Origin of the sequence: Priestia sp. AB, from assembly GCF_028369225.1 — a bacterium.
Taxonomy (GTDB): Bacteria; Bacillota; Bacilli; order Bacillales; family Bacillaceae_H; genus Priestia; species Priestia megaterium.
The window spans coordinates 1-650373 of the sequence record NZ_JAQMYN010000003.1 but is presented as its reverse complement, the minus strand read 5'-3'; the positions used below and the strand labels follow the sequence as shown (position 1 = coordinate 650373).

The window sequence follows — 650373 nt, the reverse complement described above, 5'->3', positions numbered from 1 at the left end:
AAATTAAAAATCTGACATGATTAAAGAAAAACCTACCTCCATCTTGCAAAGGTAGGTTTTTCTTTTTTTAGCTGTATACTCTGTACAAAGATAGTTTACATAATACCTCTTCAAGGAACCAAGCAAAAAAATGAACCCATGCAGGACAAGGGTTCGGAGTAGGATGATGTTTATCGGATATGCAGCTTTTTATACATCCTTGATACATCAGCTTTTCCTCTTGAGGTGATTGAAGCTACGATGTATAAAAAGCGAACCTTTTATACATATGCAGCATCAAGAAAAATATAAATAAATTGGAAAAATATGATATAATTTAATGGTTATGGCATTCATTCTTCAACGAGTGTGAATCCTAAAAAGCAACCTTACTCCTATGACAAAAATGAGGTTGCTTTTTATTTTGCTCTTGTACATAAAGGAATTTACTACTCCCCCAGATGTTATTTGCACGGCTATTTTAGACAACAAATTTGAACCTTAACTTTTTTTCTATACAATATGCAACAAATCTTTAAAGCCAAATAAGAAAAATTATTAGCTTCTGCAGGTCTTTTATATGTGAAGGAGGTTTTATATGAGTGAGATTTGGATTCAAGAAGAACAGTTAAATGCGGAGTTTGATGAAATGGTGGCACCACTACTCCGTTCGCTATAAGGGGAGAATTAATCGATACAAACAAAACTTTCAATAAAAGAAAAAATATCTATTGGAACTATCCTCAAGAAACAGCCACAGTAAAGTGGATAAATAACGAAATAATTAAAATTAGTGGTCATACATTAAACGTTAAAAAGGATACATTTAATGCTACTGATATAGATAATTAAAATCTATTTTCAAACAATTAAGCGCAATGAGAAGGGGGGAGAAGATGATGATTGATAAATAGGATCTTGAAGATAAAAAATCATGAAATAGACGTTTCTTTATCTGAGCTTACAGATACAAAAATTTTGTTGAATTTTCAGCAAGCAATTACAAGCTTATACCCCCATCTAATACCTATACATGCCCATGCTTATTATGCTTGGGACGATATTGTCATGCCCTTGTTTTATGAAATGGTTTATAAGACTTTCACTTATAAATACGGCATTGAGATTGAGCCAGATGAAACACATCCCTATATGTTTAGTTTAAGATATTATCAAGGTATTCATCATATTGAATGTTTTCCGAAAACATCATCTTTTAAAGGCTTATTGGACAATGAGTATTTTGAAGTTAACGAAGAGGAATTAAAAGGAAAAAGACTTATTTTCAAGTCTTTTGGAGATAGTATTCACTGTTTAACAACTGGTTTGGATGTTGAAAATACTGATGCTGTCAATTTTGAGTTAGTTGAAATAGATGTTGTATGCTCTCAATCCAATAGGGTTACAGATATTGATGGATGTACTACTTTTTTTATTCATAAAGACGATATAGAGTTTGTATTTATTGCTGAGACCTTCAACCAAAAGTTACAAAAATAAAAAGAAGTGTAAAACTTTTTTTGAATATCATAGTAAATTGGAAAAGAATTAAATGTACCGTCCGTAAAAGTATACCTTTACGAACAAGTTGTGTATATAAAAAATCTATTATTTTTATCGTTTATGTAAGTTTAAAGAGAATTTACGAACGTCCTCTTGAAGATACAGACTTTTACGAACTAGTTTTATGAATAATATAATTATTCATTTAAATTAATTATAAAAAATGCACAAGAAGAGGCATCGTCTAAATATATTAGAAAACTCACAAAAAGAGTCTTTGCCTCATAAGAAGTAAAGACTCTTTTTGTATTTGTTTTATTTAAGATAATTAAAGTTAACTTATTATTTATTTAACCTCGTTGATCTAGAAGTAATTTGCTCTTTGTTTTTAAATAAGTTAACTCCATAACCCAAAAGGCCTCCAATGATTGCTGGGAATATCCAGCCTAATCCGATATGGTAAAGAGGGAGGTAGTAAGTAAATAATTGATCGATACCAGAGATGTGTAAGCCAAAATCATTTAATCCGTCTACTAAACTTACAACAAACGTTAAGAATAGGCTACCTTGGTATACCTCAGCACATCCTTTAAATAAAGAATGAAGGAATGTCAAAAAGATTAGAACAATTGCTAATGGATAGAGAACTGTTAAAACAGGTACTGAAAAAGAAATTAATTGATTTAATCCGACATTTGCGATGATTGCGCTAAATATGGATAGGCTAATCGCAATTTTCTTATAAGAAATAGATGGTAATAATTTATGGAAATAAGAAGAGCATGCAGTAATAAGTCCTACGCTAGTTGTCAGACAAGCTACTGTAATCATTAAGCCTAATAGTAATCCTCCATATTCTCCAAAATAATAATCAGAAACTTTCGCTAGCACCGCACCACCATTATCTAAATGCCCAAGCTTTTCTACACTTGAAGCACCCATATATGAAAGGGCAGAATAGATAGTTGCAAGAATAATAGCAGCAATTCCCGTAGCTTTTAGGCAAACAGTTATAATTTGCTTCTTTGTTTTAGCGCCTTTCTCTTTAATTGCATTGATAATAATGATTCCGAAAACGAAAGATGCAAGAGTATCCATTGTTAGATATCCTTCTTGGAATCCATTAAAAAAAGAGTTTGTTACATATTTTTCTGTAGGTGCTTGAAATTTTCCAATAGGATGAATAAAAGCTACTAGAACTAGAATTCCAATGAATGTTAATTTAATTGGCGTTAAGAATTTTCCGACAATATCGACAATTTTCGCCGGATTGAGAGAAAAAAAGCATGTAATACTGAAAAATATAATAGTAAATATGAGTAAAGCTATAGAACTAGAGCCTTCAGAAATGAAAGGTTTAAGTCCAATTTCAAAAGAGACATTACCTGTTCGTGGGATAGCAAATAAAGGTCCAATAGCTAGATAAAGAACAGTTGTAAATACTAAACCAAAGATAGGATGTACGCGACTTGCTAAAGATTGTAAATCTTCCTTTCCAGAGAATCCAAAAGCTAGTACACCAAGTAAAGGCAAGCCTACTCCAGTAACTAAAAAACCCGCATTTGCTGACCAGATATTTGCTCCCGCTGACTGACCAAGCATGGCAGGGAATATTAAATTTCCAGCTCCAAAAAATAATGCAAATAACATTAAACCAATGATTACTATAAAGGAAAACGGTACTTTGTTTGACACGGTGAAACCCCCAGTAATAATATTCTTCATAAAAAATTAAATTTTCAGACAACTCAAACTGCAAATAACTTATCTTTTTTGTATTATAAACAGTCAAATTACATATTTCAATATAAAAAATAAACTTTTTTGATAAAATTTAAAAAATTATCAATTTTCCGTTCATTATGCATTGTTAAAATAAAAATAATATTAAAAACCAAAATCTTTATTCAAATCGCGTACATTAAGTAGTTTAATATGGTTATTATCTTTTGAGAAGACCGTAAATAATATTCAAAACGCGTATATTATTCTGTTAATTAATGAGATTTAATTACATGCAAGAAAATTTATAAATATAGTACTACGAAACTTATAAAGCTTTTGAAAATGGGCTAAACATCCAAAAGTAAAATCAATTATTTAATATCTATAAAATACATAATAAATTTTATAGATACTGAAAAGACCTTATTAACATATTAATTAAGGTCTTTTTATCATTATTTCTTATTCCGATTAAAGTCAACGATATATATTACTTTCAAAGCACTTGATTTGACCTTATCTTTTTCTTTTGAATCCAAAACTCACTATATAAGCTATTGCTAATGAGATAAAAGCAGCAATACTAAACTTTATGTAAGAAATCTCTAAAGCCCAAAGGCCGTATTTGTCTGCATTTAAACGATACATAGACCACCACTGTCCATTTTCACCTTTAAAAAATGAGAAGATAATCCATAAAAGAATTAAAAACAAAAACCATGAAAAAAAGATAATATAATTAGTCATTTTCTTATTCATTTCCCATCTCCTTTATCTTCCAAATTTACTCGTAATATTCTTGTCTCCTATTATATTAACAATAATCGGGAAAAATTTAGAGTTTTTATTGAATAAAGAACATTTGTTCGTATACAATAAAGAACAAACGTTCTTTATTTGAGGAGTTATTCCAATGGATTATGAATATCTACCAAACAGAGTCATTATTTGTATTGATATGAAAGCATTCTTTGCTTCTGTTTCATGCGTGATACGTAGGCTAGATCCATTAAAAACAAAGTTGGCAGTTGTAGGAGATACAAAGCGGTCGGGATCAGTTGTGTTAGCTGCCACACCCTTATTAAAGAAAGAAGGGATCAAAACAGGCAGCCGTCTTTTCGACATTCCTAGAAGGAAAGATATCCATGTCGTAAATCCATCCATGGAGAGGTATGTCAAGGCTTCGAACTATGTTTCTAGTTTGGTATTACAGTATGTGGCTCCTGAGGATTTTCATGCGTATAGCATTGATGAGTTGTTTATTGATGCCACAGCTTCTTTGCATTTATTCGCTCGCACACCAAAAGAATTAGCCTGTAAAATCATCAACGAGATTTACCGCAAAACACGGCTGACAGCTACTGCAGGCATAGGTCCGAATCTCTTACTGGCTAAGGTGAGCTTAGATCATGAGGCCAAGAATAGCACAACAGGAGTAGCTCATTGGCGATACGAAGATATTCCTTTCAAATTATGGTCGATTCACCCAATGAAGGATTTCTGGGGAATCTCGTCCGCTACGGAAAGACGCTTAAATCGTTTGGGCATTCACTCCATAAAAGAACTCGCTCTTTCTTCTGTAGAGATGATACGTAAAGAATTTGGTGTCTTAGGAGAGGAAATCCACCAACATGCAAATGGAATTGATTTTAGTCGCATTTCTGAGGTGTATATTCCGAGCTCTCGATCATTCGGGAAGAGTCAAATTCTGTTTCGAGACTATACAAATCGAAAAGAAGTAGAATTGCTGCTATTAGAACTATTAGACGATGTGTGCTTTCGTTTACGTATGCATCAAGTCGTGGCACAAACTATTCATTTATCCATTGGCTACAGCAAACAAACAGGTGGCGGCTTCTCAAGACAAAAGAAGATGGGGCGGGCTTCGAATCTAAGTCAAGATATTTTTCCTTATTGTTTAACCATCCTACACACATTTGATAGCGGAATGCCCATTCGTTCGATTGGAATTTCTTTATCGAACACTAGTATTCAAGAAGAAGAGCAAATGAGCTTATTTGAAGATATTGGCCAGCGTGAAAGAGCCTATGCCCTTGCTAAAACAATTGATGAAATTCGTATGCGTTATGGGAAGAATAGCGTTCTGCGAGCTTCAAGCCATCTCGAGCATTCAACAGCTCGTTATCGAAACGGCCTTTTAGGAGGTCATAAAGCATAAAGGAGGAAGATGACATGCAAAACAGAGGAATGAAAAAATGGCGACCGTTTGCCACTATGCCCGAGCAATACAGAGGATTACAGGAAATGATAAAAAAACAAGCAGAGGTACCTCAACCTTTTTTAACAGAAGATCAAATGGAACAGATTAATTTCATCTTGATTGAAGCCTTACATACAAACAAACAAGTCTACCTTACATATTACAAGAGAGGTCAATGCATAACAGAGACAGGATTCATTCAGTTTATTGACTCCCAAGGGAAACTAATTGTCTTCATTGATGATGCATTTGAGTTAAAGAATAAAATGAGATTGAACGTACTTATCGATGTTCGGTTCGTATAGGTTAGATGCATGAAGGCAGTAAATTACAAACGATTATTAGAAGCCAGCTTTCTCTTTGAGCGTACCCAACTATGCTGTTACCTTATTGAGAAGAAATCAAATTCATAAGCGTTCTTTCTTAACAAACATAAGATTTACGTATTAGTGTTTTTATGAAAAATTAGGCCTAAACTTTTACTAATCATTAATTTATAACAAAGGGGAAAAACCGTTTTTTCTTTTATTGGAGCATACAGGAAATATAATGCATGCATAATCTAAAATTAGTTTTTTAGGGGAGAAACAACAATGAGTTCTACATACAACCACGAAAATGTTACCTCCTTCATCTGTTATAGCTCGCCTAATAAGGGGATCAACTTGGTACTGATTTTGATAAAGAGGGTTATATTGATTTAGAATTGTTACAATCCGTTGTTCCTTCAAAAGACGCTGTCTTTTATTTCTGCGGATCGATTCCGTTTATGGAAGCTATTCTTAAAGCATTACGTAGATGGAATATACCAAACGAACGTATTCATTACGAGGTATTTAGCCCTGTAGCCATTTTAGGAGAAAAATAAAGAAGTAATTGTCATCAGTAAACAGAAAATGGTTGATTAAAACACACGTCCTGTTTAAATAAATATGCTGTAAAGAAGCACTCCTGTGAGTGCTTTTTTAATTTGCCTTAAGGAGCAATTCTAGATACTTTCTATGTACAAAAAACTGGAAAAAATTCTCTTCGGTAATTTATAATAATAGAGAACTATGTCGAATCCTAAATATTGGAGAGATTACTATATGAGAAGACTACTTCCTTTTATAATTTTTACCATTTACTGCATTCCATATGTTTATTTATCTATGCGAAAAGATTTTGAAGATGATTCAAAGGTAAACTATATAATCATGGCCATAGTTACACTAGCACTGGCTTATCTAAGTGGGCTTATTAGAGCGGATTTATCACTTGTTTTAGGAAATATCATTTCTTTTAGTACGTCATACTTTTATAACGCATTAAGGCTTCCTGATTCTAAATGGGAGAAATATTTTTCGCCCTTTAATTCTGTCGAACAAGTAGTACTGATAAGCCTTGCGGTGCTTGTGCTGCAGGTGATTATTTATGCACTTGCTCGAAAACGAGCGAAGAGATACCTTCGTAATACTATGGTTTCGGAATAGTTCAAACAAAGAGAGTTAATCATCTAATGAGCTAGACTCTTCAGGTGACCAAATGAAAGAAGGGTTAAAATGAGGAGAGATGTTGAAATTTTATTCTCTAAAAAGAAAGTGTTAAATGAGGAAGAACAACAAATCCTTCAAATGTGTACTTACCTGCTTTAAAAAGGATACGAATCAATTAGATAAGTTAGTTATACAACTTTTAAATATGTAACCGCAAACAAAAAGGTATGTATTTCTCTTCCTACTTTAATTATACCACATAAAAAAACGCCGATATAGACTGTTTATTCTCATTTACTGCTGGTAAAATCAATAAAACATTACCGGTTAGGAGAGATGTTGAATGAACTCTTTAGTTCTTAGCTTTCAAGAAATAAAAGATACACAGCTTTCACTTGTTGGAGGAAAAGCCTTAAATTTAGGCGCGTTATCAAAAATTCAAGGAATACAAGTACCGGAAGGATTTTGTGTGACAGCGGCCGGGTATCAAAAAGCCTTTGAACAAAATGAAACGTTTCAAGCGTTACTGAATCAGCTGACGATGCTAAAAGCTGATGACCGAGATCAAATTGATGAAATTAGCGAAAAAATTCGCCAAATCATTCTGGAAATAAAAATTCCTTCTGACGTTGTAAAAGCGGTTATTCATTCTCTCTCTCAGTTTGGGGAAGAGCATGCTTATGCCGTTCGTTCAAGTGCGACTGCTGAAGATTTGCCACATGCTTCTTTTGCTGGTCAGCATGACACCTATTTAAACATTAGAGGCAAAGAAGCTATTCTGCAGCACATTAGCAAATGCTGGGCTTCCCTGTTTACAAATCGTGCGGTAACCTACCGTATTAAAAATGGATTTGACCATAGTCAAGTGCACGTATCGGTTATTGTTCAACGAATGGTTTTCCCGCAGGCTTCAGGTATTTTATTTACCGCTGACCCAATTACTTCTAACCGAAAGCTGTTATCAATCGATGCGGGATTTGGACTTGGGGAAGCGCTAGTGTCAGGTTTGGTCTCTGCCGATTGCTATAAAGTAAAAGAAGGCGAAATCGTCGATAAAAAAATAGCAGCTAAAAAGGTAGCTATTTGCGGATTAAAAGAAGGCGGAACAGAAACGAAGGAAGTTCATTTTGATCTACAAAAAACGCAAGCGCTCACTGACTCTCAAATTTTACAGCTAGAACGCGTTGGAAGACAGCTTGAAGCTTACTTTGGTTGTCCTCAAGATATTGAATGGTGCTTGGCTGATGATACATTTTATATTGTCCAAAGTCGTCCAATCACTACTTTATATCCAATTCCTGAAGCACATGATCAGGAAAATCGCGTTTATATATCTGTTGGACATCAACAAATGATGACCGATGCCATGAAACCACTCGGATTGTCTTTTTTTCTGTTAACAACTAATGCACCGATGCGTACAGCCGGTGGAAGGCTGTTTGTTGATGTCACCCCTATGCTGGCTTCACCTGACAGCAGAAAAATGATGTTAGGCGCCATGGGACAACATGATCCGCTCATGAAAGACGCACTTACAAGCATAATAGAGCGAGGAGACTTTATAAAACCTTTACCAAATGATCAAAGTTCTGGTAAAAGCAAAAAAAGCATGCCGCCTACGAAGCCTAAGACACAAATCGAAAACGACTCGACCATAGTTTCTGACTTGATCAAGAAAAATCAAGCATCAATAGAAGAGCTAAGGCAAACCATCCAAACGAAATCTGGTTCGGAATTAGTCGATTTTATTTCAGAAGATATCGGGACATTAAAGAAGATTTTATTTGACCCACAAAGTACAGCTGTGTTTATGGCCGCTATGGATGCTTCATCATGGATCAATGAAAAAATGGAGACGTGGCTAGGTGAAAAAAACGCAGCAGACGTGATTTCTCAATCTGTACCAAACAATATTACATCAGAAATGGGTCTGGCGCTATTGGATGTCGCGGATGTGATTCGTCCTTATCCAGAAGTAATTCATTATTTAAAACATGTAAAAGATGATAACTTTTTGGAGAACCTGGTCAAGTTGGAAGGCGGACAGGAAACTCAAGACGCTATCTATGATTATCTCAGCAAATACGGAATGCGATGTCCCGGCGAAATCGATATTACGAAAACTCGCTGGAGCGAAAAGCCGGCTGCACTTATTCCTGTAATTATTGGTAATATTAAAAACTTTGAGGCTAATGCTAGCAAGCAAAAATTTGAAAAAGGCCTACAGGAAGCCTTGGAAAAAGAGCAAGAGCTATTAAACCGCTTGAAGCAATTGCCGGATGGTGAACAAAAAGCAAAAGAAACAAAAGAAAAGATTAATCTCATCCGAAATTTTATCGGTTATCGTGAATATCCCAAATATGGCATGATTAATCGTTATTTTGTTTATAAGCAGGCTCTGCTGAAAGAAGCCGCTCAGCTTGTAAAAGCCGGTGTTATTTCTGAAACAGAAGATATATACTATCTGACGTTTGAAGAACTTCAAGAAGTCGTGCGCACACATAAAATGAATGACCAAATCATCATCAAACGAAAAGAAGAGTACAAATTATATGAAAAGCTAACGCCGCCGCGTGTAATCACGTCTCATGGCGAAATTGTTACAGGTGCGTACAAACGAGAAAATCTTCCGTCCAAAGCAATTGTAGGTTTACCGGTTTCTTCAGGAGTGATAGAAGGGCGAGCGCGCGTCATTTTAAACATGGAAAATGCTAATCTATCAGATGGAGATATATTAGTCACTTCCTTTACTGACCCTAGCTGGACCCCGTTATTCGTAGGGATAAAAGGGCTTGTTACGGAAGTTGGCGGACTGATGACTCACGGCGCAGTCATTGCACGTGAATACGGATTGCCAGCGGTTGTCGGAGTAGAGAATGCTACTCGGCTGATAAAAGACGGTCAGCGAATTCGCGTACATGGAACAGAAGGGTATATTGAAATATTGTAAAAGCTAAAGATGCTTGCGCTGTTTTTCTTCTTTATTAATAGATGAAAATTTGTGTAGATTCCTATACGTATCTTCAGTCAATACCAAAAGGCAGGCCATTATAACGGCCTGCCTTTTGGTATTGGTGACGCAGTAGATTAAAACGTCAAATGCTGACTTTTTTTACAGCCGACTGCTGTACATGCTCGATAAACAATTTGAACAAGTTTAGCATTGAAGTATGTTCTTTTGCCATCTAGGCAGATTAGTAGAAGAAGGACCAACAGATGAGATTTTTTCAAATCCTCGTCACCCTTACACAAAACTTCTTTTATCATCTGTCCCAGCGATTCACGAACATGAAAAACGCGAAAAAATTGAGGTTAAAGGTGAAATTCCTTCTCCTCTTAATCCGCCTTCAGGCTGTGCGTTTCATAAAAGATGCCCGTTCGCATTTGACCGCTGCATGAAAGAAACACCTGACGACACAGTGATTGACAGCAAGCATAAAGTAGTAAAATGTCATCTTTATAGTTAAGGTGAAAATCTGTAGCGATAGAGAAAACAAACGTATTGATGTAACAGCATAATTGAATAAATAGAAATGAAAAAGTCACTAGTACCTCTAGTGGCTTTTTCTCTGTGAAAAAAGCGGGTTCAATGGGTTGAGAAAAGTCATTATTCAGCATATTAGATTCATTGTCATATAAAGGATATGAATAACCCTTACTAACCTACCTATCCTAATACATGGAGATATGAAAACAAAACGTGTTATGATGGTATCGGTGATAATTATGGGTAAAAAAGCAGATAAAACGAATGTCATGCGAATTTTAGATCAGAAAAAAATTGAGTACAATTATTATTCTTATGAAACTAAAAATCTGAGTGGGGTACAGGTAGCTACTTCGCTCGGGGAGGATCTTGCTAAAGTCTTCAAGACACTGGTGACCGTAGGGAAATCAAAAGAACATTATGTCTTCATGGTACCGGTTGAAAAGGAGCTTGACTTAAAGAAAGCGGCAAAAGCGGCTGGTGAAAAGTCCTTAGAAATGATTCCTCAAAGAGAGCTGTTGCCTCTTACAGGATATGTTCACGGCGGGTGTTCTCCTATCGGAATGAAAAAGCAGTTCACAACCTTCATTGACTCTACAGCAGAAGACTGCGAAACGATTTACTTTTCAGGCGGGCGTGTAGGTCACCAGATACAGTTAACATTAAGTGACTTATCAAAAGTAATTCGTATATGTCCGGCAGATATCACAAAAGATAGTTAAAATGTATTTCCCTTGAGCGAAACGCTTTTAGACATAAGCGTTTCGCTTTTTTTAAATGGCTTTAATTGCTGTCTTTTTATCGGTTGGGATAACAGAAATAAAAGTAAAAATATAGAAAAAATGATATTATATAGTTAATGTGTGGAAACTTTATAAAAAGGCTAGGAGGAAAGCAAAAATGATTAAATCAATTATTGGAGGGTTCATCTTATCTTTTATTCTTTTATTAGGATGTACAATAGCAAACGTAAATTCAGAAACAGTATTTTTTGCCGTTTTCATTCTATTAGTAGGGCTAGCCATCATTATATCTGGAGTAGCTGTAAGCGGTGATCGAATGAGAGCTAATCTGGCCACGGAATCAAAAACAGACAAGAAGTGCAGAATTACAAATTCTATAAACCTTATGTTAGCTGCTGCTCCAGTTCTCGGGGTATTTCTTTTCATTCATTCCTTCGTATAGTTAATTCTTTGTCATCTAAGAGTCAGCAATAAGATCTCCAAGAAATAAACCAATTATTGAAAAGGGGGCCTAGGATGAAAGAAATCACTTCTGCTTTGGCGAATCCTACAATAAAAAAACTGTTATCTTATGCAACGTTAGAAGAGAAAGTTAATGAGGAGTATAAAAAATACGCTTGTTTGCCAAGTCGGAAATTGTATAGTATTGAAGTAAACGGAGAAACCATTAGCTGTATAGGAGTTGAATTTCTTAACTCAAAGAGAGCTGTTATAAAACATATAGCTGTTTTACCAAGAGAGCGAGGAAAAGGAATAGGAAGCAGCATGATTCGCTTTCTTTGTAAGAACTATGATATACATTCTATTTTTGCTGAGACAGATAAAGAAGCAGTAAACTTCTATTCTAAGTTTGGCTTCCAAATAACAAGTTTAGGTGAAGAATGTCACGGAGTGGAACGCTTTTTGTGTAAATTTAAAGTTAAATGAGGCAAATTAGAGGCAGTTAAAATATGATATAATGAATTTAAAAGATCTTTATATTTGCAGGTGATTGGAAATTACATATAACTTAACATCAAAGAAACTAAAGGCCGAGCGTAAAAGAATACGAACTATCAAACAAATACGTTTTGTTTACGATTATAAAAAGCCTCTTTCTAGAGGCTTTTCTTTATAAAAATGATTGACAGAATATTTCAATATCATTTTGTTTTAGTTCTTGAAAATTGAACACTTTACTCAATACATAATAATAAAAGAAATTTTTCATCTACTTAACGAAAGGTTTTTAAAAAGGAGACAGCTATATCTTATGCATGTTACACTCCGTCCATTTTGTTTTATTTTATCTATTATCTTACTTCTAGCTTATCTTCCGCCTTCTGTAAAAGCCGAAACTGTACCCGGTGAAAAAGCGAATTACGCAGGCGAAAAGAAAATATACCGCATTGCTGGAGAAAAGCATCTTGCGCCTTTTTCTTACGTGAATGATGAAGGAGTGTTTACTGGTTTTAGTATTGATATGCTCAATCAAATAGCGAAAGAAGAGAATGTGAAATTTACATATATTCCAATGGACCTTTATCAAGCAACAAAAGCACTGCAAGAAGGCAAAATTGATGCCATTATGGGCTTGGAGTATTCAGCTAACCAAAATCAAGTGTTTAAATTTTCCGATCCATATTTTACGATGGCAGATGCCGTAGTTATTCCGAACTCCTTGAAATCTTCGGTTACATCTTTAACCGATTTACGGGGTAAAACCGTTGCCATGCGAGAAGACAAAATTTCCTTTGAGCTGCTGATGAATGTAAGAAACATAGAGTTTCAGATGGCTTTGAATCCAGAAGATGCGCTCAATCTCCTGTTTTTAAATCGGGCTGATGCGTTTTTTTCAAACAAGTGGACCGCGGAGTTTTATCTTGAGAAATCAAAGAAAAAGGGACAGTACACTATACTCGATAATGTAGGAATACCTTCAGAGTTTGCGGTTGCAACCCGGCCTGAAAATACAAAACTTTTATCGGTCATTAACCTTTCGATTTCACATATGCAAGCGGATGGAACATATCAAGAATTATATAGAAAATGGTTTGTTTCTTCTTCAGAAGAACGCTTAAAAGAATTGCGTAATTGGATTATCGTGCTTCTTGTTATAGTTGTATTAACACTAGGTAGTTTATTTATCATATATCTTTGGAACAAGCGATTAAAAAAAGAAGTGAAAAAGCGTACATCCGCGCTTGCTGGTGCGAATCAAAAGCTGCAGGTTCAGCAAAAAGCAATTTCACAGGCTCATGCATTTCAGACACAAGTTATTAACCATATGTATTATGGAATTCTTACATTTGATCAATCGCTAAATCTTACAACTATCAATCAACGGGCAAAAGAAATTCTTCTTATAAAGGATGAAACATTTCAATCTAGTCATATTCATAAACATCCGCTTATCCAGCAAATTTTTAAAACGTATAAAACGATAAAGCAATCGCAAATAGCATTGCCATTTACAAAAGAAATTCAGCATAAACAAAATGGAGAAATCTATTTTGTATTGTATCGAGTGATTCCACTTTATGAAGATACAAATAAAATGAACGGTTATTTACTTACACTAGCCGATCGTTCTGAAGAAAGATTGCTTGAGAAGAAGTTAGCTACTCAAGAGAAAATGCGTGCTCTAGGTCAGCTCGTAGCAGGCGTAGCGCATGAAATTCGCAATCCGCTTACATCCGTAAAAACATTTATTGATTTGCTGCCAAATAAATATGAAAATCCAGAGTTTCGAAAAGAGCTGTCTAAGCATGTTCCAGAAGCACTAAGAAGAATGAATCGTATTGTTGAAAGTTTAGTCGATTATGCCCGGCCTAAATACCCTCAGAAAGCAGCTTTTGATGTAGAAACGTTTATAAACTCTGTAGCTGTTATTATTAGTCCTACGTTAAAAAAGAAAGCGGTTCACTTATCCCTTGATATCGAATCAGGTATGCAGCTTTACAGTGATCCTGATCAAATCAAACAAATTATGCTAAATCTTATGTTAAATGCGCTGGACGCGATGGAAAACAGTCCTCGCAAGCAGCTCTCTATCAGAGCTGTAACAGAAAATGAGTTAGGTTTTATTGATGTTAGTGATACAGGAAAAGGCATAGATGAAAAAGACGTACCGCATATTATGGAACCTTTCTATACAACAAAAAAGCAGGGAGTAGGCCTTGGTTTATCGCTATGCTATCAATGGATAGAAGAGAATAACGGAGAAATTACGATGCAAACAAAACAAGGAAATGGTACCACATTTACAATTATCTTGCCTGTTACGAAAGAAAAAGGAGGACATTCATATGAAACCGACCGTTCTCATACTCGATGACGAACCTGCCATTGGTTCATCTCTTCGTTTCGCTCTAGAAACGAACTATGAAGTGACCAATCTTACAGAAGTACCGGAAGCTTATCAATTTTTACGCAGTCAGCCTGTGCATGTTGTTTTGTTGGATTGGCGCCTGGGCAAATACAATGGGCTTGAAGTGCTGAGTGAAATTAAAGATATTCAGCCTCAAACATCCATTATTATGATGACAGCTTATGGCACGATTGAATCTTCTATAGAAGCTATTAAGAGAGGAGCTTATCATTACATTACGAAGCCTCTAGATATTGAAGAGCTTCATATCTTAATCGAAAAAACGCTTGAACACCAGGAACTTCATGATAAAGTTCGGGAACTAAGTGAAACGATTGAGAAAATAAAAGGCTACGATCAAATGATTGGTGAAAGTGCAGCCATGAAACAAGTTTTTTCGATTATTAATAGAGTAAAAGACATTGATTCGAACGTACTTATATTTGGGGAAAGCGGCACTGGAAAAGAACTAGTAGCACGAGGGATTCACCGGCAGGGAAAGAGAGCAAACGGACCATTTATTTCCGTTAACTGTGCGGCTATTCCAGAGACTTTACTCGAAAGTGAACTTTTTGGTTTTGTAAAAGGTGCTTTTACAGGAGCTACTCGCAATCAAAGCGGGAAAGTAGCCGCAGCTGATGGAGGAACTCTTTTTTTAGATGAAATTGGTGAAATGCCTCCGTCCTTGCAAGCAAAAATGCTTCGATTTTTACAAGAAAAAGAAATAACACCTCTTGGCTCATCGGAAACAAGAAAAGTAGATGTTCGTATTGTGAGTGCCACTAATAAAGAATTAAATCGTATGATCAAGGAAAATGGCTTTCGCGAAGATTTATATTTCCGCTTAAATGTTATTCCTATCACACTACCGCCATTACGTGAACGAAAGGAAGATATAGCGCTTCTTATTCCATACTTTTTGCAGAAATACTCAGAAGAAATGGAGAAACCGCTTTGTGTGCTTTCTTCAGATGCATATAAAAAGCTTTTAACGTATGATTACCCCGGAAATATAAGACAGCTAGGAAACATTCTTGAATATGCCGTTGCTATGACCAAAGATGGAACGATTATGGAAAAAGATTTACCTATAACTGTTCAACACAAACAAGAGACTTCTTTGTCACGCTATGAGAATGAGAACTTCACTGAAGAAACAAAATTAATTAATATTCCAATTAACTACACGATGAAAGAAGCAGAACAGCTAATCATTGAGTCAGTCCTTGAAGAGTGTGGAGGCAACCGCAGAAAAACAGCTCAGGCACTGGGTATCAGTGAACGAAGTATCCGTAACAAACTTCATCTTTATCGCACAATTCAACAAAAGGAGGCAAAAAATGCCGAGTAGGAACATGTTTCCGTTTCTACCCGGCATTTTTTGCCGGGTTCTTGTTAGTTTCTCTGCCATTTAAGTGATTTTTTGTTGGCACGAAACTTGCAATATATTATTGTAAGCGCCCACATTAAAGAAAATAGAGGTGAATAAATGAAAAGATATATAGCGGCGGCGCTCGTTTTCTGTTTGATATTTATCATTGCAGTCTTAAATAGAGATCTACTAACTATTCATCATGAAAAAGAAAACAGCACTAACTCTAACATAAAAACTAGTGAAAAGGTTGATGACAAACCACTTACAATTTTGACTGGAGGCCCTACAGGTGTTTACTTTCAGTTAGGCAATGCTCTAGCCAGAATTTATGGAGAAAAACTAGGAATCCAAGCCAGTGTACAAACAACGGAAGCTTCTGTAGAAAATATTAGTAAAATTGCACACAAAAAAGCCGAGCTTGGTTTTTCTATGGCAGATATGCTGGCGAGTTCTCAGGGAAAAGAAGAAGCCATAATTGATAAGAAAGATTTATCCAATGTAAGAGCAGTGGCTTCTTTATATCCAAACTATATGCAAATTGTAGCTCTTAAGTCGGCTAAAATCCATACGCTTCAAGACTTAAAAGGAAAAAACGTGGTGGTAGGAGCGCTTGGCAGCGGTACAGAGGTATTGGCTATGCGGATTCTAAATGAAATGGACATCAATACTCAAGATTTTCATGCACGGTTCTTACCTTTTTCTGAAGGAATTGAAGGAATTAAAAATGGGACCGCAGATGCAGCTTTTCTTTCTTCTGGATATCCTAACTCGGGAATTACAGAGTTAGCTTCAATGACCGAAATTGAACTGATTTCAGTACCCGAAGAAGTGACAGAGAAACTAAAAAAATCATATCCGCCGCTAGGAGTTGGGGTCATCCCGGCTGATACGTATAAGGATATCAACACAGAAACAAAAACAGTTATGGTCAATAACCTTTTGATTACCAATAAAGATATGCCACAAAAAAAAGTATATGAACTGACAAAAACTTTGTTTGAGAACGTAGAAGAACTTGAGCAAACAAATAGCTCTGCTGAAAAAATAACGTTAGCAAAAGCGGCAGAACAACTTCCTTTATCGTTGCACTCAGGTGCCAAAAAGTACTACAAAGAAAAAGGCATTATAAAATAGGCTAAATCTCTATCAAAATAGTATAGAAGATACTAATCAAAGAAAAGAGGGATCACTCATGGCTCATACCAGTGAAGCTGCAAACAACAGGCGTGTTACAAGTAATATTTTTAAAGGATCTGTTGGGAACTTAATTGAATGGTACGATTGGTACGTTTACTCTGCTTTTGCCGTCTATTTTTCATCCCAATTCTTCCCGGAAGGTGATTCAACAAGTCAGCTGCTTAACACAGCGGCAATCTTTGCCGTTGGTTTCTTAATGCGTCCAATCGGAAGTTTATTAATGGGACGCTATGCGGATCGATATGGTCGTCGGGCTGCGCTTACCTTATCTATTACCATTATGGCGAGCGGTTCTTTTATTATCGCCTGTACTCCTAGCTATGGAACGATAGGGTTATTATCTCCTATTATTCTAGTACTAGCGCGTTTGCTGCAAGGAATCTCCTTAGGAGGAGAATACGGAACTTCTGCAACTTACCTTTCTGAAATGGCAAGCAGCGGGCGAAGAGGATTTTATTCAAGCTTTCAGTATGTGACGCTTGTTGCTGGTCAGCTGGTGGCATTAGGTGTTCAAATTATTCTGCAAAACGTTCTTAGTGAAGCAGATATGATTTCATGGGGCTGGCGTATTCCCTTTGTCATTGGAGCCATCGGAGCGCTAAGCGTTTTATGGCTGCGCCGTACAATGGATGAGTCAGAGCAATTTTCTAAAATGGACTCTGAAAGCCGTGAAAATGCAGGAACTATTAAAGCGCTTATGAAGCATCCCAAAGCAGTGTTGACGGTTATTGGCTTAACACTAGGAGGAACAGTCGCTTTTTATACGTATACGACGTATTTGCAAAAATTTATGGTAAACAGTGTAGGGCTAGATAAAGGAGTGGTAAGCTGGATTAACTTCTGTGCGCTGCTTGTATTTGTTGTTATTCAGCCAATAGCAGGTATGCTATCTGATAAAATTGGACGCAGACCTCTGTTAATGAGCTTTGGTATTTTAGGAACATTACTGACTGTACCGCTTTTTCTTTTTATGAAACAAGCACATAACCCAGTCATGGCTTTTTTATTAATGACAATTGGACTTATCATTGTAACAGGTTATACATCGATTAACGCTATTGTAAAAGCTGAGCTTTTTCCAACAGAAATTCGAGCTCTTGGGGTTGGGTTACCGTATGGACTTACAGTTGCCATATTTGGAGGTACTGCAGAATTTATCGCCCTATGGCTGAAAAGTATCGGCCATGAATCACTGTTCTTTTTCTATGTAGCAGGGTGTATTGCCATCAGCTTTCTTGTTTATTGGCGTATGGGAGAATCCTCTAAAGATTCATACATAGAATCTGAGCTCAAGAAAGAGGACAAAGGAGACAATGTACCGCCAAATAATATCAGTTTTTAATTTTGGTTAAATAAATAATCGTTTGATAACATAAAAAAGGACGGGCTTTTATAGCCAGTCCTTTTCTAGTATTCCGCGCGTATACTCGTATTAAACGTACTAAGTGACTGCTCTTACTATAAAATTCTTTTTTCTATAGTTTTGCATTATGAATTTGTACACTATTTGGTGATAATAAGTCCTCGTATAATCTCATTCCAGTAATGTTTAAAACTAGGCTTTGCTTTCGTCATTATGAACACTCCTTTTTTAAATTTTTTGATTGGCTAGTTATTATACTAAGTTTAATAAAATTACCTAAAATTGTTATCCAACGCAGAGCGTAACTTAGTATATGAATTTGTACGACTAAAGAATGAAGAACAAAATAATTGGAGGCATATAAAAAGATCAGCTCCATAATAAAAGGATTATTTTGTGATATAACGAAATAAAGAGTATATACATCAGAAATAGAGAGAGGGTAAACTCCGTGAATACTTTATATTCCTTTTTTACGAACCCAGTTTTAACTGCTTCTACGTTTTTAATAGAATTACAGAGCGTGTTCTTTCAACCTATTTGGAAAGAGTATAATTATGATGATTATTTTACCTACAAGGTGTATGTTCCAAGTACATATACTGGGTTAAGCAAAGTACCATTAATCGTTATGCTTCATGGATGTCAACAAGATGCAGATGATTTTGCGGCGGGTACGGAGATGAATAAACTAGCGGAAGAAAAAGGCTTTATTGTCCTCTATCCTCAAATGAATTACTTTGCTAATTCCAACGGGTGCTGGAATTGGTTTTATGAGTATAACCAGTTTCGCGGTAATGGAGAGCCAGACATAATAAAAGATATGATTGATCACATAACCGCTAAATATGCGATTGATTCTACTAATATATATCTTGCTGGTATGTCAGCTGGAGGCTTTATGGCAAATGTGATGGCTATTGCTTATCCTGATGTATTCAAAGCAGTAGGCATTCATTCAGCAGGCAGTAATGCGTATGCTGTAGACCTCATCACAGCTGGAGAAGTCATGCTATACGGCTCTTTAAATCCTGAACTTGACGGTGATGAAGCTTATAAAAAAATGGGACCTTATGCACGGCCTGTTCCCATCATTACGTTTCATGGTCAATCAGATACAACAGTCACGCCAATTAATGCGTCTACATTAATTCAGCAGTGGATTTATACATATAAGAATTTCGGTATAAACCTACATGAAAATGCTGCTTTTTATACGTCACAAGACAACGGAAATCATTATAGCTACATAATGTCTGACTACATAGATGCAGAAAATAAAATCTGGATGAAAAAAATTATGGTAGAGGATATGGGGCATGCATGGTCAGGAGGAAATAACAATGGATCAGACACTGATTCAAAAGGTCCTAATGCTTCAAAAATGATGTGGGACTTTTTTGAAGCACAGAATGATTAAATAGAGTATGAACGCGCGATCAAGATGTACTGCTAAATAACATCAGCCTTCATTTTTTTGAAACAAATAATTGTCTACCAACAGAAAAAAAGGATCTTATCGAAAGATCCTTTTTCTGTTACCAACGAACATTTTTTAACAAGTAGCTTCAAACCGATTTAACAATACATCGAGATCCTGACTGATTTTAATCGTATTACTACTTGTAAACCCTTCTTCTAGGGCAATCATCATCATCATTTTTCGTATAAATTCTATCTTTATCAGCAGTAGTCTACATTTGAAACACATTAAGTTTCCTCCACTTGCCACGTCATTTTAAAGGCTTAAATTGTTGAATTATTTATGTAAAAATGGTTCCAATCTAAAAATAGAACCTAAAAAATATAGTAACAAATAGATAGTGTCGAAGTCTGTCGTATTTTGAATTCAGATATTTTCATTTAAAAAGAATTAGCCCTTAAACGTTTTGCTGGAAGCTATGCTATGTCTTAATTGTGATTGTTCCACCCGTTGTAAATAACTCACAGAGCAATAGAGCTTATCCGGTTTTTTGGATATAGGCATAATCCGATTACATTTAGGCATGTTAACATAAGAAAGGAGAATTTACTAATATGCCCAACGTCATCAGAATTCTTCAATTGTTTCTTCCGTGGATTTCCCTTGTTTTTATGCCAAAAAAATCAATGAGAACCTATTTTCCCGCTTCTCTATTTGCCTCATCTTTAGTAATTGGAATGTGCTCATTAGCTATTCCTTACAAGTGGTGGAGGGTAAAAGGAGGGTGGAAAGGAAAAATTTTAAACGATAGCAGTTTTATTTTTGGCCCCTTTTTGATAGGGACACTGTGGATCTTTCATTTTACGTTTGGCAGCTTTAAGAGATTTTTTTTCGTTAATTTACTTATGGATTCACTATTTGCTTTTCCGCTAAGCTACTTGTATCAAAAATTGGACTTATTTAAGTTAGTTAACTTTAAGCCAAAACATATCTTTTTTTCGTTTATTAGTTTCTGCTTAACTATTTATGGCTATCAGGCACTGACAAATAAAGATAAATGATAGGTGAGGGCCGTTTCTAACCGCTATAGACTTTGTAAAAATCGCAACAAAAAAGCGTCTGTTAAGACGCTTTATATATAATACATATACTGCTCTTCTTTATTAACATTTGTTGTTTCATGGATTATTTCTTCCGGGATATTGGACGTCCGGTTAGTAAAAAGCATAAACAAAGCAATAATTGATGCCGCAAAACCTAAAGTAACAATCACAATAAATCCCTCCCTTTAGAATATATATTCTACTTTTATCTTCATTTTCCTATATTTATTATATACCCTTATTTTATTTTCTTAACACATAGAATAAAAAGAGTAGGGCATCTCCTCAATATCTCCCTCAAAATAAATATAATCAAGGGAGCTTAAAACTCCCATTTTCCCTAAAAAAGTAGGAATTCATAAATTTTTTTCGTATGGGGAACATAAATCATTAACATTATTAATCGTTGAGATAACTTTTTTGTATTGTACGAATGAAAGAAATTTATATATATTAAAAATACAAAATATTCATTAAATTATATGATGCTTTGGTTTTGAGTCGAAAAGAGAAAAGCTACTGCTTTAAAGGCAACAAGTTTAAGGAAGTTACAAGCGATATAAAAAGTTATAGAAATAGATGCATCTAGAATTCTTTTTGCTCAAATATTCACAGAGTTTTTATTCATAAAAAAGACTGAAAATTTTGATAATATTTTCACTTTTATTAAGGGGGACTTTTTATGGCAACAACGGTATTAAATGTATCAACTTATTCTTTTTATCTTAACGGTGAGTGGAAAGAAAGTAAATCAGGGCAGACAATTGACATTGTTTCTCCATACCGTCATGACGTGATTGGAAAAGTGCAGGCTATTACAAAAGAAGAGGTTGATGAAGCAGTACATGCCGCGCAAAAAGCTCAGAAAGGGTGGGCAGAAATTTCTCTGCAAGAACGTGCCAAGTATTTATACAACTGGGCGGATGAGCTGGTAAGAATGCAGAGTGAAATTGCCGAAATTATTATGAAGGAAGTTGGAAAAAGCTTAAAAGATGCAAGGAATGAAGTAGTGCGCACAGCAGATTTCATTTGCTATACAGTTGAAGAAGCCCTTCATATGAACGGAGAAAGCATGAAGGGAGATAGTTTTCCTGGGGGTTCTAAGTCTAAAGTTGCTATTGTTGAACGCGTGCCTTTAGGGGTTGTACTCGCAATTCCTCCTTTTAATTATCCGGTAAATTTAGCAGCTGCTAAACTGGCGCCTGCGCTTATTTCAGGAAATGCAGTTATCTTCAAACCTGCAACGCAAGGAGCGATCAGCGGTATTAAGATGATTGAAGCTCTTCATCAAGCAGGTATTCCACAAGGTCTTGTAAACGTCGTAACGGGCCGCGGATCTGTTATTGGGGATTATTTAGTTGAACATAAAGGCATTAACATGATTTCATTTACCGGGGGAACAAATACGGGTACTCAATTAGCTAAAAAGGCAGGCATGATTCCTCTTGTACTAGAACTTGGAGGAAAAGACCCGGGTATTGTATGTGAAGATGCAGATTTACAAGAAGCAGCAAAACATATTATAAGCGGAGCATTTTCTTATTCCGGTCAGCGCTGTACAGCTATTAAACGTGTACTTGTGCATGAAAAAGTGGCAAACGAGCTCGTAAATATTTTAAAAGAAGAAGTACATAAACTATCAGTCGGTTCTCCTGAAGATGGATGTACGATCGTTCCATTAATTGATAGCAAAGCAGCGGACTTTATTCAGATTTTAATTGCAGACGCGCTCGGAAAAGGTGCAGAAGTTGTGACTGGAAACAAGCGTGAAGGAAACCTTATCTACCCTACGCTTTTAGATGACGTGAATGATACTATGCGTGTAGCATGGGAAGAACCATTTGGTCCTGTGTTACCAATTATCCGCGTCGCTTCTGATCAAGAAGCCGTTGACATAGCAAACGAATCAGAATTTGGCTTACAAGCAAGCGTTTTTACAAAAGATATTAATAAAGCCTTCTCAATTGCAAATAAAATTGAAGTCGGATCCGTTCAAATCAACGGCCGCACGGAACGCGGTCCTGATCATTTTCCTTTTATCGGCGTAAAAGGATCTGGTATGGGCGCTCAAGGCATTCGTAAAAGTATTGAATCTATGACTCGTGAAAAAGTAACGGTATTAAATCTTCAATAATTGAATTCCAAGAGCTCTCCAAATCAAGCCAGTAGAGTGTAGAGAACCTCAAAGGAAAAAGCCTGTGTTCCAAAAAGCACAGGCTTTTAAACGTTTTATTTACCTATCACTCGATTCCATCTTTATAGTTCTTATGCCAGTTTTTATCACCTTTATGCTCGATATCCTCAACGGTTTTTTCAAGCTCTGACATAATGAGTGTTTTCACTTGATAAATGGTATCAAAAAAAGCTTTCTCCTCATCCGGATTCGGCTTTATTTTGGCTGCTGCCGATATATCAACATATCTGCGATGTTCAGTTGTTAATTTATCAAGCGCATCAAAAATATGAGAGGTCAGAACAGCAACCTCCTTATGATTATCAGGCAGCTTTTCTTTTAATGTTTCAATTCTCTTATCCATGTTAAAGTCCTCCTATAACGTGTTGTATTTATGTAACTTTCCCACTAATAAAAATGAATAACCTTAAATAGTAAAAAATCATGGGAATTAGCACGTGAAACAAAAGTATACTACAGGATATCATGTTAAAGTGAAAAAACGGTGAAACGAATGAGTATATTTTTCCAGAAAGGGTATGTAATAAAAGTGGTTTTTTTGGAAAAGGTAATTCCCTTAAGAAACATTGAAGCACGCAATCAACGTAAAAGTTCATCTATTTTTAATGAACAATGACCTTTTTTGACTATTTTTTTACGTTTTTATGACTTTTTTTGAGTGAATTTGATTGTTTTTGATGATTTTTCGAATAATCTGATATATAATGAAAGCGTAAACAGTAAAACATGTCGGTTGGTTAAGAAAAACATCCACAAAAATGGGATTCGTTATTACATAAAATCAGACCTCTGTTTTTATAAAAATAAATAGAATTTGAGAAAAGGAGAATGAGGATGGACATATTGGATGCAAAAGTAGTGAATACGAAGTACGGTTTAGAAACATATCTGGATGTATCAGAAAGCGTAGAAATAAAAGAAATTCATATGCCGAATTCAGAGAACCAATCTCATAAAATTAAATTTGGAATCAAGTATTTTCTTTTAAGAGAAGGAAAGTATTACGATAGCCAAAAAGGTTATTTTTGGCTTTGTATGAATCACGATTTTAGCAGCCTTATGCTGAGTGAAACGGAAACAGAGAGTTTGTTTGCAGTTAAAAGTGAAGAAGAAAGAGAAGCAACAAAAACGCTGTTAGCAGAATGGTTTATCCAAACAAATGCGTACAAAGAAGTCATCAACGAATGTATCCATCAGATTAAAACGGAGAATATTCGTACAGAAGAAGACATTGAAGACCGAGTGGACGCTATACAATTTTTAGAAAAATTAAAGGTATTAACTGCAAAAGAGATTGAAAACGCTTCTATAGAAAATCTATATGCCCTGCAGCAAATTGGCTAGGCTATAGTTCGCGCAAGTTGAAATGCAGATTGATGTATAACAATAAGGAGGAATAGTGAGATGAAATTTTTTATTGATACAGCAAACCTTGAGGATATTAAGAAAGCATACAAAGTAGGCGTTCTAGCTGGTGTGACAACCAATCCATCTTTAGTAGCAAAAGAAGGCGTAAGATTTGAAGACCGCATCGAAGAAATTCTTCAAATGGTACCGGAAGTTGAATCCGTTTCCGCTGAGGTAACGCCTGACGCACTTTCTGCTGAAGACATGATTGCTCAAGCTGAAGAACTGATTAAAATTAACGACGGAGATAAAAACATTACGATTAAGCTGCCTATGACATTAGCTGGTTTGGAAGCGACGCGCTACCTTGCTAAAAAAGGCGTAAAAACAAATGTAACCCTGATCTTTACAGTAAACCAAGCGCTTTTAGCAGCTCGTGCTGGAGCGACGTATGTTTCTCCATTTTTAGGACGTCTTGATGATATTTCAGAAGACGGAGTACAGCTGGTATCTAAAATTGCTGAGTTATTCCGCGTTCAAAACATCGACTCTCAAATTATTGCGGCATCTGTAAGACATCCGGATCATGTAACGCGTGTAGCACTTGCAGGAGCTCATATTGCCACAATTCCATACGCTGTTATTGAGCAATTAGCAAAACATCCGTTAACTGACCAAGGAATGGAAAAATTTGCAGCAGATTGGGAAAAAGCAGTTAAAGCTTAACAAAAAGTCATATCAATAAAAAAAGCTTGGGGTAAGCATAGCTTATTCCAAGCTTTTTATCGTTTAACTAACTAGTTTCTTTTTACGTAAACGCTCTAAGCGTCGCTGCACGCTATTTCTCGAACGCCCGAGCAGCTGCCCAATTTCTCGCTGATTGCGCTTTTCCTGATAAAACATACGCCACAATCTGGCATCTTCTTCTGCTGTCCACTTTTTATGCTCGTATTTAGGGCGCTTTACATAGTCTAGTTTTCTTTGTTCATTCACCCACGCTGGTTCTGGAATAAGCGTATTTTTAGGTATTTTAAAAAAGTTAAGGCACGATTTATTTTGTTCAGCCCACTTCCAAAAAGATTGAATGTCAATTCCCATAAATGTTCTGGTTTTGGCGATGATCATTTTGTACGGTAGATTCTCTTTATGAATCCACTTGTAAATTGTATGAACATCTACTTCAAGGCAGGCTGCTAGTTCACACGCTGTAATATGTCCTACGTGTGCTTTGGCTCCATACACTTCTAAACGGTTCAACCTCGATTCTAGCGCTTGCACACTTCGCTGTAATTTAGCTGATATGTGTGAAAGAGGTTTTACTCCGTAATACCTTAGCAAATATTCGTCTTCTTGCAGCGTCCATCTTCGCATCGCCGTTTTTCGTGTTAGTCCCAAAACTTTTATGCGCGTAGCAATAGAAGAAGGACTTCTGCCTAAGGAGTGTGCCATTTCACGGTTATTCATGATATCAATGTTCTCCTGCAAAAAAGCATCTTGTTCAAGCGTCCATTTTTTACGTAAAGCTGTATCCGAAGCACGAAGATTTAATCGAGTAAGCCGTTTATTAACCGATTCCTTACTTCTATGTAAATGCTCACCCATCTTTTGAAGCGTCATAGCGCCATAGTGTTGGATAAGAAATCTATCTTCTTCTTTTGTCCATCGCTTTTGATTTTTACTCACTGTTGTCTCACTCCAATTCAAACGGAAAGCTCAAGATGAAAAAGTCGCTAGCAATCTATTTTACCAATGAGCAGTACCCATCCAGACTGATACTCACTGCGTTCTAGCCTATGTATATTCTATCATATTTCTAAACAAAAACCAAACGTGCGTTCTGTTTTTGTTTTAGTAAATCTTAAAGTAAGTAGAAGATTAGCTTCTTCCTTTAATAGCAGTCAATTGTGGTAAAATTGCTATAATGGAAAGAATTTTCACATAACTGACAGCTCTTATTATTACGTTGAAAGTCATATTTGTCGAAAGGGGAATTTACATGAATTTTAATTTAAAAGAAGCGATTGAAATACTTGAGCATACGCCACAAACGCTTGAAAAATTTTTGTCGGGTCTATCTGCAGAGTGGCTGCAATGTAATGAAGGAGAAGGAACTTGGAATACCTCGGAAGTAATAGAACATTTAATAGAAGCAGAAAAAAACAATTGGATACCAAGGCTAGAATTCATCCTTCAAGAAGGAAAAGGGGAAGCTTTCCCTCCGTTTGACCGCTATGCTCATTTACACAAGGAATCTACTAGTTCTATTGAAGCAAAGCTTCTTGAATTTAACATGATAAGAATGCAGAATTTACAACAACTAAAGCTTCTAATTAAGCATGAAAAGCTTCTTGAAGTGACAGGAGAACACCCGGAGTTTGGGGAAGTAAAAGTCAGAGAGTTGCTCTCGACTTGGGTTGCTCACGATTTAACGCATATTGCGCAAATTGTTCGAGTGATGGCAGAACGATACAGAGAAGATGTAGGACCTTGGGAAGAATACTTAGGAATACTAAAGAAATAGCAATGACAAACAGTAGCCAGCCTTTATCATTCAAGCTTGAATTAGGAAATGTACACGATTACAATAAAATGAGAATAATGAAGATTCAGGAAGGATTGCAGAGGGAACTATAAGAACATATCCGATGTTTATAACATGTAGGGTCCGTTAAGCAATTTACGAATAAAAAGAGGATTGGACTGATTAAAAGTGAAAGTGAACTCAGAGAAATTTGGCGAACTAAACAATCAAGCTGTACATGCTTATACCTTATTAAATGATGAAGGGCTTAAAATCACCTGTCTTGACTATGGATGTGTAATATCAAATATTGAAATGCCGGATTCTGATGGGAAGATTGAAAGTGTTGTATTGGGATTTGATTCAATAGAAGAATACCAAAAGTATTCTCCTTATTTCGGAGCTGTGGTCGGACGCGTAGCAGGGCGTATAGGCGGAGCAGCGTTTGAACTTAATAATGAAACCTATCGTCTAGAGAAAAATGAAGGAAACAACCATTTGCATGGCGGAGCAGAAGGATTTAGTCACAAAATATGGAATGCCAAAACAATTGATGCAAGTGATCATGTAGGCGTTGAATTTACATATGTAAGTAAAGACGGAGAAGAAGGCTATCCCGGCAACCTTGAAGTGAAAGTGACGTATACATTAACGAATAAAAATGAGTTCCATATTTCTTATGAAGGAACAACAGATCAAGATACTCTTATCAATTTAACAAATCATACGTATTTCAATTTAAGCGGAAATCTAAAAGAAACAGTGTTGGATCATGTTTTGAAGCTGAAAAGTAACGAATTCTTAGAGTTGAATGATGATCTTTTACCTACTGGAGAAGTGTTAAACGTCACAGATACCCCATTTGATTTTAGAGAAGGACATAGTCTCAAGGAAGGAGTGGAATCCACACATCCGCAAAATGTATTAGTGGGTAAAGGATACGATCATCCATTTCTTTTAGAAGCAGAAGCTGAAAATCAGATGTCATTATTTGATCCTGCAAGCGGCCGCAAAATAGAAGTCAAAACGGATCAGCCTTCAGTCGTTCTCTATACGGGAAATCATCTAGACGAAGAGTTCGAAATTAGAGGGGTTCACTCAGAGAAATACCTTGGCGTTTGCTTAGAAACACAAGGTTTGCCAGACGCTATTCATCATAAGCATTTTCCTTCTTGTGTATTAAAGCCCGGTGAGAAGTATGAAGCATATAATCACTATACATTTATAACTGATCGCAGCCTGTAACAACGCGGGATGATAAAAAGGATTACAAACGAGCTTTTGCCGATTGTAATCCTTTTTTGTTGTTACTTTTTCTTTTGACTTTTTGCACGATTAGCGTCAAGCTCAGCCGCATATTCCTCTTGAGACTTTCCTTGCTTTTGACTCTCAGATTGAATCTTTTTAAATTTGTTATCGTTTAAATTTGGCATGTTAGCACCTCCTTGCAGACAGGGTTATTTTGTACAAGCATTAAGGATTTATATGCTAAAAAGTTTTAATGAACTTGATTAGAAATTTCGCTTAATGCTGCACCGGCTTCATCAACATATACGTTCACTGTCGCAAGGTCGCCGATTGCACAGATTCCAACCATATTATTATTCTCCACTACAATAATGCGGCGAATTTGATGGTCAGCCATCATACGTGCACACTCATGAATATCCGTATCCGGAGAACACGTAATTACATCTTTAGTCATACAATCATGGCAATGCACAGTGTTGCAATCTTTTCCATCCGCCACGCAATTTAATACGATATCACGGTCTGTGATCATTCCCATTACTCGATTTTCTTGACACACCGGCACAGAGCCACAATTAATATCACGCATTAATTTTGCAGCTGCTGTTATTGGATCGTGCGGTGCACAAGCTTTCACATCTTTAGTCATAACTTCACGTACTGTAGTCATTTTTAATTCCTCCTTTTAAACATTCACCTCCGTATTTTCTCCATGCACATGCAGAATATGAGAATCAATAATTTCCTGAAAGCAAAAAATCTTGTAATAAAAGGTGAATAAAAGAACTAACGCAGTGTAATAAACACATAAAAAAGAGCCTATTACACAAACTAAAGAGAATATGATTTAGCTTAGATTTTCGTAACGGCAGGAGTTGGGTACATAATGAAAGGAAAGTTAACGCTTTTGGCAGTACTTTTATTGCCTTGGCTGTCTATAGTAAAAGTTGATAAATTTGTCTTTAAAAGATACCTACCTGTTTTGACATTTAGTTCATTAGTTATTGCTTTTATCAGTGAGTTATCTAAAAGCTTTACATGGTGGAAAGTGAGGAAACCTCTTTTCCCTAAACTTTCAAGCGACTTTTCTTTTATATTTGGACCGTTTTTTATAGCTAATTTTTGGGTATTCAAACTGACCTATGGGAATTTCAAAAAATATTTGTTAATTAACGTCCTGTTTGACTATCTATTTGCTTATCCTTTGACCAGTCTGGCAGAAAAACTGAAGGTATACAAAATGGTAAACATGACGCGCTTTCAACTTTTTCTCATCTCGATTGCGACTGCTCTTATTAATTATTTGTATCAGCATTTTATAGAAGATACTTTAAGGCAGAGAAGACAATAGCTTATATGTTACCGTACCAGGCTTAATAAAAAAGATTTATTAAGCACACGGAAACAAATTAACTTTTTGAGGTCCATTTTATGATGGACTATTTCTTATGTCTAAAATAATTTACAAATTTTCAAAAGCAAAGGTAATAAACAAATCGGCTATTTTCAAACAAAGAGGTGAAAACTTATTTATTTTTAATATACGGATCCTAAAATAGAGTCATTTATGTAATGAATAAAACAATAATAAATTTATTTTTCTGAATTTTTATAATAATAGTTGTTTTCACTATTGAAAATGTAAGTGCTTTCAATTATACTTTTAATAAATCGATTTACAAAACCGGTTTACAAAACCGATTTACTTTAAAACTTTGTTTAACTTCAGATACACTTAATTGTCCATATGGCTTTAACCAGATTAACTAATATATCATATAAGAAAAGTTATAGCTAGTCAGAAAGGTAGGCAATTCAATGTCCTCTACATGTGGTGTTTTCACTTTAGGTGATGCTATGATTACTCTCAATCCTTCTATAACAGGACCTTTGCGATTTGTTCCAAATTTTGAACGAAAAGTGGGAGGGGCTGAACTTAATTTTGCTGTTGGCTGCGCACGACTTGGGCTACGTACAAAATGGCTGAGTCGTTTAGGAAAAGATGAATTTGGGCGTTTCATTTATAACTTTGCACGTGGTGAAGGAATAGATATGGAATACGTTTCGTTTATAAATGGCTTTTCTACATCTCTAAATTTTAAAGAAATTAGAGAAGATGGTTCAGGAAAAACTTTTTATTATCGCCATCAGTCTCCCATTTTAACATTAGAACCAGAAGATATTCAGGAGACGATGTTTGAGAACATTCATCTAATACATATAACAGGTGTGTTCTTAGCTATAGACTATAAAAATATTGGAATTGTCAAAAGGATAATTGAAATTGCGGCAAAAAAAAGAATCCCTATTTCATTCGATCCTAATATAAGACTGAAATTATGGACAATTGAAGAGGCGCGATCCGTTTATTTTGAAATTTTTCCACATGTTGATATTTTGCTAACTGGACTTGATGAAATAAATATGATCACAGGAAGTAATTCTGAAAGTGAGTTAGCAAGCCTAGCCAGACGTTACAGTATCGGTCAACTTGTAATTAAAGACGGTGCGAATGGTTCGAAGGTATACAGCAATGGAAAATGGTATCGAAAGAATGCTTTTAAAGTTAAAGCGATAGACACAGTCGGTGCAGGAGATGGTTTTGATGCTGGGTATGTCTATGGATATTTACATGGATTATCTTTAGATGAAAGATTAGAACTTGGGAATAGTGTAGGAGCTCTAGTTACGACTGTATCAGGAGATAATGAAGGGCTGCCTTACTTAGAAGAAGTTTCAGCTTTTATGCAGAAAGAAGCGATTATTGAAAGGTAGATTAATAGAAGTTATCAGAATAAAAATCTAATTATTCAAATGATAAGTTGAATTTATCAAACTTTTTTATCATGTAGGAGGGATAAAAATGTCCACAGTAACTGTACAAGTGGAAGAAGTTAAACAGCTAGTTATTAAAAAGTTAACTAAGGAAAAGGTAAACAAAGCTTACGCAGAACAAATCGCAGACGTATTGACTCACGCAGATTTGAGAAATGTAAATTCACATGGTGTATTAAGAACAGAGCACTACATAAATCGTTTGCGAGCGGGTGGAATTAATCCTGATGCTAACATTTCTTTTCGTTCTACGGGACCTGTAACTGGAATTGTTGACGGAGATGACGGGTTTGGTCATGTAATTGGCAACATTGCTGTTGATCATGCGATTAAGATGGCCTGTGAAAATGGAGTTGGCATGATTACTGTTATAAACAGCAGCCACTGCGGTGCATTAAGTTATTTTGTTCAAAAAGCAACAGAAGCCGAATTAATTGGAATGGCCATGACACACACCGATAAGATTGTTGTACCGTTTGGAGGAAAAGCATCTTTTCTTGGAACAAATCCAATTGCTTATGGTATACCTGCAAAAACAAAAAAGCCATTTATTCTTGACATGGCTACTTCCAATGTAGCTTTCGGAAAAATTCTTCAAGCCCGTGAAGAAGGAAAAGAAATTCCTGCAAGCTGGGGAGTAGATGAGAATGGCATTCCTGTAACAGATCCTAATAAGGTCGTTTCTCTTTCTACATTCGGTGGGCCTAAAGGGTACGGTTTATCTGTGATTGTAGATGTATTTTCTGGCTTACTAGCCGGAGCTGCATTTGGCCCTCACATTAGTAAAATGTACGGGGATCTTGATAAAAAAAGAAAGCTTGGTCACTATTTTTGTGTAATAAACCCTTCTTTCTTTACAGATAAAAATCACTTTTTAGAACAAATGGATCAAATGATAGAAGAGCTTCAGCAAGTACCGCCCGCTCCAGCAACTGAACGTGTATATGTTCCGGGGGAAATTGAACAGTTACATGAAGAAAGAAACCTAGAACAAGGGATTACGATCGCCTCAAGCGTATACGAATTTCTAAAGGAGTAGGTGAAAAAATGAAAGCGGTTCAAATTAAACAAGCTCATAAACTCGTTATCCAAGAAACAGAAAGACCAAAAATTTTAAATCCTACAGATGTTTTAGTTAAGACAAAACGAGTAGGAATTTGCGGATCTGATATGCATATCTATCATGGTACAAACCCTCTTGCTACTTTACCACGTGTCGTTGGTCATGAAGTAGCAGGAGAAGTTATGGAGATTGGTAAGAGCGTTACCGGTATCCAAATCGGTGATCATGTAGTTGTAGAACCCATTAATTACTGTGAGGAGTGCTACGCATGTCAAAAAAAGAGGCCGAACGTGTGTGAAAATCTATCCGTATTCGGTGTTCATGAAGATGGAGGCATGAGGGAATGGTTCGTACTTCCAGAGAAGCAGCTTCATGTTGTAGACTCAACTCTTCCCTGGGAAGAAATCGTATTGGCAGAACCTTACACTATAGGTGCCCAAGCTGTTTGGAGAGGTGAGGTAGAAAAAGGAGATACGGTACTCATTCAGGGAGCAGGACCTATTGGAATTTGTATATTAAAATTAGCCAAACTTCAAGGGGCAACTGTAATGATGACAGACTTAAGTGAAGAGCGATTAGGGTTTGCGAATGAAAATGGAGCTGATGTTACCGTTCATGCTGGGCAGGAAGACGTTCGAGATCGAGTTAAAGAATGGACGAATGGAAAAGGAGCAAACGTAGTAATTGATGCCGTGTGCTTACCAAATACATTTGAATTGTCCTTTGAAGTAGTATCGGCTGCAGGAAGTGTAGTCGTGCTTGGATTTGACGAAAGGCCTTCTGCTATCCCGCAGCTGCCTATTACTAAAAAAGAAATAACAGTAACAGGATCGCGATTGCAAACAAATCAATTTCCTAAAATTGTTCAACTATTAAATGAAAAGAAGCTGTGTCATAACGGTTTAATAACGCATCAATTTGCATTAGATGAAGTACAAGAGGCGTTTAATTTTGTAGAAGCACATCCAGAACAAGTTCGTAAAGCTATTATTGTATTTGACTAAGGAGGAAAAAATGAATAAATATTCAACTATTAATGCATTAACGAGTACAAAGGTAGTCGCTGTCATTCGCGGGAAAGATGCGAGTGAAGCAACTGAATTGTCTAAAGCGGCGATAGAAGGCGGCATTAAAGCAATCGAGTTAACGTATACTACTCCTCAAATTGAAGATACATTTAGATCCTTAAAAGGGCTCAATGTCCTTTTAGGAGCAGGTTCTGTACTAGATTCAGAAACAGCTCGTCATGCTATTTTAAATGGTGCAAAATTTATTGTAAGTTCTCACTTTGTTGAAGATGTGGCTAAACTTTGTAATCGATACGGTATCCCTTATATGCCCGGATGTATGAGCATTCGAGAAATGGCTAGTGCTCTTGAACTAGGATGCGACATTCTTAAACTATTTCCTGCAGGCCACTTTGATCCATCTTTTATTAAAGCTGTAAACGGTCCGCTACCTAACGTGAAAATCATGCCTACAGGCGGAATTAACTTAGATAACATGGAAGAATGGATAAACGCAGGTGCTGTAGCTATTGGCATTGGGAGTGATTTAAACAAAGCCTATCAAAATCGGGGGTATGAAGCTGTTGTTAGATTAAGTGAGAAATATATAGAAAAGTGTAGCGCACTAATGGAGGTGTTATCATGAATATTACTTTTAGATGGTATGGAAAAGGAAATGATACAGTTACTTTAGAACAGGTTAAACAAATTCCCGGTGTAAAAGGAATTGTTTGGGCATTGCATGAAAAGCCTGTAGGGGATGTATGGGAAATAGAAGAAATCCAAAAAGAAATCGAGTATATTCGATCATTTGGTTTTCATACGGATGTTGTTGAAAGCGTTAACGTTCACGAATCTATTAAATTAGGGAATGCAGAGCGAGAATTTTATATTGAGAACTATAAACAAACAATTCGTAATCTCGCAGAATTTGGTGTCAAAGTCATTTGTTATAACTTTATGCCAATCTTTGATTGGACTCGTACTGAAATGTTTCATCCTTTAGAGGATGGATCTACTGCCTTATTTTATGAAAAAGGAAAAGTAGAAAATATTGACCCTAAAGAGCTAATTCGTACTGTAACAGCAGCCTCAGATCTGACGTTACCTGGGTGGGAGCCTGAAAAACTGGATCACATTTCGGAGTTATTTGAAGCGTACAAAAAGATAAATGAAGATTTATTATGGGGGAATTTAGAATTTTTCCTTAGAGAAGTATTACCTGTGGCAGAGGAATGTGGAATTAAATTAGCTATTCATCCGGATGATCCACCTTGGTCAATCTTTGGATTACCGCGTATTATTACAGGCGAAACAAGCTATGAAAAGTTGATGGCTATATCCGATTCACCATCTAACGCGTTTACTTTATGTACAGGATCAATGGGGGCTAATCCTAAAAATAATATGGTGGAGATTGCTAAAAAATATGCTTCCCGTTCGCCTTTTGCTCATGTTCGCAATGTAAAAATCTATGAAGACGGCAACTTTGTAGAAACTTCTCATTATACACAAGATGGATCCATCAATATTCAGGGTGTTATAGAAGAATTAAGCAATCAAAACTATAGCGGTTACGTAAGACCTGATCATGGTCGTCATATTTGGGGAGAAGTTTGTCGCCCTGGCTACGGGTTATATGATCGAGCTTTAGGAATCATGTACTTACTTGGTCTATGGGATGCGCATCAAGTCAATAAGGTAGGGGAGAAAGAATGGGTTCAATTCACGAAAATTTAACTGGAAGAGTTGCTGTAATTACTGGGGGTAGCGGTGTTCTTTGTTCTAAAATGGCACAAGAGTTAGCGAGTCAAGGTATGAAAGTAGCTATCTTGAACAGAACTATCGATAAAGGAAGAGAAGTAGTTAATGAGATTAAGGCATTAGGTGGAATAGCTATTTCTGTTAAGGCTGATGTATTAGATAGAGATTCTTTATTACATGCAAGAGAGGAAATTCTTAAAACATTTGGCCATATTGATTTACTTATTAACGGCGCCGGTGGGAACCATCCTGATGCTATTACAGAGGGAGAAAAGTATAGCGAAAAGGTGGAGGAAAAAACATTTTTTGATTTAGATGAAAATGGTTTTTCACAAGTGTTTTCTAGTAATTTCATAGGAACGTTTTTAGCTAGTCAAGTTTTTGGAAAGGCTTTATTAGAAGCAAGGTCTCCCGTTATTATTAACATTTCTTCTATGAGTTCATATGCACCGATGACCAAAGTACCGGCGTATAGTGCTGCTAAGGCTTCTATTAATAACTTTACCATGTGGATGGCTGTTCATTTTGCTGAAGCTGGTTTACGAGTAAACGCTATCGCTCCAGGATTCTTTTTAACAAAACAGAATCGAAATTTATTGCTTAATAATGATGGAAGCTTAACAGAAAGATCCAACAAAATTATTACTTCGACACCAATGAAGCGGTTTGGAAAACCAGAGGATTTACTTGGAACGTTACTTTGGCTTGCAGATGAAACGTATTCAGGCTTCGTTACGGGTATCACAGTACCAGTTGATGGAGGGTTCATGGCTTACGCAGGCGTTTAGACTATCATATTCATTGTTAAATGGAACCTTAGAAAGCAAAACTATCCACAAATAATTGTAAATACATTCCTAATACAATAAAATATTATTTGATTACATGAATCGTGGATCAATTACTCTTTATAAGTTAGGAATGAATGATATGACCAAAGTAACTATTGCAGATGTAGCTCAACATGCTAAGGTATCCAAAAGTACAATCTCTCAGTTTTTGAACAAGCGATACGAACATATGAGTGAAAAAACCAGAAAAAAGATTGAAGAAACAATTAAAGATTTAAACTATGAACCTAATATTTTGGCCCGTAGTTTAAAGCAAAAGTCGACGTTTACAGTAGGAGTTGTTGTCGCGAATATACTCCATACGTTTTCAACTCAAATCATTCGTGCGATAGAGAACTATTTTTATAACCAGGGATTCCATATTATTGTTTGTAACGCTGACGATGAGCCAGATAAAGAAAAAAATTATATTCAAATGTTAAAAGCAAAGCAAGTAGATGGTATTATTATTTTCCCTACAGGGGGAAATCCAGATTTATATAAGCGAATGAAAAAAGAAAATTTCCCTATTGTATTTATGGATAGAACCATTCCAGAACTTGAAATTGCTACGGTCATGCTAGATAATTACTTAGCGGCTAAGCTGGCAATTGATCACTTTGTTGAAAAAGGATACAAAGATATTGCTATTGTAACTACCTCCATCATTCGAAACATTAGCCCGCGGGTCGAGAGAATTGAAGGGTATAAATCATCTTTGCTATCACATGGGATAAGTCCCAATGAAAATTATATTAAAACAGCAGATATAGAAAAAATTTCAGAAGCGCTTTCTGAGTTATTCAATTTACCCCGGCCGCCTAAGGCAATATTAGCAGGGAACGATATTGTTCTTAATGAAGTTCTGCAATATATAAAAAAAGAAAATTTAAGAATACCACAAGACCTAGCTGTTATTGGTATTGACGAGGTATCGTTTGCAAAGCTTTATACGCCAACGATTACCACTATTAAACAGCCTACCGTACAGATGGCGAATTTAGCAGCAGAGCTTCTTTTTAATCAAATTAATAAAACGGATAAAATCGATACCAGTATCCATCGTTTGAAACCAATTCTGCTTCTTGGAACTTCTTGTTAGAAACCATCAAGCAAAAAAGAAATACTTTTTTGCTTGATTTTTAGTAAATCGATTTACTTTACAAAATGATTTTGATTGAAGAAAGAAGTTATTTAGCTTTGGTTCATAATGATACCGCTTTCAAAAGAAAGCAATGGCTTTACAAACAAAGGGGGGTATTTATGTTTTCACAAGGGAGAGGTATTGTCATTTTGTTTTTATTTTTAGCAGGAATTATTAATTACCTAGATCGTTCTGCATTATCAATTGCAGCTCCTTTTATTCAAGATGATCTATCTCTTACACCCACTGAGATGGGAATTATTTTTAGTAGTTTCTCTGTAGGCTATGCAATTTTCAATTTTCTTGGAGGAATGGCTTCTGACAAATACGGTGCTAAGTTGACTCTTTTTGTAGCTATGATTGTGTGGTCAATATTTAGCGGTGCTCTAGTCATTGCTGTAGGCTTTGCAAGTATGATTGCTATTCGAGTTTTATTTGGGATGGGTGAAGGTCCACTCTCTGCTACAATAAGTAAAATGGTAAATAATTGGTTTCCATCAAGTAATCGTGCGACTGTTATTGGTTTGACTAACAGCGGTACACCTCTTGGAGGGGCTATCTCTGGTCCAATTGTTGGTTTTATTGCAATCGCATATGGCTGGAAAGTTTCCTTTATTGCCATTATGTTAATTGGGATTATTTGGGCTGTTTGCTGGTGGAAATTTGTTAAAGAAAAACCTTTGGATACATCAGAAGAGCTAAAAACGCAAGAAATTCCTGTAGCAACAGAAAGTAAATTGAAGCTAACTTTTTATTTAAAACATAGAACTGTGTTATTCACAGCATTTGCATTTTTTGCTTATAACTACATTTTGTTCTTTTTCCTAACGTGGTTTCCAAGTTACTTAGTAGATGCGCGTGGCCTGAGTGTAAAAGAGATGAGTATTACTACCGTCATTCCTTGGATTCTCGGCTTTATCGGCCTTGCTCTAGGAGGCTTCGTATCAGATTTCTTTTCCAAAAAATTCGCTCAAAAAGGAGTGCTGTTTTCGCGTAAACTGGTACTTGTCACATGTTTGTTTTTATCAGCTGTTTGCATAGGTGTAGCAGGCCTTGTAACAACTACAGTCAGTGCAGTCACCCTCGTTGCCCTTTCCGTGTTTTTTCTGTATTTAACAGGAGCTATTTACTGGGCAATCGTTAACGATGTAGTAGACAAAAATAACGTTGGATCCGTAGGAGGGTTCATGCACTTCTTGGCTAATACAGCAGGAATCATTGGTCCTACATTAACCGGTTTCCTTGTTGAGAGATCAGGAACTTACACTGCTGCCTTTTTACTTGCGGGAGGACTAGCAGTATTTGCCTCACTTGCCGTTATTCGATTTGTACGTCCAATTGTAAAACCTACATCGCAAATTTTACCAAAAGATGTTAATTTAAGTTCTAAGACAGGGCTATAGAATTAGATAAGAGGGTACAAGCACATCGTTACTTATTTGCTTGTACTCTTTTTTACATTACTTTATTTATATGTTGCTTGTATCATTTTTCTTTCTATAGGAGGCTGGAGTTGTATTCATATATTTCTTAAACATTCGATAAAAATGAGGATTACTTTCAAATCCACACATTTCAGCGATGTGAGAAATTGTATAATCGGTTTCTAGTAAAAGATCTTTCGATTTAATAATTCGCTTTGTGTTGATATACACAGTTAATCCTATTCCTGTTGTTTCTTTAAAAACCCTGCTGAAGTGAGAAGGACTGACTAAACATTTATCTGCAAGAGTTGTCAATGAGAGAGGTTCATGTAGATGTTCGTTTATATAAAGCAAGATGTCTGCAATCCAATCTATCTTATAATTATTGTCTTTTATTCTTCCCTTGCTCTTGGTTTGAGTACGATATAACTCTATCATCATTTGATGAATAATTAGTAAGGCATAATGCTTAGAACCCTGTTCTTTGCTAGTTACTTCTTCATAAAGTTGTATAAGCAATTTTTCAATTTGTTGTTTTTCCTCTGATTGCAGCGTAATTTTATAGTTTTTACTCTTTTTCACTACATCAAACACACTAAAGTAAGAAAAAGAATCGTTAATTAAATCTTTATAGATTAGCATTGGGCTAAAAAAAAGAATAGTAGACGTTACAGGGTTTTCTCTACCTGGCATCGCTCGGTGAATTGTATTATTAGGAATTAAAAAAATATCTCCTTGATTCATTTCGTGAAAAATATCACCTATAAAAAAAGTTCCTTTACCTCCATAAACGTACACAATCTCGTAATAATCATGCATATGGTTAGATAGTTCTTTTTGTGGGCTTTTCGTATCCTTATAGACAAATAAAAATGGAAAATTGCTGTGTAATTCACTTTTTAAGTTACTCATGAAATCCACCTCCTCTTTTTACTAATTTATATCAAAAAACAGTATAAATACAGCAAAAATTGCAATTTTTATCTCGAATATTGATGATACTATATAAATATATCCGTAAAATGAAACCGTTATCTTTTTTAAAAGCATCTAAATATGAGGAAAATGGAGGAGGAAAAATGAGCAAGGTTATTCAATTACATTCAAAAGACAGTGTTGTCATTTCTATAAAGGAGATTGCTAAAGGTGAAGTTATAAACGTGCAAGGCGAGGGTGAAAACAGTATTGAAATTCCTATTCGTACTGATATTCCTAAAGGTCATAAAATTTTAGTAAAGCCTCTTAAAAAAGGTGAGGACATCTTTAAATATGGATACTCAATCGGAAAAGCTAAAACAGATTTAGAAGAAGGAGAATGGATTCACACTCATAATTTACAATCCGGATTAAGTGGTATTTTGAATTATGAGTATCAGCCAATTTCTCAACCAAATATTCCAAAAACCTCGAATTATACGTTTCAAGGATATATTCGTGAAAATGGCGAAGTCGGAATTCGTAATGAGATTTGGATTATTAATACGGTTGGGTGCATTAATAAAACGTGTGAGCTTCTAGCTAAAATGGCGACTGAACAGTTCAGAGATGAAAGAGTGGATGGTGTTTATCATTTTCCTCATCCATACGGCTGTTCGCAATTAGGAGATGATCTCACAAATACACAAAAGCTTTTAGCTGCTTTAACTCAGCATCCAAATGCTGGAGGTATCCTAGTCGTCGGATTAGGTTGTGAAAATAATCAAATTGAAGCGTTTAAAGAGGTTATTGGTGAGTATGCGACAGATCGTATTAAATTCCTCAAAGCACAAGAAGTTGAAGACGAATTAGAAAAAGGAATATCTCTTATTTCGGAGTTAGTAGCACATGCTAATCAATATGAACGCCAGCCTATCCCACTTTCAAAACTAAAAATAGGTTTGAAGTGTGGAGGATCAGATGGTTTCTCAGGTATTACAGCGAACCCGTTAGTTGGAGCAGTTTCTGATATAGTCGTTGCTAGTGGCGGAACAGCTATTTTGACAGAAGTACCAGAAATGTTTGGTGCGGAAACGCTTCTAATGAGCCGGGCTAAGAATGAAGAAACGTTTAACAAAATTACAAATCTAGTTAATGATTTTAAAGAATATTTCATTCAACATAATCAAGAAATTTATGAAAATCCATCTCCAGGAAATAAAGATGGTGGCATTAGCACTCTAGAGGAAAAATCTCTTGGTTGTACACAAAAAGGAGGACATTCTAGAGTTGAAGATGTTGTTCCATATGGTGAACGGGTAATTAAATCCGGATTGAACCTAGTAAATGCCCCCGGAAATGATTTAATTTCCGTAACAGCATTAGCTGCAGCGGGTGCTCATATTGTACTGTTTACAACGGGGAGAGGTACACCATTTGGAGGTCCTGTACCTACAGTGAAGATATCAACAAATTCCGAGTTAGCACATCGCAAAAAACATTGGATTGATTACAATGCAGGCAGGCTAATTGAAGATCAAACCATGGAGGAACTAAAGCATGATTTATTGCAGTATATTTTGAATGTTGCTTCAGGTCAAACTCAAACAAATAATGAACGTTTAGGATTTCGCGAAATTAGTATTTTTAAAGAAGGTGTCATTCTTTAATACGCGTGTATTGAATAAACGAATCTTAAATTGAAATGGAGAGGTAAAGCATGAAAAGTATTGTATGTGAACAGCCCAATCAGTTAAAAAAAGTGGAAAGTAAAAAACCTATTCCCCGGGAAGGAGAAGCATTAATTCGTATTCAACGTATCGGGATATGTGGTACAGACATTCATGCCTATGGAGGAAACCAGCCCTTTTTCACTTACCCTCGTGTACTTGGTCATGAGTTGTCAGGGTACATTGAATTTATTCCTCCTAATGAGTTGGGATTAAAAGCTGATGATCAAGTCTCCATTATCCCGTATATGGAATGTGGAAAATGTATTGCTTGTAGAAATGGAAAAACAAATTGCTGTACAGATATGAAAGTATTAGGTGTACATATTGAAGGAGGAATGAGTGAGTGGATTACGGTTCCTTATACGCATTTAGTAAGAGCTGAGGGACTAACACTTGACCAAGCTGCAATGGTGGAACCATTAAGTATAGGAGCTCATGCAGTTAGGCGCGCTGAAATTCAGCAAGAAGAGTTTGTCTTAGTTATTGGTGCTGGTCCTATCGGTTTAGGGGTGATGGCATTTGCTAAAGATCAAGGAGCAAAAGTTATAGCAATGGATATAAATAATGAGCGCTTAGTGTTTGCCAGTGAATGGGCTAAAGTGGACTATACGCTAAATGTTCTTGATAATCCATTTGATAAATTAGTAGAGTTAACAAATGGAGAGATGCCAACAATAGTATTTGATGCCACGGGCAATGTTAAATCAATGACAGAGGCATTTAACTATTCGGCTCATGGCGGAAAATTAATATACGTAGGTCTAGTGAAAGCAGACATCTCATTTAACGATCCAGAATTTCATAAAAGGGAGCTAACGCTGATGGGAAGCAGGAATGCTACGTTAGAAGATTTTCATTATGTAGTAGACACTCTGAAATGCAAGAAAGTAGATTTAAATCGCTATATTACACACCGAGCACAGTTTGATCAACTAATTGAACAATTTGAAGACTGGTTAAATCCTGAAGCAAATGTGATTAAAGCTATCGTAGAAGTATAATTAATTACTGTTAAAAACTAAGCAATTTATTAAACAAAGGGGGAACCTACATTGAATAATTTACAAGACACCTTAAACCCACTTAATAAAAAGACCGCTCCTATTCAAGATAACTATGTAGGCTTAGAATATCCTATAAAAGTGTTACAGATTGGGGAAGGGAATTTTCTGCGTGGTTTCTGTGACTGGATGATTCATCAATGCAACAAGAAAGGCTATTTTCAAGGAAGTATTGCTGTCACGCAGCCTCGACCTGCAGGGAAAGAGAAAATAGACAAATTGAAGGAGCAAGATGGCCTATATACCTTACTTACACGTGGAGTGGAAAACGGAGATAGAGTTACGTCTAGTGAAGTAATTTCTGTTTTCTCCCAAGTCATTAACCCATACGAAGAGTGGAATACCTTTTTACAATTAGCAGCAAATCCCACATTGGAATTTGTAATCTCTAATACGACGGAAGCGGGACTTAATTATCAGCCAACTTTATTAGAAGAAGGTGTCCCAATTCAATCATTTCCAGGAAAATTAACACTCTTTTTGTACCATCGCTATTTGCATTTCAGTGGAAATACAGAAAAAGGGTTAACTATGCTTCCGTGTGAACTTCTTGAAAGAAATGGAGATACGTTAAAAGAATGTGTGCTCCGTTATAGTAAAGAGTGGGAGTTACCTGAAGCATTTATAAACTGGTTAAAAGAACATAATTTATTCCTTAATTCGTTGGTAGACCGAATAGTCACAGGGTTTCCTAAGGCAGAAGCAGATTCTTTATTTACAGAATGGGGGTATAAGGATTCCTTACTAAATACAGCAGAACCTTATCATTTCTGGGCTATAGAAGGAAATAGTGAATTAGATCATCGCCTTCCTTTTAAAAAATCCGGTTTAAATGTGCATTGGGTGAATGATTTATCTCCTTACCAAACACGAAAAGTCCGTATCTTAAATGGGGCTCATACACTTATGGCATTACGTGGAATTTTGTCAGGAGTGGAAACAGTAAAAGAATTTATGGATAACTCCAATTTTAAACACTTTCTGTATGAAGTAATAAAAAAAGAAGTTATCCCTTCTATCCAAGGTGATTTTAATGAAAACATAGTATACGCAGAAGAGGTATTTGAACGATTCATCAATCCATTTATTCATCATCGTCTTGCCGATATTTCATTAAACAGCTTATCAAAATTCAAACATCGTCTACTGCCTACTTTAAAAAGCTACGTCGACCTAAACGGAGTACTTCCACTTGGAATTGTTCAAGCCTTTGCGGCACTTATTCGTTTTTATAAAACAGAAAAGCTTAAAGGAACTTGGACAGGAGAAGATTTTAAGGGCTTTCCATATATATTAAAAGATGAAGAATATATCTTAAAGTTTTATAGAGACCAGTGGTTAAAATATCAAAAAGATCAGATTTCTCTTTTGCAATTGGTTGAAAATGTTCTAGGGAATAAAGATTTTTGGGATGAGAATTTAAATCGTATTGAAGACCTCTCAAATTTGGTACATAAATACTTAGCAGAGATACTAAAAGTCCAATAAATAGCGGAATAACAAAAAGAGAAGCGTGACGGAGAAGGTAAATCTCTTTCACGTTTCTCTGCTTTATTACGTACATAACCTTTATTTGTAAACCATCATGGGCAAGCATGTTAAAGATTGCCCCGTAGCTGAAGCAGTTAAATGCGATTCTAATTCAAAATCTTCAAATGGTTCGATATGAGAAAAGGCCTCTAAAAATGCTTCTAATATGATTTTCATTTCAAGTCGGGCAAGAGGGGCGCCCAAACAAAAATGAGGTCCGTTTCCAAACGTTAAGTGTTTTTTATTAGTTTGGCGGTGAATGTCTACAGAAAAAGGGTTTTCAAACATATTTTCATCCATATTACATGCACTCATCCACGCAATAACGACATCTCCTTTTTTTAGCTTAACGCCTAATAAATCGTTATCTTGTTTAACCGTCCGATCTCGTCTGGAGATGTGAAACCGATATCGAAGCATTTCTTCTACTGCTTTTGGAGCTAATTCTCTATTGTTTCTCAGCTCGCTGTATAACGACTTGTCGTCATATAAAAAAGAATAAAACATATTTGCAATGGCGTGACTTGTGGTTTCAACGCCTGCACCTAAAAGCAGCATGGTAGCGTGCACAATTTCTTCATCTGTGAATGTTTCACCATCAACTTCCGCTTGAATTAAGTCTGAAATAATATCATCAGAAAGGTTGGAGCGCTTTTCAACGACAATTGGGTAGAGGTATTGAAAATATTCAGCTCCTGCACGTTTCTTTTCTTGTTCAATCTCTTTTAATCTTTCTTGGTCATAAGGCTGAAAAAGAATATCTACCCATTTTTTGAACTGATATCGGTCTTTTACCGGTACGCCGAATAAATCTGCTATAACTAAACTAGGAAAAGGAGAAGATAAATCTTCAACAATATTAATTGTTGAATTCTTTTGTATCGCTTCTACAAGGTCTGCTGCAATTTGTTTGATTCGCGGTTCCCAGTTCTTTAAACTGCGAGGAGTAAAGGCTGCAGCAAGCAAAGATCGCGCTTTCCGGTGGTCAGGAGGATCTAAGTTTGTAAGATTGGTGATTGGAGATGTGCTTTTTTTCTTACTATTATCTCCAACAAAAATAGTGGTTCTTTGTCCATCGCTTGAAAAAAATTCGTAGTCGCTCAAGACTTGTTTAACATGTTCGTATTGGAATACATTCCATGTGTTTGTTTCTTCATGAAAATAAATGGGGGAGTTGTTCAACATTTCTTTATACCATTGGATAGGGAAAAACTCTTCTGCACGTGATTGAAATTTTGGAATTTCTGTAACGGGAATGACTTCTTTGTTCATATGATCTTATTCCTCCTTCAGAATAGATATAGATTTGGAATTTACTAGCTACATAGTGCTCAGTAGTTGTCACTTGCTAGATAAATAGTTACTTTGTCAAATAACCTATACTATTAGTACATTTTTATACTAAGTGTATAAAAATGTACTAATAGTATATAATTATTTTTACTTGTTTATCAAGGAAAAAGGATAAAATTCACGTAGGAAAAGGCAGATAAGTTATACTAAATAAAAAGTAAATTGTAAACAGAGGAGTAGCAGCAATGAATCAAAAACAGCTCGATATTTTAGGGCATACGCACCAGCTTTTTATGGAAAAAGGATACGTAGACACTTCGGTACAAGATATATTAGAAAGAAGCGGTATTTCAAAAGGAACATTTTATAAATATTTTTCATCTAAAAGCGAACTGCTTCTCTCATTACTTTCGTCTTTGCAAGAATCACTTATTCTACAAAGAGAAAAAGTAGCCATTGAATATAAAGGAGACAATCAGAAGGTATTTGAAGAACAGATAATTTTTATGCTGAACTTTGCAGAGCAAAACAAAATTCCTGAAATGATTGAAAGTACACTCGTTTTAAATGAAGTTAAAACATTTCATTATATAGAGGAATTAAAAGCTGCAACATTCAACTGGATATATGAACGTTTTCAGCAGATTTTTCCGTCTAAGACTTCTCCTTATTTATTTGATGGAGCTGTGCTGCTAGAAGGAATGCTTAACAATATATTTAAAATGAATAAAGCACTCAACTATCCATTGCCTATTGAACAAATTGTCCGTTATTGTATGAAGCGTACAGAGGAAATCATAATCGAAGTAGCAGAACAAAAAGAACAGTTATTTAACCCTTCCGTTTACTCTGCGGTATTTAATGAGAAAACAGAAAGTCATTTTTCGACAGATCTGACGCGTGTAACTGCGAAGTTAAAACGGGTGATTGAAAATAAACTAGCAAATGAAGAGGAACGGAAGAGAAGTTTAGAATTTGTTACGTTTATATCGGATGAATTACTGCAAAATGATACGGAGCCTCGCACATTTATTATTCAGAGCTCTCTTTTATCGCTAGAGAAAATCAATACTCTCGCACAGGCCAAAGAGTTAGAGGAATATAAAGAAGTCATAACTACTCTGACAAGACATGATTCATAATTTGAAAAGCAGGTAAACTAACCCAAAGGGCAAGACTCTCCGTAGTTTAGAAAAGAGCAGGTTGCTAATAACATATAAACAGCCAGTTGCCGTTATGATAGGTGACTGGCTGCATGGGATGAAAAGGTGAGGGTGGAGACAGACATAACACTCTTAATAGAAGAGGGTAATTCTTCCCCTTTTATAGAAAATCAATTAATCGAAAGTAGCTCCTTCATTCTTAAGATCAAACGTGATATAGTTTGCTAACCTTTACGTTCACTTAACTAACTTATAGGGGTAACACTTAAAAAAGAATCAATAACGATAGAAACCGCTCCTAAAGCAGGTGCATTTTTTCCTAACGAAGAAGGCAATAGTTCACATTTATTGTCTAAATGAGAATGGACTCTAGAAGAAACTTCGTTTTTAATCGTATTTAAAACAATGGGATGAGATTCAATTATATGATTTCTCAAGATAACAGCTTCTATATCAAATGTATTAAGAATATTGGTTAATCCAATTCCGATATAAAAGCCAAAGTTTTGAAGTGCATTTAACATTTCTACATCATTTTTATTTGCGCGTTCCGCAATCTCTTTTCGAGAAATATTCTTTTCTTCTTTAGAGAGCGAAGCCAGTAACGCTTTTTCAGAAGCATATAATTCCCAACAGCCTCGATTTCCACAGCTGCATTTGGGTCCATTAAAATCTATCGTCATATGCCCCATTTCCCCAGAAAAACCCTGAACACCTTTATACAATTCGTTGTTAATAACAAGTCCAGTTCCAATTCCGATATTAATACTGATGTAAACGATGTTTTCATAGTTTTTTGTCATACCAAATACTTTTTCACCGTATGCTCCTGCATTAGCTTCATTTTCAACAAAAACCGGAACATTAAACTCACTCTCAATTAAAAACTGCAAATCTTTGATATTCCAATTTAAGTTAGGCATAAAAATAATTTGCTGATGACGATCTACAAGACCTGGAACACAAATTCCTATTCCGACTAGACCATAAGGGGACTCAGGCATATGGGTTACAAAACCATGAATAAGTGCAAATAAAATCTCTTTTACTTCACTAGCGGAAGAACTAGACAAGTCAGAAGTCTTCTCGAGAATAATATTTCCTTCTAAGTCGGTTAGAATTCCGTTAAGATAGTCGACTCCTATATCAATACCAATCGAGTAGCCTGCATTCTTATTAAAAACAAGCATTACAGGTCTTCTGCCGCCTCTAGATTGCCCTGCCCCGATTTCAAAAATAAAATCTTTTTCAAGCAGTGTATTTACTTGAGAGGAGACAGTAGACTTGTTTAATCCTGTAATCTCAGAGAGAGTTGCCCTGGAGACAGGGGAGTTCTTTAAAATTTCATCTAATATTAATTTTTGATTCATTTTTTTTACTAAAGCTTGATCTGCAATTTGAATAATAACCACTCCTTTGTTTATCTATCGAACTAAGTTGGTGTTTTTTGAAGCTTGAATTAGATATTTAAAAGTATCATATCTAATATTATAACTAAATTTTCTAAAAAAAGCATTGAAATAAACATTTGTTTTGTATATGATGAGATAAAGTTAGTTTATTGGATAAACAAACTAACTCAATTAAGATAGTTGATGGATAAACTTGTTCACTTAAATCAAAGGGGGAAATGACAAATGGTCCAAACTAGTACTAATAAAATTAATTATTTTGAAAGCGTAAACAAAGTTTTATACGAAGGTAAAGATTCTAAAAATCCTTTAGCTTTTAAATACTATAACCCTGAAGAAGTAGTAGGCGGTAAAACGATGAAAGATCAGCTGCGTTTTTCTGTTGCTTACTGGCACACGTTTACAGCAGATGGTACGGATCCTTTTGGCGCAGCTACTATGCAAAGATCTTGGGATAGATATGATGGAATGGATTTAGCAAAAGCGAGAGTTGAGGCAGCTTTTCAACTTTTTGAAACATTAAATGTTCCATTCTTCGCATTTCATGATCGAGACATTGCTCCGGAGGGCAGTACGTTGCAAGAAACAAATAAAAATCTTGATGTTATCGTCACTATGATCAAAGAATACATGCAAACAAGTAACGTAAAGTTATTATGGAACACAGCGAATATGTTTACAAATCCCCGGTTCGTTCATGGTGCAGCTACTTCTTGTAATGCAGATGTATTTGCTTATGCGGCGGCTCAAGTAAAAAAGGGGCTTGAAACAGCAAAAGAACTAGGCGCAGAAAATTATGTATTCTGGGGCGGCCGTGAGGGATATGAAACACTGCTTAACACAAATTTACAGTTAGAGTTAGATAACTTAGCCAGATTTATGCATATGGCTGTAGATTACGCAACCGAAATTGGATATACTGGGCAGTTTTTAATTGAGCCTAAACCTAAAGAGCCTACGACACATCAGTATGATACCGATGCAGCAACAACTATTTCATTTTTAAGACAATACGGATTAGATAAATACTTCAAACTTAATCTAGAAGCTAACCACGCAACGTTAGCTGGGCATACATTTGAACACGAATTACGAGTAGCTAGAGTACAAGGCTTATTAGGATCAGTGGATGCAAACCAAGGTGACCCTCTTTTAGGCTGGGATACAGATGAATTCCCAACGGATTTATATTCTACAACGCTAGCAATGTATGAAATCCTGCAAAATGGAGGGCTGGGCAGCGGAGGATTAAACTTTGATGCCAAAGTACGAAGAGGTTCTTTTGAACAAGACGATTTACTCTATGCTCATGTAGCAGGAATGGACGCGTTTGCTCGGGGATTGAAAGTAGCACATAAATTAGTAGAAGATCGTGTTTTCGAAAATGTTATCAACGAGCGCTACGGCAGCTTTAAAGAAGGAATTGGGCTTGAGATTGTAGAAGGAAAAGCTAACTTCCATACATTGGAGCAATACGCGTTTAAAAATCCGAATATTGCGAATAAATCAGGAAGACAAGAACGATTAAAGGCTATTTTAAATCAATATATTTTGGAAGTTTAAAGAACAAACGAGAGTAGAAACAATTTCTACTCTCGTTTATAAACGCGGAGGTATCAAGATGAAATATGTAATTGGAATTGATCTAGGAACAAGCGCCGTAAAAACGGTTTTAGTTGATACAAAAGGCGAGATTTGCGCTGTGGTTTCTAAAAATTATCCTCTCCTTCATGAAAAAACAGGGCATAGCGAACAGAATCCAGAAGAATGGGTTCAGCAGACGGCTAGTGCTTTAAATGAATTAATTACTAACGCTAATATAAAACCCGAAAATATAGAAGGAATTAGTTATTCTGGACAGATGCATGGCCTTGTGCTGCTGGATAAAAACTATAACCTATTACGTAACGCCATTTTGTGGAATGACACAAGAACAACAGAACAATGTCATCATCTCTATAAAGTGATTGGAGAAAAACGTCTTTTAGAAATAACAAAAAACCAGGCTTTAGAAGGATTTACTCTTCCTAAGTTATTGTGGGTAAAAGAGTATGAACCGGAGGTATTTGAAAAAACAGCTGTATTTATGCTGCCCAAAGACTATTTGCGTTTTAAGATGACTGGCTTGATTCATAGTGAATATTCAGATGCTGCCGGTACATTATTATTAAACATCAGCAAGAAAAAATGGGATGAAGAGCTTTGTCAATCAGTAGGAGTTAATATTAACCTTTGTCCGCCACTAGTTGAATCTAATGAATGCATAGGCAATATTAATGAGGAGTTCTCTCAAAAAACGGGATTAGCAACTTCAACGAAAGTATTTGCAGGCGGAGCTGATAATGCTTGCGGAGCAATCGGCGCCGGCATTTTATCATCAGGGGAAACCCTATGTAGCATTGGGACATCTGGGGTTGTTCTTTCTTATGAGGAACGAAGCGATAGAGACTTTGGTGGAAAAGTCCACTATTTTAATCATGGAAAAGAAAATGCATTTTATACAATGGGCGTTACATTATCCGCTGGTCACAGTTTAAGCTGGTTTAAGGAAAATTTCGCAGAAAACGATACGTTTGAAGAATTGTTGGCCGACCTAAAAAATGTCCCAATCGGCTCAAACGGCCTTTTATTTACCCCTTACTTAGTCGGGGAACGTACACCGCATGCAGATGCTACGATTCGCGGAAGTTTTATAGGGATGGATGCCTCTCATAAAAAGAGAGACTTTACGCGGGCAGTTATTGAAGGGATTACGTTTTCATTAAATGAATCAATTGAAATTTTTCGAGAAAACGGAAAGGAAATTACGTCTATTGTATCAATCGGCGGGGGAGCAAAAAACGATCACTGGCTTCAAATTCAAGCAGACGTTTTTAATGCAAAAATCGTAAAGTTATCTACTGAACAAGGCCCAGCGTTAGGAGCAGCCATGCTAGCAGCTTATGGCTGTGGCTGGTACAACTCATTGGAAGAGTGTGCAAACGTATTTATTACGTCTTCAAAAACATATTATCCTAACGTAGAACATGTACAAGTCTATAAACAGCTTTATGAATTATATAAAGAAGTATATCTTCAAACACACGACCTAAGTAAAAAGCTAGATGAATTTAAAGGGAAGTAATAGATTACAAAATATACAACCTTACTTTAAAAAGGAGCCTCATATGAAAGTAGCTTGTATTATTTGATTATGGTTGTATATCGATATACCTGACACAAAAGGAAGTATAGAAAATGCTGTAGTAAGATTTGATTCGATAGAAAAATACGTACGTTAGAGGGGAGGATAAGAGCAGTTAGTCCAATAAACGACGAAAATTTCTTTTGTGTTCCAAGAATTTGAAAACGCATTCAAATAAGTGCGAACTCAGTTAGAAATAGAACTTCTACTGTTACCCTTAACTAACTGCTTTTAACAACGCATGAAACAAAATCGAAACTCATTATATATTTTTTCTATTACCTTAGTTGCCGCTATCGGAGGGTTACTGTTTGGATATGATACAGCTGTAATATCTGGAGCTGAAGAATCATTAAAGGTGTATCTTATTGACAGCTTAGGGTTGGGATCCTTAGCACACGGTGTTACTGTATCAAGTGCTTTAATAGGATGTATTATTGGAGGGTTGGTATCTGGTTATTTTGCGACGAAACTAGGACGCAAACAATCACTTATACTAGCAGCTATTCTTTTTATAGTCTCAGCGTTAGGCGCTTCTTATCCTGAGTTTTTATTTTTCACAAAAGGGGAACCGACACTCTCTTTGTTACTAGCTTTTAACTTCTACCGCATTATAGGTGGGATTGGTGTTGGCTTAGCATCAGCCATTTGTCCCATCTATATAGGGGAAATTGCACCGGCAGATATTCGCGGCAGATTGGTATCGTTCAATCAATTTATGATTATTTTTGGAATGTTAGTCGTTTACTTCGTGAATTGGGGTATTGCAAATGGGGAAACCTTAGAATGGATTAATGATGTAGGTTGGAGATATATGTTTGCTTCAGGAGCTATTCCAGCTTTACTCTTTGCAGCACTCTTGTTTTTAGTTCCTGAAACGCCTCGCTACTTAGCTATACAGAATCAAGATCAAAAAGCTTTAGCCATACTAACCAAAATTAATGGATCTTCAGAAGCGAAATCAATTTTAGAAGATATTAAACAAACAATTTCTACCAATGTTTCATCTGAAAAATTATTGGCGTACGGAAAATTAGTTATCGTTGTAGGTATACTGCTTTCTGTATTTCAACAGTTTGTAGGAATAAATGTAGCTCTATATTATGCTCCGCGTATTTTTGAAAGCATGGGAGCAGCTAAAGGTTCTTCTATGCTGCAAACCATTATTATGGGATTAGTAAACGTTATTTTTACAGTAATTGCAATTTTGACGGTTGATCGTTTGGGAAGAAAACCTTTATTAATAACAGGGTCTATCGGAATGGCCATTGGAATGTTTGGTGTAGCAAGCATGGCTTTTTCAAACATCATTGGTATAGGGACGCTTGTATTTATCATTATTTATACAGCTTCCTTTATGATGTCATGGGGACCAATTTGTTGGGTGCTCATTTCAGAGATTTTTCCTAATAAAATTAGAGGTCGTGCTGTAGCCATTGCCGTAGCTGCTCAGTGGGCGGCTAACTATTTTATTTCCTCTACGTATCCTGTGATGATGGAATATAGCGGAGGATTAACATATGGTTTCTACGGTTTAATGAGTGTACTTTCTGCCTTATTCGTTTGGAAATTTGTTCCTGAAACAAAAGGTAGAACTCTTGAACAAATGGAAAATATGTGGAGAAAAAAACAAGAGGCTTCAAAGAGTAAGAAGGCCATATAACCATTGAGCTTTTGCTTAGAGGAAAGATGAATATAAAACTTTCAAAAACACCTAAACTATCTTTAGGTGTTTTTAATATGTAACCTTTATGAAGAAAGTGGATAACTTTTTTAAAGGATATTGCTATAGTGATAAGCCTCTTTAAAAATAGAAATATAGTTTTCTTTATGAGGAGTGTTTCATCGTAAATATAAATAACGGTGCAATGAATTCACAAAAAATCTGGGGGCATCCGCTATTACGGAATATCCTAAAGAATTAAAGTGTGAGCATGCTTCCTGGGTTCCCGCGTATCAGAATCGAAAAATGATTGATTGGATGTTTCAGCAGGTCAAATAAGCAAATCAGTAAATGTTAAAGCTCAATACTTCATCTAGTACTTACGAAAAAACTCTTCCAGTTAATAAAAACTGGAAGAGTTTTTTGCTTTTATTAGGCTAGTCAAAAGGCAATGCTGATCTTCCTCTTACACACCACATTTACCCAAATATGTGACGAAATTATGGTAAAGGTATTCAAAATAGATAAAAAACGCTTTAAGTGTGATAAATATCACACCCTTTAACAATGCAACATGATAATTTTTTAGAAGCAAGCAATATGTCATGACAAACTTCAATATGTTAGGAGGTTTTTAGTCTTTTGATCTGTTGAGATGCATCTTTAATATGAACGTTTATATACCATTATTATGTACAGAGACTTAGAAGAAGGGAGCCTGAGCTTAGGTGAGAAAGCAAAAATCAATGCATATTAGCAAGTTAATCATTCTCTCCGTATTCATTACAATTTTTTTAGCAGGCTGTGATAGCCGTTATTTGATTTTAAATCCACAGGGGGCGGTAGCTCAAAAAGAATACCATTTAATTATTTTTTCCATAATTTTATGCACAATTGTTGTTATTCCTGTTTTAGGTCTGCTTGTGTATATCGTTTTACGCTACCGTGATAAGCCTGGAAACAAGGCTCCGTATTGGCCAGACTGGGACGATAGTAAGCTTCTTGAATTTATTTGGTGGGGCATCCCCATCATTATTATCGGTATTTTAGGTTTTGCTACAGCCAGAACAACGTATGACTTAGTAAATCCGCCGCAAAAAGATGTAAAGCCGCTAACGATTGAAGTAACGTCTCTTGATTGGAAATGGTTATTTCAATATCCGGATCAAGATATTGCGACAGTCAATTATGTAGAAATTCCAAAAGATGTGCCTGTTCAATTCGTGCTAACGTCAGATGCACCTATGAATTCTTTTTGGGTACCCCAGCTGGGAGGACAATTATATACCATGCCGGGAATGGCAATGGGGCTTTGGCTGCAAGCTGATCACAAGGGAGAATATTTTGGCTCAGGCGCTAATTTTACAGGTGAAGGATTCGCTCATATGAGCTTTAAAGTTAAATCTACATCGACAAAAGAATTTAATCAATGGGTAAAGCAAGTGAAAGAAACATCACCAGCTTTAACAAAATCTGATTATAACAATCTCGCAAAACAAGGTCTTTCTTTGGAAAAATCGTATTCTACCATTCCTAAAGGCCTATTCCAAGATATCGTCATTAAAAACGGCGGTCAATATTATAGTCAGCACCATCATATGAAAAATGAAGACATGAAGACTATGAATGTGGCTTCTGAAGAACAAGTACATGCACAGCACGAGCACCAGGAAGGAGGAAAATAAGTTGTTAGACAATTTAAAAGATTTTTCATCTCATTTTTTTGTGACAGGAGAACCGATGATTTATGGAGCAGATGTCGCCATTTTGTTAACACTAGCCGGTATTATTTTTGTTCTTACTTATCTTAAAAAATGGAAGTGGCTATGGCGTGAGTGGCTCACAACGGTGGATCATAAAAAAATTGGCATTATGTATATGCTTTCTTCATTATTAATGCTGTTTCGAGGCGGAGTAGATGCATTATTAATGCGTATGCAACTAGCATTCCCTCAGTGGCATTTTCTAGATTCTAATCATTACAACGAAATTTTTACTACGCACGGAACCATTATGATTCTATTTATGGCAATGCCGCTTATGTTTGCTTTCTTTAACATTGTTGTGCCGCTTCAAATTGGAGCAAGAGATGTCGCCTATCCTTTTTTAAACGCAGTAAGCTTTTGGCTATTTTTCTTTGGCGCCATGCTTTTCGATTTGTCGTTTGTAATCGGCGGCTCGCCAGATGCAGGATGGTTGAGTTATCCGCCGCTTTCTGGCATGCAGTTCAGTCCTGGACCAGGTCAAGATTTTTATATTTGGGGTATTCAAATATCAGGTATTGGCAGCTTGGCTTCTGGAATTAATTTTATTATGACTATTTTAAAAATGCGTGCGCCGGGCATGAAACTTATGAATATGCCGCTATTCACGTGGTCCGTTCTAGCAAGCTGTATTATTATCATTTTCGCGTTTCCTGTATTAACCGTAACGCTTGCTTTATTGTTTATTGACCGCTTCTTTGACGGACACTTATTTACTATGACCGGCGGAGGAAATCCGATGATGTACATTAACTTAATTTGGATGTGGGGACATCCTGAAGTGTATATCGTTGTACTTCCTGCATTCGGCATTTTTTCTGAAATCGTTGCAACGTTTTCTCAAAAGAAGATATTTGGCTATAAGTCTATGGTTTTTTCAATGATGATTATTAGCGTTCTATCGTATTTCACATGGGTACATCATTTCTTTACGATGGGTGCAGGTGCTAATGTGAATGTGTTTTTTGCTATTACGACGATGGCTATCGGAATTCCAACGGGTGTTAAAGTGTTCAACTGGTTATTTACGATGTTCCGCGGCCGTATTCAAATGACGCAGCCAATGCTATGGACAATTGCTTTTATCCCGTGTTTTGTTGTGGGAGGAGCAACGGGTGTTATGCTTTCAGCAGCTCCCGCAGACTATCAGTATCATAATAGCTACTTTTTAGTTGCACACTTTCACCCAGTGTTAATTGGAGGCGTTGTATTCGGCTTTTTTGCAGGTTTGTACTATTGGTGGCCAAAAATGTTTGGCTTTAAATTAAATGACCGTCTTGGTAAATGGGCGTTTTGGACATGGAATATTGGTTTTTATGTATGCTTCATGCCTCAATACGCATTAGGGTTTATGGGAATGACGCGTCGTATTTATACGTACAACTTTGACATGGGATGGGGACCGCTGAACGTTATCTCTACAGTCGGAGCTTTCTTTATGGGCATAGGGTTTATCTTTCAAGCATGGCAGATTCTTCATGGCATTAAGTACGGAGAACGGGATGTAACAGGGGATCCTTGGAATGGACGTACATTAGAATGGTCCATCCCTTCACCGCCGCCGCACTACAATTTTGCAGTGATTCCAACAGTAACGGGGCAAGATGCGTGGTGGACAATAAAAGAAGAAAGAAAAAAGAAAAAAGCGAAGGAAACAGCTGCTTTCTCTCCGATTCATATGCCTAAGAATTCAGGTATTCCATTTATCATGTCGGTTTTCTGGTTCATTGCTGGTTTTGGCTTAACGTTCCACTGGGTGTGGATGGCGATATTCGGTTTGACAGGAGTCGGAGCTTGTTTACTAGCTCGCTCTTTTCAATACAACTCGGACTATTATATTCCGGTGGATGAAATTCGACATACAGAAGATTCAGTAGGGAGGGTTGGCTGACATGGCTTATGCGACAGCGCACCACGAAGAACATCATGATGAACATGATGAAGGAATCAAAGTTATGGGTTTTTGGCTTTTCCTCGTAACGGACTGCATCCTATTTGGAGCATTATTTGCTACGTATGCCGTTCTTGTTAATCATACTGCGGGAGGCCTTACAGGAAAGGAATTTTTTGAAGTTCCAGGATTTGTTTCTGAAACGTTTATCTTATTAACGAGCAGCTTTACGAGCGGATTAGCTGTGCTGAGCATGCACAAGGGAAAAATAAAGCCTTTAATTGGCTGGCTAATCGTAACTCTGCTTTTAGGTATGTGCTTTGTGGGCCTTGAAATTCATGAATTTCAAACAATGGTTCATGAAGGAGCAACCATTTCCACCAGCGCATTTTTTACAGCTTTCTATACGCTAGTTAGTACGCACGGGCTGCACGTTTCTGTCGGCATCATTTGGATGATTTCAATTACAATCCAATTAAAACGATATGGAATTACCTCTGTAATAAAGCGAAAAGTGACGATTATCAGCTTATACTGGCATTTTCTTGATGCTGTCTGGATCTTCCTTTACACGGTTGTGTATTTAATGGGGGTGATGTAGATGGAGAACCATGGATCGTTAAAAGCTTATACAATAGGATTTATTTTCTCGATTATTTTAACCGTTATTCCTCTGATGCTGGTATTAAACCAAGTATTTGCTAAAAATATATTACTAGCTAGCATTCTAGGAATGGCCGTGCTTCAATTTTTCATTCAACTGTTTTTCTTCATGCATATTAAAGACGGAGAGAAGCCCCGTTATAATGTGATGGCTTTAATACTTGGAATCGTTTTTGTTATTACGATTGTAGCAGGATCGATTTGGATAATGACTTTTAACTCTCAAGTTCAATAAAAATGGAGCCGTGCACTACACACGGCTCCATTTTTATTAATTTCTATATATTGTGATAAAAATCACATACTTTCGTTTGCGCAAGAAGTAAAATAAAAGTGTAGCAAGGAAAGTTCTTTATAAACGAAAGACAAAGGAGAGATTATGATGAATATGGCTTATCGTAACATCCTCGTAGCAGTAGACGGTTCTGTAGAAGCAGAGTGGGCATTCAAAAAAGCAGTTAACAGTGCGAAAAAAAATAACGCTCATTTAATAGTTTGTCACGTTATCGACATACAAGCGTTAAGTCCATCACCTTATGCATTCTATACAGATACACGCTTTCAAGATGCAGAGAAATTTGCTGAAGAACTTTTGACCAACTATAGTAACCTAGCTCTTAAGGCTGGAGTAACGAAAGTCGAGACATTAATTGAACACGGTTCTCCTAAAACAAAAATATCTAAAAAAATTGCTCCCGATAAGCACGTTGATTTAATTATATGCGGTGCGACGGGGCTAAACGCCGTAGAGCGCATTTTGATCGGAAGCGTATCTCAGCATATTTTACGCTATGCCAAATGTGATGTGTTAATTGTTCGCACTCCTAAAGAAGCCGAAGAAGAATCAAAGCCTTTACAAGTGGAACTAACAGAGTAGCAGAACAGAAGAAAAAGCACGCTTATTTTTCACAGTAAAATACAAAGCTCTCACCATTTATTTAAAGAGGGGGTATAAACGTATTTTAGTTAAAAGAAAATCCGAACAAGGAATCAAGATTCTTAAGGGGGAATTTGACTCGTTCGGATTTTTTTATTGTGATGGTGAATGTATTTTCCAGGTATGCAGCTGTTTCTAGCTGTTGATTGAATGGGAATGGCAGAAAGAAAGGTGAGGATAGTAGAGCACATTAAACATGTTTATTAAAGAAGCAGAGGGGAAGAACAAGTATATAGAAAACTTTTCCTTAGTTGGTTAAGGTTGATTTATAAAGGAGTGACGAATATGTCAAAACTAAATAATCCATTAACTCAATATTTCCATGAAGACTATCCAAAGCAGTATCAAGAACCGCCTGGTGTACAAAAAGAAATGAACGTCATCCCAGACTGCGGGGAAAACAGTTACATAGGTGCAGGTAAATTAAAAGGCAGAAAAGCTCTTGTGACAGGTGGAGATTCAGGTATTGGCCGAGCAGCAGCTATCGCTTACGCAAGAGAAGGAGCGGACGTTGCGCTTAATTACTTGCCACAAGAGCAAGCTGATGCAGAAGAAGTAAAAAAGCTTATTGAAGCAGAAGGAAGAAAAGCAGTACTCATACCTGGTGATGTAGGCGAAGAATCTTTTTGCAAGGAGCTAGTAGAAAAAGCTTACAAAGAATTAGATGGATTAGACGTTTTAGCGCTCGTAGCAGGTAAACAGCAGGCAGTAGAAGATCTTGCTGATTTAGAAACGGACCAACTGCGCAAAACCTTTGAAGTAAATGTATTCTCTTTATATTGGACCGTAAAAGCAGCGCTGCCTTATTTACCGGCAGGAGCTTCTATTATTACAACAAGTTCTGTACAAGGCTATAGCCCAAGTCCCAATTTATTAGACTATGCAGCTACAAAGTTTGCTATTAACGGATTCACTCGCGGACTAGCCAAGCAATTAGCTCCAAAAGGTATCCGCGTCAACTCCGTTGCTCCAGGACCTATCTGGACGCCGCTTCAAATTTCTGGAGGGCAGCCAAGCGACGCGATTCCAGGCTTTGGACAAGATACACCGTTGCAGCGTGCTGGTCAGCCAGTAGAGTTGGCAAATGTATACGTATTTTTAGCTTCAACGGATGCAAGCTACGTAACAGCTCAAGTTTACGGGATTACAGGCGGAATAGAACTAGCTTAACTCAAAAAAACACGTGCAGTTATGAACTGCACGTGTTTTTTTGAGTTATCGTCTTTTACCTTTTAAAGTCTGTACACAAATGTAGCTAAGCGTAGCGAATAACGCTGTAATAAATGCCGAGTGAGACAGTGTAGCAAAGACATTTAAACGAGACATGACAACAAAGATACCGCTGAATATTTGAGCAATGGTTAAAGCAACCGCAATGATGGACGCGTAGTAAATATCACGGCGGGTTTCTTTATACTGCTTGATGGCAGATACCATAATCCAAATGATAAGAACAAACAGCACAAGAGCAGCAAATCGGTGGGCAAAATGAATGCCCGTTGTTCCTGAAAGCTTTGGAATAAGAGTATTGCCATAACAAGCAGGAAAGCTTGTACAGGCTAAGCTTGCACCTTTGTGACGCACATATGCACCTAAATAAATATCGCAATAGGTAAATATAAGCGTAAACCATGCGAGCCATCTAAATTTGCCTGTAACCGCTCCTTTAATAAAATGATCCGAACGATCCTTTTGAATAACAAATATTGAAAGTAAAAATACACCGGTAAACGCAATAAGCGAAAGACCGAAATGCAGTGCTAGCGCCTCAGCTGACTGAGGCCAGATAACTGCAGAAGCCCCGAGCAATGACTCGATAACGATAAATGCAATACTCATAATCGCTAAAATTTTCACTTCACGGTTTCTGCGATAACGAATCCAAGCCCAAATAGAAAATGCTAAAACGAGAAGACCTGCAAATGCGGTAATCAAACGATGCGTATATTCAATCATTGTTGCTACTGCGTATTCGGGTATTAACTGCCCGTTACACAATGGCCACTCGTTTCCGCACCCTAATCCAGATCCTGTGGTTGTGACCAGACTGCCGGCAATCATTAAAATAAACATAACAATCGTTGTAAATATAGCTGTTATTTTAAATAAATTTCTCATACGTTGACTCCCTTTGTTGAGTTACTAATTATGACTATAGATTTGATGAATACGATAGTCAAGTAGTAGAGCGTAATTAACAAATAACTGTCACAAACTCGCACATGTTTCCCTTAAATTTAATGTCAGAAAAGCTTTCTTCACTAAGCTTTGTAATGGTTTTTTCCTTTTAAACAATGTAAATATGCTTTCATACATAAGATATAAAAAATTATATTAGTGATTTTATACAATTTGCAAAAAAAACTTTAGAGAGAATGGAGATACAATCATATTCCAAAAGTGATAATATAAATATAAATCAAATGATGTTATAAAACCTATCATTTTATGTTAGATATAAAATGAACTTTTTATCACGGAGAAACTTTATTGAAAGGAGAGATAACGATGAGCTTAGAAGCTTTAAATAAAAGAGTAGAAACCGATCTTTCTTACCTTTCCTTCAGGAAACTAACAGAAGTACAGCCAATGATCCCTAAGAGTGGACACGTATACGATGTAATCATTATTGGAGGAGGTCAAAGCGGGTTAGGAACGGCTTTTGGCTTGCTGCGAGAACGCGTGTCAAATATTCTTGTTATTGATGAAAACCGTTCGGGTTTAGAAGGTCCGTGGGAAACGTATGCACGAATGATTACGCTGAGAACACCAAAAAACTTAACATCTATCGATTTAGGTATGCCTTCGCTTACGTTTCAAGCGTGGTGGGAAGCACAATTTGGCTCAGAGGGCTGGGAAGCTCTTGACAAAATTCCAAGAGGAGACTGGATGAATTATTTACGCTGGTACCGGAGCATTCTTAACCTTCCTGTGGCAAATGAAATAAAATTAACGTTAATTGAGCCGACGGAAACAGGTATTCATCGCTTGCATATTGAAGGGAATGGAGCTACATGTCCTACACTGATGGCACGTAAAGTTATACTAGCTACAGGAATTCAAGGAGGAGGAGAGTGGCATGTCCCGCCTATGATTTCTGAAAAATTGCCGCCTCATCTTTATTCTCACACTTCCCAAACCATTGATTTTACTACGTTGAAGAACAAAGAAGTAGCTGTTTTAGGAGGAGGAGCTTCCGCGTTTGACAATGCCAACTATGCGCTTTCTGAAGGGGTTGCTGAAGCTCATGTATTTGTTCGCCGAAAAGAACTTCCGCGTATTAACCCAATCAGACAAATGGAAGCTTCAGGAATGATTGAACGTTTCCACGCTTTGTCAGATGCTGAAAAATATGAAGTGATGGCTCATTTTTTCGAATACAACCAGCCTCCTACGAATGATACATTTGGACGCGCTTCCTCATGGCCCGGTTTTCATTTACACGTACATGCACCGTGGCTGGATGTCGAAGAAAAACAGGATAAAGCAGTTGTAACAACTCCGCAGGGAATCTTTACATTTGACTATTTAATTATTAGCACAGGGCTTCTAACAGATCCGGCTCTTCGTCCAGAATTACGCCTTGTTGAAAAACACATCGCCCGCTGGAGCGATCATTACAAAGCACCGCATGAAATTGCCAACCCAGTATTGGATGCCCACCCTTACCTTAGTAATGGCTTTGCTTTTTCAAATCGCGATGGGGAAGGGGAAAAAATGGTATATGGCCTTTTTGCTTTTAATTATTCCGCTTTAATTAGCTGTGGAATTTCTGCTTCCGCTCTTTCAGGTCTAAAATATGCGATACCGAAGCTCGTATCAGAAGTAGCCAATCAGCTTTTTATTGATAACCGCCATGAGAAGTTAACCAATTTCTTTGACTATAATGAGCCTGAATTTATCGGGAGCTGGTCAAAGGACAATAATCAAGTAAAAACAATATAGCAAAACACATTTTTAACAATGAAAAAGGTGAAGCATATGGAGCCGATCTCTAAAAAGAAGATAGCTACTTTGTATACTCAAATTAGCCAAGAGATTTTTAATGTAGGCGTGAATACTCAAAAAATAGATATTATTGATAATAAAATTCTTATTCTAGCTCAATCAAAAAGAATGCCGGCACTAGAAGCCCTCAGTGAAGAATATAGAGAATTAGTGATGTCTCTTGATGCCGCTTTGTCGACTAAATATAAAAAAATGCTAAAGCAAAAAGTGGAGCTTTTATTTGATGTCGAGGTCACTTCTTTATTTAGAGATTATGATCCTGTTACAGAGAATTCTTGTACAGTTATTTGCTTTAAATAACTTCTCTATATAAATTGCACAACATTCGATGAAATCGTTTGCTGTGCAAAATAGGTAAAAGACGGATGCTTATCTTCTGTTTACAGAAGCAAAGAGCCGTGAAGATAGAAGGGTTTCCTTCTGTTTTCACGGCTCTTTTTATAGATATTTTTATAAAAAAGAGGGGGGAAATGGTTAAAAACACACTGTTTTATAGAGGAGCTGTAAAAGCGAGTTAAAAGAAGATGAATCGAAAATTAAAGGAGTGAAAAGCAAGTGGCGATGAATGAAAAAATGGAAGCTCAGCATATGGAACTAACAAAGAACTCAGTCCCCAACCCTTCATGGTTGGATAAGCTTTTTCATTTAACCGAACGCAAAACAGATGTAAAAACAGAAATTCTTGCTGGAATTACTACTTTTGTGACGATGAGCTATATTATCTTTGTGAATCCGACGATTTTAGCAGATGCAGGCATTCCAAAAGAAGCGGCAATTGCAGCAACGATTTTTGCCACTGTCTTTGCAACTCTTTTGTTTGCACTGTGGGCGAACATGCCTATTGCAGTAGCACCTGGAATGGGGCTGAACGCTTTTTTTACGTATACAGTAGTATTGGGTGAAGGGTTAACGTGGCAAACAGGTTTAGGAGCCGTATTTATTTCAGGGATTGTGTTTTTTATTTTAACGATAACAGGCTTGCGCAAAAAGATTATTGAAGGGATACCCGCTATTTTAAAAAGTGCTATTTCCGTTGGAATCGGTCTATTTATTGCTTTTATCGGTTTTAAGCAAGCAGGAATTATTGTAAGCAGCAAAGAAAATTTAGTAGCGCTTGGACAACTTACAAAACCGGGCCCATTCCTTGCTTTATTAGGTTTTATCGCGGTAACTGTATTAACTGCTCGAAAAATTAAAGGAGCTGCCCTGATTAGCATTTTGCTAGTATCAATTGCCGGGATGGTGCTGGGCATAGTAGAAGCACCTAAAAGTATCAGCAGCGTTGTGTCATTTTCAATGCCGAGCATGTCAGAAACTTTTTTACAAATGGATATTAAATCTGCTCTCCATTACGGTCTTTTCTCTATTATTTTTTCATTTACGCTTGTGGAGCTATTCGATAATTTAGGATCGATGATTGGATTATCTAAAAAAGCTGGATTAATGGATGAAAAAGGAGAAATTAAGGGGTTAGATAAAGCGCTTATGGCAGATTCTCTTGCGACTGTAGCCAGTGCTGCTATGGGATCTACTGCAATGAACGCATATGTAGAAAACGCTGCGGGAATTGCAGAAGGAGGCAAAACGGGCCTTAAAGCACTGGTCGTTGCCATATTGTTTTTAGTGAGTCTTTTATTTACGCCATTAATTAGTATTATTCCTTCTTTTGCTACAGCGCCTATTTTAATTATGGTTGGAGCTCTCATGTTGACAGAAATAAAAAACATTCCTTTAGACGAGATAACAGATGCTGTGCCGGCTTTTTGTACCATTATTTTGATGCCGTTAACGTTTAGTATCGGCGAAGGCTTAGCGCTAGGGTTTTTATCTTATACATTCGTTAAATTGTTAGCCGGCAGGGCGAAGGAAATTCACTGGATTATGTATATGATTAGTGCCGCTTTTATTATCAACTTCGTTTGGGCTGCTTGAGCCCATATATCTAGAGCAAAAAAGACTTCTCAGCTGAGAAGTCTTTTTACTGTTCATGTAAATTTTAATTGCTCTTTCCTTACAGGAATAAAAGGTAGCGAAGAAAGATATATAACGTTGAAATCAAAAGAGATACAAGCATAATCGGAGCTCCAATTTTCAAAAAATCCATAAACGAAAATTTATGTCCTTTTTTTACAGCCATGCCAGCTACAATGACGTTGGCAGATGCTCCAATTAACGTACCGTTTCCTCCCAAACATGCTCCTAGAGCCAATGACCACCACAGTACATTGATTTGAGCAGAATCAGGGCTCATTCCCATTCCATGAGCCATATCTTGAATAAGTGGAATCATTGTAGCAACAAAAGGAATGTTATCAATAACAGCTGAAGCAATTCCGCTAATCCACAAAATCAGATAAGCTGACAGTGCGATATTGCCGTCTGTAACGTTTAACGCGCCAGCAGCCAGCTTTTTAATAATGCCTACATCAATTAAGCCTCCGACAAGAACAAACAAACCTGCAAAGAAAATAATCGTTGTCCATTCAACAGAATCAAATGCGCTTTCTACTTCATCATGAGTTCTTAATCCAATTACCAGTAGTACAGCAGCACCCGTAATGGCTACCATAGCCGCATCAATGTGCAAAACAGAATGCAGGGTAAAACCTAGAATCGTTAATACTAATACAGTTAACGATTTTTTCATTAAAACAGAATCTTGAATATAATCTTTTTCATTTAAACTCATTAGCTCTTGCTTTTTACTATCTTCTACTTTTAACTTTTTACGATAGATAAGAACAAGAATCCCCAGTGTAACAACACCGATAATCAGCACTGCAGGAGTTAAATTTAATAAAAAAGCATTAAAATCAAGGTGAGGGTTCGCTGCCCCAATCATGATATTAGGCGGGTCGCCTATTAAAGTTGCCGTTCCTCCAATATTTGAAAACAGCACTTCTGATATAAGAAACGGAAAAGGATTAATGTTTAAGATAGTAGTAATCGAAAATGTAACGGGAACAATTAATAACACGGTTGTCACATTGTCTAAAAAAGCTGATCCGACACCTGTTAAAATCGATAAAATAACTAGAATTCGAACCGGATCACCTTTAGCAATTTTAGCAGACTTGATGGCTGCGTATTGAAACACGCCTGTTTTATTTGTAATGCCAACTAAAATCATCATACCCATAAGAAGGACAATTGTTTCCCACTGAATATGTTCGGTAATAGCATTATTAAAATCGACAATGCCTAACAAAATCATTAATATAGCACCTAAAAGAGCTGCTGAAGCGCGATTGATCTTTTCAGTCATAATCAGAAAATATGTAATGATAAATATAATAATGGCTGCGTATACATGGAAACTTGTAATGTGTTGAATTGCATTGTGCATAACTGTAACCTGGCGATATGTCATCTAGACGTCGCGAAGTGTAGATGACGCAAACTTTGGATGTTTTCCAGGTTTTCACCTCATCTTTCATCGTTTAATTTACATCCAACTTTACGGTGAAACTTCTATAAAATCCGCTTTCCTTTAACCAACCTCCTTTAAAAGCTTTGGTGTTCTTCAAAATGAAGACGATTCCTTCAGCATTATATCATATTTACATAAAAGCTTTCTTGCTAATTATTCATGTGATTTTCAACCCACACGCTTATTATGCACCTTAAATTCAGTTTACATAATTGATTCCTCTAAGATGGGACAAAGTTAGACAAAGTTGGAACAGTGTCCAATTTTGTCTAACTTTGTGAGAGCAAATAAAACAATGGATTGCTAAGATAAAGCCGTTTTCATGTTGGCACGGTACTTGCAAGAGTAATTAAGTGAAGTTTGATAACCAAATGAGGAGGCTTACCATAATGAAAACTGCTCAAAATAAAACAGAAAAGCTTACGAAAGAAAAAGCCAGCTGGATGTATCAGAAAATGGTAGAAATTCGAAAGTTTGAAGATGAAATACATCAAATTTTTGCAAAGGGTGTACTGCCTGGTTTTGTTCATCTGTATGCAGGTGAAGAAGCGATAGCGGTTGGAATGTGCGCTCACCTTAATGACAGTGACAGTATTACGAGCACTCATCGTGGACACGGTCATTGTATTGCTAAAGGCGGCGATCTGGATGGGATGATGGCTGAACTATTTGGGAAGGTAACCGGGTTAGGCAAAGGAAAAGGCGGATCTATGCATATCGCGGATTTAGATAAAGGAATTTTAGGAGCAAATGGAATTGTAGGAGGAGGATTTCCGCTTGCATGCGGTTCTGCTTTAACTGCTAAGTATAAAAAGACAAAAGATGTAAGCGTTTGCTTTTTTGGAGACGGAGCGGGCAACGAAGGAACGTTTCATGAAGGAATTAACTTAGCAGCCATTTGGAAACTGCCTGTTGTTTTTGTTGCTGAGAATAATGGCTACGGAGAGGCAACTCCATTTTCTTATGCTTCAAGCTGCAGCACGATTGCAGACCGTGCCGCATCTTACAACATTCCAGGCGTACGAGTGGATGGAAAAGACGTAATGGCTGTTTATGAAGCAGCTGCAGAAGCTATTCAACGAGCTCGCAGAGGGGAAGGCCCAACGTTAATTGAATGTGTAACGTATCGAAATTACGGGCATTTCGAAGGCGACGCACAAACGTATAAATCAGGCAGTGAAAAGAAAGAACATCTCCAAGAAAAAGATGCTATTGCTCTTTTTGAAAACTATTTGCTTTCAGAACAAGTAGTAACAGAAAAAGAGCTCAGAGATATTGAAGGTGATGTAGAAAAAGCAGTAAAACGCGCGGTTGAGCTAGCAGAAACAAGCGATTATCCTGATGCTTCCGAACTATTAACAGATGTTTATGTATCTTACTAATTAAAGGGGGAAAAGAAGATGACTAGAAAATTAAGTATGTCTGAAGCTATCAATGAAGCAATGAAACTAGCGATGCGAAAAGATGAGAATGTGATTCTGCTGGGAGAAGATGTAGCTGGTGGAGCGGAAATTGACCACCTGCAAGATGATGAGGCGTGGGGCGGGGTCCTTGGAGTGACGAAGGGGCTTGTACAAGAATTTGGACGTGAACGAATTCTTGATACGCCTATTTCAGAAGCAGCTTATATAGGAGCTGCAATGGGAGCGGCAGCTACGGGGTTAAGACCGGTTGCAGAATTAATGTTTAATGATTTTATTGGATGCTGCTTAGATCAAGTGCTGAATCAAGGCGCAAAATTTAGATACATGTTCGGAGGAAAAGCAGAAGTGCCCGTTACAATTCGAACGACTCATGGAGCTGGATTTAGAGCTGCAGCTCAGCATTCTCAGAGCTTGTACGCTTTGTTCACTAGCATTCCTGGCATTAAAGTAGTGGTCCCTTCTAATCCTTACGATGCAAAAGGTTTATTATTAGCAGCAATTGAAGACAATGATCCGGTTATCTTTTTTGAAGACAAAACATTGTACAACATGAAAGGTGAGGTTCCTGAAGGCTACTATACGATTCCATTAGGAAAAGCGGACGTGAAACGCGAAGGAACGGATTTAACTATTGTAGCGATTGGCAAACAAGTAAATACTGCACTTACAGCAGCAGATCAATTATCTCACAAAGGAATTGACGTAGAAGTAGTCGATCCGCGAAGTCTATCCCCTTTTGACGAAGAGACGATTCTTTCTTCTGTAGAAAAAACGAATCGATTAATTGTTATTGACGAAGCCAACCCAAGATGCAGCATAGCAACAGACATTGCTGCGCTAGTTGCTGATAAAGGATTTGACATGCTTGATGCACCTATTAAACGAATTACAGCGCCACATACACCTGTGCCATTTTCACCTCCATTAGAAGATATTTATCTGCCAACACCGCAAAAAGTAATTGAAGTTGTATCGGAGTTACTAGGAGATAAATCGCTTTTAAGCGTGTAAGCAAAGAGGAAGGAGGAGGAAGCAAATGGCTGCAGAGGTTGTAATGCCAAAACTAGGTATGGCAATGAAAGAAGGAACCGTTTCGACATGGAATAAAAAAGTTGGAGACTCCGTTTCAAAAGGAGATATGATTGCAAGCATTAATTCTGAAAAAATAGAAATGGAAATTGAAGCTCCGCAGGACGGTGTGATTCTTGATATTCTTGTGCAAGAAGATGTAGGGGTGCCTCCTGGAACGATTATCTGTTATGTTGGAAAGCCAAACGAGCAGCTTACTGAGCAAAACAGTTCAGCAAATGAGCTCCAGGCTCCCAAAAACGAAGTAGCTGCCACTATTTCTTTAGAAGAGCCGCCAGCAAACGCAGCTTCATCAAAGAAGAGCAAAGAAACGGTGCTTATTTCACCAATTGCACGGAAAATAGCAGAATCTGAAAACCTTAATGTTGAAACGATTAAAGGCACAGGACCAAAAGGAAGAATCACCAAAGCAGATGTAGAGAAAGTGCTGGCGGAAAGAGCTTCAGAAGCGAGTCGTCCACCAGCAGAAATAGATAAAGCTATAAAAAAAGAAACGCTTCCAGTAGCGGGCATGAGAAAAGTCATTGCAAGTCGAATGCATAATAGTTTATTAAACAGTGCCCAATTAACGATTAATATGAAAGCTGACGTGACGGATTTGCTGTCTCTGCAACGGGAAATCAAAGATGTGATCCAACAACGCCATAAGGTGAAGATATCTCTAACTGATTTTATTGCTCGCGCTGTTGTTCTTTCACTTCAAGAACATAAACAAATGAACAGTGCTTATATAGATAATGAAATTCATCTCTATAACCATGTTCATCTTGGAATGGCCGTGGCCTTAGAGAATGGGTTAGTAGTCCCTGTTGTGCAACATGCTGAAAAGATGTCATTAGTTGAATTAGCTGCAGAGATCAAAACACGAGCAGCAGATGCTCGGCAGGGTCAGCTGAGCACTGATAGAATGCAAGGTTCTACATTCACTATTACTAATCTCGGTGCTTACGGAGTAGAGTATTTTACACCTGTATTAAACCCGCCTGAAACAGGAATTCTTGGTGTTGGAGCTACTGAAGATGTACCGATGTATAAAGGAGACGAATTACAAAAAAGAAACTTGCTGCCTTTAAGCCTGACGTTTGATCATCGCGTACTGGATGGGGCGCCTGCAGCTAATTTTCTTGGAACTATTAAACAATACTTAGAGCAACCTATTTTACTACTCTTATAGAAAGGGGTGCATTCCGTGAAACCTTTAGTTGTCATTGGCGGCGGTCCAGCAGGATATGTGGCGGCAATCACTGCCGCCCGGCAAGGAAAACAAGTTACGTTAATCGAACAAAAAGATTTAGGTGGAACCTGTTTAAATGAGGGCTGCATGCCAACAAAGTCATTATTAGCAAGCGCGGAAGCCTACGAGAAAATCAAGCAAGCTGAGCAATTCGGCATCACTCTTCCTTTGGAACAAGTGAAAATTAACTGGGATGGGGTTCAGCATCATAAGACAGCCATTGTTAAAAAACTAGTGCAGGGAATTGGCTATTTGATGAAAAAGAACAGTATTAAAGTCATGAAAGGAGAAGCTTCCTTTTTGACAAATCATCGCCTAGCCGTGCAAAACGAAAATCACGTAGATGAGATAGAGGCTGAACAGTTTATTATTGCTGCGGGTTCAGAACCTGCTAGCCTGCCGTTTGCACCTTTTGATGGAAAATGGATCATTCACAGTGGACAAGCGATGTCACTGTCTGCTATCCCTTCATCTCTTTTAATAGTAGGAGGAGGGGTAATTGGGTGTGAATTTGCAAGCATTTACAGTCAAATGGGAACAAAAGTAACGATTGTGGAAGCGGCAGATCAGCTGCTTCCTGGTGAAGATGCCGATATCGCCTTTACGTTACAGGAAGAGTTAGAGAAAAAAGGCGTAGCGATTTACACATCCGCTTCACTAACAGAAATGCAGCCAGAAGATAAAACGGCTCTATTTAAACATAAAGAAGAGCTACACGAACTGCAACCTGATTATGCATTAATTTCAATTGGGAGAAAGCCTAGAGTGCTAGATTTAGGTTTAGAAAAGATTGGTGTACATTTTTCAAAACAAGGAATTGATGTTAATGAGCATATGCAAACGAATATACCTAATATCTATGCTTGTGGAGATGTAGTTGGCGGAATTCAGCTTGCTCATGTAGCCTTTCATGAAGGCACAGTTGCTGCTTTGCACGCATGCGGAAAAGATAAGAGCGTGAATTACCGAGCTGTACCACGCTGCATCTACACTCATCCTGAAATTGCAAGTGTCGGTTTGACAGAAAAACAGGCCCGAGAAAAATACGGTGATATTCGTGTCGGAGAATTTTCATTTACGGCAAACGGCAAAGCAATGATTGCAAATGATCCGGTTGGAAAAGTGAAGGTAATAGCAGAACCGCAGTTTAATGAAATTATTGGGCTTTCCATTGTAGGTGCACATGCTACAGAATTAATTGGACAAGGAACCATCATGCTGCACGGAGAGTTGACCACGGATGTAATGGAAGACTTTATCGCTGCTCATCCTACATTATCCGAAGCGATTCATGAAGCTCTTTTGCATTCAACGGGTCAGGCCGTTCACTCATGATTATACAAGTACTCAAGTTATTAAGCTCTTTAAGAATGAAAAGTAAAAATGAATGATTTAAAAAGTAAACTAGAGGATGAAGGAATCATGGGAGAGGTATAGGGATTTTCCTGCATCCTCGTCTAGTTTTTCTATTAATTTTTACATAACGTGAGCTTAAGAATCTATCTTTGATAATGATAACGTTTTCTTTGTGATTTATAATAATAGTAACAAGCCTTGATTTACTATATTCAATCAAGTTTATAGGGGAGAGGTAAGAAATGGAATCTACACTTTCTTTAAACACATGGAAACGTTTTGTAAACGAAGGGGCACTTGAATCGTCAAGGTTAAACGACATTATTGTAAAATCATGGCATCGTTGTAAAAGCGCAGATGTTAATCCTTACCTAGATAAAGGCAGATCAATTTTAAGAAACGAAGATTTTCATTCTCGAAAACAAATGAATTCGTTATTTCTTGAAACGGCTTTGCCGCACTTAGAAAGAATAAGACAATCAGCGGCAGATTTAGGAATGGTTGCTCTATTAATTGACCCAGAAGGCTATATTTTATCTATTACAGGAAATAGACTTACACTGAATGAAGCAAGAAAAATTAATTTTGTGGAAGGTGCTTGTTGGACAGAGAAAGAAGTAGGAACAAATGCAATCGGTACGGCTCTGCAAACGGAAGAACCCATTATGATAACAGGTACAGAACATTATTCGATTGCTTCGCATCAATGGAGCTGTTCGGCGGCGCCTGTTCGAAATGACGACGGAAATTTAATTGGGATTATTAATATTTCCTGTCCCGTAAACAGAGCGCACCCTTATATGCTTGGAATGGTTACGTCCATTGCGTATACAATCGAACGGGAGCTAAGCATTCGAATGCATAAAGACGAAATTGAGTTGGTTCATGCTTCTATGAATTTTGTCGATAGCAAGCAGCTCTTGCTGCTTTGCAATTACAAGGAAGTAATTGTAGGAGCAAGTAAAACCGTTCGGGAATGTATACCTAAATGGTCAGGCCAACAGTTGAATACGACTGTACAACAGGGATTTCGTATAGTGATGGAAGTGCCTGTAATTTCAAAAAGACACGGTCATTCTATTGGAAAGATTGTTTACTTATCAGAAGAAACGACTTATAACCAAACAACTAAACAGATCTCTGCTCAATCATTTTGTTTTAAAGGAGAATCAGGCATAAGCCGATCCTTTCAGCGAACACTAGAAGAAATAAAGCATGCGGCTCCTACGGATACAACGGTCTATATTTTAGGGGAAACAGGCACTGGAAAAGAAGTAGTGGCGAGAACGATTCATGAAAACAGTTCGCGTAAAAACGGGCCTTTTATTGCTCTTAATTGTGGTGCCATTCCGAAGGAACTTATGGAAAGTGAATTATTCGGCTATGCGGAAGGAGCTTTTACAGGAGCACGGCGTCAAGGATATCAAGGGAAGTTTGAACAGGCTAATCATGGTACGATTTTTCTTGATGAAATAGGTGAACTTCCTCATTCTATGCAAGTTTCTTTGTTAAGAGTATTGCAAGAGCGCAAGGTGACGCCTGTGGGAAGCAATCAGGAAATTCCGGTAGACATCCGGATTATTACCGCTACTCATCGAGATCTTCGCCAGCTTGTCAATGAAGGGAAGTTTCGAGAAGATTTATATTACCGACTTCACGTGTATCCCGTGCATGTTCCGCCTTTACGGGAAAGAAAAGAAGATATTCCGCATCTTATGCGGTACTTTTGTCAAACGAATGATTGGAATATGAATTTCCCCAAGGAATTAGTGGATAAATTGATAGATTACCAGTGGCCCGGAAACATTCGAGAATTATTTAATGTACTTGAGCGCTTGAAAATCTCACTAAACACGGAAGTAGAAAAAGAGAAAGTATTGAATTATTTAAGTTCTTTAAATCTTGGCGGTCAGAAGAGCATCTCCCGCTTTGATACTTCACAAGAAATAGAAGAAAATGATTTTACGTCCTTACCCGCACTCACGTTTCGTGAAAAAGTTCAAAAAGACTTAATGATGGATGCTTTACGTAAAACCCAGGGAAATGTTTCACTTGCCGCTAAGCTGTTAGATATACCACGAAGTACATTTTATAATAGATTAAAAAAATTTAATTTGTAAGCTTAGATTTTGTAGCTGTTTTAAATAAGGATAGGAGCTGAGTAGAATGAAAGCATTAAGATGGCATGGCGTTAAAGATGTAAGGTTAGAACATATTTCAGAACCTACCGTCTCTCAAGGGAAAGTGAAAATTAAAGTAGAATGGTGTGGAATTTGCGGAAGTGATTTGCATGAGTACACGGCAGGACCCATTTTTATTCCTACAGAAGAACTCCATCCATTAAGCAAAGATAAAGCACCGATTGTGCTGGGGCATGAATTTTCTGGACAAGTTGTAGAAATCGGAGAAGGTATTACGAATGTAAAAGTCGGAGACAGAGTAGTGGTAGAACCTATCTATGCATGCGGAGAGTGTGAAGACTGTAAACACGGAAAGTATAATCTTTGTAAGAAAATGGGGTTTTATGGTCTTGCAGGAGGAGGCGGAGGTTTTTCTGAGTATGCCTCCATACCGGTAGAGATGATTCATAAAATACCGGAAACGGTGTCTTACGAGCAAGGAGCTCTCGTAGAGCCTTCAGCTGTGGCTCTTCATGCTGTGCGCCAAAGCAAACTAAAGGTAGGGGATAAAGCCGCTGTATTTGGGACGGGGCCAATCGGTTTGTTAGTTATTGAAGCGTTAAAAGCATCGGGTGCATCTGAAATTTATGCGATTGAACTATCGGAACAGCGCAGACAGAAAGCTGAAGAACTTGGGGCAATTGCCATTAACCCGCAAGAATACGACCCCGTAGCAGAAGTACATAAGCGCACAGGCGGAGGTGTAGACGTTTCCTATGAAGTGACAAGTGTTCCCTTAGTTTTAACTCAAGCCATTAATTCTACCAAAAGTGGCGGAGAGACAATGATTGTTAGTATATTTGAAAAAGAAGCGTCCATTCATCCCCAAACAATCGTTTTACAAGAGCGTACAGTAACAGGTATTATTGGCTACCGCGATGTATTTCCAGCGGTTATTAGTTTAATGGCAAAAGGCTATTTTTCTGCTGATAAACTGGTGACAAAACGTATTAAACTAGAACATGTGATTGAAGAAGGTTTTGAGAAACTGTTAAAAGAAAAAGAACAGGTGAAAATTTTAGTGAAAGCCGAATAAAAAAAGAGGCTGGGACAAAAGTATTTTAGACGAAGTAAAAAACGAACCATTAATCAAGATTTTTGATTAGTGGTTCGTTTTGTTTGTTATGGTAAACGTCGGTTCGTTTTGTTTAAGTTCTTCTAGCAGTTGATTGGAGGGCAAGACGAAGACTCCTGCGGGAACAGCGGAACAGGTGAGACCCCACAGGAGCGTATGCGACGAGGAGGCTCAGCGGCCGCCCGCGGAAAGCGAAGTCTTGCACGGAAATCAACTGCCGTGTCACAAGCGGTTCAGCTCACCTATCCTATTTGTTCGTCTTTAGATCGGATTCATTTCGTTATGTCTTAAGCTCTTTAAATTGAATAAGGTAAGTAGGGTTGTTTTATTATCAGATTATTCTGTACTATATACAGTATATTGTATACAATATATAATCTAGTTAATAAAATCAGAGGTGATGAGTGAATGACAGACAAACAGTTTAGAAATGTACAAGACGGAACAAAAGCGGTATGGGCGGGAGAAAAAGAATCGCTTGCTTACAATGCTACCCAAGTTCCTGTCGTCTTCAGCGTAGCTTACAATTATGATGATGTAGACGAATGGCAAGAAGTTGCGTTAGGAAACAAACCAGGCTATACGTATAATCGCATGAGTAATCCTACGGTTAAAGCTTTTGAAGAAAAAGTAAGGATACTCGAAGAAGCAGAAGAAGCGGTCGCATTTTCTTCCGGAATGGCGGCTATTAGCAGCACATTATACACGTTTTTAAAACCTGGAGACCGCGTCGTATCGGTAAAAGATACATATGGAGGAACAAATAAAATCTTCACTGAGTTCCTTCCTAACATCGGAGTGGATGTAACCTTATGCAATACGGGGAATCATGAAGAAATTGAAGCGGAAGTAAATAAAGGATGTAAAGTGCTATATTTAGAGTCACCTACAAATCCTACGATGAAAATTATTGATATTGAAAGAATAGCAAAAGCAGGAAAAGCAGTAGGGGCAGTCGTCATTATTGATAATACGTTTGCGACACCTATTAATCAAAACCCTCTTCAATTAGGGGTAGATCTTGTCATTCACAGCGCAACAAAATTTTTAAGCGGACATGCGGATGCCTTAGGAGGAGCAGTATGCGGCTCTAAAGAATTAATGAAGCATGTGTATCACTACCGTGAGATCAATGGCGCGACCATGGATCCTATGTCAGCGTATCTTATTTTAAGAGGAATGAAAACGTTAAAATTACGTATACGTCAACAAGAGCAAAGCGCTTTGGAAATTGCTAAATTTCTTCAAAAGAAAGAAGCGGTTGAAGCCGTCTATTATCCTGGATTGGAAACACACCCTCATTATCATATTGCCAAAAAACAAATGAAAGGCTTTGGCGGGATATTAAGCTTTGTTTTAAAAGGAGAAATGGAAGCTATTAAAATTTTGCTGCCAAAGTTAACGTATGCAAATAAAGCCGGCAATTTAGGAGCGGTTGAAACAATTTATGGACCAGCAAGAACGACTAGCCACGTAGAATGTACGCTTGAAGAACGTAAAGCTCTTGGAATATCCGAAGGACTGGTTCGCATATCTGTAGGAATTGAAGATACGGAAGATTTAATTGCAGACTTAGAACAAGCATTTGCTCACTTGGAATCCGCATCATCTATCAGTAAGTAAAAAGACGCGTATTACTTTTTTTAATGAAAATAAAGTAAGTACCTCTTTTTAGTTGGTAGACACTTCTTCAGAATTGTAGAAATTTTGTGGAATAAAGCTGATAAATTAAACTGTACGTGTATTTTTTCGTCTGATTTTGTAGGTATACTGATAAATTAGATGAAATAAAAATGTTTTTACGCGTTTTAAAAATAAACTAACTTACAACAGCCTACAAATAAGGAATGATAGTATGTCGAAACAAGAACAAGAAAGTGAATACACAATAAAAGATGCATCATTGTTTGGATTCAAATTAATGCAGGTAAGTAAAGCCATCTGGAGAGCTGCGGAAGATGACTGGGAGCAATGGGTGAAACCTTATGGTCTAAATGTAAATGAGCATCATATTTTATGTTTAGCTAGTAACATGGGAGAAATCTCTATGTCAGAGTTAGCTAATTTAGGAGCTATGCATATCTCTACAGCGTTTAATTTTTCGAAAAAATTAGAAAATCAAGGATATCTGCATTTGTCCAAAAGAGAAAATGATAAAAGAAACACCTACATCAAATTGACTGAAAATGGCGAACAATTATTGCTTGATACGCTCAAAGGGTATGAACCACATAACAGTAAGATATGTAAAGGCGCACTTCCTTTAAAAACGTTATACGGCAAATTCCCCGCTTTTCCAGAGCTAGTAACCGTTGTTCGCCATGCTTGCGGCGGCGAGCTTGTGACCGTTGCTGATCAACCTTTTGTGAATATAAAAGAAGCGGAAATAGAAGAAAATGAAGATAAGAAAGAAGTCCAGCTAACTAGTAATTGAACGCAGTGAATAATATGCAGACAATAGGGCTTCATGAAAATAAGTGAATAACAGGCGGAGCTGTTTTATACGTGAGAAATACGACGTATAAAACAGCTCTTTTTTATTTTCCGTGCTTTATTTGTAAAAGGTGAAGATCTGACAAATAAAGCACGGAACGCTATATTGAAAAGCTTCATCGAGATAATTTACCAGCGCCATCCTTTCCTGATCATTTAATTACTACTTCGACTTTTTCACCGTTTTCGGATAAATTGATGCTGTTCCATAAAATGGATATGTTCTCAATGAAAAATGAGGGCTTTTGGAAATTCAGTAGCCGTCAATGGGAGACATGATTTGGCGCTGTTATATGGAAAATCAATGACAAATATCTCGAGGTTTGTAAAAGATGCAGCGGATATTATGATGGAAAACGGCTGGATGGAAACACCACCGGAAGCGGTAGATAGAAATCATTTAAACTCCAGCTAATTAAATAATTTGCTTTTATAGTTCTAATGAATAAAAAACACACAAAATAGATGTCAGATTTTGTGTGTTTTTTATTTGAAGAGAGAAAAAGCTGTTGATCCTGCCTTTATATTTGATAGTCATTAAACTAACCCAACTTATGATTACAATTTGTATAGGAGCTTAATGTCTCCATGTATAAAAAGTATTATTTATTTGCTGTTCATTATTTTATAGAAATTACTAGACATTTATAAGACATTAAAAAGAAATTAAAGAAATTATAAACATTGCTAAAACTTATATGGGTAAAAGCTTTCTGCTGACTGAGTTTAAGAGGTATTAAAGAATCAAAAAAACTGCAGTTAACAACAAGAATTTTCACGAAAAAATATCGGTTTTTTTTTATAACAGCTATATTTTTTACGCAATCGATCGGAAAATAACATTTATTTATTGTATTTTTTATTCATTTAGTTGATTTTTTTCATGAAAACGAAAATCATTATCACTTAAAGGGATTTATTATAGTTGATAGACAAATATATTTTAGTAAGTTAAAGAGAAAGAAAGAATAGGAGGGAAATAAAGTAGAAATGAGTAAAAAAAGGCATAACAAAAAAGAGTATTATAGAGCGTTAATTTTTGCCTGATAATACCCGTTGGCAATTTTGCGGATATACGTAAAGAAGTTTGACTCCATTTCATGCACAAGAGGGCGAAATGCATCCATACTTTCTTCTATGTAAGTTTGTTGTAAGTGACGCTGAACGGACGTTAATGATTTTTCGATTATATCTAAACCAAACTCATGTACAATGGAATGAATATCTTCTTTTTTAATTGAGTAATGGCCAAAAGATTTAAAGAAATTTTTAAACTGAGCAAATGCATGCTCTCCACGAATTTTTTCGATTTCTTTTTGTTTTTTACTATCATGAGCACCAGTTAAATTAAAGCTTAAAATAAAACCATCCTTGATTTTTTCAATAATTGATTTTCTTGGCTGCTTTTCTTCTAATAATGTTCTGACACAATCATCTTTTTCTAGCACATCGATACGGAAAATTGTACTCAATTTACTAGCCATTTCTTTAATAGCAGCTTTATAGCCAATGTATTTTGGAAGAATGTGTTTTACCTCAGTGTAAGATAGAAGCGCTTCTGAATCTTTCTTTACGTTTACATCAGATTCGTATACGTACAACGCACGTAAAGCCAGACGTAGCATGTTGATATTTTTAATAGCCAGCAATTGATAAATCACTTCCATCGAAACAGAAGTATAACCACCTTTTGAAGTATATGTATAGTTATCTTCATCAAGCATTTCAGGATTATATGATATGTTTTGAACATCAGCAGCTTCTTTTATATGTAAATCTAAAAAATCCTCTAAATAGTTGTTTAAAGAAACTTGAATATAGTCTCCCCATAAACGATCCCAGCGAATGATGTCATAGTCTTCTAAAAGCTTATTATTATTTTGAACGGTCCGAACGGAACATTGGATTGTATTAGCCAGTTCTTGCTCAGAAATAATTGAAATATGACCTTGGCTGTTACATTTGGCTACGTAAGCTAAAATTTGCTTTATCAGAGAACCCGTCCACTTTATATCTACAAAGTTTTTCGCAAGACCAAATGAATGTTTTTCATAGTAATAGCTATTGTCTCGTTTCGTGTTTCTATTTAAGCCGCTCATGACAATCAGCAGTTTATTTGCTACAAGGGTGTGCCGTTTTAGTGACAGCTTTTGTATACTCATGTAGTGACCTCCTTTCCAAAACTATATACGTCGTCTTTTACAGTATAGACACAGTCATATAGGCTGTAAAATGACATATTTGCACGGGGAAATGGTGCATTTTTTTAAAAGACTAGTGATACCAAGGGACGAGACATTCATTTAAAAGGTGACATATTTGCACGGAGATGTGGAGCAAAAATAGCGTTATATTTCATAAACGTTGATAAAACAGCATTCTTAAGCTAAATGTCGTATTATGACGGATGAAATACAAAAAATGCGACAAATTCAAAAAAATTTTGATGTAAAAATGACATATTTGCACGGAGAATAGGAGCAAAAATGATTAAAATAAAGATTCAGGCAAGAAAGTGACACATTTGCACGGAAAATAGGGGCAAAAAAAAGAAAAATGCCCTTTTTGAGACACAAAAAGTTCACATTCGCAGAGGGGATAAACAAACATTTGTATCAAAAATAGTGTTTTTTTGAGAAAGTGGCATGTTTGCACGGAAATCTGGAGCAAAAAACACTTTCGCACGGAGATGTGGAGCAAAAATAGAAGGAAACGAAGAGGGAAAGTCACTGGCACAAGAAAATTTATCTAAAAGTGGCATATTTGCACGGAAGATTGGAGCCAAACTTATAGTAAATGCAGTATAGAAAGAAAAACGGCACATTCGCACGGGGATCTGGAGCAAAAAACAATTATAAATACTTTTTTAGACATAAAAAGTTCACAAAATGACAAGGAAGGTGAAGTTTAATAGCTATATTAGCAGGGGAAATAATATGTTTACATGGAGAATTGGAGCAAAAAACACTTTCGCACGGAAATGTGGAGCAAAAAATGCAGTGATTAATAGTACATAGATAAAAAGAATGCCCTTATAAAGATTATAAGGGCATTCTTTTTTAGCCTATAGAACTTGTTACGTTTTGATAAATAGAAAGGGGAGCATATTCGTAATCACCAGCTAGTAAGTCTTTTACTTCACTTTCTCCCACAGGAATAAAGGTAATCTGAAACACTTGGCCCACTCTTTTATAGGATTGGACAGCTAGTTTTTGTTCGACTAGCTCATCTAAGGCTGTTTCAATTTCGACCAGGTTTTCTTTTTTTCGTCTTTTTCGAAAGCGGACTCTTGTCGAAAAATATAAATAATCTCTTGTGACATTGTATGAAGATTTTGTTTCATAGCAAATGAGACGCTCTTTTTGCATAACGAATAGCAAATGATAAGCGGCGTCTAAACTTAATTTTTCTACTTTATTTTTATAAATACGCACCGTTTGGCGTTGAATATAGTCTCTATATATCACTTCATTGACGTGAATTTCAGCAATTCGCGTTCCGTTGGGCATCGTAGTAATATCCACAAAGTCAAAAATACCGTAGGCAATTTTCTTATTATGCTGTACTTTTGTCATGCTATAGTGCTTCATTTTTGTAATTCTTTCTTCTATCATCTGATAGTTGCGCTTACTGTCTGTTTTATAAAGTGCTTTCACAAGGTCACCAATTTTTACGTTAATAATTTTTTGTGTAGCGAACAATTCGTCGCGTTGGCTCATGATCTCTAAAAACACTTTATAATCAAACCGATCTAAATCACTAATTTTATTTCCATTTTCTTCAGCGTATTCTTTTTCTATTAACAATTCGTAATCTGTCCCGTCTTCAGAGTTATAAGTACTTAAGAAATATTCTTTTCCTTCTTTCTCTAATAGGGGTTGCTCGACGAGAAGCTTTGCTCTTGAGTTAGAGAAAAAAGGATTCTCTACAGTTGAAAAAGGGCTCTCAATAATACTATGATTTCCGTTTTGGAAGCTTGGGTCCAGTATAGTAAGCCCAATAATAATAGATATATCCGTATGGATTGCTTTTTCTCGCTGGGTCTTGGTTTTTTGATGAATATAAGGATAATCCGTTAAGAAGAAGCTATCTTCTTGACTCCATTCACGTAGGATACCAATTCGTTTATCAATGACTTCTTCCGGAGATGATACGTTTTCAAACTGTTTGCAAAAGAGTTCTTTTCCATTCGTTTTATAATAAGCTGTTAGCGCTTTGTATTCGCCAATCAGCTCTTTATTCTTCTTAGGCTTTTTTTGCTCATAGTCGCGTATAGCAGCATCTAACCATCTGCGTTTCGTACGATTGAGAAAGTCTTTTTTTAAAATCCTCAACGCTTCGTTTACATCTTTATTTTCAAAGTGCTGCTGATAAAGAGGGAGGATGGTGCTTTCTAAATCACCTTTTATACTTTCATTATAAACAGATAAGAGGCGTAATTTAGATACTCTATCAATGACTTCGCGTATGAGTAAAGATGAATAATCCATACACATCTAACCTCCTTAACCTTAAGTTAGTCATTTTAATCCTTAGCTGGATAGTAGCTTTAAATCTATTGTAATGCACGAAAGTTCGATGCTACAACCAAAAAAAGGCTACTATCTATAGTCTATTTTTCATTATACACGTGCAAAGCAGAGGAAGGGGGAGATTTTCTCATTTTCTTTTTTAGTAATCTACATTTGGTCATGAAGCATATATATTTGCCGTGTAGCTTATGTATGGAGGATAACCGTGTATACAAGACCGCTAATTTTGCTACCGAGTTTAATGGACTGATAGAAAGTATCTCAAAATAAAAGGATATCAGTGATTAAAAGAGAATACGTTGTAAAACTACTAAACCCATACCGGAGGCCATAAATGAACCCTATATTAAATGAAGTAGGCACGGTTTTTATTCCTGTAAAGGACATAAAAAAAGCACGAGATTGGTATTGTGACATACTAGGTTTGATAGCAGATGGAGACATTTTATATGATCATTTATATGTGATACCTATGAATGGAACAGGAATTGTATTAGATAGCAAAACTTATTCAAAAAATACGCTTTTTAAAACGCCAGCTTTTCATTTGAATACAAACGATATCAAAGAAGCTTATAAATATATGAAGCAGAAAAAAGTAGAGCTAACGACAGGAATTCAATACAATCATTGGTTTACATTTAAAGATCCGGATGGAAATCACCTGATGGTGTGTCAGTGCTGAACCCATGGGAAGATAAAAGACATTAGGACATAACGAAATTACCCCAATCTAAAGACGAACAAATGAGATAAAGGAGCTGAACCGCTTGTGACACCGCTGTTGAGTTTCGTGTAAGACTTCCGCTTTTCACGCAGAAGTCTTCACCTTGCCTTCCAATCAACAGCTAGAAGCAGCTGCACGAACCCTATGTTCAATATGACAACAAAAAATCCGAACCATTAATCAGATTAATAGTTCGGATTTAACTTCAACTAAGATGCTTTTTTACCAGCTTCTATTGGATAGCCTCGGCATTTTACAATTTGACAGATTTGTTTCTGAATTGAATCATTCTTACAATATTTATCACAATTGTTTTTGTTACAGCATAAGCCGGAATCGCTAAGATCATTCCGAGTATTCCTGCAATATTACCCGCAACAAGCAATAAAATAATAATCGTTAAAGGATGAGTATTTAATTTCTTTCCAATTACCAGCGGAGAAATAATGTTCCCATCTAGCTGTTGAACGATTACGACGACGATAATTACTAATATCGCTTTTGTAGGAGAGTATAATAAACCTACGATTAAAGCAGGTGCTACGCCAATGAAAGGGCCGACGTACGGGATAATATTAGTAAGTGCTCCTATTAGTGCGAGTATCAATGCATAGGGTAACCCTATGATGAGGTAACCAATGAATGTACTAATACCGACAAATAAACAAACGAGCATTTGGCCTTGAATATAAGTAGCTAGCGTATTTGTTGTTTCTTTCATTGTACGCAACGTTTCTTTTCGGTAAGAAGCAGGAACCATACGCAGCGTATTTTTACGAAGTTTATGGCTGTCTTTAAGCATATAAAAAAGAATGAAAGGAACGGTTACAACCGTAAGTGTAATATTCGTTACGACGCTTAAAACAGATGAAATACTGTTTGTGAGATTCGTAGGTAAAGTAGACGCGTAGTTTAAAAGTGACTCTTCAATATGATCGAGCGACACATATTTTTGTTCAACGAGCCAGTTAAACCATCTTGAGTTAGATAAATCATTTATGTACTCTCTCGTTTCTACAATGTAAGACGGAATATTTTTAGCCAAATCAGTTAATTGCTTAGATAAAGTAGGTCCCACACCGCCCACAATAGAAGCAATTACGCCGATAAAAACAACGTATAATAGTAAAATGGCCAGTGTTTTTGGCACTTTTTTTCTTGTGAGAAATGACACAATTGGTTCGAATAAAAAGAAAAGAAAACCAGCTACGAGAATAGGAAAAAACAAAGTGGAGATAAACACACCGATTGGTAGAAAAACAAACGAAATATGTTTACAAATGTAAATCAGTAAAGCAATCATTAATAGTTCTAATGTCCAAAAATGCAGTTTCGATTTAAACAAAAAGTTACCCTCTTTCTTTACTATTTTTTACTATCATACATCAAAAAAGAAACCCACTGCACGTGAAAAGTGGGCTTTTTAGTCTGTATAACTTTTATTTACATAAAAATTAGGATTTTTCCTCTTTATCTTCAGTGGTATCCTCTGGAGTTTTTTTGTCGTCATCCTGTATAATTCCTTCCGCTGCATTTTTAAATTCTCGCAGGGAATGTCCAAATGCTCGTCCTATGTCCGGCAATTTACTCGGTCCAAATACAATTAAGGCAGTAATCCCGATTACGACCATGCTTGTTGCTCCTGGCATGATATCCTCTCCTTTAAAAGCAATGAATATATGAAAATTAAAAAGAGATAGTAAATAAAGTGCATGTTTATACTATTCACTTTTCTCTTTAAAATTCCTTTATTTTAAATGATACGAAAATAAGGTGCAGCGGCTATGTATGATTTAAATGCTAACAGTGATATTTCGCATACGAAATTAATTATAGCATTAAAGACAGCCGTTCGCCTTATTACCCCTGTATAAGTTCTATGTAAAAAAGTCTTCATAAGAATTTGCAAAGCAACGGAGGCAAATACGGCTTATGGATTCGAGCCTATGAACGTTCTCCCGTCACAAACCTAACGATTCGTCATTCTAATTTCCAGCATGTTGCAACATCATTATTGATGGAAAATGTAAAGGATCCTGTGTTTGAAGAGCTTTGTATAAATGGAAGCTGCATGAACACAAACCGGTAAAGGGTGTGTTTATAATCAGCTGCAAGTAAAAGGCGGAACAAGAGTATCTTAGCCTCAGAAGTATCCGCATAATTAATCGAGATTATTGATTAATTGTGCGGTCTTTTTTTGTTGTGATGGTGAACGTAGATTTAATGTGTTAATAATGGTAAAAACCTGCTCTGTAATTTTTACTATTTTATAGATAAGTCAAATGACTCTGACTAATTGATAGATAACATGTAGGAGAGAAATTACTTTTGCTGATTGTTTTATAAGCAATTTATTACCTAAATGTGGATATGGGAAGTGTGAGGGAAGATATATAAAATAATTATAAAAACATTTGTCTTTGTAAGCTTTTTATTCTTTATTTTAATAAAGAGCAAAAAAAGGATGTTTTTCTCTAAATTTTTACCATTGAATATTTTGAATAAAGTTCATAAAATAAACTTGTAAGCGTTTTAAAAAATTAGAAAGTATGTATCTTGAAAGTTGAATAGAGATTTATTTATGAAGAAAATAAATGTGATTTTTTTGCTTTTGATCACTGTTTCCGAGTAGACCTTAACAGTTAGCAGCAAATCGTTCATTTAATGAAATAAAGAAATAGATAGGAGTAGAGAAAAATGTATATCGGTGTCGATTATTACCCTGAACATTGGCCAGAGAATATGATAGAAGAAGATATCCAAGGTATTAAAGAGCTAGGATCAAACATGGTGAGAATAGGAGAGTTTGCTTGGCACCTAATGGAGCCTAAAGAAGGTGAATATGACTTCTCCTTTTTTGATAGCGTTATCAATAAGCTTAAAAAACAGAATATTGATGTTATGTTTGGTACGCCTACTGCCACTTTTCCGGCTTGGCTTGCGAAGCAGCATCCTTCTATTTTATCAAAAGATGAAAACGGGGCGGTCAGAGCCTTTGGAGGAAGACGTCAATATTGTTTTAATTCGCCCCTTTACCGAAAGTATAGCGCTCAGATTACAGAACAACTCGTAAAGCACTACTGCTCAGAAGAAGCAATTGTAGCATGGCAGGTTGACAATGAATTTGGCCATGAAGGCAGTGATATGTGTTACTGCGAACAATGCCATAAAGAGTTTCAGCAGTTTTTGGAAAGAAAATATGAAGATATTAATGAGCTAAATGAGAAGTATGGCACTATTTTCTGGGGACAAACGTATAACGACTTTACCGAAGTGCCTATGCCTGTAAAAACAATTACGACACACAGCCCTTCGTTAAAGCTAGACTGGGCCCGCTTTCGCTCTTTTTCATTAAACAGATATGCTCACGAACAAACAGCAATTGTTAAGAAATATAAAGGTGATCATCAGCTGTTGACAACGAACGTATCAGGAGGCTTTTTTGATAAATGGTTCGATCATGAAGAAAACCTAGAAGTAATGGACTTTGTATCTTATGACAATTATCCGGTATGGGGCGGTCAAACAGAACCGATTACCCCGGCTCATATTGGACTAGGACATGATTTTAATAGAGGCTTGTTACATAAAAACTTCTGGATTGTAGAGGAATTAATGGGTGCCCAAGGTCATGATATCATCGGTTATCTACCGCGACCTAATCAGGCAAAAATGTGGTCTTATCAAGCTTTTGCTCATGGATGCACGAATATGCTGTATTTTCGCTGGCGCGGAATGACAAGAGGAGCTGAGCAATACTGCTACGGAATTGTAGGTCACGATAATCATTATGGAAGACGCTACAAAGAAGTTCAGTCGTTATTTAGTGAAATCGTTCATTATGAACATGTACTTGAGTCTGGTATTAAATCCGATGTTGCCGTTTTGTATGACTATGAAAATATATGGTCATGGCGCTTTCAGCAGCAAAGTGAAGGATTTGACTTTACGCAGGAGCTTCTTAGAGGATATACACCGTTTTATAAGTTGAATACACCTATTGATGTTATTCCTGCTCCAAGAGATTTTTCAAGCTATAAAGTACTGGTTGTTCCGGCTTTGCAAATCATTGATGAAGAACTAGGTAAAAGATTTACTGAATTTACTGAAAACGGAGGCGTCATCGTTTTTACGTTTAGAACCGGCATTAAAGACAAACAAAATAATATTCACTTTAAACAGACGCTGCCCGGATATGTAAAAGAAATAACAGGGATTGAAATTCATGAAGTGGAAGCACTGTCTTCTACTCAGAAAGCAGCTATTAAAGGGGTAGGACCGTATGAAGGAGAACAAGCAAGTGTGTCCGTGTGGAGAGACATTATCACACCTGTAACAGCTGAAGTGCTGTATGAGTATGACGATCCATTTTATAATCAAGCGGCTGTAACAAAAAATCAGTTTGGTCGCGGGACGGTTTATTATGTAGGCTGTGGAATTGAAGAGCAGACTTTTGAAAAAATTGCGCTTGATATTGTAAAACAGCAGCATATTGAGCATACGGAAAGTGAAGAGGGAATTGAAGTATATCCTCGCAAGCTTGGAGAGAAGAGTTATTACTTTCTCATGAACCATACGCCCGAAGTAAAAGTATTTAAAGATATTGTTCTGCAGCCTTACGAAAGTCGAGTTGTGGAAAATATACAGCCGTAATAGAAGACTAGAATCTCAAAAAGCAATGAGATTCTAGTCACCAATGATATGAAAGCGTTTTATAGGAGAAGGGAGTTAAGTTATATGAGCATGGGGGTACAGTCAAAAGTTTCTCTAAAAACCGTATTATCATACGGAATGGGGAGTTTTGGAAACAATATTATTTATGCATTAACAAGTACATATTTAATGATTTTTTATACGGATAGCGTAGGACTAAATGCTGCAGCCGTAGGAACTTTATTTCTTATTGCGAGAATATGGGATGGAATTGCAGACATTATTATTGGAATGCTAGTTGATAATACAGAAACGAGATTTGGCAAGTTTAGGCCTTATCTTTTAATAGGCGGATTTTTTGCAGCTGTTGCTACAGTCGCGTGTTTTATCAGTCCTGATCTTTCTCATACAGGAAAATTAATTTACGCTTATATCACCTATATCGCATGGGGAACAAGCTTTGCTATTATGGATATTCCCTATTGGTCGCTTTCAGCAACGATTACACAAGATGTAAAAGAACGAAATAAAGTAGTGGCGTTTCCTAGAACTATTGCAGCAGTAGGGTCTTTATTTGCTAGTTTATTAACTCTTCCACTAGCTCATTATTTTGGAAACTGGTTTATGCTTAGTCTTATTTATGCGTGTATCTTAATGATTACCATGATTATTACATTTTCAGGAGTAAAAGAAAACTATACCGTAAAAAGACAAGAAAAGCAGACGCCAAAAGCAGTTTGGAACTTATTTATTCAAAATAAACCGCTGCGCTATCTAATTTTCTCGATGCTTTTAGTTGAAACGATTTTAACGATTCGAACTACGTTTTCTATTTACTATTTTAAATACAATTTAAATGCAGAGAATATCGCGTCTCTTTATTTAACCTTATTTTTTACAGCACAAATTGTAGGAGCGATTGCGTCTCCTTTCATTTCAAATAAATTTGGAAAGAAACGCGCAGCAATAGGGGGAATTGCGCTAAATGCCGTAGCCACTCTTACAATGTTTGTAACCGGTTTTCACGTTATGCCGGTAATGATTTTAAGCTTTTTAGCTTCTTTCGGCGGTGGAGTTAGCAACATTGCTCAAACATCTATGCTTGCTGACTGTGTAGAATACGGCGAGTGGAAAACGGGGAACCGAGCGGAAGGAATGGTGTTTTCTACGAATATTTTTAAAACAAAGGTTGCTTCAGCACTGGGTGGAGCAGTAGGAGGGTACATCCTTTCAGCAGTAGGGTACGTGCCAAATCAAATTCAGTCACACAGCACGCTCATTTGGATTGCTTTAATCTTTACGATCATTCCAGGTATTCTTTGTTTGTTATCACTTGTCCCACTGGCAAAATATGAATTAACGGAAAAGAGATATCTAGAAATTTTACAAGATATGAAAAAGCGCTCAGGCCGCATAAAAGAAAAACCGGCTATGAAGGTGTCTAGCTAATTAAAAATTAGCATAAGCATTGTACACAAAAACAACGAGAAAAAAAGACTGCATTTTCTCAGCTCCTCTTGCTATGATGTCAGGTAGACAGATATCAATGTAAAGAGGAGTTTTAGTTATGTTTATTAATTTTTCAAAAGAAGATAAAGATAAAATGCTGAATGAAATTCAAACGTTTTTTTATAACGAACGAGATGAAGAAATCAGTGAATTTGCTGCGGAAAATGTATTAGAGTTTATTAAAGAACATATTGGTCCTCATTTTTATAACCAAGCAATTAAAGATGCAGAAGATATTATGAACCAAGTCATGCTTTCAGCAGAAGAAAATCTGCATGCATTAAAAAAGCCAATCGACAAGTAGGTCAAAAAAGAAAATATGAAGAAGGATAAAAGCGCTTTATGTACAGTAACATAGAGCGCTTTCGTTTGTCTATGAAACAAATTATTTGTTTGCATAAGTAATATATGATACATTCATTTTAAGATAATGTTAACGTTGACGTAAAGGTTATGTTTAGAATGTTTTAATTTAATTCGACGCGGGCATAACTTCAGAAAACGGGGACATAATGAAGAAATTATGTTAGGGAAGAAGGGACTATACGTGAGCAACATTAGGAAAGATCAGTTAACAAAATCTATTGTGAAAGCAAATGAAAATCGTTTAACAGATAATAGTGATTTTGATATCTATCAAGAGCTGGAAAATGTGCTTCAAGGAGTCGGCTTATCAGCAAAAGACAGCGGAGGAAACATTATATTTTACGGAGAAGATCCGATTGTTCCTAGTACGCTGCGCCTTGCCTCAGCAGCAGCTATTGCACTAGTTGCTAAATCAGTAGCTGTCTCAAAAATTTGGAGAATACGCGGAGGAAAAGGTCAAGATATTCATATGGATTTACGAAAAGCTATACGAAGATTATCACCTTTTTACGATAAAAAATGGGAAAAGCTTAATGGGTACGCACCAAGTAAAGCAAATGATCCATATAACCCATTAGGCTTTCGCTTTTATCAAACAAAAGATGACAAATGGGTAATGCCGTTGAATCCATATCCACGCTCTAAGCATGAAACGCTAAAGCTGTTAAATTGTATAGAAGACCCTGATGCAGTGGCAAAAGCAATTCACGGATGGAATGCAGAAGAATTAGAAAAAGCTGCAGCGGAGCGAGGAGTTATCATGCCTGTTGTGCGGACAATTGAAGAGTTTATGAATGAGTCCGTGTATGAAGAAGTAGCGCAGCTTCCTTTAATTGAAATTGAAAAGATTGGAGAAAGTGAGCCGATTCCTTTTTCAAAGAATCCTAAAACGCCGCTAGACGGTATTCGAGCATTAGGTCTTGGTCATGTTATTGCAGGAGCAGGATTTGGTCGAGCTCTCGCCTTACACGGTGCCGACGTCTTAAATATTTGGAAGCCAACGGATTGGGAGCATGATACGATTTACGCTACGTCTAATGTCGGAATGCGCTCTTCAACGCTAGATATCGGTGAAAAAGAAGGAAAAGAAAAAATGGTTGAAATGCTACAAGGAGCCGATATCTTTTTTGCGAACCGTCGATACGGATTTCTAGAGAGATACGGTTTAACAGCTGAAGAGTGTGCCGAACTAAAACCAGGAATCATCCACTGTACCGTTAACCTGCACGGAACGCAAGGAGATTGGGCGAAAAGAAATGGATTTGACCAAACGGCGGGAAGTGTAACGGGAGTCATGGCATTAGAAGGGTCGCCAGAAAATCCTAAGCTGCCTCCTATTGTAGTGGTAAACGATTATGCAGTTTCTTGGCTGCTTGAAGTCGGTGCTTTAATGGCACTAGAAAGAAGAGCAAAAGAAGGAGGCAGCTACCGCGTGCGTGTATCATTAGATCGCGTATCTTTATGGATTTTATCAATGGGCATCTATGACAAAACATACGCTCATCAAACAGCTGGTTCGTCAGAGAAGCATGAGTACATTGCACCGGATCTCTTTACAGCCCAAACACCTTTAGGATTGTACCAAGGGCTTACAGAACAAATCGAAATGCCGGAAACTCCAGGGGAATATAAGACGGTTCTCGTTCCTCGAGGTTCTTCACGCCTAGAGTGGTTGTGATAACAAGAGGCTGAGACAAAAGTATTTTAGTGGAAAGAAAATCCGAACGATGAATCGAGATTCTTGATAAAGGATCCAACTCGTTCGGGTTTTTTTGTTATTGTGATGAACGTAGGTTTCGTTTATGTGGGTAGGTGTTTCTAGCGGTTGATTGGAGGGCAAGGCGAAGACTCCCGCGGAAAGCGAAGCCTTGCACGGAAATCAACGGCGGTGTCACAAGCGGTTCAGCTCATGTATCCAATTTGTTTGTCTTTAGATTGAATTGATTTCGTTATGTCTTAATCTCGGTTTTTGGGGGTCAAATTTAAAATGAAAAATAAGAAAAAATATTTGAATAATTATATGATTTCTTATATAATAGCGAAAAGGATGAGGAGTTGACTTGTAATGGAAAACTATACGTCCCGCAAAATGACACGAGAAGAAGTAAAAGTATCAGACGCGACAGCAGCTCAACTAGTGCTAAACAAATCTCTTCGTGACTTTAAAAAAGCACAGCTTTTACTGCAAATTGATCAGTCGTTAGAAAAAAGAGATAAAGAAACTTTTTTACGTTTAACTGAAGAGTTAAAAGAAGTTTGTTAAATAACCTACTAACATAAACAATCAGCCTTTGCTTCTAGTGAGCAAAGGCTTTTTATATGGAAAAAAACGGATAAATGTTTTGTTTTTTCTGAAAGCGGTAAAAGTATAGTATGGATGATAAAGCAAAAATCAAGAAGTCTCTTACTTTATTATTTTTTGCTTTATCATCTACAGCATCTAGATAGTAATACATCACGAAAGAACAAAAAGAGAGAGGGTTCTTTATATGTATAACAAAATTTTAGTCGCCTTTGATGGCTCCGCACCTTCTATTCGTGCTCTTCAACATGCAAGTAAACTAGCTAAAAGCGTAAATGCTAATAAGCTGACAATTGTACATATTAAGGAAAGAATTCACTTGCAGCAGCCTGTTTTTAGTGTTGACTTAGACGCACTGATAGAAGAAGAAAACCGCGATATTTTATCTGAAGCTCACAATCATTTAACTCAATCAGGTATTCCATATGAGGCATACGGTTTAGAAGGCACAGCTTCAAAGAAAATTATCGAATACGCAAGTGACAATCAACAAGACGTCATTATAATAGGAAGCCGGGGAAAGGGCTTTGTTAAAGAGACATTTTTAGGAAGTGTAAGTCACGAAGTTGCTCAATCCGCAGAATGTCCTGTTATCATTGTTAAATAAAAAGAGACTGGGACAAAAGTATTTTAGTTAAAGGAAATCCGAACGATGAAGTGAGATTCTTGATGGAGAACCTCACTTCATCGTTCGGATTTTTTGTTGATTTTATTGATATGGTGAACGTAGGTTTCCTGTATATAGGTGCTTCTAGCTGTGGATTGGAGGGATTTCGTTATGTCTCCACTTTTTTTGCGTTTGGATTATGTAGTGCTGCGTACTTAGTGAGCTCGAAATTTACGGTATGATAAACGTACTTTATACGCTAAGCTGTCAGATACCTGTGGTAAACTGTCAGAGAATAATAGTTATTCAATCATATATGCTTTATTCTGCACAGTTTCTTCAACTATTACTTCTATAATAAAAGCAAAGGATGTGAATAAATGAATCGAATTTCTATTAAGCTCGGACTCTTATTTTTAATGTTCATTTTACTAATTGAAGCGGCTCTCTTTTTTTACTTATATAGCGGTCTTGCCAACACACGAATTTCGGAGGAATTAGAAAGTTTGCGTTTAAGAGGAAACAGTCACCGGGAAGTATTAGAGAAGCATCATGATTCGGCTACGCTCAACCATGTTGCACTGATGGAATCTGAAGCAGAAACTGATGTTGTCATAACAGATAAAACAGGAAAAATTATCAGTTCGTCTCGGCCTTTAATTCAAGGTGCAAGAAAAGCAGTAGAGAAATGGAAAGGAAAGTCTCTTACATACAAAGGTGAAATTATGCAAGGCGACTGGAAAAGAAAACCTTATATCGCCACAGCATCACCTATTAAAAAAGGCCGTCAGCAGTTCGGAACGGTTTATATGTTCAAAAACACAAATGATATTCACGAAATGATTGCGAGACTACAGCATCATTTTTACGTAGCGGGAGCTGTTTCCGTTTTATTTTCGATTGTGACTATTTTTGCTCTGTCTAAATTTATAACCGCTCCTTTAATCAAGATGAAAAAAGCAACAGAGAAGCTGAGTCAAGGGGATTTGTCTGTAAAGCTTGGTGCTCATTCAAGAGATGAACTTGGACAATTAGGAATGTCCATTCAGTCGCTAGCAAATGAGCTGCAGCGGTTACGAAAAGAGAGAAATGAATTTTTAAGCAGCATTTCACATGAACTTCAAACTCCTTTGATGTATTTAAAGGGATACGCAGACGTTGCGAGAAGGCCTTCTAATACACCGCAAGAACGTGATAAATATCTTGCTATTGTGGAAGAAGAAGCGGAAAGAATTTCACAGTTAGTCAAAGATTTGTTTCAGCTGGCGCAGCTGGATCAGCATACGTTTTTTATTCAAAAACAAAAAGTAGAACTGGCTACGTATTTGCACACCATATGCGCGCATTTTCATTTAGCTTTAAAAGAAAAAGAGATGGAGCTGGACATAAGCTGCTCTCAAGGTCTTTACATTTTACTAGATCCTGAAAGATTTCAGCAAGTGATTATCAATTTACTTGATAACGCAATGAAATATTCAAAAGAAGAGACTAAAATTGATTTGATTGTAAAAAAATCAGCTGAATCATTGACAATAACTCTTAAAGATCAAGGAATAGGCATTCCAGAACAAGATCTGCCTTACGTATTTGACAAGCTATATCGAGTGGAAAAATCTCGCTCGAGAAAAAGCGGAGGATACGGATTAGGCTTATCAATTGTAAAGGAGATTGTAGAAGCTCATGGAGGAGAGATAACAATCATAAGCGAGAGGGGAAAAGGAACGACCGTAGAGATTGCATTAAGAGAGGATGGATAGGATGGCCACTATTTTATTAGTAGATGATGAAGCAAGAATGCTGGATTTACTAGAACTTTATCTGCTGCCAAACGGATTTACATGTATAAAATTTGAAAGGGGCACAGAAGCGCTGCGCTATCTTTATGAAGGTAACAAAGCAGATTTGATGTTATTAGATATTATGATGCCAAGCGAAGATGGGTGGGAGATTTGTCAAAAAGTAAGAAAAATGTCTGATCTACCGGTCATTATGCTCACAGCCCGCAGCCAAACGTTAGATGTAGTAAAAGGATTAAATATAGGGGCAGACGACTATATTACTAAACCGTTTAGCGAAGAAGAATTGGTTGCACGCATCAGCGCGGTTCTTAGACGTTCCTTAAAAGAAAAGAATGAAATCACCTATAAAGGCTTAGTATGGAGCAAGGAAGACCACGTATTACAATATAAAAATCAGTACATTCAAGTGACCCCTAAAGAGTTTGAATTAGTGGGATTACTTCTTCAGCATTTAAATCGTGTGTTCAGCCGGGACGACTTGCTTGTGTTAGTGTGGGGATATGAGGCTGAGATTGGAGATCGTACTATTGACTCCCATGTGCGAAATGTTCGGGATAAGCTTAGAAAAGCGGGTTTTCCTGTAGACGAATACCTGCAAACTGTATGGGGAATAGGCTATAAGTGGGTTGATGTTAGTTGAAAATGATATGAGCATAGCTATCGAAATTGGTGAAAAGATAAAGTAAGCGACCTTTTCCCTTTACATAGGGTAGGGGGGTATAGTATGATGAAGTCATGAAGGGAGGATGTTAGATGGTCGAAGCGAATCACATGAACAGTGAAGAAAAATGTTGTACGATAAATAGTGAAAGAAAAAGTCACCATTCTCCAGAAGTGAAAAAAAATCTAACAAGCCGATTAAATCGAATTGAAGGACAAATTCGAGGAATTAAAGGATTAATCGAAAAAGATACGTATTGTGACGACGTGATTACTCAAATCGCAGCTGCGCAGTCTGCTTTAAATAGTGTAAGTAAAATTTTGCTTGAAGGTCACTTGAAGCATTGCATTGTAGAACGTGTGCAAGATGGTGATGAAGAAGTAGTAGATGAATTATTAACAACCATTAAACGATTAATGAAATAAAGGAGATGCTAGAAATGGAAAACGTAACATTATCGGTACAAGGAATGTCTTGCGGTCATTGCGTCAAAGCTGTTGAAGGCGGCGTAGGCGAACTTAATGGCGTTAAAAGCGTAGAAGTAAGCTTAGAAGATGCAAAAGTAACAGTTGCATTTGATCCAAGTCAAGTAACGGTCGAAGATATTAAAGAAGCTATTGATGACCAAGGTTATGACGTAGCATAAACAGCATCGCGTGCGAATGACTTCGCACGCTTGATTTAGGAAAAATATATACCCCTAATAGGTATATAACAGGAGGCGAAACGTGATGAGTGACAAACAAAAAGAAGCCACCTTGCAAATTACGGGTATGACATGTGCAGCGTGTTCTAACCGAATTGAAAAAGGATTAAAAAAAATAGAAGGTGTAAAAGAAGCAAACGTAAATTTGGCTTTGGAAAGATCTACTATCATATTTGATCCGTCTAAAACAAGTCCACAGGCCTTTGAAGAAAAAATCGAAAAGCTTGGGTACGGAGTTGTAAGTGAAAAAGTCGAATTTGCTATTACGGGCATGACGTGCGCCGCTTGTTCGACTCGTATTGAAAAAGGGTTAAACAAATTAGAAGGCGTGACAAGGGCAAGTGTTAACCTTGCTTTAGAAACGGCTTCTGTTGAATACAGTCCTTCTCAAATAGCTCCGCAAGATATAACGCAGCGAGTTGAAAAGCTTGGATACGGAGCAAAGCTAAAGTCGGAAGAAAAAGAAGAAGAGCAAAGCTACAGAGAAAAAGAACTGAGTAAACAAAAAGGAAAGTTCTGGTTTGCATTTATTTTAAGCGTACCGTTATTATGGGCAATGGTTAGCCATTTTACGTTTACGTCGTTTATTCCTTTACCTCATATGCTGATGAATCCATGGGTTCAGCTCGCTTTAGCTACGCCTGTTCAATTCGTGGTAGGGAAGCAATTTTATGTAGGCGCATTTAAAGCTCTGCGTAACAAAAGTGCCAACATGGATGTTTTAGTAGCACTAGGCACAAGCGCAGCTTATTTTTACAGTCTATACTTTTCTCTTAAATCACTTGGGTCATCTGCTCATACGAATCAGCTTTACTATGAAACGAGCGCTATATTGATTACGCTGATTCTTTTAGGGAAATTATTTGAAGCAAACGCCAAAGGCCGTTCTTCAGAGGCAATTAAAAAGATGATGGGCTTACAGGCTAAAACGGCCGTTGTCATAAGAGACGGAGCGGAAGTTGAAATTCCAGTGGAAGAAGTCCAAAAAGGCGAAGTTATTTTTATTAAGCCTGGTGAAAAAGTGCCTGTAGACGGAGAGATTATTGAAGGGCAATCGGCCTTAGATGAGTCCATGCTGACAGGTGAAAGCGTACCGGTAGATAAAAACATTGGAGATAAAGTAATTGGAGCCACACTTAATAAAAATGGTTTTCTAAAAATAAAAGCTACAAACGTTGGCAGGGAGACGGCGCTTGCGCAAATTATTAAAGTAGTAGAAGAAGCGCAGGGTTCTAAAGCGCCTATTCAGCGATTAGCTGATTATATCTCAGGTATATTCGTGCCAATTGTAGTCGGAATTGCACTTCTTACTTTCTTTGTTTGGTATATTTGGATTGCGCCTGGCGAATTTGCACCGGCTTTAGAGAAGCTTATCGCCGTACTAGTGATTGCATGTCCATGCGCGTTAGGCTTAGCTACTCCAACTTCCATTATGGCGGGGTCGGGCCGCGCAGCAGAATTTGGTATTTTGTTTAAAGGCGGAGAGCATTTAGAAGCAACGCATAAAATCGATACGATTCTTTTAGATAAAACGGGAACTGTTACAAATGGAACCCCCGAGTTAACCGATGTACGTATTGCACAAGGCTACGAAGAAAATGAGCTATTACAGTTAGTTGCATCGGCTGAGCGTTTGTCGGAGCATCCTCTCGCTCAAGCACTCGTAGCGGGTATAAAAAATAAAGGTATAGAGATTCAAGATCCGTTATCTTTTGAAGCTATTCCAGGGTATGGAGTAAAAGCAACTGTACAAGAACGAGAGCTGTTAGTGGGAACAAGAAAGCTTATGAACCAACATAAAGTAAATATTGATACAGCCTTAGAAGAAATGACAAATTTAGAACGAGAAGGAAAAACGGCTATGCTCGTTGCTCTTGACGGAAAATATGCCGGCATGCTTGCTGTTGCAGATACCATTAAAGCGACTTCTAAAGAAGCAGTTTCCAGGTTAAAAGAAATGGGCTTAGAAGTGATGATGATTACAGGTGATAATCGTCAAACAGCTCAGGCTATTGCGATGCAAGCGGGTATTGAGCACGTTATAGCAGAAGTGTTGCCAGAAGGCAAAGCAGAAGAAGTGAAAAAGCTTCAGCAGCAAGGTAAAAAAGTCGCAATGGTAGGAGACGGTATTAATGATGCTCCTGCACTTGCGTTAGCTGATATTGGAATGGCCATCGGAACAGGAACGGATGTAGCGATGGAAGCCGCTGATATTACGCTGATGCGAGGAGACTTGATGAGCATTGCAGATGCGATTGAAATGAGTAGAAAAACGATTTCTAATATTAAGCAAAATTTATTCTGGGCAATGGGCTACAACACGCTTGGTATTCCAATTGCAGCAGTTGGGCTGTTAGCCCCTTGGGTCGCTGGAGCCGCGATGGCCTTTAGTTCTGTATCGGTTGTATTAAATGCACTGCGCTTGCAGAGAGTGAGGCTATAAGATATGAAAAAGTGGATCGTCTCAGCTATTTTGTACGTGCTCGCAGTCATAGCAGTATATGCTATCTGGGCAATATAAACTAAAAAATATTAGAGTCATCGAGTCATTCTCGGTGAAAGTGATCTAAAAGCAAAGCTGCTAAAGAATATTCTTTAGCAGCTTTGTTAGGTGCAAGGAATTTTTTTGATTCAATTCATACCCTTTAAGATGAAGGTCTTCTGGGTGTTTTTGCTGAGCAATTAACATATCACGTCCATCATCCATAATCCAAATGAAATAATGACGGATAGAACCATCTCCATAGGTAATGGTCATTTTGCAATCGATGCTCCCAGCAGATTCTTCATCTAAGAGAAGTTTCATATGCTGCGCTTTTTTTATACTGTTAGTGAATGCATTCATATCTTGTTCATCGATAAATGTTTTGAGCGTTTTCATTTTAATGGACGTTACTTCTATTTTTTGTACGCTAGATGAGAGAGTGGAGTGTGCGGAAGCAAAAGGGGCTCCCATCACCAAGCTAAACGCAAGTAACAGTGAGGACAGAGCAAAGCGTATTTTTAGCATGTTTCTTTCCTCCTTTTATTTTTATATTTTTTCCTTGTGGTAAGTGATTCATACGAGGGCTTTTTTAGGCACAGGAATTATTCGGGCCCAATTACCTTCATCTTCACAAAATCTGCACAAATTCTGGCTACAATAAAGAAAAGAAGAAGAGTAGGCAAAGATAAGTTGGTTCTAATGATTAAATGATTTTTATTTTAAAGTTTATTATGTGGAAAAGAGGGACTGTTATGAAAAAACAGCTATTTATTCTTGGGGCATCTGTCATTATTGGACTAAGCGGATGCGGAAACGATTCTAGTCATGAAAAGCCTTCAGCTGACAAAAACGAATCCATGCACGATCACTCAGAGATGAATCACTCTAGTTCAGGAGAGGTTCCAAAAGGATTAAAAAAAGCAGAGAATCCAACATATAAAGTTGGAGATAAAGCCGTTATAAAAGCAGATCATATGAAAGGCATGAACGGGGCTGAAGCAACGATTGTTGGTGCTTACGACACTACGGCCTATACCGTTTCGTATACGCCAAAGACTGGCGGGGAAAAAGTAAAAAATCATAAGTGGGTTATTCAAGAAGAAATAAAAGGTGCGGGTAACGAGCAGTTAAAGCCAGGTAGCGAAGTAACGCTTGAAGCAGATCATATGAAAGGTATGAAAGGGGCAAAAGCAACGATTGATTCAGCCGAAAAAACAACGGTATACATGGTAGACTACGCACCGACTACAGGCGGAGAGAAAGTAAAAAATCACAAGTGGGTAACCGAAAGTGAACTTTCAGCCAAGTAGACTGTTAGCGAAAAAAGAGGCTGGTACAAAAGTATTTTAGGTGAAAAAAGATCCGAACGATGAATCGAGATTCTTGATTGAGAATCCAACTCGTTCGGATCTTTTCATTGTTATGGTGAACGTAGGTTTCATGTAGGTGGTGGCTTCTAGCTGTAGTTTGGATTGATTTATTTATGACTCAATCTCTTTTTGTTTACTTCTTGTTTTATGTTTTATCATGAGGGATTTCTTGCATGATGGATGAAGAAAACGTATGTTTCTTTCAAAAGAAGTTGTGGTATTAAGTAGAATGCTACGGTAATAAAACGAACAAACTACTGATGAAAGGAGCTAGCTATGAGTGAACATACAGTAAAGCGAACAGGACGCACACGATGGTTCATTTCATCTTTGTTAAGCAGTATGATTATTTTAAATTATTTTGATCGTGTAGCGGTGTCAGTGGCCGCTCCTGCAATACAAGATGCATTTCACTTAACGGGAACAGAGCTCGGAATTGTCTTTTCTATTTATACGTATTCTTATACAATCATGCAAATACCTGCCGGAAGCTTGCTTGATCGGTTTGGAGTAGCATGGGTAACAAGAGTGGGTATGGTGATTTGGAGTTTATTAACGATGTCGATGGCATTTTTGCAAGGAAAACTTCTTCTCTATATCGTCCGGTTTTTAATAGGAATAATGAGTGCTTCAGCTTTTCCAGCAGCATCAAAAGCTACGTCTCTATGGTTTCCTCCAAACGAAAGAAGCTTGCCAAATTCTTTGTTTGATTCAGCGGCCAAATTTTCAAATGTACTTGGCGCGCCTCTTGTAGCGTTTCTCATTACTAAATTTGATTGGCGCACAGCATTTTTGTCCATTGGAATGATAAACGTGCTGTTTACGCTGCTGTTTTGGTTTTATTACGAAAAACCAGAAAAGCATAGACGCATATCAGATGATGAGCTGAAGTATATTCAAGAAAATAATTTAAATGCGAACGATGAACAAACATCAAAATTTTTACATACCTTAAAAGTATTATTTACAAATCGAAAAGTTTGGGGGCTAATGATTGGGTTTACAGGCTATGGATATACCTTTAATTTACTGTTAACGTGGCTGCCAACTTTTTTAAAAGAGAAATACGGCATGGATATCATGTCATCGGGTCTGCTTACGGCAGTCCCTTGGCTAATTGCTACATTTGCTGGCATTTTAGTTGGCGGTTGGCTTGTTGATTACCTCATAAAAAAAGGATATAACAGTCAAAAAGTATATCGCACGATCATTGTTGTAGGATTATGCTTAGGGTTTGTTTTTTTAGGTTCTATTTTCACCAATAGTGTTGTAGTAGCGATGATTTGTATCTCGATTGGACTGGCAGGTATATCTGCAACGGCACCAATCGGCTGGTCAATTTCTGCTGAAATTGCGCCTGCAGGCTCCATTTCTCTTCTCAGTTCTATTGTTAATTTAGCTAATAATTTGTTTGGTGGAATTATAGCTACAGCTTTAACGGGATATCTTTTGGATAAAACCGGTTCTTTTAGTCTAAGCTTTATTGTAGCGGGAATTGTATTGTTGCTAGGCTTAATTTTTTATATTTATGTGTTGGGAGATATTAAACAAATTAAAATTCCAAAAAAACAAAGTACGAAGTAAAACCCCATGACTCGCTATGGGGTTTTACTTTTGATTATAAATAACGACCTTGCTCATGCACTTAGTGATGTGAAAAAGTCTAGTCTTCTGATCTGACGCTATTAAAAGGAGAAACAAGATGAATTGGTTTGTTTGAAACATATGATAGGGACTTGTTTTAAAACAGAATTGTTGGTATAGCATGTTCTTAAAAAGGTTAAGATGGTTTTTATGAAGAAATTCTGTGTCTATTTTTGTGATTTCAGCAGAAGTAGATATGAACCGCACTATAAAAAATAGAAAGGCAGAGGAACATGAATCATAAAGAAAGTGAAAACAATACTGAGTTAAATCAAAGTCATTTGTTAAAGGAGCCTCAACGTATAGAATTATCTAAGTATCAAATTTTAAAAGCACTGATACCTGTTATTATACTTGGGATTGTCGTTTTAGTTGCCGTATTACAAAATGATGGTCTTCTTAATTGGATTTAGGCATGCAGTAAAAAGAAACCGCATATAGTGTAATTCAAATCGCTTGGATACAGTAGAGGGAAAGAGGGAGATATATGCCAAGAGTAACCGTTTTAGGATACGGAAGTTTTGAAGTAGCAAAAGGAAAAAAGCTTGTCTTGGCACTTGAAGACAACGGTATAAATATTCTTCATCGATGCGGCGGGAAAGCTAAATGCACGACTTGCAGGGTAGAAGTTCTTGAAGGTGAATATTGTGATTTAACACACGCAGAGAAAAATGCATACTCAGAAAGTTCAATTGAAGATCACTTGCGCTTATCCTGTCAAATTCGTGTAAATGAAGATATCACCGTTCGGCCCATATTAACGGTAGAGAACTCAGGACGAGAAGCAGGACCTCGACCCGCAGAGTAGTCCTGTAATTGCAAAAAAGCAGCGCGTGGAATGTTCACATGCTGCTTTTTGTATTTTTACCTAAAAAAATAACAAGAACAGCGACGGGGAGTAACAGCTGTTCTTGTTCAAGTAAAATACCTACGGAATGATTCCTTTAAATTTTAGCATTCTGTAAGGCGGACAGTAAATCACTCAAAAGAGTGATTATAAAGGCTTTTTTCGAACCGTTATTTGTAAATAGATTTAATTGGATGTTTCAATCACATCTCCACTTTTGTAAATATGATACCAGCCTATGGTACCTGATCCCCCTTGATCCATCCAGTCTTTGTTTTTTGCTACGAATCTGTAGTAAGCTTTATCGTTGTTATCTTTCCGTAAGCGGTCGTCTGTACTGAAGACAATGTTGTCACCGAGTTCTTTTTTACCGAATGTAATAGCTGTGCTGACAGGAAATTGCTTCCTTTCTACCTTGTTCTCATCTAAAGCTGCCCATGTTAAGGGGCCAACAATACCATCTGGAGACAGGCGGTGATCGGTTTGAAATTCTTTTACTACGTTTTGTGTTTGCGTACCGAAAATTCCATCAACTGATGTGTTATACTTCACATCCTTTAAGCTTTGCTGTAAGTCTCTTACGTAGCTAGAGTGAGAACCTTTACGAAGCGTAGGCCTCGTTTCTGCTTTAGCTTCAATTTTTTGTGAGTAGGTATCTTTAGCAGCTGCTTCACTAGTTGGGCTGCTGAATGCTACGCATGTTGTTGCAAGTGTAAGAGTAGAAAGCGTGACAAGTGTTTTTTTCGTTAACATGAAATAACCTCCTTGTTTTTAGCAACTATTTGTCGCTTTTTATGAGCTTTATAACTAATTAGTAGCTATAAAGTCAATTTATTATAGCGCAGGCAGTTTTCTATTTGTTTTTATATTCCTATGATTATATAAGATAGTCATAAAAAACTAGTGAAGTAGATAAATCGTTCTATGTTTTCACTATAATTTCATTTTTCTCTGGTACAGTACGGAAGGAAAAAACAGCAGGTTTGAGCGTCTTGTGTACCTAGAGTATGTCTTGCTCTATAACGCTCATAATAAACGAATGAAAAGACTGCAAAGGGAATTTAGATCTCTTTGCAGTCTCTTCATGTTCAAAAATCCTGCGTTCAAATAATAACCAGAAAGGAATTATGTGATGTCACCTCTGTATTCCCAGCATATAAGGAATCCTTTTTCGAAGCAAAAGTTTAATAAATTATCGCGTAAACAAATCTTTCTCTATATACTAGGAATTTGCTGTTTGTGTATAGCGCTGATTGTAACAAATCACAATTATTCTTTTTATAAAAAACCAATAGCTGAGGTAGTGAAGACGAATGTTGTAGAACAAAACAAATCTGCTGATTTAAATCATAATAAAGATACCGTATATTCTCAGGAAATTGTTGCTAAAATCATGAACGGAAAATATAAAGGAAGACTTATCCATTTAGAGAATACGTACTCATACTCAGGTGCTTATGATCAAAAGTATACTGTCGGAACAGATCTTTTTGTCTCCTTAGAAAAGAATTCACAGCATGCTTTAAGCGGCACGATTGAAGGAGTGAAGCGGGACACGCAGGTTACCGCTGTCGCGGGCTTATTTATATTAATTTTGCTGGCGATTGGAAAAAAACAAGGTTTTTATTCAATTATCAGCTTACTTATTAATATTGTTCTTTTAATCGGAGCCTTAAATGTATATCTAGCACTAGGGAATGTGAGCTTGCTAGCTGTATGTATTGTTGCGGTCGTTCTTTTTACAGTTATTTCTTTATTATTAGTAAGCGGTAATCAAGAAAAAACGCATGTAGCAATTATTTCAACTTTAATAGGTACATTTGTTTCTCTATTAATTGCGTACATCGTCATGCAGCTAACAGATTCGAACGGTCTTCATTATGAAGGAATGGAGTTTGTGACGATTCCTCCTCAAAAAATATTTATGAGTGAGGTACTAATAGGATCTTTAGGAGCTGTGATGGATGTAGCGATTACGATTACTTCTTCTGTTTATGAACTATATGAAAAGAATAAAGAGATAGCGCACAAAGACTTACTAAAATCGGGCAAGGAAATTGGCGGAGACATCATGGGAGCCATGACGAATATTTTATTTTTTTCATATATAAGTGGAACAATTCCAATGGTCCTTCTTTATTTAAAAAACGGTTCTCCTTTAGGATACACGTTTTCAATGAATTTCTCGTTAGAGTTAATCCGTGCTCTTACTGGCAGCATTGGCATTGTGCTAACGATTCCAATTACACTCTATCTTTCGATTCTTTTTATTTTTAGGAAGGGGAACAGAAAGTGAACGTTTTACTGTTGCTTGCTCTTATTTTATTTATTCTGATGAGTATGGTGGGCGGAAAAAAAGGAATTAGATCTTTCCTTGCTTTGTTCTTGAATTTTGGCGTTATTTTTCTAACCATTCTCTTTATGCTGTCTATAAAAAATACGATTATTGTTACGTTGATCGCTTGTACAATCATTAGCTGCATTAATTTATTTTATATTAATAAATTCAATCATAAAACGCTTGCTGCGTTTGTTTCAACGATTATTACCTTAGCCGTTTTAGTGTTCTTTATTTTTATCATTGAACATCATGCCATGATTCAAGGGTTTGGAGAAGAACAGGAAGAAGAAATTAACGCTTTTTCACTTTATGTTGGAATTGATTTTGCTAAAATAGCCATTTGTACAATTATTATGGGTGCCATAGGAGCGATCATTGATATTTCGCTATCTATTTCGTCCTCTATGAATGAGTTATTTGTTCATGATCCGTCCGTAACTAAAAAAAATCTCTTCAATTCAGGACTGAAAATCGGAAGAGATATTTTAGGCACTACAACCAATACACTGTATTTTGCATTTGTAGGGGGATATTTGACTTTAATTATCTGGTTTAAGAGATTGTCGTATTCGTTTGGAGATATTATCAATTCAAAAACCTTTTGTGCAGAAGTCATTTCTATTTTAAGCGGAGGCATTGGTGTAGCCATTATTATTCCGATTACTTCTTGGATTAGTGCTTCTATTTTCTTACAAAAAAGAGAAAAAGGGAAGCAGTACAAGGAAATGAAGTAGAGAAGCGTATGGGCAAATAAAAACAGAAAGTCATAAGAAACTGCCCCTCCAATGGTTAATCATTGGAGGGGCAGTTCAAGTTGACCTCGGCCTATTTGTGGAATTTTGAGAGGATACTAGGTGGAGGATGGGAGTTGTAATAGCATTAAGGATTACAATCTATTTTTCTCATTGATAGATAATACGAAAAGGCCAGGAAGCAGAATTTACAGGAGAAGCAGCTTTTAAAAGGACGGTCTCACCGTTTGCTGGAAGCAGATTTTTAAACACATAAATTCTACGCTCACTTCTTGGAGATCCAGGTCCTCTGGAGGTTTTTTGGTGTATAATATTTCGTTCATTTTTTGGATCGAGTATCCAATGTGCGTACCAAATCTGCCGTAAAAATTGTCTATTTGTACTTTGCGAACGTTCATCAAATATACAGTGATTCACTTGGCCTGTCCAATATAGATATCGCCCGTTTCCTATATGCCATTCATCTCCTATCCGATATCTGATTCCTACACATTCACCAGGATAGATAATATCAGGGATATTATAATGATTCTCTCTTTGACAGCTAGGGTCACTATATTGTGTATAAGGCGTAACTTCTACTTTTTCTAACTGATTTTTTCTAAAATACAAATACTGCTGCGTGACTTGCCCTGTCGTTCGGTTTACGGCTCGGTGGCTGAGAAGAATACCATTATAAGTCTGTAACTTTGTGTTATCGATGCTTCTTGTAACCGTTAAGGTACCAGCATTTGAGCTTATGACGCCGCCTACTAACCTTCCATTATGAACACAGTACCCGTTTCTGCAAGAGGCACCGGCATTAGCTCGATATAGAACTCCTACGCATGTCCCACTATTAATTAAAGTCAATTATATTCACCTCACATTTGAACGTTGTTTATAAGAATAGCTTTCGAAAGTACTCTTCGTTTGAAGTGATTTCTATAGATCATCCGGGCCATATCGATAGGAAGGCTGTGTTTGAATAAAATAGCCATTTCGTACTTGAGCTACCCAGTTTTGAAATATTTCTCTCCATTCAACACGGTTAAAAAATTCATCAAGCGGCTTTGAAGAATCCCATTCAATGATAAAGAACGGAACTACTGATGGATTCCATACGCCTATACTATTGACACCTGATTCTTTGATAAGAAGTAAAGGCAGGCCTCGTTGGTAACCCATGCTTGGCTCTATTTGTAAAAACGGAGCACCTTCCCATGATGGTGGCGGAGGTGTACCGCCGGGAATATTCGTCATGGTATAATTGGCGAAGACTTGCTGCATATTCACCGCGATCAACCCATAGCTAGAGAGGATCATTCGGCGAACGCTTGTTATCGTTTTATTAGGATATTGCTCTGTATCAGGCAGTGTGCGAGGGAAAAGAAGAGCACGTTCAATTTCATCGATTAAGCGATTAAAAAAACTTGTTTGAGTAGTATTAAGCATAGACGGGTGGCTGAGGAATACAGGGATTTTATAAGCTCTGTCGGCTGTATTTTTTAAAGGGATTTTAGGGAAAGCAGAGGGCGATACTTTATTGTCTCTAAGAGAGTAAGGCTTGTCTACATAATATTTACCATCTTGCGGATTATAATAGGAATAATGTTTTTTAATCGTAATCATCCTTTCTTATTTTTCTCTATATTTTATGCGGATCGACAAAATAAGGATGTATGTTTGTCCAAAGACATTAGGAGCATTTTTACGAGAAAATATACCTATAGTATTATGTGCTAGATTTTGTTTAGATTAGTAGGGGAAAAATAACTTCTTTAAATCCTCAGACAACTACTAAATCACTTTTAGTTTACTAAAAAATTGTAAAACATTTAGAAATCAATTATAGTAATGAGCATTAATACATAAGCACATTATTATCTATCAACTGAAAGGGAGTAGGAGGTATTCATTAATGAGCACAAAATCTATAGATAGTATTGAAAAGGCAGCCCAAATCTTAAAATTATTGGGAGATAAAACAAGGCTTTCGATGGTTAAATTAATAGAGAACAATGAATGCTGTGTTTGTGAGTTCGTAGATATCTATCAAGCTAGCCAACCTTCAATTAGTCAGCATTTACGAAAATTAAGAGATGCTGAACTTGTGAAGGAAAGAAGAAAAGGGCAATGGGTTTTTTATTCTCTTAATAAAGAAAGCCAGTACTATGAGTTTGTTCTGGGCATACTTGAATCTGTACCAAGTCAGGACGAACGTTTAAAAGAGCTGGAAAAACAAGGGCTGCGTATTAGTTGTTGTGAATAATTGGAGGTTTAAAAAGTGGCATCAGTTGTACTAGCATCATTGATTTTTTTAGTAACATTAATTTTTGTCATTTGGCAGCCGAAAAATTTATCAATCGGCTGGTCGGCTTGCGGGGGAGCTATGATTGCTTTACTGGCAGGCGTTGTTGATTTTCAAGACGTTCTTGAGGTAACCAGCATTGTGTGGAATGCGACTCTTACGTTTATTGCTATTATTATTATTTCTTTAATTTTAGATGAAATTGGTTTCTTTGAATGGGCAGCGCTTCATATGGCTAGAGCTGCAGGAGGGAACGGCGTGCGTATGTTTGTTTACGTGTCTCTTCTTGGAGCCGTTGTAGCAGCGCTATTTGCTAATGACGGAGCAGCTTTGATTTTAACACCCATTGTTTTAGCCATGGTTCGGGCATTAAAGTTCGACGATAAAATGGTTTTTCCGTTTATTATCGCAAGTGGATTTATTGCAGATACAACGTCGCTGCCCCTTGTTGTTAGTAACTTAGTGAATATCGTATCAGCCGACTTCTTTGGTATTAGCTTTTCTGAATTTGCATCACGCATGATTGTTCCAGATTTGGTTTCTCTGTTTGCAAGTATTATGGTCTTGTATCTGTATTTCCGCAAAAGAATCCCTAAGAAATACAATGTAGCAGATTTACAGAAGCCAGTGGATGCCATCAAAGATGAAAAGATGTTCCGGCTATCTGGAATTGTCTTAGTTTTGTTAGTACTAGGCTATTTAATTGGAGAATTCTTTAGCGTCCCTGTTTCGATCATCGCAGGTATTATTGCTATCCTATTTTTGATGATGGCAAAAAAAAGCCGAGCGGTTCATACAAAAAAAGTGCTAAAGGGAGCTCCGTGGGCGATTGTCTTTTTCTCTATCGGCATGTATGTCGTTGTATACGGCTTGCGTAATGCTGGTTTAACAGAAATTCTGGCTGACGTGATCCAAGCAACGGCCAGCCACGGACTGTTTGCAGCAACAATTGGTATGGGATTCACTGCGGCTATTCTTTCATCGATTATGAACAATATGCCAACCGTTATGATTGATGCACTAGCAATCGATGCCACACACGCAGCTGAAACAATCAAGGAAGCGTTGATTTATGCAAACGTTATTGGATCGGATTTAGGTCCGAAAATTACCCCGATTGGTTCTTTAGCGACGCTTTTATGGCTTCATGTTCTTTCAACAAAAGGCGTGAAAATTTCGTGGGGAACGTATCTTAAAACGGGTATTATCTTAACGATTCCGACATTGTTTATTACGCTTGTTGGTTTGTATATTTGGTTATTGATTATTTCATAACACGTCCCAAAGGAGATCTGTTTTAGTCGATATGATAATGGCTGTTGCCAGAAAAATTCAGATATGTATCAAAGCTGTAGAAAATGATCTACAGCTTTTTTATTGAAAAGCTATAACGGACAGCGACACGTTTTTAAAATGAGATAGGTATCTCTCATCTAAACTACTTTTCTCCTCATTCATACTCCAACAGCTCTTTCTATGATAAAATAATAAAACTGACTAAGTTTCATATGGAAATTTGAAATGTAAGGTGATTAAATACATGAAGTTAATTATTGCAGAAAAGCCGGATCAAGGGTCAACGCTCGCTTCACAGTTTAAGCCGAAGCGTCACGACGGCTATTTAGAGATTCCACCGAATGAAGTGTTTACAGACGGAGCATATGTAACGTGGGCAGTGGGTCATTTATGTCAGCTTGTAAGTCCGGAAGATTATAAGCCGGAGTGGAAAAAGTGGTCAATTGACACGCTGCCGATGATTCCAGACCGCTTTCAATATGAAGTGACGCGCTCAAAAGCAAAGCAGTTTCAAGTGGTAAAAAAACTGCTTAAAAAGCCGACGGTCACAGAAATTATACATGCGGGAGATGCGGGGCGCGAAGGAGAATTAATCGTTCGTAATATCATTCAGCTGTCAGGTGTGCATAAGCCGATGAAACGATTGTGGATTTCTTCTTTAACGCCAAAAGCCATTTATGATGGGTTTCAACAGTTAAAAGACGAAAGCGACACGCGCAACCTTTATTATGAAGCCTATACAAGAGCATGCGCGGATTGGGTCGTTGGGATGAATGCGTCACGCGTGTATAGCATCTTATTGAAAAAGCATGGGATGTCAGATGTTTTTTCAGCAGGGAGAGTTCAGACTCCAACTCTTGCTTTGATTGTGAAGCGTGAAAAAGAAATTGACAATTTTAAATCAGAGCCTTTTTGGGAAGTGCTTGCTAAGTTTGATATTGAAGGAAAGAAGTATGAAGGCAAATGGCAACAAGACGGAGAATCACGTCTCAAAGAAAAAGAGATGGCATACAAAATTGCTCAGTTTTGCGAAGGAAAAGACGCGGAAGTTCATGAACTCGTAACGGAGCGAAAAGAGTTCCAGCCGCCTTTATTATTTAACTTATCATCACTTCAAGCAACGGCGAATAAAGCGTTTAAGTTTTCTCCTAAAAAGACGCTTGATGTGCTGCAAGGGCTGTATCAGAAAGGAATTGTTTCTTATCCAAGATCAGACTCAAACTACGTAACAGAGGGAGAAGCGGAAACGTTTCCTGAGATTTTAGAAAAGCTGAGTGCTTTTTCTGAATACGAACATTTATTTCCGCTTCCGTACGCTACAATTCTAGGAAATAAACGCTATGTAAATGCAAAAAAAGTGAGCGATCACTATGCGATTATTCCAACGGAACAAGTGAAGGACCCCAGCAAACTGTCAGGAGACGAACAGAAAATTTACGACCTAGTCGTAAGACGTCTAATTGCGGCACACTATGAAAAAGCGATTTTCGACTATACAACGATTACGACACTCGTGGAAAAGCGAGCAGCTTTTATTTCAAAAGGAAAGCAGCAAATTCAAGAAGGCTGGCGCAAAGTAATTTTTCAAAACGAGAAAGACGACGACGTTATTCTTCCGAATGTCCAAGAAGGGGAAGAAGGAAAAGTTGTTAAAGTAGACGTAAAAGAAGGTAAAACACAGCCCCCAAAACGCTACACGGAAGGTCAGTTGATTACGCTGATGAAGACAGCAGGCAAGCATTTGGATAATGATGAGCTGGAGAAAATTTTAGCAAGGTCAGAAGGGTTAGGGACTGAAGCTACGCGTGCGGGAATCATTACAATGCTTAAAGACCGTAAATATATTGATGTGAAAAAAAACCAAGTGTTTGCGACTGATAAAGGAAAGGTATTGATTGACGCGATTGGCGATAAAATTTTAGCTTCACCAGAAATGACGGCTAAGTGGGAGCAGCGTTTAGCTGAAATTGGAGAAGGAGCAGCATCGGCCGCTGCTTTTATGGAACAAACAAAAAAGCTGTCAGCTAAAATTATCGAAGACGCTGTCGAAGCAGAAAGTAAGTGGAACTTCAGCGGATACGACACTGAGTCCATTCAGCGAAAAGGAAAAGGCAAAGGTAAAAGCTTCTCTTCTAAATCATTTGGTTCGTGTAAGGTTTGCGACGGAAAAGTAGTCGATAAAGGTTCATTTTACGGATGCTCAAACTATGCAAAAACCAAATGCACGTTTACCGTATCGAAAAAGATTTTAGGTAAAACAGTCACCCAAGCTAATTTAAAAAAACTGTTAAGCGAAGGACAGACAGATTTGATTGAAGGCTTTAAAAAAGGCGATAAAACCTTTAATGCCAAGTTAGAATGGAAAGAAAATAAAGTACAGTTTTTATTTGAAAAATAGAGGGATAAAAAGCGTTTGCTAAAGAGCAAGCGCTTTTTGCATGCGAAGAAACAGGATTTCTCCAGCTTTTCTAGAAGTTCTTACATAGTTTATTTATGCAAAGGATGAGATTGATGAAACGAACGGGTAAAGGGATGATTCCGTTTTGGGATTATATTGGCATTGAAGAAACGCTGCTTGAAAAAGGATATGCGGAGTTAAAAATTACGATTCAGCCGCAGCTTCTGCAGGGAAGGGGAACGGTTCATGGAGGCGTTATTGCCACGCTTATCGATGCGGCGGTTGGTTCAGCTGTGCGGTCTTCTCTTTCTGAGGCTGAAAGTGCCAGTACAGTTGAATTAAAAGTAAATTACACAAGGCTGGGTATAGGTGAATATTTAGTTGCTAAATCCACACTGTCACATCGCGGCAAAACGCTTGCTGTTGGAGAAGTGAAAATTGAAGACAGCAGCGGCAAGCTTGTTGCGCTTGGCAGTGCAACATATATGATTTTTTCAGCAAAAAAAGCTTAGGATTCTAAGCTTTTTTTGCTGAATGCAGCTGCTGGCTAATGAATGCAATGATCGTTTTATAGTAAGCTTTGGGATGAGGAGCAAATTCACTTTTATGGGCTGTACGGTGAATCGGCTCTTTTTTATTTGTTATCCCTTCAATGATCAGTTCTGTTTGATTTCCAAGCCACAGTTCGCAAAAGTGAGAAAACGGCGCTTTTACAAGCCCTGATACTTCTTCTTGCTGCAACGTAAACGCATTAAGAGGGTGAGAGCTGTAGTATAAAAATACGTGTGCAAACTCTTTGTCAATATAGTGCGGCTCAGATACTTCATATTTAAATACATCTAAAGGAAGCAATTCATCAAACGAAATGTTTACGCCAAGCTCTTCGTGAATTTCTCTTACACCGTCCACAGCGGTTTCTGTATGAAGCAAATGTCCGGCAGCTGTGATATCAAGCGCACCGGGATAATCTTGTTTTTGTTCGCTGCGAATTTGAAAATAAATATAGTCTATATCATTTTCACGGCTGACAAACCAGCAGTGAAACGCTTCGTGCCAATAGCCTTTTTCGTGAACTTCTTTGCGAGACGCTGTTCCTATGCGCTCTTGTTGGTCGTTAAATACGGTTAACACTTCATCGTTCATCATAAAACCCCCATTTGTTTCCTACTTCTTTCTACTCTAACCTGCCATGAAAGTTATGTAAATAATGGAAGGTGAAAATCTGCTTTGATCCATATAAATATGCACAAAATAAAAGATACATCAATTTTAGTAAAGAAGGTGCATGCGTTGAATCATTGGATGGAAGTGGTACTTCGTTCAGTGCTGATTTTACTTGGCTTGTTTTTTATCACAAAGCTGTTGGGGAAAAAACAGTTATCCAAACTTTCTTTTTTTGAATATATCGTTGGCATTACAATTGGAGATATTGCAGGAACAATTTCAATGGATGTAGATTTACAGGCAAGTCACGGGGTAGTCGCAATTTTAGTGTGGGCATCGTTTCTTATTTTTGTATCAAACGTATCGTTAAAAAGTATAAGCTTTCGAAAAGCGGCGGAAGGGACAACAACGATCCTCATTAAAGAAGGAAAAATTCTTGAGGGAAATGTAAAAAAAGAAAAATATACAGTAGATGAGCTCATGGAGCAGCTTCGGAAAAAAGACATCTTTTACGTAGAAGACGTAGCTTTTGCTATGCTCGAAACCAACGGGGAATTAAGCGTGCTGTTAAAAAAAGAAAAGCAAAACGTTACGAGAGAAGATTTATTAATAAAAGGAGAGGCGACACGATTACCTCAAACGATTATCATGGACGGAAATATAATGAAAGAAGCCGTTCATGAGCTGGGATATAGCGTAGCGTGGGTTAAAGAGCAGCTCAAAAAGAAAGGTGCTGCAGTCGATAAGGTATTTTTAGGTCAAGCAGACTCAGCAGGTCATCTGTATCTTGATTATTATGAAGACTAAGGATGGGACAAAAACATTTTCCCCTAAGTGAAAAACGAACCATTAATCAACATGTTTGATTAGTGGTTCGTTTTTTGTGATGTTGAATATAGTTTTATTTGTTTCGTTCCTTCTAGCAGTTGCATGGAAATCAACTGCGGTGTAATAAGCAGTCCAGCTCATGTATCTCATTTGTTCGTCTTTAGGTTGGATTCATTTAGTTATGTTTCAACCTTAGCGTGGATCTACTTCTTGTCCGGATTTTATATCCATTACTTTAAGGTTATTTTGAGGTGCTTTAATATCTTTACTTGCAGGCGCTGCTTTTTTATTTTCCACCCAGTCTACTAACAAATCAAAAGATTGATGGGCATATGGAAGCAGGGGCTGAAGCTCTTGATTTGGATCCGTTTGTTTATTCCATACTAAGCTGTCAACGTGATTTCCGTTTTTAACGGTATAAAGGCGATGAAGATTTGCCTTGCCGGCTTTTTTAACGAGCTTTTCATAGCCTTCCGCGTGAATAGACGGGAAGATAAGTGAGTCGAGAGAGCCAGTCATACTAATAAGAGGCACATCAATATCGCCCGTATTTTCTACTTTTGCTACATTTTCTTTTACGCTTTTTGGACGAGTTTGATAGCGATAATTTTCAAAGATATAATCCCATGAGCGGTCACGTAGACCTGCTGAAGTAAAGTTTAAATAGTTGTGCCAGTTTGTTCTTCCTGGAGCAGTTGGATCAAAGTGATCACGGTAAATGTTTAATGTGACCGCCCAGTACACTTGATCATGATAATTCCATAATTTTTCTGATCCTTTTGGAAGACCTGCTTTATACATTTGTTTAATGGCTTTTTGCTGTTCTTTTCCCGTTCCGTACAGCGCTTCTTCTGCGTTGTTGACAACAGGTGTTAGCGAGCTAATTAAATTGGGCGCTTTTGCACTCCATAATACGCCTTCCCAATCGACGCCTCCATCAAATAAACGAGGCTCTTTTGTTTGCTTTGGATCATCATGTTCAAGTGCGTATCTGACAACGTATCCACCGTTTGAAATGCCAATTGCATACGTCGGTACTTTATGATTGTTTCGAATCAAATCGCTTGCAGGATTTTTTCGATTGGACGGGTTGATTAGCTTGTCTGAATAATGAGTAGTCAAGTATTGCTGGGCAGCTTTTGTCAGTTGACGATAGCGCATATTCCATTCTGCTATGCTGTCGTCATCGTTGGCGAGTGCATTTTTTACTTTAGCAAAAGGATCGTTAAGGTCACTTTCTCCTTGCGTTCCTTTATCGGTGGCTGCAAATGCATAGCCTTTTTTAAGAACGTAATCGCTGAATAATAAATCGGTGGACGTTTCGTTGCGCGTGGCAGGAATGCCGGCTACTACAAGTTTTCCGTTCCAGTTATCAGGAACACGGATGACGAACTGAGCGTCTTCAAAAATGCCATTTACTTGGGTTCCTTTGACCGCAGCGGGCTGATTGATTCGATACCAGCCCGATCCATCTTCAGGTTTCCCCCAGTTATAAGGAGTAAGCCCAATATTGCCATAGAGCGTAGCCTGCTGATATTGAGCGGGGTTTTTAGTGGTGAGCCAATTCCCGTTCGCTCCGTCAAAATAGGTTTCTGCTGACTGATCAGCATTTGGGATTACATCTGTGTTGTTAGAAGCTTCAGCAAGAGATCCTGAAGCTGAAAAACAAAGAGCAGCAGAAAAAGCAAGCGCTATCATTTTTCGTTTCACGTTTCTTCCTCCTCATAAAAATACTACATACCTTTTAAATAAATTCCATAAAAAAGAAAAATGTCCTGTTTTAAAATCAGTTTGGAGGAAAGTTTTTTCATTTGGTTCTAAGCTGTTTGTGTCTAACAAACAGGTAAACTGCATCCAATTCTCTAGTTTCTTTTTAAGCTGCTTATATTATAATGAAACAAGGATTAAAAAAGACAGGGTAAAACAATCGATTAAATAAGTATAAAAGATATGAAGAACGTTTCTATAAAACGTTTATCTTAGAGGGCAAGGGAGTAGGTCTATGAGCAGTTTTAACAGTCAGTTTTTGTATTCCGTTACAATCATTCTATTAGGATACATACTAAAACGAACAAACCTCCTTCAGCAAAAAGACGGGGAAGCTTTAGCCAGAATTATTTTTAATATTACAATGCCTTGCTTGATTATTGTCACATTCAGCAGTATTAAAATTGATGGATCGCTTATCTTACTATTAGTTATTGGAATTGTCTATGGCTTGCTGTTAGCTGCTGTAGGGGTTTTTGTTTTTCGAAAAGATGAGCGAAAAGTGAAAGGCATGCTGACGATGATGATTCCAGGATTTAATATTGGAATGTTTGCTTATCCACTAGTAGAAGGTATCTGGGGAAAAGAAGGGCTTAAATACTTTGGTATGTTTGATGTCGGAAATGCCTTTGTTATTTTTGTTTTATGCTATGTGATTGGCAGCTACTACTCAGGAGATAATATTGACATTGAATTTAAAAAGATTTTATATAAAGTATTAAAATCAATGCCGCTTCTTACCTATGTAATCATTTGTCTTCTTGCGATTATAGGCATTCATTTACCATCATACGTATTAGACGTTTCAGGCATTATCTCGAAAGCGAATATGCCGCTCTCTCTTTTGCTTTTAGGCGTATATTTAAATTTCTCGTTCCAAAAAAGCTACTTGAAAAAAATTATTATGTTTTTAAGTATCCGCTACGTAATCGGACTCGGCGTAGGAATGGCGCTTTTTTTCCTGCTTCCATTTGAAGATATGTTCCGGTATACAATCTTAGTTTGCTTCATTCTACCGGTAGCGGGGTCAGTTTTACCTTACGCAGTAGAATTCAAATACGATCAAAAATTTGTCGGCACCGTGTCAAATATGACGATTCTGCTGAGCTTTTTGCTGCTGTGGGGAATGACAAACATTTTAATGTAAATAGCAAAGGACGCTCACACTTGTGAGCGTCCTTTTTGATGAAAAAAGGATATTCCCAAATAAACAGAGGTAAGCTAGGAGAAGAGAAAATCCATCATACATACAACCTGACGGGAGGAAAAAAAGTGGAGTCCTTAACTTTTGTTTTATTTGGCGCAACGGGTGATTTAGCAAAAAGAAAAATCTTTCCCGCTCTTTATAATTTATTTACAGACAAAAAGTTCCCTGATGCTATTTCTATTATTGGATCGGGGTACGAGCAGATGTCTCATGAGGATTTTAAAGAGCGTGTAAAGCAATCTATAAACGATTTTTCGAGACGGAAAATGGGAGGTAACGAAGAAGATTTTTTGTCTCTGTTTCATTATCAAGCAGTAGACGCAAGCAAAACAGAAGATTACGAACAGCTGCTGAAACTTGTGAATGAGCAAGAAACAACTCATGGAAGTAAAGGAAATCGTTTGTTTTATTTGTCCGTAGCACCCGAATACTTCGATGTAATTGCTCTGCATATAAAAAAAAGCGGCTTGGATCAAACCAGCGGCTGGAAGCGTCTTATGATTGAAAAGCCGTTTGGACATGATCTTGTTTCAGCAAGGGAGCTTAATGAAAAGCTAACCAGTACTTTTAAAGAAGAAGAAATTTATCGAATTGATCATTATTTAGGTAAACCGATGGTGCAAAATTTAGAAGCGCTTGAATTTACGAACCCCGTGCTGCAATCGCTGTGGAATAATAAACACATTGCAAATGTCCAAATTACGGCAAGTGAAACAGTCGGTGTTGAAAATCGTGCAGGGTATTATGATCATACGGGGGCCATACGCGACATGATTCAAAATCATATGCTACAGGTTCTCATGATGACAGCTATGCATCTTCCAAAACGAATTTGCTCAGAAAACATTTTAGAAGAAAAGCAAAAAGTAATGGAGTCACTGAGGAAAATTCAAGCGAAAGAAGTAGCTCGCGATGTTGTACGAGGGCAATACGGAAGCGGAGAAATCGATCACAAATCTGTTAGAGGATACAAAGAAGAGCCTGGCGTAGAAGCAGACTCTAACAATGATACGTTTGTGGCAGCACGTTTATGGATTGATAATCCATTTTGGAAAGGCGTTCCTTTTTATATTCGAACGGGCAAACGAATGAAAGAAAAATCAACTCGCATCGTCGTAGAATTTAAAGATTCTTTAAAAGGTCTGTACGAAACTCCTTATGACAAAGTAGCACCAAACTTATTTATTATTGAAATTAGTCCAAGCGAAAACGTCGCTTTGCAGCTTAACAGCAAAAATCCATTAAAAAATGGTGTTATTGAGCCGGTTCGTATTACGTTTTCAAGAGAAGAAGAAAGTGTACCGGAAGCATATGAACGAATTATTTACGACGCATTAATCGGCGACTCTACATTTTTTGCTCATTGGAAAGAAGTAGAGCTATCTTGGCAGTGGGTGCAGCCTGTATTAGATGCATTTGAAGCTGACATGCTGCCGCTTTATGAATATCCATCGGGTTCACAAGGTCCTGAAGAAGCCCAGGAATTAGTTGAACAAGAAGGCTTTAAGTGGTGGCTCGATGACGATGAACATGGGGAAGCACCTGGAGTGTTTTTGCCTATTTAAAAAAGAGGCTAGGACAAAATTTTTTTCGTTGAAGAAAGATCGGAACGATAAATCGAGATTCTTGATGGAGGCTCTCGATTCATCGTTTGGATCTTTTTATTTATGTATCTCATTTGTTCGTCTTTGGATTGAATGAGTTTAGTTATGTCTCAATCGCTTTTGGTGTTTAATCGTTTTTGTAAATGAACAAGGTCATGATGTAAATGTTTTTGCATATGTTCAACAGCTTTTAAACTGCGTTTTTTCATAAAGGTGAACACTTGCTGATGCTCATCTAAAATCTCAGCAGCGCGTCCTTTACCTTTAAAATTAAGCACCCGACAAAAATAAATCAATACATTTACGCTATCGAGCTGTTTTTTTAGATGTTTATTATGACTGGATTGAAGAATCAGCTGATGAAAATGTTCATTTAGCTCAATAAGTCGAGAATCCTCGGCACCTTGCTTTATTTCCTCAGCGGTTCTATCTAACAGCTGCTCAATGAAAAGAAGCTCTTCATCAGAAGCGCGAGTAATACACAGCTCAATGGCTAAAGACTCTAAAGCCGTACGAATTTGATAAATTTCTTCTACGTCTTCAGGAGACAGGGAATAAACAATAAAGCCTGTTTTTTGCTCTGCAACTAAAAGGCCGTCTTTTTCTAATAAACGCATTGCTTCTCTTATCGGAGAGCGGCTAACCCCAAATGCTTTAGCTAGCTGGGTTTCATTGATTCGCTGGCCCGGTTTATATTCACCGTTCACAATCATTTGCTTAATTTTTTCATAAAATTGAAGATAGTATGGTAACGGCTTATGTAAATCAAAATTGTTCATTGATATACCTCGTTTATTTATAATCATTTATTTCCTAATTATAATACGCTTGTTAATAAGAGTCATAATAATTTTGAATTTTTGAAGAGAATGAATATATTCAGAATTTTCTTGATGAAAGCGTTCTTTTTACGTATAATCAAATAGATAATACCAGTCGACGGTCGACCGATAGGTTTTTTTACATAAAAAGACGCAGGGGGATTTTTGATGAAAACGTTAAAAATAGCGAACATACCAGGAGATGGAGTAGGAAAAGAAGTTGTGCCGGAGGCGGTTAGGGTCCTTCATACGATTGCAGATCTTCACGGGGGGTTAAAATTTGAATTTACAGAATTTCCTTGGAGCTGTGATTATTATTTGAAGTACGGACAGATGATGCCGGAAGATGGGCTAAAGCAGCTTCAACACTTTGACGGAATTTTTTTAGGAGCCGTAGGAAATTTAAATCTTGTGCCAGATCACGTGTCGCTATGGGGTCTGCTCATTAAGATTCGTCGAGAATTTCAGCAGGTAATTAATATTCGTCCAGCCAAGAGGTTAAAAGGCATTGCATCTCCACTAATGAACCCAAACGATTTTGATTTAATTGTTGTTCGTGAAAATAGTGAAGGAGAATACAGTGAAGTAGGAGGCCGGATTTATCAAGGAGAAGATCAAATTTCTATTCAAAATGCGGTTTTTTCTCGAAAAGGAACAGAACGAGCGATGCGCTACGCATTTGAATTAGCTTCTAAAAGAAAAGCAAAAGTTACAAGCGCAACGAAGTCAAATGGAATTGTTCATTCCATGCCGTTTTGGGACGAAGTGTTTCAAGATGTTGCCAAGAGTTATCCTCATATTGAAACAGACTCACAGCACATCGATGCGCTGGCGGCTTTTTTCGTTACAAATCCAAGTCGTTTTGATGTCATTGTGGCAAGCAATTTATTTGGAGATATTTTAACAGATATCGGAGCTGCTATTATGGGAAGTATTGGCGTTGCTCCTGCTGCAAATATTAATGTGAACGGAAAATATCCTTCGATGTTTGAACCGGTACACGGGTCTGCTCCTGATATTGTCGGAAAAGGAATTGCAAACCCAATCGGACAGATTTGGACGGCTAAAATGATGTTGGATCATTTTGGTGAACAAGAAGTAGGCAGTCATTTATTAGAGGTTATCGAGCAAGTGACAGAATCGGGCATCATTACACCAGATGTTGGAGGCAGCGCAACTACTAGTGAAGTAACGGATCAAATTATTTCTCATTTAAAGAAGTGAAGGTTCTAAAAAAGGCTAGGACAAAAGAATATTAGACGAAGTGAAAAACGAACCATTGATCAAAGTGTTTGATTCATGGTTTGTTTTTTTTGTGATAAACGTAGGTCTCATGTGTGTAGGTCTTTCTAGCAGTTGGTTGGAGGGCAAGGCGAAGATTCCCGCGAAAAGCGAAGCCTTGGACGGAAATCAAAATCGATAAATACATGTTGACACTTACATATATGAACCCTATAATAGTTTGAGTTGAGATAATTCGTATACATATTATTTCTAGACTATGATTTAGTTTGTTTTAATAAATAGATACGAATAAACAAATAAAAGGAGGAAAATCATGCAGAAATCGAAATTATGGACAAAAGATTTTTTAGCGGTTTCATTGACCAGCTTTTTTGTTTTTGTCATTTTTTATATGTTAACTGTCACATTGCCGCTGTTTGCAACAGATGAACTTCGTGCAAGTAAACAAAGCCTAGGGCTAATTGTGACAATCTTTTTAGTGTCCGGTATTGTGTTCAGACCGCTAGCCGGTAAGTGGATGACAACATTAGGACAAAAGAAAGTACTATTAATAGGTGTCTTTATTTTTTTAATTGGTTCTATTTTATATATGAATATTCACTCATTATCTGCGCTGCTGCTGCTGCGTGTGCTTCATGGTATTGGTTTTGGAATGAGCACAACTGCTACAGGAGCAATCGTTGCAAATGTAATCCCAGAACAGAGAAAAGGAGAAGGGATGGGGTACTATGCGACGTTTATGAACTTAGCGATGGTAGTAGGTCCGTTTGTAGGCTTAACGTTAACAAATACTTTGAGTCATACAGCGGTCTTTACTGTTGCGGTTGTATCTTCTGTTTTAGCAGTATTATGCAGTCTAGTACTTCGTGTACCTGATGTGCAAGCTTCTTCTGCAACAAATGAAATACAGCCAGCCAAAGGTCTTGCGGCGTTTTTTGAATACCGTTCGATGCCTATTTCTGTTGCTGGCCTTGTGGTAGCTTTTTCATATGCAAGTGTTATTTCGTTTGTGTCTATTTATGCAAAAGAAATGGGCTTTACGCAAGCTTCAAGCTTTTTCTTTGTTGTATACGCGGTGTGCTTATTAGCTTCTAGACCTTTTACTGGAAAATGGTTTGACCAATACGGAGAAAACAGCGTGGTATATCCGTCCATTTTATCTTTAGCTATCGGTATCTTTTTACTTAGCCAAGCGACAACAAGCTGGGTGTTTTTATTAGCTGGAGCATTGATTGGATTAGGCTTTGGAACGATTACATCAAGTTTTCAATCCATTGCTGTAAAAAAAGCTTCTCCTCATCGCCGAGGTGTCGCCACCGCTACGTTTTTTGTGTTTTTTGACTCTGGAATGGGTTTAGGGTCCTTTTTATTAGGCATTTTATCTACAGCAGCCGGGTATAAAGGAATGTATGTCTTCTGTTCCATTGTTGCTCTTTTAGCTATAGCAGTATACCTTGTATTGCACGGCCGAAAAAGCCAGAAACAGCGCATTATTTCTCAAAATGAATCATTAGGAAAATAACATAAATAAAAAAAGGCGTGCTCAAGGGGAGCATGCCTTTTTTATTTATGGAGCTCTAAAGAAAACGGCTGTGAGCATATCGATATAGAAGCCCTCCTGATTTCTTTAGAGATTTCTTTTATTCCACTTCTTCTTTTGTAATCCACTCACTGGACCATGTCTGAATTTCCTGAATTACCGGCGCTAGTGCTAATCCTTTGTCGGATAATGAATACTCGATTCGAACAGGAGTTTCCGGAATAACCGTACGAATGACGATTCCTTCATGCTCTAATTCTTTTAAGCGCTCGGATAAGAGCCTTCCGCTTACTGGAAGTGCTTCTTGCATTTGAGAAAACCGCTGTGAGCCGGAAAGTAGCTGAAAAATGATCAAACTCGTCCAACGTTTCGTTAGTATAGTAACAGCCTTTTCAAAACGTGGGCAGAGTGCTAAACCGTCCATGTTATTACCTCCATTCTCTTCCTATATTATAAAACAAAGTCAGCATTTTATCTAGTGTTGTGTAATTTAATTACTTAAAGATTATAAATTACTTTACGTATTTATATTTTGATTATATAATTTATATAATTATAAAAGTTAATTACTAAAAGTAACAAAAAGAGCATAAAAGCTTTACAAGATAAATGTATCGTCATATAATACTTTAAGCAAGTAAAGTCACTTACTTTTAGTAAGCTGATACATCAATTAAAAAAGATAAATGTAGTGAAGTGCTAAAAAAATGATTGTTCATGTGAGAGATTGAGCACAATGTGAAAATAGTAGATAAGTGAAAGACACATAAGAGGAGGAAATGACTGTGATTAACCAAAAAGTTGTTTCAATTTTAAAAGATAAAATTAACGTAGTAAAAAATGAAGACCATTTTATTTATATAGTAGGACCTATTACGCTTCCTGTGAATCTGGATGGCGAGACACAAGTATTTAGTTGGTATTCATGGTTGCGTTCTGATAATGTAAAAGAAGGATCTTTAAGTACGGAAGAGCTTATTGGAAAAATGCGAGGAGCTAATTTAGCTGACATGCAGCAATCTAGTGTTCTTGTGTACGGAGATTTTCAAGAATCGCATGAGGCACTCATTCGTATGCACAGTATCTGCCATACGGGAGATATATTCGGAAGCAAACGCTGCGACTGCGGTTTTCAATTAAAACAATCAATGAAAATGATCGTCGAAAATGGGAGCGGAGCGCTATTTTATTTAGCAAATCATGAAGGACGCGGCATTGGACTATTCAGCAAAGCAATGGCATACGTTCTTCAAGAAAACGGATTTGATACGGTAGAAGCGAATGAAGGGTTAGGATTTGAAGATGATACTCGCAGCTATAGTGATGCCATCAGCGTGTTAAAAGTGCTGCGCCAAAAACCGGTTACGCTGATTACCAATAATCCGAAAAAGCTAATCGCGCTTGAGAAAAACGGCGCACTTTTATCAGGGCGCGTTCCACTTTGGGGAGATGTATCGCAGTTTAATGAAAAGTATTTGGATACTAAAGTTAAACGTTCAGGACATTTAAAAGAGGAGGTTCTTCTTTGATTAATCACGAATTTTATATGAATATAGCTTTACAAAACGCAAAATCAACAAAAGGACAAACAGAGCCAAATCCGCTTGTAGGATCGGTCATTGTAAACGATAATCGAATCGTTGGAATTGGTACGCATTTAAAAGCTGGCGAACCGCACGCTGAAATTCACGCGCTGCGAATGGCTGGCGAACAAGCAAAAGGAGCGACTGCTTACGTAACGCTAGAGCCTTGTTCACACCACGGACGTACAGGTCCTTGTGCTGAAGCGCTAGTTGAAGCCGGTGTAAAAAAAGTGGTCATAGCAACTTTAGACCCCAATCCTTTAGTAGCAGGTAATGGGGTCGAAATTTTAGAAAACGCAGGCATTGAGGTTATAACAGGTGTATGTGAAGAAGAGTCACGTCAAATGAATGAGGTCTTCAATAAGTATATTGTAACGAAGAAGCCGTTTGTTTCATTAAAGTCAGCGATTACGTTAGACGGTAAAATAGCAACTGCTTCTTCTCACAGCAAGTGGATTACGTCTGAGGAAGCTCGTTTGGATGTACATCAGCTACGTCATGAAACAGCGGGTATCTTAGTAGGGGTGAATACGGTCATTAAGGACAACCCCGAGCTGACAACTCGCATTGAAGGCGGCCGCAGTCCAATTCGTATTGTGATGGATTCAAAGCTGCGCATGCCGCTTGAATCTAAGCTAGCAACGGATTCTTTAGCTCCAACGTGGATATTTACAAGTCAGGGCTATTCAAAAGAAAAAAAAGAACAGCTCGAAAAGCAAGGCGTCGAAGTATTTGTTACAAGCGGTGAGGACAAAGTAAATCTTGAAGATATGCTTTCTATACTAGGTGAGAAATTTGTGTCGTCTCTTTTAATTGAAGGAGGGGGCGAAGTGAATGCCGCATTCTTGGAAAATCGTTTAATTGATAAATTGGTGCTGTATATGGCTCCAAAGCTTTCAGGAGGAAAAGAAGCTCCTACTTTCCTAGAAGGAAAAGGCGTAGAGAAAATGTGGGACGCAGTGGACGTGGAGCGTCTTTCTGTGACGTCAATCGGCAAAGACTTTAAATTTGTTGGATATCCTGTTTATAAATAAAAATGTGAATGAGAATGGAACAAAAATATGTTAGTTGAAGGAAGATCCGAACGATTTATCGTTCGGATTTTTTGCTGTTATGGTGAACATAGGTTTCATGTATGCAGGTGCTTTTAGCAGTGTAACAGGTGATCTATATTAGCTTATTCATCCTATTTGTTCATCTGTAGACTGGATTGATTTCGTTATGTCTCAATATTATTTTTACAGGATTTTTTAGAGAAGAGAAATAATACACTATTTTACTATTATAGATTAATTTGCTATTATAGGGAATGGTCAATTTCAAAACATTGTATAAATTTTTAACGTGTTTACTGTTGACTATCTAAATAAAATCACTATATGTTTATAGAGAGAATATATTATGTGAAAGTAAGGGTGAGAAAAGAGATGAGAGAGTATAGAATTGGGAGTGTTATGAGAGACCTTCGCAAAATGGCAGGGTTGACACAACAAGAATTATCAAGAGACATTTGTACACAAGCGCAAATCAGCAAAATTGAAAACGGTGAAGAATATCCATCAAGCATTACCCTCTATAAAATTTCTAAGCGCCTTGGCGTAGATGTTAACTACTTTTTTGATAGTGTAGAATCACCTCGACTTGATTACGTAGATGCGGTTCAATCGTTAATTCGTCAATATATTCGTCAGAGAGATTATGATGCTATTCATAATATCATTGTAAAAGAAAAAGAAAGTCCGCTGTTTCAAAATCCGCTGAACAAGCAATTTTTAATGTGGCACGAAGGTATTTGCGTGTATTACATTCATCATAATAAAGAAGATGCGCTGTCTAAAATGTACCAAGCGATCGAGCTTACTAAGCAATCGGCAACGTTTTATAAAGAAAGAGAAATTGAAATTTTAAATAGCATTGGAATTATTCTTTATGAAGAGAAAGAGTATGAACAGGCTCTAGATACATATCAAACAGCACTCAAAAGCTTAAATGAGCTGCCCCAAACAAAAGACGAAAATATAAAAATTAGAATTTTAAATGCACTTGCCAAAACGCTTGGAGATATGAGTAACTATGATGAATCATTAATATATAGCAACCGAGGAATCGATTTGTGCATTAGTAATGAATCAATGTATTTATTTGGAGAACTTCATTACCAAGCAGGAGAGAGTTTGATCAAATTAGGTAAAATTGAACAAGGTAAAGAATATATGGAAAAGTCTATGACCATTTTCACCCTGCAACGAAATGAGCGATTCGTCAAGCTAGTAGAAAAAGAACTTGAAGCTCTATTTGTTTAAAATATTCCTATCATTATAATTTTTGAGAAATTTCTATCAAAATGAAGGAAATCCGTGGTTTTAAGGGGATAAATGCTGATAGAAAGGAATTCATCTACTTTTATCCTGTGATACACTAGAGTCAAATCAAAGAAAGAGGAGGAAATAATTATGAAAAAAGTATTAGTCGGTATGGCATTAGCGTTTACATTAGTAGCAGGTGTTGCTTCAGTTGGAACAAGCGTAGCAACAGGAGATTTTTCAACATTAGGTCTTCCAAGCCAACATTAATAAAAAAAGCCGTGCTAAGAAGCACGGCTTTTTTTATTGTGTTTTACTTGACTGATCTTTGTTGCGTTTGTTTCCCTTTGAATTATCCCCGCTTGAAATTTCTTCACCCATTTCAACAAGATGGTGCTGCGTTTTTGGGTTACTTTGATTAGCGCTTCCTTTATTATTCTTTTTTGTCATCTTCATTCTCCTTTAAAATGATGGCAATGCATCCAAGTTATTTGTTTTGTCATGGTCAGGAATACTGCGAATATACGTACCGCCGTCTTTCCCTATAAAGGTACTCACATGCTCAACGTCTCCGGCTTCTACTTTCTTTAACGCTGCTTCATAGGTTAAAACAGCTCCTGAAGCCGTTTGGAATTCTAAGAGGTCACCGTCTGCATTTTTACGTACCGCAACGAAACGTTCTTTCATACAAATAAACACCTTCCTTTACATCTATATGGTTGCTGAAATAGTCGTTTTTATTCATTGCCAAAAGTGATAAGGTAAAGAAAAGAGTACAAAGGGGATAAAAAATGACAACATTTAATTGGCATGACCAAGCTCAAGACGAATGGAACCAAAAAGTATCATTTTGGAATAGCCGAAGTGAAGAAATGTGGAAAAACGGAAGTCGGAAAACAGTTATTCCATTTATTCAAAAACATCTTAAATCAGGTGGTATAGTGGCAGACGTCGGCTGCGGTGATGGGTTTGGGACGTCTCTTCTAGCCGCTTCTGGATATAAAGCAATCGGTCTTGATTTATCAGAAGAAATGATTCAAAAAGCATCCGAGCTGCATAAAAGTGAAAATTTGTCGTTCGCTCAAGCTGATATTATGAAGCTCCCGCTGTCTTCTGAATCAGTAGAAGGGGTTATGGTAATCAACGCCCTGGAATGGACGGAGCACCCGCGATTAGCTCTGAAGGAATTGCACCGAGTTGTAAAAACAGGAGGATATGCATGTGTAGGTATTCTTGGACCAACTGCTCAGCCTCGTACCAATAGTTTTCAAAGACTATATGGTGAAGACGTTATTTGCAATACGATGATGCCGTGGGAGTTTGAACAGCTTGCAAAAGAAAATGGATGGGAAGTAATCGATGGCGAAGGTGTATATAAGCGAAATGTTACAGATAAGCTGATTGGACAGCTCCCAAATGAATTAAAGCAAGCCTTAACGTTTCTATGGCTATTTATGCTCAAGAAACAATAAAAACAGCACACCTCTCCTTATATGTAGCTGTACAAAGGGTACACTACAAACTGGAGGTGAGTGACATGAGTAAAATTAAAAAAGACCGCTCAAAATCAGAGCTAGGTTCACCAAATGTAGAAGGACAAGGGACGACCACTTCTGAACAAGGTGTTCAAAGCAGTTCAGCTAACAAAAAGCAGAAGCGTTCATAACAAAAATAAAACGAACTTGCAGGGAGAACAACGAGCTCCCTGCAAGTTCGTTTTATTTATGGGGTCAGTTTTATAAATAAGAAAATATTGTGTGCAAGATTATAGATAGCTTATAATAAAATCTGAGCCAATAATTGTAATTTTATACAAGCTTGGTTTACAACCGATGTAAAGTGGAGGTGTAATAAATGGTAAATAAAAGATGTTTACCGGATACTGCAGCGTCTCATGCAAAGCCTGATATTAGAAAGGCGATACTTTGCATGGGGTGGACGGTTTAGTAATAGACATCGCCTAACCGCGCATATCTCATTTCTAATATATACGGCTTTGCCCCTTATTGTATAAGCAAAACCAAATAAGGAGCTGGCAGAAATGACGTATGTAAAAGCAACAAATATTTTACCTGAAGAGCTGATTAGTGAAATTCAAAAATACATTCAAGGAGAAACCATTTATATTCCAAAGCCGCAGAAGGAAAAAAGAAAATGGGGAACTTGCTCTGGTGGAAGAAAGTTGATTGACGAGCGAAACGAACGGATTAAGAATTTGTTTGAAAAAGGAACTTCAATTGAGGAACTAGCCCGTGAATACTTTTTATCAACCGAATCCATCAAAAAAATTGTATATAAAAAGCAACGGTAGAAATCAAGCGCTGGCAACTGAATGCCCGCGCTTTTTTAGGTATAGTTTATTTCTGATTTATTTTTTACATTTCATAAAAGGAATCCGTACGGTAAAGTAAAAAGTAGCTAATTAAATGAAGAAGGAGTGAAGAACGTGGAAGCGTTTATAAGAAATGATCAATATAATTTTATCAAAAGCCAAACGCAAATTCTTGTCAATGGGCATGGAACAGTAAACAATTCTGATGTGCTGCAGGCTTTAAAAGCTCTTGCAAAAGAAAAAGTATTAAATGTGTTTGATGTTCTTAGCGAGGAACAGGAAGAATTACTGCTGTCAGTTGCTGAAGTTAGGAATAAGGAGCAAGCAGAGGTGTTTTTAGAAACGATAAAGCCTTACGTGATTCCATTTAAATCTTTTACAGAAGCTGGCGTGAAAAAGCTGTTTCCAAAAGTGAAAAAGTTAAAAGTTCCTTCTGCTGATAGCATTGATCTAACGAGCATTTCCTATGTCAGCTGGATCGATAAAGGCTCAAACAGAAAGTTTATCGTAGCGCAGGAGTCGTATACCCAGAAGTTAAAAGGTATTCAAGGAACGTTTAAACCTATCAACCAGAAAGGAATATGCACGCTTTGCCACAGCTACGAGGAAGTCGGTATGTTCACTGCTGAAATCAAAGGAACTGTTCAAGGGACATTTACACAACGAGGGAATTATATTTGTCAAGATAGCGAAGCATGTAATCAAAATCTGCTTACCTTAGAGCGGCTTCATGACTTTATGTTAAGGCTCAGTAAATAACATGCGGCTAATAAGAAGAATACAAAAAGAGAAGGTTCAGCCTCTATACTTTTGGTGAGACTGAGCCTTCTTTGTGCTATCTTGTTTTCTCAATGGGATTGTCACGATAGCTAATCCAATCGCTCCAGCTGCCGGCATATAATTTTACATTTGGAAAACCTGCTGATTTTAAAGCTAAAACGTTCGGGCAAGCAGATACACCCGATCCGCAGTATACAATGATTTCAGCATGAGAATCAATAGCTGAAAACATTTCCTTCCACTCTTTATCTGTTTTCCACAAACCTTCTGAAGTTAACACATCTTGCCAGAAAGAATGAATGGCGCCTGGGATATGTCCTGCTACAAAATCAATGGGTTCTTCTAAGCCGAGATATCTCCTTTTTTCACGAGAGTCTATCAGAATAACATTAGGGTTATGAAGATTCTCTTTTACGTATTCAACTCCTGCAAGTCCCCAATCTTGTTGAACGAAAGGTACAAATGTTTGAGGAGAAGCTTCTGGTACGTTCTTCGTTGTTTCATATCCCGATTGCTTCCAGTTATTAAAACCTCCATTTAAAATTTTTACGTATTCAATTCCTATATATCGCAGTAGCCACCATGCTCTTGAAGCCATCATTCCGTTTTGTTCATCATAAACGACGACTTTTGAATCAGCATTAATTCCTAAGCTGCCGAGCTTTTGAGCTAGCTTTTGAACGTCAGGCAGCGGGTGTCTGCCTCCGGGAGAAGCAGCTGCAGAAGACAAATCTTTTTCTAAATCCAAATAATGAGCATCCGGGAGGTGCTGATTTTGATAAGCGCTTGCACCTGCCTCAGAATTCCCAAGGGTAAATCGGCAGTCAAGCAACACAATGGAGTGTTGGGGTTGCTGTAATGCAGTATGTAAGTCAACTGGTGAAATAATAGTATTCATAACATTCACATCCTTTTACCAAAATTCTAGTTGAAATAACTAAAAATGAAAAGCGTTATATGTAAATTACGGCAAAGCTATTTTGTTTTCCTTCAATTGTTCCCCATAGAATAATTAACCATTTTAACGCTTATCTGGTGCAGAGCGAAATGCTCCTGTGCTACAGTTATAATAAGAGTTACATAGTGTAAGTCAAATGCTCAGCGTAATGTCATACCTACTATTGATGAGAAGGAGAGAGAAAGATGCAAACAAATGAAAAGAAAGAATTTAAACTGATCGCACTAGATATGGATGGAACGCTGCTGAACAATCAGCAAGAAATTTCTAAAGAAAATCGTGAGGCCATTGCTAAAGCCCAAGAACAAGGTGTTCATGTGGTGCTCAGCACGGGGCGCTCCCTTTTAACATGCCGTGAATATGCGCAGTCTCTTCAGCTATCTTCTTACCTGATTACAGTGAACGGAAGTGAAATTTGGGATGAATCTGGAGAGCTTGTAGAACGAAAGTTAATTGATGCTTCTTCCATCGAGAAGATGTGGAATTTAACGCAAGAGCATAAGCTTAACTTTTGGGCGGTGACTACGGATAAAGTATGGAGAGACGAATTTCCAGAAGATATTGCCTCACAGGAATGGCTGAAGTTTGGCTACGATATTCCAGATGATGCTTTACGAGAAGAAGTGCTGAAACAAATAGCAGGCATTTCAGATTTTGAAATTAGCAACTCTAGTTTAACGAATCTAGAAATTAATGCACTTGGTATTAATAAAGCAAAAGGGATCATGACTGTATGTGAACGTTTGGGCATTTCAATGGATGAAGTCATTGCTATGGGAGACAGCTTAAATGATATGGCTATGATTGAAGCGGCAGGGTGTGGAATCGCCATGGGAAATGCTCAGGAAGCTGTAAAAGAAGCAGCGGACTGGGTGACAGATACAAATGTCAATAACGGAGTAGCGAAGGCTATCAGCCACTGGGTGCTGAAATAACAGCAACTCTCCATGTTGCACAACTTAACTGCTTCCCGCATAAACTGATACTGGATGCTTCCCTTAGAGTTCGTCTTATACGTATATATAAGGAGAAGCCATCTAGTTAAGGAGTGGGGAGTATGAGTGATTTATCATTAGACAAGCTGTTACAAAAAGCAGAAAATAAGTTGCAAGATGTACATGAAATAGTGCAAGAAAAAGCGTACGAGCTCATTGGGCAAGCATATAAAGAAAGCATATTTGTTAGTATCACTGAAGGATTTAGATCGATAGAGCATCAGCACAAACTATATTCACAAGGCCGAACAACACCAGGAAGTATTGTGACTAATGCCAAAGGCGGGTATTCTTATCATAACTATGGACTAGCTTTTGACATTGCGCTGCTTGATAACGACGGGAAAGTTGACTGGACCATTGATCGAAGATGGAACAAAGCGGGAGAGATAGGAAAAAGGATTGGATTGGAATGGGGAGGAGATTGGACAAGCTTAAAAGATTACCCTCATTTTCAATATACATTCGGTTTATCTTTGTCGGAGCTTCGAAGTGGAAAAGGACCTAAAAAACAGGCGCCAAAGGCTTCAAGCATGTTAATTAAATACGGAGATCGAGGAAATCACGTACAGTTAATTCAGCGTATGCTTATTCACTTAGGTTATTCTCTTTTTGGAGGCGCAGACGGTATATTCGGGTCTTCTACTTTCAAAGCGGTAAAAGCTTTTCAACAAGCACTTTATCTGCAGGTAGATGGAATAGTTGGACCGAAGACACTCGAAAAACTCTACAATAATTTTAATAAAACTATGTTCTAAATAACCGTAAAAACCGATAACGAGAAAAGGAAGAAAAGAGATGGATGGAAATCGTCTCCTTTCTTCCTTTTCTGTAGTTATAGTAGAAAAACTGAAATTTATAAAGAAATAAAAAGGATTTTCTAAGCGTAAGAAACGTTCACGTGATCTAACTGGATAACATTGCTCAACAACACGATATCTTTATATATTTCACTTTTTACAGAGGCGTTTGAACAGTTTTGATAGTCTTTCAACAAGCGGCCAAGTTCTTTAATAAATAACAACGTCTCTTGTTCATTAATCATAGTCAAAACTCCTTGTTTAGAAATGAATCCAGGTCATTATATAGGAATTCTATCATATCTATACGCACCTGTTGACAAAAAAAGTTCGTCAATTTTTTTGTGAGAAGAAGAAATTTAGGGATATGTGGAATGCGTTCGACTCTCTCATTTTATCTATATGCAGCTTGTCTAAAAATATGAGAGTAGTTATAGTAATATTTACTCCTAATCATGCAACTTAAAACCTATTTTAGAGGTTATCCGTAAATTCCCTCTATTGTAGAGCGATGGAACAAAAAAAGAATGCCTCTTTTTGTATCTTTAGTATGATAACGTTTTGAAGAAATAAGGCATATTTTTGAGTGTTAAGATGGATTTGAATTAGATCTTTTGACACGCTCTTTTTGTAGGAGAGGCATATTTACTTTCTATCAAGGGAAATCGTAAAGCTCCAAAGAGTTTCTAAATCAGAAACTCTTTGGAGCTTAATTTTTTGGATAAGGGATGTGCAAAAGTTCTGGGACGGTCACAAAATGATATCCTTCTTGCTTAAGTCTAGGAATGATGGTATCGAGCGACTTTGCGGTGTTAGAAAGGTCCATGGTCCAATGGCCGCCATCGTGCATCAAAACAATTGTTCCGGCGTGCATGTTCTTAAATACATTATTGGTGATTTCTGTTTCTGGAATTTGCTTCCAGTCTAATGAATCAGAAGACCAGTTAATCGCATAGACATTTTCATTTGGCAGCTCGTTGATCATTTCTTGCGTTAAATTTCCATATGGAGGACGAAACAGCTGTGTTTCAAAACCGGTAATGTTTTTAATAATAGCCTGAGTTTTGGCAATTTCCCAGTGAAACTTTTCAGTAGATTCCTTTAGTAAATTGGGGTGCCAATAGGTATGAATCCCAACAGCATGACCTTCAGCTACCATTCTTTTCACCAGCTCAGGGTGTTCGTGAGCTTTTGCCCCAATAAGAAAAAAGGTTGCTTTAATACCATGCTTTTTCAACTGATCCAATACATGTGGAGTGAAGCGCGGATCCGGTCCATCATCAAATGTTAGGGCGGTTTGCTTTAGTTGGTTATTACCTTGATAAAGCAAACGGTCACGCACAGCTACATTTTTTACTTGTTCCGCTTTACATAGTGCAGGAAGGGCTCCATTAAATAAAAAGCACAGTGTAAAAAGCAGTATGCTAATTCTTCGTATCATGTACATGCACGCTCCTTTCTAGGGCAAAGTATAACGTTATGATACCCGATTAAAAATTTTGTATGAAGCTGAATTTCCCTTTTGTGTCAAAGCGTATGATATGCATGAAACAGCGTACTATAATAAACAGTTACTATTAGGTGAAGAAAGGAAAAAGCAGATGAAAAAAATAATGATTGCCGTAGCATTGATTTTTTCGCTAAGTTTATCTCCCTTAGCTGAATATATTTCCTATCATGATGACTATAACGTAAGTGCAAGGTCGTACCGTTCGGGGAAGCGGTCCTTTAATAGACAGCCAAGCATTAGACAAAATGAGCCGAGGTCTAATTTTTCAAACCGCAGAAATGGAACTGTAAATCGAGGATTTACCCGTTCAAAACGAGGAGGATTCGCCCGTGGACTGCTTTATGGCGGCCTGGCAGGGATGTTATTTGGGGGGTTGCTTGGTCATATGGGTGCACTGGGCGGGATTTTTGGATTGTTAATTAACATTTTAGCTATTGTGCTTATAATTAATTTAATTCTGCGTTTATTCCGCCCTTCTCGTCGCGACAATAATTGGAGGTAGACCGTAATTGCTGTCATAAACTAACAAGAAAGCTCCATATAAATAAGAAAACGCTTTCTATAGTTAATCGAAAGGATGAAACGTATGTCAGCAAACAGACAGCGCAGCAAATACCTGGCGTTTTGCACAGAATGCGGTCTCCCAAACAGGTTAACATTGTTTCTTCTAAGACAGTACGTTGCGACAGACGAATATAGCGGATTTTATTGTGGGAATTGCGGAATTCGAAACGAATTTCCAGATTCGGTCATTGAATACATTAAAGAACTGTAAAACACAATCTGTTAGAAGATTGTGTTTTATTTATTTGATAAAACTATGTTCTAAATGAAAATTCAAAAGGAAAACATAGCTATTTACAAAAAAGAAATGTTGAATCTGGAGGAGGAAAATACTTCTTTATAGCGGTTTGCGAGAAGAACATACATATAATTATACACGTTAAAAAGAGAACAGCAGGACATAAAAAACGACAAATCCATATAAGGACTTGTCGTTTTTTATGTTTGAAATACGGCCGCTCGATTCTTTCATTCCCACAGATAAGGAGTCTCTTGGTAAACATAATAGTTCAACCAATTCATAAACAATAGGTTGGCATGAGAGCGCCAAGTTTTTAAAGGTTTTTTGTCGGGATCATTGTTTGGGAAATAGTGTTCCGGAAGCTTTGGCTCTAGTCCTTTTTCTGTATCTCGAAGAAATTCTTCCTGCAGTGTTTGAACGTCGTACTCTGGGTGCCCTGTAACGAAAACAAACTTTTCGTCTTTAGACATCGCCATATACACACCAGCTTCTTCAGAATAGGAAAGAAGCTCAAGGCCAGGATGATTTTGTACTTCACTCATGTCTACATCAGTGTGACGGGAATGAGGAGAATAAAAGACATCATCAAATCCTCGCAGAAGCTTAATTGGTTCTTCACTCGATACAACATGTGTAAATACACCCGTGCATTTATCAGAAAGAGGTCGCTTGTCAATGCCAAAGTGATGATAAAGTCCGGCTTGAGCTCCCCAACAGATATGAAGGGTAGAAGTCACATTTGTTTTACACCAATCCATAATTTCTTGAAGTTCTTTCCAGTAGTTTACTTCTTCAAATGGTATATGTTCTACAGGTGCTCCTGTAATAATCATTCCGTCATATTTTCGTTCTTTAATTTGTTCAAACGTTTTATAAAACTGATCTAGGTGATTTTTACTCGTTGTTTTTGCTTTATGGCTTGCCGTGTAAAGAAGTGTAATATGCACTTGCAGCGGTGAGTTCCCGAGTAAACGTAATAATTGCGTTTCAGCTTTTTCTTTTTCCGGCATTAAGTTTAGGATAACAATATTAAGCGGGCGAATTTCTTGGTTAACCGCGCGCACGTCGTCCATAATGAAAATTCTCTCTTTTTCTAAAATTTCTTTTGCCGGAAGATCACGTGGAATATTAATAGGCAATAAAATTCCTCCTATTCGATTTCGAAGTAATGACGCGTATAAATGTTCTTTCTCACGTGAAAATGAGGTTCAACATTTATGTACAATATACTATTATAGGAATATACAGAATATTAAGCAATTGAATTTTGAAAAAAAAGAGCATTAATATGCGTAATGGCTAAAATGAAATGGTACAATAAGGTTAAACTGGAGCGTTGCTATGCTTTTTTTTACTTGACTGAAACTCAGTAAAATTTATACCGCAGTCGTTCCTGTATTTAGTAAACTTCATATCTCCCCCGGAAAATGGATTTTATCCTTTTTTGATGAAGTGTTTAAAAAGAATTCTCAGCAGAAAAGGGGTTTTTGTATGACAACTAAGAAGCAAATAAAAAGTGATTTGCAAATTGCACAAGAGGCAACGATTAAACCGATTAAAGAGATTGCCGAGCACCTGGATATTTTAGAGGCCGAGCTAGAGCCGTACGGACATTATAAAGCCAAGCTCTCTTTATCCGTTATGGAACGTTTACACACAAAACAAGATGGAAAAGTGATTTTAGTTACAGCTATTAATCCAACTCCAGCGGGAGAAGGGAAGTCGACAGTGACGGTTGGCTTAGCTCAGGCATTACATAGATTAGGTAAAAAAGCGATTGTCGCCATGCGTGAACCATCTCTTGGTCCGGTAATGGGAATTAAAGGAGGTGCCGCTGGCGGCGGTTATGCTCAAGTGCTTCCAATGGAGGATATTAACTTACACTTTACTGGAGACCTGCATGCCATCACAACAGCTAACAACGCTCTGGCAGCTATTTTAGATAACCATATACATCAAGGAAATGAATTGCGTATTGATACACGTAAAATCACGTGGAAACGAGTGGTAGATTTAAACGACCGCGCGCTGCGTCAGGTCGTCATTGGATTAGGTGGTCCGATGCAGGGTGTTCCTCGAGAAGATGGATTTGATATTACGGTGGCATCAGAAATTATGGCTATTTTCTGCTTAGCGTCAGATTTACAAGACTTGAAGCGTCGCTTAGCGTCTATTGTGGTAGCTTATAACATGGACAATGAGCCTGTAACGGTTGCAGACTTAGGTGCACAAGGAGCGCTTACTCTTCTTTTAAAAGATGCAATTAAACCAAACCTTGTACAGACGTTGGAACATACTCCAGCCCTCATTCACGGAGGTCCTTTTGCTAATATTGCCCACGGCTGCAATAGCGTCATTGCAACAAAAATGGCTGCAAAACTAGGCGACTATGTAGTAACAGAAGCGGGATTTGGGGCAGATTTAGGCGCAGAAAAATTCCTAAATATTAAAGCTCGTATGGCAGATATTAAACCAGAAACGGTAGTAATCGTTGCGACAATTCGTGCTTTGAAAATGCATGGGGGCGTTCCTAAAGAGCGTTTAAATGAAGAAAACATTGAGGCTTTAGAAGCGGGAATTGAAAATCTTGAAAAACATATTGAAACGATTCAGGCATTCGGCGTTCCTTATGTTGTAGCCGTGAACCGTTTTATAAAAGATTCAAAAGGTGAAGTAGAAGCGCTTATGAATTGGTGTGCTTCAAAGAATGTTCCAGTTGCTTTAACAGAAGTATGGGAAAAAGGTGGAGAAGGCGGCATCATGCTTGCTGAAAAAATTCTTGAAGTCATGAACGAGACGGAAAGTCAGTTTTCTCCCCTTTACGATGTGTCAGCTTCGATTCCAGAAAAAGTAGAAGCTATTGCTAAAACCGTATACGGAGCACAAGGCGTAGATTTTGCTCCAAAAGCGTTAAAGCAAATACAGCAATTTGAAGCAAACGGATGGGATCACCTGCCAATCTGTATGGCCAAAACACAGTATTCGTTAAGTGATGATCAGACGAAGCTTGGGCGACCAACTGATTTTAAGATTACGGTAAGGGAATTCCGTCCTTCGCTCGGAGCTGGCTTTCTCGTGGCGCTAACAGGTTCAATTATGACAATGCCTGGACTTCCAAAAAAACCTGCTGCGCTCAATATGGATATTGACGAAAATGGACATGCATTAGGTATTTTTTAAGAGAAAAGCGATGCCAAGGCATCGCTTTTCTTATGATATAAAACAAAATAACAGGTATGTTATGAAGTAATTTGGCAAGAAAGAAGAAGAGCTGACTGTTCGCATTTTATAAAAAAGGAAGTAGTTGAAATGTTTGATCCAATTGTATTTGATAATTTAAAAGTGGTTGTAGAAGGAGAGATCTATGATCTTGACTTATCTGGGCAAGTATCTGTTACGAATCGCGAAGATTTTGTAGACTTAGCTCAGTTTACTCGAACGTACCGCATTTCTTTTCAACCGCATTTTTGCTGTACCGCGTCGCTAACTTTATCAACCGACTTAGACAACATTCATGCTGAATTAACGCCTTCCCGTGTAGAAAAACCAGGGTGTACAGTTTATATTCATTTTCAGCTAAAAAAACAAAAACCATTTGAAGAAGCTGAGTTTCAAAACATACAGGAAATGTGTGAGAGGATCTGGGGAACAACAAGAGTTGTGAAGCAGCGTATTACTCATGAAGTCGGAGGAAGCGAATACGAAAACAATATTGAGGTAACCTTTAACCGATTCATTTACGAAGACCAAGTAGGAGATTTAATCGAGATGATTGATTACATGCTGCAAACGACTGATCAGCTAAAGGTTCTTTACGACAAATCATAAGAGCGTTTCAGTTGTACTTCCGAAATAAAGTGAATTACAATAGGGAAAAGGAGGCGTTTTGATGAGCGTGTATGAATACTCCGCAAAAACAATTAAAGGCGAAGACGTATCGCTATCTAACTATCAAGGTGACGTGCTGTTGATTGTGAATACAGCTAGCAAATGCGGCTTCACCCCTCAATATAAAGATTTGCAGGCGCTGTACGAAGAAGAAAAAGAAAATGGCCTAACGGTTCTAGGTTTTCCTTGCAATCAGTTCGGTGGTCAAGAGCCAGGAAGTTCAAACGATATTGAACAATTTTGTGAGTTAAACTATGGCGTTTCGTTTCCGATGTTTGCAAAAGTAGATGTAAAAGGGGAGCACGCACACCCGTTATTTACATACTTAGCAGAACAAGCACCGGGCCTGCTAGGTTCCAAAGGGATAAAATGGAATTTTACAAAGTTTTTAGTGAATCGTCAAGGTGAAGTCGTAAAGCGATACGCACCTCAAACTGCACCAAAAGATATTCAAAAAGATATAAAAGAATTGCTGTAAAAGCAGGTGGGTTTCCATCTGTTTTTTATTTTTCAGCAAGGATTTTCAGAGGGTGCTTAGCTGTCAGTGAGACGAGCGCCTTACTTTGTGCTAAAATAATGGTGGATATAATTGAGGTGAGCAAATGAATAAAATAGCGGAAACGGAAAAGTGGGTTCAAGCAAAGCTTGCGCACGACACGACGGGTCATGACTGGCAGCATATCGATCGCGTGCGTCGAAATGCAGTGCTTTTATATAAAAAAGAAGGCGGCAATCGGGAAGTTATCGAACTAGCCGCGCTTTTACACGATGTTGTAGATGATAAGCTAGTGGAAGATGTTGAAAAGGCGTACGAAGAAGTGTGGGAGTGGCTGAAGAGTCATCAGGTAGAAGAAGAGAACTGCAAGCATATCGTTCACATTTTACAAACGATGTCATTTAAAGGCGGAAACCGTCCGGCTATGGCTACGCTTGAAGGTCAAATTGTTCAAGATGCAGATCGTTTAGATGCGATCGGTGCAATTGGTATCGCACGTACGTTTATGTATGCAGGTGCTAAAGGCACGGCTTTGTATGATGAAAACATTGCTGTACGAAGTGAGATGACGGAAGAAGAATACAGGCACGGGAAATCAACGGCTATTGCACATTTTTATGAAAAGTTATTAAAGCTCACTGCGTTAATGAATACTCAAACAGCACGGTCTCTAGCGCAAGAGCGACATACATATATGAAAGAATTTTTAGTTCAATTTAAGAAAGAGTGGAATTATCATTATGAAAATGCTGACTGTTGAAAACTTAACAAAAACATATGGAGAAAAAGAGCTGTTTCATCAGCTAACATTTACAATTACGGAAAATGAGCGAATCGGCTTGATAGGTGTAAACGGAACAGGAAAATCGACGCTTCTTAAAATTATCGCAGGTCTAGAGCTCGGAGACGAAGGAGATATTGTTCATACTAAAGACTACAGCGTGACCTATTTACCTCAGCATCCTGATTTTGATGAAGACTTAACGGTTTTGGAGCAAGTTTTCAGCGGAGATACGCCTCTTCTTAACTTACTAAAAAACTATGAGCTAGCTCTGTATGCGTTAGAGCAAGATTCTGCAAACGAGAAAAACCAGCAAACATTGTACGATTTACAGCAGAAAATGGATGCGATGAACGCGTGGGAAGCCAATTCTAACGCACAGTCGATCTTAACGAAGCTGGGAATTTCAAATATGAGTGCAAAAATCGGTGAGCTTTCAGGTGGACAGAAAAAGCGCGTGTCAATTGCGCAAAGCCTAATTCAAACACCTGATTTATTAATTTTAGATGAGCCGACTAACCACTTGGATTATGAGACGGTTAAATGGCTCGAAGAATATTTATCCAAATATCAAGGAGCCGTATTGCTTGTTACTCATGATCGCTATTTCTTGGATGCTGTTACAAACCGAATTTTTGAGTTAGACGGTGGGAATTTATATAGCTATAAAGGAAACTATGCTGCTTTTCTAGAAGGAAAAGCGATTCGAGAAGAGCAGGAAAAGGCAACTCAAGCAAAATTAAGCAACTTATATCGCAATGAATTGGCTTGGATTCGCCGAGGAGCAAAAGCGCGTACGACTAAGCAAAAAGCGCGTATTCAACGATTTGATGAATTAGAGGGGAAGCTCGATTCTTCTGAAAAAGAATCATTGGATTTAAGTTTAGCAGGCAGTCGCCTGGGGAAAAAAGTGTTTGAATTAAAAGATGTGTCTAAGACGTATGAAAATAAAATCATTCTTTCAGACTTTACGCACATTGTGAAAAAACAAGACCGGATTGGAATTGTCGGAAAAAATGGAAGCGGAAAGTCTACACTTTTGAATATGATTGCAGGGCGCATTGAGCCGGATAGCGGTGAAATTGACAGAGGACAAACGGTTAAAGTTGCTTACTATACCCAAGAAAGCGACGATATGGACTTAAATCAACGCATGCTTGATTATATTAAAGAATCGGCAGAAGTTGTGCATACGACGGATGGAAAAATGATCTCTGCGTCGCAAATGCTCGAGAGATTTCTATTTCCTTCACATACGCACGGAACACCAATTCAAAAGTTGTCCGGAGGAGAGCGCCGTCGTTTATACTTATTGAAATTATTAATGACATCGCCAAATGTTTTGCTTCTAGATGAGCCGACTAATGATTTGGATACTCAAACGCTAACGGTGCTTGAAGACTATCTCGAAGAATTTCCAGGTGTCGTTATCACCGTATCACATGATCGCTATTTCTTGGATAAAGTAGCAGATTACTTACTAGTTTTTGAAGGAGAAGGAAACATTTCGATTTATTTTGGCGCTTATACGGATCAATTGGAAGAAGCGATGAAGAAGAAGCAGGCAATGGTTCAGCAGGCTAAAGTGAAAGAAGAAAAGCCAAAACAGCCGGAGAAAACGAAAAAGCGTCGCTTAACGTATAAAGAACAAAAAGAATGGGAAGAAATCGAAGGTAATATTACAGCAAAAGAAGAAGAAATTGAACGCTTAACAAGTGAAATTGAACAGGTGGGCAGCGATTATACAAAAGCGCATAACCTATCGTTAGAACAAGAAAAAGCAAATGAAGAATTAAGTACACTGCTTGATCGCTGGGCAGAGCTTTCAGAGCTGATTGAAGAAATTGAAAATGCGTAAACAAGTCGTTAGACTGAGTATAAGCCACATGCTACAATTTTAATGAGAGGAGTACGATACGACATGAACATTAAATCAATTGAGCCAACGCCAAGTCCGAATACAATGAAAATTAATTTAGACGAAGTGTTATCAGGCGGAAAAAGCAATAACTATACGGAAAAGAATGCTGAAGCGGCCCCGGAAGTTGTTCAAGATATTTTAAAAGTAGAAGGGGTAAAAGGAGTCTACCACGTAGCGGACTTCTTAGCAGTAGAACGAAATGCCAAATATGATTGGAAGCAAATTTTGCCGCAAGTTCGTGCAGCGTTTGGTGAAGATTTGCAAAGTAACAGTGAACAACACAAAATGAATGAGCATTTTGGTGAAGTCAATGTGTCCGTTCAAATGTTCAAAAACGTACCGATGCAAGTCAAATTAACGGACGGAAATGAAGAAAAGCGCTTTGGCCTGCCCGAACGATTCGCAAAAGCGGTAGCAGAGCTTCAAAGCTTTTCAGATAATGTAGTGTTAGAACGGAAATGGAAAGAACAAGGCGTTCGTTACGGAGAGTTAGCGGCTATCGGAGACGAAGTAGTCGAAGAATTAGCAGCAGCATATCCTCAAGAAAGATTAACTCGCCTTGTAGCCAATGCACAAGAAGAAAAAGAAGGCGGAAAAACGGTACAGCCGCGTAAAACCTATAAAGTTACAGAAGAGATGCTAGAAGACAAAGATTGGTCAGTGCGCTATGCCCATTTAGAACAAATGGATCCGACAGAAGCTGATTTAGACGTTTTAAATAAAGCGCTTGATGATGAAAAAGCATCTATTCGCCGCTTAGCTACCGTCTATTTAGGAATGATTGAATCAAAAACGGTACTACCTTATTTATACAAAGCATTAAAAGATAAATCAGTCACTGTGCGCCGTACTGCTGGAGACTGCATGTCAGATTTAGGCTTTGAAGAAGGTATTCCGGCAATGTGTGAAGCTCTTAGTGATAAAAACAAGCTTGTGCGCTGGCGTGCAGCTATGTATTTATACGAAGTAGGGGACGAGACAGCTCTTCCTGCATTAAAAGCAGCAGAGAATGATAAAGAATTTGAGGTAGACTTACAAATCAAGCTAGCGATCGAACGTATCGAAGGCGGAGAAGAAGCAAAAGGTTCTGTTTGGAAACAAATGACAGAAAGCAGAAAAGCATAAAAAAGATCATTCACTTGAATGATCTTTTTTTATGACTGCTTTGCAGCAGCAGTTGGAAACTGCATAGGCTGCATGGTGTTATCAATTTTAATAGGCTGATAGCCGGACTGTTTTAAGTAAGTCAAAATAGTCGGCAGAGACTGTGCAGTAAAGGATTTATCATGAAATAAGATGACGGGTGTTCTTCCATTAGAGTTAACCCCTTGAATATGAGGTTCAAGGCCTTGAATAATTCTAGGTGCAGAACGAAGTGCCCAGTCTTCACTGTCTACATTCCAGTCCCATAATTTAAAGTGGCTTAGCAACTCTGTACGGTGTGGCTCTTTTAAATAAGGAACGCTGCCGTAAGGAACGCGGATTAACTTACTGTCAACACCGGTTACTTTTTTAACTGTTGCTTGACACTCCTGCATTTCTTTTAGCGCAGCGCCGTCTTCACTATACATGACATGAATATCATGGGAGACGCCGTGACAGCCGATGGCATGACCTTCTTGTGCTACTTTTTTAGCAATTTCAGGGTGAGCGTCAATTTGATGCTTTAACATAAAGAAAGTTGCTTTTACGTTATATTGACGCAAAGCATCTAAAATATGAAGAGTATCAGGTGTTGGACCATCGTCAAACGTAAGATAAACAGGCTGTGTAAGAGCTTGATTTTGATCGTTCACCGTATTTCCTACATACATATTATGGTGAAGTGTATTAAGCAGCTTCTCAGGCTGTGCTGAAGATGCAGCTTCTTTCAGCGGCAATGCAGTAGATGCTAAGACTTGCTGAGATGAAGCGGATTCACTTCCTTTGGCTTCTGTAATAAAAAACAAAGAAGCGACAATCACTAACACTAAAGACAGAAATGCATAAAATCGTTTGTTTGGCTTAAATCTTTGGTTCGGTTTAAATCGCTGGTTCAATTTGAAAATCCTTTCTACTAAACTACTATTTACTACTATAGTACAAAAAATGGAATATTAATAGTAAAAATCGACATTTTTATGGAAAAAACTTAGATGATATGACCCGGTTTTGATCTTTTTTTGTCAAATGAAAAAGGAGAACGGGACAACGATGAGGATTTGAAGAGTGAGTAGCTAGATTTTTCCTGGTTTTTATAGTATGCTTTTAGCGTGAATGATTGTTAGGAGGAATGTTAATATGTCAATGGCATATGAAGAATATATGCGTCAGTTAGTTAAACCAATGCGTCAAGAATTAACTCAAGCTGGTTATGAAGAATTAACAACAGAAGAAGCAGTAGTTGATTTTATGGAAAATGTTGAAGGAACAACTTTTGTTGTCGTTAATTCAGTTTGTGGGTGTGCTGCTGGTTTAGCACGTCCTGCAGCGACACAAGCGTATTTACAGTCTGAGCAAAAACCAAATCAAGTGGTAACAGTTTTTGCCGGTCAAGATAAGGAAGCAACAGCTAAAATGCGTGAATATTTTGGGGACATTGAGCCTTCATCACCGTCTATGGCGCTTTTAAAAGGAAAAGAAGTCGTTCATTTTATTCCTCGACACGAAATTGAAGGTCAGCCGTTAGAAGTTATTTTTGAAAACATTTTAAATGGTTTTAAGCAGCACTGTTCATAAAATGTCCTGCTTTTGTCACATCTAGTATATAGATTTTTAGAGAAAAATCGCATATACTTTATAAGAAAAAGGATGTCTATCGGCATCCTTTTTCTTTATGTAAATAGCCAAACAGTGTAGGGGGAGTTATGAAAGTGATTGTTACGACTGCTGGTCGAACAAATGAACAGATGATTGTAAAAGCCAAACAAGTAGCTGCTGATTTAAGTATACCTTTTGTAACAAGAGAGAAGAAATCCGTTGCAGATCTTCAGAATCTTCAAGCTGCAGACGTGCTGGTTGTCGGTAAGAATAGAGTAGAATTGCATGTCCAAAATGAAGAGGAACCTATTTTTTTTCATCCAAATTCCGCTATGTTTAGAGTGAAGAGATGGCTGCGAGGAGAACGTGATCCGTTTATTGAAGCTGCTAGTTTGGAAAAAGGAATGAGCGTGCTTGACTGTACACTTGGTCTTGCATCGGATAGTATGATGGCGAGCGCAGCGGTAGGGAAAAACGGGAAAGTTGTCGGACTAGAAGGCAACCGCTATGTAGCTTATTTAGTCAAACAAGGACTTTTAAATTGGGAAAGTGACGTACAAGAGTTGAACGATGCAATGAAGCGTATAAACGTGGTTCATCAAAATTTCGAATCGTTTTTGGCGTGTTGTGAAGATAATTCTTTTGATGTTGTCTACTTTGATCCTATGTTTCAAGAGCAAATTGAGGAATCGAATGGAATTAACGGTATTAAAGCAATAGCACTGTATACCACGCTGACGCCCATGGCTATACAAGAAGCAAAAAGAGTAGCCAAACAAAAGATCGTGCTAAAAGATCATTGGAAAAGCAGCCGTTTTGAAGAACATGGATTTATCGTACAAAAACGAAAAACATCAAAATTTCATTACGGGACAATTGATATACAATAATAAACAAAAAAGTAAAATGAATCCTGATCATTGAAAAGACTTCCAAAACCTTTTAGGAATTAAAAAGTTTTGGAAGTTTTTTTTATGAATTTCATCTAAAGTTCATAAAAGTATGATATATTTTTGAACATAAAAATACTTTTGTGTTTAAGCATCCAGCAAAAAAGGAATATCTTGTATAGGTTTCCGCTCGGTGTGACAACCTCAAACAGAAGAAGGAAGGTGCTAACTAAAAAGTCTTCGAATGCCCGTAGGCAGCATAAATGAATAAGCAAATATAGGTAAAAAATTAATAAGTATGTTACAATACCTAGTGAGTTATGACAATGAATTTTACGATATGAAAAGACCATATGGGAAAAGATGAGAAAGGAAAGATACGAATGCCTAGATGGATAAAAAGAATGCTAGTTGTATTTATTACAGTATTTACATTTGGGCTTGTCACTCCACCAGAATATTTATACGTTGATGATGCAAAAGCGGACAAGCAACATAAAGCAGGGTATGTAAGAGAAACAACTCCTGTCACAGCTGTTATAGAAGATATTCATTTGCCATATGAAGAACCAAAATATGAAGACGTTTCATCATTTGTTACGTATGCAATGGAATCAGCTGAAAAACAGTCAGTGGAAAAATTCGGAACAAAAATTGGACCTGTCATTGAAGATGAATTTCGTCAAGCAGTGTTACCTAAAATTGAAGAAGTGCTGACCGACATTGGCACTGAACGTGAACAGTCAATTCAGAATCTCGAGATAAGCGAGCATCCTGCTGCTGGCTACGGTGAAAAGATTTTCCATGTATATGACCGGGAAACCGGTCAGGACTTAATACGATTTCATGTACGGCGTGAAAATCCTCCAAAAGATGGATACTGGTTTAATTTTCACTATCATGCGGCTGCAGATAATTTTCAGAAGCATTATGATTTAGGGAAAATTTATTGGAACCGAAACATGCCGCCTAAATGGTTTAGTTGATAATAGACACAACATTCTGCGATTTCGAAATGTTAGCTTTTTTAAGCTAGCATTTTTTTACGTCTAAAACCGTTAGGGTCTAAATAAGCTGAAACATTAGCACAACGATAAAAAAATCGTTTATAATGAAGTCAGACTTCTTACCATAGAATAGTGAGAAGGAACGAATAGATGCTGGAGGTAACACAATGAAACAATTTACGGAAGAAAAACAATTTCGCGAACAAATTAAGAACGAAACACTAAGCGTTGGGATTTTTACGACAACGTGGTGTCCTGATTGCAAACGTTTGGATATGTTCATTGATGAAATCGTTGATGAAAATACAGATAAAGCATGGTTTAAAATTGACAAGGATGAGTTTGAAGAACTTTCTGCTGAAAACAATGTAATGGGTATTCCTTCTCTTCTTGTATATAAAAACGGTGAAAAAATTGCACACTTGCACAGTGCAAATGCTAAAACGCCTGAAGCGGTCCGTGAATTTTTAGCAACTCTTTAATCCCTTAAGCTGCGAGAGCATTCTCGCAGCTTTTTTTTGTGAGAATGGCTATTTCCATTTTTCCATGAGTGGGGTATACTAGGACAAGTGAATAATCGTAAAGCAATAAGGTCTCAATTTAAAGATTGAGTGAAAAGGGAAGTCTGGTGAAAAACCAGCGCGGTCCCGCCACTGTAAGCGCTTTGTGCGTAAGTCAGGAGACCTGCCTTATTGTTAGCTGTGAAACCTTCGAGGAAGGGTGAAGCAGGGTAATGAACATACATATCAAGTATAGTGAACGGATTCTTTTCCTGCTTATCTTGACGTTACCTGCTTTGCTTTCAATTGAAAGTAAAGCTTTTTTATTTTGAAGCTGCCGGCGAGCAGTATACATAGTCAAAGCGGAAAAACGGGATAGCGCTGCTTTTTGCATGATCATTTGCTTTTTCTTTAACGTGGAGGTTTCGTATTCACAATGAACAATATATAGGGGGAGTATTTAGATGAAAAAATGGCTTTCGTATTCCATTATTGCACTGTTAGTCATCGTACTTGCTGCATGCGGTGCAGGCAGCCAAAGCAACAGTGATAAAAAAACGAAGCAAGATACGGCACAAACGTCACAAGCTGCATTTCCAGTGAAGGTAAAAGACGCGCGTGATAAAGAAATTACGTTGAAAAAACAGCCTAAGAAAATTGTTTCCTTAATGCCAAGTAATACGGAAATTGTATATGCCCTTGGCCTTGAAAAAGAATTAGTCGGTGTTACAAGCAACGATGATTATCCTAAAAGCGTAAAGAAAAAAGCGCAGGTAGGAGATATGAACGTTAATGCGGAAAAAGTTATTGCTTTAAATCCTGATTTAGTGCTGGCACACGCTTCAAGTATGGGCGTTTCGGATGAAGTATTTAAACAAATTGAAAGTGCGGGTATTCCGGTATTTGTTGTAAAAGATTCAACAACGTTTGATACGGTTTATGATTCTATTACGCAAATCGGTAAATTAACAGGTAAAACAAAAGAAGCTAATCAAACAATTAAAGACATGAAAGAAAAAGTAGCTTCAATTGAGAAAAAAGCAAAAACGATTTCAAAAGAAGATCGTAAAAAAGTATGGATAGAGGTATCAGGAGCTCCTGAGATTTATACAACAGGAAAAGGTACGTTCATGAACGAAATGCTTACTATGATCGGTGCTGATAACGTAGCGGCTAGTGAAAAGGGTTGGGTTAAGTTTTCTGAAGAGCAAGTTGTTAAGTTAAACCCTGACGTTATTATCGCAACGTATGATGCAGATAAAAATGAGATTATGAAGCGTCCCGCTTGGAGCAGCATGACTGCTGTAAAAGAGGGTAACATCGAGAAGGTTGATCAAAACAAAATCAACCGCTTAGGACCTCGTATTGTAGATGGCTTAGAGGACTTAGCAAAAGCAGTATACCCTGAGGTGTACAATAAATAAGAAGAGGGACCATATTCCAGTTCGAATTGAAAAGGGGATTGGTCCCTTTTCACATCTTAAAATTGAAGAACGGCCTGCGCTTTTAATCATGAAAACCGAGACTTCTTATAAAACATACAGCTCAGGGGTTTTAGGAACAGGCATTACGGAAACGGACACCTTTTACAATCGATTTGTTCACAAAGACTATTATTCAGATACTCCTTCTTTGGAGTATGAGCAATATTTGATGAAAGAAAATGTGCGCCATGAGCAAATCGTAGGGTTAATGACAGCCGTTTGGTTAAAAGAAAGAGAGATTTACTGTTATGAAGGCTACGGAGTAAGAGTAGCTTCCGTGATAACGGCTGGAGTAGGAAACGCAGTAGATATTACAGCTGACGAAGCTGTCCCGTTCTATTCTTCTCCCGGTACAATTAATATGTTTTTTTTCGTGGAAGGTACGCTTACGGATGCAGCGTTTTTACAGCTTTTTATTGCGGCCACAGAAGCTAAAACAAAAACGCTGTCACAGCTGGGTGTCATAGATCCGGCTACAAAGACGATTGCTACGGGAACATCTACGGACAGCATCTCAGTTGCAGCGTCTCGGCAAGGACCATTATATGAATATGCAGGCTCTATGACCGCTTTAGGGCAAGCGGTAGCCAAGCTGGTGAAAATAAGCTTAGAGCAGGGACTTAAGGGAAAGAGGTGAAGAAATGAGTATTACACAAGCGATAATTGCACACATGACGGCCATGACGATTGCTTTACTAATTGACCGAATTATAGGCGATCCTGAAAATTGGCCGCATCCCGTTCGCTGGTTTGGCAAATGGATTTATTGGATAGATTCTAGATTAAATAAAGGTGCAGGAAAACGATTTAAAGGATTGCTTCTTGTGATAAGTATGGCTGTGCTCGCAGGAGCTGTTCCCTTTTTGTTCCTCCATGCTTTGTACGGAGTTCATTTTATAGCAGGTGTTTTAGTAGAGGGCGTAATGATTGCGACTACTATATCCACTCGTTCTTTAAGCGAAGTTGCCTATAAGGTACAAAAGCCGCTTCAGCTAGGAGATATGGAGAAAGCTAGATATGAAGTAAGTATGATTGTGGGACGAGATACAGATCGTTTGTCAGAAGGAGAAATTGCCAGAGCGACGGTAGAGACCGTGGCTGAAAATACAAGTGATGGTATTACAGCTCCGCTTTTTTATGCATTTATAGGAGGAGGAGCCCTAGCCTTTTTTTACCGAGCTATTAACACATGTGATTCGATGGTTGGGTACAAAAATGACCGCTACTTTCTGTTCGGCTACTTTAGTGCAAAAACCGATGACGTATTAAACTATATTCCAAGCCGGTTAACTGCAGTGGTGATGACGGCTGTTAATGTAGCAAAAAGCCAGTATTCTCTTGGGCATGTAACGAGTTTGATTAAGCGTGATGCTAAGAAACATCCCAGCCCAAATAGCGGATACGGGGAAAGCGCAGTGGCTGCTCTGTTAGGTATTCAACTCGGCGGGCTTAATACATATAAAGGCATAGAATCTAATCGTGCAAAAATGGGTGAACCACTCATTCCTCTGCAAGCCGGTCATATTGAACAAGCTGTTTTCATTATGAAAAGGACGGTCTATGCTACGTGGTTATTATATCTTTTGTTAGGAGGAGTTATTAGTGCTATTACCTACACATGGAGCTAATCCTAATGTCTTTTTAAAAGCAATAGGGGCCGAGAATTTGTCGCATATAAAAGACTTTAGCGTGAATACAAATCCTTTAGGGGCTCCCCTTGTGCTTCACGAAAAGTGGAACGAATTCAAGGGTGCAGCGTTTAGCTATCCTGACCCTCAAGTAACGGAGCTGAAAAATAAACTTGCAGCTCATCATCATGTTTCAGCTGCTCAAGTGCTGCCTACAAATGGCGCCGCTGAAGCGTTTTTCCTTATTGCTTCGTTATTTTCAGGAGAGAAAGCAGGGATTGTACAGCCGACTTTCGTTGAATATGAACAGGCAAGTAAAGCTTATGGATGTGAAGTGACATACGTTCCTTTAGCTGAAGAAAATGGCTGGAGCTGGGATATAGAGTTGATTATGAGCATTCTTCCGGACATAAAAGTACTGTGGATTTGTCATCCAAATAATCCAACGGGCGTTATGTATAGTCATGAGGAATGGATGAAAGTAGTAAAAGCTGCTGCCCATCATGGTACATACTTAATGATTGATGAGGCATTTATTGATTTTGTCGAACATCAGCCTTCATTTGATTCTCTTATTCTGGATTATGAGCATATCATTGTTGTGCGTTCCATGACAAAGATGTTTAATATTGCCGGGCTTCGTCTTGGCTATATTTTGGCAAATGAAAAAATCATTAGCAAGATGGCTAAAAAGCAGCCTCCTTGGAGTGTAAATGGATTGTCGCAGCAAATAGGCATGATATGTGTGGATGAAAAAGATTTTGTAAAAGAAACCGTACATTATATTAAACAAGAACGGGAACGAATCTTGAGTCAACTAAAGGAATGGGGGCTTTTGGTTTCTCCTTCTCAAACAAACTATTATCTTTGCAGCGTTCCGTCTTCTATTAAAACGCGCGAATGGCTTGTCTATTTGGCAAGTCATGGCGTGGTAGCTCGTCATACCGAAAACTTTCCATTTTTAAATGGACGCTATATCCGTTTGGCTGTGAAAACGAAAGAAGAAAATGACTATTTACTTAACGTAATCAAACAAGGACTTGATGAAATATGATCATCTTTATTAGCGGAGGCGTTCGAAGCGGAAAATCAAGTGCAGCGGAGAGCATGGTTCAAACTTTTTGTACAAAGCGCGCTGTTTATATTGCCACAAGCAGGCAAACAGATAAGGAAATGCAAAAACGCATCCAGCTTCATCAAAAAGAACGCCAAGCAGCGAACACGCCTTGGGTAACGATCGAGCAGTCTGTAGATTTACAACAAATTCTGCCAAATCTTCAAAGTGATGATGCTATACTTTTGGATTGTGTCACGAACTGGCTTGCCAATGAGCTTTTTTCAACAGAAAAAAGGTGGCAAACAAAAGAAGGGAAACAAGCGGTTTTTCGTCATATGACAGAAACGCTCGATAAGCTGTTTGCGCAGTCTCAGACGGTTGTGCTAGTATCTAATGAACTGTTTGAAGCGGGTGTGTTAGAAGAGCCCACATATAGCTATATGAAGATGTTAGGGGAATTACATCAGTATATTGTAGAAAAAGCAGATGTGGCTATTTGTGTAGAAGCGGGAATCTATCGTTTTAAAAAAGGAAAGGAATGTGTAGATATATGAAAGAATGGATAGCCATACTACGAATTTCTCTCCAGTTTTTTACGATCTTACCACTGGCTAAAACCGTTCAATGGACTGAAAAAAGAACGGCAAGCTCACTTTTTGTGCTGCCTTGGATTGGTATGTTACTAGGCTTGATGTTTTATAGCTTTTTACAGCTGCTTCAATCTTCACCTATCACTACGATTGTTGATAGTATTTTAGTTTTGCTTTTACCGCTTATCTTAACGGGTGGCCTTCATTTAGACGGCTGGATGGACGTAAGCGATGCCTATTTTTCTCATCAGTCAAAGGAAAAAAAACTGCAGATTTTAAGTGATCCGCACGTTGGGTCTTTTGCTATTCTTTCTCTTATGGTTCTGCTGTTGCTGCGTTTTAGTGCGATCTATGAATTAGTGTCTCTTTCTTCTTTATCAATTTGGGCATGCTTAATTGTCTTTACCCTTCCAAGAATTGGAGCAGCCTTTTTATTGATGAGAGATAAGCCCGCTAAAGATACGGGTCTGGCTGCTTATTTTCAACAAGGAGTCACCAAACGGTCTATTTACGGATTTATCATTATGAGCCTATTCTTAGTTGCTATTTTCATTATTTTTATGGACAATAAATTCATTATTCTTTTCTTTGCCGGTTTTTTATGGCTCTGGATACGATTTTATCGTTCGCAGTTTGGTGGCGTAACAGGAGATGTTATAGGGGCAACCATTGAAGGAGGAGAAACATTTTTATGGATAATTCTTTGGTTATCACATGTATTCGTCACGGCATGACGCTTGAAAATCAACAGAAAAAATATATAGGTTGGAGTGATCCGCCTTTAAGTATAGAAGGGAAAAATGAATTGAAAGAGCTTTTTCTAGAACCTCAGCTCGTTATTTCCAGTGACTTAAAAAGAGCGCTAGAAACAAGTGCAGTTGTTTTTCCAAAATCTCAGGTGGTTAAAAGTAAAAATTGGCGTGAACTGCATTTTGGAGATTGGGAAGAGAAGACGTATGAAGATTTAAAAAACATACGGGCGTATAGAAATTGGATTGATCACTGGACAGAACATACGCCTCCGAATGGTGAAAGCTTCTCAAGCTTTTCAAACCGAGTTTGGGCAGCGTGGGAAGAAGCGGTCGATTTGGCGGCCAGTCAGCAATTGCGTCACATTGCTATTGTTTCGCACGGCGGACCACTGCGTTTACTTGCATCCCATTTTAAACAGACAGCGTCGCTTTGGGATGTTTCTTTTTCTTATGGAGAAGGTTTTTCAGTAGCGTGTACATACAAACAGGCAAAGGAGAGAAGAACATGCATTTCGTATTCGGCGGTGCATTTACCGGCAAAAAAAAATGGGTGAAGCAGCATTATGCCAGTGAGTCGGTAAAATGGCATTGTTTGTATGAAGACCCTGTTTTACCAGCGCTTGAGTTCGAAGAAAGTTACATAGTGCTAGAAGGATTTGAGCACTATGTTAAGGAATTAATACATAGCGAGCTGGAGTCTCCGCACCTTGTTGTTAAAAAGTTAATACAGAAGTGGAGAGACAGCGGTGTATGGGAAAAGTTAATAGTGATTGGAACTGAAGTCGGCAAAGGGATTGTTCCTTTAGATCCAACAGAACGGCAGTGGAGAGATGAATGCGGGTATGCGTATCAGCATTTAGCGGCACATGCCCGGAAAGTAGATCACATTTGGTACGGAATTGCTAATCGATTGAAGGAGGAAATGCAATGAACATTTACACAAAAACAGGGGACAAAGGGCAGACAAGCTTAATTGGAGGACGAGTAAATAAAGATGATATTCGAGTGGAAGCATACGGTACGATTGATGAGCTAAATGGCTTTGTAGGTCAAGCTATTTATCAGCTGGATGAAACAACATTAAAAGATGTAAAAGAAGAGCTAATTACGATTCAACATGAGCTTTTTGACTGTGGAAGTGATTTAGCATTTGCAAAAGATGATCATCCGTACAAAGTAACAAACGACATGATATCAGTACTTGAAAAGCGCATTGATGTCTATATGTCAGAAGCGCCGGCCATTGAGCGTTTTATTTTACCTGGAGGCACACCTGCAGCGACAACGCTTCATATTTGCCGGACGATTACACGCCGCGCAGAACGGCTTGTTGTTGGCGTGCAGCGTGAGTATAAAATTAATGCGGCGGTGCTTCAGTATTTAAATCGTTTATCCGATTATTTCTTTGCTGCGGCTCGAATCGCTAACGCGCGAGAAAATGTACAAGATGTAGAGTATATTCGCAGTGCCAAAGTATTTAAACAGCCTAAAAAATAAGGTATAAAAAACGGTCGAGCTAAAAGCGATCGTTTTTTTATGAGTTATTTCGATAGGTAAAATAAAGCTATAAAAAAGAGGTAAATGCATCTATAATGATAAGAGACAGAGAGATAAAGAAAAGAGGTTGAGAAATGAATCAAGATTCTAAACGAGCAGGTATTGTTTATACAGCCAGCGCTTACGTTATGTGGGGGCTTTTTCCGCTTTACTGGAAGCTTCTTGGCGAGGTGAATGCGAATGAAATACTCGCTCACCGTGTCATATGGTCATTTGTTTTTATGCTTTTACTTTTGCTTGTGACAAAGCAAATGAGTGCTTTAAAAAAGACGCTTGGTTTATTATTTCGTAATACGAAACAAGCGGTCATTTTATTTGTGGCTTCAGTGCTGATCAGCATCAACTGGTTCGTTTACATTTGGGCGGTTAACCATAATCATATTATTGAAACAAGTTTAGGTTACTACATCAACCCGCTCGTTAGTATTTTACTTGGTATAGTCGTTTTAAAAGAGAAGCTTAATTTTTGGCAGGGTGCTTCTGTTGGATTAGCTGCTATAGGTGTTATCGTTATGACAGTTACATACGGGCATATCCCATGGGTATCATTAAGCTTAGCGTTTAGCTTTGGTTTGTACGGACTTGTAAAAAAGACTATTCAATTAGAAGCAAAAGTAGGATTAACGATTGAAACGATGATGGTTGCACCTATTGCAGTTATTTATTTTATTTTTCTTTTAGTGAAAGGATCTTCAAGTTTTTCTCTTGAATCGCTTGATCTGAGCGCTCTTTTAATTGGAGGCGGTGTTGCTACAGCTATGCCACTACTATATTTCGCTAAAGGGGCCCCTCTTATTCCGCTATCGATGGTCGGTTTTTTACAGTACATTGCTCCTACCATGACGCTTTTATTAGGGGTATTCGTGTATCATGAACCGTTTTCTAGCGTAGAGATGATTGCCTTTTTGTTCATTTGGGGCGGATCGGTTATGTTCATTTTATCTAAAACTAAGTTCATGAATTCTCATCAGCCGAAATTTTTTAAAGGGCGCTCAGCTTAACGGACAAAAAAGCGGATATCTTTAGATATGCGCTTTTTTGTCTGCCGTAAAGAAATAAAAACGGAGACGGGAAAGTCACCGTATGTATACTTTATAGCTTCCGCTTGAAATGAGCGTTCAACTGACCTTGAAGCATTTGGTTTTTTACTTCTTTCATTTTTCTCGCTTCATCTTTTTTGGCCAATTCTGTGCGTATTTCACTCGTTTGAACTCCTTCTTCTATGCGATCGGCAATATCCATTAATCGTTCGACGTCTGAAAACGAATATTTCCGGATACCCGTATTGGTTCGGTCCGGAAAGAGCAGGCTTCTTTTCTCGTAGTAGCGAATTTGCCTTTCTGATAAACCGGTTAATTCTTTTACAATCCCAATAGACATGACTTTTTTATCTCGATATGATGCTTCATTCGTAGACAATCTCCCTCACCCCTGAGTACGTAGTATGTTATTATCATAAAGGAAAAAAATACAAAAAATTATAACATGTAATACATTCTAACATATATATGTTATATTTTTGAATTACTATGTGAGAAAAAGTGACATAAATAATGAAATAGGGAAAAGAGTCCTATAAACTAATGATTAACTCGATCCCAAGTGGTTAACCATACAGGATAAAGCCTTGTGGTTAATCACTTGCTTTCAAAATGATGAATAGAAAACAAATGTGAGAATATACATAAATTCTAAAAGGGAAGGGCGTTTTAAATGGCTGTGCAACAATTGAAAAAAGAAGAGATTATTGAGCTGGCAAAAGAAATTATTGAACTTGATTTGAAAAGAGATGAAAAATTTGAAGAGTTGACAGAGTTAGCCGGAAATCGTGCATATGAAATTTTGCGCAGAGTACAAAATGCCTGTTTATAAGTAATAAAAAAATCCCGCTCTAGGCGGGATTTTTAATTGGACTGCTGTTCAAGATTAAATAATTCTTGTTTCATCTTAGTGTGGTCGAGGTTTTCCCCTATAAAGACAAGAGTGGTGGGCAGCTTCATCATTTCTTTCATATATAGAGGCATGCCGTATGAATATTGAAACGAATACGTATCATCCGAATGAGTAAAGCGCATATAGCCTTTAATACGATAGATGGTATCTGGCATTTGGCGCAGCCAATTTTCAAATAATTCAAGATCCACTTTTTTTGTAAACTCATATACAAATGTTTTTAAATGAAGATGATCTTCAACATGAGCCTTATGGTGCGGCTGTTTTTGAGACAGCTGAGCTCTTTGAATCAGGTCAAGCTTCACGCGGGAAAATGTTGTTAATAATGTTATTGCACGAGCGTTAATTGATTGAACCTCAAAAAGCAGGGAAGACTTTTCTGCCTCAGACAGCATGTCCGTTTTATTTAATAAAATTACATCTCCATGTTTTACTTGTTCTTGAAGAAGTTTTTGAAGTTGAATGCTTAAGGACCCACGTTCTTTCCACCTTGTTGCATCGAGTGTGGTGATAATACTTTTAATCGTGACTTGATGCGCAAAAAGAGGAGACATACAAGCATCTAGTACTTCAATGGGATGTGCAACTCCGGTTGTTTCTATATAGATAGCATCCAATGTGTTCTCCTGTAGAAGTGAATGAAGCTGAGTTTCAAATTGACCTTGAATCGTACAGCACACGCAGCCGTTTAGCAATTCTTTTAACGGCGTGTCTTTTTCTACTTCATTTGAGTCAATCGAAACTTGGCCAAGCTCATTCATCACAACAGCAATGTTGCGATTACGATCTTTTTCTTGCTGAAGCAGCTGTTTAAGCAACGTTGTTTTTCCGCTGCCTAAAAATCCAGATAAAATGTAGATTTCTGTTTTCATTTCAGTCTCTCCTATGTAAATAACATTGTTTAAATCGAAACTTTTCCGATTGCGGATTGGTAAATAGTATATCCAAGAGGGGATAAATGTCTAAGCGTAAATTTTTATGCTTTTTTTGTATTCATTATAACAACTTTAAAAGCACTATGGCTATCTTTTGTAAAAAACTCAAAATGCAATGAAATAAGAATATTATAAAATTTCAAACTAGCTGTGCTACAATAAAAGAAAAAGAAAAAGGGGAGCAAAAGTTATGCGAATATTAGTTTTAGGCGCAGGCGGCGTTGGAGGTTACTTTGGAGGCAGGCTTGTGGAAAAAGGAGAGGATGTGACTTTTCTTGTCAGAGATCGCAGAAAAAAAGAGCTGGAACAAAATGGACTTGTTATCAAGAGCATACACGGTGACTTCACTTCACCTGTACAAGCTATTACAAAATCTGAGATGAAAGAGCCTTATGATGTTATTTTGTTCACAACTAAGGCTTATCATCTTAAACAGGCAATTGAGGATGTGCGTCCTTTTGTGGGGAATCAGACAGTTGTCGTACCTTTGCTAAACGGTATGGCTCACGTGGGTCCTTTACAAGAAGCTTTTGGGGAAGAAAAAGTCATTGGAGGACTATGCTTTATTGAAACAACTTTAAACAAAGATGGAGATGTCGTCCAGACGAGCCCTGCTCACAGACTTGTATTTGGTGAATTTAAGCAGAAGGAAACAGAAAGATTACAACTGATTGAGCAAGCGTTCAGTGGTACAAAAGCTTCGTTTGTAAAAAGTTCATATATTGAACAGGATATGTGGCATAAGTATTTATTTATTACGGTTATGTCAGGCATGACCACTCTTATGCGCGCACCTGTTGGTCCAGTGCTAGCGGCAAAAGGAGGGCGTCAATTCGTACAAGAGCTTTTTAAAGAAGTTGAAAATATTATGATGGCATACGATGCACCATTAGCTGAAGGGATTATCGAACAGCATATGAATACGATGGACAAAATGACGTATGGCATGAAGTCATCGATGCAGCGTGATATGGAAAAAAGTTTTCAAATTGAAGGAGACCACCTTCAAGGATATTTGCTGACATTAGCTGAAAAGTCGTCTATACACGTACCGCTTCTTCAAACTGTGTATACGCATCTGAAAGTGTATGAAGAAATGTTAAAAGGTTATCAAAAATAATGACAGCGAAAATTGATTTAGCAGTCATGCAGGTACTGCAGAAGCTGCTAAGTACAGCAGAAATAGGACAATTGCCTTCCGTTCCCGGCATTTATTTTTTCTTTGATAAACCGGGCAGGCTTTTGTATATCGGAGCAACGACGGGCTCTCTATTAGAAAGAGTAAGAGCTCACGTTGCAGGAAAAGGCGTTAGCAACACAAAAAAATTCCACAAAGAAATTTGTGCTGTTGGATATATTGAAGTGCATGGATTAAAAAAAGAATTAGATATGCTGAGAACGATGCTTGTAAATGGTTATTTTCCAAAATACAATAAACAAGATGTAAAAAGAGAAAATGAATACGACATTTACACCGTTCACGGCAGGGTCCTCAGGGATACAGGAGTTGATAAGAAAAAAGTCTCCAAGCGAAAAACGGTGCTAAAGCCAACGTTAAAAGAGATAGAGATTCGTCAAGAAAACAGCGATATTACATATGCACGAGTCGCAAATATGAATGCTGAAGATCGAGTGAAAAAATTGTGGTCTTGTCAAGAAGCAGGAGCGCAGCTACATCTTCCGGAGTCGAAAGTGTTAGCAATAAGTGACCGGCTTTTAAAAGAGCAGTATACATTTCAGCGGGATATGAAAAAGAATATGATGTTTACGATGCGGGATTTAGTTGTTATTCAAGTGTTGTTAAATTTAAATCCGACCCATGATTTGAAAAAACGAGAAATAAAGGAAGCCATCAGTTTAGTGCGTAAATTTGGCATAGAAGAAGCTCTTCGCATCTCTGAAAAACTACTCAAAACGTAATAAAATCCATGATCATTGTGATCATGGATTTTATCATTTATCGTTCACACTTAAGCTAATTCGTCAATAACTTTTGGTAGAGCCATAATGGAAATAACGCAAAGTGAACTGACAACTTGATGCATTTCAAAAATGGCAATGATGAATAACATAAGTGATATATATAATTGAAGGCCTTTTAATCCCCACGGCTTGCGATCGAAAAAAAAGTCGCTAAGTACAAATACAAAGAAAATGAGCGAACTGAACAAAATAATCATGGATGTAGACATGGAACGATCATAAGCAATGATAAATAACAAAGCGAGAAGCGACACAACAGATATAACTTTTAATGTTTTAATCATCGTGTTTTTATTCACTTTTTTCACCTTCATTTGTAGGATTGATCTTTCATCCTCATTTTATAGGATAGTCAAAAGTTCTAAAAGCCAAACGAATAAATCATAACAACAATTTAACATCTTTATACTACATTTACATTGAGAGAAAAAAATGGGCGCGTTTTGAGCTTTGTGCGCTTCATTGACGCGTGCAAAGAACAAGTGCTATAGTATGTTTGCTCTAAAAGCTAAAGGAGCAAAGTTTTCAAAGGACGTGACTATATGAACGAAACACTATTAGTAATTGATGGATTTAATTTATTAAGCCGCTGTTATTTTGCTACTTCTTATGGCAGAGATGAAGCAGCGTTGACAAGAAATAGTAAGGGCCAATTTACGAATGCCCTGAGAGTAACGATTCAAAAAATGCACGCATTGATTCACCAATATGAGCCAAGCCATATTTTCGTCGCTTGGGATGTTAAGCGTGAGGATACAAAACGTAAAGATACATACGCCCTATATAAGCAAACAAGAGCAGAGCTGCCTGAGCCACTGATTCAGCAGTATGAAACGTTAAAACAATTTTTTGACACAGTAGGCATTTATCAAATGTCATTGTCTTCTTATGAAGCAGATGATTTAATTGGAGCACTTGTAAGCAAGTGGAGTAAGGAAAAGCAAAGTCCAGGGTACATCTATAGCAATGACCGAGACTTGCTTCAGCTCCTAGATCAACATATTTCGCAAATTATTGCCAAAAAGCAGGTTGGCGATCTTGTTTATGGCTTCAAGCACTTTCAAGAAGAATATAATATTCATCCTCGTCAATGGGTGGACGTAAAAGCATTGCTTGGTGACAAATCGGACAATATTCCGGGCGTTCCTGGTGTAGGAGAAAAAGCCGCACTGCCTCTTATTCAACAATATGGCTCTATCCATGAAATTTATGCACAAATTGAACAATTAGATCCAGCTTTTAATCGTTACAAAAAAAAGTTGGCCGAAGGAAAAGAACTAGGTATGCTTAGTCGTGAACTTGCTGAGATTATTATAGACATTCAAGAAATCAGCATGTTGAATTGGGGAGAAATAACATTTATGTATGATTATGAACGATGGAATAAAGAAATTCAAAGTCTAGAACTAAACATTAGGATTCGCTCATGATTTTTAGTACAATACAATTTATGAACATGAGAAAGGAGTAACAAGCGTGCAACCAATTCATAAAGAAACAGTCCAAAAAAAAATACAAACATTTTTAAATAAAGACGTCTATGTACACCTTGAAACGACAAACGGTGCATATGCTTCACACGTAAATGAAAAAGTAATGACAGTTGGGGCTTTTATTCGCAATGGTAAAGTCACTATTTCAAACGGAAAGATAACTGGAGAAGGTCCTTATCGTGTAGGTCTTCAAATTGATTTAGGATGGATTTATGCAGAGGGATTAACAGATTGGGAAATTGATGAAGAAGGCCGACTTCTTCTAGCTGGGCATGACTTTGAAGGTCGTTTAGCAGTTGCCCTTCAATTAAGTGAACATCCGTTTTCATAAGAGAAAAGAGAGGAGAATAGAACATGGAAGAAAGATTATTAATTGTATTTCCGCATCCTGACGATGAAGCATATGGAGCAGCAGGAATGATCACGCAAGCTAGACAAAAAGGAACGCCCGTTACATATGCCTGTGTTACACTAGGTGAAATGGGACGAAATATGGGTAGACCGCTGTTTGCTAACCGTGAAACTTTACCTCAAATCCGAAAAAAAGAACTTTTAGATTTAGCGAACGTTTTAGATATTCAAGACTTGCGTATGCTAGGGCTTCGTGATAAAACGCTGGAATTTCTTGATGTTGATGTTTTTGCAGATAAAATTGAAGAAATCATTAACGATGTAAAGCCGACTCACATTTTAACGCATTACCCTGGCTTTGCGGTACACCCTGATCATAATGCTACGGGTGCAGCTACGATTCAAGCGGTAAAACGTATGCCAAAAGAAAAGCGTCCGGTTGTTTGGTGTCATGCGTTTTCAAAAGATCGTATTGAACATATTGGAGAACCAGATGTTATTTTTGATGTAACAGCGATGAAAGATAAAAAAATTGAAGCGTTAAAAGCCCATCGTTCTCAAACAGAAGGAATGATGAACGCAATTGACTTCGATCGCTTATCTGACTATCCGCAAATGGAACGTTTATTAACTAGAGAAGAATTCTGGACATATAACTGGGAGTAACAGATGAAAAAACAGCGAATTTTATTTATTGGAGCAGGACGAATGGCTGAAGCTGTAGCGGCTGGTTTGGTTACGAGCAGCGCTGACAGTATTGAGGCAGTGGTGATGTCAAACAATGGAGATATTGAGCGGTTACAGCGTGTTGAAACAACGTACGGCGTACAAACGACGCAAAATTGGTGCCAAGAAGTTGACAATTCGGATGTTATTATTTTAGCGATGCCTCCCGAGGCCCATCCTTCCGTGCTCAAGGAACTTTCGACCCGTTTAAATCAACAATTTGTCGTAACGTTAGCGGCAGGGATTGGTCCGAGTTACTTAGAAAGTCATCTTCCGCAGGATACGCCTGTCGCTTGGATTATGCCAAATACAGCTGCTATGATTGGACAATCGATGTCACTATATACACTTGGAACTTCTGCCACAAAAGAGCATAAAGAAGTGCTTCAAATGATTTTAAAAGGAATTGGTAAAGCGCATGAGTGTTCAGAGAAAGAAGTACATGAGCTAACGGCTGTAACTGGCAGTGCACCGGCGTTTTTATATTATTTTGCAGAATCGTTAATTGATGCAACTACTGCTTACGGTGTGGACGAAAAAACAGCCAAAGATTTAGTTATTCAAATGATGTATGGCTCTGTACAAATGCTGCATGAAACTAAAGATCCTGCGTCTTTAAGAGAGCAAGTAACAACTCCAGGCGGCGCTACTGCCGAAGGGTTAAAAGTGATGAAAGAACAAGACTTTTCCTTAATAATAAAGCAGGCAATTGAAGCAACGAATAAAAAAGCAATGGGTGGAAGCTAAAAAAGCTCGTACAACCATATGTTAGCTGAAAAATCCGAACTATAGTTCAGCATTCTTTCATTAGAATGTTGAATCAGTTCGGATTTTTTAATGAATAGACTTCCTTAACATACATATATTCCTTTTTGGAACTGTTTTTTTTTCTATGTTCCAAGCTTTTTTAGTCATCAACAAACCGCTTTTTCATATCAGAAGTTGGGAGCATGCAGTGCTGCTGTTTGCCAAACCACTTATATCGGTTGCGAGCGATCCAGTTGTATACTATATCTCGAATGGGTGCAGGAATGATAATGAAAGCATATAAAAATTTAACGGGTCCATCTAAGCGCTTGGCGATTTTTAAAGCAGCCGTTGATTTTACATATCTTTGGTTTCCATGAATATATACAATGCTGTCTAATTGCTCAGGAAGTAAGCCGTGAGAGGCTAGCTGCTGCTTTCCGAAATCTGATTGAAGAGAAGCGAAAGAAAACAAAGCTTGTTCATCATGTTTAATAATATATTGAACACTGCTATTACATAAATTACATATACCATCAAAAAGAATTAAATGTTTCATTGGACGATTTCGCTCCTATTCCATAAAAAAAGTATAATTACTTGTCATTTTTGAAAAATAAAGGTACGTTTAAAAGATGTGAAAGTGATCCGAATTCAAAGGTAATTCGATTATATAATAAGGACTCATAAGAGTTAAAGGAGAAGGGTATGGAAGAGCAAAACGACGTTGTCTTATACAATAGAATAAAAGAACGAGACAAAAAAGCCCTTGAACTGCTGTATGACAAGTATGAGCGAATTCTTTATTCGTTTATATACCGGTTAACAAATAGCTCTGATATTGCTGAAGAAGCTGTTCAAGAAGTGTTTATTAAGCTGTGGAGAGGAAAGGGAGTTTACAGCGATGAAAAAGGGAAGTTTTCATCCTGGCTGTTTACGATTACAAGAAACACCGCTATTGATATTGTAAGAAAAAGAAAAAACGATCCTATTTTCTCGGAAGAAATTTTTGATTTTATTGAAGATGATCATCCTCAGATTGACGAGCAGCTTCAGTGGAAAGAAGAACAGCAGAGAGTACGGCACGCTGTATCAAAATTGTCTGAAGACCAAAAAAAAATTATTCAATCCGTTTATTTTAAGGGATTAACGCAGCAAAAAGTAGCAGAAGAGCAGCAAATCCCATTAGGAACAGTAAAGGGTAGGGTGCGATTAGCGTTGCGGAAATTAAAAACATATTTAGGTACTGATGCAGAAGGGAGAGCTGATTCATGAGTATGTGCAATAAACTAATTGATTACTATAATGATCAGTTGACTTCCCATGAGAAAAAAGAGTTTGAAATGCACTTGAAAAACTGTCAAAGCTGTCAAGAAGAACTAAGAGAGCTGGAGGAAGTTCTTGGAGATCTAACGTATTTGACACCAGAACAATCTCCTCCGCCAGAAATGAAACAGCGAATACTTGCGAATGTATTCGAAGAAGAACAAGGTGAGACAAAGAGAGAACCAATCGCTTTAAAAAATGAAAAACAACATGCTGCGTCTAAGAAATCAAATAAAAAGTCCATCATTATTGGATTAGCTGCGGCACTTCTTTTATCTCTTGCAGGAAACAGCTACTTTCTGTTGAAAGATGGAGACAAAGGCAAACAAGAGCCAAATGTTTCGGTTGCTCCTCAAAACGAACCTCTTACATCTGAAAAAACAATGAAGCTGCAGGCAGAGCCAAACGTTTCTGGCGAAGCAACAGCATCTCTTACGAAAAAAGGTGGAAATCTAAATGTGGTTATTCAAGCGAATAACTTGAAAAACGTAAAGGGGAATGAAGTCTATCAGGTGTGGCTCATAAAAGGTGATAAGCCTCATCCGGCAGGTGCTTTTGTAACAGATAAAAATGGAAACGGGACAGTGGTCTATACGATGAGCCAAAAAGAACAGACTGAAAAGTGGGATGTTATGGCGATTACTTTAGAACCGAACGCGAATAATAAGACGCCAAAAGGAAACATTGTGTTAAGTTCAGCGCTCTAACAAAAACCCTTCTGCTAACAGAAGGGTTTTTGTTACGTGCAGTTAATCATCTTCAAATTGTATAGCAATGGTTTGATCATTTTCTATCTTATTCAGTCGAATTTCCAATAATCCATTTTTGTACTTAGCGCGAACTGGTTCGTCTGTGTAGTGAAAAGGAAGTTTGACCGTGCGAGAAAATACGCCTGTATGGCGCTCGTTGAGCTTTAACTTTTGTTTAGATGCTTCATAAGCATAAGGAACGTTTCCTTCAACTGTTAATATATTTGCGTCCAACTTGATTTGAATGTCGTTAGTTGAATGCAGTCCAGGAACCTCAACGACAATAATGCCTTCTTTATCGGTTTCATATAAGTCGACGTTTGGAAATCGCTTGGGCAAGATGTGATTTAAATCGCTCCAAAAGTGATTTCCAAGCATATCTTCTACCTTATGCTGAATCGAACCCCAATCAATCTCTTCATATTTTTTACTCAAAGGAAACCCTCCTTATATTCACGTAAATTCCTTCTATATATATGAAAAAAAGAAAATTCAATGCCTGCTTACAAAAAATGAGAAAAACACGTAAATAAGTGAAAAAATGTGAGAAAAAAAAGAGATTTTGAGTGAAAAAGAAGGATTATGTAGAATAAAAAAAGTATAATTACGTATAGAGCTTTCTATTATCCTGAATGAAAGCAAGTATGTGAAGGAGGAAGTTGAGATGAGAGAAAAGCGTACATCCAGTGGTTTTCTATTAAAACAACGTGCTTTCTTAAAATTATATATGATTACAATGACGGAGCAAGAGCGTCTGTATGGCCTTCGGTTATTAGATGTGTTGAGAGATGAATTTCGCCCTTTTGGGTTCAAACCTAATCATTCTGAGGTATACAAAGCTCTTCATGACTTGATTGAAGACGGTGTTCTCAAACAGGTGAAGCGTAAAAAAGAAGGAATGAAGCTTCAAGAAGTGGTTTATTATACATTTACAAATGAGGGAGAAGAGAAAGCTAAATTATACAAAAAACAATTAAAAGTAGAGCTGGAGCGGTGTGAAGCTATGATTCAAAAAGCTATTCGTGACAACTTCGGGTCCAAATGAACGTGTCTTTAGTTAGAAAAGACACGTTTTTTCTATAGCTGATTTTGTCGTCTTATGTCGGAATAAAAGTTATAAAATGGGTACAAAGTAGTGTAAAAGATGGATATATAGTTATATTATGGATAAAATACACACTTTTAACATATATGGATGAATTCGATTTTAAAGATTATGCACTATTCATAAATAGTGTACGAATTGATATGATACAAAGTGTATATAAATCTATTTAATACGTTATTTGCCATATTTTAAGAACTTATAAACCGTTATCAGACCATCATTCAAGCATTTTGGTTTTAGCAACTCTGACGAATTTGACTAGATTTGTATCGAGAAGATATTATTTGTTTACTATGAAAGGAATGGATTTTATGAAGTCTACAGGAATTGTAAGAAAAGTAGATGAATTGGGTCGCGTAGTAATTCCTATTGAATTGCGCCGCATTTTAAATATCAACACAGGTGATCCAGTAGAAATATATGTTGATGAAGATATTATTATTTTACAAAAGTATAGCCCGTATGGTGCTTGCTTAGTAACTGGAGAAATTACGCGTGAAAACTTAACCTTTGGGAATGGAAACGTTGTGTTAAGTAAAAAAGGTGCGGAACAGCTTTTACAAGAGTTAGAGCGTACCTTAAATAAATAAGAAGTTTTAGGCCTTAGTATAAGGAAGAGTATCAATCCATTTTTAAACTAAAAAAGAACGTTCTTTGAGAACGTTCTTTTTTTGATTAAGCCGTTCGAGAAGATTTATTCTCCTCTAGCAGCTGCTTTTTTTGTATTTTTATCAAACGATACGCAAGTCCTGTTGCTCCTGCAGCAAGCCCCGCAATTAGTCCAATCCAATAGCCAAACGCCTGCAAATCGGTGTATTTTGCTAAAACAATGCCTAAAGGTAGACCAATTACCCAATAAGATACCAAGGACATTAAAAAGGTAACATTTACATCCTTATATCCTCGTAGAGCGCCTTGAATAGGAGCTTGAAGAGCATCAGAAAGCTGAAAGAAAATTGCATAAATCAAAAAATGAGAAGTTAATGCGAGTACCTCTGCATCTTTTGTATACAAAGAAGCTACTGATTCTCGCAGAGTAAATAAAAGACCTGCGCAAACAAAAGCCATGCCAACAGCGATAGTTACACCGATCCTGCTATAGCTTCGTGCATCTTGATGACGCTTAGCACCTGCTTCAAATCCCACAACAATCGTTAAAGCCATAGAAATACTCAGCGGAATCATATAGAGAAATGAGGCAAAATTAATAGCTGCTTGGTGAGAAGCGATCGTAATGGTATTATACGAGCTCATAAACAGCGTGACGGCTGAAAAAATACTTGTTTCGAAAAAGACCGAAAAACCGATAGGTAAACCAATTTTTAATATTTCTTTCCAAGTAGAAAAAGAGATACGATGAAATCTTTTAAATAAATCGAAGTTAGAAAAAGGTTCTTTTTTATGAATAATTACAATGGATACAATGAGTATGCACCAATACGTAACGGCAGTTGCATAACCGGAGCCTACTCCACCCAAGTGGGGGAAGCCCAGCTTACCGAAGATTAATACATAATTTAAAGCTACATTAACCGGAAGCCCTAAAATGGTGATAAGCATAGACGTACGAGTTTGCCCTAAAGCATCAATAAAGTTTCGTAAAACCGTATAAATAAAAAGCGGAATAATACCAAAAGATAAAGCAATTAAATACTGTTTGGCAATGCGCATTACGTTTGCTTCTAAATTCATCCCTTTTAAAATAGGATCAACAACAAAAAAGCCGATTAAAATAATAACAACGGCCATTAAAATGGAGACATAAAGCCCTTGAATGACGGAGAACGGAACTTTTTTCTTTTGATTAGCTCCGACAAGCTGTGCAACAATTGGCGTAATAGACATTAAAATTCCGCTTAGCCCTGTAAAAACAGGTACCCATAAGCTCGAACCAATTGCTACCCCTGCCAAGTCATCTGCACTTACCCTTCCTGACATCATCGTATCAAAAAAAGTCATTGAAAACATTCCAAACTGGGTGACCAATATCGGAAATAAAATAAAAACGAACTGCTTAACTTTTTGAGACGTTGAAAACGTTTGTTGCATTAAAAAACCCCCAATTTGAAAACATTTACACCAAAAAGCATTATATCACGCCGTGGCTTGTTTTTGCTAAGGCTTCTGACAATAAATTCAAAGAATGTATCCATAAAACGCGGTGATTTAAAAGGAGTAAAAAGGTAAAACAGTATATGATTTTAATTTTGACATGCAGTGAGCTATGATAGAAAGTATAGTAATTATCATTTAACGTGGAGGGATACGTGTGGATTTACAGTTGCAAAGTAAAAATGTACTTATTACCGGCGGGTCAAAAGGAATTGGGAAGGCTATTGCTGCTTTGTTTATTCAAGAAGGAGCAAACGTTGGAATTGCGGCAAGAGGAGAGGAAGCGTTACAGGATGCACAGTCAGAATTAGAAAACGTGCGTACATATACAGCAGACCTAACAAACGAATCAGACAGAGTTGCATTAATTGAGAAGTTCATTAACGACTTCGGAAGCATTGATATTTTAATTAATAACGCTGGAGGAAGTAATGGAAGCACCGCCATGGAAACAGATTTATCCCTTTTCAAAGAAGCAATGGAGCTTAACTACTTTTCAGCTGTCCACTTGAGCAAGCTAGCAGCGACGCGTATGACAAAAGATGCGGCAATCGTTAATGTTACGTCTATTTTCGGAAGAGAAAGTGGAGGGAAAGTCACGTACAATAACGCAAAATCAGCACTTATCAGCTTTACAAAGTCGTTTGCAGATGAAATGATTTCTAAAGGAATTCGTGTAAATGGAGTAGCGCCGGGAAGCATTTTGCATGAAACGGGTAATTGGAGAAAAAGAATGGATGAAAATCCGGGAAAGATTAAGCAATTTGTTGAAAACGAAATACCAGCAGGGCGCTTTGGAGAGCCGGAAGAAGTGGCAAACGCCGTTGCCTTTTTAGCATCTTCTAAAGCTTCATGGATAGTTGGTGCGACGTTAAACGTAGACGGTGGCCAGTCAAAAATGAACTTTTAACAAAAGTGCAGGAATTTCCTGCACTTTTTCATTATCCAATATCTTTTTGCATACGAGGAATCTGAAAATCTTCATTAATTGCGTCCGCTGTAAGCTGACCAGATAATGTCACCATTGGCACGCCGCCTCCAGGGTGTGTAGAGCCGCCTACAAAATAAAGGTTAGAAAGAAGCTGACTTCTTGCCGGAATTTTAAAACCTCCATTTTTCTTACGGTCAGTTGCTACGCCATAAATGGACCCGCCGTTAGCACCGTAAAGCTCTTGGATATCGTTAGGAGTAAACGTATATTCAAACTCAATGCTTGAACGTAAGTCTTCTAATCCCATTGCCTCAAGCTTTTTCAATACGACATCTCGGTAGCGGTCTTTTAATGCAGCCCAGTCGTCGCCTTCTTTTAAAGGAGGTACATGAGTAAGAACGAACAGGTTTTCTTTTCCTTCAGGAGCTTGCGTAGGGTCTGATTTAGACGATACGCCAATGTAAATTGTCGGATCCATGGCTACTTGACCTTTGTTAAAGATTGTATCAAACTCTTCTTTCTGATCCTTTGAGAAGAAGAAATTATGATGTTGAAGCTGCTTGTACTGTTTGTTAACCCCTAATAAAAGAACAAGGCCAGAAACAGTAGGTTCAAATTTTGCAAGCTGCTGAGTTTGCTTAGCTGCTTGCGCATCATTTTTTAATAAATAGCGGTAAGTTGGAATTGCTTCTAGATTAGATACCACAATATCTGCTGATAGATTCTCGCCATTTTCTAGTGTAATTCCAGTTGCCTTTGCTCCGCTTGTTGTGATTTCTTTTACCGGCGTATTTAGATGTACAGTGACGCCAAGTTCTTGAAGGAGCTTATCCATCGCTTCAGCAATTTTGTACATTCCGCCTTTTACGTAATAAATACCTAATCCTAGCTGAACGTGAGCAAGCTGTGTTAATACAGCTGGTGCATGATAAGGAGAAGAACCGATGTACATAATTAAAAAATTAAACAATTGACGCAAATGTTTGTTTGAAAAATATTTGCGTGTAGTAGCATCCATAGATCTCATTGGATCCATTTGAAGCAGTTCTTTTACCGTGTGCATCGTTCGTAAATCGTGAAGTCCAGATAAACTTTTTTTATAAAAACTTTTTAAGTTCGATTCATACATTTTATTTGCATAAGATAAATAGTCAAAAAAACCTTCAATGTCTTCTGGAGCAAGTTCTTGAAGCTGCTGAAGCATGCGAGGAAGGTCACTGGTCAAATCAATTTGTGTTCCATCTTGGAAAAAAGTTCTCCACTGAGGCTCAATTCGTTCTATTGTTAAGTAGTCGTGGATATTGCGGCCTGCACTGTCAAACAGCTGCTCTAGCACCCACGGCATTGTTAAAATAGAAGGTCCCGTATCGAAAGAAAATCCTTTGCCGCTGCGAATATTTAACTTACCGCCAATTCGCTCGCTTTTTTCAACGACTGTTACATCATATCCATCAGCTGACAGACGAATAGCAGCTGACAGACCACCTAAACCTGCGCCTACAACAATTACTTTCTTTTTCATCTTTTTCCTCCTTATAAAACAAAAGCGAGTTGTCAACAATGTGTATAAAATGACTTCACGCAAAATAAAAATAGGTCTACAACTTTTTATTTTGTCCAGTTCGCTAATTTTCATACGTGAAGGAAAGGAGAAAAGGATGTCTTTTTTACTGGTTGCTCTTGTCTTGACAGCTACGCTTGTCATCACTATCCCTACATTTAAACGTGTAAAAATAGTAAGAAACGATATGTCATGTTTGTCTATTATTATTCCAGCTAGAAATGAAGAAAGAAACCTTACCTTTTTATTGCAGTCACTCCAGTTACGGAACGCTGACTTTGAAGTGATTGTTGTAGATGACAACTCAACAGATAATACTGAGAGGGTAGCCAAAGCATTTGGCGTAAAAGTAGTGCAACCGGGCGCACTTCCAGCTGGGTGGCTAGGAAAGTCATGGGCATGCTGGAATGGAGCACGAGAAGCAAAAGGCTCGGTGCTTTTGTTTTTAGATGCTGATATTACAGTAGAGAACGACGGAATTGAAAAAGTGTTTTTCTATTATCAACAGCAAGGGGGTGTGCTGTCGGTTCATCCTTATCACCTTGTTAAGAGGCCTTATGAAATGTTTTCTGCTTTATTTCACTATGTTACGTTTGCATCAATTGGCGCGTTTCACCCCTTTAAAAATTGGAAAAGTCCTTCTGTCGGTTTCGGGCAGTGCTTGCTTTGCAGCGCAGCCTCCTACTTTCAAAGCGGAGGCCACGAAGGGATAAAAAAAGAAGTGGTTGAAAACATGGCGCTGGTTGAGAAAATGAACAAACAAGGTGAATTTATTACGTGTATGAGCGGACAGGGAGCTCTTTCCATGCGCATGTATCCAAATGGTATGAAAAGCCTTATAAGAGGGTGGAGTAAAAGTTTTGCTTCAGGTGCGGGGAAAACGGAAGCCATTTATTTATTTCTAGTAAGCTTGTGGCTTACTAGCATGATTAATTATATCCTTTTTTTACCTACTCTATGGAACCAACATGCAGGCTTGGCAATTAGCAGCTATGTTTGCTATGTAAGCCTCTTATTTAATAGCTTAAGAAAAATAGGTTCGTTTACTTTTTTTTCTTTGTGCTTATTTCCTATTCATGTACTGTTTTTTCTGGGTCTATTCGTATGGTCTTTCGTCCAAACGGCGGTGAGAAAGCAAGTTAAATGGAAAGAACGCAGCATATCTATAGAAGAAGAAAAAAAGAAGAAAGTGATAAAATGACAGGTGCTCAGCTCTTAATTAATATCATGGCATGGTTTGTGATTCACATGTTGATCGCCTACAGATGCACAAAAATTTCTGCCTTTTATTTAAAGAAGGACCTTGCGCTGTTTAAGGTTCAAAGCTGGGAAACAGTTGGGATGTATAAAAAATTCGGGGTGCACCGATGGAAAACGTGGCTTCCTGATGCAGGAAAGCTATTTAAACGAGGATTTTATAAAAGGAAATGGGAGAGTAGAACGAAGGAATATGCACAGCTTTTTTTAATTGAAACAAATCGAGCAGAGCTAACTCACTGGATCAGCATACTTCCTTCTATTCTTTTTTTTATATGGAACTCTCCTTCTATAGGTGTTTGGATGGTTATTTATGCGATTGTCGCAAACGTACCGTTTATTTTGGTTCAACGATATAATCGAATACGAATTCATCAAGTCGTTTTGAAACTCAAATGAAATTAATTCACGTGCCTTTGGCTACGAGTAGGGGCCTCGGTTTTTATTTTTTTCTCCTTATTCGAAGACAACAACCTCTTGGATAAAAGAAAAAAAGAAGCAAAGGCGATATAAATACTAAAAAAGACTAAAAATCCCCATAAACCTGCTATGGCATCATCAAATTCCATATTGCCCCGGGTGGTAATTCCTTGCTGAATTTCAATGGCAAAAACTAAGACAAGCATAACGGTAAGGGTATAGATAAAAGAAATAGCTGTAATACTAAATTTCCACTTTGACAATAATTTAAAGATCATATAAACGCTTAAAAACGTGAGCAGTCCAATAATACCAATAATCCAGAAGTGAAGTTCTTTATCTGAAAGAGAAAATCCTAGTAAATAAAAAATATAAATTAATCCGTCGTGCAATACATTAATAATATTTGTAATGAAAACAATACATTCTTTCATTTTTTCTCCTTTATAAAAATGTAAGACGTTTAAACTTCTAGGTATACAAGCATGCATAGCCCATACTCATTCCAATTTTATATAAAAAATGCACTTTCTAGATCAGACGTTAAAGAGATCTGAAATTTCAAATAATATTTATAATTTATATTATAAACAAAAAGGTAAAAAAATAAAAATTTTCGATGCAAACTGACACATTTTTTTCAAATTTACAGAAAGAAATAACTCAAAATATGTGGTTTACTGTAGAAAGAAAAGAAAATAAGAGGTATTGGTATAACAAATATTCACAAGTGCTTTTATGCATTCTCTTGTAAAGGAGAAGGAAAACTAAGGCAAGTGTTAAATTTACATGTATAGTGAACAAAATAAAAAATAAATATAAAATAGTGAAACTTAAAGAGAAGCTGTCCGTATTAAATAGTGAGAAGAAAAAAAGCATAGGAAACATTTGTGTTTGAAAGCCGATATAGCTGGGAATAAGAAAGTAGTTATTTTCTCACGTTTGGTGAAAATTATACGTAGCGGTGTTGACAATTTTTTTTAAAGAGTTAAAATGTGAAAGAACAGATTAGCTCTCTTACATTTTTTGTAAGGGAGATTTCTTTTTACATTTACTATAAAAATAAAAGTGAGCTTAAATTTCAATAGAGACAGAGGTGGGAATATGAAACAGCTCATGACAAACGGTAAAAATATTTTTTCGAAACAGCTGCCGTTATTTCTAATTGCAGTTTTGTTGTTTTGGATTAAAACGTATACCGTTTATCGTATCGAATTTAACTTAGGGCTAGATAATTTTATGCAAAAGTTTTTACTTTTCATAAACCCAATTGGTTCGGCAATTTTCTTTTTTGCCATTGCACTACTATTTAAAGGGCGCGGAAAAGTACGAGCACTGCTTGGAATGAATTTTTTACTTTCATTCATCCTGTACGCAAATGTAGTATACTATCGCTTCTTTAATGATTTTATTACTGTTCCTGTATTGACTCAGTCAAACAACTTTGGTCAATTAGGTGGCAGTGCCATGGCTTTAATTAGCCCAACTGATATTTTATACTTCACAGATTTCTTTATTCTTTTAGTTTTAGTACTATGGAAAAAAGTTGACTTACCAGCAACAATTAGTCGACGTACTGTGACAGGTGTATTTTTATCAGGGATTTTATTCTTAAGTGCCAACATCGCACTAGCGGAAATGGATCGTCCTCAACTATTAACAAGAACATTTGACCGCAACTATTTAGTAAAATATTTAGGAACGTATAACTATACGATCTATGACATCATCCAGAGCTCGAAATCTTCAGCACAGCGCGCGCTAGCAGATAGCAGTGATGTGGCTGAGGTAGAGAACTATGCAAAAGCAACATATGCTGAGCCGAACAAAGAATATTTCGGTCAAGCAAAAGGCAAAAACGTCATCTATATTTCATTAGAGTCACTTCAGTCATTTATGATTGGTTATAAGTTAAATGGTGAAGAAGTAACGCCATTCTTAAATTCACTACTAAAAGATCAGAACACAATGTATTTCGATAACTTCTTCCATCAAACAGGGCAAGGTAAAACGTCAGATGCTGAATTCATGATGGAGAACTCATTATTCGGCTTACCTCAAGGTTCTGTATTTACAACAAAAGCAAATAACACCTATCAGTCGCTATCTGGTATTCTAGATCAGCAAGGCTATACAACATCTGTGTTCCACGGAAATGGAAAATCGTTCTGGAACCGTGATGAAATGTATAAATCAATGGGTGTAGAAAAATTCTTTGATTCAGCTTATTACAATATGTCAGACGAAGATACGCTGAACTATGGTTTAAAAGATAAACCATTCTTTAAAGAATCAATGCCGTACCTAAAAGGCTTAAAGCAGCCATTTAGCGCGAAGTTCATTACGTTATCAAACCACTTCCCTTATCCGCTAGATAAGGAAGACCAAACGATTGGACCTCACAATACGGGAGATAAGTCAGTTGACCAATACTTTCAAACGGCTCGTTATTTAGATGAATCAATCAAGCAATTCTTTGAGGATTTACAGGCCTCTGGCTTAGCAGACAATACGATGGTCGTGATGTATGGTGACCACTACGGTATTTCTGAAAACCATAAGCGTGCAATGGGCAAAGTAATGGGTAAAAACATCAATGATTTTGAACAAGCTCAGCTGCAGCGCGTACCATTATTTATTACTTCACCAGGCCTTAAAGGCGGCGTAAATCATACGTATGGCGGAGACGTAGATGTTCGTCCAACAGTGATGCATTTATTAGGTCTTGATACAAAAGATTATATTGACTTTGGTACAGACTTATTATCAAAAGAACATCAGCAAGTTGTACCTTTCCGTAACGGTGACTTTGTTACACCTAAGGTAACAAAAGTTGATCAGAAAGTGTATGACAACGCAACGGGCAAGCAGCTTTCAGATAAGGAAGCGAAACAGTATGATAAGTATGATGAACTAGTTAAGAAAAAGCTAGAACTATCAGATAAACTTGTTTACGGAGATTTACTCCGCTTTCATACACCAGAAGGGTTCAAACCAATTGAACGCTCGAAGTATGATTACAACAAGCGCGAAGATCAATAAAAAACAGGCAGCTTTTAATAGCTGCCTGTTTTTTTGTTTTATGAAACCTTTAAAGGTTTTATCCGTATATAAATTATAACAGTAATCGTTTTAAGACACGGGAAGACAATGGTATAATATGTATACGTTTAAAAGTTCGGTCACATTTGAGATAGGAGTGAAAGCGATGAAAGTCGTTCGAATCATAAAAAAGATTCTTGCCATTTGGGCAACAGGAGCAGTAGCCGTTCCGGTCAGCTATTTTGGATTTAGTACCACGATGATTCAATCCTTTGGCATTAGTATAGGAGTAATGGTCGTGATGAGCCTGTTTTTTATTATGAGCAGTGCTCGACGTCATTATCAAAATCCGTATAGAGAAGAAATTGCATACGTTCGTCATCAAGTAAAAGAGGCAAAAAAGCAATTAAGAACCATTGGAAGCTATCGTTTTAAAATTCGGTCTGTTCATATGTGGACAGAACTTTCTAAACTATACAAAGTAGGTAAAAGCATCATTGAAATGGTAGAAAAAGAGCCCGCACGATATAAAGATGTTCAGCCCTTTTTTACGAACTACTTACAATCAACGGTTACGGTCATTGAAAGGTATATGTTTTTATTATCAAAACCAACGAAAAGCATAGAAGTAAAAGAAAGTCTTCATGAAGCGGAAGACATGCTGCGCGGGTTATCAGGGAAGTATGAGCATTTATTAACAAATGCCCTTTCACAAGATAAGCTGACATTAGATGTAGAGCTTAAAGTGCTAAAACAAGCATTTGAAGAAGAGCAGCCGTATATACCGACAGCTACTAATCGCACAAAGTAACGTAAATGCAAAGGATGGGATTTTATGATGAAAGAATATAATCAAAATCAATCGTTAGATGCGCTGCTTGATGATCCTTTTGCGTCGCCTACCCCGCAGATACAATCGGACTCTCGCGCTGCAAAAAGAAACACATACGATGATTTGACGCCGGAATATCAGGAAAAAGCACAGAAAATCGCAAATCAAATTGATTATAAAAATCAGCAGGCTATTTTACAGTACGGGGTAGCAGCTCAGTCAGAACTATCTCAGTTTTCTCAATCTGTACTACAGCATGTGCAAACGAAAGATACGGGACCAGTAGGAGACGTTATAGGAGATTTAATGAGTAAGATTCGCCAAGTGAATCCCGATGATTTTTCTGCAAAGAAAAAAGGAGTCATCGGTCGATTATTTTCAGGAGTCTCTAGGCCTATTCAAAATTTATTAACAAAATATCAAAGCATTAATGTTGAAATTGATAAAATTGCAGATAAGTTAGAGCGCTCAAAACAAATGCTGTATCGAGACATTACGATGCTAGATAGCTTATATGATAAAAATAAACAGTTTTACGAGGCGCTTAACGTCTACATTGCAGCGGCCGAATACAAGTTAGTGGCGCTGCAGAATGAAACGCTGCCCCAGCTTCAGCAAACAGCATCTCAAAAAAATGACTACTTGATGGCTCAGGAGGTCAATGATTTAAATCAATTTATCAATAGGCTAGAAAAACGAGTGCATGATTTAAAACTGAGCCGTCAAATTGCCATTCAAAGTGCACCGCAGATTCGATTAATTCAAGAAGTCAATCAGACCCTTGTGGAAAAAATTCAAAGCTCTATTTTAACAGCTATTCCACTTTGGAAAAATCAAGTAGTAATTGCAACCACTTTATTACGCCAAAAGAAAGCAATGGAAGCCCAAAAGCAAGTATCTAAGACAACAAACGACTTGCTTACTAAAAATTCAGAGCTGCTCAAGCAGAACACGATTGAAGTAGCTCGTGAAAACGAGGCGGGAATTGTCGATATCGAAACATTGAAAAAAACGCAGTCCGATTTGATTACCACGTTAGAAGAAGTGCTAAAGATACAAGAAGAAGGACGTACGAAGCGTACCGAGGCAGAATCAGAGCTGTATCAAATGGAAAAAGATTTAAAAACTAAACTATTAGATATGAAATAAAGAAAAAGTCGGTTTACACACTTTGTAAACCGACTTTTTCTCTGTTTTATGCATTTTGAAGCGTTCTCGCCATTTCTAAAAACGGAGTTAAATCTCTTTCAGATTTAGGAGCAAAGATCGTTAACCGGAAAGTAGGGTGTTGATTTTGCTTTCGAACGAGAAAACCGTATGCGTTACTTTTATCATCTGATGCTTTGTACGCAGCTGCTATCTCTAAGTTATGATGAATGAGGTGTGTATCAAGGGAAGCCACTTCTGAAAAGCCAGCTCTTAAAATTTCTTTTGTTTCTTTATTGAGCTCCTTTACACTTTTATTTGGTGGGAACACTTCAATCCGCATCCACAAAGCATCATTTTTTTTGTTGTAAATGACATCTCTTCGTGGCTCTTCTTCTGTAAACTCGTATCCTTCTAGTACGTAAAGCGTATAGTTTTGATTGGTGCTTCTTTTAAGATAACCCGCATCTGTTCTGCTGCTTCCTTTGTAAGGATAGGTGAACTTTTGCTGTGGCAGGCGTTCTTTTGGAATTTCTTCTTGTGTGTTAATAAGCTCTTCACGAAAAGCAGTTGAGCAGCCACTCATCAAACATATAAAGCAAACAAGAAATATCTTTTTTTTCATAGCTGGCTTCCTTATCTATTTTCATTTATGCATTTTTACTGAGTTAACAATTGAAATTAACTTTTTTTCATCATCAGAATTTTCAGCTGTAACCATCGTGATTTTTAAAGCAGGGTGCCCCTTTGTTTCTCTCAGTACATATAGCTTTGCCGTTTCTTTTTTACTCCCTGATGTAGATGCAAACACAACAGGTTGAATAAATAGGGATGTAGAAGAAATTTTTAACGATTTTCCAAACTGGTCATCAAACAATTCTTTTGAACGATCTAGATATGATTTGCTTGTACTTTCTTTCCCGGAAAGGACTTCAATTCGCATCCACGTATAGGGAGTCTTGGTTGAAAAAAGAATATCTTTTCCATCCTCTTCTTTTTGAAGCGTATATTCACCGGGCAATGAAAGAGAATATCCTTGTTCGCTTATGGTGAGTTGCTGATGTTTCTCGTTGCTTTCACTGACTGCTTTAACAGAAGGCAGTATAACCAAGGTTGTGCTTATCATTAACAGAAGCGCTAAATAAAATTTTCGCATGTATATATCTCCTATTCAAAACGCTAGACAGCGTGTAGTTACTATAAAAAAATGTTTTCGCCATGTTAGAACCCGTAGGTTTATTTTTGACTTTTTGGTAAAGCTAAAAACACAATCAATTAGTAATGGAGAGAAGACTATGAAAAACCGTAAATCAACTTCTGCAGCTAATCGCCGTCAACAGCGCGTGTGTTTGGGTGATGAACGATTATTTGCAGTTGGTATCAAAGCGTTTATTGACAATACGCATGAATCACACCTAGACAAAAAAGGAGGTCATTGAGTGAAATGGTGCTTGTCAATTATTATTATTGTTTCCATTAATTTCTATGGTATTCAGGCGGATGCTGCAAAGAAGAGCAGATTTTATTATGAAAAAAAAGGAGATATCGTGTGGGAAGTTCCCATGAAAGACGAAAAGTTGATTGCGCTTACATTTGATGATGGACCAGATCCTAAATATACGCCGACCATTTTGAATTTATTGCAAAAGTACGGTGCCAAAGCAACTTTTTTTGTAGTGGGCGATCGAATAACATCTTTTCCCAAGCTTGCTCAAAGAGAAGTTCGTGAAGGTCATGAACTTGCTAATCATACATATAGCCATTTGAAAGTAAGGGGCCAGGAAGTAGAGAGAATTGAACAAGAAATTGAAAAAGCGGATGAACGTATACAAGCTATTACAGGAATAAAACCTTACCTGTTTCGTCCACCTACTGGCTATTATGACGATCGGGTAGTAAAAGCTGCTAAAAATCAGCAGTATACCATTATTCTTTGGTCTTGGCATCAAGATACATTTGATTGGAGAAATCCAGGCGTAGGTAAAATTGTAAGTCAAGTGCTTAACCATGCCAGGTCAGGAGATATTGTATTGTTTCATGATACGGGAGGAGATCGAACCCAAACCATTGAAGCATTAAAACAAATTTTACCGAAGTTAAAGGAAGAGGGGTATAAATTTGTAACGGTCTCAGAACTTTTAAAACATCACCCCAATTATAAATCTCTTTATTTGATGCAGCAGCAAAAACAGCACTCCGTTCAATAATCGGGTGCTGTTTTTCTCGTAAAGACTTTAACCAATTTTTTAACTGGTTTTTCCTTCTCTTTCGTCCCCATCAGACGTATTTTTTTGGAAAAATGCTTTTACTTTATCTCGTTTTTTCTTCGAAATAAGAATATATAATGTATCACCTGCAAAAATTTGTGTATTTCCTCTAGGTGTAAGTAATTTATCATCTCGAATAACAGCAGTCACTAAAATGTCTTCAGGGAGGTGAAGTTCTTCAAGCGATTTTCCTGATATATCTGCATGTTCCACGAGCTTCAACTCAATCATTTCATTTTTGGTTTTGCCCATCGAAACAAGCTCGAGACTGTGAGGAACCGTCTCTTTTTCACCTTGAGAAAGGTTTAGAAATTTGGCTAAAGGAGCGATTGTTGCTCCTTGAAGAAGAGCGGAAGTTAAGACAACAAAGAAAACGACGTTAAAAATCAGCGTGCTGTTCTCCAAACCTGCCATCATAGGATAAGTAGCCAATACAATTGGAACAGCTCCTTTTAAACCGGCCCAAGAAATAAACAGTTTTTCTTTGGATGAGTATTTAGCAAACATCATCGAAAGAAATACGCCGAGTGGACGAGCGACAAACATAAGTAAAAGAGATAACAGTATACCCTGCCAAATGATATCTAGCAGTTGATTAGGAAAGACAAGAAGGCCGAGTAAAATAAACATTAAAATTTGCATCATCCATGCAAAACCTTCGTTAAAGCGGACAATTGTGTGACGATAAGTTAGATCTGCATTTCCTACTACCACTGCCATTACGTATACAGCAAGTAGACCGCTTGCTTCTATAAATGTGGAAATTCCATAGGTTAAGGCGGCCAATGACAGTGTAAGCACAGGGTAAAGACCTGAAGAATCCAAATTAATTCGATTAATAATCCAAACGGATGCTTTTCCGAGTACTAAACCAAGTACCAGCCCGATTCCCATTTGCCAAAAGAAATTAAGGATTAATGAGAGGATAGGAGAGTCCGGATGTTGAATTAATTCAATAATAGAAACGGTTAAGAAGATGGCCATTGGATCATTGGAACCAGATTCTGCTTCTAGCGTGGAGTTTAGTTTTTGGCGGATATTCTGTGTCCCTAGTACAGAGAACACGGCTGCAGCATCTGTAGAGCCAACGATTGCCCCAAATAAAAAGCCTTCAAGCCAAGTAACGCCCAAAATATATTTGGCAAGTACACCCGTTAAAACTGTCGTAATGAGGACTCCGAAAGTAGCTAATGAAACGGAAGGGCGAACAACGCGTTTGACATCTTTCCATTTGGTCTGCACGCCTCCATCAAAAAGAATAATGATAAGCGCTAATATTCCGAATCCTTGTGTTAAAAGAGCATTGTCAAAGTAGATGTAGTGGCTAACAACCATTCCTACAATAATAAAGAGTACAAGCGAAGGGACGCCAAGGCGAGTAGAGAACTTGGCAGTGAGTACCCCTATGACAAGGAGAATAGATAATAAAAGAATTGAATGGTCTACCGTAAAATCCAAAAAATACACCTCATTTGGTCAAAATTTTTATGTGAGCAATAAGTGAGGTTCCTCTATAATAATTGTAGCATAATGAATTTAAAACCTTGAGAAATCTGCTTATCAAAAAAAGAGATGCATAAACATCTCTTTTTTGGTCACGTATGAATAACAGGGATAGATTCTTATTTGACATCTTGCTCGTGATAAAGATGAGGTGCTTTAAATGTTGCTTTCTTTTTAACGGAAGGACCTTGTTGGTCGGGACGGGAACGATCGTAAATAGCTGTTCCAACAATCTCAGCCACATCTTGAAGTTTTTCTTTGCTTATTTTGTCAAGGGTATCTTCAGGCGTATGATACCAAGGTTCAGACGGACTGTGAATAAATAGAGCAGCCGGTATTCCTGCCTCTGCAAAAGGAACGTGATCACTGCGGCCTCCAGCTTGGAATGGCGTAGGTGATCCATTTAATCTTATACTTGAAGCTTGAGCTAATTCTGTGACAAGATTTGGTGTTCCATCAGCTGTATTCATCACCAAATCTCCCGCATCTCGACTTCCTACCATGTCTAAATTAAACATTCCAACAATACGATTTTTCTCATCTTCAGAGAGCTCACCAACATAATGCTCGGATCCTAGTAAGCCTACTTCTTCAGCTCCGAATGTGACAAACCGCAGTTCTGTATCAGTAGGAAGAGTTTTAAATACACGAGCTAATTCAAGCACCATTGCTGTTCCAGAAGCATCGTCATTTGCCCCAGGCGCTCCGGCCACAGAATCATGATGAGCACCTACTACAATAATATCATTTGTTCTTTTTTTCTTAAAAGTAGAAGGTTTGGTAGCGGTTACGTTATAAGATGTTCGCTCACTTACGACAGCTCCTTCAATTTTTACTATACCTGAAGGCTTTTCGCCTTTTTGAATAGAAGTAAGAATCTTTTCACCTTCCTCTTTGGTAACAGCAAGAGACGGAATGTAGTTATCATTAGCGCCGCCAAGCGTTCCGTTTAGCTCACCGTCTGTATTATTAAAAATAATGACGGCTGCAGCCCCTTTTTCAGCAGCATTTAATACTTTTTCACCAAAAGTAATAGTGCCTCGCTGAACTAATACAATTTTATCTGTCACATCTTTGTTTGCTAAATTATCTTTTGTACCCAGCCCTCCATCTACAATTTCAGCTGTGACATTTCCATTGGTGCTATAAGTAAAAGTTGTTGGAGAGTATCTGGTACCGTTTACGCTTAGTGAAAAACTAGCTGCTGGTGTGTAACCGGTAAAGGTAAAAGGCTCTACTGCGCTCTCATAGCCTAGTTTAGACAAACGCTTTTGAACATATGTAGCAGCTTCGCGTTCAGATTCAGTTCCTGCCACACGAGGTTTTTTTGAGAGATACGCAATGTCTTGATAAATTTTCTCAGCATTGATTTTTTTTAATACTTTTTGTACAGAACTTTGATGGTGAGAAGCATTTGCAGAAGTAGAAGCTTGTACACTTGTAAAAGATAAAGTCAAACTTGTTGCTATAGCCAAAGAAATCACGGTTTTTTTCATTAAAACCCCCCTAAATTTATCGATGTAGTTGGTACTACTCGAATTTACAATATTAAGAAAATACAAAAAAGAGTATTATTACCTAAATGTTCCAGGATATTCCGTATCTAAATTCCTATTTTGATAGAGAAAATAATTCAAATAAAATGAAAATGCGGAAATAACTAAAGAGGATAAAAGAAACTGTGTCAAAAGTAATAAAAAAAGGTATTAGATAAGAATAAAAAAATAAGGTAAACTAGTTTAAAAGTAAGAAGAATATTCAGAACTTAATTGATGAGACATAGAGAGTATTCACTTAAAAAAACAAAGGCTGGTGGGAAATATTGATAAAAAATAGGGAGGGTGTACGAAAAGCAGCGGCGGTAGCGGGTCTTCTGCTTGTAGGGGTGTACATCGTCTTTCAAACAATGGCATTTTTTAAAGGAGCATATGCTCTTAGCAGTTTGATAAAAGATAGTTTACTAGTGGGCGTAACGGCTGGCACGTTTTATTTACTTCATAAGCGTTCGGTTCATACCCAGGTGTCTGATGAACAGTATCAGCTTGCTACATTAATAAATTCAATGCCAGATTTTATTTGTTTTAAAGATGGGGCTGGCAAATGGGTGGCGGTGAATGATTTTGGAAGAGAACTTTATCATTTAAAAGGTATTGATTACAGGGGTAAAACCGATGCAGAACTTGGGGAACTTGTGCCTTTCTTTCAAGCCGCTTTCTTACACTGTATTTCATCGGATGAAGAAGCTTGGAGAAAAAAGGAAAAGGTACGCACGGAAGAAGCATTTGAAATACCAAACGGCGAGGTCAAAACATTTGATGTTATTAAAGTACCTGTGTTTTTTGATGATGGCTCAAGAAAAGCTCTTATCACGATTGGACGAGATATCACTCAGCAAAAGCTTGCAGAAGCGCTTCTCATAAAAAAGGAAAAGCTTTCTGTAGTAGGCGAATTAGCTGCCGGAATTGCCCATGAAATTAGAAATCCGCTTACGAGTATTAAAGGGTTTGTTCAGCTCATGAAAGAAACAGACCGATCCGCAATAGGGTATGCTAACATCATGCTTGATGAGCTGGAACGAATTAATGGTATTGTCAGTGAAATGCTTCTCTTGTCAAAACCTGAAAGTGAACATTTTCGCGTGTTTTCTCTTACCGAAGCGGTTAAGTATGTAATGAGTTTAACTTCCCATGAAGCTTTATTGAAAAACATTGACTTCTTATACGATGAACAAACAAATAACGCTAGTGTGTATGGAAATAAAAATCACCTTATTCAAGTATTACTTAATGTTTTTAAAAACGCAATTGAAGCCATGAATAGGCCTGGAAATATTTACATTACAATCAAAACAGCGCAGGATAACCATATTTTTATAGAAGTTAGAGATGAAGGAGTAGGAATTTCTAAAGACCGTCTAGAACATATAGGAGAACCGTTTTTTACTTTAAAAGAAAAAGGAATGGGGCTTGGATTAACAATCAGCTCCAAAATTATTCATGATCATCACGGTACCCTGCAGATTGAGAGTGAGCAGAACAAAGGGACGATTGTTAAAATCCGACTGCCTCTGTATGTCAAAGATACGGTGGTTTTTGCAAGCAAATGAAATGTTGTAAACGAAAAGTAATGAAAACGTCATCCATTTCTTATTGCTAAACGCAGCCGTACATGATGTAATAAAAGAAACGAACATGTCAGGAAGGTAGCAAAATGAGACGTGCAGATCAAAAAATTATATTACCGTATACACCGGAAAATTTAAGAATGCTATTGCTTCAAGTATGTGACGGAGAAAATCCGTTTTCCCATCAGGATCTTACGTATTGGTGTGATAAATATACTCTCCATTATTATGAGTATGAAGCGGATGAAACGCAGTGGATGAATGATATGCAGCAGACAGATAATAGACAAGATCTAGCTAAATCCTATGCCATTGCTAAAGATATTGGCTGGCAGTGGTACTTTTATATGGCTAGAGGGACGACGCTGTCTGATATTCAATATGTCGAGCTTCACGAACTAGAATTACCCAGACATTTGTTTGTAAAATGGCTAAATGAATTATATGAAATGTAATCTTATATATGGATTGTAGTACATCCGGTGTGATGAAAAAAAGACTATCTCTGGTAACGGAGCAAAAGACCACTGAAGTACATACAAGCGTAAAATAGAAAGCTAAGGAAAATCCTTAGCTTTTTTGTTTTGTCAAAATTATTCAAAAAAACTGTCTTTAGGAAAAAACATAAAACCTAGTTGACTTATTGGTATTGTTATATTATAAGTAATAGAGACATAATTTATGGAAAAAATTACAGGGGGAACATCTATGAATAACTTATTAGTCATCCTAAACATTCTCATTATGCTCGCATTGCTTGCAGGGCTGTTTATGATGCAGAAAAAACATGTATCATTTTCAAAGCGTGTGTTTACAGCGCTTGGACTGGGGATTATTTTTGGCTTTGCTCTTCAGTGGGTGTATGGTCCGACTCATGAAGTAACGATGATGACTGCCGATTGGTTTAGCATTGTAGGAAGCGGATATGTTAAGTTTCTTCAAATGATTGTTATGCCGCTTGTATTTGTATCGATTGTAGCGGCATTCACTCGCTTAAAATTGACGAGCAATATTGGAAAGATTAGTAGTTTAATTATTGGGATTTTGCTTGTCACAACAGCGGTAGCAGCTGCAATTGGTATTTTCACAACAACGAGCTTTAATTTAGAATCTGTCCAAATCACAAAAGGGGAAGCGGAACTTCAGCGCGGAGAGGACTTAGAAAACAATTTATCTAGTTTAGAAGCAAAAACAATCCCGCAGCAAGTAGTAGAATTATTACCTGCTAACCCGTTTCTTGATTTAACAGGCGCACGTTCAACTTCCACGATTGGCGTTGTCATCTTTGCGGCATTTGTTGGAATTGCGTATTTAGGCGTGAAGCGCAAAAAGGCTGAGGAAGCGGCGTTATTTTCAAAAATTATTGATACGCTTTATGCAATTGTAATGCGTGTAGTGACGCTAATTCTTCGTTTAACTCCTTATGGGGTACTTGCAATTATGACCAAAACAGTAGCAACGAGTGATATTGATGCAATTGTTAAACTGGGAAAGTTTGTTGTAGCATCATATGTCGCATTGGCAGCTATGTTTATTGTTCACTTAGTTATTCTAACAATCATCGGTGTAAATCCGATCACATATGTTAAGAAAGTATTTCCTGTATTGGCTTTTGCCTTTACTTCCCGTACAAGTGCTGGAGCATTACCTTTGAATGTTAATACACAAACAAGACAGTTAGGGGTTCCAGAAGGAATTGCGAATTTCGCAGGTTCATTTGGTCTTACAATTGGTCAAAACGGATGCGCTGGAATATATCCAGCTATGTTAGCCGTTATGATTGCACCAACGGTAGGTATTGATCCTTTAACGCCTTCATTTATTTTCACGTTGATTGCCATTGTAGCAATTAGTTCGTTTGGCGTAGCAGGCGTTGGCGGAGGAGCGACATTTGCGGCTTTACTTGTATTATCTTCTATGAATTTGCCCGTAGCGCTAGCAGGCTTATTAATTTCAGTAGAGCCATTGATTGATATGGGGCGTACGGCGCTTAATGTAAGTGGAAGCATGACAGCCGGAGTCGTCACTAGTAAATTAACAAAAGAGCTAGATACAAACGTATACAACGATCAAACCATCTCACCTGAAACAGCAGAAGTGTAAAAGAGATACGTCATCCATAGTTAACATTGTTAACTATGGATTTTTTTTCTTTATCCACATAAAATAGGAAAAAATACTTATGATAACGCTTTCAAAAAAGGTTATAGTGAAAAATGTGTACGTATTTTATTTTATGGGAGGGTTTTCATTGAAATGTAGTTGGACTAAATATGCAATGGTACTGACGGCTTTACTCTTACTAGTAAGCTCTTTTTTTAGCCTATTTATGCAATCGTTTGCATTTGCAGCAGACTCAACAAAAATCACGATTCACTATCAGCCTGCTCCAAATGATACAAAGGAATGGGGGTTATGGATTTTTCCTGAAGGAGGAGAAGGGAAGCCTTACACATTTACAGGGGAAGATCAATTTGGAAAAGTAGCGGAAGTTGAATTACCCGGTACTTATGACAAAGTAGGTTTTATTGTTCGAACAGAGTCGTGGGAAAAAGATGGAGGAGACCGCTTCGTTTCAGTGGAGAACGGTGAAGGAGAAGTATGGGTGAAAAGTGGAGATGAACATACATATACGTCTCCTCCTGACGGTGAATACCGAGATTTACCAAAGTTTGATAAAGTAAACGTTACCTTAAATTATCATCGGTACGAAGGAGATTACAGCGGGTGGAACATTTGGACATGGCCAGGTGATGAAAAAGAAGGCAAGCAAATCGAATTTACAGAAGACACGAATTTTGGGAAGAGAGCGACTTACACGATTAACAGTGGAAGTGGTAATTTATTTGACAAAATTGGTTTTATTGTACGCCATTCTACTAGTGACAGCGATTGGGAAAATAAAGACGGAGGAGACCGCTTTATTACCAAGGTTGGTAAAGATGGGAATGTAGAAGTATGGATTGCTCAAGGACAAAATCGGATTTACTATGATAGAGCTGGAGTAGATATCACTCGGAAAATCACGAAAGCGACGATGGATACATTTAATCAAATCACCTTAGAAACAAACGTGCCGTTTGACTCTTCTAAGAGCTTAGGAGACATTGAAATTGACGGAGCTCAAATTGAGAAAGTGATACCTTATAAAGAGGGAGAAGACGCTGCTACTACTAAAGTTAAAATCATAACAAAACAGCCTTTGGACGTTACAAAAACGTATAAAGTTAAGCAAAAAGGCTACGGTTCAGCTGATGTAGTTAATGGAAATGTCGTTCGCACGAAAGAATTTGACGAAAAGTATGCATATAGCGGAAACGATTTAGGAAACACGTATTCTAAGAAACAAACAAATTTTCGCGTATGGGCTCCAACCGCAAGCGAAGCAAAGCTAGTGACTTATTCGTCATGGAACTCCAAAGCTGTAAAAGAAATTTCTATGACTAAAAGTGAAAAAGGAACCTGGAAAGCGGAGTTAAAAGGAAATCAAGATGAACTAATTTATACGTACAAAGTAAAAATTGGGAACAGCTGGAGCGAAGCGGTTGATCCATATGTACGAGCAACAACGGTGAATGGAGATCGCGGAGTTGTCGTAGATTTGGCTAAGACAAATCCGAGAAATTGGAGTGCAAATAAGCCGAAATTTAAAAATCCAGAAGATGCGATTATCTATGAACTTCACGTACGAGATTTATCGTCTCAAAAAGAGAGCGGTATCAAAAATAAAGGAAAATATTTAGGCGTAGCGGAGTGGAATACGAAAGGACCAAATGGAGTAAAAACAGGACTCAGTCATATTAAAGATTTAGGTGTGACGCACGTTCAGTTCCTGCCTATTTACGATTATCGTACGGTGGATGAAACAAAATTAAACGAGCCGCAGTTTAACTGGGGATATGATCCAAAAAATTACAACGTCCCAGAAGGTTCCTATTCAACAAACCCATATAATCCTAAGACGAGAATTATTGAGCTTAAACAAATGATTCAAACGCTTCATGACAAGCAGCTTCGTATGGTAATGGACGTTGTCTATAATCATGTGTATGCAGTGAGTGAGCATAGCTTTGATAAACTAGTTCCAGGCTACTACTTCCGTTATAAAGAAGATGGAACTTTATCAAACGGAACAGGTGTTGGAAACGATACGGCGTCTGAACGGAAGATGGTTCGGAAGTTTATTGTAGATTCTGTTGCTTATTGGGCAAAAGAGTACCACATTGATGGGTTTCGATTTGATTTAATGGGGATTCACGATACAAAGACAATGAATGAAGTGAGAAAGAAGTTAGATGAAATTGACCCTTCCATTATCGTCTTAGGAGAGGGCTGGGATCTAGGAACCGAGCTTGATGCTAAGCTAAAAGCTAATCAGAAAAACGCTCAGGATATGAAGCGCATCGCTCACTTCAATGATGGTATGCGAGATGGTCTTAAAGGCAGCGTGTTTTTTGATCGTGAAAACGGATTTGTTAATGGAAAACAGGGTCAAGAAAAGCTCATACAGCAAAGTATAGCAGCGGGAATTGATTATGATCGTTCAACTGCCACGTATGAAGACCCGGATCAAGTTGTGACGTATGTAGAAGCACACGATAACCATACGTTATGGGATAAGCTTCAGCTGACGAACCCTGCTGACACCGAGCAAACGAGAAAGCAGATGCATAAGCTTGCTTCTTCTATTATTTTAACATCTCAAGGAATGAACTTTATACATGCAGGTCAAGAGTTTATGAGAACAAAAGGCGGAGATCATAATAGCTATCAGTCACCCGATTCTGTCAATCAGCTAGATTGGAAGCGTCGAGCAGCTTTCAGTCAAGAAGTAGATTACATGAAGGGACTTATTGCGCTTCGAAAGCAATATTCCTCATTTAGAATGACGAGTGCACAGGCTATTCATCAAAATTTACGCTTTGTTGATGCACCAGCAAACGTAGTAGGATATACGTTAAATGCTAAAGCCAATAAAGATAAAGCAAACGAAATAATGGTGATTCATAATGCAAATAAACAAGCTCAAACGGTTCATCTACCTTCTAACAGAACGTGGAGATTACTTGTTGACGGCGAGCAGGCAGGAACAAAAACGCTCCGTACGGTGAAAGGAAATACAGTAAACGTTTCGCCTCTTTCGACATTTGTGCTAGTAAGATAAATTTTAGATAACTAGAATATGTGTAGAAAAATTCAGAATATTGTATGCGAAATTGTTGATTTTACTAGATAACATGGTAAAATATTCATTGATAGCGTTTTCAAAATTCGTGGGGAGGTATGTATTTGATGCAAAATCTTGGAGCGAAAAAAGTTGAAATGAGTCCGAAAGTAGTGGAGTTTTTAAAAGGAGTTAAACAGCTATACATTAACGGCGAATGGGTAGACTCTGTTTCAGGAAAAACGTTTGAAACAGTAAATCCAGCAACGGGTGAAAAGTTGGCAGATGTAGCTGAAGCAAATCCAGAGGATATTGATCGTGCCGTCAGAGCGGCTAGAGAAGCCTTTGATCATGGACCTTGGACAAAGATGTCAGCAGCTGAAAGAAGTCGACTTATTTATAAATTAGCTGATTTAATGGAAACACATCAATTGGAGCTTGCGCAGCTTGAAACGCTTGATAACGGAAAACCAATTCGTGAAACATCAAATGCAGACATTCCATTAGCGATTGAACATTTCCGCTACTTTGCTGGGTGGTCAACTAAAATGGTTGGACAAACTATTCCTGTGCAAGGAGCATATTTTAACTATACAAGATATGAACCAGTAGGAGTTGTTGGCCAAATTATTCCGTGGAACTTCCCGCTTTTAATGGCCGCTTGGAAGCTCGGAGCTGCTTTGGCAACTGGATGTACAATTGTGCTTAAACCAGCAGAGCAAACGCCGCTTTCTGCACTTTACTTAGCTCGACTAGCCGATGAAGCAGGGTTCCCAAAAGGCGTGCTAAACATTGTGCCAGGCTACGGGAAAACAGCAGGTGAACCGCTCGTTCATCATGATCTTGTCGATAAAATTGCTTTTACAGGGTCTACTGCTGTCGGAAAAGCAATTATGAAGCAAGCTAGCGACTCCTTAAAACGTGTGACGTTAGAGCTTGGAGGTAAATCACCAAACATTATCCTCCCGGATGCAGACTTAACAAAAGCAGTTCCTGGTGCGCTTTCAGGTATTATGTTTAATCAAGGACAAGTATGTTGTGCTGGGAGTCGTCTGTATGTCCAAAAAAGCTTATATGATAATGTCGTAGCTGATTTAGTTTCTCAAACGAAATCTATTAAACAAGGAAATGGATTAGCAGATGAGACGACAATGGGTCCGCTTGTATCTGCGCAGCAGCAAAAACGAGTGAAAACCTATATTGATAAAGGAATTGAAGAAGGAGCGGAAGTACTCGCAGGAGGAAACATTCCATTTGATCAAGGCTATTTCGTAGAACCGACTATCTTTGCAGATGTCGATCATTCAATGACGATTGCTCGTGAAGAAATCTTCGGTCCGGTTGTAGCTGCTATGCCGTTTGACGATCTCGATGATTTAATTGCCAAAGCAAATGATACAGCATATGGTCTAGCAGCGGGCGTCTGGACACAGGATTTAAAGAAAGCACACTATATTGCTCATGGTATTAAAGCAGGTACAGTTTGGGTGAACTGCTACAACGTATTTGATGCAGCAAGCCCGTTTGGAGGCTATAAACAGTCGGGAATTGGTCGTGAAATGGGAAGCTATGCGCTTGATAACTACACTGAAGTGAAAAGCGTATGGATCAATATGGAATAATAAGTAAGAATTTTTGTGAAAATCAATAGCATATCTTTGTGTGAAAAAGAGTAGTCTTTAGTGGACTACTCTTTTATTTGTTTAAGTCCCGCATTTTTAGAAAAGGAGTGATAACATTGCCGGTTATACAGGGCCCCTCGTCGTATAAGCTTACCGGTCACCTGCAAAAGTTTAGAGAGAACCCCCTGGGTTTTTTGGAAAACTTGACTCAGTATGGAGAAATTGCAACATTTAGAGTTGCGCACAAACGCTTTTATGTAACGAGAGACCCTCAACTTATTAAAGATGTAGTCATTACAAACAGCAAGGCGTTTCAAAAAATTAAACTAACACATATGTTTAAAACGCTGCTAGGCGAAGAAATGTTATGGACAGATGAAGCATTATATATGAGCCCCATTCAACCCTCACAACTAAAACAACATCTAACTTATAATAAGGAAGCAATCGCAGAAATAATTGAAAAGCATACGGAAACGTGGGAAGAAGGGCAGCTTCGAACGATAGTAAAAGACATAAGACAGATAGTCGTAGCTGTACTCCTTCAACTTGTATTTGGCATTTCGATTGAGGAGAAAGATAAAGTTCACTATGTTCAAGCGCTTATGAGAAAAAAAGAAAAGTTAGGCAAGATTTATATTCGTCTACCTTTGCACCAGCCTGACTCAGATGAGCAGCTAGAACAACTCCTTTTTGAACGCGTTCAAATGCGTGTTCAAAACAAAACCGCGGGAAATGATTTACTGCAGTATATATTGAATTCTTACGGAGAAGACAGCGATGAAAGAGAAATATACGAACAGCTAAATTCTATATTCCTTTCGATGTATGAAATGATTACGCACGTATGCAGCTGGTCTATTCATTTACTGTCTCAAAATACTAGGGAGCACCTTCAGCTGCATAAAGAAATTCAAGCCTATGCTAGCAGCGAATCACTTTCAACCAAAAATCTGACCTATATGCGCAAAATAATTGCTGAAAGCATGAGGTTGTATCCGCCTCTTTGGCTATTTGGGCGTCAAGCACGTGAAGATATACAAATAGATGGCTACAGTATTAAAAAAGGGGAGATTATGTTAATTAGCCCTTATATGATGCATCGCCATGAAGATTATTTTTTAGAGCCAAGTGAATTTTTACCTGACCGTTTTGAAAAAGGAGGGTCCATTGATGTCCCAAGCTATATGTATATGCCACTTGGGATTGAGCATCAAGCGGAAAGGGGCATGGACTATATCACTGAAATAGTCACCATTTTTCTGTCAGAAATGACAAAACGCTTTTTATTTCAGCTGACTAAGCCCGAATCTATTGCTACGATGGCGGGCGTAATGCTGAATATGAAAGAAGAACTGAAGGTGAATGTTCACAAAGTTCACGCGCAGTCTTGAATGAACGGGAATACTTTCCCTCTTTATATCAGGCTGTCAATTTATTGACACATCCTGCATTGAGATTTATCATAGGGTAATATTTGATAGAGATTACTGAAGGATTTTTAGAGGGGACTATGGATAAAACAATTAAACAGTTGGTGTCGCTAGTTGAAACATCATTACTAACGCAAGTTACGATTCAAAGTGAAAGTGACTATGATCCAGTTGAAGTTACGAACAAAACAAAAGAGTGGGTACTTATTGGTAAAGGAAACTATGCCGGTGTGTTTACGCACGAAAATTATCCTGAATTTGTCGTGAAAGTATACGGAAGAGAAATTTATGGTGTAAAGAAAGAAGCGCAAGTGTATAGAAAGCTGGGCGTTCACCCAGCTTATTCTCAACTTTTTCATGAGGGAAAGACGTACTTGATTTTAAAAAGACTTACAGGCGTTACCTTGTATGATGCCGTCCAGCGGGGAATAAAGATTCCAGAACAAGTCATAAAAGATGTAAACGCAGCTTTGGACTATGCAAGAAGCCAGGGTTTAAACCCGTATGATGTGCATGGTAAAAATGTCATGATGAAAGATGGAAGAGGGTATGTGGTGGATATCTCTGACTTTTATAAAGAAGGTATTGATAAAAAATGGACAGACCTTGTAAAAGCTTATTACACCTTTTATCCGTTTATTGATAAGTACCATATCCGCTTGCCGTACCCGCTGTTAAACGTTATCAGAAAAGCATATCGTCTATATCGTAGAATCAAATCAAAAAGGAGTTTCCGCTAAAGGGAACTCCTTTTTAAGATGAAATACAGCGCAATACATGCTGCTCAAAAGTTGGTTTTAATTTGAATAGAATGGTTTGTAGTATTTCAGATTGATAGACAAATTTTAGCGTATGTTTAAGGGAAAGAGGATGTAAGAAAGAACGTATTCTTTTTTCAGCATAACGTATCACCTGTTCTTCATAAAATAAAGTACGTGCGGAGATTTTAGCGTGAATGTCTTTTGTTAGTTCGATTGTAAACTGGATAATCAATAAATCAGTGTCTTTACAGTATTTTTCTAGTAGCATGATATCACCTCCGTTTTGTCAACTCATTTACATAATCTTAATATAAAATTTACAAATGTCAATAAGACACGGAAAAATAAATGGTAAGACTGTTCTTTTTATATGTTGAATAAACAAGAACGTGACAGAGGTGAATAAAGTTGAACATTAACGTCGGATTTGCCATTTTAGCTGATATTGATAATAAGATGACGGCTGCTATTTATGTGGAAAATCAAATTGTAGCGATTATAGCTGGACCTTCAGATATTCTGTATGAAAAGTTGAAAAAAGTGTTTTTATAATAGAGAAAAGCTGTAATTGTAAATATGATTCATAAAAGGCTTAAAAATTCTATGAAATAGTCGAAATAAAAGATGAGGATAAAATACACAAAAAGAAAGAACAGGAAGTTAAGGATAGGAGAATTACATATGGATAAAACATCTTTTATTGGACTGATTTTAGGAATAGCCTCTCTTATTGTAGGTATGTTTTTCAAAGGGGTTAATCCATCTGTGTTAGGAAATCCCGCTGCTATTTTAATTATTATTGTCGGAACCGTCGGAGCAGTAGTGATTGCATTTCCTTCAAATGAAATCAAAAGAGTCCCAAAACTGTTTGGTGTCCTGTTTAAAGAACAAAAAATGCTGCAGCCCGTTGATTTAGTATCCATGTTTTCTGAATGGGGACAAGTTGTTCGAAAAGAAGGGTTACTATCACTTGAAGCCCAAATTATTGATGTAGATGACCCTTTCTTAAAAAATGGTTTGAATTTAGCTATTGATGGTCAAAGTGCGGATTATATACGAGACGTGTTGTCTGAAGAAATTGATGCTATGGAAGAAAGACATCAAACGGGTGCAAGTATTTTCGCTTTAGCAGGTACATATGCTCCAACTCTGGGTGTACTTGGAGCTGTTATAGGGTTAATTGCTGCGCTTGGGAACATGGAAGATACAGATACGCTAGGACATGCGATCAGCGCGGCGTTTGTTGCTACGCTTCTTGGTATTTTTACTGGGTATGTACTATGGCATCCGTTTGCAAATAAACTAAAGCGTAAATCGAAACATGAAGTAAAGGTAAAGTATATGATGATCGAAGGAGTGCTTTCACTCCTAGAAGGAGAAACACCCAAAGTAATTGAGCAAAAGCTGGCTTCTTATTTGCCAACAGCGGAACGTAAAAAGCTTCTTCAAGAAAGTGAAGTGGGCATAAATGAGTAGACGCAGAAAACGAAAACATGAAGAGGACCATGTTGACGAAAGCTGGCTGCTTCCTTACTCAGATTTGCTTACACTTTTACTTGCTTTATTCATTGTATTGTTTGCAATGAGCTCAGTGGATGCGCAGAAATTTAAGAACCTTTCTCGCGCATTTAATGAAGCGTTCGTTGGAGGAACGGGCGTGATGGAATTTCAATCTCTGGAGGAATCTGAAGAAGCGGTTCAGCCTTCAAATACCCCTGCAGCTAAAAGTACGGAAAAAACAAATGAAGTGGAGACAGCTCCTAATCAGTCTCCTGCTTCTTCACAATCGTTAACGAGCGAACAAAAGGAGCAAACCATCCGAGAAGCTGATCAAGAAGAGCTTCAGCAAATTCAATCTAAAATTAATGCGTATATTCAAAAGAAAAACTTAACGAATCAATTACAGACTTCGTTAACCGAGGAAGGTCTCTTAATTTCCATTCGAGACAATGTATTGTTTGATTCGGGAAGAGCACAAGTTCGGAGTGAAGATACAAAAATCGCAAATGATATTTCAGAGCTTTTGGTGATTGATCCTCCTCGTAATATTATTATTAGCGGTCACACCGATAACGTACCTATTCGCAACGCTGGTTTTGAATCCAACTGGGAGTTAAGTGTGATGAGAGCAGTCAACTTTATGAAAGTTATCTTAAAAAACGATAAGCTTAATCCAAGCATGTTCAGTGCAAAAGGATTTGGAGAGTTCAAGCCGGTGACATCTAATAATACAGCAGAGGGACAAGCGAAAAATAGGAGGGTTGAAATATTGATTACTCCTCGTACAATTAAACAGCCGTAAAAGCAGGACTGCTTTTACGGCTGTTTTTCTATGTGTTATAAAGCTAAGAGTCTTCTCTTTTCAAAGTTTCCTCGTACTAACTTGAGATCCATTCCATCTAAAATCAAGTCAATGAGAGCGCCTTTAAAGACATCCGCTGTTTTTTTCTTATCATTGGACTGCAAATATTGCACGCGATACCACTTGTCTTCAACTTGAAAGTACATAAAACGTCCGTGCGTAAAGTCAATCCAAAACTTTGTAGGTTGTCCATTGAGATTTTTATAAACATATCCCCAGCTTCGGCCTTGGTGAGAGTCCTTCATTTTAGGGCGAGCTGTATTAAATACTTCGTAATATACTTTGTGCTTAATATCATAGAGCATCATATGACAGTCCTCCTATCTATAGACGTGCTAGCAGGTAAAGATATATTTGTATACAACAAGTATACTCAGCTGAAAGGAATCGTAGACTACTTTTTTGAGACAAGCAGAAAAGCAGTTAAATGAAAAAGACAGTTTAAATTAGCTCAATCATTCCGCTTTTTTTATACTGTAAGTAAATGCGTTAAATAAGGAGGAAAAAATGAGACGAGTAGGGATAGTAGGTGCTGGAATGGCGGGCCTTACAGCAGCGGCTGAATTACAAAAAGAAGGAATAGAGGTCTTTCTTCTTGATAAGGGTAAAAGTGTAGGGGGACGAATGGCTACCCGAAGAGTAGGAGAGGGAAAAGCAGATCACGGAGCTCAATTTTTTACAGTGAGATCTTATGAATTTCAACAAGACGTAAATAAATGGATAGCTGATAGAAAGGTTAAGAAGTGGTTTGGTGACCATCATCCTCGGTATCAAAGTATGAATGGGATGAATGCGCTAGCTAAATATTTAGCTGAAGATTTACGCGTATACGTGAATCGAAAAGTTCAAGCTATTGATTTTCAAAACGGAAGGTATCAGCTGTATACAGAAGAAAATGAGATTTTTGAAGCGACTGATATCATTCTTACAGCTCCGTCTCCTCAGGTTGTTGAGGTACTTAATAATAGTAAGCTGCAGGCGGACCAATCAATTCTTAATACACTGAAATTTAGTCCTTGCTTGGTTGCTATCGTGGAGCTTTACACAGAGATGCTGTATGGTGATCATGGTCAAATCACGAATCCTTCTGGCACAATCCAAAGAATCGTTAATCATGAGCAAAAAGGAATATCAAAGACGCCCGTTCTTAGCATATATATGAATAAAGACTGGTCAGAAAAACATTTTGATGAACATGAACATGAGCTGCTGCGGGCGATAAAAAATGAAATAAAAGAATGGATAGGTGCAAATCATATTAAAAGCATTCAGTTAAAGAAATGGCGCTATGCAGAGGCTGAACAAGTTCTTCATCAGCCCTTTGCTAAAATTATGCCATCGCTACTGGTGGCAGGAGATGCTTTTTTAAGGAGGGAAGACGAAACAAATCACTCACGGTTAGAGAGCGCATATTTGTCAGGGAAATCGGCAGCCGCTGAATTAATGGGAAAGAATATCTAGAAAAAGGAGGGACCAAGAAGTGAAAAATAATTGGATAATGAAACAAACGTGGAAAGATTTACTGTTTATTCATTGGCCTGTAGATCCGGCATTTTTGGCTTCTTTATTGCCTAGTCAGTTAGAGCCTGACACCTATGATGGTCAAGGATGGATTGCACTTGTGCCTTTTACGATGACAGACATTCGATTTAAAGGAACGCCCGCAGTTCCTATCTTTTCACGGCTATATGAGCTGAATGTGCGTACATATGTTACATATAAAGGGGAAAAAGGCGTTTATTTTTTTAGTTTAGACGCAAGCAATCCACTAGGGGTATGGATTGCTCGTCAGTTTTTTCATTTGCCTTATTACCACGCTGCTATGACATTCAACAAAACTCAGAACCATATTTTTTTTCAGTCAGTTCGAACGCACAGAGACTCACAAAAAGAGCGAGTAAAGCTTACATATAGAGGTATTTCTCCGTCCTATCGCAGTAGAGAAGGAGAATTAGCTCATTGGCTTACAGAGCGCTACTGCTTATTTACCACTCATCAAGGAAATGTCTACAGAGGAGACCTTTATCATGATCCTTGGGAGCTGCAAAAAGGGGAGTGTGAAATAAGAGATGATTCTATTACTCAGGCTTTTTTACGTCCGGCGGACAATCGCGATTTAATTGTGCACTATGCCAATCAAGTCACGGCTTACTTTTATCCTTTTAAAAAAGTATAAGTATCAAAACAAAATTAAAAAGTCTTCATACCCTTCTTCTTTAAGCTTCTCTTTTGGAATAAAGCGCAGAGCCGCGGAATTTACTTGATAGTATTCGCTGTTTTCTTCTGTTAAAAGTAGACCTAGATAGTTATTTCCTTCTTTGCTTTTTAGCGCTGTTGAATGCTGCGTCAGCACTCTTTTTATGTTTCCGTATAAGATAGGGCGCTTAAAAATGGGCCAGCCTGTATGAGAAGGAAGCTGATCTGACGTTTTGAACAGTGCTTCTCCCGTTAGAAGGTCAACGTAAATTCCTTGTTTTTTGTTATTCCAATATAAATTCGTAAAAGGTGGTTCGGTTCCGTTTTCCTGCGTAACAAAATATTGCATAGGCGTTAGGACCCTTTTTAGATAGGAGCGGTCCTTTGGGCAATGCTGCGTCAGAAAATCAGTTCGCCCCGAGCCTTCTTTGTATAATTTATAGTGAAATGCATTTTTTCGATAATAATCCTGCTGCTGCTCTTCTGCTTCGTAAAAAGAAGAAAAAGGTAAAATAGGTGTGACGATAGGGTTCTTAAAACGTCCGCTTTGGACGAGCTTCCTTTTAGAATCGAGAGCCGCTTCTTTTTGCTTTTCGTCATGATAAAAAATAATGGCTCGATACGACGGTCCGCGGTCTGAAAACTGTCCGGCGGAATCCGTAGGGTCAATTTGCTGCCAATACAGGTTAAGCAACTCTTCAAACGTAATGTGAGAAGAATCCCATACAATTTGCACGGCCTCTACGTACTCGTTTTCCTTTTTTACAAGAGCAGAAGCTTCAGAACTGATTTGTTCATCTCTAGCGTAGCCCGAGCGGATACTGAGGATTCCTGTAAGATGATCAAAAGGAGCGACCATGCACCAAAAGCACCCTCCCGCAAACGTTGCATATTCTTTCATGTTACTTTCCTCTTTTCGTTGAATAAAATAAATGAAAATATATTTATATATTAAAATGTATAAACAAACAGAAAGCGCTTTATAACGAGTCTTGTAAGAAAGCACACTCTTATGGTATTATGACCACTGGATAAAAGAAAAATGGCTTATTGTTTATGCGAGTATCCTTATTTTATGTTCTTAAAAAGATGCAGTTTATTGTTTAAGCACTCATAGAAATACATACGTTGGAGCAGTAAGAGGAACAATTAAAAAATAAGGACGTTTTGCTCTTAAACGATACCACATTCCAGAATCTACATACCAGTTTAGGAGGAGCTAGTTTGAACACAACCCGTTTACCATCTATGTGGGAAATAATGATTGTGCTTGCTTTATTTTTAGCTGTTGTTATTTCATTTGCAACTGTTTTTGATTTACCTATTCAGCTCGCTTTATTTATTTCATGGTTTATTGTTATGGCGCTAGGAGTACGACTTGGGTATACGTATAATCACCTGCAAGGGGCCATTACAAGAGGAATATCAAACGGCTTAGAAGCTATTTTAATTTTATTAGCCGTCGGTACGTTAATTGGAACATGGATTGCCGGAGGAGTTGTTCCTTCTCTTATTTATTTTGGATTAGAGTTTATTAATCCAACATTCTTTTTACTTGCTACACTTATCATTTGCTCTATTACCTCGATTTCAACAGGAACATCTTGGGGAACGGTTGGTACAGCCGGAATCGCGATGATGGGAATCGGACAAGGCCTAGGTATGCCGCTTCCTTTAGTAGCTGGAGCCGTGATCTCAGGAGCTTATTTTGGAGACAAGCTTTCTCCTCTTTCTGACAGTACCATTTTATCTGCGTCAATGGCTCGAGTGAATGTTATTGATCACGTAAAAGCAATGTTAGTGTTGGATATTCCTGCTTACCTCATTACGGCAGTATTATTTACGGTAACAGGATTTATGTATGGGGGAAAAGATTTTGATGCTGGACGGGTAGAAGAATTAAAATCTTCGCTGTTGGATACATTCCATATCAGCGGGTGGATGCTGATTCCGGCTTTGGCTGTCATTGTCCTTTTAGCATTAAAGAAACCTTCTCTTCCAGCAATTGCGATTGGTTCATTATTAGGAATTATATGGGCAGTTGTCTTTCAACATATGGATGTGGCTAGCGCATTTAATACGGCTTATGAAGGGTTTAAAATTAATACCGACAACACATTTTTAAGTGAGCTGTTAAATCGTGGCGGAATTTTAAGCATGGTCGGTTCTATTATTGTCATTATTTTTGGACTAGGATTTGGCGGGTTATTAGATGAGCTCGGTGTCTTAGAAGTCCTGCTATCTAAATTTGAAAAAATTCTTGTCAATTCAGGAAACGTTACGGCTTCTACTATTTTCGTTGGGTTATTAGGGAATATATTTGGTTGTGCGATGTATGTTTCATTAATTTTAACACCGAAAATTATGGAGAAAAGTTATGATAAGTTAAGAATACAGCGTCTGGTGCTTGCCCGTAACTCAGAAGTAGGAGGAACCTTAACTTCTGGAATGGTTCCATGGACGGACAACGGTGTATTTCTAGCTACAACGCTTGGAATTTCTACATTCGCTTATCTGCCGTTTATGTGGCTCAGTTTTGTCTCTATTATTTTGGCGATTATTTACGGATATACAGGGAAATTCATTTGGTACGTAAAAGAAGAAAAACAGCGTTCTGCTATAGCAAAATAAAAGAGGCTGGGACAAAAGTGTTTTAGTTAAAGAAAAATCCGAACAATGAATTGAGATTCTTAATGAAGAATCAACTTTGTTCGGATTTTTTTATTGGTATGGTAAACGTAGGTTTCATGTATTTCGTTGCTTCTAGCTGTTGATTGAATTGATCTAGTTATGTCTCGAGCTTTTTTTGATCAAATCATTTCTGGATATTCGATTTTCCAGTGAACATTTTGAAGGTAAAGCTGAACATCCGCCTTTTTTTTCTGCTGCAGAAGTTTCAGAATATGTCGGTGATGTTCATTCATTACATGTAAAATGGCGTATAGCTCTTTATTGTCATCGCTAAAGTACGTTTGTCTGATGAATCCGTCTTGTAAAGACATAAGCTGTTCTTTTAAGGTCGCATTATTGCATCGGTTCAAATAGACTCGATGAAAATACGTTTGATATTTTTGATAATCCTGATAATTTTCTAATTCGATCGAAACATCGATTTTTTTAATAAGCTCATCCATCTTCGTAAAATCTTCTTCGGTTAAGTGATCAATCGACAGGGCAGCTGCAAGACCATCTAAAGCACCGACGATTTCAAATACATCGAGTTTTTTTTGTGTATCAATTTCCTTTACAGTAAACCCTCTGCGCGGTCTGTATTCTAATAGGTTGTCTGAAGCCAATTTAATAAGCGCTTCTCTCACAGGCGTTCGGCTGACATTCAGCTGAGAACAAATACTGGCTTCATTTATTTTGTCGTTAGGCAGCAGTGTACCGTCTTGAATTTGACTTGCTATGTAGTTATATACATGATCTTTTAATGAATGATAAATCATAGGCCCCTTGTTCATTGTTTCCCCCTAAAATAAATATCGCATCAGCCGTTCTTTCTCTTCATGTCATGGTGATGAAAGAGTATAAAAATAGCAAGAAAGAACGTACAGGTGTAAAAATAATCATATCATATCACTTCGTCTAATCTTAGTTAGAATATAAAAAATAGAATTATTGAAATATTTTTTACTATTGATTGTTGTAAAAAATCTGAAAAATGATATAATCGTAAAAAGATTTAAGAAGTGTATATTGTATACAATATACAAAATTTGTACATATCGAAGAAATAGAGCCTACTCCTGCAGAGAAAAGACTATAGAGAATATGTAAATAAACCAAGTTTTTTGATGGGTTTACTATAAAAAGGAGGTACATAATGGGTGAGAATACAACATCTATGAATCAGTTACAAAGAAAAATGAAAAGCCGTCATTTATTTATGATTTCTCTTGGCGGTGTGATCGGTACTGGGCTGTTTCTTAATTCAGGCTACACAATTTATGCAGCAGGTCCTGGGGGAACACTCCTTGCTTATTTAATCGGTGGATTAATTATGTATTTAGTCATGATGTGTCTAGGGGAACTAAGCGTAGCAATGCCTGTGTCAGGATCATTTCAAGTATACGCTACAAAGTTTATCGGGCCGGGAACTGGTTTTGCGGTTGGCTGGCTCTACTGGCTGACTTGGGTGGTATCTGTCGGTTCGGAGTTTACAGCGTCTGGATTGCTTATGCAAAGATGGTTTCCTGACGTTTCGGTTTGGATATGGAGCGCGCTGTTTGCCCTTTTATTATTTGGTTTAAATGCAACATCTGTACGTTTTTTCGGCGAAACAGAATTTTGGTTTTCAAGTATTAAAGTATTAACGATTATTGTATTTATTATTTTAGGCGCAGCAGCGATGTTTGGATTCATTCCTCTTAGCGGTCATGAAACAGCGCCGATGCTTTCTCATTTTACAGGGGAGGGCGGTTTATTTCCAAATGGACTTATGCCCGTATTAATTACGATGGTTTCTGTTAGCTTTGCTTTTTCGGGAACAGAATTAATTGGTATTACAGCAGGAGAAACAGAGGATCCGGAAAAGAATATACCTCGCGCAATTAAAAATATCATTTGGCGTACGTTCTTCTTTTTTATTGGCGCCATGTTTGTACTATCTGGATTGATTTCATGGAAACAAGCAGGAGTGTTAGAAAGTCCTTTTGTAACGGTATTCGATCAAATAGGTATTCCTTACGCAGCAGATATCATGAACTTGGTTATTTTAACAGCTTTATTATCAAATGCTAATGCAGGATTATACGCATGTTCGAGAATGCTATGGTCATTATCTGATCAAAAAATGGTCAGCACTTGGTTAGGGAAAGTAACGTCTAAAGGAGTTCCGTTTAATTCGTTACTTATCAGCATGGGAGTGGCATGTCTGTCCTTGCTGTCAAGCGTAGTTGCACCAACAACTGTTTACTTAGTATTAGTTTCTATTTCTGGATTTGCGGTTGTAGCTGTATGGATGGCTATTGCGGCTTCTCACTTTATGTTCAGAAGACGCTATATTAAAGAAGGAAATGATGTATCGAAGCTTGTTTACAAAGCTCCTTTATATCCTATTGTACCTATTTTAGCGTTTGTTTTATGCTTTGCTGCTTGTGTAGGACTGGCTTTTGATGAGAGTCAGCGTATCGCATTATACTGCGGTATCCCATTTGTCCTTTTTTGTTACTTGTTTTATTATTTGAAAAATAAAAAAGGAAACAGAAAAAACGAAAGTCAGCCTATAGCAAAATAAAAAGCAGAAGACCTAGGTCTTCTGCTTTTTTTGCATACAAAAACACCCTATCCATCCGTACTGGTTAAGTGTCCCGCAACAAGCGAAATTGAATTGGATAGGGTGCGTATCTATATAGTAGAGAAAGAGGCGCCATTTGTCAAACTTATTTAGCGGCGCCTTATTTAAAAATAGAAATAAGCAAGGTTTTCACTGTTTTTTCATTTTCACTATGTATAGTAAGAAATGTAAAGAAAAGATATTCGCAGCAGCACGTCGTACAGATCCGTAGAACGCGAAAGAAAGGAGGAGGTCAAATGGCTAAGCGGGATGCGTATTTTGATAATGTAAAATTTATCTTAATTGTATTAGTAGTGTTTGGCCATTTGTTAACTCCCTTCATTGATGATGAACAGTGGCTACGAACGCTCTACATATTTATTTACACCTTTCATATGCCAGCGTTTATTTTAATAAGCGGCTATTTTGCAAAGGGATACCAAAAAAAAGGATATATGTGGAAGATGGCGAAGAAAGTATTACTTCCTTATATTATTTTTCAACTTATCTATGCGGTATACGACTATAAACTGTATGATGAATCCACATTCGAAGTTTCAGTGTTTCAGCCAGCTTGGTCGCTATGGTTTTTATTGAGTTTATTTTGTTGGAACGCCATGTTGTTCATTTTTACAAAAATCAAATATCCTTTAGCCGTTGCGGCAGTTTTAGGAATTATGATTGGCTTATATGAACCGCTGGAAACAACGTTAAGCCTTTCTAGAACCTTTGTGTTCTTTCCCTTCTTCTTAGCAGGATTTTATATGAAAAAAGAACATTTTAAAAAGTTGACGTCTGTTTCTTGCAAAAAAGTAGCTGGAGGCACTTTGGTGATTATTGCTCTATGGATCCAGTATATAGCACCGGACTTTGAGAAAGAGTGGTTATTTGGTTCAAAATCTTATGCCTCTTTAGGTGTAAATCAATTAGAGGGAATGACCATTCGTATGCTATTTTATAGCATCAGCTTAGCAATGACGATTTCCTTTCTAGCTTTGATCCCTACACAAACGATGTCCTTTACATCTCGAGGTGCTCAAACCTTTTATGTATATGTGCTACATGGGTTTCTGATTAAATATATCCGCCTATCTTCTTTTGGAGACTGGATAGAAAGTGTACAAGGATACAGTATTCTTCTAATTGGAGCTTGTGGAGTGGCGTGGTTGTTGTCGAGTAAATACGTATCTACTATTGCAAGACCTTTAATTGAGCTTAAACCATTACCAAGGCGCAAAAGTTTAAGTTTAGGTAAGTAATGAGAAATGGAAAAGGAGTTTAACGATGTCTAAAAACAAAATAATTATGATTATTGCAGCCGTTGTGATTATTGCTGCAGTAGCTATCGGTGCCGTAGCAATGAATAAATCAAAGGTGGTTGCTACCGTTGGTGATGAAAAAATCACAAAAGATCAGCTGTACGATGCTCTTCTTGCTCAAGGAGGATCAAGTGTCCTTGATTCACTGATTGAACAAAAAGTTATTTCAAAAGAAGCAGCTAAACAAAATATTAAAGTAACCGATAAAGAAATTAATGCTGAATTAGAAAACCTTAAAAGTCAGTACGGGGGAGAAGATGCATTAAATCAAGCATTAGCATCTAGCGGTGTAAAATTGTCAGAGCTGAAAAAAGATTTAAAGACGAATATTGAGGCAAAAAAAATGGTCGAGTCGACTATTAATATTAAAGATAGTGAAATGAAATCGTATTTTGATCAAAATAAAGATTCACTAGCTACAGAAGCACAGGTGAAAGCTAGTCATATCTTAGTAGCAGACGAAAAGACAGCGAAAGAAGTAAAGGCAAAGCTTGATAAAGGAGAAGATTTTGCGAAGCTAGCAAAAGAATATTCAACAGATACAGCTTCTAAATCAGATGGCGGGAACCTTGGCTACTTCAAAAAGGGCGATATGGTCGAAGCTTTTGCCAACAAAGCATTTTCAATGAAGGTAAATGAAGTAAGTGATCCTGTTAAAACAGAATACGGTTATCACATTATTAAAGTAACAGGCAAAAAAGAAGCGCAAAAAGCAACATATGAAAATAGCAAAGCAAAAATCAAGCAAACGCTGCTTGATCAAAAATACCAAACAGAGTATCCAACATGGTTACAAAAGCTAAAGAAAAAATATGATATTACAAACAAACTTGATTCATAAATAATACCTTAACGAAATGAGGGGATGGATATGAAACAAACAGCGTCTTATAGTAAGTTAGAAAAAATCGTCGAACAATTGAAGCACAGGGGTGTACGAGCTGAGATATGTCGGCGTGTTGTAAAGGTCACAGAAACTGTTAATGGATCAAATCCTTCATATTCAAATCAAATCGTTAGGCATTCATAAAGAGTACAAAAGGCGCGAACTGCTGGACAGCGGCTTGCGCCCGTACTGAGTATAGCTAAGGGAATTTAAAATGAAAAGAGATCAGTAGAGGCAGCTTGTTTCTGCTGATTCTTTTTGTATAATAAAGTAAACAAAAGGATGCAGCGAAATGTATCGAAGGAAGGAGTTACGCGGAATGAATGTACTGCTAGCAGAAGATGATTTGCAGCTAGGTGAATTAGTTAGTTATATGCTAAAGAAAAAAGGAGGCTATAACGTCGAATGGGTGACGGAAGGGAATGATGCATATGATTATGCATCTGAAGCGCATTATGATGTGTTAATTCTTGACTGGATGATGCCCAATGGCGACGGAATCGATGTATGTAAACGTCTAAGAAAAGAAGGATACGCCGGAGCTATTCTTATGTTAACAGCAAAAGATGCGGTTCAAGATCGTATACAAGGCTTAGATGCAGGAGCGGATGATTACGTTATTAAGCCATTTGAAATTGACGAGCTGCTTGCAAGGCTTCGTGCTTTGTCTCGTCGTAATTATGCACCGATTTTAGAAGAAGAAGTAGAGATTGCCAGCATGATATTAAAAAGAGCAAGTCAAACCGTACAGTTTGACGAGGAGTTTATTCAATTAAGTCCTCGTGAATTTCAACTCCTAGATTTTTTAGTGAAAAACAAAGGACAAGTTCTTTCTCGAGATATTATTTTAGACCGGGTATGGGGATATGAATCAGATGTTTCCATTAAAACGATTGATGCGACGGTTAAACTTTTGCGAAAAAAACTAGAGAAATTTAACAAACAGGATCTTATTCAAAGCATTCGCGGAGTAGGCTACAAAATTGAAAGCTAAACTCCTTACAAGAGCTAAACAGAAAGTAAAACAAAAAGTAAAGCAAGATTTATTCAGCCAGACGCAAAATCGTTTAACATTCCGATATAGCGCATTACTAATGCTGTTTTTGCTATTATTCGTGTTTATTGTTTATGCATTGGTATATGTGGTTGTATCCAACAGTCAGCAGCAAAACTTAAATAGCATGCTAAAGCAAGAGTCCCGAATTGTCCAAAGCATCTTAATTAAACAAGCGATAAACAGCTCAAATCAACAGTCAAAAGAAGAGTACAAAAACATTGTCGTAGCCGGTGAAGATCAGTTTTTTTATTATGTAATCAGTCCTGAAGGGGACCTTATTATGGGAAACGAAGCGAGCGAGCGGCTTCGCTCTAACTTATTAAATTTAATTGATGGCTGGATCCCTATTGAGAATGAAGTGCGGAAAGAACGAATAAAAGCCCCGCGCCCTAGTTTCGAACATATTGAAGGAGTAAAAGGGCAAAACGGGGAAGGCAAAATAGATATTGATTTGATGATGGCGGGTGAACCTATTTTTTATAAAGGTCAATTTTTAGGGATGCTTTATATTGGAAAAGACGTTTCATTTCTTTATCAGCTGTTAAAGTGGCTCCTTATTATTATGTTAAGCCTTACCGTACTGTTTGTAGGAGTAGCCATTTATATCAGCCGCTTAATGTCAAAACGGGCTATGGTTCCAATTGAAACAGCTTTTCAAAAGCAAAAAGAGTTTGTGGCGGATGCATCCCATGAGTTAAGAACGCCGCTTAGCGTTATGCTTTCTTCTATCAACGCTTTAGAAATGCAGGAGGAAGTAACAGAAGATCCTTTTTCTAAAAAATTAATCAATAATATGAAAGCTGAAGTAAAGCGGATGACGAGTCTCGTCAGTGATTTGCTTACGCTTGCACGCTCAGACTCTAATAAAGTAGAAAAAGCAATGATGCCCTTTGATATTACAGATGCGGTGCAAAAGGTAATGGAATCCGTTGAAACCCTAGCGATTTCTAAACATATTGATTTGCAGCTGGATACACCGGAAAAATTAGTGGTAACTGGAGATCAAGAGCGTCTAACTCAGCTGATTTACATTTTGTTAGATAATGCGATTAAATATACGACTCCTCATGGAAATGTCAACATTCAAGTAGTTCAGCATGGAAGTGAATGTATATTAAAAGTACGTGATACGGGCGTTGGGATCCATCCAGATGAAAAGGATCGAATCTTTGACCGCTTTTATCGTGCTGACAAATCGCGATCTCGTCAAATGGGAGGTCATGGGCTAGGCTTAGCAATCGCTAAATGGATCGTAGAAACACATAAAGGGAAAATTGACGTAGAAAGTGAACAAGAAAAAGGAAGTACATTTACAGTAAGGTTGCCAATGTCACAAAAAGTGAAAAAGAGTTAAAAGAGGCTGTGACAAAATTAGTTGAAGGAAGATCCGAACGAGTTTGATTCTTGATGAGGAATCAAACTCGTTCGGTTTTTTTATGTTTAGGGTGAACGTAGATTTCATGTATATAGTTGCTTCTAGCTGCTGATTTGGTTATGTCTCAATCTCTTTTTAGTTAGTGAAAGTGACGAAATGAAAAAGAAAAGTTTAGACAAAATGGCGAGTGTAAAAATCAGATAATTCAGTTATATTTACTAGCGTAATATCTAGTCTATGTGTCAGGTTTCTTTACAAGGAGAAAGACTTTTTGAAGGAAACAGTGCATGATAGAACAATAGCAGACTGCTTCGTTTAATAAGAAGATGGAGTAGTTAAATAAAGGGGAGTTTGATAACATGTACGATTTAATTATTCGGGATGGTTCGGTCGTATTAGAAGACGAAGTAGTAAAGGCGGATATAGGGATTAAAAAAGGAAAGATTGCAGAAATAGCGCAAGGTGTTAGCATACCAGCAAAAAAATACGTAAATGCTAAAGGCAAATATGTTCTGCCTGGAATGATTGATATTCACGTGCATTTTGATGAACCGAGCCGAGACCATTGGGAAGGGTTTGATTACGGTTCAGCATCTATGGCCGCAGGAGGCTGCACTACATATTTTGATATGCCTTTAAACGGCGTTCCTCCTACCGTAACAGAAGCAGCGCTGTGGGAAAAGAAAAAGCTGGCTGATCAAAAGTCAGTAGTAGATTATGGTCTATGGGGAGGGTTGGTTCCTGGTAATAAAGAAGAATTAGCCAAAATGGCTCATTCGGGTGTAATAGGTTTTAAAGCATTTATGTCAGAAGCCGGTTCTGAATTTGATTTCTCGGATGACCTCACATTATACGAAGGAATGAAAGAGATCGCAAAACTAAATAAAGTGCTTGCCCTGCATGCTGAAAGAAATGACTTAATACAAAAGCTTGAACAGGCTAAACAGAAGCAAAAGCAAACTGCTATTAAAGATTATTTAGAAACGCGACCGGTTGTAGCAGAAGTAAACGCAGTAAAGCAAGCGCTTGAGTACGGTGAAGAAACGGGATGTCCGCTTCATTTCGTACACATTAGCAGCTATGAAGCAGTGCAGCTTATTACGGAAGCAAAGAAGAATAGAAGGAACGTTACGCTGGAAACTTGTCCGCATTATTTACTTTTTACAGAGGAAGACTTTGAAGAAATTGGCGTAACGGCTAAGTGTGCACCTCCTCTTCGCAGCAGGAGTCAAAAAGAAAAATTATGGGCTTGTATTCAATCAGAGGAAGTAGATATGATTTCTTCGGATCATTCTCCTTGTCCAATTGAGTTGAAAACAGCTCATCAGAATGATTTATTTAAAGTTTGGGGTGGAATATCAGGCGGTCAGTACTCTTTGCAAGCAATGATTAGTGAGGGAGCCATCACTAGAGGGATTTCTCTTTCTCACATTTCAAAGCTTGTATCAACGAATCCAGCTAAACGATTCGGTTTATACCCTAAAAAAGGAAGCATCTTGCTGGGATCCGATGCGGATTTGGTTATCGTTGATCTGGATCAAACTGAAAAAGTGACAAAAGAAGGAATGGTTTTCAAACATAAGCACAGTATATATGAAGGAACGGTATTTAATAGCGTTATTTTAACTACCATTAATAGAGGAACGATTGTATACAATAAAGAAGAAGGTGTGTTTCCTCTTCACAAAGGACAAATGGTAAACGGTGAATACGTAAAATTGTAGGTACAGTGAAAAAAGAGATAAAAAATAAACCTTTTATCTCTTTTTTTACATAAAAAAATGAGGATGACTTATATTAAAGGTAATACATAGGAGGAAAATAAGTATCTACTATAACAAAACAGATATTTTTAAAGAGGTTTTTATTATTCTGAAAAAGTATATTTTCGATTGAGGGAAGCATAATGAAAAAATAATAAAGCTTCTTTTTTAATATAGAGAAAAAATTTCCAAAAGGAAAAATATTATCTGGTTGTATGAAAAGTAGATAATCAGATGCTTTGTAATCAAGGGTTTTGTATAAAAAAAATTTCAAAAAGATATTTCAAGAAAAGAAATCTTGATTTAAAGCTTTTTATAGGTGCAATTTTATAATGAAAAACCGTATTTTATGCACTCATTGTAAAATTCTGATATTGACAGAATCATTTTATAAGAATAAAATTTTCTTGTTTCTATTTTTTTATATCATCATAATTTTTTGACAGTTTTGTCTATGGTGGTTTACGGTTGAAAGAGAGGTTAAGGAATATGTCGGTAGAGAGAGAAAAAGTGTATGAAACAGTTCCTCAAAAAGGATTCTTCGGACATCCTAAAGGGTTATTTACCTTGTTCTTTACAGAATTCTGGGAGCGTTTTTCATACTATGGAATGCGTGCGCTACTTGTATTGTACATGTACGATACAATTGCAAACGGTGGATTAGGAATGGAACAAGGAACCGCTTTAGCGATCTTTTCTATTTATGGTTCCCTTGTTTATATGTCTGGAATTATTGGCGGTTGGATTGCAGACCGCATTTTAGGTACGTCTAATACGGTGTTTTACGGTGGTATATTTATTATGTTGGGGCATTTAGTGCTTGCGTTGCCAGCAGGTGTAACCGCGCTGTTTATTTCAATGTTCTTAATTATCATCGGAACAGGTTTATTAAAACCAAACGTTTCAAGCGTTGTGGGCGATATGTATAGCCCTACTGATAACCGTCGAGATGCTGGATTTAGTATCTTCTATATGGGTGTAAATGCTGGAGCATTTATCGCGCCGCTAGTTGTTTCAACAGTAGGTGAAAAGTATAACTACCACTTAGGTTTTGGAATCGCGGCAGTAGGAATGCTTTTAGGTCTAATCGTATTTATGGCTACACGAGGCAAAAACCTAGGTCGTGCAGGCAGACAAGTTCCAAACCCTTTAAAACCAGAAGAACGCAAAAAAGTTTTTGGTACCATTGCACTTGCTGTAGTTGTACTGGCAATCTTTATTGTACTGACTTCTTTAGCGGGCATTTTAACTGTTGAAGGCGTTATTTTATTTGTAAGTATTTTAGCGATTGTTATTCCTATTATTTACTTTGTTGTTATGTATAAGAGCCCCAAGACAACAGCTGATGAGCGTTCACGCGTATTAGCGTACATTCCTCTTTTTATCTCTGGAGTAATGTTCTGGGCGATTCAAGAGCAGGGATCAACAATTTTAGCAACATATGCAAAAGATCATACGCAGCTAACGTATGGTGGTTTTAAAATTCCAGTTGGCTGGTTCCAATCGTTAAATCCGCTATTCATTATTATATTTGCGCCAGTTTTTGCAGCGATTTGGGTAAAATTAGGAAACAGACAGCCTTCTACACCAAAGAAGTTTTCGTTAGGACTTTTATTTGCAGGGCTTTCTTTCCTTGTCATGGTTATCCCAGCTAGCATTCATGGAAATGAAACGCTAGCGAGCCCCCTATGGCTAGTGCTAAGCTTCTTCTTAGTTGTAGTTGGAGAGCTTTGTTTATCACCAGTAGGGCTATCAACTACAACAAAACTAGCACCTGCAGCGTTTTCTGCCCAGACGATGAGTTTATGGTTTCTAACAAGCGCAGCGGCGCAGGCAATCAATGCTCAGCTTGTTCAATACTATGAAAACATTTCGCAAGTTGTTTATTTTGCTGCATTGGGCGGAGTGTCGGTCATTTTAGGTGTAATTGTGCTAATGATTTCGCCAAAAATTCAGCGTTTAATGAAAGGTGTTCAATAAGAAAAACCGTCCTTAAGGACGGTTTTTTTATGATTTATTTGAAAAAATATTCATGAAGGAGGCGTAGGTCTGATCGTCCTCACCCTCATAGAACGCAAGATTTAAAAGTCTGTTAAGTTCGTTTGTTGATTTTTCAGTTTCTGCAATAATTTGATGCATATGAGCAATTTTAGACATAGATCCGTTGCCATGAGCATTTTTGATTTGATTTAATGTTAAATGAAGCGATAAGACCTCTCGGCGAAGAGCTTGTCTTAATTCAGAGGAAGCAGGGATAAAAAAGCGTTTATAAAAATAACTCGCTTCTTCAAACACCAATTCTCCATTTTCTAGCTCTTTAGCCGCAATTTCTTTAATCTCTTGATCGTCTAATCGACTGGCCGCTTCTTCGATAAGAAATCCAAAAATAATAGCCGTATCTGGTTTTAACATACAATAACCTCCATTATTATAAAAAAGAACTATGTAGTTAATATGTATAGATAGAAAGGAAAAAATATTCATAGTAATTCACTAATCAGCATAGACAAAAAAATAAAAAATATTCTTTATAGGTAAACTAAAATTATTTCAAAATAAATTTTTTATAATTAAACATTTTTTCCATATTGAAGGATTATTTTGACTTTTAAAAAGAAATGAATAGAATAAAGAGGGTTCTTAGTACCTATATAAAAAGAAAATTTATAAAAGATATTAAATTCAGAAATTTCCACCTCTTTATAAGTAAAAAATTGCTCTACTAAAATAGTTGACAGCAGAAATAGATAGGCATAAAATATACTATTGTCAAATGAATTAGCAAGCTATTCATAAAAAGTTAACGGACATTTGAAGAATATGAGTAATATTCATATAAGGTATTAATTACTTAAATCTAACCAACTTGTATGCTTGTCATACAAGTCTACAGAAAGGAAGATAGTCGTATGCGCAACGTATTTTTTGCAGATAATGAAACAATTGAAACGACTTTACGTGGGAAAGAAATTTTAGGAGCTCCAATGTTAAACAAAGGAGTAGCTTTTACAAAAGAAGAGCGTAAAACGTTAGGATTAGAAGGTTTACTTCCTCCAATGACTTTAACTTTAGATGAGCAGGCAAAACGTGCATATGAGCAATTTTTAGCTCAGGCAGATAATCTTGGTAAGAATGTGTATTTAAACGATTTACAGAACCGTAATGCTGTATTATTCTATCGTTTATTGCAAGATCACTTAAAAGAAATGCTTCCAGTTGTTTATACACCAACAGTTGGACAAGCAATCCAAGAATACAGCCACGAATATCGCCGTCCGGGTGGCGTATACTTGTCAATCGATAATGTAGAAGGCATTGAAGAAGCTCTTAAAAATATCGATGCAAATAGTGAAGACATTGATTTAATGGTTATTACAGATTCAGAAAGTATTTTAGGAATTGGTGACTGGGGCGTTGGCGGTATTAATATTGCTATCGGTAAATTAGCCGTATACACAGCTGCAGCAGGAATCGATCCAAGCAGAGTACTTCCAGTTGTTCTTGATGTAGGAACAAACAACGAAAAATTATTAAATGATCCTTTATATATCGGAAACCGTCATGAACGTATCCGCGGTGAGCGCTATGATCATTTCGTAGATCAATTCATTTCAAAATCTCTTGAAATATTCCCTAATGCACTGTTACACTGGGAAGATTTCGGTAATGTAAATGCTCGTAACATTATTAACAAGTACGGAAAAGAAATTCTGACGTTTAATGATGATATCCAAGGAACAGGTGCTGTAACGCTTGCCGCTATTTTCTCAGCAGTTCAAGTGTCTAAAATGCCACTTCGTGACCACCGCGTTTTAATCTTTGGACCGGGTACAGCAGGTATCGGTATTGCAGATCAAGTTCGCGACGCAATGGTATTAGACGGTATTACAGAAGAAGAAGCATACAAAAACTTCTGGGCAGTTGATTTCCGAGGCCTTTTAACAGATGACATGGACGACTTATTAGGTTTCCAAACGCCTTATGCACGAAAAGCAGAAGAAGTGAAGGGCTGGAACCGTGAAGAAGACAAAATTTCTCTTTTAGAAGTTGTCAGACAAGTTAAACCAACAATCTTAATTGGTACGTCTGGTGTAGCAGGCGCATTCTCAGAAGAAATCGTAAAAGAAATGGCGAAGCATGTAGAACGCCCAGCTATTTTACCAATGTCAAATCCAACTCCGCTTGCGGAAGCTACTCCTGAAAACCTATTAAATTGGACAGAAGGAAAAGCGCTTGTAGCGACTGGAAGTCCGTTTGAACCAGTTAACTACGATGGTGTGGAATATGAAATTGGTCAATCTAATAATGCTTTTGTTTTCCCTGGTCTTGGTCTTGGATCAATCGTGGTAAAAGCAGAAGTTATTACAGACAGCATGTTTGCAGCATGTGCACACGCTGTAGCTCAAATGGTAGACAGCAGCAAGCCGGGTGCTTCATTACTACCACGCGTAGAAGAATTACGTGAAGTATCCTATAACGTTGCTTTAGCGGTTGCTAACGCAGCAATTAAAGATGGCGTTGCAAAAGAAGTTCCAGCAGATGTTAAAGCGGCAGTAAAAGCAGCAATGTGGGAACCAACATACAAAGAAATTAAAGCTTTAGAAACAGTAAATGCTTAATTTTTAGATAGAAAAAGCACAGCTTCTGAAAAAAGAAGCTGTGCTTTTTTTAGTTACAAAAAGAATTCTTAAGTTACATAATGTATATAGTTTTTTGAAATTTGTGTATGATTCTCTATATTAGAACCACAGGGGGTTATGAGATGAATACAGCACGTAAATTGGAAACGTTTACTCAAGATTCACAGCCTGAAAATAAGGGTTTTTGGAACCGAATCAACAATATTAAAGTAGGAGTTATTCCTCTGCCGCTATACGTTTTACTTGCATTAATTGTATATGGCGCGGCCGTTTACAACGAGCTTCCTCCAGATATGATTGGCGGATTTGCGATTATTATGGTAATGGGAATGCTGCTTGGTGATTTAGGATTAAAAATTCCGATTTTAAAAGATATTGGCGGACCAGCTATTTTATCACTGCTTGTACCTTCCGTATTAGTTTTTTATAATGTTTTAAATCCCGCATCTATGGAAGCGGTAACAACTTTGATGAAAACATCAAACTTTTTATACCTTTATATTTCTTGTTTAGTAGCCGGAAGTATTCTTGGTATGAACCGTAAAGTTTTAATTCAAGGCTTTACACGTATGTTCGTACCGCTTGTATTAGGTACGTTAGCCGCTGTAGCTGCAGGCGTAGCTGTTGGGATGTTATTTGGCTACGGAGCAAAACATACATTTTTCTATATTGTTGTACCAATTATTGGAGGAGGGATTGGTGAAGGTATTTTACCACTTTCACTTGCTTATTCTCAAATTTTAGGTAGTTCAGCAGAATCTTTTGTGTCGCAAATGATTCCAGCTGCTGTTATCGGAAACATCGTTGCTATCGTATGTGCTGGCTTAATGAAGCGCCTAGGGGAGAAAAAGCCAGAATTAACAGGTAATGGAGTTCTTGTGAAGACAAAAGGCGGAGATGGTATCTCAGAAGATACAAATATCAAGAAACCAGTAGATTTTTCGTTAATGGGCGCAGGTCTTTTAATTGCATGTAGTTTCTTTATTTTCGGAGGCTTAGCACATAAGTTTTTAGGAATTCCAGGTCCAGTTTTAATGATCGTAGCGGCAACGCTAGTCAAATGTTTACAAGTAATGCCTGCTAAGATGGAACAAGGTGCTTACCATATGTACAAATTCATTTCTACGAGCTTAACATGGCCGTTAATGGTGGGGCTAGGGATTTTGTATATTCCTCTTGAAGATGTAGTGAAAATTGTTACACCAGGTTATGTGGTCGTATGTGCAGCAGTTGTTATTTCTATGGTAGCAACGGGTTATTTTGTAGGTAAAATGATGAAAATGCATCCAGTGGATGCTGCAATTGTAACAGGTTGTCACAGTGGTTTAGGAGGTACGGGAGACGTAGCGATTTTATCAGCTTCCAACCGTATGTCACTTATGCCATTTGCTCAAGTAGCAACAAGACTTGGAGGCGCTTCCACTGTTATTTTAGCTACGCTTCTTATGAAACTTTTAGGAGTATAAAATCAAAACAAAAAAGCAGCTCGGTTCGTACGAGCTGCTTTTTTTGTCTTATGAAACGCTAACAGGTTTTAAGATAAATTCTTCCACAACTTTTGCCACACCGTCGTTCATGTTTGTATCTGTTACATGGTTGGCTTTTTCTTTAATATCTTCAGGAGCATTTCCCATTGCTACGCCAAGTCCTGCAAATTCAATCATGGCAAGATCATTATAACTGTCGCCAATGGCAATCACTTCATCGCGTGTAATGCCAAGCTGTTGAATTAATAAGTGGAGACTTGTCCCTTTTGTGACGCCTTCTTCTGTAAATTCAAGGAAGTATGGTTTAGAGCGCATTACGCTTAGCTCTCCTTGAAGCTGCTTTTGAAGTTTCTTTTCAACGTGAACCAGCATTTCCGGTTCTGCAAGCATGAGTACTTTTACAACAGGTTCTGTAACGGCATCAGTAAAAGATGAAACAACACGGATCGGCAGACCTGTAATGTCACTTTCAATATCCGTAAATTTATTTTCTACTTCGGTTATAATTTCATCTCCCACGTACGTATGAATTAAAACGCCTTCTTCGCGGCTAATATCGTCGAGACGTGCAACAGTTCTCGGAGACAATGTACTGCTAAATAGCTCTTCATTTGTTAGGCAATTAATGATTTTTGCCCCATTAAACGATAAAATAAAGCTTCCGTACTTTTCTAATTCGAGCTCTTTCGCAATGTGAACCATTCCGTAAGTTGGTCGTCCAGAAGCAAGTACAACTTTCACTCCCGATTCTTGCGCCTTCATTAATGCTTCTTTTGTGCGCGGAGAAATAGTGTGATCATCGCATAATAGTGTATCATCCAAATCTAAAACAATCATTTTGTAAGGCATATTTTTAAATTCCCTTCTTCTACTAGACTCATATCTTCATATGGTACTATAAAAAAACGTTTGATTCAATTTAATGATTTTTTGAAAAAATGAGAGGTATGCGTATACTTTGTTTGAACTCCTCGGAAGTAGATAAAACAATGAAAAACACGAACTAATAATCGGTAATTTTGATTATTAGTTCGTGTTTTATTTCTGCTAAAATACTTTTATCTGAGCTTCTGGATTAGTAAGCAGCTAGAGTTTGATTAATTTTCTGCACATCTCCTTCATTGAATGCTTCTTTTAAGAGCGTATAAGATTGCTTTTTTTGTTCGAAATTCTGAATAGCGGTAAGTATGATAAATTCATCAATAGAAAATTCCTGTTTCAAAGCTTGAAGCTTTTGACGGATGGTTTCTTTTGTACCGTATATAACGTTTGCTTCTTTTTCTTCAATTCGATAGCTTTCTTTGGACTGCTGACCAAATTCTTCCGCTTTTTCTTTGGAGCCTAATGTAGCGGACTTACCATTTTGTAAGTATACTTTAAATATTTTTGTGCTGGATGCTAATGCTTTTGCTTCTTCTACGGTATCCGCTACGATGACGGAAAGGGCAACGACAAGCGAGCGTGCGCGAGATGAAACGTGCTGATTATAGACAGAAATCGCTTCTTCCAGCACTTTTTGATCGCCATTAATGAATTGAGCAAATACATAAGGAAGGTTTAATGAACCCGCAAGCTCTGCGCTTGAAGCACTTGCTCCCAGTAAAAACATATCTGCTGCTTTTTCCGGCCTTGGATAGGCTTTTAAACCGTAAAGAGGGTGATCTTCCGGCAGTGTATCGTTTAGGTATTGTTTAAGTTCTATCAGTTTGTCTGTTAAGGACTTAGTGGGCTGGGAGTTTTGTTGCAAGGCTTGAGTAGAATGAGGTAGTCCTCCTGGTGCTCTACCGATTCCAAGATCGATGCGATTTGGAGATAATGAGGCTAAAACATTAAAATTTTCTGCTACTTTATAAGGGCTGTAGTGCTGAAGCATAACACCACCTGAGCCGATACGGATATGATGCGTTTTAGCGAGCAGGTGAGAAATTAACACTTCAGGTGATGATCCTACAACATGTTCAGAGTCGTGATGCTCGGCTACCCAAAAGCGATGGTAGCCAAGTTCTTCTGCTAGCTGAGCTAATTGAATGGTATGCTGAAATGCATCTTCAGCACGCTCACCCTCATAACGTGGGCTTTGATCTAAAATACTTAATTTCACTGAAAACACTCCTTAAAGTTGATAAAAAAGGTAAGAATAATTGGGATTTATTTTAGCAAAGGATTTTCCAAATGAAAAGAGTTTTTTAAAAGAAAAATATTTTTAAAAAAATAAGTTGACTTTGCCATTTTGAGGCTATATAGTTGAATCATCAAACAGAAAAGCCGATAAAACAACTTGGATAAATAAGAATTAAGTGAGTATGTTTCAAAAACACTTCACTTCATTCTCCGGTTTTATCAAACAAACAGTTAAAGCTGATTGGTCTACCAAAGGCTCCTGAGGAAACTCCAGGAGCCTTTTTGCTATAAAAAGGAGGGGAAGAAAGTGAGCGATGTATGTGTTTTATATAACGGAAGCTCTCATAATTATCAACAAATAGCTTCAGTAAAAGATGAGCTAGAAGCTTGCTTAACCTCAAAAGGAGTGCACGCAGAAGCTATTTTGTATCATGATGTACACGCTTTAACGGAGGAAGCTCAGAAAGAAGTAAAGGTATTCATTTCAAAAGTGAACCAAGCTAAAAGTATTGTCGTTCTGTTATCTGGAGTAAATGAAACATACGTACAGTCTTTTGAACAGCTAACAAAAGTATTGCCGGAAGATTTATTGCATAAAAAAATACTTCTGCCGATTCTTGTTGGGGAAAATGTGAATTCTTTACTAAAAGCTAAATATGATTTAAAACTTTTAGCGTCTTTTTTAGGTAGGCCTTATTGGCTCAGCAGTCTTTTTCTGTTGCATGAATACGTGTCTTTTGCAGGCATCAACAATATGAATGCTAAAAGTCGTTTAAAGGAAGCGGTGGATGAGCTGATTTATAAAGCAGGTCTATCTCTTCAATCATTTATAAAATGAGGTGGAGAAAATGAGTGAATTATTTCGATTAGCAACCGTAGAAGATGCTGAAGAACTGTTGAATTTAACACTTCGAGCATACGAGCCGATTCGAGAGCTAGGAATTAAGTTTCCAGCCGCAACGGCAACGATTGAACTTGTAAAAGAAAACATTCAAAACAGCCGTTGCTACGTGCTGGAAAGTGATAAAAAAATCGTAGCTACGATTACAGCAAGAACGTATAAAGAAATAACGAACTGGCCTTTCTTATGGTGGTTTGCGGTAGATCCTTTGGTTAAAAAGAAAGGAGTAGGTTCTAAACTCTTAACATGGGTTGAAGAAACAATTATTCGGGATCAATTGGGGGAACCTGCCGTTACATTGGCTACTTCTGATCGACATCCGTGGTTGATTCCTATGTATGAAAGGAAAGGGTACGAACGTTTTTTTGAAGTTGATCAAGGAGAAGAAGGAACAGGCGTATTCTTAAGGAAAATCTTACATCCTGAAAGATACGAGTTAGAAAAACACAAAGAGTTGCAAAAAGCTAATTAATAATTAAAAAGAAAAGAGGAGACAAAATGTCAGTAAAGATTTTATTATGGAATCGAAAAGGTTGTCATCATTGCGAGGAACTAAAAGCATATTTTCATGAGAAAGGATATCAATATGAAAGTATCGATGTAGAAGGAAAAGATTATTTGCGGGATTTACTTGAATTTAAATACGGTATTCGCCATGTACCGGTCGTTGAAATTGGAGACGAGGGGCAGTTTAAAGGAGTAATTGAAAAAGATTATGAACAAATAGAAAAATTGATTGAAGACTATTCACCAATCGTTAAATAGCTGCAACATCCATTTTATTAACTCGTTAAAACAATAAATTATTTTGAGACATAGTGAGGGACCAAATACATGAAAAAACTACAGCTGACAGCTATCTTTTTATCACTTCTTTTATTATTAGCCGCTTGCGGAACACCCAATAAAGAAACAGCAGCTAACGCAAGCAAAGACAAATTGCAAAAAATTATTGTAGGAACAGGTACGCAATTTCCCAACATTTGCTTTCTTGACGATAAAGGAAATCTAACAGGGTATGACGTAGAGCTTGTTAAAGAAATAGACAAACGTCTTCCAAACTATAAGTTTGAATTCAAAACGATGGATTTCTCTAATTTACTTTTAAGCTTGGAATCGAACAAAATTGATTTAGTAGCCCATCAGATGGAAGTGAATGAAGAAAGAAAACAAAAGTTCCTGTTTAATAAAGAACCTTATAATATCTTTCCGCTACATGTAGTTGTAAATGAAAAAAATACGTCAATTCAATCAATTAAAGATTTGAGCGGTAAGAAGGTAATTGTAGGAGCAACGAGTAACTCTGCTAACTTAATCGATAAGTATAACAAAGAACATAGAAATAAAATTGATATTGTTTATTCAGGTCAAGGATCTGATGATGCAAAAACGCAGCTGAAAACAGGACGTGCGGATGCAACGGTCAGTACGCCGTTTGCAGTTGACTTTGTCAATAAGCAAGCGGACGCAGAGCAAAAAGTTGTGGGACCTGCTATTTCAAATTCAAAAGTATATTTTATGCTTCGAAAAAATGAAACAGGTTTACAAAAAGATGTTGATAAAGCGCTAAAAGAAATAAAAGAAGACGGAACATTGACAAAATTAAGTAAAAAATGGCTGGGAGAAGATTATACAAAAGCAGCTGGAAATAACTAAAGCACTTACTGTGACCCAAGCCTTGAACTTGGGTCATTTCGCTACCTGAGAGGGAAACAAAGGAGAGAAAAAGATGGGAAAAGCATTTGATATAGAGCTGATTTTTACCTCTATTCCTCAATTATTATCTTATTTGCATATTACAATTTGGATTTTGATTGCTTCACTTTTGATTGGCAGTACCTTGGGATTGTTTATTGCCCTGCCTCGTATTTATAAAGTACCGGTGTTAAGTCAATTAGCAGCAGTTTATATTTCTTTTATGAGGGGGACGCCTATTTTAATTCAATTATTTTTAGTTTTTTACGGGGTACCTGCCCTTTTACAATTGATTCATATTGACGTTTCTAGAATGGCTCCGCTCGTATTTGTGATTATCACATATTCACTGAGCACGGCGGCGTCTTTTTCTGAAATGATGCGCGGTGCCATTAATAGTGTAGATAAAGGCCAAACTGAAGCAGCGTATAGTATAGGAATGACCGGAAAACAAACGTTCACTCGAATTGTGCTGCCGCAAGCTCTCGTTGTAGCATTTCCCAACTTCGGAAACCTTGTGATTGGTTCCTTAAAAGATACGTCTTTAGCCTTTACCATTGGTGTCATGGATATGATGGGAAGAGGAGATACCATTATTGCAGCAACGGCTCATGCAGTGGAGGTATATATCGCACTTGCCATTATTTATTATTTGGTGGCGATTATATTAGAGAAATTTTTTGTGAAATCAGAACAAAAGCTGCAACAACACGATCAGCCTGTTCATGTATAAAACGAGCTTACTAAAAGAGGTGTAAACATGATTATTGATGTACCGTTTATATGGACAGCATTTGTAGAAATTTTAAAGGCATTACCTTTAACGCTCCTTATTACCATCGGTCCGTTACTAGGCGGGTTGCTTATTGGTATCGCTGTTGCGGCTGTGAGAATCAATTCAGTGAAAATAATAACGCCAATTGCCAACGTATACGTATCATTTTTCCGAGGAACACCGGCTATTCTTCATATTATGGTTATTTACCTAGGGTTCCCGCTATTTATTAATAAACTATCGAGTTACTATGGATGGGGCTTCAATGCAAACAGCATTCCTATTGTCGTATTTGTATTAATCGCTTTGTCTTTTACAGCAGGAGCTTATATGTCAGAGATTATTCGCTCTGGTTTGTTAGCTGTAGAAAAAGGACAAATTGAGGCTGCGTATGCCATTGGGATGAATCGTTTTCAATTGATGAAACGAATTGTTTTTCCACAGGCGTTTGCTTTGTCTTTACCGAATTTATGTAATATTTTCATCGGCTTTTTGCATACGTCTTCTATCGCATTCATCGTATCGCAAAAAGAGCTAAACGGTGCTGCTAATATTGTAGCATCGAATAATCTTAAGTTTCTGGAAGCTTATATTGCTGCTGCTCTTATTTATTGGATGCTGACGATGCTAATAGAAGGAATAACAGCGCTGCTTGAGCGAAAATTAACGGTTTATAATCGAGGAGGGGTTGTATGATTACACTAACAAATATTAAAAAAACATTTGATCAACATACAGTATTGAACGGTATTGATTTAATTGTTAAAAAAGGGGATGTTGTGACCATTTTAGGGCCGAGTGGCTCTGGAAAGACTACGTTTTTACGCTGCATTAATTTCTTAGAAAAAGCAGATGAAGGAGAAGTTTCGATTGATCAATTTACGGTGCAGTGCCAAAAGCCAAACCGCAAAGACATTTTAACTCTTCGCCAAAAAACAACGATGGTTTTTCAGCAATACAATTTGTTCAAACACAAAACCGTTATTGAAAATATTATGGAGGGGCTAGTTATTGTTCAAAAGCTGCCAAAGGAAGAAGCAAAACAACGCAGTTTAGACGTTCTTGAAAAAGTTGGGCTTGCTGAAAAAGCAAATGCTTATCCAAGTCAGTTATCAGGAGGTCAACAGCAGCGAGTGGGCATTGCTAGAGCGCTTGCTTTAAATCCTGAAGTCATTTTATTTGATGAGCCGACGTCTGCTTTGGACCCCGAACTAGTGGGTGAAGTACTGTCTGTTATTCGTAAAATTGCTGAAGAAGGAATTACGATGATTATTGTTACCCACGAAATGAGATTTGCACGTGAAGTTTCTAATCACGTGGTGTTTATGGACGGAGGAAAAATTGTCGAACAAGGTCATCCTGAAGAAATATTTTTAAACCCAAAAGAAGATCGAACAAAGCAATTTTTCAAACGTATCAACCCAACGCATTCTCCTTACTCTTATGTTTATGAAAAAACAATCTAATATTTTAATTTAAAACCAACTTGACTCATAGGAATAATAAGTATATGATGAAATCATCAAATTAAACAAACCGACTAGATCACTAGAGGTTCTTTGCACAATGTCACGCATTTTGCAAAGAACCTTTTATTTTTAACTAGACTTAAGGGAAGAAGGGTGAACGTAGTGAATAGAGGAGCATTAAAAGCTAAAACAAGCAAAAAACTTATTATAAAAGGCCAGGTTGTACCTGGAAGGCAGCAAGGAAGACATTTGGGCTTTCCAACAGCTAATATAGATACTCAGCATGAGGAATTAAAAAATGGCGTGTATGGTGTCCTCGTTCATCTGCGGGGACTTGAACATATAGGAGTTATGAATGTAGGCGTTAAGCCGACATTTGGATCGGAACTATCTAAAACATTTGAGGTTCATATTCTGGATTTTAACGACGTTATTTATGGAGAGACGATTCAATGCGACGTGATCTTTCGGGTGCGAGGAGAGAAAAAGTTCCCTTCTATTGAGTTTTTAAAGCATCAAATTAAAGCTGATACGCTACAAGTTAAGCAAAGATTTCAACATATGGGTTATGTATCTAGTGAACATACGGCTTCTAAGCTAGGGAAAGCACGGTATTTAAATTTGCCTGATCTTCAGTTTTTTAATTGGTGCCACAGTCAATTCAAAGTCAATAAAGGGATTTACAATACAATTGATCAATGGTTTTATGACGAAGGAATTGAAAATATTCACCCTAGAAGAGTTCACATTATCGCTTTTTTGCAATTTGCACAAGAAGGAAATGAAAGAAAGACAGAAAAAGAAGGAGTCCTTCGCTTTGGAGCAGGCGGTTTAACCAATCAATTACGAGAATTTATGAATGGGTATGAAAAAGGAGAATGGTAATATGACACATCACAGACAATTAAAGCTAGGGGCTATTATTCATGGAGTCGGAGGAAATATGGGGGCGTGGAGACACCCTGAAATTTTGTCAGATGCCAGCGTTAATTTAGGTTTTTACAAGCAGCAGGCTCAAAAAGCGGAAGAAGGAAAATTTGATTTAGTGTTCATTGCCGATGGGTTATATATTAATGAAAAATCGCTTCCGCATTTTTTGAATCGTTTTGAACCTCTTACTATTCTATCAGCACTTGCTTCTGTCACTTCTCATATTGGTTTAGTCGGCACTCTATCGACTTCCTATAGCGAGCCGTTTACGGTGGCTAGACAATTTGCTTCACTTGATCATATTAGCAGCGGCCGAGCGGGATGGAATGTTGTCACATCTCCATTAGAAGGATCTGCGCTTAACTATGGAAAAGAACATCCCACTCATGATAAACGCTATAGAATAGCTGAAGAGTTTCTAGAAGTAACAAAGGGATTATGGGATTCTTGGGAAGATGATGCATTTATTCGAAATAAAGAAACCGGACAATTTTTTGAAGAGAAAAAGCTGCACCGGTTGCATCACAAAGGGGAATTTTTTTCTGTAGAAGGTCCGTTAAACATTGGCCGCTCAGCTCAGGGGCAGCCCGTAGTGTTTCAAGCAGGCTCTTCTGAAAGCGGAAAAGATTTAGCAGCGAAAACGGCTGACGCAGTGTTTACGGGACAAGACAATTTAGAAGAAGCAAAAGCTTTTTATCAAGATGTAAAATCAAGAGCCCTAGCGCAAGGGCGTAATGAAAACGAACTTTTAATTTTCCCGGGAATAGGTCCTATTATTGGTAGTACAACCGAAGAAGCCGAAAGAAAATATGAAGAACTTGCTCAATTGGTAACAATTGAACATGCGCTAAACTATTTAGGACGCTTTTTCGATCATTTTGATTTTTCACAGTTTCCATTAGATGAAGCATTTCCTGACTTGGGAGATATAGGAAGTAATAGTTTCCGGAGTACAACCGACAAAATTAAAGAAAATGCTCAAAAATATAAGTGGACACTCCGAGAAGCAGCGCTGCGAATTGCTACCCCTAAAACACAATTTATTGGGACGCCAGAGCATATCGCTAATTTGATGGAACAGTGGTTTGAAGAAAAAGGAGCTGACGGCTTTATTATTCATTCAAGCGTTCCGCATGGCTTAGATGACTTTGTTGAACATGTTGTACCGATATTGCAAGAAAGAGGCCTGTATCGTACAGAATACGAAGGGAGTACGTTAAGAAGTAACTTGCAGTTGAATGTTCCTAAAAATCGCTACACACAGGTGAAAGTTAATTGAAGTGGATTCAAAGAGACTCGAAGGAGTCTCTTTTTTAATATTTTTAATATTAAAAATATGGTAAAATTCTTTTTGTAGGTTATTCGTTTCGGTTCATAAGGCCTAAAGGGTTTTGAATACCCGGAAAGGAGTCAAATGGAAAAAAGACATAAAAGTAAGAAGAAGCGTATGATTATTTGGATATCTTTATCCGTTTTTTTAGTCGGTGGAGGAGCGACAGGATGGATATTGTACCAAAACGGAAAAATTCCTTTTTTATCACAGCAAAGTATAAAGGCAAGTGCCATTAAAGTTGATCAACAAAAAGTTGATAAGCTGGAAAGCAGCGATCAGCAGGCAAAAGACTTTATTGCTGAACATCATGACGTACTAAATGATTTGACGGGGTGGAGTGCCATTGAGCATCCAGACTGGCCTGCCGTACAAGAAGAAGCGGCAGCCATTAACAATACGATTGGCACGATTGAAGTAAAAGATTCTGTTTTAAAGAAAGACTTTCAGCATATGGAGAAGCTCGCTGGACAGTTAGAGCAGACGGAAGATCAAGCACTGTTAAAAGAGCTTCATCGTTATTTTCATGACTTAGATGTTGTGATCAATGAAGACGATGGATCAAATACATATTTTGATGTTACCAGCTATGGTAAATCAGTTGTAAAGACTTCTAAATGAGCCATAGCAAAAAGCTTTATACATAAAAGTAGTTTTATATAACAAACGTCTTCGCTTATTCATGCATATGCTACGGATAAGGAGGAGACAGGTTATATGAAAAAAATTTATTTAGATGCAGGTCACGGAGGGGCAGATCTAGGGGCTGTCGCCAGCGGGTTATATGAAAAAGACGTAGTGTTAGCTGTTCAACAGTACATCATCTCTTTTCTTTCTACTCACTATGAAGGATTTTCTCTTTGTACAGCGCGTACAGCCGATGTGTTTTTGTCATTAAATGAACGGGTCAACACAGCCAATGCATGGGGTGCTGATGTATACTTATCTATTCATATAAATTTAGGCGGCGAAACGGGATATGAAGATTTTATTTACAGCAAAAATATAAATAACCAAACCATTGTGTTACGAAACGATATTCACGATCATGTGAAATTTGTTCTCACCAAATACAATCACTCTAACCGAGGCAGGAAATTGGCTAATCATAGTGTGTTAAGGCGTTCATATATGCCGTCTGTACTAACTGAAATTGGGTTTATTGATACAGAACACGATGCAAAGCTTTTAAAAAATCCTCAATTTCTAAAAGATATGGGGGTGGCATATGCAAAAGGGATTGCGCAATTTTTAAACTTGGAGCCTAAATCTACAAATCCTGTGGGAGATTCTGACGAGGAAGGTTTTCCAAAGCCGGCTTTTTTATATAAACCTTTATGGATAAAAACAACCGAGGATACGGAGACGTATAAGGACGCAAATATGTCAGAGAGAACAGGTTATTTAAAAAAGAATACCCTCTTTCAAGTTTATGGTGAAACGCGTGCAGCCTGGGTGATTGATGGACAACATTTTATTGAAAAAAAAGATACAATCATTGAAGGAGAAACTATTACAACTGCGGAATTAACAAAAGAGAATATGGAAACATTAAAAGTGTTTGTGACAAAAGAGAAATTAGAAACAGCCGTAACCTTTTCCAAAGAAGGAACTGCGGCAGCCATCATTACCCTTCGCGATAAAAAAATACTGAATGTAAAAGCATTTTTAGATGGAGAAAATTGGTGGTACAAAGCTGAACGGATAAAAAAATAGTGAAAAAACCTGCTTGTTTTTTGAAGCTTTCACCCTAGTAATTTTACTTATTTTTGATAGAATATAAAGAGCTGAATCGTAAAGATGCATAAAGGTGTGATGGAAATGGAAGAACAACAAGAAGCGATTGACTTAACAAAAGTATATGTATATGAGGAGTTTCCGGATAAAGTTGCAGGCAGATGCGATAACTGTGGACATGTGAAATTTAAAAGCTTAGTAAAAGACTTTATTTTTATCCGTACATGCGCAAAGTGCGGCATGAAAAAAAGTATTTAAATCCCTACTTCTTTATAAAAAACGCTCTTTTCTGAAATGAAAAGAGCGTTTTTTCTCTATTTAACGTATAAATGATCACTAAGCTGCTCTGAAATAGTTTCTACATCTTCTTGCACATGTTTTTGTTTTTTCATCATTTCTAACAGGATTTCTTCAAGATTCTGTGAATGATTTTGCTTATCTTTTGGTTTATGTAAATACTTTGCAATTTGATGCATATTATTGCTTAGCCGGCTTAGTTCAGACTCAATCTTTCGCAGGTTAACCAATAGTTCCACACCTGCTTCTTTGCCGATTAAAGGAGGCTTAACTTTTCCATCCATAATAAATTTTCGAATGAGAGACGTTCGTTTTAAATTATAGTGTTCAATAAGTTCCTCTAATTTTTCTTTTTCTTCTTCATTCAACTTAATTGCTGGAATGCTGTGTCCTCTCATAAGGTATCTCCTTTCAAGAGCAGTTCTTGCTGCGTTCAATCATATGTAAACATTCTCTTGTCTTTAATAATAGCAACCTTTTCCATGGTTAACTATGGTGAAAAGTTACTAAAATATCGAACGTACAGTCTGTTAAAAAACTGGTAAATTAAGAAATTTGGTTTAGTAATAGTTGAATTATAGAAGGAATGTCATTATCTACAATATTGCTGCTTTATTAAAAAGACAGCAAAAGGGATGAATGTAACGCTGTTGTCCTCAAGCATTTTTGATAACGAAGCTTTAAAGAAGAGGGATGATTATTATCAATTTTGCGTCGTACCACATCTTTCCTCCTAGTAACTCTGTCGAATCTTCTAGACTATTGTCTCAAGGGAATAGAAAGAAAGAAGACGAAATGGTTGAGAACGGGGTAAAGTCATATTATGTCTTTATTTACCTCATTTACATACTTTACGGGGGAGGAATACGTTTGAAGCTAAAAAAACGATTAAAACTAAACAAGATAGGGATAGCCATGCTTGCAACCGGGGTTATGTGTACAGGTTATACGCCTATTCACACGCTACAAGCTCCTGCAGTCGCTCAGGCTGCAGAGAATCAGTCGGATTCCTTGGAGCTGGCATTTGCACAAGCATCTAAAGAATTTGGTGTGCCGGCTTCGCTTTTAAAAGCAATTTCCTACAACAAGTCGCGCTGGGAAAGTCATAATGGAAAACCTAGCGCAGCCGGGGGATACGGTCTGATGCATTTAACAGACATCCCTTCTTTAGAGGATGGAAAAGGAAACGGAACTGCGTCTTCACAACCAGCATATGACAAACAGCAAACCCTCTCCTTAGCTGCTAAGCTGATTAAGTCAGATAAAGAAAGATTAAAAAAAGATCCTGTGCAAAATATTCGCGGTGGCGCTGCTGTACTAGCTTTTATGGCAAAAGACAAAAATGGAAACGTACCGTCTACTGATCAGAAATGGTACGACGCAGTCGCCGCTTACAGTTCTTCTCAGGATAAAGAAAACGCTCAAGTATTTGCCGATGATGTATATGAAACGTTGGAAAAAGGAGCAGAGCATACAACATCAGACGGACAGCATCTTAAAATTTCCCCTCAAAATATAGATATGTCGATTCCTCGTGCTGAAAATTCCAATACGAATAAAGCGGATTGTCCGGCATCTTTAAAATGTGAATACATCCCTGCATTTTACGGGAAATTCAGCGAAAGTGCTTCAGAATATGGAAACTATGATATTGCAAATCGCGAAAAATCAGATGTTCGCTATATTGTTATTCATGATACAGAAGTAAGTTATGATGGAACGATTGATTTGTTTGCTAACCCTAATAGAGCAGCTGCAAACTATGTCATACGTTCAAGTGATGGCCACATTGCACAGATGATCCATAACAAAGATGTAGCATGGCATGCAGGAAACTGGTATTTTAATACGCACAGTATTGGAATCGAACATGAAGGGTTCGCCCTTGAAGGATCCACGTGGTTTACAGAAGAAATGTACCGTTCTTCGGCAAGACTCGTACGCCACCTTGCCAAAGAATATAATATTCCATTAGACCGAGCTCATATTATCGGTCATGACGAGGTACCGGGTTTGTCTCCTAAGGCTCAATCAGGTATGCATTCAGATCCTGGGCCGTTTTGGGATTGGGGGCACTATATGGATTTAGTAGGAAGCCCAGTCGAGCGCCAGCATACAAGCAAACTAGCTGTTACAATTAATCCCGTCTTTCAAAACAATCAGCCAGAGGTATCAGATGCACCAAAGCAGCCGGCCAATTTTGTGTATTTACATCAAGCTCCTAGCAATGATTCACCGCTACTGAATGAGCCTGCAGCTTCAGGGCCAGGAACGAAACAAACGTTAGACTGGGGAAGCAAAGCTGTAACTGGACAAACGTACGCAGTGGCTGAGACAAAAGGAGAATGGACAGCGATTTGGTACGGAGGACAAAAAGCGTGGTTTTATAATCCACATAATCAAAATACGAGTAAAGGTACGGGCATATTATTAACGCCAAAAGCAGGAAAAGAAAGCATTCAAGTGTACGGAGGAGCTTTCCCGGAAGCTTCAGCCTATCCTTCTGATATCCCGGTTAAAGACATGGTCCCACTTCAGTATACAATCTCTCCGGGTCAGGTGTACGTAGGGGTAGAAAAAGTAAAGAGTGACTATTACTATGCACCCACTTTTACAATAAATCCAAATGATCATAAAATGATTATTGGAAAAGACGAATATTATCAAATTTATTTTAATCACCGCTATGCGTTTGTGAAAGCATCGGATGTAGAGGTTAAAAGACAATAGAATAGAGTGTTAAAAGAAAGGAAGAGACAGGGTGTTTAAACGGTATGTCTCTTTCTTTTCTTTTAAAAACCACAAAAATTCAGAAGGTTATTGATGATGTTTTCTTATAATGATTTTCTAGCTTATTATCTTTTGAAAAAAGGAAGGAATGTCCTGTGATTATAATTAAGCCTTTAAGCCAGTGTTCTTTTTCTGATGCGCTAGAAGCATTCAATAAGGGTTTTGAAGATTATTACATTCCGATTGAGCTGTCACTAGATCAATTCACTTGTAGATTTGGTTTCGATCAGCTATCTGTCGACCATTCTTTTATGGCTTTTTATAATAATACACCAGCTGGAATTATGTTAAATGGAATAAAAAAGGTCAAGGGAAAAAAACATGCTTGGAATGGCGGCACAAGTGTAACCCTACCTTACCGAAAAATGGGAATTGGAGAAGCCTTACTAAAAGCTACACTTGAGAGATATCAGCAGCAAGGAGTAGTGGAAGCCAGTCTGGAAGCATTTAAAGTGAATGAAAAAGCCATTCACCTTTATCAGAAATATGGATATGAAATTGTAGATACGCTTTTATTTCTAAAGCATAGAGGTAGTTTTCACGCTTCTCTAATTAAAAAGAAGAATCAGCTTACGTATTCGTTAAAGCGAAGGCTTGCAAAAGATATTCGAAACCTACCCTTTTATACATACGACGTTCCGTGGAAAAATCAATTTGATTGTATTCATGATGGAGAAGCGTTTATTGCGTTGGATGAAAAAAACGAAGAAGTTGGCTATCTGTTATTTCAAAAGAATTTTTCTTCCATAGGCATCGTGAATTCCGTTACTTTTTATCAAGGAAGCGTTAAGGAACATATCTCAAATTCAGAGGACGTTCTGGGCTTTTTATTAGCAACCATTTTTAATATGTATGGACCAATTGCTTACAATACATATAATGTACCTGAAAAAAGGAATAGCTTACTCGTGAAAATGTTAAAATCATTTGGCTTTCAAGATTTATATACAGATGAAGGAATCAAACTTGAGCAGGTGTTTATGAAAAAACAACTTTAAAAAGCGGCCATGGGCCGCTTTTATTGCATTTCTGTAATTGGATGTGCATCATAAAATTCCTCGATTTTTTCTTGCTGTCCTTCGAATTTTTCTTTCCATACTTGTTTCACGTCATTATAATTCCGAAGATCTATTCCGTAGAAGTCTGTTAACTCTTTTCGAGTAATAGTGATTGTCTGAGGAACAGTCGTATTAATAGTAAAGTGAACGCTGTCAGCATTTTGTACGGCAGAAAGTAAAATGGTTGCGTTATGTAAAAGTATGCGTTTGGTCTTAACAGACGTCCAGCTTTTTTCAAACGTATGCTGATTATCTCTTGCAGCGTAATTAATTGCTAAGTAATAAGGTTTTTGCGTATCTTGAAAGGCTATACCTTTTAAATAAACGTGTCCTGGAAGTTTATTTGTAATTTCTTCTATTGAAGTATCGCGTTCTAAAGAAGAAGTATGATGAATAGAAGAAGCAGAGACTTTTTCGGCAGACAGATTATTATGAGGTGCATAGGCACACCCTGATAGCCAAGTGAACACTGTACAAAGTGTAAGAGAAGTATATATTTTTTTCATAATGGTAACTCCTTTTGTTTATATCTACTTGTAAAGACGAAAGACCTATATATTTTGTTTCATACAAAATATAAGTTTATTCATTAAAAAGACAGATAATCCAAAATAATAGAAGTTAATAACCCTAATGAGGCAATAAAACCAATAACAGGACCACCTTCTTCAAAAGCTTCCGGCAACATCGTAGAAGCAACCATTGCCACAATTCCACCCCCGGCGAATGAGGCAATAAAACCCATCATGTTTGGGGTAGCGTCTTGAAGAAATAAGTATCCAATCCAAGAGCAAAGAGCTGATATAAAAAAAACTGAAAGCCATAATGAAAAAATTTTCTTTTGGCTGTATTGGCTTTTTAGTAGTCCGCTTGTCCCGGAGATTCCTTCCGGTATATTGCTGATAAAAATAGAGACAACAAGCAGCCAGCTAACGTGGTGCTGTTCAATCAAACTTGCGCCAATCATAAGTGACTCAGGTATAGCATCCATAATAGTACCAATAAAAATGGCTAGTCCCGAGCTAGCAGGGACAAGGTGGTCTGAACGTTTTCTTTTGTGAGCGCCTTTTTTAGCTAAGGTCATGTCAAGAAGAGTAAAGAGTCCTGCACCTGTTAAGAAGCCTAAAGAAGAAGGAATAATTCCCGCTTCTTTTACCGAATCTTGAATAAGCTCGTAAGCGGCAGCTCCTAACAAAACGCCCGTGCCAAAAGCCATAATATAAGCAGTCAACTGTTTTTTTAAAGGTACAAAAATAGCTATAATAGCGCCAATTAATACAGCTGAGCCTGAGACACCACCCCACATAAGGGCATCCATCACATGAGATCCCTACTTTCTTACGTACTTACTTGTAGTGTAACCATCTCTATGATTATTATGAAACAAGATAAATGAACTAAAAAAATGGGAAAAAATCACTTATTTAGACCTTAAATAAAATAAGCCTTCGGTATAATTGACAAAATTTTCTGATTATGTCCGTTGAAAGTGAAAAAACCTTGTGATAGGCTTATCAAAAGATAAAAGATGGAAAAAAATTCTTTTATCTATAGTCCATTAAAAACCTTACCGAGTTTTACTTTTAAACGAAAGAAGGAAGACGAGATGAATCCAAAAGCAGTGAAAAGAGAAAATCGTTATGCTAATTTAATTCTTATGCAAGAAATTAAATCCGTTGAACAGCAGCTTTACCCATTTGATATTTATAATAGCCTGCGTCAAGAGGCACCTATTCGTTACGATGAAAGCCGAAACTGCTGGGATGTATTTGATTATGAAACAGTAAAGTATATTTTAAAAAACCCGTCGCTTTTTTCATCCAAACGAGCAATGGAAGAACGCCAAGAAAGTATTTTAATGATGGATCCTCCAAAACATACAAAGTTACGAAATTTAGTAAACAAAGCTTTTACGCCAAGAGCTATTCAGCACTTGGAGGGTCATATTGAAGAGATTGCAGATTATTTATTAGATGAAGTAAGCAGCAAAAAAAAGTTTGATATAGTAGAAGACTTTGCTGGACCACTGCCGATTATTGTAATAGCAGAGCTGCTAGGAGTACCAATACAAGACCGAGCACTGTTTAAAAAGTACTCCGATGACTTAGTGAGCGGTGCCGAAAATAATTCAGACGAAGCTTTTGCAAAAATGATGCAAAAGCGTAATGACGGTGTGCTTTTTTTACAGGGGTATTTTAAAGAAATTATCGCTGAGCGTCAGAAAAATAAACAAGAAGATCTTATTTCGCTGCTTTTAGAAGCAGAAATTGACGGCGAGCATTTAACAGAAGAGGAAGTGCTGGGGTTTTGTATTTTATTGCTAGTAGCAGGCAATGAGACAACAACAAACTTAATTACGAACGGAGTCCGGTATATGACAGAAGACGTAGACGTGCAGAATGAAGTTCGTCGAGACATATCGCTAGTTCCGAACCTGGTAGAAGAAACGCTTCGCTATTATCCTCCTATTCAAGCGATTGGACGCATAGCTGCTGAAGATGTAGAACTTGGAGAGTGTAAGATTAAAAGAGGACAGCAGGTAATTAGCTGGGCAGCGAGTGCAAATAGAGATTCAGCTAAGTTTGAATGGCCTGACACTTTTGTCGTGCATCGTAAAACAAATCCTCACGTGAGCTTTGGATTTGGCATCCATTTTTGCTTAGGAGCACCGCTAGCAAGAATGGAAGGGAAAATTGCTTTTACTAAGTTACTAGAAAAAGGGGGATTTTCCAAAGTTCAGAATCAGTCTTTAAAGCCAATAGATAGCCCTTTTGTTTTTGGTGTAAAAAAATATGAAATTGCTTTTAATAACGCCTGAAAAGCGAGCGCAAATGATGCGCTTGCTTTTTAGCTTTCAGTGTTCCATTTTTGGTCCTCTGAAGGAGACGTGTAGGTGTCCATTGAAGAGATGAGCTGTTCGGGAGTATCAGAAATGTTGATTAGACGAATAGCAGAATCCGTAGAAAATCCTTCATCTACGGCATGCTGAACCATTTGCATAAGCGGGTTGTAGTAGCCGTTCACATTTAATAGCCCTACTGGTTTTTTATGTATACCAATTTGAGCCCAGCAAAGAGCTTCAAACAACTCTTCAAATGTTCCGAAACCTCCAGGAAGTGCAATATAAGCATCAGCTAACTCGTGCATAGTTGCTTTTCGCTCGTGCATACTCTCTACTTCGATAAGTTCTGTCAGCGCGGTATGAACAATTTCACCGCTAAACAAACCGCGGGGCATAATGCCAATGACTTCGCCTCCGTGCTGAAGCATTTCATTTGCGACTTCTCCCATCAGGCCCATTCGTGAGCCTCCGTAAATCAGCCGGTAGTTTTTTTGGGCCATGCAGCGTCCTAGCGAGACGGCGGCCTCTTTATATTCTGTTTTTATTCCAGCGCTTGATCCTGCAAACACACAAATTGATTTCAACTGCTTCACTCCTTTGTTTCTTTTCTATATAAGTCTTTTCTGTTTATGAAGAACAAATTCCTTCTTAATAATTTATGAATTTTCACAATGTCATCGCTTGATTATTCTAAAAACTTTGCTTATAATCAAAGCGAAACGTCTGCTTGAAAGCGTTATCTATTTCTTTTCCTTTGATGGAAAAGATAGTATGCATAGATCTACTTGTAAGATAAGTAGATAACATGAACTTATGGGGAATTCGACCGTTTTAAACGCTTCATTTAGTAAGCGTACGTACTTGCAGGATTAGGACAAGGGGGATATGGGGATATGATGAATAATTTAATACGCACGTTAATGGTACAAACACCGACTGTACCCGGAAACTTAGGAAGAGTAGCAACAGCTATCGGAAATGTTGGAGGAGACATTGGCGAGGTTGAAACTGTTAAAGTAGGACATAACTACACCATGAGAAGCATTACGGTTCAAGTAGAAAGTGAAGACCAGCTTGAGGAATTGCTTGAAGCGGTTCGCAGTTTAGAAGGAATTATTTTACATACAGTATCAGATGAAGTCCTTCATGCGCATGAAGGCGGTAAAATTCAAATGAAAAGCAAAATGAAAATTGAGTCGATCGCTGACTTAAGAAGAGTGTATACACCAGGCGTAGCAAACGTTTGCCGTGCTATTCAAGAACAGCCGGACAAAGCGAAGATTTATACGAGCATTGGAAACACGGTTGCAATTGTAACAGATGGCACCGCTATACTAGGATTAGGAAATATTGGTCCAGTTGCTGGAATGCCCGTTATGGAAGGAAAAGCCGCGTTATTTGATCAGCTTGCCAATGTAAACGCTATCCCTATTTTATTGAATGTAAATGAGCCGGAAGAAATCATTCAAACGGTTAAAAATATTTCACCGGGATTCGGCGGCATTTTACTAGAAGATATAGGGTCGCCTCACTGCTTTGAAATTGAAGAACGTTTAAAAGAAGAGCTCGATATTCCAGTTATGCATGATGATCAGCACGGAACAGCAGTTGTGACGCTAGCAGCAGCTATCTCAGCTTGTCGCAGCACAGGTGTGAATTTGAAAGAAGCAAAAGTAGGGCAGATTGGCTTAGGAGCTGCCGGTATCGCTACTTGCAGAATGTTCATGGCTTACGGTGTCAAACAGGTGATAGGAGCTGATAAGTCTCCTGAAGCGAATGAACGCTTAGTCAGCTACGGTGGAAAAGTAGCGGATTCATTAGAAGAGCTTATGGAGAACTGTGATATTGTTATTGCGACAACGGGTGTACCTGGCTTAATACAAAAAGAATGGATCCGAAAAGGGCAAATTATTCTAGCACTTTCTAATCCAAAGCCAGAAATTGAACCTGAAGATGCTCTTGAAGCAGGAGCTATTTACGCTACTGACGGAAGGTCAGTGAATAATGTGCTTGGCTTCCCAGGTATTTTCAGAGGAGTGTTAAATGCAGGGGTGCGCGATATTACGCATACGATGCTTGTAGCTGCAGCTGAAGCCATTGCGAATTCAACGCGTCCAGGCGATTTAGTTCCTCACCCTCTTAATCTAGCTGTACATGAAGCAGTATCTGAAGCAGTTGAAAGAGCGGCTGTTGTACACGGAGAGTAAGACGGAGTTTATCGATAACAAACAAGGCTGCCTCGAAATAGGCAGCCTTGTTTGTTTTTCATCAAAAAATAATAAGAAAATAGCAAACTATGAAACTTTTTTCCTTTTTTAACGTAATATAGTAATAGAAACAGTAAAAAAGGTAGAGAAAGGAGTTTTTATGGAGTTTGAACATTTAAAGGGCAAATTGCCCCTCGAGGCTAAAAAAGCGATGCGCTGGCAATCCATTTTTACGCATAGCCTTTGGCTTCTAGCAACAGCGGGTTATTTTCTACTCGTTCATTTTTTTGATTGGTGGTCAATTATTGGATGGATATCAGCTGGACTATTAGTCGTGAGCTTTATCATATATACAATTATAGCTCCAAATGTATATATGAATGTATATTCATATGAAGTAACAGATACTCAAATTGATGTACAAAGAGGGCTATTCATCTGGTATCATACGAAAATCCCGCTTATGAAAGTGCAGCACGTTGAAACATTGACAGGGCCAATTTTTCGAAAATTTGACTTGGCATCTGTTAAAATCATCACAGCCGCTGGAAGTGTTGAAATTCCTGCACTTGGACAAAGAGATGCTGAAGCACTGCGGGAGTATATTGCTAGACTAGCAGAGGTAGATGATGAAGATGAGTAAGCGGCTGCATCCGCTATATATTGCAATAGCATTTATAGAACATATAAAAAATAATATCCTGCCTTTTGTATTTGTATTTATTGTCAATCGGCACCTGTTGTTTACATATTGGTGGGCAACGCTATTAGCAGGAGGCGTAGTCGCTTTATTTGCTTTTTTTACTTGGAGGGAATTTCGTTATGAAGTAACGGAAACGGAAGTGCGTCTGCATAAAGGGATTTTTAAAAAAGAAAAACGATTTATTCAACGAAATCGCATTCAATCGATTCAGTTAGATCAGCCGTTTGTTTTTAGAATTCTTCGCTTAGCCCGGCTTCGTATTGACACGGCCAGCAGCGGTAAGGATGCTGAAATTGATTTATCTGGTATTTCACTAAAAGAAGCGCACCATCTTAAAGATACGTTAAAGCTGTCGGGAAGTCAGCCGGAAATAAGAGAAAAAAGTCCTGAACATATGATGAAAGTGTCGGTGAAACAGCTGGCGTTAGCTGCTGCGTTTTCAGGGAATTTTGGCTATATATTTGCTGCTCTTGGTTTTCTCTATCAGTATATTGATACGTATATCAACCGCTGGGTGAAGACAGCTTACGAAGAAGTGATTCATCAATCGATGCTTGGTTTATTTGTATTAGTGGCTGTAATTGTGGTGCTTGCTTATGTGCTGTCTATCGTTTTATATGTGATACGATTTGGCGGTTTTACAGTAGAACGCTACGATCATTATCTACATATTAAATACGGACTGTTAAATAAGAAATCCCTTACGATTCCTTTTCATAAAATACAGGCTGTTACGATAGAGGAAGGGTTGGTTCGACGCTTATTTGGATGGTCTTCCGTTTCGTTAAACGTCGTAACCTCTGATTTAAAAGAAAAGGTTTATTTACACCCGTTTATCCAGCAAAAAGAGATTTCAGCATTAATGAACGTATATGTCCCGCACTATGAATATGTAAAGTGTCCAAGAAATACAGCGATTCAATATGCATGGTACCCATTACTATTACCGATCTTGTTATTTGCAGCGGCAGGGATTGGCATCAGCTTTTGGAAATCAATGTTTGTGTGGGTTATTGCCATGCTATGCCTTGCGTACGTATTTATTCACTGGTTAGGGTATCGCCAAGGCGGCTTAATGATGGACGAGGTATTTGTCAGTATTCGCTCGCAGTTTTTAACACGAAAAACAACGATTATAAGAAGAAAGAAAGTGGAACAAATTGAGGTGTTTGCAGGAACCTTTTTATGGAAAAAAGGATACAGGAAAATAAAAATTTCAACTATGGGTACAAGCGGCAGCTATAAGTCGGGATATTTTCCATTTGAAATTTGGCATCCTATCTTTCTGCAAGCTACTTCTTCTAAAAAGGCATGAAGAACATCATTGTTCTCCATGCCTTTTGACGTTATCCATTCATTAAATTTTTTCCTTGCTCGTAATAGCTATTCATCACCTCAGCTGGCACCATACTGCCTCCAGTTGACCATACAAGGTGAGTAGCTTTTGACATATCGTTTTCTAGTGCTTGCGCTTGTATATATGAAGACCCGCTTTCCATCAGGTGAAGAGGTCCTTGTAAACCAGCCGCTGCTGAAGGTTCTATATACATATTTTCACGATTGGCTAGCTCATAAATAAATCGGAAAAGCTGATCATCTTCTACAGTATAAATTCCGCTAATAAGCGATTTTATCGTTTCGCCTACAAAGCTAGATGGCCTTCCTACGGCTAGTCCATCGGCAGCTGTTACGTTATCAAGTCCAATATCCGTAACGGAAATGCCATCATGCAGCTCGGTCATTAATCCAAGCAGCATGCAAGGGGAGTGGGTAGGTTCAGCAAAAAAGCAGTGAACGTGATCCCCGTATATTGCTTTTAATCCAAACGTAATACCGCCAGGACCTCCGCCTACTCCGCAAGGTAAATAGACAAATAAAGGGTGTTCGGCGTCTACTTGAATCCGCAGCTCGGCTAGCTGCTTTTTCAAACGTAAAGCCGCAACGGAATAACCAAGAAATAAATCTCTAGACTGCTCATCGTCGATAAAATGACAGGCGGGGTCTGCTTCGGCTTGCTTTCGTCCTTCTTCCACGGCTTTTCCGTAGTCAGACTGATATTCAATAACGGTTACGCCTTTCGAACGAAGCAGATCTTTTTTCCATTTCTTCGCATCGGCTGACATATGGACGGTGACGTTAAAGCCGAGAGCGGCGCTTATAATACCAATGCTTAAACCTAAATTACCGGTAGATCCTACTGCAATAGAATAAGAAGAAAATAACTTTTTACATCGTTCTTCAGCTAGAAGAGCGTAGCTGTCTTCCTCGGTAAGCAGTCCTTCTTTGATAGCAAGACTTTCAGCAAATTTTAATACTTCATAAATACCGCCTCTTGCTTTAATAGAACCTGATATGGGAAGATCATGATCGCATTTCATCAGCAATGTCCCTTGCAGCTTGTTATTCATTTGTTGATTTAAATAGTCTTTCATGTGCGTAATTTCTTGAAGAGGTGATTCAATGATTCCTTTTGATGCTTTTAGCTCCGGAAAAGCGATTTGAAGAAAAGAAGAAAAGCAAGAAAGTCGCTCTTTTGCATCTTTTATATCTTTGGTATGCAAAGCAAGAGATGAAAATGCTTCTTGAGCAGGTTTTAAATAAGGATTTATCCAAAGTGTTTCCTGTTTATTGATTAAAGGTGTTAATAAAGGATATTCACGCATCCATGTAGCAAGGGGCTTTTGGTGAAATAAATGTGTCGTCATAAAGGCTCCTTTCTCAATATGTTATTTCCTTTATATGTATAGTATCAAGAATAAGAGAAGTTGAAAATGAAAATATCAAAAAGTAGAAAGCGCGCTTTAACTACCTCTTGTATACTAATAAACATAACCTATACAACTGCATAGAAAAAAGGAGAGGAATTTATGGCATTTTCAGGCGATGATAGCAGATGTCCTATCTGCGGAGAGAAAAATAACTGTGCTTCTGTGCAAGGCAGAGAAATAGAAAAGTGTTGGTGCATGCAGAAAGTTTTTACTTCTGATCTGTTTAAACAAATTCCTTTAGAAAGCAGAGGAAAAGCGTGTGTATGCGTCAAATGCGTTGGGAGACAGAAGAAAGAAGGTGAGGATTAACGTGAAAAAAGGAGTTATTTCATATGGTGAGGCATTTATTGATTATATTGCTAAAAACGAATTTAACACCAGCTTTGACCCTTTTTTAGGAGGCACAACGGTTAATATAGCAGTCGGAGTTCAGAAGTTAGGAGCAAAAGCATATTATATCTGCAAGTTAGGCAGTGATGAAACAAGTGATTTTGTAAGAAAGAAGATTTTAATTGAAGGAGTGAATCAAAGCGGCTGTGTAATATCGGAGATTAAAAAAGTTTGTGAAGTGTATGTACATAAAAGTAAAGAAGGAGATCGTTACTTCCATTCCTACATAGATTCTACACCTCATGAGCAAGTGTACAAACATGAGCTGCAGGAAGCTTTATTTGAGCAGGCAGCGATTTTTTATTTTGGATCAGGCACGTTGTTTCATCCGATTTCCCAGGAAACTACAAAAGAAGCTGTGAAGCTCGCAAAAAAACATCGTATGCTTGTAGCGTTTGATCCAAATATTCGAATGAAAAGATGGGAAAGTGAAGTAGCATGTAGAAATATCGTGACACCGTTTTTGTCCGAAACAGACATTTTGAAAATCTCTCAAGAGGAGCTCCTATTTTTGATGAATTCAACAGACCTGACAGAAAGCCTAGAAAAACTGAGAGCGTATCATATTCCGTACGTATGGGTCACTCAAGGAGAAAATGGCGCAGTAGCTGTTACTGCAAATCAAGCGCTTCATGTGAGTGCAAATGAAGTGCAGGCGATAGACACGACGGGAGCGGGTGATGCATTTATGGCAGGAATTCTCTGGTGTATTCATGAAAAAGGATTACCTGAAAGTGAGGAGTCACGGAAGCAGTACACAATGTTTGCCAACGCGTTAGGTGGAGCAGTTTCGGCGAGATACGGAGGAATGATTTCACTGAAAGCAAAAGATGTATCTAGTATAAAAGCAGGTAGCTGATAGCTACCTGCTTTTGAACGTTTATTATTTAAAAAATGACAGTATAATCATCAGGGCAAAAATAATCGTAAGATGGTTCAATGAGAACACAAACATTAAAGTAGCCCATTTTGTATCTTCTAATTTTTTAAATCCAACAATCCCAAGAAGCATCCACACTAGTGTTAAACCGAACATTGTAAATGCGATAATTTTACTAAACGATAAAAATAAGAAAGATGCCGCTAGTAAAATCACTAGGTATACAAGCGTTTGGACTTTGGAACGACGGATACCTTTTACTACAGGAAGCATTGGTACACCTGCGGCTTTATATTCCTCAAGTCTTCTAATCGCAATAGCGTAGAAGTGAGGAGGCTGCCATAAAAACATAAATACAAACAATCCAATTGCTACCGGATGAAATAAGTCTGGTGAAATAGCGGCCCAGCCAATGATTGGAGGCATAGCTCCAGAAATACTTCCGACTTCGGTATTATAAATGGTTGTACGTTTTGTAAGCATAGTATAAGGCACTACATAAAAGAAAAATCCTAAAATACCCATAATGGCGGCCATGTTAGAAACTAAAAATAAAATACCTACACCGATAACAAATAAAGCCAGTCCTAACCATAGAGCAAATTTAGGGTTGACCGCTCCTGTTACCGTCGGTCTGTCTTTCGTACGTTTCATGATTGCATCAATATCACGGTCATAGAAGTTATTAACTGCCCCAGCTCCTCCTACGACAAAGGATGTCCCAATTAAAGCCAAAATAATGATAGGAATTTGTGTCACAAAGCTTAAGTCATTAACAGCAATTGCGAGACAAAGCCCAGCAACCATTCCTAGTGAGTTCGATTTAATAATCCCAGTTTTTATAATAGCACTGATTACTTCCCGGGAAAAATACTGATTGATAGGAAGTGATTCCTTTGTGATAACTTCGGTATTTTTCACAGCAATTCTCCTTTTTGAGCTTATTCCTACATGAATAAACCTAATCTTTATTAATCAACTAAACTATTTTAACAAAAAAATATCGTAATTACATCAAGGTTGCTCGTAAAATTTGTTAACATTCCTTGAACTTTTTAAAAAAAACAAAGAAAAATGTCGAATTACCAATTAAAAATAAGTACATCCTTTATTATAAGATAAAAATGGAATGCTTAAAAATGAAAATTTTGACTATCTGGTGAACTTTTAACGAGCAAGAAACTCGAACTTAATCGTACCATATTTATTGGTAATTGCAATCACATAGTATGTGATGAAAGAAAAGATGTGGTACATTAAAGAAAGAACTAATAAGTTTGTTTACTATGTCTTATTCACAAGGAGGATATATGATGCCAGATAAATATGCTAGCTTCTCTGAACTTGCCTCTCATGAAGTATACAACCAAGACTACAAAATTCAATTCGAAATCAGACCTTCTAACATTATTATGCTTGCGATACACGGCGGAGGTATCGAAACTGGAACATCCGAACTTGCTGTTGGGCTAGCAGGAAACGAATACTCGTATTATATATTTGAAGGGTTAAAGAAAGCAGGAAATGCCGATCTTCATATCACATCCACTCATTTTGATGAACCTCATGCGCTAACTATTATATCGAAAGAAGACTATGCCGTATCTTTTCATGGATACAATGATAAAAATAAAAAACACACTAAAATCGGCGGTGCTGACAAGGCATTAAGATCCAAAGTGTATGAAGCGCTTGTTTCTAAAGGTTTTAGTACAGAAATTTTATCAGATCAAGACCCTTTTTCCGGTACAAGCCCTAGAAATATAACCAATAAAACAGCTAGGCAGATGGGTGTGCAAATTGAGATAAGTAAAGCGCAAAGAGAAGCTTTTTTTGCAACTAACACGAGAAATGAACGTAAAAATTCGAAAACCCAAGAATTTTTTGAGTATATATCAGCTATTAGAAGTGCATTTCCTCTTAGATAAATCAGATACGTTATAGTATTTATTAAACAGGTTAGATTTATTACGGACATGTTTGTGGTATACATATAGTAACTACATATACTGGAGGAGATAATGATGAAAACATTTGACCAAGAAGATACCTTAGAACGTCTTAAAGCCTCTTATCGATATTTAAAAAGCGTAGACGTACGGGGAATCAGCATATTAGATGATCAAAAGCGAGCGGAAGCTGTGCAGTTAATCGAAGAGATTGGTCTTAAAATATCAGAAATGCGTGTGAAAGTAGAGTGAGAAAGAAGGGCATCTGTCCTTCTTTCTCTTTTTCAACAACTATAAACAGGAGATTGGCCATGAATGAGCAATATTATGACGCTTTATTAAATATAAAAACAACGGGAGAACAAAAGGGATTCAACGATTCATTTCATTACCATCGTTATGAACCCACGCCTTATAGTGCATTAGAAACCCTTTTCACTCAGTATGAGCTAACAAGCAGTGATAGAATTGTCGACTTCGGATGTGGAAAAGGAAGGCTGAATTTTTATGTGAACTACCTGTGCAATACCACCGCTGTAGGGATAGAAATGAATGAACATTTTTATGAGCAGGCCATAGATAACCAGAGGCGCTATTTGAAAAAAGCCAAGGGCCGCAAACATCCTATTCATTTTCAGTGTTGTTTAGCCCAGGAATATAAGATTCATCCACTAGACAACTGCTTTTATTTTTTTAATCCTTTTTCAGTTCAAATCTTTATCCAAGTAGTGAACAATATTTTGCTTTCGTGGGAAGAGAATAAGCGCGAGATTGATTTGATTTTATATTATAGTTCGGAGGATTATCTTTATCATCTCGAAAAACACCCTTCTTTTATTTTAAAAGAAGACGTAATGCTGCCAGAGTTGGATCGTAAAAACCCATATGAACGGTTTTTGATTTATAAAGTAGCTTATTAGGACGACTTATTTACTGTTTGATAAAGCTGTATCTTGACGGTTCTATTTAACAAATCAGCAGGAGGTGGAAAAGACCTGCTGATTTTTTATTTATAACTTTTTAGAAATTAAATCATAACACTTTATCATGTAAGCGCTTTCTGCTATAATGAAACTAGGTTGGATAGCATGCGTGGCTATCGGTGTACTCAGCGCAGGCGGGGCTAGTACAGAAAGAGAAGGCTACATACAAGTTAATAAACATTTAGTGGATAGAAATAAGAACTCTCAAAAACAAATTTATTAATTTGTATGCTAAATCGTAAATTAACAAAAACGGCACTTATGATAAGGTTTTAGAGAAAAGAATCCAGCATAATATACTGTATAAGCAATTTTTTTACTCTAAAAAAGGGTAAAGAAATTGCTTATTTATTTTTAAATAAGTGCACAGCTGTTCAGATTTGTTTTGAGATATCTAGCGTTAGTGTATAATAGTAACAAGTATGAAAAGTTGACATTGTTAATTGATTAAAGGGGATTTAAAAATGAGTGAACTAAAAATAGATGATGTAGCGAAGCAAAGCGGTTTAACAAAACGTACGATTCGTTATTATGAACAAATTGGACTGATGCCAGCACCTCCAAGAAGTGAAGGTGGATTTCGTCTGTACACCGAAGAACATGTAGAATTCTTAAAGAAAATTACGAATGCCAAAGAAGTCATGGGTTTTTCACTTCAAGAATTACAGGAATTTCTTGCTTTAAGTGATACTCTTGAAATACAAAAGATGGATTATAGGCAAGTGAAAGGAACAAGTCAACAAAAAGAAAAGTTAGAGCAAGTGTTACATACGGTAGAAGAGCAGCTCAAGCTGATTGAACAGAAAAAGAAAAATATCTTAAAAGTAGAGTCTGACCTTCTGTCATTGAGAGATCGTGCTAAGACTGCAATTGTAAAATTTGAGCAGGAAGAATCATAAAAAGCAGGCGCATTCACCAGAAGAGTGCGTCTGCTTTTACGGTTTTTATAGGGCATTCATTTATGATTGTGAAGTGTTTTCTTCTAGCTGTACCCCTAAAAGAAGTAAAATAGCCTGTATTCCATCGGCTTTTCCACTGTGAAAGCTTCTTGTTTCAGCATCCAAAGCTTCATTTACAGATTCCATCATATTTGATTCGTACAAGTCTAAAATTAATTGTTTTCCTTCCGGACTCAAATGCAGCTGCCCGCGTTCCTTCATTTTAAACTTCAACTTCTTCAACTCCCTTTCCCATAATACTATCAGTATACAAAAATAATAACATTTACGTAAACGTTAATTTTTGTATATGGACAGAAGAACGTATTGAATATAGGTACTAAGTGAGGTGAGAGATACTGATTATCCTTTGCTTGTTTTAATGTTTGTCAGCTTATAGCCGCAAGCTGAGCATGTATAGATAACGTTTTGATTGGACTGAGCAGTTAAAACGGTAGCAAGCTCTTTTTGAGAATGACAGTTAGGACAAATAACAACAGGGGATTTCATGTGATTTTCTCCTTTTCTTTTTCATAGTCAAATTTTATTTTATGTAAAGTTTAATCAAATATCCTGTGTGCTATCAAAAATGACAGAAGACATGTAAAAAAGCATTCTCGCTCAAAAGAAACGGGAATGCTTAAGGTGAGTTTAAAATCCGTCCTGGCTTGCTGTAAATGGAATGTTAAGTCTTCTTTCTACATTGCGTAAGCGCTGATTTAATCTGTTTATACGATCAGTATGTCGCTCCACAACACGATTTAAACGAGTAATTTCTCTGACTTGCTCCTCATTTTGTCTCTCAAGGGCACGAATTCTTCGTTCAAATCCTCCAAGATTTTGAAGCTGCTGTCTTTCATCGTATTCTTCATGCTGTGGTACGTAAGGGGGATAGTATTGTTGAACTGAGTAATCAACTTGCTGAGGAATGTATCCAGGGTTGAAATAATAAGGGTTCATTAGGGCACCGCTCCTTTTACATAGTAATTTCAAATCAAACACGATATAACGTATGCGAAGATAAGAAAAATGCTATGGGCACATACCTAAAGACATTCTGTATTTAAAAAGGAAAGTATTTTTAAAAGTCAAAAGGAGATAGCCGGTCCTTTCTTGAATATGCAAAATAGAAAAGCTTCTTTTTTAGACACTTTATTTAAGAAAGAGGGAAAGTGACCGATGGCTCAAGGAAAACAAAAACCAGCACCTAAAATAGAAGAATCAAAAGCTCCGCCTGCAAAGAAACAAAAGTCGAAGAGCCGAAGCACTAAAAAAGCGGAGCCTCCTACATCGCCCTGGGTAAAAGCTGCTTCCATTTTATCTAACATTGATTTCATTCGTTTGTTTCGAGTGCTGTTTCTTGCTTTAGTGGTTGCTTTTATTGTGTATCAATATATTTTACTTACAAAGGGAATCTTCATCAAAACATATGCGGCCCTTTGGCATCATCACAAAATGCTCTTGTTGGCTGGAGCTGCATTCATTACCTATACTTCTTTCGTTTTTTACCTTGGCTACCGCACCGCTAAAAAACGGTAGAACTGCTCTAGGGGGCGGATAGCATCTATTCTTTGAGCAAACCTTATATGTATATCAGCATAGAGGGGGGAAGAAACATGGACAAGCAGCGAGCAAAACAAATTGCTGATTCACCCGTTATGGTTAACGTTACGTATAACGATACGGCCGTTTATATTCAACATGTAAGCGAAGAAAATGATACGGTAAGAATTTATCCGCTAGGTCAGCCGGAAAATGAACAAAATGTTTCCATGAGCCGATTAGTAGAGAATTAAGGTGGATAAATAGAGCTGGTTTTTCAGTTAAATAAAAGCCAGAGAGCTATGTTGTACTCTCTGGCTTTTATTTATTCTTCCCATTTCTTACTGTTGATTTTCTCAATAATCCCGTGCAAATCACCAGGCTTATGAAACTCAATCGGAGACGCGCCTTTTTCAAACAGAATCGATTCTGCTTCAATTAACGCCACGTAGCGTCCGTTTACTTTCGCTAAGTGAATATTTTCCCCGAAATCAGCTAACAGCCCTTTAATCTCTGTTTCGCCAAGCTTCATTTTAAGCTCCGCATCAGGGGTATGCTCGACGATATGAGCAGCAGCTTCCATGACTTGATGGGTATCTAAACGTTCTTGAAGCTCACGCTTTTCACTTGTTGCCCACAGTTCCATATCTGATTCAAACTGTTCGAGTTCTACGCTTTCTGCTTCAAACGTTTCGCTGACGTGTTCACGCACCATATCCATCACTTGTGTTTTCATAATCTCGGGCATCGGCTCGTTGTAGTCAATGAATTTCAAGAAATCTTCAAAGTAACGAGCGTGAGAGGCTTGGTGGATGACAAGTTCACTTTCTTCGACCATTCCTTCTTCAGGCATGTAGGGGTATTGAATAGATTTCATGTTTTTAGTAGTAATCGCCATTTCTACGTGGCGAATAAGGGTTGATTCATCTGAAATTGAAGCCACTTTTGGTTCGAAGTCACATTTTAAAATAAACACAAAAGCATGATCAAAATATTTTCTTGGAACAGCAGATACAACTAAAAATGCTCCTCCTCGAACGGCTGCAGTATCAAGGTATGCATTGATAAACTGTTCGCTATTTTCTTCAAATTCTTCTTTGGTTGTGGCAAAACGAGTGCGGTGAAATAAATTATAATTAGGGTTTGAGTCGAGAGCGTGTCCTGGTTCAACTATAAAATACCCGAGCTTTGTAGGCACTTGTTCTGCTTTAGGGTGTCGCTCTACTTTGCGCTTTACAATTTTTTTAAATTCACCGTCTAAAAAATCTTTAATGGAACTTTCTTCATATTCTTCCGTATCAAGCGTTTGAAAATGCTTATATTGTTTAGAAGCCTGTTCTTCTTTTCCTTCTACTCGTATTACGTAAAATGATAAAAAATTAATTTTAAAATCCATAGCAGTCACCTTGTTTCTTTTTAGTCAGTTACTTCAGTATAAGAAAGAGTCCGGTAAGCGTCAATGCCTGTTAGCTTTAAGGGAAAAGAAGATCTATTTATAGAATTGATCAGCTGAGAAATAGTGTATAAAGCAAAGAATAAGAGAGGCAGGGGGCCTCTCTTATTTATACTGCTCCAACCGTTCAAAAAAGGTTTTGACAAACTTATAAAAAATTTTATCAGAAGGTGCTAAATCACGATTTCGAGGAATAATCATCCCGACTGTACGCTGAAGCTGCGGCGTATGAATAGGGAGTTTAGTCGTAAAACGAGGAGTCGTTTCAGACACTGTGCTTTCAGGAAGAAGCGTGACGCCAATTCCTGCGGATACAAGACCTTTAATCGCATCTAAATCTTCTCCTTCAGATGAAATATTGGGCATGAATCCTGCTTGTTTGCAAGCGTCAAAGGCCATTTTATGTAAAATGAATCCTTTTGGAAACAGCACAAAATTTTCATTTCTTAAATCCCGCAGCCGGATGTTATCCCGTTCAGCGAGCGGATGATGAGAAGGAACAAGGGCTAAAAGATTTTCAGTGAATAGAATATGGCCTTCTATACTTTGGTCCTCTACAGGTACAGGGCCTAAAAAAGCGATATTAATATCTCTTTTTTTAACCGATTCAATTAAAAACTTGTACGAACCTTGTCTAAGATGAAAAGCAACATTTGGGTGTTCTTCTTTAAAGGCTGATATAATAGTAGGAAGAAGGTGACTAGCAAGGCTTGTGGGAAATCCGATTTTAATCGTTCCTCTTTCGGGATCCAGGTATTCATCAATTTGTTCTTTCGCATAGTCAATAGCTTTCATAGCCGTCTCCGTATGCTCAAGAAAGACTTTTCCTATTGCTGTTAACTTGACATTTCTTCCTTCGCGTTTGAATAAACTAACACCTAGCTCAGACTCCAGGTTCGCGATTTGACGGCTGATCGCTGATTGAGCTACATGCAGATATTCTGCCGCCTCAGATACGTGTTCTCTTTTTGCAACTTCCATAAAATAGCGTAATTGACGCAGTTCCATAAGCATCCTCCATCTATATATATCAAAATTAGATTAGTTTTATCTAAATTATATATTGTTTATATTGATTTGAAAACTTACAATGTAAACAGGTGATCTTAAAAAGATAAAGAAAACGAACGGGGGAGAAGAAGATGACATACAATCAAATGCCAAAAGCTCAAGGTCTCTACCGTCCTGAATTTGAGCACGATGCATGTGGAATCGGACTATACGCTCAATTGAAAGGCGTAGCGTCACATGATATCGTTAAAAAAGGACTAAATATGCTTTGCCAGCTTGACCATCGAGGCGGACAGGGAAGCGATCCGCTAACAGGAGATGGAGCTGGATTAATGGTACAAATTCCACACGCGTTCTTTAAAAAGACATGCGTTGAATTGAACTTGCCAGAAAAAGGTCGTTATGGAGTTGGAATGATCTTTTTCTCAAATAACGAAGACGAGCGCCGAGAAATCGAAGCTTATATTAATAAATTAATTGAAGAAGAGGGACAAACGTTACTAGGTTGGAGAAGTGTACCTGTAAATGTCGGAAAAATCGGAAAAGTTGCAAAAGAAAGCTGTCCGTACGTACGACAAGTATTTATTGGGGCGAATGACAGTATTCAAGATGACTTAGCGTTTGAACGCAAGCTGTATGTTATTCGCAAGCAAGCGGAAAATTGGGCGCAGGCGCGTCAGAACCGTTTTTATTTCACGAGCCTTTCAAGCAGAACAATTGTGTACAAAGGGTTATTAACGCCTGAGCAAGTTGATGCTTTTTATCTTGACCTACAAGATGAAGACTTTACTTCAGCGTTTGCTTTAGTGCATTCTCGCTTTAGCACAAACACGTTCCCAAGCTGGGAAAGAGCACATCCAAACCGTTATTTAATTCACAACGGTGAAATCAATACGCTTCGCGGTAATCAAAACTGGATGAGAGCGCGTGAACAGCAGTTTGTTTCGGAAGCATTTGGTAAGGATTTGCCGAAGGTTCTTCCAATTTTAGATGCTGAAGGAAGCGACTCATCCATGTTAGATAATGCGCTAGAGTTCTTTGTATTGGCCGGCCGCAAGCCAGCGCATGCAGCGATGATGCTTATTCCAGAGCCTTGGTCTGAGAATCCGCACATGTCAAAAGAAAAACGTGCTTTCTATGAGTATCATAGCGCATTAATGGAGCCATGGGATGGTCCGACTGCTATTTCGTTTACGGATGGAAAGCAAATCGGTGCTATTTTAGACCGTAACGGTTTACGCCCAGCTCGCTATTATGTTACAAAAGATGATTACATCATACTTTCATCAGAAGTAGGCGTCATTGATGTTGAAGATGAAAATGTGTTATATAAAGATCGTTTAAGTCCAGGTAAAATGCTTCTAATCGATTTAGAGGAGGGCCGAATTATTTCAGACGAAGAAATTAAATCTGAAATGGCACAGGCTGAGCCTTATCAAGAGTGGTTAGATGAACAGTTGGTAACATTGCCCGAAGTGCAAGGAGAAAAATCTGAATACTTCGATGATTTGGTTATTCGCCAGAAGTCATTTGGCTACACGTATGAAGATATTCATAAATATTTAGTTCCAGTTATTACAGAAGGAAAAGATCCGCTTGGTTCAATGGGTAACGATACTCCATTAGCCGTGTTGTCCGATCGACCTCAATCGCTGTTCAATTACTTTAAGCAGCTGTTTGCTCAAGTAACGAATCCACCGATTGATGCTATTCGTGAACAGTTGGTTACATCGACAATGACATTGCTTGGTGCAGAAGGGAATTTACTGCATCCAACCAAAGAAAACATTCATCGAATTCAGCTTGAGACGCCGGTTTTAACAAACGATCAAACTCATCAGCTGAAGTCTGCCATTCATCCAGATTTCAAAAGTGCCGTTATATCTGCTGTATTTACAAATGATTTAAAAGCAGATCTTGATCGCATATTTACTGAAGCTGAAGCGGCAATTAACGCAGGTGCTAGCATTCTTGTTCTGACAGACCGTGAAGCGGGAGCTCAATCTGTAGCTATTCCAGCTTTATTAGCGGTCAGCGGGCTGCATCAGCACCTAGTGCGAAAAGGAAACCGTACAAAGGCGAGCATTGTAGTGGAAACAGGAGAAGCGCGTGAAGTGCATCATTTTGCAGCGCTTATTGGTTACGGCGCAGACGCAATTAATCCATATCTTACTTTTGCAACATACCAAAATGAAATTAACGCAGGTACGTTGAACGTATCATATGACTATGCTGTTGAGAAATATGTAAAAGCCGTTACTGAAGGTGTCGTAAAAGTAATGTCTAAAATGGGTATTTCAACGGTGCAAAGTTATCGCGGCGCACAAATTTTTGAAGCAGTTGGAATCAGTGCAGAGGTTATCGAGCAATATTTTACAGGTACTGCCTCGCAGCTTGGCGGTATTGGTTTAGATGTTATTGCAAAAGAAGCGAAAACACGTCATGACAATGCTTATATTGAATCAATTGAGCAAACGTTAGAGTCAGGAAGCGACTTCCAGTGGAGGCACACGGGCGAGCATCATGCGTTTAATCCAAAAACAATTCACACGCTGCAGTGGGCTTGCCGTAAAGGAGATTACAGCTTATTTAAAAAATTCTCTGAATCGGCTAATGAAGAACGCATCGGTTTCTTGCGCAATCTGTTCTCGTTTAATGGATCGCGTTCATCTATCTCCATTGATGAAGTGGAATCAGTTGATTCGATTGTAAAACGTTTTAAATCAGGTGCTATGTCGTTTGGATCTTTAAGTCAAGAAGCTCATGAAACATTAGCGATTGCGATGAACCGTTTAGGGGCACGCAGCAACAGTGGAGAAGGCGGCGAGCATCCTAGCCGCTACACTCTGGATGAGAATGGAGATAATCGCCGCAGTGCGATTAAACAAATCGCTTCTGGGCGTTTTGGGGTGAAAAGTCACTACCTTGTGAATGCAGATGAGCTTCAAATTAAAATGGCACAAGGTGCAAAACCTGGAGAAGGCGGTCAGCTTCCAGGAAACAAAGTATATCCATGGGTGGCAGATGTGCGTGGGTCAACGCCAGGAGTAGGCTTAATTTCACCTCCTCCACACCACGATATTTATTCGATTGAAGATTTAGCGCAGCTTATTCATGACTTGAAAAATATAAACCGTGATGCACGAATCAGCGTCAAGCTCGTTTCAAAAGCAGGTGTAGGAACGATTGCTGCCGGAGTAGCAAAAGGAGTAGCGGATGTTATTGTCATTAGCGGTTACGACGGAGGTACGGGAGCATCTCCAAAAACAAGTATTAAACATACTGGACTACCGTGGGAACTTGGCTTAGCAGAAGCTCATCAAACACTTATGTTAAATGGTCTTCGTGAAAAAGTAGTGCTTGAAACAGACGGGAAATTAATGACGGGTAAAGATGTAGTCATGGCAGCACTTCTAGGAGCAGAAGAGTTTGGTTTTGCTACGGCGCCTTTAATTGTTTTAGGCTGTATCATGATGCGTGCGTGTCACTTAGATACATGCCCAGTTGGAGTGGCGACGCAAAATCCAGAGCTTCGTAAAAAGTTCCTGGGAGAAGCGGACCACATCGTTAACTATATGAAATTTGTTGCACAAGAAGTGCGCGAAATTATGGCTGAACTTGGATTTAAAACAGTGGATGAAATGGTTGGACGTACAGACGTATTAAGCGTTAGCGAACGTGCAAAAAATCACTGGAAGGCTCAGCACTTAGACTTAACAACTCTTTTATATCAAGCTGAAGGTGTACGTACCTTTAAAACACCTCAAAATCATAAAATTGACGAATCTCTTGATATGCAAAAGATTTTGCCTGCGGTACAGCAAGCAATCGAGCATAAGTATCAAGTCGAGTTAGAACTTCCAATTTCTAATATCAACCGTGTAGCTGGAACAATTGTGGGAAGTGAAGTTACAAAACGTTACGGTGAGAAAGGTCTGCCAGAAGATACGATTACTCTTCGATTCACTGGCTCAGCAGGACAAAGTTTTGGTGCGTTTGTTCCAAAAGGAATGTCTATGTATCTAACTGGAGATGCAAATGATTATATCGGAAAAGGTTTATCAGGAGGTAAAATCATTGTTGCTCCACCTAAGGAAACAACAGCTGTGTCAGGCGAGAATGTTATCGTTGGGAACGTTGCATTTTACGGTGCAACAAGCGGTGAAGCCTATGTTAGCGGGCTAGCAGGGGAACGTTTTGCAGTTCGTAACAGCGGTGTGAACGTAGTGGTTGAAGGAATTGGCGATCACGGCTGTGAATATATGACTGGCGGACGTGTTGTCGTATTAGGCGATGTAGGTAAAAACTTTGGTGCAGGAATGTCAGGCGGTATTGCTTACGTATTTGCCGATGATCAAGAAGCATTCAAAAACCTTTGCAATAAAGACATGATTGGGTTTGAGGGCTTAAAAGGCGAAGAAGCAGAAGAAGTAAAAGAGATGGTTTCAAATCATCTGAAATATACGAACAGTCATAAAGCAGCATTTGTCTTGGAAAATTGGGAACAATCACTTTCAAAATTTGTAAAAGTGATTCCGAATGATTATAAACGCATGATGAATCGCATTGAAGAGCAAAAGGCAGCTGGACTAACGGAAGAAGAAGCAGCTATGAGTGCGTTTGAGGAAAATGCAAAACAAGAAAAGAAAGCATCGGCAAAACAACAAGAAGCGGTAGCTCAGTAAGAAAGGGGAGAGTACGATGGGAAAACCAACAGGATTTATGGAAATCAAACGTGAAAAAGGGAAGGAACGTGACCCGTTAAAACGTTTAGGTGATTGGAAAGAGTATGCTGCTCCTTTATCTGATGAAGCGCTAAGCCGTCAAGGGGCACGATGTATGGATTGTGGCACACCTTTTTGCCACATGGGAATGGATATTAATGCTTTTACTTCTGGATGTCCAATCTATAACTTAATTCCAGAGTGGAATGATTTAGTTTATAAAGGACGCTGGAAAGAAGCTTTAGAGCGTTTAATGAAAACGAACAACTTCCCGGAGTTTACAGGACGAGTTTGTCCTGCTCCGTGTGAAGGTTCCTGTACGCTTGCTATTTCAGATCCAGCGGTTTCGATTAAAAATATCGAACGCGCTATTATTGATAAAGGCTTTGAGAATGGGTGGATTACTCCGCGTATTCCGGAGAAAAGAACAGGCAAAAAAATTGCTGTTATCGGCTCTGGGCCAGCAGGCTTAGCAAGCGCAGATCAGCTGAACCAAGCGGGTCATTCAGTAACGGTATATGAAAGAGCAGATCGTGCTGGCGGTTTATTAACATATGGAATCCCGAATATGAAGCTAGATAAAGAAGTAGTGGAAAGACGTGTTCGCTTATTGACGCAAGAAGGTATTGATTTTGTAACGAATACGGAAGTTGGAAAAGACATTACTGCTGAAGAGTTAAAAGAACAATATGATGCTGTAATTTTGTGTACAGGGGCTCAGAAGCAAAGAGATCTAGTACTAGAAGGTCGTGAAGCAAAAGGAGTTCACTTTGCAATGGACTACTTAACAACTTCAACAAAAAGCCTTTTAGACTCTAACTTCAAAGATGGTCAATTTATTGATGCTGAAGGAAAAGACGTTATTGTTATTGGAGGAGGAGACACTGGAGCTGACTGTGTAGCTACTGCTCTTCGTCAAAAATGCCGCAGCGTTGTTCAGTTTGGTAAACATCCTCAGCTTCCTGCTGAACGTACGGCAGATAATATGTGGCCTGAATATCCACATGTATTTAATCTTGAATATGCTTATGAAGAAGCACAGGCGAAATTTGGGGACGATCCACGTGAATATTCAATTCAAACGAAAAAAATCGTGGCAGATGAGCAAGGCAATCTAAAGGAACTTCATACGGTGCAAATGGAAAAAGTAAAAGGTGAAAATGGACAGTACATCTTTACCGAAATTCCAGGAACAGAAAAAGTATGGCCAGCTCAGCTTGTCTTTATTGCGATTGGATTTGAAGGGCCAGAGCATCCGGTTCTATCAGCGTTTGGTGTTGAAACGAAAAATCGTCGCGTAGATGCAGCGTATGGAAATTACAAAACAAATGTTGAAGGTGTTTTTGCTGCTGGTGACGCTCGTCGTGGGCAAAGTTTAATCGTATGGGCTATTCATGAAGGTCGTGAAGTAGCTAAACAAGTTGATAGCCATCTAATGGGAGCAACTGTATTACCATAACAAAAAACCGTCACAATTGTGGCGGTTTTTTGTTTATCTAGGATTTGGAACTTCATTTCCTCTACGTAAATTCTCAAATGAAACGGTTAAAATCGTGTTGGTAATTCGAACCTGTGAAGCGGGGGAGACGCTGTATAAGTTAAAAAGTTCAAATATCCAGGGGTCACGTTTTTTTAACTGTCGCGCGGCTTTTTCAACGCGTTCGTTAATAGATCCGCTGTAATTGTTATAGTTATCATCAACAAATCTTACAATGGAACGAAATAAGTATTCTGTTAGTTTGCTATCCATCCCGCCTCGTTGAGCATCTCTGTAGATGGACTGATACTGTCGTTTTAAAATTTTCATCACTCTGTCTACATCGCGTGTAGATCTAACTTCCTCTTCTTCATGCAGGATATAAGAAAATAAGTCTTCATTGTATCTATAAGGTTCTAAATAATTTTCATTCGTAGTAGGAACTACTGGATGGTAGTAGCGCGGCATATAGGGGTAAACCCATTGACTGTACATGAAACATTCACACCTTCCTCGTTCATTTCCCATTAGTTTATGCACGAGCGTGCTAGCTGCTGCATGTTTGTTTTAAATAAAATTTAGGAGTTTGATAATAGGACCATCCTCTAAATTCTTGATAAGTCGATATAAAATAAATGTAAATCGGTGTATTTAGCAAGTCGGGATAATGTTGAAAAAACGCTTGGTCTCCGTAAAATATTGCTTCTAAAGCAAGGGGGAGTTCACGACGGAAAATCTGATAACGAAGCTGCGCTTGCTCGCGGCTGAACTCGCCTCCGCTAACAAAAACTTCGCCTTGAATAACTGCTTGTCGGTCTGTTACGTGAAGAGCAGCTAGTACTTCATCACGCATATTTTTATCTATCGCCTTGTTGTTATATGAGCATCCGATGCTTAAAAAAAGCTGACCGGTTGTATCAGAATGAGTAAGAGTATATTTTCTTCCGGAAACCGGATAGGAGGAAGTAGCAGGTGGAATAAGAGTCGTAGAAAGTTTTGAAGAATTAAACGAACTCATAGTCATTGACACTCCTTTTTTTGAATAAATTTCAATATTATACGGCGCTATGGGCTAAGTTGTGATAAATGTCTACTTTCTTTCTGTAAGAAAGGCGTTTTGATGTACTTTTTGAGAAAGGGATGGTAATATTTAACTAAAATTATGCATGTATAGTCCCCAAGAGTGTCTTCAAAAGCAAATGTGAATGGAGGTTATCACTTGAATATCACAACGTTTGACGGTAAGTATGGAAACTGGCTAACGACTAAAAATCCTCTTCAATTTCAAGCAGCGACTGCCTATGGGAACATTGGGCTGGCTCCTATCTATTGGGGAACAAAAGAAGAAAAAAATGGATGGTATTACATGTATCAGCCTGAAGAAATAACGGGCGTTCAAGTAGAAGGTGAAGTTGATGGTGGTAAATTTCTCATTCGAATTCCTGATGATTGGAATGGAAAGTTAGTTATGTCAGGAGTCCCAGCTACCCGAGATGAGAAATCAACGGATTTACTATTCAGCGACTATGTGTTGGCAAAAGGGTTTGCGTTTGCTGCTTCTGATAAAGGAACTCAGGGAGAAGAAGTGAGAGATGATCCATTTGCTAAAGCAAAGAACGCTCTAGTGAAAGAAGAAGACTCCATTAGAAAATGGCATATTCAATACCGAGAAGTGGCAAAAATAGCTCAGAGATTTTTGTTTGAAAATTATCGTCACAAACTTCAAAAAGAAGTGACAGAATATTTTGATATAAAAACGTATGCGTTAGGTATTTCTAACGGGGGTTATGTTGTTCGCTATGCTTTAGAAAACGATGGAAAAAATGGAGAGCCTCAGCTTTTTAATGGAGGCGTTGAATGGGAAGGGGTTATGTGGCGAGCTGATCACGATAACTTGATTACTTCCTTAACACCTGTTGTAAATCATGCCGAAGAAGCACTGTACACCGTAGGTGAATCGCAAAAAGAAGCTTTGCACCGTTTGTATCAAGCAGGGTTGCCAAAAGGATCTGAGTTTTTATGGCCATATCATGACCAGTATTATTGGTTTTTAACGCTTAATATATATAGAGATGAGTTTGACAGTCAAGCACCTGGAAGCATTCCATGGCAAAAATACTTGACTCTTTTTGAAAACGGAGTTAGAGATCGTTCGTTAGATTCTATTTTTGAAAAGTATGATTATCAAGAAAGACCGCGAGATGTAAAGCAAAGAGTTCGTGAAATTGAAAATACAGGTGATATTTCCGTTCCGTTGATAAGTATTACAGGGTCGTTAGATGCTCTTATTTTTCCGGGTATTCATGCTTATCCTTATGAACAACTGGTAAAAGATTCTGGTAAGCAGCACCTTCATCGTCACTATGTAATTGAAAATGGCAACCACATTGATAGCTTAGTATGGAATCATCAAATTGACCCAGATCGAAAGCTTCAGCCTCTCCTGCCTTATGTGTATCAAGGATTTGAACTGCTATGTGATTGGGTGGAGAATTTTGAAGAACCTCCGAAAAATAAGAAAATAAGTGCGCCTCTCAAGGAAATGCATGTAAAAGATCTAAAAACAGAGGAAGACGTGCTGCCGTTGACTACAAAGAAAAGCATATCAACGGAAAAATAAATCGTTCAAAACCGTGCCGAAGGTGCGGTTTTTAATTTGGAAAAGCAATGTTTGAATAAAAACACCTTTGGTGAATACAAAATATTATAGTACGATAAGAACGGAATATACGTTATTTGTTATTTATTTTCATCTATTTAAAATAAAAATAATAAAAACATTGAACAAAACCGAACTTTTGTGTTAGATTAATAACTATAATTCGTACATTTATTAAATGGCTACAGTTGAAAGGAGCAAAAAACATCATGACAGCGAAAGTAATTAAAGGAAAAGAAGTAGCGCAAGAACTGCGCGCCGCATTAAAAGAAGAGGTAGCTCAATTAAAAACAAAAGGTATCGTTCCTGGTTTAACCGTGATTTTAGTAGGAGAAAATCCTGCTTCGCAATCATATGTAAAAGCAAAAGCAAAGGCTTGTGAAGAAATCGGTGTTGCGTCTGAAATTATCAAACGTGACGTATCGATTACTGAAGAAGAGCTTTTAAACGAAATCCATCACTTGAATGGAAATCCATCTGTTCATGGTATTCTTATTCAACTTCCATTACCAAAACATATTGATGAAAAAGCAGTATTAAATGCTGTATCTCCTAAAAAAGATGTAGATGGCTTCCACCCGGTAAGCGTAGGGAATATGGTTATTGGCGATGAGTGCTATTTACCATGTACACCACACGGTATCGTTGAGTTAATTAAACGTTCAGGTGAAGAAATTTCAGGTAAGCATGCGGTAGTAATTGGACGAAGCAATATTGTTGGTAAACCAGTATCCATGCTGTTACTTCAAGAAAGTGCAACGGTAACAATTGCTCACTCTCGCACAAAAGATTTATCTGCTTTAACAAAACAAGCTGATATTCTTGTGTCAGCTGTAGGACAACCTAGACTTATCAAAGCAGATGATATTAAGCCGGGTGCCATTGTAATTGATGTAGGTAACACAATGGAAAATGGTAAACTCGTTGGTGATGTTGATTACGAAGCGGCTTTAGAAGTTGCAGGTTATATCACACCAGTACCAGGCGGAGTTGGTCCGATGACCATCACAATGTTATTAAAAAATACGGTAGACGCTGCTAAAACAATTAACAACGTAAAATAATAAAAAGTAAAAAAAAGGCTGAGACAAAGGTATTTTCGTTGAATGAAGATCCGAATGAGTTTGATTCTTGATTGAGAATCAAACTCGTTCGGATTTTTTCATTGATAAAGTCAACATAGGTTTCATGTATGGAGGTGCTTCCAGCTGGTGATTGGAGGGCAAGGCGAAGACTTCCGCGGAAAGCGAAATCTTGCGCGGAAATCAATAGCGGTGTTACAAGCGACAATACTAGAGAATTTATCCAGTTTGTTCGTCTTTAGGTTGGATTGATTTCGTTATGTCTGAATCTTTTTTTGCTTCAGTAATGGAATGGAGGCTAACAGAATAGAATGTAACAACCTGTATACAAAGAGGGGGAAGCGATGGTTACGTTGCCTGCAACCGTATATTCTCAACAAATGGTGAAGAAAAAGTTAAACGTTTACTATCCAGTTGTATATTTGACTAATCAAGCTGTTCAGCACAGCATGAACAGTAAAATTTTGCAGAGCACGAATGAATTAATTCGTCAGCAGGGATATGGAGAAAATCCGGATACAGAAGAAACGGGTTATTATGAGTTGAAAACAAACGAGCGAACTGTGCTCAGCTTAACACTTGTCAATTTTGCTTATTCCGGGGGAGCGCATGGATTGACCGTGGTCGTTCCGTTAACGTTTAATGTGCTGACTGGAAAAACGTATCAACTCAAAGATCTATTTAAAAAAGACAGTAATTACGTGAGCATTCTTTCTAAAATAGTAGGAGAGCAAATAAAAGAGCGCGATATTATGGTTCTTGGAGAATATAAAGGAATTAAACCAGATCAAGATTTTTATATCGCCGACAAATCACTTGTACTCTTTTATCAGCTGTATGACCTGGCTCCTTACGTATATGGAATTCCTTACTTTCCTATTTCTATCTACGCTATTCAAGATATTATTGAAGATGAAAGTCCACTTGGCCAAATGTTTGGATAAAGTTATAAAAAATTGCGGTGCGGCCGTACGTATCTTTTTAATTCGGCCGCTAACTGCTGACGAAGCGAACGAACGCTAATCGCTTCAGCAATATCTTTTGCTACAGGAAATACCCCAATATTAGTGATATGAACACGAAGGTAACCCTCATACAAGCATCCTCGGTCCGCATGCTTGATTTTGGTGCGTACAACAGCTTCTATTTTATCGTTTTCATTTTGCAAAGGGTAAGAGTCTGTAATATGAAAACGAAAAGAATATTCCTCCATCACCATCATCCTTTTTTCTATGATATGTACTAGCATACTATACAAATAGTGAATCAGAAAAAATAAATGTGTCAAAAAGACAAAGCGCAAAGCAATCAAGGAAGCAGTTTCCTGTATGTAATGATCCTTATTTGTGAACGATAACAGAAAAAGACAAAAAGCTGGAGTTGCGATGATAAAAATAGCAGTCAAAGGATTACTTATTATTTTATCTCTATATATTCTGTATGTGGTTATAGCCGCGGTGGTTCTCTTTTATGTACCTTTAAAAACAGGAGAGGAAACGACCTCAATTAAACCGGCTAGCTTTTTTGGTCACAGGGAGTCTACGGATCGAGTGAGGCTTCTTGAAGATGGTTATGAGGCAGGAAGAGTTCGTATTCAAATGATTCAAGAAGCTGAGAAATCGATTGATATTGCTTATTACTCAATAGGAAAAGGAGAGTCAACTGATTTAATTATGGCCGCTCTTTTTAAAGCAGCTGATCGAGGCGTCCATACTCGCGTTCTTTTAGATGGGATAGCTAACGGCTTACGGGGAAATCGAAGAGGCGTGCTCTATGCATTAGCCTCACATCCTAATATTGAAGTGAAGTATTACGAACCTCTTCAATTGTTTAAACCTTGGGCGTGGCAAAATCGTATGCATGACAAAATAATGATTGTAGACGGAGAGCTAGGCATAATAGGAGGACGGAATATAGGGGACAAATATTTGGCTAAAAAGCCTCCTCCAGATTTCGTCTATGATCGTGATGTCTTTATTACAAACAGCAAACATAAACAAGATAGCGTTATCACTCAAATGCAAAATTATATAAATGAATTATGGGCTCATCCTTACACTAAAAAAGCTTTTCATCATCTCACGCAGTACCAGGTCGATCAGGGAAAGAGAATGAAAGCTTTGCTGCTGCAGCAATATGATAAAGCTAAGCAAGTAGGAGAAACGTTTGCGACGCCTAAGATTGATTGGAATGCTTCCACCGTTCCTACAAAGCGTGTTTCTTTTATTCATAATCCAATTGAACGCTTTAATAAAAGACCTTTTATGTGGAAAACGTTTATTAACCTGGCAGAAGGAGCTAACCGCTCTGTTCTTATTCAGAGTCCTTATGTGGTGCCAACCAATGCGATGAGAAAGTATATAGCAATGAAAAAGAATCCAGCTGTTCAATGGACGCTACTCACAAATTCAGTTACATCTACGCCCAATGTGTTGGCTTTTTCCGGGTATATAAGTATGCGTGATAAGATTATGAAGACAGGTGTAAAGCTTTACGAATACCAAGGACCTTATTCCATCCATGCAAAGTCTGTGATTTATGATCAAAGACTGAGCGCCGTAGGCTCTTTTAATTTAGATTCTCGTTCTACATTTTTGAATAATGAATCAATGGTCATTATCGATAGTCAAGAATTTGCAAAAAAGTTGACGATGGCGATGGAAAACAAAATGGATAAAAGCATCCTTATTGCCAACCATAAGCGATGGATTAAATCTCCTGACATCCAAAAGAAAGAAGAACCTGTTATGAAGCGAACCTTCCTATACGCCCTTGCAAAAGTGACGAGGTTTTTTAAGGAATTTATTTAAACAATCGGCAGTAGAACAAAAAGCATCCAATGGTATATCCATTGAGTGCTTTTTGTTACATATCTTATAAATAAGTGAATAAATAAACTTATCACATAACGTAAATTATCCTCTTTTATTTGTTGGAAAAACTAGGTAGTATAAACATAATAAACAAAAAGGAGGAAGGCACGTGGAGACCGCCGTTTTAATGAAACCAGATGCAGCTTATAAAGAGGCTTATATGAGCTTTTATCATGAATGGAAAGCAAGCGAAGAAAAAATGATTCCGTGGGTAATTGCTAAAGATCCTGCTTACTTTGAAAAAATGGTTCAAGAGTTGTTAGATGCAGAAAAAGGGATCGGATTAAAAAAAGGATATGTACCCGATTCCACCTACTGGCTAATGCATCACAAAAAAGTAATAGGCGTAGTTAATATCCGCCATGAGCTAAGTGAAATACTGAGAAACAGCGGAGGACATATAGGCTATGGTATTCGGCCGAGCGAAAGACAAAAAGGATATGCGAAGCTGCTACTGAAGTTATCTCTTCAAGAAATTAAAAAGCTGGGAGTTCAACGGGCATTAGTTGTGTGTGATGATTGGAACACTGCTTCTCGTCGAACTATTCTGGCAAACGGTGGTATACAAGACGAGGATTATATAGAAGAGGACGGAGCTGTCGTTCAACGCTTTTGGATTCATACGGATAAAATGGCATAAGAAAGAGGTGAATTCTTCAATTCTCCTCTTTTATGCTTAGTCATATTGTTTTAAAGCTAACTTCAGCCGCATATAGGTATACATGGCGTATGCCTGTCTTCCTTTTAAACTGTACGGATTTGCTTTGGAGCAAAGACAGTCAAGGAATTGCTCATCACATGAGCGGCATGATCCGTAATCTTCATAGCATAAATCATGGTATTTACAGCAGCAGTCTACATCATTTACAGGACAGCCGGGCCCACTGCAGCCGGGACCACACCATTTATAGCCGGGGAAGAGGCAGGGCGTGGCTTTCCTTTTGTTCGGAACAGACATAATCATACATCCTTTTCAATAGTCTCTTTACATTAAATGCAAGAAAGAGAAAAGAGACAGGGACAAACACCTTGCAGCAGCAGCCTAATTTTTATAAATTTCTATTTAATCGATAAATGCGTCATTCATCCGCATTAGTAGTTTGCCAAACAGCTCCTTTTCTTCACTTGACCATTTTTTTAACATACTATGATAGCGTTCAAGGCGCATTTGTTTATCAGTTTGCAGCATGCGTTTTCCACGTGGTGTGATGTCAAATAGGCTGACGCGTCCATCCGAAGGATCAGAAGAGCGGGAAATAAGCTTTTTGTTTTCTAAAACAGCAGCTTGTCTAGACAGAGTTGAAATGTCGAGTTTAAATGCTTCTGCTAGCTCTTTTACACGAGCTGGTCCAAATTCATCTAATTGCCGCAATAATAAATAAGCTGATCTTTCTAGATTTCCTATTTTATTTTCAGAATTATCAAGATAGACGGCTCGTCTAATAAAGGTAGTAAGTTCATATTCAATCAATTCAATTGAATTTTTTTCTTGCATTATAATCTCTCCTTACAAAATCATTCATTGACAAAGAAATATATACTTGTATAATACAAATGTATATATAGTTGTATAGTACAAGTAAAAGTAAGTAAAGTAAAGTAAAGTAAAGTAAAGGATGTTTATATAGTTAAATGTTAGACAACATGACAAAATAAAGAGAGGAGGACAGCTGTTCTTTATCTATAGGACAGTGACCTATAATGAAAGTGATACGAATCATTTTACAAATCGCGATTCTTTATGCTTTTTCTATGGTTGGCGAAGCTGTTCACCACATACTTCACCTGCCTATCCCAGGCAGTATTATAGGCTTAATTTTAATGCTCATTTGCTTAACGTGCAAAATTGTTCCCATCAAAGTGATCGAAGACGGAGCAAGCTTCTTGTTATCTTTTTTACCTTTATTATTCATACCAGCTATGGCAGGAGTGATGAATTATCCTTCGCTTCTTTCAAGCAGCGGAGCGATTTTGTTTTTAATTATTGTGCTTAGTACAATCATTACGATGGCTGCCGCGGGGGCTGCCAGCCAACTTTTAGAAAAGAAAGCGAACAAACGAAAGGAGAAACAACAGTGCAAGAATTCTTTATCGCGCTCTTTATAATCATAGCTACAGTTGCTCTGTATCTAGTCATGGCGAAAGTATACGTACGGTTCTCCTACCCAATTCTTATTCCAGTTTTAACTACAACCGTATTCGTTATTCTTCTTTTGCTTGCTTTTCATATTTCTTATGACGAGTATATGATTGGAGGCAAATGGATTAATTCACTTCTGGGGCCAGCGGTTGTTGCATTAGCGTATCCACTTTATAAACAGCGTGAGATGCTAGTGAAATACAGCATTCCTATTATTGGAGGAGTGTTTGTAGGATTATTTGCAGGCATGATTAGCGGACTTGTGTTCGCTGAAGTATTCGGCATTGACCGAAGCCTGATTTTATCCATTGTTCCTAAGTCTATTACCACTCCCGTTGCAATTCAAATTGCTACGGGACTAGGAGGGGTGCCATCCATGACTGTGGTATTTGTTATGATTGCAGGCTTTTCGGGAGTAATTCTTGGACCTTTACTTTTAAAGTGGATTCGTATTAAAAGTTCTTTAGGAAAAGGAATTGCCCTAGGCAGCGCTTCTCATGCGCTAGGAACTTCTAAAGCATTTGAATACGGTGAACTAACGGTATCGATGAGCTCGGTATCAATGACGTTAAGCGCTGTACTGGGCTCGGTTTTTGGGCCGATTGTTGTCTGGCTATTCCAAGTGTAAAGTGAGATAAGTAAATACAGAAAACAACCCTGTTTGAGTTCAAACAGGGTTGTTTTCTATGTCAAATTACGAATTTTATTCGCAGCAAACTTTCAGTTGTGCGGCTCTTACTCTGGTACTATAATAAAAAGAAAGAAAATTCATAAAATAACCGCTTTTTTGTTATTTTTAGGAAGGCTAGTCAATTGTCGGTTGGGTAAGTAGGCTTAGTCAAGGTTATATACGCAGTAAAAATAGCAGAAAAGAGGAGCTGAACATATTTTATGAAAGAGGAACTCGTGTATATAGGAAAAAAGATTCTTGAGCATAAATATAGCTTGTCAGAAAAATTAGCCGAACGTTTAGATTCTACACATACGCTAAGTATAGAGGAATTAAAAGAAAAGAAAATTTTGAAATGGCGAGTGTCAATTATGGAGTACTTTGGAAGAGCGCTATTTGAAGAACAAGAGGATGTACTTAAACTTGTTAAAGAATGGGCACTTGACACGGGAAAATATGCAGTGGAAAAAAATATTCCTTTAGAAAAAGCACTCGGTATCCTCCCAATATATCGCAGCGTTATTTGGGATGTATTTACAAGAGAACTAGAGGAGCATCAGTTTGCTGCAATTACCATGCTGCATGTCAGTGAGCGAATTGATCCGCTTTTAGATACGGTAACATATGTTTTTGGTCAAATTTATGATGAGCATAATCGATATATGATGAATTTAGCTTACACGTCACTAGAAGAACTGTCAGTTCCGCTCGTACCTGTGACAAAAGGTATCGCTATTATGCCGATTATTGGAGAAATTGATACTCATCGCTCGCAAGTTATTATGGAAACTTGCTTGAAAAAAGGGACAAGCCTTCAATTATCCTATCTTATTTTGGATATTTCAGGTGTCGTGATTATTGATACAATGGTAGCAGACAATCTGTTCAAAATTCATCGATCTCTCAAATTAGTAGGAGTGGAAGCTATTATAACAGGGATACGACCGGAAATTGCCCAAACGGTAGTGAAACTGGGAATTAATTTTAATCAAATTAAAACAGAAGCAAATTTAGAAGCAGCGCTTTTAAAAATTGGGTTTAGACGTCCTGAAGAACATAGCCGTGCGCATGTGTCATCACGGCGCATAAAATGACCGGTTATGAACATACAATGGAGATATTCCTTCTTCTAAACGTCGGTATGAAATATGGATTTCAGCAGATAGAAAGTAAGCGCATAGTAAAAAAGCGGATGTTAATCAACATCCGCTTTTTTACTTAATAAATGCCATATGCCATGGTAGCACAAAAGCATAAACGAGGAAGTATACCACTATTGAATAGATAAAAAACCAGCCGTTTAAATGCATATAGCCACTTTTAATCATTCCGTATTCTATGAGTAGTGAACCAGCGCAAAAGAGAAGTGATAAAACCCATTTATTTTTAGCTGTTAAGTAAGTCAAAAATAAAATGGAAAGGGAAGGTGGAATAAATGTATAGCTTAGAATATCTCCAAGTCCTGTAACTTTTGGATCTCCCAAATCAATCATGTTAAAAACACGCGTAATGATAACATCACAAAGCCATCCGACAAATCCAACTACGCAAAACGTGATATAAAAATCTCGCCAAGTTAGCTGTCGTTTAAATAAAACAAGGGCAAGAATAAATAAACATAAACTAACGGTAATCGGAAACCACAAACCATGTGCAGATAAGTCTAAATGCTGAATTGCTTGCTCCAACATTGTTCACCTCAAAAGAAAGAGTTAGTGTTGAAGTTAGCCTATGTTATGGAAGGTATTTTATACATTTTCTACGCGTTGCGTGTATATTCTTCTCGCAAGATTGAATATAACTTTAAGTCTTGATGAGCTCCTTTAATAAACATGGCTTTTCGAATCGTTCCTTCATAAGACATACCGATTTTTTTCATTACTTTCTCAGATGCAGCATTTTCAACAAAGCACCTCGCCTGAATGCGCACTAAATCCATTTCTTCAAATCCAAACGCAATTACTTTTTCAGCTGCTTCCGTAACAAATCCCTTATTCCAATATTCTTCAGAAATCGCATAGCCAATTTCCGCAATGCGATGAGTAGGGTTCCAGGTGACAAAGTCAATGGTGCCAATACATTTTTTTAAGGCTTTGATTTCCATAGCCCAAGGAGAAATGGATTGGTTGCTGTACTGCTTTAAAACGAAGGAAACAAACTCTTTTGTATCTTGAAGCTTTCGGTGCTTTTCCCAATTTACATATCTGCTTACCTTTTCATTTGAGGCATATTCAAACATGTCACGCACATCTTTTTTTGTAACTTTCCGCAAGCGGAGTCTTTCGGTTTCTAGTGTGGGTAAATTTCCGTATATATCTTTTACTTGAATCATAAAGTTGTCTCCTTTCTCAGCAAGAAGTGGATGAAGTGTTGATAATAATGTTTCATAGAAGCTGCAGCATTCCAAAAATGCGTTTTCTATTTCATGTGCTTGATTCTTTAATTGTAAAATATTTCATTGGTGAGCGTAAGAGGTCAAATGGGTTTTTGAAAAATAAAAAATTATTTTTTCTGTTCATAATCAGTTCACATATGCTTGTTAGACTAAAGTCAGAAATTACGAAGGAGTGAAATGAAACACATGAACAGTGAAGTGAAAGAAGAACGAACTTCAAATAAAAAAAGAATAGACTTATTTTTAGTTCCCATTGTTTTAATTGCAGCATTTTTGAACTTATTTAAAATTTGGACAGATGAATACGCCAACGCTTATTACACGGCAGCTGTCAAAAGTATGCTTCAAAGTTTTCATAATTTCTTTTACGCATCTTTTGATCCAGGAGGCTATGTAACGATTGATAAGCCGCCGGTTGTATTTTGGATTCAGACAATTAGTGCCAAAATATTTGGATTTCACGGATGGAGCGTCATTCTACCGCAAGCATTAGCAGGCATCGGTTCAGTCCTTTTACTATACGTACTCGTAAAACGTACGTTCGGCGTATGGGCTGGGAGATTTGCTGCTCTTGCCATGGCTCTGACGCCAATTGTACCTGCGGTAAGCCGAACAAATAATATCGATAGTATGCTTGTATTTACATTATTAGTAGCAACGTGGATGTTATTTCGTGCTGTGCGTACGGCTAAATTTGGCTGGGTGTTAGCAGCTTTTGCGATGATTGGTGTTGCATTTAATATGAAAATGCTTCAAGCATACATGGTTTTACCAGCATTTTATGTTTTCTATGTAGTGGCAACCAAAATAAATTGGAAAAAGAAAATTGCTTTTTTAACAACAGCGACTGCACTAATGCTCGCGGTTTCTGTCTCATGGGCAGTTGTAGTGGATTCAACTTCTGCTGATAAGCGACCTTATATGGGAAGCAGTCAAACAAATTCAGTTCTAGAGCTTGCTTTTGGATATAACGGTATTAATCGTTTAACTGGAAATACAAGCGTGACGGGAAGCAGTCATAAGCAGCCTGCTCAAACTGAGCAGCAAACAGCAAGCAGTGAAACAAAACAAAATAGTAATTCAAGTGCTGATTCTTCACAAAGCTCAAATCAAAGAAAAAGCAGCTCTTCCCAAAAGATGCAGGCTCCAGGCGGAGGGAATCAAAACGGAATGTTCAACACGGGTAATCCTGGTCCCTTTCGACTATTCCAAAAAGGGTTATCAGATCAAATCAGCTGGTTATTACCATTTGTAATCTTTTCAATCGTGGGTTTATTTGCCGGAGTAAAATTTAAAGGATCTTACACGACAAAACAAAAAGAAAGTTTATTTTGGTTAGCGTGGCTGCTACCAGTAGCTGTCTTCTTTAGTATCGCAGGATTTTTCCATCAGTATTATTTAATTATGCTGGCACCTCCAATCGCTGCATTTGCCGGAGCGGGAGCAGTAGCTTTATGGAGCATGTACAAACAGCATAATGGCTGGAAATCATGGCTGCTGCCAGGTGGTATTTTAACAACGGCAGCACTTCAAGTATATATTATGTCTCCTTATGTCAGCTCAATCGGCGTAGCGCCAATTGCAGGTGTAGGAGCACTGGGCGTCATTTTAGCTCTTGTTTTAGCTGTTCGTAAACAGCGTAAAAATTCGTTGACGAACTACCTAGGAGCCGCAGCGATGGTTGTCTTACTTGCGATGCCGGCGTACTGGGCGATGACACCAATTATTTATGGTGGAAATAGCATGCTTCCATCAGCAGGTCCTGATTCTTCAAGCGGTATGGGAGGACCTCCAAGCACAGCTACAAATAGCAAACAATCTGGCTTTAACGGCATGCAGCCTCCAGGAAGCTCTAGCGGCAATTCATCATCGAACAATCAAATGCAGCCGCCAAGCGGTTCATCGAACAGCGGTCAAATGCCGGGGGGTTCGTCCAATAATGGTCAAATGCAGCCGCCAAGCGGTTCTTCAAACAGTGTTCAAATGCCAAATAGCTTTTCAAACAAATCATCATCTTCAAAACGAAAAAGTGGAGGGATGAACGCAGAAGTAAATCAAAAGCTACTAAACTATTTAACAAAAAATAATACAGGTGAAAAATATTTATTTGCCACAACGGATTCAACTTCAGCTGCACCTTACATTATCAAAACGGGCAAGCCAGTAATGGCAATGGGTGGATTTAGCGGTTCAGATCCAATTTTAACGGTAAGTAAATTAAAAGCCATGATTAAAAAAGGTGAAGTGAAATATTTCTACTTGTCTGGAATGGGCAAGAGAGGTCAATCTGACGTTATCACGTGGATTAAAGAAAATAGTAAGGAGATTCCTTCTTCCAAGTGGCAGTCTACTTCATCAAGTGCTCAGCAAGGGCCATCTGGAAACGGAACACTATACGAAATAACGCTTAAATAAGGAGGGCATAAACATGAGTTCCATTGTTAAATATTCTATTGTTGTTCCTGTCTATAACGAAGAAGAAGTGATTCATGAAACCTACCGCCGTCTCACAGAAGTGATGCATTCAACGAAAGAAGCTTACGAGCTTCTTTTCGTGAACGACGGCAGTAGAGATCGAACAGCAGAAATCATTAAAGAGTACAGTGAGCAAGACCCAGCGGTTGTTTTATTAGATTTTGCCCGTAACTTTGGTCATCAAATTGCTATTACAGCTGGTATGGATTATGCAAGAGGAGAGGCGGTCGTTGTGATTGATGCTGATTTGCAAGACCCGCCCGAATTGATTTTAGAGATGATTGAAAAATGGAAGCAAGGGTTTGACGTTGTATACGCTAAGCGTACAAAGCGAAAAGGAGAAACATACTTTAAAAAACAGACGGCTGCTATGTTTTATCGCTTCTTACGTGCGATGACCGATATTGATATTCCGCTTGATACAGGGGATTTCCGTTTGCTAGATCGCAAAGTGTGCAATCAAATGAATAGCATTCAAGAAAAAAATCGCTTTGTTCGCGGATTAGTAAGCTGGGTGGGCTTTAAGCAAACAGCAGTAGAATATGAGCGAGACGAGCGTTTGGCGGGTGAGTCGAAATATCCTTTGAAAAAGATGCTGAAGCTTTCAATGGATGGCATTACGTCTTTCTCCTATAAACCGCTGAAGCTAGCTAGCTATGCTGGTGTAACGCTATCTGGTATCGGTTTTATTTATCTTTTAGTGGTGCTGTATTTGAAGTTATTTACAGACAGCACCATCACAGGGTGGTCGTCATTAATTGTCATTCAGCTATTCTTTAGCGGCATCATTTTAATTATTCTTGGTATGATTGGAGAATATATTGGCCGCATCTACGATGAAACAAAAAATCGTCCACTCTATATCGTCCGGGAAAAGTATCAGCTTGAACCACGCAAGGAAGTATCACTTCGTGACTAACAAATGGATATCTTTTATTAAATTTGCGTTAGTAGGAGTTTTAAATACACTGATTGATTTTGTAGTATACGCACTTTTAACAACAATCGGTGTTAACTATATACTAGCGCAGTGGATTTCATACAGTGCGGGCATTTTAAACAGTTATGTCATGAATCGCAAATGGACGTTTGAGAGAAAAGAAAAAAGCAGTAAGCGTGAAGTGATTTCATTTGTGATCGTAAATTTGATCACTTTATCTCTAACATCATTTCTGTTGACTGTTCTATATAATAAATGGGGTGTAGCGCTGCTACTCAGTAAACTTTTAATTACAATCGTAAGTGTCGGTATCAACTTTATTGGTACTAAATTATTTGTATTTACTACTAAAAAAGAAAGAGGGATTCATATATGACCATAAAAAAAGCAGTTATTCCAGTAGGCGGTTTAGGAACTCGATTTTTGCCAGCGACAAAAGCGCAGCCCAAAGAAATGCTGCCAATTGTCGATAAGCCTGCTGTACAATATATTGTAGAAGAAGCTGTGAAATCAGGTATTGAAAGTATTATTTTTATTACAGGACGAAACAAAAAATCAATTGAAGACCATTTTGATAAATCAATTGAGTTAGAGCAAATGCTTGAAGAAAAACACAAGTTCCAAATGCTAAAAGAAGTACAAACGATCTCATCAATGGCCAGCATTCACTATATTCGTCAAAAAGAGCCGTTAGGACTTGGTCATGCTATTCTTTGTGCCGAACAGTTTATTGGAGATGAGCCGTTTGCCGTTCTTCTTGGAGACGATATTATGACTTCTGAAGAACCTGCGCTCAAACAGATGATCCAAGCGTATGAAACGACTAATCAATCAGTTATCGGAGTTCAAAAAGTGGATGTTGAAGAGGTATCAAAATACGGAATCATTCAGCCGAAAAATAAATCTGGCAGCCTTCATGAAGTGAATGACTTGATTGAAAAACCATCGATAGAACAAGCTCCGTCAACTATTGCCGTTATGGGCCGCTACATTTTAAATCCTTCTATTTTTTCTTATCTAAAAACGATTGAAAGAGGGGTAGGAAATGAATTACAATTAACAGATGCACTGGGTGTGGTATGTGAAAAAGAGCGATTGTTTGCTCTTGAACTGGAAGGACAGCGCTTTGATATTGGAGATAAGGTAGGCTATATGAAAGCGATGGTAGAAGTTGCGTTAAAGCGCAGAGATTTACGTCAAACGTTTTTATCGTATTTGGAGGGAATTGTAGAAAAAGAACGAGCAAACAACTTCAGCTAATAAGAGTTAATCAGTTTGTTCATATTCAGTTCATATTTGAAGTCTAAAATCATTGTATGATCTTATGCGGCTCTCTGTTTACTATAAACAGAGAGCTTACTGTGCGTAAAAGCTGGACAAACTTAGGAATAGGGAGAGACATGTATGATTCAAATATTAGTTGCAGATGATGATCAACATATTCGAGAGCTGATATCATTATATTTAGAAAATCAAGGATTTAAAATTATAAAAGCAGCAGATGGTGAAGAAGCGTGGGCGAAAATGGAAGAGTTTCGAATTGATCTAGCGGTCGTTGATATCATGATGCCATTTAAAGACGGATGGGAACTAACAAAGGAAATTAAGGAGTATTTTGATATACCGGTTTTAATGGTAACAGCTAGAGGCGAATCTCATGATAAGCTAAAAGGATTTGATATCGGAACAGACGACTATGTCGTGAAGCCTTTTGATCCTCAGGAAATGGTTGCTCGTGTAAAGGCTCTTTTACGCAGGTACCGAGTAGAAGCTAACAATGTAATCTATATGGGGAATATAAAACTAGACCGTACCAAATTAGAGATGAGTGCAGGAGAAACAAGCGAACAGCTGCCGTTAAAAGAGTTTGAATTAATGTTCACGTTAGTTAGTTCTCCAGGAAAAATTTTTACTCGTGATCAGCTTATTCAATTAATTTGGGGATATGATTATGAAGGCGATGAGCGCACGGTAGACGTTCACATAAAACGTCTGCGAGAGAGGCTTAATCATATGAAAAACGTCGGTATGGAAATCAAAACAATTCGCGGACTAGGCTATAGAGCAGAAGGGTGTTAACGTGAAATCAATTTATGTAAAGCTGGTTCTGTCGTTCATCATTACAATTTTATTGAGCGTTGTGATTACCGTTGTCGTCACGACATTTCTTAGCAAGCAGAAGCTCGAAATGCGATTAGGTCAGGATATGGTGAAGATGGGAGAAGATTTTATCGATTTGTACGGAGCAGAAGACTCGGACAAAGCTGCAAGGTTTTTATCTAATTCATCATTCATCCATTTTTCGTTTATTATTATTGATGATCAGCATGAAGAAAAAGTATTAGGACAGCCAGGACCACCTATTCCAATTACACCGAAAGAAGTAGATCAAGTATTAGACGGGAAGCGTTATTCTAATTTAAACGAGGAAAAAGATGATCGTCCACAGCCAAACGTAGTGGGTCTTCCTTTTAAAGAAAATGGACGGTCGTATGCTCTGTTTATTCAGTCTCATCCACAGCGGCAATTTTCAGTTATTCAAGATGTTCAAAATATCCAGCTTATTACGATTTTATTAGTGGGTATTGTATTATTTGCATATGTTTCAATGATTATTATTAAACCGATTAAGCGTCTCAGTACAGCGATGAAAGTTGTCGGACAAGGCGAATACAATGTGCAAGTCGAGCACGCAGCGAATGATGAAATCGGTCTGTTAACTAAAAATTTTAATCAAATGACTAAAGAATTAAACAAAATAGAAACAATGAGGCAAGAGTTTATTGCTAGCGTTTCGCATGAGATTCAATCACCGCTGACCTCTATTCGCGGTTTTTCAGCGGCACTTAAAGATGATATCGTCAGTGAAGATAAAAAGATACAATATTTAACGATTATTGAAAAAGAAAGTACAAGACTTTCTCAGCTTAGTTCCAATTTGCTAAAGCTTGCTTCTCTAGACTCTGAACATCAAACGCTAATGCTGCAGCAATACCGGTTAGATGAACAAATCAGGCATGTGGTCATGGCTTTAGAACCTCAGTGGACAAAAAAGAACATAGAAATTGACCTTGATTTATCCAATGTTCAAATAGAAGCAGATAAAGATTTGTTAGAGCAAGTTTGGCTGAATTTAGTAACAAATGCTATTAAATATACGCCTGAAAATGGATTTGTGAAAATATCTATTCATCAAAAAAACGAGGAAATAGACGTGAAAATAAAGGATAATGGAATTGGTATTGCCGAAGAAGATCAAAAATATATTTTTGAAAGCTTTTATAAAGTAGATAAATCGAGAACGTTAAAAGGAAGCGGCCTCGGTCTGGCCATTACAAAAAAAATTGTTCGGCTGCATGAGGGCGCGGTACGTGTTGAAAGCAAAAAAGAACAAGGAAGCATTTTTACGGTAACCTTGCCTATCCAAAAAAATAGGGCTAAAAAAGACTCGTTTGTGTAAGTTCATGCAGATGAGTCTTTTTTATTAGGTCAAAGATATAAAAAAAATTAATAATATCTATTTATTTTTTTAATCCCTACTTGACATATAGGTAAAGTGTAAATAATATAGATAGTATAAATCTTTTGAAAAAATTGGGATGCTAAAGAAGCTGATCGGTCAACCGAAGGCTCATACTTGTTCGCTACTAGTGTGGGCCTTTTCTGTACATTGGTTGTGGTCATTAAAATCTCAATCTTCAACTGAACATATGGGGAGGATTACCATGTATTTATCTTCTGCACATTATACAAGTACTTATAGATGTTGTTCGCTTTGTTTATTCAACTGCAGCTAAAATATAAATTTATCTATGAATAGGAGAATGATAAAATGGCTTCAATTACACAAGAAAAATTAGATTATATTGTTAAATTACTAACTGAAATCAACTATGGATCTGTACTAATTACTCTTCACGATGGACAAATTACTCAAGTGGACAGCACGGAAAAAAACCGCTTTTTAGCTAAAAGCAAAGTAGCAAGCCACAAATAAGCCTAATTAAATACGTATTTAGAGAAACTGAAGGGCCAGCTTAGCTAGCGAATGCTTGACGGCGGGGCAAGCAAGTACTGTACTAAATATAGAAAACGTGCGTATTCGAATTAAAATTGACTTTCTTTCCGGTAGAAGATTTAGAATTTTTTGAATTAAAATTGTGTCATAGGTTGTATGAGTATGACGATGAGAAGTATAAAGCTGCTAAAGCAGCAGCTTTATACTTTTTAAAATTATGAAAATCTGACAGTTTCATTCCTGTGCTGACCGGATTACCGAAGGCTTCTGACCTGTGTTAGGAGTCTTTTTTTTATTCTTAAATTAATATAATAGGAGGAGAAAAGATGGAAAATTTATTACGAGCAGCGGTGCGGCAAAGAAAACAATACCTCATTGAAGAGTTGCTGAAAAAAGGGATTTACAAAAAAGAAAACCATCATCTTTTTGAACTTACACTCTCTGACTTAGAAAAAGAGTATCAGGCACGCAGTAAGTAAGGAAAGCACGTAAAAAGAACTAAAATAAGTGTAAAAAAACTAAAAACCTAGTTGACTAATAGGTAAAGTGTGTTTATTATAAAAACAAGAATAAATTGTCTTTTCAGAAAGTATCTTCTTTTTATTCTTACGAATAAATTTAATAAGAATAATTTAAGAGCATATACGCTGATCAGACTAACTGAAGGCTGCTTCTCTTTTCAAAGAGATAGCGGCCTTTTTGTATTTTTTTATAAAAAGGGGAGTAAAACATGAAGAAAAAAGCAGTTCAGTTTTTAATGGTGCTAACGGCACTGCTGGTCGTGCTAGCAGGTTGCGGCAATGGGAAATCTACTGAAACAGCAGGGAAAGATAGTTCTGCGAGTAAAAACGATTCAAAAAAACCAGTAGAGCTTTTAAACGTTTCATATGATCCTACACGTGAGCTTTATCAGGAGTTCAATAAGAGCTTTGCATCTTATTGGAAAGGTAAAACAGGGCAAGACGTTACTATCAAGCAATCACACGGTGGCTCTGGTAAGCAAGGCCGGGCAGTTATTGACGGTTTAGAAGCGGATGTCGTAACGCTTGCGCTTGCATACGATATTGATGAAATTGCTCAAACTCGCCAATTATTAAACAAAGACTGGGAAAAAGAATTGGCTCATAATTCTACACCATACACATCAACAATTGTTTTTTTAGTTCGTAAAGGAAATCCAAAGGGAATTAAAGATTGGGATGATTTAACGAAAAAAGGTGCATCCGTTATTACACCAAATCCAAAAACGTCTGGAGGCGCACGCTGGAATTATTTAGCGGCTTGGGCATACGCGAAGAATAAATATAACGGAGATAACAAAAAGATTGAAGACTTCATGAGTAAACTTTATGGAAATGTCGAAGTGTTAGACTCAGGCGCACGCGGAGCGACAACTACGTTTGTAGAACGGGGCATTGGAGACGTGTTAATTGCATGGGAAAATGAAGCTTACTTATCGTTAAATGAGCTAGGAAAAGATAAATTTGAAATTGTAACACCGTCATTAAGTATTTTAGCAGAACCGCCTGTTGCTGTAGTAGATAAAGTAGCTGAAAAGAAAGGCACAACAAAGGTAGCAAAAGCATACTTGAAATATCTATATACAGAAAAAGGTCAGGAAATCGCAGCGGAAAATTACTATCGTCCTCGAAATGAAAAAGTATTAGAGAAACACAAAGATCAATTTCCTTCTCTTAACCTAGTCACCATTAAAGATTTTGGCGGCTGGAAAAAAGCTCAAGAAACTCATTTTAACGATGGAGGAACATTCGATCAGATTTATCAGCCAAAGTAATATGATGCATTAAAAAAAGTAAATGAGGAAGATACGAATGGTAATTCGTATCTTCTGTGTACATGTATCTTGAAAGCAGAGAGAGGTGTAAGACGTGAGCGTGTTACAACGACAGAAGAAAAAGAAAAGCATCTTACCTGGATTTGGGCTTTCTTTAGGTTTTACGATGTTTTATGCAAGTATCCTTGTGCTTTTTCCGTTAGCTATGATTTTTCTAAATACGGCATCTATGGGATGGAGCGACTTTATTAAAACTGTTACAGACTCTAGAGTAGTAGCATCATATAAATTAAGTTTTGGAGCAGCATTTGCGGCAGGGATTATTAATGTTATTTTTGGAACTATTATTGCATGGGTATTAGTGAGATATCATTTTCCCGGAAAGAGGTTTATTGATGGACTTGTAGATTTGCCGTTTGCTTTACCAACGGCTGTTGCCGGCATTGCCTTGACCACTCTTTACGTTCCGAAAGGATGGATTGGTCAATTATTTACGTTTAAAATCGCATTTACGCCTATCGGAATTATTATCGCTCTGACGTTTATTGGTCTGCCGTTTGTTGTCCGAATGGTGCAGCCAGTATTGCAAAACTTTAATGCAGAGATCGAAGAAGCATCGGCTAGTTTAGGAGCCAGCCGAATGCAAACGTTCAGAAAAGTTATTTTTCCAGAGCTGGTGCCTGCTATTTTAACAGGCTTTTCTCTTTCATTCGCAAGAGCGCTTGGAGAATACGGGTCAGTTGTTTTTATTGCTGGAAATATGCCGATGAAAACTGAAATTACGCCGCTTATTATTATGACAAAACTCGAGCAGTACGATTATGCGGGCGCTACTGCTATTGCATCAGTCATGCTCGTTGTATCATTTTTTCTGTTATTACTTATTAATATTATTCAATGGTGGACAAATCGTAAATTTGTACATAGTTAAGGAGGGATGACATTGGCAGGACATGTTCCAATGCAGCATGCAAAAACGACTGTTAAACTTAATCATTCTAGTTTAAAAGAGCCCAAAGTCGTCCAGTGGCTGCTTACATTTATTGCACTGGCTTTTTTAGTTCTATTCTTAGTGCTCCCGCTCATCACCATTTTTATGACAGCTTTTCAAAAAGGGTTGGAAACGTATCTCGCTGCGATTACAAATCCGGATGCTTTGGCTGCTATTAAACTAACGCTAATTGTGGTGCTTATTACTGTTCCTTTAAATGCCGTTTTCGGCGTGGTAGCTGCATGGTTAATTACAAAGTTTGATTTTAAAGGAAAGAATATTTTAATTACGCTTATTGATTTGCCGTTTGCTGTTTCGCCTGTTATTGCTGGATTGGTTTTTATTTTATTATTTGGTGCACAAGGTTTATTCGGAGAATGGTTGTTTAATCAAGATATTAAAATTGTCTTTGCTATTCCCGGTATTATATTAGCTACTCTTTTTGTAACGCTTCCGTTTGTTGCCAAAGAATTGATTCCACTCATGCAAGCTCAAGGGTCAGCCGAAGAAGAAGCGTCGTTAACGTTAGGAGCTAGCGGTTTCAAAACTTTTTTTCTAGTGACGTTACCTAATATTAAATGGGGCTTATTATATGGCATTATTTTATGTAATGCGCGGGCGATTGGGGAGTTTGGAGCTGTTTCCGTTGTGTCTGGGCACATTCGAGGAATGACAAATACGATGCCTCTTCATATTGAAATTCTCTACAATGAATATCAATTTGCAGCAGCGTTTGCAGTAGCATCTTTAATGTCAATTTTAGCTATTTTTACATTAATTATAAAAAATATTATTGAGTGGAAAGTCAAACATATTTAAAAAGGAAGGAGCTTATGAGATGAGTATCCATATTAAGCACGTATCAAAGAACTTTGGTGATTTTAAAGCGCTGGATTCTATTAACATTGATATTCAAACGGGTGAATTAGTAGCTTTACTCGGTCCGTCCGGTTCTGGAAAAACATCTTTGCTTCGTATCATTGCCGGTCTTGAACATCTTGATCAAGGAGCTATTTTATTTGATGGAAAGGAAATTACGCACATAAATCCAAAAGAGCGGAATGTAGGGTTTGTTTTTCAACACTATGCTTTGTTCAGGCATATGACTGTGTTTGATAACATTGCGTATGGTTTAAAAGTACGATCTAAAAAAACAAGGCCTTCTAAAACAGACATTACCAAGAAAGTAACCGAGCTGCTGCAGCTTGTTAAACTAGAGCCGCTTGCAAATCGCTATCCCTCTCAATTATCAGGCGGACAGCGCCAGCGAGTAGCGCTTGCTCGAGCGTTAGCAGTAGAACCGAAGGTACTACTATTAGATGAACCTTTTGGCGCTCTGGATGCAAAAGTTCGCAAGGATTTACGCAGATGGCTGCGTAAATTGCATAATGATTTTCATATTACGAGTATTTTCGTTACGCATGATCAAGAAGAAGCCTTGGATGTAGCTGATCGTATTGTTGTGATGAACAACGGGAAAATTGAGCAGATTGGAAGTCCTGAAGAAGTATATGATCATCCTAACAGTCCATTTGTGTACGATTTTTTAGGAAACGTCAATTTATTCAAGGGCCGCATTCATAAAGGCAGACTAAAACAAGGAAGCTTTGAAATGGATGTTCCAGAATTTAACGGAAGAAATGAAGAAGCAGCTGTTGGGTATGTACGACCTCATGATATTCACCTTGAAAAGGTAAAAACAAGCGCAGATGCTGTTTCTGCAACCGTTAGCCATATTCATGTCATAGGACCTATCGTGCAAGTTGAATTAAAAAGAGAAGATGCAGAAGAATTTTTAGAAGCTGAATTGAGCAAAGAGCACTATAAAGTCCTCAGTCTTCAAGTGGGAGAGAAGGTGTATGTAAAGCCTAAGCAGCTAAAAGTATTTATTCCAGAAGATTATTCTATTTAATAAAAAGCGTAAAGGGTATGCCTTTGCGCTTTTTATCTAACAATAAATTAGTACCAGATATTAAAATCAGGTGTTATAATTGAGTATCAACTGATTTGAGGTGGAGAAATGATGCAATCAAAAGCTAGAATCACAGGAATGGGGATATATACACCAAAGCAAAAATTAACGAACGACCATTTAAAAGAAATGGTTGATACCAGTGACGAATGGATTGTACAGCGTACCGGAATGAAAGAACGACGAATTGCTGGTGAAGGCGAATACACGTCTACGCTTGCCATTCGAGCCGTTGAAAATTTGCTTAACCGATATGCTGTAGAAATAGAAGATGTAGATGCAATTATTGTTTCGACAACAACGCCGGATCACTTTTTTCCCAGCGTAGCATGTCAAATTCAAGATTACTTTCATATTGATCAAGCTGCTGCATTTGATCTAGGTGCCGCATGCGCCGGTTTTACATATGGCCTTCATGTGGCGAACGGCTTAGTGACGTCGGGATTGCATAAAAAGATTTTAGTTATTGGTGCTGAAGTCATGTCGAAAATTACAGATTATACGGACCGGGCCACATGCGTGCTGTTTGGTGACGGAGCGGGAGCTATGCTTGTAGAGTACGATGAGCATAATCCGAGTTTCTTAGGATGTCACTACGGAACGGACGGAAGCGGAGGGGTGAATTTATATCGTTCTAACTTATCTAATACTCTTTCAGGAAAAGAAATTAATTCGAGCGGGAATTTAGTTCAAAACGGACGTGAAGTATACCGCTTTGCTGTCCGAACGATTCCAAAAGGAGTAGAAGCATTATTAAAGAATACTTCCATTTCTCTTTCTGATGTAAATTGGTTTATTCCGCACAGTGCAAACCTTCGAATGATTGAAGCTATTTGTGCTAAAACAGGTGTTACAATGGATAAAACGTTAACGAGTGTGCAATACTGCGGAAATACATCTTCAGCTTCTATTCCGCTTGCTTTAAACGAAGGAATAATGACAGGAAAAGTACAGGGTAATGACCTCCTTATTCTTTATGGGTTTGGAGGAGGATTAACACACTGCGGTCTGTTAATTAAATGGACGTGTAAAGAAAAAAGCTAAAAGGCGTCGCCGTTTAGCTTTTTTCTTTTTATAACAGCGTGTTTGCAGTATTTTCAGCGCAAACATATATAATAGAAAAAACCCGCTTTTTTAAAGCGGGTTTTCAACTGGCTTTTGGAATGGTAAAACCTACTCCAAAGACGTCGCGCACATCGTGTACGACCACAAAAGCTTGTTCGTCGACTTTATGAATAATACGCTTTAATTCTAGCAGTTCTTGTTTGTTCACAACTACGTACAATACGTCTTTTGCTTCTTTTGTATAGCTTCCATGAGCAGAAAAGACAGTGACGCCGCGCTGCATCTTTTTATTGACTTGTTCGGCTACTTCAGCTGAACGGTGTGAAATAATAGTGATTGCTTTGCGAGGGTTGAGTCCTTCAATGATATAATCAAGCACCTTCGTTCCGATGTAAAGAGAAATAACCGTATACATCGTCTTTTCTCCACCGATGACAAAATAAGCGCTTGCTACAACTAATAAATCAATTGCCAGCATCGTTTTGCTAATATTCCAGTCTAGATATTGATTAGCTAAGCGGGCAATAACTGCAGAGCCTCCGGAAGTTCCGCCACCTCTAAACACAAGTCCGAGTCCTACACCAGCTAAAATACCAGCAAAAATAGCCCCCAGTAGCGTATCGTCAAGAGGATTTCCCAGTCCTTCAGTTATATGTAGGAATAGAGATGTAAAAATAATACATATAATTGTGTAAGCAATCACACGTTTGTGAAGCAATTTGTATCCGATCAGTACCAGCAAACCGTTTAATATAAAGTTTGTGATACCCGGAGACCAGCCTAATACATAATAGGTAATCATTGTTACACCGGTTACGCCCCCTTCTGCTAATTCATTTGGAATAGCAAAGTAATTAATGGCCAGTGCGAAAATGAGGCTCCCTAGAATAATGAGGATAATTTCTTTTATTTTATTAATCATGAACGTTACCTCCAATCATCAAAAGCTCCGAAAACACAGTCATGACAATGTATTATACCAACTCTAGAGACCGAATTAAAGATGGGATATTATTATTTTTTAAAAAATCAGTTTCTGCTATTAACATAAAATCTTTTGACAGTTTTTATGGAGTATGAAAAAATGAATTGTTTGCTTTTATTTTGATTAAAAAGTTTTGCAATGAGAATGTTCGTTCGGTAAAATAGAAGCAAGAGTCAAGGGGGAGAATGAACGTGTATCAAGATGAATTAAAACAGTATGCGAAGTTAGTAATGCCCGAGCATTTAGAGAAAATGAAGAAAATGTACAGTCCCGATGCGCATAAGCAGCCTTTAGGGTTGAAAAAAGAAAAGATTGAGCATATTGAAAATGTCATTATGAACAGTTACTCGGAGCATCATCCAGTAACGCTTCACGTCTATGAAGCAGGACATATTCAAAGGTATGAACGAGTGACGATTGATAAAGTCTCGCTGCAGTCGAATACGCTGATGGTTACAGGCCCTTGTTATACATATTCGATTCGAGCGGATGCAGTAATTGAAGCAGATGTATGGAAAGATGAAAGCTACTCTAGCTAAGAGTAGCTTTTTTGTTCGTTTTGTATCTTTTTTTTAACGCATGCATACAATACATAAAAGCATATTCTGCGAGTAGCAACTTCTAGCTACTAGGAAATTTTAATTAAAGAAGGGATTATTGTATGCAAAATGAAAAAAACCAAGTAAGAGAAATCGAATTAACGCAGTTCATTAAAAAAAGACTCGTTCGTTTTATCTCAAGTTTAGCTATTTCTTCTGCCCTTGCTTCCATATTATATATGCTTCTGTTTTTATTTAAATGATGGGTCACTTTGAGTTGTCCAAAAAGGTGGACAACTTTTTTAGTGTGTAGGCTTTTATGAAATCAGGACAAGCTATGCGTGATTCAGTCAGAAAAATTCAATCGGTCAAGAAATCGTCAAAAACAGTCATAGCTAATTGGGTAGAAGAAAACCTTTACATATAATGAGAAAAGTAGACAAATTCTCGAATTACCAGCTTATTTCCTTTTGTATAAACTATCATTAAAACAAATGCAAAACTAATTATTCATTCAAAAAACTTTATTTTGTAATTAAAAAAATGAATGTTTTTGATTTTTTATGATTGATTTTGAATGTAAACCGTGATAAAGTAAGTACATGAAATAAATGAAAACGCTTTTTTGAAAAAGGAGCTAGAACATGTTAACGCCGGAGAGACATCAACTAATCTTAAAACTTTTAAAAGAGAAAGAACTTGTAAAAGTGCAAGAGTTTATCGAAGTTACAGGCGCTTCGGAATCCACAATTAGAAGAGACTTAAGTCAACTAGAAGAAGAGCAAATGCTCAAACGTGTTCACGGTGGCGCTTCGCTTATTCGCAGTAAACGAATTGAACTGAGCGTTATCGAAAAATCTGCTAAAAATGTTCAAGATAAACGAAACATTGCAGAGTATGCGGCTTCCATTATAAATGAAGGTGACTGTATTTTTTTAGATGCAGGAACTACAACGTATGAAATGATTCCTTTTTTAAAGCAAAAAGATGTAGTTGTCGTGACAAATGGTTTAATGCATTTAAACCCGATGCTAGAACAAGGTATCACCCTCTATTTAATTGGAGGATCCGTTAAACATAAAACGGGCGCTTTAATTGGCAATGGAGCTCTTTTAAGTCTTGAGCAATATCGTTTTGATAAGTGCTTTATGGGAGCGAATGGGATTCATCATCAATATGGATATACAACTCCCGATCCAGAAGAAGCATTAATCAAGCAAACGGCAATGAAGCTGTCTAGAGAATCTTATATTTTATCAGATTCTACTAAGTTTTTTGAAACAAGTTTTGCGAAAATAGCCGATTTACATGAAGCAAAAATTATAACAAATGACGTACCTAGCGATGTACTTATACAGTATGCAAACAAAACAGACATAAAGGTTGTGAAATCATGATTTATACATGTACGTTGAACCCATCCGTTGACTACGTAGTACATGTTTCAGCATTCGAAGAAGGCGGGCTTAACCGCACAACGAATGAAGCCAAGTTTCCAGGAGGAAAAGGCATTAACGTCTCTCGCGTTTTAAAGCGATTAGGTGTTGATAATAAAGCTCTCGGTTTTGTAGCCGGCTTTACAGGAACCTATATTGAAGACTACTTAAAAGCGGAGAATATCGAAACAGCTTTTACAAGAGTTGATGGAGATACCCGCATTAACGTAAAGTTAAAAACGGAAAAAGAAACAGAAATTAACGGTCAAGGACCTGCTATTACAGACGAAGCGCTTCAGTCTTTATTGACTCAAGTAAAGCAAATGACTGAAGGCGATATCTTCGTATTAGCAGGGAGTATACCGAAAACGCTTCCAAGTTCCGTGTATGAAACATTAACTGAACTAGCTGCAGCGAACGGAGTAAAAGTTGTAGTAGATGCAAGTGGAAAAACCTTGCTAGACGTCGTGTCTCACAAGCCGTTTTTTATCAAACCGAATCATCATGAACTTGCAGAATTGTTTGATGTAGAAGTAAACAGTGCAGAAGATGCGCTAGTATATGGTAAAAAACTCGTGGAACAAGGAGCGCAAAACGTCGTTGTATCCATGGCAGGCGATGGAGCACTTCTTATTAACGAAAGCGGTGTCTACAGTGCCACAGTCCCTAAAGGAACAGTGAAAAATTCTGTTGGAGCTGGCGATTCACTTGTAGCTGGATTTATTGCTTCTTATGTAAAGCAAGGGGATTTATTAGAAGCCTTTCAAACAGGAGTTGCTTCAGGAAGTGCCACAGCATTCTCACTTGAATTATGTACAGCAGAAGATGTAAAGACGCTTCGTGAACAAGTGTCAATCACAAAGGTAGAGTAGGGGGAACCGAGAATGAGAATTACAGAACTATTAAAAAAAGATACAATCATTCTTGATTTAAAAAGCACGTCAAAAGCTGATGTTATTGATGAGTTAGTTGGAAAATTAGACGAAGCTGGTCGCTTAAGCGACCGAGCTGGCTATAAAGAAGCAATTTTAAACCGTGAATCTCAAAGTACAACGGGAATTGGGGAAGGCATCGCCATTCCGCATGCGAAAACAAGCTCGGTAAAAACGCCGGCCATTGCATTTGGACGCTCAACAGAAGGTATCGATTATGAATCATTAGACGGACAGCCTGCACATCTATTCTTCATGATTGCAGCGAGTGAAGGCGCAAATAACGCTCACTTAGAAACACTATCTCGTTTGTCTACGTTATTAATGGACGAATCGTTCCGAAAAACGTTGCTAACGGCATCATCGATTGATGAAGTCATTAAAGCAATTGATGATAAAGAAACTGAAAATGAAGCGCCGGAAGAAGAAGTGGATACGGCTTCAGATCAATTAGTGCTTGCTGTAACGGCTTGTCCAACAGGAATTGCCCACACATATATGGCAGCGGACAGCCTAAAAGCAAAAGCGAAAGATATGAACGTGACGCTAAAAGTTGAAACAAATGGTTCCAGCGGTGTTAAAAACGCGTTGACGAAGGAAGAAATTGAAAACGCTACCGCTATTATTGTTGCAGCGGACAAGCAAGTAGAAATGGAACGTTTTGCAGGTAAAAAAGTTATTCAAGTTCCAGTAGCTGAAGGAATTCGCAAGCCTGAAGAATTAATTAACCGCGCGTTAAAAGGAGATGCTCCTATATACAGCGGCGGCGGTGGCAGCAAAGAAGGCGGAGAAAGTAAAGGATCAGAGCGTACAGGGTTTTACAAACACCTAATGAGCGGTGTATCAGCAATGCTTCCGTTTGTTGTAGGGGGCGGGATCTTAATTGCTATTTCATTCATGTTTGGCATTCACTCAGCAGAACCGAAAGATCCGACGTACAATGCATTTGCAGCGGCGCTAAAAACAATTGGCGGAGATAATGCATTCTTCTTACTAGTACCGGTACTAGCAGGGTTCATTGCAATGAGTATTGCTGATCGTCCTGGTTTAGCTCCTGGTATGGTTGCAGGTCTTTTAGCAGCTTCTGGTGGAGGCGGTTTCTTAGGTGGTTTAATCGCTGGTTTCTTAGCGGGTTATGTAGTAGTGGGATTAAAGAAATTATTCAGCGGTTTACCGCAAGCGCTTGATGGAATTAAGCCAGTTCTTCTTTATCCGCTATTTGGGATTTTTATCTCAGGATTGATTATGCTTTATGTTGTAAACGAGCCAGTTAGTGCAATTAACAAAGGATTAACGCACTGGTTAAGTGGATTTGGTACAGGTAACTTAGTATTATTAGGTATTATCTTAGGCGGTATGATGGCAATTGATATGGGTGGCCCTATTAATAAAGCAGCCTTTACATTTGGTATTGCAATGATTGATGCTGGAAACTATGCACCACACGCAGCGATTATGGCAGGCGGTATGGTTCCACCATTAGGTATGGCTATTGCGACAACTTTGTTCAAAAACAAATTTACTCGCCAAGAGCGCGAAACAGGTAAAACGTGTTATGTAATGGGTCTGTCATTTATTACAGAAGGTGCGATTCCATTCGCAGCAGCTGACCCAGGCCGTGTTATTCCCGCATCGGTTATCGGTGCTGCAGTAGCAGGTGCTTTAACAATGATGTTCCACATCGGTTTACCAGCACCACACGGCGGTGTATTCGTTATCGGAATTGTACAAGGAAATCCTCTTTTATATGCACTAGCAATTTTAATTGGTGCAATTGTAACGGCGGTTCTTGTAGGGGTATTAAAAAAGCCAAAAGCAGAATAACAAATAAAGACTGATTTTACATGATGTAAAATCAGTCTTTTTGTGTTTTTCTGGTAGACATTTGTTCTCTATGAGAGTACAATTACGGTAGTATTCCTTTAATTTTTAGAAAAGTTAGATAGATGAGCTTTTCTACTTGATAAAATATGGTACAATAATCGAATATTAAAAACAAAGTAAGGAAGTGTCTCACACATGAAGGTTGCGAAGTTTGGCGGGAGTTCAGTTGCAAGCGCAGAGAAATTTAAACAGGTTGCGCATATTGTAACGTCTGATAAAGAGAGAAAGCTGGTAGTCGTATCAGCTCCGGGTAAGCGATACGGAGAAGATACAAAAATGACAGATTTGCTAATCGCACTTTCTGCCAAAATACAGCTTGGAGAAGATTACGTAGACGAGTTTGGGCAAGTAATTGATCGCTATCGTGAAATCGTTGTGGACTTGTCTATGCCAGAAACGATTATTACTGACATTATTACGAATTTACAATCACTTATTGATTTACATAAAAACGATCCATTTCGCTTATTAGACTGCCTAAAAGCAAGTGGAGAAGATAATAACGCAAAGGTAATGGCTGCTTATTTAAACCATTTAGGTTTTGAAGCTCATTATGTAAATCCAAAAGAAGCAGGTATTTTTGTTTCTGATGAACCCGGAAGAGCAAGAGTGCTTCCACTGTCTTATGAAAAATTACCGCAGCTAAGAGAGCGTTCGGGCATTTTGGTGATTCCAGGATTCTTTGGCTATTCTGAAGAAGGGAACATGGTTACGTTCTCGCGCGGTGGATCAGATATCACAGGCTCAATTGTAGCAGCGGGAGTAAAAGCTGATTTGTATGAAAACTTTACCGACGTAGATGCTATTTATAGCGTAGATCCAAGACTTGTGGAAAAGCCTCATGAAATGAAAGAAGTAACATACAGAGAAATGCGTGAACTATCCTATGCAGGTTTTTCTGTCTTCCATGATGAAGCGCTGGAGCCGGTTTATAAACTAGGCATTCCTGTATGTGTAAAGAATACAAATAATCCTGAAGCAAAGGGGACATTCATTGTAGCTGAGCGTCCTCACGGAGATACGCCGGTGGTCGGAATCGCTGGGGACAAAGGTTTTTGCAATATCCACGTGAGCAAATACTTATTAAACCGTGAAATTGGTTTTGGCAGAAGATTGCTTGAAATTTTAGAGGATGAAGGTATTTCATACGAACATACCCCTTCAGGAATTGATAATATCTCTGTCATCATGCGCGAGCATCAGCTTACGCCAGATGTTGAAAAGCGCGTATTTGCTCGAATTGAAAAAGAACTTGAGGTAGATGAAATCTTTATTGAACGTGATCTTGCTATGGTTATGGTAGTAGGAGAAGGAATGAATAGCACAGTAGGAATTGCTGCAAAAGCTACAGAAGCTTTTGCTCGTGCTGAAGTGAATCTTGAAATGATCAACCAAGGTTCTTCTGAGGTGAGCATGATGTTTGGTGTGAAAGCAGATGCTTTAGACCGTGCCGTTCAAGCTCTTTACAATACGTATTTTAACAGCATGTACAGTATTTCTTATTCGAATGTAAAATAAACAAGACGAAAAACCCCCCTTTCTTTTTAGAGAGCGGGGTTTTCTAGTGAAGGCGTATAAAAATCAAATTTGTGGACATAAAGGGAAGGAAGAGTGAAGTCAAAGGAGGAAATACAGTGAAGAAACGACCCTTTTTCATATTCTTTTCCCTTATAAGTATTAGCGTACTTTCAGCATGCCACAATGATGATGCAGCACCAGCAAAAGAAGCTCAAAATAAACAAGGCGTGACGAATGGCGGAACGCCGATGAGCTATGATAATCAAAGCGAAAACACATCTTTTAACTTTTCAAAATTTGATTTAGAAGTAGACTATAAGGGGCTCAACAATGATTATGAAGCCGACTACGAAAATGAAAATGATGAGATAGAAGCCAAAGTGGATGATAATATTAACGATGAGCACTTGAACGGAGACAAAGCTTTTAATAAATTATCTTCAAAATTTAAAAAGTTAAATTTTGATCAGCGCACGCCCGATGAAGATGTAAAAAAGGAAGTAATCGATGCGTTTGGTCTAAAAAAAGATTTTCAGTCGTTTGAATTAGAAGTTCGTTTTTCAAACGGAACGGAAAAAGAATACAACTTTAAACAGAAGTAAGACGTTAAAGCAAAGTATTTTAGTTGAAGGAAAATCCGAACGATGAATCGAGGTTCTTCATTAAGAATCCAACTCGTTCGGATTTTTTCATTGGCAAGGTGAACGTATGTCTCAATCTTATTTTTGATGTCTAAAAAAAGGAAAATAGTGAAAGGATGGTGATAAATAAGAAAAAGGAGGAATCACGGATGCAAAAGTTGATAATGAACGGATGCGTAGTCTGTGTGCTGTTATTGTTAGGAGCATGCAGCATGGTAAAAGAGCAAAATACCGCTCATGAAAACCACCTGAAAACAGAGGAAGCGAAAGAAACAAGCGAAGTATCGGTAGAACCTGTTAAAGTGGATTTAACAAATACATCGGGCAAAAAAGTAGGAGAGGCTACCCTGTCAGAAGCAAAGAACGGCGTGCACATTAAATTAACTGCTCAAGGTCTTTCACCGGGGAGACATGGATTTCATATTCATGAAATAGGAAAATGTGAGGTGCCGGATTTTAAAACAGCGGGTGCGCATTTTAATCCTTTTAAACGTGAACACGGCCTTAAAAATACAAAAGGCCCGCATGCAGGTGATTTGCCCAATCTAGAAGTTGCTCCAAATGGCAAAGTAGATACAGAAATTTTTGCTTCTCTTGTCACGCTGCAAGAAGGAAAGCTGAATTCTCTTTTGGATATGGATGGATCGGCATTAGTGATACATGATAAAGTCGACGACTACACAACGGATCCTTCAGGAAACTCAGGAGATCGGATTGTTTGTGGAGTGATTACAAAATAAGCCAAAAAGCTGTGAGATCATTCACGGCTTTTTTATTTCAGTAACGAGCCGCTTCTAAATTGCGGTGAGCTTCTTTTTTTTGCACAATAGAAGAAAGAGCTAAAGAAGGTGAAAACATGCATAAGCAAGTTGTCGTAATAGGCGGAGGAATAGGTGGGTTAACAGCGGGAGCGCTTTTAGCTAAACATGACTATGAAGTGACGGTTTTAGAAGCTTCTCGAGAATGGGGAGGCTGTGCAGGGAAATTTCAGCGTCATTTGTATACGTTTCCTGTTGGGGCGACGCTTGGAATGGGATTTGAGCACGGAGGGATACATGAGCGAATCGGCACGTACCTTGGCCTAGAAATTGAAAAGGTTTCTCTTGAGAAAATCATGAAAGTTCATCTTCCTCATCGTACACTGATTTATTATCAAGACCGGTATCAGCATATTTCCTATCTCCAAAAACAATTTCCTCATAAAGCAAAAAATATTAGGAGTTTTTATGAAAATGTTTTTAGAATTGCAAAAGAAATTCGCAAGCTTATGCAGTCTCTGCCGGTTCTTCCTCCTCTAACAGTCGGTGAGTGGAGCAGGCTGGTAAGTTCGTTGAATTTTGGTTCTGTGAAGCTGTTGCCTTATTTTCATCAATCGTTTAGTTATTTACTAAAAAAACACAGCTTGCTAGACGAAGCGGACTTTCTTCATTTTGCTGATGGTCAATTAATAGACAGCATGCAGACAACGAGTGAGAACTGTTCAATGCTTATTGGATGTTTAGCGTTAGATATTTATCACGAAGGAGCTTTTTATGTAAAAGGTGGCTTATACAAAGTCGCAGAAGCGCTGCAAAAATCGATTAAAGTCAACGGAGGAAAAACGATTCTAGGAAGGAAAGTAGTAAAGATAGAACGTGATAATGACGGGTGGATCGTGCATGATCATAGAGGTAATCGTTACCGTGCATCAGACATTGTATGCAACGCGCCGGTTCAAAGCTTAAAGTCTTTGCTGTATGATGAAGATTACCAACATATTCATAAGCGAGCAAAAGAAAAAAGCGAGCTTCCGCAGTGGGGAACGTTTTCGATGTATTTTGCGATTGATGAAAGAGATCTGCCGCAAAAGGTAGAGTTGTTTCAGCAAGTACTTCAATCCGAACAAGGGGAAATGACGGAAGGAAATCATTTATTTCTCTCAGTCTCTCATCCTGATGATCGTTTTCGAGCGCCTGAAGGCAAGCGTACAATTACAGCGTCTACTCACATTGATCTTAGCAAGTGGAGTAACAAAGAAGCCTATGACCTTCAAAAACAAGTTCTTGAGAAAAAAATGGTAGCAGGCATTAAAACCATTATTCCTAGCATTGAAAAAGCAGAGCATCAAATTTCGGGAGCTCCTAAAGCATGGGAAAGGTTCACCTCTCGCCCAAACGGGGGAGTGGGAGGCTTTCCGCAAACTTTAGATCATGCCTTGTTCAACAGCATTTCGCATCGATCTGGCTTACAAGGACTGTGGTTATGTGGAGATACAGTGTTTCCAGGCGCAGGAACTATAGGTGTATCGGTAAGCGGCTATCATGTGTTTCAAAGTATAACGTCTCATCGCCATACGTTACCTTAACATTTCTTACATACAAGCTACTATTGTTCATACCATTAAAAAACACCGGCCCCATTACCATAGGGCCGGTGTCTTCAGGAGAGGAACAGCTTCCACCACTTCCGTTTTCGCTTCATATCAGCAGCGGCGGTTTGTCTAAAGGTTTGGACAAAATCACTAAACATCTCTTCGCGCTCAGCTACGCTTTGACGATGAAGCTTACGTTCTTTCTCCATTTCTTTTAAATAATAGACTCGTTCCTCATTCATTGAATCAATTAAATCACGAAGCTCTTCTGTTGTATTAGTTGAAGAATTGTTTAATTTTTCAACCATAAATTTTACTTGATTCATCGCAACGGTGGAATTGCTTGAGAATCGGTCTAATAAATACTGCATTTCTTTAGAGGATTCATCCGCATTTTCCATGACATCTTTCATGAACAAGCGCATATCCTCGGTTTTCTCTTCAGCGATTGTTGAATAATCTTCAATCAAAGAAGTGACTTCATCAAACGATTTTTCGTTAGAACGGATAATTTTTTTAGACATATTTTCTACATCTCTTGCGCTCCGTTCTGAAGACTCAGAGATGTATGCCCCGACAGACTCCACCATTTCTACAGTTTGAGTAGCGCTTTTTTCAAGCTCTCTTTTTACTTCTCCGACAATTTCTTCTCGAACTTCATTTCGCATTCCTTCGCGCATTTCTTTTAACAAATCAGCTTTAAACGTATCAAGCACTTCAAACACATCTTCATAGCGGCGAACAGCTTCTACTAATTCCCCTTGAAGCAGTTCTTTTTCATTCACAACAAGGTCGTTTGGTTTTGGCTCTTCAATAGAAGCAGAAATAGCCTGCTTTTCTTCTTCAGTAGCTAATCGTGCTTCAGGTATAGGAGGGGTCTTCTCTTGCTTATTTCCTGAAATGCTTTCCTGCTTTTCAGCAGCTTTTTTCTTTTCTTGCTTCATTTGTTTATTGGAATGTTCTTGAAAATCAATGACGTTTTCTTTTTTAGCAGTTTTCAACTGTGCCGATTCTTCTTCTTTTGAAACCGCTGCCTCTGATTCCATCACTAAATGCTCCTGTTCTTCTTGTTCTTTTATCAGCAGCTGAACGTATTCTTTGACTTCATCTAACGTACATTGTTCATCAAACAGCTGTTTAATATCATTAAATAATTCAATTTGTTCCTCTGTATAGACACGGGCCCCATCTACTCGTTCAATTGTTAAATAGCTGCCCAATAATTTTTCCCATTGTTTTAGCGTTTTCTTTTCTACCTCTAATTGATCACTTACTTTTTTAATTGTATATGTCTCCATCATTTTTCATTTCCTCCCTTATCTATTTTTATCCAACTATGTAATGGATTATTTGTTGTATGTTGTATTCACCATATCTTCACTTGTTTTCCTGCTAGGTGACAAAGGTTGTCAAAACTAGACGACATTAGCCTTCTATGTAAAGAAAACGCATATTTTGTAAAAAAATGTACAGAAATGCGTAAATGGCAAAAATGGAAAATACAAAAGAAAAGAAGAGTATAGAAAACAGTTGACGGGAAAAAATGAATCCTATAAGATATGTTTAAATGTTTAAGTTCTTGAACATTTAAACATAAGGAGTGAACACTATGTCACAGCATTATGCGCTCATCACCGGTGCGTCGGGAGGAATAGGTAAAGAGTTAGCTTATCAATTCGCAAAGGATGGGCATCCTGTAATTTTAGTTGCCAGAAGCGCTGATAAACTAGCGGCTATTGGAGAGAATTTAAAATCTACTTATAATATTGAAGTCATAACGGTTGTTAAGGATTTATCAAGAGAAGAAGAGATACAGTCATTATATGAAGAACTTAAAAATAAAAAAATGCACGTTGATTATTTAGTGAACAATGCTGGTTTTGGACTATACGGCAAATTTATTGAAACAGCTTTAGATGAAGAGTTAAACATGATTGATTTAAATATTCGAGCATTAACTCATTTAACAAAATTATTTTTACCGGATATGGTCAAAAGAAATCGTGGAAAAATTTTAAACATTGCATCTGTTGCTGCATTTATGCCAGGTCCACTTATGACGGTATATTACGCAACGAAAGCGTACGTATTATCTTTCACAGAGGCCCTTGAAAATGAATTAAGAGGTACCAATGTAACGGTAAGTGCTCTATGCCCGGGTCCAACTAAAACGGGTTTTAGCGACCGAGCCCAGCTAAGCAACTCCAAGCTTTTTCAAAGCGGTGCAATGGATGTAGAAACAGTAACGAAAGTTGGCTATAAAAAATTTATGAAAGGGCAGACGGTTATCGTACCAGGAGTACAGTTTCGTCTTGCTACGTTCATCCCGCGCTTCGTGCCAAGAAAGTGGCTTACATCCGTTGTCCGCAGAACACAAGAAATTAAATAAAGGAGAATCTATATGAGTGAAAAAGCAGTCGAGTTATTTCGTGCCAGCATTCCTATTTTTCAGGCTCTAAGTGATTTAGCAAGACAAGATATTATTTTGCTGCTCGCCGAAAAAGAGCCTTTAACCGTTAATGAAATTGCAAACGAGTCTACTCTATCACGACCGGCAATTTCTCATCATTTAAAAATTCTACGCGATCAAAAGCTTGTGCAAATTGAGCAAAAAGGAACGCAGAGATATTATTCATTAGCTTTGAATGAGGCAGTTGAGCTATTAAAAAACTTGCTTGCTACAGTTGAAGCCGAATGTTTATAGGGAGATGAAAGGAATGAACCACGAGCGATTCTATATCACAGATGAAACGGTCATTGAACATATTGTTTCTACACAAAAGCAGTATTTCTATGCGCAAAAGACAAAGAGTATCAGCAGCCGCATTCAAGCACTGAATAAGCTAAGAGACGCAGTCAAACAAAACGAGCAGAGAATTATGGATGCTTTAAAACAAGATTTAAATAAATCTGAAGTAGAGGCTTACACGTCGGAAATTGGGATTTTACTAGAGGAGATTCGGTTTACGCTTAAGCATTTAGCAAAATGGATGAAGCCTAAAAAAGTAAAAACTGCTTTAACACATGTGGGCTCTAAAGGGAAAATTGTTCCTGAACCGTATGGAGTCGCGTTAATTATTGCTCCATGGAACTATCCGTTTCAATTAGCACTGTCTCCTTTAGTAGGAGCGATTGCTGCTGGAAACACGGCGATTATAAAACCTTCTGAATTAACGCCTAGCGTATCTCGCGTTATACAAGAATTACTGGCTGAAGCTTTTGACCCAGCATTTGTGACGGTGATTGAAGGCGCTGTAGACACGACAAGCCTGCTTTTAAAACACCCGCTTGATTATATTTTCTTTACGGGAAGTGTAAATGTAGGGAAAATTATTATGCAAGAAGCAGGGAAGCAGCTTATTCCAGTCACGCTTGAGCTAGGCGGAAAAAGTCCGTGCATTGTACATGAAGACGCAAACCTAGATCTTGCAGCGAAGCGAATTATGTTTGGTAAAGGGATGAATGCAGGCCAAACGTGCGTTGCTCCTGATTATTTGCTCGTGCATAAAAAAGTGAAAGCGCAGCTTGTAGAGAAACTTCGCGAAGCAATTTCTCAATTTTACGGTAGTAATCCACTTGAAAGCGACCGCTACGGCCGTATTGTCAGTGAGCGTCATTTTACTCGGCTAGTTGAGTTTTTAAAAGACGGAAATGCTATAGTTGGAGGCGGGTACAATAAAAACACGCTAACAATAGAACCTACGGTGTTAAGTGAAGTAAGCTGGACATCAGATGTTATGCAAGAAGAAATCTTTGGGCCTATTCTTCCTATGATTGAATATGAAACACTAGACGAAGTCATTCATAAAGTTCAAGAAAAAGCTAAGCCGTTAGCCCTTTACTTATTTACAGAAAGTGAAGATGTGCAAAACGTGATAACGGAGCGCCTTTCATTTGGAGGAGGCTGTATAAACGATACGCTTATGCATATCGCTACGCCATATTTGCCGTTTGGCGGAGTGGGAGAAAGCGGCACGGGTCAATATCATGGAAAAGACAGCTTTCAGACATTCACTCATTTTAAAAGCATGCTGTCTCAAACAACCAAGTTTGATTTGTCATTCCGCTATCCTTCGGAAAAACAAAGCTTGAAAATGATCAAAAAACTATTGAAATAAAAGAGCCTCCTGATAGGAGGCTTTTTCGTTATTTTGAAAGTGAAAGCTGAGAAAGCGGCCATTTTTCTTGGGTATATGCCATTTCCCAAAATAAATACTCCAGTTCACAGCTTTTGATGAAGTGATCTTTCATACGGTTACGTTCTTCTTCAGTCGCTTGTTCGGCGAGTTCATCAAGCTTGTTACAAAACCATTGTGTTGTGCCATTCATTTCTTCATTATTATAAAACTGAATCCATTCATAAAAAGGATGAGAAGGAGATGGATTTACTTGTTCTGTAATGCGCTGGCCAATTTCAACGTACGTCCATGGACATGGAAGAAGCACTGCAATGATTTCTGCTAAGCTGCCTGTATGGGCAACACTTGTCATATGGTTAATGTAGTGGCTGGCCGTCGGTGAAAGCGTCTCAGTGTGAAGGTCTTCATAACGTACGCCTGCTACTTCACAAAAATTATTGTGAGGGTGTACTTCACTATGTAATACCGTAGAAATGCCGGCATTAAAGGCTTCCATTTCGGTACGCGTGCGGCATTTTGTTAAAGCAGCGCCGTAAATGCGAACAAATGCTGTTAAGTATTCGTAATCTTGAGAAACGTAGTGAATAAGCGCTTCTTTTGGCACGTTTCCTTCAGCAATTCCTTTAATAAAAGGATGGTTAAAAATGGCTTCGTAAATATAGTTTGCTTCTTGTCTTAATTGAGATGAAAATGACATCAAAATCCTCCTTTAATATGAGGAAGTCACAAACAAGCACATAAAGGAAATAAAAAACACTCCGTTTATAAACGGAGTGGCAAAGGACAGTAAAAAACTGAACATTGCCACTTTCCTACGCTGGTATGAGCCAGATCAGGTTCAAAGGGATCAAGAAAACTTGTCTCAGCCGGTGGCACCCCTAGTGGACTTCCTATTAATCTACGTTTAACTTACCATATATTCTGAAAAATAGAAAGCGTTATGGGGAATTGTGTGCTAACAACTTTTCTTTCTTAAAGAGGAAATTTATTAAAGCTATTTTTAATCATTTTTGTTTAAAAATGCATATTTTTAGGGAAGAAGAGGTATTAATGAAGGGAAGAGCCGTTTTCGTCTCCGAAACACTCCCATATAAATAGAAGAAAGGAGAAAACAAAATGGCGAAATTTCGTTTGTATGCTGTATTAAATACAGTAGGCTTGGCTATTACACTGCTTGTGAATTATTTAGCAAATGCCATTCCAATAGGAGGCAAAACAACGGGAGAAGCTTCTGCGCAAGTTCCTACGTTGTTTACACCAGCGGGTTATGCCTTTGCTATCTGGGGCGTTATTTATTTATTATTAACCATTTGGGTTATACGCCAATTTTTTGCAAGAGAAGATCAAAAGGAAATATATGCACGTATCGGCATTTGGTTTTTTCTAAACTGTTTGTTAAATAGTGCGTGGATCTTTATTTTCCAAAACGATTACTATAAGTTATCTCTTTTAGTTATGCTCTTTATTCTAGGCACATTAATGATTGTGTATTCCACTATTCAGCATTCTCGAATGACGACATGGTTTATGCGTCTGCCGATTTCGCTTTATCTTGGATGGATTTCTGTTGCGACTATTGTCAATGTGTTTGTCGTATTTCAAGCAAATGGAATACAGCACTTGATTGGCTTAAACGAGTTAGCATGGACGATTATTATGCTGCTGGTAGGAGCTGTGCTGGGCATTATGTTTACATTAAAAAACCGAGACGCTGTTTATCCGCTTGTTTTTATTTGGGCTTATATTGCCATTGCAGTGCAGCAAAGTGGAAATCAGCCAATTGTCATTACTGTCATCATTTCAGTTGTTTTATTGGCAATTGCCATTATTGTGGGATTGATTAAACGCTATAGACGTTTTTAAAAAGAAGCTCTAGCTTTTGTAAGCTAGAGCTTTTTATGATGCTCTTTTGATTGTAAAAAAGCAGCTGTAAAAGCAATTAAGCTAATTAAAATACCAAAAGGAACAACAATTGGTACGAATGATAAAATAAATGTCATAAGTGTAACCTCCATGTTGCATCGGTGCATAATGAAAAATTCAACTTTTTTAAATTGAAGTTCCGCTATTATAGTATGCTAGGCTTTATGTTTGGAGCCTATATGTTTAGAAATAAACGAAAAAGGCAAAATACGTTACATATAGGTTATATAGGAGGAGTTAAAATGGAAACATATTTAGTTGCTTACACAGATAAAGATGATATGGAATATAAACAAGTGACATGCGAGAGCTATGAAGATGCAGAGCGTACGGTTCTTCGTTTAGAGAGAGAAGGGCATATGCATATTGAAGAAATATCAAATCAAGAAGCCTATCGCGGAGACGAATCATCGTACAGAGAATGATTTTTGAATAGAAACATCAAACTTAAAATGAAGAAGCAGCTGCTTCTTCATTTTTTCTATTCTATATAGATATCGTTTTATAGAAAAAAGTAAAACGGGAATGATTTTCTTCTGCATTTATGGTACAGTACTAATCAGGTGAGTTTTGAGTTTAGAAGAGGAGAGAGTAACATTATATGAGTAAAGGAAATCAGTGGTCTTCACGCCTCGGTTTTATTTTAGCATCTGCTGGGGCAGCAATTGGTCTAGGAGCGATATGGAAGTTTCCATACGTAACGGGAACCAGTGGCGGTGGAGCATTTTTTGCGTTGTTTATTTTATTTACGATTTTTATTGGATTGCCGCTTCTGTTGGCAGAATTTATCATTGGAAGACATACGGGAAAAGAAGCGATTAGTGCTTATAAGGCAATTGCTCCAAAATCCGCTTGGGTATGGATTGGCAGGCTTGGAGTACTGAGCTGTGTCGTTTTGCTTTCCTTTTACAGCGTCGTTGGCGGCTGGGTGATTTTATATACGATTATGAGCGTAACCGGTATGCTAAGCGGAAAAGAGTACGGTTCGTTGTTCAATGCCGTCATTAGCCAACCTTATGTAGTATTAGGTGCACAGGCGCTGTTTTTATTAATTACAGTATTTGTTATTTCAAAAGGCGTACAAAAAGGAATAGAGCGTGCTAATAAATACATGATGCCGCTGTTATTTATCTGTTTTATCATTATTGTGGTGCGTTCTTTAACATTAGACGGAGCAATGGACGGAGTAAAGTTCTTTTTGAAACCGGATTTTTCAGCCATTACAGGGTCATCTGTTCTCTATGCGCTCGGTCAGTCGTTTTTCTCGCTTTGCGTGGGATTATCTTGCATGGTGACATATAGCTCTTATTTAGGGAAAAAAGTAAGCTTGACACGTTCAGCTGGGACTATTGCTCTTTTGAACTTGTTTGTTTCGCTGCTGGCGGGCTTGGCTATTTTTCCAGCCGTTTTTTCATTTGGATTAAAGCCAACTGAAGGACCTGGACTTTTGTTTGTGGTCTTGCCAACAGTATTTGAGAAAATGCCGTTTGGTACCGTCTTTTTAGCACTATTTTTAATTTTATTTCTATTTGCTACGCTTACGTCTGCTTTCTCACTGCTGGAAATTATCGTAGCTGCTTTAACCAAAGACGATCAGACAAAACGAACTCGCTACGCTTCTTTATCAGGGATTCTTGTGTTTGTGGTAGGTATCCCATCAGCGCTTTCGTTTGGTGTACTAAAACATGTCTCACTTTTTGGCAGAAGTATATTTGACGTAGCTGACTTTTTTGTGAGCAACTTAATGCTGCCTCTGGGAAGTTTAGCCATTGCGATTTTTGTGACATTTAAAATGAAAAAAGAAGCCGTGTATGAAGAGTTTATTTCAGGAAGTACAAAAGGCCCTAAATTATTCAACGCATGGTTCTTTCTAGTTAAATACGTATTGCCTATTATTATTATAGCTGTTCTATTAAGCTTACTTGTTGCATATTAAAAAAAAGCACTCATCTGAGTGCTTTTTTTGTTTATTTTGCAAAAACGTGATTTCCGATTGTAATCGTAACCTGTTTTTGACGAAGCCATTGGTCGCTTGTTTTATCTGGATTAAAGAAGAATAACGAACCTTTTCCTTGGCCTCTAAAAGCTAGTGCTTCATTTACAGCTTTTTTTGCTTCAGCATCCGCTGCTTTATTAATTTCACCGTTTTGTACAGGTGTAAACTGTGTACCTTGATAAATCACATCATGAATAGAATTTGGGAAAGAATCGCTATCCACGCGGTTTAAGACAACTGTTGCTACAGCCACTTTGCCGGCGTAAGGTTCGCCTTTTGCTTCAGCTTGTACAAGGCGAGCTAACAATTCTTTATCACTTTCGCTAATAGAGTTAGGGATTGTTAGTGTTTCATTTGCATTAATAGAGTCGGTAGATTTGTGATTCGCTTCTTTTAACTGTTCAACCGTAACTCCGTATTCAGCGCCAATCTTGTAAAGAGTCTCTCCGGCTTTTACGCGATGGCTTGTTTCAGCGGCATTTGCCCCGTGACTCATGCCGAACATAGGAACTGCTAGTGCTCCAATAATTGCTAGTTTCTTAAACATAAAGTAAGTACCTCCTGAAATCCTTTTGAACGCCCCTTTTATCACGGATCGGTGCGTGCTGTGCACCGAACTTTATATGTACGTTTCAAAGATTAACAGGTGTCAATACATCTTGTCACTGCTTAAAACATACCAATCTAGGAAGAAATTATAATAGTTAACAGATAATTTGAAAAATACATTGACTGATAATAAAGGAGTGAATTATAATGAACGAGTAAATAGTTAACCGTTTAACTGGAGAGATTTTATGGGAGAAAAGATAACGATTCGTGATGTAGCAAAGCATGCAGGGGTGTCTGCAGCTTCAGTATCTTACGTCTTAAACGGAATTAACAAAGTATCCGATGAAACAAAAGAGCGAATTTTAACAGCGGTAAAAGAATTAAACTACGAACCAAATTTAACCGCCGTTAGTCTTTCGAAACAAAAGTCAAATATGATTGGCGTTATGTTCCCGCTTACAGATGATTCACTTTCTACTATATTTAAAGATAACCATTATTACAGTGAAATGATTAGTGGAATTGAATATGTAATCCGTAAGCATGGTTATGATCTAGTCATATCTGGAGCGAGTAGCCCGGCTGATTGCCTAAAATGGATTCGAACGAGAAATATTGATGGTCTTCTGTTTTTAGGAGCCTTCCCGCATCGATTGTATGAGAAAATGAAAGCGTTATCGAATCCGGTTGTGCTAGTAGATACATATGAAAGGTACGAACGTGATTATCATCATATTTCTGTAGACGATGAGTATGGAGGATATCTAGCTACAACCCATTTAGTGAATTTGGGGCACAAAGAAATTGCCTTTGTTGCTCATCACCTCGTCAATAGTCCAGTGGATAAAAAGAGGTATATAGGCTACGAGAAAGCATTAAAAGAAGCGGGCATTACGCCATCAAAGACGTTTGTTTTTGAAGTGAACGAAAGTTCGTTTGATAACGGTTACAATTTAGGGAACAAGCTGCTGCAAGATCATAAGGACATTCGGGCAGTTTTTGCATCCTCTGATACGCTGGCGCTTGGAATTATGAAAGCACTGCAAGAAAAGGGGAAAAAAATTCCGCAGGACTACTCAATCGTAGGGTTTGATGACATAACGTTTAGTAGCTATGCATCTCCAAGTCTAACAACCATTCGTCAAGATGTATTTAACAAAGGAGTCGTCGCCGCGACGTCGGTTATTCAAGCAATTGAACACCGTTTCAGCACGCTGCAGCATGTGAAATTATCGGTTGAACTTATTATTCGAGATTCGACTGCTAAGCGCGGGTGAATCACAGTAAGTTAACCGGTTAACCGAAGTTTAGCATTTATAAAAAAAGGGGATATAAGTTAGCATTCACAAAAAAGGGGGATATGAAAATGATTAATGTTACAGTATGGAATGAAAATCGTCATGAACAGAAAAATCCGGTTGTAAGAGAAATTTACCCTGAAGGCATTCACGGTGCCATCGCTTCTTTTTTAGAAGAAGGAGGGTTTCGTACACACACCGCAACATTAGACGAAGTAGAACACGGGTTAACTGAAGAAGTATTAAATCAAACGGATGTTTTAGTATGGTGGGGTCATTTAGCACATGACGAAGTGAAAGATGACATCGTTGAGAAAGTAAAGCAGCGCGTGCTAGACGGTATGGGGCTTATTGTCTTACACTCAGGTCACTTTTCTAAAATTTTTAAAACGTTAATGGGCACAAGCTGCGACTTAAAATGGCGTGAAGCAGATGAAAAAGAGCGCTTGTGGGTAGTAGAACCGAGCCATCCGATTGTGGAAGGTATTGGTGAATTTATCGAGCTTGAGCGCGAAGAAATGTATGGAGAGCACTTTGATATTCCAGCACCTGATGAACTGATTTTCACGAGCTGGTTTGAAGGCGGAGAAATTTTCAGAAGCGGCTGCACGTACAAACGCGGAAACGGAAAAGTATTTTATTTTAGACCTGGACATGAAACATATCCAACATACCATAACAAAGACATTCAGCGTGTCATTATGAATGCTATTAAATGGGCGAAGCCAGCAGAGAGAAAACGTCCTGTTTACGGCAATGCGCAACCGCTTGAATCAATCGCTGTTAAAAACTAAGTAATAATGCTTAAGCAAAGGGGATAGGAAAGATGGCAAAAGTAAAAATTGGCGTTATTGGGTGCGGAAGCATTGCGCAACACCGTCACTTACCAGAATATAAGATGAATGAACAAGTAGAATTAGTAGCCGTTTGCGATATAAACACAGAACGTGCAAACAGCGTAGCACAGCAGTACGGTGTAAAAGTTTACACAAACTACGAAGAACTTTTAGCAAGCGGTACAGTGGAAGCAGTGAGCGTATGTACGCCCAATTATCTTCATGCGCCTATTTCGGTTGCAGCGTTAAACAGCGGAGTTCATGTCCTGTGTGAAAAGCCGATGGCAACATCAGAAGAAGAAGCGAAAGCGATGATTGAAGCAGCAAAAACAAACGGTAAAAAACTAATGATCGGACATAATCAGCGCTTTGTAGCTTCTCATCAAAAAGCTCGTGAACTTATTGAAAAAGGGGAAATCGGTAAAATTTACAGTTTCCGTACGGCTTTTGGCCACGGTGGTCCTGAAGGTTGGAGCGTGGATGGAAAAGACAGCTGGTTCTTCAAAAAAGACGAAGCGTTTATTGGGGCTATGGGGGATTTAGGAGTTCACAAAACTGATATGCTCCGCTACATATTGAATGAAGAAATTGTAGAAGTCGGTGCATTTGTAGAAAGCAATGCAAAAGACTTTGCAAATGTAGACGACAATGCTGTATGCGTATTAAAAACGCAAAGCGGGATTATCGGGACGCTTGCGGCAAGCTGGGCTTACAATGGAAAAGAAGATAACTCCACGATTGTTTACGGAGAGAAAGGGATTCTTCGTTTAGAGGACGATCCGACGTATTCATTAGTTGCACAATATGCAACGGGTGAAGTGGTGAACTATGAATTAGGAAAAATCCAGTCGAACGATGAAGGCGGACAAAGTAATTCTCACGTCATTGAACAATTTGTAGAGGCAGTTGCAGAAGATAAAGAATCTCCTGTTCCTGGTGAAGAAGGATTAAAATCACTTGCTGTTATTTTAGCAGCTTTAAAATCAAGTCAAACGAAACAAATTACGCGCGTGTAAGAGGTGAAAAACGTGAGAATTGGCATAATCGGAGCAGGAGGGATTGCTGTAAGCAGGCATATCCCGGCATTCAAACAACTCGGTGATGAATGTGTGATTTGGGGGCTGAGCGATATTAATAGTGAAAGAGCCACAGAGGTAGCCAATGAGCATAATATCCCTCACGTATTTGTTGATTACAAAGATATGTTTAAAGAAGTGGATGCTGTATGTATTTGTACACCGAATAAATTTCACGCCGAGTTTGCAGTAGAAGCGCTAAAAGCAGGCGTTCACGTCCTATGTGAAAAGCCAATGGCAATGTCTAAAGAGCAAGGTGAAGAAATGCTTGCTGCTGCTAGAGAATCGGGTAAGCAGTTAGCGATTGCGTATCATTACCGATTCATGAAAGAAGCGCAGGCTGCGAAAAAAATGATGACAGAGGTAGGGCGCCCATTAGTTGCACGTGTCAGAGCAATGCGTCGCCGAAAGGTTCCCGGTTGGGGAGTATTTACGAACAAAGATCTTCAAGGAGGAGGCAGCTTAATTGATTACGGCTGCCATTTGCTTGATTTAACGCTTTGGCTGATGGGAAACCCAGAGCATACTGAAGTGCTGGGAAGTACATATAATGACCTGAGTAAAACGCCTAACCAATTAAATCAATGGGGAGCATTTGATCATGAAACATTCAGCGTGGATGATCATGTAACGGCCTATATTAAATTTGAAAATGGAGCGTCGCTTCTTTTAGAAACTTCTTGGGCTGCTAATATCCAAGATGATGAAGAGCACGTAAGCATATCAGGGGTAGAGGGCGGTTTAAGCGTGTTTCCATTTGAACTATACACGTCTAAAAACGGTATGCTCATGAACAGTACGTCACCTTGGATAGATGGAGAAGATGATTACAGCCTGAGTCAGGCTGAAAATTTCGTTGAAGCGTGTAAAGGAAATGCTGAATTAGTGGTAAAGCCACAAGAAGCGCTTCAAGTCTCAGCTATTATTGACGAAATATATCGCACAGGGGGAAATTAAAATGAAACTTGGAGTATTCACGGTCTTATTTGCGGATCTTTCTTTTGAAGAGATGTTAGATAAAGTAAAAGCAGCAGGTCTTCATGCTGTTGAAATCGGAACGGGCGGCTATCCGGGAAACAGCCATTGTCCGCTAGATGAGCTGCTTGAAGATGAAGAAAAAAGAGAAGCATATATGAAGCAGATAAAAGACCGCGGACTTACAATCAGCGCATTTAGCTGCCACGGCAATCCTATTTCACCTGAGGCAAGTTTTGCAAAAGAATCTGACGAAACGCTTCGCAAGACCATTCAACTAGCATCATTAGTAGATGTTCCAGTGGTTAACTGCTTCTCTGGAACAGCTGGAGATCACGAAGAGGCGAAGTACCCAAACTGGCCTGTTACTCCCTGGCCTAACGAGTATGGAGACGTATTGAATTGGCAATGGGAAAATAAGCTTGTTCCTTATTGGAAAGAAATTGGAGAACTAGCGGAGGAGCATAATGTAAAAATTGGTTTAGAACTTCACGGCGGATTTTTAGTTCATACTCCGTATACGCTCCTAAAGCTTCGAGAAAAAACAAGTCCAGCGATTGGCGCTAACCTTGATCCAAGTCATTTATGGTGGCAAGGAATTGATCCGGTAGGAGCTATTAAAATTTTAGCAAAAGAAAATGCCATTCATCATTTCCATGCAAAGGATACGTACTTGGATCAGGATAATATTAACATGTACGGCCTGACAGATATGCAGCCATACGGAGAAGTCCAAACGCGTGCATGGACGTTTAGATCCGTAGGATGCGGACATGATGTAAAAGAGTGGTCTGATATGATGAGTGCACTTCGCACATACGGATACGATTATGTAGTCAGCATTGAGCACGAAGATCCAATCATGTCGATTGAGGAAGGATTTAAACGCGCGGTTACAAACTTACAAAGTGTATTAATTGAAGAAACTCCCTCACAAATGTGGTGGGCGTAAGCAAAAAGAAGCATCTCTAAAAAGAGGTGCTTCTTTTATTTTCGTTAATAAATCAATTCGCCTTTTGTTCACCTGAATTTCGATACAAACGGGTGATTGGCAACCCAAAAGCGCCAAGGGTAATCCTTCGCTTCACCAGAATTATCAATGCCAACGCGAGGTCCGGCGGAAATTTCTGAAGGAGTGAAGCCACGAGCAATATAAAGAGGAGGGCTGGTTAAATCATGACCGTACAAATCCATTGAAACCCCTAGTGCTTTTGTTAGTTTCCCAGGACCGTTTGTCCAATTTGTTTCGTTTTCCATCCCTCGACGTCTATTTTTCATCAAATTTTTTCCGCTAAATGGCTCAATAGCTCGAATGAGGACGCCTTCTGGACAATCGATGTCGCTGCTTACAACATTGAGTAAACAATGTGTATGCATTGTATGCGTATAGGCATGACCAGGAGGACCGAACATTACCTCCGTTCTTTTTGTGCGCCGGTTATTAAAGCTATGAGCTGCTCGGTCGAAAGGCCCTTTATAAGCCTCTGTTTCTACAATGAAACCAGATGCAGTTCCTTCCGCCGTTTCGTGAACAAGAAGACATCCTAACAGCGACTGAGCTAATTCAAGTGTAGGCTGTTGATAAAATAAAAGAGGAAGTGGTTCAATGTCTAAAAGAGAACGCGTCATTTGCTGTAGTCCATCCTTTCAAAACAGAGTCATTCACGCTGTTATGCGCATCTTTTATTATGATGTTTTCTTTGTTATTTTGCAAAGGAAGGCACTGATTAATACAGTAATCTTTCTTACCCCACGTTCAAGTATTTATCATGATTCAACTTACTCTATGAAATTATTTTATTTTAGAGAATGGTTTCGTTTTGCACGTATAGGGGGAATATTTTACTACAATACTTCGCTTTTGCTGCTAGTATGATATACACAGTTCATCCATATTTTATATACTTTTAGTTTTAAAAAATAGTGATCCGTCTTTTCTTTATTTTCGTTCTACACATGAAAGCAAAATAAAAAGATTGAATTGTAGAAAGTTCTTTATAAATGGAAATAAAGAAAAAGTATCCTTCAAAGAGTATTTAAGGGCTTTTAGAACACATTAAAAATAAAATTTATACACTGTGAGGAATAGCTATGAACATCCACTTTGATACATTAATGAACTTATCAATTAAACATATTTTTGGGCCTGCATCTCAAACGATCAACTATCTGACATATCACTCAAAGCAGGTTCACGACGGATCAGTATTTTTTAGTATAAAAGGTGAAAATGAAGATGGACATCAATATATTAAAGAAGCTATAGCTAGAGGAGCCGTAGCAGTCTTTGGGACAAGCATTGAGGAGCTGCGTCTTTTGAGCACTCAGTATTCTCACTGTACGTTTTTAGCAGTTGACGACGTTCGCAAAGTAATGGCATCTTTTTCTAAAATGTATTTTGATTATACGGATGAAAAAATTGAGACAATTGGCGTTACAGGTACAAATGGTAAAACAACCGTAGCAGCTTACGTAAGGTCGCTTTTAACCCTTTTAAAATTGCCGACAGGATCGATTGGCACGACCGGCATTTGGTCATCAAAGAAGAAGTTAGTTTATAAAAAAAGTACGCCTACAACACCTGAATCGGTAGACTTGCATAAAATTTTTTATGATTTGTATACAAGAGGCGACGAAGCGGCAGTGGTGGAAGTATCTTCAATTGCGATTGATCAGCAGCGAGTAGAAAATATTTATTTTGATGTAGCCATTCACACAAATCTTTCAGAAGAGCATCTAGAGTATCATAAAACGTTTGAACACTATAAAAAGTGCAAGATGAAATTATTTCAGCAGGCAAAACATGCCGTTATTAATATAGATGATCAGGACATGGGTAAAGACTTAAGCAGGCTATTTGAAGGACCTAAAGTCACGTATAGCTTATTAAATAATGCGGAGGCCACTCTGCAAGCAAAAAATATTACTGTCAAAGAAGGGGGCTCTTTCTTTGATTTACTGTATAAAGGACAGTCATACAAAGTAGCAGTGCCTGTATATGGCGATTACAACATTGCTAACGTGCTAGCGGCCATTGGTACAGCTCTTCACTTTGAATACCATATTGAGGATATTATTAGCGTGCTTCCTCAATTGGAAAGTCCAGAAGGGCGCTTTCAAGTGATGGAAGGTCCTAATAACCAAAAAGTGATTTTAGACTATGCCCATACGCCTGTTGCCCTTACGCGTTTAGTAGAAGAAGTAAAAAAGATGGAGTATAACCAGCTAATTGTCATGATTGCAGGGATTGGCATTCGAGATTTTAATAAAATGCCTAAAATGGCGCGTGTCATTGAAGGAAATGCTGATGAAATTGTCGTAACTGTTGATCATCCAGGTCATCATGATCCGAACGTAATTGTAGATCAAGTAATGACGGGTTTTTCAAATCCAAGCGCAAGTAATATTCACCGTGCCCCTACTCGAACAGAAGGAGTATTAAAGTCGCTTTCTTTAGGAAAGCCGAATGATATTATTTTACTCACAAGCGGCTGTATTAACGGCGCTCAGCTTGTAAAAGGCAACGAAATTCCGCATTCAGATGAAGAAATTATTGCCTCTTATTATGCATCGTTAAGCAATATTTCCTAATACTCTTCTTCATTTATCGAACGAACGTGGAGAAATTGAAACAGCATACGAAAAAAGGTCTCTTACTATTTTTAGAGACCTTCTTTTTGTATCAAAACTATAGGCTGTTTTCTCGCTGTGTTTTTGGTTCTTCAATTTTCACATCATGTTCTTTAGCCAGCTTTTTAATAGCTGCATTGTAATCGCGTATGCCTTTTCGTGCCTTATCAAGCATAGCGTTTGCCTCAGCAATAAGGTTGCGGTCCTGCTTTTCTAAAGCGCTGACAATTTTAATGAAAGCATTATACTGGGTATTGGCAGCCTTTATATAGCCTTCATGAACCTTTCGAAGATCGTCGGTTTCTACATCGATGTTTTCTAGTTCGTCAACAAATTTACGATAGGTAGGAATGACTTCACTCGTCATCGTATCATACATCACCGCGTCACTTGTGTAGTTAGCGCCTGTAACAGAATCGTATGCGTCAATCGCTTCTTTTTCAAGCTGAGCGGCTTTTTTTAAATCTTGGTTGTTATAGTCGATTAAATCATCTTGAACAGGATCACTAAAGCAGGCGGATAATAAAAACAAAAGAGGGACAAGACAAAATAAAACCTTCTTCAACGAATTTCACCTCCGTTTAACAATGTATGAAATATCTGCTTGGCAAAGTCGGTTTTAATAACTGGAGAAAAAGAAGGGAGTGTATAAAAGGATTTTTAAAGGTCGGCAGTGAATTTATTCATAAGTCGGTTTGTAGTTGACCACCCTTTAGTAGCAGGAAGGAAGAGAAAATGATTAAAATAAAAAGAGACCACTTAACGAACAATGAAGTTATTGAACTAGTAAGTTCTCACCTTCAAGGAATGAACCTACATTCACCCCCTGAAAGTATTCATGCTCTAAATATTGAAAGCTTAAAACACCGTGATATTACGTTTTGGAGCGTGTGGGAAGACAGCCAGCTAGCAGGATGCGGGGCTATAAAAGAGTTAGATGAGCACCACGGAGAAATTAAATCGATGCGAACAGCCGCGGCTCATTTGCGAAAAGGAATTGCTAGGAAGCTGCTGCAGTACATAATAAATGAAGCACAAAAACGAGGGTACCGACGCTTAAGCTTAGAAACAGGATCCGCGTCTGCTTTTGAACCGGCTAGAAAGCTGTACGCCAGTTTTGGATTTTACGAGTGCGAACCGTTTTCTACTTACAAAGAAGACCCATACAGTGTATTTATGACAAAGAAATTGAATGATTAAAAGAGGATGGGACAAAAGTATTTTAGTTGAAGGAAAATCCGAACGAGGAATCAAGATTCTTGATGAAGAATCCAACTCGTTCGGATTTGTCATGGTGATGGTGAACGTAGGTTTCATATATGTAGTTGCTTCAAGCGGTTGATTGAGTTATGTCTCCACCTATTTATTTTTTGTTTTGTCATAATTCATATAAAAAGGTATAAACTAGGTTTTTTCACTAGACAAAAAGGTTTTTCCTATGTAGTATAGGTGTCAGATAATACAAAACGAATGTTCAGTATAAATAATAAATGTGCGGGGCGGTGGAAATAGCTTGAATAAAAAAAAGATTCAAAGTGAACAAACCAAAAGAAAAGTGGCAGATGCCGCTAAAGCATTGTTTTCTCAAAAAGGCTATAAAGCTACATCTATTGAGGAAATTGTAGAAGCTACGGGAAGCAGTAAAGGGAATATTTATTATCACTTTAAAAGTAAAGAAGGGCTTTTTCTCTATTTAATAGACGAATGGGATCTCGAGTGGGAACGAAACTGGAAAGAAAGAGAGTCTCTTTACAAAACAACAAGAGATAAGCTTTTTGGAATTGCGGAGCAAATCATTTTAGATGATTTGAATCATCCTCTTACGAAAGCGGCCGATGAGTTTTTTAACAACGAGGAAAAGGGCAGCGACATCGAAGAGCGAATTGATGAGATGGTGAAACGACACGTGGAGTTTAACCGGGAACTTTTGCAAAAAGGCATTGATGAAGGAGAGTTTTCTCCTAAAAATGCAGAACAGCTTGCAGTGATTTTAGAAGGGCTGTTTGTTGGAATGAGCCGCATGTCTCGAAAAACGAACACGGAAAATGCCCTGCAGCTTTATCATTCAGCAATCGATGTATTTTTAAACGGAATTATAGCAAGGTCTTCTTAAATAATCGGGGATGCTTATTGCGGTAATGAGTAATCCCTCATTATTTTGTATTTTTATAGACCGAACGTTCAGTATTTTTGTAATCAGGAGGTTTATATGTCATTATTGTTAAGAAATCGAGCGGCGATTTTGCTGCTCATGCTAAACATTTTTATTATTTTTACAGGAATCGGTCTCGTTATTCCAATTATGCCAACATATATGACGGAGCTTCATATCAACGGCAGCGTGATGGGGCTTTTAGTAGCGGTGTTTTCACTAACTCAATTTCTGTTTTCACCTTTAGCGGGCCGGTTATCAGATTCGTTAGGGAGAAAGAAAATTATTGTAGCGGGAATGATTGTTTTTGCCTTGTCTGAATGGTTCTTTGGTTCAGTGAGTACACCTCTTTTATTATTTGTATCGAGAATGTTAGGCGGGGTCGGGGCCGCGCTTATTATGCCTGCTGTTATGGCCTATACAGCGGACGTGACGTCTGCTAAAGAACGCGCTAAAGGAATGGGCTATGTGACGGCGGCGATTACAACAGGATTTATTATTGGGCCCGGTATTGGAGGCTTTTTAGCTGAATACGGCATGCGTGTACCATTTTATATGGCCGCAGTAGCAGGAGGCTTGGCTGCAGTGATTACGCTTTTTGTTTTGCCAGAGTCTCGTCCTGTACAAAATCATGCTGTTTCAAACAATGAGAATCCAAAAGAAGATCGGCTGCTACTGCAGCTTATGAATTCCTATAAAGAACCTTATTTTCTAAGTTTAATTATTGTTTTTGTGACATCGTTTGGATTATCCAATTATGAAACGATTTTTTCACTATTTGTTGATCATAAATTTAGCTTTACGCCAAAAGATATTGCGTTTGTTATTACGTTTGGCTCTATTGCGGGGGCTGTAGTGCAGGTTACGATTTTTGGCTGGATTTTAAATAAGTTTGGTGAAAAAAGAGTGATTTCGTTTTGCTTGATGATGACGGGACTTTTTATTTTACTTACGCTGTTTGTGCACACGTACTGGCTTATTATTGTTGTGACATTCATCGTCTTTTTAGCAACAGATATTTTACGTCCGGCAATCAGCACGCAAATGTCGATGATGGCACAAGACGACCAAGGGTATGTAGCCGGACTAAATTCTGCTTATACAAGTCTTGGGAATATTATTGGACCAGTTGTAGCAGGCTTTCTCTTTGATATAAACATTAATTATCCGTACGTATCAGCTGCACTTGTACTGCTGCTTTGTTTTCTTTTATCTTTAAGAGCAGGGAAGGACAGAAAAACAGCTGTGAGAAATCAAGCGGTTCAAGAGAAATAACCATAAGGAAAAAATGATAGAATTCCTAGGGAATTGAAGACCTCGAGTAGCTTACTGGAGGTCTTTTGATTATTCTTTTAGTAAAGGTGTAAGGTTTACAATGGCACTCAGCCTATAGAGAAGCTTTATTTTATCGGCAAAACAGTGTAATGGTTGCAAATAAAAAAGGTTAATAGTAAACTTTAAACGTAACAAGAATAGTATGGGAGCTTGTGCGGGGCAGGCTGAGAGTACAGGGACGCCTGTTGACCATTTGAACCTGTTGGATAATGCCAGCGCAGGGAATGTGAGTACATACCAAAGCACTTTGCGCATGCAAGGTGCTTTTTTGTCTTTTTTTGCTGTGTTAAAACTAAATGAAAAGAGTGAGAGAATATGGATATTAGTAAAATTTCAGCTCAATTAGAAAAAGTAAGAGATACAAGTCCGCTTGTTCATAATATTACGAATGTTGTGGTAACCAATTTTACAGCAAATGGCCTGCTTGCACTAGGAGCTTCACCTGTTATGGCTTATGCGAAGGAAGAAGTGGCTGACATGGCACGAATCGCCGGAGCGCTTGTCTTAAATATGGGTACACTGACGGCTCAAGAAGTAGAAGCGATGAGAATAGCAGGAAAATCTGCAAATGAAAATGGCGTGCCGGTTATTTTCGATCCTGTAGGAGCCGGAGCGACACCGTTTCGTACAGAAGTAGCACGTCAGCTTGTAGAAGAATTAAATATTGCAGTTATTCGTGGTAACGCTGCTGAAGTTGCGAATGTAGTAGGCGAGTCATGGCTCATTAAAGGCGTTGATTCATTAGAAGGGCAAGGAGACGTCATTGAACTTGCTGAGAAAGCAGCGAACAAATTAGATACAGTGATTGTTATCACGGGTAAACAAGATGTAATCACAGATGGAAACACAACGTATACAGTAGACAACGGTCACCCGTTATTTACGAAAGTGACGGGGACTGGGTGTCTGCTGACATCAATTATAGGAGCTTTCGCTGCTGTAGAAAAAGAATATGTCGAGGCAAGCGTTGCTGCTTTAAGTTTTTACGGAGTGGCAGGTCAAATCGCCGCAGCGAAAAAAGGTGAAGAAGGACCGGGAAGCTTTCAAATTGAGCTGTTAAATCAGCTTCATCTTTTATCTGGGCAGGATATTGAATCATATGCAAGAGTACATCAACGTTAAAAGGAGCCGGAAAATGACAAACGAAGAAATCAAAAAGCTGCTGCAAGTTTATTTTATAATGGGCAGCAATAACTGTACAAAAGATCCGAAAGAAGTGTTGAAAGAAGCAATTGAAGGCGGAGTTACCGTGTTTCAATTTCGTGAAAAAGGCGAGGGTGCCCTAACAGGAGAAGCGAAATATCAGCTTGCGAAGGAACTTCAGCAAATTTGTCAGCAGCACAGCGTTCCTTTTGTTGTGAATGATGATCTTGACTTAGCGATCCGCTTACAAGCAGATGGCGTTCATATTGGACAGGAAGATGAAAAAGCTCATATTGTTCGAGAGAAAATAGGAAAAGGAATTGTAGGCGTCTCTGTTCATAATGTACAAGAGCTGCAGCAAGCGATAAAAGACGGGGCAGATTATGTAGGAATGGGACCTGTTTTTCCTACTTCTACAAAAAAAGACGCAAAAGCAGTGCAAGGTACAAAGTTAATTGAAGAAGTGCGAAACCAGAATATTGACTTTCCAATTGTAGGAATCGGTGGCATCACGCCTGAAAATGCCAAACAAGTAGTAGAGGCAGGTGCAGATGGCGTTTCTATTATTACCGCGATTAGCTTAGCAGCGTCTCCAAAAGAAAAAGCAGCTCAATTGAAAGAAGCGGTAGGAAAATAAAAAAAGCGCACACTGTGCGCTTTTTTATTATAGCTGAACAGTTTGGGGAGTTTCTTCGCCTTCATTCATAAAGCGAATTTCGTTCGGCGTAATTTCAAGAACAACATACTCAGGGTCATTTGGACCGTCAAACCATTCTTTCATGTGATCGTTCCATATACGCCCTTTTAATTGATCACCAGTACGAAGAACAGCTGTACCAGATAATTCTAAGTATTGATCGCCATATCCTTCGCCGCTGTAGCCCAATAGTACGTGCACGTTCGGATTGGCTTCGATTTCTTCTGCCTTATGTGTATTGATATTTGTTGGTGTGTAAAGAGCGATACCATCTTCATCGCTAAAGAATGTCATATAGCGAGAGTGGGGTTTGTTGTTTACAACTGTGGCTAATGTTCCTACACGATTTCCTTCTAATACTTCGTTTACTTTTTTAGCAATTTTTTGTTCATTCATTTTATTCATCTCCTTTATTACTTTTTATGTTCCTCAATCGAAGATAAATAAAACATACATGTCTAAAAAAAATATAAGTTAACAATAAAATAATTATGTAAACTAGTAAAATGAAAAATAAAAAAAGCTAGCTACAGCTAACTAAAAAATAAGCCCGCACTGCCGTAACCCTAAGTGTCTTAAATACCCAGATCTACTAGGTGGGTGCCCTCATAGCCGGGTTTAGCGTCCCAAGAAGGGCGTGCTATCTGCAGCTAAATTTTGAGCTCCCTTTTAACACTCAAAGGTTTAAGACAACATGAGTATACGCACAGCGCAGGTATGTATAACAAATGTAAATAAGATGCCGATATATAAATGTTTTCTAATTAATCAACTTTCATCGTACAAGAAATGATTATAACGGAATAATGAATGGAACGCAAGACTTTTATTTAAAGTTTTTCTTCTCTAACATCTTGGCGGGGAAGCAGTGACAAAATAAGAAAAGGGCCCGCAACTGGAATGAAACATAAAAGAAGGTAAGGCCGGGATGCTATCCTTTCTTTTGTCATAACGGAATAAGAAAGCCACGTTAAAACAAAAAAATCAGCGGTCATCACACTAACAAGCTGTGACTGCATAAAAGCATCTCCATAAGCTTTTATTGAACCTACGGATAGTCCGTATACGTAACCTGCAATCGTGAGCACTAAGCATAGTCCAATCCATAAATGAGAAGAAATGATAGCAATGAAACGTGAAGGAATACGCGAACGTGTTCGAACTTTTTGTCCTTTCCAATGATAATAGAACAAAAGAGAAAAAGCTCCAAGCGCAAATGATAGAAGAGAAAATGGCCATCCAGGCAGTTTGTATGTATCTTTTTTACAGATCATTACCATAAACAATACTGGGAAAAGTCCTAAAAAAGAGAATACCATAACCACGAGCGGATCTACCTGCTGAAAATTTCCGGTGATAAGATTTTTAAACAGCAAATCATTACCGGCGCTTGCTCCCGGAGCTAGCAGCAAGGCGTATAGCACAAGCATAGCCCATACAATGATATACATATTCTCAACTCCTTTTAATTGTTTTAGTGTACAAAAACCATTTCAGTATATTTCCCCGTCTTGTGACGAAGGGAAACGCTTGAAACTCTTCTTTAGTTAGGTGTAATATTACACTAAAGAAATGTACGTGTATAGAAAGAAAGGGCTGTGAAAATGAATAAACAAGAAGTAATTAAATCAGTATCGGATAAAATACGATTAATTCGTTTAGAAAGAAACTATTCACAAGACAGAATGGCTGAAGTCATTGGTATTTCCAAAAAAACATTGGTTCAAATTGAAAAAGGGCGCACGGAAGCAGGGTGGACGACCACTGTTGCAGTATGCGGTTTGTTTGGTGACAGTGAAATCCTTCAATCGGTTTTGGGAGATGTTCCTTTAGAAGTAGTAGAAATCATTGCTCATAACGGCGTATCTTCTCCAAAAGATAAAACGCTCGGAGGAAGAGTATGGTGGAAAGAAATTCAAAAAGAAGGCTCTTTTCGTCTGCAGCAAAATATGATTAGTCAGCACTATCGCATTTTAGATGACCAAGACTATCGATGGTTTAGTTCATTTGATAAAAGCGAAGCGGTGAAAAGGTTTGAACAATTAACGAATGAATAAAAAAGAGGCCGAGACGTAACGACATCACTGCATATATGAAACCTACGTTCACTCTATCCATAAAAAAATCCGAACGAATTTGATTCTCCATCAAGAGTCTTGATTCATCGTTCGGATTTTTCTTCCACTGCTATACTTTTGTCTCAGCCTCTACTGATTCATTAAGGTACCTGATGAGGGACGACTGAACCAATTCCATAGCTCTACATCTCCAAGTGACGCATATGTGATCGACGGATCATTTTTTAATTTCAGAAGCTTTTTTGTAGGCCCTGTAATCACAACGCCGTACACACCGACGCCATGTTTTTTTACATAAGAATATCGCTGCTTTAGCAACAGATCAGAATGGTCTAGCTGACGAACTTTTTGGACCGTTTCTTCATTATCGGCTAATAGTCTCATCATATTTAAAACGTTCGACTTGCTAGTAGAGTGGGTTTGATTTCCTTTGTGATCGTAAGGTAAGTCTAAAAACTCTGGAAAGCCAAAGGTTGATGTTAAGTCAATTAATGGCTCATCTTTTGTGCTTGTTTTTTGTTCGTGCCCTGTATTAAGCGCGTACCAAGAGGTAGAAAAATCACGGCTGTCGATGGCGTTCATTTTTTGCTGAACTTCTTTTAGCGAATACGTATCATCAAAAGAAATAGCCACTTCGCTTACCGTTCCTTTTGGTAGATTTTCTAACGCTTTCCATGTTTCGTTTGTCCATTGCTTATACTCTTTTGCATGTAGCTTTAGTTTTTTGGGATCAGGATAGACAAAAGAAAGGTTAAGATCGTATTTGCCGCCGGAAAATGCTTTTTCTACACCGCTTGTTTTATCAAACAGCTGATGAAATGTAAATGTCCCAATGGCCTGCTCTTCACGTCCAATTTGCTTATAAGCTTCCATTTGCGACTGCATGCGGAAAAAGGACTGTGTATCAGAAGTGGTTTCACGTATATGAACGTTCGGAAAAGCAGATTCGATAGCCGCTTGATTCACGCTGTTTATGTATTCGGTTTTTGATTGATGATAATATACAATAGATAAAAAGCTGCCGATTATCCATAGCAGAACGACAGAGCCAATGACAGTTGTCACATTTGAAAGGCGCTGCTTCCATTTGGCGATATAAATGGACTTTTTAACTTTTTTATTATCCCACATCGTATCGTCACTTAGTGAAGTAGCTGATGAAGTTGGCGGTAACGGTTCATCTTCGGTTAGCAAGTGCTCCAAATGAGCTGAGCATGCTTCGCAATTTTCCGTATGTTCTTCAAGTGCTTCTGCTTCTTTGTCTGTCAAAGTGCCGTTTTTATATTTTTCCCATTGATGCTTCATATCTTGACAGCTCATCCGTCCTCTTCCTTTCTTTTTTTCAATTGTTGACGACCACGATACAAGTCCATTTTCACTTTTGACAGAGTATAGCCAGTCATTTCTGCAATCTCTTCATATGTGAAGCCGTGATAATCTCGTAACAGTACAATATTCTGCTTAGCCGGAGGCAAAGCAGATACATCAGAAAGCCAGCCGTCGATTTCACTTTGAATCATCACTTGTTCTTCAGCACTTGGCTGAGGAGTAAAGTGCCATTCTTCTATTTCGACAGTAGGGCGTTTTTTTTCTTTTCGATACCAGTCAATAAAGGCGTGATAAGCAATTTTGAACAGCCAAGGTTTCACTTCCTCGCCTTTATATGTTTCTAAGTGTAAAAGTGCCCGGTAAAAGGTCTCCTGCATTAAATCTTCCGCTGATTCTTTTCTGCGAGTAAGAGAGAGAAGATAGCGCAGCAAATCATGCATGTGCTGTTTATAAATGTGTTCAAAGTTATGCTGTTGTGCCATTTTCTCCCCCTTTCATTTAATCAACGCAATTTGTGGATAAAAGTTTCGGTTTTTTTATCAAAAATCGTATGTAATAGATAAAAGATGCTTAAAATACGATATATAGCTTATCATATTAAAAAGAAAACCATATGAAATTCGACATAATTCCGTGTGATTTTTCATTTTTTTTAAAAACTAAAGGGTAATTGGTGTTCGAAGGAAACAGAAAATGTTATGATAGAACAAGGATGTGCTCTTACAAAAAACAGCTACATACATAATAAAAAATACAGCGTTTGTTTGCAAAATAAAAATGGACAAACACATGGTGTTTAACCATGGATGTTTGTGGGAAAATAAACTAAGTATTTTCAACAAAAAGTAAATTAAATTGTGTTTTCACTTATAAAAAACACGGTAAATTGGAAAAGGTGGGGTCATGATGGACGTAGAAAATACACAAGGTACAGAAGAACAAGCACCTAAAGTCAAAGCAGCTAAAGTTGGCGATACAATTCAGCCAAAAAAAGGCGACTATAAAGGATTTAAAGGAATTGTTATGGTAGTGCGAGACAATTCGGTTATCGTAGATTTTGGAAAAGATGCTGAAACGGGCGAATCCATGAAAACAGTCGTTAATCATAAAAACTATAAAATCGTAAAAAAGTAGGTGAATAACCTACTTTTTTTTACTGAATATATGTTTAAAGACTGCGGTTTTTCTATCGGAAACCTTAGAGAAAAGCGTAGTTAAAGCAATTCTTTGAGAAGAAGAATGTTTTTTAGTAAACTATAGAAAGTATGCAGAAAGAAAGGATTTTTGTTATGTCAATTCAACTATCACAATTATCATTACCACAAGAGGTTCTTTCGCTTTTAGCGAATCGTAAATATGAAAACTTGTCCGATGCTGATCAGCTATTAATTGGAAAAGGCGGCTATACAGCAGAAGAAGCAGATATTTTAGAAGATGCCATTATTGCCTTGTCACTAGGGAAAAACGTACTTTTAAAAGGACCAACAGGTTCAGGTAAAACAAAGCTTGCTGAAACGCTGTCGCATTTATTTTCTCAGCCGATGCATAGCGTTAACTGCTCGGTTGACTTAGATGCAGAAGCGCTGCTTGGTTTTAAAACAATTGCTGAACAAGAAGGGAAAACAGGTATTGAGTTTGTGGAAGGACCTGTTATTCAGGCAATGAAAAAAGGCCATTTACTATATATTGATGAAATTAACATGGCTAAACCTGAAACACTTCCTATTTTAAACGGGGTTCTTGATTACCGAAAAATGATTACGAACCCATTCACTGGAGATGTAGTACGCGGTCAGCAAACGTTCGGCGTAGTAGCGGCTATTAATGAGGGGTATGTTGGTACTGTTCCATTAAACGAAGCGTTAAAAAATCGTTTTGTTGTTATTGAAGTGCCGTATATTCAAGGAGGCAGCTTAAAGCAAGTTCTGATGTCTCAGTCTCAGTTAAAAGACGAAAAATTAATTGATAAATTTGTCACGCTCTCTGCGGATTTAATTACTCAAGTTCAAAGCGGCCATGTATCAGAAGAAGCTGCGTCTATTCGTGCGCTTATCGATACGTGTGATTTAGCTCTTTATATGCCGCCTCTTCGCGCGATTAGACGCGGTATTATTGAAAAGCTAGAAGATGAAAGGGAAAAAGCCGCCATTCAAAATATTGCTGAAACATTATTTGAGTAAGGAGTGGCGCTATGCGATTTATTAAATTTAACGATAAAAATGTAGATTCCTTTCTCTATATGGAGCTGGCAGATTTAACGAAAACCTTAACAAAAAATGATGAAATTGAAGTAGAGTATCGCGTTTCTTCTTATTATGATCCTGTACACGGCATTATTTATCTCAGTCACTTTTGGGATAACCGTCCAGAAGAAGACAAAGTGTACGGCTTAAAAAGTGATGTATTTTTAAGAAGTATTGGAAGCTATAAGCATTCAAACTTCAAAGAAATTAATGCATATTTAAAGAAAATAAATAAAACCTCGGTACCTGGCTTAGCTAAGCAGCTGTTTATGCTTTTTGAAGATATTCGTTTAGAAGAAGTATGCAAACGCGAACGTCCTGGAACGAAAAAAGCCTTCGCCGTCAGAAGACAGCTCTACAGAAAATATTTTGCTACACAAATGAGCGCAAATTTAACAAAAAGCGTGTATACGGATGCACTTTTTAACGGCATCTACTTGCTATTGACGGCCGAAAATCCATTTGAAGAAATTCCTTCAATGAGTGAATCGATTAATTTAGCGATGCCTTTTATTCGCAGACAGCTAACAAATGTATATGAAGCTAAAACAACAAAAGATGTATCGCGCATCTGTCTTGAACTTTTAGATGTTTTTGATGATATTATTGAAAAAGATATGCTTAATACTTATTTCTTCTTGGCTGAACTCCAGTATGATCAGTTAGAAGAAGGGTTAACATTTGAAGATTTAAAGCGTAAAGATTCATTAGTGAACGATGATATTTTAGAGCATGAAAAAGACGGAGATGAAGACATTCACGAAGAGAAAATAGAAATGTGGCATCGAGAGACAAGCGAAGCGACGCAAAGTTTTCTACAGTTTGATATGGATCAAGGCTCAAAAACAGACATGCTAGGCGATGGTGTTCGTGAAGGCGACGATGGAGATCAAGCAATGGGCATGGTGCAAGGGTCTTCTCAAAAAACATCGCGGAACGATTATTCTCAAATCGAAGCCATGGAGCAAACGCATCCGGAAAAAGACGGGGAAGCGGATTATGAGTATGGGAAAGAAAATAAGCATGCCTATGCTGTTTTTATAGATTCTAAACTTCCGAACGACGATCACGTTGTTCAGTATGATGAGAATAAAAAAATTATTGCATCGTATCAAAAAAAATTAAAGCAAATGATTGAAAAAACCCTTGAACATAAAAAAACGCTTCCTAGAAGCGAGCTGCACTTTGGCCGATTAAATAAAAAGCTTCTAAAACTATGGACAGACGACAATCCTCGTTTGTTTTATAAAAAAGATGAAGATTCTGCGCAAATTGATGCTGTCTTTTCTCTTTTAGTTGACTGTTCCGCATCAATGTACGACAAAATGGATGAAACGAAGCTTGGGATTACGCTATTTCATGAAGCGTTAAAGTCTGTTATGGTGCCTCATCAAATTGTAGGATTTTGGGAAGATACAAATGATGCCACCGAAACGAGCCAGCCTAACTACCTGCAGACAGTTATGGACTTTCAAGCATCGTTAAAGCGTAAAAGCGGTCCTGAAATTATGCAGCTTGAGCCTGAAGAAGACAACCGTGATGGATTTGCCATTCGCCATATGACACGCCGCTTGCTTCAGCGTTCTGAACAGCAGAAGTTTTTACTTGTGTTTTCAGACGGTGAACCAGCCGCTATGGGATATGAACAAAATGGTATTGTAGATACGCACGAAGCGGTATTAGAAGCACGCAAGCACGGAATTGAAGTCATCAACGTCTTTTTATCCAACGGGGAAATTGATGAAGGACAAAAGAAAACCATTCAAAATATGTACGGGAAATATAGTATTCTAGTACCAAACATCGAAGAACTTCCCGATGTGCTATTTCCTTTACTCAAGAAATTACTTCATAAAAGCATTTAAAAAAGTCGAAGCATATTGCTTCGACTTTTTTTGCTATTGACCGTTAAAGAAGAGCGAGGTAAGTTAAATATATATGAAAAAGAGAGAAGGAATGGCAAGTGGAAGGAGTTCAAACGTCATCTAGAAGAGCATGGGGGCTGCTGCTTGTAATCATTGGTGCCACAATGTGGGGAGTATCTGGCACGGTGGCTCAATATTTATTTCAGCATAAAAGTTTTAACGCAGAGTGGCTGGTCGTCGTTCGTATGTTAGTATCCGGATTGCTGCTTTTGGCAATAGCCTCTAAGCAGCGCAATATTTTTGCAATTTGGAAAACAAAAGAAGAGAGGACTTCGCTGCTTTTGTTTGGTGTAATCGGTATGCTCGGCGTGCAGTATACATATTTTGCAGCTATTGAAGCAGGAAACGCTGCTACAGCTACAGTGCTTCAATATACGTCGCCAATATTTATTATTGGCTATTTAGCTGTGCAAGCAAGAAAGTGGCCGGTGAAAGTAGAAATGATTTCTGTTGTGCTCGTCATAACAGGGACCTTTTTTCTTGCAACAAGCGGGAATTTTAACGAGCTGTCTATTACAGGGTGGGCGTTGTTTTGGGGAATTGGGGCAGCTGTGACGTCTGCTTTTTATACGCTTCAGCCTAAGCGTCTTCTTGCGAAATGGAGCTCAATTGAAGTAGTAGGCTGGGGAATGGTGATAGGCGGCGCAAGTTTTTCATTTATTCACCCGCCGTGGCATATAGCAGGTGAGTGGTCGCTATTGTCGCTGTGTGCGGTGTTATTTGTAATCATCTTCGGAACGCTCATTGCATTTTATTGCTATTTGGAAAGCTTGAAGCATATTAGCGCTTCTGAAGCCATTGTTCTTGCGTCAGCAGAACCTTTATCAGCAGCGGCGCTCTCTGTTCTATGGCTTCATGTGACCTTTGGATGGACGGAGTGGTTAGGTACGATTCTTATTATCGCTACGGTATTTTTACTTTCTCAGCGAAAGCCAGAGGTGACATCATAAGTAAAAAGGACTTTCAAATGAAAGTCCTTTTTGTTTTTATAGAGGTTTTAGCGTAAACGTGTTTGTATATGAGCGGTTAGCGTATAGTGTGTAATCAGGATGTGTTTTAGCTTGCCAGCTATCGTCTCCGCCAACGCCCATTTGCTTGTAGTTAACCCGCACGGTTACTGAATCGCTTGCCGGCAATTTGTGAAAATGATCGTAAGCCTCCAGTTCAAAAGGTGAGTAAGGTAAAGCGTTCAGCTCGACTGTTGGCAAACCTTTTATCAAAAAGCCGCGCCCTTGATCGTTTGTAATAGTGGCCCATCGAACGTCCGTTTTATTTCCGCATTCTTGAGGGCGTAAATACGGTGTAACTTGCTCTTTTACACTGCCTTTATGAAGGGCCAGCTTAGCGCCAGTTTTACGGTCCCAATAATTTTCATGAGGTCCTCTTCCGTACCACGTTAAAGAATCAAAAGCCGCATTCATCGTAAACAGCATGCCGATTTCAGGAATTTCAGGCATTGTCTCAGAAGGTGCTAAAGATTGTTCAATCTTCATTTCACCACCGTTATATAGCGTATACGTTACATAGCAAGAAGCAAGAGAGTTATCTAAAGCTAGTTCAACCGAAATGATAACAAAGTCAACTTGCGGCTGAACGGTCACTTTTTTTACGTGCTGTTCTAAACTTGCTTGACGCCACGTTTGACATCTTTCATGCAGTTTATTTCCGAGGTCATTATCGGTTACTGCACGCCAGAAATTCGGACGGAAACCCGACGCAAGCAGCTCGGTGCGCTCATAGTTGTAAGAAATAAACTGCCCTTTTCGCTTATCAAAAATAGCCGTGAAGTTAGTTCCAGTAACCGTAAGCGTTTGTTCATTTTGGTCAACGGCTAAAGCAGGGTGAGCAGCTTTTACTGAAGGCACAGAGGCTTTTGCAGGCAGTACAAACTGTTCGTACGCCACTTCATATCCAGCTGAAGCCCAGGCTGTATCTTTAGACAATCTGAGAGAAAGAGTTAAAACAAATTCATCAGTTTCATTTTCTTGCTCATAAAGAGGATAAGAAAGCGTCAGTTCGTCTGTACCATCAGGAGCTACATTTAAAAGAGATGCATGCTTTTCAACGAGTTCACCGTTTTTTTCAACAGTCCAAACAAAATCATAGGCGTTCAAGTTTGTAAACAAGTGTTTGTTTTGAACGGCAAACTTTCCTTTTGCAGGGTCGACTGCTGTCCACTTTACGGGCTGATAGCATTTTTTTACTTCTGCAATTTTGGGGCTAGCGGTCCCATCAGCAAAGATTAAGCCGTTTCCGCAGAAGTTACCATCGTTAGGAGTATCACCAAAATCTCCCCCGTAAGCTAAGTAAGAAGTACCGTCTTCTGCTGTTGCTTGAAGAGCTTGATCTTTCCAGTCCCATATAAAACCGCCTTGCAAGATCGGATATTGATCGAACAGCTCCCAGTATTTGTACAGATTTCCGCATGAATTACCCATTGCATGACTGTATTCACATAAGATGTAAGGTTTTTTCGGATTCATTAATGCATAGCGCTCTACATCTGCTGGCTTAACGTACATCGTGCTTTCTATATCTGAAGCATCATAGTCGCGATGATGGAAGATTCCTTCATAATGAACAAGTCTCGTGGAATCTTTTTCTTTAAAAAAGGTATACATATGCTGAAAGTTTTCTCCGCCAAATGATTCGTTTCCAAGCGACCAAATAATGATAGAAGGGTGGTTTTTGTCACGTTCGTACATGGAACGACAGCGATCTAATACGTTTTTTTTCCATTCTGGCTTGCTTCCTGGAACGGCTTTTTGCTCACCTTCTTGTAAATAAGTCCACGTTCCGTGCGTTTCTAAATTGGTTTCATCAATAACGTACAGTCCGTATTCATTACATAGTTCATACCATACTGAATCGTTAGGATAATGGGATGTACGCACCGCGTTAATATTATGCTGCTTCATCAGCAAAATATCGTGAATCATGTCTTCGCGCGTGATGCCTGCCCGGCCTTTTACTGAATCAAATTCGTGGCGATTCACTCCTCGAAGTACAATGCGCTTGCCGTTGATTGTCATGAGGCCATTTTTTAGTTCAAACGTACGGAAGCCAACTTTACAGCTTTCTGTTTCAATAATAGAACCAGCAGCATTCTTTAAGCTGAGTACAAGGGTGTACAAATTAGGGCTTTCTGCGCTCCATTTTGCAGGGCTTTTAATGTGTGTACGCAAGGAGACTGTACGTTGATCGCTCACACTTAAATTTGTTTGCAGCGGAGCTTGTAGTACTTCTTGGCCATTCGCGTCATACAGCATGACTTCAAATGTTAGGTCTTGAGTATCGTGCTCAAAGTAATTTAAAATATCAGCTGAAACGCTAAGTTCACCATCTTCGTAGTTGTTATCAAGCGACGAACGAACGCTAAAGTCATAGATGTGAACCTGTGGAGTAGAGTAAAGATACACATCTCGGAAGATGCCGCTCATTCGCCAAAAATCTTGGTCTTCAAGCCAGCTTGCATCACTCCAGCGATATACTTCTACTGCTATCGTATTTTCACCTTCTTGAAGGTAAGAAGTTATATCAAATTCAGCTGGAGTAAAGCTGTCTTCGCTGTATCCAACAAACTCACCGTTAATCCATACGTAAAAAGCAGATTCGACGCCTTGGAAGCTGATGTACACGGGCTGATCTTTCCATTCTGATTTAGGTGTAAAAGTACGGACGTACTGACCGACAGGGTTATATTTAGTCGGTGCAAAAGGAGGTTCGAGCTCTTCATTTTCAACCCAAGGGTATGTCACGTTTGTATATTGAGGATAGTCATATCCTTGCAGCTGCCAGTGTGAAGGGACTGAAATAGAGTCCCATTTCTCATATGAAAACTCAGGAGCGAAAAAGTTTTTGACGCGGCCATCTGCATTTTCAGCAAAATGAAAATACCAGCTGCCATTTAAGCTTTGATAGTAAACAGAAGATTTTCTATCATTTTTCAAGGCCTCTTCGACCGTTTGATAAGGCATAAGCAAAGCATGTGCTTTTGAACGGTTCAATTGAAAAATTTCAGGGTTGTTATTCCATTCAGGGTATCCGTTTGCAGGTGCTGTATAATGAAATTTCTTGCCGGTTTTTAACATGTCGATCCCTCATTTCTAAAGTACTAGGTTATTAGTTTATATGAAAATGATAACGTTTTCTGAAAACCTTATCAATCTAATTATTTTCATGATAATATAACTATATTCACATAAAAAGGGGGAAGTAATATGGACTGTATGTACTTTCCGGCTCTTTCAGATGAAGATATGAAGCTGCCATTCTATGTTACAAGCGCTGGAAGCTGGAGACACCAAACGCATATTAAGCGTCAGGGAGAGTTTCCTGATTATCAATGGATTCAATGTATAAAAGGAAGAGGCGAACTTCGTGTAAATGACGAGGTTTATATTATAAAAGAAAATGAAGGGATGTTTCTGACGCCGCACGTTCCGCACGAATACTATCCCGTTACGAGCGAATGGCAAGTATGCTGGGTTTCTTTTAACGGAAGTGTGATTGATGATATTATGCTTTCTCTTCAATTTATTAATTCGGGAAAAATCGTCCTTACAAATGCTGAAAGTCTTTACAGGATGCTTCAAGAACTAATGAATCGTTTAGAAGAAAATCATACCTCTAGCACCATGCAGTGCTCTGAACTACTATACAGCGTCATTTTAAAACTTCGCCAAGACAGCGTATATATAGAAAGCAAAAGTCGCCTGCAGCAAATTACTCAGCTAAACCCAGTCCTTCGTTATATCGAGGAATATTATCATCAGCCGTTAACGCTAGGAGTACTGGCGCAGCAGCTCAGCGTAACGGAGCAGTATACGTGTTTGCTTTTTCAACAATCTCTTGGCATCCGGCCGTTTGAATACGTAACGCGCGTGCGGATTCAAAAAGCAAAGAAACTGCTGCTTAAAAACAACCAAATCTCTGTACAAGATATAGCAAGACAAGTAGGGTATGAACATCCAAGCTACTTTATCAAGCGTTTCAAAGAACAGGAAAACGTTACGCCAACTATTTTTCGAAAAATGTATTTTTCATAAGCTACATATATCGGGTTTTATCTAGTTCATAAGACATGATGTATATGCTAGTTATTTCGTATGAGTTTTAAAAAAGAAATTAAATGTAGTTTTAAGTGAAAACGGGGAGGAAAAGTAGAGAGAAGAAACAAAAAGGAGGGATAAAGGTGTTTGGGTTAAATGATCTTCCAAAATTTGTGTGGTCATTCTGTCTTGTATTGCCACTTGTATCATTTGTTCATCAGCTGGGGCATTCCGTCATGGCAATTATTTTCGGAGGGAAGGTCGATTTTACTATTGGGCGAGGGAAAACGATTCTTAAAATGGGGAAGTTTAAAATTAAGTCAGTCTATTTTTTAGACTCGTTTTGTAAATATGAAAATCTTAAGAATGACAGTCGCATTTCTCATGCAGTGGTGTATGCTGGCGGTGTACTGTTTAATTTGCTTACTATTTTTATAATAAATGGATTAATTATGGCTAATATTTTGCCTGAAGATATATTTTGCTATCAATTTGTTTATTTTTCAGTCTATTATGTTATTTTCTCACTGCTGCCAATTCAATATACAGAGACAACTGCAAGTGATGGACGTGCTATATATAACGTATTACGGTACGGGAAAACGTGTGATCCAGATTAAAGGGCTGTGTGTAGCAGCCTTTTTTGGTGCGTTTTTTCTCGTTCATTTAAATAAAAAAAGGAAAACTTTACGAAAAGAAAATAGTAGCGGATAATAAAGATAGTAGATGTTGGAATGTAAGAAAGGAGAGGATTCATACGATTATTGAGACAGAACGAATGACGCTGCGAGCCATGGCCGAAAGCGATGCAGGAAATTTACTGAAAATCTTTGAGGATGCTGAAGCAATGAAGTATTATTCTTCTACTAAAAGCGAACAAGACACACGCCGCTGGATTCAATGGATGAAGCAGCATTATCAAACGTACGGCATTAGCATGTGGATCGCTGAGGATAAGCAGAAAGGAGAGTTTCTAGGGCAGTGTGGCATGGTTCTTCAAAAAGTAGACGGAAAGGTAGATCCAGAACTTGGTTATTTATTTTTACGCAGCCGCTGGGGCAAAGGCTATGCGAGTGAAGCAGCAAAAGCTTGCTTAGATTATGGACTTCATACGCTGAAATTTCAGAAGATTATATCATTAATAGATCCTGACAATTTCCCATCGATTAAAGTGGCTGAAAGAATTGGCATGAAAAAAGAAAAGCAAGTTAACAAATGGGATAAATCGTTATTCTTTTATAGTATATATAATGAAAAATGAGAGTATAGGAGTGTTAGCATGATCAAAATTAAGAACGTTTCGGTAAAACGAGCAGAAAAAGAAATTTTAAAAAACGTGTCGTGGTTAGTGGAAAAAGGGGAACATTGGTGTTTGCTTGGGTTAAATGGTTCCGGAAAAACGACGCTTTTAAATATAATCAACGGATATATCTGGCCTACAAAAGGTCAAGTAGAAGTTCTTTCAAGGAAATTTGGAGAAACAAATCTGTCTGAGCTCAGAAAAGAAATTGGATGGGTAAGCTCTTCGCTTCAACAGCGGTTTCGAGATGACGATACGGTTGTAGAAATGATTTTAAGCGGAAAATTTGCATCTATTGGTTTATATGAACAAGTGGAGCAAAAAGATATGAACCAAGCCATAGAATTAATGCAGCTGCTAAATTGCGCAGATTTACAAAATCAGGCGTACGGAACACTTTCTCAAGGAGAGCGCCAGCGAGTGCTAATTGCCCGAGCTCTTATGGCTTCACCAAAGCTTTTAATACTTGATGAGCCATGTACAGGTCTAGATATAATGGCCCGAGAACAGCTTCTTCAGCTGATTGCAAAAATGGCAGATCAGCCAAAAGCGCCTACGCTTATTTATGTTACTCACCATGTAGAAGAAATTTTGCCTTGCTTTACCCATACGCTTTGTATGCGCCAAGGAGAAGTGTTTTCTTCTGGGAAAACGAAAGACCAGCTCACTGAGCCGCATCTTTCTAAATTTTTTAATCACTCCGTAGAGATTCAGCAGCAGAAGGAACGCACTTGGCTGTCATTAAAAGAACCGGTACCGGTAAAAAGCTGATCTAACGTCGAGAAACCTTCTTGCATACCATGGGAAAAAGGGCGCTGCTTGCAATGGAAATAAGCTCATTGTGAAGATAATGTTTACATGCTACATAAATAGTGGTGCCGCAAATAATATCAATTAGTAAAAAAGCAGCAATGTCATGTTTATCAATGGTTACAAATACAAAAGAAGAGGAATCATAAGCTGTCATCGTTGGCTCCTTTGGTTATATCGTTATGTTACTTTATTCACAAAAGGCTTGGGCTATACGAACTTTTAAAGAAGTACGATGATGACAGCTGGTTCTCTCCTCTAAAGCTGATAATACTCTTGTTCGAGTATACTCATGATAAGATCTGTCTGAAATGCTTCTTCAATAAAAGCGCCTTCACGCTCTATTCCTTCTTTTACAAAACCGCATTTTTCATAACAAGCAATGGCTCTATGGTTGTATTCGAGCACTCGTAAATCGACTCTGTGCAAGTGAAGGTGTTCAAATGCGTACGCAAGTACCAATTTTGTAACTTCAGTGCCGAGCCCTTGATTCCAAACGGAAGAATCAAATAAACCAATTGCATACCGTGCGCGCCGGTCGTACTCGTTAACGGTCAGCCGGGCCTCTCCAACAAAACGCTGCTGATATTCAATGCACCAATTCAGCTTTTGAGACTTTATGTACTCGACGTGCCGCTTGGCATCTTGTAATGTAAGAGGTTTTAAGTTTCGGGTATCGCCTCCGTACATGCGAATAAGTTCTTTTGTTTGTTTGCATGCTAGATAGTCATTTACATCGCTGTCCTTTGGTTTTCTTAGTATCACGTTTTTTCCTTTTAAAAGTGGTGAAACATTATTCATTTGATGCATCCTTTCTTTTCTAACATTTAAAAAGGTATTCCACTTGTTTCTTAAAAAACCTGCTTTTACGTATAAAAAGAAATTGAGACACAACTACGTCCATCGAATCTCAAGACAAACAAATGGGATCAATGTGCTAGTATGGAGTGCTTGTTACACCGCGGTTGATTTCCGTGCAAGAATTGGCTTCCCATTAACTGCTCTACATATATGGAGCAAGTCTACGTTCATCCTACAAATAAAAAAATCCGAACGAGTTGGATTCTCAAGCAAGAATCTCGATTCATCGTTCGGATCTTCCTTCAGCTAAACTCCTTTTGTCCCAGCCTTTTTACGAAGAATGTTTTTTTGCGTAGTGGGCAAGTGCAAGAAGAGGAAAAATATCATTGTAGCTGTGGTACTGAATATAAAATTGTCCAGGAAGACCAATTCCCGTGGGGTAATGAGTTTGCTGCTCTGTAAGATTTGGATTCAGTAAAAATTTAATTCCTTTTTCAACGGATTGATCTTTTAACGGACATATTGTCATTAAAGCATCGAGAGCCCAAGCCGTTTGAGAAGGGGTGCTAAACGATAGTGGCACATATTTTTTTAAAGAAGCGCTATAGCATGATTCTCCGAATCCACCGTCTTCTTGTTGAATGCTTTTGAGCCAGTTGATAGCTTTGATGATACGCGGATCAGAAGCAGAAACCCCTACAGCACGGAGTCCTGTAATAGCGGCCCACGTTCCGTAAATATAGCAAACTCCCCACCGGCCGTACCAGCTCCCGTTATCCAATTGATGATCAAACAGCCATTTTACTGCAGCTTTAATCGAAGGGTGGGATTTATTCATACCAGCAAAGTTTCCGAGACACTCAAGCACTCGACCGGTTAAATCGGCAGTAGCCGGATCCGTCGCTGCATCTTTTGCATTTTCAAGCGGCAGATAAGTAAATAAAATAGAGTCGGTATTTTTTTCAAATGCAGCAAAACCCCCATCTTTGTTTTGCATGGACAGCAGCCAGTTAATCCCTCTTTGCCAAGACTCCAAATAATCTGTATCGGTTTGCGCTCTTCTAGAAAGAGCTCTGATAGCAGCAGACGTATCGTCTAAGTCAGGGTTATTTGTATTAATATCGGAAAACCCCCAGCCTCCAGGTGCTGTATTTGGGTTATGAAACTGCCAATCTCCAAGCTTTGTATGCTGTCTTTTCTTTAAGTAGCGAGTTGTGCCTTTAATCATGGGATCTTGCTGCGGTACACCTGCTTCCTGTAGAGCGTAAGAGAGCAGCGCGGTATCCCAAACGGTTGACGTGGAGTTTTCTACGTGCACGTGGCCGCTGCATGTACTAAGTAGTGAACAAATCCCGTCAATTGCTTTTTGGATCACAAATGAATCTTTTTTATAGCCAAGAGCCAAAAGACCGTAAATCATAAAAAAAGTAGAGGTGGCGTAGCTGTAGAGTGTTCCATCTTTTTCAATTCTTTCTAGCATGTAACGCTCGGCTGCTTGATAACCAAGTTTGTGGATGTAAGAAGGTAAAGAAGCCAGCTGTTTTAAATGGTCGACTAAAAAAATTGAAGCGCGTGATTCTTGAGTAGTTTCCTCCGATTCCTGTTTCTGTTCTCTTACATCTAAATGAGAAAGAGAAGGTGTATGCCTAGAAGTAAGTGAAAATTTTTTGTTTCCTGCTACCATCATCGGAACGAAGTGAATTCTGGCATAAGTGCTTAATTCATAAAAGTTAAGCGGTACATAGGTAGGCACGAGCAAAAGAGAAAGCGGGAGGTAAAATAGCTTTGGCCACTCGTATAAACCGTTAACAGAAAGCATCCATCTTGTGAGAAAATGAGCGCGCGAAATGCCTCCTGAATCTATAATATATCTTTCTGCTTTTCGCAAAATCCGGTCGTTTTTTTGGTAATATCCTGAATATAAAAGAGCTGTATAAGCTTGAATAGTGGCGGATAAGTTATGTTCTTCATCATCAAACAACGTCCAAAGACCATCTTCATTTTGAAGGGAAACAATCCGTTCGGTTAATTGTTTAATCAACACTTCTTTATCTAAATCAAAGGTGCGAAGAAGCATAATTAAAAACGCATCAGGCATAACGCCTGTTTCAAAACAGTAGCGAAATGACCCGTCATTTTTTTGTGTTGGGCGCAGATAGGCGATTCTTCGCTGAATCTCTAGCTGAACTTCCTTTAGCAATATGATCACCTCTTATGATAATGCTTTTCAATCTTTCGACCTGTTTCTTTATAACTGTATTCAAAGGAAGAGAGTTCTATGAGAGGAGAAAGTTGCAAAGAATAGAGCGCTTGCTGCACAATAGAGGTACTGGAAAATTGGAGTGATAGAAGTGAAAGAAATACAGGTAGAAGTCATTCAAGGACGAGGCTCTTACCGAGAGCTTGGTGAAATGCAAGGGAAATTACATAAAGGAACAAAGCTGCTTGAAAATCATCAAAAAAGAAGAAAACGTTCATTACGAAGCTATCAAACGATAGCAAAAGAAGCTCGTCATTATTACGACTTATTTGCTCGGGGACTGTGGGATGAGCTAGTGGGCTTAGCAGAAGGCTTAGATTGGCCTCTTGAAGACGTTATTCATGAGTACAGCGGGTATCAGCAAGAGTGGAAAAAAACGGGATGTTCGGCTCTTATGCAGCACGGCGTGTATGTACGGAACTATGATTATCATCCTAAAACGTACGAAGGTCGATTTTTGCTTTTTCAGCCAAATGAAGGATATGCAAGCGTCGGATTTGGAACAAGAATGATTGGGCGAATGGATGGAATGAATGAAAAAGGACTGGCAATTGGCTATCATTTTGTTAATCGCCGCCGTCAAACAAACGGATTTATTTGCTGTACGCTCGCTCGGTTTATTTTAGAAACATGTGAAACGACAGAAGAGGCTGTTGCTATTTTAGAAAGAGCACCGCATCGTCATGCGTTTAATTATTCCATTTATGACCGCAGTGGACAGGGAGCAGTAGTCGAAGCATCTGGACGAGGCGTTCATGTACAAAGAGGGACGATGATGGGGTGTACGAACCATTTTAATCAGCTGGTCGAAGAAAATCGTCATCATTTGGTAGAGTCAAAGGAAAGGCTCGATCATATTCGAGATCATATTGAAAAAAAGCTATCGCCTCTTGAAGCTTTTTCTTTATTTAATGAAGATGAATACGGTATTTTTAAAGAAGATTACCGGAATTCTGCTGGAACGCTTCATACAGTAGCATATGTACCGGAGACGCTGCAAGTCATTGTGGGGATTGGACGAAAAGCAAAGCCTCTCATTTTCTCGTTTGAAGATTGGGTGAAAGGAGAACAATTAACTATAACGAAAATAAAAGGAACGGTAAATACAGATGAACCATTTCCGTTTCAGTAAGGAGCAGCATAATGAGAATTGTAACGAATCAAGAGATGTATCAAGTGGATGATTATGTGATGAATACAATTGGGATGAGTGAAGAGTCCCTTATGGAAAATGCCGGGCAGGCTGCTGCCAACGCGCTGAGTGAGCGAATCAAAAAACATGAAAACATAGGGCTGCTTATAGGAACGGGAAACAATGGAGGAGACGGCTTTGTTATTGCCCGTGCTTTGAAGTCAAAAGGCTATAAAGTTGACGTCTGGGTAGTTCCTGCACGGGAAAAAATAAAAGGCGCGGCTAAAAAAGCCATGATCATCTATGAAAATGCTGGGTTCACGTGGCAATCGGCTGGAGACAACTTCTCTGTGAAAAAGTATACGGTTCTTATTGATTGTTTATTAGGTATAGGCGTAAAAGGCAGCATCAAATCTCCTTACGATGACATTATAAAAAAAATAAACGATTCTAATGCTTACATATACAGCATCGATGTCCCAAGTGGAGTAATGGAACAGAAGCAAGAGCTTACGGTACGTGCAGATGCTACGATTACGCTTCAGCAGCCGAAAGTCACGGCATTTACATACCCGAGCAAAGAAAGTTACGGTGAATTGATTGTAGTAGATATCGGTATTCCGCCGCTAGCAATTGAAAAAAGTTCATCTCTTAAGGAAGTATGGTCCACTCAGCATATTAAACAATCTTTTCCCATTCGAAACGCTTCGTCTAATAAAGGTACACATGGAAAAGGAATCGTAATAGGAGGTTCGCTTCAAACACCCGGAGCGCCGATGCTAACGTCAAAAGCAGCGCTCACAAGCGGAGCGGGACTTTTAACGCTTGCGCTTCCGAGCGATATTCATGCTATTGCAGCTGCTCACATGCTGGAAGTGATGTATAAACCATGTCCAAGCAAAGATGGATTTTTTGCAGGCGAGATTCCTTTAGAAGAAGGGAAGTATGATGCAATTGCAGTCGGACCAGGGCTTGGGAGAACGAAAGAAACGAAGAAAGTCGTCGAACAAGTGCTTCACCAGCCGGTTTCTGTTGTGGTGGACGCCGATGCTCTTTTTCATCTTCCATATTTAGAAAAAGAAGTAAAAGAAAGAGAACATGCAACGATTTTAACGCCTCATCCGGGAGAAATGGCAAGGCTCGTGGACACAACAATCGCCGAAGTAGAAGCAAATCGATTTTCAATAGCTAGGCAATACGCAGTAGAAAATGGTGTGTACCTTGTATTAAAAGGTCCAAACACGATTGTTACAACACCTGACGGAAAACAATACGTAAATACCACTGGAAATGCGGGACTTGCAAAAGGCGGAACGGGTGACACGTTAACAGGGATCATCCTCGCTTTTATTATGCAGCATGATTCTCTTCAAGAAGCAATCAGCAACGCGGTATATGTTCACGGAAAAGCAGCGGATGTGCTGCTCGATCAGGGGCATACAATGATGGATATATTAGCAAGCGACGTTATTTCTGCACTGCCGGCAGTCTTAGGGCAGCTGAGTGAGAAGTAATTTCTTCTAGATTATTAAAATTTGTTGACAAAATCCTTCAAAAAGTTGTCAAAACTCTTTGTAAATGATAACGTTATTTTACGTAAGATTTTACATAGAAAGAAAGTGATGTTGTGTACTACTCAATGAGACCAAGAGGTATTCATTTAGCTGTGCCTACACTTTTCTTCCTTATCACAGTCGTGTTATTTGCGATGATGCAGTTTGGTTTTTATTTGGATTCCAGCATTCTTCGTAAAATTTGGGTCATCGTTATGGCTTTATTGCCCATTGCTGGACTAATCACGGCTATTAAAGGTAGAAGAGGAAGCGCAAAGCCGTGGTTAATTATAGGGAATGTGATTCTTATTTTAACCGTTACAATAATGAGCGTACAGGCTATTATTTACTAAACAAAAAACGTGTTCGCCAAATAGGCGGACACGTTTTTATTAGGAAAGAGAAACGATTTGCTTGGTTACATAGGCAGCTTCTCCTGCGATTACCACACCATACGTATTCTCTTTTTTTGTAATTTCTACATGAACGAAGCCATCTTTATCTATTTCCTGTCCTTGCTCAATGACAAATTGCCAGCGGCCGTTATCTTGCTGGTCCACATATCTCGCATAATAGGCGCCCATTACGCCTGATGCTGTTCCAGTTACGGCGTCTTCTACTGTACCTGAAAATGGTGAAGAGAAATGTCTTCCGTGCATATGAGCTTCTGAGTGAATCGTTTCAAAACAAAAGGGATGAATAGATGCTTTTGGCATATCCGTTAAAATATGAGGAAAATCTTCTTGATTAGGCTTCATCTTTTTACAGGCATCTAAATTTTTTAAAGGTACAATAAGCGTCCAGTTCCCTGTACTTCCATATACAATAGGAAGTCTTTGATCAAGGTCATCAATATGAAGATTAAGAGCTTTTGCCAGTTTTTCTTTTGAACCTGAAAACGGATGAAACTGCGGAGAAGCTTGACTCATGGTGATAACAGGTTGTCCGTTTCTATTCTGTACAGTCATCGGCAAAATTCCAGCATTTGTTTCCACTGTAAATGTAGTTTTTGGAAGTTTGTTTTTACTGTATAAAGCATAAAGAGAAGCGACGGTCGCATGACCGCACAAATCTGCTTCTTGTCCGGGTGTAAAATATCGAATTCGTAAATCAGCGCGGGAAGACTTCATGATAAAAGCCGTTTCGTTAAACTGTACTTGATAAGCAATCATCTGCATTTCTTCAGCTGAAAAATCATCTCCATTAAACACAATTCCTGCAGGGTTTCCTTTATCAGGGCGCGTACTGAACGCATCGTATTGATAAACAATCGCTTCTTTCATAGAAATTACCTCCATTTTTATATCATTGTATGAAAGCTTTAACCAGTGTTATTAAATGATCGGCTATTAAAATAGTGAAATACCTGAACGTTAGAATAAAAAAACAGCAGTTTTTACCTGCTGCTTTTCACTTCACAAAACTATTTTTGCATCGCGGCATTTATTCCTTCTTTTCTAACTTCTAGCATATGAGTAGCTTTTTTATCAATATCTTTAGCTGTATCGGAAGAAATGACGCCTACGCTGCTTAAGTCATAGGTAAGACTTGTAACAAGCAGTTGCTCTCTTTGTGCTAGTGTGCCGTATGTAAGTGCAGCGGTTTTAGCTTGAATGCCACTCATATTTAATTCATCAGTAGAAGAAGCTGCATCGTTTTTTGCGGCTATTGCTTCTTGATAAAGAGAATCATATCCTCCAAACCCCACTTGGGCAATTAGAAAATTATAAATGTCATCGGCCGATTTTTTAGAAGGCTGGGAAAAAGCTCTTTGAAATTTATTGCGCGGTAAAAAGTTTAGTGCCGCCTGTCTTCCGTCTTCATAAATTTTTTCTTGTATTTCTTTCGTCGCTTTTTCGTCGTTTTTTTTATGCGCTGCATCTAGCTGTTTGCGATATTTTTGAATAATGACTCCGTCCTGCTGATTGTTTCCCTCTTTGAAAGTAGCCGCGGCTTTTGGAACATCTGACGTTGCTAGAGTCTCAGCAGCGTTCTCTGAAGAAGAAAAGCACGTATTTTTGACAAAAATAAGTGCAAAGATCAGCAAAATAAACCATAAAAACCTGAATTTCTTAAACAAAATGTTCACCTCTGTATAATATTTCTAAATTATGTAAAACAACATGGACCAGTATACAACAATTTTAGTGTTTTTTTACACATTTACCCAAAAATAAGAAAATAGTAAGAGGTGGTTTTATTAATCTAATAGATATATAGGTTCATTGTTATGGTTCTAAAGAAACTATTGATCTATTTGTACTGATTCACATAATCGAATATGTTTTTGCTAATAAGGCTTAAAGTGACAAGGATAAAAAGCGTTCGGACATACGTCACGCCTTTTGATAGAGCGACATTTGACCCGACAAAAGAACCCGCGATCATCGCAACCCCCATAATTAATCCGTAAGAAAATACAACAGAATCGAAATATAAAAACACAAGCAAAGCACCTAAGTTACTGCCGAAATTTAAAAATTTTGCGCTGCCTGCTGACTGCAGGAAATCAAATCCCATAAATAAAAAAGCAAATAAAATAAATGAACCTGTGCCTGCTCCTAAAAATCCATCGTAAAAGCCAATAATAAAAATAAGTGCGGTAAAGAAAATAAGTTTCTTAATAGACAGCGGCTTATACGTAGACGTGGTGCCCCAGTTTTTTTTGAAGATTGTATAAATAGCAACTAAAACAAGGAGAATCAAAATAACAGGTTTCAAAAAAGCAGAGGATAGAAAATGAACGGTGATTGAACCTCCTAAAGAACCAATAAATACAAAAGGAAACCATTTACCTACGACGCGAAAGTCGACTTTTCCGGATTTTACAAATCGAATGGTACTCGTTAATACGCCCATCGTTCCGGCTAATTTATTTGTAGCTAAGGCAGCAGCGGGAGGCAGGCCTAAAAATAAAAGAGCAGGCGTTGAAATTAAACCGCCTCCGCCAACTACAGAGTCAATGAATGCGGCTAAAAAACCAAAAAGTAAAAGCAAAAGAACAATCTGTAAACTTAATTCTTCCATAAAGCACCTTCCTCATGTCATAATATATAGTGACTACTTAAATAGTAACTATATAAAAAGCAGTTGTAAATATGTAAATGATAAAAATTTCAAATAACTTAAAAAACAGGGAGGTTTCCTTTATGGAAAATATTATTCAGCAGCTGCAGTCGCTTGGATTTAATCAGTATGAATCAAAAGTATACGTGACGCTTGTCAAAAAAGGATCTTCCACTGCTTATAGCATTAGTAAACATTCAGGTGTGCCAAGAGCGCGTGTATACGATATTTTACAAACACTAGAGGAAAAAGGCATGGTGTTAAAAGAAGAGAGTAATGATGGCACCCAGTACACGTCGTTGCCCGTCGATGCTTTTTTGCATTCGCTGCAAAAAAAATGGAACGAAACGTATGAAGACGTTAGCGAAACGCTTAAACGTCTTGAAGCTGCAGAGTCTATAGAAGAAAGCCGGGTTATGACGATGAAAGGAGAAAGAGCCATTCTTGCTTTTTGTGAGTCGCTATTGTTAAAAGCAAAAAATAAAATTGTCATCTCGCTTTGGCCCGATATTTATAATGAGTTGAAGCCTCTTTTATTACAGCTAAGGGAGAGCGTCACACTAAAAGGAATTGTGTTTGAACAAGATGAAGCGATGGAGGAATTTGACCGGCACCGCCATACAAGCTATACCGAAAACATTGGAAATCAAAACTGGTTTATTATATCTGTTGACAGCAGTGAAATGATTTATGGTCATAAAGAAATGGCGTACTATACAAATAACGCAGTCAACATTAATTTACTTGAAAATTATATTTGGCATGATATTCTCGTTAACAGACTTGTAGAAAAAAGTGATAGAGAAATGGACAGGTGGATCGAAAAGGAAAGAGAAAGTTTTTTTGCGTAGAAAAGAGACTTAGACATAACGAAATCACTTCCATCGAAAGACGAACAAACGGGATAAATGATCTAGTATGAATGGCTTGTTACATCGCAGTTAATTTCCGTGCAAGGCTTCGCTTTCCGCGGCCGGCCGATGAGCCTCCTCGTCGCTTACGCGCCTGTGGGGTCTCGTCTGTTCCGCTTTTCCCGCAGGAGTCTTCGCCTTGCCCTCCAATTAACTACTGGAAGCAGCCACCATGCATGAAAGCTACGTTCTTCTTACCAACAGAAAAATCCGAACAAAGTTGATGCTCCATTAAGAGTCTCGAGTCCTCGTTCGGATCTTCCTTCAATTAAAATATTTTTGTTACAGCCTCTTTATATTAAAAAGTTTGGGCAAGTTTTTTTGCTTCTGCTATTCCTTTTTCTTTAATTTCTTGGGCTTTATCTGGCATTGCGTTATGCCCTTCCACAAAAATACCGTCTAACGAAGGTACTCCGAAGAAATTCATCATAATCCCAATATAACGATGCCCCATTTCCATATCAGCTGCAGGGCCTTCAGAATAAATGCCTCCGCGCGCTTGAATATGAAGCGCTTTTTTATCCGTTAATAGCCCAACCGGACCCTCTGCCGTGTATTTAAATGACTTACCCGCTACGGCTACAGAGTCTAAATAGGCTTTCATAACCGGTGGAAACGAAAAGTTCCACATAGGCGTTACAAAAACATATTTGTCCGCTGATACAAACTGTTCGCTCAATTCTGCAAGGCGATTGACCTTCTCCTGTTCATGAGAAGAAAGTTCAGAGCCAGACTGAAGTTTGCCCCAGCCGCTAAATACATCCGCATCAATATGAGGGATATTTTCTTTATAAAGGTCAATATGTACAACTTCGTCACTTGAATTGTGCTCTTTGTAAGCATCGATAAATGCTTTTCCAGTTGCCATACTGAATGATTGAGACTCATCGTGAGGATGAGCTGTAATATAAAGTACTTTTGCCACGTCTTATCATCTCTTTCTTGTTTGGAATAATGTACTGTCTTATCGTTATCACTCCCATAAAAAACTATACGCGCTTTGTCAGGAAAGCTAAAAAAGAACGCAAGAAAGGGATGTCTATATAGAAAATAATGGTATAATAAATGTTTGAATATTTACATAACAAGTATGTTTAACAGAAGTGAATAAGAGGTGTCGAGATGAAAGAAAAATGGATAATCGTTACGGGTGCAGGTTCTGGAATTGGCAAAGAAATTGTAAAAGAGTGTGTGTCGAAGGGCTATTCAGTTATTGCTTGTGATATTAACGATGGAGCTTTGAAACAGCTAGCTGAAGATACAAAGGGCCATATTGAAACACACGTAGTAGATGTTAAAAAAGGAAACGATGTAAAAGATCTTTTTTATCAAATAAAAGATAAAAGTTTGTATGGGTTAGTTAATAATACAGGCGTGTATTTAGGGAAAAATTTATTGGACTATGAAGAAAATGAAATAGATTTTGTAATGGATATTAATATTAAAGGATATGTTTATTTCTCCAAGTACTTTGGCGAATTATTAATGAAAAAGGAAATAGAAGGAGCGATTATTAATATATCGTCCGTGTCAGGAATGGAAGGAAGCTCCGATGCTATATATGGAATGTCTAAAGCAGCAATACTAGGATTAACTAAGAGCTGTGCGATGAATTTTTCTCCTTATATCCGGGTGAACGCCGTAGCACCTACAATGGTAAATACCGATATGATGAAAAATATTCCAGAGTGGCGCAAAAATGAATACATCGCTCATCAGCTGATTCCAAGCTTTGTTACGCCTCAAGACGTGGCAGATACGGTTCTTTTTTTACTGAGCCCTCAAGCAAAACATTATACAGGAGCCACATTTGATCTGAACAGCGGATGTTATTTGCGATAAATGACCTTTTAAAAGAGGCTGGGACAAAAATTTTTTAGTTAAAAGTAAATTCGAATGATCAACCGATGTTATTGGTTGATCATTTGAATTTTTTGTTGTTATTGTGAACGCTGGCTTCATGGATTTCGTTGCTTCTAGCTGTTGATTAAAGAGCAAGGCGAAGGCTTGCATGGAAATCAACAGCGGTGTCAAGAGCAATCCATATGAGTTTATTAATCCAATTTGCTCGTCTTTAGATTGGGTTAATTCCGTTATATCCCATCCTCCTTTTTGTTTTCTGAAGAATTCTTAAGAAATTTACTTAACGTTTCTTTAGATTTTTTTTCTATTCTAGAAAGAAAGAGTAGAAAGAAGGAATAGAAAATGAATTTAGCTTTTATGTATCAATATTTTCACCAGCCGCGAACGGTAGGCGCACTTTTGCCGAGCTCTACGCACTTAGCGAAAAAAATGGTAAAAGGGATTGATTTTGAACATGCAGACTGTATAGTAGAGTACGGGCCAGGAACCGGAGTTTTTACCCGTGAATTAATAAGAAGACGAAGCGCTTGTACAACTTTGCTTCTTATCGAATACAATCGGCATTTTTACGAAAAAGTAAAGGAACAAGTAAGAGATGAAAAAAATGTGTATGTGATACACGGATCCGCTGAAAATGTTCAAAAGTACTTGATACAGTATGATATTCCAAAAGTGGATTACGTACTATCAGGTCTTCCTTTTGCTTCTTTAACGTCTGAAGTGTCGGACTGTATTTTGCAAAACACGCGCAGCGTATTAGCGGAGGAAGGGAAATTTATTACGTTTCAGTATACGAATTTAAAAAAACAGCTGATCCGCTCGTTTTTCCCTCAGATTAAAGTGGAAAAAGAGTGGAGAAATGTTCCTCCTGCATATATTTTTACATGCGAAAAGAATGGGATATAAGGAGTTTGTAAATGAAAGACAGAATTTTAATTATAGATGACGATGAGCAAATTCGTAATTTAATTGCTATTTACTTAGAAAATGAAGGGTTTGAAGCGCTGAAAGTTTCTAATGCTGTATGTGGATTAGCGCTTTTAGAGGAACAAGAAGTAGATTTAATTATATTAGATATTATGATGCCGCAGATGAATGGAATCGATGCTGCTTTTAAAATACGTGAAGAAAAAAACATGCCCATTATTATGCTGTCGGCTAAGTCAGAAGATATGGACAAGATTTCTGGGTTAACAGCAGGCGCAGATGATTACTTAACAAAACCATTTAATCCTCTCGAGCTCATCGCACGAGTAAAATCACAAATTAGACGCTATAAAAAATACAATGAACGTGCTGAGCGCGATATTATTCAAATTGGCGATTTGGAAATTAACCGCAGCACCCGGCTTGTCTTTGTGCGCGGCCAAGAGATTCGTTTAACACCAAAAGAGTTTGATATTTTAGAGCTGCTGGTACGCCACAAAGGAACGGTGATGAGTATGGGGAAAATATATGAAGCCGTATGGCAAGAAGATGCGTTTAAATCGGATAATACCGTAATGGTTCATATTACAAAGATTCGCGAAAAAATTGAGGATAATCCGAAAAAGCCAATTTATATTAAAACCATATGGGGCGTAGGATACAGAATATGAGAAGAATAAGTGTAAAGCTTCTTTTTGCTATCATTATAAGTTTTTTGGCTACCAATTTAATTTTTATTTTAATTGCTAGGCTTGTTTTGAGCAGGTATATACAAGAAGAGAAAATGAATGTCCCTGCATATAATGTATTGGCGTTTGGACTTTTCTTTATCGCCGTTGTGGTCTTTGTTTTTGTTTTTTTAGCACTTATTCGTTCCCATATTCGTTATCTGAAAGAAATCTCTAAACAAGTTCAAAAAATTTCAAATGGAGATTTAGGCGCAACCATCCATGTACGAGGAAAAGACGAACTGGCTGAATTAAGTCAAAACATTAACAAAATGTCTGCGCAGCTCCGTACAAAATTTGATCGTGAACGAGAGCTGGAGCAAGTGAAAAATCAGCTAATATCCAGTGTGTCTCACGATTTGCGTACGCCGTTAACATCCATCGTTGGGTACCTAGATTTAATCAAAAAAAGAGAAAGTATGGATGATGAAACATTATATAGCTACTTATATATTGTTGATTCAAAAGCAAAATACTTAACTGATTTAATAGAAGAATTGTTCGACTATACAAAATTAACGAGTCCTGATCTTCAGCTTCAACGAAATGAGGTCGATATGAAACGTTTGCTTCAACAGGTAATAGGAGAGTACGAGCCAATTTTAACAAGAGAAGGCATTGATGTTCAGACTAACTTTGCTTGTGAATGGAATGCATTTATTGATGTGGAAAAAATGGTAAGAGTATTTCAAAACTTGCTTGAAAATGTCAAGAAATACAGCAAAAAGCCTTCCTTATTAGAGGTGAATCAGGAGATTGACGAGGGTTACATAGTTATTTCCTTTAGGAACAGCATTAACATCAGTGAAAAAATTGAGGTAGAAAAGTTGTTTGATCGATTTTATCGAGGTGATGAATCAAGAACGGACGCGAATGGTTCAGGTTTAGGACTGGCTATTGCAAAACAAATTATTCAGCTGCATCAAGGAGAGATACGAGCGGATCGTCAGCATAATAAGCTCACTTTTTTTATAAAGCTGCCGTTAACACAAGAAAGCCTTAAGAATCACTTGTAAAGATTCTTAAGGCTTTTTGCGACTATTTTGATGCCGTACTCAAATTCTGCAAGCGTCGCATAAGAAAAGGATATTCTGATATGCTGTGATGTCTCATGGTCATACAATGCGCCTGGATTTAAAAGAACTCCTTCGTCGAGACAGTGCTTAAATAACTTTTGCATCGAAACAGGCTTATGCAGCGTAAGCCAAAAATAAAAACCTCCGCTCGGAGTATTCCACACAGCGAGATTCTTCAAGTACTTCTCTAGAATAGTCAGTGTTTGCTGAGATTTTTCTTTTAATTTATAGCGTACGCTGGTCACATGCTTGTCATAGATTCCGGTTTTGAGAGCTTCAGCAGCGGCCCATTGAGATAAGGAACTGGCTCCGTAGTCAACTTGCATTTTAAGGTCAGCTAATCGCTCAATTACATGTTCAGGCCCTACAATCCATCCAATTCGAAATCCAGGACTGAATGTTTTAGAGAACGTTCCTAAATAAAGAACCATTCCATTTTTATCTTGAGCTTTTAATGAAAGTGGAGGCGGTGAATGGAACCAAAGCTCTCCGTAAGCATCGTCTTCAATAATGGGCAAATGCATTCTTTCACACTGGCGAAGCAGTGCTTCGCGCCTTTGTTCACTCATCGTTACATTGGTGGGGTTATGAAAGTTCGGTATTGTATATAAAGCTGTGCCTTTTTCTTTTTCGTGCTGGTCTTTTAATGAAGCTAAATGTATTCCTTCTTCATCTAACGAAACGCCCGTTATTTTCATTTGTGCGGACTGAAATAACGGTAGAGAATAAAGATAAGAAGGCTTTTCAGCTAATATATTGGCACCTGGAGGCAGCAGGCCAATTGAAATTAACTGAAGGGCTTGAAGTGAACCGGATACAATTAAAATAGATGAAGGAGACGTTTCAATGCCTCGTTTTTTTACATGCTTCACTAACTCTTGTCGGAGTTCATCATTTCCTCTTGGGTGCTCGTAGCCCAAGTGTACGCTTCTACGATTAATTCTGCTAAATAGTTCCGAAAGCTGAGAGGAAGGAAGCAGGTCAGATGCTAACTCTCCAGTACCTAAACGAATAATGCCCGGTTGAAATTCAGCTTCGTTAATATGGCGGATAGTAGGAGAATTTGGTTGGTATATTCCTGCTTCTACATACGAATTCCAGTTCATGTTAGAACCTGATGCTAGTAAGCTCCACGTATTATTAATGACCTTGGTGCCACCCCCTTTGTTTCCGCTGAGCAGTCCTTCAGCCATTAAGTTTTCGGTTGCCGTCACCACCGTGCTTCTATTTACAGAAAAGCTAGCAGCTAAATGGCGCTGCGAAGGAATTTTAGTTCCAATAGGCCACTCTCCATTTGTAATTTTCTCTTTCATATACTCTTGAATTTGTTTGTGCATTGGCTTTTTATTAGCCGGATCTGGAGTCCAGTTCATGTGAGACCACCTTTTTATAATTTGGTTGGTATTATAAATCAAAACTTGGATGGAGACAACAGGGGATGTCAATTGTAGGATAAAAGAGAAAGGAGAGAGTAATATGTTTACAGTGATTATACATGCTTTGTTGTTAGCATTCGGTTTGATTTTACCTTTAGGGGTACAAAATGTGTTTGTTTTTAACCAAGGAGCAAATCAACGAACGATCAAACAGGCGCTTCCTGTAGTGGTAACGGCTTCTGTTTGTGATACAATTTTAATTCTAGTAGCAGTGCTGGGCGTTTCAGCAGCAGCCGCTGCTTTTTCATTTTTTCAAACGCTTATTTTTGGAATAGGTCTTCTTTTTTTAGCGTATATGGGCTTTGTGACGTGGAAGAGCGAACCGTCAAAAACGTCATTAAAGGAAGGGATGACGCTAAAAGCACAAATTTTATTTGCTGCTTCTGTATCTCTGCTAAATCCCCACGCGCTGATGGATATTATGGGTGTAATCGGAACAAATTCTCTACTGTACAGCGGAAAAGAAAAATGGGTTTTTACGCTGGTGACGATATCCGTTTCGTGGATATGGTTTTTATCCCTAGCTTTTGCAGGAAAAGCAGCAGGAAAAATGGATTCAAATGGAAAAATAATGATTTGGGTCAATAAGGCTTCTGCATGTATGATTTGGGGAGTAGCTCTTTACATGGCAAAAAGTATGTTTTTTCAGTAAAATAGGTGCTAAAAGGAAAGTTATGTAATACTTTTTTCTAGAAAGCGAGGGGTAAAGATGATTCAAGGAATTAATCACATGTGCTTTTCTGTGTCAAATTTAGAACAATCTATCATATTTTATCAGAAAGTGCTAGGAGCGGAACTTTTAGTGAAAGGAAAGTCCACCGCTTACTTTAGTCTTAAGGGACTGTGGCTGGCGCTAAACGAAGAAAAAAATATTCCTAGATCAGACATTCAGTATTCGTATACTCATTTAGCGTTTTCTATTTCCATTGAAAACTTTGACGAAGCAAGAGAACTGTTAAAACAGCATAATGTAACCATCTTACCGGGAAGAAACCGCGACGAAAGAGACAGAAAATCTATTTATTTTACGGATCCTGACGGTCATAAATTTGAATTTCACACCGGTACGCTTCAAGACCGTTTAGCGTATTATCAAGAAGAAAAGCCTCATATGACATTTTGTTCGCTAGAAGAATAGTACTAAAATAGTTATATAAGGTTACAGTTTTATTACATTCGCATTCCTCGCTCAGTTATCATTAAATAAACGATTCTGTTGTGATATAATGGAAAAAAAGTGAGGAGGAGGAAGAATGTATACCACAAAACAGGTGAAGTTTGGTTCGCATATTGTGATAGGCGTACTTTTCGGCATCCTAGCTGCAATGTTAATCGGCACTTTTTATCAAAATGTACCGGGTGTATTACCATACGGGATGATTAGCGGACTTGCAGTAGGACTCTTAGCAGATACATATTATACAATTAAAACAAAAGTAAAGGTTATCTAATATAGAGAGTAAGAAAAAGCAGTGAAGCGAGCGCTTCACTGCTTTTTTCTATTTCAAAATGACATTACTCAAAAGGCACTATATCCAATCGATTTCTGCGGTAACAGGTTAGAAGCGTATACAGTTCTGCACGGTGATGATATAAATGAGACTGAATTTCAAGCAGCCACTCAAAACGTGTATACGCGCATCCCCAATAGGATGTCTGCAGTGAAAATAGCTTTCGTTCGTCAAAAGAAGAGTAGACTGCTTTTAGCTGGTTAAAACCATCTATTAAAGCTGTTTTAAGTTCAAGCTTTGTATAAGGTGGATGCTGCAGATAAAAGTCATTCATTTTATCCGCAGAGTAGCCTAAGGAAATATAATAGTCTGCACTGCAAATGAGACATAAATGCTGCAGCAGCTCTTGAATAGACCGCTTGTGAGGGAGGAGACGATAAGCAAGCTCTTCTTCTGTAACCTTATCAATGATTGCGGTTAGAGAATGGATTTCAATTTTAATACGTATATTAGGAAACTAATTATCGTAAATAGTTTGTAAACAATAGATTCTTTCTATCTTTTCGTCTTTTCATCGCATGCTGGCAGGTAGGCCTTAAGGGCAATTTACCAGCATACATATAGAGAAAAGGTAAAGCATGATTCTTGATCTATCACATTTTTATAGTTTTATAATATTTATTATGAGTGAAATAGACAAAAAATTTAAAAAATAATGATTTTTTGGAAAAAGTAGTCGAATGTTCTAGTAATATCCATTATACTGTAAAGTAACAAGGAGAAATAAGGACTTTTGTTTTGAAACATTTTTTAGAAAACGTTACCAAAGATGTGGTGAAGGAGACTGGAATGATGGGCGTGGATGATAAAAGTACTATTGATTTAGAATGGATTCATTTAATGCTAGAAGCTCGAAATCAGGGGATTAGCATACAAGAAGTTAAGGAATTTCTTTTGAATGCAAACCAATTCCATAAGAAAAAATATAATAAATGAGAAGTTAGTTACTGTATAAACTGTCTATCTAGCTTACATTCGTTCAGATATTTAAGAGTATACAGTTTCACAACATGTTGTTAATTTTGATGAACAGTAGGGAAAGACAGAAGAGACTATCATAGGCGGATAGCTCAATATAATCCGCTTCCTTTTATTATTTTAGCAGGGATGGTGAAGGATACCTCTTCTTTATCATTATAACCCCTAAAAAAATTTTACTGTATAATTACAATTGCTTTTGTAAAACAGATAACTAATATCTTATTTGGAATACATAAGAAGGCTATTCCAAGCCATTTAACCAGGTTTTCATAGTCTAACAATAATTAAATTTGTGATAGGATTTAGGATAGAACTGTGGTACAATTATCCCTACAAGCATTTATTAAGGGTGATAAATATGACAATTGGTCAACGTATCCGAGAACTTCGAAAGAAACAAGGAATATCATTAACTGAACTTGCTAACCGTGCGGGAGTAGCTAAGTCCTATATCTCTTCTGTTGAAAGAGATATTCAATTAAATCCATCTATTCAATTTTTAAATAAGATTTCAACCTCTTTACATGTCAGTGTAGATAAATTAATTCATGACTCTTCCGAAAGTGATAGCTCAATCGTAATAGATAGTGAATGGTTAGATTTAGCAAAAGAGGCAGCTGAATCTGGTATAAGTAAAGAACAGTTCAAACAGTTTCTTGAATTCCAAAAGTGGCAGAGCTCAAATCAGTGAACCCTAAATCATCTGTTTTAAAGGGCAGTAGAAACTGATTAATTGTAACTGCCCCTAAAGGTTCTGCATGAGTAGTAAAGAAAGTTATTATTAAGTAAATTTAAGATAGTCCCTCCGTTTAGTTCAATGATGTAAGAGACAACTGCTTTTAACCTCATCTCCTTTCCTTCTTTTTATCTAACCGTACTATTACAAGCTTTTCCCTTTCTTTTTTTCTTGATAGTTAAAAACTAAAATATAACAAGTTTAATAATGAATATACTCTTTTAATAGTTCTCAGCTCAAAAAAAGAATCTAATTCCTATGTGAATTAAATCCCTCGTATCCGCATTTTAACTTTTAGCTGTGTTTGTTATAAGAGATAAACCTTCTTACTTCTTCAATAGGAATTCCCATTTTATATGCGGCCTGCATAAGTTCGATCCATTCTTCATCCAGCTTCTCTTCTTTTTCACTCTTTGTACCCATTTTAATCTGATTCAGCATTATTCTACCTCCAGCTATTCTCTATCAGGTAACCCAGCTATCATAATCTTTTATATTTAATTTCAAGACCTTAGACCTGCGGCTTTGCGTCCTGTTCTTTCAAACAGTTTGCTCTTTTCTGAATCATTTGTATTATGATTATTTTACTACAAGAAAAGACGTAAGTGTGTCACAATTTGTCGTTTTTATAATAATTAGAATAAAAATAATGTGAAGCTTTACAGGTCAGGCTAAAGGGAATTTTACTAGAGCAAAGTTATGGAGTTTTTGAAACAGCAACATTCTAAAAAATAGGAAATGTATGAATTATATTCTTCAATTGTGCTTATACAAGAAATTAGTAGGAGAGAAGCTTTCTGAATTAAGCATCTATGAAATATATTTTGTTACTGAAAAACTCCTTATACTTATAATTAATATACCTAATCACTTATCTTTTTTTTGCATACTATAAAGTATTATTGGAAAAGTGGTGAGGAGAACAATGAGCAATCTTGAAAATTTAGGAGACGTAGATTTAAAAACGAACTTCCCAGCTAACAATGACGTACTCGCATATGATAGTGCTACATTGAAATGGGTGCCTAAAAGTCTTACAACGTTAGATAATAATAACCGTGCATCTTCATACGTAATTGAGTTAGATAGGTGGGAAATTAAAAATAACGGAACAGAACCTTTAAAAACTACCAATGGAATAAATAATGCACTCCTATGGGCTAAAGAGAATAAGTATGGGGAAGTTATTTTGCCAGAAGGAACTTATCTTATAGAAAAAAATTCATCTATAAAGTTCTGGAGCGATACCCATTATAAACTTTATGGATGTTTGTTTGTTAAAGAATCGAATAACTTGACAGGATATGAAATATTAACATGTATTGATATTAAAAATACGATTATAGAAGGAGCTACCGTAAAAGGGGATAGAGAAACCCATGATTATTCAATAAATAGCACGCATGAGTGGGGATATGGAATTTCAATAAAAAACTTATGTTATAATATTTTGATTAGGAATTGTGAATCTTTTGAATGCACAGGTGATGGACTTGCTATTAGCGCAGATTTTTCCGCACTTGGCGGTGCTCAGCATAATAAAACAAATGGAGGTCATTTCTCTAAAGGTGATATTAATGCTAACGGAAATATTGATAATACGCAAATTCAATATGTGACAGTAAATAAATTTTTTGATATAACAACGCCTTTAGCAAAAGAAGTAGGATATATTTTTTATTCTGGAGATGGATACGGAGGATACGGATCGGGTCTGAATTTAAATAAAGTTCCCATAAAAGTTCATTTCTATGATTCAAATCAAACTTATTTAGGTAACAGGTCCTACAGAACTTATGAATATATCTATATTGATGCTATGCCACTGGGCACAAAATTTGTAAGGTTTTCTTTCTTAGGAAATTTTGATGCGATGGATGGTAACTTACATTATGTTTCTTGTGCAAAGACGCCTCAATACATCACGTTTAGGGGATGCAACACTCACAAAAATAGAAGACTAGGTGCTTCTGTTATGGGAGGGAGGTTCATAACTTATGAAAATTGTGAAATTCATAACAATAGCAATAAGTTGATTGTTTCTAAAGGGTGTAATCCTGGGTATGGGATAGATGTTGAAGATGGATATATGAATAATCAGAGGATACTTATCAGAAGCTGTAATTTCCATGATAACAGAGCGGGAGATTTTATCTGTGTTAGTACACGCGGGGTAACATTAGAAAATAATAAGTTTGAAAAATTAGTTTACTTTAATGGTCAAGGTGATGACTACTTGTCTCAAGGGAACCTATATCACGGTCCGATTAGAGGTAAGTCTATAACCAGTGGAGTTGAAAAAGACGGAACTTTTTGTACATTTAAAAACGACAGTATTTTTGGAACACAAGTTGGTCTGGATGGAGGAAATACTACTCTCGAAAACTGTGTATTTACGAAAACTGCGCTGCAATTAGGAGGAGAAACAGTAAAAGTTATCAATTGTAAGCTTACGTATGAACAAGAAGGTACAACCATATCAGCTTTGACGTTATCAGGCAAACACGTAGAGATACATGATAGTTTATTTGATATTAGAAGCGGGAATGCATACGGAGCATTTTTAGCACCTAATGATTATTTATTGATATCTAATTCTCAGTTTTTTACGGGAGAAACGGTAGGCGGTATACTAGGTTCTTTTAAAGAAGTAATAATAAAAGATAGCGAATTTATTCATACAGGTGCTAAAGCAAACTATACTAGAGTTTATGCAACAGAGCAGATGAGAGTTGAACATAACACCTTTAAAAATCATTCTTTTCGTATTTTAGGCGGAGACTATCTTAATAATATACTTGCAGTAGACAAAGGATACATTACTCACTATTTTAAAAACAACAAAATTATTTGGACGAGAAGTAGTAATACTTACGTACATGAACTTTTAGGGCCAGGTATAGGAATAGGGTTAATACCGAGATTGGATGTGTCAGATAATAGACTTGAAATAATTGATCAAAATGTTTCTCTTGGCTCCTTATATACTATGCGTATATTTGTGGAAAACCATTTAACTTTTCTTAATAATATAATTGCTACTATCAAAACTTCAGAAAACAATACCAAAGGAACCATTACACTTGACTATGCATATAGGTCAGGTACTACTGTATCCAGACCTAAAGCAACTATAATCAATCAAAATAATACCAAAATTAACTCAGATATTTTATTTACTGCTAACTTAAATAACCAACTAGAGAAAATGAGTGGAAATAATCCTTTGGCGTCCTTTGCACCTTCTCAACCTACCTCTGGAACTTATGAATTAGGTGAGTTAATATATAATTCAACACCTGTAGCGGGGGGATATCTGGGATGGGTCTGTATAACAGCGGGCCGTGCTAGCAACAGCCTATGGGCACCTTCCACTAATTATGTTAAAGATACTATTATTTACTTCCAAGGACATGTTTATCAAGCTCAGAACAATGGAATTTCTGGCTTAAATGTTCCCAACTTTTCTAAAGTCTCTGGTACAATAACTCTGGATAATGGTCTAAATTGGAAAGAGATAGGTTTGTTAGCGGTATTTAAACAATTTGGATTTATACAGCAATGACTGAAAAGGCTAGCTCGTGACCTTAAGGAGCTAGCTTTTATGTTTTGGTATAGAAAATACATGATAGTTTAAATGGTATAGTGCTTTCTCACTTCAAATAATTTAAAAGTTCATATAACACCTAGATTTTATAATTACAATAAATTCTATGGTTAAGAAGTATTAAGCTGTAATAATTTGAATTTAGAAATAGGATTATACCTTTGCGCTAATTATTGCTCAAGGTATCAATCTCAGGATTAGTTACTAGCCAGTAACTATGATTGCGTTTTCTCACAACTGTTATTTTAAAATATGCATAGTATAAAGTATGCTAAGCCACTTTAATTATTAACATAATAAAAAACGTTCTTTATAAAAAACGATAAATTATTACAAGTTTATTCTTTGTGATAATAATAATGGTTTTTGGTTTTGTAGTAAGAATTAAACGGGACTATAGATACATAATTAAACTTTTAAAATTAAATTAGCATTGACTTGTTCTTTATAAAGAATTAAAATGAGATAGAACTTAATAACCAGGGTTTGTAGCAGATATATACCTAAGACATAAAGTTTAGTGGTCTTTATGTTCGTTATAAAGAATATTAGGCTTTAATATCAACGATATGTAGAAAATATCATTAAAGTAAAGGTGGTTCTAATGAGTACAATGGAACAAAAAAATTTTTCCCAGCAACTAAAGGGAAAAGATATTAATTTAAAAGAATACTATGAAGTCATAAAAAGACGTATTTGGATTGTAGTTATTGTTACTGTTCTTACCACACTAGCAGGCTTTTTCTATAGTCATCAGAATAATACAGTATTTTATCAAGCTTCCACAAGAGTGATTGTAGATGTAGATACTCAGAAAATGAGTACGCTTCTAGTGATGGTTAAAGATCCGGTCGTGATGGAAAAAGTAACAAAACAGTTAAATTTACAGCAGTCTGCAGAAGCCACAGCAGGTCAAGTACAAGCGGCGAGTCTCGACGGCTCACAAATCATTAGTCTCTCTGTAACAAGCACGGACCCAGCAACTGCTGTTAAAATTGCCAATACTACAGCCAAAGTATTTAAAGAGGAAGTAGGAAATATTCTAAATATTAAAGGGGTTCAATTATTATCTCCAGCAAAGAATGCTTCTCCTGTTGATGGAAACCAAAATCGTATCATCATGATTGCTTTGATTGCAGGGGTTGTAATAGGCATTGGGTTGACCTTCTTATTGGATTCTTTAGATGGAAAAGTTAAAAAAGACAGTGAAGCGGAACGAATATTAGGTGTACCAGTAATAGGAACAGTTTCTAATATGAACAAACAAAAATTAAAATCATCTAATAAAACCGAAACAGAAGTAGAATTAAGGAGTGAGACTGTTGGCAGCAAATAAAAAATCTCAAGGAGCGGCGTTGAAAAAGCAAAGCCTCGTTACCTATTCAAACCCTAATTCCGTTATTTCTGACCAGTTTCGCACAATTAGAGCAAATCTTCACTTTCTTACGAAGAAAAGTACAAGTAAATTATTTCTCATAACTTCTCCTAAAGAAGGAGAAGGAAAATCAACCATGGCAGCTAATTTAGCTGTTTCCATGGCTCAGCAGAAAGACAAGGTCCTATTAATTGATGCAAATTTAAGGAAACCTGTTATCCATGATATTTTTAACATTCAGAACACAGGCGGATTAACAGGTGTACTGGAAAATGAAGTAACTTTTGAAGAAGCGGTATATCAAACAAGAATTGACAATCTAGATATTTTAACTAGTGGTGCTGCTCTTTCTAATTTTGTAGAGTTATTAGGCAATAAGAAGATGGAAAGTTTGCTTACTAGGTTTACTGATTGCTATGATGCGGTATTAATTGACTCGCCTGCTGTATTGGCTTCTCCTGAAACGAGAGTATTATCAACATACTGCGAAGGAGTGGTACTAATTTTAAAGCGGGGCAAAACAGAAATAGAAAAAATTGAGGAAGCAAAAAGAGTACTAGACATTGCTGAAGCTAGACTAGTAGGCGTGATTGTTAATGAAAAATAAAACTATATTTTTTTACACTAATGTTCTTAATTAAGAACGTTAGTGTTCTTTAAAGGTTGATTTAATAAAATAGTTTGGTGATGCCTACTTACCGTTATCAACGAAGGCACTCGATCATGCTGTGGGTTGAAAGAAACCTTAGACGCAAGTCGTCGAAAGTGTGGTGTGAGGCTGGGTTAGATGCCCGTTTTAACTTGTATAAAGCTTTTATGTATATGGTTTTACAAAAACCTTATACATAAGGGCTTTATTATTTTTATAGTGAAGGAGATGTGAAATAAGATGGAAAGATTTGATAATCAGCCGAAATCCATTAAAAAAGCTGTCAGATACATTAAACAAGATGCATCTAAAGAGCAGCTGATTGAAATTAAAAAACTGTTTGATAATACCATTCAAAAAAGGATAAAGGCTCTTGAATTAGACAACCAAAAAATTATCAGCTAAAGAAAGGAGAACGTGTATGACTTATCGCCAAAGGTTGTCTTTATTTATTGTAATTGATTCTTTTATTGTGATGTTGGCCATTTTTATGAGCCGTTTTCTTGTAGACGCAAGTATTTACGTGATCACCTTTCCTGTCGTTGTAAGTTCACTTACATTTTTGCTTAGTCATCATTTTTTCTCAATTAGGTTCAAACTTTATAAAAAATCTTGGGAGTATGCAAGTATTGGAGAGCTAGTAATCATTTTTAAAGTTGTCTCTTATTCTATTCTCTGTGCCGCGATCATTCAGCAATTGGTTTTTAAAGAAACATTTTTTAGACTGCTGGCTGTGACGTGGCTGCTTCATATGTTATTAATGGGCGGGTCACGATTTGTGTGGAGAATGTATCGGGATTCCATTATAAACAAATCAAGCAATAAAAAAAGAACATTAATTATTGGCGCTGGATCCGCTGGTACCATGGTAGCCAGACAGCTTTTAAAGAAAAATGGAAGCAATCTTCTCCCTGTGGGCTTTATCGATGATAATGTAAAAAAGCATCATCTTGATATTTTAGGCATTCCTGTACTAGGTGGGATAGGAAAAATAGAGGAAGCTGTCAAAAAGTTCGCTATTGAAAATATCATCATCTCGATTCCTTCTCTTAGCAAAAAGGAATTAAACATTATTTTTCAAGAATGTGCTAAGACAAAAGCGAGAACTCAAACCTTGCCAATGCTTGAGCATCTCGTTACAGGAAGAGTTTCAGTGAATCAGTTTCGCGATGTGCAAGTAGAAGATCTTTTAGGAAGAGAACCTGTCGAAATGGATGTTGAAAGTATATCGGATTATGTTACGAATAAAGTAGTTTTAGTGACTGGAGCTGGCGGGTCAATTGGCTCTGAGATTTCCAGACAAATCTCAAAGTTTAATCCGAAAAAGCTCATTTTGCTCGGTCACGGTGAAAACAGTATTTACTCCATTGAAATGGAACTGAAAAATAAGTTTAAAGAGACACGTATTGAATTTACAACCGAGATTGCCGATTTGCAAGATACCAAGAGAATGATGTCGGTGATGAACATACATAATCCGGACGTTGTATATCATGCTGCAGCTCATAAACATGTACCGCTGATGGAACGAAATCCAGAAGAAGCTGTTAAGAATAATATAATTGGAACCATGAATGTTGCAAAAGCAGCAAGCTGGCATGGCGTAGGAACTTTTGTCATGATTTCCAGTGATAAAGCAGTAAATCCAACGAGTGTGATGGGGGCAACGAAAAGGCTGGCAGAAATGATTATTCAAGGAATGGATGCACATAGCGCTACAAAATTTGTTGCTGTCCGATTCGGTAATGTATTAGGAAGTCGAGGAAGTGTTATCCCGTTATTTAAAAAACAAATTGAAAAAGGAGGACCAGTAACAGTAACTCATCCGGACATGGTTCGTTACTTTATGACAATTCCCGAAGCATCAAGACTCGTTATTCAAGCCGGAGCATTAGCCGGCGGCGGAGAAATCTTTGTTTTAGATATGGGAGAACCAGTAAAAATAGTTGATCTTGCTAAAAATTTAATAAAGCTATCTGGAAATTCAATTGACGAAATTGGCTTAGAATTTACAGGTATGAGACCAGGAGAAAAGCTGTTTGAAGAATTGTTGAAAGAAGATGAAATTCATGAGCAGCAAGTATATCCAAAGATCTATGTGGGAAAAACAGCAGAACTATATTTAGAAGAAATCAATGAAATCATTTCGACGTACGAGAACCTAGACCAAGAAACTTTAAGACAAGCGCTACTAAACTTGGCAAATAATAATTTGACTTCTACTTCTAAACAAATTGTCTCTGTTTCAAGTTGAAGAAGCTGGAGGAGAATGAACATTATGCATATAGGTGATACACATGTCTAACAAAGTACTGTTTTGTGCAACCGTTGACTTTCATTTTCAAGCATTTCATCTGCCTTATATGAAATGGTTTAAAGAACAAGGCTGGGAAGTTCATGTAGCCGCAAGCGGGAACATGAAACTTCCTTATGCAGATCAAAAATATAACATTTCCATTCAACGATCACCTTTTCATATGGGAAATATGAAAGCTTATAGAGAATTAAAAACAGTAATAAACGAAAATAAATATAATATTATTCACTGTCATACTCCAATGGGCGGCGTGTTAGCCCGTTTGGCAGCACGAAAAGCAAGGAAACAAGGAACCAAAGTTATTTACACTGCTCACGGTTTTCATTTTTGCAAAGGTGCACCTCCTGTGAACTGGCTTTTTTATTATCCTATAGAAAAAACGCTGGCCCATTATACGGACTGCTTAATCACAATTAATCAAGAAGATTATCAATTGGCAACTCAGCATTTCAAAGCAAAACGTATTGAACATGTACATGGAGTGGGAATCAACACGGAGAACTTTAAACCGGCAAATGAAAAAGAAAAAATTCACCTTAAAGAGTCATTCGGGTATCATCCAGATGATTTTTTATTATTTTATGCTGCAGAATTTAATAAAAATAAAAACCAACAGCTTCTTCTTCAATCGCTGGCACTTATAAAAGATGAAATTCCACATGCAAAGCTTCTCTTGGCAGGTAAGGGACCTTTGTTGGAAAACTGCCGAGAACTAGCCGCAAATCTTGGAATCTTTCATATGGTTGAGTTTTTAGGCTATCGAAATGATCTTCAGAAAATTGTCCCGATGTGTGATGTCGCAGTAGCATCAAGTCTTCGTGAAGGGTTACCTGTAAATATTATGGAAGCTATGGCTTGTGGTTTACCTATAGTGGCCTGTTCAAATAGAGGGCATATAGAACTTGTACAGGAGAGTTTAAATGGATACATAGTACCTGCAAATGAGTATCAGACCTTTTCATTAAGAATCTTAGAAATATATCGTTCAAAAAAACTTTATAGAAAAATGTCAATGGAAAGTAAAAGGATAATACGGAATTTTTCTCTCAATCAAGTAACTAAAGAATTAAGTAATGTTTATCTAAGATACATGGCGGAGGATATAGATGAATCCAAAGGTAAGTATAATCGTACCTATATATAATATGGAAAGTTATTTGGACAGATGTTTGGATAGTTTACTAGGACAGAATCTTAGAGAAGTTGATATTATCGCAGTTAATGATGGATCAACAGATTCTACTTTGCAGATTCTTAATGAGTACGCTAAGAAGGACCATCGCATTAAAATAATTAATAGAAACAACAGGGGTGTATCATCTGCCAGGAACGAGGGAATAAAGGCTGCAACGGGAGATTTTATAGGTTTTGTAGATCCAGATGACTGGATAGATTCTCGGATGTACGAAACCATGTACAATACAGCAATTAAAGATAAAGCAGATATTGTAATGTGCACGTATACTCGTGAATTCGGCAATCATTCAAAGGAAAAAATATTCAATCTGCCTAATAAGATCAAGTATATGAATGAAGAAGTTAAAGTAAACGTAATGAGACGCTTAATCGGACCTTTAAACCAAGAAGTCGCAAATCCAGAGTTGTTGGATGCGTGGGGCACCGTTTGGTCAAAGCTATATCGTACAGATATTATTAAACAAAAGAACCTTAAATTTGTTGATCTTAAGGAGATTGGAACGAATGAAGATACGTTGTTTAATATCCAGGCAGTATATTACTCAAATTCCTTTGTTTTTTTAAATCATCCTTTTTATCATTACTGGCGAGCAAACGCCTCTTCTGTAACAGCAGGTTTTAAGCCGGATTTACTGGAACAGTGGTTTAATTTGTATGAAATAATAGAAAATTTCCTGAAAACTAAAAATATGGAGGAAGAGTATTATTTAGCTTTAAATAACCGGATTTGCTTAAATACACTAGGTCTTGGTTTAAATACAATTAGCAAAAGTAATAAGTTGTCCGCTTTGTTAAAAATAAAGTATATAAATTCCTTCTTAAACGATTATCGAATAAAACGTTCGTTTAGTCAATTTCAACTGTCGCACTTTCCAGCCATTTGGAAGGTGTTTTATTACTGTGCGAAAATGCGTATTGCAACAGGATTTTATTTATTATTAGTTGCAATAGAGATTCTTAGAAAGACTATCAGATAGGAGTGGAGTTTTTGAAACCGATTCGGATCCTTCAAGTAGTAACCATCATGAACCGTGGTGGACTTGAAACGATGTTAATGAATTATTACCGTGAAATTGATCGAAGTAAAATACAATTTGATTTTATGGTCCATCGTACGGAAGAAGGACATTATGATAAAGAAATTAAACAACTTGGCGGAAAGATTTTTCGAATGCCGCAGATTAAACCTGGTAACTATCGTAGGTACTTTAAGCTCCTAAGTGAGTTCTTTACAAATTATAAAGAGTATAAAGTAGTACATTCTCATATTAATGAGAATAGCAGCTTTGTATTAAGAGCAGCAAAAAGAGCGGGGGTTCCTTGCAGAATTGCACATAGCCATTTAAGTGATTTAAGTATTGATTTTAAACTGCCTTTTCGTTTATACGCCAGGTACTCAATGAAAGATTATCCTAATAATTATTTTGCTTGTTCTGTAAAGGCAGGTCAATGGCTATTTAATAAGAGGTCTACCAGCCCTAAAGAAGTGATAGTCTTAAATAATGCTGTGAATACTAAAGAGTTTAGATATAACGAAAACATACGAAATGATATTAGAAATGAGCTTGGTATCGATAAAAACCAGCTGGTTATCGGACATATTGGCAGGTTTAATAAGCAAAAAAACCATGAGTACTTAATTGACATATTTCATGCTGTTTACAAACAAAGGCCTGATTCAATATTAACACTAATTGGTGACGGAGACTTACGACAAGCTATTGAAAGAAAGGTTGAAAGTATAGGTCTCTCTACGAATGTTAAATTCTTAGGAGTTCGAAGTGACATTTCAAATTTAATGCAAGCAATGGACTTATTTCTGTTTCCTTCTTTATTTGAGGGATTACCGGTTGTTTTAGTTGAAGCACAAGCGGCAGGTTTAAACTGTATTGTTTCAGACACAATTACAAAAGAATCAAACATAACAGGAAATGTTGAGTACATAAGTTTAGGAGAATCTCCTGAAGACTGGGCGGATAAAATACTGTCCACCTCTTATGAACATAAGGATACTTCAACCATACTAAATGAACGAGGATATGACACTGAAACAATGTCTAAATGGCTGACAAACTATTATATGGATCATACATTGTGAGTGTACGACGAAATTAGGAGGGAAAGAAAAATGGTACCTACTTTAACAGTGTTTACCCCAACCTATAACAGAGCCTACACTCTTCACTTATGTTACGAAAGTTTAATGAGACAAACATGTCGAGACTTTGTGTGGTTAATTATTGACGACGGATCAAGCGATAACACGAGGGAATTGGTAGAGAGCTGGATGACGGATAGTAAAATACCAATTAGATATCACTATCAAGAAAATCAAGGAATGCACGGAGCCCACAATGCTGCATATGAGCTTATCGACACAGAGTTGAATGTTTGTATAGATTCGGATGATTATATGCCAGATGATGCTATTGCAAAAATTATAAACTTTTGGAACAAATACGGAAGTGAGAAATTCAGTGGAGTAATCGGTCTGGATTCTTATAATGATGATGCAATAGTTGGCACACGGCTGCCAGAACATATTAAACATTCTACATTGTTCGATTTATATAACAAGCACGGTGTAAAGGGTGATAAAAAGCTTGTTTATCGAACTGAACTAACAAAACCACATCCATATCCGTTGTTCCAGAATGAGAGATATGTAGGTTTAGCCTATAAGTATCATATGATTGATAAGCAATATGAACTGCTCCTCATGAATGAAGTATTATGCTGTGTGGAATATCTACCAGATGGATCATCCCTTAACATGCTAAACCAATATCGTAAAAATCCAAAAGGGTTCGCCTTTTATCGTAAGGAATTGATGAAATTGCCTTTTGGTAATGTTTCATTCAAGTTTAAGCAAGCTATTCATTATGTATCAAGCAGCTTGATGAGTAAAAATTGGAAGCTTTTAAAAGAGACACCTAGTAAAAGTTTAATAATCTTAGCAATGCCTTTAGGGATAGCATTGTATTTTTATATCACGACAAAAACAAAGGCTGTTAAAATTTAGTTAGTTTTAACAACCTTTGTTTTTGACTTTGAGAGGGTACATGATATGACGTTCCTTTGGATTAACCTTTCCTTAGTATTTATATTTTCTTTTTTTGGAAGGTATTTTGCGAATACTGTTATTGCAAATGTTTCAACAGTTTCTATAAAGCCTAACAAATTTCTCACTTTCGGCGCATTATTATCTTTAATTTTAATATCTGGACTTCGGAACAATATAGGGGATACATTCTTTTATATGCACTCTTATGAAATAAATGATTATACCTGGGATTTTGTTAAAGAAGGGAAAGATATAGGTTTTGGAATTCTCCAAATGTTATTACAGAAGCTGTCAAAAGATCCACAGATATTGATTTTTACCACCGCTTTAATAACTAATGTTCTTATTGTGTTTGTTTTATATAGGTATTCACGAATGCTAGAGTTGAGTATATATATATATATAACAGGTGGTTTATTTTTGGTAACAATGAATGGGGTTAGACAAACTTTAGCAGCAGCCATTATCTTCACAGCGACAAAGTTTCTAATGGAAGGAGACTGGAAAAGATATTTCTTAGTTATTATTTTTGCATCCTTTTTTCATCAAAGTGCACTTATATTAATCCCAATTTATTTTGTCGTTAGAAGTAAGGCATGGTCTAAAGCTACAATTGCTCTCGTGGCTTTAGCCGTTATAATTGTTTTAGGGTTTAATCAATTTTCATCACTATTATTTTCGGCTATTCAGGATACGCAATATAGTGAATATCAGAATGTCAACGAAGGTGGAGCTAATATTCTGAGAGTAGCAGTAAATGCAGGGCCTTTACTAGTTGCTTTTTTAGGAAGAGACAAATTAAGAAGAATATTTCCTAACAGTGATGCTATTGTAAATATGGCCTTAATCGGTTGTGTTTTCATGCTGATTTCAACTCAAAATTGGATCTTTGCGAGGTTTTCTATCTATTTTAGTTTATATCAATTGATAGTGATTTCATGGATTGTAAAGCTATTTCGAGAAAAAGATGAAAAGGTTATTTATTATGCCATCTTGCTTCTTTACTTTATCTATTACTATTACGAGAATGTAATTAGTTTGGGGATATTTTACAAAAGTGATTACTTGATATGGAAATAAAATAATCAAGCTTTTAACTATGAAGAACTAACTTGGTTAGAGGCTAGAGTTAGTTCCTTTTATTTTTTAGACATTGGAGGAATGAATGAATGGCAATTCTTGTTACAGGAGGCGCAGGCTATATCGGGAGTCATACGTGCGTAGAACTATTAAATGAAGGACATGAAATCATTGTTGTAGATAACTTTTCCAACAGCAAACTAGAATCATTAAAGCGCGTATCTGAAATAACGGGAAAGTTATTCAAAATTTATAATGTAGATTTACTGAATCAAAAAGAACTTGAAGGAGTATTTTCCGAAAATAAAATTGAGGCAGTCATTCACTTTGCAGGACTCAAAGCTGTAGGTGAGTCTGTATCCATTCCTCTTTGGTATTATCACAATAATCTTACGGGTACGTTTATACTTTGTGAATTGATGAAAAAATACGGAGTAAAAAACCTTGTATTCAGTTCATCGGCAACCGTATACGGATCGACAAATCAAGTTCCTATCTCTGAAGACGCACCAATAGGAGCAGTGAATCCATATGGACGTACAAAGCAGATGATTGAAGAGATTTTAAGAGATTTATATATTTCAGATCAGACCTGGAGTATTGCTCTTTTAAGATATTTTAATCCGATTGGTGCTCATGAAAGCGGATTGATTGGAGAAGATCCGAATGGAATTCCAAACAACTTAATGCCGTACATTTCACAAGTAGCAGTCGGCAAGTTACAGAGCTTGAACGTATTTGGAAGTGATTATTCAACAAAAGACGGAACAGGAGTTAGAGACTACATCCATGTTGTTGACCTGGCAAAAGGGCATTTGAAAGCTTTAGAGAAAGTGCAATTTTCAAAAGGTGTGAATGCTTATAATCTCGGAACAGGCAAAGGTTATAGTGTGCTAGAGATGCTTAAAGCATTTGAAATAGCTTCTGGAAAAAAAGTCTCCTATACTATTACGAACCGTCGTCCGGGGGATTCCGCTATTTGCTTTGCGGATGCTTCAAAAGCAAAAAATGAACTTGGCTGGGTTGCAGCTAAAGGAATCCATGAAATGTGCGAGGACACCTGGAGATGGCAGAAGAATAACCCAAATGGATATGAGGAAGAACAGGACAACTTAATCGAACATAACTTTCCGGTGCTTACCTCTGCAGCGGATTTTTTAGTGTCTAATTAAGGAGACATTTCGATGAATATATCTAATATCCTTACTGAAAAACAATTGCAGGAAATTTTAATCAGTATTTATGAAAAAGGAAATCAATCTATCGATATTAAACCAACAGATATCGTAAATGATATTAAGCAAACTATATTAACTATTTACTCTTCAAATTAGATAAATAAGAAGATAATAGTAAAAAAGAAATAGAGGGTATGCATGATGAAACGAGTAATGGATTTAGTCACTTCATTGGCTTTATTAACGTTATTCTCTCCAGTTATGTTGTTTACTGCCATACTTGTCCGGTTAAAAATGGGCGCTCCCGTTTTGTTTAAGCAGCAACGGCCCGGAAAAGATGGCAAGCCATTTTACCTTTATAAATTTCGGACAATGGCTAATTTAGAGGACAAGCAAGGCAACTTGCTATCGGATCAAGTACGCCTAACAGGCACTGGAAAGTTTCTTAGAAAGTACAGCTTAGACGAACTTCCGCAGCTTATCAATGTAGTAAAAGGGGACATGAGCTTAGTTGGGCCGAGACCATTGTTAATGGAGTATTTATCTCTTTATACGGAAGAGCAAATGCTTAGGCATAATGTCAGACCGGGAATTACAGGATGGGCTCAAGTGAATGGCAGAAATGCAATTGCATGGGAAGAAAAATTCAAACTGGATACATGGTATGTAAGAAATCAAAGTATGTTTCTTGATTTTAAAATTTTACTTTTCACGGTTTTTAAAGTTGTGAAAAAAGAGGGGGTTACTCAGCAAGGCCATATAACGATAGAAAAATTTAAGGGAACGAAAGATGTGATATGACGTGAAAGTTATCGTATTGGGCAATGGCGGACATAGCAAGGTCATTCAAGAAATGATCTCTTCTTTGCATGATCACGAAATTATCGCTATTTTAGATGATAGATATGAAGAACGGAAAGAAAAAAATGCAATAGTCTACGCTCCTTTTTCTTCTTTAAATGCGCTGGTTGATAAAGACGTAAAAGTTGTCATTGCGATTGGCAGCAACATAGTAAGAAAAAGGTTAGCCGAAACATTAAATTTACGAACAGACCAGTATTTATCAGTTATCCATCCAACAGCAGTTATAAGTTCAACAGCTATTATCAGAAATGGAACGGTTGTAATGCCGAATGCGGTGATTAATGCAGATGCTGAAATTGGGGAGCATTGTATTATTAACACAGGAGTCATTGTTGAGCATGAAAATAAAATTGCAAACTATGCCCATATCTCACCTAATGCTACACTAACTGGCAATGTTTCGGTCGGTGAAGGTGTACATATAGGGGCATCCGCCACCATTATTCCGGGAATGAAAATTGGTCAGTGGTCAGTGATTGGAGCTGGCTCGACTGTTATTCAGCATATTTCTTCTCATTGTAAAGCGGTGGGGTGTCCAACAAGAATCATTCATAAGGATTAAAGAAAATATAGTAGAAAAGGTGATGACTTTAATGACCAAATCGAGAATATATCTTTCTCCGCCTCATATGAGTGGAGATGAGCAAGGATATATACATGAAGCATTTGAAAGTAATTGGATTGCCCCTCTAGGGCCCAATGTAGATGGTTTTGAAAAAGAGATTGCCTCTTATGTAGGAGTCAGTGAAGCTGTTGCAGTAAGTTCAGGAACCGCAGCGATTCATTTGGCTCTTTCTTTATTAGGCGTAACAAAAGGAGACACTGTATTTTGTTCAACGCTTACCTTTATAGCTAGTGCGAATCCTATTATCTACCAAGGAGCTGATCCGATATTCATTGATTCAGAGCCAGAAACCTGGAATATGTCACCACAAGCATTAAAAAGAGCATTACAGGATGCCTCTATAGAGGGAGCACTTCCGAAAGCCGTCATCGTTGTAAATTTATATGGGCAAAGCGCAAAAATGGACGAGATTCTTTCGCTATGTAATCAATATAATATCCCCGTCATTGAAGACGCAGCTGAATCACTTGGGTCTACCTATAAAGGAAAAGCAAGCGGTACTTTTGGCAAGTTCGGCGTGTATTCTTTTAATGGAAATAAAATTATTACGACATCCGGTGGAGGAATGCTTGTTTCGAATGATGTGGCTGCTTTACAACAAGCTCGCTTTTTAGCAACTCAAGCACGTGATTCAGCACCTCACTATCAGCACAGCCAGCTTGGATACAATTATCGAATGAGTAATATTCTGGCCGGAGTTGGAAGAGCGCAATTGCAAGTATTAGAGACCCGAGTAGAAGCAAGAAGACAGGTTTTTGAACGTTATTATCAAGAGTTGGCAGGCTTAACAGGTATTACATTCATGCCAGAGCTATCAAACACAAAAACAAATCGCTGGCTTACCGTTTTAACTATTAATGAAAAAGAAGCGGGAATCTCTGCAGCACAGTTAGTACAAGCGTTCACTGATCAAAACATTGAAGCGCGTCCCGTATGGAAGCCGCTTCATATGCAGCCTCTTTTCCAAGGAGTACGTTACTATCCGCATAGTGAAAATGATGATGTAGCCCAGCTATTATTTCAAACAGGCATCTGTCTTCCATCAGGTTCAAATATGACGGAAGATGACCAAAATAGAGTCATTAACTGTCTTAAAAAAGCGTTAAGTAGAGTCTTAAATAAGGAAGGGATCGTCCAATATTAGAAAATATGAGGTATTGATGAATGATTGGAGAAAAAATTCATAAAATCCGCAAAAAAAAGGGACTTACATTATCTGAACTAGCCGAAAGAGCTAATATGTCCAAGTCCTATTTAAGTAATATCGAACGTAATTTAAATGATAATCCTTCTATACAAGTAGTCGAAAGAATTGCGGCTGTTTTAAATATAGATTTACATACACTTATCGAAATCAAACATGAACCTTCACATTTTTTAGAGAGTGAATGGCTTCATTTTGTTAACGAATTAAAAAAATCTGGGATTCGAAAAGAACAGCTTCGAGAATATAAAGTCATTATTGAGTTTATAAAATGGCAGAATGAGAAAGCAGAAGATAAAAAATAGAATATACCAGCAATTAATATTTTTTGAAAAGAGGCATAAAGGATGAGTAAGACTATTAAAGTTCCAAAAATTATTCATTACTGCTGGTTTGGAGGGAAAGAAAAACCAGATATAGTAAAAAGGTGTATAGATACCTGGAGAAAACATTTACCAGACTACAAAATAATAGAGTGGAATGAAAAGAACTTCGATATAAATTGTAATTCGTATGTGAGAGAGGCGTATGACTCTAAAAAATTTGCTTTTGTTAGTGATTACGCTAGGGTACATGCTTTGTATAATCGTGGAGGAATTTACTTAGATACTGATGTTGAAGTTTTCAAATCTTTCGATAATCTACTACATCATGACTCATTTTGGGGATTTGAACAAGAGAATTTTATAGCTACGAGTACAATTGGAGCAGCTAAAGAAAATAAAATAATAAAGGTATTTTTGGATTCATATCAAGAGAAAAGCTTCATCAAAAAGGATGGAAGATTTGATCAATCAACTAATGTAGCAATCGTAACCAAGATTTTAGAAAATATCGGACTGAAAAAGAACGGAGAATATCAAGAAATCTATGGTATAGGAACTTTTTATCCTCAAACATATTTTTCTCCTTATGATTATATAAATTGCAGGAAACAAATTACGAAAGACACATATGCTATGCACCACTTTTATAAAAGTTGGTTGCCGCCTAAAGCCAGATTAAAAAGTAACCTCAAAGTTTTAACTGCTAAAGTAATAGGTGGAGATAATATTGCCAGAATTAGAAAGATAGTTTCTAGAACATAGGGGGGTAAGATGAATAATATATTAATAGCCTCTTTTGATATGGAAGTTGGAGGAGTCGAAAGAAGTCTAATCAGCATGCTTGAAAATTTTGATTACAAAAATTATACAGTTGATTTGATATTACACAAACATCAAGGGGATTTTCTGAATTTACTTCCAAATAAAGCTAGCCTATTGACGGAAGTTCCTCAATATACAACGTTCAGAAAATCTATAGGTGAAACGATAAAGGATAGGCACTATTCCATTGGAATATCAAGAGTTTTTTCTAAGATAAATGCTGATCTCAAAGGAAGACTGAAAGGAATCGCAGAACCCGGTTACTATCAAATGCAACTCATGTGGAAATATGCATTACCTTTTCTTCCTAAAGTGGAAAAAGAGTATGACGTAGCAATTAGTTATCTATGGCCTCATTACTTTATCGCTGGAAAGGTAAAAGCTAAGAAAAAAATTGCTTGGATTCATACAGACTACTCTACAATTGAACCGGATAAAAAGATGGATTTGAAAATGTGGCAGCAATTCGATCATATAATTGCAGTTTCAGAAGCATGCAAGACTTCGTTTTTAAAAAAATACAGTGAATTAGAGAATAAAGTTTTAGTTATAGAAAATATTACCTCTCCTGGTTTTATTAAAAAAATGGCAAATGAAGAACTGGAAAACCCAATGATCAGGGATAACCGGTTTAAAATTGTAACAGTAGCAAGATTATCGCATGCAAAAGGAATTGATAACGCTGTTAAAGCGTTAAAGCTATTAAGAGATAAAGGGTACAGTAATATTTCTTGGTATGTAGTTGGATATGGTGGAGACGAAGCTATGATCAAAGAATTAATATCTAAGAATGGCTTAGAAGATAGTTTTATTCTGCTAGGTAAACAAATAAATCCGTATCCATTTATAAAAGAGGCTGATTTATACGTTCAACCGTCTAGGTATGAGGGAAAGGCCGTTACTGTAGGAGAAGCTCAAATACTTACAAAGCCTATTATGATAACTAACTATCCAACTGCTTCAAGTCAAGTTAAAGATGGATTTAATGGATATATTTGTGCATTATCTATTGAAGGAATAGCACAAGGAATAGAAAGATTATATAAGAACCTTCAATTGAGAAACACCTTATCTAATAACTGTGAGACTACAGACTTCAACAACAGTAATGAATTAGAAAAGCTATACAAAATAATGGATATAAATAATAATCATAGCTTTTTAGGTACAAAGAAAGATTCTATAAAAGGAGTGATTTAATGATGAATGTAAAAGTAAGTGTTGTTATACCTGTATACAATGCAGAAAAATATATTACTGAATGCATTGAGTCACTCTTAAACCAGACGCTTAAACAATGCGAATTTATTTTCGTAAATGATGGTTCAAAAGATAATAGTTTCCAAATTATAGAGAACTACAGAAAAAAAGACAATAGGGTAAAATTAATTAATCAAGAGAATCAGGGGGTCAGTATTGCACGAAATAATGGCTTAGCAATAGCTTTAGGGGAATATGTAGGATTTGTGGATGCAGATGATTATATAGAAAAAGACATGTATGAAACATTATATAACTATACAAAACAATACAATTGTGATCTTATTTTATCAAACTTTGAAAGTGAGATAGAAGGGCATAAGTTAATCACTAAATATTCTTTTCCAATTGGTAGCATTCTAGATGAAAGTTATATAAAGGGAGAAATATTGCCTTATTTTCTTAAGGCCGATGACTTAAATACTGCCTGTAATAAACTATATAGGAATAAAATGTTAAAAGAAAACCTTATAAGATTTCCTGAAAATGTTTCACTTGGTGAAGACGGGATGTTTAATATAAGCTTTATAGGGTCTATCGATACTATGATATATATAGATTATACGGGATATCATTACAGAGAGGTTAAAGGAAGTGCTACTAGAAATGTAGTGGAAAAGGACTATTTTCAAAGAGCTTTGGAGGTCTATAGATTAGAATTACCTACAAGCTTAATAGGTAACATTAATAAAGTTAAAATACAAAAGTTCAAATCATTAAAGCTTATAAGAAGCGTAATGTCATACATACATGTATATTTTGATCCAGGTAAAGAATTAAGTTTTAAAATGAGATACAGATATATAAAGGAAATGATAAGTAATAAATGCGTTAAAGAAGCGTTAGCGATTTATTGTAACGAAAATTACAATACAATAGGAAACTATGAAAAATTTATCATTAATATGATAAAAAGAGAATCAACTTTAGGACTATATTTTGCTACGGCGTACAGCAGAGTACGGAATAAATAATATTTGGAGGTATTTTTAATGAAGGTTATGATGTTTGCCCATGATGGCAGTCTTAATAGAGGGTGTGAAGCTATTGTCAGGTCTTCTAACGATATAATAAAAGAAAAAATAAAAGGAACAAAAATATATTTAGCATCTGGGAAGCCTGAAACAGATAAGATATTAGTTAATTTAGATGGTATCTATGATGCTTCAAAGGAAAATATAAAAAAGTATTCGCTTGATTGGTTATTGTCGTCAATTAAAGTGAAGTTTTTCAATGACGAGTCTTATGCTTTAGGTAAAATTGAACATAACATAATTAAGCATATAAAAGATATAGATGTATTTTTGTCTATTGGCGGAGATAACTACTGTTATGGAGAGCAACCCGGCTGGTATGAGATAGATAGAAGAATAAAGGCACAGGGAAAGAAATTGGTTTTATGGGGATGTTCTATTGGTGAAGAAGACATATCACCAAAAAAACTCGAAGATTTAAAATTATTTGATTTAATACTAGCACGGGAAACTCTTACTTATAATATGTTAAAAAATCAAGGACTTACTAATGTTAAATTATGTGCAGATCCTGCATTTACAATGGAAAAAGAAGAGTTGGAGTTGCCTAAAGGCTGGAAAGAAGGAAAGACTATAGGGTTAAATTTTAGTCCGCTTGTTTGGAATAGAAATAAAGAGTCCCGGGCAGCGGTACGAGATCTTATTAATCACATACTAAATACTACAGAGCTAACAATTGCTTTGACTCCCCATGTCATTCAAGAAGGAAATAATGACTATGAAGTTCTAAAAAATTATTATGAGGAATTTAAAAATACAGGAAGAGTTCTATTATTGCCAGAGAATTTAAACGCAATACAATATAAAGGCTATATAGCAAGAATGAAATTTTTTATTGGAGCAAGAACACATGCAACAATAGCAGCTTACTCTTCTTATGTTCCTACTATGGTATTGGGGTATAGTGTAAAGTCGAAAGGAATCGCTAAAGATCTCTTCGGAGAAGAAAAATTAGTTTTAGGAATCGATGATATTTCGGATAGTGTCAAGTTAAAAGCTAATTTTGATCAAATGGTGGAAGAAGAAGAGATAATAAAAAAACATTTACAGCAATCAGTACCAAGAATTAAAAAAATGTCGTATAAAGCAGTAGATTATTTAAGTAAATTAAATAGATAATTTGAGGTGTAAAATGAAAAAAAATCTATTATTTGTAATACCAAGCTTATCTGCCGGCGGGGGAGAAAAAAGTTTAGTAAATTTACTGTCTCAAATTGATTATAATTCATATAATGTGGATCTATTTTTATTGAATCACAATGGGATTTTTATGGATTATATACCAAAAGAGGTAAAAGTTCTTTGCTTACCTGAATCTTATCATCTGTTTTCTTTACCATTTTATCAATCAATAAAGAAGCTTCTACTAAAAGGTAAAATATCTTTACTATTTAATAGGATCATGTTTGCATTAATAAATAAAAATAATAAAAACATTTCTCAAAAAGAACAATATGGCTGGAAGTATATTTCTGAATCTTTAGAAAAAATTGATAAAAAATATGATGCAGCTATAGGTTTTTTAGAGAAAACATCTACCTACTTTTGTATAGACAAGGTAGACGCTTTTAAAAAAATAGGTTGGGTTCATATTGATTATGACAAATTAGGTATGGATCCAAAATTTGATATACGATATTTTAGAAAGCTCGATAATATTATTACCGTCTCAGAAGAATGTGGTAATATTCTGAAAAGTCGTTTCCCTAGTGAACGCAATAAAGTAAAAATCATGTACAATATCGTTTCACCAAAATTGATAAATAAGATGGCTAAACAAGTTAAAATGGGTGTTTATGATAAAAAATGTAATGAGGTTGTCATTTTGTCTATAGGAAGGCTACACTATCAAAAAGGATTTGAGTTGGCTATTAAAGCATGTAGAAAATTAGTAGATAAAGGTTTTAATATAAAATGGAATATTATAGGTGATGGCGAAGAGAGAGAGAATCTTACAAAGTTAATTAAAATAAATAAGCTAGAAAATCATGTTATATTGTTAGGATTAAAATCTAACCCATATCCCTACATAAAACAAGCCGATATATATGCACAAACATCAAGGTTTGAAGGTAAATCTATAGCTATAGATGAAGCTAAGATCCTTCAAAAACCTATTATTGTTACTAATTTCAGCACAGCTAGAGACCAAATAACAGACGGTGTCAATGGACTAATAGTAGATATGAATTCAATAGCTATTTCTGAAGGAATTGAACAACTTATAAAAGATTTTGAACTCAAAAAAACCATAATAAGTAATTTATCTAAAGAAGAATTAGGTACAGAAGAAGAAATAAATAAGTTGTATGAAATATTATAGAGGGTGACTATTAATGAAAAAAAATCTATTATTTGTAATGAATAATTTAAGCTGTGGGGGTGCCGAAAAGGCTCTTATTTCTTTATTAGAAACCATAGATTACTCTAAGTTTAATGTGGACTTATTTTTATTTAAACATGAAGGTTTATTTTTTTCGAAAATACCTAAACAAGTAAATTTATTAAAAGAGCCTTATGAATATAAATATTATGACATGCCTATAAAAAGAGCAATAATAAGTTGTATTAAGAAAGGCAGACTTGACATAGCTTTATCAAGGTTAAAAGCTGGTTTCATATTTAAAACTGAACAAAACAGAGCTAGGTGTGAACAAAGAGTCTGGAAATATATATGTAATTCTTTAAAAAGTATAAATAAGAAGTATGATGTTGCAATTGGTTACCTAGAAAAAACCCCCATTTACTTTTGTGTAGACAAAGTAAATGCAAAAAAGAAAATAGGATTTATTCATAATGATTACGACAAACTTGGAATGGACCCTGAAATTGATCAAAAATATTTCGATAAACTGGACAACATTGTTACAGTATCTGAAGAATGTGCTAGTGTTTTAAAACAACGATTTCCTGTATATAAAGACAAAGTTGAAGTGATGTATAATATTGTTTCACCGAAAGTAATAAATAAAATGTCATCGAATCATTTGAACATAAAATACCGTGGAGTAAATTTAGTTTCATTAGGCAGGTTACATCACCAAAAAGGGTTTGAGTTGGCGATAGAAGCATGTAAGAATTTAATTGATAGCGGTTATAAAATAAAGTGGCATGTAATTGGAGAAGGGGAGGAAAGAACTAAGCTAGAAAAGCTAATTAAAGCCAATAGGCTTGAAGAGAACTTTATACTGTTAGGTCTTAAAGAAAACCCATATCCCTACATAAAACAAGCCGATATATATGCACAAACATCAAGGTTTGAAGGTAAATCTATAGCTATTGATGAAGCAAAGATACTTAATAAACCAATCGTAGTAACTAACTTTACTACAGTTAAAGATCAAATTAAAGATCAGGAAACTGGATTAATTGTAGATATGACATCATCATCAATTGCTGAGGGAATCAAAAGATTGCTTGATGATGATCATTTAAGAGGAAAATTAACAAACAATTTGTCAAAAGAAAAGCTGGGAACTGAGTCTGAAATAGAAAAGTTATATAAATTGTTTAATGCAGGATAGGAAAGGACATAGAAATGATTATTCAAACAAGTGTTTTTTTATTAATTACTCTAATAGTAATAGTTATACTAATAGATATTATTCCTATATTTAAAGACTGGTTGGGGCGGATTCACATAGGGAGATATGACAATAAAAACATCTGGAATAAATTAATTACTGAGAAAGCAGTTAGTTGGTTAAATGATACCCCAAAGATAAAGGTAACCGATAATACACGCTTAATTGTATTAGATATGTTAAAAGGAAATTATACTAAAAGTGCTATACAGCACTGGCAAGAGGCATCAATATTATTAGGTTTATCAGAATATTTAAAAAGTATTGAAGATCACAAAGCTGAAAATGAGATAGTAAAGTTTTTAAACAAAAAGTTTGATAGTGCAGGTCAATGGATAAAGAAGCCTGTACATGTAGATGGGGCAATATTGGCTTATGCTGTCATGAAATTGGACTTTATAGAAACTGATACGTACAGAAAAGCATTGGATTATACATGGGAAATGATAAAAGAGCATATAGGCGAAGAAGGCACAGTTGAATATAGGAAATCTATGCCGAGCTACAGATATGTAGATACGATAGGTTTCATATGTCCTTTTTTAATTGCTTATGGAACAAAATATAATAAAGGTGAATGCATAGAATTAGCAGTAAAACAAATTAAAGAGTACGAACGATATGGCATGTTAGAAATATACTCTATCCCGTGTCATGCTTATAAGGTAGATAATAAAATACCCTTAGGATTATACGGTTGGGGAAGAGGTCTTGGCTGGTATGCTATCGGTCTTATAGATTCATGGGCCGAACTGCCAACCGATAGTAGACATAAATCGATACTAGAAGAAAGTGTGAAAAACTTCGCTAAAGCTGCTATGAGCTTTCAGCAGGATAACGGAAGCTGGAACTGGACTGTCACTAGAAATGAATCTAGAGCGGATTCTTCTACTACCGCTACCTTAGGCTGGTTTTTAATTAATGCTTCAAAAATTGATGGGATTTCAAAAGAATGTCTAGACAGCACTACCAAAGCCATAAATTATCTGATGAGCGTTACAAGAAGAACTGGAGAAGTTGATTTTTCTCAAGGAGATACAAAAGATATAGGGGTGTATGCAATGTTATTCAATATACTGCCATTTACGCAAGGATTTTGCATAAGAATGATAAATGCTATATCTATTACAAAGAAGTAAAATTCGAATAGAAAATCTTATTGAAACAGGAATGAAACTTGGTGATAATTGGTTAATTAAGACGGGAATAATATTTGTTTACTCTCATATACAATGTCCTTCCAGCACCTCAAGTGTATTTAGCGGTGCTAGAGCTTTAATTATATCAGAAGTAACTAATAATAAAAATTCAATAGTTATTACATGGAATTTATGGGATCATAGTAACGAATTCTGTAACAGGAAACGTAACCTAGAAAAAATCCCTAAAAATTTAATGATACTAAAGCTAATATATAAGAAAGTAATTATACTATAAAAGAAAATGTATCACGTATCAGTCAGAATAAAATGCATGAACAGCTAAAAAGATGAAATAGCTTTTATTAAATAGGTTGTTAAATATACAGGAGAGTATAAATTTTATATTTCTTATACATGTGACCTAAAGGAGAGCAAATGAGAACTAAACATTCAATTATTAACATAGCAACGGGTTTAGGGAATCAAATTATTATTACATCATTAAGCTTTATTTCAAGAACGGTATTTATAACATATTTAGGGGTCGAATACTTAGGAATCAGTGGGCTATTCACTAGTATATTAGCAATGTTAGCATTAGCTGAAGCGGGTGTAGGCTCAAGTATTGTTTATAGCCTTTATAAACCAGTAGCAGAAAATGATCAGGAAAAAATAAATGTTCTAATGAACTTATATAAGAAAGCATATATGGTGATTGCCTTAATTGTATTACTGGTGGGCTTATCGATCATGCCATTTCTTGAACTTTTTACTAAGGATACTAGTGTAGAAAACATTCATTTAATCTATCTAATCTTTTTAATTAATACTGTTTTACCATACTTGTACTTACACAAAAACAACTTTTTAAGCGTATGTCAAAAAACATATATGATAACAGGAATCTACTCTATATCTTCGATTGCATCTGTTTGTCTTAAAATAGGTATATTATATTATACAAAAAACTTTATTTTATACTTAGTTGCAGATTGTTTTATAACAATAGTTACATCTGCTGTTTTAGCTATTATTGTAAATAGAATGTATCCATTTTTGAAAAATAAAGTAACCAGGAAATTAGACAGCGAAACTAGAAGCAACATTATTAAAAATATAAAGGCTATTGTCTTGCAGAATATTGGAACCTATCTTGTGTTTGGTACTGATAATATTATTATATCTACATTTGTAAGTGTCACAGCAGTTGGGTTGTATTCTAATTATAATATGCTAATAGAAATTTGCAGGACTTTTGTAAATCAAGTTTTTAGTAATATTTACCACAGCGTTGGAAATTTAATAGCACAAGAAACTAAAGAGAAGGTTTATAGCATCTATAAAGTAACTATGTTACTGAGCTTTTGGCTATATTCAACTCTGGGTATATTGCTACTAATCATGTTAGAACCGTTTATTGCTATTTGGATAGGATCCAAATTTTTAATGAGTAAAGGTGTAGTAGTAATACTAATTATTATTTTTTATGAAAGAGGCATGAGAAATTCAATTTCTACAGTGAAAACAACTTCAGGAATTTTTCATGAAGACAGGTTTGCTCCTTTATTTCAGGCGGCTGTTAATCTAGTTATTTCAATTATTTTGGTTCGGCACATAGGCATTGCAGGTGTTTTTATCGGAACTCTTATTAGTGCCCTAGTCGTGCCTTTTTGGGTAACACCTTATTTAGTCTATAAAAAAGTGTTTAATAAACCCATAATAATGTATTTCGCAAAATATTTTCACTTTACAATTATAGCTACAGGAACCTATTTTACGACAAATTTAGTGTGGAGTCTTATAGAACCCGACACTTTCGTAACATTAGTTTTAAAGGGGATTATCTGTTTAATAACTATCAATACGATATATATATTAGTTTTTTACAAAACAGAGGAGTTTAAATATTTATTTAATATAATTAAAAACATAATGGGGACGATATTAGAACGATTTAAAATAAATAAAAAAGTTACTTATAAAAGTTAAATGCTGGTTTTAGCGGTAATAATAATTTCATCAGTATATAGTATGTAATAAATAAAAGCAATAAGATAGATAAAAGAGTACTCATTATTGTAAATGAAAAATGAGGAATATACTAAAATCAAGAAAAGTAATAAAACTTCAAGTTTAGATTATATTCGCATAATGGTTTGTAGAAAAAGTGGCAAAATTAAAAAAGAAAAGAGTAAAGAAATAATTGCAGAAATATAAAAAGACTAGAATGATTTAATTATTAAAGGTATTCTAGTCTTTTTGAATTATTATTTTAGGGAAATTAAAAATGTAATCATATTACTTAAGCGCATTAAAGTTAAGGGTTAATTCTTCAGGAGTTAATATTCTATTATAATATGCTACATTTTTAAATAAAACTGGTACTGCTTTATCGCCTATAATGAGCGGGAGGGAGGAAGGTTTAGTATAAACGTTATTAGCTATTCCTGATTCCGAGACTTTAACATTATTGATATACATTAACAATGCTGTGCCGGTTCTTATTACAGCAATGTGATAATACAAAGATTCATCTGCATACTGAGGAGAGGTAACGGTTGCGTTAGCGGTATTTCCCCATATAGAAAACCCAAAAGCATTATTTCCATTGCGTTCTAACAATATTTTATTTTGAGATCCACCCAATTCATATCTGCTAATTAAGTCACCAAATTTAGGTGCTTTTGCAGTAAAGGAAACGGTAAATGTGTCATTCGCCATAAAATAGCTGTTCGGATTTTCAATAATCAAATTGTTGGAAGGATTATCTTTATATAAAATAAGGCCATTTGTTACGTAGTTAGCTGATACGGCTGAAGTCTTTACTGTAACACTAATACCATCAGAAACATTCCCGTTTATATCTTTTGATTTTACAGTCAACTTATATTGTATATTTGCTTTTAATCCAGTTACACTATAATTCGTAGTTGTAACATTTTCATTTAATAAGACAGAGTCTTGGTATATTTCGTAACTTGCCACATCAGATGACAAGCTTCGAGTCCAAGTTAATCCAACCGAATCTGAAGTGATACTACTTGCTAATAAATTTGAAACCTCTTCTGGCGGCGTGGTATCTTGTGAAGTAGTAACTGTGATAGAAATACCGGATGATTTATTTCCTGCTTTGTCTACCGTTTTAACAGTAAATGAATACTGAGTTGAAGCTAGAAGACCAGTAACAGTGTAAGTAGTACTATTAATGGACCCTGTAAGTGTATCCCCGTTATATATTTCATAATTTAATACATCGTTTGAAGCACTAGCTATCCAGGATAAGTCAACTTTATCATTAAACGGTGTAGCAGTTAAATTTGTAACATTGGTTGGAGGAGTTTTATCTATATTAAACTGGATTGATTTAACTTTACTTTGATTACCAGCAGTATCTACTGCAATAACTTTTAGGGTAGTGGGATTTGAAAGTTTAAGGGGCGTAGAATATTGAATACTAGATGTAGTTGGAAGCGTTCCGTCTAAGGTATAGTAAATAATTGCATCTTCATTTGCTACTAATGTTACCGTTTTATCTGTATTATATATTCCGCCATTAGGGTTAACAGTTACCCTAGGCGCATTAAGGTCAGCTGTGGAATTAGTGATATCAATGTTTTCTAATAACAAGGTTGTTCCAGGATTTTTATTTACAGTCATAATTGTATTAAGAAGGGTACATCTTGTAATTAAATATCCTTTTTTTAGTTCTAGCCAGTACCCATCAACTATAGAATTTTCTAAATAGCAATGGTTCAAAATTGTTTGGGTGTTGTTATCAGTTTTACTGAGCTTTACGTTAAAAAATGAACAATTATCTACAGTAGAATTTATTAAAGTTGCATCGATATTTTTAAATAGGCTGTTTTTAATATTAACTTTTGTTTCTGGGAAAGCTGAATCACCAAATTTTAAGTCAGGACTAATTGACTTGTTTCTGTTTCTGATGAATTGACTATTTAATACATTACAATCTTTAATATTCGCACTGCCGTCTATGATAGTTAAACCGTCAACTGTTAACGGTCTGCCTACATAAATATTAGATCCGTTTCCATTAATACTTACACTATGATTTTTAACTGTGACATTCTGAATAATGCTACCTGCTGCAGTTACTGCAAAGCCGGGGGTTGTTCCACCAATATTCCAGTCTCTTTCAATAACAACATTATTAATATAGCACCTTCCATAATTAAATCGACTAACATTAAATCCCCACTCGCCGGAATCATAAAAGCTGACAGGAGGGCCATCCTCAGTTTCAGATACTTGAAAAGAATTAGTAGTACGATTTACAACATAGTATATTTTGTCGACACTAATATTGCTAGGAACTTTTCCTACCCATTGTTCAAAACAAATTTTAGCCGTATTTCCCATACCATGATTATTGATAATAAAAGAACTCGTTGAAACATCAACTGTAGGCGTACCAAAATAACCATAGTTGGCATTTCCATAAAAAATGCCATTATTTAAACGTACGTCTTGAATAACAGAACCTCTAACGTCCATTAATCTAAGATTAGACTGTTGACCAACTAAGCCATTTACATAATTGTCACCAGATACAATAAATTCTGTATTAATAAAAGTATTATTTAAATACTTTATATACATGTTTGTAGGATAAGAACTAACTCCTCCAACATTCCAACCTTCGAAAACATTATTTTCTACAGTTACATGGTTACCATCTGCGTTCACAAAGTGGCCTCTTTCATTATCGTGAATATGATTGTTAAAAATGTATAACCTAAAGTTCAGCTCTAGACCATCTTTATTATAGTAAGGCTGTTTATATGGTATGTTGCTTTCACCTACCATAGACTCAATATCTATTGCAAACATAGGAGGAATTCCATTGCGAAAGTCTGATGTAACATTATCATCTGCTTTACCTATATGGTGAATCTTATTATTATAAACACAAACATCATTTGCTGAAGCAAGAGTAATACCTTGTCTTCTACAGTGATGTATATCACAGTCATGAATCCAAATATGGTGTCCCATTTCATTCTGTGTGTAATCAGTTGAGTTAGTCCGGTACTTTAACCATCCTGTTGAAATAGCATCACCAGTACAATCGCATATCTCTATATTTTTAATTTCTATATGGTTTGAACCTGCTATTTCAATTCCTTGTCCCCATTCATGTGTATATCTCTCGTTATCAACTTTCGCAGTAATAGCCGCAATTTGATTATCTGTTAATGGGTTATTAGTAATATCAATAGTGAAAATCATTTTGTTGTTTGCTTCAATGTTAGGCTGTAAGATCCACCCTCTGCCTGTTGGTGCTGATGGAGCAAATTGTCCATTATTTCTAAAACCAACTAATGTGTTACTAGAAATTGTGTCCCTGTATTGATAAAAGCTATAGCCTTTAGATACATCTATCCCGTCGATTTTCCATAGTCTAAAATTGTTTAAAAGTCCTGGATGCTTAAATCTATCCATTATTTCACTTCTTATGAAATTAGGATTATCATTTAATGATCCATCAGGATTTATTCCACCTCGAACAAATTTTACACCAATTTCGTAATAATGTGTTTTTCGATCTCCAATTATCTTACCGCCAGAAATCTTTACGTTTTTGACATCTTTAACTTGAAAAATGCTGTAGCCTGGGGACCCATTACCTTCTAATTCCAGTATACAACCATCTGCCATTTCAAAGTGTATGTCATTTACCATATTGATACATGTAAAGGACAATGAAGCAGCATCTTGCCATACCCATGGTTTTAGCTTTAGCTTATAAAAACCACTAGGTAATATTACATGATTAACGCCTTGAGACTTAGCCCAAATAATTGCATCATTGATACCTTGGGTAGTAGTCTCAGAAGAAGTTCCATCGTTTTTAATATTCCATCTATTGAGTTCAATTACATAAGGAGATGATAACGTTGAAACTGATAAATTTGTTGCAGGTTTCCAAATGCCAGCTTCATATTTGAGCACATCTCCATTTTTAGGTGATGATGTAGATATATCTACATCACTCAACTCATCTAAACTATTAGCTCCGTGATTGTTAATAAGCTTTGTTTCTATTTCATTAATTGCATTAACTAAATTTTCTTTATCAGTAGTTGTTAAGTTTGACAAAAAGCCAATTTCATTTTTATTTGCTATTTGGATATTGCCAGAATCAGAACCAATAAATAATTCACCTGTATCCGTACATAATCCGAATTCCCCAATATCTAAACTTGGTAAATCCTTCTTTAAACTACTACTGATTTGTATCTTATAAGCCAATAAAAGCCCCCCCATTAATTGTTATAGCTTTAATAAGAATAGTAAAGAAGTTTGCATCATAAATAGAAATGCTAATCTTTATCCTTTCCTTATAATATTAAATTCAAAATTTTATCTTACTGCTTGGACTAAATGGAAACAATTGTAAATAAATAATAAGTATACGTTAACTAAAAAGATTATATAGAAAAATCATTGAAATTTTCTTCTGGGTCATTGACATCTGTTATAGATAGGATATAATTTACTTAGGATGTTCTTTATAAAGAACAAATGAGCCGCGTAGATAAATCAACTTCTTAATTTATAAAGTTAAACTAAGTCGGGTTAAGCTATAAAAACATTGTTTTGAATAGGTGTTCTTTAAAAAGAATACAGGTCTATCATGATACATATGTGAAAGGGAGAAAACCATGAGTGCAATCGCTGGCATCTATCAATCTAATAATGAACCTGTACCTGCAGAGCATGTTAGCAGGATTATGAAAGCTCTACAAAAATACCCTGCCGATGATATTCAAATATCACATAAAGAAAATATTTTCCTTGGTTGCCACGCACAATGGATTACACCGGAGTCAGCTGGAGAACAGCAGCCATATTGTGATTATGAAAGGCAGCTAGCAATTACGGCTGATGCCATTATTGACAATCGAAATGAATTATTTGAAAAACTGCAGGTTAAACGCATTGAAAGAAAAACGATGACAGATAGTCAATTGATTTTACTTGCCTATCACAAGTGGGGAGAGGAATCTCCCCAGCATTTGGTAGGTGATTTTGCTTTCGTAATCTGGGATGAGAGAAAGCAGATGCTTTTTGGTGCGAGAGACTTTTCAGGAAGTAGAACCCTTTATTTTTATCGTAATACAAATAGATTTGCTTTCTGCACTACAATAGAACCATTATTGTCACTACCCTATGTAGAAAAGAAGCTAAATGAACAGTGGCTTGCAGAATTTTTAGCGATTTCTGGAATGATTGATGTAGTAGATGCATCAATAACTCCTTATAAAAATATAGCACAGGTGCCTCCTTCACATAGTATTACGGTAATAGGAGAAACAATCAAGCTTAAGCAGTATTGTACATTAACTTCCGTGAAAACGTTAAAATTGAAATCTACTGAAGAGTATGTAGAAGCATTTCAAGAAGTGTTTCAAGAAGCAGTTACTTCACGCTTGCGCACTTATCGTCAAGTTGGAGCTCAGTTGAGTGGAGGTTTAGACTCAGGTTCAATTGTTAGTTTTGCTGCAAAAGGTCTTCAAGGGACAGATAAGCAACTATATACATTTAGTTATGTCCCTCCTAATGATTTCAAAGATTTTACGCCTAAACACTTAATGACGAATGAGACGCCTTTTATTCAATCAACTGTACAATATATAGGTGGTATTAAAGCTCATTATCTAGATTTTGAGGGAAGGGATTCCTTTTCTGAAATTGACGATTTTCTCGACACTATGGAAATGCCTTATAAATTTTTTGAAAACTCTTTCTGGCTAAAGGGGATGTTTGAGAAGGCTGGCGAGGAAGAGGTAGGAGTATTACTAAATGGCGGTAGAGGGAATTTGAGCATATCCTGGGGTTCAGCTATCGATTATTATGCTCTCCTTTTAAAAAAATTAAAATGGGTTCGCTTAGCTAGTGAACTTCACCAATACAGCCAAAAAGCCGGTGGAAATAGATTACGAAGGATCCCAGTTATTGCAAGGATAGCGTTTCCTTTGATTGACCGACTCTTTCCGTTAGGTGATTCGTATGAGTTTCCTATGCTAATAAATCCAGAATTCGCAAAAAGAACCAGCGTTTTTAGCAAACTCCAAAAATATGGTATGGATGAAACAGGATGGTTTTCCACAACGAATATATATGAACAAAGAAGAAGACATTTTGAAGATGTTTTTCATTGGAATGCAAGTAATACACTTGCAACTAAACTATCTTTGCGTTATGGATTATGGAAACGTGATCCAACCAATGATCTTCGAGTGATTCGCTTTTGCCTCTCTTTACCAGAGGAGCAGTATGTTCAAAATGGAATGGATCGTGCACTCATCCGAAGATCAACAGAAAATCTTTTACCTGATACAGTCAGATTAAATCAACGAATTCGCGGTGTTCAAGGGGCAGATTGGGTTCATCGTATGATGCCGCATTGGAGTGAATTTACGGATGAGCTACGTCAACTTAGTAAAGATCAAAGAGTTCTTGAATTTCTAGATGGCCAAGGAATAGAGGAAGCGATGTCTAACATTCATGAAGACACTCATGCAAAGTATGCAATTAATCCTTATTATAAGATTATGATGCGCAGTTTAATCGTATATCGTTTTATAAAAAAATTTAATTGAGAGGAGGTGAAATCATGAAAAAAGCATGGCAAAAACCTGTATTGGAAACACTAGATGTTACAATGACAATGGCTTCTACAGTCTATGGTCCTTATACGGATGAAGCGTATGTACCTGGTAAAGATGTTGATAAAGATAACCCTGGTGCCTGGAGACGTTTTACGAGTTAAGAAGAAGAATAAGAAATTAGTAGCAAATATAAAATTTGTTTTTTATATCAACTTCTTCTTTTTCAATACTCTAAAGCTTGGAAACTTGAATACCCCTTATACATTAAATGTGTATATGGGGTTTTTATTGTAAGAAAATTAGAGTGAGGAATTAAATTTTTGTTTTTTTATGTTTTAATGAAATAGGTAAAATAAGCAGATAAACAGTTAGTTGGATATTGCCTAGATAATAATTTTAAGTGATTGACACTACAAAGAAAAGGTGATAATTTTATTCTAGACAATGTTCTTTATAAAGAATACTTTATATTTAAACTAAACAGCTATTTTCGCTATTATATAAAATATTTTTTGTGTTTTTGTTCTTTATAATGAACTTAAATACATGTTTTATCAGGTGATCACCATGTTATGGAAAAAAGTGCAGGAGGATAGCTATTATGAAAAAACTATTTATACACAAAGGTACAGTCAAATGATAGATACTACAAAAAGGATTGCTTATAAGGCATTTGGATTAAATATAATAAGTGAAATCCCCCTACCTGAGCTGCCTCAAATAAGTATACCAGTAGAACTGGGTGAAATCATAATTAAAAAGGATGATTTAACAAAATTATGGTCTGAAATATATAAATCAAACACATATTTTATTGTAAAAGAAAACCTATGTATGTTTAAAGTTCCTGATTTAGCTATTTACTTAATTCAAGATGGCAAAAAAATTACTGTTTCTCCTATAAAAGACTCCAGTGAAGATTTAAGCCGCCTGTATATCCTTGGTACATGCATGGGAGCATTATTAATGCAAAGAAAAGTCCTTCCGTTACATGGAAGTGCTATAGCTATTGATGGAAAGGCCTATGCAATAGTAGGTGAATCCGGTGCAGGAAAATCAACACTTGCTTCTGCCTTTTTAAAAAGAGGATATCAGCTCCTAAGTGATGATGTCATACCCATAACTTTTACTGAGGAGAATATTCCAGTTGTAACACCAGGGTATCCGCAACAAAAATTGTGGTTGGAAAGTTTAACTCAATTTGGATTGGAATCAAATTGTTACCGTCCAATCTTTGACCGGGAAACCAAGTTTGCTGTTCCGGTAGCATCTCAGTTTGCTACTGAAGCTTATCCTCTTGCTGGTGTATTCGAATTAATTAAAACGGACAATAATGAGATTGAAATGCACTCTATAAAAAAGTTAGAAAGACTTCATATGCTGTTCAATCATACATACCGTAATTTTTTTATTGAACGTTCAGGTTTAATGCAGTGGCACTTTACTACTACGGCAAGAATTGCTAGTAAAATTGATCTTTACCAGTTACGTCGACCAACATCTTGTTTTACGGCTCATGATTTAACAGACTTAATTTTAACTACTATAAAAAAGGAGAGAAAATAAATGATTAAAAATCAATTCATATCAATGGATCAATTAGTTAATCAAGGAACAGGTCATATCGTTAGTGACATGGATGGAGAAAAAGTGATGTTAAGTATTCATAATGGTAAGTATTATAATCTAGGTGAAATAGGTGGTGAAATATGGGAACAAATTAAAGAGCCGATTTCAGTAAGGAAATTAATTGCTACGTTAGTGGCCCAATATAATGTGACACAATCTGATTGTGAGGAACAAGTCATCGCCTTTTTAAGTCAATTAATAAAAGAAGATTTAATTCAACTTGAGGAGAATAACCGTTCGTAGTTTCAATGTTTTCTAGCTGTGGGAGGGAAAGATGAACATTTTAAAGAAAGTAAGCGTATTTTTAAAACTGAATATGAAAACAAAACTGTTATTTATTGAGGCTTTTATTTATTTAGGATGGGCCCGTTTCCTTAAAACTTTACCGTTTTCGAAAATATCTCCTTCCTTAGGACACCAAATGAAAGAAACGCCTCTCACTGTTAATTTATCTAATGATAAAGTTCTAAAAGATGTAGCTCAGGCTATTCATATTATGAGCCGTTACACTTTTTGGGAAAGTCAATGTCTAGTTAAAGCAATCGCAGGGATGAAGATGTTAGAAAAACGGAAAGTTGAAAGTACTCTTTATTTAGGTACTGCTAAAGATGAGAACGGAAAATTGATTGCACATGCATGGTTGCGCAGCGGTCCATTTTTTATTTCAGGTGCAGAAGGCAAAGAAAAATTTACCATTGTAGCTAAGTTTGCAAAAGAGATCAGTATGAAAAAGCGTGAAGGAGAAAATTATGGATAATATGCTCAACTTGGACCGCATCCCTAAGGAATTAAAATTAATTCTTGAATTACTGAAAGAGGGGAATGAACAATATCTTCAAAAACATAGCCAAGTACTATGTAGAGATATTGACTGGAATCTTTTCATCAAACTTACGCTGCATCACCGTGTTTATCCATTGATAAATTTCAAAATAAAGATGTTGGACGGGGAGATAGTTCCAACCCATGTAGTTCAATTTTTGCACCAACAATATAAAAGAAATACATTTCAAATGCTTCGTTTAAGTGCAGAAATGGAACAAGTCAGCAGGCTCTTTTCTAAACAGGAGATACCCACTCTCTTCTTAAAGGGCCCAGTTTTGGCCCAAGATTTGTATGGAGATATCTCGTTGCGTACTTCTAGTGATTTAGATTTTCTTATTCCAATTCAGCACCTTGAAAAAGCAGAGAAGCTTTTATTGAATCTTGGCTATGAAAAAGATGATTATATTCAAACGGTATTAAATGACTGGCAGTGGAGACATCACCATGTCACATATATTCATTCCAATAAAGAAATGAAGCTTGAAATTCACTGGAGATTACACCCCGGGCCAGGAAAGGAACCAAGCTTTGATGAACTATGGAAACGGAAAACTAGAAGTTCAATTACCAGTTATCCTGTCTATTTATTAGGAACAGAAGACCTATTTCAATTTCTTGTTTCTCACGGAGCACGCCATGGCTGGTCTCGACTTCGCTGGCTGATTGATATTCAGCAAATAATGAAAAAAAGAATTGATTGGGCAAGGCTTTATATTTTATTTAAGGCCTATCATAATCCTTATGTCGGAGGACAAGCAATTATTTTAGCCTCACATTTGTTAAATATAAGAGTGGAAGAAGAAATGAAACCTTTACTAATAAGCAGACGTCCAAAAGAACTAGCTCAAGAGGCAGTCTTTTATCTCGAAACTATGGTAAATTTACATGATGATTCTGTTCCAGAATATGTATCCAGATATCATAGTCGTCATTTGTTTTCATTAATGTCTGCTCAACAAAAGCTTTTCTTTACTGCAAGTTTATTGCATCCTTATCCAGAAGATGCAGAGACCTTACCTTTACCGAAAAAGCTTCATTTCTTATATTTTCCTTTAAGACCTGTTTTATGGGCTTGGAGGAAGTCTAGGAAAGATGTATTACGTAGGGGGGCAGAATAATGAAACACCTCTTATACTTTTTAAAGCAGATACATTCGTTTGCGGGAAAAAAGCTCTATGTGAACCTTTTGGCAACAGTGTTCATGAGTTTACTTGAAGGCATTGGAATTTTATTATTAATTCCAATGCTTAGTTTGAGTGGTATTGTGAACTTGGATACAGAAGGATCACCTATTTTTAGGATATTTTCATTTTTGCAAGATATGCCGAGTGCCATAAGTTTGATTCTCATCTTGGGCATTTATGTGTTGATGGTTTCTGGTCAAAATATATTACAACAACACGTAACAGTTCAAAATACAGTCATTCAGCTTGGTTTTCTTAGACATATGCAACTTGAGACTTATAGTACCTTACTTCATGCGAACTGGGAGTTCTTTATAAAAAAAAGAAAATCAGATCTTATTAACATAGTACTTACAGAAATTGCTCGCACTAGTGGAGGAACAACTTCATTTTTACAGTTTGTAGCATCTCTTATATTTACGTGTATACAAATCGGACTGGCCCTTTGGCTTTCACCTAAAATAACCCTTTTTGTATTGCTTTGCGGTTTAGCCATCATCTTTTTAAACCGTAAGTTTCTCAAAAGGTCGCTGGCATTAGGAAACAGAAATTTTGAATTAGGGAAAAGTTATCTGGCAGGGATAACAGATCAAATTAATGGAATCAAGGATATTAAAAGTAATACTTTAGAAGAATCCAGAATGAGCTGGTATCGCTCGATCACAGAAGAAATGAAAAATGAGCAGGTTGAATATACTAAGCTAAAGACAACATCACAATCTTATTATAAAATCTCTTCTGCTGTACTAGTTGCTGCTTTTATATATGCTGCAGTGAAGTTGTTTCATGCTGAAGCAAGCCAATTAGTGCTCATCATTCTTATTTTTTCAAGATTATGGCCAAAAGTTGCTGGTATTCAAGCTTCTATGGAACAAATCGCGACAACTCTTCCAGCATTTAAAGCTGTGAAAGCTTTGCAAGATGAATGCAGAAATGCAAAAGAGTTTGAAAAAGGAGCTAATCAGCGTATTAAACCGATTCAATTTGTAAAAGACATCGAGTGTCGCAACGTTTATTTTCGCTATAATCAAGATGCATCTTACGCTTTACAACATATTAATTTGATCATTCCTTCTAATCAAATGACAGCTTTTGTAGGTCGGTCCGGCGCGGGGAAAAGCACGCTGATAGATTTGTTGATGGGACTCAATCAGCCTGAAAAAGGGCAGGTTTTAATTGATGGAATTCCATTATCAAAGAATAATTTATTATCATTAAGACGAGCTATTAGCTATGTTCCACAAGATCCTTTTTTGTTTAATGCAAGTATAAGAGAAAATTTATTATTGGTGGAACCTCATGCAAGCGAGGAGCAAATGTGGGAAGCGCTGGAGTTTTCATCTGCTGGGGAATTCGTAAGAAGGCTTCCGCAAGGACTTGATTCATTAATCGGAGACCGGGGAATTAAGCTTTCAGGCGGAGAAAGGCAGCGGCTTGTGCTAGCCCGCGCTATTTTACGCAATCCATCTATTCTTGTCTTGGACGAAGCAACGAGCGCGCTTGATACAGAAAATGAAGCAAAAATTCAAGAAGCATTAGAACGATTAAAAGGAAAGATGACGATTATTGTCATTGCTCATCGTTTGTCTACAATTCGTAACGCTGACCAGGTTATTGTGCTAGAGCAAGGCGAGATTATTCAACAGGGTGGATTTGCTCAGCTCGCTGAAGAAAAGAGTAATACGTTTAGTAAATTGCTAGGAAAACAAATGGAAGCTGTTCATTAGAAGCTTACTAAATAAATACCAGATTCAAACAATACTTGATATAAGACAGCAATATTTTAAATTTTTTTGGTTTTTGTTCTTAATAAAGAACTGAACTGAAGGAGGTGACATGATGCAAAAGAAGACCTATAGAGCTCCAGAAGTTCTAAATCACCAGCCAATCCGATTTGAAACAGCTCAAAGCTGGAATCCAGGGAAAGGGAACTTAGATCATTCAGGAACAGGAAACAATGGCGCTAACTGGCCGTCTACTAATCCAAATCCTACTCCAGGTGGTGCAGGTGCTCCAGGGAAAGGAAAAGGGAGAAATAAATAAAATAAATACTTTTTTCAGCTGTTTTATTTACTTAATACAGCAAATAAAACAGAGAGTCAATGGTTTTCCATTGACTGCTGTTTTAAGAGAAATTGATTGAGGAGACGAATAATGAAGACGCTGCATGCAAAAATAGGGGATCACTATATTGATATTCAAACAGAATTTGATGATGTATGGAAAATAATTAATCAATATTTTTCATGTGTTAGTATAGCGGGAAACCAGCCGGATATTACGATTACAATCACAAATGGGTATGGTGTCTCTTTTAAAAATTATGAAGTCGCTATAGAAGAAAAACTCAATACAATTACTTTTAAAAGAGCAGATTATTTTATTGAAGTAGATTCAGAGTACAAATGGGCTAACGTAGCTATCCACGATGAGTTAGCTTTAAAGCATGCTCTTATGAACTTGTACAGTTCGTTTATTGTTTATCATAACTGGGGGATTCTCCTTCATTCATCGTGTGTTATTAACAATGATAAGGCACATATCTTTACAGGACCTTCAGGAGCCGGAAAGTCGACCGCGGCAAAGCTTTCAATGCCAAGGGAACTTCTTTCTGATGAAGCTACCATTTTAAAAATTACCGAAGAGAGTGTGATAGCTTTTAACTCGCCGTTTCGAAGTGAGTTAAAAGCCAAGGGAAGTGAAAAACCCACATCTTTAAAAAGCATTCAGCTATTACATCAGGCACTATCTAATCAACGGATAGAAGTAAAGAGAATAGAAGCGTTGATGAAGCTGATAGATAAAGTATTTTACTGGTCTTATAAACCTGAAGAAACGAAAAAAATAATGAGCCTGTTACAATTGTTAGTTAAACAAGTGCCAGTGTATGAGCTTCATTTTCAAAAAAATAATACATTTTGGGAGTTGATGTTATCGTGACAAGTTATATTCAAAAAGGCGAATATGAGGTAATGGAAATAGATTCAGAATGGGTGATTTTAAATTCGCACGCATACACAGTGACTACTTTAAACGAAGTAGGAGGCTACTGTTGGAAGGTAATAGAAAATAAAAAAACGCTTGCTGAAATTATTGAAGCTGTTGCAACTCATTATAGTACAGAAAGTGAATTAATTGAAGCAGATATACAGCAATTTTTAAATAAGTTAATTGATTACGGCCTTGTTAAACAGTATGCAAGCTAATGATAAGCAGGGGCATATATTAAAAGCTTTGATTGATCGGAATGGATCGCTTGAACTTCCCGCTGAAGGAATGAGTATGTATCCTCTTATTAAAAAAGGAGATATTTGCCAGTTTACTTCAATAAAGCATTCTCCGTTAAGAAGAGGGGATATTGTTTTATTTGAAAGTCCAGCTAATAAACTCATTGCTCATCGATTTTTAAACTGCGCTTATATTCAAGAAGAAGAATGTTATATTTTCAAAGGTGATACGAACTATGGGTTGGACGATCTTATTACGGGAGAAAAGATCATAGGGAAGCTTGTTGCTATTCAAAAAAAATCAGTTACTATTCAAGAAAAAAATGTAGCTGCTGTTTTATGGGGAAAGCTTATTCTTGCTTTTCCTATTCTATCAGTACTGTTACGGAAGTATATAAACTATCAAGAATGGAAAAAAGCAGATTGAAAGGAGGATGTCATCATGGTTAGTTTAAAAAGGATAAAGCAATTCGACATCCGCGAGTATATTTCTATTAAAGAGACAAAAAACATTGTTCAGTGGCTCTGGCCATATGTAAAGAAGCATAAAGGTGCTTATGTTGGACTGTTTGTTTTGTTATTTGTTGAAATTACTCTTACTTTAATATCTGCATGGTTTATTGGAAACATTACCGATGCGGCTGTTCATGGTAATTTTGAACGGCTTAAGTGGTTAGTGTCTATCGGTGTAGGGTTGTCAATAACAAGTATTACAGCTAATTTTATTGATACATATCTAGAAACGATTGCGGTCAATGCCGTCAAGCGAGACTTGAATTTGGATTTATATAAACACATTTTACTTTTACGAGAACGAGACGTCTCAAATTTGCATTCCGGCGAATTGTTGTCTCATTTCACTAACGATATACATAATGTTGAAGGTGTAATTGGACGAGGTTTAATCAACCTAGTTAGATTTCCAATCATTTCTATCGCTGCATTTATCTATTTAGTTCAAATTAATTGGAAATTATCATTATTAATTGTGCTCGTATCTCCTATTGCGATTGCTGGTGGAGCTATATTCGGGATTTTACTTCGAAATAATAGCCGCGTCATGAATGAATTAATTAGCAATATTATTAAAAAGCTGAATGATACGTTTCACGGCTTTACTGTGATTCGATCTTTTACATTAGAAAAGCTGTTCTATAGAGATTATAGACAAAAGAATGAACGGCTTTATTCATTGGAAATGAGAGAGGCAAAGTTAAGAGGCTGGTTTTATGCCGGAAGCGAGGCAGTTGGAGCCATTGCGTTTCTTATTAGCTTAATTATAGGTGCTTTTTTTGTAACAGATAAAATTATTACGATTGGTGCATTATTAACATTTATCAATCTTGTGAACCAATTGATTTCTCCATTGACAGGACTAGCTGGACAGTGGGCTGGCTATCAGCGGTCTGTTTCAGCGTTGGAAAGAATTACTAAACTATTGAATTACCCAACTCAAGCAAAGGTGCTGCCTCACTATACTTCCGCAATGCTTGTTCAAAAGGATATACAGGTTAGAAATCTCACATTTAGTTACGATGAGAACATGACTGTATTCAAAGATTTTAATCTATATATTCCTGCTGGCAAAGCAGTAGCGCTAGTTGGCCCAAGCGGCGCCGGAAAATCAACGCTCTTTAATTTGCTTCAACATTTTTATGAACCTCAATTTGGCACTATTGCTATTGATGGGCATCCAATTGACGAGTTAACCATTTCAGAACTAAGGAGTTCAATTGCGTATGTTCCTCAAGAGACATTTCTTTTTAGCGGTACGATAAAAGATAATTTAATGATAGCAAGACCCTTGGCTATGGAAGAAGAAATGATTAAAGCCGCTGTTCATGCAAATATTCATGATCATATCATGACGCTGCCTAACGGCTATGAGACACAAGTCGGAGAAAGAGGAGCTAAGCTGTCAGGAGGACAAAGACAGCGATTAGCCATTGCAAGAGCCATTTTAAAAGATGCGCCTATTCTTCTATTAGACGAAGCCACTTCAGCACTAGATAGTGAAACGGAATATTTGGTAAAAGAAGCATTGGACCGCTTAATGGCAAATCGTACGACTATCATGATTGCTCATCGTTTGTCTACAATTCAACATGCAGATCTCATTGTGGTGATGGATAAAGGAGAAGTTGTCCAAAAAGGCACCCATGAAGAGTTAATGAGACAAGGTGGAATGTACGGCAGATTACGTAAAGCACAAGAAATCAGTGAACAGAAGCCAATCATGCTGAAAGCTAGATAATAGGAAGGAAGAAGTGCTTTGCTTAATAAACTCATAACATACCTTTACAATTCTAACGCCGATTTACCAAGTCATGCTGATTTTTATTATGAAGTGCTCAAAGAGATTGAATTATATTTCATTTCGCCACAAGTCTACTCCTTATTGAAAGAAAAAGGAAATCTAGAAAACACTCCTTTATTTTTTCAAACAAGACTCAAGCAAAAATATCAAGAAACATTATATCAAAATTTATTTATTAAAAGTCAAACGGATCATATTATTCGAAAACTTGAAGAAGAACAGATAGAAGTAATACCTCTTAAAGGAGTTTACTTTGCTGAAAAGTATTTTGGTCATATAGGTGCTAGAGGAACTTCAGATATCGATATCTTAGTTAAAAGGAAAGATATCAATAAAGCAATAGAAGTGGTAAAATCCATGAATTTTGAAATTGAAGAAGAATTTATTCCTTCTCACTTTCACAGCAGTTTTAGTAAAGAAATTCCTGGATCCGCTATCCCATTAACAGTGGAAATTCATTGGGATATATTAAAGGAAAAAACCGCTAATTTCAACATTCAAGAGTTTTGGGATGAAGCAGTAAGCTTAGAAGGCTTTCAGTTTGTAAAGGCTTTATCCGACTATCATACGTTTTATATGATATGCCTTCACGGTTGGAGGCATAATTTAGATTCGCCTAAGCATTTTTTAGATATTATTCAAATGATTGATGTTGTAAAAGATAAGGTAAGCTACAGAACCCTCTTTAAGGATGCAAAGCGTCATCGAACATATAAAAGGATGGTTCGAACATTGTCCATCGTGTATAGCCAGTACAGCATGTTGGACGATATAAAAAAATTAAGTTCTATTGAAAATCAATTTAAGGATTCCATGCCTTTAACATTGGAACGAGAAAAGAAAGGAATCAAAAAATATTTTACCTTTATGAATTATCAATTTCTCAGCTATGATTCCATTCGGCACAGCTTAAGTGAAATGCGCACCTGGTTATTACCGAATAGGTTTGAAGTAACTTCTCAGTTAAAAGAGACATCAAGACAGTATTCTTACTTTTGTAGTTTAGTTATTTTATATAAGCAAAGATGTAAAAGTGTGGTAAAAGCTCTATGGTCTTAAGGTTCGTATTTATAGAGATTTTAATCTTCATATATTGGAGGGGATGCTAGTGAGAAAGATGAAAAGAAAAGTGATGGCAGCCTCTTTCTTTTTAATTGTTGTATTGATGGGATATACATTTTGGGATAATCAACGAATCACTATAGCTAAGCAAGACGTAATAATTGAAGATCTTCCTAAAGAGCTTGAAGGCTTTTCTATTGTTCAAATTACAGATTTACACGAAAAAGAATTTGGGGAAAATCAAGAAAGACTAATAAACGCTATTAATTCTATTCCTTATGATGCTATTGTTTTTACAGGTGACATGATGAAAAATAACAGTAAAAATGCCGTGCCGTTTTATACGTTAATAGAAGGTATTGAAAATAAACAACATGCTTTATTTGTACCCGGAAACACAGATCCTAAAAGCTATCGTACTTCTTCAGGTAATCTTGCAAAAAGTGAATTTATTGAAAATATGGAAAAGAAAGACGTCAGGTTGCTTGATTCCACGTATACAGTAAAGCGAGGAAACTTCCATGTCCAGTTTGTTAATTTTGAGTGGTCGTTAAAAACAGAGAATAAATCAAAAATCAATGAAAATTTTTTATCAAAGAACGAAAAGTATCCAAAAAAGGAAACCTCAGATCTTATTATTGGGTTGAATCACTTTCCATTAGTTGATTCTCACATCGATGCTCTTCTTAGAGATCCCAGCGTTACATTTAGGTATTACGATTTAATTATGGCTGGACATTATCACGGGGGGCAATTTCGTATCCCTTTTTTCGGCGCACTCTTTGTTCCGGAAGCTTGGTATGAAAAGAGCGGTCTGTTTCCTCCGCAAGACCGAGTTAAAGGACTGTGGGAATACAAACATATTAAGCAATATGTCAGTGCAGGATTAGGAAGCAATGGCCCCATCCCATTTTTGAATTTTCGGCTCTTTGACCCACCTGAAATCAACGTACTAACATTTAAAAATGGGAAAACTGAGTGAGAAATAATAAAAGTGTTGAGCGGAATTTGAACAATCTGCTTATAAATTATGAGGTTCATTAACAATAAAGCTACGCTCAACAAGGAGGTAGCTTCTTGTTAGTTTATTGAACAAGAGGAAGCCTTTTTTCTTCAGGCTTTAAAGGAACTGAAAAATTTTCTAAAAAAGAAGCTTCGGCCACGATTTGCTGTTCCTGCAAATCTTTTACTATTTTTCTTCTCGCATTTTCAAATTCTTTTAATTGTCCTGCTTCTAAGGAACCTTGAGAAATTAATTCAGGTAAAATCTGAGAAAGAACTTCAGCATCCATTATAGCAGCATTCATACCATATGCACCGGTTGGAGTCATGGTATGCGCGGCATCTCCTATGATTGCTAATCCATCTTTTACCCAAGTATTACAGCGAGAACTATAAACAGACAATAAAATGAAATCTTTCCATGAATGAAGGTTCTGCTCAATACTTTCTTTTAATTGAGGAAATGCCAGAATTAGCTGATCAAGAAAAGGCTGTACAGACTGCTTCTTTATAGAAGTATAGGACCCTTTTTTAATATTCCAGCCTATTTGAATAAAGCCGCCTGTCTGTGTAAACAGTGCCATTTGCTGATTGTTCACTACCGTAAAGCGAATAGTAGGCTCCCAATTGGCAGGTGCAGGAATTTTCGCCCAAAGCAAATCGTATCCATGATTGTGGATATTGTTTTTTATGTGCGCGAGTTTGCGAACAGTTGAATATCGACCATCTGCTCCAATAATGATTTTACTTTCAACTATTATTTCACCCCGGCCTTTTTGCTGAGCTTTTATTCCAGTATATTGTCCTTTTTCATTCTGCATTAGCTCTGTTACTTTTGTGCCCAGCATAAGCTTGTAGGAGGGGTGGATGCTTGCTTGGCTATTTATAGACTGAAGGAGATGCTGCTGTGGAACATGAATTCCTGCATGTCCAAGTTCAGATTCTATCGTTTTGAATACATGTCCATCCTTCCAGTATTCGACCCTAGACATTCGAAGGAGGCCTAAGCTTTCAATTTCTTCAAATATATGATGTTTCTTAAGAATCATTTCTCCATCTTCATTTAAATGTTCGCCTCGAAATTCTTTTCCAAGCTCATCAGATCTCTCTATCAGTATAGTTGATATATTTTGTTTAGCCAGTAGATAGGCCAGTAGAGCACCGCCTGGTCCGGCTCCTATTATACACACATCTGTTTGATAGTTCATTTTCTTCACCTTGTTTGTTATATGCAATTAAGTTACTTTTAGTAAGTATATTAACTTTTATAAATGTTAATGTCAACTTTTTTATAGCTTTTCTTCTATGAAATTCGCTCTTTGGACAAAACACAAATAAGGTTTTACATAATCAAAGTCAAAGATTAAGTTTTATGGTAAACTAAAATACACAAATTATTTTGAATAATTTGTATAAAAAGGTGAAATTTCAAAATTGTTAAGAAAAAGCACGGTTGGAAAGCTGCAGGATTTTTAGCAAGAAGAGTAGAGATCGTCCCTGAAAATTCTAGCAAACTCCAATTTCGACTGGAGGATGATTATGACAAAAGTAGAACATTATATTCAAACATTGGGTAACAGTGCAGATTTGCTAACAAAAAGGCAGACAAGCATTTACTTCGAAAAACTTTCAAACACCTTTCCTTTTTTAACAATCATGCAAATTAATTGGAGAAAAGTACTAATTAAAAAGTCCACCCGGCATATTGAAGAAATCAAAAAATGGCTTCAAGAGATGAATATAAAAGAACATCAGGTTGTTTTATTCTGGAAACGAGCAACTAAAGCTGTAAGCGTCGATTTAGCTCAGGCTTTACTGTTTTTTCAACAAACAGCTGATCTGACAGAAGAAGCATTTATTTACTGTCCGTCTGTTGACTATGTAATTGAGTATTTTAAAGACGGTAAAATGATGATTGGTTTAGCAGCACGCTAATTAAAGGGAAAAAAAGCTGAGGGAGGAGGCAAATTAGAACTTCTTCACTCAGCTTTTTATGCATATAAAATCTAAAAAATACGAAACATAACGTTATTTACAACATAAATTACCTTCTCTTTATAATTAGTGGGAAAAGTATTGACATTTTCCATAAAACAAATATAATTAACATTAATCATATTGTTAATTGTAAAAAAGAGCGATCAGGAGAAATGATGAATGTCGAACAATAAAGCAATGACGAATCAAACGAAAAAAGAATACCCTAAACCCTATGGCTATACGTCAGATATTGCTGTATTTACGATTGTGACGGAAGAAAAAGAACCCTACAAACCACCTAAAATGAGTTTGAAATTAATGCTTATCCAACGAGCAATGGTGAATGCAGAGGGAGAGAAGAACAGCGAAGCAGGAAAGTGGGCGCTTCCCGGCGGATTTGTCCATCCTGATGAATCAGCTTTTGAAGCGGCTAAAAGAGAGCTCGAAGAAGAAACGGGCGTAAAGGATATTCATTTAAAACACTATGGTGTCTATGATGAGCCTGGCAGGGACGATAGAGGATGGGTCATTACAAACGCACATTATGCAATCGTTCCAGAAGATAGTCTAATAAAGCGAAAAGCGAATGATGATGCTGCTCGAGTTGAGTTGTTTAAAATAGATGAAATTTTTTCATTGCCTTTAGCTTTTGATCATGAAATCATCATTCGAGACGCAATCAAGGAAATTAAGAAAGATTTATTGCAAACGACCATTGCCCAGAAATTTCTGCCTTCTCAGTTTACATACTCTGAGCTGCAGGCTGTGCTGCTTACCGTAACGGATGATGCAGCGATTAAAAGTGATCAGGCCTTTGCACGAAAAATAAGAATGCTGCCATTTATTGAAGAAGTAGACGGAAAAACAACGACGAGAACGTCTAAAAAACCAACAAAGCTCTACCGGTTTGTTGAAATGAATGTGATGAAGCCAATCTATACAGCACGCTATTAAAAGAAAAACTTCCAATTCAAATAATTAACAATATGTTAACTGTTAATTTTTACATATGAGGGGGAAACATAATGAAAAAAGCACTGATTAACATCGATTATACAAATGATTTTGTAGCTGAAAACGGAGCTTTGACATGCGGAGAACCAGGGCGACAAATTGAAACATTTATAAGCGATATTACGCGTCAATTTATTGAGCAAAACGAGTATGTGGTGTTCGCCATTGATTTTCATAAAGAAAATGATTCCTTGCATCCAGAATCAGCGCTGTTTCCGCCTCATAATGTTGAAGGCTCTGCAGGAAGAGAGCTATACGGAAAGTTAAATGATTTATATAATGTGTATCAATCACAGGCAAATGTAGAATGGATGAATAAAACGAGATACAGCGCATTTGCTGGAACAGATCTGGAGATTAAACTGCGAGAAAGACAGGTTACCGATGTCTACTTAGCAGGTGTATGTACGGATATTTGTGTACTTCATACAGCAGTAGATGCCTATAATAAAGGATTTACTATTTATATTTATGAAAAAGCCGTAGCGAGCTTTAATCAGAAAGGCCATGAGTGGGCGCTTGAACACTTTAAATCTTGCCTCGGAGCAGAAATTATTTAAGGACATAAAAGTGGAGGAAATCAATGAATATGTTTACAGATGACAGCGTAATGCTACACACCGATTTATATCAAATTAATATGGGAGAAACGTATTGGGAAGATAACATTCATCAAAAGAAGGCTGTTTTTGAAGTTTTCTTCCGCAAACTTCCTTTTGGAAATGGCTATGCTGTTTTTGCTGGATTAGAAAGAATTATTGAATATATTAAAGCATTTAAATTTAGCGAATCAGATTTAACCTACTTGCACGAAGAATTAGGTTTTAAAGAAGATTATTTAGCTTACTTAAAAGACCTTACGTTTACTGGAACGATTCGATGTATGCGTGAAGGTGAGCTTGTATTTCATAATGAACCAATTTTACGCGTAGAAGCACCATTAATTGAAGCTCAGCTCGTAGAAACAGCGATTTTAAATATTGTGAATTACCAAACGCTGATTGCAACGAAAGCAGCTCGAATCAAACATGTAGTAGGAGATCAAGTGGCAATGGAATTTGGAACACGCCGCGCTCAAGAAATGGACGCTGCCATTTGGGGAACAAGAGCAGCCTATATTGGCGGATTTAGTGCTACTTCTAACGTGCGAGCAGGAAAGAAATTTGGAATTCCAGTGGCAGGAACGCATGCTCATGCGATGGTGCAAGCTTATAAAGACGAATACATTGCATTTCATAAATATGCTCGTCGCCATAAAAACTGCGTGTTTCTAGTTGATACGTACGATACGTTAAAATCAGGAGTTCCTAACGCCATTAAAGTAGCAAAAGAATTAGGCGATAAAATTAATTTTACAGCGATTCGCTTAGACAGCGGCGATTTAACATATTTGTCTAAAAAAGCTCGTCAAATGTTAGATGAAGCAGGGTTTACAGAGACAAAAATTGTTGCTTCCAACGATTTAGATGAAGATACGATTATGCATTTAAAGTCGCAAGGGGCACAAATAGACATGTGGGGGATTGGTACTAAGCTCATTACTGCGTATGATCAGCCCGCGCTTGGTGCAGTGTATAAACTCGTTTCTATTGAAGGAGAAAATGGCGAGATGATGGATACGATTAAAATTAGCGCAAATCCTGAAAAAGTGAGTACACCAGGATTAAAGCGCGTATATCGTATTATTAATAATTTGAACGGGAAATCTGAAGGGGATTATATCACGATGGAAGACGAAGATCCTCAAAGCGAAGAACGTTTAAAAATGTTCCATCCTGTTCATACGTTTATCAGTAAATTCGTCACAAATTTTGAAGCAAAAGAACTCCATCATGATATCTTTGTAAATGGAGAGCTTGTGTATGAAACAGAAGAACTTCAGGAAATTCAGCAGTACGTAAAAGATAATTTAGAGCTGCTTTGGGATGAATATAAGCGCACGCGCAATCCTGAAGAATATCCAGTAGATTTAAGCGAAAAATGTTGGGAAAATAAAACGCGTCAAATTGCGTACGTAAAACAAAAAGTAGCAGAAGCCCTAAATAAAAAATAGTAGGGAGCTGGAGACATGTCAAATACGCTTGCTTATTTTCAACAGCTAAACCCTGATAAAAAAATAGATAAGCTTTTAGAAAAAGGAGCGAAAATTGGTATTTATGGTTCTTCTTTTGATCCGGTTACCAATGTTCACCTTTGGACGGCATCAACGGTTGCGCATCGAAAGAAGCTAGATGCTATTATCTTTTTGCCTTCATCGCACAAACGAACAGATAAAAAGCTCCAGACGTTGGATGAGCACCGTGTAAATATGGTTAGCTTAGCGATTAAAGATAACCCAAAATTTTTGCTCGATACGTATGAGCTAGACGTATTGCCCGGCTATCATTACACATACTACACTATGGAGCACTTTAAAAAATTGCTTCCACACGCTGATTTATTTTTTATTATGGGAGCCGACTTATTGCAAGATATTGGTGAAGGCAAGTGGAAGAAAGCAGATGAACTTATTAGTAAAAACCAGTTTATCATCATGGCAAGAGAGGGAATAGACATGTTGAAAGCTATTAGTCATTCTCCTTTGCTTCGAAATTATGACGACGGCCGGTTTCAGCTTCTTGATAAAGGGCTGGCGATGGAAATCAGCTCTACTTATATTCGTCAAGAATTTGCCCGGGGCGGAGAACCAAGATATTTAATGCCTGATCTCTGTTATTTTTATAGTAAAAAACATGGACTGTATCAGTAAGAAATCTACATATAATGGAAGGAGAGCATGTATCATGTCAGACATGCAAGAAAAAATAAGAAAAGAGCTACATGTGAAATCTGAAATTGATCCAGCACAAGAAATTCGTGCCCGCGTTGATTTTCTGAAAAGCTACCTAAAGTCAGCAAATGCAAAAGGCTTTGTATTAGGTATAAGCGGGGGGCAGGACTCTAGCTTAGCTGGACGATTAGCACAGATTGCTGTAGACGAATTGCGAAAAGAAGAATATGAAGCAAAATTTGTAGCCGTTCGCTTGCCTCATGGCACGCAGCATGATGAAGCGGATGCGAAGGCGTCACTAGAATTTATTAAACCTAATGAAACATATACGTTTAATATTAAAAACACGGTGGAAGCATTTGAAAGTTCGTTTACAGGTGCGACAGATATAGCCCTGTCTGATTTTCATAAAGGAAATGTCAAAGCACGTACGCGTATGATTGTACAGTATGCAATCGGAGGAGAAAACGGCCTTTTAGTTATCGGAACCGATCATGCAGCAGAAGCAGTAACAGGCTTTTTTACGAAATACGGAGATGGCGGAGCAGACGTGCTGCCTCTAACAGGACTAACAAAACGTCAAGGAAAAGCATTGCTAAAAGAATTAGGTGCAGATAAACGATTGTATGAAAAAGTACCAACAGCTGACTTGTTAGATAATAGTCCTGGTCAATCTGATGAAACGGAACTAGGAATTTCTTATGATGAACTAGACGATTATTTGGAAGGAAAAGAAGTATCACAAGAAGCCGCTGAAAAAATTGAACAGCGCTATCGTATTACTGAACATAAACGTCAGTTACCGGCTAGCATGTTTGATGAATGGTGGAAATGAGAGAAATGCCCATATTAGGTATATCTAATATGGGCATTATTTTGACTGATTTCTTTCATAAACTAAAAAAGAGGCGGAAAAAGTGCAATTTAACAAATTGTTTTCTCATACACACTTTGTTATTCTTACGCACTTTGGTATAATAAAGTGCTTTTAATATTATTGAGGAGGAACATTTTTTATGGCAGTTGAAGTAGGTAGCAAGGTACAAGGTAAAGTAACAGGTATTACTAATTTTGGAGCATTTGTAGAATTACCTGGAGGTCAAACTGGGCTTGTACATATTAGTGAGGTAGCTGACAGCTATGTAAAAGATATTAATGACCATCTTAAAGTTGGTCAAGAGATTGAAGTGAAAGTCGTTAATGAGAAAGACGGAAAAATTGGATTATCGATTAAAAAAGCAATAGATAAACCTGAAAGACCCTCATCTTCTTATTCACAACGCCCGCCACGTCAGGCAAGAAATAATGATAATCGTTCTAAAAGCAACTTCCAACCAAAGGAAAACTTCGAACAAAAAATGGCGCGTTTCTTAAAAGATAGTGAAGATAATTTATCTACACTAAAACGCAGCACTGAATCAAAACGAGGTGGCAGAGGCGGAAGACGCGGATAAATCCCTTCCAGTTTAACTACTTTATTATATAGCTGAAGCAAGCCAATAAAAATTGGCTTGCTTCTTTTTTGTAATAGCTTAAGTGCATGCGCTAGAAGAGTAAAGAGAAGGTTAGGTACTTACTTAGTTGTAAAGTAGATGCCAATAGTGACAAGAGATGAGAGAAGATCAAGGATGAGTAGGATGAAATTTAAATCTATCATAATCATGCCTCCCTTTGTGCGAGCGTTGACGTTAGTATCTGCAAGATCTCCCTTTATTATTCTTAATTTTTTAAAATTTCATTTAATTAAGTGTATATTTTATATTAAATTAAACTATGTTCTAAATAATAATTTATAAAATAAAAAGCACTTATAAGAACAATTTTCTTAAAATAATAAAAAACCTTATAAGTAACCGAAGAGAAAGTAGGGATGAGTCCCTCATAAAAATAGCTAAATTAACAGAAATTCGTCAGTATTCTTGTATATTCATCTAATCTCTTCATAATTTTAGGAATAAAAAAGTTACGGAAAGACGAGAAACAGACAAAATCCTTCATTTTTTGAGTATTAGTGCTTAATTTGCACGAATATATAAAATGATTCCATAGACTCAAGGATTTTATAGTAATATATAGAACTTCCATACTATTCTAGTTTTTAGCTCACAAGCTAAGCAAAAGATTCGTATGTTCCGGGGATGAAGGCATACATAGTAGCACGAAGTATAGAGAGAAATGGAGAGGGAAAAAACAATGAAAAAAGTATCAATTCGGTCTGTATTAAGTACAGTAGCATTTTCGGTTGCTTTATCTTCTTTTGCAATGGGAGCATCCGCCAACGGAAATTCAAAACCGGCGCTTGAACCATCTTTAGTTAAAATTCAAGGAGACTATAACTTAAAATCAGCCAAAAAAGTAAAAGTTATTGTGGAGTTAAATGAAGAGTCTGTAGCGGAAGCAAAGAAAAAAGGAGTAGCGCAAAGTAAAGGAAAGATTAAAAAAGCGCGTGACGAAGTGAAAAAAGAGCTTTCAAAAGCTTCTAAAACTTCAAAAGTAAAGCGTGAATATGACCAAGTGTTTTCGGGGTTTTCAGCGGAACTTCCGGCTAATGACCTTGAAAAAGTAGCAAGTTTACCGGGAGTAAAAGCTATTTACCCAAGCGTTGAATATCATACAACAGAAGTGAAATCGAAAGAAGTGAGCGCCGAAGAATACGGTTCTGAAATGGATAAAAGCATTTACTATGTAGGAGCAGATCAAGCGTGGAAATCAGGATATACAGGCAAAAATATGACCGTAGCCGTTATCGATACAGGCGTTGATTACGACCACCCAGATTTAAAGCCAGCGTTTGAGAAATATAAAGGATGGGATTTTGTAGATGATGACAAAGATCCTCAAGAAACGCCTGCTGGAGATCCAAAAGGCGAAGCAACAACGCATGGAACGCACGTAGCAGGAACAATTGCAGCAGACGGGAAAATTAAAGGGGTAGCTCCTGATGCTCATTTACTTGCTTATCGTGTACTAGGTCCAGGAGGAACGGGTACAACAGAAGACGTGATCGCCGGTATTGAACGTGCGGTAGAAGACGGAGCTGATGTAATGAACCTGTCGCTTGGAGATACGATTAATAATCCGGACTTGGCAACGAGTATTGCATTAGATTGGGCAATGGAAGAAGGAGTAGTTGCCGTTACGTCAAATGGAAACAGTGGACCAGCTAACTGGACAGTAGGGTCTCCGGGAACGTCTCGTGAAGCTATTTCAGTGGGGGCAACTCAGCTTCCTTACAATTTGTATAAAACGACATTAACTGTAGATAACGCAAGCTATGCTTCAGCTGAAGTAATGGGCTTTCCAAATGACAAGGCGCTACTGGATGCAAGCGGTAAAAAGTATGAATTTGTACCTGTCGGACTCGGTAAACCAGAAGACTTTGAAGGAAAGGATGTAAAAGGAAAAGTAGCAGTTATTTCTCGCGGCGACATTGCGTTTGTAGATAAAGTTGATAATGCGAAAAAAGCCGGTGCTGTGGCAACGGTGATTTACAACAACGTAGAAGGAACAATCCCTGATATTCCAGGCACATCTTTGCCAAGTATTCGCCTATCAAAAGCCGATGGACAAGCTTTGGCAGCTTCTTTAGCAAAAGGATCCGTTACGGGCTCTTTTACTGCAACATTTGATCAGACAGTTGATGAAACAATGGCTGACTTTTCATCTCGCGGACCGGTTGTTGATACATGGATGATTAAGCCGGATATTTCGGCACCGGGAGTCGATATTATCAGCACAGTGCCAACCAATGATCCAAGCAACCCTCATGGATATGGATCAAAGCAAGGAACAAGTATGGCAGCACCCCACGTAGCAGGAGCAGCAGCGTTAATTTTACAGGCGCATCCAAATTATAAAGTAGAAGATGTAAAAGCATCTTTAATGAACACAACCGAACTGCTTCGTGACCGCAACGGGCTGGTTTACCCTCATAATACGCAAGGTGCAGGAAGCATGCGCGTAGTAGATGCAATTAAAGCAAAAACGCTTATTACACCAGGAAGTCACTCGTACGGCGTCTTTTATAAAGATAAAGGGAAACAAGTAGAAAAACAAAGCTTTAAGATTAAAAATCTATCAAATCACAGTCAAAAATACTCGGTCAAAGTAAAATTTAAGAAAAGCCATCAGGCAATTGACGTTAAATCAACAAATGATTTAGTTGTTAATGCAGGAAAAACGCAAAAAGTAAACCTGAATGTAAAAGTAGATGCAGGGAAATTATCTCCTGGCTATTACGAAGGGACAATTACCGTAAGTAACAATAAAGAAACGTACGATGTTCCAACCATCTTATTTGTAAAAGAGCCGGATTATCCTCGCGTTACTTCTGCGTATGTAGATGTACTAGGAAATGGCTCATTTGAATACGGCAGTTATTTACCAGGCGGAGCAGAGAAGCTTAGCTATTACATTTACGATGCAACATTAGAAAAAGGGGAATTGTTAAGTTCGTATACGAATGTAGAAAAAGGATTCTCTAGCGCAACGTGGGACGGAAAGATTAATGGTGAAACTCTTCCAGCGGGAACGTATTATTTATACGCAGAAGCAGTAAAAGCAGGTCAGACGACAGGTTCTTTAGGAGAATTCGAAATTAAATAAATAAAAAAAGAGTGCCAGTCTAACTGACACTCTTTTTTTTATTGAGCCGTATATCCACCATCGATCACAGCAGCTTGGCCGGTTACGCCTTTTGCTAAATCACTTGCTAAAAACATTGCATAATCTGCAATTTCATCAACTGCAAGCAAGCGCTTTTGAGGAACAAGAGGATAAATGACTTCTTCTAGTACTTTTTCAAGCGCTACATTTCGCGTACGTGCCAAATCTTTTAATTGATTTTGAACAAGCGGCGTATCAACATAACCAGGGCAAATCGCATTTACCGTAATGCCGTGCTCTGCACCTTCAAGAGCAGCCACTTTCGTTAAGCCAATCACGCCGTGCTTAGCGCTGTTGTATGCCGCTTTTCCTGAGAAACCAATCAAACCGTTAATGGAAGACATGTTCAAAATGCGGCCGAATTTTTGCTTTTTCATAATAGGAAACGCATGCTTAGTCGCAACAAAAGGTGCAACAAGCATAATTTTCGTTAAAAGTTCAAATTTTTCAGTAGGAAATTCTTCGAGCGGGGAAACAAATTGCATGCCAGCATTGTTAATTAATACATCAAGGCGGCCATATGTTTCAACCGTTTGAGCAATCATTTGTTCAATATCACTTTCATTTGTCACATCTGCTTTAATGCCTAATGCTTCGTAGCCTTTTGCCTTCAATTTGTCTGCTGCTTTCTTAACGCCATTTTCATTTAAGTCAGTTAAGACAACAGTCGCGCCGTCTTCAGCAAAGCGCTCACCAATTTGATAACCAATACCTTGAGCTGCACCTGTAATTAACACAATTTTGTTTTCAACCATCGTTTTTTCCCCCTTATATGTAGAAAATATAAAATCGCTTACTTTTCCATTTTATCAAAAATTATCTTAATTTAGCGAGTTTTTTAACTGTACTTCACGCGAAAAGAATGGGTGTGGGAAGGGGTGTTTACTATCTTTACTTCCACATTGCTAACAGAAGCGAACGGCGAGGGACCTTTTTTTATTTCTTCAATAAATTTTTGGATGTTGCTTTCTTCACCTTCAGCATCAATTTCCACTTTTTGATCGTCTCGATTTCGCACCCATCCGTTAATGGAGCATTCCATTGCTTTTAGCTGCGTATAGTGACGAAACCCAACTCCTTGAACGCGTCCGTCTACAATCATATGCACATGTTTTTTCACTGTTTTCACCTCACAGGTAATTTTCCCTTTTTTATAAAAAAGAAAACAACTACAATCTTACTTTTCACTGTATAATAGAAAAAGACATTGTAAGACTTTAACAATTATAATGTAGATTAAATTAAGAAAGAAGGGTTATGAATGCAAGCAGCACGAACGCAGCAAGCGCAGCCGGCGACGATTTATCGTATTTTATTTGCTATTAGTTTAGGACATTTCCTAAATGATTGTATGCAATCCGTTATACCGGCACTTTTTCCTGTCCTTGAAAAATCGATGAATTTAAACTACACGCAAATCGGCTGGATTGCCTTTGCTTTAAACATGACGTCATCGATTATGCAGCCGGTATTCGGCGTATTTGCCGATAAGCGTCCCTCGCCATTTTTATTGCCAATTGCAATGTGTTTAAGCATGATCGGTATGGTTGGGCTCGCTTTAGCGCCAAATTTTTATTTTGTGATTATATCTGTTTTATTTGTAGGATTCGGATCCGCTATTTTTCACCCGGAAGGTTCTCGCGTGGCGTATATGGCAGCAGGAGGAAAACGGGGGCTGGCGCAGTCTATTTATCAAGTTGGCGGAAATACAGGACAGTCGATGGCTCCGCTATTTACGGCATTTATCTTTATCGGACTTGGTCAGTTTGGAACGATTTGGTTTACGTTAATTGCAGGTATCGGCGTAGTGGTTTTGTATAGCGTCTCTAAATGGTATAAATCGGAGTTAGCTACTCGTCAACGCTTAAAGAAAAAGCAGTCAGATGCTTTATTTACGATGAACAAGCAAATTATTTTCGCGGTTGGACTTTTAATTTTTCTTGTTTTTGCACGTTCATGGTACGGAGCAGGCATCCTTAATTTCTTTCAGTTTTATATCATTGAAAAATTTAATTTGCCTATCAAAAGCGCTCAGCTTTACGTTTTTTTATTCATGATTGCAGGGGTATTTGGAACATTCTTTGGAGGTCCGCTTGCCGATCGTTTCGGAAAACGAAATATTTTACTGTTTTCTATGTTAGGGTCAGTACCGTTTACTTTATTACTGCCTCATGTTTCTCTAGGAGTGGCAGCACCTCTTTTAGTACTAATCGGCTTTATTCTTCAGTCAAGTTTCAGCGTCACGGTCGTCTATGCTCAGGAGCTGATGCCGGGAAAAATCGGCTTGGTTTCCGGCTTAATTGTAGGTCTTGCTTTTGGAATGGGAGCTTTAGGAGCTGTTGTATTCGGTAAATTAGCCGATGTCTTCAGCCTTCAGTTTATTATGCTGTTTTGCAGCTATCTTCCAATTCTAGGGCTGTTAACATGGCTGTTACCGAGCGATAAGCGTGTGAAAGAAATGCACGAAGCAAAATAAGAAAAAGAAAAAGCAAACGCTAATTCGCGTTTGCTTTTTCTATGAGCGTGAAGCAAATTTCAAGACGAATTCATATTTTTCTCCTACAATAGAGACAATAGAAATTGAAAATCGAAAGGAAGAATCACTTATGATTAAGCTAAGCGTATTGGATCAGTCTCCTGTTTCAAGCGGATCAACACCAAAGGAAGCGTTGAAACGCACGATAGAGCTGGCTGAATTAACGGAAGAGTTGGGCTACCATCGCTTTTGGGTAGCGGAACATCATAATACGAATGGTCTTGCGGGTTCATCTCCGACACTATTAATGACGCACTTAGCTTCTCAAACGAGCCGGATCCGAATTGGATCTGGAGGAGTCCTTCTTCCTCAATACAGTCCGTATAAAGTAGCAGAAGATGCTCAGCTGCTTGAAAATCTGTTTCCGAATCGAATTGACTTAGGCCTTGGACGGTCACCGGGAGGAGATGCGCTTACCCGGCTAGCGCTGACAGATGGAGTTCGTAAAAGCCTCAATGAATTTCCGCGGCAAATTCAAGCGTTAAAAGGACATCTTGAGCATAATTTGCCGTCGGATCATCCGTATTACGGCGTGACGGCTTATCCGCTGAGCGAAACAAAGCCAGAACTGTGGCATCTTGGTATTAATAAAAGAGGAGCGAGATCAGCTGCTGAACTGGGCATCTCTTTTACGTTTGGACACTTTATTTATTCAGTTGGAGGACAAGAAGCCATTCGTCATTATAAACAAGAATTTATCCCTTCTTCGTATCAATCAAAGCCTAAAACCAACGTATGCGTATTTGTAGTATGTGCAGAAACAACAGAAGAAGCTGAGGAACACGCTAAAACGTTAGATGATTGGCTGTTGAAAGTAGCTAAAGGCGGAGATACAACGGTTTCATCGATAGAAGAAGTGCATAATCGTTCTTATTCAGAAGAAGAGCTCAAAAAAATAAGCACCAATCGTCCTCGTATGATCGTAGGAAATCCAGCTGAAGTAAAACAAGGATTAATCGGGCTGCAGCAAAAATACGATAACGACGAATTTTTAATTATTACAAATATCCATGATTATGAAGCAAAAAAGAAGTCTTATGAACTGCTTGCAGAGCTATTTCCTCAACCCTCATTTTTTTAAGAAAAAGATGGGGTTTTTTTACGGAATTAAATGTTAGAATATTTAAAAAGGAGGAGTGACATGCACGTAGATCAAAAAAGTGTAAGCAACCAAACTAATAAGATTACCTATACACATATTAAAACAGGAGGGCCTCGCATTTGCTTTATGTTTTCAGGGCTAGGCTATACGTACGAAAAGCCGCTATTGTATTATGTAACGATGCTGATGCTAAAACACGGAATTGACGTTGTTCATATTCACTATACATATCCAAAAGAGCTCATGACAAAGTCTACAGATGAGATTGCAGATGTTATGATGAAAGACATTGATCTCGTGCTGCAAGACGTTTTATCTCATAATGACTATAAAAATATCATATTTGCAGGAAAATCGCTGGGCACCATTCCGCTGATTCAGCGGGTTATGAAAGATGAAGTCTACAAAGATGCAGTGATGCTTTTACTGACGCCGCTTTTAACCAGATCGGAACTGTTTAAAAGCTTACTAGAAAGCACTTATAAAGGTCTTCTTGTAATAGGAACTCGCGATCACTATTATACTGAAGAAGTTTATCAATTAAAAACAAACACAATGAATATTCAAGTGATTAAAAATGCCGATCATTCATTGGACGTTTTGTATAATCCTACGGAATCGTTAAAGGCGCTGGAAACCGTTTTGAATGGCATAGAACAACTTCTGTGAGATAGGAAATAAGGAAAGGAGTACAAAATGGATACGCTACGTGAAATTATTTGCGAAAAAAGAGCCTACAGCTATTCACCTCATACTCATGATCATAACTACAGTCAGCTTTTGTTTCCGCTAGCAGGTGCTCTTGATATTCAAGCAAGTGAGCAGCACTTAACGCTGCAAGAAGGATGCTTTTATATTCCACCTCGTCAGCTTCATACGTATCAAGCTAAAAATACAAATGAATGTCTGGTCGTTGATATTCCGTTGAAATTTACAGAAAGTGCGCATCTTGCTCAAGAAGCCGCTTTTATTCAATGGGATTCAACATGGAAAGCAATTCGCTACCTTTTACTTGATGGGCTTCAAAAAAACACTGACAGAGGGGCGCTTGAAGATTTAGTCCGTTACGTTCAGCATTATTTGCCAAAGAAACAAACGTTTAAATCCATTGATTATCTTCATGCTAACTTTAATCAAGAGCTAAACATAGAAAGTCTTGCCAAGATGGAAAATTACCATCCTGCCTATTTTTCTGCTTGGTTTAAACAAAAAACGAGCTATTCGCCTCAAAGCTATGTAGCGCATATACGTTTAAATAAAGCAAAAGAATTGTTAAAAGAGAGCAGCTATTCGATAACGTATATTGCGCACGAAGTCGGCTATCACAGCTTGTCTTCATTCACTAAATGGTTTGCAAAACAAGAAGGAGTCTCACCCACGCAATATCGAAGTATCTTAAAAACAGACAAATAATATCATAAAAGCGGAAAAACTTTTTTCTTTCTTTTAGCTATGATAAAAGAAAGGAGATGGAAATATGAATACTTCATTATCAAAAATACTTATTTTATGTGCAGCTGTACTATGGGGAACAACAGGGACTGCCCAAGCTTTAGCATCTGCTGAAGCACATTCCGTGGCAATTGGAGCGGTGCGTTTAGCTGTAGGGGGACTATCGCTTCTTGCAGCTTGTCTTATTCAAAAAAAGAAAGTGGACGTAAGAAACCTTCCTATTCTGCCCCTTACGGTTGCTGCAGCAAGTATGGCCGCTTATCAGCCGCTGTTTTTTTCAGCCGTTATCAAAACGGGTGTTGCAGTAGGAACAATGGTGGCAATTGGGAGTGCGCCGCTTTTGTCAGGAGTGTTAGATTACATAGTGTACCGCAAGAAACCTACAAAAAAGTGGTTGCTTGCTACGTTTACGGGTATTATAGGATGCTGCAGCTTGTTGTTAAAAAAAGATAGTCAAATCGACGTGATAGGTTTAGGTATGGCGATAGGAGCAGGGGCGTCTTTTGCTTGCTATACGACTGTTAATAAAAAAATTGTTCAGCATGTTGATCCGCAAGTAGGCGCTTCTCTTGTGTTCACAGCCGCTGCTGTTCTACTAATCCCATGCTGGTTTATTTATGATATGAGCTGGCTAGTTTCTTTAAACGGAATGGGCATTGCTCTTCACTTAGGAATACTTACGACGGCTCTTGCTTATGTATTATTTTCTACAGCGCTTAAGTCGGTGCATGCGTCTACCGCCGTGACGTTATCGTTAGCAGAGCCCGTTACCGCTTTTTTACTTGGCGTCTTTTTCTTAGGAGAATCTCTAACTTTGGTGAACATATGTGGAGCAGCACTAGTATTTGCTAGCTTAGCGTTTTTAACGTATTCTCCGAAATCATCGCTAAATCAAGAGGTGCGTATATAAAAAAATCCCCTTTCTCTAGAGAAAGGGGATTTCTTATTAAGCGTACATGCTAGCTACTTGTTTTTGCAGGTTGCTGTCTTCTAAGTACTCATCGTACGTCATTTGCTTGTCAATTACTCCGTTTGGCGTAATTTCAATTACACGATTTGCAATCGTTTCAACGAACTGATGGTCATGAGATGTGAAAATCATTGAACCTTTGTAGCTGATAAGTCCATTGTTTAGTGCTGTGATTGATTCTAAGTCAAGGTGATTCGTAGGATCGTCTAGTAAAAGAACGTTTGAACCGCTTAGCATCATTTTAGAAAGCATACAGCGAACTTTTTCTCCTCCGGAAAGAACGTTGGCTTTTTTCAACACTTCTTCACCAGAGAATAGCATTCTGCCTAAGAAACCGCGTAAGAAGCTTTCGCTTTGGTCATTAGGTGAATACTGACGCAGCCAGTCTACTAAATTTAAATCTCCGTTTTCAAAGTACTCGGAGTTGTCTTTTGGGAAAAAGGCTTGAGACGTTGTCACACCCCATTTGTACGTACCGCTGTCCGCTTCCATTTCACCCATTAAAATCTTCATTAATGTTGAATTTGCAAGTTCGTTGCGGCCTACAAGAGCGATTTTGTCATCTTTATTCATAATAAAGCTTACGTTATCAAGCACTTTTACGCCGTCAATTGTTTTTGTTAGACCTTCAACACGAAGAACGTCATTTCCAATCTCACGTTCCGGAGTGAAGTTCACGTACGGATAGCGACGAGAAGAAGGGCGGATGTCATCTAATGAAATTTTATCAAGCAATTTTTTACGAGACGTTGCTTGTTTTGATTTCGATGCATTTGCGCTAAAGCGAGCGATAAAGGCTTGAAGCTCTTTAATTTTTTCTTCTTTTTTCTTGTTCGCATCTGACGCCATTTTTTGTGCTAATTGACTTGATTCATACCAGAAATCATAGTTACCAACGTAGACTTGGATTTTACTGAAGTCAAGGTCAGCAATGTGCGTACATACTTTGTTTAAGAAGTGACGGTCATGAGATACAACAATGACTGTGTTTTCAAAGTTAATTAAGAACTCTTCTAACCATTGAATTGCTTGAATATCCAAGTTATTCGTAGGCTCATCTAAAAGTAATACATCAGGTTTTCCGAATAAAGCTTGTGCAAGAAGCACTTTTACTTTTTCACTACCCGTTAATTCAGCCATTTTTTTGGCGTGAAGATCTTCAGAAATACCTAATCCTTTTAAAAGAATAGCTGCTTCTGATTCTGCTTCCCAACCGTTTAATTCAGCAAATTCACCTTCAAGCTCAGCTGCTTTCATTCCGTCTTCATCTGTGAAGTCTGCTTTCATATAAATAGCATCTTTTTCTTGCATTACTTCATAAAGGCGAGCGTGCCCCATAATAACGGTTTTCATAACTTCTTGATCTTCATATTCGAAGTGGTTCTGTTTTAAGACAGCAAGGCGTTCGCCAGGGCCCATATGTACATCACCAGTTTGAGATTCAATTTCACCAGATAAAATTTTTAAAAACGTTGATTTTCCAGCACCGTTTGCGCCGATTAATCCATAACAGTTACCAGGCGTGAATTTAATATTCACATCTTCAAATAACTTTCGGTCGCCAAATCGTAAACTTACATTACTAACTGTAATCATGTATGAGCAGTCCTCCAAATTCAATATCTATAAAATTATACCATTCTTTTGAGATAAGAGCGATATGAATACAATATTTCAAACATAAAGTGTAACCGACACTTTAAGCACTCGTCAACCATTTAAGGGAATTTTTGAGCGGTAAAACTTTAATTATTCTAGCATTCACCAAAACATTGAGCGGCAAACCAGCATGTATAATCTTTCAGTAATCAGCTCTTTTTCATTTTTAAGATGGATGTTGTATTCCTTTGTATAAGAAACAAAAAGAAGAATAATACTACCTGGTAAATAAAAGGATTTTTATGAAGTAAACACTGATATTTTACGGGTGCTTATTTCTAAAATTGGTTTGACATAGACATAAATAGGGTGATTATCATGTGGAAATTAGTTGTTTCCTATCTTCCAGAAGGGCCAGTTTTTATACAAGCAGTTCTGGTTTTTTTCATCCCATATATAATCTACAAATTATTAAGCGGGATTCGTAATTCAGAGGAAGAGTGATGGAAGTGAAAAAATGGAAATCGGCAGTGAAAAAAATAGGCAACCATGCGAACGAGAAGGAAAACAAACAGGAATCTATACACCAAGATTCATCTAATCATGTTACGAATCATTTAGCTTTAACTCTAGAAGTAATTAAAAATGAAATTGGTCATAATTCCGATGTTCATTTTCGTGAGTTTATTATAGGACGCACCGGCATTCAGGCAGCTATTATTTTTGTAGAGGGGCTCTCAGATAAAGATCTTATTGAAAAACATATTTTGTCATCATTGATGGCTGATTTTTCAAAAGAATATCAACAGGATCAGCTTTACGTAAAGGGAAGCCTTTCAAAAAAGTGTATTAAAAGCCAAGTATTACCAATTAGTGATGTAGAAGAGGCCCATTCTATTAAAGACGTAATATCAAAAGTCTTAACAGGATCTACGGCTCTTTTAATTGACGGGTTATCACTTGCCTTAATTCTTGGTACAAGCAAAGTAAAAACAAGGACGATTGAAGAGCCCGTATCAGAAGCATTAGTGAGAGGGCCAAGAGTAGGCTTCACTGAATCGTTAAGTGATAATACTTCTTTATTAAGAGGAAGCGGAGATATTGAAAATTTGTCGCTGGTGAAATTTCAAGTAGGAAAGCGTTCCAAAAAAGATTTAATTGTTGCTTACATAAAGGAAATTGTTGATCCAGAACTAGTTGAAGAAGTAGAAAAACGAATTAAAAAAATTGATCTTGATAATGTACCGGAGTCTGGATATGTTGAACAACTCATTGAAGATAATTACCTTAGTCCCTTTCCTCAAGTACAGAATACGGAGCGTCCCGATCGTGTAATTGCTGCTTTGATGGAAGGGAGAGTAGCCATTTTATTAGACGGGACGCCTTTTGCTTTGATTGCTCCCGTTACGTTTAGCATGATGTTACAGTCGCCGGAAGATTATTATGAAAGGTGGATTCCCGGTACATTCATTCGTTTTCTTCGTTATATTGCAGTGGTTCTTTCCCTTTTTACCCCGGCTTTGTATATTGCGTTTATTTCATTTCATCCAGGATTAATTCCGACTAAGTTAGCTATTTCTATTATAGGATCAAGATCTGGTGTTCCGTTTCCCGCCCTTATCGAAGCCTTATTTATGGAACTATCGATCGAAATTTTGAGAGAAGCCGGACTCCGGTTGCCGAAGCCAATTGGTCCAGCAATGGGGATTGTCGGTGGGTTAATCATTGGAGAAGCTGCGGTGCAGGCAGGAATCGTTAGCCCTATTTTGGTGATTGTAGTGGCGTTAACTGCCATTTCATCGTTTTCTATTCCGCAATATAGTGTAGGAATCACATTGCGTATTCTTCGGTTTGTAGCCATGCTTTGTGCTGCCATACTTGGATTATATGGCGTCATCTTATTTTTCCTTTTTATGATGAGCCATTTAGTGAAACTAAAAAGTTTCGGCGTACCTTATATGAGTCCAGCTGTTCCTTATCGTTTAAGTGAATGGAAAGACTTGGTAGTTCGTATGCCTCTGATGATGATGAAACGGCGTCCAAAGATGATGCACACCAAAGATCCTCTGCGAAAAGGGTAGCTTATGATGAAAGGAAATGGGCTGTTAGAAATGATAAATTCAAAAGATCGTATTACGACGCCTCAAACAACTATTATTATTACCAACTTTATCCTCGGAACAGGGATTCTTACCTTGCCCCGGGCAGCTGCGGAAAAAGTGAAAACACCAGATGTTTGGCTAACTGTTATTTTAGGGGGGATAATCACCATGATAGCAGGGGTAATCATGGTGAAATTAAGTCAACGCTTCCCTGAAAAAACCTTTTATCAATACAGCCAAGAAATTGTAGGGAAATGGATAGGCAAGTTATTTAGTTTCCTCATGATAGGTTATTTTTTGGCACTTGGTGGGTTTCATGCTCGTTCATTGGCAGAGGTAACTGGATATCTATTGTTGGAAGGAACCCCAAAATGGGCTATAATCATGCCATTTATGTGGGCAAGTCTCTATCTGATAAGAGGGGGAATAAATCCAATTGCTCGTCTATTTGAAATTATATTACCTATTACGGTTATTCTTTTTTTACTTGTTGCCTTTATGAGTATCAAAATATTTGAAGTGGATAATCTGCGCCCGGTACTAGGTTCAGGTATCACACCGGTGCTAAAAGGGATAAGGACAACAGCTCTTGCGTTTACTGGGCCTGAATTCATGCTTTTAATATTGGCATTCATGAAAGAACCAAACAAAGCAGTAAAAGCTGTACTGGTTGGTACTGCGATTCCTTTGCTTCTTTATGTTATTACCGTCGTGATGGTTATCGGAGCGTTCTCAGTAGATGGAGTGGTTACGAGAACGTGGCCTACGCTTGATTTAATAAGAAGTTATGAATTAACTGGGTTAATATTTGAACGCTTTGATTCCTTGTTGCTGGTGGTATGGATTATGCAAATGTTTACTTCTTTTAATGTTAACCATTACGCTGCTTCATTAGGACTGTCTCAGCTTTTTAAAAAAAATATCCATCCATTTATGTATGGTGTGCTTCCGGTTATTTATCTCATTTCCATGATCCCTAGAAATATCAATGATGTATTTAAATTAGGAGATATGGTTGGCGATGCTGCCCTGATTTTATTTGGCTTTTTACCCGTACTGCTTCTTATCATTTCAAAAATAAAGGGGAGAAAGTATGAGACAAGCCTCTAATCACGTACGGTTCTTCTTATCGGTTTTGCTTTCTGTTTTTTTGCTTTTTCCTCTGGCGGGCTGCTGGAGCAGTCATGAAATTGAAGAACGAAGTTTAGGAGTAGGTATGGCTCTTGATAAAGCTAACAAGTCCATGACTGAAAAAGAATTTGATGAACAAGAAGAGTATCCCAAAAGGAACTTGATTACGTCAACCTACCAACTGATCACCCCGCAAGTGGCAAGTTCAACAACTGTCCAAGGAGGATCTCAGCAGAAGGCTTACGTGAATATGGCTGAAACGGGAGATTCTATTCATCAAATGACCCGTGAATTATCATTGAGAAGAGAGACTTCGATTGCCAGCCAACATCTAAAAGTAATTATTATTGGCGAGGCTCTTGCAAGAACGTATAGCTTAGGAAAATTAGTGAATGAGTTTCTTCGTGATAATGAGATTAGACCAAGCTGTCTTGTACTTATTAGTAAAGGGAGAGCTAGGGACGGGCTAGAATCGAAGACAGCAGGAGAAATCCCGGCATTTCGTTTGGCTGGAATGGTGGAAAATGCGTATCGAACAACGAGAATTTTACCTCCCACTTCGCTCATTAAATTAGAGAGCAATATTGAATCAGGGACTAGTTTTCTATTGCAAAATGTATTATCGGCAAATGGGGAAATCAAATTTGCTGGTGCTGCCATAATTAAAGGGAAAACAAACAAAATGATCGGTTTTTTGAACGAAGAAGAACTAGATGGTCTGACTTGGATCACAGGAAAAGGGAAAGGCGGGCTAGTGAAAAGCTTTGATAAAAAGACCGGTCAGCTGATTGTATACGAAATAGAATCTATGAAAAGTCATATCGAACCTTATGTTAAAGGAAATAGCATCTCCTTCGATGTACATATTGAATCGGAGGGGAGGCTATCTGAAAATTGGGTGGTCTCAGGAAATCCTTTAAAAAATCAATTTTTACAGAAGGTGCAAAAAAACTCAGAAAAAAAAGTCGAGCATCTTGTAAAAAACACGGTAGAAAAAATGCAAAAAGAATATAAAGTCGATGTGGCCGGGTTCGGAAATCAATTGAGAATTAAGAGGCCCAAAGTCTGGATGAGGGTTAAAGACAATTGGGATCAAACATTTAGTGAAGTTCCAATTAACTATGATGTAAAATTAATGATTAAAGATTATGGAACGTCAGGATCAAACAAGTGAGCAGCTAAGTACAATTTGGCTTGTTTTGATGTTGAAAATGAAAGAAACTAAAAGGAATAGCCTTAGAGCTTGCTAAAAAAACATTCCCCCCAGTAAGGAGCCTGAGGGATAAATGAAGAATAAGAGCTGTCCAGAACCGACAGCTCTTATTTGTTATTCAAAAATATAAGCTAATGCTTGAAGAGCCTGTTCTGGCGTTTCGACTACAACTTGGGCTTTGTTTGACAGTTCTTTAAGCGGGTGATGCAGTTTTTCAGGGCGAACCAAAATTAGCGGTTTATCTAATGCAATAGCTGTCGCCGCATCCATTGCGCTGTTCCACTGCTTGTATTTTTCGCCAAATAAAGCAATAACCACATCAGATTTTTTAAGGAGCACCTGCGTACGTAAATTATTAATTTGAGAAGCTGCTTCATCTTTTAAGACAGCGTTAGGCTGTTTTCCTAAAATTTCTTCTCCAATGTTGTCGGAGCGGTCATGGTCTGTCATGGGACCGACAAAGGTGAGGGGAAGGTTTAATTGTTCTGCTTGGTTTTTAATTTCGTCTCGCCAGTTATCGTGAATTTGCCCAGCAAGGTATACGGTTAAGTTCATTATGTAGAAGTCCTCCTCTAACTAAAGTTTGTTTTATTTTATCAAATGTAAGCGGATAATACGAATGATTTGAATGGGCTACTTTTCCAAAAATAAGGTTATAGTAGACAAATAGTTAAAAAAGAGAAACAATAGAAGGCGTATTGCTAATTAAAGAAAGGATGTACATGATGACAGAAACAGTGCTACAAGTAGATCATGTCAGTAAAGTAATTGGGAAGAAAACCATTTTGCATGATGTATCCTTATCGGTTGAGCGCGGTGAGATTTTCGGATTGCTTGGTCCGAATGGCTCTGGAAAAACAACGTTAATTCGTACCGTAGTAGGACTCATTAAAGAAACAAAGGGAACAATTACCGTCAATGGGTTTCCTTTAAAAGAACAGTTCACTTCAGCTATGAAATCAATTGGAGCGATTATTGAAAACCCTGAGTTTTATGATTATCTGACGGGCTATCAAAATTTAAAACACTTTGCGAATATGCATGAAGGGATCACATCAGACCGCTTGGATGAAGTGATTGCTTTAGTAAAGCTTGAAAACAGCATTCATGCAAAAGTGAAGACGTATTCTCTTGGGATGAGACAGCGTTTAGGAGTAGCTCAAGCCATTTTACATAAGCCTGCATTGCTTTTACTAGACGAACCAACAAATGGTCTAGATCCAGCGGGAATGAGAGAATTTCGTACATATTTACAAACGCTTTGCAGGGAAGAAGGAATTTCAATCTTAATCGCGAGCCACTTATTAAAAGAGGTAGAAGCATTATGTGACCGCGTTGGCATTATTCAAGACGGTGAGTTAAAAGCCATTCAAGATCTATCTCCAAATCGTCAAGACCAAGGAATGTACGTAGAATTTGAGGTGTCTGACGCGCAAAAAGCAACGGATCTTTTATCACAAGAATTTGAAGTAACGATAAGATCACATATTATCGACGTGGCGATTGTAAAAGAACAAATTCCAGCTGTAAATAGAAAATTAGTGGACAGCGATATTTTAGTCTACCGAATCACTCCTGTGTATGAGACGCTTGAAGATTCGTTTATGTCCGTTACGGAAGGAGAGCACCATGCTTAAGCTAATTCAAAATGAACATATGAAATGGTTTCACAAAAGAAGCACAAAAGTCACGTTTATTACCATCGGTATTTTAACTCTTTGTATGGCTCTATTAATGAAAAAAGTAGCAAACAGTGCAGGAACAGAAGACAACATTTTGAACTTCCTGTCATTTAGTTCAGGTATGCTGATTCTCGTTCAATTTTTCGCTCTTGCTGTTGGAGGGTCAATGGTTGCAAAAGAGTTTGAGGCAGGTACCATTAAGCTTCTTTTAATTCGCCCTGCTAGACGTTCAACGATTTTAGCATCCAAGTACCTAACCCTCATCTTAATTAGCTTGTATTATTTACTGAGCTATTTGCTTTTTTCGTTTGTATGGGGAGCCTTGTTCTTTGGATTTACCAGTCTAGAAGGAGATGCGCAGCTGCTTAAAAATATTACGCTTACGTATGACAGTGCGTATATGGAAACGTTTATGATGATGACGTTCGCATTCATGCTGTCGTCTTTATTTAGAAACAGCGCGCTTGCTTCCAGTCTGGCTATTGTCGTAAGTATCGGGGCGAAAGCTGTAACAGGACTAGTATCACAGTTTGGTTTATGGTGGGGGAAATTTTTACTGTTCGCCAACACGAACTTTGTGCAGTATATGGACGGAATGAAGACGATGTTTGACGGCATGACAATTCCATTTTCCATTTTCATCTTGGTGGCGCATTTTGTCTTCTTTATGGGCGTGGCATGGGCAGCGTTTTTGAAACGAGACGTAGCTAATTGATGTGAGAATTTTCGCACTATATATTTTTCTAAAATAGCATTTGACAATTAAATAAAAAGAGCTTACAGTAGTGAAAGACTATTTTTAAAACAACTATAAACTTCTTATCAAGAGAGACGGAGGGACTGGCCCTATGATGTCTCGGCAACTGGCTGTACGCAGTGCGGTGCCAAATCCAGCAGACGATGTTTCGTTTGGAAGATGAGAAGGGTAATCTTATGATACAAATAAGAGACCTCTTCTTATCAATAAGAAGAGGTCTTTTTTTATTACGTAAACAAGAGGTGTTAAGAATGGAACAACAAAAAGGAAACGGCTGGGCGCTGTTACCGCTGGGCGTCTTTTTAGTCCTGTTTGTCGGATCAGGAATTATAACGGGAGATTTTTATAAGCTGCCTGTATTAGTAGCCATTATCATTGCAGCCATTGTGGCGCTGGCTATGAACCGCAAAGATTCACTTAATGTAAAAGTGGAACGTTTTGCTAAAGGAGCAGGACATCCTGATATCATTATTATGGTGCTTATTTTTATTTTAGCAGGTGCTTTTTCTCAAGTGGCTAAAGGCATGGGAGCTGTTGATTCAACGGTAAACTTAGCTCTGTCTGTGCTTCCGCAAAGCTTAGTCGTAGTCGGAATCTTTGTTATTGGCGCATTCATTTCAATTTCGATGGGAACGTCAATGGGAACAATCGCAGCGCTAGGGCCTATCGCTGTAGGGATCAGTGAGCAAGCGCATGTATCCATTACATTGGCAATTGCTGCCGTTGTTGGTGGTGCAATGTTTGGAGATAATTTATCCGTAATCTCTGATACGACTATTGCAGCAGTTCGTACGCAAAAAACAAATATGTCAGATAAATTAAAAGTGAACTTTTTTATTGTACTTCCTGCAGCGATTGTTACAGTGATTCTATTGCTTGTAATGACGCTAGGCAACACGTCATCAGTAGAAATTAAAGACTTCAGCTGGTTTAAAATCTTACCTTATGTGGGCGTCTTAGTCGCTGCGATATTTGGTGCAAACGTATTAAGTATTTTAACCGGAGGAATTGTATTGGCCGGCGTGATCGGATTAGCTGACGGAAGCTACACGCTTTCTTCTCTTGCTAAAACTGTGACAGAAGGTATTGGCGGAATGTCAGAGTTAATTATTTTATCTCTGCTAATCGGCGGAATGGTTGAGCTTATTCGCTATAATGGCGGTATTCAGTTCTTATTGAACTTATTAACACGACGTATCCAAACGAAAAAAGGCGGAGAATTCAGCATCGCTGGACTGGTAAGTTTAACAAATTTAGCAACGGCTAATAACACGATCTCAATTATTACGGCAGGTCCGTTAGCAAAAGAAATCTCTGATAAGTATTCAATTGATAATCGTAAATCAGCCAGTCTGCTTGACTTGTTTTCATGCAGCGTTCAAGGGCTTATTCCTTACGGCGCACAAATGCTTCTCGCAGCAGGATTTGCTAAAGTTTCACCGATTGAGATTATTCCATTTACATTCTACCCAATGTTAACAGCGGTTTGCGGGATCATTGCAATTGTAATTGGATTTCCTCGTTTAAATAAAAAGTCAAAGTCATCTAAAGAAGCTGCGTAATATCAAACCCTTAAAAAGAATGTTCTTTTTAAGGGTTTTTTACTGTTTAAAAAAATCAGTCGGCTTTTCATCATCTAACTCCTTCCAAAGCGTCTCGTTCTGCTTAAGTGCATAAGCCGCTCCTCCAATTTCAATTCCGCATAATAAAATGAATAATAAAATACCCATGAAATGACCTCCTTACGTAAATGAGTAAAAACACGATGGTAACGGGTTTAGCTTCTTGCTGTTTCACTTTATAATGAGAATAAAGTATGAAACGCGTTTCAGCGCAAGAGAAAAAGGTGAAAACATGACAAATATCCGAGATATCGCAAAAAAAGCTGGTGTATCTGTTTCGACTGTATCCCGGGTGCTAAATCATCATCCGTATGTAAAAGAAGAAAAACGCCGGCTGGTAGAGCAGGTTATTCACGAACTTAATTATGAACAAAACATTAATGCTGTTCACTTATCAAAAGGGAAAACAAATATGATTGCCGTCGTCTTGCCTTTTATTAATCATCCGTATTTTAGTCTGCTTTTAGAAGGAGTGGCATCTCAGGCGTTAGAAAAGCAGTATCAGCTTGTTATTTGTCAGACGAACTATGATGTGAAAAAAGAAGAAGAAGCGCTTCATATGCTAAAAACAAAGCAAGTTGATGGAGTGATTATTTGTTCTAGAGCAAGCAGCTGGAGCACGATTGAATATTATCAGCAGTACGGTCCAATAGCCGTGTGCGAAAACGTACAGAATCGTTCTATTCGCTCCGTATACGTTGATCATTATGCAGCTTTTAAGCAGGCGCTCCTGTATTTAAAAGAAAAAGGATATACGGATATTGGCTACTGTATTGGAAGAATGACGGGTACGAATAGTCAACAGCGGCAACAAGCATACAAAGAATATGTAGAAAGAATAAATCAGCCTTATCATCCGGAATGGGTTTTTCAAGGCTGTTTGAACGTGACAGATGGTGAAAAAGTGGTTGAAAAACTAGTGCAGATGAAAAATCGGCCTCAGGCGCTTTTAGTAACAAACGATCAAGTCGCTATCGGAATAAAAGCTCAGTGCGAACAAGCGGGTATTTCAGTTCCTGGTGAATTAGCTATCATTGGTTTTGATAATCATCCGCTTTCTTCTTATTTACAAATAACAACGATCGAACTTCCTCTTAAGGAAATGGGAGAAACGCTTTTTACATTAGTGGGAAGCAAGGTTCCTCAGAAAATTGAGCTCCCTTTTCGGTTTATTGAGCGTAAAAGCGTATGAATTCTTGATGATGCCATGAGGTGTTTTTACCGGATAAAATGAGCAAAAGCGGACATCATACGAGTAAAGAAAGAAGAAAAGGATGATGATCGTGGAGAAAAAAGAATATCAAGTGGGAGATCAAGTATTTGTTATTTACCGAAATCCTCATACGGCAAACGTTGCGAATATTAATCAGGCTGAAATTGTTGAACACCCTGAAAATAAAGGTGAAAAGGCGCTGTTTTTACATGAGTCTTACCATTTGTTAGCTGAAGATGATGCCGTGTATTCAACGTATGAAGAAGCTGAAAAAATGTATAATAAGATATTTGATTATGAACAATATGACTGACGCAAGGCTCTCTTAAACAGAGAGTCTTTTTTGTTTGAAAAATAATTACCAAGGATAGAGTCTTTTTATTTTTCAAACGCTATTAGTATTAGAAAAAAGGAAGTGTACATGATGATAAAACCTTTTGTACCTCAATTAGTATATATTGAGCCAGGGGCAATGGAGTACCCGCTTGGTGTTCAATTAAAAGAAAAATTTGAGAAGATGGGAATTGAGATTCGTCAAACAACTTCTCATAATCAAGTCCGTAATATACCGGGAAAAAATGATTTGCAAAAATACCGCAATGCCAAGTCGACTTTAGTAGTTGGCGTGCGTAAAACATTGAAATTTGATACATCTAAACCGTCAGCTGAATATGCAATACCATTTGCAACAGGGTGTATGGGGCACTGTCACTATTGTTATTTACAGACAACAATGGGAAGCAAACCATATATTCGCACGTACGTGAATGTTGAAGAAATATTAGGTCAAGCAGAGCAATATATGCAGGAGAGAGCCCCTCAAATAACGCGATTTGAAGCGGCTTGTACATCTGATATCGTAGGAATTGACCATTTAACACATTCATTAAAGCGCGCGATTGAATATTTTGGGGAAAGTGAACTAGGTCAACTGCGCTTTGTGACTAAATTTCATCACGTGGATCATTTATTGGATGCTAAACATAATGGTCGCACGCGCTTCCGCTTTAGCATAAATGCAGATTATGTTATAAAAAACTTTGAACCCGGTACATCTCCTCTTGATTACCGGATTGAAGCTGCTAATAAAGTTGCAAAAGCTGGATATCCACTTGGCTTTATTGTGGCGCCTATTTACATTCATGAAGGTTGGCAAGAGGGATACCGTCAGTTGTTTGAAAAGCTTGACGCCTCTATACCTGAGGAGTCCAGAGATGATATTACGTTTGAAATGATTCAGCATCGCTTTACCAAGCCGGCCAAGCGGGTAATCGAGAAAAATTATCCGAAAACAAAGCTTGAGATGAATGAAGAGGAGCGCCGCTACAAGTGGGGGCGTTACGGAATTGGAAAATATGTATACGCAAAAGATGAAGAACAAGAATTAAGAGAAACATTAGAATATTACATTGATCAGTATTTTCCAAATGCAAAAATCGAATATTTTACGTAATTATTCTACAGTAATTGAAAAGTTATTCTGACATCTTAGTCGAGATAGCTTTTCAATTTTTAATGTGAAAAAATAAATTGGTTGCTAATAAGTTGAAAAAAAGAGGTTTTTTTTATCTCTTGTCGTATTACATACAAAAGGGAGGTGACTGAGATGTTAAAAAATGAAGAGTTTGCGCTAACAAAAGAATTAACAAGCGAACAGCAAGAAGTTGCACGAAATTTTATTCAAGTGTTGTTCCAAGAAGATTTATCTGAATTTTGGAACATATTATGTGATATCGATAAGTCTCGTATTTACGGCTTGTATGAAGCAAACCATTATTATGATTCTGATATTGAACTGCATGGATTTGTACAAGAAATAAGAGATAATGTAAGAGCTGTGTATGCGCCTCTTCAAGGGCAAGGGGGCATTTCGACGAAGGTTCGATATACAAGCGAAGGAAAGATGTATGTATACATATTAGGAAGTGGCGAAAACCCTAAGGTATATCCTGTTGGATTAATGCCTGAAACATATATCGAACAAGAACGTTTTTCTCAGCGGCTTCAAATTAGCATTTATAACGACGAGTTTCGAAACGTTGCCCTATAAACCATATACATGGGAAAATAAAGAATAATAAAATTAATTTGTTAAAATAGCAATATTTGGGGTATGTAATAGATATAACATTAAAAAGGGGTGAAAGAAATGCATTATTATCGTATTTCAGAGGGAGACCATGAAGAGTATTGTGAAACGATTCTGCTTCATGAAAAGAAGTTTTGCAAAGAAACATTTCAATCTATGGTGCGAGAAGCAATGAACAATAAGCCCGGTAAAATTGACCGTGTGGATATTGTTAAATATTTAATTGGTCACCATAGTTTTCAAGTAGCCCACATCGAAGCGGGATTTCATAGTACATACAGCGAGAAAGTGACATAAAAAATGCAGCACCTCCTATACAACGAACTTTTCTTTTGAAAAGGGCGCTGTATTTTTTTTTGCTAAAAATAGAATGTTTCTAAGTGATATTCCTTTTAATGGTATAATAGTTAAGTTCTGTTAGATATACATATAAACATCACAAATACTTTAAAGAGAAAGGGTGAGAGAAAATGGAAAAAGAAAGAATAGAAGAACTTGAACGAAAAATAAGCAGTTTAGAAAAAGACGTAGCCAAGCTAAAGTCGCTCGTATATAAAACAAATTCCCCAAGACCAGCAGTTCACGCTCCTCCCAAGCAGCGCCAGGAGACGACTAAACGTCCTGCTCAAACAGCAGCTAAAAGCTCACAGGCAATAGAAGAGCCTGTTGATTGGGAAAAAGTTCTTTTTCAAACATGGCTGCCGAGAATTTTTATTTTTGTATTTATCATTGGCGTGTTATGGGGATTTAAAGCAGCCTCTGACTATGGGTTAATGAATGAAAAAGCAAAAGTTGTTCTCGGCTTTGTGGTTTCGATAGGTTTTGCTGTGACAGGTCATTTTCAAACTAAAAAGAGCAGGCTGGTGCTCGGGCAAGTACTTGTAGGAGGAGCTATTCCTATTCTCATGTTAACGACGTTTGCCATGCATAGCCTATACCATTTAGCAGGACCAACGCTGGCTTTTATGCTAAATGCGACTTGGATCATCTTAGGAATTGCAGCAACAGTCTTTTATCGTTCGCAGGCGCTAGGTATTATTAGCGCCGTGGGAGGCGTACTAGTTCCGTTTCTTATTGAAAGTAATTCGCCTAATGCGCTTGTTTTCATCGGCTATGAAACGTTTCTGTATATAGCTTTTTTATATGTGGCAGTCAAACAAAAATATTCTATTTTATATGTACTTTCGGCGGTACTACTAAATCTTACGCTACTCATTTATTATTCGTTTGTTGGTGATAATGATGTAAAAGAGTTATTAGGTATGGCGATTCTTATTCAGCATTTATGCTTACTTTCTAGTTTTTTTCTATCAAAGTCCGTACTGCAAATATATGCGTTTACCCTTCTATCGAGTTTAGCAGTTACATACTGCTGGCTGCTCGCCGTTTTTGACGATGGTACGACTACAATGGTGCTGCTTGCGTTAGTTATTATTTACGTATTAGGTGCTTACGCAGTTAGAAGTTCTAAAGAGAAATTTGAATTTTTTATCACCTATTTAATTGTTGCAGTAGCGTTTTTTATTCATCAGCTCGTCGATTTAAGAGAAGGAGTGATTTTATATGTGATTCAAGGGCTTGCGGTTTACTATATCGCCATGACGTACAAAAATCTTCTTCATCAACTGTTTTCTTATACGATTTATATACTGAGCGCAACGTATATCTTAGTTACACCAATCGAACAAGTGCTGTCTCTTCCGACATTAAATTGGCTTGTTGTGTTAGCATCTATTCTAGTATTTATATGGATCAGCATTCAAAAAACAGAAAAAGATGAGCATGATACGTTCAAAATTGGAGGAAGTATTGTTTTTTCTATTCTTTCTTTAATTTTTGCTACGGAAGTGACGGTCGCTGGAACCACTGATCTTTCCGCTAATACACAAACGCTTATTATGACGGCCGTTTGGCTAGTGCTGTCCATTGCTGCATTCATTATAGGATCACTTAAAACGTTTAAAACAGCAACGTATGTCGGCGTGGGCATTTTGTTCTTAACACTTTTTAAACTCGTTTTATATGATTTACCTTTTATCCCAATGGCTATAAGGGCCTTGTTATTTATCGTCTTAGGAGCTATCGGTCTAATTATTTCACGCCTATTTTATAAAAAGAAGTAGCTAGAAGCTGAAGAGAAATTCTTCAGCTTTATTTATTATAATCGTGTTATGTAAACTTAATCCTGAAGTCGTACAAAAGGTATACAATCATGTATAATGGAACAAGTGAATTGGAGGTATACATAAAATGAAATCACTTGTATTAGCAGAAAAGCCAAGTGTAGCACGTGATCTTGCGCGCGTACTTGGCAGCACACAAACAAAAAAAGGGTATATTGAAGGGCCAAAGTATGTCGTAACATGGGCACTTGGTCATTTAGTTGAATTACAAACACCAGAGGATTATGATAACCAATATAAAACATGGCGATTAGAAGATCTGCCAATCATGCCTGAGAAAATGAAATTGAAAGTAATTCGTAAAGTGAGCTCTCAGTTTCGCACAGTATCCGATCTAGCAAAAAGAAAGGATATTGGAGAGTTAATTATTGCGACTGATGCAGGGCGTGAAGGAGAGCTTGTAGCCCGCTGGATTATGGAAAAGGTACGCTGGAACAAGCCGTTTAAACGCCTTTGGATTTCGTCTCAAACGGATAAAGCAATTCGTGATGGGTTTAAACAGTTAAAACCAGGAAAAGAGTTTAACCGCTTGTATGACTCAGCGGTCTGCCGTTCAGAAGCTGATTGGCTTATCGGTTTAAACGTAACGAGAGCGTTAACGACTAAATACGAAGAACCATTATCGGCAGGAAGGGTACAAACACCGACCCTTGCGATGATAATTGAGCGTGAACAGGTAATTAACACATTCAAACCTAGTGAATATTGGACGCTTACAGCTCAGTTTTCATCTTTTGAAGCAGCTTGGCAAAAGGGCAATGAAAAGCGCATTTTTGATGAAAAACGCGCAAAAGAGCTGCACTTAAAATTATCAGGCGAGGCAGTTGTAAAAACAATTAAGCGCAAAATGCATAAAGAAGCGCAGCCGCTTCCTTATGACTTAAACGAACTGCAGCGGGATGCTAACAAACGCTTTAATTTCTCTGCTAAGAAGACATTAAATGTACTTCAAAAGCTATATGAACAGCATAAGTTAGTCACATATCCACGTACTGATTCCCGTTATTTAACAACAGATATGGTTTCTACTATGAAAGAGCGTTTGGAAAGCATCTCTGCTGTATATAAAGAAGAGGTTCGTCCAATTTTAAGAAATGCACAGCTGCCAAAGCGAGTGGTTAATAACGAAAAAGTAAGTGATCACCATGCTATTATCGTGACGGATCAGCCTGTGTTTTTACAGGACCTATCAGCTGATGAACGAAAGCTGTATGACTTAATTGCAAAGCGATTTATTTCATTATTTTATCCTGCATATGAGTATGAAGTGGTTAAAGCAGAGCTTGAAGTAAACGGGGAACAGTTAGTAGCAAGCGGAAAGCAAGTCGTGAATGCAGGCTTCAAAAAAGTTTCTAGTGGAGACTCAGAAGCAACGGTGAAGCTGCCTGATATGGAAGAAGGCAGCAAGCTGCTTATTCAAGATGTAACGATGAAAAGTGCATTTACAGAGCCGCCGCAGCGCTATACAGAAGCGGATCTTCTTGGACAAATGGAAAAACATAATTTAGGTACCCCGGCAACACGTGCAGATATTATTGAAAAACTTCTGCAGAATGAATCAATTGATCGCCAAAACAATCGTCTGCACGCAACCAAAAAAGGGAAGCAGCTGATTGACCTAGTAGCAGATGAGTTAAAGTCGCCTGAGCTTACGGCTAAGTGGGAACGTGACTTAGAAGCAATTGCTAAAGGAAAAGGAAATGCAAAAGAGTTCTTAACAAATATTCGCGAACAAACAGAAAAGCTAGTTAAGCAAGTAAAAACAAGTAATCAAACGTACAAACCTCATAATTTAACGGGCTCTAAATGTCCGGAATGCGGTTCTTTTTTGAAAGAAAAGAAAACAAAGCAAGGAAGAGTGCTCGTTTGTTCAAGTCTTGAGTGCAGCTATAGACGCGCAAAAGATCCTAAACTATCAAATCGACGCTGTCCACAGTGTCATAAGCGAATGGAAATTCACTCAGGAAAAGCGGGTACCTACTTCCAATGTCGTTCATGTCAAGTAGTGGAGAAAGCTGAGGACAAAAAGAAAAAGATTTCGAAACGAGAAGAACGAAAGCTTCTTAACAAATACAATGATGACGGAGCATTTGGTTCAAGCTTGGGTGATGCTTTAAAACAAGCCCTTCAAGATAAAAAAGATAAATAATGTAGAAAAGTGCGATACCACGGTATCGCACTTTTTTCGTATAATATGGATTAAGTGATGAGTAAGTAAGGTGGAGTGGAACAATGAAAAGAAAAAGCAGGGGAATGGATCGTTTAATCGCGTTCTTTATAGTAGGAGCGATGGTACTAATCATTTTAGCGATACTAATGGTAAGCTACTTTTTTGGTTTTATAGGCTTCCTTAAAGTAATGGGAGTGGAATATGAGTCCTACTGGGCCATATGTTTATTTCTATTTTTAATTTTTGTATTTGGCTCTATCACAGAGCTTTTTTCAAAGGCACTCATTTTTTTAATGAAGAATGCCAGACTGAATAGAGTACTATTTATAACATCTGCAGCTTTTGTGGATATATTTTTTACTTTTCTATCAGTTTATATAGCAGACTTGCTTGTGAGCGGCATCACTGTATCTATTTTAGCGGTGACTCTTTTATCCGTCTTATTTTTTTTGATGGAGAGTGCATTGGATAGTGAATTTCTACGTAAAAAAACAAGCTGATGAAGTTTCTCATCAGCAGCGTATCAGCAAGAAAAGCGCATCATATCAAGCTTCAACGCTATTTAAAGAACCCTGTAACATATTTTTTTAAAAAAGTATGTGATTTTTTTCACATATCTCTTGAAAAAGGACAAACATGTTTGTATAATAAGAATTGTAAAAGATATGTGAAATATTTCACAATATATGTGAGAAACTTCACAATATCATATTTTCTATAATCCTAAGGGGGATATCATCTATGAAAATTGCAGTAGTAGGGTGTACACATGCAGGAACGGCAGCAGTAAAAAATATGGCAGAACTTTATCCAGAAGCTAAAATTACAGTTTATGAGCGAAATGATAATGTTTCATTTTTGTCTTGTGGAATTGCGCTCTATGTAGGCGGGGTCGTAAAAGATGCAAATGGCTTATTTTACTCTTCACCGTCTGAATTGCAAGAGATGGGTGTAAATATGAAAATGAAACATGAAGTTACGAATATTGATACAGATGGTAAAAAAATAGCTGTACGAAATTTAGAAACCAACGAAGAATTTGAAGATACATTTGATAAACTAGTGATGACAACTGGATCATGGCCGATTATTCCAAACCTTGAAGGCATCGATTTAAATAATGTTGTGCTTTGTAAAAACTATCAGCATGCTAATCACATTATTGAAAAAGCGAAGCAAGCGAAGAAAATAGCCGTAATTGGTGCGGGCTATATTGGTGCAGAATTAGTAGAAGCATTCGAAGTGTATGGAAAAGAAGTGACGTTTATTGATAGTGCTGATCGCATTTTAAATAAATATCTTGATCCAGAATTTACGAATTTAATGGAAACTGAGTTTGAAAATCGAGGAGTTAAATTAGCATTAAACCAAGCGGTTACTAAATTTGTAGGCAGTGAGGGATCTGTTGAAAAAGTAATGACAACTGATGGCGAATACGAAGCGGATCTTGTTATTCTGTGTGTTGGCTTCCGTCCAAATACAGACTTAGTAAAAGGACAAGTAGATATGCTTCCAAACGGCGCAATTGTGGTTGATGAATATATGCAAACAAGCAAAAAAGATATATTTGCTGCCGGAGATAGCTGTGCCATTTACTACAATCCGATTAAGAAACATGCCTATATTCCGCTTGCTACCAATGCGGTTAGAATGGGAACATTAGTAGCTCAAAACCTTGTTAAGCCAACGATTAAGTACATGGGAACACAAGGAACGTCAGGCTTGCATATTTATGATTACAATGTTGCATCTACCGGCATAACAGAAACAGCAGCTTCTCTTTTTGATATGAATGTGAAAAGTATCACAATATCAGAGAATAACCGACCTGAATTCATGCCAACGTACGAAAATATTACGTTAAAAGTAGTATATGAAGAAGAAACAAGACGAATTGTAGGCGCACAGGTTATTTCTAAAATTGATGCTACTCAAGCAATCAATACATTGTCTGTATGTGTACAGCAGGAAATGACGATCGATGAGCTTGGCTTTATGGACTTTTTCTTTCAGCCGCATTTTAATAAGCCTTGGCATTTCTTAAACCAAGCAGGACTTCAAGCGCTTCAAGCATAAAAAAGCAGGTGACTACCTGCTTTTTTTATGTGGATTTTATTATCTTTTTTATTTTAGCAGGTCTAAAGCGGATCCAGCCTATAGTAAGGAGAATAAAAGGATAAAAAGCTCCTACGAAAAAACTATAGGGAATCCACGTTTCGGCTAACCATGTTTTTTGATAGATAATAGTTGGATAAACGATAATAGAAAAAGTTGTAACGATTAACCCCATCGGTAACGTTAGAAATCGAGTTTCGTTAACGTTAAAAATATGGCAAAGCCCAGCGATAGAAGCATGAAAATAAAGAGAAACTTTAAAGAAAAGAGTAAGAAACCACAAAATAGCAATGACTACTTCAATTCCTTGAAGAAAGTTTCCTACATCAATTCTTCTTCCTAATTCATAGCTTGGAAACATGGTGATTTGGGAGTAATAAGGACCAAGTACTAGAATTCCGAGTAAGATTAACGTCACCATCACTAGTCCACCGGCTATATTACCTACATAAAAAGATTGAGTTGCCTTTTTCATGTCTGGCGTGTGTGAAGGGAAAATCATAAGCAGAATGGTATAAGTCAAAGAACTCATGCTTAAAAACGTTAAAACAGCACGAATAAAAGCTTTTGGATGGATTACGAACACAGGCTGAATATGCTCTATTTTAATTTGAGGGATCATAGACAAAATAAGAAGGCCGAATAATCTGACAAACCAAGGAAATAAAATCTCGGCACTTCGTGCAATCACTTCTATTCCTAGGCGTACTCCTACGATGACGACACCCATAAATGCAATGTGGATGGCTGTAAGCGGCGTGTAGGGAAGGATTTGAGTGGTAAGAAAATTTCCTACATAGTAAAGAACTTGACTGCTGATAAATAAATTAGATAACACAAAAACAGCAGAAACAACCTTTCCAAATAGTTTGCCTAAAATTTTTTCGTTCATTTCCATCAGCGTAAGCGTGGGAAGCATTTTTCCTAGTGAGGTAAAAAGCAAAACTAAGCCAATTCCTAATGCAACACCGAAGAGTGCGGCAATCTAGGCATCTTGATGAGCATCAGCTGTAATAGCGGCAGGTACCACAATAATTGTGCTTCCGATGCCATACAAAGTTACTAATTTGCGAAACTGCGCAGCTGAAATATTGATTTCATTAAGCAAAATGAGCACATCCTTTTGCCATACACATGAATTAAGTGATCCAACGGAATAATAAGTGACTTAAAGGTTGAAACATTACTTCTACCCAATCGGAAGGGTTCGGTAAAGGCAGCCGAAAGATTTTTGCAAGAGCGATTATGATACTGATTGTCATGAATGCCATAAAAATGTTCCGTTCCTTTTTATGAGAGTGTTGAGGTAATCTTTTTGTTTCCATCCATATAATCCCTGCACAAATGATCAAAAAGAAAAGAAACAAGTGCATGCAGTCAACCCCAATACATTTTTTCGTTCAGATAAGCTATTCGTATGATGTCCGCTAAAGAAAGTGATTATACATTTTTGTAAGATATAGAAAGTATTTCAGAAAATAGAAGATATTTTCTAGGGCTCTTATATGATTGAGAGATTTGTTATGAGAAATATTCATTTAGCTTTAACCTATTGAAGCGTCGTATGAATAAGTAGAAAAATGCCACACTAAAGAGTGAACAAATGGAAAGGAGCACTATGATGAAAAAATACCCATACAATAAAGATAAACAACAATCGTTTCAAGCAGCACAGCAGGGGCATAAAGAAGCAGTAGATGCATATGAACAGGCAAATGAAGCTAAAAATGATGCATCGTACGGCCATGAAGCGAAGCAAGCAATAGGTGAAGTGAATGAAGCCTCTCAGCAAATTGAGAATGCGCTTGAAAATGCTTCTGAAACACAGCGTCAGCGTTTAACAGAGTTTCAGCAAGATATAAAAGATATGGAGAACGATCTTAATCAATAAAAGAGCCGCTGTTTTACTTAGGCAGGTTCACAATAGAGAGTATAAATTGTAAAAGCAGAAGGTAATGAACTTCTGCTTTTTTTGTCGTGTAAGCAGTATTTACGCTCATTTTTTAATCTAAATGAAGGCTAAATAAATTTCCACCCATACATATACATATTTTGGGACATTAAGGGTATAGAGTAGTAATTTAATTAAGGAGGATGATTATGAAAGCAGTAACTTTTCAAGGTGCAAAGGATATCCAAGTAAAAGAAGTAGAAGATCCATCTTTGAAGAAAAAAGACGACATTATTGTTAGGATTACATCTACAGCTATTTGCGGTTCGGACTTACATATCTACCAAGGTGCTCTCCCTGCTGAAAAAGGATACGTTATTGGCCATGAACCAATGGGGATTGTAGAAGAAGTGGGTCCAGAGGTAACAAAAGTAAAAAAAGGAGACAGAGTAGTTTTACCGTTCAATATTTCGTGCGGGACCTGTTATTATTGTCAGCATGATTTAGAAAGTCAATGTGATAACTCTAATCCTAATAAGGAAATCGATACAGGAGGATACTTCGGGTTCACTGAACGATACGGAAATCACCCAGGAGGACAGGCTGAACTATTACGTGTTCCCTTTGGGAATTTTATGCCATTTGTAATTCCGCCCTCCTGTGAGCTTGAAGATGAGGCATTGTTATTTATGTCTGATGTTCTGCCAACCGCTTATTGGAGTGTAGAAAATTCCGGAGTTGGACCTGGGGATACAGTAGTGGTTCTTGGCAGCGGCCCCATTGGATTAATGACTCAAAAGTTTGCATGGATGAAAGGTGCTAAACGGGTCATCGCTGTTGATAACGTTCCATATAGATTAAAACGAGCTAAACAAATGAATAACGTAGAGTGCTTTAATTTTGATAAATACGACGATATGGGAAGCTATATTAAAGAGGTAACCGGTGGTGGAGCAGATGTTGTAATTGACTGTGTAGGAATGGATGGAAAGAAATCACCAGTAGAAGCGATTGAACAGAAACTCAAGCTGCAAGGAGGAACGTTAAGTGCGATTCAAATTGCACTAAAAGCAGTAAGGAAATTTGGCACAATTCAGCTAACAGGTGTATATGGATCAATATATAATATGTTTCCTCTTGGGAACATTTTTGAAAGAAACATCACTTTAAAAATGGGACAGGCTCCAGTAATTCATTACATGCCAGAATTATTTAAAAAAATTACAGATAGGGAGTTTGATCCTACAGAAATAATTTCTCATAAAATCCCTCTTGATCAAGCGAGTGAAGCTTATGAAATGTTTAACAATCATCAGGATGAATGTACAAAAGTTATCTTAAAACCATAATCAAGCATATATTTCCTTAAAGATGTATAAAGAAAAAACTAAGAATTATTTTTACAATAAGCATATCTATTTGAAAGAGGCTGGGACAAAAGTATTTTCGTTGAAGGAGGATCCGAATGAGTTTGATTCTTGATTGAGAATCAAACTCATTCGGATTTTTTTATTGGTAGGATGAACGTAGGTTTCATATATGTAGGTGCTTCTAGCTGTTGCACGGAAATCAACAGTGGTGTAACAAATAATCCATCATTCCATTCTTATTTTAAAAGGTATAGAAGTTAAAAAAGTAAGAATCCTAATAAAAAGAAACGATAAGAATGGAAAGGGATTGTGACAGGAAACATGCTAATAAATATACTAATAATGATTGTCGTATTGTACTTCATATATGTATTCGTAACTGCAGTGGTACTGTTTTATGTCCCTTTGCATAGGGGAAAAGACCTGAAAGTAATGAATACTGAGAATTTTTACGGGAAGAAAGAATCCACAGATCGAGTTATGCTTTTGGAAAACGGTTATTTTTCAGGGCTTGTTCGGATGCAGATGATTCAAGAAGCGAGGCATACAATTGATATTGCTTACTTTTCCATAGGTAAAGGTCGTTCTTCGGATTTACTTATGGGCGCTTTATTCGAAGCTGCGGATCGAGGTATACGTATTCGAGTGCTGTTAGACGGGATCTCTCATGGGTTAAAAGGCAAAAGAAAGAATGTTCTTTATGCTCTAGCTTTCCACAATAATATAGAATTAAAGTACTATGAGCCCTTCACTATTTTTAAACCTTGGACATGGCATAACCGTCTTCACGATAAAATAATAGTAGTCGATGGCCAATTAGGTATTAGTGGAGGACGAAATATTGGAGATAAATACTTGGCCAGTCAACCAGATAAAAATTTTGTCTATGACCGTGATGTGCTAATTTATAACACAAAGCAAGAAAGTTATAGTGTCATTGTCTCAATGGAGAAGTATGTAGAGAAATTATGGAACCACCCGTATACCCGCAAAGCTTTTCCAAAGCTCAAGAAAACTAAACAATTTCGGGGCCTTTCAGGCAAGAAATTGTTAATAGATCAATACGAAGAGGCAAAAAAAGCAAATGAACCTTTTGTCCATCCTTATATTGTATGGAGAGAATCAACGATGCCTACAAGAAAGGTTTCTTTTATTACAAATCCTATTCAACGAATGAATAAAAGCCCTTTTATATGGAAAACATTTATTAAGCTTTCCCAACAAGCTGAAAAATCCATTGTTGTTCAAAGCCCTTATATCGTACCAACAAAAGAGATGGAACAGTATATAGATAAGCAAGTAAAACCAAAAGTGCAAAGAATTATTTTAACTAATTCTATTACATCCACTCCAAATGCTATGGCTTTTTCTGCATACTTGGGAGTAAAGAATCGCGTTATAAAAGCTGGTTCGAAGCTTTATGAATATCAAAAGCCCTATTCAATTCATGGGAAATCTGTTGTTTATGATCAGCGTTTAAGTGCAGTTGGTTCTTTTAACTTAGATTCACGCTCTGCATTTTTAAACACTGAATCCATGGTGATGATAGATAGTGAAGAATTTGCAGCCGAGCTAACAGGAGCTATTGAAACTAAGATTTCTCACAGTGCGCTTGTAGGAAATGAGGGAGAACCTGTTGATCTTAATACGGATTCTCAAAAAAATGTCCCTCCTGTAAAGTCTGCACTCCTACATATCCTTTCAGTCTTCACGCGATTTTGGAGACATTTTGTATAGTACTGTGTTACAGCAGAGTCTTTAAAAGCAAATAGCGGAGATTAAAGAGGACTGCAGCTGGTGAAGGGAGTTTCAAAAAAACTGTGATATGCCTCACAGTTTTTTTGAAACTCCTAGCACTAGTTATGATTCATCAAAAGACCTATTGACGAAATTTCATATATGTTTTATTATAATATAGCGTCGTTAATAAACGAGGTTCTTTTGAAGAAATCATTTCTAGGGGCATAGTTTAAAGGTAGAACTACGGTCTCCAAAACCGTCAGTGTGGGTTCGATTCCTACTGCCCCTGCCATTTTGGAGTTATCTTTTAATTCACACGCGGGTGTGGCGGAATTGGCAGACGCGCTAGACTTAGGATCTAGTGTCTTATGACGTGGGGGTTCAAGTCCCTTCACCCGCATCTTTACTTTCATATACGCGCGGAAGTAGTTCAGTGGTAGAACACCACCTTGCCAAGGTGGGGGTCGCGAGTTCGAACCTCGTCTTCCGCTTCTTTTCAAAAGCAGTTTGCATGTGCAAACTGCTTTTTTTGTTGTAGAAATAAAGATTTTTACGATGCTGTTTTTAATCAGAAATAGTTTATTAAAGCAGTGCTGCTTATACGTGTTGTTTTCGTGAATATACACATAATATTGGGGTTACATTAAAAGCTAATGAACGATACGTGAAGACATCTAATATGGTCTTTAAGATAGGGGAGAGTCCTATGGAATCTAGTTGGTTTTCAATTATACCGTTTTTAATTGTTATTCCAATAGCTATTTTCACCAAACAAGTGCTGCCAGGGTTGTTTCTAGGCTTATTAGTAGGCGCTTATTTGATTGATCATTCGATTGTCGGAGGTGTTGAAAAGCTACTTCACTACGTTGTACAAGCTCTTAGAAATAAAAGTAATATAGAAATCGTCGTCTTTTTATACGCGTTTTCAGGGCTTATCGGAATGATTAAGATGGCTGGAGGAGTGAAAGGTTTTGTGGAAACAGCTGCAGAAAGAATTGATACAAGAAAAAGAGCTCTTATTTTAACCTATGTTTCAACCATTGGAACATTCAGTGCTCCCACATTTCGTTTTGTGACTATCGCGCCCATTATGAGAGCATTACTCAAAAAGGTGAAAATGACGACAGCAGAGCTAGGGTTTGTTATTGAAACAACTGCTACTCCTGTTATCGTCTTAATTCCTGTGGCAACGGCATTTGTAGGGTATATGGTCTCAATCATTCAAATGGCAATTGATCATCAAGGCATAAAACAAGACGCTTATTCTTTGTTTATTCAAAGCATTCCTTATAACTTCTTTTCGATTGTGATTATTCTGGTAGGGATTTATTTCAGCTTTTTTCATCATTCAACATCTACGGCTCCTATGAAGCTCGAGGAAGAAGACGAAAAAGATTGGCATGATTGTCATCCTTGCGTGTCGAAGGATTTGCCTTCTAAGCCTTGGAACTTGTTAGTGCCTTTACTTGTCGTGATTTCACTGACTTTACTTTTAACATGGTGGAGCGGGCATCATAAGAGCCACAGCTTTTTTGAAGCATTTATTAAAGCAGACGTGTTAGAAGCGATGGTAGTAGCTTTAATTATCACTACGTTAATTACCCTCATTTTTTTCTTGTTTCAGCGCTTTACATTACAGAATTTGCTTAATGGTTTTATCACAGGAGGCAATGACTTAATGTCCGTTATTCTGCTGTTATCGGTAGTATGGGGATTATCCGCTGTTACAGAAGACTTAGGTTTTTCAAATTTTGTGACGGCACATTCTAAGTGGATTCCTCAAATGTTTGTCACTCCGTTCATGTTTATCTTTGGAGCCGCTATTTCTTACTTTATCGGATCTGCTTGGGGAACGTGGGGGATCTTAATGCCGCTTGGCATATCGCTTGCAAGTTCTGCAGATCTTTCTTTGCCATTGATTATCGGTGCGGTGTTTGCGAGCGGTTCATTTGGAGCGTTTTCTTCACCTTTAAGCGACGATACGAATACCATCGCCAAAATATTAGATTTATCGGTTATTGAATATGCCAAGTATAAATTAAAGCCAGCTTTAATTGCAGCGGGAATAACAGTTGCTTTTTATCTTGTTGTATCTTTCTTGTTTTGAATGAGGGAAATAGCCATCTAGTATCAATTTTTCATTTTTTTCAGCTTGAAGTATGCATACAGTCCTAATGATAGGCACACTAGCATGATACAAGTAAGCGGAAATAAGATGGTATTAACAAAATGATCATAAAACCATATATACAAAAAAATCACCTCGATAAATTAAGCCATTTTTCTATTTATTAGAGATACACGATCTGTGTTGCTTCTTCCTATTCTTCAAAAATGCGATAATCAGAAGCAGTATGGGTACGATAGAAAATAGTGGCATATGTAAAAGAAATCTCGCTACGTGTAACCCTTCATAAAGATGTTCTTAAAAATTACTAGCGATGATGGTAATCGAAAAAACAACACAATGATGCCTAAAGGATACGCTAGTTGTGAAGGAGATTTAATTTTAAATAAAGTAGCTGTACCTATTAATAAAGGTAAGGTTCTCAGACAGCAGATTCTTAAGAGAAGACTCTGTTTGTTCACTGCTTGTTTGATTTGCCTGAGATCGAAGATTATTTTTAGGTTTTTGATTTTTAAAGAACGAAGGCATAAATGAAAGCACCCTTACTATATACTATAGTTTTTATTACTTTGACCAAAAACCGTATAATTATATAATTTTTAACATAATACCTTTTGCATGGCAGTAAATAAAAATGACGAACCTATGAGGTAAGCAATAATTAGGTGAGGAGTGAAAATGATGAAGTTATTGGAGTCAGCCTGCTGCTATTTGGATCATTGCTCGCTCTTTCTGTAGGAATTGATCTTTTTCAAGGAACGAAGGTACTGCAGGCACTATACAATGCTTTAAGCCTGTTTTGTGTAAATGGAAGTGGCCGAATTATTTGTCCTTTTTTCTTTTTCACAGAGTCGTTTTACCTTCTTTTAAAGAAGCGGCACCAAAAACAACAGTAACTTGGTGCAAAGAGGTTTTTATCTCTTCACTATCGAAACAAGCGTATAGAAAGATAGCTTTGAGATAGGGGAGAACCACATGAACATTGAGACTAACAGATTACTAATACGCAAATTTAACTATGAAGATTGGCAAGATGTCTACGTATATACATCTGATGCTAATGTCATGAAGTACATACCAGAAGGTATTTTTAGTAAGGATGATGCGAAGAAATTTGTAAATGAAAATATGGAAGAAAACGTTGGAAATTTTCCAGTTGTATTAAAAAATGAAAACATTATAATTGGTCATATCGTCTTTTTTAACTATTTTGGAGACCATACTTATGAAATTGGCTGGGTATTTAATGCTCTCTATCATCAGAAAGGATATGCTTCAGAAGCGGCAAAAGCAATAGTGGACTATGGCTTTAACACAATGAAACTGCATCGGATTATTGCTACTTGTCAACCTGAGAATACGTCTTCTTATCGTGTTATGGAGAAGATCGGGATGAGAAGAGAAGGGTATTTTAAAAAATGTATTCCAACTGAAAAAGGATGGTGGGATGAATATTATTACGCGGTTTTAAAGGAAGAGTGGAAATGAGCTTTACTTTTACGGAATTGCATTTTCCAAGTTGTAAAGACGAAAACAAGCCCAATTTTTAAAAAATGAGCAGAATAGCAAACCAAAACGTCTAGGCAGACATACAATAAGCTATCCATGAGAAACACCCCATGTTTGAACCTTCTTTGTTTTAGCAACAGAAAATTACGTTGAAAGGGAGTGCTTGTATGTCTAATGCTGGATGTGGATTTGGTTCTGGTTTCGCTTTATTAGTTGTATTATTTATTCTATTAGTAATTATCGGATGTAGTTGTTATAGCGGTGGTTACGGTGGCTACTACGGCTGCTAATTATATCACTGAATAGCCTAAAGGATACCCTTTAGGCTTTTTTGTGTTCATTATAAAAAGCTGGAAGAGATGATTAATCAGCAGGCTCAGTATCAACATGTGATTCAATCTTTTTCTGTTTCGGCAATTGGTCAATAGAAGCCCAAGGCACGCGGCGAGGCTTATATTCAATCGCATCAGTAGAGTAAACGGCCACGCTTACGACTCCTCCGTGTACCTGCGCTCGAATCAACAAAGGATCACTATACGTATTTTTAAAGTGAAAGTCAGGTCCATACCAGCTCACGGTAGCGTCTCGTCCAGGAGGTACGTAGGAAACGCTGCGGCTGTGTGAATAACGCTGTGTAATCGTTACGCCAGCGTTATCAACGGCGTTAAATAAAGTAGAAGAAACTTGGCAAATTCCTCCTCCAACTCCTTCAGAATACTCTCCTTTTACAATGATTGGCGCACGCATATACCCTTTTGCTGCCGTTCTTTTTCCAACGGTTTGATTAAAAGAGAAAACTTCCCCAGGAAATATAACGCTGCTGTCTAGTGATTCAGCTGCAAGAGAAATATTGTGAGAACGATTTTTATTATGAGGGTTAAATACCGTATGATAATGACCGATTTGCTTAATTCGAATCGTCGCAAGCAGCTCCTTATCCACGCGAGGCGGAACAGGAAGCGTTGGGATTTCTAATGTTGACGTACCGCCGTTAAAAAAATAAGTATAAAATTTTTCCGCAAAATCTTTATGATATAGTTTGACACCCGCTTGCTCAGGAACAATTTGTCCGCTTTTATCAATGCGGGCATTTAGGGGCTCTCTATATGTTTTTTTATCCAATTCTTTTAGAAGAAGATTGTATCGATCATGATCAACCATAGGGACAGGAAGAAGAGGTACGGCCACTTTGTCCCGTTCAATCCGTTCAATTGGTTTACCGTCATGAGTAATAGATAGGTGGTCTTGTGTAGAAAGAGGTTGAATGAGCATTAAAAGTCCAACCATCCAAGTGAAATTCATATCATATACCTCGCTTTCACCTGTTAGTATGAATAAAATGAACCGTTTAATGTATAAGATTCACAAGCTCTTCTTTGTATTATTTTCCATAAGCTTAGCGTGTAAAAATTTCTATTTATAATTGTATGTGTACTTTCGCATATTACATAGAGAAACTACAAGGTAATGAGGGTAGACAATGACAAAATTAATGATTTTAGTCTTTATGCTTATTAGTTTTTTTGTGCATCCCCAAAAGATGAAAGCAGAAGAAAACCTTACGTACTTTCCGGTAAGTGATACAGGAAAAGTATTAAAGTGGAAACGTGTAGAAAGCTTACTGCCGAAAGGGAAAAAGTTTAAAGTTATCGATGTAGAAACTGGTTTTTACTTTTATGTGCAGCGAAGAGCAGGCTCACACCATGCAGATGTTCAGCCGCTTACACATCAAGATACGAAAGTAATGAAGCACTTATATAATGGGAAATGGAGTTGGAACCGAAGAGCTGTTCTCATTCCGTTTAAAGGCCAAATGCTTGCAGCTTCCATGAACGGAATGCCTCACGGAGCCGGTGCGCTTGACAATGGATTCCCCGGTCATTTTTGCATTCATTTTGCAGGAAGTACGACTCACAAGTCTCAAAATGTGGATCCAGGTCATCAGTTAATGGTATTAAAAGCAGGAGGAAAGCTTGATGAATATGCATTAAAAGCTGAGCCGGCAGAAGTCGTAAATATGTTTTTAACAGGATTAAAGCAAGATGACGATGCCTTAATGCAGCCGATCTTGCGCGTGAAGCAAGAGCATAAGCTATGGGCAAAACTGCATAGTATCTCCACTATTTATTATAAAACGGACTTATTTCATGCAAAAAAGTATAAAACAAAAGAGAAAATCGCCGTAGATTGCCTTATTTATTTCGAAGATAAAGGGGCACAAAAGACAACGATGGTTTTTACTTTAAAAAGAAATCCGTTAACAAACGGATGGGAAATTTCTTCTCTTACATTGTAATGACCGATTATTTCTTAAAAACACATCTGACAGAAAACAGATGTGTTTTTAAGCATTTGTTTAGCTCTTTAGTTCTTCGCAATGTTATAGTGTAAAAACGTGCTTACATACGATAGAAAAGAATAAAAAAGGGTATAAGTAATAATATTACTCTTTCTACAAAGAACTCTACAGCACGAAAGGAGAGGGTGTTTATTTTTTCATATTGGTTCAGCCGCTTAGTTGCTGCAGACCCTGGACGAAAAAGGCTTAAAACGGCTTCTAAAGCTACGATCAGCGTCATTACAGCGGTCGTTATTATGCTGATCGTATTAAAAGCAGCGGGAAGCTCACAAATTACCGCTGCTATTTTAGCAGGCGTAATCGGCCTGATGGGTATATTGGTTGTGAATGATGAAACAACAAAAGCAAAAAAAGTGACAACAGGCTTAGTAGCACTTTCCAGCGCCGTTTCTCTCGGAATTGGCTCGTTTTTATCACGATATGGACAAGCAGAAAATATTTTCCTCGTTCTGTTGGTGTTTTTGTCTTTTTATTTACAGCGATTTGGTATTCGCTATTTTTCCCTGTCGATGGTAGCCTTTATGTCGTTTTATTTTGCTTCTATTTTACACGTCACATTTTCTCAGCTGCCGTGGCTGTTAGCTGGCGTTATAGTAGGAGCCTGCTTTGCATTTATTTATAATTTTGTTATCTTTAAAGACCGGCCTGCCAACGTGCTGAGGTCTTCAATGAAATCATTTCATATTCAAGTGAATTTGGTGCTTGATTTAATTATTGAGTTAATTCAAAAGAAAAGAATTGAACCGGCTCAAATTAAACAATACAACCGCAATATTAAAAAACTAGCGGAGTATGCCCGTGTAGCATCAGAAGAGCTTGGAAATACAGATCCCCACGACATATGGCCTGGCGTCACAGCTGAACAAATGCGCCTTTATGTATTTGATACAGTGATGCTGCTTCAGACATATTCCCCAGCAATTCGAAAACTCAGTGAATTAAAGGCATTTAATCATTTTGATATTCAGCAGCTGCTGTTAAAGCTAGTGGAATCGATTCGCGAAGCAGAGGTATTGAATGAAAACCCTACTCATTCACTAACAGATGCAGCTCAGCATCTGCAAGAGCTGCGCCAAAAATTAAGTGAACTCGAACCTCAAGATAAAAGGTATAAAGACTGGCTTTACTTAATCCGCCGTATCGAAACGATATCAAATCACGTGATTGATGAAGCTTATGAGCTGCAGCAAGCAATTGTGAAACAAGAAAAACAGCCTCAAAAAGAAGCGGAAGAAAAAGAAGACGAAGAGGATAATGATGAGGAAAAAGGATTAAAACCATCTACGAAAAAGTCTATTCAAGCGGTCATCACTGCTGTTGCGACATTAATATTTGGCTCTTTTTTATCTCCATCGCACCAATATTGGGCGCTCTTAGCAGGCTATTTAGTGCTTCTTGGTACAGAAACGATAGGAAGTACGTTTGTAAAAGCTGTACAGCGAAGTGTAGGAACGCTTTTAGGAGCGGCTGTGGGCTTTGTTGTCGCAAGCTTTGTCTCACCGGGAATACTTGAAATAACGCTTCTTTTTATCTGTGTGTTTATGGCTTTTTATTTCTTTCCCATTACGTACTCGTTTATGAGCTTTTGGATTACAATGATGCTGGCCTTTATGTATGACATGCTTCTCGGGGGGATTTCAGAGAGTCTATTACTGGCTCGCGTATTAGATACGGTCGTAGGAGTTGGAATTGGCTTAGCTGTATCAGCTCTTGTGTTTCCTAAAAAAACAAGAGATAAAATAACCGACACGTCAGTAGAATACGTAGCGGCTTTAAAAGAATTTGTCCACACTTATTTGCATCGTTTTACGAAGCAGTATGCATTTGCCAATTTAGCTGATAAAGGAATGGAATTAGAAAAAAAGCTAAAACAGCTTCATGTCGATTCAGATCCTATTATCAAAGGTTTCGTTGGCCGTTCACGTCTTCAGCAATTTTTGACTGTTTTTACCGCCATTAATTATTACGCCAAGCATTTGGTAGCATCTTCTACTAGAAACGAAGCTTTTTATAAGGAAGTGGAATTTCACGGTGTAGTCAAGGAAGCGGAAGAGAAAGTGGCAAGCAATTTCACTCAGCTTGAAAAAGCGCTGCGAGGAGAAAGAGGAACGTATGTATACACGCTTGAAGATGTAAGACAAAAAATTGAACAATCTTTAGATTATTTTGATACGTCCGTTCAATCAAGAAACTTACAGCATCTGCAGCTGCTGCATAACATTTATTACGTATGGAAAATCAATCAATCGGTTGTTCACTTAGCCAAAGAGCTAGGAGCAGAAGAAATAAGTAATGAAAACTAAAAAACCAGCGAATACTTCGCTGGTTTTTTAGTCTGATGAATAAGGTGACGTATCTTTTCTAATTGTTCTCCACGTTGTTTTAAGACCGGCGTAGCTGCCAATTGCGGCGTATCCATAAAAATATCCCATAAACAACCCGGCAATAATATGATGAGGGTGACTGATAAATACTGAAAACAGCACGCCGACAGCTAAAGCAATAGTCGGAACATATTGCTTTTTAGGATGAAAAAGCCATTTGATCAGCTGTGTCACGATTAATACGACAGGAACACCAATGACTGCGTCCCAAAAATTTGTATGAATTGTAGGGAAATCCATGTTCAAGCACCTCGTTAAATGTGTTGGATGTAAGGTTATTTATGCTGCTTACCTAAGAACACTTCAATTAGAGCTATGAGGGGCTCCAGGTGGATAATAATAAGGAGGGATTTTGAGCCATCCTTTTTGCTGCATTAGAAATTTCACTTTTGATCCTAATATAACCTTTTCAGTGTGGAATTTTAGCCACATCAATCCAATATCGGTTCTAATAGACTGTCCCATATTCGTGCTGCACATGACGATATTAGAGGCAATTTTTACAGATAGTAAGTTAGCGATTTCAGAATCCGTTGCTTTTGCTCCTAATGGAATACTGTTAGGGTCAGATTTCGGTTTGGTAGCCGGTATTTCAGGAAGGGGAATTCCTTCTTTAATCATTAATTTTTTGAGTGTATCAATCTGAGATTCAGCCAGGTTTTTTGAGTCATGAATAAGCTTAAGCAGTTCACTGTTGGTTGTTGTATTAAGACAAGTTTCTAAGGCAGGTATTTCTTCTGCTAAAGCAGTGAAATATAACCAACACCCCATAGTCTCACCGATATGGGGGCGAGGAGGCGTATCATCTGTAGAAGAGTTCTTTATATAATCAAGTAGTGTCTCAATGACGTTAATCATAACTTTTCACCCTTTATATAGTTTATGCTTCTTCATTATTATTATTGCCTTCAGCAGAAAAGGATAAACACAGATAGGAAATGTTACATGTAAAATTGATTATGATGAGGGGAAGAAAAAGCATCTCACGCAGTAACTTATAATGATGACAGTACATGTACTGTCATCATTATAAGTTATAAAAATTGCGGCAATGCGTAATAAATATGCTGGTTCTAAAAAATGAAGTAAATAGAAAAAAACTCCTTGCTTATCAAGGAGTTTTTTAGCAGGTGTATTATATCGTTTTTCTCCGATGCTCTCTCCATAACGAAGTTAGTTCCTCTGACCAATATTTATAATCAAATACCGTTATATTTTTGCTGGGCATAAAAACGTTTAACAGCCAATTAACCCTTAATTTGTCTCTGACGCCTATCGTTTTATCATTTTTACAACAGCCTTCATCACAAGGTTTATCGTGTATCTTGTAAGGAATATTTTTAACGACTAATCCATTTTTTACACGTTTTGTGTACTCAATTCCTATAATCAAATATATCACTCCTCACAGTAACTCTTATCTTCATAATCATATGTATGAATGACTTCTTTAATGAAAGGGTAAGAAGGGAGGAAGGCAAAAATAAAAAAGCCCCGCTGTAGGGCTTTTAGATCAAGCAACTTTTGATGCAACGACGATTACTTTACCGTGATCTAATTCTTCTTCATAGCGTTCAGCTTCTGGCTGTGATAATCCTAATGAACGCATTTTGGCACGAAGCTCGTCTCCTCGAGACCGAAACACATTCGCAATAGCATCAAAAACACCTTGTTCAGAAAGACCGATATTGTTTGTATTTGTTGCAGCTGTTAAATCCTCGGAGCGATCTTGATGGTGTGCAAGTAAATAAACTTCGTCCTTTGTAAATCCTTCACGCAAAAATTGTTCGATTGTATCTTTTGCCTGTACGCCATTTTCAACTACTTTTACATTTACCATTTCAAAAAACCTCCTTGTATGATAGACAACTTTCTCGAATACGTTGAGTAATGAAGAGAAGTTTAAGGAACTTATCTCCTTGTTTTGTGTATACACGTTATTGGAAGAGATAAAACCTATTTCATAAAATTGAGTTAAAAAGTCTAACATAGAAAAAGAGGGAAAAGAGCTGTTATTTTTGAGGAGAATCTAGGGAAGAATCAGCAGGAAGATGCTTTAGTAAGCCTAGCATTTCGCTTGCATAATTATTTTTACTTGTACGCCAAATACTACTTTTTCGGTATGAAGTTTAAGCTACAGACGTACGCGCATTTTTGGAAAAATCTCTCAATATAGGACAGGCACCCGTGCACATTCCTTTCTTTTTCATATACTGATAGGGACAAAGAAAGATGGGGATGATAGCAAAATGGGATGTTGCAAAAAGAGATTCCACAACTGTGAGGACCATCATCACAGCAGATGCTCTCGTAAGAAAAGATGTCACAAGCATGACGACTACGATTATGGTCACAAAAAATGCTCTTGTGGCGACTATGATCCATGTCATGAGAAAAAACATCATTGTAAAGACCGCTGTGACAATGATTACCGCATTATTATTTTTTAATGCTAAAGTAAAAACTCCGCGTTTATTTTCTTGAATTTCACCTGTGAAATTCCACTTTACCATGTAAATAAAGGACAAACCCCAAAAAAAGCCTGGCTCTTAAGTAAGTAGTTAAGAGCCAGGCTTTTTTCATACATAAAAATAAAAACTTAAGATGAAAGGCGTTCTTTTTGTTTTTCGTACACGGAAGTGGATTCATTCCACGTATAACGACCGTCTTGCAATTGAATAGTCGCGCTGAATGGACAGTCTATTGACGCTTCGGTGTCTTCTAAACTGCTTTCAAGCAAGCTTTTCTTAAATCGAAGCAAATCTTCTTTTGACGCAATTCGAAAAACCATTTCTAACGTAAGATCATCGTCCATTGCATTGTGTAATTGACTGATGCTTTTTCGGAATTCTTTATTATATTGAAGCATAATTTTAATGTCTGCTACGCAAGCAACACCAAACACATCTTTCACAACAGACTCAACCGTTAATTGCGTTGTCGAAGCATACGTTGAAATATCACGCTGAGGATTTTCTAAGTAATAAATCGTTTCTACAGGATGTCTCGTCATAAGCACCTCTTTCTTACTACTTATTATACAGGAAAAAAGGGCAAAATGGGGAAAAGAATTTTAGGAAGGGGTTACATAAGAAATAAAAAAAGCCCTCTTATTACATAAGAGGGAAAGAAATGTGATAGGAATTAATAAAAATCTTTTTCAGAAAAATGCGACGAGACTTTTGCAACTGAGAGAGTGGGTTTTAAATAAATTTGACGTAACAAAAGTAACGGAAGAATTAATAGAGTTATATCTTGATAAACTAAAGGATGATACAACATGAAAAAAGTGCTGGATATAGGCTGGATTGGTTTTGGGGATTTAGGAGACGAACTGCTTTGGCATGTATTTAAAGAGCTGAGCGAACAGTATTACAGTGAAGAAGAAATTGAAATCACTCCGTCTTTTCCAGGAGTTGATTTTAAAAATGTAGAGCCTTACGATACGGTAGTTTTAGGAGGGGGCTCTTTATTACTTCCTGGTTATCTTCAGGTCTTGCAAAAAGCAGCTGATTTAGGAAAAGATATTTTAATTTGGGGAAGCGGAATGGACTGGGTTGAAAAAGAACAGCTGGATAAAATGCTGGCAGGAGAAAACATTTCTTTACGTAAGCTTTTTACTGAAAAAGATGGAGAGCTAATGAAAGATGTTTTTAATCACGTGTCTTTTGCAGGGATAAGAGGACCGCTTGCTAAAAAAGCATTAGAAGTAATAGGAGTCGATTCTGAAAAAATACGTATTATTTGAGATCCTGGCTTGTTGTTAAATGCTAATAGTGTGGTCGATAAAAAAGAAAAAATTATTGGAGTAAACTGGGGAACCACGTATAACCGTTTATATGGAGGAAATGAGCTAGCAGTCGAAGACGCACTAGCAAGCGCGTGTAAAAAACTGATTCAACAAGGGTACAAAATAGCTATCTATCTTGTATGGGGAAGTGATAAAGATTCGTGTCAGAGACTGTTTGATAAAATTAACGATCCAGAACATGTAATGTTTGATGAAAAGCTGTATAAAGAACAAGAGCTGATGACTATTTTATCTCGTTATACTATGACGATTAACTTTAAGCTTCATGCAAATATTTTATCTTTAGCAGCGGGTGTTCCGTGTGTGGCGCTAGGGTATCGTTTTAAAGTGTTTGACTTAGCGTATTCTCTTGGTTTAGAAAAATGTGTGGTGTCGCCCGATTCTCTAACCTTAGAAAAAGATGTCCTTAACCGGGTGGCATATATTGAAACTAATTATGATGATATCTTGAGTCAGTATAAAGAAAATGAAAATTTATATAAGCCTTATTTAATAGAACCTTTTCAAAAGAAAATATTCTAAACTGTAAAAAGCAAGTGTCTTTGTAAAGTACTTGCTTTTTGCATTACATATATTTTGTGTCAAGTTATGCTAGAAATAACACAGCAGCTAATTTTTTGTTAGAATAGGAAGAGCAGTTGTAATGTTTATCCTCGATTAATAATCCCTCAACTACTATTTCTACTTATTTTAAAGGAGGACGCTATTTTGCAATTTGAACAAGCTGTAACACATTTACAGTCCTATTTTGGCTATGATTCGTTTCGAAAAGGACAGGAAGAGTCGATTCGTTATGTTTTAGAAGGGCACAATACCGCTTGTATTATGCCAACAGGAGGAGGGAAGTCGCTTTGTTATCAGATTCCTTCGTTGCTTTTAGAAGGAACAACACTGGTTATTTCTCCGTTGATTTCCTTGATGAAAGACCAAGTGGACACGTTGAACGCAGCTGGTATTCCAGCCACGTATATTAACAGCTCGCTGACGCACACGGAGGTGCAGCAGCGCTTAGAAGAAGTGGCGCTTGGCGAATATAAGTTGCTTTATGTAGCGCCGGAACGACTGGAGTCTCCGCAGTTTTTAGAGCAGCTTCAAATGCTTCCTATCCCGCTTGTAGCGGTAGATGAAGCGCACTGTATTTCACAGTGGGGCCATGATTTTAGACCGAGTTATTTGCGCATCAATGAACTGATCAGCAAGCTGTCTAACGCTCCGATTGTGATGGGGCTGACGGCTACGGCGACGCCTCAAGTACGTGAAGATATTTGCCGAGCTCTTCGTATTAACGAAGAGTACACGGTGATGACTGGGTTTGAACGTGAAAATTTATCGTTCGCTGTGGTAAAAGGCCAGGATCGAATCAGCTATATCGAGCAGTATATCCGTAAAAATGACCAAGAAGCAGGAATCATCTATGCCGCTACGCGTAAAGATGTTGAAGAGCTTCATGCTAGGTTGCAAAAGTCAGGAGTTAACGTATCAAAATACCATGCTGGTATGAACGCAAACAGCCGTGATGAAGAGCAGAACCGTTTTCTGCAAGATGATGTTCAGGTAATGATAGCCACGTCTGCCTTCGGAATGGGGATTGATAAATCGAATATTCGCTTTGTTCTTCACTATCAGCTTCCGAAAAATATGGAAAGCTATTATCAAGAAGCAGGACGTGCTGGTCGTGACGGACTTCCAAGTGAGTGTATCGTGCTTTATTCACCTCAAGATATTCGCGTGCAGCGCTTTTTAATTGAACAGTCAACGTCGAATCCTAAAAAGCAGATTCAAGATCTTGAAAAGCTGCAAAGTATGGTGAACTACTGTCATACAGAAGGCTGTTTGCAGGCGTATATCCTTCATTATTTTGGAGAAAGTGAAGCGCATGAGTGCGGCCGCTGCAGCAACTGTACGGATGATCGTGTCGAAATAGATGTAACGGTCGATACGCAAAAAGTATTATCTTGTATGATTCGTATGGGCGAACGTTTCGGTAAAATGATGATTGCTCAAGTATTAACGGGTTCTCGAAATAAAAAAGTAGTGGATTTTGGTTTTGATAAGCTGAAAACGTACGGCGTCATGAGCGATCGGTCGGCTAAAGAAGTAAGCGATTTTATTGAGTATTTGATTTCAGAGCAGTTTATTTTAGTAGGACAAGGATCATTTCCTACCTTATCAGTAGCGGCCAAAGGAAAAGGTGTGCTTCTTGGCACGGAAAAAGTAATGAGAAAAGAACAAATGGAAGTGAAGCAAATTGTCCAAGACGACGAGCTGTTTGCTCATTTGCGTTCCGTTCGAAAGCAGCTGGCAGACGAAGCCGGCGTGCCTCCTTTTGTTATTTTCTCAGACGATACTCTTCATGATATGTGTGCAAAACTTCCGGTAACGCTTGAACAGTTCGCCACTGTAAAAGGAGTCGGAGAACAAAAACAAGAGCGGTACGGAGAACGATTCACGACTGAAATCAAACAGTTTTGTGAAGAAAATCCGGAGCGAAAGCGAGAAGTATCAGCGCCTGCTCCGAAAAAAGCAAGAGCGTCATCAAAAGAAGGCTCTCACTTAATGACGTATGAGCTGTTTCAGCAAGGGAAATCGTTAGATGAAATTGCCGCAGAACGTGAATTGAGCCGCATTACCATTGAAAATCATTTGTTTAAATGCGCAGAAGAAGAAAAAGAAATTGACTGGTCACCTTTTCTTTCAGAGGAGGACGAACAGCTTATTTTAGAAGCTGCTTCCTCAGTAGGCGATGAAAAGTTAAAACCAATCAAAGAAGAATTACCTGAAAACATCACTTATTTTATGATTAAAATAGCGTTATTCAAACAAAAAATGAAGCAGCTATCTTAAACAAAAAGCTCCTATTAAAGGAGCTTTTTGTGTTGAATAAGGGAGTTTACTGATAAAATAAAAGATATAAATGTTAGAAAAACCAGATTAAATGAAAAGGAGGAATGAATGGGAATGATTGAACGGGAAATTGAAGCTATTTTGCATGCTTCTCACGACAATATCGTCATCACTGACGAAAAAGGGTGTATTTTACGAGCGAGTCAAAACTGCCGTGATATATATGGGCATGATGTGTCAAACTTAGTCGGACAAACTGTCTACGAATTGCAAAAACGCGGGATATTTTCACCTTCCGTTACGATTGAAGTGCTAAAGAAAAAGAAAGAAGTACAGCTGATGCAAAAAACAGAAACGGGTAAAGTGGTAATGGCAACCGGGATTCCCGTGTATGACGAAAATCAGTGCATGAAAAGAGTCATCAGTTTTTCACATGATTTAACAGAGCTTCAGCGCTTAAAAGAAGATTATCAGCAGCTCGAAGTGAAAATGAAAACATATCAGCTAGAAGTGGAAGAGCTTCGGGAACAGCAGTCAAATGATATGGTCATACGAAGTGAATCGATGAAAAAGGTATGGTCTATTATTAATCGCGTGGCAGACAGCGATGCAACGGTTGTGTTGCTAGGTGAATCGGGTGTAGGTAAAACGGCTTTTGCGCGTGCTTTACACTATGGAAGTGAACGAAAAGAAGAGCCGTTTATTGAAATTAACTGCGGAGCCATTCCGTCTAGTTTGTTTGAATCTGAAATGTTTGGATACGAAGCAGGCTCTTTTACAGGTGCAAGTACAAAAGGAAAAATAGGAAAGTTTGAATTAGCTCATAACGGCACGCTTTTTTTAGATGAAGTAGGAGAGCTCCCTCTTGATATGCAAGTGAAGCTGTTAAAAGTGCTGCAAGAAAAAACAGTCACCAAAATTGGAAGTGAACGAGCCAACCACGTAAACTTCAGGCTAATTGTAGCAACAAATCAGCCGCTTGAGGAAATGATCAAAAAAGGAACATTTCGCGAAGATTTATTTTATCGCTTGCACGTTATTCCGATTACAATTCCTCCGCTTCGCGAGCGAAAAGAAGACGTCGCGGCACTGCTTTATCACGTGTTGCATAAACAAAATGAAAAATATAAAATGAAGAAATTTTTTCATGCAGAAGCATTAAATCTATTGGTTGAACATCATTGGCCTGGAAATGTGCGTGAGCTTGAAAATACGATTGAACGCCTCGTGTTAACAACAGATGAAAACAGCATCTCGCCTCAAGACCTCCCGTTTTATTCGGAAAATAGCAGCAGTGAAAAAGAAGAATGGGAGTCTCTTGACACGTTAACCTCTCAGGGAATGACGCTTCAGCAAGCACTTGCAGAAGTGGAGAAAAACTGGCTGATTCGCGCTTATCGCCAGTGTCAAACAACGTATGAAATGGCAAATGCACTAGGAATCAGCCAGCCTACGGTCGTAAGACGTTTACGAAAGTACAATATAAAATAATGAGATTTTAATTCAAAATGAATTAACTGATTCAATACTGAATCAGTTTTTTTGTTTTGATTCTATTATGAATTAAAAATCGTCCGCAATTGCGCGGAATAAGGTTATAAAAATTGGCATGCATTTTGCATTAATAAAAAGTATCTAAATAAAAAGCGTTAGTATCTAAAATAATGATGCCGCGCTAATGAATGAAACCCACTAGGAGGAATAAACCATGCCAAAATATCAGCCGAAAAATTCATTTGAATCTCCGCGTTTTTGCGGACCTCGAACATTTATGAGACTTCCGTATGTAGAACAAGTAAATTCAGAGATGGATTTTATTGTGACGGGTATTCCATTTGATTCAGGGCAGTCTTTTCGAACAGGAGCACGTTTTGGACCGGAAGCTATTCGAGATTTCTCCATTTTGCTTCGTCCGTATAACCCAGAACAAAAGATTAACATTTTTGATTACATTTCAGGCGTGGACTACGGGGATTTGTCAGTTGTTCCCGGATATATTTTAGAAACATATAAAAAAATTGAAGAAGGGCTAGCGCCGGTTGTGAATGAAGGAATTATTCCTATTTCACTGGGCGGTGATCATTCGATGACGCTTGGTGAACTTCGTGCCATTGCGAAAAAGCACGGACCGGTAGCGCTTTTACAGTTTGATGCTCATTCTGATACGTGGGATAGCTATTTCGAACAAAAATATAATCACGGTACGGTATTCAGACGAGCAATTGAAGAGGGGTTAATAGACGTGTCGCGTTCGATTCAAATCGGTATGCGAGGCGGTCTGTACGGCATTGAAGATTTAGAAGATGCAAAGAACTTAGGTCTAGCTCTGTATACGACAAATGAATATAAAAAAATCGGCGTTGAAAGAATGCTAGATATTATTCATGAGCGTGTAGGAGAAGGACCTGTGTTTTTATCGTTTGACATTGACTTTTTAGATCCAGTTTACGCACCGGGAACAGGAACACCTGAAGTCTCAGGTGCAAGTATTGACGATGCGCTTCAATTCGTTCGGGGCTTAACAAATATTGATTTTGTTGGGTTTGATTTAGTGGAAGTACTGCCAGCTTATGATCATGGTCAAATTACAGCAGCGGGGGCCGCTAACATTGTCTATGAATTTATTACGCTTATTGCGTTAAGAAAAAAAGCAAAAGAAGAAGAAGCGCTGTTAGTGAAAGCACGCGACTAAATATAAGCAAGATGATAAAAGTGGGAAGGTAATACTATCTTCCCACTTTTATATACAAGTTCTCTATAGGGAGTGTTTGACTATGAACGGGCAAGCAAATGTAAAAATAGATAAGAAACAGGAAAAAACATTAAAAAGAGAAATTATCAACCCAGCGACTAATAAGATCATAGCGGAAGTGTTTGATTCGTCGCTTCAACAAGTAGAGGAAGCGGTAGGTAAAGCAAAGCAGGCTTTTGAGCAGAGTGAATGGAAGAAAAATAAGTCACTGCGTGTAGAGGTGCTTACGAAACTAGCAAATTTATTAGAAAATGAAGCGAATGTATTTGCCGAAACAGAAACGTTAAATACAGGCAAACCAATAAAAGAAGCGCAGTTAGATATAGAAGATACGATTAATTGTTTAAGATATTACGCAAATTTAATAGAAGAAAATCAGCCGTGGACAAAGAACATGTTCGACGACACAAACAGTAAAATCATTCAAGAACCTATTGGGGTATGCGCGCTAATCGTTCCTTGGAATTTTCCTTTGCTGCTTGGCATGTGGAAGCTGGCTCCTGCATTAGCAGCTGGAAACACGGTAGTGTTTAAGCCGTCAGAATTAACACCGCTTTCTTTTTTAAAGTTAGCTTCACTATGTAAAAAAGCTGGTATACCAGAAGGCGTGTTTAATTTACTTACAGGAGATGGTGAAGTGGGAAGTGCACTGGTTGAACACAAAGACGTAGCCAAAGTCTCTTTTACAGGAGGATCAGAAACAGGCAAACGTATTTATCAACAGTGCGCAAAAGAGATGAAAAGAGTTTCGCTTGAACTGGGAGGGAAATCTCCGCTTCTTATTTTTGAAGACAGTGAAATTGATATTGCAGTAGACTGGACAATGTTTGGCTCATTTTTTAACCAAGGGCAAGTGTGTGTAGCTTCATCGCGTATACTCGTACATGAATCTATTTATAAGCCGTTTCTTTCTGCTCTTACGGAGGCTGTTGCTACTATAAAAATTGGTAATCCGTTAAGAGAAGAAACGGAGATGGGTCCGGTTATTAGCAAGGAGCATCTGAACAAAATACAGGATTTTATCAAGCTAGGTCAAGAAGAAGGCGCGAATTTATTAACAGGAGGAACGTTAATTGACTGCGAAGGTGGAAACTATATAAAGCCGGCTGTGCTCGTCGGTGTGGAGCAGCATATGAAAGTCGTACAAGAAGAAATATTTGGTCCCGTCATTACCGTTCAATCTTTTTCAAGTGAAGAAGAAGCTATAGTACTTGCCAACGGCACGAGATTTGGTTTAGCTGCAGGAATTTTAACGAATGATGTAGAGAAAGCAGAGCGAGTTGCTGAACAGCTTCAAGCGGGAACGATTTGGATCAACGGCTACCATACGCCTCATATTGAAACGGCGTGGGGCGGTTTTAAAGAAAGCGGCATTGGCCGGGAGTTAGGTCCATCAGGATTAGCTGCTTTTACTGAAATAAAACATGTAAATACAAATACCAAGCTAGCTCGAGCTAATTGGTATCAATAAAAGTGAAAGGTGGAAAAGAAATGACAACAAAAAGTGGTCTCGCCCATGATGATGTGCAGCCGATTGCAATGAATAAAAGAAGTATGGGCTTCTTCTCTACATTTTCCATGTGGATAGGAGCCAACGTGGTAGTAACGACCGTTTTTACCGGAATGCTGTTTGTACCCGATATGACATTTTTAAAGGCATTATTTATTATTGTGCTTGGCTCTTTAGTTGGTGCTATACCGCTCGTGTTGATGGGGAATATCGGAACTCGCACCGGTCTTCCAACCATGGTTTTAATGAGACCAGCTTTTGGGCAAAGAGGGGCTATGCTTCCTGCTGCTGTTAATCTTATTACATTAATAGGATGGGCATGGATTCAAGCCTACATGGCAGGGCTAAGTTTAAATCATGCCGTTACCTTTTTGACGGGTTACAGCAATATCAATCTATTTACAATTCTTACTCAAGTACTAGTAGTAGCGATTTCTATATACGGACACAAAGGCATTGAAGCAACGGAAAAATTAGTAGCTACGCTTATGGTCATTTTAGCAACCGTTGTGTTTAGCTATTTGTTTATCGAATTTGATGCAGCAAAATTAATTCAAATGAAAGCAAGCGAAAATCCTGGTATTACAGGAATGTTAGCTTTTGATATTGTAGTAGCTACAGCTTTTACGTGGATTCCTATTGTTTGCGATTATAACCGAAACTGTAAATCTGAAAAAACGGGAATTGCGGGAACTTATTTAGGCTATAACGTGGCGACTTTAATTGCGATGGGTTTAGGGGCAACGGTTTCCGGTTTTTCGATTCTCGGAAATATGACGCAAACGTATGACCCGGTAAATTTAATTGGCGCATATAGTCCGCTGTTAGGGTTAGTAGCTGCCATCGTAATTTTTTTATCGGTGCTGTCAACTAACGTAATGGTACTGTATAGCGCGACAATGTCTTATTTATCTATTTTTCCAAAGCAGAGGTTCTGGATACCGGCACTAACCATGGGAGTTGTCACAGTCCTGGGTTCTTTATTAAAAGAGTGGTTGATGACAAATTTTCAAAGCTTTTTGCTTATGATCGGCGTATTATTTATTCCTATTATTGCGATTGTTCTTGTTGATTATTATATCATTCGCCGAAAACACTATGACGTTTCAGCTATTTTAGAAAAACAAAATAAACTGTACTGGTATACAAAAGGCTTTAACCTTCATGTGTATGTATCTTACATAGTGGGGGCTGTATTTGCCTACTATTTTACGTACGTTCACCCGCTAGCCACAGGCGCAACGATCTTAGCTTTTTTATTTACAGGTGTTTTGCATGTATCGTTAACCAAACTTTCACAGCTCTCAATCCTTTACTCAAAGGGAATTGACAGAAATGCTTGATATACGTTTGAAATAAACTGAATTATCAAAAAGTATCAAAAAGCTCCCATTTAAAGGAGCTTTTTGTGTTGAATATAGGAGTGTTTTACTATAATAAGGCAAGCAGATGTAAAAATAGATGAAAAGTAAGTAAAAGCAGAAGAAGAGAGGTTCTTAATCCAGCGAACATAAAGTAATAACATGTATTTGATTCTGTCAGGGGTCTTTCCTATAATAAATGTAGGAAAACTTTCCAAAGGAGAATTTTATGCTCGAATTAGAGGCTGTTCAAAGCAGGGCCATTGAAAAAACTAAACATACATTACTACAGGATATAAAAAGCGTACTAGGTGAACAAGACAAATGTCCGGATTTAGAGACGTATTTAACAGACAGGCATTCTTTTATTAAAAAAGCCTGGGGGACTGCGTGGAGAAAAATAGCTGTTTCTTCTGTATCTAAGAAAAACAGAAAATCGTATTTAACAGAAAGAGGCTTTGAGATAAAAGGGTATAAACCTCAAGCTATAGATAAGTTATTTGCTAAAGAAACGAGAAAAGGTATGGAGTTTGATGCTTTTTCTTGGTTAAAAGAGCAGTACGGAAATGGCAATAAAGCAGAGTGGCTATCTTTATACGGAGAAGCAAGAGCTGAATTTGCCAAAAAAGAAGAAGAAAGAAAAGAGAAGGAACGACAGCAAAGTATTAATGATCGAAAAGCCAGATATCAATTACAGTTAAATTTAGAATCAGCTCCTATCTTGGAATCAAATAAAGAGCTGTATTACCTACATATAAGAGAACAGCTTTCACATCAGCTGTCAAAAGACATTAAAACAAACTCAAAGTATATTGAAAACTATGCGCCGCATACTGAACTTGAAGATGAATTAATAAAAAACGGTGATTTAACACGTCATGATTATGAAACGGTTAATGACTTTTTTCAAGAGCTCACCGGCGGCGTAAGCTCAGAATTAGACAGATACTCAACGATTATCTTGTTCGAAACGTATGAAGATGTATACGAGGTATTTATCACCGATAAGATTTACGAAATCATTCCAACTATGATTATGGATGATCTTCCTGCTTCATTTAAAGAAGAATATAAATCCTATACAAATGCTTCAGTAACAAGAATGGATATTATAAAAGCACTTAGAAGTGATTTATCGGATTTGGTCTATGAATATAAAAGAATGCTTGTAGAAGAAAAGCTTTCCGATGTACTAGAAGTTTCAGATCACAACTTAACGATCGAAGAGCATCAGGAGAGATATCAACAGCAGCTTGAAGAAAGACGATTACAACAAGAACGTGAACGTGAAGAAAAGAAAAAGCTGATTGAAGAAGAACAGCGACAGTTAAATTATATTTTTGGTGCCGAATACGAAATGGACCCAAGGAAAGAAACGGAATACATCCTTCATCTCGGTGATACAAACACAGGAAAAACGTATACGGCATTAAAGTCATTAAAAAAAGCTGCTTCGGGTAATTACTTAGCGCCGCTTCGCCTGTTAGCTTTAGAAGTTTTTGAAAAGCTGAACAAAGACGGAGTCGCTTGTTCGTTAAAAACAGGTGAAGAAGAAAAGATTGTTGAAGACGCTCAGCATATGGCCGGTACCGTAGAGATGTTTAGTGAATTAGAACATGGCGATGTAACCGTAATTGATGAAGCACAAATGATTCAAGACAGAGACCGAGGGTTTTCATGGTATAAAGCCATCACACGAGCTAATGCCAAACAAGTTCATGTGATCGGGAGTTTAAGTATTCGAAGTATGTTAGAAGAGATGTTAGACGGTGTGATCTCAGAAATTCATGAGTATGAAAGAGATATACCTTTAAAAGTAGATCTTCGAAGGTTTAAAATTGAACAAGTAAAACCCGCAGATGCTTTAATTGTTTTCTCGCGTAAGAAAGTGCTCCAGACAGCGGCTAAGCTAGAAAAAGATGGTCACAAAGTTAGTGTGATTTATGGAAGTATGCCGCCTGAAACGAGAAGAAAACAAATTGAGCAGTTCATTAATAGAGAAACAAATGTCATTGTGTCTACAGATGCGATTGGAATGGGGTTAAATCTTCCAATTAGACGAATTGTCCTTTTAGAAAACATGAAGTTTGACGGGCAAAAGAGGAGATTGCTGACTTCTCAAGAGTTAAAGCAGATTGCAGGTCGTGCTGGAAGGAAGGGGCTCTACAATGTTGGAGAAGTTGCATTCGCTAAAGATGCAAAACAAATGAGAGAACTGTTATTTTCAACAGACGAGCAAATCAGCAAATTTTCAATTGCGCCTACTTCAGATATGCTAAGAAGATTTAAAGAATATCATCATGACCTCGGAACGTTTTTTGACATGTGGGCTAAATTTAAAAATCCAAAAGGTACACAAAAATCAAACCTGGCACAAGAACGTGAGCTTTATGAGGAAGTGAAAGACACGCTTATTGAGGCGAAAATGCCCATTGTTGATTTATACGGCTACTTGCAGCTGCCGTTTTCAGCAAAAGAAAACTCCTTGAAAAAGCAGTGGGTTGCCAGCATGAATGCGATTGTTAACAGAGAAGAGTTACCTGAACCACGGATGATAGAAGGCTCACTGGAAAAATTAGAGCTATCTTATAAGGCGATTGGCCTGCATCTTTTATTTTTATATCGAATGGACAGAAGGCCAGAGGCTATTTACTGGGAGCGTGTACGAGAAGAGCTTACCGATAAAATCCATAACGTATTAAGAAAAGATATGAAAAAATTTAAAAGAACATGCAGTGCGTGTTCTAAAGACCTTCCTTGGAATCATGATCATGCGATATGCGATTCGTGTTTTCATAAAAGATTCCGCAGAAGACATGGGGACGAAGATTTTAATTACTAAGATGTAGTGATAAAAAGTGGCTTCTACGAACGTATTTTAGTTAAAGAAAGGTCCGAACGATTTGGATTTTTGATCGAGAATCCAATTGGTTCGGCTTTTTTTATTGTGAAGGTAGCTTTCATGTGTTTCGTTCCTTCTAGCAGTTGATTGGAGGGCAAGGCAAAGACTCCTGTGGGAAAAGCGGAACAGGTGAGACCACGCAGAAAGCGACGTCTTACACGGAAATCAACTGAGGTGTAACATTGGTTCAGCTCATGTATCTCATTTATTTGTCTTTAGATTGGATGCATTTCTTTATGTTTCAATCTTATTTTTCGGATAGGCTTTTTATCTTTTTTCTATAAATTTCTGCGTCAAAGCAGATTTTTGTAGAAAAAAATCGGAAATGTATAAGCGGTCATCTTGTAAAAAGACGAATAAATTATTATGATATAGAGTGGAACTGATATTTTAAAGAGTTCCGTGATTTTTTTGTTGGGCGGACGTGTATTGTATTAGAGTAAGTTTGCTATCATTCGTTATATTAAAAGCAGCACTTTTAAATAGAGATACGGTTCGTAATAGAAGGGAAGAGGATGATGACAAGTCATAACAAAGAAAACAAAGCTGCAGTCGAGCAGTACAGTAAAGGGAAGATTTTGTGGCAATTAACCCGTCCTCATACGCTAACAGCATCGTTTGTACCGGTTTTAATTGGAACAGTTCTAGCCATGTTTTATGGCCATGTGAACGTTTGGATGTTTCTTGCGATGCTTTTTTCATGTTTGTGGATTCAAATTGCGACGAACTTATTTAACGAGTACTATGATTTTAAACGCGGGTTAGACACAGAAGACTCCGTAGGTATCGGAGGAGCCATCGTCAGACACGGCATGAAACCGAAAACGGTATTAAATTTAGCACTGATTTCTTATGGAATTGCTCTTATTTTAGGTGTATATATATGTGCAAACAGCAGCTGGTGGCTTGCTTTAGTTGGATTAGTAGGTATGGCGATTGGTTATTTGTATACGGGCGGACCGCTTCCGATTGCGTATACGCCGTTTGGAGAATTATTTTCAGGTCTTTGCATGGGCGCGATGTTCGTATTGATTTCATTTTTTATTCAAACGAATACAGTAACGTCTGAAAGCATCTTTGTATCACTTCCGATTGCGATTTTAGTAGGTGCGATTAATTTGTCTAACAACATTCGTGATATAGAAGAAGATACAAAAGGCGGACGTCGTACGCTAGCCATTTTATTAGGTTCTAAAAATGCGATTAGATTTTTAGCTGCTTTGTTTGGCATTGCGTATATTTGGACCGTTGCATTAGTGGTATTCTTCGATATTAGTCCTTGGATTTTCTTAGTGTTTCTTAGTGCACCTAAGCCAATTCAAGCCGTACAAGCATTTGTACGCGGAGAGCTTATTGCAATGAAAGCAACCGCGCAAACAAATACATTTTTTGGATTTACTTTATCAATTGGATTATTAATTGGCTATTTAGTAAGCTGATTGCGTGGAAAAAGCCTGTCTTTTTAAAGACAGGCTTTATGTTATGCTCCAGTTATTTTTCCTTTTACTGCGCTAAGAAATGCGTTCATATTTTCAGAAGATGAAAAGCTGGCTTGAGCTTGTTTTGGTCCGCCGCCGCCTTTTCCATCGTAAAGCGGAAGCAATTCTTTATAAAGTTCTCCGCATTTTACCTCACTGCCGCTGTGAGCCAGTAAGACTTTTTGATCACTTGAAAAGGCAAAAAGAAGCGTCGTATCAGGTGTTTGAAGAAGCTGCTTCGTCAAAGCTTGCACATCTTTTAGTGTGCGGTTTTCAAAGTGATGGCATAGAAATGAACCTTCTTTTTTGGCTTCTAATTCACTTGCTAAATAAGCTGCATTTTCATTTTTTAATTCTTCTAGTTGTTTTTGCAGCTCTTTTTGTTCAGTCTCCAATTTTTTAATGCGTTCTACAACTAATTCACGGCTTGTGCTGAATTTATTGCTAAGTTCTGCCACGATTTCTTGAGACTGCTGATAATCAGCTAATGCACGCATACCGCATTTAAAAAAGAGGCGTGTATTGCCGCGCTGCTTTTCTGTTTTCGTAAGTTTAATAAGGCCAAGCTCTCCAATTTGGTTCACATGAGTACCGCAGCAGGCAGAAACATCAATGCCTTCAATTTCCACGATGCGTACCACTTCGTCTTCTAGGTCGGGCACTTTGCGAAGCGCAAGAGTATGCAGATCTTCTTTTGTCACTTCGTACGTTTTAATGTGACGGTTGCTGTAAATAGCCTCATTTACAACTTTTTCAATATGTAATAACTGCTCATGAGATAACTGAGGTACATTCAAATCGATAGAGACTGCTTCGCTTCCTAAGTGAAAGCTAACGGTGTGAATATCATATGTATCGATTAATAGAGCCGAAAGTAAGTGCTGTCCGCTGTGCTGCTGCATATGATCAAAGCGGCGTTGCCAGTCAATTTCACACGTGACGTTCGTTTGTTCAGGTAGTGTATCGACGATATGATATACTCCTCCATTTTCTTCATACACATCTTTTACGTCGATTCCTGCAATATTACCGTAGTCAGAAGGCTGTCCGCCTCCTTCTGGATAAAAAGCGGTTTGTTTTAACGTTAATGCGTAGCCATTTGAAAGAGAGCGCGTCTCTATCACTTCAGTTTCCCATGTTTTTATATAGGGGTTGCTATAATAAAGTCTTTCTGTCATATTCATCATCCTTTCTAGTAAAACCATATCTAACTTTTTCTATAGTATCAGAAATATGTTTCTTCGAACATGGATAAACTAACTTGTAACAATAAAACTGGGTGGGACATATGAAAAATACTGTTTATATTTATACAAGGGATTTAAAAAGAATTTTCACCAATTGGGCGATGATTATCATTGTGCTGACGCTTATGATTCTGCCGTCTTTTTACGCATGGTTTAATATAAAAGCATCTTGGGATCCATACGGGCGGACTGAAGGTATTGCCATTGCAGTAACAAGCAAAGACGAAGGTTCTACGATAAGAGGTCAGCACGTGAACGTGGGAAAAGATATTATTGCAACGTTAAAAAAAAATAAAACGCTTGGATGGACGTTTGTCTCAAAAGAAAAAGCTGATCACGGAGTAAAGCACGGAGACTATTATGCAAGTATTGTTATTCCAAAAGATTTTTCACAAAAGCTTGGTACCGTTCTTCAAGATCGTTTGGAAAAACCGGTCATTATTTACAAAGTGAACGAAAAAATAAACGCAGTGGCGCCTAAAATTACAAGTAAAGGAGCCAGCAGCTTAACACAACAGATTAGTGAAAAATTCGTCAAAACAGCGAATGGAGCTATTTTTTCAGTGTTTAACGAACTAGGTATTACACTGCAGAGAGATTTGCCAACCATTCAACAAGTTGAACAACGGATTTTTGAACTTGAAAATCGTCTTCCAGAAATCAAAAAAGTAATTAATGAAGCGAATGACACTACTCAAAAAGCTGGAGCAATTGTATCAAAAGCCCAGGCTGCTCTTCCTGAAGTAGAGAGATTAACAGCTGACGGCGCACAGATGACTCAGCAGCTCAATACGTTTTTAACTAAAAGCGACGAAGTTTTAAAAACCGCTGAGCCGACGATCAACGAAACGCTGAACCGTGTTCAGCAGCGAGCTCTCGGAGTGCAAGAATTGAAGAATCAGCTGATAGAAAAAGATATAGCACCGGCTGAAGTCAACGCAGCAGCGGAACAGCTAAAAGGGCAGTTAACAAAACAAATTGCTGACACAGGAGAGATTCTTACACTTCTTACAGATTTAAATGCGTTATCTCAACAAAAAGTTCTTTCACCTGTTATTAATGACGTAAAAGATGTAAATACGCTTTTACAGCAGCAGCTTTCGGATGTAAACATTCTGCAGCAACAAACAAAGAATGGGGATTTTTCCAATCAAAGCGTACTTGATAGGTTCAGCTCTCGCACCGATCAAGCCGTTTCTAGATTAAATGCGTTAACGAATTCATATTCTTCTACGATTGTGCCTGCTGTTCAACAAGCAATCAAAGAAGGAAAGGATAAAACGGCAAGCGCAAACTCACTGCTTGATGAAGCCAATAAAAGCATACCGGATGTTTCTAACGTCCTGTCTAAAACAGCTAGTGGTATTTTGCTTGGACAACAGGAGCTTGGGGAAATAGCAAAAGACTTTCCACGAATTGAAAAAAACGTGCACAATATAGCGGATAAAATACGAGAATTTCAGCAAAAAGAAAATATTGAAGATATTATTAATTTGCTAAAGAATGATGTGCAAAAAGAAAGTGACTTTTTTGCTAAGCCGGTTCTTTTAAAAGAAGAAAGACTTTACCCGATTCCGAACTACGGCTCAGCTATGTCTCCGTTTTATACAACGCTTTGCTTGTGGGTCGGTGCTTTGCTGTTAGTTTCGATTTTAAGCGTAGAAGTAGCGGATGAAGAGCGGTTCAAAAGCTACGAAGTTTATCTTGGCAGACTTTTAACGTTTTTGTCTATTGCTCTTGTCCAAGCTTTTATTGTGACGATAGGCGATTTGTTTTTAATCAAAACGTACGTCGTAGATAAAGTGCCTTTTATCTTTTTAGGCTTGCTTTGCAGCTTCGTGTTTATGACGATTGTCTATACGCTTGTTGCGATATTTGGCAATGCAGGAAAAGCGATGGCGATTGTTTTACTTGTGCTGCAGCTTTCCGCTGCAGGCGGTACATTTCCGATTCAAGTCGTGCCTGCTTTTTTTCAAGCAATCAATCCGTTTTTACCATTTACTTATGCAATAAGCATGATGAGAGAAGTGGTAGGAGGCATGTTAGCGGACATTGTCAGAAAAGACGTTACGGTGCTTCTTTGCATTTGGCTTGGCGTGCTGCTCGTTGGCATTTTTCTTCATAAGCCTCTTAGTAAAACGAGTGCAAAATTAACAAAAAAAGCGCGTGAAAGTAAATTAATTCATTAAAAAAACGTTTTGGGTTTCCAGACAGAACAAAATGCGGTAGTGTAGATAGAAAGGAGTGATAAGCATGGGTATATTAGATGGACTATTAGGAAATGCATCAGAAGCAGATATAAGAGGAACTGAAAAAGATTTACAAAACATTTTAATTGCCAACGAGCGAGTGGAACAAGCATATAAAGTCATTCGTGATTTAATGGTGTTTACGACGAAACGCTTAATTATCGTTGATAAGCAAGGAGTGACGGGAAAGAAAACAGATTATCATTCCATTCCTTATAAGACGATTACCCATTTTAGCGTAGAAACGGCTGGAACATTTGATTTAGATGCGGAATTAAATATTTGGGTATCGGGTTCTAGCGCGCCGATCTCAAAAGAATTTCGTAAAGATAAAAGTATTTACGACGTGCAAAAAGTATTAGCATCTTATGTATTAGATTAAAAAAGTTGAGCCATGAAAAATTGGCTCGACTTTTTTATGCTTGTGTAAAACGGGAAAGGATAATATCTTCTTTCTTGCATGCAGCTGTTTAAAAAATAATCAGGTTGTTGTCCTTCTATATTTGTTTATTTCACTCATTACTGAAATGCATGAAAACGATTTACATAATGAATTATACAGAATAAAAAAACCGTGATATGCTTTTTTTAGAGAAAAAAGGAAGTGACCAACTGTGAGTTATACCGTAATTGGAACATCATCTTTTCGCAAAACAAATGTTGCGCTTTTTGCAGCAGGCTTCAACACATTTTCGATTTTATATTGTACACAGGCCATTTTACCCGAATTTTCTAGAGAGTTTGGGATATCTCCGGCGTTTGCGAGTTTATCTCTTTCGTTAACAACCATCACGCTAGCCGTTAGCATGCTTTTTTTAGGTTCTTTATCAGAAGTGTGGGGACGGAAGAAACTGATGGGCCTATCGTTAATTTTTGCGTCATTGCTATGCATCATGACAGCATTTAGCTCTACCTTTGAAACGCTGTTAGTATTTCGTGTTATTCAAGGAATCGTGTTAGCAGGGCTGCCTTCTGTGGCCATGGCTTACTTAGGAGAAGAAATTGAACCAGGGAGTTTAGGAAAAGCGATGGGGATTTATATAAGCGGCAACGCCTTTGGAGGCGTTGCGGGAAGGCTTATGACAGGGGTGCTCACGGAATATTTCAACTGGTCCGTAGCTCTTGATGTTGTAAGCGCAATCAGTTTACTGGCCACCTTTGTTTTTTTTATGAACTTGCCAGATTCACAAAACTTTACTTCCAGGTCCTTTGAACTTCGTCAGCTTACCGGCTCTCTTCGCAGTCATCTTCAAGATAAAGGGATGCTTTGTCTTTTTGCTATTGGTTTTGCACTGCTTGGAAGTAACGTAGCATTATACAATTATATTGGATACGCTTTATCCGCTCCTCCGTATTCTTGGAATCATACGCTTGTAAGTTTTATTTTTGTTATTTTTTTTGTAGGAGTATTCAGCTCGGTCTGGATGGGGACGCTGGCGGATCGATACGGCCGGAGAAAAGTGCTGTTATGTACGATTGCTGTTACGCTTATAGGTTCCATCATTACGCTGCATCCAGTTTTATGGATAAAAATTACCGGGCTTTTGCTGCTGACTTTTGGCTTTTTTGGAAGTCATTCCATTGCAAGCAGCTGGGTGGGAAGAAGAGCCACTCATGACAAAGCTCAGGCTTCGTCTTTGTATTTGTTTTTTTACTATGCAGGATCAAGCGTTGGCGGGACGGTGGCTGGATTATGCTGGAGCGCGTACGGCTGGAAAGGTGTTATTGCTTTAATTGGTGTGTTTCTTACAACAGCCTTTTTCCTAGCTGTTCGTTTGTCAAAAATGCCGGCTCAGCAGACGCATGTTCACTAAGAAAATGTAAAGACATATAGCTATTGATTTAAAAAAAGAGGCCCGTACAAAAGGATTTTAGCCCAAGTGAAAAACGAACCATCGATCAACATGTTTGATTAGTGGTTCGTTTTTTTTGTTATGGTGAACATAGTTTCATCTTTTTCGTTCCTTCTAGCAGTTGATTGGAGGGCAAGACGGAGACTCCTGCGGGAAAGCGGAACAGGTGAGACCCCCCAGGAGCGGAAGCGACGAGGAGGCTCAGCGGCCGCCCGCGGAAAGCGAAGTCTTGCACGGAAATCCACTGCGGTGTCGCAAGTGATTTATACTAGCTACTTTAGTCTTTAGATTGAAGTAATTTAGTTATGTCTTAATTTCTTCTCTTAGTTTAAAAGTTGAATAAAAAGCTCCGCTACTTTTTTATGAGCGCTGTTAGCAGGATAGATATAAGAAAAACGGCGCTTAAAAGGAGCGGTGTTAACGTTGAGAATCGATAGGTGTTTTTGTTCTACATCTTCTTTAATAGCGCAAAGCGACAGCACAGACATTCCTAAATCGTGAACGATGGCTTCTTTAATTCCTTGATTGCTGCTGATCGTTAGCATGCTTTTCATTTTTAAACCGTTGGACATTAGAACGTGATCTAAATATTCTCTTGTTCCAGAGCCTTTTTCACGCGCTACCCACCGCTGATTTTGTAAATCATCAATTTCTACTTTTTTAAGCAGAGCTAAAGGGTGATCCACTGACGCCACGATGGCAAGCTCATCGTCCATAAAGGACTGAATATGTAAGTCGGATTCTTCCGTGTGTCCTTCAATAAGCCCTACGTCTACTTTGAAATGACGAACAAGCTGAGCGATTTCCTTTGTATTACCGATAGTCACTTCTACATCAATATCAGGATATTGTTCACGAAGCTTTGCTAAAAATGAAGGGAGAATATATTCGCCAATCGTGAAACTGGCGCCAATCGTTAGCATTCCTTTGACACGGTGATGATGTTCATAAATATCTCGTTTCGTATGCTCATATATCTGAATCATTTGTTTAGCACGATCGTATAAAATTTCGCCGCTGGGTGTGATTTTTAACATTTTAGGTGAACGAAGGAACAGGGAAGTTTGAAATTCTTTTTCAAGATTTTTGATGTGTACGCTTACGCTTGGCTGTGAAATCATTAACTTTTCCGCAGCTTTTGTAAAGCTTTGCTCTTCTACAACAGAAACAAACGTCTTTAACGCATCATAGTACATAGAGTATGGCTCCTTTTATATTAAAAAAATTAATTATAAACATTATAAAACATTACTATTGTAATAACTAGAGGCACTTGGCTAAGACAAACAAAACGAGATGCTGACTTAAAGGAGTATTTTGGCTTATAACGAAGGCAGCACACGCAATTCATTTACAGTTATTTGTATTTCATCTATAAAACTATTAAACACTTTTTTGTCATCTATTTGTAACAAAAGTAAAAAAAGTACTTGTTTTTTCCAAAAAACATACTATAATATTAACTGTAATGCGATGAGTAATACAGTTAATACACCTAGTACACACATCATGATTTTGGGTAGATGAAGGGAGGCAGACTATGTTCGATTTAGATATTCGTAGTCGCAAGCCGATATACGAGCAATTAGTAGATAAATTGAAAGAGCTTATTATTCATGAAGTCTTTAAGGCCGATCAAAAGCTTCCATCTGTTCGGCTGTTAGCAAAAGAATTAACGATTAATCCAAATACAATTCAAAAAGCGTATCGTGAACTAGAACATCAGAATTATATTTATTCAGTTCCAGGCAAAGGAAGTTTTGTAACGCCTCAAGTTGATACACTAAATAACGAGAAGGTGAAAAAGATGAAAGAAGAATTAGTGAAACTGTTGGCAGAAGCTATGTATTTAGGGATGGATAAAGATGAAATTCTATCACTTATTTCACAGGCTGAAAAAGCAGTAAAAGGAGGAAGCGATAGTGATTGAACTGAAGGCGATAAAAAAAGAGTTTGAAGAAATGGAAGCTCTAAGAGACGTCACGCTTTCTATAAAAAAAGGATCTATTTACGGACTGCTTGGCTCGAACGGGGCAGGGAAAACAACGCTATTAAAAATCATTGCAGGTATTTACAAGCAAGATCACGGGAAAATCGCAATAGACGGCGAGGAAGTATTTGAAAACGTTGGCTTAAAAGAACGTCTTATTTTTATGCCAGATTCTCTTTATTTTTTCCCTCAAACAACGATTAAGCAATTAGCGTCTTTTTATAGAAGCGTCTATCCGACTTGGAACGAAGAGCGGTTTCAAAAATTAAAAGAAGCTTTCCCAATTCAATTACATAAAAAGGTACACAGAATGTCCAAGGGAATGCAGCGTCAAGTAGGTTTTTGGTTAGCGATGTCTGCTATGCCTGATGTACTTATCTTAGATGAGCCGCTCGATGGGTTAGATGCGGTAATGCGTCAAAAAATTAAAAACCTTCTTGTTCAAGACGTGGCAGAACGGGAAATGACGATTTTAATTTCATCACATAACTTACGAGAAGTGGAAGATCTTTGCGATCATGTAGGCATCTTGCATCACGGTCAATTATTAATTGAAAAAGAACTGGATGATTTAAAATCAGACGTGCACAAAATTCAAGTTGCATTTGAAGGAGATGTGCCTCTAGCGCTTTATGACACGCTGGACATTTTATATCAAGAAAAACGAGGAAGCGTCTTGCTTTGTATTGTTCGAGGAAAAGAAAATCACTTAGTCAACAAAGTTCGATCGTATAAGCCTTTAATTTTTGACATCTTGCCACTTACGCTGGAAGAAATCTTTATTTATGAAATGGGGGATGTGGGTTATGCAATCGAAAACATCATCGTTTAACCGCGGCATGTGGATTCAATCCATGAGAAACGTGGGATGGATTGGGCTTGTCTACTTGTTAGTACTACTGTTCGCTTTGCCTTTACAACTAATTTTCACTTTTACAGGAAAGGTTGAGCCTTATATAGAGAAACCAGACACGTTATTTGACGTATTTGGCGGGCTAGAATTCGTGCTTATGTTCGTTGTACCAGTGTTACTTGGTATTTTCCTATTTCGATATATACAAACGAAGATTGCGGCTGACTATATTCATAGTTTACCAATTAAACGTTCTACGTTGTTTCATCAAAACATGCTTCTAGGCGCGTTGGTTTTAGTTGTTCCGATTTTAATTACGGGAATCGTGACTTTTGCCGTTAAAGGGGTTTTAACTGTTGAGAATGTTTATACAACAGGCGACGTTCTAAGCTGGGTCGGGTACGGTATTCTGATTAATTTATTTGTCCTAACTGGAACTGTTTTAGCCGGAATGTTCACCGGGATGTCTGTTCTGCAAGGAATCTTTTTATACGTTCTATTCCTTCTCCCGGGCGGAATTTCTTATTTAGCTATATCGAATGTAAAGTTTTACTGGTACGGCTATGCGTATGACTATTACGTGAACAAAAATGTTGACAGCCTTATCCCGTTTTTACACGTAGCGAAATTGACAGCTCATAAAAGCTTTTCTACTAGTGTATTTGTTTATATTGGACTCATTGTCTTATTTTACATCGTTGCTTTAATCACCTATCAAAAAAGAAGAGTAGAAGCTGCTACGCTAACCATTTCAGTTGGCTGGTTAAAACCTGTATTCGTATACGGAGTAACCGCTTGTTCACTCATGTTAGGCGGATTTTACTTTATTAGCATGAAAGGTGAATTTTTATGGATGGTCGTGGGCTATATTATTGGTTCATTAATAGGCTATACAGTTGCTCAAATTATTTTAAATAAAACGTGGCGCATCTTTACGAAATGGAAAGGGTATCTAGGGTTTGTTATAGCTGCAGCTATTGTGGGCTTCATCATTCATCTAGATGTGTTTGGATATTCTACCAAAGTGCCAGCAGCTTCAGAGATTGAAAGTGTATATTTCGATGAAGATATATATCCATTGACTGATAAACCTGAAAACTATGCAAAGGGAATGAATGGCTATTATGAAGCGCCATATTACTATACAAGTAAAGAAACGATTAAGAGCGTTCGTCAGCTGCAAAAACAAATTACAGCATCTAAAGATAAGAAGATGGATCCTGAAAAACAAAGTGAAATAGAGGGCAGCAATGGAAAAATCGCGGTATTTGCTTACAAATTAAAAAATGGAAAACAATTGGTCCGAGAATACTTTATTCCATTTTCAGATTATAAAGCTTTTTATAAAGAAATTGCGGAAACAAAAGAGTACAAAGAAAATTTCCATCCGCTTTTACGAACACAAAACACAGATAAAATTAAAAGCGTAAGTTTTTCTGTTCCAGGAAAGTCAAATTCCATTAATATTACAAATCCAGAAAAAGTGCAAGAGCTTATACACGTAGTCAAACAGTCGATGATGAACGAAACGTTTGATGAAATGTACAGCACAAAAGAAAGCTGGGCGTCAATCAATTTCATGGATGGAAAAGGACAGTATGTTCAAGAAGCATCTTGGGAGAAGTCGTATAGCGAAGTAGAAGCATGGCTGAAGAAAGAGCATTTATATGAACGTGCTCGCATTATGCCAAAGGACGTAGAAAAAACCGAAGTCTTTAAAAATTCTTCTCATCTTAAAAATGATTATCGTCTTCAAGAAGAGTTTACATCTCTAACGAAGGATGAGAAAGCAATTAAAGTAAAAAACAATCAGCAGGTAGAAACACTTCTTCAACATGCGAACTTACGAGACACGGGAGATTATCTTGTTGCTTTTTATTACAAAGATCAAGTAGATACTCCTCAGGTTTACATGTTGAATGAAAATGAGCTGCCAAACGAACTAAAAGAAAAACTAAAATAACAAGGGAGAACTTATTATGTGCGGCGAGGAATTGCAAGATTATTTGAATCAGGTGCTGGCTTATTTATTGAAAAATGGCGTGAATAGACAAGACGCCGAAGATATTACGCAAGAAGTAGCATTAAAATATTTAGAAAAACAAGAAATGGTCGATCCTGAAAAAATAAAAGCTTGGATGTTTCGCGTCGCATTAAATAAACGGTGTGATTTAGGAAGGCGTAAAATAGTGAAAGACCGCTATACGTCTTCTTACAAAGAAGAGCCCGTTATGTATACGCCTATTCAGCAGGTGCTTAGAAATGAAGAAGCGGCTGAATGTCAGGCGATTTTAAATAAATTGAATCCTAAGTATCGCAATTTGCTTCTATTAAAATATGGATTTGGATTTAAATATGAAGAAATTGCCGAGTTATTAAATATGCAGATGACTACGTTAAAATCAGCTCTTTACCGCGCGCGCAAATACTTTGTAAAGGGATATAATGAAGTCATTTAATATAAATGAAACAGCAGCAGTTTGTGTAAAAAGTTCTTTTTCACAAACTACTGCTGTTTTTTTCGTATTTTTCTTCTTTGGACGGCATAGATAATCAAACTGATCGCACAAAAAGCTAAAGTGATCTCAATGACGTCAGTATAAGAAGAGGTTGTATTAAAAAAGGAACCGAAAATAAATAAAGCGAGCGTCCAAATGAAACCAAAAGAAAATGAGACTTTAATGTAATGACGATGCTTCATTCCGCTTGCTCCGAGAAAAAAAGGCATCACATGCCGCATTCCTGGTAAAAAATAGCTTGCGATGATGGCATGAGATCCATATTCTTGGATCGTTCGCTCGACTTTCATCACATTTTTTTCCCATCGCGGGCGTTTTAATAGCGCAAGCGCCTGAGTTGAAAAAAGACTGGCTATCAAAAACTTAAGATATAAGCTAATCATCATGCCGCTGTAGGTAAGTATAAAAGCTGGAATATACTGAACGGACGGAGATGTAGCCTGACTGCCCGCAAGCATAATATATACCGGGTCAGGAATAGGAGTAAGGTTGGCTCCGACTAAAATGATAAAAAAGAAATATCCGTAGCCTAATTGGTTAATGGCTCCGATAAGCTGATCAATCACGTTTTCTTCCTCCTTTCTTCATTAGAATACGAGAGAGTGACACACAGTGTTCGCTCAAAATAAAAATAAAGTATAGGTACGCACAACATAGAAAAAAAGAGTTATAATAAATAAGAATGTACGTTCTTCTTTTGGGGATTAATTATACAGAAAGAGGTGATAGTATGAAAATGATGTACCCTAAAAACGGCAAAGTTATTCTTCATATTGATGCCAATGCTTTTTATGCATCTGTTGAAACCGCACATGATCATACGCTCAAAGATAAGCCTCTTGCTATTGCTGGCAATCCAAAGGAACGAAGAGGAATTGTTGTAACCTGTAACTATATTGCTCGTAACCGCGGAGTATATGCGCCAATGCCTCTTTGGGAAGCGAAAAGAAAATGCCCTGAGCTGGTTGTTATAAAACCTAATTTTCCATTATATCGCCAAGTGTCCAAAAACATGTTTGATTATTTAGTAACCATTTCACCTCTTTTAGAGCCTGCTTCCATTGATGAAGGCTATTTGGATATTACAAATTGTGCTGAATTAGGCTCTCCTCTTGACATAGCAAAGTCCATTCAGCAGCATTTAATACAGACGCTGCAAATTCCTGTGTCAATTGGAATCGCGCCGAATAAATTTTTAGCCAAAACGGCAAGTGATATGCAAAAACCTTTAGGGATTACCGTCCTTCGAAAAAGAGATGTCCAAACAGTTCTTTGGCCAAAAGCCGTAGAGGAAATGCACGGAATCGGTAAAAAAACAGCTGAGAAGCTAAATGCGATTAAGATCGTGACCATCGGTGATCTAGCAAAAGCCGCTCCCGGTCCTCTTAAACAAACTCTCGGAGTAAAAGGAGAAGTTATGAAAGAACGAGCATGGGGCCAAGATGATCGACAGGTGAACCCTGATCGCCAATCACAGTTTAAATCTATTGGAAACTCTACGACGCTATCTCAAAATGCAGTAGATGAACATGAAGTTCTCCCTATTTTAAATAAACTATCGCATTCTGTAAGCTCTCGTATGAAAGCGAAAAAAGTTGTAAGCAAAACGATTCAATTAACGATACGATACAGTGATTTTAAAACCATTACTCGAAGCCAAACTATTTCAAAAGCAATTAGCGAGCCAAAAGATCTTTTTCATTACAGTGCGGTATTATTTCAAAGGCACTGGAACGGAGAACCGATTCGTTTATTAGGCGTAGCTGCTCTTCACGTGAGCCACCATCTTCAGGAAGAAGAACAATTAGATTTGTTTACATATGGAGAGCAAGCAAAAAAAGAGCCTTTATACAAAGCGGTCGAAAGTTTGCGTGAAAAATATGGAGATAACATTATTCAAAGCGGTTTAAAAAAACAAAGAGGAAAAAAAGAGAGGTAACTCTCTTTTTTTGTATAAAATAATAGGTTTACACTCATTATAGAAGGGGAAGTACATTACTATCACGGTAATCAAAGTGATTACAAAATGAATTTGATTGCGACTTTTTTGATTGTCTGCAATGAAATTACATAAAATAATCTATGAGGTGATCTTATGTCAGACGTACTATTTACATCTAAAGCAACAGCGGTAGGAGGCCGAGATGGTCGAGTTAAATCAGATGATGGTATTATTGATTTAACCCTTGTAAATCCTTCTCCAAATAACAAGGAAGAAGGAACAAATCCCGAGCAGCTGTTTGCAGCAGGATATTCTGCTTGTTTTGACGGTGCTTTAAATTTAATCGCTAAGAAACAAAAAAAAGACATTGATTCGTCTATTACTGCAGAGGTAAGTCTACTAAAAGACCACACTGACGATGGCTTTAAAATTGGAGTGGTGTTAAACGCTCATATTAAAGGCGTTTCACAAGAAGTAGCTGAGAAGCTAGTAGAAGATGCACATCAATTCTGCCCGTATTCTAAAGCAACGCGTGGAAATGTTAACGTAACGTTAAATACAACGGCTGAGTAAACAAAAAACGCTTGGATTTTTCTTAAATCCAGGCGTTTTTTGTTTTGTGCAATTTTATATGGTCTATTTTTGATTGTACGTATGCAGCGATTGCAATAACTCCTGCAGCGTTTCTTTCAGCTTTTCTAATTCTCCCTGTGACTTATTCGTCATACTAAAAACTTCTTCTGGAATATGACAAGCTTTATCACGTAATTTTTTTCCTTTTTCGGTTAAACTAATAAAAACAACGCGTTCATCTTCATGAGAACGCTGACGAATCACTAATTCTTGATCCTGCATTCTTTTTAGCATAGGAGTAAGGGTGCCTGAATCCAAATACAGAAGTTCGCCCATTTTTTTTACGCTGAGTGTTTCATGTTCCCATAAAACAAGAAGGGCTAAATACTGCGGATAGGTTACTCCTAATTTATCGAGCAGCGGCTTGTACACCTTTGTAATTTCTCGAGACGTGGCGTAAATTGAGAAACAAAGCTGATTTTCTAGCTGCAGCTGCTTATAAAGTTGTTCCATTCATGTTGCCTCCAGTCTATTGCTTTTTATTTAATTATACACAATTAAATAGCGGTGTCCAATAACGCCGGATGAAAAAGTAATCAAGCTGTAAATAAAAAATGGGAATTTTACATATACTAAGAAAAAAAGGGAGCTGTGCACATGTATTTTGCAAAAAAAGCCGTAGAAGAAGAAGTAGATCAAATGATGGATACGACTGTATATGCGTGTCAATCTGAATCATGTAATGGGTGGATGAGAGAAGATTTTGTTACGGTTGATTATAACTGTCCGATGTGCGGAACGGAAATGTCACAGGAAGTACGCGAGCTGCCGAAAATTAAGTACGATCACCAATTTTATAATAAATAAAAAAAGAAGCAACTGCTTCTTTTTTTATTTTTCACTAAAATTTCATTAAGCTGCGCTAGACTAAGAACCAACATACTATGAAGGTGAGGAATATCAGAATGAATCAAGGGAACTTTTTGAAAGGTTTATTTTGGGGAACCTTATTTAGTATTCCTATTTGGATTTCATTGTTTGGCTGGTTCCGCATTTTATCACATCTTGCATAGTTTCGTTTTATAAACCGTCATACGCGCCCTTATCTTTCTATTTCCGCTATAATAAAGGTGATAGAAAAAATAAGGAGCTGTTCTCATGATTCAATATAAAACGGAGCAAATGACGGTTTTTGAAAGCGCGCTATTTCAAACAACATCTGCAGTGATTGAAACAAAAGACTGTGTCATTGTTGTTGATCCAACGTGGCTTCCTCACGAAATTAATGAAATTAAACAGCATGTTCAAGGGATCTTAAACCACCGCAAGCTGTATGTGTTTTTTACTCATGGAGATTTTGATCACATCATTGGGTATGGGGTTTTCTTGGAATTAAATGCCACCTTTATCGGCAGCAAATTTTTAGAACAACACCCGGACAAAGAAGAAAAAGTTCAAATGATTAAGCAGTTTGATCATGACTATTATATAAAAAGATCCCATGATATTATATTCCCAGAGTTAGATATTGTTGTAACCGAAAATGAACAGCATATTACTTTAGGTGAAACATTCATTACCTGTTATTTTGCAAAAGGTCATACAAACGATGGCTTATTTATGATTGTCGATGATTCGATATGGATTGCAGGGGATTATTTATCGGATTTTGAATATCCGTACATATATGAAAGTGTAAACGATTACCGCGACACGCTTGCAACTGCCCGACATATTTTAGCCAAGCACCAAAATCTAACGCTAGTTCCCGGGCACGGAAAAACGACACATCACCGAGCTGAAATTCAAAGACGAGTGGAGATGGCCAGCTCTTATTTAGATGAACTGCAAGCGGCAGTGAAAGAAAACAGTAAAGAAGCGCTAGATAAGCTAAATGATAAACTGGCGTTTCCCTCAGATTTCACCGCACAATGTCATCAAAAAAACGTTGAAATTATGAAAAGAGAATTGCTGTTATAGAAATCGAGTGTACAGTCATCCCGTCGATATTAAAAGTAAGAAACCGCATCTTCTGTGGGAGATGCGGTTTCTTACTTTCCTTTATTTATCAATTAAATGAAACTTTTTCCTTTTATATCCGTTTATATAAATTAAGAAGTTATTTTATTTATAAAGGAGTATGACAATGGGGAAAAACGGTTGTATAAAATGCGGACATACAGAAGCAAAAACAAAAGAAATTGCTACAACGGGAACGGGACTGTCTAGATACCTAGATGTTCAGCACAATCACTTTACAGTGGTATATTGCACGAGCTGCGGGTATTCAGAGCTATATAATAAATCATCTTCAAGAGGCAGCAATATTATTGACTTATTTTTTGGAGGATGAAAATGTGTATCGATCTTATTGAAATTGATAAAGACCGGCGCGCTTCCTATTTGAACCTGCTATTAATAGGGGATGAAGACGAAAAAGTAGTGAAGTCGTATATAAATGAAGGTTCTTTATTTACCATTGTGTATGAAAAGAAGGAGATAGGAGTTGTGCAGTGCCTCACCGATGAAGAGGAACGGGCAGTAGAAGTAAAGAATATTGGTTTAAAAGAAGCATACAGAGGAAAAGGAATCGGCAGCAAAGTTATTAAAAAGTTAGAAGTACTGTATGAAGGTAACCATTATTCTAAAATGATTGTAGGAACAGCGGACTCCAGCCTTGAAAACATATCATTTTATAAAAAGGCAGGCTTTTATCAAAGGGGTGTCAAAAAGAATTTCTTTTTGCAGTACGTTCCACCGATTTACGAGAATGGCCTGCAAGCTATCGACATGATTATGTTTGAAAAAAAATTAAAAAGCAGAAGCGACTAACACGCTTCTGCTTTTAGTGATTAATCTAAAATTTGAAGTTTTACCGTTTTGCGTCCCCAATTTAAAGCTGAGCTTTGAGATGCCATAAATAAATCAACGCGAGTACCTTTAATCGCACCGCCAGTATCTCCAGCAATTGCTTCTCCGTAACCTTCTACGTATACGCGAGAACCTAATGGAATTACGCGAGGATCAACTGCAATTACTTTTCGATTAGGATTTGACCTTAGGTCGATGCCTGTAGCAGTGATTCCGCTGCAGCCCGCACAGTAAGCAGTATAAGCTGTTGCTTCAACTGTAATCTCTTTCGAAACCGACTTACTTTCTTGCGCTGGAGCAGGTGCCGGCGTTGAAGTCGACGGTGTTGAAGGAGCAGTAGTCGCTGGCGTTGATGGTTTTGCTTGAGCTGCAGCTTGTCCGCCTACTTGTAGCACTTGATTAATGTAAATCGTATTAGACGATAAGTTATTCCACTGTTTTAATTGAGAAATTGAAATGCCGTGTCGCTGTGCTACGCTCCACATTGTATCTCCAGGCTGAACTTTGTAACTTTTACTGTTGCTAGGAGCCGGGGATGCTTGCGTTTCGTTTGTTTTTTCTTGTACAGGTGTTGAAGGTGATGACGAAACTGTTCCTGTTCCGCTTATTTTTAGTACTTGATTCACATAAATTAAATGACTAGATAAGTTATTCCACTCTTTTAGCTGCTGTACAGAAGTACCGTTGTTTTTAGCGATACGATAAAGCGTGTCGCCTGATTTTACTGTATATGTATGGTTTGAAGATGTCGTAGTTGGAGTTGAACTAGATGAAGAGTCAGTAGATGTAGATCCAATTTGTAATGTTTGGTTTGCATAAATTAATGTCGAAGAAAGGCCATTCCACTTTTTTAAGTCTTCAACTGTTACATTATGCTGCTGTGAGATGCTGAATAACGTTTCTCCAGCTTTTACTTTATGCGTGTCTGTGTCAGCTGATGCTGCGTCTGCAATTCCAATTGATACTAAAGCTGTAGCCCCTAATGTAAAAATGTGTTTTTTCATCTAATATTTCTCCTTTATTTCCAATAGTTGTCTCTTATTCTATCAGCAATATGTAACAAACTCATGACAAAATGGTAGGTTTTATATTACAAATTTGTAACAATACGTCTAAAATTATAGAAAAAACGCGGTTTTTTTACGATTATGATGAAAAAAGTCTTAATTTGTCTGGAGAGATAGAATAGTAAAAAAGGTGTTCTGCTTTTATAAAAATGAAGAAGAAAGAAGCTATGCTATATTCAAATGACATGATAGAATAGACAAGTTAGAAATGAACGGATGAAAAGGGAGTTAGACATCTATGGAAAAACGCTCTATCTCTTCATATTTAAAAGCATGGGTGCGCGCACTTTCAATTGAGATTAATTATATGAAGAAACACGGCGGAGAAAAGTATACGGTAGGAAAAGGAGAATACTTAGGGCAGCAGGGAGATGCGTATCTTTACCGGTTTGAACGCACAGCCGATTTATACCTTTTTGATGGAGCTCAGGTACGCCTTGTCCACCAGCATAAAGAAAGTAAAGGAGAAGTTATCGGAACAGAAGGGTTTGATTTGTATCTTAAAATAGATGCGTTTATTGGACAAGAAGTAGACGAACTCGATATATATAACGAACCATGGGAATTATTGCAGGCTCTCATTGATAGACTCACGGAAGCAAAAGATTACAAGCAAAAAATAGTGAGAATCAAACGTCTTATGAGAGGTAATAGTCCTGTTCGTCATAAGGAGTATACGTCTAAGAACGCTCTTCATGAAGTGTTGCTGCGAGCGCGTTATAACCGTACTACTTATATTTGGGGGCCTCCTGGAACAGGAAAAACATATACGCTGTCCAAAATCGTGGCAAGCTATTACCGGAAATCAAAGCGGATCCTTTTATTATCTCACAGTAATGCAGCGGTGGACGGTTTGCTGCAAGAAACTGCGCGTCAGTTAAAAAAGAAAGAAGCTTGGAAAAAAGGAAAACTCATTCGATACGGAGCAACAAAAAGCAGCGGCTTAGAAAATATAAAAGTAGAAGAAGTCATTGGAGAAGATGATCCGGATTTAGCTCAGGAGATGCGTGATTTACAAGAAGAACGAGTTTACTTAAGCAGGTATCCCAATAGAGCACACCAGCTTCAGCAAGTTAATAAAAAGCTAAACGCCCTTCGTAACAAGTGGATTGAAGCGGAGAAAAATGTTTTTGATCAAGCGTATATTGTAGGTACTACTTTATCAAAAGCGGCTATTGACCGATTACTTTATCAAAGTGAATTTGATATGGTTGTGGTAGACGAAATTAGCATGGCATATGCACCGCAAATTGCTTTTGCAGCTGCGTTAGGAAAACGAATTATCGTGTGCGGCGATTTTAAACAGCTTCCCCCGGTATCTCAATCTTCTCATGCTGAAGTGAAGAAGTGGCTGCAGCGAGATTTATTTGAGCAGACGGGTCTTGTAGAGCAAGTAGAAAGCGGTGAGATACACCCGCATCTTTTTATGTTGACGAAGCAAAGAAGAATGCATAAAGATATCTCAGCTTTTACAAATCGCTATATTTACAGCAATCGAGTAGGGGATCATCCATCTGTCACAACAAGTCGAGAAGTAGTAGCAAGCAGCCGGCCGTTTGCTCATGAAGCAGCGCTTATGCTTAACATTGGTCATTTGCATTCTTCCGCTATGCGAGATGCTGCTTCTGGTTCACGCTACAATGTGATAACGGCTGTGTTGGCGGTAAGTTTGATGTTGCGGGCACGCAAATCTTCTTCAGCTACTATTGGCTATGTGACTCCTTATAAGTCTCAAGCTAAATTGGTCAATGCACTTCTTCAAGATATCGAACCAGCTATCGATATAATTGCAGCAACCGTACACAAATTTCAAGGCGCGGAACGAGATATCATGATTTTTGATACGGTCGATACAAAGCCGCAGTCAAAACCAGGTTTACTTTTAACAAATGAAAATAGCGATCGATTGGTAAACGTGGCGGTGACGCGTTCAAAGGGGAAATTTATTATGCTTTCAGACGAGTCGTTTGCCCAGCAGCGTGTACCAAAGGAGCGAGCGTTATGGAAGTTGGTCAACCACTTTAACGAAAATCAAAAAGTATACCAGCCTCAGCAATTTTTAAAAGAAGTCATTCAGCATCCTAAATTGATTTGGTACCATCCATCGAACAGCAGTCAGTTAAAAAAAGACTTATATCAAGCTCAGCAGCAGATTTTATTGTGTATTCCTTATGCTTCCCTTGTTCCTCAAGAAATACGGGATATGTTAAATTCTTTTAAAGGTGAAGTGACCGTTCTTACTCGTGAACCAAAAGAAGTTCGGATTGACAGTGCTCATATCATTTCATCTGCTGTTCCGATGTCACTGCTTATTATCGATGAATCCACTATATGGATCAATATGCCTTATGGAGGAAAGAATGAAGCGTTTATGGCAGCTAGAATTGAATCAAAGCTAGGCGCTAAACAGCTTATTCGGTCAATTGACTTTACGGAAGATAAAATAAGAAATCAAGAAACAAAAATGTATATAGAAACAAATAAACCACAATATTCTCTGAGCGATTACCTTCGCAGCTGGGATCGCTGTGAATCTTGTCAGCATATGCGAGAAGTAGAGATAACAAAAAAAGGAAAAGTAAGGTTTATTTGCTATTATTGCGGGAAAACAAGTGGGGCAACACGTTTATTAGTAGAAAAATATTTAAACTACGTACATGCTGTATGTAAAGCATGCAAGCAGCCGATGAACGTAGATTATGATGAAAATAAAGGTGTCTACGCATGTTGTCCATCGTGCAAAAAGGAAGTTTTACCTAAAGATTTATTGTAACTTTAGGAAAAGGGCGTGATCGTATCGTTTACTCTCGTAATGTAGCGGCTTTAGCTGATTGTTTGCTAGAAGGAGACGTTCAAAAAAGCTGGCTGCTTATTGCTATATATATAGAAGAAGGTCATTCTTCAACCGACGTATATACGTTTCTGACAGAAGCGATGTATGAGATAGGGAAAAGGTGGCAAGAAAATAAAATTTCAGTCGCGGACGAGCATTTGGCTACTGCAGCCTGTGACTATGTGTTAACTCGTTTTCAGCTTTCTCAGCAGCAATTGCTTCAGCGTAATCGGGCCCTTCTTTTTTGCATTGAAGGAGAAGAGCATTACTTAGGCATTAAAATGATTGCAGGACTTATGAGAGAACATGGATGGGAAGTGAAAAACTTAGGAGCCAATTTGCCGCTACCGTTCGCTTTAAAAAGTATCGAGAAGTGGGACCCTGATGTAGTATGTTTGTCCGTCTCACAAGTACATTTGCTGCCTGATTTACAAAAATACATTGCTGAGATTGAAAACATGCCGCAAAGTCCTCTTGTATTAGTAGGCAGCAGGCTTCTCAATACGCATGATTTATCGGCTTCAGAATCTTCAAAAACCATATTCATTAATCATATTCAAGCTTTTAAAGACTGGCTTCTAATCAACAATAAAGAAAGTTCGACGCAAGATAAAATGTTAGTAATGGGGGAAGAAATATGATCAGTTTGCCGATTCAACACATTCCGGTTCCAATGTTTTTACTCAATAAAGACAACGAAATAATTGAATTTACACCAAGCGTCACGAAAAATTTCCCGCCTGTTCAGAACTTTTTAGATCTAGTTGATGAAGATAGTCAAGAAAAAGTAAAAAGAGCACTCCAGGGAAAGGAAGAAGTGCAAATCGAAGTAAATATGCGCACGTTTTCTAACCCGGTTGCTCTTTTTGATTTTCATTTTAAGCCTGAAGCCTATCATTCGCTGCACGCTGTTTTCTGCTATCCTATTCACGAGCATATGACGAGTGTTCAATCAACTCTTCAACAGTTTCGCTCTATGCTTATGCAAGACTCATCACAAGTAAGCCAAGATTTTTCAGTCAGGGAAACAGATGTAGAAACGGCGAAAAAAATGCAGCTAGTTGATCTTCAGCGTCATTTTCGAGAAATGAAAACAAATGTGCTAACCATTCAAGACCTCTTGAGTATTATCCGCTCCGACGTAATTGAAGCAGGAAAAGGAGAATATATTGAACTGGTCTCTACACATTTGTTTGACATTCAAGATGTAATTAATCAGGAGCTTGACTGTTTAAGACAGAAGAACAAAGTATATTAAGAAAGCGGCAATCGAATTTCTACCGTTGTTCCTTTTCCTTCTTCACTATCATACGAAATGCTTCCTTTATGATTACTAATGATTTTGTGACTCACCATCAATCCTAATCCTGTTCCTTTTTCTTTTGTTGTATAGAAAGGCTCGCTAATTCGTGTTAATCGATCTTTCTGCATGCCTTTTCCTTCATCTATCACTTGGACGACTACTTGATTTGTATCTGGATCAAATTTAGATACCACCAGAATAGACCCGGGGTCATCCATCGCTTCAATAGAATTTTTCACCATGTTGATAAATACTTGTTTCATATCTTTTTCAATACAATGAACAACAGGTAATTTTTCTTCAAAATCTGTTGAAATAGTAATATTTTTAAGAATGGCCTGTGTATGCAGCAGCGTACATACGTCTTGAAGAATTAAATTTATCTGTTTATTTTCATATTTTACGACTTCGGGTTTGGCTAGAATGAGCAGTTCGCTAATAATCAGTTCTAAGCGGTTAAATTCGGACATCATGACATCCATATATTCTTTTTTATACGTTTCTTCTTGCATCATAAGCTGTAAAAAGCCCTTTAATGATGTAAGAGGGTTTCGTATTTCATGGGCAATGCCGGCAGCCAGCTGTCCAAGTGCTGACAGCATCTCTGAATTTTTGAGCATCATTTCCGACTGTTTGCGCTGTGAAATATCTTCGCTTAGCCCAATGTAATGGATGATTTCGTCCTGATCATTTTTAACAGGCATTAAGGCTAACTGTTCCCAAACGGTTTCTCCGTCTTCTTGAACGTAGGAAATTTCTCCGTTCCATTTTTCTCCTCTATATACTTCATTCCAAATCTTAGGGAACCTTTTAACCCCCAACTTTTTTGTATATAAGTCATAGATGTGCAGCCCAAATACTTCTTGCGGCGCATGCTTTTGCTCCATGAACTTTTGATTAATGTACTTAATTTTACCTTGATGATCGGTAATGAAAATGCCCGTAGGACTGTGAGCTACTGCAAAGGATGTAATAGCCAATTCTTCATTTGATCGTTTAATTTCTGTAATATTAATAAACGTAATAACTACACCGTTAATTAAATTCTCATTTGTACGATAAGGCATCATTTTCATGCTGTACCATTGGTTATCGTAGCTTTGAATTTCTTTTTGAAGGGTATTATTTGTTCTTAAAACGTGCATTGCGTCCTCGATTAGATGATCATATCTAAAGTTATGCGAAATATGAAAGAAAGGTCTTCCGATATCTTGATGAAGAACGTTGATCACTGTTTTCGTTTCCGGCGTAAATAATTTAATATTCAGCTGCTCGTCTAAAAAGATAGTAGCAATAGTTGTACTGATTAATAAATTATCAATATCGTTATTTAAGTCCGTTAATTCTTCAATCTTTCGCTCGTACTGATTGTTAACACTAATTAACTCTTCATTAACAGACTGCAGTTCTTCATTTGTGGACTGCAGCTCTTCGTTAGAAGCAATCAGTTCTTCATTCGTGGACTTTAGCTCCTCATTTGCTGTTTCTAGCTCTTCAATCGTCGTTTGCAAATGCTGCTGCGTGTAATGAAGCTCTTGCTCTAAATCTACTACAAGCTCACTAATCGAGCTGGTTTGATTAAGAAACATGGGCTTTTCCTTATCAATAACGGCACCATCTGTCTGTTCATCAAACATAAGTAAGTAAAGAGAGTGATTTGTTGGAAGAGCAGATATCGTGAGGGTAAAACGGCGCTGAACGTTGTTTATGACAAACTCAATGTGCTGACAGCATACGCTCATACCTTGCTCTTTTACGCGTTTAATAGCTGCTCCAATGGCTAAAGAGACGTGAACTGGAACCATTTTGAAAATTGTATAATTAATTTTCCCTACAGGAACGTTAATAAGCTGAGTCGCTTCTTTTGAACAAAATATCACTTCGTTGTATTCATTTAATACAAGACAAGGGCTCATAAAGTGATCAATCATTGACTGATACATCTCATCTAATTTAAGCGAAGCAAGCGGCTTATAAAGCTGACTTGGCAGCGGTACGCTAGAAAAATCACCTTCATGCAAGTTGGATTTTGAAAGATTAAAAGCTCCTGTAATTTGTCGGCTGGGCTGTCCTGAACGCTTAAATATTTTCCACTTACTGTTGATAGGGCGGAACAAATCAGACAAATTTCCCGTTGTTTCACTAGGCCCTAAAAAAAGTACGCCTTCTTCTGTCAAAGAAAAATGAAAAAGAGACAGAATGCGCTGCTGCAGTTCAGCTTGGAAGTAAATCATCATATTTCGACAGCTAATTAAATCAACGTTTACAAAAGGCGAGTCTTTTCCTATATTATGCGGGGCAAAAACAATCATTTTACGGATTGTTTTTTTAACTTGATAACCACCGTGTTTTGTTTGCTCAAAATATTCATTAATCTGAGCTGCTGAGAAGGAATGAACTTCCGCTTCTTCATAAATGCCTTGACTAGCTCTTTTGATTGCATGACGATCGATGTCCGTAGCAAAGATTCGGACATCGAAATAACGGTTGATTGTTGATAAATAGTCATGAAGCAAAATAGCTAACGTGTATGCTTCTTGACCAGTAGAACAACCTGCTACCCAGATGCGGATTTCATCTTCTTGACTATGAATCTTTCTTTCAACTAATTGAGGGATGACTTGTTCTTCAATAATAGAGAATGCTTCTTTATCTCTAAGAAATTGCGTCACTCCAATCAGCAGGTCTCGCTGCAGTTCGACGATTTCTTCGGCTTCTTTACATAAATAGTCCCGGTACTCTTCCATCGTTTGAGAGGGAGGATCGAGTAAAGCCATTCTCTTTTCAAGTCGTCGCAGCACCGTGTTTTTTTTGTACATGGAGAAGTCGATGCCTGTTTTCTTCTTTATTAATGAATAAATGTATTGCAGCGTTTCTTCATTATATGTAAATTCAGTTTGGCTGACATGCGTTTGCACAAGGTCAGGCATATCAGCAGGAGAAAGAATATAATCAGCAAGGTGTGCATCAATAGCGCTTAGAGGCATATCTCTGTACTTTGCTGTGCTTTCATCTTGTACAAGTACAGTTCCGCCATACTCTCGTATCGTTTTTGCTCCTCCTGTTCCATCATTTCCTTTTCCTGATAAAATAATGGCTGTACACCGGTGTTTTTTTGCAGCAGCCAGAGAATGAAAAAAGGCGTCAATCGGATATTTCACCTGATCGTTTTCTTCATAAGGACGAAGGCGAAGAGTATGATCCATAACGGTCACATAATGATGGGGAGGATTTAAATAAATTGTGTCTTCTTGTAAAGTCATCCCGTCTTGTGTCAGTTTGATATTCATTCCTGTTTTTTTTGCTAAAAGTTCTGGCATAAAACTTTTATATTTAGAGGAAAGGTGCTGTACAATAATAAACGCCATTCCATTTGGTGAAGGCATATTAGCGAAAAACTGCTCAATAGCTTCTAACCCTCCGGCAGAAGCGCCAATTCCCACAACGTGTAAATCCTGTTTCTCTATTCCTTCTGAAGACGATGGAACTGTAGAAAACGAGTTGTTCTTCATAATAGAACCTCCAATAATGTTTCGATACTTCCTAGATTGTATGTCGTTTTGTTTATTTTAATGTCGACAGCACGGCGTGGTTTACATCAAAAGTAAATTTTTCAAAAAAAACCAAGATGCTGGTACATAGGTTCATTTTAGCAAACCTATTATATTGTTCAAATAACGTTTTCAAAATTCCTCTATTTTTCGTAAAAAAATTTAAAGTCCAAACTATATAATATGCCCCGATTTTCTTTATATAAACGTATTTTTATAAAAAAAATCGTTTTTTTTTGCAGAAAAAAATATTTAAAAAAGTTTTGTTTACGCTTACATATGCATAAGGTTATACGCTCAAGGAGGAAAAAAACGGTTAAATTCAACTTGACACTCTTTTTCAGCATGTTACTATAGGAACCGTTGAAAGAAACGAGAACAAAAATACGAACAAATGACAGGGGAGATTTGATGGATCAAAAACAAAAAGTTGCTTTTTTAGGTGCTGGATCAATGGCAGAAGCGATGATTTCTGGTATGATCAATGCAAAGAAATTACCTGCTGAAAATATTATCGTAACGAATCGAAGCAATGATGCGCGACTGCACGAACTTGAAAATAGATATGGTATCACAGCAGTAAAGCGCAGCGAGCTGAAAACAGATGACATTGACGTTTTTATTCTAGCAATGAAGCCAAAAGGCGCTGAAGAGGCATTAAACGAATTAAAGCCTCAAATCAACAAAGACCAGCTTGTCCTATCTGTTCTTGCAGGGATTTCGTCTTCTTACATGGAAGAGTTGTTGCATGATGAACAGCAGGTCATTCGAGTGATGCCGAATACATCAAGTATGATTCAGCAATCAGCAACGGCTATATCTCCAGGTCAATATGCTGCAATGGATGCTGTGCTAACAGCAAAAGAGCTGCTTTCTGCAATCGGAAAAGTGTACGTGATTGATGAGCCTCAAATGGACATTTTTACAGGAATTGCCGGAAGTGGACCCGCTTATTTTTATTTCCTTATGGAGCATATCGAAAAAGCAGCTAAAGAAGAAGGTCTCGATCCTGAGCTAGCACGTGAAATTGGCGCCCAAACCATTTACGGTGCAGCAAGAATGATGATGGAAAGAGATGAAACGCCGACGGAGCTTCGTGAAAATGTGACGTCTCCAAACGGTACAACAGCAGCTGGTTTAGATGCCTTAGCTAAACACGGCGGCGGAGAAGCAATGATGCAAGCAGTCAAAGGAGCATCAAAGCGTTCAAAAGAAATGAGTGCTCAACTACAAAAAGTGGCAAGTACTAATTAATTCGTCACTTATCTTCTTCGTGAATTCCTCACCACAAAAAAATAATCATAAACAAGAAAACATACAGAACACACTAGGAGTGATTTGATGAGTCCCGACAATAAGAAGCGGGTTGTAATTAAAATTGGAAGTAGTTCATTAACAAGTTCACACGGTGAAATCAGCAGACGGAAGCTCGAGCGCCTTGTGGACCAAGTCGTAGACTTAAAAGATAGCGGTCATGAAGTACTATTGGTTTCATCAGGAGCTGTAGCTGCAGGATACCGCAAGCTTGGCTGCTTAGAGCGACCTAGCTCTTTACCTGAAAAACAAGCAGCTGCCTCAATCGGTCAAGGACTGTTAATGGAGGCTTATTCAGAACTGTTTCTATCCCATGGATACGTTGCTTCTCAAATCTTAATTACGAGAGACGATTTTTCAGACGAAAATCGTTACAACAATGCACGAAATACAATTAACGTGCTGTTAGAACGCGGTATTGTGCCAATTGTCAATGAAAACGATACGGTAACCATCAATCGATTAAAATTTGGCGATAATGATACACTTTCAGCTAAAGTTGCTGGACTAGTGGATTCCGACCTGCTTATTATTTTATCGGATATTGATGGCTTATACAGCGCGGACCCTCGCCAGGATCCAAATGCAAAATTAGTTCCTCACGTAGGGGAAATCACGCAAGAAATCGAAGAATCTGCAGGAGATTCAGGAAGTTCAGTTGGAACAGGCGGTATGCGCTCGAAAATTGACGCGTTCAAAATCGCTATGGCGTCAGGAATTCCAGCATTTTTAGGAAGAGCCGGCGTGCCAAACATCTTAACACAAGCGGTTGACGGAGATGCAACAGGAACGTATTTTGAATCTGAAGATGATTCTGCGAACCTTAATCAGAAAAAGCAGTGGATTGCGTTTAACTCTGGTCCTGAAGGGGAAATAGTAGTCGAAGATGCCGCGAAATGTGCAATTATTGAAGATAAAGAGCCTTTACTTCGCGAGCACGTTAAATATATTAAAGGCCACTTTAGTGAACGAGCAGTTGTACGTATTCTAGATAAAGACGAAAATGAGCTGGCTCTTGGCGTGACAAATTATTCATCTGATGAACTTGCACTGAATGAGCCAATTGACCAACCGATCGTAGACAGCGAAGGTCTAGTGTGTCACTTAGAAATTCCAGTACCGGTCGGTTTGTAAGCAAACATGCTGTAAAGAAAAGGAGCCCTTCCTTTTCTTTGCATGATTGCATTTACCTCTTATGCCTCACACTTTAAAATCAAACAAAACTAAAACGAATCCAGGAGTGATTTGGTGTTACAAACAAATGAAAAGTATTCAGTAGAAGAACAAGCTATTTCAGCAAAAAAAGCAGCTAAGCAATTAAGTTTACTGACAACAGAACAAAAAAATGATGCACTGTTAACGATTGCTTCTACACTTGAAAGCAACACGGAGTATATTTTAAAAGCAAATGAAGTAGACTTAAAAAACGGGAAAGAAAAAAGTTTTGATGAAGCACTGATGGACCGCCTTGCTCTTTCAGCGGAACGTGTAAAAGAATTTGCCAACGGCCTTCGTGAGGTTGCTGAGTTAGATGATCCAACAGGAGATATTTTATCAAGCTGGACATTGGATAATGGTCTAGATGTAAAGCAAGTACGCGTGCCTCTTGGCGTTATCGGAATGATTTATGAAGCACGTCCAAACGTAACGGTAGATGCAACAGGGCTAGCGTTGAAATCTGGAAATGCCATTGTGTTAAAAGGCGGTTCTTCAGCTATTTCATCTAACCAAGCTATCGTGGACATTATTCATAAAGCTCTTGATGAAACGCCAATCCCTAAAGAAGCGGTACAGTTTATTTCAAGTACAGATCGTGCGGCTACGCAAGAATTATTTACAATGAAAGAGCATATTGACGTGCTAATTCCGCGCGGAGGGGCTTCATTGATTCAAGCGGTCGTCAATAACGCAACGGTTCCGGTGTTAGAAACAGGAGTCGGAAACTGCCATATTTATATCGATGAAAAAGCTGACGTTAAGAAGGCCATTCCGATTTTGATTAATGCAAAAACAGATCGACCAGCGGTGTGTAACGCAGCAGAAACGGTTCTTGTACACAAGAACTGGCTCGATTCTCATAAAGATGAATTGATTCAAGCATTCAACGATCATAATATTGAAGTATATGGTGACAAAGCGACAGTAGGTGAAATTCCTGGAGCAAAACCAGCGGCTGAAAAAGACTGGGCTGAAGAGTATTTGCGCTTAGCGATCGCGATGAAAGTAGTAGAGAGTGTGGATGAAGCGATTGACCACATCGAAACATATGGAACAAAACACTCTGAAGCCATCATTTCAGAAGATGAACAAGCCGTTTCACGCTTCATGTCTTTAGTGGATGCAGCCGCACTGTATCATAATGCATCTACGCGTTTTACTGACGGAGGAGCTCTAGGATTTGGAGCTGAAATTGGGATCTCAACTCAAAAGCTTCATGCACGCGGTCCAATGGGACTTCCTGCGCTTACGACAATTAAATATATTATGAGTGGAAACGGACAAACTCGATAAGAAATGAAAAGCGAGCCTAATCATGTGCTCGCTTTTTTTTATGAAAAGCAAAACAAGTAAATGGAAGCTGATTTGTAAAAAATTATAAACTCTGTTATAATAGTAAAATATATAATTTTTGTGATCTTCATTTTTGTTCTTTTCAGACTATCCCGTTGTTTTAAGAAAAGCAACTGCTATCTGCTTTGTTATAACTTCATTTTTATTTTAGTCTTTCAAGACGCCGTATGTATTCCTCAAAGATTGATTTACGGATGTATAGTATCACTTTATCTTGCACCATTTACCACATTTACACGCTAAGTTAATCTTCATTTATTATCCACTTAAAAAGTACTGTTTAAAGGAGACGATGTGTATGTATAATCGTAAAAATTTAGAGCCGGCTGTTATTGAAGAAACAAAAGTTTGGGAATGTACATCAGATACGTGTAATTGCTGGGTTCGAGATAACTTTAAAAGCGGAGATCAGCCAACTTGTCCAATTTGCAAAAGCGAAATGAAGCAAGCTGTAAAAGAACTGCAGGTTATTCATAATCCTAGAGTCATTGATTAATAACTTTTAGGAAGACGTTTTTGAAAGGGGTTTGTGGATGTTTCTAGGAATTGATCATGTTCAGCTTCTTGGTCCAGAAGGATGCGAGCAAGAAGCAAGAAATTTTTATGAAAATCTTTTAGGAATGAAAACTGTTCTTAAACCGGAAAATTTAAGGCACAGAGGCGGCATATGGTTTCAATGTGGGACTCAAGAAGTGCATATCAGTATTCAAGATGACTACATACCTGCTAAAAAAGCGCATCCAGCTTTTGTCGTGGAAGATATTAAGACGCTTAGACGTAAGTTGGCACACGAGGGCTGCGTTCTTTCTGAAGAAGAGCCTATTGCAGGGAGAGAGCGTTTTTTTGTCCATGACCCGTTCGGAAATCGATTAGAATTTTTACAATATGACAAATAAAAGACCTCCAAGCGGAGGTCTTTTATTTTAGGGCGTTATCTAAATACGTATATACCGTTTCTTTGCTAACTAATACTTCATTTTCTCTGTCTTTATCTTTTTGCCACTTTTCCCGCGCTTTTGCTAATACTTCTTCGGCTTCCTCTTTGGGAATGACAATGACTCCACCATCGTCACCTGCAATAAAATCGCCAGGATGAATTTTTACGCCCCCGCAGGAAATGGTTTCATTTACTATTCCTTTATCTTTTTTGCTGCTTGCTGCGATCGTAGAGCCCTTACAAAATACGGGGAAATTGAGTTTTTCAATGTCTTCCTGATCTCGTATAACACCATCTAGTACAATACCGCTTATTCCAACAAGCTTCGCCATGGCTACTACGAAATCTCCTGCTAAGGCACGGTTACAGTAGCTTTTTCCATCAATGACGAGCACGCTTCCGGGTTCCGCTAGTCGAATCGCTTCAAGCACTGAGTAATTATTGCCAGCAGGAGTATCTACAGTAAGAGCCGGTCCAAATAGTTTGTAATGACGCTGCAATGGCTTAATAGAAAAGTCTAAGTGGTTGGCACCTTCCATTGCATCTGATAAATTTGCTGTTGATAATGGGAACTGTTCATTCAACATCGTATCTCTCCTTTTTAACTTTAGTCTATCTATACATATTCATATAAGAGAAAGCTCTTATTTATGAAAGGGCAAGTATATAATATGAAGTATTGAAGACGAATTAACTACAAACGTGCAATGTTAGAAGCTTTCAGAGACAAATTTCATCCATTCACTAAATCTTTTTCCTGTATGTTATTCGTCATATAAGTATATAGATCCTTTATTGTTACTGTTTGAATGTCTCTATTACCAAGAATTTCTTGAATCTTTTTAAACTTCAATCAAGAGGGAAGTAGTTGTGGGACGTCAAGAATGGAGTGTAACAATTGTATTCCAGGATGTTTTTTGTACGGGTTTTAATAGGGAAAGAACAGAATTTCTTCTGGGAAATCTAAGAATGGAGCAGAGAAATTTTGATCATAATGAAAGGAGAGTTAGTTATTTAGGAGATGACAAGATGATTTATATTTATAACTGCTACGGAGGCACACATTCATCAGCATTGGCAGCCGCTTACCATCTGAAAAAGCTCCCTGCTAATAGAGAACCAACTGATAAAGAAATATTAAATATTGATGTTTTTAATAAATTGACTTCTAAGGATATGGGGAAGTTAATTTTTCATGGATATGATGAAGAAAAAAATGAAGTATATACATTAGGGAGAGGGTCTTCAAAAGTAGTAGTTCCTGCTATGTATGAGTTAGCCAATTTGCTAAATAAAAAAGGAGAATTACAAACGAAAATACTTTTTTCCAATACATCTCCCACCGTACCCTTATCTATGACACTAGGAGGTTTGTTTTCAAGAAGGTTAAAGATTAATGTAATAGGTGTTCCTTTATTAATAATAGGTGCTAAGCAGGCCCATAAAGACATTATTAAATTAGTGGAGCAAACAAAGAATTCTGCAAAAGTCACTACCTCAAAAATAGAAATTTTAGATAATGTTTTCGGCGAAGTGTAAAATAAGCTATATATAATAAAGATGAAGGACCTTTGTTAGTTTTATGAATGCCTTTGATTTATACTTAACTGATGTTATATAAGCACGAAATACGTGCAAATGTTTAATCCTGTGAACATTTGATGGAGCTTGATGCATTTTTATATAAAAAAGTGAAACCTTTTGGTATGATGAAACGTAGGAACATATATGGAAATCATATATGAAAAAACATATGTGACGTTAGTCATTTAGTGGAGGGAAAACAATGGTAAAAAAATTATTGGCCGCATTTATCGCATTAGCGGTTGTGTTTTCACCAGTCGGTGGATCACTTATTCATGACGGTTCAAACGTAGCAAGCGCAAAAGGGTATAAGTCAGGAAAGCGCTCTTTTGACAGCGGAAGCAATAACCAATCAAGCTTATTTAAAAACAATAACAATAATTCAGTTAAGCAAAACAATACGTCTAAAAACTCATCATCTAAAAGTACAGCGGCTAGCTCAAAGCGCGGCGGCTTAATGAAAGGTCTTTTAATGGGAGGAATTGCGGGCTTATTATTTGGAAGCTTGCTATCTAGTTTAGGACCATTAGGACCAATTTTAGGCTTTATGGTAAACATGCTCGTGATTGTAGCTTTAATTCTTCTTGTAGTAAAGTTATTCCAAAGCGTACGTAGCAACAAGCGTAAAAATGAGGAAGTGAAATCTTGGAGACAATAAAAATTTCTGAACAAGATATTATCAATGCAATGTGCCTATATATCGCAGAAAAGAAACAAGTTCAGCCTCAAGAAGTAGAGATTGAGCTAATGTATGATGATGACTACGGTTTTTCAGCAGAGTCATACGTGCATGATCGTAAGCAGGTTCATATTACTTTGAACATTATTGAAGCCCTGCGCTTTTGGCTGGATACGGAAATGAACGTAGACCCATACGCAGCAGGACTAGAACTGGAATTAGACGATGAAGAAGGCATTATCGCTTTTGCAAAATTAAGTCGATAAAGAAGCCATCAATGCAAAACCCGCTCAAGTGAGCGGGTTTTTTTATTATGATTTTAACTGTTCGTTGGAACTGGACTTATCGCGTTTTTTAGTGAAAAACCACCAGTTGGCATCTCCAAGCAATTTCATAAGAGAAGGGACAAGAAGCATTCTGACAATCGTTGCATCGATAAATATAGCTAAAGCAATTCCTACACCCATTTGTTTAACAGGCGTTACGTCTGTAAAAGCAAAGGCCCCTGTAATTACAATCATAATTAAAGCAGCGCTCGTAATGATTTTACTAGTGGAAGCTAGGCCTTCTACCGTTGCCACATTATTATCGCGGGTTTGATGATACACTTCGTGAATGCGCGAAATTAAAAAGACTTCGTAGTCCATGCTAAGCCCAAATACAAGGCCGAAAACAAAGACCGGCAGCACTAAAGCAATATTAGATTCGGTAAGACCTAAATGTCCATTTTGAAACAGCCATACAAGTAAACCAAACGTAGCTGTTAAGCTTAAAATATTCATAATGATAGCCTTTAATGGAATGAGGACAGAACGAAAAGCAATCATTAAAATGACATACGTTGAAAATAAAACAAGAGCCAAACCATATGGAGCTTTCTCATAAATTTCATCGAATATTTCTTGTTCAAATTTTGGATAGCCGCCAATATGAACGGTGAAAGGTGAACGTTTGTCTTTCCATTTTCGAACAAAATCTTTTGCTTGATCTGAATTTTGGTCTGTATCTAGCGTAGCTTTTATGAGCATATAATGTCCGTTAATGAACGAATCTACAGCTGGCTTTGTCTGTGCACTTATCTGCGGATTTTCTAGCATAGCTTGAAGGTGATCACTTGATTTTACGTTTAAAGCGGTAGAAATAGAATCGACTTGCTTAACTAACGAATCTTCTTTTAATTGTTTTATAAAAGTAAAGGCATTTATTAAAGGCTTTTCATTCAGCATATTTTGCTTAGCTTCTAGCACAAAATAAACGTCTGCGGTGTTTTTATTTATAAACGTATCGTTATACGTGTCAAAAGCTTGACGAGACTCGTATTTTGTTGGGAGCGCTTCTGAAGACGGTATTTCTAGATGCATGTCTCGAACGGGAATAAGTGCTACTAACAAAATGATAAGAGAAACAATCGTCATAGTTACAGGCTTTTTCATGACAAATGTAGCGAATGAACGCCACCTAGACTGACCGCCTTGTTCGCTGACTTTTAAGATGCGTAAACGATTAATGCGTGTACCTAATATAGCCAGTATGGAAGGAAGAAGCGTAAGAGCTGAAAACACAGCAATAAAAACAACAGCCATTCCTCCAAGAGCGACGTTTCGGAAAATATCCACTTGAATAAACAGCATTCCCGCTAATCCAATAAATACGCATAATCCTGAGAAGATGACCGAGCGTCCCGCTGTTTGAATGGTAATTTTGATTGCTTGTTCTACCGATTTTGTTTGAATTTCTTCTTTAAAGCGATTAATAAATAAAAGGGCAAAGTCAATACTAAGAGCTAATCCAATCATTGGAATCACATTTAAAATAAAGATGGACAGCTCTGTGTACGGATGGAAGAAATAGACAACGCCCATGGTGGTAACGACGGTTACAATTCCTATCATAAGAGGGATTGCAGCGGCTACCACGCCGCCAAAAGCTAGAAGAAGCACAACTAAAGCAACAGGAATACCAATGGCTTCCGCTTTTGCTAAATCAGCTTGGCTTGCTGTATTCATATCTTTTTCAATAATAGGACCACCGGTTAATTTTACACTCATTTCTTTTTCTTCAGCTGAAAGAGTTCTGATCTTTTCCACTCGTTTATCCATCGTGCCATCATCGTGATTAAAGTGGATAATTCCATACGCTGTGCTTCCTTTTATCATCTTGTTAGAAGCCGTTGGTATGTCGACTTTCGACGCGTCTGATTTTTCCTTTGCTTTTTGCATATACTGAGCGATCGTTTGCTGGAATTTCGAGTCAGAAACTCCGTCTTTTTTTTCAAACAAAACGATGATCTGAGCTTCGCTAACGTCAAATTTACCAACTAAAAGCTGCTCGGTATCTTTATACATTCCTTTCATTTCAAATCCGTTTCCTCCCAGCACAGAAGGAAGCTTAGCCGCATAAAAGCCAAATCCGATAATTAGGATTATCCATAGTATTAATAAAAATTTCCTGCTCGCATATAATGCGTTCGCTACTTTATTCATATTAACCTCCAATTTTTTGTACAGTTACTAGACTATTTTATACTAACAGTTATTGTAATTAGAAGAAGTATTGTGTTTTTTTGTTTTTCTTGCCTGAAAAAGCTTTTTAGATAGATGCGCAGGGGTGCTTCCTCAGCAAAATCGTGTTTATGTTTCGGGGAATTTAGGGAACACTGTACATAAATGCACGAAGGGGGATTAAAAAGATGCAAATGAAACAGCCAGCTAAAATGACGAATAGTTATGGGTGTAAAAATGAGTATGATACATTAAAACGTGTGGTCGTTTGCCCACCTACATATATGAAAATTGAAGAAATTATTAATGAAACACAAAAGCACTATGCGGATGAAAATATTGATGAGAGCTTGGCTTCAAAGCAGCACCGTCAATTTGTTGAATGCCTTCAAAAAGAAGGAGTAGAAGTCATCGGGCTATCTGCACAAGAGCCATTTCCAGAACAAGTATTTACGCGGGATATTGGCTATACGCTCGGAGACACCGTTATTGTCACGAAAATGGGCAGCGAGATTCGAAGTGGAGAAGAACAAGTGCTAGCCGATTGGCTGCAGCAGCAAGATATTCCTTTCCATCAGGTATCGGACCATCCTATTGAAGGAGGAGATGTGCTGATTGATGGACAAGCTATTTTTATTGCGCTCAGCGACCGTACAAGTAAAGAAGGTGTGGAGCATATCCAAGAGCTGCTTCCAGCCTATGAGGTTGTTCCGATTCCTATTGATCGGTCTTATCTGCATCTTGATTGTGTGTTAAATATTTTATCACCTACAGAAGCGCTCGTATTTTCACCCGCTTTACATGAGAAAGAATTAAATTTACTTCGCATGAAATATGACTTAATTGAAGTAACAAAAGAAGAGCAGTTTACGATGGGAACCAATGTATTATCAATCGGTAATCAGCGGGTGATCAGCTTGCCAATGAATACAGAAGTGAATGAAGAGTTAAGGAAACGGAGCTATAAAGTAATTGAAGTTGATATATCTGAAATTATTAAATCGGGCGGTTCTTTCCGCTGCTGCACAATGCCTCTTGAACGAGTGTAAAAAAGCTTAAAAAGAAAAAAAGATCTCGGCGATAGCCAGGGATCTTTTTTTTTGAGAGAGGTTGTATAAAATTTCAAGTGAAAGGAACATTAACCTATATAAGCTGTTGAAGGAAAGGAGTGATAAACATGGCAAATCGTAATCCTATTTTAGTTCAAGGTGCTGAACAGCTTCTTGATCAGTTAAAAACGGAAATCGCGGGAAGACTTAACGTTCAGCTTGGCGCTGAGCAAACAGCTCGTGCAAATGGTTCTGTTGGTGGAGAAATGACGAAGCATCTTGTTGCAATGGCGCAACAGCAATTAAGTGGTGCACAAGGACACATTCGCTAGTCTGCTCTACATAAACACTCTGATGAAAAGTTCTGGCTCTTTTGAGCTGGAACTTTTTTGTGTAGGAAACATCATTCTACTTTCTCTTGATCGTTTGATTTGAGATTTTGCTTGAAATTCTCCACTTTCAAGGTTGAAAAGTGCATAAAATGGGAAAAGAACAAAAAAAGAGAAAGTAGAGGTTTATCATGAAAAAGCTATTATCATTTGGAAAAAGTCTTGGTAAAGAAATTCAAGAAGACCAAGCAACGGGACTAGCGGCTGAGCAAGCCTATTATTATATGCTATCATTATTCCCTATGCTTATTTTACTGATATCGATTGTTCCGTATCTATCTATTAAACCGGAAGAGGCAATCGATGTCCTTCAAAGCGTTATGCCGGGAGAAACGGCTGCAATCTTTAAAGATAACGTAGCTCAATTTATAAGCCAACCAAACGGCGGGTTACTGACTGTAGGGATTTTAGGAACCATTTGGTCTGCTTCAAACGGTATGAACGCCTTTATCCGTGCAATGAACCAAGCCTACGACGTGAAAGAACAGCGCTCGTTTATTAAAGTAAGAGGCTTGTCCATTCTTTTAACAATTGGATTAATTGTAACAATTGTTGTATCGCTTCTTTTACCAGTGTTCGGAGGGGTTTTGTTAAATTGGATAAGCGAATGGTTTTCTCTTCCTTCAGGTACAACAGTGGTTTTAAATATTCTGCGCTGGATTATCGGTGTCGGCATTATGGTACTTGTTTTATCCGTATTATACAGATTAGCTCCAAACAAAACGTTTCCTTTTGCCCATGTATGGCCCGGAGCGCTCGCTGCTACGCTGTTATGGCAGCTGACATCTTTAGGGTTCTCATTTTACGTAAGCAACTTTGGCAATTATTCTGCTACTTATGGAAGCTTAGGAGGCGTGATTGTTCTGATGCTTTGGCTATTTTTAACGGGGTTAATTCTCGTTATTGGAGGAGAGATTAACGCTATTTACCACCGAAACAAAACGGCTGCGCCTCCTAAAGATACGTCTCAGGCGATGTAATAAAAAAGGAAACCTTTATAGAGGTTTCCTTTTTTAACGTTTAAAGCTATTAACAAGCTGTTTAAATGAGTTGGCTGTATATTTGACCGAATCTTTTTTGTACTGTACATCGGTTTTAATCGCTGCTTGTGTTACTTTTAAATGATTTGTTTTTTCTTTGATATGATCAGTTTCGTTTTGAAGATGTTGAGAAGTGGCATTTACAGAGTTCACAGTTGGCTTGATTTTTTTATTAAATGATACGCCTGCGTAAATAAGATACGCAAGTGATGCCAAAACAACAGCTAAGCTTATATAAACAATAATCATCGGTGTGCCTCCTTTGTACGTATTTATATAGGTGAGAATAAAATATATACGAATATCATCCTCTTTATTTAATTGTTATACCCATTTTTAATCAAAACAAACAAAAGCCTGCCGAGAAGACAATATATTGGATTTTTTCTGAAATTTCATTCATCATTACATATAGAGTTACCTTGAAAGGAGAGAGAAGAAGAATGCCGTTAGATCCGCATATTCAAATATTTCTAAATCAATATAATGAAATGCCCCGTCCTGCTTTAGAGGACGTTACACCCCCGCAGCTGAGGGAAATGGAAAAGATGTCCTTAACTCCTTCTAAAGAAGTAGTTAAAAAAGTATATAATGAAGAAATTGAATTAAATGAACGTACGCTCACTCTACGAGTGTATGAACCTGAAGGAACAGGGCCATTTCCCGCTCTTGTTTATTATCACGGAGGAGGCTGGGTATTAGGCAGCCTGGATACTCATGACTCCATATGCAGGTCGTATGCAAATGAAACAAACTGTATTGTAGTGTCTGTTGATTACCGTCTTGCTCCTGAAGATAAATTTCCCGCTGCAGTAAACGATGCCTATGACGCCTTGGATTGGATTTCAGCTCATGCGTCTCAATTAAATATCGATTCAAACAAAATTGCCGTCGGGGGCGACAGTGCCGGTGGCAACCTTGCTGCGGTTGTGAGCATTTTAGCAAAAGAAAGGCAGGGTCCGTCTATTGTTCATCAGCTGCTTATTTATCCATCTGTAGGATTTAAAAATCAGCACCCTGCCTCTATGAAAGAAAATGGGGAAGGATATTTTCTTTCAAAAGATCTTATGGATTGGTTTCGTCTTCACTACTTAAACAATAAAGAAGAAGAACAGCATCCCTATAACGCTCCGGTATTACTAGAAGATTTATCGAGTCTACCGAGCGCTACCATTATTACAGCACAGTATGATCCTCTAAGAGATAGCGGAAAAGACTACGCGGACGCATTAAAAAATCACGGTGTTCCCGTCACCTATGAAAATTATGAAACGATGATTCACGGATTTTTAGGGTTTCATGAATTTGTCCCACTCGCTCAGCAGGCGATCAATAAAAGCGCAGCTCAACTGCGTCAAGTATTTGATTCTATTTAAGGATATATAGTGTCATAAATCATACAAACTTGAGAAAAACAGCACATTGATGTGCTGTTTTTCTTTATTGATAGGGAGAAAAGATTGACAAGAGTTTCAAAAAATAGCCCATTATCTCTTTTAAAGTCATTTTGTTTGGAGTATAGTAGAAAAGTAGGATAAAAACATTTATTGACATTAAGTAAGGTGATTTTTCGAATGATAAAAACAAGTAGGTCAGCTGATTCAAGATCTGCGAAATCCTTACTAAACGTTGATATAATAAGGTTTTTAGAGGGTAGGTAAATAGTCATGAAGGCTAAAAATTGTCTATAATAAAAAAACTACCTGAACTGTTAAGGCAACTTCCATATTCAAAGGGGGTTGCCTTTTTTGTGTGCAAAGCGAATAAGAAAGGGAGCAAAAGTAACTCAAATAAATCTTAAACAAGCTAAAGAGAAAATTATTAAGATTAAAACTTTAGAAGGCATGGCTCAATGTACTTTAAATCAATACAATTTCGTTTTTAACGATTTAATTACATTCTTCGAAAGCAGCAAACAGGTTTCTGATATTACCTTGGATGATGCGAGAGATTTTATTAATTGGTTGCTTCATGAAAAGTCTGATACAAGTAGCCGCTTTAAGCAGGTTGCTCGAAAAGGAGTAAAGGCATCTAGCGTTAATAACTACCTTCAAAAGACACGTGCTGCTTTTAATATCTTAAAACGTGAGGGAGTTTTATCAGAGAATGTCCTTAATGAAATTAGAAATGTAAAGTTCCAAAAACATAAGGTTGAAACATTGACGGTAGATGAAATAAAGCGAATTTTTAATGCCTTTAATAAGAGTTATTACGCTCAATATAACTGGAATGATGCTCTATGCTATCGATTGATTAAAGAACAATTCATATTAAATGGTGGTGTATTTAACCCAGAAATAATAAAGGGCAAATATGAGGGGGCTTATGCATATATTTATAACCAACATGGAAGTTTTGAAGAGTTTTTAAATACCTTTGATTTGCAAGATTACGTTGAGATTAATAACACTATATATTCAGATGAACTTGTTTTAGAAAAAATAAATGAAATGCTAAAAGAAAAGGGACAAGTGCTTATTTCGGCCGACTTTGTTACTTATAAATTAACTGGAATGAGAGATTGGATTATTAAAACACATGGTGGGCTTAAAGAATTTTTTGTGAAATATAATATGGAGGATAAATTTGCTAATATGAAGCATTTAGGCAAGGAATTGTGGTCTTATGGGCTGCAGTTTGAAGAATTAGCAAAAGAAGCTATTGAGCTTTTATTCAATGAGGTTTCTTGTAATAAATGGATAGACAATGTTAGACCCGACGTTAGACCCGACTTTATTATAAATGAAGATATCTGGATTGATGCTAAATTATCCTCATTTGCTTATTTCACAGACGATACAGTAAAAAAGTATACAGCTAGAAAAGAATGTAGAGAACTTTAGCTATTATATTTAAGAGGTCATAAATTCAACCATGGAAATGAAGACATAAAATTAATTTCTATTGAAGAGTGGTATAATTCTTTAATAAAATTAGGAAGAGCAGATTTAGTAGAGAAGTTTGATGACCTTAGGGACACAGTCTACGAAAAAGAAAAAACTGAAGGGAAAAGAATTAATAAATAATTACAATTATTTATTAATAGTCAAGTTAATATTAAAATAGATGCTCTGCTATCAAAAATAGAGGTAGGCAGGAAAGAAGAAGCTTGAATTAATCCAAAAAGGTAAAGAACTAAATAGTACTATTCAATTCGGTGATTTAGAACGAAGATATAGCGATTTGTACTCTTACGAAATTATTTTGCGAAAAAAAGAGCATCCTTTCGAAGGTACTTTTATATCTTAATAAGTTCAACTTAAGTTAGTCTTTCAAGGTTAATTTAGGTTGAACTTATTTATTGTGATGAAATGACGACAAATTATTTATTTAAATAACTTAAATAAAAAAGAACAGTAAGTGTTGTGTCACTTGCTGCTCAATATTACCGAAACAATTGACCATCAGGTGAAAATGATGATGTGATGAAGGCGTTAAAAGTGTGGGGTATATAAATATTTAGCAATTATGATATTGTTACTCTTTAATCCAATACGTTATCTGATAAATATAAGTAATAAATTTTTGGAAATTTCATTATTTTTTTGGGGGAATAGGTATATGTCTATGCCTTATTACTGTTTCTACATAGTCTAGACTGTAACCTATTTGAAGGAGAGATAATATGGATAGCACAAGACAAAGTTTTGATAGACATGGAGGCATGGGTGGATCACCTGGCATGGGCGGATCACCTGGTATGGGCGGATTCCCTGGTATGGGCGGATTCCCTGGTATGGGCGGATTCCCTGGTATGGGCGGATTCCCTGGTATGGGCGGATCACCTGGTATGGGCGGATTCCCTGGTATGGGTGGATTCCCTGGTATGGGCGGATCACCTGGTATGGGCGGATCACCTGGTATGGGCGGATCACCTGGTATGGGCGGATCACCTGGTATGGGCGGATTCCCTGGTATGGGCGGATCACCTGGTATGGGTGGATTCCCTGGTATGGGCGGATTCCCTGGTATGGGCGGATTCCCTGGTATGGGCGGATCACCTGGTATGGGCGGATTCCCTGGTATGGGTGGATTCCCTGGTATGGGCGGATCACCTGGTATGGGCGGATCACCTGGTATGGGCGGATTCCCTGGTATGGGTGGATTCCCTGGTATGGGTGGATCACCTGGTATGGGTGGATTCCCTGGTATGGGCGGATTCCCTGGTATGGGTGGATTCCCTGGTATGGGCTAAAAGCTATAGTTGTTCCACAATAACTAAAAATATAAGCGAACTTCCTTATTGTATCAAAGAGCTCGCTTGTATCATGGGGATAATATTGTTGCTTTTATGAGCACTAACTACTTAAAATAGCCCATATAAGTATACATTTTAAAACGGTTTATCTCTGTCTAAAACTTATGACTTTCTGAACGATATAAATTAAAGGATTCTGATATATTCGTCAGTATATTTATTATTTTAGCTAATAAAAAATAAGCACCTATTAGGTGCTTATTGAATATGAATTATAGTTTGTTTAGCAAGTTGTTGGCTAGGCATTAGTTCTAGGGCATATGCTACATCTTTTAATTCTGGGCTATTAGGTAAATCGTAAGAACCTATAGACTCAAAATATTGAATTTGTTCATCTGTCAAAAGATTAAGTGGAATGCACACATCCACAACGGCTCTAATAATAGTTATACCTAGCTTCTTTGCTAAATATGGTCTATGATTACCTCCATTGCTAACGCAGAAATCACCGTTTGGAAATAATGTTAGATTAATATCCATATGAGAGGAACTAGTTGTTACATATCCGTGATTCTCAATCGATTTAAGAAGACGATTTAACTTTTCTACAGACAAAACATTATCATGAGTCAAGCCTTTTATTCTTGAAACTGGCACCAACATTGAGCCAGCATGATGAATTAAGTAGTTTCTACCATAAATTTCTGTATAGTCATCATAAAATCTCCAGCCTGTGTATTCAATTTTCATAAGAACCTACTTCACGCTTGCCGATGCCTTTTTGATAATTTTTCATACGTGAAGAAGCAGACGATAATTTTGACACAATGTAACCTTGTGGGTCAGCACGCAAGTTATTATTCACAAGGTTCTCAATTTTATCATTTGCGAACATGTTAGCAACTGTTGCTAAATGATCAATTGTATCCATAAGTTCTGGATAGTCATGATAATTAGAAATAGCAGTAGAGTGAATTTCTTGTAAATCATCACGAATCTTTTTTAAGGTTTCAATATCAAATCTGCTCATCAGTATCATCTCCCGTTGTCTTAAGTACAATAAATGATATTAAGTTCATTGTGAAATTAGAATATAGTATCTACTTTTAATAATGTCTAGAAAGGTTGGTTGTATAATAATCGATGAATTTTATCAGAAAATATTAGATGGAGAACTCAGTGATGAAGAAATATTACGTATTAGTGAAGGAGATGATGAACCTTTAGCTAGTAATTAACGAGTAATGTTGGTTGAGTATTTAATGAGTTTACAAGGTTTAACCAAGAATGAAGCTTATCAAGTTACTTTTGAATATATCAATTATTAGTTTACATTCTATCAAAAGTGTATGTGAATTATATGTAAATTAAATGTTGTAATAAAAAGCATCCTTATACGTAGAGATGCTTTTCAAAGTGTATTTGTATTTCCACTTCCTAAAGTAGGCGTCTGAGTAGGTGTTGAACTAGGCGACTGTTGAGAAGAAGTGTTTTGAGAGCCTATTACTGAACTTGAATTAGGACTTGCATTTGATCTCAAACCTGTTTGTGAATTGGATTCTGTACTTGTAACGGGCCACACTTGATTTACATTTCCAAAAATAAAAGTTCCTCCAGAAATGTTACCAATCGTAAGTGAATTGATTTTAGCTACCATACGTTCTCATCCTTTCATCGATGAAGAAATAGAATATACACTAACATATGTTTAGCTTGTCAATTATGTATAGACGGGCTAGAGAAATAGGCGAGGTTATTATTGTTATAACTTCATAAATTGAATTCGGATTTACCTATGTCGGAAAGAATCTTGAAAATTGATTAATATTTAAAAAAGTGAGAATAACTAGCCTTTTGTAGAATAAAATAGTCTACACAAAAGGTGGGAATATTAATGGGGAAAAGTAAAACCTGGATGGATGCTTATGTTTCTAAAGTTTCAGGAAAACATTTCGAATTGTTATCGGTTCAAAGTGTCATTGATTCTTTTATTGACATGTTAAATGTAAAATTAAATGAAAACCAACAACCAGAAGTTGAATTTATTAAAGAGGAAAATAAAATTTCATTTCCAGACTGTTTAGTTTCTTTTAAAATCCAAGGATCTGTATTGAGTTTGAGGAAAGTTTTAAAATCTAACAATCAAGTTGCTGGTGGGATTAAAATTTCCGATACAGGTTTAGTTTATCAACTAAAAACTGGTTCAAAGTTGATTGAAGAGGTTGAAACTATACCTGAAGCATTAGATAGGGCACTAAGTTATTTACTTGTAGAGCTTAGGTGAAAGTTAATATTTTTATAAGTTTAAGTCACTCATTTAAAGTGGCTTTTTATTTTGTAGAAGTTAATATGCTGAAACATAAAATCATTATTAAGAATGGAGCTAATATTAATGAATCAAGTACTCTTCGAACAGTTGTTAGAGGGAAATATTGAATATGAAGACGTTCCAGAAGATACGGACATAGAGTTAACTGATGAGCAAAGGCATGAAATGAGATTATGGTTAGTTGGAGTTTATGGTTTTTCGTATGGAGCAGCTAAAAGTTATATTGAATAATGACAGCTGAAAATATTCTTTTAGTAATATATAGAGAAGGATTATTACACTTTTTGTAGAAATTATTAGGTAGAGAGTCGGTGGTTAGAGAATGAAAATTCAATTTGATTTTAAAGTACTAAATGTTGTAGAGGAAAATGGCGTAAAGTCCTACATTGTGCAATGCTCAAGTGAGAATTTCCGACGTGTTATTAAAGCTCAATATGACGGAAGTGTATATATACCAGATTACCATCAACAATTATGGGACATACAATCTCATGAAAGAACAGTTCTTGATATTGGACTAGCAAGCTTTATAATAAAAAATGAGAACCGCACAGTATAGGTAAATTCACATTCGAGCATAATATTAATGGTCAGTACTTCTTTTGCTAACGAATCGTTTTCTCCTTTAACATGTTAAGTGTATAAAAAGCACCCATAGCTTGGGTGTTTTTTATTTTGTTCGAGTAATAAAAAGTTGTTGAAAACGATGATTCACAATAAAAGAAAAGCTTTCATATTTTAATGAAGGCTTTTTTACAAATTCAAACAAAGTAGGTGATTAAATGTTTTATTCTAATTTCTATACGCCTTTTAACTATACTTTCTACCCTTATTTCATGCCTTCCTTTGGACGTCCTACTGGATATGTACTGAATTCTAGTGGTGAAGTTGACAGTTGGTGGGGGAATTATCCATTGGGGTATCCTGCCAAGGCTCCGAAACTTGGGGGTGGAGGACAGTCGCCTATTTCGGGACCTGCCATACCTTTCAGTTTCAGGGGGTATTATTGAAGTAATAAGCATAAGGATACTGATTCCTCAGTGTCCTTTTTTATTAAAAACAGGTGATTTGTCATTCTTTGTCGAACTAGTAGATGAAGAGGTGATACACATATGCTTAAATTTAAAGTTGTTTTTGAATTTATAAATGGCAGGACAAAGGAATTAAAATTTGAAGCCACATCAAAGAAAGAAGTTATTAGTCATATAACAAAACATGAAAAATTTGTTTCGAATGAAAAAGAGCTAGTGCATAGCAATTTAAATAATGTGGTGCAGTTTATAGTTACAGAAGAAAAAATAATAATAAGGTAAGAATAAATAACTTTTTGTCGAATAGAATAGACAAAAGGTGGTAATAGATATGGTCGATAAAAATTGGATTAATGCTTATGTTTCTAAAATTTCAGGAAAGCATTTCGAACTGTTAGTGGTTCAAGATATTATTGTTTCTTTCATTGAGATGTTAAATGTAAAGCTAAATGATAATCAACAGCCTAAAGCCAATTTTAATAAAGTGGAAAATGAAATTTCATTTCCAGACTGTTTAGTTTCTTTTAAAATCCAAGGATCTGTATTGAGCTTGAGGAAAGTTTTAAAATCTAACTATCAGGTTGCTGGTGGAATTAAAATTTTTGATACGGGTTTATCTTATCATTTGAAATCTGGCGCAGAGTTGATTGAAGAGGTTGAAAATATATCTGAAGCATTAGATAGGGCGCTAAGTTATTTACTTTTAGAGCTGAAATAAAAGTTAATATTTTTATAAGTTTAAGCTGCTCTAATTGGGTGGCTTTTTATTATGTCTAAATTACATAAATTGAAATATGTGCTAAATAATAAAAGGAAGAGGAAGGGTGATTAAAACACATCGTGCCTCGCAAGAGTCCTAAGATATGTAACACGGAGGAATGTAGAAAATTAACTTATGATACATATTGTGATAAGTGTAGGAAAGATACTCATCGAGAGTATAAAGAACAGCGAATAGATAAGAAAGAACAAGCCTTTTATTCTAGTATTTCATGGATTAAATTACGCAATAGGAAGAAGAGGTTAAACCCTTTATGCAAGGTCTGTCTTGAAGAAGGCAGGCTTACTCCTGTTGAAATAGTCCATCACCTTATAGAAGTGAAAGAGGATTGGAGTAAACGTTTATCAATAGACAATCTACAATTAGTATGTAAAGCACATCATCATAAAATTCACTTTGGAGTAGATGGTACTAAGTACACGAAGATTAAGAAGGTAAGAGAACATATGAGAGAAAGCAATGTTACTATTGTTAATGGGGCGATAGGTAGTGGTAAAACTACTTATGTAAAAGAACATATGGAACATGGCGATCTAATATTAGATGTAGATTATTTATGGATGGCAGTAACAGTGGTGGATATGTATGATAAGCCACAACACTTAACGGATATAGTATTAGCTATGCGTAATGAAGCATGTAGAGTATTGCAGAGTAAGATGGATAAAGATATACGAGCATGGATTATTACTACTGCTAAAGATGTAGAGGAACTAAAGCGTATGTTTAATGCTACATTATTGAAAATATGATGATGGATTATATCAATCATAGAGTAAAAGAGGAAAAAGGGTGTAAGAGTAATGAAAAAGAAAAAGGAGTATAAGATTACAATGGAAGTCGTTCCATCAAAAAGAAAACGCACTTTAGAAGAACAAGAAGAGATTAGAAAGAAGTGTGTAAGTCTATATGTAGATGCCATAATAGATAAACTGATACTTGAGGGAAAGATTGACTTAAGCAAATTTATTGGTGAAAACAATGAAGAGGAAAAGTAATCTCAACAATTGTAAATAATGTGCAAGACTTCAAAACCTTGCACATTATTATTTTACTCCACATCATAAGAACTGGAAGCATCATCTGCTAAACTTTTAACTTCTTGACCTAGTGGTCTTCCGCCACACCGCTCTTCAAAAGTAAGCTGTCGGTTAGATAAAATACGAGATAAACCTTCAGATGTCTCACTTTGAGGATCATTGCAAATGTCTTCCCCTAGTCGACTAGCAGTTTGATAATATTGTAGTACTTGAGAGTTATTTTCTAAAAGTGCATCTACGGTAAAGATTGTCATTAAATTTCCTCCTTCTGGATATATAGTTTTTTTAGTATACATTAAAATAATATAGGTAAAAAGAAATTTATTTTAAGTCAGAGAAAGAAATTTGAAGCAAAAACATATGAGAAAATAACAAAAAAATCCTTTTTTATGATAATATGTACTTATTAAGGGGCTGTTTGTTGTGGAAGAGCAATTGAAATCAAAGGAGATTAACATAGAAGTTAAACTTGAGCTTCTAAAGATATGTAATAACGTAATGAATAATACTTGCACCCCTAATGAATTAATCAAGGACTTAGAAAAATTAGTTAGTCGAATTAATTTATCAATTCAAGGTGATATTTTATAAAGGTTAAGTGGGTTAGGTGTGACGTCAATATAATTAGAAGAATTTTTATTGGAATTTTTTTCTTATTTCTATTGATAAAAAAACTATCTAAATGTACAATAGGCTTACAATATTATAACGGAACGTTGTTTTAACGGGGTTTGTACGTTTTAAGTAAGGTGATTTTTTGAATGATAAAAAACAAGTAGGTCAGCTGATTCAAGATCTGCGAAAGATAGCGGAAATGACAACTGTCGAGTTATCAGAAGGAATTTGTACAGAAGAAGAGCTACATCGATTTGAACAAGGTGAAATTCATGCAAGCAGTGAAGTTCTCTATCATTTATCGAAACGCTTAGGGGTTCCGATGAATTATTTCTTTGAAGCAGGAGAGCTAACGCCCAACGATTATTCAAAAGAAATTAAATCGACCATTAGGCATTATATACGAAAACGCGATTATGAAACCGTGTTACATATGGTGAACAAAGAAAAAGATAATCCTATGTTTCAAGATCCTTTTCACGCACAATTTTTCCTATGGCACGAAGCCATATGTGATTATTATATTGGAAATAAGTTTGAACAAGCGCTTCGTAAATTGGAAAAAGCCATTGCGTTCACGCGTACGAGCGAACAGTTTTATTCAGAAAAAGAGATTGCTATTTTAAATAGTATTGCCATTATTTATGAAGAAGAAGGTCATTTAAAAAAAGCGTTCAGTACGTTTATGGAAGGATTGCAGCATATTGCTTTGCTTCCTAAATTAAAAGATCCTCTAGTCAAAATTCGAATTTTATATGGATTATCGCGTGCGCTTTTGCAAATGGAACGTTATGAAAAGTCGGTTAAATATGCACAAGCAGGACTAGAGCTGTGTATTCAGCATGAGACACTTTATTTATTAGGAGAACTGCACTATCAAATTGGAGAAGCACTCTGTCAGCTTGGTGAGCTTAAAGAAGGAATAGCCTACCTAGAAAAAGCTATTACCGTTTTTGAAATTGAACAAAATGAAGCGTTTGTGACCATTATTCAAGAAGAGATGTCTAAATATCAAGAAACAAAAAAGAAGAGCTGATAGCTCTTCTTTTTTTATCTCCAATACACTGGGTGTGGGTAAAATGGACGAGGGCGAGGGTAAAAGTAAGGGGGGTGGTAATAAATGGGACGAGGATAAGGGTAAGGATAAAATGGACGAGGGCGAGGATATGGATAATAACCGTAAGAGAATCTTTCGTCAGCTTCTTGGGGACTTGAATAATAATCATAGCCATATTGATACTCTTCCAAAGGTTGTTCCGGGTAATATTGATAATTCACTCTTTTCACCGCCTAAGTTTTTATGCTTTTTACTTTATTCATTACAGAAAGAATTGGAGTATGTACTCATCAAACTTTTAATTTGAAAAAGGCGGGAGACAAGGAGTATTTTGAAAATAAAAACAAATTAGCTTAGCTTTCCTTCTCGTTTTCTTATAAGTTATCAGCATCGGGAAGGGTTGGATGTTCAAAGCTTTTAATAAAAGAAGCGTAAGCAATCGTATCTTTAATAGGGTTTACATAAGATAATGGTTGACCTCGGTAGCTGAAATTAAATGTAATCCAAGCAAAATCTTTATTATTGTTGGAAATCAGTTTTGCATTATGTATAAAAGCAGATGCGGCAATCATCGCATCTGGGCCTTTAATTTTTTTATTGGATTCTATTTTAGCTTTTCTGCGAATTTGAGCTGCTAGCTGTGCAATTTCACTTGTAACGTCCACAATCTTATCTGTCATATCGTAAATATAATGATTTTTTACTGCTTTGACTTGAGGATTTGTTTCTACTTCCCAATGCGACAGAAGTTCCATTTCTACAACGGTAGGCATTAAAAATTCCGCGTTATTTGAAATAAGTTCATTAATATATTCCACAACTTCTGGATAATTAAGCGCATGTGAAGCCCAAATGTTTGTATCAATGATTACTTTTTCATCCAACACAAATCGTTCACTCCTCTCTACTAGCCATTCGTACCAGCTCTTCTAACCCAGAAGGTGAATAAAGAACCGCAGATTCTGAAAGCTGATTGCTTAATAGAAGCTTTTCATATTTAGTTAATCTAGTTTTTGCAGATTTTATGAGCTTTTCTTGTGTGTCATTTAATGTTTTATCTTTTTTATCGTACGTGCGTAGAACTTTATTTTGAGGTTTGTATTTAAGATTTTTCTTCTGCATAGGGGGTGAGGAAGGTGATTGCGGCGAGGGTTGTGTATAAATTTTTCCATTTATTTTTAGGTTAAAGTGCTTCTGAACTTCCTTGCTGTATGTTCCTTTTTGGTCATCTACCAAGCGCTGTGCTTTCATGATATCCCTGCCTTTTATATAAATTTATATAGTATATGTGATGAAGTTTTCTCTTACTATTCCTTTTATATAAAAAGATTAAAAAATTAGCTTCCGGGAGTTATTAAATTAACTAATGTTTGCCTGGGGGGTGATAATCTCAGCGAATACCGGACAAAGGTTTAAAAACATGATATCGTGTAAGAGAATAAATCAGTATCGGTTAGAGAAGGAACTACAAAAAAGGGGATGCAAAATGAAAACAGAAAAACAAAAAATGCTGGATGGAGAATTATACCTTTCCGCTGATCCGCAATTAATAAAAGAACGTGAAAACGCTCGAAGATTAACAAGGCTTTATAACCAAACAACAGAAAGGGAAGAAGAAAGACGTGCAAACTTATTAAAAGAACTGTTTGGGTCTACGGGAAATTCTCTTTGCATAGAGCCTACTTTCCGCTGTGACTACGGTTCTAACATTCATGTTGGAGAAAATTTTTATGCTAACTTTGATTGCGTACTTTTAGATGTATGTGAAATAAGAATAGGAGATAATTGTTTTCTTGCACCAGGTGTACATATCTATACAGCAACTCATCCTTTGCATGCTCTTGAAAGAATTTCAGGAGCTGAGTTTGGAAAACGGGTAGAAATAGGAAATAACGTTTGGATTGGAGGAAGAGCCGTTATTAATCCTGGAGTGAAAATAGGCAACAATGCGGTAATTGCTTCCGGTGCCGTTGTGACAAAAAATGTTCCTGATAACGTGGTAGTCGGAGGCAATCCTGCAGTTATAATCAAGCATATTGAAAATTAAAGAATAAACAAAGAGCTTTTGAATTGTAAAAGCTCTTTGTTTTATACGATGTTTTATTGCCGATTTGGCTCGGCCTCATTTATAATGTTTTGGTTAAATGTAAAAATATACATATTTCCTTCCGAGATCATCCATACTTTATTGACAAAGGAAAATTAATTATGGTATATTATCTTTAATTAAAGATATTCAAATTAAAGATAAATAGCGAATGATAAACTAGACGATTTATCCGGAGGAATGTAGAATGAACCACTTAAAAGGAATACACCATGTAACGGCTATTACAAGCAGTGCAGAAAAGAATTATGAATTTTTCACATATGTGTTAGGCATGCGCTTAGTTAAAAAAACGGTCAATCAAGATGATATTCAAACGTATCATTTGTTTTTTGCAGATGATAAAGGCAGCGCCGGAACAGACATGACTTTTTTTGATTTTCCAGGTATTCCAAAAGGTTTTCACGGAACAAATGAAATTTCAAAAACATCTTTCCGCGTTCCAAATGATGCGGCTTTAGACTATTGGGTAAAGCGCTTTGATCGCTTAGAAGTAAATCATACGGGGATTCAAGAGCTATTTGGGAAAAAGACGCTTTCGTTTGTTGATTTTGATGATCAGCAGTATCAGTTAATTTCCGATGAAGGAAATCAAGGAGTTGAATCAGGCACTCCTTGGCAAAAAGGCCCTGTCCCTCTTCAATACGCTATTACGGGACTCGGTCCTATCTTTATTCGTATTGCCGAGTTTAATTACTTTAAAGAAATGATGGAAAAAGTCCTTTTATTTAAAGAGATTGCTCAAGAAGGAGATCTTCACCTATTCGAAGTAGGAGAAGGAGGAAACGGTGCGCAAGTAGTAGTAGAACACAATGAAAAACTTCCGCAGGCTCAGCAAGGTTTTGGAACTGTTCATCACGTTGCTTTTCGCGTAGAAAATCGACAAGCTCTTGAAGAGTGGATTAATCGAATGCCAAGCTTCGGTTTCCATACGTCTGGTTATGTGAATCGTCACTTCTTTGAATCGTTGTATGCAAGAGTGGCTCCGCAAATTTTATTTGAATTTGCGACAGATGGACCAGGATTTATGGGAGATGAACCTTACGAAACGCTTGGAGAAAAATTATCACTGCCTCCGTTTTTAGAGCCAAAACGTGCAGAAATTGAGAAGCTCGTGCGTCCGATTGATACAGTAAGAAGTACAAAAGAGTTTGTGAAAGAATAGTACACAAAAAACACTCAAATAGCTATTTGAGTGTTTTTTGCTGTTTCAAAGATGAACAAGCTTTCAAAACGCTAAAAAAGAACGTGTTTTTGATATTTTCTACTTTTATATATACCTGTCGCGAATGTTTGCTTAAAAACTGCCAATGCTCTACAAGGAAGGAGTAGGAGTGGGTTGTGCATAGCCTTCTTTATATTTTTCATCGATGTCTTTGCGGATATCTTTTATTGATTTGCCTCGGTTATAGTCGAGCATAGCTTTAGCTGCAATTTCTATACACAATCCGCACTTTGTTCCATGATCATCCCAGACAACTGCTCCGTTTCTTTTATTTTTAAAAATAAAGCAGTCATAGCTGTTTTTGTGATTCGCTTCCATGCCACATCCGCAGTAGCAAGGGATTTTTTCAAGTAGTTCACGATTTTTAGCAACGGATAGATAAACTAGTTTCATATCTTTAGGCTGATTCTTCAAAAACTGTGGCAAAACATCTGCTCCCGGAGTCTCTTCGCGAATATCAGCAACTGCAGCTTTGTGATGTTCATGACCTGAATGTGCAGAAGAGTTTGTGGCAGAAGAAGTTGTTGTATTGTTTGAACAAGCGGATAATCCAATACTTGTAGCGAGAATCCCCAACAAAATAATTGATTTTTTCAATACAATTAACATCCTTTCATGTGAAAATAAATGATAGTTGCATCATATACGGCAGTTTATCTATGTAGATAATTAAATACCTGCTTGTTTATATCTAATTCTCTATAAGTATGCAGAGCGGTTATCGTGTATGATAGAGATGGACGAGGAAAAAATATGAAGCATGAATTTATCATAAGGTGCGTTTTGTAAGTAATTGGACAGAAGGAGAAAGTGAAGGGAGGTTAAACAGTAGTGAGTGAACAAAATCAACGTCTTTTTGAATATATTTTAGAAAATTCAGCCTCTATCAGTGAAGAATGGCTGCGCCAAAGAAGTAATATTAAAGGATCGATTTACTCAAAGGACGCAGATTCTTCAGTTGAGAAAAAGCTGCGTGAGCAGCATCTTTATACGATTGAAACAATTGCGAGCGGCTTTCTTGACGATCAAAAGATTTTTAAACAACGTATGGTGAAATGGACGACGGAAGTAGTAAACAGCAGAATTAAATTTGATACGCCGATTTACGAGGTAGTAGAAGCGCTAAGCAAAACAAGAAAAATTATTTGGACGTATGTCAAAACATATAGTCTGATACATTCATCTATTACAAAAGAAGATATACTGTCTTGGAGCGAAGTTTATCATACAACATTTGATAAACTCATTAATGAATTCTCCGAACAGTATTATAAAATCACAAGGCAAAAAATAAGTCTTCAGCAAGAGCTAATCGACGAAACGAGTTTTCCTGTCATTCCAATTGTAGATCACATCGCGGTCTTGCCTTTAGTAGGGCTTATTGATGACATCAAAGGTGATTCTATTATCGAGGTTGTTCCAAAAAAGTGTGCAGAAAAACATATAAGGCATCTAGTCATTGACTTATCGGGTGTAAATTATGTAGATACGTATGTTGCTCACAAATTTTTTGATTTGATTAACATTTTGCAGCTGCTAGGCATCCATGCGATTATGTCAGGAGTGAGTCCTGACATGGCTCAGACGGCTGTTAATGTAGGAATTAGTTTTAATAAAATTGAAACGTTTGGACATTTAAAACAAGCTCTCTCTTCGCTTGGTGTAAAGAAAAAAGAAAAAGTATAGAAATGCTAAATCGAAACGGAATTGAGACCTTTGCTCTCCAGTTCCGTTTCTTTTTGTTTGTCTATATTCTGCTGCATTCAAAATCTTGTAAGCATGCCTTACAAACTCCTTTTCACATGGGGACAAATGGAAGATACTAAGGAACAAATAAACGGCGGTTTTCTATGCCAAACGTCTCGTTTAGCTCAAGAATGGAGGTGTAAAGAGAAGAATAAGAGAAGTACATAATGAGATTTAGATAAGTACTGATAAGCCGTGTGATTAAGGAGGAGTTCTATGAAAATAATTTATCTTCTTTGCTTGCTTCCGTTTGTAGGAATATTAGGTTTATTGCCTTTTGTTAACAAAGTAACGCCGTTTATTTTAGGGATGCCTTTTTTTCTCTTTTGGATTGTTATGTGGGTAATCCTTACGTCTTTTATTATGGGTATTGTGTACAAGCTCGATCCTGCTGTTAAAGGAGGAGATAAATAATGAATACCGCTCTGATTATTATTTTTGGTTTTTTACTTTTAGCTATTTATCTTGGAATTCGAGCTACGCGGGGCAAAAAAATGGATTTAGAACAGTGGAGCGTAGGCGGCAGAGGTTTTGGAACTGTTTTTGTCTTCTTTTTGATGGCGGGTGAAATCTATACTACTTTTACGTTTCTAGGAGGAAGCGCTTGGGCATATGGAAAAGGAGGGCCAGCGTTTTATATTTTAGCCTATATTTCTTTAGCGTACGTGCTAGGGTATTGGATTGGTCCGCAAATATGGCGATATGCGAAGCAGCATAAGCTCATGTCTCAGCCGGATTTTTTTGTTTCAAAATACAAAAGCCCGTTTCTAGGCATCGTTGTTTCATGCGCAGGGGTGCTGGCAATTGTTCCTTATATTATTTTACAGTTCAAAGGCTTAGGTATTATTGTATCTGAAGCTTCTTATGGCTCTATCTCTTCAACCGCAGCCATTTGGATTGGAGCCATATCATTAACGGTTTACTTAATGATATCAGGCATACATGGTTCCGCGTGGACGGCTATCGTTAAAGATATTATGATTTTTATTGTCGTCTTATTTTTAGGAATATATATGCCGTTTCATTACTACGAAGGCTTACAGCCTATGTTTGAGGCTGTGCATCAAGCAAATCCAACGTTTCTTACTCTTCCCAAGACAGGTCTAAGTATTTCGTGGTTTATTTCTACAGTCATGCTGACCGTATTAGGATTTTACATGTGGCCGCATACGTTTAATGCAACGTATTCAGCTGAAAACGAGAATGTATTTCGAAAGAATTCTATTATAAGTCCTATTTATACGTTAATGCTGCTTTTTGTCTTTTTTGTAGGGTTTACTGCTCTTATGCAGGTACCTGGACTACAAGGCGCAGAAGCGGACTTGTCACTGCTTCGTCTTTCCATTCAAACATTTGACCCGTGGATTGTCGGCTTTATTGGCGCAGCTGGTTTATTAACAGCACTTGTGCCTGGATCGATGCTTTTGATGGCAGCTTCTACGTCACTATCTAAAAACGTTTATGGCGTTCTTGTTCCCTCAGCGACGGGCAAACAAATTTCGATACTGGCTAAATACTTTGTGCCGGTCATTGCGCTTGTTTCAGTCTATTTTACACTTCATGGAGGGAATACGATTGTAACGCTTTTACTAATGGGCTACAGCATTGTGACGCAGCTGTTTCCTGCTTTTATTTTTAGTTTAATGAAAAACAATATCGTGACTAAATACGGGGCATGTGCAGGTATTGTTGCCGGCATTGCGTCTGTGATGTATATAACGATTACTGAAACAACGCTTGGCACGTTGTTTCCTTCGTTGCCACAAATCATTAAAGATACAAATGTCGGCGTTATTTCTTTATTTATTAATTTAGTTGTATTAATGGTGGTCAGTTTAGCAACGAAAAAAATCGCCGCACAGCCGCATTTTGAAAGCGGAGCAGTAGATGAAAAACAAATTTTGTGAAAATCTTTTTCCAATTGCGTTTTAAGAACACCATGAAGGGTATAAGAGTAGTGCATCACCAAAATGTTCAATATGGCTGCAAGACATAAGCAGCCTTCTCGATAAAATGTAACGATTGCGTTGTTTTTAAACATAGGTAACGAGTGTGAAAAGCAACAAGACGTATGCCACAAGCGGTGTACGTCTTTTCTATGAAAGATATTTACCTAAAAAAGGAGATGATAACATGACATCTGAAAAAGCATTTGAGCAAAAGAAAGATCTTTTAATGAATCAAATTATTGAATCGGGTTACTTTAAAGCAGAAGACGGGAGACATTTGTACGAATTGAATTTAAGTGAACTAGAACAAACGCATCACGATCTTCAAAATCAAAAAATAAGAGAAGTATAATTAAAATCTTCCAGATTATTAGAAATTCAGCTGATTTCGTATATGTGTGTAAATACCAGCTGTTCAATTTGTTCCTCCGCGGCTTTTTTTGCTTGAAAGCAGGCACTTTTCTTTTTTTTTCGGTGCGTTTACAGCCTCGCTGTTTCCAATCATACTCCTCAAACATATAACTCAACACTTAAGAAATAGGCAAATAAAAACAAAAAAAGCGCAGAAGCTGCGCTTTTTTTGTTGAGTTAAAAACGAGTGGAAGCCGCTGTTTTTTTAGGTTTGCTCATTGCTTTTTTTAGTACTTCAGAAAAATAAGGCTCTCCACTAGGATTTTGCTGTCTTAGCAAGTCAATGGTTCCTTTCACGTCATCCATAGCTCTGTGAGCGTGCTCTCTCTCAATATTATGATGATCAAGAAGCGTTGTTAGTTTTTTATTAGGAAAGCCGTACTCTTTCCATTTGACAGCACGCATAGAGCAGTGCCATTTTTGGTTAGATAAAGATGGATACCGTTTTAAAAGAAAACTGCGATCGAAAGAAGCATTATGAGCGATGATAGCCGAAACGCTAGTTAACAGCGATTCCACTTTTTTATCGTCTAATGTTTTATTTTTAACCATCTCATTTGTAATTCCCGTTAAGTTTGTAATGTACGGGAAAATGGGAGTTGAAGGCATATTAAATTCTTCATATTCTTCTACAATGTCGATTATTTCTCCGGTAGAAGAATCATAAGAAACAACAGCAATTGCTAGTTCGATAATATCGCATGTTTGCGCACTTAATCCCGTTGTTTCAACATCTAAAACGGCTGCTAGTTTTACTTGTTCAGTTGACAACTCGTCGCCCTCCCTTTCTATTTATCATTCTATTAGCTTATCATTTTTTAACAGAAAACGTTAGTAAAAAAGATGAGAGAGCAAGTACATGGATTTATTTTATACGTCCGCGTGGAAAAGGAATTTACTTTTTTAAAGGAGATGACGATTGAAAAGGAGAATAGTAATATTTACTCATCTAAATTAAGTCTTCATTGAAAATAATGAAATGAAGAAAGAAGGGGATCGTTATCATGCAATTGCTGTATATGGTACTTTTTCTTGTCTTAATTTTTTGGGGAGTTACATCTTTTATTCATTACAGGAATCAAACTATTAAAGTTCGTTTGAACAAGCATTATACGAATGCAGTAGAATGGATTGAAGCTGTTAAACAAGAGCTGGAAAAGAAAGGGAAATCTGTGAGTTATGAAGGGGATTTCTTGTTTAAAATTGATGAAAAACCTTATGAAATCGCAGCGCGCAATATGTCTATTTGGAGCATGTCGCTCTATCATATCTTGCTGCAGCGTCAAAAAGAACATTCTTAAATTTACTTGCATACAGAAATTATCGCTTCTCGTCTATTGAGAAGTGATTTTTTTATCTTTCTGTATCCATAATGGGGAATTTTTGTTTTTATATAATAGTAATACCGAAAAGATGGTTCTAATTTCCTAAAAAAATATGCTTCATATATTTTTAGATTTGGTTATCGATTTGGCATGGAATTTGCATATGTAAGAAGGGTTTATCAGACATTTTAATTGTCAGGCAAAGAAAACTAGTTACATACTATAAAATTATTTTACATTATCTACTAGAATCAAAAAATTTTAATAATATAGTAAAATGTAGTTGACCTTCCTAGTTTTAGAATATAAAATAAATCTTGCTAATAGTTTGAAAATTCTAAAATGGAGGGGTTTACTTGAAAAGCTGGAAAAAGATTTTGGGGACATCTTTTCTTGCCACAACTGTTACATTAAGCGGAGTGGGGCCAGTACTTATGAATGGAAGTGCTGCTTCAGCTAAAACCGCACAATCGGAGGAACTTCCAAGTTCACCAATTGATATGAATACAGTACCGGAAGAAAGATTGGCTAACGCACTGAAAAACCAAGGAGTTATTTCTCAAAGTGCAACACCGCAAGAAGTGAAGAAAGCCGTTACTTCTTACATAAACAAAAAAGATGCACATAAAGAGAGCATGAAGGGACATAAAGCTAGCAAAATTGATTTGAAAGCGAAAGAAATGCAAACAAAACAAAAAGAAAAGTTTCAACGAGGCGAATTTGCTAACATTAAGTCTCAAGGAAACAATTCGGGGAACGGGGTAAATGTTAAACCTGCAGCTCAGGCAAACTATAAAGGACAAGTGAGAAAAGATAAGGTTCTTGTTCTTTTAGTCGAATATGCAGACTTTAAGCATAACAATGTCGTTCAAGAACCTGGCTACATGTATGCAAAAGATTTTAACCGAAATCACTATCAGCAATTAATGTTTGGAAAGAAAGACTTTAAGCTATTTAACGGTAAAAAAATTAAAACGTTTAAGCAATATTATGAAGAACAGTCTGGAGGTAGTTACACAGTAGATGGAACGGTTTCTGACTGGTTAACTGTACCTGGAAACGCAAAAGAATACGGAGCAGACAATCCAGCGGGAGGAAACGATAATGCGCCTGGATCTAAAGGGCCTCGTAATCTTGTAAAAGAAGCGCTTGCTGCAGCAGCAAAAAGCGGCATTAACCTTTCAGATTATGATCAGTTCGACCAATATGATATCGATGGAGACGGCAACCGCAATGAGCCTGACGGCATAGTGGACCACTTAATGGTCATTCATGCTGGCACTGGGCAAGAAGCAGGTGGAGGTAAACTAGGAAACGATGCTATCTGGTCTCATCGCTCTACTTTGGGACAAGTGTATAAAGTTCCTGGAACAAACATGGCTGCTTATGATTATACAATTGAACCAGAAGACGGAGCAGTTGGCGTTTTTGCTCATGAATTTGGCCATGATTTAGGTTTGCCGGATGAGTATGATACACAGTATACGGGTCAAGGTGAGCCGGTAGGCGTTTGGTCAATTATGAGCGGAGGGAGCTGGGCTGGTGAAGTAGCTGGAACAGAACCGACAAGTTTCTCCCCGCAAAATAAAGAGTTTTTCCAAGCAAATATGGGTGGAAACTGGGCAAATATTCAACAAATCGACAGCAAAAACATTACAAAATCGGGCTCTGTGAGCGTGGTTGATCAAAGCGTGACAAAATCCAAACGACCGGGTATTGTGAAGATTAATTTACCTAAAAAAGCTGTTCAAGGGATTAAGCCTGAGTTTGGAAGCAACTACTACTACAGTAAGCGCGGAGACGATCTGCATACGACAATGACGACGCCAGAGTTTGATTTAACAGCGGCCAAAACAGCGACGTTCAATTATAAAGCGTTCTATGAAGTGGAGGCAGAATACGATTATTTATATGTAAATGCGATTCTTCCTGACGGTTCAAAAGTTCTGTTAGATACAATTGGTGATAAAGCGAATAATGCGGACGGTTCTGCTGAAACTTCCGGCGGAAACTGGGAAGATAAAAGCTATGACTTAACGCAGTTTAAAGGTAAAAAAATCAAGCTTCAATTTGAATACGTAACGGACGGAGGACTTGCTCTTCAAGGATTTGCACTTGATAATGTAAGTTTAGTAGTAAATGGACAAACGGTATTTACGGACGATGCTGAAGGAGCGCCAAAAGTAACGTTAGATGGATTTGAAAAGACAAACGGCATCAGCTATAAAGATAACTATTATTACCTTGAGTGGAGAAACTATGCAGGCAGCGATAAAGCACTTCAATTCGCGCGCGGTGCAAAATATAATACAGGCATGCTGCTTTGGTACGCAGATGAAAGTTACCTTGATAACTGGGTAGGACAACATCCGGGTGAAGGATTCCTTGGTGTAGTTGATTCACATGCTCATAAAGTTCTTTACTTTAATGTGAATGGGATTAGCACGACAGCAAATTCAAGCCGATATCAAATTGCAGACGCGGCGTTCTCATTTGATAAATCACCTGCTTGGTCATATTCTCATAAAACGTGGGGAACTATTTCATCTAAAGAATCAAATGGAGTTACAAGCTTCAACGACAAAAAATCGTATTTAGATGAAAGAATTAAAGATGCAGGCCGCTTGCTTCCTCAAAACGGATTGAAATTAGACGTAATTGGTGAAGCAAAAGACAATTCAGCTGGTGCTGTATGGATTCATAAATGAAATTAGACGTATTCGAAAAAAGATCTGAAGAGCGAATTCTTCGGATCTTTTTTTATGTTAGAAAATCAAAATAAACTATGAGCTAAATAATCAAAGTATTCAAGAGCGTTTGAAAAATAAAATAAAGGGAATTTTCAACAGTGAATAATTGTTATTATGTCATGAAATTCATCCATATAATCAATACTAATAGGTAAAGAAAATAATGAAAAGGAGTTCTAACTATGAGCTATCGTATCGAAAGAGATTCAATTGGAGAAATCAAAGTGGCAGAAGATAAACTATGGGGAGCGCAAACGCAAAGAAGTAAAGAAAATTTTCCAATAGGGATTGAAAAAATGCCGATTGAAGTAATACGCGCTTTTGCGGTTTTGAAGAAAAGTGCGGCTATTAGTAATCATAAACTAGGCAAACTATCAGCTGAGAAATCGGAAGCCATCGTGCAAGCTGCTAACGAAATTATTGAAGGGAAATGGAATGAACATTTTCCTTTAGTAGTATGGCAGACAGGAAGCGGAACACAATCAAACATGAATGTAAATGAAGTGATTTCCCACCGAGGAAACCAGCTAATAAATGGCGACGAAACGCTTCATCCAAACGATGATGTGAATATGTCACAAAGCTCTAACGATACTTTTCCTACAGCTCTTCATATTGCAGCTGTACTAGAAGTGGAAGATCAATTATTGCCTGCTCTAAAAACATTAAAAGAAACGTTCGCTGCGAAGCAAGAGCAGTTTAAAGATATTATTAAAATAGGTAGAACTCATTTACAAGATGCTACACCGCTAACACTAGGACAAGAAATTAGCGGATGGCATCATATGCTCGAAAAGAATGAAGAAATGATTAAACAAAGCGTAGAGTATATGAAGGAGCTAGCTATTGGCGGTACAGCTGTTGGGACGGGGATAAATGCACATCCCGACTTCGGCGATGAAGTAGCGAAAGAAATCAGCAGCACGCTTGGAAAAACATTTATCTCAGCACCTAATAAATTTTATGCATTAACAAGTCACGATCAAGTGGTTTATGCCCACGGTGCACTCAAAGCATTAGCAGCTGACTTAATGAAAATCGCTAATGACGTACGCTGGCTGGCAAGCGGTCCTCGAAGCGGATTAGGCGAAATTACGATTCCTGCTAACGAACCAGGAAGTTCTATTATGCCTGGAAAAGTAAATCCAACTCAAAGTGAAGCTCTAACAATGGTTTCTGCACAAGTATTTGGGAATGACGTGACGATTGGCATCGCGGCTAGCCAAGGAAACTTTGAATTAAATGTATTTAAGCCGGTTATTATTTATAATTTTTTACAATCAGTCAGATTGCTGACAGATTCCATGCAGGCTTTTAACGATAAATGCGCAGTAGGAATTGAACCCAACAAAGAAAAGATTCAGCATAATCTAGAAAATTCTCTTATGCTTGTAACAGCATTAAATCCGCACATAGGTTATGAAAATGCGGCTAAAATCGCCAAGTTGGCTCATCAAGAAGGAACGACATTAAAAGAAGCAGCGGTCAAAACAGGCCTTCTGACAGAAGAACAATTTGAGCAATGGGTAAATCCCGCTAATATGATTCATCCATCAAAATAAAAAAAGAAGCCAAGTATTCTGAGCTGCTTGGCTTCTTTTTAATAAATATTAATAAAATAAACATTGTTCTAAATAAACATTTAAAAAGAAACTGCGAATTAAAAGAAATTTTACACTGCCTTATACTAGATTCAAGTACATACGATTAGGGTATTTACATTCTTATAAAGGAGGGATTCAAGTGACGTACGAAGTGAAGTTTTATTTTGGAAATGAAAAATCAATCAGTACATTGGTTGAATCAGAAAATGTAAAAGAGCTTGAGGAATCTATTATTCATACGCAAGGATGGTATCGTTATTATGACAAAAAACATGAAGCTTATTTAGCTATTCAAATGAGCAATGTTTTACACATCGTTATAAAAGAATACCGGGATCCGGAAAAAACAGGGGTTTTGAAAGATTCGTCGTATACATAAGGAAGCTAGCAAAAGAGGTGAAAACTATGCAAAGGCGACATTCAAATAATCCTATTATTCTCGACGTTTCTCATCATCAAGGAATCATTAATTGGAAAGAAATAAAAAACACCTCAGTAAAAGGGGTGTATATAAAGTTAACAGAAGGCGGAACTTTTGTAGACCCTAGATCCTATGAAAATTATATAGGTGCCAAAAATGCGGGCTTGAGAGTAGGGTTTTATCATTATGCTCACTGTACAAATAGCCCGGAGAAAGAAGCTGCTTTTTTTATTGCTCAGCTTGGACAAATGAAACTAGACCTTCCGCCGTGTTTGGATCTAGAAGAAGATAAGAAAAAATCTAAAGAATTTGTTTCTCACTTTGCCGTAAGCTGGCTCGAGCATGTTCACAAAACAACAGGAATTAAGCCTATCGTATATACGAATTATCATTTTGCTAAAACTTTTTTCACAAACGAAATAAGTAAGTATCCTTTGTGGGTAGCAAGATATAGTGCGGCCAACAGACAAGGCGGTATGCAGCACCCTGGTGAGCTAAGTCAGTGGCAGCGATGGGCAATGTTTCAGTATACGGATTCTGGCAGAGTAAAAGGAATTTCTACAAATGTGGATATAAATGAAATGGACTGCTCATTTTTTAAAGAAGTCACAACAAATCTCTCTATGACGAATAATACAAAAGGACCCTTTGTGTATTCCAAAGGTGATAGAGGGTTAGGAGTCAAACAAATTCAGCAAAACTTACTTGCGCTAGGTTTTTCTCTTCCGAAGTTTGGAGCAGACGGTTTCTATGGAGATGAATTAATCGCTGCAGTGAAAAAATTCCAGAATCGGTATGGCCTTTTTTCAGATGGAATAGCAGGAGCGGACACACTGCCGATTCTTGTTAAAGAAGTGAATAATCTGAATAATCTGGTTTGAGAGATTACCTGAGGGGGAAAAGTTACTGTAAGATTCAAAAAGGTACAAGGAAGGAGCTATTATGAGAAAAAGAAAACAAAAAGCATTGATATCAGGTATTACGCTATCAACGGTAGGAGTCGGCATTACGTCTTATATATTAAGCGATGCTGCGAAACGACGGAAAGTAAAAGGACTTGTTCGAAGTGCCAAAGTAAAACTTTCAAGTTTATCTAAAAAACAGCAGGTAAATGCTAGCTTAAATAAAGATGTGCATTCAGATCCTACGTACGTTTCTGAAAGCAATATGATTTCAGAAGGACCTATGTATCAAGATCAGCATAGATAATAAAAAAACTAGTCTTGCCTCGGGCGAGACTAGTTTTTTTATTAATTTTATAAATAGCAGCGTTTATTCATGGTACACTCTCTATATAAGGGAATTATTTTACGCATATTTACAAGTAAAGGAGGAATAGAAGGAGTGATTAGTAGCGGATTATTTGTTAACTTATGTATTTTTTCGTTTTTTGTCAGTATTATGATTGCGATAAGAATATTTTTGTTACAGCGTCTAGCCCATAAATACAAATGGATGAGTAGTATTTATGCAAGTATTGTTTCTGCTATTCTTATGGTATATAGCGTTACGTATCAACAGATTACATATGATTTACGTTTTCTTCCTCTTATTTTGACCGTTCTATATTTTGGTTATAGAGCCGGTGCAGTTGCAGGTATCACTATGGCCGTGTGCAGTATCTATTTAGAAAGTCATTGGTTACTGACTATCTTAATTTTAATTTTTACCTTTTTGTTTTCCCTTCCTCTTATTCGATATAGAAAGCAGTTTTCTTTATTAAAACAATCTCTTCTTTGTTTCTTTATTCATTTTATCGTTCATGTCTTACTGACAAATTACTTCTGGAATACACCTATTCAGTCGCCGTTTTATAGCGAAATAGAATATTTAGTGTTCGGAATTCTCGGACTGGGAGTAGCCGTAGCGACGATAGAATTTTATCGTAAATTTTACGCTGTAGCAGAAGAAGCTGCTTATGCTGGATCAGATTCATGTAAGGATGAAGAAGATTCTTTTTTTGTCAGAATAATGAAAAAAGAATTAGAATATACGAAAGAACAGCTGGAGTCTTTTATTAATCATCACATGGATGCGGTTATTATAACTGATTTAGAAGGGCGAATCTTGCGAGTTAATGAAGCTTATGAAAAAGTGTATGGCTGGAAATCCCATGAAGTCATTGGGGAAAAATATTACGATATAGCAGGAGCTTTTAGTGAGGATGTACATGAGAATATAAAAAAGACTGTTGCTGAAAAAGAGGCAATCAATCGAGTAGAAGTTGTAAGAGCTCGTAAAGATGGAAGTTTAGTAGACCTCCGTATCACCATTTCTCCAATTTTTAATGGGAAAGAAGAGTTGGTAGGTTTGTCTGGAGTATGTGTGGATATATCTGAAGCTAAAAAAGCAAAGGAAGAGCTTGACTTGCTGCATCGTAGGCTTAAAGAAAGTGAGTTGAAATATCGCACGTTATTTGAGTACGCAAACGACGCAATTTATTTACTTGAAATAGGATCGGATCATTTTCCTTCTCGTTTTGTTGAAGTAAATGAAGCTGGATGTAAGCGCCTTGGATATACGAGAGAAGAGCTTTTATCCATGCCTTGCCACGATATTATACCTAGAGATTCTGACATTGTTCAAAAAACAGTCGAAGAAATTCGCAACGGAAATCTTTCTTTTACGCTGCAATCACAGTTTACGTTTAAGTCCGGCGAAATAAAAAAAATAGAATATAGTGGTAAGTTGTTCAATATAGAAAACAAAAAAGTGCTTCTTATTGTTTCAAGAGACAGAACAGAGTACTTAAAAACAGAAGAGCTGCTGCAGAAATCTGAGAAATTAGCAGCGGTCGGGCAGCTTGCTACAGCTATTGCTCATGAAATTAGAAATCCTTTAACAGCCATCAAAGGGTTTATGCAGTTATTAACTGAAAAAGCGAGTAAAGAAGAGTTAACCTATATGAATATTATATCCTCTGAAATTGAGCGGATTGAAATGATTACAAATGAATTCATGTCTGTGGCAAAACCACAGGCCGTAACATTTCAGTCGATTGATTTGCAGCTGTTAATTCAACAAGTGATTTTATTGTTGCAGCCTCAAGCTACCATGAAAAACATCTTTATTGAACTTAACTCATATGGAGAAATGCCTTTTGTATATTGTGAAAGCAATCAAATGAAACAGGTGTTTATAAACATTCTTAAGAATGCGATTGAAGCAATGCCTTCCGGAGGAGAAATTAAAGTTGAGCTGAGAAAAAAGGACAACAATCATATTCATATTCAAATTATTGATGAAGGTGTAGGAATTTCAAAAGAACGCATCAAACATTTAGGTGAACCATTTTACAGTATTAAAGAAGACGGAATCGGGTTAGGGTTAATGATCTGCTTTAATATTATCCAACAGCATCAAGGAACTCTTAGTATTGACAGTGAAGTAAGCAAAGGGACGAGTGTAGAAATTTGTTTACCGTTAGAATAAAAGGTAATCAGTCAAAGGGAGAAGAAATTTTGCAACAAGTTGTTTAGTAAAGTTATAATATTCTATGTTGGAGTAAAATAAGCAAAGGAGTGGTTACGATTAAACAGAAAAAGTGGATTAACATATTTCGTATTCTGTATATTATTTTTGCTATTATTGCGATTGGAGCATCTTTTGGAGACTATTCTTTTGGGCTTAATAATCCCCGCATAGTCAGTTTAACGGCTCTTGTTTTGGCGGTTATCTGTATTGTTCCGTATTACATACTTCGCTTTAAAGAACAAGCTTCTAAAAGTAAATAAGTTCATATGTGTTATCTTAAAAGAGGCTGGAACAAAAGTATTTTAGTTGAAGGAAGATCCGAACGATTCATCGTTCGGATTTTTTTATTGTTATGGTGAACATGGGTTTAATCTAGCTGGTTGCTTTTAGCGGTTGATTGGAGTGATTTCGTTATGTCTCAGTCTCTTTTTTATCGTCATAAAAGGGCGGTAAATGGGCGAGCATTTTTTCTAGCCTGTACATATGCTATAGAGTAAACAGGCTACGGAGGTGAAGTGAAATGGGATTTTGTAACTGGGGTTACGGCGGTGGTTATGGTTACGGCGGTTACGGCGGCTACGGTAGTTACGGTGGCGGTTTTGCATTAATCGTTGTACTATTTGTTTTATTAGTTATCGTTGGTTGTACATGCTTGAAATAAACAGAAAAGCACGGATTTACAAAGATTTTAGTAGATTCGTGCTTTTTTATGTTCATAAGAAGGACAGTGCTATAATAAAATAATGTTGTGCATGTACATAAAAAACATACAAAAAATTTAATTAATAGATTAAAAAAATAAAAAAATGAAGAGGAAGAGTAGATTTAAGCCTCAAAAACGGTCTGAAATTTATAATTTTCCTTATAAGTAATTTTTGTAAAATGCTTATCAGGACTGATAGTAAGACCGAATAATACTTCATAGGTCGCTAGTTTTTATCAGCTGACTTGAAGAATTATTTTACTTGTATGAAAATCAACATAAATGATTTTCATATAGTTTAAATAGGTAAAAAAGACTTATTGCAAAAGATTTATTCTTAATTTTCATAATAATAGGAATATTAAAATAATATATAGACGTAGTAATTTTTAGTTGCTATAATGTTGCTAATTATCACAATTAACAGAAAAATTGCGGTAATTAAATTTACTAGGGATAGGGAGAAAAAACTATGAAAAAGAAAAAACAGGCTTTAAAGGTATTATTATCAGTTGGTATCCTTTCTTCATCATTTGCTTTTGCACATACGAGCAGTGCCGCGCCAAATAATGTACTTTCAACCGAAAAGTATAACAAAGAAATTAAATCTCCTGAGTTTATTTCTGGAAAGCTTTCAGGCCCATCATCACAGAAAGCTCAAGACGTCGTATTTCATTATATGAATACAAATAAAGACAAATATAAATTAGGAAACGAAAATGCTCAAAATTCATTTAAAGTGACAGAAGTAGTGAAAGATCCCGTTGAACAAGCAACCGTTGTACGCTTGCAGCAGGTATATAATAATATTCCTGTTTGGGGATCTACTCAATTAGCACACGTAGCGAAAGATGGAACCTTAAAAGTTGTATCAGGTACAGTAGCTCCTGATTTAGATAAAAAGGAAAAGCTAAAAGGACAGAAGCAAGTTGACAGCAAAAAGGCGATTCAAGCAGCTGAAAAAGACTTAGGCTTTAAACCGACGTATGAAAAATCCCCTTCATCTGAACTGTATGTTTATCAAAATGGTTCAGACACAACGTATGCTTATGTAGTAAATTTAAATTTCTTAAGCCCTGAACCAGGTAACTATTATTACTTTGTTGATGCTATTAGCGGTAAAGTGCTGGATAAGTACAATACGATTGATTCCGTAGCTGGTCCAAAAGCCGATGTGAAGCAAGCGGCAAAGCCGGCAGCGAAACCTGTAACAGGAACAAATGCTATTGGCTCAGGTAAAGGAGTGCTTGGAGATACTAAATCTTTAAAGACAACGTTATCTAGTTCTACTTACTACTTACAAGATAATACAAGAGGGGCGACAATCTATACGTATGATGCAAAAAATCGTACATCTCTGCCAGGTACACTATGGGCAGACACGGATAATACGTACAATGCAACCCGCGATGCAGCTGCAGTAGATGCTCACTATTATGCAGGCGTGACATATGATTATTACAAAAACAAATTTAACCGCAACTCCTATGACAATGCAGGAGCTCCGCTAAAATCGACTGTTCATTATAGCAGCGGTTACAATAATGCGTTTTGGAATGGCTCTCAAATGGTATACGGAGATGGAGATGGAACTACTTTTGTTCCGCTATCAGGAGGATTAGATGTTATCGGACATGAATTGACGCATGCGGTCACAGAAAGAAGTTCTAATTTAATCTATCAATATGAATCAGGTGCATTAAACGAGGCAATTTCCGATATTTTCGGAACATTGGTAGAATACTATGACAACCGTAATCCAGATTGGGAAATTGGAGAAGATATTTATACGCCTGGTACAAGCGGTGATGCGCTTCGTTCAATGAGCAACCCAGCGAAATATGGAGATCCGGATCATTATTCAAAGCGCTATACAGGTTCTAGTGACAACGGCGGAGTTCATACAAACAGCGGTATTATCAACAAAGCTGCCTACTTGCTAGCTAACGGAGGAACGCATTACGGGGTTACTGTAACAGGCATCGGCGGCGATAAGCTAGGGAAAATTTATTACCGTGCTAATACGCTATACTTCACTCAGTCTACAACGTTTAGCCAAGCGCGTGCAGGTTTAGTACAAGCTGCTGCTGATCTATACGGTTCAGGCTCTCAAGAAGTAATTTCAGTAGGCAAGTCATTTGACGCAGTTGGTGTTCAATAAGTTATAAACCAAAAGTCGCAAGATAAATGAGGTATCTTACGACTCTCTATACTACCTTACTACCAATAAAGGAGTACTCGTATAAATATATTACAGTACTCCTTTATTTTATGTTAATAAATAAAGAAAACAGATTTCTTCTTGATTTATAAAAATCCACTTCTTATTCCTCCCTTTTATGTCCATTCGAATTATACCGTTGTTTGTTAAATGGAGAGAACACGTTTTAGTAAACGGTCTTATTATAAAATGTTATAATAAAGAAAAGAATTGAATACATACATATGAAAAAGGAGTGGAGGAATCAATGGACAAAATTGCTGTTATTTCAGATATCCACGGAAATCTTCCTGCATTAGAAGCAGTTTTAGCTGACATACAACAACGAGATATCCATCGCATCATTTGTCTAGGTGATTTAGTAGGAAAAGGACCGGATTCAAGTAAAGCGATTGATATCATAAAAGAAAAGTGCGAAGTAACAGTAATGGGAAACTGGGATGACTTCATTACAAAGCCTGCGGAATTCGAAGCGTTGAAATGGCATCAGAAGAAGTTAAGTTCAGCCCAAGAGGCATACTTAAAGGAACTTCCTTTTTCCGTTGAGTTTATGATGAGCGGAAAATTAATTAGAATGTTTCACGCTTCACCTAGAAGTCTTTATGACCGAATTCAACCTTGGGATTCACTTGAAAAGCGCCTTAGTCTATTTGCTAATACGGAATATACGGAAAATATAAAAGGATCAAGAGAGCCAGATGTTATCTGTTACGGAGATGTACATAATGCATTTATTCAACATATTAAAGGGAAAACGCTATGCAATGTAGGAAGTGTAGGAAACCCGCTTGATTTACCACAAGCTTCCTATCTTATCTTAGAAGGAAAGGATCAAGACGAAAGTCCTTCAGCATTTTCTATTCAATTTGTACGTATTCCATACGATATTGAAAAGGCTATCGAATTGGCGAGAGCTGTAGAGATGCCGGATTTTGAACCCTACGTTCAAGAATTAAAAACAGCTCGCTATAGAGGACTGAAAAATTAAGAATAGAATGTATCTCAACCTTCAGCATAAATGCTGAAGGTTTTTTAGTGGAGTATATGAGGGGTTATTCAACACCATTAGTATGATACATGCAAATAAAAGTTATTCCGATGAATTTAAGGAAGGGAAAACTTGGAGAAAAACATACAGCATTTGAAAGGAAATAAATTTTATTTTATGAAGACAATATGAAGAGGGCAATTCCATTTGAACATAAAGTCATGCAAAAACGCCCCTGAAAAGCTGTTTTTACCATAACGAGTGGAGGAATACATGATGAAATTTTTTATTGATACAGCTAACCTGGAAGATATTAAAAAAGCATATAAAATTGGGGTATTATCAGGTGTTACCACAAACCCTTCGCTAGTAGCTAAAGAAGGCGTAAAGTTTGAAGATCGCATCGAAGAAATTTTAAAAACCGTTCCTGAAGTAGAATCCGTTTCAGCAGAAGTCACGCCCGACACAGTAACCGCCGATGACATGATTGCTCAAGCAGAAGAGCTGATAAAAATTAATGGAGGAGACAAAAATATAACGATTAAACTTCCTATGACCATTGCTGGATTGGAAGCAACCCGTTATCTAGCTAAAAAAGGCGTAAAAACAAACGTAACGTTAATTTTTACAGTGAATCAAGCGCTTCTAGCAGCTCGTGCCGGTGCCACATACGTATCGCCATTTTTAGGACGCTTAGACGATATTTCAGAAGACGGTGTTTATCTGGTATCTCGAATTGCAGAGCTATTTCGAATTCAACACATTGACTCACAAATTATAGCAGCGTCAGTCAGACACCCAGATCACGTCACACGAGTAGCTCTTGCTGGGGCTCATATTGCTACAATTCCGTATGCTGTAATTGAACAATTAGTAAAACACCCGCTAACAGAGCAAGGAATTGAAAAATTTGTATCAGACTGGGAAAAAGCTGTAAAAAATTAAATTCACTTAAGGAGAAGACATCATTTTAGTGTCTTCTCTGCTTAAAGGGTATACGAAGATTCTTTTTTTCTATTTTGTAGCAAACAACTTATCAATAATAGGCGAACATCCTATACATATATGCAGAGATGACATACGTTAATAGAAACGAAAGAGGTGTTAAAATGGGCTGTATTATTAACATTGAAAATATCGTGACTAATGGGTTAAAAGACAACTCGAACGTAAGCGTAGGCTGTGTTGTACAAAATAGTCACACGGCAAATACAAAATCGGTAGGAGCTTGTTTTTCGTTTGGAAACGGCTCTCCTGCTATTGCCTCTATGACAAACAGTAATATCGACTTTTGCAAAGGTGAAGAAAATAAAGAGCAGCAATCTTGAAAACAATTCCAGAAAGAGTATTTCTGGAATTGTTTTTTGGTAAGTGATAGAGTTTTGTTAACAAGGTGTTTTGGCTTTTAAAAGAAAAACATTCATGAGGAAGGGGCTGAGCGGTGCTATGAGCATTATTTCTATGATTCCTTATACATACGTTGAAAGAAAAATAAAACGAACACAAAAAGTGACAATTCAGCATTCAAAAGACATGTGCTTATACGCTGATAGTATTGAAACACAAAACGATTGCTTTCACATTAATGACGTATTTGACATCTCTTACAAATGCGTTTCAAAAGACAGCGGCTTTTTATACTTACATACAAATCAAGGGATGTTCGCTTATACCATACAAACCGATCCTTCTGCCTTTATAACAGCATATAAAAATATAAAAACGAAGGGGTGACGCAATGTCACCCCTTCGTTTTTCGTTTCTTATTTTACCCACTGTACAACTTGATCCATACTTCTTCTCGTTTTTCCGCGTTTAGGTTCATGAATTCGATAGCCGAACGCAACCATAACGGAAATATCAAACTTACCGTCTTCTAGTAATCCTTCTTCTTTTAGAATCTCATGTACTTGGTCATAGTTAAATCCTTCAATCGGACAAGAATCAATACCAATTTGAGCAGCTGATGTCATCATATTAGCTAGTGCAATATAAGATTGTTTGCTAGCCCAATCAAATAGTGCTCGCTTGCTTTCGAACAAATGAAAATCATTTTCTTGGAAATCTTTATAACGAGGCATTAATGTCTCCAATACATCATCCGGCATTTCTTTTACGTTTTTTTGAAGATTCAACACATATTCAGAGTCATATCTTGCGTCTGTACGAGAAAGAATAATAACAAAATGACTTGCTGTAGGAATTTGACCTTGTGCTCCCCAAGAAACAGCTTTTAATTTTTCTTTTAAATCTTTATTTTCAACGACTAAAAACTTCCACGGCTCATAACCTACTGAGCTTGGAGATAAGCGCCCTGTTTCTAAAATGAATTGGAAATCTTCATCGGAAATTTTCTTCGCTGGATCAAACTCTTTTGTAGCATGACGAAAGTTAAATGCGTCTAAAATTTCTTGTTTTTTATCTGTATGGTTCATGTGTAAACAACCTTTCTGTAAAAAATATTTAGTGATGAACTGTTCAGAGTAATCTATACCCTGTATAGCTTACAATTAACAGCCAGTTAACATACAATTTGTCATAAAATCCGTTTGCAGATTTATCATAATTCATATAAATGATTCTAACAAGTACGCACATTTTTGTTGTATAGTATACTTTTTTATACTATTGATGCAGTTTCATAAGAAGCAGAAAGGAGTCAACAATCTGGGGAGTTTCGTTTTCGAAAAAGTAATTAAGAGGAAGAGAGGAGAAGAGTGATCTTCTCCTTGTTAATTAAATTTTTGTATTTGACTTTTTCGCTTTGTTTTCAAGTTCACTTTTCGGTTCTGTTGAAAATTCAACATCTTTTCCGTGTCCTTGAGGGTTAACTCCAGGAGCTACTTGACCGCGGTTAGCAGATTTTTTTGTACCCATTTTCGTCACCTCCGTTCGGTTAGTATGTACAAAAAGCAAAACAAAAATTAGGAAGTAAAGCGTGGAAAGATAAATAGGGAAAGATTATTTTTAAGCATCTTCATTACATAAACAAGATAGTTATTCATTTAAACGGACATAAAAAAACACCCTTGGAAGAGTGTTTTTTGTTTAAGAATCTGAGCTTGTCGCTCTGTCTGCGTATGGATAGATAGGATCTTTTAATTGAAATTCGTAAGTCACTCCATCTACAAGTCCTACCGTTTTATTGCTATCATAAAGGTCCAGCATAAAAGCAGCCATTTCTTTTGACGTATGAAACTTAGGTACTCGTCCTTCGTATTCAAAATCACTCATATCCATCGAACGCTGTGCAAATTCTGTTTCAGTAGCCGCCGGAGCTAAAACTTTAGCCTGCATTTTTGCTCCTCTTCCTTTTAATTCTTGAGAAAGACCTTCTGTAAATGCACTTACGTAGAATTTTGTTGCGCAATAAGTGACTGCATCAGCAACAATGGTGTAGCCGCCTCCAGAAGAGACATTAATAAGCTGTGTACCTTCAACGTTTTCATAATCTCTTACAAATAGAGAAGAAAGAATGGTTAAGGCTTCGATATTTAAATGAAGCATTGTTTCAATTTTAGTTAATTTTTGTTCACCGACAGAAGCAAAGTTTCCGAATCCAGCATTGTTAATCCAAGTTTCTAATTCATACTCTTTGAGTGACTCATAAAACGTATGAGCATTTTCTGCCACGGATAAATCAACCGACTGGACAATAACCTTTACATCTTGATTCAGTTCTTCAACTTTTCTTTTTAACTCTTCTAGCTTGTTCTCTCTACGTGCAGCCAATATAAGATTTTTTCCACGTCCAGCAAAAGCTAAAGCTGTTTCATATCCAATTCCTGAACTTGCGCCAGTGATTACTGTATATTTCATGTTGATTCCTCCATTTTCGATGTTTTCGAATTGATTATAATTGTTAAAGTATACTTTAAGTCAAGCGTTTATTCGGTTTGTTTTTCCCTTTAGACGTCTGTTTATAAACATTTGAAGTTGGGTGCTAAACTTTTTTGCTTTTATGCTACACTTGAAACAACAGCCGAAATTTCATTTCATTAAAAGGAGGAATGTATGCGTTTTCTTAATGTGAGTAGAAGACCTAGCTTACTTGCCCAAATTACATTACTTATTACGGTAGTTATCCTTGTGAGTACCGTCCTTGTATGCATTTTATTTTCTGCAATGATAGATGAAATTGTTGAAAAATATGTAGGTAAGCAAGCTATGACAGTAGCAAAATTAGCTTCTGAAGACAAAACGATTGTAAAAGCTTTTAGGAATAAAAATCCTTCTGAGCACATCCAACCTATTGCAGAAAAAATAAGAAAAACCACTGGAGCAGATTACGTCACCATCGCTAATGATAAAGGAATCCGCTATTCTCATCCCAATAGTAGCTATATTGGAAAACATACCAAAACAAGTAACGAAGCTTCTTTAAAGGAGCATCAATCCATTATTTATAAAGGAAAAGGAATTTCAGGATTTGCAATTAAAGCCAAGACTCCCATATGGGATAGCCAAGGAAACGTAATAGGCGTTTCGTCAGTAGGGTTTCTTGTAAGCAATATAGAAAAACAGATTAATGATTATAGAATAAAAATTATTAAATTGTCCTGTATTCCTTTTCTTATTGGAGCATTTGGAGCTTTTTTCATTGCAAGGCGGGTAAAAAAACTAATACTTGGACTAGAACCGGAGGAGATTTCCTTTCTTTTTAAAGAAAAAGAGGCTACCCTTGAATCTATTCAAGATGCTACTATTACTGTAAATGTCGAAAAATATGTAACGTCGATGAACAGAAGGGCTAGAGAACTATTTGGTTATCTTCAAATAGGAGGAGAGATAAAGAACGCCCGTTTAGGACAGCTAATTGATCAAGTGATAGAAAAGCAGCGAGTGTATTCTAACCAGTCCCTTGTACTAGATAGTCAGCAGTATATTTTAGATTTATCTCCTATTATAAGAAAAAAAGAAGTGCAGGGTATCGTCCTTACTATAAGAACTTTATCTCAAATTGAAGAGTTGACAGAAGAGATTTCTAAAATTAAAATGTTTTCTGATAATTTACGTGCTCAAAATCACGAATTTTTAAATAAGCTGAACGTCATTTATGGATTGTTAAAGTTAAAGAAGCATGAGCATGTCATGCAAATGATTTCATCAGAGGTAAAGGAACGCCAAGATATTATTTCTTTTTTAATGTCTTCTGTAAAGGATCCTTTGATTGCGGCATGCTTACTTGGAAAGATCAATCGTTCGAAAGAATTAGACGTTACTTTAGAAATTGACCAAGATAGTAACTTAACAAGTACTTTAGATATCGAAGACGCAAAAAACGTTGTTTCTATCTTGGGGAATTTAATTGATAATGCGCTCGAGGCTGTACGAGAACATAAAGGGAACGTGCTGGTATCTTTTACAGATGTAGGAAATGACCTGATTTTTGAAGTTGAAGATAATGGACCAGGGATATCAAAAGAAGTAGAAAATATGATTTTTATAGATGGTTACACAACGAAAAAAGGTGAAAATCACGGAATTGGATTGACTATTGTTAAAAGATCTGTAGAGCTGCTTAAAGGTGAACTATACATAAGCAAAAGTATGTTACAAGGAGCAAGATTCACATTAGTTATCCCAAAGCTATTAAATAATGAAAAGGAAGAATCGATATGACTGAAAATCAAATTAATGTCATGATTATAGAAGATGATTCTACAGCTGCACAAATTTATGAACAGTTTACTAAGAAACTAGAGCATTTCACTGTTGTTGCGACAGCAGGATCTGGAGAACAGGCTTTAGAACTGCTAACAATATTTACGCCGCAATTAATTTTATTAGACGTCTTTTTACCAGATATCAACGGAGTGGAGCTGCTATGGGAAATCAGAAAGAAGTATCGAGGAATCGATATTATTTTAATAACGGCAGCCAATGATGTTGAAACAGTAGGGGAAGCAATAAGAGGAGGAGCATTTGGTTATTTGGTAAAACCTGTAATTATTGATAAATTTTTATCTACTTTAAAACATTATCAGTCTACGAGAATAGAATTAACCGAAAATAAAATGATTAACCAAGATAAAATAGACCATTTATTTAGAACACGTCATAACCGCCACACTCAATCAGCAGCTGCAGTAATAGAACTTCCTAAGGGAATTGATAAACATACTCTTCGTTTAGTAAGAGATAAAGTTCGCGAAGTTCAGCAGAGCTTGAATGTAGATGAGTTTGCTCAACTAGTAGGTATCAGTTATTCAACAATGAGAAGGTATTTAGAGTATTTAGTATCTTGTAAAGAAATGCAGGTGGAAATAGTGTATGGAAGTGTAGGGAGGCCTGAGCGGAAATACCGAGTAACTAATTTTACATAAAAACGAGATAGCGGTTCTTTGTCCGCTATCTCGTTTTTATGTAGAAATGATGCATGAAAAAAATGAAAAAAATTACTTTTATAAAAGATATTAAACTTATGTTGGTTATCTATGAACCTGCTTTAACAAGTGATACCTTTTTAGTAACGTGTAGCAAACAAAAATGAAACCGTTATCAAAAAGGAGGAAAAATATTCGTGCTTTCTTTATTAGGATTTTTAATGGTTGCAGTATTCATGTATTTAATTATGTCAAAGCGACTTACCCCAATGGTTGCTCTTATCATTATTCCAATTATATTTGGTTTAATAGGTGGTTTTGCTAGCGGAATGGGACCTATGATGCTAGAGGGTGTAAAAGATATTGCTCCTACAGCTATTATGATTTTATTTGCTATTTTATATTTTGGATTAATGATTGATTCAGGATTGTTTGACCCTCTCGTTTCATTCATTTTAAAGGTTGTAAAAGGAGATCCTCTAAAAATCGTCGTCGGAACTGCTGTTCTTTCAACGATGGTTGCTTTAGATGGCGATGGAACTACTACCTATATGATAACGGTCTCTTCTTTGCTTCCATTATATAAACGACTAGAAATGAATCCGCTTATCCTAGCGGGAATTGCGATGCTATCTATGGGAGTTATGAATATGACTCCGTGGGGAGGTGCTTCTGCTATGGCTATGAGTTCATTAAATTTAGATTCGTCTCAGTTGTTTTTACCTTTAATACCTGTAATGGGTTTTGGACTTCTATGGGTGCTATTTGTTTCTGTTGTCCTTGGAAGAAGGGAAAGAAAAAGGTTAGGAGTTATCAATATTAAACATTCTGCAAATGAAATCGCACATGCAGATGAATTAGAGGGAACAGCGCAACATTTAGACTATCGACGTCCTAAGTTAGTATGGTTTAATTTTCTCCTTACCGTTAGTCTTATGGTGTGCTTAATTATGGACTTTATGTCGCTGATGCTTTTGTTCATGGTAGCGTTTGCTATTGCATTATTAATAAATTATCCAAACATCAAAGATCAACAGCAGCGAATTTCATCTCATGCAAATAATGCGGTAGCCGTCGTTTCAATTGTTATTGCAGCAGGTATTTTTACAGGAATTATGTCCGGAACAAAGATGATTGATGCTATGGCAAATACACTTGTAGGAATAATCCCAGATGCAATGGGTCCTTTTTTGCCAGTTGTAGTAGCATTTTTAAGTGCTCCTTTTACATTTTTTATGTCTAATAATGCTTTTTATTTTGGCGTATTGCCAATTATTGCTCAAGCTGCCGAAAGTTATGGCATTAGCGCAGCTGAAATTGGAAGAGCTGCTATCTTAGGACAACCTGTTCACGTGATAAGTCCCTTGGTAGCAGCAGCTCACTTATTAATTGGAATGGTAGGAATTGAATTTAGTGATTTGCAACGCTTTTTAATTAAGTGGGCGCTAGGAACTACGGCAGTGATGACAATAGCTGCATTAATTTTAGGTGTTATTTCTATCTGATAAAAAAAGACCCCCGAAGGGTCTTTTTTTATACTCTTACATTGAACTAGACTGTTTGCTGCAGCTGCTTTTTTTAAAATAGAACTTATAAATTAAAAATCCGCATACAGCCACTACCGCTGCAATTAAAATATAGGTTTGTGCATCTGAAATAAAAGATTGAATGGACTTAAAGTTTCCGATTTGCCCTAACCAAAGCATGGCAATATTCAAAGGAAAGATACCAAGAAATGTGAGCAGAGCAAACGGCATAGGTTTCACTTTAGATAGCCCTGAAAGATAGGAAATGTAGTTTCCGAGCCCTAAAGGACGAGCAATCGCAATACTCCATAATCCGCATTTTTTAAACCATTTTTGTGATTTCTCAAATGCTTTTTTCTTTTTAGATAATTTTTTCTTTACCTTATCCTCTAATTTATAGCCTATCCCATACGGTATAAAGCTAAAAGCTGTATAAACGGCGCTTCCTGCAAGAGCGATTAATAATAATTTCACTATGTGCATGTTTAATAAGTATCCGTAGGTAAGGGTGAGAAGAGAACCAGGAAACGGCAGGGAGGAAGCCTCAATGGCCAGTCCGCTTAAAAGTCCCCAAATTCCAAATTGTTTCAGTAAGTCTGTTATGAAATGTAGCATAAGATCGCCTCTTTTTCTGTGTCATAACATTCAAATACCCATCTATATGTTCGGAAAAACTTATAAAAGAAAAGAAAATAAAGGAAGAAAGCGGGATGTGACAGAAAAAAATTAGCTTGTACAAGGAAAAAGGAAGGAAGTGTATTTTATAGCTTCTACTCAGAGTGAAATTATAGGAAAAAAATAATTGAGGGTGAATTTTTAAATAAACTACGACTTTTATTCATAGTTTTGATTCCTTTTATTCATTTTACTTATAAAAATAACGGGTGTAAACTTGTTGTGTTGTGAAATAATCCATTATGTATATGTATTAAAAGGAAAGGAGGTTACCGTATGGTTATTATTGTAGGATTGTTATTGTTGATGTTTTTTGCTTATCTAGGATGGTCTATTATCTGGGTGGCACCTGTTGTTGCTACGTTCGTTGCTTATTTTAGCGGTTTAAAAGTACTGCCTACTTATACAGATGTGTATATGGGAGGGTTTGTAGATTTCGCCGCAAAATGGTTCCCCATCTTTTTATTAGGAGCCGTCTTTGGAAAGCTAATGGAAGATACAGGCGCAGCCAAATCGTTGGCGCAGCGTATTGCTAAATTATTTGGAAGTAAAAGAGCGATTTTAGGGGTGCTAATTGCTTCAGCCATTTTGACATACGGCGGAGTGAGTCTATTCGTTGTTGTCTTTGCGATTTATCCTTTAGCAATCGCGCTATTTCGAGAAGCTAACGTATCGCGAAATTTACTGCCAGCAACCGTTGCACTCGGAGCATTTACGTTTACAATGACAGCGATTCCAGGTACGCCTCAAATTCAAAATCTGATTCCGACTGCTACATTTAAAACGAATGCAATGTCCGGTTCGATTATTGGAATTGTCTCAGGTCTTATTATGGCGGTGGGAGGATATTTATGGTTAGCTTATCGTGATAAAAAATTAAAAGCTAAAAATCAAGGGTTTACCAAGCCTAATGAATCATCAGTCGCAGCGAGTGAAGAGCAGGACTCGATGAATGTAATATTAGCTATTTTACCGCTGATTGTCGTTGTCGTGACGTTAAACGTTTTAAAATGGGAGCCTATCGTTTCATTATTAATTGGTATTTTTTCTATTTTACTTATTAATTTTAAACACTATAAAACGTTTATTTCTTCTATAAATGAAGGAGCAAAAGGATCCGTGATGGCTGTTATTAACACGAGTGCAGCAGTAGGTTTTGGCTCGGTTATTACAGCAGTTCCAGAGTTTAAAGATGTCACGCATGTGTTGCTAAACATTTCGAGCAACCCGCTCGTTTCAGAAGCGTTAAGCGTTCAAGTGCTAGCGATGATCACGGGTTCAGCATCCGGCGGTATGGGCATTGCGCTTCAAGCATTAGGAGATACGTGGTATCACTTGTCTCAAACGACGAATTTAAGTGCCGATGCTCTTCACCGTATTGCAAGCGTTGCGTCAGGTGCATCTATTTTACCGCATAACGGTGCGTTGTTAACGCTATTAGCCGTAACTGGTCTTCGGCATAAAGAAACGTATAAAGACGTATTTGTTGTTGCATTTATCATCCCGACAATCGCTTTATTTGCAGGAGTCGCATTAGCGGCAGCCGGTATTATTTAAAAACAGGAGGAGAATACACATGGTTGAAAATCAAGTAATTGTAATCACAGGAGCAGCAAGAGGAATTGGGTTTGAAATAGGTAAACGATTCGCAGAAAACGGTGGAAAAATTGTGTTATCCGACATTGATCAAGCTGCTGTAGAAGCTGCAGCACAAAATCTTCGTGAAGCTGGATTTGAAGCGCTTGGTGTCAAAGCCGATGTAACAAAAGAAGAAGAAATCAAACATTTAATTGAAACAGCAAACGCACATTTTGGAGCGGTTCATACGTTCATTAATAACGCTGGCTTGCAGCATGTTTCTCCAATCGAGGAGTTTCCAACTGAAAAATATGAGTTAATGATTAAAATTATGCTAACAGCTCCATTTATGGCGATTAAGCACGCGTTTCCGATTATGAAAAAACAAGGGTTCGGACGTATTATTAACGTTTCTTCTATCAACGGTTTAATCGGTTTTGCGGGCAAAGCAGCTTATAACAGTGCTAAACACGGTGTAATTGGGTTAACAAAAGTAGCTGCTCTTGAAGGCGCAGCACACGGTATTACGGTGAATGCACTTTGTCCTGGCTATGTGGATACACCACTAGTGAGAGGTCAGTTAGATGGTTTAGCTAAAACAAGAAATGTACCATTAGAGAGCGTGCTTGAAGAAGTTATTTATCCTTTAGTCCCTCAAAAAAGATTACTAGACGTGAGCGAAATTGCTGACTACGCTATTTTCTTAGCGAGTGATAAAGCAAAAGGTGTAACTGGTCAAGCGGTAGTAATGGACGGCGGATATACAGCTCAATAAAAAATAGAATAAGTCATTAAAAGCATAAAGGAGTCTAATGAGCTCCTTTATGCTTTTTTATGTTATATCTACTCTATCGAGCTAATCAACGTTAAAATATAACTAGGCTATACATAAAAGAAGCCTTATACTATTTCTCCTGTAAAGATAAATAGTATGATAAAAAAGCCTACAGTTCAGAAAGGATGATACATATGGTGCAAACAGTAAATGAATTAATTAAACATCCGGTTTTTTATTTTTTTAACGAAATTTCAGCTATTCCTAGAGAATCTGGAAATGAAAAGAAAATTAGTGACTATTTAGTTTCTTTTGCAAAAGAAAGAAGCCTTGAAGTTATACAAGACGAGGCTTTAAATGTAATTATTAAAAAGCCGGCAGCTAAAGGATATGAAGATGCTCCAGTCATCATTTTGCAAGGACATATGGACATGGTATGCGAGTTAAATAAAGGAACTGTGCATGATTTCGAAAAAGATCCGCTTCAACTGCGAATTGTGGAAGATATGCTTTATGCAAATGGTACTACGCTAGGAGCTGACAATGGGATTGCCGTTGCATATGCACTGGCTTTACTAGATGCTCATGATATAGCTCACCCCTCTCTTGAAGTAGTCATTACTACTGAGGAAGAAACAACTATGGGCGGAGCCATTGCTGTAAATCCAGCTCATTTTGAAGGAAAAATCTTTATTAACCTTGATACAGAAGAGGACGGAAAGCTGCTTGTCAGCAGCGCAGGCGGGGTAAAAAGCGTGCTTCGTATTCGCGTAGACTGGGAATCGTCTTCCGATAACTCAGAAACATATAGCTTAAGCATCGGTGGACTGCGCGGCGGACATTCTGGAATGGAAATCGATAAAGAAAGAGGAAATGCTAATAAACTGCTAGGGAGAGTTTTATATGATTTACAACATGAACTTCCCTATTCTTTAAGCAGCATTAGTGGAGGATTAAAATCAAATGCGATTCCCCGTGAATCAGAAGCAATTCTATCAGTTGGGCCTTCTGAGGTAGGAAAGCTAGAAAATAAGATTCGTGAGTGGAACGAAATAGTAAAAAATGAATTACAAGCGGCTGATCCGAGCGTATATGTAAAAATAAACAAATCTTCTTCCGTTGAGAAATGTTTTACAAAAGAAACGACAGAACGAATTGTACAAGCTATTATGCTAACACCAAACGGCGTTCAAAGCATGAGTATGAATATCGAAGGATTAGTAGAATCTTCTACCAACTTAGGTGTGATTACGACGACAGAGTCTGAGATTGTTTTTCAAAATGAAATCCGCAGCTCAGTAAAAAGCTTAAAAGAAAAAATAGTAAGTCAAGTGCACATACTTGCTCAAGTAGTCGGAGGAAGAGTTGAAACAAAAGGCAATTACCCTGAATGGGCGTACAATGCAGATTCAAAAATTCGCGAATTATGTAAAACGGTTTACAAAGAAAAGTATGGGGAAGAGGCGGAGATCATCGCCATCCATGCTGGAATTGAATGCGGTATTTTCCTGGAAAAAATCTCTGGATTAGACGCCATTTCGCTCGGTCCCGATATGTACGACGTTCATACACCTGATGAACACCTGAGCATTTCGTCTACTATTAAGACATGGGAATACTTATTAGCGGTATTAAAAGAAGCAAATAAGATATAAAGTTATCAGCATCTCTATAATTTTTAAAAAAGAGCTTCTGTAAAGGAGCTCTTTTTCATTCGTCATTTAGCAGATAATAAGCAGAATTCCGTCAACACGTCAGGCAATTGAGAACATTTATGTGAGCGTTTTACAAATAAAGGTTTTAAAACAGGCCTAAAAGAGGTAAACAATTACTAAAACGATAGACAAATGAATTCAAAACAAGCTCTGCAACTAATAAATTAGTAGGGAGAGAATGTATATGAATGATAATAGTCTTATCAAAGATCCCTTTTTGGAAAAAGGAGAAATTGAATTTTTAGAATTAAGGAAAGACGAAATACGTTATCTAAAGTTCGATCGGTTTTTGAAAGTGATTAAAGTACTTAATCAACGCAGTGATAAAGGCTACCAGAGTCTTATGCTTTCCGTTGATGGCTTTAAAGGTAATTCAAGAGAATTATATGAGATAGAGGAGTTTCGCAGATACGTAAATTTGTTAATTAATCAAGTTCCTCAAATATTATTTTATATTCACGATAAAAACAAAATGACTAATCAAATTTTGAAAAGTCTATCAAACAACAGCAGCCAACCGGCCTCTATAGATCCTAAGAGAGCACGTTTAATGATTGATGCCATACAGGAGCAAGTAGAGAAAACAGAGGATAAAGAGATAAAGGAGAATCTTTCTGAATTCGTATGTAAAATCCAGAGCTTTGTGAATCAGTATTAACAGTTCCCAATAAAAAAGCAGAATCCATATTATAAAAAAGTACGAGAACTCATAGTTTCTCGTGCTTTTTTATTGGAAAAACAGTAGAAAGAGAAAAGGAGTATCAACATAGATTGATAAATAATAAATAATAATGGTAAAGCTTCATATTCTGCCGTGAAATAACAAGGGGGAATGAACATTGCATCATATTGAAATAAGAAGACCAAAAATAGAAGACCGCGCAGAACTCCACGAGCTTTTTAATGAAGTAATCACAGATACCTTTTATAAAGAGGGTCTATCTGAAATGGTGAACGATATACAAATAGAAATTGAAAGTAAAGAACAATATTTAAAAAGTGACCTTGATAGCGGTGGAAAACATCGATTCTTTTGGCTCGGAATAGATACGTGCACCAATAAGATTATTGGCTGTATTGAATATGGTCCTGCTAGTGAATTAATTACATCGTGTACAAAAGGAGACCTGCAAGGATGGATTGAAATCGGCACAGTTTTTGTTCATCCAAAGTACCAAAGAAAAGGTGTAGGCACACTGCTTTTACATACTATGCTGCTTACCCTTCAAAGCAGAGAAATTAAAAAAATTTGTTTGGACAGCGGATACAAAAATGCTCAAAAGGTATGGAAAAACATATTTGGAATCCCTGATTATTTAGTAAAAGATTACTGGAGCAAGGGGTATCATCACATGGTTTGGAAAATATCAGCAGAAAGTACGCCCATAGTATTTAAGCTCAGTTATAACGAAGAATAAGATGTCTCCTAGAAAATAGCCGGTACGTTTCTACCGGCTATTTTCTACTGTTAAGCTGTTTACATATGTTCAATTATATATCAGTGTATTTTATTAAATATAATACCTTGACTGTCATAGTAATATGATTTAAATTATACATAAAGAGGTGATACTTTGGTATATGCAAAAATGTCTTCAGATTTACTTCGGGGACATACAGATACAATGATTTTGAAATTACTTCTCAGCGGCGATAAATATGGTTATGAAATTAGTAAGCTTATTTACACCTACTCTAAAGAGCAGTATGAGTTAAAAGAAGCCACAATGTATTCAAGCTTGAAGCGCCTGGAAAAAGACGGCCATATTCTTTCTTACTGGGGAGATGCTGTACAAGGCGGCCGCAGAAAATATTATAAAATTACAGAACAAGGAAAAAGCGTATATAAACAAAACAAAGAAAATTGGGAGCAAGCGAAAAAAATTATTGATTTATTGTTGTGAGAAAGGATGATGTTATAAATGAACGAAAAAATAAAAAATCATGTGCATAACATTTTGGCTCCTTATCAGGATGTAGAAAATATTCAAGATCTAGAAGAAGAACTATCACAGAACTTGCAGGAAAAATTTACAGATTACAAAAAAGACGGGCATAATGAAGAACAGGCTTATTATATGACAATCAATTCTATCGGTGATATCACAGAACTGATTCAATCAATGAATGTAGAAACAAAGGAATTAAAGCAAACCGTCCCTATGGATTTTTCAAAGACCGAGCTTACAAAATCTGATTTTCGTTCTGTATCGGTGTATAAAGGGAAATTTAATGCCAGTAATTTGAATGAATCTGATTTTAGCTATGCAGATCTTACAGACAGCATGTTTAAAAGCAGCAATTTAACGAAAGCAATATTTCATCACGTTAATTTAACAGGCGTACAATTTAAATGGGCAAATTTTAAACAGGCCAGTTTTAAAGGCTGTATCTATGACAACACGTACTTTAAGCAATGTAATTTAACAGACATCGTATTTGACGAAGAAACATTTAACGGAACAATCTTTGAAGGAACATCATTAAAAAAATCTTCATTTCGCCACGCAACTTTGCTAAATGTACAGTTTCGAGGATCAGATTTAAAGAAATCCGATTTTGAAGGTGCAAAAATAGATAAATTGACATATAACTTTTTAAAAAGTGCCAAGATAGATCTTAGTAAAATTACGGTTATTTAAAGGCAAAAAAGACCTCTCTGAAGGTCTTTTTTTATGGACATATAACAATTCTTTTTAAGAGCGAGCAGGATAGTTTATTAGAGAGCTAGAACACATTCATAATACGAACAATTACTGCAACAAGCTGAATATGAGAAGAACATAATCTTATCTTTGAAATAATAAAGCTTTTATCACTTATGTGGAGGAGTATGAAAATGTCTATATATGAAATTTGGAATGAAGTGGATCTTTATATGAATGATAAGCTTATACAACCTGACCCTATTCTTGATGAGGTATTGAAGGCAAATCAAGAGGCTAAATTACCTGCCATCGACGTATCGCCTAGTCAAGGAAAGTTTCTGCATTTGTTAGCTTCATTAAAAGGAGCTAAACGCATTTTAGAAATTGGTACTCTTGGAGGGTACAGCACGATTTGGCTAGCCAGAGCTCTTCCCAAAGACGGACAGCTAATTACGCTCGAATTAAGCGCTCAGCATGCAGAAGTAGCAAGAGCTAATTTAAAAAGAGCGGGAGTAAGCCACTTAGTAGAAGTCATTGTCGGCCCCGGGCTTGATACATTAGCTGTATTAAAGGATAAGGGAACAGATCCGTTTGATCTTATCTTTATTGATGCCGACAAGCCGAATAACCCAAATTACTTGAAGTGGGCTCTAGAATTATCGAAAAGAGGAAGTCTGATTATTTGTGATAATGTTGTTCGTCAAGGGCATGTGGTGAACTCAGAAAGTGAAGATGAAAATGTAAAGGGAATTCGTCAATTTATGAATGCTCTGGCTCAAGAAAAACGAATCAGCGCCACTGCTATACAAACCGTTGGAAGCAAAGGCTATGATGGATTCATTGTAGGGGTTGTTGAATGATAAAACTTGTATTACATCTAAAAAGAAACGGAGACATAACTGAATCTATCCAATCAACAGCTAGAAGCAAATACATACATGAAACCTACGTTCATCATCATCCTAAAAAAATCCGAACGAGCTGGATTCTCGACCAAACTCGTTCGGATTGTCCTTCAACTAACATACTTTTGTTCTAGGCTCTTTTTTAAAGGGGCCCCAATTTATCTGTCATTTTTTTTCGGTTAAAAAATTAATCAACTCTCGTACAGCGAATGAACTGTAGCGTTCTTTTAACAGAATAATTCCAAGTTCCCACATCATTTCAGGATCTGCAATAGGCACGGTAGTAATATTGGGATCTTTCACTTTGGCATAAAGCGATTCGGGCAAAATAGCAATACCTAGCTCTGCCGCTGTTAATTCAATAATTAAATCCCATTGAGAACTTTTATACGCTATAGAAGGCACAAAGCCTGATTTTAAAGCATCTTGAATTAACCGGTCGTGCAGCGTAAATTCTTCACTGAACATAATGAATTTTTCATGCTCCAATTCTTTCATCCAGACGGAAGAACGTTTTGCTAAAGGATGGTTTCTATGCGCGTATAAAAGAAATCTCTCCTTAACGAACGGGTATACGTGGAAATGCTCATCATGACCGCTTGTGAGAGGAAGCATAACAATCCCCATATCTACACGAGCCTCTTCCACAAGTGCCTCAATTTTTTTTGCTCCAAATTCAATAAGCTCTAGAGATACTTTAGGGTATTGTTCATTAAATGCTTTTGCAATCTTCGGGAAAAACAAGGTCCCGATGAGCGGAGGGACTCCCATCTTGATTTGCCCTGTTTGCAAGTTCATTAAATCTCCCAACAAGTGAGGCATGTCTTTTAACACCGACAGAGCTTTAGTTGCCTGATGATACACGACTTCTCCTGCATCGGTTAGCTTTAATTCTCTTGTTGAACGATCAAGAAGCTCAAATCCTAGTTCATTTTCTACTTTTTTAACGGCTTTACTTAAAGCCGTTTGTGACAAATGAACTTGCAGCGCTGCCTTTGTAAAATTTTTATGATTCACTACCTCTATAAAGTATTCTAAGTCTCTGATTTCCATGTGAAACTCCATTTCTGCAAACTGTTTATCCTTTTTATTTACTCTTTATTTTAACCATTAAATTATTTACTGTAAATGCGCTGATTAAAAAGGGGGAGGATATATCCAATGAATAAAAACAGGGAAAGGAAATGAACTAAAGTTTTTGTCGAAATTGATTGATAAAACGAATAATCTTTTTGTAGAGAAACATAGATTTTGCTACTAGCTGATGAGGAATATAAAGACTTTTGTATGTGCGTTCGGGCAAAAATGCAAAACTTATTAAAATAACTGAAAGTCCAAAGGCTGCGGCTGTAATCTCTAGCCAAGAAAACATCATATCATTCCTCCTTTTACAAACCTATTAATAGAATATGTAAAAGTTCGAAAGGAGGTTGTACGATAGCCCCATAACGAGCGGGGTTATGAAGTTCTCTCTAAAAATAAAATGACGTTAAAGAACGCAGGCGCTGCGCTCTTTAACGTCATTTTATTTTCGTTCTTCAGCTTGATGCTCTTGTTTGTTTTGCTCAGTAAGACGTTTTTGATGAGCTTTTGTTTCTGCGCTTACGTGATTCGCATCATTCGGTTGATTTTTCTTTGAACCTCCTGCAGCGTTACTCATTAGACGACACCTCCAGTCCGGTTATGAAACATACCTTTAGAATGTGCGTATATACAGACTTTATACACTGCTATCGATATTACTGCACACTAAAAAAGCAAGGGGAGAGTCACTAAGACTGTTCCCTTTGCTTTTTTACTAGGCGACTTTATCGGTGGTGATAATTTTGTTAATCCAGTCTTTTCCTTCTGTAAACCTTGTAACAAGCATGGCTGTTACTGTATTTCCCGTACTGTTTAAGAGCGTAGCAGGGGCGTCAATAATTGTGGAAATGACCGCAATAATGGGCAGAACTTCTGGCGAAAATCCGTAAATTGTAATGATTAACATTTCGCCAATCATACCGCCTCCAGGGATTGCTCCCATTACGGCTCCAACTAAAAAGGCTACGCCTAAAATGCTCAAAATACTCGTAGCAGACGTCATATCTTTGCCAAACAAACTGAATAAGAAAACAATCTTTAGAATACCGCCGATAACAGAACCATCTTTATGCGTGTTTGCTCCTAGCGGAATCACTGTTTCAGCAATATCCAGCGGCACACCCATTTTCTTTGTTGCATCTAAATTGACTGGAATAGATGCAGCAGAAGAACAGGTAGCAATAGCGGTGATAGAAGGAGCAGCTGCATTTTTCCAAAACAGCTTAATTCCTGCTTTACCGCCAGCAATCCATGCGTATAGCGTAAAGAAGCCAAAATAGTAAACGATTGCAATTAATAAATAAAGAATAAATGCTCTAGCATACCCTTGTAAGATCTTTGGTCCAAGTTCTCCTACTACAGTAGCAAAATAGCATCCTAAACCAATTGGAGCATAGTACATCACAATTTTAACAACCTTCATCGATACTTCTTGACCCGAAGTCAGAAATTTCGCCATAGGTTGTCCTTTTTCACCGGCCATTGTGGTAGCAATACCGAAAATAACGGCAAAGACAATTAATTGTAAAATATGCTCTTTCGAAAATAACTGAACAAAATCAGGTACAGTAAATGTGTTAACAAGCTGAGTCAAAAGCGTCATTTTTTCAGCTGTATTTTCACTGTTACCCATTAATTCTTTAATGGCAGAAGTATCTACGTTGTGCAGCGGATTGTAAAGTGATGCCCCTAAAAAGCCTAGAACGGCTGAAACAGCAGCGGTGGTGACAAACACAACGGCAATACCTAGCATAATTTTACCAAGACGTTTCATTTCGTTCATGTTTGCAATCGCCGAAGCCACACTAAAAAAGACAAGGGGAACGATAATCATGAACATTAAATTAAGAAACAAATCACCAAAGGGCTTTACGACTGCCACATCGGGCCCGGTAGCATATCCTGCTATCCCGCCAATTAAAATAGCGAGAAGCAGAATAAGCGATGATCTGTACGTTTTAAATATACTTAAAACCATAGTTAGATTTCCTCCAAACAACAATAGCTTCTTTACTACGCAAGAACAGCTATTATTTGCTCATTGCATACGTAGTAACGACCGGCTTTACATCTTTACGCACCAAATCTTCGTATGTTTCTCGCTCTACAGCAAGACGAGCTTCTCCATTTTTTACAAATACAACAGCAGGGCGCGGAATACGGTTGTAATTGCTAGCCATTGAATAGTTGTAGGCACCTGTAGAGGACACTGCTAATAAATCTCCTTGATTAACGCGCGGTAAATCGATATCCCAAATAAGCATATCTCCTGATTCACAGCATTTACCCGCAATTGATACTGTTTCATCTTTTTTATCCGTCACTCTATTAGCCAAGACAGCTTCATGTTTTGCATCGTAAAGAGCAGGACGGATATTATCGGTCATACCGCCGTCAATTCCTACGTATTTTCGTACACCTGGAATCTCCTTCGTTGATCCAATTGTATAAAGCGTTGTACCTGCTTCTCCTACGATGCTTCTTCCAGGCTCAATCCAGACTTCTGGAAGCGTATAACTCTGTTCAGTTAACGTGCGGCTTAGCTTTTCTGTCAGTGCATCTACATAATACTCAACTGGAAGAGGAGAGTCGCTTTCGGTATAACGAATACCAAAACCACCACCTACGTTTAAAACTTTTACTTCAAATTCCATTTTATCACGAATGCTGAATAAGAAATCAGTTAAAATATCAATGGCGCGAGAAAAACCATCTACTTCAAAAATTTGCGAACCAATATGACAATGAATGCCTAAAAGATCGTAGTAAGGCTTTTCTAACGCAGAACTTACCGCTTTCATGGCTTGGTCATTGGAAAGACCAAATCCAAACTTGGAGTCTTCCTGTCCGGTCATAATATATTCATGTGTATGGGCTTCAATCCCTGGGGTAACACGCAGAAGAATAGATGCTTTCTGTTTGCGCTCAGCTGCTAAGGCATGCAAAACTTCAAGTTCGGTAAAGTTATCCACAACAAAACAGCCAATATTCGCATCAAGAGCCATTTCCATTTCTTCAATCGTTTTATTATTTCCGTGAAAATGAATGCGTTCAGCTGGATATCCAGCTTCAAGCGCTGTAAATAATTCACCTCCTGAGACCACATCTAGTGACATATCAAGCTTCGTTAAAAGGCTAGCCATTTCCATACAAAGAAATGCTTTCCCTGCATAGGCGATTTGATATGAAAATCCGCTTCTTCGAAAGGCTGAATGGAAGGCCTTGCATTTCGTTTCAATTAATTCTTGATCGTAGATGTATAGAGGAGTGCCGTATTGTTTTTTCAGTTCGACCGTATCGCACTGCCCAATTTCTAAATGATTGTTGCTGTTAATTTTACTCGTTCCATGTAAGTACATAATCCGTATCCCTCCATTTAAATCATTCAACTATAACTTTGAACTTTGATGGTCAGTAGAAAAACACAAAAAAGACCCGTGAAGTGATGTTCACGCGTCTTGGTTTCATAATAATAAAGTATTATTACATTCTAGGCATCAACATCTCTTCAATAGCTCTCCACAAACCAAATGGTTTGTGACAGCTCAGCATTTATTCAATACTGAACCAGTATATGAACACAATGGATGTTTATATACTTCGGCACGAAATCCCTTTTACTTATCTTCACAGACTCCATTAGTCTCCAATAAGTGACTCTTGATTTCATGCACCTCTATTCTCAGAGAGGAAAATTATATTTAAATGTAATTCCTATTATATTTCCTTTTCCTCCGTCTAGTCAATGAAAAGTTAAGGCATAGGAATATCAAAAAAAATAAATAAGAAAGCTATGAAGCTTCCAGATAGAATCCAAGCGACCAGTGCTGTCTTCTGATGAATGACTAAAAGTGAGAACGTGACAATATTGAAGAGAAAAGAACACAGCAGCGACCATCCATAATGATGAGTGATACTGTGATTAACATAAGCAATGAACTCAATCACAGTAAATAAAAGCGCCCACAAAAGAATCCACCACAGCCGGCCGCTTACATGCAGCGGCAGCCTTCCTAAAAAAACCGGTATAACAAAAGGATAAATAATTAAGGTTATTCCAAGGGAAACCATTAGGTGATCGGGTAGAAAAAGGTGATCAATACCAACAGGGTGAAATACCCATACGCGGTGATGAAACAGGAGCACTTCATAAAGCAAATTCCCTGTGACCCAAAACAGCAAAGTAGGATAGTATTCTTGATACCTTCGCCACTTGCCAAATAGTAAACCAAGAATAATGAAAAATAATACAAATGAAGATTGCATACGCTCTCCTTAAAATAATGGTTATTTCTTTTTATTTACATATTATAGTGGTTTTATTCTTTCATTTTTTTATTCAGAAACTATAATAAAAAAGCGGTAAGCGCAGTGTTAAATATGGGTGATCACTATTTATGGTTTGCTTCATCTCACCATAATTCCCGTAAAAGAACTTATTGCGCTTTTGTTTACAATGAAAGGAGCTATATGTCAAAGTCAGCAAGACTCAAAAATAAGCTCAAGATAGCTTCGCCTAGTATGTGACTTCTTTTTTTGCTATGCTAAAGTTGCGTACATATAGCATGAGAATATTAGAAGAAAGAAAAGGGTGTTTTGGTATGAAAACATACATCGTAGTTGGAGCTGGGGTACTTGGAGCTTCTACAGCATATCATTTAGCAAAAGCAGGAGCAGATGTGACATTGATAGATCGCAAGGATGCTGGTCAAGCTACTGATGCAGCAGCAGGAATTGTTTGTCCATGGCTTTCGCAGCGTCGAAATAAAGCATGGTACCGCTTAGCAAAAGGCGGCGCTAAGTACTATCAAACATTAATTCAGCAATTAGAAGAAGATGGAGAAACGGATACGGGATATAAGCGAGTAGGAGCAATTAGCTTACATACTGATGAGCAAAAGCTTAAAAAAATGGAAGAAAGAGCATATAAGCGTCGGGAAGAAGCTCCTGAAATAGGCGAGATTACACGTTTATCCGCTAAAGAAACACAGGCTTTGTTTCCGGTTCTTTCGGAAGAATACAGTTCAGTTCATATTAGTGGAGCCGCTCGCGTTAACGGAAGAGCTCTTCGAAACGCACTTGTGAATGCAGCGAAGAAAAACGGTGCAAAAATAATAGAAGGAAACGCAGAACTACTTTATGAAAATAATCAAGTAACGGGCGTTTCCGTAAATGGACAAACCCTTCTAGCAAGTACAACAATCGTAACGGCAGGAGCGTGGGCAAATCAATTACTAGAGCCTCTTGGAGTGGAATTTTTAGCAAGCTTTCAAAAAGCGCAAATTGTCCACTTGCATCTCCCTGATGTAGATACAAAAGACTGGCCCGTTGTGATGCCTCCAAGCGACCAATATATTCTTTCATTTGAACAAGGTCAAATTGTCATTGGAGCAACACATGAAAACGACACGGGCTATGACTTGAGGGTAACTGCTGGGGGGATGCATGAGATTTTTTCAAAGGCCTTATCAATTGCTCCCGGCTTAACAGAAAGCACAGTCTTAGAAACAAGGGTAGGGTTTCGACCATTTACTCCAGGCTTCTTGCCAGTCATTGGAGCTCTTCCGGCTTACGAAGGAATACTAGTAGCGAATGGTCTCGGAGCTTCAGGCTTAACGTCGGGTCCTTATCTTGGTTCAGAGCTTGCTAAATTAGCACTTGAAATGGAAATGGAAATTGATCTTAGCGACTATGATGTAGGAGGAGCTATCGAGTCTTAAGCAAACAGAATGAATGAAAACAAATAGAAGTTCGCAAACTATAACTACTATATGATGAAAGGAAGTAGATTGTTTGCGAAAGATTATGATAAGTGCAGCAGCAGCTTTTTTATTTATGAGCGCGACGCCTGTATTAGCGGAAAGCAATCCTAAGCCAGAAACAAAAGACGTGCAGCTGACGTCTCAGCAAAAGCAGGAACTGTCCGTGCTGTACAAAGAAATGCTAGCAAAAAAGAAAGAAATACTTTCAAAATATGTGGAGTACGGCGTGCTAAGCAAAACGGAGAGTCAAAACATTTCTTCACATATGGAAAATCGCTATCAGCATATGGAGCAAAATGGTTTTGTGCCAAAGCGACACTGTCATAAAATGCATCATTCAAAGTAATTCCTCTTCACATAAAAAAGCGCCTTTACAGGCGTTTTTTTATGTGAATGAATGGAAAATATCCGCTTCTTTATCTAGTAAATTCTAAAATCCTCATGTAAAATTAAGAGAATGAGAACGAGTAGGAAAGATGTTAGTGAGGGGTAGGTAAATATGAACGATGAACAAAAATAGAAAAATAGTCCGATTACATGCAGAAAATCATTCAGCTGAGGCGCTAGGAATCATATTTGCTTACAAACAAAAAAATGACCATCTTGTTTACAGTATGTATCAAGGTGAAAGCGTTCATGAGCAAAAAATACCTCTAGAAGAATGGGTCTCGTATGAGCATTTTTTCGAAGCACTAAACAAAAAGAAAAAGCTTATGTACGAGCTTCAAATAAATGATAAACGCTATGTAGTAAACTTAACCCCTTTATCTTACACAGAAAAGCCTGAAATTATGGGACATTGCGTGAATATAACTAGTTATCAGGAGAAAAAAGAACAGATTCAGCCTTTTATTTATCATAACGCAGATGCTGTTGCTGTCGTTGACTTAGAAGGGAAAACGCTTCAAGTGAACCCTGCGTTTGAGAATACATTTGGCTGGACGTTTGAAGAAATTCATCAAAAGCCTCTTCCGATTATACCTTCGTTTTTAAAGGAGCCAGTGTGCGAACTTCATAAGACCATTCAATCAGGTGAATCGAAAACGGAATTTGAGACGGTCAGACAGCATAAAGACGGTCATTTAATTAATGTAAGCGTCACACTATTCCGCGTTGAAAACATGAATGATTGGCCGTTATGCATTGCTTTTGTCTATCGAGATATAACATCACGCAAGCAGGCTGAAACGGCTTTAAAAGAAAGCGAAGAGCGCTATCGAAGCTTGATTGAGTTATCGCCGGAAGCGATTATCGTGCATAGTGAAGGGAAAATTCATTACATCAACCCTGCAGGAGCCAAAGCGCTAGGATACAAAAGTCCTCAAGACGTATTAGGAGCTTGTGTTTATCAGTTTGTTCACCCTGATTACTATGATGTTGTAAAACAGCGAATTTATCGAATGAAAACAGAAAATAAATCTGTAGACCTACAGGAAGAAAAGTTTATTCATAAAGACGGTCATACGATTGATGCCGAAACCATTGCCTTTCCTATTCCCTATATGGGAAAGCAGGCCATTCAAGTTTTGTTTCGTGATATCACAGAACGTAAAAAAACTGAAAAATTGCTGCGTGAATCCGCTCAGCTTTCCTTAGTCGGACAGTTAGCGGCTGGGATTGCTCACGAAATTCGAAACCCTCTGACGGCGGTAAAAGGATTTATGCAGTTATTAAAAGAAACGAGCGGTCAGCCTTACTATGTAGAAATGATAAATCATGAGTTAGATAGAATTGAATTGATTACCGATGAGTTCTTGAGTCTTGCAAAGCCGCAGGCGAAAACCTACAAAGACAAACATGTCCAAGATATTTTAGAGAATACGTTAAAGCTAGCTAAGGTGCAGGGGATTACAAAGAAAATTCACGTAAAAAAAGAAATTGATCTTCATCTTCCTCTCGTAATATGCGAAGAAAATCAGTTGAAACAGGTGTTTAGCAATATATTTAAAAATGCAGTCGAATCTATGCCAAGTGGAGGAACCGTAACGATTCAACTAAAAAGGTTTAATCAGGAGAACCTTGTTGTCCGGTTTAGCGATGAGGGGCCAGGCATCACGCAGGAAAGAATGCAGCATTTAGGAAAACCTTTTTATAGTACCAAAGAGAAAGGAACGGGGCTTGGACTGATGGTGTGTTATAAGATCATTCGAGAACATAAAGGAGAAATTAACTTTGTAAGTGAACTTGGAAAAGGAACTACCGTAGACATTCTTTTGCCTTTTAAAAAGTAGATTCTACTTTTATAAGCATGAAACCTTTTCTAAAGGGGAATACATGTTAGTGAACGAATAATTAGGTTAAAATAGGAGGGAATAAGATGGAACGCATTGAAACGGGAGAGATTTTTACAATTTTAGACGAAAATGATCAAGAGCAAGATATTGAAGTGCTTGGAAAAATGACGATTGAAGGGCACGATTATATTGCTGTTGCGTTTGTTGAAGAAGTTTTAATTGAAACAGAAGAAGAAATTGATGTTTTCTTTTTGAAAATTGAAGATGATGGTGAATGGTCTTCAATTGAAGATGACGATGAATTTGAAAAGGTATCAGCCGTATTTGAGGAAATGACATCCGCGTAAAAAGAGAGGTTAAAACCTCTCTTTTTTTATTTTTAAATAATATAATATTTAGAATTTTTCTAAAAATATCTTGCTGAATTATTTCCCTTCATTTATGATGAATATGTAACATACCAACCGGTTAGTAAGTAAATGAAAGCGAGGGACTACCGTGTATTTTTCTTACTCTGACAAAGTAGTGAAGCTGCAAGAAGAATTGAGCTCTTTTATGGAAGAGCATATTTACCCAAATGAACGGCTATACGAACAACAGCTGAATGAACAGCCATCTAGATGGTCAGCTGTTCCTCCGATCATGGAAGAGTTAAAAGAAAAAGCAAAGCAAGCTGGATTATGGAACTTATTTTTGCCAGAAAGCGAATATGGAGCGGGTCTAACAAATGTCGAATATGCCCCCCTTTGCGAAATTATGGGCCGTTCTATTATTGGACCAGAAGCTTTTAACTGCGGAGCTCCTGACACCGGCAATATGGAAGTACTGGTTCGATACGGAACGTCCGAACAAAAAGAAAAATGGCTAAAGCCGCTGTTAAATGGAGACATTCGCTCCTGCTTTTCTATGACAGAACCGGATGTAGGTTCTTCTGATGCCACAAACATTCAGTGCAGTATTGTAAGAGAAGGCGATGAATATGTGATCAACGGAAGAAAATGGTGGTCTTCAGGTGCGGGAGATCCTCGCTGCAAAATTGCTATTGTCATGGGAAAAAGCGATTTTACCGCATCTAAATATGAACAGCAGTCTATGATTCTAGTTCCTTTAAATACGCCAGGAGTTAAAATTGAACGAATGCTGCCAGTCTTTGGATACGATCACGCTCCTCATGGACATGCTGAAATTCATTATGATAATGTGCGTGTGCCAGCGTCGAATATGCTTTTAGGCGAAGGAAAAGGGTTTGCTATTGCTCAAGGCAGATTAGGGCCTGGACGTATTCATCACTGCATGCGTTTAATAGGAGCAGCGGAAAGAGCGCTTGAAGAATTATGTAAGCGTATTCAAAACCGTTCTGCGTTTAATAAGTTGCTTTCTCAGCAAGGGGTTATTCAAGAATGGGTGGCAGAATCGCGTATTGAAATTGAGCAAGCTCGCTTATTAACATTAAAAGCTGCTTATATGATGGACACAGTTGGAAATAAAAAAGCGCGGAAAGAAATTGCTATGATTAAAGTAATGGCTCCTGCTATGGCTTTAAAAGTCATTGATCGCGCTATTCAAGCATTTGGAGCAGCAGGTGTTTCAGAAGACACGCCGCTTGCGGCACTTTGGGCAAATGCTCGCACTCTTCGCCTCGCTGATGGTCCAGACGAAGTGCACAAAGCACAGCTTGCAAGACTTGAGCTAAAACCCTATCAAGAAAAGGAGGCAACCTATGCACATAAAGGATTTGTTTGATTTAACTGGAAAAACAGCTATTATTACCGGCGGAGGCAGAGGATTAGGAGAACAAATGGCAGAAGGGCTTGCAGAGTCAGGGGCAAATATTGTTCTATGTTCGAGAAAAAAAGAAGCATGTCAGCAAGTGGCCGATCGATTGGCCCGCCTCGATGTAAAAACGCTCGCCTTAACTTGCGACATCAGTCAGCCTGAAGATATTAAAAATGTCGTGCACCAAACAATTGAAACATTTGGACGTATTGATATCTTAATTAATAACAGCGGAGCTACGTGGGGGGCTCCGGTTGAAGAAATGCCTCTTGAAGCATGGCAAAAAGTGATGAATATTAATGTTACAGGAACGTTTTTAATGTCCCAAGAAGCTGGAAAAGAAATGATTAAACAAAAAGCTGGCAAGATTATTAACATTGCTTCAATTGCCGGTCTTGGAGGAACAGATCCTCAGTACATGGATACAATCGGGTACAACACGAGTAAAGGAGCGGTCATTACGTTTACGAAAGATTTAGCCGTCAAATGGGGACAGCATAATATTCAAGTTAATGCGATTGCGCCTGGATTTTTCCCTACTAAAATGTCAGGTGCGATTATGGAACAAGGCAAAGATTATTTTCTAAGTCAAACTCCTTTAAAACGCTTTGGCTCCGAAGCTGATTTGAAAGGGGCAGCTGTTTTTCTTGCTTCTGCAGCGTCTAATTATATTACAGGAGATGTTCTGACAGTAGACGGTGGAGTTCATGCTATGTGAATAAGAAAGGAGTACCTTGATGGAAGACGTTAAAAAATGGTTTACACCTTATCCAGAAGCCTATACTCACGACATTCACATCGAAGACATTTCACTATTTGATATGCTGAAAGAAACAGCCGAACGTTATCCTGCTCATACGGCAACACGCATGTATCAGCATACGCTAACGTACCAGGAGCTGTATCATTCAGTTCGCGTATTTGCAGGAGCACTACAGAAAAAAGGGATTAAAAAAGGAGATCGTGTAGCAATTATGCTGCCAAACTGTCCGCAATATATAATAAGCTATTTCGGCATTGCAGCAGCGGGCGGCATTGTTACTCAGGTCAATCCTATGCTTGTCGAACAAGAGCTAGAGCATATTTTAAACGATTCCGGGGCAAAAAAAATAATTCTGCTCGATGATTTTTATACGAGACTTCAAGAGATAAGAAACCGCGTTGATATAGAAGAAGCGATAACTGTAAGCTTGCAAAAACCTTTTGTTCCTGCATCACCAGACCTTTCCTTCCTAGATTTTTTAACCATAAAACATGAATTTAATCAGCCGGTCATCCATCCAGCACACGATATTGCTGTTCTTCAGTATACGGGAGGAACGACCGGACCATCTAAAGGTGCGATGCTTACACATACAAACATTTACACAAACGCAGTTCAATCATACGAAATATTTAAGCATGATATTGAATTAGGAAAAGAAAAATGCTTAACCGTTATTCCATTGTTTCATGTATTTGGTATGACTTCCTGTATGCATTTATCGATTCTTTGCGGAAATGAAATATTGCTATTGCCGCGTTTTGATTTGAAAGAAGTATTAAATACAATAAAAAAAGAGCAGCCTAGTATTTTTCCTGGTGTGCCAACTATGTATGTCGCGATTACCAATCATCCTCAGGCAGAAGAATACAACATTGAAAGTATTCGCATCTGCAACAGCGGCAGTGCGCCGATGCCTGTTGAGCTGATGAAAGAGTTCGAACGAAAAACGGGTGCTAAAGTGTTAGAAGGGTACGGCTTATCAGAAGCGTCCCCCGTGACGCATTGCAACCTGCCGTTTTGTGAGAGAAAGCCGGGTACTGTCGGACTTGGCGTTCCACAAACTGCTTATAAAATTGTAGACGTGGCTACCGGAACAAAAGAACTGCCAAGAGGAGAGCTTGGAGAAATAGTAATTAAAGGGCCTCAAGTTATGAAGGGCTATTGGAATCAACCTGAAGAGACGGCTCACGCGCTTAGAAACGGCTGGCTGTACACGGGAGATATTGGACAGATAGATGAAGACGGGTATTTATCCATTGTTGATCGCAAAAAAGATATGATTATTGCGAGTGGTTTTAATGTGTACCCTCGAGATATTGAAGAAGTTTTATACGAACACAGCCACATTAAAGAAGCCGTTGTAATTGGTGTGCCGCATCCTTACAGAGGAGAAACCATTAAAGCGATTTTAGTAGTGAAAGAAGGGAAATCTCTTTCCGAAGAAGAGCTTACTTCTTATTGTCGACAGCACCTTGCAGCTTATAAAATTCCGCGAATCTTTGAGTTTCGCGCTGAGCTTCCTAAGACCAATGTAGGAAAAATTTTGCGACGGGCACTGCGAGAAGAAGTGGTGAAAGAAACGATGTAAATAAGCTGAACATAAACAAACTTTTTCAAAAGCTCCCTCTAAGCCATGGTATAATTTGTGAAAATGAGAAAAGACAGAGAGGGTTTGACGATGAAAGATTTGATGATGGAACGAAGCATTCAGCTTTTTGCTCAAAAAGGTTTCAAAGAAACGTCGATTCAAGATATTGTAAATGAATTAAACGTCACAAAAGGAACGTTTTATTATTATTTTAAAAGCAAACAAGAGCTTTTAATGGATATTCACCTTCAATATATTAAAAGATTAATAGAAAACCAAGAGGCGATTCTTGCAGATAAGACAACATCTTATCCAGAAAAGCTGCACAGTATTATTTTTAAACTTGTTCATGATATTGAGAAAGAAGGTCTTCGAGCTAAAGTGTTTTTTCGAGAGATGCGTCATTTGAGTGAAGAGCACTTAGAACAAATTATTCCAAAGCGCGATCGTTTTAAAGAAAATGTACAAGAGATCATTGAAAAGGGAATAGAAGCAGGGCAGTTCCGTTCAGATTTGCCTTCAGATATCGTGACGCTAGGCATATTAGGAATGACAAATTGGAGCTATTTTTGGTTTCAGCCGGATGGAGAAAAATCAGATCGAGAAGTTGCGGCTATTTTTTATAAGATGCTGATGAAAGGTATTGAGTCATAGTAGCTGCTAGGCTAGACAGTGCTCGTAAAAGGCGGGAAAGTATAAGCTCTTTCTCTCCTTTTATATTAAAAGGAGGCTATAACATGAATAGTAAAGATATACACCGTATTGCTGTTATTGGAGCAGGACAAATGGGACATCAAATCGGTATGCTTTGTGCACTCGGAGGATATGAAACAATTATTCAAGATATGAATGAACAATCACTCATTAATGCAAAAGACAAGCTGGAAGCAATTATAGGCAAGTGGGTTCAGAAAGGAAAAATCTCTTCTGAGACTAAAGAAGCTGCATTTCGAAGATTGTCTTTTACAAACACATTAAAGGAAGCGGTTTCAAGTGCTGATTTTGTAATTGAAGCTGTGGTAGAAAAGTTAGATGTAAAACAAAGTGTCTTTAAAGAAATAGATGAGTACGCACCAAGTCACGCCATTTTAGCATCGAATAGTTCAACAATTGTTAACTCGCTTATTGCAAGTGCAACAAACCGTCCAGAGCAAATCGTTAACATGCATTTCTTTTTCCCTCCCCTTGTAATGGACTGCGTAGAAGTTGTGATGAGTGAAAAGACAAGTGAAAAAACAGCTCAAACGACAATGGACGTTTGCAAGCAAATTAATCGCACAGCAGTCCTTCTGAAAAAAGAAATCTCAGGTTTTATTGCTAATCGAATTTTAGGAGCGTTGCAAAAAGAAGCCGTTTTCCTTTATGAAAATGGATACGCAGATTTTGAAGACATTGATACGATTTGCAAAAAAGCGCTCAATCACCCGATCGGTCCTTTTGAATTGATGGATCTCTCGGGAATTGACGTCGGATATTTTGTGATGCAGCAGCGCTATAGCGAAACGGGGGATCCAGAGGACAAGCCAGCTGCGTGCATTGAAGAAAAAGTTCAAAAAGGCGAGCTTGGACGTAAAACAGGAAAAGGTTTTTACACATACCACACACAAGGAGTGAAGTAATGATGAAAAAATTTGTACGTGTTGAAAAAGAGGAGAAAACGGCAATTGTAACCATTGATAACCCGCCTTTAAATGTAATGAGCCAGACTGTTGTGCAGCAGCTTGAAGAAACGTATGAAGAGCTTAGTAAAGATCCTGATGTCATTACAATCATTTTAACAGGAGCGGGCGACCGGGCGTTTATGGCTGGAGCTGATATTAAAGAGTTTCCTCAGTTAATGGGGCAAAGCGGCATTAAAGAAGAGTTTATGAAAACTCATCGTGTTTTGCAAAAACTTGAAAACATTGAAAAACCAACAATTGTCGTGTTAAACGGTTTAACGTTTGGAGGAGGATGCGAACTTTCACTAACCGCTGATATACGCATTGCCGAAGAACATGCTCAAATCGGTCTTCCGGAAGTGAAGCTCGGATTGTTTCCTGGAGGCGGCGGAACTCAGCGTCTTCCACGCGTAATCGGCGTTTCTAAAGCTAAAGAGTGGATGTTTGCCGGCAGTCCTGTTTCTGCAGAAGAAGCGCTTCATGCAGGCTTTGCCAATCATATAACGCCTAAAGGAAAAGGGCTCGAAAAAGCAAAAGAGCTGGCTAAGAAATTTAACCGTCACTCTCTTCCGTCACTTTCTCGAATTAAGACAGCGGTAAACGAAGGAATGAATCGTACATTGTCTGAAGGTCTTGAACTTGAGGCAGAGCTGTTTGAAGAAGTCTTTCAAACAGAAGATATTAAAGAAGGAGTATCAGCATTTATTGAAAAGCGTCCCGCTGTTTTTTCACATAAGTAAAGGAGGAGAAGATCATGTATGAAACACAGGTCAAAGTGCGCTTTTGCGAAACAGACGCACTCGGTCACATTAACAATACGAGCTATTTCATTTATTTAGAAGAGGCCCGTATTGCTTTTTTTGAAGAAATGGGAGCATCCATGCATACAAAAAAGTGGGAGTATATTTTAGCGTCTACTAAATGTGATTTTGTTGCGCAAGGTTATTTTAATCAAGTGCTAATGATTAAAACCTTTGTATCTAATGTCGGCAATAAAAGCTTTACAATTGGTCATGAAATTACCGACAGCAAGACGGGATCCCTGATTGCTAAAGGAGAAGCTGTCATCGTGTACTTTGATTTTGATGCACAAAAAAGCGTGTCTATTCCAGCGGACATTAAGCAGTTTTTGATGAATTATAAAGTAGCTGTTTAACTATAAAAAAGCAGGTGGTAAAAGAATGTCACAAATCATTCCTGTACGAAAAGGAGAGGAATTAAACACGGAAAAACTGCATCAGTTTCTCCGTGTTTCGATTCCTGATTTACCTAAAGAGCCTCTTTTAATCAAGCAATTTGGATCAGGTGCGTCCAATTTAACCTACGCTCTTTCAGTCGGAGAGTGGGAGGCGGTGTTGAGACGCCCCCCCTTTGGGCCAGTCGCGCCAAAAGCGCATGACATGAAAAGAGAATACAAGATTTTATCTGTTTTATCGAAGTCTTTCCCTCTCGCTCCTAGACCGTATGTGTTTTGTGAAGATGAGACGGTGGTTGGGAAATCCTTTTTTTTAATGGAGAGAAAGCACGGTGTTCTCATCGACACAGCGTTTCCAGAAGACATGAAAGGAACTGACGAACTTTGCCGTTGTATTTCAGAACAAATGGTGGATGTCCTTGCTCAACTTCATGATATTCCTTATAAAGGCACGCTTCTTGAAAAAATCAGCAAGCCCGAAGGATTTTTAGAACGTCAGGTACACGGCTGGATTCATCGTTATGAAAAATCAAAAACAAGTGACATACCGGAAGTAGAAGCTCTAAAAAAATGGTTGACCACACACATCCCGACTACACAGCATTCGACCATTATTCACTATGATTACAAGCTTAACAATACGTTATTTTCACCGGATGGAAATAAAATTGTAGGATTATTTGACTGGGAAATGACAACCGTTGGAGACCCGCTTGCTGATTTGGGAGTGGCGCTGAGCTACTGGATGGAAGACAGCGATCCTGAACTTTTGAAAAGGGGACTCGGAAATCCACCTGTTACTGTGCAAAAAAGCTTTTATTCCCGTCGAGATTTTGTAGAAGCATACGCTAAAAAAAGCGGACGGGATGTTTCACACATTGACTTTTACCTGAAATTTGCGTACTTCAAGCTTGCTGTCATTTGTCAGCAAATTTATTACCGTTATAAAAAAGGCCAAACAAATGATAAACGGTTTTCACAATTTGGAGATTATGTAAAAACACTAATTATTCATGCTCTGCACACAGAACGAGGACATATATGAAAGGAAAAATTCACGTAATACTCAAAAAAGAAGAGCTTCTTGCCAAAAAGCTAGAAGGAAAAACGGTTGTTATATTTGACGTCTTATTGGCTACGTCAACAATTGCGGCTGCTTTACAGCAAGGAGCAATAGAAGTTATTCCAGTAAAAAACGAAGAAGAAGCGCGTGAAAAAGCAAAAACGTACAAGCCTGATGATATTGCGCTTGTAGGCGAATATAGAGGGAAAACGATTGAAGGCTTTTTTGATCCGAATCCCAGCACGTTAAAGGAGCATGTTCAAAATAAAACGGTTATTTTGTCCACGACTAACGGAACCGTAGCCATTCATAACGCTGAAAAAGCAAACCATGTATATACAGCTTCGCTTTTAAACGGAGAAGCGGTTGCCAGTGCTGTTTGTCAGCAAGGTCAAGATGAAACTGTTTTATTGGTTTGTTCAGGTTCATCCGATCGCTTCTGTCTAGAAGATTTGTATGGAGCGGGGTATTTTGTAAGCTGTCTGCTGCAACTAAAAACATTTCATTTGACGGATGCTGCAAAAGCCGCACTGCTTTTGTATGAGGCTTATGAGCATTCACCTGTTGAAATATTGAAGTGCTCAGCCATAGGAGAAATGCTCACTCAGTATGGATTTCTAGACGAAATTGGCTTTGTAAGCCGGAAAAACGTCTATCCCGTAGTTCCTAAGGTAGTGAAAAAAAAGCTAGTAAACGGGGAGGAAACGATATGTCTGAAATGAAAACAGAAGCAAAAGGCGGATCATTTTTACTGAAAAAAACATTTACGCATCACGTTTATACACCCGAAGACTTAACGGATGAGCACCGTATGATTGCTCAGACAGCAAAGCAGTTTATTGAAAAAGAAGTAGACCCTTACCATAATGACATTGAGCAGCAGGATTTTAATAAAGTAGTAGAATTGATGCATAAAGCAGGTGAGCTTGGACTTCTTGCTCACAGTATTCCAGAAGCATATGGAGGACTAGGTCTTGATAAAGTAAGCAAAGGACTCGTCGGTGAAATCATTGGCCGGACAAGCGGATATGGAGTCGCTCATTCTAACCATACATGCATTGCGACACTTCCTATTACGTATTTTGGCACCAAGGAGCAAAAAGAAAAATACTTGCCTAAATTGGCAAGCGGCGAATATATTGGGGCCTACTGTTTGACAGAGCCAGAAGCGGGTTCTGATGCTCTTGCAGCCCAAACAAAAGCCGTATTAAATCCTGAAAAAACGCATTATGTATTAAATGGAGCGAAGCAGTACATTACCAATGCTGCCTTTGCAGATACGTTCATCACGTATGCAAAAGTAGACGGTGAACATTTTACCGCTTTTATTGTAGAAAAAGGTTTTGAAGGACTGTCTCTCGGGCCAGAAGAAAAGAAAATGGGAATCAAAGGGTCGTCTACTCGTCCAGTTGTTTATGAAGATTGTTTAGTACCCGTAGAAAACGTACTTGGACAAGTAGGAAAAGGTCACTTGATTGCGTTGAACGTCTTAAACCTCGGACGTTTTAACTTAGGTTCTGCATGTATGGGCGCAGCGAAATATGCGTTTGAACTTGCTTTAGCTTATACAAAAGAACGCAAGCAGTTTAAAACAGCTATTGCGGAATTTAATGCTTCAAAAGAAAAAATAGCAAAAATGGTGGCTCGTATTTTTGCATCTGAATCTATTCAGTACCGTACAGCCGGTTTACTAGAAGAGGCGCTTGGTGGCTTATATAAAAGTGGAAATCATAAGTTAGTAGCTAAACAGCTGGCTGAATTTGCAATGGAATGTTCAGTTTGTAAAGTGTACGGGTCGGAAACTCTTGATTTAATTGCCGATGAATCGCTGCAGCTTCATGGCGGCGCAGGGTTTATTCAAGAATATAAAATAGAACAAATATATCGTGACTCACGCATCAATCGTATTTTTGAAGGTACAAATGAAATCAATCGCCTTTTGCTTCCAACTCAGCTTCTAAAAAAAGCAGACAAAGGAGAAATAGAGCTGAGCAAACAAGTAGAACATGCTGTTAGTGAATTGATGAGCGGTCAGTGGGAAATATCTTCAAATGAACTTCTAGCAAGAGAAAAGCAGGCGGTTATTACCACAAGACATTTATTTCTTGCTTTGTTAGGAACAGCATTCCAAACGTTTAACGCCAATCTAGCACAAGAACAAGAAACGCTGATGAAGCTCGCAGAAATTGCTATTGGACTATTCGCTATGGAGTCATCTGTGCTGCGCGCGGAAAAAGCCGTGAACAAAAATGGAGAAGAAAAAGAAAAGTTAAAAAGCAAGCTGTCAGCAACGGTTGTTAGTGAAACGCTCTTTGAAATTGAAAAGCAGGCTCGACAATTAATAAACGGGATGTTAACGGGTGAAAAACACCGACAGTACCGCACAATTCTTGGAAAATGGATGAATGATTTGCAAAGTGAAGGAGAGTTCACGCGCAATCGAGACATCGCCCGTGAATTTATCGACAGCGGGCGATATGTTGTATAAGGAGGAATATTATGCGTTTTGAAGGGCAAATAGCTGTTATTACAGGAGCTGGAAGCGGCATTGGAGAAGCGACCGCTCAGAGAATGGCGAAAGAAGGAGCTCACGTCATTCTTGTCGGGCGAACGAAAGAAAAGCTAGTACAGGCTGCATCGGCTATTGACATACGGTGTGAACGAAAATGCACGGATATTTTCCCAGCTGATGTAACGAAAGAAGAAGACGTCAAAGAGCTGGCTGAGGTTATAAAAGAAAAGTACGGACAAATTCATTTATTAATTAATAACGCAGGCGGATCAGTTAATTCAACAATCAAAGAAACAACGCTTGAACAGTGGAAACACGTGCAGGACGTCAATTTAACAAGCGTATTTCTTGTCACAAAACATTTGATTCCTTTTTTAACTGAAGAAATAGGAGGAAATCGATCTATTGTTAACATCGCTTCTCTTTCAGGACATAAAGCCGGGGCACAAATCCCTCACTACAGCGCTGCTAAAGCTGCTTTAATTAACTTTACAAAAGCAATGGCGTTTGAGTTAGCTCCCCGTGGAGTCAGAGTAAACTCTGTGTCTCCTGGATTCGTAGAAACACCTTTAACGCAGCCTGCACTTGAAAATGAGCGCTTCACTAAGGCAATCGAAAAAAATACGGCTTTAAAACGTGTAGGTAAACCAGATGAAATTGCAAACGTTATTGCTTTTGCAGCGTCTAAAGAGGCATCTTATATGACAGGAAGTGATTTATTAGTAGACGGTGGGTGGCTTATTGTTTAATGCAAAGTAAAGAGGAGGGAATCTGGATTATGAGTGATTTAGTAGTAGAAAAGCACGGGACTATTTTATCTTTAACGTTAAATCGGCCGGATCGTTTAAATGCATTCAGTGAGGAAATGATTGAAAAGTTAACATCTGAAATAAAACAGGCGCAAAGCGATGAGTCTATTAAAGTGGTTATATTAAATGGAGCAGGGCGCTCGTTTTCTGCCGGAGGCGATGTAAAAACGATGGGCCAAGCATCCGGATCTGATGTTTATGAACATATCGGCCGTTTAAATGAATGTATTTTAGCGATGCAAAATCTAGAGAAGCCAATTATTTCAGCAGTTCATGGATTTGCAGCAGGAGCGGCTTTTAATTTAGCTCTCGCTTCTGACTTTATCATTGCGTCAGAAGAAAGTCGGTTTGTATTAAGCTTTTCTCAAGTTGGATTGATTTCAGACGGAGGAGGCCTTTACTTTCTTACAAAGGTCGTTGGTCCCCATAGAGCGAAGGAACTATTATTTTTAGGAGAGCCTATGGATGCCGATACGGCTTACAAAGCTGGTTTTTTAAACCGTGTAGTACCGTTAAATCAGCTGAAAGATGAGGTCACATCCTTTGCAAGTCGCTTATCACAAGGGCCAACCAAAGCGTATGGGAAAATGAAAAAAATTGTCAACGATTCCTTTCATTTAACATTAGAACAAGTCCTTGAACAAGAAAGGCTAACGCAAGTTCTTATGGTAGAAACAAGAGATCATCAAGAAGGAATATCTGCGTTTAAAGAAAAAAGAAAGCCACTATTTCAAGGGAAATAAGAGGGGGATATAAGATGAAAGCCATTCAATTTACGCAGTACGGAGGACCTGATGTTCTTCAAGTTATCGATATTGCACGCCCTGTACCAAAAAAGAAAGATGTGCTCATTAAAGTTGCGGCAATCGGCGTTAATTACGCCGACGCTGCACGGCGTGAAGGAGCATACGTAGTCGAAACACCGCTGCCTTTTATCCCAGGCTCTGAAGTTGCGGGCGAAGTGGTTGAAGTAGGCGAGGATGTAAAAGGGATAAAAGTAGGTACAAAAGTCGTGACGCTGCTGGGATCTAATCGAGCAACAGGATACGCTGAGTACACGCTGGCTGACTCAAGAGGTCTTATTCCTTTGCCGGAGAATGTGGATTTAACACAAGCGGTTGCTTTGCCTCTTCAAGGACTCACGGCTTATCATATTTTAAAAACAATGGGTCGCCTTGAAAAAGGAGAAACCGTCATCGTTCATGCGGCAGCAGGCGGCGTTGGAACCTTAGCTGTTCAGCTTGCCAAAATTTTTGGAGCTGGAAAAGTTATTGCTACAGCGAGCTCCAAAGAAAAGCTTGAGCTTGCAAAAAATCTTGGAGCTGACGAAGCGATTAACTACACAGAAACAGGCTGGGAAAAACAAATTTTAGAAGTAACGGAAGGAAAAGGGGCCGATATTATTTTAGAAATGGTAGGAGGGCATATATTCTATGAATCTCTTCAATGTCTTGCACCATTTGGGCGCCTCGTTTTTTACGGAATGGCTAGCGGAAAACCTGTAAAATTTAACCCTGCCCGCCTGATGGAAAAAAATCAATCGGTTCTAGGCTTTTTCTTACCTCAAATGATGGCAAAACCAACACTTTATCAGCAAAGCCTGCATGAGCTATTAAACTACGTAAATGCCGGTCAGTTAAAATTAATGCTGGGCGGCACATTTTCACTTGATGAAGCGGCAGATGTACATCGTCTGCTTCAAGGAAGAAAAACGACCGGAAAATTAGTATTAGTTCCTTAACAAAACAGCTTCCGTCTCTAATAGGGACGGGAGCTGTTTTGGTTTAAAAAATTGGCTTTCACCTGCCAATTTTTTAAAAACTGCTTAATAATTTGGCATAAAAATCAATGTTTTTTACTAATTTCTTCTATATTTTAACACTGGCATGGAAGTTGCATAATAAGTGTTTGAACATATAAAGGAGGAATTGAATATGGTGAGAAATGGAACGGACCGCGTGAAGCGGGGAATGGCAGAAATGCAAAAAGGCGGCGTTATCATGGACGTGATCAATGCAGAACAGGCAAAAATTGCAGAGGCAGCAGGCGCTGTTGCTGTTATGGCGTTAGAGCGTGTTCCAGCTGATATTCGTGCAGCAGGCGGCGTGTCTCGTATGGCAGACCCAACAATTGTTGAAGAAGTGATGAACGCTGTATCCATTCCAGTTATGGCGAAAGCTCGTATTGGCCATATTGTTGAAGCACGCGTGCTAGAAGCAATGGGTGTAGACTATATTGACGAAAGTGAAGTACTCACTCCAGCTGATGAGGAATATCACCTTAACAAAAGTACATTTACAGTTCCATTTGTATGCGGATGCCGTGATTTAGGGGAAGCAGCAAGACGAATTGGTGAAGGTGCTTCGATGCTTCGTACAAAAGGCGAACCAGGAACAGGAAACATTGTCGAAGCAGTGCGTCATATGCGCCAAGTAAACGCTCAAGTACGTAAAGTTGTAGGCATGGATGAAGACGAGTTAATGACAGAAGCAAAACTATTAGGTGCGCCTTATGAGCTATTACTGCAAATTAAACATGAAGGCCGTTTACCGGTTGTAAACTTTGCAGCAGGCGGTGTAGCAACACCCGCGGATGCAGCGTTAATGATGCAGCTTGGAGCAGACGGTGTGTTCGTTGGATCAGGAATCTTCAAATCAGACAACCCTGAAAAATTTGCGCGAGCAATCGTGGAAGCAACAACGCATTATCAAGACTATGAACTGATTGCAAGCTTATCAAAAGGATTAGGAAGTGCAATGAAAGGAATTGAAATTTCATCATTATTACCAGAAAATCGTATGCAAGAACGCGGCTGGTAATGAGTAATAACTTTTAAACTTAGTTAGGAGAATGATCATGGGGAAATATACGATAGTCGATAAAGAAACGTGTATTGCGTGTGGTGCATGTGGAGCTGCGGCACCTGATATTTATGATTATGATGATGAAGGAATTGCGTTCGTTATACTTGATGATAATCAAGGCACGACTGAAGTGCCCCAAGAGCTGGAAGACGATTTAATAGATGCGTTTGAAGGCTGTCCAACAGAGTCCATCCGTATAGCGGATGAAAAATTTGATGGAGACTCGAATAAATTTCAATAAAGCGGAATAAATAAAAAAATAGAAAGTTTTTTTAAAAGAAAAGAAGGATTTTGTCTAGAAAAGGCGAAATATTAGTTATGTAAGAATATATCTTTTTAAAAATGAAAGCACTTACATAACTAAAAGCATATGAGTTAATCTCATTTGACCTTTCAGAATTATTAGTGTAAAAGTGCGGAGTAATTAAATAGTTTTTAAAAGGAGATTAAGGGGCATGCAAATACTGAATACAGTCATTGTGACAGGATATGCAAAAGCTCCACAGGGAACTTCCATGTATGAAATGTATAAGCATGCGGGAATTGTACTAGAAGTGGATCTGACAGAGCATAAAATTGTAAATGCTGAGTTTACGTTTATTACGGAGCTGACGCAAAATTTTTTCCGGAAGCTGCTTATTGGTTACTGCCTTGCAGATGGAATTGAACCTCTTATTGAACGTATTCAAAATTATTATTTTGCTCCATCTCAACAGGCGATTATCGTAGCGCTTCAGGCTGCAATCCAACGTTACTGGGATAATGTGAATCAAAAAATTACATAGCGTTTGGTTAGAATAAAGTGAGAAGACAACCTCTTTTCATGGTCTTATTAAAACCAAGCAGACACACACACTTTACAAAGAGTGGGGACATCCCTGTTTCTTTGGGGAGTCATTGTGTCCTGCTTGGTTTTTTTCGCGTAAAGCGCTGTGAAATATAAAAAGAAAAGGAGGAAACAAAATGAACAAAATCATCACGCGCGAAGAAGCAATAGAAAAAATAACAGATGGCGCACGCATTATGGTAGGTGGATTTGGTCTCGTTGGAAGCCCGCTTAGTCTGATTGAAGCGATTGCCAAATCAAACCTTAAAGACTTAGAGATTATTAGTAATAACCTCGGTGAACCTGGAAAAGGATTAGGTGTATTGGTTCAAAGAAAACAAGTAAAAAAAGCGATAGGTTCTTATTTTACTTCCAACCCTGAAGTTGTACATGCTTATCAACAACAAGAACTCCAAGTGGAGCTCATCCCGCAAGGAACAATGTCCGAGGCTATTAGGGCTGGAGGAGCAGGCATCGGAGGATTTTATACGCCTGTGAGCGTAGGGACTCAGCTTGCGGAAGGAAAAGAAGAACGAGTATTAAAAGGAAAGAAATATGTTTTGCAAGAATCGCTGCACGCAGATGTAGCTCTAATAAAAGCTAAAAAAGCAGATCGACTCGGAAATCTTATTTACAGCAAATCAGCGAGAAACTTTAATCCAATGATGGCAACGGCTGCTGATATCGTGATTGCTGAAGTAGAAGAAGTGGTGGAAGTTGGGCAGATTTCTCCTGAAGAAATTGTAACTCCTCATTTATACGTTACTTATATCGTAGTGAAAGGAGAACAATAAGATGAACGTCAAACAATATATTGCTGCGCGTGCTGCAAAAGAGCTTTGTCACGGAGATGTAGTGAACTTAGGAATCGGCATTCCTACTTTAGTTGCTAATTATATTTCACCCGATGTTCACGTGTTTTTACATTCAGAAAACGGGATTCTTGGCGTTGGCCCTACTCCTGAAGAAGATTATATAGATCCAGAACTTGTGAATGCTGGAAAGCTGCCCGTCACGGTTTTGGAAGGTGCCTCATTTTTTAACAGCGCTGATTCCTTTGCCATGATACGGGGAGGCCATGTGAATGTATCGATTCTTGGAGTGCTTCAAGTAGATGAAGCAGGCCGAATTGCAAACTGGGCTGTTCCTGGGAAAAGTGTTCTTGGCGTAGGAGGAGCAATGGATTTATTAGAAGGCTCAAAAAAAGTTATTGTTACCACTCTTCATACGAACAGCCAAGGAGAGTCAAAGCTAGTTGGGGAGTTAACTTATCCGCTTACTTCAGAGCGACGAGTCGATATGATTATTACGGAATTAGCTGTCTTTTCGGTAACAGACCTTGGTCTTGAACTTCTTGAAACAGCTCCGGGTGTTTCTTTAGAGACAGTGCAACAAAAAACCCAGGCTTCTTTTCGCGTCTCTAAATTATTTAATAAAAACAATGAGGTGACAGCATAATGGCAGTGATTGTAAATGCATTTCGAACGCCTATTGGAAAGTTTGGCGGTTCGCTTGCAGATACGCTTCCAGAAGAACTAGTCTCTCTTGTGATGAAAAACAATTTGTCTTCAGCGGGATATACTTCAGAGATTGTTGATGAAATCATTGTCGGACAAACGAAACAAAGCGCTCATGCTCCTAATATAGCGAGAGTAGCCGGGCTGAAAGCTCAATTCTCTGAACGTATTCCAGCTTATACCGTGCACCGCCAGTGCGGTTCAGGCATGCAGGCTGTAATGAATGGAGCTATGTCCATTTTATCAGGTCAAGCCGAAGTGGTATTAGCCGGAGGAGTGGAAAGCATGTCTCAAGCACCGCACTATACGGTAGGCACTCGTTTTGGTTTTCACGTTGGCGATTTAACACTCTATGACTCTAATACAGAAAGTCAGCCAAAATCACAGCCTGAAACGTTATACGGAACGTTTACGATGGGACAGACGGCCGAGTGGCTCGCTGAAAAATATAGTATTAGCCGCACGGAACAAGATGAGTTTGCTTTTTATAGTCAGGAAAAAGCTAGGCGGGCTATAGAACTTGATTTGTTTGAAGAAGAAATTATCCCGGTATCTGTAAAAGAAGGAAAAAAAGGTATGAGGCATTTTGCAACAGATGAATTTCCTCGTCTTACTAGCAAAGAAAAGCTTGGTGCGCTTAAGCCTGTTTTTCAAAAGAATGGAACGGTGACAGCCGGCAATTCATCCGGCAGAAACGATGGCGCTTCAATGATGCTGTTGATGTCGGAAGAAAAAGCTGAGCAGCTTGGATTAACGCCTATGGCAAAGGTTGTGTCGTTTGCCGCAGCGGGCGTCTCTCCAAAGGAAATGGGAATTGGCCCCGTTTCTGCTTCGCAAGTTGCTTTAAATAAAGTCGGTTTAAGCTTAGGTGATATGGACTTGATTGAATTAAACGAAGCATTTGCCGCTCAAAGTATTGCTTGCTTAAGAGAATGGGACATCACATCAGAAAAAGTGAATGTAAACGGAGGAGCGATTGCGCTTGGCCATCCTTTAGGATGCTCCGGGGCAAGAATTATAACAACTCTGTGTCATGAGCTTCACAAGCAAAAAAGACGATACGGCCTGGCTACTATTTGCGTTGCAGGAGGATTAGGAATGGCGATGGTGGTGGAAAGATGGACGAAGTAAAAAGAGATTATGTTTTTCATAGAGATTTAACAAAAAAGTATCCAATGATTACGCATGGTGAAGGAAGCTACTTAATAGATGAACAAGGAAAAAAGTATTTAGACGGCTGCTCCGGCGCCGTGGCGGCAAACTTAGGGCACGGTATTGCGCAAATAGCCGAGGCGATGGCGGAGCAGGCAAAAAAAGCGGCGTTTGTTCATACATTGCGTTTTGAAACGGATGTTTTGCATAAACTTGCAGGCAAAATTGGAGAAATGGCGCCGCTTCATTTAAACAAAGTCTATTTTACATCAGGAGGATCAGAAGCCAATGAAAGTGCATTAAAATTAGCAAGGCAATATCACAGAGATGCTGGAAAGATGCAAAAACACATCGTAATCGGAAGGTGGCAGTCTTACCACGGAAACACGATAGGGGCACTATCAGCTGGAGGAGATGTAAAAAGACGATATCCTTATACACCCAACCTTTTACATTTTGCGCACGTCTATTCGCCGTATTGTCATCGCTGTCCGTATAATCGCAATCAAGAAGACTGCGCGGCAAATCAAAACTGGAGCTGTATCACCGATATTGAACGCACCATTTTAGAGCTTGGTCCAGAAAATATTTCAGCTTTTATCGCAGAGCCCATCGTAGGAAGTCAGCAAGGAGCTGTTGTACCTCCGCTTGACTATTTCAAAAAAGTACGTGAGCTTTGCAGCCGCTATGACATTCTTTTGATTGTTGATGAAGTGATGACAGGCTTCGGGAGAACGGGAACTGATTTTGCAGTGGAACAATTCGGAATCGAACCGGATATCCTAACGTTTGGTAAAGGAGTTTCAGCTGGGTATGCTCCTTTAGGAGGAATGATTGTCCATGACCGTCTAATTCAAGGCCTGTTAGAAAATAGCAGCGGGAAATTTCTTCATGGCTATACGTACAGTGGACATCCTGTTTCAATAGCGGCAGGCCTTGCTGCCTTGGATATGTATGAAGAAATGAATATCCTTCAAAACGTTGAAACTCAAGGCGCGTATTTAATGGAATGTTTAGTAGCGCTGCAGCGCAAGCATCCTTATATTTCAGATATTCGCGGCCGCGGACTTTTAATTGGATTAGAACTAATGAAAGACGCCAATCAACAGATATTTTTCGAGCCACGTGAAGCAGCCAGCGAAAAGCTCAATGAAATTTGTATGGAGCTTGGAGGCGTCTTTTATCCAGGATCCGGATCTATAGATGGACATAAAGGAGAACATATCATTATCAGTCCTCCTTTAAATATAACGAAATCAGAAGTTGATGAAATAGTGAGATTGCTAGATCATGCGTTTTCTATTTTTTATCAGCACATAAGAAAGGATGAGTCATATGAAAGTGCAAAATAAAACGGAAGAGCTTCAAATCAAAGGAAAAAAACATTTATCACCGGTGATGACAAGAGTAACAGAGCTTGTTATTGAAAAAGCGCACGGTGCAAAATTTTGGACAGCTGATGGCAAGGAATATATTGATTTTGTATCAGGAGTAGCTGTCAATGCAGTGGGTCATACGCATGAAAAGATGGTAGAAGCGATAAAAAAACAAGCAGATCAGCTGCTTCACCTAGGCTTAAACTACGGCTATTACGAAACAGCAGTGAATTTGGCAGAAAAACTTGCGCAAATTACGCCTGGAAACTTAGACACGGTGTTTTTTTCAAATTCAGGCGCAGAAGCCATTGATGGTGCGCTCAAATTAGCAAAAGCGGCCACTGGCAGACCAGCGATAATTGCTTTTGAAGGTTCTTTTCACGGTCGTACACTAGGAGCTACAGCTATTACGGCTTCAAGCTCCAAGTACCGAAGCTACTACGAGCCGATTTTAGGAGAAGTGTATCACGTTCCTTATCCTTATCCAAGTCAGCTTCCTAATGTTGACGAGGAAGATGCAGAAGCATATTGCTTAAATCAACTGCAAAAGCTGTTTGAACTGCGAGTGGATCCTTCACGCGTAGCAGCGATTGTAATTGAGCCAGTCATGGGTGAAGGAGGCTATTACCCTGCTCCTTCTAGCTTTTTACGCGCACTGAGAGACATAGCGAATGATTATGGCATTCTGCTTGTTTTTGATGAAGTGCAAACGGGATTTGGGCGCACTGGAAAAATGTTTGCCGCAGAACATGCTGGAGTCACACCAGATATTTTAGTTTTAGCAAAAGCTCTTTCCGGTGGTATGCCACTAGGAGCGATTGTAGCAAGCCGAGAACTGCATGAGAAATGGCCAACAGCTGGACATGGTTCTACTTTTGGCGGAAATCCAGTATCGTGCGCAGCGGCTTTAGCTAATATTTCAATCATTGAAGAAGAAAAGCTTGTAGAGCGCAGTGAAAAAGTAGGCGCTGATATTGTTAAACGCCTTCAGCATTCTATCGGACATTTGCCGGCTATTAAAGAGGTCAGAGGAATTGGTATGATGATTGGTATTGAATTTCATGTTGAAACAGCAGCTGCTTATGTCCCTATTATTAAATCAAAAGCGCTGGAAAAAAGACTGCTAATTATGAACTGTGGAGTCAAAGGGCAAACCATTCGTTTAATGCTTCCGCTAAATATTGATAAAGACGTGCTGGATCAAGGGCTGTCTTTACTAGAAGAAGCCATCACAGAAGCAGTTTCAATTAACTAGCTTTTTAAATGAAAAGGAGGGTAACAATATGAGTCAGACTAAGACTGAACTGTTACAAGGAAATTTATATATTAACGGCGAGTGGGTAAGTGAAGAGGAGCAAGCCTATTTTGAAAGTATAAACCCTGCAACACAAGAGCTCGTCGGAACGTGCGCAGCCGCTACGGCTAGTCAAGTCGATGCTGCGGTAAGAGCGGCTAGTACAGCCTACAGCCACTGGAAAAATACATCTATCCCTGAACGTGCAGCATTTTTAACAAAAGCAGCTGAGATTTTTGAAGACAGAAAAGAAGAGCTCGCTCAAGTGATGACAAAAGAGATGGGAAAACCGCTGACAGAATCAATAGGCGAAGTTGGTGTCGTCATTGCAACAGCTCAGTATATGGCGGGAGAAGGAAGACGTTTGTTTGGCGAAATAGTGCCCGCTGGCTTTCCTGACCGAGATATAAAAATGGTTCGCGAACCGCTTGGAGTTGTGGCATGTATTACACCTTGGAACTTTCCTGTTTCTCTCGCTTCTTATAAAATGTTTGCTGCTTTAATCGCTGGCAATACGGTTGTTTGGAAGCCGGCTTCAGAAGTGGCGCTCTCAGCGAAGATTTTTATGGAAGTATTGCACGCTGCGGGGCTTCCAAAAGGAACAATTAACTTGCTTACAGGATCGGGCAGAATCGTTGGACAAAGACTTGCTACACACGCTGAAGTGAAAATCATCTCATTTACAGGTTCTACGGAAGTTGGTCAGCAATTAGCAGAAATGAGCAGCAAAACCTTAAAGCGTATTTCTTTAGAGCTAGGAGGAAAAAACGCGGTTATCGTATTAAAAGATGCCGATTTGGATAAAGCAGCAGAAGGAATTGTTAAATCAGCATTTACGACAACGGGGCAGCGCTGTACCGCAGCTAGCAGAGTCATCGTGGATCGTTCAGTAAAAGAAGAGCTGTTGAAAAAAGTAATAGCTCTTACAGAAGAAATGAAGATTGGAAATGGTCTTGATGAAGGGGTTGTGATAGGACCGCTTGTTAATGAACAGCAGTGTCGTTTAGTAGAAGATTACGTACAAAAAGCGTTAGAAGAAGGCGGGAATATTGCGCTTGGAGGTCGTGCTTTATCAGAATTAGGGGCTTGTTATTACATGCCTACAATCATCGATAACGTCCATTCGAATCACACAATTGCTCAAGAAGAGATTTTTGGCCCCGTGCTTGCTTTTATTGAAGTAAATAGCTATGAAGAAGCAATGAGCGTCAATAATGGAACGATGTACGGACTTTCCACTTCTATTTATACAAGAAGCTTACATGATGCCAGCCGAGCGGCGAAAGACGCTGTTAGCGGATTAGTCTATATCAATAACGGAACATCTAATGCTGAAATGGGAGTAGCATTCGGAGGAATGAAAATGTCTGGCAACGGCCATAGAGAAGTTTCTCATCATGCATTTGATGTAATGACAGAATGGAAGTCTGTCTACACCAACTATTAATCTCGCACCTTAGCGAAAAGGAGGAGCACATGTCTTCATATCGCATTGGCATTGCCTTTTTTTATCATGAATCTCACAGCTTTAGTCCATTAAAAACAGAAATAGAACAGTTTGTACAAGAAGGATATTTTGTTGGAACGGAAATATATAAAGCATACTCAGGAACCAAAACAGAAGTAGGGGGATTTTTGGATGTATTAAAGCAAGAGAAGCAAGTAGAAATCGTTCCCCTTGTTTGTGCAGCTGCAGTTCCGTCTGGGGTTGTATCTTCGGCGGCTTATTACACAATTGAAAAGCAAATGCTGCATGCGCTTACTCACGCCGGCCCGCTAGATGGCTTGTTAATCGCTTTGCACGGCGCAATGGTAGTAGAGCATCTTTTCGATCCTGAAGCTCATTTGTTAGGTCAAATAAGAAGCTGTATAGGAAATAACGTTCCTATTGCTACTACGCTCGATATGCATGCAAATGTCAGTGAAGATATGCTTACGTACACGCCGCTTCACTTTGGTTTTAAAACATATCCTCATGTTGATATGTACGAACAAGGAGTGAACGCTGCGCGAGCGCTTTTAACACAAGTAAAAGAAAGCGCTGTCTATTATGCATCTTTAAAAAAATTGCCTATGCTGTTGCCCTCAATTAATATGCGAACAGCAGAAGGCCCTATGAAAAAAATGATTGACCTTGCTAAGCAAGCTGAGCAAGAAGAAGACGTATATAATGTTTCCGTTTTTGGAGGCTTTCCATATTCCGATATTCCAATCGCCGGAGCAAGCGTGCTCGTAGCTGCTTTGAATCCTGAAAAAGCAGAAAAAACAGCAAATACACTAGCTTCTCAGTTTTGGAATATAAAAGAAGAATTTATAGTCGATTTGCCTACCGTTGAAGAAGGTCTGCAAACAGCGTTAAAACTATCCAACACAAAGCCGACAGTGCTCGCTGATATAGCAGATAATCCTTTAAGCTGCGGAAGCGGCGATACAACAGAGCTTTTGGAATACATGCTGAAGCTAAATATGCCGGGGACACTGTTTGGAGGTCTTTATGACCCTGAATCTATTAAACAATGCGTGCAGGAAGGAGTTGGGAACTACGTCTCTCTTTCCTTAGGAGGAAAAGTTTCTCCTGAGTTTGGAAAGCCCGTTGAAGTTGAAGCAAAGGTCATTGGTTTATCAGAAGGTGAATTTTACAATTCGGGCCCGTTTAATCAGCATTTGAAAGTAAATGTAAAAGGGGCAGCTCATATTCGAGTAGGAGAATTGGATATTTTGCTGATTGGAAGGCCGGTATCAGCAAATGATCCTGAACTTTTTCGCCATATTGGCATTGAGCCAGCGAAGAAAAAAATCATTGGTTTAAAAGCTAAAAATCATTTCAGAGCCGCTTTTGAACCGCTTGTAGGATCTATCATCTATGTGGATGCTCCAGGCGTAGCGTCAAATCGCTTAACGACCTTTAATTATCAGCACCTTCCAAGTCCAATATGGCCGCTGCAAGATGCAAAATATGAAAGTGAAAAAAGGAGGAAAGAAAAATGGATGCATTAAAAGAGCAGTATTATATCGAAATCCCACAGTCGTTAAGTCCCGCGCAGCAAAAAATGATGATTGAACTTGAAAAAGATGCGTTTCCGGGCATGGGAGCCGTTGATGAACAGACGCTTGTACCTTTAGCGCGCTACGGCAAGCTTATTCAATATTTCCAGGAAAATGACGTAAGGCCAATTGCCATTTGCGAGCTGCTTCGAGATTACAAAGATGTCACAAAAGCTTATATCTTTGGGTTCTACGTCCGCTCTGATAAACAAGGAAGCGGAATTGGACAGCTGTTCTTAGAAGAAATATTTTCAATTCTAAAAAAAGATAATTTTGAAAGCGTTTGTTTGACTGTGAATGTAAAAAATGAAGGGGCTGTGAAGTTGTATAAAAAAATGGGCTTTACCATTAAAGAAACGCGAGCAGGAGAGTTTGGCGAAGGAGAAGACCGCTATTACATGGTGCGGTCAATTTCTTAGTAGAAAATCTATTCAAAAAATGAACTTTGGAGGGAATATAAAATGAAAAATACATTATATAAAGCAAGCAGACACTGGAAAGAAATCGAGCTGTGGAAAGATGTAACGGACGAGCAGTGGAACGACTGGGTATGGCAGCTGACAAACACGATTAAAACATTGGAAGATTTAAAGAAAGTGATAAATTTAACACCACAAGAAGAAGAAGGTGTTAAAATTGCAACTAAAACGATTCCGTTAAACATTACTCCTTATTACGCATGGTTAATGGATGTGAACGATCCGAAATGTCCAATCAGAATGCAGTCCGTTCCTATTTCAGAAGAACTGCATAAAACAAGATATGATTTAGAAGATCCGCTTCACGAAGATGAAGATTCACCGGTTCCTGGCTTAACGCACCGTTATCCCGACCGCGTGCTGTTTTTAGTTACAAATCAATGCTCTATGTACTGCCGCTACTGTACAAGAAGACGTTTTTCAGGACAAATTGGCATGGGCGTTCCAAAAAAACAGCTGGATACAGCTATTAATTACATTGCAGCCAATCCTCAAATACGTGATGTATTAATTTCTGGAGGAGACGGCCTATTAATCAATGACAATATTTTAGAATATATTTTGAAAAACTTGCGCGATATTCCGCACGTAGAAATTATTCGTATTGGTACAAGAGCGCCGGTAGTATTTCCTCAGCGCATTACAGAAAACCTGTGCAATATCTTAAAGAAATATCATCCGGTTTGGCTAAATACGCACTTTAACACATCAATCGAAATTACAGAAGAATCAAAGCGTGCATGTGAAATGCTTGCGAACGCAGGAGTTCCAGTTGGAAACCAAGCGGTTATTTTAGCTGGAATTAACGACAGCGTGCCAATCATGAAGCAGCTTATGCATGATTTAGTAAAGATTCGCGTGCGTCCTTATTATATTTATCAATGTGATTTATCAGAAGGAATCGGCCATTTCCGTGCGCCAATCAGCAAAGGGCTAGAAATTATGGAAGGACTTCGCGGCCATACGTCCGGCTATGCAGTCCCTACGTTTATCGTGGATGCTCCTGGAGGAGGCGGTAAAATTCCGCTGCAGCCAAACTACATTATTTCTCAAAGCTCAAATAAAGTGGTGCTTCGAAACTTTGAAGGTGTTATTACATCTTATCCGGAGCCGCAAAATTACCAAAGTGGCAGCGCAGAAGAATTTTATAAAAAAGTATATCCTGAAGTGTTTGAAAAATTTGAAAGCAACGGTGTTCTTTCAATTATTGATGATACAAAGTTCAACTTAACGCCGGAAGGTCTAAATCGCCTTGACCGCCGAAAAACGTATGACCAAAATCCAGAGCATAGCTCTTTGAAAGACAAGCGTGAAAAGCGCGATCAATTAAAAGAGAAAAAATTTGAAACGCAAATGAAAAAATACGAAACGGCGGGAGCGAAGGAGGAATAATATTGAAGTGCCAATGGTGCGAATCATATGAAGCGAAAGAGACGGAGGCAACGGTTTATTGGGAGCTTCCTGACGGTACAAAAGCCATAGAAATTAAAGAGACGCCTTCCATTACATGTTCAGAATGCGGGATTACGTATCAAACAGATGAAACGGTTGGGCACATTGAAGATCAACTGTTTTTAATCAACACTTCTGCCTTAGAAAAAAGTGTAATGTACGAACAGCTTATGAGCCTGCCTCGTCTATTAAAACGAAACTATTTTGATTTTTCAAAGTAAGCAATAAAGGATCCATCTCCTGCTTTTTGTGGGAGATGGATATTCTTATACGCTTTACGTTAAACATGTGCGCATAGTTCATTTATAAAGGTGGGATAAGTATGGAAGCGGTCGATATAAATCGTAATGAAGAAGAAAAGAAGCAGGACGATAAGCATATAAAACGCCATCTAAAAGCACGCCATATGACCATGATTGCCATTGGAGGGTCAATCGGAACGGGCTTATTTCTAGCTACCGGATCATCCATCCAAACTGCTGGACCTGGAGGAGCGCTGATTGCTTACGGGGCCATTGGAATTATGGTTTACTTTCTCATGACTAGTCTTGGAGAAATGGCCACGTTTATGCCGGTATCAGGTTCTTTTTCAACGTACGCCAGTCATTATGTAGACCCAGCTCTTGGCTTTGCGCTCGGCTGGAACTATTGGTTTAACTGGGCTGTTACACTTGCCGTAGAAATAGCTGCTTCTGCTATTATCATGAAGTTTTGGTTCCCTGATGTGCCAAGTATTATCTGGAGCGCTTTGTTTTTAGGCTTAATTTTTTTACTTAATTTCCTATCTGTAAAAAGCTATGGAGAATCTGAATATTGGTTTGCTCTCGTAAAAGTAGTAACTATCATTGTGTTTATCGGAGTGGGCCTTCTGACGATCTTTGGCATTTTCGGCGGTGAATATATCGGCTTTAAAAACTTTACATTAGAAGAAGCGCCGGTCAACGGCGGATTTCTGTCCGTACTAAGCATTTTCTTTATCGCGGGATTTTCTTTTCAAGGTACAGAGCTAGTCGGCATTGCGGCGGGGGAAAGTGAAAACCCTCAAAAAAATATACCAAAAGCCATTCGCCAAGTCTTTTGGCGCATTCTTCTATTTTATATTGCAGCCATTGCTGTAATTGGGCTCATCATTCCTTACACAAGTCCATCTCTTCTAGGAGGAGATGTGGATAACATTGCTGTTAGTCCATTTACGCTTGTTTTTGAAAAAGCAGGAATTGCTGCAGCTGCTTCAGTGATGAATGCTGTTATTCTTACCTCGGTTTTATCAGCCGGAACTTCTGGCTTATATGCTTCTACGCGAATGTTGTGGTCCATGGCAAATGAAGGGCAAGCGCCTAAAGCGCTTCGAAAAATTAATCGTCGAGGAATTCCAGTAAACGCGCTTGTTTTAACCACTATCATTGGCGGTCTTGCCTTTTTAACATCAATTTTTGGCGACCAAATGTATATGTGGCTTTTAAACGCTTCAGGCATGAGCGGATTTATTGCCTGGATTGGTATTGCCGTCAGCCACTATCGTTTTCGAAAAGCATATGTTGCTTCAGGAAGAGAGATAGATGAACTGGCGTATAAAGCAAAATGGTTTCCTCTAGGTCCTGTTCTTGCATTTGGAATGTGCCTCATCGTTATTCTAGGACAGAATTATCAAGCGGTACTTTCTGACAAAATTGATTGGTACGGCTTGACGGTCTCATACATCGGTCTGCCTCTCTTTTTAGCGACGTGGTGGGGATATAAAATAGCAAAGAAAACTAAGGTTGTACCTTTGCATGAGTGTATCCAAAGAGAAGATAAGAAATAAAAAAGCCAAAGTGGCTAACGACAAAGAGAAAAGGTGAACCTCGGACAGTGGGGTTCATCTTTTCTCTTTATAAAAATCGATTATTTTACGCTTTGTTATATAGATATCATAGCATAAAAAGTGATTTTTTTCCAGTCTGGTTTTTATTTTATTTATTGATAAAATTCAAGAATAACGTTGGAATCTGCACAATTATGGGAGGTTAAAACCTTCGTAACTTTAATAGGAAAAGGGGTTTGTGATGAGAATTTCAGAAGGTGTTGAAATGCTACAGTTGACTGCCAGAGCTTTTGACCAAGATATAATATTAAATCCTACGTTGCTTTGGAATAACAATGAAGCTATTCTAATTGACACAGGAATGCCTGGGCAAACCGATCAACTTAAAGAGGCCTTGAGTGAATTGAATATATCTATTGAACAGCTAAAAGTAATTCTTCTAACGCATCAAGATCTAGATCATATAGGATGTGCGACTGATATACGAAGAAAATCAAATGAAAATATCATCGTATATGCTCATGAATTTGATAAGCCGTATATTGAAGGGATACTTCCGCTTATCAAAACGAATGCGAGTCAAATGAGTAACGAAGAACTAGCAGCTATACCTGACGACATAAAATATTTGTATAAAAACCCTCCAAAAGTTGACGTGGATAGAGTATTAAAAGGAAGTCAACTGCTTCCATACTGTGGAGGCATTGAAGTTATTTTCACTCCCGGACATACGCCTGGGCATGTTAGTTTTTATTAAAAAAAATCAAAAACGCTGGTTACCGGAGATGCTTTAGTATTAGCAAATGGACAACTAATGGGGCCTGTTAAACAAACGACCTTAAATATGGACCAAGCAGTTCAATCACTAGAAAACTTCTTACACTACGACATTGAGCATGTTATTTGTTATCATGGAGGCTATTTTCAAGGCTGTCCGAAAGAAGCGGTTTTAAGGATAAAAGAACACGTTGCACAGAGAGAAAGTTAAAGGGAAATGAACTTGTTTTTTGCTAGAAGAAGGAAGGGGAAATAGAAACCAAAGGGGATGTATAAAATGTTTACACCAACTATCAGTGTCCGAAAAATAAATGATAATCTCATTATAAAATGGCAGCTTTCACACTTTACGATTCCGTTAGAAGACATTCTTGAAGTAATGGAAGATGACACGTACGGGGGCAAAGAAGCAAACGCCATTCGAATTGGCCCTCCGTACGGAACGACTGACCGCATCTTTATAAAAACGACCAATAAAAACTATCTGTTATTTACCTCAAACGCACCGGCTATATTAAACGAAATAAATTCATAACGATCATTGCTAAATACGAGATATATAGGAGAGAAAAAATTGAAGATTAGCCGTACTTTCGATACTGGTAAAATTGCCAAGCTTAATCAGTCTGTTCATCAACTGCATGTAGAATTATACCCCGAGCGCTTTCAAACATATGATTTTCAGAAGATACATGAATTTTTTAAGAAAGTGATGAAAGACGATAGATTTATCTTTCTTTTAGGAGAAGACGAAGGTCAGCATGTGGGATTCGCTTGGCTGGAAATAAAGCAGTATTCAGAGACAGTGTTTAAAAAGACTTACAAGTCAATTTATGTTCATCAAATAAACATCGAAGAACCCTATAAAAACAGAGGGTTTGGTTCGAGTTTGATGAAAGAAATTTATAGCATTGCTCGTACAAACGACATCAATACAATTGAGTTAGATTATTGGAATGATAATACGATTGCCGAAAGCTTTTACGAAAAAGAAGGATTTGTTACGTATAGAAAAATGGCTTATAAAGAACTTTAAAGAGAGCATTTACTTGCTCTCTTTTTTATATCTAAGAAGCCATTTTCTTCGTTTTAATTACTTAATAAAATAAAGTACGCGATCTGAGAACTTAACTCTTGAAAAATTTTTGTTTTACATTTATACTTACATTCTTGTTCGCGTAATGCGACAATTTATTTTATATTCAACTAGGAGGTATACAGATAGTATGGAAAATTTCATTTATCATAATCCCACAAAATTAATCTTCGGAAAAGATCAGCTTCAAGCATTATCAGAAGAACTCCCGAAATATGGAAAAAATATTTTGCTTGTATACGGCGGAGGAAGCATTAAGAAAAATGGTTTATACGATCAAGTTCTTACGCTGTTAAAAGAGTTAAACGTAAATATCCATGAGTTAGCGGGCGTAGAGCCAAATCCTCGACTATCTACGGTACGAAAAGGAATTGAAATTTGCCGAAATGAAAACATTGACTTCATGTTAGCAGTCGGCGGAGGAAGCGTTATTGACTGCACAAAAGCAATCGCTGCCGGAGCTGAGTATGAAGGAGACGTTTGGGATATTATTAACAAAAAAGTAACGGCTACAAAAGCACTGCCGTTTGGAACGGTATTAACATTGGCAGCAACAGGTTCTGAAATGAATCCTGATTCTGTTATTACGAATTGGGAAACAAATGAAAAATATGTTTGGGGAAGTGCCGTTACGCATCCTGTATTTTCTATACTAGATCCTGTGAACACGATGTCTGTTCCTAGAGATCAAACTATCTACGGCATGGTAGACATGATGAGCCATGTATTTGAACAATATTTCCATAACGTGAAAAACACGCCTTTACAAGATCGCATGTGCTATTCCGTTTTACAAACAGTAATTGAAACAGCACCAAGATTGCTAGAAGATCTGCAAAGCTACGAGCACCGCGAAACGATTTTATATTCCGGAACAATCGCATTAAACGGAACACTTCAAATGGGATACTTTGGCGATTGGGCTTCACATACAATTGAACACGCGGTATCAGCGGTATATGACATTCCTCATGCAGGCGGTTTAGCAATCCTATTCCCAAATTGGATGCGACACGTTGTAGATCAAGATGTAACTCGTATGAAGCGTGTAATGACAAGCATGTTCGATATTGAAACTGCAGGTAAAAGCGACAAAGAAATCGCATTAGAAGGAATCGATAAGCTAAGCGCTTTTTGGTCAAGCCTTGGTGCACCTTCTCGCTTAGCAGATTACGATATCGGAGAAGAGCGACTAGACGAAATTGCTGGAATTGCTGCTCGTGAAATGGAGTACGGAGGTTTCGGTAACTTTAAAAAACTAAATAAAGATGATATTTTAGCTATTTTAAAAGCGTCACTGTAAAGTGAAAAACAAAAAGAAGGAGGCATCTGTCTTCTTCTTTTTGTTTTATCTTATAAATGACTGGAAATTAAGTAGAGCAGGAAGAATGGTTTTTTTCTCAAATTTCAGTTAACAACTAAAGGAAAAGCTTTATAATTAAGTACAGAAAGAAAGTTTTAGAGAATTTAAGGGAGTGGGGAGATGAAAAAGTTTGCGCTAGCTTCATATGCGCTTTATTTGCTGGGCGGATTAGTCATTACAGCCGTAGGGTCCGTCTTACCGCAATTGTTAACACATTATCATGTGTCCTATACAGTTGGCGGACAGCTTGTATTATTAGGTTCTTTAGGATTTTTGATAGGAGTTCCGCTATCTTCTTTTCTATTAGGACGCTTTAGAGAAATGAATTTACTTACAGTTTCCGCACTAATGATAGCGCTATCACAAATAGGTATGCTTTTATTGCCTCCATTTGAGTGGATTATTGCATTCAATTTTTTAAACGGTATTGGTGTAGCTGCATTGGAAGTAGTTGTAGCTACTTTAATGATGGAAGTATTTATCGGTAGAAGAGCTATTGTTATGAGTTATTTAGAAGTGTCATTTGGTCTAGGTGCGCTGTTGATGCCGTTAGTAGCTAGCTTATTGATTTCACAGAACAGCTGGAGGTTTTCATTTTTTATAACGAGTGTACTAGCTTTACTAATGGTTGTGGTCTGTAAAATGATTTCTTTTAAAAAAGAGACTGTTTTAACTTCAGAAAGTCATGCTTCAGACGCCAACTCAGAACCTGCGCCTGTGCTTGCTAAAAATCAAAGATGGAAAATACTTGCTCTTTTTAGTGTGATGATTTTTATGTACGCCGGAGTAGAAAGCAGTATGAATAATTTTCTTTCGTCTATTTTTATCGCGTATCTAGATGTAATCCCGTCACAGGCTACTTTGAGCATAAGCGTTTTTTGGGTGGCTATGCTAATAGGAAGAGTGGCTACTGGATGGATTATTCGAATCGTTACATACGAACGTTATCTTTTTGGCAGCATTGGAGGAACAATTGTGAGTTTAGTGCTGTTTATTGTGTTAAAAGAAGCAGTAGCAGGCTATATTTTATTAGGATTTTTAGGGCTTGCCATGTCAGGTATCTATTCGATAACGATGGTATATGCTAACCATACGTTTACTGGATCTGCTCGTATTGTAACAAGTTTAATTACTGGTTTTTCAGGACTTGGAGGAGCTGTTTTCCCTGCACTTATTGGCTTTACTATGGACGTAAGCGGAATCACCTCAGCACTTTGGTACATAACAGCTTTTGCATGTTTATATCTTCTGGCGCTTTGCATCATTTTTTTCGTTCAGCGTGATGCCAAACAAAAAGCTAATAATCATTTGCAGCCTATGAAATAAATGCTACGTCAAAAAAAGAAGTGAATTATAAGTTCACTTCTTTTTCTTTTTATTTTCTCTTTCGTTATAGTAAACAAAAAGGGTTCACATAAATTCAAACAAGAAAGTGAAAAATGGATATATCTATGAAAAAGGAGCGCAATATGAAAGAAGTGAAGTTTAACTCAAAGGACATCTTGAGTCAAAAACAAGAAAATGTTCAAATTATAAAAGCAGAAAACGTGCAGCCTCAACAAGCACGTGAAACGTTGGATAAACATTTGCTCCTTCTTCACCGTACCGCTAAGCCTGTTGCGATTCAAGAAACAGTAGCAGACAGCTTTCATGGAGGAGCAGCTTTTAAAAATGATATTAACTTTATTCCTGCTGGAGCTGAAAGCACTTGCGAATGGAAAGAACCGCTATCTTTTTTGCGTGTTGAGTTAGATCCTCAAACCGTTAAAGAAATAGCTGATAAAGAAAACTTATTTTGTAAATGATAAATATCTATTTTAATAAAAAATAAAAAAAAGAAAGGTTGAATCTATGTCGACCTTTCTTTTTTTAGAAAAATTCTCATTAAATTTTTCTAACAATATCTTTATAATCAAATAGCAAAATTCCTGCTTTTAATTTTGCTTTAGTATTAATTCTATAAACCATTCTTTCCTTTACTTTTTACTAGTATATCAAATATTCTATATATTCCTAATGTTATATAAAATTAAATTGACAAATATATGAAGTGGTCATTAGAATTTAGTCATCGAACAGTGAAGAGCTGTTTAAAAGTAGGGGGGAAGTAAATGCCGTTACAAAATAAGCATCTAGCAGTTGTGTTACAAAATACATATTTACCGTTTATTTTTGAAGAAGCAGAAGCTCTCGGAATTAAATTGACGTTTTTTTATAACCAAGAAGAAGTAGAACCTAAGCATCTTAAAAACGTACAAAATTTCATACCCATTGATTTATTTCATACCCCAGACAAAGCTCTTGAGATTATTAAAGCAGAGCATCACAAAAATCCTTTTGACGGCATTATGACATTATATGAGCCTGCATTAGAGTTTGTATCTCAGCTGACAGAAGAGTTAAACTTACCGGGCTTATCACCGTTTGTGATTAGTAACTGTCGAAACAAACAGAAGATGAGAGAGGTTTTAAAAGATAATGATCTTAACACTCCGTATTTTAAAGAGGTTGAAAATACGGAGGAATTAAAGAACCTTTCACTGCCTTATCCTGTCGTAGTAAAACCTTCTAACGGATTTTCCAGTCAAGGTGTATCACGAGCGAATAATAAAAAGGAACTGATTGACAGCATAGCAAAAGTGAGACGCGTAAACGAAGAAGACCTAAGCAAATTCACAAAAAATAAAACGAGCATGGTAATTGAACAATTTATAGACGGACCAGAGTTTGCTATTGAAACGTTTTCTGTAGAAGGAGAAGTTTATGTACTTGCTATAGGTTATAAAGGAAATTCCAAAGGACCTTTCTTTGAAGAAGGTGTTTATATAGCTCCAGCTCAGCTAGAAGAAAACGTTTGGCAATCTATTGCACAAGAAGCAGCTAGAGCAGCAAATGCTTTAGGAATTGAGAATGGCCCGGCTCATATTGAATTACGCCTGGACCCAGCAGGAAAACCTTATGTAATTGAAATAGGAGCGCGCATTGGCGGATCTGGGATTTCTCATTATATCGTAAAGGAAAGTACAGGTATTAACTATATGGAGCTAGTTTTTTACTATGTATTAGGGTTAAAACCTCCTGTATTAAAAAATGAAAGAAAACGAAAGAAAGTGGTGGGCAACTACATTATCCCTGTGCAAGGCCATGGGATTTTTAAAGAAATTCGAGGCTTAGAAGACGTGCGCAGAGATACTGAAGTAAAAAGAGTTATTCAATTTATCACTAAAGGGACAGATATTTTACCATATCCGCACTTTTCAGGGTACCCTGGATTTATTTTAACCACTCATGACTCTTATTCCGACTGTGAGCAGTATTACAGCTATTTAGATAACAAAGTAAAAATCGTTTATAAAAATAAAGTAAACGCATAGGGGGGTATCAAAGGCTATGATAGTTGCAGAGTCGTCTAGTAAGAAAAATAAGCAGCTTCAAAAAATTAGCATTATCCATACCTTAGGACCTAAAGGAACAAATTGTGAAAAAGCAGGCTATCTGTGGTTCGAACGCCAAAGCATACAAGGTCAGGTCTTTTTGCATCAAACGTTGGAGGAAGCTTTAGTTCATGTGAAAGAAACAGAGAGTTCTGCTCTTCTAGGCTGCGCAGTATATCCTTACTTACATGATATTGTGTTCAAAAATTTAACTAGTTTAGAGCTAGTAGATAGCTTTATTATGCCAACGTATAACATGGTGCTTGCCTCAAAAGAAGAGGTGATAACAACCAATAACCTGTTAATTGCTTCACATCCTGCCCCTGTTGATTTAGCTCATTCCATCAGTCCCAATGTTCAGTTAGTAAATAGTAATGCTCAAGCGGCGATTGATTGCTTAGAAGGAAAGGTAGACGCATGTATTACAACGAGTAAAGCCGCTAACGAGAAGGGGTTAACAATTGTAAAAGATTTTGGAGAAGTGCCGATGTGTTTTACGCTCCACGGAAGAAAATAGGCTTAACTTTAAAAAAGAAATAAGGTGAAACAGTGATTTCTAAATTAACCCGTATTCATGTACATCTTTTGTTCTGTCTATTAGCCGTCATCGGGGGAACGACATGGGCTTTTCAAAAGACTGGATTAAAGGATAGCTTGCCTCTATGGTCAGCAGGTATGAGGTTTTTAATTGCTAGTTTAATAATTGCCCTCTACCTCTTACTCACAAAAAAAATGGCCGTTTCAAAAGAAGTAGTAATCATTTCAGCATTAAACGGAATTTTGTACTTTGCTCTACCGTTTGGTTCTGTTTATTGGGCATCTGTTTATTTGCCAAGCGGGCTTGTTTCCGTTTTAGCTGCCAGCATTTCAGTGTTTGCTCTTTTATTTAATCGCTTATTTAAAGGAACATCAGCTACAAAAGGACAAAAGCTAGGTGTAGTCATGTGCTTAATTGGTATGAGCGTTGTATTTGGAAATCAACTGTTTATACAGGGAAATGTGATTCAAATAGTAGCCATGATCGTCATTTTAATGGCTATGCTAGGTTCTGCTTTTATAACTGTTCAAGTTCAATCTCGCATAAAATCCTTGCCTATTATGACCTTTAATTCTTTTTCGATGCTAAGTGGAGGCGCTTGTTTGCTGATTGTTAGTCTATTTGTAGAAAATGGAAACCGTACTTTCTCTGGGATTAGTCTTATCTCATTATTATACTTGGCCATTATAGGGTCGGTCGTGGGGTTTTCTATTAATATTTATTTATTAAAAAAATGGCATATATCAAAAGCAACGGCGCATTTATTTATTTCACCGGTTATCGCCTTATATGTAGGATTTGTCTTTTTAGGTGAAACATTAAACAAACAGATCTATATAGGTACAGCATTTGTAATAGCAGGGGTTATATTTATTAACTTGAAAAAGCAAATAGAGAAAAACACAAATAATTCTACTCTTAAATCATCTAAAAATATTTCTGCTAAGTAGCTGTTCTAAAAAAGGAGGGTTTTAATCATGTTAACAAAAAATCATACTCAAAGTTTAGTGGAGTTATTAAACGATAAAATAGTACCTTCTCTATATGAGATAAGAAAATATCAGGGCCCAAATGGAGAGGTCAAAAGAAATTACGAAAAAGCTAGAGAGCTCTTATTAAAAGTAGTTGCTGAAACTGAAACAATATATAACTCTTTAAATTTACCTGAAGTGTGGAATGCATTAAAAAATGACGTATGTGATTGGATTGAAAGAGGACTCGATCAAGCTCCTTATTTTGATCAAACGTTAATTGCTTATAGCCCGCCTGCAAACGGGGAGGCGACGTTCTTTTTAGGACCGATTGTAACGCCTAATGGCCCTACAAAAAGAGGATTTTATTTAGAAGCCTTTATCGCTGTGCGCGATGAACCTGAAATCATGAAATCCATCGAAGCAGACCTTCCTCATCCTAAAAATGGGTGTGAATCTTTAAAGCTGTTGGCTGGTACTCAAGGATTTATGGAAGGGAAATGTATTGTATTTTTCCCTGAGAATGTAAAAACAAAAGAAAAGGTAACAAGTCAAAACTTCGCGATATTTTTCTTTAATAAATTTCACAGCATATACAATGAGGATACATTAAAAAGAGCGTCTTCTATCTTTCCTGATTTCAACTTTAAATCTCATACTATGAATAGAGAAGACACTTATCAGGCAAGGGTAATCTGGGGATATCTGCATGATTATTACCACCACTGCGGAAATAAACCTTTTGACCAACATATACAGGCGAAAATGAATTTTTTTGCAGGCATACTAGAAGAAGTTAAAGTAGATTGCCAGACGGTGCTGACTCTTCATAAAAGAAAATATCCTTTTTGGGAAGAGATAACGGAATTTGTTCTCTTTGAACGACTTTTAAGATACCCTAGTCAGCATAATGCACCTCGAAACTTTGATTCTGGAACAGGTTTTTTTCTTTTTAGCTGGCTAGTTGCAAATGGGCGTTCAATATCCCGAAAAGGAGACCATGCTTATTTAGATTTAGACATATGCTTAAAAGAACTGGATCTTTTAGTAAAAGAAATTGAAGAACTTGAAACGATTCAAAGTGACCTTGACTATAAAGAAGAAGCTGAACATTATGTTCGAAAATACTTATTACCTAGTGAGAACGATGATAAATTTATTATCCCGGACAATTACTTTATTAATCAGCAAAATAAAAAGATTGAAGTTCCATACTTACTATTCGATGACCATAATCTTTAAGGAGAAGGTGCACTAGTGACTGCTTTGCATTTAAGTAAAATAGGAAGCAAAATGACTAATAAAGTAGGCGTTCGCGCTATTATGCATGACATCCAAGAGGTGCTCAATTCCGATCTCAATCAATATGTGAATTTAAGTGCTGGCAACCCCGCCATCCTCCCTCAAGTTTATGAAATGTGGGAAGAAGCTTTAAGAGATATTGTGAACGACAAACAATTAAAAAATTTGATTAGCCAATATGGTTCTAGTTACGGTACGCATGAATTAATTGATTGCATAAGAGAATATTTCTTTACGAATTATCATATTAAACTGGACAGAGAACAAGTCTTGATCACGTCGGGAAGTCAAAATCTCTTTTTTTTAGCTTTAAATTCGTTTTGCGGTACAAGTAAAGAAGGAAGAGTAAAAAAAGCATTAATACCTATGCTTCCAGATTACGCTGGGTATAGTGGAGTCGCGCTCGAGGAAGGTGTAATAGAAGGAATTCCTCCTATCCTTTCAAAGCTTGATCATCATACGTTTCGTTATGAATTTAACAAACAGGCATTTAAAAATAAAATAGCTCAGGACCCAGACATCGGAGCTGTTGTATTATCAAGACCTAATAACCCAAGCGGCAACATCCTTTCCGAAGAAGCCGTACAGTTTATATCCCAAGTTTGCAAGCACTATCACATTCCATTGCTAATTGATTCAGCTTACGCACCGCCTTTTCCTGCTATTAATTTTATTGAAATGGATCCAATCATACATGATAATATCATTCACTGCATGAGTCTTTCTAAAGCCGGATTGCCTGGTGAGAGAATAGGAATTGCTATAGGAAAAAGTGACTTCATAAAAGTAATGGAAGCATTTCAATCAAATATTTTGATTCACTCTTCTAGGCTAGGTCAGAGGATGGTGGTTAACACCTTAAAGAGCGGGCAGTTAGCCGGAATTTCAGCTAACTATATAAGAACTCATTATAAACAAAAACATGACTATTTAAAAAAACTTTTAACTACACGTATGCCGGATGATATTCCTTGGTATTTGCACAAAGCGGAAGGTTCGTTATTTGGCTGGCTTTGGTTAGAAGGTTTGCCTTTCAGTGATAGCGATCTATACAATAAATTAAAAGCAGAAAGCTTGATTGTAGTGCCAGGCGGCTCATTCTTTCACGGCAACCAATCTTCTTCTCACAACCGGGAGTGCATTCGCATAAGTCTTACTGCTGCAGATGAGGAGTTAAAGAAAGGAATTGATATTCTTTCTTCAGTAGTTAAGGAAATATACAGTTCAAACTTTATATTTCAAACAGAAAAATTATAATTTCTTTAAGGTTTAGAAGTGCAACTCATACGTAATCATAAAGGGTTTTTTATAAGCTAAAGATTGTTTAAAGAAGACAATAACATCCAATTTCTTTTGGAACTGGATAATTTTTTGCAATGAAAGACTCCTATATTTCTGCTAGCATATGAACCACGTCAAGAAATAGCAAGGAGGCTTTTTATTTTTATGATAAAGAAACTAGTGATTGCTATAGCAATGCTTATCCCAAGTTTTGGTGCAGGTTACTCAGCATTTGCAGCAGCGCCCGCTCATGAACAGCACGTTCAAGTAAATAAAAATGACGAAGAATTATTAGCTCGTCTTGTATCAGCTGAAGCCAAAGGAGAGCCTTATGCAGGCAAAGTAGCCGTGGCGACAGTTGTATTAAATAGAGTCGACAGCAGCAAATTCCCAGACACCGTAAAAGGCGTTATTTATCAAAAAGGTCAGTATAGTCCGGTCAGCAACGGTCAAATTAATAAACCTGCAGACAAAGATTCAAAAAAAGCTGTAGAAGAAGCAATTAACTTCCAAGGTCAAGGAAAAGGTTCATTATTCTTCTTTAATCCTGATAAAACGGGAGATCAATGGCTGCGCCAAAAACAAGAAACAATTAAAATAGGAAATCACGTATTTGCAAAATAATAAAAAAGCTAATGGCTAGCTGCGCGCTGCTATTAGCTTTTTTAGTTATGTACATAAGATAAACAGTAGAATAATCTTTAAAATTAGAATTTCATGGTAAAATATAAAAAGTCATTCATAATTAAAAATATGAGGTGATAACGTGAAAGAGAATATGATGTTTGCTTGGATAGCTTCATGGTTAGCTCTTGCTGGTCAGCTCGTTTTTTTACGGGATTAGCGCTTTTTACAGGGGATTGGCGCTACATGATGTGGAGTTTTATGATAAGTATAATTGTAGGTATACCTAGTATCATTAGCACCTATAAACGAAATCAGCAGCTAAAAGCTTACAAAAAATAAGGAATATCGTATTGAAACGAGTTATGAAAGACTTAGAGAAATCCTCCAAGTCTTTTTTTGTGTGGGTATAAAAAGACATGAACCGTACTCCGTTCTTCTAAAAAAAGTGCTTTTTACATAGTTTATCAATACAGAAAATTTGATAAACATGCGGAGGAATAAACATGCAGAAACAGCCTAATTTTTTGTTGATTATCGTGGACGAGGAGCGATTTCCACCCTTATATGAAAGTAAAGAACTAAAAAAGTGGAGAAAAAAACATTTAAAAGCACATGAATTTTTAAAACAGCATGGAACGGAGTTTACTCGTCACTACGTCGGTTCTACAGCTTGTTCACCAAGTCGAGCTACATTGTTTACAGGGCAGTATCCTTCCTTGCACGGAGTTACGCAAACGCAAGGTATCGCAAAGAAATCACAAGATCCTGATATGTTTTGGCTGCAGCCTAATACCGTCCCGACGATGGGAGAGTATTTTAAGAAGGCTGGGTATCAAACCTTTTATAAAGGAAAATGGCATATTTCTGATGAGAACATCTTAATTCCAGGAACACATGACGTTTTTTCTAGCTATCAGATGCAAACAGGAATACCGGATCCAGAGAAAGAATGCCTTTATCAACGGGCTAATAAGCTTGAAAAGTTTGGTTTTTCAGGGTGGATTGGTCCGGAACCGGAAGGGAGAAATCCGCACAATTCCGGTTCATCTGCGGCCGTTGGAGTGAGCGGACGAGACGAAATATATGCAGAGGAAATCATAGAGCTTATTCAACGATTAGAACATCAAGCGCCTGCGCAGCCTTGGCTCATGGTAGCTTCATTTGTGAACCCGCATGACATTGCGCTGTTCGGAGCGATTACCAAACACCTTCCTATGTTTCAGTTTTCTATTGATGAGACGATTCCAAACATCGATCCGCCACCTACCATTAGAGAACCTTTACAAACAAAGCCTAGCGCTCAAAGCAGCTATAAATACATCTATCCAAAAGCGCTGCAGCCAACCCAAAATTCTAGCTTCTACCGGCGCTTGTATTATCAGCTGCAAAAAAATGTTGATAAACAAATTTTAAAAGTTCTTCGGACCATGGAACAATCTTCGTTCTATGAAAATACAATTATTATTTTTACGTCTGATCACGGTGATTTGCTTGGAGCTCACGGGGGACTACATCAAAAATGGTACAACATGTATGAAGAATCTATTCACGTTCCGCTTCTCATTCATAACAAGCGTTTGTTTCCTAGTTATCAACGTACAGACACACTGACTAGTCACCTTGACTTGATCCCGACAATGCTTAGTTTAGCTAATATAGATGCTTCCGCTATTCAAAAGCAATTACAAAAAAGTCATACGGAAGTACATCCATTTGTTGGGCGAGACCTCTCAGGTATACTTCGAGGAGAAACGTGTGCTGAGCAAGAGGAAACAGCGATTTTCTTCATGACGGATGATGACCCGACAAAAGGACTTCACCAAACAAATTTTTTAGGAGAAAGCTACCCGTCAGTTGTTCAGCCTAATCACATTCAAGCGATCATTGTCGAGTTTTCGTCAGCGGCAGGAAAGGAAATTTGGAAATACGCTCGCTATCATGATAATCTGCAATTTTGGTCAGCAGATGACGAAAAAGATGAATTCATTCACGGAGAGCGATATGAAGGTTACCCTGTGAGTTTTACTACCCTTAAAACAACCCGTGTTCCTGATCAAATTGAAATGTACAATTTGACCAAGGATCCGTTAGAAACAGTAAATCTGGCTCACCCGTATTTTTCGACAAATGAAACAAGGAAAATTCAGCGGCAGCTTGACGTTATTCTTAAAGAACAAGTCAGGAAAAAACGGATTTTTCCGCAAAGTGGAAGCATGCATGATGAGCTTTTGTCTAAAGATAGATAAAAATAGTTTCTATGGATTCAAGTCAGATATTTGCGTGAGCAGAAAAAGGTGTATTTAATATTTTAGTATATAAATTGAAAACCTGATGATGCTTGTGTTAGGTTACTTGTTCTGGTTTGGGGTAGTATTGGTTTCACTTCATTAATCCCGCTTAGATAAAACAAATAAGGACTTATAGCATCTTTCTTTTTCGCCTTTATTGTTATGAAAATAAGAATGAAATGTAGTCGTTAATAGTATAATAAAAAACTTTTTAAGTCCGTAGATTCTTAAGTAACTTTTCAAGAATTCAAGCATAAAGTAATTCTATACCATAAAAAAATAAAAAATTACTTCTTGACTTCTGTTAAATTTATACACTATAATCTCTTTTAACAACTAATAAACAGTATTTGGCAATGAAAAGGACACGAATTAGATACTGTTTTCTTCGCAGAGAATAGGGTCACTGGCTGAGAGCCCTTAAGAAATCATCTAATTTACCACCTTAGAGCTATTGCAGGGAACGTGCATAACTGAAACTGCAATCGGTAAAACCGTTATCTTTTTTGAGCGTGAAATACGTATAGGTATTTCACGGAATTAGGGTGGTACCACGGCCGCATTCGTCCCTTCACTAGGGATGAGTGCGGCTTTTTATGTAGAAAAAATGAATATACAAGCAATGAAAAGGACATGAATCATTTTTGTATTTTCTTTACAGAGAGTAGGGTCACTGGCTGAGAACCCTTAGAAAACGAAATGAATTTACCACCTTGGAGCTGCGGCGGGGAATGTGTATACACTGAAACCGCAACCGGTAAAACCGTTATCTTTTTAAGCGTAAAATACGTATACGTATTTTACGGAATTAGGGTGGTACCACGGCCGCATTCGTCCCTTTACTAGGGATGAGTGCGGTTTTTTGTTGAATAGAAACATATTGGAGGAATGAACATGTCAAAACAAGTGGAAGCAGAAAAGCGAAATCATCAAAAGTTAGGTCAAGAACTGGAGCTGTTTATGTCGATGGAAGAAGCTCCTGGTATGCCATTTTTCTTACCTAACGGAATGATTATTCGAAATGAGTTAGAAAATTACTGGAAACAAAAGCATTATAAAGCAGGCTATCAAGAAATAAAAACACCCATCATGATGAAACAGGAGCTCTGGGAACAATCAGGGCACTGGGAGCACTATCATGAGAATATGTATTTTTCAAATGTTGACAAACAAAACTATGCGATTAAACCGATGAATTGTCCGGGAGCCATTTTATTGTTTAACAGCAAGCGAAGAAGCTACCGAGAACTTCCGATTCGATACGCAGAGCTTGGATTAGTTCATCGTCACGAGCTTTCTGGGTCTTTAAACGGATTGCTAAGAGTCCGTTCATTTACACAGGACGACGCTCATTTATTCGTAGAACTCAGTCAGATTGAAGCTGAGATTAGCCGCATCCTAGCGTTTATCCATGACTTTTACTCACATTTTGGCTTCAATTACAAAGTGGAGTTATCCACACGACCTGAAAAATTCATGGGAGATATTGAAACATGGAACCAAGCAGAAAAGTCCCTTCAATCTGTGTTAAGTGAAAAAGGCTTAGACTATCAGGTAAATGAAGGAGACGGAGCTTTTTATGGGCCGAAAATCGACTTTCATATTTTAGATTCCTTAGGTCGCAGCTGGCAGTGCGGAACAGTTCAGCTTGATTTCTTAATGCCGGAGAAGTTTGACTGTATGTATATTGGAGAAGACAATAAACCTCATCGTCCCGTAATGATTCACCGCGCTATATACGGATCAGTTGAACGATTTATGGCCATCTTGATTGAACATTACGAAGGTCAATTTCCTCTTTGGTTAGCTCCTGTTCAATTTAAGCTTTTGCCTATTGCACCGCCGCACGTGGAATATGCATATAAAGTGAAGCATGAGCTGGAGTTAAAAGGGTATCGTGTTGAAGTAGATGATCGCATTGAAAAAATAGGGCTGAAAATTCGAGAAGCAGAAATGCTGAAAGTTCCTTATATGGCTGTGATAGGAGATAAAGAAGTGGAAAATGAATCGCTTGCTATGCGAAAGCACGGGAAGAAAAATATAGGAACAGTAAGTGTAGAAGAGGCAGCTGTACACTTGAATAAAGAAAAGAATTCAAACAGAGTGTATTGAAGCTATTTACTTTACTAAATAGAAAAATCCGATTTTTTAAGTCGGATAGTGATTCCCTTCATTTTGTCTCACACCAAAATGAAGGGAATATTGAACTAGAAGGGTATAAGATAATATATATCAGCAGTATAACTTTTGCCTTAGACAAACGCCGGTATTTTATAAAAAAATTTATCTTATTGCATTCGAATCGTTTGTACGGGATGAAGCTGAAGCCTCACCTGATGGTTTGTTTATATTTTGCTGATCTCGCTTCTTTTTAGAAGGAGAGTAAAAAAGAAATTTAAACATAAAGTATACTCCTAATGCTAGTAAAATACAGCCAATAAGTAAGTTAATCATCTTTCTCCGCCCTTCATACACTTCGGTTTTCATCATTATAACACCCGGTAAGATAAAACATTCATTGTTCTGTAAATAATCTCTATGTCAGGAATTTATATCTGAAGATAGTTAGTGAAAAAAGTTATCTAAAAACATGTAAAGTAATTTTTTAGAATATTATTTTTATTCAAACTTATTATACGTAAGCACAATGATAATCTCTTTATTTAGTTTATAAATCCAAAATAGAGCAATATTAAGAAATCGCTTACAAAAATTCTTGAAATATATATAATGATATTAGTATACTAATAGACAAGTTAGTAATTATTTCTATATAATTACTTCTGTATCTGAAGTAAAAACGCGCAGCCCAATGGGGAAAAACGTTATTTTCAAGTTTTTCAAGGGATGAGTGGCAACAGAGAGGAGAGAGTGCAATGGGAAAACTATTTAAAAAGAAGTCAATCGAGCAATTATTAGAACAAAGTCAAAACAAATCTCTAGTCAAAACATTAGGAGCATTCGATTTGACTCTTCTTGGTATTGGAGCCGTAATCGGAACAGGGGTTTTAGTATTAACAGGCTTAGTAGCTGCTAACGATGCTGGACCAGCCGTTATTTTTTCTTTTATATTGGCGTCTATTGTATGCGGTTTTGCAGCGCTATGCTATGCGGAATTTGCTTCAACTATACCTGTATCTGGGAGCGTTTACACCTATACATATGCAACCATCGGCGAAGTGGTAGCGCACTTAATGGGGTGGACGTTGCTTTCTGTCTATTTGTTAACAATGTCAGCAGTAGCAAACGGATGGTCTTCTTATTTTAACAACTTTTTAGAAGGTTTTGGTTTTTCGCTGCCAAAAGAATTGATTACGATCCCTGCAAATGGAGGTCTAGTGAACCTTCCTGCTATTTGTATTACGCTTCTTATTACATGGCTGCTTTCAAGAGGAACAAAAGAAAGTAAAAAAGTGAATAACTTTATGGTGCTTGTTAAATTGTTTATTATCCTTCTTTTTATTATTGTAGGAGCTTTTTATGTAAAACCGTCTAATTGGACACCTTTTATGCCTTATGGAATTGAAGGTGTTGTGACAGGGGGCGCGGCCGTATTTTTTGCTTTCTTAGGTTTTGATGCCTTATCTACATCAGCAGAAGAAGTAAAGAATCCGCAGCGCAATTTGCCCATTGGAATTATTAGTTCACTTGTGATCTGCACGATTATTTATGTAGCGGTATGCCTTGTTATGACCGGAGTTGTTTCGTACAAGGAACTGAATGTCCCAGAAGCAATGGCCTATGTTCTCCATTCAGTAGGACAAAATGCAGTGGCAGGGGTTATTGCTGCAGGAGCTGTCATTGGAATCATGGCTGTTATTTTCGCCTACATTTATGCAGCAACACGCATTTTATTCTCAATGAGCCGCGACGGCTTGCTGCCAAAAGCATTTGCTAAAACAAATGAGAAAACGGGAGTTCCGACTCTTTCTACTTGGCTAGTAGGGATTATCGGAGCGTTAATTTCAGGGTTTATTGATCTAAAAGAACTTGCGAATTTAGCAAATATCGGAGCTCTTTTAACTTTCGGCATGGTGGGCGTCAGCATTATCATCTTACGTAAAACGCATCCAACTTTAAAACGTGGATTTACAATGCCGTTTGTCCCGGTTTTACCAATTTTATCTGTATTATCTTGTTTATTTTTAATGATTAATCTTCCTAAAACAACGTGGCTGTATTTTAGCATATGGATTGTGCTTGGTATAGTTGTATATGTCGGTTATTCTCGTAAACACAGTCGATTAACAAGTAAAGAAATGAAAAAAGCGAGTTAAAAGTAAAAAAGAGCCTTTCAGCAAAGAAAGGCTCTTTTTTACTTGTTGTTCGGTTGTTAGACAGTTAGGACGATTGTTCACTATGTTTTTTGCGTGTTTCCCCAATAAAAAGACAAGTGCTGATAACAAAAGCCGTTCCTACAAAAATGGCGCCGACCCAAGGAAGTGAAGTAAGTCCCATATGGTTAATAATTACGCCTCCGAAAAAGGCGCCAAAAGCATTTCCTAAGTTAGCAAACGAGTGATTGGAAGTAGAAGCTAAAGCAGGTGCTTCCTGTGCTAAGTTCATAATTTTTACTTGAATACCAGGCATTACAGCAAATGCTGCTGCTCCCCAGAAAAACAGCGTGATAATCGCTGCTGTTGGGCTTTTAACGGTAAACGTAAAAATAGTCAGCACAATACAAAGAAAAGCAAATATACCTACAACCGAAGGCATTAACTTCCAGTCTGCTAGCTTGCCTCCAACAACATTTCCGAGCGTAACGCCGCATCCATATAATACAAGTATCCACGTAACACTATGTTCACTTACTCCTGTAACGTCTTCAAGAAGCGGTGTAATGTACGTAAATACAGTAAATAAACTGCCGCATCCTATCGCGCTTAAAAGAAGCATCACAAGAAGTTTTGGTTGAGTAAAAGCAGCAAACTGCTGTTTTAGACCCGTTAATTTGTCTTGACCAAGTTTTGGGATAAACAGAATAATACCAATAAATGCAATAATCCCCATGATTGTAATAGCCCCAAACGAAGCTCTCCAGCCTAAGTGTTGCCCAATGAATGTTCCCACAGGAACGCCGATGATATTTGCAATGGTTAAACCTGCCATCATCGTTGCGACAGCACTTGCACGTTTATGAGGTTGTACGAGCCGTGAAGCAATAACAGCGCCTACTCCAAAGAAAGTACCGTGACATAATGCCGTAACTAAACGAGCTCCCATTAAAATCCCATAGCTAGGTGCAATAATAGCAATCGCATTTCCGAGAATAAATAAAAGCATAAGTAAACAAAGCAGAAGCTTTTGAGGAAGTCGATGAGTAAAAATGGTTAAAATTGGCGCGCCGATTGCTACTCCTAAAGCATAGCCTGTAATTAGCTGTCCAGCAGTCGAAATGCTAACATGAAGATCTTCTGCAACGTTAGGCAGTATCCCCATAATAACAAATTCCGTCATTCCAATGGCAAAAGCTCCAAGAGTCAACGAGATGAGAGCAATTGGAAAGGAATCTTTCTTACTGACCTGCTCATTAGCATGCATTGTATTCATGTGTGATCACCCTTTCTGTGTATAAAATTGATATCTCCTTGAAAAGAAGTCAATTACTAATAATACTTAAGTGATGGAGCTTTGACAACCAAAAAAGCTGATGTAAGCGGTATCTTTTAGAATTCCGTTTATCTTTATCATATATGAAGACAGTCAGACATAAATTTATTGACAGAATAAAGTTTAGTCCTATAAACTATTTTTAAAGTTGAATAGTTTATACCTATAAACTAAATGGGCAAAGGAGGGAAAGAAGTGACGAAAAGCAAGTTATATCAAGCTGTAGAACTTTTTGAAGAAGTGCTGTTTGTAGGAACAGAAGTAATTCACAGAGAGCTGAGCCATAACCTCTTCGAACATGTCTCTAGGCAGCAGTTTGATTTGTTAAATAGTTTAATGATTAAAGGTCCATCTTCACCAGGCAGTCTTGCTGTTTTGCAAGGTGTTCATAAAAGTGCCATTTCGAATCGAATTAAAAAACTGCTCGAAAAAGGGCTTGTAGAGTGGGACACTAATGAACTAGAGAGCGATAAACGTTCTAAGCTTATTAAGATTACGGCTGAAGGCGAAAAGGTAATAAATGACGGAAATGCCGCTTGTTTTAGTATCATTGAGAATTTGTTTGATGATGTAGAAGAAGAAAAAATAGATACATTTATTGAAATTCTTACAATGGCAAAAGAAAAGTTAACTATAAAAGGGGAAAGCAAAGAATGAAATTTATTGTGAAATTTAAATGGGTGATTGCGGCCTTTATTTTAGCTTTAACGGTTATATTGATGCTAACCGCACCAAATTTAACAAAGCTCGCAAGTGAAAAAGGACAGTCTCAGCTTCCCGACGATGCCGTTTCATCCAGAGCCAGCCAAATTCTAAAAAATGCCGGAGAAGACAGTAATACCATCAGTATGGTTATCAAGCTAGATAACGCATTAGATAAAGATAGTGAGAAACAAATACAGAAAATCATTGATAAGACAGAGAAAATTAAAGGTGTAAAAGATGTCACAACGCCTTTAACAGATGATCAAGATGCTCGTAATCAATTAATGTCTAAAGACAAAAAAACCGTTTTAGTTCCGGTTACTGTCAGTGGATCGGATGAAAAAGTCGAAAAAATAGCGAATCAGATTTATGATAATGTGCCAAAAGACGTTACAGCATATGTAACGGGTGCATCTCTTATTAATCAGGATTTTGCACACAGTTCAGAAGAAGGGTTAAAGAAAACCGAGTTTATTACTATCTTTTTGATTTTAGGTTTGCTTTTACTCGTTTTCCGTTCAGTCGTGACGCCGTTTATTCCTATTTTAATTGTGGGAATCACATACTTAATCAGTCAATCGTTATTAGGGATTTTAGTTAAAAACGTCGATTTTCCAATCTCAACGTTCACGCAAACGTTCTTAGTAGCTATTTTGTTTGGAATTGGTACGGATTACTGCATTCTTTTACTTAACCGCTTCCGTGAAGAATTGGCAAACGGACACGATAAAGTAGAAGCCACAATCACGGCTTACCGTACAGCAGGAAGAACGCTATTTATCAGCGGAATTGCTGTATTTATTGGGTTTGCGGCCATCGGATTTGCCAAGTTTGCCATTTTCCAATCGGCTGTCGGCGTAGCAGTGGGGGTAGGTGTACTGCTAGTCATTTTATTTACTCTGCTTCCACTTTTTATGGTTACGCTTGGAGAAAAATTATTTTGGCCGTCTAAAAAAGTGGCTTCTCATAGCGATAATAAGCTGTGGGGCTTTTTAGGAAAAAAGGCAGTGGCGCGACCATTCGTGTTTCTAGTCATTACGGGGATTATTACCGTGCCTTTTATTGTAACGTACGACTCAAAAATATCGTTTGATTCTACTGCTGAAATAAGCAGTGATTACAAATCTATAAAAGGACTAAATGCTATCAGTGATGCACTTGGAGAAGGCAAAGCGTTTCCTGTCAATGTTATTATTAAAGGAGATAAAGAGTTAACAAAGGCGGATGTTATTCCTTATTTAGGAAATATAAGCAAAGCAATTGAAAAAGTGGATCACGTGGATTCTGTTATGACTATCACACAGCCTACCGGAGAAAAGATTGATGATTTATACGTTAATTCACAGCTAGGCTCTGTATCGGACGGAATCAAAGATGCTGTTAAAGGAATCGGAGATGTACAAAAAGGATTAAGTGATGTTGAAAAAGGGCTAAATCAAATAGCTGACCAAACGGGTTCTGCTTCTAAAGAGAAATCTGGCGGGTCGCTTGCACCTGCTGCAGACGGATTAGCTCAAATTAATCAACAGCTGCAGCTTGTCAGCACTCAGCTCTCTACAACAGGAAATGTGCAGCAAGCGGTTCCGCAGCTTGTTGCAATCAGTAAACAGCTTACTACCATTCAAACCGGTCTCCAACAAGCAAATGAGAATCTTTCAGCTCAGCAAGGTCAAGTTGGAACGTTATCAGACAGTATCAACCAGTTAGCAAAAGGCGTTAACAGTGCGAATGACGGACTGACGAAGATCTCAGATGGCTTAACAAAAGCAACAGATATGCTTGATAACATGAGTGACAGCTCAACAGTTAGAGATACTGGTATTTACCTTCCAGCAGAAGTGATGAAAGATAAAGGGTTTAAACAATCCATCGATAACTATTCTTTTGCGGATGGAAAAGGAGTTAAGCTCAGTGTAGTGCTCGATCAAAATCCATATTCTGAAGAAGCCATTTCAACCGTAAAAAATATTGAAAAAGCGGTGGCAAGCGAAGTCGTTGATACGCCGTTTGAGCATACAAAAATTGTGTACGGAGGGGTATCGAGCTCAAATGCGGATTTAAAAGATTTATCTACAACGGATCTTTCACGCACAATGGTTATTATGATGATTGGATTGTTTATTGTGCTGACCATTTTATTCCGTTCAATGATCATGCCTGTATACATGATTGCTTCACTGCTGCTTACGTATTATACAGCAATGGGAATTTCAGAGCTTCTATTTGTGGATATAATGGGGAATGACGGAATCAGCTGGGCTGTGCCATTCTTTAGTTTTGTTATTTTAGTTGCCCTTGGAATTGACTATTCTATTTTCTTGTTAGACCGTTTTAACGAAGAAGTAAAAAGCGGCGTAGCAGAAGGGATGGTTACGTCCATGAGCAAGATGGGGTCGGTTATTATTACTGCTGCTATTATCTTAGCTGGAACGTTTGGGGCTATGATGCCATCGGGTGTATTAACACTTGTTCATGTAGCAACGGTTGTTATTATTGGTCTTTTACTTTATGGCCTTGTTATTCTTCCGCTGCTTATGCCAGCGATTGTCGTAACGCTTGGAGAAGGAAACTGGTGGCCGTTTCTTCGAAAAAAAGAAAAGTACAAAGTAGAAGAATAACTTGTATACGCTAGGTCGAAAATTAGATATGTCTTAGGAAGAGTACTATTGACACAGTATATAGGATAAAACTGAAGGATAGAAAGAGCGTCATCGGGCTGCTCTTTCTATCCTTTTTTGTGCTACAAAAAAACAATGTTCAGGAGTGGCCATAAACACGCCCAGTCGAATAAAAGACCTCTCATCAGGAAAACCTATAGTCAAAAACATGAGGGAGGTTTTTTTATGAAATTTGTAAATTTCTTAGCTAATCAGCGAGACAAACGACGGGAACAAATGCGCGAAGCAGGAACATGTCCAGATTGCTTAGGTAAACGATTCCACCATATTGGACTTTATTTTGTGCATGTTTATGAGTGTCCAAGCTGTCAAGGCAAAGAAGATATGTAATAAAATCTTCAGAAATAAGGCAAAGGCAGTCTCTATGCAGATTATGATGTGAAACCTTCTTATTTTAGAGAAGGTTTTTATTTTTTTGAAGGTGAAAGGTTGCTTGTATGTTTTGTGTTAGCAACCTTTACATATTTATTTTCTGTCTAACTAGATTCGATTAGTATAGTTATTAAGTTACTTTAATGTCTCAAGTTAACAATTTAAATGAAAAGGAGGAAAGAATTAAGGATTAAGGAAAAAGAGACGCGTAACTTGCAATCATGTATCTCAAACTTTAAATATAAGGAGCTGAGGTGAGATGACAATGTTACATTTAGATAAAGTATATAAAATATATGATAAAAAAAATATCGCCGTAAATGATTTTAACCTTCAGATTGGAGAGAAAGAGTTTGTTGTATTTGTTGGACCTTCAGGCTGTGGTAAATCTACTACGCTGCGAATGATTGCAGGTCTAGAAACGATTTCAAAAGGTGATTTTTACATTGATGGAGATCATATGAACGAAGTAGCTCCAAAAGATCGTGACATTGCTATGGTCTTTCAAAATTATGCTCTTTACCCTCATATGACTGTTCGAGAAAATATGGCATTTGGTTTGAAGTTAAAAAAAATAAAGAAAGACGAAATTGATAGACGGGTAAATGAAGCAGCCAAAACATTAGGTCTAGAAACATATTTAGATAGAAAGCCAAAAGCTTTATCCGGAGGGCAGCGTCAGCGAGTTGCTTTAGGTCGTGCTATTGTTCGGGAAGCAAAAGTTTTCTTAATGGATGAACCATTATCTAATTTGGATGCGAAGCTGCGAGTACAGATGCGTGCTGAGATTATTAAACTGCATCAAAGGCTGCAAACAACAACAATCTATGTGACGCATGATCAAGTGGAAGCTATGACAATGGCTACTCGCCTAGTTGTTATGAAAGACGGGATTATTCAACAGATTGGAACTCCTCAAGATATTTATAGACATCCTAGGAATGTATTTGTAGGCAGTTTTATTGGATCGCCCGCAATGAATTTTTTTCGGGGGTATCTCCAAGGCACTTATTTTATAATGGGAGAAACTAAAATACAGCTTCCTGATTTTCTAATACACGCTTTACATTCTCAAGGTCATAATGAGAAAGAGGTCATAATGGGTGCGCGTCCTGAACACATTGTATATCATAAAGAGGATAGTAAGAGAGAGTTGAACAATGAGTTTTGTTTCACTACGACACTAGATATGATAGAGGTACTAGGTGCTGAAACAATTTTATATGCTAGTTTAGAAAAGCAAACGTTTGTGGCCCGAGTGCCTCTTTTATGTGAGTTTGAAGCAGGGGACAAAGGCGATTTTTCGTTGAATTTAACCTACGTGCATTTTTTTGATGGAGAAACAGAAGAGCGCATTTCTACAAATGCAAATAAAAAAGTTAAATATTCTGATAAATGTATTGACTAGTTAACGTTTGCAGTTTAATATAACAATATATAACATTACATAATGTTGTATATCATATTTTATTTGAGGAGTGGGGAAAATGAGCAGAACAGCAGTGAATGTAAAAAGTGATGTGCAAGCCGTATTAAACGAATTAAAAAGCAAGCAAATTCGTAATGTGTTTTTCGTCGCATGTGGAGGATCTTCTGCGATCATGTATCCAGCTAAGTATGTACTAGATCGAGAAGCTCAACATATTACATCCGATTTGTATAGCTCGAACGAATTTATCCACCGCAATCCGCAGCAGCTGGGAAAAGACTCCTTAGTTATTTTATGTTCTATGTCAGGAACAACTCCTGAGACTACAGAAGCAGCTAAGTTCGCTAAAAGTAAAGGCGCTTATGCTGTAGCCTTAACAAATGAACCTACTTCACCTTTAGCACACAGCGCAGATATTTTTATTAAGTATGAGTGGGGCAATGACATCGATGCTTTTGAAACAAACTTAGGCGTTTTATATCAGCTTGTATTTGGTCTCTTATACGTAGCAGAAAAAAATGATAAATTTGCAAAGTTAGTTACTAGCTTAGAAAATCTACAGTCTGTTTATGAAAAAGCTTTAGAATACGAAGCGAGCAACGCAAGAAAATTTGCTGAATCCCATAAGTCTGAACCGGTTATTTATACAATGGCCAGCGGCTCGAACTATGGAGCAGCCTATTCATTCAGCATCTGTATCTTGATGGAAATGCAGTGGATTCATTCTCACGCTATTCACGCTGGAGAGTATTTCCACGGTCCATTCGAAATTATTGATGAAAACGTACCGTTTATCATCCTAGCTGGACTAGATGAAACGAGACCTTTAGAAGAACGCGCCTTATCATTCTCTAAACGATATGGAAAGAAATTAACTGTTCTAGATGCAAAAGCATATGACTTCGAAGGAATTGATAAAGATGTACAAGGGTATATCGCTCCTCTTGTATTAAATCGTGTACTTCGTCAGTATGCCGAAGAATTAGCCGAAGCACGCAATCATCCTTTAAGTAAAAGACGCTACATGTGGAAAGTAGAATATTAATAACAATCCCTAATAAAGATAGAAATCTGTATATTTTCCTTACGAGTTATACTATAATGTTATAAAACATTATAGTATAACTTATATATGAAAGCACTTACAATAAGGGGGTTTCTATATGAAAAAGACAAATTTAATCTTAGCCTCACTTTTAAGTTGTTCTTTAATGCTCGGGGGGTGTGCGGGAAAACAAACGTCTTCAGACACAGACACAGGAAAGACAACGTTAACATTCTTTCACAGATGGCCAAAAGAACCTGAAAAAAGCTACTTTGAAGAAGTTGTAAAAGAATTTGAAAAACAGCACCCTGATATTGATATTAAAACAGAAGCGGTGTTAAACGATTCGTATAAAGACAAAATTAAAGTTATGACAGGCACTAATACCCCTCCTGATGTGTACTTTTCTTGGAGCGATGAGTTTGCTAGACAATTTGTCAGAGGAAACAAAGCCTTAGATTTAACCTCTTATTATAAGAAGGATTCAGCGTGGTCTTCCAAGCTTGTTCAGTCTCAAATTAAACCCTATACCGTTAATAAGAAAATTTACGGTGTTCCTGTCACAATGGACGGGAAAATGTTTTTTTACAACAAAGATATCTTCGATAAATTAGGATTAAAAGCGCCTACAAACTGGAACGAGCTACTAAATGTTTTAAGCGTGTTAAAAAAGAAGCATTATACAGCTTTAGAATTTGGAAGCCAGGATACGTGGACCATTTCTCACTACGTAGGAACCTTAAATCAGCGCATGGTAAAGCCTGACGTTCTTTCAAAAGACTATAATTCAAAAACTGGGACATTCACGGATAAAGGCTATGTAAAAGCTCTAGAAAAATTAAAAGAATTAGTTCCTTACTTTAATAAAAATACAAATTCGATTGATCATGAATATGCAAGACAACAATTTTCAAATGGAAAAGCAGCTATGTTTTATGCTGAAACCGCTGAAATTAAGCTTTTCGGTCCAACGAAATTTAAGATTGGCATGTTTAATTTTCCTAAATTAGAGGATGGAAAAGGAAATGCTACTAATTTAACTGGATCACCTGAAGGGTTTATGATTTCTTCTAAAACAAAGCATCCAAAAGAAGCGATGGAATTTCTTGAATTTTTAACATCAAAACAAATGGGTGAAAAGCTAGTAAAAGAAGTAGGGAAATACAGTGCAGTAAATGATACAGCTAACAGCAGTAATTCAACACCGGAGCAATTAGAAGCAGTAGATAATATTTTACAAGCCAAAGAGATGGCTCCATGGTTTGATATGGCAATCGATGCTCGAATTGCAGATGCTTATTTAACAGGGGCTCAGCTTATGCTAAATGGTGATAAAACACCTAAAGAAGTAATGAAAGATGTGCAAAAAGCTGCAGCGAGTGTTCGTGCTGAATCTAAAAAGTAAGGAAGTGAAAAAGCGATGTTAAAACGCAATAAGCTAACCCCTTATTTATATCTTCTTCCTGCTTTTGCTTTTTTACTACTTGTGTACATCCCTATTTTTCAGAATATTTGGGATAGTCTTTATGAGTGGAGCACATTTTCACCAGACAAAGTTTTTGTAGGAATAGATAATTATGTGCACTTATTTAAAGACCCTGTCTTTTATCAGGCACTCAAAAATAATATTCTTTATGCGGTCATTTCAATTATTTTTCAAGTGGGTGGCGGTCTAATTGTGGCTGCTGTTTTAGAAGATAAACTTATTCGAAGGTTTTCTCCTTTTTTTCGAACGGTTTATTTTTTACCAGTAGTCGTTTCGATGACCGTTATTGCCTTATTGTTTACTTTTTTTTACAATCCTGAAGTAGGGCTTTTAAATCAAATGCTCAAAATGATCGGATTAGACTCATTGGCAAAACCTTGGCTAGGAGATAGTAATACGGCTATTTATGCAGTTATTGCTGTATCTCAGTGGCAGTCTATCGGCTATATTGCCATGCTGTATATTGTAGCGATACAAAAAATCTCACCTGAATTGTATGAAGCAGCTGAAATAGACGGCGCTAATAAATTTAAAATGTTCTTTCATATTACTGTACCGCAAACAAAAGAAATGACATTTGTGGCTGTTATTTTAACGCTCACTGGTGCTTTTACAGTATTTAATGAACCTTATATCTTAACTGGAGGCGGACCGGGTACATCATCTGAAGTGCTAAGTACGTATTTATACAAAACAGCCTTTTCGAAAGATATGATGGGCTATGCTTCCTCAATTGCTACTGTCATTTTAATTATTACGCTGTTGATTTCTCTTATTCAAATGAAAGCATTTAAAACAGGAAAGGAAGACGCTTGATGCAGATGCCTAAAACAAATGTCACCTTACCTAATGTTGTCAATACAGCCACTAAAGAAAGAAAAAAGAAGAGGTACACAGGTGTAACGATAGTATATGTCGGATTGATTGTCTATTTTATCGTCATTGCGTATCCTTTGCTTTGGATGATTATAAGTTCTTTTAAAAGCACGGAGGAAATCTTTACTCACAGCTGGTCTATGCCGCATACTTGGCTAATTGAAAATTATGTGACAGCGTGGAAAAGTGGAATATCTTCTTACTTTTTAAACAGTGTGATTGTCACGGGCGCGTCTTGTTTTTTGACGGTCCTGGTCAGTGCGTTAGGAGCTTATGGACTATCACGCTTTGAGTTTCAAGGAAAAGCTTTTGTCCTCATTATATGTCTCGGAGGACTTATGCTTTCTCCTCAGGTAAGTTTAATCCCTTTGTATAGCATTATTCAAAAACTTGGAATCTATAATACACACTTGGCACTGATTCTCCCTTATGTTGCTTATCGAATTCCTTTAACCATCTTGTTAATTCGAGCTTATTTTCTTTCGATTCCAAAAGAACTGGAGGAAGCAGCTCGGTTAGATGGATGTACAAGCCTAGGGATTTTATTTCGAATTTTTATTCCAATGAGCACGCCCATTTTATTAACAACGACAATTTTGACAGCTTACTACACATGGAATGAATTTATGTTTGCCATTATCTTTATCGACGATGACAGTTTACGTACAATCCCAGCAGGATTAATGCAATTTAGAGACGCTTTGCAAACAGATTGGGGGGTATTACTAGCTGGACTGACCATTTCAGCAGCACCGATTGTTATGTTGTTTTTATTTATGCAAAAATATTTTATCCGTGGCATCGCTAACGGAAGTGTTAAATAATAGGAGGACAAGCAGATGAAACTAATTGGAGTAGGGGATAATGTAGTAGATTACTATAAAGATCAAGGAAAGATCTATCCAGGCGGCAACGCGCTAAATGTGGCCGTATTTTATAATAGATTGAGCAATCATCAGTCTTCCTATATGGGAATCGTGGGGAATGACGAATCGGCAGAGCATGTAGTAAATACTCTGCAGCAAGAAAAGATGGATATTAGCAAAGTAAGAAGAGCTGTAGGAGAGAATGGAATGGCGATTGTAACACTTGATGAACAAGGTGATCGAGTTTTTGTAGGATCAAATAAAGGGGGCGTTCAATCTAGATTAAAACTAATGCTGAATGAATCGGATTTAACCTATATTCGCCAGCACGATCTTCTTCATACGAGCGTTTTTAGTCATTTAGAATCTGACCTTCCGTTGCTACATAAAATCATTGATATTTCCTTTGATTTTTCTACAAGATACGATGAGGAATATTTACAGCAAGTATGTCCATATATCAGCTATGCATTTTTCTCAGGAAGCAGCCTGCCAGAAGAAGAGTGTATGAATTTAATAAAGCGAGTACACCTGTTAGGAACCAGTGTCGTATGCGTGACAAGAGGAGAAGAGGGAGCTTTATTATCAGTCGAAAATCAGTTATTTAAACAGCCTATAATTCCTACAAATGTAGTGGATACGCTTGGGGCTGGAGATTCTTTTATAGCTGGTTTTCTTTCTTCTTATCTACCAGAAAAAAACATAGCCAAAGCCCTCCATAATGGATCATTGGTGGCATCACAAACTTGTCAGAATTACGGAGCATTTGGATATGGAAAAGAATATCATACAGACTGTGCGATAGTTTTAAAATGAATAAAATAGCGCCTTTGCTTTTAAAGCAAGGCGCTATTTTATTAAGAATTAGAACTGTCTATAGTGAACGTAACGCGATTCGCAGGGTAGTGTAGAAAAGATGAATGAATCGGTCTTTTTTGTGCATCATACGCCACTTTTTCCACTTTAAACAGCGGCTCTCCGACTTCACATTCTAAATGTTTTGCTTCATCCACGTTTGCAAATACCATGTTCAATAATTTTTTATTATGAACCGGAGCAATATTGTACTTATTTTTTATAGTATCGTACATTGAAACTGAATTATGGACGTGCTGATCTAAGTGTGGTAACAATTCTAAGGAGTAGTGAGAAATTTCTAAGGTAAGAGGCTGGTCGTCATAATACAGGATGCGCTGCAGTTCAAGGACTTCACTTTCTGGAGGGATTGATAACATCTTTGCCACATGAGCTTTTACAGGTTTTATACCAAAAGACAAAATTTTAGTCTGCGGTACTTTCCCTAATTCCGACATATACTCTGTATGCCCATTAACGGCAAACAGCTCTCTCTTAGCTTTTGGATATTGAACAAAGGTTCCTTTTCCTTGCTGACGTATCAGAAGGCCTTCTTCTACTAAATCTAATACGGCTTTTCTTACCGTAATCCGACTTACTCCGTATATATCGCACAAATCCGTTTCAATTGGAAGTTTTTCACCCGGAGTATAAACTCCTTTATTAATATCTTCTGTAATAGCCTGTTTTAACTGCATATATAAAGGCGTAGAGCTATGAGTATTTAGCTTCATCTTTTTCCTCCTCTTTCCTAAATACTTGCTTTTGAATATAATTATATTATAACGTAATGTGATGTTATATTACAATTTGCTTTTCTTCCTTTTTATCATGTATGTTTGATACAAAAGAAAGAAAAGTTGGCGAATTCAAAGTTCTATAGCATTCACCTTTCTTTTCTATTAATTGAAAACATGGGTAATGGTTAGACAAGCAATAGAAAATATGCCACAATTTTTATTACCAGCTTCTTCAACATAAGATAAAATAGAAGGTAAGAACTTTATAAAAAGGAGATTCCGCCATGGGTGAAAAAAAGAATATTGATATAGGTGGTCTTAGTTTTGCTTGGGATTTAGAAAAAGGCCAATTTAGCTTTGAGGGAGAAGATGCGATCCTTTTTTGGATTACTTCTGCGATGAAAACATTGTTTGACACAATCGAAGAAATATCTGGAGAAGAGGCAGCTTCTGTAGTAATGGAAACCACTGGTTTCCGACAGGGATTAGTAGTAGGAGAGTACTTTCAAAATATGAAAGGCGTAACGGTTTTTGAAGCGGCTGAGTTAATTACCAATACATACGCTTCGGCTGGATGGGGAAAAACTACTATCAAATATTTAAATCCTGAAAGTAAAACTCTATCTGCTGAATTAAAAGACAGTTGGGAACATAAAATTAACGTTGCGCAAAAGAAAACAAAGGGAGGAAATTTTCTTCCGGCCCATTATGCAGGGATTTTTACAGGACTATTCGGAACAAATATTTGGTACAAGGTGATTCAACATCAAATAGAAGGACATGAATGCACCACAGTAGAATACTTCCCTTCTAACATTGATATCACTCAAAATATTCATCAATTAGCGAGAAGAAAAGAAGCGCAGAAAATAGAACATTTGCAAAACATTGTAGCAGAAAAAACAGCAGAGTTAAAAGATCTTATTAAAAAGCTTTCTTCTCCTATTATTCCGGTTTTGGAAGGTATAGTCGTCGTTCCTTTGATTGGCAAATACGACGAGGATCGAACGGAAGATTTGATTGTCAATACATTAAATAACCTCCCAAAACACCAGGCTAATTATCTTGTGCTGGATTTAACCGGATTGGATAAAGAACTTACTGAATATACGGCAAGTCTTATTGAAAAATTAGGTGCAGCAGCGTCCCTGATTGGTACGAAAACAATTTTAGTAGGGATTTCTGCCGACTTAGGCTTAGTTATATCAGAGACCCATATTGATTTATCAAAATATGATTGTTTTCAAACATTGCAACACGGCATTCATTATGCATTGGCACAAAGTGGACGAAGCATCGTTTAAAAGATATATTTGAAATATAACAAAATGCACTCATTCAGCATCATAACAAATCTCTTTATCAAAGAACGGAAATGAATTGACATGAAACTAAAAGGTGTTATATTGTTTTTATATAAAACTTTTTGGTGTTATTTTTTAAAAAGGAGAATGAAGATAACGATGAATGATAAAAGTGTAGTAGAAGATGTAAAACAGACGATAATATTTAATGCGCCGATTCAAAAAGTTTGGGATAAAGTAGCAAGCGCAGAAGGGCTCCAACAATGGTTCATGCCTAATGATTTTCAGCCTCAGGTAGGATATGAATTTCATTTGCAATCGCCTTTTGGCCCATCTCCGTGTAAAGTATTAGAAATAGATGCACCAAACTATCTTTCTTTCTCTTGGGATACGGATGGATGGGTCGTTTCGTTTACCTTAAAAGAAATGGGTAATCAAACTGAATTTACGCTTATTCATAGCGGGTGGAAAGAAGCTGAAACACTTCTTGAAAAAGCAAACGAAAAGAGTTCAGTGGTACGAGATAGAATGAGCTACGGGTGGATTAGTCTCGTAAATGAAAAACTTCGAAAGGTTGTTGAAAACTAAATGACTTCATCAGCTGCCAAGCATGATATCTTTCAAGCCATTGCTGATCCTACTCGAAGAAAAGTACTTGAGCTGCTTTCTGAAAAAGAATTGCCTATATCAGAAATAACGTCTCATTTTTCAATAAGCCGTACCGCTATTGTCAAGCATCTTCATATACTTTCAGAAGCAGACTTAGTCCATGGACAGAAAAAAGGCAGAGAAAAAGTGTATTATCTTCAACCAGAGCCTTTAAAAGAAGTACAAGATTGGCTTTCTTACTACGAGCAATTTTGGACGAACAAATTATCTATTCTTCAGCATATTGTTGAAAGAGATGAAGAAAGAAATCAATAGAAAAAGCATAAAAACGTTTTTTTATAGGGAATATAGCAAAGCCAGTCGTTAAAAAGACTGGCTGTTTTACATGAAAGCTGGTTTTATTCTAGAAGGACAAATAAAAGAACGATGCAGAACAACATAGGACATTTCTTGAAATAAAAAGATAGACCTTTAGAAGAAAAAAAGGGGGAAACAGAGCAATGAACAAGCTTTTATTTTATGGAACGAGCGATGCTCAAGGAGTGCCTCGATTATTATGTGACTGTAAAGTATGTACACAAAAAGATCAATTAAATCAGCGCACAAGGCCTAGTGCACAGTTTACAATGGACGGTAACGTGTTTTTGATTGACGTATCACCTGATTTTAAACATCAATTTCATTTATACAATAACAAAAAAATCCCTTCTACCGTTTTTATTACTCATCCTCACAATGACCATGTGGCTGGTTTAGGAGATTTAGCCGACTTATGCTATTGGAATAATGTAAATACAGAAGTCGTAGGAGCGCCTGAAGTCATCAGCGAGTTAACCGAAAGATTTCCTTATCTCGCAAAAAGAAAAGGGCTTACCTTTAAAGGAACGTTAAAATGGGATAGTGGAGAAACAACCATTACGTTTCATAAAGTAAATCACGGATTTAACGGTCATTCCTACGGCATTGTGATTCATCAAAAACAAGGCGAACGCTGGGCGTATGTATCCGATTCTTTTAATGTGACAAAAGAACAGTGGCAGCCCTTTTACCACTTAGATTTACTGATATTTGGTACATCTTTCTGGAAAGAATATCTTCAAAAAGAAAAAAGATCCGTATATGACGTGACAGAGGCAATGGAGATCAAAGCGAAGCTACAGGCCAAAAACATGGTATTTACTCATTTATCACATGATATTGATATCCAAAAGCACGCCGAGATGCTTTCAGATGAAAACGTAAGCTTTGCCTATGACGGACGCGAGATTTTATTACCCTAAAGCAATACATAAAGGCATAAAAGGTTTCATTTAAAGAAGCAGCGTAGCTAAAGCGCTGCTTCTTTAAGTTTGTAAATTAGATATGTTCGATAAAGTTGCTCACAACTTTGTTAAATCGATCGCTTTCTTCAAGAAAAGGGCAGTGGCAGCTGTTCTCAAAAACTTCCAGTACAGAACCTGAAACCAGCTTTTGAATATGTCTTCCAGCTGCTACCGGAATGAGCTTTTCTTCTTTTCCAAAGCACAGTAAGGTAGGGATTGCAATAAAGGGAAGAAAATCTCGATAGTCCACAATGGATTGATCAAACAAAATAGCACTGGCTATCGACTCAGGCATTTTCGTTACTTCTTTCATAATCCAATGTTTATCTTCTTCAGTTAATTCATCCTTAAACATAAGCGAAATAAAACTTTCTAATGTACTTGTTCGATCAAGCTGAATACCCTGCATAAGCGAAATAAGCGCAGGTAAATCAAATGCACCGATCGGAAAGTCGGGCCATTTAAAGTCTGAAGCCATTTCATCTACAATAATATTCCCTTTTACATTTTCTTGACCAAATTGTTTCAAATATTCCCACACAACAAAAGCACCCATCGACCAGCCTACTAATATGACGTCTTTTAATTGATGAATGGTTATAAACTCATGCACATCACGAGCATAAGTGGAAATTGTATGGCCGTATGGAGTATGACTTGAATTTCCATGTCCTCTTAAATCCAAAAGAATAGTTTGATACTGTTTTGAAAAAAAAGAAAGCTGGTTATGGAAAAAACGACTGCTCATCCAAACTCCGTGAATGAAAATAATAGGTGTTCCTTCCCCTTGTTGTTCATAGTACAAAGTTGCACCGTCTTTTAATGTATAAAAAGGCATTATTTTTGCCCCCAATCTCAAAGATTTATATCTCATCATGTATGCGCGGGCACATTCATGTAGAACGTATCGCGTCAATAAAATTTTTATTGAAGAACAAATCCTAGAAGTGGACGCTTTGATATGTTATACTATTACAGGCTTAAATACTGTATGTTTTTGAAACAATCATTCACTGTAATACTTTTTAGATAGAAGCATCCTCATAAAAAGGATGTTGTTTTTGTCGTAATGTACCTTTAAGTAATGAATTGTTACCATCAATTCGGTTCACAATAACCGACCTACATGCATTATATCTTGCAAATATAAACAGATAGGTGGAAGAAGCAACATGACTGAAAGAAAACCATATCAAGTACTACTATATTATTTGTACACTCCAATTGAAAATCCTGAAGAGTTCACAGCTGAGCACTTGGCATTTTGTAAAGAGCTTGAATTAAAAGGACGCATTTTAATTGCGGCTGAAGGGATCAATGGAACGGTATCAGGGACAATTGAACAAACAGATAAATACATGGAAACGATGAAAAATGATCCTCGTTTTGAAGGTATTGTATTTAAAATAGACGAAGCAGATGAACATGCGTTCAAAAAAATGCACGTGCGTCACCGCAAAGAATTAGTAACTCTTCGATTAGAAGAAGATGTGAATCCTCTTCGCGTAACGGGTAATTACTTAAGCCCAAAAGAATTTTATCAAGCGATGCAAGATGAGAATACGGTCGTAATTGATGCACGAAACGATTATGAATACGATTTAGGTCATTTCCGAGGAGCTGTTCGTCCGGATATTCAAAACTTCCGTGAGCTTCCTGAATGGATTCGCGACAACAAAGATCAGTTTGAAGATAAAAAAATCTTAACTTACTGCACAGGCGGTATTCGCTGTGAAAAATTCTCTGGATGGCTTCTTGAAGAAGGTTTCGAAGATGTAAGCCAGCTTCACGGAGGTATTGTAACATACGGAAAAGATCCTGAAGTACAAGGTGAACTATGGGACGGTCAGTGCTATGTATTTGATGAGCGCATCAGCGTACCAGTTAACCAAAAAGAGCATGTGATTGTCGGAAAAGACCACTTTACCGGCGAGCCTTGTGAACGTTATGTTAACTGTGCAAATCCAGAATGCAATAAGAAAATCTTAGCTTCTGAAGAAAATGAACACAAATATTTACGCGCTTGTTCACATGAATGCCGAGTGAGCCCTCGTAACCGCTATGTAAAAGAACACGGTTTAACAGAAGAAGAGTTTGCAGCACGTGTTAAAGAATTAGAAAAAGAACATGTAACTTTATAATAAAAAAAGCAGCACGCTATACAAAGCGTGCTGCTTTTTTTATGAAAAGATTCTCTTAGAACCTGGTGTTTAAAGAATGTCATACAACGGGTATTTATGAAAAAGGAAAGATATTCCTAGTTTTTTATTTGTTTAAAAGAATATTTTTTTGAGGAAGCCATAAAAAAAGCTTGTACATAAAAACGAAAAAGGAGCTTGAAAATGGAAGCGAAAATTGAAAAAAAGTACGATGGCCGTTTGCTTGAAGGACCCCTATGGGATGAAGAAAATCAAAAATTAGTGCTAGTAGACATCTTAGATAAAAAGCTTCTTACGTACGATCCAAAAACGACAACCTTAGAAGGTATTGCTCTTCCTTCAGTCGTTACAAGCGTTTCTAAAACCAATCATTCAAATTTGATTGTCTCCACCCGTAATCAGCTGCTTTTAGTTGATAAAAACACAAAGAATCATGAAGAGTATATCCGCTTAGATACTCTTGAAAAAACCATGCGTTTTAATGATGGGAAATGTGATCCATATAATCGTTTTTGGATCGGAACGATGAGTGAAGAAAATGAAGAAGGAAAAGCCCAGCTGTACGTAGTAGATGCAAAAGGTGTCATTAAGAGCGCTAAAGAAGGATTAAGCGTGTCAAACGGGCTAGCTTGGAATCGAACAGGAGACAAATTCTTTCTGGTTGATTCACCGAAAAATAAAATTATGTCTTATTCATTTTCTAAAGAAACAACAAGGCTCGAAGATGAAAAAGTGGTGATTGACCTTTCAGATATGGACGGGTTTCCTGATGGAATGACAATTGATGAACACGATCGATTATGGGTAGCACTTTGGGGAGGTTCGAAAGTCATTTGTGTAGATCCAGATAAAGGAGAAATTATAGAATCTATTCATCTTCCTGTTTCCAATGTAACCTGCTGTACATTTGGAGGAGACGATTTACAAACCTTATTTATCACCACAGCTAAGGAAGAAGAAAAATACGAAGAAGCTGCCGGCTCTCTTTTTTCATGCCGAGTAGGAGTAAAAGGCGTGCCGGCTTATACTTACGTGTACTAGATAAGCGCTTATCAAAATGTAAAGATTCCTAAAGCCCAGTAACGAGAGATGTTACATACAGCTTCTACAATTCCTTTACATTGTGGTCACTTCTTACATTTTATTCTTTATGTGGAAGAGGAATAAAATATGGGGACAACGAATTTCCATAAAGAAGCCTTTTAAAGAATATGAACACTTCTATTGGGTAATAATGGGTAAAGGTACAAAAGGAGGAATTGTTTTGGAACAAACATTGTATGAAAAAGTGGGCGGACAAGAAGCTATTGAAAAAGTAGTTGATTATTTTTATTCTGAGCTCGTGTTAAAAGATGAAACGGTCAGTCACTTTTTTGAGCATACGGATATGGATAAACAGCGTCGACATCAAGCCAAGTTTATAAGCTTTGCCTTAGGTGGACCGAATCAATATTCAGGAAAGTCGATGGCCAAAGCACATGCAAATATGAATATTCAACCCGAACATTTTAATGCAATTGCTAAGCATCTTCACGATGCACTTGCTCACTTTAATGTTGAAGAGCCGGATATTGACCAAGCATTAAATAAAGTTGAATCCCTAAGAAATGATATTCAATATAAATAAATTATAAAAAAGAAGGTTACTATGACCTTCTTTTTTTGTGCTCAAAGCTGTGATGTATGAAGGAAACATGGAAAAGACATCGTAATATGATAAAAATGCAATAGGTAAAAATATTTATCGAAAGTCTGGGAGTGGGAGTATGTCAGCAATTAATGGGAAGCAATACGTAGAGAGAATTAATCAATTAAAAGCAAATGTATGGGTTGATGGCAAGCTCGTAACAGGCAATATATCAGAACATCCGGCTTTTAAAGGAGCCATTAACAGTCAAGCTAAACTTTATGATTTTCAGCATGATAAAAAAATTAAAGATATCATGACATACCAATCTTCGGATTCTGAGGATTTTTTTGGTACATCTTATTTACAGCCTACAACAAAAGAAGAGTTAAAAAAACGACGAGAGATGACTCAGCAATGGGCGCAATTAACCCATGGTATGATGGGAAGAAGTCCGGATTATATGAATACCGTATTGATGGCTTTTGCATCCTCTGCAGAACTCCTGAGAGGAACAGAAAACTGCTTTCCTGAAAACATCATTTCTTATTATGAATATGTGAGAGAGCACGATTTATCGCTCACTCATACATTCATCGATCCTCAAGTCAATCGAATCCAATTTTATTACGAGCAAAACGACGAACCGATAGCAGCAAAAATAATTGATAAAAACAATGAGGGAATCGTTATTCAAGGCGCGAAACTGCTTGCTACACAGGGTGGAATGACGGATGAGCTGCTCGTACTGTCTTCAGCGGGCATTCAAGGAAAAGAAAAAGGATTTGCTTTTTCGATTCCAAGTAATACAAAAGGAATTAAATTTATTTGTAGAGAATCATTTGCAGGAAAAGATTCGGCGTTTGATTATCCATTAAGTTCTAGATTTGAAGAAATGGATACAATTGTTGTCTTTGACCATGTATTAGTACCGTGGAATCGCGTGTTTTTCTATGAAAATGTAGACGTATCAAATACATTCCTTGCTTCTAGTTCCTTCTCAGCTTTTGCTCTGCATCAAGTAACTTCAAGGAGAATTGTCAAAACAGAGTTTGTATTAGGGATTGTACAATCTCTGATTGAAACCATTAACATTATAGACTATCCGCATGTACGAGAAAAAGCAACAGAGCTTATTATTGCGTTAGAAACGATGAAAGCTCTTGTGATGAAAGCAGAAGAAGAAGCGGAGATTGATCCATGGGGATACATGCGTCCGAATGAAACTACACTTCGTATTGCCGCAAATATATTTTCAAAAACCTATCCTACCTTTACAGAGATTATCCAGATTTTGGGTGCAAGTGGACTAATGGCAATACCAACAGAAAATACGTGCCGCTCATTGGTTAAAGAAGATATTACGCGTTATTTGCAAGCTAAATCGAGAGGGGCAGAAGATCGTATTAAGCTTTTTCGACTAGCGTGGGATTTAACTATGAGTCCGTTTGGTACAAGGGAAACACTGTATGAACGTTTTTTCTTTGGGGAGCCTGTACAGTTAACCAGTTATCTGTACTTATCTTACGATAAAGAGCGCTATGTACAGAGAGTAACCGATTTTTTGAAAAGTTAACGGAGGAAACGAATCTCCGCTGGGTATGATAGTTTCGTTACAAAAACAGCGGAGATGCTTATTGAATAAATTTGAAAAATCTGCAATAATTTTCAGGGAATCATTTCTGTGAAAATACTAAGGAATACTATAAAGATAGGATGTTACAATGAAGCAATTAATCTATTTTGGTTTAGAACAAGCAAAATCTTGTGTTTTTCCTGTTATCATTTTTCTTACATTGGCTATGACAAAAATAATTGAAGTACCATTTATTTCCAGATATGACCTTGTTTTATTAGTCTGTCTAGGAACTCAAGTTTTAATGGTGATGTTTAAACGAGAAACGCTTGATGAAGTAAAAGTCATCGCAGTATTTCATTTAATTGGGCTAGCGTTAGAACTTTACAAAGTTCATATGGGCTCATGGAGCTATCCAGAGAAAGCTTTCACTAAAGTCTGGGGAGTTCCGCTGTACAGCGGATTTATGTATGCTAGTGTAGCCAGCTACATGTGCCAAGTGTGGAGAAGGCTTGAATTAAAGCTTACGAATTGGCCTTCTACGTGGGTTGTCAGTATACTAAGTATGGCTATTTACCTTAATTTTTTCACACATCATTTTATTTACGACTTCCGCTGGTTTTTAAAACTTTTTACTTTACTTATTTTTTATCGAACTTTTGTATATTTTACGGTTAACAAACGTACATATCGCATGCCTTTAGTATTGTCTTTTGTACTGATTGGCTTTTTCATTTGGATCGCTGAAAATATCGCAACATTTTTCGGGGCATGGCAGTATCCAGATCAACAGCAGCAGTGGACAATGGTTCATATAAGTAAAATTAGCTCTTGGCTTCTTCTTGTGATTGTTAGTCTCTTGATTGTTGCTTTACTAAAGCATTTAAAAGAAAATCAAAACCAATTTAAACAAAGGGAGAAATCAAAAGAAACAAATGAAATATATGAAAGATAGAAACATAACTATGTTTATGTGCATACACGCTATTAATATGAAGTGCAGGATCTTTGGAGGCCTATATGCAAGAATATATTTTTTATCTTCCCTATTTTAAATCAGCGGGGAAGACCGTAGCAGTTACAAATGAAAATGGAGAAAACGTCGGACAGCTTAAGAGAGCGCATAAAAATATGTGGACTAAAAGTATTGATTTTTTAACTCGTGATGGACTTCCAGTTTTAGATTCTATTTCTTGGTTTCCTATCTTCTCCTGCGGCTTAAAGGTACATTTACAAGTTCAATGGGAAGGAAGAACGGTGCTTATTGATCACGTGGAAAAACACCGGTGGGTGACAAAAGAAAATGGAAAAACAGTGGGGTATCTATTAGGTAAAGGAATAATTAAAAACGAAGGGGAACAAGAAATTAGATGGTTAAATAACGTCTACATGTTAAGCAGTCATGAAGCCATAGAGGAAGCGTGTATTTTTAATCAAAAAAGAGAAAAAGTCACAGAGTTTAAATCAGACCTTTTTCATTTTAAAGAAGGCAAACACTCAATAAGAGTAATAGAAGAACTGCCGGTACCCATTTTTATCGCTTCTTACTATATAACTAATTTTATTATGTTATACATATAATCAGGCGCAGAGTGATTCTGCGCCTGATTTTTATATCATGATTTTACAAATATCATTTGTGAATTCAACGGGATCACTAATAGATAAGCCTTCAATTAAAAGAGCCTGGTTATATAATAGATTTGTATAAAGGTCTAATTTCGCTTTATCATTTTCAAGTGCTTCTTTTAAAGAAGCGAACACATCGTGATTTACGTTAATTTCTAGCACTTTTTCTGCTTTTACATGCTGATTATCAGGCATAGCACTTAAAATTTTCTCCATTTCAATCGTTACTTCACCATCAGCTGATAAGCACACGGGATGTGTTTTTAAACGTTTAGACGCGCGGACATCTCCTACTTTTCCCGCCAAAGCTTTCTTCATATAGTCAAATAGCTCTTTATTCTCTTTTTTCTCAGACTCATTGAGCTGTTCTTCTTCTGATTCAATCCCTAAGTCACTGCTTGAAACAGATTTAAATTCTTTTTCTTCATACGTCATTAACATTTTAATCGCAAATTCATCGATATCTTCTGTGAAATACAGAATTTCGTACCCTTTATCTGCAACCAATTCTGCTTGAGGAAGCTTTTCAATTCGGTCGTACGATTCACCTGATGCATAATAGATATACTTTTGATCCTCAGGCATGCGCGATACATACTCATCTAGTGTTACGAGCTTTTTCTCTGTAGAAGAATAGAATAAAAGCAGGTCTTTTAACACGTCTTTGTTGCTGCCAAAGTCACTGTAAACGCCGTACTTTAGCTGGCGGCCAAATGATTCATAAAACTTCTCGTACTTTTCACGTTCGTTTTTAAGCAAGCTTTTTAATTCATTTTTGATTTTCTTGCCGATGTTTTTGGCAATCAGCTGAAGCTGGCGGTCTTGCTGCAAAATTTCACGTGAAATATTAAGAGATAAATCTTCAGAATCTACCATACCTTTTACAAAGCTAAAGTAATCCGGAAGAAGATCTGCACATTTATTCATAATTAAGACGCCGTTTGAGTAGAGTTCAAGTCCTTTTTCAAATTCTTTTGAGTAGTAATCAAACGGACTATTTTCTGGAATAAATAAAATAGCATTGTAGCGAATCGTTCCATCCACGTTAATATGAAGGTGAGTGAGCGGTTTATCAAATCCATAGCGTTTTTCTGAATAAAACTGCTCATAGTCTTCTGAAGTCAATTCATTTTTATTTTTCTTCCAGATCGGTACCATACTGTTGATAACTTGTTCTTCTGTATAATCTTCTAGCTCGTTATCAGAACCTTTTTTAGGACGTTTTTCCGTTATGTCCATTTTAATCGGGTAGCGGATAAAGTCTGAATACTTTTTAATGATCTCTTTTAAATGATATTCTTCTAGATACTCATCATATGTTTCATCTTCTGTATTTTCTTTAATTTTTAAAATGATTTGAGTTCCAACTGTTTCTTTTTCGCACCGCTCGATTGTATAACCATCAGCACCAGTAGATTCCCATTTATAGGCTTTATCGCTGCCTAAAGCTTTACTAATCACCGTTACGACATCTGCTACCATAAACGCTGCGTAAAACCCAACGCCGAATTGGCCGATAATCGTGTGCCCGTCCTTTGTTTCATTTTCGTTTTTAAACGCAAGAGAACCGCTTCTCGCAATTGTGCCCAAGCTGCTTTCAAGCTCTTCTTGCGTCATGCCAATTCCAGTATCCGTAATGGTTAAGGTACGGTCAGTTTTATCTGGTGTTACTTTTATGTAGTAGCTTTCTTTGTTAAAATGCAAGGAGTCGTCTGTTAAAGCTTTGTAATAAATTTTATCGATTGCATCACTTGAATTTGATAAAAGTTCTCTCAAAAATACTTCTTTTTGAGAATAAATGGAATTAATCATCATCTCTAATAATCGCTTTGATTCGGCTTTGAATTCTTTTTTTGACATAAGAAGTTCTCCTTTCCAAATAGGGCTTATAAAATAATTAGCACTTGAGTTGATAGAGTGCTAATCACTCTTCTTATTTAACATGTATTGGGGTATTTGTCAATATATTAGGAGATTCACCAAAGAGATTAAAAATTAGACTGAAAAAAGCAAACTTTTAAAAAAAGGTTGAACGTTCTGAAAGAGTTTGCTAGAATATACTTAATTTCAAAGACTATATGTGACTGGCGAAACGCGGATAACCGTGAGGAAGCATATAGTGACGTAGCCGTTCGCCTGGGCAGAGGTAAGGGATTAATACATATCTCTTACCTCTTTCTGTTTAGGGGGAGAGGATATAGAAGTTATCAGACATGTAGGCTAAAAAACCAGACTTTTAAAAAAATTAAAAATGAAGTTCCTTTATCCAAAGGTAAAAACATGTAAAACTACGATGATAATCAGAGGAGAGTACAAAATGAGCACATTAACATTAGAAAAAGTACAAACAATCAAAACATTAAACAACATTGCACAAAAAGGTCTAAATGTTTTTAATCAAGAAGGTTATCAAATTGACAACGACAGCGAAAATCCAGATGCGATTGTCGTGCGTAGCTTTAACATGCACAGCATGGCGTTTGACCAAAATTTAAAAGCTATTGCACGAGCTGGAGCAGGGGTTAATAATATACCGGTGGACGCTTGCACGGAGCAAGGTATCGTTGTATTTAATACGCCAGGAGCTAATGCAAACGCAGTAAAAGAAATGGTTTTAACTACAATTATGGCTTCTTCTCGTAACTTATTTGCTGGAGTTGAATGGACAAAAGGATTAGATGGCCAAGGTGATCAAATTCCTAAATTAGTTGAAGCAGGTAAAAAACAGTTTGTTGGAAAAGAAATCAAAGGTAAAACGTTAGGCGTTATTGGTTTAGGTGCAATTGGTGCTCTTGTAGCAAACGATGCGCTTGATTTAGATATGGACGTAATTGGTTTTGATCCATTCATTTCTGTTAATACAGCTTGGAATTTGTCTCGCAACGTGCAGCGTGCAATGTCTCTAGAAGAACTATTTGCAGCATCTGACTATATTACGGTTCACGTTCCATTAACGGACGATACAAAAGGTGTTTTCAATAAAGAAACGTTTAGCATCATGAAACCGGATGTTCATATTTTGAACTTCTCACGCGGTGAGCTTGTAAACGAAGAAGATATGAAAGCTGCTCTTGAAAGTGGAAAAGTTGGACGATACATTACAGATTTCCCAAATCAAAATGTCTTGAACATGAAAAATGTTGTGCCAATTCCTCATCTAGGGGCATCAACTCAAGAATCAGAAGAAAACTGTGCGGTAATGGCAGCACGTCAGGTGAAAAATTTCTTAGAAACAGGAAACGTTAAAAACTCAGTGAACTTCCCGAATGCATCTCTTCCTTACACTGGGAAAAAACGCGTAGCTGCTTTCCATCACAACGTGCCGAATATGGTAGGACAACTTACGCAAGTATTCTCAAACTACAATTTAAACATCGCAGATATGGTGAACAGAAGCCGCGGTGAATATGCGTATACAATGATCGATATTGACAATCAAGTAAGTGACGAGATTGTGCCTGAGCTAGAAGAAAAAATCGGTCAAATTGAAGGAATTATTACAAGTCGTATTATCTAATTTGGTTCCCGTCATATTTTAGTGTTACAGCCCTAACTTAGAAAAGTTAGGGCTGTTTTTACATGGTGTTTACCTCATATCAATTCCTTCATTCTCATAACATATAGAAATACCTTTAAAGAGGTGAACGTTTTGTCAGGAGAACTGATAGGAATTTTGATAGGGTCGCTCATCGCGCTGGCAGGAACATTCATTACGTCTGTCGTAGCTATAGTGATGTCGAAAGAGCAATACAAACAAGAGCTTCGCAAAGCATTTATCCAAAAGAAAGTTGATGCCTATACCCATGTGTGTCAAGTTATTCTAGCTATAAAAAATGATTTACTTACAAAAACTGTTTCTTCAGCCGGCTTAAACTGGACGGCTCAATCTATTAACAAACTAGCAGATGTGTGTATTACGGAAGGGCTATGGATCGATGAAGAAGACAGCAAAAAGCTCGAGGTTCTGCAGAAGCAGCTTTCAAAATTTGTATTTGATGAAATAGAACTGTCTAGACATGATATTCTCACAGCCTGTTATGAAATTGTTGAATATTGTGAAAAAAAGGTAAGGATTCTTCATTCTATGACTGCAAAAGAATAGGTGATTACTACTTTAAGAAGTGATAGTAGAAGTATTAAAAAAGCATCGGAATATAAAGTCAAAAAACAATCCGTTTATACACCAGCAGTCGACGAGGGCATTAAGCGATAGGAAAAGATAGGCTCAGTACCGGGTCTATCTTTTTACGTTATCTTAAGTTTCAATTCATACTGGCTTCATATAAATTAATCATACTGAATGTATTAATGAAAGATATGAGGTGGAACAATGCTAAACAAGCTTTTTAAACTATTTACACCAGAAACCGAGATATCTACAGATAAAGAAGTAGATATCCACGAAGAGAACGATTTTAACGAAGTTTGTGATGATCATTTCATTATAGATGAGTATTAGAAACCCTATAAAATGCTGCGAAATTTAAAGAATTGATTGAGTATATCCGTATAACCAGTAATTGCACAAGGGTCGTAAAGGTATACTTTTACAGCCGATTAATATTTGTGAATTGCTTTTCACATGAAACAATGTGAAAAAAATGGGCATCCTAGAAGCAAAAGGAGGGGATAGAATGGGCAAAGAACCAAATGATGAAACAAGTGAAGGGCTGAATCAGCTTTTTGAAATCATCAATGCAAAAGGCGACGAGGGCGAACTTAGGGAAATTGTCAGCAGGAGCAGTGAAAAGAATAATCATAAAAATCATGAGGATCAATCGTAAAAAGAAAATAAAAAACCTCTTCATGGAAATCATGAAGAGGTCAGATGAAATAGTATTGCAACCATTCCATCCTGCAGAGTTTTAAAGTGTTTTAAACTCTTGATACGACTGGTTTTATGGAACTGATGGGATTCGAACCCACGACCCCTTGTCTGCCAGACAAGTATTCTCCCACTGAACTACAGTCCCGATTATGTAGAGCCTTTATTGCGTGTTGACTCTACTATATTTTAATACGTATGCCGCGCGTTCGCAATAGTTATTTTCAGTGTTTTCTAATTTCTTCATATGAATATTAACTTTTAAAAAAATCATTTACTTCTTGTTTATACGTATAAAAAAAACTTGGAATTTGGCTTGGTTCCAATCCTTGTACAGCGTATTTGCTGATGGATTCGTAGTACCATTTCTGCTTTTCGAATCCTCTTTTAAAGCTATTCCAAATCGTATCTCCTTGCTGATCGTAGCTTTCTTTTAAAGACCGTAAATTGTCTAATTTATCTGCTACAATTAAAGATTTCACTTCAAGAGAACCAGTTTTCACAATTTGAATTGTATGCTGTTTACGCTCTTCCCAGCTTTTTGATTTGTTTTCTGTATGAGCTTCAACAATCCCCGCTACCTCTAAACCAAATCTTTGTACAATTTCTTCGAGTGTTACATTTGTATCTTCTACAGCATCATGCAGATAAGCTGCTGCAATTACTTCTTCACTAAAACCTGCTTTTTCTAAAATATTACCTACGTTAATAGGATGAACAATATAAGGTGTATCAGACAGCTTGCGCATTTGGCCGCTATGAGCGTGTTCTGCATATCTACGTGCTTCTTTTATTAAAGACATCATATTCCTCCACTTTTTATTCAGTATATCTTCATATTATTAGTATAAACGAATATAGCTTTCCTCACTTTATAAAATTGCAAAAATTCATTTCTTATAATAAGGGAATGCTACCAAAATCCCTTCTTATTGTAGTTTTTTTATAAAGCCTAATATCTATTTAATAGGCCTGTATCAGTTGCCATTTCCTTTTTTATTCATAGTTTGTATGAAGGAGTGATAGCAATGCAAAACCGTAATAATCAAAATATTAAGGTCATTGATGTTTCTCATCACAACGGAACAATTGATTGGGCAAAAGTGGCGTCGGATGGTGTAAAAGGCACGTATATTAAATTAACAGAAGGCACAACCTTCTTAGATAAAAAATCATATGATAATTATATAGGTGCAAAAAATGCAGGTCTACGTGTAGGCTTTTATCACTTTGCTCATGCTGATAATGATCCCATTGCAGAAGTTAATTTCTTTTTAAATAAATTAGGCAGCATGAAGGTTGATTTGCCTCACTGCTTAGATTTGGAAGAAAATAAAGGGAAAACAAAAGCACAGGTCACAGCCTTTGCAGTTAGATGGATGGAGTATATTGAAAAGAAAACAAGCATTACGCCTATTCTTTACACGGGGTATAGTTTTATTAAATCCAATTTTACAAGCGCTGTGGCAAGATATCCGCTATGGATAGCTCGTTACAGTGGAAGTAACCGTTCTAAGGGATTTGCTAACCCAGGTGATACGGCGATCTGGGATAGATGGTCTATGTTTCAATATACAGATCAAGGAAAAGTAAACGGGATTAAAGGCAATGTTGATATCAATGAAATGGATCTGGATTTCTTTAATAGTATTAATACAGGCGTGACGGTGGTGGAAAATAATAAGCCATCAGCACAATTGCAGCAAGGTGATAGCGGACTAGCTGTAAAAGAACTGCAGCAAAACTTAATTAGATTAGGATTTGAACTTTCCCAGCAAGGAACCGATGGTCAATATGGCAGCGAAACTGTTATAGCTGTTAAAGCTCTTCAAGAAAAGTATGGATTAACGTCAACTGGAAAAGCTGATGAGAAAACATTAGCTAAAATGATGGAATTGCTTAAGGGTGTAAGTAATCCTGTGGAAGAATCATTACCAAAGGTTACTTCACTCGGAGATAAATATTCTTTTCAAGTAAAAGCAAAGAAGGATATTGGAGTCTACAAATATGCGAATGTAACAGAGAATTTTAGAACTATAAAAAAAGGCACGGTATTTAGCGTATATGGGTATACCAATGCAGCATGGGTTGTTCCAGGTGGATTTGTGCAAATGAAAGACGTAGAACCTATCCCAATTACAATTAAAACAGGCGGATTAAGTAAAGACATGGAAACAGAGTTTCGTGCTTTCTTAAAAAATGAAGGAATCGACAGTGAATTACACGTACATGCAATAGGTAATCCGTCAGCTGAACTCACAGCAGCTGGGCTGGATTTGGTAAAAGTTAAACAGTTTTTAGATAAAAAAGGCTGGTACTATAAGCAATAAACTTCCGCTCCGAAGAGCGGGGGTTTATTTTGGTATTTTGTAAAAAAAGAATAGCAGAGATCAATTAAGTAATTAAAATATGTTCTAAATAACAAAGTAGGTGGTAACAAAAAAGTTTCTATGTATAGTTCACCTCTAACAGTCATATTTTTAGTCAACGGCTCATGGAGGGTGAATGAATATGAAAAATACGCAGATTCGAATTGAAACACTATCCTATCACTATGAAAGTATTATGGTGAATGATGAAGTAGAGCGTGCGATAAAAAGTATCGAAGTGACGTATCGAGCATATAAACATAACCACGTTTTAAACGGACATGTAGTACTTTCGGGAGAAGAGATTTACGATCTTCAGCAGCTGACTCACGCAGTGGCTGGAAAAATAAAAGCAGAATTAGAAACTACATAAAAAGCGCCTTTCTTTAAATCTTAAACCAAGATTAAAGAAAGGCGCTTTTTTATTAATTAAATTGCAAAAAGAAGAAGTTAAAGTATGTTCTAAATAAAATATATAAATAAAAAACATAGCCTCTAAGAGAATTCCTTAAAGCGTACACATTATCTTTGCATTGTGAACTTTGTCTCTTTTACCACTCCTTTTCTTTTACTATGTGTAAGCAACACGCCGCATAACGTAATGATGCTTCCAACAATGGAAGCTGCACTCGGGATATCTTTTAAAAGCAGCCACGCTAAGAAAAAGGACAGCGCAGGAGTTAAGTAAAGAGAAATGGCAGCCTCAGCAGAACCTATACGCGATGTCAGATAAGCGAGTACCATATAGGGAATAACGGTTGGAAATAATCCTAAATATGTCACGCTTATCGCTGATCTGACAGAGATATGTGCAAGTTCTGTTTCTAACCCAGGTAAAAAAACAAGCATAGAAATTGTAGCCCCCCAAATACTGTACGTCACAAAAGAAAGGAAACCATACTTTTTTAATAAATTTTTTTGACATACCATATAGATGCTTTCTGCAAGGGCAGCTAGTAGAATTAGTAAGATTCCATTAACCGAGTGTACAAAATTCTCTTTGCTGAAAGTTAAAAGCGCAATACCTGCAAAGCTTACTGCAGATCCAATCCATTTTCTTTTTCCGAACGCTTCATGAAAAAAGAAAATAGCTAAAAACGCGGAAAAAATAGGAGTCGTCGAGACCAGTAAACTCGCAATACCCGCACTCACCGTTTTTTCTCCAATGTTTAATGCTGTGTGATAGACAGTAAAGCCTAAAAAACCGAGCGCTAAAAGAAGTGGAATATCTTTTATATCAGGCAAGCGCATGTGTGTGGCAATTGCAATAACTAACAGCACTAAAGAAGCAATACTTAACCGAACAAAAGCAAGGTGCTGAGGAGAAAACGATTCCAGCCCTATTTGAATAACTGGAAATGCTGAAGCCCATAAGCTAATCATCAGTATATGTAAGAACACCAAACTACACGTTAATTTCATGCTATTCATCTCCATTTTTCATTTTGAATCCAACCAGTATCTATTGTGGTTCCCATGTTAATAAACATTTGATAAAATGTCTTCAACCAGTTTAAAAGCAATTAACCCAACCACTTTAAAAACAGGAGTAAGTGTATGAATCAAGAGAACAGTTCGAGTTATCCAAAATACAAGCAAATCATTGATTTTATGAAAGAGAAAATTGCGCGTGGAGAATGGCCGATTGGAAGTAAAATTCCTAGTCAGCGAAAGCTTGCTGCTATGTTCGATGTTAACCGAAGTACGGTCATCACGGCATTAGAGGAATTAACAGCGGACGGTTTAATTAAAGGTAAGATGGGAAATGGAACAACCGTTATAAATAATACATGGACACTTTTGGCTACGACTCCGCCCGATTGGAATGTTCATGTGAAATCAGGTATGCATCGTCCGAGTCAAGCAATGGTACAAGATATTAATGAATCCGAATTTAACTCAAATCTTATTCAATTAAGCAAAGGAGAGCTTTCACCTGACATATTCCCTAAAGATAAAATGAAATATGCTATGGAAAAAGTAGCCAAAAACATGGAGGTTCTGGGATACGAAGAACCAAAGGGGTATTTTCCTTTACGAAAAGAGTTAAGTGCGTATATGAAGACAATGGGGATTGAATCTTCTCCAGATTCTATTTTAATTGTTTCCGGCGCTCTTCAAGCTCTTCAGCTTATTTCAATTGGACTGCTGCAAAAGAACTCTTCGGTTTTGCTAGAAAAACCTTCTTATCTATACTCCTTACATGTATTTCAATCAGCCGGAATGAAACTCAAAGGTCTTTCTATGGATGAGGAAGGAATAAAAGTAACAGCTATAAAACGCGCCGACCCTCAAGAAGGGCAAGCTATTTTATATACAAATCCATGTTTCCATAACCCAACGGGAACATTAATGTCCTCAAAAAGGCGTTACGATTTGCTGAAAGAATGTGAGGAACATCAGCTTCCTATTATTGAAGATGATTTATACCGCGAATTATGGCTAAATAAACAGCCTCCGTTGCCATTAAAGGCTTTAGATAAAAATGGACACGTGTTATATGTTAGCAGTCTTTCTAAAACATTAAGCCCGGGATTACGTATCGGATGGATAGTCGGCCCAGAACCAGTCATTGAGCGTTTGGCGGATATTAAAATGCAAACAGATTATGGATCCAGCTCATTGTCTCAAAGAGTGGCAGCAGAATGGTTTAAAAATGGCTTATATCAACAGCATATGGAAACGGTACGAACCGAATTGCGAACAAGAAGAAAAGTTATGCTGAATGCTTTAGAAACATATGCAGGAGATGTAGCGACATGGACGAATCCTGAAGGAGGCTTTTTTATATGGGTGCATATTCACCCTTCTATTTCAATGAAATCTTTATACTCTCGTGCTTTAAAAAGAGGAATATTGCTTAATTCCGGAAGTATCTATGCACAAGAAACCGGCAGTCATCTTCGGCTTTCTTACGCCTATGCTTCTTTACCAGATATCGATAGAAGCATTAAAATTATTGCTGAACTTATTCGGGAATTGCAAGTATAATAAAAAGGAGTAGTGGATTACCCACTATTCCTTTTTATTTGTATCAAACTCTTCTTCCTATAAAAAACTCCAAGTAACAACTGACTATATATTCCCGTCTATAAATACATGTTATCTTTTATGACAAAAATAAGTTAAGAAGACTTTTAATTTGCTTTCTGTATGTTTTACATATAAATCGTGAATGGTTTTAACTACGTAATCATTATCAAACATTTTCAACACCTCAATTATTGTTAAGTTTCCTGTTTGTTATAGTTTATGAAATAATCAGAAGCATATCATCCGCCATCAGCTGTAACTTTGCGGTTCATCTTTTACAACTAAAGGCTGAAATGTACGCTCATGATTGAACGCACGAATAACAGGATATGCAAAAAAATGAAAAGTGTGCACGTTTTGTTTTAAAAAAGCTATATCTTTAAAAAAAGAAAATTGTCACACACATTTATGAATATGTATTTACTAAGTAAGAAGACTTTTTTAGTTGGTGGGATTGAAGGTGAAAAAGATGGATGAATTATTTAAAGATCTTGATGTGTACAGGACGCAAGAAGAAATGAAGCAGTATTTTGAACATACGCAGAAAATGATTCATCAAAACAGAGAATATATAAAATTAGCCCGACTTAAAAAAGGGCGTTTCAAAAAGTTTTTTGAAGAGTTTTATCCGCTTTATTGCTTCAGCCAATCTTCCTATTGTCCGAGGAATTCAAAATTGAAGCTTATTATTGGAAGTCAAGGATACGACGGATTAATTCTTCAGCCGGATGGTACTGAAAAACGAATTGAAATTACTTCTTACAAAGATGGGAAACTGGAATTTGAAGATGCACAGAGGGTGAATTCAGGAAATTTTGCTCTACCCCGTATCCAGACGGAAGGTTCTGTAGAAGAGTATATAGAAAAAGTGCTAGAAAACATCCAAAAAAAGAGCAAAAAAGATTACAGTGGAGCATCCATTCTATTTGTTGTACACACGTTTCATTACTTTGAAGCCTACGGAAAAAGTTCAGCTGCCTTTATTCGTACCTTAAAAAAAGAAATGAAGAATACTGATTTTCGAGCGGATAAAATTTATTTATTGGAATTAAATCAGCCAGAAAGTGAAAGTGTTAAGCAAAACATTCATTTCATTAAATAAGAAGACACGCTGCAGATGTTGAGGCGTGTCTTCTTTTCTGATAACAGAACTCTCTTAATACAGGTGGATAATTTTGAAAATTACAACAATTAAGTGCTATAATTCAAGTATGAATATGCATTCAGAGGAGGAAAACCGATGGATTTAGCTTATAGAGATAAAGCTTACGAATATGCCAAAAGATTCGAATCTAGCTATGACGATTATGATGAACGCTATAAGGTGCACAATAATCCGACGGTGTGGCGATTTATGCCGATGTCTGATTTTCAAGATTTACTGGAAACCAATGCGCTTTTTTTCGCAAAACCTGATGCATTTTCGGACCCCCTTGAAGGATGCTCTTCAATGTGGAACATAGAAGAGTTAAGAAAAAAAGGCGAACGTCATAACCGTACTTCTAGAACCTATATAAGAAAAATCCATGAATTTTCTGCTGTTTCATCCTGGCATATCAATGATTACGAAGCCGCTGGAATGTGGGATCTATATTTAAAGGGGAATGATGGCATAGCTATTAAAACCACCTATGAAAATTTATTGTGCAGTATTAAAGATTTACGCTATAAAATCTTCTCTGGCAAAGTGCAGTACATAGACTTCCAAAAAGAAATGGTCAGTCACTCTGTATATGACACGTTATTTTACAAGCGCAAATCCTATCAGCATGAAAATGAATTGAGGCTTGTTATTGTAGCAAGCCGTATACACGCTTGGAAGCTGCAAAAGCTATTCGAAATTCAAGGTATTTCCGCAAATCAATGGCAAAAACGAATGGATATCCTTGAAAAAAGATCGTATGAGTTTTCTCATGAGCATGGTAACCTCCTGACATGTAATTTACATCAGCTTATCAATGAAATTTACGTATCACCAAGAAGCGCTCAAAGCTGTGTAGATGAAGTAAAATCCCTTGCTAAAAAACACAGACTCGCTTATAAAAAGGTCACTCAGTCCGACTTGTATAAGGACTATATTTATTAAATGTTTATGTTATTTGAAAACAGGTAAATCAGTAGTAAAAGATGTTTTCAAGGAGGAATACTATCATGCCTTACAATTCATTAAAAGAACTGCCGGATGGAGTAAGAGATAATCTTCCTCATCATGCTCAGGAAATTTATAAAGAAGCATTCAATTCAGCAAGTGATGAATACAAAGAAGAAGCTACCGCTCACAAAGTCGCTTGGAACGCGGTGAAAACGAAGTACAAAAAAGATGATAATGACAACTGGGTGAAAAAATAGAGACAAAAGAGCCTAACCATAATGGATTTATTATTTCTTGAAAAAAATCTCCGAATTAAGTTTCAATTATTTTTTCGAGGGTATACACTCTATGTAAGGCCAATACAAGAAAGGAGAGACTGTACACATGCATTGTTTTACAGCGACTTCAAGAAACGTATTGAGCACCTTAGAAGGAAGATTTGTTTTGATTACAAAAGGCACATTGGTAAACAATCGTTATACTAAGTGCTAGGCTGTCTAATTAAGACAGAATACTCCACTATTCAAACATAAAATTAAGTATAAAAAAGAAGATGCGTTCTAAGCGCATCTTCTTTTTTGTTAACTCTATTTTCCCTCCCTTTTTGTACTTTGTCTTATTTTTCCGCATAAAGTAATAAAAAGGAGGGGGTTATGCTGTTTGATTATGAACAGGAGTTAACGATTCACCGAAAAGATGCTACTCAAAAGACGGCAGCCACTAATGCTGATACTTATAAAAACATAGACTGGGAACAAGTGAAATTAGAACAAAATCTTGCGGATTACCAAGCTCTTGTACGCGTACCTTTTCCTCTGATTTTCAAAAAAAATCAGCTGTATCCTGTATGGAATTTAAGAAAGTACGCTTTTTTATTTGAACAATCTACACCTGCTACTGTCCACCCTAAACTGTGGGAACAAGGAAAATTAAATGTACAAGCCGGCTTATATCAAGTAACTGAAAATATCTTTCAAGTAAGAGGCTTTGATATGGCTAATATTACATTTGTTAAAGGGAAAACGGGATGGATTGTTATTGATTGCTTGACGTCAAGAGAAACAGCAGAAGAAGCACTTAAGCTAGTAAACCAGCACTGCGGGAAGCGTCCTGTTAGAGCCGTTATCTTCTCACATTCACATATAGACCATTACGGTGGAGTTTTAGGAGTATTACCTGACTCAACACAAAATAAAACTAGTAAAGTTTATGCTCCTGCTGGGTTCATGGATGCGGTTATCGATGAAAACGTCACGGCGGCAACAGCAATGACACGAAGAAGTCAATATATGTACGGTATTCAACTGCGACGCGATGAAAAAGGCTTAATTGACAACGGTATCGGAAAAGAAATTTCATTTGGAACAATCACGCTTATTAAAGGAATAGAAGAAATTCGTCCTTCCGAACATCATTCTTATGTAAGTAAGAAAATTGACGGCGTCTCATTTCAGTTTCAGCTTACGCCAGGAACGGAAGCGCCTGCTGAAATGAACATCTATATTCCTAGTGAAAAGTCTCTGTGTATTGCAGAAAACTGTACGGCCACTCAGCACAACCTCTATACGCTCAGAGGAGCAAAAGTAAGAGACGCAGCGGCATGGGCAAGATACCTGCAGCAAGCAATCGATTTATTTGGCCAAGAACTAACAACTGTATTTGGGGTACATAATTGGCCAAGGTTCGGAAACGAGTCGTCTATCACATATATCGAAAATCAACGAGATGTTTATCAATATATTCATGATCAAACATTAAGGCTCATGAATCAAGGATATACCATTGATCACGTCGGCCGAATGATGAAGCTCCCAGAAATCCTATCTTACGAGTGGTATACCAACGGTTTTTATGGAACGGTTAACCACAACGCAAAAGCGGTTTATCAGCGCTATATGGGATGGTATAACAGCAATCCTGTCGATTTAAATAAACTGTTTCCTGAAGAGTCAGCTAAGAAGTATGTAGAGTATATGGGGGGAGCGGACAACATTGTCAAAAAAGCGCAGCGTTGTTTTCAACAAGGCGACTATCAATGGGTAGCTGAAGTGACCAAACAAGTTATTTACGCTGATCCTCACCATGTAAAGGCAAAACTTTTATGTGCAGACGCGCTTGAACAATTAGGGTATATAGCGGAATCTGGCCCTTGGCGAAATGAATATTTAACAGGAGCCAAAGAACTTCGTTTAGGTAATATACCGCTGCCTGCCAACATTATCACAAAAGAAGTATGGGATACACTTCCTTTAAAAAATATCTTAGAACTATTTAGCATTCGCGTAGATGGATTAAAGGCAGGTGCATGTAACTATGGTCTATTGTTTGTCATACCAGATCGTAATGAAGTAGCTCTCACAGAACTTAAGCATGGAATCTTTAGGTATCTCGGAGATACGCGAAAGAAAGCTGAGGTGACGGTAACGATGTGGCAAGATACCTTATATCGACTCACAACTACAAATGATCACTCTTATAGCTCGGTCATATTTGTTCAAGGGGATAAATCAAAATGGGATTTCTTTTTGTCTTGTCAGGATTCTATCGATCCAAACTTTAATATTGTGACACCTGTTTCTAAAAACTAGAGCATATGATTACAGCTCAGAAAGCACATCGTTGACTTTTTGTTCAAAGCAGCTGTCGCATGTGAATATTTCTTTTTCTTGAAAAGATGTTAGCCTTTCTCCGCAGATGGAACAGCATTCTATACAGTGATTGTTTCGCTCTTGTTCTTTTCTTTCATGTAACATAGCACTTTCCTCCTTTGCAGTATAAATAGTTTGTCTTATTTCTTTAAGTATATACTAATATCAGCCTATGCAGGGAATATAAGGCTTGCTAATGCGGATTATTTATAATATAAGAGTGTTGTTAAGCAACAGAAATTGGCACAGGAATTGCATGTTAAATCGTTGAGAAAATTCAATGATTAATATGGGGTGAACAGAATGTCCATTACAAAAACAGCTAGTGAATTAAAAAAAGAACAGCAGCAAGAACAGGAATCACTTAATTTATTTTTATCTACTCAAACAGTTATTCAAGAAGCGCTTCAAAAGCTAGGCTATGGTGAAGAGGTATACCATTTATTGAAAGAACCGCTGCGCATGATGACGGTTCGCATTCCGGTTAAAATGGATAACGGATCGGTAAAAGTATTCACCGGCTACCGCTCTCAACATAATGATGCTGTCGGGCCTACTAAAGGAGGAGTACGTTTTCATCCTGAAGTAAATGAAGAGGAAGTGAAGGCATTATCCATTTGGATGAGCTTAAAATGCGGAATTGTCGACCTGCCGTACGGCGGCGGTAAAGGCGGAATTGTATGTGACCCAAGAAACATGTCTTTTGGTGAACTAGAACGACTCAGCCGCGGCTATGTAAGAGCCATCAGTCAAATAGTTGGGCCTACTAAAGATATTCCTGCACCGGATGTCTATACAAACTCTCAAATTATGGCGTGGATGATGGATGAATATAGCCGACTGCGTGAGTTCGATTCTCCTGGTTTTATTACCGGAAAACCTATCGTACTCGGAGGATCTCAAGGACGAGAAACTGCAACGGCTAAAGGAGTAACCATTTGTATAGAAGAAGCTGTTAAGAAGAAAAACCTTAACTTGCAAGAAGCTCGAATTATTATTCAAGGATTCGGAAATGCCGGCAGTTTTCTCGCTAAGTTCATGCATGATGCAGGAGCAAAAGTAATTGGCATTTCAGATGCATACGGAGCTCTTTATGATCCGCTTGGTCTTGATATTGATTACCTGCTTGATCGACGCGACAGTTTTGGTACCGTAACGAATTTATTTACCAATGTGATGACAAACGAAGAACTATTAGAAAAAGAATGTGATATTTTAGTGCCCGCAGCCATTTCGAATCAAATTACGGTTCGCAACGCTCATCGCATTAAAGCTTCTATTGTAGTAGAAGCAGCGAACGGACCGACTACGCTTGAAGCTACGCGCATTTTAGATGAAAAAGGCGTGCTTTTAGTGCCAGATATTTTAGCGAGTGCTGGAGGCGTAACGGTTTCATACTTCGAATGGGTGCAAAATAATCAAGGCTACTACTGGTCTGAAGAGGAAGTAGCTTACAAATTACGCAAAGTAATGGTGGATTCATTTGAAACGGTCTATCAAATCTCTCAAGAAAATGACGTAGATATGAGACTTGCTGCTTACATGGCAGGAATCAAAAAATCAGCTGAAGCTTCTCGTTTCCGCGGCTGGGTATAAGATGAAAAAACGATTTGGACTCTATGTTCCAAATCGTTTTTTATTTACCGAAACTGCCAAATAATTAAAAGAAAAACTGCTAAAAAAACAAGCACGCTTAAAAAATTGGCATATTTATTTATCGTTACCTAAGTAATAATCAAAACATTTGACAGTGAGAACGATTTTCAATTATTCTATATTCAAGACAAATACATACTTATAATAAATTGAATGTAGAAAAGGAGACAGAAAGCATGAGCGTATTAGATATTATTAAAGCCAGAAGAACGATTGGGGCCATGCAAGACAAAGACGTATCAGAAGATGCTATTAACCTTATGTTAGAAGCCGGCACTTGGGCTCCTAACCATAAAAAGACAGAGCCTTGGAAGTTCCGCGTGTTTACAGGGGATTCACGCATTCGTTTAGGAGACGAAATGGAACGTATTATGAAGCAAAAAATTGCTCACCTAAGTGAAGAAGAAGCGTTGAAAAAAACAACAAAAGCAAAAAAAGGACCGCTTCGCGCTCCTGTCATTATTGCTGTAGCAGTAAGTCCTTCTGGTAAAGTGCCTGAAATTGAAGAAATCTCTGCCGTAGCGGCAAGTATACAAAATATGCTATTAGTAGCGGAAGAACAAGGTTTGGCTACAATTTGGAGAACCGGTGAAATTGTCTATCAGTCAGAACTGAATGACTTTTTATCTCTAGAAGACGGAGATAAGCTCTTAGGCTTAATTTACGTCGGTCATCCTAACAAAGAAGCTTCATCAAAACGTATTCCGTATCAAGATAAAACGATTTGGTATCGTTAAAAGGTTTTTCCTGTGTTTCTATAAATAAAAGGCAGTAGCTCAACTTATGAGCTGCTGCCTTTTATTTATTGTTTTTGAAAAGTGGCAAAAGGAAACTTAAATCAATGCTTGTAGTTAGCACTTTTTTATTCTCATACGTAAGTCGAAAAATATCTGGACAAGATCTTTCTATAGAGCTTACTAATGATAATAAGTGACTTCTCATGTAGATGTAGTAGAATACTATAATCTTAATAAACCCCAATCTCTTTGTAGAGGTTGGGGTTTATTAATTTCTATGTTATTTATTTAACAACAACGTTCCCTACATATTGGGCATAGCCTCTATCAGTTTGAAGTTCTAGCACATAAACATAATTCCCTTTTTTCCTTGGGAACTTAAAAGTTCTATCTTGTTCGTTTATTCTAATATCTTGCTTCGCATTACTAGAGCTTATTATATAAGAACTAATGTCATTAACAAGAAAATCTTCGCTATCAAACCTTAAATTCCCTTGTGTTTCAGGGGCTACAGCTAGCTGTTGCTGCTTTTTAGCTCCATTTATACCATTCCTTGTATTTGTTTCCTTTCTGTACTGTTTTCCTTCTTCTCCGCGCCAATCTACATTAGTTTCTTTCAGTTCAACATCCACAACATCACTGGCCGATAATGTAATCGTAGGGGGAGAGAAGTCATATTCCTCGCCTATACACCCTGATAACCCAACGATAATAAACGTAAACAGAGATAATTTTATAAACACTTTCATATATAATGTCCCCCTTAGTTGCGACTAGTAAAAAAAAAAATTGCTGCTTAATTTCTTGGGACAGGGGAGAGGTAGTAATAAATATCATATTCTTTATCAATATGAGGGACTACTTCAGTATCGGTACGGGTTTCAATTGTCATATTTGATTTTGTTGGGGTACCGGCATAAAAATCGTACTTTACACCTTTTGGAGTCGTTATTTCACTAGTGATATCTGTATTTCCCTTTGATTGTTTGATAATAGCTGGATTGCCATTAAAATACCAACGAATTTTTTGATCCTTTTGAGTTAATGTAGCTGTTCCTACACCTACATGTGATTTTTCTTTAATTGTATAGATAACAATCTTTTCGTTATTTACATATTTGCTTTCACCGATAATATCTTGTATTCCTGTAGACTCTTTTTTTGCATTTTCAAAAGCTTCATCTTCACTCGAATAAAATTCTCCGTCTTTTTTACCGTTTACGTTCATTTCTGAACAACCTATTAGTATACTTGCCGACAGTAGAGGCGCGAGTAATGCAGAATATAACTTTTTCATATAAACCCCCATTTTATTAACTTCTTTAATTTTAATCTTAATATAAATAGTTAAAATAATCCATTTGTGTGATATAGTTGTTCAATAGTTGTTCAATATGTAAAAGTTAAACAACAAAGAAATGGAGTTTCACTATGAAGAATGTAAGGAAGATAGCAGCAGCTGTTCTAACTGTTGCTTTTAGTCTAATGGGATGTACCTCAAAAGAATCAATTAGCAAAAGTACAAAACAAGAAGAAGCCCAAAAAGAAATAAAAATAGAGTTAACATTTCTCCAAAATGAATGTGATCGTCTTATTAATAAAGATGAGGACATAGAAAAAACGTTTCAAAGTTACAAAAATAATTTTAATTTGTTATCTGCGTCCGTTAACAGTACTGCAAAGGTTAATAGAATGAATAATGACGAGTTAGAAATAAGTATCAATAACCTTGAAAAAGATGTAGACAAACTAAATGGAGAAGAGGCTTTAAAAGCTTATACGAAATACACTTCTTCTAACACAATATATAAAGTGACAATGATGGAAAATATGCATTCGGTTATAGAGGCCACTAGAGGTTGGGAGGACGGCAAGGATCTAGGTATATCATTTTTCTACGACCATCTCCATTCTTCTTACAGGTGTTTTCACGGATAATGAATAAGCATAGCAAAAACAATAGAATCGAAGTTTGATATGTTGAGCAAATAAATTAATGTTTTTTAAGTCTTTCGATGTTGTAATTGAGCCTATTCAAGAAATAAAAAAGCTGAGGCCTAGTGTAAATAGGAGCTCAGCTTTTTTAGTATAAACTAATATTTATATCTTCTTTCGTCTGACCAAAATGAAATGTCCTGCAACCGCTAAAGCAAGAGCTAATGCAATATTCTTTACAGCTAACAGGATAATCCTTGGATACAACTGCATATCTATAGAGAATGACATTACGTTATATATCGGAATGTCCCTAGTCGTCCAATACTTGACCGCTATATATGTTAATAAAATAAATAGCGGAATAGCAATGTTTCGTGACAATACCATAAGGAAAAATCCTAAGTAACAGTACAACACAGTTTGAGGAGCATAAATAATAGTTAAATTAAATAAAGATATGTAAGGATAAGGATACCTTAATGTAATAGAAATTAGTAATACAAAAAATGCCGCTAGAAAAATAAGAAAGAAAGATGTCACTCTAATAAGACCGTAAGACAAAATAGATGGCGAGGAGTTAGGTGTTAACTCAGCTGTTTTATCTTTATCAACAGAGTGATTTAAAAATAAGTATACGGACCACCAAGCGGCTATGGGACATACAACAAATTCTATTATTCTTGATATATATTGAAGACTTTCTAGATCAGGGGAAAAGCACGTATAAAGTATTGCAATTAAAATAATTAAAAAAGGTACATAGAAGTCTATACCCATTGATTTAGCTTCGGACGAGATGTTTATTTTTTTAGCGAAGGCCATTAGTATTTTCCTTTCTCTTAATTATAAGGGCGTAGTTACAGAAATAACCAAGTTTAACTGGTAGAGTTCTTACGCATCAAATTAAGATGTTACTAGTGTATAATTAAAACATATTTAGAAAAACAAGTAAAATAAAAATGTGATAATTTGTTAATATAAAAATCGAAGAAGATTACGCGTTTAGTAAACCTCCCGTAGCTCTAAAAACGTATCCTTCCTATAAAGTTTTTGGAGTTTTTGGGGGGATTAATAAAAAGTGCTTGTGTATTTAAATATCCAAGCACTTTTTTTATAAATTATTTTAACTAGAAAGATTAATCAGGTGGCAGATACCTAAAATTTACAAAAAAGTGTAATTATTATAAAATTTAGTTAGGTGTAATTTAAAAAGAAGTGAGTTCTATAGAGGGGATAGTATGAGTTTAAAAGAAAGAGCAACTAAAGAATTTAAAGAAAAAATAGATAGCGACGAAGAAATTAGAGAATCTATTTTAACTTACTATGAATGTGAAAGTGGATTTTCAGGACTTGTAGGTGTACCAAATGGAAATTCTGTACCTATTCGAGGTGTTTTAGCTTATACAGGAAAAAGCCTACTTTTTTACGGAGAAGTTTTCTCTAAGCTGCCTATTGTATTACATATCCCATTCAATAAAATCAGAGAAATAAAAACAGGAAAGCAAGTCCTTACAATTTTCAAATCAACTCTTACGATGGTTGTTGTTCATAATGATCAAGAAATTTTCTCTACACGGGGAAACAAGGAGGACTTTTCTAGGTTGAAGTCGTTTTTGGAAAATGTGAATGAAGAAGTAATTCTTGCTAAATAATAACGTGCTTTTTAAGAAAGGATTTGGTTGTGTATATAGAAAGTACGTTAGACGTATAGAAAGTACGTTAGACGTATAGAAAGTACGTTAGACGTATAGAAAGTACGTTAGACGTTAGGATGCTATTTCAGTTCAGAGAGAGGTGGTAATTATGCGTAAAAGAGATAAAGGGTTTTGGATAGTTTACCTTGTGTTTGCAATTATTATGCTATTAATCTACAAATATATACCGGCTGAAAACGGATTTCTCGTTATTGTTTTGTTTCCTCTAATTTATTGGTTCATCTACGAATTTATATTAAGGCCTAAGAAAAGAAGAAGCAATGGTTAAGGAGGGGCGATTTGCTTGTTTTGGAATTATCTTAACATGTCAACAGGACTTATAATAGCTTTAGCAAACATTTTTAATTCTGCATTCCAAGGAAGTATGCGTTGGATTATGGTTGGGTGTGGTTTGTTGATTTTTATATACAATTTAATAGTAACTTTTGATCAAAAAAAATGAAGCGATTAATCAAAATAAAGAACAGAGCTAACTAAAAGTCTCGTGGAGAACAAGTTCATTTTAAGCAAAATTTAATGAAGAGGGACATTTCGAAAAGAAGTATAAACATTTACCTAGTAGATTGCCAAGAAATTTTAGCTTCTAGATTCTATATAAGTAAAAGGGTTATCGAGATTGAAAGGAAGAGATTGAAATAAAAATTAAAAAAACAAAGTTATTAAACATATTAGGACTTTTATTAATAATGAGCGCTACGCTTTATCCAGCTGGCTACATAAAATCACTTTATACTTTCATAGCGCTATATGGTGTAGGTATGACTTTAATTTTAACTGTAGGAATTGTATCTAGAAAAAGGCGTTAATTGTTTTAGGGAGTTTAAAGTACTTAAATTTACTTTTTTTATAGGTGAGGTAACGAAGATTCTGGAGTGAAAATTTTATAGGAAAGAGGGAAGAAATGGACGTTCAAAAGGTAGCAAACTTATTTTTGATTTTTGTCTTAATTGCAGCAGGCATTTCCTTGGTAATTGGCTTTGTTGTTGCTGTGAGAAGTACAAACTATAAGAAGGGATACATAAGTACTTTTATATCCAGTGTTTTCTTTTTAATACTTATTGTGAGCTGGTATGATAAAGCATCTTCAAACGTTTTTATGGGGACAATACCTTGGATTTTAAATGTTATTGCCGTCGTTATTGTGTTACCACTGTACGTGTTAGTTGCTCGCTTTATATTTAAAAAGGTTACAAAAGGACAAAAAGGAACAAAAGAAAAGATTATTGGTTAAATTACTTTCTTTCATCGTTTTTTCTAATCTTCACGATTTTAAATAAATGAAGATACACAAAATCTTTTTTTATCAATATCCTGTTAGAGAAAGTGATTGATATCATTTTCTGTAAAGGAGAGAACGTCTATGATTAAAGTTAACCAACAAATTGTAAAAATAAGTGATCTAAATAATAGTTCGTTAACGAAAGAAAAAGCAGACATTTTAAAACAGATGGATGCCTATAGGGAAGTGTATGAGTATGCTACATTTGACCAGCTTGATTTTGATGTATCTGTTAAATTACAAATTATTGAATCGTCTGTGTTGCTGCGCAAAAGCGGCGCCAAGTTTGCTACATTTGCACGTTCTAGGTGTAACGAAAAGTATTGGAAAAGAACCGATAACGGAGGATTTCAGCTACTGCCTACCGTTTCTCCTCATCAGGCCATCGATGATATTTTTTACAACGGACACGAATATGCGTTTGAGTGCGCGACGGCTGTTATCATCATCTTTTACAAAGCTGTATTAAATAATATTGGAAAAGCAAACTTTAACAGGCTTTTTGCTGATCTTTACTTACACGATTGGCAATATGATGAAGATCTTGAGCTTCATGGTTATAAAGGATCTGACTACTTGCCCGGAGACTGTGCGTATTTTAAAAATCCTGATTATAATCCTGATACTCCCCAGTGGAAAGGTGAAAACACAATTGTATTAGATGAAACTCTATATTTTGGTCATGGAATTGGAATTACGACGCGGGAAAGGATTATTGAAGTGTTAAATTTAAAGAGAAAAGATGATGCAAAGCAATCAGCTTACCTGTCAGATGAAATTGTCAGGCTTCACACCGCTCACCTCAGTTATTTTGCAGTTAGATACGAACCCGTTGTTTGGTACGACAGAAACAGCGCTATTATTTCCACTATTGGGTCGATTACGTATGTAGCTTGATTGATCAAAGTTTTGATACTTTGGTCTTTTTTTGTAAAAAGGAAAGAATTACATGAAAGTAAATTTGAGAATTCAAAAGGATTTTATGTATAAAAGAAGAATCCATTTAATACACAGGTCTTAAAACTAAAAGGAAAGGAGGAGATTCCCATTAAAAATCGTGATAAAAGACGCAAGAGAAAACGCGGCGCATTAAAAGATTATCTGAAAAATAAGCTTGGTCAGCTAAAACCGAAGCCAAACAAAGGACCTGTCTCAAATTTGAAGTCTTCTGCTTAAAACATCCCCCTAGTTTTTATATAGGGGGATGTTTCTTTTGAATTTTCTTTTATTTTAAGGTTTAAATGTTATGAGTGGCATTTAAGGGTTAATTTGTGCACAATAGACATTGAATAGTTTATCTAATACGACAACGTAAGGAGAGATTAGACGATGGAAAACATGATTTTAAAACATATGGACGTTGTAAGAGGAATTACGATTAGTACCCTCGAAAAAACAACAGAAGAGGCAGCGAACATCACACCAAAAGGATTCAATAACAATATCCGCTGGAATCTTGGACACATTGCCTTTATTCAAGAAAAACTTGTGTTTGGCTTAGCTGGTGAACCGATGCAAACGCCAGAGAGTTATGAAAGCTTTTTCGGCGCAGGAACAAAACCTGCCGATTGGACAGAGGCTGCTCCTTCTCTTGAAGAAATTGCGAAGGTGTTGAAAGATCAAGCACATCGTATTAAAGAGTTCATGCCCCAGCAGTTTGATAAACAGTTAATCACACCTTTTACAAACAAAGCCGGCATCAACTTTACAACAGTTGGCGAAACGTTTTTATTCAGCTTCTATCACGAAGCGATGCATGTAGAAACGATTAAGCAAATTGGGAAAGCTGCAGCTGCACAATAAGAAAATAAAAAAGAATAAATCACATATTCTTTATAACTATTTTACATAGTGCCTATGCATATACTGATCTATACAGCGCATAAGATGTAACATGAGCTGCTTTTCCTAATGCAGTTCGCAAGGAGGTGACAACGTGAAATTTCTTTCAGGTTTAACGACTCTTCTTGTGATTTTAGGCGGTTTAAATTGGTTGGCTGTAGCATTAGGCGTGAATGTAGTAGAAGAGCTATTTGGCTCTTGGGATTGGTTAGTAACAACGATTTATTGGTTAGTTGGCCTGTCTGCTCTTTATCAAATTTTTGATAAGTTCTTCGGAACGGGAGCGAGTGTCAAAAGCAAAGCGCTATAATAAATATTATTTTTTATTATCTCTTTAGGGAGTTTGAATGTATATTCAAACTCCCTTTTTCATGGATAAAAGACGTGACAACTTTACAAAATACGGTAAAATAAGGTAATAACCAAAAAATAGGAGGGATGAGATGGAGCTTTGGGGTGTAGTACCTATCTTAGTGTTTGGAGTTCTTTATATAGGAATCATTGCTGGTATTATAGCTGTTATCGTTATAGTGTTAAAGCGAATGAAAGAGAGAAATCAATATTTACGTGAAATACGGGATGAACTGAGAAATCAAAACAGAGCAACTATAGCAGAAAATAAAGAATAAAAGAGGGTTTAATAGATGAAGAAAAGTGTACTTCCTATATTTTTTATCGTAAATCTTTTTTTTATTTACTGTTTATTATTTAATCAAGGATACATCTTTCAGCTAAAGAATCTACCTTACATATGGGCTATTTATTTACTTCTTGGCACCTGTTTAGCTTTTTATTATATGCTGCGATACAAACAAAAAAAAGACGGACAGGTGTTGCTTTCAATCGGCATTTTAACTACAAGCATTAGTTCACTTGGCTGTTTAGGTTTCTTTTACTTCTTTTATCACGCAATGGGCGGATAAGAGAGAGCACCACAAGCAGGGACTTCAGTGAAAGTCTCTGCTTTTTATATTTGGATCTATTGTATAATAGAAAAAAAGAAATGAATGCAGGAGGGGAACTATGCGAATTGTTTCGCTTTGTCCAAGCAATACAGAACTAATAGCGTATTTAAAATGTGAGCATTTGCTTGTAGCAATTGATGATTATTCCGATTGGCCGCAGTCTATTCAAGGTCTGCCGCGTTTAGGTCCCGATTTATCTATTAATATGGATGCGGTGGAAGAAGCTAAACCCGATTTAGTCCTAGCATCACTAAGCGTTCCTGGAATGGAGCGAAATATTGAAGAACTAAAAAAACGAAAGCTTCCTTATATCGTATATAATCCTAATTCGCTAAAAGATATCCGTCAAAATCTACAGGATTTAGGTCAGCGATTAAACATTGAAACAAAAGCAGCTGAACTGTTAAAGCGTTATGATCAGTTTCTTTCTACATATAAAGGGATTGCAAATCAAATTGACGAAAAAGCCACTGTATACTGGGAATGGTGGCCAAAACCTGTCTTTACTCCTGGCAAAGCAAACTGGCTGACTGAAATTAGTGAGTTAGCGGGAGGAGAAAATATATTTGCTGATCATAAAGAAGCAAATGTACAGAGTGATTGGGAAGAAGTGCTTAAACGAAATCCACTTCATGTGTGTTTGGCTTGGGTGGGCGTACAGACAAACAAAGTGAATCCAAAGATTTTACACAAGAGACCGAACTGGTCTGACATGTCTGCCATAAAAGAACATCGCGTATACGTACTAGAAGAATGGCTGTATTGTCGTCCTTCACCTAGGTTGCTGTTAGGGTTAAAAAAACTCGCGCCGCTCCTTCATCCAGATACGTTTCCTGTATTTGACGGCAAGGATCCCTTACTATAAGAAAAAGGAGCGATACATATGAAAGATATAAAACAAATAAAACATACCATTCAACACCGCTATCCTTTTTTACTTGTTGACCGCATCTTAGAGCAAGAAGAAGGAAAGCTTGCGATAGGGATTAAACAAGTAACAGCAAATGAACCTTTTTTCAAAGGCCACTTTCCCGACTATATGGTAATGCCAGGGGTACTTATTGTCGAAGCTCTTGCTCAGCTCGGTGGATTTGCCATGGCTGCGGATGACCAACAAAAAGGAAGACTTGCTTTTTTAGCAGGGATAGACGAATGTCGTTTTAAGCGTCAAGTAAGGCCTGGAGATACACTGCGTTTAGAATTTGAGGTTCTGAAGCAGCGTGGAAAGATTGTAAGAGGAAAAGGAAAAGCATTTGTAGATAGCGAGTTAGCTTGTGAAGCGGTCATTACTTTTGCCCTTGATATATAATACAAACCAGGATAAAGCGTATTGAAGGAAACCGCCTTATGGCATAAGGACGTTTTTTTTGTAAATACCTTAGTCAAACTTCCTTTTGATGAAAGAAGAAACGGGGTATAGAAGAAAAAAGGGAGAGGGGAGAATGCGGTGAGAACATTAACGGAAGTTGTTGTACTACTCACACTATTGGGTACCTATATAGGCATCTCACTACTTGTCTACAAACGGAAAAGAACGAACCCGTTTTTCTACAGCATTTACTTTTATTTAGCTACCAGCGTCATTTTGATTTGCTTGGTTATCTTTTGGCTTCAGCTTCGTTTTGGACTCACTGATAAGCAAGTAGGAGGATTGCTTATCAGTGTGGTTGCATTCTTTTTACTTATTTATGGGTTGTTAAAAACAAAACAGAAAGACAGGTAGCCGATGCTATCTGTTTTTATTTATATTCATGTTATATATTTTTATCAATTGTAGTGTCAATTGAATGGATCTCTTCATATACTAAAGATAACAGCTTTCTTTTGCAGGTTAGTTGACATCGTAGCTTATAACTCGCTATTCTTTTGATAATTCATTTTGTGAAAGGAAGTGGACCTATGGATGCATCCCGTATTATAGCTAAGTTAGAAAATAGGATACCAACAATTCTTGGGATGGAGCAGTTTTCTCGCTTCGGTATTCTTGTTCCGCTTATTGAAAAACAAGGGGAACTGCATGTTTTATTTGAGGTAAGAGCGCTCGATTTACGAAGACAGCCCGGAGAAATTTGTTTTCCAGGAGGGCGTGTCGAGAAGACAGATGCAGACGAAAAAGAAACGGCTATCCGTGAAACATCCGAGGAGTTAGGGATTACGCCTGAATCTATTCAGCAAGTACAAGCTTTAGATTATATTGTTTCTCAATTCGGAACAATCATTTATCCTTATGTAGGTTTTATTGATGAGTTGCTTGAACTTCGACCGAATCCTTCGGAAGTAGCAGAAGTATTTACCGTGCCTCTTTCTTTTTTTCAGCGTACCGAACCTGATATACACAATATCCATTTCAGAGTAGAACCCGAACATAATTTTCCTTATGACGCGATTATTGGTGGTGAAAATTATAATTGGCAAACAAGAGAGATGGAAGAACATTTTTATTACTATGAAGATCGAGTCATATGGGGACTGACAGCAAAAGTGATTTATCATTTAATACATGTACTAAATGATAAATAAAAAGCAGCGAATACGGATTCGCTGCTTTTTTATATTAAATAGATTGAATAGCCTCTGCGATAGGCGTATCGCCTGAAACTAAGTCAAAAGAACGTCCGAATGTATGATCTTCACTTAGCGTTTCCACTACCACACGCGCTACATCTTCGCGAGGAATGGATCCGCGCTCTTTGTTCTCTCCAGCATCTACACGTCCTGTTCCTGGTTCGTTTAACAATCCGCCTGGTCGAACAATTGTATATGTTAATCCGCTTGCTTCTAAGATTTTATCTGCATAATGTTTGGCTACATAGTAAGGAATTAGTGAAGTATTCCAGTTTTCACGGTGATGTGCTTGAAGTGCGCTTACCATGACAAATCGTTTAATACCTAAATCTTCTGCAGCTTCCATCGCTTTTACCGCACCGTCTAAATCAATTAAAAGTGTCTTATCATGGCCTGTATTTCCGCCTGATCCTGCGCTAAAGATAACGGCGTCACAGCCTTTCATCACTTCCTTAATTTCATGTACAGTGCCTTCTAAGCTTGCAAAAGCCGTTTCGATACCTCTTGCCTCAAGTTCTTTTGCTTGTTCTTCTTTACGAACCATCGCACGTACAGTGTGCACATCACTTTCATTCAAAATGTTTATAATATGTTTGCCTACTTGACCATTCGCACCAATTACAAGAACTTTCATGTCTAAATTTGCTCCTTTCAAATCCAAATGCTTATATATAATTGTTTCATATTCATTCTTTTCATTCAATAAATGAGCTCAAAATCCGGTGAATAAGGGGAAAGTAAGAAAATATATTAAAAAAACGAAAAACAAGAAATAAAAACTAATTTACAAACAAAAAAAGGAAAAAAATAGTTCGTTAAACCCAGTGTCTGAACTATTTAAATTTTGTAAAATTTTCTCAAACCCTTGGTAATACAACACTTCTTAAAAACAGTATCTCTTTTAACATTTCCCGATACAACCTATATAAACACATTTTGATAATTTTAAACTTTTACTTCGGAAAAATTTTTTGTTATTATGTTTTAGTCATTAAAATATTCATAAACGAAATATTTAGTCCGAGCGGACAAAGGAGAGGATAAAATGAACACATTACAATACTTAGTCGCAGAACGTGCAGAGATTTCTCCTCAACATGAAGCACTAGTTGAACATAATGAACGTTATACATTTAATGAATTTCATGAAAAAGTAAATCAATTGTCTCATTACTTCTTAGAGAAAGGAATTCAAAAAGGAGATCGTATTGGTGTTTTAGCTCATACAAGCATTGCCTACCCAGTCGTTACAATGGGGATTTTACAAGTGGGAGCAGTCGTTGTTCCATTAAGTAAGAGCATGACGCCTTATGAGCTTGATAGCATTATTACGAGCGGACAGTTAAAAGCGATTATCCACCACAATGAATTTACGTCTGTATTAGAAAAAGCGGAACAAACGGATGGGCTTAGTTTTATGTTAAAAATTGAGGATGCAAAAGAATTTACAACTCAATTCTCAGCGTATAACACAAACACACCAGAAGCACTTCCTGAAGTACTTCCTGAAGATCTAGCATTGATGATGTTCACATCAGGTACAACAGGTAAGTCAAAAGGATGTATGATTGCACACGGATCGGTAAGTGCCTTTTTAAATTCTGGCGGACAGGAAAAACGTGCAAATATTGATAAAAACATGCGCTATTTGTTTGTTCATCCATTCTTCCACATGAGTTCGATGAGCATTTTATTTATGTGCATTAACACAGGAAACACAATGGTATGTTCTGAAGAAACAGATCCAGCTAAAGTAATTGAGGTAATTGAAAAAGAAAACATTAAAATGCTGTTTGCACTACCACCTGCATTAAAATACATTGTAGAAGAGCTTGAAAAAGGAGATCACTATGATTTCCCTCTAAAACTTGCTGTGTCAGGCGGAACAAAAGTATCAGAGTCTTTAATTGAACAATATGATCGTAACGGAATGATTTTAGCTCAAGGGTACGGAAGCACAGAAGCTTGGATTATCAGTTCATGGCATCCTCAAATGGGATGGAAGAAAGTAAGCTCTGCTGGAAAACCTGCTCCACATGTGGAAGTTAAAATTGTAGATCCGGATACACGTCAAGAAGTACCAACTGGAGAAAAAGGTGAAGTACTCGTACGAAGCCCTTATCTTTTCAAAGGCTACTGGCAAAACGAAGAAGCAACAAACGCTGTCTTACAAGATGGCTGGTTAGCGATGGGCGATGCAGGTCGATTAGATGAGGACGGATTTCTTTACATTGAAGGACGCTATAAAGATGTAATTGTATATGGAGGAGACAACATCTACCCAGATCAAGTAGAAGAAGTTGTCCTAGCAGCAGATGGGGTGTTAGAAGCGACAGTTGTCGGCATGCCTGATGATGTGTACGGCGAAGTTCCATATGCATTTGTTGTTAAACAAGAAACATCTGCTTTAACTGAAGAAGATGTAGTGAACTTCTGTAAAGAACGATTAGCACTATATAAAGTGCCAACTATTGTATTTGTTTCATCACTTCCTAAAAACAGCGTAGGGAAAGTGTTGAAAAACGAAGTAAAAAAACAAGCCTTAGCACATGCATAATAAAAAAGCGGCCTTTATAGCCGCTTTTTTTATATTTATTGCTGTAATTTTTGAGATATTTTTTTCATAATGTGAAAGTATTGATCTCTTTCTTCTTCTGATAAGTGTGAAAGTAAATCTGACCAAAAATCGACACGAGTAGCTTGCAATATTTCGACAACTTTTTCGCCTTTTTCCGTCAACTCCACCCACACGCTTCGGCGGTTTTGCTTTTTATAAATACGATTCACAAGCTCATCATCTTCTAATTGATTTAATACAATGGTGATAGCCCCAGGTGAGAGTCCAAGTACTTTTGTGATATCGCTAACAATACAGCTTTTTTTATCGTGAATGGTCTTTAAGATTGCCTCTTTTGTTGAAGTTAAATGGTAGGGAAGCAAATCATATTTCTCACCGATTACGGTGTTTTTATATTTTAAAAGAGCTTCTTTTACATGATCTATACTTTCTAGCTGATGACTAATCTCTTCTTTGCTATAACGTTCAGTCAAGCGTAAATCCTCCTCATAAAACAAATTCCATTTTTACCATTATACCATGTATAATGCCCATAGAAAAATGAACAACATCGCGGAAATTGTCAGAAAAATTTTAAAATAATTACCATAATTCGTTAAAAAATCCTTGTTTTCGTGCTATTATATATAAGAATAGTAATAACAGGAAACGCATACAACATTTGTTTTCTATTGAGTTCATAAGAAAAAATGGGGTCTATGAACATCATTCCGCTTTACCTCATGTGTTGAACAAAGAAAAAAATATAAAAAATGGTGATTATTCACTTTGGCAGATCGTCTTTTATAAGATGTTTGTATAAAATGAATGTATACATATTTTTATAGAAAAAACATATTGAGGTAAAGCCGAGATATGGGGGGATTCAATTACATGAAGAAAGTCTTAGGGGCGCTTTTGCTTGGCGCGACAATTGTTAGTGCGTTTATTGCGTACAGCATGTATACCAATCATTCTGCAAAGCAAACAGCCGCGATAGAACAAAAACAAGCAGCGAAAAAAGCAGAAAAAAAGACTGAGAAAAAGAAAAAACCAGTCCTTAAAGTCGAAGACCTGACGTATCAGTTGAAAGATTCCCGTACAGCACAAGTAATGAAAGAATTCAAGCCGGTTCATTACAAGGATAAAGACATATACGACCAAGAAATTAAGCAATTATCGTCTGAACTGGCAAAAGGGATCGACACGCCTATGCAAAACATAAAAATGGATGCAAATGGATCGTTAACCGGCGGGTCCAAACAAATCATTTTAAAAGAAGCAGAGCTTGTTAAAAATCTGCAGAACTTAAATACGAAACAATTGGATGTGAAGGTTCCGATTTACGAAACCGCTCCAAATGTAACGGCAGCATCTGCTCAAGGGATCGCTGATGTATCGTTAGCTTCGTATTCTACACGTTTTCGTCCAAGTGATATAAGTCGAAACAGAAATGTTCAGCTATCCGCAGAAGCGATTAACAACGTTGTATTAGGTCCTGGAGATTCATTTTCTTATAATCAAACAGTTGGGGAGCGCACAGCAGAAAGAGGCTATCAGCCTGCTCCTGAAATCATCAACAAACAGCTGGTGATGGGAATTGGCGGAGGGATCTGCCAAACATCTTCTACGCTATTTAATGCTATTGACGGCGCTGGTCTTCAAGTGACAGCTAGGTCTCACCATTCAAAACATGTAGGTTATGTACCGGCAGGAAGAGATGCAACCGTATCGTGGGGAGGACCTGATTTTAAGTTTACAAACAACAAAGATTACCCTGTCATCATTAAAGCGTACGCAAACGTAAATACCGGTGTTTTAACGGTGGATGTTCGTACTTCACAGCATGCTATCTAATAAAAAAAGACGTATCCTAACAGATACGTCTTTTTTTTTATTTATTATGCTTTTTGTTGCTCGCGTTCACGAAGTTCCACACGTCGAATTTTACCTGAATTAGTTTTTGGCAATTCATCAATAAATTCAATTACGCGAGGATACTTGTAAGGTGCAGTTAGAGCCTTTACGTGATTTTGCAGCTCTTTAATAAAACCTGGATCTGTTGTTTTTACATGATCGACAAGAACAACATACGCTTTTACAACATGGCCGCGATCAGCATCTGGGCTAGCTATAACGGCACATTCTTTCACCGCTGGATGCTTAATTAATGCATCTTCAACTTCAAATGGCCCAATTGTATAGCCGGAACTGATAATGATATCATCTCCGCGTCCTTGGAACCAGTAATAGTTCTCTTCATCTTTAGAAGCGCGGTCACCTGTTAAATAGTAGTTTCCTTTATACGTTTTCTCAGTGCGCTCCATGTCTTTATAGTAGTGCTTGAAAAGAGAAGGAAGGTCTCTACGAACGGCAATATCTCCAACTTCTCCAGGCTCACAAGGTTCGCCGTCTTCATTAATGATTTCTACAAATCCTTCAAGCATCGGTTTACCCATTGAACCAATCTTTGTTTTTACACCTTTTAATGTACCGATTAAAAGAGTATTCTCTGTTTGACCGTATCCATCACGTACTTGAATATTAAAATATTTTTTAAACACATTAATCACTTCTTCGTTTAGCGGTTCTCCGGCAGATACAGCGCTATGAAGGTGAGACAGGTCAAAACGTTCAAGCTCATCAATTTTAGCCATAAAGCGGTACTCTGTTGGCGTGCAGCACAGTACGTTTACTTTTTCATCCTGTAAAATTTCTAAAAACTTTTTAGGTTCAAAACGTCCGTTATAGATAATGCCTGTTGCACCTTGTCCAAGTACAGATAAAAACGGGGTCCAAATCCATTTTTGCCAACCAGGACCTGCTGTTGCCCAGACCGTATCGCCTTTTTTAATATTTAACCATTCAGCAGCTGCGATACGAAGGTGAGCATAAGCCCATCCATGAGTATGAACAACGCCTTTTGGCTGTCCTGTTGTACCAGATGTATAAGGAAGGAATGCCGTATCATCCTTAGTTGTTTTAGCTGCTTGGAACTGTTCTGATGCATCAACCGCAAGTGACTCTAAGCGCGTCCATGACGTAACATCAGCACCAAACGTAATTTTATGTTGTAGAGAAGTAGGGAAGTTTTCAATCTTATCGATCTCATTGCAGAAAGGATGGTAAGAAATAATCGCTTTTGCTTCAGCGTGATGTAAACGATATTGGATATCTTTTGCGCGTAATAGTTCTGAAGAAGGAATTACAATAATACCTGCTTTTAAGCATGCTAAGTAAATAGCGTACGATTCAATAAGGCGAGGTGCAATAACCAAGACATGATCGCCTTTTGTTAAACCTAGCTCTGTTAACCCGTTTGCCACTCTATTGGCTTTTGCTAACAGCTGGTTATATGTAATTTCCTCACGTGCACCGTCAGCGTCCTGCCACTTTAACGCAAGCTGATCGGATGCATGTTTTTCAATTTCCTCTGTTAAGTTGTAATGTTCACTTGGAACTAAATCTTTTAGTTGAATCATAAAAACGACTCCTTATATTATAGATATCAATGATTTTTTATCATTACTATTATTATATTACTAACTATTAGTACTTGCTACTAATTTGTTTTGGGTTTTAGTAAAAAGCAAAAAAAGACCCGCTTATCTTATTAAGACAGCGGGTATAACGTATGTTATTTAAATAAGCTCCATTTTGTATGAATAGGTACTAGCTCTTCTTCAGACTCGTCCTCTTCGTATAAACCACGTTCTTTTAAATACTCCACAAAATATAAGTCTGCTTCCTTACGTTCATCATAAGGCTTGATCGATAAAACAAACCCTACTTTATGCTGATCTTCATTTTCAACGCCTGAGAGATACGCTTTTACATTATGCTGCAAGAAAAGCTCTTTAGCAGGAATAATTAAGTCTTTAACGAACTTCGACAGCAATTCCAGCTCAAACTCGAAGGTGAACTTAGCAATTTTTTCTAGATCTGCAAATACCACGCCGATAAAGCTCGTATTATGTATTTCGTAGTCTTTCGTTTTTTCATCCCACTCAATATGTCCGATTTCCTTTAAGTAATTAATAAAATACCCAATGCCTTCATTGCGGCCAAAAGGCTGTTTAGAAAGGACTAAACCAATCTTCTTGTACTTAGGAAGATACACGCATGAGATAGCGGCTTCAACTTTATGCTGTTGAAATAAGTGCGTTGCCCCTTGAAGCAATGCATCTAAGACATGATGGGTAATTTTCATTTGCTTACGAGGAAAGTGATATTCATTGCGTGCTAATTCATCTGTATCAGCAAACGTTGCTCCAATAAAGCCTGTATTGGATAGGGTAGGAGGGAGCTTCTTTCTTTTTCTTTTTCGTACCGTCATTCAAAAACACTCCTTGTGATCATCAATACGATAAAAATAAAACGAACATACGTTCTTATTTAATGATACAAAAAATGTGTCGAAAAGTAAAGAGAAGTTAACGGAGAATTTTAAATTTTATAATAAAAGTAACTAAGGTTTGTAAAACGTAGCGGTTAGTAGAAGTTAAAGAGGAGAGGGGGAGCAAAAAATAAAAGGCTGCAGATGAAAAGCATCCACAGCCTTTTATATATTCATTAACGAGCTTCTGTTAAAGCTACCATATCTTCATCATCTAAATCGATATCTACGTGACAATCCATTGTATGAATTGTTTTATCTTCATGATTTCCATAATAAATTGTAATGTTCATGAGTATCGCTCCTTTAAAACTGGATAATAACATCCAATTTATACCGTCATCTATTTGTTTAATATTATACCCGATGAAAAAGGAAACTACAACTAAAATCACTAAAAAGCTGATAAGAAAGGGGTTTTCAGTGATTTTAACAAGAAACCAGATAGAATAAAAATACTAATTGATGTATTTTATTACAGAAAATACGAGGTTTTCACTTTTGTGAATGAATAAAAATCCATTTAATGCAAACATATGTACTAAATGAAAAATATACGTTCTGTAGCAAATAAATCCTTAAAAGATTAAACGTAAACAGATTTTATCAATTTGCAAAGAGTTCATTGAGAATAAGATGAGAAAAAATAAATGAGTGTAAAATCTAAATTCTACAAATAAACTCATCATTTTTCAGAATCTATAAAATCTAAGTCGAACTGATCAAACCGAGAAACAATCTGGTGAAATCAATATGCATTCTATAAAATCATATCCGCATTTGTTCTAATTGAACAAATCTTGCTGGTAACTAGTTTAGTGAGTTAAATCAAATAAACACAAACCCTATCTCATTTTTAAATTCCGTCTCACTATCATAAGTATACTTTTAAAATGAGACATAATTTTCGTTTTATCTATTGGTTCCTAGAATATA

At 37.4% G+C, this 650373-nt stretch carries 646 protein-coding genes, 4 tRNA genes, 1 other RNA gene, 6 pseudogenes, 7 riboswitches and 2 other annotated features; of the genes and pseudogenes, 505 read left to right on the top strand and 152 right to left on the bottom strand.

Annotated elements, in window-relative coordinates:
• Positions 1–639 precede the first annotated feature (639 nt).
• Both POF52_RS12925 and POF52_RS12920 read left to right on the top strand, forming a co-directional pair.
• Positions 640–831 (top strand): annotated as a pseudogene (locus POF52_RS12925) (DUF5412 family protein); the annotation flags it as partial.
• Between the two features lie 51 nt (positions 832–882).
• On the top strand, positions 883–1479 hold the full coding sequence (locus POF52_RS12920; protein ID WP_271993092.1) for a hypothetical protein: 597 nt from the start codon (positions 883–885) through the stop codon (positions 1477–1479).
• A 345-nt stretch (positions 1480–1824) separates the two neighbouring features.
• Here the strand turns inward: POF52_RS12920 and brnQ are convergent, their stop codons facing one another.
• The gene (gene brnQ, locus POF52_RS12915; RefSeq protein WP_271993089.1) at positions 1825–3177 is read right to left on the bottom strand and encodes a branched-chain amino acid transport system II carrier protein; all 1353 of its coding nucleotides are present in this window, start codon (positions 3175–3177) and stop codon (positions 1825–1827) included.
• A 546-nt stretch (positions 3178–3723) separates the two neighbouring features.
• Positions 3724–3966, bottom strand: a complete 243-nt coding sequence (locus tag POF52_RS12910) for a hypothetical protein (protein ID WP_271993088.1) — start codon at positions 3964–3966, stop codon at positions 3724–3726.
• Between the two features lie 154 nt (positions 3967–4120).
• On the opposite strand from POF52_RS12910, the gene POF52_RS12905 reads away from it, so the two are divergent.
• From POF52_RS12905 to POF52_RS12845, 13 genes are all read left to right on the top strand, one after another.
• Positions 4121–5386, top strand: coding sequence for a Y-family DNA polymerase (locus tag POF52_RS12905; RefSeq protein ID WP_271993086.1), 1266 nt, complete (start codon positions 4121–4123; stop codon positions 5384–5386).
• A 14-nt stretch (positions 5387–5400) separates the two neighbouring features.
• Positions 5401–5733: a YolD-like family protein gene (locus POF52_RS12900; protein ID WP_016766650.1), complete on the top strand. Its 333-nt coding sequence runs from the start codon at positions 5401–5403 to the stop codon at positions 5731–5733.
• 783 nt (positions 5734–6516) lie between these two features.
• Positions 6517–6900 carry a hypothetical protein gene (locus tag POF52_RS12895; RefSeq protein WP_176584898.1) on the top strand — a complete coding sequence of 128 codons (384 nt, stop codon included), beginning with the start codon at positions 6517–6519 and terminating at the stop codon, positions 6898–6900.
• Between the two features lie 346 nt (positions 6901–7246).
• Complete coding sequence (ppsA, locus tag POF52_RS12890; RefSeq protein WP_271993083.1) at positions 7247–9853, top strand: phosphoenolpyruvate synthase; 2607 nt, start codon at positions 7247–7249, stop codon at positions 9851–9853.
• Positions 9854–10073: 220 nt separating this feature from the next.
• Positions 10074–10370, top strand: coding sequence for an oligopeptide/dipeptide ABC transporter ATP-binding protein (locus POF52_RS12885; protein WP_255323442.1), 297 nt, complete (start codon positions 10074–10076; stop codon positions 10368–10370).
• A 259-nt stretch (positions 10371–10629) separates the two neighbouring features.
• Positions 10630–11112, top strand: coding sequence for a Cys-tRNA(Pro) deacylase (ybaK, locus tag POF52_RS12880; protein ID WP_026106770.1), 483 nt, complete (start codon positions 10630–10632; stop codon positions 11110–11112).
• A 178-nt stretch (positions 11113–11290) separates the two neighbouring features.
• Positions 11291–11575 (top strand): DUF5316 family protein, encoded by a 285-nt coding sequence (locus tag POF52_RS12875; RefSeq protein ID WP_271993081.1) that lies wholly within the window; start codon positions 11291–11293, stop codon positions 11573–11575.
• A 74-nt stretch (positions 11576–11649) separates the two neighbouring features.
• Positions 11650–12060: a GNAT family N-acetyltransferase gene (locus tag POF52_RS12870; protein WP_176584895.1), complete on the top strand. Its 411-nt coding sequence runs from the start codon at positions 11650–11652 to the stop codon at positions 12058–12060.
• 325 nt (positions 12061–12385) lie between these two features.
• Positions 12386–14449, top strand: a complete 2064-nt coding sequence (locus tag POF52_RS12865; RefSeq protein ID WP_271993078.1) for a transporter substrate-binding domain-containing protein — start codon at positions 12386–12388, stop codon at positions 14447–14449.
• The gene (locus POF52_RS12860; protein ID WP_205662718.1) at positions 14421–15833 is read left to right on the top strand and encodes a sigma-54-dependent transcriptional regulator; all 1413 of its coding nucleotides are present in this window, start codon (positions 14421–14423) and stop codon (positions 15831–15833) included. Before POF52_RS12865 ends, POF52_RS12860 begins: the two co-directional genes overlap by 29 nt.
• Before the next feature lie 138 nt (positions 15834–15971).
• Positions 15972–16991, top strand: a complete 1020-nt coding sequence (locus POF52_RS12855) for a TAXI family TRAP transporter solute-binding subunit (protein ID WP_271993075.1) — start codon at positions 15972–15974, stop codon at positions 16989–16991.
• A gap of 58 nt (positions 16992–17049) precedes the next feature.
• Entirely contained in the window at positions 17050–18396 is a 1347-nt protein-coding gene (locus tag POF52_RS12850) for an MFS transporter (RefSeq protein WP_013082744.1), read from the top strand.
• 472 nt (positions 18397–18868) lie between these two features.
• A complete protein-coding gene (locus tag POF52_RS12845; RefSeq protein ID WP_271993072.1) occupies positions 18869–19837 on the top strand; it encodes an extracellular catalytic domain type 1 short-chain-length polyhydroxyalkanoate depolymerase in 969 nt (322 codons plus the stop codon).
• Positions 19838–19972: 135 nt separating this feature from the next.
• On the opposite strand, the gene POF52_RS12840 is transcribed toward POF52_RS12845, so the two are convergent.
• Positions 19973–20128 (bottom strand): aspartyl-phosphate phosphatase Spo0E family protein, encoded by a 156-nt coding sequence (locus POF52_RS12840; protein WP_016763750.1) that lies wholly within the window; start codon positions 20126–20128, stop codon positions 19973–19975.
• A 326-nt stretch (positions 20129–20454) separates the two neighbouring features.
• Here POF52_RS12840 and POF52_RS12835 point away from each other — a divergent pair, with 326 nt between their 5' ends.
• Complete coding sequence (locus POF52_RS12835) at positions 20455–20901, top strand: hypothetical protein (protein WP_176584889.1); 447 nt, start codon at positions 20455–20457, stop codon at positions 20899–20901.
• Positions 20902–20972: 71 nt separating this feature from the next.
• Here POF52_RS12835 and POF52_RS12830 read toward each other — a convergent pair whose 3' ends face one another.
• Positions 20973–21113, bottom strand: coding sequence for a hypothetical protein (locus tag POF52_RS12830; protein ID WP_013082747.1), 141 nt, complete (start codon positions 21111–21113; stop codon positions 20973–20975).
• A gap of 512 nt (positions 21114–21625) precedes the next feature.
• Between POF52_RS12830 and POF52_RS12825 the strand changes: the two genes are divergently transcribed.
• Positions 21626–23077, top strand: coding sequence for an NADP-dependent glyceraldehyde-3-phosphate dehydrogenase (locus POF52_RS12825; RefSeq protein WP_271993069.1), 1452 nt, complete (start codon positions 21626–21628; stop codon positions 23075–23077).
• 106 nt (positions 23078–23183) lie between these two features.
• Here POF52_RS12825 and POF52_RS12820 read toward each other — a convergent pair whose 3' ends face one another.
• Positions 23184–23480 (bottom strand): hypothetical protein, encoded by a 297-nt coding sequence (locus POF52_RS12820; RefSeq protein ID WP_013082749.1) that lies wholly within the window; start codon positions 23478–23480, stop codon positions 23184–23186.
• A gap of 491 nt (positions 23481–23971) precedes the next feature.
• On the opposite strand from POF52_RS12820, the gene POF52_RS12815 reads away from it, so the two are divergent.
• The gene (locus tag POF52_RS12815; RefSeq protein WP_176584887.1) at positions 23972–24481 is read left to right on the top strand and encodes a hypothetical protein; all 510 of its coding nucleotides are present in this window, start codon (positions 23972–23974) and stop codon (positions 24479–24481) included.
• Between the two features lie 60 nt (positions 24482–24541).
• Complete coding sequence (gene fsa, locus POF52_RS12810) at positions 24542–25210, top strand: fructose-6-phosphate aldolase (RefSeq protein ID WP_013082751.1); 669 nt, start codon at positions 24542–24544, stop codon at positions 25208–25210.
• Positions 25211–25273: 63 nt separating this feature from the next.
• On the opposite strand, the gene POF52_RS12805 is transcribed toward fsa (POF52_RS12810), so the two are convergent.
• The gene (locus POF52_RS12805; RefSeq protein ID WP_271993064.1) at positions 25274–26167 is read right to left on the bottom strand and encodes a sigma-70 family RNA polymerase sigma factor; all 894 of its coding nucleotides are present in this window, start codon (positions 26165–26167) and stop codon (positions 25274–25276) included.
• 313 nt (positions 26168–26480) lie between these two features.
• Between POF52_RS12805 and POF52_RS12800 the strand changes: the two genes are divergently transcribed.
• Both POF52_RS12800 and POF52_RS12795 read left to right on the top strand, forming a co-directional pair.
• On the top strand, positions 26481–27005 hold the full coding sequence (locus POF52_RS12800; RefSeq protein ID WP_271993062.1) for a DinB family protein: 525 nt from the start codon (positions 26481–26483) through the stop codon (positions 27003–27005).
• Between the two features lie 189 nt (positions 27006–27194).
• Positions 27195–28250 carry an aldose epimerase family protein gene (locus POF52_RS12795; protein ID WP_271993059.1) on the top strand — a complete coding sequence of 352 codons (1056 nt, stop codon included), beginning with the start codon at positions 27195–27197 and terminating at the stop codon, positions 28248–28250.
• Between the two features lie 62 nt (positions 28251–28312).
• Here the strand turns inward: POF52_RS12795 and POF52_RS12790 are convergent, their stop codons facing one another.
• Together POF52_RS12790 and POF52_RS12785 are read right to left on the bottom strand one after the other, a co-directional pair.
• Positions 28313–28438 (bottom strand): hypothetical protein, encoded by a 126-nt coding sequence (locus tag POF52_RS12790; RefSeq protein WP_013056562.1) that lies wholly within the window; start codon positions 28436–28438, stop codon positions 28313–28315.
• A 65-nt stretch (positions 28439–28503) separates the two neighbouring features.
• Entirely contained in the window at positions 28504–28926 is a 423-nt protein-coding gene (locus POF52_RS12785; RefSeq protein WP_016763757.1) for a CBS domain-containing protein, read from the bottom strand.
• 216 nt (positions 28927–29142) lie between these two features.
• Between POF52_RS12785 and POF52_RS12780 the strand changes: the two genes are divergently transcribed.
• The 9 genes from POF52_RS12780 to POF52_RS12740 all read left to right on the top strand — a co-directional run bounded on the left by POF52_RS12780 (position 29143) and on the right by POF52_RS12740 (position 38302).
• Entirely contained in the window at positions 29143–29607 is a 465-nt protein-coding gene (locus POF52_RS12780) for a hypothetical protein (RefSeq protein WP_271993057.1), read from the top strand.
• A gap of 467 nt (positions 29608–30074) precedes the next feature.
• Positions 30075–31031 (top strand): sugar kinase, encoded by a 957-nt coding sequence (locus tag POF52_RS12775; protein ID WP_271993055.1) that lies wholly within the window; start codon positions 30075–30077, stop codon positions 31029–31031.
• Between the two features lie 88 nt (positions 31032–31119).
• Positions 31120–32130 carry an ureidoglycolate dehydrogenase gene (allD, locus tag POF52_RS12770; RefSeq protein ID WP_271993053.1) on the top strand — a complete coding sequence of 337 codons (1011 nt, stop codon included), beginning with the start codon at positions 31120–31122 and terminating at the stop codon, positions 32128–32130.
• A gap of 8 nt (positions 32131–32138) precedes the next feature.
• Entirely contained in the window at positions 32139–33158 is a 1020-nt protein-coding gene (locus POF52_RS12765; protein ID WP_074896085.1) for a zinc-binding alcohol dehydrogenase family protein, read from the top strand.
• A 10-nt stretch (positions 33159–33168) separates the two neighbouring features.
• Complete coding sequence (locus tag POF52_RS12760; RefSeq protein WP_271993050.1) at positions 33169–33807, top strand: bifunctional 2-keto-4-hydroxyglutarate aldolase/2-keto-3-deoxy-6-phosphogluconate aldolase; 639 nt, start codon at positions 33169–33171, stop codon at positions 33805–33807.
• Entirely contained in the window at positions 33804–34901 is a 1098-nt protein-coding gene (gene uxuA / locus POF52_RS12755; RefSeq protein WP_251443074.1) for a mannonate dehydratase, read from the top strand. The genes POF52_RS12760 and uxuA overlap by 4 nt, the downstream gene beginning before the upstream one ends.
• Positions 34877–35713, top strand: a complete 837-nt coding sequence (locus POF52_RS12750) for an SDR family oxidoreductase (RefSeq protein WP_074896080.1) — start codon at positions 34877–34879, stop codon at positions 35711–35713. The genes uxuA and POF52_RS12750 overlap by 25 nt, the downstream gene beginning before the upstream one ends.
• Positions 35714–35855: 142 nt before the next feature.
• The gene (locus POF52_RS12745; RefSeq protein WP_074896079.1) at positions 35856–36857 is read left to right on the top strand and encodes a substrate-binding domain-containing protein; all 1002 of its coding nucleotides are present in this window, start codon (positions 35856–35858) and stop codon (positions 36855–36857) included.
• Between the two features lie 161 nt (positions 36858–37018).
• Entirely contained in the window at positions 37019–38302 is a 1284-nt protein-coding gene (locus POF52_RS12740; protein ID WP_271993046.1) for an MFS transporter, read from the top strand.
• A gap of 66 nt (positions 38303–38368) precedes the next feature.
• Here the strand turns inward: POF52_RS12740 and POF52_RS12735 are convergent, their stop codons facing one another.
• Entirely contained in the window at positions 38369–39235 is an 867-nt protein-coding gene (locus POF52_RS12735; RefSeq protein ID WP_271993044.1) for an AraC family transcriptional regulator, read from the bottom strand.
• A gap of 167 nt (positions 39236–39402) precedes the next feature.
• On the opposite strand from POF52_RS12735, the gene POF52_RS12730 reads away from it, so the two are divergent.
• Genes POF52_RS12730 through POF52_RS12720 form a run of 3 tightly spaced genes read left to right on the top strand, consistent with a single transcriptional unit; the run spans position 39403 to position 43520 of the window.
• Positions 39403–40908, top strand: a complete 1506-nt coding sequence (locus POF52_RS12730; RefSeq protein WP_271993042.1) for a UxaA family hydrolase — start codon at positions 39403–39405, stop codon at positions 40906–40908.
• A 50-nt stretch (positions 40909–40958) separates the two neighbouring features.
• Complete coding sequence (locus tag POF52_RS12725) at positions 40959–41972, top strand: zinc-binding alcohol dehydrogenase family protein (RefSeq protein ID WP_271993040.1); 1014 nt, start codon at positions 40959–40961, stop codon at positions 41970–41972.
• A gap of 51 nt (positions 41973–42023) precedes the next feature.
• Positions 42024–43520 carry a tagaturonate reductase gene (locus POF52_RS12720; RefSeq protein ID WP_271993038.1) on the top strand — a complete coding sequence of 499 codons (1497 nt, stop codon included), beginning with the start codon at positions 42024–42026 and terminating at the stop codon, positions 43518–43520.
• Positions 43521–43601: 81 nt separating this feature from the next.
• Here POF52_RS12720 and POF52_RS12715 read toward each other — a convergent pair whose 3' ends face one another.
• Positions 43602–44834: a cytochrome P450 gene (locus POF52_RS12715; protein WP_271993036.1), complete on the bottom strand. Its 1233-nt coding sequence runs from the start codon at positions 44832–44834 to the stop codon at positions 43602–43604.
• Between the two features lie 266 nt (positions 44835–45100).
• Here POF52_RS12715 and POF52_RS12710 point away from each other — a divergent pair, with 266 nt between their 5' ends.
• Positions 45101–45997 (top strand): TetR/AcrR family transcriptional regulator, encoded by an 897-nt coding sequence (locus tag POF52_RS12710; protein ID WP_271993034.1) that lies wholly within the window; start codon positions 45101–45103, stop codon positions 45995–45997.
• 266 nt (positions 45998–46263) lie between these two features.
• Here POF52_RS12710 and xylR read toward each other — a convergent pair whose 3' ends face one another.
• Positions 46264–47421: a transcriptional repressor XylR gene (gene xylR, locus POF52_RS12705; RefSeq protein WP_271993120.1), complete on the bottom strand. Its 1158-nt coding sequence runs from the start codon at positions 47419–47421 to the stop codon at positions 46264–46266.
• Positions 47422–47655: 234 nt separating this feature from the next.
• On the opposite strand from xylR, the gene xylA reads away from it, so the two are divergent.
• The 9 genes from xylA (at position 47656) to POF52_RS12660 (ending at position 58701) form a co-directional block, all read left to right on the top strand.
• Positions 47656–48993, top strand: a complete 1338-nt coding sequence (xylA, locus tag POF52_RS12700; protein ID WP_271993032.1) for a xylose isomerase — start codon at positions 47656–47658, stop codon at positions 48991–48993.
• Positions 48994–49051: 58 nt separating this feature from the next.
• Positions 49052–50554 carry a xylulokinase gene (gene xylB, locus POF52_RS12695; protein ID WP_271993030.1) on the top strand — a complete coding sequence of 501 codons (1503 nt, stop codon included), beginning with the start codon at positions 49052–49054 and terminating at the stop codon, positions 50552–50554.
• A 301-nt stretch (positions 50555–50855) separates the two neighbouring features.
• A complete protein-coding gene (gene xylE / locus POF52_RS12690) occupies positions 50856–52277 on the top strand; it encodes a D-xylose transporter XylE (protein WP_029715009.1) in 1422 nt (473 codons plus the stop codon).
• A 746-nt stretch (positions 52278–53023) separates the two neighbouring features.
• Entirely contained in the window at positions 53024–53962 is a 939-nt protein-coding gene (locus tag POF52_RS12685) for a cytochrome c oxidase subunit II (protein ID WP_416434059.1), read from the top strand.
• 1 nt (position 53963) lies between these two features.
• Positions 53964–55931, top strand: a complete 1968-nt coding sequence (locus POF52_RS12680; protein WP_271993024.1) for a cbb3-type cytochrome c oxidase subunit I — start codon at positions 53964–53966, stop codon at positions 55929–55931.
• 1 nt (position 55932) lies between these two features.
• Complete coding sequence (cyoC, locus tag POF52_RS12675; protein ID WP_271993022.1) at positions 55933–56532, top strand: cytochrome o ubiquinol oxidase subunit III; 600 nt, start codon at positions 55933–55935, stop codon at positions 56530–56532.
• A complete protein-coding gene (gene cyoD / locus POF52_RS12670; RefSeq protein WP_097823686.1) occupies positions 56533–56829 on the top strand; it encodes a cytochrome o ubiquinol oxidase subunit IV in 297 nt (98 codons plus the stop codon).
• 147 nt (positions 56830–56976) lie between these two features.
• Complete coding sequence (locus tag POF52_RS12665) at positions 56977–57471, top strand: universal stress protein (RefSeq protein ID WP_043981924.1); 495 nt, start codon at positions 56977–56979, stop codon at positions 57469–57471.
• A 345-nt stretch (positions 57472–57816) separates the two neighbouring features.
• Positions 57817–58701, top strand: a complete 885-nt coding sequence (locus POF52_RS12660; protein ID WP_016763765.1) for an SDR family oxidoreductase — start codon at positions 57817–57819, stop codon at positions 58699–58701.
• Positions 58702–58746: 45 nt separating this feature from the next.
• Here the strand turns inward: POF52_RS12660 and POF52_RS12655 are convergent, their stop codons facing one another.
• Positions 58747–59649: a COX15/CtaA family protein gene (locus POF52_RS12655; protein ID WP_098278546.1), complete on the bottom strand. Its 903-nt coding sequence runs from the start codon at positions 59647–59649 to the stop codon at positions 58747–58749.
• 390 nt (positions 59650–60039) lie between these two features.
• On the opposite strand from POF52_RS12655, the gene POF52_RS12650 reads away from it, so the two are divergent.
• The 3 genes from POF52_RS12650 to POF52_RS12640 all read left to right on the top strand — a co-directional run bounded on the left by POF52_RS12650 (position 60040) and on the right by POF52_RS12640 (position 63471).
• Complete coding sequence (locus tag POF52_RS12650) at positions 60040–61476, top strand: NAD(P)-binding domain-containing protein (protein WP_271993017.1); 1437 nt, start codon at positions 60040–60042, stop codon at positions 61474–61476.
• 36 nt (positions 61477–61512) lie between these two features.
• Positions 61513–61839: a Na-translocating system protein MpsC family protein gene (locus POF52_RS12645; protein ID WP_029714722.1), complete on the top strand. Its 327-nt coding sequence runs from the start codon at positions 61513–61515 to the stop codon at positions 61837–61839.
• Between the two features lie 255 nt (positions 61840–62094).
• Complete coding sequence (locus POF52_RS12640; protein ID WP_271993014.1) at positions 62095–63471, top strand: NCS2 family permease; 1377 nt, start codon at positions 62095–62097, stop codon at positions 63469–63471.
• A 79-nt stretch (positions 63472–63550) separates the two neighbouring features.
• Here POF52_RS12640 and POF52_RS12635 read toward each other — a convergent pair whose 3' ends face one another.
• On the bottom strand, positions 63551–64885 hold the full coding sequence (locus tag POF52_RS12635) for an ArsB/NhaD family transporter (protein WP_013082773.1): 1335 nt from the start codon (positions 64883–64885) through the stop codon (positions 63551–63553).
• 473 nt (positions 64886–65358) lie between these two features.
• Between POF52_RS12635 and POF52_RS12630 the strand changes: the two genes are divergently transcribed.
• From POF52_RS12630 to POF52_RS31160, 10 genes and pseudogenes are all read left to right on the top strand, one after another.
• Complete coding sequence (locus POF52_RS12630) at positions 65359–66351, top strand: thiamine pyrophosphate-dependent dehydrogenase E1 component subunit alpha (RefSeq protein WP_176584869.1); 993 nt, start codon at positions 65359–65361, stop codon at positions 66349–66351.
• Between the two features lie 18 nt (positions 66352–66369).
• On the top strand, positions 66370–67404 hold the full coding sequence (locus POF52_RS12625) for an alpha-ketoacid dehydrogenase subunit beta (RefSeq protein WP_013082775.1): 1035 nt from the start codon (positions 66370–66372) through the stop codon (positions 67402–67404).
• A gap of 25 nt (positions 67405–67429) precedes the next feature.
• Entirely contained in the window at positions 67430–68656 is a 1227-nt protein-coding gene (locus POF52_RS12620) for a dihydrolipoamide acetyltransferase family protein (protein ID WP_271993012.1), read from the top strand.
• Between the two features lie 15 nt (positions 68657–68671).
• Positions 68672–70051, top strand: coding sequence for a dihydrolipoyl dehydrogenase (gene lpdA, locus POF52_RS12615; RefSeq protein WP_271993011.1), 1380 nt, complete (start codon positions 68672–68674; stop codon positions 70049–70051).
• A 263-nt stretch (positions 70052–70314) separates the two neighbouring features.
• A complete protein-coding gene (locus POF52_RS12610) occupies positions 70315–72192 on the top strand; it encodes a sigma-54-dependent Fis family transcriptional regulator (RefSeq protein ID WP_176584865.1) in 1878 nt (625 codons plus the stop codon).
• Between the two features lie 46 nt (positions 72193–72238).
• The gene (locus tag POF52_RS12605; RefSeq protein ID WP_271993008.1) at positions 72239–73288 is read left to right on the top strand and encodes a 2,3-butanediol dehydrogenase; all 1050 of its coding nucleotides are present in this window, start codon (positions 72239–72241) and stop codon (positions 73286–73288) included.
• A 129-nt stretch (positions 73289–73417) separates the two neighbouring features.
• Entirely contained in the window at positions 73418–73618 is a 201-nt protein-coding gene (locus tag POF52_RS12600; protein WP_271993006.1) for a hypothetical protein, read from the top strand.
• Positions 73619–73735: 117 nt separating this feature from the next.
• Positions 73736–74950 (top strand): cystathionine gamma-synthase family protein, encoded by a 1215-nt coding sequence (locus POF52_RS12595; protein ID WP_271993005.1) that lies wholly within the window; start codon positions 73736–73738, stop codon positions 74948–74950.
• Positions 74951–75182: 232 nt separating this feature from the next.
• On the top strand, positions 75183–75761 hold the full coding sequence (locus POF52_RS12590) for an HTH-type transcriptional regulator Hpr (RefSeq protein ID WP_176584861.1): 579 nt from the start codon (positions 75183–75185) through the stop codon (positions 75759–75761).
• Positions 75762–75872: 111 nt separating this feature from the next.
• Positions 75873–76235 (top strand): annotated as a pseudogene (locus POF52_RS31160) (DUF3231 family protein); the annotation flags it as partial.
• A 607-nt stretch (positions 76236–76842) separates the two neighbouring features.
• Here POF52_RS31160 and POF52_RS12580 read toward each other — a convergent pair.
• Both POF52_RS12580 and POF52_RS12575 read right to left on the bottom strand, forming a co-directional pair.
• Positions 76843–77982 (bottom strand): hypothetical protein, encoded by a 1140-nt coding sequence (locus POF52_RS12580; RefSeq protein ID WP_271993003.1) that lies wholly within the window; start codon positions 77980–77982, stop codon positions 76843–76845.
• An 897-nt stretch (positions 77983–78879) separates the two neighbouring features.
• Entirely contained in the window at positions 78880–80310 is a 1431-nt protein-coding gene (locus POF52_RS12575) for a hypothetical protein (RefSeq protein ID WP_013082784.1), read from the bottom strand.
• Positions 80311–80686: 376 nt separating this feature from the next.
• Between POF52_RS12575 and POF52_RS12570 the strand changes: the two genes are divergently transcribed.
• On the top strand, positions 80687–81037 hold the full coding sequence (locus POF52_RS12570) for a VOC family protein (protein ID WP_271993001.1): 351 nt from the start codon (positions 80687–80689) through the stop codon (positions 81035–81037).
• A 295-nt stretch (positions 81038–81332) separates the two neighbouring features.
• On the opposite strand, the gene POF52_RS12565 is transcribed toward POF52_RS12570, so the two are convergent.
• Both POF52_RS12565 and POF52_RS12560 read right to left on the bottom strand, forming a co-directional pair.
• Positions 81333–82424, bottom strand: coding sequence for an AI-2E family transporter (locus POF52_RS12565; protein WP_016763781.1), 1092 nt, complete (start codon positions 82422–82424; stop codon positions 81333–81335).
• Positions 82425–82533: 109 nt separating this feature from the next.
• Positions 82534–82728, bottom strand: a complete 195-nt coding sequence (locus tag POF52_RS12560) for a twin-arginine translocase TatA/TatE family subunit (protein ID WP_013082787.1) — start codon at positions 82726–82728, stop codon at positions 82534–82536.
• A 1048-nt stretch (positions 82729–83776) separates the two neighbouring features.
• On the opposite strand from POF52_RS12560, the gene POF52_RS12555 reads away from it, so the two are divergent.
• The 11 genes from POF52_RS12555 (at position 83777) to POF52_RS12505 (ending at position 96125) form a co-directional block, all read left to right on the top strand.
• The gene (locus POF52_RS12555) at positions 83777–85732 is read left to right on the top strand and encodes a beta-galactosidase (protein ID WP_271992998.1); all 1956 of its coding nucleotides are present in this window, start codon (positions 83777–83779) and stop codon (positions 85730–85732) included.
• Between the two features lie 84 nt (positions 85733–85816).
• Positions 85817–87181 carry a glycoside-pentoside-hexuronide (GPH):cation symporter gene (locus tag POF52_RS12550; RefSeq protein WP_271992996.1) on the top strand — a complete coding sequence of 455 codons (1365 nt, stop codon included), beginning with the start codon at positions 85817–85819 and terminating at the stop codon, positions 87179–87181.
• A gap of 118 nt (positions 87182–87299) precedes the next feature.
• On the top strand, positions 87300–87545 hold the full coding sequence (locus POF52_RS12545; RefSeq protein ID WP_271992994.1) for a DUF2164 domain-containing protein: 246 nt from the start codon (positions 87300–87302) through the stop codon (positions 87543–87545).
• A gap of 243 nt (positions 87546–87788) precedes the next feature.
• Complete coding sequence (locus tag POF52_RS12540) at positions 87789–89285, top strand: CoA transferase (protein WP_271992992.1); 1497 nt, start codon at positions 87789–87791, stop codon at positions 89283–89285.
• 387 nt (positions 89286–89672) lie between these two features.
• A complete protein-coding gene (locus tag POF52_RS12535) occupies positions 89673–89870 on the top strand; it encodes an IDEAL domain-containing protein (RefSeq protein WP_013082792.1) in 198 nt (65 codons plus the stop codon).
• 226 nt (positions 89871–90096) lie between these two features.
• Positions 90097–90516: a universal stress protein gene (locus POF52_RS12530; protein WP_271992991.1), complete on the top strand. Its 420-nt coding sequence runs from the start codon at positions 90097–90099 to the stop codon at positions 90514–90516.
• Between the two features lie 380 nt (positions 90517–90896).
• Positions 90897–92273, top strand: a complete 1377-nt coding sequence (locus tag POF52_RS12525) for a sensor histidine kinase (protein WP_176584855.1) — start codon at positions 90897–90899, stop codon at positions 92271–92273.
• A gap of 1 nt (position 92274) precedes the next feature.
• The gene (locus tag POF52_RS12520) at positions 92275–92955 is read left to right on the top strand and encodes a response regulator transcription factor (RefSeq protein ID WP_016763786.1); all 681 of its coding nucleotides are present in this window, start codon (positions 92275–92277) and stop codon (positions 92953–92955) included.
• A 113-nt stretch (positions 92956–93068) separates the two neighbouring features.
• Positions 93069–93401 (top strand): metal-sensitive transcriptional regulator, encoded by a 333-nt coding sequence (locus POF52_RS12515; RefSeq protein ID WP_013056612.1) that lies wholly within the window; start codon positions 93069–93071, stop codon positions 93399–93401.
• A 14-nt stretch (positions 93402–93415) separates the two neighbouring features.
• Positions 93416–93622, top strand: coding sequence for a copper chaperone CopZ (gene copZ, locus POF52_RS12510; protein ID WP_013082796.1), 207 nt, complete (start codon positions 93416–93418; stop codon positions 93620–93622).
• 85 nt (positions 93623–93707) lie between these two features.
• On the top strand, positions 93708–96125 hold the full coding sequence (locus POF52_RS12505; RefSeq protein WP_074896038.1) for a heavy metal translocating P-type ATPase: 2418 nt from the start codon (positions 93708–93710) through the stop codon (positions 96123–96125).
• 138 nt (positions 96126–96263) lie between these two features.
• On the opposite strand, the gene POF52_RS12500 is transcribed toward POF52_RS12505, so the two are convergent.
• Positions 96264–96692: a hypothetical protein gene (locus POF52_RS12500; protein ID WP_271992983.1), complete on the bottom strand. Its 429-nt coding sequence runs from the start codon at positions 96690–96692 to the stop codon at positions 96264–96266.
• 227 nt (positions 96693–96919) lie between these two features.
• Between POF52_RS12500 and POF52_RS12495 the strand changes: the two genes are divergently transcribed.
• From POF52_RS12495 to POF52_RS12480, 4 genes are all read left to right on the top strand, one after another.
• The gene (locus tag POF52_RS12495) at positions 96920–97477 is read left to right on the top strand and encodes a YdhK family protein (RefSeq protein ID WP_271992980.1); all 558 of its coding nucleotides are present in this window, start codon (positions 96920–96922) and stop codon (positions 97475–97477) included.
• Between the two features lie 336 nt (positions 97478–97813).
• Positions 97814–99121, top strand: a complete 1308-nt coding sequence (locus tag POF52_RS12490; protein ID WP_271992978.1) for an MFS transporter — start codon at positions 97814–97816, stop codon at positions 99119–99121.
• A 293-nt stretch (positions 99122–99414) separates the two neighbouring features.
• Entirely contained in the window at positions 99415–99594 is a 180-nt protein-coding gene (locus tag POF52_RS12485) for a hypothetical protein (protein WP_013082801.1), read from the top strand.
• A 74-nt stretch (positions 99595–99668) separates the two neighbouring features.
• Positions 99669–99989, top strand: coding sequence for a 2Fe-2S iron-sulfur cluster-binding protein (locus POF52_RS12480; protein ID WP_013082802.1), 321 nt, complete (start codon positions 99669–99671; stop codon positions 99987–99989).
• Positions 99990–100214: 225 nt separating this feature from the next.
• On the opposite strand, the gene POF52_RS12475 is transcribed toward POF52_RS12480, so the two are convergent.
• Complete coding sequence (locus tag POF52_RS12475) at positions 100215–100781, bottom strand: peptidoglycan-binding domain-containing protein (protein WP_271992976.1); 567 nt, start codon at positions 100779–100781, stop codon at positions 100215–100217.
• 550 nt (positions 100782–101331) lie between these two features.
• Between POF52_RS12475 and POF52_RS12470 the strand changes: the two genes are divergently transcribed.
• The gene (locus POF52_RS12470; protein WP_176584922.1) at positions 101332–102324 is read left to right on the top strand and encodes a YibE/F family protein; all 993 of its coding nucleotides are present in this window, start codon (positions 101332–101334) and stop codon (positions 102322–102324) included.
• Positions 102321–103103 carry a YibE/F family protein gene (locus POF52_RS12465; RefSeq protein ID WP_271992975.1) on the top strand — a complete coding sequence of 261 codons (783 nt, stop codon included), beginning with the start codon at positions 102321–102323 and terminating at the stop codon, positions 103101–103103. The genes POF52_RS12470 and POF52_RS12465 overlap by 4 nt, the downstream gene beginning before the upstream one ends.
• 168 nt (positions 103104–103271) lie before the next feature.
• Here the strand turns inward: POF52_RS12465 and POF52_RS12460 are convergent, their stop codons facing one another.
• Complete coding sequence (locus POF52_RS12460; RefSeq protein ID WP_271992974.1) at positions 103272–103973, bottom strand: hypothetical protein; 702 nt, start codon at positions 103971–103973, stop codon at positions 103272–103274.
• A 72-nt stretch (positions 103974–104045) separates the two neighbouring features.
• Positions 104046–104732, bottom strand: a complete 687-nt coding sequence (locus POF52_RS12455) for a hypothetical protein (RefSeq protein ID WP_271992972.1) — start codon at positions 104730–104732, stop codon at positions 104046–104048.
• Between the two features lie 289 nt (positions 104733–105021).
• On the opposite strand from POF52_RS12455, the gene POF52_RS12450 reads away from it, so the two are divergent.
• The 4 genes from POF52_RS12450 (at position 105022) to POF52_RS12435 (ending at position 109617) form a co-directional block, all read left to right on the top strand.
• Complete coding sequence (locus tag POF52_RS12450) at positions 105022–105372, top strand: ArsR/SmtB family transcription factor (protein WP_013056623.1); 351 nt, start codon at positions 105022–105024, stop codon at positions 105370–105372.
• Positions 105373–105387: 15 nt separating this feature from the next.
• Positions 105388–106686, top strand: a complete 1299-nt coding sequence (locus tag POF52_RS12445) for an arsenic transporter (protein WP_271992967.1) — start codon at positions 105388–105390, stop codon at positions 106684–106686.
• Positions 106687–106951: 265 nt separating this feature from the next.
• Positions 106952–109105, top strand: coding sequence for a DNA topoisomerase III (locus tag POF52_RS12440; RefSeq protein ID WP_271992965.1), 2154 nt, complete (start codon positions 106952–106954; stop codon positions 109103–109105).
• A gap of 113 nt (positions 109106–109218) precedes the next feature.
• Positions 109219–109617 (top strand): PaaI family thioesterase, encoded by a 399-nt coding sequence (locus tag POF52_RS12435; RefSeq protein WP_271992963.1) that lies wholly within the window; start codon positions 109219–109221, stop codon positions 109615–109617.
• Positions 109618–109621: 4 nt separating this feature from the next.
• Here the strand turns inward: POF52_RS12435 and POF52_RS12430 are convergent, their stop codons facing one another.
• Positions 109622–110251, bottom strand: a complete 630-nt coding sequence (locus tag POF52_RS12430; protein ID WP_013056657.1) for an NUDIX hydrolase — start codon at positions 110249–110251, stop codon at positions 109622–109624.
• A gap of 135 nt (positions 110252–110386) precedes the next feature.
• Here POF52_RS12430 and POF52_RS12425 point away from each other — a divergent pair, with 135 nt between their 5' ends.
• Positions 110387–111076 (top strand): DUF421 domain-containing protein, encoded by a 690-nt coding sequence (locus POF52_RS12425; protein ID WP_271993117.1) that lies wholly within the window; start codon positions 110387–110389, stop codon positions 111074–111076.
• 213 nt (positions 111077–111289) lie between these two features.
• Here POF52_RS12425 and POF52_RS12420 read toward each other — a convergent pair whose 3' ends face one another.
• The gene (locus tag POF52_RS12420) at positions 111290–112807 is read right to left on the bottom strand and encodes an alpha/beta hydrolase (protein WP_271992957.1); all 1518 of its coding nucleotides are present in this window, start codon (positions 112805–112807) and stop codon (positions 111290–111292) included.
• Between the two features lie 292 nt (positions 112808–113099).
• Here POF52_RS12420 and POF52_RS12415 point away from each other — a divergent pair, with 292 nt between their 5' ends.
• The gene (locus tag POF52_RS12415; RefSeq protein ID WP_271992955.1) at positions 113100–114011 is read left to right on the top strand and encodes an AEC family transporter; all 912 of its coding nucleotides are present in this window, start codon (positions 113100–113102) and stop codon (positions 114009–114011) included.
• A 125-nt stretch (positions 114012–114136) separates the two neighbouring features.
• Complete coding sequence (gene zwf, locus POF52_RS12410) at positions 114137–115636, top strand: glucose-6-phosphate dehydrogenase (RefSeq protein ID WP_271992952.1); 1500 nt, start codon at positions 114137–114139, stop codon at positions 115634–115636.
• 149 nt (positions 115637–115785) lie between these two features.
• Here the strand turns inward: zwf and POF52_RS12405 are convergent, their stop codons facing one another.
• Entirely contained in the window at positions 115786–116454 is a 669-nt protein-coding gene (locus tag POF52_RS12405; protein WP_271992950.1) for a GntR family transcriptional regulator, read from the bottom strand.
• 210 nt (positions 116455–116664) lie between these two features.
• On the opposite strand from POF52_RS12405, the gene POF52_RS12400 reads away from it, so the two are divergent.
• Together POF52_RS12400 and POF52_RS12395 are read left to right on the top strand one after the other, a co-directional pair.
• A complete protein-coding gene (locus tag POF52_RS12400; RefSeq protein WP_016763805.1) occupies positions 116665–117720 on the top strand; it encodes a tartrate dehydrogenase in 1056 nt (351 codons plus the stop codon).
• A 334-nt stretch (positions 117721–118054) separates the two neighbouring features.
• Positions 118055–119263, top strand: a complete 1209-nt coding sequence (locus tag POF52_RS12395) for an MFS transporter (RefSeq protein WP_271992947.1) — start codon at positions 118055–118057, stop codon at positions 119261–119263.
• 118 nt (positions 119264–119381) lie between these two features.
• Here the strand turns inward: POF52_RS12395 and POF52_RS12390 are convergent, their stop codons facing one another.
• A complete protein-coding gene (locus POF52_RS12390; RefSeq protein ID WP_014460492.1) occupies positions 119382–119705 on the bottom strand; it encodes a winged helix-turn-helix transcriptional regulator in 324 nt (107 codons plus the stop codon).
• A 355-nt stretch (positions 119706–120060) separates the two neighbouring features.
• Between POF52_RS12390 and POF52_RS12385 the strand changes: the two genes are divergently transcribed.
• The 3 genes from POF52_RS12385 to POF52_RS12375 all read left to right on the top strand — a co-directional run bounded on the left by POF52_RS12385 (position 120061) and on the right by POF52_RS12375 (position 123167).
• Positions 120061–120810: a GTP cyclohydrolase II gene (locus POF52_RS12385; RefSeq protein WP_271992944.1), complete on the top strand. Its 750-nt coding sequence runs from the start codon at positions 120061–120063 to the stop codon at positions 120808–120810.
• The gene (gene ribD, locus POF52_RS12380) at positions 120807–121898 is read left to right on the top strand and encodes a bifunctional diaminohydroxyphosphoribosylaminopyrimidine deaminase/5-amino-6-(5-phosphoribosylamino)uracil reductase RibD (RefSeq protein ID WP_034652772.1); all 1092 of its coding nucleotides are present in this window, start codon (positions 120807–120809) and stop codon (positions 121896–121898) included. The genes POF52_RS12385 and ribD overlap by 4 nt, the downstream gene beginning before the upstream one ends.
• Before the next feature lie 393 nt (positions 121899–122291).
• Positions 122292–123167, top strand: coding sequence for a helix-turn-helix domain-containing protein (locus POF52_RS12375; RefSeq protein ID WP_014460489.1), 876 nt, complete (start codon positions 122292–122294; stop codon positions 123165–123167).
• Positions 123168–123470: 303 nt separating this feature from the next.
• On the opposite strand, the gene POF52_RS12370 is transcribed toward POF52_RS12375, so the two are convergent.
• Positions 123471–123617 (bottom strand): hypothetical protein, encoded by a 147-nt coding sequence (locus POF52_RS12370; RefSeq protein ID WP_013056671.1) that lies wholly within the window; start codon positions 123615–123617, stop codon positions 123471–123473.
• A gap of 12 nt (positions 123618–123629) precedes the next feature.
• Positions 123630–123854, bottom strand: coding sequence for a DUF3892 domain-containing protein (locus POF52_RS12365; protein ID WP_176584841.1), 225 nt, complete (start codon positions 123852–123854; stop codon positions 123630–123632).
• A gap of 104 nt (positions 123855–123958) precedes the next feature.
• Between POF52_RS12365 and POF52_RS12360 the strand changes: the two genes are divergently transcribed.
• From POF52_RS12360 to POF52_RS12345, 4 genes are all read left to right on the top strand, one after another.
• Entirely contained in the window at positions 123959–124639 is a 681-nt protein-coding gene (locus POF52_RS12360; RefSeq protein WP_271992940.1) for a class I SAM-dependent methyltransferase, read from the top strand.
• A gap of 65 nt (positions 124640–124704) precedes the next feature.
• On the top strand, positions 124705–124833 hold the full coding sequence (locus POF52_RS12355) for a YuzL family protein (protein ID WP_013056674.1): 129 nt from the start codon (positions 124705–124707) through the stop codon (positions 124831–124833).
• Positions 124834–125208: 375 nt separating this feature from the next.
• Positions 125209–125478, top strand: a complete 270-nt coding sequence (locus POF52_RS12350; protein WP_128820813.1) for a CD3324 family protein — start codon at positions 125209–125211, stop codon at positions 125476–125478.
• Positions 125479–125613: 135 nt separating this feature from the next.
• Positions 125614–126258: a FusB/FusC family EF-G-binding protein gene (locus POF52_RS12345; protein ID WP_176584838.1), complete on the top strand. Its 645-nt coding sequence runs from the start codon at positions 125614–125616 to the stop codon at positions 126256–126258.
• A gap of 76 nt (positions 126259–126334) precedes the next feature.
• Here POF52_RS12345 and POF52_RS12340 read toward each other — a convergent pair whose 3' ends face one another.
• Positions 126335–127177, bottom strand: a complete 843-nt coding sequence (locus POF52_RS12340) for a sulfurtransferase (RefSeq protein WP_271992936.1) — start codon at positions 127175–127177, stop codon at positions 126335–126337.
• 245 nt (positions 127178–127422) lie between these two features.
• Here POF52_RS12340 and POF52_RS12335 point away from each other — a divergent pair, with 245 nt between their 5' ends.
• A complete protein-coding gene (locus POF52_RS12335) occupies positions 127423–128172 on the top strand; it encodes a Cof-type HAD-IIB family hydrolase (RefSeq protein ID WP_025752018.1) in 750 nt (249 codons plus the stop codon).
• A 122-nt stretch (positions 128173–128294) separates the two neighbouring features.
• Positions 128295–128990, top strand: a complete 696-nt coding sequence (locus tag POF52_RS12330) for a peptidoglycan-binding protein (RefSeq protein WP_176584836.1) — start codon at positions 128295–128297, stop codon at positions 128988–128990.
• A 122-nt stretch (positions 128991–129112) separates the two neighbouring features.
• Here the strand turns inward: POF52_RS12330 and POF52_RS12325 are convergent, their stop codons facing one another.
• The gene (locus tag POF52_RS12325) at positions 129113–129277 is read right to left on the bottom strand and encodes a hypothetical protein (RefSeq protein ID WP_013056680.1); all 165 of its coding nucleotides are present in this window, start codon (positions 129275–129277) and stop codon (positions 129113–129115) included.
• Between the two features lie 464 nt (positions 129278–129741).
• Positions 129742–130473 (bottom strand): polysaccharide deacetylase family protein, encoded by a 732-nt coding sequence (locus POF52_RS12320; protein ID WP_074896013.1) that lies wholly within the window; start codon positions 130471–130473, stop codon positions 129742–129744.
• Between the two features lie 160 nt (positions 130474–130633).
• Between POF52_RS12320 and POF52_RS12315 the strand changes: the two genes are divergently transcribed.
• Both POF52_RS12315 and POF52_RS12310 read left to right on the top strand, forming a co-directional pair.
• On the top strand, positions 130634–131044 hold the full coding sequence (locus POF52_RS12315; RefSeq protein WP_016763817.1) for a hypothetical protein: 411 nt from the start codon (positions 130634–130636) through the stop codon (positions 131042–131044).
• An 84-nt stretch (positions 131045–131128) separates the two neighbouring features.
• The gene (locus POF52_RS12310; RefSeq protein WP_014460480.1) at positions 131129–131317 is read left to right on the top strand and encodes a hypothetical protein; all 189 of its coding nucleotides are present in this window, start codon (positions 131129–131131) and stop codon (positions 131315–131317) included.
• Between the two features lie 257 nt (positions 131318–131574).
• Here POF52_RS12310 and metA read toward each other — a convergent pair whose 3' ends face one another.
• On the bottom strand, positions 131575–132486 hold the full coding sequence (metA, locus tag POF52_RS12305) for a homoserine O-acetyltransferase MetA (protein WP_271992928.1): 912 nt from the start codon (positions 132484–132486) through the stop codon (positions 131575–131577).
• A 352-nt stretch (positions 132487–132838) separates the two neighbouring features.
• Between metA and POF52_RS12300 the strand changes: the two genes are divergently transcribed.
• The 6 genes from POF52_RS12300 (at position 132839) to POF52_RS12275 (ending at position 139558) form a co-directional block, all read left to right on the top strand.
• On the top strand, positions 132839–134527 hold the full coding sequence (locus POF52_RS12300; protein ID WP_271992926.1) for a formate--tetrahydrofolate ligase: 1689 nt from the start codon (positions 132839–132841) through the stop codon (positions 134525–134527).
• Positions 134528–134656: 129 nt separating this feature from the next.
• Positions 134657–135175 carry a hypothetical protein gene (locus POF52_RS12295; protein ID WP_013056687.1) on the top strand — a complete coding sequence of 173 codons (519 nt, stop codon included), beginning with the start codon at positions 134657–134659 and terminating at the stop codon, positions 135173–135175.
• Between the two features lie 61 nt (positions 135176–135236).
• Positions 135237–135713, top strand: a complete 477-nt coding sequence (locus POF52_RS12290) for a glutathione peroxidase (protein ID WP_271992923.1) — start codon at positions 135237–135239, stop codon at positions 135711–135713.
• Between the two features lie 124 nt (positions 135714–135837).
• Positions 135838–136491, top strand: coding sequence for an HD domain-containing protein (locus POF52_RS12285; RefSeq protein ID WP_016763827.1), 654 nt, complete (start codon positions 135838–135840; stop codon positions 136489–136491).
• Positions 136472–138370 carry an ABC-F family ATP-binding cassette domain-containing protein gene (locus POF52_RS12280; RefSeq protein ID WP_271992920.1) on the top strand — a complete coding sequence of 633 codons (1899 nt, stop codon included), beginning with the start codon at positions 136472–136474 and terminating at the stop codon, positions 138368–138370. Before POF52_RS12285 ends, POF52_RS12280 begins: the two co-directional genes overlap by 20 nt.
• A gap of 63 nt (positions 138371–138433) precedes the next feature.
• A complete protein-coding gene (locus POF52_RS12275; protein WP_071275263.1) occupies positions 138434–139558 on the top strand; it encodes a conserved virulence factor C family protein in 1125 nt (374 codons plus the stop codon).
• A gap of 29 nt (positions 139559–139587) precedes the next feature.
• Here the strand turns inward: POF52_RS12275 and POF52_RS12270 are convergent, their stop codons facing one another.
• Positions 139588–140472, bottom strand: a complete 885-nt coding sequence (locus tag POF52_RS12270; RefSeq protein WP_176584830.1) for a polysaccharide deacetylase family protein — start codon at positions 140470–140472, stop codon at positions 139588–139590.
• A gap of 241 nt (positions 140473–140713) precedes the next feature.
• On the opposite strand from POF52_RS12270, the gene POF52_RS12265 reads away from it, so the two are divergent.
• From POF52_RS12265 to rarD, 14 genes are all read left to right on the top strand, one after another.
• The gene (locus POF52_RS12265) at positions 140714–141151 is read left to right on the top strand and encodes a BrxA/BrxB family bacilliredoxin (protein ID WP_014460467.1); all 438 of its coding nucleotides are present in this window, start codon (positions 140714–140716) and stop codon (positions 141149–141151) included.
• Positions 141152–141285: 134 nt separating this feature from the next.
• Positions 141286–142062, top strand: coding sequence for a class I SAM-dependent methyltransferase (locus tag POF52_RS12260; RefSeq protein ID WP_176584921.1), 777 nt, complete (start codon positions 141286–141288; stop codon positions 142060–142062).
• 383 nt (positions 142063–142445) lie between these two features.
• Positions 142446–143048 (top strand): YpjP family protein, encoded by a 603-nt coding sequence (locus tag POF52_RS12255; RefSeq protein WP_025752035.1) that lies wholly within the window; start codon positions 142446–142448, stop codon positions 143046–143048.
• Between the two features lie 188 nt (positions 143049–143236).
• A complete protein-coding gene (locus POF52_RS12250; RefSeq protein ID WP_013056696.1) occupies positions 143237–143551 on the top strand; it encodes a thioredoxin family protein in 315 nt (104 codons plus the stop codon).
• Positions 143552–143642: 91 nt separating this feature from the next.
• A riboswitch (cobalamin riboswitch) is annotated at positions 143643–143775 on the top strand.
• 258 nt (positions 143776–144033) lie between these two features.
• Positions 144034–144993 (top strand): ABC transporter substrate-binding protein, encoded by a 960-nt coding sequence (locus POF52_RS12245; protein WP_014460464.1) that lies wholly within the window; start codon positions 144034–144036, stop codon positions 144991–144993.
• Between the two features lie 88 nt (positions 144994–145081).
• Entirely contained in the window at positions 145082–145690 is a 609-nt protein-coding gene (locus POF52_RS12240) for an adenosylcobinamide amidohydrolase (protein WP_271992914.1), read from the top strand.
• 4 nt (positions 145691–145694) lie between these two features.
• Positions 145695–146681, top strand: coding sequence for an adenosylcobinamide-phosphate synthase CbiB (cbiB, locus tag POF52_RS12235; RefSeq protein WP_271992911.1), 987 nt, complete (start codon positions 145695–145697; stop codon positions 146679–146681).
• On the top strand, positions 146656–147735 hold the full coding sequence (gene cobD, locus POF52_RS12230; RefSeq protein ID WP_162214098.1) for a threonine-phosphate decarboxylase CobD: 1080 nt from the start codon (positions 146656–146658) through the stop codon (positions 147733–147735). The genes cbiB and cobD overlap by 26 nt, the downstream gene beginning before the upstream one ends.
• Positions 147732–148292 carry a bifunctional adenosylcobinamide kinase/adenosylcobinamide-phosphate guanylyltransferase gene (locus POF52_RS12225; RefSeq protein WP_176584826.1) on the top strand — a complete coding sequence of 187 codons (561 nt, stop codon included), beginning with the start codon at positions 147732–147734 and terminating at the stop codon, positions 148290–148292. Before cobD ends, POF52_RS12225 begins: the two co-directional genes overlap by 4 nt.
• On the top strand, positions 148289–149062 hold the full coding sequence (cobS, locus tag POF52_RS12220; RefSeq protein WP_176584825.1) for an adenosylcobinamide-GDP ribazoletransferase: 774 nt from the start codon (positions 148289–148291) through the stop codon (positions 149060–149062). Before POF52_RS12225 ends, cobS begins: the two co-directional genes overlap by 4 nt.
• Positions 149020–149634 carry a histidine phosphatase family protein gene (locus POF52_RS12215; RefSeq protein WP_271992908.1) on the top strand — a complete coding sequence of 205 codons (615 nt, stop codon included), beginning with the start codon at positions 149020–149022 and terminating at the stop codon, positions 149632–149634. Before cobS ends, POF52_RS12215 begins: the two co-directional genes overlap by 43 nt.
• A complete protein-coding gene (locus POF52_RS12210; protein ID WP_271992907.1) occupies positions 149586–150011 on the top strand; it encodes a bifunctional adenosylcobinamide kinase/adenosylcobinamide-phosphate guanylyltransferase in 426 nt (141 codons plus the stop codon). The genes POF52_RS12215 and POF52_RS12210 overlap by 49 nt, the downstream gene beginning before the upstream one ends.
• Positions 150008–150577, top strand: a complete 570-nt coding sequence (locus POF52_RS12205) for a cob(I)yrinic acid a,c-diamide adenosyltransferase (RefSeq protein ID WP_013056705.1) — start codon at positions 150008–150010, stop codon at positions 150575–150577. Before POF52_RS12210 ends, POF52_RS12205 begins: the two co-directional genes overlap by 4 nt.
• Positions 150578–150711: 134 nt before the next feature.
• Positions 150712–151638: an EamA family transporter RarD gene (gene rarD, locus POF52_RS12200; protein WP_176584822.1), complete on the top strand. Its 927-nt coding sequence runs from the start codon at positions 150712–150714 to the stop codon at positions 151636–151638.
• Positions 151639–151729: 91 nt separating this feature from the next.
• Here the strand turns inward: rarD and POF52_RS12195 are convergent, their stop codons facing one another.
• Entirely contained in the window at positions 151730–152056 is a 327-nt protein-coding gene (locus tag POF52_RS12195) for a MerR family transcriptional regulator (protein ID WP_013082852.1), read from the bottom strand.
• 294 nt (positions 152057–152350) lie between these two features.
• Here POF52_RS12195 and POF52_RS12190 point away from each other — a divergent pair, with 294 nt between their 5' ends.
• Positions 152351–152509 (top strand): hypothetical protein, encoded by a 159-nt coding sequence (locus tag POF52_RS12190; protein ID WP_013056708.1) that lies wholly within the window; start codon positions 152351–152353, stop codon positions 152507–152509.
• Positions 152510–152541: 32 nt separating this feature from the next.
• On the opposite strand, the gene POF52_RS12185 is transcribed toward POF52_RS12190, so the two are convergent.
• Positions 152542–153462 (bottom strand): CobW family GTP-binding protein, encoded by a 921-nt coding sequence (locus POF52_RS12185; protein WP_025752045.1) that lies wholly within the window; start codon positions 153460–153462, stop codon positions 152542–152544.
• Between the two features lie 253 nt (positions 153463–153715).
• Here POF52_RS12185 and panE point away from each other — a divergent pair, with 253 nt between their 5' ends.
• Together panE and POF52_RS12175 are read left to right on the top strand one after the other, a co-directional pair.
• Positions 153716–154645 (top strand): 2-dehydropantoate 2-reductase, encoded by a 930-nt coding sequence (panE, locus tag POF52_RS12180; RefSeq protein WP_271992902.1) that lies wholly within the window; start codon positions 153716–153718, stop codon positions 154643–154645.
• Complete coding sequence (locus POF52_RS12175; RefSeq protein WP_271992900.1) at positions 154645–155445, top strand: GIY-YIG nuclease family protein; 801 nt, start codon at positions 154645–154647, stop codon at positions 155443–155445. Before panE ends, POF52_RS12175 begins: the two co-directional genes overlap by 1 nt.
• Before the next feature lie 50 nt (positions 155446–155495).
• Here POF52_RS12175 and POF52_RS12170 read toward each other — a convergent pair whose 3' ends face one another.
• Positions 155496–155807 carry a hypothetical protein gene (locus POF52_RS12170; RefSeq protein ID WP_016763842.1) on the bottom strand — a complete coding sequence of 104 codons (312 nt, stop codon included), beginning with the start codon at positions 155805–155807 and terminating at the stop codon, positions 155496–155498.
• 243 nt (positions 155808–156050) lie between these two features.
• Between POF52_RS12170 and POF52_RS12165 the strand changes: the two genes are divergently transcribed.
• The 4 genes from POF52_RS12165 to proC (POF52_RS12150) are packed head-to-tail and all read left to right on the top strand — an operon-like array spanning position 156051 to position 158825.
• A complete protein-coding gene (locus POF52_RS12165; protein ID WP_176584820.1) occupies positions 156051–156938 on the top strand; it encodes a 5'-3' exonuclease in 888 nt (295 codons plus the stop codon).
• Between the two features lie 46 nt (positions 156939–156984).
• Entirely contained in the window at positions 156985–157332 is a 348-nt protein-coding gene (locus POF52_RS12160) for a YojF family protein (protein ID WP_013056714.1), read from the top strand.
• Positions 157333–157355: 23 nt separating this feature from the next.
• A complete protein-coding gene (gene bshB2 / locus POF52_RS12155; protein WP_013082857.1) occupies positions 157356–158018 on the top strand; it encodes a bacillithiol biosynthesis deacetylase BshB2 in 663 nt (220 codons plus the stop codon).
• Between the two features lie 3 nt (positions 158019–158021).
• Positions 158022–158825 carry a pyrroline-5-carboxylate reductase gene (gene proC, locus POF52_RS12150; protein WP_176584819.1) on the top strand — a complete coding sequence of 268 codons (804 nt, stop codon included), beginning with the start codon at positions 158022–158024 and terminating at the stop codon, positions 158823–158825.
• A 160-nt stretch (positions 158826–158985) separates the two neighbouring features.
• Here proC (POF52_RS12150) and POF52_RS12145 read toward each other — a convergent pair whose 3' ends face one another.
• Positions 158986–159384: a thiol-disulfide oxidoreductase DCC family protein gene (locus POF52_RS12145; protein WP_013082859.1), complete on the bottom strand. Its 399-nt coding sequence runs from the start codon at positions 159382–159384 to the stop codon at positions 158986–158988.
• A gap of 149 nt (positions 159385–159533) precedes the next feature.
• Between POF52_RS12145 and POF52_RS12140 the strand changes: the two genes are divergently transcribed.
• Together POF52_RS12140 and POF52_RS12135 are read left to right on the top strand one after the other, a co-directional pair.
• Positions 159534–160100 carry an RNA polymerase sigma factor gene (locus POF52_RS12140; RefSeq protein ID WP_176584817.1) on the top strand — a complete coding sequence of 189 codons (567 nt, stop codon included), beginning with the start codon at positions 159534–159536 and terminating at the stop codon, positions 160098–160100.
• A complete protein-coding gene (locus tag POF52_RS12135) occupies positions 160097–160858 on the top strand; it encodes an anti-sigma factor (protein ID WP_016763846.1) in 762 nt (253 codons plus the stop codon). The genes POF52_RS12140 and POF52_RS12135 overlap by 4 nt, the downstream gene beginning before the upstream one ends.
• Positions 160859–160900: 42 nt before the next feature.
• On the opposite strand, the gene POF52_RS12130 is transcribed toward POF52_RS12135, so the two are convergent.
• Entirely contained in the window at positions 160901–161335 is a 435-nt protein-coding gene (locus POF52_RS12130) for an Hsp20/alpha crystallin family protein (protein ID WP_013082862.1), read from the bottom strand.
• Between the two features lie 229 nt (positions 161336–161564).
• Between POF52_RS12130 and POF52_RS12125 the strand changes: the two genes are divergently transcribed.
• Complete coding sequence (locus POF52_RS12125; protein WP_013056721.1) at positions 161565–161945, top strand: helix-turn-helix transcriptional regulator; 381 nt, start codon at positions 161565–161567, stop codon at positions 161943–161945.
• A 374-nt stretch (positions 161946–162319) separates the two neighbouring features.
• On the top strand, positions 162320–162598 hold the full coding sequence (locus POF52_RS12120; RefSeq protein ID WP_025752053.1) for an AbrB/MazE/SpoVT family DNA-binding domain-containing protein: 279 nt from the start codon (positions 162320–162322) through the stop codon (positions 162596–162598).
• Between the two features lie 85 nt (positions 162599–162683).
• On the opposite strand, the gene POF52_RS12115 is transcribed toward POF52_RS12120, so the two are convergent.
• Entirely contained in the window at positions 162684–164057 is a 1374-nt protein-coding gene (locus tag POF52_RS12115; RefSeq protein WP_016763847.1) for an MATE family efflux transporter, read from the bottom strand.
• 220 nt (positions 164058–164277) lie between these two features.
• On the opposite strand from POF52_RS12115, the gene POF52_RS12110 reads away from it, so the two are divergent.
• Positions 164278–165030: an SDR family NAD(P)-dependent oxidoreductase gene (locus POF52_RS12110; RefSeq protein WP_271992890.1), complete on the top strand. Its 753-nt coding sequence runs from the start codon at positions 164278–164280 to the stop codon at positions 165028–165030.
• 31 nt (positions 165031–165061) lie between these two features.
• On the opposite strand, the gene POF52_RS12105 is transcribed toward POF52_RS12110, so the two are convergent.
• On the bottom strand, positions 165062–166573 hold the full coding sequence (locus POF52_RS12105) for a phytoene desaturase family protein (RefSeq protein ID WP_271992888.1): 1512 nt from the start codon (positions 166571–166573) through the stop codon (positions 165062–165064).
• 136 nt (positions 166574–166709) lie between these two features.
• On the opposite strand from POF52_RS12105, the gene POF52_RS12100 reads away from it, so the two are divergent.
• Complete coding sequence (locus POF52_RS12100) at positions 166710–167813, top strand: glycosyltransferase (RefSeq protein ID WP_074895983.1); 1104 nt, start codon at positions 166710–166712, stop codon at positions 167811–167813.
• The gene (locus tag POF52_RS12095) at positions 167756–168268 is read left to right on the top strand and encodes a glycosyl-4,4'-diaponeurosporenoate acyltransferase (protein WP_255323438.1); all 513 of its coding nucleotides are present in this window, start codon (positions 167756–167758) and stop codon (positions 168266–168268) included. The genes POF52_RS12100 and POF52_RS12095 overlap by 58 nt, the downstream gene beginning before the upstream one ends.
• A 2-nt stretch (positions 168269–168270) precedes the next feature.
• Here POF52_RS12095 and POF52_RS12090 read toward each other — a convergent pair whose 3' ends face one another.
• Positions 168271–168723 carry a hypothetical protein gene (locus tag POF52_RS12090; protein ID WP_013082868.1) on the bottom strand — a complete coding sequence of 151 codons (453 nt, stop codon included), beginning with the start codon at positions 168721–168723 and terminating at the stop codon, positions 168271–168273.
• A 670-nt stretch (positions 168724–169393) separates the two neighbouring features.
• Between POF52_RS12090 and POF52_RS12085 the strand changes: the two genes are divergently transcribed.
• From POF52_RS12085 to POF52_RS12075, 3 genes are all read left to right on the top strand, one after another.
• Complete coding sequence (locus POF52_RS12085) at positions 169394–171331, top strand: LTA synthase family protein (protein ID WP_013056729.1); 1938 nt, start codon at positions 169394–169396, stop codon at positions 171329–171331.
• 166 nt (positions 171332–171497) lie between these two features.
• Positions 171498–172142, top strand: a complete 645-nt coding sequence (locus tag POF52_RS12080) for a 5-bromo-4-chloroindolyl phosphate hydrolysis family protein (protein WP_176584814.1) — start codon at positions 171498–171500, stop codon at positions 172140–172142.
• A gap of 24 nt (positions 172143–172166) precedes the next feature.
• A complete protein-coding gene (locus tag POF52_RS12075; protein WP_047933188.1) occupies positions 172167–173312 on the top strand; it encodes a toxic anion resistance protein in 1146 nt (381 codons plus the stop codon).
• Between the two features lie 46 nt (positions 173313–173358).
• On the opposite strand, the gene POF52_RS12070 is transcribed toward POF52_RS12075, so the two are convergent.
• Both POF52_RS12070 and POF52_RS12065 read right to left on the bottom strand, forming a co-directional pair.
• Positions 173359–173934 (bottom strand): hypothetical protein, encoded by a 576-nt coding sequence (locus tag POF52_RS12070; protein ID WP_013082871.1) that lies wholly within the window; start codon positions 173932–173934, stop codon positions 173359–173361.
• Between the two features lie 21 nt (positions 173935–173955).
• Positions 173956–174465 (bottom strand): hypothetical protein, encoded by a 510-nt coding sequence (locus POF52_RS12065; protein WP_271992880.1) that lies wholly within the window; start codon positions 174463–174465, stop codon positions 173956–173958.
• Positions 174466–174604: 139 nt separating this feature from the next.
• On the opposite strand from POF52_RS12065, the gene POF52_RS12060 reads away from it, so the two are divergent.
• Together POF52_RS12060 and POF52_RS12055 are read left to right on the top strand one after the other, a co-directional pair.
• Complete coding sequence (locus POF52_RS12060) at positions 174605–174748, top strand: hypothetical protein (protein ID WP_013056734.1); 144 nt, start codon at positions 174605–174607, stop codon at positions 174746–174748.
• The gene (locus POF52_RS12055; RefSeq protein ID WP_013056735.1) at positions 174749–175516 is read left to right on the top strand and encodes a polysaccharide deacetylase family protein; all 768 of its coding nucleotides are present in this window, start codon (positions 174749–174751) and stop codon (positions 175514–175516) included. It begins immediately after the preceding gene.
• A gap of 39 nt (positions 175517–175555) precedes the next feature.
• Here the strand turns inward: POF52_RS12055 and POF52_RS12050 are convergent, their stop codons facing one another.
• Positions 175556–177034, bottom strand: coding sequence for a potassium/proton antiporter (locus POF52_RS12050; protein WP_271992876.1), 1479 nt, complete (start codon positions 177032–177034; stop codon positions 175556–175558).
• Positions 177035–177198: 164 nt separating this feature from the next.
• Positions 177199–178575, bottom strand: a complete 1377-nt coding sequence (locus POF52_RS12045; RefSeq protein ID WP_271992874.1) for a M28 family peptidase — start codon at positions 178573–178575, stop codon at positions 177199–177201.
• 326 nt (positions 178576–178901) lie between these two features.
• On the opposite strand from POF52_RS12045, the gene POF52_RS12040 reads away from it, so the two are divergent.
• The 7 genes from POF52_RS12040 (at position 178902) to POF52_RS12010 (ending at position 189162) form a co-directional block, all read left to right on the top strand.
• Positions 178902–180185, top strand: coding sequence for an ATP-binding protein (locus POF52_RS12040; protein ID WP_271992873.1), 1284 nt, complete (start codon positions 178902–178904; stop codon positions 180183–180185).
• A gap of 104 nt (positions 180186–180289) precedes the next feature.
• Positions 180290–180658, top strand: a complete 369-nt coding sequence (locus POF52_RS12035) for a hypothetical protein (protein WP_013082877.1) — start codon at positions 180290–180292, stop codon at positions 180656–180658.
• Positions 180659–180911: 253 nt separating this feature from the next.
• Entirely contained in the window at positions 180912–182306 is a 1395-nt protein-coding gene (locus POF52_RS12030) for an L-cystine transporter (RefSeq protein WP_271992870.1), read from the top strand.
• 79 nt (positions 182307–182385) lie between these two features.
• Positions 182386–185367, top strand: coding sequence for a type I pullulanase (pulA, locus tag POF52_RS12025; RefSeq protein ID WP_271992868.1), 2982 nt, complete (start codon positions 182386–182388; stop codon positions 185365–185367).
• Between the two features lie 128 nt (positions 185368–185495).
• Positions 185496–186989, top strand: coding sequence for an aldehyde dehydrogenase family protein (locus POF52_RS12020; RefSeq protein ID WP_013082880.1), 1494 nt, complete (start codon positions 185496–185498; stop codon positions 186987–186989).
• 107 nt (positions 186990–187096) lie between these two features.
• Positions 187097–188383: a cytochrome P450 gene (locus POF52_RS12015; protein ID WP_271992866.1), complete on the top strand. Its 1287-nt coding sequence runs from the start codon at positions 187097–187099 to the stop codon at positions 188381–188383.
• 119 nt (positions 188384–188502) lie between these two features.
• Complete coding sequence (locus POF52_RS12010; protein ID WP_025752067.1) at positions 188503–189162, top strand: serine/threonine protein kinase; 660 nt, start codon at positions 188503–188505, stop codon at positions 189160–189162.
• Between the two features lie 13 nt (positions 189163–189175).
• Here POF52_RS12010 and POF52_RS12005 read toward each other — a convergent pair whose 3' ends face one another.
• Complete coding sequence (locus tag POF52_RS12005; RefSeq protein WP_271992863.1) at positions 189176–189451, bottom strand: hypothetical protein; 276 nt, start codon at positions 189449–189451, stop codon at positions 189176–189178.
• Positions 189452–189591: 140 nt separating this feature from the next.
• Between POF52_RS12005 and POF52_RS12000 the strand changes: the two genes are divergently transcribed.
• The 3 genes from POF52_RS12000 to POF52_RS11990 all read left to right on the top strand — a co-directional run bounded on the left by POF52_RS12000 (position 189592) and on the right by POF52_RS11990 (position 191485).
• Positions 189592–189735 carry a hypothetical protein gene (locus POF52_RS12000; RefSeq protein WP_014460421.1) on the top strand — a complete coding sequence of 48 codons (144 nt, stop codon included), beginning with the start codon at positions 189592–189594 and terminating at the stop codon, positions 189733–189735.
• A 129-nt stretch (positions 189736–189864) separates the two neighbouring features.
• Positions 189865–190659: a flagellar motor stator protein MotA gene (motA, locus tag POF52_RS11995; protein ID WP_013056745.1), complete on the top strand. Its 795-nt coding sequence runs from the start codon at positions 189865–189867 to the stop codon at positions 190657–190659.
• Positions 190652–191485, top strand: a complete 834-nt coding sequence (locus tag POF52_RS11990) for a flagellar motor protein MotB (protein ID WP_251530794.1) — start codon at positions 190652–190654, stop codon at positions 191483–191485. Before motA ends, POF52_RS11990 begins: the two co-directional genes overlap by 8 nt.
• Before the next feature lie 35 nt (positions 191486–191520).
• Here POF52_RS11990 and POF52_RS11985 read toward each other — a convergent pair whose 3' ends face one another.
• Positions 191521–191853: a hypothetical protein gene (locus tag POF52_RS11985; RefSeq protein WP_043982072.1), complete on the bottom strand. Its 333-nt coding sequence runs from the start codon at positions 191851–191853 to the stop codon at positions 191521–191523.
• A 199-nt stretch (positions 191854–192052) separates the two neighbouring features.
• Between POF52_RS11985 and POF52_RS11980 the strand changes: the two genes are divergently transcribed.
• The gene (locus tag POF52_RS11980) at positions 192053–193006 is read left to right on the top strand and encodes an NAD(P)/FAD-dependent oxidoreductase (protein ID WP_271992855.1); all 954 of its coding nucleotides are present in this window, start codon (positions 192053–192055) and stop codon (positions 193004–193006) included.
• Between the two features lie 19 nt (positions 193007–193025).
• Positions 193026–193721 carry a YqjF family protein gene (locus POF52_RS11975; RefSeq protein WP_271992853.1) on the top strand — a complete coding sequence of 232 codons (696 nt, stop codon included), beginning with the start codon at positions 193026–193028 and terminating at the stop codon, positions 193719–193721.
• 3 nt (positions 193722–193724) lie between these two features.
• Here the strand turns inward: POF52_RS11975 and msrA are convergent, their stop codons facing one another.
• Positions 193725–194642: a peptide-methionine (S)-S-oxide reductase MsrA gene (gene msrA, locus POF52_RS11970; RefSeq protein WP_271992851.1), complete on the bottom strand. Its 918-nt coding sequence runs from the start codon at positions 194640–194642 to the stop codon at positions 193725–193727.
• A 323-nt stretch (positions 194643–194965) separates the two neighbouring features.
• On the opposite strand from msrA, the gene nhaC reads away from it, so the two are divergent.
• Positions 194966–196372, top strand: coding sequence for a Na+/H+ antiporter NhaC (gene nhaC, locus POF52_RS11965; protein WP_016763867.1), 1407 nt, complete (start codon positions 194966–194968; stop codon positions 196370–196372).
• 179 nt (positions 196373–196551) lie between these two features.
• On the opposite strand, the gene POF52_RS11960 is transcribed toward nhaC, so the two are convergent.
• Positions 196552–197205, bottom strand: a complete 654-nt coding sequence (locus POF52_RS11960) for a GntR family transcriptional regulator (protein WP_176584804.1) — start codon at positions 197203–197205, stop codon at positions 196552–196554.
• 362 nt (positions 197206–197567) lie between these two features.
• Between POF52_RS11960 and POF52_RS11955 the strand changes: the two genes are divergently transcribed.
• The 7 genes from POF52_RS11955 to POF52_RS11925 all read left to right on the top strand — a co-directional run bounded on the left by POF52_RS11955 (position 197568) and on the right by POF52_RS11925 (position 207399).
• Positions 197568–198980, top strand: a complete 1413-nt coding sequence (locus POF52_RS11955) for an amino acid permease (protein WP_176584803.1) — start codon at positions 197568–197570, stop codon at positions 198978–198980.
• A gap of 296 nt (positions 198981–199276) precedes the next feature.
• Positions 199277–200278: an acyltransferase family protein gene (locus tag POF52_RS11950; protein WP_176584802.1), complete on the top strand. Its 1002-nt coding sequence runs from the start codon at positions 199277–199279 to the stop codon at positions 200276–200278.
• A 25-nt stretch (positions 200279–200303) separates the two neighbouring features.
• Positions 200304–201179 (top strand): peptidylprolyl isomerase, encoded by an 876-nt coding sequence (locus POF52_RS11945; protein WP_057243818.1) that lies wholly within the window; start codon positions 200304–200306, stop codon positions 201177–201179.
• Between the two features lie 364 nt (positions 201180–201543).
• The gene (locus POF52_RS11940; protein WP_013056756.1) at positions 201544–202218 is read left to right on the top strand and encodes a response regulator transcription factor; all 675 of its coding nucleotides are present in this window, start codon (positions 201544–201546) and stop codon (positions 202216–202218) included.
• Positions 202208–203635: a sensor histidine kinase gene (locus tag POF52_RS11935; protein WP_025752077.1), complete on the top strand. Its 1428-nt coding sequence runs from the start codon at positions 202208–202210 to the stop codon at positions 203633–203635. The genes POF52_RS11940 and POF52_RS11935 overlap by 11 nt, the downstream gene beginning before the upstream one ends.
• Before the next feature lie 380 nt (positions 203636–204015).
• Entirely contained in the window at positions 204016–205380 is a 1365-nt protein-coding gene (locus POF52_RS11930; RefSeq protein WP_271992845.1) for an allantoinase, read from the top strand.
• A 528-nt stretch (positions 205381–205908) separates the two neighbouring features.
• A complete protein-coding gene (locus tag POF52_RS11925) occupies positions 205909–207399 on the top strand; it encodes a peptide MFS transporter (protein ID WP_028413598.1) in 1491 nt (496 codons plus the stop codon).
• 27 nt (positions 207400–207426) lie between these two features.
• On the opposite strand, the gene POF52_RS11920 is transcribed toward POF52_RS11925, so the two are convergent.
• Positions 207427–207831, bottom strand: a complete 405-nt coding sequence (locus POF52_RS11920) for a hypothetical protein (RefSeq protein ID WP_013056760.1) — start codon at positions 207829–207831, stop codon at positions 207427–207429.
• A 497-nt stretch (positions 207832–208328) separates the two neighbouring features.
• On the opposite strand from POF52_RS11920, the gene POF52_RS11915 reads away from it, so the two are divergent.
• Together POF52_RS11915 and POF52_RS11910 are read left to right on the top strand one after the other, a co-directional pair.
• Positions 208329–210038 (top strand): NAD-dependent malic enzyme, encoded by a 1710-nt coding sequence (locus tag POF52_RS11915; RefSeq protein ID WP_176584800.1) that lies wholly within the window; start codon positions 208329–208331, stop codon positions 210036–210038.
• Positions 210039–210181: 143 nt separating this feature from the next.
• Positions 210182–211525 (top strand): 2-hydroxycarboxylate transporter family protein, encoded by a 1344-nt coding sequence (locus POF52_RS11910; protein ID WP_176584799.1) that lies wholly within the window; start codon positions 210182–210184, stop codon positions 211523–211525.
• 48 nt (positions 211526–211573) lie between these two features.
• On the opposite strand, the gene POF52_RS11905 is transcribed toward POF52_RS11910, so the two are convergent.
• Positions 211574–212395 (bottom strand): Cof-type HAD-IIB family hydrolase, encoded by an 822-nt coding sequence (locus POF52_RS11905; RefSeq protein WP_013082899.1) that lies wholly within the window; start codon positions 212393–212395, stop codon positions 211574–211576.
• 226 nt (positions 212396–212621) lie between these two features.
• Entirely contained in the window at positions 212622–213647 is a 1026-nt protein-coding gene (locus POF52_RS11900; protein ID WP_271992840.1) for an LLM class flavin-dependent oxidoreductase, read from the bottom strand.
• Positions 213648–213974: 327 nt separating this feature from the next.
• Between POF52_RS11900 and POF52_RS11895 the strand changes: the two genes are divergently transcribed.
• From POF52_RS11895 to POF52_RS11840, 12 genes are all read left to right on the top strand, one after another.
• Entirely contained in the window at positions 213975–214505 is a 531-nt protein-coding gene (locus POF52_RS11895; RefSeq protein ID WP_271992838.1) for a hypothetical protein, read from the top strand.
• 10 nt (positions 214506–214515) lie between these two features.
• Positions 214516–215040, top strand: a complete 525-nt coding sequence (locus POF52_RS11890) for a GNAT family N-acetyltransferase (protein WP_271992837.1) — start codon at positions 214516–214518, stop codon at positions 215038–215040.
• 26 nt (positions 215041–215066) lie between these two features.
• A complete protein-coding gene (locus tag POF52_RS11885) occupies positions 215067–215333 on the top strand; it encodes a glutaredoxin family protein (protein WP_013056767.1) in 267 nt (88 codons plus the stop codon).
• Positions 215334–215402: 69 nt separating this feature from the next.
• A complete protein-coding gene (locus tag POF52_RS11880) occupies positions 215403–216224 on the top strand; it encodes an amino acid ABC transporter substrate-binding protein (RefSeq protein ID WP_271992834.1) in 822 nt (273 codons plus the stop codon).
• A gap of 73 nt (positions 216225–216297) precedes the next feature.
• Complete coding sequence (locus POF52_RS11875) at positions 216298–216996, top strand: amino acid ABC transporter permease (RefSeq protein WP_271992832.1); 699 nt, start codon at positions 216298–216300, stop codon at positions 216994–216996.
• Positions 216997–217023: 27 nt separating this feature from the next.
• Positions 217024–217734, top strand: a complete 711-nt coding sequence (locus tag POF52_RS11870; RefSeq protein WP_271992830.1) for an amino acid ABC transporter permease — start codon at positions 217024–217026, stop codon at positions 217732–217734.
• On the top strand, positions 217731–218504 hold the full coding sequence (locus tag POF52_RS11865) for an amino acid ABC transporter ATP-binding protein (RefSeq protein WP_271992828.1): 774 nt from the start codon (positions 217731–217733) through the stop codon (positions 218502–218504). Before POF52_RS11870 ends, POF52_RS11865 begins: the two co-directional genes overlap by 4 nt.
• Positions 218505–218669: 165 nt before the next feature.
• Complete coding sequence (locus tag POF52_RS11860) at positions 218670–219392, top strand: riboflavin kinase (protein WP_271992827.1); 723 nt, start codon at positions 218670–218672, stop codon at positions 219390–219392.
• Position 219393: 1 nt separating this feature from the next.
• Positions 219394–220716 (top strand): LLM class flavin-dependent oxidoreductase, encoded by a 1323-nt coding sequence (locus tag POF52_RS11855; protein WP_271992826.1) that lies wholly within the window; start codon positions 219394–219396, stop codon positions 220714–220716.
• 135 nt (positions 220717–220851) lie between these two features.
• On the top strand, positions 220852–221388 hold the full coding sequence (locus POF52_RS11850) for a hypothetical protein (protein ID WP_271992824.1): 537 nt from the start codon (positions 220852–220854) through the stop codon (positions 221386–221388).
• 96 nt (positions 221389–221484) lie between these two features.
• Positions 221485–222483, top strand: a complete 999-nt coding sequence (locus POF52_RS11845; protein WP_271992822.1) for an N-acetylmuramoyl-L-alanine amidase family protein — start codon at positions 221485–221487, stop codon at positions 222481–222483.
• A gap of 99 nt (positions 222484–222582) precedes the next feature.
• A complete protein-coding gene (locus POF52_RS11840; RefSeq protein ID WP_025752091.1) occupies positions 222583–222762 on the top strand; it encodes a hypothetical protein in 180 nt (59 codons plus the stop codon).
• A gap of 56 nt (positions 222763–222818) precedes the next feature.
• Here the strand turns inward: POF52_RS11840 and POF52_RS11835 are convergent, their stop codons facing one another.
• Positions 222819–223199 carry a plasmid mobilization protein gene (locus POF52_RS11835; protein WP_013056777.1) on the bottom strand — a complete coding sequence of 127 codons (381 nt, stop codon included), beginning with the start codon at positions 223197–223199 and terminating at the stop codon, positions 222819–222821.
• A gap of 472 nt (positions 223200–223671) precedes the next feature.
• Here POF52_RS11835 and POF52_RS11830 point away from each other — a divergent pair, with 472 nt between their 5' ends.
• On the top strand, positions 223672–225531 hold the full coding sequence (locus POF52_RS11830; RefSeq protein ID WP_271992817.1) for an N-acetylmuramoyl-L-alanine amidase: 1860 nt from the start codon (positions 223672–223674) through the stop codon (positions 225529–225531).
• A 155-nt stretch (positions 225532–225686) separates the two neighbouring features.
• On the top strand, positions 225687–226589 hold the full coding sequence (locus POF52_RS11825; RefSeq protein ID WP_271992815.1) for a GNAT family N-acetyltransferase: 903 nt from the start codon (positions 225687–225689) through the stop codon (positions 226587–226589).
• Between the two features lie 20 nt (positions 226590–226609).
• On the opposite strand, the gene POF52_RS11820 is transcribed toward POF52_RS11825, so the two are convergent.
• Both POF52_RS11820 and POF52_RS11815 read right to left on the bottom strand, forming a co-directional pair.
• Positions 226610–227155, bottom strand: a complete 546-nt coding sequence (locus POF52_RS11820; RefSeq protein ID WP_271992813.1) for a DUF4825 domain-containing protein — start codon at positions 227153–227155, stop codon at positions 226610–226612.
• A gap of 83 nt (positions 227156–227238) precedes the next feature.
• On the bottom strand, positions 227239–227970 hold the full coding sequence (locus tag POF52_RS11815; protein WP_176584789.1) for a ZIP family metal transporter: 732 nt from the start codon (positions 227968–227970) through the stop codon (positions 227239–227241).
• Between the two features lie 285 nt (positions 227971–228255).
• On the opposite strand from POF52_RS11815, the gene POF52_RS11810 reads away from it, so the two are divergent.
• Positions 228256–229467, top strand: coding sequence for a cytochrome P450 (locus POF52_RS11810; RefSeq protein WP_271992810.1), 1212 nt, complete (start codon positions 228256–228258; stop codon positions 229465–229467).
• 29 nt (positions 229468–229496) lie between these two features.
• On the opposite strand, the gene POF52_RS11805 is transcribed toward POF52_RS11810, so the two are convergent.
• Positions 229497–230075, bottom strand: coding sequence for a TIGR00730 family Rossman fold protein (locus tag POF52_RS11805; RefSeq protein ID WP_271992809.1), 579 nt, complete (start codon positions 230073–230075; stop codon positions 229497–229499).
• 309 nt (positions 230076–230384) lie between these two features.
• Between POF52_RS11805 and POF52_RS11800 the strand changes: the two genes are divergently transcribed.
• The 3 genes from POF52_RS11800 to POF52_RS11790 all read left to right on the top strand — a co-directional run bounded on the left by POF52_RS11800 (position 230385) and on the right by POF52_RS11790 (position 233716).
• Entirely contained in the window at positions 230385–231698 is a 1314-nt protein-coding gene (locus POF52_RS11800; RefSeq protein ID WP_271992807.1) for an NAD-dependent malic enzyme, read from the top strand.
• 160 nt (positions 231699–231858) lie between these two features.
• A complete protein-coding gene (locus POF52_RS11795; protein WP_013082919.1) occupies positions 231859–232341 on the top strand; it encodes a PH domain-containing protein in 483 nt (160 codons plus the stop codon).
• Entirely contained in the window at positions 232334–233716 is a 1383-nt protein-coding gene (locus POF52_RS11790) for a PH domain-containing protein (RefSeq protein ID WP_271992805.1), read from the top strand. Before POF52_RS11795 ends, POF52_RS11790 begins: the two co-directional genes overlap by 8 nt.
• A 31-nt stretch (positions 233717–233747) precedes the next feature.
• Here POF52_RS11790 and POF52_RS11785 read toward each other — a convergent pair whose 3' ends face one another.
• On the bottom strand, positions 233748–235106 hold the full coding sequence (locus tag POF52_RS11785; protein WP_271992803.1) for a D-serine ammonia-lyase: 1359 nt from the start codon (positions 235104–235106) through the stop codon (positions 233748–233750).
• 162 nt (positions 235107–235268) lie between these two features.
• On the opposite strand from POF52_RS11785, the gene POF52_RS11780 reads away from it, so the two are divergent.
• Both POF52_RS11780 and POF52_RS11775 read left to right on the top strand, forming a co-directional pair.
• Positions 235269–235478: a cysteine-rich CWC family protein gene (locus tag POF52_RS11780; protein WP_026106566.1), complete on the top strand. Its 210-nt coding sequence runs from the start codon at positions 235269–235271 to the stop codon at positions 235476–235478.
• Between the two features lies 1 nt (position 235479).
• Positions 235480–236418 carry a carbohydrate kinase family protein gene (locus tag POF52_RS11775; RefSeq protein ID WP_176584784.1) on the top strand — a complete coding sequence of 313 codons (939 nt, stop codon included), beginning with the start codon at positions 235480–235482 and terminating at the stop codon, positions 236416–236418.
• A gap of 24 nt (positions 236419–236442) precedes the next feature.
• Here POF52_RS11775 and cyoE read toward each other — a convergent pair whose 3' ends face one another.
• Entirely contained in the window at positions 236443–237360 is a 918-nt protein-coding gene (cyoE, locus tag POF52_RS11770) for a heme o synthase (protein ID WP_013056789.1), read from the bottom strand.
• 392 nt (positions 237361–237752) lie between these two features.
• Between cyoE and POF52_RS11765 the strand changes: the two genes are divergently transcribed.
• The 4 genes from POF52_RS11765 (at position 237753) to POF52_RS11750 (ending at position 240270) form a co-directional block, all read left to right on the top strand.
• Positions 237753–238367: a poly-gamma-glutamate hydrolase family protein gene (locus POF52_RS11765; protein WP_271992798.1), complete on the top strand. Its 615-nt coding sequence runs from the start codon at positions 237753–237755 to the stop codon at positions 238365–238367.
• A gap of 93 nt (positions 238368–238460) precedes the next feature.
• Entirely contained in the window at positions 238461–238640 is a 180-nt protein-coding gene (locus POF52_RS11760) for a hypothetical protein (RefSeq protein ID WP_129542313.1), read from the top strand.
• A gap of 59 nt (positions 238641–238699) precedes the next feature.
• Positions 238700–239308, top strand: a complete 609-nt coding sequence (locus POF52_RS11755; RefSeq protein ID WP_176584782.1) for a methyltransferase — start codon at positions 238700–238702, stop codon at positions 239306–239308.
• Between the two features lie 527 nt (positions 239309–239835).
• Complete coding sequence (locus POF52_RS11750) at positions 239836–240270, top strand: MerR family transcriptional regulator (RefSeq protein WP_013056794.1); 435 nt, start codon at positions 239836–239838, stop codon at positions 240268–240270.
• A 60-nt stretch (positions 240271–240330) separates the two neighbouring features.
• Here the strand turns inward: POF52_RS11750 and POF52_RS11745 are convergent, their stop codons facing one another.
• The 3 genes from POF52_RS11745 to POF52_RS11735 all read right to left on the bottom strand — a co-directional run bounded on the left by POF52_RS11745 (position 240331) and on the right by POF52_RS11735 (position 241269).
• Positions 240331–240543 carry a hypothetical protein gene (locus POF52_RS11745; RefSeq protein WP_013056795.1) on the bottom strand — a complete coding sequence of 71 codons (213 nt, stop codon included), beginning with the start codon at positions 240541–240543 and terminating at the stop codon, positions 240331–240333.
• Between the two features lie 129 nt (positions 240544–240672).
• Complete coding sequence (locus POF52_RS11740) at positions 240673–240819, bottom strand: hypothetical protein (RefSeq protein WP_013056796.1); 147 nt, start codon at positions 240817–240819, stop codon at positions 240673–240675.
• A gap of 141 nt (positions 240820–240960) precedes the next feature.
• Positions 240961–241269, bottom strand: a complete 309-nt coding sequence (locus POF52_RS11735) for a flagellar hook-associated protein FlgK (RefSeq protein WP_013056797.1) — start codon at positions 241267–241269, stop codon at positions 240961–240963.
• 219 nt (positions 241270–241488) lie between these two features.
• On the opposite strand from POF52_RS11735, the gene POF52_RS11730 reads away from it, so the two are divergent.
• Together POF52_RS11730 and POF52_RS11725 are read left to right on the top strand one after the other, a co-directional pair.
• Positions 241489–241848 carry a hypothetical protein gene (locus POF52_RS11730; protein WP_074895921.1) on the top strand — a complete coding sequence of 120 codons (360 nt, stop codon included), beginning with the start codon at positions 241489–241491 and terminating at the stop codon, positions 241846–241848.
• A gap of 77 nt (positions 241849–241925) precedes the next feature.
• Positions 241926–242105 (top strand): H-type small acid-soluble spore protein, encoded by a 180-nt coding sequence (locus POF52_RS11725; protein ID WP_271992788.1) that lies wholly within the window; start codon positions 241926–241928, stop codon positions 242103–242105.
• Positions 242106–242176: 71 nt separating this feature from the next.
• Here the strand turns inward: POF52_RS11725 and POF52_RS11720 are convergent, their stop codons facing one another.
• Both POF52_RS11720 and POF52_RS11715 read right to left on the bottom strand, forming a co-directional pair.
• A complete protein-coding gene (locus POF52_RS11720) occupies positions 242177–243247 on the bottom strand; it encodes a DUF3900 domain-containing protein (RefSeq protein ID WP_271992786.1) in 1071 nt (356 codons plus the stop codon).
• 162 nt (positions 243248–243409) lie between these two features.
• On the bottom strand, positions 243410–244312 hold the full coding sequence (locus tag POF52_RS11715; RefSeq protein ID WP_029714063.1) for a LysR family transcriptional regulator: 903 nt from the start codon (positions 244310–244312) through the stop codon (positions 243410–243412).
• A gap of 134 nt (positions 244313–244446) precedes the next feature.
• Here POF52_RS11715 and gltB point away from each other — a divergent pair, with 134 nt between their 5' ends.
• On the top strand, positions 244447–249000 hold the full coding sequence (gene gltB / locus POF52_RS11710) for a glutamate synthase large subunit (RefSeq protein WP_271992782.1): 4554 nt from the start codon (positions 244447–244449) through the stop codon (positions 248998–249000).
• A 16-nt stretch (positions 249001–249016) separates the two neighbouring features.
• A complete protein-coding gene (gltD, locus tag POF52_RS11705) occupies positions 249017–250498 on the top strand; it encodes a glutamate synthase small subunit (RefSeq protein ID WP_013082931.1) in 1482 nt (493 codons plus the stop codon).
• A gap of 33 nt (positions 250499–250531) precedes the next feature.
• Here the strand turns inward: gltD and POF52_RS11700 are convergent, their stop codons facing one another.
• Both POF52_RS11700 and POF52_RS11695 read right to left on the bottom strand, forming a co-directional pair.
• Positions 250532–251011, bottom strand: a complete 480-nt coding sequence (locus POF52_RS11700; RefSeq protein ID WP_016763905.1) for a hypothetical protein — start codon at positions 251009–251011, stop codon at positions 250532–250534.
• A 52-nt stretch (positions 251012–251063) separates the two neighbouring features.
• Complete coding sequence (locus POF52_RS11695; RefSeq protein WP_013082933.1) at positions 251064–251534, bottom strand: staygreen family protein; 471 nt, start codon at positions 251532–251534, stop codon at positions 251064–251066.
• A 201-nt stretch (positions 251535–251735) separates the two neighbouring features.
• Here POF52_RS11695 and POF52_RS11690 point away from each other — a divergent pair, with 201 nt between their 5' ends.
• From POF52_RS11690 to POF52_RS11675, 4 genes are all read left to right on the top strand, one after another.
• Positions 251736–253136: an alpha/beta hydrolase gene (locus tag POF52_RS11690; protein WP_271992778.1), complete on the top strand. Its 1401-nt coding sequence runs from the start codon at positions 251736–251738 to the stop codon at positions 253134–253136.
• 248 nt (positions 253137–253384) lie between these two features.
• Positions 253385–254239 carry a bifunctional methylenetetrahydrofolate dehydrogenase/methenyltetrahydrofolate cyclohydrolase FolD gene (folD, locus tag POF52_RS11685; protein WP_016763907.1) on the top strand — a complete coding sequence of 285 codons (855 nt, stop codon included), beginning with the start codon at positions 253385–253387 and terminating at the stop codon, positions 254237–254239.
• Between the two features lie 147 nt (positions 254240–254386).
• The gene (locus POF52_RS11680) at positions 254387–254509 is read left to right on the top strand and encodes a hypothetical protein (RefSeq protein WP_258356078.1); all 123 of its coding nucleotides are present in this window, start codon (positions 254387–254389) and stop codon (positions 254507–254509) included.
• Between the two features lie 92 nt (positions 254510–254601).
• Complete coding sequence (locus tag POF52_RS11675; RefSeq protein ID WP_271992774.1) at positions 254602–255201, top strand: DUF3298 and DUF4163 domain-containing protein; 600 nt, start codon at positions 254602–254604, stop codon at positions 255199–255201.
• 2 nt (positions 255202–255203) lie between these two features.
• On the opposite strand, the gene POF52_RS11670 is transcribed toward POF52_RS11675, so the two are convergent.
• Positions 255204–255470, bottom strand: coding sequence for a diaminopimelate epimerase (locus POF52_RS11670; RefSeq protein WP_271992772.1), 267 nt, complete (start codon positions 255468–255470; stop codon positions 255204–255206).
• Positions 255471–255642: 172 nt separating this feature from the next.
• Here POF52_RS11670 and POF52_RS11665 point away from each other — a divergent pair, with 172 nt between their 5' ends.
• Positions 255643–257067 carry a phospholipase D-like domain-containing protein gene (locus POF52_RS11665; RefSeq protein WP_271992770.1) on the top strand — a complete coding sequence of 475 codons (1425 nt, stop codon included), beginning with the start codon at positions 255643–255645 and terminating at the stop codon, positions 257065–257067.
• Between the two features lie 190 nt (positions 257068–257257).
• The gene (locus tag POF52_RS11660) at positions 257258–257770 is read left to right on the top strand and encodes a GNAT family N-acetyltransferase (RefSeq protein WP_271993112.1); all 513 of its coding nucleotides are present in this window, start codon (positions 257258–257260) and stop codon (positions 257768–257770) included.
• 36 nt (positions 257771–257806) lie between these two features.
• Here the strand turns inward: POF52_RS11660 and POF52_RS11655 are convergent, their stop codons facing one another.
• Positions 257807–258088, bottom strand: a complete 282-nt coding sequence (locus tag POF52_RS11655) for a hypothetical protein (protein ID WP_074681570.1) — start codon at positions 258086–258088, stop codon at positions 257807–257809.
• Positions 258089–258193: 105 nt separating this feature from the next.
• Complete coding sequence (locus POF52_RS11650; protein ID WP_176584775.1) at positions 258194–258625, bottom strand: MarR family winged helix-turn-helix transcriptional regulator; 432 nt, start codon at positions 258623–258625, stop codon at positions 258194–258196.
• 206 nt (positions 258626–258831) lie between these two features.
• Here POF52_RS11650 and POF52_RS11645 point away from each other — a divergent pair, with 206 nt between their 5' ends.
• The 3 genes from POF52_RS11645 (at position 258832) to POF52_RS11635 (ending at position 261034) form a co-directional block, all read left to right on the top strand.
• Complete coding sequence (locus POF52_RS11645; protein WP_271992766.1) at positions 258832–259236, top strand: CidA/LrgA family protein; 405 nt, start codon at positions 258832–258834, stop codon at positions 259234–259236.
• The gene (locus POF52_RS11640) at positions 259206–259898 is read left to right on the top strand and encodes an LrgB family protein (protein WP_013082941.1); all 693 of its coding nucleotides are present in this window, start codon (positions 259206–259208) and stop codon (positions 259896–259898) included. Before POF52_RS11645 ends, POF52_RS11640 begins: the two co-directional genes overlap by 31 nt.
• A 263-nt stretch (positions 259899–260161) precedes the next feature.
• Positions 260162–261034 carry an STAS domain-containing protein gene (locus POF52_RS11635; RefSeq protein ID WP_016763913.1) on the top strand — a complete coding sequence of 291 codons (873 nt, stop codon included), beginning with the start codon at positions 260162–260164 and terminating at the stop codon, positions 261032–261034.
• Between the two features lie 120 nt (positions 261035–261154).
• On the opposite strand, the gene POF52_RS11630 is transcribed toward POF52_RS11635, so the two are convergent.
• Positions 261155–261631 carry a hypothetical protein gene (locus tag POF52_RS11630; RefSeq protein ID WP_013082943.1) on the bottom strand — a complete coding sequence of 159 codons (477 nt, stop codon included), beginning with the start codon at positions 261629–261631 and terminating at the stop codon, positions 261155–261157.
• A 68-nt stretch (positions 261632–261699) separates the two neighbouring features.
• The gene (locus POF52_RS11625; RefSeq protein WP_013082944.1) at positions 261700–262272 is read right to left on the bottom strand and encodes a GNAT family N-acetyltransferase; all 573 of its coding nucleotides are present in this window, start codon (positions 262270–262272) and stop codon (positions 261700–261702) included.
• A 240-nt stretch (positions 262273–262512) separates the two neighbouring features.
• Here POF52_RS11625 and POF52_RS11620 point away from each other — a divergent pair, with 240 nt between their 5' ends.
• From POF52_RS11620 to POF52_RS11560, 13 genes are all read left to right on the top strand, one after another.
• Positions 262513–264750, top strand: a complete 2238-nt coding sequence (locus POF52_RS11620; protein WP_176584773.1) for an ArnT family glycosyltransferase — start codon at positions 262513–262515, stop codon at positions 264748–264750.
• Positions 264751–264763: 13 nt separating this feature from the next.
• Positions 264764–265729 (top strand): glycosyltransferase family 2 protein, encoded by a 966-nt coding sequence (locus tag POF52_RS11615; RefSeq protein ID WP_271992761.1) that lies wholly within the window; start codon positions 264764–264766, stop codon positions 265727–265729.
• Positions 265722–266126, top strand: a complete 405-nt coding sequence (locus POF52_RS11610; RefSeq protein WP_013082947.1) for a GtrA family protein — start codon at positions 265722–265724, stop codon at positions 266124–266126. Before POF52_RS11615 ends, POF52_RS11610 begins: the two co-directional genes overlap by 8 nt.
• Entirely contained in the window at positions 266123–267010 is an 888-nt protein-coding gene (gene galU, locus POF52_RS11605; RefSeq protein ID WP_074895906.1) for a UTP--glucose-1-phosphate uridylyltransferase GalU, read from the top strand. The genes POF52_RS11610 and galU overlap by 4 nt, the downstream gene beginning before the upstream one ends.
• A gap of 144 nt (positions 267011–267154) precedes the next feature.
• Positions 267155–267829: a response regulator transcription factor gene (locus tag POF52_RS11600; RefSeq protein WP_176584771.1), complete on the top strand. Its 675-nt coding sequence runs from the start codon at positions 267155–267157 to the stop codon at positions 267827–267829.
• A gap of 1 nt (position 267830) precedes the next feature.
• Complete coding sequence (locus POF52_RS11595) at positions 267831–269210, top strand: sensor histidine kinase (RefSeq protein WP_176584770.1); 1380 nt, start codon at positions 267831–267833, stop codon at positions 269208–269210.
• 372 nt (positions 269211–269582) lie between these two features.
• Entirely contained in the window at positions 269583–269747 is a 165-nt protein-coding gene (locus tag POF52_RS11590; RefSeq protein ID WP_013056824.1) for a YezD family protein, read from the top strand.
• A gap of 347 nt (positions 269748–270094) precedes the next feature.
• Positions 270095–270247: a Fur-regulated basic protein FbpA gene (locus tag POF52_RS11585; protein WP_013056825.1), complete on the top strand. Its 153-nt coding sequence runs from the start codon at positions 270095–270097 to the stop codon at positions 270245–270247.
• A gap of 251 nt (positions 270248–270498) precedes the next feature.
• Positions 270499–271563, top strand: a complete 1065-nt coding sequence (locus POF52_RS11580; protein WP_271992755.1) for a sulfate ABC transporter substrate-binding protein — start codon at positions 270499–270501, stop codon at positions 271561–271563.
• A gap of 94 nt (positions 271564–271657) precedes the next feature.
• Entirely contained in the window at positions 271658–272494 is an 837-nt protein-coding gene (cysT, locus tag POF52_RS11575; RefSeq protein WP_013082952.1) for a sulfate ABC transporter permease subunit CysT, read from the top strand.
• 12 nt (positions 272495–272506) lie between these two features.
• A complete protein-coding gene (cysW, locus tag POF52_RS11570) occupies positions 272507–273373 on the top strand; it encodes a sulfate ABC transporter permease subunit CysW (protein WP_271992753.1) in 867 nt (288 codons plus the stop codon).
• Positions 273374–273392: 19 nt separating this feature from the next.
• Positions 273393–274466 carry a sulfate/molybdate ABC transporter ATP-binding protein gene (locus POF52_RS11565; protein ID WP_271992751.1) on the top strand — a complete coding sequence of 358 codons (1074 nt, stop codon included), beginning with the start codon at positions 273393–273395 and terminating at the stop codon, positions 274464–274466.
• A gap of 108 nt (positions 274467–274574) precedes the next feature.
• Entirely contained in the window at positions 274575–275570 is a 996-nt protein-coding gene (locus POF52_RS11560; protein WP_176584766.1) for a ketoacyl-ACP synthase III, read from the top strand.
• Positions 275571–275673: 103 nt separating this feature from the next.
• Here the strand turns inward: POF52_RS11560 and POF52_RS11555 are convergent, their stop codons facing one another.
• A complete protein-coding gene (locus POF52_RS11555; protein WP_028413534.1) occupies positions 275674–276513 on the bottom strand; it encodes a YitT family protein in 840 nt (279 codons plus the stop codon).
• A 248-nt stretch (positions 276514–276761) separates the two neighbouring features.
• Here POF52_RS11555 and POF52_RS11550 point away from each other — a divergent pair, with 248 nt between their 5' ends.
• The 9 genes from POF52_RS11550 to POF52_RS11510 all read left to right on the top strand — a co-directional run bounded on the left by POF52_RS11550 (position 276762) and on the right by POF52_RS11510 (position 285870).
• A complete protein-coding gene (locus POF52_RS11550; RefSeq protein WP_026106574.1) occupies positions 276762–277115 on the top strand; it encodes a YolD-like family protein in 354 nt (117 codons plus the stop codon).
• A 122-nt stretch (positions 277116–277237) separates the two neighbouring features.
• Positions 277238–277378, top strand: coding sequence for a hypothetical protein (locus POF52_RS11545; RefSeq protein WP_176584765.1), 141 nt, complete (start codon positions 277238–277240; stop codon positions 277376–277378).
• 381 nt (positions 277379–277759) lie between these two features.
• On the top strand, positions 277760–278512 hold the full coding sequence (locus POF52_RS11540) for a DeoR/GlpR family DNA-binding transcription regulator (RefSeq protein ID WP_013056834.1): 753 nt from the start codon (positions 277760–277762) through the stop codon (positions 278510–278512).
• Positions 278509–279423 carry a 1-phosphofructokinase gene (gene pfkB / locus POF52_RS11535; protein ID WP_014460320.1) on the top strand — a complete coding sequence of 305 codons (915 nt, stop codon included), beginning with the start codon at positions 278509–278511 and terminating at the stop codon, positions 279421–279423. Before POF52_RS11540 ends, pfkB begins: the two co-directional genes overlap by 4 nt.
• 12 nt (positions 279424–279435) lie before the next feature.
• Positions 279436–281307, top strand: a complete 1872-nt coding sequence (locus POF52_RS11530; RefSeq protein WP_230932521.1) for a PTS fructose transporter subunit IIABC — start codon at positions 279436–279438, stop codon at positions 281305–281307.
• A gap of 195 nt (positions 281308–281502) precedes the next feature.
• Positions 281503–282885, top strand: a complete 1383-nt coding sequence (locus POF52_RS11525; protein ID WP_013082960.1) for an aspartate kinase — start codon at positions 281503–281505, stop codon at positions 282883–282885.
• A 116-nt stretch (positions 282886–283001) separates the two neighbouring features.
• Complete coding sequence (locus POF52_RS11520) at positions 283002–283487, top strand: YusW family protein (RefSeq protein ID WP_016763933.1); 486 nt, start codon at positions 283002–283004, stop codon at positions 283485–283487.
• Positions 283488–283675: 188 nt separating this feature from the next.
• A complete protein-coding gene (locus tag POF52_RS11515; protein ID WP_271992741.1) occupies positions 283676–284266 on the top strand; it encodes a superoxide dismutase family protein in 591 nt (196 codons plus the stop codon).
• A gap of 116 nt (positions 284267–284382) precedes the next feature.
• Positions 284383–285870: an FAD-dependent oxidoreductase gene (locus tag POF52_RS11510; RefSeq protein ID WP_271992739.1), complete on the top strand. Its 1488-nt coding sequence runs from the start codon at positions 284383–284385 to the stop codon at positions 285868–285870.
• A 74-nt stretch (positions 285871–285944) separates the two neighbouring features.
• Here POF52_RS11510 and POF52_RS11505 read toward each other — a convergent pair whose 3' ends face one another.
• Positions 285945–287177, bottom strand: coding sequence for a helix-turn-helix domain-containing protein (locus POF52_RS11505; protein ID WP_271992736.1), 1233 nt, complete (start codon positions 287175–287177; stop codon positions 285945–285947).
• 308 nt (positions 287178–287485) lie between these two features.
• On the opposite strand from POF52_RS11505, the gene POF52_RS11500 reads away from it, so the two are divergent.
• The 3 genes from POF52_RS11500 to POF52_RS11490 are packed head-to-tail and all read left to right on the top strand — an operon-like array spanning position 287486 to position 289994.
• A complete protein-coding gene (locus POF52_RS11500) occupies positions 287486–288265 on the top strand; it encodes an SDR family NAD(P)-dependent oxidoreductase (protein WP_016763938.1) in 780 nt (259 codons plus the stop codon).
• Between the two features lie 12 nt (positions 288266–288277).
• Positions 288278–288580: an ArsR/SmtB family transcription factor gene (locus POF52_RS11495; protein WP_013082966.1), complete on the top strand. Its 303-nt coding sequence runs from the start codon at positions 288278–288280 to the stop codon at positions 288578–288580.
• A gap of 13 nt (positions 288581–288593) precedes the next feature.
• Positions 288594–289994: an aldehyde dehydrogenase gene (locus tag POF52_RS11490; protein WP_271992733.1), complete on the top strand. Its 1401-nt coding sequence runs from the start codon at positions 288594–288596 to the stop codon at positions 289992–289994.
• A gap of 28 nt (positions 289995–290022) precedes the next feature.
• Here the strand turns inward: POF52_RS11490 and tenA are convergent, their stop codons facing one another.
• Positions 290023–290712 carry a thiaminase II gene (gene tenA / locus POF52_RS11485; protein WP_013056845.1) on the bottom strand — a complete coding sequence of 230 codons (690 nt, stop codon included), beginning with the start codon at positions 290710–290712 and terminating at the stop codon, positions 290023–290025.
• A gap of 95 nt (positions 290713–290807) precedes the next feature.
• A riboswitch (TPP riboswitch) is annotated at positions 290808–290905 on the bottom strand.
• Between the two features lie 226 nt (positions 290906–291131).
• Here tenA and POF52_RS11480 point away from each other — a divergent pair.
• The 3 genes from POF52_RS11480 (at position 291132) to POF52_RS11470 (ending at position 293874) form a co-directional block, all read left to right on the top strand.
• Positions 291132–291878, top strand: a complete 747-nt coding sequence (locus tag POF52_RS11480) for a TspO/MBR family protein (RefSeq protein WP_176584758.1) — start codon at positions 291132–291134, stop codon at positions 291876–291878.
• A gap of 302 nt (positions 291879–292180) precedes the next feature.
• A complete protein-coding gene (locus POF52_RS11475; RefSeq protein ID WP_013056847.1) occupies positions 292181–292363 on the top strand; it encodes a hypothetical protein in 183 nt (60 codons plus the stop codon).
• A 176-nt stretch (positions 292364–292539) separates the two neighbouring features.
• Positions 292540–293874 (top strand): sodium-dependent transporter, encoded by a 1335-nt coding sequence (locus POF52_RS11470; RefSeq protein ID WP_271992728.1) that lies wholly within the window; start codon positions 292540–292542, stop codon positions 293872–293874.
• Between the two features lie 31 nt (positions 293875–293905).
• Here the strand turns inward: POF52_RS11470 and POF52_RS11465 are convergent, their stop codons facing one another.
• Entirely contained in the window at positions 293906–294481 is a 576-nt protein-coding gene (locus POF52_RS11465; RefSeq protein WP_176584756.1) for a cell wall hydrolase, read from the bottom strand.
• A 250-nt stretch (positions 294482–294731) separates the two neighbouring features.
• On the opposite strand from POF52_RS11465, the gene POF52_RS11460 reads away from it, so the two are divergent.
• From POF52_RS11460 to POF52_RS11440, 5 genes are all read left to right on the top strand, one after another.
• Entirely contained in the window at positions 294732–295763 is a 1032-nt protein-coding gene (locus POF52_RS11460; RefSeq protein WP_013082971.1) for a LacI family DNA-binding transcriptional regulator, read from the top strand.
• Positions 295764–295852: 89 nt separating this feature from the next.
• The gene (locus POF52_RS11455; RefSeq protein ID WP_013056851.1) at positions 295853–296578 is read left to right on the top strand and encodes a ThuA domain-containing protein; all 726 of its coding nucleotides are present in this window, start codon (positions 295853–295855) and stop codon (positions 296576–296578) included.
• A gap of 32 nt (positions 296579–296610) precedes the next feature.
• Positions 296611–297636, top strand: a complete 1026-nt coding sequence (locus tag POF52_RS11450) for a Gfo/Idh/MocA family protein (protein ID WP_271992722.1) — start codon at positions 296611–296613, stop codon at positions 297634–297636.
• 12 nt (positions 297637–297648) lie between these two features.
• The gene (locus POF52_RS11445) at positions 297649–298653 is read left to right on the top strand and encodes a Gfo/Idh/MocA family protein (protein ID WP_271992720.1); all 1005 of its coding nucleotides are present in this window, start codon (positions 297649–297651) and stop codon (positions 298651–298653) included.
• Position 298654: 1 nt separating this feature from the next.
• Positions 298655–299623, top strand: coding sequence for a sugar phosphate isomerase/epimerase family protein (locus POF52_RS11440; protein ID WP_013082974.1), 969 nt, complete (start codon positions 298655–298657; stop codon positions 299621–299623).
• 68 nt (positions 299624–299691) lie between these two features.
• Here the strand turns inward: POF52_RS11440 and POF52_RS11435 are convergent, their stop codons facing one another.
• Positions 299692–300300, bottom strand: coding sequence for a DNA-3-methyladenine glycosylase (locus tag POF52_RS11435; RefSeq protein WP_271992718.1), 609 nt, complete (start codon positions 300298–300300; stop codon positions 299692–299694).
• A gap of 462 nt (positions 300301–300762) precedes the next feature.
• On the opposite strand from POF52_RS11435, the gene POF52_RS11430 reads away from it, so the two are divergent.
• Entirely contained in the window at positions 300763–302262 is a 1500-nt protein-coding gene (locus tag POF52_RS11430; RefSeq protein WP_271992715.1) for a UDP-N-acetylmuramoyl-L-alanyl-D-glutamate--2,6-diaminopimelate ligase, read from the top strand.
• A gap of 97 nt (positions 302263–302359) precedes the next feature.
• Here POF52_RS11430 and POF52_RS11425 read toward each other — a convergent pair whose 3' ends face one another.
• Positions 302360–302866 carry a hypothetical protein gene (locus tag POF52_RS11425; RefSeq protein WP_176584753.1) on the bottom strand — a complete coding sequence of 169 codons (507 nt, stop codon included), beginning with the start codon at positions 302864–302866 and terminating at the stop codon, positions 302360–302362.
• Between the two features lie 170 nt (positions 302867–303036).
• Here POF52_RS11425 and POF52_RS11420 point away from each other — a divergent pair, with 170 nt between their 5' ends.
• From POF52_RS11420 to thiE, 6 genes are all read left to right on the top strand, one after another.
• Positions 303037–303501: a GNAT family N-acetyltransferase gene (locus tag POF52_RS11420; protein ID WP_013082980.1), complete on the top strand. Its 465-nt coding sequence runs from the start codon at positions 303037–303039 to the stop codon at positions 303499–303501.
• Positions 303494–303643 carry a hypothetical protein gene (locus POF52_RS11415; RefSeq protein WP_016763951.1) on the top strand — a complete coding sequence of 50 codons (150 nt, stop codon included), beginning with the start codon at positions 303494–303496 and terminating at the stop codon, positions 303641–303643. Before POF52_RS11420 ends, POF52_RS11415 begins: the two co-directional genes overlap by 8 nt.
• A gap of 171 nt (positions 303644–303814) precedes the next feature.
• Entirely contained in the window at positions 303815–304414 is a 600-nt protein-coding gene (locus POF52_RS11410; RefSeq protein ID WP_176584752.1) for a TetR/AcrR family transcriptional regulator, read from the top strand.
• 96 nt (positions 304415–304510) lie between these two features.
• Positions 304511–305728, top strand: a complete 1218-nt coding sequence (locus POF52_RS11405) for an MFS transporter (protein WP_013056861.1) — start codon at positions 304511–304513, stop codon at positions 305726–305728.
• A 192-nt stretch (positions 305729–305920) separates the two neighbouring features.
• Positions 305921–306029: riboswitch (TPP riboswitch) on the top strand.
• A gap of 74 nt (positions 306030–306103) precedes the next feature.
• Positions 306104–306910: a hydroxyethylthiazole kinase gene (gene thiM, locus POF52_RS11400; RefSeq protein ID WP_013082983.1), complete on the top strand. Its 807-nt coding sequence runs from the start codon at positions 306104–306106 to the stop codon at positions 306908–306910.
• Between the two features lie 13 nt (positions 306911–306923).
• Positions 306924–307568, top strand: coding sequence for a thiamine phosphate synthase (gene thiE / locus POF52_RS11395; RefSeq protein WP_013082984.1), 645 nt, complete (start codon positions 306924–306926; stop codon positions 307566–307568).
• A 27-nt stretch (positions 307569–307595) separates the two neighbouring features.
• Here the strand turns inward: thiE and POF52_RS11390 are convergent, their stop codons facing one another.
• From POF52_RS11390 to POF52_RS11380, 3 genes are all read right to left on the bottom strand, one after another.
• Complete coding sequence (locus POF52_RS11390; RefSeq protein WP_013082985.1) at positions 307596–308024, bottom strand: pyridoxamine 5'-phosphate oxidase family protein; 429 nt, start codon at positions 308022–308024, stop codon at positions 307596–307598.
• A gap of 147 nt (positions 308025–308171) precedes the next feature.
• A non-coding RNA gene (gene ssrS / locus POF52_RS11385) (6S RNA) lies at positions 308172–308349 on the bottom strand.
• A 109-nt stretch (positions 308350–308458) separates the two neighbouring features.
• Positions 308459–309079: a hypothetical protein gene (locus POF52_RS11380; protein ID WP_271992708.1), complete on the bottom strand. Its 621-nt coding sequence runs from the start codon at positions 309077–309079 to the stop codon at positions 308459–308461.
• A 153-nt stretch (positions 309080–309232) separates the two neighbouring features.
• Here POF52_RS11380 and POF52_RS11375 point away from each other — a divergent pair, with 153 nt between their 5' ends.
• Positions 309233–309685, top strand: a complete 453-nt coding sequence (locus POF52_RS11375) for a helix-turn-helix transcriptional regulator (protein ID WP_028408681.1) — start codon at positions 309233–309235, stop codon at positions 309683–309685.
• A gap of 150 nt (positions 309686–309835) precedes the next feature.
• Here POF52_RS11375 and POF52_RS11370 read toward each other — a convergent pair whose 3' ends face one another.
• Together POF52_RS11370 and POF52_RS11365 are read right to left on the bottom strand one after the other, a co-directional pair.
• Positions 309836–311026, bottom strand: coding sequence for an anti-sigma factor (locus tag POF52_RS11370; protein WP_271992706.1), 1191 nt, complete (start codon positions 311024–311026; stop codon positions 309836–309838).
• Complete coding sequence (locus tag POF52_RS11365; protein WP_016763958.1) at positions 311023–311517, bottom strand: RNA polymerase sigma factor; 495 nt, start codon at positions 311515–311517, stop codon at positions 311023–311025. Before POF52_RS11365 ends, POF52_RS11370 begins: the two co-directional genes overlap by 4 nt.
• Positions 311518–311938: 421 nt before the next feature.
• On the opposite strand from POF52_RS11365, the gene POF52_RS11360 reads away from it, so the two are divergent.
• From POF52_RS11360 to POF52_RS11345, 4 genes are all read left to right on the top strand, one after another.
• Complete coding sequence (locus POF52_RS11360) at positions 311939–312169, top strand: YkvS family protein (protein ID WP_013056869.1); 231 nt, start codon at positions 311939–311941, stop codon at positions 312167–312169.
• A gap of 131 nt (positions 312170–312300) precedes the next feature.
• Entirely contained in the window at positions 312301–313215 is a 915-nt protein-coding gene (locus tag POF52_RS11355) for an AAA family ATPase (RefSeq protein WP_043982189.1), read from the top strand.
• Positions 313216–313226: 11 nt separating this feature from the next.
• Positions 313227–315143, top strand: coding sequence for a vWA domain-containing protein (locus POF52_RS11350; RefSeq protein ID WP_271992698.1), 1917 nt, complete (start codon positions 313227–313229; stop codon positions 315141–315143).
• 98 nt (positions 315144–315241) lie between these two features.
• Positions 315242–316153: an EamA family transporter gene (locus POF52_RS11345; RefSeq protein ID WP_025752193.1), complete on the top strand. Its 912-nt coding sequence runs from the start codon at positions 315242–315244 to the stop codon at positions 316151–316153.
• 36 nt (positions 316154–316189) lie between these two features.
• Here POF52_RS11345 and POF52_RS11340 read toward each other — a convergent pair whose 3' ends face one another.
• Positions 316190–319294, bottom strand: a complete 3105-nt coding sequence (locus POF52_RS11340) for a glycoside hydrolase family 2 TIM barrel-domain containing protein (RefSeq protein ID WP_271992695.1) — start codon at positions 319292–319294, stop codon at positions 316190–316192.
• Positions 319295–319423: 129 nt separating this feature from the next.
• Here POF52_RS11340 and POF52_RS11335 point away from each other — a divergent pair, with 129 nt between their 5' ends.
• The 4 genes from POF52_RS11335 (at position 319424) to POF52_RS11320 (ending at position 322325) form a co-directional block, all read left to right on the top strand.
• Positions 319424–320251 (top strand): AraC family transcriptional regulator, encoded by an 828-nt coding sequence (locus tag POF52_RS11335; RefSeq protein WP_271992693.1) that lies wholly within the window; start codon positions 319424–319426, stop codon positions 320249–320251.
• Between the two features lie 146 nt (positions 320252–320397).
• Positions 320398–320874 (top strand): site-2 protease family protein, encoded by a 477-nt coding sequence (locus tag POF52_RS11330; RefSeq protein WP_013082995.1) that lies wholly within the window; start codon positions 320398–320400, stop codon positions 320872–320874.
• A 158-nt stretch (positions 320875–321032) separates the two neighbouring features.
• On the top strand, positions 321033–321515 hold the full coding sequence (locus tag POF52_RS11325; protein ID WP_176584744.1) for a GNAT family N-acetyltransferase: 483 nt from the start codon (positions 321033–321035) through the stop codon (positions 321513–321515).
• Positions 321516–321533: 18 nt separating this feature from the next.
• Entirely contained in the window at positions 321534–322325 is a 792-nt protein-coding gene (locus POF52_RS11320) for an ABC transporter ATP-binding protein (RefSeq protein WP_176584743.1), read from the top strand.
• Position 322326: 1 nt separating this feature from the next.
• On the opposite strand, the gene POF52_RS11315 is transcribed toward POF52_RS11320, so the two are convergent.
• The 3 genes from POF52_RS11315 to POF52_RS11305 all read right to left on the bottom strand — a co-directional run bounded on the left by POF52_RS11315 (position 322327) and on the right by POF52_RS11305 (position 325374).
• Entirely contained in the window at positions 322327–322521 is a 195-nt protein-coding gene (locus tag POF52_RS11315; protein ID WP_176584742.1) for a hypothetical protein, read from the bottom strand.
• 101 nt (positions 322522–322622) lie between these two features.
• Complete coding sequence (locus tag POF52_RS11310; protein ID WP_016763968.1) at positions 322623–323165, bottom strand: GNAT family N-acetyltransferase; 543 nt, start codon at positions 323163–323165, stop codon at positions 322623–322625.
• 331 nt (positions 323166–323496) lie between these two features.
• On the bottom strand, positions 323497–325374 hold the full coding sequence (locus POF52_RS11305; RefSeq protein WP_016763969.1) for a terpene cyclase/mutase family protein: 1878 nt from the start codon (positions 325372–325374) through the stop codon (positions 323497–323499).
• 142 nt (positions 325375–325516) lie between these two features.
• Here POF52_RS11305 and POF52_RS11300 point away from each other — a divergent pair, with 142 nt between their 5' ends.
• The 3 genes from POF52_RS11300 (at position 325517) to POF52_RS11290 (ending at position 328463) form a co-directional block, all read left to right on the top strand.
• Positions 325517–326557, top strand: a complete 1041-nt coding sequence (locus POF52_RS11300; protein WP_271992685.1) for a C45 family autoproteolytic acyltransferase/hydolase — start codon at positions 325517–325519, stop codon at positions 326555–326557.
• An 11-nt stretch (positions 326558–326568) separates the two neighbouring features.
• Complete coding sequence (locus POF52_RS11295; RefSeq protein WP_271992683.1) at positions 326569–328071, top strand: NAD(P)H-hydrate dehydratase; 1503 nt, start codon at positions 326569–326571, stop codon at positions 328069–328071.
• 125 nt (positions 328072–328196) lie between these two features.
• A complete protein-coding gene (locus POF52_RS11290) occupies positions 328197–328463 on the top strand; it encodes a hypothetical protein (RefSeq protein WP_013083004.1) in 267 nt (88 codons plus the stop codon).
• Positions 328464–328502: 39 nt separating this feature from the next.
• On the opposite strand, the gene POF52_RS11285 is transcribed toward POF52_RS11290, so the two are convergent.
• The 3 genes from POF52_RS11285 to POF52_RS11275 form a co-directional block, all read right to left on the bottom strand.
• Entirely contained in the window at positions 328503–329393 is an 891-nt protein-coding gene (locus POF52_RS11285) for a PhzF family phenazine biosynthesis isomerase (RefSeq protein ID WP_176584738.1), read from the bottom strand.
• 140 nt (positions 329394–329533) lie between these two features.
• On the bottom strand, positions 329534–330199 hold the full coding sequence (locus POF52_RS11280) for a hypothetical protein (protein WP_271992682.1): 666 nt from the start codon (positions 330197–330199) through the stop codon (positions 329534–329536).
• A gap of 164 nt (positions 330200–330363) precedes the next feature.
• A complete protein-coding gene (locus POF52_RS11275; RefSeq protein ID WP_013083007.1) occupies positions 330364–331137 on the bottom strand; it encodes a sulfite exporter TauE/SafE family protein in 774 nt (257 codons plus the stop codon).
• A 122-nt stretch (positions 331138–331259) separates the two neighbouring features.
• Here POF52_RS11275 and POF52_RS11270 point away from each other — a divergent pair, with 122 nt between their 5' ends.
• Positions 331260–332027 carry a TrmB family transcriptional regulator gene (locus POF52_RS11270; RefSeq protein WP_074895863.1) on the top strand — a complete coding sequence of 256 codons (768 nt, stop codon included), beginning with the start codon at positions 331260–331262 and terminating at the stop codon, positions 332025–332027.
• Between the two features lie 358 nt (positions 332028–332385).
• Here the strand turns inward: POF52_RS11270 and POF52_RS11265 are convergent, their stop codons facing one another.
• Positions 332386–333012, bottom strand: coding sequence for an FMN-dependent NADH-azoreductase (locus tag POF52_RS11265; RefSeq protein ID WP_013083009.1), 627 nt, complete (start codon positions 333010–333012; stop codon positions 332386–332388).
• A gap of 197 nt (positions 333013–333209) precedes the next feature.
• On the opposite strand from POF52_RS11265, the gene POF52_RS11260 reads away from it, so the two are divergent.
• From POF52_RS11260 to POF52_RS11245, 4 genes are all read left to right on the top strand, one after another.
• The gene (locus tag POF52_RS11260; protein ID WP_271992677.1) at positions 333210–333929 is read left to right on the top strand and encodes an SDR family NAD(P)-dependent oxidoreductase; all 720 of its coding nucleotides are present in this window, start codon (positions 333210–333212) and stop codon (positions 333927–333929) included.
• Between the two features lie 363 nt (positions 333930–334292).
• On the top strand, positions 334293–334856 hold the full coding sequence (locus POF52_RS11255) for a class I SAM-dependent methyltransferase (RefSeq protein ID WP_176584734.1): 564 nt from the start codon (positions 334293–334295) through the stop codon (positions 334854–334856).
• 11 nt (positions 334857–334867) lie between these two features.
• Entirely contained in the window at positions 334868–335548 is a 681-nt protein-coding gene (locus tag POF52_RS11250; RefSeq protein WP_013083012.1) for a response regulator transcription factor, read from the top strand.
• Positions 335545–336621, top strand: a complete 1077-nt coding sequence (locus tag POF52_RS11245; protein ID WP_016763977.1) for a HAMP domain-containing sensor histidine kinase — start codon at positions 335545–335547, stop codon at positions 336619–336621. Before POF52_RS11250 ends, POF52_RS11245 begins: the two co-directional genes overlap by 4 nt.
• On the opposite strand, the gene POF52_RS11240 is transcribed toward POF52_RS11245, so the two are convergent.
• Positions 336612–338054: an aminotransferase-like domain-containing protein gene (locus tag POF52_RS11240; protein ID WP_271992675.1), complete on the bottom strand. Its 1443-nt coding sequence runs from the start codon at positions 338052–338054 to the stop codon at positions 336612–336614. The two genes, POF52_RS11245 and POF52_RS11240, sit on opposite strands and share 10 nt — an antisense overlap.
• A gap of 103 nt (positions 338055–338157) precedes the next feature.
• Here POF52_RS11240 and POF52_RS11235 point away from each other — a divergent pair, with 103 nt between their 5' ends.
• The 3 genes from POF52_RS11235 to POF52_RS11225 all read left to right on the top strand — a co-directional run bounded on the left by POF52_RS11235 (position 338158) and on the right by POF52_RS11225 (position 339568).
• Positions 338158–338769: a LysE/ArgO family amino acid transporter gene (locus tag POF52_RS11235; RefSeq protein WP_271992673.1), complete on the top strand. Its 612-nt coding sequence runs from the start codon at positions 338158–338160 to the stop codon at positions 338767–338769.
• Between the two features lie 57 nt (positions 338770–338826).
• A complete protein-coding gene (gene fosB, locus POF52_RS11230) occupies positions 338827–339255 on the top strand; it encodes a metallothiol transferase FosB (RefSeq protein WP_271992671.1) in 429 nt (142 codons plus the stop codon).
• A gap of 115 nt (positions 339256–339370) precedes the next feature.
• On the top strand, positions 339371–339568 hold the full coding sequence (locus POF52_RS11225) for a hypothetical protein (RefSeq protein ID WP_271992669.1): 198 nt from the start codon (positions 339371–339373) through the stop codon (positions 339566–339568).
• Between the two features lie 64 nt (positions 339569–339632).
• On the opposite strand, the gene POF52_RS11220 is transcribed toward POF52_RS11225, so the two are convergent.
• The gene (locus POF52_RS11220; protein ID WP_271992668.1) at positions 339633–339902 is read right to left on the bottom strand and encodes a hypothetical protein; all 270 of its coding nucleotides are present in this window, start codon (positions 339900–339902) and stop codon (positions 339633–339635) included.
• 464 nt (positions 339903–340366) lie between these two features.
• Between POF52_RS11220 and POF52_RS11215 the strand changes: the two genes are divergently transcribed.
• Together POF52_RS11215 and POF52_RS11210 are read left to right on the top strand one after the other, a co-directional pair.
• Positions 340367–340564: an anti-repressor SinI family protein gene (locus tag POF52_RS11215; RefSeq protein ID WP_334314403.1), complete on the top strand. Its 198-nt coding sequence runs from the start codon at positions 340367–340369 to the stop codon at positions 340562–340564.
• Positions 340565–340967: 403 nt separating this feature from the next.
• Positions 340968–341300, top strand: a complete 333-nt coding sequence (locus tag POF52_RS11210) for a helix-turn-helix domain-containing protein (RefSeq protein ID WP_271992667.1) — start codon at positions 340968–340970, stop codon at positions 341298–341300.
• Between the two features lie 339 nt (positions 341301–341639).
• Here the strand turns inward: POF52_RS11210 and POF52_RS11205 are convergent, their stop codons facing one another.
• Positions 341640–341786 carry an anti-repressor SinI family protein gene (locus tag POF52_RS11205; RefSeq protein ID WP_255323427.1) on the bottom strand — a complete coding sequence of 49 codons (147 nt, stop codon included), beginning with the start codon at positions 341784–341786 and terminating at the stop codon, positions 341640–341642.
• Positions 341787–341810: 24 nt separating this feature from the next.
• Positions 341811–341909: riboswitch (cyclic di-GMP riboswitch) on the bottom strand.
• A 361-nt stretch (positions 341910–342270) separates the two neighbouring features.
• Between POF52_RS11205 and POF52_RS11200 the strand changes: the two genes are divergently transcribed.
• The 24 genes from POF52_RS11200 to POF52_RS11085 all read left to right on the top strand — a co-directional run bounded on the left by POF52_RS11200 (position 342271) and on the right by POF52_RS11085 (position 368662).
• Positions 342271–344910 (top strand): right-handed parallel beta-helix repeat-containing protein, encoded by a 2640-nt coding sequence (locus POF52_RS11200; RefSeq protein WP_271992665.1) that lies wholly within the window; start codon positions 342271–342273, stop codon positions 344908–344910.
• 646 nt (positions 344911–345556) lie between these two features.
• On the top strand, positions 345557–346288 hold the full coding sequence (locus POF52_RS11195) for a YveK family protein (protein ID WP_271992663.1): 732 nt from the start codon (positions 345557–345559) through the stop codon (positions 346286–346288).
• Positions 346275–346934, top strand: a complete 660-nt coding sequence (locus POF52_RS11190; protein ID WP_271992661.1) for a CpsD/CapB family tyrosine-protein kinase — start codon at positions 346275–346277, stop codon at positions 346932–346934. Before POF52_RS11195 ends, POF52_RS11190 begins: the two co-directional genes overlap by 14 nt.
• Before the next feature lie 282 nt (positions 346935–347216).
• A complete protein-coding gene (locus tag POF52_RS11185) occupies positions 347217–347381 on the top strand; it encodes a hypothetical protein (RefSeq protein WP_271992659.1) in 165 nt (54 codons plus the stop codon).
• A 16-nt stretch (positions 347382–347397) separates the two neighbouring features.
• Entirely contained in the window at positions 347398–349230 is a 1833-nt protein-coding gene (locus tag POF52_RS11180; RefSeq protein WP_271992658.1) for a polysaccharide biosynthesis protein, read from the top strand.
• Between the two features lie 43 nt (positions 349231–349273).
• On the top strand, positions 349274–350437 hold the full coding sequence (locus tag POF52_RS11175; RefSeq protein ID WP_271992656.1) for a glycosyltransferase family 4 protein: 1164 nt from the start codon (positions 349274–349276) through the stop codon (positions 350435–350437).
• The gene (locus tag POF52_RS11170; RefSeq protein WP_271992654.1) at positions 350400–351467 is read left to right on the top strand and encodes a glycosyltransferase family 2 protein; all 1068 of its coding nucleotides are present in this window, start codon (positions 350400–350402) and stop codon (positions 351465–351467) included. The genes POF52_RS11175 and POF52_RS11170 overlap by 38 nt, the downstream gene beginning before the upstream one ends.
• 11 nt (positions 351468–351478) lie before the next feature.
• Entirely contained in the window at positions 351479–352588 is a 1110-nt protein-coding gene (locus POF52_RS11165; protein ID WP_442956641.1) for a glycosyltransferase family 1 protein, read from the top strand.
• Between the two features lie 30 nt (positions 352589–352618).
• The gene (locus POF52_RS11160) at positions 352619–353512 is read left to right on the top strand and encodes a glycosyltransferase family 2 protein (RefSeq protein WP_271992651.1); all 894 of its coding nucleotides are present in this window, start codon (positions 352619–352621) and stop codon (positions 353510–353512) included.
• 45 nt (positions 353513–353557) lie between these two features.
• Positions 353558–354634 carry an EpsG family protein gene (locus tag POF52_RS11155; protein WP_271992649.1) on the top strand — a complete coding sequence of 359 codons (1077 nt, stop codon included), beginning with the start codon at positions 353558–353560 and terminating at the stop codon, positions 354632–354634.
• A gap of 89 nt (positions 354635–354723) precedes the next feature.
• Positions 354724–355806 (top strand): UDP-glucose 4-epimerase GalE, encoded by a 1083-nt coding sequence (galE, locus tag POF52_RS11150; RefSeq protein ID WP_271992647.1) that lies wholly within the window; start codon positions 354724–354726, stop codon positions 355804–355806.
• A gap of 12 nt (positions 355807–355818) precedes the next feature.
• Entirely contained in the window at positions 355819–355968 is a 150-nt protein-coding gene (locus POF52_RS11145; RefSeq protein ID WP_164798022.1) for a hypothetical protein, read from the top strand.
• Between the two features lie 45 nt (positions 355969–356013).
• Entirely contained in the window at positions 356014–356613 is a 600-nt protein-coding gene (locus POF52_RS11140) for a sugar transferase (protein ID WP_271993108.1), read from the top strand.
• A 1-nt stretch (position 356614) separates the two neighbouring features.
• Positions 356615–357238 carry an acetyltransferase gene (locus POF52_RS11135; RefSeq protein WP_271992643.1) on the top strand — a complete coding sequence of 208 codons (624 nt, stop codon included), beginning with the start codon at positions 356615–356617 and terminating at the stop codon, positions 357236–357238.
• 22 nt (positions 357239–357260) lie between these two features.
• The gene (locus tag POF52_RS11130) at positions 357261–358445 is read left to right on the top strand and encodes a DegT/DnrJ/EryC1/StrS family aminotransferase (RefSeq protein WP_271992641.1); all 1185 of its coding nucleotides are present in this window, start codon (positions 357261–357263) and stop codon (positions 358443–358445) included.
• Positions 358446–358465: 20 nt separating this feature from the next.
• Complete coding sequence (locus POF52_RS11125) at positions 358466–358810, top strand: helix-turn-helix domain-containing protein (RefSeq protein ID WP_098979908.1); 345 nt, start codon at positions 358466–358468, stop codon at positions 358808–358810.
• A 42-nt stretch (positions 358811–358852) separates the two neighbouring features.
• Positions 358853–359593: a glycosyltransferase gene (locus POF52_RS11120; RefSeq protein ID WP_271992638.1), complete on the top strand. Its 741-nt coding sequence runs from the start codon at positions 358853–358855 to the stop codon at positions 359591–359593.
• Positions 359594–359602: 9 nt separating this feature from the next.
• Entirely contained in the window at positions 359603–360853 is a 1251-nt protein-coding gene (locus POF52_RS11115; protein WP_271992636.1) for a glycosyltransferase, read from the top strand.
• 2 nt (positions 360854–360855) lie between these two features.
• Positions 360856–361887, top strand: coding sequence for a glycosyltransferase (locus POF52_RS11110; RefSeq protein ID WP_334314406.1), 1032 nt, complete (start codon positions 360856–360858; stop codon positions 361885–361887).
• Positions 361888–361905: 18 nt separating this feature from the next.
• Complete coding sequence (locus tag POF52_RS11105) at positions 361906–363066, top strand: polysaccharide pyruvyl transferase family protein (protein WP_271992632.1); 1161 nt, start codon at positions 361906–361908, stop codon at positions 363064–363066.
• A gap of 13 nt (positions 363067–363079) precedes the next feature.
• Positions 363080–364270, top strand: coding sequence for a glycosyltransferase (locus POF52_RS11100; RefSeq protein WP_271992631.1), 1191 nt, complete (start codon positions 363080–363082; stop codon positions 364268–364270).
• Between the two features lie 13 nt (positions 364271–364283).
• Positions 364284–365471, top strand: coding sequence for a glycosyltransferase (locus tag POF52_RS11095; protein ID WP_271992629.1), 1188 nt, complete (start codon positions 364284–364286; stop codon positions 365469–365471).
• 14 nt (positions 365472–365485) lie between these two features.
• The gene (locus POF52_RS11090; RefSeq protein WP_271992627.1) at positions 365486–366670 is read left to right on the top strand and encodes a glycoside hydrolase family 88 protein; all 1185 of its coding nucleotides are present in this window, start codon (positions 365486–365488) and stop codon (positions 366668–366670) included.
• Between the two features lie 438 nt (positions 366671–367108).
• Positions 367109–368662 carry a lipopolysaccharide biosynthesis protein gene (locus POF52_RS11085; protein WP_271992625.1) on the top strand — a complete coding sequence of 518 codons (1554 nt, stop codon included), beginning with the start codon at positions 367109–367111 and terminating at the stop codon, positions 368660–368662.
• A 309-nt stretch (positions 368663–368971) separates the two neighbouring features.
• On the opposite strand, the gene POF52_RS11080 is transcribed toward POF52_RS11085, so the two are convergent.
• Positions 368972–372946: a chitobiase/beta-hexosaminidase C-terminal domain-containing protein gene (locus POF52_RS11080; protein ID WP_271992623.1), complete on the bottom strand. Its 3975-nt coding sequence runs from the start codon at positions 372944–372946 to the stop codon at positions 368972–368974.
• A gap of 413 nt (positions 372947–373359) precedes the next feature.
• Here POF52_RS11080 and POF52_RS11075 point away from each other — a divergent pair, with 413 nt between their 5' ends.
• The 14 genes from POF52_RS11075 to POF52_RS11010 all read left to right on the top strand — a co-directional run bounded on the left by POF52_RS11075 (position 373360) and on the right by POF52_RS11010 (position 386535).
• Positions 373360–375300 (top strand): lasso peptide isopeptide bond-forming cyclase, encoded by a 1941-nt coding sequence (locus tag POF52_RS11075; protein ID WP_271992621.1) that lies wholly within the window; start codon positions 373360–373362, stop codon positions 375298–375300.
• 14 nt (positions 375301–375314) lie between these two features.
• On the top strand, positions 375315–375470 hold the full coding sequence (locus tag POF52_RS11070) for a paeninodin family lasso peptide (RefSeq protein ID WP_271992619.1): 156 nt from the start codon (positions 375315–375317) through the stop codon (positions 375468–375470).
• 475 nt (positions 375471–375945) lie between these two features.
• Positions 375946–376875 (top strand): HPr kinase/phosphorylase, encoded by a 930-nt coding sequence (locus tag POF52_RS11065; protein ID WP_271993106.1) that lies wholly within the window; start codon positions 375946–375948, stop codon positions 376873–376875.
• Positions 376876–377181, top strand: coding sequence for a lasso peptide biosynthesis PqqD family chaperone (locus POF52_RS11060; RefSeq protein ID WP_271992617.1), 306 nt, complete (start codon positions 376876–376878; stop codon positions 377179–377181).
• Positions 377182–377212: 31 nt separating this feature from the next.
• Positions 377213–377695, top strand: a complete 483-nt coding sequence (locus POF52_RS11055) for a lasso peptide biosynthesis B2 protein (protein WP_271992615.1) — start codon at positions 377213–377215, stop codon at positions 377693–377695.
• Entirely contained in the window at positions 377688–378881 is a 1194-nt protein-coding gene (locus POF52_RS11050) for a nucleotidyltransferase domain-containing protein (RefSeq protein WP_271992613.1), read from the top strand. The genes POF52_RS11055 and POF52_RS11050 overlap by 8 nt, the downstream gene beginning before the upstream one ends.
• Positions 378881–380674 (top strand): ABC transporter ATP-binding protein, encoded by a 1794-nt coding sequence (locus POF52_RS11045; RefSeq protein WP_271992611.1) that lies wholly within the window; start codon positions 378881–378883, stop codon positions 380672–380674. The genes POF52_RS11050 and POF52_RS11045 overlap by 1 nt, the downstream gene beginning before the upstream one ends.
• Positions 380675–380783: 109 nt before the next feature.
• On the top strand, positions 380784–380990 hold the full coding sequence (locus POF52_RS11040) for a hypothetical protein (RefSeq protein WP_271992609.1): 207 nt from the start codon (positions 380784–380786) through the stop codon (positions 380988–380990).
• Between the two features lie 111 nt (positions 380991–381101).
• Positions 381102–381887, top strand: coding sequence for a hypothetical protein (locus tag POF52_RS11035; RefSeq protein WP_271992608.1), 786 nt, complete (start codon positions 381102–381104; stop codon positions 381885–381887).
• Positions 381884–382153, top strand: coding sequence for a PqqD family protein (locus tag POF52_RS11030; protein ID WP_098590140.1), 270 nt, complete (start codon positions 381884–381886; stop codon positions 382151–382153). The genes POF52_RS11035 and POF52_RS11030 overlap by 4 nt, the downstream gene beginning before the upstream one ends.
• 28 nt (positions 382154–382181) lie before the next feature.
• Positions 382182–382601 carry a signal peptidase I gene (locus POF52_RS11025; RefSeq protein WP_271992604.1) on the top strand — a complete coding sequence of 140 codons (420 nt, stop codon included), beginning with the start codon at positions 382182–382184 and terminating at the stop codon, positions 382599–382601.
• A 15-nt stretch (positions 382602–382616) separates the two neighbouring features.
• Positions 382617–384428 carry an ABC transporter ATP-binding protein gene (locus tag POF52_RS11020; protein ID WP_271992602.1) on the top strand — a complete coding sequence of 604 codons (1812 nt, stop codon included), beginning with the start codon at positions 382617–382619 and terminating at the stop codon, positions 384426–384428.
• A gap of 18 nt (positions 384429–384446) precedes the next feature.
• Positions 384447–385550: a nucleotidyltransferase domain-containing protein gene (locus POF52_RS11015; protein ID WP_271992599.1), complete on the top strand. Its 1104-nt coding sequence runs from the start codon at positions 384447–384449 to the stop codon at positions 385548–385550.
• A gap of 58 nt (positions 385551–385608) precedes the next feature.
• Positions 385609–386535, top strand: a complete 927-nt coding sequence (locus POF52_RS11010) for a metallophosphoesterase (RefSeq protein WP_271993104.1) — start codon at positions 385609–385611, stop codon at positions 386533–386535.
• A gap of 103 nt (positions 386536–386638) precedes the next feature.
• Here the strand turns inward: POF52_RS11010 and POF52_RS11005 are convergent, their stop codons facing one another.
• Positions 386639–387763, bottom strand: a complete 1125-nt coding sequence (locus POF52_RS11005) for an FAD-dependent monooxygenase (protein WP_271992598.1) — start codon at positions 387761–387763, stop codon at positions 386639–386641.
• A 331-nt stretch (positions 387764–388094) separates the two neighbouring features.
• Here POF52_RS11005 and POF52_RS11000 point away from each other — a divergent pair, with 331 nt between their 5' ends.
• The 8 genes from POF52_RS11000 (at position 388095) to POF52_RS10965 (ending at position 396924) form a co-directional block, all read left to right on the top strand.
• Complete coding sequence (locus POF52_RS11000; RefSeq protein ID WP_013056903.1) at positions 388095–388490, top strand: CDI toxin immunity protein; 396 nt, start codon at positions 388095–388097, stop codon at positions 388488–388490.
• Between the two features lie 222 nt (positions 388491–388712).
• The gene (locus POF52_RS10995; protein WP_057236878.1) at positions 388713–389489 is read left to right on the top strand and encodes an NUDIX domain-containing protein; all 777 of its coding nucleotides are present in this window, start codon (positions 388713–388715) and stop codon (positions 389487–389489) included.
• A gap of 71 nt (positions 389490–389560) precedes the next feature.
• Positions 389561–390109, top strand: a complete 549-nt coding sequence (locus POF52_RS10990) for a cysteine hydrolase family protein (RefSeq protein WP_271992594.1) — start codon at positions 389561–389563, stop codon at positions 390107–390109.
• Positions 390110–390132: 23 nt separating this feature from the next.
• The gene (locus POF52_RS10985; RefSeq protein ID WP_034652448.1) at positions 390133–391602 is read left to right on the top strand and encodes a nicotinate phosphoribosyltransferase; all 1470 of its coding nucleotides are present in this window, start codon (positions 390133–390135) and stop codon (positions 391600–391602) included.
• A 15-nt stretch (positions 391603–391617) separates the two neighbouring features.
• Entirely contained in the window at positions 391618–392298 is a 681-nt protein-coding gene (gene nadD / locus POF52_RS10980; protein ID WP_074895842.1) for a nicotinate (nicotinamide) nucleotide adenylyltransferase, read from the top strand.
• 34 nt (positions 392299–392332) lie between these two features.
• Positions 392333–393154 (top strand): ammonia-dependent NAD(+) synthetase, encoded by an 822-nt coding sequence (gene nadE, locus POF52_RS10975; protein ID WP_013083029.1) that lies wholly within the window; start codon positions 392333–392335, stop codon positions 393152–393154.
• A 181-nt stretch (positions 393155–393335) separates the two neighbouring features.
• Complete coding sequence (locus POF52_RS10970) at positions 393336–393773, top strand: S1 domain-containing RNA-binding protein (RefSeq protein ID WP_013056909.1); 438 nt, start codon at positions 393336–393338, stop codon at positions 393771–393773.
• A 739-nt stretch (positions 393774–394512) separates the two neighbouring features.
• Positions 394513–396924, top strand: coding sequence for a S8 family serine peptidase (locus POF52_RS10965; protein WP_271992591.1), 2412 nt, complete (start codon positions 394513–394515; stop codon positions 396922–396924).
• Between the two features lie 38 nt (positions 396925–396962).
• On the opposite strand, the gene POF52_RS10960 is transcribed toward POF52_RS10965, so the two are convergent.
• Both POF52_RS10960 and POF52_RS10955 read right to left on the bottom strand, forming a co-directional pair.
• Positions 396963–397739, bottom strand: coding sequence for a 3-hydroxybutyrate dehydrogenase (locus POF52_RS10960; RefSeq protein ID WP_176584695.1), 777 nt, complete (start codon positions 397737–397739; stop codon positions 396963–396965).
• Positions 397740–397822: 83 nt separating this feature from the next.
• Complete coding sequence (locus tag POF52_RS10955; protein WP_028408645.1) at positions 397823–398104, bottom strand: acylphosphatase; 282 nt, start codon at positions 398102–398104, stop codon at positions 397823–397825.
• Between the two features lie 141 nt (positions 398105–398245).
• Between POF52_RS10955 and POF52_RS10950 the strand changes: the two genes are divergently transcribed.
• The 5 genes from POF52_RS10950 (at position 398246) to POF52_RS10930 (ending at position 402984) form a co-directional block, all read left to right on the top strand.
• On the top strand, positions 398246–399460 hold the full coding sequence (locus POF52_RS10950; RefSeq protein WP_271992587.1) for an MFS transporter: 1215 nt from the start codon (positions 398246–398248) through the stop codon (positions 399458–399460).
• Between the two features lie 130 nt (positions 399461–399590).
• Positions 399591–400601: an LLM class flavin-dependent oxidoreductase gene (locus POF52_RS10945; RefSeq protein ID WP_013083033.1), complete on the top strand. Its 1011-nt coding sequence runs from the start codon at positions 399591–399593 to the stop codon at positions 400599–400601.
• A gap of 60 nt (positions 400602–400661) precedes the next feature.
• Positions 400662–401291 carry an alpha/beta family hydrolase gene (locus tag POF52_RS10940; protein ID WP_074895836.1) on the top strand — a complete coding sequence of 210 codons (630 nt, stop codon included), beginning with the start codon at positions 400662–400664 and terminating at the stop codon, positions 401289–401291.
• A 27-nt stretch (positions 401292–401318) separates the two neighbouring features.
• Positions 401319–402035, top strand: coding sequence for a helix-turn-helix transcriptional regulator (locus tag POF52_RS10935; RefSeq protein WP_271992583.1), 717 nt, complete (start codon positions 401319–401321; stop codon positions 402033–402035).
• A gap of 64 nt (positions 402036–402099) precedes the next feature.
• Entirely contained in the window at positions 402100–402984 is an 885-nt protein-coding gene (locus POF52_RS10930; protein WP_271992581.1) for a DMT family transporter, read from the top strand.
• A gap of 36 nt (positions 402985–403020) precedes the next feature.
• Here POF52_RS10930 and POF52_RS10925 read toward each other — a convergent pair whose 3' ends face one another.
• Positions 403021–404640: an ABC-F family ATP-binding cassette domain-containing protein gene (locus POF52_RS10925; RefSeq protein ID WP_013083037.1), complete on the bottom strand. Its 1620-nt coding sequence runs from the start codon at positions 404638–404640 to the stop codon at positions 403021–403023.
• A gap of 506 nt (positions 404641–405146) precedes the next feature.
• On the opposite strand from POF52_RS10925, the gene POF52_RS10920 reads away from it, so the two are divergent.
• The 3 genes from POF52_RS10920 to POF52_RS10910 are packed head-to-tail and all read left to right on the top strand — an operon-like array spanning position 405147 to position 409050.
• Entirely contained in the window at positions 405147–406724 is a 1578-nt protein-coding gene (locus POF52_RS10920; RefSeq protein ID WP_271992578.1) for a spore germination protein, read from the top strand.
• A 3-nt stretch (positions 406725–406727) separates the two neighbouring features.
• Positions 406728–407855 carry a spore germination protein gene (locus POF52_RS10915; protein ID WP_271992576.1) on the top strand — a complete coding sequence of 376 codons (1128 nt, stop codon included), beginning with the start codon at positions 406728–406730 and terminating at the stop codon, positions 407853–407855.
• Positions 407839–409050, top strand: a complete 1212-nt coding sequence (locus POF52_RS10910) for a Ger(x)C family spore germination protein (protein ID WP_271992574.1) — start codon at positions 407839–407841, stop codon at positions 409048–409050. The genes POF52_RS10915 and POF52_RS10910 overlap by 17 nt, the downstream gene beginning before the upstream one ends.
• Before the next feature lie 153 nt (positions 409051–409203).
• On the opposite strand, the gene POF52_RS10905 is transcribed toward POF52_RS10910, so the two are convergent.
• Positions 409204–409644, bottom strand: a complete 441-nt coding sequence (locus tag POF52_RS10905) for a YtoQ family protein (protein WP_025752263.1) — start codon at positions 409642–409644, stop codon at positions 409204–409206.
• A gap of 170 nt (positions 409645–409814) precedes the next feature.
• On the opposite strand from POF52_RS10905, the gene POF52_RS10900 reads away from it, so the two are divergent.
• From POF52_RS10900 to POF52_RS10890, 3 genes are all read left to right on the top strand, one after another.
• Positions 409815–410726, top strand: a complete 912-nt coding sequence (locus POF52_RS10900) for an ABC transporter ATP-binding protein (protein WP_271992571.1) — start codon at positions 409815–409817, stop codon at positions 410724–410726.
• Entirely contained in the window at positions 410719–411486 is a 768-nt protein-coding gene (locus POF52_RS10895; protein ID WP_095379665.1) for an ABC transporter permease, read from the top strand. The genes POF52_RS10900 and POF52_RS10895 overlap by 8 nt, the downstream gene beginning before the upstream one ends.
• A 101-nt stretch (positions 411487–411587) precedes the next feature.
• Positions 411588–411694: riboswitch (SAM riboswitch) on the top strand.
• Positions 411695–411779: 85 nt separating this feature from the next.
• Positions 411780–413090: a Na+/H+ antiporter NhaC family protein gene (locus POF52_RS10890; RefSeq protein ID WP_016764004.1), complete on the top strand. Its 1311-nt coding sequence runs from the start codon at positions 411780–411782 to the stop codon at positions 413088–413090.
• A gap of 39 nt (positions 413091–413129) precedes the next feature.
• On the opposite strand, the gene POF52_RS10885 is transcribed toward POF52_RS10890, so the two are convergent.
• Entirely contained in the window at positions 413130–413258 is a 129-nt protein-coding gene (locus tag POF52_RS10885) for a hypothetical protein (RefSeq protein ID WP_013083044.1), read from the bottom strand.
• 124 nt (positions 413259–413382) lie between these two features.
• Here POF52_RS10885 and POF52_RS10880 point away from each other — a divergent pair, with 124 nt between their 5' ends.
• The 9 genes from POF52_RS10880 to POF52_RS10840 all read left to right on the top strand — a co-directional run bounded on the left by POF52_RS10880 (position 413383) and on the right by POF52_RS10840 (position 422881).
• Complete coding sequence (locus POF52_RS10880) at positions 413383–414342, top strand: LacI family DNA-binding transcriptional regulator (protein ID WP_013083045.1); 960 nt, start codon at positions 413383–413385, stop codon at positions 414340–414342.
• 85 nt (positions 414343–414427) lie between these two features.
• Positions 414428–414676 (top strand): transcriptional regulator SplA domain-containing protein, encoded by a 249-nt coding sequence (locus tag POF52_RS10875; RefSeq protein ID WP_016764006.1) that lies wholly within the window; start codon positions 414428–414430, stop codon positions 414674–414676.
• A gap of 111 nt (positions 414677–414787) precedes the next feature.
• A complete protein-coding gene (gene splB, locus POF52_RS10870; protein WP_025752275.1) occupies positions 414788–415816 on the top strand; it encodes a spore photoproduct lyase in 1029 nt (342 codons plus the stop codon).
• Positions 415817–415969: 153 nt separating this feature from the next.
• Positions 415970–416413 (top strand): hypothetical protein, encoded by a 444-nt coding sequence (locus POF52_RS10865; RefSeq protein WP_176584689.1) that lies wholly within the window; start codon positions 415970–415972, stop codon positions 416411–416413.
• A gap of 99 nt (positions 416414–416512) precedes the next feature.
• Positions 416513–416749, top strand: coding sequence for a hypothetical protein (locus POF52_RS10860; RefSeq protein WP_013056931.1), 237 nt, complete (start codon positions 416513–416515; stop codon positions 416747–416749).
• A gap of 173 nt (positions 416750–416922) precedes the next feature.
• A complete protein-coding gene (locus POF52_RS10855) occupies positions 416923–418575 on the top strand; it encodes a DUF2339 domain-containing protein (protein WP_271992561.1) in 1653 nt (550 codons plus the stop codon).
• A gap of 127 nt (positions 418576–418702) precedes the next feature.
• Positions 418703–420784 carry a DNA topoisomerase III gene (locus POF52_RS10850; RefSeq protein ID WP_271992559.1) on the top strand — a complete coding sequence of 694 codons (2082 nt, stop codon included), beginning with the start codon at positions 418703–418705 and terminating at the stop codon, positions 420782–420784.
• Positions 420785–420867: 83 nt separating this feature from the next.
• The gene (locus POF52_RS10845; RefSeq protein WP_047932115.1) at positions 420868–421305 is read left to right on the top strand and encodes a YrvL family regulatory protein; all 438 of its coding nucleotides are present in this window, start codon (positions 420868–420870) and stop codon (positions 421303–421305) included.
• Positions 421306–421546: 241 nt separating this feature from the next.
• Entirely contained in the window at positions 421547–422881 is a 1335-nt protein-coding gene (locus POF52_RS10840) for an FAD-dependent oxidoreductase (RefSeq protein WP_016764014.1), read from the top strand.
• 25 nt (positions 422882–422906) lie between these two features.
• Here the strand turns inward: POF52_RS10840 and POF52_RS10835 are convergent, their stop codons facing one another.
• The 3 genes from POF52_RS10835 to POF52_RS10825 are packed head-to-tail and all read right to left on the bottom strand — an operon-like array spanning position 422907 to position 424245.
• Entirely contained in the window at positions 422907–423863 is a 957-nt protein-coding gene (locus tag POF52_RS10835; RefSeq protein ID WP_442956640.1) for a GerAB/ArcD/ProY family transporter, read from the bottom strand.
• Positions 423864–423905: 42 nt separating this feature from the next.
• On the bottom strand, positions 423906–424028 hold the full coding sequence (locus POF52_RS10830) for a hypothetical protein (protein ID WP_271992557.1): 123 nt from the start codon (positions 424026–424028) through the stop codon (positions 423906–423908).
• A gap of 31 nt (positions 424029–424059) precedes the next feature.
• A complete protein-coding gene (locus tag POF52_RS10825) occupies positions 424060–424245 on the bottom strand; it encodes a hypothetical protein (protein ID WP_176584685.1) in 186 nt (61 codons plus the stop codon).
• A gap of 296 nt (positions 424246–424541) precedes the next feature.
• On the opposite strand from POF52_RS10825, the gene POF52_RS10820 reads away from it, so the two are divergent.
• From POF52_RS10820 to POF52_RS10790, 7 genes are all read left to right on the top strand, one after another.
• Positions 424542–424811, top strand: coding sequence for a hypothetical protein (locus tag POF52_RS10820; RefSeq protein ID WP_013083053.1), 270 nt, complete (start codon positions 424542–424544; stop codon positions 424809–424811).
• Positions 424812–425020: 209 nt separating this feature from the next.
• On the top strand, positions 425021–426160 hold the full coding sequence (locus POF52_RS10815; RefSeq protein ID WP_016764018.1) for a zinc-dependent alcohol dehydrogenase: 1140 nt from the start codon (positions 425021–425023) through the stop codon (positions 426158–426160).
• A 363-nt stretch (positions 426161–426523) separates the two neighbouring features.
• On the top strand, positions 426524–427918 hold the full coding sequence (locus POF52_RS10810; RefSeq protein WP_176584909.1) for a phospholipase D-like domain-containing protein: 1395 nt from the start codon (positions 426524–426526) through the stop codon (positions 427916–427918).
• Between the two features lie 221 nt (positions 427919–428139).
• Positions 428140–428213: transfer RNA gene (locus tag POF52_RS10805), tRNA-Trp, on the top strand.
• A gap of 26 nt (positions 428214–428239) precedes the next feature.
• Positions 428240–428321 (top strand) — tRNA-Leu (locus POF52_RS10800).
• A gap of 19 nt (positions 428322–428340) precedes the next feature.
• A tRNA-Gly gene (locus POF52_RS10795) sits at positions 428341–428412 on the top strand.
• A 215-nt stretch (positions 428413–428627) separates the two neighbouring features.
• Positions 428628–430028, top strand: a complete 1401-nt coding sequence (locus tag POF52_RS10790; protein ID WP_271992553.1) for a Na+/H+ antiporter NhaC family protein — start codon at positions 428628–428630, stop codon at positions 430026–430028.
• A gap of 177 nt (positions 430029–430205) precedes the next feature.
• Here POF52_RS10790 and POF52_RS10785 read toward each other — a convergent pair.
• Positions 430206–430456, bottom strand: a pseudogene (locus POF52_RS10785) (spore gernimation protein KB); the annotation flags it as partial.
• Positions 430457–430714: 258 nt separating this feature from the next.
• On the opposite strand from POF52_RS10785, the gene POF52_RS10780 reads away from it, so the two are divergent.
• The 3 genes from POF52_RS10780 to POF52_RS10770 all read left to right on the top strand — a co-directional run bounded on the left by POF52_RS10780 (position 430715) and on the right by POF52_RS10770 (position 431848).
• Positions 430715–430945 (top strand): hypothetical protein, encoded by a 231-nt coding sequence (locus POF52_RS10780; protein WP_271992552.1) that lies wholly within the window; start codon positions 430715–430717, stop codon positions 430943–430945.
• A 79-nt stretch (positions 430946–431024) separates the two neighbouring features.
• Entirely contained in the window at positions 431025–431537 is a 513-nt protein-coding gene (locus POF52_RS10775; RefSeq protein WP_176584683.1) for a GNAT family N-acetyltransferase, read from the top strand.
• Between the two features lie 188 nt (positions 431538–431725).
• On the top strand, positions 431726–431848 hold the full coding sequence (locus POF52_RS10770; RefSeq protein WP_013083059.1) for a YjcZ family sporulation protein: 123 nt from the start codon (positions 431726–431728) through the stop codon (positions 431846–431848).
• 73 nt (positions 431849–431921) lie between these two features.
• On the opposite strand, the gene POF52_RS10765 is transcribed toward POF52_RS10770, so the two are convergent.
• Positions 431922–432860: a VanW family protein gene (locus POF52_RS10765; RefSeq protein ID WP_271992549.1), complete on the bottom strand. Its 939-nt coding sequence runs from the start codon at positions 432858–432860 to the stop codon at positions 431922–431924.
• A gap of 178 nt (positions 432861–433038) precedes the next feature.
• Here POF52_RS10765 and POF52_RS10760 point away from each other — a divergent pair, with 178 nt between their 5' ends.
• Together POF52_RS10760 and POF52_RS10755 are read left to right on the top strand one after the other, a co-directional pair.
• Positions 433039–433854 carry a hypothetical protein gene (locus POF52_RS10760; RefSeq protein ID WP_271992547.1) on the top strand — a complete coding sequence of 272 codons (816 nt, stop codon included), beginning with the start codon at positions 433039–433041 and terminating at the stop codon, positions 433852–433854.
• Positions 433855–434042: 188 nt separating this feature from the next.
• Entirely contained in the window at positions 434043–436220 is a 2178-nt protein-coding gene (locus POF52_RS10755; protein WP_271992545.1) for an FUSC family protein, read from the top strand.
• Positions 436221–436247: 27 nt separating this feature from the next.
• On the opposite strand, the gene POF52_RS10750 is transcribed toward POF52_RS10755, so the two are convergent.
• The 6 genes from POF52_RS10750 to POF52_RS10725 all read right to left on the bottom strand — a co-directional run bounded on the left by POF52_RS10750 (position 436248) and on the right by POF52_RS10725 (position 439314).
• Positions 436248–436541 carry a hypothetical protein gene (locus POF52_RS10750; RefSeq protein ID WP_025752303.1) on the bottom strand — a complete coding sequence of 98 codons (294 nt, stop codon included), beginning with the start codon at positions 436539–436541 and terminating at the stop codon, positions 436248–436250.
• Between the two features lie 63 nt (positions 436542–436604).
• On the bottom strand, positions 436605–437159 hold the full coding sequence (locus tag POF52_RS10745; protein WP_176584678.1) for a DUF3231 family protein: 555 nt from the start codon (positions 437157–437159) through the stop codon (positions 436605–436607).
• Between the two features lie 277 nt (positions 437160–437436).
• Complete coding sequence (locus POF52_RS10740) at positions 437437–437703, bottom strand: hypothetical protein (RefSeq protein WP_230586558.1); 267 nt, start codon at positions 437701–437703, stop codon at positions 437437–437439.
• Between the two features lie 111 nt (positions 437704–437814).
• Positions 437815–438141: a general stress protein gene (locus POF52_RS10735; RefSeq protein ID WP_013056955.1), complete on the bottom strand. Its 327-nt coding sequence runs from the start codon at positions 438139–438141 to the stop codon at positions 437815–437817.
• A gap of 289 nt (positions 438142–438430) precedes the next feature.
• A complete protein-coding gene (locus POF52_RS10730; protein ID WP_271992538.1) occupies positions 438431–438814 on the bottom strand; it encodes a hypothetical protein in 384 nt (127 codons plus the stop codon).
• Positions 438815–438900: 86 nt separating this feature from the next.
• On the bottom strand, positions 438901–439314 hold the full coding sequence (locus POF52_RS10725) for a hypothetical protein (protein ID WP_218039804.1): 414 nt from the start codon (positions 439312–439314) through the stop codon (positions 438901–438903).
• 121 nt (positions 439315–439435) lie between these two features.
• Here POF52_RS10725 and POF52_RS10720 point away from each other — a divergent pair, with 121 nt between their 5' ends.
• The 9 genes and pseudogenes from POF52_RS10720 to POF52_RS10680 all read left to right on the top strand — a co-directional run bounded on the left by POF52_RS10720 (position 439436) and on the right by POF52_RS10680 (position 452920).
• Complete coding sequence (locus POF52_RS10720) at positions 439436–439585, top strand: hypothetical protein (RefSeq protein ID WP_176584676.1); 150 nt, start codon at positions 439436–439438, stop codon at positions 439583–439585.
• Positions 439582–440634 (top strand): annotated as a pseudogene (locus POF52_RS10715) (polysaccharide pyruvyl transferase family protein). The gene POF52_RS10720 and the pseudogene POF52_RS10715 overlap by 4 nt, the downstream one beginning before the upstream one ends.
• Before the next feature lie 186 nt (positions 440635–440820).
• Entirely contained in the window at positions 440821–442956 is a 2136-nt protein-coding gene (gene recQ / locus POF52_RS10710; protein WP_271992535.1) for a DNA helicase RecQ, read from the top strand.
• A gap of 108 nt (positions 442957–443064) precedes the next feature.
• Complete coding sequence (locus POF52_RS10705) at positions 443065–444447, top strand: sigma-54 interaction domain-containing protein (RefSeq protein WP_271992533.1); 1383 nt, start codon at positions 443065–443067, stop codon at positions 444445–444447.
• A 217-nt stretch (positions 444448–444664) separates the two neighbouring features.
• Complete coding sequence (speB, locus tag POF52_RS10700; RefSeq protein ID WP_271992531.1) at positions 444665–445648, top strand: agmatinase; 984 nt, start codon at positions 444665–444667, stop codon at positions 445646–445648.
• 82 nt (positions 445649–445730) lie between these two features.
• Complete coding sequence (locus POF52_RS10695) at positions 445731–447179, top strand: aldehyde dehydrogenase family protein (protein ID WP_271992529.1); 1449 nt, start codon at positions 445731–445733, stop codon at positions 447177–447179.
• A gap of 20 nt (positions 447180–447199) precedes the next feature.
• Positions 447200–448561 carry a purine-cytosine permease family protein gene (locus POF52_RS10690; protein WP_271992527.1) on the top strand — a complete coding sequence of 454 codons (1362 nt, stop codon included), beginning with the start codon at positions 447200–447202 and terminating at the stop codon, positions 448559–448561.
• Between the two features lie 247 nt (positions 448562–448808).
• Entirely contained in the window at positions 448809–451421 is a 2613-nt protein-coding gene (locus POF52_RS10685) for a helicase-related protein (protein ID WP_271992525.1), read from the top strand.
• Between the two features lie 578 nt (positions 451422–451999).
• Complete coding sequence (locus POF52_RS10680; protein ID WP_025752322.1) at positions 452000–452920, top strand: 1,4-dihydroxy-2-naphthoate polyprenyltransferase; 921 nt, start codon at positions 452000–452002, stop codon at positions 452918–452920.
• Between the two features lie 41 nt (positions 452921–452961).
• On the opposite strand, the gene POF52_RS10675 is transcribed toward POF52_RS10680, so the two are convergent.
• Positions 452962–454137 carry an alanyl-tRNA editing protein gene (locus POF52_RS10675; RefSeq protein WP_271992523.1) on the bottom strand — a complete coding sequence of 392 codons (1176 nt, stop codon included), beginning with the start codon at positions 454135–454137 and terminating at the stop codon, positions 452962–452964.
• A gap of 110 nt (positions 454138–454247) precedes the next feature.
• On the opposite strand from POF52_RS10675, the gene POF52_RS10670 reads away from it, so the two are divergent.
• The 4 genes from POF52_RS10670 to POF52_RS10655 all read left to right on the top strand — a co-directional run bounded on the left by POF52_RS10670 (position 454248) and on the right by POF52_RS10655 (position 458596).
• Complete coding sequence (locus POF52_RS10670; RefSeq protein ID WP_271992521.1) at positions 454248–456395, top strand: YhgE/Pip domain-containing protein; 2148 nt, start codon at positions 454248–454250, stop codon at positions 456393–456395.
• A 64-nt stretch (positions 456396–456459) separates the two neighbouring features.
• Positions 456460–456837, top strand: a complete 378-nt coding sequence (locus POF52_RS10665; RefSeq protein WP_014460184.1) for a PH domain-containing protein — start codon at positions 456460–456462, stop codon at positions 456835–456837.
• Between the two features lie 232 nt (positions 456838–457069).
• Positions 457070–458269, top strand: a complete 1200-nt coding sequence (locus POF52_RS10660) for an MFS transporter (RefSeq protein ID WP_271992518.1) — start codon at positions 457070–457072, stop codon at positions 458267–458269.
• Between the two features lie 120 nt (positions 458270–458389).
• The gene (locus POF52_RS10655) at positions 458390–458596 is read left to right on the top strand and encodes a hypothetical protein (protein ID WP_271992516.1); all 207 of its coding nucleotides are present in this window, start codon (positions 458390–458392) and stop codon (positions 458594–458596) included.
• 35 nt (positions 458597–458631) lie between these two features.
• Here the strand turns inward: POF52_RS10655 and POF52_RS10650 are convergent, their stop codons facing one another.
• On the bottom strand, positions 458632–459504 hold the full coding sequence (locus tag POF52_RS10650; protein WP_271992514.1) for a selenium metabolism-associated LysR family transcriptional regulator: 873 nt from the start codon (positions 459502–459504) through the stop codon (positions 458632–458634).
• 344 nt (positions 459505–459848) lie between these two features.
• Here POF52_RS10650 and POF52_RS10645 point away from each other — a divergent pair, with 344 nt between their 5' ends.
• The 4 genes from POF52_RS10645 to POF52_RS10630 are packed head-to-tail and all read left to right on the top strand — an operon-like array spanning position 459849 to position 463610.
• The gene (locus POF52_RS10645) at positions 459849–460238 is read left to right on the top strand and encodes a GntR family transcriptional regulator (RefSeq protein WP_013083081.1); all 390 of its coding nucleotides are present in this window, start codon (positions 459849–459851) and stop codon (positions 460236–460238) included.
• Positions 460231–461130 (top strand): ABC transporter ATP-binding protein, encoded by a 900-nt coding sequence (locus POF52_RS10640; RefSeq protein WP_025752330.1) that lies wholly within the window; start codon positions 460231–460233, stop codon positions 461128–461130. Before POF52_RS10645 ends, POF52_RS10640 begins: the two co-directional genes overlap by 8 nt.
• The gene (locus tag POF52_RS10635; RefSeq protein ID WP_271992511.1) at positions 461105–463114 is read left to right on the top strand and encodes a DUF6449 domain-containing protein; all 2010 of its coding nucleotides are present in this window, start codon (positions 461105–461107) and stop codon (positions 463112–463114) included. Before POF52_RS10640 ends, POF52_RS10635 begins: the two co-directional genes overlap by 26 nt.
• Before the next feature lie 16 nt (positions 463115–463130).
• Positions 463131–463610, top strand: coding sequence for an RNA polymerase sigma factor (locus POF52_RS10630; RefSeq protein WP_013056972.1), 480 nt, complete (start codon positions 463131–463133; stop codon positions 463608–463610).
• Positions 463611–463657: 47 nt separating this feature from the next.
• On the opposite strand, the gene POF52_RS10625 is transcribed toward POF52_RS10630, so the two are convergent.
• Entirely contained in the window at positions 463658–464236 is a 579-nt protein-coding gene (locus POF52_RS10625) for a DedA family protein (RefSeq protein WP_016764043.1), read from the bottom strand.
• A gap of 164 nt (positions 464237–464400) precedes the next feature.
• Here POF52_RS10625 and POF52_RS10620 point away from each other — a divergent pair, with 164 nt between their 5' ends.
• Together POF52_RS10620 and POF52_RS10615 are read left to right on the top strand one after the other, a co-directional pair.
• The gene (locus tag POF52_RS10620; RefSeq protein ID WP_271992508.1) at positions 464401–465609 is read left to right on the top strand and encodes a DNA polymerase IV; all 1209 of its coding nucleotides are present in this window, start codon (positions 464401–464403) and stop codon (positions 465607–465609) included.
• A 156-nt stretch (positions 465610–465765) separates the two neighbouring features.
• Positions 465766–466185 carry an organic hydroperoxide resistance protein gene (locus POF52_RS10615; protein WP_013056975.1) on the top strand — a complete coding sequence of 140 codons (420 nt, stop codon included), beginning with the start codon at positions 465766–465768 and terminating at the stop codon, positions 466183–466185.
• 63 nt (positions 466186–466248) lie between these two features.
• Here POF52_RS10615 and POF52_RS10610 read toward each other — a convergent pair whose 3' ends face one another.
• On the bottom strand, positions 466249–466698 hold the full coding sequence (locus tag POF52_RS10610; RefSeq protein ID WP_013083086.1) for a MarR family winged helix-turn-helix transcriptional regulator: 450 nt from the start codon (positions 466696–466698) through the stop codon (positions 466249–466251).
• A 144-nt stretch (positions 466699–466842) separates the two neighbouring features.
• Here POF52_RS10610 and POF52_RS10605 point away from each other — a divergent pair, with 144 nt between their 5' ends.
• From POF52_RS10605 to POF52_RS10590, 4 genes are all read left to right on the top strand, one after another.
• A complete protein-coding gene (locus tag POF52_RS10605) occupies positions 466843–467052 on the top strand; it encodes a cold-shock protein (RefSeq protein ID WP_013056977.1) in 210 nt (69 codons plus the stop codon).
• 291 nt (positions 467053–467343) lie between these two features.
• Positions 467344–468165: an MBL fold metallo-hydrolase gene (locus tag POF52_RS10600; protein WP_271992500.1), complete on the top strand. Its 822-nt coding sequence runs from the start codon at positions 467344–467346 to the stop codon at positions 468163–468165.
• Positions 468166–468331: 166 nt separating this feature from the next.
• Positions 468332–468538 carry a zinc ribbon domain-containing protein gene (locus POF52_RS10595; protein ID WP_013083089.1) on the top strand — a complete coding sequence of 69 codons (207 nt, stop codon included), beginning with the start codon at positions 468332–468334 and terminating at the stop codon, positions 468536–468538.
• 2 nt (positions 468539–468540) lie between these two features.
• Complete coding sequence (locus POF52_RS10590) at positions 468541–469017, top strand: GNAT family N-acetyltransferase (RefSeq protein ID WP_053215312.1); 477 nt, start codon at positions 468541–468543, stop codon at positions 469015–469017.
• 20 nt (positions 469018–469037) lie between these two features.
• Here POF52_RS10590 and POF52_RS10585 read toward each other — a convergent pair whose 3' ends face one another.
• Entirely contained in the window at positions 469038–470060 is a 1023-nt protein-coding gene (locus POF52_RS10585; protein WP_271992495.1) for a LysM peptidoglycan-binding and 3D domain-containing protein, read from the bottom strand.
• 301 nt (positions 470061–470361) lie between these two features.
• On the opposite strand from POF52_RS10585, the gene POF52_RS10580 reads away from it, so the two are divergent.
• Genes POF52_RS10580 through POF52_RS10570 form a run of 3 tightly spaced genes read left to right on the top strand, consistent with a single transcriptional unit; the run spans position 470362 to position 474214 of the window.
• Positions 470362–472896, top strand: coding sequence for an AAA domain-containing protein (locus tag POF52_RS10580; RefSeq protein ID WP_271992493.1), 2535 nt, complete (start codon positions 470362–470364; stop codon positions 472894–472896).
• On the top strand, positions 472890–473597 hold the full coding sequence (locus tag POF52_RS10575) for a cobalamin B12-binding domain-containing protein (protein ID WP_334314405.1): 708 nt from the start codon (positions 472890–472892) through the stop codon (positions 473595–473597). The genes POF52_RS10580 and POF52_RS10575 overlap by 7 nt, the downstream gene beginning before the upstream one ends.
• Positions 473594–474214: a hypothetical protein gene (locus tag POF52_RS10570; RefSeq protein WP_271992491.1), complete on the top strand. Its 621-nt coding sequence runs from the start codon at positions 473594–473596 to the stop codon at positions 474212–474214. The genes POF52_RS10575 and POF52_RS10570 overlap by 4 nt, the downstream gene beginning before the upstream one ends.
• Here POF52_RS10570 and POF52_RS10565 read toward each other — a convergent pair.
• On the bottom strand, positions 474211–477771 hold the full coding sequence (locus POF52_RS10565; RefSeq protein ID WP_271992487.1) for a CheR family methyltransferase: 3561 nt from the start codon (positions 477769–477771) through the stop codon (positions 474211–474213). The two genes, POF52_RS10570 and POF52_RS10565, sit on opposite strands and share 4 nt — an antisense overlap.
• A gap of 450 nt (positions 477772–478221) precedes the next feature.
• Between POF52_RS10565 and proC (POF52_RS10560) the strand changes: the two genes are divergently transcribed.
• The 5 genes from proC (POF52_RS10560) (at position 478222) to POF52_RS10540 (ending at position 482591) form a co-directional block, all read left to right on the top strand.
• Entirely contained in the window at positions 478222–479064 is an 843-nt protein-coding gene (proC, locus tag POF52_RS10560; protein WP_176584655.1) for a pyrroline-5-carboxylate reductase, read from the top strand.
• A gap of 87 nt (positions 479065–479151) precedes the next feature.
• Complete coding sequence (gene proB / locus POF52_RS10555; protein WP_016764053.1) at positions 479152–480258, top strand: glutamate 5-kinase; 1107 nt, start codon at positions 479152–479154, stop codon at positions 480256–480258.
• Between the two features lie 114 nt (positions 480259–480372).
• On the top strand, positions 480373–481635 hold the full coding sequence (locus tag POF52_RS10550) for a glutamate-5-semialdehyde dehydrogenase (RefSeq protein ID WP_271992482.1): 1263 nt from the start codon (positions 480373–480375) through the stop codon (positions 481633–481635).
• 358 nt (positions 481636–481993) lie between these two features.
• Positions 481994–482191: a cold-shock protein gene (locus POF52_RS10545; RefSeq protein ID WP_013056990.1), complete on the top strand. Its 198-nt coding sequence runs from the start codon at positions 481994–481996 to the stop codon at positions 482189–482191.
• A 37-nt stretch (positions 482192–482228) separates the two neighbouring features.
• The gene (locus tag POF52_RS10540) at positions 482229–482591 is read left to right on the top strand and encodes a VOC family protein (RefSeq protein WP_016764055.1); all 363 of its coding nucleotides are present in this window, start codon (positions 482229–482231) and stop codon (positions 482589–482591) included.
• 22 nt (positions 482592–482613) lie between these two features.
• Here POF52_RS10540 and POF52_RS10535 read toward each other — a convergent pair whose 3' ends face one another.
• The gene (locus POF52_RS10535; protein ID WP_043982393.1) at positions 482614–483219 is read right to left on the bottom strand and encodes an RraA family protein; all 606 of its coding nucleotides are present in this window, start codon (positions 483217–483219) and stop codon (positions 482614–482616) included.
• 442 nt (positions 483220–483661) lie between these two features.
• Between POF52_RS10535 and POF52_RS10530 the strand changes: the two genes are divergently transcribed.
• From POF52_RS10530 to POF52_RS10520, 3 genes are all read left to right on the top strand, one after another.
• Positions 483662–484171 (top strand): DUF3189 family protein, encoded by a 510-nt coding sequence (locus POF52_RS10530; RefSeq protein ID WP_043982658.1) that lies wholly within the window; start codon positions 483662–483664, stop codon positions 484169–484171.
• A gap of 247 nt (positions 484172–484418) precedes the next feature.
• Complete coding sequence (locus tag POF52_RS10525) at positions 484419–484874, top strand: hypothetical protein (RefSeq protein ID WP_043982395.1); 456 nt, start codon at positions 484419–484421, stop codon at positions 484872–484874.
• Entirely contained in the window at positions 484862–485161 is a 300-nt protein-coding gene (locus tag POF52_RS10520; RefSeq protein WP_013056994.1) for a YxcD family protein, read from the top strand. The genes POF52_RS10525 and POF52_RS10520 overlap by 13 nt, the downstream gene beginning before the upstream one ends.
• Before the next feature lie 45 nt (positions 485162–485206).
• Here the strand turns inward: POF52_RS10520 and POF52_RS10515 are convergent, their stop codons facing one another.
• Positions 485207–487378 (bottom strand): MMPL family transporter, encoded by a 2172-nt coding sequence (locus tag POF52_RS10515; protein ID WP_271992478.1) that lies wholly within the window; start codon positions 487376–487378, stop codon positions 485207–485209.
• Between the two features lie 206 nt (positions 487379–487584).
• Between POF52_RS10515 and POF52_RS10510 the strand changes: the two genes are divergently transcribed.
• From POF52_RS10510 to POF52_RS10500, 3 genes are all read left to right on the top strand, one after another.
• On the top strand, positions 487585–488445 hold the full coding sequence (locus tag POF52_RS10510) for a dimethylarginine dimethylaminohydrolase family protein (RefSeq protein WP_271992476.1): 861 nt from the start codon (positions 487585–487587) through the stop codon (positions 488443–488445).
• Positions 488446–488573: 128 nt separating this feature from the next.
• Positions 488574–488777 carry an alpha/beta-type small acid-soluble spore protein gene (locus POF52_RS10505; RefSeq protein ID WP_013056997.1) on the top strand — a complete coding sequence of 68 codons (204 nt, stop codon included), beginning with the start codon at positions 488574–488576 and terminating at the stop codon, positions 488775–488777.
• A gap of 188 nt (positions 488778–488965) precedes the next feature.
• Positions 488966–489814 carry a YihY/virulence factor BrkB family protein gene (locus POF52_RS10500; protein ID WP_016764059.1) on the top strand — a complete coding sequence of 283 codons (849 nt, stop codon included), beginning with the start codon at positions 488966–488968 and terminating at the stop codon, positions 489812–489814.
• A 33-nt stretch (positions 489815–489847) separates the two neighbouring features.
• On the opposite strand, the gene POF52_RS10495 is transcribed toward POF52_RS10500, so the two are convergent.
• On the bottom strand, positions 489848–490123 hold the full coding sequence (locus tag POF52_RS10495) for a hypothetical protein (RefSeq protein WP_025752355.1): 276 nt from the start codon (positions 490121–490123) through the stop codon (positions 489848–489850).
• Between the two features lie 194 nt (positions 490124–490317).
• Here POF52_RS10495 and POF52_RS10490 point away from each other — a divergent pair, with 194 nt between their 5' ends.
• The 3 genes from POF52_RS10490 (at position 490318) to POF52_RS10480 (ending at position 494069) form a co-directional block, all read left to right on the top strand.
• The gene (locus POF52_RS10490) at positions 490318–491250 is read left to right on the top strand and encodes an alpha/beta hydrolase (RefSeq protein WP_271992470.1); all 933 of its coding nucleotides are present in this window, start codon (positions 490318–490320) and stop codon (positions 491248–491250) included.
• A 372-nt stretch (positions 491251–491622) separates the two neighbouring features.
• Complete coding sequence (locus POF52_RS10485) at positions 491623–492717, top strand: phage integrase SAM-like domain-containing protein (protein WP_271992467.1); 1095 nt, start codon at positions 491623–491625, stop codon at positions 492715–492717.
• Between the two features lie 782 nt (positions 492718–493499).
• Entirely contained in the window at positions 493500–494069 is a 570-nt protein-coding gene (locus POF52_RS10480) for a hypothetical protein (protein ID WP_271992465.1), read from the top strand.
• Positions 494070–494330: 261 nt separating this feature from the next.
• Here the strand turns inward: POF52_RS10480 and POF52_RS10475 are convergent, their stop codons facing one another.
• The 3 genes from POF52_RS10475 to POF52_RS10465 form a co-directional block, all read right to left on the bottom strand.
• Positions 494331–494822, bottom strand: a complete 492-nt coding sequence (locus POF52_RS10475; protein WP_043982406.1) for a hypothetical protein — start codon at positions 494820–494822, stop codon at positions 494331–494333.
• Positions 494812–495102: a hypothetical protein gene (locus POF52_RS10470; RefSeq protein ID WP_230183849.1), complete on the bottom strand. Its 291-nt coding sequence runs from the start codon at positions 495100–495102 to the stop codon at positions 494812–494814. The genes POF52_RS10475 and POF52_RS10470 overlap by 11 nt, the downstream gene beginning before the upstream one ends.
• A 381-nt stretch (positions 495103–495483) precedes the next feature.
• Entirely contained in the window at positions 495484–495729 is a 246-nt protein-coding gene (locus tag POF52_RS10465) for a hypothetical protein (RefSeq protein ID WP_043982408.1), read from the bottom strand.
• A gap of 237 nt (positions 495730–495966) precedes the next feature.
• On the opposite strand from POF52_RS10465, the gene POF52_RS10460 reads away from it, so the two are divergent.
• From POF52_RS10460 to POF52_RS10430, 7 genes are all read left to right on the top strand, one after another.
• A complete protein-coding gene (locus POF52_RS10460) occupies positions 495967–496356 on the top strand; it encodes a hypothetical protein (protein WP_271992462.1) in 390 nt (129 codons plus the stop codon).
• A 108-nt stretch (positions 496357–496464) separates the two neighbouring features.
• Entirely contained in the window at positions 496465–496632 is a 168-nt protein-coding gene (locus POF52_RS10455; protein WP_157842275.1) for a hypothetical protein, read from the top strand.
• A gap of 91 nt (positions 496633–496723) precedes the next feature.
• Complete coding sequence (locus POF52_RS10450; RefSeq protein ID WP_016764066.1) at positions 496724–496960, top strand: hypothetical protein; 237 nt, start codon at positions 496724–496726, stop codon at positions 496958–496960.
• Positions 496961–497513: 553 nt separating this feature from the next.
• Positions 497514–497714 carry a hypothetical protein gene (locus POF52_RS10445; RefSeq protein ID WP_043982413.1) on the top strand — a complete coding sequence of 67 codons (201 nt, stop codon included), beginning with the start codon at positions 497514–497516 and terminating at the stop codon, positions 497712–497714.
• 49 nt (positions 497715–497763) lie between these two features.
• Positions 497764–498150: a hypothetical protein gene (locus POF52_RS10440; protein WP_043982414.1), complete on the top strand. Its 387-nt coding sequence runs from the start codon at positions 497764–497766 to the stop codon at positions 498148–498150.
• A 122-nt stretch (positions 498151–498272) separates the two neighbouring features.
• Positions 498273–498965 carry an HNH endonuclease gene (locus POF52_RS10435; RefSeq protein WP_271992455.1) on the top strand — a complete coding sequence of 231 codons (693 nt, stop codon included), beginning with the start codon at positions 498273–498275 and terminating at the stop codon, positions 498963–498965.
• 51 nt (positions 498966–499016) lie between these two features.
• Positions 499017–499211, top strand: coding sequence for a hypothetical protein (locus POF52_RS10430; protein WP_271992454.1), 195 nt, complete (start codon positions 499017–499019; stop codon positions 499209–499211).
• A 53-nt stretch (positions 499212–499264) separates the two neighbouring features.
• Here POF52_RS10430 and POF52_RS10425 read toward each other — a convergent pair whose 3' ends face one another.
• The gene (locus POF52_RS10425) at positions 499265–499507 is read right to left on the bottom strand and encodes a hypothetical protein (RefSeq protein ID WP_230183847.1); all 243 of its coding nucleotides are present in this window, start codon (positions 499505–499507) and stop codon (positions 499265–499267) included.
• A 169-nt stretch (positions 499508–499676) separates the two neighbouring features.
• Between POF52_RS10425 and POF52_RS10420 the strand changes: the two genes are divergently transcribed.
• From POF52_RS10420 to POF52_RS10410, 3 genes are all read left to right on the top strand, one after another.
• Positions 499677–499844: a hypothetical protein gene (locus POF52_RS10420; RefSeq protein ID WP_155660336.1), complete on the top strand. Its 168-nt coding sequence runs from the start codon at positions 499677–499679 to the stop codon at positions 499842–499844.
• A 166-nt stretch (positions 499845–500010) separates the two neighbouring features.
• On the top strand, positions 500011–500904 hold the full coding sequence (locus POF52_RS10415) for a helix-turn-helix domain-containing protein (RefSeq protein ID WP_013083112.1): 894 nt from the start codon (positions 500011–500013) through the stop codon (positions 500902–500904).
• Positions 500905–500947: 43 nt separating this feature from the next.
• Positions 500948–501232 carry a hypothetical protein gene (locus POF52_RS10410; protein ID WP_271992446.1) on the top strand — a complete coding sequence of 95 codons (285 nt, stop codon included), beginning with the start codon at positions 500948–500950 and terminating at the stop codon, positions 501230–501232.
• Positions 501233–501299: 67 nt separating this feature from the next.
• Here POF52_RS10410 and POF52_RS10405 read toward each other — a convergent pair whose 3' ends face one another.
• Together POF52_RS10405 and POF52_RS10400 are read right to left on the bottom strand one after the other, a co-directional pair.
• Positions 501300–501812, bottom strand: coding sequence for a PIN domain-containing protein (locus tag POF52_RS10405; protein WP_013083113.1), 513 nt, complete (start codon positions 501810–501812; stop codon positions 501300–501302).
• A 7-nt stretch (positions 501813–501819) separates the two neighbouring features.
• Complete coding sequence (locus POF52_RS10400; protein ID WP_013083114.1) at positions 501820–502176, bottom strand: hypothetical protein; 357 nt, start codon at positions 502174–502176, stop codon at positions 501820–501822.
• Positions 502177–502411: 235 nt separating this feature from the next.
• On the opposite strand from POF52_RS10400, the gene POF52_RS10395 reads away from it, so the two are divergent.
• Entirely contained in the window at positions 502412–502972 is a 561-nt protein-coding gene (locus POF52_RS10395; protein ID WP_271992440.1) for a maltose acetyltransferase domain-containing protein, read from the top strand.
• A gap of 247 nt (positions 502973–503219) precedes the next feature.
• Positions 503220–504197, top strand: coding sequence for a ring-cleaving dioxygenase (locus POF52_RS10390; RefSeq protein ID WP_016764075.1), 978 nt, complete (start codon positions 503220–503222; stop codon positions 504195–504197).
• Between the two features lie 150 nt (positions 504198–504347).
• Here POF52_RS10390 and POF52_RS10385 read toward each other — a convergent pair whose 3' ends face one another.
• Entirely contained in the window at positions 504348–504854 is a 507-nt protein-coding gene (locus tag POF52_RS10385; RefSeq protein ID WP_013083117.1) for a PCYCGC motif-containing (lipo)protein, read from the bottom strand.
• A 234-nt stretch (positions 504855–505088) separates the two neighbouring features.
• Between POF52_RS10385 and POF52_RS10380 the strand changes: the two genes are divergently transcribed.
• The 4 genes from POF52_RS10380 to POF52_RS10365 all read left to right on the top strand — a co-directional run bounded on the left by POF52_RS10380 (position 505089) and on the right by POF52_RS10365 (position 508304).
• Positions 505089–505943, top strand: coding sequence for an STAS domain-containing protein (locus tag POF52_RS10380; protein ID WP_271992437.1), 855 nt, complete (start codon positions 505089–505091; stop codon positions 505941–505943).
• A 276-nt stretch (positions 505944–506219) separates the two neighbouring features.
• Positions 506220–506417, top strand: a complete 198-nt coding sequence (locus tag POF52_RS10375) for a DUF3311 domain-containing protein (RefSeq protein WP_013083119.1) — start codon at positions 506220–506222, stop codon at positions 506415–506417.
• Positions 506417–507910: a sodium:solute symporter family protein gene (locus POF52_RS10370; RefSeq protein WP_271992434.1), complete on the top strand. Its 1494-nt coding sequence runs from the start codon at positions 506417–506419 to the stop codon at positions 507908–507910. Before POF52_RS10375 ends, POF52_RS10370 begins: the two co-directional genes overlap by 1 nt.
• Positions 507911–508136: 226 nt before the next feature.
• Positions 508137–508304 carry a Fur-regulated basic protein FbpA gene (locus POF52_RS10365; RefSeq protein ID WP_013057013.1) on the top strand — a complete coding sequence of 56 codons (168 nt, stop codon included), beginning with the start codon at positions 508137–508139 and terminating at the stop codon, positions 508302–508304.
• A 236-nt stretch (positions 508305–508540) separates the two neighbouring features.
• Here the strand turns inward: POF52_RS10365 and POF52_RS10360 are convergent, their stop codons facing one another.
• A complete protein-coding gene (locus tag POF52_RS10360) occupies positions 508541–509134 on the bottom strand; it encodes an exonuclease domain-containing protein (RefSeq protein WP_013083122.1) in 594 nt (197 codons plus the stop codon).
• A 233-nt stretch (positions 509135–509367) separates the two neighbouring features.
• Here POF52_RS10360 and POF52_RS10355 point away from each other — a divergent pair, with 233 nt between their 5' ends.
• The 14 genes and pseudogenes from POF52_RS10355 (at position 509368) to POF52_RS10290 (ending at position 523583) form a co-directional block, all read left to right on the top strand.
• The gene (locus POF52_RS10355; RefSeq protein ID WP_271992429.1) at positions 509368–509664 is read left to right on the top strand and encodes a hypothetical protein; all 297 of its coding nucleotides are present in this window, start codon (positions 509368–509370) and stop codon (positions 509662–509664) included.
• A 380-nt stretch (positions 509665–510044) separates the two neighbouring features.
• Complete coding sequence (locus POF52_RS10350) at positions 510045–512396, top strand: immune inhibitor A domain-containing protein (RefSeq protein ID WP_271992427.1); 2352 nt, start codon at positions 510045–510047, stop codon at positions 512394–512396.
• A 224-nt stretch (positions 512397–512620) separates the two neighbouring features.
• Complete coding sequence (fumC, locus tag POF52_RS10345) at positions 512621–514000, top strand: class II fumarate hydratase (protein ID WP_271992425.1); 1380 nt, start codon at positions 512621–512623, stop codon at positions 513998–514000.
• Positions 514001–514181: 181 nt separating this feature from the next.
• Positions 514182–514421 carry a hypothetical protein gene (locus POF52_RS10340; protein WP_271992422.1) on the top strand — a complete coding sequence of 80 codons (240 nt, stop codon included), beginning with the start codon at positions 514182–514184 and terminating at the stop codon, positions 514419–514421.
• Positions 514422–514447: 26 nt separating this feature from the next.
• Complete coding sequence (locus POF52_RS10335) at positions 514448–515344, top strand: GH25 family lysozyme (protein ID WP_271992420.1); 897 nt, start codon at positions 514448–514450, stop codon at positions 515342–515344.
• Positions 515345–515405: 61 nt separating this feature from the next.
• On the top strand, positions 515406–515672 hold the full coding sequence (locus tag POF52_RS10330) for a hypothetical protein (protein ID WP_013083129.1): 267 nt from the start codon (positions 515406–515408) through the stop codon (positions 515670–515672).
• A 135-nt stretch (positions 515673–515807) separates the two neighbouring features.
• Positions 515808–517895, top strand: coding sequence for a PAS domain S-box protein (locus POF52_RS10325; protein ID WP_271992418.1), 2088 nt, complete (start codon positions 515808–515810; stop codon positions 517893–517895).
• Positions 517896–517984: 89 nt separating this feature from the next.
• On the top strand, positions 517985–518197 hold the full coding sequence (locus tag POF52_RS10320; RefSeq protein WP_013083131.1) for a hypothetical protein: 213 nt from the start codon (positions 517985–517987) through the stop codon (positions 518195–518197).
• 260 nt (positions 518198–518457) lie between these two features.
• On the top strand, positions 518458–518598 hold the full coding sequence (locus tag POF52_RS10315; protein ID WP_176584636.1) for a YjcZ family sporulation protein: 141 nt from the start codon (positions 518458–518460) through the stop codon (positions 518596–518598).
• A gap of 604 nt (positions 518599–519202) precedes the next feature.
• Positions 519203–520801: pseudogene (locus POF52_RS10310) on the top strand (M4 family metallopeptidase); the annotation flags it as partial.
• A 307-nt stretch (positions 520802–521108) separates the two neighbouring features.
• On the top strand, positions 521109–521849 hold the full coding sequence (locus POF52_RS10305; protein ID WP_016764089.1) for a metallophosphoesterase family protein: 741 nt from the start codon (positions 521109–521111) through the stop codon (positions 521847–521849).
• A gap of 276 nt (positions 521850–522125) precedes the next feature.
• Complete coding sequence (gene fsa, locus POF52_RS10300) at positions 522126–522794, top strand: fructose-6-phosphate aldolase (RefSeq protein WP_271993094.1); 669 nt, start codon at positions 522126–522128, stop codon at positions 522792–522794.
• Between the two features lie 164 nt (positions 522795–522958).
• Positions 522959–523177 carry a spore germination protein gene (locus tag POF52_RS10295; RefSeq protein ID WP_025752385.1) on the top strand — a complete coding sequence of 73 codons (219 nt, stop codon included), beginning with the start codon at positions 522959–522961 and terminating at the stop codon, positions 523175–523177.
• Between the two features lie 118 nt (positions 523178–523295).
• Complete coding sequence (locus tag POF52_RS10290; protein ID WP_013083135.1) at positions 523296–523583, top strand: hypothetical protein; 288 nt, start codon at positions 523296–523298, stop codon at positions 523581–523583.
• Positions 523584–523612: 29 nt separating this feature from the next.
• Here the strand turns inward: POF52_RS10290 and POF52_RS10285 are convergent, their stop codons facing one another.
• The 3 genes from POF52_RS10285 to POF52_RS10275 form a co-directional block, all read right to left on the bottom strand.
• Positions 523613–524284: an NAD(P)H-dependent oxidoreductase gene (locus tag POF52_RS10285; protein ID WP_013083136.1), complete on the bottom strand. Its 672-nt coding sequence runs from the start codon at positions 524282–524284 to the stop codon at positions 523613–523615.
• A 301-nt stretch (positions 524285–524585) separates the two neighbouring features.
• Positions 524586–524726, bottom strand: coding sequence for a small, acid-soluble spore protein L (gene sspL, locus POF52_RS10280; protein ID WP_013057030.1), 141 nt, complete (start codon positions 524724–524726; stop codon positions 524586–524588).
• A gap of 171 nt (positions 524727–524897) precedes the next feature.
• Entirely contained in the window at positions 524898–525668 is a 771-nt protein-coding gene (locus POF52_RS10275; protein WP_271992406.1) for an SDR family NAD(P)-dependent oxidoreductase, read from the bottom strand.
• A gap of 195 nt (positions 525669–525863) precedes the next feature.
• Between POF52_RS10275 and POF52_RS10270 the strand changes: the two genes are divergently transcribed.
• From POF52_RS10270 to POF52_RS10260, 3 genes are all read left to right on the top strand, one after another.
• Entirely contained in the window at positions 525864–527471 is a 1608-nt protein-coding gene (locus tag POF52_RS10270; protein ID WP_271992403.1) for an ATP-binding protein, read from the top strand.
• Positions 527468–528175: a response regulator gene (locus POF52_RS10265; protein ID WP_176584631.1), complete on the top strand. Its 708-nt coding sequence runs from the start codon at positions 527468–527470 to the stop codon at positions 528173–528175. The genes POF52_RS10270 and POF52_RS10265 overlap by 4 nt, the downstream gene beginning before the upstream one ends.
• 197 nt (positions 528176–528372) lie before the next feature.
• On the top strand, positions 528373–529680 hold the full coding sequence (locus POF52_RS10260; RefSeq protein ID WP_271992401.1) for a CitMHS family transporter: 1308 nt from the start codon (positions 528373–528375) through the stop codon (positions 529678–529680).
• 36 nt (positions 529681–529716) lie between these two features.
• Here POF52_RS10260 and POF52_RS10255 read toward each other — a convergent pair whose 3' ends face one another.
• The gene (locus POF52_RS10255; protein ID WP_271992399.1) at positions 529717–530316 is read right to left on the bottom strand and encodes a DedA family protein; all 600 of its coding nucleotides are present in this window, start codon (positions 530314–530316) and stop codon (positions 529717–529719) included.
• Between the two features lie 336 nt (positions 530317–530652).
• Here POF52_RS10255 and POF52_RS10250 point away from each other — a divergent pair, with 336 nt between their 5' ends.
• The 8 genes from POF52_RS10250 to POF52_RS10215 all read left to right on the top strand — a co-directional run bounded on the left by POF52_RS10250 (position 530653) and on the right by POF52_RS10215 (position 537952).
• Positions 530653–531933 carry a GntP family permease gene (locus POF52_RS10250; RefSeq protein WP_271992397.1) on the top strand — a complete coding sequence of 427 codons (1281 nt, stop codon included), beginning with the start codon at positions 530653–530655 and terminating at the stop codon, positions 531931–531933.
• A 19-nt stretch (positions 531934–531952) separates the two neighbouring features.
• Positions 531953–532729: a 3-hydroxybutyrate dehydrogenase gene (locus POF52_RS10245; RefSeq protein ID WP_013057034.1), complete on the top strand. Its 777-nt coding sequence runs from the start codon at positions 531953–531955 to the stop codon at positions 532727–532729.
• Between the two features lie 194 nt (positions 532730–532923).
• Complete coding sequence (locus tag POF52_RS10240) at positions 532924–534384, top strand: aminoacyl-histidine dipeptidase (protein ID WP_271992392.1); 1461 nt, start codon at positions 532924–532926, stop codon at positions 534382–534384.
• Positions 534385–534628: 244 nt separating this feature from the next.
• Positions 534629–535102: a hypothetical protein gene (locus tag POF52_RS10235; RefSeq protein ID WP_162214245.1), complete on the top strand. Its 474-nt coding sequence runs from the start codon at positions 534629–534631 to the stop codon at positions 535100–535102.
• A 181-nt stretch (positions 535103–535283) separates the two neighbouring features.
• Entirely contained in the window at positions 535284–535862 is a 579-nt protein-coding gene (locus POF52_RS10230) for a GNAT family N-acetyltransferase (protein ID WP_271992390.1), read from the top strand.
• 156 nt (positions 535863–536018) lie between these two features.
• The gene (locus POF52_RS10225) at positions 536019–536348 is read left to right on the top strand and encodes a PadR family transcriptional regulator (protein ID WP_013057038.1); all 330 of its coding nucleotides are present in this window, start codon (positions 536019–536021) and stop codon (positions 536346–536348) included.
• An 18-nt stretch (positions 536349–536366) separates the two neighbouring features.
• Entirely contained in the window at positions 536367–537086 is a 720-nt protein-coding gene (locus POF52_RS10220) for a pentapeptide repeat-containing protein (RefSeq protein ID WP_271992387.1), read from the top strand.
• A gap of 179 nt (positions 537087–537265) precedes the next feature.
• Positions 537266–537952 carry an O-methyltransferase gene (locus POF52_RS10215; protein ID WP_176584625.1) on the top strand — a complete coding sequence of 229 codons (687 nt, stop codon included), beginning with the start codon at positions 537266–537268 and terminating at the stop codon, positions 537950–537952.
• 210 nt (positions 537953–538162) lie between these two features.
• Here the strand turns inward: POF52_RS10215 and POF52_RS10210 are convergent, their stop codons facing one another.
• The 6 genes from POF52_RS10210 to POF52_RS10185 form a co-directional block, all read right to left on the bottom strand.
• A complete protein-coding gene (locus POF52_RS10210) occupies positions 538163–539050 on the bottom strand; it encodes a LysR family transcriptional regulator (protein ID WP_271992385.1) in 888 nt (295 codons plus the stop codon).
• A gap of 136 nt (positions 539051–539186) precedes the next feature.
• Positions 539187–539372 carry a hypothetical protein gene (locus POF52_RS10205; RefSeq protein ID WP_176584623.1) on the bottom strand — a complete coding sequence of 62 codons (186 nt, stop codon included), beginning with the start codon at positions 539370–539372 and terminating at the stop codon, positions 539187–539189.
• A 150-nt stretch (positions 539373–539522) separates the two neighbouring features.
• Positions 539523–539657 carry a hypothetical protein gene (locus tag POF52_RS10200; protein ID WP_013057043.1) on the bottom strand — a complete coding sequence of 45 codons (135 nt, stop codon included), beginning with the start codon at positions 539655–539657 and terminating at the stop codon, positions 539523–539525.
• Positions 539658–539795: 138 nt separating this feature from the next.
• Positions 539796–541058 carry a dicarboxylate/amino acid:cation symporter gene (locus POF52_RS10195; protein ID WP_271992382.1) on the bottom strand — a complete coding sequence of 421 codons (1263 nt, stop codon included), beginning with the start codon at positions 541056–541058 and terminating at the stop codon, positions 539796–539798.
• A gap of 52 nt (positions 541059–541110) precedes the next feature.
• Complete coding sequence (gene lysA, locus POF52_RS10190) at positions 541111–542439, bottom strand: diaminopimelate decarboxylase (RefSeq protein WP_176584621.1); 1329 nt, start codon at positions 542437–542439, stop codon at positions 541111–541113.
• 145 nt (positions 542440–542584) lie between these two features.
• A riboswitch (Lysine riboswitch) is annotated at positions 542585–542767 on the bottom strand.
• Positions 542768–542833: 66 nt separating this feature from the next.
• Positions 542834–543346, bottom strand: a complete 513-nt coding sequence (locus POF52_RS10185; protein ID WP_176584620.1) for a CBO0543 family protein — start codon at positions 543344–543346, stop codon at positions 542834–542836.
• 335 nt (positions 543347–543681) lie between these two features.
• Between POF52_RS10185 and POF52_RS10180 the strand changes: the two genes are divergently transcribed.
• The 45 genes and pseudogenes from POF52_RS10180 (at position 543682) to thrS (ending at position 590044) form a co-directional block, all read left to right on the top strand.
• Positions 543682–544800 (top strand): NAD(P)/FAD-dependent oxidoreductase, encoded by a 1119-nt coding sequence (locus POF52_RS10180; RefSeq protein ID WP_271992376.1) that lies wholly within the window; start codon positions 543682–543684, stop codon positions 544798–544800.
• Positions 544801–544873: 73 nt separating this feature from the next.
• Entirely contained in the window at positions 544874–545188 is a 315-nt protein-coding gene (locus POF52_RS10175; protein WP_271992375.1) for a YckD family protein, read from the top strand.
• Between the two features lie 160 nt (positions 545189–545348).
• Positions 545349–547073 (top strand): PAS domain-containing sensor histidine kinase, encoded by a 1725-nt coding sequence (locus tag POF52_RS10170; RefSeq protein ID WP_176584618.1) that lies wholly within the window; start codon positions 545349–545351, stop codon positions 547071–547073.
• A gap of 86 nt (positions 547074–547159) precedes the next feature.
• Entirely contained in the window at positions 547160–547423 is a 264-nt protein-coding gene (locus POF52_RS10165) for a DUF1292 domain-containing protein (protein WP_013057050.1), read from the top strand.
• Between the two features lie 151 nt (positions 547424–547574).
• Positions 547575–548819, top strand: a complete 1245-nt coding sequence (locus tag POF52_RS10160) for an acyl-CoA dehydrogenase (RefSeq protein ID WP_271992371.1) — start codon at positions 547575–547577, stop codon at positions 548817–548819.
• Positions 548797–549570 (top strand): SDR family oxidoreductase, encoded by a 774-nt coding sequence (locus POF52_RS10155; RefSeq protein WP_271992369.1) that lies wholly within the window; start codon positions 548797–548799, stop codon positions 549568–549570. Before POF52_RS10160 ends, POF52_RS10155 begins: the two co-directional genes overlap by 23 nt.
• 19 nt (positions 549571–549589) lie before the next feature.
• A complete protein-coding gene (locus tag POF52_RS10150; RefSeq protein ID WP_013083160.1) occupies positions 549590–551206 on the top strand; it encodes a long-chain-fatty-acid--CoA ligase in 1617 nt (538 codons plus the stop codon).
• Positions 551207–551296: 90 nt separating this feature from the next.
• Positions 551297–551860, top strand: coding sequence for a TetR/AcrR family transcriptional regulator (locus POF52_RS10145; RefSeq protein WP_271992367.1), 564 nt, complete (start codon positions 551297–551299; stop codon positions 551858–551860).
• 83 nt (positions 551861–551943) lie between these two features.
• The gene (locus tag POF52_RS10140; RefSeq protein ID WP_271992365.1) at positions 551944–552825 is read left to right on the top strand and encodes a 3-hydroxyacyl-CoA dehydrogenase family protein; all 882 of its coding nucleotides are present in this window, start codon (positions 551944–551946) and stop codon (positions 552823–552825) included.
• A complete protein-coding gene (locus POF52_RS10135; protein WP_013083163.1) occupies positions 552825–553607 on the top strand; it encodes an enoyl-CoA hydratase in 783 nt (260 codons plus the stop codon). The genes POF52_RS10140 and POF52_RS10135 overlap by 1 nt, the downstream gene beginning before the upstream one ends.
• Positions 553608–553621: 14 nt before the next feature.
• Positions 553622–554023 (top strand): acyl-CoA thioesterase, encoded by a 402-nt coding sequence (locus POF52_RS10130; protein WP_013083164.1) that lies wholly within the window; start codon positions 553622–553624, stop codon positions 554021–554023.
• Positions 554024–554048: 25 nt separating this feature from the next.
• Positions 554049–555107 carry a phosphotransferase family protein gene (locus tag POF52_RS10125; RefSeq protein WP_271992362.1) on the top strand — a complete coding sequence of 353 codons (1059 nt, stop codon included), beginning with the start codon at positions 554049–554051 and terminating at the stop codon, positions 555105–555107.
• On the top strand, positions 555104–555847 hold the full coding sequence (locus POF52_RS10120) for a 2-phosphosulfolactate phosphatase (RefSeq protein WP_043982480.1): 744 nt from the start codon (positions 555104–555106) through the stop codon (positions 555845–555847). The genes POF52_RS10125 and POF52_RS10120 overlap by 4 nt, the downstream gene beginning before the upstream one ends.
• Positions 555835–557613, top strand: a complete 1779-nt coding sequence (locus POF52_RS10115) for an acyl-CoA dehydrogenase family protein (protein WP_271992360.1) — start codon at positions 555835–555837, stop codon at positions 557611–557613. The genes POF52_RS10120 and POF52_RS10115 overlap by 13 nt, the downstream gene beginning before the upstream one ends.
• An 11-nt stretch (positions 557614–557624) precedes the next feature.
• The gene (locus POF52_RS10110; RefSeq protein WP_271992358.1) at positions 557625–558386 is read left to right on the top strand and encodes an SDR family NAD(P)-dependent oxidoreductase; all 762 of its coding nucleotides are present in this window, start codon (positions 557625–557627) and stop codon (positions 558384–558386) included.
• A 29-nt stretch (positions 558387–558415) separates the two neighbouring features.
• The gene (locus POF52_RS10105; RefSeq protein WP_334314402.1) at positions 558416–559189 is read left to right on the top strand and encodes an enoyl-CoA hydratase/isomerase family protein; all 774 of its coding nucleotides are present in this window, start codon (positions 558416–558418) and stop codon (positions 559187–559189) included.
• Between the two features lie 14 nt (positions 559190–559203).
• Positions 559204–560187 (top strand): quinone oxidoreductase family protein, encoded by a 984-nt coding sequence (locus POF52_RS10100; RefSeq protein WP_013083170.1) that lies wholly within the window; start codon positions 559204–559206, stop codon positions 560185–560187.
• A 193-nt stretch (positions 560188–560380) separates the two neighbouring features.
• A complete protein-coding gene (gene pdxS, locus POF52_RS10095) occupies positions 560381–561265 on the top strand; it encodes a pyridoxal 5'-phosphate synthase lyase subunit PdxS (protein WP_162214255.1) in 885 nt (294 codons plus the stop codon).
• A gap of 37 nt (positions 561266–561302) precedes the next feature.
• On the top strand, positions 561303–561551 hold the full coding sequence (locus POF52_RS10090; RefSeq protein ID WP_176584606.1) for a ferredoxin: 249 nt from the start codon (positions 561303–561305) through the stop codon (positions 561549–561551).
• A 214-nt stretch (positions 561552–561765) separates the two neighbouring features.
• A complete protein-coding gene (locus POF52_RS10085; RefSeq protein WP_013057066.1) occupies positions 561766–562095 on the top strand; it encodes a DUF3870 domain-containing protein in 330 nt (109 codons plus the stop codon).
• Positions 562096–562273: 178 nt separating this feature from the next.
• Positions 562274–562930 carry a CoA transferase subunit A gene (locus POF52_RS10080; protein ID WP_013083173.1) on the top strand — a complete coding sequence of 219 codons (657 nt, stop codon included), beginning with the start codon at positions 562274–562276 and terminating at the stop codon, positions 562928–562930.
• 1 nt (position 562931) lies between these two features.
• On the top strand, positions 562932–563594 hold the full coding sequence (locus POF52_RS10075; protein WP_013083174.1) for a 3-oxoacid CoA-transferase subunit B: 663 nt from the start codon (positions 562932–562934) through the stop codon (positions 563592–563594).
• Positions 563594–564784 carry a thiolase family protein gene (locus POF52_RS10070; protein ID WP_271992348.1) on the top strand — a complete coding sequence of 397 codons (1191 nt, stop codon included), beginning with the start codon at positions 563594–563596 and terminating at the stop codon, positions 564782–564784. Before POF52_RS10075 ends, POF52_RS10070 begins: the two co-directional genes overlap by 1 nt.
• A complete protein-coding gene (locus tag POF52_RS10065; protein WP_271992347.1) occupies positions 564772–566157 on the top strand; it encodes an aminotransferase family protein in 1386 nt (461 codons plus the stop codon). Before POF52_RS10070 ends, POF52_RS10065 begins: the two co-directional genes overlap by 13 nt.
• Positions 566141–567436 (top strand): aminotransferase class III-fold pyridoxal phosphate-dependent enzyme, encoded by a 1296-nt coding sequence (locus POF52_RS10060; protein ID WP_271992345.1) that lies wholly within the window; start codon positions 566141–566143, stop codon positions 567434–567436. The genes POF52_RS10065 and POF52_RS10060 overlap by 17 nt, the downstream gene beginning before the upstream one ends.
• A gap of 28 nt (positions 567437–567464) precedes the next feature.
• Positions 567465–568922 carry an aldehyde dehydrogenase family protein gene (locus POF52_RS10055; RefSeq protein ID WP_271992343.1) on the top strand — a complete coding sequence of 486 codons (1458 nt, stop codon included), beginning with the start codon at positions 567465–567467 and terminating at the stop codon, positions 568920–568922.
• A 29-nt stretch (positions 568923–568951) separates the two neighbouring features.
• Complete coding sequence (locus POF52_RS10050; RefSeq protein ID WP_271992341.1) at positions 568952–570472, top strand: M81 family metallopeptidase; 1521 nt, start codon at positions 568952–568954, stop codon at positions 570470–570472.
• Complete coding sequence (locus POF52_RS10045; RefSeq protein ID WP_128820662.1) at positions 570460–570939, top strand: GNAT family N-acetyltransferase; 480 nt, start codon at positions 570460–570462, stop codon at positions 570937–570939. The genes POF52_RS10050 and POF52_RS10045 overlap by 13 nt, the downstream gene beginning before the upstream one ends.
• 42 nt (positions 570940–570981) lie before the next feature.
• Positions 570982–572391 carry a lysine 2,3-aminomutase gene (gene ablA / locus POF52_RS10040; RefSeq protein WP_115653900.1) on the top strand — a complete coding sequence of 470 codons (1410 nt, stop codon included), beginning with the start codon at positions 570982–570984 and terminating at the stop codon, positions 572389–572391.
• A gap of 2 nt (positions 572392–572393) precedes the next feature.
• Positions 572394–572672 (top strand): YokU family protein, encoded by a 279-nt coding sequence (locus POF52_RS10035; protein ID WP_013083182.1) that lies wholly within the window; start codon positions 572394–572396, stop codon positions 572670–572672.
• A gap of 101 nt (positions 572673–572773) precedes the next feature.
• Positions 572774–574255 (top strand): amino acid permease, encoded by a 1482-nt coding sequence (locus POF52_RS10030; protein ID WP_013083183.1) that lies wholly within the window; start codon positions 572774–572776, stop codon positions 574253–574255.
• A 241-nt stretch (positions 574256–574496) separates the two neighbouring features.
• A pseudogene (locus tag POF52_RS10025) lies at positions 574497–575243 on the top strand (MBL fold metallo-hydrolase).
• Between the two features lie 66 nt (positions 575244–575309).
• Complete coding sequence (locus tag POF52_RS10020; protein ID WP_013083185.1) at positions 575310–575567, top strand: SunI/YnzG family protein; 258 nt, start codon at positions 575310–575312, stop codon at positions 575565–575567.
• Positions 575568–575606: 39 nt separating this feature from the next.
• On the top strand, positions 575607–576068 hold the full coding sequence (locus POF52_RS10015; RefSeq protein WP_271992314.1) for a GNAT family N-acetyltransferase: 462 nt from the start codon (positions 575607–575609) through the stop codon (positions 576066–576068).
• A gap of 190 nt (positions 576069–576258) precedes the next feature.
• Positions 576259–577431, top strand: a complete 1173-nt coding sequence (locus tag POF52_RS10010; RefSeq protein ID WP_271992312.1) for an iron-containing alcohol dehydrogenase — start codon at positions 576259–576261, stop codon at positions 577429–577431.
• A gap of 180 nt (positions 577432–577611) precedes the next feature.
• The gene (locus POF52_RS10005; RefSeq protein ID WP_176584598.1) at positions 577612–578817 is read left to right on the top strand and encodes an MFS transporter; all 1206 of its coding nucleotides are present in this window, start codon (positions 577612–577614) and stop codon (positions 578815–578817) included.
• 143 nt (positions 578818–578960) lie between these two features.
• Complete coding sequence (locus POF52_RS10000) at positions 578961–579296, top strand: hypothetical protein (RefSeq protein WP_271992310.1); 336 nt, start codon at positions 578961–578963, stop codon at positions 579294–579296.
• A 306-nt stretch (positions 579297–579602) separates the two neighbouring features.
• The gene (locus tag POF52_RS09995; RefSeq protein WP_271992308.1) at positions 579603–580865 is read left to right on the top strand and encodes an ATP-grasp domain-containing protein; all 1263 of its coding nucleotides are present in this window, start codon (positions 579603–579605) and stop codon (positions 580863–580865) included.
• 16 nt (positions 580866–580881) lie between these two features.
• Positions 580882–581442 (top strand): hypothetical protein, encoded by a 561-nt coding sequence (locus POF52_RS09990; protein ID WP_271992306.1) that lies wholly within the window; start codon positions 580882–580884, stop codon positions 581440–581442.
• 32 nt (positions 581443–581474) lie between these two features.
• Positions 581475–582413, top strand: a complete 939-nt coding sequence (locus POF52_RS09985; RefSeq protein ID WP_271992304.1) for a DMT family transporter — start codon at positions 581475–581477, stop codon at positions 582411–582413.
• Positions 582414–582440: 27 nt separating this feature from the next.
• Entirely contained in the window at positions 582441–583676 is a 1236-nt protein-coding gene (locus POF52_RS09980) for a DUF6421 family protein (RefSeq protein WP_271992302.1), read from the top strand.
• Positions 583677–583691: 15 nt separating this feature from the next.
• A complete protein-coding gene (locus tag POF52_RS09975; RefSeq protein ID WP_271992300.1) occupies positions 583692–584993 on the top strand; it encodes a valine--pyruvate transaminase in 1302 nt (433 codons plus the stop codon).
• A gap of 189 nt (positions 584994–585182) precedes the next feature.
• Complete coding sequence (locus POF52_RS09970) at positions 585183–585641, top strand: cell wall hydrolase (RefSeq protein WP_271992299.1); 459 nt, start codon at positions 585183–585185, stop codon at positions 585639–585641.
• A gap of 506 nt (positions 585642–586147) precedes the next feature.
• Positions 586148–587890 (top strand): sulfatase-like hydrolase/transferase, encoded by a 1743-nt coding sequence (locus POF52_RS09965; protein WP_271992297.1) that lies wholly within the window; start codon positions 586148–586150, stop codon positions 587888–587890.
• A gap of 389 nt (positions 587891–588279) precedes the next feature.
• Positions 588280–588506 (top strand) — a binding site (T-box leader).
• A gap of 39 nt (positions 588507–588545) precedes the next feature.
• Positions 588546–588774 (top strand) — a binding site (T-box leader).
• Positions 588775–588826: 52 nt separating this feature from the next.
• On the top strand, positions 588827–590044 hold the full coding sequence (thrS, locus tag POF52_RS09960; RefSeq protein WP_176584589.1) for a threonine--tRNA ligase: 1218 nt from the start codon (positions 588827–588829) through the stop codon (positions 590042–590044).
• Positions 590045–590215: 171 nt separating this feature from the next.
• On the opposite strand, the gene POF52_RS09955 is transcribed toward thrS, so the two are convergent.
• Entirely contained in the window at positions 590216–590422 is a 207-nt protein-coding gene (locus POF52_RS09955) for a hypothetical protein (RefSeq protein WP_271992294.1), read from the bottom strand.
• Between the two features lie 386 nt (positions 590423–590808).
• Here POF52_RS09955 and POF52_RS09950 point away from each other — a divergent pair, with 386 nt between their 5' ends.
• Positions 590809–592209, top strand: a complete 1401-nt coding sequence (locus POF52_RS09950; protein WP_050688893.1) for an amino acid permease — start codon at positions 590809–590811, stop codon at positions 592207–592209.
• A 64-nt stretch (positions 592210–592273) separates the two neighbouring features.
• On the opposite strand, the gene POF52_RS09945 is transcribed toward POF52_RS09950, so the two are convergent.
• The gene (locus POF52_RS09945) at positions 592274–593482 is read right to left on the bottom strand and encodes an MFS transporter (RefSeq protein ID WP_176584586.1); all 1209 of its coding nucleotides are present in this window, start codon (positions 593480–593482) and stop codon (positions 592274–592276) included.
• Between the two features lie 255 nt (positions 593483–593737).
• On the opposite strand from POF52_RS09945, the gene POF52_RS09940 reads away from it, so the two are divergent.
• From POF52_RS09940 to POF52_RS09900, 9 genes are all read left to right on the top strand, one after another.
• Positions 593738–594199, top strand: a complete 462-nt coding sequence (locus POF52_RS09940; protein ID WP_071274448.1) for a MarR family winged helix-turn-helix transcriptional regulator — start codon at positions 593738–593740, stop codon at positions 594197–594199.
• A complete protein-coding gene (locus POF52_RS09935; RefSeq protein ID WP_271992290.1) occupies positions 594196–596865 on the top strand; it encodes an MMPL family transporter in 2670 nt (889 codons plus the stop codon). Before POF52_RS09940 ends, POF52_RS09935 begins: the two co-directional genes overlap by 4 nt.
• A 225-nt stretch (positions 596866–597090) precedes the next feature.
• Positions 597091–597255, top strand: a complete 165-nt coding sequence (locus POF52_RS09930; RefSeq protein ID WP_016764155.1) for a hypothetical protein — start codon at positions 597091–597093, stop codon at positions 597253–597255.
• 301 nt (positions 597256–597556) lie between these two features.
• Positions 597557–598705, top strand: coding sequence for an ABC transporter ATP-binding protein (locus tag POF52_RS09925; protein ID WP_271992286.1), 1149 nt, complete (start codon positions 597557–597559; stop codon positions 598703–598705).
• A gap of 79 nt (positions 598706–598784) precedes the next feature.
• Positions 598785–599771 (top strand): SIS domain-containing protein, encoded by a 987-nt coding sequence (locus POF52_RS09920; RefSeq protein ID WP_013083209.1) that lies wholly within the window; start codon positions 598785–598787, stop codon positions 599769–599771.
• 118 nt (positions 599772–599889) lie between these two features.
• Positions 599890–601176: an ABC transporter substrate-binding protein gene (locus POF52_RS09915; RefSeq protein ID WP_271992284.1), complete on the top strand. Its 1287-nt coding sequence runs from the start codon at positions 599890–599892 to the stop codon at positions 601174–601176.
• A gap of 15 nt (positions 601177–601191) precedes the next feature.
• Positions 601192–602073 (top strand): carbohydrate ABC transporter permease, encoded by an 882-nt coding sequence (locus POF52_RS09910; protein ID WP_016764157.1) that lies wholly within the window; start codon positions 601192–601194, stop codon positions 602071–602073.
• Positions 602073–602957 carry a carbohydrate ABC transporter permease gene (locus POF52_RS09905; protein WP_016764158.1) on the top strand — a complete coding sequence of 295 codons (885 nt, stop codon included), beginning with the start codon at positions 602073–602075 and terminating at the stop codon, positions 602955–602957. Before POF52_RS09910 ends, POF52_RS09905 begins: the two co-directional genes overlap by 1 nt.
• 15 nt (positions 602958–602972) lie before the next feature.
• Positions 602973–603815: a fructoselysine 6-kinase gene (locus tag POF52_RS09900; protein ID WP_271992283.1), complete on the top strand. Its 843-nt coding sequence runs from the start codon at positions 602973–602975 to the stop codon at positions 603813–603815.
• A gap of 41 nt (positions 603816–603856) precedes the next feature.
• Here POF52_RS09900 and POF52_RS09895 read toward each other — a convergent pair whose 3' ends face one another.
• Complete coding sequence (locus POF52_RS09895) at positions 603857–604588, bottom strand: GntR family transcriptional regulator (RefSeq protein ID WP_013057106.1); 732 nt, start codon at positions 604586–604588, stop codon at positions 603857–603859.
• Positions 604589–604878: 290 nt separating this feature from the next.
• Between POF52_RS09895 and POF52_RS09890 the strand changes: the two genes are divergently transcribed.
• The 4 genes from POF52_RS09890 to POF52_RS09875 all read left to right on the top strand — a co-directional run bounded on the left by POF52_RS09890 (position 604879) and on the right by POF52_RS09875 (position 607787).
• A complete protein-coding gene (locus tag POF52_RS09890; RefSeq protein WP_271992280.1) occupies positions 604879–605898 on the top strand; it encodes an STAS domain-containing protein in 1020 nt (339 codons plus the stop codon).
• Between the two features lie 159 nt (positions 605899–606057).
• Positions 606058–606486, top strand: a complete 429-nt coding sequence (locus POF52_RS09885; RefSeq protein ID WP_016764162.1) for an SRPBCC family protein — start codon at positions 606058–606060, stop codon at positions 606484–606486.
• Positions 606487–606822, top strand: coding sequence for an ArsR/SmtB family transcription factor (locus POF52_RS09880; RefSeq protein WP_074897408.1), 336 nt, complete (start codon positions 606487–606489; stop codon positions 606820–606822).
• A 185-nt stretch (positions 606823–607007) separates the two neighbouring features.
• On the top strand, positions 607008–607787 hold the full coding sequence (locus POF52_RS09875) for an MBL fold metallo-hydrolase (RefSeq protein ID WP_176584581.1): 780 nt from the start codon (positions 607008–607010) through the stop codon (positions 607785–607787).
• Positions 607788–607863: 76 nt separating this feature from the next.
• On the opposite strand, the gene POF52_RS09870 is transcribed toward POF52_RS09875, so the two are convergent.
• Positions 607864–608667, bottom strand: a complete 804-nt coding sequence (locus POF52_RS09870; protein ID WP_271992276.1) for an alpha/beta fold hydrolase — start codon at positions 608665–608667, stop codon at positions 607864–607866.
• A gap of 334 nt (positions 608668–609001) precedes the next feature.
• Between POF52_RS09870 and trhO the strand changes: the two genes are divergently transcribed.
• From trhO to POF52_RS09840, 6 genes are all read left to right on the top strand, one after another.
• On the top strand, positions 609002–609970 hold the full coding sequence (gene trhO / locus POF52_RS09865; RefSeq protein WP_271992274.1) for an oxygen-dependent tRNA uridine(34) hydroxylase TrhO: 969 nt from the start codon (positions 609002–609004) through the stop codon (positions 609968–609970).
• Between the two features lie 201 nt (positions 609971–610171).
• On the top strand, positions 610172–611029 hold the full coding sequence (locus tag POF52_RS09860; RefSeq protein WP_176584578.1) for an SMP-30/gluconolactonase/LRE family protein: 858 nt from the start codon (positions 610172–610174) through the stop codon (positions 611027–611029).
• Between the two features lie 223 nt (positions 611030–611252).
• Positions 611253–611615, top strand: a complete 363-nt coding sequence (locus POF52_RS09855) for a group I truncated hemoglobin (protein WP_013083221.1) — start codon at positions 611253–611255, stop codon at positions 611613–611615.
• Between the two features lie 139 nt (positions 611616–611754).
• Complete coding sequence (gene hpaB, locus POF52_RS09850) at positions 611755–613191, top strand: 4-hydroxyphenylacetate 3-monooxygenase, oxygenase component (RefSeq protein ID WP_271992271.1); 1437 nt, start codon at positions 611755–611757, stop codon at positions 613189–613191.
• A 148-nt stretch (positions 613192–613339) separates the two neighbouring features.
• Positions 613340–614146 carry a DUF817 domain-containing protein gene (locus POF52_RS09845; protein WP_271992269.1) on the top strand — a complete coding sequence of 269 codons (807 nt, stop codon included), beginning with the start codon at positions 613340–613342 and terminating at the stop codon, positions 614144–614146.
• A 65-nt stretch (positions 614147–614211) separates the two neighbouring features.
• Positions 614212–614772 (top strand): tubby C-terminal domain-like protein, encoded by a 561-nt coding sequence (locus tag POF52_RS09840; protein WP_271992268.1) that lies wholly within the window; start codon positions 614212–614214, stop codon positions 614770–614772.
• Positions 614773–614802: 30 nt separating this feature from the next.
• On the opposite strand, the gene htpG is transcribed toward POF52_RS09840, so the two are convergent.
• On the bottom strand, positions 614803–616680 hold the full coding sequence (gene htpG / locus POF52_RS09835) for a molecular chaperone HtpG (protein ID WP_271992266.1): 1878 nt from the start codon (positions 616678–616680) through the stop codon (positions 614803–614805).
• A 210-nt stretch (positions 616681–616890) separates the two neighbouring features.
• Positions 616891–616969: riboswitch (ZMP/ZTP riboswitch) on the top strand.
• Between the two features lie 168 nt (positions 616970–617137).
• Here htpG and POF52_RS09830 point away from each other — a divergent pair.
• From POF52_RS09830 to POF52_RS09815, 4 genes are all read left to right on the top strand, one after another.
• A complete protein-coding gene (locus POF52_RS09830) occupies positions 617138–618337 on the top strand; it encodes a phosphoglycerate dehydrogenase (RefSeq protein ID WP_013057119.1) in 1200 nt (399 codons plus the stop codon).
• A gap of 132 nt (positions 618338–618469) precedes the next feature.
• Positions 618470–618922 carry a hypothetical protein gene (locus POF52_RS09825; RefSeq protein WP_176584574.1) on the top strand — a complete coding sequence of 151 codons (453 nt, stop codon included), beginning with the start codon at positions 618470–618472 and terminating at the stop codon, positions 618920–618922.
• 228 nt (positions 618923–619150) lie between these two features.
• Positions 619151–619279, top strand: coding sequence for a hypothetical protein (locus tag POF52_RS09820; RefSeq protein ID WP_271992262.1), 129 nt, complete (start codon positions 619151–619153; stop codon positions 619277–619279).
• Between the two features lie 175 nt (positions 619280–619454).
• Complete coding sequence (locus tag POF52_RS09815; RefSeq protein ID WP_013057122.1) at positions 619455–619604, top strand: hypothetical protein; 150 nt, start codon at positions 619455–619457, stop codon at positions 619602–619604.
• A gap of 117 nt (positions 619605–619721) precedes the next feature.
• Here POF52_RS09815 and POF52_RS09810 read toward each other — a convergent pair.
• Together POF52_RS09810 and POF52_RS09805 are read right to left on the bottom strand one after the other, a co-directional pair.
• Positions 619722–619793: transfer RNA gene (locus POF52_RS09810), tRNA-Ala, on the bottom strand.
• Between the two features lie 106 nt (positions 619794–619899).
• On the bottom strand, positions 619900–620448 hold the full coding sequence (locus tag POF52_RS09805; RefSeq protein ID WP_074897398.1) for an HD domain-containing protein: 549 nt from the start codon (positions 620446–620448) through the stop codon (positions 619900–619902).
• 225 nt (positions 620449–620673) lie between these two features.
• Between POF52_RS09805 and POF52_RS09800 the strand changes: the two genes are divergently transcribed.
• Entirely contained in the window at positions 620674–621975 is a 1302-nt protein-coding gene (locus POF52_RS09800; RefSeq protein WP_271992258.1) for a GH25 family lysozyme, read from the top strand.
• Between the two features lie 181 nt (positions 621976–622156).
• On the top strand, positions 622157–622387 hold the full coding sequence (locus POF52_RS09795) for a hypothetical protein (protein ID WP_016764194.1): 231 nt from the start codon (positions 622157–622159) through the stop codon (positions 622385–622387).
• 149 nt (positions 622388–622536) lie between these two features.
• On the opposite strand, the gene POF52_RS09790 is transcribed toward POF52_RS09795, so the two are convergent.
• Entirely contained in the window at positions 622537–623436 is a 900-nt protein-coding gene (locus POF52_RS09790) for a DMT family transporter (protein ID WP_271992256.1), read from the bottom strand.
• A 135-nt stretch (positions 623437–623571) separates the two neighbouring features.
• Here POF52_RS09790 and pdxR point away from each other — a divergent pair, with 135 nt between their 5' ends.
• The 5 genes from pdxR (at position 623572) to POF52_RS09765 (ending at position 629727) form a co-directional block, all read left to right on the top strand.
• Positions 623572–625005, top strand: coding sequence for a MocR-like pyridoxine biosynthesis transcription factor PdxR (gene pdxR, locus POF52_RS09785; RefSeq protein WP_271992254.1), 1434 nt, complete (start codon positions 623572–623574; stop codon positions 625003–625005).
• Positions 625006–625516: 511 nt separating this feature from the next.
• Positions 625517–626149 (top strand): hypothetical protein, encoded by a 633-nt coding sequence (locus POF52_RS09780; protein WP_074897392.1) that lies wholly within the window; start codon positions 625517–625519, stop codon positions 626147–626149.
• 138 nt (positions 626150–626287) lie between these two features.
• Entirely contained in the window at positions 626288–627133 is an 846-nt protein-coding gene (locus POF52_RS09775; protein WP_271992250.1) for a DUF2971 domain-containing protein, read from the top strand.
• A gap of 65 nt (positions 627134–627198) precedes the next feature.
• On the top strand, positions 627199–627396 hold the full coding sequence (locus POF52_RS09770) for a ChaB family protein (protein ID WP_013083246.1): 198 nt from the start codon (positions 627199–627201) through the stop codon (positions 627394–627396).
• Between the two features lie 396 nt (positions 627397–627792).
• Complete coding sequence (locus POF52_RS09765) at positions 627793–629727, top strand: alkyl/aryl-sulfatase (protein ID WP_271992247.1); 1935 nt, start codon at positions 627793–627795, stop codon at positions 629725–629727.
• Between the two features lie 9 nt (positions 629728–629736).
• Here the strand turns inward: POF52_RS09765 and POF52_RS09760 are convergent, their stop codons facing one another.
• Positions 629737–629892 (bottom strand): hypothetical protein, encoded by a 156-nt coding sequence (locus tag POF52_RS09760; RefSeq protein WP_013083248.1) that lies wholly within the window; start codon positions 629890–629892, stop codon positions 629737–629739.
• A 198-nt stretch (positions 629893–630090) separates the two neighbouring features.
• Between POF52_RS09760 and POF52_RS09755 the strand changes: the two genes are divergently transcribed.
• Complete coding sequence (locus POF52_RS09755) at positions 630091–631383, top strand: Glu/Leu/Phe/Val family dehydrogenase (protein ID WP_013083249.1); 1293 nt, start codon at positions 630091–630093, stop codon at positions 631381–631383.
• A gap of 236 nt (positions 631384–631619) precedes the next feature.
• On the top strand, positions 631620–632180 hold the full coding sequence (locus POF52_RS09750) for a nitroreductase family protein (protein ID WP_047932451.1): 561 nt from the start codon (positions 631620–631622) through the stop codon (positions 632178–632180).
• A 284-nt stretch (positions 632181–632464) separates the two neighbouring features.
• Here the strand turns inward: POF52_RS09750 and POF52_RS09745 are convergent, their stop codons facing one another.
• Together POF52_RS09745 and POF52_RS09740 are read right to left on the bottom strand one after the other, a co-directional pair.
• Complete coding sequence (locus POF52_RS09745; protein WP_271992243.1) at positions 632465–632929, bottom strand: hypothetical protein; 465 nt, start codon at positions 632927–632929, stop codon at positions 632465–632467.
• A 47-nt stretch (positions 632930–632976) separates the two neighbouring features.
• Positions 632977–633408 carry a hypothetical protein gene (locus POF52_RS09740; RefSeq protein WP_271992241.1) on the bottom strand — a complete coding sequence of 144 codons (432 nt, stop codon included), beginning with the start codon at positions 633406–633408 and terminating at the stop codon, positions 632977–632979.
• A gap of 203 nt (positions 633409–633611) precedes the next feature.
• Here POF52_RS09740 and POF52_RS09735 point away from each other — a divergent pair, with 203 nt between their 5' ends.
• A complete protein-coding gene (locus tag POF52_RS09735) occupies positions 633612–634118 on the top strand; it encodes a hypothetical protein (RefSeq protein WP_271992239.1) in 507 nt (168 codons plus the stop codon).
• 162 nt (positions 634119–634280) lie between these two features.
• Here the strand turns inward: POF52_RS09735 and POF52_RS09730 are convergent, their stop codons facing one another.
• Positions 634281–634940 carry a hypothetical protein gene (locus POF52_RS09730; RefSeq protein ID WP_271992238.1) on the bottom strand — a complete coding sequence of 220 codons (660 nt, stop codon included), beginning with the start codon at positions 634938–634940 and terminating at the stop codon, positions 634281–634283.
• Positions 634941–635356: 416 nt separating this feature from the next.
• Here POF52_RS09730 and POF52_RS09725 point away from each other — a divergent pair, with 416 nt between their 5' ends.
• The 11 genes from POF52_RS09725 to POF52_RS09675 all read left to right on the top strand — a co-directional run bounded on the left by POF52_RS09725 (position 635357) and on the right by POF52_RS09675 (position 642439).
• Positions 635357–635770 carry a GRAM domain-containing protein gene (locus tag POF52_RS09725; RefSeq protein ID WP_271992237.1) on the top strand — a complete coding sequence of 138 codons (414 nt, stop codon included), beginning with the start codon at positions 635357–635359 and terminating at the stop codon, positions 635768–635770.
• A 964-nt stretch (positions 635771–636734) separates the two neighbouring features.
• A complete protein-coding gene (locus POF52_RS09720) occupies positions 636735–637064 on the top strand; it encodes a hypothetical protein (RefSeq protein WP_271992236.1) in 330 nt (109 codons plus the stop codon).
• A 129-nt stretch (positions 637065–637193) separates the two neighbouring features.
• Complete coding sequence (locus tag POF52_RS09715; RefSeq protein WP_013083260.1) at positions 637194–638009, top strand: protein-glutamine gamma-glutamyltransferase; 816 nt, start codon at positions 637194–637196, stop codon at positions 638007–638009.
• Between the two features lie 432 nt (positions 638010–638441).
• A complete protein-coding gene (locus POF52_RS09710; RefSeq protein WP_271992233.1) occupies positions 638442–638915 on the top strand; it encodes a DinB family protein in 474 nt (157 codons plus the stop codon).
• A gap of 133 nt (positions 638916–639048) precedes the next feature.
• Positions 639049–639264, top strand: coding sequence for a DUF378 domain-containing protein (locus POF52_RS09705; RefSeq protein WP_013057146.1), 216 nt, complete (start codon positions 639049–639051; stop codon positions 639262–639264).
• Between the two features lie 133 nt (positions 639265–639397).
• Complete coding sequence (locus tag POF52_RS09700) at positions 639398–639583, top strand: hypothetical protein (RefSeq protein WP_013083262.1); 186 nt, start codon at positions 639398–639400, stop codon at positions 639581–639583.
• Positions 639584–639598: 15 nt separating this feature from the next.
• Positions 639599–639877 carry a hypothetical protein gene (locus POF52_RS09695; RefSeq protein WP_013083263.1) on the top strand — a complete coding sequence of 93 codons (279 nt, stop codon included), beginning with the start codon at positions 639599–639601 and terminating at the stop codon, positions 639875–639877.
• Between the two features lie 100 nt (positions 639878–639977).
• A complete protein-coding gene (locus POF52_RS09690) occupies positions 639978–640784 on the top strand; it encodes a cobalamin-binding protein (RefSeq protein ID WP_176584550.1) in 807 nt (268 codons plus the stop codon).
• Positions 640785–640802: 18 nt separating this feature from the next.
• Entirely contained in the window at positions 640803–641228 is a 426-nt protein-coding gene (gene fabZ / locus POF52_RS09685; RefSeq protein ID WP_034651912.1) for a 3-hydroxyacyl-ACP dehydratase FabZ, read from the top strand.
• A 138-nt stretch (positions 641229–641366) separates the two neighbouring features.
• Positions 641367–641642: a hypothetical protein gene (locus POF52_RS09680; RefSeq protein ID WP_016764214.1), complete on the top strand. Its 276-nt coding sequence runs from the start codon at positions 641367–641369 to the stop codon at positions 641640–641642.
• A 176-nt stretch (positions 641643–641818) separates the two neighbouring features.
• On the top strand, positions 641819–642439 hold the full coding sequence (locus POF52_RS09675) for an NUDIX hydrolase (RefSeq protein WP_271992223.1): 621 nt from the start codon (positions 641819–641821) through the stop codon (positions 642437–642439).
• 34 nt (positions 642440–642473) lie between these two features.
• Here the strand turns inward: POF52_RS09675 and POF52_RS09670 are convergent, their stop codons facing one another.
• On the bottom strand, positions 642474–643118 hold the full coding sequence (locus POF52_RS09670; RefSeq protein WP_013083268.1) for an SDR family oxidoreductase: 645 nt from the start codon (positions 643116–643118) through the stop codon (positions 642474–642476).
• Positions 643119–643529: 411 nt separating this feature from the next.
• Here POF52_RS09670 and POF52_RS09665 point away from each other — a divergent pair, with 411 nt between their 5' ends.
• The gene (locus tag POF52_RS09665) at positions 643530–645041 is read left to right on the top strand and encodes a class I adenylate-forming enzyme family protein (RefSeq protein ID WP_271992221.1); all 1512 of its coding nucleotides are present in this window, start codon (positions 643530–643532) and stop codon (positions 645039–645041) included.
• 35 nt (positions 645042–645076) lie between these two features.
• Here the strand turns inward: POF52_RS09665 and POF52_RS09660 are convergent, their stop codons facing one another.
• Entirely contained in the window at positions 645077–645535 is a 459-nt protein-coding gene (locus POF52_RS09660; RefSeq protein WP_013057155.1) for a MarR family winged helix-turn-helix transcriptional regulator, read from the bottom strand.
• Between the two features lie 400 nt (positions 645536–645935).
• Here POF52_RS09660 and POF52_RS09655 point away from each other — a divergent pair, with 400 nt between their 5' ends.
• Positions 645936–646898: a VanW family protein gene (locus POF52_RS09655; RefSeq protein WP_271992202.1), complete on the top strand. Its 963-nt coding sequence runs from the start codon at positions 645936–645938 to the stop codon at positions 646896–646898.
• A 44-nt stretch (positions 646899–646942) separates the two neighbouring features.
• Here POF52_RS09655 and mbcS read toward each other — a convergent pair whose 3' ends face one another.
• Both mbcS and POF52_RS09645 read right to left on the bottom strand, forming a co-directional pair.
• Entirely contained in the window at positions 646943–648523 is a 1581-nt protein-coding gene (gene mbcS / locus POF52_RS09650; RefSeq protein ID WP_271992201.1) for an acyl-CoA synthetase MbcS, read from the bottom strand.
• A gap of 155 nt (positions 648524–648678) precedes the next feature.
• Entirely contained in the window at positions 648679–649377 is a 699-nt protein-coding gene (locus tag POF52_RS09645) for a hypothetical protein (RefSeq protein ID WP_013083272.1), read from the bottom strand.
• Positions 649378–650373 lie beyond the last annotated feature (996 nt).

Excerpts from the sequence above, each read along its gene's own strand:
- tenA (WP_013056845.1), bottom strand. The coding sequence starts at position 290,712 with ATGTCATTTTCATCTCAATTAAGACAAGAAGCAAACTATATTTACGAA.
- POF52_RS10375 (WP_013083119.1), top strand. The coding sequence starts at position 506,220 with ATGAAAATAATTTATCTTCTTTGCTTGCTTCCGTTTGTAGGAATATTA.
- POF52_RS11255 (WP_176584734.1), top strand. The coding sequence starts at position 334,293 with ATGAATTTAGCTTTTATGTATCAATATTTTCACCAGCCGCGAACGGTA.
- POF52_RS10330 (WP_013083129.1), top strand. The coding sequence starts at position 515,406 with ATGAGAAAAAGAAAACAAAAAGCATTGATATCAGGTATTACGCTATCA.
- POF52_RS11715 (WP_029714063.1), bottom strand. The coding sequence starts at position 244,312 with ATGGAACTGCGTCAATTACGCTATTTTATGGAAGTTGCAAAAAGAGAA.
- POF52_RS11845 (WP_271992822.1), top strand. The coding sequence starts at position 221,485 with ATGAAAAAAATTTATTTAGATGCAGGTCACGGAGGGGCAGATCTAGGG.
- POF52_RS11085 (WP_271992625.1), top strand. The coding sequence starts at position 367,109 with ATGAGAACTAAACATTCAATTATTAACATAGCAACGGGTTTAGGGAAT.
- POF52_RS12775 (WP_271993055.1), top strand. The coding sequence starts at position 30,075 with ATGTCCTCTACATGTGGTGTTTTCACTTTAGGTGATGCTATGATTACT.
- xylE (WP_029715009.1), top strand. The coding sequence starts at position 50,856 with ATGAAACAAAATCGAAACTCATTATATATTTTTTCTATTACCTTAGTT.
- POF52_RS12905 (WP_271993086.1), top strand. The coding sequence starts at position 4,121 with ATGGATTATGAATATCTACCAAACAGAGTCATTATTTGTATTGATATG.
- POF52_RS09970 (WP_271992299.1), top strand. The coding sequence starts at position 585,183 with ATGATAAAGAAACTAGTGATTGCTATAGCAATGCTTATCCCAAGTTTT.
- gltD (WP_013082931.1), top strand. The coding sequence starts at position 249,017 with ATGGGAAAACCAACAGGATTTATGGAAATCAAACGTGAAAAAGGGAAG.
- POF52_RS11005 (WP_271992598.1), bottom strand. The coding sequence starts at position 387,763 with ATGAACTATCAAACAGATGTGTGTATAATAGGAGCCGGACCAGGCGGT.
- POF52_RS12455 (WP_271992972.1), bottom strand. The coding sequence starts at position 104,732 with ATGATTACGATTAAAAAACATTATTCCTATTATAATCCGCAAGATGGT.
- POF52_RS10580 (WP_271992493.1), top strand. The coding sequence starts at position 470,362 with ATGGAAAAACGCTCTATCTCTTCATATTTAAAAGCATGGGTGCGCGCA.
- POF52_RS12185 (WP_025752045.1), bottom strand. The coding sequence starts at position 153,462 with ATGAAAACAGAAATCTACATTTTATCTGGATTTTTAGGCAGCGGAAAA.
- POF52_RS11335 (WP_271992693.1), top strand. The coding sequence starts at position 319,424 with ATGGACTGTATGTACTTTCCGGCTCTTTCAGATGAAGATATGAAGCTG.
- POF52_RS10085 (WP_013057066.1), top strand. The coding sequence starts at position 561,766 with ATGCAAATACTGAATACAGTCATTGTGACAGGATATGCAAAAGCTCCA.
- POF52_RS12350 (WP_128820813.1), top strand. The coding sequence starts at position 125,209 with ATGACGTATGTAAAAGCAACAAATATTTTACCTGAAGAGCTGATTAGT.
- POF52_RS10125 (WP_271992362.1), top strand. The coding sequence starts at position 554,049 with ATGTCACAAATCATTCCTGTACGAAAAGGAGAGGAATTAAACACGGAA.
- POF52_RS12610 (WP_176584865.1), top strand. The coding sequence starts at position 70,315 with ATGGAATCTACACTTTCTTTAAACACATGGAAACGTTTTGTAAACGAA.
- POF52_RS11615 (WP_271992761.1), top strand. The coding sequence starts at position 264,764 with ATGAGTTCCATTGTTAAATATTCTATTGTTGTTCCTGTCTATAACGAA.
- mbcS (WP_271992201.1), bottom strand. The coding sequence starts at position 648,523 with ATGATTCAACTAAAAGATTTAGTTCCAAGTGAACATTACAACTTAACA.
- POF52_RS10145 (WP_271992367.1), top strand. The coding sequence starts at position 551,297 with ATGAAAGATTTGATGATGGAACGAAGCATTCAGCTTTTTGCTCAAAAA.
- POF52_RS10265 (WP_176584631.1), top strand. The coding sequence starts at position 527,468 with ATGACTGAAAATCAAATTAATGTCATGATTATAGAAGATGATTCTACA.
- POF52_RS12710 (WP_271993034.1), top strand. The coding sequence starts at position 45,101 with ATGAATCAAAAACAGCTCGATATTTTAGGGCATACGCACCAGCTTTTT.
- POF52_RS10465 (WP_043982408.1), bottom strand. The coding sequence starts at position 495,729 with ATGGTAGCTAAAATCAATTCACTTACGATTGGTAACATTTCTGGAGGA.
- POF52_RS09920 (WP_013083209.1), top strand. The coding sequence starts at position 598,785 with ATGAGCAGAACAGCAGTGAATGTAAAAAGTGATGTGCAAGCCGTATTA.
- xylA (WP_271993032.1), top strand. The coding sequence starts at position 47,656 with ATGGTCCAAACTAGTACTAATAAAATTAATTATTTTGAAAGCGTAAAC.
- POF52_RS12250 (WP_013056696.1), top strand. The coding sequence starts at position 143,237 with ATGAAACAATTTACGGAAGAAAAACAATTTCGCGAACAAATTAAGAAC.
- POF52_RS12395 (WP_271992947.1), top strand. The coding sequence starts at position 118,055 with ATGCAGAAATCGAAATTATGGACAAAAGATTTTTTAGCGGTTTCATTG.
- POF52_RS12095 (WP_255323438.1), top strand. The coding sequence starts at position 167,756 with ATGGAAAGAACGCAGCATATCTATAGAAGAAGAAAAAAAGAAGAAAGT.
- POF52_RS12840 (WP_016763750.1), bottom strand. The coding sequence starts at position 20,128 with ATGTGTTTCAAATGTAGACTACTGCTGATAAAGATAGAATTTATACGA.
- POF52_RS10810 (WP_176584909.1), top strand. The coding sequence starts at position 426,524 with ATGATTGTCGTATTGTACTTCATATATGTATTCGTAACTGCAGTGGTA.
- POF52_RS10055 (WP_271992343.1), top strand. The coding sequence starts at position 567,465 with ATGAGTCAGACTAAGACTGAACTGTTACAAGGAAATTTATATATTAAC.
- POF52_RS10730 (WP_271992538.1), bottom strand. The coding sequence starts at position 438,814 with ATGGTAAAGTGGAATTTCACAGGTGAAATTCAAGAAAATAAACGCGGA.
- POF52_RS10885 (WP_013083044.1), bottom strand. The coding sequence starts at position 413,258 with ATGGGTATTTTATTATTCATTTTATTATGCGGAATTGAAATTGGAGGA.
- POF52_RS10240 (WP_271992392.1), top strand. The coding sequence starts at position 532,924 with ATGGTGCAAACAGTAAATGAATTAATTAAACATCCGGTTTTTTATTTT.
- pulA (WP_271992868.1), top strand. The coding sequence starts at position 182,386 with ATGATAACGCTTTCAAAAAAGGTTATAGTGAAAAATGTGTACGTATTT.
- POF52_RS12750 (WP_074896080.1), top strand. The coding sequence starts at position 34,877 with ATGGGTTCAATTCACGAAAATTTAACTGGAAGAGTTGCTGTAATTACT.
- POF52_RS12545 (WP_271992994.1), top strand. The coding sequence starts at position 87,300 with ATGTTTATTAATTTTTCAAAAGAAGATAAAGATAAAATGCTGAATGAA.
- POF52_RS12605 (WP_271993008.1), top strand. The coding sequence starts at position 72,239 with ATGAAAGCATTAAGATGGCATGGCGTTAAAGATGTAAGGTTAGAACAT.
- POF52_RS11890 (WP_271992837.1), top strand. The coding sequence starts at position 214,516 with ATGAGTGAATTATTTCGATTAGCAACCGTAGAAGATGCTGAAGAACTG.
- POF52_RS12900 (WP_016766650.1), top strand. The coding sequence starts at position 5,401 with ATGCAAAACAGAGGAATGAAAAAATGGCGACCGTTTGCCACTATGCCC.
- POF52_RS10650 (WP_271992514.1), bottom strand. The coding sequence starts at position 459,504 with ATGTACTATGATGCGTTAAAGACGTTTGTTTCTGTTGTAGAAGAGCAA.
- splB (WP_025752275.1), top strand. The coding sequence starts at position 414,788 with ATGATAAAACCTTTTGTACCTCAATTAGTATATATTGAGCCAGGGGCA.
- POF52_RS10100 (WP_013083170.1), top strand. The coding sequence starts at position 559,204 with ATGAAAGCCATTCAATTTACGCAGTACGGAGGACCTGATGTTCTTCAA.
- cbiB (WP_271992911.1), top strand. The coding sequence starts at position 145,695 with ATGAGTATTACACAAGCGATAATTGCACACATGACGGCCATGACGATT.
- POF52_RS10610 (WP_013083086.1), bottom strand. The coding sequence starts at position 466,698 with ATGGAACAACTTTATAAGCAGCTGCAGCTAGAAAATCAGCTTTGTTTC.
- POF52_RS12635 (WP_013082773.1), bottom strand. The coding sequence starts at position 64,885 with ATGCACAATGCAATTCAACACATTACAAGTTTCCATGTATACGCAGCC.
- panE (WP_271992902.1), top strand. The coding sequence starts at position 153,716 with ATGCGAATATTAGTTTTAGGCGCAGGCGGCGTTGGAGGTTACTTTGGA.
- POF52_RS10005 (WP_176584598.1), top strand. The coding sequence starts at position 577,612 with ATGAAAAAGTTTGCGCTAGCTTCATATGCGCTTTATTTGCTGGGCGGA.
- POF52_RS12190 (WP_013056708.1), top strand. The coding sequence starts at position 152,351 with ATGGCTGTGCAACAATTGAAAAAAGAAGAGATTATTGAGCTGGCAAAA.
- POF52_RS09830 (WP_013057119.1), top strand. The coding sequence starts at position 617,138 with ATGAGCACATTAACATTAGAAAAAGTACAAACAATCAAAACATTAAAC.
- POF52_RS09945 (WP_176584586.1), bottom strand. The coding sequence starts at position 593,482 with ATGAATACAATGCATGCTAATGAGCAGGTCAGTAAGAAAGATTCCTTT.
- POF52_RS11945 (WP_057243818.1), top strand. The coding sequence starts at position 200,304 with ATGTCTAAAAACAAAATAATTATGATTATTGCAGCCGTTGTGATTATT.
- POF52_RS10840 (WP_016764014.1), top strand. The coding sequence starts at position 421,547 with ATGAAAATTGCAGTAGTAGGGTGTACACATGCAGGAACGGCAGCAGTA.
- POF52_RS11790 (WP_271992805.1), top strand. The coding sequence starts at position 232,334 with ATGAGTAAGCGGCTGCATCCGCTATATATTGCAATAGCATTTATAGAA.
- POF52_RS12210 (WP_271992907.1), top strand. The coding sequence starts at position 149,586 with ATGCATTTCGTATTCGGCGGTGCATTTACCGGCAAAAAAAAATGGGTG.
- POF52_RS11465 (WP_176584756.1), bottom strand. The coding sequence starts at position 294,481 with ATGTTTAAGAAACTAGCAATTATTGGAGCACTAGCAGTTCCTATGTTC.
- POF52_RS12330 (WP_176584836.1), top strand. The coding sequence starts at position 128,295 with ATGAGTGATTTATCATTAGACAAGCTGTTACAAAAAGCAGAAAATAAG.
- POF52_RS10110 (WP_271992358.1), top strand. The coding sequence starts at position 557,625 with ATGCGTTTTGAAGGGCAAATAGCTGTTATTACAGGAGCTGGAAGCGGC.
- POF52_RS10635 (WP_271992511.1), top strand. The coding sequence starts at position 461,105 with ATGCAATCGAAAACATCATCGTTTAACCGCGGCATGTGGATTCAATCC.
- POF52_RS11220 (WP_271992668.1), bottom strand. The coding sequence starts at position 339,902 with ATGAATGACTTTTATCTGCAGCATCCACCTTATACAAAGCTTGAACTT.
- POF52_RS11960 (WP_176584804.1), bottom strand. The coding sequence starts at position 197,205 with ATGAACAAGGGGCCTATGATTTATCATTCATTAAAAGATCATGTATAT.
- POF52_RS12215 (WP_271992908.1), top strand. The coding sequence starts at position 149,020 with ATGGATAATTCTTTGGTTATCACATGTATTCGTCACGGCATGACGCTT.
- POF52_RS10425 (WP_230183847.1), bottom strand. The coding sequence starts at position 499,507 with ATGACAATCTTTACCGTAGATGCACTTTTAGAAAATAACTCTCAAGTA.
- POF52_RS11800 (WP_271992807.1), top strand. The coding sequence starts at position 230,385 with ATGATGAATAATTTAATACGCACGTTAATGGTACAAACACCGACTGTA.
- proC (WP_176584819.1), top strand. The coding sequence starts at position 158,022 with ATGAAAAAACAGCGAATTTTATTTATTGGAGCAGGACGAATGGCTGAA.
- POF52_RS11495 (WP_013082966.1), top strand. The coding sequence starts at position 288,278 with ATGAGTGAAAAAGCAGTCGAGTTATTTCGTGCCAGCATTCCTATTTTT.
- POF52_RS11590 (WP_013056824.1), top strand. The coding sequence starts at position 269,583 with ATGGCTTCAATTACACAAGAAAAATTAGATTATATTGTTAAATTACTA.
- POF52_RS11105 (WP_271992632.1), top strand. The coding sequence starts at position 361,906 with ATGAAGGTTATGATGTTTGCCCATGATGGCAGTCTTAATAGAGGGTGT.
- POF52_RS10985 (WP_034652448.1), top strand. The coding sequence starts at position 390,133 with ATGAATATGTTTACAGATGACAGCGTAATGCTACACACCGATTTATAT.
- POF52_RS11270 (WP_074895863.1), top strand. The coding sequence starts at position 331,260 with ATGGAAAATATTATTCAGCAGCTGCAGTCGCTTGGATTTAATCAGTAT.
- POF52_RS12835 (WP_176584889.1), top strand. The coding sequence starts at position 20,455 with ATGCCCAACGTCATCAGAATTCTTCAATTGTTTCTTCCGTGGATTTCC.
- POF52_RS12415 (WP_271992955.1), top strand. The coding sequence starts at position 113,100 with ATGAGCAGTTTTAACAGTCAGTTTTTGTATTCCGTTACAATCATTCTA.
- POF52_RS10680 (WP_025752322.1), top strand. The coding sequence starts at position 452,000 with ATGACAAGTCATAACAAAGAAAACAAAGCTGCAGTCGAGCAGTACAGT.
- POF52_RS11950 (WP_176584802.1), top strand. The coding sequence starts at position 199,277 with ATGGCTAAGCGGGATGCGTATTTTGATAATGTAAAATTTATCTTAATT.
- POF52_RS09875 (WP_176584581.1), top strand. The coding sequence starts at position 607,008 with ATGAACAAGCTTTTATTTTATGGAACGAGCGATGCTCAAGGAGTGCCT.
- POF52_RS10270 (WP_271992403.1), top strand. The coding sequence starts at position 525,864 with ATGCGTTTTCTTAATGTGAGTAGAAGACCTAGCTTACTTGCCCAAATT.
- POF52_RS12550 (WP_271992996.1), top strand. The coding sequence starts at position 85,817 with ATGAGCATGGGGGTACAGTCAAAAGTTTCTCTAAAAACCGTATTATCA.
- POF52_RS11875 (WP_271992832.1), top strand. The coding sequence starts at position 216,298 with ATGGGAAAAGCATTTGATATAGAGCTGATTTTTACCTCTATTCCTCAA.
- POF52_RS10960 (WP_176584695.1), bottom strand. The coding sequence starts at position 397,739 with ATGGTTGAAAACAAAATTGTGTTAATTACAGGTGCAGCTCAAGGTATT.
- POF52_RS09765 (WP_271992247.1), top strand. The coding sequence starts at position 627,793 with ATGCTGTTTGATTATGAACAGGAGTTAACGATTCACCGAAAAGATGCT.
- POF52_RS11880 (WP_271992834.1), top strand. The coding sequence starts at position 215,403 with ATGAAAAAACTACAGCTGACAGCTATCTTTTTATCACTTCTTTTATTA.
- POF52_RS12105 (WP_271992888.1), bottom strand. The coding sequence starts at position 166,573 with ATGAAAAAGAAAGTAATTGTTGTAGGCGCAGGTTTAGGTGGTCTGTCA.
- POF52_RS11660 (WP_271993112.1), top strand. The coding sequence starts at position 257,258 with ATGAAACCAGATGCAGCTTATAAAGAGGCTTATATGAGCTTTTATCAT.
- POF52_RS10965 (WP_271992591.1), top strand. The coding sequence starts at position 394,513 with ATGAAAAAAGTATCAATTCGGTCTGTATTAAGTACAGTAGCATTTTCG.
- POF52_RS09900 (WP_271992283.1), top strand. The coding sequence starts at position 602,973 with ATGAAACTAATTGGAGTAGGGGATAATGTAGTAGATTACTATAAAGAT.
- POF52_RS12525 (WP_176584855.1), top strand. The coding sequence starts at position 90,897 with ATGAATCGAATTTCTATTAAGCTCGGACTCTTATTTTTAATGTTCATT.
- msrA (WP_271992851.1), bottom strand. The coding sequence starts at position 194,642 with ATGAAAGAATATGCAACGTTTGCGGGAGGGTGCTTTTGGTGCATGGTC.
- POF52_RS11405 (WP_013056861.1), top strand. The coding sequence starts at position 304,511 with ATGTCATTATTGTTAAGAAATCGAGCGGCGATTTTGCTGCTCATGCTA.
- POF52_RS10945 (WP_013083033.1), top strand. The coding sequence starts at position 399,591 with ATGATTAAGCTAAGCGTATTGGATCAGTCTCCTGTTTCAAGCGGATCA.
- POF52_RS11355 (WP_043982189.1), top strand. The coding sequence starts at position 312,301 with ATGCAGAAAGAAAGGATTTTTGTTATGTCAATTCAACTATCACAATTA.
- ablA (WP_115653900.1), top strand. The coding sequence starts at position 570,982 with ATGAAAAATACATTATATAAAGCAAGCAGACACTGGAAAGAAATCGAG.
- POF52_RS11500 (WP_016763938.1), top strand. The coding sequence starts at position 287,486 with ATGTCACAGCATTATGCGCTCATCACCGGTGCGTCGGGAGGAATAGGT.
- POF52_RS10460 (WP_271992462.1), top strand. The coding sequence starts at position 495,967 with ATGGGGAAAAGTAAAACCTGGATGGATGCTTATGTTTCTAAAGTTTCA.
- POF52_RS10215 (WP_176584625.1), top strand. The coding sequence starts at position 537,266 with ATGTGGAGGAGTATGAAAATGTCTATATATGAAATTTGGAATGAAGTG.
- POF52_RS11440 (WP_013082974.1), top strand. The coding sequence starts at position 298,655 with ATGAAACTTGGAGTATTCACGGTCTTATTTGCGGATCTTTCTTTTGAA.
- POF52_RS10600 (WP_271992500.1), top strand. The coding sequence starts at position 467,344 with ATGATTCAATATAAAACGGAGCAAATGACGGTTTTTGAAAGCGCGCTA.
- POF52_RS11910 (WP_176584799.1), top strand. The coding sequence starts at position 210,182 with ATGAATACAGCACGTAAATTGGAAACGTTTACTCAAGATTCACAGCCT.
- gltB (WP_271992782.1), top strand. The coding sequence starts at position 244,447 with ATGACATACAATCAAATGCCAAAAGCTCAAGGTCTCTACCGTCCTGAA.
- POF52_RS09870 (WP_271992276.1), bottom strand. The coding sequence starts at position 608,667 with ATGCCTTTTTATACATTAAAAGACGGTGCAACTTTGTACTATGAACAA.
- POF52_RS11755 (WP_176584782.1), top strand. The coding sequence starts at position 238,700 with ATGAATGAGCAATATTATGACGCTTTATTAAATATAAAAACAACGGGA.
- POF52_RS12850 (WP_013082744.1), top strand. The coding sequence starts at position 17,050 with ATGGCTCATACCAGTGAAGCTGCAAACAACAGGCGTGTTACAAGTAAT.
- POF52_RS10180 (WP_271992376.1), top strand. The coding sequence starts at position 543,682 with ATGAAAACATACATCGTAGTTGGAGCTGGGGTACTTGGAGCTTCTACA.
- POF52_RS12650 (WP_271993017.1), top strand. The coding sequence starts at position 60,040 with ATGAGCTTAGAAGCTTTAAATAAAAGAGTAGAAACCGATCTTTCTTAC.
- POF52_RS09995 (WP_271992308.1), top strand. The coding sequence starts at position 579,603 with ATGCCGTTACAAAATAAGCATCTAGCAGTTGTGTTACAAAATACATAT.
- POF52_RS11855 (WP_271992826.1), top strand. The coding sequence starts at position 219,394 with ATGACACATCACAGACAATTAAAGCTAGGGGCTATTATTCATGGAGTC.
- POF52_RS11835 (WP_013056777.1), bottom strand. The coding sequence starts at position 223,199 with ATGAGAGGACACAGCATTCCAGCAATTAAGTTGAATGAAGAAGAAAAA.
- pdxS (WP_162214255.1), top strand. The coding sequence starts at position 560,381 with ATGGTGAGAAATGGAACGGACCGCGTGAAGCGGGGAATGGCAGAAATG.
- POF52_RS11140 (WP_271993108.1), top strand. The coding sequence starts at position 356,014 with ATGAAACGAGTAATGGATTTAGTCACTTCATTGGCTTTATTAACGTTA.
- POF52_RS11540 (WP_013056834.1), top strand. The coding sequence starts at position 277,760 with ATGTTAACGCCGGAGAGACATCAACTAATCTTAAAACTTTTAAAAGAG.
- POF52_RS11185 (WP_271992659.1), top strand. The coding sequence starts at position 347,217 with ATGGAAAGATTTGATAATCAGCCGAAATCCATTAAAAAAGCTGTCAGA.
- POF52_RS12735 (WP_271993044.1), bottom strand. The coding sequence starts at position 39,235 with ATGAGTAACTTAAAAAGTGAATTACACAGCAATTTTCCATTTTTATTT.
- POF52_RS10770 (WP_013083059.1), top strand. The coding sequence starts at position 431,726 with ATGTCTAATGCTGGATGTGGATTTGGTTCTGGTTTCGCTTTATTAGTT.
- POF52_RS10150 (WP_013083160.1), top strand. The coding sequence starts at position 549,590 with ATGGAAGACGTTAAAAAATGGTTTACACCTTATCCAGAAGCCTATACT.
- POF52_RS11430 (WP_271992715.1), top strand. The coding sequence starts at position 300,763 with ATGAACATCCACTTTGATACATTAATGAACTTATCAATTAAACATATT.
- nadD (WP_074895842.1), top strand. The coding sequence starts at position 391,618 with ATGTCAAATACGCTTGCTTATTTTCAACAGCTAAACCCTGATAAAAAA.
- POF52_RS09915 (WP_271992284.1), top strand. The coding sequence starts at position 599,890 with ATGAAAAAGACAAATTTAATCTTAGCCTCACTTTTAAGTTGTTCTTTA.
- pfkB (WP_014460320.1), top strand. The coding sequence starts at position 278,509 with ATGATTTATACATGTACGTTGAACCCATCCGTTGACTACGTAGTACAT.
- POF52_RS12175 (WP_271992900.1), top strand. The coding sequence starts at position 154,645 with ATGACAGCGAAAATTGATTTAGCAGTCATGCAGGTACTGCAGAAGCTG.
- POF52_RS09935 (WP_271992290.1), top strand. The coding sequence starts at position 594,196 with ATGAAATTTATTGTGAAATTTAAATGGGTGATTGCGGCCTTTATTTTA.
- POF52_RS12570 (WP_271993001.1), top strand. The coding sequence starts at position 80,687 with ATGAACCCTATATTAAATGAAGTAGGCACGGTTTTTATTCCTGTAAAG.
- POF52_RS12725 (WP_271993040.1), top strand. The coding sequence starts at position 40,959 with ATGAAAAGTATTGTATGTGAACAGCCCAATCAGTTAAAAAAAGTGGAA.
- POF52_RS10865 (WP_176584689.1), top strand. The coding sequence starts at position 415,970 with ATGTTAAAAAATGAAGAGTTTGCGCTAACAAAAGAATTAACAAGCGAA.
- POF52_RS11045 (WP_271992611.1), top strand. The coding sequence starts at position 378,881 with ATGAAACACCTCTTATACTTTTTAAAGCAGATACATTCGTTTGCGGGA.
- POF52_RS11375 (WP_028408681.1), top strand. The coding sequence starts at position 309,233 with ATGAATAAACAAGAAGTAATTAAATCAGTATCGGATAAAATACGATTA.
- POF52_RS12070 (WP_013082871.1), bottom strand. The coding sequence starts at position 173,934 with ATGAAAAAAAAGATATTTCTTGTTTGCTTTATATGTTTGATGAGTGGC.
- POF52_RS10630 (WP_013056972.1), top strand. The coding sequence starts at position 463,131 with ATGTGCGGCGAGGAATTGCAAGATTATTTGAATCAGGTGCTGGCTTAT.
- POF52_RS09790 (WP_271992256.1), bottom strand. The coding sequence starts at position 623,436 with ATGAAATTAACGTGTAGTTTGGTGTTCTTACATATACTGATGATTAGC.
- POF52_RS10950 (WP_271992587.1), top strand. The coding sequence starts at position 398,246 with ATGCAAGCAGCACGAACGCAGCAAGCGCAGCCGGCGACGATTTATCGT.
- POF52_RS10430 (WP_271992454.1), top strand. The coding sequence starts at position 499,017 with ATGAAAAAGAAAAAGGAGTATAAGATTACAATGGAAGTCGTTCCATCA.
- POF52_RS09950 (WP_050688893.1), top strand. The coding sequence starts at position 590,809 with ATGGGAAAACTATTTAAAAAGAAGTCAATCGAGCAATTATTAGAACAA.
- POF52_RS10995 (WP_057236878.1), top strand. The coding sequence starts at position 388,713 with ATGTCGAACAATAAAGCAATGACGAATCAAACGAAAAAAGAATACCCT.
- copZ (WP_013082796.1), top strand. The coding sequence starts at position 93,416 with ATGGAAAACGTAACATTATCGGTACAAGGAATGTCTTGCGGTCATTGC.
- fosB (WP_271992671.1), top strand. The coding sequence starts at position 338,827 with ATGATTCAAGGAATTAATCACATGTGCTTTTCTGTGTCAAATTTAGAA.
- POF52_RS12505 (WP_074896038.1), top strand. The coding sequence starts at position 93,708 with ATGAGTGACAAACAAAAAGAAGCCACCTTGCAAATTACGGGTATGACA.
- POF52_RS10570 (WP_271992491.1), top strand. The coding sequence starts at position 473,594 with ATGATCAGTTTGCCGATTCAACACATTCCGGTTCCAATGTTTTTACTC.
- POF52_RS09840 (WP_271992268.1), top strand. The coding sequence starts at position 614,212 with ATGCAAGAATATATTTTTTATCTTCCCTATTTTAAATCAGCGGGGAAG.
- POF52_RS09895 (WP_013057106.1), bottom strand. The coding sequence starts at position 604,588 with ATGAAGCTAAATACTCATAGCTCTACGCCTTTATATATGCAGTTAAAA.
- POF52_RS09735 (WP_271992239.1), top strand. The coding sequence starts at position 633,612 with ATGAAGAATGTAAGGAAGATAGCAGCAGCTGTTCTAACTGTTGCTTTT.
- POF52_RS12360 (WP_271992940.1), top strand. The coding sequence starts at position 123,959 with ATGACAACATTTAATTGGCATGACCAAGCTCAAGACGAATGGAACCAA.
- trhO (WP_271992274.1), top strand. The coding sequence starts at position 609,002 with ATGACTGAAAGAAAACCATATCAAGTACTACTATATTATTTGTACACT.
- POF52_RS10930 (WP_271992581.1), top strand. The coding sequence starts at position 402,100 with ATGAATACTTCATTATCAAAAATACTTATTTTATGTGCAGCTGTACTA.
- POF52_RS10815 (WP_016764018.1), top strand. The coding sequence starts at position 425,021 with ATGAAAGCAGTAACTTTTCAAGGTGCAAAGGATATCCAAGTAAAAGAA.
- POF52_RS11480 (WP_176584758.1), top strand. The coding sequence starts at position 291,132 with ATGGCGAAATTTCGTTTGTATGCTGTATTAAATACAGTAGGCTTGGCT.
- POF52_RS11365 (WP_016763958.1), bottom strand. The coding sequence starts at position 311,517 with ATGGCACAACAGCATAACTTTGAACACATTTATAAACAGCACATGCAT.
- POF52_RS10645 (WP_013083081.1), top strand. The coding sequence starts at position 459,849 with ATGTTCGATTTAGATATTCGTAGTCGCAAGCCGATATACGAGCAATTA.
- POF52_RS11435 (WP_271992718.1), bottom strand. The coding sequence starts at position 300,300 with ATGACGCGTTCTCTTTTAGACATTGAACCACTTCCTCTTTTATTTTAT.
- POF52_RS11325 (WP_176584744.1), top strand. The coding sequence starts at position 321,033 with ATGACGCTGCGAGCCATGGCCGAAAGCGATGCAGGAAATTTACTGAAA.
- POF52_RS09700 (WP_013083262.1), top strand. The coding sequence starts at position 639,398 with ATGGAGCTTTGGGGTGTAGTACCTATCTTAGTGTTTGGAGTTCTTTAT.
- POF52_RS10135 (WP_013083163.1), top strand. The coding sequence starts at position 552,825 with ATGATGAAAAAATTTGTACGTGTTGAAAAAGAGGAGAAAACGGCAATT.
- POF52_RS12825 (WP_271993069.1), top strand. The coding sequence starts at position 21,626 with ATGGCAACAACGGTATTAAATGTATCAACTTATTCTTTTTATCTTAAC.
- POF52_RS10705 (WP_271992533.1), top strand. The coding sequence starts at position 443,065 with ATGGGAATGATTGAACGGGAAATTGAAGCTATTTTGCATGCTTCTCAC.
- POF52_RS09740 (WP_271992241.1), bottom strand. The coding sequence starts at position 633,408 with ATGAACGTAAACGGTAAAAAAGACGGAGAATTTTATTCGAGTGAAGAT.
- POF52_RS11850 (WP_271992824.1), top strand. The coding sequence starts at position 220,852 with ATGGAAAAAAGACATAAAAGTAAGAAGAAGCGTATGATTATTTGGATA.
- POF52_RS11585 (WP_013056825.1), top strand. The coding sequence starts at position 270,095 with ATGGAAAATTTATTACGAGCAGCGGTGCGGCAAAGAAAACAATACCTC.
- sspL (WP_013057030.1), bottom strand. The coding sequence starts at position 524,726 with ATGGGTACAAAAAAATCTGCTAACCGCGGTCAAGTAGCTCCTGGAGTT.
- POF52_RS10090 (WP_176584606.1), top strand. The coding sequence starts at position 561,303 with ATGGGGAAATATACGATAGTCGATAAAGAAACGTGTATTGCGTGTGGT.
- POF52_RS12595 (WP_271993005.1), top strand. The coding sequence starts at position 73,736 with ATGACAGACAAACAGTTTAGAAATGTACAAGACGGAACAAAAGCGGTA.
- thiM (WP_013082983.1), top strand. The coding sequence starts at position 306,104 with ATGGATATTAGTAAAATTTCAGCTCAATTAGAAAAAGTAAGAGATACA.
- POF52_RS10075 (WP_013083174.1), top strand. The coding sequence starts at position 562,932 with ATGAACGTCAAACAATATATTGCTGCGCGTGCTGCAAAAGAGCTTTGT.
- POF52_RS12855 (WP_271993075.1), top strand. The coding sequence starts at position 15,972 with ATGAAAAGATATATAGCGGCGGCGCTCGTTTTCTGTTTGATATTTATC.
- POF52_RS12435 (WP_271992963.1), top strand. The coding sequence starts at position 109,219 with ATGAAACGAACGGGTAAAGGGATGATTCCGTTTTGGGATTATATTGGC.
- POF52_RS10775 (WP_176584683.1), top strand. The coding sequence starts at position 431,025 with ATGAACATTGAGACTAACAGATTACTAATACGCAAATTTAACTATGAA.
- POF52_RS10695 (WP_271992529.1), top strand. The coding sequence starts at position 445,731 with ATGAACGGGCAAGCAAATGTAAAAATAGATAAGAAACAGGAAAAAACA.
- POF52_RS12765 (WP_074896085.1), top strand. The coding sequence starts at position 32,139 with ATGAAAGCGGTTCAAATTAAACAAGCTCATAAACTCGTTATCCAAGAA.
- motA (WP_013056745.1), top strand. The coding sequence starts at position 189,865 with ATGGATAAAACATCTTTTATTGGACTGATTTTAGGAATAGCCTCTCTT.
- POF52_RS11555 (WP_028413534.1), bottom strand. The coding sequence starts at position 276,513 with ATGATTAATAAAATAAAAGAAATTATCCTCATTATTCTAGGGAGCCTC.
- POF52_RS10540 (WP_016764055.1), top strand. The coding sequence starts at position 482,229 with ATGTTTCTAGGAATTGATCATGTTCAGCTTCTTGGTCCAGAAGGATGC.
- POF52_RS11760 (WP_129542313.1), top strand. The coding sequence starts at position 238,461 with ATGATGAAAACATTTGACCAAGAAGATACCTTAGAACGTCTTAAAGCC.
- thiE (WP_013082984.1), top strand. The coding sequence starts at position 306,924 with ATGACAAACGAAGAAATCAAAAAGCTGCTGCAAGTTTATTTTATAATG.
- POF52_RS10895 (WP_095379665.1), top strand. The coding sequence starts at position 410,719 with ATGCTTAAGCTAATTCAAAATGAACATATGAAATGGTTTCACAAAAGA.
- POF52_RS11250 (WP_013083012.1), top strand. The coding sequence starts at position 334,868 with ATGAAAGACAGAATTTTAATTATAGATGACGATGAGCAAATTCGTAAT.
- POF52_RS11930 (WP_271992845.1), top strand. The coding sequence starts at position 204,016 with ATGTACGATTTAATTATTCGGGATGGTTCGGTCGTATTAGAAGACGAA.
- POF52_RS12390 (WP_014460492.1), bottom strand. The coding sequence starts at position 119,705 with ATGGACGGTTTAGCACTCTGCCCACGTTTTGAAAAGGCTGTTACTATA.
- POF52_RS11415 (WP_016763951.1), top strand. The coding sequence starts at position 303,494 with ATGATTAAAAGAGGATGGGACAAAAGTATTTTAGTTGAAGGAAAATCC.
- thrS (WP_176584589.1), top strand. The coding sequence starts at position 588,827 with ATGTCAAAACAAGTGGAAGCAGAAAAGCGAAATCATCAAAAGTTAGGT.
- POF52_RS12660 (WP_016763765.1), top strand. The coding sequence starts at position 57,817 with ATGTCAAAACTAAATAATCCATTAACTCAATATTTCCATGAAGACTAT.
- POF52_RS12875 (WP_271993081.1), top strand. The coding sequence starts at position 11,291 with ATGATTAAATCAATTATTGGAGGGTTCATCTTATCTTTTATTCTTTTA.
- POF52_RS10295 (WP_025752385.1), top strand. The coding sequence starts at position 522,959 with ATGGGCTGTATTATTAACATTGAAAATATCGTGACTAATGGGTTAAAA.
- POF52_RS10760 (WP_271992547.1), top strand. The coding sequence starts at position 433,039 with ATGACAAAATTAATGATTTTAGTCTTTATGCTTATTAGTTTTTTTGTG.
- POF52_RS10120 (WP_043982480.1), top strand. The coding sequence starts at position 555,104 with ATGAAAGGAAAAATTCACGTAATACTCAAAAAAGAAGAGCTTCTTGCC.
- POF52_RS09730 (WP_271992238.1), bottom strand. The coding sequence starts at position 634,940 with ATGGCCTTCGCTAAAAAAATAAACATCTCGTCCGAAGCTAAATCAATG.
- POF52_RS10205 (WP_176584623.1), bottom strand. The coding sequence starts at position 539,372 with ATGATGTTTTCTTGGCTAGAGATTACAGCCGCAGCCTTTGGACTTTCA.
- POF52_RS12625 (WP_013082775.1), top strand. The coding sequence starts at position 66,370 with ATGACTAGAAAATTAAGTATGTCTGAAGCTATCAATGAAGCAATGAAA.
- POF52_RS11550 (WP_026106574.1), top strand. The coding sequence starts at position 276,762 with ATGAACGTGTATCAAGATGAATTAAAACAGTATGCGAAGTTAGTAATG.
- POF52_RS12780 (WP_271993057.1), top strand. The coding sequence starts at position 29,143 with ATGAAAGGAAAGTTAACGCTTTTGGCAGTACTTTTATTGCCTTGGCTG.
- POF52_RS12885 (WP_255323442.1), top strand. The coding sequence starts at position 10,074 with ATGTTCTTTTGCCATCTAGGCAGATTAGTAGAAGAAGGACCAACAGAT.
- POF52_RS11725 (WP_271992788.1), top strand. The coding sequence starts at position 241,926 with ATGGACAAGCAGCGAGCAAAACAAATTGCTGATTCACCCGTTATGGTT.
- POF52_RS10665 (WP_014460184.1), top strand. The coding sequence starts at position 456,460 with ATGGGTATATTAGATGGACTATTAGGAAATGCATCAGAAGCAGATATA.
- POF52_RS11320 (WP_176584743.1), top strand. The coding sequence starts at position 321,534 with ATGATCAAAATTAAGAACGTTTCGGTAAAACGAGCAGAAAAAGAAATT.
- POF52_RS12035 (WP_013082877.1), top strand. The coding sequence starts at position 180,290 with ATGAGACGTGCAGATCAAAAAATTATATTACCGTATACACCGGAAAAT.
- POF52_RS11070 (WP_271992619.1), top strand. The coding sequence starts at position 375,315 with ATGAAAAAAGCATGGCAAAAACCTGTATTGGAAACACTAGATGTTACA.
- POF52_RS12265 (WP_014460467.1), top strand. The coding sequence starts at position 140,714 with ATGTCAATGGCATATGAAGAATATATGCGTCAGTTAGTTAAACCAATG.
- POF52_RS10890 (WP_016764004.1), top strand. The coding sequence starts at position 411,780 with ATGGAACAACAAAAAGGAAACGGCTGGGCGCTGTTACCGCTGGGCGTC.
- POF52_RS10615 (WP_013056975.1), top strand. The coding sequence starts at position 465,766 with ATGTCAGACGTACTATTTACATCTAAAGCAACAGCGGTAGGAGGCCGA.
- POF52_RS10675 (WP_271992523.1), bottom strand. The coding sequence starts at position 454,137 with ATGACAGAAAGACTTTATTATAGCAACCCCTATATAAAAACATGGGAA.
- POF52_RS11810 (WP_271992810.1), top strand. The coding sequence starts at position 228,256 with ATGAATCCAAAAGCAGTGAAAAGAGAAAATCGTTATGCTAATTTAATT.
- POF52_RS09890 (WP_271992280.1), top strand. The coding sequence starts at position 604,879 with ATGGGTGAAAAAAAGAATATTGATATAGGTGGTCTTAGTTTTGCTTGG.
- POF52_RS11170 (WP_271992654.1), top strand. The coding sequence starts at position 350,400 with ATGAATCCAAAGGTAAGTATAATCGTACCTATATATAATATGGAAAGT.
- POF52_RS09880 (WP_074897408.1), top strand. The coding sequence starts at position 606,487 with ATGACTTCATCAGCTGCCAAGCATGATATCTTTCAAGCCATTGCTGAT.
- POF52_RS11195 (WP_271992663.1), top strand. The coding sequence starts at position 345,557 with ATGAGTACAATGGAACAAAAAAATTTTTCCCAGCAACTAAAGGGAAAA.
- POF52_RS11785 (WP_271992803.1), bottom strand. The coding sequence starts at position 235,106 with ATGACGACACATTTATTTCACCAAAAGCCCCTTGCTACATGGATGCGT.
- POF52_RS11420 (WP_013082980.1), top strand. The coding sequence starts at position 303,037 with ATGATTAAAATAAAAAGAGACCACTTAACGAACAATGAAGTTATTGAA.
- POF52_RS11700 (WP_016763905.1), bottom strand. The coding sequence starts at position 251,011 with ATGTACAGTCAATGGGTTTACCCCTATATGCCGCGCTACTACCATCCA.
- POF52_RS10370 (WP_271992434.1), top strand. The coding sequence starts at position 506,417 with ATGAATACCGCTCTGATTATTATTTTTGGTTTTTTACTTTTAGCTATT.
- POF52_RS11915 (WP_176584800.1), top strand. The coding sequence starts at position 208,329 with ATGCGCAACGTATTTTTTGCAGATAATGAAACAATTGAAACGACTTTA.
- POF52_RS10915 (WP_271992576.1), top strand. The coding sequence starts at position 406,728 with ATGATGAAAGGAAATGGGCTGTTAGAAATGATAAATTCAAAAGATCGT.
- POF52_RS09860 (WP_176584578.1), top strand. The coding sequence starts at position 610,172 with ATGGAAGCGAAAATTGAAAAAAAGTACGATGGCCGTTTGCTTGAAGGA.
- POF52_RS12490 (WP_271992978.1), top strand. The coding sequence starts at position 97,814 with ATGAGTGAACATACAGTAAAGCGAACAGGACGCACACGATGGTTCATT.
- POF52_RS11750 (WP_013056794.1), top strand. The coding sequence starts at position 239,836 with ATGAGTGAACTAAAAATAGATGATGTAGCGAAGCAAAGCGGTTTAACA.
- POF52_RS09800 (WP_271992258.1), top strand. The coding sequence starts at position 620,674 with ATGCAAAACCGTAATAATCAAAATATTAAGGTCATTGATGTTTCTCAT.
- POF52_RS11740 (WP_013056796.1), bottom strand. The coding sequence starts at position 240,819 with ATGAAATCCCCTGTTGTTATTTGTCCTAACTGTCATTCTCAAAAAGAG.
- POF52_RS11040 (WP_271992609.1), top strand. The coding sequence starts at position 380,784 with ATGATGCAAAAGAAGACCTATAGAGCTCCAGAAGTTCTAAATCACCAG.
- POF52_RS12205 (WP_013056705.1), top strand. The coding sequence starts at position 150,008 with ATGAACATTTACACAAAAACAGGGGACAAAGGGCAGACAAGCTTAATT.
- POF52_RS11160 (WP_271992651.1), top strand. The coding sequence starts at position 352,619 with ATGGTACCTACTTTAACAGTGTTTACCCCAACCTATAACAGAGCCTAC.
- POF52_RS11360 (WP_013056869.1), top strand. The coding sequence starts at position 311,939 with ATGATGGACGTAGAAAATACACAAGGTACAGAAGAACAAGCACCTAAA.
- POF52_RS09955 (WP_271992294.1), bottom strand. The coding sequence starts at position 590,422 with ATGATGAAAACCGAAGTGTATGAAGGGCGGAGAAAGATGATTAACTTA.
- POF52_RS12560 (WP_013082787.1), bottom strand. The coding sequence starts at position 82,728 with ATGCCAGGAGCAACAAGCATGGTCGTAATCGGGATTACTGCCTTAATT.
- POF52_RS11155 (WP_271992649.1), top strand. The coding sequence starts at position 353,558 with ATGACGTTCCTTTGGATTAACCTTTCCTTAGTATTTATATTTTCTTTT.
- POF52_RS10400 (WP_013083114.1), bottom strand. The coding sequence starts at position 502,176 with ATGAAAGCACAGCGCTTGGTAGATGACCAAAAAGGAACATACAGCAAG.
- POF52_RS10790 (WP_271992553.1), top strand. The coding sequence starts at position 428,628 with ATGGAATCTAGTTGGTTTTCAATTATACCGTTTTTAATTGTTATTCCA.
- POF52_RS11780 (WP_026106566.1), top strand. The coding sequence starts at position 235,269 with ATGGCATTTTCAGGCGATGATAGCAGATGTCCTATCTGCGGAGAGAAA.
- POF52_RS12120 (WP_025752053.1), top strand. The coding sequence starts at position 162,320 with ATGAAGTCTACAGGAATTGTAAGAAAAGTAGATGAATTGGGTCGCGTA.
- POF52_RS11505 (WP_271992736.1), bottom strand. The coding sequence starts at position 287,177 with ATGATGGAGACATATACAATTAAAAAAGTAAGTGATCAATTAGAGGTA.
- POF52_RS12315 (WP_016763817.1), top strand. The coding sequence starts at position 130,634 with ATGAAAAAAATAATGATTGCCGTAGCATTGATTTTTTCGCTAAGTTTA.
- POF52_RS11730 (WP_074895921.1), top strand. The coding sequence starts at position 241,489 with ATGGCTCAAGGAAAACAAAAACCAGCACCTAAAATAGAAGAATCAAAA.
- POF52_RS12125 (WP_013056721.1), top strand. The coding sequence starts at position 161,565 with ATGAGAGAAAAGCGTACATCCAGTGGTTTTCTATTAAAACAACGTGCT.
- POF52_RS12245 (WP_014460464.1), top strand. The coding sequence starts at position 144,034 with ATGAAAAAATGGCTTTCGTATTCCATTATTGCACTGTTAGTCATCGTA.
- POF52_RS12480 (WP_013082802.1), top strand. The coding sequence starts at position 99,669 with ATGCCAAGAGTAACCGTTTTAGGATACGGAAGTTTTGAAGTAGCAAAA.
- POF52_RS09675 (WP_271992223.1), top strand. The coding sequence starts at position 641,819 with ATGGATGCATCCCGTATTATAGCTAAGTTAGAAAATAGGATACCAACA.
- POF52_RS10935 (WP_271992583.1), top strand. The coding sequence starts at position 401,319 with ATGGATACGCTACGTGAAATTATTTGCGAAAAAAGAGCCTACAGCTAT.
- POF52_RS11450 (WP_271992722.1), top strand. The coding sequence starts at position 296,611 with ATGGCAAAAGTAAAAATTGGCGTTATTGGGTGCGGAAGCATTGCGCAA.
- POF52_RS11095 (WP_271992629.1), top strand. The coding sequence starts at position 364,284 with ATGAAAAAAAATCTATTATTTGTAATGAATAATTTAAGCTGTGGGGGT.
- POF52_RS11620 (WP_176584773.1), top strand. The coding sequence starts at position 262,513 with ATGAAACACATGAACAGTGAAGTGAAAGAAGAACGAACTTCAAATAAA.
- POF52_RS10455 (WP_157842275.1), top strand. The coding sequence starts at position 496,465 with ATGAATCAAGTACTCTTCGAACAGTTGTTAGAGGGAAATATTGAATAT.
- POF52_RS11545 (WP_176584765.1), top strand. The coding sequence starts at position 277,238 with ATGCAAAATGAAAAAAACCAAGTAAGAGAAATCGAATTAACGCAGTTC.
- POF52_RS12630 (WP_176584869.1), top strand. The coding sequence starts at position 65,359 with ATGAAAACTGCTCAAAATAAAACAGAAAAGCTTACGAAAGAAAAAGCC.
- uxuA (WP_251443074.1), top strand. The coding sequence starts at position 33,804 with ATGAATATTACTTTTAGATGGTATGGAAAAGGAAATGATACAGTTACT.
- POF52_RS10315 (WP_176584636.1), top strand. The coding sequence starts at position 518,458 with ATGGGATTTTGTAACTGGGGTTACGGCGGTGGTTATGGTTACGGCGGT.
- POF52_RS09930 (WP_016764155.1), top strand. The coding sequence starts at position 597,091 with ATGAAATTTGTAAATTTCTTAGCTAATCAGCGAGACAAACGACGGGAA.
- POF52_RS11695 (WP_013082933.1), bottom strand. The coding sequence starts at position 251,534 with ATGAGTTCGTTTAATTCTTCAAAACTTTCTACGACTCTTATTCCACCT.
- POF52_RS12760 (WP_271993050.1), top strand. The coding sequence starts at position 33,169 with ATGAATAAATATTCAACTATTAATGCATTAACGAGTACAAAGGTAGTC.
- POF52_RS12165 (WP_176584820.1), top strand. The coding sequence starts at position 156,051 with ATGAACGAAACACTATTAGTAATTGATGGATTTAATTTATTAAGCCGC.
- POF52_RS11665 (WP_271992770.1), top strand. The coding sequence starts at position 255,643 with ATGATAAAAATAGCAGTCAAAGGATTACTTATTATTTTATCTCTATAT.
- POF52_RS11955 (WP_176584803.1), top strand. The coding sequence starts at position 197,568 with ATGGGTGAGAATACAACATCTATGAATCAGTTACAAAGAAAAATGAAA.
- POF52_RS10140 (WP_271992365.1), top strand. The coding sequence starts at position 551,944 with ATGAATAGTAAAGATATACACCGTATTGCTGTTATTGGAGCAGGACAA.
- POF52_RS11630 (WP_013082943.1), bottom strand. The coding sequence starts at position 261,631 with ATGTTGGAGCAAGCAATTCAGCATTTAGACTTATCTGCACATGGTTTG.
- POF52_RS09710 (WP_271992233.1), top strand. The coding sequence starts at position 638,442 with ATGGAAAACATGATTTTAAAACATATGGACGTTGTAAGAGGAATTACG.
- POF52_RS10020 (WP_013083185.1), top strand. The coding sequence starts at position 575,310 with ATGTTTACACCAACTATCAGTGTCCGAAAAATAAATGATAATCTCATT.
- POF52_RS10200 (WP_013057043.1), bottom strand. The coding sequence starts at position 539,657 with ATGAGTAACGCTGCAGGAGGTTCAAAGAAAAATCAACCGAATGATGCG.
- POF52_RS09965 (WP_271992297.1), top strand. The coding sequence starts at position 586,148 with ATGCAGAAACAGCCTAATTTTTTGTTGATTATCGTGGACGAGGAGCGA.
- POF52_RS12430 (WP_013056657.1), bottom strand. The coding sequence starts at position 110,251 with ATGATGAACGATGAAGTGTTAACCGTATTTAACGACCAACAAGAGCGC.
- POF52_RS11035 (WP_271992608.1), top strand. The coding sequence starts at position 381,102 with ATGAAGACGCTGCATGCAAAAATAGGGGATCACTATATTGATATTCAA.
- POF52_RS12100 (WP_074895983.1), top strand. The coding sequence starts at position 166,710 with ATGTCTTTTTTACTGGTTGCTCTTGTCTTGACAGCTACGCTTGTCATC.
- POF52_RS12010 (WP_025752067.1), top strand. The coding sequence starts at position 188,503 with ATGGATAAAACAATTAAACAGTTGGTGTCGCTAGTTGAAACATCATTA.
- POF52_RS11645 (WP_271992766.1), top strand. The coding sequence starts at position 258,832 with ATGAAAGTGATACGAATCATTTTACAAATCGCGATTCTTTATGCTTTT.
- POF52_RS11175 (WP_271992656.1), top strand. The coding sequence starts at position 349,274 with ATGTCTAACAAAGTACTGTTTTGTGCAACCGTTGACTTTCATTTTCAA.
- POF52_RS11050 (WP_271992613.1), top strand. The coding sequence starts at position 377,688 with ATGGATAATATGCTCAACTTGGACCGCATCCCTAAGGAATTAAAATTA.
- POF52_RS10535 (WP_043982393.1), bottom strand. The coding sequence starts at position 483,219 with ATGTTGAATGAACAGTTCCCATTATCAACAGCAAATTTATCAGATGCA.
- POF52_RS09885 (WP_016764162.1), top strand. The coding sequence starts at position 606,058 with ATGAATGATAAAAGTGTAGTAGAAGATGTAAAACAGACGATAATATTT.
- POF52_RS12685 (WP_416434059.1), top strand. The coding sequence starts at position 53,024 with ATGCATATTAGCAAGTTAATCATTCTCTCCGTATTCATTACAATTTTT.
- POF52_RS12450 (WP_013056623.1), top strand. The coding sequence starts at position 105,022 with ATGAGCACAAAATCTATAGATAGTATTGAAAAGGCAGCCCAAATCTTA.
- POF52_RS11125 (WP_098979908.1), top strand. The coding sequence starts at position 358,466 with ATGATTGGAGAAAAAATTCATAAAATCCGCAAAAAAAAGGGACTTACA.
- POF52_RS10690 (WP_271992527.1), top strand. The coding sequence starts at position 447,200 with ATGACAACAAAAAGTGGTCTCGCCCATGATGATGTGCAGCCGATTGCA.
- POF52_RS10305 (WP_016764089.1), top strand. The coding sequence starts at position 521,109 with ATGGACAAAATTGCTGTTATTTCAGATATCCACGGAAATCTTCCTGCA.
- POF52_RS09910 (WP_016764157.1), top strand. The coding sequence starts at position 601,192 with ATGTTAAAACGCAATAAGCTAACCCCTTATTTATATCTTCTTCCTGCT.
- POF52_RS09795 (WP_016764194.1), top strand. The coding sequence starts at position 622,157 with ATGAAAAATACGCAGATTCGAATTGAAACACTATCCTATCACTATGAA.
- POF52_RS12280 (WP_271992920.1), top strand. The coding sequence starts at position 136,472 with ATGAAAATGCTGACTGTTGAAAACTTAACAAAAACATATGGAGAAAAA.
- POF52_RS10920 (WP_271992578.1), top strand. The coding sequence starts at position 405,147 with ATGGAAGTGAAAAAATGGAAATCGGCAGTGAAAAAAATAGGCAACCAT.
- POF52_RS10685 (WP_271992525.1), top strand. The coding sequence starts at position 448,809 with ATGCTCGAATTAGAGGCTGTTCAAAGCAGGGCCATTGAAAAAACTAAA.
- POF52_RS09750 (WP_047932451.1), top strand. The coding sequence starts at position 631,620 with ATGAGCGTATTAGATATTATTAAAGCCAGAAGAACGATTGGGGCCATG.
- POF52_RS10245 (WP_013057034.1), top strand. The coding sequence starts at position 531,953 with ATGGTTGAAAATCAAGTAATTGTAATCACAGGAGCAGCAAGAGGAATT.
- rarD (WP_176584822.1), top strand. The coding sequence starts at position 150,712 with ATGAATCAAGATTCTAAACGAGCAGGTATTGTTTATACAGCCAGCGCT.
- POF52_RS10365 (WP_013057013.1), top strand. The coding sequence starts at position 508,137 with ATGACATCTGAAAAAGCATTTGAGCAAAAGAAAGATCTTTTAATGAAT.
- POF52_RS09755 (WP_013083249.1), top strand. The coding sequence starts at position 630,091 with ATGTCCATTACAAAAACAGCTAGTGAATTAAAAAAAGAACAGCAGCAA.
- POF52_RS10045 (WP_128820662.1), top strand. The coding sequence starts at position 570,460 with ATGGATGCATTAAAAGAGCAGTATTATATCGAAATCCCACAGTCGTTA.
- POF52_RS10285 (WP_013083136.1), bottom strand. The coding sequence starts at position 524,284 with ATGAACCATACAGATAAAAAACAAGAAATTTTAGACGCATTTAACTTT.
- POF52_RS11205 (WP_255323427.1), bottom strand. The coding sequence starts at position 341,786 with ATGCTGAATCAGATTAAAATGGGTACAAAGAGTGAAAAAGAAGAGAAG.
- POF52_RS09665 (WP_271992221.1), top strand. The coding sequence starts at position 643,530 with ATGAACACATTACAATACTTAGTCGCAGAACGTGCAGAGATTTCTCCT.
- POF52_RS11000 (WP_013056903.1), top strand. The coding sequence starts at position 388,095 with ATGACAAAAGTAGAACATTATATTCAAACATTGGGTAACAGTGCAGAT.
- POF52_RS10475 (WP_043982406.1), bottom strand. The coding sequence starts at position 494,822 with ATGAAAATTGAATACACAGGCTGGAGATTTTATGATGACTATACAGAA.
- POF52_RS12515 (WP_013056612.1), top strand. The coding sequence starts at position 93,069 with ATGGTCGAAGCGAATCACATGAACAGTGAAGAAAAATGTTGTACGATA.
- POF52_RS11765 (WP_271992798.1), top strand. The coding sequence starts at position 237,753 with ATGCCAGATAAATATGCTAGCTTCTCTGAACTTGCCTCTCATGAAGTA.
- POF52_RS09905 (WP_016764158.1), top strand. The coding sequence starts at position 602,073 with ATGCAGATGCCTAAAACAAATGTCACCTTACCTAATGTTGTCAATACA.
- POF52_RS09670 (WP_013083268.1), bottom strand. The coding sequence starts at position 643,118 with ATGAAAGTTCTTGTAATTGGTGCGAATGGTCAAGTAGGCAAACATATT.
- POF52_RS12375 (WP_014460489.1), top strand. The coding sequence starts at position 122,292 with ATGAGAGAGTATAGAATTGGGAGTGTTATGAGAGACCTTCGCAAAATG.
- POF52_RS10875 (WP_016764006.1), top strand. The coding sequence starts at position 414,428 with ATGATCGTGGAGAAAAAAGAATATCAAGTGGGAGATCAAGTATTTGTT.
- POF52_RS10820 (WP_013083053.1), top strand. The coding sequence starts at position 424,542 with ATGAAAAAATACCCATACAATAAAGATAAACAACAATCGTTTCAAGCA.
- POF52_RS12800 (WP_271993062.1), top strand. The coding sequence starts at position 26,481 with ATGAATTTTAATTTAAAAGAAGCGATTGAAATACTTGAGCATACGCCA.
- POF52_RS12135 (WP_016763846.1), top strand. The coding sequence starts at position 160,097 with ATGAGTATGTGCAATAAACTAATTGATTACTATAATGATCAGTTGACT.
- POF52_RS11055 (WP_271992615.1), top strand. The coding sequence starts at position 377,213 with ATGAACATTTTAAAGAAAGTAAGCGTATTTTTAAAACTGAATATGAAA.
- POF52_RS12240 (WP_271992914.1), top strand. The coding sequence starts at position 145,082 with ATGAAAACCGAGACTTCTTATAAAACATACAGCTCAGGGGTTTTAGGA.
- POF52_RS10445 (WP_043982413.1), top strand. The coding sequence starts at position 497,514 with ATGCTTAAATTTAAAGTTGTTTTTGAATTTATAAATGGCAGGACAAAG.
- POF52_RS12790 (WP_013056562.1), bottom strand. The coding sequence starts at position 28,438 with ATGCCAAATTTAAACGATAACAAATTTAAAAAGATTCAATCTGAGAGT.
- POF52_RS11075 (WP_271992621.1), top strand. The coding sequence starts at position 373,360 with ATGAGTGCAATCGCTGGCATCTATCAATCTAATAATGAACCTGTACCT.
- POF52_RS10605 (WP_013056977.1), top strand. The coding sequence starts at position 466,843 with ATGTATTTTGCAAAAAAAGCCGTAGAAGAAGAAGTAGATCAAATGATG.
- POF52_RS10745 (WP_176584678.1), bottom strand. The coding sequence starts at position 437,159 with ATGATTAACGTCATTGAGACACTACTTGATTATATAAAGAACTCTTCT.
- POF52_RS11870 (WP_271992830.1), top strand. The coding sequence starts at position 217,024 with ATGATTATTGATGTACCGTTTATATGGACAGCATTTGTAGAAATTTTA.
- POF52_RS10855 (WP_271992561.1), top strand. The coding sequence starts at position 416,923 with ATGGAAAAAGAAAGAATAGAAGAACTTGAACGAAAAATAAGCAGTTTA.
- POF52_RS11985 (WP_043982072.1), bottom strand. The coding sequence starts at position 191,853 with ATGATGCTCTATGATATTAAGCACAAAGTATATTACGAAGTATTTAAT.
- POF52_RS12090 (WP_013082868.1), bottom strand. The coding sequence starts at position 168,723 with ATGAAAGAATGTATTGTTTTCATTACAAATATTATTAATGTATTGCAC.
- POF52_RS12080 (WP_176584814.1), top strand. The coding sequence starts at position 171,498 with ATGAAAGTCGTTCGAATCATAAAAAAGATTCTTGCCATTTGGGCAACA.
- POF52_RS11010 (WP_271993104.1), top strand. The coding sequence starts at position 385,609 with ATGAAAAGAAAAGTGATGGCAGCCTCTTTCTTTTTAATTGTTGTATTG.
- POF52_RS10060 (WP_271992345.1), top strand. The coding sequence starts at position 566,141 with ATGAAAGTGCAAAATAAAACGGAAGAGCTTCAAATCAAAGGAAAAAAA.
- POF52_RS12335 (WP_025752018.1), top strand. The coding sequence starts at position 127,423 with ATGCAAACAAATGAAAAGAAAGAATTTAAACTGATCGCACTAGATATG.
- galU (WP_074895906.1), top strand. The coding sequence starts at position 266,123 with ATGACCATAAAAAAAGCAGTTATTCCAGTAGGCGGTTTAGGAACTCGA.
- POF52_RS10725 (WP_218039804.1), bottom strand. The coding sequence starts at position 439,314 with ATGACGAGACATCCTGTAGAAACGATTTATTACTTAGAAAATCCTCAG.
- POF52_RS11990 (WP_251530794.1), top strand. The coding sequence starts at position 190,652 with ATGAGTAGACGCAGAAAACGAAAACATGAAGAGGACCATGTTGACGAA.
- POF52_RS10765 (WP_271992549.1), bottom strand. The coding sequence starts at position 432,860 with ATGAATTTCACTTGGATGGTTGGACTTTTAATGCTCATTCAACCTCTT.
- POF52_RS10900 (WP_271992571.1), top strand. The coding sequence starts at position 409,815 with ATGACAGAAACAGTGCTACAAGTAGATCATGTCAGTAAAGTAATTGGG.
- POF52_RS10170 (WP_176584618.1), top strand. The coding sequence starts at position 545,349 with ATGAACAAAAATAGAAAAATAGTCCGATTACATGCAGAAAATCATTCA.
- POF52_RS12535 (WP_013082792.1), top strand. The coding sequence starts at position 89,673 with ATGGAAAACTATACGTCCCGCAAAATGACACGAGAAGAAGTAAAAGTA.
- POF52_RS12400 (WP_016763805.1), top strand. The coding sequence starts at position 116,665 with ATGAAAACGTTAAAAATAGCGAACATACCAGGAGATGGAGTAGGAAAA.
- POF52_RS10925 (WP_013083037.1), bottom strand. The coding sequence starts at position 404,640 with ATGATTACAGTTAGTAATGTAAGTTTACGATTTGGCGACCGAAAGTTA.
- POF52_RS11460 (WP_013082971.1), top strand. The coding sequence starts at position 294,732 with ATGGGAGAAAAGATAACGATTCGTGATGTAGCAAAGCATGCAGGGGTG.
- POF52_RS09720 (WP_271992236.1), top strand. The coding sequence starts at position 636,735 with ATGGACGTTCAAAAGGTAGCAAACTTATTTTTGATTTTTGTCTTAATT.
- POF52_RS10620 (WP_271992508.1), top strand. The coding sequence starts at position 464,401 with ATGAAAATGATGTACCCTAAAAACGGCAAAGTTATTCTTCATATTGAT.
- POF52_RS11560 (WP_176584766.1), top strand. The coding sequence starts at position 274,575 with ATGATGCAATCAAAAGCTAGAATCACAGGAATGGGGATATATACACCA.
- POF52_RS11885 (WP_013056767.1), top strand. The coding sequence starts at position 215,067 with ATGTCAGTAAAGATTTTATTATGGAATCGAAAAGGTTGTCATCATTGC.
- POF52_RS10115 (WP_271992360.1), top strand. The coding sequence starts at position 555,835 with ATGTCTGAAATGAAAACAGAAGCAAAAGGCGGATCATTTTTACTGAAA.
- POF52_RS10355 (WP_271992429.1), top strand. The coding sequence starts at position 509,368 with ATGCAATTGCTGTATATGGTACTTTTTCTTGTCTTAATTTTTTGGGGA.
- POF52_RS11245 (WP_016763977.1), top strand. The coding sequence starts at position 335,545 with ATGAGAAGAATAAGTGTAAAGCTTCTTTTTGCTATCATTATAAGTTTT.
- POF52_RS10155 (WP_271992369.1), top strand. The coding sequence starts at position 548,797 with ATGCACATAAAGGATTTGTTTGATTTAACTGGAAAAACAGCTATTATT.
- POF52_RS12385 (WP_271992944.1), top strand. The coding sequence starts at position 120,061 with ATGACTGTGATTAACCAAAAAGTTGTTTCAATTTTAAAAGATAAAATT.
- POF52_RS12865 (WP_271993078.1), top strand. The coding sequence starts at position 12,386 with ATGCATGTTACACTCCGTCCATTTTGTTTTATTTTATCTATTATCTTA.
- POF52_RS10440 (WP_043982414.1), top strand. The coding sequence starts at position 497,764 with ATGGTCGATAAAAATTGGATTAATGCTTATGTTTCTAAAATTTCAGGA.
- POF52_RS09745 (WP_271992243.1), bottom strand. The coding sequence starts at position 632,929 with ATGAAAGTGTTTATAAAATTATCTCTGTTTACGTTTATTATCGTTGGG.
- POF52_RS12065 (WP_271992880.1), bottom strand. The coding sequence starts at position 174,465 with ATGCGAAAATTTTATTTAGCGCTTCTGTTAATGATAAGCACAACCTTG.
- POF52_RS10845 (WP_047932115.1), top strand. The coding sequence starts at position 420,868 with ATGAAAAGAAAAAGCAGGGGAATGGATCGTTTAATCGCGTTCTTTATA.
- POF52_RS09990 (WP_271992306.1), top strand. The coding sequence starts at position 580,882 with ATGATAGTTGCAGAGTCGTCTAGTAAGAAAAATAAGCAGCTTCAAAAA.
- POF52_RS12815 (WP_176584887.1), top strand. The coding sequence starts at position 23,972 with ATGGACATATTGGATGCAAAAGTAGTGAATACGAAGTACGGTTTAGAA.
- POF52_RS11370 (WP_271992706.1), bottom strand. The coding sequence starts at position 311,026 with ATGAGCTGTCAAGATATGAAGCATCAATGGGAAAAATATAAAAACGGC.
- POF52_RS12085 (WP_013056729.1), top strand. The coding sequence starts at position 169,394 with ATGAAACAGCTCATGACAAACGGTAAAAATATTTTTTCGAAACAGCTG.
- POF52_RS11840 (WP_025752091.1), top strand. The coding sequence starts at position 222,583 with ATGGAAATGGAAGAACAACAAGAAGCGATTGACTTAACAAAAGTATAT.
- POF52_RS10910 (WP_271992574.1), top strand. The coding sequence starts at position 407,839 with ATGAGACAAGCCTCTAATCACGTACGGTTCTTCTTATCGGTTTTGCTT.
- POF52_RS11310 (WP_016763968.1), bottom strand. The coding sequence starts at position 323,165 with ATGAATAATGTTTCACCACTTTTAAAAGGAAAAAACGTGATACTAAGA.
- POF52_RS10220 (WP_271992387.1), top strand. The coding sequence starts at position 536,367 with ATGAACGAAAAAATAAAAAATCATGTGCATAACATTTTGGCTCCTTAT.
- POF52_RS09695 (WP_013083263.1), top strand. The coding sequence starts at position 639,599 with ATGAAGAAAAGTGTACTTCCTATATTTTTTATCGTAAATCTTTTTTTT.
- POF52_RS10290 (WP_013083135.1), top strand. The coding sequence starts at position 523,296 with ATGAGCATTATTTCTATGATTCCTTATACATACGTTGAAAGAAAAATA.
- POF52_RS11240 (WP_271992675.1), bottom strand. The coding sequence starts at position 338,054 with ATGAACTGGACTCCAGATCCGGCTAATAAAAAGCCAATGCACAAACAA.
- cobS (WP_176584825.1), top strand. The coding sequence starts at position 148,289 with ATGAAAGAATGGATAGCCATACTACGAATTTCTCTCCAGTTTTTTACG.
- POF52_RS11600 (WP_176584771.1), top strand. The coding sequence starts at position 267,155 with ATGATTCAAATATTAGTTGCAGATGATGATCAACATATTCGAGAGCTG.
- POF52_RS11290 (WP_013083004.1), top strand. The coding sequence starts at position 328,197 with ATGAGACCAAGAGGTATTCATTTAGCTGTGCCTACACTTTTCTTCCTT.
- POF52_RS12745 (WP_074896079.1), top strand. The coding sequence starts at position 35,856 with ATGACCAAAGTAACTATTGCAGATGTAGCTCAACATGCTAAGGTATCC.
- htpG (WP_271992266.1), bottom strand. The coding sequence starts at position 616,680 with ATGTCAAAAAAAGAATTCAAAGCCGAATCAAAGCGATTATTAGAGATG.
- POF52_RS10130 (WP_013083164.1), top strand. The coding sequence starts at position 553,622 with ATGTATGAAACACAGGTCAAAGTGCGCTTTTGCGAAACAGACGCACTC.
- POF52_RS09760 (WP_013083248.1), bottom strand. The coding sequence starts at position 629,892 with ATGTTACATGAAAGAAAAGAACAAGAGCGAAACAATCACTGTATAGAA.
- POF52_RS12575 (WP_013082784.1), bottom strand. The coding sequence starts at position 80,310 with ATGGATTATTCATCTTTACTCATACGCGAAGTCATTGATAGAGTATCT.
- POF52_RS12020 (WP_013082880.1), top strand. The coding sequence starts at position 185,496 with ATGCAAAATCTTGGAGCGAAAAAAGTTGAAATGAGTCCGAAAGTAGTG.
- POF52_RS11455 (WP_013056851.1), top strand. The coding sequence starts at position 295,853 with ATGATTAATGTTACAGTATGGAATGAAAATCGTCATGAACAGAAAAAT.
- POF52_RS11210 (WP_271992667.1), top strand. The coding sequence starts at position 340,968 with ATGACAATTGGTCAACGTATCCGAGAACTTCGAAAGAAACAAGGAATA.
- POF52_RS12520 (WP_016763786.1), top strand. The coding sequence starts at position 92,275 with ATGGCCACTATTTTATTAGTAGATGATGAAGCAAGAATGCTGGATTTA.
- POF52_RS12075 (WP_047933188.1), top strand. The coding sequence starts at position 172,167 with ATGATGAAAGAATATAATCAAAATCAATCGTTAGATGCGCTGCTTGAT.
- POF52_RS09925 (WP_271992286.1), top strand. The coding sequence starts at position 597,557 with ATGACAATGTTACATTTAGATAAAGTATATAAAATATATGATAAAAAA.
- POF52_RS10450 (WP_016764066.1), top strand. The coding sequence starts at position 496,724 with ATGAAAATTCAATTTGATTTTAAAGTACTAAATGTTGTAGAGGAAAAT.
- POF52_RS12715 (WP_271993036.1), bottom strand. The coding sequence starts at position 44,834 with ATGAACAAAGAAGTCATTCCCGTTACAGAAATTCCAAAATTTCAATCA.
- POF52_RS11625 (WP_013082944.1), bottom strand. The coding sequence starts at position 262,272 with ATGATTCAAGTAAAAGATATATACGGAAATTTACCCACACTAGAAACC.
- POF52_RS10255 (WP_271992399.1), bottom strand. The coding sequence starts at position 530,316 with ATGCTACATTTCATAACAGACTTACTGAAACAATTTGGAATTTGGGGA.
- POF52_RS12060 (WP_013056734.1), top strand. The coding sequence starts at position 174,605 with ATGAAAAACCGTAAATCAACTTCTGCAGCTAATCGCCGTCAACAGCGC.
- POF52_RS12730 (WP_271993042.1), top strand. The coding sequence starts at position 39,403 with ATGAGCAAGGTTATTCAATTACATTCAAAAGACAGTGTTGTCATTTCT.
- POF52_RS09980 (WP_271992302.1), top strand. The coding sequence starts at position 582,441 with ATGTTAACAAAAAATCATACTCAAAGTTTAGTGGAGTTATTAAACGAT.
- POF52_RS12405 (WP_271992950.1), bottom strand. The coding sequence starts at position 116,454 with ATGAACAATTTTGATTTACATAAGCCGTTACCATACTATCTTCAATTT.
- hpaB (WP_271992271.1), top strand. The coding sequence starts at position 611,755 with ATGTCAGCAATTAATGGGAAGCAATACGTAGAGAGAATTAATCAATTA.
- pdxR (WP_271992254.1), top strand. The coding sequence starts at position 623,572 with ATGAATCAAGAGAACAGTTCGAGTTATCCAAAATACAAGCAAATCATT.
- POF52_RS12860 (WP_205662718.1), top strand. The coding sequence starts at position 14,421 with ATGAAACCGACCGTTCTCATACTCGATGACGAACCTGCCATTGGTTCA.
- POF52_RS11235 (WP_271992673.1), top strand. The coding sequence starts at position 338,158 with ATGTTTACAGTGATTATACATGCTTTGTTGTTAGCATTCGGTTTGATT.
- POF52_RS10395 (WP_271992440.1), top strand. The coding sequence starts at position 502,412 with ATGAAAACAGAAAAACAAAAAATGCTGGATGGAGAATTATACCTTTCC.
- POF52_RS12870 (WP_176584895.1), top strand. The coding sequence starts at position 11,650 with ATGAAAGAAATCACTTCTGCTTTGGCGAATCCTACAATAAAAAAACTG.
- POF52_RS11735 (WP_013056797.1), bottom strand. The coding sequence starts at position 241,269 with ATGAACCCTTATTATTTCAACCCTGGATACATTCCTCAGCAAGTTGAT.
- POF52_RS11180 (WP_271992658.1), top strand. The coding sequence starts at position 347,398 with ATGACTTATCGCCAAAGGTTGTCTTTATTTATTGTAATTGATTCTTTT.
- proB (WP_016764053.1), top strand. The coding sequence starts at position 479,152 with ATGAGTCCCGACAATAAGAAGCGGGTTGTAATTAAAATTGGAAGTAGT.
- POF52_RS11100 (WP_271992631.1), top strand. The coding sequence starts at position 363,080 with ATGAAAAAAAATCTATTATTTGTAATACCAAGCTTATCTGCCGGCGGG.
- POF52_RS11340 (WP_271992695.1), bottom strand. The coding sequence starts at position 319,294 with ATGTTAAAAACCGGCAAGAAATTTCATTATACAGCACCTGCAAACGGA.
- POF52_RS09725 (WP_271992237.1), top strand. The coding sequence starts at position 635,357 with ATGAGTTTAAAAGAAAGAGCAACTAAAGAATTTAAAGAAAAAATAGAT.
- POF52_RS11530 (WP_230932521.1), top strand. The coding sequence starts at position 279,436 with ATGAGAATTACAGAACTATTAAAAAAAGATACAATCATTCTTGATTTA.
- POF52_RS12275 (WP_071275263.1), top strand. The coding sequence starts at position 138,434 with ATGAACATTAAATCAATTGAGCCAACGCCAAGTCCGAATACAATGAAA.
- fsa (WP_013082751.1), top strand. The coding sequence starts at position 24,542 with ATGAAATTTTTTATTGATACAGCAAACCTTGAGGATATTAAGAAAGCA.
- POF52_RS12145 (WP_013082859.1), bottom strand. The coding sequence starts at position 159,384 with ATGAAACATTTAATTCTTTTTGATGGTATATGTAATTTATGTAATAGC.
- POF52_RS10335 (WP_271992420.1), top strand. The coding sequence starts at position 514,448 with ATGCAAAGGCGACATTCAAATAATCCTATTATTCTCGACGTTTCTCAT.
- POF52_RS09775 (WP_271992250.1), top strand. The coding sequence starts at position 626,288 with ATGGATTTAGCTTATAGAGATAAAGCTTACGAATATGCCAAAAGATTC.
- POF52_RS10490 (WP_271992470.1), top strand. The coding sequence starts at position 490,318 with ATGCCGTTAGATCCGCATATTCAAATATTTCTAAATCAATATAATGAA.
- POF52_RS10065 (WP_271992347.1), top strand. The coding sequence starts at position 564,772 with ATGGACGAAGTAAAAAGAGATTATGTTTTTCATAGAGATTTAACAAAA.
- POF52_RS10010 (WP_271992312.1), top strand. The coding sequence starts at position 576,259 with ATGGAAAATTTCATTTATCATAATCCCACAAAATTAATCTTCGGAAAA.
- POF52_RS12045 (WP_271992874.1), bottom strand. The coding sequence starts at position 178,575 with ATGAAAAAAACCGTGATTTCTTTGGCTATAGCAACAAGTTTGACTTTA.
- POF52_RS12500 (WP_271992983.1), bottom strand. The coding sequence starts at position 96,692 with ATGCTAAAAATACGCTTTGCTCTGTCCTCACTGTTACTTGCGTTTAGC.
- POF52_RS10495 (WP_025752355.1), bottom strand. The coding sequence starts at position 490,123 with ATGATTATTGTTTATATAAGCTTAGCTGTTGTTTTGGCATCACTTGCG.
- POF52_RS12475 (WP_271992976.1), bottom strand. The coding sequence starts at position 100,781 with ATGTTAACGAAAAAAACACTTGTCACGCTTTCTACTCTTACACTTGCA.
- POF52_RS11295 (WP_271992683.1), top strand. The coding sequence starts at position 326,569 with ATGAGAATTGTAACGAATCAAGAGATGTATCAAGTGGATGATTATGTG.
- POF52_RS10070 (WP_271992348.1), top strand. The coding sequence starts at position 563,594 with ATGGCAGTGATTGTAAATGCATTTCGAACGCCTATTGGAAAGTTTGGC.
- POF52_RS09715 (WP_013083260.1), top strand. The coding sequence starts at position 637,194 with ATGATTAAAGTTAACCAACAAATTGTAAAAATAAGTGATCTAAATAAT.
- POF52_RS10905 (WP_025752263.1), bottom strand. The coding sequence starts at position 409,644 with ATGAACTTAACCGTATACCTTGCTGGGCAAATTCACGATAACTGGCGA.
- POF52_RS11475 (WP_013056847.1), top strand. The coding sequence starts at position 292,181 with ATGGAAACATATTTAGTTGCTTACACAGATAAAGATGATATGGAATAT.
- lysA (WP_176584621.1), bottom strand. The coding sequence starts at position 542,439 with ATGTACTTACATGGAACGAGTAAAATTAACAGCAACAATCATTTAGAA.
- POF52_RS11380 (WP_271992708.1), bottom strand. The coding sequence starts at position 309,079 with ATGTATATCATTGTATGGGCTATGCTTGTGCTATACGCCTTGCTGCTA.
- POF52_RS11940 (WP_013056756.1), top strand. The coding sequence starts at position 201,544 with ATGAATGTACTGCTAGCAGAAGATGATTTGCAGCTAGGTGAATTAGTT.
- POF52_RS11130 (WP_271992641.1), top strand. The coding sequence starts at position 357,261 with ATGACTTTAATGACCAAATCGAGAATATATCTTTCTCCGCCTCATATG.
- ybaK (WP_026106770.1), top strand. The coding sequence starts at position 10,630 with ATGGGTAAAAAAGCAGATAAAACGAATGTCATGCGAATTTTAGATCAG.
- POF52_RS11920 (WP_013056760.1), bottom strand. The coding sequence starts at position 207,831 with ATGTTAAAACCAGATACGGCTATTATTTTTGGATTTCTTATCGAAGAA.
- speB (WP_271992531.1), top strand. The coding sequence starts at position 444,665 with ATGCCAAAATATCAGCCGAAAAATTCATTTGAATCTCCGCGTTTTTGC.
- POF52_RS09770 (WP_013083246.1), top strand. The coding sequence starts at position 627,199 with ATGCCTTACAATTCATTAAAAGAACTGCCGGATGGAGTAAGAGATAAT.
- POF52_RS09805 (WP_074897398.1), bottom strand. The coding sequence starts at position 620,448 with ATGTCTTTAATAAAAGAAGCACGTAGATATGCAGAACACGCTCATAGC.
- POF52_RS12005 (WP_271992863.1), bottom strand. The coding sequence starts at position 189,451 with ATGCTACTAGAAAAATACTGTAAAGACACTGATTTATTGATTATCCAG.
- POF52_RS10530 (WP_043982658.1), top strand. The coding sequence starts at position 483,662 with ATGATTTATATTTATAACTGCTACGGAGGCACACATTCATCAGCATTG.
- POF52_RS10880 (WP_013083045.1), top strand. The coding sequence starts at position 413,383 with ATGACAAATATCCGAGATATCGCAAAAAAAGCTGGTGTATCTGTTTCG.
- POF52_RS11635 (WP_016763913.1), top strand. The coding sequence starts at position 260,162 with ATGAAAGAGGAACTCGTGTATATAGGAAAAAAGATTCTTGAGCATAAA.
- POF52_RS11905 (WP_013082899.1), bottom strand. The coding sequence starts at position 212,395 with ATGCCTTACAAAATGATTGTTTTAGATTTGGATGATACACTATTATGC.
- POF52_RS12580 (WP_271993003.1), bottom strand. The coding sequence starts at position 77,982 with ATGAGTATACAAAAGCTGTCACTAAAACGGCACACCCTTGTAGCAAAT.
- POF52_RS10390 (WP_016764075.1), top strand. The coding sequence starts at position 503,220 with ATGAACCACTTAAAAGGAATACACCATGTAACGGCTATTACAAGCAGT.
- folD (WP_016763907.1), top strand. The coding sequence starts at position 253,385 with ATGACAGCGAAAGTAATTAAAGGAAAAGAAGTAGCGCAAGAACTGCGC.
- POF52_RS09780 (WP_074897392.1), top strand. The coding sequence starts at position 625,517 with ATGGATGAATTATTTAAAGATCTTGATGTGTACAGGACGCAAGAAGAA.
- POF52_RS10990 (WP_271992594.1), top strand. The coding sequence starts at position 389,561 with ATGAAAAAAGCACTGATTAACATCGATTATACAAATGATTTTGTAGCT.
- POF52_RS11090 (WP_271992627.1), top strand. The coding sequence starts at position 365,486 with ATGATTATTCAAACAAGTGTTTTTTTATTAATTACTCTAATAGTAATA.
- POF52_RS09690 (WP_176584550.1), top strand. The coding sequence starts at position 639,978 with ATGCGAATTGTTTCGCTTTGTCCAAGCAATACAGAACTAATAGCGTAT.
- POF52_RS12310 (WP_014460480.1), top strand. The coding sequence starts at position 131,129 with ATGTCAGCAAACAGACAGCGCAGCAAATACCTGGCGTTTTGCACAGAA.
- POF52_RS10510 (WP_271992476.1), top strand. The coding sequence starts at position 487,585 with ATGCAAATGAAACAGCCAGCTAAAATGACGAATAGTTATGGGTGTAAA.
- POF52_RS09820 (WP_271992262.1), top strand. The coding sequence starts at position 619,151 with ATGCTAAACAAGCTTTTTAAACTATTTACACCAGAAACCGAGATATCT.
- POF52_RS12295 (WP_013056687.1), top strand. The coding sequence starts at position 134,657 with ATGTTTGATCCAATTGTATTTGATAATTTAAAAGTGGTTGTAGAAGGA.
- POF52_RS12485 (WP_013082801.1), top strand. The coding sequence starts at position 99,415 with ATGAATCATAAAGAAAGTGAAAACAATACTGAGTTAAATCAAAGTCAT.
- POF52_RS11350 (WP_271992698.1), top strand. The coding sequence starts at position 313,227 with ATGCGATTTATTAAATTTAACGATAAAAATGTAGATTCCTTTCTCTAT.
- POF52_RS12655 (WP_098278546.1), bottom strand. The coding sequence starts at position 59,649 with ATGAGAAATTTATTTAAAATAACAGCTATATTTACAACGATTGTTATG.
- POF52_RS11925 (WP_028413598.1), top strand. The coding sequence starts at position 205,909 with ATGTCGGTAGAGAGAGAAAAAGTGTATGAAACAGTTCCTCAAAAAGGA.
- POF52_RS11120 (WP_271992638.1), top strand. The coding sequence starts at position 358,853 with ATGAGTAAGACTATTAAAGTTCCAAAAATTATTCATTACTGCTGGTTT.
- POF52_RS11390 (WP_013082985.1), bottom strand. The coding sequence starts at position 308,024 with ATGAATGAACAAAAAATTGCTAAAAAAGTAAACGAAGTATTAGAAGGA.
- POF52_RS12645 (WP_029714722.1), top strand. The coding sequence starts at position 61,513 with ATGGAGCCGATCTCTAAAAAGAAGATAGCTACTTTGTATACTCAAATT.
- fabZ (WP_034651912.1), top strand. The coding sequence starts at position 640,803 with ATGAAAGATATAAAACAAATAAAACATACCATTCAACACCGCTATCCT.
- POF52_RS10970 (WP_013056909.1), top strand. The coding sequence starts at position 393,336 with ATGGCAGTTGAAGTAGGTAGCAAGGTACAAGGTAAAGTAACAGGTATT.
- POF52_RS12910 (WP_271993088.1), bottom strand. The coding sequence starts at position 3,966 with ATGAATAAGAAAATGACTAATTATATTATCTTTTTTTCATGGTTTTTG.
- POF52_RS10410 (WP_271992446.1), top strand. The coding sequence starts at position 500,948 with ATGGACGAGGGCGAGGGTAAAAGTAAGGGGGGTGGTAATAAATGGGAC.
- POF52_RS10235 (WP_162214245.1), top strand. The coding sequence starts at position 534,629 with ATGAATGATAATAGTCTTATCAAAGATCCCTTTTTGGAAAAAGGAGAA.
- POF52_RS12030 (WP_271992870.1), top strand. The coding sequence starts at position 180,912 with ATGAATAACTTATTAGTCATCCTAAACATTCTCATTATGCTCGCATTG.
- POF52_RS10000 (WP_271992310.1), top strand. The coding sequence starts at position 578,961 with ATGAAAGAAGTGAAGTTTAACTCAAAGGACATCTTGAGTCAAAAACAA.
- POF52_RS11200 (WP_271992665.1), top strand. The coding sequence starts at position 342,271 with ATGAGCAATCTTGAAAATTTAGGAGACGTAGATTTAAAAACGAACTTC.
- POF52_RS11490 (WP_271992733.1), top strand. The coding sequence starts at position 288,594 with ATGAACCACGAGCGATTCTATATCACAGATGAAACGGTCATTGAACAT.
- POF52_RS10565 (WP_271992487.1), bottom strand. The coding sequence starts at position 477,771 with ATGAAGAACAACTCGTTTTCTACAGTTCCATCGTCTTCAGAAGGAATA.
- fsa (WP_271993094.1), top strand. The coding sequence starts at position 522,126 with ATGAAATTTTTTATTGATACAGCTAACCTGGAAGATATTAAAAAAGCA.
- POF52_RS11110 (WP_334314406.1), top strand. The coding sequence starts at position 360,856 with ATGAATGTAAAAGTAAGTGTTGTTATACCTGTATACAATGCAGAAAAA.
- POF52_RS11720 (WP_271992786.1), bottom strand. The coding sequence starts at position 243,247 with ATGGATTTTAAAATTAATTTTTTATCATTTTACGTAATACGAGTAGAA.
- POF52_RS10940 (WP_074895836.1), top strand. The coding sequence starts at position 400,662 with ATGCACGTAGATCAAAAAAGTGTAAGCAACCAAACTAATAAGATTACC.
- POF52_RS10470 (WP_230183849.1), bottom strand. The coding sequence starts at position 495,102 with ATGAGCAGATTTGATATTGAAACCTTAAAAAAGATTCGTGATGATTTA.
- POF52_RS11060 (WP_271992617.1), top strand. The coding sequence starts at position 376,876 with ATGATTAAAAATCAATTCATATCAATGGATCAATTAGTTAATCAAGGA.
- POF52_RS12740 (WP_271993046.1), top strand. The coding sequence starts at position 37,019 with ATGTTTTCACAAGGGAGAGGTATTGTCATTTTGTTTTTATTTTTAGCA.
- POF52_RS10590 (WP_053215312.1), top strand. The coding sequence starts at position 468,541 with ATGTGTATCGATCTTATTGAAATTGATAAAGACCGGCGCGCTTCCTAT.
- POF52_RS11820 (WP_271992813.1), bottom strand. The coding sequence starts at position 227,155 with ATGAAAAAAATATATACTTCTCTTACACTTTGTACAGTGTTCACTTGG.
- POF52_RS12495 (WP_271992980.1), top strand. The coding sequence starts at position 96,920 with ATGAAAAAACAGCTATTTATTCTTGGGGCATCTGTCATTATTGGACTA.
- POF52_RS11675 (WP_271992774.1), top strand. The coding sequence starts at position 254,602 with ATGGTTACGTTGCCTGCAACCGTATATTCTCAACAAATGGTGAAGAAA.
- POF52_RS12370 (WP_013056671.1), bottom strand. The coding sequence starts at position 123,617 with ATGACAAAAAAGAATAATAAAGGAAGCGCTAATCAAAGTAACCCAAAA.
- POF52_RS10165 (WP_013057050.1), top strand. The coding sequence starts at position 547,160 with ATGGAACGCATTGAAACGGGAGAGATTTTTACAATTTTAGACGAAAAT.
- POF52_RS12665 (WP_043981924.1), top strand. The coding sequence starts at position 56,977 with ATGAATATGGCTTATCGTAACATCCTCGTAGCAGTAGACGGTTCTGTA.
- POF52_RS09655 (WP_271992202.1), top strand. The coding sequence starts at position 645,936 with ATGAAGAAAGTCTTAGGGGCGCTTTTGCTTGGCGCGACAATTGTTAGT.
- POF52_RS10655 (WP_271992516.1), top strand. The coding sequence starts at position 458,390 with ATGGTGAACATAGTTTCATCTTTTTCGTTCCTTCTAGCAGTTGATTGG.
- POF52_RS10030 (WP_013083183.1), top strand. The coding sequence starts at position 572,774 with ATGGAAGCGGTCGATATAAATCGTAATGAAGAAGAAAAGAAGCAGGAC.
- POF52_RS12290 (WP_271992923.1), top strand. The coding sequence starts at position 135,237 with ATGAGCGTGTATGAATACTCCGCAAAAACAATTAAAGGCGAAGACGTA.
- POF52_RS10480 (WP_271992465.1), top strand. The coding sequence starts at position 493,500 with ATGGATAGCACAAGACAAAGTTTTGATAGACATGGAGGCATGGGTGGA.
- POF52_RS11285 (WP_176584738.1), bottom strand. The coding sequence starts at position 329,393 with ATGAAAGAAGCGATTGTTTATCAATACGATGCGTTCAGTACGCGCCCT.
- POF52_RS10860 (WP_013056931.1), top strand. The coding sequence starts at position 416,513 with ATGCATTATTATCGTATTTCAGAGGGAGACCATGAAGAGTATTGTGAA.
- POF52_RS10595 (WP_013083089.1), top strand. The coding sequence starts at position 468,332 with ATGGGGAAAAACGGTTGTATAAAATGCGGACATACAGAAGCAAAAACA.
- POF52_RS12320 (WP_074896013.1), bottom strand. The coding sequence starts at position 130,473 with ATGATACGAAGAATTAGCATACTGCTTTTTACACTGTGCTTTTTATTT.
- allD (WP_271993053.1), top strand. The coding sequence starts at position 31,120 with ATGTCCACAGTAACTGTACAAGTGGAAGAAGTTAAACAGCTAGTTATT.
- POF52_RS12530 (WP_271992991.1), top strand. The coding sequence starts at position 90,097 with ATGTATAACAAAATTTTAGTCGCCTTTGATGGCTCCGCACCTTCTATT.
- POF52_RS11865 (WP_271992828.1), top strand. The coding sequence starts at position 217,731 with ATGATTACACTAACAAATATTAAAAAAACATTTGATCAACATACAGTA.
- POF52_RS09815 (WP_013057122.1), top strand. The coding sequence starts at position 619,455 with ATGGGCAAAGAACCAAATGATGAAACAAGTGAAGGGCTGAATCAGCTT.
- cyoD (WP_097823686.1), top strand. The coding sequence starts at position 56,533 with ATGGAGAACCATGGATCGTTAAAAGCTTATACAATAGGATTTATTTTC.
- galE (WP_271992647.1), top strand. The coding sequence starts at position 354,724 with ATGGCAATTCTTGTTACAGGAGGCGCAGGCTATATCGGGAGTCATACG.
- POF52_RS10545 (WP_013056990.1), top strand. The coding sequence starts at position 481,994 with ATGTATAATCGTAAAAATTTAGAGCCGGCTGTTATTGAAGAAACAAAA.
- POF52_RS11510 (WP_271992739.1), top strand. The coding sequence starts at position 284,383 with ATGCATAAGCAAGTTGTCGTAATAGGCGGAGGAATAGGTGGGTTAACA.
- POF52_RS12820 (WP_013082749.1), bottom strand. The coding sequence starts at position 23,480 with ATGGATAAGAGAATTGAAACATTAAAAGAAAAGCTGCCTGATAATCAT.
- POF52_RS12300 (WP_271992926.1), top strand. The coding sequence starts at position 132,839 with ATGACAACTAAGAAGCAAATAAAAAGTGATTTGCAAATTGCACAAGAG.
- POF52_RS11145 (WP_164798022.1), top strand. The coding sequence starts at position 355,819 with ATGAATATATCTAATATCCTTACTGAAAAACAATTGCAGGAAATTTTA.
- POF52_RS10585 (WP_271992495.1), bottom strand. The coding sequence starts at position 470,060 with ATGAAAAAACACATTTTTACATTAGGGGCTACAGCTTTAGTATCAATT.
- POF52_RS11655 (WP_074681570.1), bottom strand. The coding sequence starts at position 258,088 with ATGTCTGTTCCGAACAAAAGGAAAGCCACGCCCTGCCTCTTCCCCGGC.
- POF52_RS11315 (WP_176584742.1), bottom strand. The coding sequence starts at position 322,521 with ATGACAGCTTATGATTCCTCTTCTTTTGTATTTGTAACCATTGATAAA.
- POF52_RS12355 (WP_013056674.1), top strand. The coding sequence starts at position 124,705 with ATGAGTAAAATTAAAAAAGACCGCTCAAAATCAGAGCTAGGTTCACCA.
- fumC (WP_271992425.1), top strand. The coding sequence starts at position 512,621 with ATGAGCTATCGTATCGAAAGAGATTCAATTGGAGAAATCAAAGTGGCA.
- bshB2 (WP_013082857.1), top strand. The coding sequence starts at position 157,356 with ATGGAAGAAAGATTATTAATTGTATTTCCGCATCCTGACGATGAAGCA.
- POF52_RS11525 (WP_013082960.1), top strand. The coding sequence starts at position 281,503 with ATGAAGGTTGCGAAGTTTGGCGGGAGTTCAGTTGCAAGCGCAGAGAAA.
- POF52_RS11065 (WP_271993106.1), top strand. The coding sequence starts at position 375,946 with ATGATAGATACTACAAAAAGGATTGCTTATAAGGCATTTGGATTAAAT.
- POF52_RS11115 (WP_271992636.1), top strand. The coding sequence starts at position 359,603 with ATGAATAATATATTAATAGCCTCTTTTGATATGGAAGTTGGAGGAGTC.
- POF52_RS10505 (WP_013056997.1), top strand. The coding sequence starts at position 488,574 with ATGGCAAATCGTAATCCTATTTTAGTTCAAGGTGCTGAACAGCTTCTT.
- POF52_RS09645 (WP_013083272.1), bottom strand. The coding sequence starts at position 649,377 with ATGACGGTACGAAAAAGAAAAAGAAAGAAGCTCCCTCCTACCCTATCC.
- POF52_RS12620 (WP_271993012.1), top strand. The coding sequence starts at position 67,430 with ATGGCTGCAGAGGTTGTAATGCCAAAACTAGGTATGGCAATGAAAGAA.
- POF52_RS11795 (WP_013082919.1), top strand. The coding sequence starts at position 231,859 with ATGGAGTTTGAACATTTAAAGGGCAAATTGCCCCTCGAGGCTAAAAAA.
- POF52_RS12285 (WP_016763827.1), top strand. The coding sequence starts at position 135,838 with ATGAATAAAATAGCGGAAACGGAAAAGTGGGTTCAAGCAAAGCTTGCG.
- POF52_RS10525 (WP_043982395.1), top strand. The coding sequence starts at position 484,419 with ATGGTAAAAAAATTATTGGCCGCATTTATCGCATTAGCGGTTGTGTTT.
- POF52_RS10750 (WP_025752303.1), bottom strand. The coding sequence starts at position 436,541 with ATGGATTTCCCTACAATTCATACAAATTTTTGGGACGCAGTCATTGGT.
- POF52_RS11580 (WP_271992755.1), top strand. The coding sequence starts at position 270,499 with ATGAAGAAAAAAGCAGTTCAGTTTTTAATGGTGCTAACGGCACTGCTG.
- POF52_RS11515 (WP_271992741.1), top strand. The coding sequence starts at position 283,676 with ATGCAAAAGTTGATAATGAACGGATGCGTAGTCTGTGTGCTGTTATTG.
- POF52_RS11980 (WP_271992855.1), top strand. The coding sequence starts at position 192,053 with ATGAGACGAGTAGGGATAGTAGGTGCTGGAATGGCGGGCCTTACAGCA.
- POF52_RS11670 (WP_271992772.1), bottom strand. The coding sequence starts at position 255,470 with ATGGAGGAATATTCTTTTCGTTTTCATATTACAGACTCTTACCCTTTG.
- POF52_RS12225 (WP_176584826.1), top strand. The coding sequence starts at position 147,732 with ATGATCATCTTTATTAGCGGAGGCGTTCGAAGCGGAAAATCAAGTGCA.
- POF52_RS11650 (WP_176584775.1), bottom strand. The coding sequence starts at position 258,625 with ATGCAAGAAAAAAATTCAATTGAATTGATTGAATATGAACTTACTACC.
- ppsA (WP_271993083.1), top strand. The coding sequence starts at position 7,247 with ATGAACTCTTTAGTTCTTAGCTTTCAAGAAATAAAAGATACACAGCTT.
- POF52_RS11225 (WP_271992669.1), top strand. The coding sequence starts at position 339,371 with ATGTATACCACAAAACAGGTGAAGTTTGGTTCGCATATTGTGATAGGC.
- POF52_RS12555 (WP_271992998.1), top strand. The coding sequence starts at position 83,777 with ATGTATATCGGTGTCGATTATTACCCTGAACATTGGCCAGAGAATATG.
- POF52_RS12340 (WP_271992936.1), bottom strand. The coding sequence starts at position 127,177 with ATGAATACTATTATTTCACCAGTTGACTTACATACTGCATTACAGCAA.
- POF52_RS10670 (WP_271992521.1), top strand. The coding sequence starts at position 454,248 with ATGAAAAATACTGTTTATATTTATACAAGGGATTTAAAAAGAATTTTC.
- POF52_RS10080 (WP_013083173.1), top strand. The coding sequence starts at position 562,274 with ATGAACAAAATCATCACGCGCGAAGAAGCAATAGAAAAAATAACAGAT.
- POF52_RS10195 (WP_271992382.1), bottom strand. The coding sequence starts at position 541,058 with ATGGTTTTAAGTATATTTAAAACGTACAGATCATCGCTTATTCTGCTT.
- nadE (WP_013083029.1), top strand. The coding sequence starts at position 392,333 with ATGTCAGACATGCAAGAAAAAATAAGAAAAGAGCTACATGTGAAATCT.
- proC (WP_176584655.1), top strand. The coding sequence starts at position 478,222 with ATGGATCAAAAACAAAAAGTTGCTTTTTTAGGTGCTGGATCAATGGCA.
- POF52_RS12785 (WP_016763757.1), bottom strand. The coding sequence starts at position 28,926 with ATGACTACAGTACGTGAAGTTATGACTAAAGATGTGAAAGCTTGTGCA.
- POF52_RS11260 (WP_271992677.1), top strand. The coding sequence starts at position 333,210 with ATGAAAGAAAAATGGATAATCGTTACGGGTGCAGGTTCTGGAATTGGC.
- POF52_RS10185 (WP_176584620.1), bottom strand. The coding sequence starts at position 543,346 with ATGCAATCTTCATTTGTATTATTTTTCATTATTCTTGGTTTACTATTT.
- POF52_RS10500 (WP_016764059.1), top strand. The coding sequence starts at position 488,966 with ATGAAAAAGCTATTATCATTTGGAAAAAGTCTTGGTAAAGAAATTCAA.
- POF52_RS12325 (WP_013056680.1), bottom strand. The coding sequence starts at position 129,277 with ATGATTAATGAACAAGAGACGTTGTTATTTATTAAAGAACTTGGCCGC.
- POF52_RS10735 (WP_013056955.1), bottom strand. The coding sequence starts at position 438,141 with ATGGTAAATGTAAAAGTAGTTGAAAATGGCGTACAGGCAAAAGATACA.
- POF52_RS11275 (WP_013083007.1), bottom strand. The coding sequence starts at position 331,137 with ATGGAAGAATTAAGTTTACAGATTGTTCTTTTGCTTTTACTTTTTGGT.
- POF52_RS10050 (WP_271992341.1), top strand. The coding sequence starts at position 568,952 with ATGTCTTCATATCGCATTGGCATTGCCTTTTTTTATCATGAATCTCAC.
- POF52_RS10250 (WP_271992397.1), top strand. The coding sequence starts at position 530,653 with ATGGTTATTATTGTAGGATTGTTATTGTTGATGTTTTTTGCTTATCTA.
- POF52_RS10850 (WP_271992559.1), top strand. The coding sequence starts at position 418,703 with ATGAAATCACTTGTATTAGCAGAAAAGCCAAGTGTAGCACGTGATCTT.
- POF52_RS11565 (WP_271992751.1), top strand. The coding sequence starts at position 273,393 with ATGAGTATCCATATTAAGCACGTATCAAAGAACTTTGGTGATTTTAAA.
- POF52_RS12140 (WP_176584817.1), top strand. The coding sequence starts at position 159,534 with ATGGAAGAGCAAAACGACGTTGTCTTATACAATAGAATAAAAGAACGA.
- POF52_RS12895 (WP_176584898.1), top strand. The coding sequence starts at position 6,517 with ATGAGAAGACTACTTCCTTTTATAATTTTTACCATTTACTGCATTCCA.
- POF52_RS12365 (WP_176584841.1), bottom strand. The coding sequence starts at position 123,854 with ATGAAAGAACGTTTCGTTGCGGTACGTAAAAATGCAGACGGTGACCTC.
- POF52_RS10515 (WP_271992478.1), bottom strand. The coding sequence starts at position 487,378 with ATGAATAAAGTAGCGAACGCATTATATGCGAGCAGGAAATTTTTATTA.
- POF52_RS10825 (WP_176584685.1), bottom strand. The coding sequence starts at position 424,245 with ATGGAAACAAAAAGATTACCTCAACACTCTCATAAAAAGGAACGGAAC.
- POF52_RS09845 (WP_271992269.1), top strand. The coding sequence starts at position 613,340 with ATGAAGCAATTAATCTATTTTGGTTTAGAACAAGCAAAATCTTGTGTT.
- POF52_RS12590 (WP_176584861.1), top strand. The coding sequence starts at position 75,183 with ATGTCGAAACAAGAACAAGAAAGTGAATACACAATAAAAGATGCATCA.
- POF52_RS12440 (WP_271992965.1), top strand. The coding sequence starts at position 106,952 with ATGAAGTTAATTATTGCAGAAAAGCCGGATCAAGGGTCAACGCTCGCT.
- POF52_RS12255 (WP_025752035.1), top strand. The coding sequence starts at position 142,446 with ATGCCTAGATGGATAAAAAGAATGCTAGTTGTATTTATTACAGTATTT.
- POF52_RS10105 (WP_334314402.1), top strand. The coding sequence starts at position 558,416 with ATGAGTGATTTAGTAGTAGAAAAGCACGGGACTATTTTATCTTTAACG.
- xylB (WP_271993030.1), top strand. The coding sequence starts at position 49,052 with ATGAAATATGTAATTGGAATTGATCTAGGAACAAGCGCCGTAAAAACG.
- POF52_RS12115 (WP_016763847.1), bottom strand. The coding sequence starts at position 164,057 with ATGCAACAAACGTTTTCAACGTCTCAAAAAGTTAAGCAGTTCGTTTTT.
- cyoC (WP_271993022.1), top strand. The coding sequence starts at position 55,933 with ATGGCTTATGCGACAGCGCACCACGAAGAACATCATGATGAACATGAT.
- POF52_RS11020 (WP_271992602.1), top strand. The coding sequence starts at position 382,617 with ATGGTTAGTTTAAAAAGGATAAAGCAATTCGACATCCGCGAGTATATT.
- POF52_RS10275 (WP_271992406.1), bottom strand. The coding sequence starts at position 525,668 with ATGAAATATACAGTAATCACTGGCGCAAGTTCAGGAATTGGATATGAA.
- POF52_RS10210 (WP_271992385.1), bottom strand. The coding sequence starts at position 539,050 with ATGGAAATCAGAGACTTAGAATACTTTATAGAGGTAGTGAATCATAAA.
- POF52_RS11470 (WP_271992728.1), top strand. The coding sequence starts at position 292,540 with ATGAGTAAAGGAAATCAGTGGTCTTCACGCCTCGGTTTTATTTTAGCA.